Source organism: Sphingomonas sp. BRN-1R, from assembly GCF_057748035.1.
The window spans coordinates 3,257,501-4,172,167 of record NZ_CM173236.1 but is presented as its reverse complement, the minus strand read 5'-3'; the positions used below and the strand labels follow the sequence as shown (position 1 = coordinate 4,172,167).

The 914,667-nt window shown below is 66.2% G+C and carries 829 protein-coding genes, 4 tRNA genes and 29 pseudogenes (2 of these 862 only partly in view); 465 read left to right on the top strand and 397 right to left on the bottom strand.

Annotated elements, in window-relative coordinates:
• Window positions 1-852, top strand: the 3' portion of a protein-coding gene (gene ftsH, locus AC3ANX_RS19535) for an ATP-dependent zinc metalloprotease FtsH (RefSeq protein ID WP_488334879.1). Its footprint begins 1,104 nt before the window's first position; 852 of the gene's 1,956 nt are visible here — the last part of the coding sequence; its start codon lies off the left edge, out of view; the stop codon is at window positions 850-852.
• 126 nt (window positions 853-978) lie between these two features.
• Here the strand turns inward: ftsH and AC3ANX_RS19530 are convergent, their stop codons facing one another.
• Together AC3ANX_RS19530 and AC3ANX_RS19525 are read right to left on the bottom strand one after the other, a co-directional pair.
• Window positions 979-1,554 carry a helix-turn-helix domain-containing protein gene (locus tag AC3ANX_RS19530; protein WP_488334878.1) on the bottom strand — a complete coding sequence of 192 codons (576 nt, stop codon included), beginning with the start codon at window positions 1,552-1,554 and terminating at the stop codon, window positions 979-981.
• 71 nt (window positions 1,555-1,625) lie between these two features.
• Complete coding sequence (locus tag AC3ANX_RS19525) at window positions 1,626-4,538, bottom strand: DUF2339 domain-containing protein (RefSeq protein WP_488334877.1); 2,913 nt, start codon at window positions 4,536-4,538, stop codon at window positions 1,626-1,628.
• A 90-nt stretch (window positions 4,539-4,628) separates the two neighbouring features.
• On the opposite strand from AC3ANX_RS19525, the gene dapF reads away from it, so the two are divergent.
• The 4 genes from dapF (at window position 4,629) to AC3ANX_RS19505 (ending at window position 7,908) form a co-directional block, all read left to right on the top strand.
• Window positions 4,629-5,573, top strand: a complete 945-nt coding sequence (gene dapF / locus AC3ANX_RS19520; protein WP_488334876.1) for a diaminopimelate epimerase — start codon at window positions 4,629-4,631, stop codon at window positions 5,571-5,573.
• An 83-nt stretch (window positions 5,574-5,656) separates the two neighbouring features.
• Window positions 5,657-6,205, top strand: coding sequence for a glycine zipper 2TM domain-containing protein (locus AC3ANX_RS19515; RefSeq protein ID WP_488334875.1), 549 nt, complete (start codon window positions 5,657-5,659; stop codon window positions 6,203-6,205).
• Entirely contained in the window at window positions 6,196-7,098 is a 903-nt protein-coding gene (locus tag AC3ANX_RS19510) for an ROK family protein (protein WP_488334874.1), read from the top strand. Before AC3ANX_RS19515 ends, AC3ANX_RS19510 begins: the two co-directional genes overlap by 10 nt.
• Window positions 7,099-7,104: 6 nt before the next feature.
• A complete protein-coding gene (locus tag AC3ANX_RS19505) occupies window positions 7,105-7,908 on the top strand; it encodes a DUF72 domain-containing protein (RefSeq protein ID WP_488334873.1) in 804 nt (267 codons plus the stop codon).
• 517 nt (window positions 7,909-8,425) lie between these two features.
• On the opposite strand, the gene rpoN is transcribed toward AC3ANX_RS19505, so the two are convergent.
• The 6 genes from rpoN to AC3ANX_RS19475 all read right to left on the bottom strand — a co-directional run bounded on the left by rpoN (window position 8,426) and on the right by AC3ANX_RS19475 (window position 13,631).
• Window positions 8,426-9,937, bottom strand: a complete 1,512-nt coding sequence (rpoN, locus tag AC3ANX_RS19500) for an RNA polymerase factor sigma-54 (RefSeq protein ID WP_488334872.1) — start codon at window positions 9,935-9,937, stop codon at window positions 8,426-8,428.
• 192 nt (window positions 9,938-10,129) lie between these two features.
• Window positions 10,130-10,906: an LPS export ABC transporter ATP-binding protein gene (gene lptB, locus AC3ANX_RS19495; RefSeq protein WP_488334871.1), complete on the bottom strand. Its 777-nt coding sequence runs from the start codon at window positions 10,904-10,906 to the stop codon at window positions 10,130-10,132.
• A gap of 134 nt (window positions 10,907-11,040) precedes the next feature.
• Window positions 11,041-11,523 carry an LptA/OstA family protein gene (locus AC3ANX_RS19490; RefSeq protein WP_488334870.1) on the bottom strand — a complete coding sequence of 161 codons (483 nt, stop codon included), beginning with the start codon at window positions 11,521-11,523 and terminating at the stop codon, window positions 11,041-11,043.
• A 5-nt stretch (window positions 11,524-11,528) separates the two neighbouring features.
• Window positions 11,529-12,167, bottom strand: coding sequence for an LPS export ABC transporter periplasmic protein LptC (lptC, locus tag AC3ANX_RS19485; RefSeq protein WP_488334869.1), 639 nt, complete (start codon window positions 12,165-12,167; stop codon window positions 11,529-11,531).
• 5 nt (window positions 12,168-12,172) lie between these two features.
• Window positions 12,173-12,793 carry a ribonuclease D gene (locus AC3ANX_RS19480; protein WP_488334868.1) on the bottom strand — a complete coding sequence of 207 codons (621 nt, stop codon included), beginning with the start codon at window positions 12,791-12,793 and terminating at the stop codon, window positions 12,173-12,175.
• A gap of 46 nt (window positions 12,794-12,839) precedes the next feature.
• Complete coding sequence (locus AC3ANX_RS19475; RefSeq protein ID WP_488334867.1) at window positions 12,840-13,631, bottom strand: TerC family protein; 792 nt, start codon at window positions 13,629-13,631, stop codon at window positions 12,840-12,842.
• Window positions 13,632-13,840: 209 nt separating this feature from the next.
• Here AC3ANX_RS19475 and AC3ANX_RS19470 point away from each other — a divergent pair, with 209 nt between their 5' ends.
• Together AC3ANX_RS19470 and AC3ANX_RS19465 are read left to right on the top strand one after the other, a co-directional pair.
• The gene (locus AC3ANX_RS19470; RefSeq protein ID WP_488334866.1) at window positions 13,841-14,662 is read left to right on the top strand and encodes a cold-shock protein; all 822 of its coding nucleotides are present in this window, start codon (window positions 13,841-13,843) and stop codon (window positions 14,660-14,662) included.
• Window positions 14,663-14,821: 159 nt separating this feature from the next.
• A complete protein-coding gene (locus AC3ANX_RS19465; protein WP_488334865.1) occupies window positions 14,822-15,328 on the top strand; it encodes a thioredoxin family protein in 507 nt (168 codons plus the stop codon).
• A 133-nt stretch (window positions 15,329-15,461) separates the two neighbouring features.
• On the opposite strand, the gene AC3ANX_RS19460 is transcribed toward AC3ANX_RS19465, so the two are convergent.
• A complete protein-coding gene (locus AC3ANX_RS19460; RefSeq protein ID WP_488334864.1) occupies window positions 15,462-17,054 on the bottom strand; it encodes a cisplatin damage response ATP-dependent DNA ligase in 1,593 nt (530 codons plus the stop codon).
• A 66-nt stretch (window positions 17,055-17,120) separates the two neighbouring features.
• On the opposite strand from AC3ANX_RS19460, the gene AC3ANX_RS19455 reads away from it, so the two are divergent.
• On the top strand, window positions 17,121-17,954 hold the full coding sequence (locus tag AC3ANX_RS19455; protein WP_488334863.1) for a metallophosphoesterase: 834 nt from the start codon (window positions 17,121-17,123) through the stop codon (window positions 17,952-17,954).
• Between the two features lie 24 nt (window positions 17,955-17,978).
• Here AC3ANX_RS19455 and AC3ANX_RS19450 read toward each other — a convergent pair whose 3' ends face one another.
• Together AC3ANX_RS19450 and AC3ANX_RS19445 are read right to left on the bottom strand one after the other, a co-directional pair.
• On the bottom strand, window positions 17,979-18,470 hold the full coding sequence (locus AC3ANX_RS19450; protein WP_488334862.1) for a Dps family protein: 492 nt from the start codon (window positions 18,468-18,470) through the stop codon (window positions 17,979-17,981).
• Between the two features lie 98 nt (window positions 18,471-18,568).
• Window positions 18,569-19,135, bottom strand: coding sequence for a TMEM165/GDT1 family protein (locus AC3ANX_RS19445; protein WP_488334861.1), 567 nt, complete (start codon window positions 19,133-19,135; stop codon window positions 18,569-18,571).
• Window positions 19,136-19,321: 186 nt separating this feature from the next.
• Here AC3ANX_RS19445 and rpmG point away from each other — a divergent pair, with 186 nt between their 5' ends.
• Complete coding sequence (rpmG, locus tag AC3ANX_RS19440; protein ID WP_069203621.1) at window positions 19,322-19,489, top strand: 50S ribosomal protein L33; 168 nt, start codon at window positions 19,322-19,324, stop codon at window positions 19,487-19,489.
• Between the two features lie 90 nt (window positions 19,490-19,579).
• Here the strand turns inward: rpmG and AC3ANX_RS19435 are convergent, their stop codons facing one another.
• Window positions 19,580-19,948, bottom strand: a complete 369-nt coding sequence (locus tag AC3ANX_RS19435) for a response regulator (protein ID WP_488334860.1) — start codon at window positions 19,946-19,948, stop codon at window positions 19,580-19,582.
• 42 nt (window positions 19,949-19,990) lie between these two features.
• On the opposite strand from AC3ANX_RS19435, the gene AC3ANX_RS19430 reads away from it, so the two are divergent.
• Genes AC3ANX_RS19430 through AC3ANX_RS19420 form a run of 3 tightly spaced genes read left to right on the top strand, consistent with a single transcriptional unit; the run spans window position 19,991 to window position 21,378 of the window.
• A complete protein-coding gene (locus tag AC3ANX_RS19430) occupies window positions 19,991-20,275 on the top strand; it encodes a DUF3572 domain-containing protein (protein ID WP_488334859.1) in 285 nt (94 codons plus the stop codon).
• A 44-nt stretch (window positions 20,276-20,319) separates the two neighbouring features.
• Window positions 20,320-20,895: an HAD family hydrolase gene (locus tag AC3ANX_RS19425; RefSeq protein WP_488337010.1), complete on the top strand. Its 576-nt coding sequence runs from the start codon at window positions 20,320-20,322 to the stop codon at window positions 20,893-20,895.
• A gap of 18 nt (window positions 20,896-20,913) precedes the next feature.
• Window positions 20,914-21,378, top strand: coding sequence for a RidA family protein (locus tag AC3ANX_RS19420; protein WP_488334858.1), 465 nt, complete (start codon window positions 20,914-20,916; stop codon window positions 21,376-21,378).
• Window positions 21,379-21,545: 167 nt separating this feature from the next.
• On the opposite strand, the gene AC3ANX_RS19415 is transcribed toward AC3ANX_RS19420, so the two are convergent.
• Window positions 21,546-22,169, bottom strand: a complete 624-nt coding sequence (locus AC3ANX_RS19415; RefSeq protein WP_488334857.1) for a TlpA family protein disulfide reductase — start codon at window positions 22,167-22,169, stop codon at window positions 21,546-21,548.
• Between the two features lie 19 nt (window positions 22,170-22,188).
• Between AC3ANX_RS19415 and argH the strand changes: the two genes are divergently transcribed.
• The 4 genes from argH to AC3ANX_RS19395 are packed head-to-tail and all read left to right on the top strand — an operon-like array spanning window position 22,189 to window position 25,838.
• Window positions 22,189-23,556 (top strand): argininosuccinate lyase, encoded by a 1,368-nt coding sequence (gene argH, locus AC3ANX_RS19410; RefSeq protein WP_488337009.1) that lies wholly within the window; start codon window positions 22,189-22,191, stop codon window positions 23,554-23,556.
• Window positions 23,557-23,567: 11 nt separating this feature from the next.
• Entirely contained in the window at window positions 23,568-23,804 is a 237-nt protein-coding gene (locus tag AC3ANX_RS19405; RefSeq protein WP_488334856.1) for a hypothetical protein, read from the top strand.
• 13 nt (window positions 23,805-23,817) lie between these two features.
• Window positions 23,818-25,080, top strand: a complete 1,263-nt coding sequence (gene lysA, locus AC3ANX_RS19400; RefSeq protein ID WP_488334855.1) for a diaminopimelate decarboxylase — start codon at window positions 23,818-23,820, stop codon at window positions 25,078-25,080.
• Window positions 25,077-25,838 carry a precorrin-2 dehydrogenase/sirohydrochlorin ferrochelatase family protein gene (locus AC3ANX_RS19395; RefSeq protein WP_488337008.1) on the top strand — a complete coding sequence of 254 codons (762 nt, stop codon included), beginning with the start codon at window positions 25,077-25,079 and terminating at the stop codon, window positions 25,836-25,838. The genes lysA and AC3ANX_RS19395 overlap by 4 nt, the downstream gene beginning before the upstream one ends.
• A 10-nt stretch (window positions 25,839-25,848) precedes the next feature.
• Here AC3ANX_RS19395 and AC3ANX_RS19390 read toward each other — a convergent pair whose 3' ends face one another.
• From AC3ANX_RS19390 to AC3ANX_RS19300, 19 genes are all read right to left on the bottom strand, one after another.
• Complete coding sequence (locus AC3ANX_RS19390) at window positions 25,849-26,406, bottom strand: response regulator (protein ID WP_488334854.1); 558 nt, start codon at window positions 26,404-26,406, stop codon at window positions 25,849-25,851.
• 164 nt (window positions 26,407-26,570) lie between these two features.
• Window positions 26,571-26,966 (bottom strand): flagellar export chaperone FliS, encoded by a 396-nt coding sequence (locus AC3ANX_RS19385; protein WP_488334853.1) that lies wholly within the window; start codon window positions 26,964-26,966, stop codon window positions 26,571-26,573.
• Window positions 26,966-28,483: a flagellar filament capping protein FliD gene (fliD, locus tag AC3ANX_RS19380; RefSeq protein WP_488334852.1), complete on the bottom strand. Its 1,518-nt coding sequence runs from the start codon at window positions 28,481-28,483 to the stop codon at window positions 26,966-26,968. The genes AC3ANX_RS19385 and fliD overlap by 1 nt, the downstream gene beginning before the upstream one ends.
• Before the next feature lie 228 nt (window positions 28,484-28,711).
• A complete protein-coding gene (flhB, locus tag AC3ANX_RS19375; RefSeq protein ID WP_488334851.1) occupies window positions 28,712-29,845 on the bottom strand; it encodes a flagellar type III secretion system protein FlhB in 1,134 nt (377 codons plus the stop codon).
• Entirely contained in the window at window positions 29,845-30,624 is a 780-nt protein-coding gene (gene fliR, locus AC3ANX_RS19370; protein WP_488334850.1) for a flagellar biosynthetic protein FliR, read from the bottom strand. The genes flhB (AC3ANX_RS19375) and fliR (AC3ANX_RS19370) overlap by 1 nt, the downstream gene beginning before the upstream one ends.
• On the bottom strand, window positions 30,621-30,890 hold the full coding sequence (locus tag AC3ANX_RS19365; RefSeq protein ID WP_488334849.1) for a flagellar biosynthetic protein FliQ: 270 nt from the start codon (window positions 30,888-30,890) through the stop codon (window positions 30,621-30,623). Before AC3ANX_RS19365 ends, fliR (AC3ANX_RS19370) begins: the two co-directional genes overlap by 4 nt.
• A gap of 4 nt (window positions 30,891-30,894) precedes the next feature.
• Window positions 30,895-31,761, bottom strand: coding sequence for a flagellar type III secretion system pore protein FliP (gene fliP, locus AC3ANX_RS19360; protein WP_488334848.1), 867 nt, complete (start codon window positions 31,759-31,761; stop codon window positions 30,895-30,897).
• Window positions 31,758-32,021: a flagellar biosynthetic protein FliO gene (locus tag AC3ANX_RS19355; protein ID WP_488334847.1), complete on the bottom strand. Its 264-nt coding sequence runs from the start codon at window positions 32,019-32,021 to the stop codon at window positions 31,758-31,760. The genes fliP (AC3ANX_RS19360) and AC3ANX_RS19355 overlap by 4 nt, the downstream gene beginning before the upstream one ends.
• Window positions 32,022-32,028: 7 nt before the next feature.
• Window positions 32,029-32,319, bottom strand: a complete 291-nt coding sequence (gene fliN, locus AC3ANX_RS19350) for a flagellar motor switch protein FliN (protein ID WP_488334846.1) — start codon at window positions 32,317-32,319, stop codon at window positions 32,029-32,031.
• Entirely contained in the window at window positions 32,316-33,263 is a 948-nt protein-coding gene (locus AC3ANX_RS19345) for a flagellar motor switch protein FliM (RefSeq protein WP_488334845.1), read from the bottom strand. The genes fliN (AC3ANX_RS19350) and AC3ANX_RS19345 overlap by 4 nt, the downstream gene beginning before the upstream one ends.
• A 6-nt stretch (window positions 33,264-33,269) precedes the next feature.
• A complete protein-coding gene (locus AC3ANX_RS19340) occupies window positions 33,270-33,872 on the bottom strand; it encodes a flagellar basal body-associated FliL family protein (protein WP_488334844.1) in 603 nt (200 codons plus the stop codon).
• Window positions 33,873-33,884: 12 nt separating this feature from the next.
• Complete coding sequence (locus AC3ANX_RS19335) at window positions 33,885-34,997, bottom strand: flagellar hook-length control protein FliK (RefSeq protein ID WP_488334843.1); 1,113 nt, start codon at window positions 34,995-34,997, stop codon at window positions 33,885-33,887.
• Between the two features lie 42 nt (window positions 34,998-35,039).
• On the bottom strand, window positions 35,040-35,465 hold the full coding sequence (locus tag AC3ANX_RS19330) for a hypothetical protein (RefSeq protein ID WP_488334842.1): 426 nt from the start codon (window positions 35,463-35,465) through the stop codon (window positions 35,040-35,042).
• A gap of 88 nt (window positions 35,466-35,553) precedes the next feature.
• Window positions 35,554-36,882 carry a FliI/YscN family ATPase gene (locus AC3ANX_RS19325; RefSeq protein WP_488337007.1) on the bottom strand — a complete coding sequence of 443 codons (1,329 nt, stop codon included), beginning with the start codon at window positions 36,880-36,882 and terminating at the stop codon, window positions 35,554-35,556.
• The gene (locus AC3ANX_RS19320) at window positions 36,882-37,640 is read right to left on the bottom strand and encodes a FliH/SctL family protein (protein ID WP_488334841.1); all 759 of its coding nucleotides are present in this window, start codon (window positions 37,638-37,640) and stop codon (window positions 36,882-36,884) included. The genes AC3ANX_RS19325 and AC3ANX_RS19320 overlap by 1 nt, the downstream gene beginning before the upstream one ends.
• Entirely contained in the window at window positions 37,633-38,646 is a 1,014-nt protein-coding gene (fliG, locus tag AC3ANX_RS19315; protein WP_488334840.1) for a flagellar motor switch protein FliG, read from the bottom strand. The genes AC3ANX_RS19320 and fliG overlap by 8 nt, the downstream gene beginning before the upstream one ends.
• On the bottom strand, window positions 38,643-40,373 hold the full coding sequence (gene fliF, locus AC3ANX_RS19310) for a flagellar basal-body MS-ring/collar protein FliF (protein ID WP_488334839.1): 1,731 nt from the start codon (window positions 40,371-40,373) through the stop codon (window positions 38,643-38,645). The genes fliG and fliF (AC3ANX_RS19310) overlap by 4 nt, the downstream gene beginning before the upstream one ends.
• 3 nt (window positions 40,374-40,376) lie before the next feature.
• On the bottom strand, window positions 40,377-40,727 hold the full coding sequence (gene fliE / locus AC3ANX_RS19305; protein WP_488334838.1) for a flagellar hook-basal body complex protein FliE: 351 nt from the start codon (window positions 40,725-40,727) through the stop codon (window positions 40,377-40,379).
• Complete coding sequence (locus tag AC3ANX_RS19300; protein ID WP_488334837.1) at window positions 40,724-42,028, bottom strand: sigma-54 interaction domain-containing protein; 1,305 nt, start codon at window positions 42,026-42,028, stop codon at window positions 40,724-40,726. The genes fliE (AC3ANX_RS19305) and AC3ANX_RS19300 overlap by 4 nt, the downstream gene beginning before the upstream one ends.
• A 298-nt stretch (window positions 42,029-42,326) precedes the next feature.
• Between AC3ANX_RS19300 and AC3ANX_RS19295 the strand changes: the two genes are divergently transcribed.
• Window positions 42,327-43,148, top strand: coding sequence for a flagellin N-terminal helical domain-containing protein (locus AC3ANX_RS19295; RefSeq protein WP_488334836.1), 822 nt, complete (start codon window positions 42,327-42,329; stop codon window positions 43,146-43,148).
• A gap of 253 nt (window positions 43,149-43,401) precedes the next feature.
• A complete protein-coding gene (locus tag AC3ANX_RS19290) occupies window positions 43,402-44,223 on the top strand; it encodes a flagellin N-terminal helical domain-containing protein (RefSeq protein ID WP_488334835.1) in 822 nt (273 codons plus the stop codon).
• Window positions 44,224-44,645: 422 nt separating this feature from the next.
• On the opposite strand, the gene AC3ANX_RS19285 is transcribed toward AC3ANX_RS19290, so the two are convergent.
• The 8 genes from AC3ANX_RS19285 to AC3ANX_RS19250 form a co-directional block, all read right to left on the bottom strand.
• The gene (locus AC3ANX_RS19285; protein ID WP_488334834.1) at window positions 44,646-45,392 is read right to left on the bottom strand and encodes a FliA/WhiG family RNA polymerase sigma factor; all 747 of its coding nucleotides are present in this window, start codon (window positions 45,390-45,392) and stop codon (window positions 44,646-44,648) included.
• A complete protein-coding gene (gene flhA / locus AC3ANX_RS19280) occupies window positions 45,389-47,473 on the bottom strand; it encodes a flagellar biosynthesis protein FlhA (protein ID WP_488334833.1) in 2,085 nt (694 codons plus the stop codon). Before flhA (AC3ANX_RS19280) ends, AC3ANX_RS19285 begins: the two co-directional genes overlap by 4 nt.
• A gap of 3 nt (window positions 47,474-47,476) precedes the next feature.
• Window positions 47,477-48,331 carry a lytic transglycosylase domain-containing protein gene (locus tag AC3ANX_RS19275; RefSeq protein ID WP_488334832.1) on the bottom strand — a complete coding sequence of 285 codons (855 nt, stop codon included), beginning with the start codon at window positions 48,329-48,331 and terminating at the stop codon, window positions 47,477-47,479.
• A 223-nt stretch (window positions 48,332-48,554) separates the two neighbouring features.
• Window positions 48,555-48,872, bottom strand: a complete 318-nt coding sequence (locus AC3ANX_RS19270; protein WP_488334831.1) for a flagellar protein FlgN — start codon at window positions 48,870-48,872, stop codon at window positions 48,555-48,557.
• Window positions 48,869-49,150: a flagellar biosynthesis anti-sigma factor FlgM gene (gene flgM, locus AC3ANX_RS19265; protein ID WP_488334830.1), complete on the bottom strand. Its 282-nt coding sequence runs from the start codon at window positions 49,148-49,150 to the stop codon at window positions 48,869-48,871. The genes AC3ANX_RS19270 and flgM overlap by 4 nt, the downstream gene beginning before the upstream one ends.
• 61 nt (window positions 49,151-49,211) lie before the next feature.
• Window positions 49,212-49,733, bottom strand: a complete 522-nt coding sequence (locus tag AC3ANX_RS19260; RefSeq protein ID WP_488334829.1) for a flagella basal body P-ring formation protein FlgA — start codon at window positions 49,731-49,733, stop codon at window positions 49,212-49,214.
• Window positions 49,733-50,320 carry a flagellar motor protein MotB gene (locus tag AC3ANX_RS19255; protein ID WP_488334828.1) on the bottom strand — a complete coding sequence of 196 codons (588 nt, stop codon included), beginning with the start codon at window positions 50,318-50,320 and terminating at the stop codon, window positions 49,733-49,735. The genes AC3ANX_RS19260 and AC3ANX_RS19255 overlap by 1 nt, the downstream gene beginning before the upstream one ends.
• Window positions 50,317-50,997 carry a motility protein A gene (locus AC3ANX_RS19250; protein ID WP_488334827.1) on the bottom strand — a complete coding sequence of 227 codons (681 nt, stop codon included), beginning with the start codon at window positions 50,995-50,997 and terminating at the stop codon, window positions 50,317-50,319. Before AC3ANX_RS19250 ends, AC3ANX_RS19255 begins: the two co-directional genes overlap by 4 nt.
• Before the next feature lie 465 nt (window positions 50,998-51,462).
• Here AC3ANX_RS19250 and AC3ANX_RS19245 point away from each other — a divergent pair, with 465 nt between their 5' ends.
• The 15 genes from AC3ANX_RS19245 (at window position 51,463) to AC3ANX_RS19175 (ending at window position 64,798) form a co-directional block, all read left to right on the top strand.
• Window positions 51,463-51,753 (top strand): flagellar basal body rod protein FlgB, encoded by a 291-nt coding sequence (locus tag AC3ANX_RS19245; protein ID WP_488337006.1) that lies wholly within the window; start codon window positions 51,463-51,465, stop codon window positions 51,751-51,753.
• A gap of 1 nt (window position 51,754) precedes the next feature.
• The gene (gene flgC, locus AC3ANX_RS19240; protein WP_488334826.1) at window positions 51,755-52,162 is read left to right on the top strand and encodes a flagellar basal body rod protein FlgC; all 408 of its coding nucleotides are present in this window, start codon (window positions 51,755-51,757) and stop codon (window positions 52,160-52,162) included.
• A 1-nt stretch (window position 52,163) separates the two neighbouring features.
• A complete protein-coding gene (locus AC3ANX_RS19235; protein ID WP_488334825.1) occupies window positions 52,164-52,856 on the top strand; it encodes a flagellar hook assembly protein FlgD in 693 nt (230 codons plus the stop codon).
• Between the two features lie 31 nt (window positions 52,857-52,887).
• Window positions 52,888-54,150, top strand: a complete 1,263-nt coding sequence (locus AC3ANX_RS19230) for a flagellar hook protein FlgE (protein WP_488334824.1) — start codon at window positions 52,888-52,890, stop codon at window positions 54,148-54,150.
• Between the two features lie 6 nt (window positions 54,151-54,156).
• Complete coding sequence (gene flgF, locus AC3ANX_RS19225; RefSeq protein WP_488334823.1) at window positions 54,157-54,906, top strand: flagellar basal-body rod protein FlgF; 750 nt, start codon at window positions 54,157-54,159, stop codon at window positions 54,904-54,906.
• Window positions 54,907-54,918: 12 nt separating this feature from the next.
• Window positions 54,919-55,707, top strand: a complete 789-nt coding sequence (gene flgG / locus AC3ANX_RS19220; protein WP_488334822.1) for a flagellar basal-body rod protein FlgG — start codon at window positions 54,919-54,921, stop codon at window positions 55,705-55,707.
• A complete protein-coding gene (locus AC3ANX_RS19215) occupies window positions 55,707-56,402 on the top strand; it encodes a flagellar basal body L-ring protein FlgH (protein ID WP_488334821.1) in 696 nt (231 codons plus the stop codon). Before flgG (AC3ANX_RS19220) ends, AC3ANX_RS19215 begins: the two co-directional genes overlap by 1 nt.
• 199 nt (window positions 56,403-56,601) lie before the next feature.
• Window positions 56,602-57,666, top strand: a complete 1,065-nt coding sequence (locus AC3ANX_RS19210) for a flagellar basal body P-ring protein FlgI (protein WP_488334820.1) — start codon at window positions 56,602-56,604, stop codon at window positions 57,664-57,666.
• Window positions 57,663-57,992 carry a rod-binding protein gene (locus AC3ANX_RS19205; protein WP_488334819.1) on the top strand — a complete coding sequence of 110 codons (330 nt, stop codon included), beginning with the start codon at window positions 57,663-57,665 and terminating at the stop codon, window positions 57,990-57,992. The genes AC3ANX_RS19210 and AC3ANX_RS19205 overlap by 4 nt, the downstream gene beginning before the upstream one ends.
• Window positions 57,989-59,329: a flagellar hook-associated protein FlgK gene (flgK, locus tag AC3ANX_RS19200; RefSeq protein ID WP_488334818.1), complete on the top strand. Its 1,341-nt coding sequence runs from the start codon at window positions 57,989-57,991 to the stop codon at window positions 59,327-59,329. Before AC3ANX_RS19205 ends, flgK begins: the two co-directional genes overlap by 4 nt.
• 7 nt (window positions 59,330-59,336) lie before the next feature.
• Window positions 59,337-60,248, top strand: a complete 912-nt coding sequence (locus tag AC3ANX_RS19195; protein WP_488334817.1) for a flagellin N-terminal helical domain-containing protein — start codon at window positions 59,337-59,339, stop codon at window positions 60,246-60,248.
• A gap of 105 nt (window positions 60,249-60,353) precedes the next feature.
• Complete coding sequence (gene motA / locus AC3ANX_RS19190; RefSeq protein ID WP_242148449.1) at window positions 60,354-61,217, top strand: flagellar motor stator protein MotA; 864 nt, start codon at window positions 60,354-60,356, stop codon at window positions 61,215-61,217.
• A 125-nt stretch (window positions 61,218-61,342) separates the two neighbouring features.
• Entirely contained in the window at window positions 61,343-62,248 is a 906-nt protein-coding gene (locus AC3ANX_RS19185; protein ID WP_488334816.1) for a flagellar motor protein MotB, read from the top strand.
• A complete protein-coding gene (locus AC3ANX_RS19180) occupies window positions 62,245-63,633 on the top strand; it encodes a glycosyltransferase (protein ID WP_488334815.1) in 1,389 nt (462 codons plus the stop codon). Before AC3ANX_RS19185 ends, AC3ANX_RS19180 begins: the two co-directional genes overlap by 4 nt.
• Before the next feature lie 10 nt (window positions 63,634-63,643).
• Window positions 63,644-64,798, top strand: coding sequence for a GNAT family N-acetyltransferase (locus AC3ANX_RS19175; RefSeq protein ID WP_488334814.1), 1,155 nt, complete (start codon window positions 63,644-63,646; stop codon window positions 64,796-64,798).
• A gap of 24 nt (window positions 64,799-64,822) precedes the next feature.
• On the opposite strand, the gene AC3ANX_RS19170 is transcribed toward AC3ANX_RS19175, so the two are convergent.
• The 4 genes from AC3ANX_RS19170 to AC3ANX_RS19155 all read right to left on the bottom strand — a co-directional run bounded on the left by AC3ANX_RS19170 (window position 64,823) and on the right by AC3ANX_RS19155 (window position 71,123).
• The gene (locus AC3ANX_RS19170; RefSeq protein ID WP_488334813.1) at window positions 64,823-66,412 is read right to left on the bottom strand and encodes a hypothetical protein; all 1,590 of its coding nucleotides are present in this window, start codon (window positions 66,410-66,412) and stop codon (window positions 64,823-64,825) included.
• A gap of 10 nt (window positions 66,413-66,422) precedes the next feature.
• Entirely contained in the window at window positions 66,423-67,967 is a 1,545-nt protein-coding gene (locus AC3ANX_RS19165; protein ID WP_488334812.1) for a hypothetical protein, read from the bottom strand.
• 21 nt (window positions 67,968-67,988) lie between these two features.
• Complete coding sequence (locus AC3ANX_RS19160; protein ID WP_488334811.1) at window positions 67,989-69,725, bottom strand: hypothetical protein; 1,737 nt, start codon at window positions 69,723-69,725, stop codon at window positions 67,989-67,991.
• Window positions 69,726-69,875: 150 nt separating this feature from the next.
• Window positions 69,876-71,123: an argininosuccinate synthase gene (locus AC3ANX_RS19155; protein WP_488334810.1), complete on the bottom strand. Its 1,248-nt coding sequence runs from the start codon at window positions 71,121-71,123 to the stop codon at window positions 69,876-69,878.
• Window positions 71,124-71,358: 235 nt separating this feature from the next.
• Here AC3ANX_RS19155 and AC3ANX_RS19150 point away from each other — a divergent pair, with 235 nt between their 5' ends.
• Window positions 71,359-71,859, top strand: coding sequence for a LuxR C-terminal-related transcriptional regulator (locus AC3ANX_RS19150; protein WP_488334809.1), 501 nt, complete (start codon window positions 71,359-71,361; stop codon window positions 71,857-71,859).
• Window positions 71,860-72,044: 185 nt separating this feature from the next.
• The gene (locus AC3ANX_RS19145; RefSeq protein ID WP_488334808.1) at window positions 72,045-72,494 is read left to right on the top strand and encodes a hypothetical protein; all 450 of its coding nucleotides are present in this window, start codon (window positions 72,045-72,047) and stop codon (window positions 72,492-72,494) included.
• Window positions 72,495-72,807: 313 nt separating this feature from the next.
• Here AC3ANX_RS19145 and AC3ANX_RS19140 read toward each other — a convergent pair whose 3' ends face one another.
• Together AC3ANX_RS19140 and recF are read right to left on the bottom strand one after the other, a co-directional pair.
• Complete coding sequence (locus AC3ANX_RS19140; RefSeq protein ID WP_488334807.1) at window positions 72,808-73,599, bottom strand: OmpA family protein; 792 nt, start codon at window positions 73,597-73,599, stop codon at window positions 72,808-72,810.
• 84 nt (window positions 73,600-73,683) lie between these two features.
• Window positions 73,684-74,745 (bottom strand): DNA replication/repair protein RecF, encoded by a 1,062-nt coding sequence (recF, locus tag AC3ANX_RS19135; protein ID WP_488334806.1) that lies wholly within the window; start codon window positions 74,743-74,745, stop codon window positions 73,684-73,686.
• A 136-nt stretch (window positions 74,746-74,881) separates the two neighbouring features.
• Between recF and AC3ANX_RS19130 the strand changes: the two genes are divergently transcribed.
• From AC3ANX_RS19130 to AC3ANX_RS19095, 8 genes are all read left to right on the top strand, one after another.
• Window positions 74,882-75,448 carry a carboxymuconolactone decarboxylase family protein gene (locus AC3ANX_RS19130; RefSeq protein ID WP_488334805.1) on the top strand — a complete coding sequence of 189 codons (567 nt, stop codon included), beginning with the start codon at window positions 74,882-74,884 and terminating at the stop codon, window positions 75,446-75,448.
• Between the two features lie 191 nt (window positions 75,449-75,639).
• Window positions 75,640-76,404 (top strand): hypothetical protein, encoded by a 765-nt coding sequence (locus tag AC3ANX_RS19125; RefSeq protein ID WP_488334804.1) that lies wholly within the window; start codon window positions 75,640-75,642, stop codon window positions 76,402-76,404.
• 502 nt (window positions 76,405-76,906) lie between these two features.
• Entirely contained in the window at window positions 76,907-78,466 is a 1,560-nt protein-coding gene (gene fliF, locus AC3ANX_RS19120; RefSeq protein WP_488337005.1) for a flagellar basal-body MS-ring/collar protein FliF, read from the top strand.
• Complete coding sequence (gene fliN / locus AC3ANX_RS19115) at window positions 78,466-78,807, top strand: flagellar motor switch protein FliN (protein ID WP_488337004.1); 342 nt, start codon at window positions 78,466-78,468, stop codon at window positions 78,805-78,807. Before fliF (AC3ANX_RS19120) ends, fliN (AC3ANX_RS19115) begins: the two co-directional genes overlap by 1 nt.
• 35 nt (window positions 78,808-78,842) lie before the next feature.
• Window positions 78,843-80,129, top strand: coding sequence for a sigma-54-dependent transcriptional regulator (locus AC3ANX_RS19110; protein ID WP_488334803.1), 1,287 nt, complete (start codon window positions 78,843-78,845; stop codon window positions 80,127-80,129).
• Window positions 80,130-80,137: 8 nt separating this feature from the next.
• Entirely contained in the window at window positions 80,138-82,219 is a 2,082-nt protein-coding gene (flhA, locus tag AC3ANX_RS19105) for a flagellar biosynthesis protein FlhA (protein WP_488334802.1), read from the top strand.
• 20 nt (window positions 82,220-82,239) lie between these two features.
• Window positions 82,240-83,361, top strand: coding sequence for a flagellar hook-length control protein FliK (locus tag AC3ANX_RS19100; RefSeq protein ID WP_488334801.1), 1,122 nt, complete (start codon window positions 82,240-82,242; stop codon window positions 83,359-83,361).
• Window positions 83,362-83,374: 13 nt separating this feature from the next.
• On the top strand, window positions 83,375-84,049 hold the full coding sequence (locus AC3ANX_RS19095; RefSeq protein ID WP_488334800.1) for a flagellar hook assembly protein FlgD: 675 nt from the start codon (window positions 83,375-83,377) through the stop codon (window positions 84,047-84,049).
• Window positions 84,050-84,484: 435 nt separating this feature from the next.
• On the opposite strand, the gene AC3ANX_RS19090 is transcribed toward AC3ANX_RS19095, so the two are convergent.
• The 7 genes from AC3ANX_RS19090 to AC3ANX_RS19060 all read right to left on the bottom strand — a co-directional run bounded on the left by AC3ANX_RS19090 (window position 84,485) and on the right by AC3ANX_RS19060 (window position 89,541).
• On the bottom strand, window positions 84,485-84,856 hold the full coding sequence (locus tag AC3ANX_RS19090) for a hypothetical protein (protein WP_488334799.1): 372 nt from the start codon (window positions 84,854-84,856) through the stop codon (window positions 84,485-84,487).
• Window positions 84,857-85,090: 234 nt separating this feature from the next.
• The gene (locus AC3ANX_RS19085; RefSeq protein ID WP_488334798.1) at window positions 85,091-85,534 is read right to left on the bottom strand and encodes a hypothetical protein; all 444 of its coding nucleotides are present in this window, start codon (window positions 85,532-85,534) and stop codon (window positions 85,091-85,093) included.
• Between the two features lie 101 nt (window positions 85,535-85,635).
• Complete coding sequence (locus tag AC3ANX_RS19080) at window positions 85,636-86,454, bottom strand: flagellin (RefSeq protein ID WP_488334797.1); 819 nt, start codon at window positions 86,452-86,454, stop codon at window positions 85,636-85,638.
• 304 nt (window positions 86,455-86,758) lie between these two features.
• The gene (gene flgH, locus AC3ANX_RS19075) at window positions 86,759-87,514 is read right to left on the bottom strand and encodes a flagellar basal body L-ring protein FlgH (RefSeq protein ID WP_488334796.1); all 756 of its coding nucleotides are present in this window, start codon (window positions 87,512-87,514) and stop codon (window positions 86,759-86,761) included.
• A 29-nt stretch (window positions 87,515-87,543) separates the two neighbouring features.
• Window positions 87,544-87,996 (bottom strand): flagellar basal body P-ring formation chaperone FlgA, encoded by a 453-nt coding sequence (gene flgA / locus AC3ANX_RS19070; RefSeq protein WP_488334795.1) that lies wholly within the window; start codon window positions 87,994-87,996, stop codon window positions 87,544-87,546.
• Window positions 87,993-88,778: a flagellar basal-body rod protein FlgG gene (gene flgG / locus AC3ANX_RS19065; protein ID WP_488334794.1), complete on the bottom strand. Its 786-nt coding sequence runs from the start codon at window positions 88,776-88,778 to the stop codon at window positions 87,993-87,995. The genes flgA and flgG (AC3ANX_RS19065) overlap by 4 nt, the downstream gene beginning before the upstream one ends.
• Window positions 88,779-88,800: 22 nt before the next feature.
• A complete protein-coding gene (locus tag AC3ANX_RS19060) occupies window positions 88,801-89,541 on the bottom strand; it encodes a flagellar hook-basal body complex protein (RefSeq protein WP_488334793.1) in 741 nt (246 codons plus the stop codon).
• A 138-nt stretch (window positions 89,542-89,679) separates the two neighbouring features.
• Between AC3ANX_RS19060 and AC3ANX_RS19055 the strand changes: the two genes are divergently transcribed.
• The 6 genes from AC3ANX_RS19055 to AC3ANX_RS19030 all read left to right on the top strand — a co-directional run bounded on the left by AC3ANX_RS19055 (window position 89,680) and on the right by AC3ANX_RS19030 (window position 95,102).
• Window positions 89,680-90,225 carry a flagellar basal body-associated FliL family protein gene (locus AC3ANX_RS19055; RefSeq protein ID WP_488334792.1) on the top strand — a complete coding sequence of 182 codons (546 nt, stop codon included), beginning with the start codon at window positions 89,680-89,682 and terminating at the stop codon, window positions 90,223-90,225.
• Window positions 90,222-91,223, top strand: coding sequence for a flagellar motor switch protein FliM (fliM, locus tag AC3ANX_RS19050; RefSeq protein WP_488334791.1), 1,002 nt, complete (start codon window positions 90,222-90,224; stop codon window positions 91,221-91,223). The genes AC3ANX_RS19055 and fliM overlap by 4 nt, the downstream gene beginning before the upstream one ends.
• The gene (locus tag AC3ANX_RS19045; RefSeq protein ID WP_488334790.1) at window positions 91,220-91,777 is read left to right on the top strand and encodes a DUF6468 domain-containing protein; all 558 of its coding nucleotides are present in this window, start codon (window positions 91,220-91,222) and stop codon (window positions 91,775-91,777) included. The genes fliM and AC3ANX_RS19045 overlap by 4 nt, the downstream gene beginning before the upstream one ends.
• Window positions 91,777-92,367: a MotE family protein gene (locus AC3ANX_RS19040; RefSeq protein WP_488334789.1), complete on the top strand. Its 591-nt coding sequence runs from the start codon at window positions 91,777-91,779 to the stop codon at window positions 92,365-92,367. Before AC3ANX_RS19045 ends, AC3ANX_RS19040 begins: the two co-directional genes overlap by 1 nt.
• A gap of 60 nt (window positions 92,368-92,427) precedes the next feature.
• Window positions 92,428-93,303, top strand: coding sequence for an aldose 1-epimerase family protein (locus tag AC3ANX_RS19035; protein ID WP_488334788.1), 876 nt, complete (start codon window positions 92,428-92,430; stop codon window positions 93,301-93,303).
• Between the two features lie 227 nt (window positions 93,304-93,530).
• Complete coding sequence (locus tag AC3ANX_RS19030; protein WP_488334787.1) at window positions 93,531-95,102, top strand: peptide chain release factor 3; 1,572 nt, start codon at window positions 93,531-93,533, stop codon at window positions 95,100-95,102.
• Window positions 95,103-95,307: 205 nt separating this feature from the next.
• Here the strand turns inward: AC3ANX_RS19030 and AC3ANX_RS19025 are convergent, their stop codons facing one another.
• The 5 genes from AC3ANX_RS19025 to rpmF all read right to left on the bottom strand — a co-directional run bounded on the left by AC3ANX_RS19025 (window position 95,308) and on the right by rpmF (window position 98,383).
• Window positions 95,308-95,715, bottom strand: a complete 408-nt coding sequence (locus AC3ANX_RS19025) for a MerR family transcriptional regulator (RefSeq protein WP_488334786.1) — start codon at window positions 95,713-95,715, stop codon at window positions 95,308-95,310.
• Window positions 95,715-95,996, bottom strand: coding sequence for an integration host factor subunit alpha (locus AC3ANX_RS19020; RefSeq protein ID WP_488337003.1), 282 nt, complete (start codon window positions 95,994-95,996; stop codon window positions 95,715-95,717). Before AC3ANX_RS19020 ends, AC3ANX_RS19025 begins: the two co-directional genes overlap by 1 nt.
• Before the next feature lie 157 nt (window positions 95,997-96,153).
• Window positions 96,154-97,125: a beta-ketoacyl-ACP synthase III gene (locus AC3ANX_RS19015; RefSeq protein ID WP_488334785.1), complete on the bottom strand. Its 972-nt coding sequence runs from the start codon at window positions 97,123-97,125 to the stop codon at window positions 96,154-96,156.
• A gap of 23 nt (window positions 97,126-97,148) precedes the next feature.
• On the bottom strand, window positions 97,149-98,147 hold the full coding sequence (gene plsX / locus AC3ANX_RS19010) for a phosphate acyltransferase PlsX (protein WP_488337002.1): 999 nt from the start codon (window positions 98,145-98,147) through the stop codon (window positions 97,149-97,151).
• 56 nt (window positions 98,148-98,203) lie between these two features.
• The gene (gene rpmF / locus AC3ANX_RS19005; protein WP_488334784.1) at window positions 98,204-98,383 is read right to left on the bottom strand and encodes a 50S ribosomal protein L32; all 180 of its coding nucleotides are present in this window, start codon (window positions 98,381-98,383) and stop codon (window positions 98,204-98,206) included.
• Window positions 98,384-98,593: 210 nt separating this feature from the next.
• Here rpmF and AC3ANX_RS19000 point away from each other — a divergent pair, with 210 nt between their 5' ends.
• Entirely contained in the window at window positions 98,594-99,025 is a 432-nt protein-coding gene (locus AC3ANX_RS19000; RefSeq protein ID WP_488334783.1) for an MAPEG family protein, read from the top strand.
• Between the two features lie 159 nt (window positions 99,026-99,184).
• Here the strand turns inward: AC3ANX_RS19000 and AC3ANX_RS18995 are convergent, their stop codons facing one another.
• The gene (locus AC3ANX_RS18995) at window positions 99,185-99,844 is read right to left on the bottom strand and encodes an MBL fold metallo-hydrolase (protein WP_488334782.1); all 660 of its coding nucleotides are present in this window, start codon (window positions 99,842-99,844) and stop codon (window positions 99,185-99,187) included.
• Between the two features lie 85 nt (window positions 99,845-99,929).
• Here AC3ANX_RS18995 and pabB (AC3ANX_RS18990) point away from each other — a divergent pair, with 85 nt between their 5' ends.
• Both pabB (AC3ANX_RS18990) and AC3ANX_RS18985 read left to right on the top strand, forming a co-directional pair.
• Window positions 99,930-101,711, top strand: coding sequence for an aminodeoxychorismate synthase component I (gene pabB / locus AC3ANX_RS18990; RefSeq protein ID WP_488334781.1), 1,782 nt, complete (start codon window positions 99,930-99,932; stop codon window positions 101,709-101,711).
• 34 nt (window positions 101,712-101,745) lie between these two features.
• Window positions 101,746-102,945 carry a pyridoxal phosphate-dependent aminotransferase gene (locus AC3ANX_RS18985; protein WP_488334780.1) on the top strand — a complete coding sequence of 400 codons (1,200 nt, stop codon included), beginning with the start codon at window positions 101,746-101,748 and terminating at the stop codon, window positions 102,943-102,945.
• Between the two features lie 209 nt (window positions 102,946-103,154).
• On the opposite strand, the gene AC3ANX_RS18980 is transcribed toward AC3ANX_RS18985, so the two are convergent.
• On the bottom strand, window positions 103,155-104,831 hold the full coding sequence (locus tag AC3ANX_RS18980; protein WP_488334779.1) for a formate--tetrahydrofolate ligase: 1,677 nt from the start codon (window positions 104,829-104,831) through the stop codon (window positions 103,155-103,157).
• Between the two features lie 101 nt (window positions 104,832-104,932).
• Window positions 104,933-106,216: a UDP-N-acetylglucosamine 1-carboxyvinyltransferase gene (murA, locus tag AC3ANX_RS18975; RefSeq protein ID WP_488334778.1), complete on the bottom strand. Its 1,284-nt coding sequence runs from the start codon at window positions 106,214-106,216 to the stop codon at window positions 104,933-104,935.
• Between the two features lie 185 nt (window positions 106,217-106,401).
• Here murA and AC3ANX_RS18970 point away from each other — a divergent pair, with 185 nt between their 5' ends.
• Window positions 106,402-107,100 (top strand): Crp/Fnr family transcriptional regulator, encoded by a 699-nt coding sequence (locus AC3ANX_RS18970; RefSeq protein ID WP_488337001.1) that lies wholly within the window; start codon window positions 106,402-106,404, stop codon window positions 107,098-107,100.
• A 318-nt stretch (window positions 107,101-107,418) separates the two neighbouring features.
• On the opposite strand, the gene clpS is transcribed toward AC3ANX_RS18970, so the two are convergent.
• From clpS to AC3ANX_RS18955, 3 genes are all read right to left on the bottom strand, one after another.
• On the bottom strand, window positions 107,419-107,745 hold the full coding sequence (gene clpS / locus AC3ANX_RS18965) for an ATP-dependent Clp protease adapter ClpS (protein ID WP_488334777.1): 327 nt from the start codon (window positions 107,743-107,745) through the stop codon (window positions 107,419-107,421).
• A gap of 174 nt (window positions 107,746-107,919) precedes the next feature.
• Window positions 107,920-108,729 carry a phasin family protein gene (locus AC3ANX_RS18960; protein ID WP_488334776.1) on the bottom strand — a complete coding sequence of 270 codons (810 nt, stop codon included), beginning with the start codon at window positions 108,727-108,729 and terminating at the stop codon, window positions 107,920-107,922.
• 134 nt (window positions 108,730-108,863) lie between these two features.
• Window positions 108,864-110,573 carry a PHA/PHB synthase family protein gene (locus AC3ANX_RS18955; protein ID WP_488337000.1) on the bottom strand — a complete coding sequence of 570 codons (1,710 nt, stop codon included), beginning with the start codon at window positions 110,571-110,573 and terminating at the stop codon, window positions 108,864-108,866.
• Between the two features lie 150 nt (window positions 110,574-110,723).
• Between AC3ANX_RS18955 and AC3ANX_RS18950 the strand changes: the two genes are divergently transcribed.
• Window positions 110,724-111,929 (top strand): LL-diaminopimelate aminotransferase, encoded by a 1,206-nt coding sequence (locus AC3ANX_RS18950; protein ID WP_488334775.1) that lies wholly within the window; start codon window positions 110,724-110,726, stop codon window positions 111,927-111,929.
• Window positions 111,930-111,997: 68 nt separating this feature from the next.
• Window positions 111,998-113,764 (top strand): sensor domain-containing diguanylate cyclase, encoded by a 1,767-nt coding sequence (locus AC3ANX_RS18945; RefSeq protein WP_488334774.1) that lies wholly within the window; start codon window positions 111,998-112,000, stop codon window positions 113,762-113,764.
• 142 nt (window positions 113,765-113,906) lie between these two features.
• On the opposite strand, the gene hisC is transcribed toward AC3ANX_RS18945, so the two are convergent.
• The gene (hisC, locus tag AC3ANX_RS18940; protein WP_488334773.1) at window positions 113,907-115,004 is read right to left on the bottom strand and encodes a histidinol-phosphate transaminase; all 1,098 of its coding nucleotides are present in this window, start codon (window positions 115,002-115,004) and stop codon (window positions 113,907-113,909) included.
• Between the two features lie 79 nt (window positions 115,005-115,083).
• Window positions 115,084-116,781: a DEAD/DEAH box helicase gene (locus AC3ANX_RS18935; RefSeq protein ID WP_488334772.1), complete on the bottom strand. Its 1,698-nt coding sequence runs from the start codon at window positions 116,779-116,781 to the stop codon at window positions 115,084-115,086.
• A 130-nt stretch (window positions 116,782-116,911) separates the two neighbouring features.
• Between AC3ANX_RS18935 and AC3ANX_RS18930 the strand changes: the two genes are divergently transcribed.
• On the top strand, window positions 116,912-118,090 hold the full coding sequence (locus tag AC3ANX_RS18930) for an acyltransferase family protein (protein WP_488334771.1): 1,179 nt from the start codon (window positions 116,912-116,914) through the stop codon (window positions 118,088-118,090).
• A 135-nt stretch (window positions 118,091-118,225) separates the two neighbouring features.
• A protein-coding gene (locus AC3ANX_RS18925; RefSeq protein ID WP_488334485.1) for an IS630 family transposase occupies window positions 118,226-119,172 on the top strand; the annotation gives its coding sequence in 2 pieces (ribosomal slippage) (window positions 118,226-118,562 and window positions 118,562-119,172; 948 coding nt in all).
• A 12-nt stretch (window positions 119,173-119,184) separates the two neighbouring features.
• Here AC3ANX_RS18925 and AC3ANX_RS18920 read toward each other — a convergent pair.
• The 3 genes from AC3ANX_RS18920 to AC3ANX_RS18910 are packed head-to-tail and all read right to left on the bottom strand — an operon-like array spanning window position 119,185 to window position 123,846.
• A complete protein-coding gene (locus tag AC3ANX_RS18920; protein ID WP_488334770.1) occupies window positions 119,185-120,375 on the bottom strand; it encodes a BaiN/RdsA family NAD(P)/FAD-dependent oxidoreductase in 1,191 nt (396 codons plus the stop codon).
• A 31-nt stretch (window positions 120,376-120,406) separates the two neighbouring features.
• Window positions 120,407-122,152 (bottom strand): J domain-containing protein, encoded by a 1,746-nt coding sequence (locus tag AC3ANX_RS18915; protein WP_488334769.1) that lies wholly within the window; start codon window positions 122,150-122,152, stop codon window positions 120,407-120,409.
• Window positions 122,149-123,846, bottom strand: a complete 1,698-nt coding sequence (locus AC3ANX_RS18910) for an Hsp70 family protein (protein WP_488334768.1) — start codon at window positions 123,844-123,846, stop codon at window positions 122,149-122,151. Before AC3ANX_RS18910 ends, AC3ANX_RS18915 begins: the two co-directional genes overlap by 4 nt.
• Window positions 123,847-123,951: 105 nt before the next feature.
• On the opposite strand from AC3ANX_RS18910, the gene AC3ANX_RS18905 reads away from it, so the two are divergent.
• The 12 genes from AC3ANX_RS18905 (at window position 123,952) to AC3ANX_RS18850 (ending at window position 133,095) form a co-directional block, all read left to right on the top strand.
• Window positions 123,952-125,217, top strand: a complete 1,266-nt coding sequence (locus tag AC3ANX_RS18905; RefSeq protein WP_488334767.1) for a glutamate-5-semialdehyde dehydrogenase — start codon at window positions 123,952-123,954, stop codon at window positions 125,215-125,217.
• 31 nt (window positions 125,218-125,248) lie between these two features.
• Complete coding sequence (locus AC3ANX_RS18900; RefSeq protein ID WP_488334766.1) at window positions 125,249-125,512, top strand: CopG family ribbon-helix-helix protein; 264 nt, start codon at window positions 125,249-125,251, stop codon at window positions 125,510-125,512.
• Window positions 125,500-125,796, top strand: a complete 297-nt coding sequence (locus tag AC3ANX_RS18895; RefSeq protein ID WP_488334765.1) for a type II toxin-antitoxin system RelE/ParE family toxin — start codon at window positions 125,500-125,502, stop codon at window positions 125,794-125,796. Before AC3ANX_RS18900 ends, AC3ANX_RS18895 begins: the two co-directional genes overlap by 13 nt.
• A complete protein-coding gene (locus AC3ANX_RS18890) occupies window positions 125,793-126,434 on the top strand; it encodes a nicotinate-nucleotide adenylyltransferase (RefSeq protein WP_488334764.1) in 642 nt (213 codons plus the stop codon). Before AC3ANX_RS18895 ends, AC3ANX_RS18890 begins: the two co-directional genes overlap by 4 nt.
• An 8-nt stretch (window positions 126,435-126,442) precedes the next feature.
• Window positions 126,443-126,850 carry a ribosome silencing factor gene (gene rsfS, locus AC3ANX_RS18885; RefSeq protein WP_488334763.1) on the top strand — a complete coding sequence of 136 codons (408 nt, stop codon included), beginning with the start codon at window positions 126,443-126,445 and terminating at the stop codon, window positions 126,848-126,850.
• A gap of 117 nt (window positions 126,851-126,967) precedes the next feature.
• On the top strand, window positions 126,968-127,390 hold the full coding sequence (locus AC3ANX_RS18880) for a 23S rRNA (pseudouridine(1915)-N(3))-methyltransferase RlmH (RefSeq protein WP_488334762.1): 423 nt from the start codon (window positions 126,968-126,970) through the stop codon (window positions 127,388-127,390).
• A complete protein-coding gene (locus tag AC3ANX_RS18875; RefSeq protein ID WP_488334761.1) occupies window positions 127,390-128,574 on the top strand; it encodes a murein hydrolase activator EnvC family protein in 1,185 nt (394 codons plus the stop codon). Before AC3ANX_RS18880 ends, AC3ANX_RS18875 begins: the two co-directional genes overlap by 1 nt.
• A gap of 199 nt (window positions 128,575-128,773) precedes the next feature.
• Window positions 128,774-130,114: a S41 family peptidase gene (locus AC3ANX_RS18870; protein WP_488334760.1), complete on the top strand. Its 1,341-nt coding sequence runs from the start codon at window positions 128,774-128,776 to the stop codon at window positions 130,112-130,114.
• Window positions 130,115-130,121: 7 nt separating this feature from the next.
• Window positions 130,122-130,607, top strand: a complete 486-nt coding sequence (locus AC3ANX_RS18865; RefSeq protein WP_488334759.1) for a disulfide bond formation protein B — start codon at window positions 130,122-130,124, stop codon at window positions 130,605-130,607.
• The gene (locus tag AC3ANX_RS18860; protein ID WP_488334758.1) at window positions 130,604-131,155 is read left to right on the top strand and encodes a demethoxyubiquinone hydroxylase family protein; all 552 of its coding nucleotides are present in this window, start codon (window positions 130,604-130,606) and stop codon (window positions 131,153-131,155) included. Before AC3ANX_RS18865 ends, AC3ANX_RS18860 begins: the two co-directional genes overlap by 4 nt.
• Window positions 131,156-131,183: 28 nt before the next feature.
• Window positions 131,184-131,597 carry a hypothetical protein gene (locus AC3ANX_RS18855; RefSeq protein ID WP_488334757.1) on the top strand — a complete coding sequence of 138 codons (414 nt, stop codon included), beginning with the start codon at window positions 131,184-131,186 and terminating at the stop codon, window positions 131,595-131,597.
• Window positions 131,598-131,616: 19 nt separating this feature from the next.
• The gene (locus tag AC3ANX_RS18850) at window positions 131,617-133,095 is read left to right on the top strand and encodes a hypothetical protein (protein ID WP_488334756.1); all 1,479 of its coding nucleotides are present in this window, start codon (window positions 131,617-131,619) and stop codon (window positions 133,093-133,095) included.
• Here the strand turns inward: AC3ANX_RS18850 and AC3ANX_RS18845 are convergent.
• Complete coding sequence (locus tag AC3ANX_RS18845) at window positions 133,092-133,442, bottom strand: DUF3147 family protein (RefSeq protein ID WP_488334755.1); 351 nt, start codon at window positions 133,440-133,442, stop codon at window positions 133,092-133,094. The genes AC3ANX_RS18850 and AC3ANX_RS18845 overlap by 4 nt on opposite strands.
• Window positions 133,443-133,531: 89 nt before the next feature.
• Between AC3ANX_RS18845 and AC3ANX_RS18840 the strand changes: the two genes are divergently transcribed.
• Together AC3ANX_RS18840 and AC3ANX_RS18835 are read left to right on the top strand one after the other, a co-directional pair.
• Entirely contained in the window at window positions 133,532-134,860 is a 1,329-nt protein-coding gene (locus tag AC3ANX_RS18840; protein ID WP_488336999.1) for a PQQ-dependent sugar dehydrogenase, read from the top strand.
• Between the two features lie 262 nt (window positions 134,861-135,122).
• Window positions 135,123-135,575, top strand: a complete 453-nt coding sequence (locus AC3ANX_RS18835) for a hypothetical protein (RefSeq protein WP_488334754.1) — start codon at window positions 135,123-135,125, stop codon at window positions 135,573-135,575.
• Window position 135,576: 1 nt separating this feature from the next.
• Here AC3ANX_RS18835 and AC3ANX_RS18830 read toward each other — a convergent pair whose 3' ends face one another.
• Together AC3ANX_RS18830 and AC3ANX_RS18825 are read right to left on the bottom strand one after the other, a co-directional pair.
• Window positions 135,577-135,888 (bottom strand): hypothetical protein, encoded by a 312-nt coding sequence (locus AC3ANX_RS18830; protein ID WP_488334753.1) that lies wholly within the window; start codon window positions 135,886-135,888, stop codon window positions 135,577-135,579.
• On the bottom strand, window positions 135,885-136,064 hold the full coding sequence (locus AC3ANX_RS18825) for a hypothetical protein (RefSeq protein ID WP_488334752.1): 180 nt from the start codon (window positions 136,062-136,064) through the stop codon (window positions 135,885-135,887). The genes AC3ANX_RS18830 and AC3ANX_RS18825 overlap by 4 nt, the downstream gene beginning before the upstream one ends.
• A 93-nt stretch (window positions 136,065-136,157) precedes the next feature.
• On the opposite strand from AC3ANX_RS18825, the gene AC3ANX_RS18820 reads away from it, so the two are divergent.
• The gene (locus AC3ANX_RS18820) at window positions 136,158-136,781 is read left to right on the top strand and encodes a S24 family peptidase (protein ID WP_488334751.1); all 624 of its coding nucleotides are present in this window, start codon (window positions 136,158-136,160) and stop codon (window positions 136,779-136,781) included.
• Window positions 136,782-136,787: 6 nt separating this feature from the next.
• Here the strand turns inward: AC3ANX_RS18820 and AC3ANX_RS18815 are convergent, their stop codons facing one another.
• Window positions 136,788-136,964, bottom strand: coding sequence for a hypothetical protein (locus AC3ANX_RS18815; protein ID WP_488334750.1), 177 nt, complete (start codon window positions 136,962-136,964; stop codon window positions 136,788-136,790).
• A 182-nt stretch (window positions 136,965-137,146) separates the two neighbouring features.
• On the opposite strand from AC3ANX_RS18815, the gene AC3ANX_RS18810 reads away from it, so the two are divergent.
• The 10 genes from AC3ANX_RS18810 to AC3ANX_RS18765 all read left to right on the top strand — a co-directional run bounded on the left by AC3ANX_RS18810 (window position 137,147) and on the right by AC3ANX_RS18765 (window position 149,112).
• A complete protein-coding gene (locus AC3ANX_RS18810; protein ID WP_488336998.1) occupies window positions 137,147-137,350 on the top strand; it encodes a hypothetical protein in 204 nt (67 codons plus the stop codon).
• A 63-nt stretch (window positions 137,351-137,413) separates the two neighbouring features.
• Window positions 137,414-139,357, top strand: coding sequence for an autotransporter assembly complex protein TamA (locus AC3ANX_RS18805; RefSeq protein WP_488334749.1), 1,944 nt, complete (start codon window positions 137,414-137,416; stop codon window positions 139,355-139,357).
• The gene (locus tag AC3ANX_RS18800) at window positions 139,354-143,514 is read left to right on the top strand and encodes a translocation/assembly module TamB domain-containing protein (RefSeq protein WP_488334748.1); all 4,161 of its coding nucleotides are present in this window, start codon (window positions 139,354-139,356) and stop codon (window positions 143,512-143,514) included. The genes AC3ANX_RS18805 and AC3ANX_RS18800 overlap by 4 nt, the downstream gene beginning before the upstream one ends.
• A gap of 147 nt (window positions 143,515-143,661) precedes the next feature.
• Window positions 143,662-145,569, top strand: a complete 1,908-nt coding sequence (locus AC3ANX_RS18795) for a S9 family peptidase (RefSeq protein ID WP_488334747.1) — start codon at window positions 143,662-143,664, stop codon at window positions 145,567-145,569.
• A gap of 45 nt (window positions 145,570-145,614) precedes the next feature.
• Window positions 145,615-145,992: a fluoride efflux transporter CrcB gene (gene crcB / locus AC3ANX_RS18790; RefSeq protein WP_488334746.1), complete on the top strand. Its 378-nt coding sequence runs from the start codon at window positions 145,615-145,617 to the stop codon at window positions 145,990-145,992.
• Complete coding sequence (locus AC3ANX_RS18785; protein ID WP_488334745.1) at window positions 145,989-147,098, top strand: RluA family pseudouridine synthase; 1,110 nt, start codon at window positions 145,989-145,991, stop codon at window positions 147,096-147,098. The genes crcB and AC3ANX_RS18785 overlap by 4 nt, the downstream gene beginning before the upstream one ends.
• A complete protein-coding gene (locus tag AC3ANX_RS18780; protein ID WP_488334744.1) occupies window positions 147,095-147,544 on the top strand; it encodes a MaoC family dehydratase in 450 nt (149 codons plus the stop codon). The genes AC3ANX_RS18785 and AC3ANX_RS18780 overlap by 4 nt, the downstream gene beginning before the upstream one ends.
• A gap of 31 nt (window positions 147,545-147,575) precedes the next feature.
• Complete coding sequence (locus tag AC3ANX_RS18775; protein WP_488334743.1) at window positions 147,576-148,232, top strand: HAD-IA family hydrolase; 657 nt, start codon at window positions 147,576-147,578, stop codon at window positions 148,230-148,232.
• Entirely contained in the window at window positions 148,229-148,432 is a 204-nt protein-coding gene (locus AC3ANX_RS18770; protein WP_488334742.1) for a hypothetical protein, read from the top strand. Before AC3ANX_RS18775 ends, AC3ANX_RS18770 begins: the two co-directional genes overlap by 4 nt.
• Complete coding sequence (locus tag AC3ANX_RS18765) at window positions 148,429-149,112, top strand: ATP12 family chaperone protein (protein ID WP_488334741.1); 684 nt, start codon at window positions 148,429-148,431, stop codon at window positions 149,110-149,112. The genes AC3ANX_RS18770 and AC3ANX_RS18765 overlap by 4 nt, the downstream gene beginning before the upstream one ends.
• Before the next feature lie 133 nt (window positions 149,113-149,245).
• Here AC3ANX_RS18765 and AC3ANX_RS18760 read toward each other — a convergent pair whose 3' ends face one another.
• From AC3ANX_RS18760 to AC3ANX_RS18685, 16 genes are all read right to left on the bottom strand, one after another.
• Complete coding sequence (locus tag AC3ANX_RS18760) at window positions 149,246-150,199, bottom strand: hemolysin family protein (RefSeq protein WP_488334740.1); 954 nt, start codon at window positions 150,197-150,199, stop codon at window positions 149,246-149,248.
• Between the two features lie 10 nt (window positions 150,200-150,209).
• Window positions 150,210-150,719, bottom strand: coding sequence for an rRNA maturation RNase YbeY (gene ybeY, locus AC3ANX_RS18755; protein ID WP_488334739.1), 510 nt, complete (start codon window positions 150,717-150,719; stop codon window positions 150,210-150,212).
• Window positions 150,719-151,117, bottom strand: coding sequence for a type II toxin-antitoxin system VapC family toxin (locus tag AC3ANX_RS18750; RefSeq protein WP_488334738.1), 399 nt, complete (start codon window positions 151,115-151,117; stop codon window positions 150,719-150,721). Before AC3ANX_RS18750 ends, ybeY begins: the two co-directional genes overlap by 1 nt.
• Window positions 151,114-151,374 carry a type II toxin-antitoxin system VapB family antitoxin gene (locus tag AC3ANX_RS18745; RefSeq protein WP_488334737.1) on the bottom strand — a complete coding sequence of 87 codons (261 nt, stop codon included), beginning with the start codon at window positions 151,372-151,374 and terminating at the stop codon, window positions 151,114-151,116. Before AC3ANX_RS18745 ends, AC3ANX_RS18750 begins: the two co-directional genes overlap by 4 nt.
• 49 nt (window positions 151,375-151,423) lie before the next feature.
• Window positions 151,424-152,425, bottom strand: a complete 1,002-nt coding sequence (locus AC3ANX_RS18740; RefSeq protein ID WP_488334736.1) for a PhoH family protein — start codon at window positions 152,423-152,425, stop codon at window positions 151,424-151,426.
• A 197-nt stretch (window positions 152,426-152,622) separates the two neighbouring features.
• The gene (locus AC3ANX_RS18735; protein WP_488334735.1) at window positions 152,623-152,817 is read right to left on the bottom strand and encodes a hypothetical protein; all 195 of its coding nucleotides are present in this window, start codon (window positions 152,815-152,817) and stop codon (window positions 152,623-152,625) included.
• On the bottom strand, window positions 152,817-152,966 hold the full coding sequence (locus tag AC3ANX_RS18730) for a hypothetical protein (protein WP_488334734.1): 150 nt from the start codon (window positions 152,964-152,966) through the stop codon (window positions 152,817-152,819). Before AC3ANX_RS18730 ends, AC3ANX_RS18735 begins: the two co-directional genes overlap by 1 nt.
• Window positions 152,956-154,308 (bottom strand): tRNA (N6-isopentenyl adenosine(37)-C2)-methylthiotransferase MiaB, encoded by a 1,353-nt coding sequence (miaB, locus tag AC3ANX_RS18725; protein ID WP_488334733.1) that lies wholly within the window; start codon window positions 154,306-154,308, stop codon window positions 152,956-152,958. Before miaB ends, AC3ANX_RS18730 begins: the two co-directional genes overlap by 11 nt.
• Window positions 154,309-154,347: 39 nt before the next feature.
• Window positions 154,348-155,217, bottom strand: coding sequence for a lysophospholipid acyltransferase family protein (locus AC3ANX_RS18720; RefSeq protein WP_488334732.1), 870 nt, complete (start codon window positions 155,215-155,217; stop codon window positions 154,348-154,350).
• A 4-nt stretch (window positions 155,218-155,221) separates the two neighbouring features.
• Window positions 155,222-155,644: a Fur family transcriptional regulator gene (locus AC3ANX_RS18715; protein WP_488334731.1), complete on the bottom strand. Its 423-nt coding sequence runs from the start codon at window positions 155,642-155,644 to the stop codon at window positions 155,222-155,224.
• A gap of 98 nt (window positions 155,645-155,742) precedes the next feature.
• Window positions 155,743-156,165 carry a Ros/MucR family transcriptional regulator gene (locus tag AC3ANX_RS18710; protein ID WP_488334730.1) on the bottom strand — a complete coding sequence of 141 codons (423 nt, stop codon included), beginning with the start codon at window positions 156,163-156,165 and terminating at the stop codon, window positions 155,743-155,745.
• Between the two features lie 110 nt (window positions 156,166-156,275).
• Window positions 156,276-156,752 (bottom strand): GNAT family N-acetyltransferase, encoded by a 477-nt coding sequence (locus tag AC3ANX_RS18705; protein WP_488334729.1) that lies wholly within the window; start codon window positions 156,750-156,752, stop codon window positions 156,276-156,278.
• Complete coding sequence (tsaB, locus tag AC3ANX_RS18700) at window positions 156,749-157,366, bottom strand: tRNA (adenosine(37)-N6)-threonylcarbamoyltransferase complex dimerization subunit type 1 TsaB (protein WP_488334728.1); 618 nt, start codon at window positions 157,364-157,366, stop codon at window positions 156,749-156,751. The genes AC3ANX_RS18705 and tsaB overlap by 4 nt, the downstream gene beginning before the upstream one ends.
• A gap of 7 nt (window positions 157,367-157,373) precedes the next feature.
• On the bottom strand, window positions 157,374-157,973 hold the full coding sequence (locus tag AC3ANX_RS18695; RefSeq protein ID WP_488334727.1) for a malonic semialdehyde reductase: 600 nt from the start codon (window positions 157,971-157,973) through the stop codon (window positions 157,374-157,376).
• A gap of 38 nt (window positions 157,974-158,011) precedes the next feature.
• Window positions 158,012-158,584: a NifU family protein gene (locus AC3ANX_RS18690; RefSeq protein WP_488336997.1), complete on the bottom strand. Its 573-nt coding sequence runs from the start codon at window positions 158,582-158,584 to the stop codon at window positions 158,012-158,014.
• Between the two features lie 83 nt (window positions 158,585-158,667).
• On the bottom strand, window positions 158,668-159,513 hold the full coding sequence (locus AC3ANX_RS18685; RefSeq protein WP_488334726.1) for an aspartyl/asparaginyl beta-hydroxylase domain-containing protein: 846 nt from the start codon (window positions 159,511-159,513) through the stop codon (window positions 158,668-158,670).
• A 182-nt stretch (window positions 159,514-159,695) separates the two neighbouring features.
• On the opposite strand from AC3ANX_RS18685, the gene AC3ANX_RS18680 reads away from it, so the two are divergent.
• The gene (locus tag AC3ANX_RS18680; protein ID WP_488334725.1) at window positions 159,696-162,614 is read left to right on the top strand and encodes a M16 family metallopeptidase; all 2,919 of its coding nucleotides are present in this window, start codon (window positions 159,696-159,698) and stop codon (window positions 162,612-162,614) included.
• Window positions 162,615-162,799: 185 nt separating this feature from the next.
• Here the strand turns inward: AC3ANX_RS18680 and AC3ANX_RS18675 are convergent, their stop codons facing one another.
• The gene (locus AC3ANX_RS18675; protein WP_488334724.1) at window positions 162,800-163,657 is read right to left on the bottom strand and encodes a helix-turn-helix domain-containing protein; all 858 of its coding nucleotides are present in this window, start codon (window positions 163,655-163,657) and stop codon (window positions 162,800-162,802) included.
• A gap of 285 nt (window positions 163,658-163,942) precedes the next feature.
• Between AC3ANX_RS18675 and AC3ANX_RS18670 the strand changes: the two genes are divergently transcribed.
• The 5 genes from AC3ANX_RS18670 to AC3ANX_RS18650 all read left to right on the top strand — a co-directional run bounded on the left by AC3ANX_RS18670 (window position 163,943) and on the right by AC3ANX_RS18650 (window position 170,297).
• Window positions 163,943-164,992, top strand: coding sequence for a quinone-dependent dihydroorotate dehydrogenase (locus AC3ANX_RS18670; protein ID WP_488334723.1), 1,050 nt, complete (start codon window positions 163,943-163,945; stop codon window positions 164,990-164,992).
• Between the two features lie 44 nt (window positions 164,993-165,036).
• Window positions 165,037-166,770, top strand: a complete 1,734-nt coding sequence (gene ggt, locus AC3ANX_RS18665) for a gamma-glutamyltransferase (protein WP_488334722.1) — start codon at window positions 165,037-165,039, stop codon at window positions 166,768-166,770.
• Between the two features lie 78 nt (window positions 166,771-166,848).
• Window positions 166,849-168,645 (top strand): AMP-dependent synthetase/ligase, encoded by a 1,797-nt coding sequence (locus AC3ANX_RS18660; protein ID WP_488334721.1) that lies wholly within the window; start codon window positions 166,849-166,851, stop codon window positions 168,643-168,645.
• 228 nt (window positions 168,646-168,873) lie between these two features.
• The gene (locus tag AC3ANX_RS18655; protein ID WP_488334720.1) at window positions 168,874-169,065 is read left to right on the top strand and encodes a hypothetical protein; all 192 of its coding nucleotides are present in this window, start codon (window positions 168,874-168,876) and stop codon (window positions 169,063-169,065) included.
• A 176-nt stretch (window positions 169,066-169,241) separates the two neighbouring features.
• Complete coding sequence (locus tag AC3ANX_RS18650) at window positions 169,242-170,297, top strand: spore coat protein U domain-containing protein (RefSeq protein ID WP_488334719.1); 1,056 nt, start codon at window positions 169,242-169,244, stop codon at window positions 170,295-170,297.
• 4 nt (window positions 170,298-170,301) lie between these two features.
• Here AC3ANX_RS18650 and AC3ANX_RS18645 read toward each other — a convergent pair whose 3' ends face one another.
• Genes AC3ANX_RS18645 through AC3ANX_RS18635 form a run of 3 tightly spaced genes read right to left on the bottom strand, consistent with a single transcriptional unit; the run spans window position 170,302 to window position 172,788 of the window.
• A complete protein-coding gene (locus AC3ANX_RS18645; RefSeq protein ID WP_488334718.1) occupies window positions 170,302-171,273 on the bottom strand; it encodes a quinone oxidoreductase family protein in 972 nt (323 codons plus the stop codon).
• Window positions 171,274-171,281: 8 nt separating this feature from the next.
• Window positions 171,282-171,881 (bottom strand): nucleotidyltransferase family protein, encoded by a 600-nt coding sequence (locus AC3ANX_RS18640; protein WP_488334717.1) that lies wholly within the window; start codon window positions 171,879-171,881, stop codon window positions 171,282-171,284.
• Window positions 171,868-172,788 (bottom strand): XdhC family protein, encoded by a 921-nt coding sequence (locus AC3ANX_RS18635; RefSeq protein WP_488334716.1) that lies wholly within the window; start codon window positions 172,786-172,788, stop codon window positions 171,868-171,870. The genes AC3ANX_RS18640 and AC3ANX_RS18635 overlap by 14 nt, the downstream gene beginning before the upstream one ends.
• A 138-nt stretch (window positions 172,789-172,926) precedes the next feature.
• On the opposite strand from AC3ANX_RS18635, the gene AC3ANX_RS18630 reads away from it, so the two are divergent.
• Together AC3ANX_RS18630 and AC3ANX_RS18625 are read left to right on the top strand one after the other, a co-directional pair.
• On the top strand, window positions 172,927-174,009 hold the full coding sequence (locus AC3ANX_RS18630) for a glycerophosphodiester phosphodiesterase (RefSeq protein ID WP_488334715.1): 1,083 nt from the start codon (window positions 172,927-172,929) through the stop codon (window positions 174,007-174,009).
• A gap of 9 nt (window positions 174,010-174,018) precedes the next feature.
• Window positions 174,019-174,264 carry a hypothetical protein gene (locus tag AC3ANX_RS18625; RefSeq protein WP_488334714.1) on the top strand — a complete coding sequence of 82 codons (246 nt, stop codon included), beginning with the start codon at window positions 174,019-174,021 and terminating at the stop codon, window positions 174,262-174,264.
• Window positions 174,265-174,408: 144 nt separating this feature from the next.
• Here the strand turns inward: AC3ANX_RS18625 and AC3ANX_RS18620 are convergent, their stop codons facing one another.
• The 3 genes from AC3ANX_RS18620 to AC3ANX_RS18610 form a co-directional block, all read right to left on the bottom strand.
• A complete protein-coding gene (locus AC3ANX_RS18620; protein WP_488334713.1) occupies window positions 174,409-175,893 on the bottom strand; it encodes a hypothetical protein in 1,485 nt (494 codons plus the stop codon).
• 247 nt (window positions 175,894-176,140) lie between these two features.
• On the bottom strand, window positions 176,141-176,836 hold the full coding sequence (locus AC3ANX_RS18615) for an esterase/lipase family protein (protein ID WP_488334712.1): 696 nt from the start codon (window positions 176,834-176,836) through the stop codon (window positions 176,141-176,143).
• Window positions 176,833-177,477, bottom strand: a complete 645-nt coding sequence (locus AC3ANX_RS18610) for a TIGR02117 family protein (RefSeq protein WP_488334711.1) — start codon at window positions 177,475-177,477, stop codon at window positions 176,833-176,835. The genes AC3ANX_RS18615 and AC3ANX_RS18610 overlap by 4 nt, the downstream gene beginning before the upstream one ends.
• A gap of 62 nt (window positions 177,478-177,539) precedes the next feature.
• Here AC3ANX_RS18610 and phhA point away from each other — a divergent pair, with 62 nt between their 5' ends.
• Window positions 177,540-178,415 (top strand): phenylalanine 4-monooxygenase, encoded by an 876-nt coding sequence (gene phhA / locus AC3ANX_RS18605; protein WP_488336996.1) that lies wholly within the window; start codon window positions 177,540-177,542, stop codon window positions 178,413-178,415.
• Between the two features lie 42 nt (window positions 178,416-178,457).
• Here the strand turns inward: phhA and AC3ANX_RS18600 are convergent, their stop codons facing one another.
• Window positions 178,458-179,300 (bottom strand): YMGG-like glycine zipper-containing protein, encoded by an 843-nt coding sequence (locus AC3ANX_RS18600; protein WP_488334710.1) that lies wholly within the window; start codon window positions 179,298-179,300, stop codon window positions 178,458-178,460.
• A 741-nt stretch (window positions 179,301-180,041) separates the two neighbouring features.
• Here AC3ANX_RS18600 and AC3ANX_RS18595 point away from each other — a divergent pair.
• A complete protein-coding gene (locus AC3ANX_RS18595) occupies window positions 180,042-180,875 on the top strand; it encodes a sulfite exporter TauE/SafE family protein (RefSeq protein WP_488334709.1) in 834 nt (277 codons plus the stop codon).
• A 38-nt stretch (window positions 180,876-180,913) separates the two neighbouring features.
• The gene (locus tag AC3ANX_RS18590) at window positions 180,914-182,086 is read left to right on the top strand and encodes a pyridoxal phosphate-dependent aminotransferase (RefSeq protein WP_488334708.1); all 1,173 of its coding nucleotides are present in this window, start codon (window positions 180,914-180,916) and stop codon (window positions 182,084-182,086) included.
• A gap of 39 nt (window positions 182,087-182,125) precedes the next feature.
• On the opposite strand, the gene AC3ANX_RS18585 is transcribed toward AC3ANX_RS18590, so the two are convergent.
• Complete coding sequence (locus AC3ANX_RS18585; protein WP_488334707.1) at window positions 182,126-183,664, bottom strand: PAS domain-containing sensor histidine kinase; 1,539 nt, start codon at window positions 183,662-183,664, stop codon at window positions 182,126-182,128.
• Window positions 183,665-184,172: 508 nt separating this feature from the next.
• On the opposite strand from AC3ANX_RS18585, the gene AC3ANX_RS18580 reads away from it, so the two are divergent.
• Window positions 184,173-184,793, top strand: a complete 621-nt coding sequence (locus tag AC3ANX_RS18580) for a response regulator transcription factor (RefSeq protein ID WP_488334706.1) — start codon at window positions 184,173-184,175, stop codon at window positions 184,791-184,793.
• A 6-nt stretch (window positions 184,794-184,799) separates the two neighbouring features.
• Here the strand turns inward: AC3ANX_RS18580 and AC3ANX_RS18575 are convergent, their stop codons facing one another.
• A complete protein-coding gene (locus AC3ANX_RS18575) occupies window positions 184,800-185,153 on the bottom strand; it encodes a hypothetical protein (protein ID WP_488334705.1) in 354 nt (117 codons plus the stop codon).
• Between the two features lie 280 nt (window positions 185,154-185,433).
• Window positions 185,434-185,805 carry a flagellar biosynthesis regulator FlaF gene (gene flaF / locus AC3ANX_RS18570; protein ID WP_488334704.1) on the bottom strand — a complete coding sequence of 124 codons (372 nt, stop codon included), beginning with the start codon at window positions 185,803-185,805 and terminating at the stop codon, window positions 185,434-185,436.
• 194 nt (window positions 185,806-185,999) lie between these two features.
• Between flaF and motA (AC3ANX_RS18565) the strand changes: the two genes are divergently transcribed.
• Genes motA (AC3ANX_RS18565) through AC3ANX_RS18510 form a run of 12 tightly spaced genes read left to right on the top strand, consistent with a single transcriptional unit; the run spans window position 186,000 to window position 194,502 of the window.
• Window positions 186,000-186,884: a flagellar motor stator protein MotA gene (gene motA, locus AC3ANX_RS18565; protein ID WP_488334703.1), complete on the top strand. Its 885-nt coding sequence runs from the start codon at window positions 186,000-186,002 to the stop codon at window positions 186,882-186,884.
• A complete protein-coding gene (locus AC3ANX_RS18560; protein WP_488334702.1) occupies window positions 186,868-187,179 on the top strand; it encodes an STAS domain-containing protein in 312 nt (103 codons plus the stop codon). Before motA (AC3ANX_RS18565) ends, AC3ANX_RS18560 begins: the two co-directional genes overlap by 17 nt.
• Window positions 187,176-187,541 (top strand): response regulator, encoded by a 366-nt coding sequence (locus AC3ANX_RS18555; RefSeq protein ID WP_488334701.1) that lies wholly within the window; start codon window positions 187,176-187,178, stop codon window positions 187,539-187,541. The genes AC3ANX_RS18560 and AC3ANX_RS18555 overlap by 4 nt, the downstream gene beginning before the upstream one ends.
• Window positions 187,538-189,613 (top strand): chemotaxis protein CheA, encoded by a 2,076-nt coding sequence (locus AC3ANX_RS18550; protein ID WP_488334700.1) that lies wholly within the window; start codon window positions 187,538-187,540, stop codon window positions 189,611-189,613. Before AC3ANX_RS18555 ends, AC3ANX_RS18550 begins: the two co-directional genes overlap by 4 nt.
• Window positions 189,610-190,098, top strand: a complete 489-nt coding sequence (locus AC3ANX_RS18545) for a chemotaxis protein CheW (protein ID WP_488334699.1) — start codon at window positions 189,610-189,612, stop codon at window positions 190,096-190,098. The genes AC3ANX_RS18550 and AC3ANX_RS18545 overlap by 4 nt, the downstream gene beginning before the upstream one ends.
• Entirely contained in the window at window positions 190,095-190,967 is an 873-nt protein-coding gene (locus AC3ANX_RS18540; protein ID WP_488334698.1) for a CheR family methyltransferase, read from the top strand. The genes AC3ANX_RS18545 and AC3ANX_RS18540 overlap by 4 nt, the downstream gene beginning before the upstream one ends.
• Entirely contained in the window at window positions 190,964-191,980 is a 1,017-nt protein-coding gene (locus tag AC3ANX_RS18535; RefSeq protein ID WP_488334697.1) for a protein-glutamate methylesterase/protein-glutamine glutaminase, read from the top strand. The genes AC3ANX_RS18540 and AC3ANX_RS18535 overlap by 4 nt, the downstream gene beginning before the upstream one ends.
• 1 nt (window position 191,981) lies before the next feature.
• On the top strand, window positions 191,982-192,371 hold the full coding sequence (locus AC3ANX_RS18530; RefSeq protein WP_488334696.1) for a response regulator: 390 nt from the start codon (window positions 191,982-191,984) through the stop codon (window positions 192,369-192,371).
• Window positions 192,372-192,375: 4 nt separating this feature from the next.
• Complete coding sequence (locus AC3ANX_RS18525; RefSeq protein WP_488334695.1) at window positions 192,376-192,891, top strand: chemotaxis protein CheD; 516 nt, start codon at window positions 192,376-192,378, stop codon at window positions 192,889-192,891.
• A 7-nt stretch (window positions 192,892-192,898) separates the two neighbouring features.
• On the top strand, window positions 192,899-193,186 hold the full coding sequence (locus tag AC3ANX_RS18520) for a hypothetical protein (protein WP_488334694.1): 288 nt from the start codon (window positions 192,899-192,901) through the stop codon (window positions 193,184-193,186).
• Window position 193,187: 1 nt separating this feature from the next.
• Window positions 193,188-194,057 carry a flagellar motor protein MotB gene (locus AC3ANX_RS18515; RefSeq protein WP_488334693.1) on the top strand — a complete coding sequence of 290 codons (870 nt, stop codon included), beginning with the start codon at window positions 193,188-193,190 and terminating at the stop codon, window positions 194,055-194,057.
• Between the two features lie 7 nt (window positions 194,058-194,064).
• Window positions 194,065-194,502, top strand: a complete 438-nt coding sequence (locus tag AC3ANX_RS18510; protein ID WP_488334692.1) for a hypothetical protein — start codon at window positions 194,065-194,067, stop codon at window positions 194,500-194,502.
• Window positions 194,503-194,566: 64 nt separating this feature from the next.
• Here the strand turns inward: AC3ANX_RS18510 and AC3ANX_RS18505 are convergent, their stop codons facing one another.
• The 5 genes from AC3ANX_RS18505 to AC3ANX_RS18485 form a co-directional block, all read right to left on the bottom strand.
• Window positions 194,567-194,926 (bottom strand): hypothetical protein, encoded by a 360-nt coding sequence (locus AC3ANX_RS18505; RefSeq protein ID WP_488334691.1) that lies wholly within the window; start codon window positions 194,924-194,926, stop codon window positions 194,567-194,569.
• Between the two features lie 101 nt (window positions 194,927-195,027).
• Window positions 195,028-195,588 (bottom strand): NUDIX domain-containing protein, encoded by a 561-nt coding sequence (locus AC3ANX_RS18500; protein WP_488334690.1) that lies wholly within the window; start codon window positions 195,586-195,588, stop codon window positions 195,028-195,030.
• Between the two features lie 166 nt (window positions 195,589-195,754).
• On the bottom strand, window positions 195,755-196,510 hold the full coding sequence (gene fliP / locus AC3ANX_RS18495) for a flagellar type III secretion system pore protein FliP (RefSeq protein ID WP_488334689.1): 756 nt from the start codon (window positions 196,508-196,510) through the stop codon (window positions 195,755-195,757).
• Entirely contained in the window at window positions 196,503-196,901 is a 399-nt protein-coding gene (locus AC3ANX_RS18490; RefSeq protein WP_488334688.1) for a FliO/MopB family protein, read from the bottom strand. Before AC3ANX_RS18490 ends, fliP (AC3ANX_RS18495) begins: the two co-directional genes overlap by 8 nt.
• Before the next feature lie 4 nt (window positions 196,902-196,905).
• Window positions 196,906-197,139, bottom strand: coding sequence for a FliM/FliN family flagellar motor switch protein (locus AC3ANX_RS18485; RefSeq protein ID WP_488334687.1), 234 nt, complete (start codon window positions 197,137-197,139; stop codon window positions 196,906-196,908).
• 128 nt (window positions 197,140-197,267) lie between these two features.
• On the opposite strand from AC3ANX_RS18485, the gene flgC (AC3ANX_RS18480) reads away from it, so the two are divergent.
• The 5 genes from flgC (AC3ANX_RS18480) to flhB (AC3ANX_RS18460) all read left to right on the top strand — a co-directional run bounded on the left by flgC (AC3ANX_RS18480) (window position 197,268) and on the right by flhB (AC3ANX_RS18460) (window position 200,308).
• Window positions 197,268-197,672, top strand: a complete 405-nt coding sequence (flgC, locus tag AC3ANX_RS18480) for a flagellar basal body rod protein FlgC (RefSeq protein ID WP_488334686.1) — start codon at window positions 197,268-197,270, stop codon at window positions 197,670-197,672.
• Window positions 197,673-197,684: 12 nt separating this feature from the next.
• Window positions 197,685-198,023, top strand: a complete 339-nt coding sequence (gene fliE, locus AC3ANX_RS18475; RefSeq protein WP_488334685.1) for a flagellar hook-basal body complex protein FliE — start codon at window positions 197,685-197,687, stop codon at window positions 198,021-198,023.
• The gene (locus AC3ANX_RS18470; RefSeq protein ID WP_488334684.1) at window positions 198,023-198,295 is read left to right on the top strand and encodes a flagellar biosynthetic protein FliQ; all 273 of its coding nucleotides are present in this window, start codon (window positions 198,023-198,025) and stop codon (window positions 198,293-198,295) included. Before fliE (AC3ANX_RS18475) ends, AC3ANX_RS18470 begins: the two co-directional genes overlap by 1 nt.
• Before the next feature lies 1 nt (window position 198,296).
• Window positions 198,297-199,067: a flagellar biosynthetic protein FliR gene (fliR, locus tag AC3ANX_RS18465; protein WP_488334683.1), complete on the top strand. Its 771-nt coding sequence runs from the start codon at window positions 198,297-198,299 to the stop codon at window positions 199,065-199,067.
• Between the two features lie 188 nt (window positions 199,068-199,255).
• On the top strand, window positions 199,256-200,308 hold the full coding sequence (gene flhB, locus AC3ANX_RS18460) for a flagellar biosynthesis protein FlhB (RefSeq protein WP_488334682.1): 1,053 nt from the start codon (window positions 199,256-199,258) through the stop codon (window positions 200,306-200,308).
• A 6-nt stretch (window positions 200,309-200,314) separates the two neighbouring features.
• Here the strand turns inward: flhB (AC3ANX_RS18460) and AC3ANX_RS18455 are convergent, their stop codons facing one another.
• Both AC3ANX_RS18455 and AC3ANX_RS18450 read right to left on the bottom strand, forming a co-directional pair.
• Window positions 200,315-200,677: a hypothetical protein gene (locus tag AC3ANX_RS18455; RefSeq protein ID WP_488334681.1), complete on the bottom strand. Its 363-nt coding sequence runs from the start codon at window positions 200,675-200,677 to the stop codon at window positions 200,315-200,317.
• 149 nt (window positions 200,678-200,826) lie between these two features.
• On the bottom strand, window positions 200,827-201,246 hold the full coding sequence (locus AC3ANX_RS18450) for a flagellar assembly protein FliX (protein ID WP_488334680.1): 420 nt from the start codon (window positions 201,244-201,246) through the stop codon (window positions 200,827-200,829).
• A gap of 112 nt (window positions 201,247-201,358) precedes the next feature.
• Here AC3ANX_RS18450 and AC3ANX_RS18445 point away from each other — a divergent pair, with 112 nt between their 5' ends.
• Genes AC3ANX_RS18445 through AC3ANX_RS18435 form a run of 3 tightly spaced genes read left to right on the top strand, consistent with a single transcriptional unit; the run spans window position 201,359 to window position 203,207 of the window.
• Window positions 201,359-202,444 carry a flagellar basal body P-ring protein FlgI gene (locus tag AC3ANX_RS18445; RefSeq protein WP_488334679.1) on the top strand — a complete coding sequence of 362 codons (1,086 nt, stop codon included), beginning with the start codon at window positions 201,359-201,361 and terminating at the stop codon, window positions 202,442-202,444.
• Window positions 202,444-202,743, top strand: a complete 300-nt coding sequence (locus AC3ANX_RS18440; protein WP_488334678.1) for a rod-binding protein — start codon at window positions 202,444-202,446, stop codon at window positions 202,741-202,743. The genes AC3ANX_RS18445 and AC3ANX_RS18440 overlap by 1 nt, the downstream gene beginning before the upstream one ends.
• On the top strand, window positions 202,740-203,207 hold the full coding sequence (locus AC3ANX_RS18435; RefSeq protein WP_488334677.1) for a flagellar protein FlgN: 468 nt from the start codon (window positions 202,740-202,742) through the stop codon (window positions 203,205-203,207). Before AC3ANX_RS18440 ends, AC3ANX_RS18435 begins: the two co-directional genes overlap by 4 nt.
• A gap of 173 nt (window positions 203,208-203,380) precedes the next feature.
• On the opposite strand, the gene AC3ANX_RS18430 is transcribed toward AC3ANX_RS18435, so the two are convergent.
• The 12 genes from AC3ANX_RS18430 to AC3ANX_RS18375 all read right to left on the bottom strand — a co-directional run bounded on the left by AC3ANX_RS18430 (window position 203,381) and on the right by AC3ANX_RS18375 (window position 218,568).
• Window positions 203,381-203,668, bottom strand: coding sequence for a glycine zipper 2TM domain-containing protein (locus AC3ANX_RS18430; protein ID WP_488334676.1), 288 nt, complete (start codon window positions 203,666-203,668; stop codon window positions 203,381-203,383).
• 96 nt (window positions 203,669-203,764) lie between these two features.
• Window positions 203,765-204,511 carry a hypothetical protein gene (locus AC3ANX_RS18425; protein ID WP_488334675.1) on the bottom strand — a complete coding sequence of 249 codons (747 nt, stop codon included), beginning with the start codon at window positions 204,509-204,511 and terminating at the stop codon, window positions 203,765-203,767.
• Window positions 204,508-204,669: a hypothetical protein gene (locus AC3ANX_RS18420; RefSeq protein WP_488334674.1), complete on the bottom strand. Its 162-nt coding sequence runs from the start codon at window positions 204,667-204,669 to the stop codon at window positions 204,508-204,510. Before AC3ANX_RS18420 ends, AC3ANX_RS18425 begins: the two co-directional genes overlap by 4 nt.
• 94 nt (window positions 204,670-204,763) lie before the next feature.
• On the bottom strand, window positions 204,764-205,342 hold the full coding sequence (locus AC3ANX_RS18415) for a carbohydrate-binding protein (protein ID WP_488334673.1): 579 nt from the start codon (window positions 205,340-205,342) through the stop codon (window positions 204,764-204,766).
• A gap of 8 nt (window positions 205,343-205,350) precedes the next feature.
• The gene (locus tag AC3ANX_RS18410) at window positions 205,351-206,481 is read right to left on the bottom strand and encodes a hypothetical protein (protein WP_488334672.1); all 1,131 of its coding nucleotides are present in this window, start codon (window positions 206,479-206,481) and stop codon (window positions 205,351-205,353) included.
• A 111-nt stretch (window positions 206,482-206,592) separates the two neighbouring features.
• Window positions 206,593-208,209, bottom strand: coding sequence for a family 43 glycosylhydrolase (locus AC3ANX_RS18405; RefSeq protein ID WP_488334671.1), 1,617 nt, complete (start codon window positions 208,207-208,209; stop codon window positions 206,593-206,595).
• Window positions 208,210-208,247: 38 nt separating this feature from the next.
• Entirely contained in the window at window positions 208,248-209,588 is a 1,341-nt protein-coding gene (locus AC3ANX_RS18400) for a glycoside hydrolase family 28 protein (protein ID WP_488334670.1), read from the bottom strand.
• A 103-nt stretch (window positions 209,589-209,691) separates the two neighbouring features.
• The gene (locus tag AC3ANX_RS18395) at window positions 209,692-211,821 is read right to left on the bottom strand and encodes a galactocerebrosidase (protein ID WP_488334669.1); all 2,130 of its coding nucleotides are present in this window, start codon (window positions 211,819-211,821) and stop codon (window positions 209,692-209,694) included.
• Window positions 211,822-211,961: 140 nt separating this feature from the next.
• Complete coding sequence (locus tag AC3ANX_RS18390) at window positions 211,962-215,342, bottom strand: TonB-dependent receptor domain-containing protein (RefSeq protein ID WP_488334668.1); 3,381 nt, start codon at window positions 215,340-215,342, stop codon at window positions 211,962-211,964.
• 104 nt (window positions 215,343-215,446) lie between these two features.
• Window positions 215,447-216,346, bottom strand: coding sequence for a FecR family protein (locus AC3ANX_RS18385; RefSeq protein ID WP_488334667.1), 900 nt, complete (start codon window positions 216,344-216,346; stop codon window positions 215,447-215,449).
• A 53-nt stretch (window positions 216,347-216,399) separates the two neighbouring features.
• Entirely contained in the window at window positions 216,400-216,852 is a 453-nt protein-coding gene (locus AC3ANX_RS18380) for an RNA polymerase sigma factor (protein WP_488334666.1), read from the bottom strand.
• 765 nt (window positions 216,853-217,617) lie between these two features.
• Window positions 217,618-218,568, bottom strand: a complete 951-nt coding sequence (locus AC3ANX_RS18375; RefSeq protein WP_488334665.1) for an AraC family transcriptional regulator — start codon at window positions 218,566-218,568, stop codon at window positions 217,618-217,620.
• 99 nt (window positions 218,569-218,667) lie between these two features.
• On the opposite strand from AC3ANX_RS18375, the gene AC3ANX_RS18370 reads away from it, so the two are divergent.
• The 8 genes from AC3ANX_RS18370 to AC3ANX_RS18335 all read left to right on the top strand — a co-directional run bounded on the left by AC3ANX_RS18370 (window position 218,668) and on the right by AC3ANX_RS18335 (window position 230,976).
• Window positions 218,668-219,768: a saccharopine dehydrogenase family protein gene (locus AC3ANX_RS18370; protein WP_488334664.1), complete on the top strand. Its 1,101-nt coding sequence runs from the start codon at window positions 218,668-218,670 to the stop codon at window positions 219,766-219,768.
• Window positions 219,769-220,166: 398 nt separating this feature from the next.
• Complete coding sequence (locus tag AC3ANX_RS18365) at window positions 220,167-220,760, top strand: RNA polymerase sigma factor (RefSeq protein ID WP_488334663.1); 594 nt, start codon at window positions 220,167-220,169, stop codon at window positions 220,758-220,760.
• Entirely contained in the window at window positions 220,684-221,664 is a 981-nt protein-coding gene (locus AC3ANX_RS18360) for a FecR family protein (protein ID WP_488336995.1), read from the top strand. The genes AC3ANX_RS18365 and AC3ANX_RS18360 overlap by 77 nt, the downstream gene beginning before the upstream one ends.
• A gap of 140 nt (window positions 221,665-221,804) precedes the next feature.
• The gene (locus tag AC3ANX_RS18355) at window positions 221,805-224,600 is read left to right on the top strand and encodes a TonB-dependent receptor plug domain-containing protein (protein ID WP_488334662.1); all 2,796 of its coding nucleotides are present in this window, start codon (window positions 221,805-221,807) and stop codon (window positions 224,598-224,600) included.
• Between the two features lie 16 nt (window positions 224,601-224,616).
• Window positions 224,617-227,763 carry an amidohydrolase family protein gene (locus AC3ANX_RS18350; protein WP_488334661.1) on the top strand — a complete coding sequence of 1,049 codons (3,147 nt, stop codon included), beginning with the start codon at window positions 224,617-224,619 and terminating at the stop codon, window positions 227,761-227,763.
• 203 nt (window positions 227,764-227,966) lie between these two features.
• Window positions 227,967-228,701 (top strand): response regulator, encoded by a 735-nt coding sequence (locus tag AC3ANX_RS18345; protein WP_488334660.1) that lies wholly within the window; start codon window positions 227,967-227,969, stop codon window positions 228,699-228,701.
• Window positions 228,701-229,987, top strand: coding sequence for a HAMP domain-containing sensor histidine kinase (locus AC3ANX_RS18340; RefSeq protein ID WP_488334659.1), 1,287 nt, complete (start codon window positions 228,701-228,703; stop codon window positions 229,985-229,987). Before AC3ANX_RS18345 ends, AC3ANX_RS18340 begins: the two co-directional genes overlap by 1 nt.
• Window positions 229,988-230,064: 77 nt before the next feature.
• Window positions 230,065-230,976 carry a dioxygenase family protein gene (locus AC3ANX_RS18335; RefSeq protein WP_488334658.1) on the top strand — a complete coding sequence of 304 codons (912 nt, stop codon included), beginning with the start codon at window positions 230,065-230,067 and terminating at the stop codon, window positions 230,974-230,976.
• A 283-nt stretch (window positions 230,977-231,259) separates the two neighbouring features.
• Here the strand turns inward: AC3ANX_RS18335 and AC3ANX_RS18330 are convergent, their stop codons facing one another.
• Complete coding sequence (locus AC3ANX_RS18330) at window positions 231,260-233,737, bottom strand: glycosyl hydrolase 115 family protein (protein WP_488334657.1); 2,478 nt, start codon at window positions 233,735-233,737, stop codon at window positions 231,260-231,262.
• A gap of 158 nt (window positions 233,738-233,895) precedes the next feature.
• Here AC3ANX_RS18330 and AC3ANX_RS18325 point away from each other — a divergent pair.
• Window positions 233,896-234,258, top strand: a pseudogene (locus AC3ANX_RS18325) (DDE-type integrase/transposase/recombinase); the annotation flags it as partial.
• A 211-nt stretch (window positions 234,259-234,469) separates the two neighbouring features.
• Here the strand turns inward: AC3ANX_RS18325 and AC3ANX_RS18320 are convergent.
• Window positions 234,470-234,877, bottom strand: coding sequence for a MerR family transcriptional regulator (locus AC3ANX_RS18320; RefSeq protein WP_488334656.1), 408 nt, complete (start codon window positions 234,875-234,877; stop codon window positions 234,470-234,472).
• A 79-nt stretch (window positions 234,878-234,956) separates the two neighbouring features.
• On the opposite strand from AC3ANX_RS18320, the pseudogene AC3ANX_RS18315 reads away from it, so the two are divergent.
• The 6 genes and pseudogenes from AC3ANX_RS18315 to pelA all read left to right on the top strand — a co-directional run.
• Window positions 234,957-235,694, top strand: a pseudogene (locus AC3ANX_RS18315) (MauE/DoxX family redox-associated membrane protein); the annotation flags it as partial.
• Window positions 235,671-236,018 carry a CopM family metallochaperone gene (copM, locus tag AC3ANX_RS18310; RefSeq protein WP_488336994.1) on the top strand — a complete coding sequence of 116 codons (348 nt, stop codon included), beginning with the start codon at window positions 235,671-235,673 and terminating at the stop codon, window positions 236,016-236,018. The pseudogene AC3ANX_RS18315 and the gene copM, both read left to right, overlap by 24 nt.
• Before the next feature lie 202 nt (window positions 236,019-236,220).
• On the top strand, window positions 236,221-236,628 hold the full coding sequence (locus tag AC3ANX_RS18305) for a TrmO family methyltransferase domain-containing protein (protein ID WP_488334655.1): 408 nt from the start codon (window positions 236,221-236,223) through the stop codon (window positions 236,626-236,628).
• A gap of 30 nt (window positions 236,629-236,658) precedes the next feature.
• Window positions 236,659-236,847, top strand: a complete 189-nt coding sequence (locus AC3ANX_RS18300) for a maltose acetyltransferase domain-containing protein (RefSeq protein ID WP_488334654.1) — start codon at window positions 236,659-236,661, stop codon at window positions 236,845-236,847.
• A gap of 158 nt (window positions 236,848-237,005) precedes the next feature.
• Complete coding sequence (locus tag AC3ANX_RS18295) at window positions 237,006-237,281, top strand: hypothetical protein (RefSeq protein WP_488334653.1); 276 nt, start codon at window positions 237,006-237,008, stop codon at window positions 237,279-237,281.
• A 356-nt stretch (window positions 237,282-237,637) separates the two neighbouring features.
• A pseudogene (gene pelA / locus AC3ANX_RS18290) lies at window positions 237,638-238,750 on the top strand (pectate lyase).
• Between the two features lie 71 nt (window positions 238,751-238,821).
• Here the strand turns inward: pelA and AC3ANX_RS18285 are convergent.
• From AC3ANX_RS18285 to AC3ANX_RS18270, 4 genes and pseudogenes are all read right to left on the bottom strand, one after another.
• Window positions 238,822-239,139: a hypothetical protein gene (locus AC3ANX_RS18285; protein WP_488334652.1), complete on the bottom strand. Its 318-nt coding sequence runs from the start codon at window positions 239,137-239,139 to the stop codon at window positions 238,822-238,824.
• Window positions 239,140-239,493: 354 nt separating this feature from the next.
• Window positions 239,494-239,693, bottom strand: a pseudogene (locus AC3ANX_RS18280) (transposase); the annotation flags it as partial.
• An 81-nt stretch (window positions 239,694-239,774) separates the two neighbouring features.
• Entirely contained in the window at window positions 239,775-240,191 is a 417-nt protein-coding gene (locus AC3ANX_RS18275) for a flagellar basal body protein (protein ID WP_488334651.1), read from the bottom strand.
• Window positions 240,192-240,231: 40 nt separating this feature from the next.
• The gene (locus AC3ANX_RS18270; RefSeq protein WP_488334650.1) at window positions 240,232-242,973 is read right to left on the bottom strand and encodes a hypothetical protein; all 2,742 of its coding nucleotides are present in this window, start codon (window positions 242,971-242,973) and stop codon (window positions 240,232-240,234) included.
• A gap of 131 nt (window positions 242,974-243,104) precedes the next feature.
• Here AC3ANX_RS18270 and AC3ANX_RS18265 point away from each other — a divergent pair, with 131 nt between their 5' ends.
• Both AC3ANX_RS18265 and AC3ANX_RS18260 read left to right on the top strand, forming a co-directional pair.
• Entirely contained in the window at window positions 243,105-244,118 is a 1,014-nt protein-coding gene (locus AC3ANX_RS18265) for a flagellar motor switch protein FliG (protein WP_488334649.1), read from the top strand.
• 8 nt (window positions 244,119-244,126) lie between these two features.
• A complete protein-coding gene (locus tag AC3ANX_RS18260; protein ID WP_488334648.1) occupies window positions 244,127-244,774 on the top strand; it encodes a FliH/SctL family protein in 648 nt (215 codons plus the stop codon).
• An 18-nt stretch (window positions 244,775-244,792) separates the two neighbouring features.
• Here AC3ANX_RS18260 and AC3ANX_RS18255 read toward each other — a convergent pair whose 3' ends face one another.
• From AC3ANX_RS18255 to AC3ANX_RS18240, 4 genes are all read right to left on the bottom strand, one after another.
• Window positions 244,793-245,851 (bottom strand): methyl-accepting chemotaxis protein, encoded by a 1,059-nt coding sequence (locus AC3ANX_RS18255; protein WP_488334647.1) that lies wholly within the window; start codon window positions 245,849-245,851, stop codon window positions 244,793-244,795.
• A gap of 78 nt (window positions 245,852-245,929) precedes the next feature.
• Window positions 245,930-246,838, bottom strand: coding sequence for a flagellin family protein (locus AC3ANX_RS18250; protein WP_488334646.1), 909 nt, complete (start codon window positions 246,836-246,838; stop codon window positions 245,930-245,932).
• 11 nt (window positions 246,839-246,849) lie between these two features.
• Window positions 246,850-248,937, bottom strand: a complete 2,088-nt coding sequence (locus tag AC3ANX_RS18245; RefSeq protein ID WP_488334645.1) for a FlgK family flagellar hook-associated protein — start codon at window positions 248,935-248,937, stop codon at window positions 246,850-246,852.
• A gap of 29 nt (window positions 248,938-248,966) precedes the next feature.
• The gene (locus tag AC3ANX_RS18240; RefSeq protein ID WP_488334644.1) at window positions 248,967-250,268 is read right to left on the bottom strand and encodes a flagellar hook protein FlgE; all 1,302 of its coding nucleotides are present in this window, start codon (window positions 250,266-250,268) and stop codon (window positions 248,967-248,969) included.
• A gap of 158 nt (window positions 250,269-250,426) precedes the next feature.
• Between AC3ANX_RS18240 and AC3ANX_RS18235 the strand changes: the two genes are divergently transcribed.
• The 7 genes from AC3ANX_RS18235 to AC3ANX_RS18205 all read left to right on the top strand — a co-directional run bounded on the left by AC3ANX_RS18235 (window position 250,427) and on the right by AC3ANX_RS18205 (window position 256,718).
• Entirely contained in the window at window positions 250,427-250,819 is a 393-nt protein-coding gene (locus AC3ANX_RS18235) for a flagellar biosynthesis repressor FlbT (protein WP_488334643.1), read from the top strand.
• A gap of 12 nt (window positions 250,820-250,831) precedes the next feature.
• Window positions 250,832-252,178 carry a flagellar protein export ATPase FliI gene (fliI, locus tag AC3ANX_RS18230; RefSeq protein WP_488334642.1) on the top strand — a complete coding sequence of 449 codons (1,347 nt, stop codon included), beginning with the start codon at window positions 250,832-250,834 and terminating at the stop codon, window positions 252,176-252,178.
• Window positions 252,175-252,615 carry a hypothetical protein gene (locus AC3ANX_RS18225; protein ID WP_488334641.1) on the top strand — a complete coding sequence of 147 codons (441 nt, stop codon included), beginning with the start codon at window positions 252,175-252,177 and terminating at the stop codon, window positions 252,613-252,615. Before fliI ends, AC3ANX_RS18225 begins: the two co-directional genes overlap by 4 nt.
• Window positions 252,612-253,586 (top strand): peptidoglycan-binding protein, encoded by a 975-nt coding sequence (locus AC3ANX_RS18220; protein WP_488334640.1) that lies wholly within the window; start codon window positions 252,612-252,614, stop codon window positions 253,584-253,586. The genes AC3ANX_RS18225 and AC3ANX_RS18220 overlap by 4 nt, the downstream gene beginning before the upstream one ends.
• Window positions 253,587-253,923: 337 nt before the next feature.
• Window positions 253,924-254,871: a sigma-70 family RNA polymerase sigma factor gene (locus AC3ANX_RS18215; protein WP_488334639.1), complete on the top strand. Its 948-nt coding sequence runs from the start codon at window positions 253,924-253,926 to the stop codon at window positions 254,869-254,871.
• 95 nt (window positions 254,872-254,966) lie between these two features.
• A complete protein-coding gene (locus tag AC3ANX_RS18210; protein ID WP_488334638.1) occupies window positions 254,967-255,479 on the top strand; it encodes a hypothetical protein in 513 nt (170 codons plus the stop codon).
• A gap of 90 nt (window positions 255,480-255,569) precedes the next feature.
• Entirely contained in the window at window positions 255,570-256,718 is a 1,149-nt protein-coding gene (locus AC3ANX_RS18205; protein WP_488334637.1) for a helix-turn-helix domain-containing protein, read from the top strand.
• Here the strand turns inward: AC3ANX_RS18205 and AC3ANX_RS18200 are convergent.
• On the bottom strand, window positions 256,696-259,494 hold the full coding sequence (locus AC3ANX_RS18200) for a PAS domain S-box protein (protein WP_488334636.1): 2,799 nt from the start codon (window positions 259,492-259,494) through the stop codon (window positions 256,696-256,698). The genes AC3ANX_RS18205 and AC3ANX_RS18200 overlap by 23 nt on opposite strands.
• A gap of 178 nt (window positions 259,495-259,672) precedes the next feature.
• Window positions 259,673-260,359, bottom strand: coding sequence for a 2,3-diphosphoglycerate-dependent phosphoglycerate mutase (gene gpmA / locus AC3ANX_RS18195; protein ID WP_488334635.1), 687 nt, complete (start codon window positions 260,357-260,359; stop codon window positions 259,673-259,675).
• A 273-nt stretch (window positions 260,360-260,632) separates the two neighbouring features.
• On the opposite strand from gpmA, the gene AC3ANX_RS18190 reads away from it, so the two are divergent.
• Entirely contained in the window at window positions 260,633-261,775 is a 1,143-nt protein-coding gene (locus AC3ANX_RS18190; RefSeq protein WP_488334634.1) for an aminotransferase, read from the top strand.
• Between the two features lie 158 nt (window positions 261,776-261,933).
• On the opposite strand, the gene AC3ANX_RS18185 is transcribed toward AC3ANX_RS18190, so the two are convergent.
• A complete protein-coding gene (locus AC3ANX_RS18185) occupies window positions 261,934-263,289 on the bottom strand; it encodes an MFS transporter (RefSeq protein WP_488334633.1) in 1,356 nt (451 codons plus the stop codon).
• Window positions 263,290-263,503: 214 nt separating this feature from the next.
• Between AC3ANX_RS18185 and cyoA the strand changes: the two genes are divergently transcribed.
• The 11 genes from cyoA to AC3ANX_RS18130 all read left to right on the top strand — a co-directional run bounded on the left by cyoA (window position 263,504) and on the right by AC3ANX_RS18130 (window position 273,439).
• Window positions 263,504-264,562: a ubiquinol oxidase subunit II gene (gene cyoA / locus AC3ANX_RS18180; RefSeq protein WP_488334632.1), complete on the top strand. Its 1,059-nt coding sequence runs from the start codon at window positions 263,504-263,506 to the stop codon at window positions 264,560-264,562.
• A gap of 12 nt (window positions 264,563-264,574) precedes the next feature.
• Entirely contained in the window at window positions 264,575-266,581 is a 2,007-nt protein-coding gene (gene cyoB / locus AC3ANX_RS18175) for a cytochrome o ubiquinol oxidase subunit I (protein WP_488334631.1), read from the top strand.
• 16 nt (window positions 266,582-266,597) lie between these two features.
• Window positions 266,598-267,224, top strand: coding sequence for a cytochrome o ubiquinol oxidase subunit III (gene cyoC / locus AC3ANX_RS18170; RefSeq protein WP_488336993.1), 627 nt, complete (start codon window positions 266,598-266,600; stop codon window positions 267,222-267,224).
• Window positions 267,221-267,634 carry a cytochrome o ubiquinol oxidase subunit IV gene (cyoD, locus tag AC3ANX_RS18165; protein WP_488334630.1) on the top strand — a complete coding sequence of 138 codons (414 nt, stop codon included), beginning with the start codon at window positions 267,221-267,223 and terminating at the stop codon, window positions 267,632-267,634. The genes cyoC and cyoD overlap by 4 nt, the downstream gene beginning before the upstream one ends.
• A 17-nt stretch (window positions 267,635-267,651) precedes the next feature.
• Window positions 267,652-268,365 carry an SURF1 family protein gene (locus AC3ANX_RS18160; RefSeq protein WP_488334629.1) on the top strand — a complete coding sequence of 238 codons (714 nt, stop codon included), beginning with the start codon at window positions 267,652-267,654 and terminating at the stop codon, window positions 268,363-268,365.
• A 44-nt stretch (window positions 268,366-268,409) separates the two neighbouring features.
• Window positions 268,410-269,702, top strand: a complete 1,293-nt coding sequence (locus tag AC3ANX_RS18155) for an ATP-binding protein (RefSeq protein WP_488336992.1) — start codon at window positions 268,410-268,412, stop codon at window positions 269,700-269,702.
• Entirely contained in the window at window positions 269,695-270,228 is a 534-nt protein-coding gene (locus AC3ANX_RS18150) for a response regulator transcription factor (protein ID WP_488334628.1), read from the top strand. The genes AC3ANX_RS18155 and AC3ANX_RS18150 overlap by 8 nt, the downstream gene beginning before the upstream one ends.
• A gap of 144 nt (window positions 270,229-270,372) precedes the next feature.
• Window positions 270,373-271,014, top strand: a complete 642-nt coding sequence (locus AC3ANX_RS18145) for a PepSY-associated TM helix domain-containing protein (protein ID WP_488336991.1) — start codon at window positions 270,373-270,375, stop codon at window positions 271,012-271,014.
• 10 nt (window positions 271,015-271,024) lie between these two features.
• On the top strand, window positions 271,025-271,519 hold the full coding sequence (locus AC3ANX_RS18140) for a DUF2271 domain-containing protein (RefSeq protein WP_488334627.1): 495 nt from the start codon (window positions 271,025-271,027) through the stop codon (window positions 271,517-271,519).
• A 13-nt stretch (window positions 271,520-271,532) separates the two neighbouring features.
• Window positions 271,533-272,465, top strand: coding sequence for a DUF4198 domain-containing protein (locus AC3ANX_RS18135; protein ID WP_488334626.1), 933 nt, complete (start codon window positions 271,533-271,535; stop codon window positions 272,463-272,465).
• A 101-nt stretch (window positions 272,466-272,566) separates the two neighbouring features.
• A complete protein-coding gene (locus AC3ANX_RS18130) occupies window positions 272,567-273,439 on the top strand; it encodes an FAD:protein FMN transferase (RefSeq protein ID WP_488336990.1) in 873 nt (290 codons plus the stop codon).
• A gap of 134 nt (window positions 273,440-273,573) precedes the next feature.
• Here the strand turns inward: AC3ANX_RS18130 and AC3ANX_RS18125 are convergent, their stop codons facing one another.
• From AC3ANX_RS18125 to AC3ANX_RS18110, 4 genes are read right to left on the bottom strand one after another with little or no spacing between them, the layout of a single operon-like run.
• Complete coding sequence (locus AC3ANX_RS18125; RefSeq protein WP_488334625.1) at window positions 273,574-274,170, bottom strand: ABC-type transport auxiliary lipoprotein family protein; 597 nt, start codon at window positions 274,168-274,170, stop codon at window positions 273,574-273,576.
• 23 nt (window positions 274,171-274,193) lie between these two features.
• Complete coding sequence (locus tag AC3ANX_RS18120; RefSeq protein WP_488334624.1) at window positions 274,194-275,153, bottom strand: MlaD family protein; 960 nt, start codon at window positions 275,151-275,153, stop codon at window positions 274,194-274,196.
• Window positions 275,153-275,980 (bottom strand): ABC transporter ATP-binding protein, encoded by an 828-nt coding sequence (locus AC3ANX_RS18115; RefSeq protein WP_488334623.1) that lies wholly within the window; start codon window positions 275,978-275,980, stop codon window positions 275,153-275,155. Before AC3ANX_RS18115 ends, AC3ANX_RS18120 begins: the two co-directional genes overlap by 1 nt.
• Complete coding sequence (locus AC3ANX_RS18110) at window positions 275,977-277,086, bottom strand: MlaE family lipid ABC transporter permease subunit (RefSeq protein WP_488334622.1); 1,110 nt, start codon at window positions 277,084-277,086, stop codon at window positions 275,977-275,979. The genes AC3ANX_RS18115 and AC3ANX_RS18110 overlap by 4 nt, the downstream gene beginning before the upstream one ends.
• 62 nt (window positions 277,087-277,148) lie before the next feature.
• Between AC3ANX_RS18110 and AC3ANX_RS18105 the strand changes: the two genes are divergently transcribed.
• Window positions 277,149-277,820: an HAD-IB family hydrolase gene (locus tag AC3ANX_RS18105; protein WP_488334621.1), complete on the top strand. Its 672-nt coding sequence runs from the start codon at window positions 277,149-277,151 to the stop codon at window positions 277,818-277,820.
• A 67-nt stretch (window positions 277,821-277,887) separates the two neighbouring features.
• Here AC3ANX_RS18105 and AC3ANX_RS18100 read toward each other — a convergent pair whose 3' ends face one another.
• The 3 genes from AC3ANX_RS18100 to AC3ANX_RS18090 form a co-directional block, all read right to left on the bottom strand.
• Window positions 277,888-279,147 (bottom strand): DUF445 domain-containing protein, encoded by a 1,260-nt coding sequence (locus AC3ANX_RS18100; RefSeq protein ID WP_488334620.1) that lies wholly within the window; start codon window positions 279,145-279,147, stop codon window positions 277,888-277,890.
• Window positions 279,148-279,290: 143 nt separating this feature from the next.
• A complete protein-coding gene (locus AC3ANX_RS18095; RefSeq protein ID WP_488334619.1) occupies window positions 279,291-282,413 on the bottom strand; it encodes an efflux RND transporter permease subunit in 3,123 nt (1,040 codons plus the stop codon).
• Window positions 282,414-282,419: 6 nt separating this feature from the next.
• Window positions 282,420-283,631, bottom strand: a complete 1,212-nt coding sequence (locus AC3ANX_RS18090; RefSeq protein WP_488334618.1) for an efflux RND transporter periplasmic adaptor subunit — start codon at window positions 283,629-283,631, stop codon at window positions 282,420-282,422.
• 288 nt (window positions 283,632-283,919) lie between these two features.
• Between AC3ANX_RS18090 and AC3ANX_RS18085 the strand changes: the two genes are divergently transcribed.
• On the top strand, window positions 283,920-284,642 hold the full coding sequence (locus AC3ANX_RS18085) for an SIMPL domain-containing protein (RefSeq protein ID WP_488334617.1): 723 nt from the start codon (window positions 283,920-283,922) through the stop codon (window positions 284,640-284,642).
• Window positions 284,643-284,704: 62 nt separating this feature from the next.
• Here AC3ANX_RS18085 and AC3ANX_RS18080 read toward each other — a convergent pair whose 3' ends face one another.
• The 3 genes from AC3ANX_RS18080 to AC3ANX_RS18070 all read right to left on the bottom strand — a co-directional run bounded on the left by AC3ANX_RS18080 (window position 284,705) and on the right by AC3ANX_RS18070 (window position 285,677).
• Window positions 284,705-284,956, bottom strand: a complete 252-nt coding sequence (locus AC3ANX_RS18080) for a GlsB/YeaQ/YmgE family stress response membrane protein (protein ID WP_488334616.1) — start codon at window positions 284,954-284,956, stop codon at window positions 284,705-284,707.
• A 94-nt stretch (window positions 284,957-285,050) separates the two neighbouring features.
• The gene (gene sciP, locus AC3ANX_RS18075; RefSeq protein WP_488334615.1) at window positions 285,051-285,350 is read right to left on the bottom strand and encodes a CtrA inhibitor SciP; all 300 of its coding nucleotides are present in this window, start codon (window positions 285,348-285,350) and stop codon (window positions 285,051-285,053) included.
• A 99-nt stretch (window positions 285,351-285,449) separates the two neighbouring features.
• Window positions 285,450-285,677, bottom strand: a complete 228-nt coding sequence (locus tag AC3ANX_RS18070) for a hypothetical protein (RefSeq protein WP_488334614.1) — start codon at window positions 285,675-285,677, stop codon at window positions 285,450-285,452.
• Between the two features lie 145 nt (window positions 285,678-285,822).
• Between AC3ANX_RS18070 and mnmA the strand changes: the two genes are divergently transcribed.
• Complete coding sequence (mnmA, locus tag AC3ANX_RS18065) at window positions 285,823-286,932, top strand: tRNA 2-thiouridine(34) synthase MnmA (RefSeq protein WP_488336989.1); 1,110 nt, start codon at window positions 285,823-285,825, stop codon at window positions 286,930-286,932.
• Window positions 286,933-287,009: 77 nt separating this feature from the next.
• Here the strand turns inward: mnmA and AC3ANX_RS18060 are convergent, their stop codons facing one another.
• From AC3ANX_RS18060 to pdxH, 5 genes are all read right to left on the bottom strand, one after another.
• Window positions 287,010-287,906, bottom strand: coding sequence for an SDR family oxidoreductase (locus AC3ANX_RS18060; RefSeq protein ID WP_488334613.1), 897 nt, complete (start codon window positions 287,904-287,906; stop codon window positions 287,010-287,012).
• 67 nt (window positions 287,907-287,973) lie between these two features.
• Window positions 287,974-288,375 (bottom strand): DUF7079 family protein, encoded by a 402-nt coding sequence (locus tag AC3ANX_RS18055; protein WP_488334612.1) that lies wholly within the window; start codon window positions 288,373-288,375, stop codon window positions 287,974-287,976.
• The gene (locus AC3ANX_RS18050; RefSeq protein WP_488334611.1) at window positions 288,372-289,166 is read right to left on the bottom strand and encodes a PhzF family phenazine biosynthesis protein; all 795 of its coding nucleotides are present in this window, start codon (window positions 289,164-289,166) and stop codon (window positions 288,372-288,374) included. Before AC3ANX_RS18050 ends, AC3ANX_RS18055 begins: the two co-directional genes overlap by 4 nt.
• Window positions 289,163-290,080, bottom strand: a complete 918-nt coding sequence (locus tag AC3ANX_RS18045) for a cation diffusion facilitator family transporter (protein WP_488334610.1) — start codon at window positions 290,078-290,080, stop codon at window positions 289,163-289,165. The genes AC3ANX_RS18050 and AC3ANX_RS18045 overlap by 4 nt, the downstream gene beginning before the upstream one ends.
• Window positions 290,081-290,088: 8 nt before the next feature.
• A complete protein-coding gene (pdxH, locus tag AC3ANX_RS18040) occupies window positions 290,089-290,667 on the bottom strand; it encodes a pyridoxamine 5'-phosphate oxidase (protein ID WP_488334609.1) in 579 nt (192 codons plus the stop codon).
• A gap of 224 nt (window positions 290,668-290,891) precedes the next feature.
• On the opposite strand from pdxH, the gene ku reads away from it, so the two are divergent.
• The 9 genes from ku (at window position 290,892) to AC3ANX_RS17995 (ending at window position 302,471) form a co-directional block, all read left to right on the top strand.
• Window positions 290,892-291,758 carry a non-homologous end joining protein Ku gene (ku, locus tag AC3ANX_RS18035; RefSeq protein ID WP_488334608.1) on the top strand — a complete coding sequence of 289 codons (867 nt, stop codon included), beginning with the start codon at window positions 290,892-290,894 and terminating at the stop codon, window positions 291,756-291,758.
• A 208-nt stretch (window positions 291,759-291,966) separates the two neighbouring features.
• Entirely contained in the window at window positions 291,967-294,498 is a 2,532-nt protein-coding gene (gene ligD, locus AC3ANX_RS18030) for a DNA ligase D (protein ID WP_488334607.1), read from the top strand.
• Window positions 294,499-294,591: 93 nt separating this feature from the next.
• Window positions 294,592-297,072: a circularly permuted type 2 ATP-grasp protein gene (locus tag AC3ANX_RS18025; protein WP_488334606.1), complete on the top strand. Its 2,481-nt coding sequence runs from the start codon at window positions 294,592-294,594 to the stop codon at window positions 297,070-297,072.
• Window positions 297,069-297,962 carry a transglutaminase family protein gene (locus tag AC3ANX_RS18020; RefSeq protein ID WP_488334605.1) on the top strand — a complete coding sequence of 298 codons (894 nt, stop codon included), beginning with the start codon at window positions 297,069-297,071 and terminating at the stop codon, window positions 297,960-297,962. The genes AC3ANX_RS18025 and AC3ANX_RS18020 overlap by 4 nt, the downstream gene beginning before the upstream one ends.
• A gap of 239 nt (window positions 297,963-298,201) precedes the next feature.
• Window positions 298,202-299,146, top strand: coding sequence for a DnaJ C-terminal domain-containing protein (locus AC3ANX_RS18015; RefSeq protein ID WP_488334604.1), 945 nt, complete (start codon window positions 298,202-298,204; stop codon window positions 299,144-299,146).
• Window positions 299,147-299,152: 6 nt separating this feature from the next.
• Entirely contained in the window at window positions 299,153-300,121 is a 969-nt protein-coding gene (locus tag AC3ANX_RS18010; protein ID WP_488334603.1) for a YihY/virulence factor BrkB family protein, read from the top strand.
• Between the two features lie 5 nt (window positions 300,122-300,126).
• Window positions 300,127-300,930: an enoyl-ACP reductase FabI gene (fabI, locus tag AC3ANX_RS18005; protein ID WP_488334602.1), complete on the top strand. Its 804-nt coding sequence runs from the start codon at window positions 300,127-300,129 to the stop codon at window positions 300,928-300,930.
• A gap of 2 nt (window positions 300,931-300,932) precedes the next feature.
• Window positions 300,933-302,003, top strand: a complete 1,071-nt coding sequence (gene aroC / locus AC3ANX_RS18000) for a chorismate synthase (protein WP_488334601.1) — start codon at window positions 300,933-300,935, stop codon at window positions 302,001-302,003.
• A gap of 138 nt (window positions 302,004-302,141) precedes the next feature.
• A complete protein-coding gene (locus AC3ANX_RS17995; protein ID WP_488334600.1) occupies window positions 302,142-302,471 on the top strand; it encodes a hypothetical protein in 330 nt (109 codons plus the stop codon).
• Between the two features lie 48 nt (window positions 302,472-302,519).
• On the opposite strand, the gene AC3ANX_RS17990 is transcribed toward AC3ANX_RS17995, so the two are convergent.
• The 3 genes from AC3ANX_RS17990 to AC3ANX_RS17980 form a co-directional block, all read right to left on the bottom strand.
• Window positions 302,520-303,809 (bottom strand): adenylosuccinate synthase, encoded by a 1,290-nt coding sequence (locus AC3ANX_RS17990; protein WP_488334599.1) that lies wholly within the window; start codon window positions 303,807-303,809, stop codon window positions 302,520-302,522.
• Window positions 303,810-303,982: 173 nt separating this feature from the next.
• Entirely contained in the window at window positions 303,983-304,396 is a 414-nt protein-coding gene (locus tag AC3ANX_RS17985) for a DoxX family protein (RefSeq protein WP_488334598.1), read from the bottom strand.
• A gap of 38 nt (window positions 304,397-304,434) precedes the next feature.
• A complete protein-coding gene (locus tag AC3ANX_RS17980) occupies window positions 304,435-305,280 on the bottom strand; it encodes a DUF1134 domain-containing protein (protein WP_488334597.1) in 846 nt (281 codons plus the stop codon).
• A gap of 160 nt (window positions 305,281-305,440) precedes the next feature.
• On the opposite strand from AC3ANX_RS17980, the gene AC3ANX_RS17975 reads away from it, so the two are divergent.
• Window positions 305,441-305,530, top strand: a tRNA-Ser gene (locus tag AC3ANX_RS17975).
• A 236-nt stretch (window positions 305,531-305,766) separates the two neighbouring features.
• Here the strand turns inward: AC3ANX_RS17975 and AC3ANX_RS17970 are convergent.
• Window positions 305,767-307,836: a M13 family metallopeptidase gene (locus AC3ANX_RS17970; protein WP_488334596.1), complete on the bottom strand. Its 2,070-nt coding sequence runs from the start codon at window positions 307,834-307,836 to the stop codon at window positions 305,767-305,769.
• 281 nt (window positions 307,837-308,117) lie between these two features.
• On the opposite strand from AC3ANX_RS17970, the gene katG reads away from it, so the two are divergent.
• The gene (katG, locus tag AC3ANX_RS17965) at window positions 308,118-310,337 is read left to right on the top strand and encodes a catalase/peroxidase HPI (protein ID WP_488334595.1); all 2,220 of its coding nucleotides are present in this window, start codon (window positions 308,118-308,120) and stop codon (window positions 310,335-310,337) included.
• 74 nt (window positions 310,338-310,411) lie between these two features.
• Here katG and AC3ANX_RS17960 read toward each other — a convergent pair whose 3' ends face one another.
• Window positions 310,412-311,437: an oxidoreductase gene (locus AC3ANX_RS17960; RefSeq protein ID WP_488334594.1), complete on the bottom strand. Its 1,026-nt coding sequence runs from the start codon at window positions 311,435-311,437 to the stop codon at window positions 310,412-310,414.
• A gap of 93 nt (window positions 311,438-311,530) precedes the next feature.
• On the opposite strand from AC3ANX_RS17960, the gene AC3ANX_RS17955 reads away from it, so the two are divergent.
• Window positions 311,531-312,409 carry an exonuclease domain-containing protein gene (locus AC3ANX_RS17955; RefSeq protein ID WP_488334593.1) on the top strand — a complete coding sequence of 293 codons (879 nt, stop codon included), beginning with the start codon at window positions 311,531-311,533 and terminating at the stop codon, window positions 312,407-312,409.
• 7 nt (window positions 312,410-312,416) lie between these two features.
• Window positions 312,417-312,752, top strand: coding sequence for a hypothetical protein (locus tag AC3ANX_RS17950; RefSeq protein WP_488334592.1), 336 nt, complete (start codon window positions 312,417-312,419; stop codon window positions 312,750-312,752).
• Between the two features lie 41 nt (window positions 312,753-312,793).
• Here the strand turns inward: AC3ANX_RS17950 and AC3ANX_RS17945 are convergent, their stop codons facing one another.
• From AC3ANX_RS17945 to AC3ANX_RS17930, 4 genes are read right to left on the bottom strand one after another with little or no spacing between them, the layout of a single operon-like run.
• The gene (locus AC3ANX_RS17945) at window positions 312,794-312,997 is read right to left on the bottom strand and encodes a DUF5818 domain-containing protein (RefSeq protein ID WP_488334591.1); all 204 of its coding nucleotides are present in this window, start codon (window positions 312,995-312,997) and stop codon (window positions 312,794-312,796) included.
• A gap of 31 nt (window positions 312,998-313,028) precedes the next feature.
• Window positions 313,029-314,516, bottom strand: a complete 1,488-nt coding sequence (locus tag AC3ANX_RS17940; protein ID WP_488334590.1) for an efflux transporter outer membrane subunit — start codon at window positions 314,514-314,516, stop codon at window positions 313,029-313,031.
• Window positions 314,517-314,521: 5 nt separating this feature from the next.
• On the bottom strand, window positions 314,522-316,039 hold the full coding sequence (locus tag AC3ANX_RS17935) for a DHA2 family efflux MFS transporter permease subunit (RefSeq protein WP_488334589.1): 1,518 nt from the start codon (window positions 316,037-316,039) through the stop codon (window positions 314,522-314,524).
• Window positions 316,036-317,181: an HlyD family secretion protein gene (locus AC3ANX_RS17930; protein ID WP_488334588.1), complete on the bottom strand. Its 1,146-nt coding sequence runs from the start codon at window positions 317,179-317,181 to the stop codon at window positions 316,036-316,038. The genes AC3ANX_RS17935 and AC3ANX_RS17930 overlap by 4 nt, the downstream gene beginning before the upstream one ends.
• 173 nt (window positions 317,182-317,354) lie before the next feature.
• Between AC3ANX_RS17930 and AC3ANX_RS17925 the strand changes: the two genes are divergently transcribed.
• The gene (locus AC3ANX_RS17925; RefSeq protein WP_488334587.1) at window positions 317,355-317,849 is read left to right on the top strand and encodes a MarR family winged helix-turn-helix transcriptional regulator; all 495 of its coding nucleotides are present in this window, start codon (window positions 317,355-317,357) and stop codon (window positions 317,847-317,849) included.
• A gap of 24 nt (window positions 317,850-317,873) precedes the next feature.
• On the opposite strand, the gene AC3ANX_RS17920 is transcribed toward AC3ANX_RS17925, so the two are convergent.
• The gene (locus tag AC3ANX_RS17920; protein ID WP_488334586.1) at window positions 317,874-320,054 is read right to left on the bottom strand and encodes a polysaccharide lyase family protein; all 2,181 of its coding nucleotides are present in this window, start codon (window positions 320,052-320,054) and stop codon (window positions 317,874-317,876) included.
• Window positions 320,055-320,102: 48 nt separating this feature from the next.
• The gene (locus tag AC3ANX_RS17915; RefSeq protein ID WP_488334585.1) at window positions 320,103-323,018 is read right to left on the bottom strand and encodes a TonB-dependent receptor; all 2,916 of its coding nucleotides are present in this window, start codon (window positions 323,016-323,018) and stop codon (window positions 320,103-320,105) included.
• A 168-nt stretch (window positions 323,019-323,186) separates the two neighbouring features.
• Between AC3ANX_RS17915 and htpG the strand changes: the two genes are divergently transcribed.
• A complete protein-coding gene (htpG, locus tag AC3ANX_RS17910) occupies window positions 323,187-325,067 on the top strand; it encodes a molecular chaperone HtpG (protein WP_488334584.1) in 1,881 nt (626 codons plus the stop codon).
• 25 nt (window positions 325,068-325,092) lie between these two features.
• Here the strand turns inward: htpG and AC3ANX_RS17905 are convergent, their stop codons facing one another.
• The 6 genes from AC3ANX_RS17905 to AC3ANX_RS17880 all read right to left on the bottom strand — a co-directional run bounded on the left by AC3ANX_RS17905 (window position 325,093) and on the right by AC3ANX_RS17880 (window position 331,624).
• The gene (locus AC3ANX_RS17905; protein ID WP_488334583.1) at window positions 325,093-327,144 is read right to left on the bottom strand and encodes a TonB-dependent receptor; all 2,052 of its coding nucleotides are present in this window, start codon (window positions 327,142-327,144) and stop codon (window positions 325,093-325,095) included.
• A gap of 89 nt (window positions 327,145-327,233) precedes the next feature.
• Window positions 327,234-327,611 carry a hypothetical protein gene (locus AC3ANX_RS17900; protein ID WP_488334582.1) on the bottom strand — a complete coding sequence of 126 codons (378 nt, stop codon included), beginning with the start codon at window positions 327,609-327,611 and terminating at the stop codon, window positions 327,234-327,236.
• A 125-nt stretch (window positions 327,612-327,736) separates the two neighbouring features.
• A complete protein-coding gene (locus AC3ANX_RS17895) occupies window positions 327,737-328,384 on the bottom strand; it encodes an outer membrane protein (RefSeq protein WP_488334581.1) in 648 nt (215 codons plus the stop codon).
• 181 nt (window positions 328,385-328,565) lie between these two features.
• Window positions 328,566-330,599 carry a TonB-dependent receptor gene (locus AC3ANX_RS17890; RefSeq protein ID WP_488334580.1) on the bottom strand — a complete coding sequence of 678 codons (2,034 nt, stop codon included), beginning with the start codon at window positions 330,597-330,599 and terminating at the stop codon, window positions 328,566-328,568.
• An 82-nt stretch (window positions 330,600-330,681) separates the two neighbouring features.
• Window positions 330,682-331,053 carry a hypothetical protein gene (locus tag AC3ANX_RS17885; RefSeq protein ID WP_488334579.1) on the bottom strand — a complete coding sequence of 124 codons (372 nt, stop codon included), beginning with the start codon at window positions 331,051-331,053 and terminating at the stop codon, window positions 330,682-330,684.
• A gap of 70 nt (window positions 331,054-331,123) precedes the next feature.
• Window positions 331,124-331,624, bottom strand: coding sequence for a DUF4232 domain-containing protein (locus AC3ANX_RS17880; RefSeq protein ID WP_488334578.1), 501 nt, complete (start codon window positions 331,622-331,624; stop codon window positions 331,124-331,126).
• Window positions 331,625-331,832: 208 nt separating this feature from the next.
• On the opposite strand from AC3ANX_RS17880, the gene kduI reads away from it, so the two are divergent.
• Genes kduI through AC3ANX_RS17865 form a run of 3 tightly spaced genes read left to right on the top strand, consistent with a single transcriptional unit; the run spans window position 331,833 to window position 334,452 of the window.
• Window positions 331,833-332,675, top strand: a complete 843-nt coding sequence (gene kduI / locus AC3ANX_RS17875; protein WP_488334577.1) for a 5-dehydro-4-deoxy-D-glucuronate isomerase — start codon at window positions 331,833-331,835, stop codon at window positions 332,673-332,675.
• Window positions 332,672-333,427 (top strand): 2-dehydro-3-deoxy-D-gluconate 5-dehydrogenase KduD, encoded by a 756-nt coding sequence (gene kduD / locus AC3ANX_RS17870; protein ID WP_488334576.1) that lies wholly within the window; start codon window positions 332,672-332,674, stop codon window positions 333,425-333,427. The genes kduI and kduD overlap by 4 nt, the downstream gene beginning before the upstream one ends.
• Window positions 333,427-334,452, top strand: coding sequence for a PfkB family carbohydrate kinase (locus AC3ANX_RS17865; RefSeq protein ID WP_488334575.1), 1,026 nt, complete (start codon window positions 333,427-333,429; stop codon window positions 334,450-334,452). Before kduD ends, AC3ANX_RS17865 begins: the two co-directional genes overlap by 1 nt.
• 37 nt (window positions 334,453-334,489) lie before the next feature.
• Here AC3ANX_RS17865 and AC3ANX_RS17860 read toward each other — a convergent pair whose 3' ends face one another.
• From AC3ANX_RS17860 to AC3ANX_RS17830, 7 genes are read right to left on the bottom strand one after another with little or no spacing between them, the layout of a single operon-like run.
• Window positions 334,490-335,092, bottom strand: a complete 603-nt coding sequence (locus AC3ANX_RS17860; protein ID WP_488334574.1) for a LutC/YkgG family protein — start codon at window positions 335,090-335,092, stop codon at window positions 334,490-334,492.
• Window positions 335,089-336,483 (bottom strand): lactate utilization protein B, encoded by a 1,395-nt coding sequence (locus AC3ANX_RS17855; protein ID WP_488334573.1) that lies wholly within the window; start codon window positions 336,481-336,483, stop codon window positions 335,089-335,091. Before AC3ANX_RS17855 ends, AC3ANX_RS17860 begins: the two co-directional genes overlap by 4 nt.
• Window positions 336,480-337,247: a (Fe-S)-binding protein gene (locus tag AC3ANX_RS17850; RefSeq protein ID WP_488334572.1), complete on the bottom strand. Its 768-nt coding sequence runs from the start codon at window positions 337,245-337,247 to the stop codon at window positions 336,480-336,482. The genes AC3ANX_RS17855 and AC3ANX_RS17850 overlap by 4 nt, the downstream gene beginning before the upstream one ends.
• Entirely contained in the window at window positions 337,244-338,218 is a 975-nt protein-coding gene (locus AC3ANX_RS17845) for an alpha/beta hydrolase (protein ID WP_488334571.1), read from the bottom strand. The genes AC3ANX_RS17850 and AC3ANX_RS17845 overlap by 4 nt, the downstream gene beginning before the upstream one ends.
• Entirely contained in the window at window positions 338,209-339,048 is an 840-nt protein-coding gene (locus AC3ANX_RS17840) for a rhamnogalacturonan acetylesterase (protein ID WP_488334570.1), read from the bottom strand. The genes AC3ANX_RS17845 and AC3ANX_RS17840 overlap by 10 nt, the downstream gene beginning before the upstream one ends.
• Window positions 339,048-339,812, bottom strand: a complete 765-nt coding sequence (lra1, locus tag AC3ANX_RS17835) for an L-rhamnose 1-dehydrogenase Lra1 (protein WP_488334569.1) — start codon at window positions 339,810-339,812, stop codon at window positions 339,048-339,050. The genes AC3ANX_RS17840 and lra1 overlap by 1 nt, the downstream gene beginning before the upstream one ends.
• Window positions 339,813-339,832: 20 nt before the next feature.
• Entirely contained in the window at window positions 339,833-340,660 is an 828-nt protein-coding gene (locus AC3ANX_RS17830) for an IclR family transcriptional regulator (RefSeq protein WP_488334568.1), read from the bottom strand.
• A 163-nt stretch (window positions 340,661-340,823) separates the two neighbouring features.
• Between AC3ANX_RS17830 and rhmD the strand changes: the two genes are divergently transcribed.
• From rhmD to AC3ANX_RS17795, 7 genes are all read left to right on the top strand, one after another.
• On the top strand, window positions 340,824-342,017 hold the full coding sequence (gene rhmD, locus AC3ANX_RS17825; RefSeq protein WP_488334567.1) for an L-rhamnonate dehydratase: 1,194 nt from the start codon (window positions 340,824-340,826) through the stop codon (window positions 342,015-342,017).
• Window positions 342,018-342,041: 24 nt separating this feature from the next.
• On the top strand, window positions 342,042-342,899 hold the full coding sequence (locus AC3ANX_RS17820) for a 2,4-didehydro-3-deoxy-L-rhamnonate hydrolase (RefSeq protein ID WP_488334566.1): 858 nt from the start codon (window positions 342,042-342,044) through the stop codon (window positions 342,897-342,899).
• Window positions 342,896-343,642 carry an SDR family NAD(P)-dependent oxidoreductase gene (locus AC3ANX_RS17815; protein ID WP_488334565.1) on the top strand — a complete coding sequence of 249 codons (747 nt, stop codon included), beginning with the start codon at window positions 342,896-342,898 and terminating at the stop codon, window positions 343,640-343,642. Before AC3ANX_RS17820 ends, AC3ANX_RS17815 begins: the two co-directional genes overlap by 4 nt.
• A gap of 220 nt (window positions 343,643-343,862) precedes the next feature.
• Window positions 343,863-344,765 carry an amidohydrolase family protein gene (locus AC3ANX_RS17810; protein ID WP_488334564.1) on the top strand — a complete coding sequence of 301 codons (903 nt, stop codon included), beginning with the start codon at window positions 343,863-343,865 and terminating at the stop codon, window positions 344,763-344,765.
• Complete coding sequence (gene rhaT / locus AC3ANX_RS17805) at window positions 344,762-345,829, top strand: L-rhamnose/proton symporter RhaT (protein WP_488334563.1); 1,068 nt, start codon at window positions 344,762-344,764, stop codon at window positions 345,827-345,829. Before AC3ANX_RS17810 ends, rhaT begins: the two co-directional genes overlap by 4 nt.
• Window positions 345,826-346,887, top strand: a complete 1,062-nt coding sequence (locus AC3ANX_RS17800; protein ID WP_488334562.1) for a glycoside hydrolase family 43 protein — start codon at window positions 345,826-345,828, stop codon at window positions 346,885-346,887. Before rhaT ends, AC3ANX_RS17800 begins: the two co-directional genes overlap by 4 nt.
• Window positions 346,881-347,717 (top strand): alpha/beta hydrolase, encoded by an 837-nt coding sequence (locus AC3ANX_RS17795; protein WP_488334561.1) that lies wholly within the window; start codon window positions 346,881-346,883, stop codon window positions 347,715-347,717. Before AC3ANX_RS17800 ends, AC3ANX_RS17795 begins: the two co-directional genes overlap by 7 nt.
• 299 nt (window positions 347,718-348,016) lie before the next feature.
• Here the strand turns inward: AC3ANX_RS17795 and AC3ANX_RS17790 are convergent, their stop codons facing one another.
• The 9 genes from AC3ANX_RS17790 to AC3ANX_RS17750 form a co-directional block, all read right to left on the bottom strand.
• Window positions 348,017-348,982, bottom strand: coding sequence for a glycoside hydrolase family 43 (locus tag AC3ANX_RS17790; protein ID WP_488334560.1), 966 nt, complete (start codon window positions 348,980-348,982; stop codon window positions 348,017-348,019).
• Window position 348,983: 1 nt separating this feature from the next.
• A complete protein-coding gene (locus AC3ANX_RS17785; protein ID WP_488334559.1) occupies window positions 348,984-350,168 on the bottom strand; it encodes an SGNH/GDSL hydrolase family protein in 1,185 nt (394 codons plus the stop codon).
• A 29-nt stretch (window positions 350,169-350,197) separates the two neighbouring features.
• Window positions 350,198-351,733, bottom strand: coding sequence for an MFS transporter (locus AC3ANX_RS17780; RefSeq protein WP_488334558.1), 1,536 nt, complete (start codon window positions 351,731-351,733; stop codon window positions 350,198-350,200).
• 262 nt (window positions 351,734-351,995) lie between these two features.
• Window positions 351,996-353,204, bottom strand: a complete 1,209-nt coding sequence (locus AC3ANX_RS17775) for a glycosyl hydrolase 53 family protein (protein WP_488334557.1) — start codon at window positions 353,202-353,204, stop codon at window positions 351,996-351,998.
• Complete coding sequence (locus tag AC3ANX_RS17770) at window positions 353,201-354,691, bottom strand: rhamnogalacturonidase (protein WP_488336988.1); 1,491 nt, start codon at window positions 354,689-354,691, stop codon at window positions 353,201-353,203. Before AC3ANX_RS17770 ends, AC3ANX_RS17775 begins: the two co-directional genes overlap by 4 nt.
• A 274-nt stretch (window positions 354,692-354,965) precedes the next feature.
• Window positions 354,966-356,078, bottom strand: coding sequence for a beta-galactosidase BglB (bglB, locus tag AC3ANX_RS17765; protein ID WP_488334556.1), 1,113 nt, complete (start codon window positions 356,076-356,078; stop codon window positions 354,966-354,968).
• Window positions 356,079-356,112: 34 nt separating this feature from the next.
• Window positions 356,113-359,118: a glycoside hydrolase family 35 protein gene (locus AC3ANX_RS17760; RefSeq protein WP_488334555.1), complete on the bottom strand. Its 3,006-nt coding sequence runs from the start codon at window positions 359,116-359,118 to the stop codon at window positions 356,113-356,115.
• The gene (locus tag AC3ANX_RS17755; RefSeq protein WP_488334554.1) at window positions 359,115-359,429 is read right to left on the bottom strand and encodes an L-rhamnose mutarotase; all 315 of its coding nucleotides are present in this window, start codon (window positions 359,427-359,429) and stop codon (window positions 359,115-359,117) included. The genes AC3ANX_RS17760 and AC3ANX_RS17755 overlap by 4 nt, the downstream gene beginning before the upstream one ends.
• 133 nt (window positions 359,430-359,562) lie before the next feature.
• Window positions 359,563-360,759 carry a rhamnogalacturonan acetylesterase gene (locus AC3ANX_RS17750; RefSeq protein WP_488334553.1) on the bottom strand — a complete coding sequence of 399 codons (1,197 nt, stop codon included), beginning with the start codon at window positions 360,757-360,759 and terminating at the stop codon, window positions 359,563-359,565.
• A 282-nt stretch (window positions 360,760-361,041) separates the two neighbouring features.
• Here AC3ANX_RS17750 and AC3ANX_RS17745 point away from each other — a divergent pair, with 282 nt between their 5' ends.
• From AC3ANX_RS17745 to AC3ANX_RS17715, 7 genes are all read left to right on the top strand, one after another.
• Window positions 361,042-364,026 carry a TonB-dependent receptor gene (locus AC3ANX_RS17745; RefSeq protein ID WP_488334552.1) on the top strand — a complete coding sequence of 995 codons (2,985 nt, stop codon included), beginning with the start codon at window positions 361,042-361,044 and terminating at the stop codon, window positions 364,024-364,026.
• A 110-nt stretch (window positions 364,027-364,136) separates the two neighbouring features.
• Window positions 364,137-364,886: a FadR/GntR family transcriptional regulator gene (locus AC3ANX_RS17740; RefSeq protein WP_488334551.1), complete on the top strand. Its 750-nt coding sequence runs from the start codon at window positions 364,137-364,139 to the stop codon at window positions 364,884-364,886.
• Between the two features lie 43 nt (window positions 364,887-364,929).
• On the top strand, window positions 364,930-366,411 hold the full coding sequence (locus tag AC3ANX_RS17735; protein WP_488334550.1) for a UxaA family hydrolase: 1,482 nt from the start codon (window positions 364,930-364,932) through the stop codon (window positions 366,409-366,411).
• Between the two features lie 141 nt (window positions 366,412-366,552).
• Window positions 366,553-367,854 carry an MFS transporter gene (locus AC3ANX_RS17730; RefSeq protein WP_488334549.1) on the top strand — a complete coding sequence of 434 codons (1,302 nt, stop codon included), beginning with the start codon at window positions 366,553-366,555 and terminating at the stop codon, window positions 367,852-367,854.
• A gap of 16 nt (window positions 367,855-367,870) precedes the next feature.
• The gene (locus AC3ANX_RS17725) at window positions 367,871-371,797 is read left to right on the top strand and encodes a LamG-like jellyroll fold domain-containing protein (RefSeq protein ID WP_488334548.1); all 3,927 of its coding nucleotides are present in this window, start codon (window positions 367,871-367,873) and stop codon (window positions 371,795-371,797) included.
• A complete protein-coding gene (gene uxaC, locus AC3ANX_RS17720; protein ID WP_488334547.1) occupies window positions 371,794-373,206 on the top strand; it encodes a glucuronate isomerase in 1,413 nt (470 codons plus the stop codon). The genes AC3ANX_RS17725 and uxaC overlap by 4 nt, the downstream gene beginning before the upstream one ends.
• On the top strand, window positions 373,203-374,654 hold the full coding sequence (locus tag AC3ANX_RS17715; RefSeq protein WP_488334546.1) for a mannitol dehydrogenase family protein: 1,452 nt from the start codon (window positions 373,203-373,205) through the stop codon (window positions 374,652-374,654). Before uxaC ends, AC3ANX_RS17715 begins: the two co-directional genes overlap by 4 nt.
• On the opposite strand, the gene AC3ANX_RS17710 is transcribed toward AC3ANX_RS17715, so the two are convergent.
• Window positions 374,649-375,521, bottom strand: a complete 873-nt coding sequence (locus tag AC3ANX_RS17710; RefSeq protein WP_488334545.1) for an AraD1 family protein — start codon at window positions 375,519-375,521, stop codon at window positions 374,649-374,651. The two genes, AC3ANX_RS17715 and AC3ANX_RS17710, sit on opposite strands and share 6 nt — an antisense overlap.
• A gap of 212 nt (window positions 375,522-375,733) precedes the next feature.
• On the opposite strand from AC3ANX_RS17710, the gene AC3ANX_RS17705 reads away from it, so the two are divergent.
• Window positions 375,734-377,944: a glycoside hydrolase family 88 protein gene (locus tag AC3ANX_RS17705; protein WP_488334544.1), complete on the top strand. Its 2,211-nt coding sequence runs from the start codon at window positions 375,734-375,736 to the stop codon at window positions 377,942-377,944.
• Window positions 377,945-378,191: 247 nt separating this feature from the next.
• Here AC3ANX_RS17705 and AC3ANX_RS17700 read toward each other — a convergent pair whose 3' ends face one another.
• Genes AC3ANX_RS17700 through AC3ANX_RS17680 form a run of 5 tightly spaced genes read right to left on the bottom strand, consistent with a single transcriptional unit; the run spans window position 378,192 to window position 381,903 of the window.
• On the bottom strand, window positions 378,192-379,442 hold the full coding sequence (locus AC3ANX_RS17700; RefSeq protein ID WP_488334543.1) for an adenosylmethionine--8-amino-7-oxononanoate transaminase: 1,251 nt from the start codon (window positions 379,440-379,442) through the stop codon (window positions 378,192-378,194).
• A gap of 45 nt (window positions 379,443-379,487) precedes the next feature.
• A complete protein-coding gene (gene bioD, locus AC3ANX_RS17695; RefSeq protein WP_488334542.1) occupies window positions 379,488-380,102 on the bottom strand; it encodes a dethiobiotin synthase in 615 nt (204 codons plus the stop codon).
• The gene (locus AC3ANX_RS17690) at window positions 380,099-381,223 is read right to left on the bottom strand and encodes an 8-amino-7-oxononanoate synthase (RefSeq protein WP_488334541.1); all 1,125 of its coding nucleotides are present in this window, start codon (window positions 381,221-381,223) and stop codon (window positions 380,099-380,101) included. The genes bioD and AC3ANX_RS17690 overlap by 4 nt, the downstream gene beginning before the upstream one ends.
• Window positions 381,224-381,264: 41 nt before the next feature.
• Window positions 381,265-381,651 carry a type II toxin-antitoxin system death-on-curing family toxin gene (locus AC3ANX_RS17685; RefSeq protein WP_488334540.1) on the bottom strand — a complete coding sequence of 129 codons (387 nt, stop codon included), beginning with the start codon at window positions 381,649-381,651 and terminating at the stop codon, window positions 381,265-381,267.
• 6 nt (window positions 381,652-381,657) lie between these two features.
• Window positions 381,658-381,903: an AbrB/MazE/SpoVT family DNA-binding domain-containing protein gene (locus AC3ANX_RS17680; RefSeq protein WP_488334539.1), complete on the bottom strand. Its 246-nt coding sequence runs from the start codon at window positions 381,901-381,903 to the stop codon at window positions 381,658-381,660.
• A gap of 77 nt (window positions 381,904-381,980) precedes the next feature.
• Here AC3ANX_RS17680 and AC3ANX_RS17675 point away from each other — a divergent pair, with 77 nt between their 5' ends.
• On the top strand, window positions 381,981-382,934 hold the full coding sequence (locus AC3ANX_RS17675; protein ID WP_488334538.1) for a cation diffusion facilitator family transporter: 954 nt from the start codon (window positions 381,981-381,983) through the stop codon (window positions 382,932-382,934).
• On the top strand, window positions 382,931-383,506 hold the full coding sequence (locus AC3ANX_RS17670; protein WP_488334537.1) for an HD domain-containing protein: 576 nt from the start codon (window positions 382,931-382,933) through the stop codon (window positions 383,504-383,506). Before AC3ANX_RS17675 ends, AC3ANX_RS17670 begins: the two co-directional genes overlap by 4 nt.
• Here the strand turns inward: AC3ANX_RS17670 and AC3ANX_RS17665 are convergent.
• The 4 genes from AC3ANX_RS17665 to AC3ANX_RS17650 form a co-directional block, all read right to left on the bottom strand.
• Window positions 383,503-384,144: a DUF4893 domain-containing protein gene (locus AC3ANX_RS17665; protein ID WP_488334536.1), complete on the bottom strand. Its 642-nt coding sequence runs from the start codon at window positions 384,142-384,144 to the stop codon at window positions 383,503-383,505. The genes AC3ANX_RS17670 and AC3ANX_RS17665 overlap by 4 nt on opposite strands.
• Window positions 384,145-384,234: 90 nt before the next feature.
• Window positions 384,235-385,020 (bottom strand): 3-hydroxybutyrate dehydrogenase, encoded by a 786-nt coding sequence (locus tag AC3ANX_RS17660; RefSeq protein ID WP_488334535.1) that lies wholly within the window; start codon window positions 385,018-385,020, stop codon window positions 384,235-384,237.
• Window positions 385,021-385,050: 30 nt separating this feature from the next.
• Window positions 385,051-386,205, bottom strand: a complete 1,155-nt coding sequence (locus tag AC3ANX_RS17655) for a patatin-like phospholipase family protein (protein WP_488334534.1) — start codon at window positions 386,203-386,205, stop codon at window positions 385,051-385,053.
• 89 nt (window positions 386,206-386,294) lie between these two features.
• The gene (locus AC3ANX_RS17650) at window positions 386,295-386,657 is read right to left on the bottom strand and encodes a hypothetical protein (protein WP_488334533.1); all 363 of its coding nucleotides are present in this window, start codon (window positions 386,655-386,657) and stop codon (window positions 386,295-386,297) included.
• A 191-nt stretch (window positions 386,658-386,848) separates the two neighbouring features.
• Here AC3ANX_RS17650 and ypfJ point away from each other — a divergent pair, with 191 nt between their 5' ends.
• Together ypfJ and AC3ANX_RS17640 are read left to right on the top strand one after the other, a co-directional pair.
• Window positions 386,849-387,766: a KPN_02809 family neutral zinc metallopeptidase gene (ypfJ, locus tag AC3ANX_RS17645; RefSeq protein WP_488334532.1), complete on the top strand. Its 918-nt coding sequence runs from the start codon at window positions 386,849-386,851 to the stop codon at window positions 387,764-387,766.
• An 84-nt stretch (window positions 387,767-387,850) separates the two neighbouring features.
• A complete protein-coding gene (locus AC3ANX_RS17640) occupies window positions 387,851-388,576 on the top strand; it encodes a hypothetical protein (RefSeq protein ID WP_488334531.1) in 726 nt (241 codons plus the stop codon).
• Here the strand turns inward: AC3ANX_RS17640 and AC3ANX_RS17635 are convergent, their stop codons facing one another.
• On the bottom strand, window positions 388,577-389,788 hold the full coding sequence (locus AC3ANX_RS17635) for a LysR family transcriptional regulator (protein WP_488334530.1): 1,212 nt from the start codon (window positions 389,786-389,788) through the stop codon (window positions 388,577-388,579).
• A gap of 260 nt (window positions 389,789-390,048) precedes the next feature.
• Between AC3ANX_RS17635 and dctA the strand changes: the two genes are divergently transcribed.
• Window positions 390,049-391,395: a C4-dicarboxylate transporter DctA gene (dctA, locus tag AC3ANX_RS17630; protein ID WP_488334529.1), complete on the top strand. Its 1,347-nt coding sequence runs from the start codon at window positions 390,049-390,051 to the stop codon at window positions 391,393-391,395.
• A gap of 86 nt (window positions 391,396-391,481) precedes the next feature.
• Entirely contained in the window at window positions 391,482-392,891 is a 1,410-nt protein-coding gene (locus AC3ANX_RS17625) for a carbohydrate porin (RefSeq protein ID WP_488334528.1), read from the top strand.
• A gap of 39 nt (window positions 392,892-392,930) precedes the next feature.
• Here the strand turns inward: AC3ANX_RS17625 and dacB are convergent, their stop codons facing one another.
• From dacB to AC3ANX_RS17590, 7 genes are all read right to left on the bottom strand, one after another.
• Entirely contained in the window at window positions 392,931-394,346 is a 1,416-nt protein-coding gene (gene dacB / locus AC3ANX_RS17620) for a D-alanyl-D-alanine carboxypeptidase/D-alanyl-D-alanine endopeptidase (protein ID WP_488334527.1), read from the bottom strand.
• Window positions 394,346-395,230: a LysR family transcriptional regulator gene (locus AC3ANX_RS17615; RefSeq protein ID WP_488334526.1), complete on the bottom strand. Its 885-nt coding sequence runs from the start codon at window positions 395,228-395,230 to the stop codon at window positions 394,346-394,348. Before AC3ANX_RS17615 ends, dacB begins: the two co-directional genes overlap by 1 nt.
• 12 nt (window positions 395,231-395,242) lie before the next feature.
• Window positions 395,243-396,490 (bottom strand): dicarboxylate/amino acid:cation symporter, encoded by a 1,248-nt coding sequence (locus AC3ANX_RS17610; protein WP_488334525.1) that lies wholly within the window; start codon window positions 396,488-396,490, stop codon window positions 395,243-395,245.
• Window positions 396,487-397,479, bottom strand: a complete 993-nt coding sequence (dgcA, locus tag AC3ANX_RS17605) for an N-acetyl-D-Glu racemase DgcA (RefSeq protein ID WP_488334524.1) — start codon at window positions 397,477-397,479, stop codon at window positions 396,487-396,489. The genes AC3ANX_RS17610 and dgcA overlap by 4 nt, the downstream gene beginning before the upstream one ends.
• On the bottom strand, window positions 397,464-398,474 hold the full coding sequence (gene dgcN, locus AC3ANX_RS17600) for an N-acetyltransferase DgcN (protein WP_488334523.1): 1,011 nt from the start codon (window positions 398,472-398,474) through the stop codon (window positions 397,464-397,466). Before dgcN ends, dgcA begins: the two co-directional genes overlap by 16 nt.
• A 90-nt stretch (window positions 398,475-398,564) precedes the next feature.
• Window positions 398,565-400,157 (bottom strand): N-acyl-D-amino-acid deacylase family protein, encoded by a 1,593-nt coding sequence (locus tag AC3ANX_RS17595; protein ID WP_488334522.1) that lies wholly within the window; start codon window positions 400,155-400,157, stop codon window positions 398,565-398,567.
• On the bottom strand, window positions 400,154-402,529 hold the full coding sequence (locus AC3ANX_RS17590; RefSeq protein WP_488334521.1) for a penicillin acylase family protein: 2,376 nt from the start codon (window positions 402,527-402,529) through the stop codon (window positions 400,154-400,156). The genes AC3ANX_RS17595 and AC3ANX_RS17590 overlap by 4 nt, the downstream gene beginning before the upstream one ends.
• A gap of 277 nt (window positions 402,530-402,806) precedes the next feature.
• Here AC3ANX_RS17590 and AC3ANX_RS17585 point away from each other — a divergent pair, with 277 nt between their 5' ends.
• The 5 genes from AC3ANX_RS17585 to AC3ANX_RS17565 all read left to right on the top strand — a co-directional run bounded on the left by AC3ANX_RS17585 (window position 402,807) and on the right by AC3ANX_RS17565 (window position 410,530).
• Entirely contained in the window at window positions 402,807-405,809 is a 3,003-nt protein-coding gene (locus AC3ANX_RS17585) for a TonB-dependent receptor plug domain-containing protein (protein WP_488334520.1), read from the top strand.
• Window positions 405,800-407,068: a dipeptidase gene (locus AC3ANX_RS17580; protein ID WP_488336987.1), complete on the top strand. Its 1,269-nt coding sequence runs from the start codon at window positions 405,800-405,802 to the stop codon at window positions 407,066-407,068. The genes AC3ANX_RS17585 and AC3ANX_RS17580 overlap by 10 nt, the downstream gene beginning before the upstream one ends.
• A 92-nt stretch (window positions 407,069-407,160) precedes the next feature.
• The gene (locus tag AC3ANX_RS17575; RefSeq protein WP_488334519.1) at window positions 407,161-408,048 is read left to right on the top strand and encodes an N-acetylmuramic acid 6-phosphate etherase; all 888 of its coding nucleotides are present in this window, start codon (window positions 407,161-407,163) and stop codon (window positions 408,046-408,048) included.
• Window positions 408,045-409,529: an MFS transporter gene (locus AC3ANX_RS17570; RefSeq protein ID WP_488334518.1), complete on the top strand. Its 1,485-nt coding sequence runs from the start codon at window positions 408,045-408,047 to the stop codon at window positions 409,527-409,529. The genes AC3ANX_RS17575 and AC3ANX_RS17570 overlap by 4 nt, the downstream gene beginning before the upstream one ends.
• The gene (locus AC3ANX_RS17565; protein WP_488334517.1) at window positions 409,526-410,530 is read left to right on the top strand and encodes a serine hydrolase domain-containing protein; all 1,005 of its coding nucleotides are present in this window, start codon (window positions 409,526-409,528) and stop codon (window positions 410,528-410,530) included. Before AC3ANX_RS17570 ends, AC3ANX_RS17565 begins: the two co-directional genes overlap by 4 nt.
• Here the strand turns inward: AC3ANX_RS17565 and AC3ANX_RS17560 are convergent.
• From AC3ANX_RS17560 to AC3ANX_RS17550, 3 genes are all read right to left on the bottom strand, one after another.
• The gene (locus AC3ANX_RS17560; protein WP_488334516.1) at window positions 410,527-411,342 is read right to left on the bottom strand and encodes a protein phosphatase 2C domain-containing protein; all 816 of its coding nucleotides are present in this window, start codon (window positions 411,340-411,342) and stop codon (window positions 410,527-410,529) included. The two genes, AC3ANX_RS17565 and AC3ANX_RS17560, sit on opposite strands and share 4 nt — an antisense overlap.
• A gap of 15 nt (window positions 411,343-411,357) precedes the next feature.
• Complete coding sequence (locus AC3ANX_RS17555; RefSeq protein WP_488334515.1) at window positions 411,358-412,254, bottom strand: glucosamine kinase nucleotide-binding domain-containing protein; 897 nt, start codon at window positions 412,252-412,254, stop codon at window positions 411,358-411,360.
• A 112-nt stretch (window positions 412,255-412,366) separates the two neighbouring features.
• Complete coding sequence (locus AC3ANX_RS17550; RefSeq protein ID WP_488334514.1) at window positions 412,367-412,813, bottom strand: MarR family winged helix-turn-helix transcriptional regulator; 447 nt, start codon at window positions 412,811-412,813, stop codon at window positions 412,367-412,369.
• 13 nt (window positions 412,814-412,826) lie between these two features.
• On the opposite strand from AC3ANX_RS17550, the gene AC3ANX_RS17545 reads away from it, so the two are divergent.
• The gene (locus AC3ANX_RS17545) at window positions 412,827-413,981 is read left to right on the top strand and encodes an FAD-dependent oxidoreductase (protein WP_488334513.1); all 1,155 of its coding nucleotides are present in this window, start codon (window positions 412,827-412,829) and stop codon (window positions 413,979-413,981) included.
• Between the two features lie 160 nt (window positions 413,982-414,141).
• On the opposite strand, the gene AC3ANX_RS17540 is transcribed toward AC3ANX_RS17545, so the two are convergent.
• Complete coding sequence (locus tag AC3ANX_RS17540) at window positions 414,142-415,149, bottom strand: DUF2171 domain-containing protein (protein WP_488334512.1); 1,008 nt, start codon at window positions 415,147-415,149, stop codon at window positions 414,142-414,144.
• Between the two features lie 229 nt (window positions 415,150-415,378).
• Here AC3ANX_RS17540 and AC3ANX_RS17535 point away from each other — a divergent pair.
• Window positions 415,379-415,454: transfer RNA gene (locus AC3ANX_RS17535), tRNA-Ala, on the top strand.
• Window positions 415,455-415,609: 155 nt separating this feature from the next.
• On the opposite strand, the gene AC3ANX_RS17530 is transcribed toward AC3ANX_RS17535, so the two are convergent.
• Window positions 415,610-416,362 (bottom strand): SDR family NAD(P)-dependent oxidoreductase, encoded by a 753-nt coding sequence (locus AC3ANX_RS17530; protein WP_488334511.1) that lies wholly within the window; start codon window positions 416,360-416,362, stop codon window positions 415,610-415,612.
• Window positions 416,363-416,477: 115 nt separating this feature from the next.
• Here AC3ANX_RS17530 and AC3ANX_RS17525 point away from each other — a divergent pair, with 115 nt between their 5' ends.
• From AC3ANX_RS17525 to AC3ANX_RS17515, 3 genes and pseudogenes are all read left to right on the top strand, one after another.
• Window positions 416,478-417,380, top strand: coding sequence for a LysR family transcriptional regulator (locus AC3ANX_RS17525; RefSeq protein ID WP_488334510.1), 903 nt, complete (start codon window positions 416,478-416,480; stop codon window positions 417,378-417,380).
• A 208-nt stretch (window positions 417,381-417,588) separates the two neighbouring features.
• Window positions 417,589-419,310 (top strand): annotated as a pseudogene (locus AC3ANX_RS17520) (GAF domain-containing protein); the annotation flags it as partial.
• Between the two features lie 33 nt (window positions 419,311-419,343).
• Complete coding sequence (locus AC3ANX_RS17515; RefSeq protein ID WP_488336986.1) at window positions 419,344-420,966, top strand: ATP-binding protein; 1,623 nt, start codon at window positions 419,344-419,346, stop codon at window positions 420,964-420,966.
• A 64-nt stretch (window positions 420,967-421,030) separates the two neighbouring features.
• Here AC3ANX_RS17515 and AC3ANX_RS17510 read toward each other — a convergent pair whose 3' ends face one another.
• On the bottom strand, window positions 421,031-421,909 hold the full coding sequence (locus AC3ANX_RS17510) for an SDR family oxidoreductase (protein ID WP_488334509.1): 879 nt from the start codon (window positions 421,907-421,909) through the stop codon (window positions 421,031-421,033).
• A 104-nt stretch (window positions 421,910-422,013) separates the two neighbouring features.
• Between AC3ANX_RS17510 and AC3ANX_RS17505 the strand changes: the two genes are divergently transcribed.
• Window positions 422,014-422,901, top strand: coding sequence for a LysR family transcriptional regulator (locus AC3ANX_RS17505; protein WP_488334508.1), 888 nt, complete (start codon window positions 422,014-422,016; stop codon window positions 422,899-422,901).
• Window positions 422,902-422,908: 7 nt separating this feature from the next.
• Here AC3ANX_RS17505 and AC3ANX_RS17500 read toward each other — a convergent pair whose 3' ends face one another.
• Window positions 422,909-423,298: a winged helix-turn-helix transcriptional regulator gene (locus AC3ANX_RS17500; protein WP_488336985.1), complete on the bottom strand. Its 390-nt coding sequence runs from the start codon at window positions 423,296-423,298 to the stop codon at window positions 422,909-422,911.
• 96 nt (window positions 423,299-423,394) lie between these two features.
• Between AC3ANX_RS17500 and AC3ANX_RS17495 the strand changes: the two genes are divergently transcribed.
• Window positions 423,395-423,973: an FMN-dependent NADH-azoreductase gene (locus AC3ANX_RS17495; protein WP_488334507.1), complete on the top strand. Its 579-nt coding sequence runs from the start codon at window positions 423,395-423,397 to the stop codon at window positions 423,971-423,973.
• A gap of 56 nt (window positions 423,974-424,029) precedes the next feature.
• On the opposite strand, the gene AC3ANX_RS17490 is transcribed toward AC3ANX_RS17495, so the two are convergent.
• Window positions 424,030-424,539 (bottom strand): hypothetical protein, encoded by a 510-nt coding sequence (locus AC3ANX_RS17490; protein ID WP_488334506.1) that lies wholly within the window; start codon window positions 424,537-424,539, stop codon window positions 424,030-424,032.
• Between the two features lie 120 nt (window positions 424,540-424,659).
• On the opposite strand from AC3ANX_RS17490, the gene AC3ANX_RS17485 reads away from it, so the two are divergent.
• On the top strand, window positions 424,660-425,325 hold the full coding sequence (locus AC3ANX_RS17485) for a response regulator transcription factor (RefSeq protein WP_488334505.1): 666 nt from the start codon (window positions 424,660-424,662) through the stop codon (window positions 425,323-425,325).
• A complete protein-coding gene (locus AC3ANX_RS17480; protein WP_488334504.1) occupies window positions 425,322-426,689 on the top strand; it encodes a sensor histidine kinase in 1,368 nt (455 codons plus the stop codon). Before AC3ANX_RS17485 ends, AC3ANX_RS17480 begins: the two co-directional genes overlap by 4 nt.
• A 5-nt stretch (window positions 426,690-426,694) precedes the next feature.
• Here the strand turns inward: AC3ANX_RS17480 and map are convergent, their stop codons facing one another.
• Complete coding sequence (map, locus tag AC3ANX_RS17475) at window positions 426,695-427,519, bottom strand: type I methionyl aminopeptidase (RefSeq protein WP_488334503.1); 825 nt, start codon at window positions 427,517-427,519, stop codon at window positions 426,695-426,697.
• A 66-nt stretch (window positions 427,520-427,585) separates the two neighbouring features.
• Between map and AC3ANX_RS17470 the strand changes: the two genes are divergently transcribed.
• Complete coding sequence (locus AC3ANX_RS17470) at window positions 427,586-428,341, top strand: competence/damage-inducible protein A (protein ID WP_488334502.1); 756 nt, start codon at window positions 427,586-427,588, stop codon at window positions 428,339-428,341.
• Between the two features lie 70 nt (window positions 428,342-428,411).
• On the opposite strand, the gene AC3ANX_RS17465 is transcribed toward AC3ANX_RS17470, so the two are convergent.
• From AC3ANX_RS17465 to AC3ANX_RS17445, 5 genes are all read right to left on the bottom strand, one after another.
• Window positions 428,412-428,624, bottom strand: coding sequence for a helix-turn-helix transcriptional regulator (locus tag AC3ANX_RS17465; protein ID WP_488334501.1), 213 nt, complete (start codon window positions 428,622-428,624; stop codon window positions 428,412-428,414).
• Window positions 428,621-429,040 carry a hypothetical protein gene (locus AC3ANX_RS17460; RefSeq protein ID WP_488334500.1) on the bottom strand — a complete coding sequence of 140 codons (420 nt, stop codon included), beginning with the start codon at window positions 429,038-429,040 and terminating at the stop codon, window positions 428,621-428,623. Before AC3ANX_RS17460 ends, AC3ANX_RS17465 begins: the two co-directional genes overlap by 4 nt.
• Window positions 429,041-429,136: 96 nt before the next feature.
• The gene (locus AC3ANX_RS17455) at window positions 429,137-431,470 is read right to left on the bottom strand and encodes a xanthine dehydrogenase family protein molybdopterin-binding subunit (RefSeq protein WP_488334499.1); all 2,334 of its coding nucleotides are present in this window, start codon (window positions 431,468-431,470) and stop codon (window positions 429,137-429,139) included.
• Entirely contained in the window at window positions 431,467-432,447 is a 981-nt protein-coding gene (locus AC3ANX_RS17450) for an FAD binding domain-containing protein (RefSeq protein ID WP_488334498.1), read from the bottom strand. Before AC3ANX_RS17450 ends, AC3ANX_RS17455 begins: the two co-directional genes overlap by 4 nt.
• Window positions 432,444-432,947: a 2Fe-2S iron-sulfur cluster-binding protein gene (locus tag AC3ANX_RS17445; RefSeq protein WP_488334497.1), complete on the bottom strand. Its 504-nt coding sequence runs from the start codon at window positions 432,945-432,947 to the stop codon at window positions 432,444-432,446. The genes AC3ANX_RS17450 and AC3ANX_RS17445 overlap by 4 nt, the downstream gene beginning before the upstream one ends.
• A gap of 125 nt (window positions 432,948-433,072) precedes the next feature.
• On the opposite strand from AC3ANX_RS17445, the gene AC3ANX_RS17440 reads away from it, so the two are divergent.
• The 8 genes from AC3ANX_RS17440 (at window position 433,073) to AC3ANX_RS17405 (ending at window position 436,326) form a co-directional block, all read left to right on the top strand.
• Window positions 433,073-433,146 (top strand) — tRNA-Gly (locus AC3ANX_RS17440).
• A gap of 301 nt (window positions 433,147-433,447) precedes the next feature.
• Window positions 433,448-434,086, top strand: a complete 639-nt coding sequence (locus tag AC3ANX_RS17435) for a hypothetical protein (RefSeq protein WP_488334496.1) — start codon at window positions 433,448-433,450, stop codon at window positions 434,084-434,086.
• Window positions 434,087-434,096: 10 nt separating this feature from the next.
• Complete coding sequence (locus AC3ANX_RS17430) at window positions 434,097-434,363, top strand: hypothetical protein (protein WP_488334495.1); 267 nt, start codon at window positions 434,097-434,099, stop codon at window positions 434,361-434,363.
• Entirely contained in the window at window positions 434,360-434,533 is a 174-nt protein-coding gene (locus AC3ANX_RS17425; RefSeq protein WP_488334494.1) for a hypothetical protein, read from the top strand. Before AC3ANX_RS17430 ends, AC3ANX_RS17425 begins: the two co-directional genes overlap by 4 nt.
• Window positions 434,530-434,739, top strand: coding sequence for a hypothetical protein (locus tag AC3ANX_RS17420; protein WP_488334493.1), 210 nt, complete (start codon window positions 434,530-434,532; stop codon window positions 434,737-434,739). Before AC3ANX_RS17425 ends, AC3ANX_RS17420 begins: the two co-directional genes overlap by 4 nt.
• Entirely contained in the window at window positions 434,736-435,386 is a 651-nt protein-coding gene (locus tag AC3ANX_RS17415) for a hypothetical protein (RefSeq protein WP_488334492.1), read from the top strand. Before AC3ANX_RS17420 ends, AC3ANX_RS17415 begins: the two co-directional genes overlap by 4 nt.
• Window positions 435,387-435,793: 407 nt before the next feature.
• A complete protein-coding gene (locus AC3ANX_RS17410) occupies window positions 435,794-436,105 on the top strand; it encodes a hypothetical protein (protein WP_488334491.1) in 312 nt (103 codons plus the stop codon).
• Complete coding sequence (locus AC3ANX_RS17405; RefSeq protein WP_488334490.1) at window positions 436,105-436,326, top strand: hypothetical protein; 222 nt, start codon at window positions 436,105-436,107, stop codon at window positions 436,324-436,326. Before AC3ANX_RS17410 ends, AC3ANX_RS17405 begins: the two co-directional genes overlap by 1 nt.
• Window positions 436,327-436,458: 132 nt before the next feature.
• On the opposite strand, the gene AC3ANX_RS17400 is transcribed toward AC3ANX_RS17405, so the two are convergent.
• On the bottom strand, window positions 436,459-436,866 hold the full coding sequence (locus tag AC3ANX_RS17400) for a hypothetical protein (RefSeq protein WP_488334489.1): 408 nt from the start codon (window positions 436,864-436,866) through the stop codon (window positions 436,459-436,461).
• Between the two features lie 295 nt (window positions 436,867-437,161).
• On the opposite strand from AC3ANX_RS17400, the gene AC3ANX_RS17395 reads away from it, so the two are divergent.
• Genes AC3ANX_RS17395 through AC3ANX_RS17385 form a run of 3 tightly spaced genes read left to right on the top strand, consistent with a single transcriptional unit; the run spans window position 437,162 to window position 440,556 of the window.
• Window positions 437,162-438,916 (top strand): CgeB family protein, encoded by a 1,755-nt coding sequence (locus tag AC3ANX_RS17395; protein WP_488334488.1) that lies wholly within the window; start codon window positions 437,162-437,164, stop codon window positions 438,914-438,916.
• Entirely contained in the window at window positions 438,913-439,662 is a 750-nt protein-coding gene (locus AC3ANX_RS17390; protein ID WP_488334487.1) for a glycosyltransferase family 2 protein, read from the top strand. The genes AC3ANX_RS17395 and AC3ANX_RS17390 overlap by 4 nt, the downstream gene beginning before the upstream one ends.
• 39 nt (window positions 439,663-439,701) lie before the next feature.
• On the top strand, window positions 439,702-440,556 hold the full coding sequence (locus AC3ANX_RS17385; protein WP_488334486.1) for a hypothetical protein: 855 nt from the start codon (window positions 439,702-439,704) through the stop codon (window positions 440,554-440,556).
• A 339-nt stretch (window positions 440,557-440,895) separates the two neighbouring features.
• Here AC3ANX_RS17385 and AC3ANX_RS17380 read toward each other — a convergent pair.
• Both AC3ANX_RS17380 and AC3ANX_RS17375 read right to left on the bottom strand, forming a co-directional pair.
• A protein-coding gene (locus AC3ANX_RS17380; protein ID WP_488334485.1) for an IS630 family transposase occupies window positions 440,896-441,842 on the bottom strand; the annotation gives its coding sequence in 2 pieces (ribosomal slippage) (window positions 440,896-441,506 and window positions 441,506-441,842; 948 coding nt in all).
• A gap of 178 nt (window positions 441,843-442,020) precedes the next feature.
• The gene (locus tag AC3ANX_RS17375; protein WP_488334484.1) at window positions 442,021-442,224 is read right to left on the bottom strand and encodes a hypothetical protein; all 204 of its coding nucleotides are present in this window, start codon (window positions 442,222-442,224) and stop codon (window positions 442,021-442,023) included.
• Window positions 442,225-442,748: 524 nt separating this feature from the next.
• On the opposite strand from AC3ANX_RS17375, the pseudogene AC3ANX_RS17370 reads away from it, so the two are divergent.
• From AC3ANX_RS17370 to AC3ANX_RS17355, 4 genes and pseudogenes are all read left to right on the top strand, one after another.
• Window positions 442,749-443,345: pseudogene (locus tag AC3ANX_RS17370) on the top strand (ArdC family protein); the annotation flags it as partial.
• Between the two features lie 52 nt (window positions 443,346-443,397).
• Window positions 443,398-444,051: a hypothetical protein gene (locus AC3ANX_RS17365; RefSeq protein WP_488337026.1), complete on the top strand. Its 654-nt coding sequence runs from the start codon at window positions 443,398-443,400 to the stop codon at window positions 444,049-444,051.
• Between the two features lie 129 nt (window positions 444,052-444,180).
• A complete protein-coding gene (locus AC3ANX_RS17360; protein ID WP_488334483.1) occupies window positions 444,181-445,263 on the top strand; it encodes a P-loop NTPase fold protein in 1,083 nt (360 codons plus the stop codon).
• 83 nt (window positions 445,264-445,346) lie between these two features.
• Entirely contained in the window at window positions 445,347-447,479 is a 2,133-nt protein-coding gene (locus AC3ANX_RS17355) for a DUF4238 domain-containing protein (RefSeq protein ID WP_488334482.1), read from the top strand.
• 679 nt (window positions 447,480-448,158) lie between these two features.
• Here AC3ANX_RS17355 and AC3ANX_RS17350 read toward each other — a convergent pair.
• A complete protein-coding gene (locus tag AC3ANX_RS17350; RefSeq protein ID WP_488334481.1) occupies window positions 448,159-448,521 on the bottom strand; it encodes a hypothetical protein in 363 nt (120 codons plus the stop codon).
• A 207-nt stretch (window positions 448,522-448,728) separates the two neighbouring features.
• On the opposite strand from AC3ANX_RS17350, the gene AC3ANX_RS17345 reads away from it, so the two are divergent.
• The 3 genes from AC3ANX_RS17345 to AC3ANX_RS17335 all read left to right on the top strand — a co-directional run bounded on the left by AC3ANX_RS17345 (window position 448,729) and on the right by AC3ANX_RS17335 (window position 450,346).
• The gene (locus tag AC3ANX_RS17345; RefSeq protein WP_488334480.1) at window positions 448,729-449,208 is read left to right on the top strand and encodes a DUF4142 domain-containing protein; all 480 of its coding nucleotides are present in this window, start codon (window positions 448,729-448,731) and stop codon (window positions 449,206-449,208) included.
• 144 nt (window positions 449,209-449,352) lie between these two features.
• The gene (locus AC3ANX_RS17340; RefSeq protein ID WP_488334479.1) at window positions 449,353-449,793 is read left to right on the top strand and encodes a hypothetical protein; all 441 of its coding nucleotides are present in this window, start codon (window positions 449,353-449,355) and stop codon (window positions 449,791-449,793) included.
• A 13-nt stretch (window positions 449,794-449,806) separates the two neighbouring features.
• The gene (locus AC3ANX_RS17335) at window positions 449,807-450,346 is read left to right on the top strand and encodes a hypothetical protein (protein WP_488334478.1); all 540 of its coding nucleotides are present in this window, start codon (window positions 449,807-449,809) and stop codon (window positions 450,344-450,346) included.
• Window positions 450,347-450,361: 15 nt separating this feature from the next.
• Here the strand turns inward: AC3ANX_RS17335 and AC3ANX_RS17330 are convergent, their stop codons facing one another.
• Both AC3ANX_RS17330 and AC3ANX_RS17325 read right to left on the bottom strand, forming a co-directional pair.
• Window positions 450,362-450,862, bottom strand: coding sequence for a hemerythrin domain-containing protein (locus AC3ANX_RS17330; protein WP_488334477.1), 501 nt, complete (start codon window positions 450,860-450,862; stop codon window positions 450,362-450,364).
• Window positions 450,863-450,925: 63 nt separating this feature from the next.
• Window positions 450,926-451,510, bottom strand: a complete 585-nt coding sequence (locus AC3ANX_RS17325; RefSeq protein ID WP_488334476.1) for a TetR/AcrR family transcriptional regulator — start codon at window positions 451,508-451,510, stop codon at window positions 450,926-450,928.
• Between the two features lie 47 nt (window positions 451,511-451,557).
• Here AC3ANX_RS17325 and AC3ANX_RS17320 point away from each other — a divergent pair, with 47 nt between their 5' ends.
• The 4 genes from AC3ANX_RS17320 (at window position 451,558) to AC3ANX_RS17305 (ending at window position 456,394) form a co-directional block, all read left to right on the top strand.
• Window positions 451,558-452,397 carry an oxidoreductase gene (locus AC3ANX_RS17320; RefSeq protein WP_488334475.1) on the top strand — a complete coding sequence of 280 codons (840 nt, stop codon included), beginning with the start codon at window positions 451,558-451,560 and terminating at the stop codon, window positions 452,395-452,397.
• Between the two features lie 120 nt (window positions 452,398-452,517).
• Window positions 452,518-454,230 (top strand): thiamine pyrophosphate-dependent enzyme, encoded by a 1,713-nt coding sequence (locus AC3ANX_RS17315; protein WP_488334474.1) that lies wholly within the window; start codon window positions 452,518-452,520, stop codon window positions 454,228-454,230.
• Between the two features lie 65 nt (window positions 454,231-454,295).
• Window positions 454,296-454,856 (top strand): DNA-3-methyladenine glycosylase I, encoded by a 561-nt coding sequence (locus AC3ANX_RS17310; RefSeq protein WP_488334473.1) that lies wholly within the window; start codon window positions 454,296-454,298, stop codon window positions 454,854-454,856.
• On the top strand, window positions 454,853-456,394 hold the full coding sequence (locus AC3ANX_RS17305) for a cation:proton antiporter (protein ID WP_488334472.1): 1,542 nt from the start codon (window positions 454,853-454,855) through the stop codon (window positions 456,392-456,394). Before AC3ANX_RS17310 ends, AC3ANX_RS17305 begins: the two co-directional genes overlap by 4 nt.
• 5 nt (window positions 456,395-456,399) lie before the next feature.
• Here the strand turns inward: AC3ANX_RS17305 and AC3ANX_RS17300 are convergent, their stop codons facing one another.
• A complete protein-coding gene (locus AC3ANX_RS17300) occupies window positions 456,400-459,528 on the bottom strand; it encodes a hybrid sensor histidine kinase/response regulator (RefSeq protein WP_488334471.1) in 3,129 nt (1,042 codons plus the stop codon).
• 165 nt (window positions 459,529-459,693) lie between these two features.
• On the opposite strand from AC3ANX_RS17300, the gene AC3ANX_RS17295 reads away from it, so the two are divergent.
• From AC3ANX_RS17295 to AC3ANX_RS17285, 3 genes are read left to right on the top strand one after another with little or no spacing between them, the layout of a single operon-like run.
• Window positions 459,694-462,786 carry a glycoside hydrolase family 2 TIM barrel-domain containing protein gene (locus AC3ANX_RS17295; protein WP_488334470.1) on the top strand — a complete coding sequence of 1,031 codons (3,093 nt, stop codon included), beginning with the start codon at window positions 459,694-459,696 and terminating at the stop codon, window positions 462,784-462,786.
• A gap of 1 nt (window position 462,787) precedes the next feature.
• Entirely contained in the window at window positions 462,788-463,915 is a 1,128-nt protein-coding gene (locus tag AC3ANX_RS17290; protein ID WP_488334469.1) for a ComEC/Rec2 family competence protein, read from the top strand.
• 35 nt (window positions 463,916-463,950) lie between these two features.
• Window positions 463,951-464,208: a hypothetical protein gene (locus AC3ANX_RS17285; protein WP_488334468.1), complete on the top strand. Its 258-nt coding sequence runs from the start codon at window positions 463,951-463,953 to the stop codon at window positions 464,206-464,208.
• Between the two features lie 96 nt (window positions 464,209-464,304).
• Here the strand turns inward: AC3ANX_RS17285 and AC3ANX_RS17280 are convergent, their stop codons facing one another.
• The 4 genes from AC3ANX_RS17280 to AC3ANX_RS17265 form a co-directional block, all read right to left on the bottom strand.
• Window positions 464,305-465,072, bottom strand: coding sequence for an alpha/beta fold hydrolase (locus tag AC3ANX_RS17280; RefSeq protein WP_488334467.1), 768 nt, complete (start codon window positions 465,070-465,072; stop codon window positions 464,305-464,307).
• 44 nt (window positions 465,073-465,116) lie between these two features.
• Entirely contained in the window at window positions 465,117-465,296 is a 180-nt protein-coding gene (locus AC3ANX_RS17275; RefSeq protein ID WP_488334466.1) for a hypothetical protein, read from the bottom strand.
• The gene (locus AC3ANX_RS17270; RefSeq protein WP_488334465.1) at window positions 465,293-465,586 is read right to left on the bottom strand and encodes a putative quinol monooxygenase; all 294 of its coding nucleotides are present in this window, start codon (window positions 465,584-465,586) and stop codon (window positions 465,293-465,295) included. The genes AC3ANX_RS17275 and AC3ANX_RS17270 overlap by 4 nt, the downstream gene beginning before the upstream one ends.
• 71 nt (window positions 465,587-465,657) lie before the next feature.
• Window positions 465,658-466,455: a type 1 glutamine amidotransferase domain-containing protein gene (locus AC3ANX_RS17265; protein ID WP_488334464.1), complete on the bottom strand. Its 798-nt coding sequence runs from the start codon at window positions 466,453-466,455 to the stop codon at window positions 465,658-465,660.
• A gap of 115 nt (window positions 466,456-466,570) precedes the next feature.
• On the opposite strand from AC3ANX_RS17265, the gene AC3ANX_RS17260 reads away from it, so the two are divergent.
• Window positions 466,571-467,479: a LysR family transcriptional regulator gene (locus AC3ANX_RS17260; RefSeq protein WP_488334463.1), complete on the top strand. Its 909-nt coding sequence runs from the start codon at window positions 466,571-466,573 to the stop codon at window positions 467,477-467,479.
• Between the two features lie 655 nt (window positions 467,480-468,134).
• Window positions 468,135-468,965, top strand: coding sequence for a 23S rRNA (adenine(2030)-N(6))-methyltransferase RlmJ (locus AC3ANX_RS17255; protein WP_488334462.1), 831 nt, complete (start codon window positions 468,135-468,137; stop codon window positions 468,963-468,965).
• 206 nt (window positions 468,966-469,171) lie between these two features.
• On the opposite strand, the gene AC3ANX_RS17250 is transcribed toward AC3ANX_RS17255, so the two are convergent.
• The 6 genes from AC3ANX_RS17250 to AC3ANX_RS17225 form a co-directional block, all read right to left on the bottom strand.
• A complete protein-coding gene (locus AC3ANX_RS17250) occupies window positions 469,172-469,423 on the bottom strand; it encodes a hypothetical protein (protein WP_488334461.1) in 252 nt (83 codons plus the stop codon).
• 7 nt (window positions 469,424-469,430) lie between these two features.
• The gene (locus AC3ANX_RS17245) at window positions 469,431-470,774 is read right to left on the bottom strand and encodes an HlyD family type I secretion periplasmic adaptor subunit (RefSeq protein WP_488334460.1); all 1,344 of its coding nucleotides are present in this window, start codon (window positions 470,772-470,774) and stop codon (window positions 469,431-469,433) included.
• Complete coding sequence (locus AC3ANX_RS17240) at window positions 470,771-472,585, bottom strand: type I secretion system permease/ATPase (protein ID WP_488334459.1); 1,815 nt, start codon at window positions 472,583-472,585, stop codon at window positions 470,771-470,773. Before AC3ANX_RS17240 ends, AC3ANX_RS17245 begins: the two co-directional genes overlap by 4 nt.
• Before the next feature lie 15 nt (window positions 472,586-472,600).
• Entirely contained in the window at window positions 472,601-473,713 is a 1,113-nt protein-coding gene (locus AC3ANX_RS17235; protein ID WP_488334458.1) for a hypothetical protein, read from the bottom strand.
• Between the two features lie 72 nt (window positions 473,714-473,785).
• Complete coding sequence (locus AC3ANX_RS17230; RefSeq protein ID WP_488334457.1) at window positions 473,786-474,046, bottom strand: hypothetical protein; 261 nt, start codon at window positions 474,044-474,046, stop codon at window positions 473,786-473,788.
• Window positions 474,047-474,283: 237 nt separating this feature from the next.
• Window positions 474,284-475,231, bottom strand: a complete 948-nt coding sequence (locus tag AC3ANX_RS17225) for an AraC family transcriptional regulator (RefSeq protein WP_488334456.1) — start codon at window positions 475,229-475,231, stop codon at window positions 474,284-474,286.
• A gap of 188 nt (window positions 475,232-475,419) precedes the next feature.
• Here AC3ANX_RS17225 and AC3ANX_RS17220 point away from each other — a divergent pair, with 188 nt between their 5' ends.
• The 5 genes from AC3ANX_RS17220 (at window position 475,420) to AC3ANX_RS17200 (ending at window position 478,188) form a co-directional block, all read left to right on the top strand.
• Window positions 475,420-475,569, top strand: a complete 150-nt coding sequence (locus AC3ANX_RS17220) for a hypothetical protein (protein WP_488334455.1) — start codon at window positions 475,420-475,422, stop codon at window positions 475,567-475,569.
• Window positions 475,570-476,512: 943 nt separating this feature from the next.
• Window positions 476,513-476,953, top strand: coding sequence for a hypothetical protein (locus AC3ANX_RS17215; protein ID WP_488334454.1), 441 nt, complete (start codon window positions 476,513-476,515; stop codon window positions 476,951-476,953).
• Window positions 476,954-477,058: 105 nt separating this feature from the next.
• Complete coding sequence (locus AC3ANX_RS17210) at window positions 477,059-477,346, top strand: hypothetical protein (protein WP_488334453.1); 288 nt, start codon at window positions 477,059-477,061, stop codon at window positions 477,344-477,346.
• A 240-nt stretch (window positions 477,347-477,586) separates the two neighbouring features.
• Window positions 477,587-477,826, top strand: a complete 240-nt coding sequence (locus tag AC3ANX_RS17205) for a lysozyme inhibitor LprI family protein (protein WP_488334452.1) — start codon at window positions 477,587-477,589, stop codon at window positions 477,824-477,826.
• On the top strand, window positions 477,823-478,188 hold the full coding sequence (locus AC3ANX_RS17200; RefSeq protein WP_488334451.1) for a hypothetical protein: 366 nt from the start codon (window positions 477,823-477,825) through the stop codon (window positions 478,186-478,188). Before AC3ANX_RS17205 ends, AC3ANX_RS17200 begins: the two co-directional genes overlap by 4 nt.
• Window positions 478,189-478,197: 9 nt before the next feature.
• On the opposite strand, the gene AC3ANX_RS17195 is transcribed toward AC3ANX_RS17200, so the two are convergent.
• Window positions 478,198-478,977 carry a hypothetical protein gene (locus AC3ANX_RS17195; RefSeq protein ID WP_488334450.1) on the bottom strand — a complete coding sequence of 260 codons (780 nt, stop codon included), beginning with the start codon at window positions 478,975-478,977 and terminating at the stop codon, window positions 478,198-478,200.
• Window positions 478,978-479,210: 233 nt separating this feature from the next.
• Window positions 479,211-480,602: a ShlB/FhaC/HecB family hemolysin secretion/activation protein gene (locus tag AC3ANX_RS17190; protein WP_488334449.1), complete on the bottom strand. Its 1,392-nt coding sequence runs from the start codon at window positions 480,600-480,602 to the stop codon at window positions 479,211-479,213.
• Here AC3ANX_RS17190 and AC3ANX_RS17185 point away from each other — a divergent pair.
• Both AC3ANX_RS17185 and AC3ANX_RS17180 read left to right on the top strand, forming a co-directional pair.
• Complete coding sequence (locus AC3ANX_RS17185) at window positions 480,573-482,738, top strand: FecR domain-containing protein (protein WP_488334448.1); 2,166 nt, start codon at window positions 480,573-480,575, stop codon at window positions 482,736-482,738. The two genes, AC3ANX_RS17190 and AC3ANX_RS17185, sit on opposite strands and share 30 nt — an antisense overlap.
• Window positions 482,739-482,781: 43 nt before the next feature.
• Window positions 482,782-485,118 carry a putative bifunctional diguanylate cyclase/phosphodiesterase gene (locus AC3ANX_RS17180; RefSeq protein ID WP_488334447.1) on the top strand — a complete coding sequence of 779 codons (2,337 nt, stop codon included), beginning with the start codon at window positions 482,782-482,784 and terminating at the stop codon, window positions 485,116-485,118.
• Window positions 485,119-485,444: 326 nt separating this feature from the next.
• Here AC3ANX_RS17180 and AC3ANX_RS17175 read toward each other — a convergent pair whose 3' ends face one another.
• Window positions 485,445-485,732, bottom strand: a complete 288-nt coding sequence (locus tag AC3ANX_RS17175) for a hypothetical protein (RefSeq protein WP_488334446.1) — start codon at window positions 485,730-485,732, stop codon at window positions 485,445-485,447.
• 414 nt (window positions 485,733-486,146) lie between these two features.
• Here AC3ANX_RS17175 and AC3ANX_RS17170 point away from each other — a divergent pair, with 414 nt between their 5' ends.
• The gene (locus AC3ANX_RS17170) at window positions 486,147-487,265 is read left to right on the top strand and encodes an MFS transporter (RefSeq protein WP_488334445.1); all 1,119 of its coding nucleotides are present in this window, start codon (window positions 486,147-486,149) and stop codon (window positions 487,263-487,265) included.
• An 88-nt stretch (window positions 487,266-487,353) separates the two neighbouring features.
• Here the strand turns inward: AC3ANX_RS17170 and rtcR are convergent, their stop codons facing one another.
• On the bottom strand, window positions 487,354-488,946 hold the full coding sequence (gene rtcR / locus AC3ANX_RS17165) for an RNA repair transcriptional activator RtcR (RefSeq protein WP_488334444.1): 1,593 nt from the start codon (window positions 488,944-488,946) through the stop codon (window positions 487,354-487,356).
• A 307-nt stretch (window positions 488,947-489,253) separates the two neighbouring features.
• Between rtcR and AC3ANX_RS17160 the strand changes: the two genes are divergently transcribed.
• Complete coding sequence (locus AC3ANX_RS17160) at window positions 489,254-490,426, top strand: RtcB family protein (protein WP_488334443.1); 1,173 nt, start codon at window positions 489,254-489,256, stop codon at window positions 490,424-490,426.
• Between the two features lie 27 nt (window positions 490,427-490,453).
• On the top strand, window positions 490,454-491,470 hold the full coding sequence (gene rtcA / locus AC3ANX_RS17155; protein ID WP_488334442.1) for an RNA 3'-terminal phosphate cyclase: 1,017 nt from the start codon (window positions 490,454-490,456) through the stop codon (window positions 491,468-491,470).
• Between the two features lie 12 nt (window positions 491,471-491,482).
• Here the strand turns inward: rtcA and AC3ANX_RS17150 are convergent, their stop codons facing one another.
• The 6 genes from AC3ANX_RS17150 to AC3ANX_RS17125 all read right to left on the bottom strand — a co-directional run bounded on the left by AC3ANX_RS17150 (window position 491,483) and on the right by AC3ANX_RS17125 (window position 494,606).
• Window positions 491,483-491,854: a hypothetical protein gene (locus AC3ANX_RS17150; protein WP_488334441.1), complete on the bottom strand. Its 372-nt coding sequence runs from the start codon at window positions 491,852-491,854 to the stop codon at window positions 491,483-491,485.
• 3 nt (window positions 491,855-491,857) lie between these two features.
• Window positions 491,858-492,127: a lipase family protein gene (locus AC3ANX_RS17145; RefSeq protein ID WP_488334440.1), complete on the bottom strand. Its 270-nt coding sequence runs from the start codon at window positions 492,125-492,127 to the stop codon at window positions 491,858-491,860.
• A gap of 73 nt (window positions 492,128-492,200) precedes the next feature.
• Complete coding sequence (locus AC3ANX_RS17140) at window positions 492,201-492,773, bottom strand: DUF308 domain-containing protein (RefSeq protein ID WP_488334439.1); 573 nt, start codon at window positions 492,771-492,773, stop codon at window positions 492,201-492,203.
• Window positions 492,774-492,880: 107 nt separating this feature from the next.
• Window positions 492,881-493,525, bottom strand: a complete 645-nt coding sequence (locus tag AC3ANX_RS17135; protein ID WP_488334438.1) for an NrsF family protein — start codon at window positions 493,523-493,525, stop codon at window positions 492,881-492,883.
• Entirely contained in the window at window positions 493,512-494,015 is a 504-nt protein-coding gene (locus tag AC3ANX_RS17130) for a sigma-70 family RNA polymerase sigma factor (RefSeq protein WP_488334437.1), read from the bottom strand. The genes AC3ANX_RS17135 and AC3ANX_RS17130 overlap by 14 nt, the downstream gene beginning before the upstream one ends.
• Before the next feature lie 186 nt (window positions 494,016-494,201).
• On the bottom strand, window positions 494,202-494,606 hold the full coding sequence (locus AC3ANX_RS17125) for a tautomerase family protein (RefSeq protein ID WP_488334436.1): 405 nt from the start codon (window positions 494,604-494,606) through the stop codon (window positions 494,202-494,204).
• Window positions 494,607-494,691: 85 nt separating this feature from the next.
• On the opposite strand from AC3ANX_RS17125, the gene AC3ANX_RS17120 reads away from it, so the two are divergent.
• A complete protein-coding gene (locus AC3ANX_RS17120; RefSeq protein ID WP_488334435.1) occupies window positions 494,692-495,534 on the top strand; it encodes a LysR family transcriptional regulator in 843 nt (280 codons plus the stop codon).
• A 25-nt stretch (window positions 495,535-495,559) separates the two neighbouring features.
• On the opposite strand, the gene AC3ANX_RS17115 is transcribed toward AC3ANX_RS17120, so the two are convergent.
• The 4 genes from AC3ANX_RS17115 to AC3ANX_RS17100 form a co-directional block, all read right to left on the bottom strand.
• Window positions 495,560-496,819, bottom strand: coding sequence for a DUF418 domain-containing protein (locus AC3ANX_RS17115; protein ID WP_488334434.1), 1,260 nt, complete (start codon window positions 496,817-496,819; stop codon window positions 495,560-495,562).
• Entirely contained in the window at window positions 496,816-498,396 is a 1,581-nt protein-coding gene (locus AC3ANX_RS17110) for an alpha/beta hydrolase-fold protein (RefSeq protein WP_488336984.1), read from the bottom strand. Before AC3ANX_RS17110 ends, AC3ANX_RS17115 begins: the two co-directional genes overlap by 4 nt.
• Before the next feature lie 85 nt (window positions 498,397-498,481).
• A complete protein-coding gene (locus AC3ANX_RS17105; protein ID WP_488334433.1) occupies window positions 498,482-498,730 on the bottom strand; it encodes an Atu4866 domain-containing protein in 249 nt (82 codons plus the stop codon).
• Between the two features lie 720 nt (window positions 498,731-499,450).
• Window positions 499,451-501,745 (bottom strand): TonB-dependent receptor, encoded by a 2,295-nt coding sequence (locus tag AC3ANX_RS17100; protein WP_488334432.1) that lies wholly within the window; start codon window positions 501,743-501,745, stop codon window positions 499,451-499,453.
• Between the two features lie 475 nt (window positions 501,746-502,220).
• Between AC3ANX_RS17100 and AC3ANX_RS17095 the strand changes: the two genes are divergently transcribed.
• Genes AC3ANX_RS17095 through AC3ANX_RS17065 form a run of 7 tightly spaced genes read left to right on the top strand, consistent with a single transcriptional unit; the run spans window position 502,221 to window position 509,093 of the window.
• Window positions 502,221-503,180 (top strand): aldo/keto reductase, encoded by a 960-nt coding sequence (locus AC3ANX_RS17095; protein ID WP_488334431.1) that lies wholly within the window; start codon window positions 502,221-502,223, stop codon window positions 503,178-503,180.
• Between the two features lie 29 nt (window positions 503,181-503,209).
• On the top strand, window positions 503,210-504,187 hold the full coding sequence (locus tag AC3ANX_RS17090) for a TauD/TfdA dioxygenase family protein (RefSeq protein ID WP_488334430.1): 978 nt from the start codon (window positions 503,210-503,212) through the stop codon (window positions 504,185-504,187).
• A complete protein-coding gene (locus AC3ANX_RS17085; RefSeq protein ID WP_488334429.1) occupies window positions 504,187-505,311 on the top strand; it encodes an ABC transporter substrate-binding protein in 1,125 nt (374 codons plus the stop codon). Before AC3ANX_RS17090 ends, AC3ANX_RS17085 begins: the two co-directional genes overlap by 1 nt.
• Window positions 505,308-506,165: an ABC transporter permease gene (locus tag AC3ANX_RS17080; protein ID WP_488334428.1), complete on the top strand. Its 858-nt coding sequence runs from the start codon at window positions 505,308-505,310 to the stop codon at window positions 506,163-506,165. Before AC3ANX_RS17085 ends, AC3ANX_RS17080 begins: the two co-directional genes overlap by 4 nt.
• Window positions 506,162-506,908: an ABC transporter ATP-binding protein gene (locus AC3ANX_RS17075; RefSeq protein ID WP_488334427.1), complete on the top strand. Its 747-nt coding sequence runs from the start codon at window positions 506,162-506,164 to the stop codon at window positions 506,906-506,908. The genes AC3ANX_RS17080 and AC3ANX_RS17075 overlap by 4 nt, the downstream gene beginning before the upstream one ends.
• Window positions 506,905-508,269 (top strand): LLM class flavin-dependent oxidoreductase, encoded by a 1,365-nt coding sequence (locus AC3ANX_RS17070; protein WP_488334426.1) that lies wholly within the window; start codon window positions 506,905-506,907, stop codon window positions 508,267-508,269. Before AC3ANX_RS17075 ends, AC3ANX_RS17070 begins: the two co-directional genes overlap by 4 nt.
• Window positions 508,266-509,093 (top strand): nitroreductase family protein, encoded by an 828-nt coding sequence (locus AC3ANX_RS17065; protein ID WP_488334425.1) that lies wholly within the window; start codon window positions 508,266-508,268, stop codon window positions 509,091-509,093. The genes AC3ANX_RS17070 and AC3ANX_RS17065 overlap by 4 nt, the downstream gene beginning before the upstream one ends.
• A 405-nt stretch (window positions 509,094-509,498) precedes the next feature.
• On the opposite strand, the gene AC3ANX_RS17060 is transcribed toward AC3ANX_RS17065, so the two are convergent.
• The 5 genes and pseudogenes from AC3ANX_RS17060 to AC3ANX_RS17040 all read right to left on the bottom strand — a co-directional run bounded on the left by AC3ANX_RS17060 (window position 509,499) and on the right by AC3ANX_RS17040 (window position 516,989).
• Entirely contained in the window at window positions 509,499-510,797 is a 1,299-nt protein-coding gene (locus tag AC3ANX_RS17060) for a BNR repeat-containing protein (protein WP_488334424.1), read from the bottom strand.
• A gap of 98 nt (window positions 510,798-510,895) precedes the next feature.
• Window positions 510,896-514,117, bottom strand: a complete 3,222-nt coding sequence (locus AC3ANX_RS17055) for a TonB-dependent receptor (protein ID WP_488334423.1) — start codon at window positions 514,115-514,117, stop codon at window positions 510,896-510,898.
• A gap of 85 nt (window positions 514,118-514,202) precedes the next feature.
• Window positions 514,203-515,201 carry a FecR family protein gene (locus AC3ANX_RS17050; protein ID WP_488334422.1) on the bottom strand — a complete coding sequence of 333 codons (999 nt, stop codon included), beginning with the start codon at window positions 515,199-515,201 and terminating at the stop codon, window positions 514,203-514,205.
• Window positions 515,198-515,797, bottom strand: a complete 600-nt coding sequence (locus tag AC3ANX_RS17045; RefSeq protein ID WP_488334421.1) for an RNA polymerase sigma factor — start codon at window positions 515,795-515,797, stop codon at window positions 515,198-515,200. The genes AC3ANX_RS17050 and AC3ANX_RS17045 overlap by 4 nt, the downstream gene beginning before the upstream one ends.
• Window positions 515,798-516,286: 489 nt before the next feature.
• Window positions 516,287-516,989, bottom strand: a pseudogene (locus AC3ANX_RS17040) (IS6 family transposase).
• A gap of 388 nt (window positions 516,990-517,377) precedes the next feature.
• Between AC3ANX_RS17040 and AC3ANX_RS17035 the strand changes: the two are divergent.
• Window positions 517,378-518,853, top strand: coding sequence for an MDR family MFS transporter (locus AC3ANX_RS17035; protein WP_488334420.1), 1,476 nt, complete (start codon window positions 517,378-517,380; stop codon window positions 518,851-518,853).
• A gap of 257 nt (window positions 518,854-519,110) precedes the next feature.
• Entirely contained in the window at window positions 519,111-520,286 is a 1,176-nt protein-coding gene (locus AC3ANX_RS17030) for an MFS transporter (RefSeq protein ID WP_488334419.1), read from the top strand.
• Between the two features lie 283 nt (window positions 520,287-520,569).
• Here AC3ANX_RS17030 and AC3ANX_RS17025 read toward each other — a convergent pair whose 3' ends face one another.
• Window positions 520,570-521,247, bottom strand: a complete 678-nt coding sequence (locus AC3ANX_RS17025; RefSeq protein ID WP_488334418.1) for a heme-binding protein — start codon at window positions 521,245-521,247, stop codon at window positions 520,570-520,572.
• Complete coding sequence (locus AC3ANX_RS17020) at window positions 521,247-524,078, bottom strand: TonB-dependent receptor domain-containing protein (RefSeq protein WP_488334417.1); 2,832 nt, start codon at window positions 524,076-524,078, stop codon at window positions 521,247-521,249. The genes AC3ANX_RS17025 and AC3ANX_RS17020 overlap by 1 nt, the downstream gene beginning before the upstream one ends.
• 393 nt (window positions 524,079-524,471) lie before the next feature.
• Here AC3ANX_RS17020 and AC3ANX_RS17015 point away from each other — a divergent pair, with 393 nt between their 5' ends.
• The 6 genes from AC3ANX_RS17015 (at window position 524,472) to AC3ANX_RS16990 (ending at window position 529,935) form a co-directional block, all read left to right on the top strand.
• Window positions 524,472-525,839, top strand: a complete 1,368-nt coding sequence (locus AC3ANX_RS17015; RefSeq protein WP_488334416.1) for an aminomethyl transferase family protein — start codon at window positions 524,472-524,474, stop codon at window positions 525,837-525,839.
• 105 nt (window positions 525,840-525,944) lie between these two features.
• Window positions 525,945-526,841, top strand: a complete 897-nt coding sequence (locus AC3ANX_RS17010) for a methylenetetrahydrofolate reductase (protein ID WP_488334415.1) — start codon at window positions 525,945-525,947, stop codon at window positions 526,839-526,841.
• 1 nt (window position 526,842) lies between these two features.
• On the top strand, window positions 526,843-527,700 hold the full coding sequence (gene purU / locus AC3ANX_RS17005; RefSeq protein WP_488334414.1) for a formyltetrahydrofolate deformylase: 858 nt from the start codon (window positions 526,843-526,845) through the stop codon (window positions 527,698-527,700).
• A 5-nt stretch (window positions 527,701-527,705) separates the two neighbouring features.
• Entirely contained in the window at window positions 527,706-528,572 is an 867-nt protein-coding gene (locus tag AC3ANX_RS17000) for a bifunctional 5,10-methylenetetrahydrofolate dehydrogenase/5,10-methenyltetrahydrofolate cyclohydrolase (protein ID WP_488334413.1), read from the top strand.
• On the top strand, window positions 528,565-528,972 hold the full coding sequence (locus AC3ANX_RS16995) for a dihydroneopterin aldolase (protein ID WP_488334412.1): 408 nt from the start codon (window positions 528,565-528,567) through the stop codon (window positions 528,970-528,972). The genes AC3ANX_RS17000 and AC3ANX_RS16995 overlap by 8 nt, the downstream gene beginning before the upstream one ends.
• Window positions 528,973-529,062: 90 nt before the next feature.
• Window positions 529,063-529,935, top strand: a complete 873-nt coding sequence (locus AC3ANX_RS16990; RefSeq protein WP_488334411.1) for a LysR family transcriptional regulator — start codon at window positions 529,063-529,065, stop codon at window positions 529,933-529,935.
• A 3-nt stretch (window positions 529,936-529,938) separates the two neighbouring features.
• On the opposite strand, the gene AC3ANX_RS16985 is transcribed toward AC3ANX_RS16990, so the two are convergent.
• A complete protein-coding gene (locus tag AC3ANX_RS16985) occupies window positions 529,939-530,370 on the bottom strand; it encodes a cupin domain-containing protein (protein ID WP_488334410.1) in 432 nt (143 codons plus the stop codon).
• Between the two features lie 444 nt (window positions 530,371-530,814).
• Here AC3ANX_RS16985 and AC3ANX_RS16980 point away from each other — a divergent pair, with 444 nt between their 5' ends.
• From AC3ANX_RS16980 to pabB (AC3ANX_RS16945), 8 genes are all read left to right on the top strand, one after another.
• Window positions 530,815-531,018 (top strand): hypothetical protein, encoded by a 204-nt coding sequence (locus tag AC3ANX_RS16980; RefSeq protein WP_488334409.1) that lies wholly within the window; start codon window positions 530,815-530,817, stop codon window positions 531,016-531,018.
• 216 nt (window positions 531,019-531,234) lie between these two features.
• Window positions 531,235-532,218: a carbohydrate porin gene (locus tag AC3ANX_RS16975; protein ID WP_488334408.1), complete on the top strand. Its 984-nt coding sequence runs from the start codon at window positions 531,235-531,237 to the stop codon at window positions 532,216-532,218.
• A gap of 118 nt (window positions 532,219-532,336) precedes the next feature.
• A complete protein-coding gene (locus AC3ANX_RS16970) occupies window positions 532,337-533,188 on the top strand; it encodes an amidohydrolase family protein (RefSeq protein WP_488334407.1) in 852 nt (283 codons plus the stop codon).
• Window positions 533,189-533,286: 98 nt separating this feature from the next.
• Window positions 533,287-534,309 carry a DODA-type extradiol aromatic ring-opening family dioxygenase gene (locus AC3ANX_RS16965; RefSeq protein WP_488334406.1) on the top strand — a complete coding sequence of 341 codons (1,023 nt, stop codon included), beginning with the start codon at window positions 533,287-533,289 and terminating at the stop codon, window positions 534,307-534,309.
• Window positions 534,306-535,160 (top strand): HpcH/HpaI aldolase family protein, encoded by an 855-nt coding sequence (locus tag AC3ANX_RS16960; protein ID WP_488334405.1) that lies wholly within the window; start codon window positions 534,306-534,308, stop codon window positions 535,158-535,160. The genes AC3ANX_RS16965 and AC3ANX_RS16960 overlap by 4 nt, the downstream gene beginning before the upstream one ends.
• Window positions 535,160-536,707: an acetolactate synthase large subunit gene (locus AC3ANX_RS16955; RefSeq protein ID WP_488334404.1), complete on the top strand. Its 1,548-nt coding sequence runs from the start codon at window positions 535,160-535,162 to the stop codon at window positions 536,705-536,707. The genes AC3ANX_RS16960 and AC3ANX_RS16955 overlap by 1 nt, the downstream gene beginning before the upstream one ends.
• Before the next feature lie 14 nt (window positions 536,708-536,721).
• Window positions 536,722-537,612, top strand: a complete 891-nt coding sequence (locus AC3ANX_RS16950) for a substrate-binding domain-containing protein (protein WP_488334403.1) — start codon at window positions 536,722-536,724, stop codon at window positions 537,610-537,612.
• A gap of 172 nt (window positions 537,613-537,784) precedes the next feature.
• Complete coding sequence (pabB, locus tag AC3ANX_RS16945; RefSeq protein WP_488334402.1) at window positions 537,785-538,972, top strand: aminodeoxychorismate synthase component I; 1,188 nt, start codon at window positions 537,785-537,787, stop codon at window positions 538,970-538,972.
• Between the two features lie 6 nt (window positions 538,973-538,978).
• Here pabB (AC3ANX_RS16945) and AC3ANX_RS16940 read toward each other — a convergent pair whose 3' ends face one another.
• The gene (locus AC3ANX_RS16940) at window positions 538,979-540,217 is read right to left on the bottom strand and encodes a LysR family transcriptional regulator (protein ID WP_488334401.1); all 1,239 of its coding nucleotides are present in this window, start codon (window positions 540,215-540,217) and stop codon (window positions 538,979-538,981) included.
• 459 nt (window positions 540,218-540,676) lie between these two features.
• Here AC3ANX_RS16940 and AC3ANX_RS16935 point away from each other — a divergent pair, with 459 nt between their 5' ends.
• Both AC3ANX_RS16935 and AC3ANX_RS16930 read left to right on the top strand, forming a co-directional pair.
• Window positions 540,677-541,651 carry a PhnD/SsuA/transferrin family substrate-binding protein gene (locus AC3ANX_RS16935; protein WP_488334400.1) on the top strand — a complete coding sequence of 325 codons (975 nt, stop codon included), beginning with the start codon at window positions 540,677-540,679 and terminating at the stop codon, window positions 541,649-541,651.
• 30 nt (window positions 541,652-541,681) lie between these two features.
• Entirely contained in the window at window positions 541,682-542,707 is a 1,026-nt protein-coding gene (locus AC3ANX_RS16930; protein ID WP_488334399.1) for an amidohydrolase family protein, read from the top strand.
• A 357-nt stretch (window positions 542,708-543,064) separates the two neighbouring features.
• Here AC3ANX_RS16930 and AC3ANX_RS16925 read toward each other — a convergent pair.
• Window positions 543,065-543,696: pseudogene (locus AC3ANX_RS16925) on the bottom strand (tyrosine-type recombinase/integrase).
• Window positions 543,697-544,103: 407 nt separating this feature from the next.
• Here AC3ANX_RS16925 and AC3ANX_RS16920 point away from each other — a divergent pair.
• Window positions 544,104-544,799 carry a flavin reductase family protein gene (locus tag AC3ANX_RS16920; protein WP_488334398.1) on the top strand — a complete coding sequence of 232 codons (696 nt, stop codon included), beginning with the start codon at window positions 544,104-544,106 and terminating at the stop codon, window positions 544,797-544,799.
• A 146-nt stretch (window positions 544,800-544,945) separates the two neighbouring features.
• Here the strand turns inward: AC3ANX_RS16920 and alkB are convergent, their stop codons facing one another.
• Genes alkB through ada form a run of 3 tightly spaced genes read right to left on the bottom strand, consistent with a single transcriptional unit; the run spans window position 544,946 to window position 547,363 of the window.
• A complete protein-coding gene (gene alkB / locus AC3ANX_RS16915) occupies window positions 544,946-545,605 on the bottom strand; it encodes a DNA oxidative demethylase AlkB (RefSeq protein ID WP_488334397.1) in 660 nt (219 codons plus the stop codon).
• Window positions 545,592-546,296 carry a 2OG-Fe(II) oxygenase gene (locus AC3ANX_RS16910; protein WP_488334396.1) on the bottom strand — a complete coding sequence of 235 codons (705 nt, stop codon included), beginning with the start codon at window positions 546,294-546,296 and terminating at the stop codon, window positions 545,592-545,594. Before AC3ANX_RS16910 ends, alkB begins: the two co-directional genes overlap by 14 nt.
• Complete coding sequence (ada, locus tag AC3ANX_RS16905) at window positions 546,293-547,363, bottom strand: bifunctional DNA-binding transcriptional regulator/O6-methylguanine-DNA methyltransferase Ada (RefSeq protein ID WP_488334395.1); 1,071 nt, start codon at window positions 547,361-547,363, stop codon at window positions 546,293-546,295. The genes AC3ANX_RS16910 and ada overlap by 4 nt, the downstream gene beginning before the upstream one ends.
• Before the next feature lie 435 nt (window positions 547,364-547,798).
• On the opposite strand from ada, the gene AC3ANX_RS16900 reads away from it, so the two are divergent.
• The 8 genes from AC3ANX_RS16900 to AC3ANX_RS16865 all read left to right on the top strand — a co-directional run bounded on the left by AC3ANX_RS16900 (window position 547,799) and on the right by AC3ANX_RS16865 (window position 554,062).
• Window positions 547,799-548,134 (top strand): hypothetical protein, encoded by a 336-nt coding sequence (locus AC3ANX_RS16900; protein WP_488334394.1) that lies wholly within the window; start codon window positions 547,799-547,801, stop codon window positions 548,132-548,134.
• A 385-nt stretch (window positions 548,135-548,519) separates the two neighbouring features.
• Window positions 548,520-548,960 (top strand): c-type cytochrome, encoded by a 441-nt coding sequence (locus tag AC3ANX_RS16895; RefSeq protein ID WP_488334393.1) that lies wholly within the window; start codon window positions 548,520-548,522, stop codon window positions 548,958-548,960.
• The gene (locus tag AC3ANX_RS16890) at window positions 548,957-549,940 is read left to right on the top strand and encodes a cytochrome c oxidase subunit II (protein WP_488334392.1); all 984 of its coding nucleotides are present in this window, start codon (window positions 548,957-548,959) and stop codon (window positions 549,938-549,940) included. The genes AC3ANX_RS16895 and AC3ANX_RS16890 overlap by 4 nt, the downstream gene beginning before the upstream one ends.
• Window positions 549,937-551,808 carry a cbb3-type cytochrome c oxidase subunit I gene (locus AC3ANX_RS16885; RefSeq protein ID WP_488334391.1) on the top strand — a complete coding sequence of 624 codons (1,872 nt, stop codon included), beginning with the start codon at window positions 549,937-549,939 and terminating at the stop codon, window positions 551,806-551,808. The genes AC3ANX_RS16890 and AC3ANX_RS16885 overlap by 4 nt, the downstream gene beginning before the upstream one ends.
• Window positions 551,805-552,422, top strand: coding sequence for a cytochrome c oxidase subunit 3 (locus AC3ANX_RS16880; protein ID WP_488334390.1), 618 nt, complete (start codon window positions 551,805-551,807; stop codon window positions 552,420-552,422). The genes AC3ANX_RS16885 and AC3ANX_RS16880 overlap by 4 nt, the downstream gene beginning before the upstream one ends.
• Window positions 552,413-552,760 (top strand): hypothetical protein, encoded by a 348-nt coding sequence (locus AC3ANX_RS16875; RefSeq protein ID WP_488334389.1) that lies wholly within the window; start codon window positions 552,413-552,415, stop codon window positions 552,758-552,760. Before AC3ANX_RS16880 ends, AC3ANX_RS16875 begins: the two co-directional genes overlap by 10 nt.
• Complete coding sequence (locus tag AC3ANX_RS16870; RefSeq protein WP_488334388.1) at window positions 552,757-553,653, top strand: cytochrome c oxidase assembly protein; 897 nt, start codon at window positions 552,757-552,759, stop codon at window positions 553,651-553,653. The genes AC3ANX_RS16875 and AC3ANX_RS16870 overlap by 4 nt, the downstream gene beginning before the upstream one ends.
• Entirely contained in the window at window positions 553,643-554,062 is a 420-nt protein-coding gene (locus AC3ANX_RS16865; protein WP_488334387.1) for a c-type cytochrome, read from the top strand. The genes AC3ANX_RS16870 and AC3ANX_RS16865 overlap by 11 nt, the downstream gene beginning before the upstream one ends.
• Before the next feature lie 396 nt (window positions 554,063-554,458).
• On the opposite strand, the gene AC3ANX_RS16860 is transcribed toward AC3ANX_RS16865, so the two are convergent.
• A complete protein-coding gene (locus AC3ANX_RS16860; protein ID WP_488334386.1) occupies window positions 554,459-555,412 on the bottom strand; it encodes a LysR family transcriptional regulator in 954 nt (317 codons plus the stop codon).
• A 327-nt stretch (window positions 555,413-555,739) separates the two neighbouring features.
• Between AC3ANX_RS16860 and AC3ANX_RS16855 the strand changes: the two genes are divergently transcribed.
• The 12 genes from AC3ANX_RS16855 (at window position 555,740) to AC3ANX_RS16800 (ending at window position 568,375) form a co-directional block, all read left to right on the top strand.
• Window positions 555,740-556,534 carry an NAD(P)-dependent oxidoreductase gene (locus AC3ANX_RS16855; protein WP_488334385.1) on the top strand — a complete coding sequence of 265 codons (795 nt, stop codon included), beginning with the start codon at window positions 555,740-555,742 and terminating at the stop codon, window positions 556,532-556,534.
• A gap of 14 nt (window positions 556,535-556,548) precedes the next feature.
• Window positions 556,549-557,835, top strand: a complete 1,287-nt coding sequence (locus AC3ANX_RS16850) for an aromatic ring-hydroxylating oxygenase subunit alpha (RefSeq protein WP_488334384.1) — start codon at window positions 556,549-556,551, stop codon at window positions 557,833-557,835.
• Entirely contained in the window at window positions 557,835-558,407 is a 573-nt protein-coding gene (locus AC3ANX_RS16845) for a 3-phenylpropionate/cinnamic acid dioxygenase subunit beta (RefSeq protein ID WP_488334383.1), read from the top strand. Before AC3ANX_RS16850 ends, AC3ANX_RS16845 begins: the two co-directional genes overlap by 1 nt.
• A 53-nt stretch (window positions 558,408-558,460) precedes the next feature.
• Window positions 558,461-560,755, top strand: coding sequence for a TonB-dependent receptor (locus AC3ANX_RS16840; RefSeq protein WP_488334382.1), 2,295 nt, complete (start codon window positions 558,461-558,463; stop codon window positions 560,753-560,755).
• Window positions 560,756-560,806: 51 nt separating this feature from the next.
• On the top strand, window positions 560,807-561,709 hold the full coding sequence (locus tag AC3ANX_RS16835) for an NAD(P)-dependent oxidoreductase (protein ID WP_488336983.1): 903 nt from the start codon (window positions 560,807-560,809) through the stop codon (window positions 561,707-561,709).
• Window positions 561,710-561,720: 11 nt separating this feature from the next.
• The gene (kce, locus tag AC3ANX_RS16830; protein WP_488334381.1) at window positions 561,721-562,647 is read left to right on the top strand and encodes a 3,5-dioxohexanoate:acetyl-CoA acetone transferase; all 927 of its coding nucleotides are present in this window, start codon (window positions 561,721-561,723) and stop codon (window positions 562,645-562,647) included.
• Between the two features lie 35 nt (window positions 562,648-562,682).
• A complete protein-coding gene (locus tag AC3ANX_RS16825; RefSeq protein WP_488334380.1) occupies window positions 562,683-563,837 on the top strand; it encodes an alpha/beta hydrolase family protein in 1,155 nt (384 codons plus the stop codon).
• Window positions 563,834-564,871 carry an SMP-30/gluconolactonase/LRE family protein gene (locus AC3ANX_RS16820; protein WP_488334379.1) on the top strand — a complete coding sequence of 346 codons (1,038 nt, stop codon included), beginning with the start codon at window positions 563,834-563,836 and terminating at the stop codon, window positions 564,869-564,871. The genes AC3ANX_RS16825 and AC3ANX_RS16820 overlap by 4 nt, the downstream gene beginning before the upstream one ends.
• Window positions 564,868-565,659 (top strand): SDR family NAD(P)-dependent oxidoreductase, encoded by a 792-nt coding sequence (locus AC3ANX_RS16815; protein ID WP_488334378.1) that lies wholly within the window; start codon window positions 564,868-564,870, stop codon window positions 565,657-565,659. The genes AC3ANX_RS16820 and AC3ANX_RS16815 overlap by 4 nt, the downstream gene beginning before the upstream one ends.
• A 150-nt stretch (window positions 565,660-565,809) precedes the next feature.
• Entirely contained in the window at window positions 565,810-566,796 is a 987-nt protein-coding gene (locus AC3ANX_RS16810) for a VOC family protein (RefSeq protein ID WP_488334377.1), read from the top strand.
• A gap of 34 nt (window positions 566,797-566,830) precedes the next feature.
• On the top strand, window positions 566,831-567,148 hold the full coding sequence (locus AC3ANX_RS16805) for a 2Fe-2S iron-sulfur cluster-binding protein (RefSeq protein ID WP_488334376.1): 318 nt from the start codon (window positions 566,831-566,833) through the stop codon (window positions 567,146-567,148).
• 3 nt (window positions 567,149-567,151) lie between these two features.
• A complete protein-coding gene (locus tag AC3ANX_RS16800; RefSeq protein ID WP_488334375.1) occupies window positions 567,152-568,375 on the top strand; it encodes an NAD(P)/FAD-dependent oxidoreductase in 1,224 nt (407 codons plus the stop codon).
• A gap of 91 nt (window positions 568,376-568,466) precedes the next feature.
• Here AC3ANX_RS16800 and AC3ANX_RS16795 read toward each other — a convergent pair.
• From AC3ANX_RS16795 to trmB, 3 genes and pseudogenes are all read right to left on the bottom strand, one after another.
• Window positions 568,467-569,210, bottom strand: a pseudogene (locus AC3ANX_RS16795) (IS5 family transposase).
• A gap of 25 nt (window positions 569,211-569,235) precedes the next feature.
• Window positions 569,236-570,300 (bottom strand): tyrosine-type recombinase/integrase, encoded by a 1,065-nt coding sequence (locus AC3ANX_RS16790; protein ID WP_488334374.1) that lies wholly within the window; start codon window positions 570,298-570,300, stop codon window positions 569,236-569,238.
• Between the two features lie 158 nt (window positions 570,301-570,458).
• Window positions 570,459-571,154, bottom strand: coding sequence for a tRNA (guanosine(46)-N7)-methyltransferase TrmB (trmB, locus tag AC3ANX_RS16785; RefSeq protein ID WP_488336982.1), 696 nt, complete (start codon window positions 571,152-571,154; stop codon window positions 570,459-570,461).
• 114 nt (window positions 571,155-571,268) lie between these two features.
• Between trmB and AC3ANX_RS16780 the strand changes: the two genes are divergently transcribed.
• Window positions 571,269-572,138, top strand: coding sequence for a formate/nitrite transporter family protein (locus AC3ANX_RS16780; protein WP_488334373.1), 870 nt, complete (start codon window positions 571,269-571,271; stop codon window positions 572,136-572,138).
• 58 nt (window positions 572,139-572,196) lie between these two features.
• Here the strand turns inward: AC3ANX_RS16780 and metK are convergent, their stop codons facing one another.
• Entirely contained in the window at window positions 572,197-573,414 is a 1,218-nt protein-coding gene (metK, locus tag AC3ANX_RS16775; RefSeq protein WP_488336981.1) for a methionine adenosyltransferase, read from the bottom strand.
• A gap of 70 nt (window positions 573,415-573,484) precedes the next feature.
• Window positions 573,485-575,020 (bottom strand): apolipoprotein N-acyltransferase, encoded by a 1,536-nt coding sequence (lnt, locus tag AC3ANX_RS16770; RefSeq protein WP_488336980.1) that lies wholly within the window; start codon window positions 575,018-575,020, stop codon window positions 573,485-573,487.
• 309 nt (window positions 575,021-575,329) lie between these two features.
• Here lnt and AC3ANX_RS16765 point away from each other — a divergent pair, with 309 nt between their 5' ends.
• The 4 genes from AC3ANX_RS16765 to AC3ANX_RS16750 all read left to right on the top strand — a co-directional run bounded on the left by AC3ANX_RS16765 (window position 575,330) and on the right by AC3ANX_RS16750 (window position 577,166).
• A complete protein-coding gene (locus tag AC3ANX_RS16765) occupies window positions 575,330-575,746 on the top strand; it encodes a VOC family protein (RefSeq protein ID WP_488334372.1) in 417 nt (138 codons plus the stop codon).
• Between the two features lie 79 nt (window positions 575,747-575,825).
• Window positions 575,826-576,128 (top strand): polyhydroxyalkanoic acid system family protein, encoded by a 303-nt coding sequence (locus AC3ANX_RS16760; protein ID WP_488334371.1) that lies wholly within the window; start codon window positions 575,826-575,828, stop codon window positions 576,126-576,128.
• 109 nt (window positions 576,129-576,237) lie between these two features.
• Window positions 576,238-576,444, top strand: a complete 207-nt coding sequence (rpsU, locus tag AC3ANX_RS16755) for a 30S ribosomal protein S21 (protein WP_488336979.1) — start codon at window positions 576,238-576,240, stop codon at window positions 576,442-576,444.
• Between the two features lie 92 nt (window positions 576,445-576,536).
• On the top strand, window positions 576,537-577,166 hold the full coding sequence (locus tag AC3ANX_RS16750) for an FKBP-type peptidyl-prolyl cis-trans isomerase (protein WP_488334370.1): 630 nt from the start codon (window positions 576,537-576,539) through the stop codon (window positions 577,164-577,166).
• Window positions 577,167-577,712: 546 nt separating this feature from the next.
• On the opposite strand, the gene AC3ANX_RS16745 is transcribed toward AC3ANX_RS16750, so the two are convergent.
• A complete protein-coding gene (locus tag AC3ANX_RS16745; RefSeq protein ID WP_488334369.1) occupies window positions 577,713-578,261 on the bottom strand; it encodes a hypothetical protein in 549 nt (182 codons plus the stop codon).
• Window positions 578,262-578,396: 135 nt separating this feature from the next.
• Between AC3ANX_RS16745 and AC3ANX_RS16740 the strand changes: the two genes are divergently transcribed.
• Window positions 578,397-578,768 (top strand): PRC-barrel domain-containing protein, encoded by a 372-nt coding sequence (locus tag AC3ANX_RS16740; protein ID WP_488334368.1) that lies wholly within the window; start codon window positions 578,397-578,399, stop codon window positions 578,766-578,768.
• A gap of 4 nt (window positions 578,769-578,772) precedes the next feature.
• Here the strand turns inward: AC3ANX_RS16740 and AC3ANX_RS16735 are convergent, their stop codons facing one another.
• On the bottom strand, window positions 578,773-579,648 hold the full coding sequence (locus tag AC3ANX_RS16735) for a tyrosine recombinase XerC (protein ID WP_488334367.1): 876 nt from the start codon (window positions 579,646-579,648) through the stop codon (window positions 578,773-578,775).
• A gap of 184 nt (window positions 579,649-579,832) precedes the next feature.
• On the opposite strand from AC3ANX_RS16735, the gene AC3ANX_RS16730 reads away from it, so the two are divergent.
• Complete coding sequence (locus tag AC3ANX_RS16730) at window positions 579,833-582,001, top strand: primosomal protein N' (RefSeq protein ID WP_488334366.1); 2,169 nt, start codon at window positions 579,833-579,835, stop codon at window positions 581,999-582,001.
• 163 nt (window positions 582,002-582,164) lie between these two features.
• Here the strand turns inward: AC3ANX_RS16730 and AC3ANX_RS16725 are convergent, their stop codons facing one another.
• Window positions 582,165-583,865 carry a tetratricopeptide repeat protein gene (locus AC3ANX_RS16725; protein WP_488334365.1) on the bottom strand — a complete coding sequence of 567 codons (1,701 nt, stop codon included), beginning with the start codon at window positions 583,863-583,865 and terminating at the stop codon, window positions 582,165-582,167.
• 265 nt (window positions 583,866-584,130) lie between these two features.
• Here AC3ANX_RS16725 and AC3ANX_RS16720 point away from each other — a divergent pair, with 265 nt between their 5' ends.
• Window positions 584,131-585,630 carry a S1C family serine protease gene (locus tag AC3ANX_RS16720; RefSeq protein WP_488334364.1) on the top strand — a complete coding sequence of 500 codons (1,500 nt, stop codon included), beginning with the start codon at window positions 584,131-584,133 and terminating at the stop codon, window positions 585,628-585,630.
• A 124-nt stretch (window positions 585,631-585,754) separates the two neighbouring features.
• On the opposite strand, the gene AC3ANX_RS16715 is transcribed toward AC3ANX_RS16720, so the two are convergent.
• On the bottom strand, window positions 585,755-587,329 hold the full coding sequence (locus tag AC3ANX_RS16715) for an amidase (protein WP_488334363.1): 1,575 nt from the start codon (window positions 587,327-587,329) through the stop codon (window positions 585,755-585,757).
• 179 nt (window positions 587,330-587,508) lie between these two features.
• On the opposite strand from AC3ANX_RS16715, the gene AC3ANX_RS16710 reads away from it, so the two are divergent.
• Together AC3ANX_RS16710 and AC3ANX_RS16705 are read left to right on the top strand one after the other, a co-directional pair.
• Complete coding sequence (locus tag AC3ANX_RS16710; protein ID WP_488334362.1) at window positions 587,509-588,210, top strand: ferritin-like domain-containing protein; 702 nt, start codon at window positions 587,509-587,511, stop codon at window positions 588,208-588,210.
• 72 nt (window positions 588,211-588,282) lie between these two features.
• Window positions 588,283-589,383, top strand: a complete 1,101-nt coding sequence (locus tag AC3ANX_RS16705; protein ID WP_488334361.1) for an acyltransferase family protein — start codon at window positions 588,283-588,285, stop codon at window positions 589,381-589,383.
• A 6-nt stretch (window positions 589,384-589,389) separates the two neighbouring features.
• On the opposite strand, the gene AC3ANX_RS16700 is transcribed toward AC3ANX_RS16705, so the two are convergent.
• The 3 genes from AC3ANX_RS16700 to AC3ANX_RS16690 form a co-directional block, all read right to left on the bottom strand.
• A complete protein-coding gene (locus AC3ANX_RS16700; protein WP_488334360.1) occupies window positions 589,390-590,715 on the bottom strand; it encodes a glycosyltransferase in 1,326 nt (441 codons plus the stop codon).
• 617 nt (window positions 590,716-591,332) lie between these two features.
• On the bottom strand, window positions 591,333-592,031 hold the full coding sequence (locus tag AC3ANX_RS16695; protein WP_488334359.1) for an HAD family hydrolase: 699 nt from the start codon (window positions 592,029-592,031) through the stop codon (window positions 591,333-591,335).
• Between the two features lies 1 nt (window position 592,032).
• Complete coding sequence (locus tag AC3ANX_RS16690) at window positions 592,033-593,226, bottom strand: toxic anion resistance protein (protein ID WP_488334358.1); 1,194 nt, start codon at window positions 593,224-593,226, stop codon at window positions 592,033-592,035.
• 334 nt (window positions 593,227-593,560) lie between these two features.
• Between AC3ANX_RS16690 and AC3ANX_RS16685 the strand changes: the two genes are divergently transcribed.
• From AC3ANX_RS16685 to AC3ANX_RS16675, 3 genes are all read left to right on the top strand, one after another.
• A complete protein-coding gene (locus tag AC3ANX_RS16685; protein ID WP_488334357.1) occupies window positions 593,561-594,667 on the top strand; it encodes a sensor histidine kinase in 1,107 nt (368 codons plus the stop codon).
• Window positions 594,664-595,464: a LytR/AlgR family response regulator transcription factor gene (locus tag AC3ANX_RS16680; protein ID WP_488334356.1), complete on the top strand. Its 801-nt coding sequence runs from the start codon at window positions 594,664-594,666 to the stop codon at window positions 595,462-595,464. The genes AC3ANX_RS16685 and AC3ANX_RS16680 overlap by 4 nt, the downstream gene beginning before the upstream one ends.
• 274 nt (window positions 595,465-595,738) lie before the next feature.
• Entirely contained in the window at window positions 595,739-596,905 is a 1,167-nt protein-coding gene (locus AC3ANX_RS16675) for a glycosyltransferase (RefSeq protein ID WP_488334355.1), read from the top strand.
• Window positions 596,906-596,986: 81 nt separating this feature from the next.
• Here the strand turns inward: AC3ANX_RS16675 and AC3ANX_RS16670 are convergent, their stop codons facing one another.
• The 9 genes from AC3ANX_RS16670 to AC3ANX_RS16630 all read right to left on the bottom strand — a co-directional run bounded on the left by AC3ANX_RS16670 (window position 596,987) and on the right by AC3ANX_RS16630 (window position 605,929).
• The gene (locus AC3ANX_RS16670; protein WP_488334354.1) at window positions 596,987-597,361 is read right to left on the bottom strand and encodes an Mth938-like domain-containing protein; all 375 of its coding nucleotides are present in this window, start codon (window positions 597,359-597,361) and stop codon (window positions 596,987-596,989) included.
• Window positions 597,362-597,369: 8 nt separating this feature from the next.
• Window positions 597,370-598,341: a protein translocase subunit SecF gene (secF, locus tag AC3ANX_RS16665; protein WP_488334353.1), complete on the bottom strand. Its 972-nt coding sequence runs from the start codon at window positions 598,339-598,341 to the stop codon at window positions 597,370-597,372.
• Window positions 598,342-598,444: 103 nt separating this feature from the next.
• Window positions 598,445-600,043, bottom strand: coding sequence for a protein translocase subunit SecD (secD, locus tag AC3ANX_RS16660; protein WP_488334352.1), 1,599 nt, complete (start codon window positions 600,041-600,043; stop codon window positions 598,445-598,447).
• Between the two features lie 4 nt (window positions 600,044-600,047).
• A complete protein-coding gene (gene yajC, locus AC3ANX_RS16655) occupies window positions 600,048-600,323 on the bottom strand; it encodes a preprotein translocase subunit YajC (RefSeq protein ID WP_488334351.1) in 276 nt (91 codons plus the stop codon).
• Between the two features lie 208 nt (window positions 600,324-600,531).
• Window positions 600,532-601,344, bottom strand: a complete 813-nt coding sequence (locus AC3ANX_RS16650) for a TorF family putative porin (RefSeq protein ID WP_488334350.1) — start codon at window positions 601,342-601,344, stop codon at window positions 600,532-600,534.
• A 213-nt stretch (window positions 601,345-601,557) separates the two neighbouring features.
• The gene (locus tag AC3ANX_RS16645; protein WP_488334349.1) at window positions 601,558-603,072 is read right to left on the bottom strand and encodes a SulP family inorganic anion transporter; all 1,515 of its coding nucleotides are present in this window, start codon (window positions 603,070-603,072) and stop codon (window positions 601,558-601,560) included.
• The gene (locus AC3ANX_RS16640; RefSeq protein ID WP_488334348.1) at window positions 603,069-603,764 is read right to left on the bottom strand and encodes a carbonic anhydrase; all 696 of its coding nucleotides are present in this window, start codon (window positions 603,762-603,764) and stop codon (window positions 603,069-603,071) included. Before AC3ANX_RS16640 ends, AC3ANX_RS16645 begins: the two co-directional genes overlap by 4 nt.
• A gap of 138 nt (window positions 603,765-603,902) precedes the next feature.
• The gene (locus AC3ANX_RS16635) at window positions 603,903-605,150 is read right to left on the bottom strand and encodes an ATP-binding protein (RefSeq protein ID WP_488334347.1); all 1,248 of its coding nucleotides are present in this window, start codon (window positions 605,148-605,150) and stop codon (window positions 603,903-603,905) included.
• Window positions 605,151-605,218: 68 nt separating this feature from the next.
• Complete coding sequence (locus AC3ANX_RS16630; RefSeq protein ID WP_488334346.1) at window positions 605,219-605,929, bottom strand: response regulator transcription factor; 711 nt, start codon at window positions 605,927-605,929, stop codon at window positions 605,219-605,221.
• Window positions 605,930-606,144: 215 nt separating this feature from the next.
• On the opposite strand from AC3ANX_RS16630, the gene AC3ANX_RS16625 reads away from it, so the two are divergent.
• Window positions 606,145-606,423 carry a hypothetical protein gene (locus AC3ANX_RS16625; protein WP_488334345.1) on the top strand — a complete coding sequence of 93 codons (279 nt, stop codon included), beginning with the start codon at window positions 606,145-606,147 and terminating at the stop codon, window positions 606,421-606,423.
• Window positions 606,424-606,482: 59 nt separating this feature from the next.
• Here the strand turns inward: AC3ANX_RS16625 and AC3ANX_RS16620 are convergent, their stop codons facing one another.
• On the bottom strand, window positions 606,483-606,959 hold the full coding sequence (locus tag AC3ANX_RS16620) for a DUF2721 domain-containing protein (protein WP_488334344.1): 477 nt from the start codon (window positions 606,957-606,959) through the stop codon (window positions 606,483-606,485).
• Window positions 606,960-607,116: 157 nt separating this feature from the next.
• Between AC3ANX_RS16620 and AC3ANX_RS16615 the strand changes: the two genes are divergently transcribed.
• Window positions 607,117-608,517 carry a methyl-accepting chemotaxis protein gene (locus AC3ANX_RS16615; protein WP_488334343.1) on the top strand — a complete coding sequence of 467 codons (1,401 nt, stop codon included), beginning with the start codon at window positions 607,117-607,119 and terminating at the stop codon, window positions 608,515-608,517.
• Window positions 608,518-608,572: 55 nt separating this feature from the next.
• Here the strand turns inward: AC3ANX_RS16615 and AC3ANX_RS16610 are convergent, their stop codons facing one another.
• On the bottom strand, window positions 608,573-611,020 hold the full coding sequence (locus tag AC3ANX_RS16610) for a TonB-dependent receptor (protein ID WP_488334342.1): 2,448 nt from the start codon (window positions 611,018-611,020) through the stop codon (window positions 608,573-608,575).
• Between the two features lie 548 nt (window positions 611,021-611,568).
• Here AC3ANX_RS16610 and AC3ANX_RS16605 point away from each other — a divergent pair.
• The 6 genes from AC3ANX_RS16605 to AC3ANX_RS16580 are packed head-to-tail and all read left to right on the top strand — an operon-like array spanning window position 611,569 to window position 621,694.
• A complete protein-coding gene (locus AC3ANX_RS16605; protein WP_488334341.1) occupies window positions 611,569-614,295 on the top strand; it encodes a TonB-dependent receptor in 2,727 nt (908 codons plus the stop codon).
• A gap of 50 nt (window positions 614,296-614,345) precedes the next feature.
• A complete protein-coding gene (locus tag AC3ANX_RS16600) occupies window positions 614,346-615,548 on the top strand; it encodes an exo-alpha-sialidase (protein ID WP_488334340.1) in 1,203 nt (400 codons plus the stop codon).
• Window positions 615,545-616,579: a glycoside hydrolase family 43 protein gene (locus AC3ANX_RS16595; protein WP_488334339.1), complete on the top strand. Its 1,035-nt coding sequence runs from the start codon at window positions 615,545-615,547 to the stop codon at window positions 616,577-616,579. The genes AC3ANX_RS16600 and AC3ANX_RS16595 overlap by 4 nt, the downstream gene beginning before the upstream one ends.
• 28 nt (window positions 616,580-616,607) lie before the next feature.
• Window positions 616,608-619,970 (top strand): glycosyl hydrolase, encoded by a 3,363-nt coding sequence (locus AC3ANX_RS16590; protein ID WP_488334338.1) that lies wholly within the window; start codon window positions 616,608-616,610, stop codon window positions 619,968-619,970.
• 2 nt (window positions 619,971-619,972) lie between these two features.
• Window positions 619,973-621,100 (top strand): sialidase family protein, encoded by a 1,128-nt coding sequence (locus AC3ANX_RS16585; protein WP_488334337.1) that lies wholly within the window; start codon window positions 619,973-619,975, stop codon window positions 621,098-621,100.
• 60 nt (window positions 621,101-621,160) lie between these two features.
• Window positions 621,161-621,694: a hypothetical protein gene (locus tag AC3ANX_RS16580; RefSeq protein WP_488334336.1), complete on the top strand. Its 534-nt coding sequence runs from the start codon at window positions 621,161-621,163 to the stop codon at window positions 621,692-621,694.
• 353 nt (window positions 621,695-622,047) lie between these two features.
• Here AC3ANX_RS16580 and AC3ANX_RS16575 read toward each other — a convergent pair whose 3' ends face one another.
• Both AC3ANX_RS16575 and AC3ANX_RS16570 read right to left on the bottom strand, forming a co-directional pair.
• Window positions 622,048-622,230: a hypothetical protein gene (locus AC3ANX_RS16575; protein WP_488334335.1), complete on the bottom strand. Its 183-nt coding sequence runs from the start codon at window positions 622,228-622,230 to the stop codon at window positions 622,048-622,050.
• A 28-nt stretch (window positions 622,231-622,258) separates the two neighbouring features.
• Window positions 622,259-622,468, bottom strand: coding sequence for a response regulator transcription factor (locus AC3ANX_RS16570; RefSeq protein ID WP_488336978.1), 210 nt, complete (start codon window positions 622,466-622,468; stop codon window positions 622,259-622,261).
• Between the two features lie 364 nt (window positions 622,469-622,832).
• Here AC3ANX_RS16570 and AC3ANX_RS16565 point away from each other — a divergent pair, with 364 nt between their 5' ends.
• Together AC3ANX_RS16565 and AC3ANX_RS16560 are read left to right on the top strand one after the other, a co-directional pair.
• The gene (locus AC3ANX_RS16565) at window positions 622,833-624,179 is read left to right on the top strand and encodes a GntT/GntP/DsdX family permease (protein WP_488334334.1); all 1,347 of its coding nucleotides are present in this window, start codon (window positions 622,833-622,835) and stop codon (window positions 624,177-624,179) included.
• Window positions 624,180-624,223: 44 nt separating this feature from the next.
• Window positions 624,224-624,910 (top strand): FadR/GntR family transcriptional regulator, encoded by a 687-nt coding sequence (locus AC3ANX_RS16560; RefSeq protein ID WP_488334333.1) that lies wholly within the window; start codon window positions 624,224-624,226, stop codon window positions 624,908-624,910.
• Between the two features lie 4 nt (window positions 624,911-624,914).
• Here the strand turns inward: AC3ANX_RS16560 and AC3ANX_RS16555 are convergent, their stop codons facing one another.
• Window positions 624,915-625,805 carry an alpha/beta hydrolase gene (locus tag AC3ANX_RS16555; RefSeq protein WP_488334332.1) on the bottom strand — a complete coding sequence of 297 codons (891 nt, stop codon included), beginning with the start codon at window positions 625,803-625,805 and terminating at the stop codon, window positions 624,915-624,917.
• Between the two features lie 13 nt (window positions 625,806-625,818).
• On the bottom strand, window positions 625,819-626,334 hold the full coding sequence (locus AC3ANX_RS16550; RefSeq protein ID WP_488334331.1) for a gluconokinase: 516 nt from the start codon (window positions 626,332-626,334) through the stop codon (window positions 625,819-625,821).
• Window positions 626,335-626,558: 224 nt separating this feature from the next.
• On the opposite strand from AC3ANX_RS16550, the gene AC3ANX_RS16545 reads away from it, so the two are divergent.
• The 3 genes from AC3ANX_RS16545 (at window position 626,559) to AC3ANX_RS16535 (ending at window position 635,778) form a co-directional block, all read left to right on the top strand.
• The gene (locus tag AC3ANX_RS16545; protein WP_488334330.1) at window positions 626,559-629,582 is read left to right on the top strand and encodes a glycosyl hydrolase family 28-related protein; all 3,024 of its coding nucleotides are present in this window, start codon (window positions 626,559-626,561) and stop codon (window positions 629,580-629,582) included.
• Window positions 629,583-629,603: 21 nt separating this feature from the next.
• On the top strand, window positions 629,604-632,618 hold the full coding sequence (locus tag AC3ANX_RS16540; protein ID WP_488334329.1) for a TonB-dependent receptor domain-containing protein: 3,015 nt from the start codon (window positions 629,604-629,606) through the stop codon (window positions 632,616-632,618).
• Window positions 632,619-632,760: 142 nt separating this feature from the next.
• Window positions 632,761-635,778, top strand: a complete 3,018-nt coding sequence (locus AC3ANX_RS16535; protein ID WP_488334328.1) for a glycosyl hydrolase family 28-related protein — start codon at window positions 632,761-632,763, stop codon at window positions 635,776-635,778.
• A 218-nt stretch (window positions 635,779-635,996) separates the two neighbouring features.
• On the opposite strand, the gene AC3ANX_RS16530 is transcribed toward AC3ANX_RS16535, so the two are convergent.
• The 5 genes from AC3ANX_RS16530 to AC3ANX_RS16510 form a co-directional block, all read right to left on the bottom strand.
• Window positions 635,997-636,158 (bottom strand): hypothetical protein, encoded by a 162-nt coding sequence (locus AC3ANX_RS16530; protein ID WP_488334327.1) that lies wholly within the window; start codon window positions 636,156-636,158, stop codon window positions 635,997-635,999.
• Between the two features lie 350 nt (window positions 636,159-636,508).
• Window positions 636,509-638,017 carry a CRTAC1 family protein gene (locus AC3ANX_RS16525; protein WP_488334326.1) on the bottom strand — a complete coding sequence of 503 codons (1,509 nt, stop codon included), beginning with the start codon at window positions 638,015-638,017 and terminating at the stop codon, window positions 636,509-636,511.
• Window positions 638,018-638,084: 67 nt separating this feature from the next.
• Window positions 638,085-638,555 carry a hypothetical protein gene (locus AC3ANX_RS16520; RefSeq protein ID WP_488334325.1) on the bottom strand — a complete coding sequence of 157 codons (471 nt, stop codon included), beginning with the start codon at window positions 638,553-638,555 and terminating at the stop codon, window positions 638,085-638,087.
• A gap of 14 nt (window positions 638,556-638,569) precedes the next feature.
• The gene (locus AC3ANX_RS16515; RefSeq protein WP_488334324.1) at window positions 638,570-640,681 is read right to left on the bottom strand and encodes a penicillin acylase family protein; all 2,112 of its coding nucleotides are present in this window, start codon (window positions 640,679-640,681) and stop codon (window positions 638,570-638,572) included.
• A 17-nt stretch (window positions 640,682-640,698) separates the two neighbouring features.
• Complete coding sequence (locus AC3ANX_RS16510; RefSeq protein ID WP_488334323.1) at window positions 640,699-643,536, bottom strand: TonB-dependent receptor domain-containing protein; 2,838 nt, start codon at window positions 643,534-643,536, stop codon at window positions 640,699-640,701.
• Window positions 643,537-643,748: 212 nt separating this feature from the next.
• On the opposite strand from AC3ANX_RS16510, the gene AC3ANX_RS16505 reads away from it, so the two are divergent.
• From AC3ANX_RS16505 to AC3ANX_RS16495, 3 genes are read left to right on the top strand one after another with little or no spacing between them, the layout of a single operon-like run.
• Window positions 643,749-644,339, top strand: coding sequence for a sigma-70 family RNA polymerase sigma factor (locus AC3ANX_RS16505; RefSeq protein WP_488334322.1), 591 nt, complete (start codon window positions 643,749-643,751; stop codon window positions 644,337-644,339).
• Window positions 644,269-645,294 carry a FecR family protein gene (locus AC3ANX_RS16500; protein ID WP_488334321.1) on the top strand — a complete coding sequence of 342 codons (1,026 nt, stop codon included), beginning with the start codon at window positions 644,269-644,271 and terminating at the stop codon, window positions 645,292-645,294. The genes AC3ANX_RS16505 and AC3ANX_RS16500 overlap by 71 nt, the downstream gene beginning before the upstream one ends.
• Window positions 645,295-645,313: 19 nt before the next feature.
• Window positions 645,314-646,699, top strand: coding sequence for an MFS transporter (locus AC3ANX_RS16495; RefSeq protein WP_488334320.1), 1,386 nt, complete (start codon window positions 645,314-645,316; stop codon window positions 646,697-646,699).
• Between the two features lie 331 nt (window positions 646,700-647,030).
• Here the strand turns inward: AC3ANX_RS16495 and bktB are convergent, their stop codons facing one another.
• The 7 genes from bktB to AC3ANX_RS16460 all read right to left on the bottom strand — a co-directional run bounded on the left by bktB (window position 647,031) and on the right by AC3ANX_RS16460 (window position 657,608).
• Window positions 647,031-648,212 (bottom strand): beta-ketothiolase BktB, encoded by a 1,182-nt coding sequence (bktB, locus tag AC3ANX_RS16490; protein WP_488334319.1) that lies wholly within the window; start codon window positions 648,210-648,212, stop codon window positions 647,031-647,033.
• Window positions 648,209-649,108 (bottom strand): SDR family NAD(P)-dependent oxidoreductase, encoded by a 900-nt coding sequence (locus AC3ANX_RS16485; protein ID WP_488334318.1) that lies wholly within the window; start codon window positions 649,106-649,108, stop codon window positions 648,209-648,211. Before AC3ANX_RS16485 ends, bktB begins: the two co-directional genes overlap by 4 nt.
• The gene (locus AC3ANX_RS16480; protein WP_488334317.1) at window positions 649,105-651,195 is read right to left on the bottom strand and encodes a 3-hydroxyacyl-CoA dehydrogenase NAD-binding domain-containing protein; all 2,091 of its coding nucleotides are present in this window, start codon (window positions 651,193-651,195) and stop codon (window positions 649,105-649,107) included. The genes AC3ANX_RS16485 and AC3ANX_RS16480 overlap by 4 nt, the downstream gene beginning before the upstream one ends.
• 78 nt (window positions 651,196-651,273) lie before the next feature.
• Complete coding sequence (locus tag AC3ANX_RS16475; RefSeq protein ID WP_488334316.1) at window positions 651,274-652,500, bottom strand: TetR/AcrR family transcriptional regulator; 1,227 nt, start codon at window positions 652,498-652,500, stop codon at window positions 651,274-651,276.
• Window positions 652,501-652,534: 34 nt separating this feature from the next.
• Window positions 652,535-653,854 (bottom strand): hypothetical protein, encoded by a 1,320-nt coding sequence (locus AC3ANX_RS16470; RefSeq protein ID WP_488334315.1) that lies wholly within the window; start codon window positions 653,852-653,854, stop codon window positions 652,535-652,537.
• Window positions 653,855-653,872: 18 nt separating this feature from the next.
• The gene (locus tag AC3ANX_RS16465) at window positions 653,873-655,165 is read right to left on the bottom strand and encodes an MFS transporter (RefSeq protein ID WP_488334314.1); all 1,293 of its coding nucleotides are present in this window, start codon (window positions 655,163-655,165) and stop codon (window positions 653,873-653,875) included.
• An 82-nt stretch (window positions 655,166-655,247) separates the two neighbouring features.
• Entirely contained in the window at window positions 655,248-657,608 is a 2,361-nt protein-coding gene (locus AC3ANX_RS16460) for a TonB-dependent receptor (RefSeq protein ID WP_488334313.1), read from the bottom strand.
• Between the two features lie 194 nt (window positions 657,609-657,802).
• Between AC3ANX_RS16460 and AC3ANX_RS16455 the strand changes: the two genes are divergently transcribed.
• The 4 genes from AC3ANX_RS16455 to AC3ANX_RS16440 all read left to right on the top strand — a co-directional run bounded on the left by AC3ANX_RS16455 (window position 657,803) and on the right by AC3ANX_RS16440 (window position 663,713).
• Window positions 657,803-658,549 carry a GntR family transcriptional regulator gene (locus tag AC3ANX_RS16455; RefSeq protein ID WP_488334312.1) on the top strand — a complete coding sequence of 249 codons (747 nt, stop codon included), beginning with the start codon at window positions 657,803-657,805 and terminating at the stop codon, window positions 658,547-658,549.
• A gap of 804 nt (window positions 658,550-659,353) precedes the next feature.
• Complete coding sequence (locus AC3ANX_RS16450) at window positions 659,354-660,391, top strand: serine hydrolase domain-containing protein (RefSeq protein WP_488334311.1); 1,038 nt, start codon at window positions 659,354-659,356, stop codon at window positions 660,389-660,391.
• Between the two features lie 104 nt (window positions 660,392-660,495).
• The gene (locus AC3ANX_RS16445) at window positions 660,496-662,130 is read left to right on the top strand and encodes a carboxylesterase/lipase family protein (protein ID WP_488334310.1); all 1,635 of its coding nucleotides are present in this window, start codon (window positions 660,496-660,498) and stop codon (window positions 662,128-662,130) included.
• Window positions 662,121-663,713, top strand: a complete 1,593-nt coding sequence (locus AC3ANX_RS16440) for an AMP-binding protein (RefSeq protein WP_488334309.1) — start codon at window positions 662,121-662,123, stop codon at window positions 663,711-663,713. The genes AC3ANX_RS16445 and AC3ANX_RS16440 overlap by 10 nt, the downstream gene beginning before the upstream one ends.
• Window positions 663,714-663,716: 3 nt before the next feature.
• Here the strand turns inward: AC3ANX_RS16440 and AC3ANX_RS16435 are convergent, their stop codons facing one another.
• The gene (locus AC3ANX_RS16435; RefSeq protein ID WP_488334308.1) at window positions 663,717-664,955 is read right to left on the bottom strand and encodes a serine hydrolase domain-containing protein; all 1,239 of its coding nucleotides are present in this window, start codon (window positions 664,953-664,955) and stop codon (window positions 663,717-663,719) included.
• A gap of 155 nt (window positions 664,956-665,110) precedes the next feature.
• Here AC3ANX_RS16435 and AC3ANX_RS16430 point away from each other — a divergent pair, with 155 nt between their 5' ends.
• From AC3ANX_RS16430 to AC3ANX_RS16420, 3 genes are all read left to right on the top strand, one after another.
• Window positions 665,111-666,403, top strand: a complete 1,293-nt coding sequence (locus tag AC3ANX_RS16430; RefSeq protein WP_488334307.1) for a spinster family MFS transporter — start codon at window positions 665,111-665,113, stop codon at window positions 666,401-666,403.
• Entirely contained in the window at window positions 666,400-667,047 is a 648-nt protein-coding gene (locus AC3ANX_RS16425) for a glutathione S-transferase family protein (protein ID WP_488334306.1), read from the top strand. The genes AC3ANX_RS16430 and AC3ANX_RS16425 overlap by 4 nt, the downstream gene beginning before the upstream one ends.
• Window positions 667,048-667,151: 104 nt before the next feature.
• Window positions 667,152-667,976 (top strand): NAD(P)H-dependent oxidoreductase, encoded by an 825-nt coding sequence (locus AC3ANX_RS16420; RefSeq protein ID WP_488334305.1) that lies wholly within the window; start codon window positions 667,152-667,154, stop codon window positions 667,974-667,976.
• Window positions 667,977-668,218: 242 nt separating this feature from the next.
• Here the strand turns inward: AC3ANX_RS16420 and AC3ANX_RS16415 are convergent, their stop codons facing one another.
• Together AC3ANX_RS16415 and cydD are read right to left on the bottom strand one after the other, a co-directional pair.
• On the bottom strand, window positions 668,219-669,835 hold the full coding sequence (locus AC3ANX_RS16415; RefSeq protein ID WP_488334304.1) for an amino acid ABC transporter ATP-binding/permease protein: 1,617 nt from the start codon (window positions 669,833-669,835) through the stop codon (window positions 668,219-668,221).
• Window positions 669,832-671,472, bottom strand: a complete 1,641-nt coding sequence (cydD, locus tag AC3ANX_RS16410) for a thiol reductant ABC exporter subunit CydD (RefSeq protein ID WP_488334303.1) — start codon at window positions 671,470-671,472, stop codon at window positions 669,832-669,834. Before cydD ends, AC3ANX_RS16415 begins: the two co-directional genes overlap by 4 nt.
• Before the next feature lie 104 nt (window positions 671,473-671,576).
• Between cydD and AC3ANX_RS16405 the strand changes: the two genes are divergently transcribed.
• From AC3ANX_RS16405 to AC3ANX_RS16370, 8 genes are all read left to right on the top strand, one after another.
• Entirely contained in the window at window positions 671,577-673,148 is a 1,572-nt protein-coding gene (locus AC3ANX_RS16405) for a cytochrome ubiquinol oxidase subunit I (protein WP_488334302.1), read from the top strand.
• Between the two features lie 13 nt (window positions 673,149-673,161).
• Window positions 673,162-674,301 (top strand): cytochrome d ubiquinol oxidase subunit II, encoded by a 1,140-nt coding sequence (gene cydB / locus AC3ANX_RS16400; RefSeq protein WP_488334301.1) that lies wholly within the window; start codon window positions 673,162-673,164, stop codon window positions 674,299-674,301.
• Between the two features lie 13 nt (window positions 674,302-674,314).
• Entirely contained in the window at window positions 674,315-674,428 is a 114-nt protein-coding gene (gene cydX, locus AC3ANX_RS16395) for a cytochrome bd-I oxidase subunit CydX (RefSeq protein ID WP_488334300.1), read from the top strand.
• Window positions 674,429-674,500: 72 nt separating this feature from the next.
• Window positions 674,501-676,021, top strand: coding sequence for a PAS domain-containing sensor histidine kinase (locus tag AC3ANX_RS16390; protein ID WP_488334299.1), 1,521 nt, complete (start codon window positions 674,501-674,503; stop codon window positions 676,019-676,021).
• A complete protein-coding gene (locus tag AC3ANX_RS16385) occupies window positions 676,014-676,628 on the top strand; it encodes a response regulator transcription factor (RefSeq protein WP_488336977.1) in 615 nt (204 codons plus the stop codon). Before AC3ANX_RS16390 ends, AC3ANX_RS16385 begins: the two co-directional genes overlap by 8 nt.
• Before the next feature lie 81 nt (window positions 676,629-676,709).
• Complete coding sequence (locus AC3ANX_RS16380) at window positions 676,710-677,087, top strand: response regulator (RefSeq protein ID WP_488334298.1); 378 nt, start codon at window positions 676,710-676,712, stop codon at window positions 677,085-677,087.
• A gap of 66 nt (window positions 677,088-677,153) precedes the next feature.
• Window positions 677,154-677,957 carry a universal stress protein gene (locus AC3ANX_RS16375; RefSeq protein ID WP_488334297.1) on the top strand — a complete coding sequence of 268 codons (804 nt, stop codon included), beginning with the start codon at window positions 677,154-677,156 and terminating at the stop codon, window positions 677,955-677,957.
• A gap of 17 nt (window positions 677,958-677,974) precedes the next feature.
• Complete coding sequence (locus tag AC3ANX_RS16370) at window positions 677,975-678,652, top strand: NAD(P)H-dependent oxidoreductase (protein WP_488334296.1); 678 nt, start codon at window positions 677,975-677,977, stop codon at window positions 678,650-678,652.
• Here the strand turns inward: AC3ANX_RS16370 and AC3ANX_RS16365 are convergent.
• The 3 genes from AC3ANX_RS16365 to hemN form a co-directional block, all read right to left on the bottom strand.
• On the bottom strand, window positions 678,605-679,057 hold the full coding sequence (locus tag AC3ANX_RS16365; protein ID WP_488334295.1) for a hypothetical protein: 453 nt from the start codon (window positions 679,055-679,057) through the stop codon (window positions 678,605-678,607). The genes AC3ANX_RS16370 and AC3ANX_RS16365 overlap by 48 nt on opposite strands.
• 247 nt (window positions 679,058-679,304) lie before the next feature.
• Window positions 679,305-680,006 (bottom strand): Crp/Fnr family transcriptional regulator, encoded by a 702-nt coding sequence (locus AC3ANX_RS16360; RefSeq protein ID WP_488334294.1) that lies wholly within the window; start codon window positions 680,004-680,006, stop codon window positions 679,305-679,307.
• A gap of 116 nt (window positions 680,007-680,122) precedes the next feature.
• Entirely contained in the window at window positions 680,123-681,445 is a 1,323-nt protein-coding gene (hemN, locus tag AC3ANX_RS16355; RefSeq protein WP_488336976.1) for an oxygen-independent coproporphyrinogen III oxidase, read from the bottom strand.
• A gap of 121 nt (window positions 681,446-681,566) precedes the next feature.
• On the opposite strand from hemN, the gene AC3ANX_RS16350 reads away from it, so the two are divergent.
• From AC3ANX_RS16350 to AC3ANX_RS16340, 3 genes are all read left to right on the top strand, one after another.
• Window positions 681,567-682,247: an OmpW/AlkL family protein gene (locus AC3ANX_RS16350; protein WP_488334293.1), complete on the top strand. Its 681-nt coding sequence runs from the start codon at window positions 681,567-681,569 to the stop codon at window positions 682,245-682,247.
• Window positions 682,248-683,043: 796 nt separating this feature from the next.
• Window positions 683,044-683,214, top strand: a complete 171-nt coding sequence (locus AC3ANX_RS16345) for a hypothetical protein (RefSeq protein ID WP_488334292.1) — start codon at window positions 683,044-683,046, stop codon at window positions 683,212-683,214.
• 189 nt (window positions 683,215-683,403) lie between these two features.
• A complete protein-coding gene (locus tag AC3ANX_RS16340) occupies window positions 683,404-684,426 on the top strand; it encodes a glycosyltransferase family 2 protein (RefSeq protein WP_488334291.1) in 1,023 nt (340 codons plus the stop codon).
• On the opposite strand, the gene AC3ANX_RS16335 is transcribed toward AC3ANX_RS16340, so the two are convergent.
• The 4 genes from AC3ANX_RS16335 to AC3ANX_RS16320 form a co-directional block, all read right to left on the bottom strand.
• A complete protein-coding gene (locus AC3ANX_RS16335) occupies window positions 684,316-684,897 on the bottom strand; it encodes a class I SAM-dependent DNA methyltransferase (RefSeq protein WP_488334290.1) in 582 nt (193 codons plus the stop codon). The genes AC3ANX_RS16340 and AC3ANX_RS16335 overlap by 111 nt on opposite strands.
• On the bottom strand, window positions 684,887-685,639 hold the full coding sequence (locus AC3ANX_RS16330; protein ID WP_488334289.1) for a PIG-L deacetylase family protein: 753 nt from the start codon (window positions 685,637-685,639) through the stop codon (window positions 684,887-684,889). The genes AC3ANX_RS16335 and AC3ANX_RS16330 overlap by 11 nt, the downstream gene beginning before the upstream one ends.
• Complete coding sequence (locus tag AC3ANX_RS16325; RefSeq protein WP_488334288.1) at window positions 685,630-686,772, bottom strand: acyl-CoA dehydrogenase family protein; 1,143 nt, start codon at window positions 686,770-686,772, stop codon at window positions 685,630-685,632. Before AC3ANX_RS16325 ends, AC3ANX_RS16330 begins: the two co-directional genes overlap by 10 nt.
• A 69-nt stretch (window positions 686,773-686,841) precedes the next feature.
• Entirely contained in the window at window positions 686,842-688,923 is a 2,082-nt protein-coding gene (locus AC3ANX_RS16320) for a catalase (RefSeq protein WP_488334287.1), read from the bottom strand.
• 389 nt (window positions 688,924-689,312) lie between these two features.
• On the opposite strand from AC3ANX_RS16320, the pseudogene AC3ANX_RS16315 reads away from it, so the two are divergent.
• The 6 genes and pseudogenes from AC3ANX_RS16315 (at window position 689,313) to AC3ANX_RS16290 (ending at window position 694,965) form a co-directional block, all read left to right on the top strand.
• Window positions 689,313-690,091: pseudogene (locus tag AC3ANX_RS16315) on the top strand (IS5 family transposase).
• Window positions 690,092-690,739: 648 nt separating this feature from the next.
• A complete protein-coding gene (locus AC3ANX_RS16310) occupies window positions 690,740-691,324 on the top strand; it encodes a recombinase family protein (protein WP_488334286.1) in 585 nt (194 codons plus the stop codon).
• A gap of 746 nt (window positions 691,325-692,070) precedes the next feature.
• Entirely contained in the window at window positions 692,071-693,063 is a 993-nt protein-coding gene (locus AC3ANX_RS16305) for a hypothetical protein (protein WP_488334285.1), read from the top strand.
• A 39-nt stretch (window positions 693,064-693,102) separates the two neighbouring features.
• On the top strand, window positions 693,103-693,621 hold the full coding sequence (locus AC3ANX_RS16300; protein WP_488334284.1) for a winged helix DNA-binding protein: 519 nt from the start codon (window positions 693,103-693,105) through the stop codon (window positions 693,619-693,621).
• A 554-nt stretch (window positions 693,622-694,175) separates the two neighbouring features.
• Window positions 694,176-694,430, top strand: a complete 255-nt coding sequence (locus AC3ANX_RS16295; RefSeq protein ID WP_488334283.1) for a hypothetical protein — start codon at window positions 694,176-694,178, stop codon at window positions 694,428-694,430.
• A 337-nt stretch (window positions 694,431-694,767) separates the two neighbouring features.
• A complete protein-coding gene (locus AC3ANX_RS16290) occupies window positions 694,768-694,965 on the top strand; it encodes a hypothetical protein (protein WP_488334282.1) in 198 nt (65 codons plus the stop codon).
• Here AC3ANX_RS16290 and AC3ANX_RS16285 read toward each other — a convergent pair.
• On the bottom strand, window positions 694,937-695,506 hold the full coding sequence (locus AC3ANX_RS16285; protein ID WP_488334281.1) for a JAB domain-containing protein: 570 nt from the start codon (window positions 695,504-695,506) through the stop codon (window positions 694,937-694,939). The genes AC3ANX_RS16290 and AC3ANX_RS16285 overlap by 29 nt on opposite strands.
• A gap of 487 nt (window positions 695,507-695,993) precedes the next feature.
• Here AC3ANX_RS16285 and AC3ANX_RS16280 point away from each other — a divergent pair.
• A pseudogene (locus AC3ANX_RS16280) lies at window positions 695,994-696,133 on the top strand (DNA-binding response regulator); the annotation flags it as partial.
• Window positions 696,134-696,657: 524 nt separating this feature from the next.
• Here AC3ANX_RS16280 and AC3ANX_RS16275 read toward each other — a convergent pair.
• The 3 genes and pseudogenes from AC3ANX_RS16275 to AC3ANX_RS16265 all read right to left on the bottom strand — a co-directional run.
• Window positions 696,658-696,819 (bottom strand): hypothetical protein, encoded by a 162-nt coding sequence (locus tag AC3ANX_RS16275; protein WP_488334280.1) that lies wholly within the window; start codon window positions 696,817-696,819, stop codon window positions 696,658-696,660.
• A gap of 193 nt (window positions 696,820-697,012) precedes the next feature.
• The gene (locus tag AC3ANX_RS16270; RefSeq protein WP_488334279.1) at window positions 697,013-697,543 is read right to left on the bottom strand and encodes a Ros/MucR family transcriptional regulator; all 531 of its coding nucleotides are present in this window, start codon (window positions 697,541-697,543) and stop codon (window positions 697,013-697,015) included.
• Between the two features lie 279 nt (window positions 697,544-697,822).
• Window positions 697,823-697,927: pseudogene (locus tag AC3ANX_RS16265) on the bottom strand (sulfate adenylyltransferase subunit CysD); the annotation flags it as partial.
• Between the two features lie 555 nt (window positions 697,928-698,482).
• On the opposite strand from AC3ANX_RS16265, the pseudogene AC3ANX_RS16260 reads away from it, so the two are divergent.
• Window positions 698,483-698,740 (top strand): annotated as a pseudogene (locus tag AC3ANX_RS16260) (transposase); the annotation flags it as partial.
• 177 nt (window positions 698,741-698,917) lie between these two features.
• Here AC3ANX_RS16260 and AC3ANX_RS16255 read toward each other — a convergent pair.
• From AC3ANX_RS16255 to AC3ANX_RS16240, 4 genes and pseudogenes are all read right to left on the bottom strand, one after another.
• Window positions 698,918-699,669: pseudogene (locus AC3ANX_RS16255) on the bottom strand (IS5 family transposase).
• A gap of 122 nt (window positions 699,670-699,791) precedes the next feature.
• Window positions 699,792-701,162, bottom strand: coding sequence for an MFS transporter (locus AC3ANX_RS16250; protein WP_488334278.1), 1,371 nt, complete (start codon window positions 701,160-701,162; stop codon window positions 699,792-699,794).
• A 214-nt stretch (window positions 701,163-701,376) separates the two neighbouring features.
• Window positions 701,377-702,528, bottom strand: a complete 1,152-nt coding sequence (locus AC3ANX_RS16245; RefSeq protein WP_488334277.1) for an FUSC family protein — start codon at window positions 702,526-702,528, stop codon at window positions 701,377-701,379.
• 112 nt (window positions 702,529-702,640) lie between these two features.
• Window positions 702,641-703,468, bottom strand: a complete 828-nt coding sequence (locus AC3ANX_RS16240) for an IclR family transcriptional regulator (protein ID WP_488334276.1) — start codon at window positions 703,466-703,468, stop codon at window positions 702,641-702,643.
• A gap of 73 nt (window positions 703,469-703,541) precedes the next feature.
• Here AC3ANX_RS16240 and AC3ANX_RS16235 point away from each other — a divergent pair, with 73 nt between their 5' ends.
• The 9 genes from AC3ANX_RS16235 (at window position 703,542) to AC3ANX_RS16195 (ending at window position 714,112) form a co-directional block, all read left to right on the top strand.
• Entirely contained in the window at window positions 703,542-704,447 is a 906-nt protein-coding gene (locus AC3ANX_RS16235) for a cupin domain-containing protein (protein WP_488334275.1), read from the top strand.
• Window positions 704,448-704,701: 254 nt separating this feature from the next.
• Window positions 704,702-705,385, top strand: a complete 684-nt coding sequence (locus tag AC3ANX_RS16230; protein WP_488334274.1) for a CoA transferase subunit A — start codon at window positions 704,702-704,704, stop codon at window positions 705,383-705,385.
• 157 nt (window positions 705,386-705,542) lie between these two features.
• Window positions 705,543-706,750 (top strand): IS3 family transposase gene (locus tag AC3ANX_RS16225; RefSeq protein ID WP_488334273.1). Its coding sequence is split into 2 segments (ribosomal slippage): window positions 705,543-705,867 and window positions 705,867-706,750, totalling 1,209 coding nucleotides; the frame shifts between segments, so codons are not numbered across the junction.
• On the top strand, window positions 706,722-707,423 hold the full coding sequence (locus tag AC3ANX_RS16220) for a 3-oxoacid CoA-transferase subunit B (protein WP_488336975.1): 702 nt from the start codon (window positions 706,722-706,724) through the stop codon (window positions 707,421-707,423). Before AC3ANX_RS16225 ends, AC3ANX_RS16220 begins: the two co-directional genes overlap by 29 nt.
• Complete coding sequence (locus AC3ANX_RS16215; RefSeq protein ID WP_488334272.1) at window positions 707,420-708,577, top strand: thiolase domain-containing protein; 1,158 nt, start codon at window positions 707,420-707,422, stop codon at window positions 708,575-708,577. Before AC3ANX_RS16220 ends, AC3ANX_RS16215 begins: the two co-directional genes overlap by 4 nt.
• A 1-nt stretch (window position 708,578) precedes the next feature.
• Window positions 708,579-708,965 (top strand): Zn-ribbon domain-containing OB-fold protein, encoded by a 387-nt coding sequence (locus tag AC3ANX_RS16210; protein WP_488334271.1) that lies wholly within the window; start codon window positions 708,579-708,581, stop codon window positions 708,963-708,965.
• 113 nt (window positions 708,966-709,078) lie between these two features.
• On the top strand, window positions 709,079-709,867 hold the full coding sequence (locus AC3ANX_RS16205; RefSeq protein WP_488334270.1) for an HpcH/HpaI aldolase family protein: 789 nt from the start codon (window positions 709,079-709,081) through the stop codon (window positions 709,865-709,867).
• A 62-nt stretch (window positions 709,868-709,929) separates the two neighbouring features.
• A complete protein-coding gene (locus AC3ANX_RS16200; RefSeq protein ID WP_488334269.1) occupies window positions 709,930-710,892 on the top strand; it encodes an amidohydrolase family protein in 963 nt (320 codons plus the stop codon).
• Window positions 710,893-711,028: 136 nt separating this feature from the next.
• Window positions 711,029-714,112 (top strand): TonB-dependent receptor domain-containing protein, encoded by a 3,084-nt coding sequence (locus tag AC3ANX_RS16195; RefSeq protein WP_488334268.1) that lies wholly within the window; start codon window positions 711,029-711,031, stop codon window positions 714,110-714,112.
• A gap of 119 nt (window positions 714,113-714,231) precedes the next feature.
• Here the strand turns inward: AC3ANX_RS16195 and AC3ANX_RS16190 are convergent, their stop codons facing one another.
• The 3 genes from AC3ANX_RS16190 to AC3ANX_RS16180 all read right to left on the bottom strand — a co-directional run bounded on the left by AC3ANX_RS16190 (window position 714,232) and on the right by AC3ANX_RS16180 (window position 717,180).
• Complete coding sequence (locus AC3ANX_RS16190; RefSeq protein ID WP_488334267.1) at window positions 714,232-715,104, bottom strand: amidohydrolase family protein; 873 nt, start codon at window positions 715,102-715,104, stop codon at window positions 714,232-714,234.
• The gene (locus AC3ANX_RS16185; protein WP_488334266.1) at window positions 715,101-716,012 is read right to left on the bottom strand and encodes an amidohydrolase family protein; all 912 of its coding nucleotides are present in this window, start codon (window positions 716,010-716,012) and stop codon (window positions 715,101-715,103) included. The genes AC3ANX_RS16190 and AC3ANX_RS16185 overlap by 4 nt, the downstream gene beginning before the upstream one ends.
• Window positions 716,013-716,088: 76 nt before the next feature.
• On the bottom strand, window positions 716,089-717,180 hold the full coding sequence (locus tag AC3ANX_RS16180; protein WP_488334265.1) for an alpha/beta hydrolase: 1,092 nt from the start codon (window positions 717,178-717,180) through the stop codon (window positions 716,089-716,091).
• 148 nt (window positions 717,181-717,328) lie between these two features.
• Between AC3ANX_RS16180 and AC3ANX_RS16175 the strand changes: the two are divergent.
• The 3 genes and pseudogenes from AC3ANX_RS16175 to AC3ANX_RS16165 form a co-directional block, all read left to right on the top strand.
• Window positions 717,329-717,586: pseudogene (locus AC3ANX_RS16175) on the top strand (IS481 family transposase); the annotation flags it as partial.
• Between the two features lie 70 nt (window positions 717,587-717,656).
• Window positions 717,657-717,953 (top strand): helix-turn-helix domain-containing protein, encoded by a 297-nt coding sequence (locus AC3ANX_RS16170; RefSeq protein ID WP_488334264.1) that lies wholly within the window; start codon window positions 717,657-717,659, stop codon window positions 717,951-717,953.
• A 603-nt stretch (window positions 717,954-718,556) separates the two neighbouring features.
• A complete protein-coding gene (locus AC3ANX_RS16165; RefSeq protein ID WP_488334263.1) occupies window positions 718,557-720,095 on the top strand; it encodes an FAD-dependent monooxygenase in 1,539 nt (512 codons plus the stop codon).
• Window positions 720,096-720,409: 314 nt separating this feature from the next.
• Here the strand turns inward: AC3ANX_RS16165 and AC3ANX_RS16160 are convergent, their stop codons facing one another.
• The gene (locus tag AC3ANX_RS16160; protein ID WP_488334262.1) at window positions 720,410-721,108 is read right to left on the bottom strand and encodes a methyltransferase domain-containing protein; all 699 of its coding nucleotides are present in this window, start codon (window positions 721,106-721,108) and stop codon (window positions 720,410-720,412) included.
• Between the two features lie 360 nt (window positions 721,109-721,468).
• Between AC3ANX_RS16160 and AC3ANX_RS16155 the strand changes: the two genes are divergently transcribed.
• Entirely contained in the window at window positions 721,469-722,299 is an 831-nt protein-coding gene (locus AC3ANX_RS16155; protein WP_488334261.1) for an aldo/keto reductase, read from the top strand.
• A gap of 6 nt (window positions 722,300-722,305) precedes the next feature.
• A complete protein-coding gene (locus AC3ANX_RS16150) occupies window positions 722,306-722,923 on the top strand; it encodes a TMEM175 family protein (protein WP_488334260.1) in 618 nt (205 codons plus the stop codon).
• On the opposite strand, the pseudogene AC3ANX_RS16145 reads toward AC3ANX_RS16150, so the two are convergent.
• The 7 genes and pseudogenes from AC3ANX_RS16145 to AC3ANX_RS16115 form a co-directional block, all read right to left on the bottom strand.
• Window positions 722,854-723,605 (bottom strand): annotated as a pseudogene (locus AC3ANX_RS16145) (IS5 family transposase). The gene AC3ANX_RS16150 and the pseudogene AC3ANX_RS16145 sit on opposite strands and share 70 nt — an antisense overlap.
• A 500-nt stretch (window positions 723,606-724,105) precedes the next feature.
• Window positions 724,106-724,399: a putative quinol monooxygenase gene (locus AC3ANX_RS16140; RefSeq protein WP_488334259.1), complete on the bottom strand. Its 294-nt coding sequence runs from the start codon at window positions 724,397-724,399 to the stop codon at window positions 724,106-724,108.
• A 154-nt stretch (window positions 724,400-724,553) separates the two neighbouring features.
• Window positions 724,554-726,800, bottom strand: coding sequence for a xanthine dehydrogenase family protein molybdopterin-binding subunit (locus AC3ANX_RS16135; RefSeq protein ID WP_488334258.1), 2,247 nt, complete (start codon window positions 726,798-726,800; stop codon window positions 724,554-724,556).
• Window positions 726,801-726,812: 12 nt separating this feature from the next.
• Complete coding sequence (locus tag AC3ANX_RS16130) at window positions 726,813-727,826, bottom strand: FAD binding domain-containing protein (protein ID WP_488334257.1); 1,014 nt, start codon at window positions 727,824-727,826, stop codon at window positions 726,813-726,815.
• Complete coding sequence (locus AC3ANX_RS16125) at window positions 727,823-728,335, bottom strand: (2Fe-2S)-binding protein (protein WP_488334256.1); 513 nt, start codon at window positions 728,333-728,335, stop codon at window positions 727,823-727,825. The genes AC3ANX_RS16130 and AC3ANX_RS16125 overlap by 4 nt, the downstream gene beginning before the upstream one ends.
• 23 nt (window positions 728,336-728,358) lie before the next feature.
• Window positions 728,359-729,441, bottom strand: a complete 1,083-nt coding sequence (locus tag AC3ANX_RS16120) for a catalase family protein (protein WP_488334255.1) — start codon at window positions 729,439-729,441, stop codon at window positions 728,359-728,361.
• An 8-nt stretch (window positions 729,442-729,449) separates the two neighbouring features.
• The gene (locus tag AC3ANX_RS16115; protein ID WP_488334254.1) at window positions 729,450-730,556 is read right to left on the bottom strand and encodes an L-dopachrome tautomerase-related protein; all 1,107 of its coding nucleotides are present in this window, start codon (window positions 730,554-730,556) and stop codon (window positions 729,450-729,452) included.
• A gap of 224 nt (window positions 730,557-730,780) precedes the next feature.
• Here AC3ANX_RS16115 and AC3ANX_RS16110 point away from each other — a divergent pair, with 224 nt between their 5' ends.
• The 12 genes from AC3ANX_RS16110 to AC3ANX_RS16055 all read left to right on the top strand — a co-directional run bounded on the left by AC3ANX_RS16110 (window position 730,781) and on the right by AC3ANX_RS16055 (window position 741,848).
• Window positions 730,781-731,554: an alpha/beta fold hydrolase gene (locus AC3ANX_RS16110; protein ID WP_488334253.1), complete on the top strand. Its 774-nt coding sequence runs from the start codon at window positions 730,781-730,783 to the stop codon at window positions 731,552-731,554.
• Between the two features lie 484 nt (window positions 731,555-732,038).
• Window positions 732,039-732,254: a helix-turn-helix domain-containing protein gene (locus AC3ANX_RS16105; protein ID WP_488334252.1), complete on the top strand. Its 216-nt coding sequence runs from the start codon at window positions 732,039-732,041 to the stop codon at window positions 732,252-732,254.
• A gap of 104 nt (window positions 732,255-732,358) precedes the next feature.
• Window positions 732,359-732,601, top strand: coding sequence for a hypothetical protein (locus AC3ANX_RS16100; RefSeq protein WP_488334251.1), 243 nt, complete (start codon window positions 732,359-732,361; stop codon window positions 732,599-732,601).
• A gap of 134 nt (window positions 732,602-732,735) precedes the next feature.
• On the top strand, window positions 732,736-733,593 hold the full coding sequence (locus AC3ANX_RS16095) for a type II toxin-antitoxin system HipA family toxin (RefSeq protein WP_488334250.1): 858 nt from the start codon (window positions 732,736-732,738) through the stop codon (window positions 733,591-733,593).
• 344 nt (window positions 733,594-733,937) lie between these two features.
• On the top strand, window positions 733,938-734,696 hold the full coding sequence (locus AC3ANX_RS16090; protein WP_488336974.1) for an ImuA family protein: 759 nt from the start codon (window positions 733,938-733,940) through the stop codon (window positions 734,694-734,696).
• Entirely contained in the window at window positions 734,611-736,416 is a 1,806-nt protein-coding gene (locus tag AC3ANX_RS16085; RefSeq protein WP_488334249.1) for a Y-family DNA polymerase, read from the top strand. Before AC3ANX_RS16090 ends, AC3ANX_RS16085 begins: the two co-directional genes overlap by 86 nt.
• A complete protein-coding gene (locus AC3ANX_RS16080) occupies window positions 736,413-739,685 on the top strand; it encodes an error-prone DNA polymerase (RefSeq protein ID WP_488334248.1) in 3,273 nt (1,090 codons plus the stop codon). The genes AC3ANX_RS16085 and AC3ANX_RS16080 overlap by 4 nt, the downstream gene beginning before the upstream one ends.
• Window positions 739,682-739,969, top strand: coding sequence for a hypothetical protein (locus AC3ANX_RS16075; protein ID WP_488334247.1), 288 nt, complete (start codon window positions 739,682-739,684; stop codon window positions 739,967-739,969). Before AC3ANX_RS16080 ends, AC3ANX_RS16075 begins: the two co-directional genes overlap by 4 nt.
• Window positions 739,970-740,030: 61 nt before the next feature.
• The gene (locus AC3ANX_RS16070) at window positions 740,031-740,231 is read left to right on the top strand and encodes a DUF3606 domain-containing protein (protein ID WP_488334246.1); all 201 of its coding nucleotides are present in this window, start codon (window positions 740,031-740,033) and stop codon (window positions 740,229-740,231) included.
• A complete protein-coding gene (locus tag AC3ANX_RS16065) occupies window positions 740,231-740,362 on the top strand; it encodes a hypothetical protein (RefSeq protein WP_488334245.1) in 132 nt (43 codons plus the stop codon). Before AC3ANX_RS16070 ends, AC3ANX_RS16065 begins: the two co-directional genes overlap by 1 nt.
• An 11-nt stretch (window positions 740,363-740,373) precedes the next feature.
• Window positions 740,374-741,006: an SOS response-associated peptidase family protein gene (locus AC3ANX_RS16060; protein ID WP_488334244.1), complete on the top strand. Its 633-nt coding sequence runs from the start codon at window positions 740,374-740,376 to the stop codon at window positions 741,004-741,006.
• 653 nt (window positions 741,007-741,659) lie between these two features.
• Entirely contained in the window at window positions 741,660-741,848 is a 189-nt protein-coding gene (locus tag AC3ANX_RS16055) for a DUF6961 family protein (RefSeq protein WP_488334243.1), read from the top strand.
• Window position 741,849: 1 nt separating this feature from the next.
• Here the strand turns inward: AC3ANX_RS16055 and AC3ANX_RS16050 are convergent, their stop codons facing one another.
• Both AC3ANX_RS16050 and AC3ANX_RS16045 read right to left on the bottom strand, forming a co-directional pair.
• A complete protein-coding gene (locus AC3ANX_RS16050) occupies window positions 741,850-742,053 on the bottom strand; it encodes a hypothetical protein (RefSeq protein ID WP_488334242.1) in 204 nt (67 codons plus the stop codon).
• A gap of 211 nt (window positions 742,054-742,264) precedes the next feature.
• A complete protein-coding gene (locus AC3ANX_RS16045) occupies window positions 742,265-742,444 on the bottom strand; it encodes a hypothetical protein (protein ID WP_488334241.1) in 180 nt (59 codons plus the stop codon).
• Between the two features lie 274 nt (window positions 742,445-742,718).
• Here AC3ANX_RS16045 and AC3ANX_RS16040 point away from each other — a divergent pair.
• The 8 genes from AC3ANX_RS16040 to AC3ANX_RS16005 all read left to right on the top strand — a co-directional run bounded on the left by AC3ANX_RS16040 (window position 742,719) and on the right by AC3ANX_RS16005 (window position 748,905).
• Window positions 742,719-743,475 (top strand): IS5 family transposase gene (locus tag AC3ANX_RS16040; RefSeq protein WP_488334240.1). Its coding sequence is split into 2 segments (ribosomal slippage): window positions 742,719-743,044 and window positions 743,043-743,475, totalling 759 coding nucleotides; the frame shifts between segments, so codons are not numbered across the junction.
• Window positions 743,476-743,864: 389 nt separating this feature from the next.
• Window positions 743,865-744,230: an IS66-like element accessory protein TnpA gene (gene tnpA / locus AC3ANX_RS16035; RefSeq protein ID WP_488334233.1), complete on the top strand. Its 366-nt coding sequence runs from the start codon at window positions 743,865-743,867 to the stop codon at window positions 744,228-744,230.
• On the top strand, window positions 744,227-744,568 hold the full coding sequence (gene tnpB, locus AC3ANX_RS16030) for an IS66 family insertion sequence element accessory protein TnpB (RefSeq protein WP_488334234.1): 342 nt from the start codon (window positions 744,227-744,229) through the stop codon (window positions 744,566-744,568). Before tnpA (AC3ANX_RS16035) ends, tnpB (AC3ANX_RS16030) begins: the two co-directional genes overlap by 4 nt.
• Before the next feature lie 48 nt (window positions 744,569-744,616).
• Entirely contained in the window at window positions 744,617-746,260 is a 1,644-nt protein-coding gene (gene tnpC, locus AC3ANX_RS16025; protein ID WP_488336893.1) for an IS66 family transposase, read from the top strand.
• Window positions 746,218-746,493 carry a hypothetical protein gene (locus AC3ANX_RS16020; protein ID WP_488334235.1) on the top strand — a complete coding sequence of 92 codons (276 nt, stop codon included), beginning with the start codon at window positions 746,218-746,220 and terminating at the stop codon, window positions 746,491-746,493. The genes tnpC (AC3ANX_RS16025) and AC3ANX_RS16020 overlap by 43 nt, the downstream gene beginning before the upstream one ends.
• Before the next feature lie 182 nt (window positions 746,494-746,675).
• Window positions 746,676-747,425 (top strand): AraC family transcriptional regulator, encoded by a 750-nt coding sequence (locus AC3ANX_RS16015; protein ID WP_488334239.1) that lies wholly within the window; start codon window positions 746,676-746,678, stop codon window positions 747,423-747,425.
• 663 nt (window positions 747,426-748,088) lie between these two features.
• Window positions 748,089-748,430 (top strand): hypothetical protein, encoded by a 342-nt coding sequence (locus AC3ANX_RS16010; protein ID WP_488334238.1) that lies wholly within the window; start codon window positions 748,089-748,091, stop codon window positions 748,428-748,430.
• Between the two features lie 310 nt (window positions 748,431-748,740).
• Window positions 748,741-748,905, top strand: coding sequence for a hypothetical protein (locus AC3ANX_RS16005; RefSeq protein WP_488334237.1), 165 nt, complete (start codon window positions 748,741-748,743; stop codon window positions 748,903-748,905).
• Window positions 748,906-749,531: 626 nt separating this feature from the next.
• On the opposite strand, the gene AC3ANX_RS16000 is transcribed toward AC3ANX_RS16005, so the two are convergent.
• The 5 genes from AC3ANX_RS16000 to tnpA (AC3ANX_RS15980) all read right to left on the bottom strand — a co-directional run bounded on the left by AC3ANX_RS16000 (window position 749,532) and on the right by tnpA (AC3ANX_RS15980) (window position 752,967).
• Complete coding sequence (locus AC3ANX_RS16000; protein WP_488334236.1) at window positions 749,532-749,735, bottom strand: hypothetical protein; 204 nt, start codon at window positions 749,733-749,735, stop codon at window positions 749,532-749,534.
• A 603-nt stretch (window positions 749,736-750,338) separates the two neighbouring features.
• Window positions 750,339-750,614, bottom strand: coding sequence for a hypothetical protein (locus AC3ANX_RS15995; RefSeq protein WP_488334235.1), 276 nt, complete (start codon window positions 750,612-750,614; stop codon window positions 750,339-750,341).
• Window positions 750,572-752,215 carry an IS66 family transposase gene (tnpC, locus tag AC3ANX_RS15990; protein WP_488336893.1) on the bottom strand — a complete coding sequence of 548 codons (1,644 nt, stop codon included), beginning with the start codon at window positions 752,213-752,215 and terminating at the stop codon, window positions 750,572-750,574. Before tnpC (AC3ANX_RS15990) ends, AC3ANX_RS15995 begins: the two co-directional genes overlap by 43 nt.
• A gap of 48 nt (window positions 752,216-752,263) precedes the next feature.
• A complete protein-coding gene (gene tnpB / locus AC3ANX_RS15985) occupies window positions 752,264-752,605 on the bottom strand; it encodes an IS66 family insertion sequence element accessory protein TnpB (RefSeq protein ID WP_488334234.1) in 342 nt (113 codons plus the stop codon).
• On the bottom strand, window positions 752,602-752,967 hold the full coding sequence (gene tnpA / locus AC3ANX_RS15980) for an IS66-like element accessory protein TnpA (RefSeq protein ID WP_488334233.1): 366 nt from the start codon (window positions 752,965-752,967) through the stop codon (window positions 752,602-752,604). Before tnpA (AC3ANX_RS15980) ends, tnpB (AC3ANX_RS15985) begins: the two co-directional genes overlap by 4 nt.
• 88 nt (window positions 752,968-753,055) lie before the next feature.
• Here tnpA (AC3ANX_RS15980) and AC3ANX_RS15975 point away from each other — a divergent pair.
• A pseudogene (locus AC3ANX_RS15975) lies at window positions 753,056-753,834 on the top strand (IS5 family transposase).
• A gap of 68 nt (window positions 753,835-753,902) precedes the next feature.
• Window positions 753,903-754,536: pseudogene (locus AC3ANX_RS15970) on the top strand (IS5 family transposase); the annotation flags it as partial.
• Between the two features lie 784 nt (window positions 754,537-755,320).
• Here AC3ANX_RS15970 and AC3ANX_RS15965 read toward each other — a convergent pair.
• Window positions 755,321-756,370 carry a mannose-1-phosphate guanylyltransferase gene (locus AC3ANX_RS15965; protein WP_488336973.1) on the bottom strand — a complete coding sequence of 350 codons (1,050 nt, stop codon included), beginning with the start codon at window positions 756,368-756,370 and terminating at the stop codon, window positions 755,321-755,323.
• Between the two features lie 378 nt (window positions 756,371-756,748).
• Between AC3ANX_RS15965 and gmd the strand changes: the two genes are divergently transcribed.
• The 4 genes from gmd (at window position 756,749) to AC3ANX_RS15945 (ending at window position 762,232) form a co-directional block, all read left to right on the top strand.
• Window positions 756,749-757,873 (top strand): GDP-mannose 4,6-dehydratase, encoded by a 1,125-nt coding sequence (gene gmd / locus AC3ANX_RS15960; protein WP_488334232.1) that lies wholly within the window; start codon window positions 756,749-756,751, stop codon window positions 757,871-757,873.
• A gap of 11 nt (window positions 757,874-757,884) precedes the next feature.
• On the top strand, window positions 757,885-758,844 hold the full coding sequence (fcl, locus tag AC3ANX_RS15955) for a GDP-L-fucose synthase (RefSeq protein ID WP_488334231.1): 960 nt from the start codon (window positions 757,885-757,887) through the stop codon (window positions 758,842-758,844).
• On the top strand, window positions 758,841-760,067 hold the full coding sequence (locus AC3ANX_RS15950) for a WcaI family glycosyltransferase (protein WP_488334230.1): 1,227 nt from the start codon (window positions 758,841-758,843) through the stop codon (window positions 760,065-760,067). Before fcl ends, AC3ANX_RS15950 begins: the two co-directional genes overlap by 4 nt.
• Window positions 760,068-760,903: 836 nt before the next feature.
• Window positions 760,904-762,232 carry an O-antigen ligase family protein gene (locus tag AC3ANX_RS15945; protein WP_488334229.1) on the top strand — a complete coding sequence of 443 codons (1,329 nt, stop codon included), beginning with the start codon at window positions 760,904-760,906 and terminating at the stop codon, window positions 762,230-762,232.
• 131 nt (window positions 762,233-762,363) lie between these two features.
• Here AC3ANX_RS15945 and AC3ANX_RS15940 read toward each other — a convergent pair.
• A pseudogene (locus AC3ANX_RS15940) lies at window positions 762,364-763,710 on the bottom strand (IS701 family transposase).
• Window positions 763,711-764,367: 657 nt separating this feature from the next.
• Here AC3ANX_RS15940 and AC3ANX_RS15935 point away from each other — a divergent pair.
• From AC3ANX_RS15935 to AC3ANX_RS15920, 4 genes and pseudogenes are all read left to right on the top strand, one after another.
• Complete coding sequence (locus AC3ANX_RS15935) at window positions 764,368-765,843, top strand: hypothetical protein (RefSeq protein WP_488334228.1); 1,476 nt, start codon at window positions 764,368-764,370, stop codon at window positions 765,841-765,843.
• A 950-nt stretch (window positions 765,844-766,793) separates the two neighbouring features.
• Window positions 766,794-767,057, top strand: a complete 264-nt coding sequence (gene tnpA / locus AC3ANX_RS15930) for an IS66 family insertion sequence element accessory protein TnpA (protein WP_488334227.1) — start codon at window positions 766,794-766,796, stop codon at window positions 767,055-767,057.
• Between the two features lie 511 nt (window positions 767,058-767,568).
• Window positions 767,569-768,747, top strand: a complete 1,179-nt coding sequence (locus AC3ANX_RS15925) for a glycosyltransferase (protein WP_488334226.1) — start codon at window positions 767,569-767,571, stop codon at window positions 768,745-768,747.
• A gap of 406 nt (window positions 768,748-769,153) precedes the next feature.
• Window positions 769,154-769,358: pseudogene (locus AC3ANX_RS15920) on the top strand (IS5 family transposase); the annotation flags it as partial.
• 42 nt (window positions 769,359-769,400) lie between these two features.
• On the opposite strand, the gene AC3ANX_RS15915 reads toward AC3ANX_RS15920, so the two are convergent.
• The 3 genes and pseudogenes from AC3ANX_RS15915 to AC3ANX_RS15905 all read right to left on the bottom strand — a co-directional run.
• A protein-coding gene (locus tag AC3ANX_RS15915) for an IS630 family transposase (RefSeq protein WP_488334225.1) occupies window positions 769,401-770,347 on the bottom strand; the annotation gives its coding sequence in 2 pieces (ribosomal slippage) (window positions 769,401-770,011 and window positions 770,011-770,347; 948 coding nt in all).
• A gap of 517 nt (window positions 770,348-770,864) precedes the next feature.
• On the bottom strand, window positions 770,865-771,833 hold the full coding sequence (locus AC3ANX_RS15910) for a hypothetical protein (protein ID WP_488334224.1): 969 nt from the start codon (window positions 771,831-771,833) through the stop codon (window positions 770,865-770,867).
• A gap of 294 nt (window positions 771,834-772,127) precedes the next feature.
• Window positions 772,128-772,543, bottom strand: a pseudogene (locus AC3ANX_RS15905) (integrase core domain-containing protein); the annotation flags it as partial.
• A gap of 64 nt (window positions 772,544-772,607) precedes the next feature.
• Here AC3ANX_RS15905 and AC3ANX_RS15900 point away from each other — a divergent pair.
• Window positions 772,608-773,386, top strand: a pseudogene (locus tag AC3ANX_RS15900) (IS5 family transposase).
• Window positions 773,387-773,771: 385 nt separating this feature from the next.
• Window positions 773,772-774,718, top strand: a protein-coding gene (locus AC3ANX_RS15895; protein WP_488334218.1) for an IS630 family transposase whose coding sequence is annotated in 2 segments (ribosomal slippage) — window positions 773,772-774,108 and window positions 774,108-774,718 — 948 coding nt in all. Because the reading frame shifts where the segments join, the coding sequence is not laid out codon by codon here.
• A 205-nt stretch (window positions 774,719-774,923) separates the two neighbouring features.
• Here the strand turns inward: AC3ANX_RS15895 and AC3ANX_RS15890 are convergent.
• Window positions 774,924-775,712: a hypothetical protein gene (locus tag AC3ANX_RS15890; protein ID WP_488334223.1), complete on the bottom strand. Its 789-nt coding sequence runs from the start codon at window positions 775,710-775,712 to the stop codon at window positions 774,924-774,926.
• 365 nt (window positions 775,713-776,077) lie between these two features.
• On the opposite strand from AC3ANX_RS15890, the pseudogene AC3ANX_RS15885 reads away from it, so the two are divergent.
• Window positions 776,078-777,257: pseudogene (locus AC3ANX_RS15885) on the top strand (IS3 family transposase).
• Between the two features lie 17 nt (window positions 777,258-777,274).
• Here the strand turns inward: AC3ANX_RS15885 and AC3ANX_RS15880 are convergent.
• Together AC3ANX_RS15880 and AC3ANX_RS15875 are read right to left on the bottom strand one after the other, a co-directional pair.
• Window positions 777,275-777,546, bottom strand: a pseudogene (locus AC3ANX_RS15880) (IS3 family transposase); the annotation flags it as partial.
• Between the two features lie 146 nt (window positions 777,547-777,692).
• A protein-coding gene (locus tag AC3ANX_RS15875; RefSeq protein ID WP_488334222.1) for an IS5 family transposase occupies window positions 777,693-778,450 on the bottom strand; the annotation gives its coding sequence in 2 pieces (ribosomal slippage) (window positions 777,693-778,117 and window positions 778,117-778,450; 759 coding nt in all).
• Between the two features lie 374 nt (window positions 778,451-778,824).
• On the opposite strand from AC3ANX_RS15875, the gene AC3ANX_RS15870 reads away from it, so the two are divergent.
• The 4 genes and pseudogenes from AC3ANX_RS15870 to AC3ANX_RS15855 form a co-directional block, all read left to right on the top strand.
• Window positions 778,825-780,078 (top strand): oligosaccharide flippase family protein, encoded by a 1,254-nt coding sequence (locus tag AC3ANX_RS15870; RefSeq protein WP_488334221.1) that lies wholly within the window; start codon window positions 778,825-778,827, stop codon window positions 780,076-780,078.
• Window positions 780,078-781,076: a glycosyltransferase family 2 protein gene (locus AC3ANX_RS15865; protein ID WP_488334220.1), complete on the top strand. Its 999-nt coding sequence runs from the start codon at window positions 780,078-780,080 to the stop codon at window positions 781,074-781,076. Before AC3ANX_RS15870 ends, AC3ANX_RS15865 begins: the two co-directional genes overlap by 1 nt.
• On the top strand, window positions 781,069-782,169 hold the full coding sequence (locus tag AC3ANX_RS15860; RefSeq protein ID WP_488334219.1) for a glycosyltransferase family 4 protein: 1,101 nt from the start codon (window positions 781,069-781,071) through the stop codon (window positions 782,167-782,169). Before AC3ANX_RS15865 ends, AC3ANX_RS15860 begins: the two co-directional genes overlap by 8 nt.
• A 235-nt stretch (window positions 782,170-782,404) precedes the next feature.
• Window positions 782,405-782,604: pseudogene (locus AC3ANX_RS15855) on the top strand (transposase); the annotation flags it as partial.
• A 93-nt stretch (window positions 782,605-782,697) separates the two neighbouring features.
• On the opposite strand, the gene AC3ANX_RS15850 reads toward AC3ANX_RS15855, so the two are convergent.
• A protein-coding gene (locus AC3ANX_RS15850; protein WP_488334218.1) for an IS630 family transposase occupies window positions 782,698-783,644 on the bottom strand; the annotation gives its coding sequence in 2 pieces (ribosomal slippage) (window positions 782,698-783,308 and window positions 783,308-783,644; 948 coding nt in all).
• Between the two features lie 115 nt (window positions 783,645-783,759).
• Here AC3ANX_RS15850 and AC3ANX_RS15845 point away from each other — a divergent pair.
• The 4 genes and pseudogenes from AC3ANX_RS15845 to AC3ANX_RS15830 all read left to right on the top strand — a co-directional run.
• Entirely contained in the window at window positions 783,760-784,116 is a 357-nt protein-coding gene (locus tag AC3ANX_RS15845; RefSeq protein WP_488334217.1) for a transposase, read from the top strand.
• A gap of 12 nt (window positions 784,117-784,128) precedes the next feature.
• A complete protein-coding gene (locus tag AC3ANX_RS15840; RefSeq protein WP_488334216.1) occupies window positions 784,129-784,323 on the top strand; it encodes a hypothetical protein in 195 nt (64 codons plus the stop codon).
• 156 nt (window positions 784,324-784,479) lie between these two features.
• Complete coding sequence (locus AC3ANX_RS15835) at window positions 784,480-785,238, top strand: IS5 family transposase (protein WP_488334215.1); 759 nt, start codon at window positions 784,480-784,482, stop codon at window positions 785,236-785,238.
• Window positions 785,239-785,456: 218 nt separating this feature from the next.
• A pseudogene (locus AC3ANX_RS15830) lies at window positions 785,457-785,660 on the top strand (IS3 family transposase); the annotation flags it as partial.
• A gap of 487 nt (window positions 785,661-786,147) precedes the next feature.
• Here AC3ANX_RS15830 and AC3ANX_RS15825 read toward each other — a convergent pair.
• The 6 genes and pseudogenes from AC3ANX_RS15825 to bla all read right to left on the bottom strand — a co-directional run bounded on the left by AC3ANX_RS15825 (window position 786,148) and on the right by bla (window position 791,463).
• Window positions 786,148-787,044 (bottom strand): HEPN domain-containing protein, encoded by an 897-nt coding sequence (locus tag AC3ANX_RS15825; protein ID WP_488334214.1) that lies wholly within the window; start codon window positions 787,042-787,044, stop codon window positions 786,148-786,150.
• Between the two features lie 195 nt (window positions 787,045-787,239).
• Window positions 787,240-787,476, bottom strand: a complete 237-nt coding sequence (locus AC3ANX_RS15820; protein WP_488336972.1) for a DUF2274 domain-containing protein — start codon at window positions 787,474-787,476, stop codon at window positions 787,240-787,242.
• A pseudogene (locus AC3ANX_RS15815) lies at window positions 787,476-788,621 on the bottom strand (TraB/TrbI/VirB10 family type IV secretion system protein). Before AC3ANX_RS15815 ends, AC3ANX_RS15820 begins: the two are co-directional and overlap by 1 nt.
• Before the next feature lie 182 nt (window positions 788,622-788,803).
• Window positions 788,804-789,719 (bottom strand): annotated as a pseudogene (trbG, locus tag AC3ANX_RS15810) (P-type conjugative transfer protein TrbG); the annotation flags it as partial.
• Window positions 789,695-790,204: pseudogene (gene trbF, locus AC3ANX_RS15805) on the bottom strand (conjugal transfer protein TrbF); the annotation flags it as partial. The pseudogenes trbF and trbG (AC3ANX_RS15810), both read right to left, overlap by 25 nt.
• A gap of 365 nt (window positions 790,205-790,569) precedes the next feature.
• On the bottom strand, window positions 790,570-791,463 hold the full coding sequence (bla, locus tag AC3ANX_RS15800; RefSeq protein ID WP_488334213.1) for a subclass B3 metallo-beta-lactamase: 894 nt from the start codon (window positions 791,461-791,463) through the stop codon (window positions 790,570-790,572).
• A 113-nt stretch (window positions 791,464-791,576) separates the two neighbouring features.
• Here bla and AC3ANX_RS15795 point away from each other — a divergent pair, with 113 nt between their 5' ends.
• Together AC3ANX_RS15795 and AC3ANX_RS15790 are read left to right on the top strand one after the other, a co-directional pair.
• Window positions 791,577-792,443 (top strand): LysR family transcriptional regulator, encoded by an 867-nt coding sequence (locus AC3ANX_RS15795; RefSeq protein WP_488334212.1) that lies wholly within the window; start codon window positions 791,577-791,579, stop codon window positions 792,441-792,443.
• A 75-nt stretch (window positions 792,444-792,518) separates the two neighbouring features.
• Entirely contained in the window at window positions 792,519-793,100 is a 582-nt protein-coding gene (locus AC3ANX_RS15790; RefSeq protein WP_488334211.1) for a hypothetical protein, read from the top strand.
• 60 nt (window positions 793,101-793,160) lie between these two features.
• On the opposite strand, the gene AC3ANX_RS15785 is transcribed toward AC3ANX_RS15790, so the two are convergent.
• The 3 genes from AC3ANX_RS15785 to AC3ANX_RS15775 all read right to left on the bottom strand — a co-directional run bounded on the left by AC3ANX_RS15785 (window position 793,161) and on the right by AC3ANX_RS15775 (window position 797,699).
• A complete protein-coding gene (locus AC3ANX_RS15785; protein WP_488334210.1) occupies window positions 793,161-795,806 on the bottom strand; it encodes a TonB-dependent receptor in 2,646 nt (881 codons plus the stop codon).
• 83 nt (window positions 795,807-795,889) lie between these two features.
• The gene (locus tag AC3ANX_RS15780; RefSeq protein ID WP_488334209.1) at window positions 795,890-796,255 is read right to left on the bottom strand and encodes a c-type cytochrome; all 366 of its coding nucleotides are present in this window, start codon (window positions 796,253-796,255) and stop codon (window positions 795,890-795,892) included.
• A gap of 4 nt (window positions 796,256-796,259) precedes the next feature.
• The gene (locus AC3ANX_RS15775) at window positions 796,260-797,699 is read right to left on the bottom strand and encodes an alkaline phosphatase family protein (protein ID WP_488334208.1); all 1,440 of its coding nucleotides are present in this window, start codon (window positions 797,697-797,699) and stop codon (window positions 796,260-796,262) included.
• 180 nt (window positions 797,700-797,879) lie between these two features.
• Here AC3ANX_RS15775 and AC3ANX_RS15770 point away from each other — a divergent pair, with 180 nt between their 5' ends.
• The 5 genes from AC3ANX_RS15770 (at window position 797,880) to AC3ANX_RS15750 (ending at window position 805,687) form a co-directional block, all read left to right on the top strand.
• Window positions 797,880-799,049 (top strand): hypothetical protein, encoded by a 1,170-nt coding sequence (locus AC3ANX_RS15770; RefSeq protein ID WP_488334207.1) that lies wholly within the window; start codon window positions 797,880-797,882, stop codon window positions 799,047-799,049.
• 125 nt (window positions 799,050-799,174) lie between these two features.
• Entirely contained in the window at window positions 799,175-799,777 is a 603-nt protein-coding gene (locus AC3ANX_RS15765) for an RNA polymerase sigma factor (RefSeq protein ID WP_488334206.1), read from the top strand.
• Window positions 799,686-800,759: a FecR family protein gene (locus tag AC3ANX_RS15760; protein WP_488334205.1), complete on the top strand. Its 1,074-nt coding sequence runs from the start codon at window positions 799,686-799,688 to the stop codon at window positions 800,757-800,759. Before AC3ANX_RS15765 ends, AC3ANX_RS15760 begins: the two co-directional genes overlap by 92 nt.
• A gap of 166 nt (window positions 800,760-800,925) precedes the next feature.
• Window positions 800,926-804,030 carry a TonB-dependent receptor domain-containing protein gene (locus AC3ANX_RS15755; RefSeq protein WP_488334204.1) on the top strand — a complete coding sequence of 1,035 codons (3,105 nt, stop codon included), beginning with the start codon at window positions 800,926-800,928 and terminating at the stop codon, window positions 804,028-804,030.
• A 34-nt stretch (window positions 804,031-804,064) separates the two neighbouring features.
• Window positions 804,065-805,687, top strand: coding sequence for an alkaline phosphatase D family protein (locus AC3ANX_RS15750; RefSeq protein WP_488334203.1), 1,623 nt, complete (start codon window positions 804,065-804,067; stop codon window positions 805,685-805,687).
• A 183-nt stretch (window positions 805,688-805,870) separates the two neighbouring features.
• On the opposite strand, the gene AC3ANX_RS15745 is transcribed toward AC3ANX_RS15750, so the two are convergent.
• A complete protein-coding gene (locus AC3ANX_RS15745; protein ID WP_488334202.1) occupies window positions 805,871-806,767 on the bottom strand; it encodes an AraC family transcriptional regulator in 897 nt (298 codons plus the stop codon).
• Between the two features lie 152 nt (window positions 806,768-806,919).
• Between AC3ANX_RS15745 and AC3ANX_RS15740 the strand changes: the two genes are divergently transcribed.
• Window positions 806,920-807,645, top strand: coding sequence for an SDR family oxidoreductase (locus tag AC3ANX_RS15740; protein ID WP_488334201.1), 726 nt, complete (start codon window positions 806,920-806,922; stop codon window positions 807,643-807,645).
• A 419-nt stretch (window positions 807,646-808,064) separates the two neighbouring features.
• Here AC3ANX_RS15740 and AC3ANX_RS15735 read toward each other — a convergent pair whose 3' ends face one another.
• A complete protein-coding gene (locus AC3ANX_RS15735) occupies window positions 808,065-808,337 on the bottom strand; it encodes a zinc-binding dehydrogenase (RefSeq protein WP_488334200.1) in 273 nt (90 codons plus the stop codon).
• 461 nt (window positions 808,338-808,798) lie between these two features.
• Entirely contained in the window at window positions 808,799-809,689 is an 891-nt protein-coding gene (locus AC3ANX_RS15730) for a LysR family transcriptional regulator (protein ID WP_488334199.1), read from the bottom strand.
• A 132-nt stretch (window positions 809,690-809,821) separates the two neighbouring features.
• Between AC3ANX_RS15730 and AC3ANX_RS15725 the strand changes: the two genes are divergently transcribed.
• Genes AC3ANX_RS15725 through AC3ANX_RS15715 form a run of 3 tightly spaced genes read left to right on the top strand, consistent with a single transcriptional unit; the run spans window position 809,822 to window position 811,252 of the window.
• Window positions 809,822-810,472, top strand: a complete 651-nt coding sequence (locus AC3ANX_RS15725) for a peroxiredoxin-like family protein (protein ID WP_488334198.1) — start codon at window positions 809,822-809,824, stop codon at window positions 810,470-810,472.
• Window positions 810,473-810,520: 48 nt separating this feature from the next.
• The gene (locus AC3ANX_RS15720; RefSeq protein ID WP_488334197.1) at window positions 810,521-810,793 is read left to right on the top strand and encodes a glutathione S-transferase family protein; all 273 of its coding nucleotides are present in this window, start codon (window positions 810,521-810,523) and stop codon (window positions 810,791-810,793) included.
• Between the two features lie 15 nt (window positions 810,794-810,808).
• On the top strand, window positions 810,809-811,252 hold the full coding sequence (locus AC3ANX_RS15715) for a glutathione S-transferase family protein (protein ID WP_488334196.1): 444 nt from the start codon (window positions 810,809-810,811) through the stop codon (window positions 811,250-811,252).
• Window positions 811,253-811,376: 124 nt separating this feature from the next.
• On the opposite strand, the gene AC3ANX_RS15710 is transcribed toward AC3ANX_RS15715, so the two are convergent.
• The 3 genes from AC3ANX_RS15710 to AC3ANX_RS15700 form a co-directional block, all read right to left on the bottom strand.
• Window positions 811,377-812,600: an MFS transporter gene (locus AC3ANX_RS15710; RefSeq protein WP_488334195.1), complete on the bottom strand. Its 1,224-nt coding sequence runs from the start codon at window positions 812,598-812,600 to the stop codon at window positions 811,377-811,379.
• A 79-nt stretch (window positions 812,601-812,679) separates the two neighbouring features.
• Window positions 812,680-813,822, bottom strand: coding sequence for a nuclear transport factor 2 family protein (locus AC3ANX_RS15705; RefSeq protein WP_488334194.1), 1,143 nt, complete (start codon window positions 813,820-813,822; stop codon window positions 812,680-812,682).
• Window positions 813,819-814,568: an alpha/beta fold hydrolase gene (locus AC3ANX_RS15700; protein WP_488334193.1), complete on the bottom strand. Its 750-nt coding sequence runs from the start codon at window positions 814,566-814,568 to the stop codon at window positions 813,819-813,821. Before AC3ANX_RS15700 ends, AC3ANX_RS15705 begins: the two co-directional genes overlap by 4 nt.
• A 108-nt stretch (window positions 814,569-814,676) precedes the next feature.
• On the opposite strand from AC3ANX_RS15700, the gene AC3ANX_RS15695 reads away from it, so the two are divergent.
• Complete coding sequence (locus AC3ANX_RS15695; protein WP_488334192.1) at window positions 814,677-815,705, top strand: cupin domain-containing protein; 1,029 nt, start codon at window positions 814,677-814,679, stop codon at window positions 815,703-815,705.
• A gap of 96 nt (window positions 815,706-815,801) precedes the next feature.
• Here AC3ANX_RS15695 and hisD (AC3ANX_RS15690) read toward each other — a convergent pair whose 3' ends face one another.
• A complete protein-coding gene (gene hisD, locus AC3ANX_RS15690) occupies window positions 815,802-817,133 on the bottom strand; it encodes a histidinol dehydrogenase (protein ID WP_488334191.1) in 1,332 nt (443 codons plus the stop codon).
• 116 nt (window positions 817,134-817,249) lie between these two features.
• Between hisD (AC3ANX_RS15690) and AC3ANX_RS15685 the strand changes: the two genes are divergently transcribed.
• Window positions 817,250-818,302 carry a LacI family DNA-binding transcriptional regulator gene (locus AC3ANX_RS15685; protein WP_488334190.1) on the top strand — a complete coding sequence of 351 codons (1,053 nt, stop codon included), beginning with the start codon at window positions 817,250-817,252 and terminating at the stop codon, window positions 818,300-818,302.
• A gap of 221 nt (window positions 818,303-818,523) precedes the next feature.
• Complete coding sequence (locus AC3ANX_RS15680) at window positions 818,524-820,851, top strand: TonB-dependent receptor (RefSeq protein WP_488334189.1); 2,328 nt, start codon at window positions 818,524-818,526, stop codon at window positions 820,849-820,851.
• 68 nt (window positions 820,852-820,919) lie between these two features.
• On the opposite strand, the gene AC3ANX_RS15675 is transcribed toward AC3ANX_RS15680, so the two are convergent.
• The 10 genes from AC3ANX_RS15675 to AC3ANX_RS15630 all read right to left on the bottom strand — a co-directional run bounded on the left by AC3ANX_RS15675 (window position 820,920) and on the right by AC3ANX_RS15630 (window position 834,443).
• A complete protein-coding gene (locus AC3ANX_RS15675; RefSeq protein ID WP_488334188.1) occupies window positions 820,920-822,248 on the bottom strand; it encodes an amidase in 1,329 nt (442 codons plus the stop codon).
• Window positions 822,245-822,994 (bottom strand): HpcH/HpaI aldolase family protein, encoded by a 750-nt coding sequence (locus AC3ANX_RS15670; RefSeq protein WP_488334187.1) that lies wholly within the window; start codon window positions 822,992-822,994, stop codon window positions 822,245-822,247. Before AC3ANX_RS15670 ends, AC3ANX_RS15675 begins: the two co-directional genes overlap by 4 nt.
• Window positions 822,991-823,761 (bottom strand): SDR family NAD(P)-dependent oxidoreductase, encoded by a 771-nt coding sequence (locus AC3ANX_RS15665; protein WP_488334186.1) that lies wholly within the window; start codon window positions 823,759-823,761, stop codon window positions 822,991-822,993. Before AC3ANX_RS15665 ends, AC3ANX_RS15670 begins: the two co-directional genes overlap by 4 nt.
• Entirely contained in the window at window positions 823,754-825,091 is a 1,338-nt protein-coding gene (gene hisD, locus AC3ANX_RS15660; RefSeq protein ID WP_488334185.1) for a histidinol dehydrogenase, read from the bottom strand. The genes AC3ANX_RS15665 and hisD (AC3ANX_RS15660) overlap by 8 nt, the downstream gene beginning before the upstream one ends.
• Before the next feature lie 80 nt (window positions 825,092-825,171).
• On the bottom strand, window positions 825,172-826,269 hold the full coding sequence (locus tag AC3ANX_RS15655) for an alcohol dehydrogenase catalytic domain-containing protein (protein ID WP_488334184.1): 1,098 nt from the start codon (window positions 826,267-826,269) through the stop codon (window positions 825,172-825,174).
• Window positions 826,266-828,272, bottom strand: coding sequence for an NAD-dependent succinate-semialdehyde dehydrogenase (locus AC3ANX_RS15650; protein WP_488334183.1), 2,007 nt, complete (start codon window positions 828,270-828,272; stop codon window positions 826,266-826,268). The genes AC3ANX_RS15655 and AC3ANX_RS15650 overlap by 4 nt, the downstream gene beginning before the upstream one ends.
• Window positions 828,273-828,286: 14 nt before the next feature.
• Window positions 828,287-829,588 carry a cation:proton antiporter gene (locus tag AC3ANX_RS15645; protein ID WP_488334182.1) on the bottom strand — a complete coding sequence of 434 codons (1,302 nt, stop codon included), beginning with the start codon at window positions 829,586-829,588 and terminating at the stop codon, window positions 828,287-828,289.
• Between the two features lie 28 nt (window positions 829,589-829,616).
• Window positions 829,617-832,112: a glycoside hydrolase family 3 protein gene (locus AC3ANX_RS15640; protein ID WP_488334181.1), complete on the bottom strand. Its 2,496-nt coding sequence runs from the start codon at window positions 832,110-832,112 to the stop codon at window positions 829,617-829,619.
• 85 nt (window positions 832,113-832,197) lie between these two features.
• On the bottom strand, window positions 832,198-833,427 hold the full coding sequence (locus AC3ANX_RS15635) for an MFS transporter (protein WP_488334180.1): 1,230 nt from the start codon (window positions 833,425-833,427) through the stop codon (window positions 832,198-832,200).
• The gene (locus AC3ANX_RS15630) at window positions 833,427-834,443 is read right to left on the bottom strand and encodes a LacI family DNA-binding transcriptional regulator (protein ID WP_488334179.1); all 1,017 of its coding nucleotides are present in this window, start codon (window positions 834,441-834,443) and stop codon (window positions 833,427-833,429) included. Before AC3ANX_RS15630 ends, AC3ANX_RS15635 begins: the two co-directional genes overlap by 1 nt.
• 282 nt (window positions 834,444-834,725) lie before the next feature.
• Here AC3ANX_RS15630 and AC3ANX_RS15625 point away from each other — a divergent pair, with 282 nt between their 5' ends.
• The 13 genes from AC3ANX_RS15625 to AC3ANX_RS15565 all read left to right on the top strand — a co-directional run bounded on the left by AC3ANX_RS15625 (window position 834,726) and on the right by AC3ANX_RS15565 (window position 846,392).
• Entirely contained in the window at window positions 834,726-837,926 is a 3,201-nt protein-coding gene (locus AC3ANX_RS15625; protein ID WP_488334178.1) for a TonB-dependent receptor, read from the top strand.
• A 79-nt stretch (window positions 837,927-838,005) separates the two neighbouring features.
• Window positions 838,006-838,746, top strand: coding sequence for a SapC family protein (locus tag AC3ANX_RS15620; protein ID WP_488334177.1), 741 nt, complete (start codon window positions 838,006-838,008; stop codon window positions 838,744-838,746).
• Window positions 838,743-839,705, top strand: coding sequence for a cupin-like domain-containing protein (locus AC3ANX_RS15615; protein ID WP_488334176.1), 963 nt, complete (start codon window positions 838,743-838,745; stop codon window positions 839,703-839,705). The genes AC3ANX_RS15620 and AC3ANX_RS15615 overlap by 4 nt, the downstream gene beginning before the upstream one ends.
• 23 nt (window positions 839,706-839,728) lie before the next feature.
• Complete coding sequence (locus tag AC3ANX_RS15610) at window positions 839,729-841,243, top strand: tryptophan halogenase family protein (RefSeq protein ID WP_488334175.1); 1,515 nt, start codon at window positions 839,729-839,731, stop codon at window positions 841,241-841,243.
• A gap of 88 nt (window positions 841,244-841,331) precedes the next feature.
• On the top strand, window positions 841,332-841,838 hold the full coding sequence (locus AC3ANX_RS15605; RefSeq protein WP_488334174.1) for a response regulator transcription factor: 507 nt from the start codon (window positions 841,332-841,334) through the stop codon (window positions 841,836-841,838).
• Between the two features lie 38 nt (window positions 841,839-841,876).
• Window positions 841,877-842,224: a hypothetical protein gene (locus tag AC3ANX_RS15600; RefSeq protein WP_488334173.1), complete on the top strand. Its 348-nt coding sequence runs from the start codon at window positions 841,877-841,879 to the stop codon at window positions 842,222-842,224.
• A gap of 124 nt (window positions 842,225-842,348) precedes the next feature.
• Window positions 842,349-842,699, top strand: a complete 351-nt coding sequence (locus AC3ANX_RS15595) for a hypothetical protein (RefSeq protein WP_488334172.1) — start codon at window positions 842,349-842,351, stop codon at window positions 842,697-842,699.
• A 74-nt stretch (window positions 842,700-842,773) separates the two neighbouring features.
• On the top strand, window positions 842,774-843,268 hold the full coding sequence (locus AC3ANX_RS15590) for a JAB domain-containing protein (RefSeq protein ID WP_488334171.1): 495 nt from the start codon (window positions 842,774-842,776) through the stop codon (window positions 843,266-843,268).
• A gap of 110 nt (window positions 843,269-843,378) precedes the next feature.
• Complete coding sequence (locus tag AC3ANX_RS15585) at window positions 843,379-843,705, top strand: VirB8/TrbF family protein (RefSeq protein WP_488334170.1); 327 nt, start codon at window positions 843,379-843,381, stop codon at window positions 843,703-843,705.
• On the top strand, window positions 843,702-844,634 hold the full coding sequence (trbG, locus tag AC3ANX_RS15580; RefSeq protein WP_488334169.1) for a P-type conjugative transfer protein TrbG: 933 nt from the start codon (window positions 843,702-843,704) through the stop codon (window positions 844,632-844,634). Before AC3ANX_RS15585 ends, trbG (AC3ANX_RS15580) begins: the two co-directional genes overlap by 4 nt.
• 167 nt (window positions 844,635-844,801) lie before the next feature.
• Entirely contained in the window at window positions 844,802-845,860 is a 1,059-nt protein-coding gene (locus AC3ANX_RS15575; protein ID WP_488334168.1) for a TraB/TrbI/VirB10 family type IV secretion system protein, read from the top strand.
• A 10-nt stretch (window positions 845,861-845,870) separates the two neighbouring features.
• Window positions 845,871-846,092 (top strand): DUF2274 domain-containing protein, encoded by a 222-nt coding sequence (locus tag AC3ANX_RS15570; protein ID WP_488334167.1) that lies wholly within the window; start codon window positions 845,871-845,873, stop codon window positions 846,090-846,092.
• 51 nt (window positions 846,093-846,143) lie between these two features.
• Entirely contained in the window at window positions 846,144-846,392 is a 249-nt protein-coding gene (locus tag AC3ANX_RS15565) for a hypothetical protein (RefSeq protein WP_488334166.1), read from the top strand.
• Window positions 846,393-846,551: 159 nt separating this feature from the next.
• Here the strand turns inward: AC3ANX_RS15565 and AC3ANX_RS15560 are convergent, their stop codons facing one another.
• From AC3ANX_RS15560 to AC3ANX_RS15550, 3 genes are all read right to left on the bottom strand, one after another.
• On the bottom strand, window positions 846,552-847,886 hold the full coding sequence (locus AC3ANX_RS15560; protein WP_488334165.1) for a tyrosine-type recombinase/integrase: 1,335 nt from the start codon (window positions 847,884-847,886) through the stop codon (window positions 846,552-846,554).
• A gap of 160 nt (window positions 847,887-848,046) precedes the next feature.
• Window positions 848,047-848,121, bottom strand: a tRNA-Gln gene (locus AC3ANX_RS15555).
• A 69-nt stretch (window positions 848,122-848,190) separates the two neighbouring features.
• The gene (locus tag AC3ANX_RS15550; RefSeq protein ID WP_488336971.1) at window positions 848,191-849,294 is read right to left on the bottom strand and encodes a branched-chain amino acid aminotransferase; all 1,104 of its coding nucleotides are present in this window, start codon (window positions 849,292-849,294) and stop codon (window positions 848,191-848,193) included.
• 95 nt (window positions 849,295-849,389) lie between these two features.
• Between AC3ANX_RS15550 and AC3ANX_RS15545 the strand changes: the two genes are divergently transcribed.
• Window positions 849,390-849,878 (top strand): MarR family transcriptional regulator, encoded by a 489-nt coding sequence (locus tag AC3ANX_RS15545; protein WP_488334164.1) that lies wholly within the window; start codon window positions 849,390-849,392, stop codon window positions 849,876-849,878.
• A 5-nt stretch (window positions 849,879-849,883) separates the two neighbouring features.
• On the opposite strand, the gene AC3ANX_RS15540 is transcribed toward AC3ANX_RS15545, so the two are convergent.
• Complete coding sequence (locus tag AC3ANX_RS15540) at window positions 849,884-851,431, bottom strand: MFS transporter (RefSeq protein WP_488334163.1); 1,548 nt, start codon at window positions 851,429-851,431, stop codon at window positions 849,884-849,886.
• A gap of 314 nt (window positions 851,432-851,745) precedes the next feature.
• Between AC3ANX_RS15540 and AC3ANX_RS15535 the strand changes: the two genes are divergently transcribed.
• From AC3ANX_RS15535 to AC3ANX_RS15510, 6 genes are all read left to right on the top strand, one after another.
• Window positions 851,746-852,411, top strand: a complete 666-nt coding sequence (locus tag AC3ANX_RS15535) for a helix-turn-helix domain-containing protein (protein WP_488334162.1) — start codon at window positions 851,746-851,748, stop codon at window positions 852,409-852,411.
• A 51-nt stretch (window positions 852,412-852,462) separates the two neighbouring features.
• Window positions 852,463-853,077: a TetR/AcrR family transcriptional regulator gene (locus tag AC3ANX_RS15530; RefSeq protein WP_488334161.1), complete on the top strand. Its 615-nt coding sequence runs from the start codon at window positions 852,463-852,465 to the stop codon at window positions 853,075-853,077.
• A 349-nt stretch (window positions 853,078-853,426) separates the two neighbouring features.
• Window positions 853,427-853,819, top strand: a complete 393-nt coding sequence (locus tag AC3ANX_RS15525; protein ID WP_488334160.1) for a hypothetical protein — start codon at window positions 853,427-853,429, stop codon at window positions 853,817-853,819.
• Entirely contained in the window at window positions 853,816-855,078 is a 1,263-nt protein-coding gene (locus AC3ANX_RS15520) for an efflux RND transporter periplasmic adaptor subunit (protein WP_488334159.1), read from the top strand. The genes AC3ANX_RS15525 and AC3ANX_RS15520 overlap by 4 nt, the downstream gene beginning before the upstream one ends.
• A 144-nt stretch (window positions 855,079-855,222) precedes the next feature.
• Window positions 855,223-858,405: an efflux RND transporter permease subunit gene (locus AC3ANX_RS15515; RefSeq protein ID WP_488334158.1), complete on the top strand. Its 3,183-nt coding sequence runs from the start codon at window positions 855,223-855,225 to the stop codon at window positions 858,403-858,405.
• 12 nt (window positions 858,406-858,417) lie between these two features.
• Complete coding sequence (locus AC3ANX_RS15510) at window positions 858,418-859,863, top strand: efflux transporter outer membrane subunit (protein WP_488334157.1); 1,446 nt, start codon at window positions 858,418-858,420, stop codon at window positions 859,861-859,863.
• Window positions 859,864-859,867: 4 nt separating this feature from the next.
• Here the strand turns inward: AC3ANX_RS15510 and AC3ANX_RS15505 are convergent, their stop codons facing one another.
• The 4 genes from AC3ANX_RS15505 to cobS form a co-directional block, all read right to left on the bottom strand.
• Window positions 859,868-860,014: a hypothetical protein gene (locus AC3ANX_RS15505; protein ID WP_488334156.1), complete on the bottom strand. Its 147-nt coding sequence runs from the start codon at window positions 860,012-860,014 to the stop codon at window positions 859,868-859,870.
• A 74-nt stretch (window positions 860,015-860,088) separates the two neighbouring features.
• On the bottom strand, window positions 860,089-860,346 hold the full coding sequence (locus AC3ANX_RS15500) for a ribbon-helix-helix domain-containing protein (RefSeq protein WP_488334155.1): 258 nt from the start codon (window positions 860,344-860,346) through the stop codon (window positions 860,089-860,091).
• A complete protein-coding gene (gene cobT / locus AC3ANX_RS15495; RefSeq protein ID WP_488334154.1) occupies window positions 860,343-862,175 on the bottom strand; it encodes a cobaltochelatase subunit CobT in 1,833 nt (610 codons plus the stop codon). The genes AC3ANX_RS15500 and cobT overlap by 4 nt, the downstream gene beginning before the upstream one ends.
• A 203-nt stretch (window positions 862,176-862,378) precedes the next feature.
• Window positions 862,379-863,383, bottom strand: a complete 1,005-nt coding sequence (cobS, locus tag AC3ANX_RS15490; RefSeq protein WP_488334153.1) for a cobaltochelatase subunit CobS — start codon at window positions 863,381-863,383, stop codon at window positions 862,379-862,381.
• A gap of 227 nt (window positions 863,384-863,610) precedes the next feature.
• On the opposite strand from cobS, the gene AC3ANX_RS15485 reads away from it, so the two are divergent.
• Genes AC3ANX_RS15485 through AC3ANX_RS15470 form a run of 4 tightly spaced genes read left to right on the top strand, consistent with a single transcriptional unit; the run spans window position 863,611 to window position 865,767 of the window.
• Window positions 863,611-864,027, top strand: coding sequence for a VOC family protein (locus tag AC3ANX_RS15485; RefSeq protein WP_488334152.1), 417 nt, complete (start codon window positions 863,611-863,613; stop codon window positions 864,025-864,027).
• Between the two features lie 32 nt (window positions 864,028-864,059).
• Complete coding sequence (locus tag AC3ANX_RS15480; protein ID WP_488334151.1) at window positions 864,060-864,836, top strand: VOC family protein; 777 nt, start codon at window positions 864,060-864,062, stop codon at window positions 864,834-864,836.
• Window positions 864,833-865,318: a VOC family protein gene (locus AC3ANX_RS15475; RefSeq protein ID WP_488334150.1), complete on the top strand. Its 486-nt coding sequence runs from the start codon at window positions 864,833-864,835 to the stop codon at window positions 865,316-865,318. The genes AC3ANX_RS15480 and AC3ANX_RS15475 overlap by 4 nt, the downstream gene beginning before the upstream one ends.
• Window positions 865,315-865,767 carry an SRPBCC family protein gene (locus tag AC3ANX_RS15470; protein ID WP_488334149.1) on the top strand — a complete coding sequence of 151 codons (453 nt, stop codon included), beginning with the start codon at window positions 865,315-865,317 and terminating at the stop codon, window positions 865,765-865,767. The genes AC3ANX_RS15475 and AC3ANX_RS15470 overlap by 4 nt, the downstream gene beginning before the upstream one ends.
• A gap of 133 nt (window positions 865,768-865,900) precedes the next feature.
• Here AC3ANX_RS15470 and AC3ANX_RS15465 read toward each other — a convergent pair whose 3' ends face one another.
• Window positions 865,901-866,515, bottom strand: coding sequence for a J domain-containing protein (locus tag AC3ANX_RS15465; protein ID WP_488334148.1), 615 nt, complete (start codon window positions 866,513-866,515; stop codon window positions 865,901-865,903).
• A gap of 40 nt (window positions 866,516-866,555) precedes the next feature.
• On the opposite strand from AC3ANX_RS15465, the gene AC3ANX_RS15460 reads away from it, so the two are divergent.
• Genes AC3ANX_RS15460 through AC3ANX_RS15440 form a run of 5 tightly spaced genes read left to right on the top strand, consistent with a single transcriptional unit; the run spans window position 866,556 to window position 869,718 of the window.
• Window positions 866,556-866,840: a BolA family protein gene (locus AC3ANX_RS15460; RefSeq protein WP_488334147.1), complete on the top strand. Its 285-nt coding sequence runs from the start codon at window positions 866,556-866,558 to the stop codon at window positions 866,838-866,840.
• 1 nt (window position 866,841) lies between these two features.
• On the top strand, window positions 866,842-867,552 hold the full coding sequence (locus tag AC3ANX_RS15455) for a glutathione S-transferase (protein ID WP_488334146.1): 711 nt from the start codon (window positions 866,842-866,844) through the stop codon (window positions 867,550-867,552).
• A complete protein-coding gene (locus AC3ANX_RS15450) occupies window positions 867,549-867,992 on the top strand; it encodes an NUDIX hydrolase (RefSeq protein WP_488334145.1) in 444 nt (147 codons plus the stop codon). The genes AC3ANX_RS15455 and AC3ANX_RS15450 overlap by 4 nt, the downstream gene beginning before the upstream one ends.
• Window positions 867,989-868,888 (top strand): pirin family protein, encoded by a 900-nt coding sequence (locus AC3ANX_RS15445; RefSeq protein WP_488334144.1) that lies wholly within the window; start codon window positions 867,989-867,991, stop codon window positions 868,886-868,888. Before AC3ANX_RS15450 ends, AC3ANX_RS15445 begins: the two co-directional genes overlap by 4 nt.
• Complete coding sequence (locus tag AC3ANX_RS15440; protein ID WP_488334143.1) at window positions 868,885-869,718, top strand: alpha/beta fold hydrolase; 834 nt, start codon at window positions 868,885-868,887, stop codon at window positions 869,716-869,718. The genes AC3ANX_RS15445 and AC3ANX_RS15440 overlap by 4 nt, the downstream gene beginning before the upstream one ends.
• 31 nt (window positions 869,719-869,749) lie before the next feature.
• On the opposite strand, the gene AC3ANX_RS15435 is transcribed toward AC3ANX_RS15440, so the two are convergent.
• The 4 genes from AC3ANX_RS15435 to AC3ANX_RS15420 form a co-directional block, all read right to left on the bottom strand.
• On the bottom strand, window positions 869,750-870,694 hold the full coding sequence (locus AC3ANX_RS15435) for a nucleoside hydrolase (RefSeq protein WP_488334142.1): 945 nt from the start codon (window positions 870,692-870,694) through the stop codon (window positions 869,750-869,752).
• A gap of 185 nt (window positions 870,695-870,879) precedes the next feature.
• The gene (locus AC3ANX_RS15430; protein ID WP_488334141.1) at window positions 870,880-871,887 is read right to left on the bottom strand and encodes an adenosine deaminase; all 1,008 of its coding nucleotides are present in this window, start codon (window positions 871,885-871,887) and stop codon (window positions 870,880-870,882) included.
• 56 nt (window positions 871,888-871,943) lie between these two features.
• On the bottom strand, window positions 871,944-872,141 hold the full coding sequence (locus AC3ANX_RS15425; RefSeq protein ID WP_488334140.1) for a hypothetical protein: 198 nt from the start codon (window positions 872,139-872,141) through the stop codon (window positions 871,944-871,946).
• 57 nt (window positions 872,142-872,198) lie between these two features.
• Entirely contained in the window at window positions 872,199-873,893 is a 1,695-nt protein-coding gene (locus AC3ANX_RS15420) for a GGDEF domain-containing protein (protein WP_488334139.1), read from the bottom strand.
• A gap of 284 nt (window positions 873,894-874,177) precedes the next feature.
• Here AC3ANX_RS15420 and AC3ANX_RS15415 point away from each other — a divergent pair, with 284 nt between their 5' ends.
• Window positions 874,178-874,630, top strand: coding sequence for a UrcA family protein (locus AC3ANX_RS15415; protein WP_488334138.1), 453 nt, complete (start codon window positions 874,178-874,180; stop codon window positions 874,628-874,630).
• Between the two features lie 49 nt (window positions 874,631-874,679).
• Here AC3ANX_RS15415 and clpA read toward each other — a convergent pair whose 3' ends face one another.
• Both clpA and AC3ANX_RS15405 read right to left on the bottom strand, forming a co-directional pair.
• Window positions 874,680-876,995, bottom strand: a complete 2,316-nt coding sequence (gene clpA, locus AC3ANX_RS15410) for an ATP-dependent Clp protease ATP-binding subunit ClpA (protein WP_488334137.1) — start codon at window positions 876,993-876,995, stop codon at window positions 874,680-874,682.
• Between the two features lie 137 nt (window positions 876,996-877,132).
• Complete coding sequence (locus AC3ANX_RS15405; RefSeq protein ID WP_488334136.1) at window positions 877,133-877,330, bottom strand: DUF1192 family protein; 198 nt, start codon at window positions 877,328-877,330, stop codon at window positions 877,133-877,135.
• An 82-nt stretch (window positions 877,331-877,412) separates the two neighbouring features.
• Between AC3ANX_RS15405 and AC3ANX_RS15400 the strand changes: the two genes are divergently transcribed.
• The 7 genes from AC3ANX_RS15400 to AC3ANX_RS15370 all read left to right on the top strand — a co-directional run bounded on the left by AC3ANX_RS15400 (window position 877,413) and on the right by AC3ANX_RS15370 (window position 883,891).
• Window positions 877,413-878,417 carry an NAD(P)H-quinone oxidoreductase gene (locus tag AC3ANX_RS15400; protein WP_488334135.1) on the top strand — a complete coding sequence of 335 codons (1,005 nt, stop codon included), beginning with the start codon at window positions 877,413-877,415 and terminating at the stop codon, window positions 878,415-878,417.
• A gap of 3 nt (window positions 878,418-878,420) precedes the next feature.
• Window positions 878,421-878,999: a hypothetical protein gene (locus AC3ANX_RS15395; RefSeq protein WP_488334134.1), complete on the top strand. Its 579-nt coding sequence runs from the start codon at window positions 878,421-878,423 to the stop codon at window positions 878,997-878,999.
• A 134-nt stretch (window positions 879,000-879,133) separates the two neighbouring features.
• On the top strand, window positions 879,134-879,751 hold the full coding sequence (locus AC3ANX_RS15390; RefSeq protein ID WP_488334133.1) for a glutathione S-transferase family protein: 618 nt from the start codon (window positions 879,134-879,136) through the stop codon (window positions 879,749-879,751).
• Window positions 879,752-879,835: 84 nt separating this feature from the next.
• Window positions 879,836-880,741, top strand: coding sequence for a UDP-2,3-diacylglucosamine diphosphatase (locus AC3ANX_RS15385; RefSeq protein WP_488334132.1), 906 nt, complete (start codon window positions 879,836-879,838; stop codon window positions 880,739-880,741).
• A 5-nt stretch (window positions 880,742-880,746) separates the two neighbouring features.
• Window positions 880,747-881,775, top strand: coding sequence for a glycosyltransferase family 4 protein (locus AC3ANX_RS15380; RefSeq protein WP_488334131.1), 1,029 nt, complete (start codon window positions 880,747-880,749; stop codon window positions 881,773-881,775).
• Between the two features lie 112 nt (window positions 881,776-881,887).
• Complete coding sequence (locus tag AC3ANX_RS15375) at window positions 881,888-882,553, top strand: cell cycle transcriptional regulator TrcR (RefSeq protein ID WP_488334130.1); 666 nt, start codon at window positions 881,888-881,890, stop codon at window positions 882,551-882,553.
• 330 nt (window positions 882,554-882,883) lie between these two features.
• Window positions 882,884-883,891, top strand: coding sequence for an LLM class flavin-dependent oxidoreductase (locus AC3ANX_RS15370; protein WP_488334129.1), 1,008 nt, complete (start codon window positions 882,884-882,886; stop codon window positions 883,889-883,891).
• A gap of 211 nt (window positions 883,892-884,102) precedes the next feature.
• Here AC3ANX_RS15370 and AC3ANX_RS15365 read toward each other — a convergent pair whose 3' ends face one another.
• The 4 genes from AC3ANX_RS15365 to AC3ANX_RS15350 all read right to left on the bottom strand — a co-directional run bounded on the left by AC3ANX_RS15365 (window position 884,103) and on the right by AC3ANX_RS15350 (window position 887,391).
• Entirely contained in the window at window positions 884,103-884,792 is a 690-nt protein-coding gene (locus tag AC3ANX_RS15365) for an HAD-IA family hydrolase (RefSeq protein WP_488334128.1), read from the bottom strand.
• A gap of 133 nt (window positions 884,793-884,925) precedes the next feature.
• Window positions 884,926-886,308, bottom strand: coding sequence for a sensor histidine kinase (locus AC3ANX_RS15360; RefSeq protein ID WP_488334127.1), 1,383 nt, complete (start codon window positions 886,306-886,308; stop codon window positions 884,926-884,928).
• A 78-nt stretch (window positions 886,309-886,386) separates the two neighbouring features.
• Complete coding sequence (locus AC3ANX_RS15355) at window positions 886,387-887,052, bottom strand: response regulator transcription factor (protein WP_488334126.1); 666 nt, start codon at window positions 887,050-887,052, stop codon at window positions 886,387-886,389.
• Between the two features lie 33 nt (window positions 887,053-887,085).
• Window positions 887,086-887,391 carry a PepSY domain-containing protein gene (locus AC3ANX_RS15350; protein ID WP_488334125.1) on the bottom strand — a complete coding sequence of 102 codons (306 nt, stop codon included), beginning with the start codon at window positions 887,389-887,391 and terminating at the stop codon, window positions 887,086-887,088.
• A 452-nt stretch (window positions 887,392-887,843) separates the two neighbouring features.
• Between AC3ANX_RS15350 and AC3ANX_RS15345 the strand changes: the two genes are divergently transcribed.
• The gene (locus AC3ANX_RS15345; protein ID WP_488334124.1) at window positions 887,844-889,628 is read left to right on the top strand and encodes an ABC-F family ATP-binding cassette domain-containing protein; all 1,785 of its coding nucleotides are present in this window, start codon (window positions 887,844-887,846) and stop codon (window positions 889,626-889,628) included.
• 305 nt (window positions 889,629-889,933) lie between these two features.
• Window positions 889,934-890,242, top strand: coding sequence for a hypothetical protein (locus AC3ANX_RS15340; RefSeq protein ID WP_488334123.1), 309 nt, complete (start codon window positions 889,934-889,936; stop codon window positions 890,240-890,242).
• Window positions 890,243-890,318: 76 nt separating this feature from the next.
• On the opposite strand, the gene rdgB is transcribed toward AC3ANX_RS15340, so the two are convergent.
• Both rdgB and rph read right to left on the bottom strand, forming a co-directional pair.
• Window positions 890,319-890,951, bottom strand: a complete 633-nt coding sequence (rdgB, locus tag AC3ANX_RS15335) for an RdgB/HAM1 family non-canonical purine NTP pyrophosphatase (protein ID WP_488334122.1) — start codon at window positions 890,949-890,951, stop codon at window positions 890,319-890,321.
• Window positions 890,948-891,664, bottom strand: coding sequence for a ribonuclease PH (gene rph, locus AC3ANX_RS15330; RefSeq protein WP_488334121.1), 717 nt, complete (start codon window positions 891,662-891,664; stop codon window positions 890,948-890,950). Before rph ends, rdgB begins: the two co-directional genes overlap by 4 nt.
• A gap of 142 nt (window positions 891,665-891,806) precedes the next feature.
• Here rph and hrcA point away from each other — a divergent pair, with 142 nt between their 5' ends.
• From hrcA to AC3ANX_RS15305, 5 genes are all read left to right on the top strand, one after another.
• Window positions 891,807-892,856 carry a heat-inducible transcriptional repressor HrcA gene (gene hrcA / locus AC3ANX_RS15325; protein WP_488334120.1) on the top strand — a complete coding sequence of 350 codons (1,050 nt, stop codon included), beginning with the start codon at window positions 891,807-891,809 and terminating at the stop codon, window positions 892,854-892,856.
• A 25-nt stretch (window positions 892,857-892,881) separates the two neighbouring features.
• A complete protein-coding gene (gene grpE / locus AC3ANX_RS15320; RefSeq protein ID WP_488336970.1) occupies window positions 892,882-893,424 on the top strand; it encodes a nucleotide exchange factor GrpE in 543 nt (180 codons plus the stop codon).
• A 140-nt stretch (window positions 893,425-893,564) separates the two neighbouring features.
• Complete coding sequence (locus tag AC3ANX_RS15315; protein WP_488334119.1) at window positions 893,565-893,936, top strand: zinc ribbon-containing protein; 372 nt, start codon at window positions 893,565-893,567, stop codon at window positions 893,934-893,936.
• Between the two features lie 17 nt (window positions 893,937-893,953).
• Window positions 893,954-894,124, top strand: coding sequence for a hypothetical protein (locus AC3ANX_RS15310; protein WP_488334118.1), 171 nt, complete (start codon window positions 893,954-893,956; stop codon window positions 894,122-894,124).
• A 59-nt stretch (window positions 894,125-894,183) separates the two neighbouring features.
• A complete protein-coding gene (locus AC3ANX_RS15305; protein WP_488336969.1) occupies window positions 894,184-895,350 on the top strand; it encodes a threonine synthase in 1,167 nt (388 codons plus the stop codon).
• 3 nt (window positions 895,351-895,353) lie between these two features.
• Here AC3ANX_RS15305 and AC3ANX_RS15300 read toward each other — a convergent pair whose 3' ends face one another.
• A complete protein-coding gene (locus AC3ANX_RS15300) occupies window positions 895,354-896,094 on the bottom strand; it encodes a 16S rRNA (uracil(1498)-N(3))-methyltransferase (protein WP_488334117.1) in 741 nt (246 codons plus the stop codon).
• A gap of 180 nt (window positions 896,095-896,274) precedes the next feature.
• Here AC3ANX_RS15300 and AC3ANX_RS15295 point away from each other — a divergent pair, with 180 nt between their 5' ends.
• Complete coding sequence (locus tag AC3ANX_RS15295; protein ID WP_488334116.1) at window positions 896,275-897,525, top strand: hypothetical protein; 1,251 nt, start codon at window positions 896,275-896,277, stop codon at window positions 897,523-897,525.
• Here AC3ANX_RS15295 and AC3ANX_RS15290 read toward each other — a convergent pair.
• The 5 genes from AC3ANX_RS15290 to AC3ANX_RS15270 form a co-directional block, all read right to left on the bottom strand.
• Entirely contained in the window at window positions 897,473-899,698 is a 2,226-nt protein-coding gene (locus AC3ANX_RS15290) for a ribonuclease R family protein (protein WP_488334115.1), read from the bottom strand. The genes AC3ANX_RS15295 and AC3ANX_RS15290 overlap by 53 nt on opposite strands.
• Before the next feature lie 18 nt (window positions 899,699-899,716).
• Window positions 899,717-900,430: a potassium channel family protein gene (locus tag AC3ANX_RS15285; RefSeq protein ID WP_488334114.1), complete on the bottom strand. Its 714-nt coding sequence runs from the start codon at window positions 900,428-900,430 to the stop codon at window positions 899,717-899,719.
• Window positions 900,431-900,536: 106 nt separating this feature from the next.
• Window positions 900,537-901,907 carry an Nramp family divalent metal transporter gene (locus AC3ANX_RS15280; RefSeq protein ID WP_488334113.1) on the bottom strand — a complete coding sequence of 457 codons (1,371 nt, stop codon included), beginning with the start codon at window positions 901,905-901,907 and terminating at the stop codon, window positions 900,537-900,539.
• Window positions 901,908-902,131: 224 nt separating this feature from the next.
• Window positions 902,132-903,544, bottom strand: coding sequence for a type I glutamate--ammonia ligase (gene glnA / locus AC3ANX_RS15275; RefSeq protein ID WP_488334112.1), 1,413 nt, complete (start codon window positions 903,542-903,544; stop codon window positions 902,132-902,134).
• Between the two features lie 104 nt (window positions 903,545-903,648).
• Entirely contained in the window at window positions 903,649-903,987 is a 339-nt protein-coding gene (locus AC3ANX_RS15270; protein WP_069206832.1) for a P-II family nitrogen regulator, read from the bottom strand.
• Window positions 903,988-904,409: 422 nt separating this feature from the next.
• Here AC3ANX_RS15270 and AC3ANX_RS15265 point away from each other — a divergent pair, with 422 nt between their 5' ends.
• The gene (locus AC3ANX_RS15265; protein WP_488334111.1) at window positions 904,410-905,237 is read left to right on the top strand and encodes a transglutaminase family protein; all 828 of its coding nucleotides are present in this window, start codon (window positions 904,410-904,412) and stop codon (window positions 905,235-905,237) included.
• Between the two features lie 101 nt (window positions 905,238-905,338).
• Here the strand turns inward: AC3ANX_RS15265 and AC3ANX_RS15260 are convergent, their stop codons facing one another.
• Window positions 905,339-905,659: a Rap1a/Tai family immunity protein gene (locus AC3ANX_RS15260; RefSeq protein ID WP_488334110.1), complete on the bottom strand. Its 321-nt coding sequence runs from the start codon at window positions 905,657-905,659 to the stop codon at window positions 905,339-905,341.
• Between the two features lie 56 nt (window positions 905,660-905,715).
• A complete protein-coding gene (locus AC3ANX_RS15255) occupies window positions 905,716-906,306 on the bottom strand; it encodes a TetR/AcrR family transcriptional regulator (protein ID WP_488334109.1) in 591 nt (196 codons plus the stop codon).
• A gap of 102 nt (window positions 906,307-906,408) precedes the next feature.
• Between AC3ANX_RS15255 and AC3ANX_RS15250 the strand changes: the two genes are divergently transcribed.
• The 4 genes from AC3ANX_RS15250 to AC3ANX_RS15235 all read left to right on the top strand — a co-directional run bounded on the left by AC3ANX_RS15250 (window position 906,409) and on the right by AC3ANX_RS15235 (window position 912,779).
• A complete protein-coding gene (locus AC3ANX_RS15250) occupies window positions 906,409-907,596 on the top strand; it encodes an efflux RND transporter periplasmic adaptor subunit (protein WP_488334108.1) in 1,188 nt (395 codons plus the stop codon).
• Between the two features lie 6 nt (window positions 907,597-907,602).
• On the top strand, window positions 907,603-910,806 hold the full coding sequence (locus tag AC3ANX_RS15245) for an efflux RND transporter permease subunit (protein ID WP_488334107.1): 3,204 nt from the start codon (window positions 907,603-907,605) through the stop codon (window positions 910,804-910,806).
• Between the two features lie 6 nt (window positions 910,807-910,812).
• Window positions 910,813-912,360, top strand: coding sequence for an efflux transporter outer membrane subunit (locus tag AC3ANX_RS15240; protein ID WP_488336968.1), 1,548 nt, complete (start codon window positions 910,813-910,815; stop codon window positions 912,358-912,360).
• A gap of 110 nt (window positions 912,361-912,470) precedes the next feature.
• On the top strand, window positions 912,471-912,779 hold the full coding sequence (locus tag AC3ANX_RS15235) for a hypothetical protein (RefSeq protein WP_488334106.1): 309 nt from the start codon (window positions 912,471-912,473) through the stop codon (window positions 912,777-912,779).
• 74 nt (window positions 912,780-912,853) lie between these two features.
• Here AC3ANX_RS15235 and AC3ANX_RS15230 read toward each other — a convergent pair whose 3' ends face one another.
• A protein-coding gene (locus AC3ANX_RS15230) for a TonB-dependent receptor (RefSeq protein WP_488334105.1) crosses the window boundary here: on the bottom strand, window positions 912,854-914,667 show its 3' portion. It continues 616 nt past the right edge of the window; only the last 1,814 of its 2,430 coding nucleotides appear in the window; the start codon falls outside the window, past its right edge; it ends in the stop codon at window positions 912,854-912,856.

Below are 914,667 nucleotides of genomic sequence, written 5' to 3'. Positions count from 1 at the left end.
GGAACGCCGGGTTTCTCGGGTGCCGATCTCGCCAACCTCGTCAACGAGGCGGCGTTGCTCGCGGCGCGGCGCGGCAAGCGGCTCGTCGCTGCGGCCGAGTTCGACGATGCACGCGACAAGGTGATGATGGGTGCCGAGCGCCGCTCGATGGTGATGACCGACGACGAGAAGCGGATGACCGCCTATCACGAAGCCGGCCATGCTCTGGTGTTCGCGCACGAGCCGACCGCCGATCCGATCCACAAGGCGACGATCATCCCGCGCGGCTTCGCGCTCGGCATGGTGCAGCCGCTGCCCGAGCGGGACACCTACAGCTACCACCGCGACAAGATGCACGCCGATATCGCCGTGGCGTTCGGTGGCCGTATCGCCGAGGAGTTGGTGTTTGGCTTCGACAAGGTGAGTTCGGGCGCGTCGAACGACATCATGCAGGCGACGCGTCTCGCGCGCGCGATGGTGACGAAATGGGGCCTGTCCGACCGGCTCGGTCCGCTCGACTTCAGCGAGGGCGAGGATAGCCCGACCGGCTATTCGATGCCGCGCGGCAAGCCGATGTCGGACGAGACCGCACGGATGATCGACAGCGAGGTCAAGCGCTTCGTCGAAGGCGGGCTGGAGCGTGCGCGTCAGATCCTGACCGAGCATCTCGACCAGCTTCACCTCATCGCCAATGCGCTGCTCGAACTCGAGACGCTGACCGGCGAGGAGATCAAGCGGCTGATCGCGGGCGAAGATATCGACCGCCCCGACGCGAGCGCGACCGCGACGGCGCTGCCGAGCAGCGGCACGTCGATCCCCAAAACGCGTCGTCCCAAGGGCCCCGGCCCGTTTGGAACGCCGCTGCCGGCGTAACCTGACAGGCGAGCCGCTCGCGAGAGTGGCTCGCCGGATCGTTTTCCCACTGGACTCGGTCAGTCAGGATGACCTCTGTTGAAAAGCGCGCGGATCGCCTCCGCGCGCTTTTTCTTTGGGCCGCCGCTACAATCCGCGCGACAGCCGTACCGCCCGTGCGATCCACGGCGCATCGGTGACGACCTGCACGCGCGCGCCGCTCTCGAACGGCAGCACCTGCAAGCGGCTGGTCTCGCCTGCCCCGTCATGCCCGATCAACCGCCCGAACAGGAACCGTCCGGCCGCGCGCGGCACCAGCACGTCACGGTTGAGCGCGGATGCGAACGCAGGCGGCGCGATCCGCTCGCACCAGATCTCGTCGCCGGCACGGTAATCCCCCGTCCCGACCGCAACCGTGACTGCGACGAGGCCCGGCGCGGCCAGTGGCGGCACCACGCTGGCGGGCCGGCGCGGCGCCTGCGCGCCACCGCTTTCCAGCACCGCCGCGACCGGAATATCGGCACGGTCGGGCAAGCGCACGAGGTCCGCCGCCGCTACGCCCAGCGCCGCCGCGATCCGGTTGAGCCACGCCACCGACACGGTGCGCGTGCCCGTCTCGAGCCGACCGATCGTCTGCGCGGTCGTCGCGGGCACGCACGCGCGCGCGACGTCTTCGAGCGTCATGCCCTTGGCGCGGCGGACTTCGCGGATGGCAGTAATCATGAGCGCTCCCTAACCAGATCGGTTTGCCGCTGTCCTATAGACGCTGCGCCGTGGCAATCACCTGCCGGCGGTCATCGGTCGGGCTGAACCTCCGCCGGCACCGGCTCGGCGACGATCAGGCGGCGATAGGCCCAGCCGATCCCGATCAGCGCGAAGCCCAGCCCCATGAACGACAGGATGCGCAGCACGCCTTCCAGCGCGGCGGCGTCGATCAGGAACACCTTCAGCGTGACGGCGGTCAGCAATGCAAGCCCGGTCACGCGCAGTTCGGAGTTGCGGTTGCGCAGCCCGATCCCCAACCACACGATCGCGAGCGCAAGCAGCGCGGCCGAATAGAGCCAGTTTTCGGTGCGGGTCACCGCTCCGGTCAGCATCGCGCCATGCGTCGCCTGCCGCACCGTTGCCGCGACCGCGAGCAGAATCGCGCCGAATACGCCCATGCGCCCGACGCGGTGGCGGCGCCACCGCCACAGCCACGCCGCGACCAGCGCGGTATCCAGCGTCGCGAGGTTGAGCAGCGGCACCGCGCCGACCGATTGCGGCACGATCAGCGGGTCGAGGATCAGCAGGTCGAACCATACGAACCGCGCCAGCCCGATGATCGTCAGCGCGCGCGCGAGCGCGGGCTGGCGCACAGCGAGCGCCCAGCCGGCGGCGAGCAGCGCCTGCGTGATCGCCACCCGTTCCGCCATGCCGAGCGCGGCAAAGCGCTGCGCGTCGCGGATCGCGAGCGGCTGCTTGGCGAGCACGTAGAGCGTGACTATGCCGATCGCCGCGACCACCACGATCGCACGTCCACGCCACAGCGGCGACACCGGGCGTCGCCAGGCAAGCGCACCGACGATCAGCGCGGCGGGCAAGGTCAGCTCGCGCAGCACCGCCGCGAGCGACGGGAGCAGCACGAACGGCAGCCGATCGCCCAGCACGGCGCTGCCGGCGGTGTAGACCATCTCCCCGATCGGGCTCCACGCGAACACCAATGCGGCCATCCCCGCCGCCGCCGGCGCGCCCGGCAGCGGCAGGCGCGCGGCGATGACGCAGGCGGTGGCGAGTCCAAGTCCGGCGGCATGCCACGGCGCGGGTAGCACCGCCGGCACCAGCGACAGCGCGATGGCATACCCGATCCAGCCGAGCGCCAAGCGGCTGCGCGGGTTGGTGAGCAGCCAGCCGGTCGCGCCCACCAGCACCGCCGGAAGCAGCCCGAGCGCGAGCAGATCGGCCAGCGGCGGCGCGGCGGCGGCGCTGACGATGCTCATGATATAAGCGTGTGCGCGCGAGAAGCCGATCGCGACGGCGGCGATCGTGATGACCAAAGGCGCCAGCGCGAGCCGGTCGAGCGCGGCATCGCGCGTGCGGTGCGACCATGCGGCCACCGCTACGCCGATCGCCAGCCACGCCGGCCAGCACCACAGCGCGGGCAGCACCTGCGCCGCCGCCGCCCCCGCGAGCAGCGCCGCCGCCGCCGCGCCCCCGACCAGCCCCGGCGCGAAGCGGGCGGTCGCGTTCGCGGCATCGCGGCACCGCCAGCTCACCGATGCACAGGCGGCGGCGAGCGGCAGCAACAGCAGCGCCCACGCCTCCGCCGATAGCAGGCCGGGATCGCACGCGATGCTCACCAACGCCGGTCCGGCGGTGCCGCCCACCGCGATCGCCGCCCACAGCGGCCCGCGCCGCAGCAGCGCATGGCCGGGGCTCCCGAACACCAGCGTGATCGCCACCGCCGCCCATGCCGCCGCAGGATGCATCGGCTGAAGCGTCGCCGCCGCAAGCAGCATCAGCACCAGCGCCAGCGCCGCGCCCGCACTCGGCGCGAGCTTCGCATCGCGCCAGCCGAGCGCCAGCGCCGCCGCGCTCAGCAGCAGGTACAGCCCCCAGGACAGCGCCGAGAAGTCGAGCGCGGGCGCGAGCACCAGCAGTTGTACGAACCCGGCGATCAGCGGCACCAGCCGCAGCCACGGCCGCGCCGCCGCGCGGCCGGTGCCGGGCAGGGCCAGAGTCGCGCCGATCGCGAGCAACAGCACGAAACCGCCCACCCCGGCGAGCCCCCCGCCGGGCAGCATCACGGTCAGCAGGTTCGCCCAGGCGAAGCCGCCGCCGCACGCCGCCAGTGCGAGCCACGCCCAGCCGCGCCGGATCGCCAACCCGAACAGCGCGGCGATCAGCAGCGCGAGATAGACGAGCAGCGGCCCGACTCCGCTTTCGCCGAACCCCGCCAGCAACGGCGCGGCGAAACCGCCGATCAGCGCCATGATCGCGGTCGGCGCGCCGTGGCGCAGCGCGAGGGCGAGCGCGGCGAGCGTCACCGCGACCATCATCGCGAAGGCCGGCCCGACGCCGATCAGATGATAGAGCGCCGCGCCGACATAGAGCGTGCCGTACAGGCTCGCGGTGCCCGCGCCGGCCAGCGCCTGACCGACACGCGGGTCGTCGCGGGTGGCGGGCAGGCGGCGCGCGGCCTCGCTCGCGGCGACCAGCGCCGCCCCGAACAGACCCGCCAGCACTGTGCGCGCCGCCGGGCCGAGCAGCCCGCTTTCGATCGAGTAGCGCACCAGGAAGAAGCCGGACAGCACCAGCGCCGCCCCGCCGATCCAGATCGGCAGCTTGCCGCCGACCAGGCTTTCGAAACTGATCGGCTCGCGCGCGGGCCGCCGGACGGGCGGCGGCGGCAGCGGAGGCGCGGCGGGCGGTTCGGCGGACGCAACCGTCTCGATCGGCGCGTCGGACGGCTGCGCGGCGATGCCCGGCTCGGTCATGGCCTCGGGCAGGGGGTCGGGCAGGGACTCCGGCAGCCGCACGCGCGCAGGCGTGCGCTCGGCCGGCAGCGCGCGCGGCGGCGTCGGGTCGGCACGCGGCCGCTCCGCCTCGCGCAGCGCGGACTCGCGCCGCAGATCGCGCACCTGCGTCTCCAGCGCGCGCAGGCGGCGGAACAGCGTCCGCACCAGCACGCCGAGCGCGACGACGGCGATCAGCAACAGTCCCGTCATCGTCTCTCCACACGGCCCGGGCACGTCATAGCACGCCGCGCGCCGCACGCACGCTTTTGCGGAGCGTCGGCTTGGGCTATGCCGCGCGGCATGCAGATCGACTTCGTAAAATGCCACGGCTCGGGCAACGACTTCCCGCTGATCGACGCGCGTGACGGGGCCGTCGCCGAGGCGGACTGGCCCGGCATCGCGCGCGCGCTGGCCGATCGCGCCGGACCGGTCGGCGGAGACGGATTGCTGCTGCTGACCGGCGGCGGTGCTGGCGCGGACTTCGGCATGCGCATGTTCAACAGTGACGGCAGCGAATCCGAAACCTGCCTCAACGGGCTGCGCTGCGTCGCGCGTGCGGGGTTCGAGCGGCTGGGTCTCGACGCCGCGCATGTGCGGCTGAAGACCTCCGCCGCGACGGTCGCGCGCGATCCCGATCTCGCGCCGGGGGTGGTGACGATCCGCGAAGTTGCCGGCCCGGCCTCCCGCGACGTGAGCGCGTGGCCGCTGACCGGCGCGGGCGCGGAGATCGTCGAGACGCCGATCGCGATGCTCGGCAGCGCGCGCGCCTTCACCGCCGTCGCCATGCCCAACCCGCATCTCGTCGCGTTCGTGGATGCCGTGGACGAGGCCGAGCTGGTCGCGATCGGCACGCAGTGCGAGGCCGCGCCCGCCTGGCTGCCCAACCGCGCCAACGTCAGCTTCGCGGAGGTGCGCGCGGACGGGCTGTTCGTGCGCACGTTCGAACGCGGCGTCGGGCTTACCAACAGTTGCGGCAGCGCGATGGCGGCTTCGACCTACGCCGCCTGCTTCACCGGCCGCATCGCCTTCGGGGAGGAGATCGCCGTGTTCAATCGGGGCGGGCTGGTGCGCGCGCAGGCGGAGGCGGACGGGATGGTGCGGCTGTCGGGCAACGCCACGGTCGAATGGGCGGGCACCGTCGCGGTCGATGTCGCGAACGGCGTGGCGCGCGATCTGGTCGTCACCGCGCGTTGGCCCGAGGAGACGGCGGCATGGCAGCAGGCGGTCGCGGTGCTGGCGCGCTGAACCGCTCACCCACCGTTCAGGCGGCAAGTGCAACCAATCCGGCCCGATCTCGTTTCCAAATCATAACGAAAAGGATGGATGCCATGACCTCGATTCTCCGTGTCGCGATGATCGCGGCAACCGCATCGATGGCGCTTGCCGCGCCTGCGCTCGCGCAGACCCGCGACGACGATGCCCGCTTCCAGGCTGCTCAGCAGCGTTTCGACAATGAGCTCAACATCTTCCGGCAGGAATTCGACCGCTATCAGGCATCGCGCGCGCGCGGCTATCGCGATCAGGGCTATTACAACGGCCCGCGCACCGCGCCGCCCCCGGCGTACCAGCAATCCTATGGCGATGACCGTGACGAGGGCAATTACGATCCGGCGCGCTATTATCGTGACGGGCCGAACTATCAGGAACGCGTGCTGAGCACCAACGACCGCGTCTATCGCGGCGATGACGGGCGCTATTACTGCAAGCGCAACGACGGCACCACCGGCCTCATCATCGGCGCAGCGGGCGGCGGCATCCTCGGCAATGTGATCGACGGCGGGCATTCGCGCGTGGTCGGCACGTTGCTGGGCGGGGCGGTCGGCGCGCTTGCGGGCAAGGCGATCGACCAGAACAACAGCCAGATCAAGTGCCGCTGAGCGAGGGCGACCCTTACGTCGCCGCGATCGAGCTTGGCGGGACCAAGTGTATCGCGGCGATCGCGCGCGGGCGCGAGATCCTCGCGCGCGAACGCTGGCCGACCACGACGCCGGACGAGACCGTGCCGGCGATCCTCGATTGGATCGCCGATGCCGCCGAGCGCCCGCTTGCCGCGATCGGCATCGCCGGGTTCGGCCCGCTGGTGGTCGATCCGGCGAACCCGGACTACGGGCGGATCGGCTCGACGCCCAAGCCGCACTGGAGCGGCTATGATCTGCGCGGGGCGGTCGCGGCGCGGTACGACGTACCGATCGGCTTCGACACCGATGTCGCCGGCGCGGCACTCGCCGAAGGGCGTTGGGGCGCGGCGCAGGGGTGCGACACGCACGTCTATGTCACGATCGGCACCGGAGTCGGCGCAGGTATCGTGGCCGGCGGCAGACCGCTGCACGGCGCGGCGCATCCCGAGGTCGGGCATATCCGCGTGCGCCGCGATCCCGCCGACACGTTCGCGGGCGCATGCCCGTTCCACGGCGATTGTCTTGAAGGCCTCGTCTCCGGTCCCGCCATCGCCAAACGCGCTGGCCGCCCTGCCGAGCAGATCGCAGCCGACGATACGGTGTGGGATCGCGTTGCCGACGAGATCGCCGAACTGGTGATGACCTTGATGCTGACCGTGCCGCCGCAGCGCATCGTGATCGGCGGCGGGGTCGGCTCGAACGAACGCCTGTTGCCCCGCATCCGCGCGACCGCGACCGCGCGGCTGGCGGGCTATGGCCCCGGCAGCGACGCGGCGGCGATCGCGCGGCTGGTGGTGACGCCGGGGCTCGGTGCCGATGCCGGACCGCTCGGCGCGGTGGCGCTCGCGCTCGACGCGGCCGGCGCGGTATAGCGGGGCATGAGCAAGACCCACCCGATTCGCGTCGGTATCGGCGGCTGGACCTACGAGCCGTGGCGCGGCACCTTCTTCCCGGAAAAGTGGCCGCAGAAGCGCGAGCTGGAATATGCCGCCGAGCGGGTGACCGCGATCGAGATCAACGGCACCTATTATGGCAGCCAGAAGCCGGCGACCTTCGCAAGCTGGGCGAAGGGGGTGCCCGACGGCTTCGTCTTCACGCTCAAGGCGTCACGCTACTGCACCAACCGCAAGGTGCTGGCCGAGGCGGGCGAGTCGATCGCCAAGTTCGTCGGCCAGGGTATCGTCGAGCTGGGCGACCGGCTCGGCCCGATCCTCTGGCAGTTCATGGCGACCAAGCAGTTCGATGCGGACGATTTCCGCGCCTTCCTCGCGCTGCTCCCGGCCAAGCACGCGGGTGTCGCGCTGCGCCACGCGGTGCAGGTGCGGCACGAGAGTTTCGCAGTGCCCGAGTTCGTCGCGATGATGCGCGAAGCCGGGGTGGCTTTGGTCTATGCCGATTCGGCGGAATACCCCGCGATCGCCGACGTGAGCGGCGACTTCGTCTATGCGCGGCTGGAGAATGCGGTTGAGGACGAGCCGACCGGCTATACGCCCGAAGCGCTCGATGACTGGGCAGCGAAGGCGCACGTATGGGCGAAGGGCGGCCAGCCCGAAGGCCTGCCTTATGCGGCGGACACAGCGCCCGCCAGGCACCCGCGCGAGACGTTTGTGTTCTTCATCAACGGCGCCAAGGTCCGCGCCCCGCACGGCGCGATGGCGCTGATCGAGCGGGTTGGGAGGTAGAGGCGGGCTCCCTCACCGCCTCGTTGTGGTCGTTCACCGGTAAGTGGCGAGCGAGTACAGCGAGGCAATAGGAGCGGTCCAACAGGACACGCTATCTCGGTCTCGGATCAACTTGCGGGCCGCAGCTTCGCGGGTCAGGGGCCGATGCGGACTCCGGAGAAACTGCTCGAAAACGCGTAAGCCGGTCGCGGTCGGCACGACATGATACGCTGCTGATGCTTTAACTCCAACATCGGTGTAAAGCAGCACTGGTAAGCGTGAAGCTAAGCACAGTCGCGCAGCAGCCTTCCATTGACGCCGATATTCTTCTGCGGTCCAGACGTAGGTGCCAGACCAGAACGCCTCCCGTAATTGGCCCAGCGATATCTCTCCATAGATATATCGGCGATCGGGTGAGGCCTGCCCAGCGGGCGCTTTGCAGAAACATAGAACCTTCTGCCTCATCACGCCGGACTACACTATCGAGGAGGTGGTAACATCCGCCTTGTCGAACACTCGCGACCGCCCTCAAGAAGTGTCACGCGCCTCCCAGCGCCCGCGCCCGACGCCGCTGCACCGATGAGCCCAGCCCCAGAGCCTCGCGATACTTCGCCACCGTGCGGCGCGCGATGTCGAAGCCCTTGGCGTTGAGCAACTCGACCAAGGTGTCGTCGGACAGGATCTTGTCGCCTTCGCCCGCGATCAGCGCCTTGAGCGCCGATTTCACCGCCTGCGCCGACACCGCCTCGCCGCCGTCCGCCGCTTGGATCGCGCTGGTGAAGAAGTATTTGAGTTCGTACAGCCCGCGCGCGCAGCTCAGATATTTGTTGCTGGTCACGCGGCTGACGGTCGATTCGTGCATCTCGATCGCGTCGGCGATCTGGCGCAGCGTCATCGGTTTGAGGTGCGCGACGCCGTGGAGGAAGAACGCCTCCTGCTGCTTCACGATTTCGGTCGCGACCTTGATGATGGTGCGCTGGCGCTGGTCGAGCGCCTTGACCAGCCAATTGGCGCTGGCGAGCATGTCGGACAGCCACGCCTTCGACGCGCGGTCACCGCCCGCCGCATTCAGCTCGACATAGTAACTGCGGTTGACCAGCACGCGCGGCAGCGTCGCGGCGTTGATCTCGATCGCCCAGCCGCTCTTGCGACGCGCTACGTAGAGATCGGGCACCACCGCCTGGGCGGGCTCGCCGCCGTAGCGGCAGCCGGGCTTGGGATCGTACGCGCGCAGTTCGCGGATCATGTCGGCGAGATCCTCGTCGTCGACCTGGCACAGCCGCTTCAACCGCCCGAGATCGCCGCGCGCGACGAGGTCGAGATGGTCGATCAGCCGCGCCATGCATGGATCGTAGCGGTCCGCCTCCTTGGCCTGAAGCGCGAGGCACTCGGCGAGATCGCGCGCGCCCACGCCGGTCGGCTCGAACGTCTGGATGATCGCGAGCACCGCCTCGACGCGCGCGAGCGGCACGCCAAGCCGGTTGGCGATGTCGAGTAGCGGCACGGTGAGATACCCCGCCTCGTCGATCTGATCGATCAGGTGCGCGGCGATGAACAGGTCCGCGCCCTTGATCGTGGTGCCCGCCTGCGCGAGGAGATGGTCGGCCAGGCTGATGTCGGCGCTGGCGAACCCGTCGAGATCGGGCAGGTCTTCGCCGCTTGCACCGCCACTCGCGCCGTTGAGGCCGAGCGCGCCGTCCATGCCGCCGCCCGTACCCGTGTCGAACGCCGAATCGGCGGCGCTGTCGTGGTGGAAGCTCTCGGTCGCGAAATCGACGTCGAGCGACTCGGCCGCGCCGCCTCCGCCCAGCAGCAATTCGTCGGCGCTGGCCGGCTCGTCGCGGGCGGGCGCTTCGGGCTCGCGTTCCTGCGTGGGGCCATCGTCGTCGGGTGCGCCTGCGTCGAGCAGCGGGTTCTTCTCGATCTCCTCGGCGATGAAGCCCTCGATTTCGAGGTTCGACAGCGCAAGCAGGCGGATCGCCTGCTGGAGCTGCGGCGTCATCACCAGCGATTGCGACTGGCGCAGGTCCAGGCGGGGGGCGAGACTCATGCTGCTCCCAAACTGCCGCGCGCGCCGCACACCGTCACCCCAGCGAAAGCTGGGGTCTCGTGGTGACGGGCGCGCGCTTGCCGCAGGAGACCCCAGCGTTCGCTGGGGTGACGATGGGGGGAGCCGGTTGCCCTACGTCCAGCGGCCCCGGCCTGCGCCGGGGCGACGAGGAGGAGAGAGCGCGTCATCGCGTCAGAGCGAGAAGCCCTCGCCGAGATACAGCCGGCGCACGTTGGCGTCGGCGACCAGCTCGGCGGGCGATCCGGTGAACAGCACGCGGCCGTCGTAGATGATGTACGCGCGGTCGACGATCTCCAGCGTCTCGCGCACGTTGTGATCGGTGATGAGGACGCCGATACCGCGCTGCTTCAATTCGCGGATCAGGTCGCGGATATCGGCGATCGACAGCGGATCGATGCCCGCGAACGGCTCGTCGAGCAGCATGATCGACGGATCGGCGGCCAGCGCGCGTGCGATCTCGGCGCGACGACGCTCGCCGCCCGACAGCGCCATCGCCGGTGAGTCGCGCAATCGCGTCAGCCCGAACTCCTCGAGCAAGGTATCGAGTCGTTCGCGCCGCTTGACCGGATCGGGCACGCTCAGTTCGAGCACGGTCATGATGTTCTTCTCGACCGACAGCCCGCGAAAGATCGAGGTCTCCTGCGGGAGATAGCCGAGGCCCAGGATCGCGCGGCGGTACATCGGCAGCCCGGTGATATCCTCGCCGTCGAGCATGATGCGACCCGAGTCGGGCTTCACCAGCCCCATCACCGAATAGAAGCAGGTCGTCTTGCCCGCGCCGTTCGGGCCGAGCAGCCCGATCGCTTCGCCGCGCCCGACCGTGACGGACACGTCGGTCAGTACCGGGCGCTTGTCGTAGGATTTGGCGATCGACACTACGGACAGGCCGCGCATCACCGGCTGTTCCGAGATCGGCCGGGCCGCTTCGAGGGTGGTCGCGTCGCTCATTGGGTTCGTGCTCGCATTCTGGAGTTACCGCCAGCCTGAAGGCGCGGCACTTGGCAGGCTTCGTGCATGCTTCATGCCGCATCCGCGCTCGCTAGGGAAGCCACCGGCGGCGACGGGTGCGCAAAACCCGCCGTTCAGTTGCGCTTGGGCACCGAGAACGTGCCCGTCACGCGCCCGCCGCCGCCGAGCGTCGCGTGCGGCTGCGCCTCGGCGAGGTTGAGCGTGAGGCGCTGGCTGTGCGTGACATTGCCGCCCTGCGTCAGCGTCACGTCGCCCATCATCAGGATGGTGCGCGCGTTGAGATCGTAGATCGCGTACTGGCTGCGCGCGGTCTGGTCCGGCCGGGTGACGAACACGCTGCCCGATGCATCGAGTCGCGACACCTGCGGCGACCCGTCCACCACCTGCCCCGTATAGGCGACCGTCATGCGCGCGGCGTTGAGCGTCAGCTCGGCCTGCTTGACCGAGACGTTGCCGGTCAGGATCGCGCGATTCGCCTTGTCCTGCAATTCGATATGGTCCGCGCCGAAATTGATCGGCGCTTCCGAATCGTGCTTCGACGGAGCGGGCGCGGCGGCAAGCAGCGCGAACAGCGGGAGCAGGAGGATCGGACGCATGCGCGCTATCTCGTCTTTCGCGGGACGATCCGCAAGCGCGCATTGCCGTCGAGCCGAACGATATGCTGATCGAGATCGGCGCTCAGCCTGGCGGCGCTGAACGTGCCCTGCGGCACGGTGCCGGTCACCGCGCCGCCGCTCTGCATCTGGCGGGTCTTGAGATCGATCGTCGAATCGGTGGTGTCGAGCTTGTAGCCGTTCGACGCGACGACGTTGACCGGGCCGACCAGAGTGACGCGCTGGCTCTCCATGTCGTAGCGGCCCTTGGGCGCGACGATCTTCGCCGGGCCGTCGCTCAGTTGCAGCCGCGCGGCGAGTTCGTCGATCCGCACGATCGGCTCGGCCGAACTCTTCTGCACCGCCGACCCCGCCGTCAGCGTGAAGGGCTGTCCCTTGCCGTCGGTGCCGCGATACAGCGCGCTTTGCAGGCGCAGGCGTTCGCGCGCGACCTCGACCTTGTTCTTGTCGAGCAGGAAGCTGACCTCACCGCCGGTGGCGAGCGGGGCCATCACCAGGAACGCGGCCAGCACGCCGACCGCGATCGGCAGCGCGAGCCGCAGCAGCGCGACCATCCGGTCGTGGCTGCTGCCGGGCGCTGCCCAGCGCTGGCGCGCGGTGCGCGGGGGGAGGGCGACGTCGGCCATGGCGCTCACATATGCGCGAAGATGTCGATTTCGGGCCAGCCGGCGAGATCGAGCTCCGCGCGCGTGGGCAGAAAATCGAAACACGCCTGCGCCAGTGCGGTGCGGCCTTCGCGCGCGAGCCGACGGTCAAGCTCCTCGCGCAGCGCGTGGAGGTAGCGCACGTCGGAGGCGGCATAATCCTTCTGCGCGTCGGACAGCACCGGGCCGCCCCAGTCGGACGATTGCTGCGCCTTGGAGATGTCGGTGCCGAGCAGTTCGCGCACCAGTTCCTTCAGGCCGTGGCGATCGGTATAGGTGCGCACCAGCCGCGAGGCGATCTTGGTGCAATAGACCGGCGCCGCCGTGACGCCGAGATAATGGCGGATCGCGGCAAGGTCGAAGCGTCCGAAATGGTAGAGCTTCACCCGCGCCGGATCGGCGAGCAGAGCGCGCAGGTTCGGCGCGGCATAGTCGCTGCCGGGCGAGAAGCGCACGAGATGCTCGTCCGGCCCGCCATCGGAAAGCTGGACGACGCACAGCCGGTCGCGCGGGGTGATGAGCCCCATCGTCTCGGTATCGACGGCGATGTCGGCGCCGGGCGCGAACACGCCCTCGGGCAGGTCTTCTTCGTGGAGATGAACGGTCATCGCGTGGCCCTAGCGGGGATGGGCGCGTTGCTCAATGGGGCGGGGCTCAATGCCCGGCGCGCCTCGCCTTCGCGCGCCGCTGCCACAGGTTGAGCGCCTCGACCGCGCCGGAAAAGCCCATCGCGGTGTAGATATAGCCCTTGGGCACATGCGCGCCGAACCCTTCTGCCACCAGCACCATGCCGACCATCAGCAGGAAGCCGAGCGCGAGCATCACCACGCTGGGGTTAGCGTTGATGAAGGCGGCGAGCGGATCGGCGGCGAGCAGCATCACCGCCACCGCGATGATGACCGCGACGTACATGATCGCGACATGCTCGGTCATGCCGACCGCGGTCAGGATCGAATCGATCGAGAACACCACGTCGAGCGCGATGATCTGGAGGATCGCGGCGGTGAAGGTCAGTTCCGCCGCCTTGCGCACGCCGCCCGGCTGCGAGTCGTTTTCGCTCGCGTGGCCATCGACGCTGCCGTGGATTTCTTTGGTCGCCTTGTACATGAGGAACAGCCCGCCCGCGATCAGGATGATGTCCCTCCACGACAAGGCGGTCTCGAACGAAGGTTCGCCATGCGCGCCCGGCGGACCGGTCAGCCCCAGGTCGATCACCGTCGCCTGCAAGCCGATGATCCACGCGATCGCGGTGAGCAGCAGCAGCCGCATCGCCAGCGCGAGGCCTATCCCTGTCCGTCTGGCGCGTTGCCGCGTGTGTTCGGGTAGCTTGTTCGACAGAACCGCGATGAAGATGAGATTGTCGATGCCGAGCGCGATTTCCATCACCACCAACGTCGCGAGCGCCGCCCAGGCGGCCGGATCGGCAAGGAGCGAAAGCATCGACATGGCGCCTGATGTGCCGTTCGCGCCACAGGCTGGCAAGCATCTCACCGGCATTGTGGCGTAATTTGGACGAATTTGTTTTCCGCCCCGCACATTTTAGGTTAGGTAGAGTCGGTGGCGCGATTGGTTTGGTGCCCAAAGACCTGCGTTTTTCGTCCGGCGCACGGTTTCTTGGATGGTGATTTCGGACGAGCCGGGAAGACGAACAGGGCATGAGTTTCGATAAAGGACGCCGCGGAGAGCGCGGTGGGCGCGGCCGCGATAAGCGCGATGGTTTCGGCGGCGATGATTTCGGCGGCGGCGGCGGCTTTGGTGGCGGCGACCGGTTCGGCGGCGGCGGTGATCGCTTCGGCGGTGGCGGCGACCGGTTCGGCGGCGGTGGCGATCGCTTCGGCGGCGGCGGCGGCGGCTTCCGCAGCGGCGGTGGCGGCGGCTTCGGCGGCGGCGGTGGTTTTGGCAGCGGCGGCGGCGGTGGCCGCGGCATGCCTCCCCAGGTCGTCGGCGAGGGCACTGGCGTCGTAAAGTTCTTCAACGGTCAGAAGGGCTTCGGCTTCGTCGTTCGTGATGACGGCGGCGAGGATGTGTTCGTGCACATCTCGGCAGTCGAGCAGGCCGGCCTGACCGGTCTGGCCGAGGGTCAGCCGCTCGGCTTCACGCTCGTCGATCGCGGTGGCCGTATCTCGGCGACCGACCTCAAGATCGAGGGCGAACCGCTCCCCGTCACCGACCGCGGCCCGCCGCGCGAGCGTGATGCGGCAGCCCCTGGCGGCCCGCGTGGCGCAGCCGGCGGCGCGGGTGGCCCGCAGCGCCAGCTCACCGGCGAGAAGGCGACCGGCACGGTCAAGTTCTTCAACGCGATGAAGGGCTTCGGCTTCATTCAGCGCGACGACGGCCAGCCCGACGCGTTCGTCCACATCTCGGCAGTCGAGCGTGGCGGCATGTCGACGCTCAACGAGGGCGACCGGCTCGAGTTCGAGCTCGAGGTCGATCGTCGCGGCAAGTACGCGGCGGTGAACCTCACCTCGATCGCCTGATTCGAAACGGCTGCCGTTCGCGGCGGCCGAATCGGGCGACGCCCCGGCGTTTCGCGAGAGATCAAGACCCGGCGTGCTTTCGGCGCGCCGGGTTTTTCTTTGCTTGGCTTTGGCGGTGGCAATTCCGATATGATGCATAGACATTCAACGGAGTTGCCCATGATCCGCCGCGCGCTCGCTCTTGCCGCCATCCTGCTCGCCACGCCGGCCGTGGCCGCGCCGGCGCCGCACATGCCGATCAGCAGCTTCGAGCAACTCAGCAAACCGTTGCCGCTGCCCTACGACGAGCAGGCCGACGCGAAGGCGGTGGTCGCCGCCGCAAAGGCGCGCGCCAAGGCGCATCACAAGCTGCTGGTGATCGACCTCGGCGGCAACTGGTGCCTCGATTGCCGCATCCTTGCCGGCACGATCGAGGTGCCCGCGCTCAAGGCCTGGGTCGATCGCCATTACGAGCTGGTCACGGTCGATGTCGGCCGGTTCAACAAGAACCTCGATATTCCAGCGCATTACGGCATCACCGATCGGCTGAAGGGCGTGCCGAGCCTGCTGGTGGTCGATCCGCGCACCGACCGCCTCGTCAATGCCGGCCGCACCGCCGCGCTCGCCGACGCACGCTCGATGAGCCCGCAGGGTCTCGCCGACTGGCTGGCGAGCTGGACGCGCTGAGGTTGCGGCGGCGTGCTGGTTCGGCTGGGCACGCCTGAACCCACCACACCGTCTTTCCTCAGCGAAGTCGAAGGGCCTGTACGCCCCTCGATCCCAGCCGTGTGCTTCGACTTTGCTCAGCACGAGCGGTATTTCAGGTGATGAGCTTGCGCAGCCCCGCCACCGTATCGGCCTCGTTCGCGGGCTTGTCGGTGCGGATGCGCGCGATGCGGGGGAAGCGCATCGCCACGCCCGACTTGTGCCGCTTCGATTCGTGGATCGAATCGAACGCGATCTCCAGCACCATGGTCTTTTCGACTTCGCGCACCGGGCCGAACCGCGCGGTGGTATGCGCGCGCACGAAGCGGTCGAGCATCTTCATTTCCTCATCGGTAATGCCCGAATACGCCTTGCCGACCGGAAGCAATTCGCCGTCTTCGGTCCAGCATCCGAAAGTATAGTCCGAATAAAACGACGAGCGCCGCCCGTTACCGCGCTGCGCATACATCATCACGCAATCGGCGGTGAGCGGGTCGCGCTTCCATTTGTACCACAGCCCGACGCGACGCCCGGAGACATAGGCCGAATCGCGTCGCTTGAGCATCACCCCCTCGATCGCCGCATCGCGCGCGCCCGCGCGGATGCCCTCGAGCGCGGTGAAATCGGGCGCGGCGATCAGCGCGCTGACGTCGAACCGCTCGGCCGGCAGCCTGCGCGCGAACGCCTCGAGCCGCGCGCGCCGCTCGGTCCAGGTGCGTTCGCGGACATCCTCGGCACCGTCGAACAGGATGTCGTAGAGCCGCACGAAGGCGGGCGCCTCGGCCAGCATCTTCGCCGACACGACCTTGCGCCCGAGTCGCTGCTGGAGCGCGTTGAAGCTGGCCGCGCCGCCTTCCTCGGTGGCATGGCCCTGCGCATCGCCCTTCACCATCAGCTCGCCGTCGAGCACGCCCGGAACCGTGAAATCGCGCGCCACCTCCGGGAAGCTGCGCGTGATGTCGTCGCCCGCGCGGCTGTAGAGCCGCGTCTCGCCCGCGACATGGACGAGCTGGACACGGATGCCATCCCACTTCCATTCGGCGGCATAATCGGCGAGGTCGACGCGCCCGTCCTCGAGCGGATGCGCGAGCATGAACGGGCGGAACACCGGCGTATCGGCGGCGGTCGGCTGTTCGCCCTCGCCGGCGGCCCAGGCGAACAGCGACGCATAGGGCGGATCGATGCCGTGCCACAATTCCTCGACCGCATCGACCTCCAACCCGAACGCCTGCGCCAGCGCGGTCTTGGCGAGCCGTGCGGAGACGCCGATCCGTAAAGCGCCCATCGCCATCTTGAGCAACGCGAATCGTTCGTTGGCGTTCAGCCGGTCGAGCATCGCCGCGAGTGCGCCCGGCGCATCGGCGCGCGACAGGCTGCCGAGCCGCGTCACCGCGTCGGCGAGCGACAGCGGTCCCGCATCGGGCGGCGGCACCAGAGGATCGGGCCAGAGCAGCGAGACGGTCTCGGCGGTATCGCCGACATAATCGCGGCTCATCGCGAACAGCACCGGATCCACACGCTCCTCGATCAGCGCGCGGATCAGCGCGGGTTTGATCGCGGGCAGATCGAGATCGCCGGTCAGCACCGCCATCGCATAGCCGCGATCGGGATCGGGCGTGGCGCGCAGATAATCCACGATCAGCTTGAGCTTCGCGTTGCGCGAGCGCGTGTAGATGAGCGAGTCGAGGAGCTGCGCGAAGGCCTGCATGACGGATCAACCCTGCGCCTGCACCGCTGGTTCCGCCAGCGGTTTGCATCTGTTAGCAGGTGCAGCATGCGCCGCCGCCTGATCCTTGCCGTCTGCCTGCTCGTCGCGCTTGGCGCGGCGGTCGCGCTCTATGCCTTTGCCGAGGCGCGGCGCGATCCGGTGGTGCGGCGCGTGACCGTCGCGCTGCCGATGTGGCCAGTCGGGCAGGCGCCGGTGCGTGTCGTGCTGGTCAGCGATCTCCACATCGGTTCGCCGGTGATGGATGCGGCCCGGCTGCGGCGGATCGTCGCGCAGATCGACGCGCTGCGCCCCGATCTCGTGCTGATCGCGGGCGATTTCATCTATGGGGAGCGACCCGACGGCGCGGCGCTGCATGGGCCGGCGATGATCGCGCCGCTCCGCGCGTTGCATGCGCGGCTCGGGGTGTTTGCGGTGCCGGGCAATCACGATCACGGCACCGGCATCGCGGCGGTGGCGCGGCAGGTGCGGGCCGCCGGGGTGACGCTGCTGCGCAATCAGGCGGTGCAGGTCGGACCGCTCGCGCTTGGCGGGATCGACGATGCCGTCACGCATCACGCGCGCGTGCTCGCGACCGCCAACCTCACGCGCAGGACGCCGGGCGCGCGGGTGTTGCTGTCGCACACGCCCGATATCGCGCCATGGCTGTCGCCTGACATGACGTTGCTGCTGGCGGGGCACACGCATTGCGGGCAGATCGTGCTGCCGCTGCTTGGACCGCTCGGCGAGGTGTCTCGCCCGCGCTATCGCTGCGGGATCATCCGCCGGCGCGGCAATGTGGTGATCGTCGGCGCGGGAGTCGGCACCAGCGTGCTGCCGTTCCGGCTCGGCGCGCCGCCCGATCTGTGGCTGCTGACGTTGGGGCCGAAGCCGGCGCGGTGAGCGGGGCCGCGCCGGTCTGCGGGATCAGGCGTTGCGGCTGGCTTCGAACAGGAACCAGGCGCGCTCCTCGGCGAGGTCGGTCCATTCGTCGAGGATGCCGCTGGTGGCGTTGTCCTTCGCCTCGTCGACGATGTCCTTGGCTTCGCGCAGCTTCTCGACCAGCTTGAGATTGTCCTCACGCAGTTCGATCAGCATGCGCGCGGCGGGGACGAACTCCTCGTCGTTATCCTCGATCGACTGGTGGCGGGCGATGTCGCCGATCGAACGCAGCGTGGTGTTGCCGGTCTTGCGCACGCGCTCGGCGATCGCGTCGGTGGTGCCGAGGATCTGCGTCGCCTGATCGTCGAGCATCAGGTGATAGTCGCGGAAGTGCGGGCCCGAGACGTGCCAGTGGAAATTCTTGGTCTTCAGATACAGCGCGAACGAATCGGCGAGGATAGCATTGAGCGCCTGCGCCACGGTCTTGGCGGCGTTGGTCTGGATGTCGGTCGGGGTCTTCAGCGCTTCGTCGGTCACGTCACGGCTCCTTGAGAGATGGTTCGTTGCGAGAACGGTTCGATAGCCAAATGGCTCCCCGCTGTCCCGGCGAGATTTCCATCACATTGATCGAGTCGCTAGATCAATCTCAGCGCCGACAGACCCGATATCGCGCCGACCGTACAGAGCAGCAGCCCGGTGCCGATGCGGATCGCGCGGATCGGCAGCGCCTTGCGCGCCGGTTCGCCCGCCAGCACGGCAGCGGCGTTGACCAGCCCCGCGCCGAGCGTCGCGCCGACGCCTGCGAGCACCGGCGCATCGCTGCGCGCCGCAAAGGCGAGGGTGGCGAACTGCGTGCGATCCCCGAAGGCGAGGATGGCCATGCCGAACAGGCTGGTCGCGAACGCTCCGATCCGCCATTTGGCGAGCCGGTCGGGCGGCTTCAGTCGCCCGAATGCGCCGGCACCCGCCGAGAGCAGGGCCAGCGCGACCAGCAGCGCGCGCGCGTTGGGCGTCAGGTGGGCGGCGACGATGCCACCGCCATAGCCGGCGATGCCATTGCCGATCGCCAGCGCGATCAGTGTCGCGACGATCACCGTGCCACGCTTGGCGAATCGGTCGCCGAGAATTGCGGCGAGCCACGGGGTACGATCGCCTGCCTCGATCACGATCGCGGCGACGAAGGCGGCCATCAGCGCGTCCATGCAGGGCTCGATCGTGGGAAAAGCGCGGTCGCCATGCCGTCTCGCTGCACCGCGCACGGTATCGGCGGCGTTAACGCGCGTGCATCGGCTTGACATTTCGCGGCCGCTCCGCCATCGGGCATCGCCTGAGGGGCGGCCCACGCGGCCGCCTTTACCGTTTTTGTCGCATTTGCAGGATTAGGGCTCATGGCCAAGCCGACCACCGTCAAGATCAAGCTCATCAGCTCGGCTGACACCGGCTTCTTCTACGTCACGAAGAAGAACCCGCGCACCAAGACCGAGAAGCTGAGCTTCAAGAAGTACGATCCGGTCGTGCGCAAGCATGTCGAGTTCAAGGAAGCCAAGATCAAGTGATCTGACGGGCGGCGTAAGCCGTCCTTCGATCATCCCCGCGCAGGGGGATCAGAGCCGCGAGGGCAGCCCTCGCGGCTTTTGTCGTGCGCTTTACGGCGCCATCAGCGCGTTGACCGCCTCGACGAATCGCATCAGCGAGATCGGCTTGGACACATAGGCGTCCGCCCCTGCGCCGCGAATCCGCTCCTCATCCTCGCGTCCCGCATAGGCCGTCACCGCCATGATCGGGATGTCGCGCAACGCCTCGTCCGCCTTCAACTGGGTGATGAGCTCGAACCCGGTGAGGTGCGGCAACTGGATGTCGGTGATGATGAGATCGGGCGCGAAATCGCGCGCGCGCGCCACCGCCTCGCGTCCGTCGCGCAGGCCCTCGGTCAGGAAATCGTGGGCGCGCAGCAGATCGCAGAAAAGTTTCAGGTTGAGTTCGTTGTCCTCGACAACGAGCACCCTTTTTGCCACGTCCACCCCACCTCACACCAATTCGAAAGCGCTGGTTACGCAATGCGCGCGCCTGACACAAATCCTGACGCGACCGAACTGGCGCTCCGCGCGCTGGCGTGGACGCTCGCCGACGCCGATCGCGCGCAGCGGCTGCTCGACACGACCGGGCTGATGCCCGACGATCTGCGCGCTCGCGCCGGTGAACCGGCCGTGCTGGCGGCGGTGCTCGGCTTCCTCGAAGGCTATGAGCCCGATCTGATTGCCTGCGCCGAAGACCTCGACGTCAAGCCCGAGGCGATCGTCGCCGCACATGCCGCGCTTGGCGGCGGGTGGGACGAAGCGTGAGTCGCCCGCTGCTCATCACCGATTGCGACGAGGTGCTGCTGCACATGGTGCGGCATTTCGGCGTGTGGCTGCGCGAATCGCACGACGTCGATTTCGACGTGCGCGGGCCGGACATGTTCAACAGCATGCGCCGCGCCAATGGCGAGCGGCCCAGCACCGAGGAGATGTGGGGCTTCCTCGGCGGCTTCTTCCCTGCCGAGATGGAGCGGCAGACCCTGGTGCCGCATGCGCGCGAGGCGCTCGCCGGCTTGAGCGAAGTCGCCGATATCGTCGTGCTGACCAACTTGCAGGATCATGTGCGCGACGCGCGAATCGAGCAGCTCGCACGCTTCGGCATCGCCCACCGCGTCGAGACCAACCAGGGCGGCAAGGGCGATCCGGTCGGGCGGCTGGTGGCGGAATATGGCGCGAGCGTCACGGTGTTCGTCGACGATCTCGCCGTGCATCACGAATCGGTCGCCACTCACGCGCCGCATGTCTTCCGCCTGCACATGATCGCCGAGCCCGATCTCGCGCCCAACGTGCCGCCGGCGCCGCATGCGCACGCGCGCATCGACGACTGGCGCGCGGCGCAGGCGTGGATCGCCGATCGCTTCGCCACCGGCACCCCCGCTTCCTGACCCACGAGAGAGATCCGCATGACCGACCGTATCGACCGCAAGCTCGCCGAACTGAACCTGACGCTGCCCGCGCCCGCCGCACCCGTCGCCGCCTATGTGCCCGCGGTCGATGCCGGCGGGCTGCTCCATGTTTCGGGCCAGTTGCCGTTCGACAACGGCGCGCTGATGACCGGCCGGCTCGGCGAGGACCGCGATGTCGCTTATGGCGCGCAGGCGGCGCAGAATTGCGCGCTGATGCTGGTCGCGCAGATCAAGGCGGCGCTGGGCGGGCTGCACCGGGTCGAGCGGATCGTAAAGCTCGGCGTGTTCGTCAACTCGGCGGGCGACTTCACCGATCAGCCCAAGGTCGCCAACGGCGCGTCGGACCTGATGGTCGCGCTGTTCGGGGAAGCGGGCAAGCATGCGCGCAGCGCGGTCGGCGTGCCGGCGCTGCCGCTGGGCGCGGTGGTCGAGGTCGACGCGATCGTGAAGATTACCGACTGATTTGGCACGCGCGGAGGCTCGAAGAAAAGCGAGTAGCGCTGCGCCCGCCATTCCGTCGCCCCGGCGCAGGCCGGGGCCGCTGGGTTTATGGCGACCGGCCCGCCTCGTAACGTAGCGGCCCCGGCCTGCGCCGGGGCGACGAACTGCTTTTTTGAAACTCTACGCCGTTACTTGGCTTCGGCCAGCAGCGCCTTCGCGCTCGGTGTGGTCCAGTCCATGCCGCCGACCATGCGCCACACTTCGTGCCCGGTCGAATCGTAGAGGATGCTGGTCGGCAGGCTCGCGTTGAAGGCGATGCTCAAGCCCACCTTGCTGTCGAGATAGGGTTGCAGGTTGGTCAGGTGGTTCTTGGCGAAGAACGCCGAGACCAGCCCGCGATCCTTGTCCTGGCTGATCGCGGCGACGTGCATCGTCGCGGCGGCTTTCTCCAGCGTCGGCATCTCGGCCACGCACGGCCCGCACCATGTCGCCCACAGGTTGACCAGCACCGGCTTGCCCCTGAACGCCGCAATCGTGGTCGGCTTGTCCTGAGGGTCGGCGAAAGTGACGGCGGGGGCGGCATCGCCCTTGTGGCTGCGGTCGATCGTGCCGATCGCGTCGACCGGCACCTTCTCGCCCTCCTTCGGTGCCGCCGCGTCGGCGGTCGGGCTGGCGGAGGGGGTGGGCGAAGGGGTCGGCGCAGCACGCGGGACGACTTGCGCCTTGGTGGAGTCCTGCCTATCGCCGCAGCCAGCCATCAGGGTAAGCAGCGCCACGGCAGGGAGCAGCACGATCGTCGAGCGTAAGGACATGAAGGGCGCATCCAATGCGATGTGGGGCGGCCGTTTCGCGGAAGGGCCCGCTGCGGTCATGCGCGAGATAAATGCCTCGATCCCGTTCGACAAGCGCTTGTGGCGGCAGGATCTTGCGGGCTCGAAGGCGCATGTCGCGATGCTGGGCAAGACCGGCATCGTCGCGGCGGAAGACGCCGAGGCGATCGCCGCCGGGCTCGACACCGTCGCCGCCCACTATGAGGCGAACGGCGTCGCCGAGGACATGGTGCTCGAAGACATCCACATGCAGAGCGAGGCACGGCTCGCCGAGGCGATCGGGCTCGTAGCGGGGCGGCTGCATACGGCGCGCTCGCGTAACGATCAGGTCGCGACCGATTTCCGGCTGTGGGTGCGCGACGCGATCGATCAGGTCGATGCGGCGCTCAAGGGGTTCCAGCTTGCGCTGCTCGCGCGCGCCGAGGAGCATGCCGACAGCGTGATGCCCGGCTTCACCCATCTGCAAAGCGCGCAGCCGGTCACGCTCGGCCATCACCTGATGGCCTATTTCGAAATGACCGCGCGCGATCGCAGCCGTTTCGCCGATGCGCGCGCACGCGGCAACCGCAGCCCGCTCGGCTCGGCGGCGCTGGCCGGCACCGGCTTCCCGATCGATCGGGAGATGACCGCGCAGGCGCTCGGCTTCGACGCGCCGACGCGCAATTCGCTCGACGCGGTTTCGGACCGGGATTTCGCGATCGAGTATCTCACCGCCGCCGCGCAGGTGTCGCTGCATCTGTCGCGATTGGCCGAGGAGTTCATCCTGTGGGCGTCGCAGCCGTTCGGCTTCGTCTCGCTGTCAGATCAGTGGTCGACCGGTTCGTCGATCATGCCGCAGAAGCGCAACCCCGATGCCGCCGAGCTGGTGCGCGGGCATAGCGGGCGGATCATTGGTTGCCTCACGTCGCTGATGGTGACGATGAAGGGTCTGCCGCTCGCCTATTCGAAGGACATGCAGGACGACAAGCCGCCGGTGTTCGAGGCGCACGACCTGCTCGGCCTGTCGATCGCGGCGATGACGGGAATGGTCGAAAGCGCGACGTTCCGCACGCAGCGGATGCGCGCCGCCGCCGAGGCAGGCTTCTCGACCGCGACCGACCTCGCCGACTGGCTGGTGCGCGAGGGCGGGGTGCCGTTCCGCGAGGCGCATCACATCACCGGCCGCGCGGTGAAGCTGGCGGAGGAGCGCGGCATCGCGCTCGACGCGATCCCGCTCGACGACCTGAAGGCGATCGATGCGCGTATCGACGACCGCGTCTATGGCGTGCTGTCCGTCGATGCCTCGGTGGCGAGCCGCACCAGTTTCGGCGGCACCGCGCCCGCACGGGTGCGCGCGGCGATCGCGCAGGCGCGGGCGGATATCGTATGAGGCGGCAGGGCATGAAGCGGCTGGTCCTCGTTGCTGTGCTCGCGCTCGGCGGGTGCGGCTCGGCGTCCGAGCTGAAACCGGAGAGCGGCCAGTCGCTGCCGGTCGCCCCCTACGGTGCGCGCGCCACGCCGACCGCGGCGCAATTGCTCAAACCGAGCAGCCAAGACCGGCCCGAGCGCAGCGACGAGCTGCTCAAGAAATCGGACACCCGGCGCGGCGACGAATTCGACCTTCCACCCCATAACTGAACGGCACGCTGCAATGGATCATTTCGCGCTGGTGGATGGCGCCCTGCACTGCGAGGGCGTGTCGCTCGAACGGATCGCGGCCGAGGTCGGCACGCCGGTCTATGTCTATTCGGCATCGACCTTCACGCGCCACGCCGAGGTGTTCCGCGACGGCCTGTCGGGGGTGAAGCGCAAGCACCTCGCTTATGCGATCAAGGCCAACCCCAACCTCGCGGTGCTGCGGCTGCTCGCCAATGCGGGCTACGGCGCGGACGTGGTGTCGGGCGGCGAACTCGCGCGCGCGATCGCCGCAGGGATTCCGGCGTCGGAGATCGTGTTCTCGGGCGTCGGCAAGACGGTCGGCGAACTCACCAAGGCGCTCGACGTCGGGCTCGGCCAGTTCAACCTCGAACTGGAGGAGGAGGGGGTCGTCCTCGCCGGAATCGCGGCGGCGGGCGGCACGGTCGCACAGGCGGTGCTGCGCGTGAACCCCGATGTGGATGCGGGCACCCACGCCAAGATCTCCACCGGCAAGGCGGAGAACAAGTTCGGTGTGCCGATCAGCGAGGCGCGCGCGATCTTCGACCGGCTGGCGGGGCTGGCGGGCCTCAACCTGCGCGGCGTTGCGATCCATATCGGCAGCCAATTGTCCGATCTCGCCCCGCTCGAAGCCGCCTACCGCCGCATCGGCCAGCTCGTGCAGGAACTGCGCGGCGCGGGGCACACGATCACGCATGTCGATCTCGGCGGCGGGCTTGGCGTGCCGTATAAGGCGGGCGACGTGTTCCCGAGCCCCGCCGATTATGGCGCAATGGTCGCGCGCGTCACCGATGGCTGGGACGCGACCCTGATGTTCGAACCCGGCCGGGTGATCGCGGGCAATTCGGGCGTGCTGCTGACCAAGGTGATCTGGGTGAAGCCCGGCGTCACCAACCCCTATGTCATCGTCGACGCCGCGATGAACGATCTCGCGCGGCCGGCGATGTACGATGCCTGGCACGATTTCCAGGCGGTACGGCCTACGGGTGAGCGGATGACCGCCAACATCGCCGGGCCGGTGTGCGAGAGCGGCGACACCTTCGCGATGGGGCGCGACATCGACGCGGTGAAATCGGGCGATCTCGCGATCTTCCGCACCGCCGGCGCCTATGGCGCGACGATGGCGAGCACCTACAACAGCCGCGCACTTGTGCCCGAGGTGCTGGTCAGCGGCGACCGCTACGCGGTGGTCGCCGACCGAATCCAGCCCGAGACGATCCTCGCCGCCGAACGCCTGCCGGAGTGGCTGACCGCGTGACGCTCGCCAGCCTGCCCGTCTTCGTCCGCGCGCAGGGCCGGGCGGTGATGCTGGTGGGCGAGGGCGCGGCGGCGGACGCCAAGCGGCGGCTGCTCGAGCGCGCGGGTGCGCTGGTGGTCGGCGAGGACGACGCGGCGGCGCTGGCGATCGTCGCGATCGAAGACGATGCCGAAGCGGACGCGGTGGTGGCGCGGTTGAAGGCGCGCGGCATCCTCGTCAACGCGGTCGACCGGCCGGCATTGTGCGACTTCACCTTGCCCGCGATCGTCGATCGCTCACCGGTGATCGTCGCGATCGGTACCGGCGGAGTCTCGGCCGGTCTGGCGGCGGCGCTGCGCCAGCGGCTCGAGGCGCTGCTGCCGCCGGGGCTGGGGCGTCTCGCCGAGGCGCTGTTCGCTGCCCGCGCGGCGATCCGCGCGCGCTTCCCCGATGCGGGCGCGCGGCGCATGGCGCTTGGCGCGGCGTTTGCGGAGGGCGGCGCGCTCGATCCGCTGGCGCGGGATGCGGAGGCGGTCGCGGGGTGGCTGGACCGCGCCGGTCACGCGCCGGCCGACGTGGCCCGCATCGCGTTGCGCTCGGACGATCCTGACGATCTCACGCTGCGCGAGGCGCGCTGGCTGGCGCAGGCCGAGCGCGTGGTGGCGGGGGATGACGTGCCCGAGGCGGTCCTTGCGCGGGCGCGCGCGGATGCGGTTCGGGTCGCAACGCTCCCCGAAAGCGGCGCGCCCGGGCTGACGGTCGTCGTCACCCGGTCGTAGCGCGATCGGTTCAGCAGCCTGCCTGCTCGACCCGATCGTTGAGCGCCTGAAGCGAGGCGACCAGCCGTCTGCGGTCGGCGCGCGTGGCAGCGAGTTCGCTCTGCGCCGCGCCGAGCGCTGTCGCGCGTTCGGCGACGCAGGCGTCGAGCGCGGCGTTTGAATGTTTGAGTTCGGATATGCGCTGCGCCCGGTCGATCACGCGCGCGATCCGTGCCGCCAGCACGTCGAAATCGAACGGCTTGGCGACATGATCGTCTGCGCCTGCCGCGAGCGCCGCCACCGCTGCCGCCGGATCGGAGCGGCCGGTCAGCAGGATCACCGGCAGGTCGCGCGTGTCGGCTTGCGCACGCAGCGTGCGCAGCAGTTGCATGCCCGACATGCCCGGCATCACCATGTCGGCAAGCACCAGATCGAATCGCTGTGCGGCGATATGGTCGAGCGCGTCGGCGCCGCCGTCGCACAGCACCACGCCGTAACCGAGTCGACCGAGCCGCCGCCCCATCACCGCCAGCGCGGTGTGGCTGTCGTCGACGACGAGGATGCTGCGAGGTGTTGCGTGGGGATGCATGGCGATGCTCGGCTGGACAGGATGGCCCCGTGTACCGCGCAGACATCAGTTTTCGGTTAACGCGCGGGCAACCATGCGCTCATCCCGAGCGAGTCGAGGTACCTGCGCGGCTGGCTTGCCAGCCAGCCGAAGGGCTCGGCACGAACGCCTTGGGAGGGCGGCGCTTACCGCCCCCGCACCGTCCGCCACGCCTCCGCGATTTCCTCCAGCGTATCGGCCACCTGCCGGAACGGCGCGGGATCGAGGCCGATGCTCGCGTCGATGATCGTCTTGCGCGCGCCCGCGTAAACCCGCGCCAGCGTCTTCGCGACGTCGCCGCCCGCGTCGAAGTCGAGCCCTGCCTCCAGCGCGAACAGGATGGCGGTGGCGCGCGTCACCTTCTGGCTGCGCATCTCGAGGTTGCGCGCCTCGACCGCCCACGCGACGCTGCGCAAAGCCCGCACCAGTTCCTCGTAGAGCAATTGCACCAGCGCCGGGCCATCGGCGCCGCCGGCGCGGCCGACGACGTCGATCTGGCGGTACATCGCCTCGGGATCGCGGCCGAATGTCGTCGCGTACATCAGCTGCTGCTCTGTGCGTTCCACGCCGCGATCTGCGCGGTGAGGAAGGTCTGGGTGGATTTGTATGCGGCGACCTTCGAATCCATCGCGGCGAATTGCTGGGTGAGCCGCGTCTTCATCGTCGCCGCGTCGGTGGTGGCCTGCGTCTCGGCATCGGTGACGGTGGCCTTGCTGGCGGTATAGGTCTTGGTGCTGGCGGCGAGGCCGTAGAGGCTGCTCTGCGCGGCGAGCGAGATCGACTGGAACGCGGCGTTGAGGCCGTCGCCGCTCGACAGCACGCCGGTCGAGAACATCGCCTCGACCGCGTCGGGATGGTTGGTCAGCGCGGTGGAGAGCTGTGTCGTGTCGAGCGTCAGCGAGCCGTCGCGGTTGGTGGCGACGCCGAGTTCGGCCAGTGTCGTGGGCGTGCCGGCGGGCTGGTTGCGCAGCATCGGCAGCAAGGTGAGCCCACGCAGCGACTGCCACAGCGCATTCGTGGCGGTGTCGTTCTTGAGCGGGCCGGTGATCGGATCGAGCTGCGTCTTCAGTTCGGTCTGGATCTGGTTGTAGGTGGCGACGAAATCGCTCACCGCCTGCGTGATCGCGGCGGTCGGCTGCGTGCTGCCGAGCGTCACGGGGTTGCCGATCGAAGCCGAGTTGAGGTTGAGCTGCACGCCGTCGATCAGGTCGGACACGGTGTTGCTCGCGCGCTCGACCGCGACGCCGTCGAGCTTCAGTTGCGCATTGCCCGCCGCGCTGGTGATCGTCGTCGCGCTCTGGTCGGTGCCGACGTTGAACTGCTGGAGCGCAGCCGAGTCGCCTGAAACGGTGAAGGCGCTGGCCGCGCCGGTCGCGCCCTTTATGCTGAGCCGCGCGGTGCCGTCGACATCGGTGATGACGCTGGCAGTGACGCCCGTCTTGGCGAGGTTGATCGCCTTGGCGATGCCGTCGAGCGTGTTGTTGCTGCTGTCGATCGTGACGTTGATCGCGGCCGCGCTGCCGGCGGTGAACGCGCTCATCGCACCGTCCGCGACGGTGGCGGTGCCGAGCGTGATGGTGAGCGTGCCGGTGCCGACGGTGGTGGTGCGACTGGCGAACGTCGCGGTGCTGATCGCCGATTGCGCGGTGGCGAGCCGGTCGACCTCGACCGTGGCTGACAGGTTGGCGAGCTTCGCGCCCGACAGCGCGGTCGCGGTCAGCACGGCGCTGTTGGTCGAGGTCGGCTGCGCGGCGAGCGAGCCGCCCTTCACCAGTGCGTCGAGCGAGGAAGCGAAGCCGGTGATGTCGCTCTGCAACTGCGCGATCGAGGAGATCTGCGTGGTGAGCGCGTCTTCCTTGGTCTTGAGCGCGGAGTTCTTGGCGGCGAACGACGCCTGCACCAGCGAATCGACCAAGGCGGCGGTGTCGATCCCCGACCCCGCGCCGAGCGTCTGGACAATCGAGGAGCCGTTGAACGTGCTCGACGTGCTGCTGGTCGAACTCGTCGCGGTCGTGCTCGCCGTGCTGGTCGAGCTGGTGCTGCTCGTCGTCGTGGTCACGCGCTACTCCCGGTGTCGTACACCTTCGTAAACGACCGGGAGCGGGAGATGCTTAGGATCAAATCTCATCCGTTCGTCCCGAGTAGCTGTCGAGTAACCCGCAGGGCGTATCGAGACGGCGTATCGAAGGAAAGGTCGGTCTCGGGGCGATGCCTCGATACGCGCCCTCGATACGGCTACGCCTACTCGGTCGCTACTTGGCATGAACGGGGAGGGGGGACGCTGCCGTCACCCCTGCTTCACGCCGTTCTCGTCGAACCGTGCGCTCGGCGGCACCAGCACGTTTGGCGCGGTCGCGGTGCCGCCGGCAGCTGTGTTGAGGCGGAACACGAACGCCAGGATCGTCGCGATCGCATGGTAGAGGTCGTCGCGCACCTCCTGCCCCTCGCGGCTGGTGTAATAGACCGCACGCGCGACGGAAGGGTATTCGAGCACCGGCACGCGCGCCTCGGCGGCGAGTTCGCGGATCGCCAGCGCGGTGACGCCGCGGCCCTTGGCGACGACCACCGGCACCTGATCCTTGCCGCTGTCGTAGCGCAGCGCCACCGCGAAGTGGGTCGGGTTGGTGAGCACGACATGCGCCTCGCTCACTGCCTTGCGCATGCTGCGCGTCGCCATCTGGTGCTGGCGGGCGCGAAGCGCGTGCTTGGCCTCGGGCGAGCCCTCCGTCTCCTTGTTCTCGTCCTTGATCTCCTGCTTGGACATGCGCAGTTTGCCGAGCAACTGGATGATCTGGATCGGCACGTCGACACCGGCGATCAGCACCAGCCCGAACGCCATCGCGAACAGCACGCCCATGAACGTGCCGCCGAGCGACCCGATCGCAGTGTTGAAATCGGACGACACCAAGGCGAGCGAGGTCGCGCGTACCGACCACAGCATGTACGCGCCGATCGCACCGAGCAGCACGACCTTGAGCAGCGACTTGCCGAGTTCGATCCACCCCTTCGGCCCGAGGATGCGCTTGAGGCCCGAGGCGGGGTTCATCCGCTCGGGCTTGGGTGCAAGCAGGCTGGCGTTGAAGCGCAGCGAGCCGAGCCCTGCCGAACTGGCGACCGCCGCGACGATCGTCATCGCGAACAGCGAGATCAACGCGGGCGCGAGCTGCCAGCCGCTTGCTTCGAGCGGACGCCACGGCTCGAAATCGTCGATATCGGCGCGGCCGAAGGCGAGGCTGGAGGTCATCACCGCCTTGCACGCGCCCACCAGCGAGGGGCCGAACAGCATCAGCCAACCGCAGCCGGCGAGGATGACGAGCGCGGTGGCGAGATCGCGCGAGCGGAGGACGTCGCCTTTCTCGACCGCGTCCTTCTTGCGCTTGGCGGTTGGGGCTTCTGTGCGTTCGCCGGCATCCTCCGCCATCAGCCGAGCACCAACGTCTGCATGGCGCGCAAGGCTTCGTCGATGATGACCTGCATGTAATCGCCCATCGCCGGGAAGCCGATCGCGAGGCTGATGACGCCGACGAGCAGGCTGGTCGGCAGCCCGATCGCGAACAGGTTGAGCGCGGGGGCGGCGCGCGACACCATGCCGACGATCAGGTTGAGGCAGAACAGCAGGAAGGCGACCGGCAACGCCAGCAGCAGCCCGGCGGCGAAGATATAGCCGCCGAAGAACACGATGTTCTCAAGCTGCGCCGGGGTGAGCCAGGCATGGCCCGGCGGCAGCACCGAATAGCTCTTCACCAGCATCTCGACGAGGATGAGGTGGCCGTTCATCGCGAGGAACAGCAGCGTCAGCATCATCGAGAAGAACTGGCCGAGCGCGGGCGTGGAATGGCCGTTCTGCGGATCGATCGCATTGGCGAAGCTGATCCCCATCGACGTGCCGATCAACTCGCTGGCGAGCGTCGGCGCGGCGAACGCGATCTGCAACACGAAGCCGATCGCAAGGCCGACCAGCGCCTCGGCGATGACGGCGAGGATGGTGACGGCGGAAAAGATGTTGGCCGGCGGCGTCACCGGATGCGCGGCCAGCACCAGCACGCCGATCGCGCCCGACAGCGACACGCGCACGATCAGCGGGATCGACACCGCGCTGAACACCGGCGCCGCGATGAACGCCGCGCCGATGCGGATCATCACGAACAGCAGCGCCCAGAGCTGCGGCTCGATCGAAAGGCCGAACCCGAGCTGGCTCATCGCACGAGGTCGGGGATCCGCTCGAAGATGCTGATCGTGAAGTCGCTGATGAGGCCGAGGATCAGCCCGCCGAAGATCGCGATCGACACACCGACCACGATCAGCTTGGGCACGAACGACAGCGTCGCCTCGTTGATCGAGGTCGCCGCCTGGATCATGCCGGTGATGAGGCCGGCGAGCAGCGCCGGCACCAGGATCGGCGCGGAGGCGAGCGCCAGCACCCACATCATCTGGTTGGCGACCGTCAGGAAATAATCTGCGTCCATCGGATCAGCTCACGAACGAATTGGCGAGGCTGCCCATCGTCAGCGCCCAACCGTCGACCAGCACGAACAGCAGCAGCTTGAACGGCAGCGAGATGATCGTCGGCGACAGCATCATCATGCCGAGCGCCATCAGCACGGTCGCGACGACGAGATCGATCACGATGAACGGCAGGAACACGAGGAAGCCGATCTGGAACGCGGTCTTCAATTCGCTGGTGATGAACGAGGGCAGCAGCACCGAGAACGGGATGTCGTTCGCGCTCTGATACGGCCCGCTCTTGGCGATGCCGGCGAACATGGTGATGTCCTTCTTGCGGGTCTGCTTGGCCATGAAGCTGTGCAGCGGCACGGCGGCGCGCTGGATCATCTCGGTCGCGCCGATCTTGCTGGCGGCGTAGGGCTGGATCGCGTTGGTGTTCATGTCGTTGATGACCGGCGCCATCACGAAGAACGACAGGAACATGGCGAGCCCGACCAGCACCTGATTGGGCGGGGTCTGTTGCAGCCCCAGCGCCTGCCGCAGGATCGACAGCACGATCAGGATTCGCGTGAAGCTCGTCATCATCAGCAGGATGCCGGGCAGCACCGTCAGCAGCCCCATGATGATGAGGATCTGCAAGCTCAATGCGAGCGGCGCGTTGCCGCCGCCGAGATCCTTCAGCGCATGATCGACCGCATCGCCAGCGCCCGGCACGGCGGGTGGCGTGACGGCGGGAAGCGTTTGCGCGAACGCGGGATGCGCGACGATCAGCGTGAACACCACGCCGAGCACGACGAGCAGCAGCCGGGCGAGCAAACCGCCCTTGCGCGGCCGTGCCTCGGTCTTGAACAGCGCCGGGCCCTTGCCCTTGCGCGTCACCGTCACGCTCATTTCAGCACGTCCCCGCCGCGATCCACTAGGGTTACGCCGGCACGGCTGACCGAGACGAGCAGCTTGCGGCCCTCGAACTCGAGCACGGCGAGCTTGACGGTGGGGGAGATCATCATCGTCTCCTTGACCGCCAGCATACGGTTGGCGGGCTGACCCGGCATCCGCGATTCGAGCCGCCGCCACAGGTACAGGCAACCGACCATCAGACCGCACACCAGCGGCAACAGGATGACGAGCTTCAGGATGTACGACCACATCATGGCTGGATCAGGCTCGCTTGTCCGGGGAGACCAGCTCGGTCATGCGCACGCCGAAGCGGTCGCCCACCGTCACCACTTCGCCGCGGCCGATCAGCGTGCCGTTGACCAGCACGTCGAGCAGTTCGTTGGCGTGGCGATCGAGCTCGATCACGCTCGATTCGCCGAGTGCGAGCAGTTCGCGCAGCGTCAGGCTGGTCGAGCCGATCTCGACCGTCAGCTTGACGTCGACATCCTGCAACAGCCGGAAATTGCTGGCGATGCTCGCCTCGGCGGCAAAGGCGCCGGTCATGTCGTTCATTGGTCGTCCTCGTGAAATGCGCGAATCGTGTTGAGGCGGATCGCCGCCTTGCCGTTGGAGGTGCCGACCGTGCCGGTGCCGAGCTGGTCGCCGCCAACCATGACGGGCACCTCCGCGCCGACGCTGATCGGGATGACGTCACCGGGCTTGAGGTCCATCAGCACGGCGAGCGAGACCATCGGCTCGGCCAGCACGGAGCGGATCGGGAAGCGCACGTTCATCGCCGCCCGCGTCAGCCCGGCGCGCCAGGTGGGGTCAGGCTCGGCGGTCTTGCCGTGGACCTTGCCCGTCAGCGACGGCGCGAACGGTTTGAGGCCGGACACCGGATAGAGCAGATCGAGGAACACCGGCTTCTCGCGCCCCGCCGCCAACCCGAAGCGCGTGACGACGACCGCATCCTCGCCATCGAAATCGTTGATAAGCGAGGGGTTCGCCTCTGGCTGGCCGGCGGTGAAGTCGATCCGCGCGAGCGGCTCCCACGCGGTGCGCAGCGGCTCGATCAGCATCGTGCCGATCCGCGCAACCAGCGCCTCGGCGGCGGGGGTGAATTCGCCCGGCATATCAGCCGGCGCGGCGCCGGTGCCGCCGAAGAACAGATCGAGCAGTTCGAGCACGAAGCGCCCGTCGAACACGGCGAGCGCCTGCCCGCTGGTGCCCTTGGGCGACGCCATCGCCAGCGGCTGCCACGCGGTCAGCCCGGCACCGCGTTCGGCGCGGTAATCGGTGAAGCGCTGCACCACGAGCGGCTCGGCCCAGGTGCGCAGTTCGCGCCGCAGCAACGGTTCGAACACGCCGCGAAGCCCCCGCGCCAGCCGTGCGGAGAGATGCTGCACCGTATGCAGATCGCCGAACGGATTGAGGTTGGACGAGCCGAGCGCGCCATGATCCGCCGCACGCGATCTGCCGCGCCGCTCGCTAATCAGGGGTGAAGGCTCGTTAACCATGCATCTTCACTGAACAACAAAATTGGTAAAGTAGACGTTACCAATCCCGCCGAATCCCTCTTTTTGCTGCAATGTGTCGTTGATCGCCTTGGCGAGCCGCTTCTGGAGCTGCTGCTTGCCGGCGCTGGTGAACACCTGATCCTCGGTGGTGTCGCCGAGCGCCATCAGGATCGCCGAGCGCACCGCGATCTCGTTGGTCTTGAGATTGGCGATGACGCTGTCGTCATACGGCGTCGATACGGCGAGCCCGACCTGGACGAAATGCACGCTGTCCTGAAGGTTGGAGGTGAACTCCTTGTCCATCGCGTAATAGTTGGAGGCATATTTGTCGCCGCCTTCGCCGGTGGGCGGCGCGTTGCCGGCGGATCCGCCTTCCTTGGCGTCGCCGCTCGCGCTGACGCGCTTCTGTTCGGTCTTGGGCACGAGCTTGGGGCCGGCCGGCTCGGCCTTGCCGGCGGGCACGCCGCCGAAGAAGCCGGCCTTGGCCGCGAACAGTCCGCCCGCCACGCCGCCGCCGACCAGCACCAGCAGGCCGACGCCCATCATCAGCATCTTTATCATGCCGCCCTTCTTCTTGGGCGCTTTCTCGTCCGGCTTCGCGTCACTCATTGGTCAAACTCCTCAGGCGAGGCGGGCGTCGTCGCCCGTCGCTTCGATTGCGGTGGAAACACTGCGGTTGGCGGTGGAGGCAGCCGGCCGGTGCGGTTGGGGCTGCTGCTGCGTGCCGCCGCCGGTGCCGGCATCGACGCTCGTGCCGGCGATCCGCACGCCGCGCGCATCGGCCAGTTCGGCCAGGCGCGGCTGCGCATCGGTCAGCAGGGTGCGCGTGGCGGCATTCTCGGCGGTGAAGTGGACGTGGACCGCGTCGCCATCGCGCCGCACCGCCACGTCGACCGTGCCGAGCGCATCGGGAACGAGGCGAATGCGCGTGTCACTGGCGTCAGCGTCGTCACGCAGCGTCTCGATATGGTCGATCATCTTCTGCAAGCCGGTGTCGCCGCGCAGATCGAGCGGGACGTGACGGGTGTCGGCGGTGGGCTGTACAGCGTTCTGGAGCGCGACTTCGGTCGTCATCGTCGTCGGCTGAAGCACCGGATCCGCGGTCGTCTTCTTGCGCTCGTCACGAACGGCAGGATCAAGGCCGAGCGATGCGATCCCGGCGGAAACCGTCGCGCCGGTCGATGGCGCGGGTTGCGGCTGGACCAGCGCAGGCATCGCGGTAGGGCCGGCGGTCGGGTTGGCGATCTGCCTGGCCGCGTGGAGCAGGTCGGCAAGCGCATTCGGGAGCGTGCTATCGCCGGCCGCCATCTTCGCGGAAGATTTTCCGGTCTGGTCGGCGTCGGTCGCGCCGGACGCGGCTATAGCCGACATCGCAAGCGGATCGGCCGCCGCCACGGTGGGTGCGGCGACCGGCTGTGGCGCGGGCATTGCCGCACGGGCGGCTGGCGCCGGCGGCGCGACCGGCAACAGGCTGGCCGGAAGCCAGAGCAGACGCGGGTCGAGCGTCGCGGGCGCGGCGGGATCGGCAGCGCGATTGGGCAAGGGTTTGCCGTCTTCGGCACCATCTTGCCGATCTTCCGGCAGGGTCGGCGGTTGGGGCGATGCTTCGCCCGTGTCGCCGCCGGCCAGCGCGGCGAGCGTCTGCGCGAAGCCGCCGTCCATATCCGCGCGCGACGCGGCACGGAGGCCCGCGACGTTGGGCGCGCCTTGCGTGACGGATAAAAGTGCGACCATTGATCCCCCGATAGCGTGCGCCCGCAGGCGCTCAGGCGTGGATCAGCAAGGATCGTGCCGAATCTTTCGGGTGGGCGGCGCGGCTTCGAGCGCGCGGATTTCCCGGATCGCAGCCTCGGCCGCGGCGCGCTCGATCAGCTTCTCGATGGCGCTCTGGTCTCGCTTGGCCTCGCGCGTCGCCTCGGCCGCGCGCACCGCCACCGCCTGCGCCGCGCGAACACGGCCCTCCGCGGCCTCGGCCGATTGGTGCAGCCGCTCGCGGAAGTGCGCGGCGGCGACAAGCGACAGGCTGGAGGTCGGCGCCGGATTCGGCGCGGGCGCGACATTGTCGGCAAGGCTGGCGATGCGCGCGCGGAGGTTCGCCTCGCTCGCCACGCGCGCCTGCGCCTGCGCCTCGTCGGCGCGCACCAGTCCGAGTTGCAGCGTGCGGACGCGCAGCAGGCGTTCGAGTTTCTTCTTATCGGCCATCGCGACTCACCCGTTCGTCCCGAGCGAAGTCGAGGGATGGGCCCGGAGCGCAGGTGCCTCGACTTCGCTCGGCACGAACGGAACGAGGTCAGCCTTCACCGAACACACCGGTCAGCTCCATCACCGCATCGGCGAGCGGCACCATCTCGTCCGGGTCCTGCTTCACATATTCCATGATCGCGGGATGCACGGCGAGCGCGGCGTCGATCGCGGGATCGGCGCCGCTGCGATATGCACCCATCAGCACGAGATCGCGATTCTCCTCATAGGTGGCGAGGTGCCGCCGGAGCGTTCGCGCCGCCTGCTGGTGCGGCTTGGGGGTGATGTCGGTCATCACGCGACTGACCGAGGGGCCGATATCGATCGCCGGATACACGCCGCGCTCGGCGAGCGCGCGCGACAGCACGATATGCCCGTCGAGGATCGAGCGTGCGGAGTCGACCACCGGATCGTTGCCGTCGTCGCCATCGGCCAGCACGGTGTAGATCGCAGTGATAGACCCGCCGGTGTTGACGTCGGTGCCGGCGCGCTCGATCAGATTGGGCAGCATCGCGATTGCCGACGGCGGGTAGCCGCGCGCCGACGCCGGCTCGCCGAGCGCGAGGCCGATCTCGCGCCCGGCATGGGCGACGCGCGTGAGGCTGTCCATGATGAGCAGCACCTGCTTGCCCTCGGCGCGAAACGCCTCGGCAATCGCGGTGGCGCGCAACGCCCCCCGGATGCGCAGCACCGGCGAATGGTTGGCGGGCACCGCCACCACCACCGATCGCTTGCGCGCCTCACCTGCGACCTTGGTTTCAAGGAAGTCGGCCACCTCGCGCGAGCGTTCGCCGATCAGCCCGATCACGATCACGTCGGCCTTGGCGGCGCGCACGATCATGCCGAGCAGCACCGACTTGCCGACACCCGATCCCGCCATGATGCCGATGCGCTGACCCTGCCCGACCGTGAGCAAGCCGTTGATCGCACGCACACCGACGTCGAGCGGCTTCAGCACGCGCCCGCGATCGAGCGGGCTTTGCAGCTTGCCGGCGAGCGGCCAGCGCCCCGCGCCGCGAATGGGGCCGAGCCCGTCGATCGGCTTGCCCGCGCCGTCGAGCACCCGCCCGAGCAGCGCCGCGCCGACCTCCGCCTCGCCGGGCTCGCCGACCGGGCGCACCGGCATCTGCGGTAGCAGTGGTGCCGGCCCCCCAAGGTTCATCAGCAGCGTGCGGCCATTGCGGAAACCGATCACCTCGGCCTCGACGCCGGCACCTTTCGTGCCGATCTGGCACACCGTGCCGACCGGCAGCGACAGCCCGACCGCCTCCATCAGCAGACCGTCATAGGATGCGAGCCGCCCCGACACCTTCGGCGCAGGCGCGAAATGGGTGGAGCCGAGCGCATCGAGATAGTCGCCGGTGAAGCGGCCGAGCATCATGCGTGGCCCTCGGGCATGGCGACGCGCTCGATCGTATGGGCAAGCTGTTCGAGCCACAGTTCGGGGCCGTCCTCGACGATGGTCGAAGCCGATTCGAGCACGAAGCTGCCGCGCGCCACGCCTGCATCGCCGACCGCGAACACGGTGGTGGGGAGCTTGCCGTCGAGCAAGGCGACATCCTGCGGGTGGACGCGCAGCATCGCGGATTCGGCCTGATCGCTGAGCAGATCGGTGGCGGCGGCGATCCGCGCGGTAAACCGATCGGGCGCGATGCCGACCTCGCCGACCAGTTGCGTGACGAGGTACAGCACGGTCTGGCGCAACTGGCGCGCCATGCGCTCACGGTCGAGACGCCCACCCTGCAACGCCTCGCCCAGCGCACCGAGCAGCGCCTGATCGCGCGCGGCTGCCGTCTGCGCTTCGGCCAGCGCATCGGCATAGCCCGCCTCATACCCGGCAGCGCGCGCGACCTCGACCGGATCGACGAACACGCTCGGCGCGGCCGGCTCGGCCTCCGGCTCGAACGGGTCCCAGCCTTCGGTCGGGTTGGTGGCCGGGTCGGCGGGGGAGAAGTGGCGCGGGCCGTCGCCATTGGCCGGGGCGGTACGCTCGCCCTGCGCTGCGAACGACACCGGCTGCACCAGCCCGCGCACGTCGGCCGCGGCGAAACCCGGCACGGCGGCGAACGCGCGTTGCAGCGCTTCGCCCAAGGCATCGTGTCGCGCGGCGACGAGGCCGGAGGTGAAACTAGACATAATCGTCCTCGCCTCCGCCCATCTGGATCGTGCCGTCCTTGGCGAGATTGCGCGCGACCTGGATGATGACCTTCTGCGCTTCGAGCACTTCGGACAGCTTCATCGGCCCGCGCGATTCCATCTCGTCGCGGATGCCATCGGCGGCGCGTGCTGACATGCAGCCGAGGAACCGGCCGCGTGCCGCCTCGTCCACGCCCTTCAGCGCGCGGGTGAGCACGTCGCCGTCGATGTTGCGGATCAGCGTGCCGAGGTTCTTATCGTCGAGGTCGAGCAGGTTGTCGAACACGAACATCGCCTCCTCGATCGCCTTGGCGACTTCGCGGTCGATCTTGAACAATTTGGGCATCACGCGCTGTTCGGTCGCCTTGCGCGCCGAGGACATGATCCTGGCCGCCTCCTTGGTGCCACCCAGCGTGACGCCCGCGCTGCCCTGCGTCTTGGCCGAGCGCTTGGCGAGCACGGTGCGCAGCGTATCGACCGCCTCGGGCGTGATCGGCCCCAGCCGGGCGATGCGGTGCATGATGTCGGGCTGCACCGCGTCGGGCAGCAGTTCGAGCACCTGCGCCGCCACGGCGGGATCGAGGTTGGCGATCAGCACGGCGGCGATCTGCGGATGCTCCTTCTCGATCGTCGCGGCGATCTCGCCGGCGTCGAGCCAGTCGAGCAAATCGATCTGGCAGGCATCCTGCGCGGGCACGATCCGCGCCAGCACGCTGTCGGCCTTTTCGCGGCCAAGCGCGCGGGTCATCACCGATTCGATCTTGGGGCGCGGGTCGAAGCCGATCGAGGTGCGCTCGCGCGCCTTGTCGATGAAATCGTCGAGCACGCTCTCGACCTCGGCCTCGCTTACATCAGCGACGGCGAACATCGCCTTGCCGAGCTGGCGCACTTCCTCAGGCTCGAGCTTCTGGAGGATGGCGGCAGCCTCTTCCTCGCCGACCAGCATCATCAGCACCGCGGCGCGCTCGACGCCGGTATAGCTGCGCATCGTGGTCACGGCGTTCATGATTTCGCATCCGCCTTGATCATGTCGCGCACCGCCAGCGCGGCGCGCGCGGGATTGTCGCGGGTGAAGCCGCGCACCATGCCGATGCGGTCGTCGTATTTGACCGCGTTCTGCAGGGCGTCGATCGACACCGGGGCAGGTGGCATCACCACCTGGCCATCTTCATCGACGCCGCCATCGGTGGGCGTGCCATCGGCGCGCATCGCCAGCCGCGCGGCCGGGTCGATCGCCGCGTCGGGCTTCTTGAGGAGCGCCTTGGCGAGCGGGCGCACGCCGAGGAACAGCACCAGCAGCGCGATGACGATCGCGGTGACGTTGCGCGCCACCACCGGCAGCCAGCCGGCATCGTACCACGGCTGTTTGGCGTCGAGCTCGGCCGGTCCGGCGAACTTGCGGCTGATGACGACGACCTGATCGTTGCGGCTCTGATCGAAACCGACCGCAGTGCGCACCAGTTGCGTGATCTGCTGGATCTCCATTGCGGAGCGCGGCTTGGCGCCTTCGGGATCGCGCAGCAGCACCGCCACCGACAGCCGCTTGATGCCGCCGGGCGCGCCGCGCGTGACCGACACTTCCTTGCCGAGATCATAGGCGCGGGCGAACTGATCGCTCTGCTTCATCGCATCGGTGATCGGACCGCCGGGCGTGGTGGCAGCACCGGGCGTGGTCGCGCCGGGCGCGGCACCGGCGGCAGGAGTCGGCTGCGGCTGCGGCACGCTCAGTTGCGAGGCCGGGGGCGGCGTGTTGGAGAGCGCACCGGGAATGCCTCCGGGTGCGGACGTGTCCTTCTGGTTGCCGGTCCACTGGCCCTGTTCGGCGCGCAGCGTGCCGGTCTTGTCATAGCTTTCGCGTGTCGCCTGCGTCTCGTCGAGATCGACGTCGGCCTGAATCTCGGTGGTGAAATTGCCGGCTCCGACCAAGGGCGTGAGCAACTGCATCACCTGCGCGCGGTACTTCTCCTCGACAGTGCGTTGAAACCGCACGCGCTCATCAGTGGCGGCACCGGCGGCGCTCTGGTCGCCCTTGGTGAGCAGGCCACCCATCTGGTCGACGATCGTCACCGCGTCTGGCTTCATCCCCGGCACCGACGAGGCGACGAGGTTGATGATCGACGACACCTGCGCATCGCCGAGCGAGCGACCCGGCTGGAGCTTGACGATCACCGAGGCGGACGGGGCGGCATTGTCCCGCACGAACACGGATGCTTCGGGCATGGCGAGGTGGACGCGCGCTTCGGCGACCGCGTCGATCTCCTGGATCGAGCGCGCCAGTTCGGTCTCGCGCGCCTGCCGCAGCCGTTCGCCTTCCACAGCGCGGGACACGCCCATCGGCAACTGGTCGAGGATCGCGTAACCGCCCGGCGCCGCCTTGGGCAGACCCTGGCCGGCGAGCAGGATGCGCGCGCGCGAATAATCATCCTCGTTGACGGTGAGCGCGCCGGTGCCGCCGTCGATGTGCGATTTGATGTTGGCGGCATCGAGTGCGGCCGTCACCGACGCCTTGTCGGCATCGGGCAGCGACTGGAACAACGTCTTCTGCGTCGGCGTGGCGAGCATCAGCCACGCGAGCGCGGCGGCGACGACGAGGCCGACCAGCATCGCCATCGGCAGGCTGCGCCGCACCGCCGGCTGCGCGAGCAGGCCCTGCATCTGGCGCAGCGGGTTGGCGAAGCGTTCCGGCACCAAGGCCGCAACGGGATTGGGAGTGGGGGTGAGGGCGTTGCTCATGGCTTAGACCGGCATGCTCATGATGTCCTTGTATGCGGACAGGATCTTGTTGCGGACTTGCAAGGTCGCCTCGAAGCCGACCGACGCCTGCTGGCGGGCGAGCATCACCTTGGCGATGTCGACCGTTTCGCCGCGCTCGTAGCTTTCGGTGATCTTGGCGGCGTCGTTCTGCCCCTGGTTGACCGCCTTCAGCGCGTCTTCCATCGTCGACGTGAAGCTCGCCGGCTTGGCTGCGCCGGTGGGGGCGGCGGCGTCAGTCGCGCTGGCGCGGGCGAGCGCCTGATTGCGTTCGAGGATTTGCGCACGCAGCGCCATCACCCGATCGACCCCCATCGGGCCCGAAATCGTGCTCATGCCGACATCACCCGGGCACGCGGCGCAGTGATGTCCTCACCCTGTTCGCGTGCCTTGGCGAGCCGGTAGCGCAAGGTGCGCTCCGAAATGCCGAGCCGCCGTGCGGTCTCGATCCGGCTACCGCCGCATGCGGCGAGCGTGTCGCGAATCGCCTGGAACTCGTGCATCTGGACGATGTTGCCGAGGGTGGCCGGTTGAGCAGGCTGTTCGGGCGTCGCGACCGGCAACGCGATGACCGGCGCGGGCGTAGGCAAGACCGGCGCGCTCGGCCGGTCGAATACGATGTGCTCGGCGGCGATCATGTCGCCGCCGGCGAACAGCAACGCGCGCTGGATCACGTTCTCCAACTCGCGGACGTTGCCCGGCCAGGCATGGTCCATCAGCACCGCGATCGCCGACGCATCGAGCCACGGCACCGTCTTGCGGTTGCCGCCGTGGCGCAGCACGAGCGTGGCGGCGAGCGCGGGGATATCCTGCGGGCGGTCGGCGAGCGGCTTGGTCGAGAGCGGGAACACCGACAGCCGATAGTAGAGATCGGCGCGGAACCGGCCGGCGGCGACTTCATCCTGCAAGTCGCGGTTGGCGCAGGCGATCACGCGCACATCGACCGCGATCGGCTGCGACGCGCCGATCGGCACCACCTCACGCTCCTGAAGCGCGCGCAGCAGCTTGGCCTGAAGTTGGATCGGCATCTCGGCGATCTCGTCGAGCAGCAAAGTGCCGCTGTGCGCCGCGCGGAAGAAGCCTTCGCCGCCCGACGACGCGCCGGTGAACGCGCCCTTCTGGTGGCCGAACAGCATCGCCTCGAGCATTGATTCAGGCAGCGCCGCGCAGTTGATCGCGATGAACGGCTTGTCGCGGCGTTCCGAAGCGAGGTGGATCGTGCGCGCCAGCACTTCCTTGCCGGTGCCGGTCGGCCCGTTGATGAGCACGGTGATGTCCGCCTGCGCGACCCGCTCGGCCAGCGCATAGAGCGCAAGGCTCTCGGGGTCGGCGGCGGTCGGCGCTTCGGCCTCGGCGACCAGCGCGCGGACGAAGGCGTTGCCGACCGCGGCGTCGCTGCTGTCGTACCCGACCCGCGCCGGTGCGCCGTCGCGCGAGGGGATCACGTAGCGGCCGTCCTCGCCCAGGATCACGGTGCGCGCGGGTGCCACGACCGGCTCACCCTCGGCGACGAGGTAGATTTCGCCCGGCTGCGGTTTGCCGCCGGCGGCGGCAACGCTGAACCCCTGCGCGCGCAGCGACGAGACGAGCGTGAATTTCTGCCGGAGCACGGCGGCCGACGGAACGATGGAGCGCATGAACTTCCCCTTTGACGGGGCATGAAATGCGTCAATTCTGGTAAACGAGCGGTTAAGCATATTGCCGCCCGGCAAGATATTTCCGCTGTTTCGCGTTATTTCCGGGCGCGCCCGCGTAGGACGGTTTCCGCCGTTTCGGAGGCGTTCACGCCGAAAAACGGGATCGGCGGCAAGCCCCCGCCGGTTGCCGGCAATTTTTCGCCTAAAGCCCGGCAAGCGTCTGCCGTTTCTCCTCTTGGCAGCTTGGCCCTCCGCATCGGGTGGGGGCGGCGGAGCGGCCATTTGGAGACATCAAGCCATGACCGTTATCGGAACCAACGTCGCAGCCCTTCGCGCTTCGGCCGCCTCGAACTCGGCGTCGAGCATGCTGTCGACCGCGCAGCAGCGCCTGTCGACCGGCAAGCGCATCAACTCGGCACGCGACGACGCCGCCGGCCTCGCCATCGCCACGTCGATGCAGTCGCAGATCACCGGCATGAACCAGGGCATCCGCAACGCCAACGACGGCATTTCGATGGCGCAGACGGCGGAAGGTTCGCTCGACGAAGTCACCAACATGCTCCAGCGCATGCGCGAGCTGAAGGTCCAGTCGTCGAACGGCACCTATTCGGACGGTGACGTCGCCAACATGAAGACCGAGCAGGATGCGCTTGCCGGGCAAATCACCAGCGTGCTGGCGAACACCCAGTTCAATGGCAAGAAGCTGTTCGACGGTTCGGCTGGCACCGACGGCGCGGTGACGATCCAGGCCGGCGCCAATACCGACGACACCGTCACGCTCAACCTCACCAAGCTGACCGACGACACCGATCTCGCCAAGGTCGTCGCGAGCGGTGCGTCGGTGGCGGACGCGACGCTTGACGATTACGACGCGGCGATCTCCAAGATCGGCACGACGCGCGCGAGCCTCGGCGCGACCGAGAACCGGCTGACCTCGGCGGTGAACAACCTCACCACCAACTCGACCAACCTGTCGGACGCGCAGAGCCGCATCCAGGACGCCGACTTTTCGGCCGAATCGACCAACCTCGCCAAGGCGCAAATCCTCAGCCAGGCTTCGACCGCGATGCTCGCGCAGGCGAACCAGTCGACCTCGAACGTGATGACGCTGCTGCGCTAAGCGCCGCGGCCATCTCTTGCCGGCCTGGTTCCGGCACGCATCCCCCCGGGCGTTCCGGGGCCGGCAAGCGGGTTCGCGCCCGCGTATCCGGCGCGACACTCGCGCGAGACCCCGGCGGCACCGCCGCCGGGGTCTTCAGCGGCACGCGCATCTTTTTTGTTTAAGGTGCCTTCCAACCGGTCGTTCCTCCATCCGACGGCTCTGCGCTCCGCCAGGGGGCGGCGGCGAAACGTCGGGCTAATGGAGACACACCATGACTGTTATCGGAAGCAACATCTCCGCGCTGCGCGCGTCGAGCGCCTCGAACTCGGCGTCGATCGCGCTGTCGACCGCGCAGGAGCGCCTGTCGACCGGCAAGCGCATCAACTCCGCGAAGGACGACGCCGCCGGCCTCGCCATCGCCACCTCGATGCAGTCGCAGGTGACGGGCATGAACCAGGGCATCCGCAACGCCAACGACGGTATCTCGATGGCGCAGACCGCGGAAGGTTCGCTCGACGAAGTCACCAACATGCTTCAGCGCATGCGCGAGCTGAAGGTCCAGTCGGCCAACGGCACCTATTCCGACAGCGACATCGCCAACATCAAGGTCGAGCAGGACGCGCTTGCCGGGCAGATCACCAGCGTGCTGGCCAACACCCAGTTCAACGGCAAGAACCTGTTCGACGGCACCGCCGGCACGGACGGCGCGGTGACCATCCAGGCCGGTGCCAACACGTCCGATACGGTCACGCTGTCGCTGCCCAAACTGACCGACGACACCGATCTCGCCAAGGTCGTCGCGAGCGGCGCTTCGGTGGCGGATGCGAGCCTCGACGATTACGACGCAGCGATCTCCAAGGTGGCGACGACGCGCGCGGGTCTGGGCGCGACCGAGAACCGGCTGACCTCGGCGGTGAACAATCTCACCACCAACTCGACCAACCTGTCTGACGCGCAGAGCCGCATCGAGGATGCCGATTTCTCGGCCGAGTCGACCAACCTCGCCAAGGCGCAGATCCTCAGCCAGGCATCGACCGCGATGCTCGCGCAGGCGAACCAGTCGACCCAGGGCGTGATGAAGCTGCTCCAGTAATCGGGCGAAGGCTCCGGCGCCGCCCCCCATTGGGTGTCGGGGCCGACCGGCTTTCGGTTGCGAGAGCGATATGCGAACCCCGGTGGCCGCGAGGCCGCCGGGGTTTGTCGCGTTCGAGGGGGCTGGCACGTCGCCCCGGCGCAGGCCGGGGCCGCTGAGTAGCCTGGCGAGCCGGTCGCGCAGAAACGCGGCGGCCCCGGCCTGCGCCGGGGCGACGATCTAGGGGAAGCGCCTTGCCTTAAAGAGTGGAGGGGCCCTGACCGAACGCAGCGCAGCAAGCACCGCGGTACGATCCTGCCGCCGCCAAACGCACGTCGCCCCGGCGCAGGCCGGGGCCGCTGCGTAGCCTGGCGAACCCGTCGCCCAGAAACACAGCGGGCCCGGCGTGCGCCGGGGCGACGAAGGGCGGCAACGCGCCCGCTTCAAACCTGCCGGGCGAGCGCCTTCTTCAGCCGGTCGTGCGCGGATTTCTTGATCTGGCAGACCCGCGCCGCGCCGACGCCGAGCACCTGGCCGATCTCCTCGAGGTTGAGTTCCTCGACATAATAGAGCTGCACCACCTGCGCCTCGCGTGTCGGCAGTGCGGCGATCGCGCCGACCAAAGCCTTGCGCAGGCCTTCCTCGGCGAGTTGCTCGAACGCATCGGGCTCCTCGCTCGCGAACCACGGGCCTTCGTCCGAATAGACGTCGTCGATCGGTTCGAAGCGCACGGCTTCCGCGGCGGCATAGTCGGTGCGCAGCTTGTCGGGCGCGACGCCGAGCCGTTCGGCGATCGCCGCCTCGGCGGGGGCTTTGCCCAGTTCGGCGGTCATCGTCGCGAGCGTCTGCTGGTAGAGCCGGCGACGTTGCATCGCGCCGCGCGTGAGGGTCGCCTGCCGGCGCAGAGCATCGATCATCGAGCCGCGCACGCGGGTGACGAGATACTGTTCGAACGTCACCGCTCCGCGCTCCTCGAACGCGGCGGCGGCCTCGACCAAAGCGACCAGCCCGATCTGGACGAGATCCTCGACCTCGACCACGCTGCTCATGCTGCCGTGGACGTGCCAGGCGATGCGCCGCACCAGCGGCATGTGCTTGCGCGCCAGCGCCGCGACGTCGCGCGCGCCGTCGCGGGCATAGGTCAGCGGCATCGCGTCGGCGAAAGCGTCACGGAGAGGAAGCGCGCTCATGCCGGCAGCGCTCCGGCTGCGCCGATCACTGCGACGACCTCGACCGATTTTTCCTCGGGCACTTCAAAGAAGCTCATCACCGGCGTGTCGGGCAGGCAGGTGCGCACCAGCTTGCGGATCGCCACGCGGATAGAGGGCTGGACGACCAGCGCGAACGGTTTGGCCTCGTCAATCAGCGGTTGCGCAGCGCGTTGCAGCGCCTCGACGATGCGGCGGCCGAGATCCGGCTCGATCGTGTGGCGGCGCGACGTATCGGCGCGCATCGCCTGACCGAGCAGACCTTCCAATTGCCCCTCCAGCGTCATCACGCGCAGCGGCTCGCGCACGCCGCACAGTTTGGAGATGATGAGCCCGCCGAGTTCGGGACGGATCAGTTCGATGATGTCGTCCGCGTCGAGCGACTTCTGCGCGGCGACCGCGATCGCGGCGGCGATCCGGCGGAATTCGTTCAAGGGGATGTTCTCCGCAAGCAGGCCGCGCAGGACCTGAGTGAGTGTGGTGAGCGGCAGCGGCGTCGGCGACAAAGCCGCGACAAGATTGGCGGCGCGCTCCTTCAGCCCGTCGAGCAGCGCCTGCACATCGTCCGGCCCCAGCAGTTCGGATGCGTGGCTGGCGAGCTGGTGGTTGAGGTGCGTCGCGACGACGGTGCCGGGATCGACGACGAGATAGCCAGCACCTGTGGCGGCATCGGTATCGCCTTGCGCGATCCACACCGCGTCGAGCCCGAACGTCGGATCCTTGGCCTTCTTGCCGCGCAACTCGCCGACCGCTTGCCCCGTATCGAGCGCGAGCATCTCGTCCGGCGAAACGCTGTCCTCGCCGACGACGACACCGCCGACGACGATCCGGTACGTGTAGGGCGCGAGGTTGATATCATCGCGCACGCGCACCTGCGGCACGACGAAGCCGAGATCCTTGGAAAGCTGGCGGCGCACGCCGGTGATCCGCGCCATCAGCGGCGAGCCGCGCCGTTCGTCGGCGAGCGGCACGAGGCCGTAGCCGATATCGAGATTGACCTGCATCGCATCGGTCACCTCGTCCCAGCCGATCCGCGACAGGTCGGCGGGGGCGGCGGGCGGTGCGACTTCGGCGGGCGCGGGGCGGCGCGCGATCTGGCGCAGCTTCCATGCCGAGAACCCGGCGAGCGCGGCAGCGGGTAGGATGACCAGATGCGGCATGCCCGGCAGCACGCCGAGCAGCCCGAGGATGATCGCCACCGGCGTCCACGTCCGTGCCGAGCCGAACTGGCTGCCGATCTGCCCGGCGAGGTCCATGCTCGACTTCACCCGCGTCACGATCGCGGCGGCGGCGATCGACAGCATCAGCGACGGGATCTGCGCAACCAACGCATCGCCGATCGCGAGCAACACGTAATTGTGCGCGGCGTTGGCGATCGTCATGCCGTGGCTGACGGGGCCGAGGATCAGCCCGCCGACGATGTTGGCGGCGAGGATCAGCAGACCGGCGACCGCATCGCCCTTCACGAACTTCGACGAACCGTCCATCGAACCGTAGAAATCGGCCTCGGTCGCCACGTCGATGCGGCGCTGCTTGGCTTCCTCAGGCGTGATGAGGCCGGCGTTCAAGTCGGCGTCGATCGCCATCTGCTTGCCGGGCAACGCATCGAGCGTGAAGCGCGCCGACACTTCCGACACGCGGCCCGCGCCCTTGGTCACTACGATCATGTTGATGATGACGAGGATCGCGAACACGAACAGCCCGACGACGTAATCGCCGCCGATCAGGAAGGTGCCGAACGCCTCGATGACGTGCCCCGCCGCACTCTCGCCCTCATGCCCGTGCACCAGCACGACGCGCGTCGAGGCGACGTTGAGGCTGAGCCGGAACAGCGTGGCGAACAGCAGCACGGTCGGGAAGGCCGAGAAGTCGAGCGGCTTCTGCGCGTTCAAGGCCACCATCAGCACCGCGAGGCTGATCGTGATGTTCATGATGAAGAACACGTCGAGCAGCGCCGACGGGATCGGCACCACCATCAGCACGACCAGCATCAGGATCGCGACGGGCAGCGATGCCTGCCGCGTGAACGACGCGATGCCGCCGGACTTGAGAGCGAGCGCCATCGATCAGCCTCCCAGGCTCGCGAGCATCATATAGGCGAGCCGCGCGGTGTTCGGCGTCGGACGCAGCAGGCTCGCGGTCTCGGTACGGTGGCCGCCGCTCAGCCGGTCGATCGTCGCGCGCGCCCAGCTTGCCGCATCGGCAGTGCTGGTCTCGGACACGCCGGGGATCACGTCGGCACCGTCGCCAAGCTTGGTGGCGGCAAGCTGGAGCGGCGGAACGGCCATGCCGGTCTGCCCGAGCTTGTCGGTGAAGCGCGCATAGATCTGCGCGAGGCTGCGCGGTTGGCCGCTGGAGGTGTAGAACACCGACCGGTTGACGCGCGCGGCGGCGGGGAACAGTGCGGCACCGCTCGCCCCCGGGCTTTGCGCCATCGTGCGCAGGAACGAGCGCGCGCCGCCCAGCCCAAGGAAATGCGCCATATAGAGATCGGTGCCGGTCGCATCGCGGCCAAGCGAGCTTTCGATCGCGGCCTTGTTGTCGCTGGCATGCTCCGCCGCCATCAGCGAGGCGGTCTGCGGATCGTTGCGCAGGTCGAGAATGGCGTGCTTGAGCGCCGGATCGCTCACCGTCATGCGGCCCGCGCTGTTGGTCGAGATCGCGTTGGCGGCCCAGTCGAGCCCGTGTTCCGCGCCGTGCTGCTTGACGACCTTCAGCCAGCTCTGCTCGATGAACTGGTAGAGGCCCGAGGCGCTAGACGTGCCGGCGCGCGCGTTGGCGCGCATGCCGCTTTCGAGCTGGGCCTGACCCATCAGGTAGTTGAAGTCGACGCCGGTCTTCTGGCTCGCGAAGGCGATCGCCGACTGGATCGATCCGGTCGCGCTAGTGCCTGTCGTCGATGTGAGCGGATTGAACGGCATTCTTCCCCGGCTGATGGCCCCTGTATGGGGACATCAAAGCAAGGGACGTGCCAGTTTCTCCACTCACCGTTCGTGCTGAGTAGGGATCGAGTAGGCGAAGCCGTATCGAGAGCCGGTATCGAAGCACAGGTCTCGCGCGGGGCCGGTCCTTCGATACGCTACCTCGATACGCCAACTGCGTTGGCTACTCGGCAGCTACTCAGGACGAACGGTTTCCTTCAAATCAGGCGTACGCCGCCAGACCCACGCCGCGCCGGTAGCCGCCACCGGCATCGCCGGTCAGATTTTGCAGGCGGCGGCGGACATTTGCCGCCATCAGATTGACGTAGATCCGGCAGGTCTCGTTGAGCCGGTTGGCCTCCTCGGCCAGATCGCGCAGCTCGTCGCCGGCGGGGCCGTTGCCGAGCCGGGCGAGTTCCTCGATACCCGCGAGCTTCTCGTTGGTGGCACGCTCCAGCGCGGTGACGTCGTTCGCCTTCAGCGCGGCGATCTCGGCATGGAGCGATTCGATCACGCGGATCAACGCATCGCGGCGGATCATTTCGACGTCCACTCCTGCTTCATCGTCAGCATCCGGTCGGCGATCGCCTCCGGGTCGATGGTGTAACTGCCGTTCTGGATCTGCGCGCGCAAAGCCGCGACGCGCGCGGTGTCGACGGGCGGCCGTCCCGCTGCCTCCGCCGCGATGCCCGAAAGCTGCGGCGCGGCGGCAGACGCATCACCCCGCGCGACCGCCTTGGCCGTCGACGCGATCCGCGTGACCGATGCGACCGGGCGGTCGCCGGGTGACAGGGGTTTGGGACCGATCGACTGAACCACGCGATACACCTCGGGTTTCACACAAGAGGTATAACGGCGGCGCGGCGGAAAGTTTAAGGGTTTATCCTTCCCAGCCGGGCAGCGTCACCTGGCCGGCGGCGACCGCGACGGTCTGCACCGGCACGCGCGTCTCCTCGACCTTGACGAGCAGGCGGCCGCCTTCGGGGGCATCGCCCATCGCGACGCCCTCGCGCGTGATCGAAAAGCCGGGCGAGCCCGCCTCGATCGTGACGGGATCGCCGCGGTGGATGACCGCGACCGCCTTGACCAGCGGCACGCCCGGCGCGCTGCGCGCGGCCGGTGCGGGCGCGGCGGCGGTGACGGGCACGAACAGCCGCCAGTCCGGGCCGCTGCATGTCACCACCACCGCATCATGGCTGTCCGAGCGCCACGCGAGCGACACCATCGGGCAAGCGGCAAGTTTCAGCCGCGCATCGACGTTGGATCTGGCGCCGCCCTCCGCGCCGATCGGGCGACCGGTGAAGGTCGCCACCGCGCGGTCGATGGTGGCGGTGTCCTGGAACGGCGTTGCCGCCAGCGCAGGGCTGGCGGCGAGCAGGAGCGGCAGGAGGAAGTAGCGCATCAGTGTTTCCCCGGGGCGGCAAGGTTGGAAGGGTCGGCGGCATCGTCTTGCCGGTTGCCGGCAAACCCGAGCGTCACCAGCACATTGCGATGCCCGTGGTCGGGCTTGGGCGCGCCGACGATCGTCATGCGCCCGGCCGGCACCGCGCGCGCGGCGGCGATCGCCACCGCGACCGCACGCGCGCGATCGGCGGCGAGAATCGCGCCGCTGCCGCTTGGCCCATCGACATCGGCGGCCGAGCCGTCGACCGCGCCGGTGATGCGGAGTGTCACGCGCGGATCGCGCGCCGCTTCGCGCGCCCATGCGACGAGGCTGGCGGGCGAGGTCGGCAAAGCGGCCGATCCGGGTGCGAAATCGAGCATCGCGGCGGCGGCGAGCGGCATCGGATCGGGCGTCTTGGCGAGGTCAGGCGCGCGGGTGACGCCGAAGCCGGCGCGGATGCCGTCGGCAAGCGCCTTTCGGTCGAGATGCTGCGTCGCCTGGAGGAACACGAAGAAGCCGACCAGCAGCAATGCGAGATCGGCAAGCGTCATCAGCCAGGCCGGGCGGCCGTTCGGGGTCTCGGGAAAATCATCGTCGAGCGTCATGCCGCTTCCACCTCGGCGAGCGGGCGCGCGAAGCTGGCGGCGCGGGGTTGCTCGCGCACCGCGAGCGCGACCAGCGGCGCTTCGAGCCGCAACCGCTCCACCGCCTCCGCGCGCGCCTGCCGGCGCAGCCGCGCGGCGACCGGCGCGGCGAGGAGATTGGTGAGCAACGCGCCGTATAACGTGGCGAGCAGCGCCACCGCCATCGCTGCGCCGATCGCGCTTGCGTCCTGCATCTTCACGAACATCGCGACGAGGCCGATCAGCGTGCCGACCATGCCCATCGCCGGCGCGACCTCGGCCATGCCCGCCCACACGTCGGCGGCGGCGACGTGGCGGTCGATCCGCGCCCGGCGCGCGTGGCGGAGCAATTCCTCGACCTCGGCGGGCGCGCGCCCATCGACGATCGCGGCGATCGCAGCGGCGAGATCGGAGTCGGCGATCACCGACCGATCGAGCGCGACGACGCCGTGGCGCCGCGCGATCCGGCCGAGTGCTGCGATCTGTTCGACCAGCGGCGTGGCATCGAACCGCCGCCGCGCGAGCGTCGGCAGAGCGGCAAGCGCGCGGCCGAGATCGGCAAGCGGCGTGCGCAGCGCGGTGGCGAGTAACGTGCCGCCGCCGACGATCGCGAACGCGGTGGGATCGAGGAACGGGGCGAGGGGGGCGAAGTCGGTCATCGGCGGACGGTGTTGCAAAGGGTGGGCCAGTTCGCACCGATCGTTCGTCCCGAGCAGCTGCCGAGTAGCCGCTTGCGGCATATCGAGGTGGCGTATCGAGGGACAGGCGTGCGCGAACCGTCTGCCTCGATACGCGATCTCGATACGGCTTCGCCTACTCGATCGCTACTCGGCACGAACGGCGAGGGGGCGAGGCGGCAACGCTTGCCGCTCACCGGCAAGCGTTTGCCGGCAACCACCGCCCCATCCGTTCGTCCCGAGCGAAGTCGAGGGGCAAGCCCGGTGCGCGGGTGTCTCGACTTCGCTTGACACGAACGGTTTTCTTACGGCGTTTGCACTTCGAGCAAAACTGGCACGCCCTTTGCTGAGTATCCTCGCGCAATCTTGCGCAGGAGTTCGAGCCCGGTGGCCGACAATACGCTTTTCGGTATCCATGCCAGTGCCCTCGAGGTGCGATCGCAGCGCATGGGGGTGCTCGCGTCGAACATCGCCAACGCCTCGACGCCGGGCTTCAAGGCGAAGGACATCGACTTCCAGTCGGCCTTGTCCTCGCTGGAAAGCGGCAGCGGCGTCGACAGCGGCATGGCGGCGGCGACCAAATACCGCGTGCCCAACCAGCCTTCGATGGACGGCAACACAGTGGAACTCTCCACCGAACAGACCGCCTTCGCCGAGAATGCCGTCCAGTATCAGACGACGCTCTCGTTCCTGAACGGCCGCATCTCGCAGATCAACCGCGCGCTGAAGGGGGAGTAACATGTCCAGCCCGCTCACCATCTTCCAGGTCGCGGGGCGCGCCATGTCGGCGCAGCTCGTGCGGATGAACACCACTGCCTCCAACCTCGCCAATGCCGGCGCGGTCGCGTCGAGCGCGGACACCGCCTACCGCTCGATCAAGCCGGTGTTCCGCACGCAATATGACAACGCCTCCGGCCTCGCCACGGTCGATGTCGAGCAGGTGGTGACGGCAGGTCAGGACCCCACCAAGCGCTACGATCCCGCCAGCCCGATGGCCGACAAGGACGGCAACGTCTGGGAAAGCGCGGTCGATGAGACGCGCGAGATGGTCGACATGATGGAGACCTCGCGCAGCTACCAGAACAACGTCGAAGTGATGCAGACCGCCAAGTCGCTGATCCTCGATACCCTCAAGATGGGACGATAAGATGAGCGACTTCGACACGACGCTGGCCAATCTCGGCATCAACAGCACGAGCGGCACGTCGGGCACCACGGGCACCGCCAACACCACGAGCGGATCGACCACGCTCGGCCAGTCCGATTTCCTCAAGCTGCTCACCGCGCAGCTCAACAATCAGGACCCGTTCAGCCCGGTCGACAACACGCAGATGGTCGCGCAGATGGCGCAGATCTCGACCTCCTCGGGGGTCGGCGATCTCAACACCACCCTGAAGGCGATCTCCGACAAGCTGGCCGGCACCAGCACCGCCGACGCGCTCTCCTATGTCGGCAAGACCGTGCTGACCGCCGGCTCGACCGCCTATGGCCGCACATCGGGCGGGATCGCCGGCGCGGTCGAACTCGGTGCGGCGGCAAGCGACGTCAAGGTGACGATCAGCGACGCGAGCGGCAACACGCTGAAGACGCTGTCGCTCGGCGCGCAGGCCGCCGGGACCGCCACCTACGATTGGGACGGCACCACCGACAGCGGCGCTTCGGCCGGCACCGGGCCTTTCAAGGTCTCGGTCGCGGCGCAGAACAACGGCGCCACCGTCACCGCCACCGGCCTCGTCTGGGCGCCAGTCGAATCGGTGTCGGTGCCGTCCTCGGGCACGCCATCGCTCAGCGTCACCGGCATCGGCACCGTCGCGATCGGCGACGTCCGCTCGGTCGGCTGATTTCCATCCCTTCCCGCGCAAGGATCCTTCCATGACCTTCTACACCTCGCTGTCCGGCCTTCAGGCGGCACAGACCGACATGTCGACCATCTCGAACAACCTCGCCAACGTCTCGAGCGATGGTTTCAAGAAGAGCCGCAGCGACTTCGCCGACGTGATGGCGACCAACTTCTACACCGATCCCAAGACGCAGGTCGGCATGGGCGCGACGCTGACGCAGAACGTCCAGCAGTTCGGGGAGGGCAACCTCAAGACCACCGGCGGCGCGCTCGACCTCGCGATTTCGGGCGACGGTTTCTTCGCGGTGCAGACCGGCAACTCGGCAAGCGGCGCGGTCGCCTATACGCGCAACGGCGGTTTCTCGGTCGGCAGCGATCACACCATCATCGACGCGCAGGGCAGCGCGCTGCTCGCCTATCCGGTGGACGCATCGGGCAACGTCACCGCGACCGGCACCGACGGGCTCACCAAGGTGACGATCCCCACCACCAGCGGCACGCCGACCGCGACCTCGAAGGTGACGCTCGACGTCAACCTCGCCAGCGGCGCGGCGACGCCGACCACGACGTTCGACCGCAGCAATCCCTCGACCTACAACAACTCCGCCACGACGACGATCTACGACGCGAGCGGCAACGCGCAGACGCTGACCAACTATTTCGTGCGCGACAGCAGCGCCGACACCGACATGTCGACCGGCTGGACAATGTATTCCTATGCGGGCGACCAGCAGCTCACCAGCGGCGGCGCGGCCGGCGTGTCCGTAAGCTTCGACGCGAGCGGCACGATGACGAGCCCGACCACCGCGACTGCGTTCGATGCCTATACGCCCGCCGCCACCGGCGTGTCGCAGACGCTGTCGCTCGATCTCGCCGGATCGACGCAGAAGGCCTCGACCTTCTCGGTCGCGGCGCGCAGCCAAGACGGCGCCGCGGTCGGCCAGTTCTCGGGCATCAGCGTCGGCAAGGACGGCGTCATCACCGCGAGCTTCTCGAACGGCGACAGCAAGGCGCTCGGCAAGGTGGCGATCGCCAACTTCACGACACCGACAGGCCTGCGTCAGCTTGGCAACAGCTACTGGAGCCCGACCGGCATTTCGGGTCAGGCATCGCTCGGCCAATCGGGCGACAATGGCTACGGCTCGGTCATGTCCGGCACGATCGAAGGCTCGAACGTCGATATCACCGAGGAGCTGGTCAACCTGATCGCAGCGCAGCGCAACTTCCAGGCGAACTCCAAGGCGCTCGATACGCAGAGCCAGCTCATCCAGACCATCTTCCAGATCCAGAGCTGATCCTAGATGGACAAGCTGGTCTATACCGCGGCGACGGGCCTCAAGGCGCACATGCAGGCGCAGGCCGCGATCGCCAACAACATGGCGAACGCGGCGACGATCGGCTTCCGTGCCGATCGCGCGCTGTTCGACCGCGTGAACATGACCGGCGACGGCTTCGACACGCGCATGCCCGCCTCGGAAGAGGTGCTCGACATCGACCGTACCGCCGGCGCGATCACTCAGACCGGCCGCCCGCTCGACATCGCGATCCCCGGCGAAAGCTGGCTCGCGGTGCAGGCGCCCGACGGCACCGAGGCGTACACCCGGCGCGGCGACCTTCAGGTCAACGCATCGGGCGTGCTGGAGACGGGCGACGGCTTCCCGGTGATCGGCGCGTCGGGCGGGCCGATCACCGTGCCGCCCGCGCAGAGCATCAAGGTCGCCGAGGACGGATCGCTGATGATCGTACCCAACGGCGGCGATCCGACGCGTCCGCAGATCCTCGACAAGCTGAAACTCGCCAGCCCCAAGGGCAGCCAGACCGTCAAGGGCCTCGACAACCTGCTGCGCGTGAAGGGCGGCGGCGTGCTGCCGCAGGACATGGACGCCAAGGTCGAGGGCGGGGCGCTCGAACAGTCCAACGTCAACATGACGCAGGCGCTGGTCGACATGATCGAGAACCAGCGCAGCTACGAGGTTCAGGCGAACCTGATGAAAGAAGCCAAGACGATGGACGAGAGCGCCGCTTCGGTGATGCGCGTCTCCAGCCAGTAAGGGAAAAAGACCATGACCAGTGCAGCCATGCATATCGCCCGCACCGGGCTCGACGCGCAGGACATGCGGATGCGCGTGATCTCGAACAACCTCGCGAACGTCAACACCACCGCCTACAAGGCCGATCGCGCCAATTTCGAGACGCTCGCCTACCAGACGATCACCTCGCCCGGATCGCCCAGCACGGCGGAATCGAACTATGCGACCGGGCTCAACCTCGGCACCGGCGTGCGCATTCAGGGCACCTCGCGGATCGACACGCAAGGCTCGATGCAGACCACCGGCAGCAGCCTCGACATGGCGCTCGACGGGGACGGCTATTTCCAGGTGCAGATGCCCGGCGGCACGCTCGGCTACACGCGCGCGGGCAATTTCTCGCGTTCGTCGGAAGGGCTGCTCGTCACCTCCGAAGGCTATCAGGTGCAGCCCGGCATCACCATTCCGGAGGGCGCCAGCTCGCTGACGATCGGCACCGACGGCACCGTCTCGGCGATCGTGCCGGGGCAGACCACCGCGACGCAGCTCGGGCAGATCCAGGTGGCGAGCTTCCCCAATTCGGCGGGGCTGGCGGCGACCGGCGACAATTACCTGACCGAAACCGCCGCGAGCGGCACCGCCAACCTCGGCGTGCCGGGACAGGACGGGCGCGGCAACGTGCGGCAGGGCATGCTGGAGGCGTCGAACGTCAACGTCGTCGAGGAACTGGTCGACATGATCGAGACGCAGCGCGCCTATGAGGTCAATTCGAAGATGATCTCGGCGACCGACGACATGCTCAAATACGTCAACCAGAACATCTGATGCGGACGCCTCTTTCCTTCGCCGCCGGCTTCTGCGCCGGCTCCGTGCTGGTGCTGCTGTGCGCGCCGGCTCAGGCCGACGCCAAGCTGTTCGGCACCAAGAAGCCGCCGGTCGATTACTCGACCGTCATGGCGAGCGTGCCCGATGCGCCGCCGCCCGCCGATGGCGCGATCTTTCAGGCGAGCACCGGCTATGCCGCGCTGTACGAGGGCGCGCGCGCACGGCGGGTCGGCGACGTGGTGACGATCGTGCTGGTGGAAAGCACCGCCGCGTCGAAATCGGCGAGTTCCAAGCTCGGATCGAGCGGCACGTTCGGCATCACCCCGCCCACTACCGGCTCGCTGTCGCTGTTCGCCGGCACCGACGCGACCGTCAGCGGCAATCGCAGCTTCAACGGGCAGGGCGCGGCCGATCAGTCCAACTCGCTGTCGGGCGAGGTGAGCGTCACGATCAGCAAGGTACTGCCGGGCGGCACGATGCTGGTGCAGGGCCAGAAGCGCGTCACGCTCAACCGCGGTGACGAGTTCGTCCAGATCAAGGGGCTGATCCGCCCTGCCGACATCGACACGCAGAACCGCGTGCTCTCGACGCGGGTGGCCGACGCGCAGATCGCCTATACCGGCAAGGGCGACGTCGCGCGCGCCAGCCGGCAGGGCTGGCTGAGCCGGTTCTTCTCGGTGGTGAGCCCGTTCTGATCGGGCGCTAAACTGGCACGATGCTTGCTGCGTAGGCGGTATGATGCGCCTTGAAAGGTCAACGATGTTCCGCCTCCTCCCCCAGCCCCGTTCGTCCCGAGCGAAGTCGAGGGACATGCGTGTCGCGCAGGTATCTCGACTTCGCTCGACACGAACGGTTTGGGAGCGGGTCGCTTTAGCGTGCCTGGCGTGCGCGGCGATGTTCCTTGCGGCCACCCCCGCCGCCGCCGACCGGATCAAGGATCTCGGCACCTTCCAAGGCATCCGCTCGAACCAGCTCACCGGCTATGGCATCGTCGTCGGCCTGCCCGGCAGCGGCGACGACAATCTCGAATATACCATCCAGTCGATGAAGGCGGTGGCGTCGCGCTTCGGGTTACAACTGCCGCCTAACGTCAACCCCGGCCTCAAGAATGCGGCGGTAGTGATGGTCACGGCCGATCTGCCCGCCTTCGCCAAGCCCGGCCAGCGGCTCGACATCACCGTCGCGTCGATGGGTAAGGCCAAGAGCTTGCGCGGCGGCGCGCTGATCCTCACGCCTTTGATCGGCGCCGACGGCCAGATCTACGCGATGGCGCAGGGTAATCTCGCGGTCGGCGGATTGGGCGCGGAGGGCAAGGACGGCTCGCAGATCGTCATCAACGTCCCCTCGACCGGCCGCATCCCGGAGGGGGCGACGGTGGAGCGCGCGGTGCAGACCGGGTTCGAGACGTCGCCCAACCTGACCTACAACCTCACCCGCGCGGACTTCACCACCGCGCAGAACGTCGCCGCCGCGATCAACGGCCGGCTCGGCGCGGGCACCGCCGAGGCGACCGATGCGGTGTCGGTCAAGGTGCGTGCGCCGGTCGGCGGCGATGTGCGCGCGACGCTGATGAGCGAGATCGAGAATCTCGACGTGGTCGCCGCCGAACCGCCCGCACGGGTGATCGTCAATGCACGCACCGGCACCGTCGTCATCAACTCGACCGTCCGCGTCGGCACCGCCGCCGTGACGCACGGCAAGCTCACCGTGCGCATCGACGAGAAGGAAGGCGTCAGCCAGCCCGCACCGTTCAGCCAGGGCCAGACCACCAAGGTCCAGAAGAGCAGCGTCGCGGTCGACGAGGAGAAACACCCGATGTTCCTGATCCAGCCCGGCCCCAAGCTCGCCGACGTGGTCAAGGCGGTGAACGCGATCGGCGCGTCGCCGGCCGATCTGGTCGCCATCCTCGAGGCGCTGAAGGAAGCCGGCGCGCTCAAGGCGGATCTCATCATCCTGTGACCGACATCTCCGCCCCCCCCTCGTCTTCCCTTGGCGGCATCGGCCAGGACACGAGCCGTCTCGCCACGCGCGCCAACCTCGAAAAGGCGGGCAAGCAGTTCGAGGCGACGTTCACCTCGATGATGCTCAAGTCGATGCGCTCGACCCATCTCGCCGACGATTTGTTCTCGTCCAAGGCGCTCGACACGTTCAAGGACATGCAGGACAAGCAGATCGCGCAAACCTGGGCCGACAAGGCGCCGCTCGGCATCGGCAAGGCGATGACAGACTTCCTCGCCAAGTCGCAGGCCAATCTCCAGCCTGATACGAAGGCGAAGACGCCGTGAGCGACCTGCTCAACATCGGCGCCAGTGGGGTGCGCGCGTATCAGAGCGCGCTCACCACCGTGTCCGACAACATCGCCAACGCCGGCACCACCGGCTACACGCGCCGCACGACCGGCCTGAAGGAAGTCGTCGCGCCCGGCGGTGTGGCGGCGGGGCAGGCGGTGAGCGCGAACGGCGTCGCCGTCACCGGCACGGTGCGGCTGGCGGATGCGCAAAAGGCCGCCGACGTGCGCGCGTCGAGCGCCGATCTCGCGCGCAGCGATGCGAGCATCACCACGCTCACCGGCATCCAGAACGCGCTGACCGGCAGCGCGATCGGCGACCGGCTGGCGGATTTCTTCAACGCCGCCAATGCCGTCGCCGCCGATCCAAGCGCATCGGCGCCGCGTTCGACCATGCTCGAAGCGGCCAATTCGGTGGCGAGCGCCTTCACCACCACCGGCAAGGCGCTCGATAATGTCGCGGCCGATCTCGACGTGACGGCGGAGAACGGCGTCGAGACGCTCACCACGCTGGGCGCGGCGCTCGCCAAGATCAACGACGGGCTCGGCCGCGCCACCGCCGGCACCAGCACGGCGGCCGGCTTGCAGGACCAGCGCGACCAGATCCTCGACCAGATGAGCGCGATCAGCGACGTCTCGGTGTCGACCGACGCGGCCGGCCGCGCGACGGTGCGGCTCGGCGGGGCGAGCGGTCCGACGCTCGTGTCGGGCAGCAACGCGGGTGCGGTGACGTATGTGCGCGACGGCGGCAGCGTGTCGTTCGCGGTCCATTATGCGGGCGAGATCACCACGCTCACCCCGAACGGCGGCGCGCTCGCCGGCGTGGCGGATGGCGCGCAACGCATTGCCGATGCGCGTAACCAACTCGACACGATCGCAACCAATTTCACCACCGGCATCAACGCGGTGCAGGCGCAAGGGGCCGACCTGAACGGCACCGCCGGCGCGGCGATGTTCGCGACCGGCGCCTCCGCGACCGATATCTCGCTGTCGCTCACCGATCCGAACGGCATCGCCGCAGCCGCGGTCGGCGGCGGCACGCGCGACAACAGCAACCTGACCGCGCTCGCGAGCCTGCGCACCTCGGGCAAATACGAGAGCGACACGACGGCGCTCGTCGCGGGCAATGCCGCTACGCTGTCGAGCCGCCAGACCATCGCCGACGCGCAATCCTCGATCCGCGACGGTGCGGTGGCGGCGCGCGACGCGGTCGGCGGCGTCAACCTCGACAATGAGGCGGTCGATCTGATGCGCTTCCAGCAGGCCTATTCGGCGTCGAGCCGGGTGATCCAGGTCGCGCGCGATACCTTCCAGTCCATTCTCGACATCCGCTAGGCGCGCCATGCAGATCAGCACCAACCAGTTCTATTCCAACGCCGCGTCGCTGATGGCGAAGCTGACGGGAGCGACCAACGATATCCAGAACCAGATATCGTCGACCAAGAAATACGATGCGCCGTCGGACAACGTCGTCGCCTATCAACAGCTTTCGACGATCAAGCAGGCGACCGCCAACGACAGCGCCTATGCGTCGAACGTCACACTCGCGCAGAGCCTGCTTCAGCAATCCGATTCGACGCTGACCTCGGTCGAGAACGATCTCACCAAGGCGCAAGGGCTCGTCACCCAGGCCAACAGCGACACGCTCACCGATGCGCAGCGCGCGACGATCTCGACGCAGTTGAAGGCGGTGATGGACGATCTCGTCAGCCTCGCCAACACCAAGGACGCGCGCGGCCAGCCGCTGTACGGCGCGGCGACCGGCGACAGCGCGGTGACGAAGAATGCGGATGGAACGGTCAGCTTCACCGGCACCGGCACGCCCGCGTCGATCCCGATCGGCGACGGCGCCAGCATCCAGGCAAGCGACAGCGCCGAACGCGTGTTCGGGGGCGTCCAGACCGCGAGCGGCACCACCGACGTGTTCTCGATCCTGTCGAAAGTGACCAAGGCGCTCGACGCGGGCGGCGACGTGAGCGCCGCGTTGACGGATGCCGGCGACGGGCTGAGCGCGGCGCTGACGCAGGTGACAGGCGTGCACGGCGCAGTCGGCGCGCGCGAGGCGCGGCTCGACCTCACCGCGACGCAGTTGACGACCAGCGCCACCAACCACGAGGCCGACCGCTCGGCGATCGAGGATACCGACATCACCACCGCCGTCACCCAGTTGCAGAAGACGATGACGGTGCTTCAGGCGACGCAGGCGAGCTTCACCAAGCTGAGTTCGCTGTCGTTGTTCGATTATCTGAAGTGAGCGTGCGGGGCGTTGGGCGCACGGTAACGAAATCGGGTTAAGCGAGAGCGTTAGCGGTCGTTCTCTATACAGAGCGGTTTGCGCGCAGGGGGATTTCCACACACCATGTTTCCGGTCATCGGCCTCGTCGTCCTCCTCGTCATGATCTTCGGCGGTTTCGCGATCACCGGCGGCGCGCTCGGCCCCGTGATGGAGGCGATCCCGCACGAGATGATGATCATCGGCGGCGCGGCGGTCGGCGCGCTCATCATCGGCAATTCGATGAAGGAGCTGAAGGCGCTGGGCGGCGGCCTGGGCAAGGTGTTCAAGGGGCCGAAGTACAAGAAGCAGGATTATCTCGACACGATTTTCCTCGTGTCGAAACTGATGAAGATGCTGCGCACCGACGGCCCGATCGCGCTGGAGCCGCATGTCGAAGACCCGAAATCCTCTGCCGTCTTCGCCGAATATCCGCGCCTGCTGGCCGACCATACGCTCGTCAACCTGATCGCCGATACCTTGCGGCTGGTGGTCGTCTCCTCGGGCACGCTCGACGTGCATGCGGTCGAGGAGGTGATGGACAATATGATCAAGACCCACCACCACGAGGTCGAAGGGCCGCAGGGCACGATCGCCGGTCTCGCCGACGCCTTGCCCGCGCTCGGCATCGTCGCGGCGGTGCTCGGCGTGGTGAAGACGATGGGCTCGATCGACAAGCCACCCGCCATTCTCGGCGCGATGATCGGCTCGGCGCTGGTCGGCACGTTCATGGGCGTGCTGCTGGCCTACGGCATCGTCGCACCGCTCGCCAATCGCCTGAAGCAGGTGATCGACGCGGATGCGGCGATCTACCATGTCGTCAAGCAGATCATCATCGCCTCGCTGCACGGCCACCCGCAGCCGCTGGTGATCGAGGCGGCGCGGTCCGGCATCGCGCATTCCAACCAGCCCGGCTTCGCCGAAGTGTTCGACGGGCTGCGGGGGCGGTAAGTGATGGATGCCCCGCCCCCCCCCAACCGTTCGTGCCGAGCGAAGTCGAGGCACCCTTCTCTGTCCCTCGACTTCGCTCGGGATGAACGGGTTTATGCGTCTATCTCTAGGCGGGAAGCCCACTGATGGCCGCCGCCCGCGCGCCGCATGGCAACAACCAGCCGCCCAAGATCATCTACAAGAAGATCTATATCGAGGGTCACGGCGGCCATCACGGTGGCGCGTGGAAGGTCGCCTATGCCGATTTCGTGACCGCGATGATGGCGTTCTTCCTGCTGATGTGGTTGCTCGGCGCCACCAACGAGAAGCAGCGCAAAGCGCTCGCCGATTATTTCTCGCCGACCCTGGTCGAGCTGAAGCAGAACAGCGCCGGTTCGAACGGCATCTTCGGCGGCGATTCGATCACCGCGCGCGACAATTACCCGCATGGTGCGAAGCAGACCGGCACCCGCTCGATGACGATCCCGGTCGATGCCGAAGGCGGCACCCAGGTCGGCACCGGCCAGACCGGATCGCTCAAGAACAAGGAGATCGCCGCGCAGGACGCCAAGGCGTTTGCGGCGATGCACCGTCGGATCGAGCAGCAGATGGCGGCGAGCCCCAAGCTGTCCAAGCTCGCCAGCCACGTCCGATTCGTGCGCACGCGCGACGGATTGCGCATCGATCTGGTCGACGATGCCGATTATTCGATGTTCGCGCTCGGCACCACGCAGCTCGATCCGCAGGCGGCGACGCTGATCGGGATGATCGCCGAATCGATCAAGGATACGCCCAACCCGATCATGATCCGCGGCCACACCGACAGCCTTGGTTATGGCGACCCGCTGGCGATGAACAACTGGATGCTGTCGAGCGGCCGCGCCGAGGCGACGCGCCGCCGGTTGGAGGCGGGCGGCATCCCCGAGAACCGCTTCAACCGGATCGAGGGCGTGGCGGACCGTGAGCCGATGATTGCCAAGACGCCGACCGATCCGCGCAACCGGCGGGTCGCGATCACCTTGCTGTACCGCGCGGGTGCGTTCGGCGAATGATGGCTGCGTGGTCGTCTGTGCGGCTGGCGGTGCAGGCGGCGCTGGCGGTGCTGTTCCTCTACGCCTTGGTGTCGCTGCCGGGGTTCGGCGCGCGCTGGGGCTGGTCGGCGGGCGGATTCGCGCTGCTGGTCGGCTGGACGGGCGCGGCGGCGGCGGGGGTGTGGGCATTCGCGCGACGCCCGCGCTGGCCGAGGCTCCTCGGCATGGCGCTGGTGCTCGCCGCGTTGCGCTGCGGATCGGCGGCGGTCGCCGATGGGCGCGTCTCGCCGGGCGATCCGCATGCCTATGTCGAACTGGCGCGCAACCTGCTGCTGCACGGCGACTTCGGCATCTACGACTCTGGCATGGGCGTCTATTTCCACGCTTTCTACCCGCCGCTTTACCCGCTGTTGCTGGCAGGGTGGGGCGCGGTGCTGGGTTTTTCGACCGGCTCGATCCTGGTGTTCGGCACGCTGATCGACGGCATGGCGGCGGTGCTGATCGCGCTGCTCGGCCGCCGGCTCGGCGATGCGGCGGCGGGTGCGCGGGCGGCTTGGCTGTATCTGGTGTGGCCCTCGGTGGTGTTCTCCGCACCGCTCGCGCAGAAGGAGGGGCTGTGCGTCGTGCTGGTGCTGCTGCTCGCGCGCGGGTGGCTGCGCAACGCGGGCGGGTGGCGCGGAGCGGCGGCGATCGGCGTCCCCGCCGGGCTGCTCGCGTTGACGCAACCGGGACAGGCGCCGCTCGCCGCGCTGTTCGGATTGGTGTTGTGGCGACAGTTCGGGCTCGGCAGCGTGGTCCGGCGCGGTCTTGCCGCCGTGCCGTTCGCGGTGCTGGTGATGCTGCCGTGGTGGGTTCGTAATGCACTGGTTTTCGGCGGTTTCGTGCCGCTCACCAGCGCGGGCGGGCTGAGCCTGTGGGTCGGCAACAACGCGCAGGCGACCGGCAATTGGATGCCGCCCCCGCCAGACCTGCACGGGCTGCCCGAACGGACGATCGGCCAGCGTGGCGGCGCGCTGGCGCTGGCGTGGATCAGACACGATCCGGCGGGCTTCGTGCGGCTGACCGCGACCAAGTTCGTGCGCGCCTGCGGGGTCGGCATCTTCGGCGTGGTGCGGCTGGAGGCGATGACGCCGAGCATTCCTCGCCCGCTCGCCGCGCTGCTGTGGCCGGTGTCGCACCTTGGCCATGCCGCGCTGCTCGCGCTCGCCGCGTGGCGGGCGGGATCGCGCACGGTGCCGATGCCGCTGGTGCTGCTCGTCGCCGCCTGCGGGCTGCAACTCGGACTGTTCGGCGTGTGGTTCGAATTCGGCGAGCGTCACCGCGACTTCGTCACGCCCTTCCTGCTTCTGCTGCTGTGCTGGCCGCTTGCGCAGACACCGGTTGGAAAAGCCGCGCCGACACCCTAGTTTACCCCATGTGAGCAGCCCCCCAGTCACTGCCCAGCCAGTCACCGCCCGGATCGTCGACGGTGTCGCGGCCGTGCCCGCCGCCGAGTGGGATGCCTGCGCCGGCGCGGACCATCCGTTCCTCAGCCACGCCTTCCTGTCGATCCTCGAAGAATCGGGCAGCGCCACGCCGCGCACTGGCTGGCAGCCCGTACCAGTGGTGATCGACGGCGCGGACGGCACCGCCGCCGCGATCGCACCCGCTTATGCCAAGAGCCACAGCCAGGGCGAATATGTGTTCGATCACGCCTGGGCCGACGCTTATCAACGCGCGGGCGGGGACTATTACCCCAAGCTCCAGATCGCGGTGCCGTTCACGCCCGCGCCCGGGCCGCGCCTGCTGCTGCGCGACGCCACGCTCGCGCCCGCGCTGATTGCCGCGCTCGAATCGGTGACCGACCAGCACGGCCTGTCCTCCGCGCACGCGACCTTCATCGCGCCTGAGCAGGTGCCGGTGTTCGAAGCGGCAGGCTGGCTGATCCGCGAGGGCACGCAGTTCCACTGGCGCAACGAGGGTTACGCCAGCTTCGACGATTTCCTCGGCGCGCTGTCGAGCCGCAAGCGCAAGGCGATCCGCAAGGAGCGCGCGGGCGCGCTGGCGGGCGGCATCACCGTGCGCCACCTCACCGGCGCGGAACTGACCGAGGCGGCGTGGGATGCGTTCTGGGTGTTCTATCAGGATACCGGCTCGCGCAAATGGGGGCGGCCGTACCTGACGCGGCAGTTCTTCTCGCTGCTCGGCGAGCGGATGGGCGAGCATGTGCTGCTGATGCTCGCCGAACGCGATGGCCGGCCGATCGCGGGGGCGCTCAACCTGATCGGCGCGGATACGCTCTACGGCCGCTACTGGGGCTGTACCGAAGAGGTGCCGTTCCTCCATTTCGAGCTGTGCTATTATCAGGCGATCGACGCGGCGATCGCGCTCGGCAAGACCGTGGTCGAGGCGGGCGCGCAGGGCGAGCACAAGCTGGCGCGCGGCTATGCGCCGGTGTCGACCTGGTCGGCGCACTATATTCCCGACCCGAACTTCCGCCGCGCCATTGCCGACTTCCTCGTCCGGGAGCGGGCCTCGGTGGAAAGCGAGCAGGAGTATCTCGGCGAGCTGACGCCGTTCAAAAAGGCTTAGGCCGCAGCGGTATCGCCGAAGCGCCTAGCGGTGGATGATCGGCGCGCGCAGTTCGACGTCGCTCACCACCGGTCCCGGCTGGCTGTGGTCGACCTTGTAGAGCACGCTCGTCCCGTCGCGCCACACCTCAACCAGTCCCGCCGCGAGGCGCGGATCATAGGCGGGCGGCTCGATCAGCCAGACATAATCGAACGCATCGCGCGGGAAGCGGGCCAGCGAGGTCGAGATCGGCCGCCACCATTCGCGCGGGCATTGCACCGCGGTGACGATCTCGGACGGATCGTGCGCATAGCGGCGCGCCTTGGCGTAGCGGGTGGTGAGCAATTGCGCGCCCGCCATCGACCATTGATCGTTCGAATAGGCGAGTCTGCGTTCGAGCGCGATGGCGGGGAGATGTTCGAGCCGCGATGCGGTCCAGTCGCCATAGCATTTCTCGCCGACGAACGAGACCAGCCGCGCGCCGACCGGCAGATGGTCGATCGCCTTCAGCTCGCGCTCGATCTTGTCGGCATAGATCCAGAAGCTCCAGGTGGTGGTGGCGATGCGGCCGAGGAAGAAGGCGCAGCCCAGCGTCGCCAGCACCGCCGCGCCGCGGGGCGAGACGCCGGCGCGCGGGCGAATCGCGATCACCGCGATTGCCATCATGAACGGCACCAGCCGCATGTCGGCATAGGCCGATCCGAACACGATGCGCGGCAGCACGATATAGACGAGCAGCAGGAACAACGCCGACAGGCCGAGGTTGCGCGAATATTGGATGGTCGGATCGCGAAAACCGCGTGCCAGGATCATCAGCACCACCGCGACGCTGGCGATGTCCAGCAGCTCCCACCGATCGCGGAACACCATCACCATCCAGCCGATCTTGGCGCGCCAGTTGAACCAGTCGGTGGTGAGCCCGCCGACATGGTCGCCGCTCCGCCAGAACACCATCAGCACCATCGGCAACGCGAGCGGCACGCAGGCGAGCCCGGCGCGGATGATCGCGCGGTGCCAGCGGCGCCCGGCGTCATGCTGGCGGATCAGCTCGGCGGAGAAGGCGAGTACGCCCAATGTCCCCCAGCCGAACGTATGGCACAGCCACAACAGGCAGGAGAGCGGCACGAACAGCGCGGCGCGCAAGCGCAGCCGCTCGAACCGGGCGAGGCGCAGCCACAGCGCGAACAGGTTGAGCGCGATCGCCATCGACAGTTCGAAATTCACGAAGCCGAAGTGGAACGGATAGCCATAGGCGAGCGGCAGCGCGAACAGCGCCGTCGCCGGGATACGTCCATGCACCTCGCGCGCGATCCACAGCAGCCCCGAAACGGTGAGCGCGGGGATGGCGATGACGATCAGCTTGACGCCGAGTTCGAGCCCGAACAGCTTCGCCATGGGCACGATGAGCAGGTCGATGCCGAGATTGCCGATCAGCTGCCAGCGGAAATCGAACCATTCCTTGAGGAACGGGTGGTCGTCGAGCGCGAGTTGCACGCGGTAGCGGCCCATATGGCCCGGCAGGTCGACCAGCGGCGGTATCTCCGGGCGCAGCAAGGGCACCATCGCGATCAGCGTCGCGGCGATCACGAACAGACGTGTCTGCCACCAACGCGGCGCTTGCTCCGGTCCAACCATCCGGGGGCTTCTAGCGATGTGGCGTGGCGTGCGGAAGCGCGAACAGGAAATCGCGCCCATCGCTCCAGACGAGCCGTGCGCTGCCGAGTGCGCGCGGGTCGATCCGCGCGGGCGTGATGAGCCAGATCAGGTCGAACCGGTCGCGCGGCAGCTCGGTCAGTGCCCGATCGAGCGTGCGGAACTCGGGGCTTGGCGGGCACGGCGCGTCCATCACGATCTGCGACGGATCGGTCGCGAAGCCGGCGATGCCGGGCGCGGTGACGGTGAGCAGCGCGGTCGAGCCGAGATCGAACTGATCGTTGGAGAAGGCCGCGCGCCGCACGATCGCCATCGCCGGCAGATGCCCGCTGCGCGTCATCCGCCACGGCTGCTCGCAGGTCGCGCCGACAAAGGCGGCGACGCGGCTCCCGCGCGGAATATGGTCTAGCGCGGCGAGATGGCGCGTCCAGTCGCGGCTCTCGATGGCGAAGCTGGCGGTGCCGGCGGCAGTGCGCGCGACGAGGAAAGCGAGTGCGGCCAGCGCGAACGCCTGCCGCCGGCGCTGCTTGACCCGCGCGTTGAAGCGGATCGACAGCAAGGCGAGGATGATCGCATAGGGCGCGATCCGCATGTCGGCATAGGCCGCGCCGAACGGCATCGCCACGAACAGGATCAGCAGCCCCAGCGCGGCGGCGGCGAGCATCGGCGCATGGACGAAGCGGCGGTCGCGGTAGCTGCGGTAGATCACCAGCGCGACCAGGAATGCGGACGCGAGATCGAACGGCTGCCAGCGGTCGCGCAGGCTCATCACCAGCCAGCCGGGCTTGAGGTGGAGGCCGAGCAGCCAGTCGCCGGCCGGGTGCGCGCCGCCCGGCCGCCACGCGAGCAGCATCAGCGCGGGCGGCGCGAGCGGCAGACAGGCGAACGCGGCGCGCCAGCCGCTGTCGATCCAGCCGCGCCGCGTGCCGTCTGTCTCGACCGCGCGGGCACGCACCAGTTCGGCGGAGAAGGCCATCACGCCGAGGCAGAGCCAGCCGAACAGATGCGCGGTCCAGATCAGCGCCGACACCGCGACGAATACGCCGGCGCGCAACCGCCGCCGTCGCGCCAGCCGCAGCCACAGCGCGAAGGCATTGAGCGCGAGCGCCATCGCCAGCGTGTAGTTGAGGAAGCCGTACAGGAAGGCGAGGTGATAGGCGAAGGGCAGCGCGAAATAGGCGCTCGGCTGGACGCGGCCATGCGCCTCGCGCGACAGCCACAGCATGCCGGCGGCGGCGAGGACGGGAATCGCGACGACGATCGCCTTCACCGCCGGTTCCAGCCCGACCAGCGGCGCGAGCGCGGCGACGAGCAGATCGACCCCGAGATAGCCGATCGGCTTCCACGCGAAATGATACCATGCGCCGAGCGTCGCCGCGTCGGTGCCGAGCATCACGCGGTAGCGGCCCATGTGTCCGGGCAGATCGGTGAGCGGCGGCACCGCCGGCCACAGCAGCGGCACCGCGCTCAGCACCAGCGCGAGCGCGACGCACCAACGCGTCTCCCACCACGGACGATGCACCGCGGGCGGGGTCACGCGTTCATCCTGCCCGGAAGGTCAGCGCTGCGCCGGCAGGGCAGCCGACGCCACCATATAGAGCGTCAGCGCGCCGCGCTGGCCGGCCGGCCGCAACCACGCAGGCGGATGGCCGCCGCGAAGCTGCGCGGCGAAGCGCGGCGGGGTGGGCAATTCGGCGAAACTGTCGGAGCACAGCGCAACATAGCGCACCCGCCAGCCGCGCACCACCGCCGCCGCCTGATCGGGCGTGCCGAGGAAGGCGCGGTACACCGCAAGATTGCCTGCGTCGTTGCGATGATAGGGCGCGCCGACCACGCCGAGCCGGGTCGCGCCGATCGCGAACGCACCGAGATCGAGCGGCGCGAGCAGCCGTCCCGCCGGCTGCGCGGCGAGCAGCGCGAGCGCCTCCGGGCTGGTGCAGCCGACCCCGCCCGCAGCCGGTGCGGCACCGGCGGGCGCGGGCGCGAGCGCCTGCGCGGCGAGGGGGTAGAGCATCCCCGCCGAAGCGAGCCACGCCCCCGCCAGCCACCCCGCGCCGCGCGCGCGCGCCGCTGCGATCGCGGCGGCCAGCGCGGGCGCGGAAAGGATCGCGCCGGCATAGGCGCCGCGCAACTGCCAGCAGGTCAGCGCGAAGGCAGCGAGCTGGAGCGCGAGCAGCACGCTCCAGCGCCGGTCGCGCGTCCGCACACGCTGCCACAGCGCCGCGGCGACGCCGGCGACCATCAGCCCGGCATAGCCGATCGCGGTGCCCGGCGGCGCGGCGAACAGCGGCTGCGCCTCACCGACGCGACCGAGCCAGAGCTGGCGCAGCAGCGGATCGACCCCGCCATACGGCGACAGGCAGGCCGGCGAAACCGTGACGGCGGCGGCGAGCAGCAGCCCGCCGATCGCCAGACCAAGCACCGCGCGTGCCGCCGGGCGCGTCACGTCACGCGCGGCCAGCGCCAGCAGGAGCGGCGCGAACGCGCATGTCACCGCGGCGCGCCACGCGGTCGCGGTGAAGCCGTCGCACGCCGGATACAGCCACCCGTCGCTGCGAAACAGGATCGAGGCGGCGAGCAGCGCGGTCACCGTGCCGATGCCGAACCCCATCATGCGGTCGTCCGCGCCCGGTCGTGCGCGCACCCAGTCGAGCGCGATCAGCACGCCGACCACCGCGAACAACGGCGCGGTCTCCAGCCCGATGACCAGGCTGGCGGCGGCGGCGAGCCCCGCAATGATGCCCGCGTTCATCGCCGGCGCCGACAGCAGCGCACGGACGGTGACGAGCAGCAGGACGATCTGAAGCCCGTGATGGTCGATCCGCCCGGGCAGGAAGATCGTGGTGGCGGGATAGGCCACGCCGGCGACGATGATGGCGGTGCGCGCGATTCTGCCACCGCCAAGCGCGCGCGCGACCCCCGCGACCAGCGCCAGTGCGGCGGCGAACAACAGCGTCGGCCAGACCAGCACTGCGGTCAACTCGGCGGTGTGCCGGCCGGCCAGCGGGGTCAGCGCGGCGATGATCGCGCCCGGCACGAGATCGGCAAGCCGCGACCAGTGCATCGCGAGACCGGGCGGCAGGCCGAGCCGGTGCTGCGCGAGATCGGCGAAGCGCTGCCCGGCCAGCCAGTCGCGGATCTGCTGGAGCCGCATGACGTCGTCGGTGTCGGGCAGGCGCAGCGCGGCGAGGTTATGCCAGTCGCGCACCGTCCAGCACAGCGCCAGCACCGCCGCCAGCGCGCACGCCGCCAGCACGTCTCCGGTCCAGCGCCGCCGTTCGGTTCCCGCCCACATCGCGCCCGCTTACCGCGCGGATGGTTAAGCCGGAGTAATGAGCGCTGCGGTCTCTCACGCTATCCGTTCGTGTCGAGCGACGTCGAGACACCTGCGCAACTCTGGCGCGTGTCCCTAGACTTCGCTCGGGATGAACGGATGGCGTTATGGTCAGCCCTGATCGCGCCGCCCGAGCAGCCGCAGCCGCAGCGCGTTCAGCTTGATGAAGCCCGCCGCGTCGCGCTGGTCATAGGCGCCCTGATCGTCCTCGAACGTGACGACCTTCTCCGAATAAAGCGAATAGGGCGATTTGCGCCCGGTCACGTGCACGCCGCCCTTGTAGAGCTTCAACCGCACCGTGCCCGTCACCTTCGCCTGGCTGTGGTCGATCGCGGCCTGCAACATCTCGCGCTCGGGCGAGAACCAGAAGCCGTTATAGACCAGCTCGGCATACCGCGGCGCGAGTTCGTCCTTGAGGTGCGCCGCACCGCGATCGAGCGTTAGTTGCTCGATGCCACGATGCGCGAGGTGATAGATCGTGCCGCCCGGCGTCTCGTACATGCCGCGCGACTTCATGCCGACGAAGCGGTTCTCAACCAGATCGAGCCGGCCGATGCCATGCTTGCGGCCGAGTTCGTTGAGCGTTTCCAGCAGCGTGGCGGGCGACATGCCGACGCCGTTGACCGCGACGCCGTCGCCACCCTCGAAGTCGATCGTGATGATCTCGGGCTCGTTGGGTGCGTCTTCCGGGTTGACGGTGCGCGAATAGACATAGTCGGGCACCTCCTGCCACGGATCCTCGAGCACCTTACCCTCGGACGAGGTGTGGAGCATGTTCGCGTCGGTCGAGAACGGCGATTCGCCGCGCTTGTCCTTCGAAACCGCGATCTGGTGCTGTTCGGCGAACTCGATCAGCCGGGTGCGGCTGGTGAGATCCCACTCACGCCACGGCGCGATCACCTTGATATCGGGCGCGAGCGCGTAATAGCCGAGTTCGAAGCGGACCTGATCGTTGCCCTTGCCGGTCGCGCCGTGGCTGACCGCATCGGCGTTCACCATGCGCGCGATCTCGATCTGGCGCTTGGCGATCAGCGGCCGCGCGATCGACGTGCCGAGCAGATACAGCCCCTCGTACAGCGCGTTGGCGCGCATCATCGGGAAGACGTAATCCTTGACGAACGTCTCGCGCAGATCGTCGATGAAGATGTGCTCAGGTTTAACGCCGGCGGCTTCCGCCTTCTTGCGCGCGGGCTCCAGCTCCTCGCCCTGGCCCAGATCGGCGGTGAAGGTGACGACCTCGCAGTTATAGGTCTGCTGGAGCCACTTCAGGATCACCGAAGTATCGAGGCCGCCCGAATAGGCGAGGACCACCCGGTTGATGCCGGCGTCGCCGGCGGGACGATTGATCTGATCGGACATACGGGGCTCCGGCGTGAAGGGAAATCGCTCGCGCCTCTAAGCGGCGCTCGGACGCGGCGCAACACCGATGCGGTGCCGACAGCGAGAGGAGCGCGCGGCGGTATCGGAGCGGACCGCGCTCCGCGCCGTTGCGCTGGTGTCTTCATACTGGCGTGTTAGCGTGATTCCGATGTCTGGCGATGCGAATCGGTTAACTCCGAAACAGTCTCAATGCCTCGCGCTGGTCGGCGAAGGCATGACGAGCAAGGAAATCGCGCGCGCGCTCGGCCTCTCCGCCCGCACGGTCGACGATCATGTAGAAAAGGCGCGAGTCAAACTTAACGCTCCGACACGACAGCGCGCTGCGGCTATTTTCCGTGCGCAACGGGACCGCGAAGGCGCTGCCGCCGCCCCGCAAACGACACCGTATCAACTACGGCGTGAGCCGCCGGCAGTGGACGAGTTGCCCGATGTCGAGCCAATCCAGGCCTCGACACAGAGGCTGAACGACAGCGGGACCGTGCCTTTCGAGCCCTTCCCCGCCGTCGCGACAGCTCGACCACCGTCACTCCAGCCGCGGGAGCTTCACCATCCGTCACCGTCGACCCTGGCCATCGTCCGGCAGATCTGCGCCACGGCGGCAGCCATCGCGCTGATCGTGCTGGCCTATCCGCAGCTTGTTCAGGGAGCGGAGGCAATCGCCTCCTTCATACTCAAAACCACATCACGAGACCGGGGCGCTGACGTTCCCCGGTAGGGGGACCTATGCTTGCAACCCATGACATGTTCCGCGTTCGTCGCGTCTCGCCGGTGCAGCCCGACAAGGCGGGTCGATTAAGACGCTTTGCTGCAAAACCACCTTCCCGATGCGGTGAGCCGTGAATCGAGATCGCCAGATAGTGGCGGCTTGACCGGCTGGATGCATCCTGCTCCGGGCCGGTCATGCTTCACGCTTTGATTCAAATCTACGTGCATGCCTTTTTCCCGCTGTGCCTGCTGACGCTTTGCGCCGCGATCCGCTGGGGCAGCACGACGGAGCGGTTTGTCGCATGGTCCTTCGTTACAGCATCCGTGATGCAGACGGTTTTGCTGGCCCTGTTCGGCCAGAATTACCGTCACCTCGAGCCGACGGTGGCGATCGTCGATCTTGCCCTGCTGGCGGCGCTCTGCCGCGCGAGTTTGCGCGATCCGCAATGGTGGGTGCTTACCGTGTGCGCCGTTCAATTGCTGTCCGCTTCGGCGCACCTCGGGCACCTGGCGGATCTGGGCATGTCGCCGTTGGCTTACGCGATCCTGACGGGAACCGGTGGATATCCGACACAGATCCTGCTGATCGCTGGGATCTTCAGGCGTCGCTCTCGCCTGCGCACGCACGCCGAAGGTTTGCGGTAACGTCGCGGCCGTCGCTTGACAGTCTGGCCGATCGCCTCGCCCCACCCTGCCGTCTCGCCCGTCGCTACGACGGCAATCAAAGGCTGCGCGCGCTGAACGTTTTGTACGAGTCCGTGCGCGAAGTCGCCGGGAGAACGGGCGTCGCGCCAAACGTGGTTCGCGCATGCGACCTTATCTGTACCGATCTGATCGATGACGTGGCGTTCGCTCTGGGGCTGTGGATGTCGCCCCGCGATTGATGCGACACTTCCAGCCGCTTTCCTGACGCAGCGGGCGATGGCGACCGATCTTCGGCCGGCATCGCCCCGCGACCTTACCGCGCGAACGTATCCGCGCGCTGGCCGAGCAGCGTCACCTCGACCCGCCGGTTGAGCCGCATCCCCGCCGGCGTCGTGTTGGTGGCGACCGGATCGGCCTCGCCATGCCCGCGCACGCGGAAGCGCGCGCGCACCACGCCGAGATCGTCGAACGCGGCGCGTACGCTCTCCGCGCGGCGCTCGGACAGAACCTGATTGTGCGCGTCGGTGCCGCGCGAATCGGTGAAGCCGTCGATCGAGACGCGCACGCCGCCATTGTCCTTCAGATAGTCGGCGAGCGCACGCAGCTTGTCGATCGCATGCGGACGCAGCACCGCCGAGTCGGTCTGGAACAGCACGTCCTCCTGCAAGGTCATGCGCGCGCCCTCGGGCGTCTGGCGGAAGTGATAGTCGCGCATCGCGGCGCGGTCCCAATGGCCGGGCCCGGTGACGATCTCCTCGCGCACCACGACGCGGTCTGGGCCACGGTGATCCCAGTCGAAGCGGCCGCGATTGGGGCCGGCGGCATCGGCGAAGGCGCGGTTGGCGGCGTCCGCCTCGCGCCGGTTGATGAAGCCGTCGCGGTTGAAGTCGAAGTTGCGCATCACGAACGCGCGGCCGCGCGGGGTGCCGCGCAATTCGGGGAACAGCATCGGCACGCCCGGCCCGGCGAGCCGGTAGGGGCGGTCGCCCGGGCCCCAGTCCCAGCGGCCCCGGTCCCCATGCCCTTGGGCGGTGGCGGGCAGCGCCGCGAACAGGCTGGTGGTCGCAGCCGCGACAGCGAGGATCAAGCCTTTGGTCGTCATCATCTCATCTCCCTATGGCCCCCGCCATGAGACGATCTGTGCCGCGCCCCGCTTGAACGCGCGGTGAGCCGTGTCGAAAGCTGGCGTTCAGCGAATCGGCAGTGCGAGTCGTGTGGCGTCGCCGGTCAGTTCGGCGAACAGCGCCGCTTCGGTGCCGGTCATCCACACCTGCCCCTTGCCCGACAGCGCCTCGAACAGGGCAGCGCGGCGGCGCGGGTCGAGGTGCGCCGCCACCTCGTCGAGCAGCAGCACCGGATGCCGCCCGGTCCGTTCCGCCACCAGCCGGGCATGGGCGAGCACGATGCCGAGCAGCAACGCCTTCTGTTCGCCGGTCGAGCACAGGGCCGCCGCCTGTGCCTTGTCGAGATGGGTGACGGCAAGATCGCTGCGATGCGGCCCCACCAGGGTCCGCCCCGCCGCCATGTCTCGCCGCCGCCCGCCGGCCAGATCGGCGGCGAGTGTGGCGCTCTCCCCGGTCCAGCCCGCCAGCACGAGCCCGGCGCGCGCGAACGGACCCTCGGGCTGCGCGGCGAGGCGGCCGCCGAGCGCCGCCACCGTCTCGCGCCGCGCGGTGTCGATCGCCGCGCCATGTTCGGCCATCTGCGCTTCGAGCGCAGTCAGCCACTCGGCATCGAGCGGCCCGCCGTCGGCCGCCTCGCCGAGCAGCCGGTTGCGTGCGCGCATCGCCGCCTCGTAGCGGTTGGCGTGGACCGCGTGGCCGGGCGCGAGCGCGAGCGTCAGCCGGTCGAGGAAGCGGCGGCGCTCGGACGCGGGCTCGACGAACAGCCGATCCATCGCTGGCGTCAGCCACAGCACCGTCGCCCATTCGGCAAGCGCGGTGGCGGCGGCGGCGGCACCCTGGATGCGCACCACGCGTCGTTCCGACGCAGTGGGGAGCGTGCCGGTGGCGATCTGTACATCGTCCCCGATCGTCGCAGCGACGCCGAAGCCGCCCTTGCCACTTTGCCGCGCCATTTCGCCGAGCGCGGCCTGCCGCAAGCCCCGCCCGGGCGCAAGCAGCGACACCGCCTCGATCACGTTGGTCTTGCCCGCGCCGTTCTCGCCGGTCAGCACGACGAAGCCCGCGCCGGGTTCCAGCGTCAGGTCGGCATGGTTGCGGAAATCGGTGAGGACGAGGCGTGACAGCATCGCGAACGGCCTTAGCCCGTTTGAAAACTCGCGAAAGAGCGAGTTTCAGGCGGTGCCACGGATACATGACGCCGGTTTCACGCAACCGCCGCACGAACCCGGCTATTGAGCACACGTCCCCACAAGGAGAAGCCCGATGCGCCTGCCCCTGATCGCTCCCGCCGACCTCTCGCCCGAACAGAAGCCGCTGTATGAGGACATGAAGGCCGGCATCGCTACCAACTTCAACGATTTCAAGGTGCTGTCCGACGACGGCGCGCTGATGGGGCCGTGGAACCCGTGGCTGCACGAACCCGTCATCGGCAAGGCGGTGTGGGATCTCACCAAAGCGATGTCGATGCAGGCGACGCTGCCCGACCCTGCGCGCCAGATCGCGATCCTCGTCACCGGCGCGCATTTCGATGCGGCGTACGAGATCTACGCGCATATCGCCGTGGCCGAGCGCGAGAAGATGTCGCCTGCGCGCCTGTCCACGCTGTGCGCCAACATCAAGCCCGCCGATCTCTCCGCGGAGGAGAGCGTCGCCTATGACGTCGCCTTCGCGCTGGTGAACGGCGGCGTCCTGCCCGAACCGTGCTATCGCCTCGCGGTGGAGACGTTCGGCCAGCACGGCGCCAACGAGCTGATCTATCTGGTCGGCCTCTATGCCTTGGTGTCGATGACGCTCAACGGTTTCAACGTGCCCGTGCCCGAGCGCGATTGACCGCCTTACTTCCGACATGACGCGAACGTCATTTCGCCGTCCGCCCGCGTCCATGTAGATCGGCTTAGGTGAAGCGTTGCGGCGCAACACCCGGCCCCCTATGGCTCGGCTGCCCGTTCGAACGGACGGGTGCCGGGCAGGGGGCGCACGGGCCGGAGCGGTGGTGAAACGGGCGTGGGTCTTTTGCGCGGATGATGCTGGCAGGCGGTTACGAATATTGGCGTTGGCACGATCGGTCGTTCCGGCGGCACGCCTTCGCGTTCGGGCTCGCGCTCGCGATCGAACTGGCGATCGCGCTGCTGGTGCTGCTGTGGGGCTCGCAGCGCCCGGCGGCGACCCCGCCCAAGCCGAGTGAACTGCACCTGTTCGTGCCTTCCGAAGTGCCCGATCCCGCCAAGAAGCCTGCCGCCAAGGGCGAGAAGTCGCCCGTCCAGCACGCGCAGAAGGCGACCGCGCCCAAGATCACCAAACCCAAGCCCGAGATCACGCCGCCCCCGCCGGTGGTGGTGCCGCCCAAGCTCATCACCATGAGCCAGGACGATTTCGCCGCCACCGACATCTCCAAACTGCCCACCCACGGCAGCGACAGCGGCGACGACAAGCCCGGCGGCGGCAATAACGGCGGCGCGGCCTATGGGCCGGGCGAAGGGCCGGGCGGCGAGCGGCTGTTCAACGCCGAATGGTATCGCGAGCCGACCGACGCCGAGCTGAACGGCTATATGCCCAAGAACGTCGAAGATCCCGAATATGCCGACATCGCCTGCCGGACGATCGAAGCCTATCATGTCGACAATTGCCGATCGCTCGGTGAATCGCCGATCGGCTCGGGCCTCTCGCGCGCGATGCGGCTGGCGGCGTGGCAGTTCCTCGTCCGGCCGCCGCGCGTCGGCGGCAAGCCGATGGTCGGCGCGTGGGTGCGCATCCACATCTATTTCACGCGGCGCGCGGCGAAGTAGCGCAGGACTCATCAAACGCGCCGTGCGTGTCGAGCGAAGTCGAGACACCTGCGCGTGGAGCATGCCCCTCGACTTCGCTCGGGACGAACTGTGTAGAGCGGCATTCGCTGCACGCACCGCGTGAGCCGACCTTCTCCAACCCCGTTCGTGCTAAGTAGGGATCGAGTAGGCGCGTAGCGCCGTATCGAGAGCCCGTATCGAAGCACAGGTAGCGCGCGGGGCATATCCTTCGATACACTACCTCGATACGCCCTGCGGGCTACTCGGCAGCTACTCAGGACGAACGGGAGAAGGAAGCGAACAGACGGACAGGCGCGCGGGCTTACGGGCAGAGGCGCTAGAGCGCCCCCCCAAACCCCCACGCGGAAATTTTTGCCTAGCCGGCAAATTCGGCCGCCGGCACCATCCTATAATATCGGCATGGGGACAGGTGGTCCCGCAAGTGCCGAGGTCCAGCTTGAACGCGATCCAATCCTTCCTGAAGCAGATCGGCACGCGCCGGATGTATCTGATGGGCGGCGTCGCGGTAGCGATGCTCGCCGCGCTGACCTTTCTCGCGTTTCGCGGCAGCGCGGCCGAGATGGGCTATCTCTACACCGATCTCGATCCGAGCGCGGCGCAGAGCATCTCGCAGAAGCTCAGCCAGCAGAACGTCAAGTTCCGCATCTCGGGCGACGGCACCGCGATCATGGCACCGACCGACCAGCTCGCGCAATTGCGCATGAGCATGGCGGGCGAGCAGGTCGGCGGCAAGATCGGCTACGATGTGCTCGACAGCGCCAGCCCGTTCGGCCTGTCCTCCAGCCGCGAGAAGATGGACGAGACCCGCGCGACCGAAGGCGAACTCGCCCGCTCGATCTCGACGCTCGAATCGGTGTCGAGCGCGCGCGTCCATATCGTCATGCCCGAACGCGCCGTGTTCGCGGAAGGCGGCCGCAAGGCCACAGCCGGGGTGACGGTGCGCACGCGCGGCCGGCTCTCGCCGGAGAACGTGCAGGCGATCCGCTACCTCGTCTCCTCCTCGGTGCCCGAACTCTCGCCCGAATCGGTGTCGATCGTCGACCAGACCGGCCGGCTGCTCGCGCGCGCCGGCGATGCGGGTGCCGCGACCAACGCCGAGACCGACGAGATGCAGCAGGCGATGGAGGAGAAGCTCCGCACCCAGATCGAAAGCCTGGTCGAGCCGATCGTCGGCGCGGGCAAGGTGCGCGCCGAGGTGTCCGCCAATATCGACCGCGACAGCCGCCGCGAAGAATCGCAGACCTACGATCCCGACAAGCAGGTGATCGCGCACCAGACCTCGGTCGAATCGGGCGATCAGAGCCAGGAGGGCAACGCCGCCGCGCAGGGCGCGTCGGTCTCCGCCCAGTTGCCCGGCGGCGGCGCCCCGGCCGGCGGCGGCAGCACCGACACGCGCCAAGCGAACAGCAAGCAGACTTCCGAAGACACGACCTACGACAACACCCGCACCAACGCGGTGGTCGTCCGCCAGCCCGGCACGCTCAAGCGCCTGACGGTCGCGGTGATGATCGACAGCGGCGCGAAGCCGCTGCCCGCGGCGCAGGTGCAGCGCCTCACCACGCTTGTCCAGAACGCGGTCGGCTATGATGCGCAGCGCGGCGACAGCGTGGCGATCGAGAACATGCCCTTCGCCCAGCCCGAGGAGGTCGCGCCGCTCGGCAGCTTCCTGAGCAGCCTGCCCAAGGACCAGATCTTCAACCTGCTCAAACTGGTGGTGATCGGCGCGATCGGGCTGTTCGCGCTCAAGATGATGCGCACCCGTGGCGGCGCCGATCTGCGCGAGGGCGACGTCGCTGGTGGCGGCGAGCAGCAGCCGCTGCTCGGCCGCACCGCGCAGCCCGCGCTCGCCGGGGGCACGCAACAGATGGCGGCGCTCCCCTCGGCCGACGGCGTGTCGCACATGGAGGCGCTCGATCAGGAGATCGCGCTCGCCCAGGTCGAGGGCGGCATCAAGGCCTCCTCGCTGCGCCGCATCGGCGAGACGATCACCGCCAACCCCGCAGAATCGATTTCGGTCATCCGGCAATGGATGAACGCGTGATGGAGACCAACATGGACGCAACGCCCGCCTCCCCCGAACCCGCCGCCTTCGCCACCAGCTTCGATGCCGGGCACGAGGTTGCCCTGAACGCCCGCGAGCCGGCCGGTCTCGAAGCTTTGTTCGACGTGCCCGTCCGCGTCCAGGCGATCCTCGGGCGCGCGCGCATGCCGATCTCCGACCTGATGGCGCTGCGCCCGGGCGTGGTGGTCGAGCTTGATCGCCGCATCGGCGAATCGATCGACATCCTCGTCAACAACCGCCTGATCGCACGCGGCGAAGTGGTGATGATCGACAATTCGCTCGGCGTGACGCTGACCGAAATCGTCAAGCACGAGAATTGAGCCCAGTGCCCCAACCGGTGAACAGCACGGTCCGCATGATCCTGGCCGGTACGCCCGGCACCGAAATCCGCCGCGCCGCCGAACTGGCGCGCGAGGGCGGCGCGCAGGTGCGGCTCGCCGACGACGGCGCGCAGGCGCTCGACCTGTTGCGGACGGGCGGCGCGGACATGGTGATGATCGACATCGCGATCGACACGCCCGGCTTCCTCGCATCGTTGCGCGCCGAACGCTTCGCGGTGCCGGTGCTCGCCTGCGGCATCGGCGCGCCGGCCGAACAGGCGGTGGCGGCGGTACGCGCGGGCGCTTGGGACTATGTGCCGCTCCCGCCCGACCGCGATCTGATCGCCGCCGCCATCGCCGCGGTCGCCCGCCGCCCCGCCACGATCGTCGGCGATGCGCCCGCGCTGCGGCAGGCGGTGCGCTTCGGGCTGGCGATGGCACCGGCGGGCGCGGCGATCCTCGTCACCGGTGAGCGCGGCTGCGGCAAGGCGCTGATGGCGCGCGCGATCCACGACGCGTCGCGCATGCCGGGGCCGTTCGTCACCGTCGATTGCGCCGGGGCGAGCGAGGCGGTGATCGAATCGGAACTGTTCGGCCATGCCGCGGGCGACTTCCCCGGCGCGGTCGCACGCCGCATCGGCCGTATCGCGGAGGCGCGCGGCGGCACCCTGTTCCTGCGCGAGATCGGCGCGCTGCCGCCGCACACGCAGGGGCGCCTGTTCGATCTGCTCCAGACCAGCGTCGGCAACCGCATCGGCGGCCCGCGCATGGACGAAAGCGCGCGGCTGATCGCCAGCAACAGCGGCGATCTTCACGCAGGGGTGGCTTCGGGCACGTTCCGCGCCGATCTGCTCGCGCGGCTCGGCATGATCCAGGTCGCCTTGCCCCCGCTGCGCGCGCGCGGCGAGGACGTGGCGTTGCTCGCCCGTCATTTCGCGCAGGCGGTCAACACGCAATATCACCAGCATGACGGCGGGCTCGACGACGATGCGCTCGATCTGCTGAGCGGCCACGACTGGCCGGGCAACGTCCGCGAACTCGAAGGCACCGTTCACCGCGCGGTGATGCTCGCGGGCGGGCGCGCCATCGCGGCGGCGGACGTGGTGCTCAACACCGCGCCGCGCGCGACCGCGCGCACCACCGTCGACGGTCTGGTCGGCCGCACCATGGCCGAAGTCGAGCGCGAGCTGATCCTGCACACGCTGGAGAAGTGCCGGGGCAACCGCACCACCGCCTCCTCGATCCTCGGCATCTCGGTGCGCACGATGCGCAACAAGCTGCGCACCTTCATGGATGCGGGTTTCCCCGTCTCCCCCTGCTGAGATAGCTCATGCCCACCAGCCTCAACGCCTTTCTCGAACGCATCGGCGCGGGCCGCGATCTCGCGCTTGCCGGCACCGTGGTCGCGATCATCGCGATGCTCATCCTGCCGATGCCGGGCTGGCTGCTCGATTTCGGCCTCGCGCTGTCGATCACCGTGTCGGTGATGATCCTGATGACCGCCTTGTTCATCGAGAAGCCGCTTCAGCTCAGCGCCTTCCCGACCATCCTGCTGATCGCGACGATGCTGCGGCTCGGGCTCAATCTCGCCTCGACGCGGCTGATCCTGTCGCACGGGCAGGAGGGCACGCATGCGGCGGGCGGCGTGATCGCGGCGTTCGGCGAGTTCCTGATGGGTGGCCAGACCATCATCGGCATCACCATCTTCCTGATCCTGATCGTCATCAACTTCGTCGTCATCACCAAGGGTGCTGGCCGCATCGCCGAGGTGGCGGCGCGGTTCAGCCTCGACGCGATGCCCGGCAAGCAGATGGCGATCGACGCCGATCTGAACGCCGGCATGATCGACGAGAAGACCGCGCGCGAACGCCGCAGCGAACTGGAGGCGGAAAGCGGCTTCTTCGGCGCGATGGACGGTGCGTCCAAGTTCGTGAAGGGCGACGCGGTCGCCGGCCTGTTGATCACCGGCATCAACGCGGTGGTCGGGCTGATCCTCGGCGTCGCGATCCACGGCGTCGATTTCTTCACCGCGTTCAACACCTATACCACGCTGACCGTTGGCGACGGCCTCGTCACGCAGATCCCGGCGCTGATCGTGTCGACGGCGGCGGGCCTGCTGGTCTCTAAGGGCGGCGTTACCGGGCAGACCGGCGCGGCTTTGGGCGACCAGTTGGGGCGCTTCCCCAAGGCGTTCGGCATGTCGGCATTCCTGCTCGGCGGGCTCGCGCTGATGCCTGGGCTGCCGTTCATCCCCTTCGCCACGCTTGCCGGCGTGTGCGGCTATGCCGCCTGGGCGATGAGCAAGCAGGCGGAGCGCAAGGCGGTGATCGCCAAGGCCGAGGCGCAGGCGGCCGATGTCGCCGCCGCCCAAGTCGAGGAGCCGATCTCGCAGACGCTGGCGATCGACGCGGTGCGGATCGAGATCGGCTATGCGCTGCTGCCGATGGCGAACGGCGCCAATGCCGAGCCGCGCCTCGACGACCAGATCCGCGCGCTGCGCCGCCAGTTCGCCACTGATTTCGGCTTCGTGCTGCCGCCGGTGCGCATCCTCGACAACATGGCTTTGAAGCCCAACGATTACGTCGTCTATGTCCGCGAAACCGAAGTCGGGCGCGGCGAGGTGCGGCTCGACCGGCTGCTTGTCATCAATCCCTCGGGCGCCGCCACCGGCCTGTCGGGCGAGGAAACGCGCGAGCCGGTGTTCAACCTGCCCGCCTTGTGGATCGGCCGCGAACTGCGCGACGAGGCTAACTTCCGTGGCCTCACCGTGGTCGATTGCGGTACGATCGTCACCACCCACCTAACCGAACTGGTCAAGGACAATATCGCCGATCTGCTTTCGTACAGCGAGACGCAGAAGCTCTTGGGCGATCTCCACAAGGACAGCGAGAAGCTGGCCGCCGATCTCGTGCCCTCGAAGATTTCGGTATCGGGGGTGCAGCGCATCCTCCAGAATCTGCTGGCGGAGGGCGTGTCGGTACGCGACATGCCGACCATCCTTGAAGGCATTGCGGAGGCCGTGCCGCTCACCAACAACCTCACGCAGATGACCGAATATGTCCGCGCGCGGCTCGCCCGGCAGATTTCGTCGCAGCAGGCGCGCGACGGCGCGATCCCGATCGTCACGCTCTCGCCCGAATGGGACCGCGAGTTCAGCGAAAGCGTGATCGGCGACGGCGACGAGCGGCATCTCGCGATGGCGCCCTCCAACCTCCAGAAGTTCATCGCCCACGTCCGCGAGACGTTCGACCGGCAGGCGAGCGACGGCGAGATTCCGTGCATCCTCACCAACCCGTCGATCCGCCCGTTCGTCCGCTCGATCATCGAACGGGTGCGCCCCGCCACGGTGGTGCTGTCGCAGAACGAGATCCACCCGCGCGCGCGTGTCCGCGCGCTCGGCGCGATCGGCTGATTTCCTCCTATAATGCGCCCATGACCCCGATCGCGGCCCCCGCGCCCGCACGACCCGCGCCCGCGCCGCAGCCCAAGGCGGCCGACACCGACGATCGCTTCGCCGCGATGGTCGATGGCACCGCCAACGATGCGCCGCCCAACGACGTGGCCGCCGACGATGCACCGGCCACCAAGGATGCGCCCGCAGCCAGGCCCGTGCAGGCGTCGACACCAGCGACCGCCAACGCCACGCTCGCCGCGCTGATCGCCGCCGCCAACGGCGAGGCCGCGCCCGCTGCGCCGGCACCCGCCGTCGGCGAAGCCGTCGTGCCCAAGGTGGAGCCGGAGGGCGAGACGCCGGGCGAACCGGAGACCGAGACGAAGGCCGCCGACAAGGATGCGCCCGCGCCCCAGCCGGCGCCGATCCAGACCCCGCCGGTTGCCGCCCCCGTTCTTGCCGCCCCCGTTCTTGCCGCAACGCCGACGCCGCTCGCGCCTGCGCCGCACGTCGCCGCTCCGACCGGCAAGGCCGCAGCCAAGGACGACAAGGCCGTCGTTGCCACCACGACCGACGCCAAAGCAGCGCATGCGGCACCCACCCCCGAACCGCTTGCGCCGACCCCCGCGAACGCCGAAGCCGCGCCGACCAGCGACTTCAAGGCGGCGCTCGACGCATCGGCCACCGTCCCCCAGACGCACACCGCCGCAGCCGCGCCGGTCACGCCCGATGCACCCACCGTCTCCGTCCGCCCCGGCCAGATCGGCGCGGAGACCGGCATCCAGATCGCGCGGCAGATCAACGCCGGGCAGAACGAATTCCTGCTCCGCCTCAACCCCGCCGAGCATGGCCATATCCAGATCCACATGCGGTTCGCGGAGGACGGCGCTTTGCGCGCGGTGATCTCCGCCGACAGCGCCACCGTGCTCGACATGCTCAGGAAGGACAGCGGCGATCTCACCCGCGCGCTCGGCGATGCCGGCGTGCGGACCGATGCGCAGTCGTTCAGCTTCGGCTCCGAGCGACAGGGGCAGGACGGCCAGCGCAGCCCGCGCGGCAACCAGCCGGGCTGGGCCGCCGCGATCGCGGGCGAACCCCAAGACGATACCACCGCCTTTCGCCGCTCCCGCAGCGGGCTCGGCGTGCTCGACCGATTAGCATGAGGGACCAGCGATCATGACGACCGTGACCACCAACACGAATGCGAACACCGCGCAGACCCCGGCGGCGGCCGCCACCACAGCGACTGCGTCGGGCATCGGTGCGGACTTCAACATGTTCCTGAAGCTGCTCACCACGCAGATGCAGAACCAGGATCCGCTCAACCCGATGGACACGTCGCAATATACGCAGCAGCTCGTCCAATATTCGCAAGTCGAACAATCGGTCCAGCAGACCTCGACGCTGAAGGACATCCTCACGCGCCTCACCGCGCAGGATATGGCGCAGGCCTCGTCGTACATCGGCAAGGAAGCGAGCTTCAACAGCACCTCGTCCGCGCTCGGCGCCAAGCCTGCCGAATGGAACTGGACCGCCGGCACCGGCGCAGCCTCGCTCACCGCCACCGTGACGGATGCGAGCGGTACGGTGGTCGCGACCCGCACGGTCGATCCGGCGAGCAAGGGCCGTTTCACCTGGGACGGCACCCGGGACGACGGCACCAAGGCGGCGGCGGGTTCCTATTCGCTCGCGATGAAGGCGCTCGATGCGACCGGTGGCGACGTGACGACCGGCGTCAACGGCCTCGGCGTGGTCGACGGCGTGTCGGCGACGAACGGCGTGGTATCGGTCAGCGTCGGTGCCGCCACCTATCCGGCGACGCAGCTGCTCGGCGTGTCGGCGGCGGAATAAGCACTGTTCCGGAGGGCATGAAATCGCCCGAAATCACCAAAATGCCGCTATAATGAAACTGTGACGAGCTTGGATCGTTAAGCCCCTTGTCACAACGGTTCGGATGTAACGATCCGAAAAGGCTAGAGCCGGCGATGCGTCCCCCCTTTGCGCATCGTCGGCTCGAACCATTTTAAGCGCCGATCCATTTGGCGGCAGCTTACGCGCTCTGAAAAGCGACTTCCCAAATCATCTGTCTGGATAAAGGCGTCCGTAGCGAGCGACGTCGAAGTGCGTGCCACGCACGCGTTGAACGCCGCGGACGGACACGAAAAAGCCGGCGACGCGCATCCCCATGCGCATCGCCGGCCCTGATCCGTTTCCCCTGCCGCTTCCCCCCGGAAGCCGGCACCCGGATCGCTCCCCCTTGCGGAGCAGTCCCTGAACGTCCTCGCGTTACTGCTTGGTGGCGGTGCCGCCCGCTGCGACGAAGTCACGCACCGCGAGCGACCGCATCGTCGGCTCGCGGTGCTGCGCGCGCGGCGCGGGCGTGGCCGCGGCGACCGCGAAGTCGAGCGGCAAGCAGCCGGGGATCGCATCGGGCGCGGTCAGCATCGCCAGGCAGTCGGCGATCATCGGATCCTCGGCCGGGCCGAGCACGTCCTCGACGTCCGCCATCGTCATGCCCGGCTGGCACAGCGCGAGCCGCGCCGCCGCATGCCACAGCGCCCGAGGATCGGTGACGACGACATCGAAGCGCACGCGGATACGCTCGGCCGTCTGGTCGTTGGCGGCTTCCGGCGTGTGCTGCGCGATTGACTGGGCCATCCTTGTCCTTTCCGTGGCCATCCGAAGGGACGGCGTGTGGTGCGGTGACGGGCGGCTTTTCGCCGCAAGCGCGCCGAAAGAATAGTGCGCACAACGCCGCTAAGGGCTGCTACGGAAGCACAATGGGCAAGACGCCGTGATGTAGCGCGACGAAAGCCGAAGCGCGGCGCCAAGTCGTCGCGCGATCTCGCAAGACCGCGCTGGTGGAAATGGTATATCCGTTTCGGATGTAGTCTAGTGCAACGTCGACGGGCGTCGCGCCAGTTCGCGCGCGACCGTGACGGCAAGCGTGAGTTCGACATAGACCCGGTCCCACAGGACCGCGGGCAGATCGATGCGGGCGGTGTCCACACCGGTGCCGCACTGGAGGCGGACGGCGGGCGCGGGGTGCTGGATCAGCGCGAAGCGGACCGGAAAGCGGCCGTCGACCGTCTCCTCCGGGATCTGCATGCCGGTGGAAGTCATCCGTGCCGACAGGATCATCGCGGACAGCATTTCCGCGCCGAACACGTCGAGCAGGATGCGCGGGCGTTCGGCCAGGTCGGCGCGTTCCATCGCGACGATGCCGCCGCCATGATGCGGCTCGACCCAGAGCCGCAGGCAGGTGCCGAACGCGTCCTCGATCTCGCGGATGCGGTGCAGGGCAGGGGCCGGAGCGGGGGCGAATGGGGTGGTCATGGGCCTGCGCCAAGTTCGAGCAAGAAAAAGGGGGCCGGACGAACGCCCGGCCCCCGTGTTGCGGCCCCGAATACCGGGGGCCGCGACACTTGCCGGCCCGATTAACGGAACAGCGAGGTGATGGTCTGCGGCGCCTGGTTGGCGATCGACAGGGCCTGCACGCCAAGCTGCTGCTTGACCTGAAGCGCCTGCAGCTTCGCCGATTCCTTGGCGAGGTCCGCATCCACGATGTTGCCGACGCCCGCGGTGATCGCGTCCGACAGCTTGCTCACGAAGGTCGACTGGCCGTCGATCTTGCGCGAAGCCGAGCCCAAAGTGCTCAGCTTGCCCAGGACGCTCTTCGAAGCGGTTTCCAGGTTGGCAACCGCCGTCTTCGCCGTAGCGGAGTCGGTGAAGGTCGCGCCAAGGCCGGTGATGTCGCTCTTGAAGTCCTGGTTCGTCACGCTCAGCGTCGCCGCCGTCGTGTCGGTCGACTGAAGCGCCGACACTGCGCCGGTGCTGCCGTCGAGCAGGTTGACGCCGTTGAAGGTCGACGAGCTGATGATCGTGTTGATCTGATCCTTCAGCGCGTCGAAGTCCTTGCCCAGCGCGGTACGGCTGTCGGCGGAAATGCCGTCATCCGTCGCCTCGATGGCCTTGGCCTTCATCTGGTTGAGCAGGTCGGAAACCTGCTCGCCGCCGGCGATTGCGACGTCGGTGGTGCTCTTCGCCGTGCTCAACGACGAGCTGACCGCCGACAGGCTGCCCAGATCGCCGCGAAGCGTCTGTGCGACCGTGTACTTGGCCGAATCGTCCTTGGTCGACGACACGTTCAGACCGGTGTTGATCCGGTTCTGGGTCGTGGTCAGATCCTTCTGCGTGGAATTCAGGTTCTGAAGAGCGGCCATCGCGCCGAGGTTGGTGTTGACCGAGAGGGTCATAGGTATTTCCTTCTGGAAGAGACGGGGTGGCTTCTGCTGCCCCGGCGAGGCGATCGCCTCACCTTTCCATTGTGGGAAAGATTATGGGATGGGCGAAATCGCGTGACGATTATTTGTGGTTAAGGAATGGCTTACGGGATTGCGGGTCAGCGCCAACGCGAACGGCCCGCGCTCGAAGGAGCGCGGGCCGTAGGTCGGCGTCAATCGTCACCCCAGCGCAAGCTGGGGTCTCGTCGGGAGGCTCGGCACGCTTCTCCAGGAGATCCCAGCTTGCGCTGGGATGACGGATTTGGATAGGCCGGCGTTAGAACGGCAGCAGCACGTCCATCAGCTGCTGGCCCCAGCGCGCCTGTTGCGCGTCGGTAAGCTGGCCGCGCCCGCCGTAGCTGATCCGCGCCTCGGCGATCTGGGTGTGCTGGATGCTGTTGTCGCGGGCGATGTCCTGCGGGCGCACGATCCCGGAGACGAGCAGCTCGCGCAGTTCGTAATTGACGCGCGTCTCCTGTCGGCCACGGATGACGAGGTTGCCGTTGGGCAGCACCGACGTCACCACCGCTGCGATCGTCATGTTGACGACCTCGCTGCGGTTGACCGTGCCCGCGCCCGCCGAACTCGATTTGGTAGTGCTGCTGACCAGCGTCGTTGGATCGACGCCCGCCACGCGCTTGGCGATCTTTTCGAGGCCGAGCAGCGCGCCGACGCCGGAGTTTTCCGAACCGTCGCGGGTGCGCGTTGTGGTGTTGCCGACATTGGCCTTGTCGGAGATGTTGACCTTGATCGTCAGGATATCGCCGACCCGCGTCGCGCGCTGATCCTGGAACAGCGCGCCCGCGCCGACGCGAAACAGCGATGGGCTGTTGACCGGCGCGGCCTGCGGGTTGCGCCCCTCGGCGGTGGCGACTTCGGTGCGCGCGCCGACCGATGCCTCGACCTCGGGGGCGGCGACCGGCGCCATATCGCTCATCTTGGGCGCCTTGCCGATCTGCTTGATCCGGCCGACGGAGCCGCATCCGCCCAGCGCGAGCGCCGGGATCAGGAGAAGTGCAATCTGCTTGTTCATCTGTCCATAACCCCTTGTGATCGCAGCGCTCACGACGCCGCGAAGGAAACCTTGCCCGACCCGGACACCACCGTGTCGAGCGTGCGGCCGGTGGCGTTGCTGAACACGCGCACCGCATCGCCCATGCCGCCGCCCGACAGCGCGCGGCCCGGTGCGGTGATGGTGAGAGCGCCGCTGCGCACGAGGATCGACACCGGCTCGCCGCGCCGTACCAGTTGCACCGGCAGCGTATCGCTCAGGCGCACCGCCATCCCGGCGGGCAAAGCGCGCGTCGCCTCACGACCGACCGCATCGCTTGCGCGGAGAGCACCGCGCGCCTGGCCGACCGGAACCGCACCGCGCTCGAAATCGGCGGCCGAGAAGGCCTCGCCGCGCCCCACCGGCCGGGCGAGCACATCGACCTCGGCAGTCTGCGGCGCGACCTGCGCGACCGCAGGCGTGGCGAGCAGCGCGATGGCTGCGAGGAAGCGGGTGGCGCTCACCGGAGCTGGCTCGTGGTGGCGAGCATCTCGTCGGCGGTCTTCACCACGCGGCTGTTCATCTCATAGGCGCGCTGCGCGGTAATGAGCGCGGTGATCTCGCTCACCGGATTGACGTTCGATGCCTCGACGAAGCCCTGCATCACCGTACCGAAGCCCGGCTCGCCCGGTGCGGCGACGGTGGGCTGACCCGAGGCGCTGGTTTCGAGGAAGCGGTTGTCGCCGGTCGCTTCCAGCCCCGCCTCGTTGACGAAGGTGGCGAGTTCGAGCTGGCCGACCGTCTGCATCTGCGCGTTGCCGGCGGTCTTGACCTGCACTTCGCCGGTCTTGGAGATCGTCACGTCCACCGTCCCCTGCGGGATGGTGATGCCGGGCTGAACGGGCAGGCCGTCGGTCGTCACCAGCTCGCCCTGATCGGACACCTGAAGCGTACCGTCGCGGGTATAGGCGGTCTCGCCCGAGGGGAGCGTCACCTGGAGGAAGCCGTGGCCCTGAATCGCGAGATCGTAGCGATTGTCGGTCTGGTTCATCGCGCCCTGCTGCGCGACGCGGTACACGCCGCCGGTGCGCACGCCCGAGCCGATCTGGATGCCGGCGGGCGATTTCGCGTCAGTGCCGCCGGTCGCCGAACCGGGCCGCTGCACCTGTTCGTAGAGCAGATCCTGAAACTCCGCGCGCTGGCGCTTGAAGCCGGTGGTGCTCATGTTGGCGATGTTGTTCGAGATCACGTCGACGTTGGTCTGCTGCGCGAGCATGCCGGTCGCGGCGATCGAAAGGGAACGCATGGGGTCTTCTCCTTGAAGTGGGTCAGCTGATCCGGCTGAGCCGGCCGATCGCGGTCTTGCGCAGGTCGCTCATGCTCTCGGACATGCGGATGCTGTTCTGGTAGGATCTGAGGATGTCGATCATCGCGGTCGTCTCCGCGATCGGCGAGACGTTGGACTGTTCGACGCCGCCGGTGCGCAGCTTGGTTTCGCTGGCCGGCAGCACGCGGCCGTTCTGCGCCGCCATCAGCCCGTCGCCGCGCGGGGTGACGCCTGCCTCGTCGAACACCGTCACCGCCAGCCGGCCGATCTCGCCGGTCTTGGTCGAGATCGTGCCGTCCGCGCCCATCGCCAGTTCGCCGACCTGATCGGACGGCACGTTGATGGGGGAGCCGTTCTCGTCGAGCAGCTTCTGCCCGCCGGTGGTGACGAGATCGCCGCTGTCCGACACCTTGACGAAGCCCGCGCGCGTATAGGCGGTGCTGCCGTCGGCGGCCTGCACCGCGAAATAGCCCGGCCCCTCGATCGCCGCGTCGAGCGGGTTGCCGGTCTGTTCGAACGCGCCCGACGTGGTGTCGTGGACCGGGCGGTAATCGAGCACGAACGACACCGGCTTGGCATCGTTCACGCTCGCCTCGCGCGTATTCTCGACCTGTTCGTGGAACACCGGCTGCTCGCGGCGGAACCCCACCGTGCTGCTGTTGGCCATGTTGTTCGACACCACGTCGAGCCGCCGCTTGAGCGCCTGTTCCTGGCTGAGCAGCACGTAGCTGGAAATGTCCATCGCTAGAGCGTTCCCGATATTTTTACCGAAAGTTCGAGGCCGGAAAAATTTGCCGACCTCCATCCTATAATAGACGAGAAACGAGCGTCGGCGTCGCTGACCCTCGAAAATTCGGATCGAACGAAGGGCCACCCAGCGATGTCCAAGACCGAGAAAGTTGCCGCCCCCGAGGGCGAAGACGGCGCCCCGGCGGAGGCGCCCAAGAAGGGCGGCAAGAAGAAGCTCATCATCATCGCGGCGGCGGCAGCGGTGCTGCTCGGCGGCGGCGGGGGCGGGGCATATTTCATGCTCGGCACCGCTTCGGCCAACAGCCATGAGGCCGAAGCCGCGCCTGCCGAGGCCCCCCCGTCCGCGCACGGCGAAGGCGGCGAGGGCGCCGAAACCGCGCTGGTCGACGTGCCCGCGATGATCGTTAACCTGCGCACCGCCGGCGGCGACCCGCGCTACCTCAAGATCCACTTCATGCTGGTGCCCAAGACGGCGGCGGCGGGTGACGCGGTGAAGGGCAAGCTGCCCGCCATCATCGACGCCTATCAGCCGTTCCTGCGCGAGCTTCGTCCCGAGGATCTCGCCGGCGCCGCCGCCGTGTTCCGCATCAAGGAGGAACTGCTCACCCGCGCCGGCGACGTGATGGGGCAGGGCAAGGTCGAGGACGTGCTGATCCAGGATCTCGTCCAGCAATGAGCGACGCCGCCGATTTCGACATGCCCGAGGCGCCCGCCGAACTCGAACGGTTCGATCAGGCGGGCATCGACGCGCTGTTCGGCGACGTTCCGGTCGAGCCGGAGCGTCGCGCCGGGCTCCGCGCGGTCATCGAATCGCGCATCATCAGCCACGAACGGCTGCCGATGCTCGAAGTCGTGTGCGAGAAGATGGTGCGCTCGTTCTCGTCGAGTCTGCGCAACCTCACCTCCGACGCGATCGACGTCAGCCTCGAAGGCATCGCCTCGGTGCGCTTCGGCGACTTCATGGAGCGGTTGCCGATGCCGGCGATGGTCGCGGTCGTGCGCGTCGACGCCTGGCAGAACTATGGCCTGCTGACGGTCGATTCGGGGCTGATCTACGCGACCGTCGATGCGCTGCTCGGCGGACGGCGCGGATCGCCGACGCTGATGATCGACGGGCGCGACTTCACCACGATCGAGACCAATCTCGTCACGCGCATGATGAACCTCGCGCTCGACGAATTCGCCACCGCGTTCGAGCCGATCGCCCCGATCGACCCGACGCTCGAGCGGATCGAGACCAACCCGCGCTTCGCCGCGATCGCACGGCCGAGCAACGTCGCGGCGGTGGCGACCTTCCGCGTCGATATCGACGGGCGCGGCGGCAAGTTCCAACTGCTGTTCCCCTACGCCACGCTCGAACCGGTGCGCGCGAAACTGATCCAGCGCTTCATGGGCGAGCAGGTCGGCCGCGAGAACATCTGGCAGAGCCACATGGATCAGGAACTGCGCCGCAGCGACATCACGCTGGAGGTCGTGCTCGGCGAGCGCACCCTGCGGCTCGACGCGGTGCGCAACTTCGAAGTCGGCCAGACCATCGCACTCGACGCGATGCCCGACCAGCCGCTGGAGATCCAGTGCGGCGGCGTCGGCCTCGCGCTGGGGCAGGTCGGCCAGCGCCGCAACAACATCGCCGTCAGCCTGCTCACCGGCATCGCACCGAGGAAGAAGAAATGAGCTTTTCCCTGTTCGCCAATATCGTGACGACGATCCTGTGCCTTGCCGTATTGGTGCAGAGCGCGCGGATGATGCGCAGCCTCAAGGCGGTGCAGGCCAGCAACATGGATGCGGTCGTCACCGCGCTCGACGAATCGACCGCGCAGGCGCGCATGGTGCTGTCCAACCTCAAGCACACGCTGGAGGGTGATATCGCCGGCAGCATCAAGCTGGTGCTCGAAGGCCGCGAGATCCGCGACGAACTGAAGATGCTGATCGAGATCGCGAATTCGATGGCCGAGCGGCTGTGTGATTCGAGCCGGCCCGTGGCCGAGCCGGTCGCCAGCTTCGAAGCACCGCGCCCGGTCGCGCGCGCGCCCGAGCCGGAGATGGCCGAGGTCGAGGTCGAGCCCGAAGCCGAATCGCTCCCCGAACCTGCGCCGATCCGCCGCACGCCGCTGCCGCGCGCGACCAAGCCGATGGACAAGGAAGACATCGCCGCCAGCCTCGCCGCGTTGCGCGCCGTGCTGTCGCGCCAGGTCGGCCAGACCTCCGACACGGCGGAGGCGGCATAATGGCGCGCCGCCCGCTTCTCCTCATGCTCACCGCCGGCGCGGCTGCGGTCGCCGCCGTCGCCAACGGCATGGACGCCGCCGCCTCGCCCGAGGCGGGGGCCGCGGCGCAGCCGGTCAGCCGCCTGGGCGCGTCGATCGCGCAGGATATCCAGCAGCGCAACGCCGCCGCCGCGCAGCAATCGCGCGCGCTGCAACTGCGCGAACAGATGGTCAAGGCGACCGAGAACCGCATTCAGGCGACGCTCAAGGCCAAGCAGCAGCAGGAGACGGCCGCCGCCGTCCCGCAACCGCAGACGGCGGCGACCCCGCCCGCGCCGAGCGAGATGGCTTCGCTCGCGACGATCTACGGCGCGATGAAGCCCGCCAAGGCGGCGGCGGTGTTCGAGCAGCTCGATCTCGATGTGCAGGTGATGGTCGCCAAGAAGATGAAGGACCGCTCGACCGCCGCGATCCTCGCCGCGATGACGCCGGCGGGTGCGGCGAAGCTCAGCATGGCGATGGCCGGTCGTCGCCCGGCTCCGCCGCCACGCCCGGTGCTGGCAGCGGCCACCCGCCGCCCGGCGGCAGGCGACGCTGCGCCCGCGCGCTAGCCCGCTCGACCCGCTCGCGCGCTTGGGTTAGGCAGGTCGCTCGCGAGCGAAAGGGTGACCATGGCGGAATTGATCGAGATTGCGGGCGCGGGTCTGTCGGCGGCGATCAACCCCTTCGGTGCGGAACTGACGCATTTGCGCGACGGCGACGGCCGCGAGCTGATGACCGATGCCGATCCGAAATTCTGGACCGGCCACGCGCCGTTGCTGTTCCCGATCGTCGGCCGGTTGAACGACGACGTGCTGCGGCTCGACGGCGCGGAATATCCGATGAAGCAGCACGGCTTCGCGCGCCGCAACGCTTTCGCGCTGGTCGATCACGGCGCGAGCCACGCCCGCTTCCGGCTGGAGGACGATGCGGACACGCGCGCGGTATATCCGTTCGCCTTCGCGCTCGACGCGGCGTACGCGATCGAGGGCGCGACGCTCACCGCGACGATCACCGTCGCCAATCGCGGCGATGCGCCGATGCCGGCGAGTTTCGGCTTCCACCCCGGCTTCGCCTGGCCGCTGCCCTATGGCTTGCCGCGCGAAGACCATCGCATCGTGTTCGCGAACGACGAGCCGGGCACGCTGGTCGAACTTCAGGACGGCCTCGTCGCGCCGGGCGAGCGCGCCTCGCCGCTCGACGGGCGCGTGCTGCACCTTGCCGATGCGCTGTTCGACGAAGACGCGCTGATCTGGAACGGCCTCGCCTCGCGCAGCGTGCGCTACGGCGCGCAGACCGGGCCGCAGCTCGACATCGCCTTCCCCGACACCGAGAAGCTCGGCATCTGGACCAAGCCCGGCGGGGCCGCGTTCATCTGCATCGAACCCTGGCACGGCATCGCCGACCGCCAGGGCTTTACGGGTGATTTCCGCACCAAGCCCGGCGTGTTCGAAGTCGCGCCGGGCGGGGAGTGGGGTTGTCGCCTCGAAATCACGCTGACGCCATAATCGTCGCCCCGGCGCAGGCCGGGGCCGCTATGTGTGGTGCGGGCGGCTCACCAAGGTACGCGGCGGCACCGGCCTGCGCCGGCGCGGCGGGAGAGATCGCCGCTCCCCTCATCAACGTCACTCCAGCGCACGCTGGGGTCTTTCCGGGGCTGGCGTCGCGCGCGCCACAGGGGGACTCCAGCCTGCGCTGGGGTGACGAAAGGAGTGCGGACCGATAGGGAGGCGCGATGAATCACATCTCCGACCGCCGCACCTTCGCGATCATCTCGCACCCTGACGCCGGCAAGACCACGCTCACCGAAAAACTGCTGCTGTTCGGCGGCGCGATCCACCTGGCCGGCGAGGTCAAGGCGCGCGGCGCCGCCCGCCGTGCCAGGTCGGACTGGATGAAGATCGAGCAGCAGCGCGGCATCTCCGTCACCTCCTCGGTGATGACGTTCGAGCGCGAGGGCACGACCTTCAACCTGCTCGACACGCCGGGCCACGAGGATTTCTCGGAGGATACCTATCGCACGCTCACCGCGGTCGATTCGGCGGTGATGGTGATCGACGTCGCCAAGGGTATCGAGAGCCAGACGCGCAAGCTGTTCGAAGTGTGCCGGCTTCGCAACGTGCCGATCATCACCTTCGTCAACAAGGTCGATCGCGAGGGCCGCGAGGTGTTCGCGATCCTCGATGAAGTCGCCGAGCTGCTCCAGCTCGAGGTGACGCCGATGACGTGGCCGGTCGGCATGGGCAGCGATTTCGAGGGCATCTTCGATCTCGCCACCAACCGCCTGCTGCTGCCCGAGGGGCCGAGCCGCGAGTTCCAGGGCAAGGTGATCCAGACGACCGGGCTCGACGATCCGCAGCTCGACGCGATCGTGTCGGCCACCAACCTTGCCAAGCTGCGCGAGGATGTCGAGCTGGCGCAAGTCGGCTACCCCGCGTTCGACGCCGACGCGTATCGCGGCGGCGACATGACGCCGGTCTATTTCGGCTCGGCGCTGAAGGAGTTCGGGGTCGATTCGCTGATCGAGGCGCTTGCCGCCTTCGCGCCGCCGCCGCGCGCGCAGCCGGCCGAGCCGGCGGCGGTCGACCCGTCGCGCGACGAGGTGACCGGCTTCGTGTTCAAGGTGCAGGCCAACATGGACCCCAACCACCGCGACCGCATCGCCTTCATGCGGCTGTGTTCGGGCACGTTCAAACGCGGCATGAAGCTCACCCCCAGCGGCCACGGCAAGCCGATCGCGATCCACTCGCCGATCCTGTTCTTCGCGCAGCAGCGCGAACTGGCCGACGAGGCGTATCCGGGCGATATCATCGGCATCCCCAACCACGGCACCTTGCGGGTGGGCGATACGCTCAGCGAGCGGGCCGACGTGCGCTTCACCGGGCTGCCCAATTTCGCGCCGGAAATCCTGCGCCGCGTTGCGCTGAAAGATCCGACCAAGACCAAGCAGTTGCGCAAGGCGCTCGACGACATGGCCGAGGAGGGGGTGACGCAGGTCTTCTATCCCGAGATCGGTTCGAACTGGATCATCGGCGTGGTCGGGCAGTTGCAGCTCGAAGTGCTGCTGTCGCGGCTCGATGCCGAATATAAGGTTGCGGCGGGGCTGGAGATGGCACCGTTCGAAACCGCGCGCTGGGTGTCGGCCGAGGATCCGACCGATCTCAAGGCGTTCGCCGATCTCAACCGCAGCGCAATGGCGAAGGACCGCGACGGCAATCCGGTGTTCCTCGCCAAATCGGCGTGGGAAGTCGGCTATATCGCCGATCGCTATTCGAAGGTGAAGTTCGCCGCGACGCGCGAGCGGTGAAGTCTGGCTCGGCTGCGGTGATCAGGCGCGGCCGGAACCAGACTTCTGTCGCCAAGGACCGGAGGGCGGCGAACCCTCCGGCCCGAAATCTCCCGAAATGCTTGGGGGCGTCGGAAGCTGAAATTCTGATACCCGATTCGTTCTCTTGACTCGATTCCGGTGGTTAACGAATCGGCAAACTACCTAGTTTGGGGCGACCCGCCGTTTAGAGCGCCGATGCCTGTTTGCGCGGGCGCGCCGCCGCATCGCTCGCCAGCGCGTCGGCCAGCGACTCGCGCACCGCGCGCACGGCGCCGATCGTCACGGCGCTGGCCGGCGCGCGCTTGCGCTCGTCGGCGAGCAGTTTCTGCACGCCGCGGATGGTATAGCCCTCTTGCCCGAGCAGGCGGTTGATCCGCTGCACCAGCGCGACGTCCTCCGGACGGTAATAGCGCCGCTTGCCCGCGCGTTGCAGCGGCCGAAGCTGGGGGAAGCGCGTCTCCCAATAGCGCAGGATGTGCTGCGGAAGCCCGGTCTCGCGCGAGAGTTCGCCGATCGTCCGATAGGCGCCCGCCGCCTTGTCGCCCGCCATCCTCTCGCCCGCCGCCTGTTCCGGCGTGTCGGGGGCCGTCATCAGCCGGCGCTCACGATTTTATCGCGCATCATCTGGCTGGCGCGGAAGGTGAGCACGCGGCGCGGCGCGATCGGCACCTCGACCCCGGTCTTGGGGTTACGCCCCACCCGCTCGCCCTTGTCGCGCAGCACGAAGGTGCCAAAGCCCGAGATCTTGACGTTCTCGCCTTTCGCCAGCGCGCAGCACATATGTTCGAGAATCTGTTCGACCAGCCTCGACGAATCGGCGCGCGAAAGCCCGACCTGATGATGGAGCGCTTCCGATAGATCGGCTCGCGTCAGTGTACCCGTAGACACGCGTTGGTCCTCCCCCTTCCCCAAAGGTGGCGGTGTGCGTACCACGCCGCGAAAGCAGCCGGAAGGGCTTAGTTACTCAACGATAACGACGTTTTTGGGGAAAGCGCCCCAAAATCGGCTTCCTGCGGGGTCAGGAATTGCGTCAGAAACGGACCACCGCCGCGCCCCATGTGAAGCCACCGCCCATCGCCTCGAGCACGAGGAGGTCGCCGCGCGTGATCCGCCCGTCGCGCACCGCCGTGTCGAGCGCGAGCGGCACCGAGGCGGCGGAGGTGTTCGCGTGCTGGTCGACGGTCACCACCACCTTGTCGGGCGACAGGCTGAGCTTCTTCGCGGTCGCTTCGAGGATACGCGCATTGGCCTGATGCGGCACCAGCCAATCGATCGCGGATGCTTCGAGTCCCGCCACCGCCATCGTCTCGGTCAGCACGGTCGCGAGGTTGACGACTGCGTGGCGGAACACCTCCCGGCCCTTCATGCGCAGCTTGCCGACCGTGCCCGTGGTCGAGGGGCCGCCGTCGACATAGAGCAGCCCGTTGTGCCGCCCGTCGGCATGCAGCCGCACCGCCAGCACACCGCGATCGTCCGCCGCGCCCACGCTTTCCTGCGCTTCCAGCACGATCGCGCCGGCGCCATCGCCGAACAGCACGCAGGTCGCGCGGTCCTCCCAGTCGAGGATGCGGCTGAACGTCTCCGAACCGATCACCAGCGCGCGTCGTGCCGAGCCGGCGCGGATCATGCTGTCCGCCACCTGCACCGCGTAGAGGAAGCCCGAGCAGACCGCAGCGACGTCGAACGCCACGCAATCGTCGATGCCGAGCATCGCCTGCACCTTGGTCGCGCTCGACGGAAAGGTCTGGTCGGGCGTGGCGGTGGCCAGCACGATCAGGTCGATGTCCTGCGCCTCCACGCCGGCAGCGGCAAGCGCGGCGCGTGCGGCGTCCGCGCCCAGCGTCGCGGTGGTCTCCTCGGGTGCGGCGATGTGGCGGAAGCGGATGCCGGTTCGCTCGACGATCCATTCGTCGGTGGTGTCGACGGTTTCGGCAAGCTGCGCGTTCGACACCCGGCGCGCAGGCAGCGCGGAGCCGGTTCCGGTGATGACGGCGCGAATCATGGCTAGTCCCTTCGGGCGGCCGGTCAGGCTGCCTTTGCTTCGAAATTGCCGAGATCCTCGGCGATGCGGCGCGTGAGATCGTCGCGCACCATCTTGGCGGCGACGCCGATCGCGGTTGCCACGCCGACTTCGTTGGCGCTGCCGTGGCTTTTGAGCACGAGCCCGTTGAGCCCGAGGAAGACCGCGCCATTGTGATTGTTCGGGTCGAGATGGTGGCGCAGCAGGTCGGTCGCCGGCTTGGAGATCAGGAAGCCGATCTTCGAACGGGTCGAACTGGTGAAGGCGCGGCGCAGCAGGTCGGCGACGAAGCGCGCGGTGCCCTCGGCGGTCTTCAGCGCGATGTTGCCTGAGAAGCCGTCGCACACGATCACGTCGACTTCGCCACGCGACAGCCGGTCGCCCTCAATGAAGCCGGTGAAGGTCATCGGCAGATGCGTGGCGAGTCGCAGCGTCTGCGCGGCATCGCGAATCTCGTCGGTGCCCTTCTGGTCCTCGCTGCCGATGTTGAGCAGCGCGACGCGGGGGCTTTCCAGCTCGAGCGTGGTGCGCGCATAGGCGGCGCCCATCACCGCGAACTGGACGAGATTACGCGCATCGCACTCGGTATTGGCGCCGAGATCGAGCACGACGACATCGTTCTCGCCGAGCGAGGGCATCATCGCGGCGAGTGCGGGCCGGTCGATGCCGGGCATGGTGCGCAGCGAAAGCTTCGCCATCGCCATCAGCGCGCCGGTGTTGCCCGACGAGACGGCAGCGGCGGCGCGGCCCTGCTTCACCAGATCGATGGCGACACCCATCGACGTCGTCTTGGCGCGACGAATCGCCTGGCTCGGCTTTTCGGAGGAGCCCACCACCTCGGGGGCGTGGACGATCTCCGAATGCGCGGTCAGGTTCGGGTGCTTCTTCAGCCCTTCGGTGATCGCCGCTTCATCCCCGACGAGGATGAAGCGCAGACCCTCGAACTGACGGCGCGCGCGGGCGACGCCGGCGAGCATGACCGCCAGCCCTTCGTCGCCACCCATCGCATCCACGGCGATCCGGGAGCCGTTCGTCACTGGACCCCCCTGTTCCGTAGAGATCAGCCTTCGACCGAGACGATCTCGCGGCCGTTATAATGGCCGCATGCATTGCAGAGGTTGTGCGGGCGCTTCAGCTCGCCGCAGTTCGGGCATTCCTGAAACGAATCGATGCTCAGTGCATCGTGGGCCCGGCGCATGCCGCGCTTGGACGGCGTAGTTTTTCTTTTGGGGACGGCCATTTCGGCGAAACCTTGTGCTTGTTGCGTGTTCGATTCGGGGCGACTTGCCCGGACCCAATAGCCACGCGCGACCGACGATGGAAGTCGGCCGCAGCAAGGCACCAGCGGCCGAACGCATCGCGAAGCACCGCGCCTATAGCGATTTCGCCTGCCGTTGCAAGCCTTGCGGTGCGGTGGCACAGCGCGCGGCCTCTCGCGAAAGGAATGAAAGTGACGCCTGTCCTGCTGCCGATCACGCTCGCCGCCGCCGGCGGGGCGGGCATCATCAACTTCTGGCTCGCGGCGCGCACCGGTCTCACGCGGCTGTCGACTCGCGTCGAGCTGGGCGACGGCGGCAACGAAGCGCTGATCCGGCGGATGCGCGCGCACGCCAATTTCGTCGAATATGCGCCGTTCGTGCTGCTGCTGATCGCGTTGATCGAGTTCAACGTCGGCAGCCCGGCATGGTTGTGGGGCGTGAGCGCGGCGTTCCTGCTCGGCCGGATCGCGCACGGGCTCGGCATGGATGGCATGCCGGCGGGGCGCGCGGCGGGCACCTACGTGACGCTGGCGGTGCTGCTCGGCCTGTCGGCTTATGCGGTCGCGCTGCCGTTCCTCGGCGGCGTGCGACCGGCTGGCGAGACGGTGGTGCGGCTACGCTGAGCTCCGTTCGTCCCGAGTAGCCGCCGAGTAGCCCACAGGGCGTATCGAAGCGGCGTATCGAGGGGGCAGGTCGCGTGCGGAACCTTACCTCGATACGGGCTCTCGATACGCCTTCGGCTACTCGATCCCTACTCGGCACGAACGTGGGTTGGAATGGTGTTACGCCGCCAGCGCGCGATCGCTGACGAACGGGTTGGTCGCGCGTTCCTGCGCAAAGGTGCTCATCTGGTTGTGGCCGGGGATGAACGCGGTGTCGTCGCCGAGCGGCCAGAGTTTGGTGACGACCGAGTCGAGCAGATCCTGATGGTTGCCCAGCGGGAAGTCGGTCCGCCCGATCGAGCCGGCGAACAGCACGTCGCCGACGATCGCCAGCTTCGACGCCGGGTGGTGGAACACGACATGCCCCGGCGTGTGCCCGGGGCAGTGATAGACGTCGAGCGTGAGGTTCCCCACCGTCACCCTATCGCCGTCGACCAGCCAGCGGTCGGGCTCGAACGGGGTGCCGGGCACGCCGTAGCTGCGCCCGTCGTCCGCCAGCCGGGCGATCCAGAACCGGTCGGCCTCGTGCGGACCTTCGATTGGCACGCCGAGTTCCTCGGCAAAGGGCCCGGCCGATCCGCAATGGTCGATATGGCCGTGGGTGAGGAGGATCTTTTCCACCATCACACCATGCTGCGCTGCCGCCGTGCGCAGCTTGGGCAGGTCGCCGCCGGGATCGACGAACGCGCCGCGCATCGTTTCGGTGCACCAGAACAGGGTGCAATTCTGCTGGAGCGGCGTGACGGGCACGATCGCGGCGCGCAGGGGAGGATTGGCCATGCCGACGTGGATAGAACCGGCGCGTAGGGCGGGCAAGGCTGGGGCTTGCTCCTGAGGGCATAACCGCTGCATCTGTTCGCCGAAGATGCTGCCGCGCGACACCCCTTTCGTCCTGCTCGACGACGCCACCGCCGCCGTGGGAGCCGGGGCGCGGCTGTACCGCGATCCGGTGCGGGTGGTGGTGGCGCATGACCTGGCGGAGGTATGGCCGGCGCTTGAGGCGATCCGCGCCGGCCAGCGCGCGGGGCTCCATGCCGCCGGCTACATAGGCTATGAGGCGGCGGCGGCCTTCGAGCCGGGGGCGGGATTCGCGCCCGAGCCCGGCGTGCCGCTGCTGTGGTTCGGGCTGTTCGACCGCTACGAGATGATCGCCGGCGCGGACGTGCCCGCGCTGCTGCCCGATCCTGCCGGGGCGTGGATCGGCGCGGCCGAGCCCGCGATCGACTTCGCCGCCTATCGCGTGCGCTTCGATGCGGTGCGCGAGCTGATCGTCGCGGGGGACATCTATCAGGCCAACCTCACCTATCAGGCAGCGGTGCCGGTGCAGGGCGATCCCGGCGCGCTCTATGCACAGTTGCGCGCCCGCGCCCGCGCCGGGTTCGGCGCGCTGGTGCATGACGGCGCACGCTGGTTGCTGTCGCTCTCGCCCGAGCTGTTCTTCACGCTGGCGGACGGCGCGCTGGTCTGCAAGCCGATGAAGGGCACCGCGCGGCGCGGCGGGACAGCGGCGGAGGACGATGCGCTCGCGCACGCGCTTGCCGCCGATCCCAAACAACGCGCGGAAAATCTGATGATCGTCGATCTGATGCGCAACGATCTCGCCCGCGTTGCCGTGGCCGGCAGCGTCGCGGTGCGCGATCCGTTCGCGGTCGAGCGCTATCCGACCGTCCACCAGATGGTGTCGACCGTCACCGCCGATCTCGCCCCGGAACGCGATGCGCTCGACGTGCTGGCGGCGCTGTTCCCGTGCGGCTCGATCACCGGCGCGCCCAAGCTGCGCGCCCGCGAAGTGATCGCGGAGATCGAGGAGGCGGGGCGGGGCGTCTATACCGGCGCGATCGGCCGGATCGACGCGAACGGCGATGCCGCGTTCAACGTTGCGATCCGCACGCTGACGCTCGCGCACGGGGCGGAGAGCGCACGGTTCGGGGTCGGCGGCGGCATCGTCGCCGATTCGCGAGCGACCGACGAATGGGCGGAGACGCAGACCAAGGCCGCTTTCCTCGCCACGCCCGGCCCCGGCTTCGACCTGATCGAGACGATGGCGTTCGATCCGGTCGCCGGTGTCGCGCAGCTCGAACGCCACCTTGCGCGGATGAAGGCGAGCGCCGCCGCGTTCGGCTTCGCGTTCGATCGCCACGCCGCCCGCAACGAACTCCAGGCCGCGACCTTCCGGCTGCGCGACCGTCGCCGCATCCGCCTGCTGCTCGCGCGCAGCGGCGCGGTCGCGATCGAGGTGTCGCCCGCGCCGCTCACGCCCGATAGCCCGGTGCCGGTCGCGATCGTGCCGCTGCCGGTCGCGTCCGACGACTTCCGCCTGCGCCACAAGACCACCGATCGCGGCTTCTACGACGCCGCGCGTGCCGCTGCGGGCACGTTCGAAGTGGTGTTCGAATGCCCCGACGGCGCGCTGAGCGAGGGCAGCTTCACCTCGCTGTTCGTGGAACGCGGCGGGCTGCTCGTCACCCCGCCGCTCGCCGGATTGCTGCCCGGCGTGCTGCGCGCCACGCTGATCGCGGAAGGGCGCGCGGTCGAGGGCAGGCTCACCGCCGACGACCTTGCCGGCGGCTTCTTCGTCGGCAATGCGGTGCGTGGGCTGATTCCGGCGGTTCTTGCGGTTGCGAAAGGCGCGAACGCCAGTCTATAGCCGCGCCGCTTGTCCCAACAGAGGCGTCTCATCCATGCACCCATCCGCCGCGCTCGCCCGCATCAAGCCCTCGCCCACGCTCGCGATCACCTCGCGCGTGCAGGAACTGAAGCGCGCCGGCGTCGACGTGATCGGTCTGGGTGCCGGCGAACCCGATTTCGACACGCCCGAATTCATCAAGGAAGCCGGCATCAAGGCGATCCGCGACGGGCAGACCAAATACACCAACGTCGACGGTACGCCCGAGCTGAAGGACGCGATCGTCGGCAAGTTCCTGCGCGACAACACGCTCGCCTACACCCGCGACCAGATCACGGTGAACGCGGGCGGCAAGCACACCTTGTTCAACGCGATGGTCGCGACGCTCGACGCGGGCGACGAGGTGGTGATCCCCGCGCCCTATTGGGTGAGTTACCCCGATGTCGTGCTGTTCGCGGGCGGCACGCCGGTGTTCGTGGCCGCAGGCGCGGACCAGAACTACAAGATCACGCCCGCGCAGCTCGACGCGGCGATCACGCCGAAGACCAAGTGGGTGATCCTCAATTCGCCTTCGAACCCGACGGGTGCGGCCTATAGCGAGGCCGAGCTGAAGGCGCTCGGGCAGGTGCTGGAGAACTACCCGCATGTGTGGATCTTCGCCGACGATATGTACGAGCATATCCTGTTCGACGATTTCAAGTTCACCACCATCGCGCAGGTCTGCCCGTCGCTGTACGAGCGCACGCTGACCGCGAACGGCTGTTCGAAGGCCTATGCGATGACCGGCTGGCGGATCGGCTTCGCGGGTGGCGCGCCGTGGCTCATCAAGGCGATGTCCAAGCTCCAATCGCAATCGACCAGCAACCCCTGCTCGATCGCGCAGGCGGCGAGCGTTGCGGCGCTCAACGGCGATCAGGGCTTCCTCAAGGACAATGCCGCGCTGTTCCAGCGCCGCCGCGATCTGGTGGTGGGGATGCTCAACCAGGCCGAGGGGGTGACCTGCCCGAACCCGGAGGGTGCGTTCTACGTGTACCCGGAGTTCTCCGCGCTGATCGGCAAGACCACGCCGGGCGGCAAGCGCATCGCCACGGATGAGGATTTCGTCGGCTATCTGCTCGACGACGCCAAGGTCGCTGCGGTGCAGGGCGCGGCATTCGGCCTCTCGCCCGCGATGCGGATCAGCTATGCGACCAGCGACGAATTGCTGATCAAGGCGTGCGAGCGCATCCAGGAGGCGTGCGCGGCGTTGAAGTAAGTACCCGCCGTCACCCCAGCGCAAGCTGGGGTCTCTCGTGGATAGGGCGTGTGATCTCGCCGCGAGACCCCAGCTTGCGCTGGGGTGACGTTTGGCAAGGGCATGAGATGCGGCGTGGCGAAGCCACGCCGTCGGTCCTCGCTGGCGCGAGGCCGGCCGGGCTTCCCGCCGGGGCGCGGATTAGCTTCGGCTAATCCGCTGCGAGAAGCCTAAAACAGCCCCTCGATCTCGCCGTCCTCCCCGAACCGGATCGCCTCCGCCGCCGGCACGCGCGGCAGGCCCGGCATCGTCATCAGATCACCGCATACCGCCACCACGAAGCCCGCGCCCGCCGCCAGCCGGACCTCGCGAATCGGCACGACATGGCCGGTCGGCGCGCCGAGCAGGGTCGGATCGGCGGAGAAACTGTACTGCGTCTTGGCCATGCACACCGGCAGATGCCCGAACCCAGCCGCCTCCCAGCGCGCGAGCTGCGCCGTCACCGCGGGCGAAGCGGCCACGTCGTCGGCGCGGTACAGCCGGGTCGCGACCGTGCGCATCTTGTCGAGCAGCGGCAAATCGTCGGCATAGAGCGGGCGGAAGTCCGCATCGCCGCGTTCGATCCGTGCCACTACCGCCTCGGCAAGATCGACCGCGCCCGCGCCGCCTTCCGCCCAGTGGCGGCACAGCACGGCTTGCGCGCCATGCGCGGTGGCGATCGCGCGGATCGCGTCGATCTCGGCGGGGCTGTCGGTGGCGAAATGGTTGATTGCCACCACCACCGGCACCCCGAACTGGCGCACGTTCTCGATATGCCGCGCGAGGTTGGCCCCGCCGCGCTGCACCGCCGCCACGTCCTCGCGCGCGAGATCGGCCTTGGCGACGCCCCCGTTCATCTTCAGCGCGCGCACCGTCGCGACGATTACGGCGGCATCGGGGGCGAGTCCCGCCTGCCGGCACTTGATGTCGAAGAACTTCTCCGCACCCAGATCCGCGCCGAACCCCGCCTCGGTGACGGCATAGTCGCCGAGCGCCAACGCCGCGCGCGTCGCGATCACCGAGTTGCAGCCATGCGCGATATTGGCGAACGGGCCGCCGTGGAGCAGCGCCGGGTTGCCCTCCAAAGTCTGCACCAGGTTGGGCTTGATCGCCTGTGCCAGCAGCACCGCCATCGCACCGTCCGCCTTGAGGTCGCGCGCCGTTACCGGGCGGCGCCCCTCTGTTCTTTGGCCGCGCGTCTCGGCGACGATGATGCGGCCGAGTCGCGCCTCCAGATCGGCGGCGTCCTCGGCGAGGCACAGCACCGCCATCACCTCCGACGCGACGGTAATGTCGAACCCCGATGTGCGCGGAAAGCCGTTCGCCACCCCGCCGAGCGACTGCGTTACCTCACGCAACGCCCGGTCGTTCATGTCGAGCACGCGCTTCCACGTCACCCGCCGCACGTCGATATCGAGCGCATTGCCCCAGTAGATGTGGTTGTCGATCATCGCGGCGAGCAGATTGTGCGCCGAAGTGATCGCGTGGAAATCGCCGGTGAAATGCAGGTTGATGTCGACCATCGGCGCGACCTGCGCATGCCCGCCGCCGGTCGCGCCGCCCTTGGTGCCGAAGCACGGCCCGAGCGACGGTTCGCGCAGCGCCAGCACCGTCTTGCGCCCGGTGCGGTTGAGCGCGTCGGCCAGCCCGACCGAGGTGGTGGTCTTGCCCTCGCCCGCAGGCGTGGGGTTGATCGCGGTAACGAGGATCAGCTTGCCCGGTGCGCGTGGGGGAATCGCGGCGGGGTCGATCTTGGCCTTGTCGCGACCGTACGGCTCGAAGGCGTCAGGTGAGAGCCCGAGATCGGCGGCCACGTCGCCGATCGGGCGCAGCTTCACCGCACGGCTGATCTCGATATCGGTCGGCATAGGTCCGTCGCCCCGGCGAAGGCCGGGGCCGCTTTGTTGGGCAACCCGGCGCGTCAACTAACATAGCGGCCTCGGCCTGCGCCGGGGCGACGCCAATGGCCTCAGCCGTCGCTGGCCCGCTCGATATCGGCGCCGACCGCGCTCAGCTTTTCCTCGAGTCGTTCGTAGCCGCGATCGAGGTGGTACACGCGCGCGACCTGCGTCTCGCCCTCCGCCGCCAGCCCCGCGAGGATCAGGCTCATCGAGGCGCGCAGATCGGTCGCCATCACCGGCGCGCCGACCAGCTTCGACACGCCGCGCACCACCGCCGTGCGCCCGGAGACGTGGATATCCGCCCCCATCCGCGCCAGCTCGGGCACATGCATGTAGCGGTTCTCGAAGATCGTCTCGGTCAGCACGCTCGCGCCGTCGGCCAGCGTCAGCATCGCCATGAACTGCGCCTGCATGTCGGTCGCGAAGCCGGGGAAAGGCGCGGTCGAGAGCGTCAGCGGCTGGAGTCGCTCGGGCGCGGACACATGGAGCACGTTGCCGCGCTCCTCGACCGTGACCCCGGCCGAGACCAAAGCGCTGATCGTCGCGCGCATATCCTCCGCCACCACGCCGACCAGATCGAGCGAGCCGCCGGTGATCGCCGCCGCGCAGGCATAGCTGCCCGCCTCGATCCGGTCGGGCATCACCGCATAGGTCGCACCGTGGAGCCGCTCGACCCCGGTGATCTCCAGCGTCTCGGTGCCGATGCCGCTGATCTTCGCGCCCATCGCGACGAGGCAGTTGCACAGATCGACGATCTCGGGCTCGCGCGCGGCATTGCCGATCCGCGAAACCCCGCGCGCCAGCGACGCCGCCATCACCGCATTCTCGGTCGCGCCGACAGAGACGACCGGGAACACGTAATCGCCGCCCGCCAGCCGCCCGCCCGGCGCTGTCGCCTTCACGTAGCCGGCGGCCAGCTCGATCTCCGCGCCGAGCGCTTCGAGCGCCTTGAGGTGGAGGTCGATCGGGCGGTTGCCGATCGCGCAGCCGCCCGGCAGCGACACCGTCGCCTCGCCCGCGCGGCCGACCAGCGGGCCGAGCACGAGGATTGACGCGCGCATCTTCCGCACGATGTCGTAGGGCGCTTCGGTTGAGGTCAGCTTGCCCGCGCGGATCGTCATCACGCGACCGAAATCTTCGGGGCGCGCGCCCTCGATCTGGGTCGATGCGCCGAGCTGGTTGAGCAGGTGGCCGAAGCTGTCGACGTCCGCCAGCCGCGGCAGGTTGCGCAGCGTCAGCGGTTCCTCGGTGAGCAACGCGCACGGCATGAGCGTGAGCGCGGCGTTCTTGGCGCCGGAGATGGGGAGGCGGCCCGAGAGGCGCTTGCCGCCGCGAATGATGATGCGATCCATGCCCAAGCTCATATCGTGTCGTCCCGCGCGCGCAAGCAGCACGCGATAATGGCACCGAATGCGTGCGGTATATGGTGCGCTTGATCGACTTTAATGCACTGATTTCGCTGCGCTGCTTTGGATGGCCCCGCCAAGGGGGATTGTACCGAGTGTCAGGGAGTTGCTTCGCCGAACGTCTGGGCGACATGGTAGTGCTGACCGAAACCGAACACCGCGCGCTTGAAAGGCTCGAGGAACGGGAGCGGCACCTGCGCCGCGGCGCCACGCTCCAGCGTGAGAACGACCGGGCCGCCGAGCTGTTCGTGTTGCGCAAAGGGCTGATGATGAGTTCGGTGCTGCTCGACGACGGCAGCCGGCAGATCCTGCGCATCCATTTCGCGGGCGACCTGCTCGCCGTGTCCAGCCTGATCTACAACGATGCGCCCGAGACGATCACCGCGCTGTCGGATTGCACGGTCGCGCCGTTCGAGCGGGCGGCGCTGAACGCGCTGCTGGTTGAACATCCGCGCCTCGCCGCGCTGGTGCTGGTCTATAACCAGATCGAGCGGGTCGCGCTGACCGACCGCCTCGCCGCGCTCGGCCGCACCTCGGCCAAGGCGCGCGTCGCCGCGATCCTGATCGAGATGCGCAACCGCATGCGCATGCTCGACAAGAGCATCGGCGACAGCTTCGTGCTGGGTCTCACGCAGGAGGAGATCGGCGACGCGACCGGGCTGACCGCGGTCCACGTCAACCGCATGCTGCGCCAGTTGGAGGAAGAAGGGCTGATCGCGCGCGAGGCGGGGAAGGTTCATTTCCTCAACGAACGCGCGCTGGCGCGCTCGGCGAATTTCGTCGATCGCTATGCGAAGCTCGACCTGAGCTGGTTGCCGCCCTCGCGCTGACGGTGCGATCGCCGCATGTGTGCGGCATCTGCGTAAAGGCTTGGTCGGCCTTACTGATCCCCGGTGAAGACCGGGGTCCAGTTGCGGGACTCCCGTGCGGTAGCGCTGCGATACCCGAAGATCGTTATGAGCCTCGTCGTGAGCGACGTCGAAGGGCGGCTGCGGCATCGCGCTGGGGTGCGCAGGCGACGAAGCGCTGCACTCTTTTGCCGATGCTCCGTACCTGGACCCGGCCTTCGCCGGGGATCGGGTGCGATGCAAGCGGGAGCGCGAAACTAGAGCCTCGGCTCTACCCGGCCGCGCACTGTTCTCGCGCCGTCACGCCTTCTCCAGCATGCATTGCAGCGGATGCTGGTTTTGCCGTGCGAACTCGGTGACTTGCGCGACCTTGGTCTCGGCGACCTCGTAGCTGAAGATGCCGCACACGCCGACGCCCTTCTGGTGGACGTGGAGCATCACGCGCGTCGCCGCCTCCATGTCCATGCGGAAGAAGCGTTGCAGCACGAGCACGACGAACTCCATCGGCGTGTAATCGTCGTTGAGCAGCAGCACCCGGTAAGGTGTCGGTTGCTTGGTGCGCGAGCGTGTCCGCGTCGCGATGCCGAGGCCGGTGCCGTCGTCTTCGCCGTCGGTATGCTCGGCCATCGTCGTTTTCCTGGGTGTATCGATCATGGCGAGACGAAAATATGGCATTGCCGCGGGCAAGGGCAAGGGCCTGTCGGCGTTCCGCTCGGTTTTTCCGCCGTTTGGCTGCCGCTCGTGCATACAAAAAGGGCCGCCCCGGCGGGACGGCCCTTTTCTGTCCGCGTGATCGCGAAATCAGGCGGCGATCTTCGCCTTTTCGGCGGCGAGCGCGACGCGGTTCGACAGCGGCTGCGCGATCTCACCGGCGAGCTTGAGCAGCGCTTCGGTGTTCTTCGACGAAACCGCGACCATCGAGTCGAACGACTGACGGACATAGTCGCTCTGCATCTTGAACAGCTCGGTCGGCGACTTCACCGACGCGAAGCTCTTCATCATCGCGGTCGCGCCCTCGAACTGCTTGCGCGTGTACTCGGCGGCTTCCTGGCCGAGCGTCTCGAAGCCCTTGGCCGCGATCTTGCTCGATTCGACCAGCGCCTCGACGTTGCCCTTGCCGAACTCGTTCATGTCCTCGAACATCCTGGCGCTCTTTTCCATCGCCTGCTTGGCGCGATCGTTAACGTCGCCGAAATAGGCCTGGGTCTTGGTGGTGGCGTCCTGCATCGTGGCTTCCATGGTCTTTTCCTCTTGGATGGTCGCCACGGGGGAAACGGCCGGGGCGGGGGTAATGGCGGGTTCGATGACGGCTTCAGCTACGGCGGCGACCGGCTCGGGCGTCACCACGGGTGCGGCCGCCGGCTTGGGCTCGGGCTTGGGCAAGGTGATATCCGGGACGGCGATATCGACCGGCGGAAGCGTCGGCACGATCGCGTCGGATGCGACATGCGGCTGGATCGCGGGGGACAGCGGCTCATTCGGCGCCGAGGGTGCCTTCGCCTTGACGGCGCGCTTCACCGCAACGGGAAGTGCTTCGCCACCGGGCATGCCGGGGAGAGCGGCCTTGGCCGGAAACTTACCGCGCGTGGGCTTGGGACCATCGCTTGCCATGATGCCTTCTCCTAACGATTGCTGCGCCGCAATATATAGGAAAGATCTTCATGCCGCAACACCTTTGTTGCACTGCAACATAGGTGTCATGCTGCGGCGATCAGCCATCCCCCCGACGCCTCTCAGGCATCCTCTCACCGCTCGCGGACGTAGCGCCCCGGCGCGTCGTCGAGCGCCTTGAGCTTGCCCGCGCCCGGCCTGCGCGCGCCGGTGGCGCGGACTGTTGCCGGGTCGATCTCGCGCAGCCACGCGAGCCAGTCGGGCCACCAACTGCCCTTGGTCTCATGCGCTGCGGCGATGAAATCATCCAAAGTGTCCTTTGGTTCCGTGGTGGTCCAAAATTGATATTTGCCCGCCGCCGGCGGGTTGACCACCCCGGCGATATGCCCCGATCCGGCGAGCACGAATCGCATCGGTCCGCCGAGATGATGGGTCAGTTTCCACACGCTTTCGGCCGGCGCGATATGGTCCTCGCGCCCGGCCTGGACGTAGGCGGGCGTCTTCACCAACGCGAGGTCGATCGGTGTGCCGTCCACGCTCAGCGCGCCGCCCGTCGCCAGCCGGTTGTCGCGGTACAGGTCGGTCAGGTAGCTCATGTGCCATTTGGCGGGCAGGTTGGTGGTGTCGCTGTTCCAGTGAAGCAGATCGAACGGCGCGTAATCGTTGCCGAGTAGGTAGTTGTTGGTGACGTAGTTCCAGATCAGGTCGCGCCCGCGCAGCAGGTTGAAGGTCGCGGCCATGTAGCGCCCGTCGAGATAGCCGTCGGGCGTCAGTTCCTTGAACATCGCCAATTGCGTATCGTCGACGAAGTGGAGCAGTTCGCCTGCATTCGCGAAATCGACCTGCGCGGTGAAGAAGGTCGCGCTCGCCACCGTATCGGCCTGTCCGCGCGCCGCCAGCACCGCCAGCGTCGCGGCGAGCGTGGTGCCCGCCACGCAATAGCCGATCGCATGGACGTGGCGCACGCCGAGCGCGGCGCGCGCCACATCGATCGCGTCGATCTGCGCCGCGACGTAATCGTCCCAAATGACATCTTTCATGCTCGCGTCAGCCGACTTCCACGAGACCATGAACACGGTGATGCCCTGCTCGACCGCCCAGCGCACGAAGCTCTTTTCAGGCGTGAGATCGAGGATGTAGAAGCGGTTGATCCACGGCGGGAAGATCACCACCGGCGTCTTCAAGACGCTCGGCGTGGCAGGCGCATATTGGATCAGTTCGTAGAGCGGGGTGCGGTGGACCACTTTGCCGGGGGTGGTCGCAAGGTTGCGGCCGACCTCGAACGCGTCGGGCGCGACCTGCGTCATCTGCCCCTTGGACAGATCGGCGAGCATGTTCTGCAAGCCCTTCACCAGATTTTCGCCGCGCGTCTCGATCGTCTTCTCCAGCACCTGCGGGTTGGTGGCGGGAAAGTTGGTCGGGCTCATCGCATCGATGAAGGCGCGGGTGGCGAAGCGGAGCTGATCCTTCTGCTTGCCCTCGACCCCCTCGAGCGAATCGACCGCGCGCAGCAGGTGGTCCGATATCAGCAGGTAGCTCTGGCGGATCCAGTCGAACACCGGATTCTCATGCCAGCGCGGATCGCGGAACCGCCGGTCGGCGGCGTGTTCGGGGCGTTCGGCCGGGCGTGCGGCGCCGGGGTCGAGCAGATGCTGCCACAAGGTCAGGCTGTCACGCCAGAAGTCGGTCGCGCGTGCGATCGTGCCGGCATCACCGATGCCGGGGATCGGCGGCACGGCGGCAGCCTCCTTCGGCTGCATCGCGGCAAAGCCGTTTTCGAGGAGGAGCTGCTGCATGCGGCCGAACACCAATGTCCATTGCTGCATGTCTTCCAGGCTCGGCATCGCCGGCGCGGTGGCTTTGCTCCTGGTGTCGGTATCGCTCACGCGCACACTCCTCTCGCCATCTACCGGTGCGGGTTTTGCTTTCGCCCGCGGCAATTCGGGTTCTATATGCGCCCGCTCGCACCTTTGCGAACCCTTTGGGAAAGAGCCGTGTCCGACGAATTCTACCGCATGAAGCGCCTGCCGCCCTATGTCATCGCGGAAGTGAACGCGATGCGAGCGGAAGCGCGCGCGGGCGGCGAGGACATCATCGATCTCGGCATGGGCAATCCCGATCTGCCGCCGCCGCCGCACGTCATCGCCAAATTGTGCGAAGTGGCGAGCAAGCCCGACGCGCACGGCTATTCGCAGTCGAAGGGCATTCCCGGGCTCAGGCGCGCGCAGGCGAACTATTACGGCCGCCGCTTCGGGGTCGAGGTCGATCCCGAGAGCGAGGTCGTGGTGACGATGGGGTCGAAGGAGGGGCTCGCCAGCCTCGCCACCGCGATCACCGCGCCGGGCGACGTCGTGCTCGCGCCCAATCCGTCCTACCCGATCCACACGTTCGGCTTCATCATCGCCGGCGCGACGATCCGCGCGGTGCCGACCACGCCCGACGAACACTATTTCGAGGCGCTGGAGCGCGCGATGGCGTTCACCGTGCCGCGCCCGTCGATCCTGGTCGTCAACTATCCGTCGAACCCGACCGCCGAGACGGTCGACCTCGCCTTCTACGAGCGGCTGGTGGCGTGGGCGAAGGAGAACCGCGTCTGGATCATCTCCGATCTCGCCTATTCGGAACTCTATTACGACGGCAAGCCGACCGTCTCGATCCTTCAGGTCAAGGGCGCGAAGGACGTCGCGATCGAATTTACCTCGCTTTCGAAGACCTATTCGATGGCGGGCTGGCGGATCGGTTTCGCAGTCGGTAACAAGACGCTGATCGCGGCGATGACGCGGGTGAAGTCGTACCTCGATTACGGCGCGTTCACGCCGATCCAGGCGGCGGCGTGCGCCGCGCTCAACGGCCCGCAGGATATCGTCGAGGCCAACCGCGTGCTGTACCACAAGCGTCGCGACGTGCTGGTCGAGAGCTTCGCGCGCGCCGGCTGGGACATCCCGAGCCCGGCTGCCAGCATGTTCGCCTGGGCGCCGCTGCCGCCCGCGCTCCAGCATCTCGGCAGCCTCGAATTCTCCAAGCAGTTGCTCAGCCACGCCAAGGTCGCGGTCGCGCCCGGTGTCGGCTATGGCGAGAACGGCGAGGGGTTCGTGCGCATCGCGATGGTCGAGAACGAGCAGCGCCTGCGCCAGGCCGCGCGCAACGTGAAGCGCTATCTGCAGAGCATGGGCGTCAACACGCCCGCGCGCACCGGCTGAGGTCTTCGCCCGCCCGCACTCGGGTCAAGCGAAACGCGACGTTAAGCCTCTTGCGCTATCGCGGGCGCATGGCACTCCGGGATCAGCGCGCGACGGGCATGTCCGTCTTCTGGACGTTCGCGCTCTATGCGGCGTTGACCGCGGCGGCGGCGTTGCTGACCCGGTTGAACAACGGCATCGCGCTGATCTGGCTGGCCAACGGCCCGCTGCTGGCGATCCTGTGCAGGACGCCGCCAAGACGCTGGCTGCCGCTTGCGGTCGCGGCCTGGCTCGGCATGGTCGGGGTGGTGTTCGCGGTGGTCGGCTGGAAACCGATCGCGATGCCGTTCGCGCTGGTCGATGTCGGCGAAGCCTTCCTCGCCGCCGCTTTGCTGTGGCACTGGCGGGTCAATGCCACCCTGTTCCGCAGCATCGGCACGGTGCCGCTGTTCGTGGCGGCCTGCCTCCTCGCCGCGATCCTGTGCGGCCTGCCCGGCGCGGCGCTTGGCGTGGCGACCTATCACCACGCGTTTCTGTCGCTGTGGTTCGACTGGATCATCGGCCACGGCCTCGGGCTGTTGATCGGTACGCCGCTCGCGCTGGTGATGCGGCGCGACGAGGGCGCATGGGCGCCGCTGGCGCGTCCGCACGGCGTGGCGATTGCAGCGGGCGTCGCGCTGCTCGTTGCCGGCACCAGCATCGCCACCTTCTGGCAGAGCGACTTGCCGCTGCTGTTCCTGCCGGTGCTGCCGGTGGTGATCGCAACCTTCGCGTTGCAGCGCGCGGGTGCCGCCGCCAGCGTGGCGATCGTCGCCGCGATCGGCGGCGCGCTGACGCTCGCCGGACGTGGGCCGGTGATGCTGGTCGACGGCGACGCGGCCGAGCGGCTGCAATTCTTCCAATTCTATCTTGCCGCGCTGTTCGTCACCGCGCTGCCGATCGCCGCGTTGCTGGCGCAGCGCGAGGGGCTGGTCCACGCGCTGGCGGAGAACGAGGCGCGCTACCGCCTGCTCGCCGACAATGCCACCGACATCATGCTCACGCTCGATCCCGACGGCACGGTGCGCTTCGCCTCGCCCTCGATCCGCGAGATCGGGCTGTACGATCCCGAGACGCTGATCGGGCGCAGCATGATCGACCTGATCTACGCCGAGGACCGCGAGCGGGTGCGCGCGGTGTATCGCGCCGGTCTTACCACGCCCGAGCGGACCTATGCGCTCGAGTTCCGCGCCACCCGCGCGGACGGGGTGGTCGGCTGGTTCGAATCGCACAGCCGCGTGGTGGTCGACCGGGCGGGCAAACCGACCGCGATCGTCTCGATCATCCGCGACATGGGCGGGCACAAGCGCCGCGAGGCGGAACTGGAACGCGCCGCCGCGACCGATCCGCTGACCGGGCTGCTCAACCGCGGTGCGTTCCGCCGCCGCATCGAGGAACGGCTGCGCGGCGACGATCCGCCGGGCACGCTCGCGCTGATCGATCTCGACCATTTCAAGCTCGTCAACGATCTGTACGGCCATGCCACCGGCGACGCGGCGCTGCTCGCCCTCGCCGATCTGCTGCGCGCCAACCTTCGCCCCGACGACGCGGTCGGTCGGATCGGCGGCGAGGAGTTCGGGGTGTTGTTCGCCGGGCGCGGGGCTCAGGCGGCGGTGGCGATCTGCGACCGGCTGCGCGACACGCTGGCGGAGACGGACATTCCCGCCGGCGAGGATTGCTTCTCGATCACGATGAGCGCGGGGGTGATGCCGCTGCGCCGAGACCTGACCATCGATGCGCTGTTCAGCCGCGCCGACGAGGCACTGTACCGCGCCAAGGCGCTGGGCCGGAACCGCACCGAACGCGCGGTCGGCTAAGCATTGCCCGGCGCAGGCCGGGCCGCCAGTACGGCCCGTCCTTGGCAGAGAGCTGTTGCGCGCTCACCCTTGGTGCCGGGCATCCCGCGCGCATCGGTATGTGGCCCACGCACTTAGACGGCGCCTGTGCCAGCCGGTCGGGTTACACCCCCGCGACGATATCCCGCAGCGCCGCCGCGAGGCCGCGCGTCTCGTCTTCGGTGCCGATGGTGATGCGGAGGCCATTCGCCAGCCCCTGTCCGGGCAACCAGCGCACGATGTAACCGCGCTCCATCAACTGGTTGTAGGCGACCTCGGCCGTCAGCGCGCCTTCGAACAGCACGAGCAGGAAGTTCGCCTCGCTCGGCACGACGCGCAGGCTGGCCGCGCTCAGCTTGCCGATCTCCTCGGTCAGCCAGGCGCGCCACACGCGGTTGTGCTCGCGCGTCTTGGCCATCCAGTCGTCGTCCTGCACCGCCGCGATCGCAGCGGCCTGGCCGGCGATCGTGCAGCAGAACGGCGCGCGGATGCGGTGCATCGCCGCCACCGCTTCGGCCGAGCCATAGCCCCAGCCGATCCGTTCGGCGGCAAGGCCGTGGATCTTGGAGAAGGTGCGCGTCACGATCACGTTCGAGGCGTGTTTCGCCAGCTCCAGCGCTCCGTCGTCGTCCTCCGCCTCGAGGAATTCGGCATAGGCCTGGTCGATCACCAGCATCACCCGGTTGGGCAGGTTGGCGTGCAGGCGGGCGATCTCGCCACGCGGCGTGAACGTACCGGTGGGGTTGTTGGGATTGGCGAGGAAGACGATTCGCGTCTTGCTGGTCATGCAGGCGAGGATCGCGTCGACGTCGGTCGCATAATCCTTGTCGCGTGCGATCACCGGCAGCGCGCCGACCCGGCGGGTCGCGATCTCGTACACCGCGAAGCCGTAGCGGACGTGGATCACCTCGTCGCCCTGGCCCGCATAGGCGCCGGCGATCAGGTGGAGGATTTCGTCCGATCCGGTGCCGTAGATGATCCGATCGGGATCAAGATCGTATTTCGCGCCGATCGCCGCGCGCAGCTCGCTCGCGCTGGCGTCGGGGTAGCGGGCGAGGTCGCCGCTGTGCGCCGCAAACGCCGCGACCGCCTTGGGGCTGGTGCCGAGTGCATTCTCGTTGGAGGAGAGCTTGACGGCCTTCGCGCCGCCATCGACCGACGATCGCCCCGGTACGTAGGGGGCGATCGCCATGATCCAGTCTTTGGGTTTGGGTGCCAGCATGAGGAGTCGCTTAGCGTCGGCGCGGGGGCGGCGCTAGTGTGCTTTGGCGCAATTGCAAGACGCCGCCCGCACGCGTTGGTTAACGCTGCGGGCGCTTGCGTAGGGTCGGGCGGGCGGCGTGGCGAACAGGTGCCGGACCGTTAGCGCGGCGCGGCCCGCGCGGTGCCTGTTCGGGCGCGCTGCCGAGCTGTTCGAACTGGACGTTGCCCTCCGCCTCCTCGCCCGCGGTACGCTTGACCGAGGCGAGGAACTTGCCCGCCAGCGCGCGCGGGATCTGGAACGCGGTCTCGTTCGGGGCGATGCGAATCGCGCCGACCTCGTTCTTGGTGATGTGCCCGCGCCGGCAGATCAGCGGCAGGATCCAGCGCGGATCGGCGTTCTGGCGGCGGCCGATGTCCATGCGGAACCACACCACGTCGTCGAAGCCGTCGCGGTGATGCTCCTTGCCGGGCGTGCGTTCGGCCGGACCTTCGGCCAGCATCTCCTCGGGTGCTGGCATGCGCGCGCGGAAGCTGCGGACCAGTGCGGCGGCGATCTCCTCTGGAGTCTTCTGCTCGAGCAGCTTGGCGGCGAGCGCGCGATCGTCCTCATCGACCTCTATGGGTTCGAGCAGTTGCGTCATCAGCCGCTCGCGGTCGGCCTTGCGGATGTCGTCCACGCTCGGCACCGGCAGCCATTCGACCGCGATGCGCGCGCCGCGCAGCATCATCTCGACGCGGCGCTTGCGCTGGTACGGCACGATCAGCACGGCGGTGCCCTTCTTGCCCGCGCGGCCGGTGCGGCCCGAACGGTGCTGGAGCGTCTCGGCATCGCGCGGCAGCTCGACATGGATGACGAGCGTGACGGTGGGAAGGTCAATACCGCGCGCCGCCACGTCGGTGGCGACGCAGACGCGCGCACGCTGGTCGCGCAGCGCCTGCAAGGCGGCGTTGCGCTCGTTCTGGCTATGCTCGCCCGACAGCGCCACGGCCGAGAAACCGCGCTCGATCAGCCCGGCGTGGAGGTGGCGGACGTTGTCGCGCGTCGCGCAGAACAGGATCGCCGTTTCCGCTTCGTGGAGGCGCAGCAGGTTGACGACCGCATTCTCGATGTCGGCCGGCGCGACGGTGACCGCCTGATAGCTGATGTCGCCGTGGCCGCGATCCTCGCCCACGGTGGTGATGCGCAAAGCGTCCTTCTGGTAGCGCTTGGCGAGCGCGACGATCGACTTGGGCATCGTCGCCGAGAACAGCAGGGTGCGGCGGTCGTCCGGCGTTGCGTCGAGGATCTGTTCGAGATCCTCGCGGAAGCCCATGTCGAGCATCTCGTCGGCTTCGTCGAGGATCGCCGCCTTGAGCTGGGACAGGTCGAGCGCGCCGCGTTCGATATGGTCGCGCAGGCGCCCGGGCGTGCCGACGACGATGTGCGCGCCGTGCGCGAGGCTGCGGCGCTCGCGCGAGGCGTCCATGCCGCCGACGCAGGTCGAAATGCGCGCACCGGCCTTGCCGTAAAGCCATTCGAGTTCGCGGCTGACCTGGAGCGCCAGTTCGCGAGTCGGTGCGATGGCGAGCGCGAGCGGCGCGCGGGCGGGCGGCAGCGTGCCGTCTTCGCCCAGCAGCTGCGGCGCGATGGCGAGCCCGAAGGCGACGGTCTTGCCCGAGCCGGTCTGCGCGGAGACGATCAGGTCGCGGCCATCGGCTTCCGGCGCGATGACGGCGGCCTGAACGGGGGTCGGCGCGGCATAACCACGCGCGGTGAGCGCTTCGCCAAGAAGCGCGGGAAGATGGGTAAAGGGCATGATTTTCCGAATGCTGGACGCGCCAGTCGCGCGATGAGCGGGGTCGCATAGCAGACAAACCGCGCGAAAGCACGCGTTTCCCGCGTGCGCATTCGGGAGCCATTCAGCCGAACTGCCGTTATCCTGGCATATGGACGCAGCATCAGCCCGCCGCCCGAGCGCGCGCCAGCATTATTGGGACACGTTGCGCGCGGCGTTGATGCTGCTCGGCATCCCCTATCATTCGGCGCTCGCCTTTCAGGCCGGCGGGTGGATCGTCGCGACCCGGCACCATTCGCCGGTGCTCGATTACGTGGCGGAGGCGATCCACCTGTTCCGCATGCCGGCCTTCTTCCTGGTCGCCGGCTATTTCGCCGCGCTGAGCCTCACCCGATATCCGCCGCGGACCTGGTTTCGCGGGCGGCTGACGCGGCTTGGCATTCCGTTGCTCGCCAGTCTCGTCACCATCATCCCGGTGCTCAACATCGGCTGCGAACTGTCCAACTTCGCCCTGCCGGAGGCGTTGGCGTCGTTCCGGCACTTGTCGCTCACCTCGGGCGGATATTGGGTGCGGCACCTGTGGTTCATCGTCGTGCTGCTGTATCTGTGCGGCGCGGCGGCACTGCTCGCGCATGTGCGGCCCCCGTTCCGCGCAGCCGGGGTGCCCGCGCGAATCGACGCGTGGTGCGCGGCGCACCCGCTGGCGCTGCTGCTCGGGCTCGGCGTGGTGGTCGGGCTGTTCGAGGCGGTGACGATCGAGCTGTTCTACACCGCGCATCTCAACACCACGCTGCCGCAGGAGATCCTGCGCATCGACGATCTGCTCGGTGCGCTGCCGTGGTTCGTGATGGGGTTCGCCTTGCAGCGCGCGCCAGCCACGCTGGCGGCGATGGGGCGCGGGCGGGTTGCCGTCGCCCTGCTGGCGGTCGCGGCGCTGGCGGCATCGCTGGCGCTCTACAACCAGAGCTGGCCGCCGCTGTACCGCTTCGTGGGGGCGTTCACCGCGATCCTGACGACGCAGGTGGTGGTGGCGATCGCGCGGGAATGGTTCGACCGGCCGAGCCCCGTCACCGACCGGCTCGTGCGCGGGTCGTTCGTGGTGTATCTGTTCCATGTGCCGGTGATCGTGTGGCTGGCGCTGATCGTCGACCGGATCGGCACGCCGCCCGCGATCGGCTTCGTGGCTGTCGCGAGTGGCACGCTGGCGACGACGCTCGCGATCGCCGCGCTGGTCGAGCGTTCAGCCGTGCTGAGCCTGTTCTACAGCGGCACGCGCGCGGCGGCGCGCCCGCGCCACCCGCGCGGACCGGCGATGGTGGCTGCGGAGTAAACGACCGCCCGTAGCGAGCGACGTCGGTCGGGATGCGCGGGCTAGAGCGGTTTTCGTCGGGGCTGAATCGTTGGGGATTCACACGGCACCCGTTTTCTGATTCACGATCCGTGCTGGCGAAGGAGGCCGGGATGGATGGGCCGAGCGTTATCGCGTGATCTTCGGGATCGTGTCATCGCTGCTGTCGAAAGCGGGGTGTCTTGCCGGCAGGCGGCAGAGCGGTTCGGCGTCAGCGCGGCAAGCGCGATCCGCTGGCGACAGCTGGTGCTCGCTCATGGCACGCCGGCGGCCAAGCCGCAGGGCGGTGATCGCCGAAGTCCCAAGATTGAGGACCATGCCGCCTTCATTCTGGAGGCGATCGAGCAGCAGCCGGATCCGACGCTGGCAGAGCTTCGTGGGATGCTGGCCGAGCGTGGCGTGAGCGTCAGCATCGCCACGCTCTGGCGCTTCTTCGCCCGCCACGGGATCACGCGCAAAAAAAGACCGGCCACGCGACGGAGCAAGATCGTCCCGACGTCCTGAAGCGTCGCGAGGAGTGGTTCGAGGGCCAGCTCGATCTCGACCCCGACAAGCTGGTCTTCATCGACGAGACCTGGGCGTCTACCAACATGGCGCGGCGCCATGGTCGCTGCCGGCGGGGCCAGCGCTTGCGCGCCGGCACCCCCTTCGGACATTGGAAGACCACGACCTTCGTCGCCGGCCTGCGCCGCACGGGCATGGTAGCACCCTGGGTGCTCGACGGACCAATGAACGCCGATGCGTTCCTCACCTACGTCACGCGCGTGCTCGTGCCGGAACTCGGCCGCGGTGACGTGGTCGTGATGGACAACCTGTCGAGCCACAAGGCGCCGGCCGTGCGAGCCGCCATCGAAAGCGTTGGCGCAACGCTCCTCTTCCTCCCGCCCTACAGCCCAGACTTCAACCCGATCGAGCAGGCCTTCTCCAAGCTGAAGGCGCACCTGCGAAAAGCGGCCGAGCGGACCGTCCATGGCCTATGGAACGCCATCGGTCGCATCCTCGATCTCTACTCGCCCCAGGAATGTGCCAACTACTTCGCCGCCTGCGGCTACGATGCAGACTGATCGAAAACCGCTCTAGACGCTCTCCGCGATCGCCAGCCCGGCGGCCCAGCCGCTCGCCCAGGCCCATTGGAAGTTATATCCGCCGAGCCAGCCGGTCACATCCACCGCCTCGCCGATCGCATAGAGCCCGGGCGCCTTCTTCGCCGCCATCGTCTTGGAGGAGAGGTCTGCGGTGGAGATGCCGCCCGCCGTCACCTCGGCCTTGGCGAAGCCTTCGGTGCCGTTGGGGGCGAAGCGCCAGTCGGCGAGCTGCCGTTCGGCCTCGGCGACGCGCTTGTCGGTGAAGGTGCCGAGTTCGCCGTCGAGATCGAGCCGGTCGGCGAGCGTCACCGCGAGCCGCGCGGGCAGATGATTGTCGAGCGTGCCGTACAGCGTCGCGCGCGGGCGGGCGTGCTTGGCGGCGACCAGCCAGCCGCTCGCCAGCGCGGGCAGGAAGTCGATGCCGACGCTCTCGCCATGCCGCCAATAGGAGGAGATTTGCAGGATCGCCGGGCCGGACAGCCCCTTGTGCGTGAACAGTGCCGCCTCGCGGAAAACGGTCTTGCCGGCTTTGGCGATAACTTCGGTCGCCACCCCCGACAGCGTGCGGAACAGGGTCTCCTCGCCGCCCAGCGTCAGCGGCACCAACGCGGGGCGCGGCTCGACCACCTTCAGCCCGAAGCGCCGCGCCAGATCATAGGCGAAGCCGGTCGCGCCCATCTGCGGGATGGACGGGCCGCCGGTCGCGATCACCAGCGCCGGCGCGGTCGCGGTGCGCGTGCCGATGCGGACGTTGTAGCGGCCATCGGCGTGGCCGATCTCGCCGATCGGCTCGCCTAGCCATTGCGTGACGTGCGCCTTGTCGCACTCCTCCTGCAACATCGCGACGATCTGCTTGGCCGAACCGTCGCAGAACAATTGCCCGAGCGTCTTCTCGTGCCAGGCGATGCCATAGGCCTCGACCAGCGCGAGGAAGTCGGCCGCCGTATAGCGCCCCAGCGCCGATTTGGCGAAATGCGGGTTGGCCGAGAGGTAGCGGTCGGGCGCGGTGTGGAGGTTGGTGAAATTGCACCGCCCCCCGCCCGAGATCAGGATCTTCTTGCCCACCGCATCGGCATGGTCGATCAGCAGCACGCGTGCCCCGCGTTGCCCGGCGGTGGCCGCGCACATCAGCCCGGCCGCGCCAGCGCCGAGGATGATCGCGTCGTAGGTGTGTGTCGTCATCGCGCCGCCCTAGCCGCAAAAGCGGCGCGCGTCAGGTCATCGGCACAGCGGGCGCGTCTGCGGGCACCACGATCGATGCGGGCCGGTCATCAAGCGAAACGATCGCGGCGAACACGAACCAGGCGACCAGCGCCATCTTGAGCAGGCGCAGCGCGAGATGCTCGCGGTTGCCGCGCACCCCGGCGATCTGCGCCGCCGCGACGATCAGCAGACCGCCCACCAGCGTCAGCGCCGCCGCGTAGAACGGTGCGGCCGCGATGCCGAGCAACTGCGCCGCGCCGTAGCTGATCGCGGCGAGCGCCAGCACCGCCGGCACCGCGAACCCGGCGCGCCAGCGCGGCACGCGGGCAAGCAGCGCGCCGGCCTGCGTCAGCGGCCCGAACAGGATCGTCGCGCCCAGCGCGAACACCAGGGCGAGCGCGCCACGGTGGATCGGATCGAGCGTCGCGACCGCCCAGCCGCCCCCGAACAGCGCACCGCCGATGCCGGGGATGATGCTCGCGACCAGCCGCGCGCGCACCGCCTCGATCGTGGCGGAGCCGCCCGCCACCGCCATCCAAACCCACGCGAGCCCGGTCGCGAGCGAGAGGCCGAACAGCGCCGCCTGCGATGTCGGCAGCAGGATCGCTCCCGCCAGTACCACCGCCGGTCCGATCGGCCAGCCGTCCGCCAGCCACTCGGGGTGCGGCCGCTCGGCCCAATGCATTCGCCACCGGCGCGCGAGATACGGCGCGATCGGGCTGAGCAGGATGGCGAGATCGATCGCCCAGTTCGCCCACGGGTATAAACCGGGCGCGAATCCGTCGAACCCGTCTGCGAGCATGAGGCTGAGCAGAAGTGCCGCCGGAATCGCGGCGAACATGCCGAGCGTCCAGTGCGGCCGGGCGAGCAGGCGCTGCCAGCGGGCCACCGACTCGGCCTTGAACGAATAGGCCAGCCCCGGCGCGATCGGCCCGCGCGCGCCGAGCAAGGTGGCGACGCCGCTCTCCAGCCCCGGTCGCAGCGCGGCGAGCCGCCACAGCCAAGAGCGGCCCGGTGGCCGCGTGAGGCTGCGCCACGCGGGGCGGAGCGGGTGCCTGTCACGGTCGATCGTCGCGATCAGCCGCCATTCGTCGAGCCGCGCGAGCACCGCCGCGACCGGGTACGCTGCCGCGCCGCGCCGTTCCTCCGACCAACCGAACGCGGTCGCGGCTTCGAGCAGCACCGCATCGCTGCGCGGGATCGTGTCGGCAAGAAGCTCGGCGACGATCCGTTCGACGTCGGCATGGACGGTGATCTCACCCATCACCGGCAGCGCGAGGATGGCCGCCAACGTCTCGCGCACGGCGGCGTCGCTGGTCCACGGCCCACGCAACCCCCGATCGAGCGCGCCAAGCAGATCGTTGAGCCGCGCGATCTCGGCATCGCGTTCGGCGAAGATGCCCGCGAGGTCGTCCGGCGGCGGGGCGTCGGCGGCTTCCTCGGACGGGGCGCTGTGGAAGCGGGGAGCGGGGGGTGCCGGTTCGCCGTCTTCGGCTTGCCCGACGATGCTGAACAGTTCGGCTTCGCTGAACGTCAGCGACACCGCGCCCTCCGGCGCATCCTCGTCATCATCGTCGTCGGCCCATGCCGCCGCGCTGTCGGCGTAGGCGAGCGCGGTTTCATAGGCGGCGCGGAGCTGCTTGAAGCCTTCGGGATCGTCCTCGGGGTTGGTCGCGCGCAACTGCCGCGCATAGCCGCGCCGGATCGTGTCGCGGTCGCTCCCGGGCGCCACGCCGATGACGCTCCAGATGCTCACAGGAAGCGCTCGCCCTCGAGCCGGTCGAGTGCTGCGTGGAAGGCCTCGCGCGCCTGTTCGGCCTCGCGCGGATCCTGCCGGTCGAGCGCCTGCTGGAACACGGCGATCAGGTGATCGACCGCTGCGCGATCGTCGCCGAGGAAGTTCTCGAAACATTTCTCGCCGCGCGCCAGCGCCGCGCGATTGCGCTCCTCGTCGCGCGGATGCGTCTTGAGCCCGGCGAGCAGCGCGCGGCGCTCGGCGATCCGGGCGTCGTCGCCGACCGACTCGTCGTTGATGACGAGGCTGGTGCGCTCGCCGGTCTGCTCCACCACGATGTCGACTTCGAGCAGCCCGCTGACATCGTAGGAGAAGCGCACCTCCATGCGTTGCCCGGCGGGGCCGCGCGGCACCTTCACCTTGGTCTTGCCGATCTCGACATTGTCGCGCACCAGCCGCGCTTCGCCCTGATAGATGCCGAACACGACCTCGGCCTGATTGTCGGCGAGCGTCTGGAAACCGTGCACGCGGCTGGCCGGGATCACGGTATTGCGTTCGAGCACGGGCGCGAAGATGCCGTGTTCGAACCCGCCGCCCGGCAGCGGCCGGCTGACGTTGACGCCGAGCGAATAGGGGCACACGTCGGTGACGACGACTTCCTTGAGCGCGGCGTCGCGCGCCTTCAATCCGGCCTGCACGGCGGCGCCGAGCGCGACCGCCTCGTCCGGGTTGATCGTCGCATTGGGGAAGCGCCCGAACATCCGCGCGACCGCGCGCCGCACCGGCGGCATCCGCGTCGCCCCGCCGATCAAGATGATGTCGGACAGTGCCTCGGGCCGCAGGTTGCTGTCGCGCAGCGCGCGCAGCACCGGATCGCGCAGGCGCTCGACCAGCGGGGCGGCCTGCGCCTCGAAGGTGGCGGCGTCGATCTCCATCTCAAAAGCGGTGTCCTGCCACACCACGCGCATGGTCGCGGAGGCCGCTCCGCTCAGCGCGCGGCGCGTGCGCTCGGCCTGTTCGCGTAAGCGCTGGTAGAGCCGGTCCTCACGCCCCGCCTCACCCCATTCCTTGGCGAAACGCTCGCGCATCAACGCGATCAGCACCTCGTTAAAATCCTCGCCGCCGAGCTGGTTGTCGCCGGTCGAGGCGCGCACCTCGATGATCCCTTCGAAAATCTCGACGATCGACACGTCGAACGTGCCGCCGCCAAGATCGAACACGAAGAAGCGCGCCTCCGCATCGAGATTGTGGATGCCATAGGCGAGCGCGGCGGCGGTGGGTTCGTTGATGAGCCGCTCGACCCTGAGGCCCGCCAGTTCGCCCGCGCGGTGGGTGGCCTTGCGCTGCTGATCGTTGAAATAGGCCGGCACGGTGATGACCGCCTCGGTGACGGGTTCGCCCAGGAACGTCTCGGCATCTTCCTTCAGGCTGCGCAGCACCAGCGCGGACAGTTCCTCCGCGCTGTAATCGCGCCCGCCGAGCCGGGTGGTGCGCCTGGTGCCCATATAGCGCTTGAACGCGGTGACGGTCGCGTCCGGGTGGCTCGCCTGCCGGTCGCGCGCGGCGACCCCGACCAGCACCGCGCCATCCGCATCGATGCTGACGGCGGACGGAGTGAGCGTCTGCCCAAGTCGGTTGGGGATCAGCGTCGCCGCGCCATCCTTCCACACCGCGCACGCGCTGTTGGTGGTGCCGAGATCGATACCGATAATCATGCGCTGTCCCGTCGCCGTTGCCGCCCCCGCTTAACCGGCACGGCGGGGCGGGTGAAGCCGTCGCGGTTCACAGCCGGGCGGTGTCGTGATAGCACCGCCGCCGTCATGACCGAACAGACCTCCATTCCGAAGACGCTGGTGGCCGATCTCGGCGCCCGCGCCCGTACCGCCGCCACCACGCTCGCCGCCGCGCCGAGCGCGACCAAGCAGGCTGCGCTGCGCCGCATCGCCGAGCTGCTGCGCGCGGGCAGCGCGGAGATCGAGGCGGCCAACGCCCGCGACATGGCGCGCGCCGAGGCGGCGGGGCTGTCGAACGCGATGCTCGACCGGTTGCGGCTCGATGCGAAGCGGATCGCGGGCATGGCCGACGGCGTCGCGGCGGTGGCGGGGCTCGCCGATCCGGTCGGCGGCGTGATCGACAGCGCCGAGCGGCCCAATGGCCTCGCACTGTCGCGGGTACGCGTGCCGATCGGGGTGATCGGCATCATCTACGAGAGCCGGCCCAACGTCACCGCCGACGCGGCGGCTTTGTGCATCGCCTCGGGCAATGCCGTCATCCTGCGCGGTGGTTCCGAAGCGATCGAGAGCAACCGCGCGATCCACGCGATCTTCGCGGCCGGGCTCACCGAAAGCGGCCTGCCCGCCGATGCGGCGCAACTCGTGCCCGTGACGGATCGCGCCGTGGTCGGCGCGATGCTGACGGCGGAGGGGTTGATCGACATGATCGTGCCGCGCGGCGGCAAGAGCCTCGTCGCGCGCGTCCAGGCCGAGGCGCGGGTGCCGGTGCTCGCGCATCTCGACGGGATCAACCACATCTTCGTCCACGCCTCCGCCGATCAGGCGATGGCGGAGCGGATCGTCGTCAACGCCAAGATGCGCCGCACCGGCGTCTGCGGTGCGATGGAGACGCTGCTGATCGATCGCGGCTACGACCACGCCGAGGCGCTGGTCGCCGCGCTGTCGGCGGCGGGCTGCGAGGTGCGTGCGGGCGGCTCGCTTCACGAGCTGATCCCCGGGCTCGCACCGGCAGACGAGGCCGACTGGGACACCGAATATCTCGAAGCGATCGCATCGGCGACGTTCGTCGACGGGCTCGATGCGGCGATCGCGCACATCGCCCGCCACGGGTCGCACCACACCGACGCGATCATCGCCGAGGACGCCGCCGTCGCGGAGCGCTTCCTCGCTGCTGTCGACAGCGCGATCGTGCTGTGGAATGCCTCCACACAGTTCGCCGACGGCGGCGAGTTCGGTCTGGGCGCGGAGATCGGCATCGCCACCGGTCGCCTGCATGCGCGCGGGCCGGTCGCGCTGGAGGGGCTGACGACGTACAAATGGATCGGGCGGGGCACCGGGCAGGTGCGGCCTTGATGGCAATGCTTCGGATGTATACATCCGAAGCATGAGCAAGACTTCCGTCGTCACGACGCGTCTGGATGCCGATACGCTCGACATGATCGACCGTGTCACCGCTGCCCGGGGCCAGAGCCGGTCGAAGTTTGTCGCGCAGGCTGTGCGCGAGGCGGCGCGACGGGAATCGGAGTTCCTTGCCTTCGTGCAGGAAGGAATCGATGAACTCGACCGGGGCGAGGGTATTCCCCACGCGGTGGTGATGGCTGAACTCGACGCAATGATCGCCCGGCACGAGGCAAGATGCCGGACCTGATCTGGTCGCCGTCGTCGCATCGTGATCTTCAGACGATCGAGCTTCACTTGCGGGACTATCCAGACGCTGCATCGGAGACGCTGCGCGCGATCCACCGCGTCACGAGTCGTCTGCTCGACTATCCCCGCATCGGCCGCGCCGTGCACGAGCCGTTCCGGGTGATCGGCGTTCGCGGTACGCCCTATCTCGTCATCTACCGTCTGCGGGACGGCGGCCGGGTCGAGATCGTGCGGCTTCGGCATGGTCGCGAGGACTGGCTCGGGCAGGTCGAGGCAGAGTTGTGACCCGCGTCGGCATCCTCGGCGGGTCGTTCAACCCGGCGCACAAAGGGCACCGCGCGATCAGCCTCGCGGCGATGCACGCGCTGGGGCTGGACGAGGTGTGGTGGCTGGTGTCGCCCGGCAACCCCCTCAAGGAGGCGCGGGGCGACATGGCGCCGTTGGCGGTGCGGCTCGCCTCGGCGCGGAAGGTGGCTCGGCATGCGCCGATCCGGGTGAGCGATCTCGAGGTGCGGCTCGGCACGCGCTACACCGTCGATACCATCGTCGCGCTGCGGCGGCGCTTCCCCAAAGTGCAGTTCATCTGGCTGATGGGCGGCGACAATCTCGCCCAGTTCGACCAGTGGCGCGGCTGGCGGCGGATCGCGCGCGAGGTTCCGATTGCAGTTATCGCCAGACCGGGCTATGACGACAGTGCCTACGCGGCCCCCGCGATGGGTTGGCTGCGGCGCGCGATCCGGCCCGCACGCCAGGCAAAGAGCTGGACGAAGTGGAGATTGCCGGCACTCGTGCTGTTGCGCTTCCGTCTCGACCCGACCTCGGCGACCCGGCTGCGTGCAGCCGATCCCGCCTGGCAGCTTCGTTTTGCCGAGCCTCAGGCGCCGCACGCGGGCGCGCCTGACGGAACCTCCACCGCATCATAGGAACCACCTTGGCCTCTGCTTCCCCATCCTATCGCGCGTCCGAACCCGATGAGGTCGAGGCGCTGCACAAGCTCGTCCTCGCCTCGCTCGACGACGATCAGGCGGTCGAGACGATCTCGATCCCGCTGGCGGGCAAATCGACCATCGCCGATCACATGGTGATCGCGAGCGGGCGTTCGACCCGTCAGGTCGCCTCGATGGCGCAGAAGCTGGTCGAGAAGATCAAGGCCGAACTCGGCCGCGTCGCGCGGATCGAGGGGTTGCCCACCGCCGACTGGGTGCTGATCGACGCGGGCGACGTGATCGTCCACCTGTTCCGCCCGGAAGTGCGCAGCTTCTACAATCTGGAGCGGATGTGGGCGTTCGGCGACGCGCCGACGCCGCCGGCCGCGCCGGGCGCTCCGCTCGGCGCCTGAACGACGGTTCGATATGCTGTTCTCCCGCGCAAGCGGGAGTCCAGTGCCGCACACGCGGCGCCTGTGGCTCTGGACTCCCGCTTTCGCGGGAGAACGGACGCGGATTGAGGCCCTGTCATGCTCCTCCACATCGTCGCGCGCGGACGGATCGGGCGCGGGCCCGAGGCCGAACTGGTCGAGCGCTATGCCAAGCGGCTCGCTTGGCCGTTCCGCATGACCGAGCTGCCCGACACCGGCGGCAAGATGCCCCCGGTCGAGCCCGGCACGCGCATCGTGATGCTCGATGAGACCGGCGAGGTGCTCGGCTCGCGCGAGTTTGCCGGGCGGCTGGAGAAATGGCGCGACGGCGGGGTTCGCGAGACGCGCTTCCTGATCGGCGCGGCCGACGGGTTCGACGATGCGCAGCGTGCTACCGCCGACATGCTGTTGTCGTTTGGGCGCGCGACCTGGCCGCACCTGCTCGCCCGCGCGATGCTCGCCGAGCAATTGTGGCGCGCGACCAGCATCCTCGCCAACCACCCGTATCACCGCGAGGGATGATGCGCGCGCGGTGGATCATGGTGGGAGGTGCGGTCTCGCTGATCGCGGCGGTGGCCGCCGCGCAGACCGCGCCGACCGATCAGGTCCGCCGGCTCGAAGACGCCAAGGCGCAGTCCGCCGCCGCCGCCGCGCGCTCGGCCGCGCTCGAGGCGCGCGCGGCGCACGAGAAGGACGAAGCGGCGCAGGCGCGCGTGCAGGAGACGGCGGTGGCGGCGCGCGTCCAGCAGGCGCAGGCCGATATCGCCGCGGGGCAGGCGCGCAGCGCGATCACCGCGCGGCTGCTCGCCGATCAGCGCGCGCGGCTGGCGGTGCAGCAGGGGCCGATCGCGCGGCTGATCGCGGCGCTGCAATCCTTGGCGGCGCGGCCGGCGATGATCAGTCTTGTCCAGCCCGGCTCGGTCGACGATCTCGTCCATGTCCGCGCGGTGCTGGCAAGCGCGATGCCGGTGGTGCGCGCCCGTACCGTCGCTTTGCGCACCGATCTCGACCGCACGCGCGCGTTGCAGGCGAGCGCCGCGCTCGCCGCCACGGCGCTCGCCGAGAGCCGCACCCGGCTGGAGGCGCAGCGGCTCGCGCTCACCCGGCTGGAGGCGGAGCACCGCATGAAGTCGCAGGCGTTGGGGCGCGACGCCCTGTTCGAATCGGACCGCGCGATTGCGCTTGGCGAGCGCGCGCGCGACATCGTCGATCTGATGAGCAAGCTCGGCGATCAGGCGAGCACGCGCACCAGCCTCGCCGCGCTGCCCGGCCCGCTGCCGCGCCCGCCCCGCCCGGGCGAGGTCGCCTCGACGCTCGACACGCCGGTCTGGCCTGCCGCGTCGCCGCCCTACCGGCTGCCGGTGGCGGGCAAGGTGGTGACGGGGCTGGGCGAACTGTCGGACGCGGGCGTGCGCTCGCGCGGGCTGACACTCGCGACCCAGCCCAGTGCGGACGTCACCGCCCCGGCGGCAGGCAAGGTCGCTTATGCCGGGCGGTTCCGCAGCTATGGCACGATCGTCATTCTCGATCATGGCGGGGGGTGGACGACGTTGGTGTCGGGGCTCGGCGCGGCGTCGGTGGTGGTCGGCGCGCAGGTCGCGCAGGGCGCCGTCATCGGCAGTGCTGCGAAGGGCGACGATCCGCAGGTGACGGTCGAACTGCGCCGCCGCGACCGCGCGGTCGATATGGTGCCGTTGATCGGATAGCCGTCGCCCCGGCGCAGGCCGGGGCCGCTGCATAGGCTGGCGATCCGGGTGCCCACACCCGGCGGCCCCGGCCTACGCCGGGGCGACGGCTTGCGGAAATCGCTCAGCCCCCGTTCAGCCGCGAGCGCGCTTTGATCCTCGCGCAAACCCGGCTACGATGAATACCGTTGTATTTGCGATGGATGGAAATGTCCGCCTGATGTCCCGTGTTTTTCCGCGTGCCCTGCTTCAAGCCACCGCGATCGCGGCCGTTCTCGCGATCGTGCCGATCGGCACCGGCGCGATGGCGGCGGTCGACACCGGCACCTATCGCGAGATCGCGGTATTCATGGACGTGTTCAACCGCGTGAAGGCGGAATATGTCGACAAGGTCGACGACAAGACGCTGGTCAAGGGGGCGATCGACGGCATGCTCGCCGCGCTCGACCCGCACAGCAGCTACGAGACCGGGCTCGATTACGACAATCTGCGCATCCAGACGACGGGCAGCTACGGCGGGCTCGGCCTCACCGTCACGATGGAGGACGGCGCGGTCAAGGTGATCGCACCGCAGGAGGATACGCCGGGCTGGCGCGCGGGCATCAAGTCGGGCGACTATATCACCCACATCGACGGCAAGCTGATCTTCGGCGACACGCTCGACAATGCGATCCAGAAGATGCGGGGCAAGCCCGGCAGCAAGATCACGCTGACGCTGCAACGCCCCGGCGTGTCCGATCCGATCGTCGCGACGATGGTGCGCGAGCAGATCGTCCAGAAGCCGGTCAAATGGTCGGTGAAGGGCAATGTCGGCATCATCAACATCAACACCTTCTCCGAACATACCGGCGATGCGGTCCACGCCGCGATCGTCGGCATCGAGAAGCAGTTGGGCCACGATCCGGTCGGCTGGGTGGTCGATCTGCGCGACAATGGCGGCGGCTTGCGCGACGAAGCGGTCGCGGTGGCGGACAATTTCCTGTCCTCGGGCGTGATCGTCTCGCAGCGCGGGCGCGACCGCTCGGACGTCGAGACCTTCTATGCGGAGAGCTATTTCAAGGGCGATCCTTCGCACGGTCTGCCGGTGATCGTGCTGACCAACGCGGGCACCGCCTCGGCGTCGGAGATCGTCGCGGGCGCGCTTCAGGACCACCACCGCGCGTTGGTGATGGGCGAGCGGTCGTTCGGCAAGGGGTCGGTGCAGACCGTGATCGACATGGGCGACAACGCGGCGCTGCGCCTCACCACCTCGCGCTATTACACGCCGTCGGATCGTTCGGTGCAGGAAGGCGGGATCGAGCCCGACGTGCCGGTGCCGCAGATCTCCGACGCCGATTACAAGAAGCGCCCGGTGTTCCGCGAGGACGATCTGCGCCGCCACCTCATCAACGAGATCAAGAACGACGATTCGGTGCTCGAATCCGACAGCAAGCCCGATCCGCGCTTCGCCGCGACCCCGGCCGAGCTGAAGGCCAAGGGCATCGACGATTTCCAGCTCGACTATGCGGTGAAGACGCTCGCCCGGCTGGGCGCGGCACCGCAAGTCGCGGCGAAGCGTTGAGGCGGGCATGACCGACCGGACCAATCTCGCCCGCGCGCTTGCGCTGATCGTGCCCGTCGCCTTGTTCGGCGGTGCGCTCGGCTTCCAGTATCTCGGCGGGCTCTACCCGTGCGAGATGTGCTGGTGGCAGCGTTATCCGCATATCGTCGCGATCCTGCTGAGCGCGTTCGCCTTCGTCTTCCCGGATGCGCGCTTCCGCCGCGCTTTGGTGGCAATGGCCGCCGTTTCGATCTTCGCGAGCGGGGTGATCGGCGTCTATCATGCCGGTGTCGAATATCATTGGTGGGAGGGGATCACCGCTTGCTCCTCGACCATGTCGGGGCATGGCGGCTCGGCGAGCGATATGCTCGCGCGGATCATGAAGGCACCGGTGGTGCGCTGCGACGTGCCGCAATGGACTTTGTTCGGCATCTCGCTTGCCGGGTTCAACGCGCTGATCTCGATCCCCGCCGCGATCGTGATCCTCGTTCTGCTGCCGAAGGGCCGGCGATGAGCACGGGCGCCGCGAACGGCTGGAAGCCGGGCGACCGCAAGCGCGATTCGCGCTCGATGGTGCGGGTCGATCAGGCGGGCGAATATGGCGCGACGCGCATCTATGCGGGGCAGCTCGCGATCATGGGCGATCGCACCCCCGCCGCGCGCGCGATCGCGGGCATGGCGGGGCAGGAGGAGCGCCACCGCGTCTTTTTCGACGCGATGATGGCGCGGCGCGGCGTACGCCCGACGCTGCTGCAACCCTTCTGGGACGTCGCCGGTTTCACGTTGGGCGCGGTGACGGCGGCGCTCGGCCCGGAAGCGGCGATGGCCTGCACCGCCGCGGTCGAGACCGAGATCGACGCGCATTATGCCGAACAGCTCGTCGATCTGGGCGAGTCCGACCCTGAGCTGTCGGCGGCGATCCTCGATTTCCAGGCCGAGGAGGTCGAGCACCGCGAGACCGCGCTGGCGGCGGGCGCGGAGCAGGCGCCCGGCTATCCGCTGCTGAGCGGCGCGATCCGGCTCGGCTGCCGCGCGGTGATCGCGGCGGCGAAACGTATCTGACGGCAAAATCCGTCTCGGGAGTGACGCGATGAAGAAGCAGTTTTCGGTTGTGGCGATGGCGCTCGGCGCGGTGGCGGCGCTCGCGCCCGCGCCGGTGTTCGCGCAGAGCAAGCAGGTGCCCACGCTGGTGATCTACGGTACGCAGAAATGCCCCACCGACAATGACGGCAACGAGGTCGTCGTGTGCGTGCGTCGCCCGGCGAGCGAGCAGTTCCGCATCCCCAAGGAACTGCGCGACTTCAAGGTGACGCCGGAGAACGAAAGCTGGGCTTCCAAGGTCGTCGCCAACGATCATGTCGGCGATACCGGCATCGGCAGTTGCACCAATGTCGGCCCGGGCGGCGGCACGGGCTGCTTCCTCCAGCAGTCGCAGATCAATCGCGCGACCAACAAGGAGCGTGCGCAGGATCAGCGCGTGCTCGAAACGACCATCGACAAATAACGTCGCAGCCGGGGGGCATATGACGATCGAGCCAGTCGCGACGCGGCCGATGGTGCGCGGACCGCACGGCGTCGCGCTCGCGCTGTTCGCGTTGGTGTGGCTGTCGTGCGTGTGGTTCGGCTCGTGGGAGCTGAACCCCAACAACGCGACGCGGCTGTTCGGCGCGTTCGCGATCGCCGAGCGTGGCGAGGCGAAGATCGATCGCTATCAGTCGCTGACGATCGACAAGGCGCAGTTCGGCGACCATTACTACATGGACAAGGCGCCGGGCATGACGCTGATGGCGCTGCCGGCGGTGTGGGGGCTGGAGACGCTCACCGGCGGCGTGTCGAGCGACGAGGTGATCGACGCGACCAACCCCAAGCTCGCGCGCTTCATGCGGCTGCGTGTCGAACTCGCGGTGGCGACCGGCGTGGCGATCCTCACCGCGTTTGCCAGCGTGCTGCTGCTCGACATGGCGACCGGCATCACCGGCAGCCCGGCGGCGGGGCTGTACGCGGCTCTGTCCTATGCGCTCGGCTCGATCGTGTGGGGCTGGTCGACGACGATGCTCGGCCACGCACCCGTCGCTGCGCTGCTGCTGATCGCGACGTGGGCGGTGTGGCGCGGCACCAGTTCTCCACGCGATCTGGGGCGCTGGCGCTATCCGCTGATGGCGGGGCTGACGCTCGGCTGGGCGGTGGTGATCGAGTTTCCGGCGGCGCTCGGCGGCGTCGCGATAGGCATTTGGGCGATCTGGCGGACGCGCAATGTGGCGTGGGGCGTGCGTGGGCGCGTGCTGGGGATGGCGTTCGCGGCAGGCGTGGTCGCGGTGCTGCCGCTGTTCGCCTACAACCTGTTCGCGTTCGGAACAATGTTCCGGCTCGGCTATCAGGGCGTGGTCGGGTTCAACGGCATGCAGCAGGGGCTGTTCGGGCTGACCTACCCCAAGCCCTCCGCGCTGTTTGGCATCCTGTTCGGTGTGCGGCGCGGGTTGCTGTGGGTGTCGCCGGTCATCGTGCTCGGCGCGATCGGGCTGGTCGGGATGGTCCGCGCCCGCGCCACGCGCGACTTGGGCGTCGTCGCGGCGGTGGTGATCGCGATCGTGCTGACGGTCAACGCCTCCTACATCTATTGGGACGGCGGCGCGGCGATCGGCCCGCGCCATTCGGTGCCGGCGATCCCGTTTCTCGCGCTGGGGCTGGCCGGGCTTTGGGCGCGCTGGCAGGGGCGCGGGCAACGGATCGCGTTGATCGCGCTGCTCGCCGTGTCGATCGCGATCAACCTGATGATCGCCTCGACCGACGTGTTCGGGTCCGAAGCGTTTTACGATCCGCTGTGGCAGCGCACCATCAAGGGCATGTTCCTGCCGGGCAACCTCAGCACGATCCCGAGCGACTTCTTCGGGTGGCGGCCGTGGCGCGGCTTCTTCCTCTATCTCGATATCGCGGTGCCGCTGCTGGTGCTCATCCTGCTGTGGACCCGCACGGCCGAGCGTCGCGTGCGCGCCCTGGCTTAAAGGCTGATCCCGAGCCGCGGTGCGACCGCGACCAGCGCGAGATAGAGCGCGACGGTGATCGCACATCCCGCGCCGAGCGCTGGCCAGAACGGCACGCCTGCGCGCAGCATCCCCGGCACGACCAGGAACATCGGCAGCGACGGCAGCACATACCAGAAGGTCGCCGCCAGATGCGCGGCGATGCGCCCGCTATCGTGCGTGTCGCGCCACAGCCAGATCACCGCGAGGACCGAGACGAGCGGCAGCGACGCGACCAGCGCGCCCACGCCGGCGCTGCGCCTGGCGATTTCGGAAACGATCGCGATGATGAGCCCGGACAGGAGCGCCTTGGCGGTCAGATACAGCATGCCGCCTTATGGTCGCGCCGTGTCGCTGCGCCAAGCCTTCGCGCCGATTGGCTCTTTCGCCCGCGCGGCGCACCGCTTACCTAGCGGGCATGCTCAAGCACATCCTGCGTATCGTCCTGATCCTGATCGTCGTCGCGATCCCGGTCGGCTATTGGATCAGCCGGCCCGACGTCGCCAAGCTGCCGTTCGAGGCGGTCACCGGCAAGCGGCCGAACATCAGCCAGCCGCGCAACCAGATGTTCCCGACGATCGGCATCGCCAAACCGGTCGGCTGGGGCGGCGGCATGCCCACGCCTGCCGCCGGACTTCAGGTGCAGCCGTTCGCGCAAGGGTTGCAGCATCCGCGCTGGCTCTATCGCTTGCCCAATGGCGACGTGCTGGTGGCGGAGACCGATTCGCCGCCGCGTAAGGCGGGCGGCATCAAGGATTGGATCATGGGCCTGCTGATCGGTTCGGCGGGCGCGGACAGCGGCTCGGCCAATCGCATCACCCTGCTGCGCGACACCAACGGCGACGGCGTGGCGGAAAGCCGCAGCGTACTGATATCCGGGCTCAACTCGCCGCTCGGCATGGCGCTGGTGAAGGACCAGCTCTACATCGCCGACACCGATGCGCTGGTGCGCGTGCCGTTCACGCCGGGGCAGACGAAGATCACCGCCAAGCCCGAAACGATCGTGACCTATCCCGGCGGCGGCAACCACTGGGCGCGCGGGCTGCTCGCCGCGCCCGACGGGTCGCTCTACGTGTCGGTCGGTTCGTCCAGCAACATCGCCGACAACGGCCTGGACGCCGAAACCAATCGCGCCAACATTCTCCAGGTCGATCCGGTCCACAAGGCGTTCCGCATCTATGCCGCCGGCTTGCGCAACCCGCAGGGCATGGCGTTCGAACCGCATTCGGGCGGTTTGTGGGTGGTCGTCAACGAACGCGACATGTTGGGGTCGGACCTTGCGCCCGATTACCTGACGCAGATCGAACTGGGCGATCACTTCGGGTGGCCATGGTATTACTGGGGCGGCTATCCCGATCGCCGCGTCCAGCCCGAGAACCCGGCGTTGCAGGAATATTCGAAGCGCCCCGATTATGCGATGGGGCCGCATGTCGCGGCGCTCGGCCTCGCCTTCGCAGGCGACGCCAAGCTGGGGGCGAACTTCGCCAACGGTGCGTTCATCGGCGAGCATGGTTCGTGGAACCGGGTGCCGCCGTCGGGCTACAAGGTCGTGTATGTGCCGTTCGGCGACAACGGCTTCCCGGCCAAGGGCGTCAAGCCGGTCGATCTGCTCACCGGCTTCCTCGATGCCAAGGGCCATGCCCGCGGGCGCCCGGTCGGCGTCATCACCGACAAGACCGGCGCGTTGCTGGTGGCGGACGATGTCGGCAACACGGTGTGGCGGGTGAGCGCGAAGGCGGGCGGCTGAAACGACAACGGGCTGCGGCGCCCCCCGGCAACCGCAGCCCGTTTCTGCGCGCCAGTCCCCGGCGCGCCGCCCTTCCCCCGGCGTATGCTGCGGATGTATCGATATCGGTCACAGAAGCGAGATGCGTAGAACACCTTAGTTTACGAATCGGTGGAAACCCATCATACCCCCAGCAAAATATCCGATCCGGACGTAAATTCTGGGCGTGGTTGCGTATCGTGGGGGGCTCATGGCGACGACTGTTACCACCAACACCGCCAAGATGGCCGAGAACTGGCGCGTTGCCATGACGGCCTTGTGCAACCAGTTCCTGGCGACGCACCGCGCATTGTCGCAGGCCAACAATCTCGGACCCACCGAGACGCTGATTTTTCTTACCATATCGGTAGCAAATGTGCAGCGGCTGATGCGGGAGCGCGCGATTCCGGAGGACTTGTGCGGCACCAAGCCGCTGCCGCGCGAGTGGGTGGTGCCGATCTCCCGCAACGCGATCGCCTCGGCGACCGGCCTGCCACGCGAGACGGTGCGGCGTCAGGTCGCCAAGATGATCGAGCGCGGCATTCTGGTGGAGGACCCGCGCGGCGGCGTGACGCCACCGCCCGACATCATCACCGCCCATGGATTCGAGCCGGTCCTCGAAGGCCTGATGACTGAATTCGCGCGGACGATGGAAACCCTGTGCCGGACCGGCGTGCTCGCGATCCGGCACGAATAGCTCAGGTCTCGACGGTCAGCGCCTCAAGCGTGATCCGCGCCTGATCCGCATGGCGAACCACGTCGCGCACCACCAGATCGGCGACCACATGCTCGCGCAAGGCGAGTTCGGCATCGGGCAGCGCGATCAGCCATTGCTCCAGCGCGTCGCCGGTCGCCGCCTCCAGCCACAGTGTGTGACGCGCGCCCGCGAAGGTGGCGCTCGCCCAGCGCACCCAGGTCGCATCGCGGATCGTCGCTGCGCATCCGGCTTGCCCGGCATGCGCGAGCAGCGCGCGTTCGAGCCGGGCGCCGGCGTCGGGGCCGCGGCTCATCGTGCGTCGCCCCGGGCGATGAAGGCTTCGATCCGCGCGATCATCTTCGCGCCCGGTTCGCGCCCGCGCCGCAGATCGTGGACGAGACGCGGATCGCGCACCGCCTCGCGCCCGAAGCGCGTGGGCGCCATGGACTTCGCCTTCAGATATCGATCGATCTTGCCCAGAATCATCATAGCCCGCCTCCTCGACTCGTCTTGTGTTCACTTTCTGTTCTCGCATTTCCAACTTGTCTAGGAAATTTCCTAGGCTATGCTGCGGACGTGGCGATGGATGATCCGAGGATGCGGCTGGCGACGCTGATCGCGGACGGCGGGCAGAGCTATGGCGCGCTGTCGCGGATGCTTGGGCGCAACGAAGCCTATCTTCAGCAATATGTCCGGCGCGGCACGCCGCGCGTACTGGCCGAGCGCGATCGCCGGCTGCTCGCCGCGTTCTTCCGCGTGCGGGAAAGCGAACTTGGCGGCCCGCATGCCGAGGATGTCGCCGTCGCGGTGCGCCGGCTCGATATCGAGGCATCGGCCGGACCGGGGTCGCTCGCCGAGGAGGATCGCCTGCTCGGCGCGACGCATTTCGATGCGCGGCTGCTCGCGCAACTGGGTGTGCGGCCGGATGACGCGGCCGAGATCCGGGCGCGCGGCACGTCGATGGCACCGCTGATCCAGGACGGCGATCTGATGCTGGTCGACGCGCGCGATCGCCGGCCGGGCGATCAGCCGGCGGTGTTCGTGATCCGGCTCGACGGTGCGCTGATGGTCAAGCGGGTCGCACGCGCGGGGGCCGCGCTCCACATCACCAGCGACAATCCCGACGCGCCGCCGATCGCCCCGCAGCCGCCGGGTGCGGTGGACGTGCTTGGCCGTGTCGTCTGGTTGTCGCGCGCGCTGCGCTGAGGCGCGTCAGCGCCGCCGGTCGATCAGCCAGATCGCGATCGCCATGCCGATCCCCGCGCCGATGCCGATGAGGAAGCCCTTGCTCGGCTCGCCGAGGAAAAGGCCCACCACGGCGCCGCCGATCGCGCCGATCGCGATCAGCACGCCGCCCGCTGCCGGGGATGCCGAGGAGTTCCGTGCCATGTCCCCGCACCTGCCATGTCCCGCCGCCGGACGCCAGCGTCCCGTTGCGGGATCGGCGGTACGCCCGCACGGGCGGCGGTTTACCATCGTGAAGCGCGGGACGCCGCCGATCGTGGCGGTCTGGCACGGCGCTTGTACTCTCGATCGGGCGTGTTCTTTGCGGAGTGTCTCGAATGTCCTATATGCCGTGGCTCGAAAATCGCCGGGACGTCGCCGATGCCGCCACGCTGATCGCCGCCTTCGGCGACGATGCCGGTTTCGAGGCCGCCGCGCGTGCCGATCGCAGCCGCGATCTCGGCAACCACATCCATTTCTGCCGCTGGCGCCAGATCGAACGGCTGATCGTGCTGATGTCGGTCGAACGCGCGGTCGGAACGGTTCACTGATACGGGTTAGTACGGGGGCGATAGACCCTTGTTGCGTGGGCGGCCCCCGCGCTAGGACGAACCATGACGTTGTCGCTCGGGCAGCGGGGCGCGGCGTATGGCGCTACCGCGGTTATGCTGATGCTTGCCTGCCCGACGGCGCGCGCGCAGCAGCTACCCGCGCCTGCGCCCGACACGCCGCTCGATCCTAACTCGCCGCTCAACGCGCTGCCGGGGCTGGGCGTCGACTGGCCCGATCTCGGACCCACCTCGTCCGACCCCGGCAAGCCGCAGGCTGCCGCCGGCGATGCCCGCTATGCGTTCCGCATCGACGGGATCGACAAGATCGCCTCGCCGCTGCTCCATCAGCGTTTCGACCAGCTTTCGACGCTGAGGACCAACGAGGGCCAGCCCGCCAACGCCGCGCAGCTCGACCGGCGCGCGCGTGAGGATGCGGCGCTGCTCACCGGGCTGCTGCGTGCGGAGGGCTATTACGACGCCGCCGTCGCGACGCGGGTCGAAGCGGGCGCCCGTCCACTCGTGATCCTCGATGCCGAGCCGGGGGCGCTCTACACGTTCGGTGGCGTCACCGTGACCGGGCTCGACGCGACCGGCGACAAGGCCGAGGCGCTGCGCACCGCGTTCGGGGTCAAGCAGGGCGATCCGGTTAACGCCGATACGATCGCAGCGGGCGAGACGAAGCTGCGCACCACGATCGGCGCGCGCGGCTTCCCCTTCGCGGTGGTCGGCGATCCGGCGATCGTGGTCGATCATGCCGCGCACACCGCGACGCTGGCGATGACGGTCGCGCCCGGCACCGCGCGCCGCTTCGGCAAGGTGGTGGTGCCGCCCGGCAAGCAGGTGTTCGACGCGCACCATATCGCCGAGATCGCGCGCTTCACGCCGGGCCAGCCGTTCGACGACACCTCGCTCGCCGATCTGCGCCGCGCGCTGATCCAGACCTCGCTCGTCTCCAGCGTCGAGATCAAACCGGTCGCCGCCGAAGACCCGGCGCTGGTCGACATCTCGGTCGCGACCGCCCCCGCGCCGCCGCGCACGATCGCGGGCGAGCTCGGCTACGGCACCGGCGAAGGCGCGCGCGCGGAGGTGAGCTGGACGCACCGCAACCTGTTCCCGCCCGAAGGCGCGCTGACGCTGCGCGGCGTGCTCGGCACGCAGGAGCAGTTGGCGGGCGCGACGTTCCGCCGCAACAATTTTCACGGCCGCGACCGCGTGCTGACCTTCCAGGCGACCGCCTCCAACCTCAAGCGCACCGCTTACGAGGCCAAGTCGCTGTCGCTCACCGGCACGCTGGAGCGGCAGACCAACATCTTCTTCCAGAAGAAATGGGTGTGGTCGCTCGGGTCCGAACTGACCGCCTCGGACGAGCGCGATGTGATCGCCTCGACCGGCGTGCCGCGCCGGCGCACCTATTTCATCGGCGCGCTGCCGACGACGCTCAGCTACGACGGGTCGGACGATCTGCTCAACCCGTCGCGCGGGTTCCGGCTGGCCGGGCGCTTCTCGCCCGAGGTGTCGCTGGAGGGGCATGTGTTCGGCTATGCCCGCCTGCAATTCGACGCGAGCGCGTACAAGCAGGCTGCGAAGGGCGTGGTGGTGGCCGGGCGGATCCGGCTCGGCACGATCGCCGGTGCACCGCGTGACGCGATCGCGCCGTCGCGGCGGTTCTACGCGGGTGGTGGCGCATCGGTGCGCGGCTATGGCTATCAGGATATCGGCCCGCGCGATCCCAACAACGATCCGATCGGCGGGCGTTCGCTCACCGAATTCGCGCTGGAAGCGCGGGTGAAGACCTTCGGCGCGTTCGGCCTGGTGCCGTTCTTCGATGGCGGCAACATCTACACCACGCCGCTGCCCAAGTTCACCGCGTTCCGCTACGGCGCGGGCCTCGGCGTGCGCTATTATTCGAACTTCGGGCCGATCCGCATCGACGTCGGCACGCCGGTCAACCCGCAGCCGGGCGATCCGCGCCTCGCGGTGTACGTGTCGCTGGGGCAGGCGTTTTGAGCGACGAGGGGGAGGCTCCGCCGCCCGCGCCGCGGTATCGGCGAAGCTGGCAGCGGCGGCTCGCGACCGCGCTCGCGCTGTTGCTCGCGGTGCTGGGGTTGGGCGTGGTCACGCTCGATTCGGATATCGGCCACCGCTTCGTGATCGACCGGATCGGCGCTTTGCGCCCGGCGAACGGCCTGCGTTACAGCATCGGGCGGATCGACGGCTCGCTGTTCGGGCGCGCGACGCTGATCGATGTCCGCTTGCGCGATCCCAAGGGGCTGGTGCTGTATGTGCCGCGCGCGGAGCTGGACTGGACGCCGCTCGCATGGCTGCACAACCGGCTCGACATCACCAGCCTCGTCATTCCGCAGGCGCGTCTGCTCAAGCTGCCGCAGACCGTGCCGACCGGGCGAACCGGGCCGATCCTGCCGACGTTCGACATTCGCATCGGCACCTTGCGCGTCGAGCGGCTGAGCGTCGCGCCCGCGATCACCGGCGTCGCGCGGCGCGGGCGGCTGGTCGGCCGCGCGGACATCCACGGTGGGCGGGCGCTGGTCGATCTCGACGCGGTGGTGGCGGGCAGCGACACGCTGCGGCTGAAGCTCGACGCGCAACCCGACCGCGACCGTTTCGACCTGGATCTGCACGCGCGCGGCACCGCCAAGGGCCTGCTCGCCAAAGCAAGCGGCTTCGCGCAGCCGATCGCCGCCGACGTGCATGGCGACGGGCGCTGGCGCGCGTGGCGCGGCCGCGCGATCGCCGATGTCGGCCGCGTCCGCCTCGCCGACCTGACGCTCGGCAACCGCAGCGGCGCCTATGCGCTGGCGGGCACGCTCACGGTCGCGCCGCTCGCGCACGGCAAGCTGCAACGGCTGAGCGCGCCGCGCGTGGTGGTCAACGGCACCGCCACGCTCGCCGACCGGCGGCTGACCGGCGTGCTCGATCTGCATTCGGCGGCGCTGGCGATCCACAGCGAGGGCGCGCTCGATCTCGCCGCCAGCGCCTTCCGCGACGTGCGCGTGGCGGTGCGGCTGCTCCAGCCCGCCGCTTTGTTCCCCAACATGACCGGTCGCGCGATCGAACTGCGCATGATCCTCGACGGCGCGTTCGCCACCGCCGCGTTCGACTATCGTTTCACCGCCGAGCGGATGGCGTTCGACAAGACCGGGTTCGAGGGCGTGCGCGCCGCCGGCAAGGGGCATCTCTCGAAGGCCCCGGTGATCGTGCCGATCCGCCTCACCGCCGCGCGCGTGACCGGCGTCGGCGACGTGGCGGGCGGCATCCTGCGCAACCTGTCGATCGACGGCGTACTGCGCGTCACCGCGAAGCTCGTCACCGGCGACGACCTGCGGCTCGCCTCGGACAAGCTCAACGGGCGGATCTCGCTGTCGGTCGATCTCACCAACGGCCATTACGAGGTCGGGCTCAACGGCGGGCTGTCGCGCTATCTTATCCCGGGGCTGGGGCTGGTCGAGGTCAACTCGTCGCTGCATGTCGTGCCCGGCGCGGGTGGCCACGGCACGCGCGTGATCGGCAAGGGCAGCGCGCGTGTGCTGCGGCTCGACAACGGCTTCTTCCGCTCGCTCGCTGGCGGCCTGCCGAGCCTCGTCACCGATCTCGAACGCACCACCGATGGCGTCATGCACTTCAGCAATCTGGTCCTGACCGGCCCGCAGATCCGCATCACCGGCGCCGGTATCCGGCGGCGCGACGGCACTTTCCATTTCGAGGGGCAGGGCAAGCAGGCGAGCTACGGGCCGCTCACGCTGAAACTCGACGGCAAGATCGACAAGCCGACGCTTGATCTTGTCTTCCAGCGCCCCAACGAAGCGATGGGCCTCTCCAACGTGGTCGCGCATCTCGACCCCGTGCCCGCCGGCTTTGCCTTTTCCGCGCATGGCGGATCGCGGCTCGGCCCGTTCGACGGCGCGGGCATGATCCTGCTGCCCAAGGGCGGTCAGGCGGTGATCTCGATCGCGCAGCTCAACGTCAGCAACACCCACGCACATGGCGATCTCGCGATCGTCGACGGCGGGTTCGACGGCAAGCTGATCGTGACGGGCGGTGGCCTCGGCGGCGAACTACTGTTCCGCCCGCAGGACGCGCACCAGCGGATCGAGGCGCATCTCGACGCGACCGCCGCGCGGCTTGCGCAGGCGGTGAGCGTGCGGCGTGGGCATCTCGACCTCATCGCGCTGCTCGATCCCGCCGGCACCACGGTCGACGCGACCGCCACCGCATCGGGCATCCGGCGCGGCGCGCTGACGATCGGTCGGACCGCGATCCATGCGGCGCTGCGTGGCGGCACCGGCGAAATTCGCGCGTCGATCGCCGGATCGCGCGGGCGGGCGTTCAGCATCCAGAGCGTAGTCGCAGTCGCACCCGATCGTTACTCCGTGTCCGCGCAAGGGACGCTCGACCGCAAGCCGCTCCAGCTTGCCACGCCAGCGGTGTTCACCCGCGTCGACGACGGCTGGCGGCTCGCGCCGACGCGGCTCGATTTCGCGGGTGGGCAGGCGGATCTGGCGGGCAGCTTCACCGGCACCGCCAGCGCTATCGACGCGACGCTGGCGAAGATGCCGTTGTCGGTGCTCGACATCGGCTATCCGGGACTTGGACTTGGCGGTGAGGCGTCGGGCAAGGTGTCGTTCGTGCAATCGCGCGCAGCAGCCCCCACCGGCAAGATCAACATGACGGTGCGCGGGCTCACCCGCTCAGGGCTGGTGCTGTCGTCGCGCCCGGTCGATGTCGGCATCGCCGGCGTGCTCGAACCCGGCAAGGCGGCGGCACGCGCGGTCGCGGCGAGCGGCGGCAAGACGGTCGGCCGCGCGCAGATGCTGCTGACGCTGCCGCCCGGCACCGATCTCGCCGGGCGGATCGCGCATGCGCCGCTGTTCGCGCAGCTCCGCTACGACGGGCCGGCCGATACGCTGTGGCGGCTGACGGGAATCGAACTGTTCGACCTGAGCGGACCCGTAGCGATCGGCGCGGACGTGGGCGGCACGCTCGACAACCCGCGCATTCGCGGCGTGGTGCGCGCGAACGGCGCCAGACTCGAAAGCGCGACCACCGGCACCGTGCTGACCAACGTGGTCGCGAGCGGACGGTTCGGCGGGTCGCGGCTGGTGCTCGACACGCTTGCCGCCGATGCGGGCAAGGGCGGGCGGGTAACGGGCACGGGCAGCTTCGATCTCGCCGCCGCCAACGGCTTCGGCATCGATCTAGCGGTGCAGGCGCAGAACGCGGTGCTCATCAACCGCGACGATATCGCTGCCACCGTGACCGGTCCCTTGAGCTTCAAGTCGGATGGCGCGGGCGGCACGATCGCGGGCAAGGTGACGCTCACCAAGAGCCGTTACCGGCTCGGCCAGGCGACGGCGGCGAGCGCGGTGCCCCAGCTCAACATCCGCGAGATCAACCTGCCCGGCGGCGGCGAGGAGGACGACGCGCCGCGCAAGCCTTGGAAGCTGGCGGTGCACGCACATGCCGCCAACAATCTGCTGGTGACGGGTTTGGGCCTGCGCAGCGAATGGTCGGCCGATCTCGATATCGGCGGCGCGCCCGACAACCCTGCGATCACTGGCCGTGCCGACCTGATCCGTGGCGATTACCAGTTCGCCGGCCGCGAGTTCCAGCTCGAGCGCGGCAAGATCCTGTTCCAGGGCGAGGTGCCCGCCAATCCCGCGCTCGACATTGCCGCCAATGCCGATGCGACTGGCCTGTCCGCCACCATCCGCGTGACCGGCCCGGCGTTGAAGCCCGAAATCTCCTTCACCAGCACGCCCGCGTTGCCCGAGGACGAACTGCTGTCGCGGCTGTTGTTCGGCACCTCGATCACCAACCTGTCCGCGCCCGAAGCGTTGCAGCTCGCCTCCGCCGTGGCGGCTTTGCAGAACGGCAAGGGCGGGCTCGACCCGATCAACGCGGTGCGGCGCGTGGCCGGGCTGGATCGTCTGCGCATCCTGCCCGCCGATCCGCAGACCGGGGCGGGCACCTCGGTGGCGGCGGGCAAATATGTGACGCGGCGGCTGTTCGCGGAGATCATCACCGACGGGCAGGGCTATAGCGCAACGCAGGTCGAGTTCCAGGTGACGCGCTGGCTGTCGGTGTTGTCGACCATCTCCACGCTCGGCCGGCAGAGCGGCAACGTACGGGTTTCCAAGGATTATTGATGGGGTGCGCGTAGCAGCACGGGGTTGATCGCCGCGCCAAAAGCGCCGATCACGCGGCATCCTTGCAACCGTGCGTTCCGGATGTCCGTTACCGTCGAAGCGGAGCGGCATTTCGCCGAGCGTTCCTTTCTGTTTCCGGAGTTTTCCATGCGTTTCGTTCTCGCCGCCGCGTTGCTCGCCTCGGCTTCTCCGGTCGCGGCGGCTGCCGCGCCCGTGCGCAAATATGCCGATCTCGCGCTCGCGCCGCGCGGCGACCGGGTCGCGTCGATCGAGTCGGTCGGCGATGCGCACGGCGTCATCACGATTCGCGCGGTGAAGGACGGTCATGTCCTGCGCACGCTCGATCCGTGCCCGGCGTGCAGCTATTCGGACCCGGCGTTCGCGCCGGACGGGACGCTCGCCTGGCTGGCGCGCGACAAGAAAGCGGGCACCGTCACGCTCGCGGTCGATGGCGGCACCGCCCCGCGCACGGTTGCGACCATCGCCGGCCTCGCCGGACATCCACGCTTCTCGCCCGATGGCAAACGCATCGCCTTGCTCGTCACGCTTGGCGCGGCGAAGGAGACGGGTGCCAATCAGGCCGGCGTGCGGCAGGTCGGCGAGATCGGCGAGACCAGCGACGAGCAGCGCATCGCGGTGTTCGATCTCGCCCAGCCCGCAGTCGCGGCGGCGGCGGTGAAGGCGCTCTCGCCCGCCGATCGCTATGTGTACGAATATGACTGGATGCCCGACGGCAGCGGTTTCGTCGTCACCAGCGCGCGCGGCAACGGCGACAACAACTGGTGGGTGGCGACGCTCGACCGGGTCGACGCGACCACCGGCACCGTCACCAACATTGCCAAACCGACGACGCAGATCAACTTCCCGCGCGTGACGCCCGATGGCCGCAGCGTCGCCTATATCGGCGGGCTGATGAGCGATTTCGGCTCGGTCGGTGGTGATGTGTGGAGCGTGGCCCTTACGGGCGGCGCGCCGCGCAACCTCACCGCGGGCGCGAATTACAGCGTTACGTCCCTCGTCACCACGCCCGCCGGACTGCGCGGCACCGCGCTGCGCGGCGCGGACCTCGGGCTGCTGTCGGTCGCGGGCGACCGCGCCAATGCAATCGGCTGGAAGCGTCCGGCGAGCTTCAGCGCGGGCGACGCCGACATCGCCTATAGCGCGGACGGGCGTATCGTCGCGACGGTGGTGCAGGACTTCACCCATGCGCCTGCCATCTATGCCGGTCCCGCCGCTGCGCCGGTGCAGATCACCCACGACAACGACGCCGCGCCCGCGCTCGCCACCGCGCGCAGCATCACCTGGAAGAACGATCGCTTCGACGTGCAGGGCTGGCTGCTCGCCCCCGCGCACGCCAACCCGCAGAAGACGGCGCCAATGGTGACGATCGTCCACGGCGGCCCGGCGGCGGCGAACGTGCCGTCGTATCTCACCGCCGACAGTTCGACCGGCAACCTGCTTGCCGCCGGCTATTACGTGTTCCTGCCCAATCCGCGCGGCAGCTACGGCCAAGGCGAGGCGTTCACCGCCGCCAACAAGCGCGATTTCGGCGGCGGCGATCTGCGCGACATCCTCGCTGGCATCGACGCGGTGGAGAAGGTTGCGCCGGTCGACGACGCACGGCTCGGCCTCACCGGTGGCTCCTATGGCGGGTTCATGTCGATGTGGGCGAACACGCAGACCAACCGCTTCAAGGCGATCGTCGCGGGTGCGGGGCTGTCGAACTGGGTGAGCTATTACGGCACCAACGGCATCGACCAGTGGATGCTGCCGTTCTTCGGCAAGACCCTGTATCAGGACTACAAGGCCTATGAGGCGGCCTCGGCGATCTACTTCATCAAGAACGCCAAGACGCCGACCTTCATCTGGGCGGGCGAGCGCGATATCGAGGTGCCGCCCACGCAATCGACCGAATATTGGCACGCGCTGAAGGATCTCGGCGTGCCGACCAGCCTCGTCATCTACCCGGACGAGGGCCACGGCGTGCGTCAGCCCGCGCATGCCGCCGATCTGCGTGCGCGCACGGTCGCGTGGTTCGATCGCTACCTCAAATAACGCTTGCGGTTCTCTTTGCGGCCGATCCGCGCTAACGCCTGCGTCATGATACAACTTCTTCTGGTAATGGCGGGCGGCGCGATCGGCAGCGCCGGGCGGTGGCAGACCGGCCGCTGGATGACCGCGCTGTTCGGCGCGGACTATCCCTATGGCACGCTCGCCGCCAATCTCGTCGGCGGACTGGCGATGGGGCTGCTCGTCGCCGTGCTCGCGCGGGTCGGCGGCGCGACCGATAATCTTCGCCTGTTCTTCGCGACCGGGGTGCTCGGCGGGTTCACCACCTTCTCCACCTTCTCGCTCGATACGGTGACGATGATCGAGCGTGGCGACCTCGCGGTGGCGCTCGGTTACGTGCTGGTGTCGGTGATCGGCTCGGTCGTCGCGCTGTTCGCCGGTCTCTCGCTGGTAAGGGCGGTGGCATGAGCGATACCCCCCGCAACGAGGCGGACGTCCGCACCTTCCGCGTCGGCGCGGATGACGACGGCATTCGGCTCGACCGCTGGTTCAAGCGGCACCTGCCCGACACCAGCTTCACCACCGTCGCGAAATGGGCGCGCACCGGCCAGCTTCGTGTCGACGGCGCGCGCGCGACGCCGGGCGACCGCATCGTGCCCGGCCAGACCATCCGCGTGCCCCCGGCCGAGCCGGTCCGCCCCGATGCGCCCAAAGTGCGCGAGCGCGTGCCGCTCAGCGACGACGAGATCGCCTTCGCGCGCGAACTCGTCATCCACCGCGATGCGCAGGCGATCGTGCTCAACAAGCCGCCCGGTCTCGCCACCCAAGGCGGGACCAAGACGACCGAGCATGTCGACGGCCTGCTCGACGCCTTGCAGGACGATTACGAGGGCCGCCCCAAGCTCGTCCACCGGCTCGACAAGGATACCAGCGGCGCGCTGCTGATCGCGCGCACGTCTCGCGCGGCGGCGTTCTTCTCCAAGGCGTTCTCCTCGCGCACCGCGCGGAAGACCTATTGGGCTTTGGTGGTCGGCGTGCCCTCGATCGAGGACGGCACGATCGACCTGCCGATCGCCAAGCAGCCCGGTTCGGGCGGTGAGAAGATGCACGTCGACGAGGCGGAGGGCAGTCCCGCCCGTTCGCGCTACCGCGTGATCGAGCTGGCGGGCACGACCTGCGCCTGGGTGGAGCTGATCCCCTATACCGGCCGCACCCACCAGCTTCGCGTGCATATGGCGGCGATCGGCCATCCGATCGTCGGCGATGGCAAATACGGCGGGCAGGCGGCGTTCCTCACCGGTGGGGTGAGCCGCAAGATGCACCTCCATTCGCGCAACCTGCGCATCGACCATCCCGATGGCGGCGCGATCGACGTCAAGGCCGAACTGCCGCGCCACTTCGCCGAAAGCCTCAAGCATTTCGGCTTCGAGGAGATGCTCGGCGACACGATGCCGCTCGAAACGCCGCCCCCGCCCAGCAAGGCGGTGAAGAAGCAGCAGGCCAAGCAGCACGCCAAGACCTTCCGCAAGGAGCGCAAGGGCGAACGGCGGCGGCGTGGCGCCCCGACCAAGTGAGCGGGCTCTACCTCGACGATCTGACGCCCGGCGATGCCTGGACGGGCGCGCCGATCGCGATTGATGAGGCGGAGGTGATCGCCTTCGCGCAAGCCTATGATCCGCAGCCGATGCATATCGATCCGGCTGCGGCGCAGGCGGGGCGGTTCGGCGGGATCATCGCCAGCGGCTGGCACGTCGCGTCGCTGGTGATGCGCGATTTCGTGGTGAGCGCGCCGTTCGGCGACACGCCGTTGCTCGGCATCGGCCTCGACGATCTGCGCTGGCTTAAACCCGTGCGGCCGGGCGACGTGCTGACTGCGCGGCGCGAGATCCTCGACGTGCGCCGCTCGGCGAGCAAGCCGCAGTTGGGCACGGTGACGATGCGCACCACCGTCACCGATCAGCACGGCGACGCGGTGATGACGCTGACGACGCTGATGCAATTCCCCGCGCGCCCGGCCTGATGCAGTTCGCCTGTCCTTGGCTGCGCAACGCATGAACCGCCTCGCCCTGTTCGATTGCGACGGCACCCTCGTCGACAGCCAGGTGAACATCTGCCGCGCGGTCGAGGAGACGTTCGCGCTGCACCGGCTCGACGTGCCCTCGCGCGCTGCAATCCGGCGGATCGTCGGGCTCAGTCTGGTCGAGGCGATGGCGGTGCTGCTGCCTGCCGCCGAGGCCGCGCATCACGAGCACCTCGCGCGCGATTACAAGGCGACGTTCCACACGATGCGCGGCACCGGCGCGCTCGCCGACGAGCCGCTGTTCGACGGCATCGCCGACGTGCTCGACCAGCTCGAAACCGATGGCTGGCTGTTCGGCGTGGCGACCGGCAAGTCCGGTCGCGGGCTCGCGCATGTCCTCGCCGCGCATGGGCTGACCGCGCGTTTCCTCACGCTCCAGACTGCCGACCGCCACCCGTCCAAGCCGCACCCCTCGATGATCGAACAGGCGATGGCGGAGGCGGGCGCATCGTCCGAAACGACGGTGATGATCGGCGACACCAGTTACGACATGCTGATGGCGCGCGCGGCGGGCACGCGTGCGCTTGGCGTCGGCTGGGGCTATCATCCGCCGCACGAACTGCGCGCGGCGGGCGCGCATGCGGTCGCGATCGAAGTGCCCGCACTGGTGGGATTGATGACGGCATGAGCGTCGCGGCGCGCTATTTCACGATCGTCGGCGTGCGGATCGCGGCGGCGGCGGGGGCGGTGTTCGGGCTGATCCTGATCGCGCGCAGCGACCTGATCGTGCCCAAGGTGATCGGCACCGCATTGGTGCTCTCCGCGCTGCTGATGATGGCGGTGGTGCCGCGCGCGCTTGCCCGCCGCTGGCGGACGTCGAGCGAATGAAGCGCTTCTGGAAAGACGTGAGCGTCGATGGCGAGCGCGGCGTGCGGCTCGACGGCAAGCCGCTGCGCACCCCCGGCCGCACCCCTTTGCTGCTGCCGACGCACGCGCTCGCCGAGGCGGTGGCGGCGGAGTGGCAAGACTGCGGCGAGATGATCGACCCGCGCGCGATGCCGCTGACCGGACTCGCCAACGCCGCGATCGACCGGATCGCACCCGATCCCGCTACTTTCGCCGCCGGTCTGACGGCGTATGCGGAAAGCGACCTGCTCTGCTACCGCGCCGACGAGCCCGAGGAACTGGCGGCGCGGCAGACGGCGGCATGGGATCCGCTGCTGGCATGGGCGCGCGCGCGCTACGATGTGCATTTCGAGGTCGTCACCGGCATCATCCACCGCGCGCAGCCCGCCGCCACGCTGACGCGGCTGGGCGAGGCGGTGGCGGCGCGCGGGGCGTTTGAACTGGCGGCACTGTCGCCGATCGTGACGATCAGCGGCTCACTGGTGGCGGCGCTGGCGCTGCTCGAAGGGGCGGCCGACGCCGATGCGATCTGGGCGGCGGCGCATGTCGACGAGGATTTTCAGGCCGATCGCTGGGGCCGCGATCCGCTTGCCGAGGCGGCGGCGGAAGCGCGGCGACGCGACTTTGACGCGGGCGTTCGGCTGCTCGGGTTGCTGGGGTAGCTATATCGTCACCTCGGCCTCGTGCCGGGGTCCACCTTGCGGCGCGCGGTACGGGTTGAGGCTCGAACACCGCACTCGGCCAAGTGGACCCCGGAACACGTCCGGGGTGACATAGGGGCGGCGTAGGGGGCGGCTAAGCGTCCTCATGCACCGGACGCGGCGGGTGCAGGCGCAGCCGCTCGACGCGGCGCGTGTCCGCCTCGACCACCTCGATCGTCCAGCCGCTCGGGTGCGCGATGCACGCGCCGACTTCGGGCACATGGCCCGCCAGCACCGCCGCGAGTCCACCGATCGTGTCGATATCGCCGTCGACTTCCGCGAGACGCGGGTCGATCGTCTCGCCGACATCCTCCAGCTCGGCGCGCGCATCCGCTTCCCAGCCGCCGCCGTCGATCGGCACGAGCAGCGCCTCGGGCGCCTCGTCATGCTCGTCCTCGATATCGCCGACGATCTCCTCGATCAGATCCTCGATCGTCACCAGCCCTTCGGTGCCGAAATATTCGTCGAGCACGATGGCGAGGTGGACGCGCTTGGTGCGCATGTCGGCGAGCAGATCGAGCGCGCCGCGCGACATCGGCACGTACAGCGGCTCGCGCAGCAGGCCGGTGATCGTCTCGGGGTGCGGCGCGCCGGTGGCGAGGATGTTGAACACGTCCTTAATGTGGACCATGCCGACGATCGTATCGAGTTCCTCGCGGTACACCGGGATGCGGCTGTGCCCGGCCTCGGCGAACAGCTTGACCAGATCGGCGAAGCTGGTGCCTTCCTCGACCGCGACGATATCCGCACGCGGCACGCCGATGTCGCCCGCGTCGCGTTCGCCGAAATGGAGCAGGTTGCGCACCATCTGCCGTTCGAGCGGCGAGAGATCACCGGTCGCGTCGGGCGCGGGATCGCCCTCATGCGCGTCGATCGCATCCTCAAGCTGCGCGCGGAGCGAATCGTCGGCCGACTCGCCGAAGATCAGCGCCTTGAGGTTCTTCCATATGCTGCCCTCATGCTGGGCAGAGTCGCCGGCCTGCGCGCCGGTGCTGGCGGTACTGTGGCTCGTGCCGGTGTTCGAGCTGCTACTGGGGCCCTCGGGCATGGCGGTCGTTTCAGTCCTCGCAAATGAGATAGGGGTCGGCCAGGCCCAGCGACTTCAGCGCATCGGTTTCGATCGCCTCCATCGCCTCGGCCTCGTCTTCCGCCATATGGTCGTATCCTAGCAGATGCAGCATGCCATGCACGATCAAATGCGTGGCATGATCGGCAAGTGCGATGCCGCGCTCCGCCGCCTCCGCCGCGCACACGCCGTGCGCGAGCACGATATCGCCGAGCAGCACCTCGCCATCGTCGCTGTTCTGCCCGATCGTCTCGAGCAGATCGGGCTGCACCATCGGGAAAGACAGCACGTTGGTCGGCTTGTCCTTGTGGCGGTATTGCGCGTTGAGGTGCTGCACCTCGGCATCGTCGGTGAGCCGCACCGACACCTCGAACAGCGCGGGCGTGGTGAGGATCTCACCATTGGGCGTCCGCTCGATCGCGGCGGTGGCGGCGCGCAGCGCGAGGGCGTCCCAATCGGCTGCGGGCCAGGCGTCTTCGGTGGAGAGGGCGATCTCGATCATCAGGCGAGGTCCGTCTTGGAAAAATCGTCGCCCTTGTAGAGCAGACGCGCACCCTTTGTCTTGGCGCAGGCATAAGCGAAGCAATCGCCCATGTTGAGGCTGGCGGGATGGCCGGTGCCCTTGCCGTACAGACGGTGCGCTTCAATGGCGAGACGCCATTCCGCGTCGCCGATCGGCACCGGTCGAAAGCCGAGGTCCATGAACCAGCTGCGGATCGCTTCGCTTGCTTCGTCCACACTCACCCTAGCGGTGCGAGCGACCGCGCGAACGGCTTCCCACGCACCCGTCGGGCAATAGAGTTTGTCCTCATGCTGGTCTAGCTCATCCATCAGAACGCCACGCTCGGGTTCGTTGGTGAGGATCGCGACGAGGGCTGACGCGTCGGCAAGGATGGTCAACCGTCATCCTCGTCGTTGAGGCTGTCGTAAAAGGCCTTGTCCGCCGTAAGTCCGGTCTTCTGAAGCAGCCCGGGATGGTTGCGCCACAGCTTGTCCAAAGACGCTTGTAGTGACGGGCGAGGCGCCTGCCGATCCAGTTCGGCTTCACGCGCGGACGCCAGCTCTCGGATCAGTGCAGTCTTGGTCACCCCCGAGCGCTTCGCCACACGTGTCACCAATGCGGCGGTTTCTTCGTCCTTGATGAACAGCGATGCCACGTCAGCCTCCGCAGGATATCCTGTATAATACGACAGGATATCCCCACCTTCAACCGCCGGTCCCCTCGTAGGCCTCGACGATGCGTCCGACGATCGGATGCCGCACCACGTCGCCCGCACCAAAGCGCGAGATCGAGATGCCCTCAACCCCTTCCAGCCGCCGTACCGCGTCGTTGAGGCCGCTCGCCGCCATGCCGCCGGGCAGATCGGTCTGGTTGGGATCGCCGCACACCACCATGCGGCTGTTCTCGCCGAAACGGGTGAGGAACATCTTCATCTGCGCAGGGGTGGTGTTCTGCGCCTCGTCGAGGATGATGAACGCATCGGCCAGCGTGCGCCCGCGCATGAAGGCGATCGGCGCGATCTCGATCTCGCCGCTGGCGATGCGCCGCTCGACCTGCTCGGCGGGCAGGCAATCGTTAAGCGCATCGTACAGCGGCCGCAGATACGGATCGACCTTCTCCTTCATGTCGCCGGGCAGGAAGCCGAGCTTCTCGCCCGCCTCCACCGCCGGGCGCGACAGGATCAGCCGCTGCACGCTGCCGGTGATGAGCTGCGCGACCGCCTGCGCGACGGCGATATAGGTCTTGCCGGTGCCCGCCGGCCCGAGCGCGAAGATGATGTCGTGGTCGAGCAGCTCGCGCATGTAATGCGCCTGCGCGATGGTGCGCGGCACGATCGTCTTCTTGCGCGTGCGGATCATGATCTGCGGCGGGCTCCCACGATCCTCGGCGCGGATGATGCCGTTCAGCATCGGCTCGGCCGACATGGCGATCACCGCGTCGATCAGCCCGGGATCGACCACCTCACCGTGGACGATGCGGTTGTAGAGCGCGTGCAGCACGTCGCGCGCGGAGGCGACCGACTCGGCGGCGCCTTCCAGTCCGACCTTGTTGCCGCGCGCGGTGATGTACACGCCCAATCGGCTTTCGAGCAGCAACAGGTTCTGGTCGAACTCCCCGAACAATTGCGCCATCAACTGCGGCCGGTCGAACACGACCTCGGCGCGGCTGCGCTCGCCGGATTGGGCGGGGACGGGCTTACGGCTCATGCAATTCCTTCGTGCGCGAGGGGGAGGGGCGCGGGCGTCATCGCGGGGCAACCGGTGCGCGGGGCGCATCGGGGCTGGCGGCGGGGAGGGCGATTACGCTGCATCCGGGCGCGAGTTTGGCAGATCGCGGCGGCCGGCGACAGGGGGAAAGCGCGGTGATCGCGCCGGTTCGTGCTGATCCAGGTGGAGACGGCGCGCTATTTGGCGATCGCTGCGGGCAGGTCGATCTTCACCGCCTGAGTCTTGATAGGGGTGAGCAGGAAGATCGCCGCGCTGCCGAGGCCGATCACCCCCGCCGCATACTTCTTGCGCCGGATATCGCCGATGCCGCGCACCACGCAATACCCGCAGGCGATCAGCGCGCCGACGCTCCATACTGCGAAGGCGAACATCAGCGGCGCAGCAGCACGATCGACATGCCCGACAGGATGATGCGCAAAGCCCCGAGCCCGGCGTAGAACCACAGCCCGACCGGCGTGCGCCGCCAACCGGCGCGCCCGTCGTCGGCGATGAACAGCGCCTGCGTGTCGTCAGGCGGCAACGTCGGCGCTCGCGATGCGGAAGCCTTCATCCTCGCCCTCATGTGCCTGATCCAAGATGATGCCGCTGACCGAATTGGGCCAGGCGGCGGTGATCTCGACATCGACCAGATCGCCGATTTCCGATGTGCCGACGACGTGAACCGATTGCAACCACGGGCTTTTACCGATGAGCTGGCCCGGCAGCTTGCCCTTGCGCTCGAGCAGCACGGTGCAGCGCGTCCCCACGCTTGCTGCGTTGAATGCCGCCTGATCGCGGTTGAGCGCAGCTTGCAGGCGCTGGAGCCGCTCGTCCATGATCTCGGGCGCGACCTGATCGGTCATCGTCGCGGCGGGGGTGCCGGGACGCGGCGAATATTTGAAGCTGAACGCCTGCGCGTGGCGAACCTCGTCGAGCAGGCTCAGCGTCTCGGCGAAATCGGCCTCGGTCTCGCCCGGAAAGCCGACGATGAAATCGCCCGAGATCGCGATATCGGGCCGCACCGCGCGCACCCGCTCGATCAGTCGCAGGTAGGAGGCGCGGGTGTGGCTGCGGTTCATGCGGCTAAGGATGCGGTCGCTGCCCGCCTGCACCGGCAGGTGGAGGAACGGCATCAGCTTGGGGATGTCGCGATGCGCCTCGATCAGCCCCTGCGTCATGTCGTTGGGGTGGCTGGTGGTGTAGCGGATACGGTGCAGCGCGGGCAGATCGGCGAGCGCGGCGATCAGGTCGTGCAACCCCTTCCCGTCGTCGGCCCACGCGTTGACGTTCTGGCCGAGCAAAGTGATTTCCTTCGCGCCCGCATCGACCAGCGCCCTGGCCTCGTCGACCACTTGCCCCCAACCACGCGAGACTTCCGCGCCGCGCGTATAGGGCACGACGCAATAGGTGCAGAACTTGTCGCAGCCTTCCTGCACGGTGAGGAAGGCGCTTGGGCTCACGCGGCGGCGGGCGGGCAGATGGCCGAACTTGAGATCGACCGGCATGTCGGTGTCGAGCGCCGCCTCGCCGCGCGCTGCACGCGCGACCAGCGCCGGCAGGTTGTGATAGGCTTGCGGGCCGACCACCACATCGACCTTCGCGCGCCGCACGATCTCCGCGCCTTCGGCCTGCGCGACGCAGCCCGCCACCGCGATCAGCGGATCGGCGCCGTGCTTCCGCAAGCGGCCGATGTCCGAATAGACCTTCTCGGTCGCTTTCTCGCGGATGTGGCAGGTGTTGAGCACGACGAGATCGGCGGCGTTGGCGTCGTCGGTCGCGGTCATACCCTGTTCGGCCAGAGTCTCGGCCATGCGATCGCCGTCATAGACGTTCATCTGGCAACCGAACGACTTGACGTGAAAAGTCTTGGGCGAGGATTTCATAATGGCCGCTTCATACGCTGCGGGGGCCTTACGCACAAATCATGGCAGGACAGGGGCCCCATCCCGGCGTTCGTCGGCGCGCGCCGCCCAAGCATCGTGGCCGATGAAGGCCGGCACCGGCCCGCCCATCACCGCGGAGAGTGCGGCCTCGATCCGTCGCCGGCTCTCGCCCGCGATCGCCTTGCGGCCGGGGAAGTCGGCCGGATTGAAGGGTTCGAGGAAATGCACCGTCACCGGGAAACTGCCGCCGCGCGCCAGCACGCGCGCGGCATTGGCCTTGCCGCTTTCATGGCCGATCCAGCCGATCTCCTCGCCGACGTCGCCATAGTCGATCAGCACCGGCTGCACCCGCACGCCGGGCGGCGGCGGTTCGAGCACCTTGAGCATCGAGGTCTTGAACGGCAGCAGCGAACGGCCGTCCTCGGTTGTGCCCTCCGGGAACACCGTGACCGACCAGTTCTTCGCCAGCGTATCGCGCAGCGCGTCGATCTGCCCGGCGACGCCGAGCCGGTTCTCGCGCTCGACAAAGACCGTGCGGTTGAGCGAGGCGAGCCAGCCGACCACCGGCGCGTCGCGGATCTCTGCCTTTGCGACGAAAGCGGTGCCGCTTGCGCCGGCGATGGCGAGAATGTCGATCCAGCTCACATGGTTCGCGACGTAGAACACGTCACGCCGCAGCGGTACGCCCTTAACGGCGACACGCGCGCCGCTGATCCGCCCGGCGCGGCCAAGGAAGATGCGTGGCCATGGCGAGGGCCGGCGCACCAGCCGCCACAGATAATGCAGCGGCACCAGCACTGCCGCGAGCGCGGTGAGCATCGCGATGCGCAGCCACATCCGCGCCTTGCCCGTGGCGGAGAGCGCCGGCGGGCGTCCGGCGGCGGCGGCGAGGCGGTCTTCGCGCCGCAAGGGCTCAGCCCTTGCGGTCGAGCGCGACGCCGTACAATTCCATGCGGTGATCGACCAGCCGGAAGCCGAGCCGTTCGGCGATGGTCTTCTGCAATTGTTCGAGTTCGGGGTCGACGAATTCGAGCACCTTGCCGGTCTCGACGTCGATCAGGTGATCGTGATGCGCCTCGGGCGCGGGCTCGTAGCGCGAGCGGCCATCGCCGAAATCATGCCGGTCGAGGATGCCGGCCTCCTCGAACAGCCGCACCGTGCGATAGACGGTGGCGATCGAGATGCCGGGGTCGATGGCGGACGCGCGTTCGTACACGCGCTCCACATCGGGATGGTCGTCGGCCTCGGACAGCACGCGTGCGATCACGCGCCGCTGTTCGGTGATGCGAAGGCCCTTCTCGTTACAGAGAGCTTCGATGTCGATCTTGCGCGGCATGCGCGCGTTGTAGGCGGTTCGCCGCGCCGGATAAAGGCGCTTCTTCGCGCGTGCGAAAAGAGCGGCACCCGACTTGGGGCGCCGCTCTTGCAGGCATGTCAACGCGTCGCGGTCTTGCGGCGCTTGGTGCCGAGGCCGATCTTCTTGGCGAGCGTGCGGCGCTGCTCGGCATAGCTCGGCGCGACCATCGGATAGTCGGCGGGAAGATTCCACTTCGCGCGATACTGTTCCGGGGTCATCTGGTAATGCGTCATCAGGTGACGCTTGAGCATCTTGAGCTTCTTACCGTCTTCGAGGCAGACGATATAGTCCGGCTTGATCGAAGACCGAACCGAAACCGCCGGCTCTTGCTTAATTTCCGGCGCCGGAGCGTTGCCGCCAAGCCCGGTGAGCGCGCCGTGTACGTTGGCGATGAGGACCGGCAGGTCCGAAACGGCCACACTGTTGTTGCTGACATGCGCAGCGACAATATCGGCGGTGAGCGTTACAAGCGTTTCCTGAAGTTCTAACTGAGCGTCCATTATTGACCTTTCGACCCTTATTTAAGGCTACTGTTGTCGCAGCCGTTACGATATCTATTCACCCTTGCTCAAACGAGCGCAAGCAACAATGTGTTCATTAACCCATCATCTCAGGCTAAATCGCGGCGGAACGTAAAGGCGTCGAAAGCCTGACCGTCTGAACCGCGATAGTAACGGTGACGTTCGCCGACCTTTGCAAAGCCCGCGTCGCGGTACAGTTGGATAGCGGCATTACCTTCGCGGACTTCGAGATGCAGGCTTTTGACACCGCGCATGGTGCTGTCGGCGATGAAAGACCGCAAAAGCGCACCGCCGACACCGCGACGACGCAGGTCCGGTACGGTCGCGAGCAACATCAACTCGGCTTCGTCGACGACGATCCGCGACAGTGCGAAGCCGGCGGCCGTGCCGTTGACCGACGCGATCGTCAGCCACACGCCCGGCATCGACAGGATGCCGAGGCACTGGTTGCGCGTCCATGCCTCGCCGAAACGCGGATCGAATGCGGCTTGCATGATCGTGTCGACCGTGCCGAGATCGGCTGCGGCGCCGGCACGCAGATCGACGGGGGCGACTGCCGTGCTCATGCCGCGATCGGCTTCGCGTCAGGCGCGCGACCGTAAAGCGGCACGGGGGCGAGCGTGGTAAACGCTTCGGGCAGCAGCCGCGCATCGGCGGCGCGCGGCAGCGCCTGCGCATCGGCCCGCGCGGTGTCGAGCCCGGCAATCAGCCGCACGCCGCTGCCCACGGCGAAGCGCGCGCCGATCTGCTCGAGCGCGACATCGGGACGGAGCGAGGCAAGAGGGCTGGTCGCGCTGAGCGGCGCGTCGAACGTCTGCATGAAGACCTCGCCATGCCCCCCCTCGATCACGCTGGCAAGCATGGGGATACCCGGATTGACCCCGAACGCCGCCGCCGCCAGCAGCGCGAGCGACGAGAAGCCGCCGAGGCTCGCACTCCAGCCGAGCGCGAGTGCGCGCGCCGCCGCCAGCCCGACGCGCACGCCGGTGAAGCTGCCGGGGCCGCAGTCGACCAGGATGTGCGCGGCGCGGCCGCCGTCTGGCAAGGCGGCGATCATCGGCAGCAGCCGCTCGGCATGGCCGCGCCCGACCACCTCGTGTGCGGCGGCGACGACCGTGCCGCCCTCCAGCAAGGCGACCGAGCAAGCGGCCGTCGCGGTTTCGATGACGAGCGTACGCAAACCGAGGTCAGACAATCCGGTTGAAGGTTTCGAACGGCGGCCGGGGCGAGCGGTCGTGCAGCGTGGCTGGATCGCCAACGCCAAGCGTCGCGATGAAGTTCGACGCGACGCCCGGCGTATCGGCGAAAAATGCCTTGTCGACGGCGGCGTTGTCGAACCCTGACATCGGCCCGGTATCGAAGCCGAGCGCGCGCGCGGCGATGATGAAGTACGCGCCCTGCAACGACGAATTGCGCAAGGCGGCATCCTTGCGGGCGGTGGCCTTGTCGTCACCCAGAAACCACGCGCGCGCGTCGACATGCGGGAACAGCGTCGGCAACTGCTCGTGCCACTCCAGATCCATGCCGATGATAACGGCGGCGGGCGCCTTGCGAATCTTCTCGGCGTTGGTGCCGCTGGCAAGCCCCGCGAGCTTTTCCTTCGACTCCTCGCTCAGGCACCACACCATGCGCGCGGGCAGCGAGTTCACCGAAGTCGCGCCGAACTTCATCAGATCCCAGATCGCGTGGAGATCGGCCTCGGTGACAGGCGCGTCGGTATAGCCGTTATAGCTGCGCGCCTTGCGGAAGATCGTGTCCAGGGCGTCGTCGGACAGCTTCGCGGCCATAGTCGTTCCTTGATGTATAAGCGTTGGCGGCGCGACCGTCAGACCGCGCGGACCTCGGTGACTTCGGGGACGTAGTAGCGCAACAGTTGCTCGATGCCGTTCTTGAGCGTCGCCGACGACGACGGGCAACCCGAGCAGGCACCCTGCATCTGGAGGAACACCTTGCCCTTGTCGAAACCGCGATAGATGATGTCGCCGCCGTCATTGGCGACGGCGGGGCGCACGCGCGTTTCGATCAGATCCTTGATCTGCGCGACGATATCGGCATCCTCGGGGCTCTCGGCGAAATCATCCTCGGCGGGCACCGAGAAGCCGGCGGTGCCGACGCTACGGAACAGCGGCATGCCGGCGCTGAAATGATCGAGCAGAAGGGCGAGGACGTCGGGCTTCAACTGCGCCCAGTCGCTGCCCGGCCCGGCGGTTACCGAAATGAAATCGCGACCGAAAAAGACGCCGGTGACATCGCCGAGATCAAACAGCGCTTGCGCGAGCGGCGAGGCTTCGGCTTCTTCGGGCGTCGCGAAATCGCGCGTTCCGCTGTCCATGACCTGCCGGCCGGGCAGGAATTTCAGCGTGGCCGGATTGGGCGTCGTTTCGGTTTCGATCAACATGCGGTGCATGTGGCGCGCCGTCATGGCAGGATCAAGGCGCGTTTGGGAAAGCTTGTCTTTCCACTTCGTGCCCCAACGCCGCATCAGGCTTCCATTTGCTTGACCGTCTCGTTCCACGTCTGGATGTTGTCGCGCGCTTCCTGAACGAAGGCCGAACGACGGATCATACTCAGGCAGAATTCCGCGATCATCTTGCCGGGATTGCGCAACGGCCGGCGGAACTGGATGAGCAGCACGACGCGCGTGCCGCTGGTCTCGTTCCAGACTTCGTGGGGATAGGTGTCGTCGAACACCAAGGTCTCGCCCTCGGCCCAGCGTACCACGCGGTTGCCCACACGCATCCGCACGTCGCCGTCGCGCGGCACGATCAGCGCGAGGTGGCAGGTGATGAGCCCCTTGGTCACGCCGCGATGCACCGGGATGTGCGTGCCCGGCGCGAGGATCGAGAAGAAGGCGGTGGCAAGGCCGGGGATGCGCTCGACCAGCGCGGCGGTGGCGGGGCAGCGCGCGATATTGTCGTCGATCCGGTAGCCGTAGCCCCACAGGAAGAACGATTTCCACATGCCGATCCGCGCGATCGCGCGGTGATCGGGCGAGATCGTCGCCAGACTCGGCGCTGCCTGCCCGCGTAACGCGACCGCAAGCGCCTCGGCGCGGATCGCCTGCCAGTTCTCGCGCAAGGGCGCGGTCCAGCCGAAGTCGCGCACGTCGAGCACCGGATCGTTTGCGACCAGCGAGGAGGCGGCGATCAGCCGGTCGAACACGCCGCGCAGATGCCTGCCGATCTTGATGACGAGCGGACGATTGGGTTCTGCGCGCAGCGGCGCATCGGCGGCGGGCGGCACCGCCTTCAGCATCGGCGCGCATGCGGCGGCGTCGTTCGCCGCCGCGTGCCGCGGTGCGCGGCTGATATCTGTGTGAACGCGCAAACGTGCCTCGACCTTCCTTCGCGCGCCCTGACGTCGGCTCACGACTCCGCTGTCCCTCGGATGAACACCCGCCTAGCCGCGATGTTGGTCGAAAACATGGCGCGCGCCGGCGGCAAACCCCGGCATTGTGGTGCAAACGGGGCCGCTGGCGGTGGCGTGCGAAGGGCGCTAGGATCGCGGCCATGCAGTTTCTCACGCGCGCGATGCGCCTTCCCCTGATCGCCAGCCCCATCATCGTCGGCATCCTCCTCGGGCTGTCGCCGGTCGTCGCTGGCCAGACCGCGCCGGCGCCCGCTGCCGCCGCGCCGGCCAGCCCTGAGATCGCCAGCCGCGACGCCTGGCTCTACAAGGGCAGCGACATCACGCCCGATCCGGCATGGCATTTCGGCACGCTGAAGAACGGGCTACGCTATGCGATCCGCCGCAACGGCGTGCCGCCCGGGCAGATTTCGGTGCGCGTGCGGATCGACGCGGGCTCGCTCTACGAAACCGACGCCGAACGCGGCTATGCGCATCTGATCGAGCATCTGTCGTTTCGCGGCTCCAAATACGTGCCCGACGGCGAGGCCAAGCGCATCTGGCAGCGGATGGGGACGACCTTCGGCTCGGACACCAACGCGCAGACCACCACGACGCAGACCGTGTTCAAGCTCGACCTTCCCTCCGCCACGCCCGAGGGGATCGACGAGAGCCTCAAGATCATGTCGGGCATGGTCTCCGCGCCCAACATCACGCCGCAGGCGCTCAACGCCGAACGCCCCGCCGTGCTGGCCGAGCAGCGCGAGCAGCCGGGCGCGCAGGTGCGCTTCATCGATGCGCTCAACCACACGTTGTTCGCCGGGCAACCGCTCGCCGATCGCTCCCCGATCGGCAACATCAAGACGCTGGAGGCCGCTACCGCCGAGAGCGTGAAGGCGTTCCATGATCGCTGGTATCGCCCGCCGCGCGTGATGATCTCGATCGCGGGCGACGTCGATCCCGCCACGATCGAGCCGATCATCGCCAAATATTTCGGACCGTGGCAAGGCATCGGCCCGGCGCCGGCCGATCCCGATTTCGGCAAGCCCGACCCCAAGCAGCCGACCGCCGCGACCATCGTCGAGCCGAGCCTGCCGCCGCGCATCACGATGGCGGTGGTGCGGCCGTGGCAGTTCCACGACGATACCGTGCTGTTCAACCAGGAGCGCATGGTCGATCAGCTCGCGCTCCAGATCATCAATCGCCGGCTTGAGGCGCGGGCGCGGAACGGCGGCAGCTATATCGCCGCGCAGGCCGCGCTCGACGACCCGTCACGTTCGGCCAACGTCACGATCGTGTCGATCCTGCCGGTCGGCACCGATTGGGAAGCCGCGCTTCGCGACGTGCGCGCGGTGATCGCCAACGCGCAGGACCATGCGCCCACGCAAGCCGAGATCGACCGCGAACTCGCCGACCTGGAGGTCAGCTTCCGCACCAGCGTCGAAACCGCGCGTGCCGAAGCCGGATCGAAAGAGGCGGACGACATGGTGCAGGCGCTCGACATCCGCGAGACCACCACCGCGCCCGACACGATCCTCAAGGTGTACCGCGACGCGGTCGCCAAGAAGATGTTCAACCCCGCCGCCGAACTCGCCGCGACCAGGAAGGTGTTTCAGGGCACCACGACGCGCGCGCTGCTGAGCCTTCAGGCGCCCGACGACGCCGCCACCGCCAAGCTGACCACCGCGCTCTCCGCCAAGGTCTCCGCCGCCGCCGGCAAAGCCCGCGCGCAGGGCAACGTCTCGTTCGCCAAGCTGCCCGCGCTCGGCGGCAAGCCCGCGACCGTGGTCTCGCGCGAGAAGGTGACGCGGTTCGGCCCGGACATGGACCTGACCAGCGTTGCCTATTCGAACGGCGCGAAGCTGATGGTCTATTCGACCTCGGCCGAGGACAACCGCATCTATGTGCGCGTCCGCTTCGGCGGCGGGTACAACGCTTTGCCCGCCGACAAGCCGACCCCGGCCTGGGCGGCAGAGCTCGCGCTGGTCGAGGGCGGCATCGGCAAGCTCAAGCAGGGCGATCTCGACCAGATGACCGCCGGGCGGCGGATCGGCCTCGATTTCGATATCGAGGACGACGCCTTCTCGCTCTCCGCGCAGACTTCGCCCGCCGATTTCGCCGACCAGATGCACCTGCTCGCCGCCGAACTGGCAGCGCCGGGCTGGGATCCCAACCCGGTGTTGCGCGCCAAGAGTGTGGCGCTGTCGGGCTATGCCGGACTCGGCGCGTCGCCGAGCGGGGTGTTGTCGCGCGATCTCGAACGGCTGCTGCGCGCGGGCGATCAGCGCTGGGGCTCACCCTCGCGTGAGCAGATCATGGCGCTCACCCCGCAGAGCTTCCGTGCGCTGTGGGAGCCGCTGATGAAGACCGGACCGGTCGAGGTGCAGGTGTTCGGCGACATCAGCGCCGATCTCGCCATCGCCACCGTCGGCAAGACGATCGGCGCGCTGCCGCCGCGCCCTGCCGTCGCCGCCACCCCGCCGCCGGTGCGCTTCCCCGATCATAACGCCACGCCGGTGGTGCTGACGCATGACGGCCCCGATAATCAGGCGGCGGCGGTGATCGCCTGGCCGACCGGCAGCGGCGTCGACGGTGTGACCGATTCGCGGCGGCTCGACGTGCTCGCGTCGATCTTCCAGGACCGGCTGTTCGACCAGCTCCGCTCGCAGGCGGGGGCGAGCTACAGCCCCAATGTGTCGAGCACCTGGCCGCTCGGCCTGCCCGGCGGCGGGCGCGTGATCGCGGTGGGGCAGGTCGCGCCCGAGAATGTGTCGCTGTTCTTCAAGCTGTCGCGCAGCATCGCCGCCGATCTGGTCGCCAATCCGGTCAGCGACGACGAATTGAAGCGCACGATCGGGCCGATGATCGAATCGATCAAGCGCCAGTCGACCGGCGACCAGTTCTGGATGCTGCAACTGACCGGCGCATCCTACGACCCGCGCCGGATCGACGCGCTGACCAAGCTGTACGGCGACGTGGTGCGGATGACCGCGGCGGACCTTCAGGCGACCGCGCGCAAATATCTCGTGCCGGGCAAGGACTGGACGATGGACGTGGTGCCCAAGGCGGCGGCGGGGAAGTAGGCGCTCGACCGATCGTCGAAGATCGCCGGCTGAGCCCCAAACGCCCCGTCCGTCCCGAGCGAAGTCGAAGGACCGGACCTGCGCGCAGGTGTCTCGACTTCGGCCCGCAGGAGCGAAGTTTATCCTGAGCGGCTGGCTTGCCAGCCAGCCCAAGGGCTCGACCCGAACGGAAGGGGCGATCCGCCTCAGGTGTCGCTGATCAGCGGGCTCACCTGTCCGCCGAGCGCGGAACGCTGGGTGATGGTCAGGCGCGAGAGCATCGTCGCCGCGTCCTTGATCTGACCGGGGGTGAGGCCGGTGAACTGCTTCACCTCGCGGATCATGTGCGACTGGTCGTAGAAGCCGCGTTCGAGCACGTCGTCGAGCGGCTCGTCGGTGGCGAGCATCGCGTTGGCGGCGCGCAAAGCCCGGTATTTGCGCGCGAGCAGCTTGGGCGGCACGCCGTACAGCGCCTTGCACTTGCGTTCGACCTGCCGGCGCGACAGCCCGGCGAGATCGACCAGCACGTCCATCTCGGGCGATGGGCTCGCCGCCAGCCAGCCGTCGACCTGCCGCACGAAGCGCCGCGCGCCCGCATCGCCCGTCCGGACGAGATCGCGCACCAGCGCCTCGCCGATCGCGACTCGCGCGGCCGGGTCGGCGGTGGCGCGCAGAGTCGCCATCGCTTCGCGCAGGCGTACTGCGCCGAACAGGGTGGTCGCATCGATCACGCGGTTCATCATCGAGGAGGCATCGTCGCCGATCATCGCCGCCCAGCCCGCCGGGGTCAGCCCCATGCCGAACACCTCGACCGGGCCTTCGGCGCGCACCTTCATCGCGCCGCTGGTCGGGCCGATGACATGCACCTCCGCCCCGTCCTGTATGCTGTCGTCGGGCATGCGATATTCGGCCTGGCGCGCGCTCAGCCGGAAGCGGATCTGCGCATTGTCGGCGCGTTCGGTATCCTCGAACACCGGCAGGTCCGCATGGAAATGGTAGAACAGCGTCACGAACTCGGCGACGTCGGTCGCCGGGACTGCATAGTCCAGCCTGATCTCCACCATGAATGCGCCCCTGTTTTCTTTGCGCGATGGAGTAGCGGCAGCCACGACTAAAGAAAAGTGGCCCGGACGGTGAACCGTCCGGGCCATTGAGGTGCAGGGCCCCCCGGTCAGAGAGCCCCTTGGGTCGCACCCCCCTTTGAGCAGATCGGCGCGCCCGCGTCTTGTACGGAAACGACAAATCGCGCGCGCCACGTCAATTCCGGAGCTTTCCGGGTCGGGAATAGACCCGATACGGCGGCATAACTTCGCTTTTGACGCGCGGACGGCGGAATGCGATCAGGCGCCATGATCTTTTCCGCTGCCCGCCCGTTGCTGTTCGCGCTCGATGGCGAACGCGCGCATGGCCTGACGATCGACGCGCTCGCCGCCTGGGGCCGGCTCGGCACGCCGCTGGGCGGGCCGGCGGACGATGCGCGGCTGGCGACGCGTGTGGCGGGGCTCGACTTCGCCAACCCGGTCGGGCTCGCGGCCGGCGTCGACAAGGACGGGCGGGCGATCGACGGCTTCTTCGGGCTCGGCTTCGGCAGCGTCGAAATCGGCACGCTCACCCCGTTCCCCCAGGCGGGCAACCCGCGCCCGCGCCTGTTCCGGCTGGTCGAGGACAGAGCGGTGGTCAACCGCATGGGGTTCAACAACGGCGGCATCGACGCGGCGCTGCCGCGCGCGGCGGCGGCGAAGCGGCGCGGCGTGCTCGGCATCAACGTCGGCGCGAACAAGGATGCGACGGATCGCGTCGCCGCCTACGTCCACGGTGTCGCCAAGGCGGCGGCGGTGGCGGATTACATGACGATCAACATCAGTTCGCCCAACACGCCGGGCCTGCGCGATCTTCAGCACGGGCCCGCGCTTGCCGAACTGCTCGCCGCCGCCGACGAAGCGCGGCGATTGCCGGGCAAGCAGCCGCCGCTGTTCCTCAAGGTCGCGCCCGACCTGGAGCCTGCGGCTATCGACGGTATCGCGCGCGCCGCGATCGAGCACCGGATCGACGCGCTGATCGTCAGCAACACCACGATCGAGCGGCCGTTCGGGCTCGCCTCTCCGCTCAAGGCCGAGACGGGCGGGCTGTCGGGCGCGCCGCTCGCCCCGCTCGCACGCACGCGACTGGCGGACTTCCGCACCGCCACCGGGGGCGCGCTGCCGCTGATTTCGGCGGGCGGCATCGGCACGGCGGCCGAAGCCTATCGCCGCATCCTCGCAGGCGCGAGCCTCGTGCAGTTGTACTCCGCGCTGGTGTACGAGGGCCCCGGGCTGGCGCGCCGGCTGTGCCGCGACCTGGCCAAGCTGCTCGCGCGCGACGGTTTCGCGAATGTCACGGAAGCGGTGGGCAAAGGGTAAAAGCGGGTTGCTACGCGGGCGCAGGGCGTTACGTTTCGGACCCGATGAAGAAAACACTGGTCGCGCTCGCCCTTACCCTCACTCCCGCCGCGTTGTCCGCCAAGGCGTCGCCGCCGCCGGGCATCGTCTCCGCCGCCGATCCGCGCGCGGCGCAGGCCGGGGCCGACATGCTCAAACAGGGCGGCACCGCCACCGATGCGGCGATCGCGACGATGCTGGTGCTCAACGTGGTCGAGCCGCAGAACTCGGGCCTCGGCGGCGGCAGCTTCATGGTCTATCACGACGCGAAGACCGGCAAGACCATCACCATCGACGGTCGCGAGGCCGCGCCGCGCGCGGCCGACGCCAAATGGTTCTACGGCGACGACGGCAAGCCGATGAGCTTCCGCGATGCCTATCCGGGCGGGCGCAGCGCGGGTGTGCCGGGCAATCTGCGCATGATCGCGCTCGCGCACCAGCGCTATGGCAAGCTGCCCTGGGCGACGCTGTTCGCCCCTGCGATCAAATATGCGCGTGACGGGTTCGTCGTGTCGGCGCGGATGCACAACGGTCTCGAACTCTACGGCCGTCATGTCGAGGCATGGGGCCGCGCGCATATGTTCACGCCCGATGGCCATGCCGTCGCGACCGGATCGGTGTTCAGGAACCCGGAACAGGCCGCGCTGTTCGAAGGGATCGTCAAGAACGGCATCGACAGTTTCTACACCGGGCCGCTCGCGGACAAGATCGTCGCCGCCGTCAACGGGGCCGAGCGCAACACGTCCAAGATGACGCTCGCCGATCTCTCCACCTATCAGGCGAAGGATCGCGCCTCCGTGTGCGGCACGTATCGCGGCTACAAGATCTGCGGCATGGGGCCGCCCTCGTCGGGTGCGATCTCGGTGCTGATGATCCTCAAGCAGCTCGAACGCTTCGACATGGCGAAGCTCGGCCGCACCTCGCCCGTCGCATGGCATCTGTTCGCGGAAAGCTCGCGGCTCGCTTATGCGGATCGCGACATGTACGTCGGCGATCCCGATTTCGTGACCGTGCCGGTCGCCGGGCTGCTCGATGCGAAATATCTCGCCGCCCGCTCGGCGCTGATCTCGCCCGAGCACAGCCTCGCCACGATCGAACCCGGCCAGCCCGCCGGTGCGCCGAAACGCATCCGCGCGCCGCTCTCCGAAGTGCCCGGCACCAGCGACCTCGCCGCCGCCGACGCGGCCGGCAACGTGATCGAGGTGACGACCACGATCGACGGCTATTTCGGGTCGGGCATCTCGGTCGACGGCATGTGGCTCAACAACGAGTTGACCGATTTCGACATCGTGCCCGAGAAGGACGGCTATCTCGTCGCTAACCGGGTCGAAGGCGGCAAGCGGCCGCGCAGCTCGATGTCGCCGACGATCGTCTATGGTCCCGACGGCAAGGTTCGCCTCGCGATCGGCGCGGCGGGCGGCTCGACCATCATCGCGCAGGTGGCGAAAGCGATCGTCGGGGTGATCGACTGGCACCTCTCCGCGCAGGACGCGATCGCTACGGGTCTGCTCTACGCGCCTGCCAAAAGCGGCGTGGTCGAGGCCGGCACCGAGCTGGAGGCGATGGTGCCCGCGCTCCAGGCGCTTGGCGAGGATGTGAAGGTCGGGCCGCTTGGATTAAAGGCCAACGCTGTCGAACGGGTCGGCGGTGCATGGGTGGGCGCTGCCGACCCGCGCAGCGAAGGCGTGGCGGTATCGACCGACGGGCGCGTGACCCAGATCAAGCGGCGCAGCAACGAATTGAACGGCGCGCACGAATAAAGCCGCGCAAAGGGAACGCCTGCGCGTTACAAGGGTAGGACAAGAGCGGACCGATCGAGCCGCCGTCGGGGAGCAGGTATGCGCACGCTGGAACATTTCCCCAATCTGGTCGCGATGTTCGCCGCGCGCGCCGCCGAAAAGCCCGACGCGCCGTTCCTGTGGCACAAGACAGGCGGTGCGTGGCGGCCGATCTCGTGGCGCGAGGCGGCGCAGCAGGTGGCGAGCCTCGCCGCAGGGCTCAAGGCGATCGGGCTGAGACCCGGCGACCGCGTTATGCTGGTGGCGGAGAACCGCCCCGAATGGTGCATCAGCGATCTCGCCATCATGGCGGCGGGGTGCATCACCGTGCCGACCTACACCACCAATACCGAGCGCGACCACGCGCACATCATCGAGAATTCGGGCGCCAGCGCGGTGATCGTGTCGAGCGCGAAGCTCGCGCGCACATTGCTGCCCGCCGCCCTGCGCGCGAGCACGATGCGCACGGTGATCTGCATCGACGATCTGCGGCCCGGGCAGGCCGGCACGTTGGTGTTCCACCGTTGGGCCGAACTGATCGCCACGCATACCAGTGCGCCAGAGGCGATCGCGACGCTCGACGGGGCGGCGGCAACGCGCGACGACACCGCGTGCATCATCTACACCAGCGGCACCGGCGGCGCTCCGCGCGGGGTGATGCAGCACCATGGTGCCATCCTGCACAACGTCGCGGGCGCCTCCGCCGTCATCGCCGAGGATTTCGGCTGGGATGACGAGGTGTTCCTGTCGTTCCTGCCGCTCAGCCACGCCTATGAACATACCGGCGGCCAGCATCTGCCGATCGGGCTGGGCGGGCAGATCTATTATGCGGAAGGCATCGAAAAGCTCGCCGCCAACATCGCCGAGGTGCGCCCGACCATCATGGTGGTCGTGCCGCGCCTGTTCGAAGTGCTGCGCGCGCGCATCACCAAGGAGGTCGAGAAACAGGGCGGCATCGCGCCCTGGCTGCTCGAACGCGCGCATGCGATCGGCATGAAACGCTATCGTGGTGAATCGACGCTGCTCGACAAGCCGGTCGATCTGCTGATCGGCGCGACGCTTCGCCCCAAGATCGCTGAGCGGTTCGGCGGGCGGATCAAGGCGATGGTGTCGGGCGGGGCGCCGCTTACGCCCGAGGTCGGCGTGTTCTTCCAGTCGCTCGGCCTCACGTTCCTGCAAGGCTATGGCCAGACGGAATCGGCGCCGGTGGTGTCGTGCAACCGCCCCTCGGTCGGGCTCAAGATGGACACGGTCGGGCCGCCGCTCGCCAACACCGAAGTGCGCATCGCCGAGGACGGTGAGATCCTGGTGCGCGGCGAACTCGTCATGCACGGTTACTGGCGCAACCCCGAGGAAAGCGCGCGAGTGCTGAGGGACGGCTGGCTCCACACCGGCGACATCGGCGTGATCGACGAAAAGGGTCGCATCCGCATCACCGATCGCAAGAAGGACATCATCGTCAACGACAAGGGCGACAACGTCGCGCCGCAGAAGGTCGAAGGGATGCTGACGCTCCAGCCCGAGATCGCGCAGGCGATGATCTATGGCGATCGCCGCCCGTATATGGTCGCGTTGCTGGTGCCCGACCCCGAATGGACGCAGCATTGGTGCGCGCTGAACGGCGACCCGTGCAATTTCACGCGGCTGGCGGAGAACAGCGAGTATCGCACGGTTATCGGCCATGCGGTCGAGCGGGTGAACCGCGACTTGTCCGTCACCGAACGCATCCGCCGCTACGTGCTCGCCGATGCGCCGTTCAGTATCGAGAACGAGCAGCTCACGCCCTCACTCAAGATCCGCCGCCATGTGTTGCGCGAGGTCTATGGCGAGCGGCTCGACGCGCTGTATCGCAGCTGAACCTGCGCATACGGACGGCGAAACTACGGCCGGGCGAGCCCGAATCGGCCGGAATCGGGCGAATTTGCGACGAACCGCAGCCAGTTCATTTCGCTTTCGATCCGTAAAGTTGCGATTTCCCTACCAATGGCATTGCCTTTCCATCATAAGACGCTCGGACATTCAGGGCCGGGGGGGTAGCAATCAGGTTGCCCGGGCACAGGCCTGCCAATGATGGGAGAAACGTCCATGAAGAAGTTCATCACGATGTCGCTGATTGCCGTTGCCGCTCTGGGCGCCGCTGCCTGCACGCCGAAGACCGAGACCACCAGCAACGACACGCTCGTCACCAACGACACCGTCGTCGAAGAGTCGAACATGACCACCGTCGACGACAGCAACATGATGGACAGCAACGCGATGTCGTCGAACGCGATGTAATCGCGTGCGACCGGCGCGGCCTTCGCCCGCTGGTCGCGACGACGTTTCGAGACCGGCCCGTTACGACGGGGTCTCGTCGTTCCGGGTGCTCCCTGGACAGAAACTGAGGGCCTGGCGCCATGCCGGGCCCTTTTTATGCTCGGCTTAGACCAAAGTCGCATGTCCGGCTTTACGACATGGCAACCACGCCGCCGTTACTCAGGCGTATGCTCGCACGCTTCCTCCGCCTCGCCGTGGCCGCCATCGCCGGCCTGCTCGCGACGCCCGCCGTCGCCTGCACGGCGAGCCCCAGCGTCAACACCGATTACGGCAGCTATTCGCCCGCCGCGGTGAAGGCGGCGGCGGTGCCGAGCCTGATGAGCCGTGGCGGCTTGTCATGCACGCCCAGCACGCTGCTGCTGCTCAGCGGCAACTACATCCGCGCCACGTTCAAGAGCACCAACGTGCTCAAGCTGACCGGCAGCGCCGGGTCGATCGACTATACCGCCTCGGCCGATCCGAACGCGACCGTCGCCTTCACGCAGAACGGCACGGTCGATTACATGCAGAACAACCTGCTCAACCTGCTCGGGCTGCTCGGCGGCAGCAATGCCGACCTGCCGTTCTACGTGAAGCCGAAGGGCGGCACCGCGCCCGCGATCGGCACGTACAAGGACAAGATCACCATCACCTGGAACTGGTATATCTGTTCCGGCATCGGCGCGCTCGGCGCATGTATCGGCACCCCCGACACCGGCAGCGCGCAGACGGTGATCGACGTGACGCTGACCGTGGGCGCAAAGAATGTGGTGACGACGCTCAGCACGCTCACGACCTGGGATGCCGCCAACGGCACCAACTATCCCAAGGCGATTCCCGGCAGCCGCCAGCGCACCTCGATGACGCTCAGCAACCCCGATATCGTGCCGCTCGACGCGGGCTCGGTGGCGATCGTGGTGCCGACACCGGCCGGGTCGCTCGTCGCGCTCGACGGCGATGGCACGACCAACAGCACGGTGGTGCAGTCGAGCGATGGCAATCCGGCCTCCACGCTGGCGATCACCTTCACCAATGGCGCCAGCACGACCGACGACGTCGATTTCTCGTCCGACGGCGGAGCGAGCTGGGGCTATGCCCCGACCGCTGGGAACATCGCGTCGGAAGCGGCGGTGACGCACGTCAGGCTGCGCCCGCGCGGCAGCATGGCCAAGCAGTCCTCGTTCAGCGTGTCGCTCCCCTATATGCTCAAGTGAGCGCTCAGGGCAGCAGCACGGTCGCGCCGTGCGTCTGCCCGGCTTCGAGCGCGCGGTGCGCGTCGGCGACATTCTCCAGCGCGAAGGTCTGGCCGATGTTGGCGGCGATTGCACCCTGTTCTAGCATCGCGAACACGCGCGCGATGCCGGCGGCGCGCTCCTCGGGCGTGGCGTAATAGTCGAACAGCGTCGGTCGGGTGACGAACAGCGAGCCGCTGCGCGCGAGCACGCCGATGTTGACCCCGTCGACCGCACCGCTGGCATTGCCGTAGCTGACGATCAGCCCGCGCTTGGCGGTCGCGGCGAGCGACGCCTCCCAGGTCGATTTGCCGACCCCGTCGAACGTCACCGCCACTCCCTCCGCGATGATCTCGCGCACGGCTTTGGCGGTATCGACCCGCTTGTAGAGGATGACGTGATCCGCGCCCGCCGCCTTTGCGACCGCGACCTTCTCCTCTGCGCCGACGGTGGCGATGACGGTCGCGCCGATCGCCTTGAGCCAGCCGCACAGCAACTGCCCGACCCCGCCCGCGCCGGCATGGACGAGCACGGTCTGTCCGGCCTCCACCTTCGCGCAGCGTTCGACCAGAAATTCGGTGGTGCAGCCTTTCAGCATCAGCGCGGCGGCGGTGCGGTCGTCGATCGCGTCCGGCAGCTTGAACAGCTCACGCGCGGGGACGTTACGCGCCGTCGCATAGGCGCCGCGCGTCGGGCCGAAGGTGGCGACGCGGTCGCCGGGCGCGAAATCGCTCACGCCTTCGCCCACCGCCTCGACCACGCCCGCCGCCTCGCTACCGAGCCCGGCGGGCAGATCGATCGGATAGAGCCCGCCACGATGATAGGTGTCGATGAAGTTGAGCCCGACCGCGGTGTTGCGCATCCGCACCTCGCCCGCCGCCGGGGCGGGCAGGTCGACGTCATGCCATTCGATGACGTCGGGGCCGCCGGTGCGTTCGATGAATGCGGTACGTGCCATGTCTCGTCCTACTCGGTTGCGGGTTCAAACCGGTGCCGCAGCGCGGCGAGGTCGGCTTCGGTGTCGATGTCGATCAGTTCGTCTGCGGGGGCCGTCACCTGTCGCGCGGCGCGGATCAGCGTGCGCGCGCCCTGATCGCCGGTGAGCGCCGTCAGCGTCGCGAAATGCGCAGCCCCGAACAGCGCGGGTGGGCTGGCGCGGGTGCCGTCGCTCGAGGCGACCATCGTCTCCGCGCCCTCGGCCGCCTCGAACAGTCGCGCGACATGCGCCGCCGTCACGCGCGGCATGTCGGCGAGCGCGAGCAGCACCGCATCGTACCCGCACGCCGCCGCGACGCCGAGCCGTACCGACCCCGATTGCCCCGCCGCCGGATCGGGATTCACCACCACGTCGTAGCCGTGCGCCGCATAGTCGAGCGGCTGCGCGCCGCACACCGCGATGCGCGTGCCGAACGGCACCTCCGCGAGCGCCGCCGCGACGTGGAGGCCGAGCGGCACGCCCAGCAGCGGCGCGGCGAGCTTGTCGCCCGCGCCGAAGCGCTGCGATCGACCGCCTGCGAGCATCACCAGCGCGGTCCGCTCAGGCGTAAGCCGATCAGCTCTTGTCATTGAAGGCGGCGACCATCGCGGCGGCGATCGACAGCGCGATTTCGGCCGGGCCGATCGCGCCGATGTCGAGCCCGACCGGCCCGTCGATCCGGTCGAGGTCGATCTCCGCGATGCCTGCCGCCGCCAGCCGCTCGCGCCGCGCGGCGTGGCTGCGCCGCGACCCGAGCGCACCGACATAGCGGGTGGGGGCGGAAAGCGCCGCGATCAGCGCGGGATCGTCGATCTTGGTGTCGTGGCTCAGGGTGACGACCGCCGTCGACGGGCCGGGTGCGAGCGCCGCGATCGCCTCGTCGGGCCAGCGATCGTCGAGTGTCACGCCGGGGAAGCGCTCCTCGGTGAGGAAACGTGCGCGCGGGTCGATCACCGTCGCGGCGATGCCGAGTTCGCGCGCGAGGCCGGCAAGCGCCTGCGCGATCTGCACCGCGCCGACGATGAGCAGCCGGCGCGGCGGATCGTAGCGGTTGACGAACGCCGCGCCTTCGAGCGTGCGCAGGCTCGACTGGCCACTGTCGAGATCGGTGCTGACGGCGAGCGCGCGGCCGGCGTCGCGCGCCTCAGCGATGCGGTCGAACAGTTCGGGGTCGAACCCGTCCGCGCCGACCGGCTGGACCATCACCGCGATCTGGCCGCCGCACGGCAGGCCGACTTCCCAGGCGGCATCGTCGGCGACGCCGTAATCCTTCACCTGGAACGGCGCGCCCGCGATCACCTCTGCGGCGGTGGCGAGGATGTCGCTCTCGACGCAGCCGCCCGAAACCGACCCTTCGAACCGGCCGTCGGCGTGGACGAGCATGTGGCTGCCGCGCGGGCGTGGTGCCGAGCCCCAGGTCGAGACGACGGTGGCGAGCGCCATCGGCGCGCCCTTCCACTGCGCGGCGGCGGCGAGGACAGAGTCGTTATCGGCCATGATGCGGCCGGTCGGTACGGATGGCCGGGAGGTCTATCGTCAAGCTGTCATGATCCTGCTGCATCAGCGCGCGCGACAAGTCGCTTCGAAGTCGGGATAACGCCTGTGATGATGATGGTTTCCGGTATCGCTCCGCTCATGAAACGATTTTCGTACCGATCGGTCAACCGGGTCGTCGCCGCCGCGCTGCTGCTCGCGCCGATCGCGGCGACCGCGCAGGGCGCGCCCCGGCTCGACCCCAAGGCGCCGCTCATTCTGATCGGCCATCGCGGCGCGAGCGGCTATCGCCCCGAACATACGCTCGCCTCCTACGAACTGGCGATCGAACAGGGCGCGGATTTCATCGAGCCAGATCTGGTGCTGACCAAGGATAATGTGTTCGTCGCGCGCCACGAGAACGACATCACCGGCACCACCGATGTCGCCACGCACCCGGAGTTCGCCAGTCGCAAGACCACCAAGGTGATCGACGGTGAGACGCACACCGGCTGGTTCACCGAGGACTTCACGCTGGCCGAGCTGAAGACGCTGCGCGCGAAAGAGCGGCTGCCGGCGCTGCGGCCCGACAATGCCAGATATGACGGGCAGTTCCAGGTGCCCACGCTCGACGAGGTCATCGCACTCGCCAAGCGGCGCACCAAAGAGTTGCACCGCACGATCGGCATTTACCCCGAAACCAAGCACCCGAGCTATTTCGCCTCGATCGGGCTGCCGATGGACGACAGACTGGTCGCGCAACTGAAGAAGGCCGGGTGGAGCAAGCCGACCGACCCGGTGTTCATCCAGTCGTTCGAGGTCGACAACCTCAAGCACATCCACACGCTGACCGGCATTCGCCTGATCCAGCTGATGGCGGACACCAGCGGCCCCGCCGACAAGGCCGCGCCGAGCTATGCCGAGATGGCGACGCCGGCCGGGCTCAGGCAGATCGCGACCTATGCCTATGGCATCGGGCCGGGGCTCGACATGATCCAGCACGGCGACACTCCGCCCTCGACGCTAGTGGCGGATGCGCATGCGGCGGGGCTGCGGCTTCACCCCTGGACCTTCCGCGCCGAGAACGTCTTCCTGATCCCGAGCTTCAGGGCCGGCACCGTTCCGGCCGCGCATGGCCGTCTTTCCGACGAAATTCAGCACTATATCAAGCTGGGTATCGACGGCTTCTTCACCGACTTTCCCGATATCGGGGCGGCGGCACGCAAGGCGGCCATGCGGGAGTGATGTTTGGTGATGCGTAAAGTGTTCGTGTGTGCGTGCGTGCTTCCCCTCCTCGCCGGCGGCTGCGTCAGCACGGTCGCGCACGTCGTGACCGCGCCGGTGCGTGTCACCTCCAAGGCGGTCGACTGGACGACGACCAGCCAGTCCGAGGCGGACCGCAACTACGGCCGCAAGATGCGCAAGCAGGAGGCCAAAGAGGGTCGCGAGCGGCGCAAGGAAGCGGCGGAGTGCCGCCGCCAGCACGGGGATAATTGCTGAACGCGCGGATTACCCGATCCGTTCGTCCCGAGTAGCTGCCGAGTGGGGCCGCAGGCCCATATCGAGGCGGCGTATCGAGGGACATGCTCCGAGCGCGACTGTGCTTCGTTACGGGCTCCCGATACGGCTGCGCCTACACGATCGCTACTCGGCACGAACGGTATGGCGGCGGTCCCACAACCGCAGCGCCACGATCAGCCCCGGCAGCACCAGCAGCCACACCATCCGCCCGGTATAGCGATATTGCGGATCGGCGACCGCACCGCCAAAGAACGCGTTTGTCAGGAACGCCGCGCCACCGAGCAGCAGCCAGATCGTGAGCAACCGCGCGCTGTCGGGGTCGCGGCGGGCGAGGCGGGGCAGGCCGATCGCCACCGCCGCCAGCGACCCCAGCACCGCCACGTAGAGCAGCGCGTTCATCGCCGCGACCGGCCAGGCGTTGCGCCCGCTTGGGCTCGCCTCCAGTTGCGCGCGCACCGGGTCGGGCAGCGCCGCCCAGCAATCGGGCTCGCTGCGCGGACAGCCGGTGTTGAGCCCGTCGTAATCGATCCACGCGAGCTGGCGCAGCGTGTTGAACGCCATCATCTTCCCCTCGCCGACCGGATCGTAGCGCAGCACCGCCAGCGCGAAGGCGATGTCCTCGTTGCCCATCCGCTGGCGCTCCGCCGGCGGGGCGAGCAGATACGCGCCCGTGCCCGGCTCGGGCGAGAACAGCCATGCGCCGTTGCCCGGCGGCAGCACGATCGGCACGTGGCAGATCGCGAACCGCCCGCCCTCGCACCCGCTGGCGATGAAGCGCTTCCCCGGCCCATCGAGATAGAAGCGCGCGGTCAGCAGCGGCAGCAGTTGCGGCGCACGCCCGAACGCGGCCCGCGCAGCGAGCGCGGTCGCCTGCACCGACAGCAGCCCGATCGCCACTGCCGCCACGCCCGCGATCCACGCGCGCGGCGGCACGCCGAGCCGGGGCATGCGCCAGCGGACCGCCACGATCACCACCAGCATAGCCGCGAACATGGTGATGTGGGTGAGGTGGAAGCTCGCCGACACCAGCGTGAGCGCGACGAGGAAGCCGGTCTCCAGCCGCGTCAGCCGCCCCGGCGTCGCGAGCAGCACCAGCGCGAGCACGCCGAACCCCGCGAACGGATCGGCGAGCAGCATCGCGTTGAAGGTCGGCAGGCTCGTCATCCCCGCCAGCACGGCGACGGCGATCGCGACGTTGCGCACGCACAGCAGGTGGAAGCGGTGCAGCGACAGCCGGATCAGCAGATAGGCGATCACGGCGTTCATCACCACGAACGGCCAGAAATCACCGAGCACATAGCTCAGCCACAACACCGCGCCGAGATAGGGCGAGCGCCCCGCCATGATCGTGCCGCTGGTGAGATCGTTGGCGCTCGGCCGGGCGGGCGCGGCGGTGGCGGGCTTGGCGGGTTCGACCGCATCGCGGTAGCGGTCAGTCCACACGGTCGCGATGCGGTGCCTGGAGGCGATGAACGCGGCCGAATCGGCGATGCGGATGTAGTTGGTGCTGTCCGGGAAGAAGAACGGCTGGCCGTTGACCAGCCCGGTCCACATCAGCGCCGCCACGCAGACGATATGCAGCAGCGCCGCTTCCAATTTGGTGCGCAACCCGGTCCCCCTCGGTTTGGTCCGGCGTCGGTATCACGCGCGGCGGCGCGAGGCGAGCGGGGCCGACACCGGCATCCATATCCGTTCGTGCCGAGTAGAGACCGAGTAGGGCCGCAGGCCCGTATCGAGGACTCGTATCGAAGCACGTGAAGTGCGCGGGGCGGTGCCTCGATACGGGCCCTCGTTACGCCTTCGGCTACTCGGTCCCTACTCGGCACGAACGGGGGAGAGCCAACGGCCAGCGCCCCTATTTCCCCGCCAGGATCCCCGCCACCGCCATCATCACCTCGGCGCGCCATTGCACGCCGACGTGGCTGCTGCGTACCTCGATCGCGCGCATCTCGGGCGCGTGGCAGATCTCGCCCGCGACCAGACCGTCGGTGCGGCTCCAGATCGCGGTTTCGGGGACGGGCAGCGGCAGCGCGGCGAGTGCCGCCTGCGCGACGACATGATCGTCGTCGAGCTTGTCGCCGGTGAAGAACTCGAACGATCGCCACACGTTGGTCGCGCGCGCCGAGCCGGCATAAGGCGCGCTGATCGTGATGACCTCGCGCACCAGATCGGGGGCGCGGTGCGCGGCGATGCGCGCCATGATGCCGCCAAGGCTGACGCCGATCAGCGTGACCGGCGCGCCCGTCTCGCGGTGGAGCGCGGCGATCCGCTCCATCAGCACCTCGCCCTCGCGCCCGATCGCCCGCGTGCCGAGGTTGCGCCCCAGCCCCCAGCCTTCGACGCGGTAGCCGAGCCGGCGCAGGAAGCGCACCAGCAATGCGTTCGAGCGATCGGTGTTGATGAGGCCGGGCAGGATCATCACCGGCCGCCCGTCGCCCTTCGGCGCGGTCTTCAGCCAGGTGCGCGCGGTGAGCAGTTCGGCCAGCCCCCACATCCCGCGCGGCAGCTCGGCCGCCCAGAGGAATTTGGAAGGGGGCGCCATCACCGTCATGTCTTGAACCATCCCATCACCGTCACCGCGAACGGCGTCCACGCGCCGATGCGGACACCTGCATATCTCAACGCATCGCCGGTCCATGCGTTGCAGGTGTGGACCGCGCTGTAATGCCCGCGCGCCGCGTAGAAGGCGTCGTTTGCGAAATAGCCGGTGCGGTGCCAGCCGCGCCCCGCGAAACGCGCGCGGATGAACGCGGCGAGGCGGCGATATTCCTCCGGCCGCAGCGTGATGATGCGCGTGTCAGCGCTCGCGACGGGCACGGGCAGGTGATCGACGTGCATCAGCGTGCGATCGCTGCCGATCGCGGCGGCGGCGACGGTCGATGGCTTCACGTCCGCCCAGGTCGGGGTTTCGAGGTAGAAGGCACGCTCGCCCCAGCCGATCTCGACCATCGGATAGCCGGCATAGCGCGGATCGGCGAGATCCCCGGGCCGGATCAGGTCGCGCCAGTCGACCCCGGCGGCGACCAGCGGCACGATCAGCCCGGTATGCACGCCGTTGCTGTCGACCGCGATGCGCACGCCTTGCGCGGGCTCGCGCCAGCCGGTGTTGGTCGGAATCGCGCCGCCGATCAGCCCCGCCGTCGCGTAGCCGCCGACCAGCGCTATCAGCGCGAACAGAAAATTTTGTATCAAATGTGACCAGAATCGCACTGCACTTCTTTCCCGTCGTCCGCCGCGCATGGTATGTCGCTCGCATGATCGACGATACCGCCCTGATGCCCGCCCCGCCCGAAGGCGCCGCCGCCGACTGGACGGTGCCGCAACGCTGGGAGCATTATACGCCCGAGGAGCATGCGGTGTGGGACACGTTGTTCGCGCGGCAGGCCAAGCTGCTGCCGGGCCGCGCTTCCGACGCGTATCTGCGCGGGCTCGACGTGCTCAAGCTCTCCAAGCCGGGCATCCCCGATTTCGAGGAACTGTCCGAGCGGCTGATGAAGCTGACCGGGTGGCAGGTGGTGGCGGTGCCGGGGCTGGTGCCGGACGACGTGTTCTTCGACCATATGGCCAACCGCCGCTTCGTCGCCGGCAATTTCATCCGCCGCGCCGACCAGCTCGACTATCTTCAGGAGCCGGACGTCTTCCACGACGTGTTCGGCCATGTGCCGATGCTCGCCGATCCGGTGTTCGCCGATTATCTGGTGGCGTACGGGCAGGGTGGGCAGCGTGCGGGTGGGCTCGATGCGCTCAGATATCTCGCGCGGCTGTACTGGTACACGGTCGAGTTCGGGCTGATCGCCGAGCCGGAAGGCTTGCGCATCTACGGTGCGGGGATCGTGTCGAGCTTCTCCGAAAGCCGCTTCGCGCTGGAGGACGACAGCCCCAACCGGATCGCGTTCGATCTCGAACGGGTGATGCGCACCGCGTACCGGATCGACGATTTTCAGCAGGGCTATTTCGTCATCCCCAGCTTCGACGCGCTGTTGCGCGCCACCACCGAAACCGACTTCGCGCCCCTGTACGCCGCGATCCGCGAACAGCCCGACCTCGCGCCGGCGCAGATCGCGCCGGGCGACACGGTGCTGACGCATGGCACGCAAGCCTATGCGCGCGGCAAGGCATCGGCGGCGTGAGGTGACGGCGCGGCCGGAGCGGACGCTCCAGCCGCCGCGCGATCAGCGGCGCCAACGCCGGCCGTAATAGCCGTGCCCGCCGTAATACCCGCGGCCGTAGCCACCACGATAGCCATAGTGGCTGTAATAGGGGCGATAGGTCCGGTAGTACCAGCTATGGTACGGATAGGGCCGGTAGGTCCAGATCCCGCCGACGAACACCCACGGACGATACCAGCCTGGTGCGGCATAGTCGTAATCGGGCTCGGCATAGGCGTAGGCCGGCGCATCGCGGCGCACCACGAAGCCGGGCGGGCAGCCCGGGCTGGTCTGATTGTTCGAGCTGTTGCCGATCGCCGCCCCGCCGACCGCACCGACCGCCGCGCCCGCAAACGTCCCCGCGCCGCGATCGTGCCGCCCCGCCAGACCGTTGCCGAGCAGCGCGCCCAGCACCCCGCCGATCACCGCGCCGGCGGCGGTGTTGTCACGCGACTTCACGCAATTGTCGCGCGCCCAAAGCTCGGCGTTGCTGGCATATTGCGTGTCGCGCTGGTCGACCGGGCCGGGCTGGTAGCCGGGCGGCGGCGGGGGCGGACGCGTGCCGTCATAGCCGGGCGGGGGCGGCAGATCGGATTGCGGGGCGCTCGCGTAATCTTGCGGCGCACGGTCGTCATAGGCCTGCGGGGCGCGGTCGTCATACGCCTGGGGCGCGCGATCGTCATATTGCGACTGCGGCGGCGGAGCGTTGCGGTCACGCGCGTAATCGGGCGCGGGCGCATAGGATTGTGGCGGCGCGTCGCTGGTGCTGCCGGTATATTGCGCGGAAGCCGCGGTCGTCGCGACCGGGCCGATCGCCAGCGCCACGGTGCTGACGGCGAGAAGTAAACGGGACGTTTTGAAAGCCATGTCAACAGATCCGTCGATTGTGCCTGCGGGCCTGATGCCGGTTCGCAGGTGAACGGAAGCTGATCGCACCGGTTCCATCGCGCGATCGCGACGTCCAGCCGGCCTTTCGCAGGCACCCGGGCGGCGCTGACCGGCGCAAGTCATGCGAACGATGATACTTTACGCGTCTGCGCCGGGGCCAGTCGATGCACAGTAAGCGCGTAATGGGTATGCCGTCGCGGCAAGTGCAACATACTTTATGAAATCTCCACCGAAACTCTGATATGAAGAGGCGCCAGCCGAGGCGGAGGTAACTCCATTTATGGTGGTGGGGCCGAGTCGGGGTGGGTTATCGCCCCGGCCCGGTCTTCACCACCGCGGATCATTGCCCAGGATCCGCGCCCGATCAGCCCCCGCACCGCTGCTGCCAACCGCGCCGGCGCGGCTGCTGCCGACAGATGGGTGAGTCGACGGCGAACGACGGCAGGAGCGCCCGAGTCACGCTGTCGGATCGGCCTGACATGCACGTTGCGCTCGATGCCGGCTGTGCCGTTTGCGCCACCGCCCGACGCAGCTTCAATATTTTCCTGTCAAGCATCTTAATTGAGTTGACAATATTGCTGCGCCGCAAAAGAAGTGCGTGTCAGGAAAACGATTTGCTGGTGGGGATGGAATGGCGGGTTCGGCGGGGCCAGTTCGTCCCACCAAATTCGCGCGCTGGGGAACGCACCGGCAGATCGATAACAAGGGGGTTGTTGCTCGATGAATGTGGAAATGGCGGCGTGGTTCGTCCCGCTGGTGGCATTGTTGGTGGCGGGTCTCGCGGCCGGCTTCACGGCGGGAATTTTCGGTGTCGGCGGCGGCTTCATCGTCGTGCCCGCGCTTGTGTATCTGCTGCCGCTGCTCGGCGGCGACAAGGCGCAATACGCCCATGTCGCGATCGGCACCTCGGCGGCGACGATCATCATCACCTCGATTCGCTCGTTCCGCTCGCACTCGAAACGCGGCGCGGTCGACATGGAGGTGCTGAAGACCTGGGCGCCATGGCTCGTGCTAGGCGATGCGGCGGGGGTCGTGCTTGCCGATCATGTCGATGGCCACGTCCTGCTGCTGATCTTCGCGATCGGCGTGCTGCTGATGTCGATCAACTTCCTCGTGCCCAAGCTCAGCAACTACGTCGTCTCGGACACGATGCCCGGTCTCGCGCCGCGCGTGGCGATCGCCGGGGGGCTGGGCACCTTCTCCTCGTTGCTCGGCATCGGCGGCGGCAGCATCGCGATCATGGTGATGACGCTGTGCGGCCGCTCAATCCACAAGGCGATCGCCACCGCGGCCGGCATCGGCGTGCTGATCGCGATCCCGACCGCGATCGGCTTCATGATTACCGGCTTCGGCGAGAAAGGCCTGCCGTGGGGGTCGCTCGGCTATGTCAACATGCCGGCGGTGATCGCGATCTCGTCCATGTCGATCCTGACCGCACCTTACGGCGTCGCGGTCGCGCACAATCTCCCGGCCGCGCCGCTCAAGAAAGTGTTCGGCCTGTACCTGATCGTCATTTCGCTGACGATGTTCATGAAAGCGCTGCACCTCCGCTGATCGCACCGGATCACAGCCATTATCAGAGGAAGAGACTCATGTCGGATACGGTTATCGCCAAGGAAGAGGTACAGGACGATCTGCTCGGCCGAGGTTTCGCGCGGCGCGATCTTGCACGCATCGCTGCGCTGTTCGGCGCGGGCGCGGCGGTGGCGACGCTCGGCCGCCCCGCCTTCGCCTCGGGCGGCATCCCCGATCCCGCGCCGAGCGCGAAGGTGCGGATCGGCGCCAACGAATGCTGGACCGGGCCGTTCATGCCGGGCCAAAAGGCTGCCGCCGCGATCATCGCCAGCGGCAACCGCTATGCCCCGCATGACGAGCGCGGCGACTTCATCAAGGCGGTGATGGCGGTCGAGAACGTGCCCTACGACCATGTCGCGCCATGGCCGGGTTCGAGCGATCCGCTGTGCCGCTCGGTCGTCACCTTCTGTTCGCCGACGCGCGGGCTCGTCACCGCCGATCCGACCTTCGAACTGGCCGGGCGCACCGCCGCCTGGCTCAAGGTGCCGGTAAAGGCGGTGCCGCTCACCAAGGACTATACCCACGACGTCAAGGCGATGCTGGCGGCCGATCCCAACGCCGGGCTGTATTACATCTGCACGCCCAACAACCCCACCGGCACGATCACCCCGCTCGCAGATATCGAGTGGTTGCTCGCCAACAAGCCGGCCGATGCGATGGTGCTGATCGACGAAGCCTATACGCACTTCGCCGGCGTGCCGACCGCCTCGTACCTCGCCGCCAAGCGCAGCGACGTGATCGTGATGCGCACCTTCTCGAAGATCTTCGGGATGGCGGGGATGCGGATGGGGTTCATCATGACCAACCCCGACAATCTGGCGAAGATGATGCGCTACGACGGCGGCATGCAATCGGGTGCGCTGCCGCTCCCCTCGCTGGCCTGCGCGACCGCGAGCCTCACCGCCGCGCCGCTGATCGCGCAGCGCCGCGCGGAGATGCAGAGCGCGCGCGGGCTGACGCTCGATCACCTCAAGAAGTACAAGGGCCTGGAGGTCAAGCCGACCAACGCGAACATGTTCATGATCGACTGGAAGACCAGGCAGGCCCGCGACGTGCAGGCGGCGTTCCGCAAGGAGAGCATCGAGATCGGGCGTTCCTGGCCGATCTGGCCGACCGTCAGCCGCATCACCGTGGGGTCGGCCGCAGAGATGAAGGACTTCTGCACCGCGCTCGACAAGATCATGGCGTAAGGTGCGCGGGGGGCGGGTGCCGCACATGCGGCATCCGCCTCAGGCGTCGTCGGGAACGTCGAAAGACCCCGATGGCAAGGTGAAGCGGAAGGTCGCGCCGCCGGCCGAGCGGTTCTCGGCGGAGAGCGTGCCGCCGTGCGCCTCGACGATGCGGCGGCAGATCGACAGGCCCAGTCCCATGCCCGCGTTGCCCTTGGTCGAGGCGAGCGGGGTGAACAGCTTCTCCAGCACGCGCGGGCTGATGCCGGCACCGGTATCGCTCACGCTGATCTCGATCATATCGTCCGGCACGCCACGCACCGCGATCAGGACGGTGCGGCGGTGCTTTGGCTGATCCTGCAACGCTTCGACCGCGTTGCGCAGCAGATTGACCAGCACCTGCTGGATCTGAACGCGATCGGCGAACATGAACTGGCTCGATTGTTCGAATGCATAGCGCACGTCGACATCCGCGCGCGCGGCGCCGACCAGCACCAGCGATACCGAGTCGCGGATGGTCTTCTCGATCGGCTCGATGCCGATCTCGACGTCGCGCTTGACGATGAATTCGCGGATGTTGCGGATGATGCTGCCCGCGCGCTGGATCTGCGCATTGGCCAGCGCGACCAGTTCCGCCACCTTGTCGCGATCGCCGCCACGCTCGACCAGCATCACCGTGGCGGCGAGGAAGTTGGCGGTCGCCGACAGCGGCTGGTTCAACTCGTGCGCGAGGCTCGCCGCCATCTCGCCCATCGCGGAAACCCGGCTGATCTGCGCAAGTTCATCGCGCAGGTCGCGCGCGGTCGCCTCGGCCGCATCGCGTTCGCTGAGATCGCGCACGAAGGCGGTAAACAGCCGCTCGCCCGCGACGATCGCCTCACCGACGCTTAGCTCAACCGGGAACTTGCGGCCACTGCAATGGCGCGCCGAAACTTCGTGGTGAACGCTCGCGTCGAACAACTCGCTGCCGCGCCGGCGCTGCTCGATATAGGTTTCGAGATGGGTGCGCGCGCTGTCGGGGATCAGCAGCGCCGCGTCGCGGCCGATATAGTCGCTGGCGAGCACGCCGAACAGCCGTTCCGCCGCCGGGCTGAGATGGCGGAGTGTGCCGCCGTCGTCGATCACCAGCATCGCGATCGGGATCGCCTCGAAGATCGACCGCAACTGCGCGTCGCGGTCGTCCAGCGCCGCCTGCTGTTCGACGCGTTCGGTCACGTCGAGGTTGACGCCTGCGGTCTTCACCAACGCGCCTTCCGCGTCGTAGAAGAGCCGTGCGAACCCCTCGATCGTCCGCACCCGGCCATCGTCGCCGTGCAGGCGATAGACGAAACTGAACTGGTCGCGCTTGTGTTCGGCCGCCTCGGCGATCGCCGCCTGCGTCGAGGCGACGTCCTCGGGGAAGACACGCTTGCTCCAGCTGTCGAAGTCGGTGACGGAACCGGGCGTGAGGCCGAGCCGGGCCTCGTCGCCATGCGACCATGTCAGCTTGCCGGTCGCCACGTCCCATTCGAACAGCCCGAGCGTGCAGGCTTCGATCGCGAATGCGAGTTGGGCTTCGCTGTCCCTCAGGGGCCGTTCAGGCGCAACGCTGGCACGCATGTCTCGCATTCGCCCCGAGAGTAGGCGATTTATCCATGTCGTTTCAATAGTATTCGCAAATACTCTCGCGTCCTTCCAACGGCCATGTCGCAAACGCAGCATTTCACGGCGCGCGGGCACGCATAAACGTGGTTAGCCTATGCACAGGACGTTCGCACTTGCGTAATAATGCGGAGATTGCCGCGGATCGCGATCTGATGTTAGCGGCACCGCCACCGCGATAACTTCAAGATTGCGTTAACAGAGGTTAGCCAAACCTTGGTTGCGACTTGTTGAACTGCCCCGCGAACGCGCTTAGACCAGTGATTCGGGAGTGAAGGAAGTGGCGCATGGTCTTTCAAACTGCAAGGTCGATGCACGGGCATGGTGTACCGGCCGCAGCTTTATTGGCCGCACCGGCCCGGCCAAGGAAAGCGCAGCGCGCGGCACCCTCGCCAGCGCACCGCGATACCGTATTGATAAGCCTGTGAAAACATCCTTATATCGGGATGCGAACTAGGGGAGGTTTGTGGTGGCGAGCCGGAATATCTATATAGTCGACGACGATGACGTCGTGCGTGCATCGTTGCACAGTCTTCTGTCGATTGCCTCCAATACGGTGATACACAGCTTCAGGACTGGCGACGCCTTTCTCTCCGCGAGAGAAGATCTGTCACCCGGCTGCCTTCTGCTCGACGTTCACATGCCCGGCGTCAGCGGCATGGACGTCCTCAAGGAGATCGAGGGATCGGGCCGCTTCGCCACGATCATCCTGACTGGGCGCGGCGACATCCAGCTTGCGATCACCGCGATGAAGGCGGGCGTGGTCGACTTCATCGAAAAGCCCTATGAGTTCGAGGCGCTCAACGCCGCGATCGATCTCGCCTTCTCGCGGCTCGAGAAGGACGGGCGCGTGCAGGCGCGGATCGACCAGGCGCGCGCGCTGATCGCGCTGCTGTCGCCGCGCGAGAAGGACGTGCTGTCGGGGCTGATCGAGGGGCGGTCGAACAAGATGATCGCGATCGATCTCGACATCAGCCCGCGTACGGTGGAGATCTACCGCGCCAATCTGATGGACAAGCTGAAGGTCGGCAGCCTGTCCGAAGCGCTGCGGCTCGCCTTCACCGCCGGGCTCATCACCAGCGACTGACCGCGCTTACAGCAGCGCCACCAGCCGCGCGGTTTCGTAGGGGTCGGGCAGATAGGGCAGGTCTATCGCGGTCGGATCTATCGTGCTGCCGGCCGCGCCGAGGATCAGCACGCGGCCATGCCAGCCGTGATCCTCGATGATTTCGCGCCACTGGCTGGTGTCGGCGGGCAGCAATGTCTCGGCGATGGCGATCGTCGCGGTGGCGCGCAGCCCGTCGCCGATCGCCGGGGACTTGAAGTCGGCAGACGAGACGATCGTCTCGCCACGCTGCGCAAGCCGCGCCACGATGCGTGTGCGCATCCGGGCATCGGGCGATGCGATGACGATGGCGCGCCCCGACAAGGAGGAGACGTGTGTCACACTGGCTTCTTTCGCTGGGTCGGGAGTGTACCAAAGCACCGGATCACGGCACCCGCGGAAGAATACCTAGCGTCCCCTTCCGTTCCGCGGCCGGCTGGCGCGGGAAGGCGCGCAGCCGGGGCGGTCGGGAAGAAAAATCCGAGGAAACAACGAGGGCGACGAGTCAAGCGTGGATGGCTCCATTATGGTCCTTCCTCTACCACGTTCCGCGCCGCCCGTCTGTTCCGTAGCAACGCGCTCCGGGACATTCTCGTTAACGAGGCGTAGCCGACTCGGGCGGTCAGCCCTGCGCCGCCTGCGCGCTTTCGGATGCGGCAAGCCCCTCCATCACCGAACGGTTGACGTCGATCAGCGCGTCGATCGAGTCGCGTCCGCCGATCACCGCGCTGGTATGCCGATCGACCCACAATGCGATCGAGATGATCTGCCCGCGCAAGGCGACGGGAAGCGCGTTGCCCGGCGCCGCGCAGGCGTTGGAGAACGCAGACCAGACCTCGCGATTGTGATGCAGGCAACCGATCAGCGCGGCGCCGCTCTTGCCGGCGGCGGCGGCGGAGATCATCTCGCCTGTCACCTGCCCCATCAGGCGGTGTTCGGTGGCACGCGGCGTTTCGACGATGCGGCGCGCATTCTGATAGGCGTTGACCGACATAGATTGGTGGACTCCTGCTGGGCGCGGATGCGGGCAGGGCTCGGCCCGACGCATCCGATCGCGACTCCTCCCATCATAGCAGGATCGGCGCTTTTCCGGGCGAAACGCGACTTTCTTTCGTGCGGCTCCGGGAGGGCGGCAAAGTTTTCCTATAATCGACCAAGAAGCATTTCTCGGGTGGTTAAGGGGCGATCATGCTCAACGGTGTCGGGTTCCTCATCATTCTGGGCTGCGTGTTCGGCAGTTATCTGCTGGGCGGCGGCAAGCTCGGCGTCATCATGGAGGCGCTGCCGCACGAGCTGATGGCGATCGGCGGCGCGGCGCTGGGCGCGTTCATCGTCGCCAATTCGATGGGCACGGTGAAGCTCGCCGGCAAAGGCCTGATGCGCTCGTTCAAGGGCAGCCGGTGGAAGGACACCGACTATCGCGACCTGCTGACCTTGCTGTTCCAGGTGCTCACCACCTTCAAGAAGGGTGGCGCCACCGCGATCGAGCCGCATCTCGACAACCCGCATGAAAGCAGCCTGTTCAGCCGCTTCCCGCGCCTGCTCGGCGACCATCACCTCATCGAGTTCATCTGCGATTACCTGCGCATGATGACGGTCAATTTCGAAGACCCGAACCAGATGACCGAGGCGATGGAGAACGACATCGACCGCCATCACCACGAGGAGCTGGAGCCGCAGCACGCGCTCCAGTCGATGGCGGACGGTCTGCCCGCGATCGGCATCGTCGCCGCCGTGCTCGGCGTCATCAAGACGATGGGCTCGATCGACCAGCCGGTCGAGGTGCTCGGCGGCATGATCGGCGGCGCTTTGTGCGGCACCTTCCTCGGCGTGCTGCTGTCCTACTGCGTGATCGGCCCGCTCGCCGCCAAATTGCTCCAGGTGATCGAGGGCGACAGCAAGGTCTATATGATCTCGAAGACCGCGATCATCGGCTACGCGCAAGGCCTGCCGACGCAGGTCGCGGTCGAGATCGCGCGACGCATGACGCCGTCGTCGAGCGCGCCGACCTTCCAGCAACTCGAAGCCGCGCTTGATGAAGCCAAGGGTGATCTCAATGCTCAGCCAGCCTGATCTCGATCTCGATCTCGACCTGCGCCTGCCGGTGCACTGCCTGACGGTGGATGCCGAGGATCTGCGCACGCGGCTGGTGATCGCCGCCGACCGCAGGGAGGGCATCGTCGTGGACGCGCAGGACACGCAGACGATCGGCCAGGCAGTGCTGCAACTGCTCGTCGCGGCGCGTGCCGAGGCGGAGGCGACCGGGCAGGCGTTCGCGCTGCGCCATCTCGATCCGGCACTTGCCGCACGGCTGCGCGGGCTGGGCTTTGCCGACGCGCTCGGGCTCGAAGAGGATATCGACCTGTGACCAAGACCATTCTGACCGTGGACGACAGTGCGAGCATGCGCATGCTGCTCAAGGTAACGCTGACCGCGCAAGGGTTCCACATCGAAACCGCCAACGACGGCGAACATGGGCTGGAGCGGATCCGCGAGGTCGCGCCCGATCTGCTCATCACCGACATCAACATGCCCAAGCTGGACGGCTTCGGGCTGATCGAAGCGGTGCGCGACATTCCCTCCTTCCGGGGCACGCCGATCCTAGTGCTGTCGACCGAATTTTCCGACGACAAGAAGGCGCGCGCACGCGCGGTGGGCGCGACCGGCTGGATCACCAAGCCGTTCGATGCGGCCAAGCTCGGAGCGGCGATCCGTCGCGTGTGCCCGTGAGCGACGGTTTCGACGATATCCAGGCGATCTTCTTCGAAGAATGCGCCGAGGGCCTCGCCTGCGCCGAACAGGGGCTCACCGCGATGGCGGCGGGCACCGTATCGGCGGAGGTGGTGGCGAGCGTGTTCCGCGCGGTCCACTCGATCAAGGGCGGATCGGGCGCGTTCGGGCACAGCGCGCTGCTCGGCTTCTCGCACGGGTTCGAGAATCTGCTCGACGCGGTGCGCGCGGGCCGTGTCGCCGCGAGCCCGCCGGTGGTGCAGATGATGCTGGGCGCGCTCGACGTGCTGGCCGATCATGTCGCGGCGGCGCAGGGCAAGGCGGCGCTTCCCGACGATGCCGCCACCCGCGCCGCGCTGGAGGCGGTGCTGGCGGGTGAGGCGGTGCCCGCACCGGTCGCGGTCGCGCTGCCGGCGGCCGACGATTTCGGCTTCGTGCCGGTCAGCGTCGACCTGGACATGTTCGACGATTTCGCGGCACCTGCCGCTGCCGAGGCCGGCTGGACGGTGCGGTTCGCGCCCTCGCGCGCGGCGCTGGCGAACGGCGGCGAGCCGCTGCTGCTGGTGCGCGAGCTGGAACAGCTCGGCGGCACCGCGCGCGTGAGCGGGCTCGAAACCCTGCCCGGGCTGCGCGACATTCAGCCGGAGGAGGCGTATCTCGGCTGGCGGATCACGCTGCCGGGCGATGTGGCCGAGGCGGATATCGCCGACTGTTTCGATTTCCTGCCGCCCGACGCGCTGGTCGAGATCACGCGCGCAGCCGTGGCGGACCCGGCGCCTGCGCCCGCGCCCGAACCCGAGCCCGCAGCCGAGTGCGACCATTGTCCGCCGATGCCGCCCGAGGTGCCCGCCACGCCGCCGCCCGTCTCCGCCGACACGCACGCGCAGACGATCCGCATCGACGTCGCCAAGCTCGACATGCTGCTCAACCTGGTCGGCGAACTGGTGATCCGCAACTCGATCCTCGCCGATCGGCTCGCGCCGGTCGATCAGCAGCGCGTCGAACTGCCGCAGCTCAGCCGGCTGACGCGCGAGATCCAGGACAATGTCATGTCGCTGCGCGCGCAGCCGCTGCGCCAGTCCTTCTCGCGCGTGCCGCGTATGCTGCGCGACCTGTGCGCGGAGACGAACAAGCGCGTCGCGCTCGAGATCAGCGGCGAAAGCACCGAGGTCGACAAGAGCGTGATCGAGAAGATCGGCGATCCGCTGACGCACATGATCCGCAACGCGGTCGACCACGGCATCGAGCCGTGCGCCGAGCGTATCGCCGCCGGCAAGCCTGCCGAGGGTAAGCTGTGGCTCTCCGCCGAGCAGCGCGGCGCGCGCATCTTCATCCGCGTGCGCGACGACGGGCGCGGCATCGACCGTGCGCGCGTGCTCGCCAAGGCGATCGAGAAGGGGCTGGTCGCCCCCGACGCTTCCCTAAGCGACGAGGAGATCGACCAGTTGATCTGCGCGCCGGGCTTCTCGACGGCGGAGGCGGTGTCGAACATCTCCGGGCGCGGCGTGGGCATGGACGTGGTGCGCAGCAACGTCGAGGCGCTGGGCGGGCGGATCGAGATCGAATCGCATCCCGGCACCGGCACGACGTTCACGATGATCCTGCCGCTCACGCTCGCCATTCTCGACGGGATGATTATCCGTCTCGACGGCCAGCGCTACGTGCTGCCGCTGGCGAGCGTGGTCGAATCGGTCCGGCCCGAGCCGGGGCAGGTGCGCCGCGTAACGCCCGGCGCCGAGGTGATCGAGCTGCGCGGCGATTTCGTGCCGGTCAAGCGGCTCGACCATCTGTTCGCGCTGCACCGCGCGGCGACGCCGCTTCCGGAGGATTCGATCGTCATCATGGTCGACAGCGACGCCGCCGGCCGCGTCGGTCTGATGGTCGACACGATCGAGGAGCGGCGCGAGGTCGTCATCAAGAGCCTCGACCAGCATCTCTACCCCATCCGTGGCCTCGGCGGCGCGACCATCCTCGGCGACGGCGGCATCGCGCTCATCATGGACGTGGATGCGCTGGTGTCATCCACGCACGCCGCATCGGCGAAATATTCGGCAAAAGGACTGGCAGCATGAACGCGCGCGACGGCCAAGGCGAACAGAAGATCGTGACCTTCACGCTGGGCGGGCAGACGTTCGGCATCCCCATGACCGCATTGGTCGAAATCCGCGAGTGGGAGGATCCGACGCCGCTGCCCGGCGTGCCCGCGTACATCAAGGGCGTCACCAACCTGCGCGGCAACGTCGTGCCCGTGGTCGGCCTCGCCGAGCGGCTGGGCTGGACGCCGAGCGCGATCCACGCGCGCTCGTGCATCCTGGTGTGCAACATTGCCGGCAAGCACGCGGGCTTCCTGGTCGACGAGGTCAACGACATCGTCGCCATCGCCGACGGTGCGATCCAGCCGCCGCCTACGGTGGATACCGCCGAACAGGGCATGATCCTCGGCCTGGTCGCGATCGCCGCGCGCGGCGGCGAGGGCGGCGAGCGCAAGCCAGCGATGGTCTCGCTGCTCGATCTCGATGCGCTCCGTCTCGCGCGGCCGGTGGATGTCGCCGCGTGAGCTTCGTCGCACCAATAGCGTCTGCGGGTGGCGAGACGTGGAGTCTCGCCGCCGAGCTGACGCCGACCGACTTCGCGAAGGTCGCCGCGATCCTGCGCACGGACGCGCGCATCCACCTTGCCGAGAGCAAGGCGACGCTCGTCCATTCGCGGCTGAGCCGGCGGCTGCGCGCGCACGGCCTGGCGCGCTTCTCCGACTATCTCGCGATGGTCGAGCGTGAGCCGGCCGAGCGTGCCGCGCTGGTCGAGGCGCTGACCACCAACCACACGCACTTCTTCCGTGAACAGCATCATTTCGAGCATCTCGAAAGCGCGGCGCTGCCGCTGCTGCGTGAGAAGGCAGGGCGCGAGCCGGTACGGATCTGGTCGGCGGGCTGCTCGAGCGGCGAGGAGGTCTATACGATCGCAATGTGTCTGGCGGGGCGCGACCCGGCCTGGACGCAGGGCGGCCGGCTGCTGCTGCTCGCGACCGATCTGTCGCCGAGCGTGGTCGCCGCGACCGTCGCCGCGCGCTATCCCGCCAGTGCCGTCAAGGCGATCCCGGCCGCGCATCGCACCCGCTGGACCCGCGCTGCGGGCGATGCGGTGGAGATCGTGCCCGAGTTGCGCGATCTGGTGACGGCGCGCCCGCTCAACCTGTTCGATCCCTGGCCGATGCGCCGCCGCTTCGACGCGATCTTCTGCCGCAACGTGATGATCTATTTCGACAAGGACGCGAAGATCGAGCTGGAGACGCGACTGATCGACCAGCTGCTGCCCGGCGGGTTCCTCTACATCGGCCACAGCGAGCGGCTGACCAGCCCGGCGCGCGACCGGATGGAGCCGTGCGGGCAGACGATCTACCGCAAGCACGAGGACGCGCGCGCATGACGCCGGTCCGTGTCCTCATCGTCGACGACAGTGCCGCGATGCGCGGGGTGCTGCGCACCGTGTTGTCGATCGACCCTGAGATCGAAGTCGTCGGCGGTGCGCCCGAGCCGCATGCCGCGCGCGAGATGATCAAGGCGCTCGACCCCGACGTGCTGACGCTCGACGTCGAGATGCCCGGCATGGACGGTCTGTCGTTCCTCGAACGGCTGATGCGGCTGCGGCCGATGCCGGTGGTGATGTGCTCGACCCTCACCGCGCGCGGCGCCGAGGTGAGCATCGAGGCGCTGCGGCTCGGCGCGGTCGATTGCATCGCCAAGCCGGTCGGCGCCCCGAGCGAGCTGGTGCGCGACGGGCAGATGCTGCGTGATACGGTCAAGGCCGCCGCGCGGGCGCGGGTGCGTGGCCCCAGCGCGGTCAAGCCGGTTGCCGCCGCCAATCTGCGCGACGATTGCGTGATCGCGATCGGCGCGTCGACCGGGGGTGTGGAGGCGCTGTTCGCGGTACTCTCAGCATTGCCGGCCGATTGCCCGCCGGTGCTGATCGTCCAGCATATGCCGGCCGCCTTCACCGGTGGCTTCGCCGCGCGGCTCGACCGGCTGTGCCCGATGCACGTGGTCGAGGCGACGCACGGCATGGCGATCGCGTCCGGCACCGCGTACGTCGCGCCGGGTGGGCGCCACATGGAACTGGCGAACGGCCGCATCCGGTTGAGCGACGCACCGCCCGTGTCGGGGCATCGCCCCTCGGTCGATCATCTGTTCCAGTCGGTCGCCGCGATCGGTGCGCGCGCGACCGGCGTGATCCTGACCGGCATGGGCGCGGATGGTGCGGCGGGCCTGCGCGCGATGCGCGACGCGGGCGCCCGCACGCTCGGCCAGAACGAGGCGAGCTGCATCGTTTACGGCATGCCGCGCGCAGCGCGGGCGGCGGGGGCCGTGGAACACGAACATCATTTGAACGCGTTGCCGGGGGCGATCCTGTCCGCCTGCCAGCGCGTCGAGCGGGAGCGTTAAGATGCCGGCTGCATCGGCAATCAAGGTGATGGTGGTGGACGACCAGACCAGCATGCGCGCGATGATCCGCCGCACGCTTCAGGATCTCGGTTTCCGCGACGTGCGCGACAGCGCCAGCGCGGTCGAGGCGCTGCCCGCGGTGCGCGAGGAGCGCGTGCACCTCATCATCTCCGACTACAACATGCCCGACATGGACGGGCTCGCCTTTCTCGAGGCGGTGCGCGGCGATCCGGTGATCGGCAAGACGGTGTTCATCATGCTCACCGGCTCGGCCGAGCGTTCGGTCGTGCAGAAGGCGGCGGAGCTTGGCGTCAACAACTATGTCGTCAAACCGTTCGCGCCGGCCGCGCTGAAGGAGAAGATCGAGCGCGTCTTCGGGGCATTGAGCTGAGCCCATGCGCCGTATCGCGATCGTTCAGGGCGAGCATGCCGTCGTCGCCGAACCGGGTGTCGTCATCACGACATTGCTCGGATCGTGCGTGGCGGTGTGCCTGCACGATGCGGAGGCGCGGGTGGGGGGCATGAACCATTTCCTGCTCGGCACGCCGGCTGCGGACCAGGTGGTGCGCCGCGAGGAGATGTCGCGCTACGGCGTGCACGCGATGGAATTGCTCATCAACGCGATGATGGCGCGGGGTGCTGCCCGGCGTAACCTGCGCGCACGGATCTTCGGCGGCGCGAACATCATCGCCGGCCTGGGCAGGATCGGCAGCGACAATGCCGCCTTCGCCGCGCGCTTCATGCAACTCGAAAGCATTCCGACCGGCGCGAGCGACGTCGGCGGCACCGCCCCGCGCCGTGTCGAGTTCCGGCCGTGGGACGGCATGGTCCGGTCGATCCGCGCCGAGGACGTAGCCCCGCCCGCTCCCTTGCCGCCCCCGCCGCTCGGCGGCGACATCGAACTGTTCTGAGGACGACATGCCCACACCCCTTCACCGGCAACGGCTGATGCTCGCCATGGCGAGCGAACTCAGCGAGGTGCGCACCCTGCTCGAACGGCTCGCCGAGGAGCTGGTCTGCGATGCCGGCATGATCGACAAGCATCTGGAGAAGCTCCAGCAGTTCGACATCCTGTCGCAGCATGTCGACGAATGCGGGCGGCTGCTCGGTCGGCTGGCGGGCGGCATGACGACATTCGAGGCGCTCGGCGGGATCGGCCTCGGCGCGCTCCAGGCGCGTCTCTCCACCGCGATCGAGGAGCGCTGACATGGCCACGCGAAGCAACGACCTGCGTCCCATCGTCATCCGGCGCGTCAAGAAAGTCTCGGGCGGCGGCCATCACGGCGGCGCGTGGAAGGTCGCCTATGCCGATTTCGTGACGGCGATGATGGCATTCTTCATGCTGCTGTGGCTGATCTCCAACCCGGACAAGGAGAAGCTGAAGGGGCTGGCCGAATATTTCTCGCCCGCGCCGCCCAACGCGCCGATGGCGCAGGGTCAGACCAGCGGTGCCAGCGCGACGCAGAATTCGGGCGGACACACGCAGGCGATGAAAGGCGACGGCAGCACGGCGGCGGGCGTACCCGCGATCCAGGCGGCGGCGGCCGGCGTCGCGCGCGGCGGCAGCGCCGACATGCCCGATGCGTCGATGCGCGTGGCGGCGCAGGACCTCAAGGTCGCGCTCGATACGGTGGCGGGCTCGACCAGCGACGGCGGCAAGACCGTCGACGTCGAGCAGACCCGCGACGGCTTCCGCATCAACCTGATTGACAACGACAAGCACAGCATGTTCGACGGCGGCACCGCGACGCTGAACGCCTATGGGCGCGGTTTGCTGGCGCGGGTCGCGTCGAAGATCGCGACGTCGCGCGTGCAGGTCGCGGTCGAGGGGCATACCGACAGCGCGGGCGGCAGCGGCGACGCCAACTGGCGGCTGTCGAGCGAGCGCGCGCTCGCCGCACGTCAGGCGCTGGTCGCGAGCGGGCTGTCGGCGGACCGGATGGGCGAGGTGGTGGCGTTCGCCGATACGCGCCCGCTCTACCCCGATCAGCCCAAGCGCGCGGAGAACCGCCGCATCACCATCGTGCTGCTTGCCGATGCATCGGCGATGCCGCGCGACCTGAGCTTCAACTACTGAGGGCCTTATGAAGAAACTCCTCATTCCCCTCGTCATGGTAGTAGGCGGCATCGGCTTCGGCGCGGGCGGCGGCTATGCGGCGATGCTGCTGCTGGGGCCGCAGTCGGCGCACCCGAAGGCGGCGGCGCCGGTCGCGACCGCGTTCGTCTCCGCCGGCAAGATCCTCGCGCCGATCGTGGCGAGCGACGGCAAGCTGTCGGGCTACGCCAATTTCGACGTGTCGCTGGAGGTGCCGGAGGACAAGAGCGCCGAAGTGACCGAGAAGCTGCCGCTGTTCCTCGATGCGGTCAACATGCGCACGTACCGGTCGCCGATGGCGAGCGGGCCGCAGGGGCTGCTGCCCGATCTCAAGCTGTTCGAGCGCGTGCTGATGGACGCGGCGGGCGAGGCGCTGGCGAAGGACGGAGTCAAGCGCGCGATCGTGACGGCGGCCGCGCCGGCGTGATCCGAGGCACGGCTTCTGCGAGCGCGCGGTTTAGCTGCGCTGGTTGAACGTCCGTACGTGGTGGTTAGCTGCCGTTCGACTCTTCTTCCAGCACTTCGCACGCGTCAGAATCGAAGACGAACCGCTGCTTTCCGTCAAGAAGCTTAGGCGTGCTGCTTCTCCACCAATCGGCAGCGGCAGGCTGTGTCACGGCAAGAATGTCAACGGCGACCTGAGCGTTGACGGTGAAGCCGGTCACGCGGATCGCGGTTCCCGTAAGCATCTTCACAAGTTGAAGAAGTGCACTGGAAGGCGCAGAAAGAACGCCGAACCCGTTAAAGTTTTTAGCCGATTTCTGAGCGGTTCGTAACGTCACACCAATCCAAGCGTCTCTCACCCACTCTGGAGCTTCACCGATCGGACGGTGGATAATCTTGATGAGCATATCTACAGCCTGACGCCCTGATCGAGCGTCCGCAAGTGGGCGCTTTCCGTCCGGCTGCTTCTCTTGCCGAAGCCTGGCCTCTGCGTGGCGCGTAGCGATGTTCAGCCGAACAGCCCCGGTCGCTTCACGCGCAGCGCGAGCAGCAATGTCACCAGCTTGGCGTCGGGCAGGGCGCCCTGCTCGTAGCGCGCCCATAGTTCGGTGAGCGGCAGCTCGTGAACGGTGATGTTCTCATGCTCGTGCGTCAAGCCGCCGCCCGTACCGATCCGGTCGGCATCGGCATATTCGGCGAGGTAGTGATCGAGCCGCTCGGTAGCGATCGCGGGGATCGTCCAGAACTGGCCGATATGCTCCAGCGCGCCGAGCCGGACGCCGCCTTCCTCCATCGCCTCGCGGCGCGTGCATTCCTCCGGATCGTCGCTGTCGAGCTTGCCGGCGATCGCTTCGAGCAGATCGGCGTGCCCCAGCAATGTCACCGCCGCGCGGGGCATCGAGACGAGCAGCGCCATGCCGGTGGCAGGGTTGTAGGGCAGCACCGCCACCGCGCGCCCGACCTCGACGACGTGGCGCTCGAACGTGGCGCCATCGGGCGCGCGCAGCCGCACCATGATGAGGTTGAGCCAGCCCTGATAGATGGTGCGGATGGAGTCGATCGCAAACATGGGCGTGGGCTATGGCAGCCGACCGAAGCGGACGCCACCCGTCCGTCATGCCAGCGAACGCTGGCATCTCTGCGTCGGGCGCGGAACCGGTGCCTGTGGCGCTCCAGCGGCGGGAGATCCCGGCTTTCGCTGGGGTGACGGTTGGCGGGGCGGCAGGCGGGGCGCGTCAGCCGGCGTGGAAGCTCTTGACGAGCGAACCCGCCACCAGCGCCCAGCCGTCGACCAGCACGAAGAAAATGATCTTCATCGGCAGCGATATGCTCGGTGGCGGCAGCATCATCATGCCCATCGCCATCAGCACGGCGGAAACCGCGAGGTCGATCACCAGGAACGGCACCAGCAGCAGGAAACCGATCTCGAACGCGCGGCGCAGTTCGGAGATCATGAAGGCGGGGATCAGCGTCGGCAGCGGCGTGGCGGCGCGCGGGGTGGGCGGCTGGTTCGACAGATCGACGAACAGCTTCAAATCCTCGTTGCGGACTTGCCCAAGCATGAAGGTGCGCAGCGGCGCGGCGGTCTTGTCGAACGCCACCGCCTCGGTGATCTTGCCCTCGGTATAAGGCTTCACGCCCTCGGTGTAGGCCTTGTTGAAGGTCGGGGCCATCACGAAGAACGACAGGAACAGCGCCAGGCTGATGATGACGGGGTTGGGCGGCACGCCCTGCGCGCCAAGCCCCGTGCGCAGCAGCGACAGCGCGACGACGATGCGGGTGAACGACGTCACCGTCATCAGGATGCCGGGCGCGAGGCTCAGCACCGTCATCAGCAGCACGAGCTGGACGATACGCCCGGTCATGTTGCCCTCGCCGCCGAGGTTGATGGTCGGCCCGTGCGCCGCCGCCTGCGTCGCGGCGCTCGCCACGGACGGCATCGTGACGAGCGCGAGTGCGATCACGGCACCGAGCAGGGCACGTTTACGCATGGTGGGCGATCACCGGCTGGCGCAGCATCTCCGCCTCGTCCGACACGCGCGTCCACAGCCGCTCGATCGCCTGCGCCATCAGCGCGGCATAGGGCGGCACGTTGCCGTCGGCGGCCTCGGCGGCGAGGCTCTGGCGTTCGAGCACGACATGGCCCTCGGGGCTCATCAGCACGAGATGCTCCTGGCCGTCCTGCCGCAGCAGCACGAGCGAGCGCTTGGGGTCGATCGACAGCCGCTCGACGATCTCGAGCCGGCGCATCGGTGTCGCGCCGCCGCCGATCCGGCCCGGCAACTTCACGTCGAAGCGCTTGACCACCCACAGCGCTCCGGCGAGCAGCCCCAGCACGACGCCCAGCGAGGCGAGCATGCGCATGACGGAAAACAGGTCCATGGTCTTAGCGCCCCGTACGAATGACTTCGGTGATTTCGAGCGACATCACGTCGCCTTCGACGAGGATCTGCCCGTGCGCGACCGGCTGATCGTTGACGAGCACCACGGTGGGGTCGTCCTGACGCGCGTCGAGCGGGATCATCGCGCCGCGGCTCATCTTGAGGATCTGCCGGATCGGCATGCTGGTCGAGCCGAGCATCACCGCGAGTTCAACCTGGATATCGTTCAGTCCGGCCACATGCCGCTCCTTAACCGTTCCATAAGGTTATAGGAAAAATCTGGAGTCGATCGGCCGGGGTGGGAAAATTTTGCCTATAAGACCAGTGTGAGCGGCGACAGGCCGCACCTCTTATGGGGCCAAGGTTCATGGGTTCGGACTCGATCGACATTTCCGCCTCGGGCTTGCGCGCGCAATCGGCTCGCATGAAGGTGATCGCCGAGAATCTCGCCAATGCGGATTCGGTGGCGTCGACGGCGGGCGGCACGCCCTACCAGCGCAAGATCGCCACCTTCCGCGCGGTGCTCGACGGCAAGCAGAAGGGCGGCGAGGTCGAAGTGAGCGGCGTGACCCGCGACAAGACCGCGTTCGGCCGCACCTATCAGCCGGGCAACCCCGCCGCCGATGCGACCGGCTATGTCCAGACACCCAACGTCGATCCGCTGCTCGAAACCGCCGACATGAAGGCGGCGCAGCGCTCGTACGAAGCCAATCTCAACGCGATCGAGGCCGCGCGCGGCCTGACGATGCGCACGCTCGATCTCCTCAAGTAAGGACACTCCATCATGTCGATTGGCGCGCTTGACGCAGGCATGGCCTATGGCCGTGCGATCTCCGGTAGCAAGGGCGGCGCGCTGCTGCCCTCGGCCTCGCCGCTCACCGAAAGCGGCGGCAGCGAAAGCGCGGCCCCGAGCTTCGGCGCGATGGTCGGTCAGATGGTCGGCACCGCCACCACCAGCCTGCACTCGGCCGAAAAGGCGAGCGCGGCGCAGGTCGCGGGCAAGGGCAACCTCATCGACGTCGTCACCGCGATCGGCGCGGCCGAGACCGCGCTCGATACCGTCGTCGCGGTGCGCGACCGGGTGGTGAGCGCATACGGCGAAATCATGCGGATGCAGATCTGATGCACGGGCTCGACCCGGCGGATGCGATGGCGATCGCGCGCGCCGCGCTGCTGCTGGTGCTGACCATCGCCGGGCCGATGCTGCTCGCGTCGCTGATCCTCGGCGTCGTCATCGGCCTGTTCCAGGCGCTGACGCAGGTGCAGGAGGCGACGCTGACCTTCGTGCCCAAGCTGCTCGGCATCGGGCTCGTCATGCTGATGTGCCTGCCGATGATCGGCCGTGCGATGAACGGCTTCATGGCCGAAATCAGCCAGCGCATCATAGCCGGCTGACGTGGCGGGTCTCGCGCTCATCAACCAGTTGCCGGGGTTCGCCACCGCGTTCCTGCTGCTGTTCGCGCGGGTGGGGGCGATGCTGATGGTACTGCCGGTCTTCTCGGAAGAGGCGGTGCCCGGCAAGGTCCGGCTGCTGATCTCGCTCGGCATGACCCTCGGGCTGTACGGGCTGCTCAGCACCAAGCTCCCGGTCGCGCCCGACAATCAGGCGGCGTACGCGGCGATGGTGCTGGTCGAGCTGATGATCGGCCTCGCGCTCGGCACGCTCGTTAAGATCATGTTCACCGCCGTGTCGATGGCGGGCGGGCTCATCAGCCTCCAGATCGGCCTCACCTCCGCTTTGGTGAGCGATCCCGCGATGGGCGGTCAGGTGACGGTCCTGTCCAAGCTGATGAGCGTGGGCGCGGCGATCGTGTGCATGGGGATGGGGGTGCATCACGTCTGGATCGGCGCGCTGGTGCACAGCTACACGATGTTTCCGGTCGGCGTGCTGCCCTCCTCCGCCGATTTCGCGCAACTGGTGGTGGCCACCGTGTCCCGCGCGACCGAACTCGGGCTTGGCCTTGCAGCACCGCTGATCGTGTACGGCATCGTCTTCAACGTCGCGCTCGGTCTCGCCGCGCGCCTGGCGCCGCAGATCCAGGTGTTCTTCATCGCGCAGCCTTTGAACCTGCTGCTGGGAATGGGGATCACCGCGCTGCTGATGGCGGCGATGCTCGGCGGCTTCGCGCAGGCGATGTCCGCGTGGACGCGCTCGGTGTGGGGCTAGGGCATGTCCTCGCACCCGGCAGCCGTCATGATCGCCCTACGGGCGCCCCCTTCGGGGCGGGCCGCTTTTGCCGCCATGCTGCGTCGCGCGTCGGTCACGATGCGCAAGACATCGCTCCCTCCTTGCTCCTTGCCTGACGCCATAATCGGCTCCGTCACGACGGCTACCGGGTACGAGGGCACGCCCTGATGTCCGACGACAAGACACACTTACCAACAGACAAGAAGCTCGACGATGCCCGCAAGAAGGGTGATGTCGTCACCGCCGCCGAGGCGCGCCATGCGGTGATGTTCGTCGGCGCGCTTGCGGTGCTGCTGATGCTGGGGACGTGGACCGTATCGCGGCTCGGCGTGCTGCTGTCGGGCCTGTGGGGGCATAGCGAGGATATCGCGATCACGCCCGCCAGCGCGCAGCACCTTGCGTCGGCACTGATGGCGCAGGCGGCGATGACCGTGCTGCCGATGCTGGCGGTGCTGTTCGCCTTCGCGCTGCTGACGATGTTCTCGAGCGGTCGCCCACGCCTCGCCACCGACCGGCTCAAGATCAAATGGGACAAATTGTCGCCGATGGCCGGGGCCAAGCGCCTGTTCGGGATGCGCGCGCTGGTCGAATTCGCCAAGACCTTCGCCAAGCTGGTGCTGGTGATCGTCGTGGTCGGCTGGATGGTGTGGCCGCGCCTCGCCGGGCTCGACACGTTGGTCGGCGCGCCCGCTGCCGCGATCGGCGCGGCGGCGACCGGGCTGGTGCTGGCGATGGTCAAGGCCGCCGCGCTGCTTGTGGTGGTGATCGCGGCCGCGGATTACCTCTACCAGCGGCGCAGCTTCATGAAGCGGATGATGATGTCGCTTCAGGAGATCAAGGACGAGCACAAGCAGAGCGAGGGCGACCCCAAGATCAAGGGCAAGATCCGCCAGATCCAGATGCAACGATCAAGACAACGCATGATGGCCAAGGTGCCGGAGGCGAGCGTGATCGTGGTCAACCCGACGCACTATGCGGTCGCGCTGCAATACGACCACGGCGCGATGGCAGCACCGGTGGTGGTGGCGAAGGGCGTCGACGCGGTCGCGCTCAACATCCGCGAAGTTGCGACCAAGGCCGGCGTGCCAATCGTGGAGAGCCCGCCGCTGGCGCGCGCGCTGTACGCGACGGTGGAGATCGACCACCCGATCAAGCCGGAACATTATACGGCGGTGGCGGAGATCGTCAGCTTCGTGATGAAGCTGGGGAAGAAGGGGTAGCGGGCATCATCGATCCGATGTCGCGAAGGGGATGATGCGTCCGGCAAGATAGACCGACGCTGCCGGTGATACGATCACGCGCCCGCGTCCGCTCTGGTCGAGTTCCCAGCGATAGGTGCGCCCGTCGGCGGTGCGCAGCGTTCCGTCCGCCGAACATTGCGTCCAGTCGAGTTGCTTCAGCCATTCGCGCTGGGTGATTTCGCGCGCTTTTGCGAACCAGCGCAGGGCAGCAGTACGCGTCAGCCGGAAGCGCCGGCATTGCGCAGGCGTCTGCTGGCCGTAGGGGTCGGCATGCCATTGCCCGTCGTGCGAAACGGCGACGGTGGCGACCCTGAACGACTGCGGCATAGATGCGGCGGGCGACGCCATGACCACAGCCAACGCGGTCGCCGCCAGCTTGCTTACCACCGCGCATACAGAGGGTGACGTGAGCATGGCGCAACCTAGTCGCTGTTGAATGACCTCATTCTGCGATTTTGCCGAGACGATAGCAAACGGGATCAGCGAAAGTATCCGGTTCAAACCTCCCGGTCGAACTTCGCCAGTTCCACCTGCACGCGCAGCTCGATCTCCGCCACCAGCGCGTCGAGGTGCGGGTCGCCTGCCTCGTGCAACTCGCGCGACCAGTCCGCCAGCGTCTCCACCACCGCTTCACGCGGGGCGTCGACCATCGTCGCGGCATCGAGCGCGGCCAGCGCGTCGAGGCCGCGCGTCGCGCGTTGCACCACGCGGCGGCGGCGTTCCTCCGCCGGCGTCGCGGCGCTCATCGCGACGAGCATTTGCACCGATCCGATCGCCGGGTTGGCGAGTGCGTTGGGCTGGAGCGCGGTGTCGGGCGGGGGCGTGCGGTCGTTCAGCGACGCCATCGCGGGCGCGGGGCGGCCGACCGCCTGTACCAGCAACCTTGGCAATATCGCGTTCAAACCGTCGATCCGCACCGAAACCTCCCGTTCGCGCCCATGCTCTACCCAATCATCCTATAAGAAAGATGAAGGCGCTGCGTGCGCCGATCACGCGCGAAGGATGGCTGTGACGTATCTGCGTACACTTATGGGAGGTCTCGCCGCGGTGGCCGCGCTCGCCGCGTCGCCGGCTTTCGCGGGATCGCGCATCAAGGACATCGTCGATTTCGAGAATGTCCGCCCCAACCAGTTGATCGGCTACGGCCTCGTCGTTGGCCTCGCCGGCACGGGCGACAAGATGCGCAACTCGCCCTTCACCGAGGAATCGATGCAGGCGATGCTCGAACGCATGGGCGTCAACATCCGCCAAGCGCAGATGAAGACGCAGAACGTCGCCGCCGTCTCGATCACGGCGACGATGCCGGCGTTTTCGCGCAGCGGTTCGGCGCTCGACGTGACGGTGGCGGCGCTCGGCGACGCAACCAGCCTTCAGGGCGGCACGCTGATCGCGACGTCGCTGCGCGGGCTCGACGGCAATACCTATGCGGTCGCGCAGGGGCAGGTCGCGGTGTCGGGGTTCAAGGCGCAGGGCGCGGCGGCGAACATCAGCCGTGGCGTCTCGACCTCGGCGCGGATCGCCGGTGGCGCCATCATCGAGCGCGAGGTGCCGTATGAACTGCGCTCCGCCGCCACGCTGAAGCTCGCGCTGCGCAACCCCGATTTCACCACCGCCCAGCGCGTCGCGGATGTCATCAACAAGCAATTCCCGGGCACCGCGCAGATGCTCGATCCCGCGACCGTGCAGCTCACCCCCAAACCGGGCGCGCCCGGCGGGGTGGTCGATCTCGTCACGCAGGTCGAGAATCTGCCGGTCGATGTCGACCAGCCGGCGCGCGTCGTCGTCAACGAAGCGGCGGGCACGGTGGTGATGAACGCCGATGTGCGCGTCAGCCCGGTCGCGATCGCGCAAGGCGGGCTCACCATCAGCGTGGCGGAGAATGCGGTCGCCTCGCAGCCTGCGCCGCTGTCGGGCGGAACGACGCAGGTGCTGCCGCGCACGCAGATCAACGTCGACGATGGCAACGGCAAGTCGCTGGCGATGCTTGAAGGCGCGTCGCTCAAGTCGCTGGTCGGCGGATTGAACGCGCTCGGCGTGTCGCCGCGCGACCTCATCACCATCCTTCAGGCGCTCAAGACCGCAGGCGCGCTCCAGGCCGAAATCGAGGTGCAGTGATGGACCCAATCGCCCCCACGCCAGCGGCGCCCGTACCCACCGCGCAACAGCTCGCCGCCACAAAGAAGGCGAAGGACAGCGCGCAGGAGTTCGAATCGGTGTTCCTAGGCCAGATCACGCAGTTGATGCTCGAGAATGTCGAGACCGACGAACAGTTCGGCGGCGGCCACGGCGAGGAGATGTTCAAGGGCGTGCTCGCCGAGAAGCTCGGCAAGCAGATGGCCAAGGTCGGCGGGGTCGGCCTCGCCCCGCATGTGATGGATCAGATCATCAAACTCCAGCAAGGATCGCAGTCGTGAAGACAGCCACCGTCCCGGCCGTGCCGGTCATCACCGAAGCGCAGTTCGACGCGTTGATCGACACGATCGATTCGCTGACCGGCGTGATGGAGGAGGAGAGCGACAATCTCGCGCTGCACGGCCGCTGCCCCGGCATCGCCGAGCTTGCCGCCGCCAAGACGCGGCTGGTCGATATGCTGGAGGGCAGCACCGCGCATCTGTTCCGCCAGTCGCCCGGCTGGATCGAGCTGCTTGCGCAGACCGACCGCACGATGTTGATGGCACGGGTCGGCCACTTGCGCGATGCGGCGGCGGTGAATGCCGAGGTGCTCGGCCGCCAGATCGCGCTGACCAGCGAGATGATGGCCGCGGTCGGCGTGGAGATGCAGCGTCAGACCGGCCGCCGTTCCGAAGCGTACAGCGCGCTGGGCCATGTGTCGCTACGCGAGGCGAATGCGCCGCTGTCGATCAACTGCCGGCTGTAACGCAACCCTCGCCTTTGTCCGAAGCGACGTCGCGGGACGCGTCGTAGCGCAGGTGTCTCGACTACGCTCGACACGAACGGCTGTGGAGGGGACAAGTGCCCCGACCATCCGTTCGTCCCGAGCGTAGTCGAGGGACCGCCACTGTGAGCGCCCCTGCGATCCCCTCGCGACGATCAGCAGCCGTTGCGGCGGTTCTGCGCGGCGTCGTGCTTCTTGTCGAGGTGACGGCCGAGCAGCGCGCCGCCGACACCGCCCGCGACCGTGCCGAGCGTGCCGCCGCCCAGTGCATGGCCGGCGAGCGCGCCGCCAGCACCGCCCGCGATCGTGCCGGTGGTGCCGCTGCTGCGCTTGCAATCCTGACGATAGACGCGATCGTGGCGGCTGTGGTGACGGTCGGCCTGCGCCACGGTGGGCAGTGTGGCGACGGTGGCGAGCATGGCGAACCCGATGATCTTCTTCATGTGAAACTCCCGAAACACGGCCCGACGGCGGGCCGGACGGCTACACAACGCACGAGCGCCGATTTGTTCAGCCGTTTCGTCGCATTCGCGTGTCGCTCAGCCCTCGACCGGTACGGTGTCGCTGTCCTCGAACACCTCCAGCGCGACGTTGACGAAGGTCTTCGCCTCCAGCTGGATGAGCGGGATCGGCACATGCTCGCTGTTGATCCGCTCGACGCGGTCGGGCCCGATCCGCACCAGAAAGCGGTCGCACCGGCTCAGCACCAGCATCGCGATCGCCTTGTTGTCGTCGAGCGCGATCGTCTCGACGATGCCCTCATAGGCGACGCTCGCGCCGTCATGTTCGAGCGTGGTGACGACATAGGCGATGATGAAGCTGTTGGAGGGGCGGGCGAGATCCACCCAGCGCTTGAGCCAGCCGAAGGTCGCCGCCTCGCGCATGTCGCGCACCCGGCGCCAGTTGCTCCCCCACCATGCAAGCATGCCGACGATCAGCGCGGGCGCGAGCAACGAGACGAACCAGCACAGGAACGCCGCGTCCGGCGGTGTGCCGCCCGCGTGCCCGCCGGTGAGGATGACGCGGTAGATGTTGGGATCGAACCCAAGCCGCACGCACCGCGCGGTGAGCGCGCAATAGCCCGATTGCAGCGCATAGACGGCGGACAGGATGATGTGCCCGGCCAGCGCGCCGAACACGATGACGATCAGCGAAAAGGTCGAGCCCGGCTTCTCGGGCGCCTGTGCGATCAGTTCGGATCGCTCGCCGGCGCGCAGGCCAGCCCACACGCCCAGTCCCGGTGCGAGCAGCAGCAGCGCCAGGAACAGGGTGTAGCTGAAACTCACTTGGTGCCGGGCGTATCCTCGCCGCGATCAGCCGAGGCGCTGCGGACGATATATTTGCCGTCCTCGAAGCTGGACGAGTCCTTCGCCGCCTGCCAACTGCCGAAGCGGGCATATACGCTATTGGCGGTCTTGATCGACTGGGTGGTGTTGACGCGCATGCGATCCTCCAACCCGCCGATTATAGGAGCGCCGCGCACTGCTTGCAATGCGCGGGGCGCTTAGCACTACTTTGGCAGGTTGACGGCACCGGCATTACTCGTCGTTGAGTGCTGTTTGTCGGTGTAGGCTGACGGACGTCACCATCAGGGTCCGGGGTCCGCTGGATCCGACACTCACCTCGCGCCATTCCACGAAGGCGCGCGGATAGCGCAGTTCGACATAGCCATTGCCGGCGAACCCGCTGTGCTCGCTATTCACGACGGCGCCTCGACCGATCGTGGCGGACTCGGCCTGCCACGTAGAGGTGCGGGGTTCACTGGCGCTTTCGCGGAGCAGGCGGACGGTCGTTCCTGCCGGAAGGGTGGTCGCCGAATGCACGACATCCATCTTGCCTTGATCAACCCAGCTATCTTGCGCGTCGAAATGCCCCCGGGAGGCCGATGTAACATGCAGCGTGTCCGGGTAGGTGAAAGTTCCGCCCCGTGTGGTGGCAAGTACGATCTCCGTGGGGGACCGAACGATGCTGATCGCCTGCGAATTGACCGTCGTCGGCGTAAACAGGATTCCTTCTACTCCTTCGCTCGATGCCCGGGAATTTGCCATCCAGTTGTGGACGAACAGGCCATATCCCTGGGCGTTACGGGCCACATCCGACATCGCACTGTTGATCATGCGGTTCGTCAGGCGCACATCCTTGATATAAGGCCCATGCGGCTTGAATCCCGTCTTTCCGTCGCGGTCGTAAAGCTCCTGCCCGTCCGGACCGAGCATATCGTAATAATCAAAAGCACTGTTGCCGTACAGCGCACCAAGCTGCGCCGATGTTGCGGTTGGTTGCTCGGCGCCGACCTCCATGAACATCCGGTAGTTGTCGCGCGCGTAGGGTAGGTACGTTGGGAAGGTCGCGAGGTACTGCGCGACGGTATCGAAGTGTCGTCGATAGGTGTCGAGGCCCAAAAATCCAGGTTGGTGCCAGCCGCAGCGCGGAGTCGCTGATTGGCTTCGATGTTCGCGTACAGCTCCATGTAAACGCAATTCATGCGGGTGTAGACGACATAGGGCGATGTCTTCACCGCCCCAGCGACCGCGCTCAGATAGGATACGATCTCGTCCGGGGAGAACATCTTGGTGTTCTCCTGTCCGCGAACCTCGTTGCCTATCTGGACGCCGATCACGACGTGCCGCGCTCCGGTCGCGGCGTCCCACCCGGCGATGTGCTGCATCACCTGACCGACGACGAACGTCTCGCGTGCGCGCAGCCGCCGATCGTTCAGGTCGAGCGTGAAGTCGCCGATGTCGCGACGGATCGTATAGTCGCTGGTCGTCTTGGTTGAACCATCAGCTGGCAGCGCGAGCACATAATCCGGCGTGCGCATCCGACGGCCTTGCAGGCGGCCGACGCCACCTACACTGTTGGCGCCGAACCAGAGCAGTTCGACCTTGAGGTGATATTTAGCGGCGAGTGTTAGATTTTCGTCGAGTATCGACCAGTCGAACACATCCTTTCTCGGTTCGATCTCCGACCACTGGATCGGCAGAGAAACCGTGTTGAAGCCGTCAGCCGCCGCGCGTGCGATGACAGCTTCGCGGGCGGCACGATCGAAACCCCAACCATAGCGCAGCTTATCGAGCCGGACTTGGATGTTCGTCGCGTAGAACGGCTTGCCGTCAACCCGCAGCATGTGTTTTTGCGAGTCCTTCAAACTGGTATCGACCCAGGAGATCACCCGCGCGTCGTGCGTCTGTGCGGATGCTGCCGACGCGATCGCGAGCGCGGCAGAATAGATAATGAACTGGTTGCGTCGTGACACGGGTAAATTCCCAAATGAACAGAAAGGCTCGTCAAAATCAGGCGGCGGCAGACTGGCTGAAGCATTTGTATCGGGAGGCCGCGTGCCTGCGATCGGTCATCGTCAATCCTCTTAGACCGCGTACGTACGAAACTTCACGTCCCGGAAACGCACTTCTCCCCGACCAGCGGCGTACAGCCCGGCCTTGAGCGCAAGGAACCCGCCGCGAACATTATGATGATACCCCGAGACTTCGACGCCGCGGACAAAGCGCTCCCAATGCACGCCATCGGTGGAGGTATGAAAACTCACCACATGGCGATCGTTGCGAAGCCGCATGTACATGCGGCGCCCGATCGGATTGGCAGACCGGCTGTGCTCGACCCCGTATTTGTGCAGCAGGAATGTGTCACTATCAACGGTGAGCCCACAGTACAGTTTGGCATCGTAGAAAAGCAGTAGTCCGCCCCTGGCATCCGGGTCGGTGTCGATCTCGCACTGGAATTCGTACGCGTGATCTCCAACTGCGAACAACAGCGGCGAGGACGATGACGGAAAGTCCCCACGTGCCTGCAAGTGCAGGACGCCGTTCTGCCGGACGAAACGCTTTTCTTCGTCCGGACCGGGATTGAAAAAGCTCCATTGCATGCCGTACTTGTTGCCCGAGAAGTCGTCCGACAGCGCCATGCCGTGCTGGACGGCGGTGCCGCCGCGAGGCTTTTGCACGGGTTGTGAGAGATCGCCGCCGCTAAACTCCAGCCAGCCATCCTCGGTCCAACGGATGGGAGCGAGCAACGTCTGGCGGCCAAGCGTGTAAAAGCCGTTCTCATAACCGTGAAGCACCGCCCACCAGTCTCCGGCCGGGCCCTCAACCAGTGTCGCATGGCCGCGCGACCACCACTTCTGGTCGCGGTCGGTCGTTCGCAACAAAGGATTGCGGGGGTGGTTTTCCCACGGCCCATGGATCGAGCGCGCGCGCGCTGCCACCACCATGTGGCCTGTCGGCGGCCCAGCCGTCCCGCCTTCCGCCAGAATCATGTAGAACCACACACCATGTTGCGTGATCTTCGGGCCTTCTGGCGAGAAGCCTTCAACGTCCCAGGTCTTGGGGAATTCCCAACCATCATAGACATGCTCTGGCTTGCCAATTCGCGTCAGGCCATCGGCGGAAAGTCGGACGCGATCGCCGTTGGACAGGAACAGCCAGCGCGAGCCGTCCTCTCCGACGATATGGCCGGGATCGATATGGTCGGGCAGGTCGAGGTCTGCGGGCTCCGACCACGGTCCCGTGATATCGTCCGCCCAGATCACCCAGTTCGTCGTCCTCGACCCCGGCGCGGATGTCTTTCGTGTCGGGATGTAGAGGAAGTAGCGGCCATCATGTTTGCACAGTTCCGGTGCCCATACCGAACCGATGTTGGTCTTGAGCGCGGTCGTCAGCGGCTGCCAGTTCACGAGATCGCGCGAGTGCCAGATGAGCAGACCGGGATACGCTTCGAACGACGAGAACGTCATGTAATAGTCTGAGCCATCCTTCAGGATCGACGGGTCGGGGTGGTCGCCGGGCATGATCGGATTGAGGAACCTGGTGCCGAGATCGGCTTTGCGTTGCCCTTCGATGCCGCGAGACCAATCTGGAGCACCGCCGGTGGCTTCGGCCGGTGTCGTGGCGGCGAATGCGTCGGCGCTGCTTAACGCGAGCGTGCCAAGAGTAACCGACTTCAGTGCGTCCCGCCGTGTCGTGGTCATGGTCTCTCCGGGTGCCTCTCGGGCGTCGTTGCGAGGCTTCAGAAGTCGAGCTTGACGTCCCAAGCATTGACGGTCGTCACCGGCGTGCCCAGCACATGATCAACCTTGATGTTGTGCATCGTGACATGCCGCACCGGCATCGCCTTCTCTGCCGTGATGCTGCAAAGGAACTTGCCCTGATCGACGCGCACGTTGGTGACGTGCAATCCCTCGATCGGCGTCAGGCGGCGCTCGTAGGTCGGCAGCAGGTCGCGCCACTGATACAGCACGTCAGTCTCCACGTTCAGCACGCCGCCGGCGAGCTGCGTCGCCCTCACGTTGCTCATGTGGATGTTGCGAACGAAGCCTCCGCGTCGCTCATTGGTTTTAATGTAGAGCAGGTTGTTCACCGGCGTCGCGACCGCGCCGCGCGCGAATTGGCATCGGTCGACGAACACGTTTTCGACCCCACCGGAAAGCTCGCTGCCGATTGCCATTAGTTGGTGACCGTTCTTCACCGTGCAATCGCGCACGACGATGTTGCGCGCGGGAGTAGCGAGCCGCCACCCGTCATACTCACGGCCGGATTTAACCGAGATCGCATCGTCGCCCTGATTGAACTGGCATTGCTCGATCAAGACGTTCTGGCTCATTTCGGGGTCGATGCCGTCGTTGTTATGGCCGCGCGCCATGATGTCGAGCCCACGCACGACGATGTCGCGGGAGAGGTAGAGGTGGACCGTCCAAAACGGGCTGTTGCGGATCGAAATGCCCTTGATCAGGACATTGCGGCACCGATTGATTTGGATGAAGTGTGGCCGCAAATTCACTGTGCCGGCGGTCATGTCGCGCTGTTCGACCGGACAGCCGGCACGCGACATCTTATAGAGCGCGATCAGCCCGTCCATGTGCGGTTTCGGCCTGGCGGACCAGATCTGCCAGACGCCCATGGTCGCCTCGATACGGCCGGCGCCGGTGATTGCGATGTTCTCGCAGCCATAAGCGTATATCAGCGGCGAGTAGTTCAGGCATTCGATGCCCTCCCAACTCGTGCGCACCGGCGGCAGGTAGTCGGCCGGTTGCGAGGAGAAGAGCAGGGTGGCGCCTTCCGCAAGATGCAGGTTTACGTTGCTGCGCAAGTGGATGGCGCCGGTTTTCCATGTTCCGGCGGGCACCAGCACCGTGCCGCCGCCCGCCGCATTTGCAGCAGCGATCGCGCGTGCGATTGCCGCTGTCGTTTCGGCCTGCCGCTCCGGCGAGGCGCCATGATCGACGATCGAAAAGATGGGTGCGGCAGCGAAAACGGGGACGCGGATCGGCGGCATCGCGAACGGGGCATCGACGTGAACGCTCTCCTGCTTCAGGCCGGCAGCGCGTGCGGGCACCGCGCGCAGCAGCAAGGGGAGTGCCGCGCCAGCCTGTACGAACTGCCGTCTATCAATCGTCATCTCGCTGTCCCTGTTCTGTCGATTTCGTGATGGCCGGAAACGCAGGATCGCCAGCTCATCCTTTAGGCTTCCGGGTCGGATAGATCGGGCTTGTACCTGCAGCAGGTGTTGTTTGCGTCGGTACGACGCCGCCCACCCTGGTCACGACGAGATCGTCGAAGAACGGCGTGCTCATCGTTCGGCCATTGAGGCCGGCGATCAGGCCGGCCATGCCGCTGGAATACAGGCTGTCATGCGCCGTCACCACCGGCTTGCCGTCGACAAACCCCGTGATGTCGGTGCCGGCGAAGCGCAGCTTCAGCGTGTGCCAGGTCTTGGCCGTGATGCCGGCCACCTCGGCGGTGGCGATCACCTTTTCGCCGCCTTCGCCGACATCTGTACTGGCGCGGATCAGCGCCTGCTGCTCGGCATCGCCGACCGCCGCCTTCTTGTCGATCTTGCCGCGCACCACCGTCAACGCAATGTGGCCCGACGGCGACAGACGCAGATAATAGCCGCGCGGAATGAAGCCGTATCCGGAACCGACGTTCGTCACCCGGCCCATGATCCCGGCTTCGTCTAGTGGGTTCAGATACACGTCCGCCTGCACGTCATAATCGCGCCACGCGCGATCGCCGATGATCGTGTAGGGTTGCCAGTCGGGTGCCCAGGAGATCGGGCGTACTGGTGCCGCCTGCCGGAGACATCCGCCCGCGCGACCGGGGCACGGTGTCAATTCGAAGGCACCGTAGATGTCGACGAAATAGCGCGGCAAATATCCCCAGCGCGCGGCCGCTCCATAGGAGTCGAACGTCTCGCGATACGGGAAGGGGAAGTCGCGCTGAGCCGGTACGGCATCGAAGCTGCCCTTCCGCTGGCCGCGCGTCGTGGTCAGCGAATAGACCGCGTTCGGTTGCAGGTCGATCACGACGGACCCGTCCTTCGGGGCGAGATCGGGCTGGTGCATGAACTGCTCCGCCTCGGTGCTCCGCCACACCGCGAGCGCTTTCTCGGAAAGATCGGAAATGTTCAGCCTGAAGCTTTGGGGTGCTGTAGCGCCCTTGGTTTCGATGATGACGCTGTAATCGCGGCCCGGCGACTTCAGGGTCACATAGCTGCCACCGCCCGCCAGCTTGCCGCTGCCATGGTCGAGATAGGTCCAGCCCGCCGCACTGAACTGCCCGTAATGCGCGAACGCCCAGAGCTTTTGATTCACTACGTACCGGCCGCTCCATGGCCAATTGGCGCGCAGGATCGCTTCTTTCTCACCGGAATACGGCTGCATCTCGTAGAGCCCGGCGATGCCGTACCACTGCACGATCTTGGTCGCGCCATGATCGATGTACGCGTCGTTGAAGGCTTTCACTGTCGTGATGAGCCCGTCGTACCCAGCCAGATACACATGACTTTCCGAGAACCAGTACGGCTTGTTCATCTGCGCAATGCTTTGCTGCACGGCGGGAGACGGCAGCGCATGCGCGCTGACGATATCGAGCGCGTTGCGCAACTCAGCGTCACTCCGCATGTCTTTCACGAAGTCGAAGCTCCACGCCGGCGGCCAGTTGTCGAAACCGTGCAGCTTGATCTTGCCAAAGTCATTGTCGTCGAGTGTCTTGCGGAGCGCTTTAGCAAAGCCGTAGCTCACGCCTTTCTCATTGCGAATGCCAAGCGCGTCCATGTCGAGCCCGTAAACGTCACGCAGACCTTTCAACCAAGTCACGTAATAATCGGCCGTATCCTGCGAAAAGAACGCGGCGTCGCCGTCGGTGCCGACACGGGCAAAATGCTGACCGGTGTCGCCGATCCAGCCAGGCGCGCTCCACGCGGTTCCGTCCAGCGTGAGGTGCGGGTTGCGCTTGCGCGCCTGCGTCATGACCCACCACGTCTGGCCACGCGAATAGTTTAAGTCGTCGCGCGTGTGCATGTGGCTCGGCATCGAGCCTTGCGTGGAATTCCCATCGCCGGGAATCTCGACGTACAATGCACTGACCGAGGCGCCGAACTTGGGTTTGAAGACAAGATCCATGATCTGGCTGCGTTGTGGATCAGGATAATCCTTCAGCAGCACGGAGGTGGCGCCGCCGCCATCGACGATGCCGATGCCGTCGAAACGCTTGCCACCGGCGCGCCCGTCGAGTGTCACACTCGAGATCGGCACTTGCACCGGAGAGGCGGCTTGAACCGGAGGGACGCCGCAAATCAGCATTGGCGCGATGCTTGAGGTGAGGAGACAGTTAAGCTTCGCTCGTATTGTTCTATCGGTCATATGCTCCCCTCAGCGACGATCTGATTGATCTCAAAAAGCGGCGTCGCGCGAGGTGCGCGCGACGCCATCAGGGGGGACCTTTAGATTTTGAGCCGCGCGCCAAAGAAGAACTCTGTCCCGAGTGCGTCGTAAATCGTCGGATAAACGCTGCCGCCGCCACCAACAGGGAATTTTTCGCTGAAAGCATTATTGACGCCGCCAAACACCTCGATGTTCTTGGTTGCATCCCAGTCGAACGAGAGATCGATGTAGTTTCGCGACGGGATGCGCGCATTGGTGATGGTGCTGAGCGCCGTTGGTGTGCCGCCTTGGCGCAGCGGAACGAGATAGCGGTCATTCAGCGACGGGCTGATATAGCGATGCTTCACACTGAGACTGAGCTTGTCCAGCGTCCAGGTGAGCCGTGTATTGCCGCGCACCGTCGCGTACAGGTTTGCACACGTCGAACCATAGGCTCCGGCGCAATCGTACTTGATGCTCGGTAACGCGGCAACCGGAACGATCGTGTAGTCGAGCAGCCAGGTGAAGTTGGAGTCGAGATTCAGCCGGCTTGAACTTGCCACGCCCGGGAAGCCGAAGCCGAGATCGTGTCCGTAATGTAGGCCGAAATCGATGCCGCGGGTGGTGACACCGCCTGTATTTGAACTCAGCGCCAGAACGCCATAGGTATCGCTGTTGGTGTCGCCGGTGAGCGGATTGCGCCGGATAGCCTGGCAGTAGGCGCTGCTCGCCTGCTGGATCGTGTAATAACACAAATTCATCACGTTTTGTGGGCTGCCACCGAGCGCACCGATCGCGCCGCTCAACGAAATGTCGTAATAGTCGGCGGTCAGTACCAGGCGTGGTACAAACCGAGGTGTGAAGATCACGCCGGCGGTGTAAGTGTCCGATTTTTCCGCGCTCAGGTTCGGATTGCCACCGCCCGTCACCGACGTGTTGCTAGAAACCTGTACGCCGGGCGTGAAGACGAGAGCCGCTGGCACGCCGGTCGCAATGCAGAGCTGCCGAACGATCTCCGTACGTGTAGAAGCAGCCGACCGACTCGAGCAGGGGTCGATCGTGCTCGCCGTGCCAGTCGACTGGCCGCCATATAGCTCGCCGACATTCGGCGCACGCACTGCGCGCTGATACTGGCCGCGGAAACTGATGTCGTGGCTGACCTGCCATTCGGCGCCGCCTAGATAGGTCCAGACAGTGCCGATGCCCTTGAGGTTGTAATCGGACATGCGGAAACCACCATTCAGCGTCAGCCGCTCGATGAACGGCGTGTCGTGGATCAGCGGTATGCGGACTTCGCCGAACACCTCCTTGGAGGACACCGTTCCTTGGGTCGGCAAACCAGGATCGAAGCCGGCAATGTCCCCTGATGCCAAACCGGCGTCAGGCGTGAACGCGGCGCTGAGCCGGCGGCCTTCCAGACCGAACGAGAAGCCAACGGGACCCGCCGGCAGCTTGGCGATGTTGCCGGAGATATTACCTTGCACCACCTCCTGCTTGGCAACGGTGCGGTTTGTCGCTCCGGCGATGATCGCCGCAACACAGGCATCGGAAATGTTCTGGCCGAAGACGTTGCACACGGGCGCTGCGCCGTTGACCGACAGGACGGCGCGTTGGAGCGCGCTTTTCGAAAAAGCATTCTGGAAGGCAAGCGTGTCTTCGGTGCGAGCGTAGCTGTAATAAAGCTCATATTTCAGGTCGGTCAGAACGCTGCGACCGTCATCGGGAAGACTCCCGCGCAATCCCCAGACGCCGCGAAACGCATTGCGGCTATCGGTGCCGGAGCGCGCGCCCACCTCAGTGAAGCGCTTGCTGAGCGTGAGCGCCACTAGGTTGTCGCCCGGGCTGGTGGTCAGCGAAAGGGGGCCCGATGTGACAGTCCGCGTTCCGGTCTCCGCGACATCAAGCTGGTGGAGAACATTTTGAAGCTGAGGCGAGAGATAGGGGTTTTTGGTGTTAAACAGGATCGCCCCGGAACTGCCATTGGCCGCCAGCCGAGCGTTGACCGCATTGTGACTGTAGTGGATTTCCGTGAACGCCGTGACATGGTCGGAAATATCGAAATGGGCGAAGCTGTTGATCATCCAGCGCTTTTGTGGCTGGTAGAAGTAGTTGTCGGGCGCGGTGTTGAAGTAGTCTGCCCCGCCGCTTGCAACATTACGAGCCGTGCGGCCATCATCGTTGAAAATAAAGCCGAGAGAATTGAGGCCACTGAGGCCAGCGGCAGCGTAAGCGCTGTTCAGGGCGGCGTTCGAGCCGCCATATGCGGGAAGGCCGCTGATGATGCCATTTGGCACAGTGGCGCTACCGTTGCTCACGAAGCCTTGCTGGCCTCCGGCCGAAGCACAGGTTTGGCCGGACGGTATCGTCAGCGCCGTGCCTGCGGAGTCTTTTCCGCCGCTCCCAGGAACAATGCAACCGTCTGTTAGATACCATCGGGCGAAGCTGCCGCGATCGCTACGCAGAATGCCTTCACGTGAAAGGTAGTTTCCGGAGACAGTGATGTTGCCGCGGCCGTCGGCGAAATTCTTGCCCGCTGTTACATCCACTGTGTAGGTATGCGCGTCCGACACGTTGTTCATGTTGATCTGCGGTCGAACCTCCAATCCCTCGAAGTTGTTGCGCAGGATGAAGTTGACCACGCCAGTGATTGCGTCGGAGCCATAGACTGCCGACGAGCCGCCAGTCACGATTTCCGTGCGCTCGACCAGGCTCGAGGGGATAGTGTTGAGATCGGTGGTGCCGCTCGAGTCGAAGATCGTGTAGCGACGACCGTTGACGAGAACGAGATTGCGACCTGCTCCGAAGCCACGGAGGTTCACGGAGGCGAAGCTGCCGCCGGGAATTTGGTTTCCGAACGCGCTGCCGGTGGTGCCGCTGACCACCTGAGGCAGCTGTTGCAGGTTGCGCTCGATGTTGACGGTGCCCGAAAGTTTCAAGTCCTGGGCGCTCACCACCGTCACCGGCGTGGAGGCGGCCGTCGCTGCGCGAGCAATACGCGAGCCGGTCACCACGATGTCGGCAGCCGCGCTGGGGGCCGGCGGCGTATCGAGCGATGCCGCAGGCGCTTGGACGGTTTGTTCAGAGCTGGGCGCGGATGCGCTCTCGTCGCGTTGCGGCGAGAAGCTGACAGGGCGCGCGCCGGCAGGCATGGCAGCCTCGTTGGCTGGCACGATGGTAAAAGTTTGCGGGCCGGTCTGACGCGGGACCAGTCCAGTTCCGATGAGCAGCGTTCGCAAAGCCGCATCAACGGTCAGATCCCCGCGTAATGCGTTGGTCGACTTACCACGCGTGACCTTCCGTGCAGCGAGGATCTGGATGTTCGCCTGACGGCCGAAGCTCTGAATGCCAATCTCGGCAGGCTGTGCTGGCAAGTTGAATGTTCTCACCTGTGCCGAAGCAGGGGCGGCTACCATTACGCAGAGGCAAGCGGCGGTGCCGAAAAGCGCGATTCTCTTGTTCATTTTTCCTCCCCAGGGCGGGTCTGACATCCGCCTAACTTCTTAAGAGACCGGGGCCGGAGAAAACCTTCCAATAACTCCTACAATTTTTTTCAGCGTGCAGGCGATCAGATCGATATGGACCTGCCGATTGCGATGACACCATCCTTTCGCCTCTTTACCGGGACGTTGAGCGCGTTCTGGACGGCTGCGGCAAATCCCTGGACGTCGTCCGTTCGGAAAACGCCGTCGAGTTGCTCGTCCGCAATCCGAGGATCGAGCAGAACAATTTGCTGATAGTTGTAGCGATTGAAGTCCCTGATCGCGTCGGCCAGGCTTTCCCCCGACAGGGCGATCTTGCCGTCGCGCCACGCCAGAGCCTGATCCACGCTCGTCGCGGTGCTCGGCACGCGCATTAGACTGGTCGGACGCAGGACGGCGCGTTGCCCGGCCGTCAGCCTCAACTCGCCCCCAGACTCGCCCGAAACCGCTCGCACGACCCCTTCGGTAACAAGCACGTCGACGCGGTCGCTCAGCCTGCGCACGGAAAACGCCGTGCCCACGGCGACGATGCGCGCGTTCCCGGCGGTAACGACGAAGGGACGGGACGGATCTTTGGCGACCTGGAACCACGCTTCGCCCCTGTCGAGCCGAATATCCCTCTGGTGATCGAGCAAGGTGACCGCGACGCTGCTGTCGGTGTTGATCGCCGCGACTGACCCGTCGGCCAGTGGCTGGCGCAGCATCTCGCCGGTGCCGGTTCGATACACCGTGCCGCGCACCGAGAAACCGATCGCGGCAAGGACCGATGCCGCGAGCGCCACCCCGCCCCCCGCCAGCACCCTCCGCCGGGGCAGGCCATGGAGCAAGCGATTTTGCTGTCGAAGCGCAGGCGCGAGATCCGCTTGTGCCTCGACACTGATCCAGGCCGCCTGCGCCTGTAAAAGCGCGCCGGCATTGAACGGGTCTTCTCTAAGCCACGCCTGCAAGTCGGCTTCGTCGCTGTTCGACCAACTTTGCGAATCCATGCGGCTCACCCATCCGGCCGCTTGATCTAACCGAGACGATACGCAACCATTTCTCATCGTTTTCGGCTCCCAGATTGGTTCCGTATGGGATGGTTCGCACCCGAGCCGTCCACGTCTGCCCAAGCTTCTCGGATGGCTTTCACGCCCAACCAGACCTGCTTTTCAATAGCCTTCTCCGTCGTGCCGAGATGATGCGCGATTTCGCGATGGGACCAGCCGTCGAGTTTGCGGAGTTGCACGATCTTGCGGCAGCGTTCCGGGAGCTGGGCCATGATCGCGAGCACCCTTGCATAATCGCGTCGGCCACCGACAACCTCTTCCGGAGACGGGTTGCCGTCCTCAACGAACGCGTCGATCTCCGCCACCAGTTCGATCGAGACGATGCGCTGCCGCTTGAGGCGTCTGACGAGCAGATTGCGAACGATCGAAAAGAAATAAGCTTCGGGCGCATCGATATGCGACACGTCCTCCAGCATCGCCAGACGGCAATACGCGTCCTGGATCACTTCGTCCGCCTCGTCGGGCGTGACCCGCCTCGACAGCCATGCACGCGTCCGAGCCTCATGCGGCATGATCCGCAGCGCAACCCAGCGCGCAAGCTCATGACGTTCATGCGGAGTCCTGTCCTTTGCCGTGATCCTCTCCTTCGTCCCCGGCCCGTCGGGTCTGCGGTCCTACGGCCTGTTAGAGACATACGCGCGCAAAATCCTTCCTCATTTAAGGAACGAGCTTTGCGATTTGCATAGCGCGAGCGCGGGGCGGGTGGGCGACCATGAGACGTTCCGTTGACGACCTGTTTTAGAGCGGTTTCTCACCTCGCTGAATCGTAGGGGATTCCTGCGATGGTGCTTTCGGGATTCACGATGCGTGCTGGTGCTGGATGCCAGCATGGATGGAGCTCGCCGCTCATTAGCTCGTCCAGCCGCTGCACAAAGGATGCTCGGCGCTTGGGCACTATGATGCCGCATTCGAGGAGCAGGCGCGAAGCTGATTGGTCAGCCGGGTTCGCTCTCCTTTGATCCGACGCCAATCTGCGCCGTCCAGGGCGTGGCTGCCTTTCCACAGCACGGTATTTAGGAATGCTGCCTGTTCCCATGACTCCATCTACCTGTCGCGGAATCGGGCAAGAGCATTCGGGAGCGGGTTTTGGGAACCGGAGTCCTGCTTGATCCGCGAGCGCGATGAGAGCCTTCGTGCTCCCGCCGGACGCTCCAATCGGGAGTGGCTGGAAGCGCCCATTCTACGCCTCTCGCGATGCGAGCGCTGCCACCTCAAAGCTGCCCTTCACTCACGCGTATGCGGCGAGTGCGCACGAACACGCGTGGAGAGTGGCCCACCTCGCGCTTGAAGGCATTGCTGAAGGCGCTTTCCGAGGCATAGCCCAGCGTCTCCGCCGTCACGGCAACGCTGTCGCCCGAGTGAAGCAAACGATCCGTGGCGAGCAGCATCCGCAGGTTGGTCAGATACTGCATCGGCGTCTCGCCGACCCGGCTCTTGAACCGCACGGCGAAGCTGGTGCGTGACATCACGGCGCAATCCGCCAGTGTCTGCAAGGTCCACCTACGCGAGGGGGCATCGTGCATCGCGCCTATCGCTGCACCGATCTGCCGGTCGTCGAGCGCGTACAGCCATCCGACCAACCTGCTTCCGGCGTCCAGCGCGTACGTACGCAACGTCTGCGCCAGCAGCATCGTCGCCAGTTGTTCAATGATCAGGCGACTTCCAGGTTGCGGCGTGCGAAGCTCCGCCATCATCTGGTGCAAGGATGATCGCAGGGCCGACTGACCGGCCACGTCGCGGACATGCGCGATAGGCGGCAGGATATCGACCAACATTGGCCGTTGGTGTGGTTCAGTCGTAAAGGCCGCGCTGACGATCGTCGCCTCGCCGCCGCCATTCCAAGTGGCGACCCGACCGGGCGCATTGCCTGCGATAACCGCCCGATAGTCTGTTGGAGGGAGGTTCAGGTCACTGGAAAGCATGTAAGCCAGATCATGCGGCAGGATGAAACAGTCCCCAGCAACGAGTCGAAGCGGGGCGAGACCGTCCACGGCGAGCCAAGCTTCTCCGGCGGTCACGGCGTGGCACTTAATGCTGCCGCTCGCGGGGAACAGGATGCAGCCCGCCCCGGCATCGACGCCGCCACACGCCACGTTGCGCGGCCTGAGCAGCGACAGGACGTCGGAAAGCGGGTCTCCTTGCGAGATCGAACGATCGAGCATGTTATCCGCTCTATGACGCATAGCCGTCCGTCGCGAGCTTTGTAGGTGAGGGCGCGGGGCGTCACTCTTGATACCGCCGACGATCGAGAAGGTTGAAGCGTGGACGACGGTGCAATCTGGATTCTGGGGGCGACCGGCCGCACGGGCCGCGCGGTCGCATCGAGGTTGGTGGCGGAGGGGCTGGCACCTGTGTTGGTCGGTCGCGACGCGGCGCGGCTGGATGCGATCGCTGGGAAGCTCGGGGGCGGTGCCACCGTCAAAGTCGCCGCAGCGCTATCGGACATTGCGGAAGGCATCGCACGTGAGCGCCCTGCCATCGTGCTCAACACGGTTGGTCCCTTTACGCACACCGCCCAACCTATCATGGAGGCTTGTCCACCGGGTACCCACTATGTCGATCTCTCCAATGAATTGCCTTCGGTGCAAGCGGTTCTGGCGATGCGCGACCGCGCGGCTTCGAGGGGCAGCATCTTCGTGACGGGTGCCGGCTACGGTGTTCTTGCGACCGAAAGCGTCAGCTTCAAGCTTTGTCAGGGGCGTCCCCCGGCGACGAGCGTGCGATGCGCGGCGATCCCGGATGTGGAATCCGAGCCGGGCAGGCTGGGCGAGGCTCTCGCCGCGTCCATCACCGAAGGTTTCGCAATGGGCAGGCGGCGATACGAAAACGGGCATCTCGTCCGGGCGCGGTTGTTGAGTGATTTTGAGCGGGTGCCGCTCCCGGATGGCAGGAAAGTTGGGACAGCGAGCGCTCCGTCGGGCGAACTCGAAGCAGCACGTCGCGCGAGCAACGCGGCATTCGCCGTTTCCACCACCAGCATGGTCCCGTCCGCCCCGATCCTGCGGGCGATCCTTCCTGCCCTGCTCGGTATCATGAAGATCGCGGCAGTGCGTCGCTTCGCCACGCGGCGGATTGCCGCAATCGAGGTGAAGCCGACTCCTGCGGCGACGCCACGCGTCTCCTGGTCGCACGCGCGCGTGGAATGGCATGACGGGCAGGCGCGGCACGGTTGGCTGCGGACAGGCGATGCGATGGTCTTTACCGCAGACGTGATGGCCCGCGTTGCGATCCGCTTGGCGAATGGCGAGGGGATGCCAGGCGCGTACACGCCCGGCGCATTGTTCGGCTCCGAACTCGCGGGTGAATGCGGAGGGGAAATCATCGTGGACGCGTTGGAAATCACGGCGACATCGGCCGGGTAACAGCTTTTGTTGAGCGGGAATGCCAACCGCTTAAGGCAAGCCGCGCTCGCTCAGCGCCTGGCGAAACGGCGCACTCATGTCATAGCCGGCGTTTGCGAGCACACAGCCAAAGCGCACGCCGGCGGCTCTGATCCGTTGATCTCCTCTACCAACGACGGTTCATGCCGGTTCCGTCAATCTGCCAAAGTAGAGCTAGTAAATGGGCTGCGGAGCGGGAGGAGTGCCGCTTCTCCAACTCTGATCGCAAGCGGCTCTGCGATCGACCGGTCAGAATGGCCTGAGCTTGCCTCTCCGGCGATGCCCTTGGCAAACGGAGCTAGACAAAGCAAGAAAATCATGAAACTTTCCTCTAAAGAAATAGGAGGGATGCTCAAGGCGTTGCAACAACGGGGCCGCCGATGGAACATCTTCGCGTCAAGCTCGACTGGTTCAAGGCGACCATCCTTCCGCATCAGGCGGCCCTGAGCGCTCGGGTGCGCCGACTGGCGCAAGGCGATCACGAACATCAGGATCTTGTTGCGGAGGTTCTCGCCCGCGCCTACGCCAATCCTAACTGGCGCGAGGTGACGCACGGGCGAGCTTACCTCTTCACCGTCGCACGCAATCTGGTGATCGACCAGACCCGCCGCAGCAAGGTTGTTTCTTTCGAGACTGTCAGTGAAGTCGAACTGCTTCGTTCCGGGTTCGACAGTGAGGCGCAGCTTTGTGCGCGCGACGAGCTGCGCCGCGTACAATGCATCCTCGACGGTCTGCCCGATCAATGTCGCCGTGTGTTCATCGCACGCCGCATCCACGAAAAATCCATGGCCGAGATAGCGGGTCAGATGAATCTATCCGTTTCTACGGTTGAAAAGCATTTGGGCAGGGCGATCCGCTTGTTTATGGCGGCGTCGGCACGGCAAAGGAATCGCCCGATTGAGCAGGAGCGAAGGGCAGACGCGGGACTCGATCGAGACGCAGGCAGCGGCCTATCTCGCAGCGTCCTTAAGTGATCCCGATCCTGCGACGCGCCTGACGATTGCCAACTGGATCGAACGCGATCCGAGACATGCCGTCGCCTATGCACAGGCGGAAATGGCGTGGGACGCGGGTGAGCGGTTGAAGGGGCAGGACTTTTCGCCGTCCGCTTCGAAACGCTCCGATCCCATGCCGAACGCGCAAGGCCTGACGCGGCGGCGCCTCGTTGCCGGTACGTCGGTCGCAGCGGCTGCGGCTCTCGCGGTGCCGATGTTCGTCTTGCTCGGCCGTGCGACACGATACAGCACGGCGATCGGCGAGGCGCGCGACGTGTCGCTGGCGGATGGATCACGCATCCACCTCAACACGGATTCGCAAGTGCAGGTCGCACTTTCGGCTTACCATCGCCAACTTTCGCTTCTGCGTGGCGAGGCGTATTTCGATGTCGCGCATGACGCGGCGCGGCCGTTCGACGTAGCGGTGCCGGGAGGCGTCGTGCGCGCGATCGGCACCGCGTTCAATATTCGTTTGCGCGGCGCGATCGTCGAGTTGACCGTGACGCATGGCATCGTCGGTGTTCGCACAGCGGAGGGCGTGACGCGGCGCGTGCCGATGGGCGAGTCGGCCGTGATCCAGCCAAGGACGGTCGCGGTCGCTCAGGTGGACGAAAGCGCGATGGCCAAGCGGATCGCCTGGCGCGATCGCATGATCCTGCTGAATGGCGAGACGGTCGGCGAGGCGGTCGCCGAGTTCAACCGCTATCGCGCTGCGCCGATCCTGATCGGCGATCAGCGCATCGCCGACTTACGCGTCGGGGGCCGTTTTCGCACCGATGAATCATCGGACTTCCTGCGCGCGCTGGAACAGACGCTACCGGTCCATTCGGCTGCAGAAGACAACGGCTCCGTGCTGCTGATCTACGCGGACCAGACGACATAATCCCGCGGGCTCGCCAAGCCTTGCTTGTGGTGTGTCAGATCTGAATCTTTCGTTACATTTCGATGGCGGGTTTCGCCGGCCCATTCCGTTTTACCTCGCGAGACGAAGATCGTCCGCTGTGGCTAAGGGGAAAATTGCCAATGCCTGTGATGCTGCCCATTCTGCATGCGTCAACCGCCTGCGCGGTGCTGATGTCGGCACCGGCCTTCGCGGTCGTGGAACCGTCCAAGGCGCTGACGGAAAAACATCATTTCGACATTCCGGCGCAGGGCCTGAACGTGGCGTTGCTGTCGCTGTCGCGGCAGTCGTCGATGCGCATCCTGTTTCCTTATGACGAGGCGAGCCGTTACGAAGCGCGCCCGGTACGCGGCTGGCTCTCCACCACCGAGGCGCTGTCGCGCATGATCGAGGGCACGCCTCTGCACCTCGCCTACGCGCAAGACCGGACCTTCACGATCGCCGCACGGGGCAAGGGCGGGCTGCGACCAGCCGGCTTCACGCCCGACGCAGTGGCGGCGCCTGACGCCGCACCGGCAGCGGCCGAGCCCGCGTTGCAGGAGCAGGCACCCACCGACGTCATCGTCACCGGCACGCGACAGACCAACCGCACCGTCGCGCAGAGCCTCGCGCCGATCGACGTGGTGAGCAAGGCCGATCTCCAAACCTCGGGCAAGCAATCGGTGCGCGATCTGCTCGGCACGCTCGTCCCCTCGATCAGCGTATCGAGCAGCGGCTCGGGTGCGAGCTTCGCGGTGAAGACGTTGTCGCTGCGCGGACTGTCGGGCGATCAAGTGCTGGTGCTGGTCAACGGCAAGCGCCGTCACAACACCGCAACGCTGTTCATCAACGGCACCACCCAGAATGGCCAGTCGCCGCCTGACCTCGATCTCATTCCCGCGAACGCGATCGATCATATCGAAGTGCTGCGCGACGGCGCGTCGGCGCAATACGGATCGGATGCGATCGCGGGCGTGGTCAACATCATCCTGAAGAAGGATGCGTCCGGGTCGGCAACGGTGATCGGCGGTGCAAATGGCGATGGCGGCGGCGAGACCGGGCGGTTCCAGATCGACAAGGGCGTCACCACTCAGGGCGGTCATATCCACCTCTCGGTCGATGGGTACATGCAGGGCCGCACGATCCGCGGTGGCCCGAACCTGTCGCAACTCTATTTCGCTGGCGATCCGCGCGAGCAAACCGCGGACCGCCGCGTCAACAAGCCCGGCCAGCCGCAGGTTGTCGGCGTCAACGGCTCGGTCGACATCGCGCAGACGCTGGGGACGAGCGACGTCGAAGCCTATCTGTTCGGCACCGGCTCCAAGCGCGAGGCCGACGCCTTCCTCACCTTCCGCAATCCCAACGCGACCAACACCATTCCGCAGATCTACCCTGACGGGTACATCCCGCACCTCCACGTTCACGACGAGGATTATCAGGTGTCCGGCGGCTTGCGTGGCGAGGGGCCGCTCGGCGTGCATTTTGATCTCAGCACCAGCTACGGGTACGACAAGGTGCGCTATGTCGAGACCACCGCGCTCAACGCGTCGCTCGGCCCGGCGAGCCCAACCAGCTTCTATATCGGCAAGGTGGTCGGCACCGAATGGACGAGCAATCTCGACCTTACCAGGCGAGTCGAACTGGGCTTCGTCGAACCATTGCAGATTGCGGTGGGCGCCGAATACCGCGAGGACACGTACCAGATCGGCGCGGGCGACGTGCCGTCTTATATCGACGGCGGCTATCGCACCCCTGCCGGCCAGCCCAATGCCGGCGTGATCCGCCAGGCCGGATCCCAGGGCGTGACCGGCTTCCCGCCGTCGGCTGCGGGCACGTTCGGGCGCAACAACAAGAGCGTCTATATCGACCTCAGCCAGAAGTTCGCGCGGTGGCTAGAGGTGTCGGCGTCGGGGCGGCACGAAGCCTATTCGGATTTCGGCACCACCAACAACTACAAGGTGTCGGCGCGAATCGAGCCGGTACGCGGCATCGCGGTGCGCGGCACGATCAGCACCGGCTTCCGCGCGCCGACCTTGCAGCAGGAGCATTACGCCTCGTCCTCGACGATCGGCGTGCTGCTGCCCGGCGCGACCACCACGGTGCTGGCCCCGGTGCGGGCGCTGCCGGTCGACGATCCGGTCGCCCGCGCACTCGGCTCGCAGCCGCTCAAGGCGGAAAAGTCGACCAATTATTCGGCGGGTCTGGTGCTGACCCCGGTCAACGCCCTCAATGTCACCGTCGATGCCTATCAGATCGAGATCGACAATCGCATCCTGCTGTCGGGCACACTGACCGGGGCGATCGCCGCCAACGGCACGTTGAACCCGGTCGCGACGATCCTCAACGCGGCCGGGCTGAACCCGGTGCAGAGTGGCTTCTTCTTCTCGAATGCGGCGAGCACGCGCACGCGCGGGCTCGATGTCGTCGCCACGTACCGCGCCAGCCTCGGCGACTACGGAAAGGCGGTGCTGACCGTGTCGGGCAACATCAACAAGACCAAGTTCACCCGGCTCGACGTACCGGCGGTGCTGGCCGCGCAGGGGCTGTCGCTGATCGACCGCGCGCGGCAGGGCGATTTCACCCGGGGCACGCCGCGCAACAAGGAGATCGTGAACCTCTACTGGACGCTCGGCGCGGTCTCCGCGAACCTGCGCGCGACGCGCTATGGCGAGGTGACGCAGGTCGCCGCCGCGCGCGCGGCCGACGGGCTTTATCACGACGATACGATCACGCCGAAGGTGCTGTTCGATCTCGAACTCGGCTACCAGTTGACGCAGGGCATCAAGCTGTCGGCTGGCGCGAACAACCTGTTCAACATCTACCCGAACAAACTGTCGGCGGTGAACCAGGGTAACACCGGGTTCGCGCTGTACAATTCCTATTCGCCGTACGGCTTCAGCGGCGGCTTTTACTACGGCAAGATCAATCTCAGCTTCTGACGCGCGGAGTTAGCATATGACGGATCGACATTCGCGCGGCGGACTGACGCGCCGCGAAACCCTCGCGGCGGGCAGCGCAGGCGCCCTCATCGCCGGCGCTGCCGCAAGCTGGGCAGGCGGCACGGGCCGGGTGGCTCCGCCGGCGACCAAAACGGTAACGGTGGAGGATGCAACGAACGTCGCGCTCGCGATCTCGCCGGATGGTGGACATGTCGCGTTCGATCTGCTCGGCATCCTGTGGACGGTGCCGGTTACGGGCGGGGTGCCGACCCGGCTGACCGGCGCCTATGACGATCTCGGCCAGCCCGACTGGTCGCCCGACGGCAAGCGCATCGCCTTTCAGTCGTACCGCACCGGCAATTTCCACATCTGGACGGTGCCGGCGAAGGGCGGTGCGCTCATCCAGCATAGCGACGGCACCTGCGATGACCGCGAGCCGCGCTGGTCGCCCGATGGCAAGGCCATTGCTTTCTCGAGCGATCGTGCCGGTGGCCGGTATGCGATCTACCTACTCGACGTGGCGGCGGGCACGGTGACGCCGTTCTCGACCGGCACGTCGCAGGATTCCGATCCGTGCTGGTCCGCCGATGGCAAGCGCATCGCCTATGTCGCGGATGGCACCCGGCTGATGGTGGCGGATATCGCTGGCGGCGCGGCGCGGATGGTCGCCTCGGTCCCGGTCTCGACCGACCGCTTCCACGCCTCCGAACTGCATGCGCCGAGCTTCGCGCCCGATGGCCGGCTCGCCTACACCCGGATCGACGGCAAAGGCGTGACCTTGGTGGTCGACGGCAAGGATGTGATCGTCGGCGAGGATCTCTACCCGTTCCGCCCCGCGTGGATCGCAACGGACTTCCTTTACGGGTCGGGCGGCAAGATCCGGCGGTGGTCGGCCACCGGCAGAAGTGTGGTCGCGATCAGGTGCGCGGTGCCGGTGGCGACCCCGACCTATCGGAAGAAGACCCGGGATTTTTACAGCGACGCGCCCAAGCCGGTGGTCGGCATCGTCGGCCCGCAACTGTCTCCCGACGGACGGCAGATCGTGTTCGGCGCGCTCAACGATCTGTATCTGCTGACGATCGGCGGCGCGCCCAAGCCGCTCGTCGCCGACCAATGGTACAAGGTCGACCCCGCCTGGTCGCCGGACGGGAAATGGCTGGCTTATGCGTGCGATCGTGGCGGTACGCTCGACATCTGGCTGCGCGACATGGCGAGCGGCGCGGAGCGCCAACTCACCAACCTGCCCGACCAGGGCGCGGTGTCGCCGAGCTGGTCACAGGATGGCAGGACGATCGCCTTTCTTGATCAGGACGGCGCGCTCCACACCGTCGATGTGGCGGGGGGGGCGGTGCGCAAGGTGTTTGGTGCGCTGTGGGAGCCTGGGCGACCGAGCTTCGGCCCCGATGGCAAGACCATCGCCTATGCCGCGTTCAAACCCGTCACCGCACGCTACCGTGAAGGCCATTCGGAAATCCTCACCGTCGATGTCGCCACTGGCAAGGGCAGCTATACCCCGGTGGCGCCAGGCAAATCCCTCGGCGTGCGCGGACTCGACGGGCCGGTGTGGTCGCCGGACGGCAAGACGCTGGCCTATGTCTTCGCCAGCAACTTGTGGACGGTGGCGGTCAATCCCGACGGCAGCTTTGCCGACGCGCCGAAGCGCATAACCAGCGACGTGACCGATGCGCCAAGCTGGAGCGGAGATTCGCGCCACCTGCTGTATCTCAGCAGCGGCAGATTGAAGATAGTACCAGCCGCCGGCGGCCCGGCCGTTTCCGTGCCGTGCCGCCTCACCTGGGCGAACGCCAAGCCGAAGGACCGCACGATCGTGCGCACCGCCCGCCATTGGGACGGCACCAGCGCCGGCTATGCCGGTCCGGCCGACATCGTCATCGACGGCAACCGTATCGCCGCCATTGCCGCGGCCGGCAGCGCCAGCGATGCCAATGCCAGGATCGAGGACGCGGCCGGCCTCACGCTGATGCCCGGCCTCGTCGACATGCATACGCACCGGCAGATGCAGGGGTATAATTACGGCGACCGGATGGGCCGGATCTGGCTGGCGATGGGCGTCACTGCGACGCGTAGTCCGGGCGCGCCCGCCTATCATATGGTCGAGGACCGCGAGGCGATCCAGAGCGGCAAACGCATCGCCGCGCGGCACTTCGCCACCGGCGAGGCGGTCGACGGGTCGCGCATCTACTACAACTTCATGCGCCCGGTGACGGAGCCGGGGCAGATGGCGCTCGAAATGGCGCGCGCCAAGGCGCTCGATTATGACATGGTGAAGACCTACGTGCGGTTGCGTCACGACATTCAAAAGGAGGTTGTCGAGCAGGCGCATGCGATGGGGATGCACCTCAGTTCGCATTACCACTACCCGGCGCTGCTCAGCGGGATGGACGGCATGGAGCATCTCGGCGCGACCAATCGGTACGGCTATTCGCGCACCATCACCAGCGGCGGTGGCGGCTATCAGGACGTGAACGGCCTGTTCGCCGCAGCGCACGCCGGCCGCACGCCAACGCTGTTCGTGGCGAGCGTACTGCTCCGAGACGACGACAGCCTCGCGCGCGATCCCCGCATCAAGACGCTGTTTCCGCCCTGGGAATATGCCAAGCTGATCCAGCGCGTCACCGCGATGCGCGATGGCGACCCGAACACGTTCCTCACCTCGCTCCGGCGGCAGGTCGCGCAGATCCAGCAGACGATGGCGCTTGGCGGCAGTGTGATCTCCGGCACCGACGCGCCGATCGATCTGGTCGCGATCAGCCTGCACCTCAACCTGCGCGGCATGGTGAAGTTCGGCATCACCCCTGTCGACGCGCTGAAGACCGCGACCAGCAACGCGGGAGACTTCCTCGGTGAGCCGATCGGCCGTGTCGCGCCCGGCATGCTCGCCGACCTCATCCTCGTCGATGGCGACCCGCTCAACCGCGTTGAGGACGTCGCCGCCGTCCGCAAGGTGATCGCCAACGGTTACGTCCATACGCCCGACGATCTCCTGGCGACGTTCGCTGCGCCCGCGCATACTGCCGTGCGCAACCGCGAACTTCCGGCGCGCGACGGGCATTCACATCATTTTTGGGAGACTGCTAGTTACGTCGAGAGCGGACGCGCGTCATGCTGCGCAGATCACTGGCATCCGCATCAGCAGGCCTAACCGTAAAGCACCGCACCGGAACTCGTTTCAACTTCGATTCGCTTCGAACCAAATGAACAAGCGTCCGGAGTTGAGGATCGCGTTGCATGCGCTCAATGTCGCTTATAGGTCGTCCGCCAATGAGCTGCGTTCGACGGCAGAATCGTGACGCCACATTGCGGCGCTGCAATGCTGGAGATAGGTTCGTGATCTAGCGAACCCGGATGTCCCAGCAAGCGAAGCTCTTGGATCTCGAGACCCGCCTTCTTATCGTTGATGACGATCCTGGTATCCGCGAGCTTACGGCCGCGTTTCTGTGTCGGCACGGCTATATCGTCGACACCGCTGCCAGTGGCGGCGAGATGCGCAGCGCGCTCGAGCGCGAGCGCTATGCGCTGATCGTGCTCGATATCATGATGCCCGGCGAAGATGGCCTCACCATCCTGCGCGCACTCGACCGGTCCTCAAGTCCACCCGTCATCATCCTGTCCGTGATAGGGCAGGACATCGATCGGATCGTCGGGCTCGAACTCGGTGCCGACGATTACATCGCCAAGCCAGCGAACCCCCGCGAACTGCTGGCGCGTATCCGCTCCGTGCTGCGGCGCGGCGCGGTGCGAGAGACAACAGCGCCACCAGCCCGCAGCTGGCGGCGCTTTGCGGGGTGGCGCTTCGATCCGGTCGGTCGCGAGCTGATCGACCCCGACGGCGTGCTGATAAACCTGTCGGATGGCGAGTTCCGGCTGCTGATCGCGTTGGTGGATCGACCGCGACGCGTGCTGACGCGCGATCAGTTGCTCGATCTGTCGCGCGGCAGCAACGCCGAGCATTTTGACCGGGCGATCGACGTTCAGATCAGTCGGCTGCGTAAGAAGCTGCATCGTGACGTTGCCGACGATCTGATCCGGACCGTCCGCAACGAAGGGTATCTGTTCACCGCCGACGTGACGGCACAGTGATGCTCGCGGGCGCGTCCCGAGGCCGGGCAAACTCGATCACGCTGTCCATCTTCGTGCTGGTAATAGGCGCGGTGTTGTCCGCAACCGCCATCTATTTTGCGATAACATTCAGCGGACCGCCGCCCAAGGAAGCGCCGCGTGGTCTGGAAAGCATCGCCGCAGCGTTACGCACGGGCCGCCAGCCGGGCGATCCCGGGCCGATGCTTCGCATTACGATGCGTGACACGCCGCCAGCACCGCCAGGCTTGCGCGAGGATGCCGCGCTGGCGGGACGGCTGGCAGACTTGCTCGACGCGCCGGCCGGAAGCGTTGTGGTGCTGGTCGAGCCTGGCCGACGACTGTTCACTACAGCAATCACGCGCCAGTTCGCCGCAGGATGGCAGGTCAACAAGCGTTGGCGGGTGGTGGAGGACCGCCCGCCGCCCTTCTTCACGCACTGGCACTGGCTGACGCTCGGCGCGATGCTTGCGGCGATCGCGCTGCTGGCCTGGCCGACATGGTGGATCGCGCGCGCCATCTCGCGGCCGCTTCGCGCTATCGCCGAGCAGGCCAGCAATGCGCGCGCAGGTGTACCGCTCGGGCCGTTGCCGGGCGGCGGCCCCGTAGAGGTGCGCAAGCTCGCACACGCGGTCACGCGGATGCATGATCGCCTGACCCGCCATGCCGAAAGCCGAACGACGATGCTCGCCGCGATCGCGCACGATCTCGGCACGCCGTTGTCACGCCTCGCGTTCTGGGTCGAGCACCTGCCCGATGCGTCGCGCCTTCGCGCCGTTGCGGATATCGAAGAGATGCGGGCGATGATCGCGGCGGTTCTGCGGCTCGCGCGTGACGAGGCCGCGGGCGGCGTCGATGTACGCATCGACCTGGGCAGCCTGCTCGACAGCCTGGTCGAGGACATGGCGGTCGCCGGTGCTGCGGTGTCCCTCGCGGCCGGGCCGCGCGCGGTCCTGCGCGGCGACCCGCAGGCGCTCCGTCGCCTGTTCGCGAACCTGATCGAGAACGCACTTCGCTTTGGTGGATCGGCATTGCTGAGCTGGTCGGTCACAGCCGCGGCGGTGGAGGTCACTATTGATGACAACGGCCCCGGCTTCGATCCCGCAAATGCAGACCGATTATTCGAGCCGTTCGTGCGTGGTGACCCGTCACGCAACCGTGCCACCGGCGGCACAGGCCTCGGCCTCGCCATCGTTCGGTCAATTGGCGAGGCGCATGGCGGCTCGGTCGCGTTGACCAATCACGAACACGGCGGAAGAGTGCGTGTGTCTTTGCCGCTCGCACACTGAAATATGTTGCAACAAAGATGTAATTCGGCGGTGCGCTGCGGGGGGTAATCGAAGTGTCGAACCAGAAGAGGGACGGCATGCAACACCCACCGCACCACGATCACGGCCATAGCCTGGCCGAGGATCTTCCGCGTTTACAAGCATTGCTGGAACGCAGGCGTGCCTTGAAGTGGTTCGCAGGCGTCGGCACCGCCGCGCTTGTTGCCGGCTGCGGCGGTTCGGACGATTCGTCCGATACGACCACGGTTGTTACGGGTGCGACCGCAACGCCCACACCGACGCCGACCGCGACGGCAACCACGACCACTACCGCAACCACCACGACCACGAGCGGCAGTTGCATCGCCGATCCGACCGAGACCGCTGGTCCTTACCCGGCCGACGGCACCAACACGGCGAGCGGATCGACCAGCAACATACTGACGATGAGTGGCATCCAGCGCAGCGACATTCGTCCGAGCTTTATCTCCTCGACCACGGTGGCCACCGGCGTTCAGGTCGTCCTCACGTTGACGCTCGTTAACGTGAATGCCTCGTGCGCGCCGCTTGCTGGTTACGCGATCTATCTATGGCACTGCGATCGCAGCGGCAACTACTCGCTCTACACCGCGTCGACGGAGAGCTACTTGCGCGGCGTGCAGGTAACGGATGCGAACGGACAGGTGACGTTCACGACGATCTACCCCGCCTGCTACGACGGCCGCTGGCCGCACATGCATTTTGAAGTTTTCTCCAGCCTTTCAAATGCGCTGAGCGGCAAATATGCGGTGCTGACCTCGCAGTTCTGCATGCCGAGCGCGCTCTGTACCACGCTTTATGCAGACACCACGACCTATCCGTCGAGCAAAACCAACTTCGCCAAGGTGAGCCTGTCGAGCGACAATGTTTTCGGCGACAACACCACCGCACAAATTACTCAGCAGACGCCGACCTTCACCGCCGCCACGACGGGCTACACCGCGACGGCATTGATCGGCATAGCACGCTAGGCACCGTTCTTCGGCTAGGCCGAAGTCGGCCGGCGGTACCGAATGGCTGATTTGCCTCAGTCACTACGGTTCACCGGCCGGTTATGGTGTTGCGAGCGGCTTCTGGACAAACGTCCGAAGGTGCGAGCGGTCGCAGGCTTGGACGCGGCAATCGGGTCGGGCAAAAGAGGGAAGACAACTACCCCCGTCGCGAAGCTTCTGTCTCAGATTCCGGCCTTTCATAAGCATAGCTTATAGAGGTCGCAGAGATCCGTATTGTATTTAAGCCACCTCGGATCCGGCTTCACTTAGCGGAATTTACAGTATCCGCGGCGAATGATACCTGATCGACCGCAACGCCGCTGCCGCGCGCCACGAAGGTGACGCGGTGTCGACCCGGCGCAAGCGTTCCCGCAGGAACGCGGAGCAGGTTATCGAGCACGCCCGTCGACCAAGCTGGCGTTTCAGCGTCGCGCGGTACGTCGATCTCCCGCGAGGAGCCACTATCGATCGTCACCGCGAGGTGAAGAGACCGGTCGCCCGTCTCGGGAAAGAACGGCAGCAGGCCCACCTGTAGCTCACGCGTAGAGCCAGCGGGTACGGTTACGTCGATGGAAAGCCTGGCGCCGGGCGCTCGAGCGATCAGCGCTCCTTCCCCCCGACCAAGACCTCTGACCAGACGCCATTGCCGATCGTGCCGCCCTGCCTCCGCCTCGACCGTGGTGACGGAAAGCTCCGGATCGGCGCGTGCCACCGCCTCGCGGAACACGGCAGGGTCTGCGACGAGGCCGGAGGCGGGGAGCGCGACGGGCGCGGTGCGGAACTGCGGCCATTGCGGATCGGCCGGTTCCTCGGCGATGATGTGGCGCCATTTACCGCCGGCCACGTCCTCGTTGAAGCGGAGGGTCAGCGCTTTGATCGTGCGGTCGGCCGCGATTGCGGCTGCCCCGGCGGAGCGGGCCATGGCCGGGTCCCGGTCGATCAGCATGGCGTAGCGTTGCGTCGCGAAGAAGCGTTCATTGGCTGCGGCGGCAGCGCGGACGGGGTATGCGACCAGCTCGAACCAGGCGTCGCGCAATGAAGCAGGGATGTGCGGTTCTTCGGCGGCGACCGCCGTAACCAGCGCGCCGAAGCGCCGCAGCCGGGCGTCGGCTTCGGCAGGGGTGAACCCGCCCCAGCCATGGCCGCCGCGCGCCGGGTCGAGATGTTCGGGCCGCCGTTCGTAGTTCAGGCGGAAATACGCATCGAACAGCGCGCCGATCGCGGGGCCTTCGCTCGCGCCGAAGGTCCGCGCCGCCCAGTCGTTCAGCCACGCCCGCTGGCTTGCCCCGCGCCAGCGATCGACGTTCCAGGCGAGGTCGAGAAAGCGGCTGATCCCGATCTCGCCCGGCTTGATGTCGCCGACGTTAGCGATCCAGACCGTGCGCATGCCCCGGTCCCAGGCGCGTGTCATCTCCTCCTGAACCAGCGCGGGCGGAGTGGTATAGAGCCATAGATAGGCAAGCGGCGCGCCCAGATAGGAGAGGTGGTAATATACTCCGCTCCCGCCCGGGCGCTCGCGCTCGGCATCGCTTGGGAACTGGCGGATGTAGCCGTAATTGTCGTCCGGCCAGACGATCGTTACGTCGCCGGGCACGGTCAGGCCGCCGCGATAGACGTCCAGCACTTCCTTGTAGGGCACGAACATCTGCGGGACGTGCGACAGGTCGGGATCGACGTGCCGTCGCAGCATGGTGCGCTGGTCGGTGATGACGCGGTCCAGCAGCCGGACCCGGTCGGCGGTGGTGGCGGCGCCCACCATGCCCGAATCATGGATGCCGCGCATCCCGAGCGTCCACAGGCTTTCGTACCGCGCGTTCGCGCGCACGCGATCTTCCCAATAGGCAGCGACGCCGGTGGGGTTGGTGGCGTAATTGAAGTTGGCTGCGGGCGCGGTCCATTCGCCGACATTGTCGCGCAGCATGGGCTCGGCATGCGACGATCCCATGACGATGCCATAGTCGTCGGCGAGCTTCGCGTCGGCCGGGTCGGTGTTGAAGGGCGTGCTGGTGTGATGCATCGCCGGCCACAGCGTGTTGGCCTTGAGCCGCAACAATAGCTCGAAAATGCGCTCGTACGTCTTGGGCCCAAAATTGCCCTGCTCCGGATCGAAGGTGCGGGACGCCCACGGGAACAGGCCCCAGTCCTCATCGTTGATGAAGATGCCGCGATAGCGTACCGAAGGCGGACCGAAGCGACGCGTGCCTTTGGGGACGGTCAGAAACGCATGGTGCTGAGGCGTGACGTCGGCCCACCACGACCAGGGCGAGACGCCCATCGCTTCGGACAGTTCGTACACGCCATAGGCTGTGCCGCGCCGGTCGCTACCCACGATCACAAGCGCCTCCGCAATCCCCGGCGCAGGGCGTTCGACGGTGGCGATCACGAAGCTTTCCCATGCCCCGCGCAGCCGGGCAACGTCGAGCTTGCGGGTCGCGACCAACCGGTCGATCAACGGGTTCTTGCCCAACGTGCCGACGATCACCGGCGCGCTGCCAGCGGCGTGCAGGTTAGTGACGGCGGTCGTCGGAACGCCCGAAACGGTGCTGAGGTCGCCAGCGAGATCCTGGGCCGCATGGCGCACCACTGGTGCATCGCCTGCATCATAGACGATGGTCGCGACGCCGCCCGACGCCACCAGCGGAAACCCCGCTGCCTTGCCGAACACAACAAGCTCGCCGGGCCTCGCCTCGACGCCGCTCGAGAACAACAGCAGCGACAAGAGCAGGATACCGCGTGGCAATACGCATTTCCGCATCACACGCCTTCCATGTGTGGAAGATCCATAGAGCTTCATGAGAAATCAGACGCCTCTTTTGCGATCGGTTCAGCGGTTCAGCGTGGTGCGCGCGACGTGAACGTCTTGCAAGCGTCGCAAAGCGCCACGGGGGCCGCGACCGGGGCTGGCTGTACCTGGCGGCTGTCCTCGACTTGGCAGCTCGCAAGATCGCCGGCTGGTCGATGCGCGACCACATGCGCACCGAGCTGCCCCCCCCCCCGCGCTGATGATGCCGCGCAGCAGCAACGGCCGGTCGCAGGAGTCGTCTGTCATTCAGACTGCGGGAGCCAGTACGCATCGGCGGCGTACGGCAAGCAATTCACTGCGATGAAAGCCAAACCCTCAAGGTCGCTCGTTCGCCAGCGGCGATGGGCGACTCGCGAAGATGTCAGGCGCGATCTGTTTGCCTATACTGATGGTACTACAACCGCCGGCGGATCCACTCCGCTCTCGAAAACAGGACCCGGAACAGGCCGGACGCAACTTGGCCTAAACCCATGTCCACGAAACCAGAAGACCATCAACATCGGCCACTTGAGAGTAGTGCACGGTCCCGTTTCCCATCTCCGATGCGCTATTCGGAAAAAAACATGGTTGGGGGACAGGTCCGGGAAAGCCAAGTTGGTCATCTTGGTGCCTACGCGCGCCGTCACCGGCCGTCTTGCAACACGTTCCGATTGGGAAGTGCGGTTCAACTCAGGGATGCTCGAACGAGGTGAGGATCGGACATGGCCCGGCAGAGCCGCTGCCGCACTTCTGCGTGAGCCGGCGCAGCGAAGCGCGGGCCTTTTCCAGTTCCGCGATCTTGGCATCCAGCGCCGTGATCCGCTCCTTGGCAAGCTCACGCACCCGCGTCCGGTCGTCGGTGGCATCGAGAGCCAATAGCTCGTCGATCTGCGCAAGCGTGAACCCGGCAGCCTGCGCCGAACGGATGAAGCGGAGGCGGCGCACGTCCTCATCACCGTAGCGCCGCACGCTCCCGCCGTTCGCGGCGTTTCTCGGCCGCTCGGGCTTCTCCAGCAGCCCGCGACGCTGATAAAAGCGCACCGTCTCGACACCGACGCCCGCGCTTTGGGCCAGTCCGGCGATGGTCAGTCCAGGCATTCCTTGACTCCGTACTATGGTACAGCCCCTATATGGGTGGCACCCGACCGATATCATCTCGAAAGCCGCTGCCATGACCATGATTGCCGAACCGCGTTCCGCCATCCTTTACCGGATGGTGATGGACAAGCATGTCTGCCCCTTCGGCCTGAAAACGAAGGATCTGCTGCAGCGTCAGGGCTATACGGTCGACGACCATTGGCTGACCACGCGCGAGGAAACGGGCGCTTTCAAGGCCGAACATGGGGTAAAGACGACGCCGCAGACCTTCATCGCGGGCGAGCGGATCGGCGGCTACGACGACGTGCGCCGCCACTTCGGCAAGACCGTCGCGGATCCCGAGGCAACCACTTACAAGCCCGTCGCGGCGCTGTTCGCGATGACCGCGCTGATGGCGCTCGCCGCGAGTCACGCCGCCTACCACACGCCGCTGACGCTGCGCGCGGGCGAGTGGTTCATCGGGTTCAGCATGGCGGTGCTGGCGCTGCTCAAGCTCCAGAACGTCGAGAGCTTCGCCACCATGTTCCTCAACTACGACCTTCTGGCGAAGCGGTGGGTGCCTTATTCCTACATCTATCCCTTCGCCGAGGGGCTGGCGGGCGTGCTGATGATCTCTGGAATGCTGACCTGGCTGTCGGCGCCGGTCGCGCTGTTCATTGGCACGGTGGGCGCGGTGTCGGTGTTCAAGGCGGTTTACCTCGACAGGCGCGAGCTGAAATGCGCGTGCGTCGGCGGCTCCAGCAACGTGCCGCTCGGCTTCCTGTCGCTCACCGAGAACCTGATGATGATCGCCATGGCGGTGTGGATGGGGTTGGCGGCGCCCGGCCTTGCGGGCGGCGCTCACGTCATGTCGCTGCCGTCGTCGGGCGTGGCGACGGCATCGCCCCCAGCCTATGGTGCCGCGCACGATGCCATGATGACGAGCATGGACCAGCCCCTGACCGGCGACGCGGATCAGGACTTCGTGCGCGGTATGATCCCGCACCATGAGGGAGCGACTGCAATGGCGCGCGTGGCGCTCCGCTACGGCCGCGATCCTGAGGTTCGTCAGCTCGCGAGCGACGTGGTCATCGCGCAGAACCGGGAGATCGCGCAGATGAAGGGGTGGCTCGCACGCCATCCCCGGCCGGCCGCCAAGTGAACCCATAGCGCGTCTTCGCTCCGGCGGACGCTCACCACCAAGGAAACACAGACGGCAAGGCCTTCTGGTGCTATGGATTGAGCTGCCCCGCGGCGTTCCTGATGCCATCTTTTTGGGAAATGCGATTGGCCGTAGCGTGAGGTGATGCCATATACGATCGAACCTATGGGCCATGTGCGTGGGGGCAGGCCCGAGCCGATCGATGACGATCGGGGCGGAGCCGTTATCGAGTTGGACGCGACGCTTTTCGATCGCAAAGTCGCTCGCCGGCTTGGATGCTTTCAGCCATGCCGAGATCGTTTTCCTGTTCGATCGGCTTCCCCCTGAAAAGATCGAGACGGGCGCGCGCCACCCACGAGGTCGAGAGGATTGGCCGCTCACCGCGATCTTCGCGCAGCGCGGCAAGAACCGGCCCAACCGCCTTGGTGTGACTGTATGCAAGGTGGTGGCCGTGGAAGGTTCATGTCTCCACGTCGAGGGACTGGACGCGATCGACGGCGCGCCTGTGGTCGCCCTCATCCTCGGGAAGGGCGGAAGGTGGCAGACCGTTGGTTTGCTGCCTTTCCGATACCATGCGCGTTCAGCAGAAGGTGGTTGGCCTGAAGGGTAGTGTAGCAATTCGAGCCAGCGAGTGGATCGTATGAAGTCCGAAAAGGCGAAAATGTTGTCCGGTGAGCTTTACCTCGCTGATGATCCGGAACTCACGGCCGCCTACGGCCGTGCCCAGATGCTTCTAGCGAAATTCAATGCGAAGCGGGGGGATGAGGCCGACGACCTGACCCCGGCCATGACACGTCAAGTTGACACCGGTTTCCAGCATCCTGCATAATCCCGCACAACAACAGGAGAGGGGCTGGCGATGACGCTGGACGACGATCTCGATCGCATTGCACGGTCGTTTACCGACGACCGACGTGCGGGCCCGCTCCCGGAGTTCCCGGCGACATCCCCGCGACATTGGGCGATGCTTATGCGGTGCAGGGCCGGGTGATCGCGCTGACGCCGGGCGCGCACATCGCCGGGTGGAAGGTCGGCAAGATCCGCTCGCTCTTCGACGGAATCGAACGGCTCGCCGACCCAATCTTCGCAGGGGGCTTCGGCGCGGCCGAGGCCGAGTTCCTGCTGCGCATCGGCACCGCTGCGGACCCTAAGAAGACCACCCACACCACCGAGAAGCGACGGCGCAGGTGCGGCGGACGATTCCGCGCGCGGCTGGTCCGTTGTCGGTCCGGATCGCGCTGCCGGGCAATGCCGCCGAAGTGACGATGCTCGACAACGCGGTTCCGCTTGCACTCTGAGACGGGGTGAAGGCTCAGGCGAAGGGGAAGAGATATGGCGAAGGTCAACACGAGCGCGCGATCCGGCACAATTGTCGAATCTCGCGCTTGAAAAAGCGGCGAGGCAGGGCAGCTGGGGCCGATCGAACAGAGCGTCGCGCTTCGCTGTTGCGATCCGCTTTTGTGGCGGGGCTGCTGTGCCTGACGGGTACGACGCCCGTCGCCGGCTCGGTGATCGGGCGAACCGAAACGCCCAAGGCGCTGTCGAGCGAGCGCCTCGCAAACCTTCCGGAGGCGTCCCGCCGCCGCTGGGAAGCTTATCTCGCGCGTTCCGCTGCGAGCATGGCGCAGGACAGGGCAGTGCTCGCGGCCGAGCGGCGCGGCGTCCGCACGCCGCCAGCGCCTCCACCCGAAGCGAAGGGGCATGACGTCATCATGCCGCTTGATCTGGACACAGGCTGGTACGGAACGGCGCCCGCGCCGGCGATCGCCGACAACATCGTCAGCTTCCAGACACCGACGGGCGGGTGGGGCAAGAACCAGGATCGACGCGCGCCGCCGCTGCAAGCCGGGCAATCCTTCATCGCACATGACGAACGTGCCGGTATATACGAGGCGCAGGACGGCGCGGGCGGCTGGAGCTTCGTCGGCACGATCGACAACGACGCGACCACGACCGAGCTGAGCTTCCTCGCGAAGGTTCAGGCGCAATGCCCAGGCGCGAAGGGTGCGCCGTACCGCGCGGCGTTCTTGAAGGTGTCCGGTATCTGCTTCAGGCGGAGTTTCCGGGTGGCGGATGGCCGCAAGTTTATCCGCTACAGGGAAGCTACCACGACGCACTGACGCTCAATGATGACGCGATGCTCCAGGTGACTGAGCTGCTACAGCGCGTCGCCCGAGGCGAGGGCGATAATGCCTTCGTACCCGCCACCGTGCGCCACGCGGCGGCAGGCGCTTTCGAGCGGGCGTTCCGCACGTTGCTGGCAACGCAGGTCTGGTCGGCAAGCAGCGTACGATCTGGGCGCAACAATATGACCCGCTGACTCTCGCCCCCGTCGGCGCACGCAACTTCGAGCCAATCGCGCTGGCACCGGCGAAAGTGCGGCGGTGTTGCGATTTTTGATGAAGCAGGCGCAACCATCGCCTGCCATGCGCGACGCGATCGTCGCAGGGGCGTCGTGGTTCGCCAGCCATGCGTTGCACGATGTGGTCTGGATGCCTGCAAGCACATCGGGAGGTCGCCGCCTGATGAAGCAACCGGGGGCGAGCCCGTTGTGGGCGCGCTTCTACGATCCCACGACCGGACAACCGATCTACGGCGATCGCGATCGCTCCGTTCACGATGATGTAAACGAAATCAGCCTGGAGCGGCGCAATGGGTATGCTTGGCTCGGAAATTCCGGCACAGCCGTGGCCGGAGCGTATGCGCGGTGGGGCGGCTCCACAGGCCGGTAGCGAAGCTCGGCAAAAGCTCGCCCAACACCCTATCGAAAACGCAATCGAACTTTGGGGCGGATAGGCGCGGTTCATCGAATTGGTCGGTGGTGGCGGTCCGCCCATGCCTTGCCGTCGTCGCCGCCCCAGAGCAGCCAGGCGATATAGCCGGCGGAGGGATCCTCGTCTGAGCCCCATGCGTGCGACTTTCCCTGCTTATCGATCTCGTGCCGAGCGAAGTAGCTGTGCATCGAGGTGATGTCCTCCGCCGAAAGCGCCTTCTGATCCACGAGCTGGTGGGCCCGGTGCACGCCGACGTCGGTACCACCGCGTCCGAATGCTTCGCGCAGCTTCAGTCCTTTCGCTGCGTTAGCGGCCATTTTCGCGGTCGGCTTGAACGTGTCTGTCATTACGCGCTCCTTTTGATCGCGGGGACAACGCATCGGCCCGGTGACTTATCCGCGCGGGTCTCCGGTCACGCCGAGACGTGTCCTTTTTGTGCCGGTCGCATCCTGATCACCTGCCACATCACCCAGCGTCGGGGATCGCGCGCCAGCCCAAGCACCCGCGAACCGCAAACCGGACGGTTCACGCAGCGTCCGACGCCGCTGAACCCCGTTTACGCTCTGACGACCGCCACGTAGGTGACGACATGGTCTTCGCCCAACACAGCGAAGCACGTATCCCCTAGCACTACTTCGGCAGGTTGCGTGTTGAAGACGGATCGAGCGGCTCGTGGCAATGCGGGCAGCGTGTATCCACGCAGCTACGAAATGGTGAAGCTGGTCGTAGCCGTCGTTCCCGCCCCGCGCGACCATCGGCTGCACGCTCTTGCGGTCGCCAGGACCAATCAGACCGGCGATGTACTGCGCGCACATCTTGCGCCGCGCTGGATGTGACAACCCCGCCAAAACGGCTCAAGCCATCGCTCCAGATCGGTCCGCCAGCTCTCGTCCACCGTCATCGGCGTACGTCCGTCAGCCTACACCGACAAACAGGAACCAACGAAGATTCCGACTGGCGCCTTCAACCTGCCAAAGCAGTGCTAGCCCTGGTTCTTGCCGAGCGCGGTCTTCAGCAGCGACATCTGCTTGCGGTACAGATTTGTGAGCGTCGCGAAATCCTGCTGGATGTTGCCGAGCTTGAGCAGTTGATCCTCCAGCGTCACGTTGTTGCCGTCTGGCTTGGTCTCGGTCACGTCATGGTCGAGCACGATGTTGCCGGCCTTCACGTTTCGCGCGCCCATGGCGATCATGCTGCTGCTCAGCTCGACGGTGGGCGCGGCCACGCCGGCCGCGCCGCTCTGCACCATGCCCGCGAAACTCGCGGGCGCGGTGTCGCGCGCCTTGAAGCCGGGGGTGTCGCCGTTGGCAATGTTGCGCGCGATCACGTCCTTGCGCGTATCGAGATAGCGCATCGCATCGCCGATGCCGGCGAGGAGCGAGGGGAGTTGCTGGCTCATGTCCGAGTCCTGAAGGCGAGGGGGTGGGGGCTGGTCACGATCAGCCGGTGAGACGCGCGAGCGCGTCGGTGTAGCTGGCGAGCTTCGCCTTGTCGTAGGCGGAGACGCTCGATGTACTCGCGTTGGTTCCGTTGACGGTCGCCGCCTTGTTGGCATCCCAGTAGAGCGAACGATAGGCGGTCTGCGTCATCGACAGCGCGGCGGTGAGCTGCCCAAGCGCGGCCTTGGCGTCGTCGGTGGTGTCGAGGCGCAGCGCGGAGGACAGGCCCAGCCCGTAGCTGCCGCCGGGGCGCACCTTCGGCGCGTTCGCCGCGACCGGATCGGGCACGGTCAGCTTCTTGGCCGGGAGGCCGAGCTTGGCGAGTGCGTCCTTGCCGCTCGCACCCGCGATTAGCTCGACCGAAGCCCCCGCCTTGGCTTCGATCCGCAGCACGTTGCCGGTGCCGGATTTGGGCGTGGTGACGCTGACCTTGCCCCCGGTCGCGAGGTGGATGCGCGAGGCGAGGGTGGTGAGCGTATCGTTGGCGGCGATGGTGATCTTCTTCGTCGTGCCGCCTTCGACCTGGATCGAGAACTCGTCGCCAGCGCGCAGCGAGGTGCTAGCGGTGAGCAGGGTTGAATCCTGCGCGCCCTGTACGCCGAGCTTGAGCCCGAGCGCGCCGAGCGCACTCGCCCCGCCGTGGACCGTGCTGACCTGCACCGAATCGGTCCGGGTCGCCACCTGACCGAACTGGCGCGCGGTGCCGACCGCACCGGTCGCGGTGTCGATGCCGACGATGAACCCATCGGTCGATCCGGTCTTGACCGCGCCGAGCGTGCCGGTGGTGCGCCCGCCGGCGTAGAGCGTCGCGCCGTCGAAGGCGATGCTGTCGATCTGGTCGTCGGCACCGGTGCCGACATAGGATGTGGTCGCGCCGTTCAGCCCGCCGTCGATCCGTGTGACGAAGCCGTCGCGACCCCCTGAGATGGCGTTCGCCTGCGCGCCCGCGACGGCGGTCTTGGTCGCGCCGGCAACCGCGACCGTGCCGTCGGCGCCGACCGCAATCGCGCGCGCATCGACCTGCCCGAGGCTGATCTGGCCGAGATCGGTGGCGAGTGCATCGCCCTGAAGTTTTCGGACCTGCGTGTCTGCTCCGGCGTGCATCAGCGCGAGCAGGTTGCCGTCGCCGTCAATGGCCAGACCCTGCACGCCGTCGCTGCCGCCGCTGTCGATAAGGCGGCGCTCCTGCACCTTGCCGTTCGCGCCCAGCCGCGCGACGAATGCATCGCCGCCGCCGCTTGCCGCGCCATTCGCGGCCTTCCCGCCGACGTAGATCGACCCGTCGGGCGCGGTGGTGATCGCGGTCGCGGTGTCGGCGCCGTTCGCGCGCACCAGCGTGGACCATTGCTCCTCGCCGTTCGGATTGTAGCGCGACACCAGCATGTCGCCGTCGCTGTTCTGGCTGTCGAAGCTGCCGGTGACGGTGCCCGCCACCACCACGTCGCCATTGGCGGCGACGCTGACCGCCGCGCCCGATGCGCTGCCCGCCGCGCCCAGCATGCGCTGCCACACCACCTTGCCCTCGCTGTCGCGCTTGGTGAGCAGCAGGTCGCTGCTGCCGGCGAGGTTCAGCGCGCCGACATCGCCGGCGGCGGTGCCGATCACATAGGTGCTGCCATCGGGCGCGGTCGCGCTGGCGTTGGCGGTGAGCGAGGCATTGACCACAGGCGTGGTGAGCGTAACGCCCTTGGCGGGAGTGGCGACCTTGGGCGGGAGCAGTTGTGCGCGCGCGGTGGCATCGGCGTCGAGCGCGGTCACGCTCGCGTAGCTGTGCTGCGCGCCGGCGTTGGCGGGATCGTCGAAGCGCAGCATCCGCACCGACGAGGGCGCATCGAGCGCGCTGCTGCCGACCGAGACCATCACCGCATCGGCGGCATTGTCCTGGGTGATCGACACCTGTTCGAGACGCGGCGCGGTGATCCCCATCGTCCAGCCGTCGCTGGTCTTCACGGGGGCGAATTTGACCGAATAGAGCGGCTTGGGATTACCGGCATCGTCGGTGGCGACGGTGCCGTCGGCATTCTTGGCGGGGATCGCCTGGATTGCGGCGTTGATCGCGGCGGCGACCGAATCGAGTGTCGGCGGCTGCTGCGTGTTCGCCAGGTCGACATGCAGGGCGGTGTTGCCCGAGGTCGACTTGATCGCGATCGTGAACTGCTCCTGCCCGCTCATCCCGGAGAGCGCGGCGTCGCGCGCGGTGGCGACGGTGGTGCCGGTGACGGTGCCGGTGTTGGCGGCGAGCGGGGCCATCACTTCGCTGTCGGCGCGCCGGGTCGGCTGCGCGAACGCGAGGTCGAGCTTGGAGGAGGGCGCGGTGCCGAGATAGGTCTGGAGATCGGCCAGCCCTTGCGCGAAGCTCTTGTCGAGGCTGGCGCGCTGCGCCGCCGTTGCCGTCGTCGAGCTGGCCGCCTGCGCGAGGATGCGGAGCGAATCGAGCGCCTTGTACGCGGTGAAGCTGGTCTTCACGTCGTCGGGCAGCGTGCTGCTCTTGGCGGTGGTCGCGTCGATGATCGTCTTCATCGCCTTGACCGCGGCGACCTGTGCGGTGTCCGACAGTTTGGAGGTGGCGGCGGTCCACGGCGGGGTGGTGGCGGCGAGCGTGAACTGCGCCTTGGCCTTGCGCACCGCCAGCGTGTCGGCGGCGGCCGCATCGGTGCTGCTGCTGGTGACCGAGCTGAACAGGCTGGCATCGCCCGTCAGCAGGGAGAGCCCGATCAGGTTGCTCGAGGAATTGATCGACACTTTCTTTACCGCCTTTCACCGACCGCGCATCGGTAATCCTATAATAGCGTATAGAAACCGTTGCCGGATGGCGCGGCCGAAGCTTTTTTTGGACACCTGCAAAGGGGACGCAGATGCCGATGACGGCGCCCATGATCGAACCGCCGGAGCTGAAACGCTATTCCGGCCCGCAGCGCGCGGCGGCCTTGCTGCTCGCGCTCGGCAAGGAGAATGGCGCGGGGCTGTGGGAACAGCTCAGCAACGACGAGATCAAGGAACTGTCGGCGGCGATGGTGCAGCTCGGCAGCGTGGCCGCACCTGTCGTGGAGCATCTGCTGCTGCAATTCTCCAGCGAGGTTTCGACCATCTCCTCGCTGCACGGGTCGTTCGAGACCACCGAGCGGTTGCTCGGCAACGTGCTGGGCGACCGCGCGAAGGACATCATGGAGGATATTCGCGGCCCCTCCGGCCGGACGATGTGGGACAAGCTCTCCAACGTCAGCGAGACCGTGCTCGCCTCCTACCTGCGCAACGAATATCCGCAGACCGTCGCGGTCATCATGAGCAAGTTGAAGACCGAGCACGCCGCGCGCGTGATGGCGGCGTTGCCGCGCGACTTCGCGATCGACGTGATCCAGCGCATGCTCCGCATGGAGCCGGTGCAGCAGGAGATCGTCGGCGAGATCGAGCGCACGCTGCACAGCGAATTCATGTCCAACCTGTCGCGCTCGCAACGGCGTGATCCGCATGAGAGCATGGCCGAACTGTTCAACGCGCTCGACCGTTCGACCGAGGAGGCGATGCTCCACGCGCTCGACGCCAAGTCGCCCGATTCGGCGGAGCGCATCCGCTCGCTGATGTTCACGTTCGAGGATCTGTCGAACCTGCTGCCGGCCGCGATCGCCACCGTCGTCAAGAACGCCGACAAGCGCATGATGGCGCTCGCGCTCAAGGGCGCGCCCGATGCGATGAAGCAACTGTTCCTCAGTTCGATGACCGAACGCGCCGCCAAGATGATGCGCGAGGACATGGCCGGCATGGGGCCGGTGCGCGCGCGCGAATGCGAGGAGGCGCAAGGCCAGCTCGTCCGGCTTGCCAAGCAGCTCGCCGATCGCGGCGAGATCGTGCTGGTCGATCCCAAGGATGACGAGGCGATGGTCTATTGATGGCCGACATGAGCTTCCAGGCCCGCCCCTTCGCGTTCGATCGCGTCTTCTCCACCGTCGAGCCGGATCTGTCGGGCTCGCCGAGCGAGGTCGCGCTGCGCCTTGCCGCCGCCGAGGCGCAGATTGCGGCGCTCCGCGTCGATCATGCCGCCGCGCTGGCGGCGGCGCGTGCCGAAGCGTTCGAGGCTGGACTGAACGAGGCGCGGCTCGAGCGCGACGCTGCCCTGCTGTCGGCGGCGGATGCGGTTCAGGCCGGCATCGAGGAGATCGGCGAGCGCCACGGCGCGGTGCTCGACGCGCTTGCGCAGGACGCGGCGCAGGTCGCGCTCGCGGCGGCCGAGCTGCTCGCCGGCCACGCGGTCGCGCTCGCGCCGGTGCAGGCGATCGACGAAGCGATCGCGCGCGTCCTCGCGCAGATCGCGCGCGGGCAGGAAGTCGCGATCCGGGTCCACCCCACCCTGGTCGAGGATGTCGAAGCCCGCATCGCGGACCGCCAGAGCCGCGACCGCCGCCGGCTCGCGCTGGTGGTGATCGAGGATGCGACGCTCGCGCCGGGCGATGCGCGCATCGCGTGGGACAGCGGCGGCGTGACGCTCGATGCCGCCGAACGGCGCGCGGCGGTGCTGGCCGAACTGGGGCCGCTCTTGGGCGCGTGAAGGCGGGCGCGCCGGGGGTCAGGCCGCCAGCGCGCGCTCCGTCCCGCGTTTCATCATGTCGGCGGCGCGCTCGGTCGCCTGCCGCGTGTCGCCGGCGAGTTTCTTCACCTCGCCCGCCACCACCGCGAAGCCGCGCCCCGCTTCGCCCGCACGCGCCGCCTCGATCGTGGCGTTGAGCGCGAGCAGATTGGTCTGCGCGGCGATCCCGCCGATCGCCTGCACGATCGCGGACAGCTCCGCCATCGTCGTCTCGAGCTGTTCCTTGCCCTGCTGAAGCTGCCGCTGGAAGCGCTGCGCCTCCTCGAAACGGAGCTGCACCTCCTGTTCGAGCTTGACCTGCCGCGTCACGTCGGTGGCGATCTTGACGATCCGGCGCGGACGGCCTTCGGCGTCGAGCACCGGGTTGTACGTCGCCTGGATCCACACCTCGCGCCCGTCGCGGCCGCGACGGTGATAGCGGCCAGAATGGAACTCGCCGCGCCCGAGCCGCCGCCAGAACTCGGCATAAGCGGGGGCGCGGGCGTCCTCGCTCGTGCACAACATGCGGTGATGCCGGCCGACCAGGTCGCCCAGCGCATAGCCGAAGGCGGCGAGGAAGTTTGCGTTGGCGTCGAGGATCGTCCCGTCGAGATCGAACGCGATCACCGCCTGCGACCGGTCGATCGCGGTGAGGCGGCTTTCGCTCTCGGCATTGCGCTGCCTGGCTTCGGTGATGTCGGTCGCGAGCTTCACGATCCTGAGCGGACGGCCATCGGGGTCGAGCACCGGGTTGTAGCTCGCCTGCAACCACACGTCGTGGCCGTGCTTGTCGGTACGGCGATACACGCCGGCATCGAACGCGCCGCTGCCGAGCTTTGTCCAGAACGTCCGGTACTCGGCGCTCGCCGCGAGATCGGCATCGCAGAACATGCGGTGATGCCGGCCGACGACCTCGCCCAGCGTATAGCCGAAGATGGCGAGGAAACTGGCGTTGGCGGTGAGGACGGTGCCGTCGAGCGCGAACTCGATGACCGCCTGCGAGCGGCAAATCGCGGCCCACGCCGCCTGCGTCCGCGCTTCGATCGTCTGCTCGCCCATTGCACACTTAACCCCAACCACTGTGCGGCGGGTAGGGGTGACAAGGTTAAGCTCGCGTTAGCGGTGCGGCGCCCTGTCTCATTGCAGGTAGCTGACCAGGCTCATCCGCGAGAGTTGCCCGAACACCGAATAGCTCGCCTCCAGCGCGCTCTTGCGCGTGGCGATGTCGATCGCGACCTGCCCGAGATCGGCATCCTCATTGTCGCTGACGATGCTTTTGAGCAGCGACGTGCGCGCCTGCGCGCGCGTGTCGAGCGTGTCGACCTCGGCCATCTTGCGGCCGTTCTCGGCGTTGACGTCGCGCAACTGGCCGAGCCCGCTGTCGATCTTCGACACCGCGTCGGTGAGCGCGGCCTTCTGCGCATCGGTCATCGTCGCGCCGATCGGACCGGCCTGCGCGAGCGTCTTGAACGCCTCGAACAGCCCGCCGCCGGCATCGCTCGCCAGCACACCCACCGTCATGTCCTGCCCCTCGGCGACATGCGCGGTGGCGCGCTTCTGATCGTTGGCGAAGGCGCCCGTAGCGTCGGTGGTGGTGAGGTCGGCGAGCGTGGCCGGTTTGAACGGCGCGGTGTCGGTCTGCGATCCGGCAAAGATGGCGATGCCGCCTTCGGTGGTGTTGAGCGCGCCGCGAAACTGTTCGAACGCCGCCTGGATCGTGCTTTGCAGACCGGCGGTTTGGCCGCTGCCGATCGCGCTGAGGATCTGCGTCCGCAGATCGCTCGCGCTGCTGTCGATCGCGGACAGCGCGGTATCCTGGATCGACAGGGTGGTGCTGGCCTGCGCGGTCGCCCCCGATTCGGCCTTCTGCCGAGCGAGCAGCGAATGCGCCGACACGGTGCGCACGCCATCGGTGCCGAGCGAGGCGTAATCGGGCGCCTTGCTCCCTGAGGCGAGCTGCGCCTGCGACACCGCAAGCTGCGATTGCGCGCGCTGGATGCCCGAAACCAGCACGGACTGGAGCGGAATGGTGGCGATGCGGGTCATGGATCGTCCCTTTAGTGAATCATGTCGAGCAGGGTGTCGTACATCTGGCTCGCGGTGGTGATGACGCGGGCGGCGGCCGAATAGCTGTTCTGGAGCACCACCATCTGCGACAGTTCCTCGTCGAGATTGACGCCGGAGAAATTGTCACGCCGGTTGACCGCGTCGGTCTTGCTCGCGCTGGCGACGCTCGACCGGCTCGCCGCCTGGGTCGCGTCGATTCCCGCGCTGTTGACGAGATTGGCGGCATAGGTTTCGAGGCTCGCCTTGCCGCCGGTGCCGAAATCGCTGGTGCCGGCCAGCGCGTTGACGAGCGCGGTCGCGCCGCTGGTGTCGCCGGTGCCGAGCGCCTGCTTGCCGACCGCGGCCGACGTGTCGAGCGTCGCGATCGGCAGCTTGCGCGTATCACCGGCAAGATCGACGCGCACGCCGCCGTTCGTCAGCGCAGCGGCCGCGCCGGTCAGCCCGGACAGCGCCGTGAACGACACGCCGGTGCCGAGCCGGTTGGTCGAATCGGACGGGATGGAGATCGCCGCACCGCCGACCGAGGCCTTGGGGGTGAACTGGAAACGACCGCTCGCGTCGAGCGCGAAGCTGCCGAAATGGCCGAGGTCGCTGCCGTTGAGCTGGGTGACGAGATCGCCGATCGTGCCGCCTGCCGCCGGAGTGAGGACGTGCGATGCGAGCATGCGGCCGTTGCCGTCGCGCAGGTCGATCTCGGCGGTCTGGCCGGCGGCGAAGCCGCTCGCGTCGCTGGCGGTGAAGCCGGCGGCGACCAGCGGCGACACGTCGCTGCGCACCACGTCGTTCAAACCGAAATAGTGCGAGAAGCCCGCGCCGCCCCGGTCGCTCGCCGGGGTGCCCTGCGCGACCACGACGCCGTTGCCGCTCGCGGCGGCTGTGAGGGTGAGCTTGCCGGTCGCATCGAGCGTCGCGGTCGCCGCACCGCCGAGGCCGGCGTTGATCGCCGACAGCGCGTCCCCCACGCTCGCGTTCGCGCCCATCGCGGAGAAGTCGAGGCTGGTCTTGGCGACGAGCTTCCCGCTCGCATCGGTGACGGCGAAAGTCGCCGCGCCGGTAAAGCCGAGCCGGTCGGTTGCGGTCAGCCCGGTCGCGTGACCTTCGAGGCTGTTCGGCGCAGGCACGGTGGTGTTGGCGTTGCTGGCGGCGTTCAAGGTGTTGGCGAGTCCGGTGAACAGCGTGCCGAGCTTCTCCTCGAAGGCGGGCAAAGTCTGGTCGCGCAGCGCCATCAGTCCGCCCATCTTGCCGCCGATCGAACCGCCGTCGAGCGTATCCCCGGTGGACTTGCCGGCTGCGGTGTCGCCATCGCCGAAGCGCAGCGTGATCGGCGGATAGCTCGCCTGCGCGCCAGCCTGTTCGCCGACCGGATAGGACAGTTGCCGCAACCGGCTGTCGAGCAATGTGGTGCCGTTCGCGGTTTCGATGGTGACGCGCCCGTCGCTCTGGTTGCGCACCGTCACCTTCATCAGCCCGCTCAACTCCTCGATCGCGCTCGCACGCTGGTCGCTGGCGGTGGCGCTGTTGCGCCCCAGCCCCTGCGCCTGCGAGATCGTGCCGTTGAGCGTGTAGATCTGCTTCAGCAGCACGTTCGCGCGGTCCACGCTGCCGCTGAGATCGCCCGCAATGTCGTCGGCGAGCGCCTGCGTGTCGGCCTGCGTCTGCTTGAGACCGGCGATCGCATCCTGCACATTGGCGACGAACACCGCTTTCTTCTGCGTGGCGCCCGCCGTGCCGGTCAGGTCGATCGCCGCGGACGAGATCGCGTCGATCCGGCCCGGCAGCCCCGAGGCATCCCCCGGCGCGCCGAGCAGCGCCTGGAGCCGCGTCTTGTAATCGGTCTGGACGTCGGCCTGCCCCGCGTCGCCCGCGCGGCGATAGACGGTCTCCTCCAGGAAACGATCGGCGACACGGGTCGGCTCGCCGATCGTGACGCCGCCGTTGACGTTGGAGGTGATCGCCACCGTCTCGCGTGCGTAGCCCGCCGTGTTGATGTTGGCGATGTTGTTGGAAACGCCGCGCAAACCCGCTTGCGACGCGGCGAGCCCCGATATGGCGGTGCCGAGAATATCGTTGAGTGACATGAGGTTTGGTTCCCGGCTCGCTTGGGCGATCAGCGCTTCAGGTTGGTGATTTCCTGGAGCATGTCGTCCACGGTCGTGATGATCTTGGACGACGCGCTATAGGCCCGCTGGAAGCGGATCATGTTGGTGAACTCGCCGGCGAGATCGACGTTCGACTGTTCGAGCGTGCCTTCGGAGATGGTGCCCGAACCGCCCGCGCTCGCCGCGTTCAGCAGCATGTCGCCCGACGCGCCCGACACCTGATAGCCGTTGCCCGATACGCGGGTGAGGCCATCCGGATTGGCGAAGGTGGCGAGCGGAAGCTGGAACACCGCGCGCTTGGTGCCGTCTTCGAAGATCGCGCTGACCACCCCGGACTTGGAGATGTCGACCGAGGCGACGTCGCCGGCCGGGCCGCCGTTGATCGTCTTGGCGATCGTGCCCGAAGCGTTGGCGAACTGGGTGAAGCCGTCCATGCCGCCGTTGGTGCCGATGTCGAGCTTGATCGGCTGCGACGCGGCGCCATTGGTCCAGGTCGGGTTGAGCGACGCGAACAGCGCGGGCGAGGAACCGGCGACGTCGAGGCTGCCGTCGGGGTTGAACTTCATCGTGCCGCTGGCGAGCAGGCCGCCGGTCGCGGTCACGTCGGTCCGGGGATCGGCATAGACTTCGGTCTGCCAGGTGTTGGCGTCGGTCCGCACCATGCCGAGCGTGAGGTTGTGCGGGTTGCCCTGACCGTCATAGACTTGCAGCGACTGCGAGAAGGCGGGGTTGGCGGTGCCGGACGCCATGTCGCCGCTGGCGTACGTGCCGGCGTAGAGCGCGGTGGTCGACTGGACATTGGCGCGCAACTCGACCTTGGTGGTCGGCGCGGCGGTGCCGCTCAGGTCGCTGAGGCGAACCGATTCGAGGTTCGAAACGGTGCCGTTGTTCGCGTAACTGCCGTTCGCGTCGAGCTTCCAGCCTTGCAGGTAGAAGCCTGCGCTGTTCTTGAGATAACCGGCATCATCGGGTGCGAACGCACCGGCGCGGGTATAGGCGATCGCCGATCCGGTCGGCGATTCGGTGCGCGTCACGAAGAATCCGTTGCCCTGGATGCCGAGGTCGTTGACGCCCGAGGACGCCTGCAACAGCCCCTGTTTCGAGATCAACGAGCGCGGCGCCAGCGTCACGCCGCCAGCGGTATAGCTCGCATCGGTGCGCCCGTCGGTGACGAGCGTGACGAACTGCGAATCGACCGCCTTGTAGCCGACCGTGTTCACGTTGGTGATATTGTCCGCGACGGTCGCCATCGCGTTCGACTGGGCGTTCAGACCGGACACGCCGGCATAGAAAGCGGAATAGAGGCTCAAGGGTTCACTCCTGCACCCGGGCAGCGCGCCCGTTCAGAAGCATTGTAGGAAGCCGTGCGGCTCCGGCCAAAACGGCAAAATTTTCCTAGCTGCGCGCACCTTGGCGTGGCCGTCCTCCTATAACGTAGCCAAGGACACGATCATCAGGCGATAGCGACATGCTCAAGATAACCCTGCGCAGCGACGAGAAGCTGGTCATCAACGGCGCGGTGCTCCGCGCCGTCGGCCGTACCGAATTGTTCATCGAGAACGAGGTCGCGCTGCTGCGCGGCCGCGAGGTGATGAGCCCGGAGGAAGCCAACACGCCTGCGCGCCGGCTCTATTTCGCGTGCATGATGGCGTATCTCGACGCGCAAGGCCGCGATGCGCACCGCGAGAGCATCCTCACGCTGCTCGCCGATCTGATGGGTGCGCTCGAAGCGCCCGAGGCGCGCGCCTTGTGCGTCGCCTTCGCGCATCATGTGGGTTCAAGCGATTATTACCGTGCGCTCGCCGATTGCCGCGGGCTGATCGAATATGAAACCGGCGTGCTGTCGCCGGTCGCGGCGTAAGCGAATACCGCTGTGCACAGCCTCGCCTCCGCCGCCCGCGCGCTGCGCGCTAGCCCGGTCGAGCGCCATTTCGGGCGCGTCGTCGCGGTGCGTGGCGCGCTGATCGAGGTGGACGGCTTCCTCGGCGCGGCGAGCATCGGCGCACGGGTCGCGCTGCGCACGCCCGAGGGGCCGGTCGAGGCGGAAGTGACTGGGCTCGATCGCGGGGCCGCGCTGTGCCTGCCGTTCAGCGATCCGCACGGCATCGCCAGCGGCGCGCGGGTTGATCTCGTCTCCGATCAGGTCTCGATCCGGCCGAGCCATGCGTGGCTGGGGCGGATGGTCGACGGGCTCGGCCGTCCGGTCGACGGCAAGGGGCCGCTCGCTCTGGGTGCCGAACCGCGCTCGATGAAGGCCGAACCCCCCGCCGCCGCCGAGCGCGGCCGCGTCGGCCACCGCGTCGATACCGGGGTGCGGGCGCTCGATCTGTTCGCGCCGCTCTGCCTCGGCCAGCGGCTCGGGCTGTTCGCGGGTTCGGGCGTCGGCAAGTCGGTGCTGTTGTCTATGCTGGCGCGCTGGACCGACTGCGATGTCGCGGTGATCGGGCTGATCGGCGAACGCGGCCGCGAGGTGAAGGAATTCGTCGAGGACGATCTCGGCCCGGAGGGGCTCGCGCGCAGCGTCGTGGTGGTCGCCACCTCGGACGCGCCCGCGCTGATGCGGCGGCAGGCGGCGTGGACCACGCTGTCTATCGCCGAGCATTTCCGCGATCAGGGCCTCAACGTGCTGTGCCTGATGGATTCGGTGACGCGCTTCGCGATGGCGCAGCGCGAGATCGGCCTCGCCAATGGCGAGCCGCCCGCCTCCAAAGGCTATACCCCCACCGTGTTCGCCGAACTGCCGCGCCTGCTCGAGCGGGCGGGGCCGGGGCTGCACGGCCACGGCTCGATCACCGGGCTGTTCACCGTGCTGGTCGACGGCGACGATCATAACGAGCCGGTGGCGGATGCGGTGCGCGGCATCCTCGACGGGCACGTCGTCATCACCCGCCGCATCGCCGAGCGGGGTCGCTATCCGGCGATCGACATTCTCAAATCGGTATCGCGCACGCTGCCGCACTGCCAGTCGGCGGAGGAGAACGCCTTGCGCATCCGGGCACGCGGGCTGCTCTCGACGTTCGGCGAGATGGAGGAGATGGTGCGGCTCGGCGCGTACAAGGCCGGCGCCAACCCGGCGGTCGACGCGGCGATGCGGCTCGCGCCGCAAATCGAGGACATGCTCAAGCAGGGCAAGCAGCAGCAGGGCGGGGGCGGCGGCGACTTCGCACGCCTCGCCGAGCTGTTCGCCGAGGATGATGCCGCGACAGGAGCGCAGCCGTGAAGACACCGGTCGATCCCGTCGTTCGTCTCCAGCGTCGCTCGGTCGATGATCTGCGTGGGCGGATCAGCAGCGAAGTGACGCGGCTGGTGGATATCGACGCCGCCCGCGCCGCGATCGAGGCCGATGTCGCGGCGCAATATCAGGTCGTCGCGGGCGACTGGGCGATGTCGATGCACGGCTTCGCGCAGCGCCGCCGTGCCGATCGCGGCAAGCTCGACGCCGAACGCCGCGACGCGATGGCGCGGCTAGACCGGCTGCGCGGCGAGGCGGCGGAGGCCTACGGCAAGCTCAAGGCCGCCGAGGATGCCGCCGAACGCTTCCGCGACGAGGCCAATGCCGCGATCGCGCTCGCCGAACAGAACGCCGCCGACGATTTCGCGCTCGGCCGCTTCGTCGCGCGCAAGGCCGCCGCGCTCAAGCAGGAGCGCCGGGCATGAGCCACCGCGTCGACACACACGCCATCGCCGCCACACACGCGCAGCGCGAGGCACGCGCCCGCGCGATCTACGCCGAGGCGCAGTCGCAGATCACCAGCCGGCTGTGGCAGGCCGCGATCGGCGGGGCGGATGGCGTCACCTCGGCAGTGTCCGACGCGCCGCCGCTCGCGCGCGGGTTCGAGGCCTTGCTGACCCGCTTCGATCGCAGTTCCGCGACCGTCTCGACACCCAGCGCGCAACCGGCGGCGGCCCAAAGCGCGGCCAGCGTCCCCAGCGACGATCCCGAACCCGCCGAGATCGACGGGCTCGGCGCCAACGAGCGCCACCGCACCGCACTGGAAAAGGCATCTGCGCGCAGCGGCATCCCCGCCGCCTCGCTCGCCTCGATCATCGACGCGGAAGCCGCCAAGGGCCACGACGGGCGCTGGAACGTCTATTCGCGCAACCCGCGCTCGAGCGCGGCCGGGCTCGGCCAGTTCATCAGCGGCACCTGGGTCGGCATGGCCGAACAGGCCGGCAGTTTCCTCAACAACGTCGCGAAAGCCAATGGCTGGCTGTGCGCGAACGGCAAGCTGCTGCCCGAGGCGCGTACCAAGGTGCTGGCGCTGCGCTATGACGCCGAAGCCTCGATCCAGACGATTGCCGACTATTCGCGCTGCAATCTCGATCGGCTGAAGAAGTGCGGCATCTCGGTCGGCAACAGTGTCGAGGAGATCAGCAAGACCGCCTATCTCGCGCATTACATGGGCCCGCGCGATGCCGCGAAGTTCCTGCGCGGCCAGCTCGACAGCGGGCGCGCACGCACCTTGCTCGCCGCGCAGATCGGCACCGCCAAGGCCGGCCGCGACATCGCGGCAGCCGGCAATGCCGCCGACGCGCACCGGATGTGGCTGGCGAGCCATGTCAGCCGCAACGTACGCCCGGCGCGCTACGTTCTCTCGGCGACCAAGACGCACGCGCTGCAATCCTGAGGCGCGGCGCCTCCGCGCGAACCAAGTGCATCCTATAATGAAATGGAACGGCGCGGCACGAGTCTCCGCACCCGCAGTTCCAACTACCGATTCGGTTTCGGCGACTCCGATTCGGCAAAATTCTGCTGGAAGATTCAGGAGTTGGCCTACGTAGTCTCCCGATGGTCCGCAGATATGCGTAAGGAGCTTTCCCGCAGTTTGCGTGCTTCCTGTACGACCAAGGTATAGGAATATGGGATATTACCTACAGGATTAACAACGATCCTTTAAGCCGGAAAACGGCAGTATAACCCCATCACGAAGCCGGCAGCGGCGCAGCGTGCATAGGGGAAACATCATGTCGAAGACCACCGATCAGCTTGAAATCGCCGTCGCCCTCGTCATCGAGAACACGCCGACCGGCGACGCCCGCCAGACCAACCGTCAGCGCGCCAATGTCGATAAGGCCTTCGCCCGCATCCTCACGCTGATCGCGCCGCGCATCCGCCACTTCATCCGCCAGTACGGTCTGGTCGCGCATTGGGACGATGCCGAGCAGGTCTGCGCGATCGCCGTGCACCGCGCCATCGCCGCCTACGATCCCGAGAAGGCGAAGTTCACCACCTTCGTCAACTGGCAGATCCGTGGCGAGCTTCAGGGCCTGCGTTTCCGCCTGATGGCCGATCAGCGCCCCTCGGCCAAGAAGGTCTCGGCCGCGACCGTTTCGCTCGATGCGCTGGCGATGGGTGTCGACGGTGAGGACGGCGTCCACGAATTCCTGATTGAAGACGAGAGCGCGCTGCCCTCGACCGAAGCCGCCGCATCGTCGTTCATGGCCGAAGGCACCGCGCAGGCGCTGCTCGACGCCTATGTCGATCACCTCCGCGATGTCGGCACCAGCCACCTGCTGCGTGCCCGCGCCAAGACCGGCAGCCGCGCCAAGGCGCTCGACGCGGGCGAGGCGGCGAAGCTCGAGGAGCGGATCCAGCGCGACCGCGATATCGTCGAACATCACCTGTTCAACGCCGACGAAGCCGCCGAGCTGCCGAGCGACCTGACCCGCGAGCGCCTGCGCCAGATCACCCGCCGCGCCAGCAAGATCATCACCGAACTGGCCGAGGACGGCGCCCACCTGCGCGCCCGCCCCGCCGGCCGCTCGCTGCTGCCGAGCGCGGCGCAGCGCCAGAGCCAGATGGTCCGCGTCAAGGCGATCGCATCGGTGCCGGTCGATTTCGACGCCGCGGGCGACGCCGCCTTCCTGCCGCGCGAGCGTGTCGAAGCCCCGCGCGGCGTGCGCCTCAACTAAGGCGCAGCGCCCGTTTCAACGAATTTTTAACGGTTCATTTCCGCCCGCTACGTACTCCTCCTATAAGTTCAAATAAGGACTTGGAGGACTAGTGAATGCGCCATCTGTCGACCCCCATCGAGTCGATCTGCCAGCCGGTTCCAGCGCGTGACGTAGCAACGCCGCCGGCATTGTCGGCAAGCGCGACGCTGACCACGGCGGCACGGGCGCTGCTCGCCGAGACGGGGTACACGCTGTTGCTGATCGAGCGGACGGTCCGTCCGGCCGGCGTTGCGATCCGCGTCGATGCGATCGCAGCGGACGGCACCCGCATCAAGGGCATTGCCCGCAGCGGCGATCCGGCGATGCGCGCGGTTTGCCACGCGGCCAATGCGGTGCTGCGCCAACTCGCCGCGATCGCCTCCGAAGGCGGGGCGATCGAGCGGATCGGCCTGATGACCGATGGCACCGGCGCGCTGTTCAGCCCCGAGCGTGCTTCGGTGGTCGGCGACGACTGGCTCGGCGCGGTGCTGGTCGGTGCGGCGACGGCGGTCGAGCTTGTCGCGTTCGATCCGCGCGGACACTGGGCGCGGCTTGCTGCGCTGCCGCACGGGCACAAGGCGCACTGATTGCTCTGAATCGGACTATTTCATCCTTAACACTTTGCGATTATGCCGCAGCAGCGCACTGGACCGCGATCGGCCGGGCGGGAGACTGGCGTGGCGGTTCGCAAGCAGACGGGTTTGAACGAGGTGACGGCGCGGCGTGACGCGCCGCGTGCGCGCGCGGCGGCACGTTCGGTGGATCGCGCGAAACGCACGATCCCCCTCGACCCGTATCGCTGCATCGTCTTCCCCAATCGTCTGCGCGAGCAGCGCCGCCTGCACGGCTTTTCCGCCTTGCTCGGCCTGTCGGCGGCGTTGCCCGCCATCCCCTATATCCGCCTGTCCAAGATCGAGCGCGGCGAGGTGGTGGCGCGTGCGGACGAGCTTCAGGCGATCGCCGCGACACTGGGCATCGCTGCCACCGACCTGCTGATCGATATCGAAGATCCCGGCTTCGACATGGCGCATTGGGTGGCGCAGCGCGGGCAGCAGCTCGAATTCGATCCGCCCGCCGAGGAGCTTGCGATCCTGCTCGCCGCCGCGTTCCGCAAGAACCGTCAGGCCGACCGCGACCTGCCGCTCGCGGTGCTGGAGAGCGCCTACGGGCTGCCGCCGGTGATCGTCTCGCGGATCGAGAATGCGGTGAAGACGCCCGATCGCTGGAACGCCACCACGCTGCGCGCGATCTGCACCATTATGGGTGCGGAAGATTTCGATGCGCTCGAACGGGACGTACGCGCCGCGCATGCCGAGGGTACGCTCGATCCGTGGATCGCGCGGTTGCCGGGCGAGGCGAGCCGCCGCCGCCGCACCGCCGAAAAGGTTGCCGATCTGCGCAAGCAGCTTGGCGGAGACGCCGCGCCGGCGCAGCCCGTCGCCACCCCGGCCGTACCCGAGACGCGTGCGCCGCTCGCGGTGTTCGGTGCGCCGCTGGCCGATGGGCTGATCGCGGCGACGCCGGCCAGCGTCACGGTCGAGGCGCCACGCGCGGCCGGCCCGGCGAGCTTCGGGCTCAGGATGTGCCGCGCGACGCTCGGCGCAGGGATGCCTGCGGGCGCGGTGCTGGTGGTCGATCCCGACGTTTTCCCCGCGCCCGGCGCGCTCGCGGTGCTGCGGGAGGGTGAGGCATATCGCGTCGTGTCGATCGGTATCGACCGCCACGGCGCGATGACCGGGTATAGCGCGCAGCCGGACAAGCAGATCGCGATCGACGCGCTCGATCCGGCATCGGTGCTGGCGGTTATCGCGGCCTATTTTCCGTAGTCGGCACCGCCGGCGCGGTGCGCGCGGGCAGCGCATCGGGCTGGTCGAAGTGGCGCGGCTGGCGGCGCGGCGCGATCGGCAGCGTGATGAGGAAGGCCGCGCCGCCCTCGCTCGCGGGTTCGGCGGCGAGCTTGCCGTCGTGACTCTCCACGATCGTGCGACAGACCGGCAGCGCGAGCCCGGAGCCGCGGCCGCGCGGGTCGGCGAACGGCTCGAGTACCTGTTGCAACGTCGCCGGGGGCAGGCCCGGACCCGAATCGGCGATGCGGATCACCACCGTCTCGCCGCGGGTCGTGATGCCGAGATCGATCTGCTTGTCCGCGCAGTCCCGCATCGCTTCGATCGCATTGTGGAAGATGCCGAGCAGCACCTGTTCGATCTGGAGCCGGTCGGCGAGGATTTCGGCATCGCTCCCGCCGTGCCGGCGGATCACCACGTTTTCGGCGGCGGCGTCCTGTGCGATCGTCGCGCAGGCATGGTCGAGGATCGCGGCAACGGATTCGCGGCGGCGCGCGGCGGCACTGTTGGGGGTGAGCGTGCGCAGCTTCTGGACGAGCTGGCCAGCGCGCATCGCCTGCGTCTGTGCCTGTAGCACCGCGTCGAGCAGTTGCGGAGGCGTGCCGTCGCCCTGCGCCTTGAGCAGGTGCGCGCACACCTGGATGTAGTTGACGATCGCGGCGAGCGGCTGATTGAGTTCGTGCGCGAGCGTGGCGGCGACGCTGCCCATCGCGCTCAGGTGCGAGACGCGCAGCATCGTCGCCTGCGCATGGCGTAGCTCGGCCTGCGCGGCCTGCGCGGCGGTCACGTCGATAGCGAGGCCGATGATCCGCTTATTGTTGTCGGTGGTGCGATAGGTGCGGCCCATGCTGTGAATCCAGCGCTGGCTGCCATCGGGCCGCTCGATCGCGTAGATCATGTCGTGGTTGTTGACCTCGCGCGAGGCGAAGCCGCTGCTGTCGATCTGGTCGAGCGTGGCCTTGTCGAACAACGCGCGCCATTCGGTGAGCGGAACGCCGTCGGTCCGTTCGGGCGAGACGCCGTGCATGCGCAGCATGTCGGCCGAGGCGATGATCGTCTGGCGTTCGAAGTCGATCTCCCACAGCCCCGCGCGCGCGGCCGACTGCGCCAGCCGCAACCGCAATTCGCTCTTGGCGAGCGCGGCCTGCGCATCCTTGCGCGCGGTGATGTCCTGCACCGCCGAGGCGGCGTAGAGCGGCCGGCCCTCCGCATCGCGGATCATCGTCGCCGACATGTTGACCCAGACGACGCGGCCGTCGCGCGTGCAATAGCGCTTCTCCACCGAGAACCGCTCGTCCGGTCGCGCGATCATCGCCTCCAGCATGCGGTCGCTGCTGGCGATATCGAGCGGATGGGTGATGTCGCGATAGGTTTTGGCGAGCAGCGCGGCGCGATCGTGCCCGGTGATCTCGCAGAAGCGGTCGTTCACCTCGAGAAAGCGCCCGTCGAGCCCGCAGCGCGCGAAGCCGGCGGCGGCCTGTTCGAACACGCCGCGATAGCGCGTTTCGGCCTCCTCGAGCGCGGCACGCGAGCGTACCGATTCGGTGGCGATCTCACCGAAGACCATCACCCCGCCGACCGCGCCGGTGGCATCGTGCCAGGGTTGCAGTTCGGAGCGTAGATACTCGCACGCGCCATCGGCCATGCGAACCTGGCTCGCCGGGCGCGAGACCCGTTCGCCCGCAAGCGCCCGGCTCGGGCCGTCGCCGAGGTGCGCGGCATAGGCGGCGAGCACGTCGGCGGGGCGCTGGCCGAGGATCGACGGTCGATCCTCCAGTCGCAGGTCGCGCAGGTAGCGGCGCGACACCGCCACGTAGCGCAGATCGTCGTCGAGCGCCGCGATCGCGACCGGCGCGTCGGCGACGAAGGCGGTCAGGTCATGGTCGCGCGCGCCGCCCTGCGCGACCGCGCGCGCACGTCGCACGCTGCCGATCGCCTCGATCAGCAGCGTGGCGATCACGGTCAGCGCAAGGAACCGCGCCACTTCGAACGGCATCGGCGCCGCACCTGCGGAGACGGCAAGCGCGGCCAGCGCCGCGCAGCCGAGCAGCACCAGCGCGGCGGCGCTGGCGCGATGGCGATAGGCGCAGGCGGCCCAGAGCAGCAGCGGGACGGCGACCCAGATGCCAGGCGTGACCCCCAGCGCCGAGAGCGCCGCTCCGCCGAGCAGAACCAGTCCGGCCGCACCGGCAAGTCCGCGTGCCGCTCCGCCGCGCCGCGCGGTGCCGGTCCACAGCAGCGCCGACCAGGCGAGCGCCACCTGAAGCGGCACGTCGATGGCGAGTGCGCGCAGCGTCTCCGCTCCGTCAATGGGCATGCCGCGCAGTACCGACCCCAGCACCGCACCGCCGGTGGATATCACGACGATCGCCCCCGCCAGTGCCACCAGATGGAACAGGGTCGGTTCGAGCAGCCGTCCGTCCTCGGCCTCGGGGATCACGGTCGCGCCGAGCCATGCGGTCGATGCTTCGGCGAGGGCGGCAAGCATGTCGAGCAGCGGCGGATCGCCATGCGGCTGCGCGAGCAGCGCCCCGAACGCGCCGAGCGCGACCGCCGGCCACAGTCGCCGCCCGCCGATCACCAGTCCGGCGATCGCGAGGCCGATGCTGGGAAGCAACGGTGCCGCGCCGCCGTGCAGCGCCGCGAGCGCAACCACGCCTGCGGTCGCGAGCGCGATCGCCACCGTCAGCAAAGCAAAGCCCGCCACAGCCGAAGACGCGCTTCGCCCGGACGCGGTCGAGACCGGCAAGGACATCATGCCCGACGATATCCGATGGCGACCTCCTGCGACATTCCGCGCCATTGCGTAGGCGCGTGACATCCCCAATCTGGTCACAATAAACGCGGGAATCCACCAGCTATTCCGCCGTTTCGCACCAATTCGCCCCATTATGGGGCGGAGATGCGATGAACGGCAGCAAGTGCAGGGTCAGACGTTAGCGTTCACTCAAATAGTAACGGTCGACGGCGGCGAGATCCTCGTCAAGATCATAGACGATCGGCTGCCCGGTCGGGATTTCGAGCCCGGTGATCTCATCATCGGGGATGTTGGAGAGATGCTTGACCAGTGCGCGCAGCGAGTTGCCGTGCGCCGAGATCAGCACGCGCTGGCCGCTCTTAAGCGCGGGTGCGATGCGAGTCTCCCAATAGGGCAGCACGCGCGCGATCGTATCCTTGAGGCTCTCGGTCGCGGGGATGGCGATACCGGCGTAACGACGGTCGGCGGAAAGATCGAACGCGCTGCCCGCCTCAAGCGGCGGCGGCGGCACGTCGAAGCTGCGGCGCCAGATATGGACCTGCTCGTCGCCGTGGCGTGCGGCGGTCTCGGCCTTGTTGAGCCCGGTGAGCCCGCCATAATGCCGCTCGTTCAAGCGCCAGTCCTTCTCGACCGGCAGCCACAGCCGCTGCATTTCTTCGAGCGCAAGATTGAGCGTCTTGATCGCGCGGGTCTGGAGCGAGGTGAAACAGGCGTCGAAATCGAGCCCCTTCTCGGCCATCAGCCGCCCGGCGGCGCGCGCTTCCTCGGCGCCCTGCTCGGTCACGTCGACGTCCCACCAGCCGGTGAAGCGATTCTCGAGGTTCCAGGCGGACTGGCCGTGGCGGATCAGGACGAGGCTGGGCATGCGGTCTCTCTCCCATCAGGACGATGATGCGCCTGTCCTTAGCGACTGCGCGCGCCGAGGCAACGTGCGCGCGGCGGATGCGGACGACGCGTATCGACGAATCGCGCCGGCTACCCTCGGCCCGAGCGTAGTCGAAGGCCCGACCGCCATGGGCCGGGCGCTTCGACGTGACTCGGCCGGAAACCGGGAGGCCGCTCGCGCCGAGCGCGCACGTCTCGACTTCGCTTGACGCGAGCGGCTAGGACAAGCGCCAGTCTCCCCGAAAGCCCGCCCATGAACCCCGTCTATACCAAGCTCGGCACCACCATCTTCGAAGCGATGTCGGCGCGGGCGCGGGCGAGCGGCGCGATCAACCTGGGGCAGGGGTTCCCCGACGGGCGTGGGCCGGAGGATGTGCTCGCGCAAGCCGCGCGCGCGCTGGTCGAGGAGTCCAACCAATATCCGCCGATGGCGGGCACGCCCGCGCTGCGGCAGGCGGTGGCGGACCATTACCGCGCGCATCAGCGGCTCGACCTCGCGGTGGAGGAGGTGATCGTCACCTCGGGCGCGACCGAGGCGCTCGCCTGCGCGATCTTCGCCCTGGTGTCGCCGGGCGACGAGGTGGTGATGTTCCAGCCGCTGTACGACGCCTATCTGCCGCTGGTCGAGCGCGCGGGCGGGGTGGCGAAGCTGGTCCGGCTCGAACCCCCGCACTGGCGCATCACCGCCGAGGCGCTGGGGGCGGTGGCGAGCGAGCGCACCCGGTTGGTGCTGCTCAACGCGCCGCTTAACCCGGCCGGCACGCTGACGTCGCCTGAGGAGCTGGCGCTGCTCGCCGACTTCTGCGTTAGCCACGACGCCATCGCAATCTGCGACGAGGTGTGGGAGCATGTCGTGTTCGATGGCGCGCAGCACCGCTCGTTGATCGCTGAGGCCGGCATGCGCGAGCGTACCGTCAAGATCGGCTCGGCGGGCAAGATCTTCTCGCTTACGGGCTGGAAGGTCGGCTGGATGTGTGCCGCGCCGCGCCTTGCTGCCGTACTCGCCAAGGCGCACCAGTTCATGACGTTCACCACCCCGCCCAATCTTCAGGCGGGCGCGGCCTATGGGTTGGGCAAGGATGTCGCCTATTTCGACGACATGCGCGCGGGCTACCAGCGCTCGCGCGATCGGCTGACGGCGGGGCTGACTCGGCTCGGCTATGCGGTGCTGCCGTGTTCGGCGACGTATTTCATCAACATCGACCTCACCGCCTCCGGCGTCGACATGGGGGATGTCGCCTTCGCGGAATGGCTGATCGCGGAGGCCGGAGTCGCCACCATCCCGGTCAGCGCCTTCTACGCGCAAGCACCGGTGACGAACGTGGTGCGGCTGTGCTTCGCCAAGCAGGACGCGACGCTGGACGCGGCGCTCGGTCGGATGACGCGGCGGCCCTGAGCGGCGGAACGCTCGGCGCTTCCGTTCGCCCCGAGTGAAGTCGAGGGGCCGGCGCAGGTGTCTCGACTTCGCTCGACACGAACGGAGAGGGCAGGGGGCAAAAAAACGGCCCGCCCTCGTGAGAGAGCGGGCCGTTAGCGTTCGGTCGGAACCGGTGCTTAGGAGAACTTCTGTCCCAGCTCGCGGTTGATGAACAGTGCGGCGATCGTGCCGATCGCGCCCGACAGCAGGTATCCGCCCGCCGCCATCAGCCCGAAGTGGCTCGCCAGCGCGAGCGCGGCGAGCGGCGCGAACGCCGCGCCGAACAGCCACGCCAGATCCGAGGTCAGCGCCGAGCCGGTATAGCGGTGGTGGCTCGCGAAGTTCGCCGCGACAACGCCCGAGGACTGGCCGAAACCGATGCCGAGGATCGCGAAGCCGAGCACCATGAAGACGATCTCGCCCACATCGCCACCGGCGAGGAGCTGCGGCGCGAAGCCGCTGAACACCGCGATCGCCGCCGCCGACACGCCGAGCACGTAGCGCCGCCCGAACCGGTCGGCGAGCGCGCCCGACGCGAGCACCGCCGCGAAGCCGACCACGCCGCCGAGGATCTCGATCTCTAGGAAGCGCGCCGGGTTCTGCTTGGTGAACAGGAACACCCACGACAGCGGGAACACCGTGACCATGTGGAACAAGGCGAAGCTGGCGAGCGGGGCGAACGCGCCGATGATGATGTTGCGGCCCTGCTTGGTGACGGTGTCGAACACGGGAGCGGGCTGGAGGTCGCGGCTCTCGAACAGATTCTGGTAATCGGGGGTCGAGACGATGCGCAGCCGCGCGAACAGCGCGACGACGTTGATCGCGAACGCCACGAAGAACGGATAGCGCCAGCCCCATTCGATGAAATCGTTGGCGGACAGGGTCGAGACGAGGAACGCGAACAGCGCGCTCGCCACGATCAGGCCGAGCGGCGCGCCGAGCTGCGGCACCATCGCATACCAGCCACGCCGGTTCTCGGGCGCGTTGAGCGCGAGCAGCGAGGCGAGCCCGTCCCACGCGCCGCCAAGCGCGAGGCCCTGGCCGATGCGGAACAGCGCGAGCAGGATGCCAGCCGACTTGCCGATCTGTTCGCTGCCCGGCAGGAACGCCACCGCCGCGGTCGCGCCGCCGAGCATGAAGATCGCGATCGTCAGCTTCGGCCCGCGACCGTAGATGCGGTCGATCGTCATGAAGATCAGCGAGCCGATCGGGCGGGCGATGAACGCCAGCGCGAAGATCGCAAACGAATAGAAGGTGCCGGTCAGCCGGTCGACGTCCGAGAAGATCATCTGCGGGAAGACCAGCACCGACGCGATCGCATAGACGAAGAAGTCGAAGAATTCCGACGTGCGCCCGATGATGACGCCGATGGCGATCTCGGCAGGAGCGATATCGCCGTGCTTGCCGACATTGTCGTGCGTGCCGCGCGCATCCGTGCCATGACCGCCGGGCGGCGCGCTGGCTGGAGAGTTGCCGATGGTCTTCGTACTCATATCACGACTCCGGTATGGCGGCGCGCCGCGCAAAGTAGGCACGGCGAGTCGATCGCGGATCGGGCCCGCGCGGTCAAGCCGGCCTCTCGGTTATTGCTCGCAACTGCGGGATTGGACAAAATGTCCTATGTTGCGCTGCGGGAGCCATGCTAGGCGCCGCTCCATGCCCGAGAGCGCTCCAAATTTCCGAATCCGCACGATGTTGCGGCCAATCATGATCTTGTCGACGAGTCTTCTGCTCGGCGGCTGCAACATGGTCGTCCTCCATCCGGCGGGAGACGTTGCTGCACAGCAGCGCGATCTGCTCATCATCGCGACGTTGCTGATGCTGCTCGTCATCGTGCCGGTGATCGCGATGGTCGGCATCTTCGCCTGGCGCTACCGCGCCTCGAACGAGGATGCGCGCTACGAACCGAACTGGGACCATTCGACTCAGCTCGAACTGCTGATCTGGGCGGTGCCGCTGCTCATCATCATCTGCCTCGGCGCGGTGACATGGGTGGGCACGCATCTGCTCGATCCATATCGCCCGATCGAGCGCACCGCAGCGGGCCGCCCCATCGCCGCGAACGTCAAGCCGCTTGAGGTCGATGTCGTCGCGCTCGACTGGAAGTGGCTGTTCATCTACCCCGAATACGGCATCGCCACCGTCAACGAACTGGCCGCGCCGGTTGACCGGCCGATCGCGTTCCGCATCACCGCCTCCTCGGTGATGAACGCCTTCTACGTGCCGTCGCTTGCCGGCATGATCTACGCGATGCCGGGCATGGAGACGCGGCTTCACGCGGTCATCAACAAGCCGGGCGATTACGAGGGGCTGTCCGCCAACTATAGCGGCGCGGGCTTCTCGGGCATGCACTTCCGTTTCTATGGCATGAGCGATGCGGACTTCGCCGGCTGGATCGCCCGCAACAAGGCGAGCGGCGCCACGCTCGACCGCGCCACCTACCTCAAGCTCGAGGCGCCGAGCGAGCATGTCGCCGTGCAGCGTTACGCCGGCGTCGATGCCAGCCTGTTCCGCGCGGCGGTCAACCTCTGCGTCAAGCCCGGCTCGATGTGCGCCGATGCGATGATGCGCCACGATGCCGCTTCGGACAGTGCGCCGACCGAGGAGCAGGAGCATGGGCCGATGCCGATGCCCGGTGCTGCCGCCACGCCGTCCCCCGCGGCCAAGCCGAACACCGCGCTGCTGACCGGCGCGGGTCTGCCGAGCCCCGCCGCGACTCCTGCCGGTACGGCGATCGCCGCCGCCGCCAGCCAACCCCGTCTTTAAGAAGCGAAGCCCATGTCAGCCCCCCAGTTCGTTCCGATCAGCCCGATCTTCGGGCGCTTCACGATCGACTCGCTGCCGCTCCACGAGCCGATCCTCGTCGCCACCTTCTGCGGTGTCGCGGTCGGCGGCGTCGCGCTGCTGATCGCGCTCACCTATTTCAAACTGTGGGGCTATCTCTGGAAGGAGTGGTTCACCTCGGTCGATCACAAGAAGATCGGCGTGATGTACATGGTGCTCGGCCTCGTCATGTTCCTGCGCGGCTTTGCGGACGCGCTGATGATGCGTACGCAGCAGCTCGTCGCCTTCAACGGCAATGACGGCATCTTCCCCGCGCACCATTACGACCAGGTGTTCACCGCGCACGGCGTCATCATGATCTTCTTCGTGGCGATGCCGTTCGTGACGGGGTTGATGAACTTCGTCGTGCCGCTTCAGATCGGCGCGCGCGACGTGTCGTTCCCGTTCCTCAACAATTTCAGCTTCTGGATGACGGTCGGCGGTGCGGTGACGGTGATGATGTCGCTGTTCGTCGGTGAGTTCGCGCGCACCGGCTGGCTCGCCTATCCGCCGCTGTCGGGGCTGGCGTACAGCCCCGGGGTGGGTGTCGACTATTATATCTGGTCGTTGCAGATCGCGGGCGTCGGCACCTTGCTGTCCGGCGTCAACCTGATCGCCACGATCGTGAAGATGCGCGCACCGGGCATGACGCTCATGCGCATGCCGATCTTCACCTGGACCGCTTTGTGCACCAACATCCTGATCGTCGCGGCCTTCCCGGTGCTGACCGCGGTGCTCGCGCTGCTCAGCCTCGACCGCTACGTCGGCACGGACTTCTTCACGAACGACTTCGGCGGCAACCCGATGATGTACGTGAACCTGATCTGGATCTGGGGCCACCCGGAGGTGTACATCCTCATCCTGCCGTTGTTCGGCGTGTTCTCGGAAGTCACCTCGACCTTCTCGGGCAAGCGTCTGTTCGGCTATTCGTCGATGGTGTACGCGACCCTCGTCATCACCATCCTGTCGTACCTGGTGTGGCTGCACCACTTCTTCACGATGGGTTCGGGCGCGAGCGTCAACAGCTTCTTCGGCATCACGACGATGGTGATCTCGATCCCGACCGGCGCCAAGCTGTTCAACTGGCTGTTCACCATGTACCGCGGCAAGATCCGCTTCGAACTGCCGATGATGTGGACGGTCGCGTTCATGGCGACCTTCACGATCGGCGGTATGACCGGCGTGATGCTCGCGGTGCCGCCGGCCGACTTCGTGCTGCACAACTCGCTGTTCCTGATCGCGCACTTCCATAACGTCATCATCGGCGGCGTGCTGTTCGGGGTGTTCGCGGCGGTGAACTTCTGGTTCCCCAAGATGTTCGGCTTCAAGCTCGATCCGTTCTGGGGCAAGATCGCCTTCTGGTTCTGGGTGCCCGGCTTCTGGGTCACGTTCACGCCGCTCTATCTGCTCGGCCTGATGGGCGTGACGCGGCGTACGCGTACCTTCGACGACCCTTCGCTTCAGATCTACATGATCGTCGCGGAGATCGGCGCCCTGATGATCGCTGCCGGTATCGCCTCGATGCTGGTGCAGATCGCGGTGAGCATCCTCAACCGCGAGAAGCTGCGCGACACCACCGGTGACCCCTGGCACGGGCGCACGCTCGAATGGTCGACCTCGTCGCCCCCGCCCGAGTATAACTTCGCCTTCACGCCCGTCGTCCACGACACCGATGCGTGGTGGGACATGCAGGAGCGCGGCGCGGTGCGTCCGACCGAGGGCTTCAAGGCGATCCACATGCCGCGCAGCACCTGGGCCGGCATCGTGCTCGCGGGCCTGAGCGTCTCCTTCGGCGTCGCGATGATCTGGTACGTCTGGTGGCTTGCCGCGATCAGCTTCGTCGCGCTGATCGGCACCGCCATCGCCCATACCTTCAACTACAAGCGCGATTACCACATTCCCGCCGAGGAGGTCGCGCACGTCGAAGCCGAGCGCACCCGTGCACTCGCGGTGGAGGCATAACATGTCGGCACAGACGATGACGGGCCAGACTGGCCACGACGGCGAGCAGGTCGTGTTCTACGACCTGGACGAGCACGATCATCCCGAGGGCTACAGCACGATGCTGGGCTTCTGGATGTACCTGATGAGCGATTGCCTCATCTTCGCGATGCTGTTCGCGACCTATGGCGTGCTCGGCCACAATTACGCGGGCGGCCCCGGCCCGCGCCAGCTGTTCGAGCTGCCGCTGGTCGCGCTCAACACCGCGATGCTGCTGTTCTCGTCGATCACCTACGGCTTCGCGATGCTCGCGATGAACCAGAACAAGGTGACGCAGACGCAGATCTGGCTGTTCGTGACCGCATTGTTCGGCGCGGCGTTCCTGACGATCGAGCTGACCGAGTTCGCCGAGCTGATCCACCGCGGCGCAACCCCGCAGAGCAGCGCGTTCCTGTCGTCGTTCTTCACGCTGGTCGGCACGCACGGCCTGCACGTCACCTTCGGTCTCGTCTGGCTGTTCACGCTGATGGTGCAGATCGGCCGCAAGGGGCTGATCCCCGCGAATCGCCGCCGCCTGATGTGCCTCAGCCTGTTCTGGCACTTCCTCGACGTCATCTGGATCGGCGTCTTCACCTTTGTCTATCTGATGGGAATGCTGCGATGAGCACGCAGGACGGCGCACCCGCGCACGGCAGCCACGGCCATGACGTGGCGCACGGCCATGACGATCATCACGGCGACGGCGCGTCGCACGGCACCTATGGCAGCTATCTGCTCGGCTTCGGCCTGTCGGTGGTGCTCACCGCGATCCCGTTCTGGCTGGTGATGACCCATGCGCTGCCCAACCAGGCGACCGGCTTCATCATCATGGGCTTTGCGGCGATCCAGATCGTCGTCCACATGATCCTGTTCCTGCACATGGACAACAAGTCCGAAGGCGGCTGGAACATGATGGCGCTGGTGTTTACCGTGGTGGTCCTGATCATCACGATGAGCGGATCGCTATGGGTGATGTACAACATGAACACCAACATGATGCCGATGTCCGTCGAGGACATGCGTCAGATGCCGTGATCCACGGCGGCGGCCCGGTGGAGCGGCCGCCCCGTTCGCGCGCGACGCTCGCCCTGCTGGGCGGCATCGCCGCGGTCTTGTTCGCAGGTCTGGTCGCGCTGGGCGTCTGGCAGATCGAGCGGCGCGCGTGGAAGCACGCGCTGATCGCGCAGGTCGATGCGCGCATCCATGCCGCCCCGGTCGCAGCGCCGGGGCCGGAGAGCTGGCCCGCCCTCACCCCTGCCGATGCCTATCGGCGCGTTGCGCTAACCGGTCGCTACGTGCAGGGCCGAGAGACTTTCGTGAAGGCGCTGACCGCGCGTGGTGGCGGCTATTGGGCGCTGTCGCCGCTGCGGACCGATCGCGGCTTCGTCGTGCTGGTCAATCGTGGGTTCGTGCCGCGCGCTGCGGCGCCCGCGCCGGCCGGGCCGGTCCATGTCACCGGACTGCTCCGCGTCACCGAGCCGGGTGGGGGCTTCCTGCGCGCCAACGATCCCGCGCATGACCACTGGTTCTCGCGTGATATCGCCGCGATTGCGCGCGCGAAGCGGCTCGGCAGGGTCGCGCCCTATTTCGTCGATGCCGACGCCGCGTCGTCGGAGCGCGGCGGCCCGGTCGGCGGGCTGACGGTGGTGACGTTCAGCGACAACCACCTCGTCTATGCGCTGACGTGGTTCGGGCTCGCGCTGCTGGTCCTGATCGGCGTCGGCATCGTGGTGCGCGATGAGCGCCGCCTGCGCCGCGCGCGGTGACGGTCGAGGCCGCTCCCCCGCGCGAGTCGACGCGCACCGCGCTGATGACGGCGCTGCTCTCCGCCGACGCGGCCGGGCGCAAGAACATGGTGTTGCTCGTCCAGTTGCGCTGGCTGGCGGTGCTTGGTCAGTTGGCGACGATCCTGGTCGTCCACTTCGGGCTGCACATCGCGCTGCCGCTCAACGCGATGGTCGGCGTGCTTGCGGCATTGGTCGCGTTCAACCTGCTCAGCCTGTATCTGGTGCATCAGCGCGGTGAGATCTCGAACAGCGAATTGTTCGCCGCGCTGCTGCTCGACGTCGCGGCGCTGACCTCGCAATTGTATCTCAGCGGTGGCGCGACCAACCCGTTCGTGTCGCTGTTCCTGCTGCAAGTGGTGCTCGGCGCGATTCTGCTCGAACGCTGGTCGAGTTGGGCTCTGGTGTTCGTCACCAGCTTCGCGTTCGTCTTGCTGATGCGGCGCTTCCGCCCGCTCGCGCTGCCGCTCCACCTCGCGACCGATCCGTTCGGGCTGCACATCGTCGGCGCGCTCGCCTGTTTCGTGCTGGTCGCGGTGCTGCTCGTGCTGTTCGTCACGCGCGTCAGCTACAACCTGCGCGCGCGTGATGCGTTCGTCGCGGACATGCGCCAGCGCGCGGCGGACGAGGATCATATCATCCAGATCGGGCTGCTCGCCTCGGGCGCGGCGCACGAACTGGGCACGCCGCTCGCGTCGCTGGCGGTGATCCTCGGCGACTGGCGGCGGATGCCGCGCCTCGCCGCCGATCCGCAGCTCGCGCAGGACATGGCGGAGATGCAGGCCGAGGTCGAACGCTGCAAGGCGATCGTCACCGGCATCCTGATGTCGGCGGGGGAGGCGCGGGGCGAGGCGCCCGCGATCACCAGCGTCCACGGCTTCTTCGACGATCTGGTCGAATATTGGGCGGCGCGCGGCACCGCTCCACTCACCTATGACAATGATTTCGGGCCCGATCTGCCGATCGTCTCCGACACTGCGCTGAAGCAGGTGATCTGCAACGTGCTCGACAACGCCGCCGAGGTGTCGCCGCACGGCCTGTCGCTCGCCATCGCGCGGGAGGGCGATGCGATCCGGCTGACCGTGCGCGACCGGGGGCCGGGCTTCGCGCCCGCGATGCTTGCCAATCTCGGCAAGCCGTACCAGTCCACCAAGCAGCGGCCCGGCGGCGGGCTCGGCCTGTTCCTGGTGGTGAACGTGATGCGCAATCTCGGTGGGTCGGTGGCGGCGAAGAATCGCGAGGGCGGCGGGGCGGAGGTGACGATGCGGCTGCCGATCGCCTCGCTCGCGTTCGAGGGCGACGGAGAGGATGATGAGTGACGAACGCCTGCTCGTCATCGTTGAGGACGACGATGCCTTCGCGCGCACGCTGAAACGCTCGTTCGAACGGCGCGGTTATACCGTGCTGACCGCCGCCAGCCCGGACGCGCTCGATGCGTTGCTCGTCGAGCATCGGCCGGGCTATGCGGTGGTCGATCTCAAGCTGGGGCAGGCCTCGGGCCTCGCCTGCGTGAAGACGCTCCACGCGCACGATGCGGCGATGCTGATCGTCGTGCTGACCGGCTATGCCAGCATTGCGACGGCGGTCGAGGCGATCAAACTCGGTGCCTCGCATTACCTCGCCAAGCCGTCGAACACCGACGATATCGAGGCGGCATTCCGCAAGACCCCCGGCGATATCGACGCGCCGATCAGCGAGCGGCACACCTCGATCAAGACGCTAGAATGGGAACGCATCCACGAGGTGCTGGCCGAAACCGGCTTCAACATTTCCGAAACCGCGCGGCGGCTGGGGATGCACCGGCGCACGCTGGCGCGAAAGCTCGAGAAACAGCAGGTCAAATAGCCGCTCGCGCACGCGGATACGCCCGCTTTCAGACCTATTTAGCTATTGCGAGGCACTCGCATAAACCCTAGGACGATCGTCTATCAGGGTGGACGGCACGTGGGCATGGACGGTTTCGTGAAGCAAGGCTCGGCCGAACACGGCATGCGCGCACCCGCCGCCGCGCCACCGCGTCCGAAGCCGAAGTTCCGCGCGTGGTGGATGAAGCAACTCATCACCTGGCACTGGATCAGCGCGGCGGTATCGCTGGTCGGCATGCTGCTGTTCGCGATCACCGGCATCACGCTCAACCATGCTTCGAGCATCACCACCAAGCCTGTCGTCACCGACGGCAAGGCGACGCTGCCGCCGCATTTGCTCCACCTGCTCGCCGGCAAACACGCCAGCGATGCGCCGCTGCCCGATGCGGTGGTTGATTACCTCGCGCCGCTGCTCCACCTCGACGCGCACCGCCGCGCGGGCGAATGGTCCGACGACGAGGTCTATGTGGCGATGCCGGGGCCGGGGCGCGACGCGTGGATCAGCGTGACGCGCGCGAGCGGCGCGGCCACGTCCGAGATCACCGATCGCGGCTGGATCTCGTACCTCAACGATCTCCACAAGGGCCGCAACACCGGCGCGGTATGGTTCTGGTTCATCGACGTGTTCGCCGCCGCCTGCGTGCTGTTCTCGCTGACCGGGCTGCTGCTGCTCCAGTTGCACGCGCGAAGGCGACCGCTGACGTGGCCGATGGTCGCGCTCGGCCTCGCATTGCCGGCGATCCTCGCCATCATCTTCATCCACTAAGGGGCCATCCATGCGCACGACACCTCTCCTCATCGCCGGTGTGCTGGCCCCGCCGGCGTTCGCCGGCATGCTCGCCGCGCCTGCGACTGCCGGCACGATCAGCGTCACGTTGCCGCAGAAATCGGTTGCCGAATACCACAAGCCCTATGTCGCGGCGTGGGTCGAGCCGGTCGGCGGCGGCGCGGCGCAGACGGTGTTCGTGTGGTACGATCTGCGCAAGCCCAACAATGGCGGCGCCAAGTGGCTCGCCGACGTGCGGAGCTGGTGGCGCAAGAGCGGGCGCATGCTCAACCTGCCCGCCGACGGCCTGAGCGGCGCGACGCGCGCGCCCGGCACCTACAAGATCCCGCTGCCTGCGAACCTCAAGAGCGGCGCGTACAATCTGTATGTCGAGGCGGCGCGCGAAGCGGGCGGACGCGAGCTGGTGTCGGTTCCGCTGACCGTGCCCGCCAAGCCTGCTGACGCTGCGGGCAAGACCGAACTCGGCGCCGTCACCGTTCGCTGAGGAGATCGACAGGATGCGCATGCTTCCCCGCCTCGCGGTTTCGGCCGCTTTGCTCTCGCTCGCCACGCCGGCGCTGGCCGACCGGCTCTGGCTGCTTCCCTCCACCACCAGCGTCTCCGGCAACAGCAACTGGGTGACGATCGACGCGGGCGTTTCGAACGACGTGTTCGTCGCCGATCACGCGCTGCGGCTCGACGCGCTCAAGATCACCGCGCCCGACGGCGCGACGGTCGAGCCCCAGACGCCCGCGACACTCCATTCGCGTTCGGTGTTCGATGTGCAGCTCGACAAGCCGGGGACGTGGAAGATCGGCACGATGCAGACCACGATCATGGGCAGCTTCAAGGTCGGCGACGTCGAGTGGCGTGTCGGCGGGCGGCGTGGGCCGGGCGGCCCCGGTGGCACGGGTGCCGGTCGCCCCGGTGGCGACGCGCGCCCCGCCGGTGGTGCTCGCCCCGCCGGTGCACGCGGCGAGGGCCGTCCGGCCGGCTTCCAGCCACGCCCGAGCGTCGCGACCATCGCCGAAATTCCCACCGACGCGACCGACATCAAGCTGACCGAGGTCGTGTCGCAGAACACTGTCTTCGTCACCGCTGGCGCGCCGACCACCTCGGTGTTCCAGACCAGCGGCAAGGGGCTGGAGATGGTGCCGGTGACGCATCCCGACGCCTTGTTCTCGAACGAGGCGGCGAAGTTCCGCTTCCTCGTCGACGGCAAGCCGGCGTCGGGCCTCAAGGTCACGCTGATCCCCGGCGGCGCACGCTTCCGGGACAGTGACGGCACATTCGAGGTGACGACCGGCGTGGACGGCGTCGCCGAGGTGAAATGGCCGATGGCGGCGATGTACTGGCTCAACGCCACCACTACCGACGCGCACCCGAGCGAGCCGCGCGCCGGCGAGCGGCGCATGAGCTACACCGCCACGCTTGAAGTGATCGCGCCGTAACCACGCGCGAGCCACGGTTGGCGATCCCGCGCGACCTCGACGCGCGGGCGTTCGCCCGCGTCGATCGCACCGCGCCGGCGATCGACCTGATCGGCGAGACGATGGGGACGGTGTGGCGCGTGCGCCTCGTCGTTCCCGCGCGTGTCGATACGGCGGCGCTGCGCGTGGCGATCGCACGGCGGCTGGCCGGGTTGGTCGCGGAGATGAGCCACTGGGAGGCGAACTCGCTGCTCAGCCGCTTCAACCGCGCGGCGGCGGGGACTTGGACGCGGCTGCCGACTGATTTCGCCATGGTGATGGCGGCCGGCCTGGACGTGGCGGCGTGTTCGGACGGCGCGTTCGATCCGGCGGCGGGGCGGCTGGTCGATCTGTGGGGCTTCGGCGCGCAGCCGCATGCGCAGGTGCCGGATGCGAACGGGGTCGCGGCGGCGCTCGCGCTGTCGGGCTGGCGGCGGCTGACGTTCGCGGATGGATGGCTGCATCAGCCCGGCGGGGTCGCGCTCGATCTGTCGGGAATCGCCAAGGGCTATGCGGTCGATGCAGTGGCGCGCCTGCTTTGGGAGCAGGATGTCGCGCACGCGCTGGTCGAGATCGGCGGCGAGTGCCGGGGGTTCGGCGTGCGGCCCGATTGTCAGCCGTGGTGGGTCGATCTCGAAACCCCGCCGGGCGCGGATGTGGCGCCGTTGCGGGTGGCGCTTCATGGCCTCGCGGTGGCGACCTCGGGCGATTACGTGCGCGGACTGCACACGATCGACCCACGCAACGGCCAGCCGGTGCGCGACGTGATGTCGGTCAGCGTGCTGCACGACTCGGCGATGCTGGCGGATGCCTGGGCGAGCGCGCTCACCGTGCTCGGACCCGGCGTGGTGGCGGGTGTCGCGGTGCGCGAGGGGCTGGCCGCGCGATGCCTGTTCCGCGAGGAGTCGGGTATGCGTGAGTGGTTCAGCCCGGCGCTTGCGGCGATGCTGGACTAGCGACAAGCGTCGCCCCAGCGAAAGCTGGGGTTTCCCAGTGATGGTGCGCGCCCGGCCCCGGGGAGATCCCAGCTTTCGCTGGGATGACGTTTTTTTTGGGGGGCGGTCGGTTCTTCGTTCGAGGGCGCTGGCGCTTACTTCCCCACCCAGTCCGCCACTTCGACCGCGACCTGATTGGCCGCCTGGTTGATTGCCGCCGCGCTGCCGTTCGCGTCGATCGTCGCCACCGGCACGCTCGCGGAGAAGCGCTTCTTTTCGATCACGTTCTTGTCGTCGCGTATCAGCGACCCGTCAAAGGCGACCACAGCCTGACGGGTGCCGGAGTCGATGCCGAAGCTACGCAATTCACCCGACAGCCGCGCGCCCGGATCGGCGCGGAACTGCGAGACGCTCAGCACGACGCGGCCGGTGCGCGCCGTCACGGTGTCCGACATCAACCGCGCGAACAGCCGCGCGGGCGGCTCGACCCACATTGCCTTGGGCACATAGGCAATCGAGGTGTCGTTGACCTGCACCGGGATGCGGTTGCCCGCGAGCGCTTGCGACACGGCGGGCACCTGGATGACGATGGTCGGCTCGGTCGCCGAAGTCTGTGCCTGCCCGACCGGCAGCGCCGACGTCGCGGTGATCGTCAGCAGCGATGCCGGGGGCTTCGGGGACAGGCTGATGCAGCCCGACAGCGATGCCAGTGCGGCGAGCGCGAGAGGCGCCTTCAGGGGGAGCGAACGCATCGGATACCTCATCTGCTGATCCATCACTTACCCTTGTAGTCGGGCAGCTTGGGCTGGCCGACGAGCGACCCTGCGCCACCCCGATCGAGCTTCTCGGCGACCGCGGTCAGCGCCTGCGACATCTGGCGCAGATCGTGGACGAGCGCGCCGACCTCGGGGATCGTCTCCTTCGAGAACGCCTTCAGCCCCGGCCGCGCATCCGACACCGCCGCATCGAGCGTCTCCATGCTGTGCTGCGCCGCCGCCACCGTCTGGCCGAGGTTCTTGGTCGCCGGGCGGATGTCCTCGTTGATCATCGAGTTGGTCGATCCGGCGAGATCGCCGATCTGCTTGGCGGCGTCGCTCGCCTGTTTGAGCGTGGTGCGCATCTCGGCGAGCGTCGCGGCGATCTCCGGCCCGCGATCGGCGAGCGCGCCGGTCAGCCGGTTGGTGTTGGCGAGGATGCCGGTGATCGACTGCTGGTTCTTGTCCGACAGCAGTTCGTTGAACCGTTCGGTCAAGGTCGAGATGCGTTCGAGCAGCTTCGGCGCGGAGTTGAGCAGCGCGCCGAGACCGCCCGCCTTGGCGGGAATGGTCGGCACGCCGTTGGGGCAATCGAGCAGCGGGTTGGTCTCCGGGCAGGCGATCGGCGGCGCACCCTTGACCGCGCCGTCGAGCTGGACCGTGCTGGTGCCGGTGAAGCTGCCCTGAATAGTCGCGGTGGTGCCGACCAGGATCGGCGTGTCCTTATCGACGCTGACCCGCACACGCACGAACTGCGGGTCGTTGGTGAGCGCGATCTCCTTCACCTCGCCCTTCGGCACGCCCGAGAAGGCGACCGCCGACCCCTTCGCCAGCCCGTCGACCGACTGTTTGAAGAAGATGTCATATTCCTTGTCGGTGGCTGAGCCGAAGCCCGCGATCCACACGAGGAACACCGCCATCACCGCGAGCAGGATCAGCACCACCGTGCCGACAAGGACGTGATTCGAGCGCGTTTCCATCAGCTTTCCGTCCCTGGCTCGTTCGCCGCATTATGGTCCACCGTGGCGCTCGCTGCGCGACCGCGCGGCCCCCGGAAATATTCCTGAATCCACGGATGATCGGTGGCGAGCAACTCGTCGATCGTGCCGACCGCGATCACCTTGTGGTCCGCCAGCACCGCCACGCGGTCGCAGATCGCGTAGAGCGTGTCGAGATCGTGCGTGATGAGGAACACGGTCAGCCCCAGCGTGCGCTGGAGCGATTTGATGAGATCGTCGAACGCGGCAGCACCGATCGGGTCGAGCCCGGCGGTCGGCTCATCGAGGAACAGCAGATCGGGATCGAGCGCGAGCGCGCGGGCGAGGCCGGCGCGCTTCTTCATGCCGCCCGACAATTGCGAGGGATATTTGGGGCCGGCGTCCGCAGGCAGGCCGGTCATCACCACCTTGTACGCGGCGATCTCGTCGAGCAGCGAGGGCGGCAGCGCCTTGTAGAACTCGCGCAAGGGAACCTGCACGTTCTCCGCGACCGTCAGCGTCGAGAACAAAGCGCCGCCCTGGAACAGCACGCCCCACCGCTTCGACAGGTCGACCATGTCGGTCTCCTCGCGGTCGATCGTGGCGTCGCCGAGGACGTGGATTTCGCCCGCGTCAGGCTTTTGCAGGCCGATGATCGACCGCATCAGCACCGATTTGCCCGTGCCCGAACCGCCAACCACGCCGTAGATCTCGCCGCGCCGCACCTCGAGATCGAGTCCGTCGTGGACGACCTGCTCGCCGAACGTATTGCGCAGGCCGCGCACGACGATCACGTCGTCCCGGTCGTCACGGGCGGGGCGCGTCGTCATATCCAGCCCACCCAGGTGAAGAACACCGCGAAGAACGCGTCGAGCACGATCACCATGAAAATCCCCTGCACCACCGCCGCGGTGGTGCGCGTGCCAACCTGTTCGGCATCGCCCTCGACCAGCATGCCCTGGAAACAGCCCGCCATGCCGATGATCGCGCCGAACACCGGCGCCTTGATGAGCCCGACGTACAGGTCGGTCATCGGCACCACTTCGCGCAGTCGCTGGACGAAGGTGACGGGCGGGATGCCGAGCGACACCCAGCACAGCAGCCCGCCGCCGATGATCGCCACCAGCGAGGCGTAGAAGCCGAGCAGCGGCATCATCACCACCACCGCCATCACGCGCGGCAGCACCAGCGCCTCCATCGGCGAGACGCCGATGGTGCGCATCGCGTCGATCTCCTCGGTCAGCTTCATCGTGCCGAGCTGCGCCGCGAACGCCGAGCCCGAGCGGCCCGCGATCATGATCGCGGTCATCAGCACGCCGAGTTCGCGCAAGGTGAGCCGGCCGAGCAGGTTGATCGTATAGACCTCCGCGCCGAACTGTCGGAGCTGCACCGCGCCCTGTTGCGCGATGACGATGCCGATCAGGAAGCTCATCAGCCCGACGATGCCGAGCGCGCGCACGCCGACCACCTCGAACCGCGTGACGGTCGCGTTGAAGCGGAAGCGCGACGGGCGGATGATGATGTTCCACAACGCGATGATGGTCGCGCCGAAAAAGCCGAGCAGCCCGAGCAGCGTCTTGCCGGTCGCCACCACCGCATCGCCGATCTCGCCGATCACGCGGGTCAGCCCGGCGACCGGGACGGGGCGGATCGCCACCGGCTGGTCGGCCGCCTCGACCTGCTGGAGCAGATGTTGCCCGTCGTGATCGAGCCCTTCGATCCGCGCGTCGTGCTGCGCGGCGAAACGGTGGATCAGCCACGCACCGACGGTATCGATCCGCTCGATCCCGCTGAGATCGAGCGCGCTCACCTTGCCGTCATAGGCACGCAGCCGATCGGGCAGATCGCCGATCTGGGCGAGCGACAGGCTGCCGGTGAAGCGGACGACATCGCCCTCGCCGGAGCGTTCGTGCGTGAAAGCGGCGGGATCGGTCATCGCGTGCATCTTTGCTGCAATCGCGCTGGAACGGCAAGCCGCGCTGTTGCTAGGATGAGACGATGCACGCAATCGCCATATACGACCTCGACAAGACCATCACCTACGCGCCGACCTGGACTTCGTTCCTTGTCGCCAGTGCGCGCGCGCAAAAACCGTGGCGGCTGGCGCTGCTGCCGCTCGCCGGGGTGGCGACGCTCGGCTATGCGCTGAAGCTGGTCGACCGTGCCGGATTGAAGCAGGTCACGCAGCGGCTGATGCTGGGCGATGCGTGGGCAGACGCGGATGCGGCACGCGCGGTGACGGCGTTTGCGGAACCGGTGGCGGCAAACGGGATCTACGCCGGCGCGCGCGCGCAGATCGCGGCGGACCGGGCGGCGGGCCGGCGGATCGTACTGGCGACCGCCTCCTACGCCTTTTACGCGCGCGCGATCGCCGAGCGGCTCGGCTTCGACGACGTGATCGGCACCGGAGTGGTGCGCGAAGGCGGCCGGGTGCGCGCCAAAATCGCCGGCGAGAATTGCTACGGCGCGGGCAAGCTCCGGATGATCGAGGCGTGGATGGCGGGCGAGGGGATCACGCGCGGCGAGTCGGTGATCCGCTTCTATTCGGACCATGTCTCCGACGCACCGACGCTGGAATGGGCGGACGAGCCGTTCGCGGTGAACCCGCACGGCCTGTTGCGCACGCTCGCGACGGAGCGAGGCTGGACGGTGGTCGATTGGGAGCGGTGAGGGTAGCCCCGCATCGCCCGATCAACAGCCGTCACCCCAGCGAACGCTGGGGTGACGTGTGTGGCATTCACAGCGCCACATCCACCGCATGGATCGCGAGGCCCACCAGCCCGCCGACCAGCGTGCCGTTGACGCGGATATATTGCAGGTCGCGCCCGACCGCATTCTCCAGCCGGCGCGTGATCGTGCCTGCGTCCCAACCCTTCACCGTCTCCGACACCAGCCGGACGATGCCGTCGCCGTACTGCGCAGCCATGCCGACCACGGTGCGGCGCACGAAGCGGTTGATGGTCTTGCGCAACAAAGCCTCGCGCAGGAGCGTCTCGCCAAGCTGACGCAGCGCATCGCCGATCGGGCCCTGCATCACCCGGTCGGGGTCGCGCGCCATCCTGAGCATGCCGCCGCGTGCCTGTTCCCAAAGCCCGTCGAGCCAGCGCTGCATCGCCGGATTGGCGATGATCTCGGCCTTGATGCCCTCGACCCGCGCCTGCATCTCGGGCGAATGGACGAGATCGTGCGCAAGCCCTGCGAGACCTTCCTCGGCCTTGGCGCGGAGCGGATGCTCGGGATTGTCGGCCATTTCGGTGAGCAGCCCGTTCAGCCCGGCGATGATCTTGTTGGCGAGCGTCTCGTCAAGCCCGGTCCAGCGCAGGATCGAGCCCGCGCGTTCATGCACCATCGCGCGGATGAGATGCTCGTTCGCTTCCAGCACGCGCGCCGCCCAGCGCACGATGCCGTCGAGCAGCGGCAGGTGACGCCCCTCGGCGATCGCGGCGGTGAGCGCCTGGCCGAGCAGCGGCGCGACGTCCAGCTCGCGCAGGCGCGTGCCCATCATCGTGCGCACCATCCCGCCGAGCCGCTGCTGGTCGAGCGCCTGGAGCATGTGGATGGCGAGCGCGGCCGCCCCGCGCGCCATCCGCCCGTCGCGCGCCAGCGGCTCGGCGAGCCAGCGCCCGGCCGCGCCCGCGACGTCGAGCCGCAGCATCCGCCGCGCGACGACGCGGGGAATCAGGAAATTGTCGCGCAGGAACGCGGCGAGCGTGGTGCCGATGCGATCCTTGTTGCGCGGGATGATCGCGGTGTGCGGGATCGGAGCCCCAAGCGGGTGGCGGAACAGCGCGGTCACCGCGAACCAGTCGGCGAGGCCGCCGACCATCGCCGCTTCCGCGAACGCACGCGCGAAGCCCCAGCCGGGCGAGTGCGCGTTCTGCGTGCGCGCGACGAGGAACACCGCCGCCATCGCGATCAGCAGCCCGGTCGCGATCAGCCGCATGCGGACGAGGCCCGGCGGGGCGGCTTCGGTGCGCGGCGGGCGGGGCGTTATCATCGGGTACGAAAAGCCCGACGCGCCGGATAGTTCAAGTCCGCACCACAATCGGCGCCCCGGCGGAGGCCGGGGCCGCTACATTTGGGGCGCATGGCTCGCCAAGCCACGCAGCGGCCCCGGCCTGCGCCGGGGCGACGGCGATTTCACTCGGCCGGATGCTGTGGGAGTAGCGGCTTGTCGTCATGCTCGATCAGCGGCGGGTGGCCGTCGTCGCCGGGGCGATAGGTGAGCAGCCGCCGCCCGAGCCGCGGCCCCGCCCAGCGCTCGACCCCGACCGCGAGGCTGAACAGCGCCGGCACGATCAGCAACGTGAGCATGGTCGACAGCGTCAGCCCGCCGATCACGGTGACGCCCATCGGCGCGCGGAACGAGGTGTCGCCGTTGAGCCCGAACGCGGTCGGCAGCATGCCCGCCACCATCGCGACCGTGGTCATCACGATCGGCTGCGCGCGCTTGTGCCCGGCGTCGAGGATCGCGGTGCGCACCGGCACGCCGTGCTTCATCTCCTCGAGCGCGAAGTCGATCAGCAGGATCGAGTTCTTCGCGACGATGCCGAGCAGCATCAGCATGCCGATATAGACCGGCATCGAGATCGGATAGCCGGTGATGAGCAACGCCACCAATCCGCCAAGCGGCGCGAGGATCAGCGAGCCCATGTTGACGAACGGCGGCAGCAGCCGCTGGTAGAGCAGCACCAGCACCGCGAACACCAGGAACACGCCCGCGAACACCGCCACGATGAAGTTGGAGATCATCTCCTGCTGCCATTTCGACGAGCCGAGGACGAGTTCCTTCACCCCGAGCGGCAGCGTCTTCATGATCGGCAGATCGTGGACCAGCTTGCTGGCGGTGCCGCTCACCACGCCGGGGGCGAGATCGCTGCCGATCGTGATCTGGCGCTGCTGCGCCACGCGCTCGATTTTGGTGGGGCCGGCGCCGAAGCCGATATCGGCGACGAGGCCGAGCGGTACCGAGCCGCCGGTGGCGGTGGAGACGGGCAGGTTCTTGATGGTCGACAGCTTCTGGCGCGAATCCTGCGCGAGCGCGACGCGGATCGGCACCTGACGGTCCGACAGCGAGAATTTCGCGCTGTTCTGGTCGATATCGCCGAGCGTCGCGATGCGGATCGCGGTCGACAGCGCGCTGGTCGTCACGCCCATGCTGGCGGCGAGATCCATGCGCGGCCGGATGACGATCTCGGGCCGCTCGAGATCGCCGGCGATGCGCGGTGCGACGAGCTGGGGCACCTTCGACATCTGCGTGACGAGCGTCTGTGCGGCCTTCACCAGCACGGCGGGATCGTCACCGCCGAGCGTGACGGTGAAGTCGCGCCCCGAACTGCCCCAGCCATTGCCCGACTGGAACGACACGCGCGCATCGGCGAAGCGCGCGAGTTGCGGCGCAAGCTTGCGCTCGAACTGCACGCTGGTCAGGTCCCGGCCTTGCCCACGCGGTTTCAGGATCGCGGTGACGCGCCCGCTGCCGACCAGCGCGCGCGAATAGGTCGAGTCGACCTCCGGCTGCTTGCCGAGGAAACTCGCGACCTGCCGCACCATCACCTGCGTCTCCGCGAGCGTGGTGCCGGGCACCATCTCGATATTGGCGCGGCTGCTGTCGTTGTCCTGATCGGGCTGGAAGGTCTGCGGGATCATCGAGAAGCACACCACCGTCAGCCCGAGCGCGACCGCGGCGCCGACGATCGCGGACCAGCGATGCTTCAGCGTCCAGCGCAAGGTCGCCATATAGGCGTCCATCAGTCTGCCCTCGCCGTGGCTGGCATGGCCGTGCGACTTGAGGAAATAGGCGGCGATCATCGGGGTGATGAGCCGCGCGACGGCAAGGCTCATCAGCACCGACACGACGACGGTCAGCCCGAAATTCTTGAAGAACTGCCCCGCGAGGCCCGGCATCAGCCCTACCGGCAGGAACACCGCAACGATCGCCATCGTCGTCGCCAGCACGGCGAGCCCGATCTCATCGGCCGCGTCGATCGAGGCTTGGTAGGCGGTCTTGCCCATGCGCATGTGGCGGACGATGTTCTCGATCTCCACGATCGCATCGTCGACCAGCACGCCCGCGACGAGGCTCAGCGCAAGCAAGGTCATGTTGTTGAGCGTGAAGCCCATCAGGTCCATCAACCAGAAGCTCGGGATCGCCGACAGCGGGATCGCCAGTGCCGAGATGATCGTCGAGCGCCAGTCGCGCAGGAAGATGAACACCACGACCACCGCGAGCAACGCGCCCTCGACCATCGCCTCCATCGCCGAATGATATTGCGCCTCGGTGTATTTCACCGAGTTGAAGATCATCTTGAACTTGACCTTGGGGTTGCGCTTCTCGAGCTCGGCGAGCTTCTTGACCGCGCCGTGGAACACGTTGACGTCCGACCCGGTCTTGGAACGCTGGAAGTCGAAGCTCAGCACCTGCCGGCCGTTCAACTCGGACGACGTACGCTGTTCGGCGTAGAGATCGCGCACGTCGGCGATGTCGGAGAGGTGGATCGAGCGCCCGCCGCCGACCGAGATCTGCGTCTGGCCGAGATCATAGGCGCTCTTGGCGTTGCCGAGCACGCGCACCGCCTGTTCGGACCCGGCGATCTCCGCACGGCCGCCCGCGGCGTTGAGATTGACCTGGCGAAGCTGCGCGTTGACCTCGCTCGCGGTGAGGCCCTGCGCCTGCAATTTGAGCGGATCGAGGATCACGCGGATCTCGCGGCTGACGCCGCCGTTGCGATCGACCGCGGCCATGCCGGGAACCGACAGCAGTTCCTTGGTGACGGTGTTGTCGATGTACCAGCTTAGCTGCTCGACCGTCATGTCGGTGCCGATCGCGGCGTAGCTCGCCAGATCGTTGCCGGTGGTGTTGGCGCGGATCACCTGCGGTTCGAGGATGCCGTCGGGCAGGTTGCTGCGAATCTGCTGGATCGCGCCGCGCACATCCTCGACCGCACGGTCGATCGGAGTGCCGATGTTGAGCTGGACGACCGTCTCCGAATCGCCCTCGGTGACGGTCGAGTCGATCTCGTCGATGCCCTCGAGGCTGCGCACCGCCGCCTCGACCTTCTGCGTGACCTGCGTCTCCAGTTCGGTCGGCGCGGCGCCGGGCTGCGACACTTCGATGATGACGACGGGAAATTCGATGTCCGGCTGGTTGTTGACGTCCATCTTGATGAAGCTGACGATGCCCGCCACGCTCAGCATGAAGAACAGGACGATCGCGAAAACCGGGTTGCGGATCGACCAGGCCGAGATGTTGCGGAAGCCCATCCTGCGTCAGCCGCGCTTGGTCGGGGCGGGGGGCTGAACGGCAGGGGCCTGCGCGACCGGCTTCTGCACGATCGGCATGACCTTCTGCCCCGGCGCGAGGAAGGCGCCCGCCGACAGCACGACACGTTCGCTGCCGTCGAGCCCGCTGGCGATCGCGACGCCGCTGTCCGAAACGTCGCCCACCGTCACGTCGCGGCGCGCCACCTTGTTGTTGGCGTCGAGCACATAGACGAAATTGCCGCGATCGTCGCTCTGAATCGCCGAGTTGGGCAGTTGCGGCGCGCGTGTCGAGCCGCCGCCGATCTCCGCCGCCGCGAAGCCGCCGGGGCGCAGCGCGGGATTGTACCGGAGCGCGATGCGGGCGATGCCCTGCCGCGTCTGCGGGTCGATCACCGGCGAAATCTGCCAGACCTGCCCCTGATAGCTCGTCGCGCTGCCGACCGGGCGCACCGTCGCGACCGAACCGACGTGGATCGCGGCGAGATCGCCTTCGCTCAACTGCGCACGCATCTCCATCTCGCCGCGCTCGGCCATGCGGAACAATGTGCCCGATCCCGAACCGACGATCTGCCCGGCCTCGACGCCGCGCGCGAGGATCAGCCCGGTTTCCGGCGCGCGGATATCGAGCCGGCCGTTGCGCGCGAGCTGTTCCTTCAACGTCGCGCGCGCGACCTTCACGCGCGCATCCGCCGCGTCGCGCGTCGCCGCTTTGGTTTCGAGATCGGCCTTGGAGATGAAACCGCGATCGACCAGCGCCTGCGCGCGGTCGTAATTGGACTTGGCGATGCTCGCATCAGCCTCGGCCGCGCGGATCTGCGCGGCGAGCGAATCGCCGGTCTGCGTCTGCACCGCGCGGTCGATCGTGGCGAGCACCTGCCCCCTGGTGACCCACTGGCCTGGCTCGACCAGCACGCGCGTGATCATGCCGCCTTCGCCGGCCACGCCCACCGGCATGTCGCGCCGTGCGGCGAGCGTGCCGGTCGCGGAGATGACCTGCGACACGGTCGAGCGGCCGGGTGCCGAGACGGTGACGGTGGGAAGTTGCTCGACCGGCGCGGCCTTGGCGGCGGGTTTGCGGTGCATCCACCACCAGCCCGCGACCAGCGCGACGAGGATCGCCACCGCCGCGACGATCGTCAGCGCGCGGCGCGAACGTCGCTCGGGCGCGGGCAGGGCAAGCGTGCCGTCATTGTCCAACAACGGCGTCTCGTAGTTCATCTCTGTCACGTCCTCGCCCCGGCCGCTGCCGCGCACTACAGGCTGTATTAAGCGAATAATGCACCGCGCTCAAGCGCTCTCATGCGGCGTTGCGAGAATGCCGGGTTCGCGAGGCTGCCGCAATATCGCTTGGGTCGTGTCGCGGCGATTTCTGTTGCATATTGTCAACACCCGCTGCCGTTTCGCGCTTTCTTCCGGGACGGGCGCGCCGTTCATCCTCGGTTGTCCGGTGCCGTGCGAACAGGTCCGGACCGGGCCTTGCCGCCCGCCAACCGGGAGAGTCTCACGATGCGTTTTCACTTTCATGCCGTCACGCTGGCGGCGCTGTCCTGCGTCGCGCTGCCCGCGACCGCGCAGACCGCGCCGGCGACGGGGGCGATCCTCCCCGACGGCACGCTGCTCGACGTGCAGGCGGAGGGCAGCACGACGCGCGCGCCCGATGTCGCGACGATCCGCGCCGGTGTCGTCACGCAAGGAACGGGCGCGGCGGCCGCACTGTCCGACAATGCCAAGGCGATGGCGCGCGTGATCGACGCGCTCAGGAAGGCGGGGGTCGCGCCGCGCGATCTCCAGACCGCGACCGTCAGCCTCGCGCCGCAATACCGCTATGCCGAGGGGCAGCCGCCCGCGATCACCGGCTATCAGGCGACCAATTCGGTGGCGGTGCGCTTCCGCGATATCGCGCGCGCCGGCGGCATTCTCGACACGCTGGCGGCGGTGGGCGCGAACCAGATCGACGGGCCGGCGCTCGCGATCGACGATCCCGATGCCGCGCTCGACGAAGCACGCGCGGCGGCGGTGAAGATCGCGCGGGCGCGGGCGGAACTGTACGCGAAGGCCGCGGGGCTGTCGGTGGCGCGGATCGTGTCGATCACCGAAAACGGCTCGAACGACGGCGCGACCCCGGGGCCGGTGGTGTTCCTGCGCGCCGCCAAGGCCGCGCCGACCCCGATCGCGGCGGGTGAATCGCGCGTGTCGGTCACGCTGGCGGTGCGGTTCCTGCTCAAATAACAGTTCGGGCCGCGCGGCATGAACCGCACGGCCCGTACATGTCCCGGAATCCGGTCGCGCGCTTAGCGCAGCGAACCGCGACGCACGAGGTTGACGATCGCGAGCAGGATGATCGCGCCGATCAACGAATAGATGAAGGTCGTGACAGTAATGACCTGGTTGATGCCGCCGCCGAAGATGAACGAGGCGATGACCGAGCCGACGATGCCGACGACGACGTTAAGAAGAATGCCCTGCTGAGCGTCGGTCCGCATGACCAGGCTGGCCAGCCAGCCTACAACGCCACCTACCACGAGCCAGATGATGAGTCCCATAAGTCCCTCCATTGTTCCCCACCGACGGGGTTGACATGAAGTAAGACGATCATGAAGATGGTTTGTTCCGCATCCGGTACACGTCTCGTCGCAATCAGTATTTCTGCTGGCGCTCGTAGAGCGAGCGGTAATGCTGGATGCGCGTGACGCGCAGGCCGGGCATGCCAGACCGATCGATCGCACGCTGCCAGCCGGCGAACTCCTCGACGGTAAGGTTGTAGCGCTCGCAGACTTCATCGACGCTCAGCAGCCCGCCGTTGACGGCGGCGACCACTTCGGCCTTGCGGCGCACGACCCAACGGGTCGTTTCGGGCGGAGGCAGCGACTCGAGCGTCAGCGGTTCCCCGAGCGGGCCGATGACTTTGGCCGGACGTATCTTCTGGTTCTCGATCATGACTACCTCGATCGGGGCGGGGGGCCCCCGTTCTCACTCGAAACGGCAATAACTTGCCGGGTTTGAAGGGCGGTTAAAGCAGCGCGGTAAACGCCGCCTTCACTCCTCCTTCCAGCGGGTAAACATCTCGGCGACGCGTGCATTGAACGCGCCGTATGCCGGTGCGAACGCCCCCGCCGCCGCCTCGACGGCGAACAGGCGCGCGTGGATCATCGCGGTCGGGCTGGCGGCCTGACGCGCGGCCACGCCGACCATCAGCACCGCCAGGTCCGGGGGAAGCCCCGTGACCCGGCTGTCGTGTTCGAACCGGGAGAAACTCAGATCCACAAACGACGCTTTCCCAACAATCCCGATCACTCCGGGAATGGGAGGCTTGTAATCAAAGCGTCTAAAGGGCTGGTAAAGCTGGCGAAGAAAAACTGCGGAGGTGCGACGCTTTGCATCCGCCCCGGTGAGCGCCTATCTGGCGGCCATGTTGTCCGAAGCCGATTTTCAACTCGGGGCCGATCTGTCCGGTCGCCGTATCGTCGTCGCCATGTCGGGCGGAGTCGATTCGTCGGTGGTGGCGGCGCTGGCCGCGCGCAGCGGTGCGGAGACGATCGGCATTACGCTCCAGCTCTACGATCACGGCGAGGCGGTAGGGCGCGAGGGAAGCTGCTGTGCGGGCCGCGACATCCGCGATGCGCGCGGCGTGTGCGACCGGCTCGGCATCGCGCATTACGTGTTCGATCATGAAAGCAGCTTCCGCGCCGACGTGATCGACGGGTTCGCCGACGAATATCTTGCCGGTCGCACGCCGATCCCGTGCGTCCGCTGCAACATGGGGCCGAAATTCACCGATCTGTTCAAGATCGCGCGCGATCTCGGCGCTGATTGCCTCGCCACCGGCCATTACGTGCGCCGGGTGGAGGGCGCGCACGGCGCCGAACTGCACCGCGCCGCCGATCCGGCGCGCGACCAGAGCTATTTCCTGTTTGCGACGACGCAGGCGCAGCTCGATTATCTGCGCTTCCCTCTGGGCGGGATGCCCAAGCCGCGCGTTCGCGAACTGGCGGCGGAACTGGGCCTTGGCGTGGCGATGAAGCCCGACAGTCAGGATATCTGCTTCGTGCCCGATGGCGATTATGCCTCGCTCGTCAAGAAACTGCGGCCGGAGGCGGATACCAGCGGCGAGATCGTCGACGAGGCCGGGCGCGTGCTCGGGCGGCACAAGGGGCTGATCCACTTCACCGTCGGTCAGCGGCGCGGGCTGGAGATCGGCGGCACGCCCGAGCCGCTCTACGTGATCCGCCTCGATGCAGCCGCCCGGCAGGTGGTGGTCGGCCCGCGTACCGCGCTTGGCGTGGGCGCGGCGCGGCTGTCGGGGATCAACTGGTTGGGCGGCGACTTCGCCGGGCCGCTCACCGCTAAGGTTCGCTCGCTCGCAAAGCCGGTGCCGGCGCGGCTCGACGGCGACACGGTGCGCTTCGACGCGCCCGAATATGGCGTCGCACCGGGGCAGGCGGCGGTGCTGTACGCGGGCGAGCGCGTGCTCGGCGGCGGCTGGATCGAGGAAACCGAACGCACGCTGGTCGCGGCGTAGCGGGTCGGAACCGTCCGTGTCGAGCGAAGTCGAGACACCTGCGCGGCCCCTCGACTTCGCTCGGGGTGAACGGGTGTTTATCGTCCGGCCGTGAAGTCCATCGCTGCGAGGTCGGCGAGCATGCCCGGCCCGCTCGGCTGCCACCCCAGTGTCCGGCGCGTCCACGCGCTCGATGCGGGCATGTCCAGCCCCAGGAACATGCCGAGCCAGCCGTAATGCGCCTGCACCTCCTCAGGGCTGAGCGCGCGCGCCGGCACGCCGAGCCCGGCCGCGACCGCCTCGGCGATGGCGCGTGCGCTCACGCCTTCCTCGTCGACCGCATGGTAGCGCGCGCCCGGCGTGGCGGCGGCGATCGCCAGCGCATAGAGCCTGGCCACATCATCGACATGCGCCGCCGGCCAGCGATTCGCTCCGTCGCCGACATATCCGGCAACCCCGGCCGCGCGCGACGCCTCGATATACGGCGAGACGAGGCCCTGTTTTACGGTGTCGTGGACCTGCGGCAGCCGCATCGCCGACACGTTCACCCCGGCGTCGAGCAGGGTGACGCCGGTCTTCTCCGACAGCACGCGCGAGTTTGGGTTCTCGGCCGCGTACCCGGCCTCGGTCGCGGGCTGGCCGGGCACGGTGGTGCCCATGCCGACGCCCGAGGTGATGAGCAGCGGCCGGTCCGAGCCCTTGAGCACCTCGCCCAGCGCGGCGATGATGCGCGCGTCCTTCTCGCAATTGGCGACGAAGTTGGCGAAGTCGTGATCGAACGCGGTGTGGATCACCGCATCGACGCTCTCCGCCCCGGCGGCGAGCCCGGCGGGATCTTCGAGCGTACCGCGGTACGCCTCCGCCCCGGCCGCTTCGAGCGATCGCGCGCCCGCGTCGGAGCGGGTGAGGCCGAGCACCTGATGCCCGGCCGCGAGGAGTTCGGGCACGATCCGCGAGCCGATGAAGCCGGTCGCGCCGGTAAGGTATATGCGCATTGGGAGACGCTCCGTGTTGTTCGAGCCGCCATGTCGGCGCGCCCGCCACACCGGAAAAGACGAGAGATTATCCCGGTATAGCGTTCAACAGGCTGCCACCGCCGCTGCGGAGCCGTTTCACCTCGGCTGTTATCTCCGGCCAGTAGGGCGGCATGAAGCGGTCTCGCCCGAACAGCAGCCGTTTCAGACCGGCCGGCTCTCGCGCCAGGAGGACGCGCTCGCGCACATGGTCGTCGGGCGAGCCCGCCCATTCGCCCGCCATCGCGACAAGATTGCGCCAGAAGGCAGGCCGCACGTCCCAGCGCAGCGCGTGATCGGCGGCTTCGAGGCTCCATCCATCCCGGAGGATCACGCCGGCAATGGCGGGAATCCAGACTTCGGGCATGTCGGTATCGAGGTACAGCTCCGCCAACGCGCACCACAACGGCATGCGCCGCGCGATCTCGTCGTCGGCGAGCGCCGATTTCACAGGAAGAACGTCCCCTCGATCACCGTCACGCAATTGCCGCCCAGCACGACCCGGTCCCCGTCGAGCGTGCAGTCGAGCCGGCCGCCGCGTGCGCTCGCCTGCCAGGCGGTGAAGCGGTCGCGGCCGAGCCGCTTGGCCCAATAGGGCACCGCCACCGCATGTGCCGATCCCGTCACCGGATCCTCGTCGATGCCGCCGCCCGGCGCGAACGCGCGGCTGACGATATCGGTCGTGTCGCCCGGCGCGCTGACGATGGTGAGCCAGTCGCCCTCGGCGGCGAGCTTGCGGAAATCAGGCGCGACCGCGCGCACCTGCGCCTCAGTTTCAAGGATGACGAGCCCGTAGCGATGTTCGTGCCACAGGGTCTCGACCACGGTGTCCACGCCGAGTGCGGCCACGATCTCGGGCAGCGGCTTGGGCGTCGGCGCCCAGACCGGGAGCGCCAGTTCATACCCGCCGCCCGCGCGCGCGACCGACAGGATACCCGCCTTGCGCGTACGGAAGCGGACCGAGGTCAGGTTGCTGTCACTGGACAGCACATAATGGCCGCTCGCCAGCGTGGCGTGGCCGCACATCACCACCTCGTTGGTGGGGGTGAACCAGCGCAGCTCGAACTCGCTCTCGCCGCTGTCGTCGGGGACGAGGAAGGCGGTTTCAGACAGATTGTTCTCGGCCGCGATGCGCAACAGCGTGTCGTCATCGAGCCAGTCGGTCAGCGGCATCACCGCCGCCGGATTGCCCTCGAACGTCTGGGTCGCGAAAGCGTCGATCTGGGTGAAGGGCAGTCTCATGCGCGCTCCTTGGGGCTGGCGATGACATCGGGTTCGATCAGCGGGTTGTCGGCGTCGAGCAGCCAGCCGGGATCGACATGGATCAGCACGTCGGTATTGGGGAAAGCGGCGTGGATGCGCTCCTCGATCGCTTCGACCACCTCATGCGCGTCGGCCACGGTCATCTCGGGCGCGACGTACATATGGAACTGGACGAAATCGCGCGTGCCCGAGCGGCGCGTGCGGATATCGTGCAAGCCCCGCAGTTCGGGGTGATCGGCGACGAGCGCGATCAGCCGGTCGCGTTCCTCGACCGGCCATTCCTTGTCCATCAGCAGATCGATCGCGCTCCCTGCCGAACGCAGCGCCCCCCAGCCGAGCCACAGCGCGATCAGCACCCCGAACACCGGGTCCGCGCCGCGGATGTGCAGCACCTGATCGAGCACCAAGGCGACGATCACCGACACGTTGAGCAGCAGGTCCGACTGATAATGCACGTTGTCCGCGCTGACCGCGACCGAGCCGGTCTGCGCGATGATGCGCCGTTGGTACGCCACCAGCGCGAGCGTCACGACGATCGCAGCAATCGACACGCCGATGCCGGTGCCTGCGTCATGCGTCGCGGCGGGCGCGCCGAACTGGCGCATCGCTTGCCCCGCGATGCCGACCGCCGACACCGCGATCAACGCGACCTGGAACAAGGCGGCGAGCGCCTCGGCCTTGCCGTGGCCGTAGCGATGATCGTGATCGGCCGGAATCGCGGCGAGATGCACGCCGTAGAGCGTGACGCACGAGGCGACGAGATCGAGCGCGGTGTCGGCGAGCGACCCGAGCATCGCCACCGAGCCGGTCGCCCACGCCGCATAGCCCTTCAGCGCGAGCAGGAAGCACGCCGTCGCAACGCTGGCGAGCGCGCCGCGCGTGGCGAGGGGCATCGTGCCGCTCACGGGTAGAGCAGGCCCTCGTCCCAGCCGCCATCGGTACGGGTGAACAGCCGGCGTTCGTGGAGACGGTGCGCCCGATCCTGCCAGAATTCGATGCGATCGGGCGTGACGCGATAGCCACCCCAATGCGGCGGGCGCGGCACCTCGCCGCCGGCGAAACGCGCCTCCATCTTGGCGAAACGCGCCTCGAACGTCTCGCGCGCGTCGAGCGGGCGCGACTGGTCCGACGCCCAGGCGCCAAGCTGCGAATCGCGCCCGCGCGTGGCGAAATAGGCGTCGCTCTCCGCATCCGTCACCTGCGACACCGCGCCTTCGATGCGGATCTGGCGGCGCAGCGACTTCCAGTGGAACAGCAACGCGGCCTGCATATTGGTGGCGAGATCGCCCGCCTTGCGGCTCTGCCGGTTGGTGTAGAACACGAAGCCATCGCGCCCATGCCCTTTCAGCAGCACCATCCGCACCGCCGGACGACCGTCCGTATCGGCGGTGGCGAGCGCCATCGCGTTCGAATCGTTGATCTCGCTCGCGCGTGCCTCGGCGTACCAGGCGTCGAACAGGGTGAAGGGATCGGTGCTCATCCTGCGGCTTTAACGCGTGAACGGCCCGTGTGTAACCTCCTACACCGTTCGTCCTGAGCGAAGTCGAAGGACGTGCCGCGCACGCCATCGCTCATGGGGCACGTGCTTCGACTTCGCCCAGCACGAACGGGAGGAGAGGCGCGCGAGCGGGTCGCGGGCGAGCGGACGGAACGACTCCGCGCGCCACACATTGAATCGGTTTCGTGGGCGAAAGGAACCGGCAGATGGCGGCACGCGCATATTGGCAGGGGCAGATCCGCCTCGCGCTCGTCTCGATCCCGGTGGAGATCTACAGCGCCACCAAATCGGGCGCGGCAATAAGCTTCAAGCAAATCCACGAGCCGACCGGCAAGCCGATCCATTACGAGAAGGTCGTCACCGGCGTCGGCCCGGTCGACACTGACGAGATCATGAAGGGTTTCGAGTTCGAGAAAGGCGAGTACGTGCTGCTCGAACAAGACGAGATCGACGCGGTGAAGCTCGAATCGAAGAAGACGCTCGAACTGACCCAATTCGTCGATGCGTCCGATATCGACGTGCTCTATTACGAGAAGCCGTATTTCGTGGTGCCCGCAGACGATCTCGCCGAGGAGGCGTTCATCGTGCTGCGCGAGGCGCTCAGGCGCACCAAGAAGGTTGGCCTTGGCCAGCTTGCGATGCGCGGGCGCGAATATGTCGTCAGCCTGAAGCCGTGCGGGCGCGGCATGGTGCTGGAGACGTTGCGCTATGCCGATGAGGTCAACAAGGCGCAGGGCTATTTCCGCGACATTCCCGAGGGTAAGCCCGACGACGACCTGCTCGACCTGGCCGAGACGTTGATCTCGAAGAAATCGGGGCCGTTCCACCCGCAGGAGTTCCACGATCGCTATGTCGACGCGCTGAAGGAACTGGTCGAACGCAAGCGCAAGGCCAAGGGCGGCAAGATCATCGAGGATACCGAGGGCGACGCGCCCAGAAAGGGCGGTTCGAACGTGGTCGATCTGATGGCCGCGCTCAAGAAATCGGTCGAGGCGCGTGGCGGTGCGGCGGCGGAGAAGGCGCCCGCGAAGAAGGCACCGGCGCGCAAACCGGCGGCAAAGAAACGTGCATAGCCCGCGATCCGTCGCCCCGCCGCAGGCCGGGGCCGTCACGTTTCGGGCGAAACGCCCGCCCAGCCACACAGCGGCCCCGGCCTGCGCCGGGGCGACGAGAGGAATGGCTCCACGCGTCACCCCAGCGCACGCTGGGGTCTCTCGCGGCAGGCCGTGCGCTCTCCCCGAGAAGACCCCAGCTTGCGCTGGGGTGACGGAGTAGGCGCGCATGTCGACCGACCCCCTCGCCCGCTACAACGCCAAGCGAGACTTCGCGAAGACGGCGGAGCCCGCCGGCACGCTCGCGCCTGGAAATGGCAACCGCTTCATGGTCCAGAAGCACGACGCGACGCGGCTGCACTGGGATTTCCGCCTCGAAGTCGACGGCGTGCTCAAAAGCTGGGCCGTCACGCGCGGGCCGAGCCTCGACCCGAACGAGAAGCGGCTGGCGGTTCGCACCGAGGATCACCCGCTCTCCTACGCCGATTTCGAGGGGACGATCCCCAAGGGCGAATATGGCGGCGGCACGGTGATGCTGTGGGACGACGGCACCTGGGCGCCGGTCGCGGGCAAATCGGCCAAGGATATCGAGAAGGGGCATCTCCACTTCGTGCTCGATGGCGAGCGGATGAAGGGCGAATGGCTGCTGATCCGCCTCAAGCCGCGCGGCAAGGAGAAGGCCGAGAACTGGCTGTTGCGCAAGATCGATGATGCAGACGCGGGCGCGACCGACGCGCTCGTCGAGACGGCGCTGACCAGCGTGAAGACCGGCCGCACCATGGCGGAGATTGCGGAGGGATTGAAACCAAAGTCGTCGCCCCGGCGGAGGGGCAGCCCGCAAAGTAACACTTTGCGGGAACCCCGCAGGCCGGGGCCGGCCAGTGGCCAGCGCGCGACCAAGCCCCGCAGCGGCCCCGGCCTCCGCCGGGGCGACGTCGGGTTCCGCGAGCCGCAACTCTGCACCTTGGTCGATTCTGTGCCGACCGGCAGCGGCTGGCTGCACGAGGTGAAGTACGACGGCTACCGCGCGCTCGTCGCCGTCGCGAACGGCACGGCCAAGGTGTTCACCCGCAGCGGGCTCGACTGGACCGACAAGTTCCCCGGCATCGCCGAGGCGGCCGCCGGGCTTGACGTCGGCGATGCGCTGATCGACGGCGAGATCGTGGCGTTCAAGGACGGGCGGCCTGATTTCTCCACGCTCAAGGATGCGATCTCGGCGGGCGGGGAGATGACGTTCTTCGCGTTCGACCTGCTCGACCTCGACGGCGAGGATCTGACCAAGCTGCCCAATATCGAGCGCAAGGAACGGCTGCGTCCGCTGCTCGCGGGTACGGATGCGCGGCTGCAATATTCCGAGCATATCGTCGGCTCGGGCGAGCAACTGTTCGAAACGATGTGCCGCGAAGGCTATGAAGGCGTCGTGTCGAAACGGGCCGATGCGCCGTATCGCGGCAAGCGGACGACCGACTGGCTCAAGATCAAGTGCATCCGGCGGCAGGAGTTCGTCATCGTCGGCTGGCTGCCGTCCGAGAAGAAGCGCGGCTTCCGCTCGCTGCTGCTCGGGCTGAACACGCCCGACGGACTGATCTATGCGGGCAAGGTCGGCACCGGCTTCGACGCCGCGCTGCACGAGGATCTGACCGCGAAGCTCGCCCGCATCGAACGCAAGACCGCGACCGTCACCGCCCCGCGCGCGATGGTGCGCGGCGCCCACTGGGTATCGCCCAAGCTGGTTGCGGAGGTGGCATTTACCGAGACGACGCCCGACGGCGTGCTGCGCCACCCGAGTTTCATCGGCCTGCGCGAGGACAAGCCGGCGAGTGAGGTGGTGGCGGAAGTTCCGGTCCCACTCTCCGCCGCACCCGAGGTGGCGAAAGCGGAACAGCCTCAAACCCCCGAAATCCACGTCACGGTCAGCAGCCGCGAACGGCTGATCTTCCCGGATTCGGACGTCACCAAGGGCGATCTCGCCGATTATTACGCGCAGGTCTCCGCAGTCATGCTGCCGTGGGCGGGCAATCGCCCGATCAGCCTGGTGCGCTGCCCGCAAGGGCGCGGCAAGGCGTGCTTCTTCCAGAAGCACGACGCGGGCAGCTTCGGCGACCATGTCCATCAGGTGCCGATCCTCGAGAAGGACGGCTCGACCGAGAATTACCTCTATGTCGACGATGCCGACGGCCTCGTCGCGTGCGTGCAGATGGGCACGATCGAGTTTCACGGCTGGGGATCGTCGGTCGCCACGCTCGAACAGCCCGATCGCATGGTGTTCGATCTCGACCCCGACGAGGGGCTCGGCTTCGATGTGGTGCGTAAGGCGGCGGAGGATTTGAAGGAACACCTCGCCGAGATCGGTCTTGTCAGCTTCGCGATGCTGTCGGGCGGCAAGGGCGTGCATGTCGTCGTGCCGCTCAGCCCCCAAGCGGAATGGCCGGCGGTGAAGGATTTCGCCGACCGCTTCTCGCGCGCGCTTGCCGTGGGCGAGCCCGAGCGGTTCGTCGCCACCATGTCCAAGGCCAAGCGCAAGGATCGCATCTTCATCGACTGGCTGCGCAACCAGCGCGGCGCGACCGCGGTGCTGCCCTATGTGGCACGCGCGCGCGCCGGCGCGCCGGTCGCGGTGCCGGTAAGCTGGGCGGAACTGCGTGAGATCGACCGCGCCAACCTGTGGAGCGTGCGCGACGCGCCCACGCTGATCGAGCGCGCCGGCAGCCGTGCGCTCGCCGGCTGGGGCGTGGCCGATCAGGTGCTGCCGGATTTGTGAAGCCGGTTGCGCAAGCCCCGGCTTTGTGGGAGCGCCCGCGCCAGCTATGATAGGGTTCGTGATCTTCCGCGCTGCCAGAGGGGCCAAGCCGCCGTGCCGACGCTGACCGCGACGAGCCTGCTCGACGCGTCGGTTCACGCGCACCGCTGGATCGCGGACTATTGCGCCAAGGGGCCCGCCGGCGACGTGCTGTGCGACGACCGCGACAACGCGGCGTGGGCGGCGATGCTCGAGGAGATCGCCACCGTCGGCGGCGACGATCTCGCGAACGCGCGCGAACGCGTCCAGCACCATGCCGAGGATATCGGCACGGGCTTCCGCATCGCCGGCGAGACCGAGGAGCGGCCGTGGCCGCTCTCCCCCGTGCCGCTGCTGATCGAGGCCGGGGAATGGGCGCACATCGCCGCCGGCATCGTTCAGCGCGCGGAGTTGCTCGAACATGTCGTCGCCGATCTCTACGGTGAGGCCAAGCTGGTCGAGAAGGGGCTGATCCCCGCCGCGCTCGTCGCCGGCAGCCCCTATTTCCTGCGGCCGATGGCAGGGCTCGCACCACCCGGGGGCAGGCACCTCCATTTCGTCGCGTTCGATCTCGGGCGCGGGCCGACCGGCGAGTGGCGCGTGCTGTCCGATCACTTACGTGGACCGACCGGCGCGGGCTATGCGCTGGAGAACCGACTGGCGGTCAGCCGCGCGTTCGGCGGGCTTCAGGCCAGGCTCAATATCGAGCGGCATGCGCCGTTCTTCGCCGCTTTCCGTGACGGGCTCGCCGCCGCCTGCGAGCGCGCCGAGCCGCGCATCGGACTGCTCACGCCGGGGCGCTACAGCATCTCCTATGCCGAACAGGCGCACCTCGCGCGCTATCTCGGCTTCCTGTTCGTGGAAGGGGCCGATCTCGCCGCTTTGGAGGACAAGCTCTACGTCCGCACGATCGGCGGATTGAAGCGGATCGACGCCTTGTGGCACCGGATCGATCCGCGCCTGCTCGATCCGCTCGCGTTCGATTCGCACTCGCAGATCGGGGTGCCGGGGCTGATCGACGTGATGGCGGCTGGCAACACCGTCATCGCCAATGCGCCGGGTGCGGGCGTGCCCGAATCGGCGGCGTTCGCGGCGTTCCTGCCGCGCATCTGCGCGCGCGAGACCGGGCGCGACCTGATCCTCCCCAATATCGCGACGTGGTGGTGCGGGCAGGCGCGGGCTTGCGCCACCGTGATCGAGGATTTCGACAATCTGCTGATCGGCCCGGCGTTCGGCGTCAAACCGCTCGGCATGGATGGCCTGAGGCCGCTGCCCGGCGCGGAGATCACCGGTGGCGCGCGCAAGCGGCTGCTCGCCGACATGGCCTCGCGCCCGCAGGATTATGTCGGGCAGGAGATCGTGCGGCTGTCGACCATGCCGGTGGTCACCGAGGCGGGGCTGGTGCCGCGCCCGTTCACCTTGCGCGTGTTCGCGGCGCGCGGGGCCGACGGCTCCTGGACGGTGCTGCCCGGCGGCTTCGCACGGATCGGCGCGGAGCCCGACGTGCGCGCCTCGGTGATGGGCGAGGGCACCTGGTCGGCCGATGTCGCGATCCACGGGCCGGAGCCGGTCGATGCGGTGTCGTTGCTGCCGGCGCTGGATACCGTGCAGATCCGCCGCAATCCGGGCACGCTGCCGAGCCGGGTGGCCGACAATTTCTTCTGGCTGGGGCGCTATCTCGAACGCGGCGAGGCGCTGCTCAACATCATTCGCGTGATGCTCGGCAATTCGATCGACGCCGATGCCGGCGGCGCGCTCGGGCCGGAGACGCTCGGGCGGCTGGTGGCGCTGGTGGTGAACGGCGGCGGCGCGCCCAAGCCCGCCAGCCTCAAGCGCGCCGACCTCATCCAGTTCGCCCGCACCGCGCTGGAGGGCGAGGAGACGCACAGCGTGCGTGCGGTCAACCGGCTCGCGCGCGGGATCGGCAAGGGCTCGCGCGACCGGCTCGCGGCGGACTTCATCCGGCTGCTCGATGCGCCCTATCCGACGCGCGGCGGCATGCTTGACCGCACCGGCTCGCTGCAACGCCGCTACGCCGCGCTTGCCGGGCTGTCGGCGGAGCATATGGGGCGCACGGCCGCGTGGCGGTTCCACGATCTCGGCCGCCGGATCGAACGTGCGCTGACGATGGCGCGTGCCGTCCCCACGTTCGGCATGGCGGGCACCGGGCTCGACGATCTGTCGACGCTGCTCGACCTTGCCGACAGCCAGATCAGCTATCGCCAGCGGTATCTGACGGGGATCGCGCGCGTGCCGGTGGTCGATCTCGTCGCGCTCGATCCGGGCAATCCGCGCAGCCTCGCGTTCCAGATCGAGCGGATCGTCGAGCACTTACGTGCGCTCCCCGTGCTCGGCGACGACGGCATGGAGGAGGACCAGCAGGCGCAGGCGAACGCGCTGCTTGCGGGCGTTCTGACCGCAAGCGCGGCGCGGCTGAGCGAGCCGGTGCTGCGGAGCGTCGAGCGCCGGCTCTACGCGCTGTCGGACGCGGTGGCGCGGCGCTATTTCCTGCAAGGCGCGGAGCCGCTGCGCGCGGCGGGCATGACGCTCGCATGATCTACGATATCAGCCACATCACGCGCTTCGACTATTCGGGATCGGCCAAGTTCGCACGCTGCAACCTGCGCCTGAAGCCAGTGGCGTGGCCGGGGCAGGAGCTGCTCGACTATCGGCTGGTGATCTCGCCGTCCAGCCGCACCTATCCGACCCGTGCCGAGGGCGGGCTCGCCAACGTCATGCGGCTGGTGGTCGAGGAGCCGGTGAAGTTCCTGTCGATCGAGAGCATCTCGCGCGTCGTGGTCGATCGTCCCGCGCCGGTGCCAGCCGCCGATGATCCGACGCTCGCGCAGGTGGCGGAAGCCGCCCGGCTGAGCCGCGACCCCTCCGCCGCCGGGCCGGCTGCCTATCTGTTCCCGTCCCCGCGCATCGCGCTCGACCGCGAGATCGGCGACTGGTGCGCGCTCGATCTCGATCCAGGGCGCGGCGCGCTGGAGGCGGGGATGGCGCTGTGCCAGCGTATCCGCCGCGAGTTCAGGTTCGATCCCGAAGCCACGCTGATCGACACCTCCCCGCACGAGGCCTTCGTCAAGCGCGCGGGCGTCTGCCAGGATCTTGCGCAGATCATGATTACGGGGCTGCGCACCGCCGGGCTGCCTGCGGCGTATGCGTCGGGCTATATCCGCACGCTTCCGCCGCCCGGCAAGAAGCGGCTGGTCGGCGCGGATGCGACGCACGCGTGGGTGCTGTTGTGGTGCGGCGCGCGGATCGGCTGGGTCGGGCTCGATCCGACCAACGGCATCTGGATGGCGAACGACCATATCATCATGGCGGTCGGCCGCGATTACGGCGACATCGCGCCGATCGACGGCATCGTGCTGGGTGCGGGCGCGCAGAAGCTCGACGTCAGCGTCGACGTCGCACCCGAGATGGAGGATGTCGCGGCTTGATTGGGCGGAAAACCCTGAACCGTTCGTGCCGAGTAGGGATCGAGTAGGCGAAGCCGTATCGAGAGCCCGTATCGAAGCACCGGTGATCGCGTGAGGCCTGTCCTTCGATACGCTACCTCGATACGCCCTACGGGCTACTCGGCAGCTACTCAGGACGAGCGGTTTGGGTAAATACGTCGTAGAATTGCACCGGGGACAAATCCTCCCCACATATCATGCATCATCAACCGGGGACGAACGTGGCCGATCCATATCAGACGCTGGGCGTGGCGCGAGACGCCGGCGAGGCCGACATCAAGAAAGCCTATCGCAAGCTCGCGAAGGAACTGCATCCGGACCGCAACAAGGACAATCCCAAGGCGGCCGAGCGGTTCAGCCAAGTGACGCAGGCCTATGACCTGCTCAACGACAAGGACAAGCGCGCGCGCTTCGATCGCGGCGAGATCGACGGCGACGGCAACCCCGCCGCGCCGTTCGGCTTCGGCGGCGGAGGTGGCGGCGGCATGCATCCGGGTGGGGGCTTCCGCCCGTCCGAAGGCGGGTTCGAGTTCGGCGGCGACGCCAGCGACCTGTTCGAAGGGCTGTTCGGCGGGCGTGGCGGCGGTGGCGGAGGGTTCGCAAGCGGCTTCGGCGGTTTCGGGCGGCGACCGCAGCCCAAGGGACCGAACGTCGTCTATGAACTGAAGGTGCCGTTCGTCGATGCGGCGACGCTCGCCCCGCAGCGGATCACGCTCGCCGACGGCAAGACGATCGACCTCAAGCTGCCCGCCAATCTCGAGGACGGCGCGCAGATGCGGCTTGCCGGCAAGGGGCAGGTCGGGCCGGGCGGCGCGGGCGACGGCATCGTCAAGATCGAGATCCAGCCGCACCGCTTCTTCACGCGCGACGGCGACAACGTCCGGCTAGATCTGCCGATCAGCTTGTCCGAAGCCGTGCTCGGCGCCGCTGTGCGCGTGCCAACCGTCGAGGGCGCGGTGATGCTCACCGTCCCCAAGGGCTCGACCTCGGGCAAGACGCTGCGGCTGCGCGGGCGTGGGTTCCACAAGGCGGACGGCAGCGGGCGCGGCGATCAACTGGTGACGCTGATGGTCGATCTGCCGGTCGGGGACGATGCGCTGGTCGAATTCGTGCAGAGCTGGAAAGACCAGGACAAAAGGAACCCGCGCGGCAATCTGGGCGTCTAGTCCCGCATGTCGCAAATCTCGCCATTCTCGCCGGAAGAACGTGGGATACATGGCGAGGAAGGCATCGGGCTCAAGCCCGAGGACGTGCCGGTCGGGTTCAAGCGGCTCACTTATGCGTGGCTGATCGTCAAGCGCGTCGTGCTGGGCGTGTTGTCGGACGGGTTCATCCATGCCGGCAACCTCGCTTATCTGGCGTTGCTGACGGTGTTCCCGTTCTTCATCCTTGCCGCCGTCATCGCCTCGCTGCTCGGCCAGAGCGCGGAGACGCAGCGCGCGGTGGCGTCGTTCCTGCACGTCCTGCCGGCGTCCGTCGCCGATCTGCTGCGCGATCCGATCGCGCATGTGTTGCAGGCGCGCAGCGGCAGTTCGCTCGCGTGGCTGGGCGGGCTGGTGGCGCTGTGGAGCGTCGGCAGCTTCGTCGAGACGATCCGCGACATTTTCCGCCGCGCCTACGGCGTCAAATCGACCAAGCCGTTCTGGCATTACCGGCTGAGTTCGATGGCGGTGATCCTCGCCTCGGTGTTCCTCGCGGTGCTGTCGTTCCTCATCCAGGGCGTGCTCGTCGCGGCGGAGCAGTTCATCTATACGTTGCTGCCGTTCGCACAGGATCTGGCGGGTTGGATCGGCCTTTCGCGCGCGATCCCCGGCCTCGTCATGTTCCTTGCGCTCTACATGCTGTTCGTCGCGGTCACGCCCTCCAAATATCGCTTCACCGGCGGTTCGCCCGAATGGCCGGGCGCGCTGTTCACCACCGCATGGTGGCTGTCGATCACCGCGCTGCTGCCGGTGGTGCTTGCCAATCTCGCCAGTTACGACCTTACCTACGGCAGCCTCGCCGGGGTCATCATCACCTTGCTGTTCTTCTTTCTGGTGGGCCTGGGCATCGTGTTCGGCGCACATCTCAACGCGGCACTGGCGGAACCGCCCAAAGCGGGAGTAGAGACACCGCCAACAGGTGCTGCAACAGGGACGTAATCGTCGTGAACGAATTGATGAAGGGCAAGCGCGGGCTGATCATGGGGCTCGCCAACGATCGCTCGCTCGCCTGGGGGATCGCCAAGAAGCTGAGCGAGGCCGGCGCGGAACTGGCGTTCAGCTATCAGGGCGAAGCGATGGAGAAGCGCGTGCGCCCGCTCGCCGAGCAACTCGGCGTGGCGCGGCTGTTCGACTGCGACGTTTCGGACATGCCCGCGCTCGATGCGACCTTCGCGGAACTGGCCAAGGAATGGCCGACGATCGACTTCGTCGTCCACGCGATCGGCTTTTCCGACAAGAACGAGCTGCGCGGCCGCTTCATGGACACCAGCCTCGACAATTTCCTGCTGACCATGAACGTCTCGGTCTATTCGTTCGTCGCGGTGGCGCAAAGGGCCGCGGCGATGATGCCGAACGGCGGCGCGCTGCTGACGCTCAGCTATTACGGCGCGGAGAAGGTGATCCCGCATTACAATGTGATGGGCGTCGCCAAGGCCGCGCTGGAGACGAGCGTGCAATATCTCGCGGTCGATCTCGGCCGCGACAATATCCGCGTCAACGCGATCTCCGCCGGCCCGATCAAGACGCTCGCCGCCTCCGGGATCGGCGACTTCCGCCTGATCCTGAAGTGGAACGAGCTGAACTCGCCCTTGAAGCGCAACGTGACGATCGAGGATGTCGGCGGCGCGGGGCTGTACCTGCTCAGCGACTTGGCGAGCGGCGTGACCGGGGAGACGCACCATGTCGACGCGGGCTACAACGTGATCGGCATGAAGGCCGAGGACGCACCGGATATCGCGCTGGTATAAGCATGAGCTTCAACACCTTCGGACGCGTCTTCCGGTTCACCACCTGGGGCGAATCGCATGGCCCGGCGATCGGCGCGGTCGTCGACGGGTGCCCGCCGGGCATCGCGCTCAGCGAGGCGGACGTGCAGCCGTTTCTCGACAAGCGTCGCCCCGGCACCTCGCGCTTCACCACGCAGCGGCAGGAGCCGGATCAGGTCCGCATCCTCTCGGGCGTGTTCGAAGGTCGCACCACCGGCACGCCGATCAGCCTGATGATCGAGAATGTCGACCAGCGATCGAAGGATTATTTGGAGGTCGCGCTCGCCTATCGGCCCGGCCATGCCGATTACGCCTATGACGCGAAATACGGCTTCCGCGACTATCGCGGCGGCGGGCGCTCGTCGGCGCGCGAGACTGCGTCGCGCGTCGCGGCCGGCGCGGTGGCGCGCGCAGTGATTCCCGAGGTGGCGATCCTCGCCTGGGTCGAGGCGATCGGCGGCGACGCGATCGACTATGCCAATTTCGATGCCGCTGAGATCGGCAACAACCCGTTCTTCTGCCCCGATGCGCAGGCCGCGGCGCGCTGGGAGACGCTGGTCGACGATGCGCGCAAGGCGGGATCGTCGCTCGGCGCGGTGGTGGCGTGCGAGGCGACCGGCGTGCCCGCCGGCTGGGGCGCGCCGCTCTATGCCAAGCTCGATTCGGAACTGGCGGCGGCGTGCATGAGCATCAACGCGGTGAAAGGCGTCGAGATCGGCGACGGGTTCGCCGCCGCCGCGCTCACCGGTGAGCAGAACGCCGATGCGATGGCGCCGGGTGAGGACGGGCCGATGTTCGCGGCGAATCATGCCGGCGGCATCGCCGGCGGCATCGCCACCGGCCAGCCCGTGCGCCTGCGCGTCGCGTTCAAGCCGACCAGTTCGATCCTGACGCCGGTGCCGACGATCACGCGCGAAGGCGACGCGACCGAAATCCGCACCAAGGGTCGCCACGATCCGTGCGTCGGTATTCGCGGCGTGCCGGTGGTGGAGGCGATGGTGGCGCTGGTGCTCGCCGACCAGAAGTTGCTGCACCGCGCACAGTGCGGAGCATGATTGCCCACCAGGTCGGACAGGCGATCGGAAGTATTCGTCAGAGCGTTGCAATATAACGGTCTGTCGAGATTCGATCGTCGTTCGCGTGCGTTCTATCTCCCGAGCCTGGCAGCAGTCGGGCGTATAAGGAGAGATACGATGCGTAAGACCATGATCTTGGCGGTTGCCGCACTGGGATTGTCGACCGCGGCGTTCGCGCAGACCGGCACAACGACCGGCGGCACCACCGGCGGCACTGGCTCGATGGGAACGACCGGCAGTCAGACGATGCCCGGCGGCACGACCGGCACCACGCCGACGACCCCGGATTCGACGATGCCGGCCACCCCGTCGACCTCATCCGATTCGACGTCGACCACCGGCACCACCACGGGCGACTCGGCAAGCACCACCGGCACCACCGGTGATACGACGTCGACGACGAACACCACGTCGAGCACCACCAAGACGAAGAAGCACCGCCGCTAAGGCGACGCGCGCCCGGCGGTCACCACCGCCGGGCGCATTCGCATGCGTTCAGTCCGCGAACGGATCACGCACGAGAATGGTATCCTCACGCTCGGGGCTGGTGGAGACCAGCGCGACCGGGCAACGGATCAGTTCTTCGATGCGGCGGATGTATTTGATCGCCTGAGCGGGCAGTTCCGCCCAGCTTCGCGCGCCCGCTGTCGATTCGCTCCAGCCGGGCATCGTCTCGTACACCGGCTCGACCTTCGCCTGATCGGCGGCATGGGCGGGGAAATAGTCGAGCATCTGATCGCCGAGCCTGTAGCCGGTGCAGATCTTCACTTCCTCGAACCCGTCGAGCACGTCGATCTTGGTGAGCGCGATGCCGGTGATCCCACCGACCGCCGCCGACTGCCGCAACAGCACCGCATCGAACCAGCCGCAGCGCCGCTTGCGCCCGGTGACGGTGCCGAACTCATGCCCGCGCTGGCCGAGGCGCTCGCCGGTCTCATCGGTCAGTTCGGTCGGGAACGGACCGGAGCCAACGCGTGTGGTGTATGCCTTGGCGATGCCGAGCACGAAGCCCACCGCCGCCGGCCCGAGCCCCGAGCCACCCGCCGCCGTCCCCGCGATCGTGTTCGAGGAGGTGACGAACGGATAGGTGCCGTGATCGACATCGAGCAGCACGCCCTGCGCGCCCTCGAACAGGATGCGACGGCCGCGTTCGCGCGCCGCGTTGAGGTCGCGCCACGCCGGCCGCGCGAACGGCAGCACGAAGCCGGCGATCTCACGCAATTCGGCGAGCAACGCGTCGCGGTCGATCGGCGGCTCGCCGAAGCCTGCGCGCAACGCGTCGTGATGCGCGGTCAGCCGGTCGAGCTGCGGCCCGAGATCGTCGAGGTGCGCGAGATCGCACACCCGGATCGCGCGCCGGCCGACCTTGTCCTCATAGGCCGGGCCGATGCCGCGCCGCGTCGTGCCGATCTTGCCCGCGCCGCTCGCATCCTCGCGAAGCCCGTCGAGATCGCGGTGCAACGGCAGGATCAGCGCGCAGGTATCGGCGACCATCAGCGTGTCGGGCGTGATCGTCACGCCCTGGCCGCGCAGCTTCTCGACCTCGGCCTTGAGCGCCCACGGATCGAGCACCACGCCGTTGCCGATCACCGAGGGCGTGCCGCGCACGATGCCCGAGGGCAGCAGCGACAGTTTGTACACCGCCTCGCCAACGACCAGCGTGTGGCCGGCATTGTGCCCGCCCTGGAAGCGCACGACGACATCGGCGCGTTCCGCCAGCCAGTCGACGATCTTGCCCTTGCCCTCATCGCCCCATTGGGCGCCGATCACCGCTACGTTCGCCAAATCCCGTGTCCACATGCTGCGTAGGAAGCGCGCACCCCTAATCGGCGCGGGCGCGTGGGTCCATGTTTAATGCGGCGCGTAGCGTACCTTCTAACCCGTTCGTGCCGAGCGAAGTCGACGCACATGCTCGGGGGCGGTGCGTCGACTTCGCTCGGCACGAACGGAGGGGGGCTTTAGCGCAGCACGGACGCGCGCGGATAGCTGTGCGCGCGCAGCGGCCAGTCGATCACGCAGCCGGCGAACAGCGCCCACCACACGATCAACGGCTGGAGCAGCAGGCGCGGCACATGATACCACAGGCTCAACCCGCCGCGCCCGAGCGTGAAATAGTCGACCGCGTGTTTCACGTTGGCGGGAAACACGCACACCGCGTAGAGCGCCAGCATCACTCCCGCGAACCGCCGCAGCCGGGGCGTGCACAGCCCGATCGCGCCGAGGATCTCGCACACGCCGGTGAAGGCGATCACCTGCTGCGGGTAGGGCACCCACGCCGGCGTGATGCCGAGGAACGGCGCGGGAAAGCGCAGATGCAGCACCCCCGCCGCCAGATATGCCGCCGCCAGCACCCAGCGCAAAGCCGTCCGCATCCGTTCGAGGCGGCGCGGCAGCGGGGATGCGTGCCAGCTTATAGCGGGAACCAGTTCGATTTATGGCTGAACTTCATATAGCCGATGTTGACGCCCTGCCGCCAGCCGACGCCGAGCCGGATCGGGATCAGCACGACATTGCCCCAGCGCAGATAGGTCGCGGCGAATCCGCCGACGAAATAGACGCGCCCCTCCGCAGCGGGGAAGCGGTGGTAGATCTCCTCGCTGTCGTAGAGATTATAGACCAGCACGAACACCTTGTTGGCATCGCCGCCGAGATCAAAGCCCACAGACGGCCCGGTCCAGTAGATCGGCTGCTCGCCCTCGACCTTGTGGAACATCTTGCCGCGCCCGTAGCGCAAGCCCACCACCAGCGCGGCCGACGCCTCGCTGCCGGCGATATAAGCGTTGGGCTCGCCCTGTTCCTTCAGCGTACGCTCGAGAATGCCCGACAGGCCTGCCGCGCCCTTGCCGAACGTGCCTTCGGCTGCGCTCAGCAATTCCTCGCGCTTGAAGGTGTCGGCGCGGCCCGCCGCTGCCTCGGCCTGGTCGCGGGTGTTGAAGCCGCCGCCCTGTGTTTGCGCAGGCGGTGGGCCGCTATCCTGCCTCCGGCCTTGCTGCTGCGCAGGCGCATCATATTGCGCGCCCGAGGACACGCGCGAATCGGTTTCGGCGGGCACCGGCGTGTCGGGGTAGCGCGGCGCGGACGTGGCGCGGGGCGTCGGGTTGCTCATCGTCGGCGTGGTCGTGCGCGGCGCGGACGCATGCAGATCGCTGTCGATCGCCTCGTTGGGATCGACCGTGCGGACCTGCGCCACCAGCGGCGCGGTGACCATCGCCAGCACGCCGGCAACCATAGAACAGTGCAGAACCCGAACGCGCATCGCGCAACTCCCCCGATCGTCGTCGCCGGACGTAGCGCCCGATTTGCTTTATCCACAATGAACCACGCGCCGAAGCGAGTCGAATTTACGTCAAATGCGCGCAACACATCCGGTTGATCCGCCGCAAAACCGCCGCTATAGCCCCGCTCTGCCGTGCGCCGGAGACGTGGGTGAGTGGCTGAAACCAACGCTTTGCTAAAGCGTCATACGGGAAACCGTATCGAGGGTTCGAATCCCTCCGTCTCCGCCAACAGGTCTCGAGAGATCTGCTACGCAACCGGGCGCCTTCGAACGGCTTGCTACGCTCGCGCCGACACGTGTCGGCGTGAGCGACCGTCCGGGAAAGTCGGATCGCCGCCATCGGCATCACCGTAATGCAAGCGCGAGGCGTGCCGGAAGGTTTACGCCGCGAACCTGGGGCGGGTCCGCCGGCGCCTCAGGACGATGCGCCTTCCTGCGACGTGCGCCGCAGGAAGGCGGGAGCGCTCACCAGACGTGCACGCGCTTGTCGGGCGCGAGGTACAGTTTCTCGCCCGGCTGAACCTTGAACGCGGCGTACCACGGATCGAGGTTGCGCACCGTCTGCGCGCGGAAGCGATCGGGTGCGTGGCCGTCGGTGGCGATGCCCGAGCGGAGCGACTCGTCGCGTTCCTTGGCGCGCCAGTTCTGCGCGAAGGCGAGGAACAGGCGCTGGTCGCCGCTCATCCCGCCGATCACCGGCGCGGGCTTACCGGCGAGCGAGGCGTGATAGGCCTCATAGGCGGCGGTCAGCCCGGCGACGTCGGCGATGTTCTCGCCCAGCGTCTGACGACCGTTGACGTGGAGCCCCGGCAGCGCCTCGTACGCATCGTACTGCGCGATCAGTGCGGCGCCCTGCTGTTTGAAGTGCGCGAAATCGGCGGGCGTCCACCAGTTGCGGAGCGTCCCGCTCGCATCGAACAGCGCGCCGGTATTGTCGAAGCTGTGGCTGATCTCATGGCCGATCACCGCGCCGATCGCGCCGTAATTGGCGGCGGCATCGCGCTTGGGATCGTAGAACGGCGCTTCGAGGATCGCCGCCGGGAAGTTGAGCGCGTTTTGCAGCGGCAGGTTCACCGCGTTCACGGTCTGCGGCGTCATCCACCATTCGCCCTTGTCGGGTGCCTTGCCGAGCTTGGCGAGCTGGTGGCGGTATTCGGCGAGACGGGCGCGCTGCATGTTGCCGACCGGATCGTCCGCCCTGATCTCCAGCGCGCCGTACGTGCGCCATGTCTCGGGATAGCCGACGCCGACGCGCATCGTCGCGATCTTGCGCCGTGCCTCGGCCTTGGTGGCGGGCGCCATCCAGTCGAGCGCGGCGACACGTTTGTCGAACGCGGCGAGGATGTTCTTCACCATGCCCTGAATGTCTGCCTTGGAGGATGCGGGGAAGAACCGCCTGGCGTAGATCTGTCCGACCGCGTCGCCGAGCGCGGCGTTGACGGCGGCGATGCCACGCTTGTCGCGCGGCCGCTGCGCCGGCGTGCCCGACAGCGTGTGGCCGTTGAATTCGAAGGATGCCTGGTCGAACGCCTTGGGCAGCGCCGACGTCACTGCGTTGATATGGTGGAACGTCAGCCAGTCGCGCCACGCGTCGAGCGGCTCGCTCGCCACCAGCTTCGCCAATCCCGCGGTCGCGGCGGGCTGCCAGACGATGAAGGTCTGCTGCTCGCCAAGCCCCGCCGCCGTGAAGAACGTGGCCCAGTCCAGCCCCGGCGCTTTGCGGGTGAAGTCGGCGCGCGACCAGGGATTGTTGGCCTTTTCCGGATCCTGGCTCGAGACGTTGTCGAGATGCGCGGTGGCGATCCTGGTTTCCAGCGCCATCACCCGCTGCGCGCGGGCGGCGGGATCGCTCATGCCCGCCAGCGTGAAGATCCGCGTCAGATAGGCGACGTAGGCGGTGCGGATCTTCGCCATGTCGGGCTTGGGCGAAAGGTAATAATCCCGCTCGGGCAAGCCGAGGCCGCCTTGCAGGAGATAGGGCATTGTCGTGTCGGGCCGGGTGAAATCCTGCGTCACGAACAGGCCGAACAGATGCTCGGTATGGAAATTGGAGGCGTTGAGCGGATCGACGTCGGCGCGCAGATCGCTGCCGAGCATCTTCGCCAGCGCGGTCTTGTCCGCGAGCCCCGCGATCGCGGCGAGTTCGGGCTTGATCGGCGCGAGGCCGCGCTGCTCGATGGCGTCGGTGTTCAGGAAGGCGGCGTAGAAGTCGGCGATGCGGCGCTGGTCGGTGCCGGGCGCGGCGTTCGCCTTGGCGGCATCGCCGATCACCTGCGCGTTGCGGCGTTCGGCGATGTCGAACACGTCGCGGAACACGCCCGTCGAGGCGCGGTCGGCCGGAATCACCGTCTTCGCGCGCCAGGTGCCGTTGGCATATTGATCGAAATCGTCGCCCGGCTTCACCGACCGGTCGAGCCCGGCGGTGTCGATGCCCGCGGTGGTGGCGGGGTGCTGCGCCGTCGCGTCGGTTCTGGTCGAGGGCGAGCAGGCGGCGGTGGTCAGCAGCAGGGCGACGAACAGGGCGGAACGCGTCATGGGCAACCTTTCGCGGTACATGTCGGCGCGTGCGTACACCGCGCCGCAATCGGGGGCCAGATCGCGGCGGTTTCCATCAGCCTGGGTTCCGTATGCGCGATATCGTGCGGTATTGGCGGAATGGTTCGCTGCGGATGTGCTGCGCGCGGATTGTACGCCAAATACGATCATTCTCAGTGGTATTTTGCCGTTCGGGATTGGTCGCCGCACCTCTACAAGACACCCAACGCGGATCGCGACGCGATACCACGAGACGTTTGGACCAAGAAAGGATGCGAGTCATGGCGGACACAGGAGAGACGGGCACCGGTTGCCCCTTCGGGCATGGCAGCGGTGGCAAGACGCGGCAGGGCAATCGTGACTGGTGGCCGGAAGGGCTGAGCCTCAGCGGGCTCAACCAGCATTCCGCGCGTTCGAACCCGCTCGGCGTGGATTTCGATTACGCGGCGGCTTTCGCGACGCTCGATCTCGATGCGGTGATCGCCGATCTCACCGCGCTGATGACCGATTCGCAGGATTGGTGGCCCGCCGATTTCGGCCATTACGGCGGCCTGTTCATCCGGCTCGCCTGGCATAGCGCCGGCACCTATCGCATCACCGACGGTCGCGGCGGCGCCGGCGGCGGGCAGCAGCGGTTCGCCCCGCTCAATTCCTGGCCGGACAATGCCAGCCTCGACAAGGGGCGGCGGCTGCTGTGGCCGATCAAGCAGAAATACGGCGAGGCGCTGAGCTGGGCCGATCTGTTCGTGCTGGTCGGCAACGTCGCGCTCGAATCGATGGGCTTCAAGACGTTCGGCTTCGCGGGCGGCCGCGCCGACACCTGGGAACCGGAGGAGCTGTTCTGGGGGCCGGAGGGCACGTGGCTTGGCGACGAGCGCTATTCGGGCGAGCGTCAGCTTCACCCCGGGCTCGGCGCGGTGCAGATGGGGCTGATCTACGTCAACCCGGAAGGCCCGAACGGCAACCCCGATCCGCAAGCGTCCGCGCACGACATCCGCGAGACCTTCGCGCGCATGGCGATGGACGACGAGGAAACCGTCGCGCTGATCGCGGGCGGCCACACCTTCGGCAAGACGCACGGCGCGGGCGATCCGTCGTTCCTCGGTGCGGAACCCGAAGGCGCGGTGATCGAGGATCAGGGGCTCGGCTGGCGCAGCACGTTCGAAAGCGGCTCGGGCGCGCATGCCATCACCTCCGGGCTGGAAGTGATCTGGACGCAGAAGCCGACCGAGTGGACCAACCTGTATTTCGAGAACCTGTTCGGGTTCGAGTGGGAGCTGACCAAGAGCCCGGCCGGCGCGCACCAGTGGGTAGCCAAGGACGGCCCCGACAACGTGCCCGATCCGTTCGACCCGAACAAGAAACGCAAGCCGACCATGCTCACCTCGGATCTCGCGCTGCGCGTCGATCCGGCGTATGAGAAGATCTCGCGCCGTTTCCTCGAAAATCCGGATCAGTTCGCCGATGCGTTCGCGCGCGCCTGGTTCAAGCTAACCCACCGCGACATGGGGCCGACCGGCCGGTATCTCGGTAAGCTGGTGCCCGAGGAGACGCTAATCTGGCAGGACCCGATCCCCGCGCTCGACCATCCGGTGATCGACGATGCCGACATCGCATCGCTCAAGGGAAAGCTGCTCGATCTCGGCTTTACCGTGCCGCAGCTCGTCTCTGTCGCATGGGCCTCGGCCTCGACGTACCGTGGCTCGGACAAGCGCGGCGGCGCCAACGGCGCGCGCATCCGCTTCGCGCCGCAGAAGGACTGGGAGGTCAACGATCCCGCGCTGGTGGCGAACGTGCTCGGCAAGCTGGAGCAGGTTCAGGCCGACTTCAACGCAGGCGCGAGTGGCGGCAAAAAGGTGTCGATCGCCGATCTGATCGTGCTCGCCGGTACGGCAGCGGTCGAGAAGGCGGCGAAGGACGGCGGGGTGGACGTGACGGTGCCGTTCGCGCCGGGTCGCATGGATGCCGCCGCGGAATGGACCGACACCCATTCCTTCGAGGCGCTGCGTCCGGTCGCCGACGGGTTCCGCAACTATTATCACCCATCCCACTTCATGGCGCCCGAGGAGGCGCTGGTCGACAAGGCCCAGCTCCTGCGCCTCAGCGCGCCGGAGATGACCGTGCTGGTCGGCGGCTTGCGTGTGCTCGGCGCCAATGCGTTCGACAGCAAGGATGGTGTGTTCACCGACCGGGTCGGCACGCTCAGCAACGACTTCTTCGTCAACCTGCTCGACATGAAGACCGAATGGGTCGCGACCGAGCACAAGAACCGCTTCCAGGGCCTCGACCGCACGACCCGGCAGCCGACCTGGACCGCAAGCCGGGTGGACCTAATCTTCGGGTCGCACTCCGAACTGCGCGCACAGGGCGAAGTCTATGCTCAGGCGGGTTCGAACGCGCGTTTCGTGCGCGATTTCGTCAAGGCGTGGACCAAGGTGATGAACGCGGATCGGCTCGACCTCAAGGCTCCGGCGGCGGCGTTCAGCCAGGAACGCGCCTGATCCTTGCGTGGTGGCGGGGCCGGAACGGCTCCGCCACCGAACGCGATGCCGGCGTGCCGGACGCGGCCAGCACCTCAGAGCGTTATGACGCAGCCTTGCTCGGCGCTGCGCAGGCCAGCATCCAGAACCGTCATCACCGCCAGCGCTTCCGCCGGGGGAACCGGGTTCGGCGCCTCGCCACGGATCGCTGCCGCCAGTGCCAGCCAGAAGCGGCGATAATCCCCGCGCACGTTCGGGATCGGTGTAGCGGGAAGGGCAGGATCGGCGCCCTGGAACATGCCGTCCTCCCGGTCCAGCCCCCAGTCCGCCCCACCCGGCGATCGCCCGGCGAGGACCGCTTGCTCCTGCGGGTCGACACCGTGCTTGATCCAGCTTCCGCCGGTGCCATGCACCGCGAAACGCAAGCGGTTGTCGGCGACGAGCTTGCTCGACTGAAGCAGCACGCGGCGACCCGGATAGCGCAAGGTGACGTGGAAATAGTCGGGCGCAGGCGCGCCGTCACGCAGCGTCGCCATGTCGGCGATCACCGCCTCGGGCATACCGAACAGGCACAGCATCTGATCGACCAGATGCGGTCCCAGATCGAGCCACGCGCCACCCGGGCGCGCCTCCTTCCACACGCCCGCGGGCACGGGGCGCCAGCGATCGAACCGGCTCTCGACCTGAACGATCCGGCCGAGCCTGTTCTCCGCGATCAGCCCGCGCAGCGTCAGGAAGTCGGCATCCCAGCGGCGGTTCTGGAAGACGCTGAGCAGCCGCCCGCCCGCTTGCGCCGCGGCGGCGACCTTGCGGGCATCGGCGAGCGTGGTGGCGAATGGCTTGTCGACCAGCACATGCTTGCCCGCCGCGAGCGCCGCCAGCGCATGGTCTGCGTGCAGCGCGTCGGGGCTAGAGACGATCACCAGATCGACTGCCGGATCCGCCACGAGCGACGCCACATCGCCGACCACGCGCATGTCGGGCAGATCGGCCTGCACCTTGGCGGCGTCGCGCGAGACGACCGCACGCAATGTCATGCCGGGGGTGGCGCGGACATAGGGCGCATGAAAGGCACGTCCACCCAGGCCGTAGCCGACCAACCCGACGCCGATGTCCGTCATATCCGCTCCTCGATCCCCGCCACCATCCTAGAGCGTGGCAGCAACGACGACAACGTCGCGCGCGCGGCATAGGCGCGCTGCCCCCGGCGTGATATGTTCCGCCAGATGCTTCCGATCCCGTCAGATGCTCCGCCCGACTTCGTGGTGGTCGATGTCGAAACCGCCTGCTCGCGCGTGAGCAGCATCTGCCAGATCGGCATCGTCGGTTTCCGCGACGGTGCGGAGGTGTTCGCCTACGAGAGCCTCGTCGATCCGTGCGACGATTTCTCGCCGTTCAACATTCGCATTCACGGCATCAGCGCCGATCACGTGATCGGCCAGCCGACCTATGCGCACGTCCACACCGCGATCGACGGGCACCTGTCGGGGCGGATCACCGTCGCGCATTCGAACTTCGACAAGGGCGCGCTCGCCGCCGCCTGCCGCGTGCACGACCGGACGCCGATCGCGACCACCTGGCTTGACAGCGTGCGGGTGGCGCAGCGGGCGTGGCCCGAACTGCCGAGCCACCGGCTCAACGTGCTGAGCAAGTTCCTCGGCATCCGCCACAAGCATCACGACGCGCTCAGTGACGCGCGCGCGGCCGGGATGGTGGTGGTCCGCGCGATCGAGCATACCGGTATCGGTCTGCCCGGCTGGCTCGCCCCCGCCTATCCGCGCGGCGGCACCGCGCCCAAGCCGGCCAAGCACGGCCCGCTGAAGGGCGAGCGCGTCGCCATCCTCGGTGCGTCGCGTGACGGGCCGCTCGCCCGGCGGCTTGCGGAGGCGGGCGCGCGCGTGCTGTCGTCGGTCGGGCCCACGACGACGATACTCGTCGTGAGCGACGATCAGCCCTACGGCCGCTTCGCGCACGCCGCGCCCGGCTATCGCCGTGCCGAGGAGCTGCGTCGCGCCGGATCGGCCATCGCGATCCTCACCGAAGGCGAGATCGACCTGCGCATCGGCATGTCACCCGTCGCGCTGGCGGGCTGAAGCGAGGGTGCCGCGCGCTGCCCGGCCGCCGCTCACCCCCGATGGCCGCTATCTCGTCGTGCGTGGCCGGCTGTGGCGTGCGGCGAACCCGCATCTGCCTGCCGGGCGCAAGGCGGAGCTGGTGCGCGCGCTGATGGACGCACGGCGCGCGGTCGGGCAGGCGCGGCGCGTGGGCGACGCACCTGCCGAGGCGGCTGCGCACGACGCGGTCGATGCCGCCAAGATCGCGCTCGGCGAACGCGGGCCGCCATGGTGGGAGGACGGCACGCCCGATCTCAACCGGCACATGGCGCGCACCACGCCCTATGCCGCGTGGTACGAGGCGCTTGATCCGCCGCAGTGATACTCGGACGGCAGCGCATCGGTGCCTTCGATCCGAGACGTTCAGGCCGACGCGACGCCATCGGCGTCGACGAGATCGGGGCCGATCAGCGTACCGATCAGCCGCACCCGCTTCTCGACCAGATCGACCGGCGTGCGCGGCAGTTGCAACTGGTAACGGCCGCCGAGATCGCGCCGCAGGTAGAAAGCGCCACCGTCGCGGATCAGCGTGCCGAGTTCATCCACGCGCGTGCCCGGTTCCGGCATTCCACCCTGCTCCCACAGTCTGCCGGCCGCCCTACCGCAGCGCCGCCGGCGTGGCCAGATCCGGGGTTGCCGATGCCGAAGGCGCACCGGTCCAGCCGCCTGCGGTGGCGACGTAGAGGCGTGCGACGTTGAGGAACTGGCGGGTCCGCGCGAGCACCAGCCCGTTGCTGGAGCGCTGATACAGCCGCTCGGTCTCGAGCACCTGGAGGATGCCCGAATTGCCCACCTGGAAGCTGCGCCGCGACAATTGGCGCGACCGGTCCGCCACCGCGACCGATTCCTGCTGGTTCGCGACCGAACGCGCATCGCTCTGGATCGCGGACAGCAGATCGGCGACCTGACCGAAGGCGGTGAGCACGGTCTGCTGGTACGTCGCTTCGCTCGCCTTCGCACGGTCGATCGCGGCGGCGCGCTGCGCCTTCAGGGTTCCGCCGTGGAAGATCGGCGCGGTCACGCCCGCGAAGATATCGTAACCGCGAAACGCGTTCTTGACGAGATCGGCGATGCCGGGCGCGCCCTGCGTCACCGTCGCGCCGAGCATGATGTCGGGATACAGCCGCGCCGTGGCGATGCCGACGCTGGCGGTCGCGGCGTGGAGATCAGCTTCGGCCTGGAGGATGTCGGGCCGGCGATGGACGAGTTCGGACGGCAGCGCGACCGGAACCGAGGCGGGAAGCGTCAGCGCGGCAATGTCGAACTCGGTCGGCCCGAGATCGGCGGGCGCCACGCCGACGAGGGTCGCCAGCAGGTGGCGCGCTTCGGCCAGTTGCTGGTCGAGTTGGGGGATATCGCCGCGGTCGGCGGCATATTGGCTCTGCGCGTTGAGCACCTCGACCAGCGTGCCTTCGCCGCCCTGACGCCGCTTCTGGGTGAGGTCGACGTTGCGGAGATCGTCGGCGAGCAGCGCCCTGGCGGTCGCGATCTGGGCGCGGATCGCGGCGATGCTCAGCACCTGGTTGACGACCTGCCCCGCGATGGAGAGATGCGCGGCCTCGCTGCGTCGCTGCTGCGAGTCCACCTGTGCGGCGCTCTGTTCGATCTGGCGTCGCACCCCCCCGAACAGGTCGAGATCGTAGCTGATCCCGCCGCCGACCGAATAGAGGTGGAATTCGGGGTTGCCCCCGGTCGCGAGCGGGTTGTCGCCCGAGAAGCCGAAGCCCGCCAGATTGACCTGCTCCTGCTCGACGCGGGCATTTGCGTCGATCTGCGGCAGGCGGCGCCCGGCGATCGCACGCAGATCGTCGCGCGCGGCGGCGAGGGTGGCGTCGGCGCCCGCGAGGCTGCGGTTGTTGGCCATCGCGCGATCGACCAGCGCGTCGAGTTCGTTCGACCCGAACGCGGTCCACCAGCGCGCGCCCGGACCGCTGCCGAGCGTGACGGCAGGCGTGCCCGCCACGGCATGCTGCTCGCGCGGCGGCAGATAGGCGCTGGCGGCGGGCGCCACCGGCGGCGTGAAATCCGGGCCGACCGTGCAACCGCCGAGCGCGGCGATGACGAGGACGAGAAGGGGCAGGCGCATCGGGGTCAGTCCATATGGATGGCAGGCGCGTCACCCGCACCTTTGCGCGGTCCGCGCATCAGCAGCAGGAGCGGGATCACCGCGAGAGAGAGGACGAACAGCATCCAGAACGCATCGATATAGGATACCATCGAAGCCTGACGCGTGATCTGCGCGTTCATCGCCGCGACCGCGCTCGGCACGTCGAAATCGAAGCCTTGCGGCAGGACCGGATTGTCCGGGCGGATGCCCTCGTTCAGCCGGGAATGCACGCTGGCGGCATTGCGGATCGTCATCGCCTGCAACACCGAAATGCCCACCGCCGAACCGATATTGCGCGTCAGCGTGAACATCGCCGCGCCCTCGTTGCGGTATTTGACGTCCAGCGTCGCGAACGCGATCGTCGTCAGCGGCACGAACACCAGACCGGTGCCGAGCCCCTGGATAAAGCCGGACAGGATCACCAGCCGCTCGCTCATCCCAAGCGAGAAGCCCGACATCATGTGCAGCGAAAAGGCGGCAAGGCCGAACCCCGTGAAGATCAGCAACCGCGCATCCACGCGCTTGATGACGCGGCCGACGATCATCATCGAGATCAGCGTGCCGATCCCGCGGGGCGCGGTGACCAGACCGGTCAGCACCACCGGATAGCCCATCAGCGTCTCGAGCATGGTCGGCAGCAGCGCCAGCACCCCGAACAGTACGGTGCCGAGGAAGAAGCCGAAGATCGAGCCGGTCAGGAAGTTGCGGTCCTTGAACATGCCGATGTCGATGAACGGTTTGGAGGCGGTCAGCGTATGGACGACGAACAGATAGCCGAAGAACGTCGCGAGCGCCGCCTCGATGCAGATTTCGAGCGAACTGAACCAGTCCTTGGTCTGCCCGCGGTCGAGCATCAACTGGAACGAGCCCAACGCCAGCGCCAGCATCGCGAAGCCGAAGATGTCGAGCCGGGGCCGCGCCGCATCCCTGGTCTCGGTCAGGAATGCCGACAGGCCGACGAACGCGAGCGCGCCGATCGGCAGGTTGATGTAGAACACCCAGCGCCACGACAGATTGTCGGTCAGCCAGCCGCCGAGCGCAGGGCCGATGATCGGCCCGAGGATCGCGCCCATGCCCCACACCGCCATCGCCGGGCCGTGGCGCTCGGGCGGGTTGATGTCGAGCAGGATCGCCTGGCTCATCGGCACCAGCGCCGCGCCGAACACGCCTTGCAGCAAGCGAAACCCGACCAGCTCGCCGAGGCTGCCGGCAAGCCCGCACAGGCCCGAGACCGTGGTGAAGCCGACGATCGACCACAGCATCAGCCGCTTGCGCCCGAAGCGCCCCGCCAGCCAGCCGGTCAGCGGGGTCATGATCGCGGCGGCGACGATGTACGAGGTGAGCACCCAGGTGATCTCCTCACTCGACGCCGACACGCTGCCCTGGATGTGCGGCAGCGCCACGTTGGCGATCGTGCTGTCGAGCGAGTTCATCACGGTCGCCGCCATTACCGATGCGGTGATGAAGTTCCGCACCGCCGGGGCTGGATAGCCGCCGGTCATTTCGTGGGCGCCGCGCCGCCGAACAGATGCCGCCGATATCCGGTATCGACATTGACCTCCACGCTGAGCCCGGCGTGAAGCGGAACGCCTTGCGGCAGACGGTCGATGCTGAGTTCGATCGGCAGCCGCTGGACCACCTTGACCCAATTGCCCGTCGCGTTCTCGGGCGGCAGCAGCGCGAAGCTGTTGCCGGTGCCGGGGCTGAAGCTGGCGACGCGTCCGGTCAGCTTGAGATCGGGGAAGGCATCGACCTTGAACGTCGCGGGCTGGCCGATGCGCATGTGGTTGAGCTGGTCCTCCTTGAAGTTCGCCTCCACCCACAGCCGCGTGCCCGCCAGCGTGAACACCGGCTTCGCCGCCTGCACGTAGCTGCCGATCTGCAACTGATCGACCTTGGTGACGACGCCGTCCTGCGCGGCGCGTACGACCGTGTAGCCGAGGTTCAGCTTCGCCCGTTCGAGCGCGGCTTCCGCGCGCTGCACCGAAGGCTGGCGCTCGGTCGGGGCGGCGACGTTGCCGGTCAGCGTGGCGGCGACGCCGGCATTCTGCTGGACCGAGGTCTCGATCTGCTGGCGCGCGGTCTGCACGGCGAGCTGGGCCTGATCGTACTGGTTCTGCGACGAGATGCCCTCCGCAAGCAGCGCCTTCTGCCGCGCGGCCTCGCGCACCGCATAGGCCAGCCGATCGCGGCCCGCCTGCAACGTGGCCTCGCCCTCGCGGTAGCTGGCGCGCACCGATGCGACCTGCGTGCGGGCGGCGGCAAGCTCGGCGGCGGCTTCGTCGACCGAAGCCTGATAGGGCGCGGGATCGATCCGGAACAGCACGTCGCCGGCGCGGACGCGCTGGTTGTTGCGGACCGCGATGGTGACCACCGGACCGCTCACGTTCGCGCTGACCGAGACCAGACCCGACTGGACATAGCCGTTGTCGGTGCTCTCGTAACGGCCGCCGCTCAGGTAGAAATACAGGCCGAGGATCACCGCCACCACCGGCGCGAGCAGTAACAGCGGCATGCGCAGCGAACGCCGGCGCGCGGGCGGCGCGTTCACGCCGTGCGGCACCGTGACGGGTTCGACGATCGCCGGCGATCCTTCGAGGGCGGAACGATCGTTCGGATCACCCGGAACATCTTCCAAGCTCATATTTCCTTGCTCACCGCAGCATCGACGTCCCGGCCGGCGATGGCCGACGCAGATTGCCGCCGACGCTGTGCGACCAAAATGGGTAATTCGCAAGCGTGTAATACGCTTGCGTACTATATACTGGCCTCATTATGTCGGCGGCGCAGACGCACGACGAAGGGCTTACTCCGATCATGACCGACACGACGAACGGCGGTGACACGGGCGATCGGCTTTCCGGCCGCAGCTTCGCCTCGCAGGTGTCGGTGATCCTCAAGCTGCTGCGGAAGCGTTTCGACGCGCGCGCACGCAGCATCATGCTGTCCGAAGGCAAGCCGCTGACGCGCGCGCAGTGGCGGGTGCTGGCCGCGATCCATCTGCGCGAAGGCGCGACCCAGCGCGAGGTATCGGAGACGCTCGATATCGGCACGGTCGCCACCGGACAGACGATCGACCGGCTCGAGGAGGCGGGGTGGATCGAACGTCGCGCGGACCCGGCGGATCGGCGGGTGCGGCGGCTGTATCTCAAGCCGCCGGCGATGCCGGTGCTCGAACGTCTCGGCTTGCTCGGCGACCGTGAGGAGCAGGCGGCGATGATCGGCATCGCGAGCGCGGACATGCAGCGACTGTCGGCGCTGCTGGAGACGATCATCGACAATCTCGGTCGGGAGATCGATGCCGAACCCTGATCCGGCCGATCGCCGCGGGGAACGCTACCGCCGCAGGGGTGCGTCCTGCACTTCCAGCCGCAGATAGTCCCACACCACGCCGCTTTGCAGGCTACCGGCGGGGACGGTGAAGGTCATGCTGTTCTCCCCGGCCTTGAGCAACGCCGCGTCGAAACGCAGCGTGCGCTGCTGCCACAGCCCCTTGTCGGTGTTGTAGCGGATCGCGTTGGTCTGGAGCATGCGCGCATTGTCGGCATCTTTGCCGTCGCCGATCGCGCCGACATCGTGGCCGTTGACCGCCACCGGCAGTTGCCCGTTCATCCCGTCCTCGCCCGCGAGCGCCACGCGCAGCGCCGCCGTGCCGCTGATCGGCGCGTCGAGGTGGAATTTGACTGTCCACACCGTCTCCCGGCCCTGTCCATAGCGCCGCCACGGGCCGGTCTGGTCGGTCTGCGGATACTGCGCCAGCGACTCCGCCCTGACCCAGCCGAAGCGCTGGTTGGCGGGGTCTTTCGCGTCACGGTTGACGAACGACAGGTCGGTCGCGTGCGGCACCTGCATGAAGAACCAGTCGCGCTTCGGGTCGCTCTTGCCGATCGTATAGGTGATGTCGTGCGGGAACAGCAAAGCGTAGCGCAGGTTCCAGCCCCACAGCCACCAGTTCGCCGCGTCGCCCTTGAAGAACTCGCTGGCGGTGCGGTTGGGATAGCCGATCTCCCAAAGCTGCCGCCCGTTGCGCACCGGCTTCCACACCAGTGTGCCGAGATCGAGCGTCTTGCCCGCTTCGACCGTCACGTCCGCCCGGGCATAGTCGCCGAGCACGCCATCGGCATAAGCGTGGAGCGTGTAGCGGCCGGGACGCACCTTGGTGATCGCGAAGCGACCGTCCGCGCTGCCGTCGTTGAAGAACTGATAGCCCTTGGCGTCGTGCAGCCACGCGTCCGGCCCGGTGAACAGCGCCGGCACGCGCGCGTCGGCGGGCGGGGTGGCGTTCGCATCGACCGGCGGGGCGAGCCCGACGACGAGGTTGGGCAAGCTGCGCGGCTGGCCGGCGGGGGCGAGCGGATCGTTCAGGACCAGCCGACCGGTGACGCTGCCGCGCTGCTCGGCGGGCGTGTAGCCGGGGTCTTTCGTCCACGCATACGGCCACTTCGTCCGCTCCCTGCCGGCCTGCGCGAGCGCGTCACGCCACAGCGCGTTGGCGTTGGCGGCCCAGCTTGCCGGCACGGTCGGATCGCCCGCGGTGGCGGCGAGCGTCTTTACTTCGGCGTCCGAAGTCGGCGCGGGAGGATCGAGCCCGTTTACGTACACGAAGATCGGCCCGATCACCTTGTGCCATGCCTCGCCCGCCGCGAGCCGGGTCGCCGCGCCCGCGTAATGGCCGCTGTGCCAGTAATCGAGGATGATCGGGTCGGGATCGTTGTTGGCGTCGAAATGCGCGCCGAGATCGATGCGGAACGGGCCGCCGCTTAGATATTCGGTGCTCGGGTTGATGAACCACACGCCGACATGATCCTTCGTGCTCGACCAGCCGTAGGCGGGCGTGCGGTACGCCATGTTGGCGTAGCTGTATTTGTGCTCGACCGAGTTCTTGTAGATGCCCTGGGCGAGGATGCGCTGTTCCTTGGCGTGGACGACGACGCCGCTGCCCCAGTCCGCCGGTGCGGCCTCCAGCATGTTGCGATCCTTGTCGACCGTGAGCCAGTCGAAATCGTGGCTGAGCCGCGTGATGAACCGGTCCTCCGCGCCGGTGCCGCCGGCGGGGTAAGCGGCGGGGTGATCGTAGATCGCATAGACGTAGATGCCGCTGTCGCCGCGCCCGAGCGCATAGCGGATCTCCATGTCGGCCTGCGCGCCGCCACCGGGGGCGTGGGGCGTCAGCGTATAGCTGCCGTCGGTGATGCCCTTGATCGACACCTCCGCGCGTTCACCGCCGTCCGCGGGGTCGATGGTGATGCGGTTGGTGAGGTGTGGCGCGCCATCGGGCGTATGCTCCCAACTGCCGCCGTTGCCGCTCAGCAGCTCCTTGCCGCGATATCGCAGCGACGGCATGAAGCCGGTGTTCTTGCGGATCGTCGCGCGCACAATGCCGTTGTCGAGCGTCCACGAATCGCCATTGTCGGTGACGGTTACGGCGGCCGGCACAGGTGCGGCGGCGCGTGCCGGGCCGGCCGCCGCGAGGACGGCACAAGCGGCAAGGGCAACGGGGATGCGGTGTCGCGTCATGTCAGGCTCCCGGAAGTTCGGCGGTCGAACCGCTCTCGTGATGATCGGTCAGAACAGTTTGCGGATCGACAGCGCGATCGTGCGCCCGAGCGGATCGGCATAGGCGGGCTGATAGGCGAGCGGGGTCTGCCCCTGCGCGTCGGTCACCCGCTGGCGCGTGTCGAACAGGTTGGTGAGCGCGAGCGTGACGCGCGTGCCGTTCGCCCATTTCGCCTTGGGCATGCGCTGTTGCAGGTTGATGAAGCCGCGCAGGTTGAACGTCGCGAGCGATCCGAAGTGCAGCGTGCCGGTGCCCGTCGCCGTCGCCGCGCCCGAAACGCTGGCGGCGCTCTGCCACTGGCCGGTCAGCCGCCAGCCGACGCCGTTGTCGCTGACCCCGGCGTTGAACTGGATCTGGTGGCGCGGCTGCGCGCCGCCACCGAGCGTCCCGCCGCCGAGCAGGTCGATCACCGGCGTGCCGGGGCGGATCTGCACCGTGTCCGCGAAGATCCAGCTATGGTAAACGGTCACTTCCAGCCGAGCGCTGTTGTCGAGCCCGGCGCCGCGTCCGCCACGACCGCCGCCACCGCCACCGCCACCGCCACCGCGCCCGCCGCCGCCGAAACCGCCCCCGCCAAAGCCGCGCCCGTCGCCGAAGCCGCGCCCGCCGAACCCACGCCCGCCGCCGAAGCCGCGCCGGCCACCGCCGAACCCGCCGCCCGATGCGCCGGAGCCGGTGTCACGCTCGCCCTGTACGACGATGTCGCCCGGCGTGCCGTCCGGATTGGTGGTCGGCGTCGCACTGGGGGCGGCGGGCTCGCCGCTCGCCCCGGGCGGCGGCGTGTCGCCAGCGCCAGGCGGTGGCGGCGCATCGTCGGGCCGTGCCCGCTCGCGCCAGGTGCCGTTGAAGCGGCGCGGCGGCCGTCTGGGCTTGCGCAGCACCTGGACGAAATCGAACCCCCAGCGAAGCTGGCGCTCCTCCTGGAAGGCGAAGTTGGTCGGGCGCGCATCGACGGCGGTGAGATCGCCCGCCGCGTCGCGCGTGAAGCGGTCGGGGAACGCCGCCTCGAGGCTCGCGCTGACGCCGGGGAACGACCCGATCGGATTGCGCACGCGGGCATCGACGTAATTGGCGGTAATGGTGAGGTCGATCTTGCCGAACGGCTTGAACGTGCCGCCGACCTTTACCTGCCGCCGGTCGTCGGCGCTGAGCGCGGGATTGCCGCCCGACAGCCGCGTCACGGTGGCGGTGGTGCCGGTCACATAATCGAACACGCGCACGTTGGCGGTGGTGATCGCCGGGCTGTCGAGCTGCTGCAAGGTCGGCGCGCGCTGGCTGCCGGCGACCGCGGCGATCAGCGACACCGCCTTCACCGGCGTCCAGTTGAGCCCATAGCCATAGCCTTTGAGCGTGGTAAAATCGGACACCGCATTTCGCGAGACGTTGGCGTTGGCGGTGAGCGTGCCGAGCCCTTTGAGGAAGGTCTTGCTCGCGATCGGCACGTCGATGCTCGCCAGCACGTCGCCGGTCGAGCGACCGAGCGCGAGCGTCGGCACCGGCGTCACCCCGATCGTCCCCGCGCTGGTGCTGCTGGTCGATCCGCCGACGCGCAGGCTCACCCGCAACGGCCCCGCCGGCACCTTGAACAGCGGGCCGGTGAGCAACGCAGAGGCGTTGCCCGTGTCGCTGCGGCTGCGCGCGTCGCTGTAGAGCAGCGGGCCGAGCAGCGCCGCCGATGTCGCGCCATAGGGGCTGACGGTGGGATCGTCCGCATCGAGCGCGGCCTGATAGGTGGCGAGATCATAGCCGCGCGCGGTGTTCGTATCGGCCTCGTTGTGATCGTAGCCGCCGATCACCGAGACGCGCCACTTCGGCGTCAGATCGACATTGAGCGTCGCGCCGCCATGGACGGAGGTGGTGTCGCCGCGCTGGTCGAGCGGCACCGTCCCGAACGCGCGCGCGACGCCGACGGTCTGCGCGAACGGCGAATAGGGGTTGCCCTGCGGCAGCAGCAGCGTGCCGGTCGGCAGCCCCTGTTGGGATGCGCTGGTGGTGTAGGCGGCCTGAAGGTTGAACGATGTGGTGACGGTGCGCGACAGCGCATGCGCGAGCACGGCGTTGATCGAGTAGCTGCGCGTGCTCGGCCGCAGCGTGCGCAGCGCGGTATCGTCGGTGACGTTGACTTTGCCCGCGCGCGCGGCGATGTCGGCGAGCGTCGGCGCACCCACGCCCGACACGCCCGCGATCGTCGCAGGCGTGCCCGCCAATGCGCTCAGCGCCGGGTCGATCTCGCCGCCGCGTGGAGCGACGATGTTGCCGATGCTGTCGAACGACCGTGTCGGGTCGGGCAGGATGCCGCGCTGATCCTCAAAGATCGCCAGCGCCCCGCTCGCGCGCGCGGCGATGTTGAGCCGGTCGTTGTCGTGGATGCGGGTGATGGTCGCGTCGCCGTTCCACGACTGCCCGCCGCCTGCGGTCGCCATGCCGCCCCCTGCGTTGAACACCAGCGAGCGGAAGCGGCGGCGCAGGATGATGTTGACGACCTTCTGCTCGGCCGAATAGCCGTATTTGAGCGCGACCTCCTCAGGGAGAATGTCGACGCGCAGGATCGACTCGGTCGGCAGATCGCCGACCTCGTTAACGCCCGAGATGCGGCGGCCGTTGACCAGCACGATCGGCGCGCCGTCGCCCTGCGCGCTGCCGGTCTGGAGCGCGATCTGGTCGAGCAATTCGGAGATCGTGCCGACCCCGTAGGAGGCGATCTCGCGCGGCCCCAGTTGATGTTCGGGCGGAATGTCGCCGATCACCGCCCCGGGCAGCGCGCGCCCGGTGACGACGATATCCTGCACGTCCTCATCCGCCGCCGGTGCGGACTTTGCGGCGGGGGTCGACGGGGCAGGGGCGGCGTGCGGCTGCTGCGCCCCGGCCCGGCCGGCGAGCGGCGCGATCCCAAGTATCAGGACGATCTTGCAGATATCGCGCATGTCCCCTCCGGTGCGCGGAGGTGCTTCGCGGCGGGTACGGTGTCAAACCAACATTTGTCGCAAATCGTGTCAGGGGCGCGTGTCAGGGGGCGCCCCGGTGATCTTGAAAGCGCGCAGCGGGTCCGCCATCTGCTGCGCGGTTCAACCTTGGAGATCACTGGAGACCGCATGACGACGACCGAAGCCGCGCCGCAATCCCGTTCCTTCGAGGCCGATGTCGCCAAGCTGCTGCACATGATGGTGCACTCGGTCTATTCGGACAAGGACGTGTTCCTGCGCGAACTGATCTCGAACGCGGCGGACGCGTGCGAGAAGCTGCGCTACGAGGGGCTGAGCGACGCCGCGCTGCTCGGCGAGGACGGCCAGCCGCGCATCACCGTGGTGCTCGACGCCGAAGCGAAGCGGCTGACGATCGAGGACAACGGCATCGGCATGAGCGAGGCCGAGATGACCGACGCGCTCGGCACGATCGCGCGTTCGGGCACCAAGGCGTTCATGGACCGGATCGCCGGCGCAAAGGAGGCCGAGGGCAGTCACCTGATCGGCCAGTTCGGCGTGGGCTTCTATTCGGCGTTCATGGTCGCGGACCGGGTCGAGGTCGTCTCGCGCCGCGCCGGTTCGGACAGCGCCGCGGCGTGGTCGTCTGATGGTCTCGGCACCTACACGATCCAGCCGGTCGATGTGGGGGAAGCGCCCGCGCGGGGCACGCGCGTGCTGCTCCACCTCAAGGACGACGCGACCAGTTACACCGAAGCCTTCGCGGTCGAGCGGATCATCAAGAACCAGTCGGGCCATGTGCCCGTGCCGATCTTCCTCAAGGACACGCCCGAGGCCGAACCGCGCCAGATCGCCGAGGGCGCGGCGCTGTGGACCCGCCCCAAGGCCGAGATCACGCCCGAGGCCTATCAGGATTTCTACCGCAGCGTCGCCGGCCAGTTCGACGCGCCTGCGCTGACGCTCCACTACCGGGCGGAGGGGCTGCACGAATATACCGTGCTGGCGTTCATTCCCGAGACCAAGCCGTTCGACCTGTTCGATCCCGATCGTGCCGGGCGGATGAAGCTCTACGTCCGCCGCGTGTTCATCACCGAGGAAGCGCAACTGCTGCCGCGTTACCTGCGCTTCGTGCGCGGGCTGGTCGATTCGAGCGACCTGCCGCTCAACCTCTCGCGCGAGATGATCCAGGAAAGCCCGGTGCTCGCCGCGATCCAGAAGGGTGTCGCCAACCGCATCCTGTCCGAACTGGAGAAGCTGTCGACGAACGACACCGAGCGCTATCTGACGCTGTGGGACACGTTCGGCGCGGTGCTGAAGGAGGGGCTGTACGAGGATTACGCACGGCGCGAGACGCTGCTCGGGCTCGCGCGCTTCAAGACCACCGCCGGAGACGGCTGGCGCTCGCTCAAGGACTATGTCGGCGCGCTCAAGGACAATCAGACCGCCATCTACTACGCCACCGGCGGCGATCTGGAGCGGCTCGCCACCTCGCCGCAGCTCGAAGGCTTCCGCGCACGCGGGATCGAGGTGCTGCTGCTCACCGATCAGGTTGACAGCTTCTGGGCGGCGTCCGGCATCGACTATGAGGGCAAGCCGTTCAAGTCGATCACGCAGGGGCTCGCCGATCTCAGCCTGATCCCGCTCGCCGATGGCGCGACGCCGGCGGCGGCCGCGTCGGAGGCGGTCGGCGGCTTCATCGCCTTCGTCAAGGAGACGCTCGGCGACGCGGTGTCCGACGTGCGCGCGTCCGACCGGCTGACCGAGAGCGCGGTCTGCCTGGTCGCGCCCGAACATGGCATGGACCGGCAGCTCGAGAAGCTGCTTGCCGGGGCGGGGCGATTGGACGCTGCCGCCAAGCCGGTGCTGGAGATCAACCCGCAGCACCCGCTCATCGAAAAGCTGAGCGCGGCGGGCGCGGCGGAGGCGGACGCGCGCGCGGACGCCGCGCACCTGCTGTTCGACGAGGCGCGGATCGCCGATGGCGAACTGCCGGTCGATCCCCGCGCCTTCTCGGCTCGGCTGACCCGATTGCTCGAACGCGGTCTGCGCTGAACGGGCGAACCGGCTCCGCCGGTGCTCAGTCGAGCTTCAGCCTGAACCCGGCGGTGGCGGTAAGCGGCTTGCCGTACAGCGGCGCGGTGAAGCCGTCGTTGGTGCCGATGTAGCGCCGGTCGAACAGGTTCTCGATCTGGACGAAGCTCTCCAGACCGTGCCCGAGCGGCGCGCTGGCGGCGAAATCGGCGACGAAATGCGCGTCAGTGCGGTAGATCGCGTCCGGGTCGCCGTTGGTGCGCGACAGGTAGCGCACGCGCGGCGACAGCCTGATGCCGCGCGGCCCGGTCCAGTCGAGGCCGGCCGCGACGCGGTGCCTCGGGACGCCCGGCTGCTGCACGCCCACGCTCGCGGGGTCTTCGGGGTTCCGCGTGACGATCGAATCCGCATAGGTATAGGCCAGCGTACCCCGAAGCGCGGCGCTCGGGTGCCAGGACAGTTCCGCTTCGACGCCCCGGCTGCGCGCCCGGCCGGCGTTGATGAGCCGCGCGCCGATATCGAACCCCGCCGGCAGCATGTCCGGCTCAAGATACTGGTAGGTTAGGAAATCGGAGATGCGGCTCGCATAGGCGGTCGCCTGGAAACGGAAGGCCCCGCGCTCGACGTCGAAGCCGGCCTCCGCCCCCTCCAGCGTCTCCGGCTTGAGCGCGGCGTTGCCGTAAAGGATATAGCCGGGCACCGACGCGCCCCGGTACAGATTGTCGAGCGTCGGCGCGCGAAACGCGCGATACGCCGCCGCGCGTAGTGCGACACCGCCGGGCAGTTGATAGCGGAGCGACAGGCGCGGATCCATGTCGCTGTCGTGACGGCGCGGCACCTGCGCGCCGAGCCCGCCCGGCGTATCGTCACGCCCGTTGTAGCTGTAGAAATCCTGGTAACGTACGCTCAGCAGCACTTGCAGCCGCTCGAGCGGGCGCACGTCGGCCTGCACGAAGCCGCCGAGGAAGCGCTGGTCGCCCGCGCCCGCGTCGATGCGAAGCTGCGTGCCGCTCTCGGCGAAGATGCGCGCGGTGTCGCTACCGGAAATGCCGTGGTAATCCGCGCCGGCGGTCAGCGTGTGGAGCAGGCCGGTGAACGTCTGCGTCCAGATCAGCGATGCGCCCCAGTCGTTGACGCGGGTGCGGTGGCTGTTCTGGACATATTCGGCGTCATACGCGCCCGCGCCATCGGGCGTGCCGGTGTTGTTGGTCACGAAGCGGCCGTCAGTATGGAAGGCGGTGAGATCGACTGAGGTGCGCGCGTTCGGCGTCCACGTCAGCGTGCCCGTATAGCGCCGGTTGCGCTGCGTGTTGGTGTTGAGCCGGGTGAGGAAGGTCTGATCGTTGTCGTAGGTGCTGATCCGTGCGCGCGCGGTAAGGTCGGGCGCGAGCCGCGCGTTGCCCGACAGCGCAAGCGTACGCGCGGTGAACGACGTCGGCACGGTGATCGCGCCGCGTGCGCTCTCGATCTGTTCGACATAGCCGTCGCTGTGGTTGATGCCCGCATCGAGGCCGATGCCGAACCCGTCGCCGGCCAGCGCGGCATGGCCGTCGGCGCGGTAGCTGCCGCGACTGCCGCCGGCGGCCTCGGCGACGAGGCCGGTCTTGTCGATCGGCCGGGTGAGGATGTTGATGACCCCGCCCATCGCATAATTGCCCCACAAGGGCGCGCCGCCGCCGCGCACCACCTCGACCCGGTCGATCGTCTCCAGCGGCACTTCGCTCCACTGGACATAGCCGAAGAACGGATCGTTGATCGGCACGCCGTCGAGCAGGACGAGCGAGCGGATGCCGCTGAGGCCGCGCATCGAGACGATCGTGTTGGTGGGGTGCTGCTCGTCGGTGCCGGCAATCGGCAGATCGACCGAGGGCACGCGCCGCAACACGTCGTCGATCGTCCGCGCGGGCGTGCCCGCGATATCGGCGGCGGTGACGACGCTGACGCTTGCCGGCACGTCGGCGAGCGGCAGCGCGGAGCGGGTGGCGGTGACGACGATATCGCGCGCCGGGGCGGGCGGGGCCGCGTCCTGCGCGTGGGCGTGCGCGGAGAGCAGGATGCAGGGCAAAGCGGTGCCCGCGAAAAGACAGGATCGTAACATCGTAAGGATCGCCTGTGACCGGCCCGCGGCGGAGGCCACGGGCATGGGGATACGCGCGCGCCGGAGGGTCCGGTACGCAGTCGAATCGGTCAGCGGGCCGGCGGTCCGCGCAGCGGTGGGCGGAAGCGGGTGTATTGGGATAGGCCCGGCGCGATTGCGGGGCGAAGGCCGATCGCCATGACGAAGGCGATGAAGGCGACGAGCAGGACGGGGTCGACTGCGCTCAGCGCGGCGGCCGAAAGGCTGGCGAAGGTACACGGCATGTCGGGTTTGCCGTGATCGGATCTGCCATGGTCGGGCATCGTGCCGTGCAGGCCGGGCATCGGCATCATCGCCGCAGGTGCGGTGCCGGGACAGATCGTGATGGCGAAGTGGCCGCGCGCCTTGTCGATCATATAGCCGGCGGGAACCACCAGCTTCAGCAACAGCGCCGCCGCGCAGATCAGCAGCGCGAGATGTCGCTGCATCAGAAGAGGGCGAAAGGCGGACACCGCTTGGGATTACTCCAGCGTTCGCCGCAAGTCATGTGGGGAGCGGCCCGAAGGCGGCGGACCCAGTCCGCCGCGCCCCGGGCCGCGCCGCCCGTTTGAGCTTAGAAGTGCGTGATGACGCCAAGCTTCGGGGTGAAGCTGTGGAAAGCGCCGAACGTGTCGACTTCGCCGCGGATGCGGAAGCCGGCGTTGCCGGTGATGCCCTTCAGGCCGATGTCCTTCGGACCGACTTCGAAGCCGATGCCGTAGTCCATGCCGTCATGCGTCTTGTCGTTGCGGTTGCCGCTAACGAAGGGCGCGTAATGGTCGAAGTTGACCCACTTGTAGCCGACCTTGCCGAAGAACAGGCCGCTGTCACCAGCGCGCACGCCGAAACGGCCTGCGCCGCCATATTCCCAGTCGATGTTGCCGGTGAAGCCCTTGGCGACGGTGCCTTCCGCGCCGACGAACACCGGGCCGAGCGGCACGTTGAAGCCGACCACGCCCTCGACCAAGCCACCGGTGAGGCGGTAGTTGTTGCGCAGCGACCCGTTCGCGTTCAGCGCCTGCGGGATGCCGTGGTTCGGCTGGTTGTCGAACGACTCATAGCTGCCCATCACGCCGAAATACGGCTCGATCCCAAAGGCCTTGCTGCCATCCGGCGCCTGCGGTGCGCTATCGGTCGACTGAGCGGGTGCGGTATCCTGCGCGAACGCGGGAGCTGCGGCGAAAGCGGCGATAGCGGCGACGGCCAGAAGTGTTTTGCGCATAAAGAAAACCTTATTCTTCTACAGTTTGACGGACGTTGTTGCCGTATGGCCGCCCTAGGCCGAGAGAACACGGGGCGCGCGATAATGTTGCAACGCGGCGGGTTTGTTCCGAACCTTTTCCCCAATCTGTCACATTTGTGCAACGGTCGGGCGGCGGCGCGAGCCGCCGCCCGACCAGCCATCACAGCGTCGCGACTTTGAGGACGAAGCGGATGTTGCGACCGGGCATCACCACGTCGTCCTTGTTGAGCGCGGCGGCGTTGCGTTGCACGTCGTTGGTGAGGTTCTGGCCGACCACCGACAGCTCGACCCCCGGATAGGCGCGGAACGGCCGTACCGAAACGTGCGCGTTGAGCGCGTTGAAACCCGGTGTCGCGGTGTCGAACGCACCGAATTTGTCCTGACGGCCCGAATGGAGCAGCAGGAAGCCGAGGTCGAACGCGGTGCTGGTCCATGTCAGCCCGCCGCCATAGCGATAGGGCGGGATGCGCGGCACGTTGCCGCCGTTGTCGAGCGTCGCGCGCGTGTAATCCGCGATCGCGCGCGCCTCCAGCGTGGCGGTGCCGGTCTTGAGGAAGGCATAGTTCGCCTCGCCCTCCAGCCCGCGGAACCGCGCGCCCTGCTGGCGGTAGAACAGCTCCTTGAGATCGCCGTCGCCACCGTCCGCGCAGACGCCGTCGTCGTCGCAGGTCCGCCCGGTCAGGTCGCCGTAGATATAGTTGCGGAACCAGGTGCTGTAGGCGCTGCCTTCGAAGCGGAAGTCGCCGCTGTTGAAGCGCAGCGTGCCCTCGATCGAATTGGCGCGCTCGATCTTGAGCGTCGGATCACCCGTCTCGAACGTGTTGGGGCCATCATGCCCGCCGCGCGCGAACAGTTCGGTGATGGCGGGGGCGCGGCCGGTGCTCGAGAAATTCAGGCCGAGCTTCACGCCCGCGCCGGCATCGAACAGCGCGCCGATCGCACCGCTGAGCGGGGTGTAGCCGACCCGCGTGAACACGTCGGAGACGGGTGTGCCGGTGACATGGACATGCTCGACGCGCCCGCTCGCCTGCACCTTCAGCCCCTTGGCGACCTGCGTCTCGGTGAAGATGTAGCCGGCTTCGGACTGGGTCTCGGTCGGGAACAGATAGGTGCTGTCCTCGCCGATCGCCTGGAACTTGCGGTTCTGCACCTCGACGCCGAGCGCGGTCGAATCGACGAAGCCGAGCTTGCCGAACAGCAATTCGGCGCGGCCGTCGAACTCCTTGTTGCGGAACGTGGTGATGACGGTGCCGTCGGGATCGTCCTCGCTATGCGTGTAGTCCGCATAGCTGCCGTCCAGCGTGAGCGTACGCACCGCGCCGGTGCCGAGTTCGAACGCCGATTTGGTGATGATCTTGGTCTGGCGCATGTCGATATAGGTGGTGTCGCTCGGGATGCCGTATTGCGCATTGTACTGGATGATCGCCGCGCCAACGTGGCTCGCCTTGTCCGGCCCGAAGAAATACGAGGCGCCGACCGTCTCGCCATAGCCGCGGAAGAAGGAGTTCGGCTGGGTGCCGTCGGGCGTGTCGTAATCATCGGTGTGGCGGTAGAAGCCGTCGACATGCACCGCGATGTCGCCCGCGCGCCCGTCCATCAGTGCCGAGCCCTCGCCGGTATTGGCGGCGGTGCCGTAGCTGCCGACCAGTTCGCCGCTGAGCGGCTGGGCGGGCAGCGACAAAGGCACGCGGTTGTTGATCGCATTGACGACGCCGCCGATCGCCTGGCTGCCGTAGCGCAGGGTCGCGGCACCACGCACCACCTCGATGCTGCGCGCCGACAGCGGATCGATCGGGATGCCGTGATCGGGCCCGACGTCCGACACGTCCGAGCTGCTCACCCCGTCTTCGAGGATGCGCACGCGCGTCGCGTCCATGCCGCGGATGATCGGACGGCTCGCGCCCGCAGCGAAACCGGTCGCGGAGATGCCCGGCACGGTTGCGAGCGAATCGGCGATGCTCGACCCGCCCGATTGCAGGATCTGCTGGCGGTCGACCTTGGCGACGATGGTCGGCACGTCGTCGCGCGAGAGCGCGAACGGTGAGGCGGTGACAACGATGTCGCGCGGCAGCGGCGGTACGGACGCATCGGTGTGCGCGGTGGTGTGATCGTGAACCGGCGTGTCGCTCTGGGCGAGGGCGGCGGCGGGCGAGAGCACGGCAAGAGCCGCGCCCGCAAGGAGGACGTGTCGCATCGGGAAAACTCCAAGAACCTTTGGCGGCGCCGATCTGACAGCCGGCGGCCGGTGCGCGCGGGCGGTCGCCGCGCGCGCGTTGCTATGACGGAAAGGCTGGAGCGCGTGGCGGGCCGCGACTGTGCCATGCGTGCGACCGCTGGCGGGGCAACGCGAGCAAGCCGACCGACACGCCATACCAGGCAAGCGCCGAAACCGGCACCGCGAAGGTGACGGGCGGCGCGGGAAGGTAGGCGGCGGCGACCGACAGTTGCTGGCAGAGCGGGCAGCTTTCCGGCGCGATCGGCCGGCGCTGGTGCGTGGGCAGGCGATGTGCGCTTTCGCCGCGCGCGGCGGAGGCGCCGACCGGCAGGTGCGCGTGCGTCGCCGCGACATAGCCCTGCCACGACAGCGCGAGGAGCAGGACGAACAGCAGCGCCGCGCGTATGCGGCCGCTCACCGTCTGTCTCGCCATGTCCGCCGCACCCGCCATCCGGCAGCGCCTAGCGCAGAGATTTATATGTTACAACATATCAGTTTCGGCATCACCCTGCCGCCATACCTTCGGCAGCGCGCAGCGGCGTCTGGTCGAAGGACACGGGCTTGCCCGTCTCGCCGTACAGCACCGCCGTCAGGGGAACGCGCAGCACGCCCGCGCCGACGCGCACGACGACGCTCGTCGCACGAACGCTGCCGCTCCGCGCGAACACTGGCCCGGACACCCAGCGCAGTTCCGTCACCACGCTGTGCCCGGCGGCGAGCCGTACCGGCAGCATCACCGGGCCGGGATGCATGCCGATCGGCGCACGCCGGCTGGCGGGCAGCGGTCTGCCACGCGCATCGAGAAAGGCGATCGCCGGCAGCGCGGGCAGCGTGCAGTCCGGCCCGGCGTTGCGGATGGTGAGCGCGGTGCCTGCGTGCGACATACCGTTGAAGTCGCCGTCACGCCCGTCGACCGATGCGTGCAGTTGCGCCGGGCGGCAGGGTGGAGGCGCGACCGGTACGGCCAGAGCATAAGCGGCGATCATCAGCGTGGGCAGCGGCATGACAGGTTCCTCCAATGTCCGTCCTGATCTGCGCGAGAGCGGGTGAATGCCGAGTGACTCGCCCGCGCGGCATCCTGCTCATTGCCTGACACCGGTTTCCACTTTTTTGGGACGGCGTATCAAAATACGGCGAAATCCGTGCGGTTCGGGTTGGCAGGCGCGCGGCTTTGCCGCTATGCCGCAGCAAACGCCCAACCGAGGATCAGCCATGTTCGAGAAAACCTATTACGGCACCCACCCCGACATGATGGAGTGCGTGAGCAACGACGAACTGCGCGATCGCTATCTGATCGACGGCCTGTTCCGCGACGGCGAGTGCGTGCTCAACTACACGCATGCCGAGCGTTTCGTGATCGGCGGTGTCGCGGTGGCTTCGGGTTCGGTCAAGCTGCCCGACCAGACCGAGCCCGCGTCGGCGGCCGGCCATCCGTTCCTCGAACGCCGCGAACTCGCGGTCGTCAACGTCGGCAAGGTCGATGGCACCGTCACCGTCGACGGCGAGACCTTCAGCCTCGGCAACAAGGACTGCCTCTACGTCACGATGGGCGCCAAGGACGTGCAGTTCTCCGGCGACGGCGCGCGTTTCTATCTGGCATCGTGCCCGGCCCACAAGGGCTTCACCACGCGGAAACTGTCGATCGCCGATGCCAACAAGCTCGATCGCGGCAGCCTGGAGGAATCGAACGAGCGCTCGATCTATCAGCTCGTCATCCCGGGCGTGTGCGACAGCGCGCAGCTCGTCATGGGCCTGACCGTGTTGAAGCCCGGCTCGGTGTGGAACACGATGCCGCCGCACATCCACGAGCGCCGCAGCGAGATCTATTTCTACTTCGAACTGGACGATCTCGACAAGGATCGCGTCATGCACTTCATGGGCGAAGGCGAGGCGACCCGCCACATCGTGATGCAGAACGAGGAAGCGGTGATCTCGCCGCCGTGGTCGATCCACATGGGTGCGGGCACCAAGGCCTATGCGTTCATCTGGGCGATGGCCGGTGAGAACCAGGACTATACCGACATGAACGTCCTCGACATCTGCCAGCTCGCATGAGCGCGATGTTCGATCTGACCGGCAAGGTCGCGGTCGTCACCGGTGCCAACACGGGCATCGGTCAGGCGATCGCGCTGGCGCTGGCGCAAGCCGGTGCAGACATCGCCGCGGTCGGCCGCTCGTCGTGCGACGAGACGGTCGCCGCGGTCGAGGCGCTCGGCCGCAAGGCGGTTTTCCTGGCTGCCGATCTGTCGACGATCGCACCGGTCGAGGGCATCGTCGAGCAGGCGATCGCGCAGCTCGGCGGCTTGCACATCCTCGTCAACAACGCCGGCATCATCCGCCGCGCCGACTCGGTCGATTTCACCGAAGCCGACTGGGATGCGGTGATCGACACCAACCTCAAATCGGTGTTCTTCCTGTGCCAGGCGGCGGGCAAGCACATGATTGCGCAAGGTGGTGGCAAGATCATCAACATTGCCTCGATGCTGACCTTCCAGGGCGGCATCCGCGTGCCGAGCTACACCGCGTCCAAGTCGGGCGTGGGCGGGCTCACCAAGCTGCTCGCCAACGAATGGTCGGCCAAGGGCGTCAACGTCAACGCGATCGCGCCCGGCTACATCGAGACCAACAACACGACGGCCTTGCGTGAGGACCAGGATCGCAACGCGTCGATCCTCGGCCGCATCCCGGCCGGGCGCTGGGGCAAGGCGTCGGATCTCGGCGGCGCGGCGGTGTTCCTGTCGTCGTCCGCATCCGACTATGTCGATGGCCACATCCTCGCCGTCGACGGCGGCTGGCTGGCGCGCTGATGGCATCCGCGCCCGCACCGACGCTCGCCTTCTTCGGTGAGCTGCTCGTCCGTCTCTCGCCGCCCGACAAGATGTTGCTGCGCAGCGCGCGCAGCCTCGATCTCGCGGTCGGCGGCGCGGAGGCGAACGTCGCGATCGGGCTGGCCAGTCTCGGCCATGCCACGCGCATGATCAGCCGGCTGCCCGCCAACGCGCTCGGGCAGATGGCGCGATCGGCGTTGATGGATGCGGGCGTGGATTGCGGCCATGTCGAACAGGCCGAGGGGCGGATGGGGCTGTATTTCCTCACCCCCGGCGCCGGCCTGCGCGCTTCCGAAGTAGTGTACGACCGCGCCGGCAGCGTGTTCGCAAAGGCCAGCGCGGACGATTTCGACTGGGATGCGGTGCTGGGCGGCGCGACCCACCTGTTCATGTCGGGCATCACCCCCGCGCTCGGCCCGGTCTCGTCCGATCTGGCGATCGCGGCGGCGCGCGCCGCCAAGGATCGCGGGCTGACGCTGATCTTCGACGGCAATTATCGCGCGCTGCTGTGGGAAGCATGGGACAGCGACCCGCGCGCTACGCTCACCCAGTTGGTCGGCATGGCCGACATGATGTTCGGCAACCACCGCGATATCGCTTTGCTGCTCGGCACGCAGTTCGCCAGCGAGGGCGAGGAACGCCGGCGCGAGGCGGCAGCGGCGCTGTTCGCGGCCTTCCCGAACCTGAAACTGCTCGCCTCCACCGCGCGCCACGTCGAGGCGGCGGATCGCCACCTGCTGTCTGCGCGCGTCGAGACGCCGGGCGCGGTCGCGCAGACCGAGGAGGTCGCGGTATCGGGCATCGTCGACCGGATCGGCGCCGGCGACGCGTTCGCGGCGGGCGTGCTGCACGGCCTGCTCCGCGATGCCGGCGATCTCGACGGCGCGGCCAAGTCGGGCCTCGCGCTGACCGTGCTCAAGCACTCGCTGCCGGGCGACGCCAGCCTGTTCGGACAGAGCGATATCGACGCCTTCCTGTCTGGGCAGTTCGACGTAAGGCGCTGAGCGTCCCGGCGCGGTCGACGGCCGCGCCGGCATCCCGTCACCCGACGAGGATCACGTGCAGAAACCGTGGCCCATGCGCGCCACGGATATACTGACCCTCGATATCGGTCGTGCCGCTCACCCCTGTCACCCAGTAATGCGCGCGGGGTTGCGTGCCCGTCAGCGCGGCGGCTTCGAGATGCGCGGCGATATCGCGCGTCGGCAGCAGCACGATATGGTGGAGCCCAAGGAAGTTGGGCAGCATCGGCGATGCCGACCCGGTTTCGAAAACCAGGGAGCCGGTCTCGGCGATACCGAGCCGCGCGAACGCCAGCACCGCCGGCTCGTTCGCGCTGATCGTGGCGCTCACCGCGAAGCCCGACCAGTCGGCCTCCGCCAGCCGCGGATCGGGCGGCAGAAACGCGGCCGCCGACAAGCCCTGCGCGGCGAGATAGCGCGCCACCGCCTCGGGCGCATCGGCGAGGCTGGCGATCCGGTCGTGGGTCGCGCCGCTCGCCGGCAGCGCCAGCGCGGTGAGGAAGGTGCCGACCAGATCGTTGCCCACCACCGGTCGCACCGGATCGCGCAGCAACGCTTCGGCAGCGCCGGCCGGTGGCGCACCCGTGCCGAGCTTCGCGAGGATATCGTCCCGCGCGCTCATCGTTCACCCTTCGCATAGCGTGCCATGAAGCTCTCGCCCGCCGGTGCGGGCATGTCGCGGTGCGCGGTCCAGCCGCCCGCCATCGGCAATCCCTTGATCCAGCCGCGCCCGAAGCGTCGCATCCCGAAGATCGCCGCGCGCACTGCCGCCCGGTACAGGCGCGGGCGCTGCGCCACCCAGGCCCAGGCGGTGATGCCCTGCCGGACGCTGGCGGGCTCCAGCCCCTCGCGCCAGCTCCGCTCGCGCCAGCCGCGCAGGAGGGTCGGCAGCGGGATCTTGACCGGGCACACCTCCTGGCACTTGCCGTTGAGCGTGCAGGCGCCCGGCAGATCGCGGTTCTTCGCCAGCCCGTCGAGCGCGGGGGTCAGCACCGCGCCCATCGGCCCGGGATAGGTGCCGCCGTAAGCATGACCGCCGATCTGCCGGAACACCACGCAATGGTTCATGCACGCGCCGCAGCGGATGCAGCGCAGCATCTCGGCAAGGCCCTCGTCCCGCATCTTCGCGCGGCCGTTGTCGATCAGCACGATGTGCATCGCCTCGGGGCCATCGAGATCGTCGCTGCGCTTCGGCCCGGTGTAGAAGGTGGTATATTGCGTCAGCGTCGCGCCGGTCGCCGATCGCGCCAGCAGCCGCAGCATCTGCACCGCATGCCCCATCGAGGGGACGAGCTTCTCGATCCCCGCCGTGACGATGTGGACGCGCGGCGGCACCAGCGACAGCTCGGCATTGCCCTCGTTGGTGACGGTGCAGATCGCGCCGGTATCCGCGACGAGGAAGTTCGCCCCCGAAATGCCGACGTCGGCCGCCAGCATCCCGTCGCGCAGGTGGCGCCGCGCGCTTTCGGCCATCGCCGGGATGGTCTCCTCGGTGTGCGGCGCGAGGTGATGCTGCTTGAACAGTTCGGAGACCTGCTCGCTGGTCTTGTGCATCGCCGGCCAGATAATGTGCGACGGGCGCTCGTCGGCAAGCTGGATGATATGTTCGGCAAGATCGGTCTCGATCCGGCCGATACCGGCCTCGGCGAGTGCGTGCGGCAGGCCGATTTCCTCGCCCATCATCGACTTGGAGCGGGCGACCGTCTTCGCGCCCGCGGCCTTGCAGAGGTCGATCACGATCTTGCACGCCTCGTCGGCGGTGCGCGCCCAGTGGACCTGTGCGCCCGCCGCCGTCGCCGCCGCCTCGAACTGTTCGAGGTAGAAGCCGAGATGTTCGACGACATGATCGCGGATCGCCGCGCCGCGCGTGCGCGCCTCTTCGAAATGCGCGAAATTCTGCACGGCGACCGCGCGCTTGGTCTCGGCGGTGCTGGCGGTCCGTTCGATCGCGACCTTGAGCATCGGGTCGGCGAGTGCCGCGTCGACGCGGCGGCTGAACGCGCTCGCGCTCATGCGTCTTCGCCGATCGCGGGGCCGTTGCCCATGCCGGCGATCACCTCGATGGCGTGGAACGCGCGCACGCGCGAGCCTTCGCGGTGGAGCTTGCCCGCCATGTTCATCAGGCAGCCGAGATCCCCCGCCAGCAGCAGGTCCGCCTCGCTGGCGTCGATCGCCTCGGCCTTTTCGGTGACGATCGCGTTCGAGATCGCGGGATATTTCACGCAGAACGTGCCGCCGAAGCCGCAGCACGTCTCCTCGCCCTTGAGCGGCTTCAGCGCGAGGCCCTCGACGCCTTTGAGCAACCGGCGCGGCTGCGCCTTGACGCCGAGTTCGCGCAGGCCCGAGCAACTGTCGTGGTAGGTTGCAGTCGCAGTCAGCGTGGTGTCGGGCCGCCAGCCACGCACCTCGTCGAGATAGGCCATGATCTCGTACGTCTTGGCGGCGATCGCCTCGGCGCGCGGCAACCACGCGGAATCATGCTCGAACAGTTCGGGATAATGCACGCGGATCGTCGCCGCGCAGGAACCGGACGGCACCACCACCGCGTCATGCCCCTCGAGCAGCGCGATGGTGCGCCTGGCGATCGCCATTGCCTCGTCGCGCGCGCCGGAGTTGAGCGCGGGCTGGCCGCAGCAGGTCTGGCCCGCGGGCACGACGACGGTGCAGCCCGCCGCCTCCAGCGTGCGCAAGGCCGCGAAGCCGACTTGCGGGCGGATCAGATCGACCAGACACGTCACGAACAAGGCGACGCGTGGGGAGGGGACAGGGGGTGTCACAGCAATCCGTGATGTTTGGCGAAGGTATTGAACAGTTCGGGCCAAGGCGAGGCGCTGCCGTCGGGCAACGTCAGGCCGAAGCCATGTCCGCCGGCCTCGAACAGATGCGCCTCGGCCGGGATCTTCGTGGCGCGAAGCCCTGCGAGCATCATCAGGCTGTTCTCGACCGGCACGGTCTTGTCGTCGATCGCCTGTGCGAGGAAGGTCGGCGGGGTGGTCGGTTCGATGCCGATGTCGAGCGAATAGGCGCGGCGGCGTTCGTCGGTCGCGTCCTTGCCGAGCAGTTCGACGCGCGAGCCGGTGTGCCCGAACGGATCGGTCATGGTGATGACCGGGTAGATCAAAGCGGCGACGCGCGGGGCAAGCGGCTCACGGTCGATCGCGTCATTCACCGCCTGCGTCGCGACCGACTGGCGCGTGCTCAGCCAGCCGGCGAGATGCCCGCCCGCCGAGAAGCCGATCACGCCGATCCGGTCGGCCGAATAGCCGTACTTGGCGGCGAGCGAGCGCACCATCCGCAGCGCGCGCTGGGCGTCCTGTAGCGGTGCCTCAGGGCCGGCCTTCCAGCCGTCGGCAGGCATGCGGTAGGTGAGCGAGAAGCAGGTATAGCCGTCCTGCGCAAACCGCGCGGCGACGTCGAACCCTTCATGCTGCAACGAATCGAAGCGATAGCCGCCGCCGGGGATGATGAGCAGCGCCGCGCCGTTGGGCTTGGCGGCGCGCTGCACCGTCAGCGTGGGGTCGGTCGTGTGCGCGACGTGAAGCTGGGGCACGCCGGCCTTGTTGGGCGGGCTGGTCTCCTCCTGCTTCACGCCCGCAGGCACGCCGCCGGGCGGGCCACCCGGCCACAGCCTGAGCGTTTCGCCCGGTGCCGGCGTTGCCGCGCGCGCGGCGCCGGCGGCGAGTCCGAGCGCGGCGGTGCCCGCGATCCCGCCCGCGATCAGAGCCCTTCGATCTATCGTCACTGGCATCCCCGATGGCCGAGCGGGGTGGTCCGCGAAAGCTCGGGGCGCTCGGCCAGCACATGTCCCGACAGCGGAAGATTGAGATTCCGCAACGCACCGGCAACCAGATCGGCGATGCGCCGCGCACCCAGTTCGCTGAAATGCGTGTCGTCGTCGATCCCCTTGGGGAAGCCGATCGACGCACCTGCCGGCAGGTGCAGGTAATAGGGGCGCGAGGCCGCCTCGCCGGTCTGGTCGAGCCAGGCGCGCGACAGCGCCTCCAGGTCGATCAGCGGCGTTTGCGTGCTGACGGAGAGCGACCGCATCACCGCCGACCAGTCGGCGAAGTTCGCCTTGGCCTTGCCGTCGGGTCCGAACATATGCTGGCCGACCGGCGTCACCAGCACCGGAATGGCGCGCGCGCCGCGCACCTGCCAGATGAAGCGCAACAGATTGTCGCGATAGTCTGTGGCGGGATCGGCATAGCGCTCGGGCTTGGCCTTGTAGGCGTCGTTATGGCCGAACTGGATCAGCACGACGTCGCCCGGCTGGACGCGCGCCATCAGCCCGTCCCAGCGGCCCTCGCCGATGAACGTCTTGGTGCTGCGCCCCGCCATCGCGAGATCGACCACCTCGGTGCCCGCGTCGAGCCCGCAGGGGAGCATCTGCCCCCAGCCGGTCTGCGGATAGCGATCCTCGCCGTACACCGATGCGGTCGAATCGCTGGCGATCAGGATCTTGCCGAAGCTCGGCAGCACCGGGGTCGGCGCGGGCGCAACCGGCGCCTGGGGTGCGGGCGCCGCGCCGACCAGCAGCGCGGCGGCAGCGGCGGCAAGGGCGGTGCGGCGCCCGCGCATCACTGGAGATTCACGAACAGGCCGCCATCGACCAGCAGCGCCGCACCGGTGACGTATGCCGCCATGTCGGACGCGAGGAACACGATCGGCCCGACCATGTCTTCGGGTTGGCCGAGCCGGCCGAGCGGCACGCGGCCTTCCATCGCCTCGCGCTTCTTGGTGTCGGCAAGGTCTTCCTTGTTGATCTCGGTCAGGATGGTGCCGGGCAGCAGCGAGTTGCAGCGGATCCTGTGCTTGCCGAGCGCGATCGCGGTCGACTGCATCAGCGAATGCACGCCTGCCTTGGTCGGCGTGTAATGCGTCTGATACTCGCCGCCGACCAGCGCCGAGATCGACGACACCGCGACGATCGCGCCGCCACGCCCTTGCGCGACCATCTGGTTCGCGGCGGCCTGCACCATGAAGTAGGCGCCATGCATGTTGACGCGCATGGTTCGCTCGAACGTCTCGACCGGCATGTCGAGGAAGGCGTGGAACGGGCAGATGCCGGCGTTGTTGACCATCACGTCGACCTTGCCGAACTTTTCGACGGCCTTGGCGACGAACTCCTTGGCGGTCTCGGGCAGAGCGACGTCGCCCTTCACCGCGAGGCCGCGCTGGCCGGTGGCTTCGATCGCGGCGATGCACGCTTCGGCATCGTCGTCGCGGCTGTGATAGTTGATGACCACGTCCGCGCCATGCTGCGCCGCGCCGATCGCGGCGGCGCGGCCGATGCCGGTCGATGCGCCGGTGACGAGTACGGTCTTGCCTTCAAGCAGTTTCAAGGGATGTCCTCTTCTTCGCGTTAGCGCCTTGGCGGGCGCCGGGATGGTCGGGTGCCGGGGATCCAGCCGAGGTCGGCGCTGATCTGCTCGGCGGTCTCGCGCACGTCGCGGCTGATCGTGTTCATGCGATCGTCGTCGAGATATTGCGCCGCGCTCGACAGGCTGATCGCGGCGATGATCCGGCCCGACGCATCCCGCACCGGCGCGGCGACGCAGCGGACCAGATCCTCGTTTTCCTCGAGATCGTAAGCGTGGCCGCTCGCGACATAGCCGCGCATCCGCTCCGCCCAAGTCTCGTAATCGGTCACCGGCGCGCCGTGCTGGCGCGATGCCTCGAACAGCGCGCGCCACTCGCTCTCCGGCGTATCGAGCAGCAGCGCCTTGCCCAGCCCCGTCGAGGTGAGCGGATGGCGATCGCCGATCCGGCTGGAGATGTCGACGCGGCGGCGGCCGGGAATCTTGTCGAGATACAGCGCGAGATCGGTGTCGAGCCGGCCGAGATGCACGGTATCCTCGCTGCGCGCGGCGAGGTCTTCCAGCCGAGGGCGCGAGATCTGCACCACATCGGCCTGGCTCTGCGCGAGGAAGCCGAGTTGCAACAGCTTCGGCCCCAACTGATAGCCTTCGCGCGGCAGGAAGGTGAGGAAGCCGCGATCGGTGAGCGCATTCGCGAGCCGGTGCGTGGTCGAGCGCGTCAGCCCCATCGCCGCCGACAGATCGGCGAGCTTGACCGGACCGTCGACCACCTTGTCGAGCATGTCGAGCCCGCGCAGCAGGGTCTGGCTGCCCTGAATCTTGGCGCGTTCCTCTCCGCCGTCCGATTCTTCGTTTGACGCGCCTTGTCTCATCTCGTAACATCCTATCCCATAAAGTGAGAAAGTAAACCGAAAAGGAAGAGGGTTTTCGGCTTTCTTCCCGCTTACAAGAACATCGTATCATCATGTGGAACGACGGAGAAGATCGTTTCACATGCTGGACGTATAAATGCGTGCCCGCGTGGGAGGTGAACTGGTGACGATTAAGACTCTGCCGAAGATCAAGCATGTCCGCGCCTTCACGGTGCGTGGCGGCGGTGCCGATTATCACGATCAGGGCGAAGGCCATTGGATCGACAATCACATCGCGACACCGATGAGCCGCTACCCCGAATACCGCCAGAGCCGGCAGAGCTTCGGCATCAACGTGCTCGGCACCCTGGTGGTCGAGATCGAGGCGGAGGACGGCACGATCGGCTTCGCGGTGACGACCGGTGGCGAGCCGGCGTGCTACATCGTCGAGAAGCACCTCTCGCGCTTCCTCGAAGGCCGCAGCCCCCTCGAATATGAGAAGATCTGGGACCAGATGTACTTCTCGACGCAATACTACGGGCGCAAGGGTCTCGTCATCAACGCGATCTCGGGCGTCGATCTTGCGCTGTGGGATCTGCTCGGCAAGCTGCGGCAGGAGCCGGTCTATCACATGCTCGGCGGCGCGGTGCGCGACGAGCTGCAATTCTACGCGACCGGCGCGCGCCCCGATCTCGCCAAGGAATTCGGCTTCATCGGCGGCAAGATGGCGCTGCACCACGGCCCCGCAGAGGGCGTCGAGGGCCTCAAGAAGAACATCGCCGAACTCGCCGACATGCGCGAGAAGGTCGGCCCGGACTTCTGGCTGATGTGGGATTGCTGGATGGCGCTGGACGTGGAGTATGCCACCCGCCTCGCGATCGCCGCGCACGAATACGGCCTCAAGTGGATCGAGGAGGCGATCAGCCCCGACGATTACTGGGGCTATGCCGAGCTGAAGCGCAACGTGCCCAAGGGCATGCTGGTGACGACCGGCGAGCATGAGGCGACCCGCTGGGGCTTCCGCATGCTGATGGAGATGGATTGCTGCGACATCATCCAGCCCGACGTGGGCTGGTGCGGCGGCATCACCGAATTGCTCAAGATCTCGGCGCTGGCCGATGCCAAGGGCAAGATGGTCGTGCCGCACGGATCGTCGGTGTACAGCTACCATTTCGTCATCACCCGCCACAACTCGCCGTTCGCCGAGTTCCTGATGATGCACCCCGGCCCGACCGAGGTGGTGCCGATGTTCGCGCCGCAACTGCTCGGCGAGCCGGTGCCCGAGAACGGCCGCCTCAAGGCGAGCGCTCTCGACAAGCCCGGCTTCGGCGTCGAGTGGAACGCCGACATCGCCAAGCATCGCCCCTTCACCCACTGATCTTCAGACAGCGAGACATACCACATGAAACTCTGCCGCTTCGGCCCGCTGGGCCAGGAAAAGCCGGGCATCGTCGATGCCGACGGCCAGATCCGCGACCTGTCGGGCGTGATCCCCGAACTGACGATCGAGACGCTGCCGCAGGCGCTCGCCGCCGACGTGGCGTCGCTGCCGGTCGCTGAAGGTACGCCGCGTTACGGCGTGCCGCTCAAGGGCGTGGGCAAGATCGTCGCGATCGGCCTCAACTACCGCGACCATGCGATCGAATCGAACCTGCCGATCCCGACCGAGCCGATGATGTTCATGAAGGCATTGTCGAGCCTCAGCGGCCCGAACGACGACGTGATGCTGCCCAAGGGCTCGACTCACGGCGACTGGGAAGTCGAACTCGGCGTCATCATCGGCAAGACCTGCCGCTACGTCTCGGAAGATGAGGCGCTCGACAAGGTGGCCGGCTTCACGCTCGTCAACGACGTGTCGGAGCGCTTCAACCAGAAGCAGCGCGGCAGCCAGTGGTCGAAGGGCAAGGGCCACGACACCTTCTGCCCGACCGGCCCGTGGCTGGTCACGCCCGACGAAGTGGGTGACTGTCAGGATCTCGGCATGAGCCTCGACGTCAACGGTGAGCGGATGCAGACCGGCAACACCAAGACGATGATCTTCGACGTGAAGCAGCTCATCTCCTACGTCAGCGAATATATCACGCTGTATCCGGGCGATCTGGTCATCACCGGCACGCCGCCGGGCGTGGGCGAGGGCAAGAAGCCGCAGGCGATCTACCTCAAAGCCGGCGACGTGATGGAGCTGGCTATCGACAAGCTCGGCACGCAGCGCCAACAGGTCGTGGAATGGAAGCAGCTCGGCACGGAGACGCTGGCATGAGCTACGCGGGACGTTTCGAAGGCCGCAACGCGATCGTCACCGGCGGCGCCTCGGGCCTCGGCAAGGCGGTCGCCAAGCGCATCGTCGCGGAGGGCGGCAAGGTCGCGCTGTTCGACGTGAACGCCGATGCGCTCGAAGCCGCCAAAGCCGAGACCGGCGCAACCGCAGTGTTCGCGCTCGACGTGTCCGATCAGGCGCAGGTCGAGGCAGCCGCCAAGGCCGCCAAGGATGCGCTCGGCAAGATCGACATCCTCGTCAACTCGGCCGGCATCACCGGCGCGACCGTGCCGGTGCATGAGTTCCCGCTCGATAGCTGGAAGCGCGTGATCGACATCAACCTCAACGGCCTGTTCTACTGCTGCCGTGCGGTGGTGCCGTTCATGCTCGAAAACGGCTATGGCCGCATCGCCAACGTCGCTTCGGTGGCGGGCAAGGAAGGCAATCCCAACGCTTCGGCCTATTCGGCCTCCAAGGCGGGCGTGATCGGCCTCACCAAGTCGCTCGGTAAGGAACTTGCCGAGAAGGGCGTGATCGCCAACGCGCTGACTCCGGCGACCTTCGAGAGCCCGATCCTCGCGCAGCTTCCGCAGAGCCAGGTCGACTACATGCGCTCGAAGATCCCGATGGGTCGTCTCGGCGAAGTCGACGAGAGCGCGGCGATGGTGTGCTTCATGGTGAGCGAGGAGTGCAGCTTCACCACCGCCTCGACGTTCGATACGTCCGGCGGGCGCACGACGTTCTGATTCCTCTAACCGTTCGTGCCGAGTAACTGCCGAGTAGCCCGCAGGGCGTACCGAAATAGTGTATCGAGGCACAGGTCGCGTTCGGTACGATGTCTCGATACGCAACCTCGATACAGGCCTGCGGCCTTACTCGGTCGCTACTCGACACGAACGGTGTTTGAAACCGATCGGCCGCGACCGCTCGCCAGAAGGCGGCGCGCCCTTGGCTCCGGGAGAGCGCATGCCTGACACTCGTCCATTCGTCGACGCCCACGTCCATCTGTGGGATCTGGCGCACCTGCGCTACGCATGGCTGACGCCGCCGTTCAGCGACAGCGGCCCCAACGGCAGCGTCGAGCCGATCGCGAAGACCTATCTGCTCGACGATTACCTCGCCGACGCCGCCGGGTGGGACGTGCGCGGTATCGTCCATGTCGATGCCGGCGCGCACGCCGAGGATGCGCTGGCCGAGACCGACTGGTTGCAGGGCATCGCCGAGACACGCGGCATGCCCAATGCGATCGTCGCCTTCGCCGCGCTCGACGATCCGAACGTCGACACGTTGCTCGCCGCGCATGCGCAGCGCGCCAACGTCCGCGGCATCCGCCATATCGTCAACTGGCATGCCGACACCAACCGCACCTATACCCCGCGCGACGTGACTGGTGACGAGGCGTGGGCGCGGGGCTTCGCGCTGCTGGGCAAGCACGGCCTCAGCTTCGATCTGCAAGCCTATGCCGGGCAGTTCGCCGGGCTCGCGGGCCTGATCGAACGCCATCCCGAAACCCCGGTCATCATCAACCACATGGGCATGATGATCCCCGGCGAGGAAGCCGAGTGGCACACCGGCATGGCCGCGCTCGCCGCTTTGCCCAACGTGTCGGTCAAGCTGTCGGGGATCGGCTTCAGCGATCGTCGCTGGACGCCGGACCTCGCCCGCCAGCAGATCCGCGCCGCGATCGACCTGTTCGGCACCGACCGCGCGATGTTCGCGAGCGACTTCCCGACCGACAAACTGTTCGGCAGCTTCGGTCGCCACCTCGACACCTATGCCGAGATCGTCGCCGACTTCACCGCTGAGGAGCAGCACGCGCTGTTCGCCGCCAACGCCAACCGCATCTATCGACTGGGCCTGACTTTATGAACGGTGCGCCTAACCCGCTGATCGGCGTTATTTACCACTGGCTAGGCGGTTTCTCGTCCGCCACCTTCTACGTGCCGTATCGCGGGATAAAGCGCTGGTCGTGGGAGATCTACTGGCTGACCGGGGGCATCTTCTCCTGGCTGCTCGCGCCGTGGTTCTTCGCCTCGATCCAGACCAACGATCTGCTCGGCGTGCTCGGGCAGGCGCCGATGCCGACGCTGCTGTGGCCGGTGTTCTTCGGGCTGCTGTGGGGCTTCGGCGGACTGACCTATGGCCTGACGATGCGCTATCTCGGCCTGTCGCTCGGCATGGCGGTGGTGCTCGGGCTGTGCACCGTGTTCGGCACGCTGATCCCGCCGCTGGTGCAGGGCGATTTCGCCGCCAAGCTGCTCGATACGCGGTCGGGGCTGATCGTGCTGCTCGGGCTCGGCATCACGCTCGCGGGAATCGCCACCGTGGCGTTCGCCGGTGCGCGCAAGGACGCGGCGCTGAGCGATGCCGAAAAGGCCGAAACGGTCGCCGAGTTCAACTTCCGCAAGGGGCTGGCGGTGGCGGTTTTCTCCGGCATCATGTCGTCGTGCTTCGCGTTCGGGCTGGCGGCGGGCGAGCCGATCAAGGCGATCTCCGCCACCGCCGGCACCGGGCCGCTGTGGACCGGACTGCCGGTGCTGTGCCTCGTCATGTTCGGCGGGCTCGTCACCAACGGCCTGTGGTGCGCATGGCTGATCGCGAAGAACCGCAGCGCCGGCCAGTGGCTCGGGCGCGGCGAGGTCGCGGCGGGCGCGCCGCTCGCACAGAACTACCTGCTGTCCGCGCTCGGCGGCACGATGTGGTATTTCCAGTTCTTCTTCTACACGATGGGCGAGAGCCAGATGGGCAAGTTCGGCTTTTCGAGCTGGACGCTGCACATGGCGAGCATCATCATCTTCGGCACGCTCTGGGGCTTCGCGTTCAAGGAGTGGAAGGCCGCCGCGACGCCGGTCAAGGCGCTGGTGTGGGGCGGCATCGGCCTGCTCGTGCTGGCGACGGTGGTGATCGGCTACGGCAACAGCCTCGGCGCATGAGGCTGGCGGCGCTTGCTCTCGCCGCGCTGGCGTTGCTCGGCGCGGCGCCGTCGCCCGATCCGGCACCGCTACGGCTGACCGACATGCACCTGCACGATCCGTGGATCGTCGCCGATGCCGCCTCGCACAGCTATTATCTGTTCACCAGCAACGACGCGGCGATGAGCGGGGACCGGCGGCTCGGCACGATGGTGTACCGCAGCCGCGACCTGAAGCACTGGAGCAGGCCGACCCTCGCCTTCGTCATGCCGGCGGGCGCGTGGATGAAGGGTGGCGCGTGGGCGCCCGAGGTGCACCGCTGGCGCGGGCGCTGGTATCTGTTCACCACCTTCGACAATCCCGACATGGCGCTTCCCGGCAAAGGCCCGATGCCCACCTACCGGCGCGGCACCGTGCTGGCGGTGGCGGACCGGGTAGACGGCCCGTACCGGCTGGTCCGTGATGGGGCACCGATCGTCCCGCCCGACCGGATGACGCTCGACGGCTCGCTCCATGTCGATCGCGCAGGCAAGCCGTGGCTGGTCTATTCGCACGAGTGGTTCCAGACGATCGACGGCACGATCGAGGCGATGCCGCTCACCGACGATCTGAGCGCGGTCGGCGCGCCCCAGGTGCTGTTCCACGCCAGCGCGGCGCCGTGGGCGGCCGGGCAGAAGCAGCCCAACGGCACGACCGTTTATGTCACCGACGGCCCCGAACTCTACCGCAGCAAGACCGGCGCGCTGCTGATGCTGTGGTCGACCTATGACGCGCACGGCTATGTCGAGGGGCAGGCGCGCTCGCGTTCGGGCGAGATCACCGGGCCGTGGGAGCAGCTCGGCCCGCTCGTCAAGCGCGACAGCGGGCACGGCATGCTGTTCCGCGCCTTCGATGGACGATTGATGATGATCCTCCACCGCCCGTTCAAGTTCGCGCTCGGCAAGCTCTATGAGATGCGCGACGATGGCGACCGCCTGAGCGTGGTGCGCGAGGCGACCGACCTCGACGGCGAGGCGTATCCGACGCACCCCTGCGTCGAGAGCCAAAACATCTCCGACGGAGGAGCGACACGATGCTGAGCCGATTGGGCGCGGACCTGACTCTGCGAATGAACGCCGCGGGCGACGCCGACGATGCGTTCACGCTCGCCGACCCCAATGCCGCGCCAGAGGCGGCGGTGGTGAGCGCGGTCGCCGAGGCGCGGCTGTTCGGCTATCTGCCCGAGCGTGCCAACGGCCGCGCGATGCTGGTGCTGGGCGGCGGCGGTTATACCGCGCTGATGGTCGGGCGCGAGGGCGTGCAGGTGGCGCGCTGGCTCAACCGGCTCGGCTATGTCGCTTATGTGCTGGTGCATCGCTTCCCGAATGCCGAGCACGGCGTGGCCGCGTCGCTCGACGATGCGCGCGCGGCGATGGCGGCGATCCGCGCGAGCGGAACGGCGGCCAAGGGGCTGGGCGTGGTCGGCCTGTCGTCGGGCGGGCATCTCGCCGCGTGTCTTGCCGCCGAATATCCGCCGGAGTGGAGCGGTGAGCCGGTCGCGCCGCCCGACGCACTGGTGATCGGTTACGCGCCGATCTCGACCAACGCCGCCGGGCGCCAGATCGTCGCGGACAAGCCGCCGCTGCCGCCGGTCGAGAAGCAGGCGATGTACGACCGTCTGCAGCCGGACGCACAGTTGCTTGGCGCGCCGCCGCCGGCGTTCATCGTCTATGCCGGCAACGATCCCGTTGTGCCGGTCGAGAATGCGCGCCGGCTGCACGCGGCATTCGGGGCGAGGGGCGGATCGGCCGAGCTGCATGTTTTCGGCGATGCGCCGCACGGCTTCGCGCTCGATACGCCGGGGCTGCCGGTGTCGGTGTGGCTCACCCTGTGCGAGGCGTGGCTGCGGCAGATCGGGTTTCTGGAATAGGCGGGCGGGAGCGGGTCGGGCGGCCCGGCGCGCGTGCAAGACATAGCGGAACCTGCCGCTGGCGTGAGTGAGCCGGGCACGCCCTTCGACAGGCTCAGGGCGAACGGAGGGGCGGGTGATTTCCCTCTCAAGTCGGTGCCGGATCCGCCCCCAACACCGTTCGTCCCGAGCGAAGTCGAGGAACCGCGCCGAGTGCAGGTGTCTCGACTACGCTCGACACGAACGGCTTGGGGGGGCGCGGAGGTGAAGGACGGCCTTCCAACCTCCGTTCGTACTGAGCTAACGGAACGGGCGTCGGCCTACTGCTCCAGCCGCACCACCGTCGGCGCGTTGCGGTCGACCGACAGCACGCCGTCCGTCTCATGCAGTTCGGCAATCTGGATCGCGGTGCGCTTGCCCCAGTCGCGGTCGGTCGCGACCTCGGCCTCGCCGGTCTGGTGGACGAAATACACCAGATACGCACGGTCGCCCGCCACGACGACTTCGGGATGCTGGCCCTTGGCGCGGTCGGTCGGTTGCGTGCCCGCGTCGCCGACCAGATAGTCCGCCTGTCGCGTCCAGTGCACGCCGTCGTCGGAGCGCATCACCAGCAGGCCCTTCCACGCATCCGACACCAGCCACCACCGGCCCTTCCAGCGGAAGCCCTTGGGCCCCTCGCCGGGGGTGGTGACGATCGTGTCCTTCACCTGCCAGTGCACCAGATCGGCGCTGTCGGCATAGCGGATCGCCTTGCCCATCCGCTCGTCGTTGAACCACAGCCGGTAGCCGCCCTCCGGCAGCGCAGCGACGCTCGCGTCGATCACCCGATCCGAGCCGAGATCGAGCCGCTCGCCGCAGGTCCAATGCGCGAGATCGCGGCTGGTGAGATGGACGAGGAAGCGCGGCGCGTTCCAGTCCTTGAACACACCCGGCACCACCGTCAGCCACATGTGATATCGGCCGCCGAAATACTCTACGTCGGGCGCCCACAAGGTCGCGCCGGTGCAGGCTTTGGGAATGTCGGCCATGCCGGCGTACTGCCATTTCGCGCCGTCCTTCGATCGCGCGATGCCGATCGGCGTGGCGTGGAACCAGCTTACGTCTTTCGGGTCGGCGAGCTTCAGATTGGCGCGCCGGTTGGTGTAGAACATCACCCACTCGCGCTTCGCCCGGTCGCGCACGATCGACGGGTCAGCCGCGCCGTCATACACCGGATCGCGGTAGAGCGGTTTTGGTGCGACCGCGCCGGGCGCGGTCGTCAGCAGCGCGAGAGCGAGGGCGATCACCCTAGCGCAGCAGCTTGAGGTCGATCGCCGCGACCATCGCGCGGAAGCCCGCGTCGTTGGGGTGGAGCGCGTCGCCGCTGTCGTAGGCGGTGGCGAACTTCTCCGCATCGGCGGGATCGGCAACGGCTCGCGCGAAATCGACCGCGCCGTCGGCTTCGTGATTGCCAAGGATCCAGGTGTTGACCTGCTTGCGCACCGCCTCGGCCTCCGCGCCCCAATAGCCCGCGCCCTTATAGGGGAGGATAGTGGCGAAGATCACCTTAACGCCTTTGTCGTGCGCGCGGGAGATCATCTGGCGGTATGCGCCGATCAGGTCGGCGGCGGTGGGGATCGGCTTCTTGTCGCGGGTGGCGCTGCCGATATCGTTGACACCTTCCAGCACGATGACATGGCTGACGCCGGGGATCGACAGCACGTCGCGGTCGAAGCGCGCGAGCGCGTTGGTGCCGGTGCCCTCCGCCAGCACGCGGTTGCCGCTGATGCCGAGATTGGCGACGCCAACACTGGTGCGCCCGGCCTTCTGGAGGGCGGCGGCGAGATCGTCGGGCCAGCGCGTGTCGGCATCGGCGGTGGCGCGGACGCCGTCGGTGATCGAATCGCCAAACGCGACCACGGTGCTCCCCGCTCGCGCGGTGTCGACGTCGATCCCCTCGATCACCATGCGCTGCTTGAACGGCATGGCATCGGTAAGCGTCGCGGCGGCGGTCTGGTCGCCGCTCGCGATCGACGCGGTGGCGGCGGCATAGCCGTGGACGGTCGCCTCCGGCGCGCCATCGGGGAAATACAGGCTGATCGCGACATGCGCGAGCGGCGCGACCGCCAGCGCGATCGCATCGCTCACGATCGGCGCGCGATCCGGCAGCACTGGCGCGGCGACGCCGGCGAAGGTGACGGCGCGGTCGCTACCGGCGACGATCCTGCCCGCTCCATCGACCAACGCGACATGGACGCTGCCGAGCTTCAGCGCGCTTGCCGACATCTCGTTGGTCAGGCGCAGGCGGATGCGCTTGCCGCCGCTGCTGATCCGCACCACCTGACGCAGCGTCTTGGCCGTAAGATCGGGGAGCGGCGTGCGGGTGGACGCGGCCTGCGGGGCGACCGCCCAGCTTCGCGACCAATATTGCGCCGAAGCCGGCATGGGCACGGCGAGCGCGGCAACGATCAGCAACGGCCATCCGGCTTTCATCGACTCATCTCCCGTGGCTTTGGTTTGTCTCAGGCGGTCGGCGCGGCCACCGAATTGCGCCCCCACAACTGGTCATAGCGCCAGCCCGACAGGTCTTCCACCACCGCGCGGTGCGTCTCGTCGGTCGGGGTCGTCGCGCCGCTGCGCAGATGCTCGATCTCCTCCATCAACACCGCGTGCGTCGTCGGGCCGAGCCGGAAGCGCAGCGACACGATCACGCCGAACGCGAGCAGCCCGATCGTGCCGATGCCGAGCAGCAGCGCGATCGTCAGGATCGCCTGCGGGGTCTGTACGGGCGCCTTGGAGACGAAACCGCCCGCCTCCATGATGAAGCCGACACCCGCCACAGCAATCGCCTGCGTCGCCTTGCGCACGAAGGTCATCACGCCTGCGAAGCTGCCCTCGCGACGCTGGCCGGTGACGATCTCGTCGACATCGGCCATGTAATTGTACGTCGCCCACGGAATGTAGTTGAGCGCGCCGCGCCCGAGCCCGGCGAGGCCGATCGCGATCAACAGCAGCCAGCTCGACGCGAGCACCCCGGCCGACCACAGGCTGAGCAGCACCACCACGCCCGCGGCGAAACACCCCGCCGCGAGCCGGTACGCGATCGCGGGCGACGTGCGCAGCGCGAGGTTGATCGCGAGCAGCACCGAGACGAACTGGAGGATATACATCGTCCCGAGCAGCCCGGAGGCAAGCTCGGTCGTGCCGGCCAGCGCAAAGATCACGAAGAAGGTGAAGGCCGCGTTGAACACGTCCTGGCTGATATACCCACCCAGATACATGCCGAGATGCAGCCGGAACGCCCGAATCCGCATGGTCGAGAACAGGTTGCGGTACAGCGCCTTGAACGCGGCGAACGCGCTGGTCGGCGCGGTGCCGCTGCGCACCGGCGCCGCGCCGCCGGGCATGTGGCGTTCCCAACTGAACAGGTACAGGAAGGTCGCGGTCGCCATGAACAACGCGGCGAACACCAGCCCCATGTAGAAGAACGTGTCCGCGCTGTCGCGTCCGAGGTAGCCGATCAGCCACAGCGGCAGGAACCCCGCGAGAATCGCCGAGGCCTGACCGAACAGGATGCGCCAGCCGGCGAACTTGGCCTTGCTGCCGTAATCGGTCGACATCTCGGCGGCGAGCGTCTCGACCGGGATGATCTCCATCGCATAGACCAGTTCGAACAGCACGTAGCTGACGAGGTAATACCAGAAGGTCTGCCCCGGCAGCCACATGAGCGCGAAGCTCGGCAGCAGCGGAATCGCGGCGAGGATGAAGAAGCGCCGCCGGCCGAACTTGCGCCCAAGCCAGGTGCCGCCGAAATTATCGGAAACGTAGCCGAGCATCGGCGAGGCGAACGCGTCGAGTACGCGCGCCACCGCGAAGATCGTCGCCGCCTCGCCGGCGGAAAGCCCGCAGAACTGGGTGTAGAAGATCAGCACCCAGCCGGAGATGACCGCCATCGAGCCCGCGCCGAGCACGTCGTTCGAGCCGTAAGCGAGGTAGTTGACCAGCTTGACGGGGCGGGGTGCCGCGCCTGCCGTCGGTGTCTCAGGTGCCAATGCCATCGTCCGCTCCCGCGCTTGCGATCGTCTTACGCAGGCTCCCGACCGGCTTGTTCGGCAGTCCCGTCATTATATGGATCGTTCTAGCACTATGTGGAATTATTTCAAGTCGCGCCGGGCGTGCTGTCTCCCTTCTCTCCGCCTTTACCTTCCGCGGCGAGGGCCGGGGTCCAGCTACGGAAGGGAGGTACAGTCGCGGCGCGCTCCCGTACCTCTACCTCTCCGCCCGGGCCCTGGCTTTTGCCGGGCGAAGGTTTCGGCAGGTTCAGCGCAAGCGATAATCCGTCGCGATCCGCCGGTAGAGATCGAGGAACTGGTTCCCCTCGAACCGCCCGCCCTTGCCGTAATGCTTCGGCTCCGGCTTCACCGGCTTGGGCGCGCCGCCGCCAGGCGCCTCGGCGCTGTTCATCCCCTGCGAGATCAGGTTCGGGCGCGGGCCTTCGCCGGCGGAACGGCCATCCTTGTCGAAGATCGCCTCCTGATAATGCACCGGCTCCCAGATGAACGTGCCCCATCCCTGTCCGTTGGGCAGATCGTGAACGAGATCGTTGAGGTAGCGCTTGCGGCTCGAATATTCCGCCACCATCAGCCCGAGATCGGGGTAGCGCGCGCAGAAGCTGGTGAAGCTCGTCGCCCAGTCGCCCTCCGCCGCCTGCTGGTAGCAGGACAGCGCCACCGCATCGAACGGCACGTGCTGCGCCCGCAACGCATCGACCCAATCGCGCAGGATCGGCCAATGCCGGCCGAGATGGTTGTGGACGACGATCTTCGTCGCCGGATCGGCGGCGCGGATACCTGCGATCGCCGCCTTGAGCAGCGCGGCGAATCCGTCCATCCCGCCGACCTTGCCGGGATCGAGATGCGTCTTGTCGGTCACGGGATTACCGGTCGGTCGCGACAGCGGCACGCGCCCGTCGGGCCACAGCATCCCGAACGTCGTTTCGTTGCCGACATAGACCATCGTCGGCCTGAGCCCCGTGCGCCGCACAGTGCCGAGCGTCGCCTTGGCATAATCGTGCACCGCCTGCTGGAGCGCCGCGCCGTGCAGATCCTGCCACACGCGCGGTTTGGGTTGGCCCTGCGGGTCGGCCCAGGTGTCGGCGAAGTTGAGCGACAGCGTAAAGCCCATCCCCGCAGCCGTGATCCGCTTGCCAAGCGCAATTGCGTGGGCGAGGCTGGTCCAGCCCGCTTGCGGCGCGTCGGCCGAATAGCCGTCGGGCGCGGACGGATCGACGAAGGCGCGTACCTTGATCTCGTTGAAGCCGACCGAGGCGAGCAGCTTCAGCAAGTCCCAACGCTTGCCCTCGTACCAATATTCCGCGCCCGCCGCCTCGTCCTCGGGCAGCCACGACACGTCCGCGCCGAGCAGGAAGCGGCGGCCGCCCGGAACGACGGGCGCGGCGTGCGCAGGCAGCATCGGCATCACGCCGGCTGCCGCCAGCGCTGCCAGGGCGGCGCGCCGATCAAGTGTCATATGGTGGCGCCGTTCACCACCGCACGGAAACTGCGCGTCGCGTCGCGGTGGAAGGCGGGCGCGCCAGCCGGCGCCTTGAGGAACGACCCATCGAACCCGTCGACGTCGCGCAGCCAGAACGCCGGGCGCACGTCGGCCGCGCGCGTGCGGATCTCAACATGGCTCATCTCCAGATTGCGCGCGTGGCGCACGAAGAAGCCGGTCGCGGGCAGCGGGCCGTAGCGGTCCGGGTCGGGATAGGTTGTCTCCAGCTCGGGCGGGTCGATCGCCGCCATCGCCTTGTCGCCGCCGCCGGCCTGTTCGAGAAAGACGTTGCTGATCTTGACGTCCTCGATTCGCTGCCCGTCCAGCCCGGTGATGAGCGCGGGATAGGGCGAGGCGTTCATGCAGGTGAGATTGTCGATCAGCACGCGCCGGATCGAGCCGATCGCCGCGCCTTGCGGCCCGCGCATCCGCTTGTTGAGCACCATGTAGATCGGCGCGCTCTGGCAATCGCGCATGGTGATGTTGCTGATCGCGACATCCTCGATCACCGCCCCGTCGCACGATTCGAGCGCGAGGCCCCAGCATTTCTCGAACACGCAGTTGGAGACGGTGATGTTCTTGAACCCGCCGTTCGATTCGGTGCCGCACTTGATCCGGCCGGTCAGCCAGGTGTCGCGCGACTTGACCAGCGGCCGATAGGTTGCGTCGAGGAACGAGCCGACCTCATACGCACCCGTCACATGGCAGTTGGTGATCGCGACATTCTCGGTCGCGCGCGCATAGCCGAGCGCGAACGAGGATTTGGGGCAGATCGCATCGTCATAGGGCGTATTTAGCCGGCAGTTCGACACGAATACGTTGCGGCAGCAATCGATATCGAAGCCGTCGCGGTTGGTGTCGACCGTCAAATTGTCGATGGTGAGGTTGTCGACCCCGGTGGCGAGCAGCGCGAAATGGCCGCCCTTCAACACCGAGAAATCGCTCAATTGCACGTTGCGGCACTTCTTGAGCGCAATCGCCTTGTTGCCGACTCCCGGCATTTCCGCGCGCGCGACATCGGGATCGGGATGGCCGCGGCTGAGGCCCTTGCCCCAGATCAGCCCGTCGCCGGTGATGGCGATATCGTGCAGATCCTCGCCGTAGATCAGGCTGTTGCGCCAGTGATTGTGGCCATAGTCCTGGAAATGCTCGATCGCCGGGTCCTGCGGCTCGGCGGCGTCATAGCCGCCCGACGTGGTGCCTTCGAGCGGCACGGGTGCGGCGAGCAGGGTCGCGCCGCGATCGAGGTGGAGCGTGATGTTGCTCTGGAGGTGGATCGTGTAGCTGGCATAGGTGCCGGGCGGGAAATACACCGTCCCGCCACCGCGCGAGGCGGCATAGGCAATCGCCTGGTCGATCGCGGGCGAGTCGATCGTCACGCCGTCGCCCTTCGCGCCATGATCGCGCACATCGACGAAGCCGAGCGCCGCCACCAGCGGCTTGCGCTTGGCGAAAGCGGGCATAGCGGCGGAGGCGAGCAGCCCGGCGCCCCCTCCCAGCAGCAGACGACGGTCGATCACGGCGCTCTCTCCTCTGTTGTTTGTTATACTTTCTCGTACCTCAAACCGTTCGTGCCGAGTAGGGATCGAGTAGCCCGCAGGGCGTATCGAGAGCCCGTATCGAGGTGCAGGCGGCGCTCGGGACCTGCCCCTCGATATGCTACCTCGATACGGTCCTGCGGCCCTACTCGGCAGCTACTCGGGACGAACGGGTTTCAGATAAATAGACGTTTAAGTCTCAGATATACGTCCGCAAAAACTCGCCCAGCGCGCAGATCGCGAGGCTCTGGCCGTAGGGCATCGAGGTGAGCGCGATGTCCTTGTAGAACTGCATCGTGTCGCCCATCGCGGTGCCGAAGCTGACCTGCTTGAGTTCGCCCGCATCATCGATGTTCGCCAGCACCGCACGCACCGCCTTGATGCCGACCTGCTCGTATTCGCGCGGCAGATACCCCTTCCGCACGCCTTTCAGGATGCCATAGGCGAAGCCCGCCGTCGCCGACGCTTCGAGATAGCTGGTCGGATCGACGATCAGCGTGTGCCACAGCCCGCTCTCGTCCTGATGCTTGGCGAGCGTCTTCACCTGCGCATGGAGCGTATCGATCAGGAAGGTACGGAACGCGTCGCCGACCGGCAGATCGAGCATCTCGAGGATTTCGGGAATGGCGATCGTCACCCAGCAATTGCCGCGTGCCCACAGGGCGCCCGCGAAATTGTGCCGTTCGTTGAAGTCCCAGCCGTGGAACCACAGCCCGGTCTTGGTGTCGAACAGATATTTGATGTGGACGAGGAACTGGCGCTTGGCCTCCTCGACATAATGGTCGCGGCCGAGCAACTGGCCGATCTTGGCGAGCGGCAGCACCGACATCATCAGCGTGTCGTCCCACATCTCGCCGGGATTCTCGTCGTTGAAGACGATGTGCTGGAAGCCACCTTCCTCGGTCTTGGGCAGGCCGTCGGGTGCCATCAGCCACTCGGCCCAGGTGTCGAGATAGGGCAGATACCGCTGCTCGCCGGTCTGCTCGTAGAGGTAGGCGAGCGTCAGGAACGGCGCCATCGTGTTGATGTTCTTGGTCGGCGTGCCGGCGGCGAAGCGATCCTCGAACCAGTTGACCATCACGTCATACGCTTCGAGATCGCCGGTCTGCTCGTAATAGCGCAGCAGGCCGAACAGGCCGACGCCGTGCGTCCACTCCCAGTCGTTCCAGCCCTTGGTGTCGATCACCCGGCCGTCTTCGAGGCGGAGCAGGAACTCGCCGGTCTCGTCCTTGATGTTGACGAGGTTGTCGATCAGCTTGGCGATCTGCTGGGTAACTTCGGTACGGGGGATGTCGTGCGTCAGCGCGGCCACGTGTTGGTCTCCTGGGGAAAAATCGGGAAAGGGTTCATTTAAGCTCTGCGGGTGTCGCCGGGGCGGCGACCATCTTCACCGGCACACCGCCGCGCGCATCGTGCAGCGTCACCAACCTGACCGCCTCCAGCGCATCGCCGGCCGCGCCGTCCGACGTCACCGCCAGCGCGATCTCGTTATGGCCCCGGTGGTTGAGGATGCCCTCGGGAATGGGGAATGTCCGTTGCGGACCGATATGGGCGATGAACTGCCCCATGTTCCAGCCGTTGACGAAGATCAAGGCCCGGTAACGCGCCACCGAGCGCGGCACGCTCGCATCGCCGAAGCTGACCGCGATCGTCGCGTCCTGCCCCTTTGGCACGGCGAGGTCGAAGCCGGTGCGATACCAGGTGGTGCCGGCCTGCGCGCTGGCGGCGGGGAGGGTGGCCTTGCTCCAGCGGCCATCGTCGAAGCCGGGCAGGGTCCAGCCGCGCCGTTCCCCGTCAAGCCCGCCGGCATTGGCCACGCCGCGCGCCGGATCGGCGAGCGTCTCACCGCCGCGATTGCCCTGGATCTTCCACGCGATCGGCACGCCGAACGAGCGCCCGCCCGGCGCTTGGATCGAGGCGGAGATCAGCCCGCGCTGTTCCTTGTGGAAATCGTCGGCGTCGAGATCCCAGTTGTGACCGTTCGAGCGCACCATCACCGACAGGACGTGCTCTCCGGTCTGCGCGGAGGCGGGCAGATCGAACCCGGCAGAACCGAGCGTGATCGGGCGCGGCAGGCCGGTGGAGATCTCATGCTGGCCGAGGAAGCGCCCGTCGAGCCACACCTGCATCATCCCCGCGCCGCCGCCGCCATACGCGAATGTCACCGTGCGCGCGTCCGCCGTTCCGGTGAAGCGGCCGCGATACCACACGTCGCCGTCGTGGAAGCCGTAGCTGTCCATGCTGAGATTGGGCTGGCCATCGGGCGCGGCGGTGGTCGAGGCGTTGGCGCGGTGGTCGACCGCCTGCCAGCCGCTGTCGTCATAACCCGGTTCCGCCTCGGGCGAGCCGGGTGCGCTGCGCCAGCCGGCGAGCGCGGGCAAGGCGATCGCGGCGGGGCCGGGCAGGGGTTTGATCGCTTCGAGACTGCCCGAGGCGGTGTGCGTGGTGGCGACGGCCACGCCGTTCCACGTCACGCGTGTCGCCTTGGGCGCCCACACTTCGAGCGGGCTTTCCCCTTCCGTATCGCCGGTCAGTGCGAGCGTGCCGCCGCTGGCGACCGCATGGCGCACCAGCGCGGGGCCGCGCGCGAGTACCGACCCGGTGCGCCAGAACTGCACGCCCGCCGCCTCGTCGCCGAGCAGCAGCGTCAGCGGCGCGCGCCCGCCGCCGGTGATGCGCACGCGGGCGAGGCCGGTGTGCGTGTAGGCCAGCTTGAGATCGCCGTTCGCCGCGTCGAACGCGCTCGTCACCTGCCCCGACAGCACGGTGACGGTCGGCGCGGTCTTGTAGCGCAGCACGGTCTCGCCCGGCTCACCGGCGCGACTATAGAGCAGCATCACATCGCCGCCGTCGACGCTCAGCGCGGTCTGCAACTCGGAGGTCGAATAGACCAACCGCTGCCCGCCGAGATTGACGCCCGCCACCAGCCATTTCGCGTCGAAGCCGTTAAGCTGCATCGGCAGGGTGTAACGCCCGTCGGGCAGATCGGCGGTGATGGTGAAGCGGTCGCTGGTCTGCGCGTTGGAGGGCTTGTGCGTGACGAGCAGGAAGCGCGCGTCGCTGTCCGGATTGTGGTTGTGATAGACCTGCACGGCAGCGCTGCTCACCGCGACCGGTGCGGCCGGCACCATGCCGGCGAGATCGGGCACCGCCGCGATCAGCTCGCCCAATTGCTTCATCTCCTGCGCCTTGGGTCGCAGCACGCGCGCCTCGGAGATCGACGCGCCGTAATCGTAGCTGGTGAACACCACCGGTGCTGGCAGCCAGCCCCAACTGGTGCCGCCATAGGTCATGTAGAAGCTCTGGATGCCGATGCCGTTGGCGAGATTGGTGCCGTAGAACACCCGCTGGAAGCGCTTGCCGCGCTGGATCGCGTTGCATTCGTAGCCGCCGTTCGAGCCCCAGTAATCGAACCAGCCGCCGCCGAACTCGGCCAGGAAGCCGGGCGTGTCGGGCGAGGCGGAGGCGCCGCCCTTCGCGCCGCCAGGGCCATAGAAGCCCCAGTCGGGCGCGGCCGACCCGCGCGTCGGCTCACCGGTGACGGTGCAGGTGCCGCCGGGATAGCCATCGAACGCGTAGAGGTCGTTGGGGCCGGTCACGACCTTGTCGACGGTGCTGCTCTGCGGCGTCCAATAACCGTTGCGGCCCTGATCGTTATGGAAGATCGGCACGGTGATGCCGTCGCCGCGCGCCACACTGTAGAGGTGATCCATATAGCGGCGCTGCGACGCGCCCGTCACCGACAGCTCGTTCTCGATCTGGTGGAGGATGACGGTGCCGCCCTTGCCGCCCTTGCCGTCACCGTTGATCTGGTGGCGCGCGATGATCGCGTCGATATGGTGGAGCCATTCGTCGGCGGCGGCCATGTATTCGGGATCGTCGGTGCGTGCGCGCGCCTTCTGGTTGACCATCCAGCCGGGGAAACCGCCGCGCGTCAGTTCGCCGTTCACATAGGGGCCGGCGCGGGTGATGACGTACAGCCCTTCCTCGGCCGCCATGTCGAGCACGCGGTCCATGTCGCGGATGCCGCTGAAGTCGTACACGCCGCGCTTGGGGCTGTGGTAGCCCCAGTCGAAATAGAGCGCGACGGTGTTGAACCCGCTCGCCTTCATCTTCTGGAACACGTCGCGCCACAGATCGGGGCTGGGCAGGCGGAACGGATGGAACTCGCCCGACCAGATGATCGTGCGCTTGCCGTCGATCATCAGCGATCGGCTGTCGTACGACACGCGCCCGAACGTCTTGACCGGCGCAGCCGCGTTGAACACCGGACGCGCGGTCTGCGCGGCGGCGACACCGGGCAGCGCGCTGGCGGCGAGCAGCGCGGCGGCGAGCGTGCGGCGCGCGTTCATGCGTGGTGGAAGATGAGCGGGAGCGGCCATTCCCTGGGCCGGTTGTCGGGCTCGACCTCCATCAGCGGCGCCATGTAATCCCACCAGCGCTTCATCACCGGATGATCGGGCAGTGCTGCGCGGTTGTTGTCCTCGGCGAGTTTCAGCACCGCGAACAGGCTCAACGTCTGTTCGTCGAGGAAGATCGAATAATCGTAGATACCGCTCTCGGTGAGCAGCGCCGACAGTTCGGGCCAGATAGCATCGTGGCGCGCGCGATATTCGTCGAGCACACCCGGCTTGAGCTGCATCTTGAACGCATGAGTCGTCATCGTTCCTCCCCCTTAGCTCCCAATAGATGGGATTGTCTTCTATAATTTGTACGACGCTCGTCAGCGTGCGTCAACGCCGATGCGGTGGTTTGATGAAGCAAATGTCATCATCGCCGTCGCACGCCGGATCGGCTCAACTCCCCGCCGGCCGCTGCGCACTGTGCGCAAGGCTGGGTGCGATGACCAGCGCATCGGGCAGCGGCGGATGCGCGGTGTCGAGCGGGGCGGCGGTGACGTGTGCGGCGAGCGCGGGGATCTGCGCCTTCACGCCCTGCGCCACCGCATTCGCCAGCAGGAACGCGCCGTAATTGTCGTGATGCGTCTTGTCCGCGCCACCCTCGTTGAAAGCGCGCGGCGACAGTTTTGGGCCGAGCGCCTCGTAGATCGCGCGGCTGGCGGCGTTGAGATCGATCAGCGGCACATCCTCCTCCGCCGCGACGCGCTTCATCGCCGCGACATAGTCGGCGAGGGTCGAGGTGATCTCGCCCGACGCGTCGAAGTTGCGCCGATCGGGCGAGGTCACCAGCACGGCTTGCACGCCGCGCCGCTTCGCCTCGGCGATATAGGCGCGCAGATAGGCGGGGTAGGTGAGCGCGGCATCGGCAAAGGTCTGCGGCCAGTTCGCCTTCTGGTCGTTGTGGCCGAACTGGATGAACAGATAGTCGCCCGGGCGCATCCGCGACAGCGCCTTGTCGAGCCGCAGCCCGGTGAGGAACGACTTCAGCGTCTCGCCCGATTCGGCATGGTTGGCGACGGCGACCGTGCTGTCGAACATCGCGGTGAACATCTGCCCCCAGCTCGCCGCCGGCTCGAAGCGCTGGTCGGTCACGGTGGAGTCGCCGACCAGGTACAGCGTCGGCACCTCGACGGGCGCGATCGTGATACGCTGCACCTTCGGATTGCCGAGGAACTCGAGCGTCAGCTTCTCATCCCAGGTGTAGCTGCCGTCCTCGCGTGGGTTGAGCCGCACGCGCGTGCCGCCCGGTGCGGTCGGCGGGGGCGGCGGCAGATCGGGGCGTCGCACGTTGACGATGAAGCTGCGCGTGACGGTCTGACCGGGCCGCGTGGCGATGTCGCGCAGCATCAGCCGGCGCGATTCGGCTTTGATCGTGGTCAGCGAGGCGCTGCGCCTGTCGCCGAGCGTGACGGTGACGCGGTAATTGCCCTCTGCCACCGGCGCCGACCACAGGAAGCCGTGGCCATCCCCGCCCGGCTCGAACCCGGCCGAGGCGGCGCTGTAGATCGGACCGGCGGTCTGCCCGTCGAGCGCGAACGTGGCGGGCAGTGCCGCGGAACCGATCAACGCCAATGTCAGGAGTGCAGTGCTCATGATGCTATCTCCGATCGGCCTCTCATTTTCTGACCGCCCTGTTCACATAGTAGGAGTCTGAACGGAAGACGCGCCAAAAGGAAGCTGCCGTGACTCCGCTGCTTGCCAAGCCGATGCGGCGACAAAATGTGTCATTTTTGTCACGTTAAGTTTCACATTATGACATGGGTTGATAAACTCTGATTGATTCGGACCTATTTCCTAGCATAGTGCCGCTCAGCCGAACGTAAAAAGCGTCGGGGCTACCGGCAGGGGCCGGATTATCAAGGGGAGGGTTCGAAAGTGTCCAAGAACTTCGCGTCGTATCTGGGGAAGAGTGCTGCCGTTTCGGGGCTCGCGCTGACGGTTGCGCTGGCCAGCCCAGCCGGCGCACAGGCCGGGCCGGCGCAAGCGCCCGCGCAGCCCGAGCCGACCACCGCCGACGGCGCGCCGCCCGCGTCCGATACGCCGGGATCGGACATCATCGTCACGGGTTTCCGCGCCTCGCTCAATAGCGCGCTCAACGAGAAGCGCACCGAGACGGCCGCGATCGACAGCATCAAGGCCGAGGATATCGGCAAGTTCCCTGATTCGAACCTCGCCGAATCGATGCAGCGTATCCCCGGCATCGCGCTGGCACGCGGCGATGGCGGCGAAGGCAAGAACATCTCGGTGCGCGGCCTTGGCGCGGGCTTCACCCGCATCCGCATCAACGGCATGGAAGGCACGTCGCAGACCGGATCGTCGGACATCTATGGCGGCGGCGCGGTCGGTCGCAGCTTCGACTTCAACGTCTTCCCGACCGAGATCTTCTCCGAACTCGCGGTGCGCAAGACGCCTTCGGCCGATGTCGAGGAAGGCTCGCTCGGCGCCACGGTCGACCTGAAGGCGCCCAAGCCGTTCGACAGCAAGCAGGATTTCGTCCTCTCGCTGACCGGCAAGGGCGTGTACAACACCATCTCCAAGCAGGTGAACCCGCGCTTCTCGGGGCTGATTTCGAAGAAGTTCGGCGATTCGGGCTTCGGCATCCTCGCTTCGGGCGCGTACCAGCAGCGCGACATCCGCGAGGTCGGCTATTCGGCGGTCGATCTGCTGCCCTCGACGATCAATGGCGGCTTCTGCTCGCCGATCGGCGCGCCGATCAACACCGCCGGGCAAACGGCGGCGCAGCTCGCGCTGCGCGGCGTGACCGCGACCAACTGCTCGACCAACAATCCGCGCACCGGCACGCTCGCTGCGTACAACACCATCCAGTCGCTCACCAAGAACGGCGGTGCGGCCGGCAGCGGCGCGTTCTTCCCGCGCATCCCGCGCTACCTCAACTCGCAGCAGAACCAGAAGCGCATCGGCGGCACGGTCTCGTTCCAGTACAAGCCAGATCAGGACACCGACATCTCGCTCGACCTGCTCTACTCGCGCTTTGAAGTCGAGCGCACCGACAGCTATATCGAAGCGGTGTCATTCGGCCGCTCGGCGGCGAACAACGGCCAGCCGATGACGTCGGTGACGGACGTTCAGTTCGACAAGAACGGCTCGCTCGTTTACGGCGCGTTCAACGGCGTCGATGTCCGCGCCGAGAGCCTGTACGATCACTTCGTCTCGACCTTCAAGCAGGCCAACCTCAACTTCTACCATCGCTTCACCCCGAACCTCGAGATCTCGGGCCTGTTCGGCATGAACGAATCGCTGCTCGACGGTAAGGAGCGGCTCCAGACCTTCATGGATGCGATCGACCAGAAGTTCACGCTCGACTATCGCAACGGTGGCAGCACGCCGCTGCTCGGCTTCGGCTTCGACGTGTCGAACCCGAACAACTTCAACTATGCGCCGGGCCGCGCCGACGGCACCGTGCTCGGCGGGTTCAGCTTCCAAGGGCGGCCCAACAAGAACCGCACGACCGGTCTGACCGGCGAGCTGAACGGCATCTGGACGTTCTCGCCCGCGATCAAGCTGAAGTTCGGCGGCCAGTACCGGTCGAGCAACTATCTCGCCACCTCCGTCGTGCCGTACACCGCCGACGCCACCGTGAAGGCGCTGCCGGCGGGCACGACGCTCGCCAGCCTGACGACGCAGGTCACCGGGCTCGACGATCTGTGGGGCAACGGCGCGCCGGCAAGCTGGGCGGTGATCGACCATACCGCTTGGGAGAAGGCGTTCAACTTCGCCGGGGTCCGCTACTGCGACTATACCTGCGGTGGCGTGCGCTCGCGCGTGTTCGAAAAGGAGTCGAGCGCCTACGCTATGACCGAGTTCAACCTCGGCGACGTGATCGGCTGGGGCATCCGCGGTGACGTGGGCGTGCGTTACGTCAATACCGAGATGCATTCGTCGGGGTACATCACCATCGCCAATGCCGCGTCGCCGACGGGGCTGGCCGGCCAATACGCTTCGGCGGTGAAGAAGTATAAGGACTGGCTGCCTTCGGCCAACGTCGTGATCGAGCCGATCCACAACCTGTTGCTGCGCCTGTCGGGATCGAAGGTGCTGGCGCGTCCGGAACTCGGGCTGCTGACGCCGACCAGCGGCGTCAATGCGATCACCCGCACCGGCACGATCAACAACCCGCTGCTCGATCCGATCCGCGCCAACACGTTCGATGCTGGTCTGGAATGGTACTACAAGCCCGGCGGCCTGCTTTCAGCGGCGTTCTTCTACAAGGATCTCAAGAGCTTCGTGCAGAACGTGAGCAGCCTGGAGGCGTTCAATACGCTGGGGCTGCCGAACGCTCTGCTCAACGCCACCAACACGCAGCCGACCGAGCTGTTCACCGTGTCGCGCCCGTTCAACACGCCGGGCGGTCCGCTCAAGGGCATCGAACTCAACGCACAGGTGCCGCTCACCTTCCTGCCGGGGTTCCTGCATAATCTCGGCGTGCTGGGCAACTACACGCACGTCACCTCCAAGATCACCTACATCCTGGCGAGCGCGAACGGCATTCCGACCGTCACCACCACCGCCGATCTGATTGGTCTGTCGCGCAACACGGCGTCGGGAACAATCTATTACGAGGACAAGAAGTTCAGCATCCGCAGCACGGCCAACTGGCGCGACAAGTTCATTCGCGGCATCCCGGCCTCGACCGGCAGCGATCTTCAGGGCAACTCGTCGACGCTCTATGTCGACGCCTCGGCCTCGTACAACCTCAACAGCCGCATCAAGCTGACGGTGGAGGCGCAGAACCTCACCGACGAGCGGAACAATCTCTTTACGGACAGCACCCGTCAGGACACGCTGTTCCAGACCGAGATCGGCCGCACGATCAGCTTCGGTGCCTCGTTCCACCTCTGATCTGACCTGACATCCTGCTACCGGCTTCGGGGCCGTCGCTATGTGCGGCGGCCTCGACAGCCGGTTTCGCCGTGTTCATAGCGGGGGAACGAGGGGGCGGGGAGACGGACGTGATCGACAAGTCGGGCGTGGCGGCGGGAGCCGCGTCGGCAGCGCAGCCGGCGGCGCGTATCCATACCACGATCGCGCGCGATCTCGGCGTCGCGATCGTCAGCGGACAGTATCGACCTGGAGACGTGCTGCCCGGCGAGATCGAGTTCAGCGCGACTCTCAAGGTGTCCCGCAGCGCCTATCGTGAGGCGGTGCGGATGCTCGCCGCCAAGGGGCTGGTCGAGAGCCGCACCAAGACCGGCACCCGCGTGAGCGAACGATCGCGCTGGAACCTGCTCGATCCCGAGGTGCTCGCCTGGGCGTTCGTCAACGAACCGCCCGAGCCGTTCGTGCGCAGCCTGTTCGAACTGCGGCTCATCATCGAACCGGCCGCCGCTGCGCTGGCGGCGACGCGGCGCACGCAGGCGCACCTTGCCGGCCTCGCGCAGGCGCTGGCGGCGATGGGGCGGCACGGGCTCGCCGATCCGGCCGGGCGGCAGGCCGATCATGATTTCCACAAGCTGATCCTCGTCGCCGCCGACAACGAGCCGCTCGCCGCGCTGTCGAGCACGATCACCGCGGCGGTGCGCTGGACCACCGCTTTTAAATACCGCAAGAATGTCGTGCCGCGTGATCCGCTCGCCGATCATGGCGCGGTGTACGACGCGATCGCAGCGGGTGATGCCGCACAGGCGCGTGCCGAGATGACGCGGCTGGTGACGATGGCGCTCGACGATACGCAAACGGTGCTCGGCGCGCGTACCGATTGAATTCAGTGCGGCAAAGCATTACTCCTACAAACAGAGGTGCAGGATGCGGGCGATCAAGGTAGAGGACCGCGACGATGTCGCGGTAGCGATGGAGCCGCTGGCGGCGGGTGAGGTGATCGATGTGCGCGGCGCGCCCGTCACCCTGACCGAGCCGATCCCGGCGGGTCACAAATTTGCCGTGACACCGGTGCCAGCAGGGCGGCCAGTGCTGCGCTACGGCTTCCCGATCGGCACCGCCCGCGTCGATATCGTGGCCGGATCGCACGTCCACACGCACAATGTCGGCACCGCGCTTGCCACCAACGGCAGCTACCGCTACGATCCCGCACCCGCGAACGACGCGGCGAGTGCGCCGGCCCCGCGCACCTTCCAGGGCTATGTCCGCGCCGATGGTTCGGTGGGGACGCGCAACGAGATCTGGATCATCCCGTCGGTTGGCTGCGTCGGGCGTACTGCCGAGCGGCTAGCGGCAAAGACTGGCGGCGATCTGCCCGCGAACGTCGATGCCGTTGTCGCGTTTCCGCACCCGTTCGGCTGCTCCCAGCTTGGCGACGATCTCGCCGGTACGACCAAAATCCTCAGCGCGCTGGCGTGCCACCCCAACGCCGGCGGCGTGCTGCTGATCGGGCTCGGCTGTGAGTCGAATCAGCTCACCGGAATGCTCGACCTGATCCCCGCGGAGCGGCAGACCCGCATCCGCGTCGTCGGCGCGCAGGCCTCGGCGGACGAGATGGCGGAGGGGCAGGCGGCGATCGCCGAACTGATCGCGCTCGCCGCGCAGGACGTGCGCAGCGAAGTACCGCTCTCCAGGCTGACGCTCGGCGTGAAGTGCGGCGGGTCGGATGGCCTCAGCGGGCTCACCGCCAACCCGGTGATCGGCCGCATCGCCGACCGCGTGGGCGAGGCGGGCGGGCGCGTGATCCTAACCGAAATCCCGGAGATCTTCGGCGCCGAGCAGTTGCTGATGGACCGCTGCACCAGCCGCGAGACCTTCGACGCGCTGGTCGATCTGGTCAACGGCTTCAAGGCGTATTTCGTGCGCAACGGCGAGCCGGTGTCGGAGAACCCCAGCCCCGGCAACATCAAGGGCGGCATCACCACGCTGGAGGAAAAGTCTCTGGGCGCGGTGCAGAAGGGCGGGCACGTCCCCGTCACCGACGTGCTGCCCTATGCCGGGCGCGTGCGCCGCGCTGGGCTGACGTTGCTCGAAGCGCCCGGCAACGATGCCGTCTCCACCACCGCGCTGGCGGCGGCGGGGGCGACGCTGACCTTGTTCTCGACCGGGCGCGGCACGCCGCTCGGCAGCCCGGTGCCGATCGTCAAGGTCGCCTCCAACGCTGCGCTTGCCGCCGCCAAGCCCGGCTGGATCGACTTCGACGCGGGTGCGGTGCTCGATGACGGACTCGACGCCGCTGCCGAGCATCTGCTCGACCGGATCGTCGCGATCGCCTCCGGCACGCCGACCCGCAACGAGATCAACGAGGAGCGTGGGCTAGCGATCTGGAAGCGCGGCGTCACGCTTTGAGGCGCAAAACCGCTATACAGCGTCGGTGAACCACAGTATCTGGGCGATGTTCCACATGTTGGAAATCGACTGGTGAATCGGCAGACGAGGCGGCACGCCGCCTTCAACGACAGACCGATCAGGCGCTTGGAAGGGAGATGGATGGCAAGTTCGAGCGACGAGACGCTGACACCGGTTTCCGCAAATGCGCCGGGCGGCCGCTACCGGTGGGTGATCTGTAGCCTGTTGTTCGCGGTCACCGCGATCAACTATGTCGATCGCCAGATGATCGGCGTGCTCAAGCCCGTGCTCGCGACCGATCTGCACTGGACCGAGGTCGATTACGCCAACGTCGTGTTCTGGTTCCAGTGCGCCTATGCGATCGGCTATATCGGCTTCGGGCGGTTCGTCGACGTGGTCGGCGCGCGCGTCGGCTATGCGGTCGCCTTCACGATCTGGACCGCCGCGCACATCGCCCACGGCGCGGTCAACAGCATCGCGCAGTTCGCGCTCGCCCGCTTCGCGCTCGGCATCGGCGAATCGGGGAGCTTCCCGGTCGCAATCCGCGCCGTCACCGAATGGTTTCCCGCGCGCGAGCGGGCGCTCGCGATCGGCGTGTTCAACGCCGGATCGAACGTCGGCGCGATCATCACGCCGCTACTGGTGCCGTGGCTGGTGGCGATCTACGGCGGCAACTGGCGCCCGGCCTTCGTCATCACCGGCGTCGTCAGTCTGGTGTGGCTGGTCGCCTGGGTCATCATGTACCGCTCGCCCGCCAAGCATCCGCGCGTGTCTGCCAGTGAATTGGCTTGGATCGAGCAGGACCCGGCCGATCCGACCACACCGATGCGCTGGCGCGACATCATCCGCTTCCGCGAGACGTGGGCGTTCGCGATCGGCAAGTTCTGCATTGATCCGGTGTGGTGGTTCTACCTGTTCTGGCTGCCGGGCTATCTCGGCGATCGTTATCATCTCGATCTCAAGTCGTTCGGGCCGCCGCTGGTCGCGGTGTATCTGATGTCGGACGTCGGCTCGGTCGTCGGCGGCTGGATGTCGGGGCGGCTGATGAAGGCGGGTTGGTCGGTCAACGCCGCGCGCAAGACGACGATGCTCGTTTGTGCGCTGGCAATCCTGCCGATCTTCGCGGTGCAGTCGATCGACAATTTGTGGCTGGCGGTGCTCATCATCGGCCTGGCGACGGCGGGGCATCAGGCGTTCTCGGCCAACCTCTATACGCTGCCGTCCGATCTGTTCCCGCGCTCGGCGGTGGGATCGGTGATCGGCATCGGTGGCGCGCTCGGCGGGGTGGGGGGCATGATCTTCTCGCTCTACATCGGGCAGGTGCTCGACAAGCTCGGCAGCTATGCGCCGATCTTCCTCGTCGCGGCGGCGGCCTATTTCGTCGCTCTGCTGGTTGTGCAACTCCTCTCGCCGCGCCTCGCCCGGGTGGCGATCGCAGCCTGAGCCTGAAGGTCGCCTGATGTTCGCAGCCACGCTCCGCGTCGCCATCCTCGCCTCGGCCTGCTGGTCGGCGGTTGCGGTGGCGCAGACCGCGCCCGACGATGGGCTGCTGTTCTCGCTCTCGGGCGAACACGGCACCACCGCCGAGATCGGGCGCGGCGGCACCGCGCCGATGCTGGTCAGCAAGGTCGGCACCACGCCCGACGGGCGCGTCGGGCCGGCGCTGCGCCCCGCCCCGGGCTTCTCGCTGGCATGGCCGGCGGCGGGCAACATGTATGCGCAGGCCGGCACGCTGTCGTTCTTCTTTCGCGCCAACACGCCGATCGGCACCACGCCCTACCCGATCTTCCGCGCTGGCGGGTCGGACGGGACGAGCTGGGACATGACGTTCCTGCGCATCGACTGGAACGGCCACGGTTTCGACGCTTTCGTGACCGACACGGGTCTCGCGCGCACCCGCGTCTCGTTCCGCGTCGACACGCCGCCAGCGCCCGACGCCTGGACGCACATCGCCTTCGCCTGGGACGAGAAGAACGGCGTGCGGCTGTGGATCGACGGCAGGCCGGTCGCGCGTAACGAGCGCAAGGCGGTGTACGACGCCGGGCTGTGGGGCTTCGGACCATTCCAGCGGGTGATCGCGCCGTATAAGGTCGAGAGCACCTACAACTACCTGCGCACCGGCGATATCGACGAGGTGCGCGTCTATGACCACCCTCTCGACGACGCCACCGTCGCACGGCTCGCGCGAGCCGAAGCGGCGCCCGTCGCCGCGCGGCCGCCGCGCACGCTCGCCGATGCGGCGGTGCGCGCCGCCTGGGCGCAGCGCTACGGCTGGAACCAGCGGAGTGCGCCGCTGTATCTCGCCGATCCGGTGACGGCGATCCGCAAGGTCGCGTTCACCGACACGCGCGACCAGAAGGAGAAGATGTTCCGCGGCGCCGATGGCATCCGCGAGACGACGTGGCCGGGCGTGTACAACCGCTCGCGCCTGCTCGGCCGCCACGACTATTTCGAACTGCCCGACTGGAACGTCTATGCGACCGGCGGGCAGCATTACACGCTGACGCTCGCCGACGAGGCGTGGAACCGCGTCGAGATTAACGGCCCCGCTTATGGCACACTGGTGCGCGAGAGCGGCGACGGCGCGAAGACGGTGCTGACCCGCGCGGCCGGGCTGGAGCGCACCTCGACGCAACTCGCCGCCGAGCGCCACGGCGGCGTTATCCGCTTCGACAACATCGCGCAGGAAACGCCGATCGAGGAGATCGGGGTCTATCACGTCGCCGCCGGTCAGGTGCCGGCCGGGCTCGCCAGCTTCGACTATGTGGTCGATCCCACCGCCGATGCCTCCGCCTATCCGCCGCTTGACGATCTGCGCGCGCATATCGCCGGCCGCTATGTCGCGGACGAACGCCGCATCGCGGTCGCGCTGCCCGCCGGCGCGCCACGTCGGCCCGCTGTTGCCAGCGCTGGCGGGATGCCGGTCGTCCACATTCTCGTGCCCGGCGATTTTCGCGACACCAGCCGGATCGGACAGGGCGGGCGCTTTTCCTACGGCGCGGTCAACCTTGGCGGCGGGCTCGACGGGGTGGCGATCGACTTCCCTGCGATGAAGGCGACGCCGGGCGCGGACGGGCTCGTCCCGCTCAACATCCGTGTCAAAGACCCGACCTGGGACGATCGCGACCTGCTCGACGTCAACGTCGCGGTGAAGCCGGGCGAGGCGCGCACCCTGTGGCTCGACACGCGCGACCGCATCCTGCCCGAGGGCGCGAGCCTGCACATCGTCATCGCATCGGCCGCGCCCGATTTCGATGCCGCGACGCTCGCCGGTACGCACGTGCGGATGGTGTACAAACCCGCCGCCGCCGCCAGGGCCGAACACATCGCCGACCGGATGGAGCAGGCGCGCGACAACCTCGCCTTCCTGGTCGAGGAGCAGCCCAACACCGACACGTACCCGATCTTCACCCGCTACGCGCGCGACATCGGCGACGTGCTGCGCGTCGATCCCGACAATGCCACCGCGCGCGCCTATTGGGTCGAGAAGAACCCCGATCAGCCTTATGCCCCGCTCACGCTATCGGCCGCGCCCGCCGGCGTGCCGCTGTGGGCCTTCCGCCAGACCGAGGACCTCAAGCTCTACCGCCAGTTCGCCGACTGGTGGATCGATCATCGCCAGATCGCCGATGGCGAGTTCGGCGGTGGGCTTTCGGACGACACCGATCTCGTCAACCAGTGGGTGCCGCTCGCGTTGATGGGGGTGGAGCCCGAGCGGCTCGCCGCTTCGCAGCGGCGGGTGCTCGATGCGACCTTCGCCAACGGCATGTGGTCGGACGGGCTCAGCCGCATCCGCGCAGACGAGCTGCACAGCTATGAGGAAGGCATCAACACCGTCGCGCAGGCGATGCAGCTCGACTGGGGCGACCCGAGCGCGATCGAGCGCGGCATGGGGGTGGCACGCAACTACCAGCGGCTGACCGAGGTCAACGCCGCCGGGCACCGCCACTTCGTCTCGTCCTATTACAGCGGCACCGATATCGACCGTGAGGGGATCTGGGGGCGGCAGAAGTCGTACAGCCTGCTGGTGCTGCATCCCGGCTTGCTGCTGGTCGATTACAACGGTGCGCCGGCGGTGAAGGACACGGTGCTCGGCGTGCTCGACGGCTGGCTCGCGCACGGCAAGCAGGACGCGAAGGGTGCGTGGCGTTACCCGGCCGAGATCGACTGGGAGACCGACACAGGCAGCGGCACCGGCGTGGCGAGCGCGGCCAACGCCTTCTGGGCGGCGTGGGACTGGACCGGGGACGCGCGTTACCTGCGCCCGATCGCCGCCGATCTGGCCAGGCGCGACCTTGGTGCGGTGTCGGCGCTCAACGCCGATCTGATGGCGCGTACCCCGGCCGGACCGGCGCTCGCTGCCGAGGTGGCGAACGGCAAGGTGGCGGGTGCCGGCGGCGCGATCGACCGCAACCTGGGCGGATCGAGCGATGTGGATTTCGCGCGCTTCGTGACGTGGCAGCAGCGCGGCGATACGGGCATCCTCGCCGATCTGTTCGGGGCGGAGATCCTCGCCGACCGACACCGCATGCCCGTCCTTACCGACGCGCATCTGTGGTCGGACCGGGTGGCGGTGCCGAGCGAGATCCTGCAACGCACCCGGCTGGGCGGCGTCGCGCACCGCCGCAATGCGTATTATCCGGGCAATCTGGTGCGCTGGCACTTCGACGGCACGGTCGGGGCCGAGCAGGTCGGCATCCTGATCCCCAATGGCGACCCGAAGCGCTTCACCGTCACCACCTTCAACATGGCGACGACGCCGGCATCCGCGACGATGACCGGCGACCAGCTCGCCGCCGGCACGTGGCGGCTGACCGAGCGCGACGGCGATGCCGCGCCGGTGGTGCGCGAGGTCGTGCTCGAACACGGGCGCGGCGTGGCGCTCACCTTGCCGTCGCGCCAGACCGCGACCTATTCCTTCGAGCTGATCCGCCCCGGCGACGAGCCATCGACCCGCGCCGACATCGGCCTGTCTGCGGACGATCTCGTCGTGAAGCGTGGCAAGCTGGCGGTGACGGTGCACAGCCTCGGCGCGAAGCCCACGCCGCCGGGCACCGCCACGCTCACCGATGCGGGTGGCCGCACGATCGCGACCGCGCGTTTCGTCGGGCTGCCCGCGCCGACCGACCTGATGCCGAAGACCGCAACCGTCGCGATCGCGCTGCCGCGTGGCGGGGCGGCGGACGGCCTGCGCGTCACGTTGACGCTCGACGGGGCTCCGGCCGAAGTCACCGCAACCAATAACACCGCCATCGTCGGCAGGCCGATCGCCGATGCCCGGCCTGCCGGCGCGCATGCAATTGGTCGGACAAACCCTTTCCGCTCCGCGCTCGCCCGATTAAGGGTGGCGCATTCCTCTCCTCATCCGAACGGCTCGCTCGCATGACCAAAAAGCTCACGCTCCACCCCGACCGGCTGTTCCCGGCCGAGCCGACCATCCGCGACATTGCGCGGCGGCTCTACGCCGGCGTGAAGGATCTGCCGATCGTCAGTCCGCACGGCCATACCGATCCGTCGTGGTTCGCCGATAACGCGCCGTTCACCGATCCGTCGTCGTTGCTGATCGTGCCCGACCATTATGTGTTCCGCATGCTGTTCAGCCAGGGCGTCAAGATCGAGGAGCTCGGCGTGCCGACGGTCGACGGCAGCCCGACCGAAACCGACTCGCGGAAAATCTGGCACATCTTCGCCGCGCACTATCACCTGTTCCGGGGCACGCCGTCGCGGATGTGGCTCGACTGGGTGTTCGCGGAGGTGTTCAAGCTCGACGTGCTGCTCGAACCCGAAACCGCCGATCTGTATTACGACACGATCGACGCCGCGCTGAAAACGCCGGAATTCCGCCCGCGCGCTTTGTTCGAGCGGTTCAACATCGAGGCGATCGCCACCACCGAGAGCCCGCTCGATCCGCTGAAGCACCACGCCGCGATCCGCGCGAGCGGGTGGGGCGGGCGTGTCGTCACCGCCTATCGCCCCGATCCGGTGGTCGATCCCGAAGCGGCCAAGTTCGCCGAGCATGTCCGCCGCTTCGGCGAGAGCGCGGGCGAGGACGTATCGACGTACCAAGGCTATCTCGCCGCCCACCGTTTTCACCGCGCGCGCTTCCGCGAGGCGGGAGCGACCTCGACCGACCACGGCCACCCGAGCGCCCGCACCGCCGATCTGTCGCCGGAGGACGCCGCCGCTTTGTACCTGCGCGTGCTGGCCGGAGCGACGCCGGAGGATGCCGAGCTGTTCCGCGCGCAGATGCTCACCGAAATGGCGAAGATGAGCACCGAGGACGGGATGGTGATGCAGCTTCACCCCGGCGTTCACCGCAACCACAATGCCGCCGTGCTGGCACGGTTCGGCCGCGACAAGGGCGCGGACATCCCCACGGCGGGCGAGTTCGTCGATGCGTTGAAGCCGCTGCTCGACCGGTTCGGCACCGATCCGCGCCTGACCTTGATCCTGTTCACGCTCGACGAGGATACCTACAGCCGCGAGCTCGCCCCGCTTGCCGGCCATTATCCCTGCCTGCGGCTCGGGCCGCCGTGGTGGTTCAACGACAGCCCGGAAGGCATGCGCCGCTTCCGCGAGCGTGCGACCGAGACCGCCGGTTTCTACAACACGGTCGGCTTCAACGACGATACGCGCGCCTTCCTGTCGATCCCGGCGCGGCATGACGTTGCGCGGCGGATGGATTGCGTGTGGCTCGCGCAGCTCGTCGCCGAGCATCGCCTGCCCGAGGACGAGGCGCATGAGGTCGCGCATGCGCTGGCCTATGATCTCGTCAAGGCGGCGTACAAGCTGTGAGGCTATCCAACGAAACGCTTGGGGGCCTGCCCGCCACGGTCGCGCGCCCGGCCTATGACCGGGCAGGCGTGAAGCGCGGCGTCGTGCATCTCGGCATCGGCGCGTTCCACCGCGCGCATCAGGCCGCCTATTTCGAGGCGGCGCTGGCGGCGGGGGATCTGCGCTGGGGGATCACCTCGGTGTCGTTGCGCTCGGCGGGGGTGCGCGATCAGCTTGCGCCCCAGGATTGCCTTTACGCGCTGGTGGTGCGTGAGGGCGACGCGCGCACCACGTCGATCGTCGGCGCGGAGCAGGCGGTGCTGGTCGCGCCTGAGAACCCGCAAGCGGTAATCGACGCGCTCGCCCACCCGGACGCGCGGATCGTCACGCTGACCATCACCGAAAAGGGCTACAAGCTCGATCGCGCCGCCGGTACGTTGCTCAGCGACGATCCCGATGTGGCGGCGGACTGCGCCTCGCTCGCGGCACCGCGCACTGCGCCGGGCTTCCTCGCGGCGGGACTCGCGGCGCGGCGTGCGGCTGGGCTGGGCCCGTTGACGGTGATTTCGTGCGACAACCTGCCGCACAACGGCAAGCTGCTGCGCGATGCGGTGGTGGCGGTGGCGCGCGCCAACGACCCCGCGCTGGCCGACTGGATCGCGGCGGAGGTGGCGTTCCCCGCCTCGATGATCGACCGGATCGTGCCCGCCACAACACCGGAGGACGTCGCCGCGCTCGCCGTCGAACTTGGTGTGGAAGACCGCGCGATGGTCAAGACCGAGCCGTTCACCCAGTGGGTGATCGAGGATCATTTCGTCACGGAACGGCCCGACTTCGCGAGCCTCGGCGTGCAACTCACGCAAGCGGTCGCACCGTGGGAGGACGCCAAGCTGCGCCTGCTCAACGGCGCGCATTCGGGCATCGCCTATCTCGGCGCGCTGGCGGGTGACGATTTCGTCCACCAGTTCGTGGCGACGCCAGCCGGGCGCGGCTTCGTCGAGGCGCTGTGGGACGAGGCGCAGACCACGCTCGATCCGCCCGAGGGGCTCGATATCGCTGCGTATCGCACCGATCTGATGGGGCGGTTCGCCAACTCCGCGCTCCAGCACCGCACGCGCCAGATCGCGATGGACGGTTCGCAGAAACTGCCGCAGCGGCTGCTCGCCACGATCGCGGCGCGGCGTGCGGCCGGGCAGTCGGCCGACGCGCTCGCGCTCGCGGTGGCGGCGTGGATGCGCTGGCAGGCGGGGCGCACCGATGCGGGTGAGACGTTCGCGGTCGATGATCCGGCCGCCGAGCACCTCGCTGCGGCGTCGTCGGGTGCCGCGGACACCGCCGGGCGGGTCGATGCGTTGCTGGGCTTCTTCGGCTTTACCGCCGATGCCGCGTTGCGCGACACGCTGATCGCGCATCTTGCGACGTTGGAGCAGGACGGCGCGCGCGCGGCGGTCGGCCGCTATGCGTCATAACACCCGGGCGCGGACGCGGGCGCGGGTGGCGAGCGTGATCGGGTTGCGCATCGGATAGCTGAACGCGCTCGCCAGCACTTCGAACGCGTCGCCCGGTTGCGCCCGGAAATCGTCGCTGGCGGGGCGGATCGTTGCGCCGAAGAAGTGGACGTGGAGGTCGCCCGGCCGCCCGACCACGCCATCCTCGAAGCGGCGTGCCTCGAGTGCGGCGATCGTCTCCGGCATAGCCGCCTCGCCGGCGGAGAAGGTGCGCTCGCGCTCGACCACGCCGTCGCGCAGCAGCCGGCTGGTCACCGCGATCTCGCGCGGCAGCGCGCCGAGCACGCATTCGGGGGCGAGCGCGGTCTGGCGCTGGCTGATCTGCGCGGGCCAGTGGCGGAGCGTACGTAGCCCCGAGCGATCGCAGAACCGGTTGCCGAGGACGAAGCCGATCCGCACCGGCAGACGATCGGCGCCGACGCAGTAGAGAGCGCCGATCTCGGGCCGTTCGCTGCCGACCATCGCGAACGGCGGCACCGCGATCGGATCGCGCGCGCCGACCAGCGTGCTGCCGTCGCCGCGATAGCGCCAATCGGGCCGCGTGCCGGTGGTGCGCGCGGGCGGGTGCAGCGGGCCGGTATCGGTGACGTGGAGCCGCGCCGGATCGGGCAGATCGACCGGTGCGAGCAGCCGTACCATGCGGAGGTTGACCGGCTCGCCCAGCCGCGCGGCGGCGAACGCCGCGACGGGAATGTCCGCGGCAAGCGCGCGTTCCGCCAGTTCGGCAAGTGTCGCCGCGCCTTTGATGCGCCGCGCCATGCCGCCATCGGTGATGATCGCGGCGACACCGCGATCCTCGTCCTCGAATTGGATCAGGCTGTGGACCATGTTCGCTTTTCCGCGTTCTTGTCGAGCGCGCGCCAAGGCTAGAGAAGTCCGCCGCCGCGTCAATCTAATTTGTCAGACTTTATCAAACATGTCCCGGATTGTGTTCGCCGTTGCCATATTGTGTGGTCTCGTCCACACTGACACCGGGCGCAATGACGCTTGGCAAACGGGAGAGGGTTGTGGCGAAGAGGCACAGGATCAGGCTTGCGGCGATGCTGTCGTTGACGACGGTGCTACCCGCGACCGGCTATGCCGCTCCGGCTCCGGCTCGGGCCGACGCGACCGCGTTCGACGCGAGGCGCATCCCCGAGCCCGCCCGCGTTCTCGCGCTGCTCGACGATACCGCCGCCAAGCAGATCGCGGTGCTGCGCGATCAGTCGAAGACGCTGAGCCGCGATGTCGTCCAGCAGCTTACCGCCAACTGGATCTCGGCGGCGTTCCTCACCTCGCTGACGCGGCTGACGCGGATCAGCGATGCGTCCGGCGGCAATGCGATGCTGCGCGACACTGCCCAGCATTACAATTTCGCGCTTCAGGGCGGGCAGTCGGCGCATTCGATGCTCGATGCCGACAATATCGCGCTCGGCGAAACCTATGAGGAGCTGTACGCGCGCAGCGGTTGGGCGCCCGAGATCGCTCCGCTCAAGCAGCGGCTCGATTATACTTTGCCCTATCTTACGGCGGACCCCGCGCCGAAACGGCTGGTGTGGTGGTGGTGCGATGCCTTGTTCATGGCGCCGCCCGTCTATGCGCGCCTGTCGGTGCAGACCGGCGATCCCGCCTATCTGAAGGCCGCCGACACGCAATGGTGGCGACAGACCGCGCGGCTGTGGTCGCCCGCCGATGGCCTCTATTTCCGCGACGAGCGCTTCATCGATCGCAAGACCAGGAACGGCAAGCGCGTGTTCTGGTCGCGCGGGAATGGCTGGGTAGTGGGCGGCATCGCGCGCGTGCTCGAATCGATGCCGGCCGACTTCCCGACGCGTCAGAAATATGTCGAGACGCTGCGCACCATGTCGGCGAGCCTCGCGAAATTGCAGCGCCCCGACGGGCTATGGACCGCGAATCTGCTCGACGCGCAGGATCCGGCGGGTGCGGAGACCTCGGGCTCGGCGTTCTTCGTCTATGCGATGGCGTGGGGGATCAACCACGGCCTGCTCGATCGCAAGACATACCTGCCGGTCGTGCTGCGCGGCTGGTCGGGGCTGACCGGGGCGGTGCAGCCCGACGGTCTGCTCGGCTATGTCCAGTTGCCGGGCGATCAGCCGTGGCCGACCAAGGCGGAGGATCATGCCATGTACGGCACCGCCGGGCTGATCCTGGCGGGTCTCGAGATGATGAAGCTCGGCCAGCCGACCACCGCGCTTCCGCTCGCCGAGCCGGGCCGGATGGCGTCGCCGCCGGGCTGGACGCCGCCGCCGGTGCCGGCCGATGCCACGCCCGAGCAACGCGCGTCGTTCGAACGCCGCATCGCCGAGCATGAGGCGGTCGCCAATCTCGCGTTCGAGCCAGCGCGCGACATGCCGGGCGAGGCGCAGCCGCCGCGCGACGACGGTATCGTCAACCCGCGTATCTCGCTGCCGCTGAAAACTCCGCCCGCCGACCAGCAGGCGGCGCGCGCGACGGTCCGGTTCGCGCCCTACCGCTTCGACGATATCCTGTGGGAGAACGACCGCACCGCACACCGCATCTACGGCCCCGCGCTGGAGAAGGAGGAGCCGCCATCGAGCTCGGGCATCGACGCCTGGGGCAAGATCGTGCGCTGGCCGTTCATGGAACGCCAGCTCGCCACCGGCAAGCAGCATGATTTCCACGGCGAGGGGATCGACTTCTACAACGTCAACACCTTCCGCGGCGCGGGCGGGCTTGGCATCTGGTACGATCACAAACTGTGGACGTCGCGCAACTGGGCGCACCACACGATCCTGAAGGACGGGCCGGACGTCGCCGATTTCAGCGTCGATTATGCGCCGTGGCCGGTCGATGTCGGGCGCAAGGTGTGGGAGACGCGGCGCTTCACTCTGCCGACCGGCACCAACTTCACGCGGATGGTGTCCACGATCAGTTCCGACAAGCCGGAGCCGCTGCTGGTCGGCATCGGCATCCAGAAGCGGCCGACCGCCAATGCACCCGCGCGCTACGTTGCCGACAAGGCGACCGGGCGCTTCACCTTCTGGGGCCCGAACGATCCCGACAAGGGCGCGATGGGCGTCGCGCTGATGGTTGACCCCGCCCAGATCGCCGAAGTCACCGAGGATGCCGACAATTATCTGGTGGTGGTGAAGGTCACGCCCGGCAAGCCGTTCGTCTATTACATGGGCGCGACGTGGAGCAAGGGCCGCGACTTCCACGATTCAGGCGCGTGGGAAGCGTATGTGAAGGCGCAAAGCCCGAGCTTCGCGGTTCCGGCGGCGGGGAAGTAGGGTGCCTTAAACCCGTTCGCACTGAGCGAAGTCGAAATGCGTGCCCGGAATCGTAAGGTTCCGGGCTCATCCGCCGCCACCCGCTCTCCTGTCATTTTACGCGGGGGCGAACGATGTGCCTCGCGTCGGGAGAGGCGGACGTGATCAGCGTCAGCCCAATCCGACCCTTCGTGTCGGGCGAAGTCGAGACACCTGCGCGCCGGGCATGTCCCTCGGCTGCGCTCGGGACGAACGGTGGGGGAGCGGGTCAGACCAGCGCCGCGCACGCCTCCGCCATCGCCGTGTAGATCGTGTCGAGGTCCGCATCCGCGATGCAGTACGGCGGCATCACATACACCGTGTTGCCAAGCGGCCGCAGCAGCAGATCGCGCTCGCGGAAGAAGCCAAGCAGGCGCGGGCCCAGCGCCGAGAGGTAGCCGCCGGCCGGATCGGCGATCTCCAGCGCGGTGACGGTGCCGATCTGGCGTTTGCCCGCGATGCGTGGATGGTCGAGCGCGGCGAGCCGCGTCGCCTGCCGCGCGGTGAGGCTGGCAATGCGCTCCGCCACTGGCTCGTCGCGCCACACGCCGAGATTGGCGAGCGCGGCGGCGCAGGCGATCGGGTTGGCGGTGTAGCTTGAGGAGTGGAAGAACATCGTCGCACGGTCGGCCGAAAGGTGCGCGTCGAAGATCGCGTCGGTCGCCAGCGTCACCGCGAGCGGGATCGCGCCGCCGGTCAGCCCCTTGGAGAGGCACAGGATATCGGGCACCACCCCGGCCTGCTCGCACGCCAGCAAGGTGCCGGTGCGGCCCCAGCCGGTCATCACCTCGTCGGCGATGAACAGCACGCCGTGTCGGGCGCAGATCTCGCGCATCGCCGCCAGCACGTGCGGCGGGTAGATCAGCATGCCGCCCGCGCCGAGCAGCAGCGGCTCGACGATGAACGCAGCCGGATGGTCGCGGCACGCCGCCTCCAGCGCGTCGAGCGTCGTCTGTTCGGCGCCAGCGATGGGGAAGGGGATCGTGCCAACATCGAACAACAGCGGCGTGTAGGCGCGGTTGTACACGCCGCGTGCGCCCACCGACATCGCGCCGATCGTGTCGCCGTGATAGCTGTGTTCGAGCACGAGGATACGGTGACGCGGCGCCCCCCGGTTGGAAAAATAGCCGAGCGCCATCTTCAGCGCGACCTCGACGCTGGTCGAACCCGAATCGGAGTAGAACACGCGGGTGAGCGCGCTCGGCAGCAGCGCGATCAGCCCGCGTGCGAGCGCCTCGGCGGGTTCGTGGGTCCAGCCGGCGAAGATGATCTGGTCGAGCCGCTGCGTCTGTTCGGCGATCGCCGCCATGATGCGCGGGTGCGCGTGGCCGTGCGTCGTCACCCACCATGAGGAGATCGCGTCGACGATGCGCCTGCCGTCCGACGTGTAGAGCGCCGCGCCCTCGGCATGCGTGACGAGCGGTATCGGCTCGTTCAGCCCGTGCTGGGTGAACGGGTGCCAGACGGGGGAGCTATGCATTGTCATCTCCGTTCGTCCCGCTCGATACGAACGGATGTCGGACGGTCACGCGAAATCCTCCACCCGGAACTGCGCCGCGAACGCCGCGCGCAACGTCTCCGCGTTCAGCGGATCGAGACGCGGCAACCGTCCGAGCCGCTTCACCCGCCCGATCGCGCAGATCGTCGCCTCGCTGTCCTCGTTGGCGTCGCCGGTGAAGGCCACTCCCAAGATCGGCACGCCGCGCGCGCGCAATGCCTCGATCGAGAGCAGGCTGTGGTTGATCGTGCCGAGCGCGGTGCGCGCGACCAGCACCACCGGATGACCCCAGCGCGCGAACAGATCGGCGAACAGCACAGTGCGCGTCACCGGCACCAGCACGCCGCCCGCACCCTCGACCACCAGCGCCGCATCGACGGCGGGCGGGGTCAGCCGGTCGAGGTCGATCGTCACGCCGTCGATCTCGGCGGCGCGATGCGGCGAGCAGGGCGTGTTGAGCCGATAGGCTTCGGGCAGCACCTTCGCGACGCCCAGCGCCGTGACGCGCGCGGCATCGGTGCCGTTGTCCAGCCCGGCTTGCACCGGCTTCCAGTAAGTCGCGCCGAGCGCGGCGGCGAGCCCGGCCGAAAACACCGTCTTTCCCGCGTCGGTGTCGGTGCCGGTGACGACGATCGTGCTCATGCCAGCGCCTCCGTGATCGCTTCCGCCAGTCCGTCGATCTCCGCCTCGCTGGTGTTGAGCGTGATCGAGATTCGCAACCGCGCCTCGCCCGCCGGAACGGTCGGCGGGCGGATGCCGCGCACGTCATAGCCGGCCGCCTGCACCGCGCCCGCGACGCGCATCGTCGTTGCATCGTCGCCAAGCACCAGCGGCAGGATCTGCGAGCCGGTCGCCGCGACCCCGCACGGCGCCAACGCGCGTTCGGCATAGGCGACCAGCGCACGGAGCCGGTCGCGCCGCTCGGGCTCGCCCGCGAGGATGCGCAAGGCCGCGCGCACCGCACTCGCCATCAGCGGCGACGGCGCGGTCGAGAAGATGAAGCCGCGCCCGCGATTGACGAGGAAGTCGCGCACGATGCCGGGTGCGCACACCAGAGCCCCCTCGCAGCCGAGCGCCTTGCCGCAGGTCCGCAGGGTGACGACGTTCTCGCGGCCTTCGTATTCGGCGGCGAGCCCGCGCCCTTCGGGGCCGAACACCCCGGTCGCGTGCGCTTCGTCGATCAGCAGCGCCGCATCATGCCGCGCGGCCACGGCGGCGAGATCGCCAAGCGGCGCACGGTCGCCGTCCATGCTGTAGAGGCTCTCCACCGCGATCCACGCCCGTCCGGTGCCGCCGCGCACGCGCCATGCGGCGATCGTGTCGTCGAAGCTCTGCGGATCGTTGTGCCGCGCGCTCGCCGACTCCGCCCGGCCGAGCCGCATGCCTTCGTGCGCGCTGGCGTGGACGAGCGCATCGTGCACGACGAGATCACCGCGCTGCGGCAGCGTGCCGAGCAGCGCGGCGTTGGCGGCATAACCGCTCGAAAACCACAAGGCCGCCTCGCACCCGAAGAACGCCGCCGCCTCGCTTTCCAGCGCATCATGCTCGGGATCGTTGCCACGCAGCAGCCGCGACCCGCCGGACCCGACCGCCACGTCCCGCGCCAGCGCGTCCGCCACCGCCGCCCGCAACCGGGGCGACGTCGCGAGCCCCAGATAATCGTTCGACGAGAAATCCGCCCCCCGCCGCGGCACCAGCGCCCGCAGCCGGTCGCGCGCGGCAAGACCGGCAAGGTTATCGTGGTGGGCGGCGAAGATCGGCATTTGCAACGCTCGTTAAAGCAGTTTGCGAATTGCTCAAGCCGCTATGCCGCGACGACGTGCGCGCGGAACCAGTCGGCAACCGCATCTTCCTCCAGCATACCCGACGCAAGCGCCAGCACCATCTGGATCGCCTCGACCTTGCCGAAGGCGATCTGCACATCGTTCAGCCGCAGGAACAGACGCGCGATCACCCACGCCGTGCGTTTGTTGCCATCGTTGAAGGGATGATTGCGCGCGATGCCGAACGCGTAAGCGGCCGCCAATGCGCAAGGATCATCCTCCCCGTAGGCATGTTTGTTGACCGGGCGGGCCAGCGCCGATTCGAGCAATCCCGCGTCTTTCAGCCCGGCAAGCCCGCCATGTTCAGCCAGTTGCCGATCGTGCACGGCATAGGCGATCGCCGCGCTGAGGAACGTCGGTTCGATCACCGCGCATCACCGCGCCAGCACGGCGAGAATGTCGCGATCTTCGCGCATGATCTCCTCGGCCGCATCCATGGCCGCGAGGAAATCGGGATCGGTCGCCGACATGCTGTAGCCGCTTGGCGAATCGTTGAGGTAGATCGCGTCGCCCTGCGACACGCGCAATCCGGCGATCACGTCCTTAGGCAAGATGACGCCCATCGAGTTGCCGATCTTGATGAGCTTGAGCTTGCGGGCATGGCTGGCTGGCGCGTTCATACCGATGTTATAACGCGCGTCATGCTGGACATCAACCGCCGACCCGCTACCCCAGCGGGTTCAGCCGGGAGAACTGTATGTCGTCGTCCAAGCAAGGTGAATCGAACCTCGTCATCTTTGCAGCGCTTGCTGCGAACCTTGGCATTGCGGTGGCGAAGTTCGTGGCGGCGGCGATCAGCGGGTCTTCCTCGATGCTGACCGAGGGGTTCCACTCGGTGGTGGACAGTCTCAACCAGGTGCTGCTGCTGTGGGGGCAGCATCGCGGCAAGCGTCCGCCCGATGCCGACCATCCGTTCGGCTATGGCCGCGAGCTGTACTTCTGGAGCTTCGTCGTCGCGATCCTGATCTTTGCGGTCGGTGCGGGCGTGTCGGTGTACGAGGGTTGGGTGCACATCCGCGAGCCCGAGCCGCTGCTCGATCCTTTGGTCAACTACATCGTGCTCGGCCTCGCCTTCGCGATGGAAGGCGGATCGTGGCTGCTCGCGATGCGCGAATTCGCAGCCGATAATCGCGGGCGCGGCTGGTGGTCGGCGATCCGGCGGTCGAAAGACCCGGCCGGATTCATCGTGCTGTTCGAGGATTCTGCGGCGCTCGCCGGGCTGGTCATTGCCGCGATCGGTGTGTGGGCGAGCCATCACTATAACGATCCGCGTATCGATGGCGTCGCCTCGATCCTGATCGGGCTGCTGCTTGGGGTGATTGCGATGGTGCTCGCGCGCGAGGCCAAGGGGCTGTTGATCGGCGAGGGTGCGGACCCGGCGATCGTCGCGGAGGTGCGCGCGATTGTGGACGGCTATCCCGCGATCACCGGCGTCAATCACGTTCGCACCATCCACACCGCGCCCGACAGCGTGTTCGTCGCGATCAGCGCGGATTTCGAGGATCACGTCACGATGGGTGATGCCGAGACGATCATCGAGACGATCGAAACCGATCTCAAGGCGCGGCTGCCGATGCTCTCCTCCATCTATATCCGCCCGGAAAAGCGCGAGAATGCGGCGATGCTGCCGATCGACGCGCCGTCGGCATGACTCCCGCGCGCAGCCTCGAACGGCTCGGCCTGCCGCCCGCGATCCCGGCGCGGTGGCGGGCCCAACTGGGTGAGCCGCAGCGTCACTATCACACCTTCGCGCATGTCGCGGCGATGCTCGACCATCTCTCGGAGGAGGAGGCGACGCCTGAACTGATCGCGGCGATCTGGCTGCACGATATCGTCTATGATCCGCACGCCGCCGACAACGAGGCGCGCTCGGCCGAACAGGCGCTGCGCGATCTCGCCGGCACGCCGATCGACGCGGCCGAGGTCGCGGCGCTGATCGCGGGCACGCAGCGCCACGCGCCGGGCTCGCCCGTGCAGAACCTGCTCAACGATCTCGATCTTGGCATTCTTGGCGCGGAACCGGCCGGATATGCCCGCTATGCCGAGCAGATCCGCGCCGAATATGCCTTCGTGCCGATGGAGGTGTACGCACCCGCCCGCGCGATGCTGCTGCGCGCGTTCGACCAGCGCCGCATCTACCAGACGCCGCGCTTCGCACCGCTGGAGGCGCAGGCGCACCGCAACCTCGCGCACGAGATCGCGGCGCTCGAACGGATCGCCTAGGTCGGCGCGATCTCGATGATGTCGAGCATCGATTCGAGGTGCGGCGCGGGCAGCACCAGCCGCCAGCGCTTGTCGCCGATGCGTTCGATATAACCGGCCATGTCGCGCAATTTGTCCTGCCCGTAGCGGAACGGTTTGATCTCGTCGCCATAGACCATCGTGCCGAGGAAGATCGCGCGCGCACCGTCGGGGTAGAGCTTGCCGTCGGGCCGCTGCACGCCGCCGGTCTTGTGAAACCGCAACAGCGCGCCGCCCGCGTCGATCTCGCAATCGGTAGGTTCGAACGCGGTGAACTCGGCCATGGCGGGGCCGTTCGCGCCGATCTTGTACACGGTGCAGCGATACGCCCCGGCCGGCGGCAGCGGATCGGTCAGCGCGCGATCGGGATCGGCGAGTTCGTGCAGGCCGTCGATCTTGGCGCCCTGTCCTGCCTTGCGCGCCTTGTCGACAGCGGCCAGCCAGGTATCGCGCCAGCCGCGCAGCCGGTCGCGGTCGTCGTCGGTCGCGACCAGTTGCCAGTTGGCGGCCGGGTCGACCGCCGGCGCGGCGGAGGCGGCCGCCTCCACGCGCCTCTTGCCGGCACAGCCGAGCAGCGCCGCGCAGCCGCAAAGAAGGGTGGCGAGTGCGGCTTTCTTCAAGCGACCGTCTTTCCTGTCATCACTGTGCACCTAACCACGCGCGCCATGGCTTGCCAAGGCCACAACGCGCTGGTCGGGCGCGGCCGTGGCTCAGGCGGCGGTCCAGCCGCCGTCGATCGACAGGTTGGCGCCGGTGATCGCCTTGGCCTCGTCGCGGCACAGGTACAGCGCCAGCGCCGCCACCTGTTCGGAGGTGACGAACTCCTTGGTCGGCTGCGCGTCGAGCAGCACGTCGTTGATGACCTGATCGCGCGTCAGGTTACGCGCCTTCATCGTGTCGGGAATCTGCTTCTCGACCAGCGGCGTCCACACATAGCCCGGCGAGATGCAGTTGACCGTCACGCCGAACGTCGCCGTCTCCAGCGCGACCGTCTTGGTGAGCCCGGCAAGGCCGTGCTTGGCGGTGACATAGGCCGATTTGGCCGGGCTGGCGACCAAGGAATGCGCCGACGCGGTCGAGATGATGCGGCCCCATTTCGCCGCCTTCATCAGCGGCACCGCCGCGCGCATCATGTGGAACGCCGAGGACAGGTTGATCGCGATGATCGCGTCCCACTTCTCGACCGGGAAATCCTCGATCGGGGAGACATACTGGATGCCCGCATTGTTGACGATGATGTCCGGCCCGCCCAGTTCGTCGTGGCAGCGCTTGACCATCGCGGCGATCTCGTCGGGCTTGGTCATGTCGGCGGCGTCGTACAGCGCCTTGGCGCCGCTCGTCGCCTCAAGCGCGGCGCGCTCCTTCTCGATGTCGGCGGCATCGCCGAAGCCGTTGATGACCACGCTCGCACCCTCGGCGGCGAACGCCTTGGCATAGGCGAGGCCGATGCCTGACGTGGAACCGGTGACGATCGCGCTCTTGCCCTTGAGGAACATTCGCTTTTCTCCGTGGTCGTTGGGAAGGGATCAGGGGTAGGTGGGGTTCACGGTCAGGTCGAACGCGGCACTTTTGCCGGTCTCGATATTCTCCGCGACGATCTGCGCATTGGCCATCGTCTCGTGCACCGCTTCCAGGCCCGAGCGCCAATGCTCCCCCTTGGTGCGCGCGGAGAACTCGAAATCCCGCGAGCCGCCTTCCCACGCATTGGCGCGGTAGATGAGCTGGACGAGGTTGACCGCATCCTCCTTCGACCGCTCGGCCAGCGCTAGCACGTCGGGATCGTGCGCGAGGTCGGCGGGCAGCTTGGCCAGCACCTTGCGCGCCAGTTCGCGATCCTTGCGGATGCGCAGCAGCGCGTCGGACACGGTGCGGGTACGACTGGAGAACTGGATCTCCTTCTGACGCGCCATCACGTCCATGATCGTGCGCGGGCGATCGGCGGAGGCGGAGAACAGATCGACCTGGAAGACGAGCAGGTCCGATTCCTGATTGTCGAGCACGTGGGTCAGCGGCGTGTTCGAGACGATGCCGCCGTCCCACCACATTTTGCCGTCGATCTCGACCGGCGGCAGCCCCGGCGGCAACGCGCCCGAGGCCATGATGTGGCGCGCATCGATCGTGTCGGTTGTCGTGTCGAAATAGCGGAAGTTGCCGCTTTCGAGATCGACCGCACCCACCGACAGCCGCACCGGCCCGTGATTGAGCAGATCCCAGTCGACCAGCGAATCCAGCGTTTCGGCAAGCGCGCGCGAATCGTAGAAGCTGAGTGCCTCGGGCGAGCCCGGCAGCGCGAACACCGGCGAGATCGGGCGCGGCGCGAAGAAACCCGGCACGCCGGTCGCGAGCACGAACCCGGCCGACCATTCGTGAACGGATTCGCGGATGTGATCGTCGGGGAATATCGGAAAGCTCGGCAATGCGCTGGTCAGCAGATCCCAGAACGCGCGCAGATGCTCGACGCGCTTGTGCGGCGGGTTGCCCGCGACGATCGCGGCATTGACCGCCCCGATCGAGATACCCGCGACCCAGTCGATCTCGATGCCGCTCTCCGCCAGCCCCTCGATCACCCCCGCCTGATAGCTGCCGAGCGCGCCGCCGCCTTGCAGCACCAGCGCGACGGTATCTGGCAGCGGCAACGCCTTGGCGTGCCGTTTCGGGCGGTGGGGTTCGCGATCGGCCATGGCGCGGGACATGCGCCGCAGCGGCGCAGGGATCAACGACAGTTTGATGAAAAGCCAGTCATGTTACCCTACGGAGGTCGCCGGTCGCCTCAATAGAAGTCGGCGGGGTTGGGCGAGGGCGCGTTGCAGGCGCGCGTGCTGCCGTGATCGCACGCATAGGCCTGCTGCCGCCATGCGGCCATCGCATCGGCATAGGCGCGCCGCTGGTGCTGGTAATGCGCTTGATCGCGCATCGCCTCGTGATGGCTGGCGCGCAGCGACTGCTCATAGGCGGCGAGGTCGCTCTGATACTGCGCCTGATTGGCAGCGTTGATCGAGTCGGCGGCGGTCGGCGCTGACGCCTGCGCAGCCGCTTCGGCGTTGGCGGACTGCGCGGTCTGCGGGGCGGATTGCGCCTGCGCGGCGGTGACGGCGAGCGGCAGCAGCGCGGCGAGCGTCAGAAAGGCTTTCATCAAGGGAAACTCCTGAGGTGATGGCGCCGAAACGATCGGGACGGGCGCAGCGTTCCGAGTGTGGCGTTCGTCATGTCCACGGCGGACCGAAGATCCATGCCGTCGCTGCAAATTCGTCACGGCCTTGCAACGGCTTTGCCGCCCGCGCATTCAGACAGCAGCGACACCGATCCGGGAAAAGGGCCAGCGCGATGCGTCTCGACGATTTCGATCCCAACATCAATGTCGAGGATCAGCGCGGCCAGGGCGGCAGCGGGTTCGGCGGTTTCGGCGGCGGCGGTGGCGGCGGGATGCTGCTCGGGCTGTTGCCGATGGTGTTCAGCCGGTTCGGCTGTGGCGGCGTGGTGGTGTTGCTGATCGTGCTGGCGGTGTTCGGCGGGCTCGGCGGTCTGGGCGGTGGCGGCAGCGGCGTGCGCACCAATGCGCCCACCGAACAAAGCGCAGGCCACGGCACCGACGCCAAATCGAGCTGCACGGTCGATGCCGCCAGCAAGGTCGCCTGCAACGCGTTCAGCTCCGCCGACAAGACGTGGGCGGCGATCTTCCAGCAATCGGGCCAGCGGTTCGTCGCGCCCAAATTGGTGTTCTACGGCGGCAGTGGCCGATCGGGCTGCGGCGCGGCGCAGAGCGCGATGGGACCGTTCTACTGCCCGCAGGATCAGGGCGTCTATCTCGACACCAGTTTCTTCGACGAACTCGCCAACCGTTTCGGCGCGAAGGGCGATTTCGCGCAGGATTACGTGATCGCGCACGAATTCGGCCACCACATCCAGAATCTGCTCGGCACGTCGGACAAGGTGTCGCAGGCGGAGCGGCAGGGCAGCGAGGTCGAGGGCAACAAGATGTCGGTGCGGCTCGAGTTGCAGGCGGACTGTTTCGCCGGCGTCTGGGCCGCGCACAACCGCGACCGAATGGACCCGGGCGACGTGCAGGAGGGCATGACCGCCGCGCACGCGATCGGCGACGACACGCTCCAGAAGCAGGCACAGGGCCGCGTGGTGCCCGACAGCTTCACCCACGGCACCTCGGCGCAGCGCGAGCACTGGCTCCAGACCGGCCTCGACAGCGGCGATCCTGCACAGTGCGACACGTTCTCGGGCGCGATCTGACGCGGCGCCGCGCCGTCGCTTTGATCCAAGACCGGGTTCCCCATGCCGGAATAGGCTGCCGCACGCAGGCGAAGGGGGGAAGCGGTGGCGACATTGGCGGGGCGGCGATCCACGCGTCTTAGCGACGAACGCCCGTTCTTCGCGACGATGGCGGGCATCATCGCCGTCGCGACCTTCGTCGGGTTCGCGCCGAGCTATTACCTCGCGCCGATGTTCAGCGCGAGGCCGCTATCGACGCTGCTCCACCTCCATGGCATCGTGTTCACCGGCTGGATCGTCCTTTATGTCGTGCAGACCGGGCTGATCGCCGCCCGGCGTGCCGACCTCCACCGGATCGTCGGGCCCGCCGCCGCAGCGCTGGCGGTGGTGATGGTGCCGCTCGGCGTCGCCACCGCGATCATCACCAAGCGCGTCGCCGCCGCCCATCACCTGCCGCCGCAGGGGCCGCCGCTGATCTTTCCGCTCGGCGCGATCCTGACGTTCGCCGTGCTGGTTGGTGCCGGCGTGGCGATGCGCAAACGGGCGGGCTGGCACAAGCGGCTGATGCTGCTGGGCACCGCCGCGATCCTGACGACGCCGCTCGCGCGGATCACGCGCTTCAGCCATCTCGGCCTGACCCCCGCGATCGGCGGGATGGTCCTGACCGACCTGCTGCTTGCGGCGCTGGTGGTCCATGATGTGCGGACGCGCGGCAGGCTGCACCCGGCGACGGCCTGGGGTGGCGGTGTCTTCCTGGCGACGCAGGCGCTTCGCATCCTGCTCAACATGACGCCCGCATGGCAGGCTTTCGCGGCGATGCTGGCTCGATGATCAGACCGAGGAAGGTCTGCGCCGGCCGGCGGTGACGAGCGCCGACAGCAGCGCCGATTGCGCGGCGGTCGGCCGCCAGTCTGCACGCATCGTGACGCCGATGCGCCGCAGATGGCCCGGCAGCGGGCCGCCGACGGTGGTGAGCAGCCCGGCCTTCTGCTCGATATCGAACACGTCTGGCGACATCAGCGCCAGCCAGTCGCCCTCCATCAACAGCCTGCGCAGCGTCAGGATCGATCCGCAGTCGGTCCGTGTCGCGGGGCGATGGACGGCGAACAGATCTTCCCAGATCGTGCGCATCGGCGAGCCGATATTGCCTACGATCCAGGGATATCCGGCGAGCGTCTCGACCGGCGGGATGGTGTCGCCGGCAAGCGGGTGGCCGGTGCGCACGACGATGTAGAAGACGTCGGTGAACAGCTCCTTTTGAACCACGTCGGGCGAGGGCGAGGGGTTGCGCAGGTCGGACAGCGCGAAATCGATGTCGCCGGTGCGCAGGCGCTCGATCAGTTCCAGATATGGCCCTTCGACCACCACGACCTCGGCCGCCGCATGATCCTGCGCGAACAGAGCGAGCGCCTCCGGGAGTACGCCCGCGCGCGGCAGCGGCAGCGCACCGACGACGATGCGACCGCTGCCGGCTTGTTCAAGCGCGGCCAGTTCGTCGAAGCCGGCCTGCACCTCGCTCGCCATCAGGCGTATGGCCCCGACCAGACGTTGCGCGCGTTCGGTGGGGAGCGCGGTGCGGCCCGAACGGACGAGCAACTCGATGCCGAGCACGGCCTCCAGATCCTTGACCGCACGGTGCACGCTCGGCTGCGAGAGCCCCAGCGCGCGCGCCGCCTGCGCGTACCCGCCAGTCCGCTCGACCACCGCGAGGGCGCGGAGCTGGTTCATCGTCACGCTGCGCGCGATGTGCGCGATCGGCGTCAGCCGAGCCGAGCGGCGAAGCCGTCGCCCGCCATCCGCCAGGATCGCCACCGCGCGTTCCGCACGGCGAACGAACACCGCGCCGGCACGGGTTGGCGCGGTGCCGCGCGCGTGCCGGTCGAACAGCCGGTGGCCGAGCTGCTCCTCCAGCTTGGCCAGCGCATGAGTGAGCGCCGGTTGGGACAGGCTGATCGCCGCGGATGCGGCGCTGATGCTGCCTTCGCGGAATACGGCAACCGCTGCATCGACGTGGCGCAGACTGAGGTCAAAAGGGCTCGGCATGAAGCGATCTATAGCATGGATCGATAGCTTTAACGAGATTTCGACTGGTGAACCCATGTCGCGCACACCACCTCGCCCCCGAGTGATGCGATGATAGTCGAAATGTTGGAACGCTGGTCGGCGATCCGCGCACCGGAAGATCGCGCGGCGATCGTGGTGCGATACCCGATCGGCGCACCCGGCGCCCAGCGCGCGAGGCGCGATCGGCGAACCGTCGAAAGCTCGGCCTTGCGCGGCGAAATAGGATATAGGAGCGGACAATGCAGGCAAGGACGGGCCTGGCGGCAGGCGAGAGGCAGGACATGAACGGAGCATCGAAAAGCCGCCGGTTCGGCGTGTTCGGCCAGCTCTGGTTTCAGGTGCTGGCAGGCACGGTGGCGGGCATCGCGCTCGGCCACTTCCTGCCTGCGGCCGGAACCGCGATGAAGCCGCTGGGCGATGCGTTCATCGCATTGATCCGCATGATGATCGGGCCGGTCATCTTCTGCACGGTGGTACACGGCATCGCGGGCATGAGCGACATGCGCAGCGTCGGCCGCATCGCGCTGAAGTCGATCCTCTATTTCGAGGCGATCACCATCCTCGCGCTGCTCGTGGCGTTGGTTGCGGTCGACCTTTGGAAGCCGGGCGTAGGCATGAACATCAATGCCGCCAACCTCGATGCGAAGATGGTGGCGAGCTACCTGCACACCGCGCAGGAACAGAGCGTTTCCGGCTATCTGCTGCACATCATCCCCAAGACCTACGCCTCCGCCTTCACCGATGGCGAGGTGTTGCAGGTGCTGTTCATCTCCGTGCTGTCCGGCATCGCGCTCGCCGCGATGGGCGAGCGTGGCAAGCCGGTCGTCTCGCTGATCGAAAGCCTGTCGGGCGCGTTCTTCAGGATCGTCGGCTATGTGATGTATTTCGCGCCGATCGGTGCGTTCGGCGCGATCGCTTTCACGGTGGGCAAGTTCGGCTCGGCCTCGCTGCTGTCGCTGGGCGAGCTGATCGGCGAGTTCTTCATCGTCTGCGCGGTGTTCACCGTCGTGGTGTTCGGCCTGGTGGCCCGCTTCGTCGGGGTCAGCCTGTGGCGGCTGCTCGTCTATATCCGCGACGAGATCCTGGTCGTCGCGGCCACAACATCGACCGAGACGGTGTTGCCGCGCGTGATGCAGAAGATGCGCGACGTCGGTTGCAAGGAAAGCGTGGTCGGCTTCGTCGTGCCCGCCGGCTATTCCTTCAACCTGGACGGTACGTGCCTGTATCTGGTGACGGTGGCGGTGTTCCTCGCCCAGGCGACCAACACGCACCTGACCTTGTGGCATGAGCTTGGCCTGATCGCGGTGCTGCTGCTCACCTCCAAGGGCGCGGCGGGTGTGGCGGGCGCGGCGTTCGTCGTGCTGGCGGCGACGCTGAGCGCGACCGGGGCGATCCCCGTCGCCAGCATCGCGCTGATCCTCGGTATCCACCGGATCCTGGCGGAAGGCCTCACCTTTGTGAACCTCATCGGCAACTGTCTGGCCGCCATCGTGGTGGCCCGCTGGGAAGGCGCGATCGACGACACCCGCCTTGCCGAGACGATCGGCACGGCGGCGCTGCGCCGCCGGCATCTCGGCGCGGCCTGATCGGCCCGGCGGGTCGCGCTGCGGCCCGACCGTTCGAACAAGAAAATCGCATCGGCCCCGCCAAAGGGCCGGGCAGGAGAGTATCCGTGTACAAGCTTATCCCACTCGCAGCCGCCACGCTTGCGGTCACCAGCGCGACCGCCGCCGGCGCGCAGATCTCCCAAAGCGCGCCGACCACCGTCAAGACGCCCAAGTCGGACGATCAGGGCAAGCCGGTGGAGGATGGCCCGATGAGCCGCTTCCAGAAGACCAACCCGCTCGGCGCCGCGCTGCGGGATCTGGACGAGAAAGGCATCAAGCTCGACGGCGCATATGTCGGCAACCTCGCCGCCAACCCGATCGGCGGCGTCACCCACGGGTTTGCCGAATCGCACTGGATCGACTTTTCGGCAGATCTCGATCTCGGCAAGCTGATCGGCCTGTCGAACACGCACATCTACGCGCGCGGGGCCGATTTCGAAGGCGACAGCATCGCACAGACCAACGTCGGCAATTCGGTCAGCTTCCAACAGACCTGGCGGCCGGTGCCCGGCTGGCGGCTGACCCAGCTCGATATCGAACATCAGTTCGGTCGCCTGAAGGTGATCGCCGGGCGCTCGGCGCTCAACACCTATTTCGGCGCGTCGCCTTTGAACTGCGTGTTCATGAGCAACACCGCCTGCCTCACGGCGTACGGACCGATCACCGCGATCGGGATCACCGCTTTCCCGAACTCCTCGTGGATGGGGCTGGCGAACTACCGCTTTTCCAAGAAGGTGTACGCGCAGGTTGGCGTGTTCGATTACAACAACGATCTCAATCTCGCGGGCAAGGGCGGCACCGACTTCTCCTTCTTCAAGGGGAGCGGGAAACTGATCGCCGCCGAGACCGGCTATGAAACGACGTTCGCCAACGATCGCTTCCCACGGCGCTACCGGATCGGCGTCGACATCAACACCGATGCCGGCACCAGCCCACTCTACGACAAGAACGGCCAGCCCGCCGGCATCTCCGGGCTCGCACGCGCGACTCAGACCGGCACGCGCGTCGGCATCTACGCGCTCGGCGACCAGACGATCCTGCGGCCCGATCCGAAGAGCCCGCGCAACCTCGCGGTGTTCGGTCGCGTCTTCTACAATGCCGGCGCGAAATCGACGATCGACTGGTTCGCGTCCGCCGGCTTCGTCAAGACCGGCACGTTCAAGGGGCGCGACAACGATACGATCGGCTTCATCCTTTCGAACACGCATTTCTCGGACGACGAGGTCGAATACCTCCGCGAATTGCGCGCCAAGGCGGGCGGCCAAGGCACGCCGCCGCGCAACGAGATCATCGGCGAGGTCAATTACGGCTTCGCCGCCGCGCCGGGCGTTCGCCTGCTGCCGAACGTGCAGTATGTCATCAACCCGGACCCGATCAACGCGACCAAATACCCCCGCGACATTCCTTCGGCGGTGGTCGTCGGGCTGCGGATCGACGTCCGGTTCGCGCAGCTGTTGACGGGTTCGCAGAAGTAGGACGGGTCGGCTCGGCTGCGGCGATGCCGCGGCGCGCGTTCAGTGCGCGGCGGCCACCGCGAGCAGCGCCTGGTCGATCGCCGCCGTCGCCGAAGCGTCGCCCGGCACGTCGTTGGCGAAGGCGGCGAACGTCAGCGTGTGGCCGCTCGCTGCGGTGAGGTAGCCCGACAGCGCATTGGTCGCGTTGAGCGTGCCGGTCTTGGCGAACAGCCGGCCCGCCAGCGGCGTCGCGCGGAAGCGCGCGGCGAGCGACCCGTCGACGCCGCCGACCGGCAGGGTCGCGCGCCACGCCGCCCCCCAGGTCTGTGCGCCGATCCAGCGCAACACCGCGACGGTCGCGCGCGGGGTGACGCGGTTGTAGCTCGACATGCCCGACCCGTCGGCGAAGTCATATTGCCAGCGCGGCACGCCCGCGCGGTCGAGCATCCGCCGCACGCCCGCGCGGCCATCGGCGACCGAGCCGCTGCCGCCGACCGCGCCCACCCGGCGCAGCAGCAGCTCGGCGTGGAGGTTCTGGCTCGTCTTGTTGGTGAAGCGCACGTCCTCGCCGAGCGGCGGCGGCGCGAGGCGCGCGAGCGCGGCCGGCGGCGCGGGCGGGTGCGGCGCTGGTGCGGCGCCGCGCACCTCGGGATCGTCGGCGGGGGAGGGCGGGCGGTGGCGTACCGATATCGTGCCCGTCACGCGCACGCCCTCCGCACGCAGCAACGCGGCGAGCCGCCACGCCGCCCGGTGCGCGGGATCGTCGACGCCGACGAGCAGCGGGCGCGGTGTGGAGCCCGCGGCGACCGTGCCGGTGACGCGCAGCACGAAACTGCCCGGTACGCGCGCGACGTCCAGCGAACCTTTTGCGCCGGATACGGTGGCCGCGCTGTTCTCGATCCGGTAGTAGCCGTCACCGGTGACGACTGGCGGCTTGCCGGGTGCGGCAGGCACGACCGTCAAGGCCACGACATTGTCGTCGATCGTCAACGCGGAGATCGCCGTGCCGTACCGCCCCGCCTGATTGTTCCAGCTCATGCCGAGCGGCCAGCGCTCGTCCGGAAAAGCGCTGTCGTCGCCGACCACGTCGCGCACGCTGCGGGTGCGCAGCGCGACCGCATGGGCGAGGTCGGCGAGGCAGTCGATGCGGCAGTCCGCCGCGCTCGACAGGCGCGCATCGCCGTGACCGCCGAGCACCACGTCGCGCCCTTCGAGGCGCACCTCCGCGCCGCCGCCGCCGTCCGGCGCGGCCATGTCGAGCGTGCCGAACGCGGCCGCCGTGGTGAAGATCTTGGTGTTGGATGCCGGCATGAACCGCTCGTCGGGGCGGATCGCGACGATCTCGCGGCCCTGATCGTCCACCACCACCAGACCGATGCGGACGCCCGGCCCGGCCTGCGCCAGCGCGGTGGCGACCGGGTCCGCGAGATCGGCGGGCGCGGCCGCGGCCAGCAGGAGCGTGAGCAGAAGGGACATTACGGCGCCTCGATCACGGTGCCGAGCACCGCCAGGAAAGCGCTCGCCAGCGCGCTGGGCGGCCGGTCGAGCAGGTGCATCGCGTTGATGTCGAAGGTGAGCGAAGGCCGCAGCGGGCGCATCGACAGCCCCGGCGCCAGACACGCTTCGGCGGTGAGATTGTCCACCACCGTCCGCCCCACGCCCGCGCGCACCAGCGCGGCGGCGATGTAGAAGGTGCGGGCCGAGACGACCTCATCGAGCGGCACGCCCAGCCGCTCGATCTCGGCGGTGAACAGGTGGCCGATCGGGCCGCTCGCCGCCAGCGTGATGAACGGTTGCCCGGCAAGCTGCGACAGATCCAGCCGCGCGGGCGCATCGGGCATGTCGGCTTCGCGGTAGAGCATTACCAGCTCACCCTCGCCGAGCCAGCTCTGCGCGAGCGGCGCGCCACGCGGCGCCTGATAGCCGATCGCGATGTCGCTCTCGCGCTCGTACAATTTGCGCAGAACGTCGTCGTGATGGACGGTCTGGAGGTCGAACCGCACGTCCGGGTGGGTCTGGAGGAACCGCGCCACGGCGGTCGGCAGCGCGCTCAATGCGAGGCTCGGCAGCGCGGAGATGCGCAGCGTCGCGCCGCCGCCCGACTTCAGCGCACGCCCCGCCTCGCGCAGCGCCCGCACGCGGCCCTGGATTTCCGCGACATCGCCGAACATCGCATGCGCATCCTCGGTCGGCACCAGCCGGCCGGCGACGCGCTGGAACAGCTCGAAGCCGAGCAGCGATTCCGCGTGGCGCAGGGTCTTCGACACCGAAGGTTGCGAGACGTTGAGCGCGCGTGCCGCCGCGCTGATCGAGCCGTTGACATAGACGGCGTGGAAGATCTCAATATGGCGCAGGTTCATGGATGCGCCACCCTAGCCCGATGCGGCCCCGCGCAACACTGTCTTGTCGATCGCGCGCGCGCCGTTCGCCACCAGCGTGGCGACGGTGAGGTTGGCGGAGACCGACGGGGTGGTGCGCGTCATGTCCAGCAGCCGGTCGAACGGCAGGACGAGGCCGACCACCAGCGCGGTCTGTTCGGGCGCGATGCCGACCGCCGACAACATCGCCGCCAGCATGAACAGCGAGGCGGAGGGCACCGGCGCGGTGCCGAACGCCGCGAGCGCACCGGTCAGCAGCATGACGAGCAGCATCGTGCCGTCCGGGGCGACGCCGAGCGCCTGGAGCGCGAACTGCCCCATCAGCCCGACGTACATCGCCGTTCCGTCCTTGCCGATGCTCGCGCCGAGCGGCAGCACGGTGCCGGCGACGGCGGGGGCGATGCCGAGATTGTCCTCCGCGACGCGCAGGCCCACCGGCAGGCTCGCCGAGGAGGATGCGGTCGAAAATCCCACCACCAGCGCATCGAGGATGCCGCGAAAGAAGCGCAGCACCGGCAGCCGCGCGACGAAGCCGATCAGCGCGCCGTGGAACAGCATCTGGACGAGCGAGCCGATCACGACGCACAGCGCCAGCGCACCGATATTGGCGAACACCGCCGCGCCGCCGCCGGCGACCGCACGCGCGATCAGCGCCATCACGCCGAGCGGCGTCACCTCCATCACGATCCGCACGGCCTGCAGCAGCACGGCGGCGAGCCCTTCGAACAGCGCGACCACCGGCCTGCCCGCCTCGCCCGCCGCCACCGCGCCGGCGCCGAGCAGGATGGCGGTGAACATCACCGCGAGCATGTCGCCTCGCGCGAGCGCGTCGACGATGTTGAGCGGTATGATGCCGAGCAGTTGATCGGCGGCGGTGACGGGCGGCCCCAGCGCATGCGGCGCGACGCCGGCCAGTGCGATCCCCGCGCCGGGGCGCAGGATGAGGCCTGTCGCCATGCCGACCGTCACCGCGACCAGCGTGGTCATCGCAAACAGCAGCACCGTGCGGCCGCCGATCGCCCCCAGCCGGCGCGGATCGCCGAGCGACGCGATGCCGGCGGCGATCGTCACCAGCACCACCGGCACGACCAGCATCCGGATCAGCCGCACGAACAGATCGCCGAGGATCGCGATGGCCGCAGCGCCCGCCGGCCAGGCCGCGCCGAGGATCACGCCCAGCACCAGACCGCCGATCACGCGCTGCCACAAGGGCACCGCGAACCAGCGCCTGGCGATGCTCATGCGGCGCTGCCCCAGAACCCCGGTGCCGGTGGGGCGAGCACGCCGCCCTGATCGCGCACGCCGCCGGGCCGATCCTCGCTGAGCCACAGCGGCCCGTCGAGATCGACGAACGCGGCATTCCCGGCGAGCAGCATCGCCGGCGCGATGCCGAGCGAGGAGCACACCATGCAACCAACCATCAGCCCGAAGCCGCGCGCGCGTGCCGCCTCGGCGAGGACGAGCGCTTCGGTGAGGCCGCCGGTCTTGTCGAGCTTGATGTTGACGTAGCTGTAGCGCCCGGCGAGCGCGTCGAGATCGGCGGCGGTGTGGAGCGATTCATCGGCGCACAGCGGCACCCGACTGGCGAACCCGGCGAGCGCGGCATCCTCGCCCGCCGGCAGCGGCTGTTCGAGCAGATCGACCTGGTGTTCAGTCAACAAATCCTGCCAGCGATCGAGTTCGGCAAGCGTCCAGCTTTCGTTCGGATCGACGATCAGGCGCGGGGCAGGGGCGGCGGCGCGTACGGCGGCGAGTTGTTCGGCCGCACCCGCACGATCCACCTTTACCTTCAGGAGCGGAACGTGCGCGGCACGCGCGGCGGCCGCGGCCATCGCCGCGGGGGTGTCGATCGCAATGGTGATTGCCGAGGCGACGGGCGCGGGTTCGGCAATCGCTGCAAGCGCCGCGACGCTGCTGCTGGCGATGCGCGCCTCCAGATCCCACAGCGCGCAATCGACCGCGTTGCGCGCCGCGCCGGCCGGCATCAGCGCGCGCAACTCTTCGCGTGTGGCGCCCGCTGCAATCGCCGGCTCGGCGGTCGCGATCTGCGCGAGCGCGCCCTCGATCGTCTCGCCATAGCGCGGATAGGGCACGCCTTCGCCGCGCCCCGTCACCGCGCCCTCGCATACGGTGACGGTGATGACGTCGGCCGCCGTCTTCACCCCGCGCGCGATGCGGAACGGCGCGTGCAGGGGGAAGCGGTCGTGGCGGGCGTCTAGGGTGCGAAGCATGTCAGCAGCTCGTCGGCGATCGGGTCGGCGCCGAAGCGATACGGGTCGGTGCAGGGCAGGCCAAGCGCGTCGCCGGTCTCGGCGCACAGCCGGCGCGCGGTGCCCTCGTCGAGCTTGACGGTGTTGAGCGCCACGCCGACCGCGCGGACATCGGGGCTGGTGAGCCGCGCGACCTGGAGATTGGCGGCGAGGCACTCGGCGAGGTCGGGCAGTTGATAGTGCGGCAGCCCGCGCATGTGCGCACGCGACGGATCGTGACACATCACCAGCGCAGCCGGTTGCGCGCCGTGCAGCAACCCGGTCGAAACCCCGGCGAACGAGGGATGGAACAGCGATCCCTGACCCTCGATCAGATCCCAGCCGTCATCGTCGCGCGCGGGCGAAATCGTCTCGATCGCGCCCGAGATGAAATCGGCCACCACCGCGTCGAGCGGCACGCCGTCGCCCGCGATCAGGATGCCGGTCTGGCCGGTCGCGCGGAAATCGGCGAAGACGCCTCGCGCGTGCAGGGCATCGCGCAGCATCAGCGTCGCATACATCTTGCCGACCGAACAATCGGTGCCGACGGTGAGGAGGCGCTTGCCCGCACGCCGCTTGCCGGTGCCGACCGACAGGTGCGCGGGCGGATCGCGCACGTCGAACAGGTCGACCCCGGCCGTGCGCGCGGCGGCGACGAGGCGCGGATCGTCGCGCAGCCGCTGGTGCAGCCCGGACGCGACGTTCATGCCCTGCGCGATCGCGTCGAGCGCATCGCGGACCAGCGCCTCGCCGAGCCGCCCGCCGGCGTTGGCGATGCCGAGCACCAGCGTCCGCGCGCCGGCCGCGCGCGCGGCGGCGGCGTCCATGCGCGGCAGGCCGAGCGTCAGCGGGCAATCGTCATGCCGCCACTCGCCCACGCAATCGTCGCGCCGGAAGGTGGCGAGCCCGCGCGATGTCTTGATGCCGACATCGTCGTCCGAATGGCCGAGATAGAGAAGAAAGGGTCCGGGGATCATCACGGTCCTGCGCGAGAAAGGGAGGAGTCGGATTTACACTCAGGTGATGCTACGCCCAGATGCGGTAGGTTGGCACGCCATAACCGCGGTCTATGCCCCGCATCCCGCCGGGCGCGGGCGCAACAGCACCCGCCCGGCGGCGACGCCGGTGGCGGCACTGTCGCGCAACGCCAGTCGGCCGTTGACGAACAAGGCGCTCACCCCGACGCTCGGCACGCGCGGATGCACGTAATCGGCACGCGGCGCGAACCGGGCGGGATCGAGCACCACCACATCGGCATAATAGCCGGCGCGCAGATAGCCGCGATGGTCGATGTGGTAGATGTCGGCGGTCAGCCCGCTCGACCGGCGGATGAAGTCGGCGAGCGCGATCACCTTACGCCGCTGCACGTACTCGCGGTATTTCTGCGGCATGGTCGCATATTGGCGCGGATGCCCGTCCGATCCGTCCGAACTGGTCACCACCCACGGCTGCTTCATGATGAGATCGACGTCGCGGTCGGCCATGTTGAAGCTCGCCACGCCGACGCCCAAAGGGCCGTCGCCATTGGCATCGGGCGTCTTGAGGATGCGGAGCGCCGCGTCGATCGGCGAGACATGCCACGCGGTCGCCATCTGCGCGAGCGTGCGGCCGGTCCACGGCACGCCTTCGGAAGTGAGGAGCAGCGAGTCCGCGCCGCCGCGCCGCCGCAGGTTCTCGGTCATCTCCGCCTTGATGCGGGCGAGCGTCGCGGGATCGTCGAGGCGGGCGAGCATCGCCTTGTACCCGCCCGCGACCGCCCAGCGCGGCATCAGCGAGGCATCCACGCTCGAACCCGAGGCGAGCCAGGGATATTGATCCGCCGTCACGTCCTGCCCGGCGCGGCGCGCCACCTCGATCGTGGCGATCAGTTCGGGCGCATGGCCTTGCAGATCGACGCCGAGCGCCTTCAGGTGCGCGATATGGACCGGCATGTGCGCGCGCCGCCCGATCTCGATCGCTTCCCTGGTGCTGGCGATCAGGCCGATCGTATAGTCGGATTCGTCGCGCTGGTGGGTGTCGTACAGCCCGCCGCGCTTGCCCGCTTCCTCGGCGACCGCGACCACCTCGTCGGTGGTGGCGTAGCTTTGGGGAGCGTAGAACAATCCGGTCGACAGCCCCACCGCGCCCTCGCACATGCCCTTCGCCGCGAGCGCCTTTTCCTGCGCGAGTTCGGAAGATGTCGGCGCGCGATCGGCCTCACCCAGCACGCGCTGGCGGATCGTGCCGAACCCGACGAACGGCACGACATTGGTGCCGATCCCGCTCGCCTGGAGTTTCTGCGCGTCCGCCGCCACGTCGGGCGTGCCGCCGCCGTCGACGCCGGTGATGACCGTGGCAACGCCTTGCGCCAGCCACGGCAGGTTGAGCCGGGCGGTGGCATCTTTCGAGCGGATATAGGTGTCGGGATGGGTATGCGCGTCGATCAGGCCGGGCGCGACGATCCTGCCGCGCGCGTCGATCACCTGCGCGGCGGCGGTGTGGCGTGTCGGGCCGACATAGACGATGCGGTCGCCGGCGATCTCGACATCGCCGACGGCGGGCGGCGTCGCCGCGCCGGTGTAGATCGTGCCGCCCCGGATGACGACATCGACTCTGGCCGGTGCGGCGGCGGGAGCGGCGCCGACCAGGAGCAGGGCGGCGAGACCGGGCAGGCGCGTCATGATCGGGTTCCTTCGGGCATCAGGGTGCGGCGGGCGACCGCATGCGCCTCGACGGCGGCGCGGCTGTACAGCATCGGCTGGAGCTGACCGACGCTCCACGCGGCGACCTGATCCTGATAGTGTGGCGAGCGCGGATCATTGGACTGGCCGGGCAGATTGAGCATCAGCGAAGCGTCCCACGCTCCCACGTCGATCACTTGCAGATAGCTCGCGCCGCCCCCCGCCGACCAGCCCGGCCCACTGCCGAGCCAGCGCGCCTGCACGGTGTAGCTGTCGCCGCCGGTCGGCCCGACCTCGATCGGCGGGAAGGCGGCGGCGATGGCCGGAATGCGCGCGAGCGGGTGCTGGATGCGCACGCGGTGGAGCGCCCCCCAGCGCCAGTGTGCGGGATCGGGGCCAAGCTGCGCGCGGGCGCTTGCCCAGGCGGCGACCAGCGCCGCGTCGAGCATCGCATCGCGCGCGGCGGCAGGATCGGTCCCAAGCCGCGCGTCAGGATGGGCGATCAGGCCGAGCAGGACCGACGGGCCGATCGCGGTGACGATCGCCTTCGCGCGTTCGGGCACGATCGCTGCGAGCATCCGCTGGCCAAGCTCGCGCCACAGGATCTCGAACAGCGCCGCCGCGCCGCTTGCCGCGTCGAGCCGGCCGTCCCAGCCGCGCAGCATCGTCACCGCCGCACGCGCGCGCTCGGACGGAGTGGCGGGCAGCAGCGCGACGAGCTGACGCGCGGGCGTGGAGAGCGTGTCATGCTGAAGCGCAACGCTGTCGGCGAGCGTGTGCCGCTCCTGCCGGGCGAGCACGTCGGCGATCCGCTCGTAACGATAGGGATCGCGGAAGTCGAACGCGGGCACGCGGTCCGCCGGCCAGTCGGGCGGCAGGTTGTCCTGATTGGCGGAGGCGAACCAGCCTTTCGCCGGATTATAGTCGCTCGGCAGCGCGCGGTGGTCGCGCATTCCGGTCCAGTCGTAGCGGCCGTCGCCCGGCACCGGCATCAGCCCCGCGCCCTGCTTGCGCACCGGCATGAAGCCGATCGCCTGCCAGCCGGTGTTGCCCTCGACATCGGCATAATGGAAGTTGGTGGGCGAGGGATGGATGCGGAACGCGGTCTGCAACCCGGCCCAGTCCTTTGCGAGGTTGATCGCGATCATCGCGAACGATCCGCCGCCGCCCGGCTGCATCGCGATCGAGGCGAGCGCCGTCGCTCGCCTGCGGGCGGGATCGTGCGCGACGACCGGTCCTTGCACCGCATAGCGCAGCACCTCGACATGCGCGGCGCCGTCCTTCACCGGGATGCTCGCCGCGACGCGGGTGAAGCGCCGCCAGCCGCCGCCGTGCCGATAGCGTTCGGGGTCGCTCGGGTGCAGTTCCAGGACGAACAGATCCTCCTGGTCGATGTGGAAGTTGGTGCGACCGAACGCGAAGCGATCGGTATGGCCCTGCATGATGCCGGGCAGGCCGGGCGCGCCGCCGCCGATCACGTCCAGCCCGGGCGCCGACAGATGCGCGACATGGCGCGGGCCGAAGCCGCCGATGCCGAGGTGCGGATCGTTGGCGAGGATCGCCCGCCCGGTCGTCGAGCGCGATGGCGCGACCGTCCAGGCGTTGCTGCCGGCATTGTCGCGCTCCAGCCGGCCCGAGCGCTCGTCAGGCTCGGTGGTCGGCGTGTTCGGCCCGAACGGCAACCGGCCGAGCCGCAGCACGCCGAGATCGTCGAGCGACACCTGAGATACGTCTAGCCCGTCCGGCACGTCGAGCGGATGCGCGGGCATGCGCGGCGCGATCACCGCGTCGAGGTCGAGCAGCCCGAGCGCGGCGAGCCGGGCGCGGCGCACCTCGTCGTCGGTATTGCCCGCCGCCGCGCCGCGCGCGAGCACCATGTCGCGCACGTCCCAGCGGATCGGTTCGACGCCGAGGATCTGGTGTTCGAGCGGCAGCAGCGTGCGATCGGCCACCACCTCCGCGATGCGCGCGTTGATGCCGGCGATATAGGCGCGCGCGCAGGCGAGCACGTCGGCGGGCACCCGCGCGAGTTCCGCATCGAGATCGCCGCGATAGTGGAAAAGCCGCGCCTGCGCGTCGTGGCGCACGAAATCCGCGCCGAACGCCTCGGCCATGCGGCCGAGTTCGCGGCGATGTTCGAAATCGATCTGGAACAGGCGGTCGCGCGCGACGACATAGCCCTGGCCGAAGAACGCGTCCGGGATGGTCGCGGCGCGGATATGCGGCACCCCGTACACGTCATCGACGATCTCGATCGGCGCACCCAGCCCGCGCACCTGCGCCGTCTGCGCGCCCGCCGCGCGGCAGGCCGGCCCTACGGCGAGCGCGGCGACCGCGACGGAGCGGAGCAGAAAGGATCGGCGGTCGATCATCGGCGGATTTCCTTACCTGGCACGGCGCGACGCCCGACGCTGTAGGGTGCGCGGCGCGGACCATGAACGCGCATTGTGGCAGGCACCCATAGACCAAGGTTATGGGCGAGCGCACATCCGCCTCTTGACGCTTTCGTACAGGACCGCGCAACCTCCGCCATCAGCAGGTGGAACTGGCTCGGGCGAAGCCAGCATGACAACAACCGTAGCTCGCAGGTGACTGGAAAGCGTCAAGAAACGCGCCACCGCTGCGGTACGGTCAGGGAAGGAACAGGGGATGACGAGTTCGGATCAGGTCCGTCGCCGGGTGGCGATGGCGGCTGCGTGCAGCGTGGCGGCGATGGCGGGCGCGCTCGCAACTCCGGTCGCGGCACAGACGGCGGCACCGGCGCAAACCGTGCCGGCCGCGCCCGCCGGCACGAGCGATGCCACCAACGATGAGGTGGTCGTCACCGGCTCGCGCGTCGGTCGCAGCGGCTTTCAGTCGCCATCGCCGCTGACGGTGCTGACGCAGGAGGAGATCCAGAACCAGTCGCCGTCGAACAACATCGCCGATTTCGTCAACCAGCAACCGGCGCTGGCCGGATCGACCCGCCCGGCCAACTCACGCCTCAACCTGTCGAGCGGGCAGGCCGGCATTAACGCGCTCAACCTGCGCAATCTGGGCGAGATCCGCACGCTGGTGCTGGTCGACGGGCACCGCTCGGTCGGCTCGACGATTACCGGGCTGGTCGACGTCAACACGATCCCGCAAGGGCTGGTGAAGAGTGTCGAGGTCGTCACCGGCGGCGCGTCCGCCGCCTACGGGTCCGATGCGGTCGCGGGCGTCGTCAACTTCATCCTCGAAAAGAAGTTCGAGGGGCTTCGCCTCACCGCCGACCAGGGCATCACCCAATATGGCGACGGTCACAATTACTCGGCGACGCTGACCGCCGGCACCGCCTTCGCGGACGGGCGCGGGCATATCGAGCTGGAGGGCGAATACGCCCACCGCGACGGCATCTTCCAGGTCGATCGCGACTGGAACGCGACCGGCTATGTCCGCATCCAGGACCCGAACTGGACCGCCAGCAGCACCACGCCGCAGTTCATCACCACCAAGCGGCAGATCGGCGCGGCCAATTCGACGCCCGGCGGTCTCATCACCGGCAGCACCGCGGTGGCGGGCAGCGGCATCGCCGCCAACAGCCTGCGCGGCGTCTATTTCGGTTCGGGCGGGCAGCCGCTGCAATATCAATATGGCGGGCTGACCTTCCCGTCCGCCACCGGCAGTTCCGCGCCGACGCTGACGCAGGGCGGTAGCTGGCAGGTCAACGATTCGGGGCGCAACATCGGGCTCGATCCGCAGGACGATCGCTACGGCGTGTTCGGCCGGGTGAGCTACGACCTCACCGACAGGATCGAGCTGTATGCGGACGCGTCGTACAACCGCCAGCATATCGTCTTCAACGCCGGCCCGAACCTCCAGACCGGCATCAGCATCTCCGCGACCAACCCGTATCTGGTCGCCGCGCTGGGCGCGTCGCGTCTCGCCGGCATCAGCAGCGTCACGCTGGCGACCACCTCTGTCGATCTGCCGTACCGCATCGTCGACAATCGCCGCGCGGTGCAGCGCTACCAGATCGGTGCCGACGGCAAATTCGACGTGGCGGGCAAGACGGTGTCGTGGGACGTCTATGGCCAATACGGCCGGGCGGACTTGCGCGAACAACTCCGCAACGTCCAGAACATCGCACGCATCACCAACGCCACTAATGCCGTCACCGCGCAGGCCGGCAACGCCGGCGGCTATGCGGCCGGCTCGATCCAGTGCGCGATCAACGTCGATCCTAATCCCGCCAACGACGACAAGGCGTGCGTGCCGCTCAACCGGCTGGGCGTCGGCGTCGCCGATCCGGCAGCGATCGCCTATGTACTCGGCGCGCCGTACCGCGACGAAACCACTGAGCAGAAGACCGCAGGCCTCAACCTGCGCGCATCGCCGTTCCGCACCTGGGCGGGCGACGTCAGCATCGCGGTCGGTGGTGAATGGCGCGAGGAAAGCATCCACGGCTTCGTGCCCCAGCAGTTCCAGCCGGTCTCCACGACCAACGCGCAAGGCCGGCCGACCGTGACCAACACCTGGTCGGTCGGCAATTATCTGCCCACCAACGGCCGCTACAACGTCAAGGAAGCCTATTTCGAAACGGTGGTGCCGCTCGGCCTCGGGCTCGAGTTCAACGGCGCGGTGCGCGGCACCGACTATTCGACGTCGGGCACCGTCGCGACATGGAAGCTCGGCGGTACGTGGCAGCCGATTCCCGACATCCGCTTCCGCGTGGTGCGCTCACGCGATATCCGCGCGCCCAATCTCAACGAACTCTATCAGGCCGGTTCCGCCAACAGCGATGCGATCCGCAACCCGCTGTTCACCGCCGACGGCCTGCACGGACCGGCGACCTACAGCTATTCGGGGATCGCCACCGGCAACCCGAATCTGAAGCCCGAAATCGCCAATTCCTGGACGATCGGCGCGGTGTTCTCGCCGCGCTTCCTCAAAGGCTTCAACGCCTCGATCGACTATTGGCGGATCAACATCAAACAGGGCATCACCAGCTTCGCCGCGCAGGATATCGAGAATCTGTGTAGTCAGGGGCAGCAGGCGTTCTGCGACGCGATCACGCAGGATCCCACGCGCTCCACGCCAGGCCAGCCCTATCTGCTGATCCGCACCCAGCCGTTCAACGCGGCGAGCCAGCTTGCGCGCGGGATCGACTTCGACACCAGCTACCGCCTGCCGCTTTCCGGCGTGACCGCGCTCACGCTGCGCGGCGAGGCGACGCGCTACCTCGACAACATCCTCAACACCGGGGTGCCCGGGGCGGTGATCGCCAATTCGGTGGGGGTGAACGGCGGGCAAGCCTCGACGCCGAGCTGGATCTTCCGCGGCAGCGCGACGCTCGATCTGCCGACCACCTCGATCACGCTGGTCGGGCGCGGCGTCAGCGCCGGGCGGTACGCGGCGACGGCGATCGAGTGTCAGACGAACTGCCCGCTCTCCACCACCAATTACCCGACCTACGACAACAACCAGATTTCGGGGCTGTTCTACGCCGATCTCAACGTGACGCAGAACGTCAAGGTCGCCGGCAAGGTGGATGCGCAGTTCTTCGTCAACGTGACCAACCTGTTCGACCGCTGGCCGATGCTGGTGCCGGAAACCGGGCTCGCTGCGAACAGCACCTATTCGGATCTGCTCGGCCGGACCTTCCGCGTCGGCATCCGGATGCAATTGCGGTGAGGCGTTGCGCGCTTCTCGCGCTGGCGCTCGCCGCACCGGCGGCGGCGCAGACCGCGTCCGGGCCGGCGCCCGGTCCGGCCGACGTCGCGCGCGCCGAGCGCTTGCTCGCCCGCGCGCCGGTGATCGACGGGCATAACGACCTCGCCTGGGAGATCGGGCATTATCAGGGTGGCCGCGTCACCGTCGTGCGGGGCGACGGGGCGACCCTGCCGCGTCCGTTGCAGACCGATCTCTCCCGGCTGAAGGCGGGGCATGTCGGCGGGCAGTTCTGGTCGGTGTGGATTCCCGCCGACGTCACGGGCGCAAAAGCGGTCGAGATGACGCTGGAGCAGATCGACGTGGTGCGCCGGCTGGTCGCGGCCAATCCCGACGCCCTCGCGCTCGCCACCAGCGCGGCGGACGTGCGGCGGATCGCGGCGAGCGGGCGCACCGCCAGCCTGATCGGCGTGGAAGGCGGCCATCAGATCGACGGGCGCTTGTCGGTGCTGCGCGACTACCGCGCGCTCGGCGTCGGTTACATGACGCTGACGCATACGCGCAGCCTCGACTGGGCGGATTCCTCGACCGACGAGGCGGTCGCGGGTGGGCTGTCGCCGTTCGGCAAGCGTGTCGTGGCCGAGATGAACCGGATCGGCATGCTGGTCGACGTCAGCCATGTCGCCGACAGTACGATGCGCGCGGCGCTGGCGATCTCGAAAGCACCGGTGATCGCATCGCACTCCTCGGCGCGCGCGCTGGCGGGCGCGCCGCGCAACATCCCCGACGATCTGCTCGCCGCGATCGGGGCGAACGGCGGCGTGGTGATGGTGAACTTCTATCCGGCCTTCCTGTCGGACGCGTGGAAGCAATGGGACGTGGCGCGCACGGCTTACGCCAAGTCGCTCGCGGTGCCGGGCGACGTGTACGGCCCGCGTGCGGCCGCGCCGCTCGTCGCATGGGATCAGGCGCACCCGATGCCGCATGTCACCGTCGCCACCGTCGCCGATCATATCGAGCATGTCGCCAAGGTCGCGGGGCACGATCATGTCGGGCTCGGCGGCGATTTCGACGGGATCGACAACACCGCGCCCGAGGGGATGAACGGCGTCGACGGCTATCCCAAGGTGATCGCCGAGCTTGCCCGCCGCGGCTGGAGCGATGCCGATCTCGCCAAGCTGACCAGCGGCAACATCCTGCGCGTGATGGAGCGGGCCGAGGCGGTCGCGGCGGCGATGGCGGGCGTGCCCGCCGACGATGCGACCGACCGCGGCGCAGGCTAGCCGGACACCAGACCCACGCCACGACCGGTCGTGGCGTGGTTGCAACCATCGCGGCGTCATGCCCTAACGGCGATGCTCGGGCAGGAGGACCAATGTCGACGGAAACCGTGGATGCGCGCTTCACCGATCTCGATCGGTGGCCGACCGAGGTGGCAGTGCAGGCGATGCTGGAAGGGCAGATGGTCGCGATCGCCGCGCTTCAGGATCAGGTCGCCGCGATCGCCGCCGCGAGTGATGCCGCCGCCGAACGGCTGCGCGGGGGTGGGCGGCTGGTCTATGCCGGCGCGGGTACATCGGGGCGGGTCGCGGTGCAGGACGGCGTCGAGCTGACGCCCACCTACGACTGGCCGCGCGATCGACTGGTCTTCCTGCTCGCCGGCGGTGAGCGCGCGTTGATGCGGAGCGCGGAGGGCGCCGAAGACGATGCCGAAGCGGCGCGGCGCGAGGTGGCCGACGCGGGCGTCGGCGCGGGCGATGTCGTGATCGGCGTCGCCGCCAGCGGGCGCACGCCCTATACCGTGGCGGTGATCGAGGCGGCGGCCGCGACGGGCGCGCTCACCATCGCGATCACCAACAACGCCGGTGCGGCGCTCGCCGCTGCGGCCGCGCACGCGATCGTCGCGGTGACGGGTGCCGAACTGGTGGCGGGATCGACCCGGATGAAGGCGGGCACCGCGCAGAAGGCGGCGCTGAACCTGCTGTCGACCGCGATCATGCTGCGGCTCGGGCTGGTCTATCGCGGCATGATGGTCAACATGCGGGCTTCCAACGCCAAGCTGGTCGTGCGCGCGCACGCCATGGTGGGAGAGATCGCCGGAGTGGACGTTTCGGTGGCGACGGCGGCGCTGGCGGCGGCCGATGGCGACATCAAGCGCGCCGCACTGATCGCGCGCGGACTGGAACCGGCCGCCGCCGCCGCGTTGCTCGACCGCCACAAGGCGGATCTGCGCGCTGCGCTTGACGCCCTCGACACGCGATGACCGGCACCGCCGATCCCGCCAAGCCGCGCGTCAACCGGCGGCTGATGGCGCTCTATATCCTGCTCGGCTTCTCGGCAGGGCTGCCGTTCTACATGTTCTCCACCGTGCTGTCGGCGCGGCTCGCCAAGCACGGCGTCGATATCGTGCTGATCGGCTTCTTCGGCTGGGTGGCGCTACTGCCGACCTTCAAGTTCGCCTGGGCGCCGCTGCTCGATGCGTTCCCAGTGCCGGGGCTGTCGGCGTTCTTCGGCAAGCGGCTGGGGTGGATCATCACCGCGCAGATCGGCATCGTCGCGTCGATGGTGGCGATGGCGTTCACCTCCGCCGATGCGAACCTCGCGGTGGTCGCGCTGTTCGCCATCCTGCTCGCGTTCTGGACGACCACGCTCGAGGTCGCCGCCGACGGCTGGCGGATCGAGCTGGCGCCCACGGCGGAGGCGCAGGGGCCGCTCACCGCCGCCAATCTGTGGGGCTATCGCTCGGCGATGGCGCTGTCTTCGCTGGTCGCGCTGGCGGTGGCGGATCATGCCGGCTGGACGTGGGGCTATCTCGCCGTCGCGTTGCTCGCGTTCGCGCCGCTGCCGATGCTGTTGGGCATCGCTCCGGTGGAGGCGGGCACCGGCGGGCGCACGGCGGCGCTGGCGCGCGGGCTGGCGGCGAGCGCGGCGTTGATCGGCGGATCGCTCGTCGTGTTCGGCGTGATCGGCTGGGTCGGGCTGCGGCTCGCCGTTGCCGCCGGGATCGGTGCGAAGACCGATGCCACCAGCGCGGTGCTGGTGCTGTGCCTGGTGCCGTTCGTGCTGATGGCGGTCGCGCTGCCAGCCATCGTGCGGCTGCCCGCCACCGCCTGGGCGCGGCGGTCGACGTGGCTGGGGCCGTACGTCAACATCTTCTGGCGGTTCGGTTATCGCGTGCTGCCGCTGCTCGGTTTCGTCACTTTCTATCGGATGGGCGACGTGCTGACCCTGTGGGGCGTCAAGCCGCTCGAGATCGCGGCGCATTATGACCTCACCACGATGGGCATCGCCGACGGCTTCGTCACCACGCCCGCGAGCATGGCGGGCGTCGCGATCGGCGCGGCGCTGGCGGTGCGGCTGCGCATGAGCCGGGCGTTGGCGCTGGGTGCGGTCGGTTCGGCGCTGGGCAACTGGATCTTCGTGTGGCTGTGGCATGTCCCGCCGGCCGGTCTCGCCATCTACACCGCCACCGCCGTCGACCAGTTCGCGCACGGCATGGAGGGCGCGATCTTCGTCGTCTATCTCTCGCTGCTGGTGAACCCGCGTTACGCAGGCGCGCAATATGCCTTCCTGTCGGGCTTCGCCTTTCTGCTGCCCCGCCTGCTGCAGGGCGCGGGCGGCGATATCGTCACGCGCATCGGCTATGACGGCTTCTTCTGGCTGTCGGGCTCGCTGAGTCTCGCGGCGGTGCTGTTCCTGCCGCTGATCGCCGGCGTCCGCCCGCGCGACGAGGAGAGTGTATGATCGACATCGACGCCGCTTTCGCCCCCGCTGCTGCCGCCGTTGCCGACGGACGCGTGCCGGGCGCGACCTTGGGGATCGTCACCCGCGATGGCCACACCGCGATCCGCACCGCCGGGCTCGCGCAGAAGGAGCCCGAGGCGGAGCCGCTGACGACGGAGCATTGGTTCGATCTCGCCTCCGTTTCCAAGGTGATCGCGACGACGAGCATGGTTCTGGCGCTCGCCGATCAGGGGCGGATCGACCTCGACCGGCCGCTGACCGACGCGATCCCCGATCTGCGCCAGTATGACGTCGCCGATGCGGCGGAGCGGCGGCTGACCTTCCGTGACTGTCTGGTCCACCGCACCTTCCTCCCGGCGGTCGAGCCGATCTACACCTATGGCGACGATCCCGCCCGGCTGCGCGCGTTCGTGCTCCAGCGTGAATGGCGGCACGGGCCTGCGGTCTATTCGGATATCAACTTCATCCTGCTCGGCATCGCCATCGAGCGGATCATCGGCGCATCGCTCGCCGACTGGCCGCTCGGGCCGGAGCTGAGCTACGGCCCGCCGCCCGGCCCGGCGGTCGCGACCGAGCGCTGCGCATGGCGCGGGCGCGTGCTGAAGGGCGAGGTGCATGACGAGAATTGCGCCGCGATGGGCGGTGCGACCGGCCATGCCGGGCTGTTCGGCACGGTCGCGGGCGTGCTCGGCTTCGCGCGCGGCGTGCTCGACGGCAGCGGTCTCTCGCCGGCGGCGCTGGCGGCGATCGCGACGCCGGTGAACGGGCCGCGCACCTGCGGCTGGGAGGTGCGCCACGCGCACTGGTCGGGCGGTCAGCTTTGCTCGGCTGCGACGATCGGACACACCGGCTTCACCGGCACCGGGCTGTGGATCGACCTCGATCGCGGCCTCGCCTGGACGCTCCTCACCAACCGCGTCCATCCGACCCGCCACCGCGACAGCGGCATCTTCGCGCTACGCCCGGCGGTGGGCGATGCAGTGATCGCGGCGGCGGATTAAGCGATGCGCAGCCACAGCCCGGTCGCGTCGTCCGAGCGTTTGAAGCGCGCATAGCGGCGACAGTCGGCATCCTCCGCTTCGATCGCGCGGAGCCGGGTGACGAGGCCGTGGAGCCCCTCGGCGCGCAGCAGCGCGGCAAAGTCGGCGGTGGACACCGCGTAATCGTCGATCAGCGCGGCGAGCCCGTCGGTCATCAGCACCAGTTCGTCGCCGCGAAGGACGGTGACGGCATCGTGGTGGACCGCATCGGCGTGGTGCGGCTCCACGCCCAGCACGCGCCGCTCGGCGCGCGCACGGTTGCGACGCAGATGGTCCAGCGTCGGCGCGGTGCGTTCGGGCAGATCGAGGCCCGCGTCGCGCAGCGCCTCCGCCTCCTGCCGCTCGAACGGGTCGGGCTGCGGGCCGAGCCGGTGGACCGTTTCGCCGCGCAGCAGCAGACACGCGCAATCGGCCAGCCACGCGATCTCCAGCCGATCCTCCCGCAATGCGACCGCGAGGAAGGCGGCGCTCGGCAGTTCCCACCGCCCCGCCGGTTCGCGTACCCGACGTGCGTGATAGGCTTCGGCCAGCACGGCGAAAACGGCGGCAGTCACATCGCGCAACGGCGCGGGCGCTGCGGCCGCAAAGGCGTGATCGGCCGCCGCCGCCAGCCATGCGGCCCCGCCTTGAGCGCCGACCAGCCCCGACGGGCCGAGATCGGTCGCGCCGTCGATCACCCAGGCACGCCCGGCGTTCGCCCCGGCGCGATCGTCATTGGCCACGGTCGTCTTGCCGGCGATGCTGATCGATTGGACGAGATCGAAATGCGGCATGTCGTACGTCCCTGTTCAGCCGGCGACCGGCGCGGCCGGTCCCCGATACCCGGCCAGCCGCAACGCGCCATCGAGCGCGTCGCCAAGCGGTTCGCTCAGCCGCGCCACGGTGCGGGCGCGCAGCCACGGGCGCATCCTCGGCGCAAGCCCGCCCATCAACGCGCAGCGCGGCGCGCCACGCGCGAAGATTGTTTCGATAAACCGTTCCACGTGCAGCGCCGCATCCTCGACGATCGACCGGGCGATCTCGTCGCCAGCCTCCGCCGCGCCCATCACCAGCGGCGCGAAGCCGGCGTAATCGCGCGGGGCCGCCTGATCCATCCAGGCGATCGCGGCGGCCGGGTTCTGATCGAACCGCTCCATCACCGCAGCGCCGAAGGGTGTCGCCAGCGTGCGCCCGTCGATCGCCCGCAGCGCGTGACGCATCGCGCTCAGACCCAAAGCCGCGCCGCTGCCTTCGTCGGAGATCGGGAAGCCATAGCCGCCGATGCTGAAGCCTTCGCTGCCCACGCGCAGTCGGGCGATGCTGCCGGTGCCCAGGATCAGCACCGCGCCGTCCCCGCCGTCATGCGCGCCCAGATTGGCGATCTCCGCATCGGTATCGAACCGCACGCCCGCAAACGGAAAGGCGAGCGTATCGAGCGCTTCGCGCAGACCGGGTCGGGAAATTCCCGCGATGCCCATGCCGGCGCGGATCGTCGCGTTCGCTTCGGCTGAGAGGCCGGCGGCGGCGATCGCCTGCTGCGCCGCTGCCAGCAGCGTGCCGTGGAGCGGATCGAGCCCGATCCGCGCGTTCGCCGGCCCGACCTCGCCCTCGCCCAGCACCGTGCCTGCGCCGTCGATCAGGCGGCTTCGGCAGTGGCTGCCGCCCGCATCGATGCCGAGGAACAGCGGCGGAGAGGGGTGGGACATGCGATTTCCTCCTGTGGGGAGATGCGCGCTTCGGTTCGCGCCGGGATCGTTGAACGGTCGCGAAAAGTCGAGCGTAAAGCGCGCACGGCCACTGGCGGCGGGCCTATCGCGCCTAGTCGGCGAGCGCGTCGACGTTGGCGAGAACCCGTTCCAACAGGCTCAGCAGCGTCTCCACCTCTTCCTCCGAGAGTCCGCGCGTCATATCGCGGCTGCCTTGGATCAGGATCTCGCGGCCTTCGCCCAGACGCTCCTGCGCAGCGCTGGTCAAAGAGATTAGGCTGCTCCTGCGATCGGTCGGATCGGGCTCCCGCGTGATGAGGCCGTCGCGTTCCATGCGCGTCAACAACTGGGCCATGGTCGGTTGCTCGACCTTCGCCCAGCGCGCCAGTTCGGTCTGCGAGCGCTTATCGCCGCTTTGTAGCGCGCTCAACACCGGCAACTGAGCGGTGGCGAAGCCGAGCGGCTTCAGTCGCGCATCGCCGATCCGCGTCATCCCGCGACTTATACGGCTGATGAAGTGGCCCAACGTGCGCAGCGGGCGCCACTCGGGTTCAGACATTGCATAGGGTCCTATGTTTATGTATAGGCCCCTATGTAACAACGGAGACACGCTTATGCCAGCAACGTCGATCGCCATCATCGGTGGCGGCCCGGGTGGGCTGACGCTTGCCCGCCTGCTTCAGCTAGGCGGGGTGAAGGTTACGGTGTTCGAGCGCGATGCGCATGCGCAGGAGCGCCCGCAAGGTGGTTCGCTCGATCTGCACCCGGACACCGGGCAGCGGGCCCTCCGGGTTGCCGGGCTGGAGGCTGCGTTCGTGGCCGAAGCGCGCCCGGAACATCAGGGCGACCGCCTCTATGACGCGAACGGCACCTTGCTGTGGGACCGCGATGGCACCGGCCATGATCGGCCGGAGATAGACCGAACCGCGCTACGCGACATCCTGCTTGATGCGCTCGAACCCGGCACCGTCCGCTGGGGCAGCAAGGTCGCGGAGGTCATCCCCGGAGCCGCCACGCATCAGGTGATCGTCGACGGGCACGCCGAAGCGTTCGACATCGTGGTCGGTGCGGATGGCGGATGGTCGCGAGTGCGCCCGTTGCTCTCCCCCGCTACGCCGAGGTACGAAGGCGTGGCCGGGTTGGAGCTCGGTTTCGATGCCGCGACGTGCGGCGAGGTCGCGGCGCTGGTCGGCAGGGGCAAGATGTTCGCGGCCGGCGACGATCGCACGTTGATCGGTCAGCTCAACGGCCACGGTCACATTCGCGGCTATGCGGTGTGGCGGATGGGCGAGGGTGCCGCGCGCGCTCTGGCAGCAACGTCGCCGGACGATGCGCGGGCGCAGGCTGCGGCGATCTTCGCCGGTTTCGCGCCAAGTTTGCGGGTGATGATCGCGACGGGTGACGTGCTCGGCGTACGTGCCATGTACGCGCTGCCGATCGGGCATCGCTGGCCGACCCGGCAGGGATTCACCCTGCTGGGTGACGCCGCGCACCTCATGTCGCCGTTCAGCGGAGAGGGCGTCAACCTGGCGCTGGCGGATGCGATGGACCTGGCAGCGGCGTTGCTCTCGAACGAAGGCTGGCCGGGGGTGGCGGCTTACGAAACCCGTATGTGCGAACGCGCGGCGATCGCGGCGGCCGGTGCGCGCGGCGGGCTGGAAACCGCCGTGTCTCCCAATGCGGCCGCCGCTATTCTCGCCCATTACCGTGAACGCGAAGCCGCCTGAGCAACTGCCGCCGGAGCCGCGATCCGGTGCGATCGACGTCGGCACCATCACGGTCGCCCCATAGGCACGCTGCGGCGAGACCACGCAAAACGGGCGCCGCGAACGGCGCCCGTTCCGAGTGTCACCGTGTCCGGCACCGTATGCGGTGCCGGACTGCGGCTCAGTACGTGCCCGAGAAGCTCTGGTTGAGCGTGCGCGGGGTCTGCGCGCCATCGCGCTGCTCGCGGTCGCCCTTCTCGCCTTCACCGAAGAACGCGGTGTTGCGCTCCTCGTCGCGCCAATGCGCCTTGGCTTCCTCGGCGGTCTTGCGGACCGTGACCTGCTTGCCATCGACGGTCTCGATCCAGCGCGACGGGATCGAATGATGATGGCCACCCGCGGCGGGATCGTTCTTGGTCAGCAGGATGCGGTCGCCGCGCACCTTGTCGACGGTGCCGATATGCTGGCCGTCCGAGCCGACCACATCCATGTGCTCTTGCACCTTGGAGAGCGCGCTGCGCTGCGTCTGACGCTCGTTGCGCCAGTTGCTGAACTCGGTCTCGAACTTCGCGCGGTTCTCGGTGCGATATTCATGATAGTCGCGGTCGAGCGCGTCCATCTGGCTGCGGCGCCACTGGTGGTAATCGTCGTCGCGGCCGTGCGCCCCGGCGCCGTAGCGGCTGCGGTCGTCGCCGCGATCGTTACGCTCGTCATAGCGGGCGTCCATGTTGCGGCGGCGCTCCGCTTCCTCGTCGCCGAACCACGAGCGGACCTCGTCGCCGGCGCGGTCGAAGAAGCCGCGGTCTTCATAATCATAGCCCTGCGGCTGGCGGCCATATTCGCGTCCGCCCGACTGCCGCTCGGCACCCTCGGTGAAGCGGCGGCCGTCGCTGCGGTAGCTGCCGCGATATTCGCCGCCGCCGTAGCGCTGGTCGCGGCCGTAGCCGCCCTGCGCACCATAGTCGCGCGATCCGTGATCGCGGCCCTGGTCGCGATAGCGATCCTGCCCGCCGCGCTGGCCATAGCCTGCGCCGCGATCGCGGTCGTACGCGCCCGCCGCCTGATATTCGCGCGCGCTCGAATACGAATAATCGCGGCCCGAGCCATAATCACGGCCCTGAATGTCGGGATCGGGGCGCGTGTAATAGTCCCCGGTGTTGCTGTTGTGAGGATAGCGGTCGTAACCCATGATGACGTCCTCCTGAGACGGTCCTTACGCCCGGCGCGGCATCATGCCTGTCTGCCGGTCGTAGCCAAAAACGGGAGGGATGGGGAGATTGTTCCAGGTTAAGAGCCGGCACGCGCCCATGCCGCCGCACGGGACATGCGGCTCGTCGCAGCGATTTTTTGCGCGCCTGCCCGGTTGCATCGGCAGAAAAGCGAAGCTACACGCGATGTCCCGTGCCACGGCGTGGACTGGGGCTGTAGCTCAGATGGGAGAGCGCTGCAATCGCACTGCAGAGGTCAGGGGTTCGATTCCCCTCAGCTCCACCAGCCCGCATCGTTTGGGCTGGGTACGAACCGCGCGACACCGTCCGCCGGGTTGTCATTTCGAAAGCCAGGCGCTTTGACCTGCTGGTGCCCTTCGTGTGGCCCGGCTGGCAGGTGGATGGCGCCCCAGCCAAAGCAGGAGCGCCACACCGCCACGCTCAAATTTGCGCCTGACCACCATCGACGAACAGCTCGACGCCGTTGATGTAGGAGGCGTCGTCCGAAGCCAGGAACAACACCGCCTTCGCAATCTCCTCCGGCTGACCGATGCGGCCGGCGGGGATCTGCCCGACCAGATAATCCTTGGTGCCCTGCGCCTGCTCGGCCCCGCCGAACAGTTCGTTGAGGCCCGCCGTCTCGGTCAGGCCCGGGCTGACCGCGTTCACGCGGATGCGGCGGTCCTTGAGGTCAAGGATCCAGCTCCGTGCGAAATTGCGGATCGCCGCCTTCGTCGCCGAATAGACGCTGAACGCGCCCGTGCCCTTGATGCTGGTGGTGGAGGCGGTGAGGATCACCGATCCGCCGTCGCGCAGCAGCGGCAGCGCCTTTTGCACGGTGAACAGCACGCCCTTCACGTTGCTGCCGAAGGTCTGTTCGTAATGCGCCTCGGTGATCGCGCCGAGCGGGGCGAGCTCGCCGCCACCGGCATTGGCGAACACGACGTCAATCTGCGCATGCTTCTGCTGAACCGCGTCGTAGAGGCGATCGATATCGGCGAGTACCGCCATGTCACCGCGCACGCCCGTCACGTGCCCGGCGATCTGCTTCAGCGCCGCGTCGAGCGCATCCTGGCGACGCCCGGTGATGAACACCGACGCGCCTTCCGCGGCAAACGCCTTCGCCGTCGCAAGTCCGATCCCGCTGGTGCCGCCGGTTACGACCACCACCTTGCCGTTGAACCTGTCCGTCATCGTCTGTCTCCTGTGAAGTCCGGCGGCGTGAGCGCCGCTGCCCCCGCTAGATGCGGCTGGAACGATAAAGCTTGTAGTCGGCGATTTCAGCACTTAGCGTTCCATACGAAGAACGATGATGAAGACCGATCTCAACGATCTCGCCTACTATGCCGAGGTGGTGGCGCACGGTGGCTTCGCCGCCGCCGGCCGTGCGTTGCGCGAACCCAAGTCGAAGCTCAGCCGTCGCATCGCCGCTCTGGAGGAGCGGCTGGGGCTGCGGCTGATCGAACGATCGAGCCGTCGCTTCCGCGTCACCGACACGGGTCAGGCGTTCTACGAACGCTGCCGCGCGATGTTGGCCGAAGCCGAACAGGCCGAGGCGCTCGTCATGCGGGCGCAGGTCGAGCCGCATGGCCGTATCCGTTTCAGCTGCCCGACGGGTATGATCGAGCCGCTGTCGGGGCTGATCGCATCGTTTCTCGTCACATATCCCAAGGTCCGCCTCCAGCTCGTCGCGACCGACCGCGCCGTCGACCTTATCGAGGAGCGGATCGACTTGGCGCTGAGGGTGCGCAGCGCGCTCACCAGCGACGCGGCGCTGACGATGCGGACGCTCGGCGTCTCGACCCGCATCCTCGTCGCCTGCCCGGGGATCGCCGCCGGCATCGCCCGCGTGGAGCAACTCGCCGACATTCCGGCGCTCGCGACCGACGACGCGGCCGACGATCTCGAATGGCATCTCGAGACGGCGGACGAAAAGCGGGTCGTGCGCGTGGCCCCGCGTCTGGGCTGCGAAAGCATGTCGGCGGTGCGCGACGCGGCGATCGGCGGGCTGGGCGTGGCGATCCTGCCCGACCATGTCTGTCGCGAGGCGCTGATCGCGGGGTCGCTCGTCCGCGTGCTGCCTGCCTGGCATGGGCTGCGCGGCATCGTGCATCTCGTCTTCACCACCCGGCGCGGCCTGCCGCCGGCGGTGCGCGCGCTCATCGATCATCTTGCAGCCGGTTTTCCGCAGGAGGTGGCGGCCCGCGCATAACGGCGTTCGCGCTGCGCGATCCGGGTTGCCGTCGCGCCGCTTGGCGTGCATCGTCACGAACGACAGACTGAACGCTCCGTCCAGCCAATACGCAATGAGAAATGGCGATCCTCTAGGTGCCTGATATGCCGAGTTCTCTTCCCACCTCGCGCTTCGCGGCAACGGCACGGACGATATCGGGCCGGCGGCGTCGCCCGGCGCGACTGGGATGACGTTCCGTGTTCTGATCCTGGCGCCGCAGGGTGGCGATGCCGCCATCGCCGCCGATCTGCTGATCGCGAACGCCATCGACGTGGCGGTCTGCGCGGATGCGACCGTTCTCGTCGAGCGGCTGGCGGAGGGCGCAGGCGCGGTGCTGCTCACCGAAGAGGCTCTGGAGGCGGCTGACGCACAGGCGCTGGCGATGTGGGTGGCAGGACAGCCAACGTGGTCCGACATACCGTTCATCGTGCTGGCCAGCGCATTGCGTTCCGCGCGCAGCGCCGCCGCGACAGATCGCCTCGCCGAACTGGGCAATGTCGTCCTGCTGGAGCGGCCGTTGCATGGCGAAGCGCTGCTGGGCGCAGTCCGGTCCTCGCTAAAGGCGCGGAACCGCCAGTATGAAGCGCGCGCGGCGGCGGCGCTGAGTGCGGCGCAGAACCGCATCCTCGAACTCGGCGTGCGGGAGGCGCCGCTCGCGGTCACACTCGACGCGATCGTTCGCGAGGTGGAGAGCCTGTCGGGCACGGGCGTCCTCGCATCGATCCTGCTGCTCGACGAAGACGGCAGTCGCCTCCGCCACGGTGCCGCCCCGAGCCTGCCGGCGGCGTATAACGCGGCGATCGACGGCATCGCGGTGGGGCCGGACGTGGGCTCCTGCGGGGCGGCGGTGTACCGCAAGCAACCGGTGATCGTCGCCGATATCGCCGCCGATCCGCTCTGGACCGACTATCGCGACCTTGCGCTGGAGCATGGCCTGCGTGCGTGCTGGTCGCTGCCGATCACGTCGGTGCAGGGCGAGGTTCTCGGCACCTTCGCGATGTACCACCGCGAGCCGCGCGCGCCGGTCGCGGCGGACCTCGCGATCGTCGATTTCGTCGTTCGCACCGCCGGCATCGTCATGTCGCGGGCGCGCACCGAAAGCACGCTTCGCGCCAGCGAGGCGCGCTACCGCCAGATCGTCGAGGGGGCGGAGGATTTCGCGATCGTGACGCTCGACGCGGCGGGCACGATCGTCGGCTGGAGCAGCGGCGCGGTGCGGCTGGTCGGTTTCTCCACCAGCGAGGCGATCGGCCAGCCCGGCGGGCTGTTCTTCACGCCCGAGGATCGCGCGGCGCGTGCGCCCGAACAGGAGATGGCACGGGCGGCGAGCGAAGGCCGCGCCGTGAACGAACGCTGGCATCTCCGCAGGGACGGCTCGCGCTTCTGGGGTTCGGGGCTGACCATGCCGCTGGCCGAGGGTGCCGGCGGCTATGTGAAGATCTTCCGCGATCGCACCGGCGAGCATGAGGCGGACGCGGCCTTGCGCGAAAGCGAGTCCCGCCTGCGCTTTTTCGGAGAGCTGGAGGAGCGGCTGTTCGGCGCGGCCGATGCGTCGGACGCGATGCAGGCGGCCGCCACCATGCTCGGCCGCAAGCTCGACGTGTCGCGCTGCGCCTATGCCGATGTGGATGACGACAGCGACCGGTTCTGGATCCGCAGCGACTATAACGCTCCGGGCGTGGCAAGCTCGGCCGGGGTGTATAGCCTCGACCTGTTCGGCCCGCGTGCGGCGGCGGAAATGCGGCTCGGCCAGACGCTGATCGTCCACGACGTGCCCGCCGAACTCGGCCCCGGCGAAGGCCGCGAGATGTTCCAGTCGATCGGCATCGACGCGATCGTCTGCTGTCCGCTCATCAAGGACGGCCGCCTCGCCGCGATGATGGCGGTCCATCACAATCGGCCGCGCACCTGGACGCCGGCCGAGGTCTCGTTGATCCGGGGCGTGGTCGAGCGGTGCTGGGCACATGTCGAGCGGGTTGGCGCGGAGGCGCGGCTGCGGGAAAGCGAGGAGCGGCTGCGGCTCGCGGTGGAAAGCGCCGAAGTGGGTTTCTGGGACGTCGATGTCGTCAACGACCGGCTGATCTGGCCGGCGCGCACCAAGGCCATGTTCGGCATCTCGCCGGATGTCCCGGTGACGATGGCGGACTTCTACGAAGGGCTTCATCCGGACGATCGCGCCGCGACCATCGCCGCGTATCTCGCTGCCGCCGATCCCGATCTGCGCGCGCTGTACGATGTCGATTATCGCACTCTCGGCCGGGAGGACGGCGTCGAACGCTGGCTGGCGGCGCGCGGGCGGGGTGTGTTCGACGCGAGCGGCCGATGCCTGCGCGTCGCCGGAACGGTCCTGGAGATCACCGCGCGCAAACGCGCCGAGGAGGGGCTGCGCGAGCTGAACGCGACGCTCGAACGGCGGGTCGCGGAGGCGGTCGCGGAGCGCGAGGCGGCGCACGAGGCGCTTCGGCAGAGCCAGAAGATGGAGGCGATGGGGCAGTTGACCGGCGGCGTCGCGCATGACTTCAACAACCTGCTGACCCCGATCGTCGGGTCGCTCGACATGCTCCAGCGCAAGGGACTGGGCGGCGAGCGCGAGCAGCGCCTCATCGCCGGCGCGGTCCAGTCGGCGGAGCGCGCCCGCACCCTCGTGCAGCGCCTGCTTGCCTTCGCGCGACGCCAGCCGCTGCAATCGGTCGCGGTCGACGTGGCGCAGCTCGTTTCGAGCATGGGCGGTCTGGTCGAAAGCACCACCGGCCCGCAGATCAAGGTCGTGCTGGATGCGGCGGCGGACCTGCCACCGGCAAAAGCCGATCCCAACCAGCTCGAAATGGCGTTGCTCAACCTCGCGGTGAACGCCCGCGACGCCATGCCCGATGGCGGCACGCTGCGGATTTCGGCGCGGGGCGAGACGGTTCCCGCCGGGCACCGTGCCGGGCTTGCACCCGGAAGCTACGTCCGGCTCTCGGTAGCCGATACCGGCTCGGGGATGGATGAGGCGACGCTCGCCCGCGCGATCGAGCCGTTCTTCTCGACCAAGGGAATCGGCAAGGGCACCGGGCTTGGCCTGTCGATGGTGCATGGCCTCGCCTCGCAACTTGGCGGCGCACTCGCCATCCAAAGCCGGCGCGGGTTGGGCACGAACGTCGAACTCTGGCTGCCGATCAGCACGGAAACGACCGAGGACGCGCAGCCCGCGCCGCGCCAGAGCGCCGATCAGGCGCATCACGGCGTCGCGCTGCTGGTGGATGACGAGGATCTGGTCCGGATGAGCACCGCCGACATGCTGGCCGATCTCGGCTATGACGTGGTGGAGGCGGGCTCGGCCGAAGACGCCTTGCAGACGCTTGCCCGCGCGCAGCCGATCGACATCGTCGTCACCGATCACCTCATGCCGGGGATGACCGGGACCGAACTGGCGCGGCGGATCAGGGCCGACCATCCCGGGCTGCCGGTGTTGCTGGTGTCGGGGTACGCTGAACTCGAAGGCGTCGATGCCACGTTGCCGCGGCTGACCAAGCCGTTCCGCAAGGACGAACTGGCGACGACATTGCTGTCCCTGATTGAATGATCCGGACGCAGCGCTGCCGCCGGCCAGGGACGGCGAGCGGCAGGCGTGGGGCGGGCAGGGTGCGTCAGTCGCCCGGCTGGGCGGCGGTGATCCGGCGCGCGAAGTCGCGGTAGCCGTGCAGCGGCCGCCCGAGCAGCGCGGTGAGCCGCTCGCGGTCGCCGTCCTCGGGGATCATGCCGTCGCTGACGTAGCGTTCGGCCATCAGCCGCATCTCATACGCCATCCACCCGGGCATGAACGTCGCCATGGTCCGCTCGAACCCGCTCGGATCGTCGCCGCCATAGGCGACCGGCCGGCCCAGCACGTCCGACCAGATCGCGGCGATCCATGCGCCGGTCAGCGTCTCGGGGCCGACCAGGTTGATCGTCTCGATCGGCAGCTTGCCGGCTGCGGCCTCGCGACGGACCAGCTCGATCGCGGCGACCTCGGCGATATCGCGGGCATCGACCATCGCGACGCCCTTGCCACCGACCGGCATCGGATAGACGCCATGCTCGACGATCACGTCCTTCACCATCGCATCATTGTCGATGAAGTAGGTCGGGCGCAGGATGGTGGCGCCGAAGCCCATCGCCTCGAGCATCCGCTCCGCACCGGATTTCACCGCGAAGTGCGGCACGTTGACGGCGCGGTCCGCCTGGAACACCGACAGATAGACGACCCGCTCGACGCCCGCCTCGCGCGCGACGTTGAGCGTGAGGATCGCCTGGGTGAATTCATCCCCCGTCACCGCGTTGAGCAGGAAAAGGGTGCTGACGCCGGCGAAGGCGCCGCGCAGCGCGGCGATGTCGAGCAGATCGCCCTGCACCACATCGACGCTGGCCGGGAAGGACGCCTTGGCGGCATCGCGGGTGAGAACGCGCACGTCCGCGTCGCGGCGGACGAGCTGGTCGACGACGTGGCGGCCGACACGGCCGGTGGCACCGATTACGAGAATGGTCATGGGGTTGCTCCTCAATCTGCCTTGCTGGCAGGCGAGAGATGGGCGATCCAAACCCGCGCAAATAGACGCGTAATCTGGACGCGCCGTCTCACAGGTGGAACAGCATGGACTTGCTCGCACTGGCCGATTTCACGCTCGTCGCCCGGCATGGCGGCTTCGGCAAAGCCGCGCGTGCGGCGCGCCGCCCGAAGGCGACCCTGTCGCGGCGAGTTGCCGAGCTGGAGGCGGCGCTGGACCTACGGCTGTTCGAGCGGGGGCAGCGCGACCTCAAGCTGACCGAGGAGGGGCGCGCGCTGTTCGAGCGCGCCGGTGCGCTGCTCACCGAACTGGAGGAGGCGACGGCGGCGATCGCGTCGGGCAGCGAACGCGTGCGGGGGCGGCTGCGGGTGAGCGCGCCGCTGCTGTTCTCGCAGACCGCGATGGGGCGGCTTGCGGCGGACTTCTCGCGCCGTCACCCGGAGGTGCGTCTGGAGGTGACGACCGAGGACCGCGCGGTCGACATGATCGAGGAAGGTTATGATCTCGTCATCCGGGTCGATCCGGCGCCGGACGAGACGCTCGTCGGGCGACCGTTCCTGCACGACCGGCTGGTGGTGGTGGCCGGGCCCGACGTGGCGCGCCCGCCGGGTGAGGCCGTTCCTGCCGTGGTGCGCGGCAGCGACGCCGTGGCACGCTGGACGGTCATCCGCGCGGGCGAACGGTCGGAGATCGCGGTCGATCCCGTGCTGCGGCTTTCGTCGCTGGTGATGATCCGTGATGCGGTGCGCGCCGGGGCCGGCGCCGCGCGTCTGCCGTTGTCGCTGGTCAGCGGGGATATCGCGCGCGGGCGGCTGACGCATTGGGGAGACGTGGCGGGATCGAACATCGCGCTGTGGGCGCTCTACCCATCGCGCAGGCTGCTCAACGCACGGGTGTCCGCATTCCTGGAGTTTCTGCGGCAGGCGTTCCCGCAGGCGACCGCGGAGGAACTCGCCGCCTATCTGGATGGATGAGGCGCGTTCACGCCGCGCGGGATGCAGCCCCGCCGGTGCGGCCCACATCGTAGCGGAGCCGGTTTCCCTCGATCTCGTCGAGATGAACCTCGGCCCAGCCGCCCAGCGCGCGCAGCGGCTCGGCGAGCGAGCGCCCAAGGTCGGTTAGCGCATATTCGACCTGCGGCGGTACGGTGGGGTGAACCGTCCGGCTCACCATGCCATCGCGTTCCAGCGCCTTCAGCGTGCGCGTCAGCATCTGCTGCGAAATGCCGCCGACAGTGCGTTTGATGTCGTTGAACCGGCGCGACCGCTCGGTCAGCACCATCACGATCATCACCGTCCATTTGTCGCCCACGATGGTGAGGACCGTGTTCAACTTGCGGCAATGGGCGTTCGTGCCCGGAAAGGCAGGCATAACCATGTGACCTGGTCCCAGAAATATGCGTTCTTGGCAGCGTAGCTTCGGTCACATAGCTGGTCCTGGTCACAAATCCAGACCGGAGACATTCCCATGAAGCTTCTGCACCTCGATTCCAGCATCACCGGCGAGGCGTCGGCCAGCCGCGCGATCTCGGCCGCGATCGTCGCGCGTTTGCAGGAGACGCATGCGGATCTGGAGATCGCCTATCGCGATCTCGCCGCCGCGCCGCTCCCGCACCTCACGCTCGACACATATATGGCACTCGCCGCCGGTGAGGATGTGCAGCAGTTTCTCGACGCCGATATCGTCGTGATCGGCGTCGGCTTCTACAACTTCTCGATTCCGAGCCAGTTGAAGGCGTGGCTCGACCGTATCGCCGTGCGGGGCAAGACCTTCTCCTATGGCGAGAACGGACCGGTCGGACTCGCTGCCGGCAAGCGCGTCATCATCGCGCTCGCGCGCGGCAACGTCTATGGCGAGGGGTCACCCTTCGTCGCCTATGAGCATGCCGAGACGCTGCTCCGCGCGATCTTCTCGTTCGTCGGCGCGGAGGTCGAGGTGATCGTCGCCGAAGGGCTCGGGCGGGGCGAGGAAGCCCGCCGCGTCGCGATCGCCGAGGCGCTCGATCAGGCGCGGGCCGTCGCGCCGCCCGTCGCCGTCGCGGCGTGAACGCCTGACCGCGACGAAGCCGCCGTCCGCACGTATGCGGCCGGCGGCTTCCTGCATCAGCGTGGTTGCGCGGCCGGTGGCGGCGGCGCGCCCGGGCCGGCAGCCGGTGCGCAACGGTCCCGGTCCGGGCCGCCGGGCGGCGGGCCGTCGTGATCCGGGCCGTGGTGTCCGCGCGGGCCATGCACCGGGCCGACCGCCTCCACCGTGCCGCTCGGGTCGATCAGATACGAAGCGCGCACCTGGCCGTTGTCGTAGCGGCCCTGCACCGTCACCCCCGCGCCCACCCGCACCGCATCGGCGCGCGGACCGGCGTCGATCATCGTCCTGCCGCTGGCGTCCGCCACCACGAAACGGTCGCCAAACACCTCCGCCACGGTGCCGCGGATCGTGACGACGCCCTGACGCTGCGGCAGCGATGCGATCGCGACCGGGCGCATCGGCGCCATCTCGATGCTGGGGCCGCGCAACGCCTCCGCGCCCGCGCCGCCCGCCGCACCAACCGCGAGCAGCAGCGCCGCGCCGATCGCCAGCCGTCCGCGCCCCGATCCGTTTGCAAATCTCATCATCGCCTGTCTCCTTGCTTGTCGATGATCCCTGATAGCGTACGCCTGCCACCACCCCGCTGAACCTTGCGGTTCAGTTTCGGTTTAAGCGGGGGTTCTAGGCGCGGCTGGAAGGGAACGGACATGCGCATCCTGCTGGTCGAAGACGATGCCGCGCTGGCGGAAGGGATCGCGCAGGCGCTGCGCCGCGAGCATTTCGCGGTCGATATCGCGTACGATGGCGAGGATGGCGCGCATCTCGGCGATACCGGCAGCTATGATGCGGCGGTGCTCGATCTCGGGCTGCCGGTGCAATCGGGCATCGCCGTCCTCAAGGCGTGGCGTGGCGCGAAACGTGACCTGCCGGTGCTGATCCTCACCGCGCGCGATGCGTGGTCGGACAAGGTCGAGGGGTTTCGCGCCGGCGCGGACGATTACATGACCAAGCCGTTCCGCGTCGAGGAACTGGTGATGCGGCTGCGCGCGCTGGTGCGCCGCGCCGCCGGCCACGCCGCCGCGACGATCGCGTGCGGGCCACTCGTCTTCGATGCGCAGACCGGCCAGTTCGAACATGACGGCCTGCCGCTGCGCCTGACCGCGCTCGAATGGCGCGTGCTCTCCGCGCTGATGCTGCGGCGGAACGTGGTGGTCGACCGGATGGACCTGCTCGATCGTGTTTACGAAGGCGACGCCGATCCCGATTCGAACAGTCTGGAGGTGATCGTCGGGCGGCTCCGCAAGAAGATCGGTGCGGCGTTGATCGAGACGGTGCGCGGGCGCGGCTATCGGCTGACGGACCAGCCCGCATGAGGCTGCTGCCGCGTTCGCTCTACGGGCGGCTGCTCGTGCTGTCGCTGGTCGGCACGGTGGTGGCGCTGGGGATCGCCACGTTCGCGATCGGCGGCATCCTCGAACGCTTCGTGACGGCGGGGCTGGACGATCGGCTCGATGCGGAGATCGCGCTGCTCGCGGGCGCGGTCCGGCCCGACGGGACGATCGACCCGCAGCGGGCGGTGGTCGCATCGCCCTATGCGGATGTGCGCTCCGGCTGGGGCTGGCGGATCGACGCGCCGGGCGGGCATCGCACCTCGCCCGCGCCGCCGCAGACTGACGTGCCGGCGCGTCCACCTGCGCCTCCGCGTTCGGACGCGCGCGAATGGCATCACCACCGGCCGTTCGATGCCCGCGATAGCGACCGGCCGCAGCCGATCGACTGGCGCGACCGCGACGGCATCGTGCGCCACGGCCGGCGCTTCGTCGTCGCCACCGCCGCCGGGCCGGCGACGATCGTCGCCGCCGCGCCGCGCGCGATCGTGGAGCGGCCGATCCGCGCCGCGCTGGCGCCGCTGCTGGGCGCGCTCGTCGCGCTCGGCGTGACGCTCGGTCTTGCCAGCCTCGTCCAGTTGCGGCTCGGGCTGCAACCGGTGCGGCGCTTGCGTGCCGAGGTGGCGGCGATCCGCGCGGGCGAGAGCGAGCGCCTGCCGGACGATCAGCCGAGCGAACTCGCCCCGCTCGCGGCGGAGCTCAACGCGCTGGTGGCGCAGAATGCGGCGCGGCTCGCCTATGCGCGCAGCCACGTCGCCAATCTCGCCCACAGCCTCAAGACCCCGCTCGCCACGCTGTCGATCGGTTTGCGCGGGCAGGACGACGCGCTGGTGGCGGAGGTCGAGCGGATCGACGGCGCGATCCGCCATCATCTCGGCCGCGCGCGCGCCGATGCCGGCGGGGATGCGGCGCGCGGCGTGGTCGCGCTTGCAGCGGCGGTGGCGGCGCTCGGCGCGGCGCTCGCGCGTATCCATGCCGAGCGCGGGGTGGCGTTCGTGGCGAACGTGCCCGACGATCTTGCCGTCGTCATCGACCCACGCGATCTCGACGATCTGCTCGGCAACCTGCTCGACAATGCGTGGCGCTGGGCGCGCACAAACGTGACGCTCACCGCCGTGCGGGAGGGCGCGGAGGCGCGGATCACCATTGCCGACGACGGGCCGGGCATTCCCGAGCAGGCCCGCGCGGCCGCGCTCGAGCCAGGGCGGCGGCTGGACGAATCGGGTGACGGCCACGGCTTCGGCCTGTCGATCGCGCGCGAACTCGCCGCCTTGCACGGCGGCACGCTCGACCTCGCCGATGCGCCCGGTGGCGGGTTGCTGGCGGCGCTGTCGCTCCGCGCGCGTTAGGCGCCTCAGTACGGCGGGCGGTCGAAGCCCTTGGGGCTGCCGGTGAAGATTTCGCAGCCATCCTCGGTGATGCCGATCGAATGTTCGAACTGCGCCGACAGCGAGCGATCGCGCGTCACCGCCGTCCAGCCATCGTCGAGCAGCTTCACGTCGGGGCGGCCGATGTTGATCATCGGTTCGATCGTGAAGATCATCCCCGGCTTCAACTCGGGCCCGGTGCCGGGGCGGCCGACATGCACCACCTCGGGCGCATCGTGGAACATGCGCCCGACGCCGTGCCCGCAGAAATCGCGCACCACGCCGTAGCGGTGGCTTTCGGCATGGCGCTGGATGACATGGCCGATATCGCCGAGGAAATTGCCCGGCCTGGCCTGTTCGATGCCGAGCATCAGACATTCATAGGTCACGTCGACGAGCCGCTTCGCCTTGATCGGCACGTCGCCGATCAGATACATGCGGCTGCTGTCGCCGTGCCAGCCGTCGAGCAGAGGCGTCACGTCGACGTTGACGATATCGCCCGATTTGAGCGTCTTCTCACTGGGAATGCCGTGGCAGACGACGTGGTTGATCGAGATGCAGCATGAATGCGCATAACCCCGGTAGCCGAGCGTCGCGGGCACCGCGCCATGATCGAGCGTGAAGGTGCGGACCAGATCGTCGATCTCGCCGGTCGTCACGCCGGGCACCATGTGCGGGACGATCATGTCGAGCGTCTCGGCGGCGAGGCGGCCGGCGCGGCGCATGCCCTCGAACGCCTCCGCCCCGTGCAGCTTGATCGCGCCGGTGCGGCCAGTGTCCGTGTCGGCGGTGACGGTGATATAGTCGGTCATCCTGGGGCATATAGCGACAACCGGCGGGCTTTGCGAGATCGCGCAAGTCGGTCTATGCCGTGCAACATGAACGAGCGCATCTGGACCGCCGCGCTGGCGGTGATCGGCGACGAGATCCTGTCCGGCCGCACGCAGGACAAGAACATCGCCCAACTGGCAAGCTGGCTGAACGTGCAGGGCATCCGGCTGGTCGAGGTGCGCGTCGTGCCCGACAAGACCGAAGCGATTGTCGAGGCGGTCAACATCTTGCGCGCGCGCAACGACTATCTGTTCACCACCGGCGGCATCGGCCCGACGCATGACGATATCACCGTCGATGCGATCGCCGCGGCTTTGGGCGTGCCGGTCGTCTATCATCCGGAGGCGGTGGCGGCGCTCGACGCCTATTACGCCACGCGCGGCGGGCTGACCGAAACGCGCAAGCGCATGGCGCGCGTGCCGCAAGGCGCGGGGCTGATCGAGAACCGCATGTCGGGCGCGCCCGGCATCCATGTCGAGAACATCTACGTGATGGCGGGCGTGCCGCACATCACCGCCGGCATGCTCGACGCGCTGACCGGCACGCTCGAAGGCGGCCGCCCGGTGGTGTCGCGCACGATCGGCGCGTGGGTGGCGGAAAGCGAAATCGCCGACCTGCTCGGCGCGACCGAACGCGCGTTCGCGGGCGTGTCGATCGGCAGCTACCCGTTCTTCCGCGACGGCCGCACTGGCGCGAACTTCGTGGTGCGCGCGACCGACCCGGCGCTGGTCGAGGCGTGTCTGACGGAGCTGACGGCAAAGCTGGAGGGGCTGGGCGTAACGGTTACGGCGGGGGGGATCTAGCCGAACGCGCGATTCCCACCCTCTACGTCGCCCGCCCGATCACATCCGTCAGCCGGCTTTCGGCAAATCCTCAATCTTCCTCGCTGAGCCAGAACAGATCTTCCACCCGCTTGTCGAGATCGCGCGCGATCTTCAGCGCCAGCACAGCGGATGGCGAGAAGACCAGGTTCTCGATCGTGTTGATCGTCTTGCGAGACACGCCGACGCGCTGCGCCAGGTCGGCTTGGGTGAGGCCCAGGCGCTCCCGCTCCCCGCGTAGTCCGTTCAACAACCGCTCGGTCATTGATGTGCCGACACGCGTTCTGCGACCCCGAAGCTTATCAGAGCAGAACAGATGCCGACGCTCATGATGATCTGGATGGCGTCTCTAGGTCCGTAATCCTTCACATAGGTCAGAACGTAGCAGACGACGGCTGTGGCGAGCATATTCCAGAAGCCGATCATCAAGGCCCGTCGCCTGCTGACGTCGCTCCCTTCATCATTCAGGATGCCGCGAAGGGCCGTGTTGCGAAACACGCCACTCGCCCAAAGCACAAAGATGACAATGATGACGCCCGTGACGATCCATGTGACCGGCCCGGCACCGCTCGCGTCCATTCGCTGCGTCTGCGTTGCTGCCAGAGCGGTGCCCATGACGATTGCGGCGATCGCCCTGTGCCTGGACAGACGCTCGGCTCGTTCGGCGACGACGGACTGCATGCTGGCGTTCCTTTTGTAACCCTCGGGTTACGCAAGTAACCCAAGGGTGACATCGCGTCAATCGGGCGTGAACGTCGGCTTGCTGGTGCGGCGAGCCTACATCAGCTTGTCCAGCGTGATCGGCAGATCGCGCACCCGCTTGCCGCACGCGTTATAGATCGCGTTCGCCACCGCCGCTGCGGTGCCGGTAATGCCGATCTCGCCGATGCCGTGCGCGCCCATCGGGGTGTGCGGGTCCGGGATGTCGGTCCAGATCACGTCGATCTCGGGCACGTCCATGTGCACAGGCAGGTGATATTCGGCGAGGCTCGGGTTCATGATCCGCCCGGTGCGCTCGTCGAACTGGGTTTCCTCCATCAGCGCGAGGCCGAGGCCCATGATGATGCCGCCGCGGAACTGGCTGCGCGCGGTCTTGGGGTTGAGGATGCGGCCGCAGTCGAACGATCCCAGGAAGCGCGTCACGCGCACCTCGCCCGTCACCGCGTTGACGCGCGCCTCGCAGAACATCGCCGCGTGCGAGTGCATCGACCAGTGCTGCGTCTCCAGCGGCATCGGCGGCTCGGCCACTACCGACACGCTGTCGCGCTGCGCCCGCGCGAGGATCGAGCCGTAGCTTTCGAACCGCTCGGGCTCGTCCGCCTTGCACAGCCCGCCGTCGCGGCTGGCGATCTCGTCGGGCTTTAGGCCCGCAAGCGGCGAATCGTTGCCCGCCGCCTTGAGCAACTCCGCCACCAAGGCATTGTGCGCGGCGATCACCGATGCGCCGATCGAGGCGGTCTGCTGCGATCCGCCCGCCAGCACCACGCCGGGCAGCGTCGAGTCGCCATAGTTGAAGGTGATGTCCTCAAGTCCCAGCCCGAGCCGTTCGGCGGCGACCTGCGTCTGTGCGGTGGCGGTGCCCATGCCCATCTCGTGCGCGGCGATGTCGATGGTGGCATGGCCGTCGCGCGTCAGTGTGATGCGCGCGGCGCCGCCGGGCATGCGGTAATACGGATAGGTGCCGGTCGCGCAGCCGACGCCGACCAGCCACTCGCCGTCACGCGTGGCACCGGGCGTGGCGTTGCGCTTGCTCCAGCCGAAGCGCTCGGCACCGTCGCGCCACGCCTTGTCGATGTGGCGCGCGGAAAAGGGCAGGCCGGAGATCGGATCCTTCTCCGGCTCGTTGCGGAGCCGCAGCTCGACCGGGTCGATTCCCGCCGCCTCGGCCAGCTCGTCCATCGCGACCTCGAGCGCGAAGGTGCCGACCGCCTCGCCCGGCGCGCGCATGAAGGTGTTGCTGAGCATGTCGAGCTCGATCGTGTCGACATGGAGCAGCATCGTGTCGGTCGCATAGGCGCTGCGGGTCGGCAGGATGAACGGCTCGGGCATGGCGTTGGCCGCGGTCTTGGCGGTGACGCCGGTGTGGATCAGCGCGGTGAGCTTGCCCTCCGCATCCGCGCCGAGCGCGACGCGCTGTTCGGTGAGCGATCGCCCGCCGACGATGCGATACACGCCCTCGCGTGACAGCACGAGCCGCACCGGCCGCCCGCTGAGCTTCGCCGCCGCCGCCGCCAGCGCCTGATGCTGCCACAGGCATTTGCCACCGAACCCGCCGCCGACGAACGGCGAGGTGATGACGACCTGATCCTCGGCAATGCCGAACATCTGCGCCAGCGACCAGGCGGTGTGCGCAACGAGCTGCGACGCATCGTGGATGCGCAGGGTCTCGCCCTCCCACAGGCAGGTGACGCCGTGAAGTTCGATCGCATTGTGGTTGTGGCGCGGCGTGCGATAGGTCGCATCGACCTTGACCGGGGCGGCGGCAAGCGCCGTGTCGGCGTCGCCGATCGCGTTGTGGAGCGGACCGCCCATGAACAGGCCGGGCCGGGTGCCGGCGGCGACAGCCTCGGCAAACCCGGTCTGCGCAGGCTCCGCCTCATAGCTGGCGCGGATCAGCGACTTAGCGTGATCGGCCTGTTCCTGCGTTTCGGCGAGGACGAGCGCGATCGGCTGGCCGTTCCAGTGGATGCGGTCGTCCTGAAGGATCGGCAGCGTATCGCCGCCCGCCGCCTTGGGCGAGGACATGAAGGCGGGCGGCGGCGCGAGGCGCGGCGCGTTGCGATAGGTCATCACCGCAACCACGCCCGGCGCGGCTTCGGCGGCGGCGGTGTCGATGGCGGTGATGCGCCCCTTGGCGATCGTGCTGTAGGCGAGTGCGGCGTAGGCGATGTTCTCCACCGCGAACTCGGCGGCGAAACGTGCCGCGCCCGCCACCTTGAGCGGGCCGTCGATCCGCGAAACGGGCTTGCCGATATGCCCGTGCTGGTGCGCGATCAGCGGATCGGGCTTGCCGCCGGGCACCCAGCTATCGGGCGCGAGCGCGACCGCCTTGGCCATCGCGCCTTGTACCAGCCCCTGCGCGAGTTGGCGTGCGTCGCCGATGATGGTCATGCGTCGTTCCCCGTCAGGTCGCCGAGCACCGCGACGACGGTGCGCCGCGCGAGTTCGATCTTGAAGCCGTTGTCGCTGAGCGGACGCGCCTGGCGGAGCTCCGCGTCGATCGCGGCGGTGAAGCTTGCGCTGGTGGCGGGCTGGCCGCGAAGCGCGTCTTCCGCCGCGAACGCGCGCCACGGCTTGTGCGCGACCCCGCCGAGCGCGAGTCTCACGTCCTTGACGATGCCACCCTCGATCTCGATCGCCGCCGCCACCGATACCAGCGCGAAGGCGTAGCTCGCCCGGTCGCGCACCTTGCGATAGGCCGATCGCGCCGCGAACGGCAGCGCGGGCAGCTCGATTGCGGTGATGAGTTCGCGGGGGGCGAGCACCGTCTCGACCTCGGGCCTGTCGCCGGGCAGGCGGTGGAAATCGGCCAGCGGCACGCGACGCTCGCCCGCATCGCTACGCAGGTGGACCACCGCATCGAGCGCGACGAGCGCCACCGCCATGTCCGAAGGGTGCGTCGCCACGCACGCATCCGACGCGCCGAGGATCGCGTGGTTGCGGTTGAACCCGCCACGCGCGTCGCAGCCCTCGCCGGGCGACCGCTTGTTGCAGCGCGATCCCTCGATGTCGTAGAAATAGGTGCAACGCGTGCGCTGGAGCAGATTGCCGCCTGCCGTCGCCATGTTGCGGATCTGCGCGCTCGCGCCCGCGACGATCGCGCGCGTCAGCACCGGGTAGCGCGTGCGGACCAGCGGATGCTCGGCGATTGCGCTGTTGCGCGCGGCGGCACCGATTCTCAGCCCGCCGTCAGTCTCGGTGATCGCGGCGTCGAGCGCGGTGACGTCGACCAGCGCCTCGGGCCGCTCGATCGTCTCGCGCATCAGATCGACCAGATTGGTGCCGCCGCCGAGGAATTTGGCGGCGGGTGCGATCCGGGCGATCGCATCGGCGGCGTCGCTTGCGCGGGCATATTGGAAGGGCGTCATGCCTCGGTCTCCGCAAAGCTTTCGATCGCCTCGACGATGCCGTTGTGCGCACCGCAGCGGCACAGATTGCCGCTCATCCGCTCGCGCAATTCGTCGCGGTCGAGCGCGATCGTGTCGGCGGAGAGATCGCCGGTAACATGGCTCGGCGCGCCGCGTCGCAGTTCCGCCACCATCGCTATCGCCGAGCAGATCTGCCCGGGCGTGCAATAGCCGCACTGGAAACCGTCATGCTCGACGAACGCCTGCTGGAGCGGGTGCAGCGCGCCCGCCGTGCCGAGTCCTTCGATGGTCGTCACCGATCGCCCTTCGTACTGCACCGCCAGCGCGAGGCACGAGAGGATGCGCTCACCGTCGACCAGCACGGTGCAGGCGCCGCACGCACCCTGGTTGCAGCCCTTCTTGGTGCCGGGCAGCAGCAGATCCTCGCGGAGCAGATCGAGCAGCGAGACGCGCGGATCGGCCGGCGCCGCGACGTCGCGCCCGTTGACGATGATGGACAAAGCTCGCCTCCCAGGATGCGGACGCGCCGGTGCGGCGCGATCGTTACGGCCGCAACGCGCGAGGGCAGAATTGGTGCCAAACGGCATTGACGCGCCCGCGCCGGCGGGGCAGATGAGGGATGCGTGCGGGTGTAGCTCAATGGTAGAGCAGAAGCTTCCCAAGCTTACGACGAGGGTTCGATTCCCTTCACCCGCTCCATGTTTTGCGCCGTTCGCAGCAGAACAAATGGCGGAAATCCGGGCCTAACGCTCCACTTTTACCGCAGTTTTACCGCGCGCGGAAATCCGCGAGTCGCGCTGCCTACCGCATCGTCTCCCCCACCCCCGCAGGAGCCGAGCGGTGAGCGGGGGTGAGAAGGCCGCATCACCGCGCACGGTTGCTACTCGAAAACGGCATGTATCGGATGGAGGTATTGTCGGAAGCGGAATGTCGATGCTGGCGGCATGTCGAATGTTTCGGAAAGTGACCAGCGCCGCTGGCGTGCCGAGGATATGACGTCGTGACCGCCCCGCTGGAGCTTGGTGGGCGAGAGGCGCGGCGGGTGGGTCTGCTGGGCCGACTGCTGTGCGCGATAGGCCAACATCCGTGCAGGCCGAACAGCGACGACGAAGGCATCTGGGGAGAGTGCATCCGATGCCATCGCCGGTTGGGCTACGTCGATCGCGCCACGCTGCGCAGGTATCTTGAGGCAGAGGCCGCGAAAGAACCTGCTGCCAAAACATACACCAAGGCCGACGCTGAATATCACTCTGGCCTATATTCAGGGTTTGACCGCATGACCCTGAGCCCGAACGAACTGAACGCGCTGGCTGATCGGGTGGAGGCGCTTGCTGGGCCGGATCGCGGCGTTGACCTCGCGATAGCTGAGGTGCTCGATTTGCCGCGCAAGCGCAATGGATCCATCAACATATCCCTCGATGTTACCGCATCGCTCGACGCTGCGATGACGCTGACAACCGGGTTTGAGAAGGGGCAGGGCGACAGCGCCAATCTTACCCGCGAGGCCGTGAGCGCACTAAGCAAGCGCTTCCATCTGCATATCACGTTCTGGCCTGAGCAAGAGTCATACACCGAATGGCTCGCGCGGTACGTTACAGCAGCCGCCCTCCGCGCCCGCGCCGCATCCCTTCTGACGTGAGAGGCGTGAGATGGATGACGCAATTCGGGAGATCGCTGAAGGGCTGACATCTGCCCGCACGGCTATGGTCCTCGCGCTCACGGAAGATGGTAGCTGGGGCAAAGTGCCGAGCCGCAGCGTGGCAAAGCGAGCATGGTTCAACATGATCCTCGGCCTGGTCGACCATAAGCATTGCCCGGAAGATGCAAACGAGTGGGCGCTGAACGACACCGGCCAGCAAGTCCGCGCCTACCTCGCTGACACCGCCCGGCATGGCGATCGGGGGCGGGACGCATGAGCAAGATGGCTGATCGTCTCGCCGAGATGGACCAGAACGATGCCTATGTGTGGTGCTATCGACTGCACCGCAGGATGGCTGCCACACCCCTCCATACCCCGAAACGCAAGCGCCTTGCCGAGCAGCATATCGCAGTCAGCTATGCCGCAGCCACGGAGTACCCACGATGACCGACATCGCGACTTTGGCTGCTGGGTTGAGCAGATACACGCGGCGGGTGCTTGTCGAGTGCGATCCAGAGCGAGTTGAGGCGGATGTCGCCACGCTCTTGGACCTTTGCCTCGACAACTTGGCGGACGTGCGACCCGACAATTCGTTGTTCCTCACCCCGCTCGGCCTCGCCCTGCGCGCCTACCTGGAAGGAGAAGGAAAGTGACTGAAGAACGGAAAGCAGAAAACTGCTCTTTTTACCCTGCATGCTACATCGCTGGCGATTGTTCTTTCGAGGACTGGAGGCACGGCTCTTGCGGGCTTCCGAGAAAGCCTGCGCCTGCACAGGCACCGCTCGTCGACACCTCCCTCGCGGCGCAGATCGAGGCGCTGGCAGCAATCATTGAAGCGTTTTTGATTCGGCACGGCGTTCCACTTGATAAAATGGAAGGAACCCTTGACGACGCGGAGGCCATCGTGGCCGCGCTCGGGAAGGGGGAGAATAGGGCCAGCGTCCGGCGTGAAGACCTGCACTATCTCGTCAAGCTGGCGGATTGGGCGGCTGGTCAAGGGTTCTGCCAGATCGAAGGCATGATCGATCCGGACGAATGGTGCTATGAGCGATGGGGCACGCTGCGCGGCGATGATGACGGCTATTCTGCCGATGCACTGGCCGATGCCGTCTCTTATCCCGCCCCCGACGAGCGCGATAATGAGGTAAAGCGGCTGCGCGAGGCTTTAAGCTTCTATGCGGATGAGGGTAGCTATATTTGCGGCAAAGGTGACGTAACCATCTATGACTACGAAGTTATTGCAGATGGTGGAGAAATCGCCCGCGCCGCCCTCTCGACTGACAAGGGGGCGGGGAAGTGAACAAGGCAGAGATCGAAACTGGCGGCGTTTACATCGGCAAGAGCGGTCGAAAGCGGCGTATAACGGGCACTGGTGGTCTGTCCTATCCGGGCCAGATGGACCACGACACGGTTCGCTACGTTGACGAAAACGCCGGGGTTACCGCTCGTCCGAAATCTATGACACGCGCATCGTTCGCAGCATGGGCTGTCAGGAAGGACCAATGACCAGGCCAGACTAATCGCCCGCCACCGCCTCGCCTCTGTTGTCGCCCTCACCGCCGAGGTGGAGCGGATGCGCGCGGAGACAATCGGGGCGTGTGCGAAGGTAGCCGACGACGAACGGGTTGATGCAGACGCAACCGGGGAAGACGCTGACGCTGCCTACAATATCGCCACCGCCATCCGCGCGCTCGCAGGAGGCGGGGTATGAGACGATACCGCACCCCGACCGCTAAGCCCGGTGAAATCAAGATCGCATACGGGAAGGCCGACCGCTATTCGAGACCCGATCTATGCGTTGCATGGGGTGAGGGCGCCGACATGAAGCCTACAGCGCGGCTGGTTATGAACGCGCTCGATCAGAAGCGCATGGCCTACAAATTTCCCGATAAGGAAATAGAGTTCCGCGCTTCGCTGATCGAGGAACTTGAGGCGCGCGGGTTCGACATCACCACCCTGCGCTTGACGATACAGAAAGCAACCACCCCGCGCCATCTTGGCCCTGATCGGAGGAAGTGATGCAAAATGAGATGGTGGAGCGTGCCAAGGTAGCTGCTCTTGTCGCGCTGGCAGAGCATGGTCAAGCGACTGATTTGCAGGAGGCGTTGGTGCGGGGCGATGGGCGTGGATCGCTCAAGCCCGGCGCACTGGATGCTATGATCAGAGCCGCGATTGCCGCTATGCGCGAGCCGGACAAGCGCATGGCGGGGCTGGCATATCCAAGGCAGATGATTGCTTAGATCATGATTGGGATAGCGGCTCTGATGGCGAGAGCTATAACTCATATGTCAGTCTCAGGTCCGATGCACCCGCAACGATCTTTCGCGCCATGATCGACGCCGCCCTACTGCCCTAACGAAGCCGCAAGGAAGTCACTGCCGCCCGATCTTACCCAGATCGCTGAAGATATTCTCGCTCGGATCGGCGACGAGGATCTCGATCGGCCCTAGGCGATCCATGACCCGTTCCACTATCACGCCGTGCGCGCCGCGCCGCGTCTCCTGGTGCCCGCTCCGCGCAGCGTCGTAGGTCAGTGGCCCAAGCTCGAGGATTGCCGCTCTGATCGTTGCCTCCACGTCCCCTTGTTCGAGCGGCATCGAGTCCGCACCGAAGAACATCGGCTCGTGGAATTTGCTGAGCATCGAAGCGCAGATGAACCGCGCCGCTGCATCGCGCTTCGCGTGATCCCTGCCGGCTAGCGTCTTGTACCAGGAGTTTCCGAGCTGGCCGAGCGCGAACCTGATGTTGAAGTCGATCTCTTTGGTGTCGGTCTGTCTCATCTGTGCGGTGTGGAACGAAAGCGGAACTGTAGGAAAGCGATTCGTTCGTGTATGACCATCAACACAAACCGCGCTGTCGTATCTGGGCCGCCAACGATCCTACGGGGTCGCGAGCAGTCGAGATCCCGACGCCCTTCGCCAGCTTGCGCCCTGACCGCGCCTTCTCAGGCCACCAAAGAGAACTCAGAAATCCAGGTTGTCAGCAATTTAACTTGGCGAAGGGCAAGTACGTTGGCTAGGCTGCTCGGGCAAAGTGCTGGGCAGGGGTGTGGCCCAGAAAACAGAGAGAGCGTTTGTGAGTTTATGGGAACGGGGCCTGCGTTTCGCCGGCAAACGTGCGTCAGGGGTGTTGCGGCGGCGATCACAGATCGGAGATTTCACATCGGAAATCGTCCCGCGGCAACGAAAAGAAGAAAGGCTTATCGACGAGCTTGCCAGCGCTGAAGCGCTTTATCGCGAAGCTTATGCCGCCTTGCTTCTGGAGCGTGTGGAGCGTGCCAAGGCCGGGTGGACCCATAAAGTAGCGATTGAACTTGCGGCAACACCTCAAGGCTGGCAACGCTGGATGCCGTTCTGGATGTGGCAGCGCAAACTGGAAAGGCGATTGGCTCGCAAGGGCATCTTCGACACGAACAGCTATCTGTTTCGTTACCCGGATGTTGTTGCAGAGGGCCTCAGCGGAATTTTTCATTATCTAGCTCACGGCATGGAAGAGCATCGTGATGGCGGTACTGTAGTACTGTCCGCTCCCGTTGCGGAACCTGACCTAGCGGCTATTCCGATGATCCTCGCCAGTGGGCTGTTCGAAGCTGCTTGGTATTCGAATAAGTACGGCGTCACCGGGTCAGCCGAGCAGCTCGTAGAAGACTATCTCAAATCCTCCGTTCATGATCCGTTCCGGCATCCGGGCTTGCTGTTCTCCGGCGCCTTCTATGGTCTCGAACATGCTGAAACCAGGGTCATGAACCCACTGGTGCATTATGTTCGCTACGGAATGCGTGAGGGGCGCCGGGCCTTCCAGTCGACGGCTGCGGACATGTTCATGACGCAGGCGGCCAACGAGAAGATTTACACCTTCCGGGACTTCCTGACCCCCGGCAAGCCGGCGGCGGTCTTGTGCTGGAAGGAGGGCAACTTCTTCTTCACCGATATCGCGCAATACGTGGCGGAGGTGCTGAAAGACGCGGGCATAGATGTCCGCCTCCTTCACGACCATCGCGAGATCGATTTCGAGAACTACGATTTGATCGTGGTGGCTCCGCACGAATATTGCGTCCATGGTCCGGGAACCGTTTTCAAGCCCGAAACCGCTGAGCGCGTCGTTCACGTCAACCTCGAACAATGGCACACCTCGTGGTTCTCGCTCGCGCTGGATAAGATGCTCACTTCGCGTAAGGCGCTGGACATCAATCCGCTGTCGGCACGGGGTCTATCGCGCCTTGGCATCAAGGCCGGTTTTCTGCCGCTGCTGCCGCGCAAGGGCGGCGTGTTCGACTTCGGACGGCAACCGCCTTCATCGCAGCTTACCAGCCTGCGCGCGATCAAACCCCTTATTTACCCGCGCAAGCTACTCGATCGTCCATACGACATATTGTTCGTGGGTTACCTCAATAAGCGCCGCGCTCGTTCCCTTGCCGAGCTTGGTCACGTGCTGTCCGAGTACGAATGCTTCCTGCATGCGCCGCGGTTCACCGGGCCTATCACACCGGACAGTCCCAACATGATCGGCAGCCGTGATCTGGCGCAGATCGCTCAGAATACGAAGCTGTTGCTCAACATCCACCAGGGCGAGAGCCATTACTTCGAGTGGCACCGGATCGTGGTGTCGGGCATTGCGCAAGGCTGCGTGCCGCTGACGGAGCCATGCGTGCAGATCGGCTTGGTCGAACCGGGCAAGCACTACATCGAGGCCACCCTCGAGGAAATGCCTGCAAAGATTGCATGGCTGCTCGATACGCCCCAAGGGCAGCGTGAGATCGAGCGCATCCACGAAAACGGCCGGAAATTGATGGCGGCACTCAGCAATGAAATGGCGGAGCATCTGTCGTGATTACCCACCAAGCGGAAGAACTGTACCGTTTCGGATTGCTGAAACGCCGCGTGTCAGTCGTGATTGCGCTCTATAATTACGCGCGGCACATCGAGGAGACGCTGGACTCCATTGCGGCCCAGACGATGCGGGATGTCGCGATCGTTGTCGTAAACGATTGCAGTACCGACAATTCTGCGGAAGTTGCGGCCAATTGGATGCGCCGCAATCATCATACTCAGATGGGGATGCTCCTCCTCAGCCACGTTGAGAATGGCGGAGCCTCGATCGCTCGAAACACCGGCATCTCGGCAACCGATTCGGAGTTCTGCTTCCTCTTGGATGCGGACAACCTCCTGTACAGGCGCTGCCTTGAGAAGCATGTCGCGGCTGTCGATAGACGCCCCGATGCTGATGCGGCTTACAGTCTGGTCGAGGTGTTCGAAGGGGACCGCGAACTATTCGGAGCCGGCGTCTTCGCGAAGGAGGGGCTGATCCGTGGCAACTTCATCGACCTGATGGCTTTGTATCGCCGGTCGGCATTACGACGACTGGACGGTTTCAGGAAGATTAAACTTGGATGGGAGGATTACGACCTCTGGCTTCGCTTGCTGGAAGCCGGCAGTATCGCCCTTCACATCCCTGAGATCACATCCCGCTATAGGCATCACTATCTTTCTGTCACCCGCACCGAACAAAAGGTCGATAACGTCCTTGAATTGCAAAAGGAAATGACGCGGCTGCATCCGTGGCTAGAGCTATATTGATCGGGTAAAAATCCCACCGTGTTAGCGAAGCATTGTTCTATGCGTATCTGGGTATTTCCCGCCGTGGCGATGGCTGTTGCCCTTTTCGGTAGCTCCTGCGCGAGCGCGCCAACTCATTCCGGTGCCCAACTAACAAAGTGTGCGGCTTCTCCTCACCGGGAGAAGCCGAATTTCTTTCAAGATACTTCGGATTGCGGTTCCGACAAAAGGCATTGGTCCTTGGTTGTTCAGGCGGAAAGCGGGGTACTGGGGCAAAGTTGCATAGGTCCGAGCGATCAGTCGTTCCCGATCAATGGATTAGGCAGTCCGGTAACGCTTACGTGGGGAAAACTCAGCGATCGGCCGGAACGACCCTTGCTCGTGGATCTGAAGGTAAACACGGCCCGCAAGCTCGCTTGCCCAAATCAGTACACGTTCTTCGGCTTCATGAACGACATAGAGCACGGTGGTAAGCCGCTTCCGGGACCATTCGAACTTAGCTCAATCCATGAACTTTCGTACACGCAATCTGCCATAGATGGGGGCGAAGCACGTCTGACGCTTGGAGCTCAGGGGTTCTGGAACGGCAAGGCCCACATACTGGAAATTCTGCCGGCGCGCATTGGTTACAATTCAAATCCCGGCTTTCCACCTGGCGTTATTCAGAAGCTTGCAAACAATCGCTTCGAGTATGTCATCATAGATAGCTCATGGGGACCGAGCGTAACGCCGAACGGAACTATGCAGGATGTGAAAGTCGACTGGGGAGCTTTGTTCAAGAAAGCGATTGGGCTTGGTCTTTTTACTCGGTCGGACGGCGAAAGCGCAACGCAATCGGTTTATGTTGCGATAGAAACTCACAATAAAGCGGTTGCGAATGTTCGGCAGACCGATTTCCGAGTGCCGTCAAAGTGACGCCAGATGCAAAAAGAGCGCCCGAGCCGCGAAGGCTCGAGGGCTCCACTTAATGGGAATAGGCCGGGATCAGGGCGTGCAGTACCCCGGCGAGACCGCCAGCTTCATATCCACCGCCCACTGACACACGCGCCGGTTCTGCGCCGAGCCCGTGCGGCCCCAGATCAGCACCTTGTCGTGCTACGCCGCCTCGGCCTTCGCACCTGCATCGCCGGGCTGTAGAGCCTCGACCGGATACTCCGGCTCTGCCTGCTGGCGGAGGTCAGCAACCGGCGGCAGTAGCGGCTGCACTACGACCCTGTTGGCGCAGGATGACGCACCCCCTAGAGCGGTTTTCGATCAGTCTGCATCGTAGCCGCAGGCGGCGAAGTAGTTGGCACATTCCTGGGGCGAGTAGAGATCGAGGATGCGACCGATGGCGTTCCATAGGCCATGGACGGTCCGCTCGGCCGCTTTTCGCAGGTGCGCCTTCAGCTTGGAGAAGGCCTGCTCGATCGGGTTGAAGTCTGGGCTGTAGGGCGGGAGGAAGAGGAGCGTTGCGCCAACGCTTTCGATGGCGGCTCGCACGGCCGGCGCCTTGTGGCTCGACAGGTTGTCCATCACGACCACGTCACCGCGGCCGAGTTCCGGCACGAGCACGCGCGTGACGTAGGTGAGGAACGCATCGGCGTTCATTGGTCCGTCGAGCACCCAGGGTGCTACCATGCCCGTGCGGCGCAGGCCGGCGACGAAGGTCGTGGTCTTCCAATGTCCGAAGGGGGTGCCGGCGCGCAAGCGCTGGCCCCGCCGGCAGCGACCATGGCGCCGCGCCATGTTGGTAGACGCCCAGGTCTCGTCGATGAAGACCAGCTTGTCGGGGTCGAGATCGAGCTGGCCCTCGAACCACTCCTCGCGACGCTTCAGGACGTCGGGACGATCTTGCTCCGTCGCGTGGCCGGTCTTTTTTTGCGCGTGATCCCGTGGCGGGCGAAGAAGCGCCAGAGCGTGGCGATGCTGACGCTCACGCCACGCTCGGCCAGCATCCCACGAAGCTCTGCCAGCGTCGGATCCGGCTGCTGCTCGATCGCCTCCAGAATGAAGGCGGCATGGTCCTCAATCTTGGGACTTCGGCGATCACCGCCCTGCGGCTTGGCCGCCGGCGTGCCATGAGCGAGCACCAGCTGTCGCCAGCGGATCGCGCTTGCCGCGCTGACGCCGAACCGCTCTGCCGCCTGCCGGCAAGACACCCCGCTTTCGACAGCAGCGATGACACGATCCCGAAGATCACGCGATAACGCTCGGCCCATCCATCCCGGCCTCCTTCGCCAGCACGGATCGTGAATCAGAAAACGGGTGCCGTGTGAATCCCCAACGATTCAGCCCCGACGAAAACCGCTCTAGCGCGGCGAGCATCATCAGCGTTCGAGGTGTTCTGAACGGCATCGGTGATTTCCTGTTCCTGTTTCGAGATCCGCACCGTGTCCGTCACGCGCGCGTCTGAGGCGTTGCTGTCGGCCGCGATGACGTGGGTCTGTAGCTGGATCGTCTCCTGATCGGCTGCGTGGCGCGCGCTGGCCCCGCCTGAGCAGAGGCGAGCGCGAGGAGGGCTGCGACCAGCAGGACTGCGGCAACGCCGATGACGATCCAGCGGTTGGCGCGGGTGAAGGCGAGGATGGCGGCGATGGTCACGGCTTCACCTCCGTCACGGTAACAGGATCGCTTGGCGTGCCGGTTGGCGCAGATTCCATGTTACGAGCTTCGATGGTGTCTCTATGCACACGATGAGCGCGCCGGCAGGGTCGAATTCGCATGTGCTGAATTCGACACCCCTGTTGCTGTTGCTGTTGCTGTTGCTGTTGCTGTTGGTGATGGGGCGTGCGCCCCGCGCTGCGCACGGCCGGGCTCTACTCCGCTTTTCGCTCCACCGAGCCGCAGGTCTGCGTCTCGTCGGCTGACGCCGTGACGATCCTGACGCATTGGCCGGGCAGTGCCCGACCCGGCGGACAGCCGCGCCATGCGCGGCTGGCGTTCGCGCTACCGCGCGTCGGTTTGGCGGGGTGGGCGTCGCTACCCTCTAGTCCCGCCGCGGCGGGTCGCAAGCCGGCAATGCCGGCTCCTTCATTGCATTACGGCCCTTCGGGTGCAGCCCGCCGCTCCAGCGGGACTGCCGGTTCGCTCCTGCCGCCCACCCCGCCACTCCGGCGCCGGTTGCGGTGATCAGGAGTGAGGATCATGACGAGGACATCGCGACCAAACCAGCCGGCACGCTCTACGCCGAGGTTACCGAGCGGATCATCGCCGAACTGGAGGCAGGGCGACTGCCATGGGTACAGCCCTGGGACGGATCGAAGCTGGAGAGCGGCTTGCCGCGCAACGCCGGCTCTGGACGGCGGTACTCAGGCATCAACGTGCTGGTCCTGTAAGCGACCGTGTTCGAACGCGGGTTCAGCGGGCAGGGGTGGCTGACCTACAAACAGGCGCAGGCGCTTGGCGGCAACGTGCGCAAGGGCGAGAGTGGCACCACGATCTGTTACGCGGATCGCTTCACCCCCAAGCACGCTGAGGACGCGCCGATCACCCAGACGAGCGACGAGCACCGTCGGCAGGTCGCGTTCCTCAAGCGCTTCACCGTCTTCAATGTCGATCAATGCGAAGGGCTGCCGAACACGCTGTCGGTGGGCGGTGGGGCATTCCTTGGCGAGCGCGAGACGATCGCATGCGCGGAAAACCTGATGGCGGCCACGGGTGCACAGATTGGCATCGGTGGTGACAAGGCGTTCTACATGCCCTCCGCAGATCGCATCCAGCTGTCGCCCCAGCAGAGCTTCTATAGCCGAGTCAACTTCTACCGCACGGCGCTGCATGCTTCTCGTGAAGGAGGTAGCCGCGCGTGTCGGGCGCGAGGCCAGCGCGTTGACTCTGGCGAAGATGAAGCTCGAGGAGAGCGAGGCCGAGATCGTGTCGGCCCGCAAGGCCGTGACCGACGCCAAGGCAGAGGCCGAGGGGGTCGGCGGCATCGTCGATGCCATGCTCGACACGTTCAGCGACATGCTCAGCGCGACGGACGCGGGCGACGATGAGGACGACGACAAGAAGAAAGGTGGGTCAGGGGAGACGAAGTCCGATTCCGCGATCGACGCCGTGCGCCAGGCGCTCTTGGTTGATTCTGGCCAGCCCGGCGCCGAACTCGCGAAGAAATACGCCGAGGCAGCTTCGCCGACGCGGCAGCTCCTGGTCTTCGCCGGGACGTGGGTCAGGAGCCAGTCGAGCGTCCGGAGACTGTCCATCGCGTTCAATGGATTGGCCGTCTGCATCGCGGTAGGCATCGTGGTGGCGATCTACGCGACGCCGTTGCTTGGGAGGCTCGCGCCGTATCTGGCCTGGTTGCCCGGCGCCCTGCTGACGATGGCCTCGCTTGGCTACGCGATGCTAACCGGGTGCTTCCGCTCCTGCGGGGAGCCGCGCTGTTCCGAAAGAAATACGAGGATGCCCGGACGAAGAGCATGGCTGCCTTGAACGCGGCCAGGAAGCAGCTGCAGGAAAGCGAGCGGAACAAGAGCGAGGCGAAGGAGCAGATCGATCGCGGCACGCCGATACTCGAGCGCTACGGGCAGGCGGCGGACGGCGCGTCGCCTCCGCCGGCGAATGCTCGAATACCTTCTGCGCGATCCGGCGGACGTCACGGAACTGCGTGGGCGACTGGGCACGCTCGGAACGGTCAGACGCTGCTTCTGGCAACTCAACCATATCATCCAGCAGATGAGGCGGTCGGGAGAGGGAGGCGGGATAGAGCGCATCGTGATCTACATCGACGACCTCGACCGGTGCAGCGAACAGCAGGTGGTCCAGGTTCTCGAAGCGATCCATCTCATGCTAGCGTTTCCCTGCTTCGTGGTCGTGGCGGCGGTGGACGTGCGGTGGCTCGAATCCGCGCTCAGGTCGCAGCATCAGGCCATGGCGAACGAGGACGCGGCAATCGCGCCGGCGGACTATCTGGAGAAAATATTCCAGATACCGTTCTGGGTCCGAACGCTGTCACCGGGCGTGACGGACCGATCGCCATATGTCGACTACGTTCGGTCGCTGCTGCGCCTCGACGATGAGCGGCCCGAGGAGGAGGAAGACGACGAGGAGTTCGAACCGGTCCCGCTGGACGACCGGCACGGCGCCTTTCCGAGGCTTGAGCCCCATCGCCCGTCCGAAGCCGAACTGGAGACGGCTGCGGGCCGTCAGCTCAAGCTCACCGTCGAGGAGGCTCAACTGATCGAGGTGATGCAACCGATCGCGTCGCGGTCGCCGCGCGCCGTGAAGCGCATGGTGAACATCTACAGGCTGATCCGCGTCTCGGTCGCGGAGCACCTCCTCGACGACTACCTCAGGGCGGGCAGGGAAACTGCGCCGTATTGGGCGCTCATTCTCGTGTTAGCATGGGAGACGGGTCTCAGGACATCCGAGATGTCGATCTTGGCGCGGGGCATTCGATCGATCGACGCGACGGACGTGACCGAGCTCGGCGGCTGGGCGCAGGACGTCTTTGACGAAGAAATATTGGAGGAAAACAGTTCGGCGACGGCGGAGGTGCTGGAGCTCATCCGTTCGCCCGCGGGCGATGCTTTACGGCTGGCCCTGTTCATCCTGTCCAGCCGCGACATCTCCGTGGAGCAGGACGGCCTTCTGCGCGCACTAGACCTCGTCAGCCGATACTCGTTCCGTCTCGACAGGATCTGAAGTCCGGAGACATTCAGTGCCCGGATGTCACTGGCGACTGATGGATTGAACGATGCGTCCAACGTAGATCGAGAGATTCGCGCGTGCTGCGACGTGCTGCCGGCGCCCTGCGACCCCATATTGGCGTGATCAGCGAGGGATTACCGATGGCGGGAAAGCGTCAGCACTACGTTCCAAGGTTTCTGCAGCGCGGCTTCCTGTCCGAGTCAAACGGCTCAGGCGACGGCGCAGAACGCACGTGGCTTCATCGGCAGGGCTCGCCCGCACGCCTGGTCGGCATCGCCGACGTCGGCGTGGAGGACTGGTTCTACTCCCGCAAGGGCGCTCCCGGCGAGGTCACGCTGGACGATGCCATCACCGAGTTCGAGAAGAGCTTCAGCCGAGGCGTGAAGGAGCTGCGCCTCTCCGATCCGGGAACCGTGATCGACCCGGAGCACGCCGCGCGGACGGTCACCCACCTCGTCATGCGGACGGCGCATCTGCGAAAGACCCTTTCGAGCGGCGTGACAAGCCTTTTCCAGGAGATCGAGAGCCTGTTTACGGACCCGGCGCGCCTTGCGAGGATGCTCGGGTTCTCCGGGCCGGCGCTGGCGTCGTCGGTCACGGAGGCGATCCGGGATTCTGCGCAGAAGCTGGTGCCGGCCGGCATCCCGGCGGCGTTCAGCGAGCGGCTCCTGACGTTCGTGTTGCGCGAGCGCGGCGATGAGTTCGCCGCGCACGTCGCGGCCGTGCTGTCGCCGCTGCTGCCGGGGCTGTTCGGCGGGCTGGGCACGATGGTGCGTGACAGCCACAACGACATGGTCGCGAAGCCGCTCGATGACCATGGCTGGGTGGGTATACTCTCGCGCTTCACCTGGACGGTTGAAGCTGGAGCGGACCTCATCCTGCCGGACGGGGTCGCCCTGTCCCGGGCCGGCGATGGCAGGCTGGAAACGCTTCTGTTCACCGGGGGAGCCGACGCGACGCTGGTCCTGCTCCCGCTATCGACCGACCGAATGCTCGTGGGGCGCCTCGATTCCAGCGAACCGGTCGATCTCTCGACGTTCGGCGTCGAGGCCGCGGCGGCCTGCCAGGGCTTCTTCATCAGCGCGCGTTCGCGAGTTGAGGACGGCGTCGCGGCGACGATCGGAAGCGGCCCGGCGAAGGCGATGGCCGAAGGGATCGCCGAGGCGGTGGCGGATGCGGAGAAGGCGCGATCGCTGGCGCCACGCGAGTTCGCGCCCGCGGTGCCGCGCCAGTTCGAGTGGGAGCGGTTCTCATACCGGGTGACGCTGCACGACTTCGGCGACGACGTCCTCGCAAAGGAATACACCGACGTCCTCCAGGCGGTGGTCGGCGCCCTGTCCCACGACATTCCGCTGCAGGATCTGGACGGCGTCACGATCGCCGCCGACTACCCGGACGCTCTTTCCAAGCTCGACCGCGGCGACCCAGACCTCCCGCCGGTCGCAAGCGGTGCCCTCGCATACGGCGCCGGCGTCGCGATGCCTGTGACCGTGCTGCGCGACGGAAAGCGCAAAAGACATCTCGTGATTGACGCAGGCGTCGCGGAGGGTTGGATTTCCGACGACCCGGACGCGAGGGCGACGAGCCTTCATCTGCTGGTCTCGATGCTCTCGGGCATAGCCAACAGCTCGCGGTTCGGCGAGGACACCACCTTCAAGCCTGACGAAATGGGCCGCGAGCTGCATCTCGCGGTGGCGCGAGCGCCGTCGATCTACTGGAGCGCGAAGCAGGCGGCGTTCGTATCGCCGGCGCAAGGCGCGGCATACGCCGACCTGGTGATCGACAGCTTCGAGCACGCGAAGGCCGAGATCGCCCTCGCCCGGTCGAGAATGACCGACCCGAGCGACGTCAACGACACCTTCCTAGCGGGGCTCGAAACGGTGGCCGCGGTGCTGGGCCACGCGGCCGACTGGGTCGGCCATCGGGACGGCCTGGCCGAGGGGCAGCCGTTCGAGGGCGACGATCTGCCCAAGCGGCTCGCGGTCTACGGTCTGGGCAGCTGGATCACGCTGTTCGGTCGCGACCTGGCGGCCTGCTACACGGAGGAGGGCGCGCTCGACCTGAACGTCGTGACGACGCTCAGCAGGCACGTGGAGCGCCTCTTCCGGAGCCTCGGCCTGTTCTGCTGGCCGGAGGGCGGCGGCGTCCGGTGCAGCGTCGCCGAGCAGGGGTCTGTGCTTGGCGGCCTCCCGTCGGCGATGGACATCTGAACGCACTTTTGGCGTGGAGACTTCAGCCACAATCGATTTGAACTATCTTTTCAAGCTCCACGCGTGGCCCGCCTGAATAGATGATCGCAAAATGCCATCGCCGATAACGCTTAATAACGCCATGTCCAACACTCCATGATTCCTCGCTCGTCAAAGCCAGGGGGAGTTCAACATGGGTCAATTTCCCGTAAATTTAGGCCTCCCCCGGGTCATTGCTGAGCGGCAATCATCAGGTGCATGTCCAGTTTCGACAGAAGCTGCCCTTGGCCGACGCTGAATGGAATGGCAGCAAAGTCCCAAGCCTTGCCATTCCAGCGGGACCGCGGGATCATCGGGAACCGACCAGCCGGGGGGGGGCTGAGCCGGGAAGCGAGACAAGGACTCGGAGCGTTTCTACAAAACATCGCCGCTGACTGTCAGGTGAGCGGACTGTGCCCAACGCGGGGTTGCGACGGACCAGAAGCGATATAACGTTTCCGGAAATTGCCTACGGTGCATCCAACAATTATACGTAGCTCCAGCTAGAAGTTTCGTTTCCGCGTTAGTGCTCCAAACCCGATTTACGTGAAGGGAGTGGGCCACCGTATGGGGCCACTATTTTTGCTGCAGTGCGGCAATTTCATGCTTTTCAGCACGTTAATTGCGGTTTTTGATTCCCTTCACCCGCTCCATCTCCCGGCTATTTCTCGCGCTGTTCCGCGCCGGTCAGCGGATAGCCGTCGCCGTTTGCCGCGTCGCTGTCGAAATCCTCGCCTTCGTTGCCGCCGCCGGCGCCCGCGCCGCTGCCGTGGACCGCACCCGTCTTGTAGTCGAACGATGCGCGCTTGCCGTTGTCGGGCGGGATCGCCGCGTCCACGCCCGGTGTCGCGGTGCCGCCGCCGGTCGCGTTGGCGTGGAGCGCGTGCGGGATGGCATGATCCTGGCTGTCATATTCCTGCCCCGAATAGCCGGGGCCATTGCCGATCTTGCCGTCCTGCACGTCGACCTCCGGGTTGACGATGGTCGCGTCGGCGGGCGGGTTGGGGATGGTGTCTTTGGGCATGGCGATCTCCTTGCCGCTTCAACGCCGATCGCGGCCACCCGGCACCACGCCGCGCGCCCGAACGGCAGATTTCCGCGTCGGCCGATCGTTTCCTGATCTGCATCAGGCAAACAGTTCCTTTTCGGCCGGAACCGCAGGGCTCGCCCGAACGCTTCGCCGTGCGACACAAGACCGGTATTCGACCGGTCGTACCCGAAGGAGCCGGACATGCTGAAATCCCTTGCCGCGATCGCGATGATCGCCACGCCTGCCGCCGTGATGGCCGCCGCGCCGATGTCGAGCACGGCCTATGTCGCCAAGGCGGGCGCGAGCGACTCGTTCGAGATCCAGTCCGCGCAGTTGATGATGGATTCGCGCAACGCCAAGATCCACGATTTCGCGAACATGATGGTGCAGGACCACACGCAGAGCACCGCCGACGTCAAGGCAGCCGCGACCGAGGCGCGCCTCACGGTCGCACCGCCGAAGCTGACCGCAAAGCAGACCAGCGATCTCGCCGGCCTCCGCAAGGCGCAGGGCAGCGCGCGCGACCAGCTTTACCTCAAGCAGCAGAAGATGGCGCATCAGCAGGCGCTGGCGTTGCAACAGGGCTATGCCGCCAACGGCCGCGCCGCGCCGCTGAAGGCCGTTGCCGCCAAGATCGTGCCGGTCGTGAAGCACCATATCGAGATGCTCGCAGCGATGTGACCGCACGTTCCTGATCTGCGAACGCCGGTGCGGGCCGTCTTCCTCGAAGGCGGCCCGTCGTGCATAGCGGGCCAGCCCGAACGCGGCCGGAGCGGAAGTCGCGGCTGGTGCGTTGTGCGATGCAGCAATGACAAAGGACGCGACATGCCCTCCACTGCCGAGAATGCGATGACGCTCTGGACCTGGCCGCTCGCCACCGCGCGCTGGGGCGGCGATCTGATGGAGATGATGCTGGGCGCGCAACGCGTCGTCGCCGCGCGTGTGCCGACCATCTTGTCGGCGATGCAGAACCCGCTGGCGGCCGATCACGTCGAATTGAAGCGCATGGTGAGCGAAAAGGTCGGCGCGTTCAGCGAAGCCGGACGCTCGGTCAGCGCCGCCGGGGACGCGGTGCAGCGTGCGACCGACGCCAACACAACTGCGTTCGGCCGGATGGCGGGCGGCAAGCCGCTGTGGCCGCTGGACTGGCTGCGGCTCGCCGAGAGCAATCTCGCGGCGATGGCGGCGATCGCCGCGCTGCCGACCGACACGCTCGCGCCGCTCCAGAGCGGTGTGAAGGCCAACGACAAGCGGCTGCGGCGCTGAACGGGCGCACGACGTGGCGCGCAAGCAGACGCTGAAGGTCTATCGCACGCCGATCGGCTTTCACGACGCTTATGTCGCCGCGCCGAGCCAGAAGGCGGCGCTGGAAGCGTGGGGCAGCGACGCGAACCTGTTCGCGCGCGGCATTGCCGAGCAGGTCGACGATCCGGCATTGACCGCGGAGCCGCTTGCGCAGCCGGGCGTCGTCATCCGCCGCTCGCGCGGTACGACCGCCGAGCAGATCGCCGCGCTGCCAAAGGACCGCCCGCGCGCCAAAACGGCGCGGGCGGACGCGCCCGAACCCGACGCGAAACCCAAGCCCAAACCGCAGCCGAAACCGTCGCGCGCCGATCTCGACGCCGCCGAACAGGCGCTGTCGGATGCGGAGGAGCGCCAGCGCGCCATTATGGACGACATCGCGCACCGGGAGCGCGATCTGGCCCGCGAACGTACGCAGGCCGAACGCGCCGCCGCGCGCGACCGCGACCGGCTCCAGGCGGAGATCGACGCGGCGCGCGACGCGTACGACGCGGCAATGCGCGACTGGCGGGGCTGACCCCGCCAGCGCGGATCAACCCAGCTTTACGGTTTCGAAGGTGCGCGCCTCGGGCGTCGGCAGCTTCTTCTTATATTCGGCGACCAGTTCTTCCTTGCGCGCGGCAAGCTGCTCGCCGAGCGCATCGAGATCGAGGTCGGTACGCCGCGCCTGCGCGAACAGGCCCTTGAGGAACGCTTCCTCCTCATGGACATGGTGCTTGATCTGTTCGGCCAGCACGGTCACCTTCGCGTCGTAATACGCGTCACTCGGCTTCCCGTTCTCGATCTCGGCGATCAGCACCTTGGCGCCGTCATGCTCGACATAGCTTTCGTCGAGCAGATCGCCTTCGACCTTGCCCTTGCACGCCGGATAGAAGATCTCCTCCTCGATCTGGGTGTGGACGGTCAGTTCGAGGCAGATCTGTTCCGCGAGCTTGCGCTTGGCGGCAGCGCCCTTGGCGCTTTCATATTCGGAGAACAGGTCCTCGACCTTGCGGTGGTCGGCCTTGAGTAAGCTGATTGCGTCCTGCGCCATGCGTCGTCTCCAGTTCGGGTGCGTTGCGGCATTAACGTGCCGTTCGCACCGGACGTTCCCCGCTCAGGCGCGCGGTGCCGCATAGCCCCCCAGCAGCGCCGCCGCTGCCGTGTGCGCGTGAGCGGCAAGCGCGGCGTCGTCGATCTCGCCCGCAGTCCAGAACGACAGCGCGCCGCGAAAGACGAGTGCGAGGCTGTCGGGCAGCGTGGCGAGCGCATTGGCGCGCAACCCCGCGCCGTCGCCAAGCGCTGCCGCCCAGAACGCGCGCGAGCGGGCGAACACCGTGCCGGCGACTGCGCCGGGCGCGCCGAGCGACGCCATCACCGCGCGGTTGACCGCCGGGTTCGCGACCATCACGCCGACCGCGATCGCCACCGCATGCAGCGTGCGCACCGCCGCATCGCCACCGCGCGCATCGGCAGCGAGCAGCGCGTGCATGCGGTCGATCCGCCGGTCCGACAGCGCATGCATGATGCCGGTCTTGCCTGCGAACAGGTTGAACGGCGTCGCGAAGCTGACGTGCGCCTCGGCGGCAAGGTCGCGCATCGAGAAGTCCGCGTCGCCGGTAGAGAGCAGGCGCTCGGCGGCGTCGAGGATTTTGTGGCGGGCGGCGTCGCCGCGCACCTGGACAGGCTTGTCGTTCGGCATCAACATTCTATATCACGATATAGATACAACGCAACTGGAGACATGGCATGTCCGCCACCAAGACCTTTCTCATCACCGGCGTCAGCTCGGGACTCGGTCGCGCCTTTGCGAGGGGTGCACTCGGCGCCGGGCATTGCGTCGTCGGCACGGTGCGGCGCGCGGGCGATGCCGATGCGTTCCGGGCGCTCGCGCCCGATCGCGCGGTGCCGCTGTTGCTCGACGTGACCGATTACGACGCGATCCCGCAGGCGATCACCACCGCCGAGGCCGAGGCAGGCCCGATCGACGTGCTCGTCAACAATGCCGGCTATGGCCATGAGGGCGTGCTGGAGGAATCCTCGCGCGACGATCTCGAACGCCAGTTCGCCGCCAACGTGTTCGCGCCGGTGGCGATGATCCAGGCGGTGCTGCCCGGTATGCGCGCACGGCGGCGCGGGCATATCGTCAACGTCACCTCGATGGGCGGGTTCATCACCATGCCGGGGATCGCGTTCTACTGCGGCAGCAAGTTCGCGTTGGAGGGGATATCCGAAGCGCTCGGCAAGGAGGTGGCGGGGTTCGGCATCCACGTCACCGCGCTCGCGCCGGGACAGTTCCGCACCGATTGGGCGGGACGCTCGATGGCGCGCACCCCGCGCAGCATCGCCGATTACGATGCGGTGATGGACCCGATCCGCGCCGCGCGCGAGGCCAAGAGCGGCAATCAGCCCGGCGATCCCGCCAAGGCGGCTGATGCGCTGCTCGCGATCGTCGACGCCGAACGTCCTCCGGCACGATTGTTCCTTGGTGCAGATGCGCTTGGGCTGGTCGACCAGAAGCTCGCCGCGATGAAGTCCGAGATCGCGGAATGGGAACCGCTGTCGCGTTCGACGAGCTTCGTGGAGTGAAGCGCGGCAGCGCGATTGCATCGCCGGCACGCGTTATCGTCATACGCGCAACCCGTGCGGGGGAGCGTCTGCGCGGCTCGTGGGTTGGAGGCGCATCCACGAAATCAGGAGCCGCTCCTCATGGCGAACACGGTCGCGCAGGTCATCATCGAAACGCTCGAGCAGGCGGGCGTGCGCCGCTGTTACGGCGTGCCGGGCGATACGCTCAACCACGTCACCGATGCGATCCGCACCTCGGGCATCCGCTGGGTGCATGTGCGGCACGAGGAGGCGGGCGGCTTCGCGGCGGGGGCGGACGCGCTGCTGACCGGGGAACTCGCCGCCTGCGCGGGCTCATGTGGGCCGGGCAGCCTGCACTTCATCAACGGCCTGTTCGAATCGCACCGCAACCGCGCGCCGGTGGTGCTGATCGCCAGCCAGATCGTGCGCGACGAACTCGGTTTCGATTTCCCGCAGGAGGTCGATTTCAAGCAGGTGTACGCGGCGTGCAGCGTTTATTGCGAGGAGATCCGCACCCCCGAACAGGCGCGCCGCAAGACCGCGATGGCAGCGCAGGCCGCATTGTCGAAGAAGGGCGTCGCGGTGCTGATCGTGCCCGCCGACGTGTCGTCCTCGGCAGCACCCAACGAACCGGCCTTCGCCGTCCACCGCGCGCAGCCGCGCGTGATCCCGTCCGAAGACGAACTCGCGCGCATCGCCGGGCTGCTCAATGCGGGCGAGAAGGTGGCGATCTATGGCGGCTCGGGCTGCCACGATGCGCATGATCAGGTGGTGCGGCTCGCCGATCGGCTGAAAGCGCCGGTCGCGCATACCTCGCGTGCGAAGGACTTCCTCGAACACGACAATCCGTTCGTGGTCGGCATGACCGGGGTGTTCGGGTCGGAGAGCGGCTATCACGCGCTGATGGACTGCGACACGCTGCTGCTGCTCGGTTGCGATTTCGCATGGCGGCAATTCTATCCGTCCAAGGCGAAGATCATCCAGATCGACATCGACGGATCGCATCTCGGCCGCCGCCATCCGGTGGATCTCGGCGCGGTCGGCGGGGTGCGCGAGACGCTCGACGCGCTGCTGCCGCTGATCGAGGCGCGCGAGGAGCGTGGCTTCCTCGACGAATGTCTCAAGCACCGCGAGAAGGCGCTGGAGGGTGAGCGCAAGCACGCCGTTGCGGAGAGCGGCAAGGCGATCCACCCGCAATATCTCACCGAGACGATCGGCCGCCACGCCTCGCCGGACGCGGTGTTCACCGCCGACGGCGGTTCGCCGATGGTGTGGCTGCTCCGCCATGTGCCCGCCACCGGGCGCAACCGCACGGTGATCTCGTTGACGCACGGCACGATGGCGAACGCGATGCCGCAGGCGCTCGGCGCGAAGGCGGCCTATCCGGAGCGGCAGGTGATCTCGCTGTCGGGCGACGGGGGCATCGCCATGCTGATCGGCGATCTGATGACGGCGGTGCAGGAAGAGCTGCCGATCAAGGTGTGCATCTACAACAACAGCTCATTGGGCTTCGTCGAGCTGGAACAGAAGGTCGAAGGGCTGCTCGATGCCTATACCGATCTCAAGAACCCCGACTTCTCGCGCGTAGGGGAGGCGATGGGCTTCTGGAGCCGGCGGGTCGAGGCGGCAGCCGATCTGGATGCGGCCGTGCAACAATGGCTGGAGGAACCCGGCCCGGCGTTGCTCGACGTGGTGACGGACCGTTACGAACTGGTCACGCCGCCGAAGATCGAGGCCAAGCAGGTGTTCGGCACCGCGCTCTATTCGGCCAAGGCGGTGTTTGCCGGGCGCGGGGGCGAGGCATTCCAGCTGATGAAGGGCGCGGTCACCTGAACGTCACCGCTTGCTTTGCGCCGCGCGATCCGCGCATCCTCGACCGACCGGCGAGAGGGCAGGCGATGGGCGACAGGGCGCGATGCGGCTGGTGCGGCGATGATCCGCTGATGATCGCCTATCACGACACCGAATGGGGCGTGCCGCTGCACGACTCGCGCGCGCTGTGGGAGGCGCTGGTGCTCGATGGTTTTCAGGCCGGGCTGTCGTGGCGCACCATCCTCCACAAGCGCGACGCGTTCCGCGCCGCATTTGCCCGGTTCGACCCGGCGGCGGTGGCGCGGTTCGATGAGGGCGATATCGCGCGGCTGATGGCCGATGCCGGCATCGTGCGCAGTCGCGCCAAGATCGTCGCGGCGATCGGTGCGGCGCGGATTTACCTCGACATGGCGGCGCGGGGCGAGGATTTTGCGGCCTTCGTCTGGGGCATCGCCAGCGGTGCCCCGGTGATCGGCACGCGCGAGACGCAGACGGCGAAGTCCGAAGCAATGTCGAAGGCGCTTAAAGGACGAGGCTTCAAGTTCGTCGGGCCGGTGATCGTCCATGCGTGGATGCAGGCAGTCGGCATGGTCAACGATCATGCGCCCGACTGCTTCCGCCGCGCCGAAGTCCGCGCGCTGGCATGAGCTTCTTCGAAAGCCTGATCGCGCTGCTCGCCGCCGCGATCCTGCTGTTGCAGGTGACGCGGCGGATGCGGCTGCCCTATCCGGGCATTCTTGCCGGGGCAGGCTGCGTGGTGGCGGCGCTGCCCGGCGCGCCCAACATCCCGATCGACCCGGGCACCGCGCTCGCGTTGTTCATCGCGCCGGTGCTGATCGATTCGGCCTATGATTTCCCGTTGCGCGCGGCGTGGCGGCTGATGGTGCCGCTGATCGTGTTCGCGGTGGGCGCGGTGCTGCTCACCACCGGCGTGGTGGTGGCGATCGGCTGGGGCGCCTTCGGGTTGCCGCTCGCGGTCGCGGTCACGCTCGGCGCGATCGTGTCGCCGCCCGACGCCGCCGCGACCACCGCCGTGATCGCCAACCTTTCCGTGCCGCGCCGCGTCGATGCCTTGCTCAAGGGTGAAAGCCTGTTCAACGACGCGACCACCCTGCTGCTGTTCAGCGCCGCGCTCGCGGTGCAGGCGCGCGGCGGGATCGACGCGGGCACCGCGCTGCGGCTGACGCTGGCGGTGCCGGGCGGGATCGTGTTCGGCATCGGCTACGGCATGCTCGTGTCGCGGATGACCTCGCTCACCAACGCGACCGTCGGCGGCACGTTGCTCCAGTTCGTCCACGCCTTCGCGACATGGCTGATCGCCGAGCGGCTCCACCTCTCGCCGGTGCTCGCCACCGTCGCCAGCGCGATGACGATCGCGGCGGGCGCGAGCGTGCGCGATTCGCCGCGGATGCGCGTCCATTCCTACGCGGTGTGGACGACGGTGGTGTTCCTGCTCAACGTGCTGGCGTTCCTGCTGATGGGCTTGCAGGCGCGCAGCATCGTCGGCGGCATGTCCGCGCCCGAACTGTACCGCGCGATCGGCTTTGCGGGCGCGGTGGTGCTGGGCGTGATCGTCACACGGCTTGCGCTCGCCTTCCTGTATCGTGGGTTCGCGGTGTGGCGCCACGCGCATTCCGGCGGGCCGGAGCCGGTGTCACGCGGGGAGACGTTGCTGATCGGCTGGGCGGGGATGCGCGGGCTCGTCACGCTTGCCACCGCCTTCGCGCTGCCGGCGGACTTCCCCGCGCGTAACCTCGTGGTGCTGACCGCGTTCGCCGTGGTGCTGGCGACGCTGGTGCTGCAAGGCGCGACGCTCGCGCCGATGATCCGCCTGCTCCGCCTCGAACGGCGCGAGGATGCCGAGCGCGAGCGTGATGCCGCGCAGCTCGCCCTGGTCGAAGCGGCGCTGGCGCGGCTGGAGGGTGAGCCGGGCGATGCCGCCGCCGCGATCCGCCAGGCCTATAGCGAACATCGCAACCGCTTGCAGGATCGCGTGCATGAGGCGCCGCTCGCACACCGGCGCGGTCTGTCGTTGGCGGCGGTGCTGGCCGCGCGCAAGCGGCTCGATGCGCTGCGCGACGCGGATGAGATAGGTCCCGACCAATATCTCGAGTTGCAGGAAGACCTCGACTGGCGGCAACTCGCCACCATCGCCGACGAGGACCGCCGCCTCGACGAGAACTGAACCGCTCAGGCCGCCCCGGCGCCGCCCGTGGCCTTTTGCCCGCGCCCGTCCAGCCCCAGCCGCGTCAGCGCCTCGACGATCATCGTCGCAGTGAAGGGCTTGCGCACCCACACCGCGCGTGGGTCGCCCAGCGGCGGCTGTTCGCCGGTGGCGTCGGTCAGCACCACCGGCACATCGCGGTAGAGCTGCCGAATCTCGGCGAGCAGCGTGCGTCCGTCCTTGTCGGGCAGGTCGGCGTCGATCACGATCGCGTCGTAGCGGTCCTGCGCAGCGCGCAGCTTGCCGAGCGCCTCGCCCGCGGTGGCGGCGGGTTCGGGGTGGTAGCCGATGCCCGACAGCGCCTCCGCGGCGAGCAGTCGCACGGTGGGATCGGCCTCGATCACCAGCAGCCGCATGCTCTTGCCGGCGTCGATCAGGTCGCGCACGCGTTCGGCGAGGTCGCTCGACGTGAACGGCTTGGCGAGCAGTTCGACGCCCGCGTCGAGCCGCCCGCCGTGGACAATCGCGTTGCGCGTATAGCCGCTGGTGTGGAGCACCTTCAGCCCCGGGCGCAGCACGCGCGCGGCATCGCTCAGTTCCTTGCCCGACATGCCCGGCATCACGACATCGGTGAACATCAGGTCGATCTCGACCGGCTGCTCGATGATGCGCAGGGCGGCGGGGCCGTCACTCGCCTCGATCACATGGTAGCCAAGCTCGCGCAGCACCTCCGCCGAGAAGGCGCGCACCTCCTCGTCGTCCTCCACCACCAGGATCGTCTCGCCGGCGGCGCCGCGTTCCCCGCCGCGCTCGGCGCTGTCGGGCTCGTCCTCGTCGATGCTGCCGGTGAAGCGCGGCAGGTACATCTTGACGGCGGTGCCGCTGCCTTCCTCCGAATAGACGTTCACATGCCCGCCGGATTGCTTGACGAACCCGTACACCTGGCTGAGGCCAAGGCCGGTGCCGCGCCCGATCTCCTTGGTGGTGAAGAAGGGTTCGAACACGCGGGCGAGGTGTTCCCTGGGCATGCCGGTGCCGGTATCGCTCACCGCGATGACGACGTAATTGCCCGGCGGCACTTCGGTGTGCGCGACCGAATAGCCGGCGTCCAAATGCGCATTGGCGGTCTCGATCGTCAGCGTGCCGCCGGTCGGCATCGCATCCCGCGCGTTCACCGCGAGGTTGATGAGGGCATTCTCGAGCTGGTTGGGATCGGCCTCGACCGGCCACAACCCCGGCGTGGTGACGATCTCTAGCTTGACCATCTCGCCGAGCGAGCGGTGCAGCAGTTCGGACATGCCCGACACCACCTTGTCGAGATCGAGCGGCTTGGGCGAGAGCGGTTGCCGGCGCGCGAAGGCGAGCAGCCGCTGGGTGAGCGCGGCGGCGCGCTCGGCGCCCTTCATCGCATTGCCGATCGCGCGGCGCGCGCGGGCGGCATCGCGATCGTTGCTGCCATCGCCGTCGAGCGCCCGCGCCGCCATGTCCATGTTGCCGCCGATGATCGTCAGCAGGTTGTTGAAATCGTGCGCGATGCCGCCGGTAAGCTGGCCGACCGCCTCCATCTTCTGCGACTGGCGGAGCTGTTCCTCGACCAGCCGCTTCTCGGTCAGGTCGCGGGTGATCTTCGCGAAGCCGACCAGCGCGCCGTCCTCGCCGCGGATCGCTTCGACCACCACGCTCGCCCAGAATTCGGTGCCGTCCTTGCGCAGCCGCCAGCCCTCGGCCTCGAACCGGCCGGTGCGCGTGGCGGTGTCGATCGTGCGCGCGGGCATGCCGGCGGTGCGGTCGCGCTCGGTATAGAAGGTCGAGAGGTGCTGGCCGACGATCTCGGCGGCGGCATACCCCTTGATCCGCTCGGCCCCCGCGTTCCAGTTGCTGATATGGCCCTGCGGATCGAGCATGTAGATCGCATAGTCGCTCACTCCGTCGACCAGGATGCGGAAGCGGCGTTCGCTTTCCTCCAGCCGCGCGAACGCGGTGCGGATTTCGTGCGTGCGCTCCTCGATGCGCCGCTCCAGCGTGGCGTTGAGATCCTTCAGCGCGGCCTCGGCCTCGCGCCGCGCGGCGAGTTCGCTTTCGGAACGCTGGTTGAGCCGTGCATTGTCGATCGCGATGGCGGCATGGCCGGCGATGCCGAGCACCACCGTCTCGTGTTCGGCGGTGAACTGCGCGGTGCGGTGATGGCCGAAGAACAGCCCGCCGTGGACCTCGCCCGTCTGCGAGATGACCGGCACCGCTAGGTAGCTTGCCACCGGCAGATGCCCCTCGGGCATGCCCTTGCGCGGCGCATTGTGCCCGTAGCGCGGATCGGTGCGGATATCGTCGGAGCGCACCACGCCTTCTCCGGCGAAGGTCGGCGCGAACACCTGCGTGTTGCGCGGCATCGGGAACTTGTCGAACGCGGCGCGCGGCACGCCGGACAGGCTGTAGAGCATATAGCTCTCGCCCTTCTCGTTGAGCAGATTGTAGAAGAACGCGCCGAATTCCGCGCCGGTCAGCTCCACGCCGGCATCGGTGATCCGCTGGACGATCGTGTCGAGATCGCGCTCGGCGGCGACGTCGGCGCCGGTGCGGTTGAGCGTCTGGAAGGAATGCTGCAACGTCACGTTGCTGATCGCCGCGCCGACGAAGCTGGCAAGGCGTTCGAGCAGGTCGATCGCCTCCCCATCGGGCGTGCCGACGTGCGACCAATAGGCGCCGATCGCCGCTTGCACCGCGCCCGAGCGCACCGGCATCATCGCCATGCTGCGCACGAAGGTCGAACGATAGGCTTCGTGGGGCACGCGCTCGTCCGCATAGATGTCGGGGATCACCGCCGGTTCGCCGTGCAGCATGACCCAGCCCGACACGCAGCCCGACAGTTTGAAACTCTGCCCCTGCCACAACGGCGCGATCGCATCCTCCGCGACGTAGCGGCAGGCGTCGCCGTCGCAACGCACGAAGGTGATGCCCTGCGCGCCGACGATCGCGCGCGCGGCGGAGCGCACCACCTCGACCACTTCGTCGAGCGAGCGCACCCGCGCAAGCCGCTCGGCAGCGGTGAACAAAGCCGTCCATTTGGTGGCGACCGGCACCTTCTGCGCGGGCTGCGTCGGCGCCGAATCGGCTGAAACGTGCGTCAATCGTGCCTCGACATATCTTCTGTGGCGCATGGCATAGCCTGTTGTTCGGTCAGCGAAAAGCCATGGCTGCCGACACGCGGCGCGGTGCTGCCGCCGGTGATTGACCGCCCCCTGGGCTTGTCCTACAAATTCGGGCAGCGATCGCTGAGCGCCGCCGTGTCAGTTCCAATCGCCCAGGGGGAGGGTGCTCGACGCATGCGGTACGGACTTGGCTTTGCTCTCCTCCTGGCGGCATCGGCGTCGGCGTCGGGTGCGTCGGCGGACCCGCTCGATACGCAAAAGCTGATGCTGAGCGGCACCGGGCCGTCGGACGCGGTGCCGTGGAATTTCACGATCGACGGCGGCATGCGCGCGGGCGAGAAGGCCAGCATCGCCGTGCCGTCCAACTGGCAGCAGCAGGGTTTCGGCCATTATCTCTACGGCTACGACCGCGCGCGCAGCACCACCGATCGCGGCGTCTATCACCGCCGCTTCATCGTTCCGGCGGGGTGGCAGGGCAAGACCATCCGGCTCGTGTTCGATGCGGTGATGACCGACACGCTCGTCAAGGTGAACGGGGTTGCGGCAGGGCCGGTGCATCAGGGCGGCTTCAACCGCTTCGGCTTCGACGTGACCAAGCTGGTCAGGCGCGACGCGCCCAACGACCTCGAGGTCGAAGTGAGCGAAAGCTCGTCCGCGCGCGACACCGACATCGCCGAGCGCAAGGGCGATTACTGGACGTTCGGCGGCATCTACCGCCCGGTATGGCTCGAAGCGTTGCCGCCCGAGGCGATCGCGCATGTCGCGATCGACGCGCAGGCGAGCGGCACGATCGCCGCCGCCGTCACGCTCGCCGATCCGCACACCGTCACCCGGCTCGTCGGGCAGGTGGTCGACGCCAAGGGCGCGGCGGTCGGCGCGCCGTTCGAGGCCGCCATCCCGGCGGGTGGCAGCGGCATGGTCACGCTGCACGGCCAACTCGCATCGCCGCGCCTGTGGACGGCCGAGACGCCCAACCTCTACGCGCTCGACGTGACGCTGTTTCGAGGCGGCGAGGCGGTTCACCATGTCCGCACCCGCTTCGGCTTCCGGACGTTCGAGGTGCGCGAAGGGCAGGGGCTGTTCCTCAACGGGCAGAAGATCATCCTGAAAGGCGTCAACCGCCACAGCTTCCGCCCCGATACCGGGCGCGCACTCGATCCGGCCGATTCGATCGCGGACGTGCGGCTGATCCGCAGCATGAACATGAATGCGGTGCGCATGTCGCATTATTCGCCGGAGGAGTCCTTCCTCGAAGCCGCCGACGAACTCGGCCTGTACGTGCTCGACGAACTGAGCGGCTGGCAGCATGCGCACGATACCGAGGTCGGTCGCACGTTGGTGCGCGAACTGGTCGAGCGTGACGTCAACCATCCCAGCATCCTGTTCTGGGATAACGGCAACGAAGGCGGCTTCAACCGCGAACTCGACCCCGAATACGCGCGTTTCGACCCGCAGCATCGCAAGGTGCTGCACCCCTGGGAGGCGCATGACGGCGTCGATACCAAGCATTATCCGGTGTACGCCGATTTGGTGCGGCGGCTGAACGGGCCGACGCTCGTCATGCCGACCGAGTTCCAGCACGGCCTCTACGATGGCGGCGCGGGGGCCAGCCTCGACGACTATTGGCAGGCGATCCTCGCCTCCCCGCGCGGTGCGGGCGGCTTCATCTGGAGCTTCGCGGACGAAGGCGTGGCACGCACCGACCAGGGCGGCCGCATCGACGCTGCCGCGACCTACGCGCCCGACGGCATCGTCGGCCCACGCCATCAGCCCGAGCCGAGCTACTTCACGGTGCGCGATATCTGGTCGCCGATCCAGATCGCCGCGCCGACGCTCGACGCGAGGTTCGATGGCAGGCTGAGGCTGACCAACCGCTACGATTTCACAACCGCAAACGCGGTGCGCTTCCATTGGCAATGGGTCCGCTTCCCGGCCCCGCAGGCGGCGCGCACCGATGCCAGCGTGCTGGCGCAGGGCGACATGGACGGCCCCGCGATCGCGCCGCACGACGCGGGTACGCTGACGCTGCCGCGCGCCGTGCCGCCCGCCACCGCCGACGCGCTCCGGCTCACCGCGACGCGCGGCGGGGAGGAGGTCGCCGCCTGGGCCTGGCCGGTCGCGGGGGCTGCGCGGGCGGTGACGGTGGCGCGCGGCGGCGCCGTGCCGCGTGTCGAGCGCACGGCGGAGGCGGTGCGGCTGGTCGCCGGGGCGACCGTCGCCACCTTCGATGTGCGCACCGGACTGTTGCGCGGGATCAGCCGGGGTGGCCACGCTTTCCCGATCGGCGATGGCCCGCGCGTCGTCTTCGCGCGCCCGGCGAGCGCGGAACCGGTGTGGAGCGTCGCCACGGCGCAGCCGGACGCGGCCTTCGCCCCCGCGAAGCCGGGCCTCGCCAATGTCGCCGAAGTCGATCTCGGGCTGACGGCCGAACAGGGCTGGGCCAGCTTCACGCTCGAGATTTCGCCCGACGGCAAGACGTGGCGGACCATCTTCGCGGGCGATCGTACGCCGCAGGAGAAGCTTCGCTACGTCTTCGCGCCGCAGGTCGTCGCCGCGATCCGCATCCGCAACCTGTCGTCGCTGCGCGGCACGCTGCAACCGCGCAGCGTGCGGCTCGGCTATCAGGCCGAGCGTTTCGCGGCCGGGCCGACCGCAGCGGTCACGGTCTCCACCGGCACCGCTCCCGCATCGACGGGCGGCACACCGGCCGCGTGGCTCGATGCGCCCGGTGCCGGCGGGTTCGAGCGGGCGCACTGGTCGTTGCAGGCGAACGGCGCTCTGACGCTGGAGTACCGCTACCGGCTCGACGGGCCGATGCTCTATCACGGCGTCGGCTTCGACCTTGCGCCCGACAGCGTGGCGAAGGCGCGGCTGTTCGGGCGCGGGCCGCAGCCGGTGTGGCAGAACCGGCTGCGCGGGCCGTTGCTCGGCGTGTACGACATCGCGGCGCGCGGCACGCCGGGGCTGCCGACGCCAGAGCGTGCCGGCTATTTCGCCGATCCGCGCTGGTTGCGGCTCGACACGTCCGGCCTCGCGCTGATCGTGCGGCCGTCGCCGAACACGCCGTTCCTGCAACTCGGCGCGAAACCGCTGGATCACCCCAACACCAGCCCGGAGTTCCCGGCGAGCACGCTCGGCCTGCTCAACGCCATTCCGGCGATGGGCAACAAGTTCAACGTGCCCGACCTGACCGGCCCGGCCGGCGCACCGGCGGTGGCGCACGGCGCCTACGAGGGGCGGGTCACATTCGAGCTGGAGGGGCGCTGAGATGAAGCGGATGAAGCACCTGTGCATCGCGGCGGCCCTGCTGTTCGCGCTTCCGGGCACCGCCGCCGCTGCGCGTGCCGACGACACGCTGCGGGTCATCTTCGTGGATGTCGAGGGCGGCGCTGCCACGTTGATCGTGACGCCGCAGGGCCACGCAATGCTGATCGACGCCGGCTGGCCCGCCGCGCTGAGCGGCGGCGGCATGCTCGCGACCGGCGCGGGCGGGCCGACCAGCGCGGAGCGGATCGTCGCCGCGGCCAAGGCGGCCGGACTGTCCCGGATCGATTACCTGCTGCTCACCCATTATCATACCGACCATCTCGGCGGCGCGCGTGAACTGATCGGCCGCTTCCCGATCGGCACGGTGATCGACCATGGCGCCAATCGCGAGCCGTTGCTAGCCGCGCCGCCCGCCAACCGGCGCGGCTATCAGGCGGCAGAACTCTATGCCGGCTATAGGGAGGCGATCGCGGGCAAACCGCACCGCGTCATGCGGCCGGGCGAAACGCTGACGATCGACGGCCTGCGTGTGACCGCGATCGACAGCGACGGGGCGATCATCACCCGGCCGCTACCGGGCGCGGGCGCGCCCGGTAGCGGCTGCGCCGCCGCCGCGCTCACCGGCGACATCGGTACGGACGAGAACCCCCGATCGCTCGGCACGGTGCTGCAATGGGGCAAAGCGCGCATCCTCGCGCTCGGCGATACGACGCGCGTGGTGGAGGACCGGCTCGCCTGCCCGCGCGACCGGATCGGCCCTGTCGATCTGATGATCGCCGACAATCACGGCACCGCCAACGCCGGCAGCGCGGTGCTGCTCGATACGGTGCGCCCGTCGCTCTACGTCTTCAACAACGGCGCGGCCAAGGGCGCCGACGCCGCCTCGCTCCACTTCATACGGGCGGCGCCGTATGTGCAGGGCGTGTGGCAACTCCATGTCGCGACGCGCAGCCCCGAGGAGAATGCGCCGCCCTCACAGATCGCCAACGTGTCGGGCGAAGACGACGGCCACCCGCTGATCGCCGCGGTGCGCCGCGACGGGACGATCGCGATGACCAACACCCGCACCGGCCTGACGCAGCTTTACCCGAACGCCGATCGTCTGTCGAAACGGCCCGCGATCCGGTAAGCGTCGGCGGTTGCAGTCGCGTGTGGAGGTGCCCGATGTCAGACGATTACGCCCACGGCCGGCGCGATGGTCTGCGCCTCGCGCTCGCGATCCTCGCGGCGGAGGAGGCGAAATGGGCCGCCCTGCTCGGCGAGAGCCGGTCGTGGCGAACCAACCAGACCCGCGAGGTGCGACACAAGGCGCTGCAAGTCGCGCAGAAACGCATCCAGACCGCGCTCAACCGCCTCGCGCCCAAGGACGACGGCACGATCGACGACGAACTCGCCGCCGCGCTCGACCAGATCGGGCTTTGAGCGCGCCCGACCGGCCGGGGTGCAGCGGTTTGCGCCATCCGATCTTTTCCAGGCGAGATCGAGACGCTGCCAGCAGTGATCCTTTCTGTGCTGGGCCTAGCGGTCGCTGCGGGCGGCGCGCTCGATGACGTCGGCGACGGCGCGCGGTTGCGAGAGGAAGATGGCGTGGCTGCCCTTGATCTCGGTCACGACCGCATGGGCGCGCGCGTACATGGTGCGTTCCAGGTCCGGGTTGATCATGCGGTCCTGCGTCGCGACGATCCCATAGGCGGGCTTGTTCTTCCAGGCGGGTGCGGTGATCGGCGTCGAGACGATCTTGCTGTTCCAGGGCACTTGCGAGATCGCCATGAACCGAGCCTGCCCAGCCGGCAGGTCGGCGGCGAAGTCGGCGGGGAACCTGGCCTGATCGACCAGCAGATAGCCGTCGGCGGTCGGCGCGATGCTGGTCGCGGCAGGCGGATTGCTCTTGATCTGCCCGATGATCGTCTCGCCCGCGTCCGGCACGAAGCCAGCGACATAGACGAGGGCGGCGACGTGGCGGTTGTTGCCTGCTTCGGTGATGACCGCGCCGCCATAGCTGTGGCCGACGAGGACGGCGGGGCCGTTCTGCCGATCGAGAATGCGGTTGGTGGCGACCACATCGTCCTCGAGCGAGGTGAGCGGCGCCTGCACGATGCTGACGGTATAGCCGTCGCGGGTGAGGATTTCGGCGACCGGCTGCCAGCCCGACCCATCGGCGAAAGCGCCGTGGACAAGGACGATGTTGCGGACGGGTGCCGCGGGGGCGGGGGCGGGGGCGGCGGTCGCGACGACCGGCAGGGATGCGAGCGCAGCACCGGTCAGCAGGGTACGAAGGAAGGTCATGGAAAGTCTCCTGGCCGCATCGCGCGGCTTGATGTGGAAGAAGGTCAGGCGGCGGTCGGCCGGTCGGCGGCGTCGGTGAAGACCGAATTGTCGGTCAGCCCTTCGGCACCGCCGCCGTAGAGCGTCTCGGCGCGCAGCGGGTTGAGCGGCGAGGAGACGATACGGCTCCCGAAGGTGCGCCCGCTGAGTTGGAGGGGTTTGAACCGGGTGAAACGACGGGTCATGCCGACACGTGATCGAGCACGAAGGCGGTACGTTCGGCGAGATCGTTGATCGCGGCGAGATACGCCTGGAAATGCGGCGTTGCGCGATGCGCAGCCACGGCATCGCCGTCCGCGTACAGCTCATCCAGGAAGAACCGCTCGGGCTCGCTCTGGTCCTGCCAGAGATCGTAGCGCAGGTTGCCCGGTTCCGCCCGGCTGGGTGCGAGCATGCCGTCGAGCAGCGTGCGCAAGCGGTCGGCGGCGCCGGCGCGGGCCGTCAGAACGGCGACGACTTTGACGGGATTGGTCATGGTGTTGCTCCTTGCTTGGACGTAGGCGGTGGCGGGGTGCTTCCGCAGCGCCCCGCCTGTCATGCGCGTGTTCATGCCGCGCCCGCCGAGCCGCCGAGCGCTTCGATCATCGCCCGGCCGATCGCGTGATCCGAAGCCGGGTTCTGGCCGGTGATCAACTCGCGATCGACTACCACATTGGCGGCGAAATCCTCCGGAGCGGCGGACACCTGACCACCGGCCAGCCGCAGCGCCTTGGGCATGTCGAAATAGAGCTCGCCCTTGAGCAGGTGCGCTTCGGCAATCTTCTCTTCGCTCGCCGAGAACACCGTCATCCGATAGCCGGCGTAAATCCAGTCCCTGGCCAGATCGGCAGCCTTCGCGTCGTTTCCCTCGATCAGCGCCGCCCGATAGGCTGCGGCATCGGCGAGCGCGGCGACGACGGCGACCGGACCGTGACAGAGCAGCCCGGTCGGCTTTGCCGCCGCATGGAAGTGGCGCAGGATGGTGCCGACATCGCCGTCCTGCATCAGGTCGACCGCCGGGGCATGGCCGCCGGGTACGAAGACGCCGGCATAAGCGTCGAGCCCTTCCTCGATCACCGAGCGCAAGGTGCGCACCGCATTCATCGCCGGATGATCGGCGAAAAAGCGCTTCGCCCGCGCATAAGCGCCCTCGTCACCGCCGAAATGATCGACCGTGTCCGACGCTTCATCGATGTGCGGCTTGGTGCCGTCGGGCGTGGCGAGCACGACGTCGTAGCCCGCGTCGATCAGCGCCATCGCGGGCACCACCGTCTCGTTGAGATACTGGCCGATCGTGGCGGAGCCGCCACCGCGCAGTTCGATCTGCGTGGCGTTGGATCCGAGGAAGAGCACTGTCTTGGTCATCTGAACCTCCGTTGGGTCGCCGCATGCGCTGCGGACGAGAGGAAGATGGCCCAACAAGACATATTCCAGAACTTTATTATTTTGATTTTAGATATAATGCTGGCAGCATGACTGGATGCGTTACGACCTCAATCTCCTGCCGATCTTCGTCGCGTTGATGGAGGAGCGGAGCGTCACGCGCGCTGCCGAACGGGTCGGAATGACGCAGCCGGCATTGTCCAACGCCTTGTCGCGCCTGCGCCTGATGATGCAGGATCAGTTGTTCATCCGCGAACGGTACGGCATCCAGCCGACGCCGGTTGCGCTCGAACTCGCGCCTGCCATCGCCGAGGCGCTGGCCCGGCTGGACGACGCGGTGCTCGGGCAGCAGGGGTTCGATCCGGCTCAGGCCGAGCGGCTTTTCACCATCGCGCCCAATGGCTATGTCGAGTTCGTCATGGTGCCCGCGATCGTCGCCAGACTCCAGAAGGTCGCGCCCGGCATCAAGCTCCGGCTGACCCCCTACGGCAACGATCTGGTCGAGACCGGGGTGGTCTCGGGCACGACGGCACTGGTGCTCGGCCGCATCGTCGATCCGCCCGACAATCTCGTCGTCCAGCATCTGATGGATGAAAGTCTGGCCTGCACTGTGCGCGCGGATCATCCCCAGATCGGCGACACGATGACCCGCGAGCAGTTCGAAGGGCTGAGGCACGTCAGCATCGTGCCGCCCGGCCGCATGCGTGCCGGCCTTTTCCAGGCGCTTGCGCAACAGCACCTCAAGCGCGACGTCGCGATTTCGGTGACCAATTTCTTCGCGGTCGCGGAGATGGTGGCGGTTACCGATTATTGCGCGACGTTACCGTCGCTGATCTGCCGCCGTCTGCGACAGGATGCCCGATTGAAGATCCTCCCGGCGCCCGCGGATCTGGGCACCTTCCCGGTCGAGATGGCCTGGCATGTCCGCTACCGCCAGGACCCGGCCCATCGCTGGTTGCGGGAACTGATCGGTGAGGTTGCACGGGAGCTCTCAGCCGCACCCTGATCCGTCGCGGCGTTCCGTAAGGAGACAGGCGACGAAGTCGATTGTTCATAGCGGATTGCTGACGTCAGTACGGGCGCAACCTGCCGCTCGGACCGATGTGAGCCATCGATGGTCGATGGGTTGCGATACGCTGTTGGGTGATGGTGGCGACCCTGTGTTCTGCCGGCATACGATGGCCGAGACAGACCAGAGCAAGGCGATGCAGCGCGTGGCGGCATGATCCAGGCAATCCGCATCGCTGACGGTCTGTTTCGCCAGCCACAGCGCTGGTCGGTATGGCCGGTCAGCCACCAGGCGCGGACGAGCGCGATCGCCGAGCGGTTGCGGTGATCGAAGTCGTAGTGGATCGTGCGGCTGCGCTGGGACGGCGCGCTCTTTTCCAGCGAGAGCGTGAGATCCGCGCGGGCGGGATCTCCACCTTTGGCGCGATTGAACCTCGGAGCTTGCCGACCGTGACGATCCCGCGCCCGGCACCGGCGAGGTGCTGGCGATGTGACGGCCATTCTCCTGTACCCGGAGCCTTGCGTTCCCGCTTCCGCTGACGATCGCCCGCGCCGACGTCCTACTAACACCGGGTCGGTCGCTTCGATCGCCGCGCGCTCGACAATCGTGCCCGGCAGCACGTAAGGGCGGGTGGTCGAAACTCTGAGCCGCAATGAATTATCGCCATTCCTTCCACGCAGGCAACAGTGCCGATGTCGTGAAGCACAGCCTGCTGATCGCCCTCGTGCGGGCCTTGCAGCTAAAACAGGGCGCGCTGACCCTGATCGACACCCACGCGGGCTGCGGTCTGTACGACCTTGGCGGCGAGGAGGCACGACGCACCGGCGAATTCACGCAGGGCGTGCTGCGGGCCTTTGCCGACCCGAACCCCTTGCTCGACGACTACCGCGCCGCCGTACGGGCGGTGAATGACGGGCCCGAGCCGCAGCTCTATCCCGGCTCGCCGCGGTTTCTTGCGCAGCTTCTGCGCCCGCAGGATTTCCTGATCCTGAACGAGAAACATCCCGAGGATGCCCATGCCCTGCGCCGCGTGATGCGCGACACATCCGCTGCCTTGCATGAGCGCGACGCCTACGAGCTTTGGCTGGCGGTGCTGCCGCCCCGCACCGCGCGCGGCGTGGTGGTGGTCGACCCGCCGTACGAGCAGCCCGATGAACGCGCCCGTATCACAGCGACGCTCGCCGCCGCTCACCGCAAATGGGCGCATGGCGTCACGGTGATCTGGTATCCGCTGAAAGACCGCGCCACGCATCGGCGGTGGAAGGAGCAGTTACGCAGGCTCGGCATCCCCAAACTGCTGTCGGTGGAGCATTGGTTATACGATGACGATCAGCCCGGCATCTACAATGGTGCGGGCCTTTATATCGTCAACCCGCCCTACGCCTTCACGCAAGCACTGCCGCCCTTGCTGGAGGCTCTCCGCGCCACGCTGGCACCGGCGGGGCATAGGGGCGAGATCGCAGCCAATTGGCTGGGCGGGTAAAGTGAACCGTACCCGCCCTGACTGATTGTCGCGGGGCTATGTCTCTCGATTTGTGACTGGAACGCGCCGACCTGCCGGTGGTCCGCCCGGTCGCGAGCTGCGCCGACCTGCGCTCTATCGACCTGTCGGCCGATGCCGCCGGGCTTAGGGTCGCCGAGCGCAACTCGCCCGGCGCCGTCGTGTTCGCGTGCCGGGGAGCCTGAAGCTCAGCCCAGGCCGCCGTCGTGACCTTCGTCGAGCACGAACTGCGTCACCGCATGGATGTCGAGATGTGCGTTGATGTCCTGTGCGTCCGACCAGTTCGTCACCGATCCATCGGCATGTTCGATCGTGCCGCTCGCGCCGATATGGACGTGCAGCGACGGATCGAGGTCCGCGCCGACGCTCTGCTGGTCGGACATGGTCGTGCTGTCCGAATCGTCGGCCGGGGCGAAGATGGCACTCAGGAACCCAGGCATAAGACCCTCACTTCTGGCGGAACGCGCGGCTCATCGCGTCGGTCAGCGGCGCTGCCAGATAGGCGAACAGCGTACGGTCCCGCGTCTTGATGTTAACGCTCGCCGGCAGGCCGGGTTGCAACGTCAGCCCGGACTGCCGCACCGCGCGTGGATCGTCCAGCATGATCTCCGCCTTGTAATATGCGCCGCCCTCCGCCTCGATCCGTGCCGGTGACAGCGCGGTGACGTGGCCGGGGAAGGCGGAGCGGCCGTGCGGGTTGATGCTGGTGAAGCGCACCATCGTCGGCTGGCCGAGCCGAACGTCGCTGACGTCCTCGGGCTTGACCTGCGCCTCGACGATGAGCGGTTTCCCGGTCGGCACGATCTCCATCAGCGGCTTGCCGCCAGCGACGACCATGCCGGGGCCAAGCTGGGCAAGCCCGGAGACGCGCCCGGTCGCAGGCGCGCGCAGCACGTCCTGATCGGCGACATAACGCGTCACGTCGAGCTGCGGGCGGAGCTGCGCGAGTTCGCCGCGCACCTCGTCGAGTTGCTGGTCGGCGGTCATCGCCTGCGTGTCGCGCGTCTTCATCGAGGCGAGTTGCGCCTGTTGCTGTACCGCGCCGCCGCTCGCCTGCTGTGCGACGAGATCGGCCTCGCTCTGCTCCATCGACAGGATCGTCACCTTCCGCGCAAGCCCCTTGGCGTAGAGCGAGCGATAGGCGGCAAGCTGCTGGCGCAGCAGCGCCAGTTGCTGCGACGCCGATGCCGCCTTGGCGCGCGCAGCGACGACCTCCTGATCGCCGGTGGCGCGATCGGCGGCCAGGATGGCGACGTGGCGTTTGAAGATCGCACGCTGCGCGTCGATCGCGGCGGCGGTCTCGGGTTCGTTCGCGCGTTGCATCAGTTCGCGCGGAAAGGTGAGTTCGGTGGCGCCATCCCGTTCGGCGAGGAGCCGCGCTTCGGTCGCCTCCAGCGCGTCTCGCTTGGCGAGCGCCTGCCGCAACGCCGCGCCGGCGCGGATGCCGTTCAGGCGCACCAGCGGCTGCCCGGCCTCGACCGCCTGCCCCTCGTGCACCAGCACCGCGTTGACGATGCCGGTATCGGCGGGCTGAATCGACAGTTTGTCGCCAGTCACGCTGATGACGGCGGAGGCGATTGCCGCGCTGGAGATCGGCGCCAGCGCCGCGAATACCGCGAAGATCGCGAGGAACACACCCGCCGCGATCAGCCCGATCCGGATCGGACGACGCGCCTCGTCGAGCGGCTGGAGGCCCAGCGCGCGCATCCGTTCCTCGATCAGCTTGCGCGGCACCATACCGTCGGCACCGCCGCCGCCGCCACCGCCGGTCGCGAGAAATTCGAGCTTCATGACGCCTCCACCGGCTCGCGGGCGATCGAGCGGACGATCTCGGTCCTGACCTTGCGGAACACGCGCGCGCGCGGCCCGTCGAGTTGCAGCGTGCCGTTCGACAGGACCACCACGCGGTCGACATGCGCGATCGGGTTGAGCCGGTGCGCGATCAGCACGATGGTCGAGCCCTCCGCCTTCAACGTCGCGAGCGCGGCGGCGAGCGCCTCCTCGCCATCCGCATCGAGGTGCGCGTTGGGTTCGTCCAGCACCAGCAGCCGGGGCGAACCGAACATCGCACGGGCGAGGCCGATACGCTGGCGCTGGCCGCCGGACAGACCGGAGCCGCCCTCGTCCACCTGGGTCTCGTAGCCATTGGGCAGCTTCAGGATCATCTCGTGCACGTTGGCGCGGCGCGCGGCGGTGACGATCTGCTCGTCGGTGGCCTTGGTGAAGCGGCCGATATTCTCGCGGATCGTGCCGGGGAACAGCCCGACCGTCTGCGGCAGATAGCCGACATAGCGGCCGAGCCCTTCGGACGACCAGTGCTTCGCCTCGACATCGCCGATCGTCACTGCGCCCTTGGTCGGGCTGGTGACGGCGACCAGCAACTGCGCAAGCGTGCTCTTGCCGGCGCCACTCGGCCCGACGATGCCGATCGCTTCGCCGGGGCGGATCTCCAGGCTGATGTTCCGCAAGGCGGGCTCGCGCGCGCCGGGCGGAACGTAGCTCGCGTCCAGCACCTTGATGCCGACGCCGCTATCGGGCAGCCGCGTGCGCTGCGGGCGGGGCGGGGCCTGCACCAGCCCCTTCTGCACGCGTCGCCCGGCCGCTACCGCCGTCGCCAGCGCGCGCCAGCCGGTCACCGCAACCTCGAGCGGCGCGAGGCTGCGGCCGAGCAGCACGTTGGCGGCGAAGATGCTCGCCGCCTCCATCTTGCCCTCGATCACCAGCCAGCCGCCGACGCCGATCATCGCGCTCTGCATCACCAGCCGGACGAACTTGAACAACGCCGCCATCGTCGCGCCGCGATCGCTGCCTTCGGCCTGGCGGCGCAGCATCGTCTCGCGGTCGATATGCCAATGGACCGACAGCGCGTCCTCCATGCCCATCGCGCGTACCGGCCCGGCGTGGCGCGCGACCGCATCGGTGAAGCGATAGCTGCGGTTGGCGGCGCCTGTCGCGATCTCGCTGCTCTTGCGGGTGACGCGGCTGTTCACCACCGCGAGGCCGAGCAGCAGCAGCGCTCCCGCCAGCGCGACCCCGCCGAGCATCGGGTGGATCAGGAACAGCACCAGCAGGAACAGCGGCATCCACGGCACGTCGAAGAAGAACTGCGCGCCCGCACCCGCCAACACGCCGCGAAACTGGTCGAGATCGCGCAGCATCTGCGCATTGCGCGCGCCCGGCCCGTGCGTGGAGGCAAGCTGCACGGTTGCCTCGAACACGCGGTGGGCGAGCACGCGGTCGAGCCGGGCGGCGGCGCGGATCAGGATCTGCGCGCGCACCATGTCGAACACCGCCATGGTGGCGAGCGCGATCAGCAGGCCGATGCTGAGGCTGGCGAGCGTGGCGACGCTGCCCGAAGGGATCACGCGGTTGTAGATTTCGGTGAGGTACAGCGGCGAGGCGAGGAACAGCAGGTTGACGCCGCCGCTGAACGCCGCCGCCGCCCAGATCAGCCGCTTGCACTGGCGCAGCGCCGAGGCGAACTCGTCACCGCGTTCCAGCGTCGCGGCGCGCGCAGCGCTGTCGAGTGCGACCACCTCCGCTGCGGCGCGATCGGCCTCGCGTTGTGCGCCGGCAAGCTCGGTGGGCGTGGCTGGCGTCATCCGCTCGGGCTTTCGTCAGAGGCTGCCGAGGATGCCATGCGCATCCAGGCTGTCGTGGTGCAGATCGTGATGGTCGTCGCCGATGCCGAGCAGCGCGGGGGCAAGATCGTCGCCCGCCAGCGTGTCGACGATCGCCGCGACGGGTGCTGCGGCGGCATCGGCCGCACCGACGTGAAACGCATCGGTCGAATCGACCATCGTCACAAGCGTCTGGATGCCGCCCGCCGGGTCGGTGCCGGCGAAATGTTCCGTCGCATCGCCGAGCGCGGCGAGCGGGACGCTGACCGTTGCGCCGATCGCGTCGGCCGCGTGCGCGACGACATCCTGCGCGCCGCCGACGAGCGTGGCCGCCGTGTCGACGAGGGGCGCCACATGCGTCACGTCGCTGACGATCGGGTTCGCCACGGCGGTCGCGGTGTCGAGAACGGGGGCGGTGAGGGGCGCCACCGCGTCGGCAAGCGGCGCGGAAACGTGGCCGAGATCAGCGACCACCGGCGATACGAGACCCAGCACCGGCGCGGTCAGGTCACCGAGGTGCACGGCAGTCTCCGCCAGCGGCGCTATCGCATCGGCGACCACGGGCGCGGCAGCCTGAGCCGTGGTGCTCGCCACGACGTGGAGCGCGGTTTCCACCGCGAGCGTGGTCGTACCCGTTGCGAGATCGGTGATCGGCGCAACATGCCCCTGCGCGACTGCATCGGTTGAAGCGGAGGCGGGGGCGGGGGCCGGGGTCGCCGCCACGGGGGCGTGCGGAGCGATGGCCGTGCGGGGATCGAACGCTGGTGCCGTGCCGAAAAATGCTACGCTCGGCGCGCCCGCTTCGGCCGGAGCGGTGGGTAGCGCGATCGTGGCGGGTGTGAACGCGGTCTCGTGCGACTGCGCAACGGGCGCTGGCGTCGCGCTGGCGGTATGCACGTCCTGAGGAAGATGCGGCGTGGGCGCGCTCACCCCCTGATGCGCCGCCACCGAGGCTGGCGTTTCGCTCAACGGCGACACCTGCTTGGCGAAGTCGCCGTCATGGCCGGGCGCATCGGCGACGCCGCTCGCCGGCTGCGTGCCATATTGGCTGAGGTCGCTGGCGGACCAGCCCAGCATTCGGATCAGCGGTTGGATCAGGATGTTGGCCATTGCGCCTCCTAAAGCGCATGAGGGAGGCGAACCGTTCCGGTCCGCCTCCCATCATCGCTCGGTGCTTAGCGATTATCCGTGCGCAGCGTCGTGCGAGTCGAAGGCGCTCTCGATCGAGTGGAGCAGGCCGTCGGTGCTGGTGTTGAAGCCGATCGCATTGTCGCTGCTGTTCGAGGTGCTGCTGCCGTCGGCATCGGTGGTCGACGAGGCGTGCTGCGATTCGGCGGAGAAGCCGAGGGCGCTGCTGAGCGACGAACCGAAGTCGCTGCTGTGGCCGGTGTCGTTCGAGTCCGTGCTGCCGTTGCTGCCGAACAGGCTGTCGAGGATAGACATGGGATATTCTCCTTGGTTTTTCCGTCGTTTGCGACCCGTGGATCGTGAAGTAAGAACCCCCGGCCCGCCTGCGACGTTCCCGCCGGTTCGTCGGGTTGAGCCGCTCGGGCACCACCCGCAGCGCCGTCACGGCGTCATGCCGCCACCGCCTGGGTGTTGCGTAAGGCGGCTCCCGCGCCGGAAATCCTTGCTGCGACTTTGAGCCGTATGGATACATCCGGCCGGCCCGCGCGCCTGTCACGCCACCGGATCGGCCAGTTCGACCTGTTCGGCCTGCCGATACGTGCTCGGATCCACGCCGAACGCGGCACGGAATGCGCGCGAGAAGTGGCTTCGGCTCGCAAAGCCGGTCGCGTCGGCGATGCCCTGCACCGGCAGGTCGCTCGCACGCAGCATGGCGGCGGCTTCCTTCAATCGCGTGCGCAGCAGGAATTCCATGGGGCTGCACCCCATGATCTGCGGGAAGCGGCGCAGGAAGGTCGAGCGGCTCATCCCGGCGGCCAGCGCCATCGATTCCACGCCGTGCGCCGCCGCCGGCTGCGCGACGACGCTCGACACCGCGCGCGCGATCGAGGCGTCGTGATGATCGGACCGGCGGGCGCGGCCACCTGCTTCGGCGACGCCGCGCAGCGCCAGCGCAACGCACGCGCTCATCAGCGACGCGGCGAGCGCGCTGCTGCCGCGTTCCCGCGCGAATTCGGCGCGCAGCATGGTGAGGAGGTGATGCGCGGACGGGCCGCTCGGTTCGATGACGAGCGGATCGACGAGATCCTGCCGCGCCGAGCCGACGATGCGCGCGGCCGCGACGGTGAGTGCGCTCGGCCTGCCGCCACACGCATCGATGACGGCGATCCCGTTGCGCCGCCGGATCGCGCGCGCGCCGTCGATGCGTGTCGTGGGTTCCGCGGCTTCGGCGGTCATGCTCGGCGGATAGCCTGCGGGCAGCAGCATCAGCATATCGGTCCGTGCCACGATCGCCTCGCTTGGGCCTCGCATGTGCAGCGTTCCGGCAAGCACCAGATACGCGCCCACGCCATCGAACGGCGCGCCGACCAGATGGCAACCCTTGCCGACCTCGCACAACGAAAACGCCGCAGAACCGGCCTCGATGATGTTGAGAAGGCCCTGCAACTCGTCTTCGCGCGTAGCGGGTTCCGATTTCGTCTCGTCGCTTCTGTTGCCCATGAACGTCGCGCGCTGTCCTGCTGCTCCTTGCGACGGCAGATACGAACGGCGACGGGATTAGCTTCATCCGCGAAGCCGCGCGATGCGCGTCGTCGGAAGGCGCACATGTGCGCAAACCATCGCGCGAGAGGGCGAACCGAACGCCGGCTCACGAACCCGAACCGCCGGATCATGGGCAGGTTGAACTGATGAACCGCACCATGAAGGATGACACCCTCAAGCGCCGCCACCACGACGGCCACTGCATTCGGGCGCGGATGGAAGACCCTTCGGCCCTGTTCCAACGAGGCGAAGGCATAGCGCGCGGAACGGACATCTATCGTGGCGTGGTCTGGTAGATCGAAGGATTTGCCATCTTGTACGCCAGGCTACTTCCTACCTTCGCGTGAAGATAAAGTACCACACCTCAGCGGCAAGTCTGTCATAACAATCAAAAATTAAAGGGGAAAAATCTTTATTGCCGCTTGGAAATTTCGCTGATGTAATCACCGGGTAATCACCATCAAGCTTTTGCTATCGCGCCTTCGCGCAGATTAGACGGTGATCGTTCCGCATGATGCTGCCGAAAGATCGCGGATAGGTCCCACTTTCAAAAAGTGCGTCAGCGGTCAGACCTGGAGTGGAGGGCGGCATGCGGCTTTTAGACTTGGCCAAGCCGATCAGGAACGCGGCCCGTAAAAATCGTGACGTTCTTCGGCATAGTTGGCCGATATGGAACAAGCCACTTACGAGTCGGTCACACCGATGGAGAGAAAGTGCCTCTGGCTGGCGCACCACACCTGCAACTGAGCAGATCGCATATCGTCTTGGCCTCTCACCAACGACTGTCAATTCTCACATCTTCTCGGCGCGCCGAGAAGATGGGCGGGCTGCCACGTCTCGCGGCAGTGGTTGTCTTGCGGAATTTCGAAGCCAGCTTCCCGCAAGATCCGACAGCTGAGCCTGAGTCGGTCAGTGGTCCGTGTCTTGTGCGCCAGCAACCCTTGCCTCCACAGCCGTTATCTAGACAGCGTATGCCAAGGTCGACGTGCCAGAAATCCGATCAGAAGGCGCTCGTCCATCCGAGTTTCGGGAGCGACGATCGACCTTCGAATTTAACGATCGACAACCGCTTTCGGGTGGGCAGAGTGAGGAAGGAGCCGATGCTTCGCTGCGCCGGATCGTCCTCATTCTTGCGATCACAGCTTTGCTGGCTTTGGTCCTGATCGCCGCCTCCGCGATCTATGATTCTACCGCGCAGCGGATCGCGAGCAGCCTCGAAAGCCCCACGCAAGGTGAACCTTGGACGGTTTGCCCACGAGAGGAGACACCAATGACACGGGTCACGAGCGAACATGTAGAGACGACCAAGCGCGCGGTCCTTGCGGTCGAGCGGTCAACCACAGCGGCATCACCGATACGCTGAGTTGCCTGCTGGAGATGCAGGGCGAGCGCACCGATGCCCCCATCTTCGTTGATGATCAGACGATCGGGGCGATGCAGCTGGTTGCGGCGAGCCTGGACCTGCAGTTGCGATCCCAAGCCGAGATCACGGCTGCGCATGGCGTGCTGAAAGATCTCATGAGCAAGGTTCAGATCGAAAACTTCGGCCCGAACCCCTGCGCTCCGAACGAGCCCGGGAGCAACAGCGCTGCGCACCAGCCGGCGCCGTACGCGCCAGCCGGCTGGTCCCCGGGGGAGGGCGGCCCGTGGTGGTTCTTACCATGCGCGTCTATGTTGTAACATTCTGGCTGCTCTTGATCGGCTGCGCGGTTCTGGCGTGGCGGTGGCGCAGGCGAACCACCCTGGTGGGCCGCGCTGCTTCAGCCGGAAACTGGCACCGCGGCAATGATCGTGGTGGCGGCAGTGTTGTCGCTCGTGACCGAGCCGACGACGTCGAGCATACGATATTTTAGAGTGGAGCGCGCTGTATCTGCAACCGACCTTGGTCTCTTCATTGGCCTTGTGATCGCCGGCACGCGCTCGGGAAAGTGGTGGATCCTGTGCGCGGCAGCAATACAACTCATGTCGACGAGCGCACATCTCGTGCGCCTGGAAACGCCGGGAATGTTCGAGCTCGGGTATCAGGTGATGGAGGAAGCCTCGAGCTATCCGATCGTCCTGCTGCTGGCATGAGGCATCTGGACGCATCACCGGCACAAGAAGAGCGGCGTACAATCGCGGGAATTCTCTCGACCTTCGGCCACTGCACGGAACCGGTCGAGACGGTGACCGATCGGATGCTGTGCGAGTCCGGATCATTTTCCTCAATGCTGTCGGGCTCGAGGTCGCGCCTTCGTCGGGTCGGCGCCGATGCCAGCACGATCGGGCCAGACCGATTGCGAGGCCGCGGCGCTGCGCGGCTACGATCAGCGTATGAACGTCGCTTATGCTGCTCTGTTACGCCGGCTGCCCGCAATGGCGGGCGAACGCCTGCGCCGGTCGCAGCGAGCATGGCTCGCCTACCGCGACGCTGATCGGGTCAGCCGTGACGCGCTGTATGCGACCCGGCACGGGACGATGTATGTGCCGATGCGGGCCGACGACGCGGTCGTAGTGGTTGGAGACAGGGCGCGCTTGCTGGAGCGCTACGTGCGGGCGTTCGAGATCCAATGAGTGTGACCCCGTTATCCGTCTTGCAGGTGACCGGTGCGATCGCGGTGTTCTTCGGTCCCCTGCTTTTGCTCGGCTTCTATGTGGTTGCGGACTATCTCGAGTGGCCGATCGCAGGTGGTATTCTTCGTGTCCTTGCGGTGTTCCTCACGCTCCAGTTCGTCATAGGTGCGCTCATCAATATCGCGCTCGGCACCGCCCTGGCCGGGCTCGCTGTCTGGATGGTGCAGCATTTCGCCTTCATATGGCGTTTTCCCGGCGCAGCGGTGGTCCTGATCCTGGGTCTGTGGCGAGCTTGGAGAGGTGTGACCATCCTCTGGGGTGGTTACGAGGAGTTCAGGCGCCTCCGGTCCGAGGGCAGGTGACAGGTCAGGCTACAGATAGGCGACGATCATGCCGCCAGCCAGTCGGCACAGTAGGGCGGCGACGCAGAGGGCATACGCCAGCGCGATCAGCCAGTTGACCTCCGCCATGAAGACCGTCCGCTCCGCCGGGGACATGAGTCCAGCATCCCGCCGGCGCATGCCGCGATAGGTGAACAGTATGGCGAAGGCCAACAACACTACCATCGGCAGATAGCCGAACACGATCCCGCCGAGGCTTCGGGCGGAGGCCGTACCGGTGCCATGATCCGCGATGAAGCGGGTGAACGCCGCCTGATGGGCGTAGGGCAGAAAGGTGTAGAGCAACGTCCCGACCCCGATGATGTAGGAGAGCGCGTGACGCACTCGCAGCGACCATGGCCAGCGGACACGCGGAGCGGGCAAGGTGGGCTTCGAGCCATATGGAACATCGTTGATCTCGATATCCGGGGTAGCGGCGCGCTTGCGGTCCGCGTGCCAGAGCCAGCGGTACATCCCGCGCTGCATTAGCGGTACACCGATCACGCCAACGATTACGGTGAGGACGATGTTGAGGGCTGCCGCGGCGCTATCGTATTCAGGCGAATAGATCAGAAAACTGACCGCGACCCAGATCGCCATCACGAGCGGGAGGATGATCGTCAGGCCGACACCCAGCACCAGCCACTGGCGCCATTGCCGCGCTCGCATCCTTACGCCGAAGCGATCGACGGGGCCGGGTTCAGGCGCAGGGTCGATGTCCATGCTGACGTTTGCCCCAATCTTCCGGTGGATGCGAGGCAGGCGGATCATGACCCCAAAGTGCCGACGTACGAGCTGCGCAATTCTTCCGGTTGCAAAAGCCTCTGCCACATGGAACCGTCTGGAGATAGCCAACCGTTCAACGCCATCTGCATTCAGCAACCATGTTTGGCCGAGATGAACGAGCGACCGCTTTTGAGACGATTACAGCAGTCTGAATGGCCGCGTCTGAGTCCATCGCTTGTTGCGATGTGAACGCAACTGCTTGCAATGCTTAGTGATACCTAAAACCGCTTGTTCAGGCTGAACGACATGCGCGGACTCGTATCGCCGCTGTCGTAGCGAGCCGCGTTGATGGGGAAGGCCGCTTCCAGTTCCAGACTGAGGCTCTGTTCCAGCGTCAGGCGGGCACCTGCGCCTGCCGAATAGAGATCGCCCGTCGCGAACTGGCTGCGCAGATTGCTGACGTGCCCGGCATCGGCGAAGCTGTAGAGCTGCGCCCAGCGCAACACGCCCGAGGTGCGGTCAACCAACTTCGCGCGTAGCTCCGCCGAGCCCAATATGCCCTCGTCGCCCATCCGTTCGCTGAAGTCGTAACCGCGGCCGAAGACTGGCCCGCCGATCGTGATCTGCTGGACGGTGGGCAGGGGCGCGGTGCTCGCTTGCGCGACGGCGGCGAGCCGTGCGCTGATCGACCCCGCCAGATCTCCGGTCCAGTTCGCCCAGACGTTGAAGACCGTGAAGTCCGAGCCGGCGGCGAAGCGCGAAGCGAAGGGATTGTCGCTCGGCGTCGCGCCGAGCGTCAGAATGCCTTGGTTCACCCCTGCGCCGGCGCGGACTCGCCCGCCGGCGAGTGGCGCATAGCCGTTTATGAACGCGCCGACCGTCGTCACCCGGTCGCGCTGGCTGAGGTTGCCTGCCCACCACGACTCGGGTTCGACGTGGTTCAGCTGCACGCTTGCCCAGAGGCTGTAGCGACGGTTGCGCACGAACGGCTGCGTGACGCTGAGCCCGGCGCTGAAGGTCTCCCCCTCCGGGTCGAACGCGCTCCAGCGCCCGCCCGAATGGGTGCGCCCATAGCTTCCATACACCGCGACCTCGGTGCCGCTGGTGCCGGGCTGGATCGCGTAGCGGCCATAGAGCGCGAACAGTTCGCGCGGTTGCAGCGGCGTTACCACCGCTTGGAACAGGATCTGATCGTCCTCCATGAGCAATTGGTTCACGTCGACGGAGATCTGCGCGCGCACCGGCCCCAGCGCGTCCTGCCCGCGATTGTCGATCGTCACATTGCCCTGGACGCGCCGGCTCTTGACTGGAACGACGAGGATGCCGCGCGCATTCTCGCGGACGTACCGGACGCGGCCGATCGACACGCCGGGCGCATCGGCGGCGATCAGCAGGCGACGTTCGAGTTCGGCGCGGGTGGGTGCATGGCCCTGCAACGCCGCCAGATCGTCGAGCACCGCACCGCTGTCGTCGCCCTCGATGCGAATGCGGTCGATCTGGCCGAGATCGAGGCGCACATGCAGCACCCCGGCGCTCAGCGTCTGCGCCGGGATCACGCTGCGCGCGAAGATATAGCCCTTCGCCCGGGCCACGCCGGCGATTGTCGCGAGCAGATCCTGCATCGCCGCGGCGGGAAGACGGTGGCCGATGAACGGCGCCGTTGCCGTCATCAGTTCCGCGCGGGAAATCTGTTCCCCACCGTCGATCAGAATCGCCCCGATCATGACGCCGGGTGCCACCGCGATCGTACCGGGTCCGTTCGCCGGTGCTTCTATTTCCGGATGTGGGGGCGTTGGCGTAGCGTCCGGCGGGCTTGGCTGCGCGGTTCGTGTCGCTGTGGCCGCGTCCGGCGGCGCGGGCGCCCGCTCCTGCGCGGAGGCGCCGATGGGTGCGACAAAGAGGGCCGCCGACATAATCGACGCAAGTTTCCAGACGAACATACAGTTCGCGCCTTAACCATTGCCGGTTTCCAATTCTTTTACGTCCAACGGTTTACGGCGATTCTCTACGGACGATTAAGGCGCGGACTTGCCGCGAGAGGATGTGTCATGCGTTTCCTTCAGATCGCGCTTTTGAGCAGCGTGTGCTTTTCAGGTGCAGCGCATGCCGCGTCTTCCGGCTGGACGATCTCCGAAACGTCGGCCGGGGTCCTCGTGCTCCACGCCGGCATGACCAAGGCTGCCGCGCGGGGCGGTCGTGTCGAGGCTGGCGACGTGGTGTCGACCTCGCAAAACGCGCGCGCAGTCCTGGTGAACGGCGACCAATATGCCGTAGTCGCACCGAACAGCCGGCTACAGGTGGCGGATGCGCAGGCATCGGGCGGCTTGATGCAATTCCTGGAGAAGTTCGGCAACGTCGTGTTCAGCGTCAAAAAGGGTACGGCGCCGCATTTCGGCGTGCAGACGGCGTATCTCGCGGCGGTCGTCAAAGGCACCACCTTCAGCGTTACGGTCGATGATGGCGGCGCGTCGGTGCAGGTGATTGAGGGCGCGGTCGAAGTCGCGACGGTCGATGGCGGCGCGCACCGGCTGATCGAACCGGGCAATATCGCGATGGTCGGCGCGACCGATCTCGGCCAGTTGACGGTGCAGGGCAGAACCACCGAAGTGCTTCGCTCGAGCGGTCCGGCGGCGGCTGCCCCCACTGGCAACACGCCCGGAGCCAGCGCTGCGCCGCTCGCTGCGGCGCCGGCCGCGCCGAGTATGGCGGTCATCGCCGAGGCGGCGTCGGAAGTCCCGGTGTCGGAGCTGCTGTCGACCCCGATCTCGCAGAGCAACGGACCGGAGGTGATTGCGCAGGCGGTCGAGGAGAGCCCGAAGCAGATCGCCGCGCTCAGCGACGGCCTCGTTTCGGGCAGCACGGGGATCGGTGCGGCGTTGGTCGGGGTCTCGCAGTCTCCCGCAGAAATGCGGCTTGCCGCCGCCACTGGTACGGCGGCCGGATCGGGCGCGGACGGCAGGGGAAGCGGAAACGCTTCCGGCAATCCTGGCGCTTCCACCGGCAACTCCAGCGCTGGCGGCGGCATGGGCGCCGACAACGGCAACGGCGGCTCGAACAATGGCCAGGGCACAGGCGCGAACAATGGCAACGCAAACGGGTCGGGCAATGCCAGTGCAGGCAACGGCAACGCGGCGAGCGGAGTCGGGAGCGACAACGGCAATGGCAATAGCGGTTCGAACAACGGTCAGGGCACCGGTTCGAACAACGGCAACGGCAATGCGTCGGGCAATTCCAGCACCAGCAACGGCAACGCGGCGAGCGGACCCGGGAGCGACAACGGCAATGGCAATAGCGGTTCGAACAACGGTCAGGGCAGCGGTTCGAACAACGGCAATGGCAATGCGTCGGGCAATTCCAGCGCCAGCAACGACAACGCGGCGAGCGGAGCCGGGAGCGACAACGGCAAGGGCAATGGCGGTTCGAACAACGGTCAGGGCACCGGTTCGAACAACGGCAACGGCAATGAGTCGGGCAATTCCAGCGCCAGCAACGGCAATGGCAATGGCAATAGCGGTTCTAACAACGGTCAGAGCACCGGTTCGAACAACGGCAACGGCAATGCGTCGGGCAATTCCAGCGCCAGCAACGGCAACGCGGCGACCGAAGCCGGGACCGACAACGGCAAGGGCAATGGCGGATTGAATAATGGTCAGGGCACCGGTTCGAACAATGGGAGTGGCAGCAAGGCGGCCGACGCCGGCGCCGGGACCGGCAGCGTCGGTTCCGACAACGGCAACGGCAACGGCGGCTCGAACAACGGTCAAGGCAACACATCAAACAACGGCAAGGGTAACGGCCGCTCCTGAGCAGCAAAACGGTTTTTGAACATTTCGGGACTAACCCGAGCCGATGAACCACCGCCAAGCCGTTGCCGGCACACCGTTCACAGGTGCGCTGAGCCGCCATGTCCTTCTAGCCGGGATTGCGGTTGTCGCGGCATTGTGCGGGCTCGCCGTCGGGATCGCCGGCTATGGCAGCGGGATCGAGCGACAGCTTCACGCGGTGCGCGATTCACTCCGCGAACGGCCCGCCAGCGGCCATTATGTGCTGATCGCGGTCGATCCTCGATCGCTGGCGAAGCTCGACCGGTGGCCGTGGCCGCGTAGCTACCACGCACGTGCGATCGCCATGCTGGAGCGCGCGCAGGCCGCGACGATCGCGTTCGACGTGGATTTTTCCTCGCGCAGCACGCCAGTTGAGGATCGCAAGTTCGCCGCCGCGATCCGAAACGCCACGGTGCCGATCGTCCTGCCGACCTTCCGGCAATATTCGGCAACGGATGGCGGCGCGATTTACGAGAACCTCCCAATCGCCGCATTGCGCGCGAACGCGCAACTCGCCGCCGTCAACATCGATGCGGATCAGGACGGGATCGTGCGGCGATATCCTTTCGGCGTTGAAACTGGTCATGTGGCGCGCCCGTCGATCGGCGCGATCCTGGCCGGGGCAAGTGGCAGCGTTGGCGAAGAATTCCCGATCGACGGCGCTATCGATCCTGCCAGCATTCCAAGCTTCAGCTTCGTCGATCTGCTCGAAGGGCGCGTCCCCCCCGGCGCGCTGCGCGGCAAGTCCGTGCTGATCGGCGCGACGGCGATCGAACTTGGCGATCGCTATCCGATGGCGCGGCACGGTGTTCTGCCGGGCGCGACGATCCAGTTGCTCGCCGCGGAGACACTTCAGGACGGTTCGTCGCCGGTGGATCGCGGCATGGTCGTTCCGCTGGCTTTTGCGATCCTGGCCGTCGTCGCTGTGTCGCGTTTCAGACCACGCGTGAACGTGGCGGGGCTTTGCGCCGCAGCATCGCTGCTGGCGATCATGCCGCTCGCCCTTGAGATGGCGCATTTCGGCACGGTCGAGATCGTGCCTGCGCTTTGCACGCTGCTCGTCGGTGGCGGGCTGAGCGTCCTCGCTGCGGCGCTGCACTCGATCCGGCAAGCGCGAACGATCGATCAGGATACCGGGCTGCTCAACCGCCGCGGTTTCGAGCACATGGCCGCCCGCATGCCGATCTGGGGCGTGGTGGCGGTGCAGATCGAGAACTACCGCGACGCCGCCGGTGTGTTGGGCAAGGCGCGCGCCGCAGAGTTGATCGGGCGGGTCGTGGATCGTCTGGCCGCCGCGGGCGTGGGCACATGTGCCCGGTTGGAAGACGATATTCTCGCCTGGGTGCCCGCACCCACCGAGACGGACTCGTACCTCGATCATCTCGAGGGTTTGATCGCGCTGTTGCGCGCGCCGGTGGAGGTGGCCGGGCGCAGGCTCGAACTGCGCTGCGTGGTCGGGTTGGCGCGCACTGCCGACGGAGCGGACGTATCGACGCTGGTCGACCACGCGATCCTCGCCGCCGATCAGGCCGCTCAGCACGGGCGGCGCTGTGAAATGTACAGCGAGAAGATCGACCGGGAGCGCGACTGGCAACTCTCGCTGGTGACGGAACTGGACGATGCTTTGGCAGCGGGCGATATCTGGGTCGCCTATCAGCCGAAGCTGGAGCTGGCGCGCGGGCAGGTCACCGCAGCCGAAGCGCTGGTGCGTTGGCGACATCCCGAGCGCGGCGCCGTTCCGCCCGACGATTTCATTCCGGCGCTGGAGGCGAACGGCCGCATCCTCGACCTGACACTGTTCGTCCTGTCCCGTGCGGTTGCCGACGCCGCACGATGGCACGCCGCAGGAACGCCGATCAACGTCGCCGTGAACGTGTCGGCGCTGCTCGCCACCGACCCGACGTTCCTCGCGGCAGTCAGCGACATCGTCGCGAGCGGCGTGATCGCGTCGTCGTTGCTGACGCTCGAAGTCACCGAATCGGCAACGCTGGCCGATCCGCAGCGGGCGATCGCCGCGTTGGAGACGCTGGCGGCGCTTGGCATCAAAGTGTCGATCGACGATTATGGCACCGGGCAATCGACGCTGAGCTACCTCAAGCAACTGCCGGCCAAGGAGATCAAGATCGACAAGAGCTTCGTCCTCGGTCTCGCCGAGAGCCGCAGCGATCAGGCGATGGTTCGTTCGACGGTGGATCTTGCGCACGAACTGGGTTTCCGCGTGGTTGCCGAGGGCGTGGAGAACGAGTCGATCCTAGGCTTCCTGATCGAATGCGGATGCGATTTCGCGCAAGGGTGGCATGTCGGTCGGCCGGTCAACGCTGTGGATTTTGGCAAGGCGTTCTGCACTAGGCTAGCGGCTTAGACCATGATGAGCGAGGCATTGCTCTTTTAACCAGTTCGCTATGGCAGAGACATGCGATGAGCGGATGCTGTCCGGCGCCTTAAAGGGCTCAGTAGAACGCGGCGATCCTAATGAAGGCCGCCCGATTTCGGAGGCGGCAGGTAACTCACGCCTTCATTCACGCCAAGGCGGCCGACTGGGCCACATGAACGGCTGTCCGTTTCAAGCATTGAAACGGCGCGCGCGAACTGCCGCAAAACGCGTCATTGCGCGATCGCCACGACGGGAGTCTACTCGCTATTGATCCCTCGTCCCGCTAAATCGTGGCACCGCTTCGCATACCGGGCTCAGAAGCTGGCTCGGAACGTGGCGCCACCCGTCCGTGGGGTGCCGAGCTGCCCGGCATAAGCGAATGGCGATGCACCGACGATCGCGGTGGTGGACAGGTTCAGGAAGTACTTTTTGTCGAACGCATTGTTGACCCAGGCCGACAGATCGTACCGGCCGTTGCCGAACGCCGCGCTCACCCGGAAGTTCGCCAAAGCATAGGGATTGATGCGGCTGTACGGCCCGTCGTCGGCGGTACCAAATGTGCTCGACCGGTAGCTGATCTGCGCGATCGCGTAAGGCCGCACGCCGCCCGCGAACTCGACGTGGTACTCGACTGAGGCATTCGCAACCCATTTCGTCGCCTGGAACAGCGGCTTGCCGGTCAGGTCGCAGATCCGTCACACCGACGGGGCAGGGAGCGTTCACATAGCTTTTGTACTTCGCGTCGTTGTACGAGGCGTTGCCATCGATTGTCAGGTGTCCGCCCGTTCCGAAAACCTGCCGGCCGGCAAGCGGAATCCGAGCTGATTTTGTAACCCGAATAAGCGGCGGGTTTGGGGAAGCGGCAAAGGCATCGCGAATGTACTCGACTTGATCGACCTCGTATCGAGGAGGCGACGCCTCTAGAACGAGCCGGTGAGCAGCTGCCAATGAATAGCAAAAACAATCCGACGGCCATAAGCCCTAGGCTTACCGCCGTCTTCTCCATTGCGTGTGGCATGATGGTGGCGAACCTCTATTTCGCGCAGGCCCTGATCGGTGAGATCAGCCCCGCCCTGGGTCTGCACGGTGGAGTTGCTGGCCTGGTGGTCACGTTACCTCAGCTCGGCTATGGCGCCGGCTTGTTCTTCGTGGTCTCGCTCACGGATCGGGTCGAGAACAAGCGGCTGATCCTGGTGCTGACGACAGGTGCATGCCTCGGCCAGATCGGCACCTGGATGGCGGCGGGTGCATCGAGCTTCCTCTTGTTCTCTTTCCTGACCGGCTTCTGCTCGGTCGGCGCGCAGATCATGGTGCCGCTCGCCGCTCACCTAGCGCCAGAGCACAGCCGCGGCCGCGTCATTGGCAACATCATGGGCGGATTGATCAGCGGCATTATGCTAGCCCGTCCGCTGGCGAACGGGCTCGCCGCCGTGGCCGGCTGGCGCGCGATATTCGGCGTGTCGGCGATTGCTATGGCGGCGGTGGCGCTGCTCATCCTCCGCTTCGTGCCGGAGCGGCGCCCCGCGCCCGATATGCGCTACCGAGAACTTTTGCTGTCGAGCCTGTCGCTCTTGGTAAAGACCGCCGCAATCCGACGACGAACTGCCTACCAGGCGATCATGTTCGCGGCGTTCAACCTGTTCTGGACGGCGGTGCCGTTGTTGCTCGCGATACGCTTTGGCCTTGGTCAAGGAGGCATCGCCCTGTTTGCGCTCGCTGGCGCTGGAGGCGCGCTCGCGGCACCGTTCGCCGGAAGACTAGGTGATCGCGGCCATATACGGGCAGGCACAGCGGTGGCGCTGGCTTCGGCCATTGCAGCCTTCCTCGTCGCCGGCTGGGCGGCGGCGGCCGATGCGCTGATCCTGCTGGCTGCGGCGGCCGTGCTGCTCGATGCCGCAACCCAGATGAACCAGGTGCTGGGTCAACGGGTGCTGTTCTCCATCCTGCCCGAGGCGCGAGGGCGCATCAATGCCGTCTACATGACGGTTGTTTTTCTGGCTGGAGCGCTCGGATCTACGCTCGCCACCTTGAGCTTCGACAAAGGGGGTTGGACAGCGACAGCGGCCCTTGGAGCCGCGCTGGTCACAGCCGCGCTCCTTCTGTTCTTGACCGAGCCTAGCCGTCGTGGCGCCTGAATGAACGTCCGGTTCTCGGACGCTGAAAATTAAGTCGGAGTGGCCGCTTCTGGGTCCGAGTGGCCGCGTCTGATGCTTATTGGCGAACTTACGCTCGATCACGCAGTTCCTGCCATGTCAGATTAAACCGCTGAAGGTACTTGCGCAGGCGGTCGGCATCGTTGGAGGACGCGCGCTTCGCTAGCGATGCGGCGAACAGCGTGCGGCCGGCTTCGGAGAGCGAGCGGCTGCGTCGGCAGATCTCCACGACGTGGGCCAGCTGAACACGGTCGAACGGATCAAGCGTCCCGACGCGGTCTGGCGACAGTACTTCGACCAACCCGTCGTCCGGTGCCGATCCAACCGACCACAGCCGCTTCAGCCGGATAACCTCCGCCTCGACGCAAGTGGCGTCGATGCGGCCTTTCGGACTGAACGTTGCCATGCGGGTCACGCTGGAGGCGAGATCGCGAAAGTTGCCGGTCCAGCGCGCGTCGAGGCCTCCCGCAAAGGCGAGATAGCGATCGCGCGCCTCCTTGTTGAAGGTGACGCGTGTGCCCTCGCGCTCAGCGAAGCGGTCGAGTTCGTAATCGAGATTGGGTGCGATATCCTCACGCCGATCGACGAGGCCTGGCAGCGTAAAGGTCCATAGGTTGAGGCGGGCGTAGAGGTCGTCACGAAAACGGCCCTCCGCGACGGCCTGCGCGAGGTCGCGATTGGTGCCCGCGATGAGCTGGAAGTCGGACCCGGCCTCCTTGTCGGCACCGACTGGTAGAAATCTCTTGTCCTCGATCGCGCGCAGAATGGTGGCTTGCTCGTCCAGCCCGAGCTCGCCGATCTCGTCGAGGAACAGCATGCCGCCATCCGCCGTGCGCAGCAGCCCGGCGCGGTCGGCGGCGGCGCCGGTGAACGCGCCTCGCTTGTGCCCGAAGAGCGCCGACATCGCGCTGTCGCCACGCAGCGTCGCGCAGTTCACCTCGACGAAGGCGCCTTTTACCTGATGCTTCAGCCGCTTCAGATCATAGATGCGCCGGGCCAGCTGGCTCTTCCCAGCCCCCGTCGGTCCCATCAGCAGCACCGGTGAGCGGCTGCGGGTCGCGACCTGCTCGATCTCGTCAATCATGGCGTTGAACACGGCGCTTCGCGTCTCAATGCCGGACTTTAGAAACGATGTGCTCTCCGCGCTCGCGGCGGCGAAGCGCGTCGCGATGCTGTCGTAGCGCGACAGGTCGAGGTCGATCGCGTTCCACGTCCCCGCCGGCTCGGCCGTTCCTCGTCGGGGCTGCGTCTGGAGCAGGCGGCCGGGCAGGTAATGCGCCTCGGTCAGGAGGAAGAGGCAGATTTGGGCGACGTGAGTGCCGGTGGTGATGTGGACGAGATAGTCCTCCGCCTCAGGATCGAACGGCCAGCCGCGAGCGAAGTCGAGCAGCTTGCCGTAAACCTCCTCGAAATCCCATGGATCGGCGAAGTCGATCAGGTGCGGCTCGACGCTCGTTTCGGGAGAGACCGACGCAATGTCCCGCGCAACGAAGTCGGCAAGCCGCTGGTGCGGGGTGCCGTGGATGAGGACGAAACGATCGATCCGCAGATCCTCATGCATGGCGAGGCCCACGGATGGCCGCCACTTGTTCCAGCGGGAGGCGTCGTGCTTGCTGCCATCCAGCGTGGAACCAAGGAACCCGATCACTACCAGCGGCTTCATGGTTATACGATAAGATAAGTCGGTATCCTTGTCACTCACGTTTGTTGTCGGCCAAAGAACGACAGTATGCTGCCCTCAAAAATAATGTCGCTCAATTACAGACCGTTAGTCAAAAGTTGGTGCAGACACCGGAAGTTGGCACAACCGATGCTTTGGAGATCGCGTCGGATCGAATGGTATCGAACGGTCCGACAACGCGGCCGGGGCGGCTGGAATTGGCCGGTCGCCCCAAACGCAGAGATCACCGGAGGCAAACATGATCGCGAACTATGATGTCCAGACCGTCGAGGGCGGCGTCCCGATCAAGATGTGGACGCGCGGCGTCCCGGTCGATGACAAGGCGCGGGTGCAGCTCGCGTCGGCGGCGAAGATGCCGTTCGTGTTCAAGCACGTCGCCGTCATGCCCGACGTCCATGTCGGCATTGGTGCAACCGTCGGTTCGGTCATCGCGACCAAAGGCGCAGTGATCCCGGCAGCGGTTGGCGTCGACATCGGCTGCGGCATGATGGCGGCGCGGACGAGCCTGATGGCGAGCGACCTGCCCGATAATCTGGAAGGCGTGCGCGCCGCGATCGAGCGGGCGGTACCCGTCGGCCGCGATGTGAAGATGGGCAAGCGCGATCCGGGGTCGTGGGGTGATCCGCCCGTCGAGATCGTAGAGGCCTGGGCGACGCTCGCTGGCCGGTTTGGACAGATCGTCGCCAAGTATCCGAAGCTGGCCAAGACTAACAACCTGGTCCATCTCGGCACGCTGGGGACAGGCAATCACTTCATTGAGGTTTGCCTCGATACCGAGCAGCGCGTTTGGGTGATGCTTCACTCGGGTTCGCGCGGCGTCGGCAACGCGATCGGCACCTTTTTCATCGAGCTGGCGAAGCAGGATATGCGCAAGTGGTTCCTGAACCTTCCCGACGAGGATCTCGCCTATTTCCCGGAAGGGACCGAACACTTCGACGACTATGTCGAGGCGGTCGGGTGGGCGCAGGACTATGCGGCGCTAAACCGGCGGATGATGATGACAAACGTGATACGCGCCATACGCGGCGTCATCGCCAAGCCGTTCGACGCGGAGCTTGAGGCCATCAACTGCCATCACAACTACGTTCGCCGGGAGAACCACTTCGGCCAGAACGTGCTCGTCACCCGCAAGGGTGCGGTGCGCGCGGCGGAAGGCGTGATGGGAATCATCCCGGGCTCGATGGGCGCCAAGTCGTTCATCGTGCGCGGCCTTGGCAACAAGGAGTCGTTCGACAGTTGCTCGCACGGCGCTGGTCGGGTGATGAGCCGGACGCAGGCGAAGCGCGAAGTCACGGTGGCGGAGCACGTGGCCGCGACCGCAGGCGTGGCCTGCCGCAAGGACGAGGGGGTGATCGACGAGAGTCCCCGCGCCTACAAGCCGATCGAGGCGGTGATGGCGGCGCAGGCCGATCTCGTCGAGATCGTCCACACACTGAAGCAGGTGGTGTGCGTCAAGGGCTGACGCACACCACCCAATGCGAGACAGAATATGATCGAGATCGATGGTTCGGAGGGGGAAGGCGGCGGACAGGTGGTGCGCAACGCGTGCGCGCTGGCGCTCGTCACGGGTACACCGTTCCGGATCACCAACGTGAGGGGCGGCCGTGAGAAGCCAGGGCTGATGCGCCAGCACGTCACCGCGATCGAGGCGGCATGCGCGATCGGCGGAGCTGAATGCGAAGGGCTGACCGTTGGCGCGTCGGCGGTAACCTTCCGCCCCGGTCCGGTCGCGCCGGGCGAATACCACTTCGCCGTCGGCACTGCGGGATCGACGGGCCTGGTACTTCAGACAGTGCTGATGCCGCTGGCGATCTCGAATGCGCCGTCGCGGTTGGTGCTCGAAGGCGGTACGCACAACATGCTGGCGCCGCCATTCGATTTCATCGCCCGTAGCTTCTTGCCGATCATCAACCGGATGGGGCCTACCGTTACAGCGCGGTTGGTGCGGCCCGGCTTCTACCCGCGTGGCGGCGGAAGGATCGAGGTGGATATCACGCCAGCGCCGCTAAGGTCTATCGACTGCCTCGATCGAGGCGCACCGCTCACCCGGTCAGCGCTGGCAATGTTCGCGGCCATCCCGCCCGGCGTCGCCGATCGCGAGATCGCGACCGCGAAGAAGCTGCTCGCCGACTGGTCGGAGGAGGCGTTCGCGGTCCGCGAACTGCCCGAGAGCCAGGGTCCGGGCAACATCCTGCTGCTGGAAGCCGCTTTCGAACAGGTGACGGAGGTGGTTAGCGGCTTTGGTAAGCTCGGCGTATCGGCGGAACGGGTCGCGCAGACGGCAGCGGGCCGAATGGCAGGCTATCTCGCCTCCGACGCGTTCGCCGGGCCGTACCTGGCGGATCAGCTGCTGCTGCCATTCGCCCTCGCCGGCGGCGGCAGCTTCACGACCGTCAAGCCGAGTCAGCACAGCTTGACGGCCGCGGCGGTGATTGAGCTCTTTCTCGAAAAGCGCTGCGTCTTCACGCTGCAGCCCTCAGGCACTCACCTCGTGGAGGTGCGATAAGCTACTTTATAGTCAGCTGAACAAATGGCCGGAGTTGGGACGGCGAGATTCGGCCTCGGATGTCGGCAATTGGGTCAAAAGCTGTTCGATCGGCTTACACGGACGACTTGAGCGGCTCAGGCTTCTTGCCGTCGAGTAGAGGATGCGGGCGCGGGCGAGCGGAACTTCCTGCGCGAAATCGTGCAGGAAGGCGTCCTCACTAAGGCGACCCTCGTCGCCGTCGAACACGATGCCGGCGGTCGCGGGTGCGGAGGCGAACCTCCTGCCAAGCGCGGCATGATCCTCGCCGGCGTCGGGCGCGCGAGCAGCGATGTAGACGAGTGCGGAGGCGTTCGGGGCGTCGCCGACCTCGGTAATGATCGTTCCCGCGAAGCTGTGGCCCACCAGCTAGGTCGGCCCTTCGGTTCGCGCCAGCGCGCGGCGGACCGCATCGGCCGCCTCGGCCAGCGTGGTCAGCGTGGTCAGCGGGTTATGCATCGTAGTCACGTTCAAGCCCGACAACTGGAGCCGGCCGACCACATCGGACCAGCAGGAGCCGTCGGCGAACAGGCCGTGGACGAGCACGACATTGCGGGCAGCGTTCTTCGCCGCAGGCTCGATGCGTGCGACGGCGGGTAATGCGAGCGTCGCGGCAGCGGCGGCCGTGCCTGCCAACATGGTTCGACGATCCACATCGATATCCCCTTCGAGAGACGAACGCCGCCCTTCGCGGGCGACGATCAGAGGCAGCTCACCGTTTGAATGCGAGAACGCCGGCGGAGATGGCGAAGTAGAGCGCACCGAAGGCGGCATAGGGCGCGACATCCGCCACGCTCAGCACCGAAGCCATGCTTGTCGCCTTTATGACGAAGTGCGTGGCGGCCAGGCAGGACTGCGCCCCGCTCAGGATTTGCGGCCACTGCGCGCTCGCGGTGCGCCAGCGGCGGACGCCGGTCGCGAGCTGGAGGATGCCCGACAGGCCGGCCCAGACGCCGATCACGCCGATCGTGGCATGGAGATCGGGCTTGAGGGTCGCAATGACGGCAATCGCGACGATCGCGCTGACGACCGTGTTGAGCAACTGGCTGGGGTTGGCGCGCAGGCCGCCGTTGCGCGAGGCATCGACATAGTTCGCAAGGCAATCCCACAGCGGATAGGCGACGAGCAGCACGATGCCGACCATCGGCTGCATCTTGCCCACGGTGAAAGCGAGCGCGACCCAGAGGACCGAGAAGACGGTCCGCGCGGTATAATAGCGCTTGAGCCAGTGCGAGGGACCGGACGTGAGTGCGCCTTGAGATGCAATCGAAACACTCGGGGTCATGACACATTCCTTCCAGGCATTGGAGACGCGCGTCTCGCTATTCCGTCGCGACAGGCGACGGGCTTGAAGGCGGGCATCAAATGATGCGGCGACGGTGCCGCGGGTCGTTACAGGCGGAACCGCCAGGGCAGCAGCCAGCGGGCGGCCGCAGCCACCGCGCCGACGCCGATTGCGTACCAGACGATGATGTAGAACGGGTCGTTCATCGGGCAGCAGGCGGTGAACACCAACGCACCGACTGTCGAGGCCGCCAGACCTGCCGCGAGCGCGCTTCGGCGCGGTTGCACCGGCGCCGCACGCCGCATTAGCACGGCGAGCAAGGTAACGGTCGGCGCCGAGAGAACTACGATCGCGCCAGCGCAGAACACGCCCCGCACTGGTGCTAGTCGTTCGATCAGCGATCGGCTGGCCTCAGCATCCGGGGTTGCGACGATACCGGCGAGGATCGCGATGACCGCAACGCCCGCCACCACCAGCAACTCGCGGCGCGACGTGACCGGCGGCGTGAACGACCGCATCGCGATCGTGCAGCACAGACCGGCGAGCAGCGTGAGGCTGCTGATCTTCCAGACCATGAACGGCGACAGGATGACGTGGCTCATGTCGTGGCGCATGTGGCCGGACATCAGGATCAGCGCCAGTTCGATGCCACCGACCGCCACAAGCGCACCGACTTCCCACCGCCCATTGCGGCGCTGGACGGGCGACAGGTCGGCCGACAGGTCGCGAATGAGGGAGTCAGTCGAGGTCATCGCAGGTCTCTATGAAGGCGGTGAGGCGAGCGAGCCCGCGGTGGATGTTCATCTTGACCGCCGAGGCTGAAAGGCCGGTCTCGTGGCACGCATCCTCGATGCTGTAGCCCTGCACCTTGACCAGCAGGATCGCCTGCGCCTGGGCGGGCCGCAACTGGTCAAGCAGGCTGGCGAGCACTGACGCGCTGGTGACCGCCGTCTCATGATCCTCGGCGGCGATATCGTCGGGCAGCTCGTCGCTTGGGCGACGCGCGATGCTGCGGAGCTGGTCGATCCATTTGCGCTTGGCGATGGCCGCGACCCAGGGCCCGAGCGGACAGCGCGGATCAAAGGTGTGGCGACGCCGGTGGATCGCCATCAGTGTTTCCTGCACGGCGTCATCGACGTCCGCGGCTGGCAGACGGCGCTGGAAATAGCGCTGCAGCCACTTGGACAGCTCACCGAGCAGCCGCTGATACGCGCCGCCATGGCCCTTCTGGGCGGCCTCCATAAGGGCGCCCCAAGCATCGCCGTCAGACGGCCCCGACCGGCCCGGCGCGTCAGGCGCCGAACCGGTCGGTGTGCTGATCAGCTTCGAGAGAGCAGGGAAGCGCATGATCTCTTATTCGGTAATGGCACCGGGCCGGTCACCGGCCTGCGAAAAAAGTGCATCGACGTCCTGATGCCCTGATCCTCCTCACCCCGGATGGCTGGCAGCCCAGCGACCGTTCTGGGTCCGCCCGCCATAGCCATAAGCGTCGCCATCGGCGGCGTGAACCAGCACATAGCATTCTTCGTGCAGCGGGCCGAGGATCGACGCCATCCCCTCGTACATCGCCTTCACGAAGGCGGTAGTCTCGTCCTTGGTGTTCGTGCCGGCGGTGATCTTGATGTCGAGCCAGAACGCGGCCAGCCCCTCGTCGGTCGGCCGCTTGCCGGCGATGAACCAGCCGTTCGGGTCGGCTGCCTCAGCGAGCACGGCGGTGACGCCGGCATCCTTGCCGAGGATCTCGTGACCGAGACGTGCCGCGAGGGTGGCGATGTCTGAACGCGGATCCTCGATCTGCTTCGGCGTGACGTAGCGAACATTAATCATGGGCATGGGCGTCTCCTTCCGGCCCCTTGATGGGATCTGTCCGACGATATATAAATACGATGAATTTCGATTTCTATCATCGTGAACCGCAATGATGCTCGATTTAGAATCCGTCCGCCTGTTTGTTCTGGTCAGCGAGTTCGGCAATCTCACTCGCGCGGCCGAGGCGGCCGGGACGGTCCAGCCGGTCGTCAGCCAGCGCATCAAGGCGCTGGAGGCCCGGCTCGGTCGCAAGTTGCTCGATCGCTCGCCGCGCCATGTCCGCCTCACCGAGGCGGGCGCAATATTCCTCGACCACGCGCGTACTCTGTTGGCGGCGCATGAGGCGGCGCTGATGGACGAAAAGGGCGATGCGCCGTCCGTTTCGCTCGGGATCAGCGATCATGTGCTCGGCGCCTCGCTCGACGAGATGCTGTGCGCGCTGCGGCACGGGCTGCCGGCGCGAACCCGGCTGACGGTCCGCCTCGGCCTTTCGCACGAGATGCGCGACCTCTACGAGCGCAAGGAGATCGACTTTGCCGTCATCCGCCGCGATGGTGGGGGCAGCGATGGCGAGGTGCTCGGCGAAGATGGCCTCGACTGGTACGGCGAAGCTCCAAGGGGCGATACCCTGCCGCTAGTCCTGTTGCCGCCGCCGTGCGGCGTGCGGGCCACCGCCATCTCCGCGATCGAGAAGACCGGCCTGGCATGGCGGGAAGCGTTTACGGGCGGGAGCTGCCTAACGCTGGCGGCTGCCGTGCGCGCCGGCGCAGGGATCGCGCCGCTCGGCCGCCTGACGGCGATCGGACTGCCGCCCTATGCCGACCACAGCGGCCTGCCGGAGCTGCCGACTTCCCGGATCGTGCTACTCGCCCGCACGCTGGAGCGGCATCATGCGAGCGCAGCCAGCACGCTTGCGGCGAGCATCCGCACGCTGCTGCGCGCGGGACGATAGAGGCACGATAGGGCGCGCCGAACCGTCAGGTGACGGTCGCCGCGCCTGCAGGCGCCTTCCGCAGCGGCACCTGCTTGCCCAGCGTGAGGCAGCGCCAGACCCATTCGAACGGCCCCATCTCGAAATGCCGGAGCCATAGCGGCGACCAGACGAGTTGCAGCATCCAGATCAAGATGGTGATAAGCCAGAGGCCGGGGCGATCGATCTCGCCCATTAGCGCACCCCGGCCACCGTAGAAGATGCTGGTCATGATGATCGATTGCGTAAGATAATTGGTGAAGGCCATGCGGCCGGCTGCCGATAACGGCGACAGCATGCCGGCCCAGCGCGATCGCATCAGCAGCACGAGCATGCCGACATAGCCGAGCGCGACGAGCGGCGAGAGCAGCAGCACCATGCCGTGCTCGCCATGGATCGATCGCCCGAGAACGCTCGTCTGCCAGCACAGCCAACCGATCGGGACAAGCGTCACCAGTCCGATGATGGCCGTCACGGCATAGCGGCGGCCGGAAAGCCGCCCCGCGAGAAAGCCGGTCCGGAAGAGCGCTAGGCCGATCATCATCAGCGCCAGCGTCTGGGGAATGAGCGAAACGTCACCGGACAGCAATTTCTGATAGGAGCGCGTGTTCTGCCGGTAGGCACCCGCCCACGAGTCCTTCGCATCGGCGAGTGAGGCCGCCACGCGCGCCTTGCGCGCGATTATCGCGGCGGCTGGCGCGTCGGCGCTGGCCGATGCGACCGCCGCCGCGTGCGGCTTCGGCGGCACCGTGGGGAGGATCGAGGACAGCGCGATGCTCGCATAGAGCACCACGCCCACCGCTAGCAGCAAGCGTGGCGGCCACGATCGACAGAAGAACATGATCGCGCCCGTCGCTGCGTAGAGCGACAGGATGTCGCCCCACCAGATGCCGAAGCCGTGGAGCATTCCGAACAGGAACAGGATCGCGAGCCGACGCGCGAGGATGCGGCTCTTCCGCCGGTCCGACCACTCGCCGCCGACGAGGAACAGCGAGATCCCGAACAGCATCGAGAAGATTGTCAGGAACTTCTCGTGAAAGAAGGTGTCCATGATCCAGTAGGAGGCGGCGGACCAGTCCTGGTTCGGGAACAGCCACATGTCGGGCTTGAGCGACGCAGATTGCGGCGCGGCATAGCCGTCCGCATTGACCGCAAGGATGCCGAGGATCGCCAGCCCGCGGATGACATCCAGCGACTGGATCCGCACCTTCTTCGGTGCCGGATCGGCGGCTTGCTCGGTAAGAGGCTGGAGGCTCTGATCGGTCATTCGGCTTCTCCCCCGCTGGAGCCATGCGCCTTAGCATCAAGGCCGCCCGGTCGCGCGATCGCGTACATGGCGGCGGTCATTTCCTTCCAATACGCACTGCGATCGCCACCGCGCGCGTAGACCGCATTGAAGGCGTGCGAGGCGCCGGGCACGTAGGTGAAGTCGGCTCGGCCACCGACCGTGCGGAAGGCGGCCTCGAGCCGGTGCACGGCGCTATCGAGATAGTAGGAGTCCGCCGCACCGACAGCGATATGAACCTTCCCGTCCAGGTCGCGCTTCAGGCGGGGCCAGTCGGTCTCGATCATGTGCCCGATATCGTAATGGTCGCGCCAATAGGCCGCGACGGCGGGATCGACGGCCCCGGTGACGCGATCGAACAGCGGCACGGGCTTGCCGTCCACGCCGCGCGGCGAGAACGTCCAATCGAACGAGCGGAGCTGCCCGCCCTCCGGTCCAAGCACCGCCTCATCCTGTGCGAAGCGCTCGATTGTCGTGCGCACCGTGTCTCCGTTGTGTTCCATCGGGCGCGGAGTCCCGGCCGCGTCGCGGTAGAGATTGGCGCCGGGCGCATAGAGATCGACGCCGAGAAACGCCCGGAAGTCGACCGGGTCGGGCGAGGTGGGCCATGCGCCGCCGAATACGGACGGGTAGCGCACCATCGCCCACAGCGCGAACCAGCCGCCCGAACTGTGCCCGGTCAGGAACCGGCCGGACGGCCTGGCGTCCATCCGATAGCGGGCCTCGAGCGTCGGGATGACTTCGGCCACCAGCGCCTGACCCCACGGGCCGTTATTGACGCTGTCGGCGAATTCGGTGGTGCCGACCGGCGAGCCATGATCGAGCGCGACCCAGATCATTGGCGGAATCTCGCCGGTCTCCATCAGATGCCATACCCGCGAGAGTTGCTGGCCATTGAGCTTGTGCGAGACGCCGAACGCACCCGCCAGATAGACGGTCGGATAGGTCTTGCGTGCGTTCGGATCATAGCCCGGCGGCGTCAGCACCCAGGCGGCGATTGTCCGGGGGGTGCCCCGAAAGCGCGTCAGCGCGCTGGAGGCGATGCGCTCATCGTGCAGGTGCGGGCGCGATGCGAGGATCTGCGCGGCCGCCACCGGCGATATTGCGGTCGTGTCGAACTGGGCGGGTTCCGGGGGCATATCGTGGTCGAGCTGAATCGCCGGGACGGTCGCCAGTGGGAAATGCAGCGTCACCACCTTCGAGACGAGATCGCCCGGCGCGCGCCCAGCATAGGCATAGTCGCCGTTGCGATCGAGCACGACCTGCACCCGGTAGTCGCCGGGCGGAAAGGCGCGGGAGGCTTGCGGGAAGGCAGTATCCTCCACGTCGATCATCACCCGGCGCGCGGGATCAAAGCTCGCCACGTCGCGCGCGGCGACACGCACGTCGTCCCAATTGGCCGCGTCCGTATCGACAGCGTCCGCCTTCTCATTTTCGGCTGTCGCCGCTTCCGCGAACAGCAACAGGCGACCGTGCGCATCGGCGCCCGGTTCCCCGGGCAAAGACACCGCTACGCGCGTTTCCGGCGTTGCCGCGCCGATCAACGCCATTGCGGCCATCGCGAGGAAGAGAGCTTTTCGCAAAATTGTACTTTCGATGGAGAAGGGGAGCCCGCGCCCGTGGAGCGGTAGCGGCGCAGATCGCTCAGGCGGCAGGCGTTTCCCAGTGGAAGCGCAGCCCGATATGATGCAGCACCCCGCCGATGAAGTCGCCGTCGGCTTCGAAGCCGGTAACGTCCCGATAATGAATATGCGTGCCGTCGATCTCGTAGCGGCCTTGATAGGCGCTCCGCTCCTCCCCGCGCGCCTCGTCATAGCGACCGTTTGCGAGCAGCTCCTGCCGGATCTGCCCATCCTCGGTTACCCACACGTCTACGGGTAACGGTGTCGTCATCTTAGTAAGCCTCGCACCGCGACAATATGCATTATTGTCTTTCTGCATATTCGCCGGACGGGGCCGACCGGTCACAGGGCGAAGGGGAGAAAATCGGCTCGGCCGAAATACAGTACATATCCTGTTTCATGAATGCCTTGTCGGCACGTTGGAACGACGCGATGGCCGCGCGCTTAGATGCGGCGACGCGACCGCCGGATGGGCCGGGTCGGGACAGCTGGCGCGCCCACCCGCGACAGGTTGCCGCAATCTTAGGCTCTATAAGTCCGTGCTTGGGCGACGGAGCAGGTTGGCCTCGCTGGCCGGTGAACAGCCGTCGCGCATTCTGCCCGTCCAACTCGCGCGTGCGTATGTGTCGCGCTATCGGCTGGACGGGCTGGTGAACTGACAGATGAGCAGCCGTGCAGGAGACTGTCGGCAGTCTTCTGAGAGGTTCCTCTTTTGGATGGCGTGTCTCGAGCCAAGGCGTCGAGAGGACGGCTTATGGCGAAGTCAGACTTCTAGATCTTGACCAAGCAACGGCAGCAATGTCCCACTTTTCGCCGTTCCGCGCCCTCGACACTCCGCTTACGGCAATGGATCAGTTCACATGAATGAACGACCGAAGTTGGGAAGCGAGCAGGGCGGCCCGAACTTCCACTTCTGGGTCCTCGCGCGGTTGATATGACAAGCGCCTGCTCGCTGTTATTCCCTTGGATGGCACCGCTTCGCATACCGGGCTCAGAAGCTGGCTCGGAACGTGGCGCCACCCGTCCGTGGGGTGCCGAGCTGCCCGGCATAAGCGAATGGCGATGCACCGACGATCGCGGTGGTGGACAGGTTCTGGAAATACTCTTTGTCGAACGCATTGTTGATCCAGGCCGACAGATCGTACCGGTCGTTGCCGAACGTCGCGCCCACCCGGAAGTTCGCCAAAGCATAGGGATTGATGCGGCTGTACGGCCCGTCGTCGGCGGTACCAAATGTGCTCGACCGGTAGCTGATCTGCGCGATCGCGTAAGGCCGCACGCCGCCCGCGAACTCGACGTGGTACTCGACTGAGGCATTCGCGACCCATTTCGGCGCCTGGAACAGCGGCTTGCCGGTCAGGTCGCAGATCCCCGTCACACCGACGGGGCAGGGAGCGTTCACATAGCTTTTATACTTCGCGTCGTTGTACGAGGCGTTGCCATCGATCGTCAGGTTGGGCGTCACGACCAGTGAGCCATCCAGCTCGACACCGCGCGCGCGCACGTCGCCGACATTGGCGAGGTACGATCGGTTGCCATTGGTCGGCACGATATTCGCCTGCAAGCCCGACAGATCGGTTGAGAAGGCGCTGAGGTTAAGCGTCAGCCGCTTGTCGAAAAGCTGGCTCTTGATGCCGGCTTCCCAGTTCTTCACCTTTTCCGGGGCGAGCACGAGCGGCGTGCCGGCCGATACCGCGGAGTTGAGGTTGAGCCCGGCGCCCTTATAGCCGGTCGAATAGGAACCATAAGCCAGCACATCGTCGGTGATCTTGTATGCGAGCGTCGCGAGATACGAGACATTGTCGCCGGTCACCGACACATCGTAGTGGAACGGGATCGAGGTGGCGGCATAGGGTGTTCCGACCGTCGAGGTGTCCGATTTTCCGTAGCGTTTGTCGTGCGTGTAGCGGATGCCGCCGGTCAACGTCAGCCGGTCGGTTATCTTGTAATTGGCCTGCCCGAACACGGCGACGCTGTCGACCGTGCTACGCACGTCGTCGAGGTACTGCGACCCCGGCGCGATGGTGATCGCAGCCGCCGCCGGGTTCGCCAGTCGTGCATATGTGGTGTAGAACGCGCTCGCGTCATACCCGAACTGGTTGAGGATGAAGTGATCGCGCAAAACCTGATGGAACAGATATCCGCCAATCTGCCAGGTAAGGCGGCTAGGCTTCGAGGAAAGCCGCAGCTCCTGTGAAAGCTGCTGGTCGCGCGTCTGCGCCACGTTGACCTGGATGACGTCGAGCGGCGTGCCGTCGCTGTCTTGCAGCGGATTGAAGTGCCAGTACCGCCAAGCCGAGATCGATGTGAGCGTTGCCGCGCCAAAATCCCAGTCGGCTTGCAGCGAGACGCCCTTCTGGTCGGTCTTCATGTTCTGCGGCGAGTTGTTCTGGGTAAAGTCGAGGCTGCGGGCTGGCGTGTAGCCGAGTGCGCCGAGCGCCTGTAGCGTGCGTGCCGTGGTGGCACTGAGGCTCGCCGGGAGCACCAGCTTGGTTGCGCTGACGCAGCAGCTGTCGTCCTCGACCGAGAAGTCTCCGGACAGGCGGACAGTGAGGTTGCTTGCGGGTGTCGCCAGCAACTGAATGCGGCCGCCGCTCCGACCGACGCCGTTGGCGCTTGCGCCGGTCTTGATGTTGTCGAGCACGCCATCGCGGCGCGTGTTGAATCCGGTGACGCGGAAGGCGAGCAATCCATCAAGCAGCGGCCCGGTGACGCTCACGCGCTCCTGATTGTAGTTATAGTTGCCGGCCGAAACCTCGGCGGTGGCCCCGAAGGTGAATTCGGGCTTGCGCGTGGTGATGTTCAGCACGCCGGCCGAGTTGTTGCGGCCGAACAGCGTGCCTTGCGGACCTCGCAGCACCTCGACCCGGTCGATGTCGATCAGATCGGCCAGCGCCATGCCGGGGCGACCGAGATAGACTCCGTCGATATAGACGCCGACCGACGTATCCAGCCCGTCCGATGCCGACGACACCCCGATACCGCGAATGCCGATCGACGAGTTGCGCGGGTTGGAATTGTAGGCGGTGAGGCTCGGCGTCTGAAACTGGACATCGCTCAGCGTGTAGCCGCCGCGTCGTTCCAGAGTTCCGCCGGTCAGCACCGAAAGCGCGATCGGAACATCCTGCGCGCGCTCGACGGTGCGGCGTGCCGTGACGACGATGTCGCTCCCGGCCTCGGGCGACGGGGCGCCCGCGGCGACGGGTTCGGGGGCGCTGGCGGGCGGCTCGACGTTTGCGGCATGTGCCGGGGCGGCCAATCCGACCGCAAGGGCGATCGTCGACAACAAGGCAGCGTGACTCGTTCTTTTCAAGGTGGCCTCCCATGACCTGCGATTGCGATTGACGGGGTGGCGTCGGCCGCTCTTCTCGGGAGCGCTTCCGACCGACGACGAGCGTGTTCGATGGCCGACGCTCACGCCCGGCACAGGTGCGCTCACCACCGCCAACCCGAAGGCCAAGGCTCATCTTCAAAATATATTAAGTCAATGGGAATTGAATCTTTGCCACGGCGTAGATTTTGTGTTTGCCACCGTTTTGTAACTCCGGCTCCGGCTGCTGAAGCAGCAGAAAGGCGCGGTTTTGCGCGGCTTTCGCTCCTAACGGTCACGCGCGCGAACGCCGGCACCTAGCTTCTGAGCCTATCGTTTATATCATACTTGTTTGATATGGATTCTAGCGCCGACTCAAGTTATCCTTGGTTCGGATAGCCGGTGGATTGGCGCAGTCTGGCGGCGTCACACCCGGGTCAGGAGTCACATCATGCCAAGTATCGGAAACCTTGAAGTCAGCCGCCAGGGCTATGGCGCAATGGGGCTTTCCAACGTGTACGGTGCGGCCGAGGATGAAGCTTCGATCGCGACGGTCCACCGCGCAATCGATCTAGGCGTCACTTTCTTCGACACTGCGACCGGCTACGGGGCGGGGCATAACGAGCGCTTGCTCGGCCGCGCGCTGGCGGATCGTCGCGCGAATTTGGTCGTCGCCAGCAAGTTCGTACACCGACCGAACGGGGGCGGGCGCGATGTCGTGCCGGTCAGCCCGCGTGACGCGGTCGAAGCGAGCCTCGTCCGGCTCGGTTTCGATCATATCGATCTGTATTACCTACACCGCGTAGATCCCGACATTCCGATCGAGGACTCGGTCGGCGAACTCGGCCGGCTGGTTGACGAGGGTAAAATCGGCGGGGTCGGCGTCTCCGAAGCGACGGCGGAGGGGATCCGCCGCGCGCACGCCACCTATCCGCTGACGGCTTTGCAAAGCGAATATTCGCTGTGGACGCGCGATGTGGAGGCCGAAATCCTGCCGACGGTGCGCGACCTCGGCATCGGCTTCGTCGCTTATAGCCCGCTCGGTCGCGGCTTCCTTGCCGGTTCGGAGATCAGCGATCCCGACGACCGCCGACGTCAGCATCCGCGCTTCCAGCCGGACGCGGTCGCGGCGAACACTCAGCGCCGCGCAACGATCGAGCAGGTCGCCAAGCGGCTCGGCGTGAGCATCGCACAGGTGAGTCTCGCCTGGGTGCTCAGCAAGCAGGTCGTGCCGATTCCCGGCACCCGCCACATCGCGCATCTGGAGGCGAACTGGAACGCCAACCAGCTCGAGCTCGACGCGGAGTCGATTGCCGCGCTGGAGGAGGCCTTCCCACGTGGGGCGACCACCGGTGCTCGCTATCCGGCCGAGAGCCTGAAGCTGGTGCCGCCCGAACCCGTCGCCGCCTGAACCGATCTCAACTTTCGAGGGAGCAGACCATGAACGCCGTCACCGCTTTAAAGCCGGCCACCAATAGCAGCCGTTTCGCCTATGATCATATCGCCGTCGCCCCCGTCACACCGACGATCGGAGCCGAAATCTCGGGCGTGGACCTGCGTCAGCCGATCACGCCCGGTGTCGCTGCCGACATTCAGAAGGCGCTTCACGACTGGCGCGTGGTGTTCTTCCGCGATCAGGATATCGACAACGATCAACTAAAGGCATTCGGCCGCGCATTCGGCCCGCTGACGCCGGCGCACCCGATCGCGGAAGGGCTGGAGGACCATCCGGAGATCTGGGAGCGCAAGGTCGACGAATATCGCACCCGGCGCACGCGCAACACCAGCCTGCCGCCCGGTCGCGAACCGCCGCGCGATTACAAAGGGTGGCATATCGACATCACCTTCGTCGCCAATCCCAACCGCTATTCGATCCTGCACGGCGTCGAAATCCCGCCATTCGGCGGCGATACGCTCTTCACCAATTTGATCGCGGCCTATGAGGGGCTGTCTCCGCCGGTCCGCGCACTGGTCGATGGCTTGCAGGCGGTGCATCGCACCACCGATTACGACGGCGGCACCCGCGCGCCGCGCCGCGACGGGCGTACCAAGGGGCCGTTCGTCGCGCTGCATCCTCTGGTGCGCGTGCATCCCGAAACGGGCGAGCGGCTGCTGTTCCTCAATCCGGGAACGATCAGCCATATCGTCGGGCTGAAGGAGCCGGAGAGCAAGGCGCTGCTCGATCTGCTGTTCTACGAAGCGACGCGTCCGGAATATCAGGTTCGCTTCCACTGGCGGCCCAAATCGCTGGTTGTGTGGGACAATCAGGCGGTCGCGCATGCCGGGCCGATCGATTATGCGCACTTCGACCTGCCGCGCGCGGTTCGGCGCATCACCGTGGCCGGCGAACTGACCCGTGGGCCGGACGGCTTCGTGTCGCAACAGCTCGAAGGCGAGCTGTTCAACGTGCTCGGGTGATGCCGGTCGCCGCCCGGTCAAGGCCTTGGGGCGCCGTCGCGCTGGCCGCGTTCGTCGCGGTCACGCTGGGGCTGCTGGTGCTGTTCGCGCCGAACCGGGCAGCGCATGCGGGCGGCGCGCTGGCGCTGTCCGCACCGTTGCCGCAGAGCGTTCCCGCCGGAACGGTGCTGACCGTCGGCGATCCGGTGACGCAGTGGGTCGTGCAGCATAACGGCTGGGACAAGGGACTGCCGTTCCAGATCAGATGGGCGCAGATCACCGGCGGGCCTGACGTCACCGAAGCGTTCCATGCCAAGGCGCTCGACGTCGGCCTGGGCGCGAATGTGCCCCCGATCCACGCCACGTGGGTGGGCTTGCCAATCAGGATCATCGCCGCCGCCTACCGGCAAGACCCGCTCGCCCACCCCGCCTTCGTGCTCGGCATCGCGCCCAAGGCCAACATCCGTTCGATCGCCGATCTGCGCGGCAAGCGCATCGCGATCAGCCCGAGCCAGGTTCAAGGCCAGGTCGTTCTCCAGACGCTGCGCGCGGCCGGGCTTACCAAGCGCGACGTGACGTTGGTCGAGCTGCCTTCGAGCACTGGCGGGGACGTCTATACCAGCGCGCTCGCCAGCAACGTGGTCGACATGGCGCCGATCGGCGGCGGCATCGTTGCCGAGCGGTACGTGCGCAAATATGGCGGGGACGGCGCACGTATCCTAAAACATCCCGATTTCCGCGACGATGCGATCTTCGCCTATGTCCCGGTCGAGGTGCTGGAAAACCCGGCCAAGGCCGCCGCGCTGCGCCAGTTCGCGGTGCTGTGGGGTCGCGCGTGGGCATGGCGGCGCGACCATGGCGAAGAGCTCGCCCGCGGCTATTATGTCGGCACGCAGGGGCTCAAGCTCGACGATGCGCGGCTTATCGTGGCGGCGACGGGCGTGGCCGAGATACCGGCTGATTGGCGAGATCCGATCGCGTATCAGCAGACGGCGATCAATCTGCTCTCGCCCGAGCTGGGCAAGCCGCGCTTTGACGCCGCCACCTTGTTCGATTCGCGCTTCGCCGGGTCGGTCCGGCGCGGGTTCGACACCGCGACCGTCGCCCCCGCAAGCCCGTCCACATCGCGACAGGAGCATCCATGAACGCACCTTTCCATCTGGTCCCCCCGCCGGTGGCGTTGCCGGTCGATGCCGTCGATGTTCAGTCCGGGCCACCGGGACTGCGCCGTCTCGGTCTCGGCGCGCCGCTCGCTGCGGGTTGGGTGCTGGGCCCGCTGCTGCTGATCCTCTATTGGTCGGTCCTGTCGGCGACCGGCTGGCTGGACGACCGCATCCTGCCCGCACCCTGGACCGCCGTCACCACCGGCGTCGAACTGATCCGCGACGGGCGCTTGCAGGATAACCTCGCCATATCGGCCTGGCGCGCGGCACAGGGGCTGGTGTTCGGAACCATCGCCGGCGTCGGGCTTGCATTGCTGTCGGGGCTGAGCCTGCTCGGCGGGTATGTGATCGACGGGCTGGTGCAGCTCAAGCGCGGTATTCCCATCCTCGCGCTCATTCCGTTCATGGTGTTGTGGTTCGGCGTCGGCGAGGCGATGAAGGTCACCGTCATCGCGGTGACGGTGTTTGCGCCGGTGTACATCCAGACGCACGCCTCGCTCCGCGCGATCGATCTGAAGCAAGTCGAACTCGCCGAGACGCTCGGGCTCGGCCGGGCGGCGTTCATTCTGCACGTCGTGTTGCCCGGCGCCTTGCCCGGCTTGCTCACGGGCCTGCGCTTCGGGGTGACGTCGGCGTGGCTGGCGCTGGTCGTGGTCGAACAGCTCAACGCGACCAGCGGCATCGGCTATATGGTGACGCTCGCGCGCAACTACGCGCAGACCGACGTGATGCTGGTCGGGCTGGTCGTCTATGCGCTGCTCGGCCTTACATCGGACGCGGTTGTGCGTGTCGTCCAGCAGCGTGCGCTCCGCTGGCGCCGGACGCTCGCGTCGTGAGCGCGGTGGTGCAGGTGCGGGGTCTTACCCGCCGCTTCACCCGCAAGGGTGTGCTCGACGGCATCAGCCTCGATATCGCGCCGGGCGAATTCGTCGCGCTGCTGGGGCGCAGCGGCTCGGGCAAGAGCACCTTGCTGCGCGCTCTCGCCGGGCTCGATCACGAGGCCGAGGGCACCGGCGAGATACGCGTGCCCAAGCGGCTCTCCGTCGTGTTTCAGGACGCGCGACTGTTGCCGTGGAAGCGCGTGCTCGACAATGTCGTGCTCGGGCTCACCGATACTGACCCGCAGGCGCGCGGCCGCGAGGCGCTGGTGGAAGTGGGGCTGGGCGGGCGCGAACTGTCCTGGCCCCATGAACTGTCAGGCGGCGAGCAGCAGCGCGTCGCGCTCGCCCGCTCGCTGGTACGCAGGCCGGCGTTGCTGCTTGCCGACGAGCCGTTCGGCGCGCTCGACGCTTTGACCCGGATCCGGATGCACGCCTTGCTGCGCAAGCTGTCGGCGCTGCATGACCCGGCCGTACTCCTCGTTACGCACGACGTCGACGAGGCGATCGAGCTTGCCGACCGCGTCATCGTTCTCGACGGCGGCCGCATCACCGCCGATCTGCGCGTGGCGTTGCCCGCCGAGGGCATCGCCCGGCGCGAGCGCGCGGCCGCGCTCCAGCATCAGTTGCTCGATCTGCTTGGTGTGGCGGTGGATGCCGTCAGAGCGCCTTATGCCCGTAGTGAAAGGATCACCGTATGACGTCCGATCGCAAGCTCCGCCTCGGCGCCTTCGTCCAGGCGACCGGCCACCACGTTTCGGCATGGCTCCACCCTGACGCCGAGCCCAATGCGGGCCATGATCTCGAGCATTACAAGAACCTCGCCCGCGTCGCAGAACGTGGAAAGCTCGACCTCCTGTTCGTTGCCGACAGTCCGGGCGGCTATGCCGACTTCACCGACGTGGCGACCTTTCGCCAGAACGCCAAGGCCGCGCATTTCGAGCCCGTCACGCTCTGGTCCGCTTTGTCGCAGGTGACCGAGCGGATCGGGTTCGTCGCGACGTCGACCACCACCTATGAGGATCCCTATACGACTGCGCGGAAATTCGCCTCGCTCGACTGGATCTCGGGTGGCCGGGCGGCGTGGAACGTGGTGACGACCGGCGCGGACGTGTCGGCGAACTTCAGCCGCGGCGAACATCTCGACCACGCGAAGCGCTACGAGCGCGCCGAGGAATATATCGACGTCGTCAAAGGCCTGTGGGACAGCTACGAGGACGACGCCTTCGTGCGCGACCGCGCCTCGGGCGTGTACCTCGACACCGACAGGTTCCATGTTCTCGGGCACCAGGGCGAGCATTTTCAGGTGCGCGGTCCGCTCAACATCGCGCGGCCGCCGCAGGGCTATCCCGTCATCGTTCAGGCGGGCGCATCGGAACCTGGGCGCGAACTGGCGGCGCGGACGGCGGAGGTGATCTTCACCGCCAACCTCGTGCTGGAGGATGCGCAGGCATTCTACGGCGACGTGAAAGGCCGGCTTGCGAAATACGGCCGCCGACGAGAGGATCTGCTGGTGATGCCGGGCATCTTCGCGGTGCTCGGCGGCACCGAGGCGGAGGCGAAAGCGCGCTACGAGACGTTGCAGGCGCTGGTGCAGCCGGAGATCGCCTGGGGGATCCTGCGTCGCCACTATCAGGGCGTCGATCTGTCCGGCTATTCGCTTGATGATGTCGCTCCGCCGTTGCCCGGCGATACCAACGGCAGCAAGAGCCGGCTCAAGCTCGTCTCCGATCTGGTCGAGCGCGAGCGGCCCACGCTGCGCCAGCTCTACCGGCAGATCTCGACCGCGCGGGGGCACCTGACGACGGTCGGCACGCCTGAGCAGGTCGCCGATCTCATCGAGACGTGGTTCCGCGGCGGGGCGGCCGATGGCTTCAACATCATGCCGCCGATCCTGCCGACCGGTCTCACCGACTTCGTCGATCAGGTCGTCCCGATCCTGCAGCGGCGCGGGCTGTTCCGCGAGGAGTATGAGGGCCGCACGCTGCGCGAGAACCTCGGTCTGCGGCGGCCGCCGAACAGCTTGGCCGACCGGCGTCACGTCGTGGCGCAAGCTTCATGAACGCGGCGGCGGGGGTTGCCGGTTTGGGCGCGCGCTACCGTGATCCTGCCGGGACACCGGCGATCCGTCACACGGCGGCGATCGACGGTTTGATCGAGCACCGCTCGGTACGCGCCTTCCTGCCGGACGCTGTGCCGGAGGCTACCATCGAGACGTTGGTCGCGGCTGCGCAATCGGCGGCGTCCTCCTCAAACCTGCAAGTGTGGAGCGTCATCGCGGTGCAGGACCCGGCGCGCAAGGCCCGTCTCGCCGCGCTTGCCGGCAACCAGAAGCACATCGTCGAGGCACCGCTGCTGCTGATATGGCTGGTCGACTTCGATCGCCTGAGCCGGATCGCGGCGGAGCGACACGCGCGGGTCGATGCTCTCGATTATGTCGAGACGTTCCTGCTCGGTGCCGTGGACACGTCTCTCGCGGCGCAGAACGCGGTGGTGGCGCTCGAGTCCCTCAGCCTTGGCTCGGTCTATATCGGTGGCATCCGCAATCGACCGGCGGAGTTGGCGGTCGAACTTAACCTGGCGCCGCGGCAATTTCCGCTGTTAGGGCTGGCCGTCGGCATTCCGGACCCGCACCGCCCAAGTGCCGTCAAGCCGCGGTTGCCGCAGGCCTCTGTGCTCTTCCATGAAGCTTACGAATGGAGCGAACAGCAGCAGCGCGCGGTTGACGCCTATGACGAACGCCTGCGATCCTTTCAGCGCGAACAAAGGCTTGTCGAGCGCGACTGGTCAGAGTTGGCCGTCGATCGAACGCGGGGCCCCGCTACCATGGCAGGGCGAGCCGCGCTCCACTTGGCGCTGGAACACCTCGGGTTTCCACTTCGCTGAGCTGTCCCGTTGATCGTTGGCGTATGAACCGAAATAAACGGCAGAGGTAGAAGAACGAGGACTGCCATCTACACGGCCGAAGCCAAACGTTGCGTCGGATGGCGCAGGAAAAGGCAGCTATCGATCGTCGTAGCGCGATGCTGGCCTCTCGCAGCTTCTATCTGAAGCCGCTCCATGGGCGTTTTTTTCGAATGCCTAGAAACGAACGTTCAACCAACATGAACGAGCGACCGGAATTGGGTTGCGGAGATTGAGCCTCGAACGACTGAGTGTGGGTCAAACCGTAGTTTGTTTGGAACGACATCAAGCATCGTCCAAATTCGCGGCGAGCGAATATGATGGTACGATGATCGCAGATCTCGCTACCGGACAGGGCGGCTAACTGCAGCTGCCAGCAATTTCCGCTCATTTCGTCGCTTGCACCAGCTCCAAAACTGTCGGTGCCGGAATGTCCGAGCTCGGCTGGTCGCGGTGCGGCGGGCGCGAGGGCCAGGCGAGTGCCACGCCTGATCCACCCGAATCTTCCACCGTGTTCAGCATCATGCCAGACGGCTCTACAATTAATGGCGCCAGACGCTCGGCGAGGCGCATTCCGGGTTTTTCCTCGAGCAAATTTAGGCTGTGCGCGTCGAGCAGGAAGTCGATTGGCTTGCCGTCACGAATAACGGAGACCTTCACCTGCTCACTTCCGACCGGCACCGCGCCGTCGACGAACAACCGACTGTCGAGCGAGCCGCCACCGCGAAAATCCCAGCGGAAGTTCTGCCATTGGCTGACCTGCGCTATTGTCCACCCTGCTGCATCGCGCCGCGCCACGTAGATTTGCGTATTACCGGCGGCATCGAATTTATGAAATGTGATCATGACCCGTCCGGCGGGATCGAAGCCGACGACGGTGTTGTTGTTGATGATGCCGCCGCCGACCGGAACGCGGTCGACGATCTCCGCGGTCGAAAGCTTGATCGGCAGGTGCAGCGGCTTTCCGCTGGAATCCTCCCAATGCACCAGATCGCTGCTGCGCGCGTAGGACAGATCGTGGTTGGTCTCCGCCATTGGCGACTCGCGCCAAACCCACGCAATGTGGAAGCGTTTGTCCGGTCCGAGCACCGGCCCCATGAAATAGGCGTTGCGTTGGCCCTCGCCGTCGGTGAGTGGCGTGTCGAGCAGATGGCGCCAGCGGCCTGACTGCGTGTCGTAGATGTTGTAGATTTCGTTGCCGTTGCCGCTCGCCCCGTCGCGATATTTGAAGACGAGCCGACCGGCCGCATCGTGCAGGAAGATCGGGTAGGTCGCGCTGCGCTCCACTGCCGCATCCGCCATTACCGGCACGCGCACGAGGGTACGGATGTCGCCCGGCACGGTGGTGCGGTAATAGAGCAGCGGGTCGCGGTGCATGTTGGCGGAAACGTGGATGTTGCCCGTACCATCGACCGCCAGTGCGACGTAGTTGTGCGAATCCCAGCCGACCCACGAGTCCAGCTTCTGGTAGCGCCAGCTCGCACCATCGCCCCGCGCGCGCGATGCGATGGTGAGTTGCCGGTTGGCGTCATAGTAACCAACGACGATCATCGTATCGGTCACCGCCAGTGCGGATTTGACGCTGTGCCCAGACCAAACGGTGTCGATCGCCGACAGTTCGAGCGGCGCGGTCGCCGTTGCCGCCTCCGGCTGCGCCGCGAGCGGGGAGGCGACCGCCCCGAGCAACAGCAGCGCCGCTGCACTGACGGGTTTGCCGATCGGCGTGACAATAGGCATGGTTCGCATCCTCAGGAAATTGCAGCAGGGCAGGGTGGTCGGGCCGGTCAGAACGTGCCGTGGAAGCTCAACGTGAAGGTGCGGCCGTCATAATCGACCTGGCGCGGAATGCCCTCGACCACCTGATACTGCACGCGCTTCGCATCGTTGAGGTTGAAGGTATCCAGCGAGAGAGAATATTGCTCGTTGAACTTGAACGACAGCGAGGAGTCGATCTGGCCGCGCGTCGCGACGAAGCTGTTGCCGCCGGTGAAGCTGTTCGCGCCCGTCAACGAATATTGGTCGCGCCAGGTGTAAACGACACGCACCCCCACCTTGCGGCTTTCGTAGTAGCCAATCACGTTGATGTTGTTCTTGGAGACGCCAGGCAGAATCGCCTTGGTGCCGTTCGCGTTGGTGCCGGAGATGCTGGTGTAGGAGTAATTCACCTGTCCGCCGAGGTTCTTGAGCAGCCCGGGCAGGAAATTGAAATCCTGTTGCACGGTGAACTCGACACCGGTGACCGTGATCGGGTTCGGCTGGTTGTAATTGCCCGACGCGGTGATGATCGCCGGGTTCCCCGCGACGAGCAGGTTGCTGAAGCAGGTGGTGCCGACTGTCGTCAGTGTGCCGAGACCGAGCGCGGACGCATCGGAGGGGCACAGCTGGTCCTGCCGGTTCTCCGGCGCGATCAGGTTGGTAATGACCTTGCGGTACAGCGCCAGCGAAATCACGCCGCCCGGGCGGTTGTACCACTCGATCGAAGCGTCTTCGGAACTGGCATTATAGGGTTTCAGGTCGGACCCGCCGTACTGGATCGCATAGCCGGTGGAGTTCGGGCTGACGGTGGTGGTCGGCGTCAACGTGCGGAACACCGGCCGCACGAACGCCTTGTTGTAGCCGGCGCGCAGCACGAGCTTCTGGGTGAGGTTGGCGGACAGGAACGCCGAGGGCAGGAAGTCGTGATAGTCCTGGTGGAACTGCGTTGGCACGAACGCGGTCGCGCCGCTTGCCGTGACCTGTTGCGACAGCGCGTTGATGCGCTGTCGCGTCTGCTCGTAATGCACGCCGGCATAGCCCTTCACCGGGATGCCGGCGATTTCGAAGCCGAGCTGCGCCTGTGCATAGGCCGCGAAGATGTTGCGGCGCGCCTGAAAGTTGTAGAGCGAGTAGGCCGAGTTGGTCGGATCGTTGATCCACCCGGTCGGCGTCACGACATCGGCGGCTGAGGTCGTCGCCGGCTGGAGCCGCGAGACGATATAGTCGTAGTCGAGTTGCGGCCAGTTCGACAGGTAATTGCCGCCGCTGCCACCGAAGAAACTGCTCGCGGAAGGGTTGTCGGTCAGGAACTTGCCGTCGATATTCTGCGTCTGCACGCCCTTCGCGCTCGTCCGGTACCCGCGCGAGGTATAGCGGTCCTGCTGATAGCGCGCGCCGATGGTGATCCCGGACAGGACCGGCAGATCGAACTTGCGCTCGATCTCGCCTTGCGCCGCGCGCACCCGGTTGAGGCCGTATGCGGACGAGCCGGCGACGACGAGCTGATCGCCGTTCGCCGCCACCTGCGTCGGCTGGTTGGCCGCCGTCCAGGTGAACGGGCCGGAGGGTACGATCACCGCCGGATTCCGGTTCAAGCTAAGCTGGTAATCGGCGATGTTGGCACCGCCCGAGTTGAACGCGCCGCTGGTGCCGTTACCGGCGGCGGTCGGCAGGTTGCGAACGTCGATCTGGGTCTCGACCGCGTTGTTCTCGCCACGCGAGTCGGTCAGCGTGCCCGACACGCGCCACACGTCGTTCTTCCACTCGGCGGTGCCGATGACGTCCCACATCTGCTCGACCAGCGGTTGCGACCGAACGGAGTCGTTGATCTGGATGTTCGAATAGTTGAAGCCTTGCACATAAGCGTTGCCATCGCCCTCCACGACGACCGGCGTGGTCGGGCTGATGATCGCGCGCGCGGAGCGCATGTCGAGTTCGAGCAGGTTGGTCGAGCTGTCCTGCAAGTTGCGACGGGTGTAGAAACCGGTCAAGCCGAAGCTGAGTTCGTTGGTTGGCTTCCACTGTGCACCGCCGGCAGCGGTCAGCAGCGAGCCTTTGTTGAACCGGATCGCCTGGCGTTGGTCGGAGGCGTACAGCACGCCGGTCTTGCCCTTGGCGCCGGTGCCGTTCGCGGCACAGACCTGTCCGCTCGGGCAGGTGCCGTTGGCGTTGAACGGCGCATAATAATCCGCATAGGAGGCGAAGCCTGGCGTCGTCGTCGGCGACAGCGGCGAATAGGCGTTGAAGAAGATCGAATCCCGCCGGAACTGCTCCTTCTTGTAAGCGACCACGCCGAACACCGCGAAGTTGGACGACAGGTGTTTGTTGTAGCCGATCGTCCCCGCCGGCGTCGCGTATTTGCCGAGCGTGTCATACTCGCCCGCCAGCTTGAAGAAGCCGCCGTCCTTGCGGGTGAGGGCTGGCTGAACCTGAAGGTCGACGATGCCAGACAGGCCGCCCGCCTGATCGGTCGCGGCGATCGTCTTGCGTACCGCGATCGCGGAGAACACGTCCGCATTGAACGCGCCGAGCGGCGTCGCGCCGTCGAGCACCGGGTCCGCGAACGCCTGCCCATTGATCGTATATCGGGCGTAGGTGCCAGGCAGGCCGCGCAGGTTGATGGTGGCGTCGCGCGACGCCGCCTCGCGGTTGATCTGGACGCCGGGAATGCGCTGCAACGCCTCGCCCACATTGAGATCGGGGAAGCGGCCGAGGCCGTCGGACGAGATGCTGTCCGAGATGCCGACCGTGTCGCGCTTCATCTTCAGCGCGTCGATGTACGACTGACGAAAGCCGGTGACGACGATGTCGGTGGCGGCAGCTTCTGCGGCCGCGTCGGGGATGTCGGCCTGCTCTGCGGGTGAACGTGCGGGCGGACGCGGATCACTGGTCGACCGGCCCATGGCTAAAGGGGCTGGCGAGGGCACCTCGTGCCTGGCGGATGCTGGCTTGGTGGCGACCACCGTATAGGTATGCTCGCCGGTCTGCCGGGTGACGAGGCCCGCGCCCCGCGTGAACCGATCGATCGCGACCGGCACCGTCATCGTGCCGCGCACCGCGTTGCCGCGCTTGTTCGCCGAGACATCGCGCGCGACGAGGATCTGCACGTCGGCCTGTTTGCTGATCTGGATGAGGCCGGGCGCGAGCGGTTGCGCAGGAATGTCGAACGCCTTGCTCTGGCCCAGCGCAGGCGCGGTGGCCGATACGACGCAGGTAAGCGCGGTCGTCCCGCAAAGCAGCTTCAGCTTCATGGCATGTCCCCCCCGTTTTTTCGTCAGATGCGATGCACCTGCCTTGGGAAAGAGACCCGGCGGCGGACTTAACCCTTAAAAGAAATTATGCATTGGGGGTGCCGGTGCCGATGCGGATCTCGTCCGGCCGGCTGAGATCGACCGGAACGTCGAACGTGACGTTCACCGCGCGCGCGAACCCGTCAATGTCGTCGGTGCGGAAAAACCCGTCGAGCCGCTTGCCGGCGATGTGCGGATCGAGCAGCACGATCCTGCGCCGGTTGTAGCGGTTGAACTCGCCGATCGCGTCGGCGAGCGGCTCGTCCACAAGTTCGATGCGGCCACCCCGCCACGCCAACGCATGTTCGCCGCTTGCATTGGCGACGGCGAGGTTGTGGACGCGCGCATCGTCGGCGAGGAAGACGCTCTGGCCTTCGACCAGACGGGTGCGCTTGCTGTCGACGTCTTCCGACCAGATCTCGACCACGCCTTCGGTCACGACGATGTCTGCGCCCGTCTCGCGGCGGCGCACCGAAAAGGCGGTTCCGACCGCCAGCACCCGGATTGGGCCGGATTCGACGAGGAACGGCCTTGCCCGGTTCTTGGCGACCTGGAACCACGCTTCGCCCTGCTTCAGCCGGATATCGCGGCGATCGCGACCGTATAGCACGTCGACTTCGCTACCGGTGTTGAGCGAGGCGATCGAACCGTCGTCGAGCGGCACGTGCCGGATCTCGCCGAGATCGGTGCGCAACACGGTTCTCGGCTGAAGCAGCAGAGCTCCGCCGACGACGGATGCAGCCAGCACCGAGCCGCCACCCGCGATCAGCGCACGCCTGCCCAGCAACGTCTGGAACGGACCCGCCTTCTGCTCGGGCAGCTCCTCCGGAGTTGCTTCGGGATTGTCATCCACGCTCCGCTCGGCCGGCGGGCGCAGCATCGTCCACGTCGCCTGCGCCTGTAACAAGGCGCCGTAACGCCTTGGGTCGGCGGCAAGCCAGCTTTGCAGATTGGCTTCGAGGGCGGCAGACCAGTCGCCGCGGTCCATGCAGGCGACCCATTCGATCGCTTCGTCTCGCATGGTCGGAACGCCGGGGCCGCTCATCGGACTTTGGCTCCTGCCTGATACTGCCCGCCCGACCTGATCCTGGTCCTGGCCTCTTGCCTGTCCCAAGCCTCGCGTATCGCCTTCAGGCCAAGACGGATCTGAGCTTCGACGGTCTTTTCGCTGATCCGCAAGTGGTCGGCAATCCGCTTTTGCGGCCAGTCTTCCAGTTTCCTCAAGCGAACGATCTCGCGGCATCTGGGCGGCAGTTCGTCGATCAGGCCAAGGATCTTCTGGTAGATCAACCGCTCCGACATCTGGTCTTCCAATCCATGCGCCGGATCATCCTGAAACGCATCAACCTCGGCGATCAGCTCGAATGAAACGATCTGCTGGCGGCGGTGGCGGCGGGCGAGAAAATGGCGGACGATCGAAAAGAAGTAGGAGAGCGGCCGGTCGATGTGATCGACACTCTCCAGCAGCGCGATCCGGCAATAGGCGTCCTGCAACAGTTCATCGGCATCCTCAGGTGAGACATGCCACCGCCGCAGCCAGGCTCGGATACGAGGTTCATAGGGAACGATGTTCTCGCCGACCCATGCCGCGCGCTTCTGCCGGGCCTGCAACGCCTTGAGCGACAGCACATCCTCGTTCATCGCCCGCAACCCCTCCTGAAACCAGGCTCGCTCTCTGCGGGTCCTTGGCGTCGCGCGTTCATGGCACAGCCGCACGCGCCGGACAAACGCGCCGGTCCGGGCAACTGCCGCGGCCGATCGCACGCAATCAGGCCCTCCGCCGCGATGCACATGGTTGTGCTGCCATTGATCGCGCGGACGGGCGGAGTGCCTCGCGGCCCGGCTTTCTGCGGCGGTCTGAACCGCCATTCGTCTGGATGAATGGATGTCTGAAGTTGGAGCTCGCAAACGGCGGCTGAACGGCGGTTGGTGAGTCGTTGCGACGAAGGACACCGGCAAGTGTCGACCAGAATGCGTCGTTCACCCATCGAGCTTTGAGCGGCAGCTTCCGCCGCGAGCTGCCAATTGCTCTTGCTTCATTCTTATTGCCGGTGCTGTCAAACTAACTCGAACGCGTCTTTAGAAGATTCAGGTAGGTCCCTGATGCGCCGATCGGCATGCAAGCGACTGTCACTCAACCAGTGCGGCCGAGCGGCGCGCCTTGTAAGTTTGGCGATCGATGAGGTGGCGTTGGAGATTGAAGTGGTTGTGGACGTTGGCGTGAACCGAGGCGAACTTCTGTAGCGTCTTCATGCGCCTGAACCGCAGCATCGCGCGCTCCTGTCGTCGAAAGGACAGGTCCTGTTCTCAACCCGGTTATTGGCCCAACGTCCGATCTCCTGCTTATCGGCGTTGCCGAGCTCGTCCACGGCAGCGCGATAGTCACGCGACTCTTCGTTGGTGGTTGCCTCTGGCGAACCGTGCCGCTTCAGCGCCTTCTTCATGAAGCAAAACGCTGCGTCCTTGTCGCGTGTCCTGGTGATGTAGCTCTCGAGGATTTCGCCTCCATGATCGACGGCACGCCAGAGGTAGACCATCTCCCCGTCAGCATCTCATCCAAATGCCAGCGCCAGTGCTGGAAGCCTCGCATGCGCGAGACGCGCTGCGCCCGAATATGGTCCGTAAACATCGGCTCGAACCTGTTCCACCACTGCCGCACGGTCTCGTGGCTGAGGTCAATGCCGCGCTCGAACAGAAGGTCCTCGACGTTTCGCAATGAGAGCGGATACCGCACATACATTATCGCCGCTAGGCGGATCACATCCGGTGACAATTCAAAGCAGCGGAACGGCGAAGGCGGCTTGGCTCGGGACTTGCGGCTGCATCCGAGCACGCTACTAACGCGCTGACGTCGATGCCACGTCGGTCTGACAGTGTCGCCGCTTGATATCGGGCACGTCGAATACGCGATCGATGGTGAAGTATCGGACTGCCCTCCACGCCGCCCTCTGCGGCATTATCAATGAATCGGGACGAGAACGAATTTAGCGGCGGATTGCCGGATTGATAGCGCGAGCGCCCGGAGGAATCGCTTGTGAGCCACGCTGCCAAAACATTGCTGGCCCGGCACAGGTGTGTCTGGTGGGCACGTGCCTTGGAACACTACGCCTCCAACATCGTCGTACCCTGTGCCATCTCTCGAGAAAATCATCGGTGTCATGAGGGGCGAGCGGCGGTATCCCTTCACGCTACTAACGATGTTCGGCAGCCCGGACTTCGACATGAGCGATGAAGCCGACGATCGGACGTCCCACCTGAAGTCGCCGATGACACCGCATTTTCCGCGCCGGACAGACGGCGTCCGGCTGCCGAGCTACCGCACCACTGCGCTGATCGTCGCCTGTGCGTTGTTCATGCAGAACCTCGACGCCACTGTGCTGGCGACCGCGTTGCCTACGATGGCGCGCGACTTTCGCGTGCCGCCATCGGATATCGGCTTTGCACTCACCTCCTATATGCTGGCGCTGGCGGTCTTCATCCCCGCCTCGGGCACGATCGCCGACCGCTACGGGGCACGCCGGGTGTTCCAGGCGGCCATGTTGGTGTTCGTGCTTGGATCGGTCGCCTGCGGGCTTTCGGTCGATCTGACGACGCTGGTAGCCGCGCGGTTTGTGCAGGGTGTCGGCGGTGCGATGATGGTGCCGGTCGGCCGGCTGCTGCTCCTGCGCACGGTCGCCAAGCGCGATATGGTATCGGCGATGTCGTGGCTGTCGATGCCCGCGATGATCGGCCCGATCTTCGGGCCGCCAGTCGGCGGCTTCATCGTCACCTATCTCGACTGGCGCTGGATCTTCTGGATCAACGTGCCGATGGGCGTGCTCGGGATCGTCCTGGTGCAAAGGTTCATCGCGGATATCCGAACGGAGGACGCCCCTGCATTCGACACGTCCGGCTTCCTCGTGTCCAGCATCGCGCTGAGCGCGATCCTGTTCGGTCTGCAACTTGCGGGCCGGGCCGATCATGGCGCGATCGCACTCGGGTTGCTTGCGATCGGCTGCGCAGCCGGCGTGTGCTATGCTAACCGGTCCCGAAAGACGGCGCGACCAATTCTCGACTTCGGGCTGCTTGCGGTGCCGACATTCCGGCTGTCGGTGATCGGCGGCACGCTGATCCGCATCACGCAAGGCGCGCAGCCGTTCCTGCTGCCGATGATGATGCAGCTGGCCTTCGGGCTTACCGCGGCGGCGAGCGGGATCATCACCGTTTCGATGGCGATCGGCGCGTTCGCGATGAAGAGTGTCGCGCGCCCCTTGCTGCGGCGTTTCGGGTTTCGCCGAACCCTGACGGTGATCGGCATGCTTGCACCTCTCACCTTCGCGATCTGCGGCATCTTCCGTCCTGGATGGCCTTGGGCCGGCATCTCTGCTGTGCTGCTGATCTACGGTTTTCTCGTCTCGTTGCAGTTCACCGCCTACAATGCGATCGCCTACGACGAGATCGCGCCACATCGCATGAGCGCCGCGACCAGCTTCTACGCAACATTTCAACAGCTTGCCCTCTCATTCGGCGTGTGCGCCGCGTCCGGCACCCTGAGCCTTGCGATGAAGCTGCGCGGTCACGTCGTGCCGCAATTCGACGACTTTTCTCTAGCGATCTGTGCTGTGGTGACGATCTCGCTGAGCGCGGTGCTCGTGAACGCGCGTTTTGACCCGGCGGCCGGAGCCGAACTGAGTGGTCACGCCACGCCTAGAGACTGAGCTGCGACAATCCGCGAAGTTATCGCGACGGCGACAAAATTGTCGTGCACCCGGCGGTGTCACGGAGCACATCCGGCATAACGCGATCCGTCGTGCGGCGGACGCAAGCTGGAGAGAGTGGCATGAGCATACCGATCAACGCTCAGGAGACGGCGCTGGTCACAGGCGAGAACGCCTCACGCCGTGAGACGGGCCGATGGGCCATCCTTGCATTGCTCGCGATCGGTGCAATGATCGGTTTCGTCGATCGGACGAGCATGTCGGCGGCGATCGCCGCGCCCGCGTTCAAGGCGCATTTCCATCTCTCTGATGTTGATCGTGGTTGGGTGAACTCTGCGTTCTTCTGGTCCTATGCGGTCTTCCAGATCCCGATGGGCTGGGTGGTCGATCGCTATGGCGTGAAATGGCCATATGCGATTTCGTTCCTGTTGTGGTGCATCGCCGCAGCGTTGACCGGGCTGATGACCGCGCTGGGCGGACTGATCGTGATGCGCCTGATCGTCGGTGCGGCGGAGGCGGTGGTGGTGCCGGCGAGCTATCGCTGGATCCGCAACCATTTCGCGGAAGGGGAGAGCGGCACCGCAGTTGGCCTCTACATGCTCGGCACCAAGGCCGGCCCCGCAATCGGCGCGCCGGTTGCGGCATGGCTGATCGTCGGCTACGAATGGCAGTTGATGTTCGTCATCACCGGTGTTGTCGGCCTGATCTGGCTGGTGCCGTGGTTGCTGATGGTCAGGAATGACCTGCCTGACGCGCGGCCGGTCGTTACAACCGGCGGGCGAGCCAAACGCCGCAAGGCTGCGATGTCGCTCGGCGATATCCTGACCAATCCGATGATGTGGGGAACCCTGGTCGTTGCGTTCTGCTACAATTACTTCACCTTCTATTGCATGACCTGGATGCCGGCGTATCTGGTGGAGCAACGTGGCCTGACGCTTGAACGCTCGGGGCTCTATACGTTCTTTAGCTTCGCCGGCGTCGCTGCGGTCGCACTCGGCGCGGGTTGGGCCGCCGACCGGATGATCGCACGCGGCGGCAATGCGGTCTTCATTCGCAAGGCTTTCGTGATTGCAGGCTTCCTGGGGGCGAGCACCGTCCTGCTAGGTGCATACGCGACCTCGTTGCAATGGGCGCTGTTCTGGAATGTCTTCTCGCTGTCGTTCCTCGGTCTCGCCACGGCGAACAATCTGGCGTTGTGCCGTCTCACGCTGGTGCCTGCACCGGCGGTCGGCCTGGTCACGGGCGTGCAGCAGGTGGCGACCAGTCTGGCCGGGATCGTCGCACCAATCCTGTCGGGCTGGCTATTGCAGGTCACCGGCAGCTACGAGGCGCCGTTGCAGGTGATCGTGGTGTTCCTCCTGCTCGGCGCGGCATCAACCTGGCTGCTGTTGCGGCCCGAGCTGGCACCCAGGCTGCGGGAGCAGGCCGCTTAGCTTCAGAGACAAGGCGTCGGATGCGTGGGCCGGCCCGGCGATCGGGTCGGCCGTTTGGTTTGCAAAGCGCGCCGGATCGCACGCCGTGTAGTTCCGGCGGAAAGTGATGCGGGAGAAGGTCGCCCCACTCCGATTGGCCGAGACGTTCTGGACGAGAGCCGAAGCAGGCCAACGTCCACGAATGTGCGAAGACACTACATCCGACAGCGAATTGCGCCGTGCCCTCGCACGACGCATTTACGCCGATCGGATCGTCGGCTGCGCGGTGCCTCGAACCGATGCGTCAGTTCGCCTCGAGCCTTGCGACCGCCACTTTCGCACACAGTTCATCAAGTCCCATGACGCCGCCGAGCGACCCGCCGGAGACGCCGACGATGCCGATCATCACGCCACCTCGCACCACTGGGAAGCCGCCGCCGCGCAGCATGCCGATGTTCGGATCGGCGGCAGCCTGCGATGTCAGCGCGGGATCGGTTTTCGCCCGCTCGATAACGTCGTTGGACGACATCTTGTAGCGTGCGACGATGGCGACCTTGGTGCGCGCGATCAGTTGCGAGCGCACGCCCGCACCGTCGCCCGACAGAAGGACGACAGGCTCTCCGACAGCGTCGGCGATCAGCACGCTGACCTTAACGTTCTTGGCGACACACGCCGCATGGGCCGCCCGGGCGGCGTCGATCGCCGCGTCGAGAGTGGGGGCCGCCGCGCGCGGCAGGTTCTTCGGCATGGCCGCGATGACGCTCGCGACGGAAGGAACCATCGCCGGGTTAACCGCGTCGTCCTCGATTTTCGGCGCGGCAGCAATGAGCGCCGCCGCGAAGACCGGCAGGGCCACGCAGGCGCGAGGGATGCTGCGAGGGCGTCGTTTGGGCTGCATCGTGATCCGAACTCCTTTGGTACGCGGGTACAGGTTCTCCGGAAGGCGGTTGGCGCACGCGGTCCCCGCGTGCGCGTCTGCCATCACAGCTTCATCCGCACGCCGGCGGTATAGTAGCGGCCAAGCGGAGAATCGCTGACGGAGTAGCCATCGCGATAACCCGCACGCGTGCCATTGCCGGTGTAGCCGCCGGCCGCCGGATCGCTGCCGAACAGGTTCTGGACGTTCGCGTAGAACTCCATCTTCGAATGGCTCGGCTTGAACGTCACGGTTATGTTAGTCGTTGCGAACGCGGGCAGATGGTTGTTCACCCAGACCTCGCCGGGCACGCCGCTCAGCTTCATCGGGTTGCGCCACCGCTCCAGCAGATCGAGCGAGATGTTGTCGCTCGGCTCGTAATGGACGATGCCGGTGAGCCGCACCGTCGGCGCGGCGGCGGCACCGAGCGGACCGAAGGCGGCGCCGGCCTGGTCGCTCGTTGCGACGCCGGGCTGCCGGTAATAGATGTGCGGCTGGTATGCGCCGAGGAAGCGGACGGCGAACGCGCGATCGAGCAGCGTGCTCTGGAAATTCGCCTCGACATCGACGCCCATCGTCTCGATCGACGAAAGGTTGATGCTCTGCGCGATCCAGGCGGTGACGGCGTTCGCCGCAGACCTGTCGGCAAAACCGTTCGGGCGAACCTGAAGCGCGCAATACGGAGACGTGCCGCCGCTGGCATAGCACAATTGCTGGATTTGCGCGGTCTGGCCCTGAAGCTGCGTGATCGCGTTGGTCACCTTGATGTGGTAATAATCGACCGCGACGTTGAACTTGGGCGTGGGCCGCCACACGACACCGGCGGTGAAGGTGTTGCCGATCTCAGCTTTCAGGTCGGGATTCGACTTGTTGATCGCGGTGACGCGCGGCGCGGTATTGGTCAGCAGGTCGGACGGATTGACGATGCTGATATAGGTCGGCGCGAACAGGTCGTTCAGCGTTGGCGCGCGGATATCGCGCGAGCGCGTGCCGCGGATGCGCAGCGTGTCGGTGATGTGCCAGTCGAGACCGATCTTCCACGTCCAGTAATCGCCGCTGGTCTCGTAGCTCGTGTAACGGGCGGCGCCGTTGATATCGAGCGACTTGACGAACGGCAGATCGCGGATCAACGGCACGGTCGCTTCGACCGCGCCCTCCTTCACGGTGTTGCTGATCTCGGACGTGGCCGGGAAGGTGTTGAGCCACAGCAGCGGCGGGTTGGTAGTCGAGCAATTGTAGCGCAGGCCGGTGCAGTTCGCGAGGTCGTTGGGCGTCGCGTCGCTCTGCGAAAAGAAGCTGATCTTGCGCCATTCGCCTGACAGCGCGACGTTGATCGGGCCCGCCCAGTTGTTAATCGGCGAGCCGGCGATGCTGCCGCTGACATCGTCGAGCGTCGTCACCGCGCGGTAATGCGTATCCTGCTGGACATAGGCGAGCGCGGCCGCGCTCGGCGCGCCGGCACCGAACGGGTTGAGCGGCGAACAACCCGAATTCGCGTTGGTCAGCGTGATGCGGCACACGATGTTGCCTGAGCCATCGGTGACAGCATCGAGCGCCTCGGCCAGATGCTGCGAATTGACGTTGTTGAACTGGGTCGTCTTCAGGATCGCGCGGCCGTGGCCGTAATCGACGTTCCACTTGAACTTGCCGAGATCGCCGTCGAGGCCGGCGGCGATGTTGAGCTGATCGGTTTTCGCCGTCGTGCCGAGCCGGGGCTCGGCGGTCATCAGCTCGTTCATCGTGAAGGTCTGCTGGCCCGCCGCCGCGAGCGCGGTGCGGTAGGCCGGCAGCAGGTACGGGTTCTGCGAATTGATCGTGACGTTCTGGAGCAGCAGATTGTCGGCGTAGGAGGTGTTGGTCTTGATGTTGCCGCCGGCCTGCGCATAGCCGTGGATGCTACTGGTGAAATCGAAATCGAACCGTCCGAAGAACTGGTTGAATTCGAGCGGCGCGAGCAGCGAGGAGTCGTAATAGGCCCCGTCGCCGCCGATCTGGATCGCCGACGTGCCGGTCGCGGTGCCCGCCACGAACGGCCGCAGCGTGCCGTCGGGATTGAACAACTGGCCCTTGAAGATGCCCGACTGGATATACCCGCCCGAGGTATATTGATCCTGACGCAGATTGGTCTGGTTGACATAGGGGTTTGCGGTGGTGCCCGCACCCGTCACCCCGGCCTGCGCCAGATACGGCCGGTCCGTGCGGCGCAGCACACCGGCTTCCTTCTGATATTCGTAGCTCGCCTCGAAATGCCCGCGCCCGCCGAACAGATCAGTGCCCCAGGCGATGCCGGCGCGATATTTGGCGGCATCGTGATAGTCGGAGATGCCGCTTTCGAGCTCGACCTTCAGCCCTTTCAGATGCTTGTCGATGATGTAGTTCACCACGCCAGCGACCGCGTCCGATCCGTAAACGGCCGAAGCGCCACCAGTGACCACATCGACGCGGCTGACCATCATCTCGGGGATCGAGTCGACATCGACGATGCCGCTGATGAGCGTCGGCGGGACGCGCTTGCCGTCCATCAGCACGAGCGTTTCCTGCGTGCCGAGGTTACGCAGGTTGAGCTGGTTGGCCGAACCGTTGCCACCGCCGACGCTGCCGGTGGAGGAGGGGTTGCTGCCCGATCCGCGCGATCCCGAGAAGACGGGGAGAACCTGCAACGTGTCGGCGAGGTTGCCGGGCTGGACCTTCTGCACCGCCGCCGGCGAGATCACCGTGACGGGCGTGGGGCTGTTGTTGCCGTTCGAGATCGTGCGCGATCCGGTGACGACGATGTCCTGCGTCGCAGCCGCATCGGCGGCGGGCGGTGCCGCAGGTGCGGTGGCCTGTGCGGAGGCGCTGTCGCTCCAGAGCAGGGCGGCGGCGCTCGCGTTCAGCAAAAGTGTCGACTTAACCATTCGAAAATCCCCTCGCATCGAGGCCTTCTTCTTTGGAAGGCTCCTGGATTGAACACGGGCGGTGGCGTGTGCCGTTCGCGATCGCCCGTTCGGCCGATCTGCCCGTTTTCGTGGTAGTCCCGCCCAATGTTCGCGCGGCATCCAATCCGATGCCGTGGCCATTGAAAAGATGCTGTCGCCCCCGCTTCGAGCAGTCGATCCCTCACCGTAGCGGCGATTTGCGCGATTTTCGCACGACTAGAGTGCGGGATCGGCGCTTTTTTACGATCTTGCGATCTGTAGAACGGCGATCGGACAGCACATCTGCACCCGAGATGTAAAGCCGCGGAAGGTAAGTCTTTCGCGCTGTGGATGCTGTGCAATGAACAACCGCACGGAATAGGGATCAATCGAATGAACGCACCGACGACCGAAAGCCTCGAAGCCGCGATCCAGCGCTCCGGAAATGCGGTGGACTTGCTGCGCAACAGCCAACGGCGCGCGTTTTCGCACGGCACCGTGTCTGGCCAGTTCACCAACTGGCAAAGCGAGGTCAATTCCTGGCGGGATGCGGTCGGCTTCATGGACCAGTCGCACCACATGGTCGATCACTATGTGAAGGGCCCCGGCGCGTTCGCGCTGCTGTCGCATCTCGCCGTCAACAGCTTCAAGGATTTCCGGCCCGGCATGGCGAAGCAGTTCGTCGCGACCACGCCGGACGGCTATTACCTCGGCGACTGCGTGCTGTTTTATCTCGAGGAGAACCTGTTCAATTTGGTCGGTCGCCCGACCGCTCTGGACTGGGTGCAGTATCATGTCGAGAGCGGCAAGTGGGACGTCACCACCGAGCGTGATCCGCAGTCGATGGATCGCGGCGGCCGTCCGCCGGTCGTGTACCGTTATGAGGTTCAGGGGCCGCTCGCGGGCGCGCTAATGGAGAAGGTGACCGGCGCTGCGGTGCCCGACGTCAAGTTCTTCGGTATGACCGACTTCACGATCGCGGGCAAACGCGTGCGCGCGTTGCGGCACGGCATGGCCGGTGCGGTCGGCTTCGAGATGTTCGGGCCGTGGGACGAGGGCGATGCGGTGCGCGACGCGATCCTCTCGGCGGGCGAGGAATTCGGTCTGCTGCGCGTCGGGTCGCTCGCCTATTCGACCGCGAACCTCGAATCGGGCTGGGTGCCGGGTCCGCTGCCGGCGATCTTCAGCCATGACAGCCTGAAGGATTATCGCGCGTGGCTACCCGCCAAGGCGGCAGGCAGTCTTGCCGGTAGCTTCAATTCGAGGGACATCGCCGATTACTATGTGACGCCGTTCGATCTCGGCTATGACCGGATCGTCAAATTCGACCATGATTTCGTCGGCTCGGACGCATTGCAAGCGCTTGGCAAGGGCAAGCGCCGCAAGAAGGTGACGCTGGTCTGGGACGCGCAGGACATGGCGCGCGTGTTCCAGTCTTTGTGGAGCGACGGCCCCAAGTTCAAATATTTCAACCTGCCCAAGGCGCGCTACGGCCTCTACCAGATGGACGAGGTGCTCATCGGCGGCAACCATGCGGGCATCTCGCTCGATTGCGGCTATATTGCCAACGAACGCAAGATCGTCTCGCTCGCGGTCGTCGAAGAGGACTTCGCCGCCACCGGCACCGAGGTGAGCGTGCTGTGGGGTGAAAACCCAGTGTCAAGCAAGCCGCAGGTCGAGCCGCATGAGCAGACCGCAATCAAGGCGGTCGTCGCACCTGCGCCGTACGGCGCGCACGCCCGCTCGATCTACCGCAAGTAATCCGGTGGTTGGTTCGCGGCCGGGCTCCGGCCCGGCCGTGCGCCGCGGGAGAATGCTTCCGCAGCGCAGGCCGGCGTGTGTCCGCCGAAGATCAGGTGACAGACGATGAGCATAGTCGAAAACCTTTCCACAAGGGCCGTTCCGCCAACCAGGGTGACCGACGGCTATTCGCTGGAAATCACCGCGAAGGATGTCGACGCGCTACGCGCGGCGGCGGCCGGGGTGCCCGCCGGAACCTTCGTGTCCGTCACGTTCCTGCCGGGCGAGTCGATCGCGGCGCGGGTTGCGGCGACCCGCACGGTGCGCGAACTCGGGTTCAAACCGATGCCGCATTTCTCCGCGCGCCGGCTTGCCTCCGAAGCGGAGTTCGAAGATTATCTCGCGCATATCGTCGCGGAGGCAGGCGTGCGGCGCTGCTTCGTGATCGCCGGCGATCCGGCCGAGCCGGCCGGTCCTTACCCCGACAGCGCCGTGCTGATCGCGAGCGGTGCGTTCGAACGCGCCGGCGTGCGTACGATCGGCATCGGCGGCCATCCCGAGGGCCATCCACACATGACGGAGGCGCAATGCTGGGATGCGCTTGAACAGAAATGCGGGGCGATCATCGCGCGTGGCATGGCGCCGATCATCGTCACGCAATTCGGTTTCGATGCCGAGGCGGTGCTTGCCTGGCTGGCCGAGTTGCGCAGGCGCGGCATTGCGGCCCCTGTGCGGATCGGGGTGCCCGGTCCGGCGGGGATCAAGACATTGCTTCGCTTCGCTGCGCGATGCGGCGTCGGCGCGTCGGCATCGGTGATGACCAAATACGGACTGTCGATCACCAGGCTGATCGGAACCGCCGGTCCCGACACGATGGTGAAAGCGCTTGCCAGCGGCCTTGGGCCCGAGCACGGCGAGACGTTCCTGCACTTCTACCCGTTCGGCGGCCTCGAAAAGACTGTCGATTGGATCAACGCATTCGAAGCTGGCCCAGCGGCGAATCGCAAACGAAAGAGTGTCTGACGTGACCGAAACCTGCACGCTAACCCTTCAGTGCGACGATCGTCCCGGACTCGTCGCCTCGGTCGCCAGCCACCTTGCCGCACACGGCGGCAACATCGTCGATGCCGGCCAGTTCAACGATCGCGCATCCGGCCGGTTCTTCATGCGCGTCGCGTTCGACATTCCCAATGCCGCCACGCTGTCGGCGCTGGAGGTCGACTTCGCCGCACTGGCGGGCGAGACCGGGATGCAGTGGAAACTGCGCAGCAACAACACGCCCACGAAGGTGCTGATCCTCGTCAGCAAGCTCGATCATTGCCTCGGTGATCTGCTCTACCGGCGCCGGATCGGCGAACTGCCGATGGATGTCGTCGGCATCATCGGCAACCATCCCAAGGACGCGCTGACGATCTCCCTCGCGGGCGGTATTCCGTACCACCACCTGCCGATCACGCGCGAGACCAAGCCGCAGCAGGAAGCGCAGATCAAGGCGATCGTGGCGGAAACCGGCGCCGAGCTGGTGGTGCTGGCGCGGTACATGCAAATCCTGTCCGATGACCTGTCGGCGTTCCTGTCGGGCCGCTGCATCAACATCCATCACAGCTTCCTTCCCGGTTTCAAGGGTGCGAAACCCTATCATCAGGCGCATGCGCGCGGGGTGAAGATGATCGGTGCGACCGCGCATTACGTGACCGCTGATCTCGACGAGGGGCCGATCATCCATCAGGATGTCGAGGCGATCAGTCATGCCGACACGCCAGAGGATCTGGTCCGCAAGGGGCGCGACATCGAGCGGCGCGTGCTGTCCGAAGCGGTGCGCCTGCATCTGGAGGACCGCGTCCAGCTCGACCGCGGCAAGACCGTCGTGTTCAAGAACTGACGGCGATGGTGGCGACGATCATACCGGGCCGGCGGATCGCGAGGGATGTGTGCGATCGTGTCGCGCAAGAGGCGCTAACTTTTCGACAGGCGCACGGGCGGTCGCCCGCGCTCGCGGTCGTACTGGTCGGCGAGGACCCTGCGAGCGAGATTTATGTGCGGCGCAAGGTTGCCGAATGCGAGCGGGTCGGCATCCGCTCGGTCGAGCATCGGCTGCCGCTCGACACGCCAGAGGCGTGCCTGCTCGGCATCATCGCCATGTTGAATCACGACCTGACCGTTCACGGCATCCTCGTCCAATTGCCGCTGCCCGCTCATGTCGATGCGACCAAGGTGCTCGACGCGATCGACCCAGGCAAGGATGTCGACGGATTTCATCCGGTCAACGTCGGACGATTGTCGACCGGCGGCGGCGGACTTGTGCCCTGCACGCCGCTTGGCTGCATGATGCTGCTCGATACGGTCATTGACGATCTGCGCGGGAAACATGCCGTCATCATCGGCAAGTCGAATATCGTCGGCAAGCCGGTCGCGCTGCTGCTGCTCGAACGGGAATGCACCGTGACCGTGACCCATATCGCAACCCGGGGATTGCGCGATATCGTGCGCGGTGCAGATATCGTCGTCGCTGCCGCCGGTGCGCCGCGGCTTGTGCGCGGCGACTGGATCAAGCCCGGCGCGGTGGTGATCGACGTGGGTATCACGCGCATGAACGGGCCGGATGGCCTGCCGGTCATCGTCGGCGATTGCGCGTCCGACGAGATGGACCATGCCGCCGCCGTGACGCCGGTGCCTGGCGGCGTTGGGCCCATGACCATCGCCTGTCTGCTCGCCAATACGCTCAAGGCTGCCAGGGTGTTCGCCAATGCATGAGGTTTCGTTTGTGCGCCGCCGATCCGTGGCCGCGCCTCGCATTGCCGCCTCGTGCCAGGTAAGGCTCGACGATATCGAGGTGATGGCCGACATCGGCGCCATGGCGAGCGAACATGGTGTTCCGCAACCGCTGCGCATCCATGTTGCGCTGCACGTCGTGCCGCCGACGCAGGACGCACTGGCAGAGGCGTTCGATTACTGCCGTATCCGAACTTCCGCGCTTGCACTGGCGGCGGAACGGATTGTTCTGATCGAGACCTTCGCGACCCGGCTTGCGCACACTTGTCTCGATGACGATCGCGTGCTCGACGCCGAAGTGCGGATCGAGAAGCCGCGCGCGGTACCAGGTTGCCTCGCCGGCACCCGCGTCAAACTGAGCAAAAGCCTATCGCCGGAGTGACGCACTGGCGCGGAACGGCGCGACGCGGGTAAGCGGGGCGCAGCAGGGTGCGGTGCCCTCGGGAGACGTGATGTGGATCGGATGCAGGCGATGGAAGCCTTCGTCGAGGCGGTGAAACACCGCGGTCTGGGCGCTGCCGCGCTGCATCTGGGGATCTCGCGCACGCTGGTGAGCCGCCACATACAGGCGCTTGAGAGCGACCTTGGCGTACGGCTGATGAACCGTACGACCCGTTCGCTTTCTCTTACCGATGCTGGGCAGCGCTACTTCCACTTCTGCGACGAGATCCTGATCCGCGTCGGCGAGATGGACCGGCAGGTCTCGTCCGAAGCCGCCGAGGCGCGCGGTGAAATCTCCGTGCTCGCGCCGAAATGGATGCGCCGGACGGCGACACATGTGCTGACCAACTTCGCCAAGGCGCATCCCGAAATCCGGCCCAAGCTCATCCTCGGCGGGATGGCGCAGACCGCCTACGGCTTTCTGGAGCAGGGTTGTGACATCGCGTTGCATACCCGGCAAATTCCGGACAGCCGCATCACCGCACGCAAGCTTGCCGACATTCCCTATTATTTATGCGCGTCACCCGAGTATCTGGCAGCCGCGCCTACTCTGGCCGGGCCGGGAGACCTGTCGAACCACGCTGCGCTGGTCCAATATAATTATCACACTTGGCAGTTCGAGCGGAATGGCCACGAGGAGCGTTGGCAGCCTACCCCGGCGTTTTCCGCCAACACCTTTTCGGCGGTGCGCGACGCGGCGCTTGAAGGTCTTGGCGTGGCGCTGCTGCCGGTGCCGCTGATCCGCGAGGCGGTGGCGGACGGGCGCCTATCGGTATTGCTGCCCGAGTGGGCGCCGCTCGGGCAGACGTTGTACGTCGCGATCGCGCCGGGCAGCGGGGTTCCTGCAAAGGTCAGATTGTTGCTGGATTTCGTCGTCGGCTGGTTTGCGAAGAACGGCCCGTGACCTTCAATCGTCGGCATTCAGGAGAAACGGGGCGTGCGGCGAATAGCCCGGCGACATGGTGCAGCCGAGCAGTGTCCAGTCGCCCAGGCTGCGACACGACAGCCAGAAGTACGCCGGCACCGCCAGTTGCGGTCGCTCTCCGGCGCGGAAATCCGTTCCCAGAAGATTAATCTCTTCCATACGGCTACCGTTCGTCACCATGAATTCCGCCGGTGCGCCGAGATGATGGTGCCATACCTCAATCCCGTCGAGCTTATGCAGAGGCATCGGTTCATCATGCGCGAGCAGATAATACATCGACGACAGCTTGGAGCGGCTCCAGCCCTCGTTGTCGCTATAGTGGAGCGAGAACCAGCCAGCAGTCTGGTGGCGCTCCATCCGGAAGGTCGCAATGATATCCTGAAGGCTTGCGCCGGTGTCTTCGTGTCGCATCATGATCGTCTGGTCTCTTCGCCATCGGCGGATAAGGTGTTGTGCGCGCGGCGTCGAGCGTGCGTGGCAGCGCGGCGGGCGCGGGCGACAAACTGATGGCAAAGCCGAAATTTCAATATCCTGGCGCCGCCTTGCGACGGTCATACGGACATCATAACCGGAACGCTGTCCGGCACGTCTCCGACCGTTCCGGCACCAGCAAAACCATCAGGGTGCTTTCCAGAATATCGCCGCTCGCTTCGGAGTAATCCGCATCGCGTGGCCAGCACTCGATCAATGCGGTTGCGGGAGCGATGTTCCCGGTTCGGGCACTCTGCCATCTCGTAGGAGAGTGAGGCCCGTGGCATATCCATTCCATATCCGTTTTCGATTCGTCAGGGTCGCCGTGAAGATCAGCTGTCGATGCGCCCTGCCGTCCGGAATGGACATAGGCGACGTTCCGGTGCCGTGCTGTTGGCGGCCGCCGGTGCGAGCGCGCTCGGTGTGGTGGCGGCGTCACCGCAGGCGCAAGCCGACCCCGACGCGTCGCTCCAGCAATTGCCGACCGCTACGCCGCCGACCACGCAAGGTGGCGACGTGCCCAGCCGGCGGGCAGCAGCACCGCAGGCGGATGCCACCGAAGCGCGAAGTTCCGCGATCTCAACAGGCTGACGCTTAAGGGCTGGGTCACGGCAGTGCCGACTTACGATGACACGCTGACGCGCGATGCCGGTGGCTGGCGCGGCGCGCTTGCGAAGCTGGGTTTCGGCGTGTCGCTCTACAGCCTGATCTGGTCAGCTACGATCTTGCCGGCGCGGGCAGGAGCTGCCCGGTGCACAGCTCTACAACGGGCAGAAGGTCACCTATCAAAGCGGCAATCAGCCCGGTGTGCTGACCTATGATCTCGGCCGGACCTCCTCCGGCCTTAAAGGCGGTCAACTCGCCGCGATCTTCGGCGTTGCGACGAACGGCTACGAGGCGAGGGACGGGCTGCGCGGGTTCCGCATCAAGGGACTGTCCTGGTATCAGCCGATCCTGTCGGGCAAGGCCGAGCTTCAGATCGGGCTGATCGGCAATCAGACCGAATATATGGGCACCACGGTCGGCGGCGATCTCGCCGGCGGCGCGCTCGGGCCGCTCGCCTCGATCCCGGTCGAGGCGGGGCTCAGCTACTCGCAATATGCCGCGCCGACCGTCAGCGCGCGGATCAACTGGACCAAATATCTCTATACGCGCACCGGCGTACAACGCAGCATCAGCCCGCAGGGCTCGGCGGCCGAGGATTCCCTCAATCCGATTGGCCTGACCTTCTCGGTGGCTAATGCGAAGCCGCTCGTCATTCAGGAGATCGGCTACCGCGTATCATCGTCGGCGGGGGTCAAGTCGCTGTGGATCCGAGGCGATGCGCTGTACAACACTTCGAACTTCAAATCCTTCGCGGATGGTTTGGGGCGTAACAACTCTTACGTGTTCGCGGCGATCGACCGGCAGTTCACCCAACCCGATCGCGAGGTGCCCAGCCGGGGTTTCTATGCGGGCCTCACCTACACCGCCGCGCCCCGCTCGATCAATCTCATCAACCGCTACTACGAGGCGCGGGCCTATGTTCGCGGTCCGATCGCTACGAGGCCCGACGATCTGCTCTCGGTCGTCGCCGCCTTCAACGGCTACAGCGCGGCGGGGCGCGAGGCGAACGCGCTTGCCGATTTCCGTCCCAATGCGAACACGCAGTCTTATACCGCGAGCTACAAGTTCAGGATCACCCACGGCCTGTATGTTCAGCCCGGCCTGAGCGTGATCGTACACCCGGTCTACACCCGAGACATCGGCACCGCCGTGAACGGCCTGCTGAACATCGCGACCTTCTTCTGAGCAGCCGTAACGTCGCGCGGCCCTGCGTCAAAGTTATGGCTCGCGACGGAAGATCAACTACCCGGAGCGTGCATCGCGGTCCCTAATGACGAGGAAGCAGAACAGGCCGGAGGGGCACATGGCACCGTATATCGACATCCATCCGCACGTCGTTTCTGACGATGAAACGCGCTATCCGCCCACACCGATCTTCGGCAAACGGTCGGACTGGTCGCAGGAACGCCCATCCACGGTCGAAACGCTGATCGCGCAGATGGATGCGGCGGGCGTCGCCAAGGCGGCGGTGGTGCATTCCTCGACCACCTACGGGTTCGACAACAGCTATGTCGTCGATGCGTGCAACCGCTATTCCGATCGTCTTGTCGCGGTCGGCTCGGTCGATCTGCTCGCCCCTGACGCGACCGCCACGATCCGCGACTGGGTGGGTAAGGGGCTGGCGGGGCTGCGGGTGTTCACCGGCGGCAGCACCAAGGATTTCGATCCAAGCGAACTCAACGATCCGCGCGTCTATCCGGCGTGGGAGCTGCTCGGCGAACTCGGGCTGACGATATGCATTCAGACTGGCCCGACTGGGCTCGACGCGGTCACCACGCTGGCGAAGCGCTTCCCGAGCGTGCCGATCATCCTCGATCATCTCGGCCGCCCCGACGTGACCGACGGCCCGCCCTATGCCGCGGCGCAGAGCCTGTTCGATCTGGGGGCGATCCCGTCGATCTACCTGAAGCTCACGCCCCGCATCATGGGCGATTCGACCAAGGGCGCGGCGACGCCGGAAACGTTCTTCCCCAAGGTGGTCGCGGCGTTCGGCGCCGACCGGCTCGCCTGGGGATCGAACTATCCGACCTCGCCGGGTACGCTCGGCGAGATCAAGGCAAACGCCGAGGCGCGCCTGGCGAGCCTGTCGGACGAAGATCGCGCGTGGATTTTCGGCAGGACCGCGCAGAAACTCTACCCGCACCTCGCGGGCTGATGCCCGATCACGCCGGGCGCAGAATGGATAGGGCCGGCTTTCGCGCCGAGCGCTAACGCGTTTCGCAACGAGGCCCGGAAAGCAGACAGGAGACGGACGTGGCGCAGATCGTATTCGGGATGGCGGTGCCGCACAGCGGGATGCTCGGGCAGAAGCCCGAGGACTGGCTGACCAACGGCCAGCGCGACCGCAACAATCCGGAGCTGTGGTTCCGCAACAAGACCTGGACCTACCCCGAACTCGAAGCGCATCGCGGCGCGGCGTTCGAGCCGTTCCTCACCATTGAGGAACGTACCGAACGCGCGACCCGGTGTCGCGCCGCGCTCGACGAGATGGCGGCGGCCTATGCGCGCGCCGATGTCGACGTGGCAATCATCCTCGGCAAGGACCAGAAGGAAATCTGGCCCGATCAGTCGCCGTCGATCACCATCTACACCGGCGAGGAGGTGCATAACGGCCCGCCGCAGCGCTCTGTCTATGCGCCCGACCACCATGTCGTCCACAAGGCGTACCCCGAATTCGCCACCTACCTCATCAAGGCGTTCCAGCGGGAGGGCTTCGACCTGAACGATCTTCAGGCCTGGCCCGAGAACGTCTGGATGGAAAACCAAATGAAGCAGAAGGCGGACTATCCGGTTGTGCCGCACGCCTACAGCTTCGTCTATCATCAGATCATGGGCGACAATCCGCCCCCGCACGTGCCGGTGCTGATGAACCTGTTCTACCCGCCGACGCAGCCGTCGATGCAGCGCTGCATCGAGTTCGGCCGCGTGCTGCGCGACGCGATTGCGGCGTGGCCGCAGGATGTTCGGGTCGCGGTGATCGCGTCGGGCGGCTTGTCGCACTTCGTCAACGACGAGGAGTTTGACCGCGACGTGATGAAGATGCTCGCCGCCTACGATTACGACGGTCTGGCCGCAATCCCGGACGGTTACTATCAGTCGGGCACGTCCGAGGTGAAGATCTACAGCGTCGTCATGATGGCGCTCCAGCAGACCGGCGCGGCGATGACATTGGTCGATTACGTGCCGTGCTGGCGCACCGCCGCCGGCACGGGCGAGGGCATGGGTTTCATGTACTGGGCACCCGAGAAAATCGCGAACAAGGAAGCCGCAGAATGACCGAGCGCCTCAACGGGATCATCCGCGCCTGGGAAACGGGCAAGCCCGCCTTCACCTGCTTCGCCAAGGTCGACAAGCTCGCCGCGCAGGAAATGACCGATGCGCCCTACGACGGCGTGGTCTTCGAAATGGAGCATAATCCCTATGACGTAGGCGGGCTGGGCGATGCGCTCCAGTATATGCTCAACCGCAAGAAGATCGCCGAGAGCGGTTCGGTCGCTCCGGCGGTGACGCCGATCGCGCGGATCCCCGCCAACGGCGCGGAGATGAACCAGTTCCAGGCCAAGCAGGTGCTCGATCGCGGCGTGTACGGCGTCATCACCCCGCACGTCGCGACGGTGGATCAGGCGTGGAATGCGGTCGCCTCATGCCGGTATGCCAGGCCCAGAGGAGCTGCGCTCTACGAGCCGAAAGGCATTCGCGGCGACGGTCCCGCCACGGCAGCACGCTATTGGGGACTCTCCCAGCCCGATTATTACGCAAAGGCCGACGTATGGCCGCTTGCCCCGCACGGCGAACTGCTGGTCGGTCTGATGTGCGAAAGCCCGGAGGCGATCGAGAACCTCGACGACATCCTCAGCGACGTGCCAGGCATCGGGCTGATCCTGATTGGCGAGGGCGATCTCAGTCAGGCGCTCGGCTACCCGCGCCAGTATGAGCATCCCGAAGTGCTCGACGCGATGCGCCGCATCGTTGAGACCTGCCACAAGCACAAGGTCGCGGTCGGCAACCCGCACACCAATGCCAAGAACGTCGAGCGGCTGCTCGGCGAGGGCTACAGGTTCCTGATGTCCGCGCCGAGCCGCAGCTACGGTGTGGTCGGTCAGGGCCGCGAACTGGCGGGCTATTGATGAACGGCGCCGAAAGCCTCGTCAGCACGCTCGCCGATCAGGGCGTCGAAGTGTGCTTCGCCAATCCGGGCACGTCCGAGATGCACTTCCTCGCAGCGCTCGACACGCCGCGCATGAAAAGCGTGCTGTGCCTGTTCGAAGGCGTCTGCACCGGTGCTGCCGACGGCTGGTATCGGATGAAGGATACGCCGGCGTCGACGCTGCTCCACCTCGGCCCCGGCCTCGCCAATGGTCTCGCCAACATCCACAACGCCAAGCGTGCCAGCTCGGGCATGGTCAACATCGTCGGCGAGCATTCGGCGTCGCACCTCAAATACGATCCGCCGCTCACCTCCGACATCGAAGGGCTGGCGCGGCCGCTCAGCCACTGGGTGCGCCGTGCGGAATCGGCGTCCACGCTCGCGTGGGATACGGTTGCCGCAACGGCCAAAGCGTCCCAGCATCCCGGCCAGATTGCGACGCTGATCCTGCCGGGTAACGTCTCGTGGCAGGATGCCGGCACGCCGGTCGTGCCGAAGCTGGTCCCCGCTGCGCGCCGTGTGCCGGACGCCGCGCGCATCGACGCGATTGCGCAGATCCTGCGGCTTGGCGAGCCGACGTTGCTGATCCTCGGCAACAAGACGACGCGTGGGCGGGCGCTCCACCTGGCCGGCCGGGTCGCCGCCGGCACCGGGTGTCGGCTCGGTTCACAATTCTTCACCGCGCGCATCGAGCGCGGTGCCGGTCGCACACCGCTCGAACGTATCCCCTATGCCGTCGCGCAGGCGACCGCGTTCCTCGGCGCGTTCAAGCATATCGTGACGCTGGAGACGACGGAGCCGATTGCCTTCTTCAGCTATCCCGACAAGCCGAGCCTGCTCAAGGCGCCCGGCACGCTCGTGCATACCTTGAGCGAACCGGACGAGGACAGCACCGCGGCACTGGAGATGCTGATCGACGCGCTCGGCCTCGGCGGCACTATGCCGCTCGTCCAGCAGCGCATTGACGTGGCCGCGCCGAGCGGCGCGCTTACGCCGATCACCATCGCGCACGCGCTGTCTGCCGCGCTCCCGGAACACGCCATTCTGGTCGATGAATCGCTGACCACGGGGCGCGAGACGATGGGGCACACGATGGGCGCGCGTCCGCACGACCTCATCAACAACATGGGCGGCTCGATCGGCTATGGCACGCCGGTGGCGACGGGCGCGGCGCTGGCCTGCCCCGATCGGCGGACCTTTTGCATGGTCGGCGACGGCAGCGCGATGTACACGATCCAGTCGCTGTGGACGCAGGCGCGCGAGGGCCTGCCGGTCACCACGATCATCTTCGCCAACAACCAATATGCCATCCTGAAGGCCGAATACGCCAACATGGGCGCGGGCACGCCGGGGCCGCAGGCGATGGCGATGATCGACATCGACCGCCCGGCGATCGACTGGGTGGCGATGGCGAAGAGCATGGGCGTACCCGGCGTCAGCGTCGACACTGCCGAGGGCTTCCACCGCGAAATGGCGCGATCCGCCGAGGCCAGTGGCCCGGTGCTGATCGAGGTGAAACTATACTGAAAGGGAGGGGGATCATGGCCGATGCCGCGATCACGCTGAAGACCAATCTGGCCGAATATCCGGTGACGAAGGCGATCCGCGACGGTCGGGTCACATCCGATATTGTCACGCTCGATATCTGCGGACCGGAGCAGGCACACAACGGCTTCAAGGCGATGCTGCGCGAAAACGCCTATGATTGCGGGGAACTCGCGATCGTCACCTGCCTTCAGGCGAAAGCCTATGGCAAGCCGTTCGTGCTGCTGCCGGTCCCGGTGTCCGGGCGCTTCCAGCACCATTGCGCCGGCTTCAACCGCGACTTGTTCAACCTGCGGCCGAAGGACATCGAGGGCAGGAGAGTCGGCGTGCGTTCTTACGCCCAGACCACCGGGCTATGGATCCGTGGCATCCTGCAACATGAATACGGCGTCGATCTCGACACGGTGACGTGGTGCACGGTCGGCGAGGGGCATCTCGCCGAATATACCGATCCCCCCAATTGCGAACGCCTGCCCAAGAACTCCGACATCGGCCAGATGATGCTGGACGGAGAACTCGCCGCAACGCTTCAGGGCGTCGATCTGCCGAAAGACCCGCGCGTCGAGCGGCTGGTGCCCAACCCGCATGCGGCGGCGAAGGACTGGTATGCGCGGGAGGGCGTGGTGCCGATCAACCATATGTTCGTCGTCCACCAGGACGTGTCGCGCAACCACCCCGACGCGGTGCGCGAGATCTTCCGCATGCTGGTCGAGAGCCGCGATCTCACCGAGGGCGGTGTGCCCGATCCGTTCCCGCCGATCGGGCTGGAGGCGAACCGCAAGGGCATCCAACTCGCGATCGACTGGGCGCTGGAGCAGAAGATCATCCCGCACCGGATCACCGTCGACGACCTGTTCGACGAGACGACGGCCGCGCTGGACGTCTGAGGCGGGCCGGGCGAGCGCCGCTGTCGTTCGCGGATCGCATCGCCATGCCCCGAGGCGGCGCTCCCGCGCGGAACGCAAGCAGTATGCGTCGGGACGCGAACGCGTCCGCAGGCGATCGGTAATGCGCCGTTCCGGCTTGGTTTGCGGGCCTCCGAGCGGCAGACGGCGGGTTATGTCACCGCTGTCCCTCGCCGCGCCGCTGATCGTGCTGGAAAACGCCGCCTCGGCGGATCAACCCGTACGCGTTTACCGAGACCCTTGCGACATCCTGGCGACCGACACGCCCGGGGCGATCGACGGCGTGCTGAGCGAGGCGAGGGCGGCATTGCGTGGCGGCCGGCATGTCGCGGGCTATCTCGCATATGAGGCCGGGTGTGCGCTCAACCCGCGGGTTCCGGCCGGAGCGTCCGGACGCTTGGCATGGTTCGGCGTGTTCGACCGCGTGGAACTGTTGTCACGCGAGGCATTCGAGCGGGCGCTGCCGGACCCCGCCGGAGCATCGATCGGAACGCTGATGCCGCGCGTGGACCGCGATCGGTATATCGCGCAAGTCGAGACCTTGCTCGAACTCATTCGCGCAGGCGATCTCTATCAGGCCAATCACACCTTCCGCGCCGACCTCGACTTTTTCGGCGATCCGCTTGCGCTCTACGCGCGGCTACGCACCCGGCAGCGTGGCGCACATTGCGCGATCGTGGCGACCGGCGACGACACGATCCTGTCGCTTTCGCCCGAACTGTTCTTCGCGATGCACGGTGGGCACATCCGGTGCCGGCCGATGAAGGGAACCGCGGCGCGTACCGACGGAGACGACATCGTGGCGGCCGCGCAGGCGCTTGCCAGCGACCCCAAACAGCGCGCCGAAAATCTGATGATCGTCGACCTCATGCGCAACGACCTTGCCCGGATAGCTGTCCCCGGTTCTGTCGCCGTGCCCGAACTGTTCACCGTCGAGACCTATCCGACAGTGCTCCAGCTGATTTCGGCTGTGACGGCCGTCTGCCGCCCTGAGATCGGCCCGATCGACGCGCTGGCCGCGCTGTTCCCGTGTGGATCGGTGACGGGCGCCCCGAAAATCCGGGCGATGCAGGTGATCGGCGCGCTGGAGGGGGACCGCCGCGACGTCTATACCGGCGCGATCGGTTACGCCGATCCGGACGGCGACGCGTCGTTCAACGTCGCCATCCGCACGCTGCGACACGGGCACGGCGCGGCGACGATGAGCCTGGGTCTCGGATCGGGCATCGTCGCCGATTCCGATCCGGCCGCCGAGTGGCAGGAATGTCTCGACAAGGCCCGCTTCCTCGACGTGGCGTTGTGCGCGGCGAAACCGGAGTCGGGCGCGCCAGCGTCGCGCTAACAGGCGTCAGCCAGCCCGGCGCAAGGCGTGGCCGCGCGGTGCCGCTACGTGCGCGCGCACCAGTGCGATGAAGTCGGTATGCAGGCGCGTGGGCAGCAGGTTCGCGCGCATCGTGACTCCGATCGACGGTGCCGGCATGATCGGCCCAAACGGCAGCGCCCGCAACCGGCCATCGGCATATTGCAGCTCATAGTCGGTCATCAGCGTCAGCCGGTCGCTGCGTTCGAGCAGTTGCCGGATGACCGGGGTCGCGCAGGTTGCGATCTGCGCCGAGGGGCCGGTGCGATCCGCGAACAGCCGGTCGAAACACCTGCGGCGGCTGGAGCCAATCTCACCGACCACCCACTCGCATTCGACCAAGTCTTCGATCGAAACCTGTCCCTTGTTGGTTAACGGGTGGCCGCGTCGGACGACCACCGAATAAGGCGTCTCGGCAAGCGCTTCGCTGACCAGCTCGGCGGTGTCCATTTCCGGCAGCAGGCCGATGACAAGGTCGACGTCGCCGGTTCGCAGCGCTTTCGCCATCGCCGCTGCGCTGTCGCTGGTGATGCGAATGTCGGCCTGTGGATGCTCGCGCAGGAATTCATCGAGCACTGAAGCGAGAAGCACGCTGCCGCCGAACGGCATCGCACCGATCACGATTTGCCGGCGAGAGCCGCCCTGTATCGTAGCAAGCTCCTCGACGCCCCATTCGATCTCCTGCTGGGCGAGCTTCATGCGCCATCCGAAGCGGGAGCCTTGCGGGCTGACCAGCATCCCGGCGGCGGTGCGATAAAACAGCGAAATCCGCAGGTTCTCCTCCAGCCCGCGTGCGGCGCGTTGCAGCGAGGCCGAGGAAATGCCGAGCTTTTCCGATGCCGCCTCGAACGAGCCGTGTTCGATGGTGCTGATGAGCGTACGGATTTGGGTTCGCGTAAGCCGGTTCACGATCGAGCGAGCGGAGGATGTGGAGACGGCTGCACCGCTTTCCACGATCGCCTGCTCGGTCTGCTCGAAAAACCGCCGGACGCGGCTGTGGAAGATCAGCCCGAGTTCGTTGAGATAGCTTCCCGTGGCGCGACGGTCGACCAGTTCGGCCCCGACCTGATCTTCGAGTTTCGCGAGTGCTTGCGTCACTGCGGGCTGCGACAGACTGCACTCCTCCGACGCGCGTCGAACGCTTTTCAGGTGGCCGATGGCCTCGAACAGCCGCAGTTGCCGCAGGCTCAATCCACTCGCCCGTTCCGCGCCGTTTGTCTTTGACATTCTGGCTTCCTCTCCCACCCGAGATATCGCGATATTTATACCCTAACAACCGCACCGCCGATGATGCGGCTCGTTCGCATCTGCACAAATTTTGGTCAGGCGCTGCGACTGAGACAACGATATGTGCTGATATTAGCGTTTGTGATCAATATCCTAGAAAGATGGAAAAGCGTGCTTCCTGTGGAAGTTCTCCCAGAAAGTGACCGCGTGAGAATGTCCATAATTTATTGCTGGATGCAATGAACCTATCACCGACCGACGGGTAAACTGATCGCTCGCAACGCGTTATGAGCCAACCCGAGGCACGGATTTGCTGGCCTATAAGTTCTGCGTCAGGCGTTCATCGTTCGCCTGCGGTCTGCGTTGACACCCGCGCGCGCTGAACGCTTCATTCCCTGCGTACAGGCGCTGCCGGATCTTGGCGCGCGCCGTTTCAGGAGAGTGGCGTTGGGCAGAACAGTGCATCTGAAGATTGCGGTGGCCGAGCATCCGCATACCTCGGCGATCCGCAACGGGTCGATCCCGATCGAGGGCGTCGATGCCGAGTTCGTGACAGTGAAGCCGCAGATCGGCGCCTTCCGCCGGATGGTACGCGACGTTGAGTTCGACGTGTGCGAGATCGCGCCGACCACCTACATTATCGCGCGCGCCTATGGCCGGCCCTTCAAGGCGCTGCCGATCTTCGTCGTGCGCCGCTTCCATCATTCGGGGCTGCTGGTGCGCCCTGATGCCGGCATCAACCATCCGAAGGATCTGGAAGGCAAGATGGCCGGGGTTCGCGCTTATTCGGTCACGACCGGCGTCTGGACGCGGCAGGTTTTGATCGACGAGTTCGGCGTCGACAATGACAAGATCACCTGGGTCGTCGACGACGAGGAGCATGTCCAGCAGCTCGAGCTTCCAGCCAACGTCCGGCATGTTGCCGCAGGCAGTTCGCTCGCCGAGATGATGGCCAAGGGCGAGATCGTCGCCGGTTTCGCCGCCGCGGCCGGCATCGGCCGCACCGGTGCACCCACCGGCGGCTGGCAGGAGGTTGAGGCAGATTACCCCGATCTGTTTCCGAACGCGGTGGCGTTGGAGACTGATTACTATCGACGCACCCACGTTTATCCGATGCATGGCACGATCGTGGTCAAGGATTCGGTGCTGGAACAGCATCCGTGGGTGGCGAAGTCGTTGTTCGACGCGTTCAGCCGTGCCAAGGACGAGTGGCTGGCGCGGCTGAACAGCGGCGAATCGAACACGCCGGGCGATCTCAAGTATAAGGCGCTGCAGGCGATCGTCGGCCCGGATCCACTACCGTACGGCATCGCGGCAAACCGCGCGACGATCGAAGCGCTGGAAAAGACGGCGTTCGACCAGAAGCTGACGCCGCGCCGCATGACGATGGACGAACTGTTCGTAGATCCGACCCGCGTCGCCGAGCGCGCTTGAACCCGCCCTTTCGGCTTTAGGACATTTCTCATGATCATCGATTGCCATGGCCATTTCACGACCGTGCCCAAGTCTTTTCGGGACTGGCGCGCCCGGCAGGTCGCGTCCGCCGACGATCCGGCGAACGCGCCCCGCGTAGACGACGGTGCGATCCTCAGCGACGACCAGATCCGCGAGGGAATTGAAGGCGGGCAGCTCAAGCTTCAGCAGGAGCGTGGCAGCGATCTGACACTGTTCTCGCCGATCGCCGGACTGATGTCACACCACCTCGGAAACGAGCGCACCAGTCTCGAATGGGCGCGCGTGTCGAACGACAATGTTCTGCGGGTGACGGAACTCTACCCGGATAACTTCGCACCGGTCTGCCAGTTGCCGCAATCGCCCGGCGCGCCGCCGGCTAATAGCGTTCCCGAACTGCGTCGCTGCGTGGAAGAACTTGGCTTCGTAGGCTGCAATCTCAACCCAGACCCTTCGGGCGGATATTGGACGGGTAACCCTATTACCGATCGTGAGTGGTATCCTCTTTTCGAGGCGCTGGTCGATCTTGATGTGCCGGCGATGATTCACGTCGCCGCGTCGTGCAACCCCAACTTTCATGGCACCGGGGCGCATTACCTCAACGCGGACACCTCGGTGTTCATGCAAATCCTGCAATCCGATCTGTTCAAGGACTTCCCGACACTGCGGCTCATCATCCCGCATGGCGGCGGTGCCGTGCCGTATCACTGGGGACGGTATCGTGGCATGTCGCTGGAGATGGTCGACCGGCCGCTTGAGGGGCTTCTCGACAATATCTTCTTCGATACTTGCGTCTATCACCGGCCGGGCGTAGCGCTTCTGACCGAAGTTATCCCGGCCGACAATGTGCTATTCGGGTCCGAGATGATCGGCGCGGTGCGCGGCAAGGATCCCGCTACGGGTCAGTACTTCGACGATACTAGACGCTACGTCGACGCGCTGCCGTTGAGCGAAACCGATCGCGTCAAAATCTACGAAGGCAACGCGCGACGTGTTTATCCTCGACTTGATGCTCGGCTAAAGCGGGAGGGGCGCTGAGCAGATCGTTCGGCGCATGTCGCGGTAGCACGTGGTAGCATTTGGTCGCCGGAGCTCTGGGAAGGGGCCCGTAGCCCGCTTCGACCCGCCACGCGCAGAACAGGCGCCAGTCGCACTTGTACGCGCAGCGCCGCCTCGGCCAAGGCGCGGTTGAAACAGGCAGCGACGCGGTCGAGATCGACGGGTGAGAGAAACGCGAGCGTCTAAAATCGCTTTTAGCCGTTTTGCGATGATGGTCGGATGGGCGGCCGACGATGGCTTTTGACGAGAGCTGCCGTTCGGCAAGGCGTATGCGAGTGGCAGAAAGTCCCAAAGCACGGTGAAGAGGCTCCTCGCCGGAGGCGCGGAGCCATCTGGTCAGATTTCCGTGTTTTCAGCAAGGGCAAGCGCGTCTTCCACGTCGATGCCGAGATAGCGCACTGTGTTCTCGATCTTGCTATGATCGAGGAGAATCTGGACAGCGCGCAGATTGCCGGTTGCCCTGAAGATGATCGATGCTTTCGTTCGACGAAGCGAGTGCGTGCCATACTCGCTTCGCATCAGACCGACACCCGTCACCCATTCATCGACAAGCCGTGCATACTGGCAGGTGCTGACATGCCCATTATGATCAATCCTGCTGGGAAAGACATAATCGTCCACTGCGCCGCCCCGCCGTTCAAGCCACGCCAGCAGGCTAGTCCGAGCGTCTGGAAGCGATTCGAACTGCACCGGCCGACCGGTTTTCTGTTGCATCACGATCGCACGCGTTCGGATCTGCCCGCCGCTGACAAGGTCGCGGATCTTCATCTGCACCAGATCGCAGCCCCGGAGTTTGCTGTCGATCGCCAGGTCGAACAGCGCTCGATCTCGCAAGCGGCGGCGCTGATTGAGGTAAATCGGATCTCCCATATTTGCTTCGGTTTCAGCGCGCGCTTCGCGCCGACGGTCCGTCCGGCATTCCAGACTGGGCGCTTTGTCGCGGTGGGCTCGGTTTGAGGCATCTCCATGATCATTCTCCGGTGGCCAGAGTGGCCGACCGAAGAACGCTTTGGCGCCTGATCAGCAGGAATGCCTCGAGGCACCTGCCGACCAACTTGAGTCATTATGATGCGGTTGCAGGAACGGCGCCTCACACCGAAAGCCGCCGTCTCCCGGGCGTGAGTGTGTCTGACCGCGGTGCGCCCCAAAAGCGGCCGAGGAACCGCGTTGCAGACTTCCATTTATCCGCTGTTCCGCTTTTGGGCGCGATCGCGGCAGTGGCGGAATAGCGAGTTGGCCGCTTCGCGTCGCCTCGCGCTCGAGTGGCCGCGACTCAACGCCGACTTTGCAGCCTTGATCAATTCCAGCGCAAGAACTGGAGTTCGTGTCCGTACGACCAGCTCCATGAATGTCGACGACGTAAAGGAGCCCTCACATGTCCGATCCCCATCTCGCGATCGAGCCCTCGATCCTCTACTTCGGCACGCCCGTCGTGCTGATCAGCACCTTGAACGAGGACGGCACGGCCAATCTCGCGCCCATGTCCTCGGCCTTTTGGCTTGGCTGGCGCGCCATTCTCGGCCTGCAGACCTCGTCACAGACGCCGCAGAACATGATTCGTACCGGTCAGTGCGTGCTCAACCTGACGACCGTGGGACAGGCCGACGCGGTGAATAGGCTGGCGCGCTATACCGGCACCGAAGACATTCCGGAGTTTAAGCAGCGGCTGGGTTACTCGTACGAACCGCGGAAGTTCGAACTCGCCGGCGTGACGCCGATCGCCTCGCAGACGGTCACGGCGCCTCGCGTGCTCGAGTGCCCGATCCAGCTCGAAGCCGTAGTTGCGGAGCGTCACGGCATCATGATGGATGATCCTGCCGTGGCGGGCCTCATCTCAACCTTCGAGGTGCGGATCACCCGTGTGCACGTTCACCCGAGCCTGCTCATGGAAGGCCACGAAAATCGGATCGATCCGGCGAAGTGGCAGCCGTTGATCATGAACTTTCAGAAGCTCTACGGCGTGTCGAACGTCGAGATCGTGCCCTCGCGGCTCGCCGAAATCGAGGAGATCACCTATCGCATGCCAGACGTTGACCGGGCTCGTGAGGAGATGCTCGAGGCGGCGGGTTGAGCAGGCGAGCGTCCCCGTCCCTCGACGGTTCAAGCGCTTGGTGCTGACCCGGAAAGCGTCGTCAGCACTCGGCAGACCAGCGTCGCCCACCGGCGGTCCAGACATTCGAGGAAGCGAGCGACCGCCTCGTATCGCGCCGCCCGAGCTCATCGCGCAGTCCTGAAGGTCAGGTTATAACGAAGCTCGCCGGCCGCGCTACTGCCTCCGCGCAACGTGTCGACGCCATGGAAGGTCAGCCGGGCCGTGCCGCCCCAGACGACCACATCGCCATGGAACAGGCGCACGCGCATCGGCTTGTCGCTCCGTTCTGCGCCACCCCACAGGAACATCGCCGGAAGGCCGAGCGACACCGACACGATAGGCGCATCGAAGTGACGCTCGTTGCGATCCTGGTGAAGCGAAAGTCGGGAGCCGGGTTCGTATCGGTTCATCAGGCACGAGTCCGGATCAAAGCCCGGGAAGCCGGCGACCTCCGCTGCCCGCTCCGCCATGGTCCGGAACGACTCTGGCATCTCCGGCCACGGCTCGCCGGTTGCAGGGTCGATCGGATCGTAGCGGTATCCGCTCCGGTCGGTCACCCAACCGACGGCGCCGCAGTTGGTCATCGCGACCGACATTGGCCAGCCGCCGGGTGTGACCATCCGCCTGAACGGGTTGGTCGCCTCGACGTGACGGACGTCGGCGAGGAGTTGATCCGCGTCCGGACCGGCAAAGCCTCCAAGGAGCATCGCGCCCGGCTGCAGCGGCATGGCCTCTCGTTTCGTCTCGAACAGGTCGCCGGCGAACATCCGATCAGGTGGCATCATGGAAGATGATCCCCACGGTGTGCCGGCGCCCGGACCGCAGCTCGCTCACTCCGTGGCGCAAAGCGACCCGGTAATCGCCCTTGGTCCCCCGATGCGGCCGACTGTTTACGGCAAACACCACGGCGTCGCCCTTCGTCAGCGGCACCACGGCCGGCCGCGACTGCATGCGCGGCCGCTGCTCGGTCAGCACGAACTCACCGCCTGCGAAATCCTCGTGAGGCTCCGACAGCAGGATCGCCACCTGCAGCGGGAAGACGTGCTCGCCGTAGAGATCCTGGTGAAGGCAGTTGTAATCGCCCGGCCCATATTGCAGCAGCAGCGGGGTCGGACGCCGTTGACCGGCGGCGTGGCACCGCTCCAGGAACGCCTCGTGACTGGCGGGGAACCTCACCTCCATTCCCATTCGCGCGTGCCAGGCATTCGCGATTGGGGAGAGTGCCGGATAGAGCCCGGAGCGCAGCTCCTGAATGATGTCGGGCAGCGGATAGGAGAAGTAGCGATATTCGCCCTTGCCGAACCCGTGCCGCGCCATGACGACGTGGCTGCGAAATGTAGGCGTGTCACCATACATCCCGGCCACCGCGTCACACTCGTCCGCGGCCAGCAGCTTGGGCAGGACCGTAAATCCCTGCTGGTCGAGGTTCCTTGCGGCCGCGTCCCAGTCGATGCCCTCGAGGCGCGTCGCGCTCATGCTGCCGTCTCCATGGCGAGAAGCTTGCGCTTGCGTTCGACGCCCCAGGCATAGCCGGAGAGTGCGCCATCGTTGCGCACCACGCGGTGGCAGGGGATGGCAACAGCCAACGCGTTGGCCGCACAGGCACCCGCAACCGCGCGCGTCGCGCTCGGCGCGCCGATGCGTGCGGCGACCTGGGTGTAGGACAGGGTCTGCCCGACCGGGATCTCGCGCAGCGCCTGCCACACCCGCTGCTGGAATGCCGTGCCGCGCACGTCGAGCGGAAGGTCAAGCCCGACATTGGGTGCTTCGACAAAGCCCACGACCTCGGCGACGATCGCTTCATAGTCAGGGTCGGCACCGATCAGAACCGCTTTGGGAAACCGATCCTGAAGGTCCCGCGCCAGCGCATCGGGATCATCGCCCAGCAATATGGCGGCGATACCCTTGGAGCTCGACGCGACCAGAATGGACCCGAGGCTCGTCTCCCCGATCGCGAAGCGGATATCCTCCTTTGCGCCACCCTTCCGGAAGTTTGAAGGTGTCATCCCCAGCACGGCGTTGGACGCCTCGTAGAAGCGGCCACTCGAGCTGTACCCTGCGTCGTAGATCGCCTCGGTAACGCTGCCGTCGCCCGCCAGCGACTCTCGGACGCGCTTCGCCTTGCACGCGTCGGCGTAAGCCTTGGGCGTGAGGCCGGTGTGGGCCTTGAAGATGCGGTGAAAGTAGCCCGGGCTTAGTCCGAGCGCCTCGGCGGTCTCGCCAAGCGAAGGGGCCATTTCGCTCTCCTCAATAAGACGGCAGGCCTTTGTCACCATCTGAGCGTTGAGGGCATCCGGCGAGGGCCCGTCTGGCTTGCACCGCTTGCACGGCCTGAAGCCGGTGCGCTGCGCGCTCTCAAGCGTGTCGTGGATCGTGACGTTCTTGGGATTGCAGCCACGTGACGCGCACGAGGGCCGGCAGTAGATACCGGTCGTGTTCACCGTGTACCAGAACTCGCCGTCGGCGGTCTTGTCACGGTCGACGATGCGGGCCCAGCGGGGGTCCGCAAGAATGATCGCCGCCTGCTTATCCTGATTGCTCATTTGGTCTGTCCTCTAGCGTAGGACCGAGGTACGTCTTCTGAACGCGCGTGAAACTCCGCATCTTGCTCCCAAATTGAACGGGCATCGCGCCTGATAAGCTGGCACTCTTGCACGCGGCTCCTCGCAACCGATCGGACTCGCGGCTTTTCAACAACGAGGTCAGACTGGATCCGGAATGACAACTCTTGGTCGACGCTGCCGTTCGGCAAAGCCTTTGCAAATGGCGGGTTTGTCCCAGGTCTCGCCGTTTAGCGGAAACGCAGGGCGGTCACGCACAGCTGAATGAATGTCGGAAGTTGGGGAGGCGAATAGGAGCCAGGAATGGCAGGTATTGGGTCATGCCGGCCGCCACCCGGTCGGACGGCTCGCAACTATGAATTGCATTGAAGGCTCAATCGACGGCCTACACGCGGGTGCCGGAGTATGGAGGGTGCCATGCGTTCGAGTCTTTTGCTCTGCCTATGCCTGGCCGGGTATATCTACGCCACGGATGCCATCGCCTCACCGGCTTCGAACAAATGTGATGCGCGCCTAAAGGTACTTGCCGTCGCTCGGCACCGGATCGATCATTCGGGCCGTCAATACCACTCAGATGCCGCGGTGAGGCTGGACCATGCTGACAGCGCCAGCTTCTTCTTTGATGCGCACGCCAGTCGTCCGTGCCGGCCCAGCCAAGCCGTTTGCTCAAGCCTGCTCGGTCACTTCCGCGTCGATCGTCATGGCGGAGCGGTGTTTGACGAGGATGTCGAACCAGAACGTCGGATTTTCTGAGACGGCGGCGAAGAGCGGAGAGACCCTGATAAGTACCAACTCACAGAGACCTATGCGTGAACAGGCATCCGCCGACTGCAACGCTGCCGACCCACTCTGAGCGTCCGCAACCGGGTCTTTCCTCGACCAGCAGCCCAAGCGGGAGCTACGGATCATCCAAGCGCAATGCATCGAACTCGGAGGCGTCCTGTCCTAAAGTAGTCCCGAATTGTGTGCCGACGGCTTGTACGAGACCTTCAATCGTTTGGTGCGACCAGATCTATGAGAGCATTGCTCTAAAGCCAGACGCTGGCGAGCTTCATCGCACAATCATGGATCAACGCGCCCGCCGTCGTGATTGGCTAAGTCCCGTTGCCAGAGGAGATCGCATGACGACCGCACACGCATGAACGGCAGGAGGATCACGGCGGTCGCGCTGCTGCTCACGCTCGCCGCATGCGAGCGCGAGGCGCGTGTGATCGCGTCCGATCAGCCGCAGACGCCGCCGCACGACGCGCGCGATCCGCGTGTGAGCGGTTATGAGAACAACGCATATCAGGTGTCGCAGGGCGGCCGTTATTTCACTTGGTACGGGTGCGGTCGGTGCCATGCGACCGGGGGAACGGGCGACCTGACCGGGGCAGGCGCGAACCACAAGCTGCCCTTTCTGTATGCGGCAATCGCGCGCGGTCACACCTCGGGTGCGCGTATCCCGCCCGAGCAGGTGTGGCAGATCGCCGGGTTCATCCGCAGCCTGCCGCAGATCGACCCCGCACGGCGCGAGCGGCAGGATCGTGACTTGCGCGGCGAGCCGCAGGGCGCCTCCTGGACTGGGGCACTACGATGAGGTGTGCGTGGACGTTCGCGGGGCTTGTGCCGCTCGCCGCGTGTGCGGGCCGGCAGAGCCCGCTCGCGCCGGCCGGGCTTCAGGCGGAGTGGCAGCACTGGCTGCTGATGCTGATGTTTTGGGTATGCGGCATCGTCTATGCGCTGGTGCTCGCGCTGCTCGCCGCTGCCATCTGGCGCGGGCGACACCGGCTCGCCGCCGCGCCCGATACGGCGCCGGACGACCGGCGGCTCGGCACCGGGCTTGGCGTCTGGGCGGGAGGGATCGTGGTCGGGCTGACCATCCTCATCCTCGGCAGCTTCGTGGTCGAGCGCGAACTCGCCGCCGAACGCGCGCGCGAGGCATTAGTGGTGCGCGTCACCGCGCAGCAATGGTGGTGGCGCATCCAATATCGCGGCCCCGCCGGCGGCGGCTGGATCGAGACCGCCAACGAACTGCATCTGCCCGCCGGACGCACCGCGCGGATCGAGCTTGGCTCAGTCGATGTGATCCACAGCTTCTGGGTGCCCAATGTCGCGGGCAAGATGGACGTGATCCCCGGCCGCGCCAACACGATCGACGTCACGCCGCACCGGCTCGGCTGGTTTCGCGGCCAATGCGCGGAGTTCTGCGGCGCACAGCACGCGCATATGGCGTTCGACGTGAAGGTCGACACGCCGGCGCAATTCGCCGCCTGGCTCACCGCGCAGGCCAGACCCGCGCCGCCGCCCGCCGGGGCGGCTGCGGTGGTGGCGAACGGACCGTGCGCATCGTGCCACACCATCCGGGGCACGGCCGCGCGCGGACGCGCGGGGCCGGACCTGACCCATGTCGGCGGGCGGCGCTCGGTCGCGGCGGGGACGCTGCCGATGAGCCGGGGCGCGTTGCAGGGCTGGATCGCGCAGCCGCAAGCGCTCAAACCCGGCACGTTGATGCCGGCAGTCGCACTGTCGGGCGCGCAGGCCGATGCAGCGGCACGCTATCTGGAGTCGCTCAAATGAGCCGTCTGGACAAGACCTGGGCAGACCGGCCGGGCTGGTGGGGCTTCCTCACCACCGTCGATCACAAGCGGATCGCCGCGCGCTACATCGTGACGGTGGTGGCGATGCTGTTCCTCGCCGGCATGCTCGCGCTCGATATGCGCTGGCAGCTCAGCACCGCGAACGGCACGCGGATGGGGCCGCAGCTCTATGACGAGAGCTTCTCGCTGCACGGCTCGACCATGTTGTTCCTCGTCTCGGTGCCGGTGATGGAAGCGATGGGTATCTGGCTGGTGCCGCTGATGCTCGGCGCTCGCAATCTCGCCTTTCCGCGGCTGACCGCGTTCAGCTACTGGCTGTATCTCGGCGGGGTGCTGATGCTGTGGGTGCCGCATGCGCTCGGCATCACGCCCGATCTCGGCTGGTTCGAATATCCGCCGCTGTCCGGGCCGGGCTATGCGCCGGGGCACCGTGCCGACGTGTGGGCGCAGATGATCACCTTCACCGAGGTTGCGGCGCTCTCCGCCTCGGTCAACATGGCGGCGACCATCCTCAAGATGCGGCCGCCGGGCATGACGCTGGCGCGGATGCCGTTCTTCCTGTGGTCGATGCTGATCGCCTCGTTGATGACGATCTTCGCGCTGCCGGCGGTGATGCTGGTGACGAGCATGCTGATCGCCGACCGGCTGGTGTCGACGCAGTTCTTCACGCCGGCGGGTGGTGGCGACGTGCTGCTGTTCCAGCATCTGTTCTGGTTCTTCGGCCACCCGGAGGTCTATATCATCTTCGTGCCGGCGGTCGGCTTCGTCTCGGCGATCGTCGAGGCGTTCTCAAGGCGGCCGCTGTTCGGGCATATCGCTATGGTGTTGTCGCTGATGTCGATCTCGGTGCTCGCGTTCGGGCTATGGGTACATCACATGTTTGCGGTCGGGCTGCCGCGTCTTGGCAACGATTTCTACACAGCCGCGAGCATGGCGATTGCGCTTCCGGCGGGAATGCAGATCTTCTGCTGGATCGCGACGATCTGGAGCGGGCGGCCGCGCTTCGCGACGCCGATGCTGTGGGTGATCGGCTTCATCGCGACCTTCGTGATCGGCGGACTGTCGGGCATCATGGTCGCCTCGGCGCCGCTCGACCTGCAACTGACCGATACATATTTCATCGTCGCGCATTTCCATTACGTGCTGGTCGGCGGCGCGATGTTCCCGTTGTTCGGGGCGTTCTGCTATTGGTATCCCAAGGCGACCGGGCGGATGATGTCGGAGCGGTGGGGCGTCGTCGCGTTCGCGCTGATCGTCGGCGGGTTCAACCTCGGCTTCTTCCCCATGCACATCCTCGGCCTCGAGGGCATGCCGCGCCGCGTCTATACCTATGGGCGGGAGATGGGGTGGGATGGGCTTAACCTGCTCGCGACGTTCGGGTCGGCGGTGTCGGTGCTGGGCGGGCTGGTGCTGGTGGCCAACGCGCTGCTCAGCTACTGGCGCGGCGCGTCGGCGGGGGCGGACCCATGGGGCGCGCCGACGCTCGAATGGGCCGCGCCCTCGCCACCGCCGCCGTACAATTTCGAACATACCCCGGTCGTCACCGGCATCGCGCCGCTGTGGGACCATGACGATCTGCCGGTGATGACGGGCTTAAGCGACCATGCGCGCGAGGTGCTCGTCAGCTCGGTGGTGGACGCGATCCCGCTCTATCGCCAGCACAGCCCGGCGCCTTCGATCTGGCCGCTGATCGCGGCAATTGCGGTGTCGGGGATGTTCGTCGGCAGCATCTTCACCGCCTGGGCGATCGTGTGGGGCATGATCCCAATAGCGGTCGGCCTGATCCTATGGTTCTGGCCGGTGCGCGGACGTGCCACCACCGGCCCGCTCAGGACGCGCGGACAATGACGTTGGAACGCGCCACCCGCCGCGTGGGCGATCTGTCGGGCCTGCCCGAGAGCGCGTCCGGCCCGCGCCACCTCGTCTGGTGGGGCAATATCGGCTTCATGCTGATCGAGGGCACCGGCTTCCTGCTGGCCGCCGGCGTGTACCTCTACCTCGCCACCCAGACGCCGCACTGGCCACCTGCCGGCGACGCGCTGCCCGGCCTGCTGTGGAGCGGCATCTTCACCGCAAGCCTGCTGCTGAGCGAGATCCCCAATCTGTGGCTGGCCGGCCGGGTGCGCGCGAAGGACGTGCGCGCGGTGCGGTTCGGCACCGCGCTGATGACGGTGCTCGGCATCGTGCTGGCGGTGATGCGCTGGTATGAGTTGCAGCATCTCGGCGTGCGCTGGGACCATGACGCCTATGGCTCGGCCTTGTGGATGCTGATGGTGCTGCACACGACGCATGTCGTCACCGACCTTGGCGACACCGCCGTGCTGTCGGTGTGGCTGTTCACCCATGAGGTCGGCGACGATCAGTTTGCCGACGTGGACGACAACGCCAATTACTGGAGCTTCGTGGTGCTCGCGTGGCTGCCGATCTACGTGCTGGTCTATTGGGTGCCACGATGGATGTGACCGCAGCCGAGCGGCGGCGCGAGGCGAGGCGTGCATGGTCGGGGCTGGCACTGCCGCCGCTCGCATGGATCGTGTTCGAATACGGAGCGGGCATGTCGCTGCGCGGGGGCTGCGCGGCGATCGGCGCATGGGCCGGGCCGGCGTGGGGCGCGGCGAGCGTCGCGCTGTGCATCGTCGCGGCCGTGGTTGCGCGCCCCGCCGCCGCTGCGGCTGCGGAGCGCAACCCGGCAGCGCGGCGGTGGCTGGCGCGGATCGCGATGCTCGGCGCGGGCGTGTTCGCGCTGGCGATCACGTACCAGACGCTCGCGACGCTGATCGTGCCGGGCTGCGCGCGGTGAAAAGCACGCGCGCCATCGCGCTTATAGCGCTTGCGATCCCGGCTGTCGCATCGGCGCACCATCTTGCGGCGGGTGCACCGCCGGGCTGGACGTGGGATCCGTGGATCACGGCGCCGCTGCTCCTGAGCGGCGCGGCAGCGGCGGTGGGCTGGCGGCGGCTGCTCGCGCGCGCCGCGCTCGGAGCGGCGGCGCTGCAGCGGCGTGGGGCGTGTTTCCTCGGCGGTTGGCTGGTACTGGCCGGCGCGCTGGTGTCGCCGCTGCACGAGGCAGGTGAGCGGTCGTTCGCGATGCACATGGCCGAGCACGAATTGCTGATGCTCGTCGCCGCGCCGCTGCTGGTTCTGTCGCGCCCGCTCGCGGTGATGCTATGGGTGTTCCCGCTGCCGCTGCGTCGTGCGCTGGGCGGGGCAGGGGCGAGTGCGCCGGTCAAACGCATCTGGCAGGCGCTGACCACGCCGGTGCCAGCGACCGCACTCCAGGCGGCGGCGCTGTGGCTGTGGCATATGCCAGTGCTGTTCGACCTCGCGCTCGCCGACGCCGGTTGGCACGCGGCGCAGCATGTGTCGTTCCTTGTCAGCGCCCTGCTGTTCTGGACCGCGATGCTGCGCGGCCACGACATGGCGGCGCGCGGGGTAGCGATCCTCTGCTTGTTTGCGACCTCGCTAATCTCCGGTGCGCTCGGCGCGCTGATGGCATTGTCAGCGAGCCCCTGGTATCGCGGCTATGCCGAGCTCGGCATGGCGCCGTTCGGGCTCACCCCGGCTGAGGACCAGCAGGTCGCTGGATTGCTGATGTGGGTGCCCGGCGGGCTCGTCCACGCCGCCGCCGCGCTGCTGCTGATGCGCAGCCTTTTGCGCGACCGTATGCCGGGGAGCGTCGCGCATGCCGGCTAGTCTGCGCCTCGTCGCCGCGCTCATGGTGATGGCGACCATGGCCGCGATCGCCTCCATCGCGGTGCTGCACATGCAGGACGTGGCGCATGCGCGGCTCCAGGCCGAACAGATCACCGGCGGCAGCTACGAGCGCGGCAAGGCGGCGATCGGGCGCTATGCGTGCGGTGCCTGCCACGTCATCCCCGGCGTCGGTGCCGCGCAGGGGCAGACCGGGCCGTCGCTCGCCGAGATCGCCGGTCGCGCGACGATCGCCGGGCGGCTCGCCAATCAGCCCGAGCAGATGGTGCTGTGGCTGCGGCATCCGCAGCAGGTGGTGCCGGGCAACGCCATGCCCGACCAGCGACTGAGCGAACGCGACGCACGCGACATCGCCGCCTTTCTTTATACGCTGCGCAACACGACCTATTGATCGCGCAGCGCAAGATCTTATAATGCAACGCTTATTTCATTCCTTGCTGTCTTGATGTCGGTACCGCCCCTGGATTGATCCCGATCACGAGCGTCTCGGCGCCGTCGCAGGGATAAAGAGAACCAAATGTAATCGTGCCCCTCCCGACCGCCATACCTAGTTACGCGCGTTGATCGGAGGCCTCGCAGCAGTTTCTGATTTAGTGATCGTTCCGGCATTTGCGGTTCCGCGATCGGCGTCGAGCGCTGGATCAGTGGGGTATGCGACAGTGCCTGCTCGCGTACCGACCCGACAAGACTCCGGCCACCCCCAAACGCCCATAAGATTGAACTGATCGCCGTGCAGTACGGGGATCGTGTTCGAGCGATCTTCGTCGGGTCTGGCGGTCTCCAACGGCTAGGAGCCTATGTCGCGCACGTCCTCCGCCACGAGCGCCATGGCGACATGCTCCAGGGTTCTGGCCATCCAACGATGGCCAGGATCGGCATCGTTGCGCCGATGCCAATACAGCCTTTCCTCCAGGATCGGCATTTCGAACGGAACCGGCATTGCGCGAACCTTGTAGATGTTCCCCTTCAGGTTGATCAGCAAGGAAGGCAGAATGGTCGCCATGTCGGTTCGTCCGACTGTCTCCAGGGTGAGCTGGAAGTTGGGTAACCAGCCGCTGACATGGGGTTGTTTGGGCTGCTGACGCCAGAGCTGTTCGCTCACGCCCTCGATGACGCCGCCAAACCGGGTTTCCAAATACCCCATCGCACATAGCGCATCGAAGGAGATCGTCGATCCGGCCTGTTCGTTATCCGCGGCTACCGCGACGACGAATCTATCCGTGAACAGCATGCTGGACGCCAGCGCCTCGTTCTGCGTTCCGAGGTGGTCGATCAGCCTGGCTGAAATGGTGATCGCAAAGTCGATCTGCCCCTCGACGATCCGGTCGAGCGTACGGGCGCCCAGCTCTTCGAAATGGACGCTGATCGCCGGCGCGACCGAGCGCAGGTGCAGGATCAGCGGCGTGGCGAGTAACTCGCAGCAATAGCTCGTCGCGGAAATGCGGAACACGCGCCGGACTGTGGTGGGATCGAACTCGCTCGCCGGAGCACTGAGTTCGCGAACCTGCAACAGGATGTTCTTCACTGGTCCGGCGAGCTCGCGGCCTCTTGGTGTGAGTTCCATGTGGCGTCCGATGCGTTCCAGCAACGGATCGGAAAAGTGCTGGCGCAGCTTGAGTAACGCGCCGCTCATGCCCGATTGCGAGATGTGGATGCGTTCGGCCGCGCGAGTGACGTTGCGTTCGGTCAGCAGAGCGTCGAGCGCGATGAGCAGGTTGAGATCAAGGCCTTGCAGATGCATTGAGTGTCATCTTCTCCTGTGAGACAGCGGCGGTGCCGCCGCTTTTCGAGCGATCATATACGGAATGTCCGGAGTGGCCAGCACCCCGCTTCTCCCCCGCGCGCCGCAATGCCGGTCGCGCAACGATCTGTCCGCGCGATTCCTCATATCCTGACAAACGATTTCCGCCGCCAGCCGGGTTTGGCGATGCTCGTCGGCAGAAAAGATCGGTTGGAGAGGAAAGCATGAGAACGATGACGCATCGATCGTTTGCGTCGCCGGTCGAGCCGGAGCGGTGTGCTGCCGTGCGAAGCGAACGTGTCTATCCAGTGCCGGTTGGGGCTTGATATGCGCCTTGGTTTCGTAGGACTCGGCGTTCAAGGTCTGCCGCTCGCGCTCAATCTGCTTGACGCAGGCCACGAACTGCACGGTTTCGATGTCGCGGAAGCGCCGCTCGCCGCGCTACGCGACGCCGGCGGCTTGGTCGCCGGCTCCGTCGCCGAAGTGGCGGGAGCGAGCGATATCGTATTCGTCTGCGTCGCAACCGATGCGCAGGTTGAGGCCGTGGTCGGCGGGCCGGACGGGGTGTTCGCGCACGGACGCACCGGCATCGTGGTGGTAAATCACAGCACCGTCAGCGCCGAAACGATAGCGTTGCTGATCGGTGCAGCGCAGGCCGCTGGTTCCCGGCTGGTCGACGCACCCGTCAGCGGAGGCGCGCGCGGCGCCGAACAACGCACCATGTCGTTCATGGTTGGCGGGGACGACGACGTTCTGGAACTGTGCGAGCCGCTTTTCCGGCTTTCCGGCCGGACGATCCTCAAGACCGGCCGCACGGGCACCGCGACGATCGGCAAGCTCGCGCATCAGGTTACGATCATCGGCAACATACTGGCGATGGCCGAAGGCATGCGGCTTGGCGTCGCGGCCGGACTAGCGCCGGAGATGGCGAAGGAGATCATCACCGGCGGACTGGCGCGCAGCTTCATCGCGGAGACGTGGGGCGAGATCAAAATGGCGCCTCATGCCATCCCGATCTACGCCAAGGATCTGGAGAACAGCCTCAATCTCGCACGGGAACTCGGCATCGACTTGCCGGGTGCGACCCTCATGCGAGAGCAATTGTCCGTCATCGTACCCTGATCGAGGAAGCGATTATGAATATCGAGACACATCTCAGCACCAACTCGCACCCACTGGTGGACCGCAATCGCGACCGCGTCAGTCGCAAGATCTTCCATGATGCGGAAATCTACGAACAGGAACTGGAACGGATCTTCCGAACCTCCTGGCTTCTCGTCGGCCACGAAAGCCTGATCCCCAATGTTGGCGATTTCTTCCTGTCGCGCATGGGCGAGGATCAGGTCATCCTCTCGCGCAGCCGCGACGGCAAGGCAAACGTCTTCCTCAACACCTGCCGTCACAAGGGCATGCGGGTATGCCGGTATGACGAGGGCAATACCAAGCTGTTCTACTGCCCCTATCATGCCTGGTCGTACGATCTGAACGGCGATCTGAAGGGTGTGCCGGAAAGCGACAGCTTCCCGCCATCCTTCGACAAGAAGGATTGGGGGCTTATCAAGGTCGCCAAGGTCGCGTCGTTCCGCGGCACGATCTGGGCGACGTGGAATGCCGGCGCGCCGTCGTTTGAGGATTACCTCGGCGATGCCAAGGAGGGGTTGTGGAACGGCCTGGGGCCGTGGGACGGCGGCGACGGGGAGGTCGAGGTGTATGGCGGCGTGCAGAAGTGGAACATCCCCTGCAATTGGAAATTCGTGTCCGAAAATTCCGGTGGCGATCCGCTCCACAACATCAGCCACATGTCGACCGACCTTTCCAAAATAGGGCCGCGCGAAGGTGTCGGTCGGCGTGATCCGTTCGGGGAACTGTTCCTCACCGCGACCAACAATGGCCACGGACTGATTTTCGAGAAGGTTCCACTCGACCAGCCGCGCAACCATTATCAACTCTCCAAGATCACCTCCGAATATTTTGAGGATGCGTGGCGTCGCCGCATCGACCGGCTGGGCGCTAAGGCGGGCTCGCCGATGGTGCTCGCCAACATTTTCCCGAACGCCGGCTTCCACACGCAGCAACCCCGCGTGTTCCTGATGGCGCACCCGAACGGACCTCGCTCGTGCCAGGCGTGGCGGATGTTCTTCGTCGACAAGGATGCGCCACAGGAGGCGAAGGATTTCCTGCGCTCCTACTACATCTCCTACAGCGGCCCAGGCGGCATGACCGAGCAGGACGACATGGAGAACTGGAATTACGCGTCCGAGGGCGCGGGCGTGCGCGCCGCGCGCGATGCGCCGTTCAGCTATGTCGCCGACACCGGCAGCTACGAGGATCCGTTCATTCCGGGCAAGGTCAGCAAATGGTGGATGACGGAGCGCAACAACGTCGCTTTCTATCACGCCTGGGCCGATCGGATGGGTTACTGATGGAGGCCGCGACGATGGACATGGAAACACGCCGCCCGAGCGCTGCGCCCAGCGTCGAAGATCTCCTGCTGGCGCGCGAAGTCGAGGAGTTCCTCTACCGCGAGGCCGACACGATCGACGGACGGCATTTTGAGCCGTGGCTGGACTTCTTCACCGACGACATCCGCTACTGGGTGCCGATCCGAAAGAACCTGCCGTTCAATCAGCGTTTCGAGGATGCGACGGACAGTCATCAATCGGCCTGGATCGACGACAATCGCATGACCCTCGTCGCGCGCGTTTATCAGGTGCTCACCAAGATCCATTGGGCGGAGGAGCCACTCTCGCGCGTGTCGCACATCGTCTCGAACATCTATGTCGACCGCGTGGAACAGACCGAGCGCGGTGAGGAAATCGTCGTCAAAAGCAAGCTCATCGTCCATCGCTCACGCCTTGAAGAGGCCGGAGAGTTTCTGGTCGGGAAGCGCGAGGACAGGATCCGGCGGACGGAGGGTGGCCTGAAGATCTGCTGGCGCAAGATCCTGATCGATCAGGCGACGCTGAGCGCAAAGAACCTGTCCTTCTTCCTCTAGTACGGCGATCACGTCGGCTGAGACGGACACAAAAAGATAAAGGGATTGGATGCATGAAAAAGGGCAATATTGCTTTAGGCGCTGGTCTGTTCGCGAGCGTTGCTGCATATCCGTTCGCTGCAATCGCGCAAACCAGTGGCGTGACGGAGAGCGGTAACACTGCGGCACCGCTTCAGGATAGCGGCAGCGCCGCGACCGAGCCGCCCGCAGCCGCTTCGGTGCAGCAGGAACAAACCGCGAGCGACGTGCCTGGCGACATTATCGTCACGGCTTTGCGCGGCAACACGGTGCTTCAACGCACGCCGGCGGCGGTGACGGCGCTGTCGGGTGCGGAGCTTTCGTCGCGGGGCATTGCGACCGTCGAGGATCTCGCGGCGGTCGTCCCGGCGGTGTCGTTCGGCAAGAACATCGGGCAAGTCAGCATCTCGGTGCGCGGGATCGGCTCGGACGGCGTGTCCGCACTGCAGGATCCGCGCGTCAGCTTCTACCAGGACGGCGTCTACATCGCGCGTCCCGACGCGCAGAACGCCGGATTGTTCGACGTCGAAAGCGTGCAGGTGCTTAAAGGCCCGCAAGGCACGCTTTATGGCCGCAACGCGACGGGCGGCGCTGTGGTGGTGACGAGCGCCCGCCCGAGCTTCGACACGAACGGTTATGTTCGGGCGGGCTATGGCAACTATAACGCCGCGAATTTGGATTTCGCGGTGGGCGGCCCCGCGTCCGAGACGCTGGCTGTCCGGGTCGCCGGCCATTACAGCCGGCACGACGGCTATGGCCGCAACGTTGTGACCGGATCGAACATTGATAACGAAGATCAGATGGGCGTGCGCGCATCCGTGCTGTGGAAGCCGGTCGAGGGCCTCGAATTTCTGACGATCGGCGATTACGCTTATGAATCCGATAGCGGCAACGCGTTGCACTATTTCGGGCAGGCACAACCGGGGCTGGTCCCGCGCGGCCTGCTGCTCGGCGGAACGACGTTGCAGCGAAGCCGCGACATCGCCAGCGACAATGATCCCGCGCTGTCGCTCCGAAGCTACGGCGTGACCGAGCAGATCACCTATGACGCGGGCTGGGGCAAGATCAAGTCGATCACCGGCTACCGCGAGGTATCGACGTCGAACACAGTGGACGTGGACGGGACCAGCCTTCAGCTCGGTATCGACCACCTGTTCGACAACGCCAGCCAGGTCAGCCAGGAGGTGACGATCGACGGTAAGTTCGGCCGGCTCGGCTATCTCATCGGCGGCCAGTATTTTCATGAAAATATCGGCCCTGCCGGCACCGAGATACCGCTGAGCGGCCGCCTGTTCGGGGGGACGGCTGCGCTCACCGATGGATTCGCGACGCTCGGCTATCAAAGGACCAACAGCTTCGCGGGCTACGGCCAGCTCTCCTACGAGATCATCGACGGGCTGACCCTCACCGGCGGCGGCCGCTACAGCACCGAGAAGAAGGACATCAACAACACGTTCCAGCTCGATCGCTCGCGGCCCTATACTCCGGGCTTCAACGATATCACCCCAAACCCGGGCTATCCGCGCATCGATTCCGCGCGCTTCTCCCGCTTCACGCCAACGGCGTCGGTCACGTATCAGGTGACGCCGCAGGTTTTCGCGTTCTTCAACTATAGCCAAGGCTTCAAGAGCGGCGGCTATGCCATCGGCGACAACCGGCCGGCGTATCGCCCCGAGAAGATCACCGATTATGAGGGCGGCATCAAGACGACCCTGCTCGGCGGCGCGCTGACCGCGAACATCATCGGCTTCCACTACGACTATACCGATCTTCAGGTGACGTTGGTGCGCAGCAACCAGACCTTCATCGAGAATGCGGCCGGAGCGACTGTCGACGGTTTCGAGTTCGAAGGCTCGGTCCGTCCGATGCATGGCCTCGCCATCGGCGGCAACGTCGCCTATGTTTACGCGCGGTATCAGGATTACTCGACCAGCGATCCCAGCAAGCCTGCGAACACGCCGGCTGAGGATTTGTCGGGCAATCGGCTGTCGCAGGCGCCCAAGGTCACGTTTCTCGTCTATGCCGACAAGACGTGGGACATCGGCGACTACAAGCTGAAGCTGCACGGCGAATACTCGTATAAGGGCAAGCAGTTCTTCACGCCGTTCAACAACGATCTTGTTGCGCAAGGCAGCTACGGCATCGGTTCCGCCAGCGTGCGGCTCGAGAACGTCGCAGGGTGGTCGGTCGAAGGTTGTATTCGCAACATCGGCAACACGTTGGCTGCGTCGCAGCTTTACGTATCGTCGCTCGGCCTGTTCAACGCGCCGGTACTCGGTACGTTCACCCCGCCGCGCACCTACGGCGTCACACTCGGCTACACTTTCTGAAACGCGCGCCGCTGCGATCCCGGCATCGCTGCCGTGGATCGCAGCTTGCGTGTGCTCGGGCGCGCAAGCGTTCGCAGCGAAACGCTTATACTGAGGAGGTCATTTCATGCGCGCTATCCGCGCTTGCGCCCGCAACAAGACGGCATCCACATGCGGGTAGGTTTCGTCGGCCTCGGCTTTCAAGGAAAGCCGCTCGCGCGCAACATCGTCGATGCCGGCTACCCGCTCACCGTCTACGATCTTCGCGCGGACCCGGTGCGGGAGCTGGCCGCGGCCGGTGCGGTCGTGGCGGTGTCGCCGGCCGGCGTTGCGGAGGGGAGCGACCTCGTGATCGTCTGTGTCGTCGATGATGCGCAGGTGCTGGAAGTTCTCGCTGGCGAAGGCGGCATTCTCGCAGGCGCAAGAGCAGGGATGATCGTGGCGGTGCACAGTACGATCGCGCCGGCAACCATGAGCGAGGCCTCGCGGCTGGCTGCTGCGCAGGGGGTAGTGCTCGTCGATGCGCCGGTCAGCGGGAGCGCCAAAGGCGCGATCGACAAAACCATGTCGTACATGGTCGGCGGTCCTGCGGAGGCGGTGGAGGCATGCCTCCCCGTGTTCCGCGCGTCCGGCCCGAGCGTGACGCTGACGGGCGATGTCGGCTCCGCCACCGCCGCTAAGATCGCGCACCAGCTCGTGTGCTGCGTGACCATGATGGCCGTGTCCGAAGGACTGCGCCTCGGCGTGAGCGCCGGCGTACCCCGCGACGTGCTGCTCGAGGTGTTCCACGCCGGTTTTGCGCAAAGCCGTGCTGCCGACATGTGGCCAGAGCTTGACCTGCATCCGCGCGCGACACCGATTTTCGACAAGGATCTGCGCGCCGCGCTGAGCTTGGGAGCGGATGTGGGCGTGGAGACTCCCGCCGCCGCGCTGTGCCGCGACAGGCTCGCCGCGATCCTGCCGCGCTTCGATTAAGGAGATAGAGATTGGCGAAAGTCATCATCAGTTGCGCGGTAACGGGTTCCGCGCACACGCCTACCATGTCGGACGCGCTGCCGATAACGCCCGAACAGATTGCGGCGCAGTCGATCGAAGCCGCCGCCGCGGGCGCGGCGATCCTGCACCTGCACGCCCGCGTGCCCGAGGATGGTCGTCCGACGGGCGATCCCGATGTCTATGCCCGTTTCCTGCCGGTGATCCGGCAACAGACGGATGCGGTGATCAACATCACAACCGGCGGTGCGGCGACCATGCCGGTGGCCGAGCGGCTTGCGGCGGCAGCGCGCTTCAAGCCCGAACTTTGCTCGCTGAACATGGGCTCGATCAACTTCGCGTTTTTTCCAGCGGCCAAGCGGATCAGCACATGGAAGCATGATTGGGAGCGCGATTACGTCGTTGACTCCGACGACTATATCTTCCGCAACACCTTCCGCGATATCGCGACGATCCTGTCGACCATGAACGACGCGGGCACCAAGTTCGAACATGAGTGCTACGACGTCGGCCATCTCTACAATCTCGCGCATTTCGTTGATCGTGGCTTGGTGAAGACGCCGTTCTTCGTTCAGATGATCTTCGGCATCCTGGGTGGCATCGGCGCCGATCTCGAAAACCTCTTCGTGATGAAGGAAACCGCCGACCGCCTGTTCGGTCGCGGCTCCTATCAATGGTCTGTACTCGCCGCAGGTCGGCACCAGATGTCGTTCCTGACGCAGGCGGCGCTGCTCGGCGGGCATGTCCGCGTCGGTCTGGAGGACAGTTTGTTCATCGAACGCGGCGTTCTTGCAGCATCCAACGCCCAGCAGGTCGGCAAAATCGTGCGCATCCTGCATGAAATGGGTCACGAGCCGGCCAGCCCGGAAGATGCCCGCATCATGCTTGGGCTCAAGGGCGGCGACCTTGTCGATTTCTGACCGCGCCGCCGCGTAATTCTATCGGGAGCAGCACCGTGTACGAACCCTTCCCCGGCAATTATGTCTGGAACCTTTCGGTCAACATCTGCCTCAACATGGGCGGCGTGATGGGAGAGATCGACCCCGCCAACGACCGGGTGCGCGCGGTGGCCGGTACCAATCCCGATCACGGCACCGAAGCGTTCTTCTCCGCTTGGGGCGACCTGGGCGAGCGTGTGCTCGGGTTGGCGGCGGCAGCCGATGCGGCCGGCCACGCCGTCACGGCTGCCGAGAAATACGGCCGCGCCGCCGCCTATCTGATCACCGCCGAGCGCATGCAGAGCCGCGACTTCGCGCCTCGCAAGGCGATGTACGCGACCATGCTCGACGCCATGCGGCGCTTCTACGCAACGAGCGATCTTGGCGCAGCGCGGGTGACGTTTTCGTATGAGGGCGCGCACCTGTCCGCTATCTTCATCCCCGGGCGGGGCGAGGGGCCGCGTCCGTGCATGATCTTCTGCAACGGGCTCGACAGCACCAAGGAGATGGTCACGCTGGCGCTTCGGGATCGCTTCGCGCAACGCGGCATCTCGGTGCTGGTGATCGATCAGCCCGGCGTGGGCGAGGCGCTGCGCCTCGACGGGCTGACGGCGGTGTACGATACTGAACGCTGGGCGAGCGCCGCCGTCGATTATCTCGAAACGCGCCCCGACGTCGATCTAGGGCGAATCGGCATGATGGGATGGTCGATGGGCGGGTATTATGCGCCGCGCGCACTTGCCTATGAGCCGCGCTTCGCGATCGGCGCGGTGTGGGGCGGCAATCACGACTGGGGCGGCCACCAGAAAGCGCGTCTCCAGCGCGAAGGCGACATGCCCGTACCGCATTACTGGGATCACGTCATGTGGGTGTGGGGCGAGACGGACCTCGGCAGCTTCATGACGCTGATGGAGAAGGTCAACCTCAACGGGCATCTCGACAGGATCCGCGTGCCGTTCCTCGTCACGCACGGCGGCAACGACCGGCAGATCCCGCTCAAATACGCCGAGCAAAGCTTCGCTCAGGCGGTCAACAGCCCGGATCGGGAAATCAAGGTCTTCACCGCCGAAGAGGGCGGTACCGAGCATTGCGGCGCGGACAATATGGAGCCGGTGCAGAACTTCATCGGCGACTGGCTTGCCGACCGCTTTGCACGGATGCCGGCGGCATGACGCTTCTTCGGACGGGGCGCGGGCCTAATCCGCTCAAGGGCTTCCAGGTCGATCCCGCAGCGATCCGGCATGTTGGGCGCGATCTGCAACGGCCCGAGTGCATCCTTGCGGAGGCTGATGGCACGCTGTGGTCGGCGGATGCGCGGGGCGGCGTGATGCGGATCGATCCCGACGGCACGCAGACCCTCGTCACGCAGGAACCCGACGCGCACTTCGACCTCGCCGGATCGGCTGCCGACAGCCTGCTTCGGGGCACGTTGCCGAACGGCCTCGCATTTGATGCCAACGGCGATTTCCTGATCTCCAATTTTGGCACCGATCGATTGGAGCGCATGACGCGGCGCGGCCGTACCAGCGTTCTTCTCGACACGATCGACGGGCGCGCGCTGGGCAAGGTAAACTTTGTCCTCAGGGATCGCCGGGACCGCGTCTGGATCACCGTTTCCACCACGATCAATCCGTGGAGCGATGCGATCCGCAACGACTTGGCCGACGGAGCGCTAATCCTGCTTGATGAGCGCGGCGCGCGCGTGGTCGCCGACGGCTTTCACTTCACCAACGAAATACGCTTCGATGCGAACGAAGAATGGATTTACGTTGCGGAGACCACCGCCAAGCGCGTGACAAGGCTCCGCATCCAGAACGACGGGTCGCTGAGCGACCGCGAAGTTTATGGGCCTTCGTCGCTCGGCGACGGGCTGGTCGATGGCATCTGCTTCGACGCGTACGGCAATCTGTGGGCGACCATGATCTTCGCGGACCGGCTGGTGGCGATCACGCCCGAGGGTGAGCTGCTCGAACTGCTGGACGATGGAAACCGTGAAGGAACGCGCATGGTCGAGGAGGTGTTCGCCAGCGGACGCGCGGTGCCGTTCGACGTGCTGATGCGCTCCGGCGGATCGACTTGCCCGTGGCTTGCCAGCGTGACGTTCGGCGGCGCGGACCTGCGGACAGTTCACCTCGGCGGCTTGCGTAGCACCACCATTCCTACCTTCGTGAGCCCGGTCGCCGGACTGCCGATGGTGCACTGGTGAGCGCGGTGGCAGACCTGCCGCTGCTCGCGGGCAAGCGCATCCTCATCACGGGCGCGGCAAGCGGAATCGGGCAAGGTGCGGCACACGCCTTCCGCCGCTTCGGCGCGGAGATCTTCGTTTGCGACCTCGATCCCGCCGCGCTCGCCGACGCATGGCCCGACCTTTCGAACGATCGCCGCGCGGCGCTCGACGTCACGGATGAGGCAGGTTGCGAGCGGTGCGTCGCGCAGATGACGAACGCGCTTGGCGGGATCGACGGCGTGTTCAACTCCGCAGGCATTGCCAATCCGGTTCGTCCCGCGCTCGACGTGGACATCGATGCGTGGCAGCTGACCGTTGACGTGCACCTGCGCGGAAGCTTCTGCGTCGCGCGGGCGGCGGGCCGACTTATGGTGGAGCAACGATCCGGCGCGATGGTGCTGGTGTCGTCCGTCAACGGGGTCAACGGCATCCCGCGCCGACACGCCTATGGGCCGGCCAAGGCGGCGATTGCGCAACTCGCCCGCACGCTCACATGCGAATGGGCGAGCCACAACGTCCGGGTCAACGCGATCGCCCCGACCTATATCAACACGCCGATGATCGAGCGGCTCGCGCGCGACGGCAAGGTGGATGTCGCCCGGCTGGAACGCCGCACGCCGATGGGCCGGATCGGGGAGGTGGACGACGTGGCCAACGCGGCCGCTTACCTCCTGTCCGACCTCAGCGCGTACGTCACCGGGGTCAACTTGCCGGTCGATGGCGGCTGGCTAGCTTATGGCGGGCCGGGCGATGTGCTGACCGCGTGAGCGGGCGGGGACGCTCAGCGGCCCCAGGGTTGCGGCCGCAGCGGCATCGTCGAAGCTGATGCCGGCCATCGCCACAAAGGATTTCTCGCGGGCGACCCGGCCTATTTATCCCATCTCAAACTACAAAGACATGTTCTGAGGAGAAGCGCAGTGGCGATCGTCGGCATCGAGAGACTCGTCTACGGAGTGGAGAATGTCGAAGAATCGACACGCTTCTTCGCCGATTTTGGTCTGCGCCAGCGGGAAGGTACGGCGGAAGGCAGCGAGTTCGAGCTGGTCAACGGCGCGCGCGTCGTCGTCCTGCCGCTCGGCCATCCCGCGCTTCCCGCCGCTAGCCGCGTGGTCGGGAAGGGCGTTCAGGAGGTGGTCTGGGGCGTCGATACGCCGGCCGCGCTCGCCGAATTGCGCACGCGTGTCGAGGCGGCCGTCCCGGTCGAGTGGGACGGGGAGCAGGTGCGCTTCGTGACACCGTTCGGCGTGCCGATGGCGTTGCGGGTGTGGACGCCGCGTCCGGTGGTGTGCGCGCCCGATCCAGCGAACGCGCCCGGCAAGGTCGAGCGGCTCAATCGCCCGCGGCGATGGCGTCTCGCCGCCACGCCGCGCATGATTACTCATGTCGTGTTCGCGGTGCCCGACTATGACACGGTGTACCAGTTCATGGTGGACGTGCTGAACTTCCGCCGCACCGACCAGCAGAACGGCTTCGGCAACTACCTTCGCGCCGACGGGACGAACAATCATCACAACATCCTGTTGCTCAACGCGAACGCACCCTTTGCGGGCATGGACGGCCAAACCCGCTTCCACCACGCCAACTTCGCGCTCGAGGATCTGGACGAGATTATGATCTCGGTAAACGGCATGATCCGCAAGGGCTGGAAACCGTCGGACCAGGGGCTTGGGCGGCACCGTGTCGATTCGGCGCTGTTCTACTATTTCGGATGCCCGGCCGGCGGCGAGGCCGAATATGGCGCAGATGCCGACTATGTCGATGACAATTGGGTGCCGCGCGAGTGGACCAATCCGTTGTTCGGCTACGCGCACTTCGTCCACAACCTGCCGCCGTTCCTGATGCACGAGCCGGAATGGGCGTTCCGCTACATCACCGGGATCGAACCGCGCGAGCACGCGCACTGATCTCCATCCTCAAAGATTGATTGGACCGCACTCGATGATCCGTTTGACAGTGAAGACGCGCGACGGTGTCGCACACGCAGTGGAAGGCGCGCCCGGCCGCACGCTGATGGAGGCGATCCGCAAAGCCGAGATCTATGAACTCGTGGCGATGTGCGGGGGCTCCTGTTCCTGCGCGACCTGTCACGTCTTCGTTGAGGCAGGGCCGGGCGGGATCGACGTTCCCGCCAACGATGAGGAGAGCGACCTGCTCGATAGCTCAGATTTCCGTGCCGCGAACTCGCGCTTGTCCTGTCAGATCGTGCTGGACGCCGATCTCGAAGGTCTGGTCGTTCAGATCGCGCCCGAGAGCTGACCCGTGGAGACCGCCGATGTCGTCATCGTGGGTGCGGGCCACGCCGGCGCGGCCGCCGCGATCGCGCTGCGCCAGACCGGCTTTGCCGGAAGCGTCACCGTGATTGGCCGCGAGCCAGAACTCCCATATGAGCGCCCGCCACTTTCAAAGGACTATCTGTCACGCGGCAAGGTCTTCGAACAACTGTTGATTCGGCCCGCACATTTTTGGGACGAACGCCACATCACGATGATGCTGGGGCGTGAAGTTGTCACGGTCGATCCTACGCATAAACGAGTGAGCCTGTTGGACGGCGCGAAGGTGGCTTATGGCACGCTGATTTGGGCAGCGGGCGGTGATCCGCGCCGACTGTCATGCGGGGGTGCCGATCTGGCCGGCGTGCACGCGGTGCGGACCCGCGCCGACGTCGACCGGCTGATGAAAGAACTCGATGCCGGCGCCACGCGCGTGGTCGTGATCGGCGGCGGCTATGTCGGGCTGGAGGCGGCGGCGGTCCTGCGCAAGCTTGGCTGCTCGGTCGTGCTCTTGGAAGCGCAGTCGCGTGTTCTTGCGCGGGTGGCGGGAGTGGAGCTTTCCCGCTTCTACCAAAGCATCCACCAGTCACATGGCGTTGAAATACGTACCCGCGCCTTGGTGAAGTGTATAGAGGGGCAAAACGGCCGCGTGTCTGAGGTCGTCACGGCGGATGGCGGTACAATACCGGCCGATCTAGTGATCGTAGGGATCGGCATCGCCGCCTGCGTCGGGCCGCTCATCACGGCGGGTGCAGCCGGCGGTAACGGCGTAGATGTCGATGAATGTTGTCGCACGAGCCTGCCGGATGTGTACGCAATCGGCGATTGCGCGGCCCACGCCAACGTCTTCGCCGGAGGAACAATCATTCGGCTCGAATCGGTCCAGAACGCTAATGACATGGCGGTCGCTGCTGCCAAGTCAATTTGTGGCATGCCGACCCCGTACACGGCGACACCCTGGTTCTGGTCGAATCAATTTGATCTAAGGCTACAGACCGTTGGGCTCTCGACCGGACATGACAAGACCGTTCTAAGAGGCAATTCCGCAACGGGTTCTTTTTCGGTCGTCTATCTGCGCCGCGGCAGGTTCGTTGCGATCGACTGTGTAAACCGCCCTAAAGATTATGTGCAAGCAAAGCGGCTGGTGCAAGCCTCGGCTGTTGTCGACCCCGAGCTTTTGGCTGATCCGGCCACACCGCTCTGCGACATGTAGGACTCGGATTCGAAACTAAGCAGTTGACTTAGTGCGCCTTGCTAAGCGGCGGGTCAGGAGTTGGACCGAGGCTAGGGTCAGGACTCATTGGTCATAGCCAGAAGATGACGGTGGCCGCGAGGGCGACGGCAGAGAAGAAGACGGTTGGGCACCGGTCATAGCGAGTGGCGACGCGGCGCCAGTCCTTTAGCCTGCCAAACATGATCTCGATGCGGCTCCGGCGCCTGTACCGGCGCCTGTCGTATCTGACCGGCTCATCGCGCGATCTGCGGCCTGGGATGCAGGGCTGGATGCCCTTGGCTTCCAAGGCGTCCCTGAACCCGTCGGCGTCATACCCTCGGTCGCCGAGCAGCCACTGTGCCTTGGGCAGATCGTCGAGCAGCGCTGCCGCGCCGGTGTAGTCGCTGACCTGCCCGGCGGTCATAAAGAAGCTCAAGGCCGCCCGTCCGCATCACTGACGGCGTGCAGCTTGGTGTTCATGCCGCCTTTGGTGCGGCCGATCACCCTTTTTAACCCTCAGGCTCGATGCCGTGCGGTGTGCCTTCAGGTAGGTCGCGTCGATCATGACCGTTTTCGGCACGGCTTCCGCTGCCGCAAGCCCCTCCATCATGCGCAGGAAGACACCCCTCTCGCCCCACCGCTTCCAGCGATTGTAGAGAGTTTTGTGCGGGCCATAGTCCGTCGGCGCATCACACCAGCGCAGCCCGTTGCGATTGACGAAGACGATGCCGCTCAGCACCCGCCGGTCGTCCACTCGCGGCTTGCCGTGGCTCTTGGGGAAGTACGGCTGCAGGCGCGCCATCTGCTCATCCGTCAGCCAGTACAGGTCGCTCATTCACGGTCTCCTCACAGAGCCTGAATCAGATCGCGTCTCTCACATCAATGGGTCCTGACCCTAGTAGCTGAAAGCCGGTCGCTACAGTGCGACGCAGATCGTGCAGGCGCCATCCTGTGACCGGATCACCCCCGTCCTCCGTCAGCAGTCTGTCGATCTTCTTCTTGCCTTTGTCATAGGCCATGAACCCCTGACCGGTTGAAGTTGCGAATACTCGGCCGCGACGCGGCCAATCTTGGCCTCGAGCGAGCTTGTCGAGTTCCGCGATTGCAAGGTCGTTGAGTGGCACCGTGTTGGGTTCGCCATTCTTGGCGCGCTCACTCGGGAGGCGCCAGAGCCGTTCCTTGCGGTTCAGTTCTGCCCACGTGAGGCTGGGAACCTCTTCCCGGCGTTGACCCGTGAGGATGAGGAGGCGGACAATAGGTCCGAAGCAGTGATGGGTTTGCGGGGCGATTGTCCAAATTCTCCGCAGTTCTTCGTCGGACAGCCAGCGGTCTCGAGCCTTCACCGCCGGAGGGACTTCCATGCCCTCCATCGGACTCCGCTCGACATCGCCGCGGCTTATTGCCCATTTGAAGAGCCGTCGAAGGACAGCAAACACGTTACGCCGGTTCGCTTGCTGACCCGGTGGCATCTTGTCGAACACCTCGACGACGTCGACGCGGGTGATCTTCGGCAGCGGTTTGTTCCGAAGGACAGGTTTGATGTGAAGCCGCAGACCCTGCTCCACGACTCGGCCCCAGCCCTCAGCGTCGCATGACGCAGTGAAGCGATCTGCGTAGTTCGAGAAAGCGAGATCGACTGCTTCACGCCGCCGCTGTTTTTCCGCGTCGGCAGGATCGATGCCCTGTGCGATTAGAATCTGCAGACGCTCCGCTTCCGCCCTGGCTGTGACCGGCGTCCAGGGTGAACCGTGGCTGCCGATCGTGTAGCGGCGGGTCTTCGCCTCGCGGCCGCCCATGCGAAATTGCAGCACATAGGTCGCTCCGCCCGACGACGACGTCCGTACGCCGAACCCCTTCAGATTAGAGTCCCAGAGATAGCCGTCGACGTTCGACGCCAGAAGGGCATCGATGGTCCGTTTGGTCACTTTTCCAGTTGCCATTTTCCTGACCTCCGACCGAACCTCGTGCCCCGAATTTGTAATCACCGAGTAATCACCGAAACGGAAACCGAGGCGAACAGAAATCAATCATAGCGTAATTAAGTGTACTGAAAGACCATCATTTTCCTACGCTAGGCCACGCCCTACTTTCGCTCATAAATAAAGTACCAGACCTCGTGCCCCTGCCGGCGCGCCTTGCGCTCGTAGCGGGTTTCGGGCCAGTCGGCGGGGCGTTCGAGGAAATCGCGTGCGCTTTCCGCCAGCCACTCGAAGTCGCGGCGCTGGTTCATCACCATCATCGACCAGCGGCAATAGGTCGGGTCGTCGGTGCCGAGGCGGAACTCCGCGCCGGGCTTCAGTTTGGCGGCGATCAGGTCGAGCGGGCCGTGGTTGACCATGCGGCGCTTGGCGTGACGTGCTTTGCGCCACGGATCGGGATGGAGCAGGTACAGCCGGTCGAGGCTGGCGTCGGGTAGCCGCTCGACCACTTCGAGCGCATCGCCCATGTGCAGCCGCACATTGTCGAGCGCGCCGTCGCGAATATAATTGAGCGCGCCGACCACGCCGTTGAGGAACGGCTCGCAGCCGATGAAGCCATGGGTTGGCCGCATCGCCGCTTGCCCGGCGAGATGCTCGCCCGCGCCGAAGCCGATCTCCAGTTCGAGCGGACGATCCGCGCCGAATAGCGTCACCGCATCGAGCGGCCCGGTCTCGGGTACGCTCACGCGCGGCAGCAGGTCCTCGACCAGCGCGGACTGGCCCTGGCGCAGCTTGTGCCCCTGGCGGCGGCCGTAGAGGCGGCGGATCGTGGCGGGGTCGTTGGCGAGCGGCTCGGTCATGGTGGCGAGCGCGATAGCGAAGCGCCGCCGCGCCGTCACCCCTCCCGCCGCGGCGGAGACAATTCCGATCTGGCCCGTTCTCTCCGGCACAGGATATCCAAGGGGGGCAAGGTTTTGTCGGAAGAAACGGGCGGCGTCGACGATCTCAAGGCGGCGAATGCGAAGGAACTGCACCGCGCGATCCGCGAGGAGGGCGAGGACGAACTGCGCCGCCCGCTCGCATCGCTGTTCTGGTCGGGCGTTGCGGCGGGGCTGGCGATCAACGCCTCGCTGCTGACCGAGGGCGTGCTGCGCCAGCATCTGCCCGATGCGCCGTGGCGTGAGCTGGTGATGGCGATGGGCTATCCGGTCGGCTTCCTGATTGTGATTCTCGGGCGGATGCAGTTGTTCACCGAAAGCACGATTACCGCGGTGCTGCCGCTGGTGAGCGATCCCACGCGCGAATCGCTCGGGCGCACGCTGCGGCTGTGGGGTGTGGTGCTGGGCGCGAACCTGATCGGCACATCGATCGGCGGCGCGGTGATCGCTTTTGGCGGGCTCGGCTCGGCGGCGGCGCATGATGCGATGATCGCTGTCGCGTTGCCGATCCTCCAGCATTCGCCGTTCGCGACGCTCGTCAACGCGGTGCCGGCGGGCTTCCTGATCGCGGTACTCGCCTGGTCGCTTCCCAATGCGCGCGAGCAATCCTTCCTCGTCATCTTTGCGGTGACATGGGTGGTGGCGATAGGAGGCTTCTCGCACTCGGTGGTCGGGTCGAGCGAGGCGTTCCTGCTGTTCTTCTCAGGGCACGCCGACGCGGTGCGCACGGTGTTCGGCCTCATCCTGCCGGCAGTGGTCGGCAACCTGATCGGCGGCGCGGGCATCTTCGCGCTGCTCGCGCACGGGCAGGTGCGCGGCGAGATGACCAAGGAGATGCGCCAGATGAAGAAGAACGCGCGCCGCCAGCGTCGGCTGGAGAAGCGGGCGGCACGCGCGGCGGCATGAAAAAGCCTCCCGACGCGCATGCGTCGGGAGGCTTTTCGGACCGCGAGGTGGAGGGGCTTTACGCCACGGCCGCCTTCAGCGCGTCGACCAGATCGGTCTTTTCCCAGGTGAAGCCGTCGGCATCGGGCTCGCGGCCGAAGTGACCGTAAGCGGCGGTGCGCTTGTAGATCGGCGCGTTGAGCTTGAGGTGCTCGCGGATGCCCTTGGGGGTCAGGCGCACCAGCTTGGGCAGCACCTCCTCGATCTTCGCCTCGGGAACGGTGCCGGTGCCGTGCAGGTCGACATAGACCGACAGCGGCTCGGCGATACCGATCGCGTAGGAGAGCTGGATCGTGCAGCGCTTGGCAAGGCCGGCCGCGACGACGTTCTTGGCGAGGTAGCGCGAGACGTATGCCGCCGAGCGATCGACCTTGGTCGGATCCTTGCCCGAGAACGCGCCGCCGCCGTGGGGCGATGCGCCGCCGTAGGTGTCGACGATGATCTTGCGGCCGGTGACACCCGCGTCGCCGTCCGGCCCGCCGATCTCGAACGCGCCGGTCGGGTTGATGTAGATCGCGGTCTCGTCGGTGATGAAGCCCTGCGGCAGCGTCTCGCCCAGCACGCCGGTCACGTAGCTGCGCAGTTCCTCATACTTGGCGGGGTCGGCGTTGTCGCCCTGGAGGCAATAGCCCGGCGCGTGCTGCGTGGAGACGACCAGCGCGGTGGCGCGGACCGGCTTCTCGTTCTCATAGGCGAGCGTCACCTGGCTCTTGGCGTCCGGCTCGAGGAAGGGCGCCGCGCCCGAGTGGCGGTCGGCGGCCATCCGCTCGAGGATCTTGTGGCTGTAATACAGCGTGGCGGGCATCAGGCCGGGCGTCTCGTCGGTCGCATAGCCGAACATGATGCCCTGATCGCCCGCGCCCTCGTCCTTGTTGGCGCCTTCGTCCACGCCCATCGCGATTTCCGCCGACTGGCCGTGCAGGTTGTTGTAGAACTTGAACTCGTTCCAGTGGAAGCCCGACTGTTCGTAGCCGATTTCCTTGACCGTGTTACGCACCGCCGCCTCGATCTCGGCGAGCGCGCCCTCGGCCCATGCGCCGTTCTCGTACACGCCCTTGCAGCGGATTTCGCCGGCGAGCACGACGAGGTTGGTGGTCGTCAGCGTCTCGCAGGCGATGCGCGCATAGGGGTCTTTCGCGAGGAACAGGTCGACCACGGTGTCGCTGATCTGGTCGGCGACCTTGTCGGGATGGCCTTCCGAGACCGACTCGGAGGTGAACAGGAACGAAGCGCGCATCATCTTGCCCTTTGCTGGCGCGGCCGCGAACGTCGCGACGGCGCATATAAAGCTTTCCTTATATGTGCCCCTAACGGCGCGAGACGCGGAAGGCAACGGCCAACAGCAGCATCGCGATTGCGGTCAGCGCAGCCAGCCAGTTGCCGACCTGCGCGAACAATGTCGGGGGCAGCGCCGGGGGCAGCGGCAGTTCAACCGCGCCGCGCGTGTTCCACGGGATCGACGCCAGCACGCGGCCGTGCGCGTCGATCGCGGCCGACACCCCGGTCGGCGTGGAGCGCAGCACCGGCAGTCCTTCCTCGATCGCGCGCATCCGCGCCTGCGCGAGGTTCTGCTCGGGGCCGGAGCGGCTGTACCAGCTATCGTTCGAGGGGTTGAAGATGACATCGGGCCGGTGCGCGGGATCGACGACATTCCCCGAGAAGATGATCTCGTAGCAGATCTGAAAGCCGACCTTGCCGAAGCCGGGCAGGGCGAGCGTCTGCGGCCCCGCGCCCGGCGCGAAGTCGATATCGCCGGGCACCAGCCGCGACAGGCCGATCGCCGACATCAGCGGTCGCGCCGGCAGATACTCTCCCCACGGCACCAGATGCGCCTTGTCGTAGCGGCCGATCAGCCGCCCGCGCGGGTCGATCGCGAAGATCGAATTGCCCGCGCTCGTGAGCTTTTCGTCCGCGTCGAACTGGAGCGCCTGCCCGCCGGTCAGCACCACGTCGCGTGCACCCAGTGGCGCGGCGATCGCGGCACGCACCTCGCGCGGATCGCCGAGGTAATTATAATGCGGCGGGTAGCCGTCCTCGACGTTGAAGCGCAGCGCCCCCTCCGGCCACAGGATCAGCCGCGGGGCAGGGCCGGGCGTGCCGCCAAGCGTCTGGAGCGCGCGCAGGTTGGCGATGGGATAGTCGTCGCGCGGGCGCTGCTCCTGATCGAGATCGGGCTGAACGATGCGGACGCGCGGGGCGTCGGGCGCGGGCGCGACCGGCGTCATTGGCAGCGCGATCCCGCTCACCGCCGCTACCGCGAACCCCGCCGCCGTCACGCCTGCGAACCGCCAGCGCCGCGCCGCCAGCAGCGCCAGCGCGCCCGCCGCGAGGATGGTCACGCCCGACAGCGCATAGGTGCCGATCACCGCCAGCAGCGCGGAGACGCCGGGCAGCGGCAGCCAGACCTCGGCGAGCGGATTCCACGGATAGCCGGTCAGCATCGTGCCGCGCAGCCATTCGCTCGCGATCCACGCGGCGGCGAACACCAGCACGAAGCCCGCATGGGGCTGCGCACGGCGGAACCGCCACGCCGCCCCCGCCGCCAGCATCGGATAGATCGCCAGATACAGCGAGAGCAGGAACGGCGCGATCGGCCCGAGCCAGTGCGGCACTGCGTCCTGATAGGAGAAAGCCTGCGCGATCCAGATGTTGCCAAGCGTGAAATGCGCGAGGCCGAACAACCAGCCGCGCCACAAGGCCGCGCGGATCGTCGGTGCGGCATGCACCAGCCACATCCACACGGCGAAGCAGGCCAGCGTCACCGGCCACCAGCCCCAAGGCGCGAAGCCCAGCACCGCCGCCGCACCGAGCAGCAGCGAAGGGACGGCCGCCCGCCGGGTCACGAGACTTGCGAAGGTGCTGGTCACGACGTCAATTCCTTCATGCCGGACCTGTCCCGGCCAGGGCCGCGAGCCCGGTCGCCGCCTATGCGGAACGACGCGGGCGGGGACAAGCCTTGGCGCTCCGTTCGCGGCACGCGCCCGATGCGCATCTTGATCCCTGGCGCAGGCCGGGGTCGAGTTGGTGAGGTGACTGTAACGAAGCGCGACGCCGGTTTGCCGACGTTCCGTACCTCGATCCCGGCCTGCATCGGGCAAAGACATTTTACATCGCGGGTGACAAACCGCTCCGGCGCGCGCTATCAGATGCGCATGCCACGCCCGTTCCATCTCGCCTTTCCGGTCCACGATCTCGCCGCCGCGCGCGCTTTCTACGCGGGCACGCTCGGCTGCGCGGAGGGGCGCAGCGCCGACACTTGGATCGACTTCGACCTGTACGGTCACCAGATCGTCGCGCACCTCGATCCCGCCGCCAAGCCCGTCACGGTGGCGAATCCGGTCGACGGTCATGACGTGCCGGTGCCGCATTTCGGCGTGGTGCTGACCATGGCCGACTGGCAGGCGCTCGCCGATCGGCTGCGGGCGGCGGGCACGCGCTTCGGGATCGAGCCGCACACGCGCTTCGTCGGCCAGCCGGGCGAGCAGGCGACGATGTTCTTCCTGGACCCGAGCGGCAACGCTTTGGAGTTCAAGGCGTTCGCCGACGATGCGATGCTGTTCGCATCTTGATGCGTTGAGGGCGGTGCCGGCCCGCTCCGCCACCCGGCACCGCCCATCGGTGTGAGCCGATCAACAAAGGACTTTCCCAATGCCCGAACCGATCACCATGGACATTCCCCACAAGCACACCCGCGCGGTGGTGCGCCAGCGACTGGAGGAGGGCGTGCAGAAAGCCACCGCCATGCTGCCCGGCAGCAACGTGACCGAACATCGCTGGGAGGGCGACACGCTCCATTTCACCATCGTGGCGATGGGGCAGCGGGTCTCCAGCCGAGTCGATGCGCTTGACGACAAGGTCCATGCCGTGATCGATCTGCCGCCGTTCCTTGCGCTGTTCGCGGAGAAAATCCGCGCGAAAGTCGCCAAGGAAGCACCGAAGCTGCTGGCCTGACTCAACAATCGGTTGAAAACCGTAAGCGACGCGTGTAGGGCGCACGCCTTGCGGCGCGGGCAGTGGCTTGCGACGACCGATTTCTATTGATCCGGAGTTTGAGCGTTTTATGCAAATCGTAGTTCGCGACAATAACGTCGACCAGGCGCTGCGCGCCCTCAAGAAGAAGTTGCAGCGCGAGGGCGTTTATCGCGAGATGAAGCTGCGTCGCCACTACGAGAAGCCCAGCGAGAAGCGCGCGCGCGAGCGTGCCGCTGCCGTGCGCCGCGCCCGCAAGCTGGAGCGCAAGCGCCTGGAGCGTGACGGCGCGCGGTAAACCCGCCGATGCCGGCGCGTAGCACCGGCAGCCGTTCTATCGTAACGACCTGATCCGGCGCGCCCGCGCCGGACGATCCTTCGGGGGCACCAATGTCGATCACCGCCGTACCCATGAAGCCGATTCGTCGGAACATCCTGGTCTATGTGTGGGTCGGCATCGCGCTCGCCTTCGTGGCTGCGGCGGCGCTGGCGATGCAGGCGCCGTCCGATCCGGTCGCGGCGTTCCTCGCCAAGAACCGTCATGCCAAGGGCGTGGTGGAGACGCCGTCCGGCCTGCAATACCGGGTGTTGCAGCCCGGGCAGGGCGATGCGAAGCCGACTGACGCGGACGTGACGCTGGTGAACTACGAGGGCAAGCTGCTCGACGGGACCACCTTCGACAAGTCGCAGCAGCCGACGCCGATGCCGGTCAAGGAAGTCGTGCCCGGCTTCAGCGAGGCGCTGAAGCTGATGACCAAGGGCTCGAAATACGAGTTCTGGATCAAGCCGAGCCTCGGCTATGGCGACAAGGCGAACGGGCCGATCCCGGCGCGCTCGGTGCTGCATTTCACGGTCGACCTGCTCGATTTCATTCCCGAGGCGACGCTGCGCCAGATGCAGATGCAGCAGCAGATGCAACAGCAGCAGATGCAGGGTGGCGCTCCGGGCGGGATGCCTCCGGGTGCGATGCCCCCCGGCGCAATGCCGCCGGGCGCGGTCCCGCCGCCGCCGGGCCACTGATCCGGCGCGGCGTGATCGCCGCACGGTAAGGACACCAGCCGATGCGAGTTCGGACTTCAGAGCCACGGGCCGCCCGCCCGTGGCTCTTGTCGTTTGGGGTCAGGTAACAATACGCGGGAGTGGGTCAGTCGGGCTTCGGGGCGCGTGACGGTCGTAATGCTGGAAATGATATAAGGAGGCATGTCGAGCGACTGGCGACCGCACCGTCCTCAAGCGCGTCTATGCAGCATTCTCTTGCTGGCATCTGGCCGAGGCTCTCCGGGACGCGCGCACGCTTGTTGGACGGCTCCGCGTCCAAGCGACCTCCGAGACACTCTGCAAATCTGCTCTGCCACCGCCTACCCGCTCGTCCCGAGCGAAGTCGAGGGATGGTCCCACGCGGAGGTGTCTCGGCTTCGCTCGACACGAACGGTTTGGGGAGAGGCGGAGAGCGGCGGCTTGCTATGAAGGATGAGCAAAGCGATGCCATCGTGCTTTCGCGGAGGCCCGAGCCACCAAACCTGAGCGCCACCGGCTGCGGCGCGGTACACCCATACCGCGCCAACCTTAGCGGCGGCAATCCTCGGTCACGCGCTCGATCTCGGCCCATGCCGGAATCACCAGCGGCGCCACGCCCGCCTGTTCGATGAGGAACCGCCCGCGGCTGAACCCCATCGCGTCGAGCAGCGAATCGCGCGGGGTGATCGCCACCGCCAGATAGGGCGGGGTGCCCCCGGTGGGCGTGAGGTTTAGCGTGCGCGCGGTGCTGGTGGTGCGGATCGTCGCCGCAGCCGGGCCGCCCGCACTCGCGCGCGACAGGTAGATCATCCCCGCCGCCACGTCGCAGCGGAGCGTCACCAGCGCGTCGCCGCCGGGCGGGCCGTACAGCGCGATCGAGCCGCGTGCGTCCTGCCGGTACACCCAGTCGCCCGGCGTCAGCGGCCAGTCGCGCCAGTCAGAGGCGGCGGCGGGCGGGGGCGGCAGCGGCGCGGGCGCGCGAGTCGGAACGGGCCGGCGCGTCGCCACGGGCGCGGGGCGGGTCGGCGGGAGTGGCGCCTTCTCGACACAGCCCGCGAGCGCGAGGAGGCCAAGGCCGGTGAGGAAACGTGCGCGCATGCCACCGCTATGGGCGAAGCGCGCGCCGGGCTCAACCGCCCGAATGCGCGGAGCCGGACGAAATGTCGCCTGCCCGCGATCAGGAACCCGCGCGCCGGTCCGGCCGTTACGAGTGCGATACAGAGGGATTTGCGCATGTCCGATACCGACCAACCCGCCACGCAGTTGCTGATCCAGTCCAACCGCAGCGACGCGATGAAGGTCCGCAGCCGCGACGGCGACCGGATCGGCTCGGTCCACGCCTTCATGATCGACAAGCGCAGCGGCCACGCGCTGTATGCGGTGCTGACGATCGGCGGCTTCCTCGGCATGGGCAAGGCGTTCTACCCGCTGCCGTTCGAACTGCTGTCGTTCGACGCCACCGCCGACGGCTATGTCGTCACGATTGACCGCCGCGTGCTCGAGGGCGGGCCGAGCTGGGCGAACAACGCGCCCGATTTCGATCAGGCCTATGCCGATCGCGTGGCGAGCTATTATGCGGTCCCGGCGGAAAACCTGACAGTCTGACCGCTCACGCGCGCGGATGCGCGTTGCGATATACGTCGAGCAGATACGCGGCATCGACCGCCGTGTAGATCTGCGTCGAGCCGAGACTCCCATGCCCGAGCAGTTCCTGTAGCGCGCGCAGATCCGCACCGCGCCCGAGCAGGTGCGTCGCGAAACTGTGGCGCAGCGCGTGCGGCGTGGTGCGCTCACCCAAGCCGAGCCGCGTGCGCGCCGCCTGCACCGCGCGGCGGATCAGCCCGGGTGCGAGTGGCCCGCCCTTCGCGCCGCGAAACAGCGCGGCATCGCGTACCAACGCATAGGGGCAGAGCGCGACATAATCCTCGATCGCGGCGCGCACCTGCGGGAGCAGCGGGACGACGCGCGTCTTGCCGCGCTTGCCGGTGACGACCAACGTCTCGCCGAGTGGGAGTGCCGCAGCCGTCAGCCCGACCGCCTCGCCGATACGCAGGCCGGCGCCATAAAGCAGCAGCAGCACGGCGAGATCGCGCGCGCCGATCCAAGGTTCGTCGCGATCCTCGGCAACCTCATCGGCGAGCGCGAGCGCCTCGTCGGGCGAGATTGGGCGCGGCACGCCTTTCTTGACGCGTGGGCCGGACAGGCGCGGCGTCTCCGCGCCGGCGAAGGCGAGGAACGCGCGCACCGCCGACAGCTCGCGCGCGGCGGAGGCGTTGCCGAGCCCATCCTCGCGCCGCAGCGCCAGGAACGCGCGCAGATCGGCCGCGCTGACCCGCGCGAGCATCGCTTGCGTCACCGCCTCGCCCCAATGGCCTTGCAGGAAGCCGAGCAGCCGCTCCGCGGTCGCCTGATACGCACGCACGGTATGCGCCGAGCGCCGCCGGTCGCGCGCGAGATGCTCGGCGAAGGCGAGGGGGAGGTTCATGCTCCCGTCCCTAGCACACTCGTCGCCCCGGCGAAGCCTGTCCTGAGCGGCTGGCTTGCCAGCCAGCCGAAGGGGCCGGGGCCGCTGGGTTTTGGTCGGACCGCCCGCCCTAAAACACAGCGGCCCCGGCCTGCGCCGGGGCGACGGTCGCCTTTTTGTGTGTGTCACCCTACATACGCCCCGAATGTCCCGCGCCCGCGTCCTCGTCATGAACTCCGCGCTCGGCCCGCTCGATTACCGCGTGCCGCACGGCATGCACGTCGAGCCGGGGTCGGTGGTGGTCGCGCCGCTTGGGCCCCGCCAGTTGCTCGGCGTGGTGTGGGAGGCCGATCGCATGCCCTCGGATGCCGAGGTCGGTGACAATCGCCTGCGCAATCTGATGGGCGTGCTGCCGGTGCCGCCGCTCGCGGCTCCTTTACGGCGGCTGATCGAGTGGACCGCCGATTATTACCTGGCCGCCCCGGCGGCGGTGGCGCGGATGGCGCTCGCCTCGACCTCGGCGCTGGAGGGGGCCAAGCTCGTCACCGAATATCGCGCGACCGGCGACGTGCCCGACCGGCTCACTCCGCAACGGACCCAGGCGCTTGAGCGGATCGGCGCGCATCAGGGGCTGATCCGCGAACTCGCCACCATCGCCGACGTGTCCGACGCGGTGATCCGCGGCCTCGTCAAGACCGGGGCGATCGAACCGGTTTCGGTCGATATCGACCAGCCGTTCCCGATGCCCGACCCTGCCCACGGCGCGCCCGCGCTGTCGGCGGACCAGCGCGCCGCCGCCGCCGCGCTCGTCGCCGATGTCGAGGCGGAGCGGTTCCAGCCGACCTTGCTCGACGGCGTGACCGGGTCGGGCAAGACCGAGGTCTATTTCGAAGCGGTCGCCGCGGCGATCGCGCAAGGCAAGCAGACCATCGTCCTGCTCCCCGAAATCGCGCTGACCGAGCCGTTCCTCAAACGCTTCGCGGCACGCTTCGGCTGCGCGCCGGTGGCGTGGCACTCGGGCTTGCGCTCATCCCAGCGCCGCCGCGCGTGGCGGCAGATCGCCGAGGGGCAGGCGCTGGTGACGGTGGGCGCGCGCTCGGCCTTGTACCTGCCCTATGCCAATCTCGGGCTGATCGTGGTCGACGAGGCGCACGAGACCAGCTTCAAGCAGGAGGAGGGCGTGCATTACCACGCCCGCGACGTGGCGGTGATGCGTGGGCTATTCGAGGGCTGTCCGGTGATCCTCGCCTCGGCCACGCCGGCGATCGAGACACGCCAGCAGGTCGCCGCCGGGCGCTATGCCGAGCTGAAGCTGCCCGGTCGCTGGGGTGCCGCCGAGATGCCCGCGATCGAGCCGATCGACCTGATCGCCGAACCGCCCGAGCGCGGCAAGTGGATCGCGCCGCGTCTCGTCAAGGCGCTCGACGAGACGCTCGCGCGGGGCGAGCAGGCGCTGATGTTCCTCAACCGGCGCGGCTATGCGCCGCTGACGCTGTGCCGAACCTGCGGGCATCGTTTCCAATGCCCGAACTGCACCTCGTGGATGGTCGAGCATCGGCTGGTGCGCCGGCTCGCCTGCCACCATTGCGGCCATGCCGAGCCGGTGCCGCGCGTCTGCCCGGAATGCAGCACCGAGGATACTTTGGTGCCGGTCGGTCCCGGCGTCGAGCGTATCGCCGACGAGGTGAAGTTGCTGTTCCCCAACGCCAAGGTCGCGGTCGTCACCTCGGACACGATCTGGTCGCCCGCCAAGGCCGCCGAGTTCGTCGGGCGGATGGAGGCGGGCGATATCGACATCATCGTCGGCACGCAGCTTGTCACGAAGGGCTATCACTTCCCCAACCTGACCCTAGTCGGCGTGATCGACGCCGATCTCGGGCTGGAGGGCGGCGACCTGCGCGCGAGCGAGCGCACCTTCCAGCAGATCATGCAGGTGGCGGGCCGCGCCGGGCGTGGCGCCAAGCCCGGCCACGTCTATCTCCAGACGCATAGCCCCAACGCGAGCGTGATGCGCGCGCTCATCACCGGCGATGCCGAGGCGTTCTACACCGCCGAAACCGAGAACCGCCGCGAGGCGGGCGCGCCGCCGTTCGGCCGCTTCGCCGCGATCGTGGTGTCGAGCGAGGATCAGGCCGCCGCGCAGGATGCGGCCAAGGCGATCGGCCGCGCCGCGCCGAAGATCGACGCGATGGAGGTGTACGGCCCCGCGCCCGCGCCGCTGGCGATGCTGCGCGGCCGCCACCGCTTCCGCCTGCTCGTCCATGCGCGCCGTGCGCTCGACGTGCAGGACGTGATCCGCGACTGGCTCGGCGGGGTCGACTGGTCCGCCAAGGTGCGCGTGGTGGTGGACGTGGACCCGTATAGCTTCTTGTGAGCGGCTATCGGTTGCCACTCTTTCTACCGTTCGTGCTGAGCGCAGTCGAAGCACGTGCCCCGGGCGGGATCGTGTGCGGCACGCCCTTCGACTTCGCTCAGGACGAACGGGTTAGGGGTAGGCTGGTTGGGCGAAGGCCGGGGCCAGCTCAGGCTGACGTCAGCTACTGCCCCGCCGCCTGCGCCGCGCCTGCGAACAACGTCGCCGCCGCCGCTTTCTCCGGCGAATCATAGGGCCCGTACAGCACGCTGTGCACCACCCCGCGCGCGAGGTCGGGCTTGCCCTGCCGCATGAGCTCCTGCGCCAGGTACAGGCGCGGCGCGGGGGCGTCGGGCACCTCGCGGATCACCTTGGCGAGCGCGATCATGCCGGCATCGGGCACGCGCTCGCCCGCTTCGGTATAGCTCTGGAACGCGGCGATCAGCGCAAGCGGCGCGTCGCGGTCCTGATGGATCGCCGCCGAGATCATTTTCCGCGCGATCGTGAGGCCGGCGGCGCGATCGGCGGCGGGGCCGGCGAGCGCGAGGTGCGTCTGCGCTATCCCTTTCCACGCCAGCGCGCGACCGTCGTCGGGGGTCTTGGCGAGCACGCGGTCCGCCGCCGCGCCGCACTCGGCATAGGCGCCGCCGCGACACTCGGCCTCCGCCTCGATCAGGATCGTCTGCGGATTGTACGCCAGATGCTCGACCTTGTGGTGGATCTGCGTGAGCCACTGCGTGCGCGCGGCCACGCCTGCCGCATCGGTCGTGCCGAGCCGGGAGCCGAGTTCGATCTGCTCCTCGATCAGCGCGGCGCTGCTGCGGGTGAGCGAATTGACGAGCGGATCGCCGCCGGGCGTGTCGATCGGCGCGGCCTTCGCGAAATCCTTGGTGTTGCGGGTATAGCCGCCGACCGCATATTGGATCTTGCGGATATCGCCGAACACCTTGGCCGCCTCGGCGAGCGGTTTGCCCTGCTGCACCGCCGTCATATAGGCGCGAAACTGCGCGCTGCGCTCGGCCGAGAGCTGCGAGAACAGGAAGTAATGGGCGAGCAGCCAGGCGTGATACGGCGTCCAATGGACCTGAGCGGGCGGCTTGGTGAGATACGCGCCGGTCAGGATATCGCGGACGTTGATGTCGCCGTACGCGCGGAACACCTTCATATACTCGAGCGGTGGCCGCGCATATTCGAGCGACCCGTCGCCGCGCACGCGGATGGTCGAGAACAGCGCGCCGATCCCGTCGAGATACCAGCGCGGATAGGCGGCGGGCTGGTAGGTCTGCATGAAATGCTGCGCGAAGGCGGAATAGAGCACCGCCTCCCACGAGCGTGAGATTGGCGGGTGATTGGCAGCGAGGTTGTTCGCGGTGCTGCCCTCGCCATCGCCACTGGCGTCGTGCTGATCCTCATCGTCGGACAGCTTGGTGTCCATGTCGATCACCTGATCGGTGTGCGCCACCACCAGCACCGCGCCGGTTTCGCGCGGGTCGTAATAGCGTTCGTTGGCGAAGCCGCCGGGGTAGGGGCCTTCCTGCGCGCGCGGGTTGCTGAGGTGCATCGTCTTGAAGAAATCGGGCGTGTCGACCAGCGTGATCTGGAGCTTGACCGTATCGTCGGGCGCATCCTTGGCGCGGTACAGGCGCGACATCAGCGCGTAGAGCCGTTCGAGGTTGTTGGTCACGCGCTTCAGTTCGGCCTCGTTCGCCGTGCTGGTGACGATGACGTGCGCCGATTCCGCACGCCGCCACGGGCTCGGCGCGTCCGACGCGCCATCGACGACGATGTCGGGAACCGCAGGCGCGGTCTGCGCAAGGGCGGCGCGGGTGGGCAATGTCGCCGTGCCGAGAAGAAGCGCGAGGCGAAGACACCGAACCATCGTCATGAGGATTCTCCGGACGGGGAATGGCTGCGCGCTTAGCGTGCGCGGGGCACGCGCGGAAGATGGTCCGCGCGCGCAATTCGCACCGTCTCGCTCGCCATGCCGGATGCCGGGCGCATCTGGTCGGCGCGGGGCGCTTTTGGCCTGTCCTACCCGGCGGCTTCCTGCCAAAATATGCGATATGATCGCTTTGTTGGATTTCCGCCGCCTTTTCCTCAACCGCCGTGGCGCCGAAACGCGCCTGGTAGGCTACCTTCGCCACCTTTGCATGGCGGCGCTCCTCACGATCGCATTCGTCGCGCCCGCGCGCGCCGACGACATTTCCGCCAGCGCGCGCGGCGTGGTGCGTGTCGTCACGATCGCGATGGTCGACGGCGAGGTGGTCGGCTTCGGGCACGGCAGCGGTTTCGCGATCGCGCCCAACCGCATCGTCACCAACGCGCATGTCGTCGAGGTCGCGCACCGCTACCCCGGCAACGTCGTGGTCGGCGTGGTGCCCTCCGAAGGGAGCAAGAGCTACGAGGGCAAGGTGGTCGCGTTCGACGCCGCGCGCGATCTCGCCATCATCGAATTCACCGGCGCGCGGCTGCCGCCGGTGGCGATCTATAGCGGGCCGGTCGACGAGGGCAGCGCGGTGACGGCGCTCGGCTATCCCGGCAATGTCGACGTGGCGACCGCGCAATCCTCGGTCGATTATATCCATCCGCTCACCCCCGTGCGGACCGAGGGCGTCTATTCGGGCAGGCGCGCGATGTCGGGCACGCAGGTGCTGCTCCACACCGCCGCGATCGCGCGCGGCAATTCGGGCGGACCGTTGCTCGATCCGTGCGGGCGCGTGCTCGGCGTCAACTCGGCGATCACGCAGAATCAGGAGGGCGACAGCAGCTTCGGTTTCGCGATCGCCGACAGCGAGCTGACCGCGTTCCTCGCCGCCTCCAAGCAGAGCTACACCGCGGTCGGCCTGCCGTGCACCAGCCTCGCCGATACGCTCAAGCGTGACAGCGACGCCGACGCGCAGGCGAGCGCGCAGGCTGACGCCGCCAGGCGTGATGCCGCCGCACGCGCCGCCGCCGCGCACGAGGTCGCGCTGGCCAGGGCGCGCGCCGATATCGAGAACAACCGCGAGGATGTGATGGCGCTCGCCGCCGTGCTGCTCGTCGCCGGTGCGCTGGCGGTCGGCGGGGCGGGGCTGCTCGAAGTGCGCAACCAGCGGCGCTGGGCGATCGGCGTCGGCGCGTTCGGCGTGCTGCTGATGATCGGCGCGGCGGTGGTGTTCCTCAACCGACCGACCGATGATCCGGTGCTGCCGGCCGATGCCGTCCCGAGTGCGACGCCGAGCCCGCTCGCGCAGGCGGCGACCGGCAAATTGCTGTGCTCGGTGGTGCCTGAACGCAGCCGCATCGTTTCCTCCTCGACCGATCCGGTCAAGCTCGACTGGGGGCAGGACGGCTGCATGAACGCGCGCACCCAATATGCCGAGAACGGGACGAAGTGGAATCGCATCCTCGTCCCCGACGAGGAGCAGACGGTGTCCCTGTTGCAGTTCGACTCGGCGAGCGGGAGCTATATCGCGCAGCGCTATTTCCTCGGCGCGGACCAGATGGACGCGGTGCGCAAAATCCGCGCGCAGGTGCCGCTCAAGGCCTGTTCGGCCGATCCCGCCGCGCGCGCCAGCCTCGCCACGCAACAGTCCGCGATCCGCGCGGCGTTGCCGTCCGCGCCCAACGAGAAGATCGTCTATCACTGTACGGCGGATACGGCGCCGTGAGCCGGGGCGTCGTTCCCCGGCAAAGGCCGGGGTCCAGTCACGGAATGCCGATAAACGGGCGTTGCGCTCCGTTACCGCAACCTTTCCAACTTGATCCCGGTCTCCGCCGGGGATCAGGCGGGGCTCAGCGCTTGTTTCCGGCCGCGGGAACCACCTCCGCGACCGGCCGATATTTCGGCGCAACCCGCGCGTGCGACGCCTGTTCATACACATAGCCGGCGTCGAGCACGGCCTGATCCGCCCAGGCCGTGGCGATGAACGACAGGCCGACCGGCAGGCCCTTCACCAGCCCCATCGGCACGGTGAGGTGCGGATAGCCCGCTACTGCCGGCAGTTGGCTCGCGCTCGGCCCTTCGCTGCCGTCGCCCGATACGGTGTCGCTCAGCCATGCCACGCCGTAGGTCGGCTGGACGAGGATCGTCGCGCCCGCCTTCGCCAGCATCGCGTCGATCCCCTCCTTGCCCGCCAGCCGCCGCGACCTGGCCACCGCGCCGAGATATTCGGCATCGGCGAGCCCGTGCGTCTGCTCGGCCTCGATGAAATATTCCTGCCCAAAGAATGGCATTTCCTCGGCCTCATGCGCCTCATCGAAGGCGATCACGTCGGCAAGCGTGCGCACCTTGACCGCTGGCGGCGTGGTGGCGAGATAGCTGGCAAGATCGGCTTTCAGCTCGGTATGGAGCACGAGGTTCTCCGCCTCGCCGAGCCCGTCCGATTTCGGAGCATCGACATCGACCAGCACCGCGCCCTGCGCCTTCAGCACCGCGAGCGCGGCGGCATAAGCGGGCTTCATCGCTTCGGGCATATCGGGGTGCAATACCGCAATTCGCACGCCGCTGAGCGTCGCGGTGGCGAGCGGGGCCGCGAAATCACGGGCGTGCGCGTCCGCCGCGCGCGTCGCGGGATCGGCGGGGTCGCTGCCCGCCATGCCGCCGAGCAGGATCGCCGCATCGCGCACGCTGCGCGCCATCGGCCCGGGCGTGTCCTGGCTATGGCTGATCGGCACGACATGCGTGCGGCTGACGAGGCCGAGCGTCGGCTTGAACCCAACCAGCCCGTTCATCGCCGAGGGGCACGCCACCGATCCGTCGGTCTCGGTGCCGACCGCCGCGCCCGCGAAGCTCGCCGCCACCGCCGCGCCCGATCCGCTCGACGAACCGCAGGCGGTGCGATCGAGCGCATAGGGGTTGCGTACCAGCCCGCCGACGCCGCTCCACCCGCTCATCGAATGGGTCGAGCGGATGTTGGCCCATTCGCTGAGGTTGGTCTTGCCGAGGATCACCGCGCCGCCCGCGCGCAGCCGCGCCACCAGCGGCGCGTCGCGGCGGGTCACATTGTCCTTCAGTGCAAGGCTGCCGGCGGTGGTGGCGATCGAATCGCCCGTCTCGATATTGTCCTTGATGAGCACCGGAATCCCGTCGAGCGGGCCGAGCGGCTTGCCCGTGCGGCGGCGTGCGTCGCTTGCCCGCGCCGCCGCCAGTGCATCGGGGTTGAGCGCGATCACCGCGTGGAGCGCCGGCCCCTTGCGGTCCATCGCCGCGATCCGCGCGAGATAGGCGCGGGTGATGCCTTCACTGGTGGCCGATCCGTTCGCCAGCATCGTGTCGAGCCGCTCGATCGACACTTCCTCGACCGGCACCGTCTTCGCCATGGCCGACGTGGCGCATCCGACCGCTGCCAGCACCATCCACTTCCGCATCGTTCCGCCCCATCCGCCTGCCGTCGCCGAAACATGCGGGATCGGCGGCGAGGCGGCAAGCGGCGGGTTAGCGATAGTCTTAGGAAATCGCGCAGAGGCTGCTAACGTGGGTCAAGCCCCATCAGGGGCGCAGGAGAGGCGGGCCCGATGTGGCCCAAACGGTGGGTACAGACCGAACGATGCTCGACGCCCTACGACGCCGCTATCTCGATGTGCTCGGATCGATCTACATCTACAACGAGCATCGCGGTTATACGAGCATTGACCGCGTGCTGGAGGCGGTGCTGGCGCATTGTCCCGACGACGCCGCCTTCATCGCCGCCATCCGCAAGCACCGCGCCGACGAGCGCAAACATTATGTGATGTTCCGCCGCTGGTTCGAACTGCGCGGGTGCATGCCGCTGTCGGTCGATCGCGCGTGCGGACATATCGACCGGTTCGTGGAGATCGTGTTCGGCTCGACCATCGACGATCTCGACACGCAGGCGGTGATCGCCAGCCCCGCGATGTTCGAACGGCTGTGCCGGGTCATCATGCTGACCGAAATGCGTGGCATGAAGCAGGTCGACGTGTTGCTGAAGTCGCGGCTGGTCCGGTCGGACCCGGTGCTGGTCAAGATCTTCCGCATCGTGGAGAAGGACGAGCCGAGCCACTGGCAGCCATATCAGGACTGGCTGGTCCGCACCGGTCGCCCGCAGGCGAAGCGGCGCGAGCGGCTGGTCGATTTCTGGGTTCACCGCGAGTTGCTGTTCCTCAAGCTGCCGTTGCTGTTCCTCAACCCCTGGCTGCCGCGCGCACGCGCCTGGGCGGATGCGGAAGAGGCGAACGCCAGTCCCCGGCCGATCGCGGCGGCGCAGCCGGTGGCGGTGGCGGCGTCGTAGCGCGTCCGTCGGCCTGTACAGGATCCGCGATAGCGGTTAGGCGATCCTCCGGAAATTGGGGGATTTCAGACCATGTCGAACGCTTCCGCACCCGCCAAACCCGCGCACCACGCGCGTTTCGAGTTGCTTGACGGGCTTCGCGGCATCGCTGCGCTGGCGGTGGCGGTCCTCCATTTCTCGCAGACGTTCGGCCTGTCTTACGAGCCGGTCAATGCGCGGCTGGCGGTCGATTTCTTCTTTTGCCTCAGCGGATTCGTCGTCGCCTTTTCGTACCGCGAACGGCTGCGTTCGGGCGTGATGACGTTGGGCGACTATACCAAGAAGCGGGTGATCCGCCTGTATCCGCTGATCGCGCTCGGCTGTGCGCTTGGTGTGGTCGCGTCGATCGGGCTGCTGGCCACGCACAAGATGGACGCGGCCACATTTGCTATCCTCAGCCTGTCGAGCTTTCTGATGGTGCCTGCCGGGTTGTGGTACGGCCTCCAGGCGTATCCGTTCAACAACCCCTTGTGGTCGTTGTTCTTCGAGATCGTCGCAAGCCTGGGCTATGGGCTGGTCGCGCGGCTGTCGAACGCGGTGGTCGCGGTGCTGTGGGCGGTGAGCGGCGTCGCGCTGTTCGTCGCGATCATCCTCAGTCACGGGCTGGGCGGCTTCGGTTTCGATGCGGGCCATTTCGCATACGGGTTCCTGCGCGTCGCCTATCCGTTCCTGTCGGGCGCGCTGTTCTATAGTTCGGGGCTGTACCGCCTGCCGCTGGTGTCAATCGGCCGCATACCGACCATCGCCATCCTGTGTGCGCTGCTGTTCGTGCCGTGGCTGCCGGGCGGTGCCGCCACGCCCTATTACCTCGCCTGCCTCGTCACGGTGGCGGTGCCGGTGATCGTCGTGCTGGCGGTGAACGTGCGCTCGGTCGGACCGGAGCCGCGCGCGATCCTGTTCATCGGTCTGCTCTCCTATCCGTTCTATGTCGTCAACCAGCCGGTGATGCGGATCGTGTTCCTCGTCGCCAAGCGCGTGGGATCGTCGGACGCGATCGTCGCCGGCGCGATCCTCGCCTCGCTGCTCGGTTCGGCGATCGTCGCGTATGTGGCGTTCAGATGTTACGATGAACCGGTGCGCAAGTGGCTCACCCGCCGGACCTTCGATCGCGACGGGGCGTTGAAGCTGGCCTGAAGCGGCTCACGCCACCGCGAGATGCGGAACGAATGCGCGCGCGGGCACCCGCGCCGGCTCCAGCGCCTCGGCTATGGCGCTGGCGGCCGCGTCGGCGCCGTTCTCGCGCACGATCGTCGCGCCGATCCGCTCCGCCTGCGCGGCAAAGCTCGCTTCCTCGAACAGCGCACCGATCAGTCGTGCCGCGCGCGCTGCGGTGAAGCGGTGCGCCTTCATCGACAGCCCGACGCCGAGCCGCTCGACCCGCTGGCCGTGATCATACTGGTCGCCCATGTGGGGCACCACGAGCTGCGGCTTGCCGGCGCGCAGCGCCTGTCCCGTCGTGCCAGCGCCGCCGTGATGGACGATCGCCGCCGCCGCCGGGAACAGCAGCGAATGCGGCGCATAGCCGCAGCGGAAGATGTCGCCCTCGTCGCTCGAGCCGCTCTGGCCGCCGGTCAGCAGCACCGCGCGGCGGCCGAGCGCGCGCGCGGCGGCGGCGGCCTCCGCGTAGAAATTGCCCGGGCAATGCACCGCGAAACTGCCGAGCGTGAACACGATCGGCGCTGGCCCGGCGGCAAGGAATGCGGCGAGTGCGGGGTCGAGCGTCTCCTCCGCGCCGCTCTGGCTGTCGAAGATCGGAAAGCCGGTCAGCCGCGTGGTGCCGCCGATATCGGGGGGCAGCGGACTGAAATGGCGCGAATAGGTGCCAAGCGTCAGCGCGGCGCGGTCGCTCGCCTCGAGCAGCCGCCGCGCGCTCTTGCGGGGCAGCCGGTGCGCCGTGCGCACCCGATTGAGCGCGCGGCCGCATTTGATCTGCACCGCCAGCCGCATCGTCGCATACACCAGCCGGTTCCACGTCCGGCCGAGCGCGGTGTTGGGCGAGTGCCGCATCATCCAGAAATCGGGCGTGCAGGGCGGATCGTAGGCCGACAGCATCGCCATCGGCTGCAACACCACCGATACGAGCGGAATGCCGCGCTTCTCCGCCACGATCGGCGCGCCGAACACGAAGATCGACGCCACAATCGCCTCCGCGCCCGCCGCCGCCGCTTCGAGCTTGCCGATGCTGTCGGGCAGGGCGGGCAGCAGCACTTGATCGAGCATCTCGATCTGGTCGCTCATAATGCGCTTGACCGCGGCATCCTCGGGCAGCCCCATGCGGCGGCGCACCGCATCGAAGCCGGGCAGCACCGCCACCGCCTCGATCCCCGCCGCGCGGCATTTGGCGAGCTGGTCCTCCGCTACCGCCAGCACCGGCGAGAAGCCGCGGCGGGCGAGCGCCTGCGCCACGGCGATGAAGGGATGCAGATCGCCCAGCGTGCCGATGGTGGTTAAGACGATCTTGGGCATGCCCGCCAACCCCTGTGAAATCGCGCGCGCGTCGTCAATCTCAGGATCGTCCCGGAGCCGCAAATGCGACCAACGGGCGGAAAGCCGCGCTCCCGCGCGCAGCTTCGTGCGCCGTGAAGGGCGAAAATGAAAAGAGGCTGCCGGGGCCTTGCGGCACCCGGCAACCTCCTGACATGGTCAGCGGCCGGAAGCTCCAGCTTGGGAGACCATGCGAACCGCAAAGCGATCTCGGACGATAGCGTTGTCTGGAGGAGGATACCTCCCGCCGCTGTCCGTGAGGCTTAGCGGTGCGTCCCCCGAACGAACTGAACCGACCCCATTGCTGAACCATGAGACATCGGATCACCTCCTTTCGCTAGTTAAGACGGCGTACCCAGGCTTGGGCACGAGGCGATCTTGAATCAGATCATCGTGCGAAACAAGCCTTGTAATGTTGCGGAGTTTGGAGGATTCTCCTCCGCCTGCGCTGGGCCGGCTCGATCCGTTCTCAGCAGTGCCTTTCCGTGAGCTTTCGACCGCGCCATCGTCATCCCAGCCAAAGCTGGGATCTCCCGGTGTGATGCCGGGTGGCCCCAAGAGACCCCAGCTTGCGCTGGGGTGACGAACTGGGCGATTGGCTAGACCGCGCCGTCGTCGCGATACTTGATCTCCAGGAAGCGCCCGCGCGTCGCGAAACTGTCGAGATCACCCTGCGCGAGTTGCTCGCTCATCTCACGGATCTCGTCGTCGATCAGCCGCAGGCTGTCGGCGAGCTGCGCGTCGGGCGAGCGGCCGTTGCGTGCCTGTCCGCGCAGCGGCACCGGCACGCGCGCATAATCGCGCAGCAGCTCGGGCAGTTGCTCGCCGAGCAGCTTGCGCACTTCGGCCGCTGCCGGTTGCTGCTCGTCGAGCGTGGCGAGTTGCGGCGTAAGAGTGTCGAGCCGCGTGCCGATTCCGTCAAGCAAGGTTTGCGCGGGCGCGGGCAAAGCAGGGCGCTGCGTTTCCAGCCATTGCTCGGTTCTGGCGGGCAGCGCCTTCAGTGGCACCTGCGCGAGCCGTTCGGGCGCGACCGGCGTCGACAGCCGCGCAAGCGCGAGGATCAGCGTCACCGCCACCAGCAGCGCCCCCGCCAGCAACGCCCCACCCATGCCGATCGGCGTGATCCACCCCACCACGATCGTCGCCACCACGATCGCCAGATCGGCACCCGCGATCAGCCCGGCGCGCTTGGCGAGGCTGGTGCCGGCGCGCGCTCGCCGGCGCTGCGCAAGGCTGCGTTCACGCGTGCGGTCGAGCAGTTCGCTGGTGCGCGCGATCTGGCGATCGACGTCGGTCATGTCACACCGCCTCCAGCCGGAACGTGTCCTTGCCGCCGGTGTTCTGCGCGGCGCCCTCGGCCCGCGCGATATAGCCCTTCGACTTCTCGACTTCGTTCGACAGCGTGTTGACCGTCGTCTTCATCGAATCGAGCGCCTTCAGCTTGAACGTATCGATCGCGTCCATCGTGTCGTAGATGTTCTGGAACGCGCGTTGCAGCGTCTCGACCGGGATGGTCGAGGCGGCGGCCTGTTCGTGGATCTGTGCGGTCTGGCTCTTGAGCAGCTTGCCGGTCGAATCGATGATGTTGGCGGTGGTGGTGTTGAGCGCGGTGATCTGGTCGAGCACCAGCTTCTGGTTGGCCAGCGCCTGCGCCACGGTGACGGCGGTGCGCAAAGCGGAGACGGTAGTGGTGGAGGCGCGATCGACCCCCTTCACCAGTTCGACATTGTTCTTCTTGACGAGATCGAGCGCGAGATAGCCCTGCACCGTCACCGCCATTTGGGTAAGAAGGTCTTGGGTGCGCTGGCGGACGTAGAACAGCGCGGTTTCGCGGATCGCCTTGGCCTTGGCGGGGTCGCTGTGGTCGAGATCGTTGGCTTTGTCCTCGAGGCTCTTATCCATCTCCTTGGAAAGCACGATCATCTGTTCGAGCCGACCCATCGCGCCCCACAGATTGGCGCGCTCGGTATCGATCGCGGCATTGTCCATCAGCAGCTCGTCCTTGCCGCTGGCCAGCGCCTTGAGGATCGCGTTGATGTGCGTCTGCGACGAGCGATACTTGTCGAAATAGCTGGAGACGCCGCCCCCGAACAACTTGCCGAGCAGCCCGCTCTTGCCCGAGATCAGGCTGCTGTTGGCGGCCGGATCCAGCTTCTCGATAGTACGGCGCAGCGCGGTGAGATCCGCGCCGACGCCGCTTTCGCCGTCCATCGCCTTGACCGGGCGATCGAGGAAGCGGTTCGACTGGCCGGCGGCGTCGCGAATTTCCTTCTGCCCCATCGCCGCGATCGCATCAACGCGTTTGCCGAACTCCGGCGAGTTGACGTCCTGCGCGACGAGATCGTTCACGAAGCCGGCGACGCGCGTCTGAAGCTGGCTGCGCACCGCATCGTCGACCGGCACCAGCCCCGCCGCCTTTTCGGGTGCGACCGTCGGCACCGGATCGGGCGGGGTCAGTACCAGGCTCTGCTCGGTCGTCTGCGTCTCGGCCATGCTCTCATCCTTTGCGGGCTGCCCGCGGTCTGGCTGTGGTATGTAGATAACACACGGAGTTTTGCAATCATCGATAGGCTCGATCTTTAGCGCACCCTGTTCCCCCGCGAAAGCGGGGGTCCAGAGCCACAGGCGCGGCGTTGGTGGCTCTGGACCCCCGCTTTCGCGGGGGAACAGGGTCAATGCCTATCACCCCCGCGTTGTTCGTCCCGAGCGAAGCCGAGGGACCACCCGGAGCACAGGTGCCTCGACTGCGCTCGGCACGAACGGCGGGTAGTCGCCGGGACGACGGCAGTTTTGCACTCCCCGCCCGCTGCGGCTAGGATGACCAGCTATGGCGCTATTCTCCCTTCCCGCGATCTTCTCGCGGCCGTTCTTCGAGGACAAGGGGCGCGCGTTCTGGCGGCTTCAGGCGGCGGGATGGTCCGGCTATCTCGTGCTGCGCAGCGTCTCCAGCCTGTCGAACGGGCAGGACATTTCGGGCGTGGTGCCGGTGATCGTCGAATCGATCGTCGGCTATTGCATCACCTTGCTGCTCGCCACGCTCTACCATTATTATCGGCGGCGCTCGCGCCTTACATCGGCCATCCTGTCGATCGTCACGCTGGCAGTCGCGACCGTGCTGTATTCGGTGCTCGACGCCTTCTCCTTCTCGTTCATCAAGCTCGCCGATCCGGGGCTCAACCTCAGCCTCGTGCTGGGCACCATCTTCCTCAACTTCACCGTGCTGGCGGGCTGGTCGGCGCTGTATTTCGGGATCAACTTCTATTTGATCGTCGAAGCGCAGATGGACCAGATGGCCGCGCTCGAGAACACTGCCAGCTCCGCGCAGCTGGCGATGCTGCGCTACCAGCTCAACCCGCATTTCCTGTTCAACACGCTCAACTCGATCTCGACTCTGGTGCTCTTGAAGCAGACCGAGCGCGCCAATGCGATGCTCAGCCGGCTGTCCTCGTTCCTGCGCTACACGCTCGCCAACGAGCCGACCGCGCACGTCACGATCCAGCAGGAGGTCGAGACGTTGAAGCTGTATCTCGAAATCGAGAAGATGCGGTTCGAGGATCGGTTGCGGCCGAGCTTCGATGTCGACCCGCGTGTATCGCAGGCGCGGCTGCCGTCGCTGCTGCTCCAGCCTCTGGTCGAAAACGCGATCAAATATGCGGTGACGCCCAAGGAGGAAGGGGCCGAAATCAGCGTCGTCGCGCGGTTGAGCGGGGATCGGGTGCAGATCGCCGTATCGGACACCGGGCCGGGCTTGTATGAAACGAAAGCGCGGGCAAGCGCTTCAACTGGCGTGGGGCTCGCCAATATAAAGGAGCGGCTGGCGCAGGCTTACGGGCCTGACCACCGGTTCGAGACGCGTTCGGTCCCGGGGGGCGGATACGGGGTCGAGATTGAAATACCGTTCCAGTTAGAGGAACCGAAGAGAGAGGCCGCATGACGATCCGTACCATATTGGTCGACGACGAACCCCTTGCAATTCAAGGGCTTGAGTTGAGACTGCAAGCGCATGACGATGTCGAGATCATCGAGAAATGCGCAAACGGCCGTGAAGCCATCCGCGCGATCAAGACGCACAAGCCCGATCTCGTCTTCCTCGATATCCAGATGCCGGGCTTCGACGGCTTCTCGGTCGTGCAGGGGCTGATGGAGGTCGAACCGCCTTTGTTCGTGTTCGTGACCGCCTATTCCGACCATGCGCTGAAGGCGTTCGAGGCGCAGGCGACCGATTACCTGATGAAGCCCGTCGATGAGGCGCGGCTCGCCGACACGCTCGACCGCGTGCGCCAGCGTCTCGCCGAGAAGCGTGGTGTCGAGGAGGTCGACCGCCTGCGCGAAGTGCTCGCCGAAGTCGCGCCCGATTCGGTCGAGGATATGGTCGACGGCGGCGATCAGGTGTCGGCGAACCGGTTCGAGAAGCTCATCAACATCAAGGATCGCGGCCAGATCTTCCGCGTCGACGTCGACACGATCGAGCGGATCGATGCGGCGGGCGATTACATGTGCATCTACACCGGCGACAACACGCTGATCCTGCGCGAGACGATGAAGGATTTGGAAAAGCGGCTCGACCCGCGCCGCTTCCAGCGCGTGCACCGCTCGACGATCGTCAACCTCGATCTGGTCAAAGAGGTGAAGCCGCACACCAACGGCGAATGTTTCCTGGTGCTGGGGAGCGGCGCGCAGGTGAAGGTCAGCCGCAGCTACCGGGATGTGGTGGCGCGCTTCGTGCATTGATTCGGCCGCCCTTCGATGGGTGCGGGGCGGGACAAGAGCGGAGGTCGCGTAGGTGTCTCGACTTCGCTCGACGAACGGGAGGGGCTGATTCCGAATGCCTCTTCCCCCGTTCGCCCTGAGCGAAGTCGAAGGGCGTGTTCGAGGCGCTGGTCTTTCGCTTTTGAATACGCGCGTCGTTAAGCTCCGCACGAACGGTCGGGGGGGCGGCGTTAATCGCCACGCGGACGGCGCTCCGATTTCACCCACCTTAACCTTCGCGCGCTAAGCGGGCGGCATGCTCCGCGTGCTGACCCTCGCCACCCTGTTTCCGCACGCCGCCGCGCCCAATCTCGGTGTGTTCGTGGAGCGGCAGGCGCTCGGTCTCGCCGCGCATCCTGACGTTGATCTCCGCGTCGTCGCGCCGGTGGGGCTGCCGCCGTGGCCGCTGTCGCGGATCGGGCATTATGCGCCGCTCGGGCACCTGCCGGTGCGCGAGACGTGGAAGGGGCTCGATGTGCGGCGGCCGCGCTTCACGACGCTGCCCGGCACCGGTGGGCGCTTCCACGCACCCGCGCTGGTGCGCGCGCTGACGCCGCTGCTCGCCGAGATCGCCCGGGACTTCGCCTTCGACGTGATCGACGCGGAGTTCTTCTTCCCCGACGGCCCCGCCGCCGTCGCGCTTGGCAAACGCTTCGGCGTGCCGGTGTCGATCAAGGCGCGCGGTGCGGACATCCACTATTGGAGCACCGCGCCCGCCACCGCCGCACAGGTGATAGCCGCGGGGCGGTGGGCGGATGGGCTGCTAGCCGTCTCGCAGGCGATGCGCGCCGACATGGCCGCGCTCGGCATCCCCGAGGGCAAGGTTCGCGTCCACCACACCGGCGTCGATCTCGACCGCTTCGCCCCGCGCGATCGGGCGGCGGCGAAGGCGGCGTATGGCGTGAGCGGGCCGCTGGTCGTCTCGGTCGGCGCGCTGATCCCGCGCAAGGGTCATGACGTGGTGATCGACGCGATTGCGGCGCTGCCCGGCGTGTCGCTGCTGATCGCTGGAGCGGGGGAGGCGCGTGGGAGCCTCGAAGCGCAGATCGCCGCGCGTGGCTTGGGGGATCGGGTGCGACTGCTCGGCGCGATCCCGCATGGCGATCTGCCCGCGCTGATCGCGGCGGGGGACGTGATGGCGCTTGCCTCGTTTTCGGAGGGGCTGGCGAACGCCTGGGTCGAGGCGCTCGCCTGCGGGACGCCGGTGGTCATCACCGACGCCGGCGGCGCGCGAGAGGTGGTGACGGAGGCCGCCTACGGGCGTGTCGTTGCGCGTGAGGCGGCGGCGTTCACGCAGGCGATAGGCGATCTGTTGGCGAACCCGCCATCGCAGGAGGCGACGCGCAAGGGCGCCGAGCGGTTCACGTGGGATGCCAATACGGCGGCGCTGTATGCGCACTTATGTGGGTTGGTCGCTCGGTAATATGTCCCCGCGAAGGCGGGGACCCAGACTGGGCTCCCGCCTTTGCGGGAGCACATGGCGCGGCAGAGTTACGCTTTTCGGTCAGTTCAGCGGAAACAGCGCCGCCGCGATCCAGCGGCCCTCGCCGCGCAACACCGCCCAGGCGCGCGCGGCCGCACGGCTGTCCATCGCCTCGATGCCATAGCCCATCGCCTCGACCGCGCGGGTAAACGCGACCGGCGGGCGCACCAAGGTCGCGCCGGTGCCAAGCAGCAGGAACTCCGGGCGAGGATCGAGCGCCAGCAGCGGCGCGATCGCCTCGGCCGTCAGCGCGTCGAGCGCGGGCGGTACCCAGCCGTCGGCGCGCTCCGGCGTGAGCAGCAGCGCGCGGTACACGCCCTCATCGACCTTGAAGCCGCCCGCCGAGAAGGCCGAGACGATCGGCCCGTCGCTGCCCTGGGTCTTGTCCATCCGCATCGGACGGCTCAGCGCTTCTTGGTCGGCATGCCCTCGCTCGGCACCGCCTTGCCGGCGGGAACGTCGCCCTTGGTCGGATCGGGCCGCAGGCCGAGCGAGATCAGCAGCGACGACGACACGTAGATCGACGAATAGGTGCCGACCACGATGCCGAGGATCATCGCGGCGGTGAAGCCGCGCAGGACATGTCCGCCGAAGATCAGCAGCGCGACCAGCGCGATCAGGATCGTCACCGAGGTCATCACCGTGCGCGGCAGCGTCTCGTTGACCGACAGGTCGACGATGCCGGGCATGTCCATCTTGCGATAGCGGCGCATGTTCTCGCGGATACGGTCGTCGATCACGATCTTGTCGTTGATCGAATAGCCGATGATGGTCAGCACCGCCGCGACGATGTTAAGGTCGAACTCCATCTGCGTCAGCGCGAAGAAGCCGAGCGTCATCAGCACGTCGTGGACGATCGCGACCACGGTCGACACGCCGAACTGCCATTCGAAGCGGAAGATGGCGAACAGGCCGATGCCGAGCACCGCCAGCACCACGGCGAGCACGCCCTTCCAGATCAGTTCGCCCGACACCTTGCCCGACACGGCATCCTGCTTGGAGAAGCGCGCGTCGGGGAACTTGGCGCTGATCGCCGCCTGAACCTGCTTGACGACCGCGTCGGTCGCGCCCTTGTCGGCGCTCTTGGGCGGGGGCAGCTTGATCGAAACGGTTTTGTCGTCGCCGACGTTCTGAAGGCGGACTTCACCGAGGTTGAGATGGTCGACCGTCTGGCGCAGCAGATCGAGCGACGGCGGCTTGGCGAACTTCTCCTCGATCATCAACCCGCCGACGAAATCGACGCCGAGGTTGAGCCCGCGCGCGACGGTGAGGCCGACGGCGGCGATCGACAGCAGCATCGTCAACGCGAACGCCCACACGCGCAGCGAGACGAAGGGGAGGTTGGTGTTGTCCGGTACGAGTTTCAGCAGGCGCATGATGATATATCCGTCGCCCCGGCGAAGGCCGGGGCCGGTTTGGGGAGAGCGCGACGAGCGCCGCTGAGCGGCCCCGGCCTTCGCCGGGGCGACGAGGATTGACTCATATCACGATGTCCGTCGGGCGCTTGCGGCGGATCCAGGTCACCACCATCATGCGCGTGAAGACGACGGCGGTGAACACCGAGGTGCCGATGCCGATCAGCAGCACGATCGCGAAGCCGCGGATCGGGCCGGAGCCCATCAGCAGCATGATGACCGCCGAAATGGCGTGCGTCACGTTCGCCTCGAAGATCGTGCGGCTGGCTTCCTTATAGCCCAGCTCGACCGATTGCAGCACGCTCCGCCCGCGCCGGCGTTCCTCGCGGATACGCTCGTTGATGAGCACGTTGGCGTCGACCGCGGTGCCGACCGTCAGCACGAAGCCGGCGATGCCCGGCAGCGTCAGCGTCGAATTGAGCAGCGCCAGCACGCCGACGATCACCACCACGTTGATGATGACCGCGAGGTTCGCATAGGCGCCGAAGCGACCGTAGGTGACGAACATGAAGATCATCACGGCGATCACCGCGATCGTGCAGGCCAGCACGCCGGCATGGATCGAATCGTTGCCGAGGTCCGGCCCAACGGTACGTTCCTCGACCACCTTGAGCGGGATCGTCAGCTTGCCCGAACGCAGCGCGATGGCGAGCTGGTTGGCGCTCGCCACGGTGAAGCGGCCTTCGATATAGCCGCTGCCGCCGAGGATTTCGGTGTTGATCGACGGCGCCGAGATCACCTTGTCGTCGAGGATGACCGCGAAGCGCTTGCCGATATTGGTCTGCGTGATCCGCGCGAACTTCTTGCCGCCTTCGCTGTTGAAGGTGAAGTTGACGATCGGCGAATTGTCGTCGGGCTTGAACCCCTGTGAGGCGGTGACGAGCTGGTCGCCGGTAAGGATCGCCTGCCGCTTGACCATGATCGTCGCGCCCGGCCCGCCCTCGACATAGGGCAGGATCTGATCGCCGAGCGGCAGGATGCCCTTGGCCGCCTGTGCGGGATCGACCGGCGTTTCGTCGACCATCTTGAACTCGAGCTTGGCGGTCTGGCCGAGCAGATCCTTGAGTTGCTGCGGGTTCTGGAGGCCCGGCACCTGCACGACGATCCGATCGGTGCCCTGGCGGACGATGGTCGGCTCCTTGGTGCCGAGTTCGTCGATACGCTTGCGGACGACTTCGGTCGCATCGCCCATCGCCTGGTTGAGCGCCTGATCGAAACCGGCCTGCGTCGGCGTCATCACGACCCGCGACGAATCGACCACGCTGAGGTCCCAATCGCGCTGGCCGGTGAGGCCGGCGCCGGCCGTCAGCTTGTTGAGCCGCTCGCGCGCGGCGTCGACCTTGGTGACGTCGTGGAGCAGGAAGCTGATCTTGCCGTTGTCGCTGGCGATATCGCCGATCTCGATCGCGGGCGCGCGCGCCATTTCGGCCTGCACCTGATCGCGCATCGCATTGAAGCGGGTGCGAGCGAGGTCGCTGCTATCCGCTTCGAGCAGCAGATAGCTGCCGCCGGCGAGATCGAGCCCGAGGTTGACGTGCGGGTGCGGGATCCACCCCCAGCTCTTGGTCTGTTCCTCGGGGATGAAGCTCGGGATCGCCAGCGCCATCAGGCAGGCGAGCAACCCCAGGATCGAAGCGACCTTCCAGCGCGGGAAATCGAGCATGGGATCAGTCGTTCGCGGGTTTCGAGTTAAGGCCGGTCACTTCGGTCAGCGTCGCCTTGACGACGCGGATGCGAACGTTCGGCGCGACTTCCAGCTCGACATACTGGTCGTCGACCTTCGTCACCTTGCCGAGCACGCCGCCGGCGGTGATCGCCGAATCGCCCTTCTTCACCGCCGCGATCTTGGCCTGCTGCGCCTTCAATCGCTGCTGCTGCGGGCGCAGCAGCAGGAAATAGCCGACGACCGCGATCGCCACATAGGGGAAGAACAGCAGAAACATCGATGCAATGCCACCGCCCGAGGCTGCGGCGGACGAGGAGGCGGAAGCGGCGAAGGCTGGGGTGGCGAACATAACGTCCTGAACAAAGAGCTGCCGGTGGATGCCGGGCGCGCGAGGGCGGCAATTGCCCCCGCCTACAAGGGGCGCGCGCTATCATGGTCGCGGGGGCGGCGCAACAATCGCCTGCGGTCGCGCCACCCGCGCGCGCCTAGAACCCCGCGCTGACCGAGAACAGCACCTTGCCCGAGGCGATCGACGAACCGTCCTTGGTGCTGGAGAAGTTCGGCTGGAGGTAGAGCGAATCGCGCCTGCGGATGTCAGTGCCGACAAAGGCGATGCCGAGCGTGACCGGCGACAGCACGTAATCCGCGCCGACCAGATAATCGACATAGCTGCCGGTCGGCGTGACGCTGGTGCCGTTGGGGCCAAGGCCGGGGTTGCCGTGCGAATAGCCGACATGACCCTTCACGGTCAGCGCGGTGCCCGGTACGCCGGCGCTGGCGTCGCCCCAGACATAGAGGTTGTCCTCCTTGTCGCCGATGCGGCTTTCGGGTGTGTTGCTCCAGTTGCCGAGCGCCTGCTGCTGCGGGGCATAGGCGATGCCGACCAGCGCGGAGACAGGCCCAAGCGTGTGACTCAGCTTGACGTAAGGCTCGGCGAAGTCGGTCTTGCTGGCGCCGCCGGGGTACATATACCAGGTCAGCCCGACATCGAGCGTGGTGCCGCCGAAGCTGTGCTTGTAGCCGCCGATCAGGTCCAGCTCCATGTTCGAGCCGCCGAACGTGCCCCAGCCGGCAAGGTTCGAACCCCATAGCCCTGCGTAGAAGCCGCTTTCGTGGGTGGCGGTGAGGCCGCCCTGCACGGCCATTTCCTCGTCGCTCTGCGATACGCCGCGAAAACGGTAATCGCTGACGAGGCCGATGCTGCCCGACACGGTGATCGGCTTGGGCGGCGCCGTCTCCTGCGCGAAGGCGGGAGTGGCCGCGGCGAGGGCGGCGGCGAGCGCGAGTGCGTATTTCATTGGAAGACCTTCCCCTGTGTCGGTGAACGTCCCCGCCTGCGCCTGCGGCGGTGCCGCCTCTCGGCCATGACCGGGGCCGGCATCCGCCGCAGGATGTGTCTGTTGTGGCGCGCGTGGCTGGCCGGCGCGTTTCCGTTTGGTGACGAAATGTGTCTGGGGGCGGCGACCCCGCGTGGATCGCCGCCCCCAGTCGGGTCGGTGCGGTGGCGCGGTTTACGCCGCCAGCCGCTCCAGATGCGCGGGCGAGCCGAGCAGTTCGACCTCGTAGCCGCGCTTGCGCTGGCGGCCGAGCCACTCGCGCAGCAGTTCGGCGCAGCTATGGTCGATCGCCGGCACCTTGTGCAGTTCGAGCGTCAGCGGCTTGCCCTCGGGCAGCGCGTCGAGCGTCTTGTTGAGCTTGGGGACGCTCAGGAACGTCGCCGCACCGTCGAGGCTGACGTGGCTGCGCTCGTCGCTGTGCGCGGTGTCGACCCTGAGGTTGAGGCGACGCACATGCGGCGCGAGTTCGATCAGCGACAGCGCGAGACCCGCCAGCACGCCGGTGAGCAGATCGGTCGTCACCACCAGCACGAAGGTCGCCGCCCAGATCACCGCCGGCAGCACGCCGTAATGCGTGAACAGATGCGTGACATGCTTGAGGCTGATCAGCCGCGCACCCGTCACCACCAGCACGCCGCCCAGCGCCGCCATCGGAATCTCGCGCAGCAGCCAGGGCAGCAGCGCGACGAAGCCGAGGATCCAGACGCCGTGCATCACCGCCGACAGCCGCGAGGTCGCACCCGCCTGCACGTTGGCCGAGCTGCGCACGATCACACCCGTCATCGGCAGCGCACCGGCCGCGCCGCACAGCAGGTTGCCGATGCCCTGCGCGCGCAGTTCCTTGTTATAGTCGGTGCGCACGCCGTCGTGCATGCGGTCGACCGCCGCCGCCGACAGGAGCGTCTCCGCACTGGCGATGAAAGCGATGGCGAGTGCGGAGAGCAACAGCGCGGGATCGGCAAGGGGGCTGAGGAAGCTCGCGCCGGGCACCGACACCGCCGAGGCGATCGACTCGGGCACGCTCACGCGCACCACCGCCAGCCCGCCGATCCACGCGACCAACGTCGCGCCGACCACGCCGATCAGCGCGCCGGGAACGAGCTTCATCGACGTCGGGCGCAGCTTCTCCCAGCCGACCATCAGCGCGATCGTCAGCAGGCCGAGCCCAAGCGCGATCTCGGTGCCGGCGATGTTGCCGGGTTCGAGGCCGAGCACGCGGCCGGGGATCGCCGACAGGTTGGCAAGACCGTTGGAGAGCGGCTTGGCGTCGAACAACGTGTGGAACTGCCCCACCACGATCAGCGCGCCGATGCCGGCGAGCATGCCGTGGACGACGGCGGGCGAGATCGCGCGGAACCAGCCGCCCAGCTTGAAGATGCCGGCGGCAAGCTGGAACGCGCCCGCCAGCACGAGGATCGGCCCCAATGCGGACAGGCCGTGATCGCGCACCATCTCGAACACGATGACGGCAAGGCCCGCCGCCGGGCCGCTCACCTGGAGCGGCGATCCCGCCAGCATGCCAACGACGATGCCGCCGATGATACCGGTGACGAGCCCCTTTTCGGGTGGCACACCCGAGGCGATCGCGATGCCCATGCACAGCGGCATCGCGACCAGGAACACGACGATCGAGGCCGCGAAATCGCGGACCATCCAGCCCTGCGGCCGGGCAGGGGCAGCGGGTGTCATTCCGCGGCTTCCGGAAGCGCGAAGTCGGCGGCGAGCCGCTGGCTGGCGGGATGCGCCACCGGCAGATCCTGATGCTCGCGCATCGGTACGAACCGCCCGGTCCTGCCGTCGAGGCCGAGCACCTGGCCTGCGTGGATGTCGACCAGCCAGCCGTGCAGCGAGATCTCGCCGCGCGCGATCCCCGCCGCGACCGAGGGGTGCGTGCGCAGATGCGCAAGCTGCGCGACGACGTTTTCCAGCGCGATCGCGTGGACACGCTCGTGCGCGGTGAGGTCGTGATAGCCGCTCGACACGACGCTTTCCGCCGCCGCCGAATGCTTGAGCCACGAGGCGACGTTGGGCATCGCGGCAAGGCCGGCGGGGTTGGCGACCGCCTTCATCGCGCCGCAGTCCGAATGGCCGCACACGATGATATCGCGCACGCCGAGCGCCATCACCGCATATTCGACCGTCGCCGACACGCCGCCGAGCATCTCGCCATACGGCGGCACGATGTTGCCCGCGTTGCGGCAGACGAACAGATCGCCCGGCGCGGCCTGAAGCACCTGTTCGGGCACGATGCGCGAATCGGCGCAGGAGATCATCAGCGCCTTGGGGCTCTGCCCGTCACGGACGAGCTTGCCGAACAGGTCGCTCTGGTTGGGGAAATAGGTCTTCTCGAAATCGAACACGCGGCCGATCAGCTCGTTCATCGTCGCTCTCCTCGCTGGAACGCGCGCACAGGGTGCGCCTTGCCTTCCATTTACGGCTGCAATCTTGCTGCGCGGCAGCGGCGGAGTGACAAAGTGTTGCTCCGGCGAACGCCCGGCGCGTTCCCCGGTGAAGGCCGGTCATCGGGCCGACGGCAGCGCTATCGTTGCGCGCAATCCGCCCTCGGCGCGGTTGGCGAGCGTCAGCGTGCCGCCCTCCGCCTCGACCGCGCTGGCGACGATGGCGAGGCCGAGCCCCATGCCCTTGGTGTTGCGCGCACGCGCCTCGTCGAGCCGCACGAACGGGGTCAGCACGTCGCGGATGCGGTGCTCGGGAATGCCCGGACCGTCGTCGTCCACCACGATCCGCACCGCCGCCGCATCGGCTTCGATCCGCACCAGCGCCCGCTCGCCGTAATGGAGCGCGTTCTCGATCAGGTTGGACACCGCGCGCCGCATTGCGGAGGCGCGCACGCGCATTTCGAAATGATCCGGCCCGTCATAGGCGGCGTCGAGCCCGCGATCGGCGGCGTTGTCGACTGCCGTCGCCACCAGCACGGCAAGATCGGTGAGCGTCGGCTTCTCCGGGTCGCTGCGGCCGCCGAAGAACGCCAGCAGCGAGCCGAGCATCTCGCTCATCTCGGCCACGTCCTCGCCAAGTTCCGTGCGCAGATCGGGGTCGCGCACGCCCTCCAGCCGCAGGTGCAGCCGCGCGAGTGGGGTGCGCAGATCGTGGCCGACCGCCGCCAGCGCCTGCGTGCGGCTCTCGATCAGTTCATGGATGCGGTCCTGCATTTCGTTGAAGGCGTGGATCAGACTGCGGATCTCGGCCGACCCCTCCTCGGCGATCGGTGCCCGGCGGCCGAGCCCGACCTGATGCGACGCGCGGATCAGCACGCGTAAGGGCCGCAGCGTCGAGCGGATCAGCAGCGCGCTCAGCATCGCGAGCAGGATCGCGGGCAGCAGCGCGCGCAGGATGCGATCCGACGACGGGTTGAACGCGCTCGCCACGCCCCGCATCTGGAACGTCATCCAGCTCCCGTCGGCAAGCCGAAGGTCGCCGAGCACGATCGACCCGTCCTGCTGGAGCGCGGGCAGCCGCACATGCAGATCGGAGCGCGCGAGATCGGGCTCCCACGCGAGGATTTGCCCCTGCATGCTGCCGAGCTGCGGACGGAAAGCGGAATTGGCGGGCTCGCTCGCGCTCCAGCCGATGCGGTAGCGATCGGTGACGAGTTCGCGCGCGATCCGGCTGCGTTGCTCGGGCGGCCATTCGTTGAGCAATTTTCGCGCGACGACGAGATGTTCGGCGAGCCGGTGCGCCTCGTCCTCGCGCAGCGACAGTTCGGAGGCGCGCTCGTAGAGCAGGGTGCTCGCGCCGAACTCCACCACGATCGTGGCGAGGAGGATCAGCAGCAGCCGCCCGAGCAGCCCGAGCGAGATGCGCCGCGCGAGGCTCAGGACCGCGTCACCCCGGCGCGCAGCATATAGCCGATGCCGCGCACGGTGACGATCGGCGCCTCCTGTCCGGTGGCCGACAGTTTGCGCCGCAGCCGGCTGACCAGCACGTCGATGCTGCGGTCCGAACTGTCGCCGAGGCGGGTACGCGACAGCTCGATCAGCCGCTCGCGCGCGATCACGCGCTGCGGCTGGGCGATGAAGGTGGCGAGCAGATCGAACTCGGCGCCGGTCAGCTCGACCGTCGCGCCGCTCGCCGCGCGCAGCTCGCGGCGCGGGAAGTTGACGGTCCAGCCGTCGAAATGCGCCTCGTCCTGCCGTTCCGCGCCGACCAGGCCGTCGCCCGAGCGGCGGCGCAGCACCGCACGCACGCGGGCGATCAGCTCACGCGTGCCGAACGGCTTGGGCAGGTAATCGTCCGCGCCGAGCTCGAGGCCCATCACTCGGTCCTCCTCGCTGCCGCGCGCACTGACGAAGATGATCGGCACGTCGCTCTTGCGCCGGATCTGGCGGCACAGGTCAATGCCGTTGGTGCCGGGCAGCATGATGTCGAGGATGACGAGATCGGCCGGATTGTTGTCGAACGCGATCCACAGTTCGGGCGCCGAGCCTGCGGTGTGGACGCCGTAGCCGTTCTCGCGAAGCGCGCGTGCGGTAAGCGTGCGCAGCGACGGATCGTCTTCGACCAGGATGATGTTGGGCTCGCTCATCGAGCGGCGCGGTATTGCGATGACATGCGGTCGATTTAGGCCGGTGCGCCCGCGCTATCAACGCCTGCGCGGCGGACGCGGGCGGGCGAGCAACGATTTGTCACGTACCGGCAACCGGCGCGAGCGGCACGGGCCATGTTTCCTCACGAAGCGGACAGCCGTCGGCAAGGCGGGCGACATATTTCAGGATCATCACCGTTCGAGAGGAAATGCCCGTGATTTCGATGAAGCTCGCGCTGCTTGCGCTCCCGCTGGCGATCGTCGCCGCGCCGGCCGCCGCACAATCACTGTCCGACACGCACGAGATGCGTTGGGCGCCCGCCGGCAAGACGACCCCGCTGGTCAGCTACCACCCGGTCAAGCGCGGTTGCCGCCAGGCGACTGCGCCGCTGCACCTGTCTGGCAAGACCCCGCACATGACGGCCGCTCCCGCCGGCTGCGCCGCGACGGTCGCCACCGCCGAGCACAAGACGGTTATCGCCGCACGCGACTGACCCGAGACGCCCTTTGCCGATCGATCGTTGCGGAGCGCTCCCGCTCCGTGGCGATGCGGTCAGGGCGTCGTTGCATCCTCGAGCAGTTCCGGGCGGATGCGGAACGCGGTCAGCGAAATGTGGACCTCGACCAGGAACGAGATCAGCCCGGCGATCAGCAGCACCATCGCGAGGATGAACGACAGCGCGACGACGGTGCCCATGTGAAGCTCGAACAGCACCGCGACGAACAGGATCGCGACGACGGTGCAGGTCATCACCGCGCTCGATACCGCCAGCGTCAGCGCGCGGTTGATGACGGTCATGCGCGTGTCGAGCAGCCGCAGTTCGCGGACGTGGCGGTCGTGTTCCGGCCCTTCCGAACGCGGATGCCGCGTTTCGAGGTCGCGTGCGCGGTCGATTACGCGCGACAGTCGCCCGGCGAGCACGTTGAGCAGCGCGCCGATACCCGCCAGCATGAAGATTGGCGACAGCGAGAGCTGGATCGCCTGCGCGATCGTGTTGACGGGCGGCAAAGCGTGCGGGATCGCGTGCATACGCCCTTGTGCGATCCGCGTGGCGGTTACGCAAGCGCTCCGCCGCACCGGCCGCTGCCCCACGATTTTTCCGTTTCGTGAACCATGCCGCCCGCGTGCGTCTATAATGTCTGGGAGGCACCCGTTCCGGGCGTGCGACCATTGGCAGGATCGTTCGATGAAGTGGTTTCAATCTCAGGCGCCGATTCGGCTCAAGCTGTTGATCGCGTTTGGCAGCCTCGTTGCGCTCGTGGCGATCAGCGGTGTCGCCGGCGCATTGCTGCCCAAGGCGAGCGTGGGGATCGTTGTACTCGCCGCGACCGGCGTCGCGCTGGTGCTGTCGCATCTGTACCGCGAGGCGATCGCCAAGCCGTATGTCGCGACAGTGGTGCGGATGGAAGGGCTCGCCGCGGGCGATCTCGACGCGCCGATCGCCTTTACCGAATATCGCGACTGCGTCGGTCGGCTCACTAAGGCGATGTTCGCCTTCCGCGCCGCCGCGCAGGAGCAGATCGCGCTCAACCTCGAAGCGGAGAAGCACGCGGCGATCGTGCGCGGCATGGCCGATAATTTCGCGCGGCTGTCGCGCGGCGATCTCACCGCCGACATCACCGAGGATTATCCCGAAGCCTATCTCGCGCTCAAGACCAGCTTCAACGAGGCGATGGCGAACCTGCGCGATCTGCTCGGCTCCGTGACGTTCAGCACCGCCAACATCCGTGTCGGCTCGCAGGAGATCGCGATCGCGTCCGAGGATCTCGCGCGCCGGACTGAGGGTAATGCCGCCAGCCTCGAACAGACCGCCGCCGCCGTGCAGGAGATCGACAACCGCCTGAAGGCGACCGCCGAGGCGGCATCGCGCTCGGTCGACACGCAGATGCAGGCGATGACCGCCGTGACCGACGGGCGCGCGCGCACCGATGTCGCCGTTCACGCGATGCACCGCGTGAGCGAATGCGCCAAGGGCATCGACGACGTGATCGAAGGGCTCGACAAGATCGCCTTCCAGACGCGCGTGCTGGCGATGAACGCCACGGTCGAGGCGGGCCGCGCCGGCGATGCCGGGCGTGGCTTCGCGGTGGTCGCCGATCTGGTCTCGGCGCTGGCGATGCGCGCCGAGGAAGAATCCAAGCGCGCGCGCAGCCAGCTCAGCGCGACGCAGAAGGAGATCGGCGACGCGGTCGAGGCGGTCGAGAAGGTCGATGCCGCCTTCACCGTCATCGCTGCCTCGGGCGAGGAGGCGGCGCGGCTCGCCCGTCAGATCGCCAGCGACAACGATGCGCAGGCGAGCGCGATCGGCCAGGTCAACAGCGCGGTCGGCAGCATGGACGAATCGACCCAGCAGAATGCGGCGATGGTCGAGCAGACCTCGGCCGCGGCGCGCAACCTGACCACGGAGATCGTCGCGCTGGCCGAGAATGCGAGCCGCTTCCAGATCGGCAAGGCAGCAGCCGCCGTCTTGCGCGAGACGGCTCCTGCCGCGCGCCGCGCGCCTGCACCGATCGCGCGCGGCAGTCGCGCCGTGCTGGCCTCGCTCGCCGCGAGCACGGCCGAGCATGGCGAGTGGGCGAACTTCTGAGGGATCCTCCCGGCGGCGGGCGGCACGGCGTTGCCGGGTCGCCCGCCGCCCGGGATCAGTACTTCACCTTCACGGTCAGCCCGAAGGTGCGGGGGCTGCCGGGATAACCCTGCACGATCCCGGTCGACTTGGTCAGGCCGAGCAGGTTGATGTAATACGCCTTGTTGAGCAGGTTTTCCGACCACAACTGGATGTCGAACGTGCCGTGCGCGAGTTGCAGGCCGACCCGCGCGCTGACCAGCGCGTAGTTGCCGATCAGCGCGGTCGGATCGAGCGTGATGGTGGTGTTCTGTTTGCTCCGCCAGTTCACGTCGACAAGGCCGTAGGCGACCATGTCGTCACCGATTTCGTGGCTGTAGTCGGTGGTCAGATCGGCAGTCCATTTGGGTGCCCATGCCACCTGCCGGCCGGTGAGGTCGCATACGCTCGCCGTTGTGGTGGCGGGGCATGTCGAGTTGTGGAACGACGAGTAATAGGCGTGGTCGTAGGCCACGAAGCCCTTCATGTGCAGGCCCTTGGCCAGGAACAGTTCGCTTTCCAGCTCGACACCGTCCGAGGTCAGCGAACCGACGTTGGCGAGGAACTTGGCGGCGGTGTTGCCGACGCCGACCGATTCGTTCGCCTGATAGTTGCGCACCACCGTGTGGAAGGCGGTGAGGTTGACGAGCAGGTGCCGGTCGAACCACTCGCTCTTGATGCCGCCCTCGAAATTGTCGGTCTTCTCGCCGCGCACCTGCTGCCCCGCGCCGTACAGCGTCACCGCGCGCAGCACGCTGGCATCGGGGTTGGAGGCATTGACCGGCAGCAGGTTGAACCCGGCCGATTTGTTGCCGCGCGCGAACTTGGCATAAAGCATGGCCGATGGCGTAACCTTGTAGCTCACGCTCGCTTCGCCCGACAGCGAGCGGTCGTTGAGCGAATCGTCGACATGGCCGAGCTGCGCGTTCGCGCCGGACGGCGACAGCGCGTTGATCTGCGCAGGTGTCAGGTTGCCGAGGTTCGAGGTGACCGAGCCGTCATACACCTCGGTGCGATGCTCCCAGGTGTAGCGAAGACCCGCGTCGATCGCGAGGCGGCGCGCCGCATCGGGATGCCACGTGACGTTGCCGAACGCCGCCTCGGTATCGGTGTGGAACACCGCATCGGACGCGAAGCCCAGGCCCGCCACCTGATTGGCATAGGCACCCTGCGCCCAGGTTCGTCCGCCCAGCGTCGGGAAGGCGGTGGCCGAAGGGTTCGCCGCCCAGATGTAATATTGGTTGCCGAAGCGCAGGCGTGAGGTGACTTCGAGCTTCTGGCGCGACAGGAAGCCGCCCACCGTCAGCTCGATCGGCTGGTTCTTGGCAGTGGCCCAGCGCAGTTCCTGCGAGAACTGATGCTCGTCGTTGCACGAGCCGTAATCGGGTATCGCGTTGAGCTGCGTATAGTCGTTGTCGTTGTTGGTGAAGCAGCTCCAATGCTCATAGGCGGTGATCGAGGTGAAGGTGCTCGCGCCGACATCCCAGTTCATCTCGCCGCTGATCGCGCGGGTGTCGGTCGTGGCGTTGAGCGGGCTGTTGATGTTGATGCGCCGGTTCTCGACGGTGCCGGTCGACAGCGTATAGCCCGCCGCCCGCATGCGCGCCTGAAGTAGCGTCGGGTCGTACACCTGAAGGATCACCGGCGAGATCGTCGGGAAGGCCTGATGGTTGTAGGTGCCGATGATGCGGACGGAGAAGGTGTCGGTCGGCGTCGCGAGCAATTGCGCGCGGATGCCCTGACCCTGCCGCGCATTCTGGTAGTTGTTGTTGTAGAGGTTGGGATAATTGCCGTCGCTGGTGCTGTAATAGCCCGACAGGCGCAGCGCGAGCTTGTCCGGGATCAGCGCACCCGTCACGCCCGCCTTGATCTCCTTGTAACCCTGATTACCGACGCTCGCCTCGGCATTGGCGGCGAAATCGAAGCTGGGTTTCAGCGTGTTGATGATGACCGCGCCGGCGGTCGTGTTCTTGCCGAACAACGTGCCCTGCGGCCCACGCAGCAGTTCGACCTGCGCGAGATCGTTGAAGTCGGTCGAAACCATGCCCTGCCGGCCGGTATAGACGCCGTCGACGAAGATGCCGACCGAACCGTCGATCCCGTCGGTGTTGAAGCCGTTGTTGCCGATGCCGCGAACGCCGAGGTTGAGCTGCTTCGGGTTGGTCAGATAGACCGAAAAGGACGGCAGCTTGGTCTGGAAATCGGTGAAATTGACGAGGTTCTGCCGGGTCAGTTCGGCCGGCGTGATGACCGTCACCGGGATCGGCACATTCTGGAGGTTTTCGGCTCGCTTGCGCGCATAGACGGTGATGTCGCCAAGCTGGTTCTGGTCGGCGTCACCCTCGGCGACCGGCGTGGCGGCGGCGTCGGGCGTGGCCGGCGCGGCGGCATCGGCGGCATGTGCGGCGCCCGCGATCAGGCTGGTCGACAGCATGAGCGAGGCGGCGAGCGCGGAGACGCGCCGCGGCGAAACGGTGGAAATCATCGAGTTGGCCCCTTGTCGTGAACGCGCCGGCAGCCGCCTCGTGCAGCCGCGTGCGGGGGCAAGCGCATCGATGCGCTTACGGCTGTCCGCCGCCCTCCCAGCCCCGCAGCGGCCAGTAGGAGCGCCATGCGACGTTTTCGTTACGGAGCCGCGACGTGTTCGTGACAACGACGCGCGCCGATGACGGGGTTCGACGTGTGAGAAGCCCGGGCGCGATAAACGCCGTCGTTAGCTTGGCTGGGGCGGCAGGATTCGAACCTGCGAATGGCGACACCAAGATCCGACGCTAACCAGATGCCACGTGTCGAGCGTCTCCGAAATGGCATCCAGCCCACTAATCAAGGCCATCGAACTAAAAAACGATTTATCTGATTAATCACTTGCGTGGCGTTCGGCGAGCGGATTAAGACAGTCAACAGAAAATACATTTCGAGAGTCGGTCGCCATATGCCTCGCAAGCGCGAGCAACCAGTGGCGGACGATCGCTGCGAGAAAACGGGACGGCGGGGATGAAGCGACTTCCCCGTACAAACAGGGGAGGTTTGTTCATGAGAGGTGCTTTTCTAACGACGGGTTCGATCCTGGCGATTGCACTCGCTTCGCCTGCTTTCGCACAGGCGGCGGCGCCGGATGGCGCCGGAGCGCTGCCGGCCGTCACGCCCGCGCCGACGACCACGGCTGCTCAAGTCGAGGCGGACCAGCAACCTTCGGACATCGTCGTCACCGGACAGCGGGCGGCGCTCGCTTCCGCTCAGAACATCCGTCGTACCTCGCCGCAGATCATTGACTCGATCGTCGCGCAGGATATCGGCAAATTCCCGGACAATGCGGTGTCCGACTCGTTGCAGCGCATCACCGGCGTGCAGGTGTTCCGCGATTCGGGCGAGACCAACCGCGTCGTGATCCGCGGCCTGCCCAACGTCATTACCGAGCTGAACGGGCGCGAGATCTTCACCGGCTCCGGGCGCGGCTTCGCGTTCCAGGATCTTCCGGCCGAAGCGGTTTCGCAGCTCAACGTCTATAAGACGAGCAGCGCCGATCTGATCGAGGGCGGGATCGCCGGCACCGTCAACATCGAGCTGCACAAGCCATTCGACTTCAAGGGCTTCTCGATCGCGGCCACCGCGCGTGGCGAATACAGCCATTATGCCGACCGGGTGAACCCGATCGCCGGCCTGCTGGTCAGCGATCGCTGGCAGACGGGCATCGGCGAGATCGGCGTGCTGGTCGATCTGTCGTACCGCAAGCAGTTCTACAACCAGCCGGCGAGCTTCTCCGATCCCCGCTACGAGCAGACCACCAGCGGCAACGACTTCCTCGTGTCGAACGCGGTCGGCGGCTTTTATACGCGGGGCCACCGCGAACGGCCGCAAGCCAATTTCGCCGTTCAATGGAAGCCGGCCGACAATCTCGAAATCTATGTCGATGGGTTGTACGCCAAGTACAAAGAAACCCGCGAGATCGACTATTACTTTGGCGTCCCCGGCTCGGCGCAGTCCGTCTCCGCGCTTCAGCTCTATACGCCGTCGGATGCGGGCGGGTGCGAGACGCTGCCTGGCGCGACCGCCGGTGCGGCCGGCCGACAGGTTTGCGAACTCAAATCCGGCACGTTCAACAACCCCTATGTCGCGACCAGCACGCAGGCGTTCAAGCAAAGCTCGCACGACGCGCAGATCTCGACCGGCGCCAAGTGGAACAGCGGCGGCCTGAAGCTGTCGACCGACGTGACTTACACGGACTCGGCATTCCGCGAGAACATCTTCATCATCGACACGTCCTTGCCCAACCAGACGTTCGACCTGACCAGCAACAGCGGCGGCCACATCCTGTGGAACCTGCGCGGCAACGACAAGGCCAATGCCAATCTGTTCCAGTTGCAGGGCCTGTTCCAGACCGGCGACTCCAACCACGGCAACTCGATCGCGTGGCGCGGTGACGCCACCTATGATTTCGCCGATGGTTTTCTGAAGACCTTGCAAGCCGGTGCGCGGATCGTGCGCCGCAACGCTGGCGCCGATGGCGAGACGCAGATTTCCACGCCGTTCTCGAAGAACGGCGCGCCTCTGGTTTCGGGCACCAGCGTGTTCGGCGCGGACTTCTTTCGCTCGCTGCCGAACGACCTCGGCTTCGCCGGTATCGCGCCTGCGCAAACCCCCGACATCAACTACCTGCTGGAGCATGAAGCGCAGATCCGTAGCGCCTATGGCTTGTCGACCGGCGATCCCGCGCAAGACCCTTCGCGCTTCTATGCCGCGCGGGAGACGAGCTATGCCGGCTACGCGCAGGCAGGCTATGGCTTCGATCTCGGCGGGATCGGCTTCGACGGGCTGGTCGGCGTGCGCGTGGTGCAGAACAACCGCTCGATCAACGCGTTCCAGATCACCTTCAACCCGAACGGGACGAGCAACGTCGCACCTGTATCCGCGCGCAGCAAAGATACCGACGTGCTGCCCAACGCCAGCATCCGCGCGCACCTGACCGACAAGCTCCAGGCGCGCTTCTCCTATACGAAGACCGCGACGCGCCCCGACTTCGGCAGCCTCAACCCGTCGCTGACGCTCAATCCGCCGACGCTCAATCGCCTGGGATACGGATCGACCGGTAATCCCGGTCTGAGCGAGATCAAATCGGACAATATCGACGCGTCGCTCGAATGGTTCTTCGGGCGGTCGAGCTCTGTGACCGCGACGTACTTCCACCGCGACATCAACGGCTACATCCAGACCTATGGTGTCGCCGAGGTGATCGGCGGCGTGCCCTATACGATCAGCCAGCCGCAGAGCGCCGGGCAGGGCACGCTCAAGGGCGTCGAGCTGGCGTACCAGCAATTCTACGACTTCCTGCCAGGCGCGCTCAGCGGGTTCGGGTTGCAGCTCAACTATACCCGCATCACCGGCAGCACGCAGGCGCCGCTGACGTTCGGCGGCGCAGCGGTGAACCAGCCGCTCGGCAACGTCTCCAAGGACTCGGCCAACGCGGTGCTGATCTACGAGAAGTACGGCTTTTCGGGTCGGCTGGCGTACAATTATCGCGGCAAGTTCGTCGATAGCTTCAACCCCGGCGGCGTGCAGACGCCCGCGTACAACGTCATCAAGGCGCAGAGTCATCTCGATCTGTCGCTGTCCGACGACATCACTTCGCATGTCACCCTGACGGTCGACGCCACCAACCTGACCGGTGCGCGCGCCTATGAGTATCTCGGCACGCCGTTGCTGCCGCAGAACGTCCGTCTCGAAGACCGGACCTACTCCATCGGCGTTCGCGCGAAATTCTGAAGGGGCGAACCATGCGACCGATCACCTGTTGGGTATCCGCATTTGGCCTGATGGCCGCAAGCATGGCGGCGGGGGCGGCATCGCCGTCCCCGCCGGCGGGCAGCGCGGTATTCACGCCTGACCTTGCCAAACATCCCGATGAAACCGCCGGCTATCCCCGCGTCATCCGCCTCGAACATGCCGGACGCGAGAACGGCACACTGCTCGCCACGTTCGCGCATTCGGGCGTGCCGGGCGAAAAGGCGGCGCTGCCGATCTACCGGTCGAAGGACGGTGGGCGGAGCTGGTCGGCGCAGCCGATCGGCACGGTGCGCGACACGGTGCACGGCTGGGACATCGAAGCGCCTGCCTTGTTCGAGCTGCCGGTCGCGCAGGCGGATCTGCCCGCCGGCACGCTGTTCGCGGCGGGCACCGCCTGGAACCGCAAGGACTTCCGCCAGCAAGCGGTCGAGGTGTTCGTCAGCCGTGATGGTGGTGCCAACTGGACCTATCGGAGCAGTTGCGCGTCGGAGGCGATGCAGGTCAACAACGAAGGCCACGGCATCTGGGAGCCGTTCTTCGTCATCACCAAGGACGGCAGCCTGAACTGCTTCTTCTCGGACGAGCGGCCTTCGGCGGACGGCTACGCGCAGGTGATCGCGCATGTCCGCAGCACCGATGGCGGCGCGACCTGGGGACCGGAAATCTTCGATGTCGCGGTGCATGACGGTCTGGCGCGGCCGGGAATGCCGACCGTGCTGCGACTGCCCGACGGCCGCTACGCGATGAGTTTCGAGAATTGCCAGGCCGGCGCGGATGCGGACCATGTGTGCAGCGTCTATCTAAAAACGTCGCCCGACGGCCAGGACTGGACGCCGGTGAGCGGGCTCGGCACGGTCGTCGCCACCGCGAACGGCCACCGCCTGCTGCATACGCCGACGATCAGCTGGACGCCCTATGGCGGCGCGCAGGGGACGCTGATCGCCAGCGGCCAGCGCGTGGTGAGCGGGCCTGAGGGGCATGTCACGATCGAGCCGGAATCCGGGCGCGTGCTGATGACGAACACGACGCTTGGCGCTGGTGCGTGGCGCGAGATACCGGCGCCGCTCGTCATCGATCCGACCGGTGGCTATGCGCCCGGCGTCTCATCCTGTCCCGGCTATAGTTCGCAGACGATAACATCCGGTGCGGAGGTGTTGATGGTGGCTGGTACGGCGCTGTCCGGTAACCGATGCGAGGTCCGCGCCGGCGTCGCGCGGATCGGTGCGAAATGAGGGCGGCACTTCGCGCGCTGCTCGGCCTCGCCGCGGTCGTGGCGCTGGCGGGCGCGGGGGAGGCGTCGCGCTTCACCAACCCGCTGCTGTCCTCCGGCCCCGACCCCTGGATCGCGCGGGCGGGATCGCATTTCTACCTGATGACGACGCAGGGCGATCGCCTCGTCATCCGGACGGCGACCCGCCTGGGCGCGCTGCGTGATGCGGTGCCGCACACGGTGTGGACACCGCCCGCGCACGGACCGAATGCGATCTCGATATGGGCGCCGGAGTTGCACCGGATCGATGGTAAGTGGTTCATCTACTACACCGCCGCCGAGGACGGCCATGACGATGACGCGCATCGCGGCATCTTCGTGCTGGAGAACGACGCAGCCGATCCGCTGCAAGGCCGCTGGATCGACCGTGGGCAGTTGAAGACCGAACGCCACGGGATCGACGGCACCACGTTCGCCTACAAGGGGCAGCGCTATTTCGTCTATTCGCCTTATGTCGGATCGGAAAGCGATCTGGCGATGGTGCGGATGGCGAACCCCTGGACGCTGCAAGGCCTGGAGGTGGTGATCGCGCGTCCCGACCGGCCGTGGGAAGATCGTGGCGGGCGCAAGATCCTGGAAGGGCCGGAGTTCCTCCTCGGGCCAAAGGGCGATCTGTTCCTGACCTATTCGGCCGGGGCGTGCTGGTCCGACGATTATGCGCTCGGCCTGTTGCACGCGGCACCCGGCAGCGATCCGATGACGCCTGAGAACTGGCGCAAGGCGGACGATCCGGTGCTGAAGACATCGGTCGCCAACAGCGTGTACGCGACCGGCCACAACGGCTTCTTCACCTCGCCCGACGGCCGTGAGCAGTGGATCGTGTTCCACGCCAACCCCGGTCCGGACATGAAGTGCACGAGCCGGCGCGCGCCGCACGCCCAGCGCGTCGCCTTTGACGCTGCCGGCATGCCGGTGTTCGGCGAACCGATGAAGGCGAGCGACCCGATCCGCGAGCCGTCCGGCGAGGCCAGTGGCGGACAGGCGAGCCAATAGCGCCGATAGCGGTGTCGAAGGAACGGCCATGAAGATCACGACCGTGGCGATCACACTGTTCGGGCTGCTGGCAGCCACGTCGCCGGCAGCAGCCGGTCCGGTCGCGTCGCAACCCTCCTCGGACGATCTGCGGGCCGCCTTCCGCGATCCGCCGCTTTCGGCACGTCCGATGCTGTGGTGGCACTGGATGAACGGCAACATCACCGAAGACGGAATCCGCAAGGATCTCGCCTGGATGCAGCGCATCGGCATCAGCGGCATCCAGAATTTCGACGCGGCGCTCAGTTCGCCGCAGATCGTCGACAAGCGCATCCTCTACATGACACCGGAATGGAAGGCCGCGTTCCGCAGCGCCGTTGCACTCGCCGATGCCGCAGGCATGAGCTACGGCATCGCCGCATCGCCGGGCTGGAGCGAGACCGGCGGCCCGTGGGTCACGCCTGCGGACGGCATGAAGAAACTGGTGTGGAGCGTGACGGACGTGGCCGGCGGGAAGCGGTTCTCGGGCCGGCTGCCGGCACCGCCGCACGTGCGCGGACCGTATCAGGACATCGCGATCGCCGGTGATCCGGGCCACAGCGCGCCCGCGCCGCCTGACTATTACGCTGACGTCGCGTTGATCGCCTATCCGGTCGCGAGCTATCCCGAGCTACCGGCGCCGACCGTCTTCGTGTCGGGCTACGCGGTGGACGGGACGGTGCTGGCGGACGGCAAGGCAGCGACCAGCATGGCGATCCCGGCCGGAACCGCCGACCTGCCGACCAACGTCATGTTGCGCTACGATCGTCCGCAGACCGTCCGTTCGGCAACGCTGTTCATGCCGGGCGCGGCGATCCCGTTCGAGGCTGCGCCGTATGTGCCGGTGCTGGAGGCACGCATCGCGGGCAGATGGCAGGCGATTGCCACCGTATCAGTCAAGGCGGTGCCAACGACCGTCAGCTTCGCGCCAGTCACGGCCGATGCGTTCCGCATCGTTTTCGGGGCGAACCCACATGCGTTTCATCCGGTCGTTTCGGCAAACGCGCCGGGCATCGACATGCACATGAGTGATGTGCGTTCCGGCAACGTATCGCTCGCGACGTTCAGCCTTTCGGCCGAACCGGTGGTCGATCAGTTCGAGATGAAGGCCGGCCTCGCCGTGGCGGACGATTATTACGCGCTCAGCCCGACCGTGCCCGATCTTGCCGGCATCGACCCGAAGCGTGTCATCGACCTGACCGGAACGCTGTTGCCGGACGGAACGCTGCGCTGGACCCCGCCGCCGGGCCGCTGGCGCGTTCTGCGGATGGGCACGACCTTGCTTGGTACGACAAACCATCCCGCCACCGCCGAGGCGACCGGGCTTGAAGTCGACAAATACGATGCCGATGCGGTGTCGCGCTACATCACCACGTACCTCGGCATGTATCGGGAGGTGGTCGGTCCTCAGATGTTCGGCAAGCGCGGGCTGTCGACGTTCGTCACCGATAGCATCGAGTCCGGTGACGCGAACTGGACGCCCAAGATGCTCGCGCAGTTCCGCAGGTTGCGCGGTTATGATCCCATGCCGTTCCTGCCCGCGCTGACCGGCGCGATCGTCGGCTCGCGCGCGGCGAGCGACGCTTTCCTGTTCGATTACCGCCAGACGCTCGCCGACCTCATCACCAGCGAGCATTATGGCACAATCACGCGGATCGCACACGACGCGGGGCTGACCGTCTTCAGCGAGGCTCTGGAAACAGGGCGTCCGCAGATCGGCAACGATCTCGCCATGCGAAGCCATGCCGACATTCCAATGGCGGCGCTGTGGGCTTACGATCCCGCGCAGGGCGCGAACCCATCCTACATCGGCGACATGAAGGGCGCGGCGTCGGTCGCCCACTTCTACGGGCGCCACTTGGTGGCGGCGGAGTCGATGACGTCGGCCTGGGCACCCTATGCGTTTGCGCCATCCGACCTCAAGCGCGTCATCGACCTCGAGTTCGCCAGCGGCATCAACAAGCCGGTCATCCATAGTTCGGTTCACCAGCCCGTGGACGACAAGGTTCCAGGTCTGGCCCTCGCCGTGTTCGGCCAGACCTTCAACCGACACGAAAGCTGGGCCGAGCTGGCGCGACCGTGGATCGATTATATCGCCCGCAACAGCTTTATGCTGCGTCAGGGCCACAATGTCGCCGAGGTCGCGACCTTCATCGGCGAAGAGGCACCCGTCACCGCGATGTGGGAGCATCGCGGCATGGATGATGGCCCGACCCGCAACGCGTTCGATTATGTGAACCGAGACCAGCTCGTCGGCGAAATGCGGGTGGACGGTGGGACTATCGTATCGCCCGGCGGCGCCCGCTACAGGGCGCTGTATCTGTCGGGATCGAGCACGCACATGACCGTGCCGGTGCTTCGCGCGCTGAAGCGGCTGGCGAGCGAAGGCGCGACCATCATCGGCCGCGCGCCGATCGACACGCCGTCACACGCCGACACCTCGGACGCGTTCCGCGTACTTGTCGGCGAACTCTGGCCCGGCGCGCCTGTGACCCAGGTCGGGCGGGGGCGGGTGATCGCCGCATCGGACGTCGAGGCCGGGCTGGCGGCGGCGGGGATCGCCCCGGATTTCAGCTATTCCGAAGATCGGGCCGGCGCGCCGATCCTGTTCGTCCACCGCCGCACCGAGCGGGGCGACATATACTTCGTCAACAATCGTGCCGATCAGGACAGGCACGTCCGCGCCACCTTCCGCGTGACCGGCAAGCAGCCGGAACTCTGGCACCCGGAAACCGGAACGAGCGAGCCGCTGTCCTATGAAACGGCTGGTGAACAGACCATCGTCCCGCTCGATCTCGATGCGGGCGAGGCTGCGTTTGTGACGTTCGTCGAGCCAGCCAAGCCTGCACGGCGCGATGTCGTCAGGCCGACGCTGGCAATGCTCGCTACGCTTGACCGGCCCTGGACTGTCACGTTCCAGCCAAGACGTGGCGCTCCTGCCTCGATTGCGATGGCGCACCTGACACCGCTTCAGACGATGGCGGACCCCGGCGTCCGATATTTCTCCGGTGTCATGGAGTATAGCACGTCGTTCGATCTACCGCACGGGTTGAAGCCGGGCGCGCGCTTGTGGCTGGATCTGGGCGAGGTCGGCAATCTCGCCGAGGTGTCGATCAACGGCAAAAGCGTCGGCAGCGTCTGGCACGCGCCGTATCAGCTAGACATCGGCGCGGCAGTGCGGGCGGGGCGCAACGCGCTCCGCGTGAAGGTCGCCAACCTCTGGGTCAATCGCCTGATCGGTGATGCCAGAACCAAGCGACCGGACGCGGCTTTCACATCGGCACCGACCTATCTGGCGGATGCACCGCTTCGCGTGTCGGGGCTGGTCGGCCCGGTTCGACTGCGCGGCGAGGATACACGAAGAGGAGAGTGACAATGACGAAGCATGCACTGTGCCGAACATCCGGCACACTCCGAAAGACGATATTGGCGGCGCTGGCTGCACTTGCCCCGGTCGCGGCGAGTTCGGTCGCATCCGCACAGACCCAGCTCAGCGCCGACGACGCGCTGTACGCGCGCACGCGTCAGCTTGCCAACGGCGAGATCGTGGCGTCGGTCGTCGCCTTCACCGGCGGCAACCACATCGACATCTACGCGAGCAGCAACAGCGGTGCGTCCTTCGCGCGGGTGGGCGCCATCAACGACGCGGATTTCAGCACGGGCCTGTGTTGCGGCACGCTGTACCAGTTGCCGCGCGCGGTTGGTTCCTTGCCGGCCGGAACGCTGTTGTGGGCGGGGTCGGTCGGGCAGGACGCCGCCAACCGCCGCATGAAGATCAAGGTCTATCGCAGCGGAGACAACGGCCGGAGCTGGAGCTATGTCTCGGCGATCACTGCCACCAACACGGGTGGCCTCTGGGAGCCGGAGTTCTCGATCGCCGACGATGGCGCGCTGGTGATGATGTACTCGGACGAGACCAACAGCGCCTATAGCCAGCGGCTGGTCAAGACACGCAGCTACACCGGCACGACATGGCAGGATCTGAGCGACTTCGTCGCAAGTACCGTGCAGAGCGACCGGCCCGGCATGGCGGTGGTCTCCAGGTTGACCAACGGGATGCGCATGGCGACGTTCGAACTGTGCGGTCCGGCCGCCTGCACCGTCTTCTACAAAACCTCGACCGATGGCTGGAACTGGGGTGACAGTCACAACGTCGGCTCCGCGATCCGCCTGTCCGACGGGCGTTACTTCGCGCACGCGCCCTACAACACGGTGCTGCCGAACGGCGGCATTTTGGTGGTCGGGCAGGTGCTGATGAACGGTGACGGCAGCGTCGCCGCCGGCAACGGCACGACGCTGTTCAAGAGCGCGAGCGGTAATCCGGCCGGCCCCTGGACGACGATCGCCGCGCCGGTGGCGGTGCCCGGCGCATATGACAATTACTGCCCGAACTATTCGTCGCCGCTGCTGCCGGTCGCGAGCGGTAGCAGCGTGCTGGAGTTCGCCAGCCGTGTCCAGTCGAGCCACTGCATCATGTTCTATGGGCGCGGTTCGGTAAACTGAGCTTCGACGCCTGCCGGGCGGGGGTGATCTCGTCCGGCAGGACGCTCATGGAGGCCTTTCGTGAAATATGCTTTGGTGGCGGCGGCCGTGCTCGTCGCCTGCTGCGCGCTAATGTTGCGCGGCGCTCCGCAGACGGGCGCGCGCAAAGTGATCGTCGTGAACGGCGCGCCCGCGTCGACGAGCCTGCCAAGCGAACGCAGCGAGACACCAAGCTCAAACGCGCGGGTCGTCGATCGTTCGGCACGCGTGTCGACCGATCCGCGCCAACTTTATGCGTCGCTGCGCAGCGAGCCGCGCGATGCGGTGTGGGCGAGCAAGAGCGAAAGCTTTATCAGGACGACACTCGCCAATATGCCCGATCTCGGGCCGGATGCGCCGCTGGACGTGCGATGCGCGGCCACCCTTTGCGAAGCGAGCGGTGTCGCGGCGGCAGGCGCACCGCCCGACGCCTTGCAGCGCGTCTGGAACTCGGTGCGCGGCACGATCGACACTCCGCTGATCGCCGCGCACGGCTTGCGCCATGTGACCGCGATCTACGGCAGCGGCCACAGCATTCATGCCTTCACCATCTACTATCAGCGCAGCGCTGATTAGGCTGCTCGTTCTCGCCCGTTGGTACTCACCCCCGACACTCAGAGCTTGTCGGGAAAAGTCGCGATGATCGCATGATATTGTGCGCAGCTGATGCCAATCATCGAACCGTTGCCGTCAGGATTGAAAGTTCAGTACGCTTCTGACCGGGGCCGCGTAACCCAGAGGACACTCTGATGCGGTCTTGGGATCGGAGCCTGTACGCGCTACGTTGTGGCTAAAGCGCATTTATTTGAGTTGATACCGCGGAAGCTACCGATCTCGGCGGGCGCATCCACGGCTGTTTCGGCGGTGCGAGGCTGCCCGCACGGTGTCGCGACGGCGTAGCCGTCGTGACCTTTAGCTACACGCTCGTTCTAACGCTGCTGCTGCCAGTGCACTGCGCGAATTGCAGGAACGATGACGCGCAGCGCATTGCCGGGACCGACGATCGCATAGCCGAGCGGCCGGTCTGCCACCGCCGCATGTGCGAGCCCGTTCGATCCCGCGACCATCGCGGGAGCGGAGAGCAGAAGATGGCTCCGCCCCAGATCTAACAAGCTTCCCTGCCGTATGATCGTATTCGCTTCAGCGTGCGGCGATCTTTCGTCCCATGCCCATTGCTTCCGCCACGATCGCCACCTGAGTGCGGTTACGGACGTTGAGCTTACGCATCAGGATCGTCATGTGCGCTTTCACGGTCGCTTCCGCGATGCCGAGATCATAGGCGATCTGTTTATTGAGGCGGCCGGAATGCACGCCGTCGAGGACCTTGCGCTGCGTCGGCGTGAGATGCACGCCGTTCGGCTGCGCATCACGGTGTCCACCGCTGGACGGATCGTCTTCGGTAAGGCTCGCAATCACGTCACTCTCCCTGTGTTGCGCGGTACGGCGAGCGCGCCCCCTCGTGCCGCCGGCGTACGCCGATCTCAAACACGCGGCCGAATCGGCCTGTGGCAAGATTAGCGGGATTTGTTGGACAGACTCAAGCCTTCACATGGGCAATACGCCCGAAATTGGTTTTTTTTGTAGCGGTCGTCGCGATGCTGTCATACTGATTACGACGAAAGATGCTGCGGCGCCTGGTTGTGGGCGATCCTGCGGTGCGTTGGGGGAGAGCTGGAATGCGCATCGAAACGCGTCGAGCGAAGTGCTCCCGCCGATGATCGAGACCGACGTGCGGCTCATCGCCGCCGCGATCATCGGCATTGCCCTGTCGGTCGTTCTCGTGATCCGGGCGCGGCTGCATCCCTTTCTGGCGCTGCTGTGCGGCGCGTTCGTGGTCGGGCTGCTGTCGGGCATGCCGATTGCGGACACCGCCAAGGCGGTGCAGAAAGGGGTCGGCGATATCCTCGGCGGCACCGGGCTGGTGGTCGCGCTCGGGCTCGCGCTCGGGGCGATGCTGCAACTGTCGGACGGGGCGGGGGGGCTCGCTCGCGCGGCGCTGCGGGCTTCGGGAGGTGCCGGCGCGCCATTCGCCGCGCTGATCGCCGGGCTCGTCATCGGGCTGCCGCTGTTCTTCGAAACCGGGCTCGTCCTGCTGCTGCCGATCGTTGTCACCGCGGCGGCGGCGTTGCCGGGCGGCGGCAAAGGCGAAGAGGCGAAACTGTCGCTGATGCTGTGTGCGATCGCGGGGCTCGCGGTGGTGCACGCGCTGGTGCCGCCACATCCCGGACCGCTGCTCGCGGTCGATGCGCTGCACGCCAATCTCGCCCGCACGATCGGCTACGGGCTGCTGGTCGGCATCCCGACCGCGATCATCGCCGGGCCGATCTTGTCCAAAGTCACCGCGCGGGGCGTCCGGATCGCGCCGCCGGTGCTCGCGGCGGCGAAGCTCGACGTGGCTGAGCCGGGGGTCGGACGCGCGCTGATCGTCATCCTGATGCCGGTGGTGCTGATCGCGGCGGGGCAAATCGAGGCATTGCTGCCAAAATCGACGGCAGCGAGTTTCGCGTGGCTGGGCGTCGCCAGCAATCCCGTGTTGGCGTTGCTGATCGCCTGCCTCGCCGCGCTTCCGCTGCTGTTCGGCCGCCGCATGATCGACCGCGACGTGCAGGAGGCGGTGTGGGCCGAGGCGATGGCGCCGGCGGGGACGATCCTGCTCGCGATCGGCGCGGGCGGGGCGCTCAAGCAGGTGCTGGTGCAGGCCGGCATCTCCGATCTGCTCGCGCGGCTTGCCAGCCATGGTGCGCTGTCGCCGCTGCTGATCGCATGGGCGGTCGCGGCGGGAATCCGGCTGTCGATCGGCTCCGCAACCGTGGCGACGATCACCACTGCCGGGATCATGCCTGCGCTGGTTGCCAGTTCGGGCGTGTCGCCGGAATGGACCGTGCTGGCGATCGGTGCGGGGTCGGTATTCTTCAGCCATGTCAACGATCCGGGCTTCTGGCTGGTCAAGAGCTACCTCGGCACCGACATGTCGGGCACGTTCCGCACCTGGTCGCTGCTGGAGACGGCGGTGTCGGTGGTGGGGCTCGCCTTCATCCTCGTCGCCAGCCACTTCCTCTGAGCGGCGCGGTGCGCGATACGGCTTCGAGTTAACGAGGGCAAAGTATGAGCGAGCAACGACTGGCCGACAAAGCCTATTCGGGGATCGTCGAGATCATCAAGGCGGACGGGCTCGACGTCGGCGACCGGCTCCCGTCGGAGGCGCGACTGGCCGAACTGTTCGGCATCTCGCGCACGATGGTACGCGAGGCGTTGGTTCGGCTCGCGTCGGACGGCATCACCGAGGCGCGGCGCGGCGCGGGCTCGTTCGTCAAGAGCCGCCCCTCCGAGCGGCTGATGACCTATCTGCCAATGGCGGAGATGTCCTCCACGCTTGGCAGCTACGAAGTGCGCTTCGTGCTGGAGGCGGAGGCGGCGCGGCTGGCGGCGGCGCGGCGCTCGGCCGAGGAGATGGCGCAGATCCAGACTGCGCTCGACCGGCTGCGCGCGGCGTTGCTGTCGAACGCGCCCGCGCATGCCGAGGACATGGACCTGCACCGTGCGATCGTGGAAGCAACCGCAAACCCGGCGTTCGGCCTCGCGTTTGAGGCACTGTTTGGGGATATCGAGCGAGTGATGCGCGCCGGCGTCGACATCTCGCGCTCGCGTCCGCCACAGGCGATCGACGCGATGCTGCGCGAGCATGAGATGATCGTCGAGGCGATCCGCGTGCAGGATTGCGATGCCGCCGCGCTGGCGATGCGCTGGCACCTGTCCGAAGGGCGCAAGCGGCTGCTGCCGGGCGAGGTCTAGGGTTTCAGTAACTGCTTGGCGTCGCCTTCGCGCCGCCGCCGGGGTGCAGCCAGCCGCCATCGGCCAGCCAATCCGCGAGCCGGTCAGGCCAGTGCGCGAGGCTAAGACGCTCCGAATGCGCGGCGACGTTGAAGCCGTGATCGGTGTCGGCGAACAGGTGGAGTTCGGCCGAAACACCTGCGCTGCGCAACTGCTGATAAAGCGTGATGGTCGCCACCGCGCAGCATTGATCGAGCGTCCCCGCCGCGAGGAAGGCGGGCGGGGCGCTGGCGGCGGCGGTCGCGGGTATGCCGAGCGGACCGGGATAGATCAGCACCTGGAAATCGGGCCGGCCATCGGTACGATCGATCGCATCGGCATGCGCCACCGGCGGCGCGGGCGCATCGGCGACGAGCGACACCAGCTCGCCACCGGCGGAGAAGCCCATCAGCCCGATGCGGTGCGGATCGACACCGTAAGCGGCGGCATGCGCGCGGACCCAGCGCACCGCGCGGCGTGCATCGGCGGCGGCGTCTCTCGCGATATCGTACTGCGAGCCGAGTTCGCGCGCGAGGCGGTATTTAAGCACGAAGGTGGTGACGCCGAAGCGGTTGAGCGTGCGCGCGGGCAGCACCCCTTCGTTGACCCACACCAGCATGCGATGCCCGCCACCCGGCACCACGATGATCGCCGCGCCGTTGGCGTGGGCGGGATCGGCGCGAGACACGGTCAGCGAGGGTTGGTGGACGTTGTGGATATAGCTGTTCTCGACGATCTCCGGCTCGGCGCGGCGCGCTTCGGAGCCGGGCGCGCCCTGCGGCCACAGCGCGACCACCGGCGGCGCGGTCGGCGCCTGTGCGGCCGCCGCCATAGGAAGCGCCAGCAGGGTCACGATCCACGACAAATGCGCCTTCATGCGATCCTCCTTGTCAGACTGTCCCGGCAATCGGCCCGGCGAGCCATCCCAGCGTGATCTGTACGAGCCGTTCGGGCGCGGCGTCGCCATCGAGGATCAGCGCGCCTTCGTCTGCGCCGGGCCGCTCAAGCGTGGCGAGCTGGCTGTCCAGCAGGCTCGGCGGCATGAAATGTCCGGAGCGCGTGTGCATGCGGGCGCGTATCGTATCGGCGTCACCGTCGAGCAGCACGAAGTGCATCGGCGCCGCCACCCCGCTTGCCAGCCGGTCGCGGTAGGCGCGCTTCAGCGCCGAGCAAGCCGCCACCGCCACGCCGTGCGCCGTCACCTCCTCGGCGAGCGCCGCGCCGATCCGGTCGAGCCACGGCCAGCGATCCGCATCGCTGAGCGGGTGCCCCGCCTGCATCATCGCGACTGCGGCCGCCGAATGGAACGCGTCGCCTTCGAGGAACGCGCAGCCCAGCCGGGCGGCGAGCAGCGCGCCGAGCGTCGACTTGCCGCTGCCGCTCACGCCCATCACGATAATCGCCATCGGCGCGATCCGACCGGGACTGGCTGGCGATATCAACGATCTTCCCCGCACTTCTTGCCCGGCGCCACGGGCGTTCGCCGCCAGACCGGCGGCTCGCAGAAGCATATCGGCCGCGGCGCGCCCAGCGGGAACTACGACCTTGGTCGCGGATGCCCGCGCGGATTTTGGGTCGTATTCCAGCAGGATCGACGCCTGGCGGAAGACAGGGGCGACGGGAGGACGCGATGAAAACGGCTTGGCTGATGACTGCGGCGGCGCTGGTGAGCACGCCCCAGCTCGCGATCGCCGCTCCCGCCCGATCGGTGTACGCCAGCGCCCCTAACGATCCTCATGCCGTCACCGTCCGAGCGGTCGGCGATGGACGCGCCGACGACACCGCCGCATTTCAGGCCGCGATAGACGCCGCACCCGACAAGACCGGCCACGGCATCGTCTTCCTGCCCTCGGGCCGCTACCGGCTCAGCCGCACCGTGCTGGTACCGGCGGGCGTGCGCATTTTTGGCGTCGGCAAGACGCGGCCGGTGCTGGTGCTCGGCGACACCACGCCGGGCTTCCAGTCGGGCCTCGCAACGCTGATCGTGTTCACCGGCAGCGACCAATATCAGGTCGGCAAGGTGCCCGTGCCGGTGCCCGGAATCGTCCCCGCCGGCAAGGTGGTGCGCGACGCCAATTCGGGCACCTTCTACTCGGCTATGTCGAACGTCGACATCGAACTCGGCCAGGGCAACCCCGCCGCCGCGGCGGTCCGCTTCCGGCTCGCCCAGCATGGGTTCCTCAGCCACATGTCCTTCCGGCTCGGGTCCGGGTTCGCCGGCGTCTATCAGGCCGGCAACGAGATGGAGGACGTGCATTTCGAGGGCGGCCGCTACGGCATCGTCAGCGAGAAGACCTCGCCCGCGTGGCAGTTCACGCTGATCGATTCCAGCTTCGACGGGCAGCGCGACGCCGCGATCCGCGAGCATGAGGTCGACCTCACCCTCGTCAACGTCGCGATCCGCAACACGCCGGTCGGCATCGACATCGACGAAGGCTATAGCGACTCCCTGTGGGGCAAGGACGTGCGCTTCGAGAACGTATCGAAGGCAGGCGTCATCATCTCGAGCGAGACCAGCCCGTTCACGCAGATCGGTTTCGACAACGCCGTTGCGCGCGGCACGCCGGTATTCGCCCGCTTTCGCGAGAGCGGGAAGACGGTCGCGGGTACGGGCGAAAGCTACCGCGTCGCGAGCTTCAGCCACGGCTTCGCGGTGCCGGCGCTCGGGCAGATGGGTGCGACCGCCACCACCAGCAGCATCACGCCGCTCGGTACGCTCCCTAAGCCGCGCTCCCCCGCGATCCGCCCGTTGCCGCCGGTCGCCGAATGGGCCGACGTGCGCACGCTCGGCGCGACCGGCGACGGGCAGGCGGACGATACCGCCGCGCTCCAGCGTGCGATCGACACGCGCCGCGTGCTGTATTTTCCCGCCGGCTTCTACATGGTACGCGGCACGCTCAACCTGCGGCCCGACACCGTCCTGCTCGGGCTGCATCCGGCGATCACGCAGCTCGTCATCCCCGATAACAATCCCGGCCATGCCGGCGTCGGTACGGTCGCGCCGATCCTCGCCGCGCCTTTGGGCGGGCGCAACATCGTCTCGGGGCTGGGGCTGTTCACCGGACGGGTGAATCCGCGTGCCAGCGCGATCCTGTGGAAGGCCGGCGCGGAGTCGCTGATCGATGACGTCAAGATCATGGGCGGCGGCGGTACGCCCACCGCGGACGGCAAGCCGCTCAACACGCTGACCGGGCACAGCGGCGATCCCGTCGCCGACAACCGGCTCGACGCGCAATATCCGAGTATCTGGGTCGCCGACGGCGGCGGCGGCACCTTCGCGGCAATCTGGTCGCCCAACACGTTCGCGCAAGCCGGTTTCTACGTGTCGAACACCAAGACGCCGAGCCATGTCTACGAACTGTCCAACGAACATCACGTCCGCAACGAGATCGTGCTGGACGGCGTGGAGAATTGGGAGTTCCTCGCGCCCCAGACCGAACAGGAAGTGCCCGAGGGCATGGACGCGGTATCGTTCGAAATCCGCAACTCGCGAAACATCCTGCTCGCCAATTATCATTCCTACCGCGTGACGCGCACGTTCCATCCGGGGGCGAGCGCGGTGAAGCTGTTCAACTCCACCGACATTCGCTTCCGCAACGTCCATGTGAACGCAGAAAGCGGTTTCGCGAGCTGTGAGGCGGCGGGCTGCGGCACCTATCTGCGCGCCAGCAAGTTCCCGTTCGAGAACGCGATCCAGGACAAGACGCACCACCTCGAAATGCGCGAGCGCGAGTTCGCCGCGCTCGACGTGCCGGCGAACCCTGCGCCCGTCGCACCGGCCACGCTGGCCGGTGCCGGGCCGGTGCGGAAGCTCGAAAGCGGCTTCTGGTCGATCTCGGGCGGCGCGGTCGATGCCGCCGGCGCGCTCTACTTCGTCGAGCATCGCTTTCAGCGCATCTACCGCTGGACCACCGCGCGCGGTCTCGAAGTGGTGCGCGACAATGCGCTCGATCCGGTGAACCTTGCGGTGGACCGGTCGGGGCATTTGCTCGTGCTGTCGTCGCTCGGCGCGCAGGGCACGGTTTACAGTTTCGATCCCGACGCGCCGCATCAGGCGCTGACGGTAATCGCGCCGACGCCGGTCGCGCGCGCGGCGGCAACGACGCTGCTGCCGGTCAACTGGTGGAACAACGGTGAGTTTCGCGATCAGTACGATCCCGCCACGGACCATTTCACCACCTTGGCGGAGATGTTCGCGCGCGACGCGGGCACCGCCAAGCCGCTCGAATATCGCTCGCCCGACGGCAGTCTCGCGCTGCCGGCGTTCCCGGTCTGGCAGCAGGGCCCGGCAGACCATATCGGCTGGCGCTTCTCCGACACGCTCGACGCGTATGGCTTTACCGGCGCGCAGGTCGGGGAGCGCGTGCTGGTGAGCAACGAATCCGAAGCGCGCACCTATTCCGTTACGGTGGGCGCGGGCGGTGCGCTCAGCGATCTCAAGGTTTTCGCCGAGCGCGGCGGCGAGAGCGTCGCGCGTGATGCGCAAGGCCGCGTGTTCATCGCGAACGGGCAGGTGTTCGCCTACGACGCGGCCGGAACGCCGCTCGGCCGGATTGATGTGCCCGAGCGTCCGCTCCAGCTGCTGCTCGGTGGTGCGGACAAGCGGACGCTGTTCATCCTGACGCATCATTCGCTCTACGCGGTGCAACTCTAGAACAAAATGGGGAGGTTCGAGATGGTTGGACTTGGGGAAACACGCGGGCGGTTGCTCGCATCGGCCGGCGCGGCGCTCGCGATCGGTCTCGCGCTGCCCGCGCAGGCGCAACAGACGACGGCGGACGCGCCACCGGCGACGCTCGCCGAACCCGCGCCGCAGGATGCTCCCGCCGATGGCGGGAAAGACATCGTCGTTACCGGCTCGCGCATCACGACGGGTGGCTTCACCGCGCCCACGCCGACGACGATGATCGGTGCGGCCGATATCGCGCGCAACGCCGAGCCGAACGTCTTCACCACCATCGCGCAATTGCCCTCGCTGCAAGGATCGAGCGGCGTGACCACCGGCACCAACAGCACGTCGAGCGGGCAGCAGGGCCTCAGTTCCTTCTCGCTGCGCGGGCTCGGCACGATCCGCACGCTGACCTTGCTCGACGGGCAGCGCGTGGTCGGCGCCAACGTAACCGGCGTGCCCGATATCAGCCTGTTCCCGCAATTGCTCATCAAGCGCGTCGATGTTGTCACCGGTGGCGCGTCCGCCTCCTACGGTTCGGACGCGGTCGGCGGCGTGGTCAACTTCATCACCGACAAGCATTTCGAGGGCTTCAAGGCGAACATCGCGGGCGGCATCACCACCTATGGCGACAACAAACAGTATCTTTTCCAGGCGGCGGCAGGGCGGTCGTTTTTCAACGACCGGCTGCATGTCGAGGTGAGCGGCGAGCACGACCATGAGGACGGCGTGCCCGCCGGCGGCTTCGGCGAAGCCGCGCCCGGCGGCCGCCGCTGGTATCGCACCACCACCTTCGTCAATCGCGGCGTCACCAACGATGGATCGCCGCAATATCTCGTGCGCGATCACGCGCAGGCGTATCAATATACCAAGTACGGGCTCATCACCGCCGGGCCGCTGCAAGGCACCGCGTTCGACGTGAGCGGCACACCGTTCCAGTTCAACTATGGTTCGGGCGGGCTGCCGTCGCGCAACGCCGCCGGCACCGTGTCGGGCTGCTTCACCTCGGGCGGCTTCTGCCTCGGCGGCGATCTTTCGGGGAACGTCGGTATCGGCACGACTCTGCAATCCCGGCTCGATCGCTACAACGGCTATGGCCGGATCGGCTTCGACCTTAACGCCGACAATGAGATCTACGCGACCGTCAACATTGCGCAGGTCGATACGATGAACCAGCCCAACCCAGGTGCGACCAAATCCGGGCTGACGTTGCAATGTTCGAACCCGTTCGTGCCCGCCTCGATCGTGGCGGCGTGCGGTAGGGCGGGGATTACCCAGTTCCAGTTCGGCACCAGCAACGGCGAGCTGCCAGAGAATATCTCGGTCTATCCCTCGCGCAAACAATATCGCTTCGTCGGCGGGGCGGCGGGCAAGCTCCAGGTATTTGGTTCGAGCTGGAGCTACGACGTCTCCTACGAGCATGGCGAGAACATCACCGACATCCACGTCCGCAACATCACGCTCACGCCGCGTTACAATGCCGCGATCCAGGCGATCAGCCTCGGCGGGCAGATCGTCTGCGCCGATCCGGTCGCGCGGGCGAACGGGTGCGTGCCGATCAACATCATCGGCGGCACCGCGCCGAGTGCCGCCGCGCTCAACTATGTCGAGCCTGCCAACGGCCCGTTCCAGCACACTCGCCAGACACAGGACGCGGTGAGCGCGAGCTTCAGCGGCTCGCCGCTGTCGCTGTGGGCGGGGCCGGTGTCGCTCGCGGCCGGCGCGGAATATCGCAACGAATTCTACCATGTCGTGGGCGATCCCTATGGCAACGGCGTGTCGGACGAGAGCCCGTACAGCGAGGCATATCCGGCCGATCCGCTGCTCTCGACCAACGGCGCGAACTGGTATGCCGGTAACTACCACAACGGCCGGGGCAGCTACCATGTCGCGGAGGGTTTCCTCGAACTGAACGTGCCGTTCCTGAAGTCGGACGCGCTCGGCAGCGCCAACCTCAACGTCGCGGGCCGCGTGACACACTACAGCACCTCGGGTACGGTCTATACGTGGAAGATCGGCGGCACCTGGGACACGCCGATCGACGGCGTGCGGTTGCGTGCGGTCACCTCGCGTGACGTGCGTGCGCCGAACCTGTCCGAACTGTTCGCCGCGCCGATCACGACGACGGTGCCGAACTTCACCAATCCCGATCCCAATCGCGGGCCTGGCGTTCCCTCGACGCTGACCATTCTGCAAAACGCGATCGGCAATCCTGACCTGAAGCCCGAAATCGCGCGCAACACTACGGCGGGAATTACCCTGTCGCGGCCGCACTGGCTCCCCGGTTTCAGCGCGTCGTTCGATTATTATCGGATCAAAGTATCGGGCGTCATCTCGACGCTCGGCGCGCAGCAGGAGGTGAACCTCTGCTACAGCGGCATCACCACCTTGTGCAGCGCGTTTAACCTGACGCCGGCCAGCGGCACCGCCTTCGTCAACCTTCAGGCGTTCAACCTCGCGTCGATCTTCACCGACGGCTTCGACATCGAGGCGAGCTACCAGATGGAGGCGAGCACGATCGGCTTGCCGGGCCGCTTCGTGCTGCGTGGGCTGGCCACCAATGTGAAGAACTTCATTACCGATCCCGGCGTGCCCGGCACCATTCCGATTCAGAGCGCGGGCGTCAACGCCGGTAACACGCCCTCTTGGAAGCTGTTGCTGACCGAGGCGTGGAACACCGACCGGTTCAGCTTCAACATCCAGCAGCGCTGGTTCAGCGACGGCGTGTATGCGCGCGAATATGTCGTATGCAGCACCGGCACCTGCCCGACCGGGCGCAGCGCGATCGAGAACACCCAGCATCCCACCATCGACAACAATTCGATGCCGGGCGCCTTCTATCTCGACATCGGCGGGTCGTTCAACATCACGCCCAAGGTGAACGCCTATTTCAAGATCGACAATCTGCTCGATCGCGATCCCACACCGTCGCCGCAGACCAACACCGGCATCGACATCAACCAGGCGCTCTACGATACGCTCGGGCGACTGTTCCGGGTTGGCGTGCGCTACAACTTCTAAACGCTTAGAGTCCCCAGTGTCGCGGCCGGTGGCCGCGGCTCCCTCGTCCCGACCGCAAGGTCGGGACCTTTTCTTCAGATGACGTCCCGGCCTAACGGTCGGGACGCTTTCGTGTCGCCGATCCCGTTCGAGGAGTGCTCGCATGCTCAGGTCCGCCCTTGCCCTCGCCCTGCTCGCGGCGCCCGGCGTGGCCGCCGCCGGCCCATCCGTGTTGCAGACCGCGCCCGACGATGCGCGCGCGGTGACGGTCGCCGGGCGTGGCGACGGGCGCGCGGACGACAGCGCAGCGCTGCAACGCGCGATCGATGCCGCGGCGTCGAAGGGCGGGGGCGGCATCGTGTTCGTGCCCTCGGGGCGTTACCGGATCACGCGGACGATCTTCGTGTGGCCGGGCGTGCGCGTGTTCGGCGTCGGCGCAACGCGGCCGGTGATTACGCTCGGCGATGCGACCCCCGGCTTTCAGCGCGGCATCGCCAACATGCTGATCTTCGCCGGGGCCAAGCGTGGCGAGGCGAAGCGGGTGCCGTTCCCGCCCCCCGGCAGCGTGCCGTTCGACCCGCAGATCGCCGACGCCAATCCCGGCACCTTCTACTCCGCGCTCAGCAACGTGGATTTCGCGATCGGCAGCGGCAATCCGGCCGCGACCGCAATCCGCTTCCATGCCGCGCAACATGCCTATCTCAGCCATATCCATTTCGATCTCGGCTCTGGCCTCGCCGGCATCTATCAGGTTGCGAACCTCGCGAGCGATCTGCACTTCCGGGGCGGCCGCTACGGCATCCTCGCCGAAGGCACCTCGCCCGCGTGGCAGTTCAGCCTGCTTGATTCGACCTTCGAGGGGCAGCGCGATGCCGCGATCCGCGAGCATCAGGCCGGGCTGACCCTGGTCAACGTGGCGTTCCGCGACGTACCCGTAGGGATCGACATCGATCCGGGCTACAATGATTGGCTGTGGGGCAAGAACGTCCGCTTCGATCGGGTCGCGCAGGCGGGCGTGGTCATCTCCAACGAGGCGAGCGCCTACACGCAGATCGGCTTCGAGAACGCGGTCGCCACCGCAACACCGGTGTTCGCGCGGCTCCGCGACAGCGGCACGGTCGTGGCGGGGAAGGGCGCGAGCTACCGCGTCAGCGCGTTCAGCCACGGCCTCGCGGTTCCGTCGCCCGGCGCGATAGGCAAGATCAGGACGGTGATGACCGCCGCACCACTGGCCGGCGCAGCACCCGTCGCCACCCCCGCGCTGCCCACGCTGCCCGCGACCGACCAGTGGACTAACGTGCGCACGCTCGGCGCGAAGGGCGACAACACCAGCGACGACACCGCCGCGCTGCAACGCGCGATCGACACGCACCGCGTTCTGTACTTCCCCGCTGGCCGCTACGTTGTGCGCGATACGCTGCGCCTCAAGCCCGATACGGTGCTGATCGGCCTCCACCCCAGCCTCACCCAGATCGTGCTGCCGGACGGGACCGCCGGTTATCAGGGCGTCGGCGCGGCCAAGGCGGTGATCCGCTCGGCCGATGGCGGCGCGGCGATCGTCTCCGGGCTCGGCATCGCCACCGGCGGCATCAACCCGCGCGCGACCGGGCTGATGTGGACCGCAGGGGCGGGCTCGCTGGTAGAGGACGTCAAATTCCAGGGCGGACACGGCACCGATCTGCCAGACGGCACGCGCTTCGACCCTTACAACGCCAACCACACCGGCGATCCCGATCCCGCCAAACGCTGGGACGCGCAATATCCGAGCCTGTGGGTGACGCGCGGCGGCGGCGGCACCTTCTCGAACATCTGGACGCCGAGCACCTATGCGCAGGCCGGCATGTACGTGTCCGACACGGAGACGCCGGGGCACGTCTATCAGCTTTCCAGCGAACACCATGTCCGCACCGAGATCGCGCTCGCCCGCGTCGCGCACTGGGAGTTGCTCGCGCCGCAAACCGAGGAGGAGGCGGGCGAAAGCCAAGACACGGTATCGCTGGAAATCCGCGACTCGCACGACATCCTCGTCGCCAATTACCATGCCTATCGCGTCACCCGCTCGATCAAGCCGGCGGAGAGCGCGGTGCGGCTCTACACCTCGGCCGACATCCGCTTCCGCAACGTGCATGTGAATGCCGAAAGCGGCATCGGCATGTGTGACGAGGAAGGGTGCGCCACCTATCTGCGCGCCAGCAAATTCCCCTACAGCGATGCCATCCAGGACGTCACGCATGGCCTCGCCGTCCGCGAGCGTGAGTTCGCGACGCTCGACGTGCCCGCCTCACCCGCGGCGGTAACGCCCGCCAGCTACCCGGCGGGCGCGAAGCTGGAGAAGCTGGCCGAGGGCTTTTACGCGATCTCGGGTGCGGCGGTCGCGCCCGACGGCACGCTCTACTTCGTCGATCATCACCAGCAGCGCATCTATGGCTGGTCGGACGCGCGCAAGCTCACGATCGTCCAGCAGAGCCCGCTCGATCCGGTAAACCTCGCGGTGACGCGATCCGGCGATCTGATGGTGCTGTCTTCGGACGGGCACGCCGGCAGCGTGTACAGCTTCAGGCCCGGCGCGCCCGACGACACGATCACCGCGATCACGCCCAGCGACGGTGCCGCACCGGCGGGTGCGCGGACAGTGCTGCCGGTCAACTACTGGGTGAACGGCGAGTTCAAGGACCAGATCGATCCGCAGAGCTTACGTTTCACCACCCTTGCCGAGATGTTCGCGCGCGACATGGCGGTGCCCAAGCCACGCCACTATGTCTCGCCCGACGGCAGCCTGGTGCTGCCGGCGTACCGCGCGATCCGGCAAGGGCCGACCGACTTTCGCGGCTGGCGCTTCTCCGATCCTCTCGACGCCTACGGCTTCGTCGCGGCGACACCGGGCGAGCGTGTGTTCGTCAGCAACGAATCCGAGGACAAGACCTATAGCGGCCTCGTCGGGCAGCACGGGGAAATCTCCGACCTGCGCCCGTTTGCGAATCGCGGCGGCGAGAGCGTCGCGGTCGGCGCAGACGGACGCGTGTACATCGCCAACGGGCAGGTGTTCGTGCTCGACGCGGGCGGCCGCCAGATCGGCCGGATCGACGTGGCCGAACGGCCGCTGCAGCTGGTGTTCGGCGGCGCGGACAAGCGATCGTTATTCATCCTGACGCATCACGCCCTCTATCGCGTCCGGGTTTGAACGACGACGTGTGCATCGGATGACCCGGTCGGCCGCGCAGCATCGCCAGCAGTAGCAGCCCGACGGTGCGAGAAGAGACACGACGATCGCCATCGCCGCGACGCGGAAAACCTGCGATGTTGACGCGCCAACCGAGCGTGTCTGCCGTCCAGATCCAAAAACAGCCGGCGCGCATTCGGCACCGGCGCTCACCGCGTCAAACAGCCGGACTGGGCAATTTACGCGCCGCTCACTTCGGCCAGCGCCTTCGTGATCATGGCCGCGAGCGTCTCCTCAGCACGTGCGCGCGCTGCCGGTTCCCTCGAGACCAGATCGTGGCGGATCCACTCGGGCGCGCGGGCAATGGTAGCGATGATCGCTGTTCGAGGGGCATCATTCATTACAGAGCTATGCGGTCAGATGTGCGTGTATGGCAACAGTGCAGGCGGCCCGTCCGCGCTCTGTCCGGTTCAACATCGCAGCAGCGCGCGCAGCGCAGAACTGCTTCCGCAGATCGAACGATCCGTACGCGCAAAGGTCAAAGCGCCCTCGGCTCGCATTGCCCGCGCGGCACCAGGCGACGCGAGCGGTCGATCAGGGATTTTCGGATCTGTCGCGGCCGCCGCTGCCCCGGTTGCGGCTTGGAAGCAACGCTTGAGCCGTTCGCCAGCTTCATGCACCCGACATCAGCGATCCCGCCAAGCGGGCCGGCGGGCGATCAGCCTACCGTCGACGACCGGACGACCGGAGTCTAGATCCGATTGCGCTTGATGATCACGGTCGCGCCCCGCATCTTGCGCGGATCTACGCCAGCGACACGCTGTGTGGTTCGTCCGTTAGCGCCCATGAACGTGACTTCGACTGTCACCGGGGCGAGCTTCGCCAAGCCGAAATGCACCGGCTGCTCGTTCTCAACGCCGTAGCCGCCGCCGGTCGACACCTCCGCTGCGCTCAGCACCTTGCCCGCTGCGTCGTACAGTCGCACTTCGGCACCCTGCTGGGTGTACCGAGCCTGTGCGTCCAGCACGAGCACGTTCAGGCTCCGCTGCGCCGCTGCCTTGGAAAGATCGTTATGGAAGAGAAAATGTCCGCCCACCGGACTGTAGCCGCGCGTGATCGAGAGATCGAGCCCGCCGTCGCCGTCGTAATCGACCCACTCCACGCCGTGGTCGCCCGCGCTGAGAAGGTCGCCGGACTTGAGCACGTTCACGAAGCCTTTGCCCTCCAGATTATGAAACAGCGCGTCGGCGGGCTGCTGTTTTCCTGCCTCGCCGTGGTAGGACATTACCATCAGGTCGATGTAGCCGTCGTTGTCGTAATCGCCCCACGATGCCCCGACCGCATGGTTCTCGACGCCGACACCCATGTGGTCGGCGACGTTGGTGAAGGTGCCATCGCCATTGTTGTGCCACAGGACATTGTGCCCGTAGTTCGGCACGAAGATGTCGAGATTGCCGTCGTTGTCGTAGTCGCCGACCGCGCAGCCGACGCCGCCTTCGTCCTTGGTGCGGCCCGTCATGGCCATGCCGAGCGCGGGCGCGACGTCTGTGAAGCCCTTGCCATGATCGTTGCGCCACAACGCATCGGTCTTGCCGGATTGGTTCGCGAGGAACAGATCAGGCCAGCCGTCCTTGTTGTAATCCAGCCAGCACGCGCCGACCGTGGAACGCGCATCGGTCGGGCCGGTGCCGGGAAAGGCATTGACGAAGGTGCCGCGATCGTTGCGGTACAGCCGGTTCGCGCCGATCCGGTCGGTTGCATACAGGTCAAGATCGCCGTCATTGTCATAGTCGATCCAGTTGTTCTGCCGCGACGAGCGACCGGGAATCGTCAGCCCGACCTGCGGCGCGACATCGACGAAACGCTTGCCGGCCAGATTGTGGAACACCATGCTCGGGCTATCGGGCATGGAGGAGCCGACGAACAGGTCGGGATAGCCATCGCCGTCATAGTCGCCCCAGCTCAGCCCGCGAGCTTCCTGCTTGGGGGCCGCGCGCGGCAGGCCGCTCTCGGCGCCGATGTCCACCAGCGTGCCGCGATCATTGCGGTAAAGCCGAATCTCGCCGCTTTTGAGCGAAACGGCAAGATCGAGATCGCCGTCTCGATCAAAGTCGGCCCAGGCATTGGAGAGCGATCCGGCGACGTGGAACAGCTCGGGCTGGCGTTCCGAGAAGGGCGGCGGGGCTTGGGCGGCGGGTTCGCCCGCGATCGCGATCTGGTGCAGACCGACCAGCGCCGCCGCCATTGCCCCCACGCTCATCCGCTTTGCCATGCGCTTCGTTGCCGCCCGCATATCATTCCCGATCCCGTGCTTCAGAATGTCGCGTTCACTTGACGCGCTCGAACCATTCCTGAAAAGCTTTGGACTTGCCGTCAGGCGCCTTGCCGACGCCCCAACGCACCAGCGACTTGCCGTCTTTCGAAAATTCCCAGTATTGTCCGACGATGACGTCGCCGTCCTTCTGCTCGAGCACCTGATAGGTGTTCGGCCCGAGCGTCTTGATGCGGATCTGGTTGAAGCGGGCGTTGTCGTTGAGCGGCCCGACCTGATCGTCGAGGGTCGCGACGAAGTCGTTCTTGTAGGGCGGTTTGCCCTTCACCGTGTCGTTCAGCGCATGATATTCGAGTTTGTTGGGGCTGAACTTCAGGTCGATCGTCAGGCTGAACCCCTTGGGGAACTCACCATTGCTCCAGAAGCTTTTCGATTCGACCGAATGGTAGGTGCCGCTGTGATCCGCCGCGACAGCCGGAGCGGCGACGATCGTTGCGAGCAGGGCAGCGAAGATTTTTGCTTTCATTGGCTGGTCCTTTTTTAGAATGTATCGGTATCTTCGAGGTTTTTTTCGACGTCGGCGCGCTGCGTCCAAAGCGTGCGGAACGTCTTGGTCGCGAGGAACTTCAGCTGGTCGTTATTGTGTTTCGAGCCCGGCTGGCTGCTGTTGCCGTAGCTCATCATGCCGACCGCCTTCATCGGGGTGCCGAACTCGACCATCGACACCCAGGTCTCGCCCGCGTTTGGCGTGCGCTCGCCGTTCTTCATTGGCCCCCAGGTGAAAGTGCGGAAGATGCCGGTGTTGCCCATGCCGCCATTCGCCGGCAGGTTCACGTCGCCGATATGGAAACGCGAGACGTCGCCATAAGGCCGGTCGATCGCGCCGTAGAGCGCTTTGGTCTTGGCCACCGCCGCCTTCAGCATCGCCACTGCCGCCGCCGGGTCCTTCAGCCCGCGCGGCGTGTTGAGCGGATCGTCGAGCGTCCACGTCTCGGCGTAATTCGCCTGGCTGGTGAAGTTGTTCGGCGCGAAGATCAGCGCCCAGGTCTCGAACAGCAGCGCGCCTCTTGCGTCGGGCTCGTCGCGGTGATCCCATGCGGACAGCACCGCCACCGCCTGCTTGATGTCGGGATCGTCGCTGGTCGCTGCGGCCTTGAGCAGGTCGGGAAGCATCCGATCGGCCATCAGCGCGGTGGTCGTCACCTTCTTGGCGACGAAATCGTCGAAGCTCATCTTGTACGAGCCCGTCAGCAGCCGGTTTGACATCTGCGCGCGCTGGCTCATCGGGCCAACCACTGCGACATAGGCGGGGTATTTCTTGGGGTCGAGAACGCGCGGCCAGGTCGAGACCCAGGGCGGATCGTTGGTGTTCTCGACATAGCCGCTCGCCGGATCGAAGACCTTAGGCATCTCCTCGTAGCTGTGGACGTCTTTCCACAGCGTCTTCGAGGTATCGCCCGCGACCGGCTTGGTCCACGTCGCGAAGGTGCCGCCGTCCGGGTGCTTGGGCAGGATGCCGTTGTCGAGGTACAGGATATGCCCGGCACGATCGCCATAGACGATGTTGAACATCGGCACCTGCAACCTCTTCAGCGCCTTTTCGAACTCGGCCCAATCATGCGCCTTACCCATGGCGAGATACTGTTCGAGCACGCCGGGACGGTCGAGCCCCGCCACTTTGAGCGCGATCGTCACCTTGCCGCCGGGCAGATCGAAAACCGGGCCCTGCACCGAATAGCGTTGCGTGAACGTCACCGTCTTGAGCGTGCCGTCGGCCTGACGGACCTTGTAGCGTTTCTCCACCGTCTTGAACGGCAGCACCTTGCCGTCGAACATGTAGCCGCCGCCAGCGAGCGTCAGGCGGAAACTGGTATAGCCGGCGATGGTGTTGACGGTGTTGGTGAAACCAAGATCGTTGTTAAAGCCGAAGCGCAGCACCGGCAGACCGACCTGCGTCGCGCCGTAGATGCTGAAGCCCGGCCCGGTCATCTGCGCTTCGTAATAGGTCAGCAGGCTCGGTGCCCACGGCAGGTGGGGGTTGGCGAGCAGCATGGTATGGCCGCTTTTCGAGCGCGACGGCGCGACCGCCCACGCATTCGAGCCGCCCGCCTCGTTCGGCGCATCGGGATCGACCAGCACGCGCTTGTCCGACGCGATATACATGTAGTTCATCAAACGGTGGGCATGCTGAATGATGTCGAGCCCGGTGATCGGCAGCACCACCTTCACCTCGGGCGCGATCTTGTCGGGATGCGCGGCGGCATAGGCGTTGATGCCAGCCGCGAACGCGTCGAGATCGGCGCGCATCTGCGGTGTCTGCGCCTTGTACCACGCCGCCGATCGGCTCGGCACATCGTTGGCGACGATCCATTTGTCCTGCTTCTCGAAGCTCGCGCCCCAATATTCGGCCGCGCGCCCACGCGATTCTCCGTACATGTGGAGCAGCAGATTGCCGTGGCTTTGCGCCTGCGCGAAGCCGAAGCCGTAGAAAGTCCCTGTCTCCGTCTTTGCGTAGATATGAGGTACGCCAAACGTATCCCACAGGATTTCGCCGCCCGACCATGTCGCGGCCGCCGTCTTCGACTGGAGCGGCGCCGACGCCGCGCCCAGCGCCACGCCGGCCATCGCCAGGCTCAAGAGCATTTTACGCATTGGTCTGTCCTTCGCGCTTAAAAACCGACCGTGATCCGGCCGTAATAATATCCGCCGGTGAACCCGTAGCCGCCGGTGGTGGGATATTGGCCGGACCCGAGCGTCGGGTTGAACGACGCGGTTGTGTAGTCCGGGTACACGTTGAACAGGTTGTTGCTGCCCACCGCGAGGTTGATCTTGGGCGTGAGATCGTAGGCGATCTCGAGATCGGTGATCCACTTCGCGCCGAAGTGCCGATCGGCCGAGAAGCTCGTCACGCCGTTGGTCGTCACCGCATTGGCGAGCCCGTCGAATTTGCCGTAGCGTACAACGCGCGTGTTGATCGCGAACTTGCCGACATTGGTGAGGTTGCCGATGAACAGTTTGGTACGCGGCAGATTGGTGGTGAGGTTCGATTGCGACAGGCGATCGAACAGCACGAAACCCGATCCCAGTGCGGCAAGCTGCGACGGATTGCCCTTGATGTGTGTGATATCGGTTTGGTTGTAATTGTAGCCGAGGTTCCACGACATCGTCGCGAAATCCCACACCTTGTGGCGATAGGTCGCCACCACGTCGACGCCGCGCGTCCGCGTGTCGATCGCGTTGGTGTAATATTGTGCGCTGATATCAGGCGACAGCCCGTTGACGACGAGGATGCGCGACACCGCCGTCCCGGTCAGCGTGCTGGTAATGGCGATCCGATCGTCGACCTTGATCTGATAGCCGTCGACTGTGATGTTGAGGTTGTGGATCGGGCTGAACACCAGCCCGCCGCTGAAGTTCAACGAGGTCTCCGGTTTGAGTGGCGTCGCGCCGAGCGCGATCGCGGCGGGCGAACCGACCGGTAACGTCTTGATTTGCAACAGGTTCAGGCTGCCGTCGGACAGCGTACGGAACTGGCCGGTGGTCGATGCGTAGATCTGCTGGGCGAGTGCCGGCGCGCGGAACCCGGAACTGACCGCACCGCGCAGCGCAAGCCACGGCGTGATTGCCTGACGGACGTTGAACTTGCCGATCGCGGTGTTTCCCGACGCATCGTCGTAATGCTCGAACCGGCCCGCTACGCCGACCGTCGTGCCCGGCGCCGGATCGTAAGCGAGATCGACATAAGCGGCGATGTTGTTGCGGTGCTTGCTGCCGGCATCGGCCGGCGTGAAGCCGGCCGCCGCCTGCGCGCCCGGCGCTGGGCGGATCGTGCGGCCGTTGACGACGAACGTGTAGGTGCCCGCCTGATAGCTGGCGAGTTCGCCCGCCATCACGTTATAGGTCTCGAGCCGGTGCTGCACCCCCGCCGACACCTGGAGATTGCCGCCGCCCAGCGCATAGCCCTTGGTCACGTCGAGCGAGTTGACCCATTCAGTGGACTTCAGCGTGCCGACATAGACGTCGTGCGGGCTGGTCGGGCCGAGCGACGGATTGATTGTCCGGCTCCCGTATTGGCCGGCGCGGTTGCTGCCGTACGTGCTGCTGATGTCCCAGTTCCAGCCGGACAGCGTACCTTTGACGCCGAGCGCGAATTCGAAATCCTCCTCGGAGATGTTCAGGCGAGGACGAAAGCCGTCGGGATAGACGTTGGGCAGCGACGCGGTGTTGTTCGGATAGCGGAAGGTGAAATCGAGCTGCGAGTTGCGCTGGCTGTACGTGCCGAACGAATAGACGTGGACGCCACCGACATCATAGCCGGCATTGTAACCGAGGTTCATCTGTCGCGTCGGAAAGGCGCCGTAATTCTTGGTGACGAGCCGGTCGGCGCTCGCCTCGCGCGGGTCGATCGCGGTGTCACCGGCGCGGTAGTAGAGGCAGGTCGAACCGCCCAGCGTGGAACAGCCCGCGATCGGCACGGCGCGGTTGGACGCCTGCTGCTTCTTCAGCGTGACGAAAAAGTCGGCAAAACCTGCGTCGCCCAGCTTCATGCCATAGTTGAGGTTGGCGATGTAATTCTCGCCGTCCGAACGGTCCATGTTCTGCCCGGCGGTGACGCTCGCCGAACCGCCGTCGATATCATGCTTGAGGATGATGTTGATGACGCCGGCGATTGCGTCGGAGCCATATTGCGCGGCGGCACCATCGCGCAGCACCTCGATATGGTCAACCGCCGAGGTCGGGATCATGTCGAGATCGGCGGGAACCGAGCCGTTGTAGAGCGACGACACCGCGTTGATAAGCGAGGTCTTGTGGCGGCGCTTGCCATTGACGAGAATCAGCGTCTGATCGGGGTTGAGGCCGCGCAGGCCACCGGTCGAGATCACCGTCGAAGTGCCGCCGCCCGCGCGGGTCGGCACGTTGAACGATGGCACCAGAGTGTTGAGCGCGGCCAGCACGCCAGGCTTGCCGGTCTTCGCTAGTTCCGTGGCGGAGATCACGTCGATCGGCGTCGGGCTTTTGGCGACACTACGCTGAATGCCGCGGCTACCGGTGACGATGATGGTGTCAGGTTCGTCGGTGGTGGCGTCGGTCGCCTCTGGCTGCTCCGCGCCGAACTGCGGTGCCGCCGCCGTGGTGACACCGCCCTCGACGTCGAGGCTCGCCCTGCGCATCGGCGTCGCCGCATCGTTGGCGGCAAGGGCGACGATGCCGTCAGCCGAGCGCGCGACCTTGAGGCCGGTGCCGGTGATCATCTGATCCAGCGCCGCCTGCGCAGTCATGTAACCGTTGACCGCGCGGGTCCGCAGGTTACGCACGCGATCGTACGGAAACAGGATCTGCACGCCGCTCTGTTTGGCATAGGCGCTCATCGCGCTGGCGACGGGCTGGGCCGGAATGTCGAAGGCCTGCGCTCGCAGCACGGTTGCGGCCTGCGCCGCCACCGGATGCGCGGCAAACCCACTCGACAGGGATAAGGCGATGATGAGTGAACGACGGCCCCGCGTCATGATGTTTCCCCCGATTTTGATGCGTTCGGGAGGGTATAACGGAGGGCGAGCGGGCTTCTGCTAACGCCGCTTTCAAATTTGTTGCGGCGCACGCAGCGCTCCGAGCTCCGCGTAAAACGCTGGACAGGGCTTTCGCTTCCGGCAATCGTGTTGCCTCACAAGATTCGGGGTGAGGTCTCGCCAGAGAGCATTGGGTAAAACGATAGGGGGGCGTGGTGGAGTCGGTCAGAAAGCGGCTGGATTGGTACAAAGCGACGATTTTGCCACATCAGGCAGCGCTGCGCGACCGCGTGCGGCGGATCCTGCCACGCCGCGACGATCTCGACGATCTTGTCTCGGAAGCCATGACGCGCGCCTATGCGACCGCCGAGTTCGAGCATATTGTGCACGGCCGCGCCTATCTGTTCCAGATCGCGCGTAACATGATCATCGACGAGGTACGGCGCGACAAGATCGTTTCACTGTCGCTGGTTGCCGATCTCGACCTGATCGCCATCGACGGCACCGCCGAGGCGCGACTACAGGCGCGCGACGAGCTGCGGCGACTGGAAGCGATCATCGAAGCCTTGCCGATCCAGTGCCGACGCGCGTTTATCTTGCGTCGCGTGCACGATAGATCGGTCCAGGAGATAGCAGATGAAATGGGCTTGTCCGTTTCAACGGTCGACAAGCATATCGGCCGTGCCGCGCTGAAGATCATGCAAGCCATCGGCCAATACGAGGATCTGGGTTTTGGATGGTCCATACAGAAACGCCGAGGAGCGGCAGGCGATCGATCAGGAAGCGGCGCGGCGCTTTCTTGATGCGCGCACGCGCGATACGCCGGACGCCTGGGACGCCGCTTACGCCTGGATCGCGCAGGATCCCGCCCATGGTTTTGCCTTCGCGCAGGCGGAGGCCGCCTGGGAGTTCGCGGATCGGCTGAGCGAGGTCGCGCCGCTGGTCGAGCCGGAGGAGATTGCGGGGCCGGCGGGCCGGTTCGAAGCCTTTTTCAACCGTCGTATCATGGCCGGGCTGCTCGCCGCGACACTGGTCGCCACCGCCGGCACGATCGGGTTGCAGAAATGGGCTGCGGTTGAGCGCTATCGCACCGCTGTCGGGCAGGAGGGCCGCTACCGACTGGCGGACGGCAGCACCGTCTATCTCAATACCGACAGCACCGTCGAGGTGGCGATGCGCGATCGCGAGCGCTACGTCCACCTGCTGAAGGGCGAGGCGCGGTTCGACGTCGCGCACAGCCCGCAGCGCCCCTTTATCGTGCAGGCTGGTGACGCAACCGTGCGCGCGGTCGGCACCGCGTTTGCCGTGCGACTGCGCGACGACTTCACCGAGCTGACTGTGATCGAGGGCAGGGTCGCGGTGCATGACGGCGCCGCGCGCAACCCAACGGTTGGCGTTAGCGCCGGCAACGCCGCCGCGATCCGCAGCGGCATGGTGGCGATGACGCCGTTACGGCCCGGCCAGATTGCGCAGCGCACTGCCTGGCAAGACGGCGTGATCCAGTTCGACGGCGAGACGCTTGCCCAAGCGGTCGACGAGTTCAATCGTTATCGCATCGCTCCGCTCGTGATCGGGGATCCACAGATCGCAGCCCTGCGGATCGGCGGCACCTTCAAGGCGGGCAGTTCGGACCAGTTCGTGACCGCGCTCGCGCAGAGCTTCAACGTCCGGTCGGTATCGGGCAAGGACAATTCGATCATCCTGCTGCCTGCACAAAATCGCGTGGAGAACGCGGCGGACGCTGGCAGAGTTCACTGAGCCGTTCGTTTGGGGGCGCATGACAGCTTCGCTCAACGCCGGCACCGGCCCTGCCACGCCCCCTTCCACATCCAGTCGCATCCGTTCGATCTTCGGGGGATCTCTGGGCAACCTGGTCGAATGGTACGACTGGTACGTCTATTCGGCGTTTACGCTTTATTTCGCGCCAGTGTTCTTTCCCGCCGACGATCGCACCGCGCAGTTGCTCAACGCCGCCGCGATCTTTGCGGTCGGTTTCCTGATGCGTCCGCTCGGCGCGTGGCTGATGGGCATGTATGCCGACCGTCACGGCCGTAAGGCCGGGCTGACCTTGTCGGTGATGCTGATGGGTGGCGGATCGCTGCTGATCGCGGTGACGCCCGGCTATGCGACGATCGGTGCTGGCGCGCCCCTGCTGTTGCTGCTCGCGCGGCTGTTGCAGGGGCTTTCAGTCGGCGGCGAATATGGTGCCAGCGCGACCTATCTGTCCGAGATGGCGCAGCGCGAGCACCGCGGTTTCTTCTCCAGTTTCCAATATGTCACGCTAATCGCGGGGCAATTGATCGCCTTATGCGTGCTGCTGGCGCTCCAGACGATCTTGCCGGACGCTGCGCTGGAGGACTGGGGCTGGCGCGTGCCGTTCGCGATCGGCGGGGTGCTGGCGATCAGCGTCTTCTACTTGCGGCGTGGCCTGCTCGAGACGCCGGATTTCAAGGCGCTCGCCACAGACGCGCGCGCACCGCGTTCGAGTGGGCTGCACTTGCTGCGGCATCATCCGCGGCAGGTTCTGGTCGTGATGGCGCTGACCGCAGGCGGCACGCTCGCCTTCTACGCCTACTCGACCTATATGCAGAAGTTCCTCGTCAATTCCGTCGGCTTTGCGCGCGATACCGCGACCGGCATCATGGCGGCGGCGTTGTTCATCTACATGCTGCTGCAACCGGTCGCGGGCTGGCTGTCCGATCGTGTGGGGCGCAAGCCGCTGCTGATCGGCTTCGGCGTCGCAGGGATGACGCTGACTGTGCCGATCTTCACGCGGCTGGAGACGGTATCGAATTCGTTTGAGGCGTTCCTGCTGGTGCTGGGCGCGTTGGTGGTCGTCACCGGCTACACTGCGATCAACGCCGTGGTGAAGGCCGAGCTGTTCCCCGCCAACATCCGGACGCTTGGTGTCGCGCTGCCCTATGCGCTGGCCAACACGATCTTCGGCGGCACCGCCGAGTATGCCGCACTCGCGTTCAAGCAGGCCGGTCTGGAGCGCGGCTTCTACTGGTACGTGTCCGGCATGATCGGGATTTCGCTGATCGTGTATTTACGCATGCGCGAGACCAGCGACGTTATCACGCGCCGAGAGCGGGAGGCGAGAGGCTTCAAGGCCTCGCGTGGTCCGCTTGCCACCAGCGATCCCGAAGAGAGGTTCCATTGACGATCCCGCGCGACTGATCCGGGAGCAGCCCGCCAGCATCTTCCGTCGGCATCCCGTCGGCGGCCGCCGTTTACGGCGTGTCGTTTCTCGGTCGCATCCACATTCGCGAAGGGGAGAAAATCGGGAGTCCTTCCGACGACGTGCACCGCGCTCGTTTGGCGTTGGCGAACGCGCTCACAACCTTCGCATACGTCACAGCCGAGTCGTGCGTGTAGGACGGATCGATACAGTTTGCCGAACGATGATGGACCGGCATAAGCGTCGAATCCGCAGCCGCGGGCGGCAAGGCGGGCCATTGTCATCGATGCGCTGGTTTCAGCAGCACCCTATGTCAGACGCGTTCGAAAACCGCCGCGATGCCCTGGCCGCCGCCGATGCACATCGTCGCCAAGCCATAGCGGCCGGAGGTGCGTTGCAACTCATGGACAAGCTTGGTTGCGATGATGGCCCCCGTCGCTCCCACCGGATGGCCAAGGGATATCCCGCTGCCATTGGGATTGGTGCGATCCGGATCGAAGCCCAGTTCGTTGGCGACCGCACAGGCCTGTGCGGCGAAGGCTTCGTTCGACTCCACCACATCCAGATCGGCGACGCTCAGTCTAGCTCGCGCCAAAGCTAGGCGCGAGGCAGGTATCGGCCCGATCCCCATATACAGGGGATCGACACCGGCATGGCCATAGGAAACGAGCCGCGCCAGCGGAGTCAGCTTGTGTTTTGCGACAGCCTCCTCGGTCGCGAGCAAAAGCGCTGCCGCACCGTCGTTGATGCCTGAAGCATTGCCTGCTGTGACGGTGCCGTTTTCACCGCAGAAGATCGGCCGAAGCGCGGCAAGCTGCTCAATCGTTGCGTTGCCGCGGACATACTCATCGACGGTGAAGCGTATCGTCTGGCTGCGCTGGCGAATCTCGACCGGGACGATCTGGCCTTCGAAGCGACCTTCGGCGATGGCACGCGCGGCGCGCTTCTGGCTTTTAAGCGCGTAGGCGTCCTGCGCCTCCCGCGAGATGTTGAAGCGCTCCGCGACATTCTCGCCCGTCGCGCCCATCAGCACGCCATTGAATGGATCCGTAAGCGCGCCGTTCAGACCGTCGACCAGCGCCGCGTTGCCCAACCGCTGCCCCCAGCGAACCGATGGCGCAAAGAAGGGGGCGCGGCTCATTACCTCGGCCCCGCCGCCAATCGCGATCTCGGCGTCGCCCAGCATGAGCGTCTGCGCGGCGGATATGATCGCCTGGAGGCCCGATCCGCATAGCCGGTTGACCGTCATCGCGGGCGTTTCGACAGGCAGGCCGGCTTCGATCGCCGCGATACGCGCAAGGTAGGCGTCGCGCGGTGAGGTCGGGATCACCTGACCGAACATGACGTGGTCGACCGTCGTGGGCGCAAGTTTCGCGTCTTCGAGCACGGCACCGATCGTCAGAGCGCCAAGCGCCGAGGGCTCGGCATCCTTGAGCACGCCGCCAAACGATCCGATCGCCGTCCGCTTCGCGGAGATGACATAGACGGCGTTCATCGGGCTGCTTTCAGCCGCTGCCGGGCGCCAAATGCGCGCTCGACTTCGTGCAGATACTGGCTGCCGCCATTCTCCGGCACCACCTCGCCGCGCCGATCGGCGACCTCGTCGAGCCGTTCGAGTAGCCGATTCGCGATGTCTGGGCCGCTGCCGAGATGGACACCCTGCGTCATCGTGATGTTCGCCTGTTCGAAGCAACCGGCTCCGGCGAGCAGGATACGCCGCGTCGGCGCGTCCGGTCCGACCAGCGCGAGCACCGCCGGACTGACGAGATCCGGGTTGAGGCCTGCCAGCGCTTCGTCCGTATAAAGGCCGTTGGTCATCGCCGTGGCCGCGCTCGGCGCAAGACAATTGACCCGGATGTTGTTGCGCTCGCCTTCGAGGGCGAGCGTCTGCATGAGCCCGACGAGCGCGAGTTTAGCGGCGCTGTAATTGGCTTGGCCGAAATTGCCGTAAAGCCCGGATGAGGACGTCGTGAAGAGGATGCGACCATAGTGTCGCGCGCGCATCCCATCCCATACCGCCTTCGTGCAATGGACGCTGCCCATCAGATGAACCTCGATCACCAGCCGGAAATCGTCCAAATCCATCTTGGCAAAGCTTTTGTCGCGTAAAATGCCGGCATTGTTGACGAGGATGTCGACCTTTCCCCACCGCATCTCGGCCTCGGCCACCATCGCCTTGACCTGGTCCAAGTCGGTCACGTTGGCGGCATGGGAGATTGCATCGCCGCCGTCCGCGATGATGGAATCGCGAAGTTCGTTCGCGGCGTTCACGTTCAGATCGTTGATCACGACGCTCGCGCCGTGCGCCGCAAGCGCGAGTGCGTGTGCGCGGCCGAGTCCGGCGCCAGCTCCGGTCACGATCGCGACCTGGCCTGTCAAACCTATTCTCATGCCGCCTCCAGTGGTGTGTTTGTGTTGAGATCCGCAAAGCTGCGCCCGCTCTCGACGAGGTTGACCAGCAACGGCGCAGGATCCCAGGCCCAGCCATGCCGGCCCGCGGCGAAGGTGCGCACTGCCTGCAGAACTTCGGGCAGACCCCGAGTGTCCGCATAGAACATCGGTCCGCCGCGCTCGGCTGGGAAGCCATAGCCGTCGAGATAGACGACATCGACATCGACGGGGCGCAGCGCGATTCCTTCGGCAACAATGCGGGCGCCTTCATTGGCCATCGCATAGATGCAGCGATCCACGATCTCGGCATCGGCGATCTTGCGGCGGGGCAGGCCGATCCGCGCCGACTCCGTCTCGATCAATGCGGTGACCTCCGGGTCGATCCGAGGCGTGCGCCCGTCCGGATACAGGTAGAATCCAGCGCCGGTTTTCTGGCCGAACCGCCCCAGCTCGCAAATGATGTCGGGCACCCGCGAATAGGGACGATCGGGGTGTTCGATCGCGCGACGCTGCCGGATGTGCCAGCCGATATCCTGCCCGGCGAGATCCATCACCCGGCACGGACCCATGGCCATGCCGAACGCCTCGAGTGCCTGATCCATCTGCGCTGGCAGCGCGCCTTCCTCCAGCAGGAACCAGGCTTGTCGGAGATACTCCTCAAAGATACGGTTGCCGATGAAGCCGTCACAGACGCCGGCGACGACGCCCGTTTTGCCGATACTTCGCGCGAATGCCATTGCCGCGCCCAAGGCATCGTCCGACGTCCGCCTGCCGCGAACGACTTCGAGCAGCTTCATGACGTTGGCGGGACTGAAGAAATGGAGTCCTACCACGCGATCGGGCCGCGTGGTGAAATCCGCGATCACGTCGAGATCCAGCGTCGACGTATTGCTGGCGAGGATCGCGTCTGGTGAGGCTAGGCGATCAAGCTCGGTGAAGACCGCGCGTTTGACCTCGATGTCTTCGAACACGGCCTCGATGAACAGATCCGCATCCGCCGCGTCGGCAACTTCCCGAACGAGCAAGAGGCCGCCGATCCGGGCATCCGCCACGGCGGGGCTGACCCGCCCCTTGTCGACATCGCGACGGCTCGCGGCTTCGATCGCGCGCCTCGCTTGATCGCGGGCATCGTCGCGAGGCTCGACGATCGTCGCTTGCAGGCCTGCGTTCAGCAAGGCGATGGCGATCCCCGTTCCCATCAGACCGCCGCCGATCACCGTTACGCGGCGAATGGGTTTGCGCGAGGTCGCGCCGAGGCCGGGTATGCGCGCGGCCATTCGTCGCCCGAAAAAGCCATGCCGCAACGCCTTCGATGCGGGCGATGCCAAGAGCTCGCCGAACGCCTGCGCCTCAAATTCCAGGCCTTCTGCCAGCGAGCCGCGCCCGATCTGCTCGACGCATGCGACGAGTTGGTGCGCCGCGAGGGACGGCGAACGCTTGTCCGCCCAGTGAGCGACTGCCGCGGCAAGGTCGGCCGGTGACGGCAGCTCTCCGACGCAGCAGGCCGAGGCGTAGGCGCCGGCCGCGTGTCGCGCGAGCGCGAAAGCGACCGGATCGGAGCCTGCGAGCTCGTCGACGAGCCCGATTTCGAGCGCGCGCGCCGCGGATATCGGTTTGCCCGACATCATCAGGTCGAGCGCCACGACGGCACCTGTGAGACGTGGTGCGCGCTGCGTGCCCCCGCCACCGGGCAACAGCCCCAGGGTGATCTCCGGGAACCCGAGCTGCGCGGTAGGCGCAGCGACGCGGTAATGCGCGGCCAGCGCCAGCTCCAGCCCACCGCCGAGGCAGAGGCCGTCGATCGCCGCTATCACCGGCTTGTCCGACTGCTCGATGAGAGAGAACAGGTCGCGCAGCGCCTCGACCCGGGCTGGGTCCGCATCGAAGTCCCTGATGTCGGCGCCCGCGCTGAACCGGTTGCGATCACCCGAGAGCAGGATCGCTTCGGCCTCGGGATCGGCCAGTGCGCGCGCAACCGCCTGGTGGAGGTTCCTGACCAGCCCATCGCCAACAGACAGCGCATTGAGCGGAGGGTTGCTGAAGCGGAGGTGGGCAACACCGCCGCTCTTTCGTTCGATTACGCTCACCCTCGGTCACGCTCCCTGCTTCGGGCAAGCGATACTGCGGCACGGCAAGATCCGTCAACCATTTATTGAAAGAATGTACTACATCGGATCTTGCGATGCTCGGCGCAGCAGCGTGGAAACCTGCCCGCGAAAATCCGCCAAGAAAGCTAGGTTTACGCCACATGCCAGTGAGCGCACATGGCACCCTACGAACAATGCTTGAACATTTATACCAAACTCCGTCTCACGCCCGGTAAGTTGGAATAAGCGCCGTCGCCAGCCTGCGGTCTGGTCGGCAATGGCCGTCTGGACCTCGGGTCGGAGTGCCGCACCGCGCGCCGCTTCCAGCCAGATCGAATAATGGGCGAGAGACGCCTGGGCGTATTCGGTCGCCTCGCGGACGAAGACGGCAGCGGTGGCGTCGGCAAGGTCATCAAGGGTCAGCGGCCGGCGCGACAGCATCGATGTCGTTTCGCGGTAGCGCTCGCGAGCCTGTTCGAACAAGATCGCCTCGGCAGCGCGGATCACGTGTTCGATCGATCCAAAATAATATGCAGGGGCGCTCTGTGCTACACCTGCACCGGCGGCGACCGTGCGATACCCAACGGCCCCGACGCCGTGATGGACGAGCAGATCGATCGCGCTGGCGAGAATGGCCGCTCTCGTCTTTGCGGCCTTCGGGCTGGGCGGCGGGTTTTCCGCTGTGTCCCGCTCCGCCGCCGGCCTCGGCAGTAGCGCCTCAATCGGAGAGCCATGGCGCAGCGCCACCGCCTGCTCTGCGGTCAGGCCCAGCGCCAGGACGATGAAGAGGAAACCTATCGTCATGTCGATCGCGATGTTGATCGTCATTGCGTCCTGATCGCCGCCCAGTGCGGCGGCCACGTTTGTCCATGCCCGCTCAAGGTCGGTGAACCAGCGCCGGGCCAGCGCATGACCTTCAGGCGTGCGCGCAGCATCGAGCATGAGCTCGCACCATGCGAGTGTTGTAGAACGATGAAGGCCGGCCGCATTGGAGGTCAGTCGAGTGACGAGGTCGTCGAGAGTGCGAAGATGGCCTTCGCCGCGGCGCTGTCGATCGGCGATGCGCTCGAACGACGTCAGATAGGAGCCGAGGAGTCGTTGGAAGGCATCGGCGACCATGTCCGCCTTGGTCGCGTAATGATAGGTGGTGGCGGCGATCGGCACGGCCGCTGTCTGCGCGACGAGACGATGGGTAAGCTTGCCGATTCCGTGGTCGCCCAGCGCCGAGAGGACGGCTTCGCCGATCCGATCCCGTTTTTCGAGCGATCGCCGCGATGGCGTGCGCGACACAACATGGTTGACCAAGGACGAACTCCGACCATCGCTTAAAGCGGTGGGTCTAGACGCCGATCACGTTGGCGACCAGCGACTGGAACCCTGCCGCCGCAGTCGCCACGATAGCGGGCGAGATGCAACGCTCGTCGTCTTCCGCGACATGGTGAAAGCGGTGGATGCCGAACACGCCCGCAGCCAACGTATAGCCGGCAGCGGTGATCTCATCCAGTTCGCCGGCCGAGAAGGTATCCCGGGAATATGGCACCTCGTAGCCGGGATGACCCGCAAAGGTCCGGCGGGCGACAGGCAGCAGCTCGGGGCTGACCGAAAGGCAGCGCTGCGAATCCACGTTGGGCAGGGGCATCAGCTTGCCGGGCGTCTCGAGCCAGTCGAGCGCAGCCACGTTCGCGCCGAGGTGGAGCCAGAAGAAGGTCTCCTCGGGCTTGGGCGCGATTGCTTTCAACGACTGCGCCGCGCCGAGATATTCATATTCATGACCCGTGTTGCACACGAATGCGAGATTGTGGCTTTTCACATTGCGGCTCGCCCAGCGCGCCAACCACAACCAGACTGCGATGCCGCCACCGCGCTCGCCAGCACAGATGTCCCAGCCCGAGCGCGGCGTCGAGATTGCCAGCCACTGCTTCGCGCCGCGATTGAGCCGGCCGACGAAGTTGAACGCCGGCCGCCGGCCGCCATCGCCCGTCACGGTGAGCGTCGCCGCCGATCGCCGGACCGCTGCAGCCAGGAAGGGCTTTGCGTCACGCGGCGCCAACAGCGCCACTGGCCCCGGAAACATCGGCTGGCGGCCATCGGCGTTGAGCGCGATGATTTTGCCGGTAGGGCCGTTGGTGATCACGGCCACCGCGCGCGCGCCCGCTGCGAAGGCGGCGGAAACCGGATCTCGAATCGCCTTGGCGACCGCGCTGGACCAGCGCGCGGCAGCCAAATCGAGCAAGGCGATCGCCCCGTTCATCTCGCCTTGCCAGTGGCCATCGCTATCCATGCGGACGAGTTCGCCCGTCACCCCGGCGGCGCCCGTCGGTACGACGATCGGCTGGGGCCAGACACTTGCCTTGGCGTCGCCGCACACCAGATCAGTGCGTCGCGCCTCGAAATAGGGTGCGCTGATCTGCTGACGTTCGATCCGAAACCCCACCTGCTCCAGTTCGCCGGCCAACCAGTCACCGCAGGCATTGTCGCCGACGCCGCCGGACTGTTTGTTGCCGAACCCGATGTAGCGCTGGATGTCAGCGGAGACCCTGGTGGCGGGGGCGTCCTGCTGTGCGGCCCGGGCTGCCGATAGCGGTAGAGCCGAGGCTCCGGCTGAGAGAGGCAAGGCCGTGGCGCCGGCCATGAACCCGCGACGGGTGGTAGTGGTCATGCGCGATCTCCTTCGACGCTAATCCAGATACACGGGCCGCGTTGCCGCCCTGCGGGTGAGCACCACGACGCTGACGAGCGAGATCATGCACATGGTCAGAAGATAGAAGGCCAGCGGTACTGTCGAATGGTAGCGCGCGGCCAGCGCCGTCGCAACGATCGGTGCGAAGCCGCCGCCGATCACCGAGCCCACCTGATATCCGAGCGACGCGCCCGAATAGCGGACGTGCTTGGGAAAGAGCTCCGCGAACAACGCGGCTTGCGGGCCATACATCAGGCTGATCGCGAGCAGTTCGACCGTGATCGCCGCCGTAACCGCGACGGGCGACCCGGTGTTGATCATGGGAAAGACGGCAAACGCCCAAAGTCCCGATGCGACTGCGCCGGCGATGAAGACCGGTGCGCGTCCGAACCGGTCCGAGAGATGGCCGCATAGGATGAGCGCCGGGATCATCACCGCGCTGCCGACCATCACTGCGAGCAGCATCGTCTGCTTGTCGAGTCCGACGGTCGCGGTGCCGTAGGCGATGACGTAGGTGATCGCGATGTAGAAGCATGTGTTGTTGGCAACGAACGCGCCTCCGGCAAGCAGGATGTCCCATCCATGGTTGCGGATCACGGTCAGGATCGGGGAGGCCGGGCGCGCCGCGCCGTTGGGCCTTTCGCTCGGCGCCTCCTCCGCGACCGTGCGGTTGATGACGACGCTGATCAGGATCAGCACGACACTCAGGAGAAAGCTGATCCGCCAGCCCCACGACGCGAATGCCGACGGACCGACCAGCGCGCCGACCGCCAGAAACACAAGATTTGCGAGCACGACGCCGAGCGGCACGCCCAACTGGACGAAGCTGCTGTAGAAGCCGCGGTGGCCCGCCGGCGCGGCTTCGATGGCGAGAAGGGCGGCCGCGCCCCATTGTCCGCCGACAGCGAGGCCTTGCACGAAACGCAGGACGATCAGCAGCAGCGGCGCGAGCGTGGCCACCGTCGGATAGCCCGGCAACAGGCCGATGCCGGTCGTCGCCAGCCCCATGACCACCATGGCGAGCACCAGCGCGCGCTTGCGACCGTGAAGGTCTCCGATGTGCCCGAACACCATCCCACCGATCGGCCGGGCGATAAAGCCGACGGCAAAGGTGCTGAACGACGCGATCTGGGCGACAAACAACGGAAGTTCGGGCGGAAAGAAGATCTTGGGGAATACCAGTGCCGCAGCCGTCCCATAGACAAAGAAGTCGTACCATTCGACCGCGGCACCCATGGATGCCATCAGCGCGATGCGGATGCTGGAAGTGTCGGCACGTGACTGCATCATCTGTCGTCCGCTATAGCCTGCATGGGGGAACACGACCGTCGCACCGGCGTCGACCCTGCCCGATCGGCGCCGGCGGAGAGCGTCACCACTTGTAGGAAACGCTGCCACCAAAGGTCCGCGGCTGGCTGAAGCGGGCCGACAGCGGGAAGCCCGCCTGCTGGAACTTGAGAGCCTGGAAGATCTGGTTGGTGAAGTTCTTGATGAAGAAGGTGGCTTCAAAGCGCTTCACGTCGATCCCAATGTTCAAGCTGAACAGATCGAAGTCGGACAGGGTCAGGGCAGGGGTGGCGGCCGTGATCGAATCTTGGATACCACCTCGCTGGCCCGTGTAGGTGACGTTGCCGAATGCCGTGATCGTGTCCGTCACGCTGTGGCGGTAGTTTGCGCTGGCCGACATCGTCCAGTCCGGAATTTGGGGAACGTCGGACGCGAGCGTCGGCAGGCCGGCGATGCCGCTCGGCAGTTTAGCATAGATGGCACGCTGCCAAGAGGCGTTGGCTGACAGCGTCAGCGAACCGTCCGCGATGTTGAAGCGGCTGTCGACGGCGCCTTCAACACCTTTGGCGTGGATCGTGCCGGCGTTGACGTTGAAGGTTTGCTGTCCGGTGCCGCAGGCGTTGCTGACGGTGCAGCCGTCAGTGATGCTGGCGATCGCGTCCTTGGTCCGTGAGAGATAGCCGTTCAGGCGCACGTAGATGTTGGGCGTGACGTTCGATTTGATGCCGGCTTCGTAGCTGATCGTCGTCTCGTCTCCATAGCTGAACTGGTATGGATTCGGTGCTCCCGCGACGAAGGTGCCGTTGTTCACGCCGCCGGCGCGATATCCGGTGCCGACCTTGGCATAGAGCAAAGTGTGGGTGGCGTTCGGCAGTTTGTAGCTTGCGGTCACCGTCCAGGTCGGCTGCGTCGCCTTGAAGCCGAAGTCGGTCAAAGGCTTGGTGATCGTGTTCGTATATAATGCGTAACCGATCAACGCCGCCGACTTGTCGTCATGCGTGACGCGGCCCTCACCGTTAAGTGAAAAATCGCCGAGCGTGTAGGTCAGCGAAACATAGCCCGCGTACGACCGGACGCGCTGCTTCGTGCGATTGTCCGTGCCGAACGCCAGCGGGAACACCGCTGGGCAGTCGATCGCGGTGGGGATCGCCTTGATGCACACGGGTTGAGCCGGTGTGCCCGTGCAGAGCGCGGATGTCGCCGTAAGGCGGCAGGGCGAGGTCGCCGAGGTTACCCGATACTGGTCGTGCTGTTCGAGATATTCGCCACCGGCGATATAGGAAAGGTGGCCATCCAAAGCCGTGCCGGTCAGGTGAAGATCCTGATAGAAGCTCCGCTCGCGGACGTCGGTCGTCACCTGTGCGAACGGATAGGCACCGATCTCGCCGAGCGACTGGAACATCGCCTCAGTCGCCAGATCGATATTCGAGCTCGAATATTGCTGGCTGGAATGCCAATGGTTGTACATCGTCGTCGATTGCAGCGATGCGAAGCCGAGGTCATAGCTCGCCAGCAGCATCGCCCGCTGCTCTTTCTGCTGCATGCCGTCGATCGTGCTGTGCGGGATGGTGAAGCGGTCGCTGAAGTAGCCGCGCGGGATTTGCGGGTTCACGCCGCCTCCGGGGACGATCGACGCATTCGAGAAGGTCGGAAGCTTCATGTCCTGACCGTCTGCCAAGAGCGTCACGTCGAGGGGGCCGTGCCGGTAGCGGACCTGGGCTCGTGCCGTGTAACCGCTGGTATTGTCGTAATATTTACCGGCGTTTGGATCATAGTAGAAGCCCTTGGACTGACCATAGACTTCGCCGCCGAGACGCACGGCCCAGTCGTCGCCGAGCTTCTGATTGACGACACCGGCGAGGCGCCCCTGCTCCAGGCCTCCGGTGTAGATGGCGCGGACGGAGCCCGAATTTTCAAAAGCGGGCTTCGCGAGGACGAGGTTGACCACGCCGAATTCAGAATTGCGCCCGTAAAGGCCGCCCTGCGGTCCCTCGAGCACTTCGACGCGCTCGATGTCGAAATAATCGAGTTGCTTGAAATTGCGGCCGCCGAGCGTGCTGCTGCCGATATAGGCGCCGTTCACATAAAGGCCCACCGCCGCGTCTGCGCCCGTGGCACGCTGCGTCCCCGAACCGCGTATCGAGATCTCGGAAAGATTCGAGGCCGTCAGATTGTTGAAGCGGACGCCCGGGATGGTGCTCAGCAGGTCGCCGGTTCCAACGATGGGTCCTTTTGCTGCAAGCTGCTGACTCGTAATCGCCGAGATCGTACCCGGGATCGTCTTGATGCTCTCCTCGCGTTTGCGCGCGGTGACGATGATGTCGCCCACGCTGGCGCCCGTCTGGTCCGCTGTGGCGTCGACACGATCGGTTGCGCCGTTCTGTGCGACCGCCGGACTAGCCGCGGCGAGCGACAGCATGGCGGTGGTGGCAAGAAAGCCTCGCATGCATCCTCCCTCTTTAAAGGCGCTCGTTCACGGCGCCGCACAAGCTTTGTCACAGAATCGTTGTGCAATGCAAATGAATTGTCCGACGATTATTGGCTAGGTGCGACGGGGGGTTGCCGTAAAGATTGCTGAGCAATACAGGAAATTGCGAGCATTTGGCCGCTTGCTCTCGGCCGTAAACGATCCAGGAGCAGATGAGTTTGGCAGAGGCGGTGAAAGCGGGGCTGGCAGGCCGCGACGACAAGTCCGGCGGTGCTGCTTCAGTAAGTTCGGACGATATCGCTCATGCGCTCCGCGTGCGTATCCAGAACCGCGAGCTGGTTCCGGGTGATTGGCTACGCGAGGCGCGGCTGTGCTCGGAATTCGGTGTCGGTCGTTCGACAGTCAGGCGCACGCTGCGGACGCTCGCGGAAGACGGCTTGGTCGAAATTGAGGAAAACCGAGGTGCACGCATCTCTGCGACCACTGTAGAAGAGGTTTTCGATCTCTATGAGGCGCGAGCCGCGCTTTATGGCCTCGCGGCCCGCTTCGCATGCCTTCGTGGCACGCCGGTACAGATCTCCCGCATGTTGGCGATGATTGATCAACTGCTAAACGAGGCCAAAGATCGGGCGCCAGCCGCACAGATCATCGAAACGAGCGAAGCGATCTTCAGCGCCATGGCCGAAACCGCGAGCGCAGACACGCAAAGAATGATCGAATCTGTTCGACGAAAGACCCGCTTCCATTATTCCTATGCCGCGTTGGCGCTCAGGGAAGGCGGTGGCCCCTACGAATATTGGCGCCAGGTGCGTGGGGCGCTTCGCGTCCGTGACGCGGACGAGGCGAGCGAAGGCGCGCGCCAGATCCTGTATTTCATGCAGAAGGAGGTTGCCCGCATCATGCTTGCGCATGGCACGCGGCTTCCGACGGATTTTCCCCTTTCCACCGCCGGCGCCTGACCTGAGCCATCGCCAACCAATAGGGGCACATCGCTGGTGGCGCCGCTAACGGGTCCGTGCACGCCAGTGGTGGCCGAGCGCGATGCCCTGTTGCAGCGCCGGGCGTCGACCTCCCGGACTTGCATGCAAGCGGTGGCAGGCCGACTCTGGGGCTCGCGGCATCGCGTGGTGCTTAGCACTCACCTCGCTCCAATACGACGTTCGCACCCCCATATAAGAGTGGTGGTCCAGCAGGTCGCAGAGATCGAAATGGCCTGCTATCCTGGGCACCGAGCGATACCGAAGGGGGCCGGGGATCATGGCTTCCGCGACGAAATCATGGTCGAATAGGATTCAACGCCGAAGATCCACACCATGGATACGGTGCGTGCCGTGCCCGCGTACTGGAGGCGAGGCCCAAGGACGTATCGCTTCGGACAGGATCGTCATCCACATCGACTCCGCTGGCTAGCGGGACACCGCGCACACATCCCCCGCAGCGGCGCACGCCGGGCGGGTCATCAGAGGCTCGCACTCGCGTCTGGCTGAGCGATAAACTTATTGTTCGACGATTCTCAAAATAGCACGACAAAAAGGTTGCGTCGGGGCGCGCATTTCATACAAAAGAGAACCGGTCGATGCGTGGCAGCCCCGGAAGTACGGAGCACCCGCAAGGAGCGAAGGAGTTTTGGTCGGTATCATGGAATTCGCCATCTCGATGTGACGCGGAGGCGTCGGCCGCCATTCTGCGGCACGATTGACCGCGTCGTGCCCGATCGATCGGGCCGGTTCCAGCACCTCCAGAGCCTGAAAGGGAGAGGGTAGATGGGTAAATTGTCCGTTCGCATGCCAGCGGCAGCAGCTTTGCTCTCGCTGTTGGCGGCGATCTCCGTACCGGTAGTGACTCCAGCCACCGCGCGGCAGGCATCCACTTCGCCCGTGATGGATCAACTGCTCGAATATGTGCACCATCAGAACACGACGGGTTTTCTGGTCATCCAGAACCGCAAGGTCGTGATCGAGAAGAACTGGCCGGCGCCGGACGATCCGCGCTATCGGCTTTTCACCTACGGGCAGAATAAGGACGGTGCGCTTCTCGAGGATGTCGCCTCGCAACAGAAGAGCTTCGTTTCGATGCTGGTCGCGATCGCGATCGACAAGCATCTGATCGACGTGCAGCAGCCGGTTACCGCATACATCGGCGCCGGCTGGTCCAAGGCATCGCCTGAGCAGGAGGCGGGGATCAAGGTCATCAACCTGCTCAACATGAATTCCGGTCTGGGCATCGACTATCGCTACGCGGCACCGCCCGGCGCGGTTTTCCTGTACAACACGCAGGTCTATGCGGTCATCAAGCGCGTGCTAGCTGCCGCCGCCAAGCAGCCGCTCGAGACGATCACGCACGACTGGCTGACCGGCCCGGCCGGGATGACCGATACTGCGTGGCGGAAACGACCCGCGGTTTTCGTTGACGTCGGGAATCCGACAGGCCTGGTGACCTCGCCGCGCGACGTCGCGCGCTTCGGCCAGATCGTTCTGGACCGGGGGCTCGCGACGAACGGCAGGCGCATCGTCTCCGAAGCGAATCTCGACGCCATGTTCGACCGCTCGGTGACCAACCCCGCTTATGGCCGGCTCTGGTGGCTAAACGGCAGCGCTTACACGATGCGCCTGACCGGCCGGCATGAGGGGCCGCTCATCCAGGCGGCCCCTGCCGATCTGGTCGGGGCGTTAGGGGCGCTCGATCGCCGGCTGTTCGTGGTGCCCAGCCGAAAGCTGATCGTGGTGCGCATGGGCAACGCCGTGAACGACAAGGACTTCGATCAGCAGCTTTGGCTGCGATTGAACAAGGTGATCGGCTGAGGCTCACCGGGTCGAACGACCGAAGACCAGCGGTCGGTTGCGATCGCGGGACGATAATCCGCCGACGCCGGCTCTGCGGTGCTATGGCTGGAGGGGGATCAAGGATGGGACAGGGGTTCTGCAGCGCGATGGCCGCCCTGCTGCTTGGCGCAAGCGCCGTGGCGGCAACGCCCGCGCCGGTCGTCCGCTCGCCGGCGGGCATCGTACGGGGCGTCGAGATTGACGGCGTGGAGATGTACAAAGGCATCCCCTACGCGCAGCCGCCTGTGGGAACACTGCGCTGGAAGGCTCCTGCGCCGCTCGCTCGCTGGAGCGGCGTACGCGATGCTCGCGTGTTCGGTGCCGCCTGTCCGCAACCACCATTCCCTAAGACCAGCATCTACCTGGAGAGCTATCCGGCAGAGAGCGAGGACTGCCTGACGCTGAACGTCTGGGCTCCGGTCGGGGCGAAGCACGCGCCTGTGCTGTTCTGGATCCATGGCGGGGCCCTGCTCGCGGGATCGTCGCAGGAAAGCATCTTCGATGGTGCCGCCATGGCGAAGCGTGGTTTGGTGGTGATCTCGATCAACTATCGCCTCGGCGTTCTCGGCTTCCTGGCGCATCCCGAACTGAGCGCGGAATCACCGCACGGCGTCTCCGGCAATTACGGTTTTCTGGATCAACTGGCGGCGCTGCGCTGGGTCCAACGGAATGTTTCAGCCTTCGGCGGGGACCCGGCGAAGGTGACGATCGCCGGGGAGTCAGCAGGCGGCGTCAGCGTCGTCAATCTCTTGGCCACTCCCTTGGCACATGGGCTCTTCGCACGGGCGATCGCGCAGAGCGCCGGCCTGATGAGCATGGCCGAACTGAAGCGCCCATCGTTCGGCGTTCCATCGGCGGAGGGCACGGGCGAGCGTTTTGCCGCCGCCATGGGTGCGAAGCACGTGTCCGACTTGCGCGCCCTTAATGCGTCTTCCTTGGTCATCGCCGCCGCACGGGCAGGCTTCGTCGCCAGCGGCACCTTGGACGGATATATGTTCAGGCGACAACTGATCGATACCTTCGATCGGGGCGAACAGGCGCGCGTCCCCATCCTCACCGGCTTCAACAGCGGTGAGATCCGGTCCCTGCGCCGCTTCCTGAGCACGCCGCCGGTCGATGCGGGCCATTACGAGGCGACAATTCGCGATAGATACGGAGATCTGGCCGACAGCTTCCTGGAGTTCTATCCGTCGGGGGACATCGACGACAGCATGCTCGCGGCAACGCGCGACGGTCTCTTCGGTTGGACGTCGCAACGCTTGGTTCGCAGCCAGGCTAACGTCGGCGTAGCGGCGTTCCTCTACTACTTCGATCATGGCTACGAATCTGCGGACGCGGCCGGCTACCACGTGTTCCACGAGAGCGAAGTGCCCTATATTTTCGGCACGATCAACAAGACGCCGGTGAATTGGCCGAAAGTGCCGAGCAACGAGGGCGAGCGGGCATTCTCGGATGCGATGCTCGCTTATTGGGAGGCGTTCGTTTGCACAGGCATACCCAGCGCGCCGCGCCAGCCGGCCTGGATGCCGTTCTCCCAGAACGGTTCCTACATGCATTTCACCGATGCGCCGCGCCCTGCCGTGCACCTCATGGATGCGCAGTTTCGCCTTCACGAGCAGGTCGTCTGTCGACGGCACGCGGCGCGCACTCAGCCGTGGACAGCAAATGTCGGTGTCGGTGCGCCCATCCTTCCCCCGAACGCGGAAAAATGTCGATGATTGACGGATCCATGCAGTCCTTCCCGCTGACGCTGAACGCGATCCTCGATCACGCGGCCAAATGGCACCCGGACACGCAGGTGGCGACCGCGCGTCCGGATGGCTCGATCGCACGGATCGGCTATGCCGGTCTGCGCGCGCGCGCGCTCCGCGTATCCCGCGTCCTAGATGCTCTCGGAACACGCTTCGGCGACCGCGTGGCGACACTGGCGTGGAACACGCAAGCTCATGTCGAGGTCTGGTACGCGATCATGGGCATGGGCGGGGTCTGCCACACGCTGAACCCGCGACTGACGCCGGCCGACCTCGCGACGATGCTCGTCAAGTCCGAAGCTCGGATCCTTATCGTCAGCGCCGATCAGGTGCCGCTGGCAGACCGTGTGATCGCAGACGCCCCGTCTGTCGAACGCATCTTGGTCATTGATGGTGACGACTTCAGCTCTTCCATCGGCCATATCAAGCTCACCGCATTGGAGCCGCTGATCGCTCAGGAAGACGACCAATTTCGGTGGGGGAGGTTCGACGAAAACGCACCCTGCGGACTCTGCTTCACGTCCGGGTCGACAGGCGCGCCGAAGGGGGTAACCTACACGCATCGTGGGAACTTCCTGCACACGTTGCGCCTCCTCCAGGCCGACGTGCTGGGCACCACCAGCGCCGACGCCGTGCTGCCGGTGGTGCCGATGTTTCATGCGAGTGCCTGGGGCTTCCCGTTCGCAGTGCCGGCGAGTGGCGGCAAACTCGTGTTGCCAGGTCGGCACACCGACGGCGCCAGCCTGGCTCGGCTGATTGCCAGCGAAGGCGTGACGGTCGCGGTCGGCGTACCGACCGTCTGGCTCGGGCTGTGCGAACATCTCGAAACGACCGGTGAAAGGCTGCCGTCTTTGAAACGGATCATCTCCGGCGGGGCGTCGCTGCCGCCTGCATTGATGCGGCGCCTGGAAGATCAGCTCGGCGTCATCGTCCAGACCAGCTGGGGAATGACCGAGATGGCACCCGTCGGCGTCTTTGGGGTCCTGAGTGATCCAAACCGCGATCCTCATGTTTCCGGCCGACCCGCGCTTGGCGTCGACCTCATGCTGGCCGACGAGAACAGCGTGCCGCTGCGCGACCAGCGCAATCAGGAGGGACGGCTGCATGTCCGCGGCGGTGCCGTGATCGAGCGGTATTTTGGACAGGATCTCCCCGCGACCAACGACGACGGCTGGTTCGATACGGGCGACCTTGCGCGGATCGACGACAAAGGTAATCTGCAGATCACCGGTCGCGCAAAGGATCTCATCAAGTCGGGCGGCGAATGGATCAATCCGGCTGAGATCGAAGCTATCATCTGCGCGCTGCCGCAGGTGAGCCTGGCGGCGGTTATCGGCCGCAATGACACAAAATGGAGCGAGCGGCCGATCCTCGTGGTGGAATTGCGGGAGGGGGAGGCGATCACCGACGCGGAACTGCTCGGTTCGCTCAAGGGCCGTGTTGCTTCCTGGTGGGTGCCCGATGCCGTAATCCGGCTGCCGGCTATCCCGCTGGCGGCGACAGGTAAGATCGACAAAATCAGCCTGCGCGCGCGCTATCGTGATGGCTGAGCGTCAGGTCAGCGCCGAATAGACCAAGGTCTTCAATTCGCGACGGATCGCATAGGTGTTCGATGGTCCCAACTGGGTCATGAAGATCGCGTGGATCCGTTCGACGGGATCGATGAAGAAAAAGGTTGAGAACATGCCGCCCCAGTAAAATTCGCCGACCGAGCCGGGGATCATCGCCAAGGCAGGGTTCTGCGTCACCGCGAATCCCAACCCGAACCCGATGCCGGCATTCTGCGTCTCGCTGAACATCGAGCGCGACAGGCTGGCCAGATCCGATCGTCCTGGGAGATGGTTTGCGGTCATCAATTCGATCGTCTTGCGGCCGAGCAATCGCACGCCGTCGAGCGTCCCCTTAGCGGCCAGCATGCGACAGAAGCGGTGGTAATCCAATGCGGTCGAGATCAGCCCGCCCCCGCCGGAAATGAGACGTGGTGTCTGCAACCACCTGCTTTCGGCACCGCGGTCGTAGAGTAGCCGGCCCTTGTCCTGCGTGAACAGGTAGCAGTCCGTCAGGCAATCGACCTTGTTCGCCGGCACCGTGAAGCCGGTATCGTCCATACCGAGCGGTCGGAAGATGCGATCGGTCAGATATTGGTCGAGCGGCATGCCTGAAATGCGCTGGATCACCGCGCCGAGGACGTCGGTCGAGACCGAATAATTCCACGCCTCGCCTGGCGAGAATTCGAGCGGCAGGCTGGCGAGCCCGGCGACGAACTGATCAAGGTCGTTGCCACCATACCAGCCGTCCACGCGATCGGCGTCCACCTTGTCCGCCCGATATGCCGCATCGACCGGAGATATGTTCTGGAAACCGTAGGTAAGGCCCGACGTATGTCGGAGAAGGTCCAGCATCCGCATCGGGGCGGTGGCGGCCTTTGTCTCGAACCGCGCGTTTCCGACAGTTCCTGCATAGACCGCGACGTCGCGAAACTCGGGCAGCACATCTTCCACCAGCGTGTCTATGGCGACCTGACCCTCTTCGACCAGCATCATGAAGCCGACGGTGGTGATCGGCTTGGTCATGCTGGCGATGCGAAACATCGAGCGTTCGTCGATGGGCTTCGGCGAATCGTCACGAGCTGCACCCAGGCTCGAGAAATGAACAATCTCGTCATCGCGACCGATCAGGATCTGCGCGTTCGGCAGCCGCCCGCTCGCCAAATATCGTTGACAAAAAAACGCGTCGATCCGGTTGAGCCGCGCGGCATCGAAACCCAGCGCACTGGATGAGTTGGTCGGCATCTCTCTCGCACCTCTTGTGTCTTTCGGCTGAGCCTATTGATGGACGCAGCGGTACGCAAGCTGATTGTCAAACGATCAGCAGTTGATTGTTGTACAATAGGGTTGATACAACGCGCTCGGAGAGGCTCGAACGAAGCTGCCATGAAGGAGGGTGAATGCACGAGCGTTCCGCACAGGTCGGCGTTCCCCGGCGGAGCGCCTATCGCTTCGTCGTCGCTGGCGTTCTGGCCATCGTCTACGCCTTCAATTTCATGGACCGGCAGATCATGGCGATCCTGCAGGAACCGATCCGGGCCGAGTTCGGGTTGAGCGATGCGGAGCTCGGCCTGCTCACCGGCTTCGCCTTCGCGCTGTTCTATTCGAGTTGCGCCATCCCGGTGGCGTGGTTCGCCGATCGCCACCGGCGGGTTCCGCTCATCGCCATGGCGATGGCAGTATGGAGCTTCTTCACGGCGGCCTGCGGCCTCGCGCGGAGTTTCCCCCAGCTCGTCCTCGCGCGTCTGCTGGTCGGCGCGGGCGAAGCAGGTGGGGCAGCGCCCGCCTACAGCCTGTTGTCCGATTATTTCGGGCCGGGGGAACGGGGAACGGGTCTTGCGATCTATTCGCTGGGCGTGCCGATCGGCTCGGCGTTGGGAGCAGCGGTAGGTGCTGCCGTTGCAGAACGCTACGGGTGGCGCATGGCCTTCGTTGCCGTTGGCGCACCGGGCATTCTCCTCGCTATCGCGCTGCCGTTGATCATTCGCGAGCCGACGCGCGGCGGGTTGGATGCCCAGCCAGTAGCAGCGGCGGCGCTATCGATCCCGCAAGCGATGCGGGCGTATTTCGCCGATCGGACATTGCTGCTCGCGACCTGCTCCACGGCGACGTCTGCCTTCGTCGGGTACGCGCTGCTCGCCTGGAATCCCTCCCTGCTCAAGCGCGTGAAGGGCATGTCGCTCGACGAGGTCGCGCTCTACTACGCCTTGGTGCTTGGGGTCACCGGGTTCGTCGGAACATTTACGGCTGGTTGGCTGGCCGACCGTCTCGGCAGGCGTGATCGGCGATGGTATGCCTGGCTCCCGGCGGTCACTTTCGCGTTGATGATCCCGGGCATCGTCGGCGCCATCCTCCTGCCCGGCTGGAGCGCGGCCTTGACCTGTCTGGCGCTGCCGACGCTGTTGCTCAACATGTATCTCGCGCCCGCGCTGACCGTAGTTCAAGATCGGTCGCCCCCGCAGCGACGGGCGATGTCCGGCGCCATCATGGCCTTCATCGCGATTCTGGTCGGCTCGGGCGGCGGACCTCTCTATCTCGGCACGATCAGCGATCTCGCGAAACCGGCCTTTGGCAACGCTTCACTGCTCGTCGGCTATGCCGCGTTGCTACCGGTGGTGCTGGTGACCATCGGCCTGCACCTGCTGGTGGCTCGGTCGATGCGTGGAGACAGCACTTTCGGGGAAGCAAAATGATCGAACTCTATCATTGTGCCGGTACTCGCTCGTTTCGCGCCTTATGGGCGCTTGAGGAAATAGGCATCGCATTCAGACTTCACGTCCTGCCTTTCCCGCCGCGGGTGAAACAGCCGGAATTTCTCGAGCGCAATCCGCTGGGAACAGTGCCGTTGCTAATCGACGGCGATGTGCGAATGACCGAATCTGCGGCGATCCCGCAGTATTTGGCGACACGCTATGGACCGACGCCGCTTGCCGTTGACGTGAACGAGCCAGACTATGGGCTGTGGCTCGACTGGCTGCACCGGAGTGAGGCGACGCTGACATTTCCACAGACGATCGTTCTGCGTTATCGCGACCATGAACCGGAGGAGCGGCGTTTGCAGCAGGCAGTCGACGACTACACTCAATGGTTCTTCTCACGTCTGCGCCACCTCTCACGCGCGCTGGCCGATCGCGATTGGCTTTGCGGCGGACGGTTTACGATGGCGGATCTCTGCGTGGGCTATGCGCTTCTTTCGGCGCGGACGATCGGACTCGATTATAAATTCAGCCCTGCAATTTCCGCGTATTGGCAGCGACTGTGTACGCGTCGCGCGTTCGTGGCGGCCACCGTTGCCGAGACTGTTCAGAACGAATCTAGATCGCGCTCCTCAGATTAGCAGTCGCCCAGCCTCAGCGCGCTTTGGTATAACATCCGTATAATTGCGGATCGATTGCACGTCGGAGAGCCGCGATCCTGCCTCGATCAAGCGAGGAGGATGACGTGAATAGCATCACCATTGCACGCGTGGACGTGAGCCGCCCACGAAGGGATCCGCAGGAGAGGATCACCCCCGCAACCAGATCAAGGTCGGCACCTATCGAGCACCTTGTTGTGCTGGGCCATCCGGCGCCGGGCAGCTTCAACCACGCAATCGTCGACACGTACCGCGAGACGGTTCGCGCTTGTGGGCAGATTACGATCGTACGCGACCTCTATGCCACCGGGTTCGACCCCCGGCTGCAAGCCAGCGAGCGGCCGGGCGTGGAAGGGTATCGCATCCCGGACGATGTGGAGGCGGAACTGGAACTGGTCCGCCGGGCGAGCGTGATCACGCTCGTGCATCCGATCTGGTTCGGCGCACCGCCTGCCATCACGATCGGCTATCTCGACCGCGTGCTTGGCGCGGGACTAAGTTCCAGCGACATTCGCAAGGGCAATCGCCACGGCTTGCTGGAGGGCAAACAGCTCCTGATCCTGACCACGTCGGGCGCTTCGACACCGTGGCTCGCCGGATGCGGGCAGTGGCATGGGCTGCGTGAAGCGTTCGACTTCTATCTCGAGTCGATCTTCTCGTTTTCAGGCTGCGAGCACGACCATTTCGACTCGATCGTGTCGCCGTTGCTGCCGACCTACGCCGCGGAATGTCTGGGCCGGGTCGAGGAACGCGCCCGCACTACCTGCGCCACGCTGCTCAGCGCTCAGCAGGCGCGGCGGACGCGTGCGATCCTGAGCTTGCGCACTGAGCCACGGGGTTCCCGTCGGGATTTGGCGATACAGCAAGCCGCAGGAAATCTGGGACGAGACCTGCCACCGGATCAAGGATGACGTTCTGGCCGAACCCGTTTGATAGCCGCGCATCACCGATGTGCATCGCGTGGCGAACCTCATCGCTATCATCGAACGCGATGCGTGTGGACATCCGCGACCGCATCGTCGCTTCGTGCGAGCGCGAGATCACCGGGAACACCTGCCCGGGCGGCTCCGGGCGTGCCCCATCTTGAGGGACAATATCGTCGGGTTCTGACGATACCATCGCCGGAGCGGTACGACGGCGGTTCCGGCATCCGCTATGCCGCTTGCGATACCGCACCAGGCTCGGCCGACATCGTGCACCGTATCTCGCACAGCGCGATCAAGGCGCGGCGATGGCTGACCACGACGAGACCCTGATCCGTTCGCGCGATCCGCCTCGTCATCCGCGCCAGAAGCTTCCGCTCGGTCTCGGCGTCCAGACCCTCGGTGGGTTCGTCGAGCAGCAGCCAGGGTGCGGGCTTCAGATAGGCGCGCGCCAACGCCAGCCGACGGCGCTCGCCGCCGGACAGGCGCGCGCCGTTCTCGCCGATCCAGCTATCGAGACCAAGTGGCAGTCGCTGCACGACCTCATCGACCGCAGCGTCCTTCAGCGCATCCCAGATCACCGCGTCATCCGCCGTCGGAGCGGCGAGCAGCATGTTCTCGCGGACGGTCCCGGCCAGAAGCTGCGCATCCTGCGGCATCCAGGCGAACATCGCGCGCCGGGTTGCGACCGACAGCGACGCCGCGTCCGTGCCGCCGAGGGCAACGGTGCCGGCGGCAATCTCCCGCAGCCCGATCAGCCCCTCGATCAGGCTGGTCTTCCCACTGCCGGATGGCCCGGTGATCGCGATGCGCGTGCCGTTCGGAGCGAGTGGCCTGCACGCCGGGAGGGTCAGGATCGGCGCCACCGGCCTCCCCTCATGCGCCCGCCGAGCCTCATGCACGAACAGATCGTCCAGCCGGCGCAGCGCCTCGGCGGTAACCTCGCGCTCGCACCCGTCGCGCAGCAGCGGGCCGAGACCTTCCACAGCCATGGCCCCGGCCAGAGCGGTCAACGCCGCCACCGCCGCGCCTGCCGGCATGGCGAGCCAGAAGGCGACCACCGCAACCGCCGCGCCGAGCAACGCCGATATCCCGTCGACCAGACCCTGAGCCTTGGCGTGAGCCTCGCGTGCTGCGCCAAGTTCGTCGCCGAGCCGGTCCACGGCGACGGCGACGTCATCGACCATCTGGTAGCAGCGCAGTTCGGCGGTGGCGGCGAACTGCATCGCCAGCATGGCCCTGAGCCGTCCGTCCGCCTGCTGTATCGCACGGCCGGCACCCCGCAATCGCGCGGATGCCGCACGCGCCGCGATCACCGTGGCCAGGCACCCGGTCAGCACGGCCGACGCAGCCGCGTAGCCGCCGAGGAGCGCCATGCCCGAGCCGGTGACGATCGCAGCGACTGCGCACCAGCGCGCCGAGCGCCGCGCCACCGACATCTCGATCGCGGCGACGTCGTTGACCAGCCTCGCGCTCGCCTCGCCGCTGGTGAGCGCCAGCGCCTCGGCCACGGGTGCATCGGTGATCGCCCGGAACAGCGCGGGCCTGACGCGTGCGAGAACGGCGAACGCCGCGCCGTGGCTGGTCAGGCGTTCTCCGTAACGCGCGCCCGTTCGCACGATGGCGAGCGCGCGAATGGCGGTGGCCGGCAGCATGTAGTTGAACGCACGCGCGACGAGAGGGCCGGCGAGCCCAGCGCCTGCCGACATGGTGATGAACCACCCCGAGATGCCGAGCAGCCCGATCGTCGCGATCGACACCGCAGCCGCCAGCAGCGCGGCGACGGCGAGCGGACGGCGGCTGCGCACCGTCTCGCGGCGGAGCAGGTGTTCGATACGCGCGCTCATCGCCCGTTCCTCATGATGATGACCCGGTCGGCGATGGCCGCCAGCCGCGCCGAGTGCGTCGCGATGATCGCGGTACGACCCGCGCACGCCTGCGCCAGCGTGGCGATCATGTTCGCTTCCGAGAGCGGATCGAGATGAGCGGTCGGTTCGTCGAGCAACAGGAGCGGAGCGTCCTTGAGAAGCGCCCGCGCGATACCGATGCGGCGGCGTTCGCCACCGGAGAGGCCGCCGCCGCGCTCGTCGAGCGGGGTGTCGAGGCCGAGCTTTCGTTTCGAAAGCAGCGGATCGAGGCCGGCGCGGTGCGCGGCGGTGGAGATCTCGGCCCGGCTCGCGCCGCTGCGGGCGTTTGCGATGGCATCGGCGATCGTGCCCGGCAGGATCATCGGGTGCTGCCCCGCCCAGGCGGCCGACGCGTCCACGCCCTGCCCCGGCTGTAGCGGTGTTCCGGAGATCGTGACGCTACCTTCGACAAACGGCGTCAGCCCTAGCAGGACATTCAATATGGTGGTCTTGCCGCTCCCCGACGGCCCGACCAGCGCGATCGTCTCGCCGGGCGCGATGTCGAGCGTGAAGTCCGCGATCGCATCGCAATCCGAACCGCTGTAGCGGACCCGGACAGTCTCGAACCGGATCGCGGGCGCGCCGGCGACCGCCGCCATGGGCGCGGGCATTTCGACGTTCACGATCGGCACCAGCCGTTCCGCCGCCGTCTCGGCGGCCTGCCGCTCGTGGTAGGCGGCGGCGAGGCGACGCATCGGCGCGTAGAATTCCGGCGCGAGCGTCAGCGCGAACAGTGCCGGACCGAGTTCAAGATGCTCGGGCGCCGGGAACGGAAGCAGCCCGAGCAGCGAGAAGCCGCAATAGGCGGCGACCAGCGCGACCGACAGGGCGGCGAAGAATTCCAGCCCGCCCGACGAAAGGAAGGCGACGCGCAGCACGTCCATGGTCCTGCGCGCGAGGTCTTCGGACGCCTGTCCGATCCGGCGTGTCTCGCGGTCCTCCGCGCCGAACGCGAGCACGATCGGCAGCGCGCGCACGCGATCGGCGAACAGCGCCGACAGCCGCGACAGCGCGACAAACTGCCGCCTCGACCGATCGGCGGCGGCACCGCCGGCGAGGATCATCGCGGCCACGAACGGGAACAGCGTCACGACGAGGATGAGCGCGCATACGGGGCTGGCGAGCGCTATCGCCGCGGCCACGATCAACGGTGCTACCCCGGCGGCCTTGCGCGCCGGGGCAAAACGCGCCGCGTAGCCCGAAAGCGCTCCCGCCTCGTCGACGGCGGCGGTCACGAGCTGCGCGCTCGTCACCGAACCGCCCATCGCGCCGTTGAGCGCACCGATGACGACCTTGCGGCGCGCCCGGCGCGTGATGTCACGACCCGCTCGCGCGCCGGCGCGTGTCGCCAGCAGCGCAAGGACCGCGCGTGTCACCCCCGCGACGAGCGCCACCGCGAGCCACAGCCAGACCGGCTCGTGCGCGGCGGCATGGGCGACCGCTCCGGCCAGCCCCAGCGCGAAGCCGATCGCGCCCGCTGTGTCCGCAAGGAGCAGGATCGCGGTGGCGTGGGCGCGCGTGTTCATCGCGGCGAGGAACTGGCGCGAGGCGGGCGATGCGGCGGGAGCGGTGGCCATGCCGGCGTGGTAGGCGGCCGCCCGTCCGAACCGAATACGGGACTTCCCGTATATCGGCGCGCAGGGGCCGCAGCGCATTGGGTCGCGCAAAGGAGACCCTGCCCGTGGACCCCAACGTGATCGACCTGTCGCGACTACAATTCGCGCTTACGGCGCTTTACCATTTTCTGTTCGTGCCGCTGACCCTGGGGCTGAGCTTCATGCTCGTCATCATGGAGGCGGTCTATGTCATGACCGGTCGTCAGGTGTGGCGGCAGGTGACGCGGTTCTGGGGCCGGATCTTCGGCATCAACTTCGCCATCGGCGTGGCGACCGGCCTCACCATGGAGTTCGAGTTCGGCACCAACTGGTCGTACTTCTCTCATTATGCCGGGGACATCTTCGGCGCGCCGCTGGCGATCGAGGGGCTGATGGCGTTCTTCCTGGAGGCGACATTCGTCGGGCTGATGTTCTTCGGCTGGGATCGGCTCTCGAAGGTCGGACACCTGTTCGTGACCTTCATGGTCGCGCTCGGGACCAACCTTTCCGCGCTCTGGATCCTGATCGCCAACGGCTGGATGCAGAACCCGGTGGGCGCCTCGTTCAATCCGGCGACGATGCGCATGGAGGTAAGCGACTTCAAGGCTGTGCTCTTCAATCCGGTCGCACAGGCAAAGTTCGTCCACACCGTCAGCGCCGGCTATGTCATCGCATCCACCCTCGTGCTGGGGCTGTCCGCTTTCTGGCTTCTGAAGGGCCGGTGGGTGCCGATCGCGAAGCGTTCGATGACGGTTGCGGCGGCGTTCGGACTGGCGGCATCGCTGTCGGTGGTCGTGCTCGGCGACGAAAGCGGCTACGCGCTGACCGACAACCAGAAGATGAAGCTCGCCGCGATCGAGGCCGCCTGGCATACCGCGCCGGCGCCTGCGGGGCTGACGATCTTCGGCCTGCCGGACACGGCGGCGCGCGAGACCCGCTACGAGGTGCAGGTGCCCTGGGTGCTCGGACTCATCGCCACCCGTAGTCTGGGTGGCACCGTAACCGGCATGTCCGAACTCGTCCTTCAGGCGCAGCAGCGCATCGCATCCGGGCAGATCGCCTATCGCGCGGTGCAACGGCTGAAGCTGGCGCCCGATGACATGGCCGCGCGCGGAGCGTTCGAGGCGCACAAGCGTGATCTTGGCTACGCGCTTCTGCTCAAGCGCTATGTCGCGGATCCTGCCAACGCCACGCCCCGCCAGATCGAGACCGCCGCCTGGGATACCGTTCCCAGTGTGCCGCTGATGTTCTGGTCGTTCCGCATCATGGCCAGCATCGGCTTCGCGATGATCGCGCTGTTCGCCGTCAGCTTCCTCGTCGTCTCGCTGCGCCGCCACGACCGCTATCGCTGGCTGCTGCGCCTTGCCGTCGCGGCGATCCCGCTGCCGTGGATCGCGACCGAGCTGGGCTGGGTTGTCGCGGAGATGGGCCGCCAGCCCTGGGCGATCGACGGCGTGCTGCCCACGTTCCTCGCATCATCGAGCCTGACACCCGCCGCCATTCTCACCACCATCGCAGGGTTCACGCTGATCTACGGCATACTGGCGGTGATCGAGGTGCGTCTCATCCTCCTCACCATCGCGCACGGCCCGGTCGAGCATGATCCCGAAGAGGCCTCGGCCGACACGGCTTTCTCCACCCCGGCGCTCGCCGCCTGAAGGAGCTGCAACAATGTTCGATTACGAAACACTGAGATTGATCTGGTGGGCGCTGCTTGGCGTGCTGCTGATCGGGTTCGCCCTCACCGATGGCTTCGACCTGGGCGTCGCAGCGCTGCTGCCGTTCGTCGCCCGGACCGACAGTGAACGCCGCATGGTCATCAACTCGGTCGGGCCGACGTGGGAAGGCAACCAGGTCTGGTTCATCCTCGGCGGGGGCGCGATCTTCGCGGCGTGGCCCTTCGTCTATGCCGCAAGCTTCTCGGGCTTCTACCTCGCCATGTTCCTGGTGCTCGCGGCGCTGATCCTGCGGCCGGTGGCGTTCAAGTACCGTTCGAAGCATCCCGACCGTGCCTGGCGCACGCGGTGGGACTGGGCGCTGTTCGTCGGCGGGCTCGTGCCGGCGCTGGTGTTCGGTGTGGCGGTGGGCAACGTGCTGGCCGGTGCGCCGATCCATCTGGATGACGACCTGCGCGTGACCTACCAAGGGACGCTGCTCGGCCTGTTCACCCCGTTCACCTTGCTCTGCGGGCTGCTGTCGGTGGCGATGCTGGTCCTTCACGGCAGCGCCTGGCTTGCCATCAAGGTGGAGCACGGCCGCGTGCACGATCGCGCCCGGTTGTTCGGCACCGTGGCGGGGTTCGCCTCGCTCACCCTGTTCGCACTGGGTGGCGCCTTCGTGGCGTGGGGCGGCATCGGCTACCGGATGGTCGGCGCTGCGGATACGCTCGCCCCCTCCAACCCCATGCACACGACCACGCATGCGGTCGCCGGAGCATGGCTGACGAACTACGATCTCCACCCGATCTTCATGCTCGCGCCGGTTCTCGGCTTCCTGGGGGCCACGGTCGCGCTGATCGGGATCAACCGGCGATCGGAGGCGGCTGCGCTGGCGGGATCATCGGCTTCGGCGGCGGGCATCATCGCGACGGTCGGCCTGTCGATGTTCCCGTACATCCTGCCATCGAGTGTCGATGCCCATTCCAGCCTCACCGTCTGGAACGCTTCGTCCAGCGATTCGACGCTTGGGATCATGCTGCTCGTGACGGTCGTCTTCCTGCCGATCGTGCTCGCCTACACGGCCTGGGCCTATCGGATCATGTTCGGACGCGTCACTTCACAAGACGTGGCGACCAATCCCGACTTCTACTAAAAAGGACGGTATCATGTGGTATTTTACATGGGTGTTGGGTGTCGGGCTGGCGGTAGGCTTCGGCATTCTCAACGGCATCTGGCACGAATTTCATCTTCCCGATGACGACGCTCCCGGCACGCGGTAACAGGCGATCGGGCCCGGCACCTCCGCAGGTGCCGGGTTCCGCAATGGGCGGAACGAGGTCGCGCAGGCGGGAATGACGAACAAGACCGATCAGGACGGCACTGCCGAGCAGTTGGCCCGGTTCGTCGAAGCGACGTACGACCGCGCGGTTCTGCTGCTCGACGTCCGTGGCAGAGTTACCGGCTGGACCGTGGGGGCCGAACGTCTTCTCGGCTGGAGCCGCGATGCCATCATCGGACAAAGCGCGGGGGTGCTTTACACCGACGCGGATCGCGCCGACGGCCACCCTGCGCGCGACCTTGAAACTGCCATCGCCCGATCGCCGCATCGCACCGAGCATTGGCGCGTGCGCAAGGACGGTTCCGAGTTCTTCGCCGAAGTGCTGCTGGTGGCGCTGCGCGATGACGCGGGTGCGCTTACGGGCTTCGGCCAGAGCATCGCCGACATCACGCGCCGACATGCGATCGAGCAGGCGCATCGCCAAAGCGAGCTGCATTTCCGCTCGATCCTCGCGACCGTTCCGGACGCGATGGTGGTCATCGACGAGCGCGGGCGCATCCTTTCGTTCAGCGCTGCGGCCGAGCGATTGTTCGGCTATGCGGAAGCCGAGGTGCTGGAGAAGAATGTTAGTATGCTCATGCCCAACCCGGACCGGGAGCGGCATGACGAGTATCTCTCGCACTACGAGCGTACCGGTGAGCGCCGGATCATCGGGATCGGGCGCGTCGTCACGGCGGAACGCCGCGACGGCACGCGCTTCCAGATGGAATTGTCGGTCGGCGAGGCGCGGACCGAGGGGCATCGGATCTTCACCGGCTTCATCCGGGATCTGACCGCCCAGCAGCTCGGCGAACTTCGCTTGAAGGAGCTTCAGGCCGAGCTGATCCATGTGTCGCGGGTCAGCGCGATGGGCACGATGGCATCGACGCTCGCGCATGAGCTGAACCAGCCGCTCGCCGCGATCGCCAACTATCTTGAGGCGGGGCGCGACCTCATCGGCACCGACGGCGTCGAGGAGATGCTCCCGCTCCTGCGCGAGGCGTTGGACGAGGCGGCGCACGAGGCGCTTCGCGCCGGTCAGATCGTGCGTCGTCTGCGCGATTTCGTCGCGCGTGGCGAAACCGACCGCAGTGTTCACGATCTGCCCGCGCTCATCACCGAATCGACGCGTCTCGGGCTGCTCGGCGCGACGCAGCACGGCATCCGGCTGTTCACCGATTTCGATCCGCTTGCGCAGCGCGTCATTGTCGACCGCGTGCAGATCCAGCAGGTGCTCGTGAACCTTCTGCGCAACGCCTCGGAGGCGGTATCGGCTTGCCGCCGCCGCGAGATCACGATCTCAACCCGTTTGCAGGACGCGATGGTCAGGATATCCGTCGCCGACACCGGCAGCGGCATAGACGCAGCGATCGCCCCGAAATTGTTCGAAGCGTTCGCGAGCGGCAAGGAGCATGGCATGGGCCTTGGGCTTTCTATCTCGCGAACGATCGTCGAAGCGCACGGAGGCCGCATCTGGGTCGAGCCGAACGAGGACGGCGGGACGATCTTCCGCTTCACGGTGATGAACGCGGAGGTGGAGGATGACGATGACTGAGGCGCGGTTGGTGCACATCGTCGACGATGAGGAGGCGATCCGGCGATCCGCGGGGTTCATGCTGCGAACCTCCGGCTTCACGGTCAAGACATGGGAGAGCGGCGTCGCCTTCCTGCGCGAAGCGAAGGACGCGGCCGATGGCTGCATTCTGCTCGACGTGCGAATGCCCGAGATGGATGGGCTGGCAGTGCAGCGCGAACTCGCCGCGCGCGGGGTGATGCTGCCCGTGGTGGTCCTGACGGGCCACGGGGATATCGCCATCGCGGTCGAGGCGATGAAGAACGGCGCGGTGGACTTCCTCGAGAAACCTTTCGAGAAAGCGGCGCTGCTGCGGGCGCTGGACGCCGGCTTCCACCGGCTCGACAATGCTGCGAACGACCTTGCCTCCGCCCGTGAAGCCGAGATCCGTGTGGCGCGGCTGACGGCGCGGGAACGTGAAGTGCTCGACGCGATGGCGCGCGGCCTGCCCAACAAGACCATCGCCTATGATCTGGAGATCTCCGCCCGCACGGTCGAGGTGCATCGCGCCAACGTGATGACCAAGCTCGGGGTGTTCAGCCTCTCCGATGCGCTTCGCGTCGCCTTCGCGGCCGGTCTGGGGCGCTGAACCCGGGCAATTACGTAGATACGCCAGCGTCGCAGCGGGCCAGATTGAGGCCCCAACATCGACGGGGCGAGTATGACAGAGTTGAAAACCCACACGCCCGGTCGCTGCGCGTTGCTCGTCGAGGACGATGCCGGCGTCCGTAGATCGCTTCAGCTTTTGCTGCACTGGCGCGGGTATGAGGTTCGCTCATACGCCTCGGCCGCTTCGCTTCTCGACAGCCGCGAGCCGAAGCAGGCCGATGTGCTGGTTGCCGATTATCGCCTGCCCGACGGGGACGGCATAGCGGTGTTGAAAAGCCTGCGCGCCAAAGGATGGGCCGGACGGGCGGTGCTGATCACGGCCCACCCGACGCTGGGACTGATCGAAGCCGCTACCGCCAACGGTTTCGCCGCCGTGCTTGAAAAGCCTTTGCGCCAGCAGGAACTTGTCGCCGCGCTTGCGGGAGCGGCGGGTCCGTAGAATCCACAATGTTCGACGCCTTTTGCTCGGCTCTAGACTTGTGCTGGCACTTTCAGGAGGCCTTTCATGAAGAACATACTCTTGCTTGTTCACGACGATGCCGGCCAGGAGGCGCGCTTGCAGGCGGCGCTGGACCTTGGGCGGACGCTCGACGGCCACCTCACCTGCATGGATGTCACGCATATTCCGCCGACGCTGAGTGGCGGAATGTTTGATGATGGCTATGCGATGGCAGTTCTCCTCGCTGACGAAACCGCGCGCGAGACGAGCAACAAGGCGCGGATCGAAGCACGGATGGAGGCCGAGGACGTCCCGTTCGACTGGATCGACGTGACGGGCGATGTCGCGTCGAGCCTGACCGCCGCGGCTGAGTTGGCAGATGTGATCGTCGTTAATCGAAAGCTGGACAGTTGCTCGCTTCCCGAAATGCTGAGTGTGACGAGCGAGGTGATCGTCAAGGCGCGCCGTCCGGTGCTTGCCGTACCCGAGACGTGCCAGCGCCTCGATCTCGACACCGCCCTGGTCGCCTGGGATGGGTCCGACGCCGCCTGCGCCGCGTTACGCGCCGCAGTACCGCTGCTGCGAAAGGCGTGGCGCGTCGTCCTTCTGGAAGCGCGTGACGGCTCGATATCCGCGCCGGCCGAGGAAGCGGCGCAGTACCTGTCGCGGCATGACGTTCATTGCGAGGTTCGACATGTGCCAACGCCGCTAGGGGCGGGCGTGGCTATCCTGCACGCGGCGGCCACCGACGAGTTCGACTACGTAGTGATGGGTGGGTTTGGTCATAGCCGTATGCGTGAGTCGATCTTCGGTGGCGTCACGCGAGAACTCCTCACCAAAAGCCCAATTCCGCTTTTCGTGGCGCACTGACGGATAGGACACTCTCGTTGCCTGATGGTGAAAGGTTCAAAATCATGCCGGCAACACAGCCCCCGATCGCCACCGATCATTACATGATACTCGCTAATCCAACGCCGGGCAGCTTCGGTCACGCGATCGCCCAGACCTACGCCGAGGAGGTCCGAAAGTCGGGCCAGGTGGCGATCGTGCGGGACCTTTATGCGATGGGATTCGATCCTGTGTTGAAGGACGTCGAGCGCGCGGATCACGCCGATCGACGTTCACCATGGGTGGGTGCCGAGCTCGATCGCCTGCGTCAGAGCGGCGGTATCATTCTCATCTACCCGATCTGGTTCGGCGGCCCCCCTGCTATGATCAAGGGCTATGTCGACCGTGTGATGGGCGCGCACTGCGCTTTCCGGCCCTTTCAGGCCGGTGGATCGCAGCCCGCATTATCCGGGCGCTACATGCTGACGATCTCCACTTCGGGTACGACGCTTGATTGGCTCAGGCAGGTCGGCCAGCAACAAGCGCTACGCACCGGCTTCGACATCTATCTGGAGCGAGGGTTCGGGTTACGGGACATGGGTCATCTGAGCCTCGATGGCATTGTCCCGAACATGAGATCCGCGCACGCCGAGGCGTGCCTCGAGAAGGTCGCTGGAGAGGCCCGGCGGCTATGCGATATGCTCGCAAACACGAAGGCGCACTCTCGCACGGAGTAAGTGCGGCAACGCGCGCTCTGCCCCACCGGAAAATGAGATCGCTAACCCCTTCGCGATTGAGCCAGATGGAAGGAGCAAATGATGCTCTACCGCGTATGCGTTGAAAATGACCTTACTGATCTGGCTGAACATATGCATCGCTGCCTTCAGCGGAGTATCGCAGTGAGCGCAGCAGCGCACAGGATGCGATCGACGACGCTGTCCGCATTTTCGAGCGGGAAGAAACAGCGCGGGATCGACTTTGCCCGCGTTCACCGTCTTTAGCAGCATCGGCGTGGCGACTGTGTCGACGAGCCGCTTCGTAATCGAGATGTTGCGGGACCAGAGCCGCTCCAGATGCAGGTCAACCTTGGCGCCATGCGCGCCGATGTTTGCGATCGCGCCGCCAGGGGCGACCAGATCCACCCATCGGGACGTAATCCGCGACGCCTCTGGGCACGATCGAGACGTCGAGACAGGTAATGGGCCGCCCAGAGCGCGGGTCAGGTCGAGCGCGGCTCGAATGCGGGCCTCCTGTCCGTTGTCGTCATGGGCGAGCAGCAGGATCCTTCCTTCATTGTCCGATGAGGATGATGAAGTCGGTCGAGGCGGGCCGATACCGGGAACTCTACGGATGCGGTGGACGAAGCTTACCGTGAGGCAGCAACGGCCCTCAGCCGAACTCGGCGGCGTGCTCAAGGGAAAGGCGGTTGCGCATGATGATCATGCGGTCGCCCGAGCAGAAGGTGATCGCCCCCATTTGCCGGAACCGCGCCAATTGGCGGCTCACCGTTTCGATCGTCAGGCCGAGATAGTCGGCCATATCGCTGCGGCTGATCGGTATCTCGAAGCGCCCGTCCGCACCGACGCCCGGGGTCGCGCGGTCCGCGAGGTCGAGGAGGAAGCCAGCCACGCGCTGGGATGCGCTGCCTTGGGCGAGCGTCAGCATGCGTTCGCGCGCATCGTTGAGCGACGCCAGGGTGCGCTTCAGCAGCGCCTGCCCCAATCGGGGCGAAGCGGTCAGCAGCCGCTCGAAGCGTTCGCGCGGATAGAGGCAGAGTTCCGACGGGCACAGTGCGGTGACCGATAGAGTCGTAACGTCCGTGAAGAGTTGGCCGACGAAGTCGCCCGGGAAAAGCAGGCATGTGATCTGCTCGCGCCCACCGGCGCTGCATGCAGTGACCTTCAGGATTCCAGTGACCAAGCTGGCACACAGCAGATTGGCGTCCCCCGCCCAAGCTATCACTTGCCGGGTTGCAAACTGCCGGCGCCTGCCAATGGCCGCCAGAGCGACGAGTGCATCGGTCTCGATGCTCGCGCAGATGGCTGTGCCGGCGATGGTGCAATCCAGACAGCGATCGGGTGTGGAGGCCATGCCGATCCTGTCGCACGCCGCCCCCCTGGCGCGCTCTACGTGTTTTCCCCAAGCATTCCGCACATGCTAATTCGTCGACGCTCGAGAGCTCGCTGGAGCGACTGCAATGGTCGGGACTATATGGCCGAGCTGAACCTCGTCGCGCTGTCAGAACGATATGGGTCGAATGTCGCTGCAATCGCGCGGGCATAAGGTAACGCATCGGCTGCCAGCTCGATGCGGGTGCCTCGCCAGCGGATCAGGCCCAGTCGCTCGAACGGGGCGAGGCGCTCTACGATGAGACCGGCGTTCGGCAGACCGATGAAGCTTGCGCTACCCTGGCAGAGCACACCTTCGATGGCAGCGGCGATGCGCCGGTCAGCCGTTGATCGCCGTAGCCCGCGCGTGGTGGCCAGCATACCGCTCGCGATGCGCAGATGGTAACGACCGGCGTTCTTCTCGTTCTGGAGCAGCCAGCCCGGAAGCGCGGTGATGGCAGACGCCCCAAGACCGATCAGGGCGTTAGACCCGTCTTCGGTAAACCCCTGGAAGTTGCGGCGCAGGCGACCCTCGCGGGCGGCCACGGCGAGGGCGTCGTCAGGCCGCGCGAAGTGGTCAAAGCCTACCGCGTCATATCCCGCACCGGTCAGACGTTCATAAGCGCCCGCCGCCTGACGGAACCGCGCAGCCGCGTTCGGAAGCGCGCTTGAATCGATCCGGCGCTGTCGCGGCAGAAGGTGCGGCACATGGGCATAACCGAATACCGCGAGCCGATCCGGCGCCATGTCGACGGCGACGTCCAGCGTTTCGCGCAAGGCACCTTCGTCCTGTCCGGGCAGGCCGTACATCAGGTCGAAGTTGATCGACTCGATCCCGGCAGCGCGGAGCAGCGCCACGACGCAGGCGATGTCGCCGACCGGCTGCACGCGACCGATCGCACGCTGGATGGCCGGGTCGAATGTCTGCACACCGAGACTGACGCGGCTGACGTGCTGGCGGCTCATCGCCGCCGCCCAATCCCGATCGAAGCCGCGCGGATCCACCTCGACGGAGACGACGAGGTCGTCGCAGGCAAACGCGCTTCTCACTCGCCTCATCAGCGCCTCGAAAGCCTCCGGTGCGATGGCGTTGGGGCTACCGCCTCCCCATGCGATACGACCCACGCGACCACGCCCATTCACGCGGCTTGCGATCAGGTCGATTTCCTCGCCCAGCCGGTCGATGTAGCCGCGAAGTCGCGCCGTCCGATTGGCAGCACCGGTGCTGCACCCGCAGTACCAGCATATCTCACGGCAATAGGGCACATGCAGATAAAGGGAGACGGTATCGTCTTGGTCGATCGACGCGAGCGCCATCTCCGTTTCGGGTGCGCCGACGTCGATGCTGAACTCTGCCGCGGTCGGGAAGCTCGTGTAGCGCGGCACCGGCGTCGCGAGCAGCTCGGGGTAGTAGGTCCACATGCCGGCACGATGCTCCACCGCGACAAAGCCCGGTTTGACCGAAATCAAAGCGATCGTTGCCACCGGTCAAGGCGTAGATTTTCATCAAAGATAGGCTTCGGGCGAGCATTGGAGGCCCGAAATGAAGACCTGGATTTTCCTTACTGCAGCCTTGATCGTCGCCTCGACCGTCGTGACCCCAGCGTGCGCGGAGGACAGGATCGGGATTGAGGCTGGAGACGTGCTTCTGCGTCTGCGCGGCATCCTCGTCGCCCCGAACGAGACGACGAGCGGTATCACACCAACCTTCCCGCAGGAGCACGCCAGGGTCGACACCTCCGTCATGCCGGAAGTCGACGTGACCTATATGGCGACCGACCACATCGGACTGGAGCTGATTGCCGCCACGACGAAGCACACCGCGTCGGGCACGGCCGGCACGACGAGGGAGATCGGAAATTTGGTGTCGACTTGGGTGCTGCCGCCAACGCTGACTGCGCAATATCACCTCAACCCGCACGGAAAGATCCGTCCCTATGTCGGAGTTGGCGTTAACTACACGGTCTTCTGGAACGAGAAAGCGACCAAGGAGCTTGAGGCTGCGGTCGGGCCGACGAAGGTGCATATGTCGGATAGCGTCGGCTGGGCAGCACAGGCCGGCCTCGACGTCGACGTGACGAAGCGCATGTTCGCGAACCTTGATGTCAAATACATCGATATGAACACGACTGCGCGGTTGAACACCACCGCGATCGGCGAGCAGTCCCTTCGCGTGCATCTGAACCCGATAGTGGTAGGTGTGGGTGTCGGCTGGCGTTTATGAGAAACTCATCGAGAGGCGCTTCATGCGGGAGCCACAGCTCGAGGAAGAAACGCTGAAAGTCGCGCAGGCAGCTCCACGGGAATTTAGGAAGCGCCGCGCGCCAAAGTGCCTGTCATGTTTGTGTCGAGGAGACTGGAACATGATCAAGAGTATTCTCGCTGTCGTGAACAACGGCGTTGAAGCAGCTTCACTTACCGGCTGCGCGACCGTTGCCATGTGATCGACCGGCTGTTCGGTGCGGCCGAACTCCGACTCGGCACCAGGCAAAATCATGGCGGAATAGCCGTCTAACCGGGGGTAATCCAGTCCTACCATGCTCTTGGAAATTTTTGACCTAAGTCACTGCGCGACAACCGGAACACGTTGATTCGGTTGGCTGGGGCGGCAGGATTCGAACCTGCGAATGGCGGCACCAAAATCCGACGCCAACCAAATTTCACGTGATCCAGCGTCTCCGAAAACCACAGATTTCTGCGGGTTTTGGCGGTGTAGCAACTGACCGGCCGTACGACAATTCCAAATTTGGACGGAAATCATGGCGGAATTCCAAGAGCATTCCCCGCCCGCCGCGACCTGCTTTGGAAAGATGGTAGCTATCGGACAGCGTTCGAGACCGAGCATCCGGCCTGGGGCAACTGCCGAGGAATTCAGGGGCGAGGGCGCGAGCAGGATCGGTACGTTCCTATCGGGGTGGCTCGGCCGGGTGCATTGGCGACTTTACGGCTCGCCCAGCTCATTAGGATCAATCCTAACGCGTTGTGCTGACGGGGAAGGGGCATCCTTGCCAGCGCGAGCAATGCCATTGCCTACTTCACTAAGCCTTATCATCCCACCGATCGCCGCGATCTACGTCATCGACAGTCTGACCCGGTTCCGCCATGCAGACACGCTAGCCTACATCGCCACGCTGCCGAAGGTGCGCTGGGAAGTGCTGGCAACATGGGCGGTGGCGATCGTGGTGCGGTGACGGGCAAATACGCCGGACTGACGCTGACCACCGCGCCCGCGTTCGACGCGACGCTCGTTACGACAATGGCCTATTTGGTTCTTCTGCGGCTCCGCAGCGACGGCGCGGCTGCGCGGTTGGTGACTCCGGGCGTAGAATCGAGGGCACGACCAAGGAACGTGATCGCAGCTTGAGGATTATGCTTGGGGCATGCACATCGCCCCTGACCTTCGTCATATTGCCGTCGCGGTGCCGGCAAAGAATGAGGAGCAGGATCTGCCCGCGTGCCTTGCCGCGCTGGACCTCTCGGCCAGTCGCCACAGGGGGGCGGTGACCGTGGTGGTCGTGGCGAACGATTGTACCGACGCCACCATCGCGATCTTGCGCGATATGCGGCTACGCCACGCGCGATTGCGCTGGCATGCGGTATCGATGCTGCCGGACGCGCGTCATGCGGGCTGGGCACGGCGGTTGGCCTTCGACGCTGCCGTGGCGACCCTGACATGCGATACCGATATTCTGGCCTCGACAGATGCCGACACCTGCGTCGCGCCGGACTGGATCGTTCGCACTATCGCGCATTTCGACGCCGGAAGCGATGCCGTCGCAGGTCGCGCGCTGACACGCCGAACCGATCGCGCCGATCTCGGTGCGACGGCATCGCGACGGTTGAATCTGCTGGGGCGCTATTACACGGCGCTCGATTGGCTCCGCGCCGATCTGGCGGCGACATGCCACGATCCCTGGCCGCGGCATTTCTATGAAGGCGGCGCCAGCATCGCGCTCACGCGCGGACTGTACCAGCGGGTCGGTGGAGCGCCGACCCCGCCGGTGGCTGAGGATCGTGCGCTGTTCGCGGCGCTGCGCCGGGTCGGCGCGCAGGTGCGGCATCCGCTCGACGTTCGGGTATTTACTTCCAGCCGCATTGAGGGGCGCGCGCCCGGCGGCATGGCGGAAGCTTTTGCGAATTGGATCACACAAGCCGACGATGCGCCGCTGCACGAGACATATGCATTTCCGATGGCGCTCGATCCTGCCGGCGCGGCCGATCGGGATCGGCTCAGCTTCGCGACGCTGCCCGCCGCGATCGCGACCGCAGGCGCGATGATCCGCGCGCGCCGCTCAGCAGCGGCGCCACAGGTCAAGCCGATACTCGTCCCGACGCTCCTCGCGGACGACCGCGACGGCATCGCCCAGCAACATCCGCAGCTCGGTGACCGCTGCGTCGCCTGACTTCGGGTAGTCGGTCTCGCCCGTCCAGTGGACGAGCAGCACATGCCCTTCGACCGGCACGGACTCGCGAACACAGGTCGCCAATGCCGACAGATCGCCGCTGTCCCAATAATACACCACCTCGGACAGGAGCACCAGGTCGAAGCATCCCGGCGGTGCTTCGGCGGGCAGGCGCCGGCGTTTCAGCGTCACCTGTGGCAGATCGGCACAACGCTTCCGTGCCGCGGCAAGCGCGGTCTCGGATACATCCACGCCGAGCAGCCGGTCGCAATGCGGTGCGAGCCGCTCGGTCAGCACGCCGTTCGCACACCCGACCTCCAGGACGTTGTTGAAGCGCGGCGCGGGCAGACTGGCCAGCGTGTGATCGTATTTGGCGCGCTCATAGGCGCTCGTCTCAAAGGACCAGGGATCGCCTTGGTCTCGGTACAGAGCTTCGAACCATTCCGGGCCGATAGAACGATCACGTCGCATCACGGGGCTCCAGCAACAGCACGTGGGGAAGATCGACCAGCCGACGCATCGGGCGGGGCAGCACGAAAGCCTCCCGCGCCCCGACGATCCGGCCACCGAGCTGCGTACGATGGCACGCGAGCGCGCGTCGCTGACGACCACGCCACCGCGCGGTTGCCAGCGACTGAACACGGGCGTCCGCAAGGCGCGCGTCGAGGTCCGGCAAGGTCCAGCCCCACACGATGTAGAAGCGTGTCCTGACCCGGAGCCGGCGCGCGACGTCACGCGCGACGCGAGCGGCCGCCGCGTGATCGCAATGCGGGTCGCCCTCCCAACTCGCCACGACATTGCGGATCCGTTCGCGCCGGCAGAGCGAGACGAGGTGGCGCACGGTGCGTTCGAACGCCTGCGAATGCGGGGGGCACGGGGAGCCATCCGCCCAGCCGAGCATCTTCGGTGTCGAGCGAAGGCCGAGGTGCCGGAGCGCCGCGCCCGCTTCTCGCGCGCGGACGCCGGCGATCCGCTTTGCGCTCCAGCCCGGCGCATCGACGTGGCTCGCCGCGCCATCGGTCAGGAACGCCACCCGGACGTGTGCGCGCCCGTCGCCAAGCGCGGCGACAAGCCCGCCGGCGCCCAGTGTCTCATCGTCGGGATGGGGAGCGAGGATGAGCCAGCCGCCGCTCCGCGCGGCGGCGCCCGGCGCAAGCGCCCGCGCGCGGTGCAGCAACTTGCGGCGGCTGGTCCAGCCGGGTGTCACCACCATGGATCATCGCCCCAGCGATCGGTTTCGAGCCAGGCGCCGACGGCACGGTCCCGGGCCTGATCGGGGACCGGCTGTCGCAGGTACAGGCCGAGATCGCGCGTGATCCGGTCGACGCGGCTGCCCTCGAAGAAGGCGGCGGTGCCGATACTGCGGCCGGCGCTTTCCATCGCCGCAAGCCCTGCTTCCTCGACCACCCCGCGGGTCATCAACACGTGCGCGATCGCGTCCGGATGCCCCGCTTCGGCGAGCCTTGCCGCCTGACTCACCCAGAGGGTCGCCGATCGCGTCACCACTATCGCCGCTCCGAAACGTGCCCGTTGGATCGGGTCTTCACCTTTGCCGCTGGCCACGAGATGATCGCGCCAGTGCCGCATCAGCGCTTCGACCGCGCCGAGCTGGACGGCGGTGAAGCGCCACGCGCCGGCCGAGAAACGCGGTTCACGCTCGTAATCGTTCGGTCCGCCGATCAGCGCGTCCGGGCCTACGACCATGTCCGTGAAGTCAAAGCGGCCGCTTTGCGTGCCGCGCATGCCGCGCACGCGCCACCCGCTATTGTCCACCCGGTCGGTCGCCCCGGCGATATCGGTCAGCACGAGTTGCTTGGCACCGTCCGGGCCGCGCGCGGTGATCAGCGCGCGGTCGATATGGCCGGCCCCGGTCGCAAAGCTTTTGCTTCCGATGAGGCGCCAGCCATCGGCTTCGCGCACCAGCGTCATCGGTGCAGGCTCGGTGTTCCAGACGCCTAGGATTTTGCCAGCGGCGAGATCCTGCTGGAGCGTAACCCGTTGCGCGGCGTCGCCATAGGCGTGCACCACCTGCGCGGCATTGACATGGCCTTCGTAGATGCGGCCAAGGCTCAGGTCGGCCCCGCCGATCCGTCGCAGGACGGTCACCAGCGCATCTACGAACTCCGCGCTGTCGAGCGTAACGAAGCTCGACATCGCACCCGTCGCTACGAGCGCCGAAACACGATCCGCAGGGTACGTTTCTCCATCGTCGGTTTGGTCCCATTGCTGGGCCAGGGCCTGGACCCGATCGAGCAAAACCAACGTCGTCGGGGTGTCAATTTGCATCACCAAGCACGTTTCTCCGGCGAAGCATACGAACAGGGTTGCCCAGTCGAGGAGCGCCATATCGCGCTGCGCGATGAGCTATGGGACAATAAGGCTGGCTGTCTCACGTGAGCAGCCAGCCTCATGATGTCATGCCAACGTGCGGACGTTGGGTTCGCGATCCCAGTGGCGTTTCTTTGCCGCTTCGACGAAGCCGTCGAGGTCGGTCACGCCGTCGTCGGGCTCGACGCCAGCCTTGTCGAGGAGCGGCTTCGCCGCGTCATTGGCGCCGATCGCCTTGAGATGGCCGAAGCCGTCCATCACCCACTGGACGGCCGCGCCTTCCTTGACCAGCTTGGCGGTTGCCTCGGCCGAAAGCACGATCGCGCATGCGTCAACCGTCGGGGACGGCTGGCCGAACAACTGCGCATCGGCAGCGACCGTGGAGCCATCCGACAACGGCACCTTGCCGACCTTGGGCGCGATCAGCTTGGCGTGGCCCTTGGCCGCAGCGATCGCGGTCGTCAGCGTGTTCAGCGCAGCTGCATCCGTGCCGTCGGCGATCAGGATACCGACCGTACGGCCCTCCAGCGTGTGCTTCTCCAGCGGCCCGCGGATGATGCGGAGCGCGGGCGAAGGATCCATGTCGAGAACCGGCGCTGCGGTCGGCGAGGCGGGCGGAAGATCCATCGCCAGGCCATCCGCGACACGGGTGGCGAGATCCTCATCGACGTTGCGCAGGTTAGCGACGACCGCGAGCCGGATATGTTCGAGCGAGACCTTGCTGAGTTCGAACACCAAAGCCGACGCGATGTGCGCCTGCTCGGCCGGGTCCATCGATCGGAAGAACAGCCGCGCCTGACTGTAATGGTCGGCAAAGCTCTCCGGGCGAATGCGGAGCTTCTGCCCCTGTTCCTCCGAGGGGAAGGTCTTGTAGCCATCGGGCGTCTCACGCGCGCCGCCCGGTTCGCCTGCCTTGGCGAGGCTGTTCGGCTCATAATTGGCGCGGCCCTTCGGCACCTGCATCTGCATATGGCCGTCGCGCTGCTGGTTCAGGAACGGGCATCCCGCCGCCTCGGCGCGCCCCTTGGCGGCGTTGATCGGCAACTGGTGGAAGTTGACAGAGCCGAGCCGCGATAGTTGCGTATCGGTATAGCTGAACAGCCGCCCCTGAAGCAGCGGATCGTTGGAGAAGCCGATCCCCGGCACGACATGGCTCGGCACGAACGCCGCCTGTTCGGTTTCCGCGAAGAAATTGTCCGGGTAACGATCCAGCACCATCTTGCCGACGATACGGACCGGCAGCACCTCCTCCGGGATGATCTTGGTGGCATCGAGCACGTCGTAAGGCTGGCTGTTGGCGAAATCCTCGTCGAACAACTGCACGCCCAGTTCCCATTCCGGATAGTCGCCGCGTGCGATCCGCTCGAACAGATCGCGACGCTGGAAGTCGGGGTCGGCGCCGGCGATCTTCACCGTCTCGTCCCAGATCGTCGAGGCGAGGCCGGCCTTGGGCTTCCAATGGAACTTGACGAAGGTCGATTTCCCCTCGGCGTTGATGAAACGGAAGGTGTGGACGCCGAAGCCTTCCATATTGGCAAAGGTGCGCGGCAACGTCCGGTCCGACATCGCCCACATCACCATGTGCGTGGACTCGGGCATCAGCGAGATGAAGTCCCAGAACGTGTCATGTGCGGTCGCCGCCTGCGGGTAACCGCGATCGGCCTCCATCTTGGCGGCGTGGATCAGGTCGGGGAACTTGATCGCGTCCTGGATGAAGAACACCGGGATGTTGTTGCCGACGAGATCCCAATTGCCCTCGCGGGTGTAGAATTTCACCGCGAAGCCCCGCACATCGCGGGGCGTGTCGATCGATCCCGAACCGCCCGCGACGGTCGAGAAGCGGGTGAACACTTCGGTGCGCTGCCCCTTTTTCTGGAACAGATCGGCGACGGTGATGTCCGCGAGGCTTTCCGTGCATTCGAAATAGCCATGCGCGGCCGATCCCCGGGCGTGGACGATCCGCTCCGGGATGCGCTCGTGATCGAAGTGATTGATCTTTTCGCGGTAGATCTCGTCCTCCAGCAACACCGGGCCGCGCGCGCCCGCCTTAAGCTGGTTCTGGTTGTCGCTGATCGGCGTACCGTGGTTGGTGGTGAGAACGGGGTGGTCCGCATCGGCGATTTGATGGGTCTCGCCGCCGGAGCCGGCGTTCAGAGCGGAGTCGGTCATACAATATCCTTGAAAGCGAATGCCCGACGCTGACCGTCGACCCAAACGAACAACGCAAGGTATGCCGGGTTGTTGCACGGCGTGCCGATGACTTTTCCGAAGCAGCAAGCCGCCGCGGGGCATCCTGCGGTTTGCCGCTGCGCGGAAATTCGCCTGACAGTCCGGGAGTGTGCAGATCGGCCAACTTTCCGCGGCAGCGCGTCGCTGCCGGGGACGGTGCAATTTTGTGCGCCATAACCAATTCCAAATCGGTTGTGGCGCAGATAGAATCATGACGGAAAAGCCGTCTAACTGGGGTTTATCCAGTCCTACCATGCTCTTGAAGATTTTCGACCTAGGGTCAAAACTCAATCAGCAGCTTGAGGTGCATAGCCTTTCCTGATTCAAAGATGGCTGTGGATCATGGGAGGTTGAGCATGGCGCTGTTCTGGTTGTCGGATGAGGCGTGGGCGGCAATTGAGCCGCATCTGCCGAGGAACCAGCCCGGTGCCCGACGTGTCGATGATCGCCGGGTGATTTCGGGCATTTTGCACGTGCTGAAGGTGGGCTGCCGCTGGTGCGACTGCCCGGCCGATTACGGGCCATCTACGACGGTCTATAACCGCTTCAACCGATGGTCGCGGCGAGGCTTCTGGCTCAAGCTGCTGGACGCACTGGTGAACACCGGCGCGGTGACGAAAAGCACCGCAATCGACAGCACTTACATCAAGGCGCAGCGCGCGGCGTTCGGAGCAAAGGGGGGCGTGCGGCACAAGCGATCGGTCGCTCGCGCGGCGGCTGGACGACCAAAATCCACGCGCTCACAGACGTCATCGGCCGTCCCTATGCGCTGATGCTGACACCGGGCAACGTCAGCGACATGAAGGCCGCGCCCGCGCTTCTCGAACACGCAGGCCGTATACGCTACCTGCTCGGCGACAAGGGCTACGATGCTGACCGGCTACGCCGTCTCGCTCGCGATGCCGGCGCGGTCCCGGTGATCCCCGGCCGGCGCAACCGCAAGCGCGTCATCCGCTACGACAAGGACCGGTACCGCGGCCGGCATCTTATCGAGAACGCCTTCTGCCGCCTGAAGGATTTCCGCCGCGTACACACGCGCTACGACAAGCTCGCCGCCAACTTCCTCTCAGCCGTGGCGCTCGCCACCGCCATCGCCTTCTGGCTGTGAACGAGTCTGAGCCCTAAGTCACAGCGCGACAGCCGGAGCACGTTGATCCGGTTGACTGGGGTGGCAGGACTCGAACCTGCGAATGGCGGCACTTGAATCTGACGCCAACCAAGATTTACCCGATCCAGCGTCTCTGAAAAACGCAGATCTCTGCGAGCTTTGTCGATGTAGCAACTGAATGGCCGTACGACAAATCCAAATCTGAGCGGAAATCATGGCGCAGTTGCCAGTGGTTTCTTAACTCACGAGGCGCAAGTCTGTCTGTGTGACGAGCGCACAATGAACAACAGATCGTCGCCACGATCACACGTCACGTTGGCGGATCTTCTCCGCCCGCCCCGGCCGTCTTCCGAAAGTATGTTAGCTATCGGGTACTCCGGCTGCCGTCGTTCCGCTTTTCCTCACGCAAGCGGCCATTGGACGTGCTGGCAATTCGACCGCGCCTAAGCGGTGGAACGTCTTAAGGAGGTCGGCCAAGGCAAGGGAGGCAGCGTCTTAGAGGCGGTGCGTCGTGTCCAACATGTTGCACCGCCCGCTTCGCCGAAGTGCAGGGACGTGAGGTTAATCATGACCTTCGGTCAGCACCGCTGTGTAATGTTGCATTCTCAACCTAAGCGGCGATAAGCGCCGAAGCAAATCGGGGGCGGGATGGTACATTATGGTTACGTGCCGGCGCTGACCGACCCGGCGGAGATCGATCGCGTTCGCGCAACACTCACCGCGATCGGCTGCAGCAATCTCGTTGCGGAGTCCACGAGTGGTCGCCGCACGCGCGTCGTCTTCGCCGCGCTGATCGAGCGCCTCCGCCCAGGTGATCGTGTGACGATCGGTGCGGTCGGGCATATTGCACGCCGCGTGAATGACTTCCATCGCTTCGTGCAGCGTATCGAGGGGGCGGGGGCGGAGCTTTGCAGTCTGGCCGAAGTGTTCGAAAGCCGAACGGATCAGGGACGTGCGACCCTGCGGATGCTGGCAAGCTTCTCTCAGCTCGAAGGCGAGGATATCGCCGCCTCGACAAAACGGGGCTTGGCGGCGGCGCGTGCGCGTGGAGAACAGCTCGGCCGACCTCGCAGGCTATCGCCAGAAGCAGAGGACGACATTCGGAGGAGTTTGGAGGCGGGGGGGCTCGTAAAGGAACTCGCGCGCCACTACCGGGTCTCGCCGACGACAATCCGGCGCATTCGCGCGGAGCAGGTGGCATCCGACACGCTTACTGCCGCGATCGGAGGTTGACAGGAATACGTCGTTCGTGCCCGCGCTTGGGATTCGATTGAAAGCCGCCTAAGCTTCAATGGCCTGCTGCCGGATTTCCGGTCTTGCGCTTGGTCTTGCGGTCACCTGTCGCCGGTTGCCCCGACCAAGTCTTCGCTGCGCACAACCTCGTGTTCCACGCAGTCGAACACACGGCCTCCCCAATATCACAGATTGACTTGGATGACCGGCGCTGCCAGCGTTATGCGTCTGCGCTGTGAGGATCAATGAAACGCCTTCTTCTGACGCTTTTTCATGCGCCCCGGATAGCGGCTGAACGCAGCGCTGGCGCCTGCTGGAACAAGACATTCCCGTATTACGCAAAATATCCGGAAGGCGGCGGGTGTTGGTTGTGCGGCCGACCTTTGGCAGGCGCGCAACACGAATGCTTCGACTGCTACGCGGATCGCGCCTGGTAGCGCGGCCCGCGCCCATATCCCCGCTCTCAGCGAAGACGTGTACAGTACCCGTCGCGCTGTGCAGCGTCGAGCGGGGGTAAAAGTACCCTGGCGCAGTCCCGTGTTGGCGACAGAGGTACGGGCCAATCGGCAAACTGGAATGGCTTCGATCCGGCGAAACCCGCTTGTTCGAAGTCGCGAGTCGGGTAAGAGCGTCGCCGACGTGGTTTGGGATAGCGTGTGGATCACCGACAGGGTCGCTACCGCGCGATTGATGGGCTCCGCGGCATCGCTGCGATCGCGGCGGCGGCTTACGATTTGAGCGCTCCAATGAACATCCGGCAAGGCCATGCCGGACTGTTCGGCCATGGCTATCTTGCTGCAGATTTCTTTCTCTGTTTGAGCGGGTTCGTGCTGGCGCGTGCGTATACCGATCGGATTGCCACGGACGCGTGGACATTTTGGGCGTTTGCGACGCGGCGGCTGCTGAGACTGCTGCCGTTGATGGCGCTTGTTGCCGCTGCTGCCTTCGTCACACGCATGATCTTGTGGAATTCCGGCACGCCGCTTGGCGGAGACACCGCTGCGCAGCTTCTGGCGGATTTGCCGGCTGGGCTTCTGACGCTTCCTCAGTACGTGCGCCCAGACCCTGCAGGCGGTTTGTTCCCGCTCAACCCGTCCGGCTGGTTCATCTTCGCTGAAGTCCTGCTGAACCTTGGATGGGCGGCCGGGCTCGCCAAAGCGCGCATCGAGATCGTTCTGCTTGCTGCTGCTGTGGCGTTGGCGGTGGTCGTACCGCATGGCGCTGCCGCCGACGGCGTGGATTTCGCGATGACGCGCGCGATCGGGGTAGGGTTGCCGCTTGCGCGCGCTATGCTGTCCTTTCTCCTAGGTGTCGCGATGTGGCGGCTGTCGCTGGGCAAGATAGACGAGACATTTGCTTTCGAAATTTTGGCGACGATCCTGTGGGGTGTGCTCTGGCTGCCAGTCGGACCGAGTTGGGTGTTCGATCTCGTGTGCGTGACGCTACTGTTTCCCATCATCATCCTGTTCGCAGCCGAAGCGGAGACGATCGTGATCGGCACTGGGACACTGACCTTTCTTGGCGCCATCTCGTTTCCCTTGTTTGCTATTCACATGCCGCTGCTGATGCTGCTCGCGGCGCTTGCGCCATCACATCCTGCGCTGATATCGCCGATCGGCATGCCATTTGAGTTGGCATTCGGGGTTGCTTTGGCCTGGGGTGTTCACACCTATGGCGAAGTCCCGCTGCGCGCCTGGCTGTTCCGCGCACTGGCGAGCGGTACCGGGCACAGGGTATGACGACAGCGTGGCCAAAGGGCACCGCGATGGAGCGGCTTGGTGAGCGGTGATGGGGCGAGCGTGACGCGTAAAGCAACGCCGCTGAACGAGCGCGCAGGTGCTCAGGCCGTGGATGTGCGACGGCAAAGCGTGCGTGCCGCCAAGGATTTGTACCGACTTCGCCGCACGCGGGCGCGAGCGTTCGGCGCGGATGCCGCGATCTTCGGCGAACCGGCCTGGGACATTCTCCTCAATCTGTACATTGCACAGTTTAGCGGGCGCTCTGTTCCGGTGCGAAGAGCGTCGATGTCCGGGGAGGTCGCGCAAACGACGGGCCTGCGCGTCCTCGTCCAGCTCGAGGAGCGTGGCCTGGTGTTTCGCGTGAAGGACGAGCGGGACAACCGCCGTTCCTTCGTGCGTCTGACCGACAAAGGCGTCGATGTCATGGAGGCATGTCTTCCGACGATCGTCGACCGCACCGGCGCTGAGTACCGGGCGATCGCAGCCCGGCAAGCCCGGACACAGGCTGGCGGCGCCGGACGCGCCAGCGAGGTCCTAAGCGACTCATTCGATCCCTGAGCGACGCGGGTTGTTCGAGAGCGGCTGAGGATCGTGAAGCGACCGCAGAGCGCACCCTGTGGATTTCCGCCGATGGTGACGGCTGGAAGGTCTCGGGCGCGCGAGACGCGATCAGAACTCCGTCACCCAACGGCAGGTTCGACACGTTTCAGGCATCGAGCACCGGGCCCGGTTTTGGACGAAGGCTGCCGAGCCGATCGCGGTCGTGGGCCACGCCGTCGACCCGCTAGCGGGCGACCTCCCGCAGGATCGAGTCGTGCCGGCGCGCCTGTCTGAAGCGATCAGGCTATCGGCGCCAGCCGTCTTGCGCGCGGTGATGGGGAGATCTAGGCGTGTCGAAGCCGCGGGCATCACCTGCGCATAAAGGCGGCGGGGTTGGAAGACGTGACGCGAGTCCTGCATCGGCGGTGCCGAGAGCGTGCGTTGCTCTCTCTCTGCGTGTCAGTGGGTTGCACGCATGATCGGGAGGGTCGCACTTAAGAGTTTGTTGGCAAAATTCTAGGATGGTCGGGTCGCATCGGTGCAGACGCATTCGGTTCGGGGGGGGGGGGGCTGTGACCATAGATGATGCCGTCCGCGTCTATTCTCAACGGGTCTTGCAGGAGCTCGGTCTTGCTGCGCTGTCCGACACGCTTGCAGGCAAAAAGCGTCACCTCGACACCGCCGCGATATACGCCACCTTGCGCGAACGCATCACGCCGCCGCACTATCGGTTGGAGGGCGCTGCGCAAGGGATGTGCGTGTCATCAAATCATCAGGCCGTTGGGGACGGGCAGAGCCAAGCGGCGATCAGTCCACGATTGCTATAGGGCTGTCGCGGCGGAACCGCGCACAGCTCCGTCATGGCTCGGCGCTGTACAAGATCACGAACGAGGGTCCGAGCTTCGCCGCAACAGTCGGAGGATAGCAAACATCCGGTCATAGCGCGCGGCTGAGCACGCGATTCGATTATTCGTCGACGCTGTGCGCCCTGCACGCATCCTCGCATCATCGCTTCGCGGTCGGTCGCCGCCGCCGCTCCTTCAAATTGCCCAGATTCGCAAAATATCGCCATTTCGGATGTTTAGCTGCGGTCGCAATGGTGAACGACTTTGTAACGCTGAACCGAGCTTGCATCGCGGAAATTCGACGCGCATCAGCCTCAACATGGCTCTGGATCAAGACATCGTCGATCGCGCAACCGCGCTTGCATCCGAATTGATTGATATTTGCCGGATGGCCGGCAAGCCGCTCGCCGCCGATTACGTCACGGTCGCTCTCGAACAGCTCACCGGGAGCAGCGGGCTCGAAACGCGCCTCGATGGCGCGCCAACATCTATAAAAGACCGCTCTCGCGAAAACTGAAATCACGGGCTTCCGCGACGATCAGATGATCGTAGAGTGTCATTCCCACAAGGTTGGAGGCGGTGGCGATCCTCCGGGTAAGAGCAATATCATCGCGGCTGGGTGTGGGATCGCCCGATGGGTGATTATGCGCAAGTACCATGTATCGCGCCTCCAGATTCAACCCGGATTTGATGATCTTGCCAGCCGAGATGGACACCTGATCGGATGCGCCGCGTTCGAACGGTTCCTCGCGGATGAGGTTGCCCTGGAGATCAAGATAGAAGACCCGCACCTGCTCGCTGCGGTCGCAACCGTGATTGAACCGCAGGTACGCGCGCAACGCATCGGTTGCGGCGAGAAAGGTTTTGGTTTCGATGGCGTCGCGCAACGTCCAGCGCAGCGAGCGCCGGATCACGCCGAGAAACCGCACGACGCGCCGATCCCCGACCACGCGGTGTTGTTCTTCTGGCGACGCTGCAAGCGTTGCACGTAGCGATCCGAAGTGCGCGATGAGCGCATCAGAGGCTCGGTTGGCATCGACACCATGGAGCGGCTGCAACAATCTTCGGAGAAGGGACCGGCACCGACGATTTCCGAGCATTTGTGGAAATTTGTATTCGGCGGTGCCGAGACATTCCGAATTCCGCATTGGCCGTAATTACCCCCTTGGGATCAGCTACTTGTCGAAAATTTCACGAAATTAAGGAATCGGGTAACACAGCAGCATAGGACTGACTAGCATACCCAAAATGGTGATGTTGCCGCGGATAAGGCGCAGTGATCGGCGATCGCTCCAGCACGGCTTATGTTTGGAATTGCTGCGATGCCGCAGCGGGATGGCGCCTGAGATCATGTCGCGCGCGTCAGCTGGTCGCGCTGGAAGGTGTTCGTGGGCGAGTCGACGCCCGATCGATCATGATCAAGGCCGCGTCGTGCGCCGAAGCGCGCGCGTGCCTGCTCGCTTCGCATGCGGTCGCGTGGCGTCGCCGCTGGGGTGGACAACTACGGTCGAGATCGCTGCGACCGACATCGTTACCATCATAAGGGGCGACATCGACGGCTTCAGCTTCGCTGATCAGTTGCGCGCGCGCGATCCCCCACCGCGATTATCTTCATGACGGCATGGCCGACGACCGCACATGCGGTGGGTGCCATCCGGCGGTATGGCGGTCTCGATTATCTCGAGGCCGCTCGCTTTGCTCCACATTCCAAGCAAAACTTGCGGCTTCATCTGTGACGGCGCCGAGGACCGGGCGATGCGCAGCGCTCAGTAGCCTCACGGGCGAGGCGCGCACGCAGCATGTGCCAGAGCGTGATCGCTCCGGTAAAAGCCAAGGGCGGTGGTAAACATCGCGGTGTGCAGGCTGAACGTATCCGCAATCCACGCGGTAGCCCGTGACGCGAAGAAGCCGATGATGCGCCTTGAGGTGAAGAGGGCGGCTGCGATCGACGACAGGTGATGGCGGTATGGTTCTACCGTCCAACGCCCGCGAGGGATGCCCGAGCGGAGCGCCGCGCGGCAAGACAGTCCCGATGTTCGAGCAGTAGCAGCTTGAACGGTGCGAGAGGAGGCACGACGATCGCTACGGTCGTGACGCGAAAGCCTGCGGTGTTGCGTGCCGACCGAACGTGTCTGCCGTCCAGACCCAAGAACAACTCGCACGCTTTCGGCACCGGCGCTCACCGCGTCAAACAGTCGATCTGGGCCACCTACGCGCCGCTCACTTCGGTCAGCGCCTTTGCGATCATGGCCGCGAGCGTCTCCTCGGCGCGTGCGCGCACTGCCGGTTCCCTCGAGATCAGATCGTGGCGGATCCACTCGGGCGCGCGGGCGATAGTGGCGATGATCGCCGCTCGAAGGACATCGTTCATCACAGAGCTATGCGGGTAGATGCGGGTGTACGGCAACAGCGTAATCGGCTCGTCCGTATTCTGTTCGGCTCACATTACAGCAGCGCGCGCGGCGCAGAACGGCTTCCGCAGATTGAGCGGTTCGTAGAAAACAAAGGTGGCAGCGCCCTCGGCTCGCATCGCCCGCGCGGCGTCAGGCAATGCGAGCGGTCGATCAGGCGTTTTCGGGTGCCTTGCGCCGCGTACGCTTCGCAGGCGGCGTCTCCGCACTCGCACCAGCGTCCGCAGGCGCTTGGTGCTGGGTCGCCTCTGCGCTCCGCCGCTTGCGGCCGAGACCAATCTTCTGCGCCATCTCACGACGTGCGAGCGAATAGCTTTCGGAAACCATCGGGTAGTCCGGACGCAGATTATAGCGTTCGCGGTACTGCACGTCGGTCAGGCCGTGCGTCGACAGATGCCGGCGCAATGTCTTGTAAGGTTTTCCGTCGATCATGGAAATGATATGATCCTTGGAGGCAAGCGACTTGCGGACCGAGACCGCCGGTGTGAATGCTTCTTCCTGAGAAGAGTCTTCGCGAGCTGTCTCGGCCGTCGACGCGCCCGACTCCAATTCGATGATCGTCGCATGCATCGTGCGCAGGAACGCGGGCACATCGTCAGCCGCAACGCGGTTGTTCTGGTTGCCGAGCCACGCGATGGTCAGTTCGGTCGCGAGTTCGACGGGGTTGAGCGTTTCTTCTGTCATGTCATGATGTCCATATGTGTTGCTACGCTGTTTTGCTGGGCTCAGGGAGGGTATTCATTCCTGGATAGTGATCTTGTGACGAAAACGCAGCTTCATTGCAAATCCCCATGCGCTCCGAAATCTTCCACTGCATGTTTTACGTACCGCTTCTGAGGCGCTCGCCCGCTGGGCTTACGCGAACCGCCTGACACTCCACTTCAGCCGGCGGGGCAAGCCGACCGACAATGCGGTCGTTGAGCCGTGAGCAGAGCGGGCCGGTACAGGGCTGCGGTGTTGTAGGATCGAGCGTTCCACTGGCAGCACGCCGGGTGCGAGGCAAAGGTGGTCGTCTTTTACCATCAACAGCAATCCGTCGGGTTCGATTGTTGGGCGTCGGGCAGAAAAATTCGAGCGGCGGGTCGAGGGGCGTCTCACGGTGTGACAGAGCGCGGCAGCTCTGGAGAGAGTCACGGCGGCGTTAGGCATCACGGTGTGCAGGCTAAATGTATCCGTAAATGGCGCAACGTCCCTTGACGCGGAAGAAGCTGATGATGCGCCATTCGGTTGAATGGAGAGGCTGCCCTCGACTACAGGTAACGCGGGTACAGTTCTGCTGCCCGGCGCCCGTGATTGACGCCCGAGCAGCGCACCGCCTCGCAGAGCGGTTCCAAGATTTCGAGCAGTAGCAGTCTGAATGGTGCGAGAAGATCCGCGACCATCGGGCATCGCCGCCGGGTCGATAGTTGTAGGGATAATCCGACGAGAGAAGCAGCCGGTGGGTGCCCACAATCGCGGCGACCCGGGCGAGATAATCAGCCGAGAACATGCCGCTGGCGGTAGCGTCGAGGTTGCGGCGCAGATAAGTGGCGATCGGATGCTTCGGTCGCGACACGGGGTCCATGATCGCGGAGCGTCTGGCGTAGAAGATGACGATTTCGCCGATAGTTGAGGATCAGCTGAAGGTCAGGAAAGCGATCGAAGGTGCCGGCCAGCGCAGCGGTGGTCGATAGCCAGTCGATCAAGGCACCAGCGGCGGGAAAGCGGGGTGAGGAGGGGTCGGCGATGCTGGCAAGAAAGTTGTCGGCCGCAAGCGGGCACATTCCAAGTGACACGGATGGCAGGCTGCTGATGGTGAACCTCACCGCGGCCGACCTCCCCGACAGCGCAGGCGCACAGACGCGTGCTCGCCAGGTCAACCCTTGGCTTACCTGCCTCTTTTGGCGGTCAATTAAACGGAAGAGATGGCTTCGAAAAGGGCGATAGCCGTGCTTTCGAGTTTCGCCCAAGTGAATGACTTGCGCCGACCGGTCGGTTCTCGCCAGACTCGACGAAGCGGCCTTTCGAACCGCCAGCGCATTCCGAAGCCTTGTTGTGGCGACTAGGGCTCAGACTCGTTCACAGCCAGAAGGCGATGGCGGTGGCGAGCGCCACGGCTGAGAGGAAGTTGGCGGCGAGCTTGTCGTAGCGCGTGTGTACGCGGCGGAAATCCTTCAGGCGGCAGAAGGCGTTCTCGATAAGATGCCGGCCGCGGTACCGGTCCTTGTCGTAGCGGATGACGCGCTTGCGGTTGCGCCGGCCGGGGATCACCGGGACCGCGCCGGCATCGCGAGCGAGACGGCGTAGCCGGTCAGCATCGTAGCCCTTGTCGCCGAGCAGGTAGCGTATACGGCCTGCGTGTTCGAGAAGCGCGGGCGCGGCCTTCATGTCGCTGACGTTGCCCGGTGTCAGCATCAGCGCATAGGGACGGCCGATGACGTCTGTGAGCGCGTGGATTTTGGTCGTCCAGCCGCCGCGCGAGCGACCGATCGCTTGTGCCGCACGCCCCCCTTTGCTCCGAACGCCGCGCGCTGCGCCTTGATGTAAGTGCTGTCGATTGCGGTGCTTTTCGTCACCGCGCCGGTGTTCACCAGTGCGTCCAGCAGCTTGAGCCAGAAGCCTCGCCGCGACCATCGGTTGAAGCGGTTATAGACCGTCGTAGATGGCCCGTAATCGGCCGGGCAGTCGCACCAGCGGCAGCCCACCTTCAGCACGTGCAAAATGCCCGAAATCACCCGGCGATCATCGACACGTCGGGCACCGGGCTGGTTCCTCGGCAGATGCGGCTCAATTGCCGCCCACGCCTCATCCGACAACCAGAACAGCGCCATGCTCAACCTCCCATGATCCACAGCCATCTTTGAATCAGGAAAGGCTATGCACCTCAAGCTGCTGATTGAGTTTTGACCCTAGGGAGGAAGCTGACCCGGATCGGTAGAGCGGACCGCCAAATCTAGTCTTCTCTTAGGGATTGACCCACTGTTTCAGCTGCAGCGAGCCACCACAGCAGCAAAACTCCGAAGCCGCAACCGGCGAACACCAGAAACACAGCGACCGGCGACTTCTGGAAGGACAAGATAAGCCCAACGACGAGGGGCGTCATCATCGACGCTGCTCGCCCTAGGCTGCTTGCTACGCCGAGGCCGAGGGCTCGTACGCGCGTAGAAAAGATTTCTGCCGAGAAGGGCCACAGGATGACGGAGCCGACTGCGGCTGAGAGCTTCCCCAAAATCAGCATTGCAATCACCAGAACGATTTGGTGCGGCTTCAGGACGGCGAGGGTGACAAGGGCGACCACAGACAGCAGCGCCGCCACGATAGCAGGAGGCCGCCGGCCGAAGCGATCGAGCACCAATGCGGCTAGCGGCGCGGCGATGAGAAATAGGACGCTGTTCACCGCCCCGACCGCCAGAGCGTCCCGCAGCGGCATCTTGAACACCGTGGTGAGAAGCGTCGGCACCCATGTCACCAGCCCGAAGCTCACAAAGGACACTAGGAACCACAAGGCCATCACTGTCAGGGTCTGCCCTCTTATGGCAGGTTCAAACAGTGCGGAGAGACCCGGTTTGTCGGTTGCCGCTTCCTCGTAATCGCTTCCCGGACCAGGAAAGGGCGGCAGGCACTGGGCGCCGAGTTTGACAAGTGCGTGGTCGACCTCGGCATAACGCCCCTTTCTTGCCAGCCAGCGCGGAGACTCAGGGATCCTAGCCCAGACGAACGGGAGGCCCAATATTGGCAGTCCGCCGACGATGAACATGCAACGCCAGCCGAGATGGGGAATGATGAGCACACTGAACAGCGCTGCCCAAACATAGCCGGACATGGTGAGTGACTGGAACAGCGAGAAGTAGCGCCCTCGATGCTGCGATGGCGCAATCTCATTGATGTACGATGCCGCAACGGGAAGCGCTCCACCGATAGCGATGCCTTGGACGAAGCGCACAGCGATCATCGCCTCGGCGTTGTGCAGAAAAGCGCACGTCACGCTAAACACCGACATGACAATGATGGCGATGTAGAGAACCGGTAAGCGCCCCCATCGCTCGGCGAGCGCTCCACACAACAGCGCGCCGAAGAACTGTCCGCCATAACCCGCAGAGAGGACGGTGCCGAGAAAGAGGGAGCCGAGGTGCCATTCCTTCGCGAGCACGGGCGCCACGTACGAGATCAGCCCGACATCCCACGAATCGAATAACAACAATGTACCAATCAGGATCGGCGGCAGCGAGCGGCTTCGCCACGTGAATTCGGCATCCAGCGCGCGGGTGATCGCCTCTCCGCGTGTGCTTCGGACGCTGTCCATGACCGTTGGATCAGCCGTCATGCGATTTCAGCCTTCGCAAGCGCGGTTACAGGTCGGATTATTTCAGCACGTCGAACGCTAGCATCGCGCGATGCTTGCTTCTTGCAAGATCGTACCGGGGCTGGACCAATATTCGCCATTTAACATCCTCTTGAATTTCTTCATCTTAGATAATGGTCGGCTGACCTCGATCGCGTGATGCCGACGCGTATGCTTTCACGGTGCCGACGTGCGATCAGTGAGAGCAAGTCGCAGCACTCTCATCACCGGACGCTCTGACAGGCGAAGGTGCGTGATCTTGGTCGCTGTCCGATCCGCGCCGCAAATCTCTGATGATCTGCACGGCCGCTCCCGGACGAGGCGGCTTGAGGAGTGAGCCAAGGCGGTTGAAGGCATGCGAGCCCATCAGCACCGGTTCAACCATCGCCATGCCGATAAACACGGCGAGCAGCCGGTCCCATCCCGGGCCGATGGTGGCATGAGCGATGTTGTCAGGCACCAGCGTGATCAGGACGGCGAAGGTAAACTGGGTACCCGCGTAGCGGTATGCGTGGTTGCCGCTCTCGCAGTACCGGCCAACTGCGACCCCCAGCGCCGTTGCCGCTAATACAAGCGTCACACGTCCATTGGCGATGAATATGAAGCTCCACCCAAAGACGCCGCCGGCCGCGCACCCAACAAATCGATAGATCAGGCGGTTGGTGACGGGTGACAGGGCCGGGGCGCGTAGGTCGGACGCGGGCACCAGCATGACCGCAACGATGGCGATCGCGCTTTGAGAAAGGGCCGGCAACGGTAGCCAGGAAGCAATCGTAACCAGCAATGCCGCTGCCAGCCCGCCCTGTACGGCATGAAGAAAGGCATAGCGGTGCCAACCCAGCGGTTCTGCAGCGGGCATCCGTGTCGCCGGCCACCAGCGCCGAAGCGTAAGCGTCGAGGCAAGGCTGACGATCACGCACACGGCGGTGCCGGTCGCGTTCTCGATCAGGCGCGTTTTAACGAAAGCTGCCAACTCAGCTTGGGGATGCTCGACCTTGTCGAGCAACACCATGATGAACGTAAGGCCGAGGATCAGCCAAGCATACGCATGACGCGCGGTCAGGGCCATGTAGATCGTGGCGGTGCCGACCAGGAATAGTCCTGTCGCACGCAACGCCAACGTTCCTGCGAGCAGCGGCACCACGAAAAACGCCAGTGCGCTACCGACGATCGTTCCGGCGATCCGCAGCAATCCCCGATGCATCGTGTCCGCTGCATGACCGCGCATGACCAGAAGACCGGCGAAGGCTGCCCATGCGATATTAGACGCGCCGAACAGGTGTGCGGCCGCAATCGAAAGAAGTACCGAAACGACGCACTCAGCCGCGTCGAGACGGCGACTGTTCACGCGTGCGGTCCCGGCGCGACGGCGCTGTTCCGCGATCCGGCGGTGCCACCGCTACCGCAGTGCCGTCGCGCCACGTCAAAATCGCGTTGTAATCGCGTACAGCGCACAGGGCTCATACTGTATCCTGCTCCGCTCCGTCGTCCGGCTGCATCTGTGGGCGCAGCAGAAGGCGGCTGATACGGCTCGTGGTCTCCTGGAGGTCCGCACCGATGGCGCGCTCTTGTTCAACCGAGCAGCGCGCACTCAGCGTCACCACCGACAGCGCGAACATGGGGCGACCGGACGGCTCGACGATACAACTCGACAACGACGTCAGCCCACGCCAGAGCCGATCCCGATCGACACCGTACCCCAGCCGCTTCGCCTCTTCGACGTCCAACAGGAACTCGTCGAAAGGAACAGGGTCGTCGCCGCGTACCGCTTTGTACAAATCTGCCATCTCGCTCGCGTGAATGCCGGGGAAACCGGCGAGACACCGACCCAGTGCGCCGGCCAACGCGGGCATGCGGCGGCCAACCGGCATTTCCACTCGCACCCATGAATTGGGCTGGACGCGATCGACCAGGAACACTTGCGACTGGCTGATGCGAAGCCACAAGGCGGTGGTGACTTCCCACTGCTGGGTCAGGCGTTCGAGCTCGGGGTGGATCAGGCGCACCGAACTCATTTGGTCGAGTGCGCTGTTGGCAAGCTCAAGCAAGGCATACCCTAGCGAATACGCCTTTGCGGCGGGATCGAAGGTGACCAGGCTTTCGCTCGAGAGTGTCCGCAGGATGTTGAAGCTCGTGCTGATGTTAAGGTTCAGGCTCCGCGCAATCTGGATGTTCGTTACCGGCCCGGGCTGGTCCGCCAGATACCGCAGGATTTGAATGGCGGCCATGACAGCTCCGACCGGCTTTCCGACAGGCAATTCGGCTTTTTGTTCGTGTGCGAGCAGCATGCATTCTCCATAGCGAATAACATTCTTGACATCAATCCCGCCGTGTTCATAATGAGATCACGGAGGGCGAGTCATGTACGATATCAATGATCCCCGATCCACTCTGGGTGGTGCTGCTGAGAACGGGGTAAAGCCGGTTGTTCTCGATTACGCCGACGCGGAGTTGATCGAATTCCACAAAGTTCCAGCATCAGAGACGGGGCCGGGTTATCGAACATGGTACGGCCGCGGGCAGAACTTCGTTTTGTCGTATACGGAAGCCGAGCCGGGTGTGATCTTGGAACGTGTCGCGCAGCCGGACGAATACATGGCGTTTTTTCCGGATGAGAAAGCTGTGGTCGATATTGAAAGCGATGTGGGGAACGCTGTCGACGTCCGCTACAAACTGGCGATCATCCCTCCCGGTACCAGCAGAATTCTAGTCAGAGAGGGGGGGCGAGTTCTGCGGCTGTTCAGTGCGGTGTCGGCCGACCTTCGTGCAAGATCGTATAACGCAGCGAGCTACGAGAAACCGCATCCCAATATTCCGCCATTCCAGCCGTGGCCGGCACCGCCCGAAGGATACAAGCTTCGACTCTATCCGATGGACCCACCCGATGAACCGGGCAGATTCGGCCGGCTCTACCGATCTACCAATTTGATGATAAACCTGTTGCCGGTGACCAAAATACCACGCGACTCGAATAAGATGTCGCCCCATCACCATGACGACTTTGAGCAATGTTCGTTGACGTTGCAAGGCGACTACATGCACTATGTCCGGTGGCCGTGGACACCGAACAAATCGATCTGGCGCGACGATGCCAAGATCCGCTGTTCGGCGCCCTCGATGACGATCATTCCGCCGCCGGCGATTCATACGTCTCAGGCGTTGCCTGAGCCGCCGTGCCACCTCATCGACATCTTCAGCCCACCACGCTTTGACTTCTCGATGAAGCCTGGCTGGGTGTTGAATGCACAGGACTACCCGATGCCGTAGTAGCCAGAAGGGCGTGCGGGCGCCCTTCACGGACCTACAAGAGATGAATTGAGGCGGTTCCGCCCAGACGTGCAGTCTTGGCGAACGGTCCCTCACGTCCAGGCGGTTGTCGCAGCCGGAGGGGCGCCTCGTTAGCCCGCTTCGCGCAGGTTCCCGACTGCGCAGGTGACACGAACGAACCGCCTCATGCGGCGCACCCCGGCAGAGGGTCCGCGTGACGAAGTGACGCAATTCAAGGAAGGGGACCTGCGAACGTGAACAGAAAAGTCGTTGCGAGTGCCGCTGAAGCCTTGTCGGACGTAAAGGACGGCGCGCAGATCATGATCGGCGGGTTCGGCCTTGTTGGACAGCCGGACGAGTTGGTCGAGGCGCTGACGGAACTCGGCGTAAGGGACCTGACGCTGGTGATGAACGGAGCCGGGACGACGCCGGGCCGAACCGTTTCGCGGTTGCTCGAGAACGGGCGAGTGCGCAAGATGATCTGCAGCTTTCCACGAAGCGCGGACTGCAACCTGTTCAGCAAGCTCCACGCCGCGGGCAAGGTCGAACTTGAACTGGTTCCCCAAGGCACGCTTGCCGAACGCATCCGCGCCGCCGGCGCCGGCATCGGCGCCTTCTTTACACCAACGGCGGCGGGCACCTTGCTGGCCGAGGGGAAAGAAACGCGCGAATATAACGGCGTACAGCAAATTCTTGAACTGCCGATCTACGCGGATGTCGCGCTCGTCCAGGCTTGGACGGCGGATCCGATCGGTAATCTCACTTACCGAGGTACCGGGCGCAACTTCAACCCCGTGATGGCGGCAGCTGCCAAGGTCACCGTTGTTCAGGCGAGCCGCATTGTCGACATCGGGGAGATCGACCCTGAAGAGGTCGTGACGCCTAGCGTCTATGTGGACCGTATTGTTCATGTCCCCGTGCTCGTTCCGACCTTCTGAGGGAACCACATGTCAAACGTATCCACGCCTTTTACACCCTTTGGCCGGACTGAGTTGGCCCGTCGTGTTGCGCAGGACATCTGAACTGGCCCCCGTTTCGTCCGGACAGATTTGAGCCTAACACGGAGGCTTAGGGATAGCCCCTGAGCATAGGCTTATGTCTTTGTCTGAGATCATCACTGATGGCGGTCGGCGCCGTCACTGGAGCGCCGCAGAGAAGCTGAGGATCGTCGAGGAGACACTCGATGGTCGCGAGAGCATTTCGATTGTGGCCCGGCGAAACGGCGTCGCACCCAATCTCCTGTACCGCTGGCGGCGGTTTATGCTCGAAGGTGGGAGTGTCGCGGTCACCGGCGACGATGACGTGACCAGCAACCGCGAGGTGCGCGAGATGGAGAGCCGCATTCGTGAGCTTGAGCGTCAGCTCGGCCGGAAGACGCTGGAGGTCGAGATCCTCAAGGAAGCGCTCGACCGTTCGCGCCCAAAAAAAGCGACCTTGCTCATGCGCTCGCCGCTGCCGGAAAATTTCCGGTGAGCCTCGTGGCTAGTACGCTCGGCGTGGCACGCTCGACGGTATACGAGCGCGTCACAGGCAGCATCACGACGCGCGGCCGCTATACCAAGGCCGACGACGTGCAACTGCTGCCGCTCATCCAGCACATCGCCGCGAAGCGGCCAACATATGGCTACCGCCGCATCGCGGCGGTCCTCAACCGTCAGCTCCGCGCGGAAGGAGCTGACCCGGTCAACCACAAGCGCATCTACCGGATCATGGCGGTAAACCGCCTGCTGCTGGCACGACGCTACACCGAACGGCCCGACTACGGCCACGACGGCGTTGTCGTGACCATACGGTCAAACCTGCGCTGGTGCTCAGATGGCCTCGAGTTCACGTGCTGGAACGGTGAGATCGTCCGAGCCGCCTTCATCATCGATGCGCACGACCGCGAGGTGATCGCCTGGCGCGCGGTCGCCAACGCCGGCATCAGCGGTTCAGATGTGCGCGACATCATGCTGGAAGCCGTAGAGACCCGCTTCGGTGGACCGCGCGCAACGTCGATGGTCGAGATGCTGACCGACAATGGCTCGGCTTATACCGCCCGCGCGACCCGGATCTTTGCACGCCAGCTGGGACTGAAGCCGTGCTTCACGCCTGTCCGGAGCCCGCAGTCCAACGGCATCTCCGAGGCGTTCGTACACACCCTCAAACGAGATTACGTCCGCGTCTCACCGCTGCCCGACGCACATACCGCGTTGACATCACTCGCTGCCTGGATCGAAGACTACAACGAACACCACCCGCACTCGGGTCTCAAAATGCGTTCGCCGCGCGAGCATCGCGCAATGGGTTCAACAACCGCTTGAACCTGTCCGGCGAAATAGGGGCAAGATCAACATCCAGGACGGCTGGTACGTCAATCTCGGCATCGGCATTCCGCTGCTGGTTTCAGATTATATTCCGGATGGCCGGCAAGTGATGTTTCACTCGGAAAACGGGCTGATCGGCATGGGGCCAAAACCCACGCCCGAGCAGTTCGACCCCTGGATGGTTAACGCCGGCAAGCAGCATGTCACCATCCGGCCTGGTGGTGCGCTGGTGCACCACGCCGACAGCTTCTCGCTGATCCGCGGCGGCCATCTCGATCTGTGCGTGCTTGGCGCCTATCAGGTATCTGGCCGGGGCGACCTCGCGAATTGGGCGACCGACGACACCAGTGTAGCGCCCGGCGTTGGCGGCGCGATGGATCTCGTCGTCGGCGCCAAGCGGGTGTGGATTATCACCGAACATACCACCAAGTTCGGTGAGCCTAAGCTGGTCGAACAATGCACCTACCCGTTGACGGCGGTGGGTGCGGTGACGCGGATCTATTCGAGCCTTGCCATAATCGACGTCGATAGAACCGCTGGCATGACGGTTCGCGAGATGGCGCCGGGACTTAGCTTCGAGGAACTGCAGGCCAAGACCGGTGTCGAACTGCGTCGTGGCGTCCCACCGTCTCGCGTGTCGGTCCCGCAAGAACCGCAGGAGGTGCTATGAGCATCAACGGCCAAGCGCAGATTGTCGGAATTTACGAGCATCCCGACCGCAAGGTAACCAGCCGCACTCTTGCTCAACTTCACGCCGAAGCCGCCCGCGGTGCGCTCGCCGATGCAGGGCTGACCGGCACGGACATCGACGGCTACATCACCGACAGCGTTGCGCCAGGGCTGGGGCCGATGTCGATGATTGACTATCTCGGTCTGGATGTTCGTTATGCCGAGACCACGGACACTGGCGGTTCGTCCTATGTCAATCACGTCGCGCATGCGACGCAGGCGATCATGGCCGGCAAGTGTGACGTCGTGCTGATCACCTTCGCCGGAATGCCCCGTTCAGGTCTGGGCGGTTCACCCGCGGCGATGGGAACTACGCCGGAAAGCTCGTTCGAGTTGCCGTATTCCCCGATCACCCCCGCCCAATATGCGCTTGCTGCACGCCGGCACATGCATGAGTTTGGCACCACCGGCGAGCAACTCGCATGGGTAAAGGTTGCGGCCTCGCATCATGCGCAACACAATCCGAACGCGATGTTGCGCGACGTCGTAACCGTCGAGGATGTCGTCAATTCCCGGATGGTCGCCGATCCGCTGCACCTTCTCGATTGTTGCGTGGTCAGCGATGGAGCCGGGGCCATCATCGTCGCACGGCCGGAGATCGCGCGTTCGCTGAAGCGGCCAGGTGTGATCGTCCGCGGCGCTGGGGAGGCCTTTAGCTACAACAAAGGCGGTCGAGCCGACATCACCACCACCGCGGCGGCACATTCGGGGCCCATGGCTTTTGCCGAGGCCGGCGTGACGCACGCTGACGTGAAATACGCGTCCATCTACGACAGCTTCACAATCACGGTGCTGCTTCAGCTCGAAGATCTCGGGTTTTGCGCGAAGGGGGACGGCGGGAAGTTCGTCGCGGATGGCAACCTGATTTCAGGCGTCGGCAAGCTGCCCTTCAACACCGACGGGGGCGGGCTGTGCAATAACCATCCCAACAATCGTGGCGGTGCGACAAAAGTGTTCGAAGCGGTGCGTCAGTTGCGCGGTGAAGCGCATCCCGCGGTGCAGGTGCCGAACTGCGACATCGCGCTCGTGCAGGGCATGGGGATGTCGCTTTCGACGCGGCACAATTGCGGCACGCTCATCCTGGAGGCGATCTGACATGGCTGAGCATCACGTGTTTTCTTCGCCCGTCCGCGATCCGGACACTGCCCCGTTCTTCGATGCGTTGCGAGAAGCCAAGTTGCTGATCAAGGCCTGCAACGGGTGCAATCAGCCGTTCTTCTACCCACGCGCGCTGTGCCCGTTCTGCCTGTCCGAAAGCTCCTGGCTCGAGTCTTCAGGAGAGGGCACCCTCTACTCATACACGCAGGTTACGAGGCCCGGCGGCAACTACGTGTTGGCGATGGTCACGTTGTCGGAGGGGCCGACGCTGATGACCAACATCCTGACTGACACGCCTGAGACGCTCGCGATTGGCCAACGTGTGCGCGTCGAGATCGTCGAAACCGCAGGCGACGAGAAGCTGCCCGTGTTTGTGCCCGTATAGGGCTGAGCGGATCAGCGATCAGGAGCACATCAGCGACACGACCAAAAAGCGGGTCGGGTCGCGGGCGTCCGCACGTCCGGTCCAGCGGATGAAAACCATCAAGAGGAAAAATCATGGTATCGCGTCCCGATCCTTGTCAGTTTCGCGCCCGGCTGAAGGCAAGTGAGCCGTTGATCGGCTCGTTCATGAAAGTGCCCGCTCCCCAGAATACCGAGGTGCTGGGCCTGGATGGCTTCGACTTCGTGATCCTAGACGAGGAGCATGCGCCCTGGGGCCGCGCGACGCTCGACACCGCACTGCTTGCCTGCCGCGCCTACCAGATCGCCGGCATCGTCCGCATTGCGCGCGCGGATGCGAGCAGCGTCCTCTCGGCGCTCGATGACGGCGCGATGGGTGTCATGGTGCCGCACGTCGACTCCGCTGAGAAGGCGCGTGCGGTTGTTTCATGGGCCAGGTACCGCAGCGGTGTACGCGGCGCCGGCGCGAGCCGCGGCGGCGAATACGGCAAGAACGGCGCCCGCAATTTCGATCTGTCGGACGAAACCAGCGCGGTGATCTGCATGATTGAAGACCGGCAGGCTGTCGACGTGATCGATGACATCGTCAGCGTCAACGGGGTCGACGCGATCTTCCTCGGCCGTGGCGATCTGGCTCTTTCGCTGAGCAACGCGACAGGACCCACGCCAAGGTTGGATGACGCGGTCCATCGCGTCGCCGAGGCGTGCAGGCGCGCGGGCAAACCGCTCGCGGCGCTAACCCAGTCGATGAAGAGCGACGAAGCCAAATGGCTCATTGACCTGGGCGTCACCGCGATGGTCGTCGCGTCCGACCTAGGATTCCTTCGCCAAGCCGCCGGATCCGCACTGAGGGACTTCAACGAAGCGATGAAGCCTGCCGTCTGACGCCCGTCTTCAGAACCTGAGCTGTTTTGAAAAGCGATAATCGATACGATCGGAGTAGTCGAATGAACACTGCATCTCTTCTGAACGATGGCGCTCCGTCCGCCAATCGTCCGGTTATTTACGACTCTCACGCGCACCTCGTCTCGGACGATCAGGTCCGGTATCCCCGCAATCCGATGCGGTCCGATAAACCGTCGACAGCAACGTCACCCTTCGGGCCGGGGACGATCGGCAAGCCCGGCGGTATGCACGGTGCCAGCCCAATCAACGAAAGGCCGACGGCGGAGCAACTGCACGGCTGGATGATCGAGGAGAACGTGGTCGGCATTGCAGCGGTGCAAAAGGGCATGATCTACGGCACCGACAACAGCTATATCGTGGATGCAGCAGACATCTTTCCCGACGAGATGCGCGCTATCATCATCGTGGATCCGCAAGCGTCTGAAACGCCGCAGATCGTGCGGGACTATGCCAGGCGCGGGATTGTCGGCATTCGCTTCTTCGGCGTGGGTGTGAAGGACAAGAGCGCTTGGCTAAGTTCGCCGGCGGCGATCGCAGTATGGACCGTCGCTGCTGAACTCGGCCTGCTCGTCGATATTGAGGCGCCCGCCGTCGATGGTCAGGTCCTCATTCCGGTGGTGGAGGCAATGGCCGATCGCTTCCCTGATCTCCGGATCGTGCTCGACCATATCTTTCTGCCCAAGGTCAGCGATCCTGGCTTCGGAATCGGCGCTCAGTTCGACGGCTTTGCGGCAAGGCGCAACATATCGGTGAAGTTCACGTCGCTGAATATGGACGTGATCCGCGAGCAAGGCTTCGCGCCTGAAGCTGTTCTCCGCCGCGCGGTCGACTTTTTCGGGGCAGACAGGGTGATGTGGGGTTCTGATATCGGCACATCATCCGGCACGTACAAGGAAATGGTCAGGAGAGCGATCGAGTCCACCAAGCTCCTGACCGACGAGGAGCGCCACCAAGTCCTCTACAAAACCGGCCGCTCGGTCATCCTAGGGCGGCATGCCGATTAGGCAACGTCAGCCGCAAGGCATCGCTCCGCGTATCGCACGATCCGTGGCGCATAATCATTGCCAAACAAAACAACAGCATCGGCGCTCGTTGCGAACAACGCAAGCTGGGTAGCCTGTCGATCCAGGGAGAGAACCTATGGCCAACACGATTCATTCCAAAATGCGTTGCTCTGCCTCTGTACTGGCCTTGATGACGGCGGCATTCGTGCAAACGCCGGCAAGCGCACAGACGGCCATACAGCCACAAGCAGCGCCAACGGCTCCGCAGATGCAAGAGTCTTCACCAACGCCGGTCGGCGGCGGCATGACCCCGGCCAACCCGGATGTGGACAGCGGCAACGCTGTTCCCAAACCGTCGACACCAGCAACGGCCGAGCCCGCCGGGAGCGACAACACCAAGGATATTGTGGTCACTGGCTCTCGCCTAGCCCGTGCTGGTTATGATGCGCCGACCCCGGTCAATGTGGTCGGTGAGCAGCGTCTGCAACAGCTTGGCATCAACAATATTGGCGATGCGCTAACCCAAATCCCCTCGTTCCGCGCCAGCAATTCCCCCGCCAACAACTCGTTTCGCGTGTCCGGAAACATCGCTGCCCGCGTTCTCGATCTGCGTGGGCTTGGCGCCACGCGAACGCTTGTCTTGCTCGATGGCCGTCGCTTTGTCGGCAGCAGCGATCAGGGTACGGTCGATCTGAACGCGATCCCGTCCATCTTGGTGCAGCGATCCGAGGTCGTGACCGGCGGCGCATCTGCCGCCTACGGCGCGAACGCCGTGGCTGGCGTGGTGAACCTGATCATCGACAGCAAGCTCACCGGCGTGAAGATGGAGGCAAGCAACGGAATCAGCGAGCGCGGCGATGCTCGTCAGACCTATGTGTCGCTCGCAGCTGGGACGAAGTTTGCTGGTGATCGCGGGCACATCATTTTCGGCGCGGAATATCAGCAGGAAACCGGCGTTGGCCCGTGCGAAACACGTGCGTGGTGCAGCAAATACACCAACTACGTAGCCAACCCCGGCTACAACACGGCCACCCGCACCAGCACCAACGGCTTGCCGGCGACGCTTGTACTCAACAATGTGATGTTTGTGTACAACGATAGCGGCATCTTGACCGGTGCGGTCAAGCCGGGCGCCACTCCCGGGTCGACCATTACGCTCGGCCAGCAGGTACTCAACGTCGGCGCGACGTCACTTCCCACGAGCTTGCGCAACCGGCAGTTCGATGCGGCGGGCAATCTGGTGCCGTATACGTTCGGCAACTTCCTTAGTGGCACGTTCGCACAATATCCGAACGGCGACCCGACGCAGCCCTATCTGCTCGGCTTCAGCCCTGTGCCGCTAGTGGTGCCGGTGCGACATCACTCGGCGATGACGCGCGTCGATTATGACTTGACCGACACCATCTCCGTTTCGGCCGAGCTGCTATATTCCCGCGTTGTTGGCGGACCGACCAGAGCCGCTTCGCCGGTCGACTCGACGTCCATCGGGCTCGACAATCCTTATCTCTCTGCCGAAACGGTCGCTGCAGTGCGCGCCGCGGATCCCACGATTACCCGGCTGCTGGTAAACCATGGCGCTGTCGCGTTTGGCGCGACTTCCGAGGGCCGGAGCGTCAATGATACCTATCGTGCGGCTTTATCAATCAAAGGTGCGTTCGGACGAGGGTGGGCGTGGGATGCGTATTATACCTATGGTCGCGTGGACTCCGACGTCACGGTCAACAATGTTCGGCTCAAGACGTGGAACGCGTCCATCGATGCGGTGCGCGTCACCGCAGCCAATCGCGGTACGTCGGGGCTGGCGATCGGCAGCATCGTCTGCCGTACTTCCCTCACCAATCCGGGGAATGGCTGCATACCGCAGAACCTGTTCGGCGATGGGCAGTTCACCGCGGAGCAACGTGCTGCTTATGCTGCGACCGCGACGCAAGACCGTCTCTATCAACAGCATGTCGCCGCAGCCAACCTGCGCGGCTCCCCGTTCAGCACTTGGGCGGGCGAGGTCAGCGTCGCATTTGGCGGTGAGTATCGCCGCGACACCGCAATTGGCGGTGCCGACGCGAACTCGCTGGCGGGCAATTACATTGCCACTCTGACCTCCGCGCTCCCCTTCACCAAGACGAGCGTTGCGGAAGGCTATTTGGAATCGGGGATCCCGCTGCTGAAGGATTCGCCGCTCGGGAAAGCGTTCGATATCGATGGAGCGGTACGGTGGACACACTATAATACGTTTGGCAACGCGACGACCTGGAAGGTCGGCGGCGTGTATACTCCGATTCGTGACATCACCTTTCGGGTGACGCGCTCGCGCGACATTCGTGCGCCCACTGCGGCGGAGTCGAGCCCCAACTCCACGACGCTTCTCATGCCCCTCGCCGATCCGTTCATCGGCAGCACGACGCAGCAGTACGTCATCACCGGTGGCAACCCGAACCTCAAGTTGGAGAGCGCCAATACGTTAACCGCAGGCGTGGTGCTGAAGCCGAGCTTCATGCCACGGTTCAACATATCGCTCGATTACTATAACATTCGGGTGGACGGCGCGATTGACTCGCTTACGGCTCCAGCAATTGCCACTGCGTGCCGCACGCAGGCTCTGTTATGCGATCTGATCACGTTCAACCCAAACGGGTCCATCAACACCGTATTCTCGAATTTTCAAAACCTGAGCCAGCTTCGCGCCAAAGGCCTCGAACTTGTCATGGACTATCGTATTCCGGTCGGCAGCGGGAACATCGATCTTCAGGGCAATGCGAATTACATTTTGGACCTGTCCACGACGGGTGCTACCGGGCTCATCACGCAACTAGACGACGTTACTGGCAACGCTGGTTCGATTGCCAACGTGCAAGGTGTTCCGCGATATAAGCTCGACGGTGTCCTTACCTATTCAAATCGGCGCTTCTCGTTGACGGCGCATGGTCGTTACATCCCGAAAGGGATACTGGACTCGACAAAAATCGGTCCGCAAGATCAAGGCTACAATGTCAATGATCCGAACAGCATCAACATCAACCGGGTGGACGCCCGGTTCTATCTCGATCTAACGACGCGCATCAAGATACCGGATTCCAGCGGCGCTGACCGTTGGGAATTCTACGTGACGGTCAACAACGTCTTCGACAAAGGTGAGCCGGAACAGCTCCGTCTAAACGGCAACCCACTGAATTTCGATCCGATCGGTCGCTACTTCAAGGTGGGTGTTCGCAGCCGTTGGTGATCGGCGAGATCCAGCAACAGGCGGGTTAGCCCGCCTGTTGCTGCGCATCTTGGTTGGCGACGCCGTGACCTCTCGTGACTTCCGGATGGTTGGATGCAGCCGGGCAGGGGCGAGAAATGTCAAGTACGGGACGCGGAGGCTCGGTCGAAGTACAACTGGTAAGCTGTTCGGCCGATGCGCGCGCGACGAGCGGCGTCCGGAACCCAGACTGCGAAATGCTTAAGCGCCTGCGAATAGGTGATATCGTCCTCCCGGCCCACAAACGGCGCGTCGGTGGCGAAGAGCAGTCGGTCCTCGCACGTCCTGTCGACCGCTTCCGCATAGCGGGCGAGCACTTCGTGTGGTTCGACCTGGCGAAAGCCGGCCGACAGTTTCAGCCAGGTGTTGCCGCGACCGACGGCGTCGAGGATCGCCTCGAACCCCTCTGACCGGATGCCGCCTTGAGGGGGAAGCCCGAAATGATCGATGACAAGCTTCACGCCGGTCGCGGAGACGCTGCGGATCGCCTCGGCCAGCCGTAACCGATCGGTGAGCAGGTGGACGTGCCAGTCGAGATCGCGAAGGCGCGCGAACAGACGGCGATACTTAAAGGCGTTCAAATCCGGTAGTTCGGCACGAAACAGCTGAAGCCGAATACCACAGACGCCCTCGTCGTTCATTCGCTCCAGTTCGTACATCGACACGTCGGCGTCCACGATGACGGTTCCCCTGAGACGTTTGGAACGCCGAAGGCAACGAAGAGTGTAGTCGTTATAGTCCCCGAACAGAGACGCTGCGGCAATGACGGCGAATTGCACGCCGTTTTCGTCCATCAGCTTCAGCAGGTGTTCTGCCGTGAAGTCGTAAGTAGGTCGGTTCCATGCGGTCTCGGTGAACGGCATACTTTGTTCAAAAACGTGAACGTGACAATCCACCAGCGGGGCGTCCGTTATGTCGTCGTCGAAGGCATGCGCGACGTCTTGCCCAGGCATCGCAACCGGTACGCCGCTCATGCGGAATATACCGCAGCCGCAGTTCCGAAGAGAAAGCGGGACCGCTCTTCCGAATTCAGGTGGTCTGCGGCAGCGCGCGCGGTGGCGGCTTTCCGCTCGTACGGCCATTCGCTTTGACCGATGTCGGAACCCCACATCAGGCGATCTGCGCTGAAGCTGTCAGCGAAGCGTCGAACGACACGCGCCGGCTCGATGCCGTTGCTCAGCAAGCGATCGATATTGATCTCGGTGATTTTAACAAAGACATTGGGCAGGCGTTCGAACATGCCGGCGGTTTCCGCCAGCCCAAAGTCTGGGGCGCCCGGCAGATCAGGTGCACGACCCGCCGCGCGGTCGCGCTCGGCTTCACCCTGCGAGTAGTTCCACATTGTCCCGAGATGATCGAGGATGATCGGGAGAGACGGCAATTCTTCGGCGATCATCTTCAGTGCTGGCAACACCCAGGGCAGATGCCGGCGCGAGACGATGATGTTGACCGGGATCGCCAGCTCCGCTGCCATCCGCCAGGTATCGATGGCGGCGGGAGCATTCATCCACGCAGTATCGTAGTGAAGCGCAGACGATTGCGCGAGGCGGAGTCCACGGACGCCGTGATGTTCGACGATCTTCCGTAGATGCGTCGGGGTGTCTGGGTCTTGCGCGTCGAGGATGACGATCGGAATGAACCGGTCAGGATAGCGTTTGCCACAATCGATGATGTAGCGGTTGTCATAGCCATAAACATGGCCACGCTGAATGATGCAGGCTTTGGGAACGCCATGTCGATCCATGTCCGCCAGCAGCGATTCCGCGGTGACCGAATAGGTCATTGCCGTCCAGCCGTTCACCCCGCGCATCGGCGAAGGCGGATACGCCGTCCAGTCGTCCGAGATGAGATGAGCATGGGTATCGAAAAGCGGAGCCTGCATAGGGGATGCTCATGCGCTATGGTGGAGCCATTGTGGTCTGATGCATTCCGCAGTGGATACGCTGCGCGATTGCTGATCATCTTCGATGGGCGTAGCCGTTCAGGCCGCTCCGCTTGAGGAACGCGTCCAGCTGCTCTGCAACCTTGTCGTTGTTGAGATCGGCGAATGGAATGTGCGTGTTGCCTAATAGTCCGACATCGCGCAAGCGCAGGATCTCGGCATGCCCGCCATGCCTGTTGACGGCGTCGACGAACTGCTGGCACAACTTGAACGTGTTAGACCAAAATGGCGTACTGGTCTTGTCGATGTTGTCACCCCACACAAATTGCATTGGAATTTTGGTCAACTTGTCGAAATCAGGCACGGAGACTTCCAGTGGACCGAACATGCCGGGTTTCCCCGTCGGCATCTCTCCTTTTGGGAAGACGAATCCCGGATTTTCGTAGGCGACGATTGCCTTGATGTTGCTGGTCGTGGCCTTGATCTGCGTCATAAGCGCGCGGAAACCACCGGCGGAGTTGGTAAGGATTACCACGGGGCCGATTTTGTCCATCGCGAGCGCTGCGGCATCCGATTGGAGTTGCACGTTCGCGGTCGTGTCGAATTCTTCATAACGCGCACGTGTGGCCTGATCCCATGCTTCGGCGCTCTTCGTCGGGAATTGCACGCCCGGAAACCAGTTGGGCCACGACGTGCCTAGGCGCCATGCGGCGAAGTTGCCCTGGTCCACGCCGGCACTCGCGCTACTGGTAACGGGTTCGCAGGCCCAGTTGGCGCGACCGACACGCGGACCGTCCCACAGGTACACCGGATATCCCCGGCGAAGGAACATGCTCTGAAAGCCTTCGCCGCCATCCCAGCGGGTCTGCCACACCTTCACGCTAGAACTGTGCCACATCACCAGCGATACCGCGCGCGGGCGCTGCGGGATCTGGTACTCCATGTACCCGTGGTCGCAGGACAGCGTCTTATCCGACGCGCCGATCACCTTCCCGCCGATCTCGAAGGCGCCCTGTCGCGCGATGATCATCGGCGACAAGGATACTGGCTCTGCGACGACGCTCGTAGCTGCGAACATAGCGAGCAGTGGCAGCAGCGCTGCCGACGGGGGATTGCGGATCATATTCCGATTTGGCTGAATTGCTCGTGGCGTATTCTTGCTCGTCATCTTGCTGCCCTTAATGAACCCTCGACAGCTTTGCAAATGGTATTCTTTATAGAGAATTCTGGTCCTGCGCGGTCTTCGGGCGTTCTCCTCAGTGTTTGATCCCACGGTTTGACGGTGCGATCCTTTCGTTGGAATGGAAGGAAGCCGCATGGGTCAGGTACGTCACGGGAGCGCCACGACCACGCACGCTGTCCGAGCAGCAATACAGCGATCGCAAGCTTCGCTAGCGACGCTGAGCCATGAGTTGGGATCAACCCGAAGACGGCCGCGAAATGGCGAAAGTGGGCGACGGTTGAGGATTTGAAGACCGGGCCGGAGGCTTCTCATTCAACGACCCTGTCGGGAAGCCGAGGAGGCAATGGTTGTGGCGTTCCGACGCCACACGTTGCTGCCGCTCGACGACTGCCGCGGAGCCAAACCGTGTCGGATGGCTGTTCGCCTTGACAGACAAGCGGATCGGTGCCGCGATCGCCGCCATGCATGCAGATCCGGCGCGCCGATGGACCGTACAGGCACTGGCCGAACACGTTGGCATGTCGCGCACCGGCTTCGCCTTCCGCTTTAAGGGCATCGTGGGCGTGTCGCCGGTAGACTACCTCACGCGCCTTCGAATACGGCTGGCCAGCGACCGGCTTGCGACCTCTGACGATCCGGTGTCCGTGGTGGCGGAAGCGTTCGGTTACGCGTCCGAAAGCGCCTTCAGCAACGCGTTCAAACGGCACTTGGGCTGCTCGCCTCGCCGATTTGCAAAGGCCGGAAACGTCAAAAGCTAAAATCAACCCGCAATCGGTTCGGATGCTATCATGCAGTCTCCTGCTTCTATTCTGGCGACGGCCCTTCAGTTTCTCGAAAGCTTGGTCGAGGACGAGTCTTGGGAAGCCGCTCGCATTCCCGATGGATCATCGTTTTTGGCGAAAGCGGCCGTTTGGTTCGCGCCCACAATCGGACCTTTAGGCGCGCGATCCGGGCTCCCGAGACAGGCCATTCGTTGAGCGCGATTTCCCCCGTTATCCGTCTCCAACGGGCCATTTTGGGAAAGAGCAATTGGGAACAGATTTTGGGAAGACGGGGTGCCGCGGATGGCTCGGGCCGTGATCGCCCGGTGACTGTCCCGCTATAGATCCGTTTGCGGGAAGGCGAGTGCGGCGGAACGACGCTTGTGGCTCGACTGCCACCGCGCTAGATACGCTGCGTCGGAAAAGGCAGACTTGGTTTGGTAAGCCCAAGTCCTTTCGGTAACGGAAGCTCTGGTCTTTGGCTTCACAGCCGGGATCTCCGCGACGAGCAGCGAGCGCCGCAAGGCGTTTTCATGTTCGTCCGCGCGGGTTTCCGTTTCGAGGAACGCTCCGGTCGAACATCGACAGCGGAGCCATACCATGAATGTACCTTCTCACGATTTCCATGAAGTCCTGATCGCCGGCGGCGGGCCGGTCGGCCTGTTTCTTGCCTGTGAACTGCGCCTCGCCGGATGCTCGGTGCTGGTGCTTGAACAGGCCAGCGATCCTCATGCGCCAGTGAAGCGCGCTCCGTTCGGGCTACGCGGCCTCTCCGTGGCGACCCTTGAGAGTTTCGACCGGCGCGGACTGCTCAAGGCACTTCGTACGCGAGTGGATGCCGGTGAGATCGCCGCAGCGGCCCCCTGGACGAGGATACAGCGACAACCCGGTGGGCATTTCGCCGGGATCGACTTCTTTCGGGATCAGATCGATGAGTCGAGATGGCCGTATCGGCTGCCGAATGCCCCTGCCCCTATCGCCGCCGATTTGGCGAGCATTGAAGCCGTCCTGACAGAGCGCGCGCAGGAGTTGGGGGTTGCGATCCGGCGTGGCTGCGGCGTGTCTGCCATCGAAGCGACCGAAGAAGGTGTCAGCGTCCGCGCTGGTGAGGTCACGTTCCGGGGAAGGTGGCTCGTCGGCTGCGACGGCGGTCGCAGCACCGTGCGCAAGGCGGCCGGGTTCGACTTCACGGGCACCGAACCCGAGTTCACGGGCTACTTCGCCGAGGTCAGGCTGGCCGATCCCAACCCGCTCACGCCGGGTCATCATGAGACGGCGACCGGCACCTACATCTACGAAGAGCCGGGTACGATGCGGATGGTCGAGTTCGACGGTGGCGTCTATCACCGCGCCGAGCCTATCACTCGCGACCATGTGCAGGAGGTACTCCGTCGCGTTTCCGGCACCGACGTCGAGTTGATCTCGCTCGGGCTCGTGACAACCTGGACCGATCGCGCCTATCTGGCGACCCGGTATCGAAACGGGCGCGTGCTGCTGGCAGGCGATGCCGCGCACATTCATTCGCCCATGGGAGGCCAGGGTCTCAATCTCGGCCTTGGCGATGCGATGAATCTCGGCTGGAAGCTCGCCAGGATGATCTGTGGCGATGCCGCTTCCGACCTGCTCGACACCTATGAACGTGAGCGTCGGCCGATTGCAGAGCAAATCCTCGACTGGTCGCGCGCGCAGGTTTCGATCATGCGCCCGACGCTAAGCTCGCACGCGCTCCGCGCTGTTATCGGCGATCTTATCGCGACGCGGGATGGTGCGACCTACTTTGCTGAGCGTGCCTGGGGCGTCGGGGTGCGCTACGACCTTGGTGACGACCATCCGCTGGTGGGGCGCAGCGCGCCGGATTTCGCTCTAATTAATGGCACGCGGCTGAACGAGCATCTTCTTCAGGGGCGGGCTGTCCTGCTCGATTTCAGCCAAGCCGAACCCCTACGGCACCTCGCGGAGCGTTTCCAGAGCCACGTTTCTTACGTTGCGTCCGAAGCCGAAGACCAGATGGGGTTGTGCGCCGTGCTGGTTCGGCCCGACGGCTTCGTCGCCTGGGCCGGCGAGGGCAACTCTGACGCCGTGGGGGCCACTCGGGCATTGTCGCGATGGGCAGGTGCCACGGACATGTCCCATCTCTAGCTTACGCTAAAGCGAGCTAATCATTCTCCCAGAATACCATCCTTTTTGAGAAAGCCTGCGGGGCTCGGCTAAGTCAGAAGGAAAGCGGTCAGACTGGAAGCGCCCACAGTCGGACGTTGGGGCTGACGATCCGGGTTCCCAAGACCGGCCATTCGTTAAACGCAATCTTTCCCGTTTCTCCGTCTCCGACAGGCTATTTCGGGAAAGAGCAATTGGGAACAGATTTTGGGAAAACGGGCTGCCGGGGACGGCTCGGGTCGTGATCGCCCGGTGACTGTCCCGCTGATAGGTTCCCAATCGGGAATATTCAGCGGCTATCCGACGCTGTCGAAACGGGCCGAAACGAGAAAGGCCAGATCCCAAAAGATTGTGCCTTTCACTGCTCGACGTTCGTCATCAAGGCGCTGGGCGAGCGTGTCCGGATCGATCTCATCCTCCTGTGCGACACCGTGTTCAACCATGCGTGGCAGCATGACGCGCATGAGCGTCGGTAGGAAGGATTCCTCCCAGGTCTGGAGCAGAACGCCCTCGCTGCGTGCATGGTCGATCGTGAACCCGGTCGCGCGTATCAGGTCTGCAAGGCGGTAGCCGAGGGCAACATCACCCTTCTCCGCCGCAACGGTGTCCCACATCATCCGGTAGCACTGCCGATGCACCGACAGATCGCCGACGCCCGTCGGGAGGTCGGCGCGCGCATGCTCCTGAACAGCCAGGATCGTGCCCGGCTTGGCCAGTCTTGCCAGGCGGGCCAGCGTTGCTGCGGCATCCGGAAGGTACATCAGTACGCGCCGACTGACGATCGCGTCGAACACGCCAAGGTCGGGCAACTCACCGCTCAGATCGGCGATTTGATAGTGGATCGGGGCAGCGTTCGTGTTCGGCGTCACAGCGCGTGCCGACGCCAACGCGTCTCCGCTCCTGTCGATACCAACAACCTGGCCTCCCGGACCGACCAACCCGGCCACGAGCCGGCTCAGATCACCGCTGCCGCATCCCACATCGAGCACGCGCATGTTCGCGGTGATCCCCACGTTGGGGAAGAAGCGAGTGCTCGGAGCATTCGCCGGATTGGCTGGCGTGGATTTCTGACGAGACATAGTCTCACCGTAGGATCGGGCTCCGAAGGGAGCAAGGCATAGAAGCCGTATCGAAAACCGTTCTTGAGATGTCTCGAAATACGATCCTTATGGGAAAGCGCTGGCCGTCTTCTCCGCCGTTCCCTCTCGGGACGAGCAAAGCGAGCATCGGGCGTTTTCACCAGTCCCGGACGGTTGTGATACCGAAAACACCCATGTCACCTTTGTACGTGGCGGCGACCGACATATCAGCCTACCTTCACGAGCAGCCGGGAACACTTGAAGGAGCGAAACCATATGAAATGCGTGACGCTACCAGGCGGGGACGTCGTTCCTTCGATGGGTCAAGGCACCTGGAAGATGGGCGAACGTGCCGAGCGGCGATCCGATGAGATCGCCGCGCTACGCGCCGGTGTCGAGCTGGGCATGACGCTCGTCGATACCGCTGAAATGTACGGCGACGGTGCGGCGGAAAAGCTGATCTGCGAGGCGCTAGGCAGCCTTCGTGACCAGTTGTTCCTCGTCAGCAAGGCGTATCCACAGAACGCATCGCGCTCCCGTCTTGCTGGTGCGTGCGAGGCAAGCCTGAAGCGGCTCGGCACCGATCGGCTCGACCTCTACCTGCTTCACTGGCGGGGATCGGTGCCGCTTGCTGAGACAGTGGAGGCAATGGAGGCGCTGAAAACAGGAGGGAAGATTCGACATTGGGGTGTCAGCAACCTCGACACCGACGATATGGACGAGCTTGTCGCTGCCGGCGGGGATGGCTGCATAACTGATCAGATCCTCTACAATCTTGTCCGTCGAGGCCCCGAGCTGGATCTGTTGCCATGGCTCGCCGATCATAAAATGCCAGTGATGGCGTATAGTCCCGTCGAGCAAGGACGACTTTCAAGCCATCCCGCCCTCGACAAAATCGCCGCCGAGGTGGGTGCAACCCCTGTGCAGGTCGCACTCTCCTGGACGTTGCGGCACGACGGCCTCATCGCCATCCCGAAAGCGAGTTCGATCGCACATGTGCGGGAAAACCGCGCGGCCGCAGATATCGTCCTCTCCGACGCCGACCTTGCGACACTCGACGCGGCATTTTCCCGGCCACGTGACCGCCGCCCGCTCGAAATGCTATAGCGTCAGATGGCGATATTCTCCCTCGAAGGAACCGAACGCAAATCGGATCGCCTTGAGGCTTTCATGGACGCGGTGCTTGCGATCGCGATCACACTTCCGGTGGTGGAACTGCACGCACCGAAGCCTGAGGACGGCGACCTCGCAGCGGCTTATCTGAAGCTGGCACCCGAATACGCTGCCTACGGTCTGAGCGTAATCCTCATCGGCCTCTATTGGATCCACAGCCATTTCAGCGGCAAGCTGCTGGAGAAAACCGACCACGGCTACAATCTGCTGAGCATCGGCTTTCTGGCTGCCGTCAGTATCACTCCATTTCCCGCGCGTCCGTTGGTCGAACACTTCGCCGGGGATACGCAGAGCTCAACCGCCGCCCTATGGTATCTGGGCATAGCAGCGACACCGGCGACCTGGTGGTTTCTTCGGTGGGTATACGCCACCGCCAGATGCCTCCCCGACCGGAGGCTGACCGAGGCTTATCTTCGCGGCCTAACCATCAAATATGGCCTAACCGCCGGTGCCTATTGGGCGGCATTCGGCTTAGGGCTCAGACTCGTTCACAGCCAGAAGGCGATGGCGGTGGCGAGCGCCACGGCTGAGAGGAAGTTGGCGGCGAGCTTGTCGTAGCGCGTGTGTACGCGGCGGAAATCCTTCAGGCGGCAGAAGGCGTTCTCGATAAGATGCCGGCCGCGGTACCGGTCCTTGTCGTAGCGGATGACGCGCTTGCGGTTGCGCCGGCCGGGGATCACCGGGACCGCGCCGGCATCGCGAGCGAGACGGCGTAGCCGGTCAGCATCGTAGCCCTTGTCGCCGAGCAGGTAGCGTATACGGCCTGCGTGTTCGAGAAGCGCGGGCGCGGCCTTCATGTCGCTGACGTTGCCCGGTGTCAGCATCAGCGCATAGGGACGGCCGATGACGTCTGTGAGCGCGTGGATTTTGGTCGTCCAGCCGCCGCGCGAGCGACCGATCGCTTGTGCCGCACGCCCCCCTTTGCTCCGAACGCCGCGCGCTGCGCCTTGATGTAAGTGCTGTCGATTGCGGTGCTTTTCGTCACCGCGCCGGTGTTCACCAGTGCGTCCAGCAGCTTGAGCCAGAAGCCTCGCCGCGACCATCGGTTGAAGCGGTTATAGACCGTCGTAGATGGCCCGTAATCGGCCGGGCAGTCGCACCAGCGGCAGCCCACCTTCAGCACGTGCAAAATGCCCGAAATCACCCGGCGATCATCGACACGTCGGGCACCGGGCTGGTTCCTCGGCAGATGCGGCTCAATTGCCGCCCACGCCTCATCCGACAACCAGAACAGCGCCATGCTCAACCTCCCATGATCCACAGCCATCTTTGAATCAGGAAAGGCTATGCACCTCAAGCTGCTGATTGAGTTTTGACCCTAGCGTTCTGGAGTTGGCGTGTTGGACTGATCGCTGCGGGGCTCGTCACTTTGAGCTACATAGTTCCACCCGCGAAGCCTGTCTTTAAGGGAAGCGATGATGGGCAAAGCGATAAGGAAGCGACATTGGAGTAGGTTCCCTTAAGACTGATCTGTCGGCGTGCGTCGCTCCGATGGGTTCCGTTCCGAGCGAACCACATACCGAGTGGACGGTGTCAGAACCAAACAGGTGTGACACCCTCCAAGCAATCAGTCCCGCCATCATGACCCACAACGTTACATTCAAAGCCGGGTCCGTTCCAGATCGCAGATCTTCACTTATTGCGCAGACGAAGGGCAGCTAATGATCGGTACAAGCGAGAGAGCCTGCTGTCATAAGTTGCCGTTCATCCCGAGCCTGACCAAGTTGCTGGCGGCGTCTGCTATTTCGCTGCGAGGAGCGTAAGTTTATGGATTTGCGGGGGCTCGGCGAACAGCTCTTCTGCCTTATCAATCAGAGCCGCAGCAACCTTGCCGTCAAGATGCGCCTGTCGGTCTTCCTCCGTATCAAAGGTATCGAAGATCGCGTATGTGCCTGGGCCTTCCTGGATCGCGTACCAAGTCAGGGTGCCGGGTTCGTCTTGAACGAGCGGTAGCGCCGAGGTAAGAAAATCGGCGACATCGCTCTCCTTACCGGGCTTGGCCTTCAGTGGCACGTAAAGCGCAAATTTGGGCATGATCAACTCCTCAGGATGAACGTCCGGATATTAGTCGGCAAAATAACGATCGCGCAGGTTGAAGCATTGCATAGCGATGACTTTCCCGAATTGCCGTCGTGGAAGACGCAGTAGCGAAACGAAGGCATGCTAGCTGCCCGCGCGAGACAGCGCATCATTCCAGGATCTTGTCGATCGTGATTGGAAGGGATCGGACCCGCTTGCCAGTCGCATGGTAGATCGCGTTGGCGATCGCCGCAGCCGTGCCGACAATCCCGATCTCGCCCAGTCCCTTCACTCCAAGTGGGGTCACTTCGGGGTCGGGTTCGTCGACGAAGATGACCTGGATGTCGTGGACATCCGCATTCGCAGGCACGTGATATTCGGCGAAGTTGTGGTTCATCCAGCGACCGAGCCGGTGATCGGAGAATGTCTCCTCATGGAGCGCCATGCCGATGCCCATTACTACGCCACCCAAAATCTGGCTGCGCGCCGTTTTCGGATTGATGATGCGGCCGGCAGCGACCGCATCGACGATGCGGGTGACGCGCACCACGCCCAACTCCTCGTCCACCTTCACCTCTGCGAAGATCGCGCTGTGGGTGTTCTTCGACTTGTGCATGCCCTTCCACATGTCGCCGAAGCCGGGGGCCGCGGTCTCCTCCTCCTCGATCTGCGTCAGGTCCGCGGCACGCATCGCGTCGCCGAACGGCACCCGGACGGTCGGCGCGTCCTTCAACACAATGCAGCCATCCTCAAACAGCACCTCGTCTATGGTCGCCTCGCCGAGCGGTGCACCGGCGATCTTGCCAGCCGCCTTCAGGAGCTTCTTGCAGACCGCCTGGCACGCTAGTTGAACCGCCGCGCCGGACGATGCCGCACCCCAGGACCCGCCTTCCACAGGGGCGGTCGGCAGGTCGGAGTCGCCCAGCCTGGCGGTGATCTGCTCAGGGGGCAGGCCGAGCGTGTCGGCCGCGACCAGGGCCATCACCGTGTAGCTGCCGGTGCCGATATCCGAAGTCGCGCACGCCACTTCCAGATGACCGTTAGCGGTGAGCTTTGCGCTGGCGGACGTCTTGGAAAATTGCGCGTCCCACATGCCGGTAGCGCAGCCCCACCCGACCAGCTCCTTGCCGTCGCGCATCGACCGTGGCTCGGCCGAGCGCTCGCTCCATCCGAACGCCTCGGCTCCCTCGTGGAACGCCTCGCGCAGCGCCTTGCTGGTGTACGGCGTGCCGTTCATCGCATCGATGGGCGAGTAGTTGATGAGCCGGAACTCGAGGGGATCGACCTTGGCGACATAGGCCATCTCGTCGATCGCCATCTCGAACAGCGTCATGCCGGTCGCCGCCCCGGGCGCGCGCATATCCGCCGATGTCGCTGTATCAACCTGAGTGATGGTGTACTCCGCGTCGGCGTTCGGGCTGTCGTAGTTCATTAACCCCCAGTTGACGACGTTCTCCATATTGTCCTCGTAGCGCGAGGTGGAGGTGGTCGCCTCGTTGCGGATCGAAGTGAGCTTGCCGGTGGTCTCCGCGCCCAGCGCCGTGCTCTGGATCGCCTGGGGACGGTAGGCGTGGCTGAACATCTGCTGGCGCGTCATCGTGACCCGCACCGAGCGCTCCAGCATTTTCGCAGCCAAGACGGCCAGAAATACCTGATGTTGCGGCCGCAGACCCGAGCCGAAGCCACCGCCGACATAGGGGTTCAGCACCCGTACCTTCTTTTTGGAAAAGCCGAAGATGCTGGCAAGATAGGCCTGCACCCCCTGCGACCCCTGGGTCTTGTCCCACACGGTGATGCCACCGTCGTCGTGCCACTCGACGGTGGATCCGAACATCTCCATCGGATTGTGGTGTTCCGGCGCGAGCCGATAATCCCCGGCTACCTTCAGCGGAGCGTCCGCGAAGGCTTGCGCCGCGTCACCGCGATTCTTCGGCGGCATATAGGTACTGCGCTTGCTCTTCGGTACGTACTTCTCGGCGAGCGCGACCTCGAAGTCGGTGTTGTGCGTCTCCGCCTCGTACGCAACTTCGATCAGGCTGGCGGCGAAGCGCGCTGCCTCGAACGTCTCGGCCACTACCAGTACGATCGGCTGTTGGTTGAATTGGATGCGACTATCGTACAGCGGCCGGAATGGAGAGCCGGGGATCTTCATCTCGTCCTTGTAGCTGTGGTCGGTCCAGGCAACGTGCGGACGGTTCAGGTGCGTGATGACCTCGACGACGCCGGGTACGGCGCGCGCCGCCTCCTCATCGATACTGACGATCCGCCCCTTGGCGATCCCGGCCTCGACGATGAAGCCGTACAGGAGGTTCGCTACCGGATGCTCGGCGGCATAGCGCGCCGTGCCAGTGACTTTTTCGACGCCATCGACGCGGTTGATTGCGCTGCCGATCCCGATCTTCGCTGCGGTAGCCATGATGTCGTATCCTTACGCGACGCGCTTGTCGGTCTGTGATTGCGGGGTGGCCTCGGCCGCCTGCTTCAGCGCACGGACTATTGCCTTGCGTGCGAGCGGGATCTTGAAGTCGTTCTCTCCCTGGCCGACAGCCCCGGAGAGCAGGGCGTCGGCGAAGGCGCCGAACGCTTGTGGCGACGGCTCCTGCCCGTTCAGCAGCCCCTCGGCTTCCTTGCTGCGCCACGGCTTGTGCGCGACACCGCCAAGCGCCACTCGCGCTTCAACGATTGCGCCATCTTCCACCCGCATCGCGACAGCAACCGCGACCAGAGCGAACGCGTAGGACAGACGATCGCGCAGCTTCAGGTAGGTATAGTTCTGCGTGAAATCCTCGCGCGGCAGGTCGATGCCCGTCACCAACTCGCCGGGTCTCAGCGTGTTGTCGCGCCACGGCTCGTCGCCGGGTAGCCGATGGTAGTCGGCGATCGGGATCGCGCGGTCGCCTTGCGGACCGGTCACCTGGACGGTCGCGTCGAGCACCGCCAGCGCGACGCACATGTCCGACGGATGCGTGGCGATGCACTGGTCACTTGCGCCCAGGATCGCGTGGATGCGGTTGACCCCGCCGATCGCCCCGCAGCCCGAGCCCGGCTCGCGCTTGTTGCAGGGCGTAGCGACGTCGTAGAAATAATAGCAGCGCGTGCGCTGGTTGAGGTTGCCGCCATTGGTCGCAGCATTGCGCAACTGCGGACTGGCACCAGCCAGGATCGCCGAAGACAACAAGGGATAACGCTGCTCGACCCGCGCTTCCCACGCAGTGTCGGAGTTTGGTACGAGCGCGCCCAGCCGCAGCCCTCCTCCGTCCAGCTCTTCGATCGCATTGAGCGGCAGGCGGTTGATGTCGATCACCGTCACCGGCCGCTCGACGTTCTCTTTCATCAGGTCGATCAGGTTCGTGCCGCCCGCCAGATAGCGGACATGCTCTCCGTCGCCCGCCTGCACCGCCTCGGTGACGCTGGCAGGGCGGGCATAATCGAAGCGGTTCATGCCTTCTCTCCGATCACGTCGAGCACTGCATCGACGATGTTCGTATAGGCGCCGCATCGGCACAGGTTGCCGCTCATCAGCTCGCGAACCTCTTCTCTGGTCCTGGCCTTGCCCTCGTTGATGAGGCCTTGCGCGGAGCAGATCTGGCCAGGGGTGCAATAACCGCACTGGAACGCGTCGTGGTTGCAGAAGGCGGATTGCAGCGGATGGAGGTCACCAGGCTGGCCCAGCCCCTCAATCGTTGTGATATCCGCTCCGTCCAGCGTCACCGCCAGCTTGAGGCACGAATTGATGCGGCGCCCGTCGATCAGCACGGTACACGCGCCGCACTGCCCGTGGTCGCAGCCCTTCTTGGTGCCGATAAGGTCTTCGCCTTCCCGCAACAGGTCGAGCAGCGTCGTCCAGGGCTCGATCGCGCGGGTGCGCGTCTCACCGTTGATTGTCAGCGTGGTTTCCACCGTGCCAATCGGCACGGCAGCGTATGTGACGGTATTGACGGCTGTCGGCATGATCGGCGCCTCTATGTTTTGCGTTAGGCCGGGATGGCGGCGATGTCGGCGGTGTTTTCCTCGGCAACACCGTTCTCGCGGTGGCGAAAGGCGGACAGCGCTCGATAGACCTGCAGGCGCGCGCGCATTACTGAGCCGAGCGGCCGATGCGCGGCCAGGCTATGTGCCGGACGAAAGGTCATCACCTCGTCGAAGTAGCGCACGCGCGCCGGACTGTACGCCTCCTGCGCAGGGATGCGGATCGTGGCGACGGTGCGGTACTGGCTGTCTTGTGACGGCCATTCGACCGAGGCGTCTTCGATCGGCTGCGTCTCCGCGTTCGCCCAGAGCTGCACCTTCAGCTCGAACACCGCATCGTGATCCCGGAAGTAATCGGTCGCGGCATGGCGGAACCCATCCTCGTCCTGATGCGGATCGAGCTGCCACTCGCCGAGCGCGTCCTGCGCCTGCGACGCTGGCACGGCGCCGAGCTTCGCGACATAGTCGCCATAACGCACTGGTGCCTGACTGAAGTAGTCGTCGCCGATCGGGTGGCTGAACGGGTGCCCGAAGAAGTCCGCCTTGGCATAGGCGGTATTGAACAGGCCCAGCACCTTGTTGAAGTTGCGCGCCATCGACGACACCGCGCTCTTGACGCCCTCCGGCATCGGCGTCGCCACGCCGAGTTTCTTGGCGTCGCTGAGAAAGCCCGACGCGGTCCCCGATGGGAAGGTCCGTCCTGTAGCGAACACGAAGTCCTGCGTCGGCACATCGTGGCCGGGCAGCTTCTCGCCATCCACGCCGAACACCTTGATCGCCATGCCCCTGTGGGTGGAGACGCGGTCGCCAAGTGTTTCGCCCGGCCCTTGCGCGAAGCGGATCGCCACATCGTAGGTGCCCGCCGCGGCGAATAACCCCTGTGCCAGTTCCGGCGGAAGGTCGTCGGCGATCGTTAGCGTGCCGACGACGCAGGCCGAACTTTTGGCATGGCTGGCGCGCACGGCGTGCTGCTCGCGTTTCTCGACTGCCTCGGTTTGCTGGGTCATGCCCTGAATGATGCCATCGATCGTTTCCTGCTCATCAGGTTCGGGCGTCTCGATGTCGTCGCGGTAGCGCAGGTAAGTCATGACAGTCCTCAACGGGTCGGAGCGAATGAGAACAGCTGGGTGCGGATCGACGGCGGGGCGCCCGGCGTGAACCACTGCGTGTCCTGGATATGGCTGGCGGTGACGTAGATCGTCCCGTCAGGCCCCTCGCTAAACGTATCGGGCCAGCGCAGCCGCTTGTCGGTCAGGACGACCTCGGTGCCGGACCCGGCAAGCCGCCTGATCGAATAATCGGTCGGCGAGGTGATGTAGAGGGTCCCGGCCTTGCTCATCCACAGGCCATCGGCGACGGCGGTGGTGGCGACGGTCTTCACCGCATCCGCGCGGTCGCGCTCGCTGACATCTGGGCGCAGCTTCTCGGTGACGATCGAATAGAGCGTCTTTCCGGTCAGCGCCTGCCAATAGAGCGTCTTCCCGTCGTTCGAGATCGCGATGCCATCGGAAGCAAAAGCGGGCTGGCGCCCATCGGGACGAACAAGCCGCTTGCCCTCGATCGCGACTGTAACGCTCTTGTCGATCTGGGTCGACGGATGACCGTCGAGGGCGCGGAAGCTCTTCCCGCTGGCCAGATCGATGACGATGATCGCACCGCGCGTGCCACTGTCGGTGATGTAGCCGGTCTGGCCGTCGGGCGAGAAGCGGATGTCGTTGAGGTAGGTGCCCTGCAGCGCAACGTCGCCAGGTACCGCGATGACCTTGGTCACCTTGTTGGTTTTGAGGTCGATACGAACGAGCTTCGGCGCGCCCTCCAGGATCTTCTCGTTGCCCGGTGCGCCGGGGTCGACCACCCACAAATTGCCGTGGCCGTCCGGCACAATCGATTGGACGCAGACAAAGTAGTCGCCAACCGGCATTTCGTTTGCCTGGGCATTGCGCCAGCTGTTCCACTTGGCATCGGGATAGGGCCGGAGCGACCCATTCGGCATCACCTCCGCAACCGAGATCGGCGCGTCGTCGGTCCAGCGCGGAAAGTTGACGAAGCGGCGCCCGTCAGCCGTGACGGCGATGCCGGTAACCTGGTGGTCGAAGCTCGCCACCTGCGTTAGCGCGGCGCTGCGTCCAGTCTGGGCATAAGCCGCTCCCGCCAGCGCTATCGTGAAGGCTCCTAGCCCGATCCAAACACCGTGCTTCCGCATCGGGCTGCTCCCGTTCACCGGACGCAAAATACGACCGTTTCGTTGACCAACGACTGCGCTCGGTGATCGGACCCGAAAGGTCCAAAATATTAAATGGGTTATACAGAAACTTTATCCGCAGCAGGGGCACGCAAAAATATCAGCCGTTGTAAACCGGAGCTGACGGGGTTCGACACCATTGTCTTCCCCCGATCGTTGATCGACGCGAACGGGACGGAGTATTCATGCATCAGATCACTCGTGGCAGCGGAAAACCCCTGCTACTTATCCATGGCGTAGGCAGCAGCTGGCGCGCCTGGCGGCCGATCCTGGATAATCTTGCGGTGGAAAGGTCGGTCATCGCCATCGATCTGCCGGGCCACGGAGAGACCCCGGCCGAGCGGGACAGCGGGACGTTCGAGGGGCTGGTCGGCAGCGTAGAACGCTATCTCGTCGCAAACGACCTTGTTGGCGTCGACGTCGTAGGTAGCTCGATGGGCGCCCGGATCGTGTTGGAACTCGCACGTCGGGGGAAGGTTGGCAACGTCGTCGCCCTTGATCCGGGCGGCTTCTGGCGTGGTTGGGAACGCTCCTTCTTCCACACCACGATCGGCGTGTCCGCACGGTTGCTGCGCGCGCTGCGATCACGCTTGCCGGCGCTCAGCCGCAGCGGCGCGGCGCGCATGGCGCTGCTGGCCCAGCTATCGGCGAAACCCACGGCGCTGTCGCCCGAGCTGGTGTGCACCGAGCTGACCAGCATTACAGACACGCCGACCTTCGACGCCTTGGTCCGCGACCTTGCCAACGGAGCGGAGCAGCAAGGTCCTGCGGCTGATCCGACGCGGCGCATCGTCATCGGTTGGGGAAGACAAGACCGGCTCTGCCTGCCTCGTCAGGCCAGCCGCGCGCTCGCGGCATTCCCGTCAGCGACGTTGCACTGGTTTGCGCACAGCGGTCATTTTCCGATGTGGGACATACCCGGCGAAACGACTACGGTCATCTTGCGGGCTACGAGCTAAGACTGCCGGTCGTTTTATGGAAAAGGGCCATTGGACGACGGACCCTAGTCGACCATTTCTCAAATCCGGGATCATCTCCGCACGATCAGAAGCGTTAGCACACGGTGTAACAACCGAACGGTTCTGAAACCGGCGGTTGGTAACGATCTTTCCCATTTCAGTTCGCAAGACGGTTTTGGGAACCCCGACGGATCCCCGCTTCTCGATCCTTTTTGGGAAAGCCTGCGACACTCGCCTATGTCAGCTATCCGCATCCGCTTGCCCGAAAGCGGCCGGACGGCTCACCACCATACCAAGGCGCTCCGGCGCTCCAAAACCGATCTGATCGCCCGAAAGCCGACCGGCAGCTACCGGGCGGAATAGCGGACAGGCAAAGATCGCTCATGTGTGGACAACTCGGCGCTATCGCAGTGGTGCGGCAAGTCCTGGCCAAACCCATATGAGGTTTCTGATCATGCATCATATTTGGTTCATATAGCGCTTGATGGACCAGATATGGTGCTATGTGCGGCCAATGCCGCACCTCTCCTCTCGTTACGCAACCGATGCGCTGCGGCTGCTCGCCGACACGATCCGCATGGCGCGAACCGAGCAGCGGCTGTCGCAGGCGACGCTGGCCGAACGTGCCGGCATCTCGCACGGGCTGCTGGCACGGATCGAACGGGGCGATGCCGGTTGCGCGATCGGCGCGGTGTTCTAAGTCGCCGCGATCCTGCGCGTCCCGCTGTTCGGTCTGGATGCGCCGGGCCTTGCACACGAGGCGGTCGCGCGTCGGCCCCGCAGCCCCGTGGAGGATAATTTCTGATGGCATCCGCAAAGGAAGCGTATGCCTGGGTCTGGCTCCTCGGCTCGCTGGAGCCGGCCGTCGCGGGCCGTGTGTTTCGGGACGGCGCGCGGCTCGCCTTTCTCTATGGCCGCAGCTATCTGGCGCGCGCGGAGGCCATGCCGCTGTCGTTGCCCGAACTGCCCTTGCCGACGGGCGTCATCATGCCGCTGCCGGGACTTGCCATGCCGGGTGTGCTGCGCGGTGCCGCGCCCGATGTTTGAGGGCGGCGCGTCATCCTCAACCGGCTGCTCGGCCAGCAGGCGCGGGGCGCCGATGCCGGTCAGATCGACGAACTGACCTATCTTCTCAAATCCGGCTCGGCGCGCCCGATTTTCAGGTCTCGGCAACCGGATACGTGCCCCGCACCGCGCCGGGCGCTACGCTGGACGAATTCTCCGCCTCGGCCGAGCGGGTCGAGGCCGGCGTGCCGCTCACCCCCGAGCTCGACCGTGCGCTACATCACGGCAGCTTGTTGGGCGGGGCGCGGCCTAAGGTGTCCGTCGATAACGTCACGCTGCGCTATGTCGCCAAATCCGCCGCGACTGGCGACGTACAGAATGTCGTGAAAGCCGAGTTCGTCGCGATGCGCCTCGCCGCCGAGGCCGGGTTGCACGTTGCCCCCGTCGCGCTGGCGCGTGCGGCGGGCAAGGATGTGCTGCTGGTCGAACGCTTCGACCGCGTGGGGGCATCCGGCGGCTGGACGCGGCGCGCGATGGTGTCGGCGCGGACCCTGCTCGAACTTGACGAGATGATGGCGCGCTATGCCAGTTACAAGACGCTGGCCGAGATCATCCGCAACCGCTTCGTCGATCCGCGCGCGACACTGCGTGAGCTGTTCGGGCGGCAGGTGTTCAACCTGCTTAGCGGCAATACAGACGATCACGCGCGAAACCACGCAGCCTTCTGGGACGGTCAGGCGCTGGCCCTGACCCCCGCCTATGACATCTGCCCGCAGCCGCGCACCGGCGGCGAGGCGACGCAGGCAATGCTCATCACCGGCGACCGGCGCGACAGCCGGCTGGTGACCTGTGTGGCCGCGGCGCCCACCTTCCTGCTTGACGGGGGTGCGGCGCGAGCAATCATCGACGCGCAGATCGCGCTGATCCGCGCGCGCTTCGAGGCGGTGTGCGATCTGGCCGATCTCTCCCTGGTCGAGCGCGCAGGGTTGCGGACCCGGCAGTTCCTCAATGGCTATGCGTTCGAGGACTATTGAAAACGGACGGGAGGCCGCCTCGGCCGAACGGGACAGGCCGCGTGCGCTGTTCGATGTGGCGGTGCAGTGTCGCGAGCCGGTTGGGGAGTGACGGACGTTGCGGCACCAGCAGGCGATCAGCCTCTGCGGCAATGTTGGTGGAGATCGCGCAGCAGATCGGCCAGCAGCCCCTGCCGCTCGGCGCGGGCGGCGCTGCGCCACACGATATCGATTGTCTCGACCAGGCGCCTCCAGTCGTCCCGAACTCCGCGCGCGCCGGCTTTCCACAGAAAACGCGCGATTGTCACCTTGACCCACTGCGATCCTCCATGGAACATAAAGCGAACAAACCGAGTCTAACGCACATGCATATCGCCACGCCGTCACCGCCGTCATCCATCGCCCAGCTCAGAGCATTAGCGATTCCCGTCGCGACCTACCGCGTCGCGCCGTTCGGACTGCAGGCGCTGGACGACCGGCTCGGCGGCGGTCTGCGCGCCGGTGCGCTCCATGAGGTCGCTGCGCGAGGCGGCACGCTCATGGACGACGCCGCGGCGACGCTCTTCCTCGCGGGCATCGCTGCCCGCGAGGCGGCGGGGACCGGAGGGCCGGTCCTCTGGGTCAGCTGCCGAAACGATCTCTACGCGCCGGGGCTGGCGCAGGCCGGACTGACCGCAGCGGACGTCATCCATGCCCAGCCGTGTGACGATCAGCAGCTTTTGGCGGTCGTCGAGGACGCGGTGCGGGACGGCACCCCGTCGGCAGTGGTGGCGGAGGCGTCGCGCGTGTCGATGGTGGCGACGCGACGGCTGCAGCTGGTGGCGGCGGACGCCGACATCCCGGTGCTGCTGCTGCGGCGCCGGCGCAGCCGTGACGCCGATCCGCTCGACGAACCCTCGGCGGCCTGGACCCGCTGGCGCGTCGCGAGCGCGCCATCCGCGCGTCTGGGTGTTCCCGGCGTCGGCCGCGCGCGCTGGTCGATCGAGCTGGCGCGCCAGCGCGGCGGCGCGGGCTTCTCCCTCATCCTGGAGGCATGCGATGAGACGGGTCGTCTCGCTGTTCCTGCCGCATCTCGCCGTGGAGCGGCTGAGACGGCTGGAGCGGCCCGCAGCGCCGCCGCCTGAGGCGCGCGCGCTCCGGCTGCCGGTCGATGACGATCCCGGCGCCTGCTCGGTGCCGCGGGGCGGCGGATGGCGCCCGGGCGCGCGCTGGGCGCGAAGCGATTGTGCGACGCGCGGAGAGGTCGAGCAGCAGATCGCCGCGCTGCCGGTCCACGCTAGGCCTCCGGTTCGCGAACTCGGCCGACGATCGGAAGCCGCCGAGCATCCGTTCAAACGCCCGGCAGCGGTGGGGTACGGAGCAGACGCCGGCGTGCCTGTCGTCGCCTCGGGATCTGCGACGGCCGCGCGTGCGCCGTTGGCGCTCGTCGGCAAGGTGGGACGCCGCGAGGAGGTGGTCGCGATCTGCGCGGCCGCCGCAGCGCTTGGCATCACCGCCGGCATGGCGGTGACGCACGCGCGAGCGCTCGTGTCCGATCTCGACATCCGTCCGCACGACGCCGCCGCCGACGGGCGCCTGCTCGACCGGCTGGCGCTGCTGGCGGTGCGACGGTGGTCGCCGGTCGCCGCCGTGACGCCGGCAGACGGGCTGTGGCTCGATCTTGCCGGATGCGACCACCTCCACGGTGGCGAGGAGCGGTTTTGCCGCCGGTTGCATGCCTTCTGTGCGCGGATCGGGCTGACCGCGCGAGTCGCGATCGCCGACACCACCGGCGCCGCGCATGCGCTTGCGCGCTTTGCCGCGCGCGACATCACGATCGTACCACCGGGGGGCGTCATCGCCGCTCTCTCGCCGCTCCCGGTCGCGGCGCTGCGGCTGGACGCGACCGCACGCGGCGCGGCGCGGCGCTTCGGCTTCGAGACCATCGCCGATTTGCTGCCGGTCGCGCGTGGGCCGCTCGCGCGCCGGCTTGGCCTCCACGCGATCACGCGGCTCGATCAGGCGCTCGGCGCAGTGGCGGAGCCAATCACGCCGCATGACGATCCGTCGATGCCCATGGTGAAACGCCATCTGCTCGAGCCGATCGGCACCGCCGAGGCGATTGCGCAGGTCATGGCGGATCTGCTGCAGGACCTCTCTGTCGTCCTGCAGGCGCGCGGGCTGGGTGCCCGCGCGCTTCGCCTGATCGGCAGCCGTGTCGATGGCACCGAGCAAACGGTGGCGGTCGGCACGTCGCGCCCGACGCGCGCGGTGCCGCACCTGCTCCGGTTGCTGACGCTCAGGATCGAGCGGATCGATCCGGGCATGGGACTCGAGCAGTTCGTGCTGGTCGCTCCGCATACCGAGCCGCTCGACGCCCTCGACCTCGGTGCGGTGCTCGCCGGCGACGCGCTGGTGCGCGATCCCGCGCGGCTCATCGATCTCGTCGCGGGGCGGATCGGCGCGCATGCCGTTTTCCGCATTGCGCCCGTCCCCAGCCACGTGCCCGAGCGGGCGGTCACGCGCACCAACCCCATCGACGTTCCAGGCGCGTGGCCCCGCTGGCAGCGTCCACCGCGGCTGTTCGCGCGACCGGAGCCGCTGTGGGGTGTGATCGCGCTGTTGCCGGATCAACCGCCCATGCGCTTCGAGTGGCGTGGGCGCGCGCACCGCGTGGTGGCGGGGGATGGCCCCGAACGCATTCACGGCGAATGGTGGCGGCGCGACGCAGAGGTCTGGGCGGTGCGCGACTATTTTCGCGTCGAGGACGACGCGGGTGGTCGCTTCTGGCTGTTTCGACGCGGCGACGGCGTCGAACGCGACGCCGGCGATCTCAGCTGGTGGATTCACGGGGTGTTCGCATGAGCGCCTATGTCGAACTTCAGGTGCTCACGTACTTCTCGCTGCTGCGCGGTGCGTCGGCGCCCGACGAACTGTTCGCGGCCGCCGCGCTGCTCGGCTACCCGGCGCTCGGCGTCAGCGACATCGGCACGGTGGCGGGCGTGGTGCGCGCCTGGGAGGCGCAGAAGGCGACGGGCGTGCGCTCGATCGCGGGCACGCGCGTCGATCTCTCCTGCGGCAGACGTCTGCTGCTCTATCCAACCGACCGCGCGGCCTGGTCGCGGATCACGCGGCTGCTCACCCTCGGTAAGGGGCGGGCAGGCAAGGGCGGCTGTCTGCTCCACTGGCGGGACCTCGAACCCTGGTCGAACGGAGTGATCGCCATCCTGCTCCCGCACGAGGCGGACGCGGACAACTTCTCTGCGCTTGCGGATCTCAAAGCGGTGTACGGCCGGCGTGGCTATATGGCGCTGTCCCAGCGCAGGCGTCCCGATGATGCGATGCGGATCGATGCGCTGGCGCGGCAGGCGGGCGGGGCGCGGGTGCGTGCGGTCGTGACCGGCGACGTGCTCTATCATGCGCCAGAAGCCCGCCTGCTCCAGGATGTGGTCACCGCGGTGCGTGAGAAGTGCACGGTCGACGAGCTCGGCTACCGGCGTGAGGTCAACGCCGACCGCGCGCTCAAAGGACCGGACGAGATGGCGCGGCGTTTCAAGGACTATCCCGATGCGCTACGCGCAAGCGTCGACATCGCGTGCGCCTGCACCTTCGATCTTGGCGAGCTCGCCTACCAATATCCGCACGAGCGGGTGATCGCGGGGCTGAGCGCGCAAGACGCGCTCGCGCAGATGGCGGGCGATGCGGCCGAACGGATGTTCGAGGGCGCGGTGCCGCAGGCCTATACCGACCAGATCGCGCACGAGCTGCAGCTCATAGCTGAGCTTGGCTATGCGCCCTATTTCCTCACCGTCCATGCGATCGTGCGCGAGGCGCGCAGGCGTGGCATCCTGTGCCAGGGGCGTGGTTCTGCCGCTAACTCCTGCGTGTGCTTCGTGCTCGGGGTGACCTCGATCGACCCGATCAAGCACGAGCTCTTGTTCGAACGCTTCGTCAGCGGCGAGCGGCGCGAGCCGCCCGATATCGACGTCGACTTCGAGCATGAGCGGCGTGAAGAGATCATCCAGTGGATCTACGACACCTATGGACGGACCCGCGCCGCGCTGACCGCGGTGGTGACGCGCTACCGTGCGCGCGGCGCGGTGCGCGATGTCGGCAAGGCGCTCGGGCTCCCTGAGGATCTCACTGCCTCGCTTGCCGGGCTGGTGTGGGGCTGGTCGGCCGAAGGGGTGGGGGAGAAACAGGTCGAGCAGCTCAACCTCGACATCGGCGATCGCCGTTTGCGGCTGACGCTCGAGCTCGCGCGCAAGCTGATCGGGGTGCCGCGCCACATGAGCCAGCATCCTGGCGGCTTTGTGCTGACGCACGACCGGTTGGACGATCTCGTGCCGATCGAGCCGGCCGCGATGCAAGACCGCCAGATCATCGAGTGGGACAAGGACGATATCGATGCGTTGAAGTTCATGAAGGTCGACGTGCTGGGCTTGGGCATGCTCGGCTGCATGAACCGCGCCTTTACCATGCTCGAGGCCGACAAAGGGATCCGCATCGGCTTGGCCGACCTGCAGGACGATGACGCTGACGTTTATGCGATGATCCAGAAGGCCGACACGCTCGGCACCTTCCAGATCGAATCGCGCGCGCAGATGTCGATGCTGCCGCGCATGAAGCCCAGGCGCTTCTACGATCTCGTCATCCAGGTCGCGATCGTGCGGCCCGGACCGATCCAGGGCGATATGGTGCACCCGTATCTGCGCCGGCGCGAAGGGCTCGAGAAGCCCGAATATCCCCGTCCAGAGCTACGCGCGGTGCTTGAGAAGACACTTGGCGTGCCGCTGTTCCAGGAACAGGCGATGAAGGTCGCGATCGTCGGCGCAGGCTTCACGCCCGCCGAAGCCGACCAGCTGCGCCGCGCAATGGCGACCTTCAAGTTCACCGGCGGCGTGTCGCACTTCTCGGATAAGCTGATCGGCGGCATGGTCGAGCGCGGCTATCCGCGTGCGTTCGCCGAACGCACCTTCCGCCAGCTCGAGGGGTTCGGCTCATACGGGTTCCCCGAGAGCCACGCCGCCTCGTTCGCCAAGATCTCCTATGCCTCCTCATGGATCAAGCATCACCACCCGGACGTGTTTTGTGCCGCCCTGATGAACGCGCAGCCGATGGGTTTCTATGCGCCTGCGCAGATCGTGCGCGATGCGCGCGAGCATGGCGTCGACGTGCGGCCCCCGTGCGTCAACGCGAGCCGCTGGGACTGCACGCTCGAACCCGCCGGCGGGCGCTTCCTCGCGGTGCGGCTGGGGCTCCGCCAGATCCGCGGCCTCTCCAACAAGGACGGCGCGGCGATCGTCGCCGCGCGTGGGCTCGGAGCGTTCGACAGCGTCGAGGACGTGTGGCGACGATCCGGGGTGCCGCGTGCCGCGATCGAGAAGCTTGCCGATGGCGACGCGTTCCACAGCTTCGGCGACGATCGTCGCCAGGGCTTGTGGAAGGTGCGCGGGCTCGGCGAGGCGCCGCTGCCCTTGTTCGCCGCAGCCGACCTTGCCGCGGAAAGCATCAGCGCGGAAGGGATCGAGCCCAATGTCAGTCTGCGACCGCTCACCGATGGGCGCGAGGTGATCGAGGATTACCGTGCGCTCCAGCTTTCGCTGCGCGCGCACCCGCTGACCTTCGTGCGCGATGACCTCGCGCGCCGGGGCGTGACGCGCTGTGCCGACCTTGCCACCATTCGCGATGGTCGCCACGTCGAGGTGGCGGGCATCATCCTCGTTCGCCAGAAGCCCGGCAGCGCCAAGGGCGTCTTGTTCATCACCATCGAGGACGAGACCGGCATCGCCAACGGCATCCTGTGGCCCGACCGGTTCGAGGCGCAGCGCCGGACCGTCATGTCGGCATCGATGATCGGAATGAAGGGCAGGGTGCAGAAAGAGGGCGAGGTGATCCACATCATCTGCGACCGGATCATCGACCATGGCGATCTCCTCCACCGCGTCGGCGAGATGTCGTTCCCGCATCGCACCGGGCGCGGCGATGGCGCGCGGCACGCCGGCGCGCCCGATCGGGGCGATGCCGGCGGCAAGAGCTGGAGCCCGGAACCGCGCGATTGCTACTGGCCGCCCCATGCCGAGGGCATGGATCCTGAAGACGTCGTGCGCTTCAAGTCGCACGATTTCCGATGATCGCGCTGTCGCGGCATCAGCGCATCATCATCGCCTGCTCGCTCTATGTCCTGCGCGAGGGGGTGTCCCGCTGTGCAGGGGGCCGCATCGACACGATGGACGTGCGGCTGGCGCTCCGCTGTTTGCTGCCGCACTGTCCCGAGCGCTGGCCGCTTTCGCTCTACTGGGATGCGGCCGGTCAGGACAATGCGATCGGCCGCGCGCAGGGTGTCACCGCGGCGTTCAACGGGATCGTTCGCCAGCTGCGGCGGGCGGGACGCTATGAGGAGGTCTCGCCGCCCTGAGGCGGTCGCGCGGAGCAAATTCAAACGGGCGACGTTGATCGCGCAGACCGGGAGGATTGGCATGGCAGACGACAAGAGCAAGCAGGGGGCCGAGGATCGCAGCCGCGTCGCGGCGAGTGAACCCTATGAGGTAGAGTATTTTGCCTCGAAACATGGTCTCAGCCAGACGCAGGCGCGCGATCTGATCGCGCGCGTCGGCAATGACCGCGCCACGCTCGACGCTGCGGCCGAACGGCTGAAGGGCGAGCGGAACAGCGGCTGATGGCAAAGCGCAGCTTCGCGACCGCGGCGCGGATCGACCCGGCGCGCGCGCACGGCGCGGTCGGTAATCGTGTCCGCGCGCGGCGTGCCGGGAGCGCCGTGGCGACCCGGGCTCGCGCGACCGACAGCTGAACGGCGCCGCGATGTGCAACCGCGCGCGCATGGCAAGCGAACCTGACACGCTCTGGGGCGCGGCCGCCAAGCTGTTCAGCGAGCGCCCGCGCGACAACCGCTTCGATCCTCGCGAGCTGCGCCCAAAGAACCGCAGCTATGTGGTGCGCGAGCAGGACGGCGCGCGCGGCTGGGACGTGATGCTGTGGGATGTGCTGGGCGGGCAGGCGGCATGGCCGATGACCAATGTTCGCGATCTCAAACGCTCAAACTGGCGCAGACTCGCCGAGCGGCCCGAAAACCGCTGTCTGGTGCCGCTCACCGAGTTTTGCGAATTCACGCCCGAAAAGCACGACCTTGGTGATGGCAAGCCGCCGCTCAAAGGCGAGATGTGGTTCAGCGTCACCGATCAGCCGGTGTTCGCGGTGGTGGGCTTCTGGCAGCGCACTGCGGCGGGCAACGGCTTCACGATGGTGACATGCGATCCCAACCCGCTCGTCGCGCCGATCCATCCCAAGGCGATGATCACGATCCTGGCGCCGGCGGATATCGAGACATGGTTGCGCGGCAGCTATGACGAGATCTTAGCGCTGCAGCGGCCGTACGACGCCGACAAAATGACCGTGCGCGGACCAGTCTTCCCGACCCGGCGCGCAGAGACGTAACGCTCGCTTCGGATCGCCGTAACGAAGATATCGCGGCATCAAAGTCTGCAATGGAGGCGCGACATAGCGTGCCGCGCGCATGACTCTGGGCGTGTAAGCGACCGCCCGTTGCAGCGCGATCCTCGAACCACCGGACCAGCCACGACGGCGTTCGACGGGCTGGCAGGTCCGGCGCGCGTGCAGCCGGTGGAGCGTCGCTGCGGAAACGAGGGCAGCCGAGACGGCCCGGCCGGAGGGACTATCGCGGGCGAGGCACACGCCGACGAAATTGAAGTTCAGTTGCATCCCGATCGCGCGTGTCCCCTGGCGCGGACAATCACGGTGGCGATAACCGGTGAGATCAAAAGCGCGGTCGCTGCGGCGGCGATCGGTGCGGGCTGGGACGGAATCCTGAAATCCGTCGAACCTTCATCGAGCGCCGGGTGGAGGTGGTCCGACGCGCCGTGATGGTCGCTACGATACCCCGCCAGAGCGTCGTCGCCTCACGCTGCAAATCAGCAGCTGGGGGCGCTCGCTCGACACGCGACGCGCGTGAAAAAGCCTGCATGTCCGCGCGGTTTCTGGCAGCGGGATGCGCGGGCGCGGCCGATGCGGCGGGCAGGCACATCGCGAGAACAGGAGCGAAGATGGACCGTCGTGATCTCGAGCGTGCGATGACACCCGACGAGGAACGCTGGGCCGAGGCTCTGGCGATCGAACGCATCCACGGCGACGGCGCCATCGCGTGGATCGTCGAGCGGATCACGGAGCTTGCCACGAACGGCGACGACGCAGGCGTCGCACGCTTTCGCGAGATTGCCGCGCGGCTGGATCAGCTGACGACCCAAGGCGCGCGGCAGTAGCTCAGCACTTGGTGAACTGCCCCTTCTTGGGACCGGACGCGACATGGCATTTGCCCTTGGCATCCTTGACGATCCCACTGGTAGCGGCGGCGGTCTTGTCTGGGCACTTGGTGAACTTGCCCTTGGCATCCTTGCACGGTGCGGCGAACGCGGGCGACGCGGCCAGTGCGAGAGTGGCGACGCCTGTCATGATGATGCGGAGCACGGCATTTTCCTACGCTGGCGGGTTCGACAAAGGCAATGCTATGCCCAGAGCACAGGTTGCGCAAACGAAGATCTTGCGATCGACCGATCCACCGGTTTCAAAGCCGGTCTTGGGGATCGGCGCGCCGGTCGCGCGGCGGCGCTGTCACCGACACGGGGGTGCGGACCGAGTTCACGTTAACAGGGTCGTTGGCAGCCAAACCGTTCCGGCTTCACGGTGTTCCGGGATCGGACGCGCTTTGCGAAAGCACCGCCTCCAACGCAACGATCGCGCCGTCGAGCTTGATGGCGACCATATGCAGTCCAAGCTCGTCGGCTACCGCGCGGGACGCGACGATCGCCTCATAGAAGCGCCGGATCGTGTCATCTTCGGAGATGGGCTGTTCGGTCATTGTCTCTGCGTTTGCTTGAAGCAGCGAAGCACGGTTTGCGCGCGGTGCTCAGACCATCGCCCAGCCGTTGTATAGACCCTGTGTACCGGAAAGAAAGGGAGCTCACATCGACGCTGTGTCGCCAAGGGCGCCGGCACAAAGCGCGTTGGAAGTGCGTGCGGACATCGGCGCTAGCGTCCACGTGATAGGACCTACGAGCTAGGCTCAGGACCTATTAAATTGCTTGCGGAGATTGCGATTGGTTGATTCAGTGGTGGTGCGAGGAGGCGCTATCATGAGTGATCTGATCTGGTTGTCGGAGGCGCAGATGCGCCGCATTGAACCGTATTTCCCGTTATCGCACGGGGTGCCTCGGGTCGATGATCGGCGGATCATCAGCGGGATCATCTTCGTGATCAGAAACGGTCTGCGCTGGCGCGACGCGCCAGCCGAGTACGGGCCGCCGAAGACGATCTACAATCGGTTCATCCGCTGGAGCCGGCTTGGTGTGTTCAACAAGATCTTTGCAGGCCTTGCAGCGAAAGGCGGCAAGCCTGACCAGTTGATGATCGACGCCACGCATCTCAAGGCGCACCGGACGGCTGCAAGCCTTTTAAAAAGGGTCTGTTCCCCGACGTATTGGACGCATCAAGGGCGGCCTGAACTCGAAGCTCCATGCCGTCTGCGATGACAGGGGCAGACCGCTCGTCATGCTGTTGAGCGAAGGCCAGATGAGCGACTACAAGGGTGCCGCCCTCATGCTCGACGCCTTGCCCAGGGCCAAGGCGCTGCTAGGCGACAAAGGCTATGACGCCGACTGGTTTCGCGCTGCGCTGGCCAAGCGCAAGATCATGGCTTGCATCCCCTCAAAGACGAACCGCAAAACGCCAATCCCGCACGACGCCGCACTCTATCGGCAGCGCCACAAAATAGAGAACATGTTCGGAAGGCTCAAGGATTGGCGGCGTATCCACACGCGCTATGATCGCTGCGCGCATACCTTCATGTCAGCCATCTGCATCGCCGCAACCGTCATCTTCTGGCTCAATTAACGAGTCGTGACCCTAGCTATAACGAGCACCATCCTCGTGTCTGACCCAATGTCAAATACAAGGATACGCACGGCTCTGTATCATCGCCTCTGATTGGTGAAGCTGCACCACATCCCTTAACCGCAACAATGTTGTGATACCTCGCCACCGCCGCGCGGCCGTTCGCGGATGAAGCTGTGAGTGACCCAGAGCCTGCTGCTTGGCAGGGTGGAAACGACATTGCAGCCGTGTAGACCCGTCGTGCCGTGTGCCGCCTCATTTCACCTCGCGGCGGCGATCACGTTGCTAAGGATGTATCCATCCGGCGACACCCGCCTTGCGGGTATCAGGGGCAACGCTCTTATGACCACGCTTAGGAGCGCTCTTGAGCGCGCGCTTTGGAGTGGTTGATGGGTCAGGTCGCAATCTACTCGCGGGTCGAGCGGCGTCGCCGGTGGAGTGACGAGGAGCGCTGGCAGATCTTGGAGGAGGCGTTTTCGCCGGGTGCCAAGGTGCTGCACGTGGCGCGGCAGCACGACGTCTCGACAGGGCTGATCTACACCTGGCGGCGCAAGCGGCTCGCCGCGCAGCTTAAGACGGCGTCAGCCGCGTGCGACCAGGGGTTCGCCGAGGCAGTGCTCGTCGGGGAGACAGAGCCGGTCACGCCAACTACGACGCCGGCCATTGTCATCGACCTGGAGAGTGGCAAACGCGTCAGTATCTTCGCCTCGGCGTCGCCCGCGCTGGCGGTCGCGGCGCTGAAGGCGCTGCGGTGATCCCGCCGGGCGCGCGGGTGTGGATTGCGATGGGTCACACCGACATGAGGAAGGGCATGCAAGGGCTGGCGCTCATGGTGCAGCAGCAGCTCCACCGGGATCCGCACGGCGGGGATCTGTTTGTATTCCGGGGTCGACTCGGCTCGCTGGTAAAGATCATCTGGCACGACGGTCTGGGCATGTCGCTCTATGCTAAACGCCTGGAGAAGGGCCGCTTCATCTGGCCGTCGGCGAAGGACGGCGTGGTGTCGCTCACCGCCTCACAGCTGGCCTGCCTGCTCGAGGGTATCGACTGGCGCAACCCGCAGTACAGCTGGCGCCCGGCGAGCGCCGGATAGACCATTATCGCCTTGCGCGGAGAGGCCGAGGATGATTCACTCTTGCTCGTGGGAACGCTTGTCTCGCCTCTTCCGGACGATGTCGATGCGCTGAAGGCGCTACTTGCTGCTGCCCTGCAACGCGCCGACGAGGCGGAGGCGCGCGCCGCCAACGCCGTCGCCCGCGAGAGCGCCATCGAGGCGGTCATCGCGCACCTGAAGCTGCAGATCGCCAAGCTCAGGCGGGAGCAGTATGGCCCGAGCGCCGAGCGCAGTCGCCGCCTGCTCGAGCAGATGGAACTCCAGCTCGAGGATCTCGAGGCCGACGCCAGCGCGGACGACCTCGCCGCCGAGGCCGCCGCCAACACCGCCAGCGTCGCGCCGTTCGAGCGCAAGCGGCCGGTCAGAAAGCCGTTTCCCGAGCATCTGCCACGCGAGCGCGTCGTCATCCCGGTGCCATGCGCGTGCCCCGCCTGCGGCGGCTCGCGTCTGTCGAAGCTGGGCGAAGACGTGACCGAGACCCTCGAGGTGGTCCCGCGGTCGTGGAAGGTCATCCAGACGGTGCGCGAAAAGGTTTCGTGTCGGGACTGCGAGACCATCAGCCAGCCGCCCGCGCCGTTCCACGTCGTGCCGCGCGGCTGGGCGGGGCCGAGCTTCCTCGCCATGCTGCTGTTCGAGAAGTACGGGCAGCACCAACCGCTCAACCGCCAAGCCGGGCGGTTCGCGCGCGAGGGCGTGCCGCTCAGCGTTTCGACGCTCGCCGACCAGGTCGGCGCTGCAGCCTTCGCGCTGACGCCGCTCTACAAGCGCATCGAAGCGCACGTCCTCGCCGCCGAACGCATCCACGGCGACGACACCACGGTGCCGGTTATGGCCAAGGGCAAGACCGACATCGCTCGATTATGGGTGTACGTGCGCGACGACACCCCGTTTGCCGGCACCGACCCGCCGGCGGCGCTCTTCCACTATTCGCGCGATCGCCGTGGTGAGCACCCGCAGGCGCATCTCGCCAGCTGGTCGGGCATCTTTCAGGCCGACGCCTACGGCGGCTACGGCGAGCTGTACCGCGACGGTCGGGGCGCAGGCCGCGTGCTCGAGGCCGGGTGCTTCGCGCACGCCCGGCGCAAGTTCTTCGAGCTCGCCGACGTCGAGGGCGCCGCCTGCAAGAAGAGCCGCGGCGAGCGGACCGGCATGATCTACCCCATCGCGCTCGATGCGGTGAAACGGCTGGACGCGCTCTTCGACATCGAGCGCGCCGTCAACGGCAGGCCTGCCGCCGAGCGGCTCGTGGTCCGTCAGGAGCTCAGCGCGCCGCTGATGGCGGAGCTCCACACCTGGCTGACCGACCAGCGCGCCGGGCTGTCGCGCAACCACGACCTTACGAAAGCTTGTCTCTACATGCTCCGCCGCTGGGAGGCGTTCACGCGCTTCCTCGACGACGGCCGCGTCTGTCTCTCGAACAACGCTGCGGAACGCGCCCTTCGCTGCGTGCCGCTCGGCCGCAAGGCATGGCTGTTCTGCGGCTCGGACCGGGGCGGCCAGCGCGCCGCCATCCTCTACACGCTCATCCAGACCGCCCGGCTCAACAACGTCGACCCGCAAGCCTGGCTCGCCGACGTGCTCGCCCGCATTGCCGACCACCCCGCGACCCGGCTCGACGAACTGCTGCCGTGGACCTGGACGCCTCAGATCCAGGTCGCGAACGCCGCCTGATGGCCGCCCCGTCAATGGTGTTCACCGCGCGCTTTGCAGCGAGACACTTTGGCGTAGACATCGGCGTGATTGAGGAACTTGCTGAGGAGATGGCGCCCGAAGATGGCTGCCTCAGCGTCATCGACAGCCTTGAAGACGACGCGGAGTCCACCACAGCCTTCACCCGCCGCGGTCTCGACTACCTCGACGAACTCCTCGACCAGCGCCGCTCAGACTTCATGCAGGAAAGCTGACCCGGTCCGCGGCCTTCAGCGGATGGATACCTAAGGATCGCAATTTTGCATAGCGCATACCATCCACCGCGGTTCGCAAGCATCATCAGTGTTGGCAGTATCATGACGGACATACCGACCAAGCTGCGTCGACGGATGCAGCGTCCGAACCAATGAGTACCAAACGTGCGCCGAGGATGGTCATGTCGCGCATGGCCGGCGCGACCATGCGGTCTGATACCGAACCGCTGAGCGACCAGCGTGCGCAGCTCCTGATCCCGCTGCGTGGCGCGCTGGTATGTGCATCGCAGCGGGGCCTGTGGCTGGCTCCGCCGAACTGTGCGATGTGGATCCCGAGCGGAAAGTTGCACAGCCTCACGGCGTTCGGTGCGATGAGCGGAGCGAAGGTGCTGCTCGACCCCGAACTCGCTGGCGACTTGCCAATGGTGATCTGCACCCTCGCGGTTTCCAAGAACGTGAACATGCTGTCGGCCAGCTTTCTGGAACGCGCGGCAGGCGACGGAGCGACACCGGTCCCGTCTGATCTGCGAGACCTGTTGCTTGCAGAAGTGGCGGAAGCTTCCATTGAAAACCTGCATCTGCCCATGCCTGTTAACGCGCGGCTGCGGCATGTCGCCGCGGCAGTAATGGTGAATCCGGCATCGCGGCGATCGCGGGCAGAATTGGCGATGGACGCAGGCATCTGCGAGCGAACGCTCGATCGTGGCATGGTGCGCGAGACCGGTTTCGGGTTCGGGCGCTGGCGCCAGCAGTTTGCCATCACGATGGCACTGCGCATGATCGCGGAAGGATCTTCGATACAGGCCGTCGCCGCCAAGCTCGGCTATGAAAGTTCGGGTGGCTTTATCAAGATGTTTCGCAAAGTAATGGGGAAGCCGCCGGCACGCTATGTCCGCGCACTGGGTGACAGTGATCAGCCGCGATCGGCCTGAAGCATCGATCCATTGGACGGGCCTCAGCAGACATACGCCGAAGTCGCAGTGGTAGAAGACGGCGTCGCGTTCTCCGGCACACGACCGCGTCTGTGCGGATGACGGGTCTTGCGGAAGCGGACGCTCAATCGACGTTTTCCAATCGCCTCTGGCGTCTGCGTGCGGAGGAGTACGCCGCGCGCGCGGGCTTGGCGCCAACGCCGCTTTGATCAGAGCGGATCGCCAGGAGCAGCCGGCTCGGCCTACCCGCCTGCGGAAAGGTCAACGAGGCGCACGCATGTACACCTCGTGCCGACGGGCCCGCATCGGTGAGCGTGGATACGTCGTGACAGACGGATCAGTAAGAGGGGATCGAGCCCTTCAACCTTGGCTCGGTCACGATCGTAATGACCGAGCTTGGAAAGGCCGGCATCGGGCTATGGGAGGGTCGAAAGCGGATATCGCCCAAGCGCGGTGGATCAACGTTCCTGCTCGCCCCAACTGCGCAGCCGGTCGACGCGCCGACACTGCCCAACACTCCGGGCGACACCAAAGCGCTCCGGGGCCGCGCATTGGCGCTCCAGCCAAGATGTGAAAGGTATTCGAGCCGAAGCGTACCGGCTACGGTCGGTGACGAATGGTGCGGACGTGCCGCAGTTCAGGCGGATGAGTAGGGACGAGATGGTGAGATCCTTCGATGGCCGGTGGCAACTCGACTTGTTGAATGGCGCTCCAGAGCCGGAAAGCAACCAGTTCACGTTGGTCGAAGGCGTCATTCTAATGTCAGGTACGGGGGCGCTCATCGGAACGTATGAGGTGACGACGGATCATCTGGTGCTGATGATCGCGATCGGGGCCGTGCAGACGGAGGACGGGTGGTCAACGCGCGTTCGTCTACCACTCAAGGGTGCTCTCGCCGGCGTTCATATGCTTGGCGAGGTCGAGATACTATTCGGCGAAGGCGAGTGCATTCCGTTCTCCGACTGCGCCCTCTATCGTCTGAGCGGTCAAAAAAAGGTGGTTTAGATGTGTAACGTTGGTAAAAAAGCGCGTTAACATGGAGCGGCGGTAGGAGTTAGTCTGCGCCGAACAGGCCGGAGCGTGAAAGCAGGCCATTGCGGTATTGCGTCAATTGCGGGCAGCTCGGGTCTAATGATTTGCCGGGCTTACCCCGATCATGTGCAGTCGATTTCAATTGCTGCGGCTTGGTGTCGCTACGTGGCGGCCGTGCTCGCAGCATTGGAGCCAGGTGAGCGAAGCGTGAGACGAGAAGGCGCCTTGCGCACAGCGGGTACGGACGCGTAGGACTGCCGGGCTCAGGGCAGTCGGAGGTGCTATGTCGGTTCTGCTGGTCGCGTGGTTGCTGGTTCCACTCGCGACCCTTCTCCTAATGAAAAAAGATCCCTCGTCCAAGATTTTGCAAATATCGCAACAGATTGCGCTTTGGATGATCGCAATCGGCGGCGTCCTTGCGTTTATCGCCCTGTACCAGACCTTCTAATTTGAAGGGCGAACGTATCACCCTCATACCGAAGACGGCGCAATCGTAATCTGAAGCGCTCTTATGCCTATGCAATGCTCGCGGAACATTAGGCGCTTGCCGCAGGGAAAAAGCAATTAGGGCAGGCTGGTTGCCTTTGCGCTTTCCAGAAAGATCTTAGATTTAACGCAAATGGGGCACGGTCGAGGGGAACTCTGAAGAGGGTACGAAACAACATGCGGCTTCATATCACAATGCGGAGGTTGTATCCTGCTTGGAATGGCAAGCGGCACCTTCGATCGCGACCGTCCTGAGTGTTGGTCAGTGCTCGACGACTTCGATCCCGCTGTCATTATAGGCGGGAAGGTCTTGCCCTTTTCCGAAGGCAGCGCGTGCCCAGAGCTTGAAAATGCCGCATACGATCATGAGCATGAGATTTCCAACGGAGTTCATCGCGTACTCGCAATCGTTAGGGCGACCGGCTGTTTCCACGCCTATGGCATCAAGCGCAGCGGTATACAAACGTCGCGCGGGCGGAGGGCCTCCCCGGTCAGGCGCCGCTGGGCATAAGCGATACATTGTCGGGGTTCGCAAAGCTGCGCTATGGACGTTGCGCGGAAGGGGCCTAGAATGATGACCAGCGAGCGTCAGAAGAGCAGTTTGATAATGACGCTGCGGGTTTGTCTCTGGGCGTTGACCGTCTTTTTGCCCGCGATCTCTGTTGTAGCGGTATAAATCCAGGCGGATACAATGGAGCGCATTCGATTTTTTTGCTGCTCGGTGCGATTCTGACAAGCCTTGACGCTGCGGCGGAAATTGGGCTCTACCGTAGCAGCCGGCGGAGCGCTCAAACTGCCTCATAAGTGCTGCTTTGTTATGCACCGGGATCGTTGGAGAGTTTGAAATCGCTGGCCTGTTTCCGTAGCGTAGGATCTTCGCGTGTTAGAGCTTATTGGAGCGTCTAAGCAGGTGAATCGTTCATTATGATATCAAGGCGGCCTTAGAGAGTTTGCAGAAGCCTAGTAAATGCCTGTTACGGCAGCTCACTCGTAAAGCCATGGCGATAGCGAAGGGGCAGCGGTTAGGACGCTTGCCCATCAATAGGCGAACGTCTTCAGCGGTTACTGCGAAGCTGTAGCATCCGCAGTTATGCATTTCTTTGCTGCGGGCGGAAGTGTCGGTGACATCTAGACTCGCATGTGGCTTCCGGCCTCGGTCGTGACCAGAACCTGCCACGCTGCGACACTACAATCCTTCATGATCGCCGCGCGGAGATCTTGATCAGCTTGCCTAATGCTTGTGGCGGTCAACCCGGAGCTATTTGGCGGGGACGCAAGAGGAGCCGCTACGGTTCCGCGCAAGACTTTCTGCGCATAAGTCGGCTGAGTGGCATCGTCTTCGTCTCTTCGTCAATCGCAACGGACGTATCCATCCGCTGAAGGCCGCGGACCGGGTCAGCTTTCCTGCATGAAGTCTGAGCGGCGCTGGTCGAGGAGTTCGTCGAGGTAGTCGAGACCGCGGCGGGTGAAGGCTGTGGTGGACTCCGCGTCGTCTTCAAGGCTGTCGATGACGCTGAGGCAGCCATCTTCGGGCGCCATCTCCTCAGCAAGTTCCTCAATCACGCCGATGTCTACGCCAAAGTGTCTCGCTGCAAAGCGCGCGGTGAACACCATTGACGGGGCGGCCATCAGGCGGCGTTCGCGACCTGGATCTGAGGCGTCCAGGTCCACGGCAGCAGTTCGTCGAGCCGGGTCGCGGGGTGGTCGGCAATGCGGGCGAGCACGTCGGCGAGCCAGGCTTGCGGGTCGACGTTGTTGAGCCGGGCGGTCTGGATGAGCGTGTAGAGGATGGCGGCGCGCTGGCCGCCCCGGTCCGAGCCGCAGAACAGCCATGCCTTGCGGCCGAGCGGCACGCAGCGAAGGGCGCGTTCCGCAGCGTTGTTCGAGAGACAGACGCGGCCGTCGTCGAGGAAGCGCGTGAACGCCTCCCAGCGGCGGAGCATGTAGAGACAAGCTTTCGTAAGGTCGTGGTTGCGCGACAGCCCGGCGCGCTGGTCGGTCAGCCAGGTGTGGAGCTCCGCCATCAGCGGCGCGCTGAGCTCCTGACGGACCACGAGCCGCTCGGCGGCAGGCCTGCCGTTGACGGCGCGCTCGATGTCGAAGAGCGCGTCCAGCCGTTTCACCGCATCGAGCGCGATGGGGTAGATCATGCCGGTCCGCTCGCCGCGGCTCTTCTTGCAGGCGGCGCCCTCGACGTCGGCGAGCTCGAAGAACTTGCGCCGGGCGTGCGCGAAGCACCCGGCCTCAAGCACGCGGCCTGCGCCCCGACCGTCGCGGTACAGCTCGCCGTAGCCGCCGTAGGCGTCGGCCTGAAAGATGCCCGACCAGCTGGCGAGATGCGCCTGCGGGTGCTCACCACGGCGATCGCGCGAATAGTGGAAGAGCGCCGCCGGCGGGTCGGTGCCGGCAAACGGGGTGTCGTCGCGCACGTACACCCATAATCGAGCGATGTCGGTCTTGCCCTTGGCCATAACCGGCACCGTGGTGTCGTCGCCGTGGATGCGTTCGGCGGCGAGGACGTGCGCTTCGATGCGCTTGTAGAGCGGCGTCAGCGCGAAGGCTGCAGCGCCGACCTGGTCGGCGAGCGTCGAAACGCTGAGCGGCACGCCCTCGCGCGCGAACCGCCCGGCTTGGCGGTTGAGCGGTTGGTGCTGCCCGTACTTCTCGAACAGCAGCATGGCGAGGAAGCTCGGCCCCGCCCAGCCGCGCGGCACGACGTGGAACGGCGCGGGCGGCTGGCTGATGGTCTCGCAGTCCCGACACGAAACCTTTTCGCGCACCGTCTGGATGACCTTCCACGACCGCGGGACCACCTCGAGGGTCTCGGTCACGTCTTCGCCCAGCTTCGACAGACGCGAGCCGCCGCAGGCGGGGCACGCGCATGGCACCGGGATGACGACGCGCTCGCGTGGCAGATGCTCGGGAAACGGCTTTCTGACCGGCCGCTTGCGCTCGAACGGCGCGACGCTGGCGGTGTTGGCGGCGGCCTCGGCGGCGAGGTCGTCCGCGCTGGCGTCGGCCTCGAGATCCTCGAGCTGGAGTTCCATCTGCTCGAGCAGGCGGCGACTGCGCTCGGCGCTCGGGCCATACTGCTCCCGCCTGAGCTTGGCGATCTGCAGCTTCAGGTGCGCGATGACCGCCTCGATGGCGCTCTCGCGGGCGACGGCGTTGGCGGCGCGCGCCTCCGCCTCGTCGGCGCGTTGCAGGGCAGCAGCAAGTAGCGCCTTCAGCGCATCGACATCGTCCGGAAGAGGCGAGACAAGCGTTCCCACGAGCAAGAGTGAATCATCCTCGGCCTCTCCGCGCAAGGCGATAATGGTCTATCCGGCGCTCGCCGGGCGCCAGCTGTACTGCGGGTTGCGCCAGTCGATACCCTCGAGCAGGCAGGCCAGCTGTGAGGCGGTGAGCGACACCACGCCGTCCTTCGCCGACGGCCAGATGAAGCGGCCCTTCTCCAGGCGTTTAGCATAGAGCGACATGCCCAGACCGTCGTGCCAGATGATCTTTACCAGCGAGCCGAGTCGACCCCGGAATACAAACAGATCCCCGCCGTGCGGATCCCGGTGGAGCTGCTGCTGCACCATGAGCGCCAGCCCTTGCATGCCCTTCCTCATGTCGGTGTGACCCATCGCAATCCACACCCGCGCGCCCGGCGGGATCACCGCAGCGCCTTCAGCGCCGCGACCGCCAGCGCGGGCGACGCCGAGGCGAAGATACTGACGCGTTTGCCACTCTCCAGGTCGATGACAATGGCCGGCGTCGTAGTTGGCGTGACCGGCTCTGTCTCCCCGACGAGCACTGCCTCGGCGAACCCCTGGTCGCACGCGGCTGACGCCGTCTTAAGCTGCGCGGCGAGCCGCTTGCGCCGCCAGGTGTAGATCAGCCCTGTCGAGACGTCGTGCTGCCGCGCCACGTGCAGCACCTTGGCACCCGGCGAAAACGCCTCCTCCAAGATCTGCCAGCGCTCCTCGTCACTCCACCGGCGACGCCGCTCGACCCGCGAGTAGATTGCGACCTGACCCATCAACCACTCCAAAGCGCGCGCTCAAGAGCGCTCCTAGGGTCAAAACTCAATCAGCAGCTTGAGGTGCATAGCCTTTCCTGATTCAAAGATGGCTGTGGATCATGGGAGGTTGAGCATGGCGCTGTTCTGGTTGTCGGATGAGGCGTGGGCGGCAATTGAGCCGCATCTGCCGAGGAACCAGCCCGGTGCCCGACGTGTCGATGATCGCCGGGTGATTTCGGGCATTTTGCACGTGCTGAAGGTGGGCTGCCGCTGGTGCGACTGCCCGGCCGATTACGGGCCATCTACGACGGTCTATAACCGCTTCAACCGATGGTCGCGGCGAGGCTTCTGGCTCAAGCTGCTGGACGCACTGGTGAACACCGGCGCGGTGACGAAAAGCACCGCAATCGACAGCACTTACATCAAGGCGCAGCGCGCGGCGTTCGGAGCAAAGGGGGGCGTGCGGCACAAGCGATCGGTCGCTCGCGCGGCGGCTGGACGACCAAAATCCACGCGCTCACAGACGTCATCGGCCGTCCCTATGCGCTGATGCTGACACCGGGCAACGTCAGCGACATGAAGGCCGCGCCCGCGCTTCTCGAACACGCAGGCCGTATACGCTACCTGCTCGGCGACAAGGGCTACGATGCTGACCGGCTACGCCGTCTCGCTCGCGATGCCGGCGCGGTCCCGGTGATCCCCGGCCGGCGCAACCGCAAGCGCGTCATCCGCTACGACAAGGACCGATACCGCGGCCGGCATCTTATCGAGAACGCCTTCTGCCGCCTGAAGGATTTCCGCCGCGTACACACGCGCTACGACAAGCTCGCCGCCAACTTCCTCTCAGCCGTGGCGCTCGCCACCGCCATCGCCTTCTGGCTGTGAACGAGTCTGAGCCCTAAGCGTGGTCATAAGAGCGTTGCCCCTGATACCCGCAAGGCGGGTGTCGCCGGATGGATACCAACGGACTGCGCTGGTGTGATGCGCCGAGCGCGTATGGTCCGCACAAGACGCTGTACAACCGGTGGAAGCGCTGGGGTGAACGGGGCGTTTTCCTCCGCATGATGGAGGGTTTTGCAGCAGCGGAGGCCGTGCCGAAGACTGTCATGATCACGCGACCTACCTGAAGGCGCACCGCACGGCATTGAGCCTGCGGGTTAAAAAGGGGATCTCGGCCGAATGATCGGCCGCAGCAAAGGCGGCATGAACATCAAGTTGCATGCCGTCAGCGATGCGGACGGACGACCCTTGAGCTTCTTCATGACCGCCGGGCAGGTCAGCGACTACACTGGTGCGGCGGCGCTGCTGGATGACCTGTCGAAAGCGCAGTGGCTGCTCGGCGACCGCGGCTATGATGCCGACTGGTTCAGGGATGCCTTGGAAGCCAAAGGCATTCAACCCTGCATCCCGGGTCGGAGATCGCGCAAGGAGCCGGTCAGATACTACAAACGCCGCTACCGGCGTCGCAGCCGTATCGAGATCATGTTTGGCCGCCTGAAAGACTGGCGTCGCATCGCCACCCGCTACGACCGATGCCCTACGGTCTTCTCCTCGGCCGTTGCCCTCGCGGCCACTGTCACCTTCTAGCTATGACCAACGAGTCCTGACCCTAAATACATCACTCTCTGGCAAAATCCAAAATCACTTACTATCATTAACATCTTCGATAATGCACTTCTTTGTTGCGGACGGTAAAGTAGGCGACATTTGAACACGCGCGTCTTCGCCAACAGCTGTTTCAATCGTAACCTGCCACGCAGCAACATTGCAATCTTTCATGACAGTCAATCTAAGAGCTTCGTCGCGCTGACGTTGTGAGGCAGGACTGAGTGCCGTGCTGTTTGGCGCTACGAGGTCTGGTGTGGTTGTACCCGGTAGCACCCTCTTCGCAGATCTCGACGCTGCTTGGGCTGACACGTTAGCCGGCGCCGACAAAGCGATGAAAAGTGGAAGTAGGAACGATAAGTAATCGGCTCTCACAATCTTTTCCTAAATAGTAAAATTCTCTTATGTTGCAGTTTCACCGAGTGAACATAACCCTGAAGAGCAGGTTGGCGTTTAAGATGTATAAAGATCCTTGCAATAAGGATTTGATCTGTCATGATTTACGTGTTGCGTGAGCGAAGCCCGAGGCGTTTCGGTATGTGTGCCGAAGTGCTCATTCTGCTCCCGCATTACAAGAGAAAGTTCAATCGGCCTAGATATCATCGGCAAAGTTAATAATTGAGTCGAGCTTTATCGTTGATACAATCAGACGCGTCCTCAAGCAAACCTCAACTTGGATCAGCCGCAGAGGGCATCTCGCCAAAGCAGCGGTTTAGGCGCATTATCAGCGGCCGTGCCGTACCATTCACCTCGCCAATGACGCTCATCAGGCCTGGCCTTCTATCCCCAGATTGGAGGTGTGCCCTCGGGTGATTGGCTGTTGGCTTTTCATCGCCTCGATCAGTTTCTTGACCTCCTGGCTACGGCCGCGCGGCAGGATCAGCACGTCGTTACCGCTCGCCACTGCGATGAGGTCGTCCACGCCGACGATCGCGACGCGCACGCCGTCGGTGCGCACCAGGCAATTGGTGGTCTCGATCGCGATCACCTCACCGGCGGCGCCGCTCGAATGCGCGTTGCCGGCGGCGTCGAGATCGCTGATCGCGTGCAGCGCGTCCCAGCTGCCGACATCGTTCCAGCCCATGCTGACCGGCACCACCGCGACGCGTTCGGCCTTCTCCATCACCGCATAATCGATCGACACGTCGGGCGAAGCGGCGAACGCTTCGGCATCGGGGAGGATGCGCGTGCCCTCGCGCTCCGCCTTCGCCATCGCGAGCTGGCAGGCCGCGAGCATCGTCGGCGCATGCGTCGCCAGCGCGGCGAGATAGGTGTCGGCGCGGAACAGGAAGATGCCGCCGTTCCAGGTATGGTCGCCCGCGGCAAGCATCGCCTCGGCCTTGTCGCGCGGCGGCTTCTCGACGAAATGCGCGACACGGTGCACGCCATCGGCAACCGCTTCACCGACCTTGATCCAGCCATAGCCGGTCTCGGGCGCGTCGGGGGAAATGCCGAAGGTGATGAGCCAGCCTTCATCGACGAGCGGCATCGCGGCATGGATCGCGGCGTGGAACGCCTCGACATCGGCGATGACGTGATCCGAGGGCATCACCAGCAGCGGGCTTGCGCCATCGGCGGCGAGTGCCGCCAGGGCGATCGCGGGTGCGGTGTTGCGTCCCATCGGCTCGAGGATCACCGCCTGCGCACCCGCACCGATATGGCTGAGCTGTTCGTCGACCATGTCCGCATGGCGCGCATTGGCGACGACGATCGGCCCGCTGAAATGCTCGCCGCGCGCGCGCATCGCGGTGAGCTGGAGCATCGTCTCCTCGGCCGTCAAGGCGAGCATCTGCTTGGGCCGCTCCGGCCGCGACATCGGCCATAGCCGCGTTCCCGAGCCCCCGGACAGGATGACGGGGGTGATCGGCGTCGAAAGCGGCATCGGCGGGTCTCTTGAAAATATGATCAGGCATTCGTCGTCAGCTGCGCTACGAGTGCTTGCGCAAGTCGTTACCCGCGCTGCCAACTTATCAGCCATAGTACTGCAAATTTGCGCTGCAATGCAACAAACGACTGGCAGCGCTGGGGCTGGTAAATGAAGCGCCTAATTTGGCCTCTGCGGGCCTCCCTCCGTGCATGCTCAGAGCAGTGCCGCGTCGAGGCGTCGTTGCGGTGCGGAATAGTTTCTGGCATGACTCGGCAGTCAATATATGTATTTTGCGCAACGCCTGTGTGGCTGAAGAAGGAGCGAGCGGTGACATCACGTAAGAGGGCGCTGATCACGGGTATAACCGGGCAGGATGGCTCGTACTTGGCTGAATTTTTGATTGAAAAAGGCTACGAGGTTCACGGGATCAAGCGTCGAGCATCCTCGTTTAACACGCAGCGAATAGATCACATTTATCAAGATCCCCATGCAGACGCTCCCAATCTAACCCTTCACTACGGAGATTTGTCCGATACATCCAGTTTGACGCGAATATTGCGCGAAACGCAGCCCGATGAAGTTTATAATCTTGGTGCACAGAGCCACGTGGCGGTTAGTTTCGAGGCGCCAGAATATACTGCAGACGTCGACGCGATCGGGACATTGCGCCTGCTGGAAGCCATCCGCTTTTTAGGCCTCGAGAAGACTCGCTTCTATCAAGCATCTACTAGCGAACTTTACGGTCTAGTGCAGGAAATCCCTCAGCGGGAAACTACGCCGTTTTATCCTCGTAGCCCTTATGCAGTTGCGAAGCTCTACGCCTACTGGATTACGGTAAACTATCGCGAAGCCTATGGCATGTACGCCTGCAACGGCGTGCTGTTCAATCATGAGAGCCCGCGCCGCGGAGAGACGTTTGTGACTCGGAAAATCACACGCGGGCTCGCCAACGTGGCGCAAGGCGTCGAGAGTTGCCTTTTTATGGGCAATATCGATTCTCTACGCGATTGGGGACATGCAAAGGATTACGTCCGCATGCAATGGATGATGCTGCAGCAGGACCGCGCCGAAGATTTTGTCATTGCGACGGGCGTCCAGTATTCCGTACGTCAGTTCATTACGTGGTCGGCGGCACATCTGGGCATCACGTTGCATTTTGAGGGCGATGGGATTGATGAAGTCGGCGTCGCGGTCAAGGTTGAAGGCGATGAAGCGCCTGCGGTGACTGCGGGTGACGTGCTGGTTCGTATCGACCCGCGTTACTTTCGCCCCGCCGAGGTCGAGACGCTACTCGGCGATCCCAATCGTGCGAAGGAACGGCTTGGCTGGGTGCCAGAAATCAGCGCACAGGAGATGTGTGCCGAGATGGTATCAGCTGATCTGAAGATCGCTAAGCGTCACGCTTTGCTCAAGTCACATGGCTATGAGATGTCGGTCGCGATTGAAGGTTGAGGAGTCCACCAATGCGCATTTACGTAGCGGGTCATCGCGGCATGGTGGGCGGGGCGATCGCGCGCAAACTACACGATCGCGGTGTCGAGGTTGTCACCCGTACGCATGCCGAACTTGACCTCACCGATCAATTGGCCGTGGCTGCCTTCTTTGCCGATGAAAAACCCGATGGCGTGATACTGGCGGCTGCTAAGGTTGGCGGCATTTACGCTAACAATACCTACCCGGCGACATTCATATACGAGAACCTGATGATCGAGGCGAACGTCATCCATCAGGCATATAGGGCCGGAGTGCGGCGCCTGCTTTTTTTAGGCTCGTCATGCATCTATCCGCGCGCCGTGGCGCAGCCTATGCGCGAGGAGGCGCTTCTTACCGGCGCTTTAGAGCTAACAAACGAGCCTTATGCTATCGCAAAGATCGCAGGGATTAAGCTTTGCGAGAGCTACAATCGACAATTCGGTACTGATTATCGTAGCGTGATGCCAACCAATCTCTATGGTCCGGGCGACAACTTCCACCTCGAAAACAGCCATGTGATGCCCGCTCTGATCCGGCGCTTCCACGAAGCGGTTGAGAGTGGGGCAACGGAGATAGTCATTTGGGGCACGGGTACCCCGCGCCGTGAGTTCCTGCACGTTGACGATATGGCTGAGGCGTCGCTGTTCGTTTTCAACCTAGATGAAAACACCTATGAACGAAACACGCAGCCAATGCTCAGCCATATCAATGTCGGTTTCGGCAAAGACGTTTCGATCGCAGAACTTGCTGCTTTGATTGGGAAGGTCACGGGCTTCAAAGGCCGGATCGTGTTCGATGCGAAAAAGCCCGATGGTACGATGCGCAAGCTAATGGACTCGGGGCGAATTAATCAGATGGGATGGTCGCCAACTGTTAGCTTGGCGGACGGCGTATGCGAAACATATGAGTGGTTCCTCAAAAACTGTCGAAATGCTCGGGGCGAGGCATGAGAATCATCATTTTGGGTTTGAATTACGCGCCTGAGCCGGTTGGAATTGGCCCGTATACGGCAGGTACTGCTGAGTTTCTTGCGTCGAAGAACCATGATGTTAGCGTTGTTTGTGGAAAACCGTATTATCCAGAGTGGCGCATTCAAAATCCCTATCGAGGCCGCCGTGTGGCTGCCTCTACTGAGGCCGGTGTAGAGGTTCGTCGTGTTCCGATATATGTGCCGGCAAACCCCAGTGGATTGCGCCGTCTTGTACATCATATTTCATTTGCTGTGAGCGCTTTTCCAGCCGTTTTGAAGGCGGCAATATCTAAAAAGCCTGACCTCGTCATTTGCATTGCACCCTCACTGATATCGGCGGTGACGGCCAGGATAGTAGCAGCTATATTCAATGCTAGGCTGTGGCTGCATATACAAGATTTTGAAGTAGAAGCGGCGTTTGCAACTGGGCTACTCAGAGATGGCGGGATAATCGCAAAAGCTGGGAGAGCTTTTGAGCGATGGTGCCTCAAGGGTGGGATGATGAGCACGATCTCGCCTCAAATGTGTACGAAACTTGTCGATTTAGGCGTAAGCAAAGATCTTCTGTACGAATTTAGAAACTGGGCAAGTGTTGAGACTGTGGTTCCTTTGGATGGACTTTCCGTCTACCGGGCACGGTGGGACATTCGTACTCGGTTCGTCGTGCTTTACTCAGGCAATTTAGGTAACAAGCAAGGATTAGAGATCATTCCTGAGGTGGCTCGTTTGCTATCCGAGCGGGAAGACCTCACTTTTGTGGTTTGCGGCAGCGGAGCTTTAAGGGAGCGGCTGATTTCTGCAGCTGCCGGATTGTCAAATATTCGGTTCTACGATCTGCAGCCGAAAGAGATGATGTCCGACCTACTAGGAATGGCAACGGTGCATCTTCTGCCGCAAATACACGGCGCCGCAGATCTGGTCTTGCCTTCTAAATTGGCTAATATGCTCGCGTCGGGCAAGCCTGTGCTCGCTACCGCACTGCCAAACACCGGTCTGGCCCGCGAAGTTGAAGGGTGCGGTGTTGTCGTACCGCCTGGGGACGCTAAGTCTCTGGCTGTAGCGTTGAGCAACTTGCTTGATAACGAGCCGGCGCGGAAACGGTATGGTCGCGCTGGCCGGCAGCGTGCCGAGACATACTGGGCGAGGGGACCTATATTACACAATTTTGAGCAAAGGTTGTGTACATTTTTGCGAGATAACTAACTAAGTAACCGCCGACTTTAGGGGGGGGCGCCGTCATGCAGGATGACATCAAAGCAATGAACATTGGGGGTTCTGATAAATCAGTCGCGAGCCAGTTGCGTACAATGGGGCCTTTTGATGTAGGTGTGTCTGGGTCAATGTACAGTGGCGCTGCTAGTTTCACATTGAAAAATAAGATCCAAAGGGTGGTTTGGCGCTTATGTTGGTTTTTACTGGCGCGCTGGACGCCGCCATCCTTTCACGCTTGGCGCAGGGTGTTGTTGCGACTGTTTGGCGCTCGGATCGGAAAAGGCGTTCGCGTTTATAGTAGCGTCAACATCTGGCTTCCTGCGAATCTTATAATGGATGATGAGTCATGGCTGGGTCCCTTTGTCCGGTGCTATAATCAAGGAGCGATATCGGTCGGAAAGCGTGCCGTGGTTTCGCAATATGCGTTCTTATGCGCTAGCAGCCACGATACGTCTGATCCAGAGTTTCAGCTTGTCTTGAAGCCAGTGGTGATTCGTGATCAAGCTTGGATTGCCGCAGATGCGTTTGTTGGTCCAGGAGTTACAGTAGGTGAGGGTGCAGTTCTTGCCGCTAGGGGCGTGGCTGTTCGGGATCTTTCGCATTGGACAATCCATGGAGGCAATCCAGCCGTCGCCATTAGGGAGAGATCGTTTAATAGGTAAGGACGCATTTCTTTGAGAGTTGAGTGAGCTTTATTCTAACTTTTAAGGATAAATCTCCGGTTCAGAGGCGCTCTGGGCCTAAAAGGTTTGCACTTGAGGATTGTGACTTGCATGCAAAACAGGCCAAAGTTGCTTCGTAGGGGCGAATTATCAAAACCGATAAGATTGCCGCTTGCATACGGCGCCCTGGCAGGTCTTCTGACATTGGCTCTTTTTGGCCCTGCGATGACTATGTTAGGAGATGCCGAAACTGGTGCAGGTAATCTGGCCAGGCAAGCCGGCTACGGCCTCGTTTTCGTAGTGGCTGCGGCCGCCATGCGTCCGTTCAGGCATCCCGAGCGCTTGGTGGTGATCCCTTGGCCATTGGTGGTTGCTCTTGCGTGGTGCTGGCTTAGCCTTTCTTGGGCTCTTGACCCGGAGGTATCATTCCGTCGGCTCGTACTAACAACCATAATCGTTTGGTCGATATTCGGATTGACTCGTCAGGTCGGCATCGAAAAGCTAATGATGTTTGTTAGGTTGGCTTTTATCCTAATGCTTATCCTTAATTTTGCTACGGTCTTTCTGGTGCCGAGTGTGGGTTTGCATAATCTCTATGGTGACGATCCGCTACTGTTTGGTAAATGGCGCGGTATTATGGGGCACAAAAACGCTGCCGGACAACTTTGCGCTCTAACAATTATATTTTTCTGTTTTGATCGTCGCAGTTTTCCATACTATGTGCTCATTTTTGTAATTGTAATGTCTGGCGTTTTTCTTTGGTTTAGTGACTCGAAGACCTCTTTGGGAATCGTCGTATTCGCTCTAGGAGGTGGATTTGGCGCTTCAAAATTGAAAACATTTTCTTCACTGGACAAGATGAGTAACCAGTCTCGAAAGAAAAGGCTTATTCTTCTGGCTGTTTTTGGCGTTATTCTAGCGCCAATAATTCATTTTGGAGTAGAGAGCGATTTATTTTTAAATTATGTTTCGGATTCGTCTGGGTTAACCGGGCGTGCCGAAATATGGGCTGGAATGATGCGATATTATTTAAATAACCCGGTGTTAGGGGCAGGGTACGGTTCCTTCTGGAACATTGGTACTGCAAGTCCAATTCTCATGTATGCTCAAGGATGGGTTCAAGGTGTCTCGGAGGGGCACAATGGTTATTTGGACCTTCTTGTTACAATTGGCTTGCCGGGGCTGGTCCTCGTACTATTCGCCGCGTTCTTGTATCCTGCCCAGCAATTTTGGGTGACGAATAAGATGAGTCGCTCAACCAGCGCGCTCGTTGCGGCCTTGATCCTATTTAGCTTTGGCCACAACTTCACAGAATCTAGTATTTTTGATCGTGATTCTCTGGGGCAAGTTTTTCTTGTGTTTGCGATCGCGATATTGTCAGTAGGTGAGATTAAAAAGGAAGATGCAATTAGCCGTAGGGCGAAGCTTGTTGATGTGTCACAAACCACGTTGAATAAGCGTGCAAGGGTCAGGGGACGGCAGAAGGAGTATTAAGTTTTCGCGGATGTTTGGCGATCAGCTAAAGCGGTTTGTGTGTGTTCGGGTTGCATGCCATCTGCGGTCATTAAGTACGGGCCGCAGTACAGCCTTTCAGATCAAGGTAGGCGCGCGGCGGAATACTAGCACTACTTTGGCAGGTTGCGTGTTGGAGACGCATGGAGCGGCTCATGACAGTGCGGGCAGCGGTCCGGTGGGGGTCTAGCGAAGAGGTTGAGGATGGCCTGCCGGATGGCTGGCATGGTCGGCTGCGGCGGCGGTCCCCCGGCTCTTTTCTTCCGTCCCGCTGCTGTGAGGCGGCGGGACTGGAGGAAGGCGTATGCGATCATCGTCATCAAGGCGTGTCGGTGTAGCCCTGTCCAGGATCGCCCTTCAAAGTGGTTGAGGCCAAGCTCTTCCTTCAGCTGCTGGTGGGCCTGCTCGCAGATCCAGCGCGCCTTGATGGCGCCCGCCAGCATTCTGATCGGCGTATCAGCGGGTAGGTTCGAGAGGTAGTATTTGCGCTCGCCACTCGAGCGATGCTCCCCCACCAGCCAGACTTCCTCGCCTGGCAGGTGCTGAGCGCCCATGTCACGGATGCGCTGAGTGGGACCGTCTGCCACACGGACGCGAAGGGCAGCGAAACGCGCGGGCAGCCGGCCTTTCGTGCCGCGCCGCCAGCTCACCTATTTCCAGGGCTGCTCTGCCAGCACCTTCTCCGCGACAACGGACTTGCTGTCGGGGATGTGGTGCTGCCGGGGGCGCCCATGGCCCGCAACCGGGAAGATCATGGCGACATCAGCCGGGTACACCTTCTGTCGAGCGGGGATGCCAACTGCCCAAGACAAGCCGCGCTCGCTTAGCGCCTGGCGGAACGGCGCACTCATGCCGTATCCGGCGTCTGCCAGCACGCAGCCAAAGCGCGCACCGGCAGCTCTGATCCGGTCGATCTCCTCTATAGCGATCTCCGGTTTGGTCAGGACGACCTGACGGTCATCGGGTACCTTGGCCTTTGCCATATGCTCCGGATCGCTGGTCCAGCTTTCCGGCAGGAACAAGCAAAGGCCAACCATCACTGGCACCTCGCGCGATGCCAGCGTCACCGAGACCAGCGTCTGACAATTCGCGGTCCTGCCGAGCGACGATGCATATTGCGGCGCCACGCCGACGGAGTGACGGCCCTTCTTTGGCATCGCCGTGTCATCGATGACGAGGAACGCGCCGGTGCCGCCAACCAGCCGGTCGGCCTTCTCCAGCAGCGTAGCTTCAAGCGGAGCGCGGTCCCATATCCCAGCTGCCACGACATGATGAAGCTGATCGTAGGCGGTTTCGCCGCCCCGCGCGGCCATCGGCCGCACGCTCTTGCGGTCTCCTGGACCTATCAAACCAGCGATGTACTGCGGGCACATCCTGCGCCGCGCCGGATGCGACAGCGCCGCCAAAAACGGCTCGAGCCATCGCTCCAGATCGGTCCGCCAGCTCTCGTCCACCGCCATCGTCGTAAGTCCGTCAGCCAACACTGACAAACAGGAATCAACGACGATTCCAGCTGGTTCCTTCAACCTGCCATAGTAATGCTAGGCTCGCCACGGCGACAAGCTGCCGCTCAAGGCGTCCGCCAGTGCTTCCCCCATGTCGCCTGCGCCTTTGCCAATGTGGCTATACCGGTGAGCTTGCAAACCGGCCCGCTGAAAAGCGCGCAGCACGTTCGAGATCATCCGACGCGGCCACACCGAGGGTTTGAAGGTTCTGCTGCAGCGTTGGGTAGTCGAACGCACCTTCTCCTTGATCTCAAAAAGCCGGCGCTTGATCTGTAACTATGAGTAAAACGCCGCAGTCGCCGAGAACCTCATCACCACCGCCGGATCCGCAACCCTGCCTCGCCGCTGAACGTGACAAATCATCCTCTCAAGACGCGCTTTGATAGAAGCCAACGAAGTCGAAGAGTACAGCCAACTACTTTCGACCGCAGCAAAGCCTCTTCCTTCACGTAAGGACGCCCGTCGAGTGCGCTGCACATCAGCAGGTTGGTTCGGCGCGTGTCGCAGCGCCAAAACTTTACGTCAGGACCATGTTGGTGACACACAGGGGAACCCCCGTCGCATATCGACCAACAGGGGTAAACGTGCTGGACGCGTCGACAGGAGGAGGTTATGCCCATCAACATGGCACGTAAACGGTTAAATTTGTCGAATTTTTTCAACAGCAGTCTATATCTAGCCTCCGTTTTCACATTCGTGGTTGCGCAGATCGCGATGGGCGCACCTGTAGAAGTAGTCGCGTCATTGGCTCTTGCCAGTTTTTTGGCGCTTCCGCCTCTCTTGCGGAAGCGGAAGACGGCAGTCGACGTGCTCATGCTCGGCCTAGCCTTCTACTTAGGTTTTGGAGCACTACTATTTAAGACCGTTCTCGGGCAAAGTGTAGAAACGAATCTTATATCCGCTAGCGATGCCGCAATTAATTTGATCGTTTGCGCGCTAGCAGTGCTCTTTGCATATGTTTTTCATAGGGTTTTCATCTTCAGCTTTGTTGACCGTTTAAAGTTTTCTGCTTATTTTTCAAAAAATAATGTTGTAAAATCGCTGTCCCTTCCGTTGTTATTGCTCGGATGCCTGTTATACTTTCTCCATGCAATGCTACGCCCGAATATCAGCGATAGCGGCGGGGGAGACGGTGGCGGATTTGGCGGATTCGGAAGTTTCTATTTTCTCATTCCCATTGGGCTATCTCTGCAGTACGGTTACACAGCTTTTTATGGGAGGAGTCGGTCGTGGGTCGTAATTGGGTTGACGGGAGCGTTCCTCCTTTTTGCTTCCACTTTGACAAATGAAAAGCGTCCGGTAATCGATTTTATTCTTGTTTCTTTCCTCTCTTTCATGTTTCTGTCGCCGCTTCGGCGCAAATGGCCGCTGCTGGTAATATTTGGCGTATTGGGCGCGCTTTTCTTGAGTATCGTCGCTCCCGCTATCGAAGCGACCAGGCTGCAAGCCAGTGGCGCGAAGCCTTTCGAGAAGATGGCAATGACGTGGCAAGTTATGGCTGATGCGCAGTTCGACCCGTTTGTCTTGAATGAAAAGCGTGGACAGCAGGCGCATATGTACAAATATGCCTTTGGACAAAATCAGAGCTATGTGTTTCCTCTAACTGCTAACGTAGATCGTTACGCCCTCATCTTTCCTTTAGATCAAGTGATACGTCGTTCCGAGGTTGCCGGTCCAGGTTATTTTTCAGTTTTTTCGGAACTTCAGCGCGCATTGCCCAGCTTTTTAGCCGGGAAGTCAAACGTTTCAAGCGGCGATGAAATAGCGTGGCGATATAACATCCGGCAGTATGGATCAATCGGAAGGCCGGTCTTAGGATTGCCATCCTCCGCTTACGCGATAGGTGGTACTCCGGCTGTGGCAGCTCTTTCTTTTGTACTCTTCTCAATGATCTTCTTTCTTATTATGTTCATTGGCGGATATATATCAAACAATCCATTTGCGATTGGAATATCTGTTATGTATTTGGTGCTGCCAGAGTACGATGCTGCTGGATTGGTAGCTTTGTTTTTTCGGCCACTCCTGTTTCTACTTGTAACTTTGTTTGTAATTCGCTTTGTATCGGAAAAAGTATTTAGAGTAAGGTGAAGTGTTTTTCGGGTGACCTAAATTGCTCGCAGGTCGGGGCCTTGGTAATCGCCTCCGAGATACTGTCGTTGGTCTTTGGGGTGTTCACGTTAGGCTCGACATACTCCCAAGACATCGAACGTATCCCGTGGCCTTCACAATTGAAAAACTGCCTAAAAAAATGCGCGCAACAGCAGGCTTCCGTCGTCAGTAAGCAGGATGGCAGTTGTGATTGCCCTCTCCTGCGTCAGCCGCCGTCGCGGCATGACAGCGCCGCTCGTATTTAGACCAGCGAGGCGGCAGCTATTCTTGCGCGGGCGACCTCAGCACCGGCAGAAGCGTCTTGATCATAATCCTCTCCCCCGGTCCGGAGGCAATTTGCGCCGATCGGGGAAGGGCAACCCTGATGTTCACCTCAGAGTGAGGGACTGCAGTTTGCGTATGATCGCGTTGTGCCTTGCGATGGCTATCAGAATAGCCTTTTTTGGGGGGGGGGGGCGTCGAGGGCCACAATTAAAGAACTTCGCGATTCTTTTAGCGACTGCCCCGAAAATGTCCGGCTGCCGCACGTAACACTTTCGCGGGCGTGCGCTGTCAAGCCAGCGAGCGGAAATTTTTGCGTGGGCAAAGCGTGTCGAGTTCCGGGAGTTCTCTGAGCAGTTTGGCCAGCACGATGGGTCCGATCCTTATGACGCCGGCAAGCAGGTGGTTCTGTTCCGACAGGAGCTGATCCGCAGCTATAAAACCCGCAGTCCGGCGGTCGAGGTGTAAGCGTCCGGTCTGAGGCGCCTTGCAGGCCAGGTCGGCAGTAAGTGACAAGTGCGGCACTGTGGTTTGCACCGGTGCGGCACCTATGGCTACGCGGATTATCGACGTGACGGAGTTGGGTAAGCGGGTACGTCGCCCGTGGTCCGTGGTCCGATGATGATAAGCCGGGCTTCGTCACCGAGACGCTCGAACCGCGGACGACGGTGCGTTCGGTCGCGCGTCGCCACGGCTTGGATCTGTCGCAGCTCTACCGCTGGCGTCGCAAACTTCTCGCGGAGCGTTTTATGCTGGGTGTGTCAGACGGGTTCGTGCCGGTGCAGCTCACGCAGGCGACCGCACCGACATTGCCGCCGCCGCTATCGGCAGGGTCTATCGAGATTGTAACCGCAGGCGGGCACCGCGTGCGCATTGTGCTGCCAGTGGACCGCGCGACGTTGCGGCTGGTGCGCGACGCACTTGGCCGATGATTGGACCTCCAGCTAATGTGCCAGTGTTTCTGTCAGCCGGCATAACCGACATGCGCAAAGGTTTCGATGGCCTCGCCGCAATGGCGCAGAGCGCGCTGGAGAAGGACGGCGCGCGGCTCTACGGTGATAATCACGTGCATCCTCATCGTGTTTACGGCTAAACATTGTCTAGTTTAGGGCTTTCACTGCGGTTTTGGCGCTTCGGGATTCGCGAGTCGCCAGAAACGCCCCACCACCTGCTGCGTTGGTTAAAAAGATAAAACCTATAGTCATCAAAGACGATTTTAAAAAAACAAGTTTTTAATGTGTTGAAAACCGGCCAGTTCATTTTCTATGATGAGGTATTACGCGTTTCGTTTGATGTAAACCTAAGGTTCTGACCTGAAGATCGACGGACTTGGTTGAATACATTGAGGTTGATAAAATATTTACGTTGAATAATATTTAGAAATAATGAGGCGGCAAAAGTCCAGTTATCTGCTAATTTAGTAATCTTGCAGAAAGATTGTATATGAGAATATTACGAATTATCGAGACATCCGATCCTCGGTATGGCGGTCCAGTCGAAGGTGCTCGCCGGTTTGCCGAAATTTGGTGTCAAGCAGGATATCGGCAAGATCTTCTAACTTTAGATGCTCCAGATGAGTCATTTCTGAAAGACTATCCAGGTCTAATATTTCCTATTGGGCCCTCTAGAGGCAAAGGAATTCTACAACGTTACCGTTACTCAAAACATGTCATTCCATGGATTAAGCAACATGCGTGCAATTATGATGCAGTTATAGTTAGCGGTTTGTGGAGGTATATGACTAGGGCGGCCTACAAGGGGATCAATCCTAAGGTCACTCCATATTTTGTATTTACACATGGTATGCTTGATCCTTACTTCAACAAAGGTAATCGCGCAAAGCAATTCATTAAACAATTGAGTTGGATCTGGGCTGAGGGCCCGCTCTTAAACAATGCTGAAAGTGTTTTCTTTACTTCTGAAGAGGAGAAGAGATTGGCAGAAAACGCTTTTTTTCCGTACAAAGTTCGGCCGAAAGTGGTGAACTATGGTACTGTGGACTTGGAAGAAAATCTGGTTAATCATGTTAAATCATTTTCAAGTGCATTTCCCGAACTCACGGAAAAGAAGTTTTTTCTTTTCCTTAGCAGGGTACATCACAAGAAGGGCTGTGACATCCTGATTGAAGGATTCTCGAAGTTTAGAGACTCGCATCCTGACGTGCACCTAGTAATAGCGGGACCAGATCAAGTCGGATTAGTGCCACAGTTGCAACGTCAATCCGACGATTTGGGCCTCGGGGACCGAATCCATTTCACCGGTATGCTTTCGGGCGATATAAAATACGGCGCTATGCGATCAGCTTTCGCATTCATTCTACCGTCTCACCAAGAGAACTTTGGGATTGTTGTAGCCGAAGCCTTATCTTGTGGTACTCCCGTCCTCCTTAGCGACAAAGTTAATATTTGGCGTGAGATTGTTGAGGATAAAGCGGGATTAGTTGCGGAAGATAATGTGGAGGGCGTTATTCAACTCTTCTCTCGATCGCTGAGCTGGAACGAAGAAGCGCATGGCATGTTCAAAAAGCGAGCGAGAGCTTCGTTTTTGAAAAGATTTGACGTAAATAAGGCTGCGGCGGAGTTAATAGACTTTATAAAGAGAAAGACGGGTGGCGATTATTGATAGAGCATATAGTAGCGTCTGCGTCGTGATGATAGCGATACTCGGTGTTTGCTTTGTCTGCCCCGTGAGGGTGTGCTGCTCGCGATTTACCGAAAGTAGCTAATCACGACAGAAAAGCTTTCAATTTCCTCTAAGCCAAGGGCCTTATCTGAAATCTTATTATCGCCTCAACGGCAATCGGGATTTCCTCTCGAACTGCTGCCGACAAAGACGCCTTACGATCGCCGACAATAACTTTGGCAGTTCGCTTGTCGATGTTTCGTGGAGCCGCTCGCGGCGGTTGGCGCCGCTTTAGGGCCAGGGCTCGTTTGATCAAGCCAGAAGATGAGGGTGGCGGCGAGTGCGATGGTGGAGAAGGATGAAGGCGGGTAGTGGTTGTAGTCAGTTGAATGCGGCGTCAACCTTTCAGGGGCTCGCGGCAGCGAAAGCCGTACCGAAGACGGTCATGATCGACACGACCTGCCTGAAGGCACGCCGCACGGCATTAAGTCTGCGAAGAAAGAAAGGGATCTCGGCCGCCTGATCGGCCCCACGAAAGGCGGCATAAACATCAAACTGCACGCCGGCAGCGATGCGGACGGTGGCCCCCGGGCTTCTTCATGACCGCCGGCCACCGTCATCTTCTGGCTATGATTAATTAGAGCGGTTTTCGATCAGTCTGCATCGTAGCCGCAGGCGGCGAAGTAGTTGGCACATTCCTGGGGCGAGTAGAGATCGAGGATGCGACCGATGGCGTTCCATAGGCCATGGACGGTCCGCTCGGCCGCTTTTCGCAGGTGCGCCTTCAGCTTGGAGAAGGCCTGCTCGATCGGGTTGAAGTCTGGGCTGTAGGGCGGGAGGAAGAGGAGCGTTGCGCCAACGCTTTCGATGGCGGCTCGCACGGCCGGCGCCTTGTGGCTCGACAGGTTGTCCATCACGACCACGTCACCGCGGCCGAGTTCCGGCACGAGCACGCGCGTGACGTAGGTGAGGAACGCATCGGCGTTCATTGGTCCGTCGAGCACCCAGGGTGCTACCATGCCCGTGCGGCGCAGGCCGGCGACGAAGGTCGTGGTCTTCCAATGTCCGAAGGGGATGCCGGCGCGCAAGCGCTGGCCCCGCCGGCAGCGACCATGGCGCCGCGCCATGTTGGTAGACGCCCAGGTCTCGTCGATGAAGACCAGCTTGTCGGGGTCGAGATCGAGCTGGCCCTCGAACCACTCCTCGCGACGCTTCAGGACGTCGGGACGATCTTGCTCCGTCGCGTGGCCGGTCTTTTTTTGCGCGTGATCCCGTGGCGGGCGAAGAAGCGCCAGAGCGTGGCGATGCTGACGCTCACGCCACGCTCGGCCAGCATCCCACGAAGCTCTGCCAGCGTCGGATCCGGCTGCTGCTCGATCGCCTCCAGAATGAAGGCGGCATGGTCCTCAATCTTGGGACTTCGGCGATCACCGCCCTGCGGCTTGGCCGCCGGCGTGCCATGAGCGAGCACCAGCTGTCGCCAGCGGATCGCGCTTGCCGCGCTGACGCCGAACCGCTCTGCCGCCTGCCGGCAAGACACCCCGCTTTCGACAGCAGCGATGACACGATCCCGAAGATCACGCGATAACGCTCGGCCCATCCATCCCGGCCTCCTTCGCCAGCACGGATCGTGAATCAGAAAACGGGTGCCGTGTGAATCCCCAACGATTCAGCCCCGACGAAAACCGCTCTAGTCCTGATGCTAGGCGAAGCGCGCGCGTCTTGCTGAGAGGGTCGTCGTCCTTCTTTTCTTGCCGTATTATTAATGACGAGGAGCACGCCGGGATTCCAACCAACTCGCTGCGATCCTTCAGCAGCGCAGCGTCGGCAGAGCGTTGTCGCGTAATCTGATTGCGACGAGATGACGAAGCTCTAAATAGTCCGCTCCACCGCCGCCCGGCTGTTGACAGCGCCGCTCTTGCCCCGTGAGCTCACCAAACACAGCAATGTGCTGTGAGTGCATCTTGCAAATGAAGCAACCTTGGCAAGCTTGAAGTGTCACTGCTTTTATGAAGCCAGTTAATTTTGTTTTAATAAATAGCTGCAGACTTTGTACCATTGAAGCAGGATCGGTGTGTCTTCTCAAAATGTTACTTTGTTACATCTAATCTGTAGGATTACACATGTTTTGCAACTTTTAATGCAATGTCAAACAGTTTCGGCTCTGGCAAAACCTCGCCGCCCCAAACTAAAGCTTGCAAAGCGTCCTTATAATTGACCGTTTTCACTACGCTGTTGGCGTTCAGCTCATGACCGATCCTAGTGCTTCGGTCCGCATTTATAGTTCCATCCAAGTTCATCCTGCGAACCCACCAATCGATCGCGTTACTTGCCATTTTTCTCAGGCGATTTGCGAATGCCTGATCCGGACATATCGGAATAAACATTAGCGCGCACTCTGCTCCAACCATTTGGTAAGAAACATCGTACCCCTGCCGCTCAGGATTTTCTCCGTTGGCTAGTTGAGCTGACAGCCCGCGACGGCCCCAGGCGTACGCGGCGGGCAAGAGCGAGGTGTCGCCGGTGACAAAGGCAGCTTGGCCCAAAGCTGACATGCATAAGAAGCTCCGATGCGTGTAAGGACGATTGAGAAGAAAGCCCTCGTCTACATTATCTACGAGCCATCTCGCACCGCTTCGTAAATGCCGGACGCGCTCAATTGTTGCGCTGCTCGGGTCGGCCATACAAGCCTGAGCCAAAGCGCCGATGAAAAGAGATGCCGAGTGATACAGCCCGCCCGCGCTCGCGTATCTACCGGTCGCATCTTGCTGCTGGTTCCCCCAATCGAGAATTTTCCAGCCTAATTGGATCCAGTCCTGCCTCTTGTTCAGTACCCCCCTTACGACATAGTCGCCGCCCACTCTTTGTTCTTCAATCATCCAGATGCCGCCACGATTCCGCCCCTGAGCGCCATCTGGGGCAATGGTGCCTCCAGGAGAGAACCTATATACGTACTTCATTAGTATAGGATTTCTACATAATGATAAAAAGGAGGGACTTTGATTTGCGTAGATATCATTCTTTGCTAAAAATGCGAAAATAGCCGCTGCGGAGGACTTAATAAACACTCTTCTTGAATCTGTCATATTCAATTCTCCTGGCGCAATGAATAATAGAAAGCGTATATACGAAAACACTTCAAGGCAGCTTTAAAATGGCAGTGTGGATCCTGAAACATGACCGGAGCATTGCAGCATCTTATCAAAAAGGCATGGCGCAACACCTAGGCGTTGGTACGCGCCGCGGCCGTGCGGTGCCAACCCGAGGTAAGCAAACGAACGACGGAGCGTGCTGGCGTTGAAAGTTGGTCCCGATATACACTCTACCGCTGCCTCGCGTTGTCTACGCACTTGATCTTGCCCCTATTTCGCCGAGTAGATTCAAGCGGTTGGTAAGCCCAACGCGAGGTGCCTGCGCGGCGAGCGCATTTTAAGACCTGCGTGCGGGTGATGTTCGGTATAGTCCAATCCAACGACCGAGTGATGTCAACGCGGTATGTGCGTGTGGCAAGGTGAGACGCGAACGTAATCTCGTTTAAGGGTGTGTACGAAAACCTCGGTGATGCCGTTGGGCCGCGGGCTCCGGATCGGCGTGAAGTGAGGCTTGAGGCCCAGACGGCGTGCAAAGATGCCGGTGTCGCGGGCGGTATATGCCGAGCTGTTGTCGGGCAGCATCTCAGCTATCGACGTTGCGCGCAGTCCACCGAAGCGGGTCTCTACGGCTTCCAGCATGATGTGCCGCACATCTTTCTAACGCCTATTTCGGCGTTGGCGACTGCGCGCCAGGCAATCACCTCTCCCGCGCCCTAGGGTCAAAACTCAATCAGCAGCTTGAGGTGCATAGCCTTTCCTGATTCAAAGATGGCTGTGGATCATGGGAGGTTGAGCATGGCGCTGTTCTGGTTGTCGGATGAGGCGTGGGCGGCAATTGAGCCGCATCTGCCGAGGAACCAGCCCGGTGCCCGACGTGTCGATGATCGCCGGGTGATTTCGGGCATTTTGCACGTGCTGAAGGTGGGCTGCCGCTGGTGCGACTGCCCGGCCGATTACGGGCCATCTACGACGGTCTATAACCGCTTCAACCGATGGTCGCGGCGAGGCTTCTGGCTCAAGCTGCTGGACGCACTGGTGAACACCGGCGCGGTGACGAAAAGCACCGCAATCGACAGCACTTACATCAAGGCGCAGCGCGCGGCGTTCGGAGCAAAGGGGGGCGTGCGGCACAAGCGATCGGTCGCTCGCGCGGCGGCTGGACGACCAAAATCCACGCGCTCACAGACGTCATCGGCCGTCCCTATGCGCTGATGCTGACACCGGGCAACGTCAGCGACATGAAGGCCGCGCCCGCGCTTCTCGAACACGCAGGCCGTATACGCTACCTGCTCGGCGACAAGGGCTACGATGCTGACCGGCTACGCCGTCTCGCTCGCGATGCCGGCGCGGTCCCGGTGATCCCCGGCCGGCGCAACCGCAAGCGCGTCATCCGCTACGACAAGGACCGGTACCGCGGCCGGCATCTTATCGAGAACGCCTTCTGCCGCCTGAAGGATTTCCGCCGCGTACACACGCGCTACGACAAGCTCGCCGCCAACTTCCTCTCAGCCGTGGCGCTCGCCACCGCCATCGCCTTCTGGCTGTGAACGAGTCTGAGCCCTAGTAACGGCGCTGACAGTCATCAGTGATGATCTCAGACAAAGACATAATCCTATGGTCTGGAGTTATCCCTAAGACTCAGTATGGGGCTCATTTCTGTCCAGATGGCGAGGGTGGGGGGCAGCACTTGACATGCACGCGGGTAATTTTTCTTAGAAGAAGCAAGCTGAATTTTATTGGGCACCAACCCATTACCGGGTCCGTGAAGAAAATAGGCAGGCGAGCTTCACGGTAACGAGGTAGTCGTTACGACGGTTCAGTCGACAACAATTAATAGTTTAGAGCGGTTTTCGTCGGGGCTGAATTGTTGGGGATTCACACGGCACCCGTTTTCTGATTCACGATCCGTGCTGGCGAAGGAGGCCGGGATGGATGGGCCGAGCGTTATCGCGTGATCTTCGGGATCGTGTCATCGCTGCTGTCGAAAGCGGGGTGTCTTGCCGGCAGGCGGCAGAGCGGTTCGGCGTCAGCGCGGCAAGCGCGATCCGCTGGCGACAGCTGGTGCTCGCTCATGGCACGCCGGCGGCCAAGCCGCAGGGCGGTGATCGCCGAAGTCCCAAGATTGAGGACCATGCCGCCTTCATTCTGGAGGCGATCGAGCAGCAGCCGGATCCGACGCTGGCAGAGCTTTGTGGGATGCTGGCCGAGCGTGGCGTGAGCGTCAGCATCGCCACGCTCTGGCGCTTCTTCGCCCGCCACGGGATCACGCGCAAAAAAAGACCGGCCACGCGACGGAGCAAGATCGTCCCGACGTCCTGAAGCGTCGCGAGGAGTGGTTCGAGGGCCAGCTCGATCTCGACCCCGACAAGCTGGTCTTCATCGACGAGACCTGGGCGTCTACCAACATGGCGCGGCGCCATGGTCGCTGCCGGCGGGGCCAGCGCTTGCGCGCCGGCATCCCCTTCGGACATTGGAAGACCACGACCTTCGTCGCCGGCCTGCGCCGCACGGGCATGGTAGCACCCTGGGTGCTCGACGGACCAATGAACGCCGATGCGTTCCTCACCTACGTCACGCGCGTGCTCGTGCCGGAACTCGGCCGCGGTGACGTGGTCGTGATGGACAACCTGTCGAGCCACAAGGCGCCGGCCGTGCGAGCCGCCATCGAAAGCGTTGGCGCAACGCTCCTCTTCCTCCCGCCCTACAGCCCAGACTTCAACCCGATCGAGCAGGCCTTCTCCAAGCTGAAGGCGCACCTGCGAAAAGCGGCCGAGCGGACCGTCCATGGCCTATGGAACGCCATCGGTCGCATCCTCGATCTCTACTCGCCCCAGGAATGTGCCAACTACTTCGCCGCCTGCGGCTACGATGCAGACTGATCGAAAACCGCTCTAATGTCCGAAGTGGACGGAGGGTTTCTGCTTTCGGCGTACCCGAAATGCATTCTGCATCCGACGATCGTCAACATGTGGATGACCACGCGGCTTCCTGGTCAGCAGTCACTCACTGGAATGGCGTTTTCCCGCCCGCGCTGATACCATGATCGTTAAAGGATATTACGCCAACCGTGCAAAACAAGAAGATTCATATTGGGTACAAATCGCCTACTACAGCGATCTCCTCTTCTGCCCACGATCCGTTCGTGGTGAAGTAGAAGTTTTCACCATCGATATTGCTTGTTCCCTCTTCCGTGGGATTTTTGCTACAGCGGTAGAAGTCTACACGGAGCCTTTTGCCATAGACAGTCTCGTATTCTATAACGCCAGCTATGATGAATTTCTTTCTCTGAGCTAAGACGGAGCGAATGGAGTCGACATCTGCAAAAAATTTACGATCATTTATCGATATGGCTTGTCCGGGACCAATTTCATCAAACTGGTACCTATCTAGAATTTCGGTGGGAAATGGCGTAAATTCGTAATTTTCGTCGGCGATGAAGCCTCGGATAACCTTACGAAATTTCTTGGCAGGAGTTTGGCCGTTATTGATAAGACGAATAGAAAATCGGGCTCGCTCCGGATTGCCAATTGGAAGAGTATACATGGCGTTGGTTAGTGTAAAATATGCGCGCTGTTGCGATTGACCAGTTTCTCTGGCAATGGCGTTGGCTTCTGAAGCTCGCGCCAACCCTTTGCTGGACAACAGAATGCTGACAACCAATCCGAACGTCCCAAAACTGCTGATTAAAACATTCAATCCCGACCAAAATAGACCCTTTTCGACGGCTTCTGTGGCTCGCCACTGAGCACATAACCCGAGTGCGGCGGTTCCGCTTGGTGTTTTACAAGGCTCGGGGTGGTCGAGGTTCGCCGCGTAGGTACGGCTGTAGGCTTGCCGTGCAACTGACGTGATGCTTGAGCTTGTCTGATTCAATGTCACCGCGTAACAACCGAGGCCAAACGAGCAAAGCGCGAGCGCGATTGTCGCAAGGAGAAGGCCAACACTTCGACTTAGCATTTTTGCAAAACCTACGTAGTTCGCGATCGAGTTCTTTAATCAATGTTGGAACGAACTGCTGCCGGTCCAATGGGCACGAGGATAAGCTACCAGCGTCTGGTGCTCGAAGTCCATGGGGCTGGAACAGCCTAGCACTACTTTGGCAAAAGTTGGGAATGTTCAGTCGCTAGGCATCCCCCGTGATGAGGAGAATGGCGCGGCGGGGCGCGCGATAAGCGGTCAAGGATAGCTTGGCTGACGTGCTCTCCAGAAATCATGGCATTGTTAAGTTAGCTCGTCAGATGGAGACGAGTGATACGGCGAGGCCGATTATCGAGGATCAGCTCATTGGCGTGCTGCGCGAGCATGAAGCTGGCGCGAAGACCACCGAGTTGTGCCGGAAGCACGGGATCAGTGACGCGACGTTCTGCAACTGGAAGGCGAAGTATGGCGGCATGACCATGTCGGAAGCGGCGCGGCTGCGCAAGTTGGAGGACGAGACCCGACGGCAGAAGAAGCTACTGGCGGAGTCGATGCTCGGCGTGTCGGCTTGAAGGATCTGCTGGGAAGAAACTGATCCGGTCTGCGGATCGCTAGCTGCGTTGGAGAAGCTGATGGCCGTTCACGGCTTTTCCGAGCGTCGCGCCTGCAGGCTGGTCGGGGTCAATCGGTCGGCGTGGCAATACGAACCGCTTCGCGGGCGGAGCAGCCTAAGGTCGCAGCGATGCGCAGCATCGTTGGAAAGGCTGCGGCGGGAGGGCGATGCTGTCCGCGAACGAATGCGCGAGATCGCCAACGAGCGCCGTCGGTTCAGCTATCGCCGACTGGCGATCCTGCTGCGGCGTAGGGAAGGGCATGAACCTGAAGAAGGTGGATCGGCCGTATTGCGAGGAGCGGCTGACGGTGCGCAGGAGTGGCGGGCGCAAGCGTGCGCTGGGCACGCGGGCGCCGATGGCGATCCCGCAGGAACCCGACCAGCGCTGGTCGCTTGACTTCGTGTCGGCCTTGGCCTGCGGCCGGCGGTTCGGTATGCTGAACGTCATTGAAGATTAAAGCCGGGAGTGCCTGGCGTGCATCGTCAATACCTCGCTGTCCGGTCGGCGCGTCGTCCGCGAACTGAGCGCCATCGCCAAACGTCGCGGGCTACCGTGCATGGTGGTCAGCGATAGTAGCACCGGGTTGACCAGTCACGCCGCCCTTGCTTGGTGCCAGGGCACCGGAATCGAGTGGCATTACATCGCGCCCGGCAAGCCGCAGCAGAACGGCTTCGTCGAAAGCTTTAAGGGTCGCTTGCGCGACGAGTGTCTGAACGAGCACCTGTTCCTACCGCTGGTTGCGGCGAGACTGATCATCGAAGCATCGCGGACGGACTACAGCACCGTGCGTCCGCACGGCAGTCTTGGCGGGTTGGCACCCGCCGAGTTTATGAACCGCACCCGCCCAGGGCATATGGACACCGTAGCTAAGTTATCAGCGGCCTGAAAACGGGAAGCACATTACTTCGCACGATTGCGCGTGCGATACGTCATTGGCGTAATCTCTTCGGTTTTCAGCGATGAGAAGAAGCTCTCCAATGAGCATCATCCCAATTATCTTACTGATCGCTCATCGATCAGGTTGCGTAGTAATCGGCCGTAAGTCGCTGGAACGGCTCGCTCGTATGTTGGCTTCTCCAGCTGGATTGGTGCAGCAGAGCGTCGGGTTTTCCGCGTCCTTAGATCGCCCTAAACACCGCACCGGTCATAAGCTGAACGGTCGCTGTGTTGCTCATCACCGCGAGCGCGGGCTCTGGACGCGAGAAAAACCGGGGGTGGAAGCCGCCGCCCGACACACCGAGCGCTTAGCAGATCCACCATGTTGGCCAACACGGATGTTCAGCGGGAAGAGCTATTGTGCGGTTGCTAGGGTCACGACTCGTTAATTGAGCCAGAAGATGACGGTTGCGGCGATGCAGATGGCTGACATGAAGGTATGCGCGCAGCGATCATAGCGCGTGTGGATACGCCGCCAATCCTTGAGCCTTCCGAACATGTTCTCTATTTTGTGGCGCTGCCGATAGAGTGCGGCGTCGTGCGGGATTGGCGTTTTGCGGTTCGTCTTTGAGGGGATGCAAGCCATGATCTTGCGCTTGGCCAGCGCAGCGCGAAACCCGTCGGCGTCATAGCCTTTGTCGCCTAGCAGCGCCTTGGCCCTGGGCAAGGCGTCGAGCATGAGGGCGGCACCCTTGTAGTCGCTCATCTGGCTTTCGCTCAACAGCATGACGAGCGGTCTGCCCCTGTCATCGCAGACGGCATGGAGCTTCGAGTTCAGGCCGCCCTTGGTGCGTCCAATACGTCGGGGAACAGACCCTTTCTTAAAAGGCTTGCAGCCGTCCGGTGCGCCTTGAGATGCGTGGCGTCGATCATCATCTGGTCAGGCTTGCCGCCTTTCGCTGCAAGGCCTGCAAAGATCTTGTTGAACACACCAAGCCGGCTCCAGCGGATGAACCGATTGTAGATCGTCTTCGGCGGCCCGTACTCGGCTGGCGCGTCGCGCCAGCGCAGACCGTTTCTGATCACGAAGATGATCCCGCTGATGATCCGCCGATCATCGACCCGAGGCACCCCGTGCGATAACGGGAAATACGGTTCAATGCGGCGCATCTGCGCCTCCGACAACCAGATCAGATCACTCATGATAGCGCCTCCTCGCACCACCACTGAATCAATCAATCGCAATCTCCGCAAGCAATTTAATAGGTCCTGAGCCTAGTTTCGTTCGGCTCGCGCGGTCCTCCCCCCCAAAAAAAGCGCGAAACAGCCAGCTTCCCTTCTCACGTCGGCCGCTATCGATCGGGCGTCATGCTCAGGGGAAGCGGATTTGGTTCACATGCTCAGGGTTGGTTTTACGTCAAAAGCAATTTAAACGTCTCCCTGCTCGCTGGCTAGCGTCGAGATCTTCGAAAGGGGTCAGGCAAACTGGTCATGGTATTTTTTCTGAAGTGGTCTGAGTGGAAAATGTCTCCAGCTTCGCTACGCCCCCTCGCTGCGCGTGTACGTGGTGAAAGGTCATGATGCCACTCCTCCCGAATTTGATAAGAAGAGTTGCAATATTTTTGGTCGGCAGCGTTGTCGCGCAGGGCTTGGCTGCGTTAAGTGGCCTCCTCCTTGCTCACTGGCTGTCGATGGAAGACTACGCGGTTTACACAGTTATGATAACTGTGACAGGAGCTATGACCCTTCTAACAAAAGGTGGAACTCACTTAGGTTATACCGCGCTGCTGGGAAAGCATTGGGCCGATGCTGAGCGAGTCGATTTAATCGGAAAGGCTGCGCTCTCAGTGCGTCGGCAGCTTTCTATATTGATGTTGCCTCCCATAGTGCTAGTGACAGCGTCGTTGTTGCGAAGTAATGGCAGTTCTTACGTTAGTACAGTGGCTTTGCTGCTTTTGCTTATTGCAAACTGGAAGTTCGACATGTCTACTCGTGTGGTAGATCAAATACTGTTCTTTGCAAAAAAGACGTCCAAGGTGCAGTTGCTTGACACTCTACTAAGTTGCTTAAGGTTGTTTGCGCTTGGTACTATGTTCTTTTGTGGGATTCTAAGTAGCGTCCTGGCAATTCTTGTTACTGTGTCTGTTGCTGGTCTGCGAGTTCCATTCATAAGGCGCTGGATTTCAGAGCTTATTCCTGAAAGTACCAAGCCGGCTCAATCAGACGATTACAAGTTTATCAAGAAAACCGCATTCCGCCAATTGCCAACTGAGTTATTCACTGTATTTCAAAGTCAGATTATTTTATTCGTACTTACATTTACATCGCATTCAGCAAGTGTGGCGGAGTACGGTGCTTTAACCAGAATATCGCAGTTGATGCTGCCATTGCAAGCCTTGAGCTATTCCTTCTGCATTCCCGCGTTTGCCAAGGTGCAAGCCAAAATTTTGCAAAACCTTTTTGGGTACACACTGATTTGCGCGCTTCCGGCGTTTGGCTTGGCAGTATTTTCCTGGTATTTTCCAAGCTATCTCCTACTTTTGATCGGGAGTAAGTATGAACATTTGGGAGGGGCATTGTTCGCCGTTACTTTAAACGCTGCTATATACAACGCCGTAGGCATCTTTTGGAGCCTAATCGCACACCGCGGTTGGAACAGGTTCGCTTGGATCCAGGTAGCTACAGGGCTTCTCTGGTGCGTTATAGCGCCATTTATTCTTGATCTTAGATCGTTAATAGGCGCTATTTGGCTGCAGATTGGGTTTTCCTTGGGTATATTGCTCTCGTCAGCTGTCGAGCTGGCGCTTAGAGCGGAAGGAAAGGGCAACTAATGACTTCCGACACGAAGTTGAATTTCAGTGTTGTTATACCGACGTTCCGCCGCTTGGAACTTCTGCAACGAGTTGTAGAAGCGGTAGCGCAAGGTGCTTTACGGCCAACAGAGATTTTGGTTGTTTATAGACCAAGCGATGATCCCGCTACTGCTAGTTGGCTCGATAGAGAGTCGAAAGCCAACCCTTTGGTGGTTCCCCTGCCGGTGACCAAAGTTGGAAAAGTGGCGGCACAAAATGCAGCTTTACAGCAAGCTGCAGGCGAAATTTTCGTGATGCTCGATGATGATAATATCATCCGGTCAGGATGGCTGGAGACAATTTTAAGTCATTTTTCTGATCCTCTAGTCGCAGCGGTAGGAGGTCACGATGTTGTTCACGGGCCTGGCGGAACGGATAGTCTGAAGCCAACAAAGCTCGCCGGTTATCGAAATTTTTGGGGCAAAATCATCGGTCAGCATAACACTGTCTGCGGCCCACCTCGGAGTGTTGATGTCTTAAAAGGATGCAATTGGGCGATCCGTCGTAGCGCGATTGGAACATTACACTTTGATGAGCGGCTTCTGGGGATAGGAGCGCAGGCGGGCGACGACTATTGGTTTTGCTTAAACCTCCGTCGAGCTGGCTGGAGACTGATATTGGATCCAGCCGCCGTTACCGATCATTTCCCCGCTTTTAAACCGGACTACCAGCAAGGAGAATGGACTCAAAAAAAGTGCTACGAATGGACCGCTAACATAACCGCTCATAATTTAGCTTTTCTAAGTTTCTGGGAGAGGCTGCGATATTTCCTGTTTTCGGTGTTGATCGGCGTTCGTCATTGCCCTGGTGTTTATTTTACTGTCCACAGTCTCCTAAAGAGGCCGCGTGCACTGTCGGGGCAACTAAAAGGTGGGTGGTCCGGATTTATTAAAGGGATTCACCTGGCAAAGGAGTTCGAAAGACAGCCTCCAGGATTTGCAGCTAATCCTCCAAGCGGAAGTCAAATGCGTGAATAGCAAAAGAAAAGCTGTTATTTTCATTGGGCTATCTGCTTACGGGGAGCATGGGGGAATACAAAGGTTCAACAGGAGGGTTATCTCTGAATTAGAAACTCTGCCTATTTCTTTCACGGCCATCTTGAAGAATGATGCCGCTAGGGCAGGGTCCTCTAATCAAGCGGGACCGATCATTTCATGTCGTGGGCGCTATTTGAATTTCATTTGGTCATTTTTTAAATTCATTTTTTTTGCTAACGTTCTTTTCATCGGCCATGTTAATTTGTTACCTTTTGCCGCCGTTGCAAGGATCATTAACCCGCGTTGTAAGGTTATTTTGTTCGCGCATGGGATAGAGGTCTGGGGAGAGCGACGCTATCGCTCACCTCGTCCGGGGGAAGGTTTCGCGATACGTCGGTTCGTCGACACCGTAGCTGTCGTTAGCAACTACTCAAAAGCTAAGATGAGCGCTGCCTTCAAACTCCCCGATGATATCTTCGTTCTTTTCCCTAATACCGTTGACGTAGGAAAGGTGAAACCTCGCGGCCTTGGCACTGGTGGGGGGTGCGACGTGATTTGCGTGTCCCGTCTCGGCGACAACGAGTTGGAAAAGCATGTTGATAAGCTCATTCGGGCCATGCCGTTGGTTAGGCGTGAAATCCGGAACGCAACGCTTCACGTCGTTGGTGATGGAGCTATGCGGCCAAATCTGGAAGCGCTGACTAAATCGGTTGGCGCGACCGAATCCGTGTCGTTTCACGGGTTTGTTGAGGATGCTCGCTTGGAAGAGCTCTACTGCGGATCAGACGTTTTCGTGCTGCCTTCGTCGAAGGAAGGATTCGGTATTGTCTTCTTGGAAGCTTGGGTACGTGGTAAGCCCGTTATTGCATCCAAACACGGAGCCTCCGCGGAGGTTGTTGAAAATGGGGTAGATGGTTTTACCGTCGAACCGGAGGATATTAGCGAACTAGCTTTAGCAATAATTTGCCTGTTGGAGAGTCCCGCTCTCAGGAAAGCCTTCGCTGAAGCTGGCTTTTCTAAAGTGGTGGAGCGCTACTCAACTGAGAATCTTAAAAAAAATGTTTATGACTTGGTCTTCTTGAAGGACCGTTAGAAATGCAGCGGTTTGACGATCGAGCATTAATTCGGTAGGTCGGGGGACGCAGCTTGGCTCATCATTTATAACGTTCTTGTGAGTGCGGACTGACGAAAATTTCGATGATGGCGATGGGGTAGCGCTCACGGAACGATCTGGCGGCGCTGACGCGTCCAGCGCGGCGTGTAAGGTGTGAGCTGCTGCCGGTTTCGTGGACACCGAGATAAGGTGTTTTTGGAACCGGAGGGTCGAGATGCAACGACGGAAGTTCGGCCGGGAGTTCAAGCTCGAGGCGGTGAAGCTGGTGCGGGAGCGCGGGGTATCGGTATCGCAAGCCGCCCGCGATCTGGATCTGCACGAGAACGTGCTACGCAAGTGGTGCGTGAGCAGGCAGCGGACCCAAGATCGGCGTTTTCCGGCCATGGGGTGATAAGACCCGAGCAGCAGGAGATATAGCGGCTGATGACGGACAATGGTGTGACCTGCTCGATGAGCCGGTCGGGCAACGTCTGGGACACCGCGTAATTGATTTAGAGCGGTTTTCGATCAGTCTGCATCGTAGCCGCAAGCGGCGAAGTAGTTGGCACATTCCTGGGGCGAGTAGAGATCGAGGATGCGACCGATGGCGTTCCATAGGCCATGGACGGTCCGCTCGGCCGCTTTTCGCAGGTGCGCCTTCAGCTTGGAGAAGGCCTGCTCGATCGGGTTGAAGTCTGGGCTGTAGGGCGGGAGGAAGAGGAGCGTTGCGCCAACGCTTTCGATGGCGGCTCGCACGGCCGGCGCCTTGTGGCTCGACAGGTTGTCCATCACGACCACGTCACCGCGGCCGAGTTCCGGCACGAGCACGCGCGTGACGTAGGTGAGGAACGCATCGGCGTTCATTGGTCCGTCGAGCACCCAGGGTGCTACCATGCCCGTGCGGCGCAGGCCGGCGACGAAGGTCGTGGTCTTCCAATGTCCGAAGGGGATGCCGGCGCGCAAGCGCTGGCCCCGCCGGCAGCGACCATGGCGCCGCGCCATGTTGGTAGACGCCCAGGTCTCGTCGATGAAGACCAGCTTGTCGGGGTCGAGATCGAGCTGGCCCTCGAACCACTCCTCGCGACGCTTCAGGACGTCGGGACGATCTTGCTCCGTCGCGTGGCCGGTCTTTTTTTGCGCGTGATCCCGTGGCGGGCGAAGAAGCGCCAGAGCGTGGCGATGCTGACGCTCACGCCACGCTCGGCCAGCATCCCACAAAGCTCTGCCAGCGTCGGATCCGGCTGCTGCTCGATCGCCTCCAGAATGAAGGCGGCATGGTCCTCAATCTTGGGACTTCGGCGATCACCGCCCTGCGGCTTGGCCGCCGGCGTGCCATGAGCGAGCACCAGCTGTCGCCAGCGGATCGCGCTTGCCGCGCTGACGCCGAACCGCTCTGCCGCCTGCCGGCAAGACACCCCGCTTTCGACAGCAGCGATGACACGATCCCGAAGATCACGCGATAACGCTCGGCCCATCCATCCCGGCCTCCTTCGCCAGCACGGATCGTGAATCAGAAAACGGGTGCCGTGTGAATCCCCAACAATTCAGCCCCGACGAAAACCGCTCTAGCTCATCACCGCGCGGACATCCATGGCCAACCAGCTGCGCGGGCTCCTGAAGCTGTTCGGCGTGTGTACGGGCACCGCCAGAACACCGGGCCGGCCTGCCGAACGCCTAGCTGCTTTCTATGCCCAGCGCCCGGATTTGAACGCCCTGTTTGCTCCGCTCATTGCATCCATGGAGGCAATTCAGGAGCAGCTGCGCGCATACAATCGCCTGCTCAACGACCGCGCAAAAGCGTATCAGGTCTGCGCCCGGTTAATGAGCGTTCCCGAGGTTGGGCCGATCACCGCGCTCACCTACACCTCGACCATCGAAGATCCGCGCCGTTTTGCCAGAAGCGACGATGTCGGCGCCTATAGAGGGCTTGTGCCCCGACGCAGCTAATCGGAAGATCCCATGTTGCGCAAAGCGCTTTACGAAGCGGCCAACGTCGCGCTGACCCGGGTCAAGCGGCCGTTTGCCCTCCAGGCATGGGGCAGGAAAATGGCCGAAGCCAAAGGCGCAAGGCGTGCCAGAACGGCCGTCGCGCGGAAGCTCGCCGCGTTACTCCATTCGCTTTGGCTGAGCGAGGCGGAGTTTCGCTGGGCCTGAAATCCAGCGTTCCTCATCTCGATCAGCCATGCCCGGACGATCTCGTCGGCTTTGTAGAGGGGCAAACCTCCTTGGGACTCAGAGGCCGTGTCAGAACGGATGCGTAATGGTGAACGATCGAGCCTCGATGTGATTCCGAGGGTTGCGAGACCGACCTTGGATGACATCGTGTGGAACCCGATCGGCCGCGCGCAGCATAGCCGCGCAGGGCTGCGCTATGGAAGCGATATGACCGATGCTGAGTGGGCCATTGTCGCTCCGCTGCCGCCCAGGCCAAGCGATCGAGGACGGCGCCGGCGCTGGGAGTGGCGCGAGGTTCTCGACGCGATCTTCTATGTGCTGCGAGCAGGCTGGCCGTGGCGCTTTCTGCCGGACAGCTTTCCACCGTGGCGCACTGTTTATCGATGGTTTGGCGAGCTACGCGACACTGGCGGATTTGAAGATCTGAACCACCTCCTCGTACAAATGGACCGCGTTCGTACCGGACGCGAGCCGATGCCCTCAGCAGCAGTGATCGACAGTCAGATCGTAAAAACAACGAGGCTGGCGGACCGAACGGCTACGATGCCGGCAAGAGGATCAAGGGCGCAAGCGCCATGCTATGCCATCGTCGACACCGATGGCCGTCCGCTGGAACTGCTGGTCCATCCCGCCGATGTGCAGGACCGCGACGGTGCCGTGCCGCTGCTCAGGATGTCGCGCGGCCGGCACCCCTTCGTGAAGCTCGCATATGCCGACAGCGCCTATGTGAGTTCCCGCGTTGCCATGGCAACAATCATCGGCATCGAGATCGTCCGCAAATTCGCTGATCAGACTGACCTTGTCGTTCACCCGCGCAGGTGGGTTGTCGAGCGGACCTTCGCTTGGCTCAACCGCAATCGCCGCCTCGCCAAAGAGTTTGAGCAAACCATCTGATCCGCCACCGCTTCCTCTATGCCACCTCAGCGATGATGCTCATCAGGCGCTTGGCTCGTTACGCATGAGATTCGAAACGGGCCCTTGGAGACGTCCGCCTACTTCCGCTCGGCCGCGATCATGAAGGCTCGGATGAAAAGCTGCCACAGCTGTCCAGCGTCCTCAAACAATCATTGGCGAACGGGAAAAAGGAAGAACAATGCGAAAAACAATTCGACAACAATGCTGCCATGGAGAGCTTTTTTCTCCTCGCTGAAGATCGAGCGGATCGGAGGATCGGGCGCAAAACCTACCCCACGCGCAATCACGCGAAGGCAGACGTGTTCGATTGCATCGAGCGCTTCTACAATCCGACGCGACAGCACTCGACCTTGGGCTATCTCAGCCCCATGGACTTCAAACGGCAGACGCAGGTAGCTTGACCTCGTGCCTACCAGACCGGCGGCAACTGAGTAAAATGTTAATGCTTGCCCTCGCTTGCTGAGATAATTGGATGCCATGCTCGCGGCGACGTTGTGGACTTACGCCGCCGTCACCTGGCAGAGCGTTTCGCATGTTTACCGGCTGGCTTACGTGACGCTATGAAGCCCGGCTGCGTCGCTGCAGCAAGATCGATTGTGTGTTAGCAGGTGCGATGCAAAAACCACTTTGGAGTGTCGTCGGGTTCACGATCTATACGCTGTTGGCAGTGGTTGCTATCCTCGTCATCGTTGTGCTGACGACTTTGCGACTATGAGCTGAACTGCGTGTTCACGCACCAAGTTCCGCCACCAAGACGTCCTCCGACATCCAAAAAATTACAACCACGCCATCGCTTTAAATCGTCTTGATTAATCACCAAATAGTTTAGGGAGAAAGTTTTGATTTGCTATAGTTAAATTAGGGGAAGAATATCTTAAATCTATTTACTTACGCGAAATTGATTCGGTACTCGCAAATCTGTTGAACTAACTCTTGTAAAACCTGAACCCTATCACTTAACCATCGCAGTTCTCCGTCACTTATTTCGTAGTGCGGCGAGTAGCGTGCGTTGATGTAGGCTTGCCGCAGCAGATCGAAGCATCGGCGGCTGGATCTATCCTTCCGGGGCCAAGCCGCGATCAGTTCCGGCGCAACCTCCTCGCATTGGGACCGAAGGAAGTTCAGACGATGCGATTTCGGGCTATAAAGAGTTAGGACCAATAGAGCGCAATGGTAAAAGCGCTCGGCCGCTTGATGTAGCTCGAAAGCTGCGATCTTACCCCGCCCGTTCTCGATGGCGTGTAAGGCTTGCGCGTAGAAGCCAGATGCACTCGCGAACCATTCGTCGAAATGTCTTTGAGCCTCAGAAAGGGCCTCCTTCGGCGGTAGCCTGCGCGGCTTCGCAAATGAGAAACCCTCCGCCTCGTAAAGCGCGACACCCTGCTCAACGATATCGATGAAGAACGGCCGACCACGTTCGAGCTGGGCATTCACGTCGTTTAGGCAATGAACAATCAAGTTAGCTGGCGCGCTGAGCGTATCGGTTATGGTCACGTCGCGCATCAGCCGATCCTCGGCTGGGGACCAAAATTCAAACTCGGTGAGGCGATCGTCACTGACGACGATCAGGATGTCATAGTCGGATTTGTAGCCGCCGATTGGATCATCGACCCAATCGCCGCGCGCATAGGAACCGTAAAGAACGATTTTGAAAATGCGACCCTGCTTGGCCCATTTCTGGCTTCTACGCGCGTGAACAGCCTCGAACTCCTCGAACAGCACGCGAACAATATGCGCCAGCTCGCGCTGCTTCGATTGCGGCAAGTGGTCGAGCACGTCACGCATGCGTGCATTCTAACAAAAAGCCGAAGCGCCTGCACCGTCAAAAAAAGGTTTGATCATTTCACAAAAAGCGACATTCCTCGACCTGCGTCACCGCGAACGGTGGTCGGCACGGCCACGGGGCGGACCGTGGCCGCCCACGCATCGAAGGCGTACAGCATGGCTGCGCAAGCGACCACGCGCGTCTATCTCTGTCCCTCAGATCGCGTCAGCGTGGGCGATACTGCGCCGCGCTCTCGTAAACGCCTGGTCGGTGGCCATGAACATCGCCAGCATGGGTGCGATGAGCTCTTCGGCCGGCTGATCGCGCTGTCCGATCTCAGCGGCGTGCGCCGCGGCATAGGCCGTGAGGTCGCGAAAGACCGCCGCCGGCAGCTCGACGGACACCTTGACCGGACGATCCTCGACCAGAGCGCCAAGCTTGAGCTTGCCCATCATTCATCTCCATCGTGTGAGGGCGTCAGCACAAGATCGTGCGTGACGATGACCCGAAGCGGATAGCCGGGCCGGATCGTGAGGGTGGGCTGGATGTTGAGCTGGCGCCGGACGATCTGCTGGCCCGTCTGGCTGATCGTGTCGGACGTGCCCTGACGCACCGCGCGCACCAGATCGCTGTCGGCGCTGCCGCCGACCTGTGCACCGACGCCGAGGATGGTCGACAGCAACGCCGCTTTGGCGATCCCGGCCCAATGATAATTGGTGCTGTCCTCGAGCCCGCCAAACCCGGCCGCGTCCGCACCCGGCTTTCGCTCGATCGCGACCTATCGGTCATCGGGCAGGATCAGTCGGGTCCAGGCGAGGAGCACGCGGTTCTGGCCGAAGGAGACCTGCGAATCCTATTTGCCCATCAGCTTGGCGCCCTGCGGGATCAGCAGCAGGCGGCCGGTCGGGCTATCATAGACATTGGTGGTGACTTGGGCGGTGATCTGGCCGGGCAAATCGGAGCGAATGCCGGTCACGAGCGCAGCGGGGATCACGCTGCCGGCCTGCAAGATGTACGGGAACGGCAAAGCGTGGAGGCGGTCCGGACTTGCCGCGCGGCGGTCGACATCGGCATTGACGAAGGCACGTTTGCGCGCCTGATCGTCACCACTGTCGGCCACTGGCGCCGGCGCGCCTCGCTCCGCCAGGGTATCACCGAGCGGAGATGCCACAGGCGCCGCCGCAGCCGCCGTGGCAGAGCCGACATCGGCGCTCCGCTCGCCGAGGAACAGCGTGCTCGTGCGCGCTACGTCGCATTCCTGTTGAGCGCACTGCCGGGCCGCCTGCGCGACAGTGATGCCGGTGGCACGCGCGGGTGCAGGCTCGCCTTCAGGCGACGCCTGGACGCCGACGCCGCGTTGCTCGGCCGAGAGGATCGGGCGCTCAAGATCACCCGGCAATGTTAGGCCGAGCGTAGGGATCTGGGCGTAGTCCTTGAGCGCTAATGCCAGGCTCTCGGCGATCGCATGGCTTGCGGCGTCGTACAGCTCGGACGGCACCTTCCGGATCGTCGGTCGCAGCGCGAACAGCACCGCGCTTGGGACGATAACGCTGGCAATCAAAATGAGAATCGCTAGTGCCTCGCGCGACAGGCGCATCAGGCGCGCTGGATCGCCGCGCAGCCGGGGGTCGGGCGGGGGGCGGGGCCACCGCTTGCGCAGCTGCGGCCACCGTTTGCCCTCGCCGCGTGTCTTGACGTGGAGGATCCGCACGGTCGTACGCCCTTCCTGCCGCCCATGCGCAGTTCGGCGGCGGCAAACAGCTGGTCGACGAGAATCTAACGGTCGCGGACCCGATAATCGGCGAGCTCGCTTGCGCCGTCGGGTTCGAGAACGAACAGCGGCGGCATCTCGCCTTGCGCGATGCTGGCGTAGAAGGCGATGAACACCTGCCAGCCATCATCGAAAGCGCGCAGCGGACGCCACGGCGGGCGATCGCCTTCCACCGCATAGTCGAAATCGAGCGCAGCGACATCGAGACCGGCCGCGACCGGTGCTGCCGTCTGGGCAGCGGCGGTCTGCCGGCGCAAGGCGATCAGCGCGTCCTGCGGGTAGGTCCAGGACGCCGAGGCCATATAGGTGCCCGGTGTCGCGCGCAGCTCGAGATGGTAGGTGCGCCGGTCGGTGTTGATCACCACATTGGTGGCGAGCGCGGCGCGCGTCGGTTTGACGAGGATGTGGACACGCGCCGCGGTGCCGGTGCCGCTCGGCGTCTCGCCGATGATCCAGCGCACGGCGTCGCCGGCCGCGACCGGACCGATCCCGGCCAGCTGCTCGCCCGGTTGGAGCGCGATGTCGGAGACCTGGCCGGGCGCGGTGTAGAGCTGGTACAGCGCGCCTTTGCTCCAGGGATTAAGCTGGACCGCGTTGACGAAGCCGGCGCGCGCCGGCTCGATTCGCGCGGCGGCGTTGGCGCGGCCGACCCGCAGCTTCGGATCGGGCTCGCGTCGTGGCGCAGGCGCCGCCCGGACCGGTTTGAGCTGCCCGGGGCAGCGGGAGCGGGATCGGAATCGCGAAGATCTCGCGCGCCCACCGGGTGGGGACGCGCTGCGCGGGCACGCCCGTCGCGGCCAGATCGGTCTGCGCAACTACAGGAACCGCAGCGCAGCCGACCGAAGCGGAGGCACAGACCAGTACCGCGCGGCCCAAGCCCGCAGGCGGAAACAGGCGGATTATTGGCTGAGTTCTTTCGACCATTTAATGGCGGTGACGAAGAGGCCGAGCGGGTTCTTGCGCAGCGCATCGGCGGTTCGCGGCGGCTGGATGACGGTGGTGATGATCGCCGACCAGCGCTCGGTGCCAGCGAGGCTGCCATCCTGATACTGCCGCTCGTTCCAGCCGATGCGGAAGCTGTCGGCGGAGGCGCGCACGACGCTCGAGACATCGACCGCGGCCTGGAACTTGCCGATCCGCGCGAACGGGTCGTTGATGCGCGCATAGTCGTTGAGCGCGAGTGCGCCGGTCTCAGTGGTGAAGTCGTAGGCCCTGAGCCAGGTGTCGCGGACGATGACCGGGTCGGTGGCGATGCCGCGAACCTGTTCGATGAACCGGGCGAGGTGGAAGGCGATCTGCGGGTCGGTAAGCTGATAGTTGGCGGTATTTGGGGCGACGGCTTGCCCCTGACTGAGCTTGCCGACTTCGGCCACGCAAGGGGCGATCGTTCCGCGCGTGTCGTCTCCCACAGCGGCCCGCAATTTCTCGGCAGCATCATTCGTCGGAATGGCAAACTAGCGCAGCGCCGAGCACAGGTCTGGACTGCCGGAGCGAGGCAGGTACTAACCGCTAACGCTGATCTGCATTCCTAGGCGTCGGCATACCGTCAAGGGGCCATCGTCTCTCCGTGCGTTGATGTCGCGCCGCATCGTGACACCCGGTTGCAGAACCGTCTCAACTGTTTTTGATCCCGTGGACCTCTTCCGGCTGGATGCGCACGCCCATGCCGAGAGCGAAGCTCGCCAGTGCGGGATTGTCGAGGCCGAAGCTGGCGCGCTTGCAAGGCTTCGAGATCGCCCGATGTGAGTCGAATCTCCGAAGTGCTAGCGGGCCGCTATTTCGCCCGGCCAGCCGTCTCATCCGCCAACCGCGTCTCGAACATTGCGGCGTACGTGTCGGCGTACGTGCGGCAGGCGGTCTTGTCGATGAACGGGTTCGCTGTCCGCGATACCGCCAGTTGGCGCGCCTTGACGTCGCCGCCGGACTGACCAGGGTGGGGCGTGAGAAGGATGTCGCACGGTAGCGCGTGGACGGTCGCGAAGCTGCGGCGGAAAGCGTCCGCTTCGTCACGATGCGCCGTGTAGCGATAGCCCGGCCCGGCAATGGGGTTGAGGCTGGCGGCAAAGACCGTGTTCAGACACCGACCGCTCTCGCAGGAACGCCATGCCCAACTCATGCTGCCGGGGGTGTGTCCCGCTGTGATGTGGGCGGTGACGACGGTGTCCCCGAGGCGGATCGGGGTGCCGTCGGCGACGGCCCGCACGCGGGTGGCGGCGGGATACGCAACGCCCCACGCGATCTGCGGATCGTCGGCGGCTGGCTGTCCCGAGCGTAACACGGCGGCTGAGGCAGCGCTGGCAATCACGGTCGCACCACTATCGCGGGCGAGCGCGGCAATCCCGCTCGCATGATCGGCATGCGGCTCGGTGTTGAGGATCAGCTTTACATCGGCGAGGCGGAAGCCGAGCCGGCGAATGTTCGCCTCGATTGCCCGAACACCCTGTGGCATCGCGCCGTCGATCAGGATCAGGCCCGCCGACGTGCGGATCAGAACGACGTTGAGGCCGCCGAAGCCGACAAGATAGGTGTTGCCGTAGATGTGCAAAGGCGCCTGCGGGGTCAACCATTTCGCCGAATCCGCAGGCAAGATTGGACGCAGCAGCGGATCGTCGGCATGAGCATTTCCAGACGCACCCACAATCCCCGCCAGACCGATCATCGCTGCCATTGGTCTCTTCATGAGCAATCTCCCTCATCGCTCGCTGAAGATGCGACAGCGATCGCCCAGCGCGCAAAGCATCATATCTCGACAGAGCCATTAGGTGCGTTCATGTCTGAACCATGGATCGCGCTCACCTCCCGCTCAATGCGTTGCGCGCTTTCGAGGCAGCGGCGCGGCATCTCAACTTCACGCGCGCCGCGATCGAACTCCACGTCTCGCAGGGCGCGATCAGCCATCAGGTCGCGGCGCTCGAAGCGCGGCTCGGCACGCCGCTGTTCCGCCGTCTGCCGCGTGGTCTGGCGCTGACCGACGAGGGCCTTGCGCTCGTGCCGGTTGTCGAGAACGCCTTCGATGCGATCGGCGCGACGCTCGACCGCTATGCCGATGGACGGCTCCGAGAGGTACTGAGCGTCGGGGTGGTGGGCACCTTCGCGGGCGGTTGGCTGCTGCCGCGACTGACGGAATTCAGCCGCCTGAATCCCGACATCGACCTCCGACTGATGACCAACAACAACCGCGTCGATCTCGCCGGTGAAGGATTGGATCTGGCGATCCGCTTCGGCGACGGCGCATGGCACGGCACGCACGCCGAACCGATCATGGACGCACCGCTGTCGCCTTTATGCGCGCCTGTCATGGCGGATCGCCTGACAACACCCGAGGCGCTGGCGCGAGAAACCTTGTTCCGCTCGTATCGCCCGGACGAATGGCCGTCGTGGTTCGCCGCGGCTGGCGTAGCGCCGCCGCCAATCCGCGGATTGGTGTTCGATACATCATTGCTGATGGTTGCGGCGGCCAAGACCGGACTGGGAGTCGCTATGGCGCCGCCAGCGATGTTCGCTGACGATCTGACGGCCGGGCGCCTCATCCAGCCCTTCGCGATCGAAATCACGACCGGCCGATATTGGCTTACCCGGTTGATGTCCCGGCAAGACACGCCAGCGATGCGGACATTTCGGGAGTGGCTGATGACGGCGGCGCACTAAAGTTCGATTCCCTTCGCGACCCAGGGTGGCGCGGCGGCGACGCTATCGGCACGCGGAATACCGTGGCCGAACCCTATGCCGTTCATGGCGCTTGAGATGCTGGAACGGCAACTCAAAAACGGATCACCGGAGCCATTTCGAGAGGTTGATCCCTTCTCCAGACATTGGCTGGCTCTTTTGTTGAAGTCAGACACTCTAAGCGAGGCTCGTGGACGGCAGGTTTGTCGCAGCTCTCACCGTTTCGCGCCGGAAGCGGCCGGGGCGTGCGTACCCGCTTCCGCATGCGATGAAGGGCCGACGTTGGGGAGGGTGGACGTCCGCAACTGCGTCGTCGAGACCGGGAGGCCGCCGGGCAGCCTCGCCGCGGACGTTGCCGTTCAACTCGCGCTCTCAGCCGCCTGGCTGCGGAAGTTCAGCGAGACACCGATGGGCGCGAGCCGCGATCAAGCAAGCGAGGTCGCAAACGATCGTACCACCGACGGCGCGGTGCTCGTCCTTGATCCGCTCGGCCAGCGTGTCGGGATAGATCTGCTCAACGGTCCCGATGTCTTGCTCAACGATCCGCGGCAGAATCGCCTGCGTAAGTGTCGGCACGAACGAGGCCTGGTCGGGGTGAAGCAAAATGGCCTCGCCGCGCGCTTCGCTCCGGCGACATGAAGCAACGGCCGAAGTCGGCAGGGCGGCAAGAGCTCGCGAGTGTCGACGATCGGATCAAGGTCACATCGCGAGTACGAGATCCAGTAGAAACTTGCGATTGACGGTGAGCGTGTAACGTTCGGAGACGTAGCCGTGCATCATGCTTTTGTTGTCGCCGAGGATGTTGTCGGCCTCCAGCTTGATCAGCAAGCTGCGGCGCAGCGGCACGCGTAGCGACGCGTTGAGCTGTCCTCGCGCCTCCAGCACGTAGTCCTGGTACGCCTGAGCGTTCACCGTGTTCAGGTTCTGGTCGGCCCATTGATAGGCGACGCGCATTTCGCCGCCTCTTGGCAGCGTGTAGAACAGGCTCGCATTGGCCAGCCAATTCGGCTGGTACAGCACGTTGTCGCGCGAGGTCGACACGCCGCCGACGATGAAGTCCATCTTCGCCCAGATCCGGCTCGCGTTGAGCGACACGCCGAGCTCGTGGCCGATGCCCCCGGCGAACAGATGATTGTCGATGAAGGTCGCCTCGATCCCCTTCAGGTCGGAATGCGAGGCGTTCTGCGGCTGTGTCACCGTATAGTCGACGCCGTCCACCGACTGCGTGGTGGCGAGCGTGAAGATGTCGTTCTTGATACGCTTGTAGAAGCCGGCGAGCGAGATGATCCCGTCGCCGCCGCGGAGATAGCGATCGACCGAAACATCAAAGTTGGTCGACTCGCGCGGCTTCAAGTCCGGATTGCCCCTCGTAATGGTGAGCAGCTGGCTGTTGCGAATCTCGGCAGTGGCGATATCGCTGAACGCAGGCCGCCCCAGCGTCTGGCTGAACGCAGCGCGCAGCCGCCACGCATCGTCCGCGAGCGATTGCGTCAGCGTCACATAGGGCAGCACATGCGTGTAGCCACCATGGTAGAGCTTGCGCGCGCCGGTATACGTCCCGTTGACCTGCTGCGGCACCAGCGCGTCGAAGCTGACTCCGTCGTAGCGGAAGCCGGCAATGCCGCGAAAGCCGCCCACCGCGTACATGCCCGCCATATACCCGGCCATCACCGTCTCGCTGTAGCGATAGTCGCTTGCGTTGGAGCTGCTGGCGCTGGAGGCGGCGTTGACCGCGAGGTTCGGCTTCACCGTGCTCGCGAACACGGGATAGTTGAGGAAGATGGCCGGATAGGGCCAGCCGTAGGTGCCCGAATCGACCACCGTGCCGATCCCGCCGAGCGTGCTGTTGTTGGCCGTATAGGTGATCTGCGTAACTTCGCGGGCGGCATCCACGCTACGACCGTCAAACCCGGCTGCGAAGCCGAAGCCGGTGCTGCCGGCACCGTAATTGTGCCGCAGGTCGATCCGGCCTTCGTAATTCTCGAACAGCGAAGTGCTGAACATGTCCGACGCGGAATATAGCTTGAACTTGCTGATATCGACCATGTCGGACGGGTTGGAGAAGGTGAAGGTCGGCGTCTGCCCCGCCATGTTCCAGGTGACGGTGTCGTCGGTGGGCGAGGAGGCGTAAGCGACGCCCAGATCCATGTCGTAGAAGTGGCTGAGGCCGTAGCCGCCGCGCACCTCGATTGCGGTGTTGTCGTCCCACTGCTTGGTGGCCTTGAAGATCGCGCCGCGCGATTCCGTCTTGAACAGATCGTAATCATAGGCCGGCCGCACGCGTCCGATCTTGAGCGTGGCGACATGCGGGCCAGCATAGGTCACGCCGGTAAAGCTTTCCGCATAAAAGTCGTTCAGACCCTGATATTCGATTTGCTTATAGTCATAGGCTGACAGCGAGAAGCGCAGCGTGTCGCTGGCGCGGTATTCCAGTCCGACATAGCCGCCGAACAGACGCCGCGTCTTGGTGTAGTCCATCGGCCGCATCAGCGTCGGCATCGGATCGTAGCCGTTCCAGTTCGACAGATCCGCCTTCGCGGTCGCGCCGGCCGCGGTGTAATAGGTGCGGCCGTTCGCATTAGGCTTGGAGGCTTCCCAGCTTTCCTGGTTGTACACCGCCGATGCGACGAGGCCGAACTGGTCGGCCGCGCCGAACTTGCGGACGTACAGCCCCTTGATCCCGCCGCCGAACGGCGTGTCGAGGTGCCCGCCCATCGCGTTGGTTGCGGGAAACTTGCTGGTGCTGGGCTGATACAGCCCGCTGATGTCGACCAGCCAGTGATCGCGCCCTTCGAACGCGCTGTATGGCACGATGTTGGTGATGCCGCCGATCGCGCCGGCATCCATGTCGGGCGTGAAGCTCTTGGCGACCTGCGTCGTGCGCGCGACCTGCGTGGGGATCAGCGCGAGATCGACGCGCCGCGTGCCGTCGCCGTTATTGGCGGCGGAGAACATCGCCAGTCCATCGAACGAGACGTAGTTGAGATCGGGCGAGATGCCGCGCACCGACACGTATTTCGCGGACTGCTCGCCGTAGAGCGTCTCCATCGTGTTGATGCCGGGCAGGCGGATCAGCGCATCCGCCACCGTCTCATCGGCGAGATCGCCGGTATCGTCCTGCGATACCGAGTCGACGACACCGAGCGCGCGGCGCTTGACTGCGATGGTCTGCTCGTTGCGCTGCGCGCTGCCGGTGACGACGATGTCCGGCTGGGATGCGTCGGCGGGATCGGACGGCGCTTCGGGCGTGGTCGGCGCGGGCGCGGCCCATGCGGCGGCGGGCGCGATCAGCGCGAGCATGGCGATGGTGGCTGTACCCGACAGCAGGAGACGACGATGCGACATAGGAACCCCCGAGACGGGCCCCCGTGCCCGTTCGGGATTGGAGAGGCTCGGACGGTCGATTTCCGCCATTCGGCCGTCGAAATTTATCTGCCGCTGCGTATGAGGAGGCGCCCCCTGCCGTACCGCCCGGCGCGCGGGGCCGCCAGGGACGGACGGTTCACCCGTAGGATCAGGTCGGCGAGGAGATGCGCCTGTGCCGACGTGAGCGTGTTGGGATCATCCTGCGGCATCGCGCGGTGGATCTTCTCGAACAGCGCGGCGCCACGCGCCCGCCACCGCGACGCGAAGGCACTCCCGATCAGTGGCGGCGCTTCCTCGCCGCCGCGCATGTCGCCGCCGTGGCAGCGGGCGCATTGCGCGGCGTAGAGAGATGGGGCGGCTGGCAGACGTGTCGACGCGGCGGTGGCCAGCGCAGCGGCGGCCACCGCCGCGTGGATGTAACGGTGCACCCCTTCAGACCCGCTTGCGCGTGCCTTTCTCCTGCGCCGGCTGCTGCTGGTCCGCCCCCGGCATGGCGGGCGACGGCATAGTTGCGATGTTGCGGCTGGCGAGTTGCAGCATCACGTCCGTTTCCGGCAGCTTGGGTGCGCGCGAGCGCGGCTGGTCGAACCGGAAGGCGGAGGTGAGATCGCCAAACGCCGTGCGGCGCCAGCGCGTGATGTTGGGCTCGATCACGCCGGTCACTTTCTCCAGGAACTGCAACACCGAGGTATGGTCAAACGGCTGGCTGCACACCCAGCCGCCGACCGTCCAGGGCGAGATGATGATGCACGGCACGCGGAAACCGCCGCCGATCGGCAAGCCGCCGATAAACTCGCGCTCGGTGCCGACGAGCGGCACCGGCGGGGGTACGTGATCGAACAAGCCGTCATTCTCGTCATAATTGAGGATGAAGGCGGTCTTCGCCCACACATCCGGATTTGCGGCGAGTTCGTTCAGCCGGCGGCTGATGAAATCCGCACCGGCCGCCGGCAGGTGATCGGGATGCTCATTGGCGGCGGCGCTCGGCATCATCCACGAGACGGCCGGCAGGCGATCGGCAAGCACATCGGCGGCAAAGCGACCCTCGTCCGCCTCGGGCATGCCGCGCTCCGCCAGTGGCGAGCCCGCCGGCGCGTTCTGGAACTGCGCGAAATGTTTAAACATGTTGTGCGGCCGGCCGCGCTCGCCATATTGATAGATGCGCCAGTCGACGCCCGCTGTTTGCAAGCGTTCGGCGTAGGTGGTCCAGCGGAAGCCGCTGGGCGGCATCTTGTTGAGCGTGACCGGCCCGCCCGCTGCACCTTCCGGGTCGATGCTCGCGGACAGCCAGTAGAGGCGGTTCGGCCAGGTCGGCCCCATCACTGAGCTGTGATAGGCGTCGCAGATCGTGAACGCCTCGGCCAGCGCGAAGTGGAAGGGGATATCGGCGCGCTTGAAGTAGCCCATCGTATAGGGGCCGGCCTCGCCATCGGCGGCGCGGTGCGCGGGTAGCCAGGCGTCCATGCGCCCGCCGTTCCACGCGTGATGCTGCACCGACCAGGCATGGCTGGTGGAGGGCATCTTCTGCGCATTGGTGGCGAGACTATCGAGATGGAAGGGCAGGGTGTGCCCGTCCGGGTTTTCCGTATCCGGCTGGTGGAAGACGCTTTTACCGTGTGACAGCGTCATCGCGTGCGGATCGTCGAACCCGCGCACGCCCGACAGCGTGCCGAAATAATGATCGAAGGAGCGGTTCTCCTGCATTAGCATGACGACGTGTTTGACGTCCTTGATCGAGCCCGCCCGGCGCGGCGTCTGCGCCATCAGCTTCTGGACGTTGGCGGGCATCAGCCCGGCGGCGGCCGCCACCGACCCGAGCTGCGCCGCGCCGGCCAGGATCCGGCGCCGGGTGAAGGGGAGAGTATCCGGCATGGCACGCGTCTCGCTTCGTGTGGAATGATGGGCGTGGGGTAGAGGTTCGGCGCGGGCATTTCCGTGCCTCTCGCATGCAAAAATATCGGGGCTCTTGCTGTCACAATCCCGTCATCCGGCGCGCCTAGCGGCGGCGCCCATCGCAGCCGGCAGGTAGGCGGCGGCACGGAGATCGACGCAATGTGGGTGAAGCGAAACGCCGGGCGAACCGGAATGCTGCTGTCGGCGCTGATGTTGGCCGGCGTCGCCGCGCCGCGTCCGGTCGTCGCGCGGTCGGTGCCGCCGCTCGTCCAGAATGGCGGCAGCTGGGACGCGGGGCACGTGCAGGGGATCGCGGTCGATCTGAAACACGGCTTCATCTATTATTCCTTCACGACGCTGCTCGCCAAATATGATTTTGGCGGCAAGCTGATCGGAACAGTGGTCGGGTGGACTGGGCATCTCGGCGATCTTGACTTCAACGTTGCCGACGGCAAGGTCTACGGATCGCTCGAGTACAAGAAGAGCAAGGCGTTCTACGTCGCCGTCATCGACGTCAACCGGATCGACCGGGTCGGCATCGACGCTGCTCGGTCCGATCTGTTCAAGACTGTCTATCTGCCCGAAGTCGTCAAAGATTATGCCGCCGACGTGAACGGTGACGGCGTATTCGACGGCGATGACGGCAAGTATCGCGACAATGTCGGTGCCTCGCCCGATCACCGCTACGGTTGCTCGGGCATCGACGGTGTCGCCTTCGGCCCGGCGTTCGGCACGACCGGCGACAAGACGTACCTTACCGTTGCCTATGGAATTTACAGCAATGTGCAGCGCAGCGACAACGATCATCAGGTGCTGCTGCAATATGACGTGTCGGACTGGGCGCACTTCGCCCGGCCATTGAGCGAGGCAGCGCCGCACCGCGCCGGGCCGGACGCAATTCATGGCAAGTATTTCGTGCGCACCGGCAACACCTCTTACGGCGTGCAGAACCTGTCGTACGATGCGTGGCTGCATCGCTGGTTCTTAGGTGTCTACCCCGGCAAAAAGCTGGCCTTTCCAAACTATCTGCTCTTTGCGATCGATGCGCGCGATAAGCCGGTGACGGCCGATCTCGTCGGTGTTCCGGCGGCAGCGGGTGGGGGCTGGGAACACGGTCAGACGCTGGCGCTGGCGCATGATGGGCTGGCCGATCCGGCCACCCATATCCGCGGTTGGCGGCAGCCGGCCGATGTCGGCTTCCAGCCAATCGGCGACGGGCTTTACTACATCACCACGCGTGCTGGCGGCCGCGACAGGCAGTCGGCCGATCTCCGCCTGATGCGGTGGACCGGCGACGCCGAGGCACCGTTCGTCCCGGTCTCACGCTGATCTCAGCCGTGTCGCGCAACCGCAACACGCTCGAACAAAAGCTGTCATACTCGCGGGCTAATCGCGCGGCAGAAGCGGCGCCATCAAGACGGCAGACCGCGCTTCTTCGTTCGCAAGGGTCGTCAATGAGCGTGATCGATCGAGACCGGACACGGTGGTTCCTTCGCAACATCCTGCCGCACGAACCCGCGCTGCGGAACTGGCTCGCGCGTGGCACGCCGCTCGGGCTCGACGCCGACGACATCATCCAGGAGGCGTATGCGGTGCTCGCCGACCTGACAACGTTCGACGAGATCCGTTTCCCACGCGCCTATCTGTTCCAGGTTGCGCGCTCGGTCATCACGCGGCACATGCGCCGCGCGCGGGTGGTGTCGATCCATTCGGTCGAGGATTTCCTGGATTTCGATGCGGCGGACGACCAACCCTCGCCGGAACAGGTGACCATCGACCGCGATCAGCTCGGCTGGCTCGCCAAAGCCATCGGCGCGATGCCGACAAAGACGCAGGAAGCCTTCGTGCTGCGCCGCGTGGAAGGTTTATCGCAGCGTGACATTTCCTCGCGCATGGGTATTTCCGAAAACACCGTCGAGAAGCATATATCGCGCGGGCTCCGATTTCTGAGCGAGTGGTTCGGACATGGCGGAACCGCCATGTCTCAAACCTCTAGGAAATCGGGAACGGAGAGTCGGTGCCTCGATGGCAGAGTACGAAACCATTCGAAGCATTGACGAACAGGCCGCAGACTGGGTCGCGCGTCGCGATCGGTCGCCACTGTCCACAGAGGATGCGCGGGATCTGGATCGCTGGCTGAGCGCCGATCCGCGCCACCGGGGGGCGTTGCTGCGCGCCGACGCGCTGGCGATGATGAGCGAATCCGCACAGGCGCTCGGCCGCGATTTCGATCCGACACGCTTCGCTGCCGCACGCCCTTCGGCGGAGGGCCGGTCGGTGTCGCGGCGCAAGCTCCTCGCCTTTGCAGGCGCGGGCGGGATCGCGGCGGCCGGGTTGGCAGCGCTCGGTATCGGCGCGCCCGCGTTCGGGGCGATCACGACGCGGCGCGGCGAGGTGCGACTCGTGACGCTCGACGACGGCTCGACCGTGGTGCTCAACACCGAGACCAGCGTGCAGGTCCGCTATTCCGACACTGAGCGGCAGGTGAAACTGCTCTACGGCGAGGCGTATTTCACGACCGTTCGCGACACGCGCCGGCCGTTCCTGGTCGAGGTCGCGGGCACGCGCCTACGCGCCGCGCCGGGAGCGTTCCGCGTCCGGGCGCTCGACGACCGTCCCGTCGATATTCTGGTGCATGCCGGCCGCCTCGCGGTGACGGTGGCGAGCATACCTGCGGCGGTGGTGATGGAGGCGAGCAGCCAGATGGCGCTGCCGTTTGCCGGTGCAACCGCCGCCGCGTTGCCGGTGCCGCGCATCGTCGCGCCCGAGATCGTGTCGCGCGACCTCGCGTGGCGGGACGGCAAGATCGCCTTCGAAGGCACCCCACTCGGCCAAGCCGCCGCCGAGTTCGCGCGGTACAGCCGCGTCCGCATCGAGATCGCCGACCCTGTGCTTGCCCGCGAGCCGGTCACCGGTCTGTTTTCTGCGGCGGACCCGGTCGGCTTCAGCCGGGCTATCACCAGCATCTTCGACGCGAAGATGGATGAGCGCGACGACGTCGTCACGCTGTCGCGCCGAGATGATCCCGCAAAAAAATAAGGTGGCGATGGCGGAACCTCTGGGCTGACGGCTCTCAGCTACGGGTCGCGCGACGGTCGTCGCGTGCGCATGGGGGTTCAACATGTCTCTGCGTCGCTCCGTACTGTCCAGTACGGCCCTTGTCCTTGCCATATGCTCTGCCGCGCCCGCTATCGCTCAGGCGCGGGTGTTCGACGTTCCCGCGCAGGACGCGGTGCGCGCCATCCCGGAGCTTGCGCGGCAGGCGCATCTTCAGATCGTCGCCTCCGCACGCGATCTGGCTGGCGTCCGCACGCCCGCGATCAAGGGCACGATGGACGCGCGCGACGCGCTGCGCCGCCTCATCGCCGGAACGCCGCTCCACATCGCCAGCGACGACGGTCAGATCGTGACGCTGCGCTCGGATCGACCCGGCGGCGAGCGCGGCGCGCGCAAGGGTGTGCTGCGCGGGCGCGTCTCCAACGCTGCCACGGGCCAGTATCTGCAAAATGCCGAGGTGCGCGTCGACGGCACCAACAGCGCGGCCTATACCGACAGCGACGGCAGCTTCCGCATCGCCGACGTGCCGATCGGCTCGGCGACGATCGTCGTGCGCTATGCCGGTCTCGCCGAATATACCAGCGTAGCCACCGTAACGGACGATCAGGCTGCGCCGCTCGAAGTCCAGATGGTCCCGCAGGCGCTCGCCGCCGGCAGTGGCGACATCACGGTGGTCGGCGCGCGCTCTGGCCAGGCCGCCGCGCTGATGAAGCGGCGCTCGTCGATCAACGCGGTCACCGCCGTCGACGCTGACAATTTCGGCGCGCTGACGATGGGCGACGTAGGCGAATTCCTCAAGAACATGCCCGGCCTGTCGCTCGACTACGTCGAGGTCGACACCAACGCGGTGCGGATCGGCGGTCTCGATCCGAAATATTCGATCTTCACCACCGACGGCGCGCGCATGGCGACGGCGACGTCGAACAACAATGCCGGGCGGCAGAACTCGTTCGAGCAGATGTCGATCACCGGCATCTCGCGCATCGAGCTCAACAACACGCTCACCGCCGGCATGGATGCGGACGCGCCAGGCGGATCGGTCAACCTCGTCAGCAAATATGCGTTCGAGCGCAAGAAGCGGCTGCTCCAGCTTCAGGTCGGCGCGATCGGCACGTCGGACTCGCAGTTCGACAATGCGTACATACCCGACGACAAGCGCCACGCCACGATCTTCCCTTCTGCGCAGGCGACGGTCGCGGACGTGTTCCTGAACGGCCGGCTGGGCGTTGCGCTGAGCGGCAGCTATAACGCCAATTATGTCGAGCAGGATCGCGTGCAGACCGACTGGTCTTACCTCGCGAACGGCACCGCCATTCCGTACCGCGTGATGTGGCGGCCCGGCCCCAAATTCACCCACCGCGAGGCGGTGAACGGCGCGATCGACTACAAGATTTCGGACAAGCTCGCCTTGTCGCTGCGCGGCACCTATTCGTTCTACGACGTCGAATATTACAATCAATATACTTATCTGACGTTCGGTACGACGACCAAGAGCTATGCGACCGCAGCGTCAACGCCGACGCACATCGTCGTGCCCGCAAACGGTGCAAACACCAACGTCAGCACGCAATATTCGCATCGCTATGCCGGTACGCCGGCGATGATCGTCACGCCCAAGCTCGAATACCAGGACGATCTTTGGGACGTGACGTTGCGCGGGGCGTATTCGACCTCCGAGTACAATTTCCGCGACGGCAGTCGCGGCTTCTTCCAGCGCGACGACACCAAGTTACAGGGGATCGGCTTCACGCTCGACCGTTCCAATTCGGAGTCCCCGGCCTACACGTTGACGCAGACCGCCGGCCCGAGCTGGAGCGATGCGGCGAATTGGGCCAGCGTCAGCAACAGCGTGCGCACCGCAGAGTCTGATGCGATCGATCACCAATACGGCCTCAACCTCGACATCAAGCGCAAGCTCGACCTCGGCTCCGTGCGCGCGACCGTGCTGACCGGTGGTCAGATCCGTACCAATGACTGGCGAACCAACGAGGGATCGTACGACCTCTATAATTACGCTGGCCCAGCCGGAACGACGATCCCGGCGACGCAGGGCTATGATTTTCAGATCCTCGGCTTCGATGCAGGCAATTTCAACGCGCAGCATTGGCGTGCCGACAGTAACTATGGAACCTGGTCGCTGTTCCAGCAGCATCCGGAGTATTTCGTAGCCGACGCGGTCGGCAATCTGACCCGAGAATACCAGAACAACCACCGCGTTCGCGAGACGATCACGTCGGGTTATTTTGAAGTACAGGGCCAGCTCGACAAGCTTAATGCCGATCTCGGCGTGCGCTACGAAGGCACGCATGAAGGCGCGCTGGTCGCGCAGGTTCGCACCGCCGCCGAGGTGAAGGCCGCCGGCTATTCGACCAGCACCGTCGCCGGCGTGAACTATCAGTATCATGACGGTCAGCAGCTCTGGAAGACCGGCGATTACGGCGACTGGTTTCTGAGCGGCGGGCTGAAGTACGACTTCAGTCGCCACCTCGTCGCGCAGTTCGCGTTCAGCCAATCGCTGCTGCGGCCGGACTACGGCAATCTCGGCGGCGCGATCTCGGTCAACGACACCACACAGCTGGTGACTGTGCCAAACCCGCTGCTGAAGCCCGAGCACGCCACCAAATACTACGTCAGCCTGCAATATTATCTGGAGCCGTCGGGCATCATCGCCGCGTCGGCCTATCGGCTCGACGTCAAGGACATGCAGGTGACGGGCGTCACGATCGACCCGGCGTCGGCGGGTTACAGCGATACCGACTATAGCGGCTACACTTATGTCAGCACCGTCAACCAGCCGGGGGTCAGCAGCACCAACGGCGTGACGCTGGAATATGACCAGCAACTCGTCTTCCTGCCGGGCATGTTGAAGGGCCTCGGCCTGCGCGGATCGTTCACCTGGGTCGATCCCGACAGCGTGCGCGTGAACCTGCCCAGATACTCGGCGAATTGGGGCGTTCGCTACAGTCTGGGCCCCGTCGATTTTCAGCTGACCGGCAACTACCAGTCGTCGTCCCGCACCAGCGCGCTGAGCAACACCGAGACGACCGCGAACAATGGCATCCTCTACCATGCCAACCGCACGCTTTGGAACGTCAGCGCCACCTACAAGGTCGCGAAGAACTTCTCCTTACAGATCGCCGGGCGTAACATCTTCAACGCGCCCGATATCGTCTATTCGAACATCCGCAGCCGCGTGCAGCTCTACAGCATTTATGGCTCGATGTGGAACGCGGCGGTCAAGGCCAGCTTCTGAGCCTCTCCGCCAACCCCCGCCTTTCGGAGTTTCTATGACCTTGAAGATCGATCGTCGCGAACTGCTCGGCGTAGGCGTCGGACTCGGCGCGATGCTGCTCGCGCCGGGCCGGCTGCTCGCGCAGACGGCCGGCGGGCAGGGCTTTACGCACAATGTGGCGAGCGGCGAGCCGGGGACGGACTCGATGCTGCTGTGGACGCGCTACCTGCCCGGTGCGAGCGCCGATCAGGTGCGGCTCGACGTCGAGGTCGCAAGCGACACCGATTTCTCGCACGTCGTCGCAGGCGGGAGCGTGCGGACAGGTGCGTATCGCGACTGGACTGCGAAGCTCACCGTCGACGGGCTGAAGCCGGGTACGGTCTATCACTACCGCTTCATCGCGCCGGACGGCACCAAGTCGCCGACCGGCCGCACCAAGACGCTGCCCGAGGGTAAGGTCGATCGTTTCGGACTGGCCGTCTTCTCCTGCTCGAATCTGCCGCTCGGCTGGTTCAACGCTTACGGCCATGCCGCAACTCGACAGGATCTCGACCTTTGGATGCATGTCGGCGATTATTTCTACGAATATGGCCTGACGCCGGGGCATGAGATGCTGGCGGCAGGGCGGTCGCTTGATCCGACGCACGAGATCCTATCGATCGCCGACTACCGTGCGCGCTATGCGTGCTACCGCGCCGATCCCGACCTTCAGCGCCTCCACCAGATCGCGCCGATGGTCGCGATGTGGGACGATCACGAATCTGCCAATGACAGCTGGGAGGGCGGGGCGCAGAACCATCAACCCGCCGCAGAGGGCGACTGGAGCGTGCGCAAAGCGGCGGCGATGCAGGTGTTTCGCGAGTGGCTGCCGGTCTCCGACGAGCCGTGGAAGACCTATCCGATCGGCACGTTGGCAACACTGTACAAGACCGAGTCCAGGCTCCTTGCACGCACGCGGCAGGCCGACATCAACAGCGCTTTCCACGCCGCCGACCCCGATGCGGCGCTCGCCGCGTTCCGCGACGGCGCATGGCAGGATCCGTCGGCTACGATGCTCGGCTCCGCGCAGGAAAGCTGGCTGGCGCACATGCTGCGCGCCAATGCACGGACCAGCGCGTGGCAGATGGTCGGGATGGGCACGATCCTCGGCCGAACCGTCATGCCCGCCGACGCGGTAAGCTGGCTGCGGCGCGATGCGACCGAGCATGCCGTGCAGAGCTTCCGCAACGACGTTCGCGCGGCGAAGCAGGGCGTGCCGATGTGGATGGACCGCTGGGACGGCTATCCGGCCGCACGTACCCGGCTGCTCAAGTCCGCACAGGCCGCCGATGCCGATCTCGTCATGCTGTCCGGCGACAGTCACAATGCATGGGCATATGCGCTGGTCGAGGACGGAAAGCCCGCCGGGGTCGAGTTTGCCGGCCACAGCGTCACGTCGAACGGCATGGAAAACAGCTTCGCTGCCGATTCCAAGATCGTCGCAAACGGCTTCGTCGCTGCCAATCCCGAGCTGGACTGGGCGGACACCAGCCAGCGGGGCTATATGATGATCGACATGACGCCCGCGCGCGTCACCGGGGAGTGGGTGTTCATGAAGACAATCGCCACGCGTGACCTCGGGATCTCGGGCATGCACCGCATGCATGTCGATCGTGGCCGCCGCACCTTTGTTGCTTAACGGTTACGCAGGTCTGATGTGCTCGCAAGCGCGAGGTTGGATGCGCTAGTTGTGTGGCAGCATCGAAGAAAGAACGGACTATTCGTCCTTGCCCGAGCAGCAGCGTGAACGAAGGGAACGTTGGCGAAGCCGAAGCAAAGGTGCGAATGTCGGAGATTGGGGCAAATCGAGCAGCCAGAGAGGCTACACTGGCGTCAGTAGGTTGCCGCTGCGCTGCAACTGTTCGATGTCCCGCCGTGGAGGAGCGCCGAACAGGCGGGCGTACTCGCGGTTGAACTGCGATGGGCTTTCATACCCCACGGCAAAACCCGCGGCGCTTGCGGTCGTGCCCGCTGACAGCATCAGGCGCCGCGCCTCCTGTAACCGCAGCTGTTTTTGATACTGCAACGGCGTCATTTTCGTCACCGCCTTGAAATGTTCGTGTAAGGACGAAGTGCTCATGCCCGCGGCGTTGGCGATGTCGTCGATACGTAACGGTCGGTCGAACGCCGTGCGGATCGTCGCGATCGCTCGGCTCACCTGGTTAAGGTGACTGTCGGCGACCGCCATGTAGCGAAGAGCAGGGCCGTGGGGGCCTTTGAGCAAACGGTACAGGATCTCCCGCTCGATCAGCGGTGCCAGCGCTGCGATGCTGTCGGGTTGGTCCAGCAAACGCACCAGTCGGCACGCTGCATCGACCAAATCGTCAACGCTGCGATATACCGCGAGAGCCGGCAGATCGGCTTTGGGTGCCCGGTCGCCTTCCGCCAGGATAAGGGCCGCCAATGCCGCTTGATCGATGTCGATCTTGCAGCAGAGGTAGGGAGCATCGCGATCCGCCTGGATGACATGCCCAACGAGCGGCAGGTCGACCGAGACCAGCAGGTAATGCGCAGCATCGTAGAGCAGGCTCTGTCCGCCAAGCGAAACTTGCTTGGCGCCTTGGGCGATTATGCAAAGCGATGCGTCATACACAGCCGGGAGCGGCACGGTCGGCTCGTCAGCCCGAAAAAGCGACAGCCGATCGATCGGCGTGTCAATGATGCCGGTTCTCGGAACGTGGCGTGCAACCCACGTGGCGAGGTCTGCGATCGTGCTCATAGAGGGACTGTGTTCGCACTTGCCCATTCTCACAAGCGCGGATGACTCTATTTCGGAGGATCGTGCAAGGATAGCGGGCGATTGGTCTCACGCGCGCCGATAGTTCGGTCCCACCTGTCTCTAGCCCTCATGGCGACAGAAAAGGAACGATCATGAACGACGTCATCGACAAAACAGTGCTGATCAGCGGCGCCTCCAGCGGGATTGGCGAAGCTACCGTGCGTGAACTGGCGGGCAGGGGCGCGCGCCTCTTCATCGGTGCGCGCAGGACCGATCGCCTTCAAGCCCTCGCGGCAGAGCTCGGCGCAAATGTCGCGTGGCACGGGTTGGACGTGAGCGACGCGGCGAGCTTCGCCGCGTTCGCCGATGCAGCGGAAGCCCGGTTCGGGCGCGTGGACGTGCTGATCAACAATGCCGGTGTGATGCCGCTGTCGCCTCTCGCCGCGCTCAAGCAGGACGAGTGGACGCGGATGATCGACGTCAACATTCATGGCGTGCTGAACGGGATCGCTGCCGTACTGCCTCGATTCATCGCGCAGAAGGCCGGCCATGTCGTGAACGTGGCATCGATCGCCGCGCATTTCGTGATGTCGAGCGCGGCCGTCTACTGCGCCACCAAATATGCAGTCTGGGCGATCTCGGAAGGGTTTCGTCAGGAGCATGATGATATTCGCACGACGATCATCTCACCCGGGGTTGTGGCAACCGAACTGGGCAACGACATCACTGACCCGAATATCGCCTCGGCGCTGACCACATGGCGGCAGAAGTCCCTGACGCCCGACGCGATCGCGCGCGCAATCCGCTACGCACTGGAGCAGCCCGAAGGCGTGGACATCAACGAGGTCATCGTCCGTCCTACCGCAGCCGGCATGTAGGCGGCACGGCGGAACTCATTCGGGGCAAACCTTCCGTCTGCCCGGACTGGTTGTCAAGGTGCGCGACCATCTGCTTCCGAACGACTATCGTCGTTCTGGTCAGGTCGCGGGGACGACCGCTAATGCCGAAAGCGGCCGTGGGCAGCGCTATGGCTATTCCGGGGTTAGCGCCCAGATATCGCCGATCATCCGGTCACCATGGCTTCTCGGAACCTGCCGCATCGAGAATGGGCGACCGACCCGTTTCCCCATCTCCGATGTGGCATTCCGGCAAGGGGCAACCGGGAGCACGTTGCGGGAAAACCGAGCCTGCTATCCAAGTGCCTGGGTGCGCCGGCATCCGCCTTCTCGCAATACATTCCCAATCGAGAAGGCTCCGCACGTCCCGTTCGCCGTTCCGAAGAGCAATCGGAACCAACCTACGAGGGTTCACTCACCGTCAGCACGATCTTACCCTGAACGTGACCTTCGGCCGCGCGCTCGTGGGCTTTGCGCGCATCAGCGAGTGGGAAGATGCTGTCGATCGCCACGCGGATCGTGCTATCGGCAAGCAAGGGCCGGATCTCCTCCAGCTGCGCGCCACTGGCGCGAACCTGGGTGGTGGAGACCGTGACACCACGCTGGTCAGCCTCGTCTCCGCCCGAAGCGCCTAGCCCGAAGATGGGGAACAGCGCGCCGCCGCGCAATCGCACGCGGCCTGCTGAGCGCGGCGCGCGAGCGGCTGGCCAACCGCATCCTCGTCGACTGGACCGACATAGATCTCGATCAATTGCGGCAATTGCTCCGCCGTTTCGCGGATGATCTCATGCGGTAGGTAGAGCGACGGTCGTGTAATCTAGCGAGGCGAGAGGACGACCTTCTTGTTGAAAGTCTCAAACGGAACGGGAGGCTGCCAGATCGCTGAACCACCGGAAATGACCGCTCTGGCTTGGCGGCGTCGGGCAGATGGCGACCAAATCCGGTCGTTCATTCCATTCCCTGTGATCGTCCGGTATTTACTAAAAAACTGTCGATGGAGCGGTGGGGAGTACGACTGGCGAAAGCGACCTACTTGCAGCTGTCAAGCGGTCCATCGAAACTGGCTGCCAGCTGTGATCCAGACACGTTAATAGGGATCCGGCGAGCGATGTCCGATGATGCGATGCGCTTAAGCTCAGGAGCCGAGCGACGCCGCGAGGTGGTCCACGATCGCGCGCACCTTGGCCGACGGCCTCGGTCCGGCCGGAAAGACGGCGAAGACCTCGGCAGGATCGAGCTGGTACGATCCGAGCAGCTGGACGACTTGCCCGCTTTGCAGCTCTTCGCCGGCCATCACGCGCGTGCCTAACGCAATCCCCAGGCCCGCGACGGTTGCCGCCAGCACGCCCGGTGCTGAGTTGATCCAGAACCGCGCCTGGACGTCTAGGGATGTTACCGTTTTGTTGTGAGTGAAGCGCCAGCTCTCGCCGCCGAACGATCCATGCTGAAGAATGCAGTCGTGCCCGGCGAGGTCAGCCGGCGTGCCCGGCTCGCCACGGGCGGAGAGATACGACGGAGCCGCCATGACAAGTCGTTCGACCAAAGCGAGCTTCCGCGCACCGAAGGTTGAATCGTCAAGCGGTCCGACATTGATGCGGATTGCGAGGTCAACGCCGTCGGTGATCAGGTTCTGGCGAGCGTCGCTCATGTTTATCTCGACCTTGAGGTCGGGATGGCGATCGAGGAATGGCGTCAGAGCGGGTATGATCGCGCGGGTGCCATACATTAGCGGCATCGCGATCCTGATCACGCCGTGGAGGCTGTCGACGCCGCGGGTCGCCTGCTCGGTCTCCTCGACCTCCGCCAGTAGCCGTCTCGCACGCTCCAGGTAGAGCGCGCCGGCGTCCGTTGGCGAGATGCTGCGGGTCGTGCGCAGCAGCAACGTCGTGCCCAGCCGCGCCTCGAGCGCGCCGACGATCCGCGACACCGAAGGCTGCGATAGCTTCAGCTCGCGCGCCGCGCGCGAGAGGCTCCCGGTGTCCGCCACGCGGACGAAAACGGCCATCTCCTGCCAGCGATCACTCATTTGAAATCCTGATAAATGTTGTCCGCATTGGAAGGATACTCCGGGTTTGGCTGAGAACCTAATTTCCTGCTCACGGCATCTTCGCCGCGGACACGGAGATTTGAAATTAGGCTCTAGGACAAGCTCGACGCGATGCGCGAGGATTTCGAGAACGGACGCTTTCCGCTGGTGCCGACGCAGGCCCAGATCGACACAATGGCGCAGGCAACCCAGTCGCTGATCGACAGCCGGCAGGCCGAGAAGGCCCTCGCGGCCGGCGACGTCGCGCCGGACTTCACGCTGCAGGATGCCGACGGCAACAGCGTCAGCTCGCGCGAGTTGCTGAAGCGGGGTCCGCTGGTCGCGACCTTCTATCGCGGCGTCTGGTGCCCTTATTGCAACTTCGACCTGCAGGCGCTGGAGGAGGTCCGGTCCGAGATCGAGCAGCGTGGCGCCAGCCTCGTCGCCATCTCGCCTCAGACCCCGGCGAACAGCCGCAAGTCGCAGCGCGACAACAAGCTGGGCTTCCCGATCCTGAGCGACGCCGGTGCTTCCATCGCCGACGCGTTCGGCCTGCGCTTCTCGCTGCCGGACGACCTGATCGAGGTCTACAAGCAGTTCGGCAATGACCTGGCGAGGATCAACGACGATCCGTCGTGGGTGCTGCCGATGCCGGCCCGCTATGTGATCGGGACCGACCGCGTGATCGCCTACGCCGAGGTCAACCCCGACTACACCCGGCGCCCCGATCCATCCGAGCTTCTGCCGGTTCTCGACCGCCTCCGGGCGGGCGTGGCCGCCTGAAGGAACTCCCAACCCCCGACCCACGACCCAAGCGAAGGAGTGAGTACCATGGCTATCAAAATCTACGGCGACCCTGGTTCGGGCAGCCGCCGCCGAGTGACCGCAGCGGCGGCCGCGATGGGCATCGATATCGAGATCGTGAACATCGACCTCTTCAAGGGCGAGAGCCACACGCCGGAGTTTCTCGAGCTCAACCCGCACGGCCTGTCGCCCGTCATGGTCGACGGCGACTTCGTCCTCTACGAATCCGCCGCGATCAACCTTTACCTCGCCGAGAAGGCCGGCAGCGACCTGGCTGGCAAGACCACCCGCGAGAAGTAGGAAATCCTGCAGTGGATGTTCTGGTCCGGCGAGCAGTGGCGCATCTTCGCGACGCTCACCTTCGACGAGGTGCTCGGCAAGAAGTTTGCGGGCAAGCCCGCGGACGAGACCATCGTCAACCTGGCGGCCAACAAGATCCGTGAGGCGGCTGCGATCCTCGACAAGCATCTGGCCACGCACGACTACATCGTCGGCGATCGCCTGACGCTGGCCGACTTCGACATCGCCGGCCCGTTCTCGCAGAACGAGCGGACGAAGATCCCGCTGAACGAATTCCCTAATCTGGTCGCCTGGCAGCAGCGTCTGCTCGCCCTCGCGCAATCGCCGCTCCTCCTCGCGTTGCCGTGCCTGTTCCGCGCGCTTGACCTGATCGTCCTTCTTCGCCGCCGCCAGCGCCGCAATGCCGACTGCGATGTCGCTGGCCATGTTCTCGATCCGCTGGACCTTTCGCATCCTTGAAGGGGCGCCGCAGGCTGCCGCCCAGCAGATAGGGGTGCTCCAGTTCGAACACGACTGTCGTTGCGTATTCGGCTTTATGAAGCAGGATCTGGAGAAAGGTCGTGCTGGATTTTAGAAGTGACAGCTAACGGTGTCGCACCATTAGCGTTTCGCGCTGCATCAGCCAGATCGCAGCTGCGGTCGTGAAGGCTGCTGCGGCGGTGAACATCGCCGTTCGTAGGCTGAATGCAGCGGCTACCTGTGCGGTGATGAGAGGCGCGAAGAAGCTGATGATCCGCCCCCAATTGAAAATTGAGGCGGCTGTCGACTGCAGATGGCGCGGGTAGAGTTCCGCCATCCACGGTCCCCAGATCACGCTCGAACACAGCGCCGCCCCATAGATCAGCCCGAGCAGCTTGAGCAGAAGCAGGTTGGAGGGGGCGAGTAGATAGGCGACGATCGCCACGGCTGCGACGATGAAGCCAGCCGCGTTGAAGCGGCGTCCATATCGGTCCGCTGTCCAACCCCAGAAAAAGCCGCCTGCGATGTTGCCCGCGAACTGCCACGCCACCAATTTCCCTGCAAGCGCCGGGCTGAAGCCACGTTCGCCGGTGAGATAGGTCGTCAGCCAGCCGCTGAAGGCTGCATAGCCGAAGAAGTTCAGCCCCGTCATCGCGGCGAGCATAATGGTCTGACGACGTAGACCAGGTGCGAACAGTTCGCCTACTGGCAATCTGGTGGTGGCGCGCCGGACCAGATCCACGGCGGATCCTGCGGGGATCAGCGCCAGTACGACCAACGCGAGGAACAGTGGTGGGAGGCCCCCGATCCACAGCAGCGCGTGCCACCTGGGAGCCGGAACTGCGCTCATCGCCACGCCTAGCATGACAATGGACAGGCTGAACATCGCGTTGAGCATCCCCGCGAGCCGACCCCGCAACGCCGGGTTGAACAGGTTGACATAGATGCCGACGACAACCGGGAACGAAGCGCCCGCGAAGAAGCCGAGGAGAAATCGCTGGAGCAACAGTTCCATATACGTCGCGACGACAGTGCCGGCCAGGAGCATCGCTCCATAGCCTAGGATAAGCGCCGCCAGCATCCGCCGCCGCCCGAGCCGATCCGCCATCTGACCGATCACGATCGCCCCGATCAACGCGCCCGAGCCCTGCGCCGAGTAGGCCGACCCCGCTTGGAGCAGCGATAGGCCGAGCGCCTGCCGGATGTACGGACGCAACACGTCCACTGTGTTCCATGCCCAACCGTAGAAGAATTCGCACACGAGTAGCAGCGCGAAGATGGTGACTTGGCGCGACAGGCGCATCGGCGCGGCGTCAGGCGGCGACGGGGACATCACGCTGCTTGCCATGCGTTTCTCCTTGATGCTCCCCGGGTGGAACGCTGCGCGACATGGGGCGATCTGCCGCACAGGGCTTGTTCTGCGCTTGTCAGGCCGCCTGCAGCGCGGCCAGCTTCACCTGCACCAGCATCGACAACTCGTCGTAGGTGGCCCACTCGTCGATGATCTTGCCGTCACGGACGTGGAAGTGCGTGACGCCCATCACGTGCAGCGGATGGCCCGTCGGCGCGCCGAGCGGGCCATAGCCGAGGTGATGTCCATCCATCGTCCAACGCAGCGCGTATTTGACCCCGCCCTCCTCGCTCTCGACCGAGCAGATGTGCTGCGGCACGAATGCGCAGTCAGGCATGACGGCAACGAGCCGCATCGTCTGTTGCAGCACCGACGCGACGCCCCCCAACTCGCGCATCAGCGGCCCGTGCCACTGGCAGTTGGGCGCGTAGATGTCGCGAATCAGTCCGAACATGCGCTTGTTGTAGATGTGGTGCAGCCAGCGCAGCAGCTCTGCCTCGCCCTCATTGTGCGCGATCGAGACGTCGGCTTCGGCTTCGGGCGGATATTGTCCGAGCAGCCTGCGGTTCTCGACAAGATCAACCACGGACTCGCCGTTTTCGAATTTCTTACGGGCGATCCCCTCGGCGAAGACGTGAGGATCTAGCCCGATCTGGATCAGCGGCCCCATGTTGTCGCGGACGATCCACTCCTTGTAGATCTTGTTCTCGAGGATCATGCACTCCGCGACCGTGCGCGTGCAAAAGGTGCGCCCGGTCGGCTTGCCCCACGATCCAAATTCGCTGTGGCGGCCAAGCCCGTGCGTCATGTGGCTGGTGTAGAAACCGTCGACATCGTTGCCGCGCCAGATCACCTGCTGCGCCATGCCGCGCCGATCGGGGAATTCGACGAGGCGCTGGATCGTGTCACGGATGTGGGTCTCCCGATCGTACATCGTGCCCATTGTCGTGTAGGCGACGCAATTGTGCGTGTAGTGCGTGTAGATCAGCCCGACGTCGCGCTCGTCCCAGATGCGGTGCGTGCAGCGGATGATGTAGTCGACGATGTCGGTATAGCAATCGTCGAACCCGCGCATCGACTGGACGCGCGAGCGGTTCTCCGGAACGAGTTGAGTGAAGTCGCGCCGCTCGACCTGCAACACCGCGCCCGCAGCGTTCGGGGCGGACGCCGGCTTGATGTCATCGGCTGGCTTGACGGATTTGCTGCTGGCTTCAGTCACGAGACCTCCAAAGTACCGGGAACGGTGGATGATAGGGGCGCTGCCGCACGGAGCGCTAGCGCATCGAGCCAGTCGGCGATCGCGCGGGCACACGCGTCGGGCCGTTCGAGCGAGACGAAGTGTCCCGCATCCGGGATCGTCACAAGCTGCACGTCGCGCAGACCGGCGGCAAGCTCCGCCTGCGTCTCCGGCAGGGCGACCATGTCGTCCGCGCCCGACAGCACGAGCACCGGCACCGAATACCGTGCCAGTCTTGCGCGACTGTCGACGCGGGACAGCGCGACCTCGGTCTGGCGCGTGAACGTCCCCGGCGGGCAGTCGCCCGCCATCGCGCAGACGATATCGTACAGCGGCCTGTCGGCGGCGCGGTCAGGATGAACATAGCCCGGCCACAAAGCATCGATCAGCGCGACGGGATCGGAGGCGCCAGCGGCCTGTGCGCGGCGTGCCGCGTACTGCGCGGCGGGCACACCGCGCGGCGTGGTGGCGATCAGCACCATCGCCGCGATCCGCCGCGGCGCACGTGCCGCAAGTTCGAGCGCGACGATGCCACCCAGCGAGAAGCCGACCGCGACGAAGCGATCGGGCGCATCGGCCAGCACCGCATCGACCAGCCCCGCCACCGATGTCGCGCGGGTGAGGTCCGCCGTGAAGTGCGTGCGATCGGGCGGCAGGATGGGCGTGAGCACGCGATCATCGCAGAGCGTGCCGGGCAGCAGCAGCAATGGCAAACGCTTGTCGATCACGCCTCGTCCTGCACATTATTCGCAACTGGCGGATCGCCCCGCCTTGCATGTTCCTTGGCTTTGACGTACCAGATTTGCATCCGAATGCAATAGTGAGTGGAGCGCTTTGTGACAGAATGGACCCGAGAGGAGATGGAACGGCGGCTCGTGCGCTATGCCGATCTCGTGCCGTGCCGGACCGCCTTCCTCGATACACGCACGCCGGGATCGACCGAGAAGGAGAACTTCACGATCATCGGCCCGGGCGTGTCCGAAAACGCCGACCAGTTCGTCCACATCACAGAAAAACACGGCTTCAACATCGGCGCCGCGCGCCAGCCGTTCGGGTGCGTCAATTCGCAACACAGCCACGAGACGGCGGAGGTGTTCGTCGTGCATTCCGGCCACTGGCGGCTGCTGTTCGGCCCCAATCGCGAGGACGGGACGCTCGATATCGCGCCGGGGGACGTGGTGTCGGTGCCGACCCGCATGTTCCGCGGTTTCGAGAAGACCGATCAGGGCACCGGCTTCCTCTACACCGTGCTGGGCGAGGATGACCCTGGTAAGGTGACGTGGGCGCCCGCCGTGTTCGAGGCGGCGGCCGGGCACGGCCTGAAGCTGGCGAAGGGTGGCATGTTGATCGATACAAGCGCCGGAGATTACACTCTTCGCGACGTGGATCTTGAACAGCCGCTCGACACCGGCGATGTGGACCAGCTCGTCACGCCGCCGATCGAAAAGCTGCTGCAATGCGTCGTGCGTGCCGGCACCGCGCCCGCCAACCCGGCGTCCCCGCTGGCGGGGGAGGGCGTGAGCGAGGCCGGGCTGATCGTTCCGCAGCCGACCGACGACGGCTTCGAACCCGGCGTGATCGCGGGCTGGTGGCCGCACGGTTTCAACCTGCGCTTGCTGACGCTGGAAAGCGGCGCGTTCGTGCCCGCGCACGCGCGCGCCGAGGCCGAGGTGCTGTTCGTGCAATCGGGCACGTTGGAGATTCGCTGGGACGAGGAGTCGCTGCTGCTCGGCGCGGGCGACACCTTGAGCGTGCCGATCGGCTTGATGCATTCATTCCGCAACACCGCGTCCGTGCCTGCGGAACTCTTCGTCACCCGCGGCTCCGAAAATCCCGGTAGGCCGACCTTCGCCGCACGCGGCTGAGCGAGGCGAGTTGAAACACAAAGAGGCGCGGCTCGCCTGAGCCGCGCCTCTCTTGCGTCAGCGCCGCCCAGCCCGCGGGCGGCGTCCCGGTTCGGATCAGGCCGGCTGCTTCAACCGTTCGAAGCGGATCGCCGCCGCCTTCTGATGTCCTTCCAACCCCTCGCTGCCGCTTTGACGGATCGCGGGCGGTGCGACCTTCGCGATCGCGCGTTCGTCGAGCCACTGGTACGTCGCGACCTTTACGTAGGAGCCGACCCACAGGCCGCCGGTGTAGCGGCCCGCGCCCATCGTCGGCAGCGTGTGGTTGGTGCCGACGTTCTTGTCGGAATAGACGACGCTGGCATTCTCGCCGATGAACAGCGAGCCGTAATTACGCAGCTTGTGCGAGAATGCGTGCGGATCGGCGGTGTGAACCTGGAGATGTTCGGCGGCGACATGATCCGAATAGGCGATCATCGTCGCCTCGTCCTCGCACAGCACGACCTCGCCGTAGTCGCGCCAGCTTTGCGACGCGACCGCTGCGGTCGCCAGCGTCTCAAGCTGTCGGGCCACTTCGCGCACTGTCGCCTCGGCCAGCGCGCGGTCGGTGGTGATGAGGCCGACGCGGGTCCGCACGTCATGCTCGGCCTGTCCGAGCAGATCGGTCGCGATCAGTTCGGCGTCGCCGGTTGCATCGGCGACGATGAAGATCTCAGACGGGCCGGCGAGCTGATCGATGCCGACCGGTCCGAACACCTGGCGCTTGGCTTCGTTCACGAAAGCGTTACCCGGTCCCATGATCTTGTCGGTCTGCGGTACGGTCTGCGTACCGAAAGCCATCGCGGCGATCGCCTGCGCGCCGCCGATGCGGAATATGCGGTCCGCACCCGACAGATGACAGCCCGCGATCATCGCGCGGTGCGCGTTGGGCGGCAGGCAGGCGACGACCTCGTCGCAGCCGGCGACCTTACCCGGCACGATCGTCATGATCGGAGCAGACAGCAGCGGGAAGCGGCCGCCCGGCACATAGGCGCCGACGCGCTGGATCGGGATGACTCGGTGGCCGAGGTGCAGGCCCGGCATCGGCTCGATATCGAGCGGCAGGATTGTATCGAGCTGCGCCTGCGCGAAGCGGCGGACGTTCTCGATGGCGAACTCGGTGTCGGCGCGGGTCTGCGGATCGAGTTCGTCGATCGCGGCAGCGCGGTCGGCGGCGGACACCTCGAACCGGTCGAGATCGGCCTTGTCGAACTCGCGCGAATAGCGGGCCACCGCGGCATCGCCGTGAGCGCGGACATCCGCGAGCACGTTGGCGACCAGGGCGGCGACACTGCCGCTGTCGGCGATCTGATCCCGTTCTGGCTGTTTGATATAAACGGTGCGGGATTCAAACCCCTGCGGCGCGGCGGTCATCGTCTTCTCCTCATTGGCGATACGGATGCTGAGCATCTCATGCCCTCAATACTGCATCCGAATGCAATTGTCATTCACCGAAACGCGCTTTCGGCCCGTCGGCTTTGCGATTATCTGGTCCGCACACGTGCGACCGCGGGAAAGAGACAGATATGCCACGCCGTAAAGCCGATCCGGCGCCCACCACCTCGTTCGTGGCCGAAGCGGGGCGTCGCGCGACCTCCTACGACGTCGCGCGGATCGCGGGCGTGTCGCAATCGGCGGTCTCGCGCTGCTTCGCGCCGAACGCCTCGATCGCGCCGGCAAAGCGCGAGCTGATCCTCAAGGTCGCGACCGAGATCGGCTACCGTCCCAACGCCCTCGCGCAGGCGCTAATCTCCAAGCGGACCAATCTCGTCGCGGTGCTGATCTCGAATCTCACCAATCTCTATTATCCCGAGGTGCTGGCCGGGCTGAGCGCGAGCCTGACCGATCGTGACGTGCGCGTGCTGCTGTTCAACCTCAACGCGGAAAGCGAGGTCGACGAGGTGATCGACCAGATCTGGCGGCACTCGGTTGACGGGGTGGTCGCGGCGGCGCGCCTGTCCGAGCAGCAATTGCGCCAATTCGCCGAGCATCAGATCCCGGTGGTGATGTACAATCGCCTCGCCAGCGGCCCCAACGCCGCCTCAGTACGGTGCGACTCGGTGAACGGCGAACGCACGCTGGTCGAAAGCCTCCTGGCGAGCGGACATCGTCGCTTCGGCATCATCGCCGGGCCCGAGGACAGCTATGTCGGTGAGGAGCGGCGGACTGCGGCGCTAACGATCTTGGCGGAACGCGGGTTCGCCGACGTGCCGGTAGTGCGCGGCGACTTCAGCTATGCGAGTGGGCGCGACGGAATGCGCGCACTGGCCGGGGGCAAGCAGAAGCTCGATGCGATCATCTGCGCGAGCGATCTGATGGCGATCGGCGCGATGGATGCGGCAAGGATTGAACTCGGCCGCAACGTGCCCGAGGATCTGTCGATCGTCGGGTTCGACGGTTCCGGCCCGGCGGCGTGGGAAAGCTATCGTCTGACCACGATACGTCAGCCGGTCGGCCGCATGACCGAGGCGGCGGCGGCGATGCTGATGGAGCGGATCCACGACCCGCAATATCCGGCCGAGCAGCGGCTTTTCTCGGGCCGGCTGATCGAAGGTGCATCCGCGCGACTCGGTGCGTAGCTCAGTCTGCATTCGGCGTCACCAGGTATGACATTTTTGTCTCGTCTCGGTGTAAAATCTTTCCATATGAGATCGGCGGGTTGCCAAGCGACCTAAAAAATCCAATGATCGTGGTAGCTTGGAACGCGTATTCAATGAGACTCGGTTATTTTTCTCTTATGACTTCGAATGCAAAAAATAGTGGACGAGCAGTCGAACCACCGATAGCTTCACCACCATAATTGGGAGATGGGGAGCTTATGAAAAACGCATTCACACTCGCGTGTTCAGGCATCGCGCTGACGGTGGCCCTGGCGAGCATGCCGGCTCTTGCACAGACCTCCGTGGCGGCGTCGGCACCCGCCGCTACCGCAGACGAGGTCGGCAGCGACATCATCGTCACTGCGCAGCGCCGCGACGAGCGGCTGCGCGACGTGCCAATCTCGATCACCGCATTGTCGGGCGAGGCGCTGTCGCGGCTGCACGTGGACAATGTCAGCCGCGTCGAATTGGCGACGCCGGGTTTCACATGGGGTTCGCAAGGCTCGGACTCCTTCCCCGCGATCCGCGGTGTGCGCACCAGCCTGGTCAGCGCGCAGAACGATCCCGTCATCGGCTTCTACATCGATGGCATCTACCAGAGCCGTACCCAGCAGCAGAGCATCCCCATCTTCGACGTCGGCCGCATCGAGGTGCAGCGCGGCCCGCAGGGTACGCTCTATGGCCGCAACACCTTCGGTGGCAACTTGAGCATCGTGACGCAGGCGCCAACCACAAAGGAGGAGGCCGGGCTCAACGTCGACGTCGGCAACTACAACTCGACGCGCATTGATGGATACATCAACCTGCCGATCTCCGATACCTTGCGGGTGCGTGTCGCCGCAGTGTTCCAGCGCCACGACGGTTACGTGAAGTCGACCACACCGGGCGTCGAACTCGATGACCTCAACGAGAATGCTCAGCGCATCAACGTCAAATGGACGCCGACCAGCGATCTCGAAGTTGCGCTTCATGCCGGCCGCTGGAGGCGCGACGATGCCGGCGCCGGATCGTACGGCTACAAGGTCGCCGGCACGCTGCTAAACCCGGCAACCGGTTATCAGTCGATCAACGGCCAGCCTTATTCGGTGAACCCGTCGGTGCCGAACGGCTCGCCCAACCTTGCCGGGCGGGATGTCGGCGTACCTGTGACGGGCGGCGCCTGGACCAATGACTGGGACTACCAGCCATTCGAACACATCGCGGAGGATTACGTCTCCGGCCAGATCTCTTACGATCTTGGCGGGGTGACGCTGCGCTCGATCACCGGCTACACCCATTTCACCGCACACCGCAGCGCCGACAACGACCAGAGCAGCAAAGTTTTCGAAGCGTACGGCTATGGTTCGGGCGTGCAGGAGCCAAATACGCGCTCGAACTCGGTCACGCAGGAACTGCAGATCGCCTCGGATGGATCGACGCCGCTGCAGTGGATTGCGGGCGCATACTATCTCCACGACGACATTTTCGAAACCTATCAACAAAAGGTGACCGCGCCGGGAGCGACGACCGGAGCGTATCGCGGCGATTCAGCGCTCCAGACGGACGCGTTCGCAGGCTATGCGCAAGGTACCTTCGCCGTCGTCCCCGATCTCTTGAAGGTCATTGGCGGTGTACGATACTCGCATGAGAAGAAGGCGTTTCAGTTCGCCGACTTCGCCGATGCAGCGCCCGGAACCTACAATTTCGTGACGCCGTACAGTCGAACGTCGGGCGCACCCAGCTTCGACAGCTGGACCTGGCGCGCTGGCGTGCAGGTGACGCCTGACCGAGATACGATGCTCTACGCGACTGCATCAACCGGTTTCGCCTCGGGCGGCGTGAACGACACCGGCGGCAGCCCAACGGTGCCGGCATCCTACGCTCCCCAGAAGGTCACTGCGTATGAGGCGGGTGTTAAGACGCGCTTCCTCAACGGCGCAATTGACACAGAGCTGGCCGTTTTCCTCAACGACTTCAGTAACCTTCAAATCAATGTCTATACGCCCCAGCTCTCCTATTTCGGCAGCGCGGGCAAGGCGCGCAGCAAAGGCGCCGAGCTTACGCTCCGTACGCGTCCGCTGCCGGGCCTGCATCTCGACGGCACGGTCGCGTATCTCGATGCAAAATACACTTACTATATCAGCGCTAATAACTTCTACGGGCTGTCGAACGGCGCCGACACGCCGTCGGTCGATCTCTCGGGCAAGCGTATTCCACAGTCGCCGCGCTGGAAAAGCACACTGACCGCGAGCTACGACATCGATCTCGGCAGCGCGGGAACGCTGTCGCCGCAGGGAACGTGGCTGCACTCGTCGGACTATTTCACCACCGACTATAACACTCCGCTCGACCACCAGCAGTCCTACGACAAATTCGACGCCTCGCTCCGCTGGAGCGACGCCCGCAAGAAATATTATGTCGAGGCTTACGGTCAGAACCTGAGCAACGAGGCGGTGCTGTACAGCGCGGTGGTCGGCCGTCGCGAGCGTGTCCAGGTGTCCTACGGCGCGCCGCGCACCTACGGCGTGCGGGTCGGCGCGACGTTCTGATCGGGCAGGCGAGGGGCGCTGCGCCGTCCCTCGCCGGTGCGCCGCTCCGGTGCGCTCAGGCCGTGCGCTCAGGCGGTGTGTTCGATCATGTGGGCAAGCGCGAGCAGCGTCGGCTCGCTACCCGCCGGGCCGATCAGTTCGACCCCGACCGGCAGCCACGACACCGACGCGCCCGACGGAACGCTGAGCGCCGGCCACCCGCTGCGCGCCGCCAGTTCGGGCGCCCAACCGCCCTTGGGATTGTCCAGGGACGTCGGCACGACCTGCGAGGTCGGAAACAGCAGCGCGTCGAGCCGCTCGCGCGCGATCAGCTTCGCCATCGCCGTGCCCAGCCGGGCATGTCCGACAAGGATCGCGGCGGCGCCGCCCGGCTTGCGGCCGAGCCGGGCGCGCAACGTGTCGGCATGGTCGCGCAGATATGCGCCGCCGAGCAGCAGTTCGGCGAGGCTCGCCGGGGCCGTGCCGGGCCGGAAGTTGGTGGCGAGATAGGTGTCGAACGCCTCGGCGAACTCCGCATCGACGATATGCTCGCCGCCGGTCGGCAGCAGATCGGCGGGCAGCGCGACCGGATCGACGACGCCAACGCCCTGCCGATCGAGCCGCACGATCACGTGCTCGATCGCGTCGCCAATCGCTGCATCGCCGCCGAACGCCTGCCGCAACACGCCGATGCGCAGCGAATGGGGCGGCGGCGGAGCGAGGCGGAGCCCCAGCGCGCGAAGCAGGATCTCGACGTCGCCCACCGTCCGCGCGATCGGCCCGACCGTGTCGGTCGACGGCGCGAGCGGGGCGATGCCGCGCATCGACAGCGCGCCCTGTGCCGGCCGGAAGCCGACCAGCCCGGTAAAAGCGGCGGGGATGCGGATCGAGCCGCCGGTATCGGTGCCAAGCCCCGCCAGCGCGAAACCTGCGCAGACCGCAACGGCGGTGCCCCCGCTCGATCCGCCCGGCGTCACACGCGGATTACGCGGGTGCAGGACATCGCCGCCCAGCGAACTGCGCGAGCGGATCTCGAACGAGAATTCGGAAAGGTTGGTCTTGCCGACCACGATCGCGCCGGCGGCGTGCAGCCGCGCCGCGACGTCGGCGTCGCGCATCGGCATCGCCCTGCGCAGGCCGATGCAGCCCGAGGTGGTCGGCATGCCGGCGAGATCGATATTGTCCTTGAGCACGACCGGAATGCCGTGGAGCGGGCCGAGCGTCCGGCCCGTCGCACGGGCATGGTCGGCGGCGGCGGCATCGGCGTGCGCGGCTGGGTTGAGCGCCAGCATCGCATGCAGCGCGCCGTCCCGCGCGGCGATCGCGGCCAGGCAATTCCCGAGCAGCTCGCGCGCGCCGATGTCGCCGCGCGCAAGCTGTGGGGCAAGGCCAGCAATGGTCGCGTCGGGTGCGATCAAGGCCGGGCGCGCCGCACCAGATCGGCAGCACCTTGCAACAGAAAACTATGGTCGGAGCCGAGCAGGAAGAGGCTCGCGCCGCGTTCGGCCCAGAACGGCACGTCCTCGATCCGCGCGAGGAACATGCCGATCCGGCGGTCATGCCGGCGGCCGGCCGCGCACACCGCCTCGACCGCGGCGATCACCGCCGAATCGTCCTGGCTAGTCGCCCCATACGCGACGGTGAGGTCGACCCGGCCGACGAACAGCGCGTCGATGCCCGGCACCGCCGCGATCGCATCCACGTCGTCGATCGCCTCGGGATCCTCGATCTGCGCGATCGCCACGGTCGCGGCGGCGCTGGCGGCGAGATGATCGGCGAGGCCGCGCGTGGTGTAGCGTGCCGCGCGCGACGAGCCGGCATAGCCGCGCCCGCCCGCGCCGTATCGGCACGCGCGCGCGAACGCCTCCGCCTCGCGCGCGGAACGGATATGCGGCGCGACCACGCCGGTCGCACCGCAGTCGAGCGCGTTGAGGATATGCTCGGGCGCGGCGGTGGGGACGCGCACCAGCACCGGCTTCGCGGCCGCGCGCGCCGCCAGGATGCAGCCGTCGATCGCGATCCGGTCGAACGGCGCATGTTCCGCATCGAGGCACAGGCAATCGAGCGCGGTCAGCCCCAGCACCTCGACGATGATCGGCGCGGGCGTCTTGATGAAGGTGCCGACGATCGGCGCACCCGAGGCGAGTTGTTCCTTGAAGGTCATTCCGCAGTCCACCCGCCATCGATGATGAGGCTCGAACCGGTCATCAGGGCGGCCCCGTCCCCAGCGAGAAACACGATCGCGCCCATCAGATCCTCGACCGTACCGATGCGGCCGAGCTTGATCTTCGATAGCACGCTGGAGCGGAAAGCCGCATCCTCGAAAAACGGCTTGGTCAGCGGCGTCTCAATAAAGGTCGGTGCGATCGTGTTCGAACGGATGCGGTGCGGCGCGAGATCGAGCGCGAACGCCTTGCTCATGCCTTCGAGCGCCCATTTTGACGCGCAGTAGAGCGCGCGGTTGGGGCCGCCGACATGCCCCATCTGCGAGCCCATGTGGATGAGCGATCCCGCCACGCCGTCGCGGATCATCGCGCGCGCCGCACCCTGTGCGACGAAGAACGCGCTTTTGACGTTGAGATCGAGCACGGCGTCGTAATCCGCTGGCGTCACCTCGGTCATCGGCATCGGCCGGTTGGTGCCGGCGTTGTTGACGAGCACGTCAAACGCCGGACGATCCGCGAAGAACGCCGCCACCGCCGCGAGGTCCGAAACGTCGAGCGTCACCGCATCGGCCGCGCCTCCGTCCGCGCGGATCGCGGTCGCGCCGGCGGCGATCTCGTCCGCCGATCGCGCCACCAGCGTCACCGCCGCACCGGCCTGCGCCAGTGCGGAGGCGGCGGCGAGGCCGATGCCGCGCCCGGCGCCCGTCACCAGCGCGCGCCGGCCGTCGAGCCGGGCGCTCGGCGTGCGCGGAAGCGGATCAGGCATCGACGCGGGTGCGGTCGGACGGCGCGGCGGCGCCGCCATACGGCACGTTGCGGCCGCCGAAGCGACGCACGCGGACATTGGCCTGCTCGCCGTGACCGGCGAACCCCTCGAGCGCGCACAGCCGGCTGCAATATTCGCCGATCAGCGCCGAAGCTTCGTCGGTCGTCACGCGCTGGTAGGTGCAGGTCTTGATGAACTTGCCCACCCACAACCCGCCGGTGTAGCGGGCCGCCTTCTTGGTCGGCAGCGTGTGATTGGTGCCGATCACCTTGTCGCCGAACGACACGTTGGTGCGCCGGCCGAGGAACAGCGCACCGTAGTTGGTCATATGCTTGAGAAAATAGTCGGGGTCGGCGGTCATCACCTGGACGTGTTCGGAGGCGATATCGTCGGCGATCCGCACCATCTCGGCATCGTCGTCGGCGACGATCACTTCGCCGAACGCCTCCCACGCCTTGCGCGCGATCTCGCGGGTGGGGAGGATCTGCAACAGCCGCTCGATCTCTGCCAGCGTCTCGCGCGCGAGCTGTTCCGAGGTGGTGAGCAGGATGGCGGGGCTGTCCGGGCCGTGCTCGGCCTGACCGAGCAGATCGGTCGCGGCGAGTTCGCCGTCGCAACCGATCTCGTCGGCGATCACCAGCGTCTCAGTCGGGCCGGCAAACAGATCGATGCCGACGCGCCCGAACAACTGGCGCTTGGCCTCCGCCACGAAGGCGTTGCCAGGGCCGACGAGAATGTCGACCGGCGCGATCGATTGCGTGCCCAGCCCCATCGCCGCGACCGCCTGAATGCCGCCGAGGCAATAGATTTCGTCTGCCCCCGCCATCGCCTGCGCCGCGACGATGGCGGGGGCGGGCTTGCCCTGGAACGGCGGCGCGCAGGTGACGACGCGCGGCACCCCGGCGACCTTGGCGGTGATGACCGACATGTGCGCGGAGGCGAGCAGCGGGTATTTGCCGCCCGGCACGTAGCAGCCGGCGGCGTTGAGCGGGATGTTGCGATGGCCGAGCACAACGCCTGGCAGCGTCTCGACCTCGACATTGTGCATCGAGTCGCGCTGGATCTGCGCGAAGTTGCGTACCTGAGCCTGTGCGAATTCGATATCCTTGATGTCCTGCGCGCTCAGCGTGTCGATGCACCCTTGGATCTCGGCGGGGGTGAGCCGGTAGTCCTCGCGATCCCACCTGTCGAAGCGGATCGACAGTTCGCGCACCGCATCGTCGCCGCGCGCTTCGATGTCGGCGAGGATGCCCTCGACTGTATCGCGAACCTGTCGACCGGTCGCGGCCTTCGCTTCCGCGGTCGCGCCGCGCTTGAGGAACTGGGGCATGATGAGGACTCCGTGAGCGCTGGATCTGCCACGATCCTAGCTTTAATGAATTCGAATGCAATAGGCTTCATTCATCGACGTCAGAACTCGATGATGGTGCGCGCCGCCACGCCTTGTTCCAGCCAGCATAGCGCGTCATTGATCTGGTCGAGCGGGATGCGCCGCCCGATCTGACCATCGAGATCCAAGCGCCCGGAGCGGTATAATGAGAAAATTCGCTGCATGTCCTGCTCGGGAATGCCGCCGCCGTAGATTGATCCAATGATTCTCTTCTTCGAACCGGGGAAGCCGATCGCCGGCAGCGAGAGGTCCAGACCGGCTTGAGCTATGCCGACGATGACCACCGTGCCGGCCGCGCGCGTAAGCGCGTAGGCGAGCCGCATCGCGTCAGGGCGGCCAGTACTTTCGATCGCATGATCGGCACCGCGCCCGTCCGTGAGACGCTTGACCTGATTGACCGCGTCGGGAGCGCGTGCATCAACGAAATGAGTTGCTTTGTTGGCGAAGGCAACCGCCCGCTTCGCGGGGTTGGCATCGATCGCGACGATCATCTCGGCGCCTGCCAAGTGCGCGGCCTGGAGCGCATTCACGCCCACTCCGCCGATCCCGACCACCGCTACACTGTCGCCAGCGCGCAGGGCCGCGTCGTTCACGACAGCACCGAACCCAGTTGTGACCGCACAGCCGACCAGAGCCGCGACCGCAAACGGCACGTCGTCCGGGATACCGATGCAGCCGCTTTCGGGGACCACGGCGAACTCTGCGAAGGATGAAACGCAAGAGTAGTGGCGCAGGGCTCCATCACTGCGGCCGAGCCGACTAGTGCCGTCCCACAACGTCCCATCGGACGCTGCCTGTCCGTACACCTCGCAGAGCGTCGGATGACTTTCATGGCAAAAGAAGCAATGCCCGCAGTTCGGTGCCCAGCTTAGTACGACGCGGTCTCCGGGCTTGACCTTGGACACGCCCGTTCCAACCTCCTCTACGATCCCAGCCGCCTCGTGTCCCGGAACGAGCGGCAGCGCCACTGCGGTCTTGCCTCGGATCGTGGACAGGTCGCTGGCGCAGACGCCGGTTGCCATGATCCTCACCATCACCTCGCGATGTCGCGGCGGCTGGAGTGCGATCTCCTCGACCTCGATGGCGCGATTGAACGCGCGTAGCACGGCGGCCTTCACGGCCGCGCACTCCGCGCAGAGACGAAGCGTGAGAAGGTCATCTCCCGCATCGCTTCCAGGCCACCTTCGTCGCCGTAGCCGGAATCTAGAAGGCCTCCGAACGGCACTTCCGGGTAGCCAAGCCCGTTATGATTGATCGACAGCATCCCCGACCGCACCTTCCGCTTCATCTCTTCGATATGTCCGACATCTCTCGACCAGCCGTAGGCCGCGAGCGCGTAAGACAGCCGGTTGGCCTCGGCGACCGCTTCGGACGCAGTATCGAAACGGTTGATGATCGCGACCGGTCCAAACGGCTCATCGTTCATGATGCGGGCGTCGGTCGGAACGTCGGCCAGCACCACTGGTTCGAGGAAATATCCGGCTGTCGACCGATCAAGGTCGCCAACGACCAGCGTGGCGCCCCGGGCCACCGCGTCGCGTACCATATCGGTGATTGCGGTCAGCCGCCTTTCGTTGGCGAGAGGTCCCATAGTCGAGGACGCTTCCATGCCGCTGCCGACGCGAACCGCGCGCGCCTCGTTCGCAAACAGGTCGACGAAGCTCTGGTGCGCGCTGGTCTCGACCAGCAGGCGAGTGGGCGAGATGCAGGCCTGTCCAGCGTTGTGGAACTTGTCCGCCGCGAGGCTTGAAGCGGCGAGTTCGAGATCGGCGTCCGCGAACACGAGCGCCGGGGCGTGGCCGCCGAGCTCCATGACACACCGCTTGAGGTGTCCCCCGGCGCGCGCCGTCAGCTGCTTGCCAACCGTCGTTGATCCGGTGAAACTCACGCATCGAACATCTGGATGTGAGATGAGGTATTGGGAAACCATGGCCGGTTCACCGAAGACCAGCTGCAAGGCGCCTGCAGGCAGGCCGGCATCGATGAAGGCACGCACCATCTCAGTTGCGGAGGCCGGCGTCTCTTCAGCCACCTTTACGATGATTGAGCATCCGGCTGCGAGGGCTATCGCGATCTTGCGAACGGCTTGCCCAACCGGATAATTCCAGGGCGTGAGGCCCACGACGAGTCCGAGCGGTTCCATCAACGCCAACGCCGTGACATCATCGCTGCGCGCCGGGATCAAACGCCCATAGGCTCTGCGTCCTTCGTCCGCGAACCATTCGATCACCTCCGCGGAAAAGAGCACTTCACCACGCGCCTGCATTAGAGGCTTGCCCTGCTCCAGAGTGATGAGCGGCGCGAGGGTGTCCACCCGCTCGCGAAGCAGCGTTGCCGCTTGGCGCAAGATCACCGCTCGCTCTGCCGCCGGAACGGATCTCCACCTGTCAAAGCCCCGCTTTCCCGCCTCGACCGCCTCCGCGAGATCGGCAGGATCGGCCAACGCGACGTTTCCGATCACCTCGCCGGTCGCTGGATCATGAACGGGCGAGGTTCGTCTCCCGCCCCCGCCGCGCCATTGCGACCCTATGTACAGGAGGCTGTTCTGATAGTTCTGCACCCGCGGGCTGGCGAAGCCGAGCATTGCGTTTCCTCCCTTGTTGCCCGGCGGCCTTTCGACCGCACACAGGACGAAGTATGTCTCAGAGTGCATTCGAATGCAAATCGACTGCTTGCGGTTTGGTTTAGCCACCGCGCGGCTGCGGCGGGTGGCACGGTGGAGGATATCGCGACGGCATGATATGGCTGCCGGGTCCGGACAGACGCTGCTCGTTGATCCGGGATCTTCTTCGAGGCGGCTCGGCCGGCCTCCTGACAGGCTGGTGGTGCTGATCTCATGTCTCACCACGCTGTGCGCCCGCATGGTAGATGCCGTCGACCTAGCGGACTGGCCGGCGCGAACGGCGCCATCACAGACTTGCGCCCGTTTGCCAACCGGCGCGGCGAGCGCGTCGCCGTCGGGCCGGACGGGCGCGTTTATATCGGGAACGGGCAGGCCTTCGTGTACAATCGCGACGGTCGTGCGCTGGGAATGATCGACACCCCCGAACGCCTGCTGCAACTGGTCTTCGGCGGTGTCGGCGGGCGGAGCTTGTTCGTCCTGACCCACCTTGCTTTGCATCGGGTGCGGCCGTCTTAGGAACGCGCCGCCGATGATTTCACGACGCCGGATCCGTTCGCGCCGACCTGTCCCAGTTCATCCCGCGCACGCGCGGCGCGACCGTAGACCAGTTCGAACAGCGGCGTGGCCATGAACGTCGTCACGATCGCCATGACCGCGAGGATCGAGAACAGGGTCGGACCGATGATCCCGCGTTGCAGACCGATGTTGATGATGACCAGCTCCATCAGCCCGCGCGCGTTCATCAGCATGCCGATGGCGAGCGCAGTGCGATTGTCCTGCCCGGTCAGGCGCGCCGCCGCCCAGCACGCGCCGGCTTTGGCGGCGATCGAGCACGCCAACACGGCGGCGGCGATCAGCAGCAGATACGGCGATCCGACGAGGCCGAGTTGCGTGTTCAGTCCGGAGCAGGCGAAGAAGATCGGCACGAGCGTGGCGGTGACGAATGGCTCCACCTGCCGGCGGATGCCGTCCGCCAGCGCGCCGCGCGGCATGGCGATGCCGAGCAGGAAGCCGCCGAACGCCGCGTGAAGCCCGATCGCGTCCATCGCGCACGCGCTGGCCATGAACAGCATCAGCACCACCGCCAGCATCGGGCCGTCCACGCCGCCGTCGCGTTCGGCGCGCGCGGCGCGCGGTGCCAGCAGGCGCGGGCCGAGCATCAGCATCACTCCCGCGAGCAGCCCGCCGCCGATGACCGTCTTCAGCGCATCGCCCGCACCGCCGCCGAAGCTGGCGAGGATCAGCGCGAGCACCCCCCACGCGGCCGCATCGTCGATCGCGCCCGATGACAAAGACAGCGCGCCGAGCGGGGTTTGCGACAGCCCGCGATCCTGAACGATCCGCGCCAGCACTGGAAATGCGGTGATCGAAATGCAGGCGCCGGTGAACAACGTCGCCTGCGCCGCGCTGACGCCGGCGCCGAACAACTGCTCGCCAAGCAGCCACGGCGTCAGCGCGAGCGCCACGAGGAAGGGCGCTGCCATGCCCGACAGCGACACCGCAACGGCGCTGCCCGCATTCGCCCGGAAATGATCCTTGCGGAAGCCGAGCCCGACCATGAACATGTAGAGGCCTACGCCGAGCTGCGCGACGACGAACAGGATCGTCCTGGTGTCCTTCGGGAACAACTGCGCCTCCAGATGCGGCGCGATGAGGCCGAGCAGCGAGGGGCCGAGCGCCACGCCCGCGATCATCTCGCCCATCACCTCCGGCTGATCGAACAGCCGCCGCATGATCCACCCCGCCGCCCGGCAGGCGGCGAGGATGACGAACAGCTGAAGGAAGAACGCGACGCTCATCTCACCGTGTGCCATGCGACCGTCCTATCACGGCGACATCGTTTCACGAGCCGCAGGCCAGCACCGTGTCGGCGACCGTTCCGACCGATACGCGCGAGATACTCACTTGGAACGGCTGCGCGGTGCTGAGCCGGAACGGCGTGTCGATCTTCGCCATGTCCGCCGATTTGGCGAAGCATTTCAGCGGAATGCCGACCGTCTGCCACGTGCCGACCGGCAGCTTGGCCGGCGTGATCGGCACGCCTGCCGAGCAGGTCGGCCCGCAGCCGACACCGATGACGAGATCGGCGGGCGCGGCGCTCTCGATGCGCATCGTCGTGAGCAGCAGGAGGTCGCCGTTCGTCTCGCGCTTGAGGTCGATTGATGTCTGGGTGTGCAGTTCGATCAGCTGCGGGCCGCCGCCCTTTAGCGCGAAGTGGCGTGCGCCTTCCTGCACCTCATGGTCGATCGCGGTGACGGTGATGCGGCCGCCCAACGCCTGTGCGGGCACGGTGGTGATGCGCGTCACGCCGACCACGCCGTCACTCACCTGGAGTGACCAGCCCGGCTGCGCCACACCGGCGGCGAGATAGACGCCGGTGTTGCTGTCGTCGACCACGCCGGGATCTTCCGACAGCGGCTGCCACGCCGCGCGCGCCTCGTGCCCGGTCAGGCCGTAGCCGAGTGGGTACAGGACCGGCCCGCCCGGCTTGGCGGTGCGTGGCCAGGCGGCGGGAAGCTTGCCGGTGAACGCCGCGCCGCCCGCGCCGAACAGCCGGTCGGCTACGCCGGCACCCTCCGTGCCCGGCAGCCACGCGACCACGAACGCATTCGCCGCGTTCAGCTCCGGGCTGACGAACAAGGGCCGGCCGGTCAGCATCACCGCGACCACGGGGATCCCCGCCGCCTTCAAGCGCCGCATCGTCTCGACCGGTTTGCGCAGTTCGGGGCGCAGTTGCAGCGTGCGCAGATCGCCTTGGAACTCGGCATAGGGGGTTTCGCCGAACACCACGATCGCGGCGTCGGGCTTGTGCGTGTAATGGCCGTCCGGCGCATATTCCGCATGGCCGCCGCCCGCCTTCACCGCCGCCTCGATCCCGGCCCGCAGGCTGGTCGCGCCGGGGAACATGCTCGCGGACAGGCCGGTGCCCTGCCAGCTGAGCGTCCAGCCGCCCGACTGCCGGCCGATATCGTCCGCGCCGTCCCCGGCGACGAGGATGCTGGCGGACGGTCGGAGCGGCAGCACGCCCGTATTCTTGAGCAGCACCAGCGACTTCGCCACCGCCTCGCGTGCGATCGCGCGGTGCTGTGCCGAGCCGAGCTCGCGCCAGTCGCCGGCGAGCGGACGCGACGAGGGCTTGCCCATCTGGAGCAGCCCGAGCCGCAGCTTCACCCGCAGGATGCGCGCGACCGCATCGTCGAGCCGCGCCATCTGCACCGTGCCGTCCTTCACCTGCGCGATCAGCGAGGTGTAGAGCGCCTTCCAGCTGTCTGGCGCCATATACATGTCGATGCCGGCGTTGATCGCCTGCGGGCAGCTTTCGTTGGTGCAGCCGGCGATCTGGCCGTGCGCGTTCCAGTCGGTGACGACGAAGCCGCCGAAATGCATCCGATCCTTGAGCACGCCCGTGACCAGCGCCTTCTCACCCGCAATCTTGCGGCCCTGCCAGCTCGAAAAGCTCGTCATGATCGTGCCGACGCCTGCCTCGACCGCGGGGATATACGGCTTGCCGTGAATGTCGCGTAGCACCTGTTCGCTGATCTTCGCGTCGCCCTGATCGTGGCCTTCGAAGGTCCCGCCGTCGCCGATGAAATGCTTGGTGCTGGCCAGCACGTGCGGCCCGGTGAGGATGCGGCTGCCGTCGGGCGGCCCTTGCAGCCCCAGGATCATGTGCTGGACATAGCTGGCGACCAGATCGGGATCGGACGAATAGCCTTCATAGGCGCGGCCCCAGCGATAATCCTGCGGCACGGTGATGGTCGGTGCGAAGGTCCATTCCTGCCCCGTGGTGCGGATCTCAGCGGCGGTGGCGGCGCCGATCCGCTCGATCAGGCCGGGGTCGCGGGTCGCGCCGAGGCCGATATTCTGCGGGAACAGCGTCGCGCCGACGATGTTGCTGTGGCCGTGCACCGCATCGGTGCCCCACAGGATGGGGATGCCGACACCACCATGCGACGTATCGGTCGAGGCCGTCCACAGCCGGTCGGCCAGTTCGAGCCATTTCGGCGCGGGCGCGAAATCGTCACCGCCCGGCCCGGCATTGCCGCCGTTGAGCACCGAGCCGAGATGGTAGCGGCGCACCTCGTCCGGCGTCACGTCGGTGATGTTGGCTTGCAGGATCTGGCCGACCTTCTCTTCGAGAGTCATGCGCTCGAGCAGGTCGGCGATGCGCGCCTCGTCGTCGGGCAGCGCGCGCAGCGGCCAGGCGGCGCTCGGCCAGAGGTCGGGGTGGATGGTCGGCACCGGCGCTGCCGGGGCGGTGGCGGGGGTCTGGGCGGGCAGGGCGGCTGCGCCCGCGCAGGCGATGCCGAGCGCCGCCAGAACGATCTTGTAGGTCATGTCCTCTCCCCCCGCAGGCGCATCACAGGGCCGCGCCGGCACGCTTCAGCTTTGTCGTAATCCTGACAACGTTGACAGGGCTATGTCAAGCCGAGGCGTGGTCGATCGGGGTGTAGAACGTCGCGAAAAAAAGGGTCGCGCAGGCGATCAGTGCGGCCATGCCGAACACGCCGAGCCACGGCCCGAGCAATATAAAGACCAGGATCTGCGTCGCCAAGGCTTGGGCGAGTTTGCGCGAGATTGTCGCCACCGCGTAGATCTGCGCGGCCGATCCGCCGGCGCCGGCCTGTTCGACGGCGGTCACGGTCATGGGGACGATCGACCAGACGATCACCGACAGTCCCTGCCCGGCGACGATCGCGAGCGTCACGCCAAGCAGCGACAGTGCGATCACCACACCGCTCAGCCCCGCAGCCGCGCCGAGCAAGGTCGCCGCCAGCATGAGCGCCGCCGCCCGCCGGAGCGTGGCGGCCGAGCCGATACGCGACGCCAGCCGCGCCCATAAGGGCGCGGTCAGCAGCAGCGACAACGCGGGGAGCAACGCTGCATAGGCGCCCCAGCGCCGCGCGCCGATCCGGTCGAACACGAACAGCAGCGACACGTTGATGAGCGATACGGCCAGCCCGGCCACCAGGATCGTGACGATCAGCCGTCGCAATGCGGGAGAGCGTCGCAGCAAGGTGAGGGCGCCCGACGCAACGCGATGGTGCGACGTCGGCACCACACGCTCGCGGGTTCCGAAGGTGGTGGCGAGGAAGGCGGGAACCGCCATCGCGGCGAGGAGCAGCGCGCCCGGCGCGAACTCGCCGCGCCCGCCGGTGGGGAGCAGCGCATAGACGAGCGCGGCGACCAATCCGCCCAGCGCGGCCGCCTGCATGCGCGCGCCGGTCAGGCGGAGGTGATCGGCGGGATCGGCTGAAATTCGTGCGGTGAGAGCTGCATAGGGAATGTTGCCGATGCCGTAGGCGCACCGCAGCGCGAGATAGGTGACGAGCGCGTAGGCGGGCACATGCGCCGCCGGAACCGGCGGGGGCGCGAAGGCCGCGCCGAGCAGCAGCACCGATAGCGGGCCGCCGATCGACACCCAGGTTCGCAGCGGGATCTGCGGGGCAAGCCGGTCGGCGACGATGCCGACCAGCATGTCCAGCACCCAGTCCGCCGCCGCGCCGGCAAGGAAGATCGAGGAGGCCGCCGTTGCGCTGAGGCCGAGATACCGAATGTAGTAGAAGAGCAGGTACAACTCGATTGACTGCCACACGGTATTAAAGCCGAAGTCTCCGGCCGCGTACGACCAGACCTCACGACGTCGCAGCATTACGACACGCGCTTAGGCGACGCGGTGGATTCGCGGATCAGCAGCTGGTGCGCGTGCAAGATGCGGGGCGTGACTTCGCGCTCCTCAAGTTGCGCGATCACCATCTCGGCGGCGGCGACCGCCATTTCGAACACCGGCTGGCGCACTGTCGTCAAGCGCGGCCACGTGATTCGTGACACCTCCGAATCGTCGAAGCCGACGATCGACACGTCCTCGGGGATCGACAGGCCGAACTCGCGCGCGGCCATCATCGCGCCGACCGCCATGTCGTCATTCTGCGCGAGAATCGCGGTCAGGCGATCGCCGCGCGCGAAGATGTCGCGCGCCGCGGCGAGGCCGCTATCGAAGGTGAACATGCCCGGCTCGATCCGCTCCAGCCGCATGTCGATGCCCGCACTGTGCAGCGCCTGCATATAGCCGAGCATCCGCGCCTCGGTGGAGGCATGGGTCGGATCGCCGCGGATGATCGCTATTTCGCGGTGGCCGAGGCCGATGACATGCTCGGCGATCTCGCGTGCGGCGGCGACGTCGTCGATCAGGTTGCTGGGTGCTGCGTCGATCAGCCGGGTCGGGACGATGCGCGCGCAGACGATCCGCGCATCACGCAACTGGTTGAGAATGATCGGATTGTCGGATGCCGGCGGCGCCAGTACGACGCCATCGAGCGCGGCGGAGCGCAACATGCCGACCACTTCGCTGGCATGTTCGGCGACCGAGCGGATCGGGATCACGACCAGACGGTAGCGGCTGCCGCCGAGACGTTCGAGCACGCCCTGCTGCAAATCGACGACATAGCTGGGACTGGGATTTTCATAGACCAATCCGATCATGTTCGATTTGCGCTTCACCAGCGCCTGCGCAAACACATTGGGGTGGTAGTCGAGCGTGTCGGCCGCGTTGCGTACGCGTTGCTTGACCTCGGCGCTGACATGGGGTTCGCCGTTTAGAACGCGCGAGACCGTCTTTGCGGAAACGCCCGCCAGTCGCCCGACATCGACAATCGTGGTGCGCTTCATCCGCTCTTCCGTCGCCATTCGCCCAAGCGATACCCGCAACGGGACATCCGCGCCAGTGAGGCAGACTGCGTTGACATACCAACCCAGCCCGGAACCTCGGCGCAAACGCCGGGGATTGCCGTCTCACTCGCCTCTTTCTTTCAGTGTCGGCCGCGCATATAGCGTTTTTGCGTTTGACAACGTAGGACAATGTTGTAGCGCTAACATCTACGATCCCGAAACAGGGACTCGGACATAAATCGGCGCGCAGCCAAAGGCCGCGCCTTGGGAGAGGGGGACTTAATGAAGAGCCGGAATCACTCGCCTGCACTGGTTTGCTCCGTGTCGCTTATCGCGGTGGTGACCGCGCTCGCGTTACCGCGGGCGGCGTTTGCGCAGGACTCCACGGTGTCCGCGCAGCAAGGCACGCCGCAGGCCGATACCGCCGCCGCTACGCCCGCGCCGGAGAAGGGCGCCGTCGCCACCAATGCCGTGCCGGACACCGCCGCTGCTGCCGCCGACGATATCGTCGTCACCGGCGTGCGCGCCAGCCTCGAGCGCTCGATCGCGATCAAACGCAACTCGACCGGCATCGTCGATGCGATCTCCGCCGAGGATATCGGCAAGTTCCCTGACACCAACCTCGCCGAATCGCTTCAGCGCATCACCGGCGTGTCGATCGACCGCGTCAACGGGCAGGGCGCGCAGGTGACGGTGCGCGGCTTCGGGCCGAGCTTCAACCTCGTCACGCTGAACGGCCGCACGCTCGCCTCGTCTTACGCGCAGACGGTCGGCGGCGACGAGAGTGCCGACGGTACGGTCGGCGTGACCCGCTCGTTCGACTTCTCCAACCTCGCCTCGGAAGGCGTCAAGACGCTGGAGGTCTACAAGACCGGCCGCGCCGCCGTGCCTTCGGGTGGGATCGGCGCGACCATCAACGTCGTCACGCGCCGCCCACTGGATGCGCGCGAGTCCGGCTTCAACGGCAGTGTCGGCGCGAAGCTGAACTACGACACCAGCGCGAGCGACTGCGTCGATTGCGGCTCGGTCGTCACGCCGGAATTCACCGGGCTCGCTAGCTGGTCGAACCCCGGCCAGACCTTCGGCGTGTCGCTGTTCGGCAGCTATCAGGAGCGGCACTTCTCGACCGTTTCGGCCACGTCGAACGACTGGAACATCCGCACCTACAAGGACTTCATCGATCCCGCCAACGGCTTCGTCAACGCCGCCACCAAGATCAACAACGCGCCGACTGATCCGAACCATCTCGTCTCGGTGCCGAACGACAGCCGCTATCACTTTTCCGACGACAAATATCAGCGGCTGAACGGGCAGGCGATCGTCCAGTTCAAGCCGACCGATGCGCTCACCATCACCGCCGACGCGCTATATGCGCGCACCAAACAGGAGGAGCAGCGTTCGGACGAGGCGAACTGGTTCAACCGCCCGTTCGATGTGGTCACGTTCGACAACAATCCCGCCGTGGCGACCACCACCTACCTGCACGAGACCATCGCGGGCGTGAAGGACGAGGATTTCGAGCAGCAGTCGCGCGCGCAGAAGAACCAGCTTGAGGATTACGGCCTCAACCTGAAATGGGATGTCGCCGACAACTTCACGATCGCGATCGACGGCCACTACGGCAAATCGTCGGTGCTGCCGAACAACCCGGACGGCACCAGCTCGACGCTGGTCGGCACGGGCGCGAACGTCGTGTCGGCGCATTCGGTCGATTTCAGCGGCCCGATCCCGGTGCAGGACGAGGTGTTCAACGACACGCTGAAGGGCAATGGCAACGGCGTGTTCGACGTGGGCGATGTCGGCTCGTCGATCGGGCGGACCTACACGACCAGCCAGCGCCAGAAGGTTAAGGAAGGCCGGATCGACTTCGGGTGGGATCTGGGCGGCGGCAGCCGGTTCGATTTCGGCGGCCTGTACCGCGATACCGACACCAACCAGCAGTTGATCTCGACGCAGCAGACGCTCGGCAACTGGAGCGTCGATCATCCCGGCGACGTCAACCAAGTCGCGCCGGGCGTGCTCCAGCCGTTCTGTTTGCTGTGCAAGTTCAGCGCCTATGATCCCAACGCGACGGGCGTGAACCTCGACGCGTTCCGCGGCAATGCGGTCACGCTCTACAAGGCGCTGTCGGCCTATTATGCGGGGCAGGGCAACGCGGTTGGCTTCACCGCGCGCCAGAACAACACCGTCAAGGAGACGATCTACGCCGGCTATGCGCAGGTGACGTGGAAGGGTGAGCTTGCCGGGCATAATACCAGCCTGGTCGCCGGCGCGCGTTACGAGCACACCAAGGAAGAGGCGATCGGCATCCAGTATCTGCCGAACACGATCAGCTGGGTGTCCGACAACGATTTCACGATCAACCTCGCCAACACGCCGTCGACGTTGCGGGGCACCGGATCGTACGACAACATCCTGCCATCGTTCGACTTCCAGATGGAGCTGAAGCGGAACCTGATCGGCCGCTTCTCGGCGAGCCGAACGATCGCGCGGCCGAACTACGACAATCTGTTCGCGTCCTATTCGATCGCCGTACCGCCACGCCCGACCGCGCTCGGTGGGGTGGCGACCGCCAGCACCGGCAATCCCGGCCTCGCGCCGCTGATCTCCGACAATATCGATCTGTCGTTCGAATATTATTTCAAGCCCGACACCTATTTCTCGGTCGGCTTCTTCGACAAGCGTGTTCACAACTTCATCGGCTCGGGCCAGTCGCAGAGTCCGCTGTTCAGCGTGCGCGATCCGAGTTCGGGCGCGGCGGGCACGATCTCGGGGCAGGCGAAGGCGGCGTTGACCTCGCTCGGCGCGGACATCAGCGACGTCAACCTGTTCACCTACTCCGCCTTGTTGCTGCGCGACGGCACCGCATCGGCGGCGACCCAGTTCCAGCAGCATTACAATCCGTCCACCAAGTCGATCGACCAGGCGTTCATCAACACGGTGCTGTCGGCGGTTGACCTGAACGGCACCGCCGCCGATCCGTTCTACAACTTCACCGTGTCGCGGCCGATCAACAACAAGGATGCGGAGCTGTATGGCTTCGAAGTCGCCGGTCAGTATTTCCTCGGCGATACCGGGTTGGGCGTGTCGGGCAGCTTCACCTATGTGAAGGGCAATATCGGCTTCAACAATGCCGGCGATCCCAATATCGACCAATTCGCGCTGACCGGCTTGAGCAACACCGCTAACGCCACTTTGATCTACGACAAGCACGGTGTCTCGGCGCGGCTCAGCTATAACTGGCGCGACAGCTTTCTGACGTCGCTCAACCGCGACAGCTACAAGAACCCGGTCTATACCAAGCCGTACGGGCAGCTCGACGCCAATATCAGCTACGATCTGAACGAGCATGTCGCGCTATCGGTCGAAGGCATCAACCTGACCAACGAAAGCCTGCGTACCTATGGCCGCTCGGTGAGCAACCTGTGGTTCGCGCAGGAGCTGAAGCGGCGCTTCCTGTTCGGCGCACGCTACAAATTCTGATAAGGGGGCGATGCCCGGGGTGCGCGCATCCCGGGCAAAGCGCCGCCATGAAACAGGCGGCGAAGCCTTTGGGGGAGCGATGACCGGAACGGTTCTTCTGAACAACATCACCCATGCCGATCTGCGCGTGGCGACGGGCTATGCGGCGCGGTTCGGGGATGCGGTGAACCAGTGCGTGGTGTTCCCGACCGAATTCGACGAGGTGCAGCGCGACTATCCAATCCTGTTCCGCAAGGATGTGGGCGGCGCGTTCTACGCGGTGGCGCTGCTCGGGCTCGACCGCGACGAGAATTTGTTCCTGAGCGATGCCGGGTGGGACGCGCGGCATGTGCCGGCGGTCCACCAGCGCGGCGCGTTCAAGATCGGCATGGTCGATCGCGGCGCGGGCGAACGCGAGGCGATGATCCATGTCGATCTCGACCATCCGCGTGTGGGCGCGGCGGACGGGCAGCCGCTGTTCCTGCCGCACGGCGGTCACACGCCGTATCTCGACCATATCGTGCGGGTGCTTCAGGTCGTGCATGACGGGCTGGCGCAGCGCGACGCGATGTTCGCCGCGTTCCTGGCGGCCGACCTGATCGAGCCGGTCCGGCTCGACATCGCGCTCGACGATGTCACGCGGTACGACATTCCCGACTGCCATACCGTCAGCGCCGCGCGGCTGGCGCAGTTGGACGGCCCGGCGCTGCTGGCGCTCAACCGGTCCGGGTTCCTGCGGCACGCCTTTCTGGTCGCCTCGTCGCTCGGCAATGTCAGCCGGTTGATCGCGCTGAAGAACCGCCGCCGCGCCGGGAGCGTGTCCGCTCAGGTCGCCGCATGACGCCGTTCGACCCCGCCGCTCTGGTCGCGACGCAGCAGCCGGTGCTGCTGCGCGGGCTGGTGCGCGACTGGCCGCTGGTGCGCGCAGCCGATGCGCGCGCGGCGGCGGACTATCTCAAGTGTTTCTACACGGGCGAGCCGGTGGTCGGCTATACCGCGCCGCCGGAGGCAGGCGGACGGTTCTTCTACGACGATGCCATGACGGCCATGAACTTCACCGCCACCCGCGTGCCGCTCGACGACTGGCTGGACCGGCTGCTGCGCGCTCCCGACGCGGCGATGTATGTCGGCTCGACCGATCTCGACCGCTACCTTCCCGGCCTGCGCGCCGAGAACGATCTGCCGCCGGGCATCTTCGGCGCGGCGACGCCGCTGGCGAGCATCTGGATCGGCAACCGCACCGTCGCCGCGACACATTGGGATGCATCGAACAACATCGCGTGCTGCGTGGCCGGACGGCGCCGGTTCACGCTGTTCCCGCCCGATCAGATCGGCAACCTCTATCCCGGCCCGCTCGAACCGACGCCGGGCGGGCAGGTGGTGAGCATGGTCGATCCGCGCGCGCCCGATCCGGCGCGCTACCCGCGCTTCGCGCAAGCCGCGCGTGCGGCGCAGGTGTTCGACCTCGAACCAGGCGACGTGCTGATCTACCCGGCCTTGTGGTGGCACAATGTCGAGGCGCAGAACGATTTCAACATCCTTGTCAACTTCTGGTGGAACGATGCGCCGCCCTTCGCGGACTCGCCGATGACGACGTTGCTCCACGCGCTGCTGAGCCTGCGCGACCGCCCCGAGGCCGAGAAGCAGAGCTGGCGCGCGCTGTTCGATTATTATGTGTTCGGCCCCGCCGAGCGGTCGGCCGAGCATCTGCCACCCCACGCCCGCGGCGCGCTGGCGCCGCTCGACGAGATCGGTGCGCGGCGACTGCGCGCGCAAGTGCTCCAGCGGCTGAACCGGTGAGCGACCCCCTAATGGAGCCCGCAATGCAGCACACGCCATCGTCGCGCCAGATCGTCAAACGCGTGGTGGTCGCCGGCGGCGGCACGGCCGGGTGGGTGACGGCGACCGCCCTGGTCCGGCATCTCGGGCCGCTGATCGACGTCGTCCTCGTCGAGTCGGACGATATCGGTACGATCGGCGTCGGCGAGTCCACCGTCCCGACCTTCAAGGGCTTCCACACGCTGATGAAGGTGAAGGAAGACGTCTTCATGGCGGCCACGCAGGCGACCGTGAAGCTGGGCATCGAGTTCCGCAACTGGGCGCGGATCGGCGATCGCTACATCCACCCGTTCGGCCTGCTCGGGCGCAAGTGGAGCTGGATGGCGGACTTCCACCATTTCTGGCTGCATGCGCGCGCGAAGGGCTTTGGCGGCGACCTCGGCGAATATTGCCTCGAATATGTCGCGGGCGAGGCGAACCGCATGTCGCTCGCGCCGCCGCTCGCGCCCAGATACGCCTATCATATCGACGCGGCGCGCTATGCCCGCTTCCTGCGCGGGCTTGCCGAGCCAGCCGGCCTGCGGCGGATCGAGGGCAAGATTCGTAACGTCGAACGCGACGGCGAGAGCGGGTTCATCGCCGCGCTGGTGCTTGAGTCCGGCGAGCGCGTCGAGGGCGATCTGTTCATCGACTGTACCGGCTTCCGCTCGCTGCTGCTCGGCGGTGCGCTGGGCGTGCCGTTCGAAGATTGGGGCCAATGGATCCGCACCGACCGCGCGGTCGCGGTGCAATCTGCGTCCGAGGGGCCGAAGCAGCCCTATACCTCCGCGATCGCGCACGAGGCCGGCTGGCGCTGGCGCATCCCGCTCCAGCACCGCGACGGCAACGGCTTCGTCTTCGCGAGCGACTTCATGTCGGATGACGAGGCGCATGCGCGACTGCTCGCCGAGATCGACGGCGAGCCGATCGTCGATCCGTGGCTGGTCCGCTTCAAGACCGGCACCCGGACCGAGCCGTGGCACAAGAACTGTGTCGCCCTCGGGCTGGCCGGCGGCTTCATCGAGCCGCTCGAATCGACCAGCATCCACCTGATGATGGCGGCTGTGACGCGCCTGATCGAGGACTTTCCGTTCGACGGCTTCGACCTCGCGCTGGTCGGCCGCTTCAACGCCAAGTCGCGGCAGGAGTTCGAGAACATCCGCGACTTCATCATCCTGCATTACCATGTGACTGAACGCGACGATTCGCCGTTCTGGCGCCGCTGCCGCGACATGGAGATCCCCGACAGCCTGAAGGCGCGGCTGGCGCTGTGGCAGGAAAACGGGCGGGCCTACCATGTCGGCCACGAACTGTTCCTGGCGGACAGCTGGGTGATGGTGCTGCTCGGCCAGCGCCATTTCCCCCGCAGCTATCACCGCCTAGCCGAGATGATGCCGGAAGCGCAGTTGCGCGGTGAGTTGGACCGTATGCGTCTTGAAATAGGCGAACTGGTCGACAAGATGCCGAGCCATCCGGATTTTCTCAAGTCCTACTGCGCCGCGAAGGCGGTCGCGCGGTGATGACGTCGAAGGTTGTGTACGCGCATCATAGCATTGGGTGGCGCTAAGCTCATGACGGGGCGGGCAAAAACCGGCATAGAATGATGCAGTGACGACGGCATCCCAGATCGATTCGCTGACCGAACGCCAGAAAGACTGTCTGCGTGGGGTACTTGCGCTGGAGAGCGCCAAGGAAACTGCCAGGCGGCTCAGCCTTAGCGAATATACCGTCAAGGAACACCTGAGAGAGGCCCGGGGTCGACTCGGATGTGCCACCAGCGCCGAGGCCGCCAAGGCATTTGCCGTGTTCGATCGCTCCCCCCTCTTGCAGGAGGGGGTGCGTCAAGCGGGGGCGACGATCTCGCTCGATCCTGTGAGGTCAGACCCCGGGAACGTGATCGAAGAGACCACCTCGGGCCCTGGGGAAGACCTTCTGCCCTTCGCCTCGAACGTCGCTCCGGTCGTGCGTCCCGATCACAACCAGACCGGGAGCCGTCTCGCGCGATTTTCGACCAAGGATCTGGTCATTTCGACATTCGTCGTTGCCGCGTTTGTGATCTTCGCGATCATCGCGGCTCCGGCGATGCTCAAATCCGTCGAAGACCTGCTCCGCTAGCGATATTTCGCCGGCTCCCCGAGCACATGGGGTAAGCAATGTCACAGGAATACCGGATCAAACAGGCGGGCGATCGTATCGCGGCACAGTTTCTCGATCTCGAAACCCAGGCTATCGAACTCGCGCGTCGCGGCGCCCAACTCGTCGCCGATGCGTTCGAAGCGCGTGCGAAAACGGGGCTCGATGCCACGGTCGGCAATCAGGCCTTGATTGCGCTTTCCAGCGCGGTCCATCAGTCGGTGCTCGCACAAGCGCGGATTGCCGACGTACATCCGCTAATGGCGCAGGTCGGACGCGAGGTCGGTTACGGCGACAATGGCTGTCCCGATCGCTCGATCACGCCGACGGGGCAGCTCGTGATGCTCGGCGACCGGGTCGCCGCTTGACCTGACGAGGTGAGGGGGCATCCTTGCCGGGATGCCGTCGCCCCTCCTCCGATACGTCCTGCCGCTTCTGGGGATCGCAGCCTTTGCCATCTGGAGGGGCGGGAAACCTGAGCGGTTCGCCGCGATGCTGATGCTCGGCGGTGAAGCGGCGTCGAGGCTGTTCGAGCACCACGACGTTGATGTCCGCTTCGGCGCGATCGATCCGGCGCTGCTGAGTGTCGATGTGACGATGGCGGTGCTGTTCATAGCTCTCTCGATCAAGGCAGACCGTCATTGGCCGATCGCCCTTTCCGCTTTGCAGATCGTCGCGGTGATGAGCCATCTTGGCTTCACCTTGCGGCGCTCGCAGCCGCTGGCCTATGCGGTGCTGGAGATCGCGCCGGCATATCTTGGCCTGATCATCCTGCTGGCGGGCACGATCCGCCACATCGTGCGGATCACGCGCTTTGGACACGACCCGTCCTGGCGAACCTGATCGCACGCGTCGCGCTCTTTGACAGCGAAGGCGTCGCGACGGCGCTGCCTGCGGAGGTCGGATCGGGTATTGCCGTGCTGGCAGCGTCGCGATCACGCCTGCGAGCCTGTCTGCCGTCCCATCCTACGGTCGTGGTGCTCCTGACCAGCGGCGATGCGGCATGGTTTGCCCAAGCAGATTCTGGCGGAACCGCTTTTACCCGACTCCGGCGCGGTGCTGAACTCTCTGCAATCCGACCTCGAACAGCTCCCGTTCGAACGCGTGCGCGTGCTGTACTTGAGGACGCGGCATCCTCCGATCTGTGCCCCGATCGTGTGCCCGAGCGGTCTCGGCACTGCCGACATCGCGCCGCGCCAGTCGTGGGACGGGCGCTGGAGTGGGCGGCGGCGGGTGTCGTGTTGGCGCACACCCATCCAAGCGGCGACCCCACGCCGAGCATAGTCCATATCGACCTGACGCGCAGGGTCCGCCTCGCCGGAAAACCACGCGGTGGCGCGGTGCTGGACATTTCAACATCCGCCTCGGTCAGCACAGGCGCTTCAGGGCGCTCGGATACTTTACGGCGCTAGCCCTGAAGCACCCCACCCTGACGTGATCGCCAGGCACGATCGCGCCTCTGCGGATCCACGTCGTGCAACGCCGTCCGACCTCCCGATGAGGCGGCCGGGTGGCCCGCCCTATGTCCAGGCCGAATGCGGCTAAAAGGGCGGGCACATGCCCTCAGGTCAAATGGAGCGAAACGGCGTTTGAGCATGGCAGCAAGGCCGCGACATCGCACTGGACCGGTTTTCTCTCGATCATCTCGCGGCCACCGGTCTCGGCCGACACGCTACGCAAGAACCCGCTCGGCATTTACGTCGATGCGATCGACTGGAGCCGCGAGCTGGAGCCCGCATCCTCGCAGCAGGCTGCCCGGACGGCTGCTCCGCTGATCGAGCCGTCGGCTGCGCTTGATCTCGCGAACACCGCGCAACCTGCCACCCCCAGCCAGGAGACCCAGCAATGACACGCCTGCTTACCATGTCCGCGCTCGGCGCGATCGCATTCGCGGTGATCGCGGCAGAGGCACCGCCGGCGACCAGGACCGTGGCGTCGAAGCCCGCCCCGACGCAAGAGCCTGCCGCCGTGACTCGGCACGTGAAGCCGGTGAAACTCATGCACCCGCGTCTCCCGCTCGCGGTGAAGAATGTCGCCGCTGCGAATCGGTCGGCGACGCTCCAGCCAGCGGTGCAGGGGTTCACCAACGCGTCGCAGGTCTATCCGTTTACCGATGGCCTGATCTATCAGGTCTACGCGGCGCCTGGACGCGTTACTGACATCGCGCTCCAGCCGGGGGAGATTCTCGGCGCGGTCGCAAGCGGCGATACGGTGCGCTGGGTAATCGGCGATACAAGCAGTGGGGCAGGGGACACCAAGCGCACTCATCTGCTGGTCAAGCCGTTTGCGGCCGGGCTCTCCACCAATCTCGTCGTTACGACGGATCGGCGGAGCTATCATCTCGCGCTGGCGAGCACAGGCGGCGCGGCAATGTCGGCGCTGTCCTGGACCTATCCGCAGGATGCCTTGATCGCGTTCAAACGCGCGGAGGCGCAGGCTGCTTCGGCTGCGCCCATCGCATCCGGGCTCGATGTCGCGCAACTGCGGTTCGATTATGCGATCGCGGGCGACAAGCCCGCCTGGCGGCCGATCCGCGCGTTCGATGACGGCCGGCAGACGTTCATTGAATTTCCCGCGACGCTCGGCGCCGGGGAAGCGCCGCCGCTGTTCCTGGTTGACGACAAGGGTGTCGCGCAACTCGTCAATTACCGGCTGCGCGACCGTTTTTATGTGGTCGACCGGCTGTTCGATGCGGCCGAACTTCGTCTTGGCACCAAGCATCAAGACGTTGTGCGAATTGTGCGCGTCGCGCCGTCGCGAAAGGGTCGGTCGTCGTGACCGGGACATCCGATGCGATCGATGAGCCGAACGGCGAGGGCGAGGCTGTCGTTCTGCCGACCAAGGTCGATCCGGAGACGTTCGCACTGCGTGGCAAGCCCGCGCGCGCGATCCGCTTCAAGCGCGGGATCATCGTCGCAACCGCCGCGCTCGGCTCGGCAAGTGTGATGGCAACGGCATGGTTCGCGCTGAGCCCGCATAGCTTTCATCTTGTGCGGCAGCACGAAGATCGCGGCGACATTGCGAAACCGCAGAGCGACACGCTGAGCAAGCTTCCCAGTAGTTACGGGGATGTCCCGCGACTGGGAGCACCACTACCAGGCGACCTCGGGCGCGCGATCCTCGATCACCAGCGTGCGATGGCAGCGGAAGCCGGAACATCTGTCCCGGCGCCGCAGGCGGTCGACCAGGAGGCGGCCGCCGAGCGCGAGCGTCAGCTCGCCGAGCTCAAGGAGGCGCGCGAATCCGGGCTGATGGCGAAGTCGGCTGGATCTGCAGTGCCGGTCGAGCCCGTCGTGACGCCGCCTGCGGTCAGTGCGTCCGATCCGGCCAAGGTGGCGCTGGATACAGATAAGGACCCGGGCGCGCAGCAGCACAAAATCGATTTCGTTGGCGCGATTGATCGCGGGGGTGACGTCAATCCGCACCCGCTGACCCAGCCTGCTTCGCCAAACATGCTGTCGGCTGGCAGCGTGATCACGGCCAGCCTCCTAACCGGGCTGAGATCCGATCTGCCGGGGCTGGTCACCGCGCAGGTGACCGAGCAGGTCTATGATAGCGCGACAGGGAGAGTTCTGCTGATCCCCCAAGGCGCGCGACTGATCGGTTCTTACGACAGCGTCGTCGCGTTCGGGCAGCGGCGCGCGCTGGTGGTCTGGCAGCGGATCATCTTGCCCGACGGCAGTTCGCTCGCGCTCGACAATGTGCCTGCCACCGACCCGTCCGGCTATGCCGGGCTTGCCGACAAGGTCGACATGCACACGTGGCAGTTGCTGAAAGGCGTCGTCCTGTCGACGCTGCTTGGCGTGGGATCCAGCCTGACGTTCTCGAACGAGAGCGATCTCGTCCAGGCGATCCGCCAGTCGACCCAGCAGAGTGAATCGCGGGCGGCCGACCAGCTTACGTCCAAGAACCTGCAGATTCAGCCGACGATCACCATTCGTCCAGGCTCGCCCGTGCGATTGGTCGTCCACCGTGATCTCATTCTCGCGCCGTGGCGCGGATAGGAGTTTCTATATGCCCGATCTGCGCCTAGGTCGCCTTCCTGATCGAACACCAGTGAAGCTGACGATCAACATTCTTCCGGACGTTCATCAGGCATTGGTCGATTATGCCGTCGCTTACGAACAAGCTTATGGTCGTGCCGAGCCTTTGAGTGAGCTGATTCCGGCAATGCTCTCGGCCTTTCTCGAGAGCGACAGGGCATTCGCACGAAAACGCCGCGTGACGGCACCTTGAACATGTCCAATCGCGATTGTCCGTACGATCCCGCGGGCATGATTACCGTTGATGAATTTGCGCTTCTGGCACATCTCTCAAGACGTCAAATCGATCGCCTCCGAAAATCTCGGCCGCAGGATTTCCCGCGCGAGTACGAACTCGGGAGCGGCCGCAGCAAGCATCGCCGATGTCCGAGGTTCAGGCGCGAAGAAGTGGATGCCTGGCTCGACACTCGTGCTCTCTGGTGAGGTGAGCGGTTCTCCGGTGAAGGCGTTATACAAAAAGAGGGCGGCCAAACGGCCGCCCGACAAGTTTTAGGAGAGGATGCCTGAAAGGCATTGCTCTTGTGCAGCGCAGCATGACGAACCGCAACTGCGTATGACTACGGTGCCAATTGCGCGTTCCGCACACCGTACCAGGTCATCCTGAGTCCGGATCCCCCTGCCAACGCGCGAACGGTAGCGCACCTGTGACGGCTCAGCTCTGAACGGTCGGAGCCAGCCGGTATCGTGGGGACACGACGGCGAAATTCGGGACGGCAAGACGCGCGGCGGAGGGGGTCGGATTCACCTTCAGCTCGTTGGTCGGCACACCCAATGCCTCGGCCACGCCTGCCTTCGTCGCAATCGCCGTGATCTCTCGCTCCCATTTGAGAAACCAGGATGCCTTCTCCTCCTCCAGTTCGTAGCCATCGTAGATGCGCTCCATCCCCGACTTCAGGTGATTCATCATCGCTTCGGCGGTCTCGAAATCGACCTTGAGTCTCTTGGTGTTGGAGCGCGCGGTCCTGCGGAAGTCGTGCGGGGTGAAGCGCTGAACCGGGTGACCCGCGATGTCTGCCATCCGCGCCTGCACGCGATCTCGCGCTTTGTACCAGACCGAATTATTGCGCGGTCCATCAATCCTTTCCGCAGGGAATACCCATTCATGTTTGCTGAGCATGAGCGATCGGCCCCACGGGCCAAGCGCGATGCGATGCTCGAATGAATTCTTCACTCGATCCTTTGGGAGTATCCAGATGCCGCTGACCAATTCGGATGAGCGCGCCTGCACGACTTCCGAAATGCGCGCGGCGGTCAGCAGCATCAGCAGCATGCCCCGCTGCACGTAGCGAGGTTCGGGCAGGAGTGCTTTCAGGAACCACTCGAGTTCAAGCAAGCTCAGGACACGGGAGCCGACAGGCTCCGGGAATTTGAGATCGCCGAGGCGCCGCGACGGATCGACCTCGAGCCCGACCTCGAGTCCTCGCAGTGATGCAGCCCAGCCGAAGAACACCTTCAGCTCCGCCGCGAGCCGATTGGCACGAATCCTGGCGGAAATGCCTTTCTTTTGAACCAAGCGAATCAGGTCCGTCTCGGTCACTTCGTAAATGCTGCGCTTGCCAAGTTTCGGCGCTATATCGAGTTCGTAGATTTTGATCTTGTCCTTGATCGTGCGCGGTCGGTTCGGACGTTTGGCGCGCGACGCGCGGCCCTCATGAACGGCAACCATGTAGAGTTCATGCGCGCGCGAGACCGTCATCTCATCGCGCGCCTTTTGCGCACGAATCGCTTCGCGCGGATCAATTCCCTTTTCAGCAGAAGCGTTTAACCCGCGCGCCCACTCGCGCGCCTCAGCGATCGTTACGATCGGATAGGCTCCGCCAAACAGGGTCGCCATGACATCGGCGCCAGACACATGCCGGCGATACCGCCACCGTTTTTTGCCGCTGCGCAGGGCTTCGACCGACAGTCCGGGGGTGTGAAGATCGGACAACTTTCCTTTCTGCAACGCGTCGATCGCTGCCGGGGATAGTGCAATTTTCTTAGCCATAACCAACTCCGAATCGGTTGTGGCGCAGACAAAATCATGACGGAAATCATGGCGGAATAGCCGTCTAACTGGGGCTAACTGGGGCAAACCCAGTCCTACCATGCTCTCCGAGATTTTCGACCTAAGTCACTGCGCGACAACCGGAACACGTTGATTCGGTTGGCTGGGGCGGCAGGATTCGAACCTGCGAATGGCGGCACCAAAAGCCGCTGCCTTACCACTTGGCGACGCCCCAACGCGCGAACGGACGCCTTTAGGCGCAGCATCCGCCGCTGAAAAGACCCTTTCGCTAAGGTTCTTACGATCAGGCGATCCGCTCGACCCAGCCGTGCTGGTCGGGCAGCTTGCCGCGCTGGATGCCGGTCAGCGCGTCGCGGATGCGCATGGTCGTCTGACCGGGGCCGCCGCTGCCGATGGTGAAGTCGCCATCGGCCATCTTCATGGTGCCGATCGGCGCGACCACCGCGGCGGTGCCGCAGGCGAACGCCTCGCGCAGGCGGCCACTCTCGGCGTCGGCACGGCACTGGTCGATCGCATAGGGCTCCTCGCGCACGGTCAGCCCCATGTCGCGCGCCATCGCGATGATCGAATCGCGAGTGATGCCGGGCAGGATCGTGCCGGTCAGCGGCGGGGTGGCGAGGCTGCCGTCGTCGAACACGAAGAAGATGTTCATGCCGCCCAGTTCTTCGATCCAGCGCCGCTCGACCGCGTCAAGGAACAGCACCTGATCGCAGCCCTTGCGCGTCGCTTCGGCCTGCGCGACGAGGCTGGAGGCATAGTTGCCGCCGCACTTGGCCGCGCCGGTTCCGCCGGGGGCCGCTCGCGTGTAATCCTGCGAGACCCACAGCGATACCGCCCCCGCGCCCGCCTTGAAATAGGCGCCGACCGACGATGCGATCACCGCATAGAGATATTCGGAGGAAGGCTTCACGCCGAGGAACACCTCGCTCGCGATCATGAACGGGCGCAGGTACAGCGAACCGCCTTCCGCCTCGGGGATCCAGTCCTGCTCGACCTTCACCAGTTCGCGCACCGAGGCGAGAAACAGGTCTTCGGGCAGCGGCTCCATCGCCATGCGCACCGCGGACTCGCGGAAGCGGCGCGCGTTCGCCTCGGGCCGGAACAGCGCGGTGCTGCCGTCCTCCAGGCGATAAGCCTTCATGCCTTCAAAGATTTCCTGCGCATAATGCAGCACCGCCGATGCTCCATCCATCTGGAACGCGGCGCGCGGGCAGATCTTCGCGTCGTGCCAGCCCTTCTCCTCGCTATAGCGGATCATCGCCATATGATCGGTGAAGACCCGCCCGAAGCCGGGGTTCTCGAGCAGGCGCGCACGCTCGTTTGCGTCGATCGGGCTGGCGCTGCGTTCGAACGCGAAAACAGGCGCTTCGGTCGCGGTCCGATCCATGTCTGGGGCAGTCTGATCGGGCATGGCAACCTTCGTACATCTTGATACAAATTTTGGGTTGAACCCTGATAGGGTTGCGGTCAAATCCGGTCAACATGGCAGGGCAGAACACCGCCGCGTCGCCGCTTTTCCTGCGAGAACCCGAGCTTCGGCGCGGGCTCGAACTTCTGTATTTCGGGAACAGCCATCTGACGCGCACCATCGATCAGGGTCTTGCGGACCAGGGGCTTGGCCGGGCGCACCACCGCGCGCTGTATTTCATCGCGCGTCAGCCCGATCTGACGGTCAGTCAGCTGCTCGGGCTGCTGGCGATCACCAAACAGTCGCTCGGCCGCGTGCTCAACGAACTCATCGAGCGTGGGCTGGTCGAGATGCGTCCCGGCGACCGCGACCGGCGCCAGCGGCTGCTGCGGCTGAGCGAGGCCGGGCGTAGCCTGGAGACGCAGTTGTTCGACGCGCTGCGCGAGCGGCTGTCCGCCGCCTATGCGAGCGCCGGGCAGGCGGCGGTCGGCGGCTTCTGGGCCGTGCTCGAAGGGCTGATCCCGGCCGAGGAGCGCGAGCGTATCGGGCTGCGGCGCGACTGATCGGCTCAGGCGGTGGCCTTCCGCGCCGCCGGCTCGGCATGTCCGCTGATCTCCGCGCCGGCATCGCGTGCGAAGCGCAGGTTCCAGATCGTCGCGCTCAGCGAGATCGCCGTCACCGCCCAGAACGCCACCGAAAAGTCGCCGAGCGCGGGCGCGGCATGGCCGTGCGCGAGCATCGCCAGATGCAGCGCGATCGCGGCGATGCAGATGCCAAGCGACAGCATCAATTGCTGGAAGGTGGAGTAGAAGGCGGTCGCGCTGCTCATGTGGCGCTTGTCGACACCGTCATAGGCGATCGTGTTGTAGGCGGTGAACTGGAACGACATGAAGAAGCCCGAGATCGCCAGCACGCCGAACATCGCCCATACCGGCCAGCTCGGGCGGAACAGCCCGCAGATCGCATAGCCGCTGGTCGCCAGCACGCCGTTCCAGATCAACGCGCGGCGGAAGCCCAGCCGGCGCAGCACGCGCTGGGCGAGACCCTTCATCGCCAGCGATCCGATCGCGGTCGCCACCGTGATCGTGCCGCTGCGTGCGGCGGAAAAGCCGAAGCCGACCTGCATCATCAGCGGCAGCAGGAACGGCTGCGCGCCCTGCGTGATGCGGGTGATCGACCCTGCGATCACTGATAGCCGGAAGGTCGGATCGCGCATCAGCGTCAGGTCGAGGATCGCGCCTTCGCGGCCGCGCGCGTGGCGGATGTAGAAGAAGCCCGCGATCGCGCCGATCGCGACCAGCACCGCCGCCGTGCCGCCTTCGCCCGGGCGGCTGACCATCTCGAACCCGAACAGCAAGCAGCCGAGCGACACGCCGCTCAGCACGAAACCGGCGAGGTCGAAGGCGGGCGGCGCATCCTCCTTGATGTTAGCGATGAAGCGCCCGACCAGCCACACGCCGAGCACGCCCATCGGCAGGTTGATGTAGAAGATCCAGCGCCAGTCGAGATAGGTGACGATGAACCCGCCGAGCGGCGGCCCGACGATCGGCCCGATCAGCGCCGGCACCAGCAGCCACGACATCGCATTGACCATGTCCTGCTTGGCGACCGAGCGCAGCAGCACCAGCCGCCCGACCGGGATCATCATCGCGCCGCCGATGCCTTGCACGAAGCGCGACACCACGATCATCTCGAGCGTGCGCGATTGCCCGCAGGCCAGGCTGCCGAGCATGAACAGCACGATCGCGGTGCGGAACACGGTGCGCGACCCGTAGCGATCCGCCAGCACGCCCGAGGCCGGAATGAAGATGGCGAGCGCGAGCAGATAGGAGGTGAGCGCGATGCTCATCTCGGGCGCGCGCACGCCGAAGTCGCGCGCCATGGTCGGCAGCGCGGTCGCCAGCACCGTCGCGTCGACGAACTCCATAAACAGCGCGCTGGCGATGATGAGCGCGACCAGCCGGTAATTAGGGCCGGACACCGCCGGGCCGACATCCTGCGTGGTGGTGAGCGAACCCGCCGCCGGGATGATCCCGTCGCGCACCTCGGCATTGACGGAGGCGACACCGCGCCGCCGTGGCCGCGTGCTCGGGCCGGAGGGGTGGAGGAGGGACATGGCGGTTTCCCGTTGACGAACGAGGGGACGACTCTCCCGCGAGAAGGCCGTCCGTCTGTCGCGCGGGCGTGCCGATACGCCCGCATATGGGCGTGCAAGGAGGAAAAGGAAACCGTCGGCGCTTGGAAAACGCCGGAAGCGGCATAGGTACAGCGCGGGTTAACCTCGCCTTCGCGACATGCCTGTTGCGCGCCGCCTGCAATGGCGCGATGGCGGAACCCAGCCGGAATCGCGTCGGGCACCCCGCGTGTTCCCGGTGGTACGGAGGCGCGCCGCGGGTGTTTCAACGCGCGTCGGGATCGGAGATTGAGCGAATGGCCAAGGCCAAGTTGGTGAACGATATCGAGACGGCCGCCGTCGAGATCAACGAGCTGAAGACCGTCTCCAGTGCGCCCACCACCGAGGCGCGCACGCTGGAGCGGGCGCTGGGCGCGCAGATCCGCCTGTTGCGCCGGCGGCAGGATCTTTCGGTGTCCGATCTCGCTACGGCGGCAAGCATCTCGCTCGGCATGCTCTCCAAGATCGAGAACGGCCAGATCTCGCCTTCGCTGACGACGGTGCAGTCGCTCGCGCACGCGTTGTCGGTGCCGATCTCGTCCTTGTTCGAGAGCGTGGAGGAGCGGCAGGACTGTTCGTTCGTGCCGGCCGGGCGCGGCGTCAGCATCGAGCGGCGCGGCACCAAGGCGGGGCACAACTACCAGCTGCTCGGCCACCTGTCGCGCGGTGACGTGGTGGTCGAGCCGTACCTCATCACGCTCAACGAGGAAGCGACCCCGCACACCAGCTTCAGCCATGCCGGGGTCGAGCTGATCCAGATGATCGAGGGCGAGATCAAATATCGCCACGGCAGCGAAACCTATCATCTGCGCCCCGGCGATACGATGATGTTCGATTCGGGCGCGCTGCACGGGCCGGAGGAGTTCCTTCAGTTTCCAATGCGTTACCTGTCGATCATCGTCTATCCGCGCAACCACGGCTAAACCCGATCGCGCCTAGACTCGACGTGCCGGGCTTCCTATATACCGATCGGTATGGAACAGGCTGACACGATTGCGCCCCCGAAAGGGCGGCCGCGCGAATTCGATCTCGACACGGCACTTGCCGCCGCGCTGCGCGTGTTCTGGCAGCACGGCTACGAAAGCGCGTCGATGGCGGAGCTGACCGCGGCGATGGGCATTACCAAGCCCAGCTTGTACGCCGCATTCGGCAATAAGGAGCAGTTGTTCCACAAGGCGCTCGACCTCTATGAGCGCGACAAGCTCGCTTATACCGAGAAAGCGCTGTCCGCGCCGACCGCGCGTGGCGTCGCCGAACGCTTCCTGCGCGGCGCGCTCGAGATGCAGACCAGTTCATGCGACCCGAAAGGGTGCATGGCGATCATGAGCGTCATCTCGTGCGGCGCGGAAGCCGAATCGATCCGGGCGGACGTGATCGCCCGGCGCGCCTCGTCGGAGGTCGCGCTGATCGAACGGTTCCAGCGCGCCAAGGATGAGGGCGAGTTCCCGGAGGGGCTCGAAGCCAAGGCGCTGGCCCGCTTCCTGTACGCGATCATGCAGGGGCTGTCGGTTCAGGCCAGCACGGGGACGTGCTGCATGGACCTGACCCAGCTTGTCGAGACGAGCCTGTCGGTGTGGCCGACCAAGTGAGCGGCAGCTTCGTGGCGCTAAATTTAAAGTAATTTACCTACCGGTACAGAATGCGGTTGACGCGGTGCAGCAGCCGATTATATACCGCTTGGTATCGAAGCCGGGAACATCAGGCAGCCCGGTATAGCGGCGGAAGGAAACGCCCGTGACCAAAACGACCTGCTGATTGCCCGGCAGCCGCATGTGCGCGGCTGCATAGCGTACCTTTCGACATTCTGACGGATCTCGCGGGCGGGGCGTGCCCTACGCTCCTCCGCGCCTGCCCGAACCTTGCCCGGACTTCCGGCCTCGACGCGACGCACCGGCGTTCGCGCGGCCGTCGGTGCGCGGCCGCCTCAGGGGACTTCTCATGGCTTATCTCGATCTCGAACATCCTTTCGCCGCTCCCTCCGCCAGCCGCACCGCCGTCGATGCCGCCGCCGCGCCGAGCTTCTCCGCGCTCGAATGGAGCGTCATCGCCGTCGCCCGCCGCGACAAGATCAGCAGCCTGAGCGAACCCGGCCCCGTGTCGCGCGCGTTCGGCGGGCTGTTCGGCTTCGGCAAGGCGTCGCGTCTTGCCGAGCCCAGGCTGGAGACGCTGCGCCGGCTCGCCGTCCACGCCTGGCGGCGCGGCTATGCGCTGCCTGCGTCGGAGGTCGCGACCTTCTTAAAGGCTGGTTTCACCATGGCGCAGGCCGAACTGCTGGTGGCGAGCGTCACCGGCGGCACGGTGGGTTCGCTCGCGTGGAAGATCGCCGCATGAACATGGAAACCCATATCGAAACCGCCGACTCGACGCCGGTGTCGCGCGGCTGGTCGCGCATGCCGGGCTGGCAGCGTGGCGCCGCGATCCTGCTGCCGCTGGCGGTGGTCGGCTATGCCGGCGTGAAGCTCGCCACGCCCGCGCCGATCGTGGCGGCGATGCCGACACCGGCGGTGACGGTGGCGACCCCGCTGGTGCGCGAGGTCAACGAGTGGGACGATTATATCGGCCGCTTCGCCCCCAGCCGCACGGTCGAGATCCGGCCGCGCGTCAACGGCGAAGTCACCGGCGTCCATTTTCGCGACGGTGATATCGTCCGCAAGGGCCAACTCCTCTTCACGATCGACGCGCGTCCGTTCGCGGCGCAGCTCGCCGAAGCCAGGGCCAATGTCGCGAGCGCACAGAGCGCGCTGGCGCTCGCCAAGTCCGATCTCGGCCGCGCGACGCGGCTGGTCGATGACGAGGCGGTGTCGGCGGGCGAGGTCGATTCGCTGCGCGCCAAGGTACAGGCGGCGAGTGCCGCGCTGGCGGCGGCGCAGGCGCGGGTGCGTGCGCGGGCGCTCGATGTCGGCTTCACGCAGGTCCGCGCGCCGATCGGCGGGCGCATTTCCGATCGCAAAGTCGATCCCGGCAATCAGGTCGCGGGCGGGGAGGGGACCGGCGGCACCGTCCTGACCACGATCAACGCGCTCGACCCGATCTACTTCACCTTCGACGGCTCGGAAGCCTTGTACCTCAAGGCGCAGCGCGCGCGTCAGCCGGGCGCCGGCCCCACCCCGGTCGAGATTCAGTTGCAGGACGAGGCCGAGCATCGCTGGAAGGGCAAGCTCGACTTCACCGACAATGCGCTCGACCAGCGTTCGGGTACGATCCGCGGCCGTGCGGTGCTCGACAATCCCAAGTATTTCCTCACCCCCGGCATGTTCGGCAACATGCGGCTGGCGAACGGCGGCACCGTCAAGGCGCTGCTCGTGCCCGACGCTGCCGTCCAGACCGATCAGGCGCGCAAGATCGTGCTGACGGTTGATCGCCAGAACCAGGTCGCGGCCAAGCCGGTCGAGCTCGGCCCGGTCATCAACGGCCTGCGCGTGATCCGTTCTGGCCTGACCCCGGCCGACCGCGTCGTCATTACCGGCGTGCAGATGGCCGCCCCCGGCGCGAAGGTCGCGCCGACGCTCGGCAAGATCACGCCCGAGGCGGTCGCCGCCACGCCGAACGTGGTCGCCCCGCTCGCCGGCGAAGCGACGTTCGGGCGCTGACGCCCGCAAAGCGCCTTCTGCTCAGTACCACCCATCGTCCCGAGCGAGTCGAGGGACAGGTCTCGCGCGGTTGCGCGGGTGCCTCGACTTCGCTCGGCCCGAACGGATGGGCCGTAATTCTCCTGTTCGCAAAGGACGGACATCATGCGCCTCTCGCGCTTCTTCATCACGCGGCCGATCTTCGCCGCGGTGATCGCGGTCGTCATCACCCTCGTCGGCGCGATCGCCTATGTCGGGCTGCCGGTCTCGCAATATCCCGACATCGTGCCGCCGACCGTGACCGTGACCGCGACCTACCCCGGCGCGAACGCGGAGACAGTGGCCGAGACGGTCGCCACGCCGATCGAGCAGGAGATCAACGGCGTCGACAACATGCTGTACCAGTCGTCGCAATCGACCGGTGACGGCAAGCTGACCATCACCGTCACCTTCAAGATCGGCACCAACCTCGATGCCGCGCAGGTGCTGGTGCAGAACCGCGTCGCCATCGCGGTGCCGCGTCTGCCCGAGGACGTGCAGCGTCTCGGCGTCGTCACGCGCAAGACCTCGCCGGACTTCCTGATGGTGGTCAACCTGATCTCGCCCGACAATTCGCTCGATCGCGGCTATGTGTCGAACTACGCGCTGACGCAGATCCGCGACCGGCTGACCCGGATCGACGGCGTCGGCGACGTGCAGCTGTTCGGCAGCCGCGACTATTCGATGCGTGTGTGGATCGACCCCGGTCGCGCCGCCGCGCTCGACCTGACCGCGGGCGAGATCGTCGCCGCCTTGCGTGCGCAGAACGTGCAGGTCGCCGCCGGTACGCTCGGCCAGCCGCCTTATTCGCAGGGGGACGCCTATCAGCTCAACGTCGAGACGCAGGGCCGCCTCACCGATCCCAAGCAGTTCGCCGACGTGGTGATCCGCACCGACGCGAACGGCCGTCAGGTCCGCGTGTCGGACGTGGCGCGGGTCGAGCTCGGCGCGCAGGATTACGGCTCGAACACGTACATCAGCGGCAAGCCGACGGTGATCCTCGCGGTGTTCCAGCGGCCGGGATCGAACGCGCTGGCCGCTGCGCAAGCCGTCACCGCGACGATGAACGACGCGCAGAAGCATTTCCCCAAGGGCCTCGCCTACCGCGTGATCTACAACCCGACCGAGTTCATCTCGCAGTCGATCGACGCGGTGAAGCACACGCTGATCGAAGCGATCGTCCTCGTCGTCATCGTCATCCTCGTGTTTCTGCAAAAGTGGCGTGCGGCGATCATCCCGGTGGTGGCGATTCCGGTCTCGCTGATCGGCACCTTCGCGGTGCTGGCGGCGATGGGATATTCGCTCAACAACCTGTCGCTGTTCGGGCTGGTGCTGGCGATCGGCATCGTCGTCGACGATGCGATCGTCGTGGTCGAGAACGTGGAGCGCAATCTCGAACATGGGCTTTCGCCATTGGAAGCGGCGCGCACGTCGATGGACGAGGTGTCGGGTGCCTTGGTGGCGATCGTGCTGGTGCTGATCGCGGTGTTCGTGCCGACGGTGTTCCTCACCGGGCTGTCGGGGGCGTTCTACCGCCAGTTCGCGGTGACGATCACGACCGCGACGATCATCTCGCTGGTGCTGTCGCTCACGCTGTCGCCCGCGCTCGCCGCGATCCTGCTCAAGCCGCACGACAATCGCCGGAAGGGCCGCATCGGCGCGGCGGTGACGCGCGCCGGGGATGCCTTCAACCGCGGCTTTGAACGGCTGAGCAACGCTTATGCCCGCATGACGCTGCGCTTCGTGCAGGCGCCGCGCAAAATGATGCTGGCTTATGTCGGCATGATCGCGCTGACCGTGGGCGTGTTCTGGGTGACGCCGACCGGCTTCATCCCTGCGCAGGACCAAGGCTACTTCCTCACCGTCATCCAGCTTCCGCCCGGCTCCTCGGTCGAGCGCACCGATACGGTGATGCGCAAGGTCGCCGCGCGCATCCTGCCGCTGGCCGGCGTGAAGGGCGCGGTGATGCTGGCGGGCTTCGACGGCCCCTCGCAGACGCTCGCCCCCAATTCGGCCGCCGCCTACATCCCGCTCAAGACCTTCGAGGAGCGCCAGAAGCTCGGCGTGACGCTCGGCAGCATCATGGCCGAGGCGGGCAAGGCGACCGCCGACATAAACGAGGCGCGGCTGTTGATCGTGCCGCCGCCGCTCATCCAGGGCATCGGCTCGGCGGGCGGCTACCGCATCATGGTCAAGGATCAGGAGGCGCGTGGGTATAAGGAAATGGGTGCGGCCGCGTTCGGGCTGATCGGCAAGGCCAACCAGACCAAGGGGTTGAAGCAGGTCTATAGCTTCTTCGACACCGCCACGCCGCGCATCTTTGCCGACGTCGACCGCGCCAAGGCCAACATGCTCGGCGTACCGCCGGAGCGGGTGTTCGAGGCGTTGCAGGTCTATCTCGGCTCGGCGTTCGTCAACGACTTCAACCTGCTTGGGCGCACCTACCGCGTCACGGCCCAAGCCGACGCGCCGTTCCGCCGCACCCCGGCCGATATCGCCAATCTCAAGACGCGCTCGAACTCCGGGCAGATGGTGCCGATCGGGTCGGTCTCGACCTTCGAGGACAAGACCGGGCCGTACCGCGTGACGCGCTACAACCTCGCGCCTGCGGTCGAGGTGGACGGCGATACCGCGCCGGGCTTCTCCTCGGGCCAGTCGCTGGTGACGATGCAGAAGCTCGCGGACGATACGCTCCCCAAGGGCTATTCGACCGAGTGGACCGGCATTGCGTACCAGCAGCAGGCGGCGGGCAGCACGGCGGGCATCGTCTTCCTGATGGCGGTGGTGTTCGTCTTCCTGGTGCTGGCCGCGCAATATGAGAGCGTGACTTTGCCGCTCGCGATCGTGCTGATCGTGCCGATGTGTCTGCTCGCGGCGATGATCGGGGTGAACCTGCGCGGCATGGACAACAACGTCCTCACCCAGATCGGCCTCGTCGTGCTGATCGCGCTCGCCGCCAAGAACGCGATCCTGGTGGTCGAGTTCGCCAAGCAGGCCGAGGAACAGCAGGGGCTCACGCCCGTCGAGGCGGCGGTGCAGGCGGCGCGGACCCGGTTGCGGCCGATCCTGATGACCTCGTTCGCCTTCATCCTCGGCGCGGTGCCGCTGGTGACGGCGAGCGGGGCGGGCTCGGAGCTTCGGCAGGCGCTCGGTACGGCGGTGTTCTTCGGGATGATCGGCGTGACCGCGTTCGGGCTGATCTTCACGCCGACCTTCTACGTGGTGTGTCGCGCGCTCGCGGTGCGCTTGGCGCGTCGCCGGCCCGCCGCCGATACGGCTGCCGATCCCCAGCTTCAGCCCGCCGAATAGGAGCGGAACATAATGAAGAAGTCTCTGTTCGCCACCATCTCGGCGCTCGCACTGTCGGCCTGTGCAGTCGGCCCCAACTATGTCGCGCCGGTCGCCAAGCCGAAGGCGGCGGCCGGTTTCGCCGGGGCGACGACGCCCGCCGTCACCACCGCCGCGCCCGACGGCCAATGGTGGAAGCTGTACAACGATCCGGTGCTCGACCGGCTGGTCGGCGAGGCGCTCGCCGCCAACACCGATATCCGCGTCGCGGTGGCGCGGCTCGATGCGGCGCGCGCGGCGCTGAAGGGTGCGCGCAACGATCGGTTGCCGCAGACCCAGCTCAGCGCGCAGCCGGGCTACGGCCGCTTGCCGGCGCTCCAGCGCGGGCTCGGCACCGCCAAGGAAACCGAACAGATCGACGTAGGGCTCGACGTGTCCTACGAACTTGATCTGGCGGGCCGCGTGCGCCGCAATATCGAGGCGGCGCGCGGTGACGTGAGCGCGGCGGCGGCGGATGCCGATGCGGTGCGCGTCGCGATCGTCGCGCAGACGATCCGTGCCTATGTGGATGCCGCCGGGGCCGCCGAACGGCTGGCGGTGGCGAAGCGCATCGTTGCGTTGCTCGACCGCTCGGTGACGCTCACCGGCAAACGCTTCGATGCCGGCCGCGCCGAGCGGCTCGACGTGATCCGCATCCAGACGCTGCGCGACCAGCGTGCCGCTTTGGTGCCCGAGATCGAGGCCGAGCGGCAATCGGCGCTGTTTCGGCTCGCGACACTGACCGGCCACGCGCCGCAGGAGCTCGCCGCCGATGCGGGCCTGCGCACCGATCCGCCCCGACTCGACCAGCCGATCCCGGTCGGCGACGGCCAGACCCTGCTCGCGCGCCGCCCCGATGTGCGCGCCGCCGAGCGGCGGCTGGCGGCCGCGACCGCGCGGATCGGCGTGGCGACCGCAGACCTCTATCCGCGCATCACGCTGGGCGGATCGGTCGGATCGACGGGGACGAGCTTCAGCGACATTTTCGGTGGCGGGCCGTTCCGCTGGCTGGTGGGGTCGCTCATCAACTGGTCGTTCCCCAACACCGGGGCCGCGCGCGCACGGATCGCAGGGGCGGAGGCCGACACGCGCGGCGCGCTCGCCAGCTTCGACGGCACGGTGCTGACCGCGCTGGAGGAAACCGAAACCGCGTTATCGACCTATGCGCGCGAGATCGACCGGCGGCAGGCTTTGGTGGCGGCGCGCGACGGGGCGGCGAGGGCCGCGAAGATCAGCGAGGCGCGCCAGCGCGAGGGCACGATCGATTTCCTGACGGTGCTCGATGCGCAGCGGACCTTTGCCGATGCGGATGCCGATCTGGCGGCGGCGGACGTGCGCATCGCGGACGCGCAGGTCGATCTGTTCCGGTCGTTGGGGGGAGGCTGGTCGGCGCCGGTCACGGCTGCGACGAACTCCGCCGGCGGTCATGCCGGGCGGTAGCGGATCAGAGCCAGATGCGGGCGGTGCCGAGGATCACCGCCCAGATCGCCAGGCTGAACGGCAGCGCCAGCGCGATGCCCGCGATCGGGCCGGTGGCGATCTCGTCCGCGGCATTGATCTGAAACGCGGCCATGATCGGTGCTTCAAACATCTCGTATCTCCCTGCTCGCTTTATAGGCGGGGGGCGAAAAAATCCGATATTCGGTGCGACACCGTTACGGGTTTCTACGTAACCGCGATGCTCTGCGCGGCCGCAAACAGCCAGCTACGGATCGCGCTGGCGAGATTTGGCGGATCGTCGGCGACGATCCGCACCGCGTCGATCTCCGCGATCAGCGCGCTCAACGGTAGGGCGTGATCGCGCGCCGCCTGTTCGAGCGCCTGCCAGAACAGAGGTTCGAGGCTGATCGAGGTCGGATGCCCCGCGATCGTGACCGAGCGTTTGACCGGGCCGGCGAACCCGCCCGCCGGTGCCGCGATCACGGCGTATCGAACAACGCGGCGAGCTGCTCGATGATCGTGCCGCCAAGCTGTTCGGCATCCATGATCGTCACCGCACGCGCATAATAGCGCGTCACGTCGTGGCCGATGCCGATCGCGACCAGCTCGACCGGCGAGCGCGATTCGATCCAGCCGATCACCTGGCGCAGATGGCGTTCGAGGAAACTGCCCGAGTTGACGCTGAGCGTGGAATCGTCGACCGGCGCGCCGTCCGAGATCACCATCAGGATCTTGCGTTCTTCGTGACGCGCGATCAGCCGCTGGTGCGCCCACAGCAGCGCCTCGCCGTCGATATTCTCCTTGAGCAGCCCCTCGCGCATCATCAGCCCGAGGTTGGTCTTGGCGCGCCGCCACGGTTCGTCGGCCTGTTTATAGACGATGTGGCGGATGTCGTTGAGTCGCCCCGGCTGGGGCGGCCGGCCTGCGCCGAGCCACGCCTCGCGGCTCTGCCCACCCTTCCACGCGCGCGTGGTGAAGCCGAGGATCTCGGTCTTGACGCCGCAGCGCTCCAGCGTGCGCGCGAGGATGTCCGCGCTGATCGCCGCGATCGAGATCGGCCGCCCGCGCATCGAGCCGCTGTTGTCGATCAGCAAGGTGACGACCGTGTCGCGGAACTCGGTCTCGCGCTCGATCTTGTAGCTCAAGGACAGCATCGGGTTGACGACGATCCGCGCCAGCCGCGCCGCGTCGAGGATGCCTTCCTCCTGATCGAAGTCCCAGCTCCGGCTCTGCTGGGCCATCAACCGGCGTTGCAGCCGGTTGGCGAGCTTGGTCACAGCACCTTGCAGATGGACGAGTTGCTGGTCGAGATAGGCGCGCAGGCGGATCAGTTCGTCCGCGTCGCACAGGTCGGTGGCGGCGACGACCTCATCGAACTTGGTCGTCCAGGCTTTGTACTCGAACTGCGGCGGCATGTCCGACATCGGGCGGTTCGGGCGGGTCGGCAGCATGCCGTCCTCGCCGTCGTCGCCGGGTTCGCCTTCGCCGTCGTCGAACTGCTGGTCGTCGCGGTCCTCGCCTTCGCCGTCCTGCTGGTCGGTCTCGCTCTCCGATCCGCGCGCCTCGATCTCGCCTTCGCCCTGCTCGGTCTCGGCGTCGCCCTCGTCGCTGTCGTCGGTCTGTTCCTGCTCGTCGGTGCCCTCGTCCTCGGAGCCGCCCTCGTCGGTCTCCTCCGGCACGAGTTCGCCTTCGATGAGGTCGAGATCCTCGAGCAGCCGCGTCGTCAGTCCGGCGAACGCGCGCTGATCGTCGATGGCGAGCGCGAGCGCGTCGAGATTGGCGCCGGCCTGCCGCTCGATCCAGTCGCGGACCAGCGCCATCGCGGGCGCGGCGGCGGCGGGGGGCAGCGCCCCGGTCAGCCGCTCACGCACGACGAGGCCGAGCGCGGTCGACAGCGGCACCTCGTCGCGGTTGCGTGCGCGTGTGATCGGGTCCGAGCGCAACCGCGCGTCGAGCGCGATCGCGAGATTGTCGGTGATCCCCGTATAGCCGCGCGCGCCGAGCGCCTCGACCCGCGCCGTCTCCACCGCATCGAACACCGCGCGCGCCACCGCCTCGGCCGGCGCGGCCTTCGCGTGGAGCTTCACGTCGTGATGGCGCAGCCGCAACGCGAAGCCGTCGGCGAAGCCACGCGCTTCCGCGACCTGTTCGGCCGGCAGATTGCGCGCGGGCATCGGCACCTTGATGTGCTTGCCCGATTGGGTCGGCGCGTCGGTGGTGAAGCCAAGCTCCACCTCGGGCTCGCGCGACAGCGCGCGCGTCGCGCCGCCGAGCACGGTCTTGAAACGGTCGAGCGGGGTTTCGGTGGTCACGTACTTCAGCTGTTCTTATCTAGATTTGAAACCATCCGCACGAAGGGCGCACCACCGCGCGTCAGAATGATTTCCTGACCGAAATGTGCGCGGCCCACCAACACGGCCAAGGACCGCCGAGCGACAGCCTCGTCGATGAAGATCGGCTTCCTTGGCATTGCTACATTCCCTCGCCGGAAAAGCTGCGCTCGTTTCCGCTTCGATCAACCCTTCGCTGTCACGCTCTCGGGCAAGTCCTTGCCGAACACGCGCTGGTAATATTCCGCCACCAGCGGCCGCTCGGCCTCGTCGCACTTGTTGAGGAAGCTCAGCCGGAACGCGAAGCCGACGTCACCGAAGATCAGCGTATTCTGCGCCCAGGTGATGACGGTGCGCGGGCTCATCACGGTCGAGATGTCGCCGTTCATGAAGCCGCGCCGGGTGAGATCCGCCACCTTGACCATCTGCTCGACGGTCTGCTTGCCCTCGGGCTTGTCGTACTCGCCCGACTTGGCCAGCACGATCTGCGCTTCCACCTTGGCGGGCAGATAGTTGAGCGTGACGACGATGTTCCAGCGGTCCATCTGGCCCTGGTTGATCTGCTGCGTGCCGTGATACAGCCCGCTCGTGTCGCCGAGGCCGATCGTGTTGGCGGTGGCGAACAGGCGGAACCATGGGCTCGGGCGGATCACGCGATTCTGGTCGAGCAGGGTCAGCTTGCCCTCGGTTTCCAGCACGCGCTGGATCACGAACATTACATCGGGGCGACCGGCGTCATATTCGTCGAACACCAGAGCGGTCGGCGTCTGCAAAGCCCAGGGCAGCAGCCCCTCGCGGAACTCCGTCACCTGCTGGCCGTCCTTGAGCACGATCGCGTCGCGACCGACCAGATCGATGCGGCTGATATGCGCGTCGAGGTTGATGCGGATGCACGGCCAGTTGAGCCGCGCCGCGACCTGCTCGATATGGCTCGATTTGCCTGTGCCGTGATAGCCCTGCACCATCACGCGACGGTTGTGCGCGAAGCCCGCGCAGATCGCGAGCGTGGTATCCTTGTCGAACACATAGGCCGGATCGAGATCGGGCACGCGCTCGTCCGCTTCGCTGAAGGCGGGGACTTCCATGTCCGAATCGATGCCGAACAGATCGCGGACCTTGGCCATGTGATCGGGCGCGTCGAGGATCGTCGTCTCGCGGCTGTCGGGCTGGGTGTTGGGGATGTCGGTCATGGGCGTACGTACCGTGTTGTGAGCTGTCGCGAAGCCCCCTAACGCATCGCGCGCGCAAACGGCACTTCGCTTTGTTCAGTGCGAACGATATCGGTCCGCGTCAAGCCGTCACGGTCCCGGACGCATCGTCGCGCCGGCGTTTGCCACTTTCCGGTTTCATAGCGGACGTGGATGATGGCAAGATCGTCTGACACAGAGAAACGATTCGTAGGAGGAGGGTTCTGGCCATGACCAAGATGATCTTCATAAGCCTGCCCGTCGCCGATGTCGCTGCCTCCGCCACCTTTTACGAAGCGATCGGTTTTACTCGGAACGCTGCGTTCAGCAACGACAGCGCCGCCGCGATGATCTGGTCCGACGCGATTCACGTCATGCTGATGAGCCATGACTTCTACGCCACGTTCACCAGCAAGACGATCATCGACGCCAGGACGACGAGCGGCGCGCTGTTCGCCTTGTCGTTCGACGATCGCGCCGGGGTGGACGCGTTCACCGAAGCGGCGCTCGCCGCCGGGGCGCGCGAGGTGCATGGCCCGGAGGACGAAGGCTATATGTACAGCCGCGCGTTCGAGGATCTCGACGGCTATGCGTTCGGGCCGATGTGGATGGATGTGGCCGCGATGCCATCGGCCCACGGCGGCTGATCGTCACACGATCACCCAGCGGGAGAGAGACAATGCCGACGCCGTACGGAATGCCGATCTGGTACGAACTCGTCACCGGCGATGCCGAAAGCGCCAAACGCTTCTACGGCGACATCGTCGGCTGGACGACCACCACGTTCGAGATGCCGGGTGGGGCATATACGATCTGGAATGCGGAGAGTGTCGGCATCGGCGGTCTGGTCGAGACGGCTCAATCGCCGACCGGCGGCCCGGTGTGGCTCGCCTATTTCCACGTTGCCGATGTCGATGCCAAGGCGGCCGACACTCTCGCGGCGGGCGGGCGCACGCATATGGGGCCGTTCGATCTGCCGCAGGTCGGCCGGATCGCGCTGGTCGAGGATGCGCAGGGCGCGGTCTTCTACCTGATGACGCCCGATCCGGCGATGGGCGACCAGCCGAGCACCTGCTTCTCGCCGACGCTGCCGATGCGCTGCGCGTGGAACGAGCTGGCCACGCGCGATGCCGCCGAGGCGCTGCCCTTCTACCACGATCTGCTCGGCTGGGTTTCGAACGAGGCGATGGCGATGGGGCCGGGGGGCGATTACAGCTTCCTCGACGTCGGCGAGACGCGGATCGGCGCGATGATGAACCGCCAGTCGCCCGAACACCCGGTGGCGTGGACCTTCTATTTCCGCGTGCCCGATGCCGATGCTGCGGCCGAGCGGGTGCGGGCGGGCGGCGGCACCGTCGTCATGGGGCCGATGGAGGTGCCCGGCGGCGAACGGATCGTCGTCGCGCGCGATCCGCAAGGCGCGTCGGTCGGCTTCGTGTCGGGGGCGCGGGCATGAGCAAGATCACCACCTGCCTGTGGTTCGACGGACAGGCCGAGGAAGCCGCCACGTTCTACGCGAGCGTCTTTCCCGATTCAGCGGTCACCGCCGTGCAGCGTGCCGCGCTCGACTATCCGGCGGGCAAGGCGGGCGATGTGCTCACGGTCGAGTTCACCGTCTGCGGGCAGCGCTTCCTCGGGCTCAACGGCGGCGCGGGCAAGCCGTTCAGCGAAGCGGTGTCGTTCCAGATCTTCACCGACGATCAGGCCGAGACCGACCGCTATTGGGAGGCGATCGTCTCGAACGGCGGTGCGGAGAGCCAATGTAGCTGGTGCCGCGACCGTTTCGGCGTGTCGTGGCAGATCGTGCCGCGCGCGCTGATGGCGGCGATGGCCGATCCCGACCGCGCCGCCGCGGCCCGCGCGATGGCGGCGATGATGACGATGCGCAAGATCGACATCGCCGCGATCGAGGCGGCACGGGCGGGAGAGCCGGCATGAGCGCGAGCAACGACCTGTCGGTCACGCGGCTGATCGACGCGCCGGTCGGTGTGGTGTGGTCCGTGGCGACCGAACGGCTGGCCGAGTGGTGGTGCCCCAGGCCTTGGACGACCGAGATCGTGGCGTTGGACTGGCGCGCGGGCGGCCGCTCGGCGATGGTGATGCGCGGCCCGAACGGCGAGGCGCACGCGCAGGAGGGCGTGTTCCTCGAAGTGGTGCCGGGCGCGCGTTTCGTCTTCACCGATGCCTATGCGGCCGGATGGGTGCCGCAGACCCCGTTCATGACCGGCGTCTTCGAATTCTCCGGCGAGGGCGGCAAGACCCGCTACACCGCGAGCGCACGCCACTGGACCGCCGAGGCGAAGGCGCAGCATGAGGCGATGGGGTTCGAGAGCGGCTGGGGCGCGGTGGCCGATCAGCTCGCCGCGCTGGCGGAGGCGAACGGCTGAACACCACGTCGCCCCGGCGCAGGGCCCCATCAAAGTATTGCTTTGATGGGGCCCGCAGGCCGGGGCCGCTAGGGGGCGGGCGCTGCGTTCCCTCACGCGGCGGCCCCGGCCTGCGCCGGGGCGACGGCTTCGTTCACGCGAACGCGGGCGCGCTCTTGAGTTGCGTATAAGCGGCGATCACGTCTTGCAGCTTCTTCTCGAAGCTGCGGTCGCCGCCGTTGCGGTCGGGGTGGTAGCGCCGCACCAGTTCGGCGTAGCGCTGGCGTAAGCCCCGCCGGTCGGTGTCGGTCGGCAGGTCGAGCACCTTCAGCGCGCGGCGGTCGGGCTCGGACAGCGGCTTGCCGTCCGCGCGCGTCGCCGCTGCTGCCGTAGCACCCCGGAAGCGTGCGCCGATCGCGTCGAGCGGATCGGCGAAGTCGGCCCATTTCGGCGGCCGGTCGGCGCCGCCGTTGCCGGTGAAGGCGCGCGTCTCGCGTTCCCAGCCGCCGTAGGGGCGCTGCGCGTCGTGAATCTCGTCCGCGCTCATGCCCGCGAAGAAGTTGTAGCGCGCGTTGAAGGCGCGGACATGCTCCAGGCAGAACCAGCGGTACGGGCGCGGCCCTTCAAAGTCGTTGCGCGGGCCTTCGGCGGGCGCGCGGAACTCGCCGGGCAGATCGCAGCCCGGCTCGTCGCACACGCGCCCGCTGCCTTCCACGCGACCGTGGAAGCGGATGCCGGGTCGGTCTTTCTTTTCGGTCTGGCGTGCCACGCCGGCTCCCTGAAATGCTTAAACCGCGTATATAGGCGCGATGAACACGCTCGCCACCGGGTCCGTCGCCGATCAGATCGCCGCCCGTCTCACCGCCGCCCTCCAGCCGTCGCAGCTCGAGGTCGTCAACGACAGCCACCACCATGCCGGCCACATGGGCGACGACCGTTCGGGCGAATCGCATTTCACCGTGATCGTCGAGAGTGCGGCCTTTGTCGGCCTCTCGCGCGTTCAGCGGCAGCGGCTCGTCAATCAGGCGCTGGCGGAGCTGCTCGCCGAACGCATCCACGCGCTGGCGATAAAGGCTCGCGCGCCGGGAGAATGAGATGACGTACAGGCTGTGGTACTGGCCCGGCATCCAGGGGCGCGGCGAGTTCGTGCGGCTGGCGCTGGAAGCTGGCGGGATTGCCTATGCCGACCTCGCGCGCGAACAGGGCGCCGAGGCGATGATGGCGAACCTCGCGGGCCATGCCGACACGCGCGGGGCGTTCGCGCCGCCCTATCTGGAAACCGACGAGGGCGTGGTCTCGCAGGTCGCCAACATCCTCGCCTATCTCGGCGAGAAACATAAGCTCAGCCCCTCCGGTCTGGCCGACCGGCAATGGCTGAACGCGGTGCAACTGACGATCGCCGATCTCGTGGCGGAGGCTCACAACGTCCACCACCCGGTCGCGATGATGGACTATTACGAGGACCAGAAGGCGGAAGCCGCACGCGCCGCCAAGCAGTTCCGCGAGGCGCGGATGCCCAAGTTCCTCGGCTATTTCGAGGCCGCGCTCGGCGCCAATGCCGGCGACTGGCTGATGGGCGCGGCGTGGAGCTACGGCGACACGTCGCTGTTCCAGATCGTCGAGGGGCTACGCTACATGTTCCCCAGGCGCATGGCCGCGATCGAGCGGGATTATCCCAAGCTGATCGCGCTGCGCGACCGGGTGGCGGCGATCGACGGCATCGCCGCGTACCTCGCCAGCGACCGGCGCATCGCGTTCAACACCGACGGCATCTTCCGCCATTATCCCGAGCTGGATGCGGCATGACGACGCGCATCGCCCGTCCCGCCGCGCGCATCCTGCTGATCGACGGCGACGGGCGCATCCTGCTGTTCCGCTTCAACCCCGCCGACCGGCCGCCGTTCTGGTGCACGCCGGGCGGCGCGGTCGATCCGGGTGAGAGCTACGAAGCGGCGGCGCGGCGCGAACTGTTCGAGGAAACCGGCATCGTCGCCGAGCCGGGCGCGGAGGTCGCGCGTCGTGTGGCCGATTTCATCACGCTCGAAGGCGTTCCCGTCACCGCCGACGAACGCTATTTCCTCGTCCAGGCCGAAACGGTCGAGGTCGACACCAGCGGCCACACCCCGCTCGAACAACGCGTGATGCAGGAATGGCGCTGGTTCGCGCGCGATGAGATTGCCGGCTTCGCCGAGCCGATCTTCCCGACCGACCTGCTCGACCTGCTCGCCACGCTGGAGACATCATGACGCAAGACCTCATCCTCCAGACGCTCCTGCCGACCACGCACGATCTCGGCGGGTTCAAGGTGCATCGCACGCTGCCGGCCAAGCCCCGCACGATGGTCGGTCCGTTCATCTTCTTCGATCAGATGGGGCCCGCGCATCTCGATGCGGGGCAGGGGATCGACGTGCGCCCGCATCCGCATATCAATCTCGCCACCGTCACCTATCTGTTCGGCGGCGCGATCGAACATCGCGATTCGATCGGCAGCGACGCGCGGATCGAGCCGGGCGCGGTCAATCTGATGACGGCGGGGCACGGCATCGTCCATTCGGAGCGCTCCCCCGCTGACGAGCGCGCGGGCGGCCCCGAACTGTCGGGCATCCAGACCTGGCTCGCGCTCCCTGAGAAGGACGAGGAGATGGACCCGGCGTTCGAGCATCAGCCCGCCGGCGATCTGCCCGTGCTGAGCGACGGCGGCGTGGAGGCGCGCGTCATCATGGGCGACCTGTGGGGCCTGCATGCGCCGACCACCACCTATGCGCAGACGATCTATGCCGATATCGTGCTGCCGCCCGGCGGCAGCGTGCCGATCGACGCGGCAGCCGACGAGCGCGCGATCTACGTTGCGCTCGGCGAAGCGACGCTCGACGGCATGACGCTCGAGCCGATAACGCTCTACGTGCTGCGGCCGGGCACCACGCCGACGCTGCGCTCCGAGACCGGTGGGCGGGTGATGCTCGCGGGCGGCGAGGCGTTTGCCAGCCCACGCCATGTCTTCTGGAACTTCGTCTCATCCAGCCGCGAGCGGATCAATGAGGCCAAGCGGGCGTGGAAGGCGGGCGCGTTCCCCAAGGTGCCGGGCGACGACACGGAGTGGATTCCGCTGCCCGAGGTGCCGCTGACGGTCAGCTACCCATGATCCGCGTGCCGCTCGCCACCGGCGTCGAACTCGACGTTCAGGTCGCGGGCGATCCGGCACGACCGGCGATCGTGCTGCTGCATGGTTTCCCGGAGTCGCACCGGACGTGGCGGCATCAGATCCCCGAACTGGCGAAGACGCATTTCGTCATCGCGCCCGACCAGCGCGGCTATGCGCGATCGTCCAAGCCGGCGGCGGTGAGTGATTATGCGCCCGAGCGGATCATGGCCGACGTGTTCGCGCTCGCCGACCATTTCGGGCGCGAGACCTTCACGCTGGTCGGGCACGACTGGGGCGGGGCGATCGCGTGGGGCGCGGCGATGACGCGGCCCGACCGGGTGACGCGATTGGCGATCCTCAACGCGCCGCATCCGGTGCTGTTCGCGCGCACGCTCGCCGACCCGGCGCAGGCGAAGGCGAGCGGCTATATCGGCTTCATCCGCCGCACCCGGCTCGATCGCTCGCGTCTGTTGGCGAGCGTGCTCGGCAGTCGCCTCGTCCAGCGGCTCGCCGCGCTGGCGGTGGGGCGCGACCGGGCGGCGCATCTCGACGAATGGAGCCAGCCGGGCGCGATGACCGGCATGCTCAACTGGTATCGCGCGGCGGGTGCGATGACCGGGCAGGGCGACGCCCCCGCGCCGCTGGTGACCCAGCCGACCTTGGTGATCTGGGGCATGCGCGACCGCTACCTGCTGCCGGTGCAGCTCGACGGGCTCGATGCGCTCGTGCCCGATCTGACGCTGGTCAGGCTCGACGCGGGGCATTTCATCCCGTGGGCGGCGCCCAAGGCGGTGAATGCGGCATTGCGGGCGTGGCTCGACCGTCGCTGAGCCGTTCGTCCGGAGTCCTTCGGCTGGCTGGCTATTTCCGCCCGATCTCGCGCGCGAGCAGCGCCTCCAGCTTCGCCGGGTCGATCGCGCGCACCACCTCGGCGGGCCGCTCGCCGAGCCCGGGCTGGTCGCCCGCCGGCCACGTCAGCATGTCGCCATACCCGGCGGAGAACGCGGTGTCGTAATCGGCGTACAGCGTCTGTTTGCGCGTCACGATCGACGGATCGAGCCACACCGCCGCGGCGGTCTCATCCCACAGCGGCAAGCCCGGCTCCTGCGCCGCGATGAACTTCGCCACCTCGGGCGACGCGGCCTTGGCCAGCCGGTCGCGGAGCGCGGGGGTGAGTTGCGTCGCGGTCGCCGCATCGACTGGCACCGCCACGATCCGCCGCCAGGGCGCGCGCGCGACGATGCTCGCCGCCTCGGGATCGAAGCGGGCGTTGAATTCGCGGCGCGGCGTGTTGACGTAATCGCGCGCGAAGGCGGTGGCGGCGGCACCGTCCGCCTGCGGAGCGAGGCTGCCGGCCATATAGACCAGCTCCTTCGCCAGCCCCGCGAACGCCGGATCGAGCCGCTGCGCCAGCGCGAGGTTGGTGAACGGACCGGTGGCGAGGATCGTCACCTCGCCGGGATACCGATGCACCATGCGGATCAGGAAATTGGCGGCGATCTCGTCCGCCTGCCGGTGAGTCGGGTTGCCGCCCGGCAGGTCGACCGCAGTGTCGGGCGCGGTCGCGGGCTTGGCCCATGCGCCGCGCCACGTCAGCTTGCCGTACAGCGCCTCCCACCGGTCGGTCTGCGCCTCGGTGTTGACGAGCGGATAGGTCGCGCCCTGCACCACCGGCACGTCGCTGCGGTGCGCAATCTCCAGCCCTCTCAGCGCCAGCGCGGTCGCGCGGTTCGCCCAGACGTTGCCCGACACGGTGGTGAGCCCGAGCACCTCGACGCCCGGATCGGCGAGCAACATCAGGTGCATGAGCTAAAAGCCCTCGTCGTCGATGATGACCTTGCGTTTGGGCGTGTCGGCGTGGGCAACGCCAATGCTGAGAAAAAGCGCAAACAGAAACAGGGCTCCCGCGCAGGCGGGAGCCCAGCGCAACAGGGCGCCGGCGCTTCGGGCTCTGGGCTCCCGCCTGCGCGGGAGCACGGCAACCTGACGCGTCATGCCGCCGCCACGAACGTATCGAGCCGGGCGAGATGCGCCGCCACCGCCTCGGCGGGCAGGAAAGATCCGGTGAAGCTGTTGCGCGCCAGCGTCGCCAGCCCCGCAGGCCCGACCACCGGCGCGATCGCGCGGTAGTTGTCGCCGACATAGCCGCCGAAATAGGCGGGATCGTCCGAGTTGATCGTCGCTTTCAGCCCCAGCGCCAGCATTCGGTCGATCGGGTGCGCGGCGATCTCGGGCACGACGCACAGCTTGAGGTTGGAGAGCGGGCACACTGTCAGCGTCATCCCCTCCGCCGCGAGCCGCGCGACCAGCGCATCGTCCTCCAGCGCGCGGTTGCCGTGGTCGATCCGATCGACGTGCAGCACGTCGAGCGCCTCCCACACATAGGCAGGCGGGCCTTCTTCGCCGGCATGCGCGACCAGCTTCAGGCCCTTCGCGCGCGCGGCGGCGAACACGCGCGCGAACTTCTCGGGCGGGTGGCCGACCTCGGACGAGTCGAGCCCGACCGCGGCGATCCAGTCGAGCCACGGCTCGGCCGCGGCAAGCGTCGCGAAGGCGGCATCTTCGCTCAGGTGGCGCAGGAAACTCATGATGAGGCTGCTGGTGATGCCGTGCTTCGTCTCCGCTTCGGCCATGCCCGACAGCAGCCCTGCGATCACCGTGCCGAAGGCCACGCCGCGATCGGTATGGGTCTGCGGATCGAACATGATCTCGGCATGGACCACCCCGTCGGCGGCGGCGCGGTCGAAATAGGCGGCGGCGAGATCGTGGAAGTCCGCCTGGGTGCGCAGCACGTCGGCACCGGCATAATAGATATCGAGGAAATCCTGAAGGTTGCCGAAGGCGTAGGCGGCGCGCACCTCGTCCACCGTGCTGAACGGGATCGGCACGGCGTTGCGCTCGGCCAGCGCGAACATCAGCTCGGGTTCGAGGCTGCCTTCGATATGAAGATGGAGTTCGGCCTTGGGCAGGCCGGTGATGAAGCTGTCGAGATCGATCATCGCGCAGGCCTAACGCCCGTCGCGTGCAGCATCAAATCTTGCCTTCGCCGGCGCGCCTAAACGAAGCGGTGCGATGTCCAGGTGACGAGCACCGAAACCGCCATGATCCCCAGGTCGATGGCTGCCTGAACGCGGTGCGGCGCGAGGTCGGCCGGATCATGCAACTGGATGCGCAGATCGGCGGATGGATGACGCGCGCCCGCGACCAGCAGCAGCGCCAGTCCCCCACAGAGTGCGATCCGCCGGTTGCGCATGTCTTGTTCTCCCGCGCCGCCGTTTACCCTAACCGCGACGCCGCGACAAGCCGAGGGTCAGGCGGCGAAGCGTTGCGGGCTGGCCGCACGCGCGCGGTCGCGGCCGGCGGTTTTCGCGTCGTACAGCGCTGCGTCGGCCGAGCGGTACAGCACCTTCCAATCCGCCTCGCGCAGCAGCGGGCCGGTGCAGGTGCCGATGCTCGCCGTCACCGTCAGGTCGAACGGCATCCGCGCGCGGCGCAGGCGGTCGAGGATGTCCTCCGCCTGCGGTGCGCGCGCGCTGGCGATCACCACCGCGAACTCCTCACCACCGATCCGCGCGATCAGCGTGTCGGCGGGGAACGACTGGCGCAGCGTGCGCGCGAAGATGCGCAGCACCTCGTCGCCGCCATCGTGGCCGATCGTCTCGTTGACACGCTTGAAATGGTCGAGATCGGCGAGCAGCAGCGTGAAATCGCCCTCCTGCCCGATCGCGCCGCGCAGGAAGGCGCGCCGGTTGAGCAGCCCGGTCAGCGGATCGGTGTCGGCGAGCAGCCGGGCGGCGATTTCCTGTTCGCGTGCGCTGTCGCGCTCGCGCGTGAGCAGCAGCACGCGGTGGCCGATCGCGAGGCTCGACAGCAGCGCCTCGAGCGTCATCGACAGTACCGAGGAATTGTCGAGCCAGAAATCATACGGCCAGCCGCACAGGCCCCAGACCGCGCGCAGCAGCGCAAGCGTGATCGGCACCGACCAGGCGAGCGTGAAGAACGGCAGGAACGTGCTATGCTGCCGCCACGCGGCATGCAGGATCGGCACGACCGAGCCGAGCAGCAACAGGAAGCCGACGCCGTACGCCATGTCGAAGGCGTGCAGTCCCACCGGCGCGAGCGTGGCGATGCCGAGCGCGGGCAGGCCGACCGCGACGCTGGCGATCACGCCGATGCGCTTGATACGCTGCGTCACGACGCCCTGTTCGAAGAAGTTGCGCAGGAAGGCGAGAGCGGACACGCCGATCAGCGCGAGCAGCGCGTAATTCACCCGCATCCGTGCCGAATTGGCGAGCCACGGCATCAACCAGACGAGCGCACCCGACGAACTGAGCTCATAGCCGATCAGCGCCATCATCATCAGGCAGTAGAACGGCATGAAGCGGTGGCGCAGCGCATAGGCGAGCCCGAGATTGAACAGCAACAGCGCCGCGCAGGCGCCGCCGGTCGCGGCATAGAGCATCGCCAGCCGCGTGTCGGAACGCGCGACCTCCGCACCGGACGCGATCGTCGGCGCGAGCAGGATGCCGCGAATGTTCTGCACGCCCTGAACATGCCAGAGCAGCCGGACCACCGGTATGGGACGCCACGGCAGCCAATCCTGAAAGAACGCACCCAGCCGCATCGTGCGCGTCGCGCTATGATCGTCGGTGCGGATCGTGGCGATCGTGCCGTCCGCGAACAAGGCGTGAATCGTCACGGCGCGCTGCCACACGCTCGCCGATCGTACCGCCAGCCGGCCCGAACCCGCGGCGACGTCGAGCGGTTGACTGATCACCCAGAAATCGCCGTCACCGAAGCGAACCTGCGGGGTCGCGCAGTCGAACCGGCCGGGCGTGCGCATCAGCGTGGCGGCGTCGAGGCCGGGTGCGTCGCGCAACACGCACGCCTGAATCGGCACGCCGACCGGGCCGACGGTCGTCCGCGCGGCGGCGGGTGTGCCGCATAGCACGACGATCGCCGCGAGGAGCGAAACGAGACAGCGGAGGAGCGGGTGCCGCGACATCGGTTCGAACGGTTAGGGGATCAGGAACAACAACCGGTAAATTTTGCCGGGTGTGGTCCGATTTGGAGATATTTGCAGCGCGACATGCAACCCGCTGCGCCGCCTCGGTAAACCACCGAGGCTTGCAAAGATAAGCATAAAGCGCGGTTTGAAAAAATAGCGGGGCGGCAAAGCATCTTACAAGAATAGTTTACGAAAAGCGCGCGATCAGCGTCCGAAGTTTCATCCAAAACCGTCTTGTACTTGCAATATAACAGGCTTAGGCGCTCGCCCGAGCAAGCGAGATGATCGCCGCAAGAGGGACGGTCGCCTGCTCAGGTCGCGATATCGTGATGAAATCGCCCGCATTTTGCGGGGCGATGCCACGTGACCGGAGAAAAGGGATGCTCAACAAAATCATCGTCGCGGCCGTCGTGCCGCTGTTCTTCGCGCTCGGCTGCGCCAGCGCCGCGGCGGATGTGCCTGCCCAGTTCGGGGAGGCGCGCGTAAAGCGGGTCGATACGTCCGACCTCGATCTTCGTCAGCCCGCCGGCCGCAAGACGCTGGAGCGCCGCATCGGCTGGGCGATCATGTCGGTCTGCCCGATGCCGTCGGGCGCGAGCCTGCGCGACATGGCCCAGTTTTCCGCATGTCGCAGCAAGGCGCTGAACGGAACGCAGCCGCAGGTTGCGAGCCTGGTGGACAAGGCGGATCGGGTGCCCGGGCAGGCGGTGCTGGCTCGCGCCGACATTCGCTGAAACGCAAACCGGCAGGTCGGGGCGCGGGCCCCGACCTGCCGGCTGACCGTCACTCGGTCGGCGTTTCGATCTTGGCGAGCTTGCCCTTCTTGGGCTTCTTCGGCGCCGCCGGCGTGATCTCGAAGGCGAGCGCGCCGTCCTTCATCTTCACGTTGACCTCGCCGCCATGCACCAGCTTGCCGAACAGCAGCTCCTCGGCGAGCGGCTGCTTGATCTTTTCCTGGATCAAACGGCCCATCGGGCGCGCACCGTACAACCGGTCATAGCCCTTTGTGGTGAGCCAGGTCTTCGATTCGTCGTCGAGGTTGATGTGGACGCCCCGGTCCGCCAGCTGCAATTCAAGCTGGAGGATGAACTTGTCCACCACCCGCGCCACAACCTCGGTCGGCAGGTAGCCGAACGGCACGATCGCATCGAGCCGGTTGCGGAATTCGGGCGAGAACATCTTCTGCACCGCCTGCTCGTCCTCGCCCTCGCGCGTGAGCGTGCCGAAACCCAAAGTCTCGCGCGCCATGTCCGCCGCGCCCGCATTGGTCGTCATGATGAGGATGACGTTGCGGAAATCGACGGTCTTGCCGTGCTGGTCGGTCAGGCGGCCGTTGTCCATCACCTGCAACAGGATGTTGAACAGGTCGGGATGCGCCTTCTCGATCTCATCGAGCAACAGCACGCAATGCGGCTGCTGATCGACCGCGTCGGTGAGCAGGCCGCCCTGATCGAACCCGACATAGCCGGGAGGCGCACCGATCAGCCGGCTGACCGAATGCCGCTCCATATATTCCGACATGTCGAAGCGCTGGAGCGGGATGCCCATGATCGTGGCGAGCTGCTTGGCGACCTCGGTCTTGCCGACGCCGGTCGGGCCGGTGAACAGATAGTTGCCGATCGGCTTCTCCGGGTCACGCAAGCCGGCGCGGCTGAGCTTGATCGCCGAGGCGAGCTTCTCGATCGCGTCGTTCTGGCCGAACACCACCCGCTTGAGATCGGTCTCGAGGCTTTCCAGCGCCTTGGTGTCGTCGGTCGAGACCGATTTCGGCGGGATGCGCGCCATCGTCGCGATCACGGCTTCGATCTCGCGCGTGGTGATGGTCTTCTTGCGCTTTGCGATTGGCACCAGCATCTGCATCGCGCCGACTTCGTCGATCACGTCGATCGCCTTGTCAGGCAGCTTGCGGTCGTTGATGTAGCGCGCCGACAATTCGACTGCCGCCTTGATCGCGTCGGGCGTGTATTTGACCGAATGGTGCGTCTCGAACGCGGATCGCAGCCCCGACAGGATCTTGATCGTGTCCTCGATCGTCGGCTCGTTCACGTCGATCTTCTGAAAGCGGCGCAGCAGCGCGCGATCCTTTTCGAAGTGGTTGCGGAATTCCTTGTAGGTGGTCGAGCCGATGCAGCGGATCGTGCCGCCCGACAGTGCCGGCTTGAGCAGGTTGGAGGCATCCATCGCCCCGCCGCTGGTCGCGCCCGCACCGATCACGGTGTGGATCTCGTCGATGAACAGCACCGCGTGCGGCAGCTTCTCAAGTTCGTTGACGACCGCCTTCAGGCGCTCCTCGAAATCGCCGCGATAGCGCGTGCCGGCGAGCAGCGCGCCCATGTCGAGCGAGTAGATGACGGCGGGCAGCAGCACCTCGGGCACGTCGCCCTCGACGATCTTGCGCGCGAGGCCCTCGGCGATCGCGGTCTTGCCGACGCCGGGATCGCCCACATAGAGCGGGTTGTTCTTCGAACGGCGGCACAGGATCTGCACGGTGCGATCGACCTCGGGCCCGCGCCCGATCAGCGGATCGACCTTGCCGCTCTTGGCCTTTTCGTTGAGATCGACGGTGAACTGCTTGAGCGCAGATTCCGCCTTGCCCTTGGACTCCGCCTTGGGCTTTTCCTCCTCCGCGCCCTTCACTTCGCGCGCCTCGGGAGCGGCGCCGCCCTTGCCGACGCCATGCGAGATGAAGCTGACGGCATCGAGACGGCTCATGTCCTGTTGCTGGAGGAAGTAGACGGCATAGCTCTCGCGTTCGGAGAACAGGGCGACGAGCACGTTGGCGCCCGTCACCTCGTCGCGACCCGACGACTGGACGTGGAGGATCGCGCGCTGCACGACGCGCTGGAAGCCGCTGGTCGGCGACGGATCGGTCGCGGTATCGACCTTCAGCGCTTCGAGTTCGGTATCGAGGTAATGCGCGACGGTGGTCTTGAGCTCGCCGAGATCTACCCCGCACGAGGACATCACCTTAGAGGCATGCTCGTCGTCGACCAGCGCGAGCAGCAGATGCTCGAGCGTGGCATATTCATGGCGCCGCGACGACGCGGCTTCGAGCGCCTTGTGGAGCGTGGTTTCCAGCGCGGAGGCGAAAGAGGGCATCAGTTTACTCCATGCGGACCGCAAGCGAACGCGCGGCCCTTTCCGACTATGTTGGAAGGCGGGGGGTTCGCATCAAGCACTTGAAATGCGCCTGCCCGCCTGAGTTTCGCGTTCGCCGCCCGGTCTGGCGGGCGCTGTCACTTCCTGAACAGATCGTCTGCGCTGGCGCGGTGCTTCGTCGCGCGTTCGATCTGCTGGCGGCTTCGCGCCGCCTCCGCCTCGAGTAAGGCGATCCGCGCGGTCAGTTCGTCCACAGACAGGCGTTCGAGATCCTGCCGCGCCAACCGAGAGAGCGGATCGTCGGAGTTTTTCGCGAGAATCTCGTCGAAGTCCATGTCCGGATCGTTGACCGATGGCCGCGCGATGTCAATAAGGTCCACTACGGGGTCCAATCCGGCGGAAGTGGGGCGGCGGATGATGAACACGATACCGACGACGATGCGGGCGATCGATCCCGATGCACCCGGCGGGCCGGAGGTGCTGCGCGTGGTCGAGCGGCCGGTGCCGCAGGTGGCGGCGGGCGAGGTGCTGATCCGCGTCCACGCCGCCGGGGTGAACCGGCCCGACGTGCTCCAGCGTCAGGGTGGCTATCCGCCGCCGCCGGGCGCCTCCTCGATCCCGGGCCTCGAAATCTCGGGCGAAATCATAGCTGTGGGCGAGGGCGTCGCGCCCGAGATGATCGGCCAGCCGGTCTGCGCGCTGCTCGCGGGCGGGGGCTATGCGGAGTATGCGGCGGTGCCTGCCGGCCAGTGCCTGCCGGTGCCGGAGGCGCTCTCGATGGTCGAGGCGGCCGCCTTGCCCGAGACGTTGTTCACGGTCTGGACCAACCTGTTCGAGCGCGCCTATGCGATCGAGGGCGACACCGTGCTGGTCCACGGCGGCACCAGCGGCATCGGCACCATGGCGATCAGCCTCGCCAAATTGTTCGGGCTGACCATCATCGTTACCGCCGGATCGGATGCGAAATGCGCCGCCGCGCTCGGGCTCGGCGCGGATCATGCGATCAATTATGCCGCGCAGGATTATGTGGAGGAAGTCCGCCGGATCACCGGCGGCGCGGGCGTCGCGGCGGTGCTCGACATGGTCGGCGGCGATTATCTGCCGCGCAACCTCAAATGCCTCGCCGACGATGGCCGTCACGTCTCGATCGCGGTACAGCGCGGCGCGAAGGCGGAAATCCCGATCTTCGAGATCATGCGCCGCCGCCTGACGCTGACCGGATCGACGCTGCGCGCGCGCGACGCCGCGTTCAAGGCGCTGGTGGCGGACGAACTCAGCCGCACCGTCTGGCCGCACATCGAAGCGGGCAAGCTGCGCCCGGTGATGGACCGCAGCTTTTCGCTCGCCGAGGCTGCCGACGCGCACCGGCGGATGGAGGAGGGGAGCCACATCGGCAAGATCGTGCTGACGCTGGCGGACTGAGCCGTGGCGCCCGCCGATCTGCCCGCCGACCCGATCGTGGCGCAGGACCGGCATCTGCGCAGCGCGATCCTCGGGGTGATCGTGCTCTGCGCGGTCGCGGTGCTGACCTTCACCGATCGCCCGCGCCTGATCGGCAGCCGCGCGCTGATACTGCCCGGCACCAGCATCGCGACGTCGGCCGCACCCGGCGGCTATGCCGAGGCGCTCGATCAATATGGCGTCCATCTGCCCAAGCGCGGCAGCGCGCCGGCCACCGCGCAACCCGCAGCCCTCGCCCCGCCCGAGCGGCTGCGCTTCGGCTATTCGGTGGTCGAGACGAGCATCCTCGGTGCGCCCTACGGGTTCCGCAAGGATGACGGCTACGTGGTCTATTACGAAACGCTGCGCGAATACGTCTATGCGCCGGTGAGCGATGACTACATGCGCAAGGTAAAGCTGCCGGGCCCGAAGCCGCTGTCGTCACAGCGCTTCGCCTGGTGGCGGCATGTTTGGGGCTGGGTGTTTCCGCTCGCGCTGGCCGGCTGGGGGTGGTTCGAGATCGGTGCCGCGCGCCGCAAGCGTGAGGCGGAGGGGGTGATCTGAAAGGCCGGATTCCGGCGAAGGCCGGGGAGCGGGTTCGACCATTTCGATAAGGCGTGCTTGTCGATCGCTCACCGCCGCTTGTTTGCTCTTGCCCCACACGCCGCGATACTGCGGGCCGACGAAGGGGGTGGCGAATGACCGATCTGATCCTGCACGAATATGCCAATTCGGGGAATTGCTACAAAATCCGTCTCACCGCCGCGCATATCGGCGCGACGCTCGACCGGCGCGAATACGACATCCTCGCTGGCGAAACCCGCACCGAGGCGTTCCTGCGAACCGTCAGCGCCAACGGCCGCATCCCGGTGCTTCAGATCGGGGACACGTTTCTGCCCGAAAGCAACGCCGCCTGCGTCTGGCTCGCGCATGGATCACCGCTGATCCCGTCCGACCGGTTCGACCATGCCGACATGCTGCGCTGGATGTTCTGGGAACAGTATAACCACGAACCCAATGTCGCGATGCTGCGCTTCTGGCGCGCGATGGTCGGCTTGGGCAACCTTACCGACGCGCAGCGCGCGCAACTGCCCACGCGACACGCCGCCGGCGATGCCGCGCTCGCGTTGATGGAGGCGCATCTCGCCGCGCGCGACTGGTTCGCCGCCGCCCGCTTCACGCTCGCCGACATCGCGCTCTACGCCTATACGCATGTCGCGCATGAAGGCGGGTTCGACCTGTCGCGCTACCCGGCCGTTTCGGCGTGGCTTGCACGAGTAGCGGCGCAGCCGGGGCATATCGCCATCACCGCGTAACGCGGCTGTCATCCCATCCGCCACAAGCTGTAACAAACGCGCGGCATAGTGCGTTCTCAGCCCAGACTGGACCGGGGAAGCCGCATGGACGCTGTCACCAGGATTGCGATGGATATGCTCCCGGGCGATGGCTCGGTCGCGGATTTCGCCGACTTCGCCAATTCCAAGCCGTCGATTCCCGAGCATGCCCCGACCGAGCGGCGGCGTTTCCGCACGATCTGGATCAGCGACATTCATCTCGGCACGCGCGGCTGCAATGCCGAGATGCTGATCGACTTCCTCGACCATGTCGACAGCGATACCCTGTATCTGGTCGGCGACATCATCGACGGGTGGCGGCTGAAGAAGAAGTTCTACTGGCCCGATGCGCACAACGACGTGGTGTGGCGCATCCTCAAACGCGCCAAGCGCGGCACCGAGGTCGTCTATATCCCGGGCAATCATGACGAGGTGATGCGCCAGTTCTCCGGCCTCAGTTTCGGCGGCGTGTCGATCAAGCGCAAGGCGATCCACACCACCGCCGATGGCCGCCGGCTGCTGGTGCTGCACGGCGACGAGTTCGACGCGATCACACTCGCGCACAGGTGGCTGGCGCATGTTGGCGATGTTGCCTATGAATCGCTGATGGCCCTGAACCGGCTGGTGAACGCCTATCGCCGCCGCTTCAATCTGCCATATTGGTCGCTGTCCAAACATGCGAAGGCGAAGGTGAAGAACGCGGTCGAATTCATCTCGAAGTACGAGCAGGTGATCGCGGAAGCCGCGGGCGCGCGTGGCGTCGACGGCGTGGTGTGCGGCCATATCCACACCGCCGAGGTGCGCGATATCGGCGGCGTGGAATATTATAACGACGGCGACTGGGTGGAGGGATGTACCGCGCTGGTCGAGCATTTCGACGGCCGCATGGAAGTGCTGCACTGGGCGGACGAGATCGCCGCGCGGGTAGCGGATGCGGAGGCGCCGGCGAAGATTGAGATGATGGCGGCCTGACGCGGGTGCGGATCGCGATCGCCACCGATGCGTGGAGCCCGCAGGTCAACGGGGTGGTCCGCACGTTGCAATCGGTCCGCGTCGAGCTGGAGCGGCAGGGGCACGAGGTGCTGGTCGTCTCGCCCGATCAATTCTATTCGCTGCCCTGCCCGACATATCCCGAGATCCGCCTCGCGCTCGCCAGCACGTCGGGGGTCGGCAAGATGCTCGCGGAGTTCAACCCGCATGCCATCCACCTCGCCACCGAAGGGCCGGTGTGCCTGGCGGCGCGGCGCTGGTGCCTGTCGCAGGGGTTTCCGTTCACTACTGCCTACCACACGCAATTCCCCGATTACGTGTCGGCGCGGACCGGGGTGAACCCTGAGTGGGTGTGGCGCTACATCCGCTGGTTCCACGCGCCCGCGCAGGCGATCCTCGCCTCGACCCGCTCGATCGAGGCGACGCTCAAGGAACATGATCTCACGCATGTCCGCGAATGGGGGCGGGGGGTCGACCTGTCGCTGTTCTCGCCCGCGACCGTTGCCGATCCCGCGTTGCGCGCGCTGCCCGGCCCGATCCTGCTGTATGTCGGGCGCGTCGCGATCGAGAAGAATATCGAGGCGTTCCTCACCGCCACGCATCCCGGCACCAAGGTGATCGTCGGCGACGGGCCGGCGCGCGCCGCGCTGGAGGCACGCTATCCGGACGCGACGTTCCTCGGCGCGCGGTTCGGCGCGGAGCTTGCCGCAGCCTATGCGGCGGCGGACGTATTCGTCTTCCCGAGCCGCACCGACACGTTCGGGCTGGTGATGATCGAAGCGATGGCGTGCGGCACGCCCGTCGCCGCCTATCCGGTGACGGGGCCGCTCGACGTCTTGAAGCCGGGCGTCGGCGTGATGGACGAGGATCTCGACACCGCGATCGCGCAGGCGCTGACGCTCGACCGCGCCGCCTGCGCCGCCTATGGCGGCAGCTTCACCTGGGAGGCGAGCGCGCGGCAATTCCTCAAGGCGCTGGCACCGGTCGGGCTTGAAGGCGAGGCGATCGCCGCGTAATCGCGCCTCTTTTTCGGTGGCGCTTGCTCCGGCGCGCCATCCGCAGTAAGTCATGTGCATTGCTGCGGCCGCTCCGGGAGGGGCGGCCCTTTCCGTTTCTAAGGAGTATCTCGTGGCCCAGCCGCTTATGCCGCACGCGACCGCGTCCTGGCTCGTCGACAACACCGCGCTCTCGTTCGAGCAGATCGCTGAATTCTGCGGGCTGCACATCCTCGAGATTCAGGCGATCGCGGACGATACCGCCGCCACCAAGCTGACCGGGCGCGACCCGGTGCGCGCGCACGAGCTGACGCTGGAGGAGATCGAGAAGGGGCAGGCCAACCCCGACTACCGGCTCCAGATGCTGAAAGGGCCTGAGCAGGTCCGCCGTACCAAGGGGCCGCGCTACACGCCGGTGTCGAAGCGATCGGACAAGCCCGACGGCATCGCCTGGATCATCCGCAACCACCCGGAAATCTCAGACGGCGCGATCGGCATCCTGATCGGCACCACCCGCACCACGATCGCGGCGATCCGCGACCGCAGCCACTGGAACATCGCCAACATCACGCCGAAGGACCCGGTCACGCTCGGTCTGACCACGCAGCGCGAGCTGGACGCGGCGGTGGCGAAGGCGGCCAAGGCGGCGGGCATCGAGGCGCCGGTCGACACGCGGCTGGAAGGTGATCGCGAGGCGCTCATCACCGAACTGCGCGCCCAGCGCGAGCAGGCCGCGCGCGGCGAGAGCGAAGGCAGCACCCCGGCCGAGCCAACCGCCGAGACGCTGTTCCGGCGCTGATACCGGCCACGCGCTGACGCTGGCCCAAGCTGCACCTGATCCCCGGCAAAGCCTGTCCTGAGCGGCTGGCTTTGCCAGCCAGCCGAAGGGGGCGGGGTCCAGTCGGGAAGGTTGCTGTAACTTGGCGCAGCGCCCGTTTAAGCTGGTTCCGTAACTGGACCCCGGCCTGCGCCGGGGATCAGCGCGTCCGCCACTGAACCGGTCGTGCCGAGCGAAGTCGAGGCATCTGCGCGACACGTAACGGCCGGATTGCCTCGCGGTCCGGGCAGGCCGTCGCCTTTTGTACCGGTCGGTCTGGTAAGCCGCCGCCCCCCTCCCTACATTCGCTGCATGACAGCCTATTCGCTCCTCGATCTCGTGCCCGTCGTGCAGGGCGGTTCCGTCGCGCAAAGCCTCGCCAATGCCGCCGATCTGGCGCGCACTGCGGAGAGACTCGGCTTCACCCGCTATTGGACCGCCGAGCATCACGGCATGCCCGGCATCGCCAGCGCCGCCACCTCGGTCGTACTCGCGCATGTCGCCGCCGCGACGAGCACGATCCGCATCGGCGCGGGCGGCATCATGCTCCCCAACCACGCGCCGCTCGCCATTGCCGAGCAGTTCGGCACGCTCGACGCGCTGTTCCCCGGCCGTATCGATCTTGGCCTCGGTCGCGCGCCGGGCTCGGACCAACGCGTCGCGCGCGCGATGCGCCGCACGCTGGCGAGCGACGCCAACGCCTTCCCGCGCGATGTGCTCGAACTGCAAAGCTATTTCGCGGATGACGGCCAGACCGGCATCACTGCCACCCCCGGCGCGGGTGCGGACGTGTCGCTGTGGATCCTCGGATCGAGCACGTTCGGCGCGCAACTCGCCGCGATGCTGGGGCTGCCTTACGCGTTCGCCTCACACTTCGCGACCGATGCGCTGATGGAGGCAATCGCGATCTACCGGCGCGACTTCAAGCCGTCCGCCTTCCTCGCCAAGCCGCATCTGATGGCGGGCTTCAACGTGATCGCGGCCGACAGCGATGCCGAGGCCGAGTATCTCGCCTCCTCGCAGCAGCAGGCGTTCATCGCGCTGCGCACCGGCACGCCCGGTCGCCTCCCGCCGCCGGTCGAGGGCTATCGTGCCGGGCTTGGCGCGCAGGGCAATGCGATGCTCGACCATGTGCTGCAATGCTCGGCGATCGGCGACGAGCGCACCGTCGCGAACGGCATCGCCGCGTTCATCGAACGCACCGGCATCGACGAGATCATGCTGACCAGCATGATGTTCGATCACGACGCCCGCAAACACAGCCTCGAGATCGCCGCGCGGGCGATGCAGTCGCTGGCGCGCGAGCCGGTCGCGGCCTGACCACTCGGCCTGTAAATACGTCCGTTCGCACTCAGCCTGTCGAAGTGCGTGCCCGGAGTGCATCGCTTGAGGCACGTGCTTCGACAAGCTCAGCACGAGCGCGGGAGGCGGTGCGAAAGCGATGAGTCGCACGCCCGAACCGTTCGTGTCGAGCGTAGTCGAGACACCTGCGCTCCGCATCGTCCCTCGACTTTGCTCGGGACGAACGGGATCAATCGCGCCGGATCACGATCCCGTCAGCGGTAACATCCGGCACCAGCCCGGTGTAATCCACCACCGTCACGCAGTCGGTGGCGAGCGGCTTGCTATGCGTCGCGGTCAGCACCAGCACCTCCGCCCCGGCCGCCCGCCCGGCTGCGATCCCGGCGGCGGCATCCTCCAGCACCAGGCACGCGCCCGGATCGGCACCGAGCAACCGCGCGGCCATCAGATAGCCATCGGGCGCTGGCTTGCCGGTCGTGATATCCTCGGCGGCGACGAAGACGGCGGGGGGCGGCAGGCCGGCGGCGGCGAGGCGGCGCTCGGCGAGCAGGCGCGGCGCCGAGGTGACGATCGCCCAGCTCTCCGGCGGCAGCGCGGCCGTGAACGCGACCGCGCCGGCGATCGGGACGATGTCGTCGACGTCCTCCATCTCCATCTCGGTCAGCCGCGCCGCCTCGCCCTCGGGGTCGGCGATGCCGAGCCGGCGGATCGTATCGACCGCGCGCACGCCGTGCATGATCGACAGCACATGCGCGGGGTCGATGCGCTTTTCGATCGCCCACCGCGTCCAGCAGCGCTCGGCCGAGGCGACGCTGCTGAGCAACGTGCCGTCCATGTCGAACAGCAGCGCGGCGAAGGGGCGCTGATATAGGACGTCGGTCGCGTCGCGCGTCCCGATCGTAGTCTGATCCACATTCATCGCGGTTCCTTCAATACCTTGATCACGTTCGTGCTGAGCCTGTCGAAGCACGTGCAACGATCGACGTCACCTGCGGCACGTGCTCGACAAGCTCAGCACGAACGGAGGGGGCGTTATGCGAGACGAACAGGCGTTAGTTCGCCGCCGGCAGGCGCAGCCGCACCAGTAGCCCGCCGAGATCCTCGCTCTCCTCGAGCGCGACGGTGCCGCCGTAGATTTCCGCCACATCGCGCACGATCGCCATGCCGAGCCCGGTGCCGGGCTTGCCGCTGTCGAGCCGCACGCCGCGATCGAAGATGCGCGCGCGCTGTTCCTCGGGGATGCCCATGCCGTCGTCCTCGATGAGGAACTCGACGAAGCCGGCCTGCGCCTTCACCGTCACGAACACGCTGCCGCCGCCGTATTTGGCGGCGTTCTCGACGAGATTGCCGAGCATTTCGTCCAGATCCTGCCGTTCGACATGAACCTGCAAGTCCTTCGGGCCATCGGTGTCGATGCGGACGTGGCGGTACAGCCGCCCGACCGCACGCTCGACCGACTCGAGGCTCGGCCACACGTCGGCACGGCTGTGCGCCGAGCCGCGTCGGCCGACTGCGCGGGCGCGCGCGAGGTGATGGTCGACCTGCCGCCGCATCGTTCGTGCCTCGCGCACCACCGTCTCGCCGAGGTCGTCGGCCTGCGCGGTCGCCGCGTTCATGATGACGGTGAGCGGGGTCTTGAGCGCGTGGGCGAGATTGCCGGCGTGGCGGCGCGCTTCCTCGGCCTGCTTCTCGTTATGCTCGATGAGGGCGTTCAACTCCTCGACCATCGGCGCGACCTCGATCGGCATCGCGCGCTCGATCTGGCGCGCCTTGCCCGCGCGCATCCGGGCGATCTCCTCGCGCACTTTCCGGAGCGGCCACAGCCCGTAGAAGGTCTGGAGCGCCGCCATCACGATCAGCCCGAAGGCGAGCAAGGCGAAGCTCTTGAGCAACGTCGAGCGCAGCACCTTGATCTGCGCGTTCAGTCCGGCGCGGTTCTGCGCGACCTGAAACCGCCAGCGCACCGGCGATCCGGGCAGTTGCACGTCGCGCTCGACGATGCGCAGCTTCTCGTCGCCGAACTGTGTGCTGTCGTAGACGTGGACGCCGAGATCGTTGTGCTGGCCGCCATAAGCGAGCCGGCGGTCCCATAGCGAGCGTGACGGGAACGGCTCATGACCCTTGGCGCTGACCTGCCAGTACAGCCCAGAATAGGGTTCAAGGAAACGCTGGTCGGCCGCCTCGCGGGTGAACATCACCTCGCCCTCCGGCCCGATCTCGGAGGAGACGATCTGGGCGTTGAGGACGTATTCGAGCTGATCGTCAAAATTCTGCGTGATCGCGGTGCTGAGCACCCGGTCGAGCGCATAGCCGCCGATGCTGAGCAGCAGCAGGATCCACGCCGCCGCGATGCCGATCATCCGCCGCGACAGCGACCCTGTCGTTCGCACGCGCGGGTTGGGCGGGGAGGCGTCGACCAGAGGCGCTTCGGTCATGCCGCCATACCATGCGGCTCACCCAAGCGGCGGCCGTCAGGGCGAAGGGGGAAGGCGCCGCACATCGACACGATGGCCTCAGGCCCGAGGCTCTTCGAGGCTGTAGCCCAGGCCGCGGATCGTGGTGATGACATCCTGCCCGAGCTTCTTGCGGATGCGCGTGACGAACACCTCGATCGTGTTCGAGTCGCGATCGAAATCCTGATCGTAGATATGCTCGATCAGCTCAGTGCGGCTCACCACCTTGCCCTTGTGATGGAGCAGGTAGCTGAGCAGCTTATACTCCTGCGCGGTCAGCTTCACCGGCTCACCCGCCAACGTCACCTTGCCGCTGCGCGTGTCGAGCCGCACGTCGCCGGCGATCAGCTCGGACGAGGCGTTTCCGCTAGCGCGGCGGATCAGCGCACGCAGCCGGGCGATCAGTTCCTCCGACTGGAACGGCTTGGCGACGTAATCGTCCGCGCCCGCATCGAGCCCGGCGACCTTGTCCGACCAGCTATCGCGCGCGGTGAGCACCAGCACGGGCATCACCTTGCCTTCCTTGCGCCAGCGGTCGAGCACGGTCAGCCCGTCGATCTCGGGCAGGCCGAGATCGAGCACGACCGCGTCGTAGCTTTCGGTCGAACCAAGGAACAGGCCTTCCTCGCCATCGGTGGCGAGATCGATCGCATAGCCCGCGCCCTCAAGCGTATTCTTGAGCTGCTGGCCGAGATTGGGTTCGTCCTCGACGATCAGAACGCGCATAATGGTCCCCTTGGAATGCTGGCCCGGATGGGCTCAATGGCCGGTGCGGCCGATGATCTGGCCGGAGCGGCCATCGACGTCGACCCAGATGACCACGCCATCGCGCAGGAATTTGAGCGTGTAAATGCCGCTTTCCCCTTCGAAGTCGAAGCCGAGATATTTGGCGCCCCGCATCGTCGGCAACACCCGCGCTTCGATCTCCGGCAGGGGCAGAATGCGCCCCTGCTGGCGTGCGCGCCACGCCTGCTGCTGGTCGCGCTGCTGCGACGCCACGGCGGCGGCCGGCGCGAGTGGCGCGGCGGCAAGCAGGGACAGCGCGAGGGCGACGGGCATCTTCATGGCGTGTCGCATAGGGAGAGGGCGTTGAATAGGGTGTGAATAGCCCGCGGCGCACGCGAGCAGCGAAGCTGCCCGCGAGACGCCGCGAGGCCGGCCGGCGGGTTGGCGAAGCCGAACCCGTCCGACGACGCGGGATTTACTCCCGCGTCGGCCCGGGGGTGGGCGGGCGCGCTGCCACGCGCGCAGAGCCGAGCAGCGCCACGCGACGCCGCGCTGCTTTCCCGGCTTCCCAAACCGTTCGTGTCGAGCGAAGTCGAGACACCTGCGCGCCGGGTGCCCCTCGACTTCGCTCGGGGCGAACGGGGAGGGGGTATCGCATATTGCGATACCCTCAGCCCCGCCGCGGCAAAGCCGCGTCGTCGGACGGGCCTTGCGGCCCGCCGGCCGGGCGTGCGCCGGCCTCGCTGCGCTTGGCTCTCGCTTTAGCTTTGCTAAAGCGTTAGGCGCACGCCATGCCCGCACCTATCCTCGCTTACGAAAACCTCGGCGTCATCCAGGGCTCCGGCTGGCTGTTCCGCGGCCTCGACATTCAGGTCGGCCAGCGCGACCGGCTCGCGCTGATCGGGCGCAACGGCGCGGGCAAGACCACTTTGCTCAAGCTGATCGCCGGCGCGATCGACAGCGACGAAGGGCGGCGCAGCATCCAGCCGGGTACGCGAGTCGTGCTGCTCGAACAGGAGCCGGACCTGCGCACCTTCCCGACCTTGCGCGATTACGTGCAGAGCGGCGACGATGCCCCGCAATCCTATGAGGCAGATGCGATCGCCGACCAGCTCGGCATCGACCTGTCGCGCGAATCCGCGTCTGCCTCGGGCGGCGAGCGCCGCCGCGCGGCGATCGTGCGTGCGCTCGCGCTCGACCCGGATGTGCTGCTACTCGACGAGCCGACCAACCACCTCGACATTGCCGCGATCGACTGGCTGGAGGAATGGCTCAACCGCTTCCGTGGCGCCTTCGTCGTCATCAGCCATGATCGCACCTTCCTGACGCGGCTCACCAAGCAGACCCTGTGGCTCGATCGCGGCGCGCTTCGGCGTGCCGAGATCGGTTTCGGCGGGTTCGAGGCGTGGACCGAGCAGGTCTATGCCGAGGAGGAGCGCAATGCCCAGCGGCTCGACGCCAAACTGAAGATCGAGGAGCATTGGCTGCTGCGCGGCGTCACCGGGCGGCGGCGGCGCAATCAGGGGCGGCTGACCAAGCTGCTGGAGATGCGCGCCGAACGCGCGTCGATGGTCGGGCCGCAGGGCTCCGCCAACCTGACGATCGGCACCGACGATGCGCGCAGCAAGGTGGTAATCGACGCCAAGCATATCTCCAAGAGCTTCGGCCCGCGCACCATCATCGACGATCTGACGTTGCGCATCACACGGAAAGACCGGATCGGTATCGTCGGCGCGAATGGCGCTGGCAAATCGACGCTCATCAAACTGCTCACCGGCACGCTCGCGCCCGACAGCGGCGAGATCAAATTCGCGCAGACGATCGAGGCGATCGTCATCGACCAGCAGCGCAGCAAGATGGAGCCGCAGAAGACGGTGCGCGAAGTGCTATCCGAGGGCGGCGACTGGGTGGACGTGCAGGGGGTGCGCAAGCACGTCATCGGCTATCTCAAGGACTTCCTGTTCGACGGGCATATGATCGACGCCAAGATCGGCACGCTGTCGGGCGGGGAGCGCTCGCGCCTGCTGCTCGCGCGCGAGTTCGCCAAGCCGTCGAACCTGCTGGTGCTCGACGAGCCGACCAACGATCTCGACCTCGAAACGCTCGATCTGTTGCAGGACGTGATCGGCGATTACGACGGCACCGTGCTGATCGTCAGCCATGATCGCGACTTCCTCGATCGCACGGTGACGGTGACGCTTGGGCTCGATGGTTCGGGCACGGTCGATGTCGTCGCGGGCGGCTACGAGGACTGGGAACGCCAGCGCCGCGAGAAAGCGCGCGGCGGCAAGCGCGAGAATCCGCGGAAAGTTCAGCCGACCGCACCGCCCCCGCCGCCCGCGCCCAAGGTCAAGCTGAGCTACAAGGACCAGCGCGATTACGAACTGCTGCCCAAGCGCATCGAGGCGCTCGACGGCGAGATCGCGCGCGACGAGGCGCTGCTGGCCGATCCGGCGCTGTACTCGAAGAATTTCGCCAAGTTCGAGACGCTGACCGCAGCGGTGGCGAAGGCGCGCGCAGAGAAGGAAGCGGCGGAACTGCGCTGGCTGGAACTGGCGGAGATGGTCGAGGGGTGAGCGGCGCGCATCGCGAGCGCTGCCATCCACGACCGAACATGATGAGGATCGGCTGCGCGGGCAATCGCGAGCGGAGGTCAACGCGCGGCGTCGTCTTTGACAATGCATCCATTGTGGATGGCAATGTAAAAAATGCTTCTCGTCGTGCTTCATGTAAGTGTTTGATTGTTGGTGTTGCTGCGAACCGGTGCAGGTTTTGATCGGGTTCTGGGCACATCCTGCGGATCCCGAGCGTTTGACTCTCGGCTGTGCTGATGTACGTTGCGCCGTCCTTCACTTCTGGAAGGCGCGCGAGAGGAGACTTTATGGCCCTCAAACCCATTACTTTCGCTGACGACGACGATCTTATGCGGCTCGACCGATCGAGCGGACGGTTCGAGAAGGTGACGCAAAATGGCGTCACCATCTCCGGCGTCATGGAAGATGGAAAGGTGCAGTGGGAGGCTCGCGACGCGAGCGGCAAGGCCCTGCCATCCTATTGTGTGGAGATCGGCAAGCCGGACGACGTGACGGCGCGTTCGCCGATCTTCATCGATGATCCGACCGGTTGCTATTTCTGTTATGACGACGGGGACTTGCAGCAGTCGATCTGCAACAAGGTGCCCTGCAATTAAGCTGGCGTGATATCGATATAGTGGGCGGGAAGCGCTGTCTTCCCGCCCGTTATGCTCCGGCCTGCTGAACCGCCCTTCAGAACACCGCCGCGACCAACTGGCGGAACGCATCCGCCCGGTGGCTGATCGCCGCCTTCTCCTCCGCCGGTAGCTCGGCGAACGTCTCGTCGCGACCGAACGGCACGAACACCGGATCGTAGCCGAACCCGATGACCCCACGCGGCGGCCACGTCAGATGCCCCTCGGCGCGCCCCTCGAACCACTGGACGTGCCCGTCGGGCCACGCCAGCGCGAGCGTGCAGACGAAATGCGCGTCGCGCGAGGCGTCCGGCCCCTTCGCGGCCAGCGCATCCTCGACCTTCTGCATCGCCAGCCCCCAGTCGCGCCCGGTCGGCGTTTCGGCCCAGTTGGCAGTGTAGACGCCGGGTTCACCGCCCAACGCGTCGACGCACAGCCCGCTGTCGTCGGCGAGCGCAGGCAGGCCCGACAGGTCGGCGGCGGCGAGCGCCTTCAGTTCGGCATTGGCGACGAAGGTGGTGCCGGTCTCCTCGGGCTCGGGCAGGTCGAGTTCCTTGGCCGACACCGCCTCGACGCCGTAGGGTGCGAGCAACGCGCGGATCTCGCGCACCTTACCCTCGTTGTGGCTGGCGATGACGAGCTTGCCGGGGGCGAGCTTGCGGATCGCCTGCGGCACCACCGCGTCGGTCACTTCGCGACCGCGCGTGCCTGTGCGGCGAAGATGTCCGCGCAGCCGATCCGGGCGAGGCGGAGAAGGCGGAGCAGCGCTTCCTCGTCATAGGTCGCGCCCTCGGCGGTGGCCTGCACCTCGGCGATGTTGCCGCCTTCGAGCAATACGAAATTGGCGTCGGCGTCGGCGTTCGAATCCTCGTCGTAATCGAGGTCGAGCACCGGCGTGCCGTTGTAGATCCCGCACGAGATCGCCGCGACCTTCTGCGTCAGCGGATCGGCGGTCAGCTTGCCCTGCGCCATCAGCCCGTCGATCGCCAGCCGCAGAGCGACCCATGCGCCCGAGATCGAGGCGGTCCGCGTGCCGCCGTCGGCCTGGATCACGTCGCAATCGAGCACGATCTGCCGCTCGCCAAGCAGCTTCAGGTCCGTCACCGCGCGCAAGCTCCGCCCGATCAGCCGCTGGATTTCCTGTGTGCGGCCCGACTGCTTGCCCTTTGCGGCCTCGCGCGACCCACGCGTATGCGTGGCACGGGGAAGCATGCCGTATTCGGCCGTCACCCAGCCTTCGCCCTTGCCGCGCATGAACGGCGGCACCTTCTCCTCGACCGACGCGGTGACGAGCACCTTGGTCTCGCCGAAGCCGATCAGCACCGATCCTTCGGCATGTTTGGTGAAGCGCGGCTCGATCGTGATCGCGCGCATCTGGTCTGGGGTGCGGCCGGATGGGCGCATGGTCGTTCTCCGAAATAAGGTCGTGCCGAGCCGTATCGCTGCGCCGAGGGCGTGTCACCCTCTTATCCGCTGGCGAGGAGCGCACCTCGTGCGTGCGACATTCCCGGTTGAGCCGCGCCCGATCCTACCCCACATAGTGGCCATGCACGCCGCCCCCGTCACTGACCTGAACGATCGCGCCCGCGACGTGTTTCGCGTCGTGGTGGAGAGCTATCTCAGCACCGGCGCGCCGATCGGATCGCGCACCATCGCGCATCTGTCGGGCCTCAACCTGTCCCCGGCTTCGATCCGCAACGTGATGCAGGATCTCGAGGAACTCGGCCTGCTCGCCGCCCCGCACACCAGCGCCGGGCGCATGCCGACCGAGACCGGCCTTCGCCTGTTCGTCGACGGCATGATGCACGCGATGGAACCCTCCGCCGAGGAGCGCGCGGCAATCGAATCGCGTGTGCAGCAGGCGGGGCCTGTCGAGGAGGCGCTCGCCGCCACCACCGCCGCGCTGTCGGGCCTGTCGGCATGCGCGGGGCTGGTGATGGTGCCCAAGCGCGAACTGGTGCTGCGGCAGATGAGCTTCGTGCCGTTGTCGGCTGAAAAGGCGCTGGCGGTGCTAGTCGGCGCGGACGGATCGGTCGAGAACCGCGTGGTCGATCTGCCCGCCGGCGTGTCGATTCCCGCGCTGATCGAAGCGGGCAATTACATGACCGCGATGCTCGCCGGGCTGACGCTCGCCGAGGCGCGGCAGCGCATCGAGCGCGAGATGGCGGAGGAGCGGGCACTGGTCGACAGCGCCGCGCGGCTGCTGATCGAACAGGGCCTGGCGGTGTGGAGCGAGGATGGCGACCGCCGCCCGGTGCTGATCGTGCGCGGGCAGGGCCGGCTGATCGACGCCGCCGCCGCCGCCGATCTCGACCGGATCAGCGATCTGCTCGACGATCTGGAGGGCAAGCAGGAGATCGCCCGCCTGCTCGACAGTGCGAGCGCGGGCGATGCGACGCGGATCTTCATCGGCGCGGAGAACAAGTTGTTCTCGCTGTCGGGATCGTCGGTGATCGCCAAGCCGTTTCGGGGACTGGACGGGCGCGTGGTCGGCGTGGTCGGCGTGATCGGCCCGACTCGGTTGAACTATGCGCGCGTTGTCCCCATGGTTGATTTCACTGCCGCGGCCTTAGCGAGAGCGATGGGCCGCGGCTAACGGATTAAAGAACCGGGACTGTATGATGATCGAAGAAAACGCCAACGAAGCCGCCGCCGATCTGCGTGAGGAAACCGCCGAGGCGTCGCCCGAACTCGCCGAGCATGACCGCACGAACGCGCTCGAAGCGGAACTTGCCGAGGCCAAGAAGGCGGTGCTCTATGCACATGCCGAGGCGCAGAACGTCCGCCGCCGCGCCGAGAAGGAAGCCGCCGACGCGCGCGCCTATGCCGCGACGTCGTTCGCGCGCGACCTGCTGTCGGTCGCCGACAATCTCGAACGCGGGCTGGGTGCGATCCCCGCCGAACTGCGCGCCGACGACAAGTTCAAGGCGCTGGTGACCGGACTGGAGGCGACCGGCCGCGAGCTGGAATCGGTGTTCCAGCGTCACGGCATCAAGAAGATCGTCGCGATCGGCGAGAAGCTCGATCCGAACTTCCATCAGGCGATGCTGGAAATGCCGAGCGACAAGGAGCCGGGTACGGTCGTGCAGGAAATGCAGGCTGGCTACGTCATCAAGGACCGGCTGCTGCGCCCGGCGTTGGTGGCGGTAGCGAAGGCGGGGTGAGTCGCGGGGCGAAGTACCGGCCTGAGTTTGAGGCCGCACTTCGCTTGTTCGCTCGCGCGAGCCGGATTCTGACCGATCAGGGTTACGATGCTCCCGTTGTGGTGGGTGGCGCGGCGGTAGAACTATATTCTCGCAGCGCCATGATGACCGGCGACTTCGACATTTCGACTGCCCGTCAATCGGCGTTCGAAGACGCGTTGCAGACGCTGGGAGTCGTGAAACCTCGTGGTTCCGGAAAGCTGGCGCGCGGCTGGCTTCGTCCTGACATGCAACTGGGGTTCGAGGTCGTGGCCTCTAGCTTGTTCAAAAGTCTGGCGGACCGGGAACGCGTGCTTCTCGTGAATCTGGACGAGGATGGCATGGCTGCCTTCGTCTCCATCGAAGACATGATCGCGGATCGTGTCGCGCAATTTGGGTCCGGGTCGGCGCCGGAAATTGGAGGCGCAGGCTCGTGCATTGCTTGCGCTTCACAGCCATGTCGATCGGTCCTATCTGTCCCGCAGAATTTTTGAGGAAACGGCAGGCGACTATGACCTTGGATCGTTCGAAGCCAATCTCGCTGGATGACCTCGCCGCCTATGTGGAACGGCGTCGCGCCGAAACCGGCATCACCGAACTTCCCCGCAACGCCGGTCTGCGTCGCACCGCCAGCAAGCGCGCGCTGCTGAAGGCGATCGCGGAGGCGGGTGGTCAGTGGTGAACCCGAACCCCAACCTCACCGCCGAGCGGCCCACCTTCGTCACGCATCTCGAATGCTCGATGACAGGCGAGCGTTACGAAGCCGATCAGCTTCACGGCCTGTCGCGGGCGGGCAAGCCGCTGCTGGTGCGCTACGATCTCGATGCGATCCGAGCTGCCGCGCCGCGCGCGATGATCGAGGCGCGACCGACCGATCTGTGGCGCTGGCGCGAGCTGCTGCCGGTGCGGCGCACCGCCGATGTCGTCAGTTTGGGCGAGATCGAGACGCCGCTGGTGCCGATCGCGAAGTCGGGCGGCCCGAACGTGCTGGTCAAGGACGAGGGGCGGCTGCCGACCGGCTCGTTCAAGGCGCGCGGGCTCGTCATGGCGGTGTCGATGGCCAAGGCGCTCGGCGTGACCAGGATCGCGATGCCGACCAACGGCAATGCCGGCGCCGCGCTCGCCGCGTACGCCACACGCTGCGGGATCGAGACGATCGTGCTGTGCCCCGACGACACGCCCGAGATCAACGTGCGCGAGATCGCGATGCAGGGCGCGCGCGTATATCGCGTCAATGGGCTGATCGACGACTGCGGTGCGATCGTCGCGCGGGGCGCGGCCGAGGGGTTGTGGTTCGATTTCTCCACCCTCAAGGAGCCGTACCGGATCGAGGGCAAGAAGACGATGGGGCTCGAGCTCGCCGCGCAGTTGCGCTGGCAGTTGCCCGACGCGATCTTCTATCCCACCGGTGGCGGCACCGGGCTGATCGGCATGTGGAAGGCGTTCGCGGAGCTGGAGGCGCTCGGCTGGATCGGCTCCAAGCGCCCGAAGATGTTCGCGGTGCAGGCGAGCGGCTGCGCGCCGATCGTGCGCGCGTTCGAGGAGGGCGTTGAGCATGCCGAACGCTGGGAGGATGCCGCGACTGTGGCGGCGGGCATCCGCGTGCCACGCGCGGTCGGCGATTTCCTGATCCTGCGCGCGGTCCGCGAGAGCGGTGGACAGGCGATGGCGGTCGGCGATCCCGCGATCCTGAAGGCTGTGGACGATTGCGCGCGCAAGGACGGGCTGTTGCTCTGCCCCGAAGGTGGCGCGACGCTGGCGGCATACCGCGAGGCGCTGCGGCTCGGGCTGATCGACGAGGAGGAGAGCGCGGTGCTGTTCAACTGCGCCACCGGCCTCAAATATCCGATGGCCGATGCGAGCCGCACGCTCGACCGGCACCAGCCGATCGATCTCGCCGCGCTTTAACCGCTACCAGTCGCCGCGCGCCGCCATCCACAGGCTGACCGCGGCGGCGGCGGCGGTGTCGGCGCGCAGGATACGCGGTCCGAGCGACACGCCGACCGCACCCGGCAACGCCCGGATGGCGGCCCGTTCGTCGTCGTCGAAGCCGCCCTCCGGGCCGATCAGGATCGCCGCTTGCGCAGGTCCGTCGCGCATCGCCGCGAGCGCGGGGACGCCGCCGGCCTCGTCCGCGAAATAGAGGGTACGGCCGGCTGGCCAGTCGCGCAGCAAAGCGGGCAGCTTCACCGGCTCGGCGAGATCGGGCACGGCGGTGCGCCCGCATTGCTCGGCCGCCTCGATCATGTGCGCGCGCAGCCGGTCCAGGTTGAGCCGGTCGACCACGGTGCGCCGCGTCAGCGTCGGCACCAGCCGCGCGACGCCGAGTTCGCACGCCTTCTCGACCAGCCAGTCGACGCGCCCTTTCTTGAGCGGCGCCGCGCACAGCCACAGATCGGGAACATGCTCCCGCGTCCGCAGCCGTTCGGTCACGTCGAGGATCAGGTCGCGCTTGCCGACCGCGCTCGCCACGCCCAGCCACTCGCCCGACACGCCGTCGAACAGCTTGACCGGATCGCCAACCTTGGTGCGCATCACCGAAACGAGGTAATGCGCCTGCGCACCCTCGACACGGATCTGTCCGGGGGCGAGCGACTGTTCGACGAACAGGCGCGGGGTCGATTGCGGCGGCCAGGCGGGGGTGGCGATCATCGTCGCCTGCCTAGCTTGCATGCGCACCGAGGCCAAGCCGCGCCGGAGGAAAGCCTTTGCTAACCAAGTTGGGGTACGCCAGTCGTTGCGCTGTGTAGGGGGAAAGGGAGAATTGTGCGGAACGAAGCCGGGCGCGCTGCTTCCCTGAAGGTCGCGGATCGGGCGGCACGGATCATGCTCGTGCTGTTCGCACTGAATACGCTCTTCAACCTCGGCTGCCGTGCGCTGGGTCTACACTGGCCGTATAGCACCTTCCTGTTCGCGCCGACCGATCTGTTCGCGGATTTCTTCAAAGCCGCGCTCGGTTTTCCCGGCGGCGCCGAGGTCCGCCCCAGCCATTTCCTCGGTCTTCACGACCGGATCGCGCGCGCGGCCGCGTTTCAGCCCTATCCAGGCATCGCAGCATTGTCGGCAGCCCCGCTCAACCCGTTGCAGATGATGCCGCTGACGATGGCGTATTATCTGACCGAGCTGCGCGCGATGCGGCTGTTCGATCCCGCTGCCGTATTCCTCGCGTCGGCCGCCGCGCTGCTCGGCTGCTACGTCGCGCTTGTTGGGCGCAACGCCGGCTCGCGCGATCTGGCGGAGCGCTGGCTGCGGCTCGGCCTGCTCAGCTATCCGATGCTGATGGTGCTGACGCGCGGCAATCTGCAAGCCGGCGCTGTGGCGCTGCTCGTGATCCAGTCGCTGCTATGGGCGCAGCAGCAGCGGCGTCCGGTCGCCGCAGCCGCGCTGCTGGCGGTTGCGGTCAACATCCGGCCCAACGCCATCCTGTTCGGACTGGTGCTGCTGATCCTGTTCCAACAGGAGCGGTGGCGCGTGTTCGCCACCACCGCGATCGTGGGCTGTGGCACGCTCGTGCTCGGTGCACTGACGGCGCACGCGATGTTTCCGGATTACACCATGGCCACGTTCGGCGGGGGACTGGCGACATATTACCGCGTCTACGTGGTGGGCGACATGGGGCTGTGGTACGGATCGTCGTTGTTCGGCGCGCTCAAACTGACGTTTGGCTACCATCCCGGCATGGATGGCGGCGCGTCGCTGGCCGCGCTCGGCTTGCTCGCGGCGGGGCTTGCGACCTTCTGGCTCCGCAGCTTGTCGAAGACGGTGCTGGTGTTCGTGACGGCGTGCACCTACTGCCTCGCGACCCCGGTCATCGTAGATTATCATCTGCTGTGTTTCGCGGCCGTGCCTATGATGGCGAGCCGCGAGGCGCGTTTGGGACGCGCGGAGTGGATCGCGGTGATCGCCGCCTGCCTGCTGCTCTCGCCGAAGAACTACGTCTTCTTTGGCGAATACTCGCTCCAGATCATCCTCAATCCGGCGACCATGTTCGCGGCGTCGGTCATGGTCGTGGCGCTGGCGTGGCGCCCGGTCAGCGCTTCTTCCCCTGATGCCGGATGTTCGCCGGCCGTCCACGCCGCTTGATGACGCGCGGAGCCCCACGTTCCTCGCGCGCAGGCCGCGCACCGCCCTCGACCATCTCGAAGCGCAAAGCGCCCGACACCGGGTTCGATTCCGCCAGCCGCAGTTGCAGCCGCATGCCGCTGGCATATTCGGTGCCGGTTTCCTCGCCGACCAGCCGGCGCCCGGCCTCGTCGTAGCGGAAATATTCGCGGCCGATGTCGCGCACCGGCATCAGCCCGTCGCCGCCGATCCCCTCGACGGTCGCGAAGAAGCCGAAGCTTGCCACGCCGGTGATGCGCACATCGACCACCTCGCCGATGCGCGTGGCGAGGAAGGCGGCGACATAGCGGTCGATCGTGTCGCGCTCGGCCTCCATCGCACGGCGTTCGAACATCGAGATCGACTGACCGATCTTCTCCATCGCCGCGGCTTCGCCCGCGGTGAGGCCACCCGGCCCGAGCTTGTAGGCATCGACCAGCGCGCGGTGGACGAGCAGATCGGCATAGCGGCGGATCGGCGAGGTGAAGTGCGCGTAGGACCCGAGCGCCAGCCCGAAATGGCCGTGGTTCTGCGGCGTGTAATAGGCCTGCGTCTGCGTGCGCAGCACCTGCTCCATGATCTGCGGGCGGAAATCCACGTCGCCGATCTTCTCGAGGATGTGGTTGAACGTGCCCGGGCGGATCACCTGGCCGAGTGCGAACTCGACCCCGAAGGTCTTTAGGTAATCCTTCAGCGCGACGAGCTTCTCGCGGCTCGGCGGCTCGTGGACGCGGTACATGACGGGCGCCTTCTTCGCCTCCAGCGCCTTGGCGGCGGCGACGTTGGCAGCGATCATATAATCCTCGATCAGCATGTGCGCGTCGAGTCGCTCGCGTGGAGCGACCGAGAGGATGCGGCCCTTCTCGTCGAGCATCACCCGGCGCTCGGGCAGATCGAGGTCGAGCGGCTGGCGCGCCGCGCGCGCCTTGGACAGCGCGCGCCAGCAGCCCCACAGGGGCGCGAGCACCGGCAACAGCGTCTCGTCGTCGTGCGTGCCGTCGATGATCGCCTGCGCGTCCTCATAGGCGATGTTGGCGGTCACGCGGATCACCGCGCGGGTGAAGCGCCAGCTTTGCAGCGCGCCGTTCTCGCCGATCCGCAGGTGACACACCAACGCCGCGCGATCGACGCCCTCTTTCAGCGAACACATGTCCGCCGACAGTTCCTCGGGCAGCATCGGCACGACGCGATCGGGGAAATAGACGCTGTTGCCGCGCCGCCGTGCTTCCTTGTCGATCGCGTCCGCCGGTCGCACGTAGAAGCTGACGTCGGCGATCGCGACGATTGCCTGCCAGCCGCCCGGGTTTGCGGGATCGTCGTCGGGCATGGCCCACACCGCATCGTCATGGTCGCGCGCATCGGCAGGGTCGATCGCGACGATGGGCAGGTGGCGCAGATCCTCGCGGCCCCCCTCACCAATGGCGCCGAGCGGCTGCTTTGCGACGCGGTGCGCCTCCTCGATCGCCTCGGGCGCGAACACGGTGGGGATGCCGAGCTTGTGGATCGCGATCAGCGAGAAACTGCGCGGCGCGAACGGATCGCCGAGCCGCTCGGTCACGCGTGCGGTGATGCGCGGCGGGCGGCCGGCCTTCTCCGCCAGCACGAGATCGCCTGACGCGGCGCCGCCCGCGTCCGAGACCGGGAACTCGCGGCGCTCCTTCTTCTCCACGCCTTGCAGCCAGAGCTTGCCGCCTTCCTCGTGCAGCACGCCGAGGATCAGCTCCTCGCCGCGCGCGAAGCTTTTCATCGGGTGCGCGATCCACCCCTGGCCCGCCTCCTCGGTGCGCGCCAGCACGCGGTCGCCCACCGCCAGCGCGCCGTGCTTGCGCTCGCGCACGCGCAGGCGGGGGGCGGGGGTCTCCGCGTCCCACTTCTCGGGCACCGCCCACACGTTGCCGCCATCGTCGACATCGGCGATGCGCAGCACCGTCACCTTGGGCAAGCCGCCGAGCTTGTGGAAGGCGCGGCCTGGCGCGCTGTCGATCAGCCCCTCGTCGGCCATGTCCTTGAGCAACGCCTTCAATGCGATCTTGTCCTGCGCGGACAGGCCGAAGGCGCGCGCGATCTCGCGCTTGCCGGCGGGCGTGGGCGAGCTGGTGATGAAGTCGAGGATCTGCTCGCGCGTGGGCAGGCCGGCGGGGGGGCGTTTGGGCATCCACCAGAGATAGGGTGCTTAACCGCCCGCGTCACCTTTTCCCTCGGGCGTGTCGGCATGGGCGAGGTGCAGCGCGACCAGCCGCGCCAGCAACGTGGCGGGGAACAGATGCCCGAACACTGCCTCCAGATTGGCGAGGCTGCGCGCCAGCGGGTGCAGCGGCACGATGTCGCCATAGCCGCTGGTGGTGATCGTCACGATGCTGAAATAGGTGAGCGCCGCGGTCCGCTCGCCCGCGCCGGCGATGAACCGGTGCCCGTCGGCCATCACGATCGCGCCCGGCGCGCGCGCCTCGATCAGCCCGTAGCCGATCGCGAACAGTTGCGCGACGTTGAGATAGACCAGCACCGCGCCGCGCAGCCGGTGCGCGGTCACGCGGCCGGGGCCGAACACATGCCGGGCGATCAGCGCCGTCACCAGCGCGTTGAACACAAAGGCGGTGAGCGCAATCACCGCATGCATCGGCGCAGCGCCGATCCCCATCGCATGTTCGCCCACGATCGGGCCGACCGCGAGCAACGCCAGCGCGGCAAGCAAAGCACCCTGGGTGACACGGTTGTGCGCAAGCACCCAGACCGAGACCGCGGCGAACACCAGATGCCCCGCGTCGAGCACGACATGCCACGCCGGATGCTGCCCCGACAGCGGGATCGCCGCGAACAGCGACAGCGCCTGCACGAACAGCAGCGCGCTCAGCGCACGGTCGGCATGATGCGGCGTCGGCGTTGTCATATGTGACGATGGCGGAGGGAAGGGGTAAACACGCGGGTGATCCTCGGCCGGCTGGGACGCATGCTTTTCCGCAGTCAACACGAACCCCCGATGAACGGCGTGCGCCTTACCAGAACCAGCTCGCCACCAGACAGGCGGTCGCGGCAAAGGCGACAAGCGTCGTCGCCCAGCCGGCGACGCTCAGCAGCAGGCTGTTGCGCCGTTCCCCCATCATGCGGCGATCGCCGGTCATCAGCATCATCATGAGCAGCAGCGGCGGCACCGAAAAGCCCTGCACGATGCCCGACACGACCAGCGCGCGCATCGGATTGAAGCCAAGGAAGTTGAGTCCCGCCGCCACGATCGTCACTATGAGGATCACGCCGTAGAACAGCTTCGCCTCCAGCGGTCTGCTGTGGAGATTGCCCTTGCGGCCGAGCCCCTGCACCAGATCATAGGCGGCGCCCGTCGTCATCACCGGCACCGCAAGAAAGCCGACCCCGACCACGCCCAGCGCGAACAGCCATTTCGCGCCCGCGCCGGCAAGCGGTTCGAGCGCCTGCGCGGCCTGCGCGGCGCTGTCGATCTGCGTGTCGCCCTGCGGGTGCAACGTCGTCGCGGTGGACAGGATGATGAAATAGAGGATGATGTTGGCGAAGATCATGCCGGTCAGCACGTCACGCCGGGTACGCGCGAGTTCGCGCGCGCTCGCGCCGCGCCGCGAGCGCGGGGTGGTCTTGCCTTCGTCGATCTGCTCCTCGACTTCCTGGTTCGATTGCCAGGTATAGACATAGGCCGACAGCGACGTGCCGATGCACGCCACCACCATCGCCAGGAAATCGGACGAGAGACGGACGTGTGGCTGCACAGTGGCGGCGGCGACCTTGATCCAGTCGGGTTTGGCGAGGATCGCGGCGGCGACATAGGCGAACAGCGCGAGCGTCAGCCAGCGGAAGATGCTGCGAAGCAGATCGTAGCTGCCGAAGATCTGGAACAGTACCACGCCCGCCGCGACCGCCAGCACGATCGCAGGGATCGGGATCGGCACCAGCAGGTTGAGCGCCGCGCCGACCCCGCCGAGGTTCGCTGCGGCTTCGATGATGTTGCCGATGAACGCGCCCAGCATCAGCGGGTAGAGCAGCCACGGCGAGTATCGGTCGCGCACCGCCGCGAACAGGCCCTTGCCATACACCCGCCCGAGCTTGGCCGAGACATAGGTGACGACGAACATCATCGGCAGCAGGACAGGCGCGATCCACAGGAAGGCGAGCCCGAACTTCGCGCCCGCGCTCGCATAGGTGCCGATCGCGGACGGGTCGTCGTCTGCCGCGCCGGTGATGATGCCGCTGCCGAGCACGCGCAGGATGCCGCGCGGGCGCTGACCAGCCTTGGGGGAAGCGGGTGCCGGACCGGCGTGCGTCGGCGACTCAGCCGGAATGGGAGTGGACCCGGTGACGCCGGACGGCGGTAATACGCGGCATTGACGAGCGCCTTCCATTTTGTCGCGCTGTTTCAAACGCGTGAGGTGCCGCGACTATCCGTATGATCTATGTTGTTCGAAGCGGCGGCCCGGGTACGCAGAAAGGGCGCCCGGATCGCTCCGGACGCCCTTTCTGTGTTGCGGGCCGCCGCGGGCGAAGCCCGCGTCGGTCGGGTTCGGCTGCGCCGACCCGCCGGCCGACAGCGCCTGTGCTTTCGCACCGGCGCGGCCGGGGCCGCGCCTCAGGCGCTGTAGTACATATCGAACTCGACCGGGCTCGGCTGCATTTCCCAGCGGTACACTTCCGGCCACTTGAGCTCCATGTACGCGTCGATCTGGTCCTGCGTGAAGACGCCGCCCTTGAGCAGGAACTCATGGTCGGCGGCGAGCGCCTCGAGCGCTTCGCGCAGCGAGCCGCACACCGTCGGCACCAGCGACAGCTCGGCCGGCGGCAGGTCGTACAGGTTCTTGTCCATCGCCTCGCCGGGATGGATCTTGTTCTGGATGCCGTCGATACCCGCCATCAGCAGCGCCGACGTACCGAGGTACGAGTTGGCGAGCGGATCGGGGAAGCGGAACTCGACGCGCTTCGCCTTGGTGCCGGCACCGTACGGGATACGACACGACGCCGAGCGGTTGCGCGCCGAATAGGCGAGCAGCACCGGCGCCTCGAAGCCCGGCACCAGCCGCTTGTAGCTGTTGGTGGTCGGGTTGGTGAAGGCGTTGATCGCCTTGGCATGCTTGATGACGCCGCCGATGAAGTACAGGCAGGTGTCCGAGAGACCCGCGTAGCCGTTGCCGGCGAAGGTGTTCTCGCCCTTGTTCCAGATCGACATGTGCGTGTGCATGCCGCTGCCGTTGTCCATCTTGATCGGCTTGGGCATGAACGTGGCGGTCTTGCCGTAAGCCTGCGCGACCATCTTCACGACATACTTGTAGATCTGGATGCGGTCACAGGTCTCGACCAGCTTGCCGAAGGTCAGGCCCAGCTCGTGCTGCGCGCCGGCCACCTCGTGATGGTGCTTGTCCATCGGCAGGCCCATCTCGATCAGCGTCGAGACCATCTCGGCGCGGATGTCGGTGGTGACGTCGACCGGGCCGACCGGGAAATAGCCGCCCTTGGCGCGCGGACGGTGGCCGAGGTTGCCGCTCTCATAGCTGGTGCCGGTGTTGGTCGGCAGCTCGGTGTCGTCGAGCTTGAAGAAGCTGCCCGCATAGGTCGTGTCGAACTCGACGCTGTCGAACATGAAGAACTCGGGCTCGGGGCCGACATAGACGGTGTCGCCCAAGCCGGTCTCGGCGAGATACGCCTCGGCGCGCTTCGCGGTCGAACGCGGATCGCGCGAATAGAGCGAACCGTCCGACGGCTCGACGATGTCGCACACGATGATGAGCATCGGCGTCGCCGAGAACGGATCGACATAGGTCGCGTCGAGATCGGGCTTGAGGATCATGTCCGACTCGTTGATCTCCTTCCAGCCCTCGATCGAGGAGCCGTCGAACATCAGGCCGTCGGTCAGCTCGTTCTCGCCGATCACGCTCGCGCACATCGTCAGGTGATGCCAGGCGCCCTTGGTGTCGGTGAAGCGGACATCGACCCACTCGATCTCCTGGTCCTTGATCATCTTCAGGACGTCGTTTGCGGAATTCGCCATATGCCCCAACCCTTTCTGGTTCGCTCAAAATCCGGCCCGCGCCGGAGAATCAAAGTTGCTCCCGGAGGAGCCTTGCCTGTCACATTATGCTGCGGCGCGTCAAATCACACCGCGTCTTCGTTACGCTCGCCGGTGCGGATGCGCAGCACAGTCTCGACCGGGATGACGAAGATCTTGCCGTCGCCGATCCGGCCGGTCTGCGCGGCCGCAGCGATCGCCTCGACCACACGGTCGGCGATGCCGTCTTCAACCACGACCTCCAGCTTCACCTTGGGCAGGAAATCGACGACATATTCGGCGCCGCGATACAGTTCGGTATGGCCCTTCTGGCGCCCGAAACCCTTCGCCTCGGTGACGGTGATGCCCGACACGCCGACCTCGTGCAGCGCCTCCTTCACCTCGTCGAGTTTGAACGGTTTGATGATCGCCTCGATCTTCTTCACGTAAACGGCCCCCGGTCCTTGAACGCACGACACTCGCGCCGCGCCTTACAACAAGCGTGCCACTCACGCCGCCTGTGGGGAAGGCCGAAAATGACGGCGCGAAACCGCCGCCCGATGCCTAACACGCACGCAGTCGGGCGGGGGCTGCCCTATTTTGCGGCACCGTTCGAAGCGGGCTGGCGGCTGACCTGCGCGATGCATGGCGACGACCAGCGGGTATAGCGGCAACCAGCCCGGCGATCCGGCGGGCGAGGCGATCGTCGCGCGCACGCAGCGTGCTCGGCAAGTTCGGGATCGACGCGGTCACCACGCGGATGCGCGAGCGGCTGGACGAGATCGAGAGCCAGCGTGCCGAAAGTCTCGCCACCGATTTCCCCGGAGAAGCACAGGCTTAGCTGCCGGCAGGCGCGGGCGCTTGCGCCATGCGTCGCCGACCCCATGTTGGCATCATGGATGAAAACCTGATCCGCCTCGGCCTTGTCGACGACGACGATATCGTGCTCGACGAGGCAGCATTGTCGCTGGCGTTGCTCGACCACCCCGACGCCGATCTTGCCCCGTATGAAGCATTGATCGAGGCGGTGGCGATCCGGCTCGACGCGCTTGGCAGCGCGGAGAGCGCACATGCGCGGGCCGACGCGCTGTCGGCGGTGCTGAACGACGAATTCGGCTTTGTCGGCGATGCGGAAACCTATGACGACCCCGCCAACGCCGATCTGATCCGGGTGATCGACCGGCGGCGCGGGCTGCCGGTCAGCCTGTCGATCCTGTACGTCGCGGCGGCGCGCCGGCTCGGCTGGCAGGCGAACGTGCTTGACGTGCCCGGCCATGTCCTCGTCCTGATCGGCGAGGATGCGGCGCCCGTCATCGTCGATCCGTTCCGGGGCGGTGCGCTGGTCGAGCGCGAGCACCTCGCTGCGCTGCTGGCGAGCCGGGCGACCGGCGCCGCGCCGGCCGTGCAGCATATCGCGGCGATGCCGAACCGGGCGGTGCTGGTCCGGCTGTTGCTCAATCAGGCGGCGCGGGCCGAGCGTGCCGGGCAGGGCCGCCGCGCGCTCGAACTGTATCGGCGGATGACGGTGATGGCGCCGGCGTACGGCCACCCCTGGTGGGAGCGTGCACGGCTCGAGCGCATGGACGGCGATGTGGTCGCGGCGCGGAGCAGCCTCACCGCCATGCTAGAGATCACCCGCGAGCCCGATCTGCGCCGCCGCGTCGTGGATGCGCTCGCGACGCTTTCCGCGCCCTGACGCATAGCCACGCCGCACTTACGCCTCGTCTACGATCGTAGCGCACGCATCGCCGAAGCTGCGTTTGCGCACCTGTTGGGCGTTTCCGCGCGCCCGGCCGATCATTTTTTCGCGCACGGAAAGGCGGCGCGCAACCCGTCGCGCACGACGAAGGCGGGCGCGCGGCTCCACGCCTTGGGATGTTTGCGGATGTACTTGCGCGCGGCGGCGGTCGCATCGATCGTCGAGACGCGGGTCGCCGAGGGGCAGATCTGGTGCGAGGCGGACAGCGTGTCGAACACGCCCATCAGATAACCTGTGCAGAAGGTGGCGGCGGAATCGGTATCCTTGCCGCGGCACTCCTCGGCGAGGTGGCGGGTGGTGAGCGAACTCACCACCGCCGCCGGATCGGATGCGAGTGTCGCGAGCAGAAGCAGAATCATGATCTCTCCGGATGAAGCCTGAAACGGGCTTCGAGTCGTGGTACGATCCGGCGTGCCTATGGCGTTTCGGCCATAAGGCAAGAGATCAGCTTGTCACCCGCGCGCTGCGTGTCGGCGTGGTGCAAGGCGCGCGTGCAGACCGAACCGACCGAGATGATCATGAAGGCCTCCGCCTGAAGGCGATGCTCTTCGGTAACGGTGTCGCTTTCGGCCAAGCCGGCGAACGCCCGGCTGATATTGTCGAACATGATCTGGCGGAACTTCGAGAAGATGGCGTTGATGCGTTCGTTGCGAGAGGCTTCGGCGGCGATCTCGAGAAACAGCCGATCCGCCTCCGGGTCTTTGCGGCACGGGGCGGCGGCGAGCCAGTGTCGTATTGCCGCCTCGTCGTGTTCGGCCAGCGCGCGATCCAGCGTGGCCAGGTCGGCGAACCTTCGACAATCACCCTCGACGATCGCGGCGACGATGTCTTCCTTGGCGGGAAAATCGCGGTATAATTGCTGGACGGCAACACCCGACACTTTCGCGATCAGCGCGATACCCGTCGCATGGAAGCCATGTTCGATGAACAAGCGCCGCGCTACTTCCTTGATGTTTTGCCGGCGCGCCTCGGCGCGTCCTGGTGGCCGGCATTCAGCACTCTGCACTTCGCGATCCTCTGTTGAGTGTGTTGACGCACTCGGACGGCGCGGCTAACGACAGTTTTTGTGAGTGATCGCTCTCTTTCTTTTTTTCAAGCGGGAAAATCTATGTTCTCCAAGCGGCTGATGCGCTGTGTGTTGGCGTCCGGTGCCTCGCTTGCCGTTACGGCGTGCGGCGGCGGTCAGCAGCAGCAGGCGCCGAAGGGCCCGCCCATGGTCGACTATGTGACCGTGCGCGAATCGCCGGTGACGCTGACCGCCGAACTGCCCGGCCGCACCACCGCGTTCGAGACTTCGGAGGTCCGCCCGCAGGTCAACGGCCTCGTGCTCAAGCGCCTGTTCGTGGAGGGCGACATGGTTCGCCAGGGCCAGCCGCTCTACCGGATCGATCCCGCGCCCTATGAGGCGCAGGTCGCCAGCGCCCGCGCCGCGCTGACGCGGGCGCAGTCCGGCATCGCATCGAGCGCGGCACTGGCGCGGCGCTACGGCGAACTGGTCAAGATCAACGCGATCGCTCGACAGGAATATGAGAACGCGCAGACCACCGCCGCGCAGGCGCAGGCGGATGTCGCCGCGCAGCGCGCCGCCCTGCGTACCGCGCAGATCGACCTTGCCCGCACCACGATCCGTGCGCCCATCGCGGGGCGGATCGGCCGTTCGCTGTTCACCACCGGCGCTTTGGTATCCGCATCGCAGACCGATGCGCTCGCGACGATCCAGCGGCTCGACCCGATCTATGTCGATATCCAGGAATCGAGCGCGGATCTGCTCAAGCTGCGTCAGCAGATCATCAGCGGCCAGTTGACGCGCGACGGCAACGCCAAGGTCAAGCTGAAGCTTGAGGATGGCAGCGAATATGGTGTCGAGGGCACGCTGCGCTTCGCCGACGTCACGGTCGATCCGACCACCGGATCGCAGGTGATCCGCGCCCTGTTCCCCAATCCCAGGGGGCTGTTGCTGCCGGGCATGTTCGTGCGTGCGGTGCTGGCCGAAGGTACGCAGGCCAAGGCGATGCTGGTTCCCCAGCGCGCGGTCAGCCGTGACGAGCGCGGCCAGCCGACCGTGCTGGTGATCGGCGCCGGCAACAAGATCGAATCGCGCACGCTCCGGACCGACCGCACCAGCGGCGAGGACTGGATCGTGACGAGCGGGCTCAAGCCGGGCGACAAGGTTATCGTGGAAGGCGCGATGATGCTGCGTCCCGGCGCGCCGGTGCAGGGCAAGCCGTGGGATCCCAATGCCAAGCCCGCTGGCGCGCCGCCGCAGCCGGGTCAGGCCAAGCCGCAGGGCAAGTAAACCGCCATGTCACGCTATTTCATCGATCGACCGATCTTCGCCTACGTGCTGGCAGTGATGATCGTCATCGCCGGCCTGCTGGCGCTGCGCACGCTACCGATCGCGCAGTTCCCCGCGATCGCGCCGCCAGCGGTGTCGATCACCGCGACCTATCCGGGTGCCGACGCTCAGACGCTTGAGAACACGACGACCCAGATCATCGAGCAGCAGATGAAGGGGATCGATCACCTTCGCTACTTCTCGGCCTCGTCGTCGTCGGCCGGCACCGTCACCATCACGATCACGTTCGAGCAGGGCACCAACCCTGACATTGCGCAGGTCCAGGTGCAGAACAAGTTGCAGGCGGCGACGCCGCTGCTGCCGCAGGAAGTCCAGCGTCAGGGCATCTTGGTCGCCAAGGCGACGCAGAACATCCTGTTGTTCGTCGGCCTGTATTCGGAAAACGGCCAGCACAATGACGAGGATCTGGCCGACATCGTCGCCTCCAAGATCCAGGATCCGTTGTCGCGCGTGGCCGGCGTGGGCGACACGCAGGTGTTCGGATCGCAATATGCGATGCGCATCTGGGTCGATCCGCTCAAGCTCAACAATTATGCGTTGACGATGACCGACGTGACCAATGCGGTGACGGCGCAGAACGCGCAGGTTTCGGCCGGGCAGATTGGCGCGCAGCCTGCGCCAAAGGAGCAGATGCTGAACGCGACGGTGTCCGTTTCGTCCCGGCTGACCTCGCCCGAGGAATTTGCCAAGATCCGCCTCAAGACCAACACCGACGGGTCGATCGTGCGCCTCGGCGATGTCGCACGTGTCGCGATCGGCGCCGAGAACTACGGCTTCTCGGCGCAGTGGAACGGCAAGCCCGCCTCGGGCATTTCGGTCAAGCTCGCACCGGGTGCCAACGCGCTCAACACCGTGGTCGCGGTGAAGGAGCGTGTCACCGAACTCGCCAAGCAGTTCCCGCCCGACGTCAAGGTGATCTTCCCCTACGACACCTCGCCCTTCGTGCGCCTGTCGATCGAGCAGGTGATCGAGACGCTGGTCGAGGCGGTCGTCCTCGTCTTTCTCGTGATGTTCCTGTTCCTCCAGAACTTCCGCGCGACGCTGATCCCGACAATCGCGGTGCCGGTGGTGCTGACCGGCACCTTCGCGGTGCTGGCGGCGGCGGGCTATTCGATCAACACGCTGACGCTGTTCGGGATGGTGCTGGCGATCGGTCTGCTCGTCGACGACGCGATCGTCGTGGTGGAGAACGTCGAACGGCTCATCACCACCGAGCATCTGACGCCGAAGGAAGCCGCGCGCAAGTCGATGGACGAGATCACCGGCGCGCTGATCGGCATCGCCGTCGTGCTGTCGGCGGTGTTCCTGCCGATGGCCTTCTTCGGCGGTTCGACCGGCGTGATCTATCGCCAGTTCTCGATCACCATCGTCTCGGCCATGGTGCTCTCGGTCGCGGTCGCGTTGATCCTGACGCCAGCACTGTGCGCCACAATCCTGAAGCCTCACAACCCGAACAAGAACGAGGGCAACGGTCCCCTCGCGCGGTTCTTCCGCTGGTTCAATGACAAGTTCGACCGTGGCCGCGCGCGCTATGAAACCGGCGTGCGCTCGACCACGCGCCGCTTTGGCCGTTCGCTGATCATCTATGCGCTGATCGTCGCCGGCATGGCCTTCCTGTTCCTGCGTCTGCCGACGGGCTTCCTGCCGGACGAGGATCAGGGCGTGATGATCGCGCTGGTGCAGGGGCCGGCGGGCTCCACCACGGCGCGCACGCAGAAGGGGCTCGACCTCATCCGCGACCACTTCCTGAGCGATGCCGGCGATGCGATCCGCGGTGTCTATACGATCAACGGCTTCAGCTTCGCGGGCACGGGCCAGAACAGCGGCATCGCGTTCATGCCGATGAAGGAGTGGAAGGACCGCCCGGGCGCGAAGAACAAGGCGCAGAATGTCGTCGCACGCGCGATGGGCGTGTTCTCGGGTTATAAGGACGGGCTGATCTTCGCGATCATCCCGCCGGCCGTGCAGGAGCTCGGCAACGCCACCGGCTTCGACCTCGAACTGGTCGATGAAGGCGGGATCGGCCATGCCAAGCTGCTTGCCGCGCGCAACCAGTTGCTGGGTATGGCGGCGCAGAACAAGTCGCTGGTGGGCGTCCGCCCGAACGCGCTGGACGACGCGCCGCAGCTCGCGGTCAACGTCGATCAGGACAAGGCCGGTGCGCTCGGGCTCGATCTGTCGACGGTCAACAGCACCATCGCCACCGCGTGGGGCGGCTCGTATGTCAACGACTTCATCGACCGTGGCCGCGTCAAGCGCGTCTATATCCAGGCGGATGCGCCGTATCGCCTCGCGCCCGAGGATCTCGGCAAGCTCTACGTGCGCGGCGCGAGCGGCAACATGGCGCCGTTCACCGCCTTCTCCAATCTGGAGTGGCGGCAGGGGCCGATGCAGCTCACCCGCTACAACGGGTTGCCGGCCATGGAGATCTTGGGGCAACCGGCGCCCGGCGTCTCGTCCGGCGCGGCGTTGAAGGCGATGCAGGACATGCAGGCCAAGCTGCCGCCCGGCACCCGGCTCGAATGGACTGGTCTCAGCTACGAGGAGCAGCTTTCGGGCGGGCAGGCGCCGGCGCTGTACGGCCTGTCGCTGCTTATCGTGTTCCTGTGCCTCGCCGCGCTTTATGAAAGCTGGTCGGTGCCGATCTCGGTGATGCTGGTCGTGCCGCTGGGCGTGGTGGGCGCGCTGCTGGCGGCGAAGCTGACCGGTCTCAACAACGACATCTACCTCCAGGTCGGCCTTATCACCACGATCGGCGTTTCGGCCAAGAACGCGATCCTCATCGTCGAGTTCGCCGAGGAGAAGATGCGCGAGGGGCTGGCGCCGTTCGACGCCGCGATCGAGGCGGCGAAGCTGCGCCTGCGACCGATCCTGATGACCAGCCTCGCGTTCATCTTCGGCGTGTTCCCGCTGGCGATCGCCAACGGTGCGGGTGCGGGTGGGCAGAATGCGATCGGGCGTGCGGTGGTCGGCGGCATGTTGTCGGCGACGATCCTGGCGATCTTCTTCGTGCCGATGTTCTTCGTGGTCGTGCTGCGCCTGTTCCGCCATGGCAAGGAGGAAGGCCGTGATATCGACGAGCGTCCGCCCCATGATGGACGGCCGGAAGACGGCGCGCGGGGCGATACGCCCGCGCCGCAGGGAGCCTGAGGTGTGATGAAGAGCAAATGCGTTCTCGGCCTGCTCGCGGCCACCACGCTCGCCGGCTGCAACCTCGCGCCGAAATACGTGCGTCCGGCCGGCGAAGTGCCGGCTGCGCTTCCCACCGGCGGCGTCTATCCCGCGGCGGCGAGCGATGCGGCCGATGTCACGCAGATCGGCTGGCGCACGTTCTTCACCGACGATCGCCTGCGCGCCACCATCGCGCTGGGGTTGGAGAACAATCGCGACCTGCGCGTTGCGGCGGCCAACGTGCTTCAGGCGCGCGCGCAATACCGCGTCCAGCGCGCGGACCTTCTGCCGACCGTGGGCGTGTCCGGTTCGGCCACCTACACCAACAACGTGCAGGGCGCGGCCAGTACCGTGGCAGGTGCGGCGAGCGGCGGCGCGGCGACGGGCACCGGCAGCACGACCGGCACGAGCACCGGCGCGGCGACCGGCACCGGCAGCAGCGCCGCCGCGGTCGGCTCGGGCTCGACGGATCTGCAATATTACTCGCTGAACGTCGGCGTCTCCGCTTATGAGGTCGATCTGTTCGGGCGGGTCCGCAACCTCAGCCGTGCCGCGCTCGAACAATATTTCTCGACCGAGGAGGCGCAGCGCTCGACGCGGATCAGCCTAATTGCCGAGATCGCGACCGCGTGGCTGACGTTCGCGTCGGATCAGGACCAGCTGCGCATTTCGCACGAGTCGCTCACGTCGTTCGCGCAATCGCTCGAGCTTACGCGCGCACAGTTCCGCATCGGCGTCGCCTCGGAACTCGAGGCGCGGCAGGCGGAAACCACCTATCAGGCCGCCCGCAACGATATCGCGGTGCTGAAGACGCGGCTGGCGCAGGACAAGAATGCGCTCGATCTGCTGGTCGGTGCGCCGGTTACGCCGGCGATGCTGCCGCAGGGGCTGGGCGACGGCGGTGCGGCCTTGCAGGTGCTCCCCGCCGGGATCGCCTCGACGGTGCTGCTGCGCCGGCCCGACGTGCTCCAGGCCGAACATCAGCTGATCGCGCAGAACGCCAATATCGGCGCGGCGCGCGCGGCGCTGTTCCCGAACATCTCGCTCACCGCTACGGTCGGCACGATCAGCACCGCGCTGAGCGGGCTGTTCGCTGGCGGCAGCTTCACCTACACCGCCGCACCGTCGATCTCGCTGCCGATCTTCGACGGGGGGCGGCTGCGCGGCAATCTGCGCGCGGCGGAGGCACAGCAGCAGGCGGCGGTTTCGACCTACGAGAAAGCGGTGCAGACCGCGTTCCGCGAGGTCGCCGACGCGCTGGCGCAGCGCGGCACCATCGACGAGCAGGTCGCGGCGCAGACCGCACGCGTCAACGCCGCCACCGCCGCCTTGCGGATTTCCGATGCGCGCTACCGCGCCGGGGTGGAATCCTTCCTGACGACGCTCGATTCGCAGCGCACCGCCTATTCCGCGCAGCAGCAGCTCGTCACGACGCGGTTGAACCGGGAGAGCAACCTGGTCGAACTGTATCGATCGCTAGGCGGTGGCTTGGCGACCGAAGATCCGGTGCGCGACGATCCGCTCCGCCGCTGAGCGCGCGTGGCGGTCTCGCCTATTGCGAGGCGGCCGACCGCTGCTACTCTGCTCGGGAGCGCCGCTGTCAGCCAGAGACGGCGACGCTCGCGTTGGAGAGGACTGCCGAGATGACCAAGACGTACGATCAACAGAAGAAGCTCCATTGGGAGCTGACGAACGTCGAGTTGAGGGCGCAGGCGACCGCGATCGGACTAGTGCAGCTTTGCATCGAGCTGCGCCGCGCCAATGTGCTCGAAGAACCGGCGATCGACCGGATCAAGGACGCGATCGCCGATCAGGTGTCCGTGGGCGCGCCGCGTGCGATGGCCGCAAAGAACTACCGCAACGACGTGCGCGCCCGGCTGGACCGGCTGTTCGCCGGCGACGAGGAAGTCGGGTCGGCAGAGGCGCTGGCCTTCGGCGCGACGCAGGACTGACGCCGCAGCAGCGAACCTCCCCGATGAGGTAGGTCGCGGAGTGTTTCCCCGCGACCTTACCGACACGATCGGTTTTAGAAGTCGAAGCTGACCGTGCCGAACACCTGCCGCGGCGCGACCGGGAAGGCGTTGTAGGTGTTGGTCGCCGAGCCGATCGTGATGGTCGATACCGCCTTCTTGTCGGTGATGTTGGTGACGTTGAGGCTGAGGTTCAGCTTGCGCACGAACATCGCGTCGCCAAGCGGGATCGCCACGCCGATCCGCCCGGACAGCGTGAAGTACGCCGGCACCGATAGGTCGTTGGTGTAGGTGGCGTAGCGCTTGCCGAGATAATCGCCGATCAGCTGCACGTCGAACGCGCCGTAATTGGCCGACACCACCGTCTTGTTGAGCCACATCGGCGAGCCCGGCACCTGCTTGCCCGCGGTCGGCACGACGACCGCGGGCACGCCGGTCGAATAGTTCTGCTGGTACTTCGAGTCGTTGTACGACGCCGCATCGTAGATCGAGAAATGCGGGCCGAAGCGCAGGGTCGCGGCGAAGTCGATGCCGTCGGTCTTCACGCTGCCGACGTTCTGGATGATTGCGGCCCCACTGATGATCGAGGTGATGACCGTGGTCGGGCTCAGCGCGAGCAGGCGGTTGCTGAAGTCGACGTGGTAATAGCTGAGCTGGCCCTCGAACGCGGTCAGCGGCCCGGCGCCGGTGATCGCATAATGCGCGCGCGTGCCGACTTCGTAGGTCCAGCTCGTCTCGGGCTTCACGTTCGCCTTGAAATCCTCGAACACCGGCTGGCTGCCGAGCGCGAACGGCGACAGGCCGGTGGCGGCGCTCGTCGGGAACTGGCGGATGTTTTGCTGCGCGTTGACGAAAAGCTGGGTGTTGCCGTCGACCTCCCACGTCGCGCCGATCTCGGGCAGGAACGCCTTGTCGGTGTTGAGCTTGCCGACCGGCAGCGCGGTGGAGTTCGAGAAGGAGCCGGGGATCGGCTGGACCGGCACGGTCTGGCTCGCGCGCTGGAACGTGCTCTTGAAGCCGGCAAGGATCGTCACGCTCGGCAGGATGCGCCACGTATCCTGAAGGTGCGTCTGGATCTCGTCGACGCGGATTTCGCTGCCGTACTGCGTGATGAGGGGGGCGGCGAGATCGTGCGGGCGCGTGTAGGGCGACGACGGATTGTTGACGTCGAGCGCGTACCAGCGGCGATACGCCGACGAGCTTTGATGCTCGTACCAGCCGCCCAGCTCGATCTCGTGGTTGCCGAACGTCGCGTTCAGCGTCGAGATCGCGCCCTCGCGGTCGATGCGGTATTCGGTCGTGCGCGTGGCGAGGCCCGAACCGCCGAAGATCGTGCTCAGCCGGGCGAGGTTCGCCGCCGAGGTCGGGCTGCTGCCCGCGACGCCGGGGTAATAGAAGGAGAACAGCCCGGGCAGGCCCGCCACGTCGATCGGCCCCGCCACCACACCGACGCCGTCGTTGTGATGATAATAGCCCTGGTTCGACCAGGTGATGTTGCTGGAAACGTGCCAGTCGTACTTCACATAGCCCAGGTAGTCGGTGCGCTGCGCGTCGCTGTAATAATTGCGGTAATTGTCGGATGCCGCCTTGTACGCACCCGACGAGAGATAGGTCTGCGCGCCTTTGAAGTCGGGGTACAGGAACGGCCGCGCATACGGCACGGTGCCGGGCAGCTCGCCCTTGCTGATGTTGATGACGGTGGCGTCCTCGTTCGGTTCGGTCTTGTCCGAATAGGCGCCGTAGATGGTGAGCCGTCCGGTGGCGTCGTCGTGCACGAACTTGCCGTTGGCCTGATAGCCGCCCTGATGGCCGTTGAAGTCCCACGCCTTCGCATCCTGCCGAACGCCCGACAGATAGAAGGCATTGCCGC

Coding starts and splice junctions, on each gene's coding strand:
- AC3ANX_RS19530 (WP_488334878.1), bottom strand. CDS start 1,554: ATGATTACTGCCATCCGCGAAGTCCGCCGCGCCAAGGGCATGACGCTC.
- AC3ANX_RS19525 (WP_488334877.1), bottom strand. CDS start 4,538: ATGACGGGACTGTTGCTGATCGCCGTCGTCGCGCTCGGCGTGCTGGTG.
- dapF (WP_488334876.1), top strand. CDS start 4,629: ATGCAGATCGACTTCGTAAAATGCCACGGCTCGGGCAACGACTTCCCG.
- AC3ANX_RS19515 (WP_488334875.1), top strand. CDS start 5,657: ATGACCTCGATTCTCCGTGTCGCGATGATCGCGGCAACCGCATCGATG.
- AC3ANX_RS19505 (WP_488334873.1), top strand. CDS start 7,105: ATGAGCAAGACCCACCCGATTCGCGTCGGTATCGGCGGCTGGACCTAC.
- rpoN (WP_488334872.1), bottom strand. CDS start 9,937: ATGAGTCTCGCCCCCCGCCTGGACCTGCGCCAGTCGCAATCGCTGGTG.
- lptB (WP_488334871.1), bottom strand. CDS start 10,906: ATGAGCGACGCGACCACCCTCGAAGCGGCCCGGCCGATCTCGGAACAG.
- AC3ANX_RS19490 (WP_488334870.1), bottom strand. CDS start 11,523: ATGCGTCCGATCCTCCTGCTCCCGCTGTTCGCGCTGCTTGCCGCCGCG.
- lptC (WP_488334869.1), bottom strand. CDS start 12,167: ATGGCCGACGTCGCCCTCCCCCCGCGCACCGCGCGCCAGCGCTGGGCA.
- AC3ANX_RS19480 (WP_488334868.1), bottom strand. CDS start 12,793: ATGACCGTTCATCTCCACGAAGAAGACCTGCCCGAGGGCGTGTTCGCG.
- AC3ANX_RS19475 (WP_488334867.1), bottom strand. CDS start 13,631: ATGTCGATGCTTTCGCTCCTTGCCGATCCGGCCGCCTGGGCGGCGCTC.
- AC3ANX_RS19470 (WP_488334866.1), top strand. CDS start 13,841: ATGAGTTTCGATAAAGGACGCCGCGGAGAGCGCGGTGGGCGCGGCCGC.
- AC3ANX_RS19465 (WP_488334865.1), top strand. CDS start 14,822: ATGATCCGCCGCGCGCTCGCTCTTGCCGCCATCCTGCTCGCCACGCCG.
- AC3ANX_RS19460 (WP_488334864.1), bottom strand. CDS start 17,054: ATGCAGGCCTTCGCGCAGCTCCTCGACTCGCTCATCTACACGCGCTCG.
- AC3ANX_RS19455 (WP_488334863.1), top strand. CDS start 17,121: ATGCGCCGCCGCCTGATCCTTGCCGTCTGCCTGCTCGTCGCGCTTGGC.
- AC3ANX_RS19445 (WP_488334861.1), bottom strand. CDS start 19,135: ATGGACGCGCTGATGGCCGCCTTCGTCGCCGCGATCGTGATCGAGGCA.
- rpmG (WP_069203621.1), top strand. CDS start 19,322: ATGGCCAAGCCGACCACCGTCAAGATCAAGCTCATCAGCTCGGCTGAC.
- AC3ANX_RS19430 (WP_488334859.1), top strand. CDS start 19,991: ATGCGCGCGCCTGACACAAATCCTGACGCGACCGAACTGGCGCTCCGC.
- AC3ANX_RS19425 (WP_488337010.1), top strand. CDS start 20,320: ATGGTGCGGCATTTCGGCGTGTGGCTGCGCGAATCGCACGACGTCGAT.
- AC3ANX_RS19420 (WP_488334858.1), top strand. CDS start 20,914: ATGACCGACCGTATCGACCGCAAGCTCGCCGAACTGAACCTGACGCTG.
- AC3ANX_RS19415 (WP_488334857.1), bottom strand. CDS start 22,169: ATGTCCTTACGCTCGACGATCGTGCTGCTCCCTGCCGTGGCGCTGCTT.
- argH (WP_488337009.1), top strand. CDS start 22,189: ATGTGGGGCGGCCGTTTCGCGGAAGGGCCCGCTGCGGTCATGCGCGAG.
- AC3ANX_RS19405 (WP_488334856.1), top strand. CDS start 23,568: ATGAAGCGGCTGGTCCTCGTTGCTGTGCTCGCGCTCGGCGGGTGCGGC.
- lysA (WP_488334855.1), top strand. CDS start 23,818: ATGGATCATTTCGCGCTGGTGGATGGCGCCCTGCACTGCGAGGGCGTG.
- AC3ANX_RS19390 (WP_488334854.1), bottom strand. CDS start 26,406: ATGCATCCCCACGCAACACCTCGCAGCATCCTCGTCGTCGACGACAGC.
- AC3ANX_RS19385 (WP_488334853.1), bottom strand. CDS start 26,966: ATGTACGCGACGACATTCGGCCGCGATCCCGAGGCGATGTACCGCCAG.
- flhB (WP_488334851.1), bottom strand. CDS start 29,845: ATGGCGGAGGATGCCGGCGAACGCACAGAAGCCCCAACCGCCAAGCGC.
- fliR (WP_488334850.1), bottom strand. CDS start 30,624: ATGAGCCAGCTCGGGTTCGGCCTTTCGATCGAGCCGCAGCTCTGGGCG.
- AC3ANX_RS19365 (WP_488334849.1), bottom strand. CDS start 30,890: ATGGACGCAGATTATTTCCTGACGGTCGCCAACCAGATGATGTGGGTG.
- fliP (WP_488334848.1), bottom strand. CDS start 31,761: ATGAGCGTGACGGTGACGCGCAAGGGCAAGGGCCCGGCGCTGTTCAAG.
- AC3ANX_RS19355 (WP_488334847.1), bottom strand. CDS start 32,021: ATGATGTGGTCGTACATCCTGAAGCTCGTCATCCTGTTGCCGCTGGTG.
- fliN (WP_488334846.1), bottom strand. CDS start 32,319: ATGAACGACATGACCGGCGCCTTTGCCGCCGAGGCGAGCATCGCCAGC.
- AC3ANX_RS19345 (WP_488334845.1), bottom strand. CDS start 33,263: ATGGTTAACGAGCCTTCACCCCTGATTAGCGAGCGGCGCGGCAGATCG.
- AC3ANX_RS19340 (WP_488334844.1), bottom strand. CDS start 33,872: ATGAGTGACGCGAAGCCGGACGAGAAAGCGCCCAAGAAGAAGGGCGGC.
- AC3ANX_RS19335 (WP_488334843.1), bottom strand. CDS start 34,997: ATGGTCGCACTTTTATCCGTCACGCAAGGCGCGCCCAACGTCGCGGGC.
- AC3ANX_RS19330 (WP_488334842.1), bottom strand. CDS start 35,465: ATGGCCGATAAGAAGAAACTCGAACGCCTGCTGCGCGTCCGCACGCTG.
- AC3ANX_RS19325 (WP_488337007.1), bottom strand. CDS start 36,882: ATGCTCGGCCGCTTCACCGGCGACTATCTCGATGCGCTCGGCTCCACC.
- AC3ANX_RS19320 (WP_488334841.1), bottom strand. CDS start 37,640: ATGTCTAGTTTCACCTCCGGCCTCGTCGCCGCGCGACACGATGCCTTG.
- fliG (WP_488334840.1), bottom strand. CDS start 38,646: ATGAACGCCGTGACCACGATGCGCAGCTATACCGGCGTCGAGCGCGCC.
- fliF (WP_488334839.1), bottom strand. CDS start 40,373: ATGAGCAACGCCCTCACCCCCACTCCCAATCCCGTTGCGGCCTTGGTG.
- fliE (WP_488334838.1), bottom strand. CDS start 40,727: ATGAGCACGATTTCGGGCCCGATGGGGGTCGATCGGGTGATGGCGCTG.
- AC3ANX_RS19300 (WP_488334837.1), bottom strand. CDS start 42,028: ATGCGCTCCATCGTTCCGTCGGCCGCCGTGCTCCGGCAGAAATTCACG.
- AC3ANX_RS19295 (WP_488334836.1), top strand. CDS start 42,327: ATGACCGTTATCGGAACCAACGTCGCAGCCCTTCGCGCTTCGGCCGCC.
- AC3ANX_RS19290 (WP_488334835.1), top strand. CDS start 43,402: ATGACTGTTATCGGAAGCAACATCTCCGCGCTGCGCGCGTCGAGCGCC.
- AC3ANX_RS19285 (WP_488334834.1), bottom strand. CDS start 45,392: ATGAGCGCGCTTCCTCTCCGTGACGCTTTCGCCGACGCGATGCCGCTG.
- flhA (WP_488334833.1), bottom strand. CDS start 47,473: ATGGCGCTCGCTCTCAAGTCCGGCGGCATCGCGTCGTTCACGCGGCAG.
- AC3ANX_RS19275 (WP_488334832.1), bottom strand. CDS start 48,331: ATGCCGTTCAATCCGCTCACATCGACGACAGGCACTAGCGCGACCGGA.
- AC3ANX_RS19270 (WP_488334831.1), bottom strand. CDS start 48,872: ATGATCCGCCGCGATGCGTTGATCCGCGTGATCGAATCGCTCCATGCC.
- AC3ANX_RS19260 (WP_488334829.1), bottom strand. CDS start 49,733: ATGCGCTACTTCCTCCTGCCGCTCCTGCTCGCCGCCAGCCCTGCGCTG.
- AC3ANX_RS19255 (WP_488334828.1), bottom strand. CDS start 50,320: ATGACGCTCGACGATGATTTTCCCGAGACCCCGAACGGCCGCCCGGCC.
- AC3ANX_RS19250 (WP_488334827.1), bottom strand. CDS start 50,997: ATGACCGACTTCGCCCCCCTCGCCCCGTTCCTCGATCCCACCGCGTTC.
- AC3ANX_RS19245 (WP_488337006.1), top strand. CDS start 51,463: ATGGGGGTGCTCGCGTCGAACATCGCCAACGCCTCGACGCCGGGCTTC.
- flgC (WP_488334826.1), top strand. CDS start 51,755: ATGTCCAGCCCGCTCACCATCTTCCAGGTCGCGGGGCGCGCCATGTCG.
- AC3ANX_RS19235 (WP_488334825.1), top strand. CDS start 52,164: ATGAGCGACTTCGACACGACGCTGGCCAATCTCGGCATCAACAGCACG.
- AC3ANX_RS19230 (WP_488334824.1), top strand. CDS start 52,888: ATGACCTTCTACACCTCGCTGTCCGGCCTTCAGGCGGCACAGACCGAC.
- flgF (WP_488334823.1), top strand. CDS start 54,157: ATGGACAAGCTGGTCTATACCGCGGCGACGGGCCTCAAGGCGCACATG.
- flgG (WP_488334822.1), top strand. CDS start 54,919: ATGACCAGTGCAGCCATGCATATCGCCCGCACCGGGCTCGACGCGCAG.
- AC3ANX_RS19215 (WP_488334821.1), top strand. CDS start 55,707: ATGCGGACGCCTCTTTCCTTCGCCGCCGGCTTCTGCGCCGGCTCCGTG.
- AC3ANX_RS19210 (WP_488334820.1), top strand. CDS start 56,602: ATGTTCCTTGCGGCCACCCCCGCCGCCGCCGACCGGATCAAGGATCTC.
- AC3ANX_RS19195 (WP_488334817.1), top strand. CDS start 59,337: ATGCAGATCAGCACCAACCAGTTCTATTCCAACGCCGCGTCGCTGATG.
- motA (WP_242148449.1), top strand. CDS start 60,354: ATGTTTCCGGTCATCGGCCTCGTCGTCCTCCTCGTCATGATCTTCGGC.
- AC3ANX_RS19185 (WP_488334816.1), top strand. CDS start 61,343: ATGGCCGCCGCCCGCGCGCCGCATGGCAACAACCAGCCGCCCAAGATC.
- AC3ANX_RS19180 (WP_488334815.1), top strand. CDS start 62,245: ATGATGGCTGCGTGGTCGTCTGTGCGGCTGGCGGTGCAGGCGGCGCTG.
- AC3ANX_RS19170 (WP_488334813.1), bottom strand. CDS start 66,412: ATGGTTGGACCGGAGCAAGCGCCGCGTTGGTGGCAGACACGTCTGTTC.
- AC3ANX_RS19160 (WP_488334811.1), bottom strand. CDS start 69,725: ATGTGGGCGGGAACCGAACGGCGGCGCTGGACCGGAGACGTGCTGGCG.
- AC3ANX_RS19155 (WP_488334810.1), bottom strand. CDS start 71,123: ATGTCCGATCAGATCAATCGTCCCGCCGGCGACGCCGGCATCAACCGG.
- AC3ANX_RS19150 (WP_488334809.1), top strand. CDS start 71,359: ATGACGAGCAAGGAAATCGCGCGCGCGCTCGGCCTCTCCGCCCGCACG.
- AC3ANX_RS19145 (WP_488334808.1), top strand. CDS start 72,045: ATGCTTCACGCTTTGATTCAAATCTACGTGCATGCCTTTTTCCCGCTG.
- AC3ANX_RS19140 (WP_488334807.1), bottom strand. CDS start 73,599: ATGATGACGACCAAAGGCTTGATCCTCGCTGTCGCGGCTGCGACCACC.
- recF (WP_488334806.1), bottom strand. CDS start 74,745: ATGCTGTCACGCCTCGTCCTCACCGATTTCCGCAACCATGCCGACCTG.
- AC3ANX_RS19130 (WP_488334805.1), top strand. CDS start 74,882: ATGCGCCTGCCCCTGATCGCTCCCGCCGACCTCTCGCCCGAACAGAAG.
- AC3ANX_RS19125 (WP_488334804.1), top strand. CDS start 75,640: ATGATGCTGGCAGGCGGTTACGAATATTGGCGTTGGCACGATCGGTCG.
- fliF (WP_488337005.1), top strand. CDS start 76,907: ATGTATCTGATGGGCGGCGTCGCGGTAGCGATGCTCGCCGCGCTGACC.
- fliN (WP_488337004.1), top strand. CDS start 78,466: ATGGAGACCAACATGGACGCAACGCCCGCCTCCCCCGAACCCGCCGCC.
- AC3ANX_RS19110 (WP_488334803.1), top strand. CDS start 78,843: ATGATCCTGGCCGGTACGCCCGGCACCGAAATCCGCCGCGCCGCCGAA.
- flhA (WP_488334802.1), top strand. CDS start 80,138: ATGCCCACCAGCCTCAACGCCTTTCTCGAACGCATCGGCGCGGGCCGC.
- AC3ANX_RS19100 (WP_488334801.1), top strand. CDS start 82,240: ATGACCCCGATCGCGGCCCCCGCGCCCGCACGACCCGCGCCCGCGCCG.
- AC3ANX_RS19095 (WP_488334800.1), top strand. CDS start 83,375: ATGACGACCGTGACCACCAACACGAATGCGAACACCGCGCAGACCCCG.
- AC3ANX_RS19090 (WP_488334799.1), bottom strand. CDS start 84,856: ATGGCCCAGTCAATCGCGCAGCACACGCCGGAAGCCGCCAACGACCAG.
- AC3ANX_RS19085 (WP_488334798.1), bottom strand. CDS start 85,534: ATGACCACCCCATTCGCCCCCGCTCCGGCCCCTGCCCTGCACCGCATC.
- AC3ANX_RS19080 (WP_488334797.1), bottom strand. CDS start 86,454: ATGACCCTCTCGGTCAACACCAACCTCGGCGCGATGGCCGCTCTTCAG.
- flgH (WP_488334796.1), bottom strand. CDS start 87,514: ATGAACAAGCAGATTGCACTTCTCCTGATCCCGGCGCTCGCGCTGGGC.
- flgG (WP_488334794.1), bottom strand. CDS start 88,778: ATGCGTTCCCTTTCGATCGCCGCGACCGGCATGCTCGCGCAGCAGACC.
- AC3ANX_RS19060 (WP_488334793.1), bottom strand. CDS start 89,541: ATGGACATTTCCAGCTACGTGCTGCTCAGCCAGGAACAGGCGCTCAAG.
- AC3ANX_RS19055 (WP_488334792.1), top strand. CDS start 89,680: ATGTCCAAGACCGAGAAAGTTGCCGCCCCCGAGGGCGAAGACGGCGCC.
- fliM (WP_488334791.1), top strand. CDS start 90,222: ATGAGCGACGCCGCCGATTTCGACATGCCCGAGGCGCCCGCCGAACTC.
- AC3ANX_RS19045 (WP_488334790.1), top strand. CDS start 91,220: ATGAGCTTTTCCCTGTTCGCCAATATCGTGACGACGATCCTGTGCCTT.
- AC3ANX_RS19040 (WP_488334789.1), top strand. CDS start 91,777: ATGGCGCGCCGCCCGCTTCTCCTCATGCTCACCGCCGGCGCGGCTGCG.
- AC3ANX_RS19035 (WP_488334788.1), top strand. CDS start 92,428: ATGGCGGAATTGATCGAGATTGCGGGCGCGGGTCTGTCGGCGGCGATC.
- AC3ANX_RS19030 (WP_488334787.1), top strand. CDS start 93,531: ATGAATCACATCTCCGACCGCCGCACCTTCGCGATCATCTCGCACCCT.
- AC3ANX_RS19025 (WP_488334786.1), bottom strand. CDS start 95,715: ATGACGGCCCCCGACACGCCGGAACAGGCGGCGGGCGAGAGGATGGCG.
- AC3ANX_RS19015 (WP_488334785.1), bottom strand. CDS start 97,125: ATGATTCGCGCCGTCATCACCGGAACCGGCTCCGCGCTGCCTGCGCGC.
- plsX (WP_488337002.1), bottom strand. CDS start 98,147: ATGGGTGGCGACGAAGGGCTGGCGGTCATGCTCGCCGGCGTCGCCCGC.
- rpmF (WP_488334784.1), bottom strand. CDS start 98,383: ATGGCCGTCCCCAAAAGAAAAACTACGCCGTCCAAGCGCGGCATGCGC.
- AC3ANX_RS18995 (WP_488334782.1), bottom strand. CDS start 99,844: ATGGCCAATCCTCCCCTGCGCGCCGCGATCGTGCCCGTCACGCCGCTC.
- pabB (WP_488334781.1), top strand. CDS start 99,930: ATGCTGCCGCGCGACACCCCTTTCGTCCTGCTCGACGACGCCACCGCC.
- AC3ANX_RS18985 (WP_488334780.1), top strand. CDS start 101,746: ATGCACCCATCCGCCGCGCTCGCCCGCATCAAGCCCTCGCCCACGCTC.
- AC3ANX_RS18980 (WP_488334779.1), bottom strand. CDS start 104,831: ATGCCGACCGATATCGAGATCAGCCGTGCGGTGAAGCTGCGCCCGATC.
- murA (WP_488334778.1), bottom strand. CDS start 106,216: ATGGATCGCATCATCATTCGCGGCGGCAAGCGCCTCTCGGGCCGCCTC.
- AC3ANX_RS18970 (WP_488337001.1), top strand. CDS start 106,402: ATGGTAGTGCTGACCGAAACCGAACACCGCGCGCTTGAAAGGCTCGAG.
- clpS (WP_488334777.1), bottom strand. CDS start 107,745: ATGGCCGAGCATACCGACGGCGAAGACGACGGCACCGGCCTCGGCATC.
- AC3ANX_RS18960 (WP_488334776.1), bottom strand. CDS start 108,729: ATGGCAAGCGATGGTCCCAAGCCCACGCGCGGTAAGTTTCCGGCCAAG.
- AC3ANX_RS18955 (WP_488337000.1), bottom strand. CDS start 110,573: ATGCCGAGCCTGGAAGACATGCAGCAATGGACATTGGTGTTCGGCCGC.
- AC3ANX_RS18945 (WP_488334774.1), top strand. CDS start 111,998: ATGGCACTCCGGGATCAGCGCGCGACGGGCATGTCCGTCTTCTGGACG.
- hisC (WP_488334773.1), bottom strand. CDS start 115,004: ATGCTGGCACCCAAACCCAAAGACTGGATCATGGCGATCGCCCCCTAC.
- AC3ANX_RS18935 (WP_488334772.1), bottom strand. CDS start 116,781: ATGCCCTTTACCCATCTTCCCGCGCTTCTTGGCGAAGCGCTCACCGCG.
- AC3ANX_RS18930 (WP_488334771.1), top strand. CDS start 116,912: ATGGACGCAGCATCAGCCCGCCGCCCGAGCGCGCGCCAGCATTATTGG.
- AC3ANX_RS18920 (WP_488334770.1), bottom strand. CDS start 120,375: ATGACGACACACACCTACGACGCGATCATCCTCGGCGCTGGCGCGGCC.
- AC3ANX_RS18910 (WP_488334768.1), bottom strand. CDS start 123,846: ATGATTATCGGTATCGATCTCGGCACCACCAACAGCGCGTGCGCGGTG.
- AC3ANX_RS18905 (WP_488334767.1), top strand. CDS start 123,952: ATGACCGAACAGACCTCCATTCCGAAGACGCTGGTGGCCGATCTCGGC.
- AC3ANX_RS18900 (WP_488334766.1), top strand. CDS start 125,249: ATGAGCAAGACTTCCGTCGTCACGACGCGTCTGGATGCCGATACGCTC.
- AC3ANX_RS18895 (WP_488334765.1), top strand. CDS start 125,500: ATGCCGGACCTGATCTGGTCGCCGTCGTCGCATCGTGATCTTCAGACG.
- AC3ANX_RS18880 (WP_488334762.1), top strand. CDS start 126,968: ATGCTCCTCCACATCGTCGCGCGCGGACGGATCGGGCGCGGGCCCGAG.
- AC3ANX_RS18875 (WP_488334761.1), top strand. CDS start 127,390: ATGCGCGCGCGGTGGATCATGGTGGGAGGTGCGGTCTCGCTGATCGCG.
- AC3ANX_RS18870 (WP_488334760.1), top strand. CDS start 128,774: ATGTCCCGTGTTTTTCCGCGTGCCCTGCTTCAAGCCACCGCGATCGCG.
- AC3ANX_RS18865 (WP_488334759.1), top strand. CDS start 130,122: ATGACCGACCGGACCAATCTCGCCCGCGCGCTTGCGCTGATCGTGCCC.
- AC3ANX_RS18860 (WP_488334758.1), top strand. CDS start 130,604: ATGAGCACGGGCGCCGCGAACGGCTGGAAGCCGGGCGACCGCAAGCGC.
- AC3ANX_RS18855 (WP_488334757.1), top strand. CDS start 131,184: ATGAAGAAGCAGTTTTCGGTTGTGGCGATGGCGCTCGGCGCGGTGGCG.
- AC3ANX_RS18850 (WP_488334756.1), top strand. CDS start 131,617: ATGACGATCGAGCCAGTCGCGACGCGGCCGATGGTGCGCGGACCGCAC.
- AC3ANX_RS18845 (WP_488334755.1), bottom strand. CDS start 133,442: ATGCTGTATCTGACCGCCAAGGCGCTCCTGTCCGGGCTCATCATCGCG.
- AC3ANX_RS18840 (WP_488336999.1), top strand. CDS start 133,532: ATGCTCAAGCACATCCTGCGTATCGTCCTGATCCTGATCGTCGTCGCG.
- AC3ANX_RS18835 (WP_488334754.1), top strand. CDS start 135,123: ATGGCCGAGAACTGGCGCGTTGCCATGACGGCCTTGTGCAACCAGTTC.
- AC3ANX_RS18830 (WP_488334753.1), bottom strand. CDS start 135,888: ATGAGCCGCGGCCCCGACGCCGGCGCCCGGCTCGAACGCGCGCTGCTC.
- AC3ANX_RS18825 (WP_488334752.1), bottom strand. CDS start 136,064: ATGATGATTCTGGGCAAGATCGATCGATATCTGAAGGCGAAGTCCATG.
- AC3ANX_RS18820 (WP_488334751.1), top strand. CDS start 136,158: ATGGATGATCCGAGGATGCGGCTGGCGACGCTGATCGCGGACGGCGGG.
- AC3ANX_RS18815 (WP_488334750.1), bottom strand. CDS start 136,964: ATGGCACGGAACTCCTCGGCATCCCCGGCAGCGGGCGGCGTGCTGATC.
- AC3ANX_RS18810 (WP_488336998.1), top strand. CDS start 137,147: ATGCCGTGGCTCGAAAATCGCCGGGACGTCGCCGATGCCGCCACGCTG.
- AC3ANX_RS18805 (WP_488334749.1), top strand. CDS start 137,414: ATGACGTTGTCGCTCGGGCAGCGGGGCGCGGCGTATGGCGCTACCGCG.
- AC3ANX_RS18795 (WP_488334747.1), top strand. CDS start 143,662: ATGCGTTTCGTTCTCGCCGCCGCGTTGCTCGCCTCGGCTTCTCCGGTC.
- crcB (WP_488334746.1), top strand. CDS start 145,615: ATGATACAACTTCTTCTGGTAATGGCGGGCGGCGCGATCGGCAGCGCC.
- AC3ANX_RS18785 (WP_488334745.1), top strand. CDS start 145,989: ATGAGCGATACCCCCCGCAACGAGGCGGACGTCCGCACCTTCCGCGTC.
- AC3ANX_RS18775 (WP_488334743.1), top strand. CDS start 147,576: ATGAACCGCCTCGCCCTGTTCGATTGCGACGGCACCCTCGTCGACAGC.
- AC3ANX_RS18770 (WP_488334742.1), top strand. CDS start 148,229: ATGAGCGTCGCGGCGCGCTATTTCACGATCGTCGGCGTGCGGATCGCG.
- AC3ANX_RS18765 (WP_488334741.1), top strand. CDS start 148,429: ATGAAGCGCTTCTGGAAAGACGTGAGCGTCGATGGCGAGCGCGGCGTG.
- AC3ANX_RS18760 (WP_488334740.1), bottom strand. CDS start 150,199: ATGCCCGAGGGCCCCAGTAGCAGCTCGAACACCGGCACGAGCCACAGT.
- ybeY (WP_488334739.1), bottom strand. CDS start 150,719: ATGATCGAGATCGCCCTCTCCACCGAAGACGCCTGGCCCGCAGCCGAT.
- AC3ANX_RS18740 (WP_488334736.1), bottom strand. CDS start 152,425: ATGAGCCGTAAGCCCGTCCCCGCCCAATCCGGCGAGCGCAGCCGCGCC.
- AC3ANX_RS18735 (WP_488334735.1), bottom strand. CDS start 152,817: ATGTTCGCCTTCGCAGTATGGAGCGTCGGCGCGCTGATCGCCTGCGGG.
- miaB (WP_488334733.1), bottom strand. CDS start 154,308: ATGAAATCCTCGCCCAAGACTTTTCACGTCAAGTCGTTCGGTTGCCAG.
- AC3ANX_RS18715 (WP_488334731.1), bottom strand. CDS start 155,644: ATGCCGCGCAAGATCGACATCGAAGCTCTCTGTAACGAGAAGGGCCTT.
- AC3ANX_RS18710 (WP_488334730.1), bottom strand. CDS start 156,165: ATGGACGCTCAGTTAGAACTTCAGGAAACGCTTGTAACGCTCACCGCC.
- AC3ANX_RS18705 (WP_488334729.1), bottom strand. CDS start 156,752: ATGAGCACGGCAGTCGCCCCCGTCGATCTGCGTGCCGGCGCCGCAGCC.
- AC3ANX_RS18695 (WP_488334727.1), bottom strand. CDS start 157,973: ATGGCCGCGAAGCTGTCCGACGACGCCCTGGACACGATCTTCCGCAAG.
- AC3ANX_RS18690 (WP_488336997.1), bottom strand. CDS start 158,584: ATGTTGATCGAAACCGAAACGACGCCCAATCCGGCCACGCTGAAATTC.
- AC3ANX_RS18680 (WP_488334725.1), top strand. CDS start 159,696: ATGCAGTTTCTCACGCGCGCGATGCGCCTTCCCCTGATCGCCAGCCCC.
- AC3ANX_RS18675 (WP_488334724.1), bottom strand. CDS start 163,657: ATGGTGGAGATCAGGCTGGACTATGCAGTCCCGGCGACCGACGTCGCC.
- AC3ANX_RS18670 (WP_488334723.1), top strand. CDS start 163,943: ATGATCTTTTCCGCTGCCCGCCCGTTGCTGTTCGCGCTCGATGGCGAA.
- ggt (WP_488334722.1), top strand. CDS start 165,037: ATGAAGAAAACACTGGTCGCGCTCGCCCTTACCCTCACTCCCGCCGCG.
- AC3ANX_RS18660 (WP_488334721.1), top strand. CDS start 166,849: ATGCGCACGCTGGAACATTTCCCCAATCTGGTCGCGATGTTCGCCGCG.
- AC3ANX_RS18655 (WP_488334720.1), top strand. CDS start 168,874: ATGAAGAAGTTCATCACGATGTCGCTGATTGCCGTTGCCGCTCTGGGC.
- AC3ANX_RS18650 (WP_488334719.1), top strand. CDS start 169,242: ATGGCAACCACGCCGCCGTTACTCAGGCGTATGCTCGCACGCTTCCTC.
- AC3ANX_RS18645 (WP_488334718.1), bottom strand. CDS start 171,273: ATGGCACGTACCGCATTCATCGAACGCACCGGCGGCCCCGACGTCATC.
- AC3ANX_RS18640 (WP_488334717.1), bottom strand. CDS start 171,881: ATGACAAGAGCTGATCGGCTTACGCCTGAGCGGACCGCGCTGGTGATG.
- AC3ANX_RS18635 (WP_488334716.1), bottom strand. CDS start 172,788: ATGGCCGATAACGACTCTGTCCTCGCCGCCGCCGCGCAGTGGAAGGGC.
- AC3ANX_RS18630 (WP_488334715.1), top strand. CDS start 172,927: ATGAAACGATTTTCGTACCGATCGGTCAACCGGGTCGTCGCCGCCGCG.
- AC3ANX_RS18625 (WP_488334714.1), top strand. CDS start 174,019: ATGCGTAAAGTGTTCGTGTGTGCGTGCGTGCTTCCCCTCCTCGCCGGC.
- AC3ANX_RS18615 (WP_488334712.1), bottom strand. CDS start 176,836: ATGACGGTGATGGCGCCCCCTTCCAAATTCCTCTGGGCGGCCGAGCTG.
- phhA (WP_488336996.1), top strand. CDS start 177,540: ATGATCGACGATACCGCCCTGATGCCCGCCCCGCCCGAAGGCGCCGCC.
- AC3ANX_RS18600 (WP_488334710.1), bottom strand. CDS start 179,300: ATGGCTTTCAAAACGTCCCGTTTACTTCTCGCCGTCAGCACCGTGGCG.
- AC3ANX_RS18595 (WP_488334709.1), top strand. CDS start 180,042: ATGAATGTGGAAATGGCGGCGTGGTTCGTCCCGCTGGTGGCATTGTTG.
- AC3ANX_RS18590 (WP_488334708.1), top strand. CDS start 180,914: ATGTCGGATACGGTTATCGCCAAGGAAGAGGTACAGGACGATCTGCTC.
- AC3ANX_RS18585 (WP_488334707.1), bottom strand. CDS start 183,664: ATGCGTGCCAGCGTTGCGCCTGAACGGCCCCTGAGGGACAGCGAAGCC.
- flaF (WP_488334704.1), bottom strand. CDS start 185,805: ATGTCGGTCAACGCCTATCAGAATGCGCGCCGCATCGTCGAAACGCCG.
- motA (WP_488334703.1), top strand. CDS start 186,000: ATGCTCAACGGTGTCGGGTTCCTCATCATTCTGGGCTGCGTGTTCGGC.
- AC3ANX_RS18560 (WP_488334702.1), top strand. CDS start 186,868: ATGCTCAGCCAGCCTGATCTCGATCTCGATCTCGACCTGCGCCTGCCG.
- AC3ANX_RS18545 (WP_488334699.1), top strand. CDS start 189,610: ATGAACGCGCGCGACGGCCAAGGCGAACAGAAGATCGTGACCTTCACG.
- AC3ANX_RS18535 (WP_488334697.1), top strand. CDS start 190,964: ATGACGCCGGTCCGTGTCCTCATCGTCGACGACAGTGCCGCGATGCGC.
- AC3ANX_RS18530 (WP_488334696.1), top strand. CDS start 191,982: ATGCCGGCTGCATCGGCAATCAAGGTGATGGTGGTGGACGACCAGACC.
- AC3ANX_RS18525 (WP_488334695.1), top strand. CDS start 192,376: ATGCGCCGTATCGCGATCGTTCAGGGCGAGCATGCCGTCGTCGCCGAA.
- AC3ANX_RS18520 (WP_488334694.1), top strand. CDS start 192,899: ATGCCCACACCCCTTCACCGGCAACGGCTGATGCTCGCCATGGCGAGC.
- AC3ANX_RS18515 (WP_488334693.1), top strand. CDS start 193,188: ATGGCCACGCGAAGCAACGACCTGCGTCCCATCGTCATCCGGCGCGTC.
- AC3ANX_RS18510 (WP_488334692.1), top strand. CDS start 194,065: ATGAAGAAACTCCTCATTCCCCTCGTCATGGTAGTAGGCGGCATCGGC.
- AC3ANX_RS18505 (WP_488334691.1), bottom strand. CDS start 194,926: ATGCTCATCAAGATTATCCACCGTCCGATCGGTGAAGCTCCAGAGTGG.
- AC3ANX_RS18500 (WP_488334690.1), bottom strand. CDS start 195,588: ATGTTTGCGATCGACTCCATCCGCACCATCTATCAGGGCTGGCTCAAC.
- fliP (WP_488334689.1), bottom strand. CDS start 196,510: ATGCGTAAACGTGCCCTGCTCGGTGCCGTGATCGCACTCGCGCTCGTC.
- AC3ANX_RS18490 (WP_488334688.1), bottom strand. CDS start 196,901: ATGGACCTGTTTTCCGTCATGCGCATGCTCGCCTCGCTGGGCGTCGTG.
- flgC (WP_488334686.1), top strand. CDS start 197,268: ATGGGTTCGGACTCGATCGACATTTCCGCCTCGGGCTTGCGCGCGCAA.
- fliE (WP_488334685.1), top strand. CDS start 197,685: ATGTCGATTGGCGCGCTTGACGCAGGCATGGCCTATGGCCGTGCGATC.
- AC3ANX_RS18470 (WP_488334684.1), top strand. CDS start 198,023: ATGCACGGGCTCGACCCGGCGGATGCGATGGCGATCGCGCGCGCCGCG.
- flhB (WP_488334682.1), top strand. CDS start 199,256: ATGTCCGACGACAAGACACACTTACCAACAGACAAGAAGCTCGACGAT.
- AC3ANX_RS18455 (WP_488334681.1), bottom strand. CDS start 200,677: ATGGCGTCGCCCGCCGCATCTATGCCGCAGTCGTTCAGGGTCGCCACC.
- AC3ANX_RS18445 (WP_488334679.1), top strand. CDS start 201,359: ATGGGAGGTCTCGCCGCGGTGGCCGCGCTCGCCGCGTCGCCGGCTTTC.
- AC3ANX_RS18440 (WP_488334678.1), top strand. CDS start 202,444: ATGGACCCAATCGCCCCCACGCCAGCGGCGCCCGTACCCACCGCGCAA.
- AC3ANX_RS18430 (WP_488334676.1), bottom strand. CDS start 203,668: ATGAAGAAGATCATCGGGTTCGCCATGCTCGCCACCGTCGCCACACTG.
- AC3ANX_RS18420 (WP_488334674.1), bottom strand. CDS start 204,669: ATGCGCGTCAACACCACCCAGTCGATCAAGACCGCCAATAGCGTATAT.
- AC3ANX_RS18415 (WP_488334673.1), bottom strand. CDS start 205,342: ATGATCAACAGTGCGATGTCGGATGTGGCCCGTAACGCCCAGGGATAT.
- AC3ANX_RS18405 (WP_488334671.1), bottom strand. CDS start 208,209: ATGACCACGACACGGCGGGACGCACTGAAGTCGGTTACTCTTGGCACG.
- AC3ANX_RS18395 (WP_488334669.1), bottom strand. CDS start 211,821: ATGCTGATTTGCGGCGTCCCTCCGGTTCAAGCCGCCTCTCCGGTGCAA.
- AC3ANX_RS18390 (WP_488334668.1), bottom strand. CDS start 215,342: ATGAACAAGAGAATCGCGCTTTTCGGCACCGCCGCTTGCCTCTGCGTA.
- AC3ANX_RS18385 (WP_488334667.1), bottom strand. CDS start 216,346: ATGGATTCGCAAAGTTGGTCGAACAGCGACGAAGCCGACTTGCAGGCG.
- AC3ANX_RS18375 (WP_488334665.1), bottom strand. CDS start 218,568: ATGCTCGATCGTTCGATCTCGCAAGGAGACCCGCTTTCCGACGTCCTG.
- AC3ANX_RS18365 (WP_488334663.1), top strand. CDS start 220,167: ATGGAACATCTTCGCGTCAAGCTCGACTGGTTCAAGGCGACCATCCTT.
- AC3ANX_RS18355 (WP_488334662.1), top strand. CDS start 221,805: ATGCCTGTGATGCTGCCCATTCTGCATGCGTCAACCGCCTGCGCGGTG.
- AC3ANX_RS18350 (WP_488334661.1), top strand. CDS start 224,617: ATGACGGATCGACATTCGCGCGGCGGACTGACGCGCCGCGAAACCCTC.
- AC3ANX_RS18345 (WP_488334660.1), top strand. CDS start 227,967: ATGTCCCAGCAAGCGAAGCTCTTGGATCTCGAGACCCGCCTTCTTATC.
- AC3ANX_RS18340 (WP_488334659.1), top strand. CDS start 228,701: ATGCTCGCGGGCGCGTCCCGAGGCCGGGCAAACTCGATCACGCTGTCC.
- AC3ANX_RS18335 (WP_488334658.1), top strand. CDS start 230,065: ATGCAACACCCACCGCACCACGATCACGGCCATAGCCTGGCCGAGGAT.
- AC3ANX_RS18320 (WP_488334656.1), bottom strand. CDS start 234,877: ATGCCTGGACTGACCATCGCCGGACTGGCCCAAAGCGCGGGCGTCGGT.
- copM (WP_488336994.1), top strand. CDS start 235,671: ATGGCGGTGTGGATGGGGTTGGCGGCGCCCGGCCTTGCGGGCGGCGCT.
- AC3ANX_RS18305 (WP_488334655.1), top strand. CDS start 236,221: ATGACGATCGGGGCGGAGCCGTTATCGAGTTGGACGCGACGCTTTTCG.
- AC3ANX_RS18300 (WP_488334654.1), top strand. CDS start 236,659: ATGAAGTCCGAAAAGGCGAAAATGTTGTCCGGTGAGCTTTACCTCGCT.
- AC3ANX_RS18285 (WP_488334652.1), bottom strand. CDS start 239,139: ATGACAGACACGTTCAAGCCGACCGCGAAAATGGCCGCTAACGCAGCG.
- AC3ANX_RS18275 (WP_488334651.1), bottom strand. CDS start 240,191: ATGAGCCAGCAACTCCCCTCGCTCCTCGCCGGCATCGGCGATGCGATG.
- AC3ANX_RS18265 (WP_488334649.1), top strand. CDS start 243,105: ATGATCGAACCGCCGGAGCTGAAACGCTATTCCGGCCCGCAGCGCGCG.
- AC3ANX_RS18260 (WP_488334648.1), top strand. CDS start 244,127: ATGAGCTTCCAGGCCCGCCCCTTCGCGTTCGATCGCGTCTTCTCCACC.
- AC3ANX_RS18255 (WP_488334647.1), bottom strand. CDS start 245,851: ATGGGCGAGCAGACGATCGAAGCGCGGACGCAGGCGGCGTGGGCCGCG.
- AC3ANX_RS18250 (WP_488334646.1), bottom strand. CDS start 246,838: ATGACCCGCATCGCCACCATTCCGCTCCAGTCCGTGCTGGTTTCGGGC.
- AC3ANX_RS18245 (WP_488334645.1), bottom strand. CDS start 248,937: ATGTCACTCAACGATATTCTCGGCACCGCCATATCGGGGCTCGCCGCG.
- AC3ANX_RS18235 (WP_488334643.1), top strand. CDS start 250,427: ATGCTCAAGATAACCCTGCGCAGCGACGAGAAGCTGGTCATCAACGGC.
- AC3ANX_RS18220 (WP_488334640.1), top strand. CDS start 252,612: ATGAGCCACCGCGTCGACACACACGCCATCGCCGCCACACACGCGCAG.
- AC3ANX_RS18215 (WP_488334639.1), top strand. CDS start 253,924: ATGTCGAAGACCACCGATCAGCTTGAAATCGCCGTCGCCCTCGTCATC.
- AC3ANX_RS18210 (WP_488334638.1), top strand. CDS start 254,967: ATGCGCCATCTGTCGACCCCCATCGAGTCGATCTGCCAGCCGGTTCCA.
- AC3ANX_RS18200 (WP_488334636.1), bottom strand. CDS start 259,494: ATGATGTCCTTGCCGGTCTCGACCGCGTCCGGGCGAAGCGCGTCTTCG.
- gpmA (WP_488334635.1), bottom strand. CDS start 260,359: ATGCCCAGCCTCGTCCTGATCCGCCACGGCCAGTCCGCCTGGAACCTC.
- AC3ANX_RS18190 (WP_488334634.1), top strand. CDS start 260,633: ATGAACCCCGTCTATACCAAGCTCGGCACCACCATCTTCGAAGCGATG.
- AC3ANX_RS18185 (WP_488334633.1), bottom strand. CDS start 263,289: ATGAGTACGAAGACCATCGGCAACTCTCCAGCCAGCGCGCCGCCCGGC.
- cyoA (WP_488334632.1), top strand. CDS start 263,504: ATGATCTTGTCGACGAGTCTTCTGCTCGGCGGCTGCAACATGGTCGTC.
- cyoB (WP_488334631.1), top strand. CDS start 264,575: ATGTCAGCCCCCCAGTTCGTTCCGATCAGCCCGATCTTCGGGCGCTTC.
- cyoC (WP_488336993.1), top strand. CDS start 266,598: ATGACGGGCCAGACTGGCCACGACGGCGAGCAGGTCGTGTTCTACGAC.
- cyoD (WP_488334630.1), top strand. CDS start 267,221: ATGAGCACGCAGGACGGCGCACCCGCGCACGGCAGCCACGGCCATGAC.
- AC3ANX_RS18155 (WP_488336992.1), top strand. CDS start 268,410: ATGACGGCGCTGCTCTCCGCCGACGCGGCCGGGCGCAAGAACATGGTG.
- AC3ANX_RS18150 (WP_488334628.1), top strand. CDS start 269,695: ATGAGTGACGAACGCCTGCTCGTCATCGTTGAGGACGACGATGCCTTC.
- AC3ANX_RS18145 (WP_488336991.1), top strand. CDS start 270,373: ATGCGCGCACCCGCCGCCGCGCCACCGCGTCCGAAGCCGAAGTTCCGC.
- AC3ANX_RS18140 (WP_488334627.1), top strand. CDS start 271,025: ATGCGCACGACACCTCTCCTCATCGCCGGTGTGCTGGCCCCGCCGGCG.
- AC3ANX_RS18135 (WP_488334626.1), top strand. CDS start 271,533: ATGCGCATGCTTCCCCGCCTCGCGGTTTCGGCCGCTTTGCTCTCGCTC.
- AC3ANX_RS18130 (WP_488336990.1), top strand. CDS start 272,567: ATGGGGACGGTGTGGCGCGTGCGCCTCGTCGTTCCCGCGCGTGTCGAT.
- AC3ANX_RS18125 (WP_488334625.1), bottom strand. CDS start 274,170: ATGCGTTCGCTCCCCCTGAAGGCGCCTCTCGCGCTCGCCGCACTGGCA.
- AC3ANX_RS18120 (WP_488334624.1), bottom strand. CDS start 275,153: ATGGAAACGCGCTCGAATCACGTCCTTGTCGGCACGGTGGTGCTGATC.
- AC3ANX_RS18115 (WP_488334623.1), bottom strand. CDS start 275,980: ATGACGACGCGCCCCGCCCGTGACGACCGGGACGACGTGATCGTCGTG.
- AC3ANX_RS18110 (WP_488334622.1), bottom strand. CDS start 277,086: ATGACCGATCCCGCCGCTTTCACGCACGAACGCTCCGGCGAGGGCGAT.
- AC3ANX_RS18105 (WP_488334621.1), top strand. CDS start 277,149: ATGCACGCAATCGCCATATACGACCTCGACAAGACCATCACCTACGCG.
- AC3ANX_RS18100 (WP_488334620.1), bottom strand. CDS start 279,147: ATGATAACGCCCCGCCCGCCGCGCACCGAAGCCGCCCCGCCGGGCCTC.
- AC3ANX_RS18095 (WP_488334619.1), bottom strand. CDS start 282,413: ATGGGCTTCCGCAACATCTCGGCCTGGTCGATCCGCAACCCGGTTTTC.
- AC3ANX_RS18090 (WP_488334618.1), bottom strand. CDS start 283,631: ATGAACTACGAGACGCCGTTGTTGGACAATGACGGCACGCTTGCCCTG.
- AC3ANX_RS18085 (WP_488334617.1), top strand. CDS start 283,920: ATGCGTTTTCACTTTCATGCCGTCACGCTGGCGGCGCTGTCCTGCGTC.
- AC3ANX_RS18080 (WP_488334616.1), bottom strand. CDS start 284,956: ATGGGACTCATCATCTGGCTCGTGGTAGGTGGCGTTGTAGGCTGGCTG.
- sciP (WP_488334615.1), bottom strand. CDS start 285,350: ATGATCGAGAACCAGAAGATACGTCCGGCCAAAGTCATCGGCCCGCTC.
- mnmA (WP_488336989.1), top strand. CDS start 285,823: ATGTTGTCCGAAGCCGATTTTCAACTCGGGGCCGATCTGTCCGGTCGC.
- AC3ANX_RS18060 (WP_488334613.1), bottom strand. CDS start 287,906: ATGCGCATATACCTTACCGGCGCGACCGGCTTCATCGGCTCGCGGATC.
- AC3ANX_RS18050 (WP_488334611.1), bottom strand. CDS start 289,166: ATGAGACTGCCCTTCACCCAGATCGACGCTTTCGCGACCCAGACGTTC.
- AC3ANX_RS18045 (WP_488334610.1), bottom strand. CDS start 290,080: ATGCCCCTCGCCACGCGCGGCGCGCTCGCCAGCGTTGCGACGGCGTGC.
- pdxH (WP_488334609.1), bottom strand. CDS start 290,667: ATGAGCACCGATCCCTTCACCCTGTTCGACGCCTGGTACGCCGAGGCA.
- ku (WP_488334608.1), top strand. CDS start 290,892: ATGGCGGCACGCGCATATTGGCAGGGGCAGATCCGCCTCGCGCTCGTC.
- ligD (WP_488334607.1), top strand. CDS start 291,967: ATGTCGACCGACCCCCTCGCCCGCTACAACGCCAAGCGAGACTTCGCG.
- AC3ANX_RS18020 (WP_488334605.1), top strand. CDS start 297,069: ATGATCTACGATATCAGCCACATCACGCGCTTCGACTATTCGGGATCG.
- AC3ANX_RS18010 (WP_488334603.1), top strand. CDS start 299,153: ATGTCGCAAATCTCGCCATTCTCGCCGGAAGAACGTGGGATACATGGC.
- aroC (WP_488334601.1), top strand. CDS start 300,933: ATGAGCTTCAACACCTTCGGACGCGTCTTCCGGTTCACCACCTGGGGC.
- AC3ANX_RS17995 (WP_488334600.1), top strand. CDS start 302,142: ATGCGTAAGACCATGATCTTGGCGGTTGCCGCACTGGGATTGTCGACC.
- AC3ANX_RS17985 (WP_488334598.1), bottom strand. CDS start 304,396: ATGCGGACGGCTTTGCGCTGGGTGCTGGCGGCGGCATATCTGGCGGCG.
- AC3ANX_RS17980 (WP_488334597.1), bottom strand. CDS start 305,280: ATGCGCGTTCGGGTTCTGCACTGTTCTATGGTTGCCGGCGTGCTGGCG.
- AC3ANX_RS17970 (WP_488334596.1), bottom strand. CDS start 307,836: ATGACGCGTTCCGCCCTGTTCGTCGCCCTGCTGCTGACCACCGCCGCC.
- katG (WP_488334595.1), top strand. CDS start 308,118: ATGGCGGACACAGGAGAGACGGGCACCGGTTGCCCCTTCGGGCATGGC.
- AC3ANX_RS17960 (WP_488334594.1), bottom strand. CDS start 311,437: ATGACGGACATCGGCGTCGGGTTGGTCGGCTACGGCCTGGGTGGACGT.
- AC3ANX_RS17955 (WP_488334593.1), top strand. CDS start 311,531: ATGTTCCGCCAGATGCTTCCGATCCCGTCAGATGCTCCGCCCGACTTC.
- AC3ANX_RS17945 (WP_488334591.1), bottom strand. CDS start 312,997: ATGCCGGAACCGGGCACGCGCGTGGATGAACTCGGCACGCTGATCCGC.
- AC3ANX_RS17940 (WP_488334590.1), bottom strand. CDS start 314,516: ATGCGCCTGCCCCTTCTCGTCCTCGTCATCGCCGCGCTCGGCGGTTGC.
- AC3ANX_RS17935 (WP_488334589.1), bottom strand. CDS start 316,039: ATGACCGGCGGCTATCCAGCCCCGGCGGTGCGGAACTTCATCACCGCA.
- AC3ANX_RS17930 (WP_488334588.1), bottom strand. CDS start 317,181: ATGAGCTTGGAAGATGTTCCGGGTGATCCGAACGATCGTTCCGCCCTC.
- AC3ANX_RS17925 (WP_488334587.1), top strand. CDS start 317,355: ATGACCGACACGACGAACGGCGGTGACACGGGCGATCGGCTTTCCGGC.
- AC3ANX_RS17920 (WP_488334586.1), bottom strand. CDS start 320,054: ATGACGCGACACCGCATCCCCGTTGCCCTTGCCGCTTGTGCCGTCCTC.
- AC3ANX_RS17915 (WP_488334585.1), bottom strand. CDS start 323,018: ATGCGCGATATCTGCAAGATCGTCCTGATACTTGGGATCGCGCCGCTC.
- htpG (WP_488334584.1), top strand. CDS start 323,187: ATGACGACGACCGAAGCCGCGCCGCAATCCCGTTCCTTCGAGGCCGAT.
- AC3ANX_RS17905 (WP_488334583.1), bottom strand. CDS start 327,144: ATGTTACGATCCTGTCTTTTCGCGGGCACCGCTTTGCCCTGCATCCTG.
- AC3ANX_RS17900 (WP_488334582.1), bottom strand. CDS start 327,611: ATGCAGCGACATCTCGCGCTGCTGATCTGCGCGGCGGCGCTGTTGCTG.
- AC3ANX_RS17895 (WP_488334581.1), bottom strand. CDS start 328,384: ATGCGCAAAACACTTCTGGCCGTCGCCGCTATCGCCGCTTTCGCCGCA.
- AC3ANX_RS17890 (WP_488334580.1), bottom strand. CDS start 330,599: ATGCGACACGTCCTCCTTGCGGGCGCGGCTCTTGCCGTGCTCTCGCCC.
- AC3ANX_RS17885 (WP_488334579.1), bottom strand. CDS start 331,053: ATGGCGAGACAGACGGTGAGCGGCCGCATACGCGCGGCGCTGCTGTTC.
- AC3ANX_RS17880 (WP_488334578.1), bottom strand. CDS start 331,624: ATGCCGCTGCCCACGCTGATGATCGCCGCTTATGCTCTGGCCGTACCG.
- kduI (WP_488334577.1), top strand. CDS start 331,833: ATGTTCGAGAAAACCTATTACGGCACCCACCCCGACATGATGGAGTGC.
- kduD (WP_488334576.1), top strand. CDS start 332,672: ATGAGCGCGATGTTCGATCTGACCGGCAAGGTCGCGGTCGTCACCGGT.
- AC3ANX_RS17865 (WP_488334575.1), top strand. CDS start 333,427: ATGGCATCCGCGCCCGCACCGACGCTCGCCTTCTTCGGTGAGCTGCTC.
- AC3ANX_RS17860 (WP_488334574.1), bottom strand. CDS start 335,092: ATGAGCGCGCGGGACGATATCCTCGCGAAGCTCGGCACGGGTGCGCCA.
- AC3ANX_RS17855 (WP_488334573.1), bottom strand. CDS start 336,483: ATGAGCGCGAGCGCGTTCAGCCGCCGCGTCGACGCGGCACTCGCCGAC.
- AC3ANX_RS17845 (WP_488334571.1), bottom strand. CDS start 338,218: ATGCCAGTGACGATAGATCGAAGGGCTCTGATCGCGGGCGGGATCGCG.
- AC3ANX_RS17840 (WP_488334570.1), bottom strand. CDS start 339,048: ATGCGCGGGCGCCGCACCGCCCTTGCCGCCGCTGCCGCCGCGCTGCTG.
- AC3ANX_RS17830 (WP_488334568.1), bottom strand. CDS start 340,660: ATGAGACAAGGCGCGTCAAACGAAGAATCGGACGGCGGAGAGGAACGC.
- AC3ANX_RS17820 (WP_488334566.1), top strand. CDS start 342,042: ATGAAACTCTGCCGCTTCGGCCCGCTGGGCCAGGAAAAGCCGGGCATC.
- AC3ANX_RS17815 (WP_488334565.1), top strand. CDS start 342,896: ATGAGCTACGCGGGACGTTTCGAAGGCCGCAACGCGATCGTCACCGGC.
- AC3ANX_RS17810 (WP_488334564.1), top strand. CDS start 343,863: ATGCCTGACACTCGTCCATTCGTCGACGCCCACGTCCATCTGTGGGAT.
- rhaT (WP_488334563.1), top strand. CDS start 344,762: ATGAACGGTGCGCCTAACCCGCTGATCGGCGTTATTTACCACTGGCTA.
- AC3ANX_RS17800 (WP_488334562.1), top strand. CDS start 345,826: ATGAGGCTGGCGGCGCTTGCTCTCGCCGCGCTGGCGTTGCTCGGCGCG.
- AC3ANX_RS17795 (WP_488334561.1), top strand. CDS start 346,881: ATGCTGAGCCGATTGGGCGCGGACCTGACTCTGCGAATGAACGCCGCG.
- AC3ANX_RS17785 (WP_488334559.1), bottom strand. CDS start 350,168: ATGAAAGCCGGATGGCCGTTGCTGATCGTTGCCGCGCTCGCCGTGCCC.
- AC3ANX_RS17780 (WP_488334558.1), bottom strand. CDS start 351,733: ATGGCATTGGCACCTGAGACACCGACGGCAGGCGCGGCACCCCGCCCC.
- AC3ANX_RS17775 (WP_488334557.1), bottom strand. CDS start 353,204: ATGACACTTGATCGGCGCGCCGCCCTGGCAGCGCTGGCGGCAGCCGGC.
- AC3ANX_RS17770 (WP_488336988.1), bottom strand. CDS start 354,691: ATGCCCGCTTTCGCCAAGCGCAAGCCGCTGGTGGCGGCGCTCGGCTTC.
- AC3ANX_RS17760 (WP_488334555.1), bottom strand. CDS start 359,118: ATGAACGCGCGCCGCACGCTCGCCGCCGCGCTGCTCGCCGCCAGCGCG.
- AC3ANX_RS17755 (WP_488334554.1), bottom strand. CDS start 359,429: ATGACGACTCATGCGTTCAAGATGCAGCTCAAGCCGGGTGTGCTCGAC.
- AC3ANX_RS17750 (WP_488334553.1), bottom strand. CDS start 360,759: ATGAGCACTGCACTCCTGACATTGGCGTTGATCGGTTCCGCGGCACTG.
- AC3ANX_RS17735 (WP_488334550.1), top strand. CDS start 364,930: ATGCGGGCGATCAAGGTAGAGGACCGCGACGATGTCGCGGTAGCGATG.
- AC3ANX_RS17730 (WP_488334549.1), top strand. CDS start 366,553: ATGGCAAGTTCGAGCGACGAGACGCTGACACCGGTTTCCGCAAATGCG.
- AC3ANX_RS17725 (WP_488334548.1), top strand. CDS start 367,871: ATGTTCGCAGCCACGCTCCGCGTCGCCATCCTCGCCTCGGCCTGCTGG.
- uxaC (WP_488334547.1), top strand. CDS start 371,794: ATGACCAAAAAGCTCACGCTCCACCCCGACCGGCTGTTCCCGGCCGAG.
- AC3ANX_RS17710 (WP_488334545.1), bottom strand. CDS start 375,521: ATGGTCCACAGCCTGATCCAATTCGAGGACGAGGATCGCGGTGTCGCC.
- AC3ANX_RS17705 (WP_488334544.1), top strand. CDS start 375,734: ATGCTGTCGTTGACGACGGTGCTACCCGCGACCGGCTATGCCGCTCCG.
- AC3ANX_RS17700 (WP_488334543.1), bottom strand. CDS start 379,442: ATGCATAGCTCCCCCGTCTGGCACCCGTTCACCCAGCACGGGCTGAAC.
- bioD (WP_488334542.1), bottom strand. CDS start 380,102: ATGAGCACGATCGTCGTCACCGGCACCGACACCGACGCGGGAAAGACG.
- AC3ANX_RS17690 (WP_488334541.1), bottom strand. CDS start 381,223: ATGCCGATCTTCGCCGCCCACCACGATAACCTTGCCGGTCTTGCCGCG.
- AC3ANX_RS17680 (WP_488334539.1), bottom strand. CDS start 381,903: ATGAACGCGCCAGCCAGCCATGCCCGCAAGCTCAAGCTCATCAAGATC.
- AC3ANX_RS17675 (WP_488334538.1), top strand. CDS start 381,981: ATGTCGTCGTCCAAGCAAGGTGAATCGAACCTCGTCATCTTTGCAGCG.
- AC3ANX_RS17670 (WP_488334537.1), top strand. CDS start 382,931: ATGACTCCCGCGCGCAGCCTCGAACGGCTCGGCCTGCCGCCCGCGATC.
- AC3ANX_RS17660 (WP_488334535.1), bottom strand. CDS start 385,020: ATGTTCCTCAAGGGCAAGAGCGCGATCGTCACCGGTTCCACGTCAGGC.
- AC3ANX_RS17655 (WP_488334534.1), bottom strand. CDS start 386,205: ATGGCCGATCGCGAACCCCACCGCCCGAAACGGCACGCCAAGGCGTTG.
- AC3ANX_RS17650 (WP_488334533.1), bottom strand. CDS start 386,657: ATGAAAGCCTTTCTGACGCTCGCCGCGCTGCTGCCGCTCGCCGTCACC.
- ypfJ (WP_488334532.1), top strand. CDS start 386,849: ATGCGTCTCGACGATTTCGATCCCAACATCAATGTCGAGGATCAGCGC.
- AC3ANX_RS17635 (WP_488334530.1), bottom strand. CDS start 389,788: ATGCCGAGCCCTTTTGACCTCAGTCTGCGCCACGTCGATGCAGCGGTT.
- dctA (WP_488334529.1), top strand. CDS start 390,049: ATGCAGGCAAGGACGGGCCTGGCGGCAGGCGAGAGGCAGGACATGAAC.
- dacB (WP_488334527.1), bottom strand. CDS start 394,346: ATGTCCCTTCTGCTCACGCTCCTGCTGGCCGCGGCCGCGCCCGCCGAT.
- AC3ANX_RS17615 (WP_488334526.1), bottom strand. CDS start 395,230: ATGAACCTGCGCCATATTGAGATCTTCCACGCCGTCTATGTCAACGGC.
- AC3ANX_RS17610 (WP_488334525.1), bottom strand. CDS start 396,490: ATGAGCATCGCCAGGCGCTGGTTCGCGGTGCCCTTGTGGCAGCGCGTG.
- dgcA (WP_488334524.1), bottom strand. CDS start 397,479: ATGCTTCGCACCCTAGACGCCCGCCACGACCGCTTCCCCCTGCACGCG.
- dgcN (WP_488334523.1), bottom strand. CDS start 398,474: ATGATCCCCGGACCCTTTCTTCTCTATCTCGGCCATTCGGACGACGAT.
- AC3ANX_RS17595 (WP_488334522.1), bottom strand. CDS start 400,157: ATGACGCGCCTGCCCGGTCTCGCCGCCCTGCTCCTGGTCGGCGCCGCT.
- AC3ANX_RS17590 (WP_488334521.1), bottom strand. CDS start 402,529: ATGATCGACCGCCGATCCTTTCTGCTCCGCTCCGTCGCGGTCGCCGCG.
- AC3ANX_RS17585 (WP_488334520.1), top strand. CDS start 402,807: ATGACGAGTTCGGATCAGGTCCGTCGCCGGGTGGCGATGGCGGCTGCG.
- AC3ANX_RS17575 (WP_488334519.1), top strand. CDS start 407,161: ATGTCGACGGAAACCGTGGATGCGCGCTTCACCGATCTCGATCGGTGG.
- AC3ANX_RS17570 (WP_488334518.1), top strand. CDS start 408,045: ATGACCGGCACCGCCGATCCCGCCAAGCCGCGCGTCAACCGGCGGCTG.
- AC3ANX_RS17565 (WP_488334517.1), top strand. CDS start 409,526: ATGATCGACATCGACGCCGCTTTCGCCCCCGCTGCTGCCGCCGTTGCC.
- AC3ANX_RS17560 (WP_488334516.1), bottom strand. CDS start 411,342: ATGCCGCATTTCGATCTCGTCCAATCGATCAGCATCGCCGGCAAGACG.
- AC3ANX_RS17555 (WP_488334515.1), bottom strand. CDS start 412,254: ATGTCCCACCCCTCTCCGCCGCTGTTCCTCGGCATCGATGCGGGCGGC.
- AC3ANX_RS17550 (WP_488334514.1), bottom strand. CDS start 412,813: ATGTCTGAACCCGAGTGGCGCCCGCTGCGCACGTTGGGCCACTTCATC.
- AC3ANX_RS17545 (WP_488334513.1), top strand. CDS start 412,827: ATGTTTATGTATAGGCCCCTATGTAACAACGGAGACACGCTTATGCCA.
- AC3ANX_RS17540 (WP_488334512.1), bottom strand. CDS start 415,149: ATGGGTTACGACCGCTATCCTCACAACAGCAACACCGGGGACTATTAC.
- AC3ANX_RS17530 (WP_488334511.1), bottom strand. CDS start 416,362: ATGACGGACAGGTTCAACGGCAAGGTGGTGGTCGTAACCGGCGGCACC.
- AC3ANX_RS17525 (WP_488334510.1), top strand. CDS start 416,478: ATGATGAAGACCGATCTCAACGATCTCGCCTACTATGCCGAGGTGGTG.
- AC3ANX_RS17510 (WP_488334509.1), bottom strand. CDS start 421,909: ATGACCATTCTCGTAATCGGTGCCACCGGCCGTGTCGGCCGCCACGTC.
- AC3ANX_RS17505 (WP_488334508.1), top strand. CDS start 422,014: ATGGACTTGCTCGCACTGGCCGATTTCACGCTCGTCGCCCGGCATGGC.
- AC3ANX_RS17500 (WP_488336985.1), bottom strand. CDS start 423,298: ATGCCTGCCTTTCCGGGCACGAACGCCCATTGCCGCAAGTTGAACACG.
- AC3ANX_RS17495 (WP_488334507.1), top strand. CDS start 423,395: ATGAAGCTTCTGCACCTCGATTCCAGCATCACCGGCGAGGCGTCGGCC.
- AC3ANX_RS17490 (WP_488334506.1), bottom strand. CDS start 424,539: ATGATGAGATTTGCAAACGGATCGGGGCGCGGACGGCTGGCGATCGGC.
- AC3ANX_RS17485 (WP_488334505.1), top strand. CDS start 424,660: ATGCGCATCCTGCTGGTCGAAGACGATGCCGCGCTGGCGGAAGGGATC.
- AC3ANX_RS17480 (WP_488334504.1), top strand. CDS start 425,322: ATGAGGCTGCTGCCGCGTTCGCTCTACGGGCGGCTGCTCGTGCTGTCG.
- map (WP_488334503.1), bottom strand. CDS start 427,519: ATGACCGACTATATCACCGTCACCGCCGACACGGACACTGGCCGCACC.
- AC3ANX_RS17470 (WP_488334502.1), top strand. CDS start 427,586: ATGAACGAGCGCATCTGGACCGCCGCGCTGGCGGTGATCGGCGACGAG.
- AC3ANX_RS17465 (WP_488334501.1), bottom strand. CDS start 428,624: ATGACCGAGCGGTTGTTGAACGGACTACGCGGGGAGCGGGAGCGCCTG.
- AC3ANX_RS17460 (WP_488334500.1), bottom strand. CDS start 429,040: ATGCAGTCCGTCGTCGCCGAACGAGCCGAGCGTCTGTCCAGGCACAGG.
- AC3ANX_RS17455 (WP_488334499.1), bottom strand. CDS start 431,470: ATGACCATCATCGGCGACGCACGCCAACTCGCGCAGGGGCTGGTACAA.
- AC3ANX_RS17450 (WP_488334498.1), bottom strand. CDS start 432,447: ATGACGCCCTTCCAATATGCCCGCGCAAGCGACGCCGCCGATGCGATC.
- AC3ANX_RS17430 (WP_488334495.1), top strand. CDS start 434,097: ATGGATGACGCAATTCGGGAGATCGCTGAAGGGCTGACATCTGCCCGC.
- AC3ANX_RS17425 (WP_488334494.1), top strand. CDS start 434,360: ATGAGCAAGATGGCTGATCGTCTCGCCGAGATGGACCAGAACGATGCC.
- AC3ANX_RS17420 (WP_488334493.1), top strand. CDS start 434,530: ATGACCGACATCGCGACTTTGGCTGCTGGGTTGAGCAGATACACGCGG.
- AC3ANX_RS17410 (WP_488334491.1), top strand. CDS start 435,794: ATGAGACGATACCGCACCCCGACCGCTAAGCCCGGTGAAATCAAGATC.
- AC3ANX_RS17405 (WP_488334490.1), top strand. CDS start 436,105: ATGCAAAATGAGATGGTGGAGCGTGCCAAGGTAGCTGCTCTTGTCGCG.
- AC3ANX_RS17400 (WP_488334489.1), bottom strand. CDS start 436,866: ATGAGACAGACCGACACCAAAGAGATCGACTTCAACATCAGGTTCGCG.
- AC3ANX_RS17385 (WP_488334486.1), top strand. CDS start 439,702: ATGCGTATCTGGGTATTTCCCGCCGTGGCGATGGCTGTTGCCCTTTTC.
- AC3ANX_RS17365 (WP_488337026.1), top strand. CDS start 443,398: ATGCTTCTCGTGAAGGAGGTAGCCGCGCGTGTCGGGCGCGAGGCCAGC.
- AC3ANX_RS17360 (WP_488334483.1), top strand. CDS start 444,181: ATGCTCGAATACCTTCTGCGCGATCCGGCGGACGTCACGGAACTGCGT.
- AC3ANX_RS17350 (WP_488334481.1), bottom strand. CDS start 448,521: ATGCCCAAAGACACCATCCCCAACCCGCCCGCCGACGCGACCATCGTC.
- AC3ANX_RS17345 (WP_488334480.1), top strand. CDS start 448,729: ATGCTGAAATCCCTTGCCGCGATCGCGATGATCGCCACGCCTGCCGCC.
- AC3ANX_RS17340 (WP_488334479.1), top strand. CDS start 449,353: ATGCCCTCCACTGCCGAGAATGCGATGACGCTCTGGACCTGGCCGCTC.
- AC3ANX_RS17330 (WP_488334477.1), bottom strand. CDS start 450,862: ATGGCGCAGGACGCAATCAGCTTACTCAAGGCCGACCACCGCAAGGTC.
- AC3ANX_RS17325 (WP_488334476.1), bottom strand. CDS start 451,510: ATGCCGAACGACAAGCCTGTCCAGGTGCGCGGCGACGCCGCCCGCCAC.
- AC3ANX_RS17320 (WP_488334475.1), top strand. CDS start 451,558: ATGTCCGCCACCAAGACCTTTCTCATCACCGGCGTCAGCTCGGGACTC.
- AC3ANX_RS17315 (WP_488334474.1), top strand. CDS start 452,518: ATGGCGAACACGGTCGCGCAGGTCATCATCGAAACGCTCGAGCAGGCG.
- AC3ANX_RS17310 (WP_488334473.1), top strand. CDS start 454,296: ATGGGCGACAGGGCGCGATGCGGCTGGTGCGGCGATGATCCGCTGATG.
- AC3ANX_RS17305 (WP_488334472.1), top strand. CDS start 454,853: ATGAGCTTCTTCGAAAGCCTGATCGCGCTGCTCGCCGCCGCGATCCTG.
- AC3ANX_RS17300 (WP_488334471.1), bottom strand. CDS start 459,528: ATGCGCCACAGAAGATATGTCGAGGCACGATTGACGCACGTTTCAGCC.
- AC3ANX_RS17295 (WP_488334470.1), top strand. CDS start 459,694: ATGCGGTACGGACTTGGCTTTGCTCTCCTCCTGGCGGCATCGGCGTCG.
- AC3ANX_RS17290 (WP_488334469.1), top strand. CDS start 462,788: ATGAAGCGGATGAAGCACCTGTGCATCGCGGCGGCCCTGCTGTTCGCG.
- AC3ANX_RS17285 (WP_488334468.1), top strand. CDS start 463,951: ATGTCAGACGATTACGCCCACGGCCGGCGCGATGGTCTGCGCCTCGCG.
- AC3ANX_RS17280 (WP_488334467.1), bottom strand. CDS start 465,072: ATGACCTTCCTTCGTACCCTGCTGACCGGTGCTGCGCTCGCATCCCTG.
- AC3ANX_RS17275 (WP_488334466.1), bottom strand. CDS start 465,296: ATGACCCGTCGTTTCACCCGGTTCAAACCCCTCCAACTCAGCGGGCGC.
- AC3ANX_RS17270 (WP_488334465.1), bottom strand. CDS start 465,586: ATGACCAATCCCGTCAAAGTCGTCGCCGTTCTGACGGCCCGCGCCGGC.
- AC3ANX_RS17265 (WP_488334464.1), bottom strand. CDS start 466,455: ATGACCAAGACAGTGCTCTTCCTCGGATCCAACGCCACGCAGATCGAA.
- AC3ANX_RS17260 (WP_488334463.1), top strand. CDS start 466,571: ATGCGTTACGACCTCAATCTCCTGCCGATCTTCGTCGCGTTGATGGAG.
- AC3ANX_RS17255 (WP_488334462.1), top strand. CDS start 468,135: ATGAATTATCGCCATTCCTTCCACGCAGGCAACAGTGCCGATGTCGTG.
- AC3ANX_RS17250 (WP_488334461.1), bottom strand. CDS start 469,423: ATGCCTGGGTTCCTGAGTGCCATCTTCGCCCCGGCCGACGATTCGGAC.
- AC3ANX_RS17245 (WP_488334460.1), bottom strand. CDS start 470,774: ATGAAGCTCGAATTTCTCGCGACCGGCGGTGGCGGCGGCGGCGGTGCC.
- AC3ANX_RS17240 (WP_488334459.1), bottom strand. CDS start 472,585: ATGACGCCAGCCACGCCCACCGAGCTTGCCGGCGCACAACGCGAGGCC.
- AC3ANX_RS17235 (WP_488334458.1), bottom strand. CDS start 473,713: ATGGCCAACATCCTGATCCAACCGCTGATCCGAATGCTGGGCTGGTCC.
- AC3ANX_RS17230 (WP_488334457.1), bottom strand. CDS start 474,046: ATGTCTATCCTCGACAGCCTGTTCGGCAGCAACGGCAGCACGGACTCG.
- AC3ANX_RS17225 (WP_488334456.1), bottom strand. CDS start 475,231: ATGGGCAACAGAAGCGACGAGACGAAATCGGAACCCGCTACGCGCGAA.
- AC3ANX_RS17220 (WP_488334455.1), top strand. CDS start 475,420: ATGAACCGCACCATGAAGGATGACACCCTCAAGCGCCGCCACCACGAC.
- AC3ANX_RS17210 (WP_488334453.1), top strand. CDS start 477,059: ATGATCGTGGTGGCGGCAGTGTTGTCGCTCGTGACCGAGCCGACGACG.
- AC3ANX_RS17205 (WP_488334452.1), top strand. CDS start 477,587: ATGAACGTCGCTTATGCTGCTCTGTTACGCCGGCTGCCCGCAATGGCG.
- AC3ANX_RS17200 (WP_488334451.1), top strand. CDS start 477,823: ATGAGTGTGACCCCGTTATCCGTCTTGCAGGTGACCGGTGCGATCGCG.
- AC3ANX_RS17195 (WP_488334450.1), bottom strand. CDS start 478,977: ATGATCCGCCTGCCTCGCATCCACCGGAAGATTGGGGCAAACGTCAGC.
- AC3ANX_RS17190 (WP_488334449.1), bottom strand. CDS start 480,602: ATGACGGCAACGGCGCCGTTCATCGGCCACCGTCTTCCCGCCGCGGCG.
- AC3ANX_RS17180 (WP_488334447.1), top strand. CDS start 482,782: ATGAACCACCGCCAAGCCGTTGCCGGCACACCGTTCACAGGTGCGCTG.
- AC3ANX_RS17170 (WP_488334445.1), top strand. CDS start 486,147: ATGATGGTGGCGAACCTCTATTTCGCGCAGGCCCTGATCGGTGAGATC.
- rtcR (WP_488334444.1), bottom strand. CDS start 488,946: ATGAAGCCGCTGGTAGTGATCGGGTTCCTTGGTTCCACGCTGGATGGC.
- AC3ANX_RS17160 (WP_488334443.1), top strand. CDS start 489,254: ATGTGGACGCGCGGCGTCCCGGTCGATGACAAGGCGCGGGTGCAGCTC.
- rtcA (WP_488334442.1), top strand. CDS start 490,454: ATGATCGAGATCGATGGTTCGGAGGGGGAAGGCGGCGGACAGGTGGTG.
- AC3ANX_RS17145 (WP_488334440.1), bottom strand. CDS start 492,127: ATGTTGGCAGGCACGGCCGCCGCTGCCGCGACGCTCGCATTACCCGCC.
- AC3ANX_RS17140 (WP_488334439.1), bottom strand. CDS start 492,773: ATGACCCCGAGTGTTTCGATTGCATCTCAAGGCGCACTCACGTCCGGT.
- AC3ANX_RS17135 (WP_488334438.1), bottom strand. CDS start 493,525: ATGACCTCGACTGACTCCCTCATTCGCGACCTGTCGGCCGACCTGTCG.
- AC3ANX_RS17130 (WP_488334437.1), bottom strand. CDS start 494,015: ATGGAGGCCGCCCAGAAGGGCCATGGCGGCGCGTATCAGCGGCTGCTC.
- AC3ANX_RS17125 (WP_488334436.1), bottom strand. CDS start 494,606: ATGCCCATGATTAATGTTCGCTACGTCACGCCGAAGCAGATCGAGGAT.
- AC3ANX_RS17120 (WP_488334435.1), top strand. CDS start 494,692: ATGATGCTCGATTTAGAATCCGTCCGCCTGTTTGTTCTGGTCAGCGAG.
- AC3ANX_RS17115 (WP_488334434.1), bottom strand. CDS start 496,819: ATGACCGATCAGAGCCTCCAGCCTCTTACCGAGCAAGCCGCCGATCCG.
- AC3ANX_RS17110 (WP_488336984.1), bottom strand. CDS start 498,396: ATGGCCGCAATGGCGTTGATCGGCGCGGCAACGCCGGAAACGCGCGTA.
- AC3ANX_RS17105 (WP_488334433.1), bottom strand. CDS start 498,730: ATGACGACACCGTTACCCGTAGACGTGTGGGTAACCGAGGATGGGCAG.
- AC3ANX_RS17095 (WP_488334431.1), top strand. CDS start 502,221: ATGCCAAGTATCGGAAACCTTGAAGTCAGCCGCCAGGGCTATGGCGCA.
- AC3ANX_RS17090 (WP_488334430.1), top strand. CDS start 503,210: ATGAACGCCGTCACCGCTTTAAAGCCGGCCACCAATAGCAGCCGTTTC.
- AC3ANX_RS17085 (WP_488334429.1), top strand. CDS start 504,187: ATGCCGGTCGCCGCCCGGTCAAGGCCTTGGGGCGCCGTCGCGCTGGCC.
- AC3ANX_RS17080 (WP_488334428.1), top strand. CDS start 505,308: ATGAACGCACCTTTCCATCTGGTCCCCCCGCCGGTGGCGTTGCCGGTC.
- AC3ANX_RS17070 (WP_488334426.1), top strand. CDS start 506,905: ATGACGTCCGATCGCAAGCTCCGCCTCGGCGCCTTCGTCCAGGCGACC.
- AC3ANX_RS17065 (WP_488334425.1), top strand. CDS start 508,266: ATGAACGCGGCGGCGGGGGTTGCCGGTTTGGGCGCGCGCTACCGTGAT.
- AC3ANX_RS17055 (WP_488334423.1), bottom strand. CDS start 514,117: ATGAAGCTGAAGCTGCTTTGCGGGACGACCGCGCTTACCTGCGTCGTA.
- AC3ANX_RS17050 (WP_488334422.1), bottom strand. CDS start 515,201: ATGAGCGGCCCCGGCGTTCCGACCATGCGAGACGAAGCGATCGAATGG.
- AC3ANX_RS17045 (WP_488334421.1), bottom strand. CDS start 515,797: ATGAACGAGGATGTGCTGTCGCTCAAGGCGTTGCAGGCCCGGCAGAAG.
- AC3ANX_RS17035 (WP_488334420.1), top strand. CDS start 517,378: ATGAGCGATGAAGCCGACGATCGGACGTCCCACCTGAAGTCGCCGATG.
- AC3ANX_RS17030 (WP_488334419.1), top strand. CDS start 519,111: ATGTCGGCGGCGATCGCCGCGCCCGCGTTCAAGGCGCATTTCCATCTC.
- AC3ANX_RS17025 (WP_488334418.1), bottom strand. CDS start 521,247: ATGGCAGACGCGCACGCGGGGACCGCGTGCGCCAACCGCCTTCCGGAG.
- AC3ANX_RS17020 (WP_488334417.1), bottom strand. CDS start 524,078: ATGGTTAAGTCGACACTTTTGCTGAACGCGAGCGCCGCCGCCCTGCTC.
- AC3ANX_RS17015 (WP_488334416.1), top strand. CDS start 524,472: ATGAACGCACCGACGACCGAAAGCCTCGAAGCCGCGATCCAGCGCTCC.
- AC3ANX_RS17010 (WP_488334415.1), top strand. CDS start 525,945: ATGAGCATAGTCGAAAACCTTTCCACAAGGGCCGTTCCGCCAACCAGG.
- AC3ANX_RS17000 (WP_488334413.1), top strand. CDS start 527,706: ATGGTGGCGACGATCATACCGGGCCGGCGGATCGCGAGGGATGTGTGC.
- AC3ANX_RS16995 (WP_488334412.1), top strand. CDS start 528,565: ATGCATGAGGTTTCGTTTGTGCGCCGCCGATCCGTGGCCGCGCCTCGC.
- AC3ANX_RS16990 (WP_488334411.1), top strand. CDS start 529,063: ATGGAAGCCTTCGTCGAGGCGGTGAAACACCGCGGTCTGGGCGCTGCC.
- AC3ANX_RS16985 (WP_488334410.1), bottom strand. CDS start 530,370: ATGATGCGACACGAAGACACCGGCGCAAGCCTTCAGGATATCATTGCG.
- AC3ANX_RS16970 (WP_488334407.1), top strand. CDS start 532,337: ATGGCACCGTATATCGACATCCATCCGCACGTCGTTTCTGACGATGAA.
- AC3ANX_RS16960 (WP_488334405.1), top strand. CDS start 534,306: ATGACCGAGCGCCTCAACGGGATCATCCGCGCCTGGGAAACGGGCAAG.
- AC3ANX_RS16955 (WP_488334404.1), top strand. CDS start 535,160: ATGAACGGCGCCGAAAGCCTCGTCAGCACGCTCGCCGATCAGGGCGTC.
- AC3ANX_RS16950 (WP_488334403.1), top strand. CDS start 536,722: ATGGCCGATGCCGCGATCACGCTGAAGACCAATCTGGCCGAATATCCG.
- pabB (WP_488334402.1), top strand. CDS start 537,785: ATGTCACCGCTGTCCCTCGCCGCGCCGCTGATCGTGCTGGAAAACGCC.
- AC3ANX_RS16940 (WP_488334401.1), bottom strand. CDS start 540,217: ATGTCAAAGACAAACGGCGCGGAACGGGCGAGTGGATTGAGCCTGCGG.
- AC3ANX_RS16930 (WP_488334399.1), top strand. CDS start 541,682: ATGATCATCGATTGCCATGGCCATTTCACGACCGTGCCCAAGTCTTTT.
- AC3ANX_RS16920 (WP_488334398.1), top strand. CDS start 544,104: ATGTCCGATCCCCATCTCGCGATCGAGCCCTCGATCCTCTACTTCGGC.
- alkB (WP_488334397.1), bottom strand. CDS start 545,605: ATGATGCCACCTGATCGGATGTTCGCCGGCGACCTGTTCGAGACGAAA.
- AC3ANX_RS16910 (WP_488334396.1), bottom strand. CDS start 546,296: ATGAGCGCGACGCGCCTCGAGGGCATCGACTGGGACGCGGCCGCAAGG.
- ada (WP_488334395.1), bottom strand. CDS start 547,363: ATGAGCAATCAGGATAAGCAGGCGGCGATCATTCTTGCGGACCCCCGC.
- AC3ANX_RS16900 (WP_488334394.1), top strand. CDS start 547,799: ATGCGTTCGAGTCTTTTGCTCTGCCTATGCCTGGCCGGGTATATCTAC.
- AC3ANX_RS16895 (WP_488334393.1), top strand. CDS start 548,520: ATGAACGGCAGGAGGATCACGGCGGTCGCGCTGCTGCTCACGCTCGCC.
- AC3ANX_RS16890 (WP_488334392.1), top strand. CDS start 548,957: ATGAGGTGTGCGTGGACGTTCGCGGGGCTTGTGCCGCTCGCCGCGTGT.
- AC3ANX_RS16885 (WP_488334391.1), top strand. CDS start 549,937: ATGAGCCGTCTGGACAAGACCTGGGCAGACCGGCCGGGCTGGTGGGGC.
- AC3ANX_RS16880 (WP_488334390.1), top strand. CDS start 551,805: ATGACGTTGGAACGCGCCACCCGCCGCGTGGGCGATCTGTCGGGCCTG.
- AC3ANX_RS16875 (WP_488334389.1), top strand. CDS start 552,413: ATGGATGTGACCGCAGCCGAGCGGCGGCGCGAGGCGAGGCGTGCATGG.
- AC3ANX_RS16865 (WP_488334387.1), top strand. CDS start 553,643: ATGCCGGCTAGTCTGCGCCTCGTCGCCGCGCTCATGGTGATGGCGACC.
- AC3ANX_RS16860 (WP_488334386.1), bottom strand. CDS start 555,412: ATGCATCTGCAAGGCCTTGATCTCAACCTGCTCATCGCGCTCGACGCT.
- AC3ANX_RS16855 (WP_488334385.1), top strand. CDS start 555,740: ATGCGCCTTGGTTTCGTAGGACTCGGCGTTCAAGGTCTGCCGCTCGCG.
- AC3ANX_RS16850 (WP_488334384.1), top strand. CDS start 556,549: ATGAATATCGAGACACATCTCAGCACCAACTCGCACCCACTGGTGGAC.
- AC3ANX_RS16845 (WP_488334383.1), top strand. CDS start 557,835: ATGGAGGCCGCGACGATGGACATGGAAACACGCCGCCCGAGCGCTGCG.
- AC3ANX_RS16840 (WP_488334382.1), top strand. CDS start 558,461: ATGAAAAAGGGCAATATTGCTTTAGGCGCTGGTCTGTTCGCGAGCGTT.
- AC3ANX_RS16820 (WP_488334379.1), top strand. CDS start 563,834: ATGACGCTTCTTCGGACGGGGCGCGGGCCTAATCCGCTCAAGGGCTTC.
- AC3ANX_RS16805 (WP_488334376.1), top strand. CDS start 566,831: ATGATCCGTTTGACAGTGAAGACGCGCGACGGTGTCGCACACGCAGTG.
- trmB (WP_488336982.1), bottom strand. CDS start 571,154: ATGACCGAGCCGCTCGCCAACGACCCCGCCACGATCCGCCGCCTCTAC.
- metK (WP_488336981.1), bottom strand. CDS start 573,414: ATGCGCGCTTCGTTCCTGTTCACCTCCGAGTCGGTCTCGGAAGGCCAT.
- AC3ANX_RS16765 (WP_488334372.1), top strand. CDS start 575,330: ATGCCACGCCCGTTCCATCTCGCCTTTCCGGTCCACGATCTCGCCGCC.
- AC3ANX_RS16760 (WP_488334371.1), top strand. CDS start 575,826: ATGCCCGAACCGATCACCATGGACATTCCCCACAAGCACACCCGCGCG.
- rpsU (WP_488336979.1), top strand. CDS start 576,238: ATGCAAATCGTAGTTCGCGACAATAACGTCGACCAGGCGCTGCGCGCC.
- AC3ANX_RS16750 (WP_488334370.1), top strand. CDS start 576,537: ATGTCGATCACCGCCGTACCCATGAAGCCGATTCGTCGGAACATCCTG.
- AC3ANX_RS16745 (WP_488334369.1), bottom strand. CDS start 578,261: ATGCGCGCACGTTTCCTCACCGGCCTTGGCCTCCTCGCGCTCGCGGGC.
- AC3ANX_RS16740 (WP_488334368.1), top strand. CDS start 578,397: ATGTCCGATACCGACCAACCCGCCACGCAGTTGCTGATCCAGTCCAAC.
- AC3ANX_RS16735 (WP_488334367.1), bottom strand. CDS start 579,648: ATGAACCTCCCCCTCGCCTTCGCCGAGCATCTCGCGCGCGACCGGCGG.
- AC3ANX_RS16730 (WP_488334366.1), top strand. CDS start 579,833: ATGTCCCGCGCCCGCGTCCTCGTCATGAACTCCGCGCTCGGCCCGCTC.
- AC3ANX_RS16725 (WP_488334365.1), bottom strand. CDS start 583,865: ATGACGATGGTTCGGTGTCTTCGCCTCGCGCTTCTTCTCGGCACGGCG.
- AC3ANX_RS16720 (WP_488334364.1), top strand. CDS start 584,131: ATGGCGGCGCTCCTCACGATCGCATTCGTCGCGCCCGCGCGCGCCGAC.
- AC3ANX_RS16715 (WP_488334363.1), bottom strand. CDS start 587,329: ATGCGGAAGTGGATGGTGCTGGCAGCGGTCGGATGCGCCACGTCGGCC.
- AC3ANX_RS16710 (WP_488334362.1), top strand. CDS start 587,509: ATGCTCGACGCCCTACGACGCCGCTATCTCGATGTGCTCGGATCGATC.
- AC3ANX_RS16705 (WP_488334361.1), top strand. CDS start 588,283: ATGTCGAACGCTTCCGCACCCGCCAAACCCGCGCACCACGCGCGTTTC.
- AC3ANX_RS16700 (WP_488334360.1), bottom strand. CDS start 590,715: ATGCCCAAGATCGTCTTAACCACCATCGGCACGCTGGGCGATCTGCAT.
- AC3ANX_RS16695 (WP_488334359.1), bottom strand. CDS start 592,031: ATGACCGACGTCGATCGCCAGATCGCGCGCACCAGCGAACTGCTCGAC.
- AC3ANX_RS16690 (WP_488334358.1), bottom strand. CDS start 593,226: ATGGCCGAGACGCAGACGACCGAGCAGAGCCTGGTACTGACCCCGCCC.
- AC3ANX_RS16685 (WP_488334357.1), top strand. CDS start 593,561: ATGGCGCTATTCTCCCTTCCCGCGATCTTCTCGCGGCCGTTCTTCGAG.
- AC3ANX_RS16680 (WP_488334356.1), top strand. CDS start 594,664: ATGACGATCCGTACCATATTGGTCGACGACGAACCCCTTGCAATTCAA.
- AC3ANX_RS16675 (WP_488334355.1), top strand. CDS start 595,739: ATGCTCCGCGTGCTGACCCTCGCCACCCTGTTTCCGCACGCCGCCGCG.
- AC3ANX_RS16670 (WP_488334354.1), bottom strand. CDS start 597,361: ATGCGGATGGACAAGACCCAGGGCAGCGACGGGCCGATCGTCTCGGCC.
- secF (WP_488334353.1), bottom strand. CDS start 598,341: ATGCGCCTGCTGAAACTCGTACCGGACAACACCAACCTCCCCTTCGTC.
- secD (WP_488334352.1), bottom strand. CDS start 600,043: ATGCTCGATTTCCCGCGCTGGAAGGTCGCTTCGATCCTGGGGTTGCTC.
- yajC (WP_488334351.1), bottom strand. CDS start 600,323: ATGTTTCTGCTGTTCTTCCCCTATGTGGCGATCGCGGTCGTCGGCTAT.
- AC3ANX_RS16650 (WP_488334350.1), bottom strand. CDS start 601,344: ATGAAATACGCACTCGCGCTCGCCGCCGCCCTCGCCGCGGCCACTCCC.
- AC3ANX_RS16645 (WP_488334349.1), bottom strand. CDS start 603,072: ATGACACCCGCTGCCCCTGCCCGGCCGCAGGGCTGGATGGTCCGCGAT.
- AC3ANX_RS16640 (WP_488334348.1), bottom strand. CDS start 603,764: ATGAACGAGCTGATCGGCCGCGTGTTCGATTTCGAGAAGACCTATTTC.
- AC3ANX_RS16630 (WP_488334346.1), bottom strand. CDS start 605,929: ATGAGCGAGCCCAACATCATCCTGGTCGAAGACGATCCGTCGCTGCGC.
- AC3ANX_RS16620 (WP_488334344.1), bottom strand. CDS start 606,959: ATGCACGCGATCCCGCACGCTTTGCCGCCCGTCAACACGATCGCGCAG.
- AC3ANX_RS16615 (WP_488334343.1), top strand. CDS start 607,117: ATGAAGTGGTTTCAATCTCAGGCGCCGATTCGGCTCAAGCTGTTGATC.
- AC3ANX_RS16610 (WP_488334342.1), bottom strand. CDS start 611,020: ATGATTTCCACCGTTTCGCCGCGGCGCGTCTCCGCGCTCGCCGCCTCG.
- AC3ANX_RS16605 (WP_488334341.1), top strand. CDS start 611,569: ATGAGAGGTGCTTTTCTAACGACGGGTTCGATCCTGGCGATTGCACTC.
- AC3ANX_RS16600 (WP_488334340.1), top strand. CDS start 614,346: ATGGCCGCAAGCATGGCGGCGGGGGCGGCATCGCCGTCCCCGCCGGCG.
- AC3ANX_RS16595 (WP_488334339.1), top strand. CDS start 615,545: ATGAGGGCGGCACTTCGCGCGCTGCTCGGCCTCGCCGCGGTCGTGGCG.
- AC3ANX_RS16590 (WP_488334338.1), top strand. CDS start 616,608: ATGAAGATCACGACCGTGGCGATCACACTGTTCGGGCTGCTGGCAGCC.
- AC3ANX_RS16585 (WP_488334337.1), top strand. CDS start 619,973: ATGACGAAGCATGCACTGTGCCGAACATCCGGCACACTCCGAAAGACG.
- AC3ANX_RS16565 (WP_488334334.1), top strand. CDS start 622,833: ATGATCGAGACCGACGTGCGGCTCATCGCCGCCGCGATCATCGGCATT.
- AC3ANX_RS16560 (WP_488334333.1), top strand. CDS start 624,224: ATGAGCGAGCAACGACTGGCCGACAAAGCCTATTCGGGGATCGTCGAG.
- AC3ANX_RS16555 (WP_488334332.1), bottom strand. CDS start 625,805: ATGAAGGCGCATTTGTCGTGGATCGTGACCCTGCTGGCGCTTCCTATG.
- AC3ANX_RS16550 (WP_488334331.1), bottom strand. CDS start 626,334: ATGGCGATTATCGTGATGGGCGTGAGCGGCAGCGGCAAGTCGACGCTC.
- AC3ANX_RS16545 (WP_488334330.1), top strand. CDS start 626,559: ATGAAAACGGCTTGGCTGATGACTGCGGCGGCGCTGGTGAGCACGCCC.
- AC3ANX_RS16540 (WP_488334329.1), top strand. CDS start 629,604: ATGGTTGGACTTGGGGAAACACGCGGGCGGTTGCTCGCATCGGCCGGC.
- AC3ANX_RS16535 (WP_488334328.1), top strand. CDS start 632,761: ATGCTCAGGTCCGCCCTTGCCCTCGCCCTGCTCGCGGCGCCCGGCGTG.
- AC3ANX_RS16530 (WP_488334327.1), bottom strand. CDS start 636,158: ATGAATGATGCCCCTCGAACAGCGATCATCGCTACCATTGCCCGCGCG.
- AC3ANX_RS16525 (WP_488334326.1), bottom strand. CDS start 638,017: ATGAGCGTGGGGGCAATGGCGGCGGCGCTGGTCGGTCTGCACCAGATC.
- AC3ANX_RS16520 (WP_488334325.1), bottom strand. CDS start 638,555: ATGAAAGCAAAAATCTTCGCTGCCCTGCTCGCAACGATCGTCGCCGCT.
- AC3ANX_RS16515 (WP_488334324.1), bottom strand. CDS start 640,681: ATGCGTAAAATGCTCTTGAGCCTGGCGATGGCCGGCGTGGCGCTGGGC.
- AC3ANX_RS16510 (WP_488334323.1), bottom strand. CDS start 643,536: ATGACGCGGGGCCGTCGTTCACTCATCATCGCCTTATCCCTGTCGAGT.
- AC3ANX_RS16495 (WP_488334320.1), top strand. CDS start 645,314: ATGACAGCTTCGCTCAACGCCGGCACCGGCCCTGCCACGCCCCCTTCC.
- bktB (WP_488334319.1), bottom strand. CDS start 648,212: ATGAACGCCGTCTATGTCATCTCCGCGAAGCGGACGGCGATCGGATCG.
- AC3ANX_RS16485 (WP_488334318.1), bottom strand. CDS start 649,108: ATGAGAATAGGTTTGACAGGCCAGGTCGCGATCGTGACCGGAGCTGGC.
- AC3ANX_RS16470 (WP_488334315.1), bottom strand. CDS start 653,854: ATGACCACTACCACCCGTCGCGGGTTCATGGCCGGCGCCACGGCCTTG.
- AC3ANX_RS16465 (WP_488334314.1), bottom strand. CDS start 655,165: ATGATGCAGTCACGTGCCGACACTTCCAGCATCCGCATCGCGCTGATG.
- AC3ANX_RS16460 (WP_488334313.1), bottom strand. CDS start 657,608: ATGCGAGGCTTTCTTGCCACCACCGCCATGCTGTCGCTCGCCGCGGCT.
- AC3ANX_RS16455 (WP_488334312.1), top strand. CDS start 657,803: ATGAGTTTGGCAGAGGCGGTGAAAGCGGGGCTGGCAGGCCGCGACGAC.
- AC3ANX_RS16450 (WP_488334311.1), top strand. CDS start 659,354: ATGGGTAAATTGTCCGTTCGCATGCCAGCGGCAGCAGCTTTGCTCTCG.
- AC3ANX_RS16445 (WP_488334310.1), top strand. CDS start 660,496: ATGGGACAGGGGTTCTGCAGCGCGATGGCCGCCCTGCTGCTTGGCGCA.
- AC3ANX_RS16440 (WP_488334309.1), top strand. CDS start 662,121: ATGTCGATGATTGACGGATCCATGCAGTCCTTCCCGCTGACGCTGAAC.
- AC3ANX_RS16435 (WP_488334308.1), bottom strand. CDS start 664,955: ATGCCGACCAACTCATCCAGTGCGCTGGGTTTCGATGCCGCGCGGCTC.
- AC3ANX_RS16430 (WP_488334307.1), top strand. CDS start 665,111: ATGCACGAGCGTTCCGCACAGGTCGGCGTTCCCCGGCGGAGCGCCTAT.
- AC3ANX_RS16425 (WP_488334306.1), top strand. CDS start 666,400: ATGATCGAACTCTATCATTGTGCCGGTACTCGCTCGTTTCGCGCCTTA.
- AC3ANX_RS16415 (WP_488334304.1), bottom strand. CDS start 669,835: ATGAGCGCGCGTATCGAACACCTGCTCCGCCGCGAGACGGTGCGCAGC.
- cydD (WP_488334303.1), bottom strand. CDS start 671,472: ATGGCCACCGCTCCCGCCGCATCGCCCGCCTCGCGCCAGTTCCTCGCC.
- cydB (WP_488334301.1), top strand. CDS start 673,162: ATGTTCGATTACGAAACACTGAGATTGATCTGGTGGGCGCTGCTTGGC.
- cydX (WP_488334300.1), top strand. CDS start 674,315: ATGTGGTATTTTACATGGGTGTTGGGTGTCGGGCTGGCGGTAGGCTTC.
- AC3ANX_RS16390 (WP_488334299.1), top strand. CDS start 674,501: ATGACGAACAAGACCGATCAGGACGGCACTGCCGAGCAGTTGGCCCGG.
- AC3ANX_RS16385 (WP_488336977.1), top strand. CDS start 676,014: ATGACTGAGGCGCGGTTGGTGCACATCGTCGACGATGAGGAGGCGATC.
- AC3ANX_RS16375 (WP_488334297.1), top strand. CDS start 677,154: ATGAAGAACATACTCTTGCTTGTTCACGACGATGCCGGCCAGGAGGCG.
- AC3ANX_RS16360 (WP_488334294.1), bottom strand. CDS start 680,006: ATGGCCTCCACACCCGATCGCTGTCTGGATTGCACCATCGCCGGCACA.
- hemN (WP_488336976.1), bottom strand. CDS start 681,445: ATGTGGACCTACTACCCCGAGCTGCTCGCGACGCCGGTGCCGCGCTAC.
- AC3ANX_RS16350 (WP_488334293.1), top strand. CDS start 681,567: ATGAAGACCTGGATTTTCCTTACTGCAGCCTTGATCGTCGCCTCGACC.
- AC3ANX_RS16345 (WP_488334292.1), top strand. CDS start 683,044: ATGCCATTGCCTACTTCACTAAGCCTTATCATCCCACCGATCGCCGCG.
- AC3ANX_RS16340 (WP_488334291.1), top strand. CDS start 683,404: ATGCACATCGCCCCTGACCTTCGTCATATTGCCGTCGCGGTGCCGGCA.
- AC3ANX_RS16335 (WP_488334290.1), bottom strand. CDS start 684,897: ATGCGACGTGATCGTTCTATCGGCCCGGAATGGTTCGAAGCTCTGTAC.
- AC3ANX_RS16330 (WP_488334289.1), bottom strand. CDS start 685,639: ATGGTGGTGACACCCGGCTGGACCAGCCGCCGCAAGTTGCTGCACCGC.
- AC3ANX_RS16325 (WP_488334288.1), bottom strand. CDS start 686,772: ATGGCGCTCCTCGACTGGGCAACCCTGTTCGTATGCTTCGCCGGAGAA.
- AC3ANX_RS16320 (WP_488334287.1), bottom strand. CDS start 688,923: ATGACCGACTCCGCTCTGAACGCCGGCTCCGGCGGCGAGACCCATCAA.
- AC3ANX_RS16310 (WP_488334286.1), top strand. CDS start 690,740: ATGGTACATTATGGTTACGTGCCGGCGCTGACCGACCCGGCGGAGATC.
- AC3ANX_RS16305 (WP_488334285.1), top strand. CDS start 692,071: ATGAACATCCGGCAAGGCCATGCCGGACTGTTCGGCCATGGCTATCTT.
- AC3ANX_RS16290 (WP_488334282.1), top strand. CDS start 694,768: ATGGCTCTGGATCAAGACATCGTCGATCGCGCAACCGCGCTTGCATCC.
- AC3ANX_RS16275 (WP_488334280.1), bottom strand. CDS start 696,819: ATGAACGATGTCCTTCGAGCGGCGATCATCGCCACTATCGCCCGCGCG.
- AC3ANX_RS16270 (WP_488334279.1), bottom strand. CDS start 697,543: ATGACAGAAGAAACGCTCAACCCCGTCGAACTCGCGACCGAACTGACC.
- AC3ANX_RS16250 (WP_488334278.1), bottom strand. CDS start 701,162: ATGACGGCTGATCCAACGGTCATGGACAGCGTCCGAAGCACACGCGGA.
- AC3ANX_RS16240 (WP_488334276.1), bottom strand. CDS start 703,468: ATGCTGCTCGCACACGAACAAAAAGCCGAATTGCCTGTCGGAAAGCCG.
- AC3ANX_RS16235 (WP_488334275.1), top strand. CDS start 703,542: ATGTACGATATCAATGATCCCCGATCCACTCTGGGTGGTGCTGCTGAG.
- AC3ANX_RS16215 (WP_488334272.1), top strand. CDS start 707,420: ATGAGCATCAACGGCCAAGCGCAGATTGTCGGAATTTACGAGCATCCC.
- AC3ANX_RS16210 (WP_488334271.1), top strand. CDS start 708,579: ATGGCTGAGCATCACGTGTTTTCTTCGCCCGTCCGCGATCCGGACACT.
- AC3ANX_RS16205 (WP_488334270.1), top strand. CDS start 709,079: ATGGTATCGCGTCCCGATCCTTGTCAGTTTCGCGCCCGGCTGAAGGCA.
- AC3ANX_RS16200 (WP_488334269.1), top strand. CDS start 709,930: ATGAACACTGCATCTCTTCTGAACGATGGCGCTCCGTCCGCCAATCGT.
- AC3ANX_RS16195 (WP_488334268.1), top strand. CDS start 711,029: ATGGCCAACACGATTCATTCCAAAATGCGTTGCTCTGCCTCTGTACTG.
- AC3ANX_RS16190 (WP_488334267.1), bottom strand. CDS start 715,104: ATGAGCGGCGTACCGGTTGCGATGCCTGGGCAAGACGTCGCGCATGCC.
- AC3ANX_RS16185 (WP_488334266.1), bottom strand. CDS start 716,012: ATGCAGGCTCCGCTTTTCGATACCCATGCTCATCTCATCTCGGACGAC.
- AC3ANX_RS16180 (WP_488334265.1), bottom strand. CDS start 717,180: ATGACGAGCAAGAATACGCCACGAGCAATTCAGCCAAATCGGAATATG.
- AC3ANX_RS16170 (WP_488334264.1), top strand. CDS start 717,657: ATGCATGCAGATCCGGCGCGCCGATGGACCGTACAGGCACTGGCCGAA.
- AC3ANX_RS16165 (WP_488334263.1), top strand. CDS start 718,557: ATGAATGTACCTTCTCACGATTTCCATGAAGTCCTGATCGCCGGCGGC.
- AC3ANX_RS16160 (WP_488334262.1), bottom strand. CDS start 721,108: ATGCGCGTGCTCGATGTGGGATGCGGCAGCGGTGATCTGAGCCGGCTC.
- AC3ANX_RS16155 (WP_488334261.1), top strand. CDS start 721,469: ATGAAATGCGTGACGCTACCAGGCGGGGACGTCGTTCCTTCGATGGGT.
- AC3ANX_RS16150 (WP_488334260.1), top strand. CDS start 722,306: ATGGCGATATTCTCCCTCGAAGGAACCGAACGCAAATCGGATCGCCTT.
- AC3ANX_RS16140 (WP_488334259.1), bottom strand. CDS start 724,399: ATGCCCAAATTTGCGCTTTACGTGCCACTGAAGGCCAAGCCCGGTAAG.
- AC3ANX_RS16135 (WP_488334258.1), bottom strand. CDS start 726,800: ATGGCTACCGCAGCGAAGATCGGGATCGGCAGCGCAATCAACCGCGTC.
- AC3ANX_RS16130 (WP_488334257.1), bottom strand. CDS start 727,826: ATGAACCGCTTCGATTATGCCCGCCCTGCCAGCGTCACCGAGGCGGTG.
- AC3ANX_RS16125 (WP_488334256.1), bottom strand. CDS start 728,335: ATGCCGACAGCCGTCAATACCGTCACATACGCTGCCGTGCCGATTGGC.
- AC3ANX_RS16120 (WP_488334255.1), bottom strand. CDS start 729,441: ATGACTTACCTGCGCTACCGCGACGACATCGAGACGCCCGAACCTGAT.
- AC3ANX_RS16115 (WP_488334254.1), bottom strand. CDS start 730,556: ATGCGGAAGCACGGTGTTTGGATCGGGCTAGGAGCCTTCACGATAGCG.
- AC3ANX_RS16110 (WP_488334253.1), top strand. CDS start 730,781: ATGCATCAGATCACTCGTGGCAGCGGAAAACCCCTGCTACTTATCCAT.
- AC3ANX_RS16105 (WP_488334252.1), top strand. CDS start 732,039: ATGGACCAGATATGGTGCTATGTGCGGCCAATGCCGCACCTCTCCTCT.
- AC3ANX_RS16100 (WP_488334251.1), top strand. CDS start 732,359: ATGGCATCCGCAAAGGAAGCGTATGCCTGGGTCTGGCTCCTCGGCTCG.
- AC3ANX_RS16090 (WP_488336974.1), top strand. CDS start 733,938: ATGCATATCGCCACGCCGTCACCGCCGTCATCCATCGCCCAGCTCAGA.
- AC3ANX_RS16085 (WP_488334249.1), top strand. CDS start 734,611: ATGAGACGGGTCGTCTCGCTGTTCCTGCCGCATCTCGCCGTGGAGCGG.
- AC3ANX_RS16080 (WP_488334248.1), top strand. CDS start 736,413: ATGAGCGCCTATGTCGAACTTCAGGTGCTCACGTACTTCTCGCTGCTG.
- AC3ANX_RS16075 (WP_488334247.1), top strand. CDS start 739,682: ATGATCGCGCTGTCGCGGCATCAGCGCATCATCATCGCCTGCTCGCTC.
- AC3ANX_RS16070 (WP_488334246.1), top strand. CDS start 740,031: ATGGCAGACGACAAGAGCAAGCAGGGGGCCGAGGATCGCAGCCGCGTC.
- AC3ANX_RS16065 (WP_488334245.1), top strand. CDS start 740,231: ATGGCAAAGCGCAGCTTCGCGACCGCGGCGCGGATCGACCCGGCGCGC.
- AC3ANX_RS16060 (WP_488334244.1), top strand. CDS start 740,374: ATGTGCAACCGCGCGCGCATGGCAAGCGAACCTGACACGCTCTGGGGC.
- AC3ANX_RS16055 (WP_488334243.1), top strand. CDS start 741,660: ATGACACCCGACGAGGAACGCTGGGCCGAGGCTCTGGCGATCGAACGC.
- AC3ANX_RS16045 (WP_488334241.1), bottom strand. CDS start 742,444: ATGACCGAACAGCCCATCTCCGAAGATGACACGATCCGGCGCTTCTAT.
- tnpA (WP_488334233.1), top strand. CDS start 743,865: ATGGGTCAGGTCGCAATCTACTCGCGGGTCGAGCGGCGTCGCCGGTGG.
- AC3ANX_RS16015 (WP_488334239.1), top strand. CDS start 746,676: ATGTCGCGCATGGCCGGCGCGACCATGCGGTCTGATACCGAACCGCTG.
- AC3ANX_RS16005 (WP_488334237.1), top strand. CDS start 748,741: ATGTCGGTTCTGCTGGTCGCGTGGTTGCTGGTTCCACTCGCGACCCTT.
- tnpA (WP_488334233.1), bottom strand. CDS start 752,967: ATGGGTCAGGTCGCAATCTACTCGCGGGTCGAGCGGCGTCGCCGGTGG.
- AC3ANX_RS15965 (WP_488336973.1), bottom strand. CDS start 756,370: ATGTCGCGGCCGGAGCGGCCCAAGCAGATGCTCGCCTTGACGGCCGAG.
- fcl (WP_488334231.1), top strand. CDS start 757,885: ATGCGCATTTACGTAGCGGGTCATCGCGGCATGGTGGGCGGGGCGATC.
- AC3ANX_RS15950 (WP_488334230.1), top strand. CDS start 758,841: ATGAGAATCATCATTTTGGGTTTGAATTACGCGCCTGAGCCGGTTGGA.
- AC3ANX_RS15935 (WP_488334228.1), top strand. CDS start 764,368: ATGCCCATCAACATGGCACGTAAACGGTTAAATTTGTCGAATTTTTTC.
- AC3ANX_RS15925 (WP_488334226.1), top strand. CDS start 767,569: ATGAGAATATTACGAATTATCGAGACATCCGATCCTCGGTATGGCGGT.
- AC3ANX_RS15910 (WP_488334224.1), bottom strand. CDS start 771,833: ATGACAGATTCAAGAAGAGTGTTTATTAAGTCCTCCGCAGCGGCTATT.
- AC3ANX_RS15870 (WP_488334221.1), top strand. CDS start 778,825: ATGATGCCACTCCTCCCGAATTTGATAAGAAGAGTTGCAATATTTTTG.
- AC3ANX_RS15865 (WP_488334220.1), top strand. CDS start 780,078: ATGACTTCCGACACGAAGTTGAATTTCAGTGTTGTTATACCGACGTTC.
- AC3ANX_RS15845 (WP_488334217.1), top strand. CDS start 783,760: ATGGCCAACCAGCTGCGCGGGCTCCTGAAGCTGTTCGGCGTGTGTACG.
- AC3ANX_RS15840 (WP_488334216.1), top strand. CDS start 784,129: ATGTTGCGCAAAGCGCTTTACGAAGCGGCCAACGTCGCGCTGACCCGG.
- AC3ANX_RS15825 (WP_488334214.1), bottom strand. CDS start 787,044: ATGCGTGACGTGCTCGACCACTTGCCGCAATCGAAGCAGCGCGAGCTG.
- AC3ANX_RS15820 (WP_488336972.1), bottom strand. CDS start 787,476: ATGGGCAAGCTCAAGCTTGGCGCTCTGGTCGAGGATCGTCCGGTCAAG.
- bla (WP_488334213.1), bottom strand. CDS start 791,463: ATGGCAGCGATGATCGGTCTGGCGGGGATTGTGGGTGCGTCTGGAAAT.
- AC3ANX_RS15795 (WP_488334212.1), top strand. CDS start 791,577: ATGGATCGCGCTCACCTCCCGCTCAATGCGTTGCGCGCTTTCGAGGCA.
- AC3ANX_RS15790 (WP_488334211.1), top strand. CDS start 792,519: ATGCCGTTCATGGCGCTTGAGATGCTGGAACGGCAACTCAAAAACGGA.
- AC3ANX_RS15785 (WP_488334210.1), bottom strand. CDS start 795,806: ATGTCGCATCGTCGTCTCCTGCTGTCGGGTACAGCCACCATCGCCATG.
- AC3ANX_RS15775 (WP_488334208.1), bottom strand. CDS start 797,699: ATGCCGGATACTCTCCCCTTCACCCGGCGCCGGATCCTGGCCGGCGCG.
- AC3ANX_RS15770 (WP_488334207.1), top strand. CDS start 797,880: ATGTGGGTGAAGCGAAACGCCGGGCGAACCGGAATGCTGCTGTCGGCG.
- AC3ANX_RS15765 (WP_488334206.1), top strand. CDS start 799,175: ATGAGCGTGATCGATCGAGACCGGACACGGTGGTTCCTTCGCAACATC.
- AC3ANX_RS15760 (WP_488334205.1), top strand. CDS start 799,686: ATGGCGGAACCGCCATGTCTCAAACCTCTAGGAAATCGGGAACGGAGA.
- AC3ANX_RS15750 (WP_488334203.1), top strand. CDS start 804,065: ATGACCTTGAAGATCGATCGTCGCGAACTGCTCGGCGTAGGCGTCGGA.
- AC3ANX_RS15745 (WP_488334202.1), bottom strand. CDS start 806,767: ATGAGCACGATCGCAGACCTCGCCACGTGGGTTGCACGCCACGTTCCG.
- AC3ANX_RS15740 (WP_488334201.1), top strand. CDS start 806,920: ATGAACGACGTCATCGACAAAACAGTGCTGATCAGCGGCGCCTCCAGC.
- AC3ANX_RS15730 (WP_488334199.1), bottom strand. CDS start 809,689: ATGAGTGATCGCTGGCAGGAGATGGCCGTTTTCGTCCGCGTGGCGGAC.
- AC3ANX_RS15725 (WP_488334198.1), top strand. CDS start 809,822: ATGCGCGAGGATTTCGAGAACGGACGCTTTCCGCTGGTGCCGACGCAG.
- AC3ANX_RS15720 (WP_488334197.1), top strand. CDS start 810,521: ATGGCTATCAAAATCTACGGCGACCCTGGTTCGGGCAGCCGCCGCCGA.
- AC3ANX_RS15715 (WP_488334196.1), top strand. CDS start 810,809: ATGTTCTGGTCCGGCGAGCAGTGGCGCATCTTCGCGACGCTCACCTTC.
- AC3ANX_RS15710 (WP_488334195.1), bottom strand. CDS start 812,600: ATGGCAAGCAGCGTGATGTCCCCGTCGCCGCCTGACGCCGCGCCGATG.
- hisD (WP_488334191.1), bottom strand. CDS start 817,133: ATGCTCAGCATCCGTATCGCCAATGAGGAGAAGACGATGACCGCCGCG.
- AC3ANX_RS15685 (WP_488334190.1), top strand. CDS start 817,250: ATGCCACGCCGTAAAGCCGATCCGGCGCCCACCACCTCGTTCGTGGCC.
- AC3ANX_RS15670 (WP_488334187.1), bottom strand. CDS start 822,994: ATGACCTTCAAGGAACAACTCGCCTCGGGTGCGCCGATCGTCGGCACC.
- AC3ANX_RS15665 (WP_488334186.1), bottom strand. CDS start 823,761: ATGCCTGATCCGCTTCCGCGCACGCCGAGCGCCCGGCTCGACGGCCGG.
- hisD (WP_488334185.1), bottom strand. CDS start 825,091: ATGCCCCAGTTCCTCAAGCGCGGCGCGACCGCGGAAGCGAAGGCCGCG.
- AC3ANX_RS15650 (WP_488334183.1), bottom strand. CDS start 828,272: ATGCAAAGCAAGGTGGGTCAGGACGAACAAGCTCCGCCCGCCGACACC.
- AC3ANX_RS15645 (WP_488334182.1), bottom strand. CDS start 829,588: ATGGCACACGGTGAGATGAGCGTCGCGTTCTTCCTTCAGCTGTTCGTC.
- AC3ANX_RS15640 (WP_488334181.1), bottom strand. CDS start 832,112: ATGACCTACAAGATCGTTCTGGCGGCGCTCGGCATCGCCTGCGCGGGC.
- AC3ANX_RS15635 (WP_488334180.1), bottom strand. CDS start 833,427: ATGCTGCGACGTCGTGAGGTCTGGTCGTACGCGGCCGGAGACTTCGGC.
- AC3ANX_RS15630 (WP_488334179.1), bottom strand. CDS start 834,443: ATGAAGCGCACCACGATTGTCGATGTCGGGCGACTGGCGGGCGTTTCC.
- AC3ANX_RS15625 (WP_488334178.1), top strand. CDS start 834,726: ATGAAGAGCCGGAATCACTCGCCTGCACTGGTTTGCTCCGTGTCGCTT.
- AC3ANX_RS15620 (WP_488334177.1), top strand. CDS start 838,006: ATGACCGGAACGGTTCTTCTGAACAACATCACCCATGCCGATCTGCGC.
- AC3ANX_RS15615 (WP_488334176.1), top strand. CDS start 838,743: ATGACGCCGTTCGACCCCGCCGCTCTGGTCGCGACGCAGCAGCCGGTG.
- AC3ANX_RS15610 (WP_488334175.1), top strand. CDS start 839,729: ATGCAGCACACGCCATCGTCGCGCCAGATCGTCAAACGCGTGGTGGTC.
- AC3ANX_RS15600 (WP_488334173.1), top strand. CDS start 841,877: ATGTCACAGGAATACCGGATCAAACAGGCGGGCGATCGTATCGCGGCA.
- AC3ANX_RS15595 (WP_488334172.1), top strand. CDS start 842,349: ATGCTGATGCTCGGCGGTGAAGCGGCGTCGAGGCTGTTCGAGCACCAC.
- AC3ANX_RS15585 (WP_488334170.1), top strand. CDS start 843,379: ATGTCCAGGCCGAATGCGGCTAAAAGGGCGGGCACATGCCCTCAGGTC.
- trbG (WP_488334169.1), top strand. CDS start 843,702: ATGACACGCCTGCTTACCATGTCCGCGCTCGGCGCGATCGCATTCGCG.
- AC3ANX_RS15575 (WP_488334168.1), top strand. CDS start 844,802: ATGGCAACGGCATGGTTCGCGCTGAGCCCGCATAGCTTTCATCTTGTG.
- AC3ANX_RS15570 (WP_488334167.1), top strand. CDS start 845,871: ATGCCCGATCTGCGCCTAGGTCGCCTTCCTGATCGAACACCAGTGAAG.
- AC3ANX_RS15565 (WP_488334166.1), top strand. CDS start 846,144: ATGAATTTGCGCTTCTGGCACATCTCTCAAGACGTCAAATCGATCGCC.
- AC3ANX_RS15560 (WP_488334165.1), bottom strand. CDS start 847,886: ATGGCTAAGAAAATTGCACTATCCCCGGCAGCGATCGACGCGTTGCAG.
- AC3ANX_RS15550 (WP_488336971.1), bottom strand. CDS start 849,294: ATGGATCGGACCGCGACCGAAGCGCCTGTTTTCGCGTTCGAACGCAGC.
- AC3ANX_RS15545 (WP_488334164.1), top strand. CDS start 849,390: ATGGCAGGGCAGAACACCGCCGCGTCGCCGCTTTTCCTGCGAGAACCC.
- AC3ANX_RS15540 (WP_488334163.1), bottom strand. CDS start 851,431: ATGTCCCTCCTCCACCCCTCCGGCCCGAGCACGCGGCCACGGCGGCGC.
- AC3ANX_RS15535 (WP_488334162.1), top strand. CDS start 851,746: ATGGCCAAGGCCAAGTTGGTGAACGATATCGAGACGGCCGCCGTCGAG.
- AC3ANX_RS15530 (WP_488334161.1), top strand. CDS start 852,463: ATGGAACAGGCTGACACGATTGCGCCCCCGAAAGGGCGGCCGCGCGAA.
- AC3ANX_RS15525 (WP_488334160.1), top strand. CDS start 853,427: ATGGCTTATCTCGATCTCGAACATCCTTTCGCCGCTCCCTCCGCCAGC.
- AC3ANX_RS15520 (WP_488334159.1), top strand. CDS start 853,816: ATGAACATGGAAACCCATATCGAAACCGCCGACTCGACGCCGGTGTCG.
- AC3ANX_RS15515 (WP_488334158.1), top strand. CDS start 855,223: ATGCGCCTCTCGCGCTTCTTCATCACGCGGCCGATCTTCGCCGCGGTG.
- AC3ANX_RS15510 (WP_488334157.1), top strand. CDS start 858,418: ATGAAGAAGTCTCTGTTCGCCACCATCTCGGCGCTCGCACTGTCGGCC.
- AC3ANX_RS15505 (WP_488334156.1), bottom strand. CDS start 860,014: ATGTTTGAAGCACCGATCATGGCCGCGTTTCAGATCAATGCCGCGGAC.
- cobS (WP_488334153.1), bottom strand. CDS start 863,383: ATGACCGACATCCCCAACACCCAGCCCGACAGCCGCGAGACGACGATC.
- AC3ANX_RS15485 (WP_488334152.1), top strand. CDS start 863,611: ATGACCAAGATGATCTTCATAAGCCTGCCCGTCGCCGATGTCGCTGCC.
- AC3ANX_RS15480 (WP_488334151.1), top strand. CDS start 864,060: ATGCCGACGCCGTACGGAATGCCGATCTGGTACGAACTCGTCACCGGC.
- AC3ANX_RS15475 (WP_488334150.1), top strand. CDS start 864,833: ATGAGCAAGATCACCACCTGCCTGTGGTTCGACGGACAGGCCGAGGAA.
- AC3ANX_RS15470 (WP_488334149.1), top strand. CDS start 865,315: ATGAGCGCGAGCAACGACCTGTCGGTCACGCGGCTGATCGACGCGCCG.
- AC3ANX_RS15460 (WP_488334147.1), top strand. CDS start 866,556: ATGAACACGCTCGCCACCGGGTCCGTCGCCGATCAGATCGCCGCCCGT.
- AC3ANX_RS15455 (WP_488334146.1), top strand. CDS start 866,842: ATGACGTACAGGCTGTGGTACTGGCCCGGCATCCAGGGGCGCGGCGAG.
- AC3ANX_RS15450 (WP_488334145.1), top strand. CDS start 867,549: ATGACGACGCGCATCGCCCGTCCCGCCGCGCGCATCCTGCTGATCGAC.
- AC3ANX_RS15445 (WP_488334144.1), top strand. CDS start 867,989: ATGACGCAAGACCTCATCCTCCAGACGCTCCTGCCGACCACGCACGAT.
- AC3ANX_RS15440 (WP_488334143.1), top strand. CDS start 868,885: ATGATCCGCGTGCCGCTCGCCACCGGCGTCGAACTCGACGTTCAGGTC.
- AC3ANX_RS15435 (WP_488334142.1), bottom strand. CDS start 870,694: ATGCACCTGATGTTGCTCGCCGATCCGGGCGTCGAGGTGCTCGGGCTC.
- AC3ANX_RS15430 (WP_488334141.1), bottom strand. CDS start 871,887: ATGATCGATCTCGACAGCTTCATCACCGGCCTGCCCAAGGCCGAACTC.
- AC3ANX_RS15425 (WP_488334140.1), bottom strand. CDS start 872,141: ATGCGCAACCGGCGGATCGCACTCTGTGGGGGACTGGCGCTGCTGCTG.
- AC3ANX_RS15420 (WP_488334139.1), bottom strand. CDS start 873,893: ATGTCGCGGCACCCGCTCCTCCGCTGTCTCGTTTCGCTCCTCGCGGCG.
- AC3ANX_RS15415 (WP_488334138.1), top strand. CDS start 874,178: ATGATCGCCGCAAGAGGGACGGTCGCCTGCTCAGGTCGCGATATCGTG.
- clpA (WP_488334137.1), bottom strand. CDS start 876,995: ATGCCCTCTTTCGCCTCCGCGCTGGAAACCACGCTCCACAAGGCGCTC.
- AC3ANX_RS15405 (WP_488334136.1), bottom strand. CDS start 877,330: ATGGACTTCGACGAGATTCTCGCGAAAAACTCCGACGATCCGCTCTCT.
- AC3ANX_RS15400 (WP_488334135.1), top strand. CDS start 877,413: ATGAACACGATACCGACGACGATGCGGGCGATCGATCCCGATGCACCC.
- AC3ANX_RS15390 (WP_488334133.1), top strand. CDS start 879,134: ATGACCGATCTGATCCTGCACGAATATGCCAATTCGGGGAATTGCTAC.
- AC3ANX_RS15385 (WP_488334132.1), top strand. CDS start 879,836: ATGGACGCTGTCACCAGGATTGCGATGGATATGCTCCCGGGCGATGGC.
- AC3ANX_RS15370 (WP_488334129.1), top strand. CDS start 882,884: ATGACAGCCTATTCGCTCCTCGATCTCGTGCCCGTCGTGCAGGGCGGT.
- AC3ANX_RS15365 (WP_488334128.1), bottom strand. CDS start 884,792: ATGAATGTGGATCAGACTACGATCGGGACGCGCGACGCGACCGACGTC.
- AC3ANX_RS15360 (WP_488334127.1), bottom strand. CDS start 886,308: ATGACCGAAGCGCCTCTGGTCGACGCCTCCCCGCCCAACCCGCGCGTG.
- AC3ANX_RS15355 (WP_488334126.1), bottom strand. CDS start 887,052: ATGCGCGTTCTGATCGTCGAGGACGAACCCAATCTCGGCCAGCAGCTC.
- AC3ANX_RS15350 (WP_488334125.1), bottom strand. CDS start 887,391: ATGAAGATGCCCGTCGCCCTCGCGCTGTCCCTGCTTGCCGCCGCGCCA.
- AC3ANX_RS15345 (WP_488334124.1), top strand. CDS start 887,844: ATGCCCGCACCTATCCTCGCTTACGAAAACCTCGGCGTCATCCAGGGC.
- AC3ANX_RS15340 (WP_488334123.1), top strand. CDS start 889,934: ATGGCCCTCAAACCCATTACTTTCGCTGACGACGACGATCTTATGCGG.
- rph (WP_488334121.1), bottom strand. CDS start 891,664: ATGCGCCCATCCGGCCGCACCCCAGACCAGATGCGCGCGATCACGATC.
- hrcA (WP_488334120.1), top strand. CDS start 891,807: ATGCACGCCGCCCCCGTCACTGACCTGAACGATCGCGCCCGCGACGTG.
- grpE (WP_488336970.1), top strand. CDS start 892,882: ATGATCGAAGAAAACGCCAACGAAGCCGCCGCCGATCTGCGTGAGGAA.
- AC3ANX_RS15315 (WP_488334119.1), top strand. CDS start 893,565: ATGATGACCGGCGACTTCGACATTTCGACTGCCCGTCAATCGGCGTTC.
- AC3ANX_RS15310 (WP_488334118.1), top strand. CDS start 893,954: ATGACCTTGGATCGTTCGAAGCCAATCTCGCTGGATGACCTCGCCGCC.
- AC3ANX_RS15305 (WP_488336969.1), top strand. CDS start 894,184: ATGACAGGCGAGCGTTACGAAGCCGATCAGCTTCACGGCCTGTCGCGG.
- AC3ANX_RS15300 (WP_488334117.1), bottom strand. CDS start 896,094: ATGATCGCCACCCCCGCCTGGCCGCCGCAATCGACCCCGCGCCTGTTC.
- AC3ANX_RS15290 (WP_488334115.1), bottom strand. CDS start 899,698: ATGCCCAAACGCCCCCCCGCCGGCCTGCCCACGCGCGAGCAGATCCTC.
- AC3ANX_RS15285 (WP_488334114.1), bottom strand. CDS start 900,430: ATGACAACGCCGACGCCGCATCATGCCGACCGTGCGCTGAGCGCGCTG.
- AC3ANX_RS15280 (WP_488334113.1), bottom strand. CDS start 901,907: ATGGAAGGCGCTCGTCAATGCCGCGTATTACCGCCGTCCGGCGTCACC.
- glnA (WP_488334112.1), bottom strand. CDS start 903,544: ATGGCGAATTCCGCAAACGACGTCCTGAAGATGATCAAGGACCAGGAG.
- AC3ANX_RS15265 (WP_488334111.1), top strand. CDS start 904,410: ATGCGTCGCCGACCCCATGTTGGCATCATGGATGAAAACCTGATCCGC.
- AC3ANX_RS15260 (WP_488334110.1), bottom strand. CDS start 905,659: ATGATTCTGCTTCTGCTCGCGACACTCGCATCCGATCCGGCGGCGGTG.
- AC3ANX_RS15250 (WP_488334108.1), top strand. CDS start 906,409: ATGTTCTCCAAGCGGCTGATGCGCTGTGTGTTGGCGTCCGGTGCCTCG.
- AC3ANX_RS15245 (WP_488334107.1), top strand. CDS start 907,603: ATGTCACGCTATTTCATCGATCGACCGATCTTCGCCTACGTGCTGGCA.
- AC3ANX_RS15240 (WP_488336968.1), top strand. CDS start 910,813: ATGAAGAGCAAATGCGTTCTCGGCCTGCTCGCGGCCACCACGCTCGCC.
- AC3ANX_RS15235 (WP_488334106.1), top strand. CDS start 912,471: ATGACCAAGACGTACGATCAACAGAAGAAGCTCCATTGGGAGCTGACG.